General features: G+C 67.5%; 802 protein-coding genes, 11 tRNA genes, 1 other RNA gene, 31 pseudogenes and 1 riboswitch (2 of these 846 running past the window's edge). Of the genes and pseudogenes, 446 read left to right on the top strand and 399 right to left on the bottom strand.

Annotated elements, in window-relative coordinates; genetic code table 11:
* From IHQ52_RS04735 to IHQ52_RS04725, 3 genes are all read left to right on the top strand, one after another.
* On the top strand, positions 1 to 578 hold the 3' portion of the coding sequence (locus IHQ52_RS04735) for a PadR family transcriptional regulator (RefSeq protein WP_006438599.1). 157 nt of this gene lie to the left of the window's left edge; 578 of the gene's 735 nt are visible here — the last part of the coding sequence; its start codon lies beyond the left edge, outside the window; the stop codon is at positions 576 to 578.
* Between the two features lie 57 nt (positions 579 to 635).
* A complete protein-coding gene (locus IHQ52_RS04730) occupies positions 636 to 1,727 on the top strand; it encodes an inositol-3-phosphate synthase (protein ID WP_006438598.1) in 1,092 nt (363 codons plus the stop codon).
* 188 nt (positions 1,728 to 1,915) lie between these two features.
* Positions 1,916 to 2,341 carry a hypothetical protein gene (locus IHQ52_RS04725; RefSeq protein ID WP_024499099.1) on the top strand — a complete coding sequence of 142 codons (426 nt, stop codon included), beginning with the start codon at positions 1,916 to 1,918 and terminating at the stop codon, positions 2,339 to 2,341.
* A gap of 3 nt (positions 2,342 to 2,344) precedes the next feature.
* Here IHQ52_RS04725 and IHQ52_RS04720 read toward each other — a convergent pair whose 3' ends face one another.
* On the bottom strand, positions 2,345 to 4,354 hold the full coding sequence (locus IHQ52_RS04720) for an aconitate hydratase (protein ID WP_024499098.1): 2,010 nt from the start codon (positions 4,352 to 4,354) through the stop codon (positions 2,345 to 2,347).
* 337 nt (positions 4,355 to 4,691) lie between these two features.
* Between IHQ52_RS04720 and IHQ52_RS04715 the strand changes: the two genes are divergently transcribed.
* Positions 4,692 to 5,267, top strand: a complete 576-nt coding sequence (locus IHQ52_RS04715; protein WP_024499097.1) for a TerD family protein — start codon at positions 4,692 to 4,694, stop codon at positions 5,265 to 5,267.
* 144 nt (positions 5,268 to 5,411) lie between these two features.
* On the top strand, positions 5,412 to 6,560 hold the full coding sequence (locus tag IHQ52_RS04710; protein ID WP_024499096.1) for a DUF475 domain-containing protein: 1,149 nt from the start codon (positions 5,412 to 5,414) through the stop codon (positions 6,558 to 6,560).
* A 260-nt stretch (positions 6,561 to 6,820) separates the two neighbouring features.
* Here IHQ52_RS04710 and IHQ52_RS04705 read toward each other — a convergent pair whose 3' ends face one another.
* The 3 genes from IHQ52_RS04705 to IHQ52_RS04695 are packed head-to-tail and all read right to left on the bottom strand — an operon-like array spanning position 6,821 to position 8,939.
* A complete protein-coding gene (locus tag IHQ52_RS04705; protein WP_024499095.1) occupies positions 6,821 to 7,585 on the bottom strand; it encodes an AIM24 family protein in 765 nt (254 codons plus the stop codon).
* Positions 7,582 to 8,304, bottom strand: coding sequence for an AIM24 family protein (locus IHQ52_RS04700; RefSeq protein WP_024499094.1), 723 nt, complete (start codon positions 8,302 to 8,304; stop codon positions 7,582 to 7,584). The genes IHQ52_RS04705 and IHQ52_RS04700 overlap by 4 nt, the downstream gene beginning before the upstream one ends.
* A 14-nt stretch (positions 8,305 to 8,318) precedes the next feature.
* Complete coding sequence (locus IHQ52_RS04695) at positions 8,319 to 8,939, bottom strand: AIM24 family protein (RefSeq protein WP_006438591.1); 621 nt, start codon at positions 8,937 to 8,939, stop codon at positions 8,319 to 8,321.
* Between the two features lie 268 nt (positions 8,940 to 9,207).
* Here IHQ52_RS04695 and IHQ52_RS04690 point away from each other — a divergent pair, with 268 nt between their 5' ends.
* From IHQ52_RS04690 to IHQ52_RS04670, 5 genes are read left to right on the top strand one after another with little or no spacing between them, the layout of a single operon-like run.
* A complete protein-coding gene (locus IHQ52_RS04690; protein ID WP_024499093.1) occupies positions 9,208 to 10,320 on the top strand; it encodes a coiled-coil domain-containing protein in 1,113 nt (370 codons plus the stop codon).
* Positions 10,317 to 11,567 carry an HpcH/HpaI aldolase/citrate lyase family protein gene (locus IHQ52_RS04685; protein ID WP_024499092.1) on the top strand — a complete coding sequence of 417 codons (1,251 nt, stop codon included), beginning with the start codon at positions 10,317 to 10,319 and terminating at the stop codon, positions 11,565 to 11,567. The genes IHQ52_RS04690 and IHQ52_RS04685 overlap by 4 nt, the downstream gene beginning before the upstream one ends.
* Positions 11,564 to 12,868, top strand: coding sequence for a phosphoribosyltransferase family protein (locus tag IHQ52_RS04680; protein ID WP_024499091.1), 1,305 nt, complete (start codon positions 11,564 to 11,566; stop codon positions 12,866 to 12,868). Before IHQ52_RS04685 ends, IHQ52_RS04680 begins: the two co-directional genes overlap by 4 nt.
* Positions 12,865 to 13,995 carry a cysteine protease StiP family protein gene (locus IHQ52_RS04675; RefSeq protein WP_024499090.1) on the top strand — a complete coding sequence of 377 codons (1,131 nt, stop codon included), beginning with the start codon at positions 12,865 to 12,867 and terminating at the stop codon, positions 13,993 to 13,995. Before IHQ52_RS04680 ends, IHQ52_RS04675 begins: the two co-directional genes overlap by 4 nt.
* Positions 13,992 to 14,864 (top strand): hypothetical protein, encoded by an 873-nt coding sequence (locus tag IHQ52_RS04670; RefSeq protein ID WP_024499089.1) that lies wholly within the window; start codon positions 13,992 to 13,994, stop codon positions 14,862 to 14,864. The genes IHQ52_RS04675 and IHQ52_RS04670 overlap by 4 nt, the downstream gene beginning before the upstream one ends.
* On the opposite strand, the gene IHQ52_RS04665 is transcribed toward IHQ52_RS04670, so the two are convergent.
* On the bottom strand, positions 14,809 to 15,552 hold the full coding sequence (locus IHQ52_RS04665; RefSeq protein ID WP_024499088.1) for an MSMEG_1198 family transcriptional regulator: 744 nt from the start codon (positions 15,550 to 15,552) through the stop codon (positions 14,809 to 14,811). The genes IHQ52_RS04670 and IHQ52_RS04665 overlap by 56 nt on opposite strands.
* 272 nt (positions 15,553 to 15,824) lie before the next feature.
* On the opposite strand from IHQ52_RS04665, the gene IHQ52_RS04660 reads away from it, so the two are divergent.
* The 5 genes from IHQ52_RS04660 to IHQ52_RS04640 all read left to right on the top strand — a co-directional run bounded on the left by IHQ52_RS04660 (position 15,825) and on the right by IHQ52_RS04640 (position 20,218).
* Positions 15,825 to 16,508 carry a helix-turn-helix transcriptional regulator gene (locus IHQ52_RS04660; RefSeq protein WP_024499087.1) on the top strand — a complete coding sequence of 228 codons (684 nt, stop codon included), beginning with the start codon at positions 15,825 to 15,827 and terminating at the stop codon, positions 16,506 to 16,508.
* Between the two features lie 65 nt (positions 16,509 to 16,573).
* On the top strand, positions 16,574 to 17,092 hold the full coding sequence (locus IHQ52_RS04655; RefSeq protein ID WP_316249308.1) for a hypothetical protein: 519 nt from the start codon (positions 16,574 to 16,576) through the stop codon (positions 17,090 to 17,092).
* A complete protein-coding gene (locus IHQ52_RS04650) occupies positions 17,089 to 17,712 on the top strand; it encodes an SRPBCC family protein (protein ID WP_024499085.1) in 624 nt (207 codons plus the stop codon). Before IHQ52_RS04655 ends, IHQ52_RS04650 begins: the two co-directional genes overlap by 4 nt.
* A 56-nt stretch (positions 17,713 to 17,768) precedes the next feature.
* Positions 17,769 to 19,160 (top strand): acyl-CoA synthetase, encoded by a 1,392-nt coding sequence (locus IHQ52_RS04645; RefSeq protein WP_024499084.1) that lies wholly within the window; start codon positions 17,769 to 17,771, stop codon positions 19,158 to 19,160.
* Positions 19,161 to 19,363: 203 nt separating this feature from the next.
* Positions 19,364 to 20,218 carry a type IV toxin-antitoxin system AbiEi family antitoxin domain-containing protein gene (locus IHQ52_RS04640; RefSeq protein ID WP_024499083.1) on the top strand — a complete coding sequence of 285 codons (855 nt, stop codon included), beginning with the start codon at positions 19,364 to 19,366 and terminating at the stop codon, positions 20,216 to 20,218.
* 115 nt (positions 20,219 to 20,333) lie between these two features.
* Here IHQ52_RS04640 and IHQ52_RS04635 read toward each other — a convergent pair whose 3' ends face one another.
* Together IHQ52_RS04635 and IHQ52_RS04630 are read right to left on the bottom strand one after the other, a co-directional pair.
* The gene (locus IHQ52_RS04635; protein ID WP_024499082.1) at positions 20,334 to 21,521 is read right to left on the bottom strand and encodes an alpha/beta fold hydrolase; all 1,188 of its coding nucleotides are present in this window, start codon (positions 21,519 to 21,521) and stop codon (positions 20,334 to 20,336) included.
* Positions 21,518 to 22,627, bottom strand: a complete 1,110-nt coding sequence (locus IHQ52_RS04630; RefSeq protein ID WP_024499081.1) for a homogentisate 1,2-dioxygenase — start codon at positions 22,625 to 22,627, stop codon at positions 21,518 to 21,520. Before IHQ52_RS04630 ends, IHQ52_RS04635 begins: the two co-directional genes overlap by 4 nt.
* A gap of 208 nt (positions 22,628 to 22,835) precedes the next feature.
* On the opposite strand from IHQ52_RS04630, the gene IHQ52_RS04625 reads away from it, so the two are divergent.
* Together IHQ52_RS04625 and IHQ52_RS04620 are read left to right on the top strand one after the other, a co-directional pair.
* Positions 22,836 to 23,450 carry a TetR/AcrR family transcriptional regulator gene (locus tag IHQ52_RS04625; RefSeq protein WP_024499080.1) on the top strand — a complete coding sequence of 205 codons (615 nt, stop codon included), beginning with the start codon at positions 22,836 to 22,838 and terminating at the stop codon, positions 23,448 to 23,450.
* A 57-nt stretch (positions 23,451 to 23,507) separates the two neighbouring features.
* A complete protein-coding gene (locus IHQ52_RS04620) occupies positions 23,508 to 24,092 on the top strand; it encodes a GNAT family N-acetyltransferase (RefSeq protein WP_024499079.1) in 585 nt (194 codons plus the stop codon).
* 574 nt (positions 24,093 to 24,666) lie between these two features.
* Here IHQ52_RS04620 and IHQ52_RS04615 read toward each other — a convergent pair.
* The 4 genes from IHQ52_RS04615 to IHQ52_RS04600 form a co-directional block, all read right to left on the bottom strand.
* The gene (locus IHQ52_RS04615) at positions 24,667 to 25,416 is read right to left on the bottom strand and encodes a DUF429 domain-containing protein (RefSeq protein ID WP_035760549.1); all 750 of its coding nucleotides are present in this window, start codon (positions 25,414 to 25,416) and stop codon (positions 24,667 to 24,669) included.
* 2 nt (positions 25,417 to 25,418) lie between these two features.
* Positions 25,419 to 26,720, bottom strand: coding sequence for a TrpB-like pyridoxal phosphate-dependent enzyme (locus IHQ52_RS04610; protein WP_024499077.1), 1,302 nt, complete (start codon positions 26,718 to 26,720; stop codon positions 25,419 to 25,421).
* 150 nt (positions 26,721 to 26,870) lie between these two features.
* Entirely contained in the window at positions 26,871 to 28,079 is a 1,209-nt protein-coding gene (gene dinB / locus IHQ52_RS04605) for a DNA polymerase IV (RefSeq protein WP_024499076.1), read from the bottom strand.
* 67 nt (positions 28,080 to 28,146) lie between these two features.
* Complete coding sequence (locus tag IHQ52_RS04600) at positions 28,147 to 28,584, bottom strand: DUF309 domain-containing protein (RefSeq protein ID WP_024499075.1); 438 nt, start codon at positions 28,582 to 28,584, stop codon at positions 28,147 to 28,149.
* Between the two features lie 132 nt (positions 28,585 to 28,716).
* Here IHQ52_RS04600 and IHQ52_RS04595 point away from each other — a divergent pair, with 132 nt between their 5' ends.
* Together IHQ52_RS04595 and ilvD are read left to right on the top strand one after the other, a co-directional pair.
* A complete protein-coding gene (locus tag IHQ52_RS04595) occupies positions 28,717 to 30,225 on the top strand; it encodes an acyl-CoA synthetase (RefSeq protein ID WP_024499074.1) in 1,509 nt (502 codons plus the stop codon).
* Positions 30,226 to 30,319: 94 nt separating this feature from the next.
* Complete coding sequence (ilvD, locus tag IHQ52_RS04590) at positions 30,320 to 32,035, top strand: dihydroxy-acid dehydratase (RefSeq protein ID WP_024499073.1); 1,716 nt, start codon at positions 30,320 to 30,322, stop codon at positions 32,033 to 32,035.
* Positions 32,036 to 32,072: 37 nt separating this feature from the next.
* On the opposite strand, the gene IHQ52_RS04585 is transcribed toward ilvD, so the two are convergent.
* On the bottom strand, positions 32,073 to 32,495 hold the full coding sequence (locus tag IHQ52_RS04585; protein ID WP_024499072.1) for an organic hydroperoxide resistance protein: 423 nt from the start codon (positions 32,493 to 32,495) through the stop codon (positions 32,073 to 32,075).
* Between the two features lie 43 nt (positions 32,496 to 32,538).
* On the bottom strand, positions 32,539 to 32,985 hold the full coding sequence (locus IHQ52_RS04580; RefSeq protein ID WP_024499071.1) for a MarR family winged helix-turn-helix transcriptional regulator: 447 nt from the start codon (positions 32,983 to 32,985) through the stop codon (positions 32,539 to 32,541).
* A 143-nt stretch (positions 32,986 to 33,128) separates the two neighbouring features.
* On the opposite strand from IHQ52_RS04580, the gene IHQ52_RS04575 reads away from it, so the two are divergent.
* The 3 genes from IHQ52_RS04575 to IHQ52_RS04565 are packed head-to-tail and all read left to right on the top strand — an operon-like array spanning position 33,129 to position 36,542.
* Positions 33,129 to 34,964: a hypothetical protein gene (locus IHQ52_RS04575; protein ID WP_024499070.1), complete on the top strand. Its 1,836-nt coding sequence runs from the start codon at positions 33,129 to 33,131 to the stop codon at positions 34,962 to 34,964.
* Positions 34,961 to 35,206 (top strand): hypothetical protein, encoded by a 246-nt coding sequence (locus tag IHQ52_RS04570; RefSeq protein WP_035760547.1) that lies wholly within the window; start codon positions 34,961 to 34,963, stop codon positions 35,204 to 35,206. The genes IHQ52_RS04575 and IHQ52_RS04570 overlap by 4 nt, the downstream gene beginning before the upstream one ends.
* Positions 35,181 to 36,542 (top strand): hypothetical protein, encoded by a 1,362-nt coding sequence (locus tag IHQ52_RS04565; RefSeq protein WP_024499068.1) that lies wholly within the window; start codon positions 35,181 to 35,183, stop codon positions 36,540 to 36,542. The genes IHQ52_RS04570 and IHQ52_RS04565 overlap by 26 nt, the downstream gene beginning before the upstream one ends.
* A gap of 3 nt (positions 36,543 to 36,545) precedes the next feature.
* Here IHQ52_RS04565 and IHQ52_RS04560 read toward each other — a convergent pair whose 3' ends face one another.
* Both IHQ52_RS04560 and IHQ52_RS04555 read right to left on the bottom strand, forming a co-directional pair.
* A complete protein-coding gene (locus tag IHQ52_RS04560) occupies positions 36,546 to 37,133 on the bottom strand; it encodes a class I SAM-dependent methyltransferase (RefSeq protein ID WP_024499067.1) in 588 nt (195 codons plus the stop codon).
* 42 nt (positions 37,134 to 37,175) lie between these two features.
* Positions 37,176 to 38,339 (bottom strand): MalY/PatB family protein, encoded by a 1,164-nt coding sequence (locus tag IHQ52_RS04555; RefSeq protein ID WP_024499066.1) that lies wholly within the window; start codon positions 38,337 to 38,339, stop codon positions 37,176 to 37,178.
* A gap of 216 nt (positions 38,340 to 38,555) precedes the next feature.
* Between IHQ52_RS04555 and IHQ52_RS04550 the strand changes: the two genes are divergently transcribed.
* The 6 genes from IHQ52_RS04550 (at position 38,556) to IHQ52_RS04525 (ending at position 46,700) form a co-directional block, all read left to right on the top strand.
* Positions 38,556 to 39,347 (top strand): LLM class F420-dependent oxidoreductase, encoded by a 792-nt coding sequence (locus IHQ52_RS04550; RefSeq protein WP_024499065.1) that lies wholly within the window; start codon positions 38,556 to 38,558, stop codon positions 39,345 to 39,347.
* A 75-nt stretch (positions 39,348 to 39,422) separates the two neighbouring features.
* Complete coding sequence (locus IHQ52_RS04545; RefSeq protein WP_024499064.1) at positions 39,423 to 41,486, top strand: TPM domain-containing protein; 2,064 nt, start codon at positions 39,423 to 39,425, stop codon at positions 41,484 to 41,486.
* A gap of 100 nt (positions 41,487 to 41,586) precedes the next feature.
* On the top strand, positions 41,587 to 43,668 hold the full coding sequence (locus IHQ52_RS04540) for a PhoX family protein (RefSeq protein WP_024499063.1): 2,082 nt from the start codon (positions 41,587 to 41,589) through the stop codon (positions 43,666 to 43,668).
* Between the two features lie 506 nt (positions 43,669 to 44,174).
* Positions 44,175 to 44,636 (top strand): MarR family winged helix-turn-helix transcriptional regulator, encoded by a 462-nt coding sequence (locus IHQ52_RS04535; protein WP_024499062.1) that lies wholly within the window; start codon positions 44,175 to 44,177, stop codon positions 44,634 to 44,636.
* Between the two features lie 48 nt (positions 44,637 to 44,684).
* Entirely contained in the window at positions 44,685 to 45,953 is a 1,269-nt protein-coding gene (locus tag IHQ52_RS04530) for an MFS transporter (protein WP_024499061.1), read from the top strand.
* Between the two features lie 27 nt (positions 45,954 to 45,980).
* Complete coding sequence (locus IHQ52_RS04525; protein ID WP_024499060.1) at positions 45,981 to 46,700, top strand: EthD domain-containing protein; 720 nt, start codon at positions 45,981 to 45,983, stop codon at positions 46,698 to 46,700.
* On the opposite strand, the gene IHQ52_RS04520 is transcribed toward IHQ52_RS04525, so the two are convergent.
* The 15 genes from IHQ52_RS04520 to ggh form a co-directional block, all read right to left on the bottom strand.
* A complete protein-coding gene (locus IHQ52_RS04520; protein ID WP_024499059.1) occupies positions 46,672 to 47,364 on the bottom strand; it encodes a helix-turn-helix domain-containing protein in 693 nt (230 codons plus the stop codon). The two genes, IHQ52_RS04525 and IHQ52_RS04520, sit on opposite strands and share 29 nt — an antisense overlap.
* A gap of 52 nt (positions 47,365 to 47,416) precedes the next feature.
* Positions 47,417 to 48,613, bottom strand: a complete 1,197-nt coding sequence (locus IHQ52_RS04515) for an NAD(P)/FAD-dependent oxidoreductase (protein WP_024499058.1) — start codon at positions 48,611 to 48,613, stop codon at positions 47,417 to 47,419.
* A complete protein-coding gene (locus IHQ52_RS04510; RefSeq protein WP_024499057.1) occupies positions 48,610 to 49,941 on the bottom strand; it encodes an FMN-binding glutamate synthase family protein in 1,332 nt (443 codons plus the stop codon). Before IHQ52_RS04510 ends, IHQ52_RS04515 begins: the two co-directional genes overlap by 4 nt.
* Positions 49,942 to 50,191: 250 nt before the next feature.
* Positions 50,192 to 50,938: a GltB/FmdC/FwdC-like GXGXG domain-containing protein gene (locus IHQ52_RS04505; RefSeq protein ID WP_024499056.1), complete on the bottom strand. Its 747-nt coding sequence runs from the start codon at positions 50,936 to 50,938 to the stop codon at positions 50,192 to 50,194.
* Positions 50,926 to 51,822: a class II glutamine amidotransferase domain-containing protein gene (locus IHQ52_RS04500; protein WP_024499055.1), complete on the bottom strand. Its 897-nt coding sequence runs from the start codon at positions 51,820 to 51,822 to the stop codon at positions 50,926 to 50,928. The genes IHQ52_RS04505 and IHQ52_RS04500 overlap by 13 nt, the downstream gene beginning before the upstream one ends.
* 67 nt (positions 51,823 to 51,889) lie before the next feature.
* Positions 51,890 to 53,251, bottom strand: a complete 1,362-nt coding sequence (gene glnT, locus IHQ52_RS04495) for a type III glutamate--ammonia ligase (protein WP_024499054.1) — start codon at positions 53,249 to 53,251, stop codon at positions 51,890 to 51,892.
* Between the two features lie 219 nt (positions 53,252 to 53,470).
* Positions 53,471 to 54,832 (bottom strand): ammonium transporter, encoded by a 1,362-nt coding sequence (locus IHQ52_RS04490; protein ID WP_024499053.1) that lies wholly within the window; start codon positions 54,830 to 54,832, stop codon positions 53,471 to 53,473.
* Between the two features lie 64 nt (positions 54,833 to 54,896).
* Positions 54,897 to 55,922 (bottom strand): heme-dependent oxidative N-demethylase family protein, encoded by a 1,026-nt coding sequence (locus tag IHQ52_RS04485; protein WP_096274850.1) that lies wholly within the window; start codon positions 55,920 to 55,922, stop codon positions 54,897 to 54,899.
* The gene (locus IHQ52_RS04480) at positions 55,919 to 56,908 is read right to left on the bottom strand and encodes a PDR/VanB family oxidoreductase (protein ID WP_238064132.1); all 990 of its coding nucleotides are present in this window, start codon (positions 56,906 to 56,908) and stop codon (positions 55,919 to 55,921) included. The genes IHQ52_RS04485 and IHQ52_RS04480 overlap by 4 nt, the downstream gene beginning before the upstream one ends.
* Positions 56,905 to 58,437 (bottom strand): heme-dependent oxidative N-demethylase family protein, encoded by a 1,533-nt coding sequence (locus IHQ52_RS04475; protein ID WP_182155343.1) that lies wholly within the window; start codon positions 58,435 to 58,437, stop codon positions 56,905 to 56,907. The genes IHQ52_RS04480 and IHQ52_RS04475 overlap by 4 nt, the downstream gene beginning before the upstream one ends.
* The gene (locus tag IHQ52_RS04470) at positions 58,434 to 59,447 is read right to left on the bottom strand and encodes a PDR/VanB family oxidoreductase (protein WP_182155341.1); all 1,014 of its coding nucleotides are present in this window, start codon (positions 59,445 to 59,447) and stop codon (positions 58,434 to 58,436) included. The genes IHQ52_RS04475 and IHQ52_RS04470 overlap by 4 nt, the downstream gene beginning before the upstream one ends.
* Entirely contained in the window at positions 59,444 to 59,995 is a 552-nt protein-coding gene (locus tag IHQ52_RS04465) for a dimethylamine monooxygenase subunit DmmA family protein (RefSeq protein ID WP_006438060.1), read from the bottom strand. Before IHQ52_RS04465 ends, IHQ52_RS04470 begins: the two co-directional genes overlap by 4 nt.
* Before the next feature lie 9 nt (positions 59,996 to 60,004).
* Positions 60,005 to 60,388 (bottom strand): cupin domain-containing protein, encoded by a 384-nt coding sequence (locus IHQ52_RS04460; protein ID WP_006438059.1) that lies wholly within the window; start codon positions 60,386 to 60,388, stop codon positions 60,005 to 60,007.
* A 260-nt stretch (positions 60,389 to 60,648) separates the two neighbouring features.
* Positions 60,649 to 61,026 (bottom strand): hypothetical protein, encoded by a 378-nt coding sequence (locus tag IHQ52_RS04455; protein ID WP_220455614.1) that lies wholly within the window; start codon positions 61,024 to 61,026, stop codon positions 60,649 to 60,651.
* A gap of 90 nt (positions 61,027 to 61,116) precedes the next feature.
* Positions 61,117 to 62,457, bottom strand: coding sequence for a glucosylglycerate hydrolase (gene ggh / locus IHQ52_RS04450; RefSeq protein WP_006438057.1), 1,341 nt, complete (start codon positions 62,455 to 62,457; stop codon positions 61,117 to 61,119).
* A gap of 313 nt (positions 62,458 to 62,770) precedes the next feature.
* Between ggh and IHQ52_RS04445 the strand changes: the two genes are divergently transcribed.
* Positions 62,771 to 63,451: an SDR family oxidoreductase gene (locus IHQ52_RS04445; protein ID WP_096274857.1), complete on the top strand. Its 681-nt coding sequence runs from the start codon at positions 62,771 to 62,773 to the stop codon at positions 63,449 to 63,451.
* 16 nt (positions 63,452 to 63,467) lie between these two features.
* On the opposite strand, the gene IHQ52_RS04440 is transcribed toward IHQ52_RS04445, so the two are convergent.
* Positions 63,468 to 63,857, bottom strand: coding sequence for a nuclear transport factor 2 family protein (locus IHQ52_RS04440; RefSeq protein ID WP_096274858.1), 390 nt, complete (start codon positions 63,855 to 63,857; stop codon positions 63,468 to 63,470).
* 221 nt (positions 63,858 to 64,078) lie between these two features.
* Between IHQ52_RS04440 and IHQ52_RS04435 the strand changes: the two genes are divergently transcribed.
* From IHQ52_RS04435 to IHQ52_RS04420, 4 genes are read left to right on the top strand one after another with little or no spacing between them, the layout of a single operon-like run.
* Positions 64,079 to 64,759, top strand: a complete 681-nt coding sequence (locus IHQ52_RS04435; RefSeq protein WP_024499051.1) for a DUF4129 domain-containing protein — start codon at positions 64,079 to 64,081, stop codon at positions 64,757 to 64,759.
* Positions 64,756 to 66,024, top strand: a complete 1,269-nt coding sequence (locus tag IHQ52_RS04430) for a DUF4350 domain-containing protein (RefSeq protein ID WP_024499050.1) — start codon at positions 64,756 to 64,758, stop codon at positions 66,022 to 66,024. The genes IHQ52_RS04435 and IHQ52_RS04430 overlap by 4 nt, the downstream gene beginning before the upstream one ends.
* A complete protein-coding gene (locus tag IHQ52_RS04425) occupies positions 66,021 to 67,064 on the top strand; it encodes an AAA family ATPase (protein ID WP_024499049.1) in 1,044 nt (347 codons plus the stop codon). Before IHQ52_RS04430 ends, IHQ52_RS04425 begins: the two co-directional genes overlap by 4 nt.
* Complete coding sequence (locus tag IHQ52_RS04420; protein WP_024499048.1) at positions 67,064 to 68,356, top strand: DUF58 domain-containing protein; 1,293 nt, start codon at positions 67,064 to 67,066, stop codon at positions 68,354 to 68,356. The genes IHQ52_RS04425 and IHQ52_RS04420 overlap by 1 nt, the downstream gene beginning before the upstream one ends.
* A gap of 12 nt (positions 68,357 to 68,368) precedes the next feature.
* Here IHQ52_RS04420 and IHQ52_RS04415 read toward each other — a convergent pair whose 3' ends face one another.
* Together IHQ52_RS04415 and IHQ52_RS04410 are read right to left on the bottom strand one after the other, a co-directional pair.
* Complete coding sequence (locus IHQ52_RS04415; RefSeq protein WP_024499047.1) at positions 68,369 to 68,644, bottom strand: membrane protein; 276 nt, start codon at positions 68,642 to 68,644, stop codon at positions 68,369 to 68,371.
* Between the two features lie 40 nt (positions 68,645 to 68,684).
* Positions 68,685 to 69,677 carry a stage II sporulation protein M gene (locus tag IHQ52_RS04410; RefSeq protein WP_024499046.1) on the bottom strand — a complete coding sequence of 331 codons (993 nt, stop codon included), beginning with the start codon at positions 69,675 to 69,677 and terminating at the stop codon, positions 68,685 to 68,687.
* 109 nt (positions 69,678 to 69,786) lie between these two features.
* On the opposite strand from IHQ52_RS04410, the gene IHQ52_RS04405 reads away from it, so the two are divergent.
* From IHQ52_RS04405 to IHQ52_RS04395, 3 genes are read left to right on the top strand one after another with little or no spacing between them, the layout of a single operon-like run.
* Positions 69,787 to 70,668, top strand: a complete 882-nt coding sequence (locus IHQ52_RS04405) for an RDD family protein (RefSeq protein WP_394854761.1) — start codon at positions 69,787 to 69,789, stop codon at positions 70,666 to 70,668.
* Positions 70,665 to 71,864 carry a lipase family protein gene (locus IHQ52_RS04400; RefSeq protein WP_035760540.1) on the top strand — a complete coding sequence of 400 codons (1,200 nt, stop codon included), beginning with the start codon at positions 70,665 to 70,667 and terminating at the stop codon, positions 71,862 to 71,864. The genes IHQ52_RS04405 and IHQ52_RS04400 overlap by 4 nt, the downstream gene beginning before the upstream one ends.
* The gene (locus tag IHQ52_RS04395) at positions 71,843 to 72,001 is read left to right on the top strand and encodes a hypothetical protein (RefSeq protein ID WP_157753411.1); all 159 of its coding nucleotides are present in this window, start codon (positions 71,843 to 71,845) and stop codon (positions 71,999 to 72,001) included. Before IHQ52_RS04400 ends, IHQ52_RS04395 begins: the two co-directional genes overlap by 22 nt.
* 25 nt (positions 72,002 to 72,026) lie before the next feature.
* Here IHQ52_RS04395 and IHQ52_RS04390 read toward each other — a convergent pair whose 3' ends face one another.
* On the bottom strand, positions 72,027 to 73,265 hold the full coding sequence (locus IHQ52_RS04390; protein WP_024499043.1) for an amidohydrolase: 1,239 nt from the start codon (positions 73,263 to 73,265) through the stop codon (positions 72,027 to 72,029).
* A gap of 117 nt (positions 73,266 to 73,382) precedes the next feature.
* Positions 73,383 to 74,573 (bottom strand): acyl-CoA dehydrogenase family protein, encoded by a 1,191-nt coding sequence (locus tag IHQ52_RS04385; protein WP_024499042.1) that lies wholly within the window; start codon positions 74,571 to 74,573, stop codon positions 73,383 to 73,385.
* A gap of 71 nt (positions 74,574 to 74,644) precedes the next feature.
* On the opposite strand from IHQ52_RS04385, the gene IHQ52_RS04380 reads away from it, so the two are divergent.
* The gene (locus IHQ52_RS04380) at positions 74,645 to 74,977 is read left to right on the top strand and encodes a TfoX/Sxy family protein (protein WP_024499041.1); all 333 of its coding nucleotides are present in this window, start codon (positions 74,645 to 74,647) and stop codon (positions 74,975 to 74,977) included.
* A gap of 154 nt (positions 74,978 to 75,131) precedes the next feature.
* Positions 75,132 to 76,931, top strand: a complete 1,800-nt coding sequence (locus tag IHQ52_RS04375) for an alkyl/aryl-sulfatase (RefSeq protein ID WP_024499040.1) — start codon at positions 75,132 to 75,134, stop codon at positions 76,929 to 76,931.
* A gap of 161 nt (positions 76,932 to 77,092) precedes the next feature.
* On the opposite strand, the gene leuS is transcribed toward IHQ52_RS04375, so the two are convergent.
* Positions 77,093 to 79,978 (bottom strand): leucine--tRNA ligase, encoded by a 2,886-nt coding sequence (gene leuS, locus IHQ52_RS04370; protein ID WP_024499039.1) that lies wholly within the window; start codon positions 79,976 to 79,978, stop codon positions 77,093 to 77,095.
* Positions 79,979 to 80,109: 131 nt separating this feature from the next.
* Here leuS and IHQ52_RS04365 point away from each other — a divergent pair, with 131 nt between their 5' ends.
* From IHQ52_RS04365 to IHQ52_RS04345, 5 genes are all read left to right on the top strand, one after another.
* Positions 80,110 to 80,625 (top strand): SdpI family protein, encoded by a 516-nt coding sequence (locus IHQ52_RS04365; protein ID WP_024499038.1) that lies wholly within the window; start codon positions 80,110 to 80,112, stop codon positions 80,623 to 80,625.
* Between the two features lie 29 nt (positions 80,626 to 80,654).
* A complete protein-coding gene (locus IHQ52_RS04360; protein ID WP_024499037.1) occupies positions 80,655 to 81,650 on the top strand; it encodes a bile acid:sodium symporter family protein in 996 nt (331 codons plus the stop codon).
* A gap of 157 nt (positions 81,651 to 81,807) precedes the next feature.
* Positions 81,808 to 83,535 carry an IS21 family transposase gene (istA, locus tag IHQ52_RS04355; RefSeq protein ID WP_316249309.1) on the top strand — a complete coding sequence of 576 codons (1,728 nt, stop codon included), beginning with the start codon at positions 81,808 to 81,810 and terminating at the stop codon, positions 83,533 to 83,535.
* A 5-nt stretch (positions 83,536 to 83,540) separates the two neighbouring features.
* Positions 83,541 to 84,320 (top strand): IS21-like element helper ATPase IstB, encoded by a 780-nt coding sequence (gene istB / locus IHQ52_RS04350; protein WP_191834619.1) that lies wholly within the window; start codon positions 83,541 to 83,543, stop codon positions 84,318 to 84,320.
* Positions 84,321 to 84,486: 166 nt separating this feature from the next.
* Positions 84,487 to 84,819, top strand: coding sequence for a hypothetical protein (locus IHQ52_RS04345; protein WP_024497959.1), 333 nt, complete (start codon positions 84,487 to 84,489; stop codon positions 84,817 to 84,819).
* A 188-nt stretch (positions 84,820 to 85,007) separates the two neighbouring features.
* Here IHQ52_RS04345 and IHQ52_RS04340 read toward each other — a convergent pair whose 3' ends face one another.
* Together IHQ52_RS04340 and IHQ52_RS04335 are read right to left on the bottom strand one after the other, a co-directional pair.
* Positions 85,008 to 87,053, bottom strand: a complete 2,046-nt coding sequence (locus IHQ52_RS04340) for a CocE/NonD family hydrolase (RefSeq protein WP_024497958.1) — start codon at positions 87,051 to 87,053, stop codon at positions 85,008 to 85,010.
* A 312-nt stretch (positions 87,054 to 87,365) separates the two neighbouring features.
* Positions 87,366 to 87,959, bottom strand: coding sequence for a YqgE/AlgH family protein (locus IHQ52_RS04335; RefSeq protein WP_081712392.1), 594 nt, complete (start codon positions 87,957 to 87,959; stop codon positions 87,366 to 87,368).
* 167 nt (positions 87,960 to 88,126) lie between these two features.
* Between IHQ52_RS04335 and IHQ52_RS04330 the strand changes: the two genes are divergently transcribed.
* On the top strand, positions 88,127 to 89,458 hold the full coding sequence (locus IHQ52_RS04330) for an MFS transporter (RefSeq protein WP_024497956.1): 1,332 nt from the start codon (positions 88,127 to 88,129) through the stop codon (positions 89,456 to 89,458).
* Here IHQ52_RS04330 and IHQ52_RS04325 read toward each other — a convergent pair.
* Entirely contained in the window at positions 89,439 to 89,990 is a 552-nt protein-coding gene (locus IHQ52_RS04325) for a hypothetical protein (RefSeq protein ID WP_024497955.1), read from the bottom strand. The genes IHQ52_RS04330 and IHQ52_RS04325 overlap by 20 nt on opposite strands.
* 104 nt (positions 89,991 to 90,094) lie before the next feature.
* On the opposite strand from IHQ52_RS04325, the gene IHQ52_RS04320 reads away from it, so the two are divergent.
* Genes IHQ52_RS04320 through IHQ52_RS04310 form a run of 3 tightly spaced genes read left to right on the top strand, consistent with a single transcriptional unit; the run spans position 90,095 to position 95,072 of the window.
* Positions 90,095 to 91,186 (top strand): aminotransferase class V-fold PLP-dependent enzyme, encoded by a 1,092-nt coding sequence (locus IHQ52_RS04320; RefSeq protein ID WP_006438696.1) that lies wholly within the window; start codon positions 90,095 to 90,097, stop codon positions 91,184 to 91,186.
* 37 nt (positions 91,187 to 91,223) lie between these two features.
* Entirely contained in the window at positions 91,224 to 91,886 is a 663-nt protein-coding gene (locus IHQ52_RS04315; RefSeq protein ID WP_006438697.1) for a TetR/AcrR family transcriptional regulator, read from the top strand.
* A gap of 60 nt (positions 91,887 to 91,946) precedes the next feature.
* Positions 91,947 to 95,072, top strand: a complete 3,126-nt coding sequence (locus IHQ52_RS04310) for an MMPL/RND family transporter (protein WP_006438698.1) — start codon at positions 91,947 to 91,949, stop codon at positions 95,070 to 95,072.
* On the opposite strand, the gene IHQ52_RS04305 is transcribed toward IHQ52_RS04310, so the two are convergent.
* Together IHQ52_RS04305 and IHQ52_RS04300 are read right to left on the bottom strand one after the other, a co-directional pair.
* Complete coding sequence (locus tag IHQ52_RS04305; protein ID WP_006438699.1) at positions 95,059 to 96,591, bottom strand: glycerol-3-phosphate dehydrogenase/oxidase; 1,533 nt, start codon at positions 96,589 to 96,591, stop codon at positions 95,059 to 95,061. The two genes, IHQ52_RS04310 and IHQ52_RS04305, sit on opposite strands and share 14 nt — an antisense overlap.
* A gap of 13 nt (positions 96,592 to 96,604) precedes the next feature.
* The gene (locus IHQ52_RS04300) at positions 96,605 to 97,186 is read right to left on the bottom strand and encodes a TetR/AcrR family transcriptional regulator (protein WP_040005084.1); all 582 of its coding nucleotides are present in this window, start codon (positions 97,184 to 97,186) and stop codon (positions 96,605 to 96,607) included.
* Positions 97,187 to 97,234: 48 nt separating this feature from the next.
* Here IHQ52_RS04300 and IHQ52_RS04295 point away from each other — a divergent pair, with 48 nt between their 5' ends.
* Positions 97,235 to 98,161: a diacylglycerol/lipid kinase family protein gene (locus IHQ52_RS04295; protein ID WP_006438701.1), complete on the top strand. Its 927-nt coding sequence runs from the start codon at positions 97,235 to 97,237 to the stop codon at positions 98,159 to 98,161.
* 19 nt (positions 98,162 to 98,180) lie between these two features.
* Here the strand turns inward: IHQ52_RS04295 and IHQ52_RS04290 are convergent, their stop codons facing one another.
* On the bottom strand, positions 98,181 to 99,623 hold the full coding sequence (locus IHQ52_RS04290; RefSeq protein ID WP_006438702.1) for a CCA tRNA nucleotidyltransferase: 1,443 nt from the start codon (positions 99,621 to 99,623) through the stop codon (positions 98,181 to 98,183).
* A gap of 227 nt (positions 99,624 to 99,850) precedes the next feature.
* On the opposite strand from IHQ52_RS04290, the gene IHQ52_RS04285 reads away from it, so the two are divergent.
* From IHQ52_RS04285 to IHQ52_RS04275, 3 genes are all read left to right on the top strand, one after another.
* Positions 99,851 to 101,047 carry an NUDIX hydrolase gene (locus tag IHQ52_RS04285; protein WP_040005086.1) on the top strand — a complete coding sequence of 399 codons (1,197 nt, stop codon included), beginning with the start codon at positions 99,851 to 99,853 and terminating at the stop codon, positions 101,045 to 101,047.
* A gap of 103 nt (positions 101,048 to 101,150) precedes the next feature.
* Positions 101,151 to 103,784 (top strand): DUF6049 family protein, encoded by a 2,634-nt coding sequence (locus IHQ52_RS04280; RefSeq protein WP_238064131.1) that lies wholly within the window; start codon positions 101,151 to 101,153, stop codon positions 103,782 to 103,784.
* 341 nt (positions 103,785 to 104,125) lie between these two features.
* Positions 104,126 to 107,752: a murein biosynthesis integral membrane protein MurJ gene (locus tag IHQ52_RS04275; RefSeq protein ID WP_024497947.1), complete on the top strand. Its 3,627-nt coding sequence runs from the start codon at positions 104,126 to 104,128 to the stop codon at positions 107,750 to 107,752.
* Here the strand turns inward: IHQ52_RS04275 and IHQ52_RS04270 are convergent.
* Positions 107,736 to 108,683 (bottom strand): sterol desaturase family protein, encoded by a 948-nt coding sequence (locus IHQ52_RS04270; protein WP_096274866.1) that lies wholly within the window; start codon positions 108,681 to 108,683, stop codon positions 107,736 to 107,738. The genes IHQ52_RS04275 and IHQ52_RS04270 overlap by 17 nt on opposite strands.
* 130 nt (positions 108,684 to 108,813) lie before the next feature.
* On the opposite strand from IHQ52_RS04270, the gene IHQ52_RS04265 reads away from it, so the two are divergent.
* The 9 genes from IHQ52_RS04265 (at position 108,814) to IHQ52_RS04225 (ending at position 116,272) form a co-directional block, all read left to right on the top strand.
* Positions 108,814 to 109,596 carry a TetR/AcrR family transcriptional regulator gene (locus tag IHQ52_RS04265; RefSeq protein ID WP_024497946.1) on the top strand — a complete coding sequence of 261 codons (783 nt, stop codon included), beginning with the start codon at positions 108,814 to 108,816 and terminating at the stop codon, positions 109,594 to 109,596.
* 110 nt (positions 109,597 to 109,706) lie between these two features.
* The gene (locus IHQ52_RS04260; RefSeq protein ID WP_035760296.1) at positions 109,707 to 110,567 is read left to right on the top strand and encodes an SH3-like domain-containing protein; all 861 of its coding nucleotides are present in this window, start codon (positions 109,707 to 109,709) and stop codon (positions 110,565 to 110,567) included.
* On the top strand, positions 110,564 to 111,292 hold the full coding sequence (gene scnC / locus IHQ52_RS04255; protein ID WP_024497943.1) for a thiocyanate hydrolase subunit gamma: 729 nt from the start codon (positions 110,564 to 110,566) through the stop codon (positions 111,290 to 111,292). Before IHQ52_RS04260 ends, scnC begins: the two co-directional genes overlap by 4 nt.
* A 2-nt stretch (positions 111,293 to 111,294) precedes the next feature.
* Positions 111,295 to 111,657: an SH3-like domain-containing protein gene (locus IHQ52_RS04250; RefSeq protein WP_024497942.1), complete on the top strand. Its 363-nt coding sequence runs from the start codon at positions 111,295 to 111,297 to the stop codon at positions 111,655 to 111,657.
* A 96-nt stretch (positions 111,658 to 111,753) separates the two neighbouring features.
* Positions 111,754 to 112,329 carry an RNA polymerase sigma factor SigM gene (gene sigM, locus IHQ52_RS04245; RefSeq protein ID WP_006437521.1) on the top strand — a complete coding sequence of 192 codons (576 nt, stop codon included), beginning with the start codon at positions 111,754 to 111,756 and terminating at the stop codon, positions 112,327 to 112,329.
* A gap of 155 nt (positions 112,330 to 112,484) precedes the next feature.
* On the top strand, positions 112,485 to 113,318 hold the full coding sequence (locus tag IHQ52_RS04240; protein ID WP_024497941.1) for an anti-sigma factor: 834 nt from the start codon (positions 112,485 to 112,487) through the stop codon (positions 113,316 to 113,318).
* 147 nt (positions 113,319 to 113,465) lie between these two features.
* Positions 113,466 to 114,473, top strand: coding sequence for a thioredoxin-disulfide reductase (gene trxB / locus IHQ52_RS04235; RefSeq protein ID WP_024497940.1), 1,008 nt, complete (start codon positions 113,466 to 113,468; stop codon positions 114,471 to 114,473).
* A gap of 55 nt (positions 114,474 to 114,528) precedes the next feature.
* Positions 114,529 to 114,867 (top strand): thioredoxin, encoded by a 339-nt coding sequence (gene trxA / locus IHQ52_RS04230; RefSeq protein ID WP_006437518.1) that lies wholly within the window; start codon positions 114,529 to 114,531, stop codon positions 114,865 to 114,867.
* Between the two features lie 271 nt (positions 114,868 to 115,138).
* On the top strand, positions 115,139 to 116,272 hold the full coding sequence (locus IHQ52_RS04225; RefSeq protein WP_024497939.1) for an N-acetylmuramoyl-L-alanine amidase: 1,134 nt from the start codon (positions 115,139 to 115,141) through the stop codon (positions 116,270 to 116,272).
* Here IHQ52_RS04225 and IHQ52_RS04220 read toward each other — a convergent pair.
* The 9 genes from IHQ52_RS04220 to rpmH all read right to left on the bottom strand — a co-directional run bounded on the left by IHQ52_RS04220 (position 116,217) and on the right by rpmH (position 124,512).
* Entirely contained in the window at positions 116,217 to 117,077 is an 861-nt protein-coding gene (locus IHQ52_RS04220) for a hypothetical protein (protein WP_024497938.1), read from the bottom strand. The two genes, IHQ52_RS04225 and IHQ52_RS04220, sit on opposite strands and share 56 nt — an antisense overlap.
* A 146-nt stretch (positions 117,078 to 117,223) precedes the next feature.
* The gene (locus IHQ52_RS04215) at positions 117,224 to 118,264 is read right to left on the bottom strand and encodes a ParB/RepB/Spo0J family partition protein (RefSeq protein WP_024497937.1); all 1,041 of its coding nucleotides are present in this window, start codon (positions 118,262 to 118,264) and stop codon (positions 117,224 to 117,226) included.
* 37 nt (positions 118,265 to 118,301) lie between these two features.
* Positions 118,302 to 119,258, bottom strand: a complete 957-nt coding sequence (locus IHQ52_RS04210) for a ParA family protein (RefSeq protein ID WP_024497936.1) — start codon at positions 119,256 to 119,258, stop codon at positions 118,302 to 118,304.
* A gap of 225 nt (positions 119,259 to 119,483) precedes the next feature.
* A complete protein-coding gene (gene rsmG, locus IHQ52_RS04205; RefSeq protein ID WP_024497935.1) occupies positions 119,484 to 120,188 on the bottom strand; it encodes a 16S rRNA (guanine(527)-N(7))-methyltransferase RsmG in 705 nt (234 codons plus the stop codon).
* Between the two features lie 1,278 nt (positions 120,189 to 121,466).
* Positions 121,467 to 122,120: a Jag family protein gene (locus IHQ52_RS04200; protein ID WP_024497934.1), complete on the bottom strand. Its 654-nt coding sequence runs from the start codon at positions 122,118 to 122,120 to the stop codon at positions 121,467 to 121,469.
* Between the two features lie 44 nt (positions 122,121 to 122,164).
* Positions 122,165 to 123,364, bottom strand: a complete 1,200-nt coding sequence (gene yidC / locus IHQ52_RS04195; RefSeq protein ID WP_024497933.1) for a membrane protein insertase YidC — start codon at positions 123,362 to 123,364, stop codon at positions 122,165 to 122,167.
* A gap of 28 nt (positions 123,365 to 123,392) precedes the next feature.
* Positions 123,393 to 123,896 (bottom strand): membrane protein insertion efficiency factor YidD, encoded by a 504-nt coding sequence (yidD, locus tag IHQ52_RS04190; RefSeq protein ID WP_152528503.1) that lies wholly within the window; start codon positions 123,894 to 123,896, stop codon positions 123,393 to 123,395.
* On the bottom strand, positions 123,893 to 124,324 hold the full coding sequence (gene rnpA, locus IHQ52_RS04185) for a ribonuclease P protein component (RefSeq protein WP_024497932.1): 432 nt from the start codon (positions 124,322 to 124,324) through the stop codon (positions 123,893 to 123,895). Before rnpA ends, yidD begins: the two co-directional genes overlap by 4 nt.
* Before the next feature lie 44 nt (positions 124,325 to 124,368).
* Entirely contained in the window at positions 124,369 to 124,512 is a 144-nt protein-coding gene (rpmH, locus tag IHQ52_RS04180) for a 50S ribosomal protein L34 (protein ID WP_006437507.1), read from the bottom strand.
* Positions 124,513 to 125,026: 514 nt separating this feature from the next.
* On the opposite strand from rpmH, the gene dnaA reads away from it, so the two are divergent.
* From dnaA to IHQ52_RS04135, 9 genes are all read left to right on the top strand, one after another.
* Positions 125,027 to 126,562 (top strand): chromosomal replication initiator protein DnaA, encoded by a 1,536-nt coding sequence (gene dnaA, locus IHQ52_RS04175; RefSeq protein ID WP_024497931.1) that lies wholly within the window; start codon positions 125,027 to 125,029, stop codon positions 126,560 to 126,562.
* A 667-nt stretch (positions 126,563 to 127,229) separates the two neighbouring features.
* Complete coding sequence (dnaN, locus tag IHQ52_RS04170; protein WP_006437505.1) at positions 127,230 to 128,399, top strand: DNA polymerase III subunit beta; 1,170 nt, start codon at positions 127,230 to 127,232, stop codon at positions 128,397 to 128,399.
* 37 nt (positions 128,400 to 128,436) lie between these two features.
* Positions 128,437 to 129,651, top strand: coding sequence for a DNA replication/repair protein RecF (recF, locus tag IHQ52_RS04165; protein WP_024497930.1), 1,215 nt, complete (start codon positions 128,437 to 128,439; stop codon positions 129,649 to 129,651).
* Positions 129,644 to 130,231: a DUF721 family protein gene (locus IHQ52_RS04160; RefSeq protein ID WP_006437503.1), complete on the top strand. Its 588-nt coding sequence runs from the start codon at positions 129,644 to 129,646 to the stop codon at positions 130,229 to 130,231. Before recF ends, IHQ52_RS04160 begins: the two co-directional genes overlap by 8 nt.
* Before the next feature lie 344 nt (positions 130,232 to 130,575).
* Entirely contained in the window at positions 130,576 to 132,642 is a 2,067-nt protein-coding gene (gyrB, locus tag IHQ52_RS04155; RefSeq protein WP_024497929.1) for a DNA topoisomerase (ATP-hydrolyzing) subunit B, read from the top strand.
* 44 nt (positions 132,643 to 132,686) lie between these two features.
* Positions 132,687 to 135,176: a DNA gyrase subunit A gene (gene gyrA / locus IHQ52_RS04150; RefSeq protein WP_024497928.1), complete on the top strand. Its 2,490-nt coding sequence runs from the start codon at positions 132,687 to 132,689 to the stop codon at positions 135,174 to 135,176.
* Positions 135,177 to 135,279: 103 nt separating this feature from the next.
* A complete protein-coding gene (locus IHQ52_RS04145; RefSeq protein WP_024497927.1) occupies positions 135,280 to 136,185 on the top strand; it encodes a DUF3566 domain-containing protein in 906 nt (301 codons plus the stop codon).
* Positions 136,186 to 136,252: 67 nt separating this feature from the next.
* Positions 136,253 to 136,326: transfer RNA gene (locus IHQ52_RS04140), tRNA-Ile, on the top strand.
* Between the two features lie 61 nt (positions 136,327 to 136,387).
* A tRNA-Ala gene (locus tag IHQ52_RS04135) sits at positions 136,388 to 136,463 on the top strand.
* A 74-nt stretch (positions 136,464 to 136,537) separates the two neighbouring features.
* On the opposite strand, the gene IHQ52_RS04130 is transcribed toward IHQ52_RS04135, so the two are convergent.
* Positions 136,538 to 137,104 (bottom strand): dihydrofolate reductase family protein, encoded by a 567-nt coding sequence (locus tag IHQ52_RS04130; protein WP_024497926.1) that lies wholly within the window; start codon positions 137,102 to 137,104, stop codon positions 136,538 to 136,540.
* A gap of 75 nt (positions 137,105 to 137,179) precedes the next feature.
* On the opposite strand from IHQ52_RS04130, the gene IHQ52_RS04125 reads away from it, so the two are divergent.
* The gene (locus IHQ52_RS04125; RefSeq protein ID WP_024497925.1) at positions 137,180 to 137,749 is read left to right on the top strand and encodes a TetR/AcrR family transcriptional regulator; all 570 of its coding nucleotides are present in this window, start codon (positions 137,180 to 137,182) and stop codon (positions 137,747 to 137,749) included.
* A 6-nt stretch (positions 137,750 to 137,755) separates the two neighbouring features.
* Here IHQ52_RS04125 and IHQ52_RS04120 read toward each other — a convergent pair whose 3' ends face one another.
* From IHQ52_RS04120 to mrf, 5 genes are read right to left on the bottom strand one after another with little or no spacing between them, the layout of a single operon-like run.
* Positions 137,756 to 138,475: a type 1 glutamine amidotransferase domain-containing protein gene (locus tag IHQ52_RS04120; protein WP_024497924.1), complete on the bottom strand. Its 720-nt coding sequence runs from the start codon at positions 138,473 to 138,475 to the stop codon at positions 137,756 to 137,758.
* A 36-nt stretch (positions 138,476 to 138,511) separates the two neighbouring features.
* Complete coding sequence (locus IHQ52_RS04115) at positions 138,512 to 139,345, bottom strand: SDR family NAD(P)-dependent oxidoreductase (RefSeq protein ID WP_024497923.1); 834 nt, start codon at positions 139,343 to 139,345, stop codon at positions 138,512 to 138,514.
* Positions 139,335 to 139,583, bottom strand: a complete 249-nt coding sequence (locus tag IHQ52_RS04110; protein ID WP_024497922.1) for a hypothetical protein — start codon at positions 139,581 to 139,583, stop codon at positions 139,335 to 139,337. The genes IHQ52_RS04115 and IHQ52_RS04110 overlap by 11 nt, the downstream gene beginning before the upstream one ends.
* A gap of 31 nt (positions 139,584 to 139,614) precedes the next feature.
* Positions 139,615 to 139,794, bottom strand: coding sequence for a 50S ribosomal protein L31 (locus tag IHQ52_RS04105; protein ID WP_081712389.1), 180 nt, complete (start codon positions 139,792 to 139,794; stop codon positions 139,615 to 139,617).
* Positions 139,778 to 141,094: a ribosome hibernation factor-recruiting GTPase MRF gene (gene mrf / locus IHQ52_RS04100; protein ID WP_191834958.1), complete on the bottom strand. Its 1,317-nt coding sequence runs from the start codon at positions 141,092 to 141,094 to the stop codon at positions 139,778 to 139,780. Before mrf ends, IHQ52_RS04105 begins: the two co-directional genes overlap by 17 nt.
* Before the next feature lie 130 nt (positions 141,095 to 141,224).
* Here mrf and rpmB point away from each other — a divergent pair, with 130 nt between their 5' ends.
* The 3 genes and pseudogenes from rpmB to IHQ52_RS04085 all read left to right on the top strand — a co-directional run.
* On the top strand, positions 141,225 to 141,461 hold the full coding sequence (gene rpmB / locus IHQ52_RS04095) for a 50S ribosomal protein L28 (protein WP_191834624.1): 237 nt from the start codon (positions 141,225 to 141,227) through the stop codon (positions 141,459 to 141,461).
* Entirely contained in the window at positions 141,461 to 141,625 is a 165-nt protein-coding gene (gene rpmG, locus IHQ52_RS04090) for a 50S ribosomal protein L33 (protein WP_024497920.1), read from the top strand. The genes rpmB and rpmG overlap by 1 nt, the downstream gene beginning before the upstream one ends.
* A pseudogene (locus IHQ52_RS04085) lies at positions 141,621 to 141,722 on the top strand (30S ribosomal protein S14); the annotation flags it as partial. The gene rpmG and the pseudogene IHQ52_RS04085, both read left to right, overlap by 5 nt.
* Before the next feature lie 185 nt (positions 141,723 to 141,907).
* Here the strand turns inward: IHQ52_RS04085 and IHQ52_RS04080 are convergent.
* The 3 genes from IHQ52_RS04080 to IHQ52_RS04070 all read right to left on the bottom strand — a co-directional run bounded on the left by IHQ52_RS04080 (position 141,908) and on the right by IHQ52_RS04070 (position 149,006).
* Positions 141,908 to 147,391, bottom strand: a complete 5,484-nt coding sequence (locus IHQ52_RS04080; RefSeq protein ID WP_238064130.1) for an ATP-binding protein — start codon at positions 147,389 to 147,391, stop codon at positions 141,908 to 141,910.
* Positions 147,392 to 147,686: 295 nt separating this feature from the next.
* A complete protein-coding gene (locus IHQ52_RS04075) occupies positions 147,687 to 147,926 on the bottom strand; it encodes a DUF4190 domain-containing protein (RefSeq protein WP_096272625.1) in 240 nt (79 codons plus the stop codon).
* A 900-nt stretch (positions 147,927 to 148,826) separates the two neighbouring features.
* Positions 148,827 to 149,006: a hypothetical protein gene (locus IHQ52_RS04070; protein WP_096272627.1), complete on the bottom strand. Its 180-nt coding sequence runs from the start codon at positions 149,004 to 149,006 to the stop codon at positions 148,827 to 148,829.
* Between the two features lie 147 nt (positions 149,007 to 149,153).
* On the opposite strand from IHQ52_RS04070, the gene IHQ52_RS04065 reads away from it, so the two are divergent.
* On the top strand, positions 149,154 to 149,675 hold the full coding sequence (locus IHQ52_RS04065) for a peptidylprolyl isomerase (protein ID WP_096272629.1): 522 nt from the start codon (positions 149,154 to 149,156) through the stop codon (positions 149,673 to 149,675).
* Positions 149,676 to 149,836: 161 nt separating this feature from the next.
* Positions 149,837 to 150,592 (top strand): rhomboid family intramembrane serine protease, encoded by a 756-nt coding sequence (locus IHQ52_RS04060; RefSeq protein ID WP_394855168.1) that lies wholly within the window; start codon positions 149,837 to 149,839, stop codon positions 150,590 to 150,592.
* Between the two features lie 10 nt (positions 150,593 to 150,602).
* On the opposite strand, the gene IHQ52_RS04055 is transcribed toward IHQ52_RS04060, so the two are convergent.
* Together IHQ52_RS04055 and crgA are read right to left on the bottom strand one after the other, a co-directional pair.
* Positions 150,603 to 151,115: a PH domain-containing protein gene (locus IHQ52_RS04055; RefSeq protein WP_096272633.1), complete on the bottom strand. Its 513-nt coding sequence runs from the start codon at positions 151,113 to 151,115 to the stop codon at positions 150,603 to 150,605.
* A 118-nt stretch (positions 151,116 to 151,233) separates the two neighbouring features.
* Positions 151,234 to 151,524 (bottom strand): cell division protein CrgA, encoded by a 291-nt coding sequence (gene crgA / locus IHQ52_RS04050; protein ID WP_096272635.1) that lies wholly within the window; start codon positions 151,522 to 151,524, stop codon positions 151,234 to 151,236.
* 161 nt (positions 151,525 to 151,685) lie between these two features.
* Here crgA and IHQ52_RS04045 point away from each other — a divergent pair, with 161 nt between their 5' ends.
* Entirely contained in the window at positions 151,686 to 152,345 is a 660-nt protein-coding gene (locus IHQ52_RS04045; RefSeq protein WP_024497917.1) for an aminodeoxychorismate/anthranilate synthase component II, read from the top strand.
* Positions 152,346 to 152,380: 35 nt separating this feature from the next.
* On the opposite strand, the gene pknB is transcribed toward IHQ52_RS04045, so the two are convergent.
* The 7 genes from pknB to IHQ52_RS04010 form a co-directional block, all read right to left on the bottom strand.
* Entirely contained in the window at positions 152,381 to 154,330 is a 1,950-nt protein-coding gene (gene pknB, locus IHQ52_RS04040; RefSeq protein WP_024497916.1) for a Stk1 family PASTA domain-containing Ser/Thr kinase, read from the bottom strand.
* A 71-nt stretch (positions 154,331 to 154,401) separates the two neighbouring features.
* The gene (locus tag IHQ52_RS04035) at positions 154,402 to 155,763 is read right to left on the bottom strand and encodes a protein kinase domain-containing protein (RefSeq protein ID WP_006437479.1); all 1,362 of its coding nucleotides are present in this window, start codon (positions 155,761 to 155,763) and stop codon (positions 154,402 to 154,404) included.
* A complete protein-coding gene (locus IHQ52_RS04030) occupies positions 155,760 to 157,259 on the bottom strand; it encodes a peptidoglycan D,D-transpeptidase FtsI family protein (RefSeq protein WP_006437478.1) in 1,500 nt (499 codons plus the stop codon). The genes IHQ52_RS04035 and IHQ52_RS04030 overlap by 4 nt, the downstream gene beginning before the upstream one ends.
* Positions 157,256 to 158,689 (bottom strand): FtsW/RodA/SpoVE family cell cycle protein, encoded by a 1,434-nt coding sequence (locus IHQ52_RS04025; protein WP_006437477.1) that lies wholly within the window; start codon positions 158,687 to 158,689, stop codon positions 157,256 to 157,258. The genes IHQ52_RS04030 and IHQ52_RS04025 overlap by 4 nt, the downstream gene beginning before the upstream one ends.
* Positions 158,686 to 160,182, bottom strand: coding sequence for a PP2C family protein-serine/threonine phosphatase (locus IHQ52_RS04020; protein ID WP_096272640.1), 1,497 nt, complete (start codon positions 160,180 to 160,182; stop codon positions 158,686 to 158,688). Before IHQ52_RS04020 ends, IHQ52_RS04025 begins: the two co-directional genes overlap by 4 nt.
* Complete coding sequence (locus tag IHQ52_RS04015; protein WP_006437475.1) at positions 160,179 to 160,643, bottom strand: FHA domain-containing protein FhaB/FipA; 465 nt, start codon at positions 160,641 to 160,643, stop codon at positions 160,179 to 160,181. The genes IHQ52_RS04020 and IHQ52_RS04015 overlap by 4 nt, the downstream gene beginning before the upstream one ends.
* Positions 160,644 to 160,895: 252 nt before the next feature.
* Positions 160,896 to 162,245 (bottom strand): DUF3662 and FHA domain-containing protein, encoded by a 1,350-nt coding sequence (locus tag IHQ52_RS04010; protein ID WP_238064129.1) that lies wholly within the window; start codon positions 162,243 to 162,245, stop codon positions 160,896 to 160,898.
* A gap of 276 nt (positions 162,246 to 162,521) precedes the next feature.
* Between IHQ52_RS04010 and IHQ52_RS04005 the strand changes: the two genes are divergently transcribed.
* Positions 162,522 to 162,607, top strand: a tRNA-Leu gene (locus tag IHQ52_RS04005).
* 89 nt (positions 162,608 to 162,696) lie between these two features.
* Here the strand turns inward: IHQ52_RS04005 and IHQ52_RS04000 are convergent.
* The gene (locus IHQ52_RS04000; RefSeq protein ID WP_238064128.1) at positions 162,697 to 164,361 is read right to left on the bottom strand and encodes a RecQ family ATP-dependent DNA helicase; all 1,665 of its coding nucleotides are present in this window, start codon (positions 164,359 to 164,361) and stop codon (positions 162,697 to 162,699) included.
* A gap of 144 nt (positions 164,362 to 164,505) precedes the next feature.
* Here IHQ52_RS04000 and IHQ52_RS03995 point away from each other — a divergent pair, with 144 nt between their 5' ends.
* Positions 164,506 to 165,855, top strand: coding sequence for a lipase family protein (locus IHQ52_RS03995; RefSeq protein WP_006437472.1), 1,350 nt, complete (start codon positions 164,506 to 164,508; stop codon positions 165,853 to 165,855).
* A 38-nt stretch (positions 165,856 to 165,893) separates the two neighbouring features.
* On the opposite strand, the gene IHQ52_RS03990 is transcribed toward IHQ52_RS03995, so the two are convergent.
* Positions 165,894 to 166,388: an FBP domain-containing protein gene (locus IHQ52_RS03990; RefSeq protein ID WP_006437471.1), complete on the bottom strand. Its 495-nt coding sequence runs from the start codon at positions 166,386 to 166,388 to the stop codon at positions 165,894 to 165,896.
* Between the two features lie 368 nt (positions 166,389 to 166,756).
* Here IHQ52_RS03990 and IHQ52_RS03985 point away from each other — a divergent pair, with 368 nt between their 5' ends.
* The 4 genes from IHQ52_RS03985 (at position 166,757) to IHQ52_RS03970 (ending at position 169,715) form a co-directional block, all read left to right on the top strand.
* Complete coding sequence (locus IHQ52_RS03985) at positions 166,757 to 167,512, top strand: DUF72 domain-containing protein (RefSeq protein ID WP_006437470.1); 756 nt, start codon at positions 166,757 to 166,759, stop codon at positions 167,510 to 167,512.
* 66 nt (positions 167,513 to 167,578) lie between these two features.
* Positions 167,579 to 168,085, top strand: a complete 507-nt coding sequence (locus IHQ52_RS03980) for an RrF2 family transcriptional regulator (protein WP_006437469.1) — start codon at positions 167,579 to 167,581, stop codon at positions 168,083 to 168,085.
* A 14-nt stretch (positions 168,086 to 168,099) separates the two neighbouring features.
* Positions 168,100 to 169,284 (top strand): globin domain-containing protein, encoded by a 1,185-nt coding sequence (locus IHQ52_RS03975; RefSeq protein ID WP_006437468.1) that lies wholly within the window; start codon positions 168,100 to 168,102, stop codon positions 169,282 to 169,284.
* Entirely contained in the window at positions 169,281 to 169,715 is a 435-nt protein-coding gene (locus IHQ52_RS03970) for a hypothetical protein (RefSeq protein WP_096272644.1), read from the top strand. Before IHQ52_RS03975 ends, IHQ52_RS03970 begins: the two co-directional genes overlap by 4 nt.
* Positions 169,716 to 169,752: 37 nt before the next feature.
* Here the strand turns inward: IHQ52_RS03970 and IHQ52_RS03965 are convergent, their stop codons facing one another.
* Complete coding sequence (locus IHQ52_RS03965; RefSeq protein WP_096272647.1) at positions 169,753 to 171,108, bottom strand: FAD/NAD(P)-binding protein; 1,356 nt, start codon at positions 171,106 to 171,108, stop codon at positions 169,753 to 169,755.
* Between the two features lie 398 nt (positions 171,109 to 171,506).
* Between IHQ52_RS03965 and IHQ52_RS03960 the strand changes: the two genes are divergently transcribed.
* Entirely contained in the window at positions 171,507 to 172,067 is a 561-nt protein-coding gene (locus IHQ52_RS03960) for an Rv1733c family protein (RefSeq protein ID WP_006437465.1), read from the top strand.
* 99 nt (positions 172,068 to 172,166) lie between these two features.
* On the opposite strand, the gene IHQ52_RS03955 is transcribed toward IHQ52_RS03960, so the two are convergent.
* Both IHQ52_RS03955 and IHQ52_RS03950 read right to left on the bottom strand, forming a co-directional pair.
* Positions 172,167 to 172,580 (bottom strand): phenylalanine--tRNA ligase subunit alpha, encoded by a 414-nt coding sequence (locus IHQ52_RS03955; RefSeq protein WP_006437464.1) that lies wholly within the window; start codon positions 172,578 to 172,580, stop codon positions 172,167 to 172,169.
* 165 nt (positions 172,581 to 172,745) lie between these two features.
* Positions 172,746 to 173,180, bottom strand: coding sequence for a CBS domain-containing protein (locus IHQ52_RS03950; protein WP_006437463.1), 435 nt, complete (start codon positions 173,178 to 173,180; stop codon positions 172,746 to 172,748).
* A 349-nt stretch (positions 173,181 to 173,529) separates the two neighbouring features.
* On the opposite strand from IHQ52_RS03950, the gene IHQ52_RS03945 reads away from it, so the two are divergent.
* The gene (locus tag IHQ52_RS03945) at positions 173,530 to 174,255 is read left to right on the top strand and encodes a FadR/GntR family transcriptional regulator (protein WP_182155153.1); all 726 of its coding nucleotides are present in this window, start codon (positions 173,530 to 173,532) and stop codon (positions 174,253 to 174,255) included.
* Positions 174,256 to 174,329: 74 nt separating this feature from the next.
* Here the strand turns inward: IHQ52_RS03945 and IHQ52_RS03940 are convergent, their stop codons facing one another.
* The 4 genes from IHQ52_RS03940 to IHQ52_RS03925 form a co-directional block, all read right to left on the bottom strand.
* Positions 174,330 to 175,454: an amidase gene (locus IHQ52_RS03940; RefSeq protein ID WP_238064126.1), complete on the bottom strand. Its 1,125-nt coding sequence runs from the start codon at positions 175,452 to 175,454 to the stop codon at positions 174,330 to 174,332.
* 92 nt (positions 175,455 to 175,546) lie between these two features.
* Complete coding sequence (locus IHQ52_RS03935; RefSeq protein WP_238064125.1) at positions 175,547 to 177,367, bottom strand: hydantoinase B/oxoprolinase family protein; 1,821 nt, start codon at positions 177,365 to 177,367, stop codon at positions 175,547 to 175,549.
* A gap of 1 nt (position 177,368) precedes the next feature.
* The gene (locus IHQ52_RS23575) at positions 177,369 to 178,583 is read right to left on the bottom strand and encodes a hydantoinase/oxoprolinase family protein (RefSeq protein ID WP_268896875.1); all 1,215 of its coding nucleotides are present in this window, start codon (positions 178,581 to 178,583) and stop codon (positions 177,369 to 177,371) included.
* Positions 178,501 to 179,448, bottom strand: coding sequence for a hydantoinase/oxoprolinase family protein (locus IHQ52_RS03925; protein WP_268896876.1), 948 nt, complete (start codon positions 179,446 to 179,448; stop codon positions 178,501 to 178,503). Before IHQ52_RS03925 ends, IHQ52_RS23575 begins: the two co-directional genes overlap by 83 nt.
* Before the next feature lie 258 nt (positions 179,449 to 179,706).
* Between IHQ52_RS03925 and IHQ52_RS03920 the strand changes: the two genes are divergently transcribed.
* The 7 genes from IHQ52_RS03920 (at position 179,707) to IHQ52_RS03890 (ending at position 187,759) form a co-directional block, all read left to right on the top strand.
* Positions 179,707 to 180,267 (top strand): MaoC family dehydratase, encoded by a 561-nt coding sequence (locus IHQ52_RS03920; protein WP_096272656.1) that lies wholly within the window; start codon positions 179,707 to 179,709, stop codon positions 180,265 to 180,267.
* Between the two features lie 88 nt (positions 180,268 to 180,355).
* Entirely contained in the window at positions 180,356 to 181,474 is a 1,119-nt protein-coding gene (locus IHQ52_RS03915) for a CaiB/BaiF CoA transferase family protein (RefSeq protein WP_238064124.1), read from the top strand.
* Positions 181,471 to 182,850: an MmgE/PrpD family protein gene (locus tag IHQ52_RS03910; RefSeq protein WP_182155147.1), complete on the top strand. Its 1,380-nt coding sequence runs from the start codon at positions 181,471 to 181,473 to the stop codon at positions 182,848 to 182,850. Before IHQ52_RS03915 ends, IHQ52_RS03910 begins: the two co-directional genes overlap by 4 nt.
* Positions 182,851 to 182,920: 70 nt before the next feature.
* Positions 182,921 to 184,084: an acyl-CoA dehydrogenase family protein gene (locus IHQ52_RS03905; RefSeq protein WP_238064123.1), complete on the top strand. Its 1,164-nt coding sequence runs from the start codon at positions 182,921 to 182,923 to the stop codon at positions 184,082 to 184,084.
* Positions 184,081 to 184,917, top strand: coding sequence for an HpcH/HpaI aldolase/citrate lyase family protein (locus IHQ52_RS03900; RefSeq protein ID WP_096272665.1), 837 nt, complete (start codon positions 184,081 to 184,083; stop codon positions 184,915 to 184,917). Before IHQ52_RS03905 ends, IHQ52_RS03900 begins: the two co-directional genes overlap by 4 nt.
* 101 nt (positions 184,918 to 185,018) lie before the next feature.
* A complete protein-coding gene (locus tag IHQ52_RS03895) occupies positions 185,019 to 186,590 on the top strand; it encodes a hypothetical protein (protein ID WP_182155143.1) in 1,572 nt (523 codons plus the stop codon).
* 263 nt (positions 186,591 to 186,853) lie between these two features.
* Positions 186,854 to 187,759 carry an alpha/beta hydrolase family protein gene (locus tag IHQ52_RS03890; protein ID WP_238064268.1) on the top strand — a complete coding sequence of 302 codons (906 nt, stop codon included), beginning with the start codon at positions 186,854 to 186,856 and terminating at the stop codon, positions 187,757 to 187,759.
* Between the two features lie 271 nt (positions 187,760 to 188,030).
* Here IHQ52_RS03890 and IHQ52_RS03885 read toward each other — a convergent pair whose 3' ends face one another.
* Positions 188,031 to 189,584 (bottom strand): DUF222 domain-containing protein, encoded by a 1,554-nt coding sequence (locus tag IHQ52_RS03885; RefSeq protein WP_407043630.1) that lies wholly within the window; start codon positions 189,582 to 189,584, stop codon positions 188,031 to 188,033.
* 184 nt (positions 189,585 to 189,768) lie between these two features.
* Positions 189,769 to 191,469, bottom strand: a complete 1,701-nt coding sequence (locus tag IHQ52_RS03880) for an aldehyde dehydrogenase family protein (RefSeq protein ID WP_238064121.1) — start codon at positions 191,467 to 191,469, stop codon at positions 189,769 to 189,771.
* A gap of 133 nt (positions 191,470 to 191,602) precedes the next feature.
* Here IHQ52_RS03880 and IHQ52_RS03875 point away from each other — a divergent pair, with 133 nt between their 5' ends.
* Entirely contained in the window at positions 191,603 to 192,400 is a 798-nt protein-coding gene (locus tag IHQ52_RS03875; protein ID WP_238064120.1) for an SDR family oxidoreductase, read from the top strand.
* Positions 192,401 to 192,404: 4 nt separating this feature from the next.
* Here the strand turns inward: IHQ52_RS03875 and IHQ52_RS03870 are convergent, their stop codons facing one another.
* Entirely contained in the window at positions 192,405 to 193,364 is a 960-nt protein-coding gene (locus IHQ52_RS03870) for a phosphotriesterase family protein (RefSeq protein WP_238064119.1), read from the bottom strand.
* Between the two features lie 186 nt (positions 193,365 to 193,550).
* Here IHQ52_RS03870 and IHQ52_RS03865 point away from each other — a divergent pair, with 186 nt between their 5' ends.
* The gene (locus IHQ52_RS03865) at positions 193,551 to 194,105 is read left to right on the top strand and encodes a dihydrofolate reductase family protein (RefSeq protein ID WP_238064118.1); all 555 of its coding nucleotides are present in this window, start codon (positions 193,551 to 193,553) and stop codon (positions 194,103 to 194,105) included.
* Here the strand turns inward: IHQ52_RS03865 and IHQ52_RS03860 are convergent.
* From IHQ52_RS03860 to IHQ52_RS03840, 5 genes are all read right to left on the bottom strand, one after another.
* Entirely contained in the window at positions 194,098 to 195,375 is a 1,278-nt protein-coding gene (locus IHQ52_RS03860; protein ID WP_096272675.1) for a TY-Chap domain-containing protein, read from the bottom strand. The two genes, IHQ52_RS03865 and IHQ52_RS03860, sit on opposite strands and share 8 nt — an antisense overlap.
* Before the next feature lie 95 nt (positions 195,376 to 195,470).
* Positions 195,471 to 196,295: a hypothetical protein gene (locus IHQ52_RS03855; protein ID WP_238064117.1), complete on the bottom strand. Its 825-nt coding sequence runs from the start codon at positions 196,293 to 196,295 to the stop codon at positions 195,471 to 195,473.
* A 156-nt stretch (positions 196,296 to 196,451) separates the two neighbouring features.
* Complete coding sequence (locus tag IHQ52_RS03850; protein ID WP_096272679.1) at positions 196,452 to 197,624, bottom strand: TY-Chap domain-containing protein; 1,173 nt, start codon at positions 197,622 to 197,624, stop codon at positions 196,452 to 196,454.
* A 289-nt stretch (positions 197,625 to 197,913) separates the two neighbouring features.
* Positions 197,914 to 199,299: a DUF6777 domain-containing protein gene (locus IHQ52_RS03845; RefSeq protein WP_238064116.1), complete on the bottom strand. Its 1,386-nt coding sequence runs from the start codon at positions 199,297 to 199,299 to the stop codon at positions 197,914 to 197,916.
* A 226-nt stretch (positions 199,300 to 199,525) separates the two neighbouring features.
* Positions 199,526 to 201,022 (bottom strand): flavin-containing monooxygenase, encoded by a 1,497-nt coding sequence (locus IHQ52_RS03840; RefSeq protein ID WP_024498930.1) that lies wholly within the window; start codon positions 201,020 to 201,022, stop codon positions 199,526 to 199,528.
* Between the two features lie 130 nt (positions 201,023 to 201,152).
* On the opposite strand from IHQ52_RS03840, the gene IHQ52_RS03835 reads away from it, so the two are divergent.
* Positions 201,153 to 203,390 carry a molybdopterin-containing oxidoreductase family protein gene (locus tag IHQ52_RS03835; RefSeq protein ID WP_024498931.1) on the top strand — a complete coding sequence of 746 codons (2,238 nt, stop codon included), beginning with the start codon at positions 201,153 to 201,155 and terminating at the stop codon, positions 203,388 to 203,390.
* A 167-nt stretch (positions 203,391 to 203,557) separates the two neighbouring features.
* Here IHQ52_RS03835 and IHQ52_RS03830 read toward each other — a convergent pair whose 3' ends face one another.
* The gene (locus IHQ52_RS03830; protein ID WP_024498932.1) at positions 203,558 to 204,217 is read right to left on the bottom strand and encodes a fasciclin domain-containing protein; all 660 of its coding nucleotides are present in this window, start codon (positions 204,215 to 204,217) and stop codon (positions 203,558 to 203,560) included.
* Between the two features lie 99 nt (positions 204,218 to 204,316).
* Positions 204,317 to 204,889 (bottom strand): mycothiol transferase, encoded by a 573-nt coding sequence (locus IHQ52_RS03825; RefSeq protein ID WP_024498933.1) that lies wholly within the window; start codon positions 204,887 to 204,889, stop codon positions 204,317 to 204,319.
* A 159-nt stretch (positions 204,890 to 205,048) separates the two neighbouring features.
* Here IHQ52_RS03825 and IHQ52_RS03820 point away from each other — a divergent pair, with 159 nt between their 5' ends.
* Both IHQ52_RS03820 and IHQ52_RS03815 read left to right on the top strand, forming a co-directional pair.
* Positions 205,049 to 205,669 (top strand): pyridoxamine 5'-phosphate oxidase family protein, encoded by a 621-nt coding sequence (locus IHQ52_RS03820; RefSeq protein WP_024498934.1) that lies wholly within the window; start codon positions 205,049 to 205,051, stop codon positions 205,667 to 205,669.
* The gene (locus IHQ52_RS03815; protein ID WP_024498935.1) at positions 205,666 to 206,190 is read left to right on the top strand and encodes a hypothetical protein; all 525 of its coding nucleotides are present in this window, start codon (positions 205,666 to 205,668) and stop codon (positions 206,188 to 206,190) included. The genes IHQ52_RS03820 and IHQ52_RS03815 overlap by 4 nt, the downstream gene beginning before the upstream one ends.
* A 180-nt stretch (positions 206,191 to 206,370) precedes the next feature.
* On the opposite strand, the gene IHQ52_RS03810 is transcribed toward IHQ52_RS03815, so the two are convergent.
* Complete coding sequence (locus tag IHQ52_RS03810) at positions 206,371 to 207,984, bottom strand: AMP-binding protein (RefSeq protein WP_024498936.1); 1,614 nt, start codon at positions 207,982 to 207,984, stop codon at positions 206,371 to 206,373.
* Positions 207,985 to 208,079: 95 nt separating this feature from the next.
* Here IHQ52_RS03810 and IHQ52_RS03805 point away from each other — a divergent pair, with 95 nt between their 5' ends.
* Together IHQ52_RS03805 and IHQ52_RS03800 are read left to right on the top strand one after the other, a co-directional pair.
* Positions 208,080 to 208,883 (top strand): LuxR C-terminal-related transcriptional regulator, encoded by an 804-nt coding sequence (locus IHQ52_RS03805; protein ID WP_024498937.1) that lies wholly within the window; start codon positions 208,080 to 208,082, stop codon positions 208,881 to 208,883.
* Between the two features lie 73 nt (positions 208,884 to 208,956).
* Complete coding sequence (locus IHQ52_RS03800) at positions 208,957 to 209,838, top strand: DUF5995 family protein (RefSeq protein WP_024498938.1); 882 nt, start codon at positions 208,957 to 208,959, stop codon at positions 209,836 to 209,838.
* A 484-nt stretch (positions 209,839 to 210,322) separates the two neighbouring features.
* Here IHQ52_RS03800 and IHQ52_RS03795 read toward each other — a convergent pair whose 3' ends face one another.
* Positions 210,323 to 210,598: a DUF7218 family protein gene (locus tag IHQ52_RS03795; RefSeq protein ID WP_006438464.1), complete on the bottom strand. Its 276-nt coding sequence runs from the start codon at positions 210,596 to 210,598 to the stop codon at positions 210,323 to 210,325.
* A gap of 269 nt (positions 210,599 to 210,867) precedes the next feature.
* Between IHQ52_RS03795 and IHQ52_RS03790 the strand changes: the two genes are divergently transcribed.
* Together IHQ52_RS03790 and IHQ52_RS03785 are read left to right on the top strand one after the other, a co-directional pair.
* Positions 210,868 to 211,956, top strand: coding sequence for an S-(hydroxymethyl)mycothiol dehydrogenase (locus tag IHQ52_RS03790; protein ID WP_024498939.1), 1,089 nt, complete (start codon positions 210,868 to 210,870; stop codon positions 211,954 to 211,956).
* Positions 211,956 to 212,585, top strand: a complete 630-nt coding sequence (locus tag IHQ52_RS03785) for an MBL fold metallo-hydrolase (protein WP_024498940.1) — start codon at positions 211,956 to 211,958, stop codon at positions 212,583 to 212,585. The genes IHQ52_RS03790 and IHQ52_RS03785 overlap by 1 nt, the downstream gene beginning before the upstream one ends.
* A 65-nt stretch (positions 212,586 to 212,650) precedes the next feature.
* Here IHQ52_RS03785 and IHQ52_RS03780 read toward each other — a convergent pair whose 3' ends face one another.
* Positions 212,651 to 213,181, bottom strand: coding sequence for a hypothetical protein (locus tag IHQ52_RS03780; RefSeq protein WP_096272699.1), 531 nt, complete (start codon positions 213,179 to 213,181; stop codon positions 212,651 to 212,653).
* Positions 213,182 to 213,292: 111 nt separating this feature from the next.
* On the opposite strand from IHQ52_RS03780, the gene IHQ52_RS03775 reads away from it, so the two are divergent.
* From IHQ52_RS03775 to IHQ52_RS03765, 3 genes are all read left to right on the top strand, one after another.
* Positions 213,293 to 215,071, top strand: coding sequence for a SulP family inorganic anion transporter (locus tag IHQ52_RS03775; RefSeq protein ID WP_096272701.1), 1,779 nt, complete (start codon positions 213,293 to 213,295; stop codon positions 215,069 to 215,071).
* A gap of 60 nt (positions 215,072 to 215,131) precedes the next feature.
* Positions 215,132 to 216,499: an MFS transporter gene (locus tag IHQ52_RS03770; RefSeq protein WP_096272703.1), complete on the top strand. Its 1,368-nt coding sequence runs from the start codon at positions 215,132 to 215,134 to the stop codon at positions 216,497 to 216,499.
* 63 nt (positions 216,500 to 216,562) lie between these two features.
* The gene (locus IHQ52_RS03765; protein ID WP_024498944.1) at positions 216,563 to 218,080 is read left to right on the top strand and encodes an ATP-dependent DNA ligase; all 1,518 of its coding nucleotides are present in this window, start codon (positions 216,563 to 216,565) and stop codon (positions 218,078 to 218,080) included.
* Between the two features lie 3 nt (positions 218,081 to 218,083).
* Here the strand turns inward: IHQ52_RS03765 and IHQ52_RS03760 are convergent, their stop codons facing one another.
* Positions 218,084 to 218,938: an anti-sigma factor gene (locus tag IHQ52_RS03760; RefSeq protein WP_024498945.1), complete on the bottom strand. Its 855-nt coding sequence runs from the start codon at positions 218,936 to 218,938 to the stop codon at positions 218,084 to 218,086.
* 176 nt (positions 218,939 to 219,114) lie between these two features.
* The gene (locus IHQ52_RS03755; protein WP_024498946.1) at positions 219,115 to 219,522 is read right to left on the bottom strand and encodes a YccF domain-containing protein; all 408 of its coding nucleotides are present in this window, start codon (positions 219,520 to 219,522) and stop codon (positions 219,115 to 219,117) included.
* A gap of 106 nt (positions 219,523 to 219,628) precedes the next feature.
* On the opposite strand from IHQ52_RS03755, the gene IHQ52_RS03750 reads away from it, so the two are divergent.
* Together IHQ52_RS03750 and IHQ52_RS03745 are read left to right on the top strand one after the other, a co-directional pair.
* Entirely contained in the window at positions 219,629 to 219,883 is a 255-nt protein-coding gene (locus tag IHQ52_RS03750) for a hypothetical protein (RefSeq protein WP_024498947.1), read from the top strand.
* Between the two features lie 38 nt (positions 219,884 to 219,921).
* Positions 219,922 to 220,572 carry a hypothetical protein gene (locus IHQ52_RS03745; RefSeq protein WP_035760483.1) on the top strand — a complete coding sequence of 217 codons (651 nt, stop codon included), beginning with the start codon at positions 219,922 to 219,924 and terminating at the stop codon, positions 220,570 to 220,572.
* 112 nt (positions 220,573 to 220,684) lie between these two features.
* On the opposite strand, the gene IHQ52_RS03740 is transcribed toward IHQ52_RS03745, so the two are convergent.
* Positions 220,685 to 221,245 (bottom strand): TIGR03086 family metal-binding protein, encoded by a 561-nt coding sequence (locus IHQ52_RS03740; protein WP_024498949.1) that lies wholly within the window; start codon positions 221,243 to 221,245, stop codon positions 220,685 to 220,687.
* 37 nt (positions 221,246 to 221,282) lie between these two features.
* Between IHQ52_RS03740 and IHQ52_RS03735 the strand changes: the two genes are divergently transcribed.
* From IHQ52_RS03735 to IHQ52_RS03715, 5 genes are all read left to right on the top strand, one after another.
* Positions 221,283 to 222,119, top strand: coding sequence for a helix-turn-helix domain-containing protein (locus IHQ52_RS03735; RefSeq protein ID WP_024498950.1), 837 nt, complete (start codon positions 221,283 to 221,285; stop codon positions 222,117 to 222,119).
* Positions 222,120 to 222,219: 100 nt separating this feature from the next.
* The gene (locus tag IHQ52_RS03730) at positions 222,220 to 223,527 is read left to right on the top strand and encodes a GAF domain-containing protein (RefSeq protein WP_024498951.1); all 1,308 of its coding nucleotides are present in this window, start codon (positions 222,220 to 222,222) and stop codon (positions 223,525 to 223,527) included.
* Between the two features lie 143 nt (positions 223,528 to 223,670).
* Positions 223,671 to 225,194, top strand: coding sequence for an acetaldehyde dehydrogenase ExaC (exaC, locus tag IHQ52_RS03725; RefSeq protein ID WP_024498952.1), 1,524 nt, complete (start codon positions 223,671 to 223,673; stop codon positions 225,192 to 225,194).
* 269 nt (positions 225,195 to 225,463) lie between these two features.
* On the top strand, positions 225,464 to 225,889 hold the full coding sequence (locus IHQ52_RS03720; RefSeq protein ID WP_024498953.1) for a DUF779 domain-containing protein: 426 nt from the start codon (positions 225,464 to 225,466) through the stop codon (positions 225,887 to 225,889).
* A gap of 104 nt (positions 225,890 to 225,993) precedes the next feature.
* A complete protein-coding gene (locus IHQ52_RS03715) occupies positions 225,994 to 226,530 on the top strand; it encodes a hypothetical protein (protein ID WP_238064115.1) in 537 nt (178 codons plus the stop codon).
* Here IHQ52_RS03715 and IHQ52_RS03710 read toward each other — a convergent pair.
* The 3 genes from IHQ52_RS03710 to IHQ52_RS23570 form a co-directional block, all read right to left on the bottom strand.
* Positions 226,499 to 228,043: a dynamin family protein gene (locus IHQ52_RS03710; RefSeq protein ID WP_024498955.1), complete on the bottom strand. Its 1,545-nt coding sequence runs from the start codon at positions 228,041 to 228,043 to the stop codon at positions 226,499 to 226,501. The two genes, IHQ52_RS03715 and IHQ52_RS03710, sit on opposite strands and share 32 nt — an antisense overlap.
* Positions 228,043 to 229,968: a dynamin family protein gene (locus IHQ52_RS03705; RefSeq protein ID WP_096272705.1), complete on the bottom strand. Its 1,926-nt coding sequence runs from the start codon at positions 229,966 to 229,968 to the stop codon at positions 228,043 to 228,045. The genes IHQ52_RS03710 and IHQ52_RS03705 overlap by 1 nt, the downstream gene beginning before the upstream one ends.
* A gap of 156 nt (positions 229,969 to 230,124) precedes the next feature.
* Positions 230,125 to 233,259, bottom strand: coding sequence for an IniB N-terminal domain-containing protein (locus IHQ52_RS23570; RefSeq protein ID WP_096274878.1), 3,135 nt, complete (start codon positions 233,257 to 233,259; stop codon positions 230,125 to 230,127).
* Positions 233,260 to 233,615: 356 nt separating this feature from the next.
* Here IHQ52_RS23570 and IHQ52_RS03695 point away from each other — a divergent pair, with 356 nt between their 5' ends.
* The 3 genes from IHQ52_RS03695 to IHQ52_RS03685 all read left to right on the top strand — a co-directional run bounded on the left by IHQ52_RS03695 (position 233,616) and on the right by IHQ52_RS03685 (position 238,740).
* Positions 233,616 to 235,322 carry an Hsp70 family protein gene (locus IHQ52_RS03695; RefSeq protein ID WP_096272707.1) on the top strand — a complete coding sequence of 569 codons (1,707 nt, stop codon included), beginning with the start codon at positions 233,616 to 233,618 and terminating at the stop codon, positions 235,320 to 235,322.
* Positions 235,309 to 237,816: a helix-turn-helix transcriptional regulator gene (locus IHQ52_RS03690; protein WP_232513044.1), complete on the top strand. Its 2,508-nt coding sequence runs from the start codon at positions 235,309 to 235,311 to the stop codon at positions 237,814 to 237,816. Before IHQ52_RS03695 ends, IHQ52_RS03690 begins: the two co-directional genes overlap by 14 nt.
* Positions 237,817 to 238,011: 195 nt before the next feature.
* On the top strand, positions 238,012 to 238,740 hold the full coding sequence (locus tag IHQ52_RS03685) for a hypothetical protein (RefSeq protein WP_407043417.1): 729 nt from the start codon (positions 238,012 to 238,014) through the stop codon (positions 238,738 to 238,740).
* 189 nt (positions 238,741 to 238,929) lie between these two features.
* Here the strand turns inward: IHQ52_RS03685 and IHQ52_RS03680 are convergent, their stop codons facing one another.
* The 4 genes from IHQ52_RS03680 to IHQ52_RS03665 all read right to left on the bottom strand — a co-directional run bounded on the left by IHQ52_RS03680 (position 238,930) and on the right by IHQ52_RS03665 (position 242,679).
* Complete coding sequence (locus IHQ52_RS03680; RefSeq protein ID WP_024498961.1) at positions 238,930 to 239,394, bottom strand: hypothetical protein; 465 nt, start codon at positions 239,392 to 239,394, stop codon at positions 238,930 to 238,932.
* Between the two features lie 255 nt (positions 239,395 to 239,649).
* Positions 239,650 to 240,966 carry a sensor histidine kinase gene (locus tag IHQ52_RS03675; protein ID WP_096274879.1) on the bottom strand — a complete coding sequence of 439 codons (1,317 nt, stop codon included), beginning with the start codon at positions 240,964 to 240,966 and terminating at the stop codon, positions 239,650 to 239,652.
* 10 nt (positions 240,967 to 240,976) lie between these two features.
* A complete protein-coding gene (locus IHQ52_RS03670; protein WP_096272711.1) occupies positions 240,977 to 241,615 on the bottom strand; it encodes a response regulator in 639 nt (212 codons plus the stop codon).
* A 2-nt stretch (positions 241,616 to 241,617) separates the two neighbouring features.
* Entirely contained in the window at positions 241,618 to 242,679 is a 1,062-nt protein-coding gene (locus IHQ52_RS03665; protein ID WP_096274880.1) for an alpha/beta hydrolase fold domain-containing protein, read from the bottom strand.
* Positions 242,680 to 243,238: 559 nt separating this feature from the next.
* On the opposite strand from IHQ52_RS03665, the gene gltB reads away from it, so the two are divergent.
* From gltB to IHQ52_RS03650, 3 genes are all read left to right on the top strand, one after another.
* Positions 243,239 to 247,822, top strand: a complete 4,584-nt coding sequence (gene gltB / locus IHQ52_RS03660) for a glutamate synthase large subunit (protein WP_006438791.1) — start codon at positions 243,239 to 243,241, stop codon at positions 247,820 to 247,822.
* Positions 247,815 to 249,269 (top strand): glutamate synthase subunit beta, encoded by a 1,455-nt coding sequence (locus tag IHQ52_RS03655; RefSeq protein WP_006438790.1) that lies wholly within the window; start codon positions 247,815 to 247,817, stop codon positions 249,267 to 249,269. Before gltB ends, IHQ52_RS03655 begins: the two co-directional genes overlap by 8 nt.
* A 134-nt stretch (positions 249,270 to 249,403) precedes the next feature.
* Positions 249,404 to 250,291 carry a cutinase family protein gene (locus IHQ52_RS03650; RefSeq protein ID WP_006438789.1) on the top strand — a complete coding sequence of 296 codons (888 nt, stop codon included), beginning with the start codon at positions 249,404 to 249,406 and terminating at the stop codon, positions 250,289 to 250,291.
* A gap of 2 nt (positions 250,292 to 250,293) precedes the next feature.
* On the opposite strand, the gene IHQ52_RS03645 is transcribed toward IHQ52_RS03650, so the two are convergent.
* The gene (locus IHQ52_RS03645; protein WP_006438788.1) at positions 250,294 to 250,629 is read right to left on the bottom strand and encodes a class I SAM-dependent methyltransferase; all 336 of its coding nucleotides are present in this window, start codon (positions 250,627 to 250,629) and stop codon (positions 250,294 to 250,296) included.
* A 41-nt stretch (positions 250,630 to 250,670) separates the two neighbouring features.
* Between IHQ52_RS03645 and IHQ52_RS03640 the strand changes: the two genes are divergently transcribed.
* Entirely contained in the window at positions 250,671 to 251,165 is a 495-nt protein-coding gene (locus tag IHQ52_RS03640; protein ID WP_006438787.1) for a TetR/AcrR family transcriptional regulator, read from the top strand.
* Positions 251,166 to 251,658: 493 nt separating this feature from the next.
* Here IHQ52_RS03640 and IHQ52_RS03635 read toward each other — a convergent pair whose 3' ends face one another.
* A complete protein-coding gene (locus IHQ52_RS03635) occupies positions 251,659 to 251,886 on the bottom strand; it encodes an RNA-binding S4 domain-containing protein (RefSeq protein WP_006438786.1) in 228 nt (75 codons plus the stop codon).
* 126 nt (positions 251,887 to 252,012) lie between these two features.
* Here IHQ52_RS03635 and lysX point away from each other — a divergent pair, with 126 nt between their 5' ends.
* Complete coding sequence (lysX, locus tag IHQ52_RS03630; protein ID WP_238064114.1) at positions 252,013 to 255,447, top strand: bifunctional lysylphosphatidylglycerol synthetase/lysine--tRNA ligase LysX; 3,435 nt, start codon at positions 252,013 to 252,015, stop codon at positions 255,445 to 255,447.
* A 256-nt stretch (positions 255,448 to 255,703) separates the two neighbouring features.
* Positions 255,704 to 256,768 carry an IS110 family RNA-guided transposase gene (locus IHQ52_RS03625; RefSeq protein ID WP_096272715.1) on the top strand — a complete coding sequence of 355 codons (1,065 nt, stop codon included), beginning with the start codon at positions 255,704 to 255,706 and terminating at the stop codon, positions 256,766 to 256,768.
* A 33-nt stretch (positions 256,769 to 256,801) separates the two neighbouring features.
* Here the strand turns inward: IHQ52_RS03625 and IHQ52_RS03620 are convergent, their stop codons facing one another.
* Entirely contained in the window at positions 256,802 to 257,821 is a 1,020-nt protein-coding gene (locus IHQ52_RS03620; RefSeq protein WP_238063685.1) for an IS481 family transposase, read from the bottom strand.
* Between the two features lie 379 nt (positions 257,822 to 258,200).
* Here IHQ52_RS03620 and IHQ52_RS03615 point away from each other — a divergent pair, with 379 nt between their 5' ends.
* The 7 genes from IHQ52_RS03615 (at position 258,201) to IHQ52_RS03585 (ending at position 266,218) form a co-directional block, all read left to right on the top strand.
* Positions 258,201 to 259,124 (top strand): alpha/beta fold hydrolase, encoded by a 924-nt coding sequence (locus IHQ52_RS03615; RefSeq protein WP_006437732.1) that lies wholly within the window; start codon positions 258,201 to 258,203, stop codon positions 259,122 to 259,124.
* A 34-nt stretch (positions 259,125 to 259,158) separates the two neighbouring features.
* Positions 259,159 to 259,647 (top strand): ribonuclease E activity regulator RraA, encoded by a 489-nt coding sequence (gene rraA / locus IHQ52_RS03610; RefSeq protein WP_006437731.1) that lies wholly within the window; start codon positions 259,159 to 259,161, stop codon positions 259,645 to 259,647.
* Positions 259,648 to 259,655: 8 nt separating this feature from the next.
* On the top strand, positions 259,656 to 261,266 hold the full coding sequence (locus IHQ52_RS03605; RefSeq protein ID WP_268896883.1) for a succinic semialdehyde dehydrogenase: 1,611 nt from the start codon (positions 259,656 to 259,658) through the stop codon (positions 261,264 to 261,266).
* 58 nt (positions 261,267 to 261,324) lie between these two features.
* The gene (locus IHQ52_RS03600) at positions 261,325 to 262,545 is read left to right on the top strand and encodes a PQQ-dependent sugar dehydrogenase (protein WP_006437729.1); all 1,221 of its coding nucleotides are present in this window, start codon (positions 261,325 to 261,327) and stop codon (positions 262,543 to 262,545) included.
* Positions 262,546 to 262,563: 18 nt separating this feature from the next.
* On the top strand, positions 262,564 to 263,409 hold the full coding sequence (locus IHQ52_RS03595) for an alpha/beta fold hydrolase (RefSeq protein ID WP_232513045.1): 846 nt from the start codon (positions 262,564 to 262,566) through the stop codon (positions 263,407 to 263,409).
* A 253-nt stretch (positions 263,410 to 263,662) separates the two neighbouring features.
* Positions 263,663 to 264,760, top strand: coding sequence for a ferredoxin reductase (locus tag IHQ52_RS03590; RefSeq protein ID WP_024498974.1), 1,098 nt, complete (start codon positions 263,663 to 263,665; stop codon positions 264,758 to 264,760).
* Between the two features lie 57 nt (positions 264,761 to 264,817).
* Positions 264,818 to 266,218, top strand: a complete 1,401-nt coding sequence (locus IHQ52_RS03585) for a fatty acid desaturase family protein (protein WP_024498975.1) — start codon at positions 264,818 to 264,820, stop codon at positions 266,216 to 266,218.
* 57 nt (positions 266,219 to 266,275) lie between these two features.
* Here the strand turns inward: IHQ52_RS03585 and IHQ52_RS03580 are convergent, their stop codons facing one another.
* The gene (locus IHQ52_RS03580; RefSeq protein WP_006437725.1) at positions 266,276 to 266,923 is read right to left on the bottom strand and encodes a hypothetical protein; all 648 of its coding nucleotides are present in this window, start codon (positions 266,921 to 266,923) and stop codon (positions 266,276 to 266,278) included.
* 129 nt (positions 266,924 to 267,052) lie between these two features.
* Positions 267,053 to 267,745, bottom strand: a complete 693-nt coding sequence (locus tag IHQ52_RS03575; protein ID WP_006437724.1) for a DUF6474 family protein — start codon at positions 267,743 to 267,745, stop codon at positions 267,053 to 267,055.
* Positions 267,746 to 267,861: 116 nt separating this feature from the next.
* Here IHQ52_RS03575 and IHQ52_RS03570 point away from each other — a divergent pair, with 116 nt between their 5' ends.
* On the top strand, positions 267,862 to 269,502 hold the full coding sequence (locus IHQ52_RS03570) for a TM0106 family RecB-like putative nuclease (RefSeq protein WP_024498976.1): 1,641 nt from the start codon (positions 267,862 to 267,864) through the stop codon (positions 269,500 to 269,502).
* 27 nt (positions 269,503 to 269,529) lie between these two features.
* Here IHQ52_RS03570 and IHQ52_RS23630 read toward each other — a convergent pair whose 3' ends face one another.
* Positions 269,530 to 270,537 carry a RodZ family helix-turn-helix domain-containing protein gene (locus IHQ52_RS23630; RefSeq protein ID WP_269147227.1) on the bottom strand — a complete coding sequence of 336 codons (1,008 nt, stop codon included), beginning with the start codon at positions 270,535 to 270,537 and terminating at the stop codon, positions 269,530 to 269,532.
* Between the two features lie 295 nt (positions 270,538 to 270,832).
* Here IHQ52_RS23630 and IHQ52_RS03560 point away from each other — a divergent pair, with 295 nt between their 5' ends.
* From IHQ52_RS03560 to IHQ52_RS03545, 4 genes and pseudogenes are all read left to right on the top strand, one after another.
* Complete coding sequence (locus IHQ52_RS03560; RefSeq protein ID WP_006437721.1) at positions 270,833 to 271,408, top strand: helix-turn-helix transcriptional regulator; 576 nt, start codon at positions 270,833 to 270,835, stop codon at positions 271,406 to 271,408.
* Positions 271,409 to 271,586: 178 nt separating this feature from the next.
* Positions 271,587 to 272,099: a hypothetical protein gene (locus IHQ52_RS03555; RefSeq protein ID WP_024498978.1), complete on the top strand. Its 513-nt coding sequence runs from the start codon at positions 271,587 to 271,589 to the stop codon at positions 272,097 to 272,099.
* A 20-nt stretch (positions 272,100 to 272,119) separates the two neighbouring features.
* Positions 272,120 to 273,292 carry an MAB_1171c family putative transporter gene (locus IHQ52_RS03550; protein ID WP_006437719.1) on the top strand — a complete coding sequence of 391 codons (1,173 nt, stop codon included), beginning with the start codon at positions 272,120 to 272,122 and terminating at the stop codon, positions 273,290 to 273,292.
* A gap of 114 nt (positions 273,293 to 273,406) precedes the next feature.
* A pseudogene (locus IHQ52_RS03545) lies at positions 273,407 to 274,426 on the top strand (IS481 family transposase).
* Between the two features lie 15 nt (positions 274,427 to 274,441).
* Here IHQ52_RS03545 and IHQ52_RS03540 read toward each other — a convergent pair.
* From IHQ52_RS03540 to IHQ52_RS03530, 3 genes are all read right to left on the bottom strand, one after another.
* Positions 274,442 to 275,203, bottom strand: a complete 762-nt coding sequence (locus IHQ52_RS03540; RefSeq protein ID WP_006437718.1) for an SDR family NAD(P)-dependent oxidoreductase — start codon at positions 275,201 to 275,203, stop codon at positions 274,442 to 274,444.
* Between the two features lie 119 nt (positions 275,204 to 275,322).
* On the bottom strand, positions 275,323 to 276,051 hold the full coding sequence (locus IHQ52_RS03535) for a TMEM165/GDT1 family protein (RefSeq protein ID WP_024498839.1): 729 nt from the start codon (positions 276,049 to 276,051) through the stop codon (positions 275,323 to 275,325).
* A 150-nt stretch (positions 276,052 to 276,201) separates the two neighbouring features.
* On the bottom strand, positions 276,202 to 276,723 hold the full coding sequence (locus IHQ52_RS03530) for a peptidase (protein ID WP_159406087.1): 522 nt from the start codon (positions 276,721 to 276,723) through the stop codon (positions 276,202 to 276,204).
* A gap of 213 nt (positions 276,724 to 276,936) precedes the next feature.
* Here IHQ52_RS03530 and IHQ52_RS03525 point away from each other — a divergent pair, with 213 nt between their 5' ends.
* A complete protein-coding gene (locus IHQ52_RS03525) occupies positions 276,937 to 279,057 on the top strand; it encodes an ABC transporter ATP-binding protein (RefSeq protein ID WP_396349868.1) in 2,121 nt (706 codons plus the stop codon).
* Positions 279,054 to 279,806: an energy-coupling factor transporter transmembrane component T family protein gene (locus IHQ52_RS03520; RefSeq protein WP_159406089.1), complete on the top strand. Its 753-nt coding sequence runs from the start codon at positions 279,054 to 279,056 to the stop codon at positions 279,804 to 279,806. The genes IHQ52_RS03525 and IHQ52_RS03520 overlap by 4 nt, the downstream gene beginning before the upstream one ends.
* Before the next feature lie 60 nt (positions 279,807 to 279,866).
* Here the strand turns inward: IHQ52_RS03520 and IHQ52_RS03515 are convergent, their stop codons facing one another.
* Both IHQ52_RS03515 and IHQ52_RS03510 read right to left on the bottom strand, forming a co-directional pair.
* Positions 279,867 to 280,496, bottom strand: coding sequence for a superoxide dismutase (locus IHQ52_RS03515; RefSeq protein ID WP_006437713.1), 630 nt, complete (start codon positions 280,494 to 280,496; stop codon positions 279,867 to 279,869).
* Positions 280,497 to 280,695: 199 nt separating this feature from the next.
* Positions 280,696 to 280,848 (bottom strand): hypothetical protein, encoded by a 153-nt coding sequence (locus tag IHQ52_RS03510; protein ID WP_191834649.1) that lies wholly within the window; start codon positions 280,846 to 280,848, stop codon positions 280,696 to 280,698.
* A gap of 175 nt (positions 280,849 to 281,023) precedes the next feature.
* On the opposite strand from IHQ52_RS03510, the gene msrA (IHQ52_RS03505) reads away from it, so the two are divergent.
* Positions 281,024 to 281,737 (top strand): peptide-methionine (S)-S-oxide reductase MsrA, encoded by a 714-nt coding sequence (gene msrA / locus IHQ52_RS03505; RefSeq protein WP_238064113.1) that lies wholly within the window; start codon positions 281,024 to 281,026, stop codon positions 281,735 to 281,737.
* A 1-nt stretch (position 281,738) separates the two neighbouring features.
* On the top strand, positions 281,739 to 282,827 hold the full coding sequence (locus IHQ52_RS03500; RefSeq protein ID WP_238064112.1) for a winged helix DNA-binding domain-containing protein: 1,089 nt from the start codon (positions 281,739 to 281,741) through the stop codon (positions 282,825 to 282,827).
* A 51-nt stretch (positions 282,828 to 282,878) separates the two neighbouring features.
* Here IHQ52_RS03500 and IHQ52_RS03495 read toward each other — a convergent pair whose 3' ends face one another.
* Positions 282,879 to 283,634, bottom strand: a complete 756-nt coding sequence (locus IHQ52_RS03495; protein WP_238064111.1) for a VOC family protein — start codon at positions 283,632 to 283,634, stop codon at positions 282,879 to 282,881.
* A gap of 100 nt (positions 283,635 to 283,734) precedes the next feature.
* Between IHQ52_RS03495 and IHQ52_RS03490 the strand changes: the two genes are divergently transcribed.
* From IHQ52_RS03490 to IHQ52_RS03470, 5 genes are all read left to right on the top strand, one after another.
* On the top strand, positions 283,735 to 284,598 hold the full coding sequence (locus IHQ52_RS03490) for a S49 family peptidase (RefSeq protein WP_024498835.1): 864 nt from the start codon (positions 283,735 to 283,737) through the stop codon (positions 284,596 to 284,598).
* A 390-nt stretch (positions 284,599 to 284,988) separates the two neighbouring features.
* The gene (locus tag IHQ52_RS03485; RefSeq protein ID WP_238064110.1) at positions 284,989 to 285,366 is read left to right on the top strand and encodes a rhodanese-like domain-containing protein; all 378 of its coding nucleotides are present in this window, start codon (positions 284,989 to 284,991) and stop codon (positions 285,364 to 285,366) included.
* Between the two features lie 341 nt (positions 285,367 to 285,707).
* A complete protein-coding gene (locus tag IHQ52_RS03480; RefSeq protein WP_238064109.1) occupies positions 285,708 to 286,388 on the top strand; it encodes a DUF4328 domain-containing protein in 681 nt (226 codons plus the stop codon).
* Positions 286,385 to 287,194, top strand: a complete 810-nt coding sequence (locus IHQ52_RS03475; RefSeq protein WP_006437705.1) for a glycerophosphodiester phosphodiesterase — start codon at positions 286,385 to 286,387, stop codon at positions 287,192 to 287,194. The genes IHQ52_RS03480 and IHQ52_RS03475 overlap by 4 nt, the downstream gene beginning before the upstream one ends.
* A 60-nt stretch (positions 287,195 to 287,254) precedes the next feature.
* Positions 287,255 to 288,178, top strand: coding sequence for a DUF5926 family protein (locus tag IHQ52_RS03470; RefSeq protein WP_035760429.1), 924 nt, complete (start codon positions 287,255 to 287,257; stop codon positions 288,176 to 288,178).
* 77 nt (positions 288,179 to 288,255) lie between these two features.
* Here IHQ52_RS03470 and IHQ52_RS03465 read toward each other — a convergent pair whose 3' ends face one another.
* Both IHQ52_RS03465 and IHQ52_RS03460 read right to left on the bottom strand, forming a co-directional pair.
* Positions 288,256 to 288,792 (bottom strand): ferritin, encoded by a 537-nt coding sequence (locus tag IHQ52_RS03465; RefSeq protein WP_024498830.1) that lies wholly within the window; start codon positions 288,790 to 288,792, stop codon positions 288,256 to 288,258.
* 94 nt (positions 288,793 to 288,886) lie between these two features.
* Positions 288,887 to 290,068: an LCP family protein gene (locus IHQ52_RS03460; RefSeq protein WP_455708979.1), complete on the bottom strand. Its 1,182-nt coding sequence runs from the start codon at positions 290,066 to 290,068 to the stop codon at positions 288,887 to 288,889.
* Between the two features lie 253 nt (positions 290,069 to 290,321).
* Between IHQ52_RS03460 and IHQ52_RS03455 the strand changes: the two genes are divergently transcribed.
* Entirely contained in the window at positions 290,322 to 291,680 is a 1,359-nt protein-coding gene (locus tag IHQ52_RS03455; protein WP_238064108.1) for an APC family permease, read from the top strand.
* Between the two features lie 12 nt (positions 291,681 to 291,692).
* Here the strand turns inward: IHQ52_RS03455 and IHQ52_RS03450 are convergent, their stop codons facing one another.
* Both IHQ52_RS03450 and IHQ52_RS03445 read right to left on the bottom strand, forming a co-directional pair.
* Complete coding sequence (locus IHQ52_RS03450) at positions 291,693 to 292,490, bottom strand: CPBP family intramembrane glutamic endopeptidase (protein ID WP_238064107.1); 798 nt, start codon at positions 292,488 to 292,490, stop codon at positions 291,693 to 291,695.
* A gap of 44 nt (positions 292,491 to 292,534) precedes the next feature.
* Positions 292,535 to 293,287 (bottom strand): DUF2470 domain-containing protein, encoded by a 753-nt coding sequence (locus tag IHQ52_RS03445; protein WP_238064106.1) that lies wholly within the window; start codon positions 293,285 to 293,287, stop codon positions 292,535 to 292,537.
* 154 nt (positions 293,288 to 293,441) lie between these two features.
* On the opposite strand from IHQ52_RS03445, the gene pheA reads away from it, so the two are divergent.
* Both pheA and IHQ52_RS03435 read left to right on the top strand, forming a co-directional pair.
* Positions 293,442 to 294,413 (top strand): prephenate dehydratase, encoded by a 972-nt coding sequence (gene pheA, locus IHQ52_RS03440; protein WP_024498826.1) that lies wholly within the window; start codon positions 293,442 to 293,444, stop codon positions 294,411 to 294,413.
* A complete protein-coding gene (locus IHQ52_RS03435; RefSeq protein ID WP_024498825.1) occupies positions 294,413 to 295,072 on the top strand; it encodes a histidine phosphatase family protein in 660 nt (219 codons plus the stop codon). Before pheA ends, IHQ52_RS03435 begins: the two co-directional genes overlap by 1 nt.
* Positions 295,073 to 295,081: 9 nt before the next feature.
* On the opposite strand, the gene IHQ52_RS03430 is transcribed toward IHQ52_RS03435, so the two are convergent.
* The 5 genes from IHQ52_RS03430 to IHQ52_RS03410 all read right to left on the bottom strand — a co-directional run bounded on the left by IHQ52_RS03430 (position 295,082) and on the right by IHQ52_RS03410 (position 298,966).
* A complete protein-coding gene (locus tag IHQ52_RS03430) occupies positions 295,082 to 295,582 on the bottom strand; it encodes a hemerythrin domain-containing protein (protein WP_024498824.1) in 501 nt (166 codons plus the stop codon).
* A gap of 95 nt (positions 295,583 to 295,677) precedes the next feature.
* Positions 295,678 to 296,028, bottom strand: a complete 351-nt coding sequence (locus IHQ52_RS03425) for a metallopeptidase family protein (RefSeq protein ID WP_024498823.1) — start codon at positions 296,026 to 296,028, stop codon at positions 295,678 to 295,680.
* 3 nt (positions 296,029 to 296,031) lie between these two features.
* Positions 296,032 to 297,186 carry a septum formation family protein gene (locus IHQ52_RS03420; RefSeq protein WP_024498822.1) on the bottom strand — a complete coding sequence of 385 codons (1,155 nt, stop codon included), beginning with the start codon at positions 297,184 to 297,186 and terminating at the stop codon, positions 296,032 to 296,034.
* 74 nt (positions 297,187 to 297,260) lie between these two features.
* Positions 297,261 to 298,028, bottom strand: a complete 768-nt coding sequence (locus IHQ52_RS03415; RefSeq protein ID WP_024498821.1) for an ABC transporter permease — start codon at positions 298,026 to 298,028, stop codon at positions 297,261 to 297,263.
* The gene (locus IHQ52_RS03410; protein WP_024498820.1) at positions 298,025 to 298,966 is read right to left on the bottom strand and encodes an ABC transporter ATP-binding protein; all 942 of its coding nucleotides are present in this window, start codon (positions 298,964 to 298,966) and stop codon (positions 298,025 to 298,027) included. The genes IHQ52_RS03415 and IHQ52_RS03410 overlap by 4 nt, the downstream gene beginning before the upstream one ends.
* A gap of 56 nt (positions 298,967 to 299,022) precedes the next feature.
* Here IHQ52_RS03410 and IHQ52_RS03405 point away from each other — a divergent pair, with 56 nt between their 5' ends.
* The 7 genes and pseudogenes from IHQ52_RS03405 to IHQ52_RS03375 all read left to right on the top strand — a co-directional run bounded on the left by IHQ52_RS03405 (position 299,023) and on the right by IHQ52_RS03375 (position 305,474).
* Positions 299,023 to 299,415, top strand: a complete 393-nt coding sequence (locus tag IHQ52_RS03405; RefSeq protein WP_035760428.1) for an ankyrin repeat domain-containing protein — start codon at positions 299,023 to 299,025, stop codon at positions 299,413 to 299,415.
* Positions 299,416 to 299,490: 75 nt separating this feature from the next.
* A complete protein-coding gene (serS, locus tag IHQ52_RS03400) occupies positions 299,491 to 300,750 on the top strand; it encodes a serine--tRNA ligase (RefSeq protein WP_024498818.1) in 1,260 nt (419 codons plus the stop codon).
* Positions 300,751 to 300,764: 14 nt separating this feature from the next.
* Positions 300,765 to 301,703 (top strand): hypothetical protein, encoded by a 939-nt coding sequence (locus tag IHQ52_RS03395; protein ID WP_024498817.1) that lies wholly within the window; start codon positions 300,765 to 300,767, stop codon positions 301,701 to 301,703.
* Positions 301,704 to 301,800: 97 nt separating this feature from the next.
* Positions 301,801 to 302,584, top strand: a pseudogene (locus IHQ52_RS03390) (HNH endonuclease); the annotation flags it as partial.
* A 95-nt stretch (positions 302,585 to 302,679) separates the two neighbouring features.
* Positions 302,680 to 303,249 carry a hypothetical protein gene (locus tag IHQ52_RS03385; protein ID WP_024498816.1) on the top strand — a complete coding sequence of 190 codons (570 nt, stop codon included), beginning with the start codon at positions 302,680 to 302,682 and terminating at the stop codon, positions 303,247 to 303,249.
* A gap of 34 nt (positions 303,250 to 303,283) precedes the next feature.
* The gene (locus IHQ52_RS03380) at positions 303,284 to 304,162 is read left to right on the top strand and encodes a DMT family transporter (protein WP_024498815.1); all 879 of its coding nucleotides are present in this window, start codon (positions 303,284 to 303,286) and stop codon (positions 304,160 to 304,162) included.
* Between the two features lie 79 nt (positions 304,163 to 304,241).
* Positions 304,242 to 305,474: a lipase family protein gene (locus IHQ52_RS03375; protein WP_024498814.1), complete on the top strand. Its 1,233-nt coding sequence runs from the start codon at positions 304,242 to 304,244 to the stop codon at positions 305,472 to 305,474.
* On the opposite strand, the gene IHQ52_RS03370 is transcribed toward IHQ52_RS03375, so the two are convergent.
* Positions 305,471 to 305,680, bottom strand: coding sequence for a hypothetical protein (locus IHQ52_RS03370; RefSeq protein ID WP_024498813.1), 210 nt, complete (start codon positions 305,678 to 305,680; stop codon positions 305,471 to 305,473). The genes IHQ52_RS03375 and IHQ52_RS03370 overlap by 4 nt on opposite strands.
* A gap of 74 nt (positions 305,681 to 305,754) precedes the next feature.
* On the bottom strand, positions 305,755 to 306,159 hold the full coding sequence (locus IHQ52_RS03365; RefSeq protein WP_024498812.1) for a four-helix bundle copper-binding protein: 405 nt from the start codon (positions 306,157 to 306,159) through the stop codon (positions 305,755 to 305,757).
* 54 nt (positions 306,160 to 306,213) lie between these two features.
* On the opposite strand from IHQ52_RS03365, the gene IHQ52_RS03360 reads away from it, so the two are divergent.
* Entirely contained in the window at positions 306,214 to 308,616 is a 2,403-nt protein-coding gene (locus IHQ52_RS03360) for a molybdopterin oxidoreductase family protein (RefSeq protein ID WP_051349619.1), read from the top strand.
* A complete protein-coding gene (locus IHQ52_RS03355) occupies positions 308,613 to 309,095 on the top strand; it encodes a hypothetical protein (protein WP_024498810.1) in 483 nt (160 codons plus the stop codon). The genes IHQ52_RS03360 and IHQ52_RS03355 overlap by 4 nt, the downstream gene beginning before the upstream one ends.
* 23 nt (positions 309,096 to 309,118) lie before the next feature.
* On the opposite strand, the gene IHQ52_RS03350 is transcribed toward IHQ52_RS03355, so the two are convergent.
* From IHQ52_RS03350 to IHQ52_RS03340, 3 genes are all read right to left on the bottom strand, one after another.
* Positions 309,119 to 309,397, bottom strand: coding sequence for a YrhK family protein (locus IHQ52_RS03350; protein ID WP_024498809.1), 279 nt, complete (start codon positions 309,395 to 309,397; stop codon positions 309,119 to 309,121).
* Positions 309,398 to 309,489: 92 nt separating this feature from the next.
* Positions 309,490 to 311,094, bottom strand: a complete 1,605-nt coding sequence (locus tag IHQ52_RS03345) for a Rieske 2Fe-2S domain-containing protein (protein ID WP_096272745.1) — start codon at positions 311,092 to 311,094, stop codon at positions 309,490 to 309,492.
* 143 nt (positions 311,095 to 311,237) lie between these two features.
* A complete protein-coding gene (locus IHQ52_RS03340; RefSeq protein WP_198362485.1) occupies positions 311,238 to 311,948 on the bottom strand; it encodes a nuclear transport factor 2 family protein in 711 nt (236 codons plus the stop codon).
* 70 nt (positions 311,949 to 312,018) lie between these two features.
* Between IHQ52_RS03340 and IHQ52_RS03335 the strand changes: the two genes are divergently transcribed.
* The 4 genes from IHQ52_RS03335 to IHQ52_RS03320 are packed head-to-tail and all read left to right on the top strand — an operon-like array spanning position 312,019 to position 315,102.
* Positions 312,019 to 312,633, top strand: coding sequence for a TetR/AcrR family transcriptional regulator (locus tag IHQ52_RS03335; RefSeq protein ID WP_096272749.1), 615 nt, complete (start codon positions 312,019 to 312,021; stop codon positions 312,631 to 312,633).
* A gap of 35 nt (positions 312,634 to 312,668) precedes the next feature.
* A complete protein-coding gene (locus IHQ52_RS03330) occupies positions 312,669 to 313,427 on the top strand; it encodes a lysophospholipid acyltransferase family protein (RefSeq protein WP_238064105.1) in 759 nt (252 codons plus the stop codon).
* A 17-nt stretch (positions 313,428 to 313,444) separates the two neighbouring features.
* Complete coding sequence (locus IHQ52_RS03325; RefSeq protein ID WP_238064104.1) at positions 313,445 to 314,272, top strand: lysophospholipid acyltransferase family protein; 828 nt, start codon at positions 313,445 to 313,447, stop codon at positions 314,270 to 314,272.
* Positions 314,269 to 315,102, top strand: coding sequence for an HAD family hydrolase (locus tag IHQ52_RS03320; RefSeq protein ID WP_238064103.1), 834 nt, complete (start codon positions 314,269 to 314,271; stop codon positions 315,100 to 315,102). Before IHQ52_RS03325 ends, IHQ52_RS03320 begins: the two co-directional genes overlap by 4 nt.
* Positions 315,103 to 315,121: 19 nt before the next feature.
* Here the strand turns inward: IHQ52_RS03320 and IHQ52_RS03315 are convergent, their stop codons facing one another.
* Positions 315,122 to 316,723 (bottom strand): peptidoglycan recognition protein family protein, encoded by a 1,602-nt coding sequence (locus tag IHQ52_RS03315; protein WP_238064102.1) that lies wholly within the window; start codon positions 316,721 to 316,723, stop codon positions 315,122 to 315,124.
* Between the two features lie 456 nt (positions 316,724 to 317,179).
* Here IHQ52_RS03315 and IHQ52_RS03310 point away from each other — a divergent pair, with 456 nt between their 5' ends.
* Entirely contained in the window at positions 317,180 to 318,667 is a 1,488-nt protein-coding gene (locus IHQ52_RS03310; protein WP_191834962.1) for a SpoIID/LytB domain-containing protein, read from the top strand.
* Here the strand turns inward: IHQ52_RS03310 and IHQ52_RS03305 are convergent.
* Together IHQ52_RS03305 and IHQ52_RS23650 are read right to left on the bottom strand one after the other, a co-directional pair.
* A complete protein-coding gene (locus IHQ52_RS03305; RefSeq protein ID WP_191834652.1) occupies positions 318,664 to 319,350 on the bottom strand; it encodes a GAF and ANTAR domain-containing protein in 687 nt (228 codons plus the stop codon). The two genes, IHQ52_RS03310 and IHQ52_RS03305, sit on opposite strands and share 4 nt — an antisense overlap.
* Before the next feature lie 310 nt (positions 319,351 to 319,660).
* Positions 319,661 to 320,029, bottom strand: a complete 369-nt coding sequence (locus IHQ52_RS23650; protein ID WP_316249311.1) for a glycosyltransferase family protein — start codon at positions 320,027 to 320,029, stop codon at positions 319,661 to 319,663.
* An 86-nt stretch (positions 320,030 to 320,115) separates the two neighbouring features.
* Here IHQ52_RS23650 and glf point away from each other — a divergent pair, with 86 nt between their 5' ends.
* The 13 genes from glf (at position 320,116) to IHQ52_RS03235 (ending at position 342,351) form a co-directional block, all read left to right on the top strand.
* On the top strand, positions 320,116 to 321,324 hold the full coding sequence (gene glf / locus IHQ52_RS03295) for a UDP-galactopyranose mutase (RefSeq protein ID WP_006437672.1): 1,209 nt from the start codon (positions 320,116 to 320,118) through the stop codon (positions 321,322 to 321,324).
* Positions 321,325 to 323,268, top strand: coding sequence for a glycosyltransferase (locus IHQ52_RS03290; RefSeq protein ID WP_191834653.1), 1,944 nt, complete (start codon positions 321,325 to 321,327; stop codon positions 323,266 to 323,268).
* On the top strand, positions 323,249 to 324,007 hold the full coding sequence (locus IHQ52_RS03285; RefSeq protein ID WP_191834654.1) for a phosphatase PAP2 family protein: 759 nt from the start codon (positions 323,249 to 323,251) through the stop codon (positions 324,005 to 324,007). Before IHQ52_RS03290 ends, IHQ52_RS03285 begins: the two co-directional genes overlap by 20 nt.
* The gene (locus IHQ52_RS03280) at positions 324,004 to 324,930 is read left to right on the top strand and encodes a decaprenyl-phosphate phosphoribosyltransferase (protein ID WP_024498801.1); all 927 of its coding nucleotides are present in this window, start codon (positions 324,004 to 324,006) and stop codon (positions 324,928 to 324,930) included. The genes IHQ52_RS03285 and IHQ52_RS03280 overlap by 4 nt, the downstream gene beginning before the upstream one ends.
* Positions 324,917 to 327,034 (top strand): arabinofuranosyltransferase AftB family protein, encoded by a 2,118-nt coding sequence (locus IHQ52_RS03275; protein ID WP_238064101.1) that lies wholly within the window; start codon positions 324,917 to 324,919, stop codon positions 327,032 to 327,034. The genes IHQ52_RS03280 and IHQ52_RS03275 overlap by 14 nt, the downstream gene beginning before the upstream one ends.
* 394 nt (positions 327,035 to 327,428) lie before the next feature.
* Positions 327,429 to 328,418 (top strand): alpha/beta hydrolase, encoded by a 990-nt coding sequence (locus IHQ52_RS03270; RefSeq protein ID WP_006437667.1) that lies wholly within the window; start codon positions 327,429 to 327,431, stop codon positions 328,416 to 328,418.
* Between the two features lie 271 nt (positions 328,419 to 328,689).
* On the top strand, positions 328,690 to 330,147 hold the full coding sequence (locus IHQ52_RS03265; protein WP_238064100.1) for an alpha/beta hydrolase-fold protein: 1,458 nt from the start codon (positions 328,690 to 328,692) through the stop codon (positions 330,145 to 330,147).
* A 230-nt stretch (positions 330,148 to 330,377) separates the two neighbouring features.
* Entirely contained in the window at positions 330,378 to 330,926 is a 549-nt protein-coding gene (locus IHQ52_RS03260) for a DUF732 domain-containing protein (RefSeq protein ID WP_024498798.1), read from the top strand.
* Between the two features lies 1 nt (position 330,927).
* On the top strand, positions 330,928 to 331,935 hold the full coding sequence (locus tag IHQ52_RS03255; RefSeq protein ID WP_394854765.1) for a cutinase family protein: 1,008 nt from the start codon (positions 330,928 to 330,930) through the stop codon (positions 331,933 to 331,935).
* A gap of 181 nt (positions 331,936 to 332,116) precedes the next feature.
* Positions 332,117 to 333,127, top strand: a complete 1,011-nt coding sequence (locus IHQ52_RS03250; RefSeq protein WP_238064098.1) for an LLM class F420-dependent oxidoreductase — start codon at positions 332,117 to 332,119, stop codon at positions 333,125 to 333,127.
* A 261-nt stretch (positions 333,128 to 333,388) separates the two neighbouring features.
* Positions 333,389 to 335,293 carry a long-chain-fatty-acid--AMP ligase FadD32 gene (gene fadD32 / locus IHQ52_RS03245; protein ID WP_238064097.1) on the top strand — a complete coding sequence of 635 codons (1,905 nt, stop codon included), beginning with the start codon at positions 333,389 to 333,391 and terminating at the stop codon, positions 335,291 to 335,293.
* Between the two features lie 100 nt (positions 335,294 to 335,393).
* On the top strand, positions 335,394 to 340,760 hold the full coding sequence (gene pks13, locus IHQ52_RS03240; RefSeq protein WP_096272752.1) for a polyketide synthase Pks13: 5,367 nt from the start codon (positions 335,394 to 335,396) through the stop codon (positions 340,758 to 340,760).
* 40 nt (positions 340,761 to 340,800) lie between these two features.
* A complete protein-coding gene (locus IHQ52_RS03235) occupies positions 340,801 to 342,351 on the top strand; it encodes an acyl-CoA carboxylase subunit beta (RefSeq protein ID WP_006438287.1) in 1,551 nt (516 codons plus the stop codon).
* Between the two features lie 79 nt (positions 342,352 to 342,430).
* Here the strand turns inward: IHQ52_RS03235 and IHQ52_RS03230 are convergent, their stop codons facing one another.
* The 7 genes from IHQ52_RS03230 to IHQ52_RS03200 form a co-directional block, all read right to left on the bottom strand.
* Positions 342,431 to 345,796 (bottom strand): arabinosyltransferase domain-containing protein, encoded by a 3,366-nt coding sequence (locus IHQ52_RS03230; RefSeq protein WP_238064096.1) that lies wholly within the window; start codon positions 345,794 to 345,796, stop codon positions 342,431 to 342,433.
* Positions 345,789 to 349,046 carry an arabinosyltransferase domain-containing protein gene (locus IHQ52_RS03225; RefSeq protein WP_238064265.1) on the bottom strand — a complete coding sequence of 1,086 codons (3,258 nt, stop codon included), beginning with the start codon at positions 349,044 to 349,046 and terminating at the stop codon, positions 345,789 to 345,791. The genes IHQ52_RS03230 and IHQ52_RS03225 overlap by 8 nt, the downstream gene beginning before the upstream one ends.
* 309 nt (positions 349,047 to 349,355) lie before the next feature.
* Positions 349,356 to 350,564 carry a DICT sensory domain-containing protein gene (locus tag IHQ52_RS03220; RefSeq protein ID WP_024498793.1) on the bottom strand — a complete coding sequence of 403 codons (1,209 nt, stop codon included), beginning with the start codon at positions 350,562 to 350,564 and terminating at the stop codon, positions 349,356 to 349,358.
* Positions 350,565 to 350,838: 274 nt separating this feature from the next.
* Positions 350,839 to 351,378 (bottom strand): Dps family protein, encoded by a 540-nt coding sequence (locus IHQ52_RS03215; protein ID WP_024498792.1) that lies wholly within the window; start codon positions 351,376 to 351,378, stop codon positions 350,839 to 350,841.
* 166 nt (positions 351,379 to 351,544) lie between these two features.
* Entirely contained in the window at positions 351,545 to 354,823 is a 3,279-nt protein-coding gene (locus IHQ52_RS03210) for an arabinosyltransferase domain-containing protein (protein ID WP_006438292.1), read from the bottom strand.
* Complete coding sequence (locus IHQ52_RS03205) at positions 354,816 to 358,139, bottom strand: arabinosyltransferase domain-containing protein (protein ID WP_006438293.1); 3,324 nt, start codon at positions 358,137 to 358,139, stop codon at positions 354,816 to 354,818. The genes IHQ52_RS03210 and IHQ52_RS03205 overlap by 8 nt, the downstream gene beginning before the upstream one ends.
* A 76-nt stretch (positions 358,140 to 358,215) precedes the next feature.
* The gene (locus tag IHQ52_RS03200; RefSeq protein ID WP_238064095.1) at positions 358,216 to 361,593 is read right to left on the bottom strand and encodes an arabinosyltransferase domain-containing protein; all 3,378 of its coding nucleotides are present in this window, start codon (positions 361,591 to 361,593) and stop codon (positions 358,216 to 358,218) included.
* Between the two features lie 68 nt (positions 361,594 to 361,661).
* On the opposite strand from IHQ52_RS03200, the gene aroQ reads away from it, so the two are divergent.
* From aroQ to IHQ52_RS03185, 3 genes and pseudogenes are all read left to right on the top strand, one after another.
* A complete protein-coding gene (aroQ, locus tag IHQ52_RS03195; protein ID WP_006438295.1) occupies positions 361,662 to 362,132 on the top strand; it encodes a type II 3-dehydroquinate dehydratase in 471 nt (156 codons plus the stop codon).
* An 86-nt stretch (positions 362,133 to 362,218) separates the two neighbouring features.
* A pseudogene (locus tag IHQ52_RS03190) lies at positions 362,219 to 362,713 on the top strand (SRPBCC family protein).
* Positions 362,706 to 363,023, top strand: coding sequence for an ArsR/SmtB family transcription factor (locus IHQ52_RS03185; protein WP_006438297.1), 318 nt, complete (start codon positions 362,706 to 362,708; stop codon positions 363,021 to 363,023). Before IHQ52_RS03190 ends, IHQ52_RS03185 begins: the two are co-directional and overlap by 8 nt.
* A 4-nt stretch (positions 363,024 to 363,027) precedes the next feature.
* Here IHQ52_RS03185 and IHQ52_RS23735 read toward each other — a convergent pair whose 3' ends face one another.
* From IHQ52_RS23735 to IHQ52_RS03175, 3 genes are all read right to left on the bottom strand, one after another.
* On the bottom strand, positions 363,028 to 363,252 hold the full coding sequence (locus tag IHQ52_RS23735) for a hypothetical protein (RefSeq protein WP_394854764.1): 225 nt from the start codon (positions 363,250 to 363,252) through the stop codon (positions 363,028 to 363,030).
* Positions 363,246 to 364,679, bottom strand: coding sequence for a DUF222 domain-containing protein (locus IHQ52_RS03180; RefSeq protein WP_394854763.1), 1,434 nt, complete (start codon positions 364,677 to 364,679; stop codon positions 363,246 to 363,248). The genes IHQ52_RS23735 and IHQ52_RS03180 overlap by 7 nt, the downstream gene beginning before the upstream one ends.
* Positions 364,680 to 364,836: 157 nt before the next feature.
* Positions 364,837 to 367,425: an AMP-binding protein gene (locus IHQ52_RS03175; protein WP_238064094.1), complete on the bottom strand. Its 2,589-nt coding sequence runs from the start codon at positions 367,423 to 367,425 to the stop codon at positions 364,837 to 364,839.
* Positions 367,426 to 367,608: 183 nt separating this feature from the next.
* On the opposite strand from IHQ52_RS03175, the gene IHQ52_RS03170 reads away from it, so the two are divergent.
* Complete coding sequence (locus tag IHQ52_RS03170; RefSeq protein ID WP_024498786.1) at positions 367,609 to 368,289, top strand: nitroreductase; 681 nt, start codon at positions 367,609 to 367,611, stop codon at positions 368,287 to 368,289.
* Between the two features lie 26 nt (positions 368,290 to 368,315).
* Here the strand turns inward: IHQ52_RS03170 and IHQ52_RS03165 are convergent, their stop codons facing one another.
* From IHQ52_RS03165 to IHQ52_RS03140, 6 genes are all read right to left on the bottom strand, one after another.
* The gene (locus IHQ52_RS03165; protein ID WP_006438301.1) at positions 368,316 to 369,080 is read right to left on the bottom strand and encodes an MBL fold metallo-hydrolase; all 765 of its coding nucleotides are present in this window, start codon (positions 369,078 to 369,080) and stop codon (positions 368,316 to 368,318) included.
* 3 nt (positions 369,081 to 369,083) lie between these two features.
* Positions 369,084 to 371,087 carry a galactan 5-O-arabinofuranosyltransferase gene (locus IHQ52_RS03160; RefSeq protein ID WP_035760426.1) on the bottom strand — a complete coding sequence of 668 codons (2,004 nt, stop codon included), beginning with the start codon at positions 371,085 to 371,087 and terminating at the stop codon, positions 369,084 to 369,086.
* 30 nt (positions 371,088 to 371,117) lie between these two features.
* A complete protein-coding gene (locus tag IHQ52_RS03155; protein WP_006438303.1) occupies positions 371,118 to 371,879 on the bottom strand; it encodes a decaprenylphospho-beta-D-erythro-pentofuranosid-2-ulose 2-reductase in 762 nt (253 codons plus the stop codon).
* Between the two features lie 69 nt (positions 371,880 to 371,948).
* A complete protein-coding gene (locus IHQ52_RS03150) occupies positions 371,949 to 373,373 on the bottom strand; it encodes a decaprenylphosphoryl-beta-D-ribose oxidase (RefSeq protein ID WP_006438304.1) in 1,425 nt (474 codons plus the stop codon).
* A gap of 89 nt (positions 373,374 to 373,462) precedes the next feature.
* The gene (locus IHQ52_RS03145; protein WP_024498782.1) at positions 373,463 to 375,082 is read right to left on the bottom strand and encodes a phytoene desaturase family protein; all 1,620 of its coding nucleotides are present in this window, start codon (positions 375,080 to 375,082) and stop codon (positions 373,463 to 373,465) included.
* Between the two features lie 62 nt (positions 375,083 to 375,144).
* Positions 375,145 to 376,377 (bottom strand): alpha/beta hydrolase family protein, encoded by a 1,233-nt coding sequence (locus IHQ52_RS03140; RefSeq protein ID WP_238064092.1) that lies wholly within the window; start codon positions 376,375 to 376,377, stop codon positions 375,145 to 375,147.
* A gap of 146 nt (positions 376,378 to 376,523) precedes the next feature.
* Between IHQ52_RS03140 and IHQ52_RS03135 the strand changes: the two genes are divergently transcribed.
* Complete coding sequence (locus IHQ52_RS03135) at positions 376,524 to 377,354, top strand: aldo/keto reductase (RefSeq protein WP_238064091.1); 831 nt, start codon at positions 376,524 to 376,526, stop codon at positions 377,352 to 377,354.
* 303 nt (positions 377,355 to 377,657) lie between these two features.
* Positions 377,658 to 378,176 carry a GtrA family protein gene (locus IHQ52_RS03130; protein WP_006438641.1) on the top strand — a complete coding sequence of 173 codons (519 nt, stop codon included), beginning with the start codon at positions 377,658 to 377,660 and terminating at the stop codon, positions 378,174 to 378,176.
* Between the two features lie 451 nt (positions 378,177 to 378,627).
* Here the strand turns inward: IHQ52_RS03130 and IHQ52_RS03125 are convergent, their stop codons facing one another.
* The 5 genes from IHQ52_RS03125 to IHQ52_RS03105 all read right to left on the bottom strand — a co-directional run bounded on the left by IHQ52_RS03125 (position 378,628) and on the right by IHQ52_RS03105 (position 385,448).
* Entirely contained in the window at positions 378,628 to 381,249 is a 2,622-nt protein-coding gene (locus tag IHQ52_RS03125; protein WP_024498779.1) for an ABC transporter ATP-binding protein/permease, read from the bottom strand.
* Positions 381,246 to 382,211, bottom strand: a complete 966-nt coding sequence (locus IHQ52_RS03120) for an ABC transporter permease (RefSeq protein WP_024498778.1) — start codon at positions 382,209 to 382,211, stop codon at positions 381,246 to 381,248. Before IHQ52_RS03120 ends, IHQ52_RS03125 begins: the two co-directional genes overlap by 4 nt.
* Position 382,212: 1 nt before the next feature.
* Complete coding sequence (locus tag IHQ52_RS03115; protein ID WP_024498777.1) at positions 382,213 to 383,820, bottom strand: ABC transporter substrate-binding protein; 1,608 nt, start codon at positions 383,818 to 383,820, stop codon at positions 382,213 to 382,215.
* A gap of 168 nt (positions 383,821 to 383,988) precedes the next feature.
* Positions 383,989 to 384,867, bottom strand: coding sequence for a TIGR03619 family F420-dependent LLM class oxidoreductase (locus IHQ52_RS03110; RefSeq protein WP_024498776.1), 879 nt, complete (start codon positions 384,865 to 384,867; stop codon positions 383,989 to 383,991).
* Positions 384,868 to 384,953: 86 nt separating this feature from the next.
* Positions 384,954 to 385,448, bottom strand: a complete 495-nt coding sequence (locus IHQ52_RS03105) for a winged helix-turn-helix transcriptional regulator (RefSeq protein ID WP_024498775.1) — start codon at positions 385,446 to 385,448, stop codon at positions 384,954 to 384,956.
* A 147-nt stretch (positions 385,449 to 385,595) separates the two neighbouring features.
* Here IHQ52_RS03105 and IHQ52_RS03100 point away from each other — a divergent pair, with 147 nt between their 5' ends.
* Both IHQ52_RS03100 and IHQ52_RS03095 read left to right on the top strand, forming a co-directional pair.
* Positions 385,596 to 386,330, top strand: coding sequence for an acyl-CoA thioesterase (locus IHQ52_RS03100; RefSeq protein ID WP_232513158.1), 735 nt, complete (start codon positions 385,596 to 385,598; stop codon positions 386,328 to 386,330).
* Positions 386,327 to 387,736 carry a DHA2 family efflux MFS transporter permease subunit gene (locus IHQ52_RS03095; RefSeq protein ID WP_096274884.1) on the top strand — a complete coding sequence of 470 codons (1,410 nt, stop codon included), beginning with the start codon at positions 386,327 to 386,329 and terminating at the stop codon, positions 387,734 to 387,736. The genes IHQ52_RS03100 and IHQ52_RS03095 overlap by 4 nt, the downstream gene beginning before the upstream one ends.
* A 62-nt stretch (positions 387,737 to 387,798) precedes the next feature.
* Here IHQ52_RS03095 and glfT1 read toward each other — a convergent pair whose 3' ends face one another.
* Genes glfT1 through IHQ52_RS03075 form a run of 4 tightly spaced genes read right to left on the bottom strand, consistent with a single transcriptional unit; the run spans position 387,799 to position 391,069 of the window.
* Positions 387,799 to 388,752, bottom strand: coding sequence for a galactofuranosyltransferase GlfT1 (gene glfT1 / locus IHQ52_RS03090; protein WP_006438632.1), 954 nt, complete (start codon positions 388,750 to 388,752; stop codon positions 387,799 to 387,801).
* Complete coding sequence (wzt, locus tag IHQ52_RS03085) at positions 388,749 to 389,585, bottom strand: galactan export ABC transporter ATP-binding subunit Wzt/RfbE (RefSeq protein WP_006438631.1); 837 nt, start codon at positions 389,583 to 389,585, stop codon at positions 388,749 to 388,751. The genes glfT1 and wzt overlap by 4 nt, the downstream gene beginning before the upstream one ends.
* Positions 389,586 to 389,596: 11 nt before the next feature.
* The gene (gene wzm, locus IHQ52_RS03080) at positions 389,597 to 390,460 is read right to left on the bottom strand and encodes a galactan export ABC transporter permease subunit Wzm/RfbD (RefSeq protein ID WP_191834660.1); all 864 of its coding nucleotides are present in this window, start codon (positions 390,458 to 390,460) and stop codon (positions 389,597 to 389,599) included.
* A gap of 51 nt (positions 390,461 to 390,511) precedes the next feature.
* The gene (locus tag IHQ52_RS03075; protein WP_024498773.1) at positions 390,512 to 391,069 is read right to left on the bottom strand and encodes a bacterial proteasome activator family protein; all 558 of its coding nucleotides are present in this window, start codon (positions 391,067 to 391,069) and stop codon (positions 390,512 to 390,514) included.
* Between the two features lie 116 nt (positions 391,070 to 391,185).
* Between IHQ52_RS03075 and IHQ52_RS03070 the strand changes: the two genes are divergently transcribed.
* The gene (locus IHQ52_RS03070) at positions 391,186 to 392,382 is read left to right on the top strand and encodes a cysteine desulfurase-like protein (protein ID WP_006438628.1); all 1,197 of its coding nucleotides are present in this window, start codon (positions 391,186 to 391,188) and stop codon (positions 392,380 to 392,382) included.
* Between the two features lie 74 nt (positions 392,383 to 392,456).
* The gene (locus tag IHQ52_RS03065; protein ID WP_006438627.1) at positions 392,457 to 392,960 is read left to right on the top strand and encodes a MarR family winged helix-turn-helix transcriptional regulator; all 504 of its coding nucleotides are present in this window, start codon (positions 392,457 to 392,459) and stop codon (positions 392,958 to 392,960) included.
* Position 392,961: 1 nt separating this feature from the next.
* On the opposite strand, the gene IHQ52_RS03060 is transcribed toward IHQ52_RS03065, so the two are convergent.
* Entirely contained in the window at positions 392,962 to 393,930 is a 969-nt protein-coding gene (locus tag IHQ52_RS03060; RefSeq protein ID WP_191834661.1) for an NAD(P)H-quinone oxidoreductase, read from the bottom strand.
* Positions 393,931 to 394,025: 95 nt separating this feature from the next.
* Here IHQ52_RS03060 and IHQ52_RS03055 point away from each other — a divergent pair.
* The 3 genes from IHQ52_RS03055 (at position 394,026) to IHQ52_RS03045 (ending at position 395,803) form a co-directional block, all read left to right on the top strand.
* Positions 394,026 to 394,113: transfer RNA gene (locus IHQ52_RS03055), tRNA-Ser, on the top strand.
* Between the two features lie 36 nt (positions 394,114 to 394,149).
* Complete coding sequence (locus IHQ52_RS03050; RefSeq protein WP_238064090.1) at positions 394,150 to 394,923, top strand: SGNH/GDSL hydrolase family protein; 774 nt, start codon at positions 394,150 to 394,152, stop codon at positions 394,921 to 394,923.
* Positions 394,916 to 395,803 (top strand): exodeoxyribonuclease III, encoded by an 888-nt coding sequence (locus tag IHQ52_RS03045; RefSeq protein ID WP_191834663.1) that lies wholly within the window; start codon positions 394,916 to 394,918, stop codon positions 395,801 to 395,803. The genes IHQ52_RS03050 and IHQ52_RS03045 overlap by 8 nt, the downstream gene beginning before the upstream one ends.
* A gap of 16 nt (positions 395,804 to 395,819) precedes the next feature.
* Here IHQ52_RS03045 and IHQ52_RS03040 read toward each other — a convergent pair.
* Positions 395,820 to 395,990: pseudogene (locus tag IHQ52_RS03040) on the bottom strand (SAM-dependent methyltransferase); the annotation flags it as partial.
* Between IHQ52_RS03040 and IHQ52_RS03035 the strand changes: the two are divergent.
* Positions 395,990 to 396,223 (top strand): annotated as a pseudogene (locus IHQ52_RS03035) (winged helix-turn-helix transcriptional regulator); the annotation flags it as partial. The pseudogenes IHQ52_RS03040 and IHQ52_RS03035 overlap by 1 nt on opposite strands.
* A gap of 50 nt (positions 396,224 to 396,273) precedes the next feature.
* Here IHQ52_RS03035 and IHQ52_RS03030 read toward each other — a convergent pair.
* The 4 genes from IHQ52_RS03030 to IHQ52_RS03015 all read right to left on the bottom strand — a co-directional run bounded on the left by IHQ52_RS03030 (position 396,274) and on the right by IHQ52_RS03015 (position 400,216).
* Entirely contained in the window at positions 396,274 to 397,257 is a 984-nt protein-coding gene (locus IHQ52_RS03030) for an alpha/beta hydrolase (protein WP_238064089.1), read from the bottom strand.
* Positions 397,258 to 397,372: 115 nt separating this feature from the next.
* Positions 397,373 to 398,173 (bottom strand): ABC transporter permease subunit, encoded by an 801-nt coding sequence (locus tag IHQ52_RS03025; protein ID WP_238064088.1) that lies wholly within the window; start codon positions 398,171 to 398,173, stop codon positions 397,373 to 397,375.
* Complete coding sequence (locus IHQ52_RS03020; protein WP_238064087.1) at positions 398,170 to 399,084, bottom strand: ABC transporter ATP-binding protein; 915 nt, start codon at positions 399,082 to 399,084, stop codon at positions 398,170 to 398,172. The genes IHQ52_RS03025 and IHQ52_RS03020 overlap by 4 nt, the downstream gene beginning before the upstream one ends.
* Before the next feature lie 7 nt (positions 399,085 to 399,091).
* Positions 399,092 to 400,216, bottom strand: a complete 1,125-nt coding sequence (locus tag IHQ52_RS03015; protein WP_238064086.1) for a magnesium transporter CorA family protein — start codon at positions 400,214 to 400,216, stop codon at positions 399,092 to 399,094.
* Between the two features lie 145 nt (positions 400,217 to 400,361).
* Between IHQ52_RS03015 and IHQ52_RS03010 the strand changes: the two genes are divergently transcribed.
* Positions 400,362 to 401,609, top strand: coding sequence for a hypothetical protein (locus IHQ52_RS03010; protein ID WP_238064085.1), 1,248 nt, complete (start codon positions 400,362 to 400,364; stop codon positions 401,607 to 401,609).
* Here the strand turns inward: IHQ52_RS03010 and IHQ52_RS03005 are convergent.
* Positions 401,583 to 402,083, bottom strand: coding sequence for an acyl-CoA thioesterase (locus IHQ52_RS03005; RefSeq protein ID WP_238064084.1), 501 nt, complete (start codon positions 402,081 to 402,083; stop codon positions 401,583 to 401,585). The two genes, IHQ52_RS03010 and IHQ52_RS03005, sit on opposite strands and share 27 nt — an antisense overlap.
* A gap of 199 nt (positions 402,084 to 402,282) precedes the next feature.
* On the opposite strand from IHQ52_RS03005, the gene IHQ52_RS03000 reads away from it, so the two are divergent.
* Entirely contained in the window at positions 402,283 to 403,278 is a 996-nt protein-coding gene (locus IHQ52_RS03000; protein ID WP_035760424.1) for an alpha/beta hydrolase, read from the top strand.
* Here the strand turns inward: IHQ52_RS03000 and hisC are convergent.
* The gene (gene hisC / locus IHQ52_RS02995; RefSeq protein WP_238064083.1) at positions 403,275 to 404,342 is read right to left on the bottom strand and encodes a histidinol-phosphate transaminase; all 1,068 of its coding nucleotides are present in this window, start codon (positions 404,340 to 404,342) and stop codon (positions 403,275 to 403,277) included. The genes IHQ52_RS03000 and hisC overlap by 4 nt on opposite strands.
* 117 nt (positions 404,343 to 404,459) lie before the next feature.
* Here hisC and IHQ52_RS02990 point away from each other — a divergent pair.
* Together IHQ52_RS02990 and IHQ52_RS02985 are read left to right on the top strand one after the other, a co-directional pair.
* Positions 404,460 to 404,551, top strand: a tRNA-Ser gene (locus tag IHQ52_RS02990).
* 36 nt (positions 404,552 to 404,587) lie between these two features.
* Positions 404,588 to 404,660: transfer RNA gene (locus IHQ52_RS02985), tRNA-Arg, on the top strand.
* A 115-nt stretch (positions 404,661 to 404,775) separates the two neighbouring features.
* On the opposite strand, the gene IHQ52_RS02980 is transcribed toward IHQ52_RS02985, so the two are convergent.
* Positions 404,776 to 405,540 (bottom strand): DsbA family protein, encoded by a 765-nt coding sequence (locus IHQ52_RS02980; RefSeq protein ID WP_236577670.1) that lies wholly within the window; start codon positions 405,538 to 405,540, stop codon positions 404,776 to 404,778.
* An 82-nt stretch (positions 405,541 to 405,622) separates the two neighbouring features.
* Between IHQ52_RS02980 and IHQ52_RS02975 the strand changes: the two genes are divergently transcribed.
* Together IHQ52_RS02975 and IHQ52_RS02970 are read left to right on the top strand one after the other, a co-directional pair.
* On the top strand, positions 405,623 to 406,330 hold the full coding sequence (locus tag IHQ52_RS02975; RefSeq protein WP_238064082.1) for a DsbA family protein: 708 nt from the start codon (positions 405,623 to 405,625) through the stop codon (positions 406,328 to 406,330).
* Position 406,331: 1 nt separating this feature from the next.
* Positions 406,332 to 407,228: a cytochrome c biogenesis CcdA family protein gene (locus tag IHQ52_RS02970; protein ID WP_159405445.1), complete on the top strand. Its 897-nt coding sequence runs from the start codon at positions 406,332 to 406,334 to the stop codon at positions 407,226 to 407,228.
* 26 nt (positions 407,229 to 407,254) lie between these two features.
* On the opposite strand, the gene IHQ52_RS02965 is transcribed toward IHQ52_RS02970, so the two are convergent.
* The 4 genes from IHQ52_RS02965 to helR all read right to left on the bottom strand — a co-directional run bounded on the left by IHQ52_RS02965 (position 407,255) and on the right by helR (position 411,427).
* Positions 407,255 to 408,214, bottom strand: a complete 960-nt coding sequence (locus tag IHQ52_RS02965) for a M56 family metallopeptidase (RefSeq protein ID WP_006438760.1) — start codon at positions 408,212 to 408,214, stop codon at positions 407,255 to 407,257.
* On the bottom strand, positions 408,214 to 408,624 hold the full coding sequence (locus IHQ52_RS02960) for a BlaI/MecI/CopY family transcriptional regulator (RefSeq protein WP_006438761.1): 411 nt from the start codon (positions 408,622 to 408,624) through the stop codon (positions 408,214 to 408,216). The genes IHQ52_RS02965 and IHQ52_RS02960 overlap by 1 nt, the downstream gene beginning before the upstream one ends.
* On the bottom strand, positions 408,621 to 409,166 hold the full coding sequence (locus IHQ52_RS02955) for a hypothetical protein (protein WP_006438762.1): 546 nt from the start codon (positions 409,164 to 409,166) through the stop codon (positions 408,621 to 408,623). The genes IHQ52_RS02960 and IHQ52_RS02955 overlap by 4 nt, the downstream gene beginning before the upstream one ends.
* A gap of 89 nt (positions 409,167 to 409,255) precedes the next feature.
* Positions 409,256 to 411,427, bottom strand: coding sequence for an RNA polymerase recycling motor ATPase HelR (helR, locus tag IHQ52_RS02950; RefSeq protein WP_096272787.1), 2,172 nt, complete (start codon positions 411,425 to 411,427; stop codon positions 409,256 to 409,258).
* Positions 411,428 to 411,856: 429 nt separating this feature from the next.
* Here helR and IHQ52_RS02945 point away from each other — a divergent pair, with 429 nt between their 5' ends.
* From IHQ52_RS02945 to IHQ52_RS02935, 3 genes are all read left to right on the top strand, one after another.
* Positions 411,857 to 412,597: a hypothetical protein gene (locus IHQ52_RS02945; protein WP_191834665.1), complete on the top strand. Its 741-nt coding sequence runs from the start codon at positions 411,857 to 411,859 to the stop codon at positions 412,595 to 412,597.
* Between the two features lie 60 nt (positions 412,598 to 412,657).
* Positions 412,658 to 413,311, top strand: a complete 654-nt coding sequence (locus IHQ52_RS02940) for a putative glycolipid-binding domain-containing protein (protein WP_191834666.1) — start codon at positions 412,658 to 412,660, stop codon at positions 413,309 to 413,311.
* A gap of 141 nt (positions 413,312 to 413,452) precedes the next feature.
* Positions 413,453 to 414,472: an IS481 family transposase gene (locus IHQ52_RS02935; RefSeq protein ID WP_238063993.1), complete on the top strand. Its 1,020-nt coding sequence runs from the start codon at positions 413,453 to 413,455 to the stop codon at positions 414,470 to 414,472.
* On the opposite strand, the gene IHQ52_RS02930 is transcribed toward IHQ52_RS02935, so the two are convergent.
* A complete protein-coding gene (locus IHQ52_RS02930) occupies positions 414,469 to 415,443 on the bottom strand; it encodes a prephenate dehydrogenase (RefSeq protein WP_006435227.1) in 975 nt (324 codons plus the stop codon). The genes IHQ52_RS02935 and IHQ52_RS02930 overlap by 4 nt on opposite strands.
* Positions 415,444 to 415,522: 79 nt before the next feature.
* On the opposite strand from IHQ52_RS02930, the gene IHQ52_RS02925 reads away from it, so the two are divergent.
* The 5 genes from IHQ52_RS02925 to IHQ52_RS02905 all read left to right on the top strand — a co-directional run bounded on the left by IHQ52_RS02925 (position 415,523) and on the right by IHQ52_RS02905 (position 417,490).
* Positions 415,523 to 416,065 carry a tRNA adenosine deaminase-associated protein gene (locus tag IHQ52_RS02925; RefSeq protein WP_006435226.1) on the top strand — a complete coding sequence of 181 codons (543 nt, stop codon included), beginning with the start codon at positions 415,523 to 415,525 and terminating at the stop codon, positions 416,063 to 416,065.
* 16 nt (positions 416,066 to 416,081) lie between these two features.
* Positions 416,082 to 416,546 carry a nucleoside deaminase gene (locus IHQ52_RS02920; RefSeq protein ID WP_006435225.1) on the top strand — a complete coding sequence of 155 codons (465 nt, stop codon included), beginning with the start codon at positions 416,082 to 416,084 and terminating at the stop codon, positions 416,544 to 416,546.
* A gap of 124 nt (positions 416,547 to 416,670) precedes the next feature.
* Positions 416,671 to 416,940 carry a hypothetical protein gene (locus IHQ52_RS02915; RefSeq protein WP_006435224.1) on the top strand — a complete coding sequence of 90 codons (270 nt, stop codon included), beginning with the start codon at positions 416,671 to 416,673 and terminating at the stop codon, positions 416,938 to 416,940.
* A 172-nt stretch (positions 416,941 to 417,112) separates the two neighbouring features.
* Entirely contained in the window at positions 417,113 to 417,322 is a 210-nt protein-coding gene (locus tag IHQ52_RS02910) for a CsbD family protein (protein WP_006435223.1), read from the top strand.
* Between the two features lie 77 nt (positions 417,323 to 417,399).
* Positions 417,400 to 417,490, top strand: a tRNA-Ser gene (locus tag IHQ52_RS02905).
* A gap of 55 nt (positions 417,491 to 417,545) precedes the next feature.
* On the opposite strand, the gene IHQ52_RS02900 is transcribed toward IHQ52_RS02905, so the two are convergent.
* The gene (locus tag IHQ52_RS02900) at positions 417,546 to 417,983 is read right to left on the bottom strand and encodes a MarR family winged helix-turn-helix transcriptional regulator (RefSeq protein WP_024498764.1); all 438 of its coding nucleotides are present in this window, start codon (positions 417,981 to 417,983) and stop codon (positions 417,546 to 417,548) included.
* A gap of 157 nt (positions 417,984 to 418,140) precedes the next feature.
* Between IHQ52_RS02900 and IHQ52_RS02895 the strand changes: the two genes are divergently transcribed.
* Both IHQ52_RS02895 and IHQ52_RS02890 read left to right on the top strand, forming a co-directional pair.
* Complete coding sequence (locus IHQ52_RS02895; RefSeq protein ID WP_238064081.1) at positions 418,141 to 419,082, top strand: alpha/beta fold hydrolase; 942 nt, start codon at positions 418,141 to 418,143, stop codon at positions 419,080 to 419,082.
* Positions 419,079 to 420,491: a phytoene desaturase family protein gene (locus IHQ52_RS02890; protein ID WP_024498762.1), complete on the top strand. Its 1,413-nt coding sequence runs from the start codon at positions 419,079 to 419,081 to the stop codon at positions 420,489 to 420,491. The genes IHQ52_RS02895 and IHQ52_RS02890 overlap by 4 nt, the downstream gene beginning before the upstream one ends.
* Positions 420,492 to 420,569: 78 nt before the next feature.
* On the opposite strand, the gene IHQ52_RS02885 is transcribed toward IHQ52_RS02890, so the two are convergent.
* Positions 420,570 to 421,391, bottom strand: coding sequence for an SDR family oxidoreductase (locus IHQ52_RS02885; RefSeq protein ID WP_006435217.1), 822 nt, complete (start codon positions 421,389 to 421,391; stop codon positions 420,570 to 420,572).
* Between the two features lie 176 nt (positions 421,392 to 421,567).
* On the opposite strand from IHQ52_RS02885, the pseudogene IHQ52_RS02880 reads away from it, so the two are divergent.
* Positions 421,568 to 422,469, top strand: a pseudogene (locus tag IHQ52_RS02880) (helix-turn-helix transcriptional regulator).
* 19 nt (positions 422,470 to 422,488) lie between these two features.
* Here the strand turns inward: IHQ52_RS02880 and IHQ52_RS02875 are convergent.
* Entirely contained in the window at positions 422,489 to 422,959 is a 471-nt protein-coding gene (locus tag IHQ52_RS02875) for a hypothetical protein (protein ID WP_006435215.1), read from the bottom strand.
* A 362-nt stretch (positions 422,960 to 423,321) separates the two neighbouring features.
* Here IHQ52_RS02875 and IHQ52_RS02870 point away from each other — a divergent pair, with 362 nt between their 5' ends.
* Complete coding sequence (locus IHQ52_RS02870) at positions 423,322 to 424,464, top strand: acyl-CoA dehydrogenase family protein (RefSeq protein WP_006435214.1); 1,143 nt, start codon at positions 423,322 to 423,324, stop codon at positions 424,462 to 424,464.
* A gap of 33 nt (positions 424,465 to 424,497) precedes the next feature.
* Here the strand turns inward: IHQ52_RS02870 and IHQ52_RS02865 are convergent, their stop codons facing one another.
* Entirely contained in the window at positions 424,498 to 426,240 is a 1,743-nt protein-coding gene (locus IHQ52_RS02865) for a DUF3556 domain-containing protein (protein ID WP_238064080.1), read from the bottom strand.
* Positions 426,241 to 426,377: 137 nt separating this feature from the next.
* On the opposite strand from IHQ52_RS02865, the pseudogene IHQ52_RS02860 reads away from it, so the two are divergent.
* Positions 426,378 to 427,337, top strand: a pseudogene (locus IHQ52_RS02860) (hypothetical protein).
* 47 nt (positions 427,338 to 427,384) lie between these two features.
* On the opposite strand, the gene IHQ52_RS02855 reads toward IHQ52_RS02860, so the two are convergent.
* Positions 427,385 to 428,083 (bottom strand): GNAT family N-acetyltransferase, encoded by a 699-nt coding sequence (locus IHQ52_RS02855; protein ID WP_006435211.1) that lies wholly within the window; start codon positions 428,081 to 428,083, stop codon positions 427,385 to 427,387.
* A gap of 213 nt (positions 428,084 to 428,296) precedes the next feature.
* On the opposite strand from IHQ52_RS02855, the gene IHQ52_RS02850 reads away from it, so the two are divergent.
* On the top strand, positions 428,297 to 429,004 hold the full coding sequence (locus IHQ52_RS02850; protein WP_006435210.1) for a YoaK family protein: 708 nt from the start codon (positions 428,297 to 428,299) through the stop codon (positions 429,002 to 429,004).
* A gap of 92 nt (positions 429,005 to 429,096) precedes the next feature.
* On the opposite strand, the gene IHQ52_RS02845 is transcribed toward IHQ52_RS02850, so the two are convergent.
* The 4 genes from IHQ52_RS02845 to IHQ52_RS02830 form a co-directional block, all read right to left on the bottom strand.
* The gene (locus IHQ52_RS02845; protein ID WP_024498757.1) at positions 429,097 to 429,918 is read right to left on the bottom strand and encodes a universal stress protein; all 822 of its coding nucleotides are present in this window, start codon (positions 429,916 to 429,918) and stop codon (positions 429,097 to 429,099) included.
* On the bottom strand, positions 429,915 to 431,519 hold the full coding sequence (locus tag IHQ52_RS02840) for an MFS transporter (protein ID WP_024498756.1): 1,605 nt from the start codon (positions 431,517 to 431,519) through the stop codon (positions 429,915 to 429,917). The genes IHQ52_RS02845 and IHQ52_RS02840 overlap by 4 nt, the downstream gene beginning before the upstream one ends.
* Positions 431,520 to 431,866: 347 nt before the next feature.
* The gene (locus IHQ52_RS02835) at positions 431,867 to 432,091 is read right to left on the bottom strand and encodes an amphi-Trp domain-containing protein (protein ID WP_006435207.1); all 225 of its coding nucleotides are present in this window, start codon (positions 432,089 to 432,091) and stop codon (positions 431,867 to 431,869) included.
* Between the two features lie 39 nt (positions 432,092 to 432,130).
* Entirely contained in the window at positions 432,131 to 432,289 is a 159-nt protein-coding gene (locus IHQ52_RS02830) for a hypothetical protein (protein WP_238064079.1), read from the bottom strand.
* Positions 432,290 to 432,598: 309 nt separating this feature from the next.
* On the opposite strand from IHQ52_RS02830, the gene IHQ52_RS02825 reads away from it, so the two are divergent.
* Positions 432,599 to 433,150: an LppA family lipoprotein gene (locus tag IHQ52_RS02825; RefSeq protein ID WP_232513049.1), complete on the top strand. Its 552-nt coding sequence runs from the start codon at positions 432,599 to 432,601 to the stop codon at positions 433,148 to 433,150.
* Between the two features lie 52 nt (positions 433,151 to 433,202).
* Positions 433,203 to 434,837 (top strand): alpha/beta hydrolase, encoded by a 1,635-nt coding sequence (locus tag IHQ52_RS02820; RefSeq protein ID WP_024498755.1) that lies wholly within the window; start codon positions 433,203 to 433,205, stop codon positions 434,835 to 434,837.
* On the opposite strand, the pseudogene IHQ52_RS02815 reads toward IHQ52_RS02820, so the two are convergent.
* The 18 genes and pseudogenes from IHQ52_RS02815 to IHQ52_RS02730 all read right to left on the bottom strand — a co-directional run bounded on the left by IHQ52_RS02815 (position 434,823) and on the right by IHQ52_RS02730 (position 456,464).
* Positions 434,823 to 436,603: pseudogene (locus IHQ52_RS02815) on the bottom strand (penicillin-binding transpeptidase domain-containing protein). The gene IHQ52_RS02820 and the pseudogene IHQ52_RS02815 overlap by 15 nt on opposite strands.
* Before the next feature lie 89 nt (positions 436,604 to 436,692).
* Positions 436,693 to 437,622, bottom strand: a complete 930-nt coding sequence (locus IHQ52_RS02810; protein WP_006435202.1) for a serine hydrolase — start codon at positions 437,620 to 437,622, stop codon at positions 436,693 to 436,695.
* On the bottom strand, positions 437,619 to 438,500 hold the full coding sequence (locus tag IHQ52_RS02805; protein ID WP_238064078.1) for a LysR family transcriptional regulator: 882 nt from the start codon (positions 438,498 to 438,500) through the stop codon (positions 437,619 to 437,621). Before IHQ52_RS02805 ends, IHQ52_RS02810 begins: the two co-directional genes overlap by 4 nt.
* Positions 438,501 to 438,611: 111 nt before the next feature.
* Complete coding sequence (nuoN, locus tag IHQ52_RS02800) at positions 438,612 to 440,384, bottom strand: NADH-quinone oxidoreductase subunit NuoN (RefSeq protein ID WP_024498753.1); 1,773 nt, start codon at positions 440,382 to 440,384, stop codon at positions 438,612 to 438,614.
* A complete protein-coding gene (locus IHQ52_RS02795; RefSeq protein ID WP_238064077.1) occupies positions 440,381 to 442,024 on the bottom strand; it encodes an NADH-quinone oxidoreductase subunit M in 1,644 nt (547 codons plus the stop codon). The genes nuoN and IHQ52_RS02795 overlap by 4 nt, the downstream gene beginning before the upstream one ends.
* Positions 442,021 to 443,934, bottom strand: a complete 1,914-nt coding sequence (gene nuoL, locus IHQ52_RS02790; RefSeq protein ID WP_238064076.1) for an NADH-quinone oxidoreductase subunit L — start codon at positions 443,932 to 443,934, stop codon at positions 442,021 to 442,023. Before nuoL ends, IHQ52_RS02795 begins: the two co-directional genes overlap by 4 nt.
* Before the next feature lie 10 nt (positions 443,935 to 443,944).
* Positions 443,945 to 444,244, bottom strand: a complete 300-nt coding sequence (gene nuoK / locus IHQ52_RS02785) for an NADH-quinone oxidoreductase subunit NuoK (RefSeq protein WP_005200546.1) — start codon at positions 444,242 to 444,244, stop codon at positions 443,945 to 443,947.
* Positions 444,241 to 445,056, bottom strand: coding sequence for an NADH-quinone oxidoreductase subunit J (locus IHQ52_RS02780; RefSeq protein WP_238064075.1), 816 nt, complete (start codon positions 445,054 to 445,056; stop codon positions 444,241 to 444,243). Before IHQ52_RS02780 ends, nuoK begins: the two co-directional genes overlap by 4 nt.
* Positions 445,053 to 445,622, bottom strand: coding sequence for an NADH-quinone oxidoreductase subunit NuoI (nuoI, locus tag IHQ52_RS02775; protein ID WP_006435196.1), 570 nt, complete (start codon positions 445,620 to 445,622; stop codon positions 445,053 to 445,055). Before nuoI ends, IHQ52_RS02780 begins: the two co-directional genes overlap by 4 nt.
* Entirely contained in the window at positions 445,615 to 446,955 is a 1,341-nt protein-coding gene (nuoH, locus tag IHQ52_RS02770) for an NADH-quinone oxidoreductase subunit NuoH (protein ID WP_238064074.1), read from the bottom strand. Before nuoH ends, nuoI begins: the two co-directional genes overlap by 8 nt.
* Entirely contained in the window at positions 446,952 to 449,387 is a 2,436-nt protein-coding gene (locus IHQ52_RS02765) for an NADH-quinone oxidoreductase subunit G (RefSeq protein WP_238064073.1), read from the bottom strand. Before IHQ52_RS02765 ends, nuoH begins: the two co-directional genes overlap by 4 nt.
* On the bottom strand, positions 449,384 to 451,657 hold the full coding sequence (gene nuoF / locus IHQ52_RS02760; protein WP_238064072.1) for an NADH-quinone oxidoreductase subunit NuoF: 2,274 nt from the start codon (positions 451,655 to 451,657) through the stop codon (positions 449,384 to 449,386). The genes IHQ52_RS02765 and nuoF overlap by 4 nt, the downstream gene beginning before the upstream one ends.
* Positions 451,654 to 453,015 (bottom strand): NADH dehydrogenase (quinone) subunit D, encoded by a 1,362-nt coding sequence (nuoD, locus tag IHQ52_RS02755; RefSeq protein ID WP_238064071.1) that lies wholly within the window; start codon positions 453,013 to 453,015, stop codon positions 451,654 to 451,656. The genes nuoF and nuoD overlap by 4 nt, the downstream gene beginning before the upstream one ends.
* Entirely contained in the window at positions 453,015 to 453,719 is a 705-nt protein-coding gene (locus IHQ52_RS02750; RefSeq protein ID WP_238064070.1) for an NADH-quinone oxidoreductase subunit C, read from the bottom strand. Before IHQ52_RS02750 ends, nuoD begins: the two co-directional genes overlap by 1 nt.
* On the bottom strand, positions 453,716 to 454,270 hold the full coding sequence (locus tag IHQ52_RS02745; protein ID WP_006358935.1) for a NuoB/complex I 20 kDa subunit family protein: 555 nt from the start codon (positions 454,268 to 454,270) through the stop codon (positions 453,716 to 453,718). Before IHQ52_RS02745 ends, IHQ52_RS02750 begins: the two co-directional genes overlap by 4 nt.
* Before the next feature lie 40 nt (positions 454,271 to 454,310).
* The gene (locus IHQ52_RS02740; protein WP_006435190.1) at positions 454,311 to 454,718 is read right to left on the bottom strand and encodes an NADH-quinone oxidoreductase subunit A; all 408 of its coding nucleotides are present in this window, start codon (positions 454,716 to 454,718) and stop codon (positions 454,311 to 454,313) included.
* A gap of 161 nt (positions 454,719 to 454,879) precedes the next feature.
* Positions 454,880 to 455,290, bottom strand: coding sequence for a hypothetical protein (locus tag IHQ52_RS02735; protein WP_238064069.1), 411 nt, complete (start codon positions 455,288 to 455,290; stop codon positions 454,880 to 454,882).
* A 97-nt stretch (positions 455,291 to 455,387) separates the two neighbouring features.
* Positions 455,388 to 456,464 (bottom strand): D-alanine--D-alanine ligase family protein, encoded by a 1,077-nt coding sequence (locus IHQ52_RS02730; RefSeq protein WP_238064068.1) that lies wholly within the window; start codon positions 456,462 to 456,464, stop codon positions 455,388 to 455,390.
* A gap of 345 nt (positions 456,465 to 456,809) precedes the next feature.
* Between IHQ52_RS02730 and IHQ52_RS02725 the strand changes: the two genes are divergently transcribed.
* Positions 456,810 to 458,123 carry a UDP-N-acetylmuramoyl-tripeptide--D-alanyl-D-alanine ligase gene (locus IHQ52_RS02725; RefSeq protein ID WP_238064067.1) on the top strand — a complete coding sequence of 438 codons (1,314 nt, stop codon included), beginning with the start codon at positions 456,810 to 456,812 and terminating at the stop codon, positions 458,121 to 458,123.
* Between the two features lie 19 nt (positions 458,124 to 458,142).
* On the opposite strand, the gene IHQ52_RS02720 is transcribed toward IHQ52_RS02725, so the two are convergent.
* From IHQ52_RS02720 to IHQ52_RS02695, 6 genes are all read right to left on the bottom strand, one after another.
* On the bottom strand, positions 458,143 to 459,189 hold the full coding sequence (locus tag IHQ52_RS02720; protein WP_238064066.1) for an AraC family transcriptional regulator: 1,047 nt from the start codon (positions 459,187 to 459,189) through the stop codon (positions 458,143 to 458,145).
* A 67-nt stretch (positions 459,190 to 459,256) separates the two neighbouring features.
* The gene (locus tag IHQ52_RS02715; RefSeq protein WP_238064065.1) at positions 459,257 to 459,931 is read right to left on the bottom strand and encodes a hypothetical protein; all 675 of its coding nucleotides are present in this window, start codon (positions 459,929 to 459,931) and stop codon (positions 459,257 to 459,259) included.
* A gap of 92 nt (positions 459,932 to 460,023) precedes the next feature.
* The gene (gene gad / locus IHQ52_RS02710) at positions 460,024 to 461,433 is read right to left on the bottom strand and encodes a glutamate decarboxylase (protein ID WP_238064064.1); all 1,410 of its coding nucleotides are present in this window, start codon (positions 461,431 to 461,433) and stop codon (positions 460,024 to 460,026) included.
* 111 nt (positions 461,434 to 461,544) lie between these two features.
* Complete coding sequence (locus IHQ52_RS02705) at positions 461,545 to 463,509, bottom strand: YhgE/Pip domain-containing protein (RefSeq protein WP_238064063.1); 1,965 nt, start codon at positions 463,507 to 463,509, stop codon at positions 461,545 to 461,547.
* Positions 463,510 to 463,514: 5 nt separating this feature from the next.
* A complete protein-coding gene (locus IHQ52_RS02700; protein ID WP_238064264.1) occupies positions 463,515 to 464,246 on the bottom strand; it encodes an ATP-binding cassette domain-containing protein in 732 nt (243 codons plus the stop codon).
* Between the two features lie 108 nt (positions 464,247 to 464,354).
* A complete protein-coding gene (locus IHQ52_RS02695; RefSeq protein ID WP_238064062.1) occupies positions 464,355 to 464,492 on the bottom strand; it encodes a hypothetical protein in 138 nt (45 codons plus the stop codon).
* Between the two features lie 434 nt (positions 464,493 to 464,926).
* On the opposite strand from IHQ52_RS02695, the gene IHQ52_RS02690 reads away from it, so the two are divergent.
* Positions 464,927 to 465,742 (top strand): tyrosine-protein phosphatase, encoded by an 816-nt coding sequence (locus IHQ52_RS02690; protein WP_238064061.1) that lies wholly within the window; start codon positions 464,927 to 464,929, stop codon positions 465,740 to 465,742.
* Positions 465,743 to 465,767: 25 nt separating this feature from the next.
* Here the strand turns inward: IHQ52_RS02690 and IHQ52_RS02685 are convergent, their stop codons facing one another.
* On the bottom strand, positions 465,768 to 466,565 hold the full coding sequence (locus IHQ52_RS02685) for a MerR family transcriptional regulator (RefSeq protein ID WP_420871223.1): 798 nt from the start codon (positions 466,563 to 466,565) through the stop codon (positions 465,768 to 465,770).
* A gap of 60 nt (positions 466,566 to 466,625) precedes the next feature.
* Positions 466,626 to 467,135 (bottom strand): hypothetical protein, encoded by a 510-nt coding sequence (locus IHQ52_RS02680; RefSeq protein WP_006435178.1) that lies wholly within the window; start codon positions 467,133 to 467,135, stop codon positions 466,626 to 466,628.
* Between the two features lie 117 nt (positions 467,136 to 467,252).
* Between IHQ52_RS02680 and tgt the strand changes: the two genes are divergently transcribed.
* The 3 genes from tgt (at position 467,253) to IHQ52_RS02665 (ending at position 471,214) form a co-directional block, all read left to right on the top strand.
* Entirely contained in the window at positions 467,253 to 468,512 is a 1,260-nt protein-coding gene (tgt, locus tag IHQ52_RS02675; RefSeq protein WP_006435177.1) for a tRNA guanosine(34) transglycosylase Tgt, read from the top strand.
* A 271-nt stretch (positions 468,513 to 468,783) separates the two neighbouring features.
* Entirely contained in the window at positions 468,784 to 470,211 is a 1,428-nt protein-coding gene (locus IHQ52_RS02670) for a hemolysin family protein (RefSeq protein ID WP_024499604.1), read from the top strand.
* Entirely contained in the window at positions 470,204 to 471,214 is a 1,011-nt protein-coding gene (locus IHQ52_RS02665) for a hemolysin family protein (RefSeq protein WP_006435175.1), read from the top strand. Before IHQ52_RS02670 ends, IHQ52_RS02665 begins: the two co-directional genes overlap by 8 nt.
* Positions 471,215 to 471,217: 3 nt before the next feature.
* On the opposite strand, the gene gluQRS is transcribed toward IHQ52_RS02665, so the two are convergent.
* Positions 471,218 to 472,141: a tRNA glutamyl-Q(34) synthetase GluQRS gene (gluQRS, locus tag IHQ52_RS02660; RefSeq protein WP_006435174.1), complete on the bottom strand. Its 924-nt coding sequence runs from the start codon at positions 472,139 to 472,141 to the stop codon at positions 471,218 to 471,220.
* Between the two features lie 164 nt (positions 472,142 to 472,305).
* Here gluQRS and IHQ52_RS02655 point away from each other — a divergent pair, with 164 nt between their 5' ends.
* Both IHQ52_RS02655 and IHQ52_RS02650 read left to right on the top strand, forming a co-directional pair.
* Complete coding sequence (locus IHQ52_RS02655; protein ID WP_006435172.1) at positions 472,306 to 473,358, top strand: ATP-dependent DNA ligase; 1,053 nt, start codon at positions 472,306 to 472,308, stop codon at positions 473,356 to 473,358.
* Positions 473,359 to 473,360: 2 nt separating this feature from the next.
* Positions 473,361 to 474,446, top strand: a complete 1,086-nt coding sequence (locus IHQ52_RS02650; protein ID WP_024499601.1) for a DNA polymerase domain-containing protein — start codon at positions 473,361 to 473,363, stop codon at positions 474,444 to 474,446.
* 67 nt (positions 474,447 to 474,513) lie between these two features.
* Here IHQ52_RS02650 and IHQ52_RS02645 read toward each other — a convergent pair whose 3' ends face one another.
* Positions 474,514 to 475,362: an NmrA/HSCARG family protein gene (locus IHQ52_RS02645; RefSeq protein WP_006435170.1), complete on the bottom strand. Its 849-nt coding sequence runs from the start codon at positions 475,360 to 475,362 to the stop codon at positions 474,514 to 474,516.
* A gap of 80 nt (positions 475,363 to 475,442) precedes the next feature.
* Here IHQ52_RS02645 and IHQ52_RS02640 point away from each other — a divergent pair.
* From IHQ52_RS02640 to IHQ52_RS02615, 6 genes are all read left to right on the top strand, one after another.
* Positions 475,443 to 475,531: transfer RNA gene (locus tag IHQ52_RS02640), tRNA-Ser, on the top strand.
* Between the two features lie 153 nt (positions 475,532 to 475,684).
* Positions 475,685 to 475,779, top strand: an RNA gene (gene ffs, locus IHQ52_RS02635) — signal recognition particle sRNA small type.
* 70 nt (positions 475,780 to 475,849) lie between these two features.
* Complete coding sequence (locus IHQ52_RS02630; protein WP_006435169.1) at positions 475,850 to 477,124, top strand: aspartate aminotransferase type Ic; 1,275 nt, start codon at positions 475,850 to 475,852, stop codon at positions 477,122 to 477,124.
* 111 nt (positions 477,125 to 477,235) lie between these two features.
* On the top strand, positions 477,236 to 478,696 hold the full coding sequence (locus tag IHQ52_RS02625) for a glycosyltransferase 87 family protein (RefSeq protein ID WP_006435168.1): 1,461 nt from the start codon (positions 477,236 to 477,238) through the stop codon (positions 478,694 to 478,696).
* A 43-nt stretch (positions 478,697 to 478,739) separates the two neighbouring features.
* Positions 478,740 to 481,358: a DNA polymerase III subunit gamma and tau gene (locus IHQ52_RS02620; protein WP_006435167.1), complete on the top strand. Its 2,619-nt coding sequence runs from the start codon at positions 478,740 to 478,742 to the stop codon at positions 481,356 to 481,358.
* 32 nt (positions 481,359 to 481,390) lie between these two features.
* A complete protein-coding gene (locus IHQ52_RS02615) occupies positions 481,391 to 482,116 on the top strand; it encodes a M15 family metallopeptidase (protein WP_006435166.1) in 726 nt (241 codons plus the stop codon).
* Between the two features lie 60 nt (positions 482,117 to 482,176).
* On the opposite strand, the gene IHQ52_RS02610 is transcribed toward IHQ52_RS02615, so the two are convergent.
* On the bottom strand, positions 482,177 to 483,499 hold the full coding sequence (locus IHQ52_RS02610; RefSeq protein WP_024499599.1) for a class I SAM-dependent methyltransferase: 1,323 nt from the start codon (positions 483,497 to 483,499) through the stop codon (positions 482,177 to 482,179).
* Entirely contained in the window at positions 483,496 to 484,878 is a 1,383-nt protein-coding gene (locus IHQ52_RS02605) for an FAD-binding oxidoreductase (RefSeq protein ID WP_006435164.1), read from the bottom strand. Before IHQ52_RS02605 ends, IHQ52_RS02610 begins: the two co-directional genes overlap by 4 nt.
* Positions 484,879 to 484,958: 80 nt before the next feature.
* On the opposite strand from IHQ52_RS02605, the gene IHQ52_RS02600 reads away from it, so the two are divergent.
* Both IHQ52_RS02600 and IHQ52_RS02595 read left to right on the top strand, forming a co-directional pair.
* Positions 484,959 to 485,396, top strand: a complete 438-nt coding sequence (locus tag IHQ52_RS02600) for an SRPBCC family protein (RefSeq protein WP_006435163.1) — start codon at positions 484,959 to 484,961, stop codon at positions 485,394 to 485,396.
* A gap of 107 nt (positions 485,397 to 485,503) precedes the next feature.
* Entirely contained in the window at positions 485,504 to 486,400 is an 897-nt protein-coding gene (locus tag IHQ52_RS02595) for a pseudouridine synthase (protein ID WP_193748685.1), read from the top strand.
* 145 nt (positions 486,401 to 486,545) lie between these two features.
* On the opposite strand, the gene IHQ52_RS02590 is transcribed toward IHQ52_RS02595, so the two are convergent.
* Positions 486,546 to 488,219 (bottom strand): transposase, encoded by a 1,674-nt coding sequence (locus tag IHQ52_RS02590; protein WP_006356846.1) that lies wholly within the window; start codon positions 488,217 to 488,219, stop codon positions 486,546 to 486,548.
* A gap of 170 nt (positions 488,220 to 488,389) precedes the next feature.
* On the opposite strand from IHQ52_RS02590, the gene IHQ52_RS02585 reads away from it, so the two are divergent.
* From IHQ52_RS02585 to IHQ52_RS02560, 6 genes and pseudogenes are all read left to right on the top strand, one after another.
* Entirely contained in the window at positions 488,390 to 488,719 is a 330-nt protein-coding gene (locus IHQ52_RS02585) for a hypothetical protein (protein ID WP_238064060.1), read from the top strand.
* The gene (locus IHQ52_RS02580) at positions 488,697 to 489,113 is read left to right on the top strand and encodes a YbaB/EbfC family nucleoid-associated protein (protein WP_238064059.1); all 417 of its coding nucleotides are present in this window, start codon (positions 488,697 to 488,699) and stop codon (positions 489,111 to 489,113) included. The genes IHQ52_RS02585 and IHQ52_RS02580 overlap by 23 nt, the downstream gene beginning before the upstream one ends.
* A gap of 51 nt (positions 489,114 to 489,164) precedes the next feature.
* Entirely contained in the window at positions 489,165 to 489,776 is a 612-nt protein-coding gene (recR, locus tag IHQ52_RS02575) for a recombination mediator RecR (RefSeq protein ID WP_006435159.1), read from the top strand.
* A 97-nt stretch (positions 489,777 to 489,873) separates the two neighbouring features.
* Positions 489,874 to 491,448, top strand: a complete 1,575-nt coding sequence (locus IHQ52_RS02570; RefSeq protein ID WP_238064261.1) for an alpha/beta fold hydrolase — start codon at positions 489,874 to 489,876, stop codon at positions 491,446 to 491,448.
* Positions 491,445 to 492,004 (top strand): annotated as a pseudogene (locus tag IHQ52_RS02565) (uridine kinase family protein). The gene IHQ52_RS02570 and the pseudogene IHQ52_RS02565 overlap by 4 nt, the downstream one beginning before the upstream one ends.
* Positions 492,005 to 492,037: 33 nt before the next feature.
* Positions 492,038 to 492,763, top strand: coding sequence for a uracil-DNA glycosylase (locus IHQ52_RS02560; protein WP_238064058.1), 726 nt, complete (start codon positions 492,038 to 492,040; stop codon positions 492,761 to 492,763).
* 10 nt (positions 492,764 to 492,773) lie between these two features.
* Here IHQ52_RS02560 and IHQ52_RS02555 read toward each other — a convergent pair whose 3' ends face one another.
* Together IHQ52_RS02555 and IHQ52_RS02550 are read right to left on the bottom strand one after the other, a co-directional pair.
* Positions 492,774 to 493,496: a type 1 glutamine amidotransferase gene (locus tag IHQ52_RS02555; protein ID WP_238064057.1), complete on the bottom strand. Its 723-nt coding sequence runs from the start codon at positions 493,494 to 493,496 to the stop codon at positions 492,774 to 492,776.
* On the bottom strand, positions 493,493 to 494,794 hold the full coding sequence (locus tag IHQ52_RS02550) for a MurT ligase domain-containing protein (RefSeq protein ID WP_238064056.1): 1,302 nt from the start codon (positions 494,792 to 494,794) through the stop codon (positions 493,493 to 493,495). Before IHQ52_RS02550 ends, IHQ52_RS02555 begins: the two co-directional genes overlap by 4 nt.
* 75 nt (positions 494,795 to 494,869) lie before the next feature.
* On the opposite strand from IHQ52_RS02550, the gene IHQ52_RS02545 reads away from it, so the two are divergent.
* Complete coding sequence (locus IHQ52_RS02545; protein ID WP_238064055.1) at positions 494,870 to 495,964, top strand: alpha/beta hydrolase; 1,095 nt, start codon at positions 494,870 to 494,872, stop codon at positions 495,962 to 495,964.
* Here the strand turns inward: IHQ52_RS02545 and IHQ52_RS02540 are convergent.
* A complete protein-coding gene (locus IHQ52_RS02540) occupies positions 495,943 to 496,947 on the bottom strand; it encodes an EamA family transporter (protein ID WP_236577665.1) in 1,005 nt (334 codons plus the stop codon). The two genes, IHQ52_RS02545 and IHQ52_RS02540, sit on opposite strands and share 22 nt — an antisense overlap.
* A 102-nt stretch (positions 496,948 to 497,049) precedes the next feature.
* Positions 497,050 to 497,412: a thioredoxin gene (gene trxA, locus IHQ52_RS02535; RefSeq protein WP_159405425.1), complete on the bottom strand. Its 363-nt coding sequence runs from the start codon at positions 497,410 to 497,412 to the stop codon at positions 497,050 to 497,052.
* A gap of 72 nt (positions 497,413 to 497,484) precedes the next feature.
* Here trxA (IHQ52_RS02535) and IHQ52_RS02530 point away from each other — a divergent pair, with 72 nt between their 5' ends.
* Positions 497,485 to 498,366: a LysR family transcriptional regulator gene (locus IHQ52_RS02530; RefSeq protein WP_238064054.1), complete on the top strand. Its 882-nt coding sequence runs from the start codon at positions 497,485 to 497,487 to the stop codon at positions 498,364 to 498,366.
* Between the two features lie 64 nt (positions 498,367 to 498,430).
* Here the strand turns inward: IHQ52_RS02530 and IHQ52_RS02525 are convergent, their stop codons facing one another.
* The 4 genes from IHQ52_RS02525 to IHQ52_RS02510 form a co-directional block, all read right to left on the bottom strand.
* Complete coding sequence (locus tag IHQ52_RS02525; protein ID WP_238064053.1) at positions 498,431 to 499,582, bottom strand: acyl-CoA dehydrogenase family protein; 1,152 nt, start codon at positions 499,580 to 499,582, stop codon at positions 498,431 to 498,433.
* Between the two features lie 36 nt (positions 499,583 to 499,618).
* Positions 499,619 to 500,284, bottom strand: coding sequence for a TetR/AcrR family transcriptional regulator (locus IHQ52_RS02520; RefSeq protein WP_006435148.1), 666 nt, complete (start codon positions 500,282 to 500,284; stop codon positions 499,619 to 499,621).
* Positions 500,277 to 501,470 carry a thiolase family protein gene (locus tag IHQ52_RS02515; RefSeq protein WP_159405423.1) on the bottom strand — a complete coding sequence of 398 codons (1,194 nt, stop codon included), beginning with the start codon at positions 501,468 to 501,470 and terminating at the stop codon, positions 500,277 to 500,279. The genes IHQ52_RS02520 and IHQ52_RS02515 overlap by 8 nt, the downstream gene beginning before the upstream one ends.
* Positions 501,471 to 501,662: 192 nt before the next feature.
* The gene (locus IHQ52_RS02510; RefSeq protein ID WP_006435146.1) at positions 501,663 to 501,983 is read right to left on the bottom strand and encodes a putative quinol monooxygenase; all 321 of its coding nucleotides are present in this window, start codon (positions 501,981 to 501,983) and stop codon (positions 501,663 to 501,665) included.
* Between the two features lie 484 nt (positions 501,984 to 502,467).
* On the opposite strand from IHQ52_RS02510, the gene IHQ52_RS02505 reads away from it, so the two are divergent.
* The 10 genes from IHQ52_RS02505 to IHQ52_RS02460 are packed head-to-tail and all read left to right on the top strand — an operon-like array spanning position 502,468 to position 511,192.
* Complete coding sequence (locus tag IHQ52_RS02505; protein ID WP_198362486.1) at positions 502,468 to 503,289, top strand: MlaE family ABC transporter permease; 822 nt, start codon at positions 502,468 to 502,470, stop codon at positions 503,287 to 503,289.
* 55 nt (positions 503,290 to 503,344) lie between these two features.
* Positions 503,345 to 504,217: an ABC transporter permease gene (locus IHQ52_RS02500; RefSeq protein WP_096272855.1), complete on the top strand. Its 873-nt coding sequence runs from the start codon at positions 503,345 to 503,347 to the stop codon at positions 504,215 to 504,217.
* 5 nt (positions 504,218 to 504,222) lie between these two features.
* Positions 504,223 to 505,257: an MlaD family protein gene (locus IHQ52_RS02495; protein WP_096272857.1), complete on the top strand. Its 1,035-nt coding sequence runs from the start codon at positions 504,223 to 504,225 to the stop codon at positions 505,255 to 505,257.
* Positions 505,254 to 506,270: an MlaD family protein gene (locus IHQ52_RS02490; RefSeq protein ID WP_096272859.1), complete on the top strand. Its 1,017-nt coding sequence runs from the start codon at positions 505,254 to 505,256 to the stop codon at positions 506,268 to 506,270. The genes IHQ52_RS02495 and IHQ52_RS02490 overlap by 4 nt, the downstream gene beginning before the upstream one ends.
* Positions 506,267 to 507,280 carry an MlaD family protein gene (locus IHQ52_RS02485; RefSeq protein ID WP_006435141.1) on the top strand — a complete coding sequence of 338 codons (1,014 nt, stop codon included), beginning with the start codon at positions 506,267 to 506,269 and terminating at the stop codon, positions 507,278 to 507,280. The genes IHQ52_RS02490 and IHQ52_RS02485 overlap by 4 nt, the downstream gene beginning before the upstream one ends.
* Positions 507,280 to 507,867 (top strand): MlaD family protein, encoded by a 588-nt coding sequence (locus IHQ52_RS02480; protein WP_006435140.1) that lies wholly within the window; start codon positions 507,280 to 507,282, stop codon positions 507,865 to 507,867. The genes IHQ52_RS02485 and IHQ52_RS02480 overlap by 1 nt, the downstream gene beginning before the upstream one ends.
* The gene (locus IHQ52_RS02475; RefSeq protein ID WP_006435139.1) at positions 507,813 to 508,403 is read left to right on the top strand and encodes a hypothetical protein; all 591 of its coding nucleotides are present in this window, start codon (positions 507,813 to 507,815) and stop codon (positions 508,401 to 508,403) included. Before IHQ52_RS02480 ends, IHQ52_RS02475 begins: the two co-directional genes overlap by 55 nt.
* Positions 508,400 to 509,434, top strand: coding sequence for an MlaD family protein (locus IHQ52_RS02470; protein ID WP_006435138.1), 1,035 nt, complete (start codon positions 508,400 to 508,402; stop codon positions 509,432 to 509,434). Before IHQ52_RS02475 ends, IHQ52_RS02470 begins: the two co-directional genes overlap by 4 nt.
* Positions 509,431 to 510,387 (top strand): MlaD family protein, encoded by a 957-nt coding sequence (locus tag IHQ52_RS02465; protein WP_238064052.1) that lies wholly within the window; start codon positions 509,431 to 509,433, stop codon positions 510,385 to 510,387. Before IHQ52_RS02470 ends, IHQ52_RS02465 begins: the two co-directional genes overlap by 4 nt.
* A gap of 31 nt (positions 510,388 to 510,418) precedes the next feature.
* Positions 510,419 to 511,192 (top strand): hypothetical protein, encoded by a 774-nt coding sequence (locus IHQ52_RS02460; protein WP_238064051.1) that lies wholly within the window; start codon positions 510,419 to 510,421, stop codon positions 511,190 to 511,192.
* 22 nt (positions 511,193 to 511,214) lie between these two features.
* On the opposite strand, the gene IHQ52_RS02455 is transcribed toward IHQ52_RS02460, so the two are convergent.
* The 6 genes from IHQ52_RS02455 to leuA form a co-directional block, all read right to left on the bottom strand.
* Positions 511,215 to 512,234: an LLM class flavin-dependent oxidoreductase gene (locus IHQ52_RS02455; RefSeq protein ID WP_238064050.1), complete on the bottom strand. Its 1,020-nt coding sequence runs from the start codon at positions 512,232 to 512,234 to the stop codon at positions 511,215 to 511,217.
* A 124-nt stretch (positions 512,235 to 512,358) separates the two neighbouring features.
* Entirely contained in the window at positions 512,359 to 512,505 is a 147-nt protein-coding gene (locus IHQ52_RS02450) for a hypothetical protein (protein WP_238064049.1), read from the bottom strand.
* Between the two features lie 51 nt (positions 512,506 to 512,556).
* Positions 512,557 to 513,213, bottom strand: a complete 657-nt coding sequence (locus IHQ52_RS02445; protein WP_238064048.1) for a hypothetical protein — start codon at positions 513,211 to 513,213, stop codon at positions 512,557 to 512,559.
* A 144-nt stretch (positions 513,214 to 513,357) separates the two neighbouring features.
* Positions 513,358 to 513,939, bottom strand: a complete 582-nt coding sequence (locus tag IHQ52_RS02440; RefSeq protein WP_006435133.1) for a TetR/AcrR family transcriptional regulator — start codon at positions 513,937 to 513,939, stop codon at positions 513,358 to 513,360.
* A gap of 141 nt (positions 513,940 to 514,080) precedes the next feature.
* Entirely contained in the window at positions 514,081 to 514,671 is a 591-nt protein-coding gene (locus IHQ52_RS02435) for a TetR/AcrR family transcriptional regulator (protein WP_006435132.1), read from the bottom strand.
* Positions 514,672 to 514,837: 166 nt separating this feature from the next.
* Positions 514,838 to 516,688, bottom strand: a complete 1,851-nt coding sequence (gene leuA, locus IHQ52_RS02430; protein ID WP_006435131.1) for a 2-isopropylmalate synthase — start codon at positions 516,686 to 516,688, stop codon at positions 514,838 to 514,840.
* Positions 516,689 to 517,046: 358 nt separating this feature from the next.
* Here leuA and IHQ52_RS02425 point away from each other — a divergent pair, with 358 nt between their 5' ends.
* Positions 517,047 to 518,492 (top strand): MFS transporter, encoded by a 1,446-nt coding sequence (locus tag IHQ52_RS02425; protein ID WP_159405422.1) that lies wholly within the window; start codon positions 517,047 to 517,049, stop codon positions 518,490 to 518,492.
* 107 nt (positions 518,493 to 518,599) lie between these two features.
* Here the strand turns inward: IHQ52_RS02425 and IHQ52_RS02420 are convergent, their stop codons facing one another.
* On the bottom strand, positions 518,600 to 519,178 hold the full coding sequence (locus IHQ52_RS02420) for a nitroreductase family protein (RefSeq protein ID WP_159405421.1): 579 nt from the start codon (positions 519,176 to 519,178) through the stop codon (positions 518,600 to 518,602).
* Positions 519,166 to 520,746, bottom strand: coding sequence for an MFS transporter (locus IHQ52_RS02415; RefSeq protein ID WP_159405420.1), 1,581 nt, complete (start codon positions 520,744 to 520,746; stop codon positions 519,166 to 519,168). The genes IHQ52_RS02420 and IHQ52_RS02415 overlap by 13 nt, the downstream gene beginning before the upstream one ends.
* A gap of 286 nt (positions 520,747 to 521,032) precedes the next feature.
* On the opposite strand from IHQ52_RS02415, the gene IHQ52_RS02410 reads away from it, so the two are divergent.
* Complete coding sequence (locus tag IHQ52_RS02410; RefSeq protein WP_040004553.1) at positions 521,033 to 521,704, top strand: TetR/AcrR family transcriptional regulator; 672 nt, start codon at positions 521,033 to 521,035, stop codon at positions 521,702 to 521,704.
* A gap of 25 nt (positions 521,705 to 521,729) precedes the next feature.
* Here IHQ52_RS02410 and IHQ52_RS02405 read toward each other — a convergent pair whose 3' ends face one another.
* Positions 521,730 to 523,073 (bottom strand): hypothetical protein, encoded by a 1,344-nt coding sequence (locus IHQ52_RS02405; RefSeq protein WP_238064047.1) that lies wholly within the window; start codon positions 523,071 to 523,073, stop codon positions 521,730 to 521,732.
* Positions 523,074 to 523,240: 167 nt separating this feature from the next.
* On the opposite strand from IHQ52_RS02405, the gene IHQ52_RS02400 reads away from it, so the two are divergent.
* Together IHQ52_RS02400 and IHQ52_RS02395 are read left to right on the top strand one after the other, a co-directional pair.
* Positions 523,241 to 524,506: an aspartate kinase gene (locus tag IHQ52_RS02400; protein ID WP_006435125.1), complete on the top strand. Its 1,266-nt coding sequence runs from the start codon at positions 523,241 to 523,243 to the stop codon at positions 524,504 to 524,506.
* 2 nt (positions 524,507 to 524,508) lie between these two features.
* Positions 524,509 to 525,534, top strand: a complete 1,026-nt coding sequence (locus tag IHQ52_RS02395) for an aspartate-semialdehyde dehydrogenase (protein ID WP_006435124.1) — start codon at positions 524,509 to 524,511, stop codon at positions 525,532 to 525,534.
* A 23-nt stretch (positions 525,535 to 525,557) separates the two neighbouring features.
* Here the strand turns inward: IHQ52_RS02395 and IHQ52_RS02390 are convergent, their stop codons facing one another.
* Positions 525,558 to 526,274, bottom strand: a complete 717-nt coding sequence (locus IHQ52_RS02390) for a FadR/GntR family transcriptional regulator (RefSeq protein ID WP_006435123.1) — start codon at positions 526,272 to 526,274, stop codon at positions 525,558 to 525,560.
* Positions 526,275 to 526,399: 125 nt separating this feature from the next.
* Between IHQ52_RS02390 and IHQ52_RS02385 the strand changes: the two genes are divergently transcribed.
* The 7 genes and pseudogenes from IHQ52_RS02385 (at position 526,400) to IHQ52_RS02355 (ending at position 533,047) form a co-directional block, all read left to right on the top strand.
* Entirely contained in the window at positions 526,400 to 526,903 is a 504-nt protein-coding gene (locus tag IHQ52_RS02385; protein ID WP_006435122.1) for a gluconokinase, read from the top strand.
* A 2-nt stretch (positions 526,904 to 526,905) separates the two neighbouring features.
* A pseudogene (locus IHQ52_RS02380) lies at positions 526,906 to 528,301 on the top strand (GntP family permease).
* Positions 528,302 to 528,436: 135 nt separating this feature from the next.
* A pseudogene (locus IHQ52_RS02375) lies at positions 528,437 to 529,644 on the top strand (hypothetical protein); the annotation flags it as partial.
* 113 nt (positions 529,645 to 529,757) lie between these two features.
* The gene (locus IHQ52_RS02370) at positions 529,758 to 531,044 is read left to right on the top strand and encodes a lipase family protein (RefSeq protein ID WP_238064046.1); all 1,287 of its coding nucleotides are present in this window, start codon (positions 529,758 to 529,760) and stop codon (positions 531,042 to 531,044) included.
* 302 nt (positions 531,045 to 531,346) lie between these two features.
* Positions 531,347 to 532,036, top strand: coding sequence for a hypothetical protein (locus tag IHQ52_RS02365; RefSeq protein WP_006435118.1), 690 nt, complete (start codon positions 531,347 to 531,349; stop codon positions 532,034 to 532,036).
* Between the two features lie 161 nt (positions 532,037 to 532,197).
* Positions 532,198 to 532,440 (top strand): annotated as a pseudogene (locus IHQ52_RS02360) (OsmC family protein); the annotation flags it as partial.
* A gap of 131 nt (positions 532,441 to 532,571) precedes the next feature.
* Positions 532,572 to 533,047: pseudogene (locus IHQ52_RS02355) on the top strand (Dps family protein).
* Between the two features lie 124 nt (positions 533,048 to 533,171).
* On the opposite strand, the gene IHQ52_RS02350 reads toward IHQ52_RS02355, so the two are convergent.
* Positions 533,172 to 533,768, bottom strand: a complete 597-nt coding sequence (locus tag IHQ52_RS02350; protein WP_006435115.1) for a hypothetical protein — start codon at positions 533,766 to 533,768, stop codon at positions 533,172 to 533,174.
* Between the two features lie 208 nt (positions 533,769 to 533,976).
* Here IHQ52_RS02350 and IHQ52_RS02345 point away from each other — a divergent pair, with 208 nt between their 5' ends.
* From IHQ52_RS02345 to IHQ52_RS02330, 4 genes are all read left to right on the top strand, one after another.
* Positions 533,977 to 535,431, top strand: coding sequence for a hypothetical protein (locus tag IHQ52_RS02345; protein WP_006435114.1), 1,455 nt, complete (start codon positions 533,977 to 533,979; stop codon positions 535,429 to 535,431).
* A 110-nt stretch (positions 535,432 to 535,541) separates the two neighbouring features.
* Positions 535,542 to 536,939, top strand: a complete 1,398-nt coding sequence (locus IHQ52_RS02340; protein ID WP_006435113.1) for a DUF2252 domain-containing protein — start codon at positions 535,542 to 535,544, stop codon at positions 536,937 to 536,939.
* Positions 536,940 to 537,007: 68 nt separating this feature from the next.
* Positions 537,008 to 538,405: a dipeptidase gene (locus tag IHQ52_RS02335; RefSeq protein WP_006435112.1), complete on the top strand. Its 1,398-nt coding sequence runs from the start codon at positions 537,008 to 537,010 to the stop codon at positions 538,403 to 538,405.
* Between the two features lie 281 nt (positions 538,406 to 538,686).
* Positions 538,687 to 539,052: a helix-turn-helix domain-containing protein gene (locus IHQ52_RS02330; RefSeq protein WP_238064045.1), complete on the top strand. Its 366-nt coding sequence runs from the start codon at positions 538,687 to 538,689 to the stop codon at positions 539,050 to 539,052.
* Positions 539,053 to 539,125: 73 nt separating this feature from the next.
* Here the strand turns inward: IHQ52_RS02330 and IHQ52_RS02325 are convergent.
* Together IHQ52_RS02325 and IHQ52_RS02320 are read right to left on the bottom strand one after the other, a co-directional pair.
* Positions 539,126 to 539,725: pseudogene (locus IHQ52_RS02325) on the bottom strand (lipocalin family protein).
* Between the two features lie 141 nt (positions 539,726 to 539,866).
* Positions 539,867 to 540,292, bottom strand: coding sequence for a DUF7144 family membrane protein (locus IHQ52_RS02320; RefSeq protein WP_006435109.1), 426 nt, complete (start codon positions 540,290 to 540,292; stop codon positions 539,867 to 539,869).
* Positions 540,293 to 540,493: 201 nt separating this feature from the next.
* Between IHQ52_RS02320 and IHQ52_RS02315 the strand changes: the two genes are divergently transcribed.
* Positions 540,494 to 540,567 (top strand) — tRNA-Pro (locus tag IHQ52_RS02315).
* A 126-nt stretch (positions 540,568 to 540,693) separates the two neighbouring features.
* Here the strand turns inward: IHQ52_RS02315 and IHQ52_RS02310 are convergent.
* Genes IHQ52_RS02310 through IHQ52_RS02295 form a run of 4 tightly spaced genes read right to left on the bottom strand, consistent with a single transcriptional unit; the run spans position 540,694 to position 545,150 of the window.
* Positions 540,694 to 540,885, bottom strand: a complete 192-nt coding sequence (locus IHQ52_RS02310) for a hypothetical protein (protein ID WP_006435108.1) — start codon at positions 540,883 to 540,885, stop codon at positions 540,694 to 540,696.
* Positions 540,886 to 540,905: 20 nt separating this feature from the next.
* The gene (locus IHQ52_RS02305) at positions 540,906 to 541,601 is read right to left on the bottom strand and encodes a haloacid dehalogenase type II (RefSeq protein WP_006435107.1); all 696 of its coding nucleotides are present in this window, start codon (positions 541,599 to 541,601) and stop codon (positions 540,906 to 540,908) included.
* A gap of 34 nt (positions 541,602 to 541,635) precedes the next feature.
* Positions 541,636 to 542,643: a metallophosphoesterase gene (locus IHQ52_RS02300; protein ID WP_006435106.1), complete on the bottom strand. Its 1,008-nt coding sequence runs from the start codon at positions 542,641 to 542,643 to the stop codon at positions 541,636 to 541,638.
* A gap of 53 nt (positions 542,644 to 542,696) precedes the next feature.
* A complete protein-coding gene (locus IHQ52_RS02295; protein ID WP_096272867.1) occupies positions 542,697 to 545,150 on the bottom strand; it encodes a penicillin-binding protein in 2,454 nt (817 codons plus the stop codon).
* A gap of 316 nt (positions 545,151 to 545,466) precedes the next feature.
* Here IHQ52_RS02295 and IHQ52_RS02290 point away from each other — a divergent pair, with 316 nt between their 5' ends.
* The gene (locus IHQ52_RS02290) at positions 545,467 to 545,778 is read left to right on the top strand and encodes a WhiB family transcriptional regulator (protein WP_024499565.1); all 312 of its coding nucleotides are present in this window, start codon (positions 545,467 to 545,469) and stop codon (positions 545,776 to 545,778) included.
* 86 nt (positions 545,779 to 545,864) lie between these two features.
* On the opposite strand, the gene bagB is transcribed toward IHQ52_RS02290, so the two are convergent.
* Together bagB and bagA are read right to left on the bottom strand one after the other, a co-directional pair.
* Positions 545,865 to 546,959, bottom strand: a complete 1,095-nt coding sequence (gene bagB / locus IHQ52_RS02285; RefSeq protein WP_024499564.1) for an ArsA family ATPase — start codon at positions 546,957 to 546,959, stop codon at positions 545,865 to 545,867.
* Entirely contained in the window at positions 546,959 to 548,029 is a 1,071-nt protein-coding gene (bagA, locus tag IHQ52_RS02280) for an ATPase BagA (protein WP_006435102.1), read from the bottom strand. Before bagA ends, bagB begins: the two co-directional genes overlap by 1 nt.
* A gap of 43 nt (positions 548,030 to 548,072) precedes the next feature.
* Here bagA and IHQ52_RS02275 point away from each other — a divergent pair, with 43 nt between their 5' ends.
* From IHQ52_RS02275 to IHQ52_RS02240, 8 genes and pseudogenes are all read left to right on the top strand, one after another.
* Positions 548,073 to 548,237: a Sp36 family protein gene (locus IHQ52_RS02275; RefSeq protein WP_006435101.1), complete on the top strand. Its 165-nt coding sequence runs from the start codon at positions 548,073 to 548,075 to the stop codon at positions 548,235 to 548,237.
* Between the two features lie 2 nt (positions 548,238 to 548,239).
* Positions 548,240 to 548,713, top strand: coding sequence for a RidA family protein (locus IHQ52_RS02270; protein ID WP_006435100.1), 474 nt, complete (start codon positions 548,240 to 548,242; stop codon positions 548,711 to 548,713).
* 7 nt (positions 548,714 to 548,720) lie between these two features.
* The gene (locus tag IHQ52_RS02265; RefSeq protein ID WP_096272869.1) at positions 548,721 to 549,482 is read left to right on the top strand and encodes a TSUP family transporter; all 762 of its coding nucleotides are present in this window, start codon (positions 548,721 to 548,723) and stop codon (positions 549,480 to 549,482) included.
* A gap of 54 nt (positions 549,483 to 549,536) precedes the next feature.
* Complete coding sequence (locus IHQ52_RS02260) at positions 549,537 to 550,877, top strand: MFS transporter (RefSeq protein WP_096272871.1); 1,341 nt, start codon at positions 549,537 to 549,539, stop codon at positions 550,875 to 550,877.
* A pseudogene (locus IHQ52_RS02255) lies at positions 550,841 to 551,057 on the top strand (hypothetical protein). The gene IHQ52_RS02260 and the pseudogene IHQ52_RS02255 overlap by 37 nt, the downstream one beginning before the upstream one ends.
* Before the next feature lie 148 nt (positions 551,058 to 551,205).
* Complete coding sequence (locus IHQ52_RS02250; RefSeq protein WP_096272873.1) at positions 551,206 to 552,351, top strand: SPFH domain-containing protein; 1,146 nt, start codon at positions 551,206 to 551,208, stop codon at positions 552,349 to 552,351.
* Positions 552,352 to 552,358: 7 nt separating this feature from the next.
* Positions 552,359 to 552,775 carry a DUF2628 domain-containing protein gene (locus IHQ52_RS02245; protein ID WP_006435095.1) on the top strand — a complete coding sequence of 139 codons (417 nt, stop codon included), beginning with the start codon at positions 552,359 to 552,361 and terminating at the stop codon, positions 552,773 to 552,775.
* A 76-nt stretch (positions 552,776 to 552,851) separates the two neighbouring features.
* Positions 552,852 to 553,670, top strand: coding sequence for an MBL fold metallo-hydrolase (locus tag IHQ52_RS02240; protein ID WP_006435094.1), 819 nt, complete (start codon positions 552,852 to 552,854; stop codon positions 553,668 to 553,670).
* Positions 553,671 to 553,724: 54 nt separating this feature from the next.
* On the opposite strand, the gene IHQ52_RS02235 is transcribed toward IHQ52_RS02240, so the two are convergent.
* Both IHQ52_RS02235 and IHQ52_RS02230 read right to left on the bottom strand, forming a co-directional pair.
* The gene (locus IHQ52_RS02235; protein ID WP_005194565.1) at positions 553,725 to 554,399 is read right to left on the bottom strand and encodes a Crp/Fnr family transcriptional regulator; all 675 of its coding nucleotides are present in this window, start codon (positions 554,397 to 554,399) and stop codon (positions 553,725 to 553,727) included.
* Positions 554,400 to 554,626: 227 nt separating this feature from the next.
* A complete protein-coding gene (locus tag IHQ52_RS02230; RefSeq protein WP_096272875.1) occupies positions 554,627 to 554,890 on the bottom strand; it encodes a hypothetical protein in 264 nt (87 codons plus the stop codon).
* A gap of 236 nt (positions 554,891 to 555,126) precedes the next feature.
* Here IHQ52_RS02230 and nth point away from each other — a divergent pair, with 236 nt between their 5' ends.
* Genes nth through IHQ52_RS02210 form a run of 4 tightly spaced genes read left to right on the top strand, consistent with a single transcriptional unit; the run spans position 555,127 to position 558,657 of the window.
* Positions 555,127 to 555,903 (top strand): endonuclease III, encoded by a 777-nt coding sequence (gene nth / locus IHQ52_RS02225; protein ID WP_191834673.1) that lies wholly within the window; start codon positions 555,127 to 555,129, stop codon positions 555,901 to 555,903.
* Positions 555,900 to 556,640 carry a TlpA family protein disulfide reductase gene (locus tag IHQ52_RS02220; protein WP_096272880.1) on the top strand — a complete coding sequence of 247 codons (741 nt, stop codon included), beginning with the start codon at positions 555,900 to 555,902 and terminating at the stop codon, positions 556,638 to 556,640. Before nth ends, IHQ52_RS02220 begins: the two co-directional genes overlap by 4 nt.
* Positions 556,637 to 557,464, top strand: a complete 828-nt coding sequence (locus IHQ52_RS02215; RefSeq protein WP_096272882.1) for an NUDIX hydrolase — start codon at positions 556,637 to 556,639, stop codon at positions 557,462 to 557,464. The genes IHQ52_RS02220 and IHQ52_RS02215 overlap by 4 nt, the downstream gene beginning before the upstream one ends.
* Positions 557,464 to 558,657: a MarP family serine protease gene (locus IHQ52_RS02210; RefSeq protein ID WP_096272883.1), complete on the top strand. Its 1,194-nt coding sequence runs from the start codon at positions 557,464 to 557,466 to the stop codon at positions 558,655 to 558,657. Before IHQ52_RS02215 ends, IHQ52_RS02210 begins: the two co-directional genes overlap by 1 nt.
* Here the strand turns inward: IHQ52_RS02210 and IHQ52_RS02205 are convergent.
* The 3 genes from IHQ52_RS02205 to acs all read right to left on the bottom strand — a co-directional run bounded on the left by IHQ52_RS02205 (position 558,572) and on the right by acs (position 562,298).
* Positions 558,572 to 559,636 (bottom strand): alpha/beta fold hydrolase, encoded by a 1,065-nt coding sequence (locus IHQ52_RS02205; protein ID WP_096272885.1) that lies wholly within the window; start codon positions 559,634 to 559,636, stop codon positions 558,572 to 558,574. The two genes, IHQ52_RS02210 and IHQ52_RS02205, sit on opposite strands and share 86 nt — an antisense overlap.
* 3 nt (positions 559,637 to 559,639) lie before the next feature.
* Positions 559,640 to 560,176, bottom strand: coding sequence for a phage holin family protein (locus tag IHQ52_RS02200; RefSeq protein ID WP_024499547.1), 537 nt, complete (start codon positions 560,174 to 560,176; stop codon positions 559,640 to 559,642).
* A 178-nt stretch (positions 560,177 to 560,354) separates the two neighbouring features.
* A complete protein-coding gene (acs, locus tag IHQ52_RS02195; protein ID WP_024499546.1) occupies positions 560,355 to 562,298 on the bottom strand; it encodes an acetate--CoA ligase in 1,944 nt (647 codons plus the stop codon).
* A 417-nt stretch (positions 562,299 to 562,715) separates the two neighbouring features.
* On the opposite strand from acs, the gene IHQ52_RS02190 reads away from it, so the two are divergent.
* The 9 genes from IHQ52_RS02190 (at position 562,716) to IHQ52_RS02150 (ending at position 569,931) form a co-directional block, all read left to right on the top strand.
* On the top strand, positions 562,716 to 563,471 hold the full coding sequence (locus tag IHQ52_RS02190) for a Fic family protein (protein WP_024499545.1): 756 nt from the start codon (positions 562,716 to 562,718) through the stop codon (positions 563,469 to 563,471).
* 1,019 nt (positions 563,472 to 564,490) lie between these two features.
* Positions 564,491 to 565,549, top strand: a complete 1,059-nt coding sequence (ssd, locus tag IHQ52_RS02185; protein WP_024499544.1) for a septum site-determining protein Ssd — start codon at positions 564,491 to 564,493, stop codon at positions 565,547 to 565,549.
* A complete protein-coding gene (locus IHQ52_RS02180) occupies positions 565,546 to 566,784 on the top strand; it encodes a TadA family conjugal transfer-associated ATPase (protein ID WP_024499543.1) in 1,239 nt (412 codons plus the stop codon). Before ssd ends, IHQ52_RS02180 begins: the two co-directional genes overlap by 4 nt.
* Positions 566,784 to 567,641: a type II secretion system F family protein gene (locus IHQ52_RS02175; RefSeq protein WP_394854768.1), complete on the top strand. Its 858-nt coding sequence runs from the start codon at positions 566,784 to 566,786 to the stop codon at positions 567,639 to 567,641. The genes IHQ52_RS02180 and IHQ52_RS02175 overlap by 1 nt, the downstream gene beginning before the upstream one ends.
* The gene (locus IHQ52_RS02170; protein ID WP_024499541.1) at positions 567,638 to 568,252 is read left to right on the top strand and encodes a type II secretion system F family protein; all 615 of its coding nucleotides are present in this window, start codon (positions 567,638 to 567,640) and stop codon (positions 568,250 to 568,252) included. Before IHQ52_RS02175 ends, IHQ52_RS02170 begins: the two co-directional genes overlap by 4 nt.
* Positions 568,253 to 568,378: 126 nt before the next feature.
* Positions 568,379 to 568,753, top strand: coding sequence for a VOC family protein (locus IHQ52_RS02165; RefSeq protein WP_024499540.1), 375 nt, complete (start codon positions 568,379 to 568,381; stop codon positions 568,751 to 568,753).
* A 193-nt stretch (positions 568,754 to 568,946) separates the two neighbouring features.
* Positions 568,947 to 569,162 carry a DUF4244 domain-containing protein gene (locus IHQ52_RS02160; RefSeq protein ID WP_006435079.1) on the top strand — a complete coding sequence of 72 codons (216 nt, stop codon included), beginning with the start codon at positions 568,947 to 568,949 and terminating at the stop codon, positions 569,160 to 569,162.
* Complete coding sequence (locus tag IHQ52_RS02155; RefSeq protein WP_024499539.1) at positions 569,162 to 569,563, top strand: TadE family type IV pilus minor pilin; 402 nt, start codon at positions 569,162 to 569,164, stop codon at positions 569,561 to 569,563. The genes IHQ52_RS02160 and IHQ52_RS02155 overlap by 1 nt, the downstream gene beginning before the upstream one ends.
* Positions 569,560 to 569,931 carry an Rv3654c family TadE-like protein gene (locus tag IHQ52_RS02150; RefSeq protein WP_024499538.1) on the top strand — a complete coding sequence of 124 codons (372 nt, stop codon included), beginning with the start codon at positions 569,560 to 569,562 and terminating at the stop codon, positions 569,929 to 569,931. The genes IHQ52_RS02155 and IHQ52_RS02150 overlap by 4 nt, the downstream gene beginning before the upstream one ends.
* Before the next feature lie 10 nt (positions 569,932 to 569,941).
* Here the strand turns inward: IHQ52_RS02150 and IHQ52_RS02145 are convergent, their stop codons facing one another.
* On the bottom strand, positions 569,942 to 570,493 hold the full coding sequence (locus tag IHQ52_RS02145; RefSeq protein WP_024499537.1) for a hypothetical protein: 552 nt from the start codon (positions 570,491 to 570,493) through the stop codon (positions 569,942 to 569,944).
* Complete coding sequence (locus IHQ52_RS02140) at positions 570,486 to 572,813, bottom strand: DEAD/DEAH box helicase (protein WP_024499536.1); 2,328 nt, start codon at positions 572,811 to 572,813, stop codon at positions 570,486 to 570,488. Before IHQ52_RS02140 ends, IHQ52_RS02145 begins: the two co-directional genes overlap by 8 nt.
* 335 nt (positions 572,814 to 573,148) lie before the next feature.
* Between IHQ52_RS02140 and IHQ52_RS02135 the strand changes: the two genes are divergently transcribed.
* From IHQ52_RS02135 to topA, 3 genes are all read left to right on the top strand, one after another.
* Positions 573,149 to 573,352 (top strand): cold-shock protein, encoded by a 204-nt coding sequence (locus IHQ52_RS02135; RefSeq protein ID WP_004022110.1) that lies wholly within the window; start codon positions 573,149 to 573,151, stop codon positions 573,350 to 573,352.
* Positions 573,353 to 573,511: 159 nt separating this feature from the next.
* The gene (locus IHQ52_RS02130) at positions 573,512 to 574,096 is read left to right on the top strand and encodes a hypothetical protein (RefSeq protein WP_024499535.1); all 585 of its coding nucleotides are present in this window, start codon (positions 573,512 to 573,514) and stop codon (positions 574,094 to 574,096) included.
* Between the two features lie 186 nt (positions 574,097 to 574,282).
* A complete protein-coding gene (gene topA, locus IHQ52_RS02125) occupies positions 574,283 to 577,360 on the top strand; it encodes a type I DNA topoisomerase (protein WP_024499534.1) in 3,078 nt (1,025 codons plus the stop codon).
* A gap of 83 nt (positions 577,361 to 577,443) precedes the next feature.
* Here the strand turns inward: topA and IHQ52_RS02120 are convergent, their stop codons facing one another.
* Positions 577,444 to 578,904, bottom strand: a complete 1,461-nt coding sequence (locus tag IHQ52_RS02120) for an adenylate/guanylate cyclase domain-containing protein (protein ID WP_081712464.1) — start codon at positions 578,902 to 578,904, stop codon at positions 577,444 to 577,446.
* Between the two features lie 172 nt (positions 578,905 to 579,076).
* Between IHQ52_RS02120 and IHQ52_RS02115 the strand changes: the two genes are divergently transcribed.
* A complete protein-coding gene (locus IHQ52_RS02115; protein ID WP_096272889.1) occupies positions 579,077 to 580,363 on the top strand; it encodes a DNA polymerase III subunit delta' in 1,287 nt (428 codons plus the stop codon).
* Positions 580,364 to 580,544: 181 nt separating this feature from the next.
* Positions 580,545 to 580,727: a hypothetical protein gene (locus IHQ52_RS02110; RefSeq protein WP_024499531.1), complete on the top strand. Its 183-nt coding sequence runs from the start codon at positions 580,545 to 580,547 to the stop codon at positions 580,725 to 580,727.
* A 66-nt stretch (positions 580,728 to 580,793) separates the two neighbouring features.
* Here IHQ52_RS02110 and IHQ52_RS02105 read toward each other — a convergent pair.
* Positions 580,794 to 580,961, bottom strand: a pseudogene (locus tag IHQ52_RS02105) (alpha/beta fold hydrolase); the annotation flags it as partial.
* A gap of 54 nt (positions 580,962 to 581,015) precedes the next feature.
* Here IHQ52_RS02105 and IHQ52_RS02100 point away from each other — a divergent pair.
* Positions 581,016 to 581,153: pseudogene (locus IHQ52_RS02100) on the top strand (TetR/AcrR family transcriptional regulator); the annotation flags it as partial.
* A 243-nt stretch (positions 581,154 to 581,396) separates the two neighbouring features.
* On the top strand, positions 581,397 to 581,963 hold the full coding sequence (locus IHQ52_RS02095) for a hypothetical protein (RefSeq protein WP_024499529.1): 567 nt from the start codon (positions 581,397 to 581,399) through the stop codon (positions 581,961 to 581,963).
* A gap of 446 nt (positions 581,964 to 582,409) precedes the next feature.
* Here the strand turns inward: IHQ52_RS02095 and IHQ52_RS02090 are convergent, their stop codons facing one another.
* The 6 genes from IHQ52_RS02090 to IHQ52_RS02065 all read right to left on the bottom strand — a co-directional run bounded on the left by IHQ52_RS02090 (position 582,410) and on the right by IHQ52_RS02065 (position 586,923).
* On the bottom strand, positions 582,410 to 583,822 hold the full coding sequence (locus IHQ52_RS02090; protein WP_024499528.1) for an alpha/beta hydrolase family protein: 1,413 nt from the start codon (positions 583,820 to 583,822) through the stop codon (positions 582,410 to 582,412).
* 341 nt (positions 583,823 to 584,163) lie between these two features.
* Positions 584,164 to 584,239, bottom strand: a tRNA-Thr gene (locus tag IHQ52_RS02085).
* A 171-nt stretch (positions 584,240 to 584,410) separates the two neighbouring features.
* On the bottom strand, positions 584,411 to 585,262 hold the full coding sequence (locus IHQ52_RS02080; protein WP_024499527.1) for an esterase/lipase family protein: 852 nt from the start codon (positions 585,260 to 585,262) through the stop codon (positions 584,411 to 584,413).
* A 47-nt stretch (positions 585,263 to 585,309) separates the two neighbouring features.
* Complete coding sequence (locus IHQ52_RS02075) at positions 585,310 to 585,735, bottom strand: VOC family protein (RefSeq protein WP_006435059.1); 426 nt, start codon at positions 585,733 to 585,735, stop codon at positions 585,310 to 585,312.
* A gap of 60 nt (positions 585,736 to 585,795) precedes the next feature.
* Positions 585,796 to 586,290: a helix-turn-helix domain-containing protein gene (locus IHQ52_RS02070; protein WP_024499526.1), complete on the bottom strand. Its 495-nt coding sequence runs from the start codon at positions 586,288 to 586,290 to the stop codon at positions 585,796 to 585,798.
* Positions 586,291 to 586,341: 51 nt separating this feature from the next.
* Positions 586,342 to 586,923: an ASCH domain-containing protein gene (locus IHQ52_RS02065; RefSeq protein ID WP_024499525.1), complete on the bottom strand. Its 582-nt coding sequence runs from the start codon at positions 586,921 to 586,923 to the stop codon at positions 586,342 to 586,344.
* A 660-nt stretch (positions 586,924 to 587,583) separates the two neighbouring features.
* Between IHQ52_RS02065 and IHQ52_RS02060 the strand changes: the two genes are divergently transcribed.
* The 4 genes from IHQ52_RS02060 (at position 587,584) to IHQ52_RS02040 (ending at position 591,445) form a co-directional block, all read left to right on the top strand.
* Positions 587,584 to 588,021: a DUF8176 domain-containing protein gene (locus IHQ52_RS02060; RefSeq protein ID WP_232513054.1), complete on the top strand. Its 438-nt coding sequence runs from the start codon at positions 587,584 to 587,586 to the stop codon at positions 588,019 to 588,021.
* Between the two features lie 47 nt (positions 588,022 to 588,068).
* On the top strand, positions 588,069 to 589,256 hold the full coding sequence (locus IHQ52_RS02055; RefSeq protein WP_394854767.1) for a hypothetical protein: 1,188 nt from the start codon (positions 588,069 to 588,071) through the stop codon (positions 589,254 to 589,256).
* A 704-nt stretch (positions 589,257 to 589,960) separates the two neighbouring features.
* Positions 589,961 to 590,668, top strand: a complete 708-nt coding sequence (locus tag IHQ52_RS02045; RefSeq protein WP_024499522.1) for a hypothetical protein — start codon at positions 589,961 to 589,963, stop codon at positions 590,666 to 590,668.
* 105 nt (positions 590,669 to 590,773) lie between these two features.
* A complete protein-coding gene (locus IHQ52_RS02040) occupies positions 590,774 to 591,445 on the top strand; it encodes a VOC family protein (protein ID WP_024499521.1) in 672 nt (223 codons plus the stop codon).
* A 3-nt stretch (positions 591,446 to 591,448) separates the two neighbouring features.
* Here the strand turns inward: IHQ52_RS02040 and IHQ52_RS02035 are convergent.
* Positions 591,449 to 591,960, bottom strand: a pseudogene (locus IHQ52_RS02035) (GntR family transcriptional regulator).
* Between the two features lie 101 nt (positions 591,961 to 592,061).
* Here IHQ52_RS02035 and IHQ52_RS02030 point away from each other — a divergent pair.
* The 4 genes and pseudogenes from IHQ52_RS02030 to IHQ52_RS02015 all read left to right on the top strand — a co-directional run bounded on the left by IHQ52_RS02030 (position 592,062) and on the right by IHQ52_RS02015 (position 595,186).
* A complete protein-coding gene (locus IHQ52_RS02030) occupies positions 592,062 to 592,811 on the top strand; it encodes a phosphonatase-like hydrolase (protein ID WP_024499520.1) in 750 nt (249 codons plus the stop codon).
* Between the two features lie 45 nt (positions 592,812 to 592,856).
* Positions 592,857 to 593,045 (top strand): annotated as a pseudogene (locus IHQ52_RS02025) (phosphonate ABC transporter, permease protein PhnE); the annotation flags it as partial.
* The gene (locus tag IHQ52_RS02020; RefSeq protein WP_024499518.1) at positions 593,021 to 594,034 is read left to right on the top strand and encodes a zinc-binding dehydrogenase; all 1,014 of its coding nucleotides are present in this window, start codon (positions 593,021 to 593,023) and stop codon (positions 594,032 to 594,034) included. The pseudogene IHQ52_RS02025 and the gene IHQ52_RS02020, both read left to right, overlap by 25 nt.
* Positions 594,035 to 594,071: 37 nt before the next feature.
* Positions 594,072 to 595,186: pseudogene (locus IHQ52_RS02015) on the top strand (TIGR03364 family FAD-dependent oxidoreductase).
* Between the two features lie 42 nt (positions 595,187 to 595,228).
* On the opposite strand, the gene IHQ52_RS02010 reads toward IHQ52_RS02015, so the two are convergent.
* Positions 595,229 to 596,425, bottom strand: coding sequence for an NAD(P)-dependent malic enzyme (locus IHQ52_RS02010; RefSeq protein WP_051349647.1), 1,197 nt, complete (start codon positions 596,423 to 596,425; stop codon positions 595,229 to 595,231).
* A gap of 281 nt (positions 596,426 to 596,706) precedes the next feature.
* On the opposite strand from IHQ52_RS02010, the gene IHQ52_RS02005 reads away from it, so the two are divergent.
* The 3 genes from IHQ52_RS02005 to IHQ52_RS01995 all read left to right on the top strand — a co-directional run bounded on the left by IHQ52_RS02005 (position 596,707) and on the right by IHQ52_RS01995 (position 600,840).
* The gene (locus IHQ52_RS02005) at positions 596,707 to 597,357 is read left to right on the top strand and encodes a GntR family transcriptional regulator (protein ID WP_024499516.1); all 651 of its coding nucleotides are present in this window, start codon (positions 596,707 to 596,709) and stop codon (positions 597,355 to 597,357) included.
* The gene (locus tag IHQ52_RS02000) at positions 597,354 to 598,619 is read left to right on the top strand and encodes an MFS transporter (protein ID WP_238064044.1); all 1,266 of its coding nucleotides are present in this window, start codon (positions 597,354 to 597,356) and stop codon (positions 598,617 to 598,619) included. Before IHQ52_RS02005 ends, IHQ52_RS02000 begins: the two co-directional genes overlap by 4 nt.
* Positions 598,620 to 598,722: 103 nt before the next feature.
* Positions 598,723 to 600,840, top strand: a complete 2,118-nt coding sequence (locus tag IHQ52_RS01995) for a DUF6541 family protein (RefSeq protein ID WP_096272891.1) — start codon at positions 598,723 to 598,725, stop codon at positions 600,838 to 600,840.
* A 149-nt stretch (positions 600,841 to 600,989) separates the two neighbouring features.
* Here IHQ52_RS01995 and IHQ52_RS01990 read toward each other — a convergent pair whose 3' ends face one another.
* Positions 600,990 to 602,543, bottom strand: coding sequence for a DUF222 domain-containing protein (locus IHQ52_RS01990; protein ID WP_407043633.1), 1,554 nt, complete (start codon positions 602,541 to 602,543; stop codon positions 600,990 to 600,992).
* A gap of 232 nt (positions 602,544 to 602,775) precedes the next feature.
* On the opposite strand from IHQ52_RS01990, the gene IHQ52_RS01985 reads away from it, so the two are divergent.
* On the top strand, positions 602,776 to 603,612 hold the full coding sequence (locus IHQ52_RS01985; protein ID WP_024500304.1) for an MBL fold metallo-hydrolase: 837 nt from the start codon (positions 602,776 to 602,778) through the stop codon (positions 603,610 to 603,612).
* A gap of 4 nt (positions 603,613 to 603,616) precedes the next feature.
* Here the strand turns inward: IHQ52_RS01985 and galE are convergent, their stop codons facing one another.
* Together galE and rfbB are read right to left on the bottom strand one after the other, a co-directional pair.
* A complete protein-coding gene (galE, locus tag IHQ52_RS01980) occupies positions 603,617 to 604,636 on the bottom strand; it encodes a UDP-glucose 4-epimerase GalE (protein WP_024500303.1) in 1,020 nt (339 codons plus the stop codon).
* Between the two features lie 52 nt (positions 604,637 to 604,688).
* On the bottom strand, positions 604,689 to 605,693 hold the full coding sequence (gene rfbB, locus IHQ52_RS01975; protein WP_024500302.1) for a dTDP-glucose 4,6-dehydratase: 1,005 nt from the start codon (positions 605,691 to 605,693) through the stop codon (positions 604,689 to 604,691).
* 152 nt (positions 605,694 to 605,845) lie between these two features.
* On the opposite strand from rfbB, the gene rfbA reads away from it, so the two are divergent.
* Positions 605,846 to 606,721, top strand: coding sequence for a glucose-1-phosphate thymidylyltransferase RfbA (rfbA, locus tag IHQ52_RS01970; protein WP_024500301.1), 876 nt, complete (start codon positions 605,846 to 605,848; stop codon positions 606,719 to 606,721).
* Between the two features lie 28 nt (positions 606,722 to 606,749).
* Entirely contained in the window at positions 606,750 to 607,367 is a 618-nt protein-coding gene (locus tag IHQ52_RS01965) for a dTDP-4-dehydrorhamnose 3,5-epimerase family protein (RefSeq protein WP_024500300.1), read from the top strand.
* Between the two features lie 28 nt (positions 607,368 to 607,395).
* On the opposite strand, the gene IHQ52_RS01960 is transcribed toward IHQ52_RS01965, so the two are convergent.
* The 5 genes from IHQ52_RS01960 to IHQ52_RS01940 form a co-directional block, all read right to left on the bottom strand.
* Positions 607,396 to 608,190 carry an ABC transporter permease gene (locus IHQ52_RS01960; RefSeq protein WP_024500299.1) on the bottom strand — a complete coding sequence of 265 codons (795 nt, stop codon included), beginning with the start codon at positions 608,188 to 608,190 and terminating at the stop codon, positions 607,396 to 607,398.
* Positions 608,191 to 608,198: 8 nt separating this feature from the next.
* On the bottom strand, positions 608,199 to 609,137 hold the full coding sequence (locus IHQ52_RS01955; RefSeq protein WP_024500298.1) for an ABC transporter ATP-binding protein: 939 nt from the start codon (positions 609,135 to 609,137) through the stop codon (positions 608,199 to 608,201).
* Between the two features lie 115 nt (positions 609,138 to 609,252).
* Entirely contained in the window at positions 609,253 to 609,795 is a 543-nt protein-coding gene (locus IHQ52_RS01950) for an EXLDI protein (RefSeq protein ID WP_024500297.1), read from the bottom strand.
* 76 nt (positions 609,796 to 609,871) lie between these two features.
* Positions 609,872 to 610,237 (bottom strand): DUF2304 domain-containing protein, encoded by a 366-nt coding sequence (locus IHQ52_RS01945; protein ID WP_024500296.1) that lies wholly within the window; start codon positions 610,235 to 610,237, stop codon positions 609,872 to 609,874.
* Positions 610,238 to 610,244: 7 nt separating this feature from the next.
* A complete protein-coding gene (locus IHQ52_RS01940) occupies positions 610,245 to 610,946 on the bottom strand; it encodes a glycosyltransferase family 2 protein (RefSeq protein ID WP_024500295.1) in 702 nt (233 codons plus the stop codon).
* A 90-nt stretch (positions 610,947 to 611,036) separates the two neighbouring features.
* Between IHQ52_RS01940 and IHQ52_RS01935 the strand changes: the two genes are divergently transcribed.
* Complete coding sequence (locus tag IHQ52_RS01935) at positions 611,037 to 611,894, top strand: glycosyltransferase family 2 protein (RefSeq protein ID WP_024500294.1); 858 nt, start codon at positions 611,037 to 611,039, stop codon at positions 611,892 to 611,894.
* Here IHQ52_RS01935 and IHQ52_RS01930 read toward each other — a convergent pair.
* Both IHQ52_RS01930 and IHQ52_RS01925 read right to left on the bottom strand, forming a co-directional pair.
* Positions 611,881 to 613,167 (bottom strand): polysaccharide biosynthesis protein, encoded by a 1,287-nt coding sequence (locus tag IHQ52_RS01930; protein WP_238064043.1) that lies wholly within the window; start codon positions 613,165 to 613,167, stop codon positions 611,881 to 611,883. The two genes, IHQ52_RS01935 and IHQ52_RS01930, sit on opposite strands and share 14 nt — an antisense overlap.
* Positions 613,168 to 613,174: 7 nt before the next feature.
* The gene (locus IHQ52_RS01925) at positions 613,175 to 614,542 is read right to left on the bottom strand and encodes a M1 family metallopeptidase (RefSeq protein WP_238064042.1); all 1,368 of its coding nucleotides are present in this window, start codon (positions 614,540 to 614,542) and stop codon (positions 613,175 to 613,177) included.
* Positions 614,543 to 614,761: 219 nt separating this feature from the next.
* Between IHQ52_RS01925 and IHQ52_RS01920 the strand changes: the two genes are divergently transcribed.
* Positions 614,762 to 615,193 carry a DoxX family protein gene (locus IHQ52_RS01920; protein WP_006435028.1) on the top strand — a complete coding sequence of 144 codons (432 nt, stop codon included), beginning with the start codon at positions 614,762 to 614,764 and terminating at the stop codon, positions 615,191 to 615,193.
* A gap of 90 nt (positions 615,194 to 615,283) precedes the next feature.
* Here IHQ52_RS01920 and IHQ52_RS01915 read toward each other — a convergent pair whose 3' ends face one another.
* A complete protein-coding gene (locus IHQ52_RS01915; RefSeq protein WP_006435027.1) occupies positions 615,284 to 615,856 on the bottom strand; it encodes a hypothetical protein in 573 nt (190 codons plus the stop codon).
* A gap of 132 nt (positions 615,857 to 615,988) precedes the next feature.
* Between IHQ52_RS01915 and IHQ52_RS01910 the strand changes: the two genes are divergently transcribed.
* Entirely contained in the window at positions 615,989 to 616,483 is a 495-nt protein-coding gene (locus IHQ52_RS01910; RefSeq protein WP_006435026.1) for a DUF5709 domain-containing protein, read from the top strand.
* A gap of 5 nt (positions 616,484 to 616,488) precedes the next feature.
* Here IHQ52_RS01910 and IHQ52_RS01905 read toward each other — a convergent pair.
* Positions 616,489 to 617,243 (bottom strand): annotated as a pseudogene (locus tag IHQ52_RS01905) (Clp protease N-terminal domain-containing protein).
* Positions 617,244 to 617,420: 177 nt separating this feature from the next.
* Between IHQ52_RS01905 and egtB the strand changes: the two are divergent.
* Positions 617,421 to 618,725, top strand: a complete 1,305-nt coding sequence (egtB, locus tag IHQ52_RS01900; protein ID WP_238064041.1) for an ergothioneine biosynthesis protein EgtB — start codon at positions 617,421 to 617,423, stop codon at positions 618,723 to 618,725.
* A complete protein-coding gene (gene egtD / locus IHQ52_RS01895; RefSeq protein WP_006435023.1) occupies positions 618,722 to 619,732 on the top strand; it encodes an L-histidine N(alpha)-methyltransferase in 1,011 nt (336 codons plus the stop codon). Before egtB ends, egtD begins: the two co-directional genes overlap by 4 nt.
* 3 nt (positions 619,733 to 619,735) lie before the next feature.
* Here egtD and IHQ52_RS01890 read toward each other — a convergent pair whose 3' ends face one another.
* Positions 619,736 to 620,791 carry an LLM class flavin-dependent oxidoreductase gene (locus IHQ52_RS01890; RefSeq protein ID WP_006435022.1) on the bottom strand — a complete coding sequence of 352 codons (1,056 nt, stop codon included), beginning with the start codon at positions 620,789 to 620,791 and terminating at the stop codon, positions 619,736 to 619,738.
* 194 nt (positions 620,792 to 620,985) lie between these two features.
* On the opposite strand from IHQ52_RS01890, the gene IHQ52_RS01885 reads away from it, so the two are divergent.
* Both IHQ52_RS01885 and IHQ52_RS01880 read left to right on the top strand, forming a co-directional pair.
* On the top strand, positions 620,986 to 621,375 hold the full coding sequence (locus tag IHQ52_RS01885) for an SHOCT domain-containing protein (RefSeq protein ID WP_006435021.1): 390 nt from the start codon (positions 620,986 to 620,988) through the stop codon (positions 621,373 to 621,375).
* 48 nt (positions 621,376 to 621,423) lie between these two features.
* Positions 621,424 to 622,053, top strand: a pseudogene (locus IHQ52_RS01880) (ABC transporter permease family protein); the annotation flags it as partial.
* Here IHQ52_RS01880 and IHQ52_RS01875 read toward each other — a convergent pair.
* Positions 622,030 to 622,722 (bottom strand): annotated as a pseudogene (locus IHQ52_RS01875) (ATP-binding cassette domain-containing protein); the annotation flags it as partial. The pseudogenes IHQ52_RS01880 and IHQ52_RS01875 sit on opposite strands and share 24 nt — an antisense overlap.
* Positions 622,723 to 623,006: 284 nt before the next feature.
* Between IHQ52_RS01875 and IHQ52_RS01870 the strand changes: the two are divergent.
* Genes IHQ52_RS01870 through IHQ52_RS01855 form a run of 4 tightly spaced genes read left to right on the top strand, consistent with a single transcriptional unit; the run spans position 623,007 to position 626,066 of the window.
* Positions 623,007 to 623,408, top strand: coding sequence for a TOBE domain-containing protein (locus IHQ52_RS01870; protein WP_006436639.1), 402 nt, complete (start codon positions 623,007 to 623,009; stop codon positions 623,406 to 623,408).
* Positions 623,405 to 624,154 (top strand): molybdate ABC transporter substrate-binding protein, encoded by a 750-nt coding sequence (modA, locus tag IHQ52_RS01865; RefSeq protein ID WP_006436640.1) that lies wholly within the window; start codon positions 623,405 to 623,407, stop codon positions 624,152 to 624,154. Before IHQ52_RS01870 ends, modA begins: the two co-directional genes overlap by 4 nt.
* Complete coding sequence (locus IHQ52_RS01860) at positions 624,151 to 624,975, top strand: ABC transporter permease (RefSeq protein WP_006436641.1); 825 nt, start codon at positions 624,151 to 624,153, stop codon at positions 624,973 to 624,975. Before modA ends, IHQ52_RS01860 begins: the two co-directional genes overlap by 4 nt.
* Positions 624,972 to 626,066: a sulfate/molybdate ABC transporter ATP-binding protein gene (locus IHQ52_RS01855; protein ID WP_006436642.1), complete on the top strand. Its 1,095-nt coding sequence runs from the start codon at positions 624,972 to 624,974 to the stop codon at positions 626,064 to 626,066. Before IHQ52_RS01860 ends, IHQ52_RS01855 begins: the two co-directional genes overlap by 4 nt.
* A 195-nt stretch (positions 626,067 to 626,261) precedes the next feature.
* Here the strand turns inward: IHQ52_RS01855 and IHQ52_RS01850 are convergent, their stop codons facing one another.
* The 5 genes from IHQ52_RS01850 to IHQ52_RS01830 all read right to left on the bottom strand — a co-directional run bounded on the left by IHQ52_RS01850 (position 626,262) and on the right by IHQ52_RS01830 (position 630,912).
* Positions 626,262 to 626,795 (bottom strand): hypothetical protein, encoded by a 534-nt coding sequence (locus tag IHQ52_RS01850; protein ID WP_006436643.1) that lies wholly within the window; start codon positions 626,793 to 626,795, stop codon positions 626,262 to 626,264.
* Positions 626,796 to 627,092: 297 nt separating this feature from the next.
* Positions 627,093 to 628,106 (bottom strand): hypothetical protein, encoded by a 1,014-nt coding sequence (locus tag IHQ52_RS01845; RefSeq protein ID WP_238064040.1) that lies wholly within the window; start codon positions 628,104 to 628,106, stop codon positions 627,093 to 627,095.
* A 50-nt stretch (positions 628,107 to 628,156) separates the two neighbouring features.
* Positions 628,157 to 628,507, bottom strand: a complete 351-nt coding sequence (locus tag IHQ52_RS01840) for a hypothetical protein (protein WP_238064039.1) — start codon at positions 628,505 to 628,507, stop codon at positions 628,157 to 628,159.
* Positions 628,508 to 628,695: 188 nt separating this feature from the next.
* Positions 628,696 to 629,655 carry an adenylate/guanylate cyclase domain-containing protein gene (locus tag IHQ52_RS01835; RefSeq protein ID WP_006436646.1) on the bottom strand — a complete coding sequence of 320 codons (960 nt, stop codon included), beginning with the start codon at positions 629,653 to 629,655 and terminating at the stop codon, positions 628,696 to 628,698.
* 87 nt (positions 629,656 to 629,742) lie between these two features.
* Entirely contained in the window at positions 629,743 to 630,912 is a 1,170-nt protein-coding gene (locus tag IHQ52_RS01830) for a TetR/AcrR family transcriptional regulator (RefSeq protein WP_040004781.1), read from the bottom strand.
* Between the two features lie 129 nt (positions 630,913 to 631,041).
* On the opposite strand from IHQ52_RS01830, the gene IHQ52_RS01825 reads away from it, so the two are divergent.
* Both IHQ52_RS01825 and IHQ52_RS01820 read left to right on the top strand, forming a co-directional pair.
* The gene (locus IHQ52_RS01825; protein ID WP_006436648.1) at positions 631,042 to 632,253 is read left to right on the top strand and encodes an acetyl-CoA C-acetyltransferase; all 1,212 of its coding nucleotides are present in this window, start codon (positions 631,042 to 631,044) and stop codon (positions 632,251 to 632,253) included.
* 112 nt (positions 632,254 to 632,365) lie between these two features.
* Entirely contained in the window at positions 632,366 to 634,540 is a 2,175-nt protein-coding gene (locus tag IHQ52_RS01820) for a 3-hydroxyacyl-CoA dehydrogenase NAD-binding domain-containing protein (RefSeq protein WP_024499449.1), read from the top strand.
* Between the two features lie 168 nt (positions 634,541 to 634,708).
* Here the strand turns inward: IHQ52_RS01820 and IHQ52_RS01815 are convergent, their stop codons facing one another.
* The 3 genes from IHQ52_RS01815 to IHQ52_RS01805 all read right to left on the bottom strand — a co-directional run bounded on the left by IHQ52_RS01815 (position 634,709) and on the right by IHQ52_RS01805 (position 637,019).
* Positions 634,709 to 635,644: a hypothetical protein gene (locus IHQ52_RS01815; RefSeq protein ID WP_006436650.1), complete on the bottom strand. Its 936-nt coding sequence runs from the start codon at positions 635,642 to 635,644 to the stop codon at positions 634,709 to 634,711.
* A 164-nt stretch (positions 635,645 to 635,808) separates the two neighbouring features.
* Positions 635,809 to 636,666, bottom strand: coding sequence for an alpha/beta fold hydrolase (locus IHQ52_RS01810; protein ID WP_006436651.1), 858 nt, complete (start codon positions 636,664 to 636,666; stop codon positions 635,809 to 635,811).
* A gap of 32 nt (positions 636,667 to 636,698) precedes the next feature.
* On the bottom strand, positions 636,699 to 637,019 hold the full coding sequence (locus tag IHQ52_RS01805) for an ArsR/SmtB family transcription factor (RefSeq protein ID WP_006436652.1): 321 nt from the start codon (positions 637,017 to 637,019) through the stop codon (positions 636,699 to 636,701).
* A gap of 93 nt (positions 637,020 to 637,112) precedes the next feature.
* On the opposite strand from IHQ52_RS01805, the gene IHQ52_RS01800 reads away from it, so the two are divergent.
* The 5 genes and pseudogenes from IHQ52_RS01800 (at position 637,113) to IHQ52_RS01780 (ending at position 642,196) form a co-directional block, all read left to right on the top strand.
* Positions 637,113 to 638,747 carry an ABC transporter substrate-binding protein gene (locus IHQ52_RS01800; RefSeq protein WP_157228304.1) on the top strand — a complete coding sequence of 545 codons (1,635 nt, stop codon included), beginning with the start codon at positions 637,113 to 637,115 and terminating at the stop codon, positions 638,745 to 638,747.
* Positions 638,702 to 639,820, top strand: a complete 1,119-nt coding sequence (locus IHQ52_RS01795; RefSeq protein ID WP_174324730.1) for an ABC transporter permease — start codon at positions 638,702 to 638,704, stop codon at positions 639,818 to 639,820. Before IHQ52_RS01800 ends, IHQ52_RS01795 begins: the two co-directional genes overlap by 46 nt.
* Complete coding sequence (locus IHQ52_RS01790) at positions 639,817 to 640,683, top strand: ABC transporter permease (protein WP_006436655.1); 867 nt, start codon at positions 639,817 to 639,819, stop codon at positions 640,681 to 640,683. Before IHQ52_RS01795 ends, IHQ52_RS01790 begins: the two co-directional genes overlap by 4 nt.
* Positions 640,680 to 641,315, top strand: a pseudogene (locus IHQ52_RS01785) (ATP-binding cassette domain-containing protein); the annotation flags it as partial. The gene IHQ52_RS01790 and the pseudogene IHQ52_RS01785, both read left to right, overlap by 4 nt.
* A gap of 269 nt (positions 641,316 to 641,584) precedes the next feature.
* Positions 641,585 to 642,196, top strand: a complete 612-nt coding sequence (locus IHQ52_RS01780) for an ABC transporter ATP-binding protein (RefSeq protein WP_238064038.1) — start codon at positions 641,585 to 641,587, stop codon at positions 642,194 to 642,196.
* A gap of 243 nt (positions 642,197 to 642,439) precedes the next feature.
* On the opposite strand, the gene IHQ52_RS01775 is transcribed toward IHQ52_RS01780, so the two are convergent.
* A complete protein-coding gene (locus tag IHQ52_RS01775) occupies positions 642,440 to 643,396 on the bottom strand; it encodes a R2-like ligand-binding oxidase (protein ID WP_006436658.1) in 957 nt (318 codons plus the stop codon).
* A gap of 101 nt (positions 643,397 to 643,497) precedes the next feature.
* A complete protein-coding gene (locus IHQ52_RS01770; RefSeq protein ID WP_006436659.1) occupies positions 643,498 to 645,627 on the bottom strand; it encodes an MMPL family transporter in 2,130 nt (709 codons plus the stop codon).
* A 223-nt stretch (positions 645,628 to 645,850) separates the two neighbouring features.
* Here IHQ52_RS01770 and IHQ52_RS01765 point away from each other — a divergent pair, with 223 nt between their 5' ends.
* Positions 645,851 to 646,978 carry an NDMA-dependent alcohol dehydrogenase gene (locus IHQ52_RS01765; protein ID WP_006436660.1) on the top strand — a complete coding sequence of 376 codons (1,128 nt, stop codon included), beginning with the start codon at positions 645,851 to 645,853 and terminating at the stop codon, positions 646,976 to 646,978.
* A gap of 55 nt (positions 646,979 to 647,033) precedes the next feature.
* Here IHQ52_RS01765 and IHQ52_RS01760 read toward each other — a convergent pair whose 3' ends face one another.
* Both IHQ52_RS01760 and IHQ52_RS01755 read right to left on the bottom strand, forming a co-directional pair.
* Positions 647,034 to 647,615, bottom strand: a complete 582-nt coding sequence (locus IHQ52_RS01760) for a potassium channel family protein (protein WP_006436661.1) — start codon at positions 647,613 to 647,615, stop codon at positions 647,034 to 647,036.
* On the bottom strand, positions 647,612 to 649,603 hold the full coding sequence (locus IHQ52_RS01755; protein ID WP_238064037.1) for a M13 family metallopeptidase: 1,992 nt from the start codon (positions 649,601 to 649,603) through the stop codon (positions 647,612 to 647,614). The genes IHQ52_RS01760 and IHQ52_RS01755 overlap by 4 nt, the downstream gene beginning before the upstream one ends.
* Positions 649,604 to 649,688: 85 nt before the next feature.
* Between IHQ52_RS01755 and IHQ52_RS01750 the strand changes: the two genes are divergently transcribed.
* The 3 genes from IHQ52_RS01750 to IHQ52_RS01740 all read left to right on the top strand — a co-directional run bounded on the left by IHQ52_RS01750 (position 649,689) and on the right by IHQ52_RS01740 (position 652,734).
* Complete coding sequence (locus tag IHQ52_RS01750; protein WP_238064036.1) at positions 649,689 to 651,149, top strand: dihydrolipoyl dehydrogenase family protein; 1,461 nt, start codon at positions 649,689 to 649,691, stop codon at positions 651,147 to 651,149.
* Between the two features lie 128 nt (positions 651,150 to 651,277).
* Positions 651,278 to 652,015, top strand: coding sequence for a FadR/GntR family transcriptional regulator (locus tag IHQ52_RS01745; protein ID WP_238064035.1), 738 nt, complete (start codon positions 651,278 to 651,280; stop codon positions 652,013 to 652,015).
* Positions 652,015 to 652,734: a sterol desaturase family protein gene (locus IHQ52_RS01740; protein ID WP_191834600.1), complete on the top strand. Its 720-nt coding sequence runs from the start codon at positions 652,015 to 652,017 to the stop codon at positions 652,732 to 652,734. Before IHQ52_RS01745 ends, IHQ52_RS01740 begins: the two co-directional genes overlap by 1 nt.
* Before the next feature lie 419 nt (positions 652,735 to 653,153).
* Here IHQ52_RS01740 and IHQ52_RS01735 read toward each other — a convergent pair whose 3' ends face one another.
* Positions 653,154 to 653,906, bottom strand: a complete 753-nt coding sequence (locus IHQ52_RS01735; protein WP_096274797.1) for a pirin family protein — start codon at positions 653,904 to 653,906, stop codon at positions 653,154 to 653,156.
* A gap of 189 nt (positions 653,907 to 654,095) precedes the next feature.
* On the opposite strand from IHQ52_RS01735, the gene IHQ52_RS01730 reads away from it, so the two are divergent.
* The gene (locus IHQ52_RS01730; protein ID WP_191834599.1) at positions 654,096 to 655,733 is read left to right on the top strand and encodes an NTF2-like N-terminal transpeptidase domain-containing protein; all 1,638 of its coding nucleotides are present in this window, start codon (positions 654,096 to 654,098) and stop codon (positions 655,731 to 655,733) included.
* A 37-nt stretch (positions 655,734 to 655,770) separates the two neighbouring features.
* Here the strand turns inward: IHQ52_RS01730 and IHQ52_RS01725 are convergent, their stop codons facing one another.
* Together IHQ52_RS01725 and IHQ52_RS01720 are read right to left on the bottom strand one after the other, a co-directional pair.
* Positions 655,771 to 656,220, bottom strand: a complete 450-nt coding sequence (locus IHQ52_RS01725; protein WP_191834598.1) for a DUF3054 domain-containing protein — start codon at positions 656,218 to 656,220, stop codon at positions 655,771 to 655,773.
* A gap of 6 nt (positions 656,221 to 656,226) precedes the next feature.
* Positions 656,227 to 657,384 carry a lysylphosphatidylglycerol synthase transmembrane domain-containing protein gene (locus IHQ52_RS01720; protein WP_191834597.1) on the bottom strand — a complete coding sequence of 386 codons (1,158 nt, stop codon included), beginning with the start codon at positions 657,382 to 657,384 and terminating at the stop codon, positions 656,227 to 656,229.
* Between the two features lie 76 nt (positions 657,385 to 657,460).
* On the opposite strand from IHQ52_RS01720, the gene IHQ52_RS01715 reads away from it, so the two are divergent.
* The 3 genes from IHQ52_RS01715 to IHQ52_RS01705 are packed head-to-tail and all read left to right on the top strand — an operon-like array spanning position 657,461 to position 660,683.
* Complete coding sequence (locus IHQ52_RS01715; RefSeq protein WP_191834596.1) at positions 657,461 to 658,738, top strand: AI-2E family transporter; 1,278 nt, start codon at positions 657,461 to 657,463, stop codon at positions 658,736 to 658,738.
* The gene (gene macS / locus IHQ52_RS01710) at positions 658,735 to 659,976 is read left to right on the top strand and encodes a MacS family sensor histidine kinase (protein WP_191834595.1); all 1,242 of its coding nucleotides are present in this window, start codon (positions 658,735 to 658,737) and stop codon (positions 659,974 to 659,976) included. Before IHQ52_RS01715 ends, macS begins: the two co-directional genes overlap by 4 nt.
* 11 nt (positions 659,977 to 659,987) lie before the next feature.
* The gene (locus IHQ52_RS01705; RefSeq protein ID WP_096274796.1) at positions 659,988 to 660,683 is read left to right on the top strand and encodes a response regulator; all 696 of its coding nucleotides are present in this window, start codon (positions 659,988 to 659,990) and stop codon (positions 660,681 to 660,683) included.
* Between the two features lie 39 nt (positions 660,684 to 660,722).
* On the opposite strand, the gene IHQ52_RS01700 is transcribed toward IHQ52_RS01705, so the two are convergent.
* From IHQ52_RS01700 to trmB, 4 genes are all read right to left on the bottom strand, one after another.
* Entirely contained in the window at positions 660,723 to 662,072 is a 1,350-nt protein-coding gene (locus IHQ52_RS01700; RefSeq protein WP_191834594.1) for an MFS transporter, read from the bottom strand.
* A 188-nt stretch (positions 662,073 to 662,260) separates the two neighbouring features.
* Positions 662,261 to 665,548, bottom strand: a complete 3,288-nt coding sequence (locus IHQ52_RS01695) for an MMPL family transporter (RefSeq protein WP_191834593.1) — start codon at positions 665,546 to 665,548, stop codon at positions 662,261 to 662,263.
* Between the two features lie 227 nt (positions 665,549 to 665,775).
* Positions 665,776 to 666,459, bottom strand: a complete 684-nt coding sequence (locus IHQ52_RS01690) for an NYN domain-containing protein (protein WP_191834592.1) — start codon at positions 666,457 to 666,459, stop codon at positions 665,776 to 665,778.
* Positions 666,456 to 667,244 carry a tRNA (guanosine(46)-N7)-methyltransferase TrmB gene (gene trmB, locus IHQ52_RS01685; RefSeq protein ID WP_006436795.1) on the bottom strand — a complete coding sequence of 263 codons (789 nt, stop codon included), beginning with the start codon at positions 667,242 to 667,244 and terminating at the stop codon, positions 666,456 to 666,458. The genes IHQ52_RS01690 and trmB overlap by 4 nt, the downstream gene beginning before the upstream one ends.
* Positions 667,245 to 667,491: 247 nt before the next feature.
* On the opposite strand from trmB, the gene IHQ52_RS01680 reads away from it, so the two are divergent.
* The 8 genes from IHQ52_RS01680 to IHQ52_RS01645 all read left to right on the top strand — a co-directional run bounded on the left by IHQ52_RS01680 (position 667,492) and on the right by IHQ52_RS01645 (position 678,078).
* The gene (locus IHQ52_RS01680; protein WP_191834591.1) at positions 667,492 to 668,310 is read left to right on the top strand and encodes a hypothetical protein; all 819 of its coding nucleotides are present in this window, start codon (positions 667,492 to 667,494) and stop codon (positions 668,308 to 668,310) included.
* Positions 668,307 to 669,872 carry an ERA-like protein 1 gene (locus tag IHQ52_RS01675; RefSeq protein WP_096274793.1) on the top strand — a complete coding sequence of 522 codons (1,566 nt, stop codon included), beginning with the start codon at positions 668,307 to 668,309 and terminating at the stop codon, positions 669,870 to 669,872. Before IHQ52_RS01680 ends, IHQ52_RS01675 begins: the two co-directional genes overlap by 4 nt.
* A gap of 7 nt (positions 669,873 to 669,879) precedes the next feature.
* Entirely contained in the window at positions 669,880 to 670,311 is a 432-nt protein-coding gene (locus IHQ52_RS01670; RefSeq protein ID WP_096274792.1) for a DUF6802 family protein, read from the top strand.
* A gap of 183 nt (positions 670,312 to 670,494) precedes the next feature.
* Positions 670,495 to 672,321, top strand: coding sequence for a phosphoenolpyruvate carboxykinase (GTP) (locus IHQ52_RS01665; protein WP_096274791.1), 1,827 nt, complete (start codon positions 670,495 to 670,497; stop codon positions 672,319 to 672,321).
* A gap of 62 nt (positions 672,322 to 672,383) precedes the next feature.
* Positions 672,384 to 673,391, top strand: a complete 1,008-nt coding sequence (locus IHQ52_RS01660; protein ID WP_191834590.1) for an esterase-like activity of phytase family protein — start codon at positions 672,384 to 672,386, stop codon at positions 673,389 to 673,391.
* Positions 673,392 to 673,806: 415 nt separating this feature from the next.
* Positions 673,807 to 674,634, top strand: a complete 828-nt coding sequence (locus IHQ52_RS01655) for an ABC transporter ATP-binding protein (RefSeq protein WP_096274789.1) — start codon at positions 673,807 to 673,809, stop codon at positions 674,632 to 674,634.
* Positions 674,635 to 674,655: 21 nt separating this feature from the next.
* Positions 674,656 to 677,202, top strand: coding sequence for an ABC transporter permease (locus IHQ52_RS01650; protein WP_035760668.1), 2,547 nt, complete (start codon positions 674,656 to 674,658; stop codon positions 677,200 to 677,202).
* Positions 677,203 to 677,298: 96 nt separating this feature from the next.
* Positions 677,299 to 678,078, top strand: a complete 780-nt coding sequence (locus IHQ52_RS01645; RefSeq protein ID WP_024499469.1) for a hypothetical protein — start codon at positions 677,299 to 677,301, stop codon at positions 678,076 to 678,078.
* An 88-nt stretch (positions 678,079 to 678,166) separates the two neighbouring features.
* Here the strand turns inward: IHQ52_RS01645 and IHQ52_RS01640 are convergent, their stop codons facing one another.
* Entirely contained in the window at positions 678,167 to 678,928 is a 762-nt protein-coding gene (locus tag IHQ52_RS01640) for a class I SAM-dependent methyltransferase (protein ID WP_024499470.1), read from the bottom strand.
* A 150-nt stretch (positions 678,929 to 679,078) separates the two neighbouring features.
* Between IHQ52_RS01640 and IHQ52_RS01635 the strand changes: the two genes are divergently transcribed.
* Positions 679,079 to 680,227 carry a glycosyltransferase family 4 protein gene (locus IHQ52_RS01635; protein WP_024499471.1) on the top strand — a complete coding sequence of 383 codons (1,149 nt, stop codon included), beginning with the start codon at positions 679,079 to 679,081 and terminating at the stop codon, positions 680,225 to 680,227.
* On the opposite strand, the gene IHQ52_RS01630 is transcribed toward IHQ52_RS01635, so the two are convergent.
* Both IHQ52_RS01630 and IHQ52_RS01625 read right to left on the bottom strand, forming a co-directional pair.
* The gene (locus IHQ52_RS01630) at positions 680,193 to 681,908 is read right to left on the bottom strand and encodes an MmpA family trehalose lipid delivery protein (RefSeq protein WP_238064034.1); all 1,716 of its coding nucleotides are present in this window, start codon (positions 681,906 to 681,908) and stop codon (positions 680,193 to 680,195) included. The genes IHQ52_RS01635 and IHQ52_RS01630 overlap by 35 nt on opposite strands.
* A gap of 15 nt (positions 681,909 to 681,923) precedes the next feature.
* The gene (locus IHQ52_RS01625; protein WP_006436783.1) at positions 681,924 to 682,859 is read right to left on the bottom strand and encodes an HpcH/HpaI aldolase/citrate lyase family protein; all 936 of its coding nucleotides are present in this window, start codon (positions 682,857 to 682,859) and stop codon (positions 681,924 to 681,926) included.
* A 192-nt stretch (positions 682,860 to 683,051) separates the two neighbouring features.
* Between IHQ52_RS01625 and IHQ52_RS01620 the strand changes: the two genes are divergently transcribed.
* Positions 683,052 to 684,170, top strand: a complete 1,119-nt coding sequence (locus tag IHQ52_RS01620) for an MATE family efflux transporter (RefSeq protein ID WP_024499473.1) — start codon at positions 683,052 to 683,054, stop codon at positions 684,168 to 684,170.
* Positions 684,171 to 684,226: 56 nt separating this feature from the next.
* Positions 684,227 to 684,697 carry an SRPBCC family protein gene (locus IHQ52_RS01615; RefSeq protein ID WP_024499474.1) on the top strand — a complete coding sequence of 157 codons (471 nt, stop codon included), beginning with the start codon at positions 684,227 to 684,229 and terminating at the stop codon, positions 684,695 to 684,697.
* A 1-nt stretch (position 684,698) separates the two neighbouring features.
* Here the strand turns inward: IHQ52_RS01615 and pgfA are convergent, their stop codons facing one another.
* Positions 684,699 to 685,895 (bottom strand): cell envelope lipid trafficking protein PgfA, encoded by a 1,197-nt coding sequence (gene pgfA / locus IHQ52_RS01610; RefSeq protein ID WP_238064033.1) that lies wholly within the window; start codon positions 685,893 to 685,895, stop codon positions 684,699 to 684,701.
* A gap of 17 nt (positions 685,896 to 685,912) precedes the next feature.
* Here pgfA and IHQ52_RS01605 point away from each other — a divergent pair.
* Positions 685,913 to 687,067 (top strand): annotated as a pseudogene (locus tag IHQ52_RS01605) (acyltransferase family protein); the annotation flags it as partial.
* A 59-nt stretch (positions 687,068 to 687,126) separates the two neighbouring features.
* Here IHQ52_RS01605 and IHQ52_RS23730 read toward each other — a convergent pair.
* From IHQ52_RS23730 to IHQ52_RS01580, 5 genes and pseudogenes are all read right to left on the bottom strand, one after another.
* The gene (locus IHQ52_RS23730; RefSeq protein ID WP_006436778.1) at positions 687,127 to 691,422 is read right to left on the bottom strand and encodes a DUF3367 domain-containing protein; all 4,296 of its coding nucleotides are present in this window, start codon (positions 691,420 to 691,422) and stop codon (positions 687,127 to 687,129) included.
* Positions 691,423 to 691,531: 109 nt separating this feature from the next.
* Positions 691,532 to 691,732, bottom strand: a complete 201-nt coding sequence (locus tag IHQ52_RS01595; protein ID WP_006436777.1) for a DUF2613 domain-containing protein — start codon at positions 691,730 to 691,732, stop codon at positions 691,532 to 691,534.
* 80 nt (positions 691,733 to 691,812) lie between these two features.
* Positions 691,813 to 692,534, bottom strand: a pseudogene (locus IHQ52_RS01590) (DJ-1/PfpI family protein).
* 34 nt (positions 692,535 to 692,568) lie between these two features.
* Complete coding sequence (locus tag IHQ52_RS01585; RefSeq protein WP_238064031.1) at positions 692,569 to 693,534, bottom strand: GlxA family transcriptional regulator; 966 nt, start codon at positions 693,532 to 693,534, stop codon at positions 692,569 to 692,571.
* Positions 693,535 to 693,998: 464 nt separating this feature from the next.
* On the bottom strand, positions 693,999 to 694,556 hold the full coding sequence (locus IHQ52_RS01580) for a universal stress protein (protein ID WP_238064030.1): 558 nt from the start codon (positions 694,554 to 694,556) through the stop codon (positions 693,999 to 694,001).
* A gap of 29 nt (positions 694,557 to 694,585) precedes the next feature.
* Between IHQ52_RS01580 and IHQ52_RS01575 the strand changes: the two genes are divergently transcribed.
* Positions 694,586 to 695,785: a glycoside hydrolase family 3 N-terminal domain-containing protein gene (locus IHQ52_RS01575; RefSeq protein WP_217996148.1), complete on the top strand. Its 1,200-nt coding sequence runs from the start codon at positions 694,586 to 694,588 to the stop codon at positions 695,783 to 695,785.
* Between the two features lie 99 nt (positions 695,786 to 695,884).
* Positions 695,885 to 696,487: a TetR/AcrR family transcriptional regulator gene (locus IHQ52_RS01570; RefSeq protein ID WP_238064029.1), complete on the top strand. Its 603-nt coding sequence runs from the start codon at positions 695,885 to 695,887 to the stop codon at positions 696,485 to 696,487.
* A gap of 304 nt (positions 696,488 to 696,791) precedes the next feature.
* Here IHQ52_RS01570 and IHQ52_RS01565 read toward each other — a convergent pair whose 3' ends face one another.
* Positions 696,792 to 697,679 (bottom strand): MaoC/PaaZ C-terminal domain-containing protein, encoded by an 888-nt coding sequence (locus IHQ52_RS01565; protein WP_238064028.1) that lies wholly within the window; start codon positions 697,677 to 697,679, stop codon positions 696,792 to 696,794.
* Positions 697,679 to 699,043, bottom strand: a complete 1,365-nt coding sequence (locus IHQ52_RS01560) for a 3-oxoacyl-ACP reductase (RefSeq protein ID WP_238064027.1) — start codon at positions 699,041 to 699,043, stop codon at positions 697,679 to 697,681. The genes IHQ52_RS01565 and IHQ52_RS01560 overlap by 1 nt, the downstream gene beginning before the upstream one ends.
* An 88-nt stretch (positions 699,044 to 699,131) precedes the next feature.
* On the opposite strand from IHQ52_RS01560, the gene IHQ52_RS01555 reads away from it, so the two are divergent.
* The 3 genes from IHQ52_RS01555 to IHQ52_RS01545 all read left to right on the top strand — a co-directional run bounded on the left by IHQ52_RS01555 (position 699,132) and on the right by IHQ52_RS01545 (position 703,488).
* Positions 699,132 to 700,454 (top strand): acetyl-CoA C-acetyltransferase, encoded by a 1,323-nt coding sequence (locus IHQ52_RS01555; protein ID WP_024497429.1) that lies wholly within the window; start codon positions 699,132 to 699,134, stop codon positions 700,452 to 700,454.
* A 492-nt stretch (positions 700,455 to 700,946) separates the two neighbouring features.
* Complete coding sequence (locus tag IHQ52_RS01550; protein WP_238064026.1) at positions 700,947 to 702,644, top strand: VanW family protein; 1,698 nt, start codon at positions 700,947 to 700,949, stop codon at positions 702,642 to 702,644.
* A gap of 64 nt (positions 702,645 to 702,708) precedes the next feature.
* The gene (locus IHQ52_RS01545; protein WP_024497427.1) at positions 702,709 to 703,488 is read left to right on the top strand and encodes an SDR family NAD(P)-dependent oxidoreductase; all 780 of its coding nucleotides are present in this window, start codon (positions 702,709 to 702,711) and stop codon (positions 703,486 to 703,488) included.
* Positions 703,489 to 703,571: 83 nt separating this feature from the next.
* On the opposite strand, the gene IHQ52_RS01540 is transcribed toward IHQ52_RS01545, so the two are convergent.
* The 4 genes from IHQ52_RS01540 to IHQ52_RS01525 all read right to left on the bottom strand — a co-directional run bounded on the left by IHQ52_RS01540 (position 703,572) and on the right by IHQ52_RS01525 (position 708,547).
* Complete coding sequence (locus tag IHQ52_RS01540) at positions 703,572 to 704,627, bottom strand: zinc-dependent alcohol dehydrogenase family protein (RefSeq protein WP_238064025.1); 1,056 nt, start codon at positions 704,625 to 704,627, stop codon at positions 703,572 to 703,574.
* 596 nt (positions 704,628 to 705,223) lie between these two features.
* A complete protein-coding gene (locus tag IHQ52_RS01535) occupies positions 705,224 to 707,059 on the bottom strand; it encodes an acyl-CoA dehydrogenase (RefSeq protein ID WP_191834583.1) in 1,836 nt (611 codons plus the stop codon).
* 412 nt (positions 707,060 to 707,471) lie between these two features.
* Positions 707,472 to 708,242 carry a deoxyribonuclease IV gene (locus tag IHQ52_RS01530; protein ID WP_024497425.1) on the bottom strand — a complete coding sequence of 257 codons (771 nt, stop codon included), beginning with the start codon at positions 708,240 to 708,242 and terminating at the stop codon, positions 707,472 to 707,474.
* 89 nt (positions 708,243 to 708,331) lie between these two features.
* Positions 708,332 to 708,547 (bottom strand): hypothetical protein, encoded by a 216-nt coding sequence (locus IHQ52_RS01525; RefSeq protein WP_005194730.1) that lies wholly within the window; start codon positions 708,545 to 708,547, stop codon positions 708,332 to 708,334.
* A 245-nt stretch (positions 708,548 to 708,792) separates the two neighbouring features.
* Between IHQ52_RS01525 and IHQ52_RS01520 the strand changes: the two genes are divergently transcribed.
* The 3 genes from IHQ52_RS01520 to IHQ52_RS01510 all read left to right on the top strand — a co-directional run bounded on the left by IHQ52_RS01520 (position 708,793) and on the right by IHQ52_RS01510 (position 711,365).
* Positions 708,793 to 710,112: a phosphatase PAP2 family protein gene (locus tag IHQ52_RS01520; protein ID WP_191835036.1), complete on the top strand. Its 1,320-nt coding sequence runs from the start codon at positions 708,793 to 708,795 to the stop codon at positions 710,110 to 710,112.
* Positions 710,113 to 710,131: 19 nt separating this feature from the next.
* A complete protein-coding gene (locus tag IHQ52_RS01515) occupies positions 710,132 to 710,575 on the top strand; it encodes a hypothetical protein (protein WP_191834582.1) in 444 nt (147 codons plus the stop codon).
* Positions 710,576 to 710,645: 70 nt separating this feature from the next.
* On the top strand, positions 710,646 to 711,365 hold the full coding sequence (locus IHQ52_RS01510) for a DUF305 domain-containing protein (RefSeq protein ID WP_191834581.1): 720 nt from the start codon (positions 710,646 to 710,648) through the stop codon (positions 711,363 to 711,365).
* A gap of 101 nt (positions 711,366 to 711,466) precedes the next feature.
* On the opposite strand, the gene IHQ52_RS01505 is transcribed toward IHQ52_RS01510, so the two are convergent.
* Entirely contained in the window at positions 711,467 to 712,531 is a 1,065-nt protein-coding gene (locus IHQ52_RS01505) for a DUF4185 domain-containing protein (protein ID WP_191834580.1), read from the bottom strand.
* A gap of 79 nt (positions 712,532 to 712,610) precedes the next feature.
* The gene (locus IHQ52_RS01500; protein ID WP_191834579.1) at positions 712,611 to 713,486 is read right to left on the bottom strand and encodes an acyl-CoA thioesterase domain-containing protein; all 876 of its coding nucleotides are present in this window, start codon (positions 713,484 to 713,486) and stop codon (positions 712,611 to 712,613) included.
* Positions 713,487 to 713,577: 91 nt separating this feature from the next.
* On the opposite strand from IHQ52_RS01500, the gene IHQ52_RS01495 reads away from it, so the two are divergent.
* Complete coding sequence (locus tag IHQ52_RS01495) at positions 713,578 to 714,159, top strand: HdeD family acid-resistance protein (protein WP_191834578.1); 582 nt, start codon at positions 713,578 to 713,580, stop codon at positions 714,157 to 714,159.
* 82 nt (positions 714,160 to 714,241) lie between these two features.
* On the opposite strand, the gene IHQ52_RS01490 is transcribed toward IHQ52_RS01495, so the two are convergent.
* A complete protein-coding gene (locus IHQ52_RS01490) occupies positions 714,242 to 718,120 on the bottom strand; it encodes a Pls/PosA family non-ribosomal peptide synthetase (RefSeq protein ID WP_191834577.1) in 3,879 nt (1,292 codons plus the stop codon).
* Positions 718,121 to 718,264: 144 nt separating this feature from the next.
* On the opposite strand from IHQ52_RS01490, the gene IHQ52_RS01485 reads away from it, so the two are divergent.
* From IHQ52_RS01485 to IHQ52_RS01475, 3 genes are read left to right on the top strand one after another with little or no spacing between them, the layout of a single operon-like run.
* Complete coding sequence (locus IHQ52_RS01485; protein ID WP_191834576.1) at positions 718,265 to 719,239, top strand: alpha/beta hydrolase; 975 nt, start codon at positions 718,265 to 718,267, stop codon at positions 719,237 to 719,239.
* A complete protein-coding gene (locus IHQ52_RS23565) occupies positions 719,208 to 719,633 on the top strand; it encodes a YidH family protein (protein ID WP_096274780.1) in 426 nt (141 codons plus the stop codon). The genes IHQ52_RS01485 and IHQ52_RS23565 overlap by 32 nt, the downstream gene beginning before the upstream one ends.
* A 34-nt stretch (positions 719,634 to 719,667) precedes the next feature.
* On the top strand, positions 719,668 to 719,961 hold the full coding sequence (locus IHQ52_RS01475) for a hypothetical protein (protein ID WP_191834575.1): 294 nt from the start codon (positions 719,668 to 719,670) through the stop codon (positions 719,959 to 719,961).
* Between the two features lie 39 nt (positions 719,962 to 720,000).
* On the opposite strand, the gene IHQ52_RS01470 is transcribed toward IHQ52_RS01475, so the two are convergent.
* Positions 720,001 to 721,926, bottom strand: coding sequence for an ABC transporter ATP-binding protein (locus IHQ52_RS01470; protein WP_191834574.1), 1,926 nt, complete (start codon positions 721,924 to 721,926; stop codon positions 720,001 to 720,003).
* Between the two features lie 200 nt (positions 721,927 to 722,126).
* Here IHQ52_RS01470 and fgd point away from each other — a divergent pair, with 200 nt between their 5' ends.
* Positions 722,127 to 723,137, top strand: a complete 1,011-nt coding sequence (fgd, locus tag IHQ52_RS01465) for a glucose-6-phosphate dehydrogenase (coenzyme-F420) (RefSeq protein WP_191834573.1) — start codon at positions 722,127 to 722,129, stop codon at positions 723,135 to 723,137.
* Here the strand turns inward: fgd and IHQ52_RS01460 are convergent.
* The gene (locus IHQ52_RS01460; protein ID WP_096273188.1) at positions 723,134 to 724,153 is read right to left on the bottom strand and encodes an IS481 family transposase; all 1,020 of its coding nucleotides are present in this window, start codon (positions 724,151 to 724,153) and stop codon (positions 723,134 to 723,136) included. The two genes, fgd and IHQ52_RS01460, sit on opposite strands and share 4 nt — an antisense overlap.
* 320 nt (positions 724,154 to 724,473) lie before the next feature.
* Between IHQ52_RS01460 and IHQ52_RS01455 the strand changes: the two genes are divergently transcribed.
* The 9 genes and pseudogenes from IHQ52_RS01455 to IHQ52_RS01420 all read left to right on the top strand — a co-directional run bounded on the left by IHQ52_RS01455 (position 724,474) and on the right by IHQ52_RS01420 (position 731,707).
* Positions 724,474 to 725,502, top strand: coding sequence for a DMT family transporter (locus tag IHQ52_RS01455; RefSeq protein WP_096274776.1), 1,029 nt, complete (start codon positions 724,474 to 724,476; stop codon positions 725,500 to 725,502).
* A 31-nt stretch (positions 725,503 to 725,533) separates the two neighbouring features.
* Entirely contained in the window at positions 725,534 to 726,130 is a 597-nt protein-coding gene (locus IHQ52_RS01450; RefSeq protein ID WP_096274775.1) for a TetR/AcrR family transcriptional regulator, read from the top strand.
* A 455-nt stretch (positions 726,131 to 726,585) separates the two neighbouring features.
* Positions 726,586 to 727,011, top strand: a pseudogene (locus IHQ52_RS23725) (flavin reductase family protein); the annotation flags it as partial.
* A 394-nt stretch (positions 727,012 to 727,405) separates the two neighbouring features.
* Entirely contained in the window at positions 727,406 to 728,287 is an 882-nt protein-coding gene (locus IHQ52_RS01445; protein WP_096274773.1) for an LLM class flavin-dependent oxidoreductase, read from the top strand.
* A gap of 82 nt (positions 728,288 to 728,369) precedes the next feature.
* Positions 728,370 to 728,708, top strand: a complete 339-nt coding sequence (locus IHQ52_RS01440) for a cupin domain-containing protein (RefSeq protein WP_096274772.1) — start codon at positions 728,370 to 728,372, stop codon at positions 728,706 to 728,708.
* 128 nt (positions 728,709 to 728,836) lie between these two features.
* Positions 728,837 to 729,625 (top strand): SDR family NAD(P)-dependent oxidoreductase, encoded by a 789-nt coding sequence (locus tag IHQ52_RS01435; protein WP_096274771.1) that lies wholly within the window; start codon positions 728,837 to 728,839, stop codon positions 729,623 to 729,625.
* Between the two features lie 67 nt (positions 729,626 to 729,692).
* The gene (locus IHQ52_RS01430) at positions 729,693 to 729,848 is read left to right on the top strand and encodes a hypothetical protein (protein WP_232513162.1); all 156 of its coding nucleotides are present in this window, start codon (positions 729,693 to 729,695) and stop codon (positions 729,846 to 729,848) included.
* A complete protein-coding gene (gene eutH, locus IHQ52_RS01425) occupies positions 729,815 to 730,954 on the top strand; it encodes an ethanolamine utilization protein EutH (RefSeq protein ID WP_232513151.1) in 1,140 nt (379 codons plus the stop codon). The genes IHQ52_RS01430 and eutH overlap by 34 nt, the downstream gene beginning before the upstream one ends.
* A gap of 108 nt (positions 730,955 to 731,062) precedes the next feature.
* Positions 731,063 to 731,707 carry a 3,4-dihydroxy-2-butanone-4-phosphate synthase gene (locus IHQ52_RS01420; protein ID WP_006436736.1) on the top strand — a complete coding sequence of 215 codons (645 nt, stop codon included), beginning with the start codon at positions 731,063 to 731,065 and terminating at the stop codon, positions 731,705 to 731,707.
* 54 nt (positions 731,708 to 731,761) lie between these two features.
* On the opposite strand, the pseudogene IHQ52_RS01415 reads toward IHQ52_RS01420, so the two are convergent.
* From IHQ52_RS01415 to IHQ52_RS01405, 3 genes and pseudogenes are all read right to left on the bottom strand, one after another.
* Positions 731,762 to 732,256 (bottom strand): annotated as a pseudogene (locus IHQ52_RS01415) (PucR family transcriptional regulator); the annotation flags it as partial.
* Between the two features lie 12 nt (positions 732,257 to 732,268).
* A complete protein-coding gene (locus IHQ52_RS01410; protein WP_420871246.1) occupies positions 732,269 to 733,723 on the bottom strand; it encodes an IS30 family transposase in 1,455 nt (484 codons plus the stop codon).
* Positions 733,724 to 733,725: 2 nt separating this feature from the next.
* A complete protein-coding gene (locus IHQ52_RS01405; protein ID WP_232513032.1) occupies positions 733,726 to 734,640 on the bottom strand; it encodes a PucR family transcriptional regulator ligand-binding domain-containing protein in 915 nt (304 codons plus the stop codon).
* A 45-nt stretch (positions 734,641 to 734,685) separates the two neighbouring features.
* On the opposite strand from IHQ52_RS01405, the gene IHQ52_RS01400 reads away from it, so the two are divergent.
* The 5 genes from IHQ52_RS01400 to IHQ52_RS01380 are packed head-to-tail and all read left to right on the top strand — an operon-like array spanning position 734,686 to position 741,484.
* Complete coding sequence (locus IHQ52_RS01400) at positions 734,686 to 735,834, top strand: NAD-glutamate dehydrogenase domain-containing protein (protein ID WP_157753409.1); 1,149 nt, start codon at positions 734,686 to 734,688, stop codon at positions 735,832 to 735,834.
* Positions 735,824 to 736,381: a TetR/AcrR family transcriptional regulator gene (locus IHQ52_RS01395; protein WP_006436732.1), complete on the top strand. Its 558-nt coding sequence runs from the start codon at positions 735,824 to 735,826 to the stop codon at positions 736,379 to 736,381. Before IHQ52_RS01400 ends, IHQ52_RS01395 begins: the two co-directional genes overlap by 11 nt.
* A gap of 4 nt (positions 736,382 to 736,385) precedes the next feature.
* The gene (locus IHQ52_RS01390; protein WP_096274768.1) at positions 736,386 to 738,011 is read left to right on the top strand and encodes an FAD-binding oxidoreductase; all 1,626 of its coding nucleotides are present in this window, start codon (positions 736,386 to 736,388) and stop codon (positions 738,009 to 738,011) included.
* Positions 738,012 to 738,026: 15 nt separating this feature from the next.
* Positions 738,027 to 740,270 carry a phosphate acetyltransferase gene (pta, locus tag IHQ52_RS01385; RefSeq protein WP_096274767.1) on the top strand — a complete coding sequence of 748 codons (2,244 nt, stop codon included), beginning with the start codon at positions 738,027 to 738,029 and terminating at the stop codon, positions 740,268 to 740,270.
* On the top strand, positions 740,267 to 741,484 hold the full coding sequence (locus IHQ52_RS01380; protein ID WP_096274766.1) for an acetate kinase: 1,218 nt from the start codon (positions 740,267 to 740,269) through the stop codon (positions 741,482 to 741,484). Before pta ends, IHQ52_RS01380 begins: the two co-directional genes overlap by 4 nt.
* Positions 741,485 to 741,588: 104 nt before the next feature.
* On the opposite strand, the gene IHQ52_RS01375 is transcribed toward IHQ52_RS01380, so the two are convergent.
* The 3 genes from IHQ52_RS01375 to IHQ52_RS01365 are packed head-to-tail and all read right to left on the bottom strand — an operon-like array spanning position 741,589 to position 746,738.
* Positions 741,589 to 744,258 carry a serine/threonine-protein kinase gene (locus tag IHQ52_RS01375; protein WP_198362477.1) on the bottom strand — a complete coding sequence of 890 codons (2,670 nt, stop codon included), beginning with the start codon at positions 744,256 to 744,258 and terminating at the stop codon, positions 741,589 to 741,591.
* A 6-nt stretch (positions 744,259 to 744,264) separates the two neighbouring features.
* Positions 744,265 to 745,296: a glutamate ABC transporter substrate-binding protein gene (locus IHQ52_RS01370; protein WP_096274765.1), complete on the bottom strand. Its 1,032-nt coding sequence runs from the start codon at positions 745,294 to 745,296 to the stop codon at positions 744,265 to 744,267.
* Positions 745,293 to 746,738 (bottom strand): hypothetical protein, encoded by a 1,446-nt coding sequence (locus tag IHQ52_RS01365; protein ID WP_096274764.1) that lies wholly within the window; start codon positions 746,736 to 746,738, stop codon positions 745,293 to 745,295. Before IHQ52_RS01365 ends, IHQ52_RS01370 begins: the two co-directional genes overlap by 4 nt.
* Positions 746,739 to 747,144: 406 nt before the next feature.
* Between IHQ52_RS01365 and IHQ52_RS01360 the strand changes: the two genes are divergently transcribed.
* Positions 747,145 to 747,627, top strand: a complete 483-nt coding sequence (locus tag IHQ52_RS01360) for an NUDIX hydrolase (protein ID WP_096275034.1) — start codon at positions 747,145 to 747,147, stop codon at positions 747,625 to 747,627.
* A 64-nt stretch (positions 747,628 to 747,691) separates the two neighbouring features.
* Here the strand turns inward: IHQ52_RS01360 and IHQ52_RS01355 are convergent, their stop codons facing one another.
* Entirely contained in the window at positions 747,692 to 748,069 is a 378-nt protein-coding gene (locus tag IHQ52_RS01355) for a 2-isopropylmalate synthase (RefSeq protein ID WP_238064259.1), read from the bottom strand.
* Between the two features lie 453 nt (positions 748,070 to 748,522).
* Entirely contained in the window at positions 748,523 to 749,224 is a 702-nt protein-coding gene (gene thiE, locus IHQ52_RS01350) for a thiamine phosphate synthase (RefSeq protein WP_051349548.1), read from the bottom strand.
* Positions 749,225 to 749,271: 47 nt separating this feature from the next.
* Positions 749,272 to 749,381: riboswitch (TPP riboswitch) on the top strand.
* Here thiE and thiO point away from each other — a divergent pair.
* From thiO to IHQ52_RS01320, 6 genes are all read left to right on the top strand, one after another.
* Entirely contained in the window at positions 749,375 to 750,451 is a 1,077-nt protein-coding gene (gene thiO / locus IHQ52_RS01345; protein ID WP_024497406.1) for a glycine oxidase ThiO, read from the top strand. It overlaps the preceding riboswitch by 7 nt.
* Positions 750,452 to 750,453: 2 nt before the next feature.
* On the top strand, positions 750,454 to 750,654 hold the full coding sequence (gene thiS / locus IHQ52_RS01340; protein WP_006436721.1) for a sulfur carrier protein ThiS: 201 nt from the start codon (positions 750,454 to 750,456) through the stop codon (positions 750,652 to 750,654).
* The gene (gene thiG, locus IHQ52_RS01335) at positions 750,647 to 751,468 is read left to right on the top strand and encodes a thiazole synthase (RefSeq protein WP_024497405.1); all 822 of its coding nucleotides are present in this window, start codon (positions 750,647 to 750,649) and stop codon (positions 751,466 to 751,468) included. Before thiS ends, thiG begins: the two co-directional genes overlap by 8 nt.
* Before the next feature lie 64 nt (positions 751,469 to 751,532).
* Positions 751,533 to 752,501: an ABC transporter ATP-binding protein gene (locus tag IHQ52_RS01330; RefSeq protein ID WP_024497404.1), complete on the top strand. Its 969-nt coding sequence runs from the start codon at positions 751,533 to 751,535 to the stop codon at positions 752,499 to 752,501.
* Positions 752,498 to 753,256, top strand: a complete 759-nt coding sequence (locus IHQ52_RS01325; RefSeq protein ID WP_006436718.1) for an ABC transporter permease — start codon at positions 752,498 to 752,500, stop codon at positions 753,254 to 753,256. Before IHQ52_RS01330 ends, IHQ52_RS01325 begins: the two co-directional genes overlap by 4 nt.
* Before the next feature lie 129 nt (positions 753,257 to 753,385).
* Entirely contained in the window at positions 753,386 to 755,980 is a 2,595-nt protein-coding gene (locus tag IHQ52_RS01320) for a LuxR C-terminal-related transcriptional regulator (RefSeq protein ID WP_238064024.1), read from the top strand.
* Here IHQ52_RS01320 and IHQ52_RS01315 read toward each other — a convergent pair.
* The 4 genes from IHQ52_RS01315 to IHQ52_RS01300 form a co-directional block, all read right to left on the bottom strand.
* Positions 755,968 to 756,636 carry a phosphoribosyltransferase gene (locus tag IHQ52_RS01315; RefSeq protein WP_024497402.1) on the bottom strand — a complete coding sequence of 223 codons (669 nt, stop codon included), beginning with the start codon at positions 756,634 to 756,636 and terminating at the stop codon, positions 755,968 to 755,970. The two genes, IHQ52_RS01320 and IHQ52_RS01315, sit on opposite strands and share 13 nt — an antisense overlap.
* Positions 756,637 to 756,645: 9 nt before the next feature.
* A complete protein-coding gene (locus tag IHQ52_RS01310; protein WP_182155995.1) occupies positions 756,646 to 757,107 on the bottom strand; it encodes a nuclear transport factor 2 family protein in 462 nt (153 codons plus the stop codon).
* The gene (locus IHQ52_RS01305; RefSeq protein WP_024497400.1) at positions 757,104 to 757,970 is read right to left on the bottom strand and encodes an SCO6745 family protein; all 867 of its coding nucleotides are present in this window, start codon (positions 757,968 to 757,970) and stop codon (positions 757,104 to 757,106) included. Before IHQ52_RS01305 ends, IHQ52_RS01310 begins: the two co-directional genes overlap by 4 nt.
* 61 nt (positions 757,971 to 758,031) lie before the next feature.
* Positions 758,032 to 759,156 carry a hypothetical protein gene (locus tag IHQ52_RS01300; protein WP_024497399.1) on the bottom strand — a complete coding sequence of 375 codons (1,125 nt, stop codon included), beginning with the start codon at positions 759,154 to 759,156 and terminating at the stop codon, positions 758,032 to 758,034.
* A 233-nt stretch (positions 759,157 to 759,389) separates the two neighbouring features.
* Between IHQ52_RS01300 and IHQ52_RS01295 the strand changes: the two genes are divergently transcribed.
* The 4 genes from IHQ52_RS01295 to IHQ52_RS01280 all read left to right on the top strand — a co-directional run bounded on the left by IHQ52_RS01295 (position 759,390) and on the right by IHQ52_RS01280 (position 763,929).
* The gene (locus tag IHQ52_RS01295) at positions 759,390 to 760,574 is read left to right on the top strand and encodes an ATP-grasp domain-containing protein (RefSeq protein WP_182155997.1); all 1,185 of its coding nucleotides are present in this window, start codon (positions 759,390 to 759,392) and stop codon (positions 760,572 to 760,574) included.
* A gap of 143 nt (positions 760,575 to 760,717) precedes the next feature.
* A complete protein-coding gene (locus IHQ52_RS01290; protein ID WP_006436711.1) occupies positions 760,718 to 760,921 on the top strand; it encodes a hypothetical protein in 204 nt (67 codons plus the stop codon).
* Between the two features lie 110 nt (positions 760,922 to 761,031).
* Positions 761,032 to 762,612 carry an MFS transporter gene (locus IHQ52_RS01285; protein WP_024497397.1) on the top strand — a complete coding sequence of 527 codons (1,581 nt, stop codon included), beginning with the start codon at positions 761,032 to 761,034 and terminating at the stop codon, positions 762,610 to 762,612.
* Positions 762,613 to 762,666: 54 nt separating this feature from the next.
* Positions 762,667 to 763,929 carry an oxygenase MpaB family protein gene (locus IHQ52_RS01280; protein ID WP_024497396.1) on the top strand — a complete coding sequence of 421 codons (1,263 nt, stop codon included), beginning with the start codon at positions 762,667 to 762,669 and terminating at the stop codon, positions 763,927 to 763,929.
* Here the strand turns inward: IHQ52_RS01280 and IHQ52_RS01275 are convergent.
* The 18 genes from IHQ52_RS01275 to IHQ52_RS01190 form a co-directional block, all read right to left on the bottom strand.
* Positions 763,881 to 764,513 (bottom strand): pyridine nucleotide-disulfide oxidoreductase, encoded by a 633-nt coding sequence (locus IHQ52_RS01275; RefSeq protein WP_182155999.1) that lies wholly within the window; start codon positions 764,511 to 764,513, stop codon positions 763,881 to 763,883. The two genes, IHQ52_RS01280 and IHQ52_RS01275, sit on opposite strands and share 49 nt — an antisense overlap.
* Before the next feature lie 185 nt (positions 764,514 to 764,698).
* A complete protein-coding gene (locus IHQ52_RS01270; RefSeq protein WP_182156001.1) occupies positions 764,699 to 765,400 on the bottom strand; it encodes a TetR/AcrR family transcriptional regulator in 702 nt (233 codons plus the stop codon).
* A 44-nt stretch (positions 765,401 to 765,444) separates the two neighbouring features.
* Complete coding sequence (locus tag IHQ52_RS01265; RefSeq protein WP_024497393.1) at positions 765,445 to 766,185, bottom strand: ABC transporter ATP-binding protein; 741 nt, start codon at positions 766,183 to 766,185, stop codon at positions 765,445 to 765,447.
* Positions 766,182 to 767,075, bottom strand: coding sequence for an ABC transporter ATP-binding protein (locus IHQ52_RS01260; RefSeq protein ID WP_024497392.1), 894 nt, complete (start codon positions 767,073 to 767,075; stop codon positions 766,182 to 766,184). Before IHQ52_RS01260 ends, IHQ52_RS01265 begins: the two co-directional genes overlap by 4 nt.
* Positions 767,068 to 769,074 carry an ABC transporter permease gene (locus IHQ52_RS01255; protein ID WP_006436704.1) on the bottom strand — a complete coding sequence of 669 codons (2,007 nt, stop codon included), beginning with the start codon at positions 769,072 to 769,074 and terminating at the stop codon, positions 767,068 to 767,070. Before IHQ52_RS01255 ends, IHQ52_RS01260 begins: the two co-directional genes overlap by 8 nt.
* A gap of 149 nt (positions 769,075 to 769,223) precedes the next feature.
* Positions 769,224 to 770,492 carry an ABC transporter substrate-binding protein gene (locus IHQ52_RS01250; protein ID WP_081598233.1) on the bottom strand — a complete coding sequence of 423 codons (1,269 nt, stop codon included), beginning with the start codon at positions 770,490 to 770,492 and terminating at the stop codon, positions 769,224 to 769,226.
* Between the two features lie 341 nt (positions 770,493 to 770,833).
* The gene (locus IHQ52_RS01245; RefSeq protein ID WP_024497390.1) at positions 770,834 to 771,997 is read right to left on the bottom strand and encodes a phosphatase PAP2 family protein; all 1,164 of its coding nucleotides are present in this window, start codon (positions 771,995 to 771,997) and stop codon (positions 770,834 to 770,836) included.
* Positions 771,998 to 772,175: 178 nt separating this feature from the next.
* Positions 772,176 to 773,459, bottom strand: a complete 1,284-nt coding sequence (locus IHQ52_RS01240; RefSeq protein WP_024497389.1) for a hypothetical protein — start codon at positions 773,457 to 773,459, stop codon at positions 772,176 to 772,178.
* A 230-nt stretch (positions 773,460 to 773,689) separates the two neighbouring features.
* Positions 773,690 to 774,325: a TetR family transcriptional regulator gene (locus tag IHQ52_RS01235; protein WP_024497388.1), complete on the bottom strand. Its 636-nt coding sequence runs from the start codon at positions 774,323 to 774,325 to the stop codon at positions 773,690 to 773,692.
* Positions 774,326 to 774,327: 2 nt separating this feature from the next.
* On the bottom strand, positions 774,328 to 776,544 hold the full coding sequence (locus IHQ52_RS01230; RefSeq protein ID WP_024497387.1) for an MMPL family transporter: 2,217 nt from the start codon (positions 776,542 to 776,544) through the stop codon (positions 774,328 to 774,330).
* Between the two features lie 299 nt (positions 776,545 to 776,843).
* Complete coding sequence (locus IHQ52_RS01225) at positions 776,844 to 778,256, bottom strand: amidohydrolase family protein (protein WP_024497386.1); 1,413 nt, start codon at positions 778,254 to 778,256, stop codon at positions 776,844 to 776,846.
* A complete protein-coding gene (locus IHQ52_RS01220; protein ID WP_024497385.1) occupies positions 778,253 to 778,864 on the bottom strand; it encodes a pyridoxamine 5'-phosphate oxidase family protein in 612 nt (203 codons plus the stop codon). The genes IHQ52_RS01225 and IHQ52_RS01220 overlap by 4 nt, the downstream gene beginning before the upstream one ends.
* Complete coding sequence (locus IHQ52_RS01215; protein WP_006436695.1) at positions 778,861 to 779,640, bottom strand: creatininase family protein; 780 nt, start codon at positions 779,638 to 779,640, stop codon at positions 778,861 to 778,863. Before IHQ52_RS01215 ends, IHQ52_RS01220 begins: the two co-directional genes overlap by 4 nt.
* Positions 779,637 to 780,968 (bottom strand): FAD-binding oxidoreductase, encoded by a 1,332-nt coding sequence (locus tag IHQ52_RS01210; protein WP_024497384.1) that lies wholly within the window; start codon positions 780,966 to 780,968, stop codon positions 779,637 to 779,639. Before IHQ52_RS01210 ends, IHQ52_RS01215 begins: the two co-directional genes overlap by 4 nt.
* Positions 780,965 to 782,143, bottom strand: a complete 1,179-nt coding sequence (locus IHQ52_RS01205; protein ID WP_096274739.1) for a nitrate ABC transporter substrate-binding protein — start codon at positions 782,141 to 782,143, stop codon at positions 780,965 to 780,967. The genes IHQ52_RS01210 and IHQ52_RS01205 overlap by 4 nt, the downstream gene beginning before the upstream one ends.
* An 86-nt stretch (positions 782,144 to 782,229) precedes the next feature.
* Positions 782,230 to 783,108 (bottom strand): ABC transporter permease, encoded by an 879-nt coding sequence (locus tag IHQ52_RS01200; RefSeq protein WP_006436692.1) that lies wholly within the window; start codon positions 783,106 to 783,108, stop codon positions 782,230 to 782,232.
* A complete protein-coding gene (locus IHQ52_RS01195; protein WP_006436691.1) occupies positions 783,105 to 783,899 on the bottom strand; it encodes an ABC transporter ATP-binding protein in 795 nt (264 codons plus the stop codon). The genes IHQ52_RS01200 and IHQ52_RS01195 overlap by 4 nt, the downstream gene beginning before the upstream one ends.
* Complete coding sequence (locus IHQ52_RS01190; RefSeq protein WP_024497383.1) at positions 783,896 to 785,215, bottom strand: amidohydrolase family protein; 1,320 nt, start codon at positions 785,213 to 785,215, stop codon at positions 783,896 to 783,898. The genes IHQ52_RS01195 and IHQ52_RS01190 overlap by 4 nt, the downstream gene beginning before the upstream one ends.
* 254 nt (positions 785,216 to 785,469) lie before the next feature.
* Here IHQ52_RS01190 and IHQ52_RS01185 point away from each other — a divergent pair, with 254 nt between their 5' ends.
* The 4 genes from IHQ52_RS01185 to IHQ52_RS01170 all read left to right on the top strand — a co-directional run bounded on the left by IHQ52_RS01185 (position 785,470) and on the right by IHQ52_RS01170 (position 788,800).
* Positions 785,470 to 786,066: a helix-turn-helix domain-containing protein gene (locus IHQ52_RS01185; protein WP_006436689.1), complete on the top strand. Its 597-nt coding sequence runs from the start codon at positions 785,470 to 785,472 to the stop codon at positions 786,064 to 786,066.
* An 80-nt stretch (positions 786,067 to 786,146) separates the two neighbouring features.
* Complete coding sequence (locus IHQ52_RS01180; RefSeq protein ID WP_006436688.1) at positions 786,147 to 787,127, top strand: PDR/VanB family oxidoreductase; 981 nt, start codon at positions 786,147 to 786,149, stop codon at positions 787,125 to 787,127.
* On the top strand, positions 787,124 to 788,434 hold the full coding sequence (locus IHQ52_RS01175) for an amidohydrolase family protein (protein WP_238064023.1): 1,311 nt from the start codon (positions 787,124 to 787,126) through the stop codon (positions 788,432 to 788,434). Before IHQ52_RS01180 ends, IHQ52_RS01175 begins: the two co-directional genes overlap by 4 nt.
* A 189-nt stretch (positions 788,435 to 788,623) precedes the next feature.
* Entirely contained in the window at positions 788,624 to 788,800 is a 177-nt protein-coding gene (locus tag IHQ52_RS01170) for a response regulator transcription factor (protein ID WP_375295681.1), read from the top strand.
* A 19-nt stretch (positions 788,801 to 788,819) separates the two neighbouring features.
* On the opposite strand, the gene IHQ52_RS01165 is transcribed toward IHQ52_RS01170, so the two are convergent.
* A complete protein-coding gene (locus IHQ52_RS01165) occupies positions 788,820 to 789,206 on the bottom strand; it encodes a DUF5997 family protein (protein WP_024497380.1) in 387 nt (128 codons plus the stop codon).
* Positions 789,207 to 789,247: 41 nt separating this feature from the next.
* On the opposite strand from IHQ52_RS01165, the gene IHQ52_RS01160 reads away from it, so the two are divergent.
* Positions 789,248 to 790,171 (top strand): LysR substrate-binding domain-containing protein, encoded by a 924-nt coding sequence (locus IHQ52_RS01160; protein WP_024497379.1) that lies wholly within the window; start codon positions 789,248 to 789,250, stop codon positions 790,169 to 790,171.
* Positions 790,172 to 790,182: 11 nt separating this feature from the next.
* Here the strand turns inward: IHQ52_RS01160 and IHQ52_RS01155 are convergent, their stop codons facing one another.
* From IHQ52_RS01155 to IHQ52_RS01135, 5 genes are all read right to left on the bottom strand, one after another.
* Entirely contained in the window at positions 790,183 to 790,953 is a 771-nt protein-coding gene (locus tag IHQ52_RS01155; RefSeq protein WP_081712368.1) for an NADPH-dependent F420 reductase, read from the bottom strand.
* A gap of 249 nt (positions 790,954 to 791,202) precedes the next feature.
* A complete protein-coding gene (gene lepB, locus IHQ52_RS01150; protein ID WP_024497377.1) occupies positions 791,203 to 791,589 on the bottom strand; it encodes a signal peptidase I in 387 nt (128 codons plus the stop codon).
* A 32-nt stretch (positions 791,590 to 791,621) separates the two neighbouring features.
* Positions 791,622 to 792,191 carry a DUF6448 family protein gene (locus IHQ52_RS01145; RefSeq protein WP_024497376.1) on the bottom strand — a complete coding sequence of 190 codons (570 nt, stop codon included), beginning with the start codon at positions 792,189 to 792,191 and terminating at the stop codon, positions 791,622 to 791,624.
* Between the two features lie 79 nt (positions 792,192 to 792,270).
* Positions 792,271 to 792,975, bottom strand: coding sequence for a Crp/Fnr family transcriptional regulator (locus IHQ52_RS01140; protein ID WP_024497375.1), 705 nt, complete (start codon positions 792,973 to 792,975; stop codon positions 792,271 to 792,273).
* A gap of 458 nt (positions 792,976 to 793,433) precedes the next feature.
* Positions 793,434 to 793,507: transfer RNA gene (locus IHQ52_RS01135), tRNA-Gly, on the bottom strand.
* A 159-nt stretch (positions 793,508 to 793,666) separates the two neighbouring features.
* On the opposite strand from IHQ52_RS01135, the gene IHQ52_RS01130 reads away from it, so the two are divergent.
* The 4 genes from IHQ52_RS01130 (at position 793,667) to IHQ52_RS01115 (ending at position 799,067) form a co-directional block, all read left to right on the top strand.
* Positions 793,667 to 795,166, top strand: coding sequence for an HNH endonuclease (locus IHQ52_RS01130; protein ID WP_024497374.1), 1,500 nt, complete (start codon positions 793,667 to 793,669; stop codon positions 795,164 to 795,166).
* Positions 795,167 to 795,187: 21 nt separating this feature from the next.
* Entirely contained in the window at positions 795,188 to 795,760 is a 573-nt protein-coding gene (gene dcd, locus IHQ52_RS01125; RefSeq protein WP_024497373.1) for a dCTP deaminase, read from the top strand.
* A gap of 77 nt (positions 795,761 to 795,837) precedes the next feature.
* On the top strand, positions 795,838 to 797,274 hold the full coding sequence (locus tag IHQ52_RS01120; protein WP_024497372.1) for a UDP-glucose dehydrogenase family protein: 1,437 nt from the start codon (positions 795,838 to 795,840) through the stop codon (positions 797,272 to 797,274).
* A 77-nt stretch (positions 797,275 to 797,351) separates the two neighbouring features.
* Complete coding sequence (locus IHQ52_RS01115; RefSeq protein ID WP_024497371.1) at positions 797,352 to 799,067, top strand: hypothetical protein; 1,716 nt, start codon at positions 797,352 to 797,354, stop codon at positions 799,065 to 799,067.
* On the opposite strand, the gene IHQ52_RS01110 is transcribed toward IHQ52_RS01115, so the two are convergent.
* Positions 799,068 to 799,658 carry a TetR/AcrR family transcriptional regulator gene (locus IHQ52_RS01110; protein ID WP_024497370.1) on the bottom strand — a complete coding sequence of 197 codons (591 nt, stop codon included), beginning with the start codon at positions 799,656 to 799,658 and terminating at the stop codon, positions 799,068 to 799,070.
* A 112-nt stretch (positions 799,659 to 799,770) separates the two neighbouring features.
* On the opposite strand from IHQ52_RS01110, the gene IHQ52_RS01105 reads away from it, so the two are divergent.
* A complete protein-coding gene (locus tag IHQ52_RS01105; protein WP_024497369.1) occupies positions 799,771 to 801,429 on the top strand; it encodes a DHA2 family efflux MFS transporter permease subunit in 1,659 nt (552 codons plus the stop codon).
* Here IHQ52_RS01105 and IHQ52_RS01100 read toward each other — a convergent pair.
* The 6 genes and pseudogenes from IHQ52_RS01100 to IHQ52_RS01075 form a co-directional block, all read right to left on the bottom strand.
* Positions 801,391 to 802,518 (bottom strand): annotated as a pseudogene (locus IHQ52_RS01100) (PDR/VanB family oxidoreductase). The gene IHQ52_RS01105 and the pseudogene IHQ52_RS01100 overlap by 39 nt on opposite strands.
* 9 nt (positions 802,519 to 802,527) lie before the next feature.
* Positions 802,528 to 803,454: a metal-dependent hydrolase gene (locus IHQ52_RS01095; protein ID WP_096274734.1), complete on the bottom strand. Its 927-nt coding sequence runs from the start codon at positions 803,452 to 803,454 to the stop codon at positions 802,528 to 802,530.
* On the bottom strand, positions 803,451 to 805,232 hold the full coding sequence (locus IHQ52_RS01090) for an SDR family oxidoreductase (RefSeq protein WP_096274733.1): 1,782 nt from the start codon (positions 805,230 to 805,232) through the stop codon (positions 803,451 to 803,453). The genes IHQ52_RS01095 and IHQ52_RS01090 overlap by 4 nt, the downstream gene beginning before the upstream one ends.
* Positions 805,233 to 805,360: 128 nt before the next feature.
* Positions 805,361 to 806,614: a pyridoxal phosphate-dependent aminotransferase gene (locus IHQ52_RS01085; protein WP_096274732.1), complete on the bottom strand. Its 1,254-nt coding sequence runs from the start codon at positions 806,612 to 806,614 to the stop codon at positions 805,361 to 805,363.
* A 122-nt stretch (positions 806,615 to 806,736) separates the two neighbouring features.
* Entirely contained in the window at positions 806,737 to 810,057 is a 3,321-nt protein-coding gene (locus IHQ52_RS01080) for a (Fe-S)-binding protein (protein WP_096274731.1), read from the bottom strand.
* Positions 810,058 to 810,292: 235 nt separating this feature from the next.
* Entirely contained in the window at positions 810,293 to 811,666 is a 1,374-nt protein-coding gene (locus tag IHQ52_RS01075) for a WS/DGAT/MGAT family O-acyltransferase (protein WP_096274730.1), read from the bottom strand.
* A 161-nt stretch (positions 811,667 to 811,827) separates the two neighbouring features.
* Between IHQ52_RS01075 and IHQ52_RS01070 the strand changes: the two genes are divergently transcribed.
* The 4 genes from IHQ52_RS01070 to IHQ52_RS01055 all read left to right on the top strand — a co-directional run bounded on the left by IHQ52_RS01070 (position 811,828) and on the right by IHQ52_RS01055 (position 816,205).
* On the top strand, positions 811,828 to 812,394 hold the full coding sequence (locus IHQ52_RS01070; RefSeq protein ID WP_096274729.1) for a SanA/YdcF family protein: 567 nt from the start codon (positions 811,828 to 811,830) through the stop codon (positions 812,392 to 812,394).
* Positions 812,395 to 812,497: 103 nt separating this feature from the next.
* Complete coding sequence (locus tag IHQ52_RS01065) at positions 812,498 to 813,523, top strand: extracellular solute-binding protein (protein ID WP_096275025.1); 1,026 nt, start codon at positions 812,498 to 812,500, stop codon at positions 813,521 to 813,523.
* A gap of 58 nt (positions 813,524 to 813,581) precedes the next feature.
* On the top strand, positions 813,582 to 815,075 hold the full coding sequence (locus IHQ52_RS01060; RefSeq protein WP_096274728.1) for an ABC transporter permease: 1,494 nt from the start codon (positions 813,582 to 813,584) through the stop codon (positions 815,073 to 815,075).
* Between the two features lie 11 nt (positions 815,076 to 815,086).
* Entirely contained in the window at positions 815,087 to 816,205 is a 1,119-nt protein-coding gene (locus tag IHQ52_RS01055) for an ABC transporter ATP-binding protein (RefSeq protein WP_096274727.1), read from the top strand.
* Between the two features lie 7 nt (positions 816,206 to 816,212).
* On the opposite strand, the gene IHQ52_RS01050 is transcribed toward IHQ52_RS01055, so the two are convergent.
* Positions 816,213 to 818,441, bottom strand: coding sequence for an acyltransferase family protein (locus tag IHQ52_RS01050; protein WP_096274726.1), 2,229 nt, complete (start codon positions 818,439 to 818,441; stop codon positions 816,213 to 816,215).
* Between the two features lie 159 nt (positions 818,442 to 818,600).
* On the opposite strand from IHQ52_RS01050, the gene IHQ52_RS01045 reads away from it, so the two are divergent.
* The 3 genes from IHQ52_RS01045 (at position 818,601) to IHQ52_RS01035 (ending at position 821,727) form a co-directional block, all read left to right on the top strand.
* The gene (locus IHQ52_RS01045) at positions 818,601 to 819,155 is read left to right on the top strand and encodes a dihydrofolate reductase family protein (RefSeq protein WP_096274725.1); all 555 of its coding nucleotides are present in this window, start codon (positions 818,601 to 818,603) and stop codon (positions 819,153 to 819,155) included.
* 119 nt (positions 819,156 to 819,274) lie between these two features.
* Positions 819,275 to 820,633 (top strand): styrene monooxygenase/indole monooxygenase family protein, encoded by a 1,359-nt coding sequence (locus IHQ52_RS01040; RefSeq protein WP_096274724.1) that lies wholly within the window; start codon positions 819,275 to 819,277, stop codon positions 820,631 to 820,633.
* A gap of 161 nt (positions 820,634 to 820,794) precedes the next feature.
* Positions 820,795 to 821,727 (top strand): oxidoreductase, encoded by a 933-nt coding sequence (locus tag IHQ52_RS01035; RefSeq protein WP_096274723.1) that lies wholly within the window; start codon positions 820,795 to 820,797, stop codon positions 821,725 to 821,727.
* A gap of 78 nt (positions 821,728 to 821,805) precedes the next feature.
* On the opposite strand, the gene IHQ52_RS01030 is transcribed toward IHQ52_RS01035, so the two are convergent.
* The gene (locus IHQ52_RS01030) at positions 821,806 to 822,891 is read right to left on the bottom strand and encodes an NAD(P)H-dependent amine dehydrogenase family protein (RefSeq protein ID WP_096274722.1); all 1,086 of its coding nucleotides are present in this window, start codon (positions 822,889 to 822,891) and stop codon (positions 821,806 to 821,808) included.
* Between the two features lie 28 nt (positions 822,892 to 822,919).
* Positions 822,920 to 824,011 carry a Rieske 2Fe-2S domain-containing protein gene (locus IHQ52_RS01025; protein WP_096274721.1) on the bottom strand — a complete coding sequence of 364 codons (1,092 nt, stop codon included), beginning with the start codon at positions 824,009 to 824,011 and terminating at the stop codon, positions 822,920 to 822,922.
* A 212-nt stretch (positions 824,012 to 824,223) separates the two neighbouring features.
* Here IHQ52_RS01025 and IHQ52_RS01020 point away from each other — a divergent pair, with 212 nt between their 5' ends.
* The 3 genes from IHQ52_RS01020 to IHQ52_RS01010 are packed head-to-tail and all read left to right on the top strand — an operon-like array spanning position 824,224 to position 826,864.
* Positions 824,224 to 825,267, top strand: a complete 1,044-nt coding sequence (locus tag IHQ52_RS01020) for an alpha/beta fold hydrolase (RefSeq protein WP_096274720.1) — start codon at positions 824,224 to 824,226, stop codon at positions 825,265 to 825,267.
* 43 nt (positions 825,268 to 825,310) lie between these two features.
* Positions 825,311 to 826,192 carry an LLM class flavin-dependent oxidoreductase gene (locus IHQ52_RS01015; RefSeq protein WP_096274719.1) on the top strand — a complete coding sequence of 294 codons (882 nt, stop codon included), beginning with the start codon at positions 825,311 to 825,313 and terminating at the stop codon, positions 826,190 to 826,192.
* A 27-nt stretch (positions 826,193 to 826,219) separates the two neighbouring features.
* Complete coding sequence (locus tag IHQ52_RS01010) at positions 826,220 to 826,864, top strand: TetR/AcrR family transcriptional regulator (protein WP_096274718.1); 645 nt, start codon at positions 826,220 to 826,222, stop codon at positions 826,862 to 826,864.
* 1 nt (position 826,865) lies between these two features.
* On the opposite strand, the gene IHQ52_RS01005 is transcribed toward IHQ52_RS01010, so the two are convergent.
* Positions 826,866 to 827,648, bottom strand: a complete 783-nt coding sequence (locus IHQ52_RS01005) for a sulfate transporter (protein ID WP_096274717.1) — start codon at positions 827,646 to 827,648, stop codon at positions 826,866 to 826,868.
* A 75-nt stretch (positions 827,649 to 827,723) separates the two neighbouring features.
* Here IHQ52_RS01005 and IHQ52_RS01000 point away from each other — a divergent pair, with 75 nt between their 5' ends.
* From IHQ52_RS01000 to IHQ52_RS00985, 4 genes and pseudogenes are all read left to right on the top strand, one after another.
* On the top strand, positions 827,724 to 828,044 hold the full coding sequence (locus IHQ52_RS01000) for a hypothetical protein (protein ID WP_096274716.1): 321 nt from the start codon (positions 827,724 to 827,726) through the stop codon (positions 828,042 to 828,044).
* Between the two features lie 11 nt (positions 828,045 to 828,055).
* A pseudogene (locus IHQ52_RS00995) lies at positions 828,056 to 828,253 on the top strand (hypothetical protein); the annotation flags it as partial.
* Entirely contained in the window at positions 828,241 to 828,534 is a 294-nt protein-coding gene (locus IHQ52_RS00990; protein WP_232513029.1) for a hypothetical protein, read from the top strand. The pseudogene IHQ52_RS00995 and the gene IHQ52_RS00990, both read left to right, overlap by 13 nt.
* A gap of 217 nt (positions 828,535 to 828,751) precedes the next feature.
* On the top strand, positions 828,752 to 830,131 hold the full coding sequence (locus tag IHQ52_RS00985) for a cytochrome P450 (RefSeq protein WP_096274714.1): 1,380 nt from the start codon (positions 828,752 to 828,754) through the stop codon (positions 830,129 to 830,131).
* A 313-nt stretch (positions 830,132 to 830,444) separates the two neighbouring features.
* Here the strand turns inward: IHQ52_RS00985 and IHQ52_RS00980 are convergent, their stop codons facing one another.
* Entirely contained in the window at positions 830,445 to 830,621 is a 177-nt protein-coding gene (locus IHQ52_RS00980; RefSeq protein ID WP_232513028.1) for a hypothetical protein, read from the bottom strand.
* A 168-nt stretch (positions 830,622 to 830,789) separates the two neighbouring features.
* On the opposite strand from IHQ52_RS00980, the gene thiM reads away from it, so the two are divergent.
* Genes thiM through IHQ52_RS00955 form a run of 5 tightly spaced genes read left to right on the top strand, consistent with a single transcriptional unit; the run spans position 830,790 to position 835,259 of the window.
* Positions 830,790 to 831,563, top strand: a complete 774-nt coding sequence (gene thiM / locus IHQ52_RS00975) for a hydroxyethylthiazole kinase (RefSeq protein ID WP_096274713.1) — start codon at positions 830,790 to 830,792, stop codon at positions 831,561 to 831,563.
* 59 nt (positions 831,564 to 831,622) lie between these two features.
* Positions 831,623 to 832,984, top strand: coding sequence for an LLM class flavin-dependent oxidoreductase (locus tag IHQ52_RS00970; RefSeq protein ID WP_096274712.1), 1,362 nt, complete (start codon positions 831,623 to 831,625; stop codon positions 832,982 to 832,984).
* On the top strand, positions 832,981 to 833,856 hold the full coding sequence (locus tag IHQ52_RS00965; RefSeq protein ID WP_096274711.1) for a sulfurtransferase: 876 nt from the start codon (positions 832,981 to 832,983) through the stop codon (positions 833,854 to 833,856). The genes IHQ52_RS00970 and IHQ52_RS00965 overlap by 4 nt, the downstream gene beginning before the upstream one ends.
* Complete coding sequence (locus IHQ52_RS00960) at positions 833,853 to 834,587, top strand: HAD family hydrolase (protein ID WP_157753408.1); 735 nt, start codon at positions 833,853 to 833,855, stop codon at positions 834,585 to 834,587. The genes IHQ52_RS00965 and IHQ52_RS00960 overlap by 4 nt, the downstream gene beginning before the upstream one ends.
* Before the next feature lie 6 nt (positions 834,588 to 834,593).
* The gene (locus IHQ52_RS00955) at positions 834,594 to 835,259 is read left to right on the top strand and encodes a GntR family transcriptional regulator (RefSeq protein ID WP_096274709.1); all 666 of its coding nucleotides are present in this window, start codon (positions 834,594 to 834,596) and stop codon (positions 835,257 to 835,259) included.
* A gap of 7 nt (positions 835,260 to 835,266) precedes the next feature.
* On the opposite strand, the gene IHQ52_RS00950 is transcribed toward IHQ52_RS00955, so the two are convergent.
* On the bottom strand, positions 835,267 to 835,980 hold the full coding sequence (locus IHQ52_RS00950) for a cutinase family protein (RefSeq protein WP_238064022.1): 714 nt from the start codon (positions 835,978 to 835,980) through the stop codon (positions 835,267 to 835,269).
* A 74-nt stretch (positions 835,981 to 836,054) separates the two neighbouring features.
* The gene (locus tag IHQ52_RS00945) at positions 836,055 to 836,228 is read right to left on the bottom strand and encodes a hypothetical protein (protein WP_191834540.1); all 174 of its coding nucleotides are present in this window, start codon (positions 836,226 to 836,228) and stop codon (positions 836,055 to 836,057) included.
* 104 nt (positions 836,229 to 836,332) lie between these two features.
* On the opposite strand from IHQ52_RS00945, the gene IHQ52_RS00940 reads away from it, so the two are divergent.
* The 3 genes from IHQ52_RS00940 to IHQ52_RS00930 all read left to right on the top strand — a co-directional run bounded on the left by IHQ52_RS00940 (position 836,333) and on the right by IHQ52_RS00930 (position 839,550).
* The gene (locus IHQ52_RS00940) at positions 836,333 to 836,740 is read left to right on the top strand and encodes an SRPBCC family protein (protein WP_096274708.1); all 408 of its coding nucleotides are present in this window, start codon (positions 836,333 to 836,335) and stop codon (positions 836,738 to 836,740) included.
* 177 nt (positions 836,741 to 836,917) lie between these two features.
* Positions 836,918 to 838,198, top strand: coding sequence for a hypothetical protein (locus IHQ52_RS00935; protein WP_096274707.1), 1,281 nt, complete (start codon positions 836,918 to 836,920; stop codon positions 838,196 to 838,198).
* Positions 838,199 to 838,215: 17 nt separating this feature from the next.
* Positions 838,216 to 839,550 carry a lipase family protein gene (locus IHQ52_RS00930; RefSeq protein ID WP_035760132.1) on the top strand — a complete coding sequence of 445 codons (1,335 nt, stop codon included), beginning with the start codon at positions 838,216 to 838,218 and terminating at the stop codon, positions 839,548 to 839,550.
* Positions 839,551 to 839,716: 166 nt separating this feature from the next.
* Here IHQ52_RS00930 and IHQ52_RS00925 read toward each other — a convergent pair whose 3' ends face one another.
* Both IHQ52_RS00925 and IHQ52_RS00920 read right to left on the bottom strand, forming a co-directional pair.
* The gene (locus IHQ52_RS00925) at positions 839,717 to 841,102 is read right to left on the bottom strand and encodes an IS1380 family transposase (RefSeq protein WP_024498686.1); all 1,386 of its coding nucleotides are present in this window, start codon (positions 841,100 to 841,102) and stop codon (positions 839,717 to 839,719) included.
* Between the two features lie 243 nt (positions 841,103 to 841,345).
* Positions 841,346 to 842,254, bottom strand: coding sequence for an alpha/beta hydrolase family protein (locus tag IHQ52_RS00920; protein WP_024497354.1), 909 nt, complete (start codon positions 842,252 to 842,254; stop codon positions 841,346 to 841,348).
* Between the two features lie 93 nt (positions 842,255 to 842,347).
* Here IHQ52_RS00920 and IHQ52_RS00915 point away from each other — a divergent pair, with 93 nt between their 5' ends.
* From IHQ52_RS00915 to IHQ52_RS00900, 4 genes are all read left to right on the top strand, one after another.
* A complete protein-coding gene (locus IHQ52_RS00915) occupies positions 842,348 to 842,929 on the top strand; it encodes a TetR/AcrR family transcriptional regulator (RefSeq protein WP_035760112.1) in 582 nt (193 codons plus the stop codon).
* A 132-nt stretch (positions 842,930 to 843,061) separates the two neighbouring features.
* Positions 843,062 to 844,447: an IS1380 family transposase gene (locus IHQ52_RS00910; RefSeq protein WP_024498686.1), complete on the top strand. Its 1,386-nt coding sequence runs from the start codon at positions 843,062 to 843,064 to the stop codon at positions 844,445 to 844,447.
* Positions 844,448 to 844,697: 250 nt separating this feature from the next.
* On the top strand, positions 844,698 to 845,213 hold the full coding sequence (locus IHQ52_RS00905; protein WP_024499610.1) for an alpha/beta hydrolase: 516 nt from the start codon (positions 844,698 to 844,700) through the stop codon (positions 845,211 to 845,213).
* Between the two features lie 73 nt (positions 845,214 to 845,286).
* Positions 845,287 to 846,756, top strand: coding sequence for a DHA2 family efflux MFS transporter permease subunit (locus tag IHQ52_RS00900; protein ID WP_024499611.1), 1,470 nt, complete (start codon positions 845,287 to 845,289; stop codon positions 846,754 to 846,756).
* Here the strand turns inward: IHQ52_RS00900 and IHQ52_RS00895 are convergent.
* On the bottom strand, positions 846,753 to 847,172 hold the full coding sequence (locus tag IHQ52_RS00895) for a DoxX family protein (RefSeq protein WP_024499612.1): 420 nt from the start codon (positions 847,170 to 847,172) through the stop codon (positions 846,753 to 846,755). The two genes, IHQ52_RS00900 and IHQ52_RS00895, sit on opposite strands and share 4 nt — an antisense overlap.
* 280 nt (positions 847,173 to 847,452) lie before the next feature.
* On the opposite strand from IHQ52_RS00895, the gene IHQ52_RS00890 reads away from it, so the two are divergent.
* The 3 genes from IHQ52_RS00890 to lon all read left to right on the top strand — a co-directional run bounded on the left by IHQ52_RS00890 (position 847,453) and on the right by lon (position 850,776).
* Complete coding sequence (locus IHQ52_RS00890; RefSeq protein ID WP_191834538.1) at positions 847,453 to 847,599, top strand: hypothetical protein; 147 nt, start codon at positions 847,453 to 847,455, stop codon at positions 847,597 to 847,599.
* A gap of 159 nt (positions 847,600 to 847,758) precedes the next feature.
* On the top strand, positions 847,759 to 848,361 hold the full coding sequence (locus tag IHQ52_RS00885; RefSeq protein WP_024499613.1) for a VOC family protein: 603 nt from the start codon (positions 847,759 to 847,761) through the stop codon (positions 848,359 to 848,361).
* A gap of 87 nt (positions 848,362 to 848,448) precedes the next feature.
* Complete coding sequence (gene lon, locus IHQ52_RS00880; protein WP_024499614.1) at positions 848,449 to 850,776, top strand: endopeptidase La; 2,328 nt, start codon at positions 848,449 to 848,451, stop codon at positions 850,774 to 850,776.
* Positions 850,777 to 850,834: 58 nt separating this feature from the next.
* On the opposite strand, the gene IHQ52_RS00875 is transcribed toward lon, so the two are convergent.
* From IHQ52_RS00875 to IHQ52_RS00860, 4 genes are all read right to left on the bottom strand, one after another.
* Positions 850,835 to 851,665 carry a DUF1353 domain-containing protein gene (locus IHQ52_RS00875; protein WP_024499615.1) on the bottom strand — a complete coding sequence of 277 codons (831 nt, stop codon included), beginning with the start codon at positions 851,663 to 851,665 and terminating at the stop codon, positions 850,835 to 850,837.
* 105 nt (positions 851,666 to 851,770) lie between these two features.
* Positions 851,771 to 853,033 (bottom strand): sulfotransferase family protein, encoded by a 1,263-nt coding sequence (locus tag IHQ52_RS00870; protein ID WP_024499616.1) that lies wholly within the window; start codon positions 853,031 to 853,033, stop codon positions 851,771 to 851,773.
* Entirely contained in the window at positions 853,033 to 854,115 is a 1,083-nt protein-coding gene (locus IHQ52_RS00865) for a DUF1214 domain-containing protein (RefSeq protein ID WP_024499617.1), read from the bottom strand. The genes IHQ52_RS00870 and IHQ52_RS00865 overlap by 1 nt, the downstream gene beginning before the upstream one ends.
* Before the next feature lie 11 nt (positions 854,116 to 854,126).
* Positions 854,127 to 855,314, bottom strand: a complete 1,188-nt coding sequence (locus IHQ52_RS00860; protein ID WP_024499618.1) for a hypothetical protein — start codon at positions 855,312 to 855,314, stop codon at positions 854,127 to 854,129.
* 337 nt (positions 855,315 to 855,651) lie between these two features.
* On the opposite strand from IHQ52_RS00860, the gene dnaK reads away from it, so the two are divergent.
* The 8 genes from dnaK to IHQ52_RS00820 all read left to right on the top strand — a co-directional run bounded on the left by dnaK (position 855,652) and on the right by IHQ52_RS00820 (position 863,047).
* Positions 855,652 to 857,499, top strand: a complete 1,848-nt coding sequence (dnaK, locus tag IHQ52_RS00855; protein ID WP_024499619.1) for a molecular chaperone DnaK — start codon at positions 855,652 to 855,654, stop codon at positions 857,497 to 857,499.
* Positions 857,496 to 858,119 carry a nucleotide exchange factor GrpE gene (grpE, locus tag IHQ52_RS00850; protein WP_096274706.1) on the top strand — a complete coding sequence of 208 codons (624 nt, stop codon included), beginning with the start codon at positions 857,496 to 857,498 and terminating at the stop codon, positions 858,117 to 858,119. Before dnaK ends, grpE begins: the two co-directional genes overlap by 4 nt.
* A gap of 133 nt (positions 858,120 to 858,252) precedes the next feature.
* Positions 858,253 to 859,455 carry a molecular chaperone DnaJ gene (gene dnaJ / locus IHQ52_RS00845; protein WP_096274705.1) on the top strand — a complete coding sequence of 401 codons (1,203 nt, stop codon included), beginning with the start codon at positions 858,253 to 858,255 and terminating at the stop codon, positions 859,453 to 859,455.
* A gap of 3 nt (positions 859,456 to 859,458) precedes the next feature.
* A complete protein-coding gene (locus tag IHQ52_RS00840) occupies positions 859,459 to 859,857 on the top strand; it encodes a heat shock protein transcriptional repressor HspR (protein WP_096275023.1) in 399 nt (132 codons plus the stop codon).
* Between the two features lie 36 nt (positions 859,858 to 859,893).
* The gene (locus tag IHQ52_RS00835; RefSeq protein ID WP_096274704.1) at positions 859,894 to 860,361 is read left to right on the top strand and encodes an SRPBCC family protein; all 468 of its coding nucleotides are present in this window, start codon (positions 859,894 to 859,896) and stop codon (positions 860,359 to 860,361) included.
* Positions 860,362 to 860,436: 75 nt separating this feature from the next.
* Positions 860,437 to 860,739, top strand: coding sequence for an antibiotic biosynthesis monooxygenase family protein (locus IHQ52_RS00830; protein WP_006437654.1), 303 nt, complete (start codon positions 860,437 to 860,439; stop codon positions 860,737 to 860,739).
* A 46-nt stretch (positions 860,740 to 860,785) separates the two neighbouring features.
* Positions 860,786 to 861,880, top strand: a complete 1,095-nt coding sequence (locus tag IHQ52_RS00825) for a hypothetical protein (protein ID WP_096274703.1) — start codon at positions 860,786 to 860,788, stop codon at positions 861,878 to 861,880.
* An 84-nt stretch (positions 861,881 to 861,964) separates the two neighbouring features.
* Positions 861,965 to 863,047, top strand: a complete 1,083-nt coding sequence (locus tag IHQ52_RS00820; RefSeq protein ID WP_096275022.1) for a DUF7159 family protein — start codon at positions 861,965 to 861,967, stop codon at positions 863,045 to 863,047.
* Here IHQ52_RS00820 and IHQ52_RS00815 read toward each other — a convergent pair.
* Positions 863,041 to 864,192: an FAD-binding oxidoreductase gene (locus IHQ52_RS00815; protein ID WP_024499623.1), complete on the bottom strand. Its 1,152-nt coding sequence runs from the start codon at positions 864,190 to 864,192 to the stop codon at positions 863,041 to 863,043. The genes IHQ52_RS00820 and IHQ52_RS00815 overlap by 7 nt on opposite strands.
* 132 nt (positions 864,193 to 864,324) lie before the next feature.
* Between IHQ52_RS00815 and IHQ52_RS00810 the strand changes: the two genes are divergently transcribed.
* On the top strand, positions 864,325 to 865,452 hold the full coding sequence (locus IHQ52_RS00810) for an amidohydrolase family protein (protein ID WP_024499624.1): 1,128 nt from the start codon (positions 864,325 to 864,327) through the stop codon (positions 865,450 to 865,452).
* 14 nt (positions 865,453 to 865,466) lie between these two features.
* Here IHQ52_RS00810 and IHQ52_RS00805 read toward each other — a convergent pair whose 3' ends face one another.
* Together IHQ52_RS00805 and IHQ52_RS00800 are read right to left on the bottom strand one after the other, a co-directional pair.
* On the bottom strand, positions 865,467 to 866,411 hold the full coding sequence (locus tag IHQ52_RS00805; protein WP_024499625.1) for a serine/threonine-protein kinase: 945 nt from the start codon (positions 866,409 to 866,411) through the stop codon (positions 865,467 to 865,469).
* Positions 866,412 to 866,483: 72 nt separating this feature from the next.
* Positions 866,484 to 866,909, bottom strand: coding sequence for a nitroreductase/quinone reductase family protein (locus IHQ52_RS00800; RefSeq protein WP_024499626.1), 426 nt, complete (start codon positions 866,907 to 866,909; stop codon positions 866,484 to 866,486).
* An 87-nt stretch (positions 866,910 to 866,996) separates the two neighbouring features.
* On the opposite strand from IHQ52_RS00800, the gene IHQ52_RS00795 reads away from it, so the two are divergent.
* Positions 866,997 to 868,361, top strand: a complete 1,365-nt coding sequence (locus IHQ52_RS00795; protein ID WP_024499627.1) for an FAD-binding oxidoreductase — start codon at positions 866,997 to 866,999, stop codon at positions 868,359 to 868,361.
* On the opposite strand, the gene IHQ52_RS00790 is transcribed toward IHQ52_RS00795, so the two are convergent.
* Positions 868,339 to 869,547: a GGDEF domain-containing protein gene (locus tag IHQ52_RS00790; protein ID WP_024499628.1), complete on the bottom strand. Its 1,209-nt coding sequence runs from the start codon at positions 869,545 to 869,547 to the stop codon at positions 868,339 to 868,341. The genes IHQ52_RS00795 and IHQ52_RS00790 overlap by 23 nt on opposite strands.
* Before the next feature lie 292 nt (positions 869,548 to 869,839).
* Between IHQ52_RS00790 and IHQ52_RS00785 the strand changes: the two genes are divergently transcribed.
* The gene (locus IHQ52_RS00785) at positions 869,840 to 870,751 is read left to right on the top strand and encodes a LysR family transcriptional regulator (RefSeq protein ID WP_024499629.1); all 912 of its coding nucleotides are present in this window, start codon (positions 869,840 to 869,842) and stop codon (positions 870,749 to 870,751) included.
* 19 nt (positions 870,752 to 870,770) lie between these two features.
* Here the strand turns inward: IHQ52_RS00785 and IHQ52_RS00780 are convergent, their stop codons facing one another.
* Both IHQ52_RS00780 and IHQ52_RS00775 read right to left on the bottom strand, forming a co-directional pair.
* The gene (locus tag IHQ52_RS00780; protein ID WP_024499630.1) at positions 870,771 to 872,453 is read right to left on the bottom strand and encodes an acyl-CoA dehydrogenase family protein; all 1,683 of its coding nucleotides are present in this window, start codon (positions 872,451 to 872,453) and stop codon (positions 870,771 to 870,773) included.
* A complete protein-coding gene (locus IHQ52_RS00775) occupies positions 872,453 to 873,094 on the bottom strand; it encodes a TetR/AcrR family transcriptional regulator C-terminal domain-containing protein (RefSeq protein ID WP_024499631.1) in 642 nt (213 codons plus the stop codon). The genes IHQ52_RS00780 and IHQ52_RS00775 overlap by 1 nt, the downstream gene beginning before the upstream one ends.
* 143 nt (positions 873,095 to 873,237) lie before the next feature.
* Here IHQ52_RS00775 and IHQ52_RS00770 point away from each other — a divergent pair, with 143 nt between their 5' ends.
* Positions 873,238 to 873,456: a hypothetical protein gene (locus IHQ52_RS00770; protein WP_024499632.1), complete on the top strand. Its 219-nt coding sequence runs from the start codon at positions 873,238 to 873,240 to the stop codon at positions 873,454 to 873,456.
* Between the two features lie 110 nt (positions 873,457 to 873,566).
* Here the strand turns inward: IHQ52_RS00770 and IHQ52_RS00765 are convergent, their stop codons facing one another.
* The 8 genes from IHQ52_RS00765 to IHQ52_RS00730 form a co-directional block, all read right to left on the bottom strand.
* Positions 873,567 to 874,322, bottom strand: a complete 756-nt coding sequence (locus IHQ52_RS00765; RefSeq protein WP_024499633.1) for an enoyl-CoA hydratase/isomerase family protein — start codon at positions 874,320 to 874,322, stop codon at positions 873,567 to 873,569.
* Positions 874,319 to 875,200, bottom strand: coding sequence for an SDR family oxidoreductase (locus tag IHQ52_RS00760; protein WP_051349652.1), 882 nt, complete (start codon positions 875,198 to 875,200; stop codon positions 874,319 to 874,321). Before IHQ52_RS00760 ends, IHQ52_RS00765 begins: the two co-directional genes overlap by 4 nt.
* A 135-nt stretch (positions 875,201 to 875,335) precedes the next feature.
* Positions 875,336 to 876,379 carry a ferredoxin--NADP reductase gene (locus tag IHQ52_RS00755; protein WP_024499635.1) on the bottom strand — a complete coding sequence of 348 codons (1,044 nt, stop codon included), beginning with the start codon at positions 876,377 to 876,379 and terminating at the stop codon, positions 875,336 to 875,338.
* Positions 876,376 to 877,089: a TetR/AcrR family transcriptional regulator gene (locus tag IHQ52_RS00750; protein ID WP_024499636.1), complete on the bottom strand. Its 714-nt coding sequence runs from the start codon at positions 877,087 to 877,089 to the stop codon at positions 876,376 to 876,378. The genes IHQ52_RS00755 and IHQ52_RS00750 overlap by 4 nt, the downstream gene beginning before the upstream one ends.
* A complete protein-coding gene (locus IHQ52_RS00745; protein ID WP_024499637.1) occupies positions 877,086 to 878,570 on the bottom strand; it encodes a pyruvate, phosphate dikinase in 1,485 nt (494 codons plus the stop codon). Before IHQ52_RS00745 ends, IHQ52_RS00750 begins: the two co-directional genes overlap by 4 nt.
* A 13-nt stretch (positions 878,571 to 878,583) precedes the next feature.
* Positions 878,584 to 879,408 carry an SDR family oxidoreductase gene (locus IHQ52_RS00740; RefSeq protein ID WP_024499638.1) on the bottom strand — a complete coding sequence of 275 codons (825 nt, stop codon included), beginning with the start codon at positions 879,406 to 879,408 and terminating at the stop codon, positions 878,584 to 878,586.
* Positions 879,405 to 880,859, bottom strand: coding sequence for an aldehyde dehydrogenase family protein (locus IHQ52_RS00735; protein WP_024499639.1), 1,455 nt, complete (start codon positions 880,857 to 880,859; stop codon positions 879,405 to 879,407). Before IHQ52_RS00735 ends, IHQ52_RS00740 begins: the two co-directional genes overlap by 4 nt.
* Complete coding sequence (locus IHQ52_RS00730) at positions 880,856 to 882,055, bottom strand: cytochrome P450 (protein WP_024499640.1); 1,200 nt, start codon at positions 882,053 to 882,055, stop codon at positions 880,856 to 880,858. Before IHQ52_RS00730 ends, IHQ52_RS00735 begins: the two co-directional genes overlap by 4 nt.
* A gap of 165 nt (positions 882,056 to 882,220) precedes the next feature.
* On the opposite strand from IHQ52_RS00730, the gene IHQ52_RS00725 reads away from it, so the two are divergent.
* Both IHQ52_RS00725 and IHQ52_RS00720 read left to right on the top strand, forming a co-directional pair.
* Positions 882,221 to 883,792: an AMP-binding protein gene (locus IHQ52_RS00725; RefSeq protein WP_024499641.1), complete on the top strand. Its 1,572-nt coding sequence runs from the start codon at positions 882,221 to 882,223 to the stop codon at positions 883,790 to 883,792.
* Entirely contained in the window at positions 883,789 to 884,418 is a 630-nt protein-coding gene (locus IHQ52_RS00720; protein WP_024499642.1) for a MarR family winged helix-turn-helix transcriptional regulator, read from the top strand. Before IHQ52_RS00725 ends, IHQ52_RS00720 begins: the two co-directional genes overlap by 4 nt.
* A gap of 98 nt (positions 884,419 to 884,516) precedes the next feature.
* Here the strand turns inward: IHQ52_RS00720 and surE are convergent, their stop codons facing one another.
* On the bottom strand, positions 884,517 to 885,305 hold the full coding sequence (gene surE / locus IHQ52_RS00715; protein WP_024499643.1) for a 5'/3'-nucleotidase SurE: 789 nt from the start codon (positions 885,303 to 885,305) through the stop codon (positions 884,517 to 884,519).
* A gap of 272 nt (positions 885,306 to 885,577) precedes the next feature.
* Here surE and IHQ52_RS00710 point away from each other — a divergent pair, with 272 nt between their 5' ends.
* A complete protein-coding gene (locus tag IHQ52_RS00710; RefSeq protein WP_024499644.1) occupies positions 885,578 to 887,311 on the top strand; it encodes a PEP-utilizing enzyme in 1,734 nt (577 codons plus the stop codon).
* Positions 887,312 to 887,405: 94 nt separating this feature from the next.
* Here the strand turns inward: IHQ52_RS00710 and IHQ52_RS00705 are convergent, their stop codons facing one another.
* The gene (locus tag IHQ52_RS00705; RefSeq protein WP_024499645.1) at positions 887,406 to 888,818 is read right to left on the bottom strand and encodes an amino acid permease; all 1,413 of its coding nucleotides are present in this window, start codon (positions 888,816 to 888,818) and stop codon (positions 887,406 to 887,408) included.
* 191 nt (positions 888,819 to 889,009) lie between these two features.
* On the opposite strand from IHQ52_RS00705, the gene msrB reads away from it, so the two are divergent.
* The 3 genes from msrB to IHQ52_RS00690 all read left to right on the top strand — a co-directional run bounded on the left by msrB (position 889,010) and on the right by IHQ52_RS00690 (position 891,108).
* Positions 889,010 to 889,495, top strand: a complete 486-nt coding sequence (msrB, locus tag IHQ52_RS00700; RefSeq protein WP_024499646.1) for a peptide-methionine (R)-S-oxide reductase MsrB — start codon at positions 889,010 to 889,012, stop codon at positions 889,493 to 889,495.
* The gene (gene msrA, locus IHQ52_RS00695) at positions 889,492 to 890,040 is read left to right on the top strand and encodes a peptide-methionine (S)-S-oxide reductase MsrA (RefSeq protein WP_024499647.1); all 549 of its coding nucleotides are present in this window, start codon (positions 889,492 to 889,494) and stop codon (positions 890,038 to 890,040) included. Before msrB ends, msrA (IHQ52_RS00695) begins: the two co-directional genes overlap by 4 nt.
* Before the next feature lie 114 nt (positions 890,041 to 890,154).
* Positions 890,155 to 891,108 (top strand): PfkB family carbohydrate kinase, encoded by a 954-nt coding sequence (locus tag IHQ52_RS00690; protein WP_024499648.1) that lies wholly within the window; start codon positions 890,155 to 890,157, stop codon positions 891,106 to 891,108.
* Here the strand turns inward: IHQ52_RS00690 and IHQ52_RS00685 are convergent.
* The gene (locus IHQ52_RS00685; protein ID WP_024499649.1) at positions 891,105 to 891,737 is read right to left on the bottom strand and encodes a flavin reductase family protein; all 633 of its coding nucleotides are present in this window, start codon (positions 891,735 to 891,737) and stop codon (positions 891,105 to 891,107) included. The genes IHQ52_RS00690 and IHQ52_RS00685 overlap by 4 nt on opposite strands.
* 104 nt (positions 891,738 to 891,841) lie before the next feature.
* On the opposite strand from IHQ52_RS00685, the gene IHQ52_RS00680 reads away from it, so the two are divergent.
* Together IHQ52_RS00680 and IHQ52_RS00675 are read left to right on the top strand one after the other, a co-directional pair.
* The gene (locus IHQ52_RS00680; RefSeq protein ID WP_024499650.1) at positions 891,842 to 892,156 is read left to right on the top strand and encodes a DUF2470 domain-containing protein; all 315 of its coding nucleotides are present in this window, start codon (positions 891,842 to 891,844) and stop codon (positions 892,154 to 892,156) included.
* A 76-nt stretch (positions 892,157 to 892,232) separates the two neighbouring features.
* Positions 892,233 to 892,940: a tyrosine-protein phosphatase gene (locus IHQ52_RS00675; RefSeq protein ID WP_024499651.1), complete on the top strand. Its 708-nt coding sequence runs from the start codon at positions 892,233 to 892,235 to the stop codon at positions 892,938 to 892,940.
* Positions 892,941 to 892,948: 8 nt separating this feature from the next.
* On the opposite strand, the gene IHQ52_RS00670 is transcribed toward IHQ52_RS00675, so the two are convergent.
* The 6 genes from IHQ52_RS00670 to IHQ52_RS00645 form a co-directional block, all read right to left on the bottom strand.
* Positions 892,949 to 894,187 (bottom strand): acetyl-CoA C-acetyltransferase, encoded by a 1,239-nt coding sequence (locus IHQ52_RS00670; RefSeq protein WP_024499652.1) that lies wholly within the window; start codon positions 894,185 to 894,187, stop codon positions 892,949 to 892,951.
* Positions 894,184 to 895,881: an AMP-binding protein gene (locus IHQ52_RS00665; protein WP_024499653.1), complete on the bottom strand. Its 1,698-nt coding sequence runs from the start codon at positions 895,879 to 895,881 to the stop codon at positions 894,184 to 894,186. Before IHQ52_RS00665 ends, IHQ52_RS00670 begins: the two co-directional genes overlap by 4 nt.
* Complete coding sequence (locus IHQ52_RS00660) at positions 895,878 to 896,750, bottom strand: alpha/beta fold hydrolase (RefSeq protein ID WP_024499654.1); 873 nt, start codon at positions 896,748 to 896,750, stop codon at positions 895,878 to 895,880. The genes IHQ52_RS00665 and IHQ52_RS00660 overlap by 4 nt, the downstream gene beginning before the upstream one ends.
* Positions 896,747 to 897,481: a hypothetical protein gene (locus tag IHQ52_RS00655; protein ID WP_024499655.1), complete on the bottom strand. Its 735-nt coding sequence runs from the start codon at positions 897,479 to 897,481 to the stop codon at positions 896,747 to 896,749. Before IHQ52_RS00655 ends, IHQ52_RS00660 begins: the two co-directional genes overlap by 4 nt.
* On the bottom strand, positions 897,478 to 898,671 hold the full coding sequence (locus tag IHQ52_RS00650) for an acyl-CoA dehydrogenase family protein (protein WP_024499656.1): 1,194 nt from the start codon (positions 898,669 to 898,671) through the stop codon (positions 897,478 to 897,480). Before IHQ52_RS00650 ends, IHQ52_RS00655 begins: the two co-directional genes overlap by 4 nt.
* A gap of 88 nt (positions 898,672 to 898,759) precedes the next feature.
* Positions 898,760 to 899,386 (bottom strand): TetR/AcrR family transcriptional regulator, encoded by a 627-nt coding sequence (locus tag IHQ52_RS00645; protein WP_024499657.1) that lies wholly within the window; start codon positions 899,384 to 899,386, stop codon positions 898,760 to 898,762.
* A 148-nt stretch (positions 899,387 to 899,534) separates the two neighbouring features.
* On the opposite strand from IHQ52_RS00645, the gene IHQ52_RS00640 reads away from it, so the two are divergent.
* Positions 899,535 to 900,023 (top strand): nuclear transport factor 2 family protein, encoded by a 489-nt coding sequence (locus tag IHQ52_RS00640; RefSeq protein WP_024499658.1) that lies wholly within the window; start codon positions 899,535 to 899,537, stop codon positions 900,021 to 900,023.
* Between the two features lie 124 nt (positions 900,024 to 900,147).
* A complete protein-coding gene (locus tag IHQ52_RS00635) occupies positions 900,148 to 900,960 on the top strand; it encodes a mycofactocin-coupled SDR family oxidoreductase (protein WP_024499659.1) in 813 nt (270 codons plus the stop codon).
* 17 nt (positions 900,961 to 900,977) lie between these two features.
* Here the strand turns inward: IHQ52_RS00635 and IHQ52_RS00630 are convergent, their stop codons facing one another.
* The gene (locus IHQ52_RS00630) at positions 900,978 to 901,997 is read right to left on the bottom strand and encodes a LacI family DNA-binding transcriptional regulator (RefSeq protein ID WP_035760769.1); all 1,020 of its coding nucleotides are present in this window, start codon (positions 901,995 to 901,997) and stop codon (positions 900,978 to 900,980) included.
* A 128-nt stretch (positions 901,998 to 902,125) separates the two neighbouring features.
* On the opposite strand from IHQ52_RS00630, the gene IHQ52_RS00625 reads away from it, so the two are divergent.
* Positions 902,126 to 903,298: an acyl-CoA dehydrogenase family protein gene (locus IHQ52_RS00625; RefSeq protein WP_024499661.1), complete on the top strand. Its 1,173-nt coding sequence runs from the start codon at positions 902,126 to 902,128 to the stop codon at positions 903,296 to 903,298.
* 212 nt (positions 903,299 to 903,510) lie between these two features.
* Positions 903,511 to 904,194, top strand: coding sequence for a GAF and ANTAR domain-containing protein (locus IHQ52_RS00620; protein ID WP_024499662.1), 684 nt, complete (start codon positions 903,511 to 903,513; stop codon positions 904,192 to 904,194).
* 25 nt (positions 904,195 to 904,219) lie between these two features.
* On the opposite strand, the gene IHQ52_RS00615 is transcribed toward IHQ52_RS00620, so the two are convergent.
* Positions 904,220 to 904,663, bottom strand: coding sequence for an STAS domain-containing protein (locus IHQ52_RS00615; RefSeq protein WP_024499663.1), 444 nt, complete (start codon positions 904,661 to 904,663; stop codon positions 904,220 to 904,222).
* Between the two features lie 415 nt (positions 904,664 to 905,078).
* On the opposite strand from IHQ52_RS00615, the gene IHQ52_RS00610 reads away from it, so the two are divergent.
* Entirely contained in the window at positions 905,079 to 905,888 is an 810-nt protein-coding gene (locus IHQ52_RS00610; protein ID WP_024499664.1) for a SigB/SigF/SigG family RNA polymerase sigma factor, read from the top strand.
* A gap of 83 nt (positions 905,889 to 905,971) precedes the next feature.
* Here the strand turns inward: IHQ52_RS00610 and IHQ52_RS00605 are convergent, their stop codons facing one another.
* Both IHQ52_RS00605 and IHQ52_RS00600 read right to left on the bottom strand, forming a co-directional pair.
* Positions 905,972 to 907,150, bottom strand: coding sequence for a zinc-dependent alcohol dehydrogenase (locus tag IHQ52_RS00605; protein ID WP_024499665.1), 1,179 nt, complete (start codon positions 907,148 to 907,150; stop codon positions 905,972 to 905,974).
* Positions 907,151 to 907,154: 4 nt separating this feature from the next.
* The gene (locus IHQ52_RS00600) at positions 907,155 to 907,589 is read right to left on the bottom strand and encodes a hypothetical protein (protein WP_024499666.1); all 435 of its coding nucleotides are present in this window, start codon (positions 907,587 to 907,589) and stop codon (positions 907,155 to 907,157) included.
* A 314-nt stretch (positions 907,590 to 907,903) separates the two neighbouring features.
* Between IHQ52_RS00600 and IHQ52_RS00595 the strand changes: the two genes are divergently transcribed.
* The gene (locus IHQ52_RS00595) at positions 907,904 to 908,329 is read left to right on the top strand and encodes an ATP-binding protein (RefSeq protein WP_024499667.1); all 426 of its coding nucleotides are present in this window, start codon (positions 907,904 to 907,906) and stop codon (positions 908,327 to 908,329) included.
* Positions 908,330 to 908,339: 10 nt separating this feature from the next.
* On the opposite strand, the gene IHQ52_RS00590 is transcribed toward IHQ52_RS00595, so the two are convergent.
* The 5 genes from IHQ52_RS00590 to IHQ52_RS00570 form a co-directional block, all read right to left on the bottom strand.
* Positions 908,340 to 909,218, bottom strand: coding sequence for a glycosyltransferase family 2 protein (locus tag IHQ52_RS00590; protein ID WP_024499668.1), 879 nt, complete (start codon positions 909,216 to 909,218; stop codon positions 908,340 to 908,342).
* A complete protein-coding gene (locus IHQ52_RS00585) occupies positions 909,215 to 910,192 on the bottom strand; it encodes a hypothetical protein (protein ID WP_024499669.1) in 978 nt (325 codons plus the stop codon). The genes IHQ52_RS00590 and IHQ52_RS00585 overlap by 4 nt, the downstream gene beginning before the upstream one ends.
* Entirely contained in the window at positions 910,189 to 911,298 is a 1,110-nt protein-coding gene (locus tag IHQ52_RS00580; protein WP_024499670.1) for a glycosyltransferase family 4 protein, read from the bottom strand. Before IHQ52_RS00580 ends, IHQ52_RS00585 begins: the two co-directional genes overlap by 4 nt.
* Positions 911,291 to 912,457: a glycosyltransferase family protein gene (locus IHQ52_RS00575; RefSeq protein ID WP_024499671.1), complete on the bottom strand. Its 1,167-nt coding sequence runs from the start codon at positions 912,455 to 912,457 to the stop codon at positions 911,291 to 911,293. The genes IHQ52_RS00580 and IHQ52_RS00575 overlap by 8 nt, the downstream gene beginning before the upstream one ends.
* Positions 912,458 to 912,616: 159 nt before the next feature.
* Positions 912,617 to 913,264, bottom strand: coding sequence for a PAS and ANTAR domain-containing protein (locus tag IHQ52_RS00570; protein WP_024499672.1), 648 nt, complete (start codon positions 913,262 to 913,264; stop codon positions 912,617 to 912,619).
* Positions 913,265 to 913,514: 250 nt separating this feature from the next.
* On the opposite strand from IHQ52_RS00570, the gene IHQ52_RS00565 reads away from it, so the two are divergent.
* The 5 genes from IHQ52_RS00565 (at position 913,515) to IHQ52_RS00545 (ending at position 918,126) form a co-directional block, all read left to right on the top strand.
* Positions 913,515 to 913,664, top strand: a complete 150-nt coding sequence (locus tag IHQ52_RS00565) for a hypothetical protein (protein WP_232513026.1) — start codon at positions 913,515 to 913,517, stop codon at positions 913,662 to 913,664.
* Between the two features lie 146 nt (positions 913,665 to 913,810).
* Positions 913,811 to 914,674: an SDR family oxidoreductase gene (locus IHQ52_RS00560; RefSeq protein WP_024499673.1), complete on the top strand. Its 864-nt coding sequence runs from the start codon at positions 913,811 to 913,813 to the stop codon at positions 914,672 to 914,674.
* Entirely contained in the window at positions 914,571 to 916,148 is a 1,578-nt protein-coding gene (locus IHQ52_RS00555; RefSeq protein WP_332108854.1) for an FAD-dependent oxidoreductase, read from the top strand. Before IHQ52_RS00560 ends, IHQ52_RS00555 begins: the two co-directional genes overlap by 104 nt.
* A 13-nt stretch (positions 916,149 to 916,161) precedes the next feature.
* Positions 916,162 to 916,950, top strand: a complete 789-nt coding sequence (locus IHQ52_RS00550) for a PaaI family thioesterase (protein ID WP_024499675.1) — start codon at positions 916,162 to 916,164, stop codon at positions 916,948 to 916,950.
* A 246-nt stretch (positions 916,951 to 917,196) separates the two neighbouring features.
* On the top strand, positions 917,197 to 918,126 hold the full coding sequence (locus tag IHQ52_RS00545; protein ID WP_096274698.1) for a phytanoyl-CoA dioxygenase family protein: 930 nt from the start codon (positions 917,197 to 917,199) through the stop codon (positions 918,124 to 918,126).
* Positions 918,127 to 918,223: 97 nt separating this feature from the next.
* Here IHQ52_RS00545 and IHQ52_RS00540 read toward each other — a convergent pair whose 3' ends face one another.
* From IHQ52_RS00540 to IHQ52_RS00530, 3 genes are read right to left on the bottom strand one after another with little or no spacing between them, the layout of a single operon-like run.
* On the bottom strand, positions 918,224 to 919,363 hold the full coding sequence (locus IHQ52_RS00540; RefSeq protein WP_006438526.1) for a CoA transferase: 1,140 nt from the start codon (positions 919,361 to 919,363) through the stop codon (positions 918,224 to 918,226).
* Positions 919,364 to 919,394: 31 nt separating this feature from the next.
* Entirely contained in the window at positions 919,395 to 920,414 is a 1,020-nt protein-coding gene (locus IHQ52_RS00535; protein WP_096274697.1) for a MaoC family dehydratase, read from the bottom strand.
* On the bottom strand, positions 920,407 to 921,249 hold the full coding sequence (locus IHQ52_RS00530) for an HpcH/HpaI aldolase/citrate lyase family protein (protein ID WP_035760770.1): 843 nt from the start codon (positions 921,247 to 921,249) through the stop codon (positions 920,407 to 920,409). Before IHQ52_RS00530 ends, IHQ52_RS00535 begins: the two co-directional genes overlap by 8 nt.
* Positions 921,250 to 921,422: 173 nt before the next feature.
* On the opposite strand from IHQ52_RS00530, the gene IHQ52_RS00525 reads away from it, so the two are divergent.
* Together IHQ52_RS00525 and IHQ52_RS00520 are read left to right on the top strand one after the other, a co-directional pair.
* Positions 921,423 to 922,574 carry an acyl-CoA dehydrogenase family protein gene (locus IHQ52_RS00525; protein ID WP_024499680.1) on the top strand — a complete coding sequence of 384 codons (1,152 nt, stop codon included), beginning with the start codon at positions 921,423 to 921,425 and terminating at the stop codon, positions 922,572 to 922,574.
* Positions 922,575 to 922,620: 46 nt separating this feature from the next.
* Positions 922,621 to 922,746, top strand: partial view of a GntR family transcriptional regulator gene (locus IHQ52_RS00520; RefSeq protein WP_024499681.1) — the start only. It continues 618 nt past the right edge of the window; only the first 126 of its 744 coding nucleotides appear in the window; its start codon is at positions 922,621 to 922,623; the stop codon falls past the right edge of the window.

Genomic DNA, 922,746 nt, shown 5'->3' with positions numbered 1-922,746 from the left:
ACGAAGCCGACGCGCCCATGGGTGTGAAGGTTCGTCGTGGTCGTCGGGTGTACCAACTCACCGATGCAGGTCGTGCTCGGTTCGCCGAGCTCGTGGCCGACACCGGTCCGCAGAACTACACCGACGACGGTTTCGGTGTTCATCTGGCGTTCTTCAGCCGGACTCCCGCGGTGGCGCGCATGCGCATCCTCGAGGGACGTCGCCGGCAGGTCGAGGAGCGCCGAGAAGGGTTGCGGGAGATCGTCGGACGGTCCAACCGGGCGGTCGATCGCTACACCCGTCAGCTGCATCAGCTCAGCCTCGAGTCCAGTGAACGGGAGGTCCGCTGGCTCAACGAGCTGATCGCCGCCGAGAGCTCCCAGCAGCAAGACGGGACTCCCAGTCCGTTCGACCCACCAAATCCGTTCGACACCGACGCATTCGATCCCGACGACGCCGTTCGGGACACCGCCGGAACCGAACAGTCACCTGTCGATCCGGGGCCGGGCAACCGGGACCGGGACGAACCGATGGCGAATATCGAAGAACCGGACTCGACGCCGAGCCGGGACGAACAGCTCGGGCACCCGAGCAAGTGAAAACACCGGTGGCGCAGCGAACGTCTGCGACGCCGCAACAAGAAGGAGAGCCCGACCATGGGTGAGCCCAATAAGGTGCGCGTTGCCATTGTGGGCGTAGGAAACTGCGCTTCATCCTTGGTGCAAGGCGTGCAGTACTACAAGGACGCCGACGAGAACGCCAGCGTGCCGGGTCTGATGCATGTGAAGTTCGGCCCGTACCACGTCCGCGACGTCGAGTTCGTCGCCGCGTTCGACGTGGACGCCAAGAAGGTCGGCTTCGACCTGTCCGACGCGATCTTCGCGAGCGAGAACAACACCATCAAGATCGCCGACGTGCCGCCGACCGGTGTCACCGTTCAGCGTGGCCACACCCTCGACGGCCTCGGCAAGTACTATCTCGAGACCATCACCGAGGCAGACGGTTCGGGTGTCGACATCGTCCAGGCCCTCAAGGACGCCGAGGTCGACGTCCTCGTCAGCTACCTGCCGGTCGGCTCGGAGCAGGCCGACAAGTTCTACGCACAGTGCTGCATCGACGCCAATGTGGCGTTCGTCAACGCACTCCCGGTCTTCATCGCCTCGGACCCCGAGTGGGCCAAGAAGTTCACCGACGCCGGTGTCCCGATCGTCGGCGACGACATCAAGAGCCAGGTCGGCGCCACCATCACCCACCGCGTGATGGCGAAGCTGTTCGAGGATCGCGGCGTCACCCTCGACCGCACCTACCAGCTGAACGTCGGCGGCAACATGGACTTCAAGAACATGCTCGAGCGTGAGCGCCTGGAGTCCAAGAAGGTCTCGAAGACCCAGGCCGTGACCTCCAACCTGACCGGCTCGCTCGCCGGCAAGGTCGAGGACAAGAACGTCCACATCGGCCCGTCGGACCACGTCGCATGGCTCGACGACCGCAAGTGGGCCTACGTCCGCCTCGAAGGCCGCGCCTTCGGTGACGTGCCGCTGAACCTCGAGTACAAGCTCGAGGTCTGGGACTCCCCCAACTCGGCCGGCATCATCATCGACGCCGTGCGCGCCGCCAAGATCGCCAAGGACCGCGGCATCGGCGGACCGATCCTCCCGGCCTCGGCCTACCTGATGAAGTCCCCGCCGAAGCAGCTCGCCGACGACGTCGCGCGTGCGCAGCTCGAGGCGTTCATCGTCGAGGCCTGATCCTCGCCGTAACGACTGTCGCCGTCCCCGTTCGGGATTCGTGAGGCACACCCTCACGGTTCCGGCGGGGACGTCGTCGTTTTCGGCGACACGGGTTCGGTGAATCCACGCGTGGTCACTCGTGCTGTGGTCGACAATGATTCCTCATACCGCCTACTGCCGCGGCAGGTTACGAGGAGGAGACCACGATGGGTTCGAGAATCATCCGGGTGTGTGTGACCGCGGCGATCGCGGCCACGTTGGGACTGTTCGGTGTCGCGGGCACCGGGACTGCGGTTGCCGCACCGTCTCCCACCCCGGCCGTGACCGTCGTCGGTGGCTGTGACGGTGCGAAACTTGTTCAGCCACGGACACTCTCGTCGATCTTCTGCGCCGACGTGGGGGTCATCGTCTCGGACATCACCTGGCTCGCGTGGACCGATGGCTTCGCCGCCGGCTTCGGGACCGAGAACCGCAAGCTGTGCAAGCCGGACTGTGCGTCCGGGAGCATCGCGAAGTATCCGGTCGGCATCTGGCTGTTCGCGCCGAAGAATGGCGCGTTCACTCAGGTCTCGCTGTACTCGTCGATCGCGGGCCCGCCGGAGACCTACCAGTTGACCGGGCACGTGCGCTGACGCTCAGCTGATCTCGCCGCTGTCCTGCAAGACGGTCTCCTCGGCCCGATGTTCGTCCGGGTGTTCCTCGGCGGCGAGGCGTGGGATGAGACCGCCGGCGAGGACGTCGGACACCTGACGCTTCGAGAGCCGGTGCCGGACTTCGAATTCGCGGTCCTGGGTCACGTTGCGAACGGTGAGGACGTCCCCGTCGCCCAGGGCATCCCGCAGCTTCTCTAGCCGCAGGGTATCGCCCTGCTCGACGGCGTCGTAGTCGGCGGGGTCGACGAATTCCACTGCCAGCACACCGAAGTTCGCGAGGTTCTGCCAGTGGATGCGCGCGAACGACTTGGCGATCACCACCCGCAGGCCGAGATGGCGCGGCGCGATGGCCGCATGTTCGCGTGACGAGCCCTGTCCATAGTTGTCACCGCCGATGATGATGTGGCCGGTGTCCGCGGAACGTGCACGTTCCGTGTAACTGTCGTCGATCCGCGTGAAGCAGAACTCGGCGAGCTTCGGGATGTTCGACCGGTAGGGCAGAGCTCGTGCGCCGGCGGGCGAGATGTCATCGGTGGAGATGTTGTCGCCGACCTTCAGCAACACCGGGGCCTCGACGACATCCGGCAGCGGATCCAGGTCCGGCAGGTCGGAGATGTTGGGGCCCTTCACCGGCTGGATCTCCGCTGCTTCGTCCGGCGGCAGCGGCGGCACGAACATCGCGGTGTTGACCGAATGTTCGCGGGGAAGGTCGAGCTCGGGGTACGCGACCTCGTTGTCGGCCGCCCAGTCGCGGGGGTCGGTGATCACACCGGTGAGTGCCGAGGCCGCTGCGGTCTCCGGCGAGCACAGCCACACCTTGTCGTCCTTGGTCCCCGACCGTCCGGGGAAGTTGCGCGGCATCGTTCGGAGTGAGTTCTGCCCGGTCGCGGGTGCCTGTCCCATGCCGATGCACCCCATACATCCGGCCTGGTGGATGCGGGCGCCACCGATGACGAGGCTGGTCGTGGCGCCCATCTTGGTGAGGTCGGTGAGGATCTCGCGCGAGGTCGGGTTGATGTCGAAGCTGACGCCGGCCGACGTCTGCCTCCCCTCCACCATCGCTGCGGCGATCGCGAAGTCGCGGAGGCCGGGGTTGGCGCTCGACCCGATCACCACCTGCGAGATCTCCTCCCCGGCGACCTCGCTGACAGGCACGACGTCCCCGGGAGAGGAAGGTTTTGCGATCAGCGGGACGATCTCGGTGAGATCGATGGTCTCCTCGGCGTCGTAGCCGGCGCCGTCGTCGGCGACGAGCTCGATCCAGTCGTCCTCGCGGCCCTCGGCACGGAGGAACTCGCGCACCGCGTCGTCGCTGGGGAACACCGTTGTCGTGGCACCCAGTTCCGCACCCATGTTCGCGATCACGTGGCGGTCCATCGCCGTCAGACTCGCGAGCCCGGGACCGTGATACTCGATGATCCGGTTCACGGCACCCTTCACGTCGTGCCGTCGAAGCATCTCGAGAATCACATCCTTGGCCGAACACCACTGCGGCAGTTCGCCTTCCAGGCGAATACCCCAGATCTCGGGCATCCGGATGTTCAACGGGCGACCGGTGATGGCGAGGGCAACCTCCAGACCTCCGACGCCGACCGCGAGCATGCCGAGCGATCCGGCCGCAGGTGTGTGGGAATCGGACCCGACCATCGTCTTGCCGGGCACGCCGAACCGTTGCATGTGCGTGGGATGGGAGACACCGTTGCCCGGCTTGGAGAACCAGAGGCCGAAGCGCTCGCACGCGGTGCGTAGATATTCGTGATCCTCGGCGTTCTTCTCGTCGGTCTGCAGCAGGTTGTGGTCGACGTACTGGACGCTGACCTCGGTACGGGCGCGATCGAGACCCAACGATTCCAGCTCCTGCATGACCAGCGTGCCGGTGGCGTCCTGGGTGAGGGTCTGGTCGATGTGGATCGCGATCTCTTCGCCCGGGGTCATGTCCCCGGCCTCCAGATGGGCTTCGATGAGCTTGCGGGCAACGTTCTGGGCGGGCATCGCACACTCCTGATCGACTCACGCCCGAGCCACATCGGCTCGGGACTGAACCGCGCCAGAACCTGTCCGCCGATGTCGACACCGCGACACGCCTGGCGCTCACGCTCGGACTGGTCTCCATGGTCGCAGTGATGGACCCCACACACCAGGGGCACTACCCGCTCAGCCCAACGTGTCGAGGCGGGTGGGGTCGCGAACCAGGAATCCGCAGGTCATCCAACCAACTCAGTGACCGACCCCCACCCTTCACATAGAGTGTTGTCGGTTGCTCCGAGAGTCTGAACCCCGGACGAATCGGACATCACCAGACCACGTACCAACAGAAAGGCACAATCTCATGGGCGTGAGCCTGAGCAAGGGTGGAAATGTCTCGCTGACCAAGGAGGCCCCGGGACTGACCGCAGTGTCCGTCGGCCTCGGCTGGGACATCCGCACCACCACCGGCACCGACTTCGACCTGGACGCCAGCGCCATCGCGCTCGGCGCGAACAAGAAGGTGCTGTCCGATCAGCACTTCATCTTCTTCAACAACCTGCGTTCGCCCGACGGCTCGATCGAGCACACCGGTGACAACCTGACCGGCGAGGGCGAAGGCGACGACGAGGTCATCAAGGTCGACCTCGCCGGTGTTCCGCCGGAGGTCGACTCCATCGTCTTCCCGGTCTCGATCTACGACGCCGACGCACGTTCGCAGTCGTTCGGACAGGTCCGCAACGCGTTCATCCGCGTCGTCAACCAGGCCGGTGGCACCGAGATCGCACGTTACGACCTCAGCGAGGACGCCTCCACCGAGACCGCGATGGTCTTCGGTGAGCTGTACCGCAACGGCGCGGAGTGGAAGTTCCGCGCGGTCGGTCAGGGCTACGCGTCGGGGCTCGCGGGCATCGCTCGCGACTTCGGCGTGAACGTCTGACCCCGGTTTTCGCCGGCTGTTCCCGCAGCGGATTCCCGTGGATGCCGCACCTCTCCTAGAGTGGGTGCGGCATCCTCGTGTCTCCACCCTCCGACGTCGCCGTCGGCAGCGGTCCCTTGAACACCTCAGAAAGGCCACCAACCAGTGGTAGTAAGAATTTTCGGCCTGTCGGTGGTCGTGACGATCGTGTCACTGATCATCGCCTTCCTCTACGGCGGCGTCGAAGCGCTGATCCTGACGGCCATCCTGGGCGTCTTCGAGATCTCGCTCTCTTTCGACAACGCAGTCATCAACGCCACGATCCTCCGCCGGATGAGCGAGTTCTGGCAGAAGATCTTCCTCACCGTCGGCATCCTGATCGCCGTCTTCGGTATGCGCCTGGTGTTCCCGCTGGTCATCGTGTGGCTCGCATCGGGTCTGAACCCGGTCGAAGCGCTCGACCTCGCACTCAACCCGCCACCGAACGACGCGGCATACTTCGCCAACGGTGACCCGAGCTACGAGACGATCATCACCGACGCCCACCCGCAGATCGCGGCGTTCGGCGGCATGTTCCTGCTGATGCTGTTCCTGGGCTTCGTCTTCGAGCAGAAGGAACTCACCTGGCTGACGTGGATCGAACGGCCGCTCGAGAAGATCGGCAAGCTGGAGATGCTCGAGGTCGTCATCGCGATCACTCTCCTCGTGCTCACCGCCACGTACATCGCCCCGGCAGACGAACGATCGACGGTGATGATCGCCGGCGCACTCGGCATGATCACCTACATCCTGGTCAACGGTCTCGGCGAGTACTTCAACGTCGAGGTCGAGGAAGAAGAGGAAGAGCACGACAAGGCAGCCGGATCGGAGTCGACCGCCGAGAAGTCCAATGGCCGATCGGGTCCCAGCGACCTGGCCAAGGCGACCGGCAAGGCCGGCTTCTTCCTGTTCCTCTACCTCGAGGTGCTCGACGCGTCGTTCTCCTTCGACGGCGTCATCGGCGCGTTCGCCATCACCGCCGACCCGATCATCATCGCCCTGGGCCTCGGCCTCATCGGCGCGATGTTCGTCCGTTCGCTCACCGTGTACCTGGTCCGCAAGGGCACGCTCTCCGAGTACGTCTACCTCGAGCACGGCGCGCACTGGGCCATCGGCGCACTGGCGTTCATCCTGCTGTACTCGATCGGCACCCACGTGCCGGAGATCATCACCGGCCTGATCGGTGTCGCGCTGATCATCGCAGCGCTGGTCTCCAGCATCATTCGCCGAAATCGCCTCGCGGCGAGAGGCGAGGAGGAGAAGGTCGAGGTGTAGCCCTTCGAGGCTCGTCGCTTCGCTCCTCGCACCTCAGGGAGCAGAGACGAGCCGCCCGCTCCTCGCACCTCAGGGAGCAGCGACGAGCCGCCCGCTCCTCGCACCTCAGGGAGCAGAGACGAGCCGCCCGCTCTCGCACCTCAGGGAGCAGCGACGCGCCGCCCGCTCCTCGCACCTCAGGGACCAGAGGCAGGCACCGCACAAACAACTGCGCCGCAGATCCATTCGGATCTGCGGCGCAGTTGTCGTATCCGTCTGTCTCAGCCCTGATGCTGCGTGAGCTGCTGACTGATCTGCTGGTTGATCTGCTGCAGGCCCGGCACCGAGAGGCCGGGAAGCTGGCCCTGGATGGTGCGCAGGACCGACGAATCGTCGCGCACCTTCTCGCTGGACTGCACCAGAACCGTTCCGGCACCGGTGAAGTCGAACTGCCGCTCTTCGCCGGAGTTGATGCCGAACCGCTGTCCGGCGGCCGCGATGAAGCTGTTGACCCACGCCTGGTCGTAGTGGTGGCTCGGTGACGGGCAATCCGACCATCCGACAAGCGCTTCCGGGTCGACGCGCACCGGCGGTTCCACGAACATCACCGGCCCGTTCGACGATGCGAGGAACTTACCGGTGCCGATCAGGGTGAGGAAGCCGGGCACGATCGACTGGTTCAGTGACAGATTCGGCTGGAAGGCCAGCAGATTCGAGGCACGGATCGTGAGATTGCCGTCTTCGAGGTCGTAGGCGTTGATGTCGTACCCGCGGTCGCCGATGATCAGCTTGCCCTGGCCCTCTGCCACCACATAGTCCCCGAGGTAGAGCGGCGCCGAGAACTGTTGCGCCACCATCTGCAGCAGCTGGCCCTGCAGGCCCTGCTGGAGGGAGGTGAACTGCATCTGACCGTAGTAGGCGATCATCGCGCCCTTGGACATGAACCAGGGCTGGTTCAGGTCGATGCAGAACGAATAGTTGTTGTCCGGAACGTTGTCGTCCGATGGCAGGTTCATCGGACTCCACACGGTGTTGAGTTGGCTCACAGCTTCTCCTCCGATGCCTGCACGTAGACGATGCCCTGTCCGGAACACTCCAATTGCATTGCCTCGCCACCGGTACGGCCGACGTTGCGCCAGCTGACGGTCGAGCGGAGGTTGGTGTTGACCTGTCCCGTGGAGCCGACGAAGGCCTGCGGGTCGACGGTCACCGGCGGCTTGTTCGGCGTCACCTCGAGTTCGAAGACCCCGCCGTGGCCGAGGATCACCGCGGACCCCGGGCCGGAGAGCTGCGTCGTGAACATGCCCTGACCGGTGACGGCGCCGGCCGCCGCGGATCGCAGGGCACCGAAGAGGCCACCACCTCCTCCCCCGCCTCCGCCACTCCCGCCCTGGGAGGCCACCGAGACCACCGACACCTGCAGGTTCGCGCCGTAGGCGAGCAGTCGGGAGGCCTCGACGCGGATGGTTCCGCCGACCGCGCCCAGATCGACGACGTGCACCTCGATGCCGAGGAATCCGTAGTGCACCTCGCCCTGCCCCTGCGCGATCATCGTCGACTCGTGCTCGCCGGCGAGCATGCGGCCGGCCATGCCGCCCATCGCACCCAATCCCGGCATGCCGCCGCCCATTCCGGCGCCCGCGATCTGATGCGGCTGGAAGAAGACGTTGCCCTTGTACAAGATCATCGCGCCCTTTCGGGCGACGACGGGCCCGCTTCGACCGATGTCGACGGAGACGATCTTGCTGTTGACCTTGGTGAACATTCGCTACTTCACCCTCACCGCTCGGCCGGCTGGATCGATACGACGCCGCTGCCGTCCCACCGTAGGGAGAAGGCTTCGCCGCCTCCCTGCCCCATGACGGAGCGCCACGAGACGTCGGTGACGAACGACTGGTTCAATTGCCCACGCGCACAGACGAATGCATCCGGATCGACGACCAGCGGATACTGCGGCGACACCTCCAGATGGATCAGCGGACCACCATTGGACAGCAGAGCTATCTGGCCGTACCCACTGACCGTCGTCGTGAACAGTCCCTGGCCCGACGAGGCGCCGCGCACACCTGCGAACGCCACGTTGGTCTGCAGGTTCCCGTTCAGCACCATGAGCTGCTGGGACTCGACCTGCAGTGTCTCGTTGTTGAGTTCGATGATCGTCGTCTCGGCCGCGTTGTGGGCGAAGTAGACGATGCCGTTTCCCGAGGCCTCCATGAGGGACAGGGCTTCACCGGTAGCCCGCTGTTTGAGGCCGGCCAGGACGCCGTCGCCACCACCGAAGCCGGCCGATTTGAACGCGACCTGGCCCTCATAAGCCACCATCGATCCGCTGATCGCGCGGACCGCGGTGTTGTTCAGCCTGGCCTCGACCACGCGTTTGGAGCGTTGTACCAACTGCATTCGACGTGCCTCTCTCGAGCCGCCGGGAGGTCGCCGCTCGACCGCCCTCGTGTGTTCCCCGACGCCATCTCCGCTTCCCGGCACCGGCCCGCGATCGACATCCGGCGCCGCGAGGCGGCCGATTCGACTCCGTCGCGGGTCGGTCGCTCCGGCCACATACCGAGTTGAAAATAGCCGATAGCATCGTGTGGTGCCCGGAAACTTCGTACGTCGTTGGTTCGGCAACGATTCACGCACGAATTCCGCCTCACCTGCATCATCGGAACAAATGACAGCGGCCTTCCTCGAGTCCGAAACCGTCCTCGCCGAGATCGATCCGGCCGTCGGTGTGGTGGCCGCCACCGACCCGCGTTCACAGCTGCGCGGCGAATGGTCTGCGCTCCGCGAACGGCACGCTCAGGTGACCGCCGACTACCTCCGGTTGGTCTCCCCGCCCGCGGGCACACGCGTGGCCCGCCAGGACCTCGAGCGGACCACCGAGGCGCTTCGCACGGTCACGGCGACGATGCGCGGCTTCGCGGAGGCGAACTCAGGTGCACTGCAGCGAGCCCGGGCCACCATGCAGGCAGCAGAAGCCCAGGACCATGGGGCACGCGTCGCCTCGCACCGGGCGATGACGGCTCTCGAGAACGCCGGTCCCGCGGTCGGCCGGCTGCAGTCGGTCACCAAGGCCACCGACGAACTCGACCGTGCCTTGAGAGTTTTCGAGCAGGCTTCGGGCCTGCGTGAACGCCAGTCAGCCGCTGCGACGATCATCACATCGGCACAGCGGCTGGAGAACCTTCTCCGCGAGGCGCCCGCGTTCGCCGACCGCGCGCGCCAGGTCATCCGATCGGTGGAAACCCGTCGCAGCGCCATCGCCACCCGCAGAGCGCAGGTTCCCGACACCCTGTCTGCCTTGCGCCGCGAATTCAGCGCGGACTGTTCGACCGACCTGCAGCGCACCGAGGTCGTCGTCGACGAGCGTCTGGCCCATGCGGATACGGCGATCTCGGCGGCGCGCACGATGCTGGCCGACGCGCCCGACCAGGCAATCGATCAGGCCGATGCCGCCCGAGACGACCTGTCCGTCGCCGAGGCCGCCGTGGACGCCGTCCTGGATCGGCTGCGTCTGCTGCGCGAAGTGCGTGCCGATCCGCAGGGAGCCGAGCGGCGCGTCCGATTCCGACTCCGCGACGCTCAGCTCTTCGCGGTGAATCACTCTCTGGTTGACGAATGGGGCTCGGTACTCGATGCTCAGGCCGACCGGATCGAGCGTGCGAGGGGGGAGCTCGATCGCGTCCACCCTGACTATTGGGGATATCTGACCCAGTTGCGGGCTGTGGACGACCGGATCAGCGAGATAGTTTCCCGGATGAGAGGACAGGTGGCCGCGCGATGACCACCACGGCACGCCACGACGACACCGGGCTCGAGCCCGGAACGATCCGGCACTTCGATCATCTGGGCTTCGCGCTGCGCGAACAGCTCTTCTTCCGGCAACCGGAGCCGATCGATGACACCTGGCCCGCACAGCGACTGGCGATCGCTCTCGGCGCCACGCTCTACGTGCCCGCCACCCGCCCGGATCTCGCCGACGTGATCCGCAAGCGGCGGGCGGAGGGCGTGATCTCGATGGTCATCGACCTCGAGGACGCGATCGCCGACCACGAAGAAGACGACGCCATCGAGCACACGGTCGCCGCTCTCCGCGACATCGCCGAAAAGCCCGGCGATCCGATGCTCCTGTTCGTCCGTCCGCGGTCGGCCGACCGCATCCCGCGGATCGCTGCCGCGCTCGACACTCCGTCGGCCCCGAACACTCCTCCGGCGCTGACCGGCTTCGTGATCCCGAAGTTCAACTCGGCCAACGCCGATGAGGCGCTGGGTGAGGTTGCCCGGGCGAGCGAACTCCTGGGCCGGCACCTGTGGGTGATGCCTGTCCTCGAGTCCGCGGCGGTCGTGCACCGCGAGACGCGCGACGACGAGTTGACCGCCCTGACCGCCAACCTGAGCGAACACCGCGCCAACGTGCTCGCCGTCCGCATCGGTGCCACCGACATCTGCGGCTATTTCGGCATCCGGCGCGACCGTGACCTCACGATCTACGACGTCCGGGTCGCCGCCGACGTGATCGCCGGCATCGTCAACCACCTCGGCCGCAGCGACGAATCCGGTTTCATCGTGACCGGACCGGTGTGGGAGTACTTCGCCGACCACGAACGCATGTTCCAGCCGACGTTGCGCCACACACCTTTTCGCGAGAGTGACGCGGTGTACTTCCGGCAACAACTGGTCAGTCGGGACATGGACGGACTGCTGCGCGAGATCACGCTCGACCGCGCCAACGGGCTCCACGGCAAGACGGTGATCCATCCCGCCCACGTCGCCGCCGTGCACGCCCTGTCCGCGGTGACCCACGAGGAGTACCACGACGCCCTCGACATCCTCGCCGGTGATACCGGCGGTGTGCGGGCGTCCTCCTATCGGAACAAGATGAACGAACTGAAGCCCCACCGGAATTGGGCTCTGCGCGTGATCGACCGGGCGGCCGCGTTCGGCGTGACCCACCAGGGTGTGAGCTTCGTCGATCTACTCACCGCGCTCGCCGACCCGGGACCGGCCGGCCGACGAACGGCGACGCAGTGAGCAGCCACCGGATCGACCGTGAACCCGATTGGGTCACCACCCGTTTCGGCGTCCAGGTGGCGTCCGACGGCACCGGGTGTGCGGGACACGAACTGCGCGACCTGGTCGTCCTCGGTCTGCGCCACAACCGCAGGCGCGCACATCTGCTGGTCTCGACCGTGCTCGGCAAGCACATCCCCACACCCCCCGGTGTCGTGCGCGGCGCGGCCGACGCCCTCGGTGCGGCGATCACCGGCCAGATCGGCGCCGATGCCGCACGGGATTCCGTGGTCTTCGGCTTCGCCGAGACCGCCACGGGACTGGGGCACTGTGTCGCCCAGCGGATCTCCGCGTCTCGCTACCTACATTCGACGCGCCGGCATCTTCCCGGTGTGGTCGTGTCGGGGACCTTCGAGGAAGGGCATTCGCACGCCACCACCCACCTGCTGCAGCCGAGCGATCCGGCATTTCTCGACGCTGCGACGCCCGAGGAGACACTCATCCTCGTCGACGACGAGATCTCCACCGGCACCACGGCCCTGGTCGCGATCGAGACGATCGTCGCAACCCGTCCACGCACGCGGTTCGTCGTGGCCTCGCTCGTGGACATGCGCACACCCGATCAGCGCGCCGAATGCGCCAAGGCCGCTGCGGATCTCGGCGTGGAGGTCTCCTACGTCGCCCTGGCGCACGGCTCGGTCACGTTACCGCCCACGCTGCTCGACGACGTGTGGGAGCTGACCTCGGACGATCTGAATCCCGTGGCACCGGAACGCGCCGACGCCGCCACGCTCACGCTCGAATGGCCGGCGGGAACACCGGACGGTGGCCGTCACGGTTTCGAGCGATCGGATTCGGAGCCGTTCCATCAGGCGACCGAGGCGGCCGCGGAGAGGATCGCACACCACCTCGACCCACAACGGCCCGTCGTCGTGATCGGTCATGAGGAGCTGATGTACGCACCGCTGTGCATCGCCGAGTGCCTCGAGCTGCGCGGCTTCGTGACCGGCTATCAGACCACCACGCGGTCGCCCGCACAGGTCCATGACGTGTCCGGTTACCCGCTGCGTCGCGGATTCCGTTTCGTCGCACCAGAATCCGATCCGGACACGCCGCGCTACGTCTACAACGTCTCGTCGAACGCATTTGCCGATCCCCAGGTCGTGGTCGTGGTCGACACCCCGGCCGACACTCCCGAGCTCCGCGCCCCGGGTGGCCTGCTCGACGTCCTCACCGCCGCCGGCCATCCGGTGACGCTGGCGGTGCTCCCGGCGACCGGGCAGGCACAGCTCGGGGCATCACGGGAGGAGGCGCGCCGATGACCGAACCTGTGACGTCGACTCCCCCCTTGCGCGGTCCGCACTTCGGTTCCTACGCGCCGGACGAGGTGACGTGGTTGCTCAAGGATCTCTCCGATGTCGCGCTCGAAGGTGACCTGCACGAGCGGGAGCGTCGTATCCAGTCGGGTAAGGCGCATTACGCCGAGTCCCTGCCGATCGAGTACCAGCCCGGTCGCGAGTACCAGGATCTCTTCCGGTCGACCTTGCGGTCATCTGCGCAACGACTCGCCGAAGCTGTCGGTGTGGTTGCCGAACTGATTCTCGCCGAACGCCATTCGTCTCCGACGCTGGTGTCGCTCGCGCGCGCCGGCACGCCCGTCGGCATCCTGATCCGCCGATGGATGCAGACGGCCCACGGGATCGAGCCGCAGCACTACACCATCTCGATCGTGCGCGACCGCGGGATCGACACGGTCGCACTGGATCACATCGCGCGGCGCCACCCGGCCGAGTCGGTCGTCTTCGTCGACGGGTGGACCGGGAAGGGCGCGATCCAGCGCGAACTCACCGCGGCCCTGTCCGAATACGCGCAGCTTCCCGGCCGTCCGCACCTGCACGACGAGCTGGCCGTGCTCGCCGACCCCGGCTCCTGCACCACGCTGTACGGCACCCGGGATGATTTCCTCATCGCCTCGGCATGTCTGAATTCGACCGTGTCGGGTCTCGTGTCGCGCACGGTCCTCAACGCCGACCACATCGGTCCGGGAGAGTTCCACGGCGCCAAGTTCTACCGGAATCTGGCGGAGTTCGACGTCTCCGGCGAACTGCTCGACGCGGTGAGCGCCGAGTTCCCCGCTGTCACCGAACGGGTCGGCGCCACCCTGGCCGCCATGACACCGCAGGAGCGGACACCGACGTGGTCGGGCTGGCGCTCCGTCGAACGGATCCAGCTCGACTACGGACTGTCGTCGATCAACCTGGTCAAGCCCGGCGTCGGTGAGACGACACGCGTGCTGCTGCGGCGGGTGCCGTGGCGCGTCCTGGTCCGCGACGACGACCTGCCCGAACACCGCCACATCCGGCTACTGGCCGCCGAACGCGGAGTGCCGGTGGAGGTCTCACCCGATCTCGCCTACTCGTGTGTCGGGCTGATCAAGGAGGACGCGTGAACGTGCTGGTCGCCACCGACCTCGACCGGACGATGATCTATTCGCAGGCCGCCATGGGCGAGGCACAGTTCGCCACGGTCGACGCCGTCTGCGTCGAGATCTACCGCGACGCCCCCCTGTCGTACATGACGACCACCGCCGTCGAACTTCTCGCGCGCCTCGCCGCCGAGGTACCGGTGATCCCGACCACGACTCGGACGCCGGCCCAGTACGAGCGAATCGCACTGCCCGGCAATCCGTTCCGATACGCCGTGGCGAGCAATGGTGGGCGCATCCTGGTCGACGGAGCGGACGACCCGGACTGGCGCCGTGCGGTCGAACGTGCGGTGTCCGAATCCGGCGCGGGGCTCGACGAGGTGCTCACCGAACTCCGCAGCCGCATCGACGAGTCCTGGGTGCGGTCGCTGCGGATCGCCGACGACCTGTTCTGCTACCTCGTCGTCGACCCGGCGGGCCAGCCAGATGAGTTCTTGCCGGCCTGGCAGGACTGGTGCGCGGCGCGCGGGTGGACCGCCTCGCAGCAGGGCCGCAAGATCTACGCGACTCCCGGGTCGGTCACCAAGTCCGCGGCGATCGCCGAGGTCCGTCGCCGGCTCGTCGACGACGGGACGATCACGACCGACGCCGAGCTGTGCGCCGCCGGCGACGGATGGCTGGACACCGATCTCCTGTCGGCCGCCGACCACGCGATCCGACCCCGCCACGGCGAACTCGAGTTGCTCGGCTGGTCGGCACCGGGGCTCACCGTCACCACGGGGACGGGAGCCCTCGCCGGCGTCGAGATCCTCGAATGGTTCCTCGACCGGTGTTCGGTCAGGACGGCATCGGACCCAGGACGTCCGAATGCCCGTGCCGTCGGCACCAGCTGATCAGATATCGCGCATGAAGGCCGCACCAGCGGTACACCGCGGCTTGCGTCAGGGGAGACGATACCGGCTGCTCACCCCGCTCCTCGATGATCGGGCCGAGGTAGTGGCTCGTCACCTTGTTCGCGGTGTTGGGTGAGACCTTGGCCGCGCGTGCCAGGCTCGCGCCATCGGACGCGTTACCCGAGGCGATCGCGCCTGCCAGCCGGCCCGCGGTGTGACCGCGCTGCCCGGCGAACAACTCATACAGCGGGGTTCGACGCGGAGGTCCCGGCTGCTCGGCCACTCCCTGACCCACCGCGACCGCGCGCACGGCGCTCATCAGCGTCGCGAAACCCTCGGACTTCTCGATGACAGCGGCAACCTCGTTCCGCAACCGGGCCTCGTCGACGTGGTCGTCTTCGAGTCCGTGCCCATGGGTCGCGAGGATGACCGGTGCCTGCCGCGCGTGTTTGTCCAGGGCATCGATGGCGTCGAGACCGTCGAAACGCCATTCCAGATCCGGACGGTTCCAGATGAGATCGGCGACCACGACGTCGAAGCGGACATGGCCGGCAACAGAGCGGGTGAACTCGTCCTCGGTGGTGGCCACGGTGACGACAGCCTGCTCGAGGAAACTCTGCAGAGGCCCGGCCACCACGTGACCAAGCGGTGACGCGACCAGCACACGCAAACGGTTCGGCACGTGCATAATTTTGCCCGATACCTGTGACGCATGCGCGATCACGCATTAATTGGACTCATTCGAGCGCATTATGGCCCGAATCGTTGTCAATCAGGCCACCCAGGCAGTGACTTAGCGGTGCAAGTTCGTGACTCTAGAAAAGTAGACGTTGAGAGCAGTTCATCTCTTCGCCCAACCGATCGCAAGCAAGGTCGATCACGGCTTCCGGGGACGCCGGTCCGTCGACCTCGGCGATGTCGGGAGCCGGTAGTGATTCTGTCGACAGAAGGACGGTACCGATGTCAGCCACTCTGGACGAGCTCCGCCGCCCGCAGGAAGCCACCCCCCAGCCCAACGTGTCCCGGATGGCCTCCGTCGGCCGAACCGTTTCGCAGGCCACCGCCCCTCATCCTCACCCTCACCACAGACGCCTCGCCGTTGTCATCGCCGAAGGCGATCTGTTCGACGCCGCACTCGTGGCCCTCGTCGAAGGCGCCGGCTACGGCGCAACACTCGTCGAGCCCGCGCAGATCCGCGCCCTCCGCAACCCAGCCGTCCTCCTCGTGCGTTCGACCGGGATGCTGGCGCTGGTCCGGCGGGCGCCGATGCTGCGCAACGTGCGCGTCGTCTTCCTCGGGGACGGGGTCGCGGGCCGCGACCACATCCGCATCGCGCCCCGCTCACCCGGTGCCGAGTCCGCACTCCGCCAGGCGCTCACCGCGACCATGGGCCCACCCGGACCGTCTACTCCGCCGGCAGCCCAGAACCGGGTGCGCGTGACCGAACGGGAACGCGAGATCCTGCAGACCTACACCCTCGGTTCCACTCTCCGCGAGACATCACAGACGCACCAGATCGCCGAGAGCACGGTGCGTGAGCACTACCGTCGCGTCGTGCGTCGTTATGAAGAGGCCGGGCGTCCCATCGGTAACAAGGCCCAGCTGCTCCTCGAGTTCATGGCCGACGGCTGGGTCCGACCCTGATCGGCACCGTCGAAGGTGACCTAGTGCCCACGACGGGAACGCGGTCAGCGGCGCAGACTGGGGTCATGAGGTCTATGCGGGGCCTCCGACGCCCGTTCACCGTCGCGGCCGGATATCGACGTACCTGGGCCGCCGGGATTCTTGCGCTCATCGAGATCCTCGTCGCATATCAAGCCGTCGACGGTGGACTCGCACTCGCCGACGACCGGTGGCAGATGCCCCGGGAGTGGTTGCACAACACGCCTTTCGACACCTGGACCGGCCCGGGGTTGGTGCTCGTCGCGGCGATCGGCGTGCCCCATGCCCTTGCCGCGATCGCGATCGTCTTCCTGCCCGTCGATCCCCGACTCGGGATAGTCGGTGGCGTGCTGGCCGGCGTATCGCTGGTCACCTGGATCGTCGTCCAGATCGCGGTGCTGCAGATCTTCTTCTTCCTGCAACCGGTGATCGCGGTCATCGGGGTGATCGAGCTCGGCCTGGCTGTTGTCTGGGGTCGCACGCTCGCCCACCGCGGTAGACCGGCACCCGCAGACTCATATCCCACTCGTCCGCTGTCCGCCGCTGCCGAGCGCGGGGCGAAATGACGACACGTCCGTTCCTCGTCGGCATCGGGCTCGCCGCGGCCATGGGCGCGGCGACCATCACCTACTGCACGTGGATCCGACCATGGGTGATGACCTGGGGCGCGACCGACGACGAAGTGGCAGCAGAACTCCCGGGCGACGAGTTGCTGCCGGCCGCCGACGGCGTGGCCACCCGCGCGATCACCATCGACGCACCGCCGGAGGCGATCTACCCATGGCTCGCTCAGATGGGTCCCTCGCCTCGCGGTGGCGCCTACACGTACGACTGGATCGAGAATCTGCTGGGACTCGACATGCACAGCACCGATCAGGTGCTCGAGGAGTTCCAGCACCCCGCGGTGGGCGACACGATCGGCGTCGGGCCCGAGGCATCCCGCGTCGAGATCGCCGATCCCGGCCGGGCGTTCGTCACCCGTACTGCCGACGGCGACTGGGTGTGGTCGTTCACGCTGGTCCCCGCCGGGGAGTCGACGCGGCTGATCAGCCGGAACCGTTTCCGGCTGCCCGGTGTGGGCAAGAAGCTGGCGATGATCCCGATGGAACCCGGGTCGCTGATCATGGAGCGCAAGATGCTCCGCGGGATCAAGGAGCGGGCCGAGGCTCTCGCGCACGCCGGGTGACCTCGCAGGTCGCGGGGGTCCACGGGACGGCATGATCGTCGTGGCACAGTGGGAGGGTGCTGCTGCCGACGTTGACCCCCACTGCCCCGGACGATCCCGACGTGATCCGGATCGGCGAGGATCGGCTCTCACGTGAGGATCTCGTCGGAGCGGCCACTGCCGTGGCGGAGCGGATCGCCGGCGCACGCACCGTCGCGGTGCTGGCGCAGCCGACGGTCGAAACCGTCCTCGCATTGGTCGGCGGCCTGATCGCCGGAGTGCCGGTGGTTCCGGTACCGCCCGACTCGGGTCCGCGCGAGTTCGCGCACATCCTGGCCGATTCGGGCGCCCAGGCCTGGCTGGGGCAGGCACCCGCCGACACGACGTTGCCCGTGGTCCCGGTCCGGCGCTACGCGAAGTCGTGGCACCGTCATCCCGAACCGCACGCCGATTCGACTGCGCTGATCCTCTACACCTCCGGCACCACCGGGCTACCCAAGGGCGTACCGATCACCCGGCAGGCGATCGCCGAGGGACTCGACGCACTCGCCGACGCCTGGCTGTGGACCGCCGATGACACTCTCGCCCACGGTCTTCCGCTTTTCCACGTGCACGGACTGATCCTCGGTGTCCTCGGGCCGCTTCGTCGAGGTGGCCGTCTGATCCACACCGAGAAGCCGACGGCCGCGGGTTACGCGCAGGCCGCCGAAGCCGGCGCGAACATGTTCTTCGGGGTCCCGACCGTGTGGAGCCGCGTCGGTGCGGAGCCCGAGGCGGCCCGTACCCTCTCCGGCGCACGCATTCTCGTGTCGGGCAGTGCACCGCTACCTGTTCCCGTCTTCGACCGGGTCCGCGAGCTCACCGGCCACGAGATCGTCGAACGCTACGGCATGACCGAGACCATGATCACCCTCAGCACCCGAGTCGACGGCGAACGTCGCCCGGGCTGGGTGGGGCTGCCCCTGGCCGGGGTCGAGACCCGTCTCCGGGAGGGCGACGCCGAGGTGGCCCATGACGGCGAATCGGTCGGCGATCTCCACGTACGCGGACCGATGATGTCGTCGGGCTACCTCAACCGCCCCGAGGCGACGGCCGAATCGTGGCTCGAGGACGGGTTCTTCGCCACCGGGGATGTCGCCGTCATCGATCCGGACGGCATGCATCGCATCGTCGGCCGCCGGGCCACCGACCTCATCAAGTCCGGCGGCTTCCGCATCGGCGCCGGCGAGATCGAAACCGTCCTGCTGGCTCATCCGGCCGTGCGCGAAGTCGCGGTGATCGGCGTACCCGACGACTATCTGGGCCAGCGCATCGTCGCGTATGTGGTGGCCGACGAGGTCGCCGACACCGAACTCATCGAGTTCGTCGCCGGTGAGCTCTCCAATCACAAACGGCCGCGCGAGGTCCGCTTCGTCGACTCCCTACCCCGCAACGCGATGGGCAAGGTGCAGAAGAAGCTGCTCGGCTGAGCCTGATCGCTGGCCCCGAAATCCGCCCCGGAAAAGCGCCCCTGGGATCTGCCCCCGAAAAGCGCCCTCAGCAGGGAGTTCGGCGACATATCGTCGTCGTGCGGCCTCTGGAGGGTTGATTTCAGGGGCGGTTCTCGACGCAGTTATCCACAAGACCTGTCTGCGGCGGCCCGACCACGCCAGGTCACCCGACACTGTCCCTCATGGACTACGAGCAACTCGTCGCGCGCTTCGGAGGTGTCTTCTCGACGAATCAGCTGCTGGGAACCGGAGAGACCGCCGAGCAGATCCGACGCGCCGTCGAATGCGGTGCGATCCAGCGGGTCCGGCACGGGTGGTATCAGGTACCCGACGCCGACCCCGAAGTCGTTGCCGCAGTCGCCGACAACACCGTGGTGTCGTGCGCGAGCGCGCTTCGACGTCACGGGCTGTGGATCCCCGAGCATCCGATCGCATCGCACACCCGCGTGACGCGGTACGAGCGTCGCCGAGCCCCCGACCGTTGCCGACGCCACGGCCGCCCGACACCGGCTGGTGCCGCCGTCGACGACGTGGCAACCGCTCTGCAGTACGCCGCGCGCTGCTTCGACGAGGAGGGCTTCATCATTCTGTGCGACTCCGCACTTCACCACGGCAAGCTGAGTGTCGACGACCTCCGCGCCGAATTCCGGCTCGCGCCGTTCTACCTCCGGAAGGCCGTCGAGAAGTGCAATCGACTCGCCGCGTCCGGAACGGAAACCGCCGCTCGTCTGCGGCTGATCAGCGCCGGCCTCGAGGTCAAGGTGCAGCATGAGGTGCCCACAGTCGGCTGGATCGATCTCCTCGTCGGCAACCGGCTGGCCATCGAACTCGACAGCCGGACGCACCACACCGGTGAAGAGGACTACGAACGCGACCGGATCAGGTCCCGCAAGCTCATCCCGCTGGGCTACCTACCGATGCGGCTCACCTACGCGCAGGTGTTCGGTGACTGGGAGACCACCTACGCCGACATCGTGGCCACGGTCCGGAAGGGCTATCACCGCAGCCGGGCCGCCGAATACGAGAACCGCCCCTGAGACCCGCCCTCCAGAGGAGGCCCGACGACACTGTGTCGCCGACGCCGCTCCCGAGGGCGCATTTCGAGGGCCGGTATCAGGGGCGCTTTTCGGGGGCGGTTTTAGTGCCCGGCGCTCAGTTGGCCCAGCCCCGCTCACCCATCCAACCCGTGATGATACCGACCGCCTCTTTGAGGTGCGGGATCTGATCGCGGCCCGAATAGTAGTGTGTCGCACCGGTTATCGTGTGCAGAGTCTTGTCGGGGTGGCCGACGGCGTCGAAAAGCCGGTGGGTGTGGCTGGGTGTGCACGCGTTGTCGGCCGAGTTACCGATGACCAGCGTCGGGACCTCGAGATCCGCGGCACAGCGCGGACCGTCGCCGTGTGCGTCGTCATAACTCCACTGCGACAACCAACTTCGCAGCGTCGTGAACCGTGCCAGGCCGACCGGTCCCATGTTCACGATGCGTGGATCCCCCAGGTAGCAGCCGAGTTCACGGTCGCTCGGGTCGACGGACAGGTCGAGCCACCGCGGGTCGGCCATGGTGCCGTGGACGATGAACCCGCGTTCCATCAACGGCTCACCGCGGCCGCGGAGGTCGGCGAGTTGCTCCTTGACCCACGCGGTGATCCGGCGGTTGCGATCGATCTGCGCGGCCCGGTACCGCTCCAGGAACTCCGCGGTGTAGGGCGGCTGGTTCGGGTTCGCCGGGTTGTAGAGATCCAGCTCGGGATCACGCTTCTCCGGATCGTTTTCGTCGAGGATCGACGGATCCATCCACTCCGTCAGCGTTCCGTGGCGGGACACGTGTGCGGCCAGGAGCATCATGCCGTCGGCCGCAGGCAGATCGAGCCGGGTGAGATCCGGCGGCTCTCCGGCGGGAGTCTCCGTGACCGTCGCATGCTGGGCCTGCTGCTGGTAGTACAGCGACAGCGCACCTCCACCACTCCAACCGGCCAGGATCACCTTCTCGTAGCCGAGCCGTTCCTTGGCGTCCTTCACGCAGGCCCCGAGGTCCTGGACGACCTTCTCCATGATCAGGGCGCTGTCGACGCCGCGATACCGGCTGTTGCAGTAGATGACGTGATGACCCGCGCGGGCCAGCGCATTGGTCATCGGCAGATAGGCGCCGCCACCGATCGGGTGCATGAAGACGATGACGTTCTTCGACGGCACGCCCACCGGTTTCAGGAGGTAGCTCTCCAGGACGACGCTCTCGGTGACGCCGCCGTAGGTGTCCTGGTAGGCCGACGTGTCGTCGAAGACGACGAGGTAGGGAATGCGCTCGTACTCGTGGCGCGGCAACGTGTTCGCCGAACTCATACCTGTGCCTCCTCCTGGACCTCGGCCGATGCCGACCCGGTCATGACCGGGGTCGCGATGAGACGACGACGCGTGTCGATCGCGATGACCTTCCACTCGACACGGTCGAACTCGTCGAACTTCCGGCGCGACCGTTCGCGGGCCTTCTCCGGGATGCCGTGGTGAATACCCTGCGGCGCATGCGAGATCAGGCCGGGAGGCATGCCGATGCCGAACATGCTGCCGCCGTGGAAGAACGCGATCTCGTCAAAGTCGGTGTTGCGGTGGAACCAGGGCAGCCGTTCGGCGCCCTTGCGGGCCTCGGCGGGACGCGGCAGGAAGTTCATCACGTACACGCCCGTAGCCTGCATGAACAGATGCACGGTCGGCGGGAGGTGCACCGACTCCGAGGTGATGACGTCGTAGTCCTCGAGGTTGAAGGTGAACGGGAACAGATCGCCGCGCCACCCCTCGACGTCGAGCGGATGGAACGGATAGAACAGCGTCGTCTGCCCCTCGCGCTGGCGGAACCGAACCTCGTACTCCTCGCGCCCGTCGCCCTCGAAGACCTCGGCCTCGGGGACGGCGACCAGCGACGAATCGAAGGGGAAAAACCGTCCGAGCACGCCCGGCTCCGGGACCCGGTATTCGTCGACAGCCTCGATGATGAGCAGCAGCGACTGGTCGTCGGGGATTTGCCGGTACGTGCATCCCTTGGGGATGTAGACGTAGTCGCCCGGCCGGTAGGACAGCCGGCCGAACTCCGTCTCGAAGTGGCCGGTGCCCTCGTGGACGAAGATCAGTTCGTCGCCGTCGACCGGGCGGAACCAGAATGGCGCGGCCTGGCTGCGGCGGCTGAGCGAGATCCGGCAGTCGTCGTTGTAGAACATCAGCAGCGGCTCACCCGACGGGTCGATCTGATCGGTCGGGGTGAGTTCGGTGACGAAGCGGTCGACGCCGGTGTGGGTACCGACCGCGCGGAACTGCGTCGGATCGTTGCGCCGGTAGAGATGCGCCGTCCGGCCGGTGAATCCGTAGCGGCCGAGCTCGTCGTCTTTGAGGTCCTCGAGGTCACGGTGGACCTGTCGCGGCGTGCGACCCTTCCGGTGCTGGATGAACGATTCCACTGGCTGACTCCTGGTGTGAGCGATCGAGAGCGGACAGACGGGGCGCGGCCTGGCCGGGGAGCAACTCCCGGTGGTTCCCGCGCAGACTTTTCTGATGCTAGATTCAGGTTCAGAATATGACAAGGACCACATCGTTCATCCCGACCTTGCCCGACCGGAGCGAAATACATGCTTCGATGAACGAATCAGTCCTCGGAAGGAGTGTTCGGTGCCGCCGACGAACAAGGGACGCCAGACCGAGGCCGCGTTTCTCGACGCAGCGCGTCGTTGTTTCGCCGACAAGGGCTACCTGAACACCAAGATCTCCGACATCGCGGCCGCCGCGGGCCGCTCCACCGGCTCGTTCTACAACTATTACGACAACAAGGATCAGCTCCTCGAGGCGCTGCTGGACCAGTTCAGCAGCGAAGTCGTCGAGGGTTCTCTCGCCACGAGACACTCGGATCCCGAAGCGGGGGTGCGTGCGGCCGTCACCGCCTACTGGACGACATACAAGAAGTACCTGCCCGAGATCATCGGACTGTTCCAGATGTCCATGCTCGACGACGAGTTCCGGGATCGCTGGCACGCCAACCGTGCGTCGGGCATCAAGCAGGTGCTGGCGGGACTGCACAGCGCGGAACGGGCCGGGTACCACATCGGCCTGCCCCTCGAACCGCTCGCGTCGGCGCTCGTGAACACGCTCGAATCCTCGTGCTGGTCTTGGCTCGCCGTCCGCGGAGGTGTGGTCGGGTCCATCCCCGACGACGACACGGCCATCGACATCCTCACCACCATCTGGTACCGGACGGTGTACCGGTCGGTTCCACACATCCAGCGCTGAATCCGTACAGGATCTGGCTCTTGCGGCACATCGTCGCCGGTTGTGATGCTGGGACGCATGACGATCGACGTCCGGCCCGCAACGACCTTCGCCGACATCGCGACGATGGTCGGGCCCAAGAAACCGACCTCCAACGTGTGCTGGTGCCTGAGTTACCGCATCCCCAGCACGGAGAATCGGGCCCTGCTCCGCGAACAGCGCGGTGAGTTCGTGAAGGAGTTGTGCGACAGCGGGATTCCACTCGGAGTCCTGGCGTACGAGACGATCGACGACACCGAAGAAGTGGTGGGTTGGGCGGCGGTCTCACCGCGTGCCGACACGACCTTCGCCCGCAACCGTAAGATCCCGCACGTCGACGACCTCCCCGTGTGGTCCGCGTGGTGCCTCCGCGTCCGACCCGGCCACCGCAAGAAGGGGATCTCGCGCGCGCTCCTCCAGGGCGCTGTCGAGTTCGCCCGGTCGAACGGGGCGCCGGCCATCGAGGGGTACCCGCTCGACAATCGCGGTAAGAAGGTGGATCTCACGATGGCTTACGTCGGCACCCGCGGGTTGTTCGAGAAAGCCGGGTTCGAGTGGGCGGCCGACACCACCTCTGTGCTGGACGGGTTTCCGCGGGTGGTGATGCGGAAGTCGTTGCGGTGAGGGTGGTTTCGATACTGGTGGTTGAGCCGGTAGCGAGCGCAGCGAGCCACCGCGTCGAAACCTCGCGTCCCTGCAGGTTGAGCCGGTAGCGAGCGCAGCGAGCCACCGCGTCGAAACCTCGCGTCCCTGCAGGTTGAGCCGGTAGCGAGCGCAGCGAGCCACCGCGTCGAAACCTCGCGTCCTGCAGGTTGAGCCGGTAGCGAGCCGAGCGAGCCACCGCGTCGAAACCTCGCGTCCCTGCAGGTTGAGCCGGTAGCGAGCGCAGCGAGCCACCGCGTCGAAACCTCGCGGTCTTGCTGGTTGAGCCGGTAGCGAGCGCAGCGAGCCACCGCGTCGAAACCTCGCGGTCCTGCTGGTTGAGCTGGCCGGGTGGGGTGTGGCCGGCGGGGTTTCGACGCGACGCCTCGCTTCGCTCGGTGTCGGCTCAACCGGCGTGGAGTTGCTTGGTGAGGTGTGGTGGCGGATGGGTTTCGACGCGACGCCTCGCTGCGCTCGGTGTCGGCTCAACCGGCGGGGCACGGCTCGTCGCCTACTCAACCAGCGGGGCACGGCTCGTCGCAGGCTCCTCGCCTACTCAACCAGCGGGGATGAGTCCGCCCAGATCGCCGTTCGGGACATGAATCCAGCCCTCCCGCGACGCAACCGCACGGTCTTCCGCTGATGGCAGCGATGTCCGCCCCAACGCTGCGGCGCGGGCGATCAGCGCGGTGATGACGGCGTCGAAGGCGTCGTCGTCACGAACCATGAGGTCTGTGTGAGCGCCCGGTTCCAGCCACGGCGCCGCCGTCCGTAGCGCATCGACGAGCTCGGTCAACACGGTCCGGTTGGCGGCGCGTTTGTAACCCCGTGAGATGAGTCCCCAGCGTTTGAGTGCTCCGGCCGGGTAGGCCTCGACCGCCCAGCCGTCGACGCGGTCCCGGACACCGAGATCGGCGAGGAGGCCCGCACAGCGGAAGGCGACATGGGCGATCTGGTCGGCGGACACGCTGAGGGGTCGACCCAGCCCCGACTCGGCGATCCAGAGGTCGGTACGACGCAGCGCCAGCGGACGTCGATTCGCGATATCGTCGAGCCGACGGCCCGGTTTCGACTCTTGGTGATGATGTGCGACAACGAATTCCACGAAGTCATCCGGCCAGCCGAAGGGTGAATCGATTCCGATGCGGGTCGCACCGTCGACGAGGCGTCGGATCTCGGCGTCGTCGGCTCCGACGACCAGCTCGGTCAGTTCGGCCCGGTCGTCGAACCAGTCGAGGACCGCGACCGCGGTCTTGGCCGGCGATGCGGACAGGTCGACACCGACCGTCCGCATCGCCGGGGGCATGCTCAGAATTTGCCGTCGAGGAATTCCGCGTAGGCGGGAAGATCGAGCTGGCCGTGGCCCGACAGGCCGATGACCACGACCTCTTCCTTGTCACTGTCGGCGACGTGGGCGGCACACGCGGCGATGGCATGCGTCGACTCCGGGGCCGGGACGATACCCTGCGTCCGCGCGAACTGCACGCCCGCGCTGAACGCATCGTGCTGGGTGATCGCAACGCCCTGAACGAGTCCGAGCTCGACCGTGTGGCTCAGCGCCGGTGCCATACCGTGGTAGCGCAGACCACCAGCATGGATCGGATCCGGAACGAAATCCATTCCGAGCGTGTGCATCTTGAGCAGCGGCGTGAGACCGGCGACATCGCCGTGGTCGTAGCGGTACTCACCCTGGGTGATGGACGGGCAGGCGGCCGGCTCGGCCGCGACCACGCGCGGGTTCGACCGTCCGTGCAGCTTCTCCCGCAGGAACCGGAAGGAGAGTCCCGCGAGATTGGAACCGCCACCGGCACAACCGAAGACGATGTCCGCTCCGCCGGGTTCGACGGCGTTGAGCTGATCGACGGCCTCCACGCCGATGACGCTCTGGTGCAGCACGACGTGGTTGAGCACGCTGCCGAGTGCGTAGCGGGTGTCCGGATCGGAAGCGGCGACCTCGACCGCCTCACTGACCGCCATGCCGAGGCTGCCCGTGGTGTTCGGGTCCTTGGCGAGCATCGCCCGTCCCGACTCGGTCAGGTCCGAGGGGCTCGGGTGGATCGTGCCGCCGTAGGTGCGGATCAGGAAGCCACGATACGGCTTCGAGCTGTACGAGGCGCGCACCTGCCAGACCTCGACGTCGATGCCGAACTGCGCACCCGCGAAGGCGAGCGCGCTACCCCACTGCCCGGCACCGGTCTCGGTCGTCAGCTTGGTGACGCCGTCGAGGCTGTTGTAATAGGCCTGCGCGACAGCGGAATTGGTTTTGTGGCTGCCGACCGGGCTGACGCCCTCGTACTTGACGTAGATGCGCGCCTTGGTGTTGAGCGCCTGCTCGAAGCGACGTGCGCGGATCAGCGGCGACGGGCGCCACATCTGGTAGATCTCGCGGACCGGTTCGGGGATCTCGATGTAGGCCTCAGAGGAGACCTCCTGCGCGATGAGTCCGCTGGGGAACAACGCGGCGAGATCCTCGGGACCCACCGGCTCCTTGGTGCCGGGATGCAGATGCGGGGGAATCGGTGTCTCGAGCTCGGCGGCGAGGTTGTACCAGTGCGTCGGCACACCGACCGTCACCAGGTCGGGATTGGTGGCGTCTACTTGCGTGGTCATGGTCGTCCACTCTAGTGCGCGCGGCCTGTGACGTACCCCGGCCGTGGCATTCTCAGGTCACGATTTGGGGGGTCGATGGTCCTGGCGAGGACGGCATCGACGATCGGTAGAAGAAGTGGTGCCCTGGCGCGCGCTACCTCTGCGAAATCCCTAATCGGGGAGCATCGGGGCGTCGTCGCCGTGGTGACGGCCGATCAGCACGGCGCGGGTGACCGAATCCCGGCCGAACCGGTCGCGCAGAAGATCCATCGTGGCGTCGAGCTGTTCGGCATGATCGGTGTCGAACGGCAGGGTCAGCTGAATGTTGTCGTGGTCGTCGAGGTTGGTCAGCGACAATCCGACGAGAGTGCAGCCGCGCTCCCGGATGATCGGCATCGCGTCGGCGAGGAGGCCACGCGCCGACGCCATGATGAGGTCGGTGCGGTCGGTGGGCTCAGGGAGGGTGCGGGAGCGGGTCGCGCGGGCGAAGTCATCGAAACGCAGCCGCAGAACGACTGTGCGACAGACCCTCTCGGCCGTCCGCAACCGCTTACCGAGGCGTTCGACGATCGCCACGATGGTCGCCTCGAGGTCGGCCTCGGACTTGGGCCGACGCCCGAGCGCGCGTTGCGAACCGATCGAGGACCGGCGCTTACCGGTCTCGACCCGACGCGGGTCCTGCGCCATCGAGAGGGCGAACAGGTGCCGTCCCGCGCCCGATCCGACGACCGCGCGTAGCGATCGCTCACCCATCGCGGCCAGCTGACCGACGGTCTCGACTCCGGCGTCGTGCAGCTTGGACTCCGTCACCGGCCCGACGCCCCACAGCCGACGCACCGGCAGGGGATGGAGAAACGCGAGCTCGGTGCCGGGCGCGACGATCAGCAGACCGTCGGGCTTGCCGACGGCGCTCGCCACCTTCGCCAGGAACTTGCTGCGCGCACCACCGACGGTGATCGGCAGGCCGACCTCCTCACGCACTCGAACCCGGATCGTCGAGGCGATGTCGTGCGGGGTCCCGCTGATCCGGCCCAGGCCGCCGACGTCGAGGAATGCCTCGTCGACCGAGATGCCCTCGACCACCGGAGTGGTGTCATGGAAGATGTCGAAGACCTCGCGGCTGGCCTCCATGTAGGCGTCGAACCGGGGCCGGACGACCACGGCATCAGGGCACAGCGCCCGAGCCTCGTGACCGGGCATCGGCGACCGCACCCCCCTCGCCTTCGCCTCGTAGCTCGCGGCCAGCACAACTCCCCCGCCGACCAGCACCGGGCGACCGCGCAAGGACGGGTCGTCCCGTTGCTCCACCGATGCGTAGAAGGAGTCGAGATCGGCATGCAGGATCGTTGCCTCCTGCCGCTCCCGCCGCTCGATCCGCATAGAACATATGTTCGCATACCGGTGCGACAACCCGGCCCTACCGGCGATGACACTCGGCCGGACCACCTCAGGTCGGTTCGGCCTCGTCGATCTCGTCGAGCACGCAGTCGCGGATCGCCGTCAGATCCATCTCGTACCTCACTCCGCCGGCGTTCTCGTACTCGACGAGTCGCGCGGCCGCCCGATCGTAGAGGCGTCGGGCACCGACAGTGTTTCCGCGTCGATGATGCGTCAGCGCCACGCAGAGCTGGGCGAGCCCCTGCCACAGGGGACGTTCCTTGGCCGGACAGGACTTCCATCGCGTCTCGAACACCTCGTGGGCGGAGAACGGCCGGCCGTCCTCGAGCAGCCGCCACGCGAATGCGATCGTCTCGTGCGGTGGCAACGGCTCCTCGGGCACCGGCTCGACGCCCGGCGCACCGTACGGCAGCGGGCGACCCAGTTCGTCACGCGGCCGAGCCTGTCGGGCGCGACCGTCGGGATCCCGATCTCGGTCTTTTCCCATGGGCCACATCTCCATCGCGTCGATCTCCGATTCGTGCTGTCCTTCGACTGTGACAGACGCCCTGCGCAGGTGCCGGACGCGGCAGGGGGTGTGTGCCACCGCCGGGATTGCAGCAGTCATTCTGATGAGGTGATGACCCCCACTTCGAACACCGTCGACGGAGTGCTGCGCCGCACTGCCGCGAGATTCCCCGACCGCGCCGCCCTGCATTTCGGCGACGACACCCTCACCTACCGCGAACTCGACGACGCGGTGACCCGCGCCGCCGCGCACCTCCTCTCCCTCGGCCTGGCCAAGGGTGATCGCGTGGCCGGCTACGGCACCAACTCGCACGCCTACGTCATCGGCTACCTCGCCGCGGCGCGTGCCGGACTCGTGCACGTGCCGATCAACTACGCGTTGCGCGGCGGCGAGCTGAGCTACCTCCTCGAGCAGTCCGGTGCGCGGGCCGTGCTCGTCGACCCGGGTCTCACCGACAACCTCGACGCCGTCATCGACGTCGTGCCGGCCGAGTTCGTGCTCCCCCTGCGCGACGCCGATGATTCGCTGATCGCCATCGCCACCGCGGGAGACGTGCCCGCACTGGACGTCGCGGTGGAGGACACCAACCTGGTCCAGTTCCTCTACACCTCGGGCACGACGTCGAAACCCAAGGGCGCCATGATGACCCACCGCGCGCTCATCCACGAGTACACCTCGTCGATCATCGCCCTGGATCTCGACTCCGAGGACAACCCGCTGATCTGCATGCCGCTCTACCACTCGGCGGGAATGCACGTCTTCATGGTTCCGTACCTGGCGGTGGGCGCCACGGTCCGGCTGATGCCGGCACCGGACATCCCCGAGATCCTGCGCCTCGTCGAGGAATACAAGATCGGTTCGCTGTTCCTGGCACCGACGGTGTGGGTGCCGTTGGCCGCGCATCCCGACCTCGAGACCCGCGACCTGTCGTCGTTGCGGAAGGCGCAGTACGGCGCGTCGATCATGCCGGTCACCGTCCTGCAGCGCCTCCGCGAGCGCTACCCCGATCTGGGCTTCTACAACTGCTTCGGCCAGTCCGAGATCGGTCCGCTGGCAACGGTTCTCCGCCCCGAGGAGCACGACGCCCGACCCGCCTCGTGCGGCCGGCCGGTGTTCTTCGTCGAGACCCGCGTCGTCGACGCCGACGGCAACGACGTGCCCGTCGGTGAGCCGGGTGAGATCCTGTACCGCTCACCGCAGCTGTGCCAGGGCTACTGGGACAACCCGGCCGCGACCGACGAGGCCTTCCGGGGCGGCTGGTTCCACTCCGGTGACCTCGTCACGCGCGACGAGGAGGGTTACGTCACCGTCGTCGACCGCATCAAGGACGTCATCAACACCGGTGGCATCCTCGTCGCCTCACGCGAGGTCGAGGATGCGATCTACACCCACGACGCCGTGGCGGAGGTCGCGGTGATCGGCACCCCGGACGACAAGTGGATCGAGGCGATCACCGCGGTCGTCGTGCTGCGCGCCGAGGCTGCGGTCACCGAGGCCGAGCTGATCGACCACGTCAAGCAACAGCTCGCGCCGTTCAAGGTCCCGAAGCTGGTGAAGTTCGTCGAGGAACTGCCGCGCAACCAGAGCGGCAAGCTGCTCAAGCGGGAGCTGCGCGCCTAGAGATCCGCTGTCCGACCAGATCAGGTTGCGTTTGTGCCCGCACTCCGGGATCAAACGCAACCTGATCACTTTCGCGGGCCACTACGGTGGGTTCATGACCAACCGAACAGAGACGGGCGTCGAAGCCGACATCAAGCCGCGCAGTCGCGACGTCACGGACGGCCTGGAGAAGACCGCCGCCCGTGGCATGCTCCGCGCGGTGGGCATGGGCGACGACGACTGGGCGAAACCCCAGATCGGAGTGGGGTCGTCGTGGAACGAGATCACCCCGTGCAACCTCTCGCTCGACCGGCTGGCCAAGGCCGTCAAGGGCGGCGTCCACGAGGGCGGCGGTTATCCCCTCGAATTCGGCACCATCTCGGTCTCCGACGGCATCTCGATGGGTCACGAGGGCATGCACTTCTCGTTGGTCTCCCGCGAGGTGATCGCCGACAGCGTGGAAACCGTGATGAGTGCCGAACGGCTCGACGGTTCGGTGCTGCTCGCCGGCTGCGACAAGTCCCTGCCCGGCATGCTCATGGCCGCCGCCCGGCTCGATCTCGCGTCGGTGTTCCTCTACGCCGGGTCGACGCTGCCCGGATACGCCACGCTGTCCGACGGCGAAGAACGTCAGGTCACCATCATCGACGCCTTCGAGGCGGTGGGCGCATGCGCCCGCGGGCTCATGAGCCGCGAGGACGTCGACACCATCGAACGCGCCATCTGCCCGGGTGAGGGTGCGTGCGGCGGCATGTACACGGCCAACACGATGGCCAGCGCCGCCGAGGCACTCGGGATGTCCCTACCCGGCAGCGCTGCTCCCCCGGCTCCGGACAAGCGACGGGACCAGTTCGCCCGGCAGAGCGGAGTGGCCGTCGTCGAGATGCTGCGCCGCGGAATCACCGCGCGCGACATCATGACCCGCGAGGCCTTCGAGAACGCGATCGCCGTCGTGATGGCGTTCGGCGGGTCCACCAACGCGGTGCTCCACCTGCTCGCCATCGCCAACGAGGCCGAGGTCGAGTTGTCGCTCGACGATTTCATCCGCGTGGGCGCCCGCGTCCCTCACCTCGCCGACGTCAAACCGTTCGGGCGGCACGTGATGACCGACGTCGACCGCATCGGTGGTGTGCCGGTGGTGATGAAGGCCCTCCTCGACGCCGGGCTGCTGCACGGCGACTGCCTGACGGTGACCGGCAAGACGGTCGCGGAGAACCTCGCGCACATCGCCCCGCCCGACCCCGACGGACAGGTCCTGCGCGCCACCAAGTCGCCCATCCACCCGACCGGGGGCATCACCATCCTCAAGGGATCGCTGGCTCCGGAAGGGGCCGTGGTGAAGTCGGCGGGCTTCGACTCCGACGTATTCGAGGGCACCGCACGGGTTTTCGACCGCGAGCGCGCCGCCATGGATGCACTCGAGGACGGCACGATCACCGCCGGCGACGTCGTCGTCATCCGCTACGAAGGCCCCAAGGGCGGACCGGGGATGCGCGAGATGCTGGCCATCACCGGCGCCATCAAGGGCGCGGGCCTCGGCAAGGACGTCCTCCTGATGACCGACGGCCGGTTCTCGGGCGGCACTACTGGTCTGTGCGTGGGCCACGTTGCACCGGAGGCCGTCGACGGTGGCCCCATCGCCCTGGTCCGCGACGGGGATCGCATCCGCCTCGACGTGGGTCGCGGCCTCCTCGACCTTCTCGTCGACGACGCCGAACTCGAGGCTCGCGCAAAGGAGTTCACTCCCCTGCCACCCCGGTACACGCGTGGCGTCCTGGCGAAGTACTCGAAGCTGGTCACGTCCGCTTCGCAGGGAGCCGTCTGCCGCTGACGGCCCCCTGCGGAGCTGCTCTACCGGCGAGGCTCGATCAGTCGTCGACGACGATGACGTTGACGTCGATGTTGCCGCGGGTGGCGTTGGAGTAGGGGCAGACCTGATGCGCACGGTCGGCGAGAGCCTGCGCCTGGTCCTGGGGAAGGTCGGGGATGACGACCTCGAGAGTGACAGCGAGCTGGAAGCCGCCCTGCTCGTCGGCGCCGATGCCGACCTTGGCACCGACGCTCGAATCGCCCAGCGTGGCCTTGGCCTCGCGCGCCACCGCCTGCAGGGCGGAGTGGAAGCAGGCGGCATAACCCGCGGCGAAGAGCAGCTCGGGGTTGGCGGCACCGCCGGCACCACCCATCTCGCGCGGAATGGCGAGGTCGGTGTCGACGAAGCCGTCGGTGGTGCGGACGTGGCCGTTGCGCCCCGCGCCGGTGGCCAGGGCTTCTGCGGTGTAGAGGGTGTTCATGATTGTCTCCTTCAACTGGTTGGCGATGACTTGACTCCCTTGATCAGTTACGCGGCAGCCGGCCGCGCGCCTGATCGGTGACCTTGTGCGCCAGCGCATGCAGGGTCGACGCCTCGTCGTAGGTGAGGTCCAGGTTGTCCACCAGGCATCCTTGGATCCGGCCGCCCTGGCTACGCAGCGCATCCCCTTCCCGGGTCAGGTGGACATGAACCACACGGGCATCCTCGGCCGAAGGTTCGCGGGCGATGTACCCGGCCCGCTCGAGACGACGGAGTAGCGGCGACAACGTGCCGCTGTCGAGCTGGAGCCGCTCGCCCAGTTCCCGCACGGTGAGCCCGTCCTGTTCCCAGAGGGCGAGCAGCACGAGGTACTGGGGAAACGTGAGCCCGAACTCGGACAGCACCTCTCGGTAGAGGCCGGTGACAGCCCGGGTGGCGGCATACAACGAGAAACAGAGCTGTCGGTCGAGGGGCTCCGGATTGGTGGGCACGTTCCAGAACAGTAGTGCACAACTTAATTGTGCACAACCTAGTTTCCGCCTGCGCGTCGCGACGACATCACCCGTCCGTGTCCCAAAGTCGGAGTTTGACCGACCGCCTCCCGGGACATGACCAAGATGTGCATACTTCGTCCATGACAACAAGCGATGGCACGTCACTCCATCTCGCCGCCGAGGGCGGCGGTGCGGCGCTCGACCAGGTGTTCCTGATGTCCGCGGCAGCCGCAGTCGTGTCGATCGGTCTGCTCTGGATCGGATACCTACACCGCACGCGCAAGATCACGTGGCTGACCACCCTGGCCGACTGGGCGGCGCGCCGCGTCAACCGACCCCCGTGGGCGGCGCTGCCGATCTTCCTGTTCACCAGCACGATCATCTGCGCCCTGTTCGGCTTCCTCTGGGACGTCAGCCTGCACATCGGTGACGGCCGCGACGAGGGACCGCTCGCCAACCCGGCGCACTACTTCATCCTGGTGGGCCTGTTCCTGCTGTTCATCTCCGGCATGCTGTCGGTCTTCCTGCCCTTCGACAAGCCCGGCCGCGCGGCCGTCCGGATCACCCGCCACTGGTACGCGCCGGTCGGCGGAATCCTGTTGGCGGGCTGCGGCTTCTATGCCCTGGTGGGCTTCCCGCTGGACGACGTCTGGCACCGTATCTTCGGTCAGGACGTCACGCTCTGGGGTCCGACGCACCTGATGCTGATCGGGGGCGCGGGACTGTCGCTCATCGCGGTCGTCATCCTCGACCGCGAGGGCAGGGCCGCGATGGGCCCCGACCTCCCGCCGGACGGGCGCGGGCAGTGGCTGGTCCGCTGCCTGGCGTTCGGTGGCCTGGTGATCGGCATGTCGGTCTTCCAGATCGAGTACGACTTCGGTGTCGAGCAGTTCCGGCTCGTGCTGCAGCCGATGATGATCGCCGGTGCCGGTGCGTTCGCCCTCGTCGCCGCGCGGATCAGCCTCGGGCCGGGTAGTGCCCTGGTCGCAGCGGTGTTCGCGATCCTGCTGCGTGGCGTCGTCGCGGTCGTGGTCGGGCCGGCGCTCGGCGCGCCGATCAACGTGTTCCCCCTCTACCTCGGCGCGGCCGTGGTCGTCGAGTTGCTCGCGTTGACGCCGCTCATCAAGCGCCGCGTGCTCTTCGGTGCGGTGGCGGGCCTGGGGGTCGCGACGATCGGACTCTGGATCGAATCCTGGTGGATCGCCGCGGCATATCCGTTCCCCTGGGTCACCGGCATGTGGGGCGAAGCGCTGGCGATGGCCGTCCCGGTCGGCGTGGTGGCGGGTCTGTGCGGCGGCCTGCTGGGCCTCGTCTCGGTCGGTGAGCGACTGCCGCGACGCTGGATCAGCATCACCGCCGTCGTGCTCTCGGTGGTGGTGATAGGCGGGGCGGTCGCAAACGGCCTGCGGGTCTCCGTACCCGCCGACATGACCGCCCGGGTCGTCCTGACCCCCGCCGGACCGAACGATGCCGCCGAGCAGAACGTCACGGCCGAAGTTTTCCTCGATCCGGCCGACGCGATCAGCGGTGACCCCGAGTGGGTGACGCTGATGTCCTGGCAGGGCGGGGTCGACAACGATCGCGGCATCGTCATCGACCGGCTCGAGCGGGTAGGCCCCAACCAGTTCCGGTCCACCGAACCGATCCCGGTGTCGGGGTCGTGGAAGACCATCCTGCGTGTGCAGGACGGCACCACCATGGCCGGTGTGCCGGTGTATCTGCCGGCGGACCCCGCGATCGGTGCGGAGGGTGAGCCGGCCCAGCAGACGTCGACGAAACCGTTCGTCTCGGAGATCTCGATCCTCCAGCGCGAGCGCACCTTCGACTATCCGTCGTGGCTGTTCGGCGCCGCAGCCGTGGTGGTGCTGGTCTGTTCACTGTTGCTCATCGCCGCGCTGTCGTGGGGAGCCGGCCGGGTCAACTCCCGTGAGGCGACCTCGGGCGCGCGGAAACCCGAATTGCAGCCCCAACAATGATCGCCGCCGCACCGGACCCGGTGGTCCACCACCTCGCCACGCATCCCCTGATACTGGCGCTGCCCGCGGTGATCCCCGCGTTCATCCTGGTGGGCGTCATCATCGCGATCGCGATCGCCGATCGTCGTCGAGGAGATGACGACGAGGACCCCATCGAGGATTCCACCGGAGATCGCACCGAGAACCCCACCGACGCACCGACCTGGAACGAGGCCGATGACCCCGACCGCGAGGCCGACTGAGACTCTGCTCGCCCACGGGCTGGGCGGCTCGGAGTTCCTGCCCGTCCCGCTGACCGCGGTCCTGATCGGCGGTGCGTGGGCGCTGACCATCTCCTTCGCGGTGATCGCCTTCGCCTGGCGCACTCCGCGATACGGGCGATCCGACGCCGGGCGCGAGCTCCCCGGGTGGGTGACCTCGACCGTCGACAACCGATGGCTTCGTGGGGTACTCGCCGGTGCCGCACTGATACTCACCGCGTGGCTGGTGGTGGCCGCGTTCGGGCCGTCCCACGACAACCCCCTGCCGGGCTCGTTCTACGTACTGCTGTGGGTGGGCATGATCGTGCTGTCGGTGCTGATCGGCCCGGTGTGGCGACTGCTGTCACCGATCCGCACCGTGCTGCGGATCGCGCGCGGGATCTTCGGGTCCCGGGTCGTCGGCCTGACGGACTATCCCCGACGCCTCGGCTGGTGGCCGGCTGCGTTCGGACTCTTCGCCTTCGTCTGGCTCGAACTGGCCTCCCCGGAACCGAATTCGGTCTCATCGGTGCGGATCTGGCTGCTCTGCTATCTCGCGATCACCCTCGTGGGCGGCATCATCTGCGGGCTTCGCTGGACCGAGGATGCCGATCCGTTCGCGGTCTACAGCACGGTCGCCTCCCGCCTCTCCCCGTTCGCGAAGAACCCCGACGGTCGCGTGATCGTGCGCAGTCCGATGAACTCGCTGACCACCCTGCCGATCCGGCCCGGCACCGTCACCGTGCTCGCAATCCTGCTCGGGTCCACCGCATTCGACAGCTTCTCGGCCTTCCCCCAGTGGCAGGACTTCGTCGCCGAGCAGGCCGGTGGCGACGGAGCCGACGGCAACCAGGCGATCGCCACCCTGCTCTCGACCGCCGGGCTGCTGGTGTTCGTCGGCGTTGTCGCGGTGACGTTCTGGTCGGCGGCACGCGCCGTCGGCGGTGTGCAACCCGATCTGCGCCGTCGGCTACCGGGCCTGATGGCACACTCACTCGTCCCGATCGTCATCGGCTACATCCTCGCCCACTATCTGCAGTCGCTCGTCGAGCAGGGGCAGGAAGCCATCCTGGCCCTGGGCGATCCGCTGGGCCGGGGATGGAACTTGTTGTGGCTCAGCGATGCCCACCCGGTGTACATCATGTCGGATCACCCGACCGTCACGGTGACGCTCAAGGTCGTGTTCGTGGTCGGCGGACACATGCTGGGAGTGGCCGCCGCGCACGACGCCTCACTGCGGCTCCTGCCGCGACGACATCAGCTGACCGGACAGCTCACCATGATGGTGACGATGGTCTGCTACACGTTCCTCGGGCTGTATCTGCTGTTCGGCGGCTAGGGATCACCGGCGTCGTGCCCGGAACACGACGTCATGCGTGTGGTGACCGCCGCCGGCGGCCTTGCCGCGTTCGCGCGTCTCGTCGGTGACGATCTCCCAGTCGTCGTCGAGAAGTGTCGCGAAACCGCCCGGCTGCACGAAATCGTCGGGATCGAAGCCGTGCGCCCGCACACCCTCCGGCGCATGTGCGACCACCAGCAGGGATCCGCCCGGGCCGACCGCGGCGACGAGCTTGCGCGCGACCTCGATCTCCGCGACGGGGATCGGGAAGTAGTGCAGCGCGACCAGACCGAAGTCGTCACCGGGGACGGGATCGACAACGAGGTCGGCACGGGTCCAGGTGATCGGCAGGTCGCCGCTGATCTCGCGTGCTCGGTCGAGTGCCACCTGCGAGATGTCGACGGCGGTCACCTGCCAGCCGCGTTTCGCCAGCCAGCGGGCGTCGGCGCCCTCCCCCGACCCGACGTCGAGCGCGGTGCCGGGCGCCAACCCCTCGGTCTCGGTGATCAGCGCCGGATTGACGTCCGCGGTCCACAACCGCTCCGCGTTGCCGTATCGCTCGTCCCACTCGGCGGCCCGCTCGTTTCCCATTCCCGATTCATAGCACTTCACCGCGGCAGGCGCGGGTTCGAGCTATGAAACGGGCGAGTTGTCGACGACTCGGGCGATCCGCTCGATCGCCTCGGTGAGCACCTCCGGCGAACACGCGACGTTCAGCCGCGCGAAACCCCTACCCGGCGAGCCGAACGCGGGGCCGTAGTGCAGCGCGACCCGGCCGTGTTCGAGGATCGGCAGGCCCGGGTTGTCGCCGAGGCCGGCGTCGCGGAAGTCGAGCCACGCCAGGTACGACGCACTCGGCCGTGCATAGCCGACAGCCGGAAGATGCTCGGCCAGAAGCTGATCCAGGAGATCCAGGCTCTCGCCGATGACTTCCAGGGTGGCGTCGAGCCAGTCGTCGCCGTGAGCGAAGGCCGCTTCGGTCGCGGCGCGACCGAGGATGGACGTTCGATAGTGCACCTCGTCGGGCTGGCCTGCGACGATCGTCCGGGTCGTATCGGAGGTGGCGACCATCAGCGCACACTTGGCCCCGGCGAGGTTGAACGCCTTGCTCGCCGAATGCGCCGCGATGCCGACCTCGCGCGCGGTGTCGCTCACCGTCAGGAACGGGACGAACCCGACCCCGGGATGGACCAGCGGTGCGTGGATCTCGTCGCTGACCACGATCGCACCGTACGACGCGGCGAGCTCGGCCAGCCGTTCCAGATCGGATGCGTCGTGGACGAGTCCGACGGGATTGTGCGGGTGACACAGCAGAACCGCTCGCGCACCCGACTTCAGTGCCGCCTCGATGCCGTCGAGATCCATCCGCCGGACCAGGTCGTCGAGCAACGGCACCTCGACGACGGTTCCGCCGGCCTCCGGGATGAGCTCGAAGAACGGCGGGTACACCGGCGGCATCAGGATGACGCCGGCACCCGGGCCGATCGCCGAGCGCAGCGTCTCGACGATCACGACACTGACATCGGTGGTGAGCGCGACATCGTCCGCACCGACCTCCCAGTTCCATCGCCGATCCGCGAAACCGGCGAAAGCCGTTCCGACGCCGCCCGAGTCACCGGCATACCCGACATCCGACGCCCGGATACGGTCGATCATCGCCTCCGCGACCACAGGTGCGAGCTGGTAATCCATCTCCGCGATGAACAGCGGCAACACGTCGTCGGGATGAGTGGACCACTTCGAGCTGGTGCGGCGTCGGAGTTCCTCGAGCGACGGTGCGGCGGGTCTCGGTGTCACGCGGTCCTTGGTACCACCCTTCGAGACGCCCTCCGCAAGCTCCGGGCTCCTCAGGGAGCAAAGAGACGGCCCACGAGCTCCGGGCTCCTCAGGGAGCAAAGGGACGGCCCACAAGCTCCGGGCTCCTCAGGGAGCAAACGGACGGCCCACACGCTCCGGGCTCCTCAGGGAGCAATGACATCGACGCCGTCGCCGGAAGCAGGCAGACTGGTCGCCATGGCGTTTCCTCTTCGCATCGGTGTCCAGATCCAGCCCCAGCACGCTCCCGAATACGGCCTGATCCGCGACGCGGTCCGCCGCGCCGAGGATGCGGGCGTCGACGTCGCGTTCAACTGGGACCACTTCTATCCCCTCTACGGCGCTCCCGAGGGTGAGCACTTCGAGTGCTGGACGATGCTCGGTGCGTGGGCGGAACAGACCTCGCGGGTGGAGATCGGCGCGCTGGTGACCTGCAACTCCTACCGCAACCCCGAACTGCTGGCCGACATGGCGCGCACCGTCGACCACATCAGCGGCGGCCGACTCATCCTCGGTGTCGGTGGCGGGTGGTTCCAGAAGGACTACGACGAGTACGGCTACGAGTTCGGCACCGTAGGGTCGCGACTGAACGCCTTCGGCGAGGCCCTGCCGCGCATCAAGTCACGGCTGGCCAAGCTCAATCCCGCGCCCACCCGCGACATCCCGATCCTCATCGGCGGCAGCGGCGAGAAGAAGACACTGCGCTACATCGCCGAGCACGGCGATGTCTGGCACGGGTTCAACGACCTCGAACAGTACCGCCACAAGTCGAAGGTCCTCGCCGAACACTGTGCAGCAGTGGGCCGCGACCCGGAGACCATCGAACGGTCGTCGGGCCTGCAGTTCGGCGGCGACGTCGACGCGCTGCTCCGCGATGCCGACGCGCTGGCCGCCGAGGGCGTCACCCTCCTGACAGTCGGCGTGACGGGCCCCGACTACGACCTCACCGCCGTCGAGGCCCTGTGCCGGTGGCGCGACGCTCGACGCTGAGACGTGCCGGTACCGATCGAGGTCAGGGACGGACATACACTCACCCGAATGCGGCGGCTGATTGGATTCGTGATCATGCATCGGTTAACTGCGATTCGTGGTGGGTGGGGGCACGTCGTGGCCCGGCGCATCTCGGCAGTTCTCGGGGCCGCCGGCCTCGCGCTCGGCATGACTCTGCTGCTGACGGGCATCGGAGCCGGCACCGCCGCCGCCGAACCGCCCACGCGCCTCCCCACCTATGTCGTCGACTCGGCCAACGCGATCTCGCCCGCCCAGCGGTCCGAGTTGGAGGCCGCCGTCGACAAGCTGTACAACGACCACGGAATCCAGATGTGGATCGTCTACGTCCGGGATTTCGGGGGTCTGACCAGCGAGCAGTGGGCCGACCAGACCGCGGTGGCCAGTGAACTCGGCGACCACGACGCCCTACTCGCCGTCGCCACCGAGGACCGCGCGTATCGACTGTTCGCCCCCGACAACATCGGTGGTCTGGACCAGTCGACCCTCGAGGGCGTCGCGAACGACGACGTCGTGCCGCAACTGCGCGAGGGCAACTGGGCCGACGCCGGACTCGCGGCGATCAACGGGCTCTCGTCGGAACTCGATCCCAGCTACACCGGCGTCATCGCCGCCGCAGTCGTCGGCGGAGCCGTGGTGGTCGGCGGAGGCGGCGCGTACCTCTACTCGCGCCGCCGCAAGCAGCGTCGGATCGAGGGCGGCCTGGAGACACTGCGCGAACAGGAACTGACCGTCGATCAGCTCGCGGAGCAGCCGCTCGACGTGCTCGATCCGTGGTCGCGTGAGGTCCTCACCGATCTCGACAACGCCGTCCGCACCAGCGAAGAAGAGTTGCGCCTGGCCGTCGGAGAATTCGGCGAGGCCGAGACGGAACCATTCACCACGGCACTCGAGCGCGCGAAAACTGCTCTCGCACAGTCCTTCACCCTGCGGCAGCGGCTCGACGACGACGTCCCGGAAACCGACGACGAGCGCCGCTCGATGCTCGTCGAGATCATCACGTCCTGCACCGACGCCGACGGCACGCTCGACGACCAGGTCGAGGCCTTCGATGCGATGCGCAACCTCCTGATCAACGCCGATGCGCGGTTCGACGCGATCACCCAGCAGCTCATCGGCCTGCGCGCCCGCCTCGACCCGGCGACGCGGCAGCTCGCCGAGCTGACCGAGAAACACGGCGAACAGACACTCGCCTCGATCCTGTCGAACGTCGAACTCGCCCGGCAGCAGATCGATTTCGCCGAGGCGACCGCCGACCAGGGTCGCGCCGCGAGTGCGGCGCCGGTCGGACAGCAGGGTCCCGCGGTCGCCGCGATCCGCTCGGCCGAGGGCTCCATCGAGCAGGCCACCGTGCTCCTCGACGCGATCGATCACGCGGACGCGAACATCGCCGCCGCCCAGTCCCGCATGCCGGCACTGATCGAGGAGGTGGAGGCAGAACTCGCCGAGGCGGCGTCACTGACCGCTGATGGCGGACCCGCGCTGGCGACTGCCACGGAAGCCGCGAAGACTGCTCTCGACGCCGGACGTACCGGCTTCGACGCCGATCCGCTGGGCACCTTCACCGCCCTGGTCGACGCCGATGCGGATCTCGACGACGCCCTCGACGCCGCGCGGGACTCCGCGGCCGAACGCACCCGCCGCGCACAGGTGTTGAGCGCGGCCCTCGAGTCGGCGTCGGCAAAGGTGACCGCGGCGTCGGACTTCATCGGCACGCGGCGCGGCGCCGTGCAGTCGACCGCCCGGACCCGGCTGGCCGAGGCGCAACGCCTCCTCCAGACCGCCCAGCAGGCCGCCGCAGCCGATCCGGCCGCGGCGACCACGTCGGCGCGGCGAGCCGGCGCTCTCGCCGACCAGGCGCTCATGGCCGCTCAAGGTGATGTCGTGAACTGGCAGCAGTCGCAGCAGCCGCGCTCCGGCGGCACCTCGACCGCGGGTGCCGTTCTCGGTGGCATCCTCGTCGACAGCTTCCTGCGCGGCACCATCAGCGGCGGTCGCGGCGGATACCGGGGTGGATACCCCGGCGGCTTCGGTGGTGGCTTCGGCAGCGGCGGACGGAGCCCGGGCTCGTTCGGCGGCTCCGGGTCGTCGGGACGCATCGGTACCGGCGGGCGGTTCTAGCGGTCTCGACACGGCTCGACCAGCAGAAGGCACCGTGCGTTGGGTGTCCGTTCACATTCGAGTACCCAAGGGTTCGCTTCGCCCCCCTAGCGTCCTGCGGGTGCGAATCCAGTTGCCGCTGTTCACCTCCGCCGGCCACGATGCCGGGCGTTCCTCGCGCGCATATGTGACGTGCCGCTACAAGTGCGGCGACGCCTGCCGTCACGATCCCGGTAACCGCAGCGACAACGCGTACTTCCGCGACGTCGTGCGCACCGCGGTGTCGCGTCGGAGCGTCCTCAAGACCTCGGCGGGTACGGCGGTCGCAGTCGGGGCGGCATCGGTGCTCGCGGCCTGTGGCGAGAGCGGATCGGGGACCGGCACCTCGACGACCGGATCTGCCACCGGAGATGCGCTGCCGGGTATGAAGTTCACGGCTGTCCCGGCCAACACCGAGGACGCGGTGGTGATCCCCGACGGATACCGCCAGGAGGTCGTGATCCGGTGGGGCGATCCCGTCCTGCCCGGCGCCCCGGAGTTCGACTTCGCCAACCAGACCCCCGAGGCCCAGGCCGGGCAGTTCGGCTTCAACAACGACTTCGCCGGGCTCATCCCGGTCGACGGCGTGCCCGACCACTTCTACCTCGTCGCCAATCTCGAGTACCCCACCGAACCGTTCATGTTCACCGGGTACAAGGACGGCCAACCCACCGAACAGCAGGCCCGCATCGCGATGGCCTCGGTCGGTATCGCCGTGGTCGAGGTGACCGCCCAGCCCGGCTCCGGCGCGCTCAAACCCGTTGTCGGCCAGCGTAACCAGCGACTCACCGCGTCGAGCCCGTTCCGGCTGACCGGTCCCGCAGCGGGCACCGAGTTCGTGAAGACGGCCGCCGATCCGGCCGGCACCACTGTCCTGGGGACGATGGCCAACTGCTCGGGCGGGCTCACCCCGTGGGGCACCATGCTCTCCGGCGAAGAGAATTTCAACGGTTACTTCAGCAACGCGAGCACGGTGACCGACCCGAAGACGGCTGAACGTCTCGAGCGCTACACCTTCGAAGACGATGCCGACGAACACCACTGGGGTCGCTTCGACAAGCGCTTCGACCTGGCCGTCGAGCCCAACGAGGCCAACCGCTTCGGCTACATCGTCGAAGTCGATCCGCACGACCCGAAAGCTGTTCCCGTCAAACACAGTTCGATGGGCCGATTCAAGCACGAGTCGGCCAACATCTATGTCGTCGACGCCGGGCCCGACAAGGGTACGGTGGTCGCCTACAGCGGTGACGACGAGAAGTTCGAGTACATCTACAAGTTCGTGTCGAGCCGCAAGATGAAGAGCGGACTGTCGAAGACCGCACGCGAACACAACATGCGCATCCTCGACGAGGGGACCCTGTACGTCGCAACGTTCACCGCCGAACCCGTCGACGGCTCCGGGGCTCTGCCCGCGGCGGGCAAGTTCGCGGGCAAGGGGTCGTGGAAGCCCCTGCTCACCGTCAACGCCGACGGTACGGCCCGGTCGTACATCGCCGGCATGTCGCCGGCCGAGGTCGCCGTCTTCACCCGCGCGGCGGCAGATTCCGTTGGTGCCACCAAGATGGACCGTCCCGAGGACATCGAGCCGAACCCGAAGACCGGCAAGGTGTACTGCGCACTGACCAACAACAGCGACCGCGGCACCGACGGCAAGGCCGCCGCCGATCTGGTGAACCCGCGCAACGAGAACAAGAACGGTCAGATCCTCGAGATGACCGACGACCACACCGGTACGGAGTTCACCTGGGAACTCCTGCTCGTCTGCGGCGACCCCGCCGCCGCGGACACGTACTACGGCGGCTTCGACAAGACCAAGGTCAGCCCGATCTCGTGTCCCGACAACGTCGCCTTCGACCCGCACGGCAACCTGTGGATCTCCACCGACGGCAACGCCCTCGACTCCAACGACGGCCTGTTCGCCGTCGCCCTCGACGGTGACCGCCGCGGTGAGACGAAACAGTTCCTGACCGTCCCCAAGGGTGCCGAGACGTGTGGACCGGTCATCGACAGCAACCGCATCCTGATCGCGGTACAGCATCCGGGCGAACTCGACGACCACTCCGCGGACAACCCGGCATCGCACTGGCCCGACGGCGGGAACTCCCAGCCGCGGCCGTCGGTGGTCGCGGTCTGGCGCGACGGCAGGAGCCCGATCGGGGTCTGACGCCTCACTGCAGAATCGCCACTTCCGCCTCTCCCGGCGCTGGTCCGACCGGCGCTTGTCGGGTGGCGGCGGCGATCTCGTCTCGGCGTGCACGGCGCATAGGTGCGCGTGCCCGTTGTGACCGCCTCCGGATTCGCGGTGGGGCTTCGACGCGGTGCCTCGCTACGCTCGGTACCGGCTCAGCCGGCGGGGTCGGTGCCGGCGGGGTCGGTGCCGGCGGGGTCGATACCGGCTCAGCCGGCGGGGTCGGTGCCGGCGGGGTCGGTGCCGGCGGGATCGATACCGGCGGGGTCGGTGCCGGCGGGATCGTTACCGGCGGGGTCGGTGCCGGCGGGATCGATACCGGCTCAGCCGGCGGGATCGGTACCAGCTCAGCCGGCGGGACCGGTACCGGCTCAGCCGGCGGATCGGTGGCGATTCCGCATTGGCCGGGGCGGCGATGTGTCGGCAGTGTCACATGCACGCCCGGTATTACTTCGAACTTCGAAGTATTAGGCTTTCTAAGCGTGTCCGCTTCCGATCCCGCGCAACTCGCCCTGACGCTGCGTCCCACGATCACCAGGCTCTACCTGGCGCTTCGCCGGCGCGCGCCGAGGGTCGAGCTCACCGCGGCGCAGACGTCAGCCCTCAACGTCCTCGCCGACACCGGGTGGATGCGCATGGGTGAACTCGCCGATCGTGAGTCCATCCGCATGCCGACCGCGACATCGGTGATCGACGGACTCACCAAGCACGAACTGGTCGAACGCAGACCCGACCCGGCCGACAGACGCGCCGTCCTGGTCGGACTGACCGACCACGGCCGCGCCGTCGTATCGCAGATCCGCGAGGAACGCGACGTCGTCCTCACCAGTGCACTCGCCGCGCTGAACGACGAGGACCGGGCCGCCCTGGCCGCCGCCGGCCCTGCTCTCCGAGCCCTGCGCGACCGACTCGACGAGACCCCGACGCAGCCGCCGAGCGCCTGAGTCCACGGCGCCCGGCCACGTCATCACTCCGCGATCGAAAAGGACCTCATGACAGTCACCGAGAACACGCCGACCACCGACACGGCGTCTTCTGAGAAGTCGCTGCTCGCCACGTTCCGCGAGCAACCCCGTACCGTGTGGATAACTGCTTTCGCCGCCACGATCGCCTTCATGGGGATCGGCCTCGTGGACCCGATCCTGCACAGCATCGCCGAAGCGCTCGAGGCGCCGGCCGAGAAGGTCACCCTGCTCTTCGGTGTGTATGTGGGTGTCCAGTGCGTCGCGATGCTGCTGACCGGCTGGGCCGCATACCGTTTCGGCCCCAAACGCACACTCACCGTCGGACTCGCGCTGATCGTCGTCGCCGCCGGGCTGTCCGCCTTCGCCGACGACATCGACCAGCTGATCGCCTTCCGGGTGATCTGGGGTCTGGGCAACGCGCTGTTCCTCGCGACCGCACTGGCATTCATCGTCTCGTCCGCTGTCGGCAGCCGACAGGGCGCGATCATGATGTACGAGGCCGCACTCGGTCTCGGCCTCGCGGTCGGACCGTTGCTCGGAGCGACCCTCGGCGAATGGACCTGGCGCGCGCCGTTCGGCGGGACCGCGCTGCTCATGCTCTTCGGCGCCGTCCTGTGCGCGTTCATGCTCCCCGCCGACGCGCCTCGCGCCACCCGCGACCGGGTGCGGATCGTCGATCCGCTGAAGGCCCTCCGCAATCGCACCCTGTCGATCTCGGGCATCGGTTCGGCCTTCTACACCGGTGCATTGTTCACCGTCATCGCGTGGGCGCCGATCGCCATGGGGCTCCGCCCGATCCACGCGGGACTCATCTTCTTCGGGTGGGGTCTGCTCACCGCACTCGCGGGCGTGTTCGTGGCACCCGCGTTGGCCAAGGCCCTGGGCGAGAAGGCCGGTGTGCTGGTGGCGATCTTCGCCTACGGTTCGATCATGGTCCTGGCCGGCGTCGGGACGGTGAGCGATCAGGTGTGGCTCATCGGACTCGCAGTCGTTCTCTCCGGCCTCCCGTCGGGTGTGCTGAACACCCTCTTCACCGACCTCGCCATGTCCTCCGGCGGAACCGACACCCCGCGCTCGGTGTCCAGCGCGGGCTTCAGCTTCCTGCGCTGGATGGGGGCCGCGATCGCCGCGGTGCTCGTGGCGTACCTCGCCAAGTGGTTCGGTTCCGATGCCGCTCCCTGGTGGTTCGCCACCGCCTACTGCGTCGTCGCACTCGGTGCCGTCGCACTCATCCAGGGCGTTGCGGACGACGAGATCGACGACGACGCCGCGCTGATCGGCGCCGAGGAGTTCTGACCCCGAACACCCGCTCGTCCCGGTACCGTGCGCGAGGTGACGTACTCGAAGGTGATCGTGGCGGTGCGAGGTGGTGGACTGGCGCGCGCCGGTGCCGAGACACTCGTCGAACGATGCGCGGCAGCCGGTGCCGTACGCGTCCAGCTCAACATCGACGACGACCCCGTCTCCGGCGCGATGCGCATCGACGAACTCGATCCGGCGATCGACGCGGTGGTGACGTACTGGGCCGGGGATGTCGACGCCGTACTCCCCGCGGTCACCCAGAGTGCCGAGGGGCCGTTCGCGGCCTGGGAGGTCACCGCGCGCGCTCCCCTCGACCCGGACCTTCCCGCCGACGGAACGCGCATCGACGCGCTGTCCAACATCGCATTCCTACGACGCCCAGCCGAGCTGGACCGCGAGGAATGGTTGCGGCGCTGGCTCGAGGACCACACCCGGGTCGCGATCGACACTCAGGCCACGTTCGGATACGTGCAGAACATCGTCCAGCGGGCACTCACCGGGGACACACCGCGAGTCGACGCGATCGTGGAGGAACTGTTCCCGATGGCAGCTGTCACCGACATCCACGCCTTCTACGGCAGCGACGGCGACCAGACCGAACTGGAACGTCGAATGACGCTGATGCTCAACAGCGTCGCGCGGTTCGGTGCGGACCGACACCTCGACGTGGTCCCGACCTCCCGGTACGACTTCGATCTCTCCGCCGGTGGCCTCAGACGGCTGAATCGGGAAACGCGATGACCGAGAGGAAGCGTATCGGCAGTTCGACCAGTTCGACCGGCCCGTGCGCTCCTTCTCCGTCGAGCTGCAACGCGTCGCCAGGATGCATCCGGTACACCGAGCGGCTGTGCGCGTAGTCCATCACGCCCTCGAGGACATACAGGAATTCGGTACCGGCGTGCTGGAACAGTGGCTGCGTCACCGATTTCTCGGTGAGGGTCACGAGCAGACATTCGAGCCGTTTGTGTTCCCCGCGAAGCGATCCGAGCAACTCGTACTCATGTCCCTCGCGTGAACCCTCACGGACGATCTCGTTGCCCTCCCCCGCCTTCACGAAGACGGCCGAACGCTCCATCTCCGCGCCGCGGAACAACGACGTGACCGAGACGTCGAAGCCGTTGGCCAGGCGGGCGAGGGTGCTGAGACTGCAGGAGGTCTGCGCGTTCTCGATCTTCGACAGCATCGCCTTGGAGATGCCGACGCGGGACGCCATGTCGCCCACCGACAGTCCCTGCTGGCGCCGCAGCCGACGCACATTGTGCGCGATCGCGGTCTCGAGCTCGAGTTCCTCGACCGACTGGTCGACGGGGCGTTCCCGTGCGATGCCAGACTGGTTCCGGATCAATGGGTCGTCGGTCACCTCGCCAGCATAGTGAGCGAGGTCGTTCACTGTCAGTTGACACATGTTCTCGCGCCCTCTCGTCGGTTGACCCCCGCTGCACACCGCTCGGGAACTCTCAGCGCATCTCCCCCGCTCCCACGTAGGGGAACCTCGTCTTCAGCGGATCGCGCTCGGCGAACCGGGTGAAGCGGAAATCGGACTCCGGGATCCGTGGGTCCGAACTGCGTCCGTCGACCACCAGATCGGCGATCAGCCGTCCCACCGCCGGCGAGATCTTGAACCCGTGACCGCTGAAGCCGACCGCCAGCACCAGACCGTCGAGCGGGCCCGCCGAGATGATCGGATTCCAGTCCGGCGTCACGTCGTAGCAACCGGCGTAGCTGCTGGTGATCGCGGGTTCGGTGAAGCCGGGGAACCGGGTACCGACCTTGTCGACGGTGAGGTCGACGAAGTCGCTGTCGACACGGTTGCTGTAGTTGTCCGGGTCGGCGATCTGGAGTTCCTGGAGATCGCTGTTGCCGAACAGGATCTCGCCTCGGACGTCCGGTCGCACGTACTGGAGTGAGACGAGGTCGGAGAACACCGGAACCTCGCCGAGATCCTCACCCGGGTGGATCATCACGATCTGCTCGCGGTGCACCGAGATCGGGACGTCGATGCCGTGCCGGCCGAGGAACGGCTTGGACCACACTCCCGTGGCCACGACGACGGTGTCGGCCGAGATCGTCGAGCCGTCGGCGAGCCGGACGCCGGTGACCCGGTCGCCGTCCACCAGCAACTCGGTGACCGCGGTGCCCTGGCGGATCCTGATGCCGGTGGCACGTGCGGCGGCGGCGAAGGCCTGGGCGGTCTGGTAGGCGTCCCCGTATCCGCCGCGCTCCTCCCAGCCGAAGGCCGCGAACGGCTCCAGATCGGCCGTCGGCCACATCCTCGCGACCTCGACGACGTCGATCTCCTCGGTCTGAACGCCCACTTCACGCTGTGCCGCAAGGCTTTTGCGCAGGTTCTCGACATTCGGTTCACCGACGCCGACGACGTATCCGGTCTGCCGGAAGCCGATGTCGGTACCGAAGATCTCCTCGGCCTTCTCGAACACCTCCAGCCCCACCGCCGCCATCGCGGCCAGCGAGCTGACGCCGTAGTGGCACCGGACGATACCCGACGACTTGCCGGTCATCCCGCCGCCGACGGTGTCGCGTTCGCACACGACGACGTCGGTGATCCCCCGCTGCCCGAGGGCCCACGCGGCGGCAGCACCTTCGAGGCCGCCGCCGACGATGACGACCGATGCGGTCGAATTCTGTTCTGTCACAGCCCACTCCCCGGAATCCAGTTGGTACCGGCCATCGGGACCCGCGCCATCGCCGCGGCCTCGATCGTGATGGCGACGAGGTCCTCGGGCTCGAGGTGCTGAAGGTGCGCCTTGCCGCAGGCACGGGCGATGGTCTGGGCCTCCATCGTCATGACGCGCAGGAAGTTGGCGAGGCGCTTGCCACCGAGGACCGGGTCGAAGCGCGCCGACAGTTCCGGGTCCTGCGTGCTGATGCCGGCCGGGTCACGCCCGTCCTGGAAGTCGTCGTAGTAGCCGGCTGCCGAACCCAGCGCCTCGTACTCCTCGGCATAGCGGGGATCGTTGTCTCCCAACGCGATCAGGGCGGCGGTGCCGATCGCGACCGCGTCGGCCCCGAGTGCCATCGCCTTGGCGACGTCGGCACCGTTGCGGATACCGCCGGAGACGATGAGCTGCACCTCCCGGTGAACACCCAACTCCTGCAATGCCTGGACGGCCTGCGGGATCGCGGCCAGCGTCGGGATGCCGACGTGTTCGATGAACACCTCCTGGGTGGCGGCGGTACCGCCCTGCATGCCGTCGACCACGACGACGTCCGCGCCGGAGTGCACGGCCAGCTTCACGTCGTAGTAGGTGCGGCTCGCGCCGACCTTCACGTAGATCGGCTTCTCCCAATCGGTGATCTCGCGCAGCTCGTTGATCTTGATGGCGAGGTCGTCGGGGCCGGTCCAGTCGGGGTGCCGGCAGGCGCTGCGCTGGTCGATGCCCTGGGGGAGGGTACGCATCCCGGCGACACGCTCGGAGATCTTCTGCCCCAGCAGCATTCCACCGCCACCGGGCTTGGCACCCTGGCCGAGGACAACCTCGATGGCGTCGGCCTTGCGCAGGTCGTCGGGATTCATGCCGTAACGCGACGGCAGGTACTGGTAGACGAGGTGCTTGGACTGTCCGCGCTCCTCGGGAGTCATGCCGCCGTCACCGGTGGTGGTCGACGTCCCGACCTCCGACGCTCCGCGGCCGAGTGCCTCCTTGGCGCCGGCCGACAGCGCACCGAAACTCATACCGGCGATGGTGACCGGGGTAGACAGGTGCAGCGGATACTTCGCGTTGCGGCCACCCAGGACGACGTCGGTGTCGCAGCGCTCGCGGTAACCCTCGAGCGGGTAGCGCGACATCGAGGCACCCAAGAACAGCAGGTCGTCGAAGTGGGGGAGCTTACGCTTGGCCCCCCAGCCACGGATGTCGTAGATGCCGGTCTCGGCGGCGCGCTGGATGGCGGCGATGGTGGTGCGGTCGTAGGTGGCGGATTCGCGGAGTCCGCGCTGCTCGACGCTGAGTTTCTCGGTCATGGTGATGTCACTTTCGGTGTGTGCTCGATGTGGGGTTGCGGCCCTTCGAGGCTCGTCGACTTCGATGCGCTCCTTCGTCGCTTACTCAGCCCGGCGGCTATCGCTCCTCGCACCTCAGGGAGCAAGGGGGGCTTCGCTATCGCTCCTCGCACCTCAGGGAGCGAGGGGAGGATTCGCTCGCTCCTCGCACCTCAGGGAGCAACTCCGCTCCCTGAGGAGCCCGGAGCTTGCGGAGGGCGTCTCGAAGGGCTCAGTAGGCGGAAGCGTTGTCCACCTTGAAGTGGTAGAGCTCGCGGGCCGATCCGTAGCGGGTGTAGGCGGTCAGGTCGTCGTCGCCGTAACCGGCGGCCTTGAGCAGACCGGCGAGTTCCTCCAGGTGCTCCTCGCGCATCGGCTTGGCGATGCAGTCGGCGCCGAGGGAGGCGACCTCACCGCGGACGTAGATGCGGGTCTCGTAGATGGAGTCGCCGAGGCCGTCGCCGGCGTCGCCGCGGATGACCAGGCGGCCGGCCTGCGCCATGAAGGCACTGTTGTGTCCGACGTCGCCGCCGATCACGATGTCGACACCCTTCATCGAGATACCGCAGCGGGCCGCCGCGTCACCCTCGACCACGAGGAGTCCACCGTGAGCGGTGGCACCGGCCGACTGCGAGGCGTTGCCCTTGACGATGACGCTGCCGCTCATCATGTTCTCGGCGACACCGGTGCCGGCGTTGCCGTTGATGGTCACCTCGGCCTGCTGGTTCATCCCGGCGGCGTAGTAGCCGACATGACCGTTGACGGTGATCTTGACCGGCGCGTTGACGCCCGCGGCGACACTGTGCGCACCCGCCGGGTTGTCGATGACGATTTCCCCGGAGATGTCGCCGTGGAGTACCGAGTTGATCTCTCGCAGTGCGGTGTTCGCGAGGTCGAAGTGGTGGTTGGGGCTCATCGTCTCCGCTTTCGCCGGGTCGGTGGGGGACTGGGTGGTGGAGTCGAGCGTCATCGCGTCCATGCGTAGACCACTTCCGGCTCGGGCTCCCAGATGCGGGCGTTCTCGACGCCGGGCAGCTTGGCGAGGGCGCGGTACTCGCTGGCGATCGCGACCCAGTCGGCGGTCTCGGCGATCACCGCGGGCTTGCAGGCGATGGCGTCGCGGACGACGGCGAAGGAGTCACGGTTGGAGACCACGAGGGTGTAGAAGCCGTCGAAGTTGGCGCAGACCTCCTTGAGGGCGGTCTCGACGTCCTTGCCGGCGGCGAGCTGGTGGGCGACGAAGCGGGCGCCGACCTCGGTGTCGTTCTCACTGTCGAATTCCACACCCTGCGCGCGCAATTCGCGTCGGATGGTGGCGTGGTTGGCGAACGACCCGTTGTGCACGAGACACTGCTCCGGGCCGACCGCGTAGGGATGTGCACCCGACGGGGTGACGGCCGATTCGGTGGCCATCCGGGTGTGGCCGACGCCCTGCCAGCCGGAAGCGGTTGCCAGACCCCAGGATTCGGCCAGGTCTCGCGGGGCGCCGACACCCTTGAGGACGGTCAGGTCCGAGCCGAAGCCGGCGACCAACGCGTCCGGGTAGGCGGCGCGGGCCGCGCCGAGGAGTTCTTCGGCGCCCACCGGGGCCGACGCGATCAGCGTGGCATCGACGAGCTGGGCGGCGACCGGCACACCGAGTGCTGCGCCCAACGTCGCCGAGACCTCGTCGGGCAGGACATCGAGTTCGAGCAGCGAGACACACCCGTGGCCGGAAGGTGCCCATTCGGGGTTGCCGTACACCGCGATACCGGCCGAATCCGCACCGCGATCCTGCATCTCGCCGAGCATCACGGCGAGCATCGCGCCGAGCCGGGGATGAAGATCGGGATTACGCAGATGCAATCCGACGATTCCGCACATGGTCGAATCCTTTACGTCGAAGGGGAGTTGGGATGTGGTTCGGTCGACGCAGCCTGGGCCGGCCGCGTCAGAAGGCGGTGAGGTACTGGTCGACTTCCCAGGGGGACACCGCCGCGTGCCAGTCGAAGAACTCCGCGCGTTTCAGGTTGGAGAAGTAGGTCGACACCTTGCCCTGGTCGGCGGGCCAGTCCTGGGGGAGTGCGGCGTCGAGGGCGCCCATGACGACCGCGTCGGACTCGAACGCCTCGACGGCGTGCAACAGGGTGAGTGGCAGATCCGCGATGTGGCTGGGAGCCCCGCCGACGGCCCCGGGGTCGAGGCTTCGCTTGATGCCGTCGAGTCCGGCGCCCAGCAACGCGGCCGCGGCCAGGTACGGGTTGGCCGACCCGTCGCCACCGCGCAGTTCGACGCGTTGGTCGTCGGGAACCCGGATGTAATGGGTGCGGTCGTTGCCGCCGTAGGTGGCCTTGCGCGGCGCCCAGGACGCACCCGACCGGGTGGCGGTCGCGCCGGTCCGCTTGTAGGAGTTGACGGTCGGCGCGATGACGGCCTGCAGAGCCGGTGCGTGCTCGAGGATGCCCCCGATGAACCCGTAGGCGGTCGCGGAGAGCCCCAGCCCGCGATCGTCTTCACTGACCTGCGGGAAGACCGGCTCGCCACCCTTGGTGAGGGAGAGGTGGAAGTGCAGTCCCGAACCGGTGCGATCGGCGAACGGCTTCGGCATGAACGTGGCGATCATGCCCTTCTCGGCGGCCATCGCCGAGAGGAGGTAGCGGAGGGTTACGACCCGATCGGCGGTGGTCAGCGCGTCGGCGTACTTGAAATTCTGCTCGAACTGCCCGTTGCCGTCCTCGTGGTCGTTGGCATAGTTGCCCCAGCCGAGCTGGTTCATGGCAGTGGACACCGTGGTGAGGTGCTCGTACATCCGGGTGAGACCGCGGACGTCGTAGCACGGCTGGTCGGAATCGTCGGCGGCGTCGGCGGTGACCAGCGAACCGTCCTCGGCGCGCTTGAGCAGGAAGTACTCGACCTCGGCGCCCACCCACGGCTCGAAGCCGGCGTCGGCGGTCTGCGCGATGAGGGTCTTGAGGATGTTGCGCGGAGCGAACGGCCACGGCTTGCCCTCGACGTGCGGATCGCACTGGACGACGGCCAGGCCTTCCTTGATGAACGGGATGGGGAGGAAGGAGCTGACATCGGGAACGGCGATGAGGTCGGGGTCCTTGGGCTCCTGACCGATGGCACCGACCGCGTAACCGGCGAAACCGACTCCCTCCGTGGCGAGTTCGTCGACCGCCTCGACCGGCACCAGCTTGGCGCACGGCTTTCCGCGGAGATCGACGAACATGGCGAGGATGAACTTGGTGTCGTTGGCCGCACACAGCTCGGCGAGAGTGCCGGTGTCGGGGGTTTCGTTGGTGGTGGTCATGATGCGCTCCGGGGGTCGACTCTAGGTGTTGCCTGTCGGGATGTCCACTCGTGTGAATCAATGTCTACCGTTAGTAGACCGCCCGATTGTTTCGAGCCTGTTTCCGCTCCGTGAGCGGTCGGTGTCGTTTCGAGCCACCCTCCCCGCCTGACGAAAGAACCCGGGGGTCCACCGTCTGACGGTGGACCCCCGGGGCCGTTGTTCGTCTTCTCCGCGCGGTCAGACCTGCGCGGGTGGTGCCGATGCCGGCATCGACTTCTCCACCGATTCGGCAGCTGCCGACGGTGACAGACCGGCCAGCCCACCGCCGGGCCGACCCACACTGGCACTGGGGATCTCGTACGCGGTCTCGGCGTGCAGCGTGGTGTCGAGGCCCACCATCTCGGTCTCGTCGTCGACGCGCAGCCCGATCAGCTTGTCGAGTCCCTTCGCGATGAGCCAGGTCATCACGAACGAGTAGGTGCAGGTGATGGCGATGCCGGCGAGCTCACGCCAGACGATGTCGACCGGACCGCCGAACAGGACGCCCTGGACACCGGCCGGAGCGGCCTCGGTCGCGAACAGGATGATGCAGATGGTGCCGACGATGCCGCCGATGCCGTGGACGGCGAAGGCGTCGAGCGTCTCGTCGATCTTGAGCCTGCTCTTGAAGCTGAGCAGGAACGCGACGACCGCTGCGGCGAAGATGCCCACGCACAGTGCACCCAGCGGCGCCATGCTGCTGGCGGCAGGGGTGATGCCGACCAGGCCCGCGACAGTGCCGGTGATCAGGCCGAGCGACGTGACGTGACCCTCGCGCCACCGCTCGATGATCGCGAACCCGATCATGCCGGCGGATCCGGCGAGCAGCGTGTTCAGGATGACCGCCTGCGCAAGGAAGTTCGCACCGAGCGCGCAGCTGCCGTTGAAACCGAACCAGCCGAAGAACAGGATGCCCCCGCCCAGCATGGTCATCGGGAGGTTGTGCGGACGCTCCATGCGGCGCTTGCGGGCCCCGAGGACGACGGCCAGGGCCAGAGCCGCGACACCGGAGTTCATGTGGACCGCGGTTCCGCCTGCGTAGTCGACGATCTCCAGCTTGTTCAGCAGGAAGCCGCCCTTGTAGTTGTCATCGACGTCGGCCGAGAACACCCAGTGTGCGACCGGGAAGTACACCACCAGGAGCCAGATCGGCGCGAAGACCAGCCAGGCGGAGAACTTCATCCGGCCTGCTGCTCCACTGGCGACGATGGCAATGGTGATGGCCGCGAACAGGATGAACCACGCCGCGAAGTACAGCGTCTGGGTCGCGCCGGAGGCATCGTCGGTCAACCAGTTGGTGAGACCGATGAAATCGGTCGGGTTGCCGATGAGGCCCCACCCGCCCACCGACGGACCTGACACGAGCCCGTAGCCGATGACGACGTAGAGCACGGCGGTGATGGCGAGGGTCGACATGACCATCGACATGATGTTCAGCACGTTCTTCGAGCCGACCATCCCGCCGTAGAAGAAGGCGAGGCCGGGGAACATGAGAAGGACGAAGACGAATGCCGCCAGCATCCAGGCGACGTCGGCGTTGGCCGCGAGTATCGGTTCCATGGGCGATCTTTCGGTTCGGAGACTGAAGAGGTCGGTGGTTTGGTGCACCAGCAGCTCACGGGCGTCATTGACCGCGTAGATACGCGACGACGTTGTCGCGATAGTCGAGAAATCCCTTGTAGGCGGCGATGTCCTCACCGAGCGACTCGATGACGGTCGCCAACTGATCGGCCCACTCGGGTATTCGTTTCACGTCCTCCAGCGAGGCCATGAATGTCCGGATATTGAACGTCACGGCACCCGACATCGGCAACCGGACGAAGTGTTCGAGCTCGATTCGCAGGCGCGCCCTGGCGAAATCGCCGTCGGCAACCATGGCCGGGACGTCGGCCGCCCATGCCGGCAACTCTTCGAGACTCACGTCGAGCTTGTGCGAATCCGACGCCGACAGAGTCCAGTTCACCCTGCGGTACACCTGATCTGCCGGTAGCCTGCGCAGGAATTGTTCGGCGCGGGCGACGATGCCCTCGCGAAGCATGCGTGGTACCGGGGCGTGGATTTCGTACATGTCCATGCCCACGTCGAAGGAGACCGACCAGGCCGCGGCGAAGGTCACGACACCGGCGTCGAAGTACAGATGCCCATCGCGTTCGGTGACGAGGAGCAGATCGTCGGGCACCTCACGGGCCAGGAACTCCATCGGTCCGCACGGCAGGGTGTCGGGGTCGCCGAGCACGAATTCCTGGTCGGTGCCCAGGATCTCGTTACGCCAGTGGAAGCGCCCGTCGCCGAACTCGTCGAGGCGCATGAGGCCGGGGTAGGAGATGCCGAGGTCGCGCAGGTAGTAGAGCAGCAGATCCCAGCACGCGATCTCCATCCCGGTACGGACCCGCACCCGTGAGGGGTCGTTGTCCAGGATCCGGCGACGTTCGGCCATGATCTCGGGATACTCGGCACCACCGAGATCGACCAGGTGCCTTCCCCATTCACCGCCGCGTGTGCACCGCGGGATGCGTGCGGGCTCGACGTTGACGCTGTAGGTGAACTCCTCGAGGTCGTCCGGGAACGGCCACGGCAGGTTGGACAGGTGGTCCACCGGCCCCGTGAGGAAATCCCGGATCGATGCGGTCGGTATCGCTTCTGTGGTCACAGGTCCACCTCGATGTTCTGGCCTCGGGAGACGCAGCACAACATCGCGTCACCGAGGGCTTTCTCCTCCTCGGACAGGACGAGGTCACGATGCTCGATGATGCCGTCGCGCACCGGTATCCGACATTCGCCGCACACACCCTGGCGGCACAGGTTGGGCACCTCGACACCATGGTCGAGGAGTCGTTGCAGGAGGGAAACGCCGGCCGGGACGTCGATCCGGTCGCCGGTCGAGGACAGCGTCACCGTGAAGGGGTCGCCAGGGTCTTGTTCCGGAGCCGCGAATCGTTCGAGATGCACACGCGCCGTGGGCCACCCGGCCTGTTTCGCGAGTTCGGTGTACGTCTCGAGCAGGGATGCCGGTCCGCACGCGTATGCATGGGTACCCAGGGCCTGGGCACGGAACCGTTCGGCGAGCAACTCCGCGGTGGCGTCGGCCCCGGACACCTCGTGCAGGGTGATGTTCGGCTGCTGGGCGAGCGCGCGGAGATCGTCGAGGTGGGCGCCGCAGCCGGGCCGGTATGAGTAGACGATGTCGGCACGACGCCGCTCACGCGCCAGCGCACGCGCGTGCGACAGGACCGGGGTGATGCCGATCCCGCCCGCGACGAGCAGTGCTCCACGCTGGCCGAGGACCGGCGCGAACATCGACCGGGGTCCCTCCACCTCGACGACGGCGTCCTCGGACAGGTTGTCGTGCAACCAGCCCGAGCCGCCGCCGGCGCCGCGTCGGAGCACCGAGATGCCGTAGGTGTTCGGGAACATGCCGTCGTCGACCAGCGAGTAGGCATTGCGGTGCTCACCCGCGGTGACGATCAGATGGCTGCCCGGCTGATAGGGCGTCAGAACCTGCGGCGCGTCGTCGAGCGGCGCGAACCGGAAGTGGGTGATGTCGTCGGTCAGCCGCCGAACGGTGACGACGCGCATAGGGCGCGCCGAGGTCGTGTAACCCGGGTGCAGGTGTGCCGCGATCGCAGCTGCCGTCATACATCACCTCCCGCTGCCGATGCGAGGAAACTCCCCATCGTCGGCGAATGATGCTCGTGAACCTCCAGATCGCGGGCACAGCCCGGACAGGAGACGACCCCGCCGGCACGGCCGTCCACCCGGAAGGTGTTGCGGCAGTGCGCACAATAGAGCGGGAGGTCACGGGTGTGGACGACGTATGACGACAACTCCGCGGGAACCGCCCCGGCGTCACGTGCCATCGCCAGCGCGGTCATCACGTCGTACTGACCGCCGGTGACGAGGATGCGCGTGCCGGTGAGCGCGGCATCGAGGGCGGCGTTCAGGGACCGGCGATCCTGCTCGTCGGTGAGGGTGTCGAGCACCAGGAGCCGGGTGGCTCCGACGACCTCGGCCGCCGCGACCCAGTCCCGCGACACGTGAGCGGTCTCGGCGTCGTCGCCGACCGCGACGACGAGGAAGGCCGCCCCGGTGGTGTCGACGGCCGGCGGGGTGGCCGGCCAGACCGGCATGCCCGGCCCGGTCGGCGCCGACTGCCGAGCGGCGTTGCGCAGCCACCGGGCGGCTCGGTCCCGGTACTTGATGATGCCCTTGTAATCGGCCATGTCCTCGGGCAATTCGGCCAGGACCTCGGCGGCACGACGACGCCAGGGGTCGACGGTGGCCAGCAGCTCGAGGGGGAGCAGGTAGGTGCGGATGAGGAACATGACGGCACCGGAGTCGGGGAGCCGGATGAGGTGCTGCACCTCGACGCGCAGGTGGACCCGGCGACCGAACTCGGCGTCGTCGACGAGCAGGATGGCCTCGCGGTCGGGTCCCCACTCGGGGTAGATCTCGGTCGAGACGTCGAGGCGGCGGTCGATGGTGAGTGTCCAGTTGGTCCGCCGGTAGGGCTGGTGAGGTTGCAGCCGTTTGAGGAACTCGTGGGCCCGGGTGATGACGCCTTCCCTGCGGACCCGTGGGACTGGCCCGTGGATCTCGAGGAAGCTCATGCCGACGTCGAAACCGAAACTCCAGTCCGCGGCGAAGGTCACCACCCCGGCGTCGACGAACAGTTGGCCGTTGCGCTGGTCCAGGAGCGCGATGTCCTCCTGGACCTGGGAGGTGATGTACCGCAGCGGTTCGTCGGGGAGCGTGGTGGCGTCGCCGTACCGGAAGTGCTGTTCGATGCCGAGGATGTCGTTGCGCCACAACCATTCGTCGGGACCTGCCGAGCGCAGCTGCATCTGCTCCGGGTAGGCGGCATCGAGTTCGCGCATGAGGGTGAACATCGCGTCCCAGGCGGCGGGGACCATGTGGGGGAGCACCGCGTGCCTCGTCGGGTCGGCGGCGAGGATCGTCGCACGCTGGTCGATCTCGGCGCGATACTCGCAGTCGATGTCGACGATCGCGGTGCCCCACTGGCCCGCCGGTGTGGTGACGGACTGCTCGGCCGGTTCGACGTTGGTGCTGTAGCGATACCGGTCCTCGAGGAAGGGGAACGGGAATCCGGCGACCAGGTCGGCGTCGTCCGGCGTTGTGGGAGTGGTGTTCTGGATTGTGCTCGTCACAGGGGAACCTCCAGGCTGCAGCCGTCGGCGGCGCGTGAGACGCACGGCATGATCGCGTCACCGGCGTCCTTCTCCTCGGCGCTGAGATAGAGGTCGCGGTGGATGGGTGAGCCGCCGGCGAGGGGGATGCGGCATTCACCGCACACGCCCTGACGGCACAGATTGGGGACCTCGACGCCCGCCTGTTCGAGGGCCTCGAGCATGCTCGTCCCCGACGGGACGTCGATGCTCCGACCGGATTCGACGAGCTCGACGCGGAATGGATCCCCGGCGTCGAGCGCATCGATCCCGAACCGCTCGAAGTGGATTCGGGAGTCGGGCCACCCGGCCTGCACCGCCGCGTCGACGACGGCGTCGATCATCGCCGACGGCCCGCACACATAGAGGTGGGTGCCGACCGGCTGGGCGCGGAGAGCTTCGTCGAGGCGTTCGATGAACGAGACTCGATCGGTGAACAGTTCGGCGCGGGCCCGTGCAAGCGCGGTCACGTCGGCCAGGTGGGCGGCCGCGTCCTTCCGGAAGACGTAGAGCAACTGGACGTCTCGCCCCCAGCGCACGGCTGCGCGCAGATGGGACAGCATGGGGGTGATCCCGATTCCGCCGGCCACCAGCAGATGCTTGCGGGCGCGGGCGATGGGCGCGAACGCGCTCCGGGGGAGTCCGACGGTCATCAGGTCGCCGACCGCGAGCACCTCGTGCAGCCAGCGGGATCCACCGTTGCCATCCGCGACCTCGAGGACCGAGATCGAGTAGTGACTCGGATGCGTGCCGTCGCCGGTCAAGCTGTAGGCGTTGGTGTTCTCGCCGGCATGCACCACCAGATGGCTACCCGGAATGAAGCCGGGCAGCGCACGTCCGTCCGGGTGGGCGAGGGTGATGCCGCGGATACCCGCGACGGTCGTGTCGATCGAGGTCACGACGAGTTGCATCGTGACGGCCCGATCGGCGCGGCGATTCGTCGACGCCGTACCGACATCGGCCGAATCAGGTTCTGCGACTGTGATGCTCACAGCTCGATCTCCTCGGTGGTCAGGAACTGGGTCTCGGCGTCGACCATGAACCCCAGGTACTGACCCGTTCGACGGGACACGTGGTGGTACACGAGCAGGTCGCGTCGACAACCGGCGCAGGGGATGACGTCGTCGATCGCCACTCGGGCGCGTGTGACCGTCCGGCAGTGCGAACAGAACACGTCCGCCTCGGTCCTTTCGACGGAACCCGTTGTGAGGAACTCGATCTCGTCGTCTTCGAGACCGGCGTTCACGGCGACGGCGCGCAGCCGCAGTGCCGAGCCGGCGTCGGCTACGATCCAGACCCGGACCCCGACGGTGGCCTCGGCAAGCGCGTCGGCCAGCAGGTCGGCGGCCGTGTCGGCGTCGCCGTGGATTCGGGTGGTGGCCAGCGGCGCGAGGTCGGCTTCCCAGCGACTCAGTGCATCGGCGACGTCCCCCACACCGACCAGCAGGTAGGAACCACCGGTCGGTGTGGGAGTCGACGTCTCGACCAGGTCACCAGGTCGCGCCCACACCGGCACGCTGGAGTACGCGATCTGCGACATGGCGGTCGCTCAGAGGAGAGTGGCGTCGCGCTGCCCGGTGTAGAAGGCGAGCGCATAGTCCGGGGTGCTGAAGTAGATCTTCGAACCCTTGGGGAAGAAGATCGCATCCTTGGCCTTGGCGACGGTCTTCTGTCCGGTTTCCTTGTTCTCCAACAGGAATTCGCCCTCGAGCACGACCTTCATCTCGTCGTATTCGTACTCGTAGTAGAGCGGTTCGTCGGTGTGGCGGAGCTCGAAGTATCCGCTGCACATCGGGCTGCCGTCCGGGTTCTCATAGACGTCGCCGATGAATCCCGCAGTACCCGGGTACTCGGCCTCGGGCATCTTCGGCAGGTCTTTCCAGCCATCGCTGGTCACGCGGAACTCCAACGCCTTGGCACTCTCGATCGTCACGAGGCTCCTCCATGTCTCACTCGGGCGCGTACGCGCTCGTCGGGGTAGGTGCTCGGCGTCCACCGCTGCCAACCGCGGTTTGCGGTGACTCTTCGGAGTGGACGACGTCCCCTGTTATGAAACAAGTGGCGTGTTTCAGCAGTGTGACGGCTTTGTAATGGTGTGCAACGCGGCGAGTCCGCGACCGAGACATTCGCTCAACAATTCCGTTCCCGCTCACTTTTATCGGGTGAGCGGGAACGGAATGAGTGAGCGGTTCTTCAAGCCCGTGGCGGGTGGTAGTCGAGCAGTCTGAACCAGTACTCGTCGGGAAGCACGTCGCCGGAACGCAACACGCGTGCGAGTCCGACAGCCATGAACACCCCGAGCAGGCCCAGCCAGAGTCCGCACAGGGAGATCGTCACCAATGCGATGGTCCTGGCGACCGGCCACGGGTCGAGGATCAGCAGGAGTGGTGCGAAGAGGAAGCCGGCCGGGACGAACCAGAACGACAGCGCCTTGTCGCACTTCATCACTGCGGTCAGCCACGTCGGGCTCGACGCCACGGGTCGCGGTGGGGCCGCTCGGTGTCTGACGCGGATCGTCGTGGCAACCGGTGGAGTGGCAACCGGTGGAGTGGCAATCGGTCGAGTGGTCATCGGACACCTCCTGTGAGGATCGCCGTGACTCCAGACTGCGCGCCTGAACGCGGGAAGGCCACTACCTCGCAGGTAGTCGACTCGTGGGGCTCAGTCGAGCCAGTCCAGCACCGATGCCGCGGTCCAGCTCTGCTGCATGCTGCCCAGGGGTTCGCCGGTGAAGGGTTCGTAGTACTCCGCGAACGAGCCGTCGGTGGCCTGGCGCAGGCCCTCCTCCCGAAGGCGCGCGGAACGCTCGGTCCAGCCGCGGCGTCCGAACGCCCAGCTGAACAGCCAGGTCATGACCGGCCACACCGGACCGCGCCAGTATTCGCGCGGGCGGAAGTCGCCCGAGATCGGCGACGTCGACGGCGGGACCGCGTACCGGAGGTCGGGGTGCCCACAGAATCGCGGACCTTCGAACAGCCGGAGCAGAGCCCGTTCCCGGTCGCGCGGGAGACCTCCGCAGATCAACGGGGCGAACGCGGCGATCGTCTCGGTCGGAATCCACGAGTTCGCGCGCAAGTCGAAATCCCTTGCCGCGCCGTTACGGTCGTTGGCTGCGGCCACGACGCCGGAACGGAAACGGTCGGCCCATGCGCGTAGGTCGCGGACGTCGGCGAGCGGCTTGGAGTAGTCCTCACCGATCGTCGCGAGCACATCGCAGGCCACGGCGAAGATCGCACTGACGAAGACGTCCTCGACCGCGAAACTCATGACCTTCGGCAACACGTCGTCGTCGTAGTTCGCGCGCTTCATCTGTTCGACGAGCCAGAGGTAGCGGTCGTACTCGAGGTCGGTCGGCCGCATCGACAGATCGGACACGTGGTCGAGATCTGCCCGAGAGTACGGCGGCAGGTCCAGTCCCGGAACGACATTCGCGTATGCCGAGTCCCAGCGCGGCGAGTTGTCCATACCGGATTCCCAGCCGTGGAAGATGGTGATCCGGCCGCGCCCCATGGGATCCCGCGCATGAGCCAGCCACCGGTGCCATCGCACCAGGGAACTCCACCGGCGGTCGATGAACTCGTTGGCCACCGCCCGCGTCGTCCGGCCGTGGCGTCGGGAATGGTCGAGGATGCGCTGCACCGCGATCGCGTGGACCGGAGGCTGGGTGATCCCCGAGGTGTCGGGGAAGTCGGGGGCGCACTCGGCCAGTCGCGCGCACTCCCAGCGGGCCGGGCCGGGGAAGTACCCGTCCCGACCGTTGGCGAACACGATGTGCGGGATCATTCCGTTGCGCCACTGCGCCGAGAGCAGGGTGTCCATCTCGATCACCGCTCGCTCGACCGACAGCGGTGCGAGACCGACGGTGACGAAGGCGGCGTCCCAACTCCACATGTGCGGGTACAGCTTGGGTGCCGCACTGGTCATGGTGCCCAGGTCGTTGCCGCGCAGCAGATACGCGGCACGTGCCGACAGCTGCGTTGGGGTGAATCCGTACCTGGCCACGCCGACGATTCTGCCCCGCGGCGCCGTCGTGTGCTCATCGAGGTGACCTCGATACGCGTCGTCCTCACTCCGTTCGGTCGTCGCTACTCGGCCAGCGGAGGGTGGTCAGCATGACGATTTCGGCATCCGGGTCGTCGCTACTCCGCCAGCGGAGGGTGGTCAGCATGACGATTTCGGATCCGGCTCGTCGCTACTCGGTCGGCGGAGGGTGGGGGGCGTGACGATTTCGGCATCCGGGTCGTCGCTACTCGGCCAGCGGAGGGTGGTCAGCATGACGATTTCGGCATCCGGGTCGCCCAGTAGGGTGGGCAGAGTGCCCACCGCTTTGATCACCGGGGCCAGTCGCGGCCTCGGCGCCCAGATCGCCCGACAGCTCGCGCCCACCCACGACCTGTTGTTGGGTGGACGCCCCTCGCCCGAACTCGACAACCTCGCCATCGAACTCGACGGCGCGAGCACTTTCGCCGTCGAGCTGACCGACTACGACGAGGTCGCCGGTGCCGTGGAAGCGATCAACGAACTCGACGTGCTGGTCCACAACGCCGGCGTCGGCAGCAGTCTCGAGCATGTGGCCGACACCCCCGTCGAGGAGTGGCATCACGTCCTCGAGATCAACCTCGTCGCCGTCGCCGAACTGACGCGGCTCCTGCTGCCGGCGCTGCGGCAGGCAGAAGGGCACGTCGTCTTCGTGAACTCGGGCGCGGGCCGGACCGCCAAACCCCGCTGGGCGCCGTATGCGGCGAGCAAGTTCGGGTTGCGGGCACTCGCCGACTCGCTGCGCGCCGAGGAACCGACACTACGGGTCACGTCCGTCTACCCCGGGCGCATCGACACCGACATGCAGCGCGAACTGGTCGCCATCGAGGGCCGGGACTATGACGCCTCGCAGTTCCTGCGCCCGGAGTCCGTCGCGGCCGCCGTCGTACACGCCATCCAGACGCCCGTCGACGCCCATCCGCAGGACATCGTGCTGCGGCCGACGGGGCGTTGGTAAGCAGCTCGGAGCGGAGTCAGAGCTGCGTCAGGTCCTCTGGACGCCAGACGGCCCGCATCGACGACACCTTGCCGTCGGCGTTGAAGACCATGATGTCGACGGGCGTGATCTCGAAGGCCAGTCCGGAGGTCTTGGTCACCAGGGTGAACTCGAAGACGGCGGTGTCGCCGGCGACCTTCTTCCACTTGAGGGTCGCGGTGCGCTCGTCCATGCCGGTGATCACCGAGTAGAACTCGACGAGCTGTTCGCGGGTGCTGCGGATGTCGGCGCCGATCGGGTCCTCGACCGTCGCGTCGGGCGCGTAGAGGTCGGCGATCTGCTCGGCGGTGCCGGAGTTCAGCAACTCGATGTAGGCGTCCACCGCCGCGTCGATCTGGTCGGCGAGGCCGGCTTGCTCCACGGTCATGAATCCTCCAGAAATTAGAACGTGTTCTAGTTCTGCACCGTAGCACGCGCGTCCGTCGACCGGTGGATGTTTCCGGTGCTTGCACACCGTTGTTTGATACGTTCGCCGCAAGAGCCCCTCGGGCGTCGAGTCCGTCGAGTCCGTCGAGGTCCCAGCAGCGCGGAAAGGCCGGTATCCGTGACGATGTCCGACTCACCGCACGACCCGCGGTCGGGTGCGCGGTGACCCCGATCCTCGCCGCACCCCTGGATCCCGGCAACGAGCAAGCCCGCCGCTGGGCCGAGGACGAACTCTCCCAGAACGCCTACCAACCGCCGGAACCGTCGTGGTGGGACCGGTTCAGCGACCGGGTCTGGGGATGGATCGCCGACAACGTCCTCGACCTGGTCGGCGGGTCGGACACGATCCGGGCGATCGTCATCGTGATCGCCATCCTCGTGGCGCTCGGACTCGCCGTTCTCGTGATCCGCCGCGTACGCCGCACCCCGCGGGTCCCGAAGGCCACCGAGAACGCCGCAGCGAAGGTGGTGTTGTCCGGAAGCCCGCGTTCGGCGAAAGAGCTCCGCGCGGAAGCCGAGACCCGCTATGCCGCCGGCGATTACGACACCAGTGTGATCACCGCCGTCCGCGCGCTTGCCCAACGCGGCATCGAACGAGGTCTGCTGGCCGACGAGCCGTCCCTCACCGCACACGAGGTGGCGTCCGAACTGGCGTTCCGGTTCGACGAGCACGGCGTCGAACTCCGGAGCGCCGCAGACCTGTTCGATGCGATCGCCTACGGCGGTCGCCATGCGGCGGCCGGGTCGGCCCGTGCGGTGCTCGACCTCGAGCGCACCGTGTCGTCCGCCCGACCCGCCGGGGTGGACACATCTGGTCCGCGTCGTCTGGCGGTGCCCCGATGACCACGACGGCACGTACACCGTCGATCGCGCCCGCCCCGCCGAAGCGCGGCACGCCGCGATGGATCTGGGTACTCGTGGTGGTGCTCGTCGTCGCGGTGACCGGAGCGATCGGCCTGCTCGGTGTCTCCGCGCTGACCGTGTTCGGTGCGGAACCGGGGCCTGGTGTCAGCTACGACCCCGACAATCCACGGCCCCAGGGTGCGCGTGCCCTCGCCCAGATCATCGACGACCACGGCGGCGACCTCCATCAGGCCCGTGGACTGGACGAGTTCACCGATTCGCCGCGCCCCGAGAGCAGCACGACGGTCGTCGTGTCATCGATCGGAGCACTGAACCCCGGTACCGCACAACAGTTCCTGGACCGGGTCTCCGACGCACACCGGGTGATCCTGATCGCGCCACAGGACAACGCTCTGTCACTTCTCCGACTACCGGTCCGGCTCGAGTACGGCGGTGCCCCGTCCGCGGTGCTCGCCGGGTGCACGACCACCGAGATCGCCGACGACGACACCATCACCGGCGGCGCGCTCGGCTACAGCACATCCGCACCGGGCGCGACGTCGTGCTTCACCACCGGCACCGCGTCGAATGTGCTGATCGTGCCGGCCACATCGACCCGCCCGGAGATCGTGGTCGTCAGTGGCGACATGCTGATCAACGAGAACCTCGCGCTCCGGGACAACGCGGGCGTGGCCACCCGTCTCTTCGCCGGAGCGCACGACATCCTTTGGTATGTACCTCTTTTCACCGACGAAGTCGCCTCGGCGCAAGAGGAATCCGACATCCCGGAGGCGCTCGGGCCGCTGGTCGTGCTGGCTGCGTTCGCCGTCCTGGTCCTGATGCTCTGGCGCGGTCGCCGTTTCGGCGCGCTGGTCACCGAGCCGCTGCCGGCGGTCGTCAAGGCGATCGAGACCACCCAGGCACGGGGCCGGATGTACCACAAGGCTCGCGCCGACGCCCGCGCGGCCGCCGCGCTGCGCATTCACACCCTGACCTCGCTCGCCTCCTACCTCGGCCTCCCGTACGACGCCGGTCGGGCCACCGACGAGTTGGCGGCACCCGACTGGGAAACGATGGTGGCACCGGGGGAGACCGCCGACTCCGCCGTCCACGCCATCATCACCACCGTCGTGTCCGTCACCGGCCGCGACCTTCCACAGGTACGGACCCTGCTCGCGGGGCCGCTGCCCACCACCGACACCGGCCTCGTCGTCTTCACCAGTGAACTGACCGCCCTCGAGAAGGAAGTCCGGCACACACCATGACCGTCGATCCATCCCGCACCTTCGGCCCCGGTCCGTCCGGGAAGGCGGCCCCATCGCCGCAGAATCCGCACGGTGGACCCGCCCCGTCGTCGAACAAGGCACGCGAGGCACTCGGTGCGGTGCGTGCCGAGGTCGCCAAAGCCGTTGTCGGGCAAGACCCGGCGGTCGCGGGCATCCTCATCGCACTCTTGTGTCGCGGACACATCCTGCTCGAAGGCGTTCCGGGCGTCGCCAAGACCCTCCTCGTCAGATCGGTCGCGGCGGCGCTCGACGTCGAGACCAAACGCGTGCAGTTCACCTCCGACCTGATGCCCGGGGACGTGACGGGTTCGCTCGTGTTCGACTCCGCCAGCTCGGAGTTCACGTTCCGCGAGGGACCGGTGTTCACGAACCTCCTGTTGGCCGACGAGATCAACCGCACCCCGCCGAAGACGCAGGCATCGTTGCTGGAGGCGATGGAGGAACGGCAGGTGACCGTCGACGGCGTCGGCCATCCGCTGCCCAGCCCGTTCCTGGTGGCGGCAACGCAGAACCCCGTCGAGTACGAGGGCACCTACCCGCTGCCGGAGGCCCAGCTCGACCGTTTCCTGCTGAAGGTGACACTGCCCGTGCCGCCACGTGAGGACGAGATCACGGTCCTGACCCGGCATGCGGCCGGGTTCGATCCGCGGAATCTCGCCGCCGCCGGACTTCGACCGGTCGCCTCGGCCGCCGACGTCGAAGCCGGCATCGAGCAGGTCCGCCGCGTCGGTGTCGCACCACAGGTGGCCGCCTACATCGTCGACATCGCCCGGGCGACACGGTTCTCGCCGTCCCTGGCACTCGGCGTCAGCCCGCGCGGCGCGACCGCGCTGCTCGGGACCAGCCGCGCGTGGGCGTGGCTGAACGGCCGTGACTTCGTGACCCCCGATGACGTTCAGGCCCTGGCACAGTCGACGCTGGCGCACCGGCTGACGCTGCGGCCGGAGGCCGAACTCGAAGGCGTGTCGGTGGGCTCGGTCCTCGATGCCGCCGTCAACTCGGTTCCCGTCCCGCGCTGATGTTCCTCACCGGCCGGTTTCTGGTACTGGTGCTGCTCGGCGCAGTGCCGATCCTGGTGTGGCCGAACTACGCCGTCCCCGTGCTGTGGGTGCTGTTCTGTGTGCTGCTGATGTGCCTCGACCTCGCGCTCGCCGGATCGACGAAGACCATCACGATGACACGGTCGGTGATCGGACCGGTCCGGTTGGGGGAGAGCACCTCCTGTTCGATCACGGTCACCAACACCGGAACCGGGACCTTTCGCGGCGTCCTGCGTGACAGCTGGCAACCCTCGGCGGGTGCCACGGGCGCCGTCCATCGCCTCATCGTGCCGCGCGGTGAGACCACCACCGTGACCACCACTCTCACCCCCACGCGACGTGGCGACCGACTCGCCGTACGGGTGACGGTGCGCCGTCTCGGTCCTCTGGGACTGGCCGGACGGCAACGCAGTGTCCCGCTTCCCGGCCGGGTCCGCGCGCTCCCGCCGTTCGGGTCACGTCGGCTCCTGCCCTCCCGACTCGCCCACCTCCGCCAGCTCGACGGCCGGTCGGCGGTCCGGATCCGCGGCCAGGGCACCGAATTCGACTCTCTCCGGGACTACGTCGAGGGCGACGACGTCCGCAGCATCGACTGGCGGGCGACCGCACGACGCCGGTCGACCGTGGTGCGGACCTGGCAACCGGAGAAGGACCGACACATCGTCATCGTGCTCGACACGTCGCGCACCTCCGCGGGGCGCGTCGGCGATGTCCCCCGACTCGACGCCGCGATGGACGCCGCCCTGCTGCTGGCGGCGTTGGCATCGCATGCGGGCGACCGGGTCGACCTGATCGCCGGTGACCGACGCGTGCACCGTCGAGTGGTCGGGGAGGGCCGGACGACGCTGCTCAGCAGGCTGGTCACGGCGATGGCCGACCTCGAACCGGCACTGCTGGAGGCGGATTGGCCGATGCTGGGCGCCGAGGTCGCGAAGATCAGCCGCCAGCGCGCACTGCTGGTATTGCTGACCCCGATGGAACCGGCCGCCGTCGAGGAGTCACTGCTGCCCCCGCTGTCGGTTCTCGCGCAGCGCTACAAGGTGGTCATCGGGTCCGTTGCCGACCCTGCGCTGGAGGAGATGATCGACGCCCGGGAAGATCCGGAAGCCGTCTACGACGCGGCGGCCGCCGCCCGGACCGTCACCCTGCGCAACCGGACGGCCACTGCCGTCGGACGACTCGGCGTCGACGTCGTCGACGCCCCGCCCGACACGCTGCCCGCGCGACTCGCAGATCACTATCTGCTGCTGAAATCACGCGGGCTGCTGTAGCGCTGCGTCGAACTAGCTCTTGGCCTGGACCGCCCGGTAGCCGAGGAAGCCCAGGTAGCCGGCCAGGCCGACCAGGCCGAGGCGTCGGGTGCGGCGTGACACCAGCGCGATGCCGATCGCGGTCTCGCAGGCACCGTTGCGGTAGGTCCACGTCGTGGTGTCCTCGGGGAACACGGGTGCGGTGATGGGAGCGAACACCTCCGGCTTGACGAAGTGCGTCAGACCGACCGCCGCCAGACCTCCTCCGATCAACGAGACCGCGTCCAGAGACTTGTCGTTCTTGGCCATCCTGGTGTTCCTTTCGGGGTAGCTGCACTCCCGTTCATTCCTACACGGTCGGTGCAGTCAATCCGCGATCCAGCTCGGCGAGGTCGCCGGTTTCACCGGCTCGGTGCGCGCGGCGCCCGGCGACGAAGACGTAGGTCATGAACAGCAACCAGGCGGTCACCCCGATCCCGATCCGCGCCCACGTCGGCAGCGGCGAAGGGGTCACGAAGGCCTCGATCACCCCGCACAGCAGGAGGACGGCGACGAGACCGAGCGCCACGCCGATGGCGGTCCGACCCTCCTCACCGAGAGCGGCTGCGCGCGTTCGGTTCCCGGGTGACACCCAGGACCAGAAGATCCGGAGTCCGACTCCCGCGGCGACGAACAGGCAGGTCAGTTCGAGCATGCCGTGTGGCAGGAGCAGACCGAAGAACAGGTCTCCGCGACCGTGCCGGATCATGATCGACGCGATCACCACCAGGTTCAGGATGTTGGTGTAGAGCATCCAGATCACCGGCAGGCCGAAGACGCCGACAACGATGCACATCGCGGCCAGCCAGAAGTTGTTGGTCCACACCCGCGCCGCGAACGACGTCGCCTCGTATTCGCTGTAGTAGTTCTCGAAGTCGTTGGTGACGAGCCGCTCGATCTCCTGCGCCGAGGCGAACGAGCTCTCGATCCGCGGATGCTCCAGAACCCACCAGGTCATGACGGCGGCCGCGAGCAGACACACGCCCATCACCGTCAGCCACCACCACCGCATCCGGTACAGCGCAGCGGGGAACGACACCGCGAAGAAGTCGATGAACGTCGACCAGGTACTCACCCTCGTCCCCGACGCTCTACCCCGGGCCCGCGCCAGCAACGCCGACAGGTACGCGACGAGCGATGCGTCGGGCGCCGACGAGCGGATCACCGAAAGATGCGTCGCCACCCGCTGATAGGTGTCGATGATCTCGTCGGCCTCGGCTCCGGTCAGACGCCGCCGGCGCGACAACTCATCGAGACGTTCCCACGTCGCGCGGTGCGCGGAGACATAGGCGTCGAGGTCCATTCGGCCAGGGTAACCGGCATCCGGGTCAACGCAGGACGTGTCATTCGACGGGTGTCGTCCCTGTGCACGGGTGAGGGTGCGAGCCGCGGTTCGCGTCGTATGGTGAGGCGTGCCATCCGTACCGCCGCCGCCAGGACCCCCGCGACTGGCGGGTGTCCCGACCGGCCCGCCGCCGACCGTCTGGGGTGCAGGTGCGTCGGCCACGGTCGGCGTGGGACGCGACGATCTGGTCTCCGGTGAGGCGGTGGCACTGGCGCTGCCGCCGGGCGGTCTCGGCTATCGGATTCTGTCGGGGATGATCGACGTCGCGCTGGGGATCGCCCTCTGGTTGATCCTCTGGTGGCTGACGTACCAGGTGGCCATCGACCTCAACGAGGCCTGGCGGGGCGCCGTCAACACGATGCTGCCCATCGTCAGTGTCATCGCCCTGCCCACCGTCGCGGAAACCCTCACCGGGGGCAAGACCGTCGGTCATCTCGTCGTCGGCCTGCGTACCGTCCGAGATGACGCCGGGCCCATCGGTTTCCGGCATTCGCTCACCCGGGCGCTGGTGGGGTTCATCGAGATGTACGCCTGCCTGGGTCTGCCCGCGCTCATCAGTGCCGCGATCTCGCGGAAGAACAAGCGGCTCGGTGACCTCCTCGCCGGCACCTACGTGATCCGGGACCGGCACAAGATCGAAGAACAGCATCCCATCGAAATGCCCGCCGGACTCGTCTCGTGGGCGGTGGCGGCCGACATGGCGGCCCTGCCCGACGGCCTCGCCGTGATCATCCGCCAGTTCCTCAACGGCCGCCACGGCATGAAGCCCGAACCCCGGGCCGCCGCAGCGCGTCGGCTGGTCTTCGACGCGGCGCCGTTCGTGGCGCCCGCGCCGCCACAGGGCGCGTCGTTCGAGGATGTGCTGTCGGCGATCATGGCCGAACGTCGACGCCGCGACGCCGAACGACTCGAACGTGAAGCACTCCTGCGGGAAAGGTTGTTGCGATGAGAACATCCGCCCGACACCGCGCAAAGATTTTCTGCGCCCTGATCGCCGGGGCCCTGATGACCATCGGGGGTACGGCGCCGGCGCCCCCCGCTTTCTCGGCACCCGCGGACTCGGTGCCGCACATCGTCTCCTCCGAGACCGTGCACACCTCCGTGGTTGCACTCGACGCCGCGTCGTCGACGACCCGGATTCGCTACCGCTCGACGTCGGTGCGCGGCACACCGACCGAGATGACCGGGACCGTGCTGCTACCCCGGTCCGCGCCGCCGCGTGACGGCTGGCCGCTTGCGGTGTGGAATCACATGACGGTCGGCGCGGCGGACTCCTGCGCTCCGTCCGGCGGTCATGCGGGGCATCCCGAACTCCCGCGGATGACGTCGGGTGACCTCATCGTCTCCCACCTGCTCGACGCCGGATTCGCCGTCGTCCGGCCTGATTTCGAGGGAATCGGTGGTCCCGGACCGCATCCATACCTGATCGGCGATTCGCTCGCCCGGTCGGCGATCGACATGGCGGTCGCGGCGTCACGCGAGGACTCACGGATCGGTCGGGACGTGGTGGTGGCCGGACACTCCGAGGGTGCGGTGGCCGCGCTCTTCGCGGCATCTCGGCCCGAATCCGAATGGCGGGGATTGCAACTGCGAGGCGTCGCGGCGCTGGCACCGCCCACCCAGGTCGCGCGGATGCTCGACGCCGTCTCCGCCGTTCCCGTTGCCGGTCCGGCCATCAACGAGTTGATGGGTCTGGCGGCGTTGATCGGTTACGGCGCTGCCGCCGCAGATCCGGACTTCGGGCAGCTGATGCTCAACGGCGGTCTCAGTCCGGCGGCACGCCGTCTCGTTCCGCAGGTCGAGCAGCGGTGCTATGTCGGGCTCACCGGGTTCGATTCCTTCGGCGGGCTGGCCCCAGCTCAGCTACTCGGACCGCGCGGCAGCCAGTTGAAGACCGATCTGATGAGCATCCTCGATCGCAACGACGTTGCGCACCTACGTTTCTCCCCGGGACTTCCGGTGCGAGTCGAAGCCGGGACGACCGACACCGTCTCCCCGCAACCCCTGGTATCCGAACTGGTGCAAACCTATCGGCGAAGCGGGGTGCGAGTGACCTACAACGAACGCCTCATCGGGCATGCCGGCGTGGCGACCGAGCCGGGTGGCGCCGAAGGTGTTGCGCGGTGGCTGATCAGGCAGGTTTGATCGCCGGTCACCTCAGATCGGCGCTGGACTTCCCGAGGGCCTTCAACATGGCGGCCTCGGTGGAGTTGGGCTGTTTCCCAATCGGATTCGAGGCGGATGAACTCGGCGACGGTCGCGTGCTGGGATACGGCCGGTGAGCGGCGGTTCGCCCTTTCGGAGTGGCTAACCCAACCAGGTACGGGCCGCGATGACCAGCGCTCGGACTCCCGTCGCGAGCGTCGGATCGATCACCGGCGCGTAGTGCGGTGAGTGGTTGGACGGTACTTTCAGCAGCGCCGGATCCGTCATGTCACCGGTGGTGAACAGGGACGGATCGGCTCCGCCGAGCAGCCAGTACGAGAGGGGTGCGCCACAGCTCGTGGCCAAGATGCCGACATCCTCGCTGCCCGCGCCGGCCCCCGGATCGAGGATGTTGGACGCGCCCAACCAGTCCGCGAAGGCGCTCAGCGTCTTGCCCAGCGCGTCCGGATCATTGGTGACCACCGGGAACCGTTCGATCTCGGTGATCGTCGGCTCGTCTGGCACGCCCGACGCCGCCGCCTCGCCGCGCACGATGCGCTCGACGCTGTCGAGGATCTTGCCGCGCACGGTCTCGTTGTAGCTGCGGATGTTCAGCTGGATCTCGGCCTCCCCGGGAATCACGTTCGCGGCGTCACCGGCGTGGATCGACCCGACGGTGAGCACAGCGGTGGCGGTGCTCGGGATCTCCCGGGAGATGACGGTCTGCAGCCTCAGGACCGTGGCAGCGGCCAGCACGATGGGATCCACGGAGGCCTCGGGCATCGAGCCGTGTGCACCACGACCCACGAGTCGCACCCGGAGTGAGTCCGACCCGGCGTACGACGCGCCGGGGTGCCCGGCAATCTTGCCGGCGGGCAATGGCGAGACATGCTGACCGAGCACGACGTCGGGTGTGGGGAACCGATCCCACAGTCCGTCGTCCACCATCGCCTGAGCGCCGGCACCGAGCTCTTCGGCGGGCTGGAAGATGACGACGACGGTGCCCGACCATCCCGATATATCGGATGCGAGGATTGCCGCCGCACCCAGGAGACATGTGGTGTGCAGATCATGACCACACGCATGGGCGACCGGGACCGTCTTACCGTTCTCGTCGGTCGCCGTGACGGTGCTGGCGTAGTCGAGTCCGGTGTCCTCGAGAACGGGTAAGGCATCCATGTCGGCGCGCATCGCGATCGTCGGACCATCCCCGTTTCGCAGGATGCCGACCACTCCGGTCCTGCCGACGCCGGTCGTGACATCGAAACCCGCCGATTCGAGCCTTTCGACAACCAAGCCGACGGTCCGTTGTTCCTGGAAGCCGAGTTCCGGGTGTCTGTGGAGGTCTTTGTAGAGGTCGACGAGCGAAGGGTCGATCGGGATGTCTACAGGAGTGGTCATGCCACGACCTCCAACGGCGGGCGTCTGGACCGGATCTCCGGCCCGACCCCATCGTCACACGCGGCAGGGTCCGCATGCGTCGGTTTCATCCTTCCCGGACGGACAACCCGGTGCGCCTCACTTCAGGTCGGCGCTGGACTTCCCGAGGACGCGGCGCGCGATGATCAGCTGCTGAATCTGTTGGGTTCCCTCGAAGATGTCGAGGATCTTGGAGTCCCGGGCCCACTTCTCCAGCAGCGAGGTCTCCGAGAAGCCAGCTGTCGCACCGATTTCCACCGCTTTGTTGGTGATCTCGGTGACCGTACGACCCGCCTTCGCCTTCGACATCGAGGCCTCGGTGGAGTTGGGTTGCCTGTTGTCGGCCATCCACGCGGCGCGCAGGGTGTGCAACCACGATGCCTCCCACTCGGATTCGAGTCGGATGAACTCGGCGACGGTCGCATGCTGGGATGAGGCCGGGCGGTCGTAGTCGATCTCGTGGCCGGCCTCGTCGAGCATCCGGCGCAGTTCCTCCAGTGCGGCACGGCCGAGGCCGATCGCCATCGCCGCGACGACCGGGCGGGTGTTGTCGAAGGTCTGCATGACCCCGCCGAACGCCTTCTTGGTGTCGATCTCCGGTGATCCGAGCAGGTTCTCGGCGGGCACGCGGGCGTTCTCGAAGCGGATCACGGCGGTGTCGGAGGCCTTGATGCCGAGCTTGTGCTCGAGCCGGGCGACCGTCACCCCCTCGGTCGTCATCGGCACGACGAAGCTCTTGATGGCCGCACGACCGACGCTCTTGTCGATGGTGGCCCAGACGACCACGTGATCGGCTCGCGAGCCGGCGGTCACGAAGATCTTCTCCCCGTTTAGGAGGTAGTCGTCGCCGTCGCGGGTCGCAGTCGTGGAGACGGCTGCCGAGTCCGACCCGAAGCTGGGCTCGGTGATGGCCATCGCCGCCCACACGTCCGAGAACTTCTCGAGCTGTTCGGGGTTGGCGACCGCCGCGATGGCGGCATTGCCCAGACCCTGGCCGGGAATGGAGAGCAGCAGGCCCACATCGCCCCAGCTCATCTCGAGCGCCGAGATCAGGCCGCGCATGTTGGCGCCGTTGACCGACGGTCCGTCGTCGCCGCTCGACGAGTCGGCCGACTGCTCCGACCCGCGACCCTGCTTGGCCAGTTTCGCGAGGTCGTCGAGTTCGACGGGGTACTCGTGCTCGGCCTTGTCATACTTCCGTGAGATCGGCCGGAAGATGTGCTCGGCAGCCAGGTGGGTGCGCTCGACCGTCGAATCGAACTTCTTCGGGAGCTCCAGGTTGATCGCCATGGCATGACCTTACTGCTGGGTAAGTTAGTTGCCAAGTCCTTCCCCGTCACACCCGCCGATAGCCTGGGGACGTGGCTTACGACGAGGAACTCGCCTTCCGCATCCGCGCGTTGCTCGCGGCGGAGGCCGGCGTCGACGAGGTTCCCATGTTCGGCGGCCTGGCGTTCCTGATCAACGGCAACATGGCCGTGGCCGTGAGCGGCAAGGGCGGGATCATGGTGCACGTGCCGCCCGAGGAGACCAACACCCTTCTCGAGTACCCCCACACCGCGCCGATGTACATGTCGGCGCGCGAGACCCTCGGCTGGCTCCGCGTCTTCGAGGAAGGGATCGCCAGCGATCGTCAGCTGACCCGCTGGGTCACCATCGGCTCCGACTACGCCAGGAAGCTGCCGCCGAAGTGAGGGGCGGGCGGCCCCGCCCCACGAACTCCCTGATCCTGCTGTCACAGCCCGGCCGGTGGGCGATACTGTGACCGCAACTGGTGTCAATGGTGTCGGGAACCGAACATCGATCTGATCCGCGCAGTCCGCCGAGCCTGCCGGAAGAGGAGATCCGATGCCTGCCGATTTCTCCGACCGAACAGACTTCGACAACGCCAACCGGGGTTTGATCGGGGTCCTGGAACCCGCTGTCGTCCACGGTGGTGACGGCCGTGTCGTCTACGACGCCGCGGGTTTCGCGGAGGCAACTGCCGGTCACTGTCCCGACTCCGTCAACCCGAATCTGTGGCGGCAGGCCCAGCTCACGTCGGTTCACGGATTATTCGAGGTCACCGACGGCATCTATCAGATCCGCGGCTACGACCTCTCGAACATGACGTTGGTCGAGGGCGACACGGGGGTGGTCGTGATCGATCCCCTGGTCTCGTCGGAATGCGCGGCGGCCGGCCTTGCCCTCTACCGTCGGCATCGCGGTGAACGACCGGTGAGCGCAGTCATCTACACCCATTCCCATGTCGATCACTTCGGCGGCGTTCTCGGCGTCGTCGATGTCGACACCACCGTGCCGATCGTCGCGCCCGAACACTTTCTCGAACATGCCGTCTCCGAGAACGTCTACGCGGGCACCGCGATGCTGCGGCGGAGCATGTATCACACGGGGATCGTGCTGCCGGTCGGCGCGACCGGGACCCTCGGCGCTGGACTCGGTCCCAGCACATCCACCGGGACAGTGGGTTTGATCGCCCCGACGCTCGACATCACCCACACCGGACAGGAAGAGACCTTCGACGGTGTCCGGATGATCTTCCAGGTGACGCCGGGTACCGAAGCGCCGTCGGAGATGAACTTCTGGTTCCCCGATCACCGAGCACTGTGTCTGGCCGAGAACGCAACTCACAATCTCCACAACCTGCTGACATTGCGGGGCGCACAGGTGCGCGACGCCCGCATCTGGTCGCGATACCTCACCGAGGCCATCGAGATGTTCGCCTACGACTCCGATGTCGCCTTCGCCTCCCATCATTGGCCCACCTGGGGCACCGACGAACTGCTCGTCTATCTGACCCAGCAGCGCGATCTGTACGCCTACCTCCATGATCAGACGCTGCGGCGAATGAATCAGGGATACGTGGGCAGCGAGATCGCCGAGGACTTCCCGATGCCGCCGGTCCTCGACGCGGCCTGGCACGCCCGCGGGTTCTACGGCTCGGTCAGCCACAACGTGAAAGCGATCTATCAGCGGTATCTCGGTTGGTACGACGGCAATCCGGCCCATCTGTGGCAGCACCCACCGGAGGCGTCGGCCGCTCGGTACGTGCGTGCGCTGGGCGGGGTCGAGGCAGCGGTCGCGAAAGCGCAGGAGTTCGCCGACGAGGGAGATCTTCGATTCGCCGCGGAACTGGCCGGCCACGCGGTGTTCGCCCAGCCGGACCATGCGGGCGCGAAAAAGCTCCTCGCGCAGGTGTTCACGAAACTGGGATACGGATCCGAGTGCGCCACCTGGCGCAACAACTTCCTGGTCGGTGCCGACGAGCTCGTCGGCCGGCCACATCCCGCACCGGTCAGCGGGTCCGGAATCGCGAGCGCGCTCACCATCACCCAACTCTTCGACAGTCTCGCCATCCGCATCGACGGCCCGCGAGCGTGGGACCTGTCGACGTCCATCCGATGGCACTTCACCGACACCGACGAGACCTATCGGATGGAGCTCTCGAACGGTGTCCTGATCCACCACCCGACGCGGCGACAGGATCCCGCCGATCTCGTCGTGACACTCACCAAGCGCGATCTGCTGGGCCTTCTCACCGGCACGGCAGCCAGTGGTGCCACCTTGGAGGGCGATACGTCCGCGATCTCGACCATCACCGGATTGGTCGATGACCCCGATCCCGGGTTCGCCATCGTCACACCGTGAGCGAAGTCATTTGGCGGCAACGCAGTTCGGGTCGCGAGCCCTTCGAGGCTCGTCGCTATCGCTCCTCACACCTCAGGGAGCGAAAACGGCACGCCACCATCACTCCTCACACCTCAGGGAGCGAAAACGGCACGTCGCGATCGCTCCGAAGTCGCGAGGCGTCAGGGGACGATGTTCACCATCCGGCCGGGCACCACGATCACCTTGCGCGGTTCGGCACCGTCGAGGAGTGCGGCGATCTTCTCGTCGGCGAGGGCAGTGGTGCGCAGGGTGTCCTCGTCGGCGTCGGCGGCGACCGTGATCCGGCTGCGGACCTTGCCCTTGACCTGCACCGGGATCTCGATCGTGTCCTCGACCAGCCACGCCTCGTCGGCGACCGGGAACGGCGCGCGGACGACGAGGGTGTCGTGGCCCAGGCGATGCCACAGTTCCTCGGCGATGTGCGGTGCCAGCGGCGCGAGCATGATCACCAGCGCTTCGACGGCATCCCTTGGCGCACCGGCCTTCTCGAAGTTCTTGGTGAGGTGGTTGGTCAGCACGGTCAGCTTGGCGACGGCGGTGTTGTTGCGCAGTGCCGCGTAATCCTCGCGGACACCGGCGATCGTCTTGTGCAGCAACCGCTTCGTGTCGTCGTCGGACTCGGCGTCGGCGACGCGCAGCTCACCGGACTCCTCGTCGACGACCAGGCGCCAGATGCGCTGCAGGAACCGCTGCGAACCGACGACGTCCTTGGTCGCCCAGGGGCGTGACTGGTCGAGCGGACCCATGAACATCTCGTAGACGCGCAGGGTGTCGGCACCGTAGTCGCGGCAGATGTCGTCGGGGGTCACCGAGTTCTTCAGCGACTTGCCCATCTTGCCGTACTCCTGGCGCACCTCTTCACCGTTGTAGAAGAACTTGCCGTTCTCCTCGGTGACCTCCTCGGCCGGCACATAGATACCGCGCGAGTCGGTGTACGCGTACGCCTGGATCATGCCCTGGTTGAACAGCTTTCGATACGGCTCGCGGCTGGTGACGTAGCCGAGGTCGAACAGGACCTTGTGCCAGAACCGCGAATACAGCAGGTGCAGCACGGCATGTTCGACGCCACCGATGTAGAGGTCGAGGCCACCCGGATCGTTCGGACCATGCAATTCGGGACGCGGACCCATCCAGTAGGCCTCGTTGTCCTTGTCGCACAGGGTTTCCTGATTGGTGGGATCGATGTAGCGCAGCTGATACCACGAGCTGCCCGCCCACTGCGGCATGACGTTGGCGTCGCGGGTGTAGGTCTTGGGACCGTCTCCGAGATCGAGCTCGACGGTCATCCACTCGCCGGCCTTGGCCAGCGGGGGCGACGGCTCGCTGTCGGCGTCGTCGGGGTCGAAGGAGACCGGCGCGTAGTCCTCGACCTCCGGGAGTTCCACCGGCAACATCGATTCGGGCAACGCGTGCGGCTGGCCGTCGGCGTCGTAGACGATCGGGAACGGCTCGCCCCAGTAACGCTGACGGGCGAAGAGCCAGTCACGCAGCTTGTACTGGATCTTGCCGGTGCCCACGCCGCCTGCCTCGAGGCGTTCGACGATTGCGGCCTTGGCGTCCTCGACGTTCTTGCCGTCCAGGAAGTCCGAGTTCACCAACGGGCCGTCGCCCATGTAGGCCTCGACCTGCACGTCGGTGTCCGAGCCGATCACCTCGATGATCGGCAGGCCGAACACGGTCGCGAACTCGTGGTCGCGGGCGTCGTGCGCCGGGACCGCCATGATGGCGCCGGTGCCGTAACCCATGAGAACGTAGTCGGCGATGAAGACCGGAACCTGGTGTCCGTTCACCGGATTGATCGCGAAGGAACCGGTGAAGACGCCGGTCTTCTCCTTGTTCTCCTGGCGTTCGAGGTCGGACTTCGCCGCGATCGACGACCGGTACTCCGCGACGGCCGTCGCGGGATCGCTGCCGCCGCGTGTCCACCGGTCGTCGGTGCCCTCCGGCCAGGCGTCGGCGGTCAGCGCGTCGACCAGCGGATGCTCGGGGGCCAGCACCATGTAGGTGGCACCGAAGAGCGTGTCCGGGCGGGTCGTGAAGACCTCGATGTCGCCGACACCGGGCGCCCCGAACCGGACCTGCGCACCCCGCGAACGGCCGATCCAGTTGCGCTGCATGGTCTTGACCTTCTCCGGCCAGTCCAGCAGGTCCAGGTCGTCGAGCAGCCGGTCGGAGTAGGCGGTGATCCGCATCATCCACTGCCGCAGATGCTTGCGGAAGACCGGGAAATTGCCGCGATCACTGCGCCCGTCGGCGGTCACCTCCTCGTTGGCCAGCACCGTGCCCAGACCGGGGCACCAGTTGACCAGCGAATCACTCAGGTACACCAGGCGGTGGTCGTCGATCACTGCGGTGCGCTCGGCCGGCGTCAGATCCGCCCAGGACTTGCCGGCGTTCTCGCCGGTGAGCTCACGTGTGCCCGCGGCGAACTCGTCGACCAGCTCGGAGATGCGCCGGGCCTTGCCCTGCTCGGCGTCGAACCAGGCGTTGTAGATCTGCAGGAAGATCCACTGCGTCCAGCGGTAGAAGTCGACGTCGGTGGTCGCGACGCGACGACGCTCGTCGTGGCCGAGGCCGAGTCGTCGGATCTGGCCGAGGTAGCGCTCGATGTTCTGCTCGGTCGTGGTCCGCGGATGGGTGCCGGTCTGGACGGCGTACTGCTCGGCCGGCAGACCGAAGGAGTCGAAACCCATCGTGTGCAGAACGTTCTTGCCGGTCATCCGCTGGTAGCGGGCGAAGACGTCGCTGGCGATGAACCCCAGCGGATGGCCGACGTGCAGACCCGCACCCGAGGGGTAGGGGAACATGTCCTGGACGAACAGCTTGTCGGGAGCGTCGGCGCTGCCGCCGCCGAACGCGCTCAGGTCACCGGCGAGCGGTCCGACGGGATTCGGTGCCTCGTAGGCATGCTCGTCGGACCAGGCCTGCTGCCAGCGCTGCTCGAGCTCACCCGCGACCTCCGCGGTGTAGCGATGAGCGGTCGCCCCGGCGGAGCCGTTGGTGCTGGTGGTGTCGACTGAAGTCACCCGACCAGGGTAAATCCTGTGCCCGACCAGCCTGAAATCCGGTCAGCTCGTCACCCCGCCAGCGCAGGCACGTCCATGAGGTGCAGTTCACCCGGGCACGCTCGATTCGGTTGCACAGCGGACGCAGTCGTATGCTGTGGGTCGTGAATGCCCTGTCCGTCGTCGTTGCCGTCCTGCTCTTCGCACTGGCCGGGCTCTGGACCACGGTCGGGGTCCGCGGTCTTCGCGGCTCTCTTCCCCGCAACCGCCGTCTCGGTGTTCGCACCGACGAGACCATGCGCTCCGATGAGGCCTTCCGCGTCGCGAACCGCGTCGCGGCACCCGGAACGCTCGGCGCGAGTGTGATCCTCGTCCTCGGTGCGGTCGCCACCCTGGCCGTCGACGGCGGTTGGTCCATCCTCTTCGGTGTCGTCGCCCTGGTGGCCGCGCTTGTCATCATCGGCCTGGTCAGCGCCATCGGCGTGCGCGCGGCTGCGACCGTACCGGCCGAGGACGCGGGCTGCTCCTGCTGCTCGGGTCATGACGACGCGCATTCCGCCGAGAAGCCGGCCGGGGCGGAGTCCGACCCGGCTGCCGACTGCGGCACCAGCAGCTGCGGTGCGTGCTCGCTGCGCGGCGTCTGCGCGAACGACACCGCGCAGGCCTGAGCGTCACCCGCCGTCGGCAGCTCTCACATATGCGCGCGCTCAAGAACCTCCTCGACCGTTCGCCGATCGACGGATTCATCCTCGCGATCGTGGCCGCGGTCGTCGTCGCCGCCTTCCTGCCCGTCCGCGGGGCCGCCGGGGACGCATTCGAGTGGATCGTCGTCGTCGCGATCGGTGCTCTGTTCTTCCTCTACGGCACGCGGCTGCACCCGCGCGAGGCTCTCGACGGCCTCAAGCACTGGCGGCTGCACCTGACGATTCTCGCGTTCACCTTCGTCGCGTTCCCGATCATCGGTCTGGCCCTCAAACCGGTCGTCGAGCCGCTGATCGGTGACGACCTCTATGCCGGGCTGCTGTTCCTGTGTCTGGTGCCCTCGACGGTGCAGTCGTCGATCGCGTTCACCTCCATCGCCAAGGGCAACGTCGCCGGCGCCATCGTCAGCGCCTCCGCGTCGAACATCCTCGGTGTGTTCCTCACCCCGGTACTCGTCGTCGCACTGATGCAGAACACCGGAGACGCCACCATCGACGCGTCGGCGATCCTGAAGATCGTGGCGCAGATCCTGGTGCCGTTCGTCGTCGGTCAGCTGGCACGACCGTGGGTCGGGCCGTTCTTCGCACGCCACGCCCACATCACCAAGCTGGCCGATCGCAGCGCCATCGTGCTCGTCGTCTACGTCGCCTTCAGCGAGGGCGTCGAGAACGGCATCTGGTCGTCGGTCGACGCAGTGCAGGTGATCGCCGTGTCGCTGATCTCGCTGGTGTTCGTCGTGGTCATGCTCGTGGTCACCGGATGGCTGCCCACGAAGCTCGGCTTCGACCGTGCCGACACCATCGCCATCCAGTTCTGCGGCACCAAGAAAAGCCTCGCCACCGGGCTCCCGATGGCCACCGTGCTCTTCGCCGGTTCGACCGTCGGCCTCATCGTCCTACCGCTGATGATCTTCCATCAGATCCAGCTCATCATCTGCTCGTGGCTGGCGACGCGGTACGGACGTGAGGCGGAGGCTGCGGAGACCTCCTGACGATTACCGGGGTCCACGGTCGAAAAAGTCACGGGCCGCGGCCTGTTCGATGCGGTCAGGTACGGATACGGGCGAGCACACGGCACGCCTGACTGTTTTGCCCGGTTGTCAGTTGCCACCGTGAAGGGACCACCGTGAGCTGATTTTTGCCACGAGGATGGGACCACCTGGATTGCCAGTTATGGGACCACCGGCGCGTCGCGTCGGTGGTCCCTTCGTTTTGCTCGTTGACTCAACTGCAAGATTCGCAGGAGGGGCGGCGGGCATGGGCTACCGGGAGGTTGCAGTGGAAGAGATCAGAGAAGTACTGCGTTTGTGGCTGGGCCTGGCGGTGGGATTGCCCTCGCCGGGACTACGCACGATCGCCGCTCACGCCGGAGTCGACCGCAAGACGGTGCGACGGTATGTACAGGCCGCGCAAGCGGCAGGATTGGTCCACGGCGCCGGTGCCGACGCGTTGACCGATGAGCTGATCGGGAGAATCGTGACCGCGGTACGCCCGGTCCGGCCCAACGGGCACGGGCAGGCATGGGAACAACTGGCCGGGTTCACCGATCAGATCAGAACCTGGGTCGCCGGTGATGGCGACCAGAAACCGTTGACACTGACTAAAATTCACATCCTGCTTGCCCGTCAGGGATGCCAGGTGCCCTATCGGACGTTGGTGAGGTTCGCGACCGAGCAATGCGGGTACCGGCGAACAACATCCACCGTGCGCGTGGACGACTGCGCTCCGGGTGCAGAATGTCAGCTCGATTTCGGGTACCTCGGGCTGCTCGATGACCCTGCCAGCGGCAAACGCCGCAAGGTCCATGCCCTGGTGATCACCGCGGTCTACTCGCGGCACACGTTCGTGTGGCTGACCCATTCACAAACCCTGGACGCGGTGATCACCGGCTGCCAAGCGGCGTGGGAATTCTTCGATGGGGTGTTCGCCGTCATCATCCCCGACAACATGAAACCCAGTGTCGCCCAGGCTGATGCAGTCAACCCACGGCTGAGTCGGGGATGGCTGGACTACGCAGCCCATGCCAGGTTCGTCACCGATACCGCTCGGGTGCGCACCCCGCAGGACAAACCCCGGGTCGAACGCACCATCCAGTACGTGCAGAAGAACTTTTGGGCCGGGGAAACCTTCACCGACCTCGACCATGCCCAGCAAGCAGCACGCACCTGGTGTGCTCACACCGCCGGCATGCGGGTGCACGGCACCACCGCAACCCAACCCGCGGTCGTCTTCGCCGCCGAGGAACACCGGCATCTGCTGCCGGTACCCCAGCAGCCCTACGATGTTCCGGTCTTCAAACAAGTGAAGGTGCACAAAGACTTTCACGCCTGTGTGGGTAAAGCGTTGTACTCGCTTCCAGAAACGTGGATCGGTACCACCGTCGATGTTCGCGCCGACTCCGAGACGGTGAAGTTCTATCACCGCGGCGAGCTGATCAAACAACACCCCCGACAAGGCGCGGGTGGTCGCAGCACCGATCCGGCGGACTACCCGGCAGATCTGGGTGCCTACGCCACCCGCAACATCACCGCCCAGCTGCAGCAATGCGAACGCTACGGCCCACATATCGGTCTCTACGCTGCGCGCATCGTTGATGACCCTCGCCCCTGGTCGCGCATGCGGGCGGTATACGCACTGATCGGGTTGGTCTCGACCTACGGAGCCGCACCAGTAGATGCGGCCTGCCAGTCAGCCCTCGCTCTCGATGTCATCGCGGTCACCAAGATCCGTTCCATGCTCGAACGTGGCACCGAAACCACCAGCCCAGCACTGCCCCGAGCCGCCGGTCACGCCCCCACCAGATTCACCCGTGACCCTTCCGAATTCGCCGCTGCCGCAGCAGCACTGACCCTCATTCCAGGCACCAAGGAGAACTAGAGACCATGACCACCCAACCAATCGGTGCTGACCTGCTCCGCTCACTCAAAGCCCTCAAACTCGGTGCGCTCGCTGACACCCTCCCGCAACGCGCCGCGTTGGCACGGCAACACAAAACCTCACACATCAACTTCCTCGAACAGCTACTTGCCGACGAAGTCTCACGCCGCGAATCACGCTCTGCCGCACTGCGATCAATCAAAGCAGGCCTGGACCCAGCCATGCGCATCGATAGCTGGCGGGCCGAAGACGACCTGCGTTATGACCGGGAACTACTCGAAGAACTGGCCACACTGCGATTCATCGAAGCCAAACAGTCAGCCATCATCCTCGGACCCGTCGGGGTCGGCAAAACACACCTAGCAACAGCTTTGGGCCACATGGCAATCGGCCGACGCCACACCGTCCTGTTCGCCCGCGCAGACAAACTGTTTCACCGACTCAAAGCCGCGCGCCTGGACAACAGCACCGACGCCGAACTCCGCAAACTCACCACCACCGAAGTCCTCGTCATCGACGACTTTGCCCTACGGCCCCTCGACGCCACCGAAACCAACGACTTTTACGAACTCATCGTCGAACGCCACCACACCAAGACCACCATCATCACCTCGAACCGAGAGCCCGCCGAGTGGCTGACCATGACCACCGACGCACTGCTGGCCCAATCGGCCATCGACCGATTGACCTCTCGAGCTCACACGCTGGTCGTGGAAGGCCCCTCGTACCGCCAGCGCCAACGCCCCGGACTTGACCGCCACGACCCCACCGCGCATCCTCAATAACGCGCCAAGGTGGTCCCATGCTCGTGGCAAACAGGTGGTCCCATAGCGGTGGCAAATGACACCCGGTGTTTGGCGGCATCCTGATCGGGGGACCCTGAGATGCACAGAGGTGCACCTTCTCCGGGGTCACCGGAGAAGGGTGAGCAATTCGAGGAAAGGCCTTCTCATGACCAGCCCCGAACCGTACCGGCAGCCCAATCCCGGTGCCGCGCCCGGCAATTCTGCGCCCCCGATCGCCACGCCCAACCCCGTAGGGTTCCGCCGAAATGTAGAGACAAAGGCTTCGACGAAGACGAGTGAACTGATCGCGTATGGGCTCGCCGTACTCGCCGTGGTGATCACCGCGCTCGTGGTGGGCGGTGGAGATGGCGACGTCGATCCGTTCGGTGCTGCCGACGCGCTCAAGTACATCACGTGGCTGACCGTCGGTTACATGATCGCGAGAGGCCTGGCTAAGTCGGGCAGTCCAGAACCGCAGGACGACGCTGGTGGGTACTGATCCGAACGACACCTGAACCGCGGACGCACACCGGCATCGCAGTCGGCGAAACCGCGCCCGCACAGATCGCACACGCTGGAGCCGTCGACCAAAAGGTCGACGGCTCCAGCGGTGTCGTCAGTGTGTTGGTCCGTCTCAGATCGACTGTCGCCGAGCGACCCTCGCCGTGTCAGTCACCGATTGGCGTGTCAGCCACCGACCGGCGTCGACAGCGGCAGGTTCACGAAGCTCGGCCGGCTCGGGTCGAGCTGGATGTGCTGCGGCTTCAGGCCCGACTCGTTCAGCAACGGGCGTAGCGGCAGACCGCGCGGGAAGTTCATCGCGAAGACGTCGACCCGCAGGCGATGACCCGGCTTCACGATCGCCTCGGTGGGCAGCAGCCCGATGTCTATGCTGACCGGACGTCCCGGAGCCACCGGCTGCCGTGAGGACAGTGTGAGGTTGTAGAACGGGTCGATCACGTCTCCGTTCGGCGCGAATTGCGATGCCGCGCGGTCGTATCCACGAAGCGACGCCATCACCTGTCCCGACGAGATCACCTTCGACGTGCCGTCGGGCGCGACGTCGTTGAGGGTGGCCGTCCAGTAGCCGTCGGTGGCGTCGAGCACGGTGTTCAGCCGAATGTTGGAGTACCCGGACACGCTGCGGGTCGTCGTGAGCGGGGGAGTGGTGAACGACAGTGCCGCGCGTTCGGAGATGCGGGCATCGTCGGCGCAGAACGGGAAGATCGCCAGCGCACCGGCCAGTTGCTGTGCCGCGTCGCGGGAACACATGGGGGCGAGGCCGGGGGCGATGGACATGCGTGCCCGCGACCGCGGGGCCTTCGTGGTCAGGCTGCCGTCGCGGACCGCGTGTGCCGCGGTACCGCTACGCCGGTCGCTCAGATAGAGGCGCTGACGCTCCATCCCGGCGCGCGGGAACTGCCGGGCGGTGATCCAGGAATCGCCCACCTGCTTGAGGTTCACCGGACCATAGGAGTCGATGCCGTTGTCGATTCCCTTAAGCCACTTGTCGAACCACGCCTTCTGCAGCACGTCGAGTCGCGGCGGCGTGCCGTCGCGACCCTGTTGCCCGCCGCCGATGGTCAGGTGATAGCCGTCGCCCATGATCAGCTGCTTGCGGCCCGGCGGCAGCGGGATCTTGTTGTACATGCGGACTTCGGAGTTGGTGAAGAGGTCGAACCAGCCGCCGTAGATGAGGGTCGGCGTGGTGATGTTCTCGGCACGGTCGAGCCAGGCGGACCGCGGTTCGGAGTTGTTCTCCAGCAACGCCTTCAGCTCCGGCGGCACCGACGCGACGTCGGGTGTGAGCAGTGCTGCGAAGAGTTGCGGATAGAAGGTCAGCGGGTCGGAGATCCGGTCGGCCAGCCACTTCCAGTCGAAGGTGCCGTTGAGCATCGACGCCACGTTCGGGATCATTTTCGTGGTGTTGACCAGAGTCAGCCACAGCGGCAGGAAGCCGACACCCAACGCCCCACCCGGCGCCACGATGTCTCGGATGAGATCACCGCCCGGTTCGACCGGGAAGATCGCCTTCAGTGCCTTCGGGTTCTTGTTGGCGGCTTGGATCTGGTTGATCGCGGAGTAGGAGACACCGGACATGCCGACCTTGCCGTTGGACCACCGCTGCTTCGACGCCCAGTTGATGACCTCGATGGTGTCGCGTTGCTCGCGGTCCTGGAAGACGTCCCACTTGCCCTGGGAGAAGCCGGTTCCGCGCACGTCGACGACGACCTGTGTGTAGCCGCTGCGGACGAGGTCGAAGTCGACGAGGAAAGTCTTGGCGCCCCCGTCGCGCAGGGTGTGCGCGATGTCGTTGATGCCGTCGATCGGCGTGCCGGACAGGTTGATGGACCGGGCGATCTGCAGCAGGAACGGCTCGAGCACCGGATGCTGCGTGACCGCGGATCCGACCGTGGTGATCAGCTTGGTGTACGGGGTCATGTTGACGATGACCGGCGTCTTCGTCGACGTCGGTCGTTCGCGGGCATCAGCAGGCCGATAGACGTTGGCGCGTAGGACGGTGCCGTCACTCATCCTGATCGGCACGTCCCAGCTGACGTTCACGCCGGCATAGGGTTGCGGGCCGTCGTGGCCCGCGGCCCAGCGCGCGGCGGCGGCCCCTCCCGTGGGTCCGCTCGGTGCGGCCCCCGCGACCGCGGTCGGCGCGACCAGCGCCGCGACGAGTGCGATCACCCCCGCCAGCAGACGAACGCTTCTCGACGACTTGCCCATGCACACCCCCGCGTGTGATGCGCCGCGACGACGTCAGAGCGTCGACGCGGCGGGAACCTGATCAAGCGATCACAACTTAGCATCGGGAGTGATGCGGGTCACGAGTCCTTTCGATACGCCCCTCCGCAAGCTCCGGGGCTACTCAAGGAGCGGGGGTCAGTTGAGGTCGATGGGATGCGTCGCGAGGAGCGGGGGTCAGTTGAGGTCGATGGGATGCGTCGCGAGGAGCGGGGGTCAGTTGAGGTCGATGGGATGCGTCGCGAGGAGCGGGGGTCAGTTGAGGTCGATGGGATGCGTCGCGAGGAACGGGGGTCAGTTGAGGCTGAGGTCGATGGGGTGAGTCGCGAGGAGCGGCAGCGGCCAGGGCTGCCGGCGGAGGATGTCGAACCAGACGTCGGTTGCGGGCGGGGCCAGCAGGTCGCGGGGGAGTGCCGAGGCGAGCATCCAGCTGAACTGGTCGAGTTCGTCGTCGAGCTGACCGATACCCCATCCGCTGTAGCCGGCGAAGATGCGCACGCCTTCGAGCACCTCGGCGAGCGGTTCCGGGTCGGCGTCGAGATCGACGAGCACGACGCGGCCGTCGACCGGGCGCAGAGCGGGATGGTCCTCGACGTCGTGACCGTGCTTCATGACGCCCAGGCACAGTGCCGCGTCCTGGTTGACCGGACCGCCGACGTAGAGCGCGCGCGGGGACGCCGCGATGTCCGTCCACTGGGGCAGCAGATTGTGCACCGCGGTCTGGCTCATGCGGTTGAGGATCACGCCGAGACTGCCGGCCTCGTTGTGCTCGATGACATAGATGACCGTGCGCGCGAAGGTCGGCTCGATGAGATCGGTCGACGCGATGAGTGCGGTTCCGGGCCGGACGCGATGGGTGGGATCTGCATCCCACGGGACCCCCGGCATGCGGCCACCGCCACCGCTGCCCGCCGAAGGATCCCCGGAGCGGAATTCCGGTGTGGGATCCTCTGCGTCGTCACCGCCCGCCACTCAGCCATCATCGCACGTCCGTCGAGTCCCGAACACGCCACAGTCGACGGACCCGCAACCCGTCGGTGAGTACGCTTGAACAAGTGAACAGCACCGAGGTGAGCCGCCGCCGAGGCTGGTCGGTGTTCATCGATTCGCTCCGTCATTCACCAGGCCTGGGACGGTTGCTGTTCGTCCGTCTCTCCAGCCAAGTCACCGACGGGATCTTCCAGGCCGCACTCGTCGGAAGCATCCTCTTCAACCCCGAACGCCACGCGGATCCGCTCGCCGTCGCCGGGGGTCTCGCGGTGCTGTTGTTGCCGTATTCGCTCATCGGACCGTTCGCGGGAGCACTGCTCGACCACTGGGATCGACGCAATGTGCTGCTGTACGCGAACCTGTTGCGCGGCGCGATCATCGGACTCGTCGCGATCGCGGTCGCCTCCGGGGCCCCCGATGTCGTGGTGCTGATCTCGGCGCTCGCCGCCACCGGCGCGAGCCGGTTCGTGGCCGCCGGCCTGTCCGCCGGACTCCCGCACGTCGCCCGGCGCGAGGTGATCGTGGCGACCAATGCGCTGTTCACCACCCTCGGTGGCGCGATGCTGAGCGTCGGGCTCGGGATCACGCTGGGTCTGCGCGCGATCTTCGGCGACGACAATTCGGGCAGTGCACTCACCATGCTGGCAGGCATCGCACTCGCCGTCGTGTCCGGCGGTCTGGCCCACCGATTCCGACCGCTGCAGCTGGGTCCCGACGTACCCGACGATCCGGGCAGGTCGGCGTTCCACGCGGTGTCGGTAGGTCTGTGGCACGGCGCCCGGGCGGTCGCGCACCACAAGACCGTTGCGGCCGCACTCACGGCCATCGGCGCCCACCGGCTCGTGTTCGGCATGAACACGCTCATGATCCTGGTGCTGACGCGGCAGATGGGACCCGGAGACGGGCTCGACCGCGTCAGCCTCGTCATCGGATTCACCGGAGCCGGTGCCCTCCTCGCCGCGGTGGTCACCCCGATCGCGGTGGCCCGCGTCGGGCGGTACCCGACGCTGATGTGCGCGCTGGCCATCGGGGCGATCGCCGAGGTCACGGTCCTCGGATTCCACTTCGCGGTGATCTGTGGGTCGGCGTTCGTGCTGGGGTTGATCGGTCAGGTCGCCAAGTTGTGCGGCGATGTCGCGATGCAGGTCGACGTCGGCGACGCGGTGCGAGGTCAGGTGTTCTCGGTGCAGGACGCGGTGTTCAACATCGCCTACGTCGGCGCGGTCACCGTGGCGGCCGTGGCGATCCCCGTCGACGGTCATGCCACCGTGCTCGTCGTCCTCGGCGTGGCGCTGTACCTCCTGGGCATGGTGGCGGTACGTGCCCTGTACAACCGCGCCGTGGCGGTCGGTGAGCCGACGGCCGGCCCACAGGCCCTCACCGACCCCGCCGCGTGAACCGCGGATCGCGCCTGTCATAGGCGGCGTCGGCGACCCCGTCCCCGTTCAGATCCACCACCACCGTGTCGGTCGTGCCGTCGCCGTCGGCGTCGACGTACAGGCGCTCGGCCACGACCCGACCGCCCCTCTCCGCCCCCACCAGTTCGGCATCGGCGTCTCCGTCCGCGTCCAGGTCGAGTCTCAGGAGGCGTGACCCGTCGGGTTCACCCGAGGTGTGGTCCTCGGGCGCCGGGTCGTGGGGAGCACCGGCACCCAGGGCGTCACGGGCAACGGCCCGGTCCCACAGACCCGCGCCGGAATCGCGGTAGAACGCGTCGGGCACGTCATCGTCATCGGTGTCGAGCGCGGCCGCGTCGGCGATGCCGTCGGCGTCGGTGTCCCACATCGCGTCGTCGCGCCGACCGTCACCGTCGAAATCGAGTCGGACCGCGTCGGGCCCGGCATCGCCGAGAGTGGTGTCTGCAGGAGTGGACCAGCGCGTCGTCGAACCGTCGCCGGGCCCGAAGAGATACTCGATCACCGGGTCCATGCGTTGTTGGACGCAAGCACCACCCCGCCCGGTTCCATCGATCGCATGCCACATCACACCCGGCGTGTGACCGAGACCGTCCGTACCCGGTAGGTTGAGGCCCTATGTACGTCAGCGACCTCGGCGAGCAATGGCATGCAGCGCGGCTGAAACCAGCCCTCGCGCATCTCGACTCCGCCTCCGCCGGCCGATCGTCGTACGCGGTGATCGGTGCGATGACCGCGCACCTGTGGCGTGAGACCGAGCGCGGTTCCTACGTCGCCGCCGACGATCGCGCCGAGGAAATCGCCCGCGACACACGCAATCTCGCCGCACTGCTCGGGCACACGGCGGACGAGATCATCTTCCGCGAGAGCGCCCGTGCAGCACTGCGCGCACTGCTCACCAACTGGAGTCTCCCCGTCACCTCGACGGTCTGGGTGGCCAAGAACGAGTTCGGCCCCAACCTCGAGGAGTTCGAGCGTCGAGGCTACGCCGTGCACACCATGCCCGACGGCGACGTGTACGGCCACATCGACACCGATGCGCTCGAGAACATGCTGCAGTTCGAGCAGCCCGACTTCATCCACGTCTGCCACATCGGGTCGATGTCCGGCGCGGTGCAGCCGGTCGCGCGGATCGTCGAACTCGCCCACCGAGCCGGCGTGCCCGTGGTCGTCGACATGGCCCAGTCGGTCGGTCACGTCCCCACCGTGACCGGCGCCGATGTCGTCTACGGCACCAGCCGCAAGTGGCTGACCGGCCCGCGCGGCGTCGGATTCGTCGCGGTACGCCGAGACTCGTTGCGGCCGGTCGAGATCGACGGATCAGATGCTTTCATCGCCGGCCGTCTCGGACTCGGGATCGCGGTCCGCGAACTCCTGGACATCGGACAACAACGGGTCTTTCGTGAGCTGGCGACGATCGGCAAGGCCACCCGCGAGCGGCTGCACGGCATCGCCAGCTGGGAGGTCCTCGAACCCCTCGACGAGCCGTCGGCGATCGTGACCCTGGCGCCGCCCCCCGGTTGGCAGTTCGACGACGTGGCCGCCGCGCGGGACAAGTTGCTCTCGCTCGGCATCCTGGTCACCGCGGCCGACGCCTGGCGTGCCCCGCTGGCAACCGAGACGCCCGTCCTCCGGCTGAGCCCACACCTCGACGTACAGCGAGAAGACCTCGACCGTCTCGCAGATGCGTTGCGCACCATGGGTTATTGACAGATCGATCAGCCTCTCAGGGATCCAGGACGGCCACGTGAAATCCGACGAAGACGGCGCTCCGCGCCGCAGCGACGACATGCCCGAACCGAGAGACGACCTCGGTGACGACGAAGATCCGCGTCGGGTGCGTTCCCGAACACGACTCGTCGACGCGGCGGTGTCGTTGCTGAAGAGCGGTGGAGTGGAAGCGGTGACCGTGAACGCCGTCAGCCGTGCGTCCAAGGTCGCGCGAACCACCCTGTACCGGCATTTCGGCACCACTGGTGATCTGCTCGCGGCGGCCTTCGACCGTCTGCTTCCCGACCCGATCGAACCCACGGAACTCACCGGCTCGTTACGTGAACAGCTCGTCGAACTGATGCACCAGAACGCCGCGCTCGCCGACAGCGCGCCGATGCACACGACCGTGCTGGCCTGGCTGGCCATCAGCACCGACTCGCCGGAGCACACCACCGATCGCGAACGCCGACTGGCCGAGTTGCGGGAGCGGGTCATCGCCCAGTATCGCGCACCACTCGACCATTTCCTCGACACCGACATCGCACAGGCCGAGCTCGGGGACGTCGACCACGACCTGGCTGTCCTGCAACTCGCCGGTCCGCTGGTCTTCGCCCGCCTTTCCGGGATATTGACCCTGACCGCAGCCGATCGTGAGCGGATCGTCGACGACTTCCTCGCAGCCCACCGAAAGTCCTGATTTCCCGCGCGTCGACCCCCTTCGCAAGTTTCGATACATCCTGTAGCGTTGCGATCCAGTATGTATCGGATCGGGGAGGTCGTCGTGGACGCTGTCAGCAAGACCGATCACGTGCCGCCCCCGGCCGGTGGCCGGCAGCCGAAACCGCAGGGACGTGGCGAGTACAGCCGGACCCTGGAACGGCTCGCTCGGTTCACACTGCGACACAAACTCGCCGTGGTCGGGGCGTGGATCGCGGCCGCGGCTGCGCTCGCGATCCTGTTCCCGCAGCTGGAAGCCGTCGTCCGAGAGCAGTCGCTCGATCCGCTACCCCGCGACGTCGCGTCCTTCCAGTCCCTGGACCGGATGGGGGAGGCCTTCGACGAGAAGGGCGCGACCAACTCTGTCTTCGTCACGATGGAGAACCCGGCAGGACTGTCCGAAACCGTCCGGGATCGCTACGAGACGATGGTCGACCGGCTACGTTCCGATTCCGAGCACGTGCTGTCGGTCCGTGACCTCGTCGGTGATCCCCGGACTGCGCGTCAGGCCACCAGCGCGGACGGGCAAGCGTGGTACCTGCCGGTCGGCGTCGCCGGAACAATCGGCGGCACCACCTCCACTCTGGCGATCGAAGCGGTTCGGGAGATCGCGCGGGAGGCGTTCGACGGCACCGGAACGTCGGTGCACGTCACCGGACCGCCCGCCACCTTCAGCGACCAGATCACCACCGCCGAAGCCGATCTGACCGTGATCACCCTGGCGACGATCGCGCTGATCGTGACGATCCTGCTGATCGTCTACCGCTCGGTGTTCACCGCGCTTCTCCCGCTCATCGTCGTCGGCATGAGCCTCGCGGTGGGCCGAGGACTGCTGTCGTGGTTCGGCCAGTCGGGTTTCCCGCTGTCCCAGTTCACCATTGCGTTCATGACGGCGATCCTGCTCGGCGCGGGTGTGGACTACTCGGTCTTCTTCATCAGCAGATTCCACGAAAGACTCCGACAGGGCATGGATCCCGACGACGCCATCGTCGACGCCGCCGCCTCGATCGGACGAGTCATCCTCGCCTCGGCGGCGACTGTCGCCCTGGCGTTCCTCGCGATGCTTCTCGCGAAGTTGAGTGCATTCGCGTCGGTCGGTCCCGCCTGCGCGGTCGCGGTCGTCGTGGGGTTCGCCGCAACGGTGACCTTGTTGCCACCTCTGCTGTCCACGGCAGCGCGCCGCGGCATCGGTCTGCCCCGCACCGAACTCACCAGGAAGTACTGGAACAGGGTGGGTGTGTTGGTGATTCGCAGACCGGTCCCCCTCTTCGCCGTCAGCATGGTCGCGCTCCTCGCGCTGAGCGCTGTGGCCGCGACCATGCAGGTCACCTACGACGACCGCGCCGGTCAGCCCGCCGAATCCGACAGCAACCTCGGCTACGCGTTGCTGGACAGCCACTTTCCGCGAGATACCGTGATCGCGGAGTTCCTCCTGATCCAGTCACCTCGGGACATGCGCACCGCACGCGGACTCGCCGACTTGGAGCAGATGGCGACGCGGGTCGCGCAGATGCCCGGGGTCACCAGAGTCGTCGGGATAACCCGACCGACCGGCTCCCGTCTCGAACAGGCCGAGTTGCCCTGGCAGAACGCTCGAATCGGCGACGAGGTGCAGAAGTCCGTCGATGCCGGCAATTCCCGACGTGGCCAGTTGGAGACCCTCGCAGGCGGGGCCGACCAACTTGCGGACGCTCTGGCACTCCTCGATCGGCAGATCAGCGAGGGCCTCGCACCACTCGCACCGTTGCTGACCCAGGTGCAATCCACGGGTTCGGCTCTGTCACAGTACGAACCGTTGTTGTCGGTGCTGGCAGACAACGCACCCGCGATCGACAACCTGATGCGTACGAGCAACTCGCTACGGTCGGCAGCGGAAAGCGTCGACAACGCGATCACCGCACTCGCGCCTGTGGTGCCCCAATTGGACATGCCCTGGTGCGACGCTGTGCCGACGTGTGTCCAGCTCCGCACCCGGGCAAGCGATCTGGTGCGCACACACCGCAGCGGGCTCTTCACCGACATGGCCCGGCTCGGCGACGATCTTCAGTCCGCAGACACCCCGGTATCTGAGGTCGTCGGCCGATTGCAGAGTGCGGCAAATTCATTGAACCAGACGGTGGGTTCGATCCCGGCCGACCTGTCCGGACAGCTGACACAGTTACAGAGCGGAGTACATCAGCTGGCCGAGGGGGCCGGACTCCTCGCCGACGGGGTTCGATCCCTGGTCGACTCGAATCTCGACATGCTCGGGGGCATGTCACAGCTCGCCACCCAGCTACGCGCAGCCTCACGAGACGTCGGCGGCACCGATTCGGCCGTCGGTTTCTACCTACCGCCGAACGCCTTCGACGACGACCGATTTGCCTATGCTGCACAGCAGTTCGTCTCTCCGGACGGCAAGACCGTCCGATTCATCGTGCAGACATCCAGCGATCCCTACTCGGCCGACGCGATGCGTCTCAGCGAGCGGATCCAGGGCGTCGCCGAAAGCGCGTTGCCCAACACCACTCTCGACGCCGCCGAGGTCTCCATGGCGGGCTTCCCCGCGATCAACTCCGACCTCCAGGAGTTGATGACCAGGGACTTCTGGGTACTGGCCCTTGCGACGCTCCTCATCGTCGGACTGATCCTGATGGCGCTACTCCGCGCGCTCGTGGCACCGCTCTACCTGTTGATGACCGTGGTACTCAACTACGCCGCAACACTCGGAGTGGGAGTCGTGTTCTTCCAGTACATCCTGGGCGAATCCATCCACTGGACGGTTCCCCTGCTGGCCTTCATCGTCCTCGTCGCCGTCGGCGCCGACTACAACATGCTCCTGGTCTCGCGATTGCGGGAGGAGTCGATCACGAGCACCAGGGTCAGTGTGCTGCGCACCATCGTCAAGACCGGTTCCGTGATCACCTCGGCCGGGATCATCTTCGCGGGCAGCATGTTCGGGCTCATGGCCGGGTCGGTGTCCACGCTGGTGCAGGCGGGCTTCATCATCGGAATGGGCCTCCTGCTGGACACGTTCGTCGTCCGGACAATCGTCGTCCCCCTCATCGCGGCGAAGCTCGGCACCGTGAACTGGTGGCCGAGAAGGCCCCACCAGTGCGCACCACACCGCCAACAGGCGACCTCGCCGGTCGGAGCGGCGCCGGCCGGCGATGTCAGGCGAGTGTGACGCCCACGATCGTCTCGATCTCGGGCCGGGCCAGGTCCGCGTCGCGCCGGACCAACCCGATCCGCGTCCGCCTGTGCAGGACGTCGTCGACGTCGACGGCCCCCTCGTGCGTGACCGCGAACTCGATCTCGGCGCGGGTGACGTCGATACCGGGCGCGACCGGCTCCAGCGGTCGGTCGACGGTGGCCGACTCGACGACCGTCGGCGCCTCGCCGCCGAAGCGCGCGACCAGCGACGGTGGGAGTCGCGACTCACGCGGGTCGCGCAGGGCTCCGACCAGCGCGGTCGTGGTGGTGACACACTCACCCGCGGTCAGTTCGGTGGTGGCCAGGGCGGCGTCGACCGCATCCTCGGCCATCCGGCGGTAGGTGGTGAGTTTGCCCCCGAGCACGGTCACCAGGCCGTCGCCGCGAACTCGGACGTGGTGCCGGCGGGAGACGTCCGCGAGGCCTTCCGATGCCACGCCATCGGCGGTCCCGCGCTCGTCGATGAGCGGCCGCAGACCGGCGAACACGCCGGTGATGTCGGAGCGATCGAGAGGCCGTGTCAGTGCCGGGTTGATCCCGTCGAGCAGGAAGTCGATCTCGGCGTCGTCCGGGGTGGGGACATCCGGGATCGGGCCCGGGGCAGCGACATCGGTGATTCCGATGTAGACGCGACCCAACTGGGCGGGCAAGGCGAAGACGTACCGGGACAACGAATTTCCCGCCGGTACGGTCAGCGCGGCGGTCGGGTTGCCCAAGGTCGCCGCGTCGACGACGAGATGTGTTCCGCGGCTGGGGTGCACGGCGATCGAGTCGTCGACCGATCCGGACCACACCCCGGCGGCGTTCACCACCATCCGTGCGCCGACGTCGAAGCTCTCCCCCGAGAAGAGATCGGTGAGCGTGGCACCCCGACCGTCGACCCGATCGGCTCGGGTGTGCGTGCAGATCAACGCGCCGTACGCGGCCGCGGTGCGCGCCACGGCGACGACGAGCCTCGCGTCGTCGATCAACTGGCCGTCGGTGGTCGACACACCGCCGCGGAGTCCGGCCGGCGACAGGGTCGGGCACCGCCCGAGGGTCTCCATGACCGACATCCGCGACGGCGGCGGCAACAGCGAGCTCGACGTTCCCGCAGTGCGGCGCAACAGATCTCCCGCACGCATACCGACGCGGAGAATCGAGGTCTGGCGCTCACCACGATCGGGAAGGATCTGCCGAAGCGGCGAGATCAGGTGTGGGGCAATCGACGTCATCAGATGGTGTCGCTCGACAGCACTCTCCCGAGCGATCCGCACGTCACCTTTCGCGAGGTACCGGAGTCCGCCGTGGACGAGTTTGCTGCTCCACCGCGAGGTGCCGGACGCGAGGTCGCCTTGCTCGACGAGGGCGACACGGAGACCACGGGTGGCGGCGTCGAGCGCGACACCGACACCGGTGATCCCGCCGCCGACGACGAGGAGGTCGACCGGTTCGGCGGTCGACGCCAGCGACTCGAGAGCCCGTCGGCGGGTTCGAACGGACAACGTGGCCATCAGAACGACACCCTCACGGCACCGGTCGCAGGTAGCCGACGACCACGCTGTGGAGTTCGGTACCCCATCCCTCGGCCAGGATGTCCGACACCAGCGCGCCCGACTGTAGGAAACTCTGCGCGATCAACAGCACCATCGACGCCATCCGCTTGGCGTCGCCGGCGCGTACCTGTTTGCGACCCTGACCGTGCGCGAGCATGTCCGCCAGCAGGGCCAGCATCCCTTGCTGACTGGTGCCGAGACGTTCGAACACATAGGGCGCCATGAAGTCGCGCTGTTCACGCCACAGCGACGAGATGAGTTCGCTGTCGCGCAACGCCCCGACCACCGTCACCACCTGGTCGGCCAGTGCGTCGAGGTCCTCGGGCTCACCGCGCTCGCCGACCACCTCGTCGACGATGGTGAGAACCTCGCGGGTGAGCAGATCACGGATGATCTCGGTGATGTCGGACCAGCGCCGGTAGACAGTGGGACGACTCACCCCTGCTCGGCGGGCGACCTCGGAGACGGTCACCTTGCGACCGCCATTACGCAGCAGGCAGACCCTGGCTGCGTCCAGAACGAGATCCCCGATCTCCTCGTTACGGATTGACATGATGTGTAACACTGTAACGGATCACTCAATCGGCGGGGGGCCGACCAGATGACCATCGAACACGCCACGATCGTGGCCAGCCCATACGCGCGGCACGGAACCGGCCTGCGCGTGGCCCATCACGCCGCCGATCTTCTGAGGGCTCAGGAGATCGAGGTCGAGGTCATCGTCGGTGAGGACATGGCCGACGCCGCCGACCTCGCCGGAAAGGCCGCCCGGGGCGACACCGACGTCCTGGCCGTCGCAGGCGGGGACGGCACGATCCGGCTCGCGGTGGAGGCCAGCATCGGCTCGGGCAAGCCCCTCGCCGTCATCCCCGCCGGCAGCGGCAACGACTTCGCCCGCAATCTCGGCATCCCGCTCGACACCGCCGAAGCCGTCAAGGTGATTCTCGGCGGCCACCGGGAGCCCGTCGACCTGGGCCGCGTCAGCTTCCCCGACGGCCGGACCGCGCTGTTCGCCACGGTCGCCGCCACCGGTTTCGACGCGGCGGTGACCGCACGCGCCATCGACATGCGCTGGCCCCGCGGCCAGGCGCGCTACACGATCGCCGCGCTGCTCGAACTCATCGCCCTGCGGTCCCGGCACTATCAGGTCCGTGTCGACGACGACACCGTCGAGGCCGACCTCATCTTCGCCGCCATCGGGAACACCACGTCGTACGGCGGCGGGATGCGGATCACCCCGACGGCATCGGTGTCCGACGGACTGCTCGACGTCACGCTTGCGAAGAACCCGCCGCGCCTGGCCCGACCGACGCTCGCCGGCGTCTTCCCGAAGGTGTTCACCGGCAAGCACGTCGATCACCCCCTGGTCCAGACGATGCGCGGCTCAGAGGTCGAGCTGTACTGCGATCCGCCCGCACTGGTGTCCGTCGACGGCGATCTCGTCGGCGAACTGCCCGCGGTGTTCGAGGCGGTCCCGCGCGCGATCGAGGTGCTCACGCCGGCGGCGCGGCATCACTCCGGGAGCTGACACCCTCTTCTCGCCGCGCCTACTTCTGTCCGCGGGACGCCCACCACTCCTGTAGAGCCTGCTCGGCCTCCTCGTGGCTCAGCGGCCCACGATCGAGGCGGAGTTCCTTCAGATGCCGCCAGGCCTGGCCGACGATCGGGCCGGGCGGCACGCCCAGCATCTCCATGATCGCGTTGCCGTCGAGGTCGGGACGAACCTTCTCGAGATCCTCCGCCGCCTTGAGCGCTGCGATCCGCTGTTCGAGGTTGTCGTAGTTCTGCTGCAGCCGGCGGGCGCGGCGCTTGTTCCGCGTGGTGCAGTCGGCTCGCACCAGCTTGTTGAGCCGGTCGAGCAGGGGACCGGCGTCGTTGACATAGCGCCGCACCGCGGAATCGGTCCAGGCACCGTCGCCGTATCCGTGGAACCGCAGGTGCAGGAACACCAGGTCCGCGACGTCGGCGACGACAGCCTTGGGATACTTCAGCGCTCTCATCCGCTTGCGCACCATCTTGGCTCCGACCACCTCGTGGTGATGGAAGCTCACCCCGCCGCCGGGTTCGTGGCGTCGAGTCGCGGGTTTGCCGATGTCGTGGAGCAGTGCCGCCCAGCGCAGGATCAGGTCGGGATCGCCCTCCTCGAGGTCGATCGCCTGCTTCAGGACGGTCAGCGAATGCTGGTAGACGTCCTTGTGCTGGTGGTGCTCGTCGATGGTGAGCTTCATCCCGGGGATCTCCGGCATCACCCGCTCCGCCAGGCCCGTATCGACCATCGCGTCGATCGCGTCGATCGGGAACTCACCGCAGATGAGCTTGTCCAGCTCGGCGCGGATACGTTCGGCGGTGATGCGGTCGATCTCTCCGTTCATCTCGGTGATGGCCTGCCACACGCGCGGCGCGAGCCGGAATCCGAGCTGGGAGATGAAGCGGACGGCACGCAGCATCCGCAGCGGATCGTCGCCGAAGGACTGCTCCGGTGTCGCCGGGGTGTCGATGACACCGGCCAGCAACGCGGTCATCCCGTCGAGCGGATCGCAGAAGTCCTCGGCGCCCCGGGCACCGATACGCACGGCCATCGCGTTGACGGTGAAGTCGCGGCGGACGAGATCGTCTTCGAGGGTCTCGCCGAAGGTGACCTCCGGATTGCGGCTGACCTGGTCGTACGTGTCGGCGCGGAATGTGGTGATCTCGATCTGGTGGTCGCCCTTGCGGACGCCGACCGTGCCGAACTCGATCCCGACATCCCAGAACGCGTCCGCCCACCCCTTGAGGAGACGGGACACCTGTTCGGGACGCGCGTCGGTGGTGAAGTCCAGATCGTTGCCGAGGCGGCCCAGCACGGCGTCGCGCACCGAGCCGCCGACCAGGTACAACTCGTGACCCGCCGACGCGAACAGCTCACCGAGAGGAGCCAGGACGTCGTCGAGCTCCCGGAGGGCTATCGCCGCCGCGGCCATCAGCCGCACCTTGCGGTCCGGATCCGACACCGTCGGCCGTACATCCGACGGAGAAGAGTCATTCACGGCTTGCCACCCTACCGTCGTCACCCGCGGCATCGACGCCGTGGAGGAGACCGGCCCACGGCCGGGTCGTGGTCACCTGTCGATATCCGTCGTACACCGTGTCCGTGGGTTCCGTGGCCGGGCGTCCACATCCTTCTCGCACTACGAGGCGTCCGGGCAAACTGCAGGTGACATGCCGCTAGCATCGTGGAGTGTCCACCGATTCCTCGACCAACCCTTCAGACGTCAGCGACGTCTCGTCGGGTTCGCGTGGGGACGGCACCGGACAGGCAGGTCAGAACCAATCCGGCCAGGGACGTCGTACCCGCCGTGGCCGGCGCCGTCGAGGACAGCGCAAGGGCGAGGGTCGCGGAACCGCGACTGCGCACAACAGCGGTGGTCACGCCGCCGCCGGACACAAGCAGTCCGGTTCCAAGCAGAGCGGGCCGACACCGAACGGCCACAAACCCGGCACCCACAAACAGCACAATCCGGCCACGCCACCGGCGCCGACGACCGGCCGGCCCACGCCGAACGATCTCGTGCGCGCCCGGACCGCCGATCCCGCATGCCCCGACCCCGTCGAGGCCGAGTCGGTGGAGAAGCTGCCCGTCGACCCCGACCGCGCACGTCCCCGGGTGACGCCACCCAAGCCCTCGGACATGGCCACGGTCACGGCGACCATCACCACCAAGGGCCTGACGCAGGCGACCGGAAAGAACGGCAAGGGTCGACGCCGCTCCGCGCGGGCCGATCGCACCGCCGACCGGACCGCCGATCGCACGAACACCGACAAGCTGCGGACCGTACGGGAGACCTCGGCCGGCGGACTCGTCATCTCCGATCTCGGGCGGCCCATCGACGACTTGTCCGCCGCACTGATCGGGCGGGTGGATCGTCGCGGCCGGATGATGTGGTCACTGCCCAAGGGGCACATCGAGACGGGCGAGACCGCCGAGCAGACCGCCATCCGGGAGGTCGAGGAGGAGACCGGGATCCAGGGCACGGTCGTCGCACCGCTCGGCAAGATCGACTACTGGTTCGTGAGCGAGGGTCGTCGCATCCACAAGACAGTGCACCACTACCTGCTGCGTTGTGTCGGTGGTGAATTGTCCGACGCCGACTACGAAGTCAGCGAGGTGGCGTGGGTGCCGTTGCACGAGTTGCCGCGTCGCCTCACGTACTCTGACGAGCGGCGACTCGCCCGGATGGCCCGCGGTGTGATCGCCGATCTCGCCGCCGACCCGACCCGGCTCGCCCAGTCCGAGGCCGACAGCATTCGCACCGAACCCAACGCCTATGAGAAAGCCGCCGCAGCGCGCAATCAGCGCCGCAACGAGCCCCCGCCTGCGGCTCGTCCCCGCCGGCGCCGACGCCGTCCCCGACGGCCCGCGGCCGGCGATGGTTGACCCGCGTCAGTTGCCTGCCCGGTCCGGTCCGTTCCCCCGACTCTCTCGCCGCGGACCCGAGCGACGTCACGATGGTCGCGGCGGGATCCTCCGACCCCGGCGGGTGCAGATCGTGACCGCGTTGGCAGCGGTGCTGGGGATCGTCGCACTGCTGTCCCTGCCGGGCGTCGCAGCACCGGCTTCCGCCGTGCCCGAGACGAATGCCACCGGGTCGGCCGGCGCCGCACAGCAGTCGACGCCGCGGTTCGCGCGCATCGTCATCGACTCGATGACCCCGTCGATCATCACCACCACCAGCCGTCCGGTGGTGACGGTGAGTGGTCGCGTCGACAACATCGGCGACCGCTCGATCAGCAACCTGTCCATCCGACTCGAGCGCGGTGATGCGGTCGCCGCTGCGTCGGGACTGCGCACCGAGCTCGCCGATGACGACCCCGCGGTCGCCGTCGCGGGCCCGTTCGAGGCGCTCAGCGAGTCCCTCGCACCGGGGGAGAGCGTCGGCTTCCGGATGTCCATGGCGCTGTCCGCCGGCTCCGGGCCGGACGGCCGGGGACTCGGGATCTCCGAGACCGGGGTCTACCCGATGCAGGTCAACGTGAACGGCACCCCCGACTACGGCAACGCGGCGCAGGTCGCGGGATCGCGGATGCTGCTGCCGGTCCTCTCGTTGCCGCCCGACGAGATCCGCGCCCGCGACTACGTCGACCCGACGACCGACGACACGGGATCGCCGGCCGTCCCCGGCCTGGGACCCGACGGTTCCATCTCCGCCGACCTCGCCAGACCGGCCCGGATGACCCTGCTCTGGCCGTTGGCCGCACCGCCACAGCTCGCCCCCGGAGTCCTCGGCGGCAACACCGAACCCGTCCGTCTCATCAACGAGGACATGGCCCGCTCCCTCGACACCGGTGGGCGACTGAACGAGCTGCTCACGGCACTCCAGAAGGTGGTCGGGGAACCACCGCGGGAGGAGTCCGGCCCGCCCTCGTCCGAGCCCGCCGCCGCGGATTCGTCGGAACCGACGCCCGCTGCGATGCCCGGTTCGGAGAAGCTCGCCGACAGCATGTGCCTGGCCATCGACCCCGACCTCCTGGTGACCGTCCGCGCCATGTCCCTGGGCTACGAGGTGTCGACCAACCCCGCCGACCCGACCTCGGCCACCCGCCGGGGCAACGGTTCCGACGTCGCTCAACGCTGGCTCGATGCGTTGCGCTGGACCGCGAGCCGGATGTGCGTGGTGGCCCTGCCGTTCGCCCAGGCCGATCTCACCTCGCTCAGCCGGATCGGCATCCCGGGACTCACCGAGGCCGCACTGCGTGGTCCCGCCGACATCGTCGACGTGATCCTGGACGTCCGGAGCGTGCGTGGACTGTCGGTGCCCGCTCTCGGCGCGATCGACGACGCCGGTGCCGACGCCCTCGCGCAGGCCGGGATGACGTCGACCGCCTTGGCGTCGAACTCCGTCGTCCCGACCGGCCGCCGCGACGACACCGGTCGGTACCGCGTCGGACGCCTCACCGCTCAGACCTTCGACGCACCGATCACGGCCTCGCTCGCCGCGATCGGCACCGCGCCGCGCACGCCGGCCCTCACACCCGATTCACAGCAGGTGGACCTCACCGACGAATCGGTCGGTAGCCGGCGCCAGAGTGCTCTCGCCGCACTGGCCTATCCGGCGATCGCGGCGCCGGAACCGGATTCGGGAGAGGACGGTTCCACGCCCCGCAATCCGGTGGTGGGCCGATCAGCGTTCCTCGTCCCGCCGACCTACTGGTCCCCGACGGTCGCCGATTCGGATGCGTTGTTCGCGACCGCCCGCCTGCTGCTCGAGTCGGGTGCCGCGACCCCGACACCGTTGCCGACCCTCGTCCAGGAACTCGGCGCCACGACCGCCACCGGCCGCCTGACGAACCCGCCGGGTGTGGGACCGGTGGGCCGCCTCGGATCCGTGCTCACGACGCAGGCCACCGCCGCCATCCGGCGCAATGTCGAGGACAGCTGGCAGTTCGAGGGCGCGCTGGTCCGGTCGGCCGATGTCGCGGCGACCCCGGAGCGGTACATGTCGCCGCTGCATGAGGACCAGTTGCGCGCCATCAGGTCCCCCGACGGCGACGGATCCGCCGTCTACACGCATCTGCGCCGGCTCCAGGAGGAGCGCGTCGACGCCGTCGCGTCGACCCTGCACCGGCTCGGTCAGTCGGTGACGATCCTCGACCCCGGCGGCCGCTACACGCTGGCGTCCGAACGCAGCCCCGTCCTGCTGGCCGTCCGCAACGACCTCGCCCTGCCGGTCCGTGCCCGCCTGACCACGTCGGCACCCGAGGGGGTGGAGATCGGCGATCTCGGGGTGATCGAGATCCCGGCCCGCGGAACACGCCAGATCCAGCTCCCCACACGTGGGGAGACGTCCGAGGCGATCACCATCGACATCCGGCTGGCCACGGTGACCGGGGTGTCCCTCGGCCAGCCGATCACCCTTCGGGTGCACACAAACGCCTACGGCAAACCGTTGTTCTACATCACGATCGTCGCGGGCGTGGCGCTCGTGCTGCTGACCGCCCGCAGGTTGTGGCATCGATTCCGCGGTCAGCCCGACCCCGCCGACGCCGACCGTCCCGAACCCGACGAACTCGAGCGAATGCTGGCGGGAAGCGGGTATCAGGAGCGACGCCGTACCCTGCAAGGCGAGGGTCGGCCGCCCGGCGAGGAGCCGGCAGACCACCCGCACGACCCCTGATCGAGCACTACCCGAGGACGGCGAAACAGTACGTGAACTGGAACGATGTGCCGCGCGAACCGCGGCCGGGGACACCCGGTGCGGTGCCTCCCCAGCGTCCGGAACGCGCCGCTCCCCGCCGGATTCCGCCCGGCTCCGGGCCCGTACCGCCACCGCCCCGTCCCGGCCCCCCGGCGCCGCCACCGCACAACCCCGGTGCCCGGCACACCCCTGGCCCCGTACCCGGTGGTGTCCGTGTCGACGCCCCGCCGGCGGCTCGTCCCGGTCGGCTCGATGCCGCCGGATACCGCGAACGACACAGTGGCGAGACGGACGCTGTCCACACCGGCTCGTCGAAGAAGGTGACCGCCGGCGACGACGGGACGTCGTCGACCGGTCTGGCACGTGACTCCGACTCGAGCATCCTGCGGACTAGCGGCTCGATCGCGATCGCCACCCTCTTCAGTCGCATCACCGGCTTCTTGCGGACCGTGCTGATCCTGGCGATGCTGGGATCGGGCATCGCCTCGGCGTTCCAGGCCGCCGACGTGCTGCCGAACATGATCGCCGAGGTCGTGCTGGGCGCGGTGCTGACGGCCATCGTCATCCCGCTGCTCGCCCGCGCGGAGGCCGAGGATCCCGACGGGGGCCAGGGGTTCATCAACCGGATCTTCACGATCACGGTCGTCGTCCTCGGAACCGCGACCGTGCTCGCGGTCATCGCCGCGCCGCTGCTGACCTACCTCAACCTCGGTGACGGACAGGTCAACCGGGATCTGTCGACACATCTCGCCTACCTGCTGTTACCGGAGATCCTGTTCTACGGTCTCTCGGCTCTGTTCATCGCGATCCTCAACCTGCGCGGCCTGTTCAAACCCGGTGCGTGGGCGCCGGTGCTGAACAACGTCGTCCAGATCACGACGCTCGTCCTGTACGCCCTCGTACCGGGGGAGATCACGCTCAACCCGGTCCGGATGAGCGATCCGCAGCTGCTCGTCCTCGGCATCGGCTGCACCCTCGGCGTCGTACTCCAGGCGATGATCCTGGTGCCGTTCCTGCGCAAGGCGGGCGTGCACCTGCGACTGGAGTGGGGCATCGACGCGCGTCTGCGCCAGTTCGGCAACATGGCCGTGGCGATCGTCGCCTACGTCGCGCTGCTGCAGGTCGGTTTGATCGCGACCTACCGGATCGCCGCCTCCGCGCAGGCGTCGGGCGTCAGCATCTACTTCACCCACTGGCAGTTGCTGCAGCTGCCCTACGGCGTTCTCGGCGTCACCATCCTGACCGCGATCATGCCGCGACTGTCGCGCAACGCGGCCGCCGACGACACGAAGGCCGTGGTCGACGACCTGTCGCTGGCCACCAGGCTGACGATGGTCGCGCTGGTCCCCGTCGTGTCGTTCATGACCTTCTTCGGGCCGGCGATCGCGATCGCCGTGTTCAACTTCGGCCGGTTCGACGCCTCCGACGCCGCCCAGCTGGGTTCGGTGCTCGCCTGGGGCGCGTTCACGCTGATCCCGTACTCGATGACGCTCGTCCAGCTGCGCGTGTTCTATGCCCGCGAGGACGCCTGGACCCCGACGTTCATCGCCCTGGGCATCACGGTCGTCAAGGTCACGTCGTCGTACCTGGGTCCCGTCCTGTTCGACGACCCGTCGAACGTCGTGCGGTGGCTGGCCCTGTCCAACGGTCTCGGCTACCTCGTCGGCGCCGTCGTCGGACATTTCCTGCTGCGCAGCCGTCTGCACGGCGCCCGGCTGTCGAACGTCGCCCGCACCACGCTGGTCACCATCGCGGTCTCACTGAGCGTCTCGGCGGCGGTCTGGGCGATCGCGAAGATCTCCGGCCTCGACCATATGATCGGCTGGTTCGGCAAGGTCGGCTCGGTCCTGTATCTCATCCTGACCGCCGGTGTGGTGCTGACGGTCACCTACGCCGGCCTCGCCGCCGCGCGGGTGCCCGACGTGGTCGCGATCAGCAACGCGGTACGCCGTGTCCTCGGTCGGTTCATTCCGGCGCTCGCACCGCCGGCGGAGCCCGAACGTGAACAGTCCCCGGCGATCACAGTTCAGTTTCCGCGCGTCTCCGGAGACGAATCGCTCCCGTACTCTGGTCAGGTACAGGTGCTACGCCGCTTCGACAGGGGTACCGCGACGTGGCAGTCGTACTCCGTACATTCCGGTGGCGCGATCGGCGCGGGCCGGGGTGTGCGTCCCATCCCAGAGCGTGCACCGGTTCCGCGCGACATCAGATACCGGAGGAAAGGAGTCCGTCGCGTGAGTGACAGCGAGATCGACACGAGTGTGCCCACCGGGTCGCCCGTCGAATCCGGCCCCGGCGAACCGCAGGCTCCGCACGTACCCACTCACGCCAAGTCTCCCGACGCCCAGACTCCCGAGGCGGCCGGTGCCGCCGCACCGGGCGGTTCCACCCGTCCCCGCGGTCCACGACTGATCCCGGGCGCCGCGGTCGCCGGTGGACGCTACCGCCTGCTCGAACAGCACGGCGGCACCCGCGGCCTGCAGTTCTGGCGCGCCCAGGACATCAACCTCGACCGAGAGGTCGCGTTGACCTTCGTCGACGCCGACCAACTCGCACCGCCGCTCGAGCGCGGCCAGGCGGTCAAGACGACCGACCAGGGACCCCAGGCCGTCCTCTCACGCACCCTCCGGCTCGGACAGATCACCTCCGACGGGGTGGCGCGAGTCCTCGACGTGGTGCGTGGATCCTCCGGCGGGATCGTCGTCGCCGAGTGGGTGCCCGGATCGTCGCTGGCCGACGTCGCCCGGACCCAACCGTCGCCGATCGGCGCGGCGCGAGCCGTGCGTTCGCTGGCGGCCGCCGCCGAGATCGCGCATCGTTCCGGGGGTGCGCTGTCGATCGACCACCCCGATCGCATCCGTATCAGCCACGACGGCAACGCGGTTCTCGCTTTCCCGGGCACGCTCGCCGGGGACGACAAGGCCTCCGACGTCCGCGGCCTCGGTGCGGTGCTCTACGCACTGCTGCTGAACCGGTGGACACTCGATCCCGACAACGGGTCACGTCTGGTCACCACCGACGACGTCACCGAACCGATCGGCGGTATCCCGGTGGCCGCGCCGGGCGAGAACGGTCAGCCGCTGGAACCGCGGGCGGGCAAGCCCGACATCCCGTTCGAGATCTCGGCGGTCGCGGCGCGCGCGCTCGACGGAACCCGCGGGATCCGGACGGCTGCGACGGTCCAGCACGTCCTCGACCAGGCCACCGTCGTAGACCTCAACACCGACATGCTCCCCGCGATCACCGATGCCGACGCCCCGCCGCCGGTCACGGTCGCCTCACGTGTCGGCGGCACCGAGCACAAGCCGGGGAGAAAGAACATCGCGCTGCTCGTCGGTGCGGGACTCCTCGCGATCTTCGTGGTCATCGCGCTGATCGTGGGGGCCACCAACGTCTTCGGAAGTGGTGACGGCTCGAGCGACATCGATTCGATCCTGACCACGACGGAGCCGGCGACGCCGGGTGAACAGGCGCCGGGCGCAAAGGCGCCCACCGAGGCCCCGCCGGCCCAGGACATCCCGTTGCAGTCGGTGTCTGTGACCGACTTCTCGTCACAGCCGCCGGACAACTCGGCCAACGTCGGCAACGTCATCACCGGCGCCGCGCCGCCATGGGAGACCGACAACTATCGGGGGCGACCCGACTTCGGCGGTCTGAAGCAGGGCCTGGGCCTGATGTTCGACCTCGGCAGTGACCGGGCCGTGAAGTCGGTGACCATCGAGTCCCCGACCCCGGGTTTCGACGTGGAGGTCCGCACCTCGCCGAACGCGAAGCCCGCATTCGCCCGGACAACGCCGGTCGCCGCGGGGCGCGTCGACCAGAACCCGACGACGATCGAGATCGCGTCTCCGCAGGCCAGCCGCTACGTGATGGTATGGATCACCACCCTTCCCAGTGCGGCCGGCGGCTATCAGGCCGAGATCAGCCGCGTCACGATGGCGGGCTGACCGACTCGTTCGCGACGCTCGGCGCCGCGGCCTCGGCGGCCGGTCCATCCGTCTTCGGCGCCCACCCGGGCGGTCCGAAGATGTAGCCGAGGCGGGCACGCCAGCTCGTCGTCGACTTCACATCGCGGGCGATCGAGGCATACTCGTGCGTCTCGAGCTTCCAGATGTTGTAGGTGTCCACCGGTTTGGTGAGTCCGTAGCGCGGGCGGCGCACCTCCGGCGTGAAGGACCCGAACATCCGGTCCCAGATGATGAAGACGCCGCCGTAGTTGCGGTCGAGGTACTCGGGATCCCGTCCGTGATGCACCCGGTGATGCGACGGGGTGTTGAACACGTACTCGAACGGCGCCCACATCCTGTCGATGTGCTCGGTGTGGATCCAGAACTGGTAGATCAGGTTCAGCGAGTACGCGAAGAACACCAGGGCCGGTGGCACGCCGAGCAGTGGGAGCGGCAGCCACATCACGATCGCCGCGCTGATGTTCCACTTCTGACGAAGCGCCGTCGCGAAGTTGAAGTACTCGCTGGAGTGATGGGCCTGATGGGTGGCCCAGACGATGCGCACACGGTGCGACACGCGATGCACCCAGTAGTAGATGAAGTCCACACCCACGAAGGCGATGACCCATGAGTACCACTGGTTCATCGGTAGGTGCCAGGGTGCGACATAGGTGAACAGGGCGGTGTAGGCGATCAGCCCGAGGAGTTTCCAGAAGGCGCTGGTACCGATGGAGACGAGGCCCATGAGGACGCTCGCGCGCGCATCGCGTGTCTCGTATGCGCCCGGCCGAGGACCGCCCCCGTCATCATCGTGGCCGTCATCGTGCTCGAGCTTGGCCGCGGCGAACCACTCGATCGCGAGCATCGTCACGAAGAACGGGATCGCGAGGACAGTCGGCTCGCGCATCGGTTCCGGCAAGAACTCCAACACCGTGTACTCCCTAGAACACCATCTGACACGTCAGCATGTCAGTTTGATTCTGACAAGGTATCGTGTCAGAAGCTGCGCTGTAAAGAGCCGATCCGCCATTCGCGGGTCACGACGAGAGGAACGACGGATCGTGTCCACGTCCGCCACCGCGGGGCCCTCCGCCGCACCCATCGGGGGCCGACGCTACGGGGGAGCGGATCCGACCGAACGTCAGTCGCGCCGCCGCCGCGCGTTGATCAGCGCCGGACTCGACGTCTTCGGCAGCGAGGGCTACGCCAAGGCCTCGGTCAAGAGTGTCTGCGACCAGGCCGGCCTGACCCAGCGCTACTTCTACGAGTCGTTCACCGACCGTGCCGATCTGCTTGTCGCCGTCTACGACGACTGTGTCGACTTCGCGCGTACCGCGACTCTCGCCGCCGCGAGCCCGTTCCTGGACGCCGAAGCCGACGACACCGAAGCCGACGACACCGAAGCCGACGACACCGAGGACCGGCGAGAACCGAAAGAGGTTGCTCCAGCGAGGATTTCCGGATCAGGGATTGCCGGTGAACTCATCTCCGACGCCGCGCGTGCCACACTCCGGGCCTTCATGTCGGCACTGACCGACGACGAGCGGCGGGCGCGCGTCATGCTGGTCGAGGTCGTCGGCGTCTCGCCGGAGATCGAGCGCGTGCGGATGAGTGCGATCCACGGCTGGGCAGAGCTGATCCTGATGCTGGCGAGGGGGAGTCGTCCGCCCACCGCCCGCCAGCGGCTGGCCTCGGTCGGACTCGTCGGCGCGGTCACCCAGTTGATGGTCGACTGGTACGTTGCGGGACAATCGGATTCCGACATTCCCCGCGAACCCCTCGAAGACGTCCTCGACGTGTGCGTCGAACTCTTCGTCGCCGCGCACGATCGTCTGCTGAACTGACGTCACGATTCTCGTACTCCGCCAAAACGGCTCCATAAGACGTGCTCGGGGAGTAGATTTCGGACCATTCTGCTTCAAGCCGCGGGTCCGCTACTGCCGGGAGGCGACGGATGAGTACAGCAGAGGAGCGCGCGAGACAGCTGGATCTTGTTGCGCGCCTTAAATCTTCTTATCCGGAACTCCCGGACGCACCGACTCCCGATCTCCTCGATCACGCGCGTATCACCGCCTACCTGAAGCCGGTTCACGATGTCGGCGGAGAGCCCGATGCGCCGATCTTCTATGAGGGAAAGGCATATGAGCTGTGGGAGCACATGACCTACGTCATGTGTGAAGTGCTGGCGTGGCGCGGGATCTGGCTGTCCGAGGAGCGTCGGCGCATCGGCAACGTCGACGTCGGTCGTGCGGAATACCTCGGACTCCCGTACTACGGCCGCTGGCTCCTGGCGGTGGCGAGGGTCCTGGTCGAGAAGCATCACATCGCCCTGGGTGAGCTCTCCGAACGCATGCTCGAGGTGCAGGAACGTTATGCCGGGGGACTGGTCGGCAAGACCCTCGAGGCGCGACCCCGTGGTGCCGGCGACGGTTCCGACGTCCCCCGCAACACCCACCACCGCCACGCGGTCGGCGTCGGCGATCCGCAGATCTACGCCGGAACGGCCGGCGAGGCACGGTTCACCGTCGGGAATCGTGTCCTCGTGCGTGAACTACCGGTCGTCTTCTACACGCGCACACCGGAATACGTTCGGGGTGCCACCGGCGAGATCGCTGCCGTCGCCTACGAGAGCCCCGCACCGGAGGACGAGACGTGGGGTCTGTCCGACGCGCAACCCGAGTGGTTCTACGTCGTGGAGTTCCGGATGAGTGAGCTCTGGCACGGATACACCGGCCCCGACGACGACACCCTGCGAACCGAGATCCCGGAGAGGTGGCTGGCGCCGGCCGGTCGAGAGGAGGGCCAGGAACCATGAGCGACGCCCCCGGTGCGCACGTCCACGACCATGATCACGACCACGCGCGCACGGTCGCGCCGATGGTCGAGGAGGTCACCGATTTCGAGGTCCTTGAGATCGCTCTGCGTGAATTGTGCATCGAGAAGGGACTTTTCACCGCGGAGGAACACCGAAGGTTCACCGAGTTCGCCGAGCAGATAGGTCCGACGCCGGCGGCGACCCTGGTCGCCCGGGCGTGGGTGGAACCGGATTTTCGAGAGTTGGCCCTCGCCGAACCCATGACCGCGAGCAAGGAGGTCGGCGTCGACTGGCTGGAACCCACCGGTTTCGGAACGCCCAGTGATTTCACCGCGTTCTCGATTCTGGCCGACACGCCGACGCTTCATCACGTGATCGTGTGCGCGTTGTGTTCGTGCTATCCGCGACCGATTCTCGGCAATTCGCCCGAGTGGTATCGCACGCCGAACTACCGGCGTCGGATGGTTAGGTGGCCGCGACAGGTGTTGTCGGAGTTCGGTCTCCAACTACCGGACAACGTGTCGGTGCGGGTCCAGGACTCCAACCAGAAGCACCGGTTCATGGTGATGCCGCAACGTCCGGCCGGAACCGAGGACTGGACCCGAGACCAGCTGGCCGAGATCATCACGCGGGACTGTCTGATAGGGGTGGCGCTCCCGAAGCCGGGCGTCACCACCAACGCGGTCACCACGGTGCGGCCCGCCGTCCACCCAGCAGGAGAGTGACGATGTCGACGCGGGCCGAAACCGGAGATGTCCACCCGTCCCTCGCCGAGGTCGTCGAACGCGACCAGGTGTGGCCACGAATGGCCGCCAGGTACGGGGTCGCCAATCTCGTTCCGCCGTGGAAGACCAGCCTCGACGGTCTCTGCGATGCGCTCGACCGCGCCGCCGACAACGGCTGCGCGGCACCCGGGACCGTGGAGCGCCGGGACGAGGAGGACCGGTTGGCGGCGACCACCTATGCCGACCTTCCCTATCCGGAGAATCAACTCGTCGCCCTGGCCCACACGCTGCTCGACCGCGGGGTGATCGACGAAGGCGAACTCGCCGAACGGATGGCCGCGGTCCGGGCGCGACTGGAGGCGTGAGGCCGCGGACAAACCGGCTGTCCACAATGGGATCATCCTTGTAGACAACCGCCTCACCACTGCGTCGTGTGTTGACTTCTCCATTACTCTCAGCGCATGGCCGGGGGGAAAGACGCAGTTGACCTGCGTACCGATGAGCAGTTGTTGCGGGCTCACGTCGCCGGCGACCCGGGTGCGTTCTCCGATCTCGTCAACCGCCACCTCGACTATCTGTGGTCGGTCGCCCTACGAACCAGCCAGAGCCCCGAGGACGCCGCCGACGGATTGCAGGATGCGCTGCTGGCCGCTCATCGAACCGCGGCGGATTTCCGCTCCGACGCGAAGGTGACCAGTTGGCTGCACCGGATCGTCGTCAACGCATGTCTGGATCGGATTCGTCGCAACAACTCCCGCAAGACCGTCCCGTTGCCCGAATGGGACGTGATGTCGATCGCGGACACGAGTGACGACATCTCCGCGGTGGACCTGTCGGTTTCCATCGGCCGGGCGCTGCACACACTGCCCGAAGGCCAACGACAGGCCATCGTCGCCGTCGACCTCGAGGGGTACTCCATCGCCGAAGCCGCATCACTGCTCGGTGTCGCCGAGGGGACGATCAAGAGCCGGTGCGCGCGAGGGCGCCTCAAACTCGCCCAGGTCCTCGGCCATCTCCGGACTGCCGATGACGCGTAACCCCATGCCTGCCAACATCTTCCCGGCTGTCCCGGTCGGAGTGGAACCGGAACGGCGCGTCGCGCGTCCAAGTACTCGACGACCACCGACGACGCCCATCGAAATGCCACCATCGAGAGACCGACGCCCGACCTCCGGAATGGAAGACTGACACCATGACCCCGCGGGGACCAGACGACACCGAGTCCGGCGATCTGCCCGATCCGCCGTACTCGGCAGACATGCTGGCCGAGTTCCATGCCGGCGTGCTGTCCGAGCGCGCCACCGACCACATTCGTGCGAAGATCGCGGATGACGCTGCAGCACAGGAGATCCTGGCTGCTCTGGATCGGACGGCAAGGCAACTCCGCGCGTCGGCGCCGGCCCAGCATCGGGTTCCGGATCGGGTTCGCGCCGATGTCCAGGCCATGCTCGCCGCCCTCGCCGGATCGTCCTCGGCCACATCCCCCTCGTTCACAGACGTCCCGTCCACCGCTGCACCCTCCACATCCGCAGGCACGGCCTCGGCACCCGCCGATCCGGACGCGCCGGTGGATCTCGCCGGACGACGCGAACGGTCACGCCGCACGAGGATGGTCGTGCCGCTCGTGCTGGTGGCGGCCGCAGTCGTGGTGGTCGCATTCGGCTCGATCGGTGTGCTGCGTCTGATGTCCTCGTCCTCGGACGACACTCCGCGGCCGACGCAGGCCCAGCCTGCGTCCACCCGGACTCTGGACCCGACCGGTTCCGCGTCGGCGCTCTCGGTCCTCGGCCGCACCGACGGCGCGCCGTTCGAGTCGGTCGCGGCACTCCGCCGGTGCACCGCGGCCCACCTCGTCCCCGCGACCGCGGTCGTCGTCGGCTCGGGGCGGATCATCTTCCACGGTGCCCCCGCTGCCGCCATCCTGCTGTCCACCGGAATCGCCGGCCGCTTCGACGCCCTCATCGTCGGTCTCGAGTGCGACACCGGCAGTCCCGCTTTCCTGGCCCGGGGGACGATCGGCGGCTGACCCGACATCCGTAGGCCGAGACCTGCGTCACCACGCCGGGCGCGTGGACTTGACCGGGAACATCTGCGCTTACCCTTGTGTTGAAGCAGCCGTGATCCCGACGAGACACATCCGGGATCTCGTATACCCCACCAGCACGGAGGACGGATGAGCCAGCCAGAGACCCAGCAGATCCACGACGTGATCATCATCGGATCTGGTCCTGCCGGGTACACCGCGGCGATCTACGCCGCGCGCGCCGAGCTAGCACCGATCGTCTTCGAGGGAATCCAGTTCGGTGGCGCGCTCATGACCACCACCGAGGTCGAGAACTTCCCCGGTTTCCAGACCGGTATCCAGGGTCCGGCCCTGATGGACGAGATGCGCGAGCAGGCGATCCGATTCGGCGCTGACCTGCGCATGGAAGACGTCGACACGGTCCGCCTCGAGGGCGACATCAAGGAGGTCGAGGTCGGCGGAGAGGTGTTCCGCGCACGCGCGGTCATCCTCGCGATGGGTGCCGCCGCACGGTACCTGGGTGTCGAGGGTGAGCAGCAGCTCCTCGGCCGCGGTGTCTCGGCATGTGCGACCTGTGACGGATTCTTTTTCAAGGACCAGGACATCGCCGTCATCGGCGGTGGTGACTCCGCGATGGAGGAGGCCACCTTCCTCACCAAGTTCGCGCGCACCGTCACCCTGGTCCATCGCCGCGAGGAGTTCCGCGCGTCGAAGATCATGCTCGACCGGGCACGCAACAACGACAAGATCCGCTTCGTCACCAACGCCGCTGTGCGTTCGGTCCTCGGCGAGGGTTCGGTCAGCGGTCTCGAGCTCGAGGACACCCGCACCGGCGAGGTGAGCACCCTCGACGTGACGGGCATGTTCGTCGCGATCGGCCACGATCCGCGCAGCCAGCTGGTCCGCGGACAGGTCGATCTCGACGACGAGGGCTATGTCCTCGTCCAGGGACGCACCACCTACACCTCGCTGCCCGGTGTCTTCGCCGCCGGCGACCTGGTCGACCACACCTACCGTCAGGCCATCACGGCGGCCGGTAGCGGTTGTTCGGCGGCCATCGACGCCGAGCGCTGGCTCGCCGAGCAGGGCGAGGCGCCCGAGCACACCGTCGACGCCGAGTCCGTCGCCGACGTCGAGGCTGTTCAGGCACCTGCCTGACCTGCACTTTCCACTCCGAACTTCATTCTTGAGTCCATCTGAGGAGGACACCACCATGGGTGCAAACACGGTCGTCGTCAACGACACCACCTTCAAGGACGCCGTTCTCGGCGCCGACAAGCCGGTCCTGGTCGACTTCTGGGCCACCTGGTGCGGCCCGTGCCGCATGGTTGCCCCGGTCCTCGAGGAGATTGCCCGCGACCACGGCGACAAGCTCACCATCGCCAAGCTGGATGTCGACGAGAGCCCGGCCACCGCGCGTGACTTCCAGATCATGTCGATTCCGACCATGATCCTCTTCGACAAAGGTCAGCCGGTGAAGACGATCGTCGGCGCCAAGGGCAAGGCCGCACTGCTCCGCGAGCTCGACTCGGTGATCGGCCAGTCTGCCTGACCTGCTGTTCCTTCTGATCCGCGGCGAGAGTCCGACGGGTGAACGACGTTGGTGTCGGCCCGCGGGCTCTCGTCGTTGGTAGTCTCGGCCCGGGTCCCCGACCATGCGGGACACGAGCCGACCACGACGCGGCTGGACCTGTTCCAGTTTGGTGTAGTGAACTTCAGCTGAGAGAATGCAGGCTGATGCTGACCGGTACCGCCGTAGTGCGGTCCGCCAGATATCGCCGGCAGGGCGTCACCCTGCCGCGATTCGTACGAGGGGTGACGACATGCCATTGTTCCGACTTGGGGATCACGGCTCGGCGGTGGCCGAGATCCGCGCCATCCTGGTCGGGCTCGGTCTGTTGCCCGAGGACGGGGACGCCGTTTTCGACGAAGCGTGTGACCGGGCAATTCGGGCGTTTCAGCAGCAACGAGGTCTGATCGTCGACGGCATCGTCGGTCCCGCGACCTACCGCGTCCTGCGGGAGGCCTCGTACCGTCTCGGTGCCCGCGTCCTCTCGTATCAACTCTCGGCGCCGATGGTCGGCGACGACGTCGCCACCCTCCAGCACCGACTCCAGAACCTCGGCTACTACACTTCCCTCGTCGACGGCATCTTCGGGCTCAACACCCACAACGCAGTGTGTCTGTACCAGAGTGAATACGGACTGGCCTCGGACGGAATCTGTGGTCCGGCGACGCTGCGCTCCCTCGAGCGACTCGGCACGCGCGTCACCGGTGGCTCGCCGTACGCGATCCGCCAGGAGGAGCAGGTTCGGCGCTCCGGTCCACAGCTGTCGGGCAAGCGGATCCTCATCGATCCGGGCTCCGGGGGGTTGCATCCCCTCTCGACCGGCGATCTCGCCGAACGCGAATCCGATCTCCTCTGGGATCTGGGTGCACGTCTCGAGGGGCGGATGGCCGCCGCCGGGATGCAAACCTTCCTGTCTCATGACGGTCGTGGCCGTCCCGGTGACAACGAACGCGCCCGGGTAGCCAACCTGATGGATGCCGACCTGATGATCTCGCTGCGCTGCGGCCACTACCGCAACGTGCAGGCCAACGGTGTCGCGTCGTTCTACTTCGGCAACAACCAGAACTCCTGCTCGACGATCGGGCGTAATCTCGCAGGCTTCATCCAGCGCGAAATCGCTGCCCGCACACCGCTTGCCGATTGTCGGACGCATGAGCGCACGTGGGATGTCCTGCGACTCACCAGGATGCCGGTGGCACTCATCGACGTCGGATACATCACCAACCCGCACGACGCTGCGGTGCTTGCCAATTCGGATTGGCGCAATGTCATCGCCGACGCCATCCTGGTCGCGGTGAAGCGGTTGTACCTGCTCGACCAGGACGACCGGCCTACGGGCACTTACACTTTCGCGGATCTCCTGGCCGCGGAGAACGCTTCGCGCTGACCCGCGCCGTACCCGACCCCACCGGGACGGCCGTTCGCTGCCGCCCGGCGAGATCGATCTCCGCCATCACCACGAGCTTCTCCAGCGCGCTCTCCACCTCGAACTTCCAGCCGAGTCCTTCATCGAGTTCGAGACGGAACCGCGGAAACCGCTGATGGGATGAAACGACATCGAATCCGGAGTTCTTGAGGAACGACGCATCGATCATGCAGGCTGTGCACAGATCGGCCTGCGGATCCTCGAGGATCTCCCGCGCGACTTCGATGATCGCCTCGTCCGTCCAGAAGTCGAGGTCGGGGAGGGCGCCTCCAGTGGAGGCCGGTCCCGACTCCGTCGATCCGGACGTCGCCGAACCCGTCGGAGAACCGAACTCGGCCGCGCCGGCACCGTTACGCACGAGCCCGAATGACTCCACCGCACGGACACCGCGGCGGATCAGATCGCCGAGAACCGCGTCGAGAAGAATCGTGGCGACCTCGTCGTGTCCCGGCTCCGTGCGAATACTGGTGAGCAGGACCGCGTCGTGACTGACCGGGGAAGTGGGGAAGTGCTGCGAACGGGGCACCCTGTTCGGCGGAGCGTAAAAGGCCGTGCCGATGACATTGTTGGTCGTCGATTCGATGGCGACCTGTCCGCACGCGCCCCATTCGAGCAGTAGCCCGGAGATCCAGGCCTCCTTGTCGAATTCGCTCTCATACGATTCGCCGTGGGCGGTCGGCTCGACTTCCCAGAAGACACATCGCCGGGTGTGCTGGGGCAGCAACTCGAAGGATCCGAGTTCCAGCCGCACGATCGACACGCTCATGTCACCGAGCTCCGGTCCGACGACATGAATCTACGAAAACCATTGAGCTGCAGCCCATCTCACTAAACCGGCGGTCGTCTGACCGATCAATCGTCACTGTGACATTACTTCCGCATCCGCTGGTACCGGGAAGTTCGCGGTGAAATTCACTTCTTTGGATCAATGAACTCGACGATGCGTTCCAAGTCATCAACTGATCCGAATTCCACGACGATCTTCCCTTTCCGCTTTCCTAGACTGACTGTAACCCTGGTGTCCAGACTGTCGGACAGTCTCTCGGCAAGGTCTTGGAGTCCTGGCATCTGCATCGGTTTACGCTTCGGCGCGACCGGAGCCTTCGAATCGGGTCCGTCCCCACGATTGGCGAGTGTGACGGCTTCCTCCGTCGCGCGAACCGACAGTCCCTCGGCGACGATGCGCGCGGCCAGCGCCTCCTGAGCGTCGCTCCCGGTCTCGAGGGAGAGGAGGGCACGAGCGTGCCCGGCTGACAGGACGCCTGCCGCTACACGACGCTGGACGGGAATGGGTAGCTTGAGCAGCCGGATCATGTTGCTGATGAGCGGACGTGATCGGCCGAGTTTGGCCGCCAACTGCTCGTGGGTCACGCCGAATTCTTCGAGGAGTTGTTGGTAGGCGGCCGCCTCTTCCAGCGGGTTCAGCTGCGCCCGGTGGATGTTTTCGAGCAGTGCGTCGCGCAGCATATCGCCGTCTGCCGTCTCGCGGACGATGGCCGGAATGGCCTCGAGGCCGACTTCCTGGCTGGCCCGCCACCGACGCTCACCCATGACGATCTGAAAGGCGACACCATCAGCGGTCGGCTCTTTCAGGCGCCGTACGACGATGGGCTGCATCAGTCCGAACTCGCGGATCGAGTGCACGAGCTCGGACATCTGCTCGTCGTCGAAGACCGTACGCGGCTGGTTCGGGTTCGGTTGGATCTGCTTGGGCGGGATCTCGCGGTAGACAGCGCCGGCCTCTTCGCGACTCAGCACGTCGATGGTCGGGGCACTCGTCGGGGTGGCCTGACCGTCGACCCCAGGCGTCGGACCCTTACCGATCACGACATCGGCGGCCGCGTTTCCCAGTCGGGGAGTGTTTGTCTGGTCGTCGGTGGGGCCGGTGGGAATGAGCGCAGCCAGTCCGCGACCCAATCCGCCTCGACGCTGAGCGGTGTCCCGTTGACTCATGCCTCTACCTCCACTCGGAACTGGAACCCTGCTGTCGTCATGCCTGAGCGCTTTCCGCTGCACCGCGGAGAGCCAGCTCTCGCGCGGCATCCATATAGCTCATCGCGCCACGTGAACCGGGGTCGTACTCGATGATCGTCATCCCGTAGCCAGGTGCCTCGGACACCTTGACGCTGCGGGGGATGATCGTGCTCAGCACCTTGTCACCGAAGTGGCGTCGGACCTCCTCTGCAACCTGATCGGCGAGCTTGGTTCGTCCGTCGTACATCGTGAGAACGATCGTCGACACGTGCAGCGCACGGTTGAGATGCGCCTGAACCAGCTCGATGTTACGAAGGAGCTGCCCGACACCCTCGAGAGCGTAGTACTCGCACTGGATGGGGATGAGCACCTCTCGCGCAGCAACCATTGCGTTGACGGTCAGAAGGCCGAGCGACGGCGGGCAATCGATGAAGACGTAGTCGATCTGATACTCGGCCAGCACCTCATCGTTGAGCGCGTTGCGCAATCTGTTCTCGCGCGCGACCAGCGAGACGAGTTCGATCTCGGCGCCGGCCAGATCGAGTGTCGCCGGTACACAGAAGAGGCCCTGCTGGCTCGGCGACTCCTGGATCGCTTCTTGGAGCGTCACTTCGCCGAGGAGGAGTTCGTAGACGGAAGCGATGTCCTGGGCGCGGTGATCGATGCCGAGGGCGGTGCTCGCGTTGCCCTGGGGGTCGAGGTCGACCACCAAGACACGGAGCCCGCGCAGCGCCAGACCGGCGGCGAGGTTGACTGCGGTGGTGGTCTTGCCAACACCGCCCTTCTGGTTCGCGACCGTCATGATCCGGGTGTGCTGCGGGCGGGGGAGTTGGCCGGCACCGCCGGGGGTCAGGACCTGACTCGCGCGCTCAGCAGCCATCGCGATCGGGGTGTCGGCGTATGGTTGGCCCGCGACGTGCGGGGCTCCAGCGGGTGGCGTTTCACGTGAAACGTTCGGGTCTTGCTCGACCACGCGGGCACTCCTTTGACCTACCTGGTAGGCGTTCGAGTCGTCGGCGCCAGCGGACGTGGCCCCGGCTCCGACAGATGCAGAATCGTCAACGGCAGCACGCTGAGACGTGCTGCCAGAACGCTTTCTATTCTGCGCCTTGCGCGGACTCCATACCAATTCAGAACTCCCTCTATGTGACACCGTCGGCACAATCAGCCGACCCGGCGTGATCGATGAATCCGATACTCAACGACGCCGCGGCTTCTTCACCCCGGAGCGCTCCGTCTTGGTTCCCACGACGACGGTGGTCGGGGTCTCCAGGACCTCGCCGCACGTGACGACGCGGAGGTCGCTGATTCCCGAACGGCCGACGAGAGCACGATCTCGTTCGATCTCTTCGGCCGCCGAGGAGCCCTTGATCGCAATCATTCGTCCGCCTGCGCGAACCAGGGGAGCGGACCACTTCGACAGACGCTCGAGCGGTGCGACGGCACGGGACGTCACGACATCCGCCAGCCCGACCTCCGCCCGAACCGACCTCTCCTCCGCACGCCCTCGGACAACTCTCACATTCTCGAGACCAAGGGTCTCAACGGCTCGTTCGAGGAAGGTGCTCCGACGAAGCAACGGTTCGATCAGGGTGATCGACACGTCCGGTCGCGCGATGGCGAGCGGCAGACCGGGGAGACCCGCACCGCTTCCGATGTCGAAGACTTTCTCATCCTCGTCGATTAGCTCCTCGATGACCGCACAATTCAGGATGTGCCGATCCCACAGCCGAGGAACTTCCCGCGGACCCATCAGGCCGTGATCGATTCCGTCGGTGGCCAGGATTCGCCAGTAACCTTCCGCCAGTTCCTTGCGCTCACCGAAGACCACATCAGCCGTGTCCGGTGGGATCTGTAGTGCATCAAGGTCGGGATGGTCATCGGGTTGAGCGTCTGACGACACTGAGCCTCCGTTTCTAGTTGGTCCTATGACAGTGTTTCACGTGGAACCTGACGCGACTGAGGGTCGGTGCACATGCCGCCGATCGGCGTGTGTTTCACGTGAAACACATCGATGTCATTCATGCGTGCGCTCTCTCAGCAGACAGCCGTGCCGAACCTGCCGCGCCTCCGGCCCCACGACAACCAGTGGCCCAAGCCAGTTCATGTCGGGCGGAACTCGCACGCCGCGCACCCGGCGCTGGAGACAGCACCGTCGGGAACCGTTCTGCAGTCACCAGCCACGCAACCTGACTCGTTGCCCGTCGCCGAACGGACACCGGCAACCGACGACGCCCGACAACGCTCTACCGTCTAGCGAAGCCCGGCGGACGCGGCAACGGGTGGCCTTCCGGACCAACTTGTCGGTGACACGGCAGGACACATCGGAGGGGGAGCGGCCCCGGGATGGGACCCGGTGAAGAGAGTGACCAGCGGACCCGACAGTGAACCGCGGCGGTAGTTACATCGCCGGGATGGCCGCGAGATCTGATCCGGATCGTCCGTACTCCTCCTCCCGATGCGGGAGCTCGACGCCGCTGGGGCCGACGACAAAGACGCATCGTCCTCCAGCGAGGGGAGTGGGTCGGGACGTTTCGCGGCGACCAGGCCGGGACTGGCTCGGGACGCTACACAAGAGCTCGACCGATTTTGCCGATGCACACCAGGCACGACGCGACGCTCTAGCTCAATACAGGACATCAGCTCAGTACAGGGCAGCAGAGCTGATGCATCCGATGAGCGAACTCTGGAATGCGTGAGCGCAGTTTCACGTGAAACCGCAGCCGGCTTCGCCGCCTCGACGACCGGACGACCCTGACGCATCAGCACACAGGGGCTAGGCGCGCCGCTGAAATCACGCGCCTGGCCGACGCTGACAGAACCGTGAGTGCCCAGCGTCCGACGACGATATGTGACATCACCTCAGCGACACCGCGCCGGTAGTCGGGCACCACTCCGGGCACCACCGATCCACCGGCGGGCCCGATACCGGAGGGGCGTTGTGTATCAACGAGCCCGCTGAAACAAAACGACACGTGACGTAATGTTCTGCATACTGAGGCTGTCGAAAACTCGTGCTCAAAGTCGCACCTCGAACGATTTCAGGCCGCATGTTTCACGTGAAACAACACCGGTGTAATTCCGTTGCGATCGCGGACGGCCCGGGGGAGAGGACTACCTCGAAGACGACTCAGGCCCCGACCGACGGTCGGGGCCTGAGTCAACTCGTGGTCCGGGAGTCCTACTCGGGGAGAACCACCACGCGGCGCTTGGGCTCGGCACCCTCGCTCTCGCTGACGACGCCGTCGACAGCGGCGACCGCGTCGTGGACGATCTTCCGCTCGAACGGGGTCATCGGATCCAGCGCCTCGCGCTCGCCCGACTTGAGCACACGCTCGGCAACCTCACGGCCAAGACGTGCCAGGCGGTCACGGCGATCCGCACGCCACCGAGCGATGTCGAGCATCAGCCGACTGCGCTCTCCGGTCGCCTGCTGGACCGCGAGACGGGTCAGCTCCTGGAGTGCATCGAGAACTTCACCCTTGCGTCCGACGAGCTTGGTCAGGTCGTCCCCGCCGTCGATGCTCACGACGGCACGGTCGCCGTCGACATCCAGATCGATGTCGCCGTCGAAGTCGAGGACGTCGAGCAGTTGCTCGAGGTAGTCGCCCGCGATCTCGCCCTCCTCGACGAGTCGATCCTCGTCATCCTCGTCATCCTCGTCATCGTCCTGGTCGTCGTCGAAGTCCTCAGCGGACTCCTCGGTGACGTCGGTGTCGGCAGCATTCTCCGCACCGGTCGAATCAGTGGTGTCGGCCTGGGCTTCGGTCGAGACCTTGGCGTCATCCTGCGCCTCGGTCTCCGAACCGGTTTGAGTTGCAGTCTCTGCTGTCATCTCATTCACCTAACTCTGTGCTTCGTCGAACAAGTCCTGTGCGGTCATCGTTTGCCGCCGCGCTTTCCACCGCGCTTGGCGGTGGACTTCCCACCCCGGTTGGGGGGTTGCTTCTTTGAGGCCGGGCCCGCGCCGGCGCCTGAGCGCGTCGGCTTCTGTCCCGGCTTCGGCTTGGCGCCCGGGCCGGCGTCGGCCGTGGAGGATCCGTCGGGGGAGGAGTCGGAAGTCGAATCCGCGTTGTCGGTCGAATCCGCCTTGATCATCGACACACCCGTCGACTCTGAGGCGGTCGACGCGTCGGCAGCTGTGTTGCGCTTCTTCGGACGGTCCGGACGTGCGCCCGGTTTGGGAGCGTTCGCCTTCAGCTTCTCCTGCTTGAGACGCCTGGCCTCTTCCTCTTCCTTGGCGATCTTGCCGAACACCAGGTGCTGCTGCCCGTAGGTCCAGATGTTGTTGCTCATCCAGTACAGGAGGATCGCGACGGGGAAGAACGGACCGGTGATCAGGATGCCGATGGGGAAGACGTACAACGCGAGGTTGTTCATCATCCGGGTCTGCGGATTCTCGAGGGCCGCCTCGGGCTGACGTGCGACCGATGCGCGCGAGTTCATGTGCGTGGCGATCGACGCGATGATCATCATCGGGACGATGACGTAGGCGATCTGCACACGGGTGAAGTCGATGGGGTCGCCGGGGTTGACGAAGGCCTGGAACTCGGTGACCGGCTCCGTCAGGTAGGACGACAGCGGCACGCCGAACAGTCGGGCGTCGAGGAAGTTCTGCACCTGTTCGGCGCTGAAGACGTAGTTGCCGGTGGCGCGGGTCTCGGCGGCACTCATGTGGAGCTGTCCCATGCCGGTGCCCATGCGGTTGAACGAACGGAGCACGTGGAACAGACCGATGAACACCGGGATCTGCAGCAGCATCGGCAGGCAGCCGAGCATGGGGTTGAAGCCGTGCTCCTTCTGGAGCTTCTGCATCTCCTCGGTCATCTTGACCCGATCCTTGGAGTACTTCTTTCGGATCGCCTGGAGCTGCGGGTTGATCTCCTGCATCTTCTTCGTGGTGCGGATCTGCTTCACGAAGGGCTTGTAGAGAATCGCGCGCAGGGTGAACACGAGGAACACCACGGACAGTGCCCAGGCGATGCCGTCGCCACCGGGACTGTCGGGCGTGACATAGCTGAAGAGCCAGTGCCACACCCACATGATCCCGGACACCGGGTAGTAGATGAAGTCGAGCACGGGTCAGATACCCCTTACTTGTTGTTCTCTAGGTGGAATCGTTCCGCCGGGACGGTGGCTGATGGGTCCGGCTCCGGCCACTGTGGGCCGACTGCTGCCCGCCGGAGAGTTCACGGACCCGGCCGCAAAGGTCACTCCACAGTTCACGGGGACCTTTGTCCGGAACCGGGTCGTATCCGGGCCTGTGCCACGGCCCGCACTTGAGCAGCCGGATCGTTGCCAGCGCCGAGCCGTACAGAAAACCGTGACGTTCGAGCGCTTCCACTGCATAACCCGAGCAGGTCGGCTCGAACCGGCACGTCGGTAAGCGAAGAGGCGAAACCCACGTCCGGTAGAGCTCGATGAGAAAGATGACCGTGCGGCGCGGGAGCAGGTGGGCTCCTCGGCGCATCCGGGCCAGAACGGTGAGCTGATCGTCCGCCGGCGCGGGCGAGTCGGTCCGAGTGATCGGCGTCGACGATGACGGGGTGGGGGAGTGGTCCCGGGTGGGGGAGGGGACCAATCCGCGGTCATCCAGCTCGGCGTCGCTCATCGTCCGACACCGGCCCCGGTGGGTACCGCCACGGAGTGCGCCATATCGGCGACCCGGCGGCTGGTGAAGGCTGACCGCAGTTGGTCGGCCAGTTCTTCACCGGTCCTGTCCGCGGCGCCGCGTCGGGCGCGGATCACCACGTAGGTCTCCACGGTCGGGCAGAGGTGCCTCGTCGCCGCGAACGCAGCCCGTAGGCGTCGGGCGACGGCGTGACGGACCACGGCGTTGCCCACCGATTTGCTCACGACAAGGCCGAGCCAGGGTCCACCTGTCATGGCGACATCGCGTCGCAGCCCGGTGGGATCCGGCCACTGTGAGCTGACCGGTGCCAGGTGTACGACGAAGTCACGAGCATTCACCCGCGCACCGGACTTGAGGGTGCGTGAGAAGTCGGATCCACGAGAGATCCGATGAGAAGACGCAGTCATCGATCAGCTGACCGGACCGCGAGGATCCGGTGAGTAGCCGACGATCAGGCGGTGAGCTTCGCGCGGCCCTTGGTACGACGGCTGCTGACGATCGCACGGCCGGCGCGGGTCCGCATACGCAGACGGAAGCCGTGCACGCGCGAACGACGACGATTGTTCGGCTGGAAAGTACGCTTGCCCTTGGCCACGGTGACTCCTTGTGCTCCCTGTGAGCACGCCGGTTACCCGCACGTGACCCACATGTTGTCGTTGGTCGTTGATCCAGAACGGTGCCGAACTCGTGTCGGTGATGAACTCGGCGAACTTGACAAAACGCCGCGCAAATCCGCTACCTGGATGACCAGTCGAGACTACTGATAGCGCGCGCTCAAATCAAACGCGGTCGTCGGGCCGGCTGAACAGTGTCCCACCAGGTGTGTTCTGAAGCACTTGAGTCACGAAAATCAGTCCGAACGAGTCAATTGTCCCGATCGCTTTGTACCCCGCCGAGACCTCTGTTACGTTCTGTCACAGCGTCGGCCGCGAACCCCTGCCGGACACCAGGATGTGTCCCTGGGAAACCGAGGTTACCGACCAAAGTCCCAAGTTCGTCATCACCGTTGTACACAGGTGTGGATAACTCTGTGGAGAGATGCGGTTGATGACGTGGGTGCCCCGGCCCTCGTCAACGCTGGTAGTTTTCCGGGTCAGGAGGCCAGCCCCGTGACTTCAGACCGCGACACATTCGGTGAGGTGTGGCAGCAGGTCGTCGCCGAACTCAACGACGACGAAGCCGCACGTGACCATGAACCACTGACACGCCAGCAGAAGGCGTGGCTGTCACTGGTTCGTCCCCTCACACTCACTGAGGGTTTCGCTCTTCTCACCGTGCCGACCGCTCTGGTCCAGGAGCAGATCGAGCGGAATCTGCGGGAGACCATCCGTTCGGTCCTGAGTCGTCACCTCAATGAGCCGGTCGATCTCGGTGTCCGCATCGCGACCCCGCGCAACGACGAACCCGTACCGGATCCGGCCGCTCCCGAACCCCGCGCGGTCAACGGCGCGGCGGTCGCGTCCGACTACTCCGCGGTGCCGGGTGCGGCCATCGGTGCCGGATTCCCGGCCACTCCCGGTACCGGACAGACACCGGGCGCCGACACCGGGAGGCCGTCGGGCGACTGGGCCTCGTACTTCGCCGAGCGGCCGACGACCACGCCGTCTCCCTCCGGCGCAAACCTGAACCCCAAGTACACCTTTGACACTTTCGTCATCGGTGCGTCGAACCGCTTCGCGCATGCGTCGGCGGTCGCGGTGTCCGAGGCCCCGGCCCGGGCGTACAACCCGCTGTTCATCTGGGGAGAGTCGGGGCTGGGCAAGACCCACCTGCTCCACGCGGCCGGGCACTACGCCCAGCGTCTGTTCCCCGGGATGCGCGTCAAGTACGTCTCGACCGAGGAATTCACCAACGACTTCATCAACTCGCTGCGCGACGACCGACGGGTGGCGTTCAAGCGTCGCTATCGCGACGTCGACGTGCTGCTCGTCGACGACATCCAGTTCCTGGTCGGAAAAGAAGGTATCCAGGAAGAGTTCTTCCACACCTTCAACACGCTCCACAACGCCAGCAAGCAGATTGTCATCTCGTCCGACCGTCCGCCGAAACAGCTTGCAACACTTGAAGATCGGCTACGGACCCGGTTCGAGTGGGGGCTGATCACCGACGTTCAGCCGCCGGATCTGGAGACCCGTATCGCCATCCTGCGCAAGAAGGCGCAGATGGACAACATCGCCGTGCCCGACGACGTTCTCGAGCTCATCGCGTCGAAGATCGAACGCAACATCCGCGAACTCGAGGGTGCGCTGATCCGCGTGACGGCCTTCGCCTCGCTCAACGACGCCGCTCTCGACAAGTCCCTCGCGGACGTCGTTCTCCAGGCACTGCTGCCGAACTCGGGCACCCTCGAGGTCAGTGCCGCCAGCATCCTGGCGATCACCGCCGAGTACTTCGACGTCTCGCTCGAGGAACTGCGCGGCCCCGGCAAGACCCGGTCCATCGCCCAGGCACGTCAGATCTCGATGTACCTGTGCCGCGAGCTGACCGACCTGTCGTTGCCCAAGATCGGTGAGACCTTCGACCGGGACCACACGACCGTCATGTACGCCGAGCGCAAGATCCGCAAGGAGATGGCCGAGCGGCGCAAGGTCTACGACCACGTCCAGGAGCTCACCGCGCGTATCAAGCAGCGTGCGGTGGGCTGAGCGGGCTCCTTCTCTTCTCCGCTTTCCACGCGCCTCTCGTGCCCTCGGGCCCGGGAGGCGCGTGTCGTCTGTCGGCACATGCCGAGGACTGCCCGCGAGGGATCTGTCGCCGGCTGCGTATCGAGGTCACCCCCGGCCGCTCGGAACCCCAACTCTGCTCCCCGGGTCGAGACTCGCGCGTCGTAGTTTCTGTGTCCTCCCGCACTCGACAGGCCATCACGAACGACAGATTTCGGCGTCCGAAGGCTGTGCACCGGCTTGGGATAACAGGGGCAGACTTGTGCACTGTCGGTGGACGCCGCGCGAACAACAAGTTTTCTCCACAAACTCTTGGGATTCGGCTCAACGACAGTCCACCGGTCATACACACCCGCGTACCCCGTCCGACTGGCCCGATGGCACGGTTGTCCACAGATTCCACAGTTCCTATTACTGAGATGGATCCCTCTCTAAAGAGAAATCTTTTGTAAGAAGGGCTGTGCACAACACCCATCCGCGGGCCGAGCGCCCCCGCCGTCGCGGACGGACTGACTTGGCCCCAACCATCCCGGCATCGGCGGTGGCGTTCTACAGTGGGATTCCCGGAAGTGGGACGTGATCGACCATGCCGCCGTTTCGGCTTCGGCATGCCGACGATCCGCACGAGAGAGAAGGGCAACCTCCCAGCATGAAGTTCCGTGTCGCACGTGACGAGTTCGCTGATTCCGTCGCCTGGGTCGCTCGAAGCCTGCCCTCTCGTCCGCCGGTACCGGTCCTGGGTTGCGTGGTGCTCAACGTCGGCGAGACCGGTCTGACCGTCTCCGGATTCGACTACGAGGTCTCGGCCCAGGAGAACCTGGGCGCCGAGGTCGCCGAGCCCGGCCAGGTGCTGGTGTCCGGTCGTCTGCTGGCCGACATCACCAAGGCGCTGCCCAACAAGCCCGTCGACGTGACCCTCGACGGTTCCCGCGTCGCGATCACCTGCGGTAGCGCCAAGTTCTCCCTGCCGACGATGCCGGTCGAGGACTACCCGCAGCTGCCCGACGTCCCGTCGATCACCGGCACCATCCCGTCGCAGCTGTTCGCCGAGGCGATCTCCCAGGTGGCCGTCGCGGCCGGCAAGGACGACACCCTGCCGATGCTGACCGGCGTGCGAGTGGAGATCGAGGGCAACTCAGTGGTCCTCGCGGCCACCGACCGTTTCCGCCTCGCGGTGCGCGAATTGCAGTGGGAGCCTTCGGACCCCGATACCAAGGGCGCGGTTCTCGTCCCGGCCAAGACGCTTTCGGAGAGTGCCAAGACCGCCGGCGCGGAGGGTACCGGCGTGGTCTCGCTGGCTTTCGGCGCCGGTGCCGCCATCGGATCCGACGGCATCCTGGGCATTCTGGGCGAGACCAAGAAGACCACCACGCGTCTGCTCGACGCAGAGTTCCCGAAGTTCCGTCAGCTGCTGCCCGCCAGCCACACCGCGGTGGCGACCATCGACAGCGCTCCGCTGATCGAGGCGATCCGCCGTGTCGCGTTGGTCGCCGAGCGGGGCGCCCAGGTCCGGATGGAGTTCACCGAGGGATCCGTGCTGCTCACCGCCGGTGGCGACGAAGCGGGCAAGGCCGAGGAAGAGTTGCCGGTGTCGTTCCGCGGCGAGCCGCTGACCATTGCGTTCAACCCGGGTTACCTGCAGGACGGGCTGTCGGCGATCAACGCCGACAGCGTCGACTTCGGTTTCACCACCCCGAGCCGTCCGGCGGTTCTGCGCCCGGCCAGCGGCGAGGATCCGGTCGCCGACGAATCCGGCGCCTTCGTGGCCCCCGAGAGCGCGTTCAGCTACCTGCTGATGCCGGTCCGCCTGCCGGGCTGACCCGCACCACGCACCCAGCCGATCACCGCAACCGACAGTGTTCGTTCGTGAGCTGCACCTGAGGGATTTCCGCTCGTGGCGGGCTGTGGACCTCGATCTGCGGCCCGGCCCGACGGTCTTCACCGGCCGGAACGGCTTCGGCAAGACCAACCTGCTCGAGGCGTTGTTCTACCTGGCGACCCTGCGGTCCCATCGGGTGAGTTCCGACGCCCCGCTGGTGCACTCCGGATCCGCGTCGGCTCTGGTCACCGCCACCGTCGAGAACGACGGCCGGGAACTGACGGTGGAGCTGCGCATCAACGCCGAAGGCGCCAACAAGGCGTCGATCAACCGCAGTCCGGCCCGTCGCTCCCGCGATCTGCTCGGGATCCTGCGCACCGTGCTGTTCGCCCCGGAAGATCTGTCGCTGGTCCGTGGGGATCCGAGCGATCGTCGACGCTTCATCGACGAACTCGTGGCGCAGCGCGGTCCCCGCTGGGTGGCCGCGCGTGCCGACTACGACCGGGTGCTGCGACAGCGGTCGGCACTGCTCAAGACGGCGGCCGCGGCCCTGCGTCGAGGCGGGGACCAGGCCGACTCGGTCATCAGCACCCTCGATGTCTGGGACGGCCAGCTCGCGGATCTCGGCGGTCAGGTGACCGCCGCACGGTTGCAGGTCCTGGCCGAACTGGAACCTCATTTCACCCGGTCCTACGCCTCGATCGCGCCGCATTCACGGCCGGCGACGCTGCGCTACCGGCCTGCCGGCGGGGTCGAGTTCGACACCGCCACGGCCGAGTCGATCAGTGAGGTCCTCGCCGCGCGACTGGGCGAACTGCGCGACAAAGAGATCGAGCGAGGTATGTGCCTGGTTGGACCACACCGCGACGACATCGACATCGTCCTCGGCGCTGATGTGGCGAAAGGCTTTGCCTCCCACGGTGAATCGTGGTCGTTGGCGCTGGCGTTGCGGCTCGGATCCGTCGAGTTGACGCGCGCCGAGGGCATCGAGCCGGTCATCATGCTCGACGACGTCTTCGCCGAACTCGACGTGAAGCGTCGGGAGAAGCTCGTGGAGTTCACCGCCGGCGCGGAGCAGTTGCTGATCACCGCCGCCGTCGCCGATGACATCCCGACCGAGATCGGTGGTCGCCGCATCTTCGTCGACGTCCTCGACGACGAGGACGGTCGTCGCTCCACGATCGTCGGGGACGACACGGATGCGGTGACCGAGCGGGTCGAGGAACCGGTGAGTGGGGTCTCCGATGAGTGACGAAACACACGGGTCGCGTCCCGACGCGGCGGGGGAGCCGTCGAACCGGCCGATCGAGCCGGGCGAACTCGGCGGATACGAACGTGCCCGCAAGGCCCTCGAGGAGGCGCGCGCCGCGGCGCGCGCGGCCGGGAAGTCGGTGGGACGCGGTCGAGCGTCTCCGGTCCGCCGGACACCCAGGGGTGCGCAGAGCCGTAAGCGATGGTCGGGGTCGGGGCCGGACGCGCGGGATCCCCAGCCGTTCGGTCGTCTCGTCGGCGGCCTGGCCAAGGACCGCGGCTGGCAGGAGAAGATCGGCGAGGGCACCCTGTTCGGGATGTGGGATACGATCGTGGGCGCCGACATCGCCGCACATGCGAAGCCGATTGAATTGCGGGACAACGTACTTCACGTGCAGGCCGAGTCCACCGCGTGGGCGACGCAGCTGCGGTACGTGCAGTCGCAGATCCTGGCGAAGATCGCGGCGGCGGTCGGCGACGGCGTGGTGAAGTCCCTGCGCATCAGCGGGCCCAAGGGGCCGTCGTGGCGAAAAGGCGAGCGACATGTGCGGGGGAGGGGCCCCCGTGACACCTACGGGTGAGCCGGGCCTAGCAGACTCGACCGCACATTACTAGTCGATGCGCCCCGTGAGCCGATTTTCCTCCCCAGGCCACGATCGAACCGGGCTCTGTCCAAAATAATCGATCTGAGGGCCTGTTAGCGGCCCCGGATGCACGTTCCTGGGCAAGTCAGGCAGTACACTGTGAGGAGTTGTCCCGACAGGGGACCACAAACGGCAGATCGACCGTCGCCTTCAGGCAACCCGGGAAGTCCCGGGCATTCCTGTGTGCGCATCGCCCTGCCCGCCCCCTGGTCGAGTAGATCGACGACGGATACCGGGTACCTGGGATCCGCCGATGAGCAGAACAGGAGCGGACGCACCTCGTGGCCGACACCAACGACACCGGACCCAAGAAGAGCAAGAAGAAGCCGTCAGAGTACGGCGCCGACTCGATCAACATCCTCGAAGGTTTGGAAGCCGTCCGCAAACGGCCCGGCATGTACATCGGTTCCACCGGTGAACGCGGCCTGCACCATCTGATCTGGGAGGTCGTCGACAACTCGGTCGACGAGGCGATGGCCGGCTTCGCAAGCCGCGTCGACGTCACGCTCCTCGAGGACGGCGGCGTCCAGGTCGTCGACGACGGTCGTGGCATCCCGACCGGCATGCACCGGACCGGCGTTCCCACCGTCGAGGTCGTCATGACCCAGCTGCACGCCGGCGGCAAGTTCGACTCCGATGCCTACGCGGTGTCCGGTGGTCTGCACGGCGTCGGCATCTCGGTGGTCAACGCGCTGTCGACCAAGGTCGAGCTCGAGATCGCGAACGACGGCTTCAACTGGGAGCAGACCTACTCCTACGCCAAGCCGGGTCCCCTGGAGAAGGGCGACGCCACCCGTAAGACCGGTACGACGGTGCGGTTCTGGCCGGACCCGGAGATCTTCACCGAGACCACCCGGTTCAACGCCGAGACCGTGGCGCGGCGTCTGCAGGAGATGGCCTTCCTCAACAAGGGTCTGACCATCACGCTGACCGACCAGCGACCCCAGGCCGTCGAGGCGCCGGGCGATGCCAACGGCGACGACGAGGCCGCCCCGACCACCGAGGTCGCCGAGACGGTCAAGACCGAGACCGAGAAGGCCGCGGCCGCGGCGAAGCCGAAGACGCGCACGTACCACTACCCGGACGGGCTCGTCGACTACATCAAGCACCTCAACCGCACCAAGCAGTCGATCCACACCACCGTCATCGGGTTCAACGCCAAGGGCGAGGGGCACGAGGTCGAGATCGCGATGCAGTGGAACGCCGGTTACTCGGAGTCGGTGCACACCTTCGCCAACACGATCAACACCCATGAGGGCGGCACCCACGAAGAGGGCTTCCGTGCGGCGCTGACCAGCACGGTCAACAAGTACGCGCTCGAGAAGAAGCTGATCAAGGAGAAGGACGGCAAGCTCACCGGCGACGACATCCGCGAGGGTCTCGCCGCGGTGATCTCGGTGAAGGTCGCCGATCCGCAGTTCGAGGGCCAGACGAAGACCAAGCTCGGCAACACCGAGATCAAGGGCTTCGTCCAGCGCACCTGCAACGAGCACCTGGGTCACTGGTTCGAGGCGAATCCCGCCGAGGCCAAGATCATCATCAAGAAGGCCGCCGACTCCGCACAGGCCCGCATGGCGGCGCGTCGTGCACGAGAGATGGTGCGCCGCAAGACCGCAACCGACATCGGCGGCCTCCCCGGCAAGCTCGCCGACTGCCGCAGCAACGACCCGACCAAGTGCGAGGTCTACATCGTGGAGGGCGACTCGGCCGGCGGTAGCGCCAAGTCCGGTCGCGATTCGATGTACCAGGCGATCCTCCCGCTGCGCGGCAAGATCATCAACGTCGAGAAGGCCCGTATCGATCGCGTCCTCAAGAACGCCGAGGTCCAGTCGATCATCACCGCCTTCGGCACCGGCATCCACGACGAATTCGACATCTCCAAGCTGCGCTATCACAAGATCGTGCTGATGGCCGACGCCGACGTGGACGGCCAGCACATCTCGACGCTGCTGCTGACGCTGCTGTTCCGTTTCATGCGTCCGCTCATCGAGCACGGTCACGTGTTCCTGGCGCAGCCGCCGCTGTACAAGCTCAAGTGGCAGAAGTCGGCTCCGGAGTTCGCCTACTCCGATCGCGAGCGCGACGGCCTGCTCGAGGCGGGCCGTGCGGCCGGAAAGAAGATCAACAGCGACGACGGCATCCAGCGCTACAAGGGTCTCGGCGAGATGAATGCCAAGGAACTGTGGGAGACCACCATGGATCCGGCGGTGCGCGTCCTCCGCCAGGTGACGCTCGACGACGCCGCTGCCGCCGACGAACTGTTCTCCATCCTCATGGGTGAGGACGTCGCCGCACGTCGAAGCTTCATCGCCCGTAACGCGAAAGACGTTCGTTTCCTTGATGTCTGATCACGGATCGATTGAGTTCGCAGTGATCGGAGAAAGAAACCACAATGACTGACACCACCCTGCCGCCCGCCGGCGGTGAAGGCGACCGCATCGAACCTGTCGATCTCGGCCAGGAGATGCAGAAGAGCTACATCGATTACGCGATGAGCGTGATCGTGGGCCGCGCGCTCCCCGAGGTGCGCGACGGCCTGAAGCCGGTGCATCGCCGACTTCTGTACGCATCCTTCGATGCCGGTTTCCGACCCGACCGCAGCTACGTGAAGTCGGCGAAACCCGTTGCGGAGACGATGGGTAACTACCATCCCCACGGCGACACGGCGATCTATGACGCCCTGGTGCGTCTCGCCCAGCCGTGGTCGATGCGTTATCCGCTCATCGACGGACAGGGCAACTTCGGTTCCCGCGGCAACGACGGCGCGGCCGCCATGCGTTACACCGAGGCCCGCCTGACCCCGCTCGCCATGGAGATGCTGCGTGACATCGGCGAGGAGACAGTCGATTTCACGCCGAACTATGACGGCAAGACCAATGAGCCGACGGTCCTGCCCGCGCGGATCCCCAACCTGCTGATCAATGGATCCGGCGGTATCGCCGTCGGTATGGCCACCAACATGCCGCCGCACAACCTCAATGAGGTTGCCGACGCGGTGTTCTGGGCCCTGGAGAACCACGACGCCGACGACGAGACCACCCTCGCCGCCTGCATGGAATGCATCAAGGGACCCGATTTCCCCACGGCCGGACTGATTGTCGGCAGCCAGGGGATCAAGGACGCCTACACCACCGGTCGCGGCAGCATCCGCATGCGCAGCGTCGTCGACATCGAGGAGAACAAGGGCACCACCACGCTGGTGGTCACCGAGTTGCCCTACCAGGTCAACCCGGACAACCTCATCCAGTCGATCGCCGAGCAGGTCAACGAAGGAAAGCTCAAGGGCATCAGCCGGATCGAGGACCAGTCCTCGGACCGCGTCGGCATGCGCATCGTGGTCACGCTGCGTCGTGACGCGGTGGCCAAGGTCGTGCTGAACAACCTGTACAAGCACAGCCAGCTGCAGACCAGCTTCGGCGCCAACATGCTGTCCATCGTCGACGGGGTGCCGCGCACCCTTCGTCTCGACCAGATGATCCGCTACTACGTGGCGCACCAGATCGACGTCATAGTACGGCGCACGCGGTACCGGTTGCGCAAGGCCGAGGAACGCGCACACATCCTGCGCGGTCTGGTGAAAGCCCTTGACGCGCTTGACGAAGTGATCGCCTTGATCCGCCGGTCGGCCAACACCGACACCGCGCGCACCGGCCTCATCGAGCTGCTCGACATCGACGAGATCCAGGCCGACGCCATCCTGGCGATGCAGCTGCGTCGCCTGTCGGCGTTGGAACGTCAGAAGATCGTCGACGAACTCGCCGAGATCGAGCTCGAGATCGCCGATTACAAGGACATCCTCGACAAGCCGGAGCGTCAGCGCGCCATCGTGCGTGACGAGCTCAAGGAGGTCGTGGAGAAGTACGGCGACGAGCGCCGCACCAAGATCATCGCCGCCGACGGTGATGTCAGCGACGAGGATCTGATCGCGCGCGAGGACGTCGTCGTCACGATCACCGAGACCGGCTACGCCAAGCGCACCAAGACCGACCTCTACCGCAGCCAGCGTCGCGGCGGCAAGGGCGTCCAGGGCGCGGGTCTCAAGCAGGACGACATCGTCAAGCACTTCTTCGTGTGCTCGACACACGACTGGATCCTGTTCTTCACCACCAAGGGCCGGGTCTATCGGGCGAAGGCCTACGAGCTGCCCGAGGCCAACCGCACCGCACGCGGCCAGCACGTCGCCAACCTGCTGGCCTTCCAGCCGGAGGAACGCATCGCGCAGGTCATCCAGCTCAAGACCTACGAGGACGCGCCGTACCTGGTGCTCGCCACCCGCAACGGTCTGGTGAAGAAGTCCAAGCTCGTCGACTTCGACTCCAACCGCTCCGGCGGCATCGCCGCGATCAACCTGCGCGGTGAGGACGAACTGGTCGGCGCCCAGCTGTGCAGTGCCGACGACGATCTGCTGCTCGTGTCGCAGAAGGGTCAGTCGATCCGCTTCCACGCCGACGACGAGGCCTTGCGTCCGATGGGCCGGCAGACGTCGGGTGTCCAGGGCATGCGGTTCAACGCCGACGACACCCTGTTGTCGCTCAACGTGGTTCGCGAGGACACCTACCTGCTCGTCGCGACGTCGGGTGGTTACGCCAAGCGCACCGGTATGGACGACTACCCCGTCCAGGGCCGTGGCGGCAAGGGTGTGCTCACCATCGCCCACGACCGTCGGCGCGGTGAACTCATCGGCGCGCTCATCGTCGACGACGACTCGGAGCTGTACGCGATCACCTCGGGCGGCGGTGTCATCCGCACCGCGGCGAAGCAGGTCCGCAAGGCGGGACGCCAGACCAAGGGTGTGCGTCTGATGAACCTCGACGAGGGCACCACCGTCATCGCGATCGCCCGCAACGCCGACGAGCCGGAGGAGACGGACGCCTCGGAGTAGGCGTTAGGGTTGAGAACACGTGCAGCCGACCAGTCGGTGACGGTAGAAAGTGACCCGACGCGTCGATGTCCATCGGCAGTGACGCCAGAGTGAGGGATTGCCTGTGAGCACACCGAACGAGCCGAACCAGGAAAAGAACGGGCGCCCGTCCGGTCCCGGTTCGGGCACACCGACCGGTGGGCTGGTGCCGCCGTGGCAGCGTGGACCGGTCGAGGATTCGTCGGGCTCCGCGCCGACCGAGGCGTTCGGGCGTGAGGACGACTCGCGCCCGAACGCACAGGACAATCGCGACGGCCGGCCGCAGGAGAATCGAAGCGGCCCGCCGCAGGATCACCGTGGCGGCCCGCCGCCGCGCGGCATCGTGACCAACAGCGGCACCGCCGCCGCCAGCATGAGCGGCCAGCAGGCTCCCGTCACCAAGCTCGACAGTCCACGGCGACCGGGTTCGGCCGTCGCGACCGACGAGCCCGGTTTCGTCGAGTCGCCGACGAGCACGATCGACCGGGAGAACCTGCCCGGACAGGATCTGCCCGATCTCGATCAGATCCACCACACGGCCGATCTGAAGCGTCCGCCGGAGGCGCCGCCGGCCGTTGCGCCGGCGAAGGTTCCTCCGCGGTCGGCTCCGCGTCAGGTCGGAGCCGGCACGGCTCTGCGCGCGGCGGTGCAACTGCGCCGGATCGATCCGTGGGCGACCTTCAAGATCGCCGCGGTGCTGTCGTTCGTCGGGTTCTTCATCTGGATGATCGCCATCGCCGTGCTGTACCTGATCTTCGACGGCATGGGTATCTGGGATCAGGTCAACAACAGCTTCGGAACGCTCGTGGCGGACGAATCGAGCTCCGCCGGGGATGTCATCGGAGCCGGCACCGTTTTCGGCGTGGCGGCCCTGCTGGGGGCCATCAACGCCATCCTGCTGACAGCCATCGCGACGGTCGGCAGCTACATCTACAACATCTGTGCCGACCTCGTCGGCGGCGCCGAGGTGACCCTCGCGGACCTCGACTGAGTCGAGCCCCTGACCAGCCGTTTTGGCTGGTCGGGGATCCGTCGGGTAACCTCACTTCTCGGTTCAAGGGCCTATAGCTCAGGCGGTTAGAGCGCTTCGCTGATAACGAAGAGGTCGGAGGTTCAAGTCCTCCTAGGCCCACTGCGACACCGAAGTTTTCGGACTTCCGATTCGCACCCGTCGACCTGTTCTCGGTCGGCACGGGGCCTTAGCTCAGTTGGTAGAGCGCTGCCTTTGCAAGGCAGATGTCAGGAGTTCGAATCTCCTAGGCTCCACCACTGAAAGAACCGCAACGCACCACCGGACCCCGGTGGTGCGTTTTGGTTTCGCGCACACGGAGAATGTGAGCGGGTCACGCGCGGACGTACTCCGTGAACGTCACCCCGGTCTCGAACTCCCGGCTGCTGACCCGTTCGAACCGACCCGGCGCATACGACCCCGGCGCGAACAACGGGGTGCCGTTGCCGAACAGCAGCGGTTGCTGCTTGAGCACCAGTCGGTCGATCTCGGCGGCCAACTGCGTCGCCAGGGATCCGCCGCCGCACAACCAGATGTCCTTGCCCTCCCGGGGCTTGAGTTCCCGCACCAGCTCGACGGGATCCCGGTCCGTGAATGTCACCCCGTCGACCGGTTGCATCGGGTGATGGGTGAACACGTACTGGTCGAGGTGCCGGTACGGACTCGGAGCTTCCGGCAGTCCGACGGCGTAGGTGTTGGCTCCCATGAGGACGGTGTCGAAGCCACCGCCGCTCTGGTCGATGCCGAGGGCTGATGCGTAGTCGGTGGGGATCGTGTCGGGGAAGCGCTCGTTGATGCCGGTCATGTGGTCGCCCTCGACGAGGAAGGCGTCGAACTGTCCGTCCGGTCCCGCGATGTACCCGTCGAGGCTCACCGCCACGTAGTACACGAGTTCTCGCATGCTCACTCCAATCACTTCAGATGTAGTGGTTAGGAATGTACAACAGCTGTAGTGGTTCGCGCTATCGTTTTTGCCATGGCCCGAAACGACGAACGACGCCGCGCACTCGCCGACGCCGGACTGACGGTGCTCGCGACAGCGGGCGCACGGGGACTCACGCACCGTGCAGTGGATCGGGAGGCGGGCGTTCCGCAGGGCACGACGACGAACTACTTCCGGAACCGGGCAGCGCTCCTCCACGGGCTGGTCGAGCGCATCGGTGAGCGTCTCGCGCCCAGTGACGAATTCATTGCCGAGCGCGCCGGCCGGCCGCCGAGTCAGAAGCTCTTCGCCGAGTATCTGCGCAACATCGTCGAACGGCTTCTTGCCAATCGCGACGTGACGATCGCGCTGATCGAACTACGGCTCGAGGGCATCCGACGACCCGAGGTCGCCGAGATCATCGGCACGTGGCGTCATACCGGGTTCGCCGGTGACGTGGCCTTCAACGAGCAGGCCGGCCTGCCCGGATCGGCGCGGGAGATCGCGCTCTTTCACTACGCGGTGGACGGGCTGATCCTCGATCAGCTCACCGGACCGCTCTTGCCCGACGAGCGCATCGACGACATCGTCGATGCGCTCGTCACGGGGCTGTTACCGGCCTGACCGGCGCTACGCCGACTCCTCCGCCATCTTTTTCACCCGCTGCACGACCTCGTGCGCCAGCTTCTCCGACGACGCCGGGTTCTGCCCGGTGAGCAGGTTGCCGTCGGCCTGGGTGTGCACGGTCCACGGCAGTCCGAGGGTGACCTTGAAGCCCTCGTGCGTGAGCCGGTCCTCGAGCAGCCAGGGTGCCTTGTCGGCCAACCCGGCCTGCTGCTCCTCGGCATTGCCGAAGCATGTGACGGTGCGGCCGGAGAAGACGTTCGCGCCGTCCTCGCCCTTCGCGGCCAGCAGGACCGCGGGTCCGTGACAGACGATGCCGATCGTCTTCTTGGCCTGGTCGGCGGCGATGAGGAGCGCGCCGGCATCGGCGTCCACTGCGAGATCCTCCATCGGTCCGTGGCCGCCGGGCACGAATACGGCGTCGTAATCGGCGATCTTCACGTCGGACAGCGCGATGGGTTTTTGGAGTTCGGGCGCGGTCTCGACCACATTCCGGATCTCGTCGGCGCGTTCCGCGGAGCCGACCGCGTCGGGACTGAGGCTGCCCTCGTCGACCGGTGGACGCACGCCGCCCGGCGTTGCGACGGTCACCGAGTAGCCGGCCTTGCGGAAGACCTCGAGGGGCGCCGCCGCCTCCTCGGCCCAGAATCCGGTCTTGTGACTCGATCCGTCGTTCAGCGTCCACGCATCGGCGCCGGTCATGACGAAGAGAATGTTGTGTGTCATCTTGCTCTCCTTCGGTTGGGATGACCCGTCAGCGGGTCAGGTGAGCCCGGTCAGTTCCGCCGACTTCTCCCACAGGCCGTCGATGAGCCTCTGGTCGTGTGCCTGACGGTTCTCGCGTCCGTTCGGCTTGTGGCGGCTGAAATAGACGCCGTTGACCGACGGATCCGCGCCGCGCTCGGCGAGTGCGATGAGTGGTGCGGCGCCCTGCTCCGGTGTGATGGTCACCAGCTTGGCAAGCGGGGATCGGTAGGCCAGGCCGACGAGTCGCGAGTCCCGACCGAAACTGGTCGCCGCCGGACCGGGATGCACTGCGGCGGAATAGATCTTGTCATCTGTCCAGCGCTGCGCGATGCCGCGGGTGAACAGGATGTTCATCAGCTTCGCGGTGCCGTAGGTTCGTCCGCCGAATGCCCTGCGTCGCTCGAAGTCCAGGTCGTCGAGATCCACACTCCCGGCGAGATTGCCGACGCTCGAGGTGTTCAGGACCAGCGACGGACCGCCGGCGGCCAGTCGGTCGCGCAGCAGATTGGTCAGCAGGAACGGCGCGAGGTGATTGATCTGGAAGTTCGGCTCGTGTCCGTCTGCGGTCCGCATCGACGGCGAGAACGTCCCACCGGCGTTGTTCATCAGGACGTCGATGGAGTCGACGGTGCCGACGATCTGAGTGGCCAGCTCACGCACCTCGGAGAGATCGGCGAAGTCGGCGGTGAACGGAGTCGCACCGGTTTCGGCGGCGATCGGCGCGAGTTTCCGTGGGGACCGTCCGACGATCACCAGATTCGTCGAGGGCCCGGCCAGCGCGCGGGCCGCGACGGCACCGATCCCGTCGCTGGCACCTGTCAGCACGATGGTGCGTCGTTCACTGGCCATCGGCAGTCCCCTCCGATCCGCCGACCGCATGATCCCTGCTCGAATCGGCATCGGCTGGCGCCGCGTCGTAGGTGGCCTTCTCCTCCGCGATGCGCTTGGTCTCACCGATCGGGGTGTCGTCGGCCGAGGGGAACACCGACCCCGGGCCGTCTCGTTCGCCGGGCTGCTCGGGCATGTCGGGGTCGGCCTTCAGGTCGGCTTCGGTGGTCGTCCAGTCGGGCTGCTCGTTGTCCGCCATCTCTCCACCATGCCTGAGGATCGGCGATACGTCACCGGTCCAGATGTGGATACCGGCGCCGGAACTTCTCGGCCCGCCCCCGCGACGTCGGGGATGGTGGACACCCGGTGTAGAAGGGGTGCGAGTCGCTGGTGACGTCGATGACGATGAGCGGGTACACATTTCCGTCGCTCCACGTGGTCGTGGTCGCCGGGTCAGTTGTCGGATGGATCCCCGGTCATGGGACTGTCGGCCATCGGGACAACGATGTCGTCGACGTCGTCGCAGGGGTCTGCGTGGAACCGTCCGAAAGGATCGTCGAACGTTGACCAGAACTCCTGTCCGGCAGCGAATTCGACGTCGTTCACGCAGGCGTTGCGTAATGCATCGGCGATGTCGTCCGGGACGCCGCGGTGGACGAGCACGACCAACGACGAATGGCGATCGCCGTGGTCGTCGTCCCAGCGCAGCGCGCCGAGTGCGCGCCGCTCAGGTGTGACCTGCGTGAGTTCGTCGTCGTCCATCTCGGCCAGCCAGCGTCCTCCGGGTGCGACGCGCAGACCGCCGCCGGCCGACTCCAGCCACAACGCCTCGCCGGATTGCGTGGCGAGCCACAGCCGCCCACGGGCGCAGACCACGCCGTCGAGAAGGGAATCGATCGCGTCGTGCAGGCGACCGGGATGGAGTGGCCGGTCGGCGGTGAACTCCATCCAGGTGACACCGCAATCAGGGTCGAGGGAGGGCTGATCGGCGAGGAGCGGGTCGTGTGGTCCGTCGATGCGCCCCCGGCGCGAGGATCGCGGGATCGCGGTGACCAGCTGCTCCATCAGCAGGGGACTGACCGGGCGTTCCGGCAGCTCGAACATCATCGGCGCCTGCGGTGCCAGCCGCTTGAGGACGGCCATGAGACGAGCGGATTCCCAGGCGTCCCGAGTGCTGGGATCCGTTCCGGCGACGACGAGGGCGTCCGCGAAGGCGACTTGACCGACCGCGACCTGTGCCAGTGTGCGCTCGTCGTCGGGCGGGACGGGCAATACCTCGCCGAGGATGCGGTCGCCCGTCGCGGAATCCAGCCAATCCTGTTCTGCCACAGCGGTGATCGTGGAATCGCCCCGTACGTCCAGTGCTGCCGGTGCCGCCGGGATGCCGGACATGCCGTCGACGATGACGTGCTCGATGGACCAGGCCACCCGTTCGGGCTCCAGAATCGGGTCGAGCGTGAGCACGATGCGCCGCACCGACGATCGCCGATGAAGACGCCGAAGCAGGGGAAGCAGGTCCTCCCGCAGCGTGCACGACACACAGCCGTGGGCGAGTTCGATCACGGTGACCCCGTCGCGCCGCCGACCATCGGCCTCCCGCCAGCTCAGTGTTCGCACCACCCGGCCCTCGCCGACGTGTCGCAGATCGTGATGGACCTGCACCGTTCCGGCGTCGGCCTCCAGCGCGTCGCCGATCCGCGAGAGGACGGGCCGGTCGAGGCCGGTCACCAGGACGACTGGCGTCCGGATGTCGGCCGGCAGGTGGCGCATCTGACCGTCGGCGGCGTCGGGCTCGAACACGGCAACACTCCTGGCTATTGAGAATCATTTCCATTTACGTGAGGTCGACGGTACCGTGGCCGCGACACTAATGCCAATCATTGTCAATAAGGAGGACGTCATGTCTCGACGGTGCCAGGTCACCGGCCGTGAACCGGGCTTCGGCAAACAGGTCTCGCACTCCCATCGACGTACGTCGCGTTGCTGGGACCCGAACATCCAGCGCAAGCGGTACTTCGTCCCCAGCGAGGGCCGGTACATCACCCTCCGGGTGAGTACGAAGGGGATCTCGACCATCGACAGGTACGGCATCGAGTCCGTGTTGCGCACGATGCGCGCTCGAGGAGAGAAGATCTGATGGCGCGCAACGAGATCCGGCCCATCGTCAAGCTCCGGTCCACGGCCGGTACCGGATACACCTACGTGACCCGGAAGAACCGCCGCAACGACCCGGACCGCTTGGTGCTCCGCAAGTACGACCCGATCGCCCGCGCCCACGTCGATTTCCAGGAGGACCGGTAGAACGCGCGGATACATCGGAGCCGGTCTCTCCCGTGTGCGGTTCCGCGAACTCGCTCATCGCGGAGAGTTGCCCGGTATCCACAAGTCCAGCTGGTGAACCACGACCTCAGGAGACATCCATGGCACGCAGAACACGCCGGGAGGACGAACGTCCCGCCCGCAAGAAGAACCAACTGATCACACGCCCACATACGACAATCGCCACCCCCGGGCGGTTCGCCGTCTACTGATGGCGAGTCCGCCGGAGGTGGCGATTGTGCTGAGAGTTCAGGACTCAGAGGGTCAGGAACTCACGGCATGCGAGTCCGTCTTGCCCCACGCCGGGGAGTTCTCGATCGCCCCGATGATCCGCGGACGCAGCTCCTCGGCACCGATGACCGCGTCGACCGAACCGACCTCGACGGCCCGCTGGATGCTGTGCACCTTGTCGAACTCGGCGGCGATCTCGCTGATCTTCTCGGCACGAACGGACTGCCGGATGTCGGCGAGTTCCGCGTTAAGGCTCGAGCGATCGGTACCGGACGACTCGGCGACGGTCGCCTCGAGCTCGCGGACGCGAGGATCGGCGGCGACGCGCTTGGCGACCTCACCGGCGAACACGACCGCGGCCGCGGGCGCACCGCCGAGCACGGACGCGAACGAACCGTCGATGGCCAGCACGGTCATGTTCGGGTTCAACGCCTTCGAGAACACCACGAACGCACCGCCGTGATAGCGCGAGATCACGCAGAACACGATCGGGCCGCGGAAGTTGACGATCGCTCGGCCGATCTCGGCGCCGTACTCGAGCTGCAGTTTGCGCATCGACTCCGGCGAACCGTCGAAGCCCGACAGGTTCGCGAGAACGACGAGCGGACGGTTGCCGCTGGCCACGTTGATCGCGCGGGCCGCCTTCTTCGACGACTGCGGGAACAGCGTGCCCGCGGTGTACGTGTCGGGTCCGTCGGTCGGCTTGTAGCCACGACGCGCGACCTCACGCGACTCGATGCCCAGCATGCACACCGGGATGCCGCCCAGGTGGACGTCACACACGACGGCCGTCTCGGCGTCGGCCATGCCGGCCCAGCGTTCGAGGACGACGTGATCCTGGTCGGCGACGGCGCGCATCACGGTGCGGATGTCGAAGGGCTTCTTGCGATCCGGGTTGTGTTCCCGCGAGAAGACCTGACCCACCGTGGTGAAGTCGCTGCCGGCGAGCACGTGCGGGTAATCGGAGACGTCCCGGTCTGACGGATCGGTCGTGATCGCACGACGCGGGGTGCGCTCGCCCGGAAGCACGTAGGTGTGCTCGTAGTGGGACATCAGGACATCGCGTGCCGCACCGAGATTCGGTGCCCAGTACTGCGCCTGGCCGTTCGGGCCCATCACGCGGTCGTAACCACCGATGCCGAAGTTGTCCTCGGCCGAGACACCGCCGGAGAAGTCCAGCGACTGCTTGCCGGTGAGGACCATCGCCGAATCCGGGGTCATGACCAGGATGCCCTTGGTGTGCATGAGCATCGTCGCCTCGGCGTTCCAGTACGGCTGCGCACCGACATTGATGCCCGCCACGACGATGTTGATCTCGCCACCCGCCTGGGTGTACTCGACGACACGCTTCAGCGCGCGGGCGACCCAGTCCATGTTCTCGGTGCCGGAGTCCATCGAGATCCGGGCGCCCGAGGACAGCGCGTACCACTCGAGCGGCACCTGCATCTGTTCGGCGAGATCGAGTGCGGCGATGACCCGGCTGCACTCCGGTTCCGACAGCGCACCAAGCGATTTGGTGGGATCGCCGAGCAGGACCACGCGGGTGACGCCCTCGGGGAACTTCTCGGTCGGGGTGGTGACCAGACCGGCGACCATCGCCGCGGTGTTGCGGCCCTTGGGTCGGTCGACCGGGACGAGACGATGCTCGGCGTCGAGGTCGTATTCGGTGAATGCACCGAGGATCTCGGCCAACTCGTACGGATAGACGGTGTTGCGTGCCGCGGCGCGCTTGACCTTCTGCCGGTACTCGTCGACGGGCTCGATCGGGGTCTCGGACGGTTCCCCGACCTTGACGTCGAATTCGCCGGTCGCGGTGAGCGAGAAGTGAATCGACACCTTGGTGAGATCCCTGGTCTCGGGATTGCGTCGACGAGCGATCACCTGGACCTCTTCGAGGCCGATTCCCTGTGTGACACCGCGGATGTGACCGGCGATCATGTCGAGGATCGACGCGTCGTCGTCGATGGGCGGCCACACGTAGAGGACGATGCGGTTGGTGCTCGACGGACGGGCCGCTCCGCGCTGGGCGCGGCGGATCGAGTCCGCACACGAGGCGAGCGTCGCCTCCGCGGTGGGCAGCGTCAGCAGACGTCCGCCGGGTTCGCGGACCGCGGTGAGGTCACGCACCTGAGCGAACGCGATGAGCCGTTCGTCGGACGGGTTCTCCCTTGCGACACAACGGAAGAGGTACACCTCTTCGTCGTCGGCCGAGGAGAGCCGGGTGAGGTCGAACTTGCGGAGGCGCTCCATCCGCATCCGCTGCGCGATGTGCGGGTGCAGACCGCGGATGAGTCGTTCCTCCGCCATGCCGGTCGCGGACGGCCGGAAGGTGACGTGGTGGTGCATCCGCGCATCGCCGCTGCCGGCCACGGTGATCGTGACGCGGTGGACCTGCGGGGGGAGTGAGGCGTTGGAGACGATCTCGTGCAGCGTCTCGGCCAGCACGTCGAAGTCGTTCGGCTGCTGCTCCCAGCTGAGATAGATGTCCGAGTCGACCGCAGCCGCGCCCCGGGCGAGTTTGCCGAGACCCTCCAGCACCGACGGCAGCGCCGCGAAACCGACGGCCGCGGACATCAGGCTGCCGCCCTCGCGGTCGGCGACGACGAAGGTCGTGCCACCGGCCTCGTGGTTGCGGATGTCCGAGAGCCCCTTGTTGCCGTAGTAGCGGCGGGTCAGGACCTCGAGCATCACCCGGTTGTCGGTGCTACCCCGCTCGATGCGCTGGCCGAGGAGACGGACCAGCGGCTCGGTGCTGCGCACCATGTTGTCGATGCGCTCGTCGCGGTCCGCGGCGTTCGGGTTCTCGTCGAGGTAGCGGAGTTGCTTGCGCACGTTGCTGTAGACGCGGGCACGATCGCGGAGCAGCAGCGGCTGGCCGTACCACGCGTAGACGACGCCACGGGCGAGGTCGGCGATCGCGGGGTAGCGCATCTGGGTCGCGGCGATCAGGCGGTCGAGGGCGGGGCCCACGTCGTCGCGCAGCTCGTCGCGGGGCGTCGGCTCCTGCAGCCACTCACGCAGCAGGGTGCTGATGACGGTGACGGACCCGGTCGGGTTCTGCAGCGCCAGGAAGATGCGGAAGACCGCGGCCTCGAGCTCCGGGGTCCGGTCGAGCTCGGTGACCCCGTAGTGCCGCAGCGCCCGGCTGAGCTGATCGTGGAAGGCGGCGCGCAGGCCGTCCCGCTCCACGTCGAGGCTCTGCAGGTACGTGTGGAAGTTCTCGCGCGCACTGTGGACGTGCTCGACACCGAGCTCGTCGCTGGACGGCCGGTTCTGGCTCAGCTCGGCGATGTCGGCGAACACGGTGATGAGTTCGAGCTCGTCGGCGAGCGGCCGCCGACCGCTGGCCATCGCGGCGCGCCGCACCGCGAGGTACTCGTCGAGGAGACGGGTTCGGTCGTGCGGGTCGACGTCGTAGCCGAGGAGCTGGGCGCGCAGGTCCTCCTGCGTACGGGTGGTGCGCTCGTCGGCCTCGACCTCGGGTTCGACGGGCAGCTCGATGTCGACGCCCGCGACTTCCTCCGGAGCTTCTTCGTCCTCGTCGGCGAGCGGTTCGAGCCGCAGCAGCGTCGCTCCGGTCTCCACCTGTGCGCCCACGGACACCGCACATTCCTTGAGACGTGAGCGGACCGGAGCGCGCAACACGGTCTCCATCTTCATGGCCTCCAGGACCAGCACCGGGGCGCCGGCCTCGACCTCGTCGCCGACCTGCAGCGGAGTGGCGACGACCAGCGCGGGTGCCGGCGAGCGGACGATGCCGCCCTCGTCGCGGCTGACGCGGTGGGTGATCCCGTCGACGTCGACGAGGTGGACGGGACCGTGGGTGTCGGTGACGAGCCGGAACCGTTCACGGTTGACCACGAGCTGGGCGGCATGGTCGTCGAAGCGCTCGAGCTCGACGTCGACGGTGCGGGTGTCGGTACCTGCCTCGATGCTCACACGGAAGCGATGCGCGCCGATCCGCGCGACGCGGACCCGGTAGGTGGCGCCGCGCAGCTTGAGGTCGAGCGGACGACCGCTGTCGTGCTGGACCTGCGGACGGCCGCCCGAGGCGGTCGACATCAGACGCTGCTGTTCGACCTGCTCCTGCTCCTCGTAGGCGTCGATCGCGGCGGCGATCAGTGCGATCGCCGAATGCTGGTTCGCGACCAGGCGGCCCTCGGCGCGGACGCGGTCGATCCAGCCGGTGTCGGCGCTGCCGTCGATCACCTCGGGCTGGTCGAGCAGCTCGAGCACGAAGGACTTGTTGGTGGCGCCACCGGCGATGATCACGCGGGTCTCGCGCATCGCCCGGCGCAGGCGGCCGAGCGCCTCGTCGCGGTCACGTCCGTAGGCGATGATCTTGGCGATCATCGAGTCGAAGTCGGCCGGGATGGTGTCGCCCTCGCTCACGCCGGTGTCGACGCGGATACCCGGGCCGGCCGGCAGTTCGAGGAGGTTGATGCGACCGGGGGCCGGTGCGAAGTCGCGGTCGGGATCCTCGGCGTTGAGGCGCGCCTCGATGGCGTGTCCGCGCTCGCGCGGCGGTTCGCCGTCGAGCTTGCCGCCGGACGCGACGTGCAGCTGGGCACGGACGAGGTCGAAGCCGTTGGTGATCTCGGTGATCGGGTGCTCGACCTGGAGTCGGGTGTTGACCTCGAGGAAGGCGAAGAGCTTCTCGCCGGGGTGGTACAGGAACTCGACGGTGGCGGCGCCGCGGTAGCCGACGGCGACGGCGAGCCGCTCGGCGGAGGCCTTGAGCTCGGCGACCTGGTCCTCGGAGAGGACGGGCGATGCCGATTCCTCGACGACCTTCTGGTTACGACGCTGGACCGAGCAGTCGCGGACGCCGAGCGCCCACGCGGTGCCCTGACCGTCGGCGATGACCTGGACCTCGACGTGGCGCGCACCGGTGACCAGACGCTCCAGGAAGACGACGCCACTGCCGAAGGCGCGGGCGGCCTCGTCGCGGGTGCGCTCGTAGGCGTCGCGCAACTCGTCGTCGTTGTTGATGACGCGGATGCCGCGCCCGCCGCCGCCGGCGGTGGCCTTCAGCATCAGCGGGTAGCCGATGTCGGCGGCCGCGGTCAGGGCCTCGTCGATGGAGTCGACGGCACCGCGGCTCCACGGTGCGACCGGCACACCGACTTCCTCGGCGATCAGCTTCGCGCCGATCTTGTCGCCCAGCTTGCGCATCGCGTCGGGCGACGGACCGACGAAGGTGACGCCGATCCGCTCACAGAGTTCGGCGAACACCGGGTCCTCGGCGACGAAGCCCCAGCCGACCCACGCCGCGTCGGCGCCGGTCTCCAGCAGGGCGCGCTCGAGCACCTTCATGTTGAGGTACGGGCGCGACGCGGCGGGACCGAGGTCGTAGGCGATGTCGGCTTCGCGCACGAAGGTGGCGGCGGCGTCGACATCGGTGTGCAGCGCGATGACCTCGATCGGCTGCCCGGTCTCGGCGGACAGGCCACGGACGGCGTGGATGAGGCGCATTGCGGCCTCGCCACGGTTGACGATGGCGATTCGGGAGAACATCACCGACTCCTTCGGTTCGTCGTGCCGAGGGTGTTTTCGGCACACGCGAGGTGGTTCAACAGATCGATAGTTGCGGACCGAAGCCATTACGCGCGAGTACGTTCACGCGCGCCGGAATCTCCTCGGCGCGACCCCGCGGCTCGCCGTGACCGGGAACACGCTGGATGGAGCCTCTTTTCCGCTATCAGATCTTCCTACCGAAACGGCGCACAATTCGGTGCCGATCCGCGATCTCGAGGAAGGCGATTCGCCCGTTTCCGCTGAGACCGATGTCATAGAGCCGCGCAGAATCGCATCAGGCGACGAACAGGATCCAGCCGTAGACGAGCAACCCGAACACCAGCACGCCGAGGTAGGCCCAGCCCAACCAGATCGCGACGTTCGCGAACGGCAGTCCGGCCTCCCGGGTGCGACGGATCTGGGCCCGCGCGCGGTAGCCGAGTACGAGACCGATCACGAAGGTGATGCCCAGCCCGGAGAGGACCAGGGCCCACACGGCCGTGCGATTGAGGCGTGGGCCGGACTGGGGAGCCACGTTGTCCTCCGGATCGTCCTCGAGTGCTGGATTGTTTGCTGAGTAGGCCTGGGAGACCGGCGCGAAGACCGTGCGGTCGTCTGAGTCGGACGTCTCGCCGTCGAGCTCCGGGCGCGGACGAGACGGTTCCGGACGAGACAGTTCCGGACGAGACAGTGGCGGTCCCGGACGGGCACCGAGCGCGTCCGGACGTGGTGCACCGGTGCGTTGCGAGGGATCAACTTGCGACGAATTACCTTGCGGCGCACCAGGAATGGGCGACTGGAGGGGGGCTCCGGGCGGCGGGTGGTGTCCGGCCGGGGGCCGGGCGCCAGGGGGCATCGGACGGGGATTGCCCTGCGGATCACCCGGAACCGGCCGCGGACGGGGCCCGGTCGTGTACGCGCCGGCCGGACGTGGGGGAGGACCCGGGTCACCGCCGGGGCGGGGACCGTTCGTGCCGGGCGGTTGCGGACGCGGACCGCCGTGCCCGCCGGGTCCGCCCGAGGGACGGGGACTGCCGGGAGGCGGACCGGGACGCTGGGCAGATGTGGGACCACCGGGCGTCGGGCCACCCGATGCGGGTGGGAAGGATCCGCCGGGCCCGGGACGGTTCGGTTCGGTCAGGTCACGACCGCGGGGCGGGGAGGGTGCACTGATGGGTGCGCTCGGAACACGCTCCCAGGGGGCGGTGCCATGGGATCCGCCGGTGGGCACCGGGCCGGCGCCGCTCGGACCGGAACGGGTCGGTTCCGGGTCGCGAGGCCTCGCGTCGTCGGACATCGACCACAGCTCGCGTGCCCGCTCGGACGCGCCACCGGGGGAGGCGGGCGTGGTCGTAGAGCGCTCGTCGTCTGAGGTCACGTGTTTCAAATTACCCGTGGACGCCGCCGACGCCCGGATCGACCGTCGGCGGTGTCGTCACGAGGCCTGTGATTCCGTGCTCTCCACGAGGGCCTGACGGACCTCTTCGACGCGGGGAACAGTCGGGGAGACCGGCGGCGGATCCTGGCGCGTACGACGCAGGATGACCGCGCCGGCACCTGCGATGAGCGCCGCTGCGAGCACGGTCACCGCGACGACGAGGTAGTTCTTCGGCATGTCGACCAGAGTGCCAGCCGGACGGCCGCCGATGCCACCTCGGATCGTGTGACCCTGCGCGCGCCGACCACGTCTGCGGAATCGGATCCATGCATTTGAGAGCCATCTCCCGACCACCCGAAAGGCCACAAGTGGTTGGATGGTGGGGTGACCACTCAGAAAACCTCCGCAGTCATCCACACCAACCGCGGCGACATCAAGGTCGACCTGTTCCCGAACCACGCGCCGAAGACCGTCGAGAACTTCGTCGGCCTGGCCGAGGGAAGCAAGGAATACAGCAAGCCGAACGCGTCCGGCGGCAACTCCGGCCCGTTCTACGACGGCTCGGTGTTCCACCGCGTGATCGCCGGATTCATGATCCAGGGCGGCGACCCGACCGGCACCGGCATGGGCGGCCCCGGCTACCAGTTCGGCGACGAGTTCCACCCCGAGCTGCAGTTCGACCGTCCGTACCTGCTGGCCATGGCGAACGCCGGTCCGGGCACCAACGGCTCGCAGTTCTTCATCACCGTCGGCCCGACCCCGCACCTCAACCGTCGCCACAGCATCTTCGGCGAGGTCACCGACCCCGCGTCGCAGCAGGTCGTCGACGCCATCGCGACCACGTCGACCGATCGTCAGGATCGTCCGCTCGACGCCGTCGTCATCGAGAAGATCGAGGTCAACTGACCACTCCGGAACACACCGCCCCCCAGCGGGCGGTGTGCTACCGGCATCCCGACCGTCCCACCGGCCTGTCCTGCAGCCGGTGTGGGCGGCCGGCGTGTCCGGAGTGTCTTCGACCGGCGTCGGTCGGCCAGCATTGTCTCGAATGTCTTCGAGGTGACGGCATCCAGCAGACGCCGGCCTTCGGCGACCGCGGGATCCGGAGGATGGCCAGGACCCGGCTGTCCGAGGGCAAGCCCTACGTCACCTACACGCTGATCGGGATCAACATCCTGGTCTTCCTCCTGTGCGCGGTGCAGGGAGGCTTCGGCGACCCCGGGGCCGCCACGATCTTCAGTTCCGGAGATCTGCTCAAGAGCGACGTCGCCGCCGGCGAGTACTGGCGACTGCTGACGTCCGGCTTCCTGCATTTCAGCGTGATGCATGTGGCCGTCAACATGCTCTCGCTCTACATCCTGGGCCGTGACCTGGAGCTCGCGCTCGGCATGGCCCGCTACCTCGCGGTGTATCTGATCGCCCTGTTGGGCGGCAGCGCCGCCGTCATGCTCTTCGAGAACGACCGCGCCCTGACCGCGGGCGCCTCGGGCGCCATCTACGGCCTCATGGGCGCGATGCTGGTGATCATCCTCAAGGCGCGGGTCTCGCCGGTGCCGGTGCTGTTGATCATCGGGTTCAACGTGGTCCTGTCGTTCTCGCTGCCCGGGATCTCCGTCCTGGGGCACCTCGGCGGTCTCGCCTTCGGTGCCGCGGCCACCGCAGCCGTCGTCTATCTCCCGGGACTGGTCCTGCCCGAGGGGCGCCGGACCCCGCAGGCGACCGGCCGGGTCGGCTGGATCGCGCTCGGCGTGCTCTTCGTCGTCGCGCTCGGCCTGGGGGTCGCCGGGGGCGTCACCTACGACGGGCTGACCTACATCCGCTGACGTTCACACGTCATCTGTCGTCGTCGACGTGGAAGCCCGCAGCGCGGAGTTCGTCGACGACCGAGATGAGGTCGGTGCCGAGATCCCATCGGCTGAAGACCAGCAACCGGGTGTCGTCCCGGGGTCCGTCCTTCCCGGTTCCGTCATTCGGGCGGACGGGTTCGGCGTCGTCGTCGAGGACGTCGATCTCGAGTTGTCCCACCCGACGCCCGACGCGGCGCATCGACAACAGCCGGATGCGCTCGACGCGGTCGGGCGTGTAGCTGCGTCGCCCGGTCAGACCGCGGACGGTCAGCGTGGCCGGGTATCCGGCGGTGAGTTCGAGGCGCGGCCGGACGACCAGCGTGTAGACACCCAGGCCGACCAGCAGGATGCCGGCGATTCCCATGAGCACGGAGCCGCCCGGGTCGTTGGACACCAGAACCGCGCCGCCGAGCAGGATCACTCCTCCGAGGCAGCCCGCGACTCCCGCGCCGACGGGCGTCGACCATGCGTGTGTGGATGAGTCGCCAGAGTTATCCACAGGAGTTACTCACAGTGGGGAGAACTTACACACATGTTATTTCCACACTGTGGACAACTTACACACATGTGTTTCCGCAGTTCAGAGCGATTCGTCCGGCACATGAGCCGCAATGCGATCAGCGCCACCGCATGGTCATCAACAGGCCGGCCACCATGAGCGAGAATCCGATGAGGAAGTTCCAGGAGTTGAGCTGCGCCATCCAGTGGAGGACCTGACCCTCGCCGCCGTACGCGGTGGGGGTGGCGGCGAGGTAGTAGACGACGAGCCAGGCCAGCCCCAAGAGCATCAGGCCGAGCATCACGCTCACGTAGATGGTGCTCGAAGCGCCGGCCTTGACCTTGACCGGCGTCCTGCTCGCGGTGTTGATCGTGTAGTCGGTCTTCTTCCGGACTTTTGACTTCGGCATGACATCCTCTGTTGTGCTGTACCGCGGCAGCGGTCGTATGCGTGCCCTGGCGTCCCGAACGTCGTGGCGACGAGCGGTCCGGGGTCGGAAACACTCGACTTCTACGGTATCTCACCAGGTCGCTGACGGCGGTACCCGCTTTCGGCGGTAGCCTTTTGTCCGTGAGCCGCATCCTGGTCATCGACAACTACGACAGCTTCGTCTACAACCTGGTCCAATACCTGGGTCAGCTCGGTGTCGAGGCCGTCGTGTGGCGCAACGACGACCCGCGTCTGACCCCGTTCGACGCCGAACATCTGCGTGAGGCGGTCGCCGGATTCGACGGAGTGCTGCTGAGCCCGGGACCGGGCACCCCGCAGCGTGCCGGTGCGACGATGCCGATGGTCGAGGTGGCCGCTGCCGAGGAACTCCCCCTGCTGGGTGTGTGCTTGGGGCACCAGGCGATCGGCGCTGCCTTCGGCGGGACCGTCGACCGAGCCCCGGAACTGCTGCACGGAAAGACCTCGCTGGTCTTCCACGACGACAAGGGTGTGCTCGCCGGCCTGCCGGATCCGTTCACCGCCACCCGCTACCACTCGCTGACCGTCTTGCCCGAGACGATCCCCGACGAGCTCGTCGTCACCGGACGCACCGAGTCCGGCATCGTGATGGCGATGGCCCACCGCGAGCTGCCGATCCACGGGGTGCAATTCCACCCCGAGAGCGTTCTCACCCAGGGCGGGCACCGAATGCTCGCCAACTGGCTCAAGATCTGCGGGATCGAGGTTGACGAGGCACGTGTCGCGGCGCTCGAAGCTGAGATGGCCAGCGCGGTCGGCTGACGCCGCCCCACTCGCACTAAAAGGGAGCGAGGGTGTCAGTTCGGCAGCAGGCTGGCCTGACCGACGACGATGGTGATCGCGCCGCTCTTGCGCGCCTTCGAACCCGCCGGGGGGTCCTGCCCGATGACCCGTCCGCTGTCGGGACTGTTCAGCGGCACGTTGCGCGTCTGACGCGTCAGCGTCGACCGTTCCCACCCCGCCTGCTCGAGGGATGCCTGGGCCTCGACGGGGGTCTTGCCCCGCAGGTTCGGGACGGTGAACAGGTTGCCCCGGGACACCGAGAGCTGCACCGTGCTGCCCTGCTCGGCCGTCGAACCGGGCCCGGGAGAGGTGGAGATGACCTCGCCCGCGGGCTGTTCCGAGTCGACCGCGATCACCTCGACCGTCATACCGAGCTCTTCGAGGACCGCGCGGGCGCGGTCCGCCGGCATGCCGACGACGTCGCGGACGGTGATCTCCTTGGGGCCGTTGCCCACGTTGAGGACCACCGCGCCGTTCACCGGCACCTCGGTGCCGATCTTCGGTGCGGTCGAGACGACCTTGTCCTTCATGTCGATCGGGGAGTCGACACGTTCGGTCCTGACATTGGTGAACCCGAGCACCTTGAGGGCGTCCTGCGCCTCCGAAGGGGTCTTCCCGACCAGGTCAGACGGTATCCGGTGCCGTTGTGGGCCGGTCGAGATGTACAGCGCGACCTCGGATCCCTCGGCCGCCAGGACCCCTTCGCCCGGCGTCGACCTCGTGGCCAGTCCGGGCCCGACGTCGAGGCTGGGTTCCTCGAGGACCCGCACCTCGAAACCGGCGCGTTCGAGGGAGGACCGGGCGTCGTCGGAACTCAGCCCGCTGACCGCGGGCACGGTGACTTCGGGATCGGACCCCGAACTCCACGGGGACCAGAGGAACAGCGTTCCGACGAGCAGCACCACTGCGGCCATTGCGCCGGCCATCAGTCGGCGTGACCTTCGGCGTGGCGGCTCGTCGTCGGCGTCGTCCCGGTATGCGTCGTCTCGTCGATGGTTGCCGCCGGCCCGCGCGGGGACGGCGCGACGGGGCCCGGTCGTCTCCGACCGGGTGGGGCGTCGCGGCCCGGTGTCGATGAACTCGGTGCGCTCCTCGTCGGTGAGCAGCATCGGCGCCGACGGCTTGCCGCCGGCGAGCACCCGGATCAGGTCAGCGCGCAGATCAGCGGCCGACTGATACCGGTTCTCCTTGTTCTTGCTCATCGCCTTGAGTACGACGGAGTCGAGCTCACGCGGGATGTCGGGGCGCACGTGCGACGGCCACGGCGGGTCCTCGTGCACGTGCTGGTGGGCGACCGCGACGGGTGAGTCACCGGTGAACGGCGGTTCTCCGGTGAGCAACTCGAAGAGCACACAACCCATCGAGTAGATGTCGCTGCGCGGGTCGACCTTGATGCCGCGGGCCTGCTCCGGCGACAGGTACTGGGCGGTGCCCATCACCGCGGACGTCTGCGTCATGGTCGACGTCGAGTCGCTCATCGCGCGGGCGATGCCGAAGTCCATCACCTTCACCGCGCCGGACTTGTCGATCATCACGTTCGCCGGCTTCATGTCGCGGTGCACGATGCCGTTGCGGTGTGAGAAGTCCATCGCGGCCGCGACGTCGGCCATCCACGTCATCGCCTGCCGCGGTGCGATCGGACCGTTGGCGCGCAACACGTCTCGCAGGGTGTCGCCGTCGACGTACTCCATCACGATGAACGGCAGCGGACCGTCCTCGGTCTCGGCCTCACCGGTGTCGAAGACCTGGACGATCGTCGGGTGATTCAGCTTCGCCGCGTTCTGGGCTTCCCGCCGGAACCGGAGATAGAACGACGGATCACGCGCGAGGTCGGCGCGCAGCACCTTGATCGCCACATCCCGGTGCAACACCAGATCCCGGGCATAGTGCACCTCGGACATGCCACCGAAACCCAGCGTTTCGCCGAGTTCGTAGCGGTCGGAGAGGTGGTGTGGTGTCGTCATCTGCCTCGGGGTCAGCCTCGGATCTCAGCTCGGTGTGGTGGTCGGACGTGATATCAGCATGGCGCGGGGGTCTAGCACAGCGGGAACGGCACGCCGGGGAAGCACGGGGTACCGGTGGCGGCACCGGTGTCCGTCGTGTCCTCGGTGGTCGTCGGCGGAGCCGGTGTCGTCGTCTCCGTCGTCTGTTCGCTGGTGGTCGTCTCCTCCCGCGTGGTGGTGCGGGTCGGGCGTCGCGTGGTCGTGGTCTCCGTCGGTTCCTCGGTCGGGGCCACAGTGGTGGTCTGGGTGACTGTCGAGGAGGTGGACGGGGCCGGCGGTGCGGCATCGCTGCCACCGCTGCTGACCAGGTAGAAGCCGATCAGGCCGATCGCACCGACCAGCAACGCGGCGGCCACACCGGCGAGGACCTTCTGGCCGGTCGTCCAGCTGTTGTCCGGTGGCGGCGCGACCGCCGTCCGGGACGTCGGACGCGGTGTGACGGGACGCGAAGCGGTGCCCGGCGACGTCGCGGCGCGGGTTGCGACGGTGTTGCCCAGCGCCGCGGCCCCGGCAGCGCCCGCTGCGGCACCGGCGATGGCCCCCGGTCGCGGGGGTCGGCGACCCGCGCGGACGGCGGCCACCGCGTCGGCGAACTCGCCACCGCTGGCGTAACGCTGGCGTGGATCCTTGGCCATCGTGATCTCGATGAGCTCACGGACACCCGAGGGCAGGTTGGACGGCAGTGGCGGCGGTGATTCGCGGATGTGTTTCATCGCCACGGTGATCGCACCGTCGCCGAGGAACGGGCGCCGGCCGGTGAGGGCCTCGTAGCCGACGACGCCGAGCGAGTACACGTCGGACGCGGCAGTCGCCTCGTCGCCGGTGGCCTGCTCGGGAGAGATGTACTGCGCGGTGCCCATGACCATTCCGGTCTTGGTGACCGGCGCGGAGTCGACGGCCTTGGCGATACCGAAGTCGGTGATCTTCACCTGGCCGGTGGGAGTGATCAGGATGTTGCCCGGCTTGACGTCGCGATGCACCAGACCCTGACTGTGCGCGGCCTGCAGGGCCCGGCCGGTCTGTTCGAGCATGTCGAGCGTGTTGGTCAGCGACAGCCGGCCGAGACGCGAGATCACCGAGTTCAGCGGCTCACCGTCGACCAGTTCCATCACCAGATAGGCCAGCGGGTGGCCACCGTTGTAATCCGGCGTCTCGCCGTAATCGAAGACGTTGGCGATGCCCGGGTTGTTGAGTTTCGCGGTCGTCTGCGCCTCCGCGCGGAACCGCGCGATGAACTCCGGGTCGCTCGTGTACTCGGCCTTGAGGACCTTCACCGCGACACGACGGTTCAGGCGTGTGTCGAGGGCTTCCCACACCTGGCCCATGCCGCCCGTCGCGATCAGACGGATGAGCCGGTAACGATCACCGATGGTGGTGCCGTTCTGCAGGGTCATCGACTGCCACCTCCCACCAGTGAGTTGATCACTTCTCGTCCGATCGGTGCGGCGACGGTCCCGCCGACCGAGTCCGCACCGAATTGTCCATTCTCCACCACGACGGCCACGGCAATCTGTGCATTCGACGACGGTCCGAACGCGATGTACCAGGCGTACGGGGTCTCGGTGCTCGAACCGCTCTCGGCGGTGCCGGTCTTCGACGCGATCGACACCGGTCCGCCGGCTCCCGCGGTGGAGCGCTCGGACTCGATCATCATCGATGTCAGCTCGGCCGCCTGCTCCGGTGTGATCGGTTTGTTGGCGGTGGTCGGCGGTGTGGTCTGCAAGGTTCGCAGATCCGCCGATTGGAGCTTATCGACCAGGTACGGCTGCATACGCACCCCTCCGTTGGCGACGGTCGCCGCGATCATGGCGTTCTGTAGCGGCGTGAGCCGTACATCCCGCTGTCCGATGGATGCCTGTGCGAGAACGTCGAGAGACGGGATCTGACCCACGGTCGAGTCGGCGACGGGGATCGGGATGTCCGGGCCGGGCTGATCGAGGCCGAACAGGCTCGCGGTCTCGGTGAACTTGGGGATCGCGTCCGACATCTTCTCTGTCACGAGTTCGGCGAACGCGGTGTTGCACGAGTACTTGAACGCCGTCTCCAGCGACACGGTTCCGCCCGAGGACCCCGGACAGGCCTGTCCGCCGTAGTTCGGCAGGGACACGTTGGTGCCCGGCAGCGGGAAACTCGGTGACGCGGTGAGGCGGATGCCCGGGGTGATGTTGTCGCGGAGCGCGGCCGCCGAGGTGACGACCTTGAAGGTCGACCCCGGCGGGTACAGCTGGCTGATCGCGCGATTGAGCATCGGCTGTGCGGTGTCGCCGGGACGGTTCCACGCCTCCCAGCTGCTCTCACGAACTTCCTGGTCGTGGCTGGCGAGCTTGTTGGGGTCGTAGCTCGGGGTCGAGACCATCGCCAGGATCTTGCCGGTGTTGGGCTGGAGCGCCACCACCGCGCCGCGGCACGGTCCGTCGCACGGCCCGTTGAGCATGGCGCGGTACGCAGCTTGCTGGACCTTCGGGTTGATCGTCGTGACGACATTGCCGCCACGCGGGTCGCGGCCGGAGAACATGTCCATGAACCGCTGGCCGAAAAGGCGGTCGTCGGATCCGTTGAGGATGGAGTTCTCGTAGTGCTCGATCTGGCTCGCCAGGTACTGGAACGAGTAGTAGCCGGTGACCGGCGCGAATGCCTCGGCGCCTTCCCGCGGGTACTGACGCAGGAACTTCAGGCGGCTGTCGATGGGCACCGACAGGGCGATCACCGTGCCGTCGGCGGTGGTGATCAGGCCGCGCTGGCGCGAGTACTCGTCGAGCAGGACCCGGTTGTTGCGCGGGTCGGTCTTCAGGGCGTCGGCCTTGAACACCTGGACGTAGGTGGCGTTGGCCAGCAGCGCGACGATCATCACGATCACCGCGATCGACACGTTTCGGATCGGCTTGTTCATCGGCGCTTCACCACCTGGGTGGGCAGCGCTTCAACCGGCTTGGCCGCCGGACGTTTCTTCACCGGATCGGGTTCGCGGGCGGCGTTGGAGATCCGGATGAGCAGCGCGACGAGGATGTAGTTGGCCAGCAGCGACGATCCGCCGTAGGACAGGAACGGCGTCGTCAGACCGGTCAGCGGGATGAGCTTGGTGACGCCACCGACCACGACGAAGATCTGCATGGCGATGGTGAACGCCAGGCCCGTGGCGAGAAGCTTGCCGAAGCTGTCCCGGACGGCGATGCCGGTGCGCAGGCCGCGATGGATGAACACCATGTAGAGCAGCAGGATCGCGGTGAGCCCGGCGAGCCCGAGTTCCTCACCGATGGTCGAGATGATGAAGTCGGTGTTGGCGAACGGCACGATGTTGGGTCGTCCGGAACCGAGGCCGGTGCCGAACAGACCGCCCGTGGCCAAGCCGAACAGGCTCTGACCGATCTGGTAGCCCGAGCCGTCGAAGTCCTCGAAGGGGTTGAGCCACACCGAGACACGCGTCTGCAGATGGGAGAAGATCGACCACGCCAGCACGGCGCCGATGGCGAACAGACCGATGCCGAGGACCAGCCATTCGACCCGGGACGTGGCCACGTAGAGCATCGTCAGGATGGTCGCGAAGATCAGCAGCGACGTGCCGAGGTCCTTCTGGACCACCATCACCGCGATGGCGATGGCCCAGGCGGCGATCAAGGGACCGAGGTCGCGGGCGCGGGGGAGGTCGACGCCGAGGACGTGCGGGCCCGCGGTGATGAACAGGTCGCGCTTCGACACCAGGACCGCCGCGGCGAAGATGATGATCAGGATCTTCGAGAACTCGCTCGGCTGGATCGAGAAGAACGGCGTGATGATCCAGTTCTTGGAGCCGTTGATCTCCGAGAACGCGCTCGGCAGGATCGCCGGGATGATCAGGAAGATCAGTCCGCCGAGGCCGAGGGTGTAGGCGTACCGCGACAGGGTGCGGTGATCCCGGATGAGGATCAGCACCGCCGAGAACGCGATGATGCCCAGACCGGCCCACAGCAACTGCTGGTCGGCGTTGTTGGTCGACTCGGTCGGGTTGATCGACTCGCCGGTGTTGCCGGACCCGAGGTCGAGGCGGTGGATCAGCACCAGACCCAGCCCGTTGAGCACGGCGACGACGGGGAGCAGGATCGGGTCGGCGTGCGGCGCGTAGCGTCGTACGACCAGGTGGGCGATCCCGAACAGCGCCGTGTACGCGGCGACGTACTTGACGATGTCCCACGTCAGGTTCTGGCCCTGGGCGGCTTGGACGACGAGAAGGGCCACCGTCACGAGACCGATGGCGAACACCAGCAGGAGTAGCTCGGCGTTTCGGCCGGTACTCGTCGCGGGCTCGCGAGGCGGGGCATGCGGGGTGGGCGCGGCTTGAGTCATCTCACCTGCTGCCGGCAGCTGGTACCGGCGTCCTGTGGAGGTGCGGGCTTCTCGGCGGGTGCAGCGCCCGGTGCGGGCGGAGCCACCGACTCGGTGGCACCTCGCTGGGGGATGCCGGACGGGTTCGCGGAGGCACGGGGAGCGGGCGGTGCGCTCGAGGCCGGGGGCGGGGTCGGCGTGGACGGCGGAGGCGGAGGAGTCGACGACGGAGCATTGTCGCAGCGGAAGGTGAGCTCCTTGGTCACCACGCCCTCGATCTCCTCGGCGCTGCGGTCGCGGATCATCACGTTCTTCACCGATTGAGCCGGTCCGGACACGAGATCGTCGACGTTGAGCGAGATCTTGCAGGTGTCGTCGTACGGGATGAAGGTGTAGGTGGGTTTCTCCTGGTCGAGATTCTCGACGCATACCCGTGTCACGGGTTCGCTCATCGACACGAAGAGGAAGTCGGCCGGCGAACCCTGATGGATCACGACGTCCCCGCCGGAGTCGGCGGCCACGTAGTAGTTTCTCTGCACGACCGCGCGGACGGCGAAGAATCCGGCGACCAGTGCGACGACGACCGCGACCGCGACACCGACGGCAAGCCACCGACGCCACGTGCTCTTGTGCTTCGGCGGCGCGTCGTCCTCGGTCAGGACCGTCGGGCGCTGCGGCTGGGCGGCCGGCGGACGCAGCGCGGCGGCGCGCCCGGCAGCGGTCGCGGGATCGGGGATGTAGTGCTCCTCGTGGCCGCCGGCGGCTCCGCCGACGATCGGGCGAGAGTCGCCGTACTCGGTGTCGACGACGTCGGCGAGGACGACGGTCACGTTGTCCGGGCCGCCACCGCGCAGGGCGAGTTCGATCAAGCGGTCGGCGCATTCCTTCGGATCCGCGATCGAGCCGAGGGTTTCGGCGAGGGTCTCCTCGCTCACGACGTCGGACAGCCCGTCGCTGCAGAGCATGTACCGGTCGCCGGCGCGGGCCTCGCGCATGGTGAGTGTGGGTTCGACCTCGCTGCCGGTCAGCGCCCGCATGATCAGCGACCGTTGCGGGTGCGTGTGTGCCTGCTCGGCGGTGATCCGGCCTTCGTCGACGAGTGTCTGCACGAAGGTGTCGTCGCGGGTGATCTGGTTGAGTACACCGTCGCGGTACATGTAGCCGCGTGAATCGCCGATGTGGCACAGTCCGATTCGGCTGCCGGCGAAGAGGATGGCGGTGAGCGTGGTGCCCATGCCGTCGAGCTCGGGCGCCTCGTGGACCTGTGCGGCGATGGCCTCGTTGCCCGCGCGTGTGGCGCGGTCGAGCTGGCTCAGCAGATCGCCGCCGGGCTCGTCCTCGTCGAGTTCGGACAGGGCACGGATGACGAGCTGACTGGCGACCTCGCCGGCCGCGTGTCCGCCCATGCCGTCGGCGAGCGCGAGCAGGCGCGGACCGGCGTAGAAGGAGTCCTCGTTGTTGGACCGGACGAGACCGCGGTCGCTGCGCGCGATGTAGCGCAACACAAGTGTCACGGGCGCAACTCGATCACGGTCTTGCCGATGCGGATCGGCGTGTTCAGCGGGACCTTGGCGGCAGTCGTCACCTTGGACCGGTCGAGATAGGTGCCGTTGGTGGAACCGAGGTCTTCGACATACCAGTCGTCACCCCGTCTGGAGAGGCGTGCGTGACGTTCCGAGGCGTAGTCGTCGGTGAGGACGAGGGTCGAGTCGTCGGCACGGCCGAGCAGCACCGGCTGCTGGCCGAGGCTGATGCGGGTGTTGGCCAGGGCGCCGTGCGTGACGACGAGGTAGCGGGCCGCGCCGCGTACCCCACCGCTGCGTCGACGCTTGTCGGCGCCACCCGAGTAGCGCGGGATGCGCATGCCGCCGGCCGAGGCGATATCGGCACGAAGAGTCCGGATCACGGCGAAGACGAACAACCACAGCAACAGCAGGAACCCGATACGGGTCAATTGCAGCACCAAGCCCTGCATCTCGTGTGTTCACCTCCAGCGCCGTCACATCTCGGTTCAGTCGTACTCGGCAAGCCGTACCGGGCGGGTGTCGATCTCGACTGCCGATCGCAACCGGCGGACCCCGTGTGCATCTTATGGGCAGTTCCGCCGAACCCGTTCATTCACATATGACAGTTCAGTATCAACCGCCCGCGCACAGTCGCCGGATCGCCTCGATCAGCGACGATCGCCGCCCGTGTTCCACGGGGCGTTCGTCGGCGGTTGCCGGGCCTACTGGAACCGGACGGTGATGTCGGAGTGACCCACGCGGATGCGGTCGCCGTCGGCGAGTTCCCAGGTGTTGACCTGCAGATCGTTGACGGTGGTGCCGTTGGTCGAGTTGAGGTCGGTGAGCATCGCGGTGGTGCCGTCCCAGCGGATCTCCACGTGGCGACGCGACACACCGGTGTCGGGCAGACGGAACTGCGCGTCCTGGCCGCGACCGATCACGTTGGAACCCTCGTGCAGCTGGAAGGTGCGGTTGCTGCCGTCCTCGAGGAGCAGGGTGATCGACGTCGGGGCGTAGCCGGCGGCGGGACGTCCCGCGCCGTAACCCTGGTCGTAGCCACCCTGGTAGTCGTAGGCGGCCGGCTGCTGACCGTAGCCCTGCTGCGAATAGCCCTGCTGGCCGTAACCCTGGTCGTAGCCGGGCTGCTGTCCGTAGCCCTGCTGTTCGTATCCGGGCTGGCCGTAGCCGGGCTGCTGGCCGTAACCCTGCTGCTCGTAGCCGGCGGGCTGCTGGTAGCCCTGCTGCTCATAGCCCTGGCCGTAGCCGGGCTGCTGGCCGTAACCCTGCTGTTCGTAGCCGGCGGGCTGCTGACCGTAGCCCTGCTGGCCGTAGCCGGGCTGCTGGCCGTAACCCTGCTGTTCATAGCCGGCGGGCTGCTGTCCGTAGCCCTGCTGGTCGTACCCCTGCTCGTAGCCGGGCTGCTGACCGTACTGCTCGTAGCCCTGCTGTCCGTAGCCCTGCTGGTCGTAGCCCTGCTGCTCGTAGGCCTGCTGGTCGTAAGCGGGATCGGCGCCCCTGCGCTGGTCGTATCCGGGGTTCTGAGTCATCTTGGGGGCTCCTTGGTCGAGGGCGTCGGCGGGAAAGGCTTGTGCGGCCGGGCGAGGATTCGGGGCCGGGGGACTGGCCGGTGGGCGAGGGGCCTTCGGTGGTGGTGCGCCGTGTGGTTGCTCCGAACGCGGCGGCACCGGTCGGGGCCGTGCGTCCGGGTTCACCGTGCCGCGCGCACGGAAGATCCCGGTGTGCAGGGATGGCGATTGCTCGAACTCTACGACGACCTTGCCGTAGGTCTGCCACCCGTTGTCATGGAGGAAGTGTTCCAAATGCTTCGAGAAAGTCTTGCGGTTCAGTTCGTATTCCGCCGCGATGTGCTCGTGATCGGTCGGACTCAACAGCAATGTGTAGCTGTTCGCCGCAAGGACGGTACCGTCGCCGAGGTTCTCCAGCGACTCCTCGGCTTCGCGCGCCAGGCCGTTCTCGATCTCCTGCGGGGCCACCTGACCACCGAAAACTCGCGCAAAGCCGTCGTCAACAGCACCTTCGAGCTTGCGTTCAATTCGTTGCAGGATCCCCACCGAGACCTCCTTTCGCGGCATTCGAGCGTGTCGCCGTGCATATGGCCTTGTTTGATGATAGCGACAAGAACGGACAACTGTGCCACCGCGACAACTGGTGCATCGTGTGTAACACCTGCCCCAGGTGTCTGGCCAGTCACCGGTGCCGCAGGTCACCGACGCTGCGAATGCCCGCGGAGACCCGGGTTTTGTAGTAGGGGCGCGGTGCTGTTATCGTCGTCCAGTCGCCGGACGAACCCAGTTCGACGACATGCCCGCCGGAACTCCGGCGGCCACGGGCGAGTGGCGGAATGGCAGACGCGCTGGCTTCAGGTGCCAGTGTCCTTCGGGACGTGGGGGTTCAAGTCCCCCTTCGCCCACCACGAGCGGAAGCTCACCCGGTGTCAGATGCCAGACTGCGAAAACGCGGTCTGGCCTTCTTGTTTCGGGCCGGCGGTATCGCGGTTCCCGCTCACTGCTCTCCGACGACACGTAACACCTGCGACCGCTGCACGGCGTCGAGCGACAGCGTGCGGTAACCCTGCTCGTCGAAGAGCACGGTCACTCGATCCGGTTCGACGCGGACCACCTCGCCCTCTCCCCAGTCTTCGTGCCGCACACGGTGATTGAGTGGGAACGGTACGTCGGCGTCGAGGATCGCCGAGGGTGGGGCCGCTCCCGTCAGGCAGTTGTCGCAGTTGCCGCAGGCACCCACACGGTGTTCGCCGAAGTAGCCGAGCAGGAAGCGGCGTCGGCAGTCGGCGGTCTCGGCGTAGCCGCGCATCATCTCCACGCGGGACGTGTCCATCCGGGCCCCGACGTCGGCGGCGTGCACCGCTCCGGCGACCGCGTCATCCGCCGTCGTCTGGCCGGCTCGGTATCCGTCGGGTCCGGACAGCACCGCGCCGGCCTGCTCGAGAAGGTTCAGGGAGTTGATCAGGGTGCGTGTCCGGAGGTCGAGTCGCCGACCCAGGTCACGCAACGGGATCGGCTCACCGTGCGGGCGGAGCGCCGCGAACACGCGGCGGAGTACGTTCTCCACGGGATGCCGACCGGCGAAGAACCGCCGCAGGGCCAGATCCTCGGGCCGATAGAACAGTAGTGCCAGGGCCGGGTCGCCGTCGCGGCCCGCCCGCCCGATCTCCTGGTAGTAGTTGTCCAGCGAATCGGGCACCGACTCGTGGACGACGAACCGGATGTCGTGTTTGTCGATTCCCATCCCGAACGCCGACGTCGCCACCACCACGTCGACCTCGCCGGCACGGAAGTCGCCATGCACCTGCGACCGGTCGACCGCGCGCAGGCCTCCGTGGTATCCGGCGGCGCGGATCCCGCGCCCCCGCAATGACGACGCGTACTCGATCGCCGCCCGGTGAGTGGAGACGTAGACCAGGCCGCATCCGTCGAGGTCGGTGACACGAGCGATCAGTGCGCGCCGCTTGTCCGTGGCGTGGGCGGATCGTCGTACCTCGAGCCGGATGTTCGGACGGTCGAACCCGGTCGCGACGACGATTGGTTCCCGCATGCGCAGTTCGGTGATGATCTCGTCGCGGACCGGTGGCGACGCGGTTGCGGTCAGGGCCAGGACCGGCGGACGAGGCGACCTCGGCGCCGCCAGGCCGGCGATCGTTGCACCCAGACGCAGATAATCGGGGCGGAAGTCGTGGCCCCACGCGGCGATGCAGTGTGCCTCGTCGACCACGACCAGCGAGACGCCCGCGTCGCGGAGACGGTCGACCACCTGGGTCTTCGCCAGCTGTTCGGGTGCGACGAACACGTACTCGGCGCCCCCGGCGGTCACGAGGTCCCACGCACGGGTCAGCGCCCGCGGACCGAGCGCGGAGTTGAGGGCGACGGCGATCGGTGCGTCGTCGGCGGCGGAGATCCCGGCCACCTGGTCGTGCTGCAGCGCGATCAACGGGGAGATGACGAGGGTGATCCCGTCGAGCATGGCGCCGGCCACCTGATAGATCGCCGACTTCCCGTATCCGGTGCGCATCGCCGCAAGCACGTCGCGGCCGTCGAGGAGCGGCTCCATCGCCTCGATCAGCCCGGGTCGCAACATGGTCCAGCCGAAGTCCTCGCGGGCGATCCGCCGCAGCTCCGCACGACGGCGTTCGTCGATCGATTCGGTCATCCTCGCAGCTTCTCCTTCCAGACGAACCACGGGAAGACCACGACGTGCCATCGTCGAGAGAACGTCGCCCGGAATGCCGTGAACGCGGAATCCGTTGAGTATCCGGTACAGGGCGCGGAGGCGTCCCGGAGATGAGGTTTGACGATGACCACCGGTGTTCATCGAGGAGAGCACGAGCCTGCCGACGTGCTGCTTCCTGTGCACGATCCGTTCTACGACGAGCCGGCCGATGTGGCCGCCCTGGCCCCGGGAGACATCATCCGGTGCCGGCAGGTCGAGCTCAAGGACTACTGGGCTTCCCAGCACCGCACCGATGCCTGGCAACTGCTGTATCGGTCGACGGACCTTCGTGGCGTCGCCGGGGTGGCTGCCACCACGGTCGTGCTGCCGCGGCGACGGGCCGGCGAGGGGCAATTCCAGCTGCTGTCGTTCCAGTGCGCGATCGATGCCGTCACCTCGCAGAGTTTCCCGTCGTACGCGCTGCGAAAGGGTGCCCGGTCGGGGCACACCATCGCACCCTTCGAATTCCTCGTGGTGCGTCGCGCACTTGCGAAGGGCTGGGCGGTCTCCATCCCCGACCACGAGGGCATGCTCGGCGCCTGGGGCGCTCCGCGAGAGCCCGGATATCGCACCCTCGACGGTATCCGCGCGGCGCTGGCCTTCACCCATCACGAACTCTCACACGACACCCCCGTCGGATTGTGGGGTTACTCCGGTGGCGGTATGGCGACGTCGTGGGCTGCGGAGATGGCGCCGGAGTATGCACCGGAACTGCGGCTGGTCGGCGCCGTCCTCGGATCACCGGTCGGTGACATGGCCTCGGCGCTCCTGCGACTCAACGGGAGCCTGCATGCCGGTCTGCCCGTCATGGTGATCGCCGGTCTGCGCCGGGTGTATCCACAGCTCGACCAGGTGATCCTGCAGCACGCGACCCCGTCCGGGCTTCGGCATCTCGACGAGATCGCCGAGATGCCGACGCTGCACGCGGTGCGCCGGTTCCGCAACCACGACATCGACCGATACCTCGACATCCCGCTCGCCGACGTCCTGGCCCAGCGCGAGATCGTCGAGATGATGAGCGACGTGCAGCTCGGCACCCATCGTCCCGACATCCCGTTGCTCGTCGTGCAGGCGGTGCGCGATCCGATCATCGCTGTCGCCGACGTCGACCGGCAGGTCGCCCGCTACCGCGAGCAGGGGGTGCCCGTCACATATGTCCGGGATCAGCTCAGCGAGCACATCTCGCTCCTACCGCTGTCCGGCCCGATGGCCGTGTCCTGGCTCGCGAACCGGCTCGCCGGTCGTCCGGCGACCGATCGCACGGTGACGACGCTCGCCGGACAGCCGTCGCCCGCGTGGGCGCTGCGACAGGTGACCCGACGGCTGCGCGGCTCGGTGGCCGAGCGGCGGGGCGACCTCGTCGCGTCGACCGAGGGAACCGACTTGACCACGGACGTGACGATGCCGGTCCCGCCGTCGGAACAGACCGCGTGATCACTCGCTGAAGCTCGGCGGTGGGCTCGGCTCGCCGTTCACGTGGACGTGCCGAGCACGCGCCCGGCGAAGCCGGCGAGGCGTGTTCGCAGCGACTCGATTCGCTGCTGCCGGACGGCTTCCGGGTCATGGCCGCCGAACGTCGGCGGCGGCTTCATCCGGACGTTCTTCGAGCACTCGAAGTTCGAGCAGATCAAGGTGCCGATGGTGTCGCCCTTGCGTCCGGCGGCACCGGCGAGCTTGGCGCTGAAAAAGGCGACGTCGTTGGGCAGGAGGACGTCCTCGCAGAACGAACACAGGGGGCGTTTGCGCGGCTGGCGTCCGCCCAGCCGGAGCATGATGCCGACCGGCTCGACGTCGGTCGGGATGACGACGTAGCCGACCACCGGCTGCTTCGGATCTCGCCAGCCGACGAAATCCGTCCGCTCCCAATTCGTTTCCTCGAAATCGGGCGGCAGGATGAGTGATTTGCGTTCGCGGACGGTCGCATTGACGAGGGAAGAGCGGATCTCGGACTCGGTCAGAGCATGCATGAAGAAAACACCTCGGGTGTCGGGAAGGAATGAGGGCATGCGTCGACCGGTGCGGTCCGCGGATGCGGTAATCGCGCCGGTCGGGGCAGGTCACTCAACCGTCGGCGCGCGCGACGCCGACGACCTCCTCACGCCCAGCGGGCGACGACACGAACAGATGCATGAACCAGATGCTCGCGTCCCGATGCGACTCTGTCAACGGAAATAACCACGATCGAGGAACGCACTCTGCCGCCGGTGCCTCACCGGCGGCGATTGGCACATGCCGAACGCGGGTACCCGACCGTGGTGATTCCCACGACGGGCGTGCGAAATCCGGACGAGCGTGTCGAGCCGGCCGTGTCGGCACGCGGCCCGAGGTGAGCAGCATGCTCCACATCGGTACCTCCGGCTGGCAGTACAAGGACTGGCGCGGCGCGTTCTATCCCGAGAAGCTCCCGCAGCGGCTGTGGCTGAACTATTACGCGGAACGGTTCACGACGGCGGAGGTGAACAACACCTTCTACCGGCTGCCCGAGAAGACGGCGTTCGAGCACTGGGCGGACGCGGTTCCCGCAGACTTCCGGATGGCGGCGAAGATGAGCCGCTATCTCACGCATGTGAAGCGGCTGAAGGAGCCGGCCGAACCGGTCGAACGCTTTCTCGACCGTGCCGCCGGCCTCGGGACGAAGCTGGGACCTGTGCTGTTGCAGCTCCCGCCCAACCTCCGGGCAGAGCCTGACGCCCTCGCCGACACCCTGAAGCTGTTCCCGGACAGTGTTCAGCTCGCGGTCGAGCCGCGTCACGAGTCCTGGTGGACCGACGAGGTACGTGAGGTCCTCGAACGGCACAACGCCGCGCTGTGCTGGGCCGATCGCCGTAGTCGGATCCTCACCCCGCTGTGGCGGACCGCCGACTTCGGATACCTGCGCATGCACGACGGCACCGCCAGACGGCCGATGAGTTACGGCGTCCGCGCTATCGACACCTGGCTGCGCCGCTTGCGCGACAGCTTCGACGCTGAGTGCGACGTCTACGTGTACTTCAACAACGACCCCGGCTGCGCCGCGATCGACAATGCGCGCACCATGATTCGGCGCGCACAGACCCTGGGGATACCTGTGAGGACGGTCGCACCGCGATAGCCGAGTGACAGAGAACACGTCACATAAATTGGTATCAATGGTGCCAATTTATGTTTCACTTGCCGCATGCAGCTGACACGCTTCACCGACATCGGCCTCCGGGTCGTGATGCGACTCGCCGTCGCCGGCGAACAGTCCTCGGCTGCACCATCTCTCACCACGAAGGATCTCGCGGCGGAGCTCGCCGTCCCGTACACGCATGTCGCGAAGGTCGTCGGCAGGCTGTCGGAGATGGGTGTCGTCCATGCGCGCCGTGGCCGGGCCGGTGGTCTGACGATCACCGACCTCGGTCGCGAAGCACGCGTGGGCTGGCTCGCGCGATCCCTCGAAGGTGACGGGGAGGTCGTCGATTGCGAAGGTCCGCAGCCGTGCCCGCTGCGCCGCGGGTGCCATCTCCGGGGTGCGCTCGCCCGGGCGGCCGCCGCGTTCTACGACAGCCTCGATTCCGAAACCGTCGCCGATCTCGCCGGCGAGCCGACCACCGCGGTGCTGCTGTCGTTGTCGACGCGGCCACCCAACGGTGACAACGACTTCCGGCCGGAGGCCGGAGACTCTCACCCAGTGAGCAAGTGAACAGAGGAGTTCTCATGCTGTCCGACACCCAACGCGCCACTCTCGCAGCGACCCTGCCCGCAGTCGAGGGGGCTCTCACCGAGATCACCCCGCGGTTCTATCGCGGGCTGTTCGACGCACATCCGAACCTGCTGGACAACCTGTTCAACCGCACCCACCAGAAGAGCGGTGAACAGCCGCAGGCCCTCGCCGGTTCGGTCGCCGCCTTCGCGCGTCTCCAGCTCGAACCCGATGTTCGACGCCAGCGGTTCATCCTGGACCGGATCGCGCACAAGCACGCCTCGCTGGGTGTGACCGCCGATCAGTACAAGGTCGTCCACCAGCACCTGTTCGCGGCCATCGTCGAGGTTCTCGGCGATGCCGTCACGCCGGAGGTGGCCGACGCTTGGGACCAGTTGTACTGGGACATGGCGGATCTGCTCATCGCCTCCGAATCCGACCTCTATGCCGCTGCGGGTGTCGAGCCCGGTCAGGTGTGGCGCGAGGTCCGGGTCACCGACCGCGTCCAGGTCTCGCCCGACACGATCGCTCTCACGGTCGCCGCCGTCGACGGCGGCGACCTCCCGGGGTTCCGCCCCGGACAGTACATCTCGGTGCAGGTCCCGCTGAGTGACGGCGCCCAGCAGATCCGCCAGTACAGCCTGACGGGGTCTCCCGTCGACGCGCAGTGGCGCTTCAGCGTCAAACTCGCCGGCGAGGTCTCGGCCCACCTGCACGAGAACGTCTTCGAAGGCGACACCCTGCGGGTCAGCACTCCCTTCGGCGATCTCGTCCTGCCCGACGACGACGCCCCGTTGCTGCTGGCCTCGGCCGGGATCGGGTGCACGCCGGTGATCGGCCTGCTGACCGCACTGTCGGAGAAGGGCGACGCGCGTCCGGTGACTGTCCTGCACGCCGATCGTTCCCGCGACCGTCAGCCGCATCGCGGAATGCTTGCCGCACTGGTGGACTCGCTGCCGACCGGTCGACTCATCCAGTGGTATGAGAACACCTCGCCGCACATCGTCTCCGACTCGGTCCGGGTCGGGCAGATGTCGCTGGACAACGTCGAGGTGCACCCCGAGTCGAATGTGATGCTCTGTGGCCCCACCGGATTCCTGTCCTCGATGCGTGAGGAGTTCCTCGGCCGCGACATCGCGGAGAGCCGAATCCACTACGAGACCTTCGGTCCGGAACTCCTGCGATCGGGTGCCCGATGAGCACCGCCGCGGCGGTGGTCACCGCGCTCACCTTCGTGTGGCTCGGCATGGTCGTCGCGATCTCTTTTCTGGAGGCGCCGCTGAAGTTCCGGGCGCCGGGCGTGACCCTGCCCATCGGTCTCGGGATCGGCCGGCTGGTCTTCCGTGCTCTCAACGCCGCGGAGCTCGTCTGGGCGGTCGCCATCCTGGTCGCCGTCGTACTCGGTTCGTGGCCGGGGGCGGCCATACCGACTGCCACCGGGGTTGCGGTCGCGGCGTTGGTCGTCCAGCTCATCGCCGTCCGGCCGGCCCTCACCAAGCGGTCCGACGCCGTGCTGGCCGGACACGACGGTCCGCGTAGCTCAGCGCATCTCGTCTATGTCGGCGTCGAGGTGATCAAGGTGGCCGCGCTGATCTGGCTCGGCACGGCGGTACTCGTCAGCGCGACCTGACGAGCTGACCCGAGCAACCCGTCGCTCATCGGTGACCTCAGGTGTCACCGATGAGCGACGCGGCCAATTCCTCTGCTTGCGTGCGGATCTCGGGTATGGCGGTGGACTCCCAGAGTTCACCGCGGCGCAGCGATCCCAGTGTCCAGATCGGGCCCGGACGGCCGGCGGCGTCGAGGACACGACCGTCGTCGGTGACCAGACCCAGACCGAGCGGGTCGGTCGTCGCCAGTCCGGCGTCGAACATCGAGTCGAGGACGGGATTGCCGAGTCGCCGCAGATCCGTCTGCGGGCCGGTGCAGTTCACGATCCAGGCATAGGTGCGCTCATCCGCGCCGGTCGCGACGACCAGACCGCCCGGGACCGCGTCGACTCGGGTGATCCGCCCCGAGCGCACGACGAGACGACCCGTCCGCCGGGCCTCGTCGATCAGCGCACCGCTCGACGGCGGCATCCGATGACGACGCACACCCCAGTCCCCGGCGAGGTCGCGGACGAAGGCGCGGCGGTCTGTCTCGTCGAGCCGCCTCCACAATTCGGCGATCCGGTAGCGCACACCGTCGACGCCGGGTCGCCAGTTCCCCAGCAGGCGTTCGATTCTCGCGACATGGGTGGCGACCGCAGCCCGGATCTCGTCCAGGTTGTCGCCCCACGTCGAGGTGTCGGGGACGACCTCGCCGAGATACGTGTCGGCATGACGTCGAGGCAATCGACCCCCGCGCGAGATGGCTTCCACGCGTCGGTCGTCGCCGGACTTCAGCAGGCTGATCGCCACGTCGACCATGGTGAGGCCCGTACCGACCACCAGGACGTCCCCGTCGTCGGCCAGCACCGGTTCGAGGGCGTCGGGCAGCCACGGGTCGGCGATGTATCGAGGTTGTTCACTCAGGTCGCACGGCGCCCAGTCGTCGCCCACGCCGGGAAGTCCGGTCGCGAGCACCAGGCGGTCCCCGTCGACGACTGTCCCGCCCGCCGTCTCCACGCGAACGCCGTCACCCACGGCGGTGACGGTGGTGGCGTCGTCACGCAGGTGCCGGACACTCAGCCGGTCTCCGGCGCGTTCGCAGGCCTCCGCCAGCCGGGCTCGGAGGTAGCGGGCCCACTGCGTCCGCGGGGCGAAGAAGTAGTGCGCCTGTTCGCCGGCGACCAGCCCCTCCGACCGGCACCAGTCCACGAAGTCGAACCGCTCGTCCGGGTCCACCGACATCCCCGATGCGGGGACGTTCAGGAGGTGGGCAGGATCTGTGGTGCCGAAGGCCGGCCCGGCGACCTGGTCGACCGGGTCGATGACCACGACCTCGAGTGCGTCTGTCCGTTCGTCCGCGGCCAGCAGTCGAGCCAGGTGGAACACGACGAACGAGCCGGCGGCGCCGGCCCCGACCACGATGACGCGCATCAGCCGACACCTGCGCCGACGAAGCCCGAACAGGCGGATCCGGCTCGTGGACGGGGACGCATTTCTGGCACCGGTACTTCTTACAGCAGACCGGTCCCGCCCGGTTGGACGAGGCGCAGCGGCAGCGTCGGCAGTCACTGGCTGCGGGCCGGTGACCCCACTGCCCGAGACAGCGCGCTGATGCGTCGCCCTCCGGACCCCCGAGGCCTCGAGCGGCTACCGCCTGTCGGGCATGTGGTAGCAGACGGTGACGTGCGGGGGGCACCGTCATCCTTAATGCCCTTCTCGTACTACGTAAGTCCCTTTTCTCGGTTCGCGCCGCCATGTTGACTCGAGGGGAGGCCTGATTGTGAGTGGGTCGGGCACCGTAGTCAGAACTCCCGGTTTGGAGGCGAGCCATGTTGCGGTTCTTGTCTCGCGAGTTGCACAGCTGGCGGGTCATGCATGTGTCATCGAACGAGCTGGTGCGTTCGGCCGACCGTCTTGAAAGCGTGCTGCTGGCCGTCCTCTCGTTGATGGGTCTGCTGGGAGTGTTGGTCGCACTGACCATGGGTAGTGACGCCTACGCCCGAAACAAGGTTGTCGTTGAGAACCAGCCTCCACGGCACGCGGTGATCGCGAAGGTGGTCGGCACTCCGAAGCAGGACAACGACACATCATTCGTCGTGTGGTCAGAACGCGACGGTCGCCAGATCACGGCAGCAGTTGGGCGTGAGCGTCAGGACCGCGTCGGTGGAACACGAAAGATCTGGCTGGCTCCGGACGGTGAGGTGGTCGACCGGCCCGCCACTACTGCAGACGCCATGTTGCACGCCTTCGCGACTGGCGGAAGAGCTGTCATCGTCACAGCGCTGGGGTGGTGGCTACTGACCTGGCTCGTCCGGGCCATAACAGATCGGTATCGGGCGCAGCGATGGGAAGCTGAGTGGTGCCGGTTCGACATCGACAGCCACCACTGAACGCAGGAAAGCGAGAGTTCGGGTTACGTCAGAGGTCGATCCGCAGGCCAACGGGCTGACCAGGTCGCGCGGGACAGCGAACTCAGCGCCGGACAGAGCCTAGAACGCACGTCGACCGGTCGCCCGAGAGGTCTTTGTCTCACCGTTCTGTCGACGGGGTGCGGATAACCACGCCTGCGAGTCGTCGAGACCGACTTGCGCCGGCAGCGGCGGAAGCTGGGCCCCGAACACTTCGTGGGCGAATTTGCTCAAGGCACGGCACTCGTCGGCCCACGCCATGCGACCGGCCGGTGTCGCCTCGTAGGTGCGACGATTTCGGCATCTCCGCATTGTGTCGTGCCGCTCGATCAGGCCCCGTTTGACGATGTCGTCGAGCGCCAGGCGTAGATCGCTTGGCTGCACGCGGTAACCGCGGCGACGCAGTTCCTCCAGGAGCCGATGCTCGGACACGTCCGATTGCAATGTGATTCCCAAGATGTGCACACGAATTGCGGCGTGTTCGATCGCTGTCATCACTCATCCTTTTCGTTTCACACGCCAGGCCGTGTCCGCCGGGGTCGTCGTCGCAGAAAGACAGGCCACCGTCGACGCTCCGGCGCTCGGTCACCGAGCGATCGACCGATGGCCTGTAGATGTGGTCACGACTCGTCTTCTGCTCGGCCCAGTGCGGGTTTCGTCTCAGACCGAGAGAGCTCTGGGGGCGCACACGGCTTCAACCAGGTGTCCCACTGTGTACTCGGGCAGATTCCGCGCGATATCGGCTTCACTGATCATGCCGACCGGGTGGCCGTCGTCGAGCACCGGAAGGCGCCGCACCTGGTGGGTCTCCATCAGTCGCAGAATCTCATCCACGTCCGCATCGGTGTCGACCTTGAACACCTCTGGCCCGACGAGATCGCCGACGAGCATCGTTCCGGGATCATGGCCGGCCGCAACGCACTTCGTCACAATGTCGCGATCGGTGACGATCCCGGTGAGGCGGTCCTGCGCGTCGAGGACGGGGAGCGCCCCGATGTCGAGCTCGGCCATCAGCCCGGCCGCCTGAGCCAGCGTGGCGTGAGCCTCGATGCACTCGGCGCCTTCGTGCATGATCTGTTGGGCAGTCGTCGTCATGTGTGCACTCCTCTGTGTAGGCACTCGGTCGGGGGGTCGGTGCATGGATCCCTCCGTCTCCATGCCACCCCTTCGTGCAGCTGATGCCTAGAGTCGGTCGGACCGCGACGAAGTGACAAAGGTAGTCGACGTGACTGATTCAGCCGTGTCGTCGTGCCCTGGGGTAGAGCAGCGAATCATTCCGGGGTGGTGCGTCGATGGAATCGTCCACACCTTTACGCGATGCCGCGAACCTCACTTCGACGAGGTCCTGCAGAGACTGCGCAGCGCGAAGTCGGATCTGTCGGTAGGCGTCGATGTGTGGATGATCTGGTAGTTTGAGACAAACCTACTGAGATCGGAACATGTTGTGACAGAGGCGAATAAGTCCGGCAAGCGTCCCGCGTACGAGGTCGTCGCCGACGCGCTGCGCGTACGGATCCTCGCCGGCGAACTGACCCCGGGCACCCGTCTCCCACCGGACACCGAACTCCGGGCCGAGTTCGGCGTGGGTCAGAGCACCGTACGCGAGGCCATCCGGACGCTCGCGAGCGAGAACCTGGTCCACACCACGCGCGGGGTCACCGGCGGGACGTTCGTCGCCACCCCCGACATCGGCCAGCTCAGTGCCCATCTCGAAGCCGGGGTCACCCTGCTCGCCGCCGCCGAGGGGGTGACCGTCGACCAACTCATGGAGGTTCGTCAGCTCACCGAGGTCCCCGCGGCCGGCGTCGCCGCCTACCGGCACACCGACGCTCACCTGGAAGAGTTGCGCGACACCATCTTCGACCCATCCTCCGGCATCGGTCCCGAGGTCTACGCCAACAACCAGGAGTTTCACCGCATCCTGCTGCGCGCTGCGGACAACCCGCTCCTCGATCTCATCACCGTCCCGGTGTTTCGGGTCATCGGCAGCCGCTTCAGTCGTGACGTCGCGCCGGAAGGATTCTGGCGATGCGTCGACGAGGATCACCGTGCGATCCTCGAGGCGGTCGAGCGCCGGGACTCGATGACGGCGATGACCCTCATGCGCCGGCACCTCGACCACCTCGGTGACGTCTACAAGCAGATGGACCTGCTCAGACGCCAGAACTGACACGGACGGGCGGGAGCCGGAGATGCCAGTCGCTGTGTTCCTGCACCTGCTCGGCCAGCGCGAGGAGGGTCCCCTCACGCAGACGCGCGGCCGGTCAGCTGTGCACCGATGGGCATTCCGGACGGATGCACGCCGACCGGCAGCGCCAGCGTCGGGCCGTCGTGCAACGACCACGGATACGTCAGCTGTCCCATCCGGCGGGCCTGCGCCACCACCGCCTCCCCGACGCCGAGCTCCGGTACGTCCACCGGCGTCGCCGGGGTGAGCACGACGTCCACGTCCCGGAACATGTCGGCCATCGCCGACCGGAAGACGTCCCGCTGTCGCACCGCGGCCGCCCGCTGTTCGTCGGAGATGTCCAGTCCGAGGGAGATTCGTTCGCGGGTCGCCGGCTGGAAACGGGACGGCTCGTCGCGCAATCGTTCGGCGTGGATGCGTGCCAGGTCCGAATAGATCAGGGTGTAGACCACGTCCTGCGCCGACTCACTGTGCGGCACCGGACATTCCACGACGCGGTGACCCAGTTGCCGGAGGAGTTCGACGGCCTCGGTGACGGCATCGGTGATGGCGGGATCGACGTCGCCGGTGACGAACGGCCACGGGACCGCAACTCTGAGGGGACCGGTGTCCGGGGGTGTCGGGTCCGAACCGGCGAGCACCGCGAACGTCTCGCGCACCCGGGTGGCCGTGCGGGCCAGCGGTCCGACGGTGTCGAAGTCCGCACTCACGGGGAAGATCCCGGACATGTCCAGCAGGCCGATGGACGGGCGCAGACCGGTCACCCCGCAGCATGCGGCGGGCAACCGGATCGAACCGCCGGTGTCGGTGCCGAGTGCCACGTCGACGACCCCTGCGGCGACGGCGACACCTGACCCGCCGCTCGAGCCACCGGGCACACGGCGGGCGTCCCAGGGATTCACCGGACCGCCCGATGCCGAGTTCTGGCTCGTGACGCCGACGGCGAACTCGGCGAGGTTCAGCGTGGAGGTGATCACCGCCCCGGCACGTTTCAGGGCGTCGACACATGCCGCGTCGTCCGCCGCCACGCGGTCGGCGAAGAACTCCGATCCACAGGTGGATCGCACCCCACCGACCTCGATGTTGTCCTTCACGCCCACGCGGACACCCGCCAGGGGACTCCGGGCCCCGGATGGATCGACGCCCAGCTCGCCGGGCACCCAGCTGATGACCGTGTTCAAGCGCTCGGCGACGGAAACCGCTTCGGCAGAGGGACTCCCGGAGATGCCGGAGGGGCCGGCGACAGAATCGCCGGCCCCTCCGAGATCACTGGTCAGGACGCCACCCGCGACGAGCGCAGGGCCTCGGTGGCAGCCTCGTCGACGGTCCAGTTGTCGGTGTTCACGACCACACCGTAGTCCTGGCGCGCCTCCTCGGCGGTCAGGTACTCGTCCCACACGTCGGACAGCACGGAGAACGGGTCGCGCCGGAACGGGTCGCCGAAACCTCCACCCGACGGCATCCGGATCTCCAGGCGGTCACCCGCGTGGATGACCTCCTGGGTGACCTTCGAGAAGAGCACCTCTTCTTCCGGTGTGCCGGGATTGCGGATGAACGATCCGGAGGCGCCGTCGCCGCCGCCGAGCGCACCCGCGGGCGGGTCGGTGCGGTTGTCGGCCTCCGAGCCGAGGAAGGTGTCGGTCTCCATGTACCAGGTGCGCACACTGCCGATGCCTCCGCGCCACTGGCCGGGAGCCGGCGACTCGTCGCGCAGTTCGTAACGCTCGGCGCGCATGGCGTGATTGAGCTCGAGTTCCTCGATCGGGTTGTTGCGGGTGTTGGCCATCAGGGCGTCGACGGCGTCCATGCCGTCCTTGCCGTTGCGCGCACCGTAGGAACCCTCGTTGATCTCGATGTAGACCCAGTACGACTCGCCGTCCTCGGCCAGACCCGAATAGGCGATGGCACACAGCGCCGCCGACGAACCGGCGATGGCCCGCTCGGGCAGCACCGGTGCGAGCGCCAGGTTGATCGAGTCGAAGATCCGGTTGACCTGAGAGAACCGGGCAAAACACGACGCCGGGAAATCCGGGTTGAAGATCGTTCCCTCGGGTGCGTAGGCACGCACCGGACGGAAGCACCCGTCGTTCTGCGGGACGAACTCCTCGGTGAGGTACTCATCAAGGAGGATCGTGCGGATCGCGCTCACCGCGACGGGAAGTACGGACCCCTCGAAGGGCACGTTGAACGCCGTGGGCACCTGATCGTTCGAGCCGGTGAGGTCGATGAGGACGTCCTCGTCCTCCACCTGCACGCGGACCGCGACCTTGAGCGGGACACCGCGATTCTTGCCGTCGTCGTCGAGGTAGCCGATCGGTGCTTCGTAGCTGCCGTTGGGGATCGCCCGGATGCGGCTGCGCAGCATCTCCTCCGAGTAGTCCATCCACCGGTCGGCGGCGCTCATCACGACGTCGAGTCCGTACTTCTCGAGCAGTTCGACGAACCGCTTCTCGCCGATGCGGGAGCAGGCGATCAGGGCCTCGAGATCGCCGCGGTTCTGCTCCGGTGTGCGCACGTTGTCCAGGATGTGCTGGATCAGCATGTCGTTGCGGACGCCGCCGTCGTAGATCTTCATGGAGTCCATCAGCTTGCCCTCGGCCCAGACGTCGACGACGTCCATGCACAGGCCGGGGAAGTTGCCGCCGATGTCGGAGACGTGACCGGTACACCCGGCGAACCCGATGTGCTCGCCCTCCCAGAAGATCGGGATGATCACGCCGTAGTCGGGCGAGTGCGCCGCGCCGTGGTACGGGTGATTGTGCAGGATCACGTCACCCGGCTTGTAGGTTCCGGCGAGCTTGCGGTTGACGCCGCGGATGTAGGCCGGGATCGAACCACAGTGCATCGGAGTCGAATCCGACTCGCACAGTTCGCGACCGTTGACGTCGAAGATGCCGGCGCCGAGGTCCTCGGACTCGCGGATCAGGCTCGAGTAGGTCATGCGGTAGAGGACCTGGGCTATCTCCTTGGCCATCGAGTTCAGCGCGCCACCGATGACGCGCAGGGTGATCGGATCGACCTCGACGGTGTTCCAGGTCCTATTGGCCTCGGCGGCAAGGGAAACGCCGTCGGTGGGCATCAGGGTCTTCGCCATCTCAGGCGCTCCTCTCGATGATGATGTGGCCCACGGCGTCGACCGTGGCCTTCTGTCCGATGCCGACGATGGTCGTCGAGTCGAACTGCTGGACGATGGCCGGGCCCTCGAAGGTGTTGCCCGCCTTGAACAGTGCGCGGTCGTAGACGGGGGTCTCGACCCATTCGGGGTCGGCGGAGTCGTTCTTCCAGAACAGCGCCTGGGTGGTCGACTTGATGGCGCCCGACGCGTCGGCGCCGCCCTTGTCGATCTCGGCGATGCGGATGTGCTCGACCGCGCCGACACCGGTCACGCGGATGTTGACCAGCTGTACCGGCTTGTCGTCGAAACGCTGCGAGTAGGTACGACCGTGCACCTCGTGGAAGGTGGCCGCGGTCTGCTCGACCCATTCGGCGGTGATCTCGCCGGCGGGTGCGGGCACACGAAGCTCGTAACCCTGTCCGACATAACGGCAGTCGACGCTGCGCTCGAGGGTGATGTCGTCCTCGGCGATGCCGTCGGCCCGCAGCTGGGCAACGGCCTGCTCGGAGAGCCGGTCCATCTCGCGGCTCAGCAAGTCGAGGTCGGGTTCGGCCGACGACGTCCACACGGTGGTCGGGACCTCGTAGCGCACGTCGGTGGTCAGCAGGCCGACCGCCGACGTGATGCCCGGATGGCCGGGGACGATGACCCGCGGGATGCCCAGGTGTTCGGCGATCTGCCACGCGTACAGCGGTCCGGCGCCGCCCTCGGCGACCAGCGAGAACTCGCGTGGGTCATAGCCTTTGCGCACCGAGTGCAGGGAGATGGCCTCGGTCATCGAGTGGGCGAGGATCTGGAAGATGCCCATCGCGGCATGCTCGAGATCGGCGCCGAGCTTGTCGGCGATGTGGGTCTTGACCGCCTCGGTCGCCAGCTCCGGCTTGACCTCCATGGTTCCCGACAAGAAACTGTCGGCGCCCAGCCAGCCCATGACGACCATGGCGTCGGTCGAGGTGGGTTCGGTGCCGCCGCGGTTGTAGCAGGCGGGTCCGGGCATGGCGCCCGCGCTGCGTGGTCCGACGCGGAACATGCCGCCCTCGTCGATGCTGGCGATCGAGCCGCCGCCGGCGCCGATGGTGTCGACCTCGGCCATCGGGACCATCGCGTGGTAGTCACCGATCCGGGTGTCGAGGAGGTGCTTCATGCGCAGCTTGCCGTCGGGTGCGACACCGATGTCGGCCGAGGTGCCGCCCACGTCGAGGGTGATGACGCTCGGGTATCCCGAGGCCCGGCCGATGAAGCAGCCGCCGAGCAGGCCAGGCGACGACGCCGCTGGTCAGCAGCGACACGGGGACCTCGCTGGCGCTGCGCGAGGTCACCAGACCGCCGGCCGAGGTCATCAGGTGGACGTCCTCGCCGACCTGCGCGGCCTTCGCCTTGCCGGCCAGGTTCTCGATGTAGCGGGAGGTCTTGGGTCCCACGATGGCGTTGAGGGCGGTGGTCGAGAAGCGCTCGTATTCGCGGTACTGGCTGGCGACGTCGCTGGACAGCGACACGAAGACGCCGGGGTACTCCTCGGCGATGATCTCGCGGACCCGCTGCTCGTGGGTCGGGTTGCGGTAGGCGTGCAGGTAGGCGACGGCGATCGCCTCGACCCCGCGTTCGCGGAGAAGTGCGACCTCGCGGCGGACGGCGTCCTCGTCGAGCGGGGTCAGCACGTTGCCGGCGGCGTCGATCCGCTCGGGGACGGTCCGCCGGTTGCGGCGCGGGACCAGCTGCCACTTCTGCCAGGGCAGGTCCTGGTAGTTGGAGTAGTTCAGGGGGCGCTTCTTACGCGCGATGTGCAGGAGGTCGCGGAACCCGTCGGTGGTGATCATGCCGACGTCGCTGCCGTTGTGCTCGAGCACGATGTTGGTGGCCACGGTGGTCCCGTGGAAGAACATCTCGATGTCGGCGACGTCGATGCCCGCACGCTGCGCCAGCACCTCGATCCCGTCCATCGTGCCGATCGAGGGATCGTGGTTGGTCGACGGCGTCTTGTGCACCGTCACCGTCCCGTCGTCGTCCCACAGGACCAGGTCGGTGAACGTACCGCCCACATCCACGCCGATTCGCTTCATCGAAACTCGCTTCCTCTTCTCATGCCGTCACCCCGACGTCGGATCGGTGCGCCCCATCCGGTGACGGGAGTGATCTGAGCCATAGCTGCGCTCGGAAGAATGATGCAAGACATCAGATGTTTCGGCATCCCATGAGCAGATTCTCGGTGACTAACCGGTGATTGTGACGCCTTGACGACCTAAAGCTCAGATGTTTATGGTGGGCCGCGTCACGGCGTGTGCTTCTCGACGACAACGCCGCACCCTTCAGGAGGACCATTGACCACCCATCCCGCCACACTCGGACGCTTCTTCGAGGACTACGTCGTGGGCGACGTCTATCAGCACCCGATGGGCCGCACGATCACCGACACCGACAACGCGTGGATCACCTGTCTGTCGATGAACACCAATCAGAACCACTTCAACGAGCACCTCGCCCGGACGAATCCCATCACCGACGGCAAGGTGATCGTGAACTCGGGGCTGACCATCGCGTTGGTGCTCGGACTGTCGGTGATCGACATGAGTCAGAACGCCGTCGCCAACCTCCAGTTCACCGACGTCAAACTCCAGCATCCGGTCTACGTCGGCGACACGATCTACGCCGAGAGCATCTGCACCGACCTGCGCCAGTCCAAGTCTCGTCCCTACGCGGGCATCGTGTCGATGGTCACCCGGGGCGTCAACCAGGACGGCGAGGTCGTGATCTCGTGGAAGCGTTCGGTGATGGTCGCGACCCGCGAGAGCGGCATCGGACAGAACTACTTCCCCGAGGTCAATGCGCCCTCGCTGACCGAGCTCACCGCCGCCGCACAGACCGAGGATGCGCGCTCATGAGGCCGCTCGAAGACGTCCGCATCTTTGCCGTCGAGCAGTACGGCGCCGGCCCCTTCGCAGCGTCCATCTGGCCGATCTCGGTGCCGACGTGCTCAAGATCGAGGAGCCGACCTCCGGCGGCGACGTCGGGCGCTACGTTCCGCCCTACAACAAGGGCGAGGACTCCCTGTTCTTCGAGACCTTCAACCGCAACAAGCGCAGCCTGTCGCTGGACCTCGGGACGCCCGGCGGGCGCAAGGTGTTCGAAGATCTGGTCCGCACCAGCGACGCGGTCTATTCGAATCTCCGCGGCGACGTCCCGGCGAAGATCAAGATCACCTACGACGACCTCAAGCACCTCAACCCGGCCATCGTCTGCTGCAGCCTGACCGGGTTCGGCATGACCGGTCCGCGGGCCAAGCAGCCCGGCTACGACTACATCCTGCAGGGCCTGGCCGGGTGGATGGACCTCACCGGCGATCCCGACGGTCCGCCCACGAAATCCGGTCTCTCCCTTGTCGATTTCTGTGGCGGTTACGTCGCCGCGCTCAGCCTGATGGCGGGTCTGCACGCCGCCCGGCGGGATGGGGTCGGCGGCGACTGCGACGTCTCGCTCTACGACACCGCCATCTCGATGCTCACCTACCCGGCCGCCTGGCACCTCAACGCCGGCTACCGTCCGGGCCGTACGAAGAACTCCGCGCATCCCTCGCTGGTGCCGTTCCAGGCCTTCGAGGCCTCCGACGGGTGGTTCGTCGTCGGCTGCGCCAAGGAGAAGTTCTGGGTGCGGCTGGCCGAGGCCATCGGCCTCACCGAGCTGCTCGACGACCCGCGGTTCACCGACTTCGCCGCCCGCGGCCAGCACAAGGACGAACTGCTGCCCTTGCTGGAGAAGCGATTCGCCGAGGCGACGGTCGATCACTGGGTGTCGTTGCTGACGAAGGCCGGTGTGCCGACGGGGCCGATCAACGACGTCGAGCAGGCGTTGACCGAGGAGCACACCCTGGCGCGCGGGCTCATCGCCACCACCGAACACGAGGTGTGGGGCGAGGTCCGTCAGGTCACCTCACCGGTGCGCTTCGGCAACGAGCCCGCGGAGTATCGTCGGGCTCCCCGCCGCAACGAGAACTTCGACGAGGTGATGGAACTGCTCGGCTACAGCGCAGAGGACGTCAGCGGTCTCGTCGAGGCCGGCGCCTTCGGATCGATCGCACAGGCCACGCCGTGACCGCCCGCCGGCTCGCGCGCTGGGCCGCGGGCCTCGACATCGAGGACATCCCCGAGGTCACCCGGCAGGCCGCGGTGCGACACCTGCTCGACGGGATCGGCAATGCGATCGGCGCCCGCCGACTCGATCAGGGCGGCCCCGGACTGTCCGTGGCCCGCGGGCTCGGCGGCCCGGCGCAGGCACATCCGCTCGGTGACCCCGAGGCCATCTCGGCTCCCGCGGCGGCCTTCGCCAACGGGGTTCTGATGCACGCCCTGGACTTCGACGACACGCATGCCGGTGCGCTCGTGCATCCGACGACGGTTGTGGCACCGGCCGTCCTGGCCGTCGCCGAGGAAGTCGGCGCGACCGGTGCGCGGACGGTGACCGCGCTGGTGGCCGGCCTGGAGATCGCCTGTCGACTGGGTGCGGCCGCACCGCACGGCTTCCACGCGCGCGGACTCCATGCGACTGCCGTGGTCGGCCCGCTCGCCGGTGCCGTCGCCGCCGGCCTGCTGTACGGCGCCGACGCCGACCGTCTCACCGATGCCATCGGCATCGCGGCGTCGTCGTCGGGTGGGTTGCTCGAGTTCCTCGACACCGGGGCCAACACCAAGGTCCTGCATCCGGGGAACGCGGGTTTCAGCGGTGTCCTCGCCGCGCGCCTGGCCCTGGCCGGGGCCACCGGTCCCGAATCGGTGCTGGAGGGCCGGCGCGGCCTCTACCGGGCGCTCGCCGACCGGGACGTCGATCCCGACGTGATCGTCGCCGATCTCGGAACTCGTTGGGAGAGCGCCGGTATCGGTATCAAGCCGTACCCGAGCTGTCAGCTCATGCACGCCTCGCTCGATGCGGTGGCGCAGGCCCTGGCCGATGCGGCGCAGGCGGGTGCCCAGGTGACGGCGTCGCGCGTCGCCGCCATCAGCGTCGACGTTCATCCCGACAGCGTGGACATCGTCTGCGGGCCGGGAACCGGAACCCGCAGTCCACGCAGCGTCTACGACGCGAAGTTCGATCTGCCGTGGAGCGTCGCCGCACTCGTCCACGACGGTGCCGTCACCGTCGACACCTACGCCGAGGAATCGATCGTTCGACCCGACGTGGCCGCCACCGCCGGACGCGTCGAGGTCGTTCCCGTACCCGATGCCCGCCCGGCCGCCGACGCCGCCGGCCGGGCGGTCATCACCCTCGACGACTCCACCCGGCTCGTCGGCGAGGTTCCCTGCAGCCGAGGCACTTCCGGCCGGCCGATGGACGACGCCGCGGTCGCCGAGAAGTTACGGGGCAACAGCGGCGGCGGAGCCGACGCGGATGCCCTCATCGAAGCGGTCCTCGGTTTGTGCGACGCCCCGTCCGTCGAACAGATCCCGGTGCTCGCGACCGCCCTCATCGGCTGACCGACTCTTCTCGCCGAAACTCCGGGCCGGGCCCGGAGTACCGTCCACACCTCAGATCAAGGATCACGCAATGGATTTCAGCTTCAACGAGGAACAGCGCGACTTCCGGTCGGCGCTCCGCCAGCTGGTCGACAAGGAGATCATCCCGGTCGCCAACGAGTGGGAACGTGAGGGTCGCTATCCCACGGAGATCGTCGCGCGGTTGCGTGACATGGGTCTGTTCGGGATCACCACCCCGGAGGAGTACGGCGGACTCGAACTCGACATGGTGTCGTTCACCCTCGTGTACGAGGAGATCGCCCGCGGCTGGATGGGGATCGCCGGCATCCTGGGCAGCCACAACCTGGCGTGCTGGATGATCGCTCGCCACGGCACCGAAGAGCAGAAGCAGCAGTGGCTGCCCCGGCTGGCCAGCGGGGAATGCCGTACCGGCATCGGACTGACCGAACCGGGCGCGGGCACCGACCTGCAGGGCATCAAGACCACCGCCACCCGCGACGGCGACGACTACGTCATCCGCGGCACCAAGACCTGGATCACCAACGCGCGCCACGCGAACGTGCTCCCCGTCCTGGTCAAGACCGATCCGTCGGCCACCCCGGCGCACAAGGGCATGAGCATCCTGCTCGTGGACACCACGACTCCCGGATTCGAGGTCCAGCGCGATCTCGGGAAGCTCGGCTACAAGGGCACCGAATCGTGCGAGATCTTCCTCGACGAGGTGCGGGTGCCGGCGTCGACGCTGCTCGGCGGGGTCGAGGGCCGCGGTATGCAGCAGGCCCTGTCCGGCCTGGAGATCGGCCGCCTCAACATCGCCGGCCGCAGCGTCGGCATCGCGCAGGCGTCGTACGACGCGGCGCTCAACTACTCCCGGGAGCGCACCGCCTTCGGCAAGCCGATCTCGGACTTCCAGGCGATCCAGCTCAAACTCGCCGACATCGCGACCCAGCTGCAGGCCGCTCGTCTCATGACGTATTGGGCTGCCGCGAAGGCGGATTCGGGTGCACGCGTCGACGGCGAGGCCGGCATGGCGAAGTACTTCGCCTCGGAGACCGCGATCACCGCGAGCCTCGAGGCGATGCGGATCCACGGTGGCTACGGTTACTCGACCGAGTTCAACGTGGAGCGGTACTACCGCGACGCGCCGCTGATGTCGATCGGTGAGGGCACCAACGACATCATGCGGACCGTCATCGCCAAGGCGCTGGTCAACGGGACCGTCACCGTCGGATGACTTCGCCGCTGATCTACCTGTACGTACCGGGCGACCGGCCCGAACGTTTCGGCAAGGCGACCGCCTCCGGTACCGATGCCGTGGTCCTCGACCTCGAGGACGCGGTGCCGGTGGCCGCCAAGGACGCTGCGCGTATCGCGGTGGGCACCTGGCTCGAGAACCGCGACCGGTCCGGTGTGCCCGCGTGGGTACGGGTGAATCCGGGTGCCGAGCTGCTCGACGACCTGACCATGGCGGTCCGGTGCGGGGCCGACGGCATCTGGCTGCCCAAATGCGATGATCGCGCGACGCTGGAACACGTGGACCGGATGCTCACCGATCTCGAGACGCAGGAGGGCCGTCCACGAACACCGGTCTCACCACTGATCGAGACCGGCGCCGGGCTGGTGAACGCAGCGGCGATCGCCGCCGGTCCCCGGGTCGAGTTCGTGCAGATCGGTGAGGTCGACCTGGCCGCGGACCTCGGGGTCACGCCGGTCGCCGGCGACGAATTGCTTTGGGCACGATCGCAAGTCGTGGCCGCCTCGGCAGCGGCACGGATCCGGCCACCCCTCGCGGCGGCATCGCCGGTCATCGACGATGCCGAGTCATTCGAGACGGAGACTCGGCGGCTCACCGGGCTCGGCTTCTTCGGTCGTGCGTGCATCCACCCGCGCCAGATCGGGCCCGCGCGTGCCGGTCTCGCACCGACCGCGTCCGAGGTCGACACTGCGGTCGACGTGCTGGCGGCCTTCGACGCCGCCGGGCACGGGGCGGCGACCGACAGCGCGGGCCGGCTCATCGACGAGGCGGTCGCCCGGATCGCGCGTAGGACCCTCGCTCGCCGGGCCTGACACACCCGCGGACGACGATTTCGTGACAGATCATCGACAGGGGGCCTTGATTCCTCTCAGGATGTGCTCAGGGTGCCTGATTTGTCCGCTAATGTTTAGCAATGCGCAAAGGTCAGGGCCATTCCCGATGGTCGACGCGTCCGCTGGTTGCGGCGCTCGCGGTGTCAGTCTCGGCGACGATCTCGGTGGTGGGGATCGGCGCCTCCGAGGCGGCACCCGTCGTGAATCCTCAGGCCGGGAAGGTGGTCGCGCACTCCGGATTCGACGTCAAACGAGACGGCTTCTCCTTCGAGAACTGGGGAGATGACGACGCACTGCACCGGCGCGGTCTCACCATCGACGGCATGCGTGCGGTCTTCGGCGACGAGGTATGTGCCCGGATCGTGCTCGGCGTCTGCTCACCGACCACCGTCGCCGAACTCGTGCAGAAAGAGTTCAACGAGTCGATGACCGGCGGCCACTGCTACGGCATGGCGGCGCTGGCAGGTCTGTACAACACGAAGCGCCTGAGCCCGTTCCCGCTGGCGATGCCCTGGCAGACGGTCTACAGCATGCCTGCCTCGGCTCCTCTCGACGAGCTGATCGCCCGGATGTTCATCACCCAGGGCTTCCCGCCCACGGATCTCGCCATGTCCGAGGTCTCGGTGTCGCAGGCACTGACCAAGCTCCGGAACGCCTGGTCGCGCAACGACAATTACATCCTCGCCATCTACACCGACGACGAGCAGACGGCCGGACACGCGATCAACCCGGTGGCGATTCGGGATCTCGGCGACGGCAAGCGCGGTATCGTGGTCTACGACAACAACTTCCCGGGTCTGGAGAAGATGGTGGTCGTGGATCCGGCCGCCGACACCTGGTACTACTCGACGGCGACCAATCCGTCCGAGCCGACGATGCTGTTCCAGGGCTCGCAGAAGAACAAGATGATGCTGGTCCCGCTGGCCACGGTCCTGGCGCGTCATCAGGATCCCGATCTCCGCACCGACGACACCGTCGTCGCGGTGACCGACACCAACGGAACGGCCAAGGGCGTCGGTGACGTCGACTGGGACGTCCGTGTCACCGACCTGTCCGGCAAGCCGATTCCCGGTGTGGAGCAGAAGATCCTGTTCAACAACGACAACACCGCGCGGTTCATCGTCCCCGCGGGCAAGCGTTTCCGCGTCGTCGTCGACGGTGTCGAGGCCGGGCGTACCGCCGACATCAGCACGACGGTCCTGAGCAGCGGTGGTGCGGTGGCGGTCGGGGATCTCGAGGTTCCCGCCGGCGCGACGTCCGCGCTCGATGTCGATCCCGTTCGTCACGCGATCCGGGTGAGTTCGTCGGCACCGACGACAGCCCGGTTCGAAGTTGCGACCGAGGATTCGCTGCGTTCGGTCTCGACCCAGACCTCGCAGCTCGCCATCGGTCCGGGTTCGTCGGTCTCGGTGGGGGCCACGTCGCCCGTCGGCGTGACCGTGCAGACCGAGGGTCGTGCGCAGAAATTCCGGGTCGCGGTCGAACGCAGCGATACCATCGCCGACCGGAGCGCGGTCACACAGACTCCGGTCACACTCCGGCCGGGTGCGAAGCTCGATGTGCCGGTGGACCTCTGGACAGGGTGGACCCCGCTGACCGCAACGGTCCACGCCGGTGGGTCGACCACCGCCGTGCCCCTGTCGGTGAAGTGATCCCGTCGGCAGTGATGCCGGCGAAGTGAAGGAACAGATCCGTCCGGGCATTCGACGTCGATCGCGTGGGCGGTGGCGGCGAAGCCGGCGACATTGTGGTGCCGATACTCGGGACCGGTTGCGACAGAATGCGTGATGGCCTCGTGGCCGGAAAGGCAGGCACTGAATTGTTGCCTTCGTTGACCCTGAGCGACTCCCGGCGATCCCGCTGGTCGCCTGTCCCACTTCGACTTCTGGGCGTCGCACTCGCCGCGGGACTGGGACTGACGGCGTGCAGTGCCGACGACCCGGCGGTCTCGGGTCCGGTCGACACCCAGGCGACCGAGGAGGTGCAGTACCTCGACGACGTCACCATCCACCGGATCGAGTACCCGACACCCGGCGAGGCCGACAGTGATCAGAACTGGGCCGAGTTGTACCTCCCGAAGGGCGAGCAGCGGGTCGACTCGATCCCGCTCGTCGTTCTGATCCACGGCGGTGCCTGGCAGAGTGCGTTGGGCGCGGACATCTTCGATCCGCTGGCTCGTGATCTCGCCGAGCGCGGCATGGCGGTCTACAACGTCGAATACCGGCGGGTGGGTTCGGGCGGCGGCTGGCCGACGACCTTCCGCGACGTCGCGAGTGCGCTCGACCACGTGTCGGTGGTGGACAAGCAGTTCCCGCAGATCACCACGGATGACGAGCTCGTCGTCGGACACAGTGCCGGCGCTCAACTCGCGGTGTGGGGTGGCACCAGGCACAAGCTGGAGGACGACGAGGTCGGTGCGCGGCCGGTGTTCCGGCCGACCCGGGTGGTGTCGCTCGCCGGACCTCTCGACATGGTCTATGCCGCAACACATGGCGACGATCGGATCGTGACCGCCCTGGGCGGCTTGCCTCGTCAGGTGCCGAAGCGCTACACCATGGTCGACCCGATCCAGAACATCGATCCGACGACACCGGTGGTGGCCGTGCACGGCACCAAGGACCGCATGGTCTCGCCGGTCAACTCGAGCCGCTACGTCGATGCCGTCGTGAGGCAGGGTGGTCAGGCCGAGGCGGTGCTGATCCCGGGCGGTGACCATGGCTCGGTGGTGACCTCGACCGCGCCCGAATACCCGCAGGTTCTCGACATCATCACCGGCGTCTCGGCGGCAGACCTCGATGACGTCGATGACGTGATCGACTGACGCAGCGGCCACGGACCTCCGATTCGACTTCGGTGCGGTTGCACGAACTTTCGCTCTATGAGGTGCCCACCCTCGCTCTCTGTGGTGTGAGGAGTGTTGGCGGTGAGTGGCCACTTGCTCTCTGTGGTGTGAGGAGCGTTAGCGAGTGGTGCCCACTTGCTCCCTCAGGTGTGAGGAGTGTTGGGGGTGTTTGCCCATCTGCTCCCTGAGGTGTGAGGAGCGTTAGCGACGAGCCTCGAAGGGCCGGTGACCGTCCCTCGCCACGCTTGCTTCACACGCGCGGGTATGCGGCGGCGAGCATTATCGAGGCGAGGGTGGCTTCGGCGTCGGAGGCGTTGCGTAGGTCGATGATCTGGCGCAGCTGAAGGCGCGACTGATCGCCGGACGCCTCATCGGGCCCGTGGATTTCGGTGCGCACCTGTTCAAGGTGCTCGATGAACCGTCGGGGTATGTCGGGTCGCCGGTTCACACGTTCGGGGTTGGGTGGCGCGCCGGGTTCGGCGTTGAGCCGCCAGACGCAGCGGCCCTCATCGGGCCCTTCCCGGACCATCCGGGTGGTGAACTGTCCGGGCTGGTCGCCGACCATGCGATTGTGTTTCGGGCAGGCCGGGGCGAGGTCGGTGATGTCGGTGAGGCCACCGAGACCCCAATCCAGTTGCGCGTGGTGCATTTCCACATGTGCGGCGGCTATGCCGCAGTCGGGTGTGGAGCAGCTTTCGCCGTCGGGGCGGGCGAAGGACACCAGTCGTTGTTCGCGGGTGGCCAGGCGTTTGCCGCGTCCGAAGTACAGCGGGACGGCGGTGGCGTCTTTGAACACCGCCAGCCAGGGTTGGGCGTCGGCGGCCATGTCGATGAGGTCGGGGATGGGGATCAAAGTGCCGGTGGCGGTGGTGGCGAACCCGGCTTCGCGGATCAGATCGTTGAGGTCGGCTTTGACGATCACCTGTATCGGCAACCCGCGGTGACTCTTACCCAGGAGTCCGTCCTCGAACACAGCCTTCAGCAAGGCGTTGAACGCGTCGTGGTTGCGCTGCGCATCGCTGCGATCATCACGTGCGGCAGCGGCTTCGACCATCTCGGGGTCGGCATTCTCGATCGACCCGTGCGGTGATTCGGGGTCGTCGGGGTTGTTCATGCCGGGTTTGGCCCAGACCGCGAGCAGCATGGTGATCCGCGCGAGGAGTTCGGGTGTGAGGTCGGCGGACATCTTGGCGGTGCCGTCGGCGCGTTGCCGGTTGACCGACAGTTTGCGACGGCGTTTGCGGTCGGTGTCGTCGGCGAGTGTTCCGTCGGGGTCGAGGTGGGCCAACAGGCGGGCGCCGAGGGCGGTGATGTCGGCGGGGGTGTGGTCGACGGCGATTTCGGCCATCTGTCGTTCGGCGGCGATCTTCACGTCGTGGTCGACGGCGTGCGGGATCTGGTCGAGCACGTCGAGTACCGCCCGGATGTGGGAGGTGTTGATCTTGCCGTCGGCCAATGCCTCGGCCAGAGCGGGGTGTTCGGGTTCGAGCGGTTCGCCGGTCGGGCTGAGGTGGGTGGCGGTCGCGTGGCGTTGTTTGGTGCGGCGCATGGGGTCGGCCACGCGCAGGCGGTGGGTCATGAACTGGGTGATGCTGCGGTGCCCGGTTTTATGGGGCAGGTCGCGGTCGGCGATCTCGACGATCTGCCGGTCGCCGGCGAAAGTGAGTCGGGCGATGGCGCGTTCGGTGTCGGCGGCGACGTCGACGAGCTCGGCATCGGAGCATTGTGTCAGGTCGACGGTCTGCAGCTCGGTGGTGATCCGGTGTAGTTCTTGCACGAGTTCGGAGGCGCGGGTCGACGGCACGACGTCGGAGTTCGAGATCTCGGTCAAGACGGTCACCCCCCGATGCCGCTGGTGCGAATGTATGTTCGAACTCGACTGTACTCGCTATTGCGTTGTGGTGCAACGAGAATCCGGACGGCTCACCGCCGAAGAACTTGTCGGTGGGTTGGTGTAAAGGGATGGAATCCCGCTACCGGCCTTTACCTCAAGGAAAGAGGATCGACCGGAACACCTGCGGAATGCGCGACCATCCCGGCCGTGCCGCGTAGTGGGTGAGGGCTTCCGACGCAGAATTGTTCGACTTCGAGGTGACATAGACCGGCGACGCCGGGGCGATGGTCGATTCTCCGCCCAACCACGACCGCGGGAAGGGGCGGAAGGAACCGTAGACCACCGATCTCTCCGGGTTGGGAATCAGCAATCCGTTGTGCACCACGCCGATTCCGCTGCCCACGTCGTCCAGGGTGTTTCCCGGGTAGGCGCCCCAGCTGAGCGTCGGCGACAGAAACGCGAACGCCGCCCAGCAGTTCACCCCGATCGCTCCGTAGTGCAGCTCGGCGAGCGACTCCTCGAGACGGGGCCCGAGGTCCTTGCGATCGCGTGGGGCGATGATGACACTGGCGCCGAGCTGGCCGTCGAGCCTGGTGTTCGCGAAATGCACGGCGTCGCGCAGGAATGCGGCTCCGGTACCGGGTAACTCGGTGTGTCCCAACACCAGGGAGAAGAACTCCGTTGTGTACATGGCGTCGGATGTGGAGTCGTCGACCTGGACGAGCAGTCGGCCACCGTGGTGTTCGGCGTGCGGATACTCCTGCTCGGCGAGGCTCATCTTGCGGTCGCTGCCCGGATACCACGGTGCCCGCGGTGGGATCTTGTCGAGGAGTGAACGGATCGCGTCGAGGAACTGCGAACGTTGGGGCCACGACGAGCTCAGGATGAGCGACTGACCCGCGATGCAATTGTGTCCGGCATTGTGGATTCGTTGAGTGACAACATGTTCGGCCTGGTACCTGATGTCGGCATCGGACCACTTGCCGGGAACGACGATCATCGGTGACACGCCACCGAGTTCGCTGGTGATCGGCTTGGTCAACAGCGGGGTTCCCTCGGCTCGACGCCGTTCCCCCTCCTCCCCGGGACCCCACACGATCGCGTCATGCGCGGCACGGCTACCGGTGATGTGCACATGGCTGATGCCGGGATGTGAGGTCAGATACTCGCCGGTCTCGATGTCGCCGTTGACGATTCGCATCACGTTGGCTTCGATGAGCGGCGCGAACGCCTCGAAATAGATCCCGTGTAGATCGCGAAAGGTCGGATTGAGTTTCAGGATCGACGCCCGGTTGTACGCCACGAGTTCGTAGAGCACGTCATAGGGGCCGATCAGCGTGGCGTTTCCGGCCCCGAGGACGAGGCCGACTCCGCCGGAGTCGCCCGGGGTGAGGGTGCCGAGACCGGCGCCGGCGCGGACTTCGCCGAAGCCGACCCCCGGTGGCATCCAGATCTCGCCGGCCAGACCGTTGAACAGCAGTGCTTCCTGCAGTCCGAGCGGCATGGCCTTGAAGGTCAACCGCCCGCCCGGTGCGCTGCCGGTGCGGATGCCGTCCACCGGGCTCCCGCCGGCAGCGACCACGCGTAGGGTCTTCGCGAGCCTGGTCAGCCCGGCCATGATGATGTACGGACCCGACAGCCACTCCTCGCCACGCACCGATAGGGGAGTGGACTTGATGCGGATCGCGACCTCCGCCCAGCGTCGACTGACCTTGTCGACGGCCGTTCGCGTGCGTAGGAGCAGATCCGCGCGTTCTTCGAGCGGCATCGCCGTCCAGGTGGCGACGCCCTGCGCGAGCTCGTCCAGCATGCCGTCGAGTTCGGCATGCGCCGGCGGAGAAACCCCGGCCGTCATGACGTCCAGTGTCGCACCGCGCGTGGTGGGTGGCCAGACCCACGAGCGAACTCCTCGGCACGGGTCAGCCGCCGGAGACGATGCGTACGTCTGGTAGGTCTTTATCCAGACTCACCGATCGAAGGAGATCTCCATGGACGTCGCAGGCAAGGTTGCCATCGTCACCGGCGGTGGGGGTGGGATCGGTGGTGCGCTCGCGCACGCCCTGGTCGAGGCGGACGCGAAGGTCGTGGTCACCGACCTCGACGCGGCGTCGGCGGACAGTGTCGCCGATGCACTCGGCGACTCCGCCGTCGCGATCGCCGGTGATGCCTCGAGCGACGACCACATCGACGCGGCCGTCCGCCTGGCCGAGTCCACCTTCGGGCCGGTCGACCTGTACTTTGCGAACGCCGGTATCGGACGTGGTGGCGGCCTGGACACCGACGAGGCGATGTGGGATCTGGCGCTCGACGTCAACCTGCGCAGCCACATCCGGGCGGCGCGTCGTCTCGTGCCGGAGTGGGTCGAGCGGGGCGGCGGCTACTTCGTCAGCACGGCGTCGGCTGCCGGACTGCTCACCCAGATCGGCAATGCGCCGTACTCGGTCACCAAGCATGCCGCCGTTGGTTTTGCCGAGTGGCTCAACATCACCCACGGCGACGACGGTGTGCGGGTCAGCTGTCTGTGCCCGATGGGCGTCGACACCAAGCTGCTCCGGCCCGAGGACGACTCGGCCACGCCGGACCAGAAGCTGATGCAGAAGGCCGTCGAGACCGCCGGTGAGGTCCTGACCCCGGGTGCGGTCGCCGCGATCGTGCTGGAAGCTGTTGCCGACGAACGATTCCTGATCCTCCCACACGCCGAGGTGCTGGACATGTACCGGCAGAAGGGCGCCGACTACGACCGCTGGCTGCGCGGTATGCGCCGCTACCAGCGATCCCTGGCCTGAGGCGCTACTCGAAGTACCGGCGCGGAACGTCGACGAGCATGGTCGTGATGTCGGCGTCGCTGACGCCGCGTTCACGCAGCGCGGGCAGGACGTCGTCGCTGATGTGGCGATAGTTCCACTTGGGCAGCGCCTGCTTCTTCGCCTCGTGGTCGAACCAGTCGATGAAGCACGACGCGTCGTGGGCGAGTGCCATGCGGTCGGCGTAGCCGCGCTTGCACAGTTCGGCGACCGTGTTCACGCGGTCCTCGAACGGCAACAGCAGATCGAGACCGAATCGGTCCATGCCCAGGATGGAGCCGGCGTCGGCGATCTTCATCAGGTAGTCGAGGTCGACGCTGTCGCCTGAGTGTCCGATGACCACCTTCGTGAGATTGGCACCCTCCTCGGCCAGCACCCTCTGTGCCACCAGACCCGACTGGGTGTGCGGGTTGGTGTGCACGGTGATGGGTGCACCGGTCTGCGCGCTGGTCTGCCCGACGGCTCGCATCACGCGTTCGACGCCGGGCGTCAGGCCCTGCTCCTCGATGGCGCACTTGAGGAATGCGGCGCGTACACCGGTGTCGGCGATGCCCTCGGTCAGGTCCTTGGTGAACAGATCCACCAGCGGTTCGGGCACGTCGAAGAGAAGGCCGGGACCGGCGTAGTGGAACTGGAAGGGTATGTCGTTGTAGGTGTAGAGCCCCGTCGCGACGACGATGTTGAGATCGATCTGCTCGGCGATCCGCTGTATACGCGGAATGTACCGGCCGAGACCGAGAACCGTGGGATCGAGGATGGTGTCGATCCCGAGTTCCTTCAGTTCGGCGAGGTCGTGGACGGCCTCGGCGACTTTCGCGTCCTCGTCCCAGTCGTCCTGGTAGTTCTGCCGGAATTCCTCGCCGACGATGAAGACGTGTTCGTGCACAAGCACTTTGCCGAGTTCGGCGGAATCGACCGGCCCTGCGGCGGTGTGGACGGTGACCACGAGAACCTCCTCGCCGGGTCGCCTCGTTGCGCACCCGCTGGGCCGAACCCTAGTGGACCGGATTCGGCGTGTACGGCGTTTCGGTCGGGTTGGCAGTGCTCGTGGACGTCACCGATGAGTTCCGGATGGACGGCTGGTCTGACATCGTGACGAGAACGCAGGCCCCGCGAGCACAGGAGCATTCCGATGGGAAAGATCCACGTCCACGAATTCATCACCCTCGACGGCAGTTACGAGAACCCCGGTTTCACGATGCCCTACGGGTTCACCGACCGGATGAGCGAGGTGGTGGGTGGTTTCACCGGCGCGTGCGATGGCATCCTGTTGGGCCGCAAGATGTTCGAGATGTTCGGACCGGCCTGGTCGGAACGCACCGTCGACGACGACCCCGGTGCGCCGTTCTTCAACGAGACCACGAAGTACGTCGTGTCCGGCACGCTCGACGAGGCGACGGGCTGGCAGAACTCCGAGGTCATCGGGGCGTATGACCCGGAGAAGATCGAGAAGCTCAAGAACGAGCACGACCTGTACATCACCGGCAGCGGCACTCTCGTCCGAGCTCTGCTGCACGACAAGCTGATCGACGAACTCCACCTTCTCGTCTACCCGGTGGTGCTCGGCACCGGCGCACGCCTCTTCGACGGCCTCGCCGACCTACCGCTCACGCTGGTGGAGACGGAGTCCTTCGACAACGGCGTGGTGCACCTGTCCTACTCGTCCACCGGCGAAGGCGTCAGGTGAGCTCCATCGCGCTGAGGAGCAGCTGCGCCACCTCGGCGTAGGCGCGGTGCTCCGCCTCGCAGAACGCGATCTCCTCGTCGCCGAGCTCGGCCTTGCGGGCCGAGGCGAGGTTGTCCATCCACTCGCGCATCTCGGCGGCGCAGATGTCGAAGAACTCGTGGACACGTTCGGGATCGCGCCGGCACGCGATGAGCACGGTGGTGGGGGACAGCTTGTTCCCGGGCTTCTGGTTGACGCGCAGCAGCGCCAGCAACGCTCCGGGAAGGCGTTCGCCGCGACACCGGTGTGCGGCTTTCCGGCCGCCCTCCAGACGGGCGATCATCTCCGCGCGGGCCGAGCCGGCGAACTCGTCCCAGCGGCGCAGCGCGGCGTCGAGATTGGCGGGGCTGAACACGGCGACGTCGAGGCGACGTTGCGCGTACACGAGGCCGTTGCGGACGACCACGGCGATCTCCGGCCAGCGCGGCGAGAACTCGGAGACGAGCATCCCGAGGACCGACGGGGCCGGCACCGCCGAACTCAGAATCGTCACGATCTCCAGCGCGCGTGCGTCGCGCGTGGGCCGGAGGAGCGACGTGCCCGACGACCGCAGGAAGATGGCCTTGCGGGGGCTGATCACCACCGGCCGGCCCGCCGCCGCCATCGCCGCCCGGACCAGCTCGACGAGATGGTCCTTGGACTGCGGCACCACCCCGGACTCGGCCGGTGCGTCGAGCGGATGGGCCAGCGAGGCGAAGCGGATCGTGTCGGCATTGGTGGTCTCCGGGTCGAGCGCGTGCGCACCCAACCCGCGGCCATGACCCTCGGCTCCGGAGGCGTGGTCCGTGGACTCGACGTCGGCCGAACCCGACGTCAGTTGATGCCGGGAGTAGGACGGATCGCCGATGCTGACGAAGGACGGGTGGATGACTCCCCAGACCTCGCGGAGCGCTCGTACCGCCGCCCGTGCGAGGTCACCGAACCGGTGGTCGGCGACCTCGTAACAGAAAGCGCTGCGACCCTCGAGCCGGCACCAGCCCCGGTCGACGATGAAGGTGGCCTGCCGCATCCAGCGGTCCTTGTCGGTCCACGTCAGATCGCCCGCGGAGATGGTGCAGCGCAACCGGTCCTCGTCGGCGACCGCGAACGTCATCCGCCTGCGCCAGCCACCGGCCGCCGCCTCGACCACGGTCAACGACTGACCGGGCGCCAGCTGCGGCACGCGGTCCGCGAGGGTGTCGGTGAAGTCCCGCCATGCCGCCTCGACGACGGCATCGAAATCGGGGGACATTCGCACTCCTCAAGCTGGGGTCTTCGTGAATGACGGCCGCCGGCGAACCCGCGGAACTCGAATATTACGACGCCTTCCTGACACCCGGGTGAGATCTACAGCCGAGAGGAATGCCTCCTCGATTCGTCCCTCGCCGCTTCGGGGCGGTCGGATTCGCGGTAGGTCGAATGCCACGGGAGTCGACGGTCGAGGTAGTCCGCACAGGTCAGCCGCGAGTGTCGTGGGGTGAGACCGGTCAGCGACTCCCACGTCACCGAGTTGACGATCCGAACGGCGGCCGACCCCATGCGGGTCGGGTGCCACGTGTCGGCGGACTCGAGCGGACCGATCACCCGGGCGACCGCGGTGCGCGGTGGGGTACGGGCCTGCTCTGCCCGCGAGATGTCGCAGAGGACGCAGGTACTCGCCGACGCGTGGTGGCGGCGTCGAGCCCAGGATTCGGCCCGCATCGGAATCACCGTGAGTTGCACGAGCCTTCCGCGCGGATCGGGTCCCCGGCTCGTGTGGGTCGACGGCGCGACCAGTTGCCGGTGATCGCCCGTACCCGTCCGGTACGACGCCAGGGTCTGTTGCGTGGGCACCTCGATGTAGTCGTCGGTGTCGAAGTCGGGCGTGCCGGTGAACACCTTCCCGCTGATCGCGTTGACCCCGTCCACGCCGATCATCACCAGGAACGGGTGCTGATGCGGCGAGGAGAAATCGATCCACGTCGCTTCGGACTGCCACATCGGGATCACGGCGTCGGCGTCACCCGTCGGAGAGCCCTGCGCGAGACGCAGCGTGGTGTCGGCGGTGAGTCCGGCCTGGTCGGCCAGATCACCGGCGCGCAGAGTCCGGGGAAAGGTGACATGCAGGCGGGCGTCGGGTCCCAACTCGGGGAAGGTGAAGGTCAGCGTGCCGTGGTCGGTGGTGAGGGTCATGCAATGCTCCGATGGAATGCCCGGACGGGGTCGCGCGCAGGAGACCCCTTACCCGATATAGCTCACACACCACCGTCGCGCTGGAGTACGGAACCGGAATCCTCCGGGTGGACTACCCGGAAAGCGCCAGGCGGGGAAGCGGTGTCGTGCGCGCGGTCACTTGGCCGTCGGGCGACTGTCGGCCGCGTCGTCGGAGAGGACGACGACACGGAGCGCGGCGCGCAGATTGTGGGTCGTCGCACGCCAGGCGTCGGCTTCGTGACGGCATGCGTCGGCTTCGGCCGCATCGGAGGCCGCAGCCGCGTCGGCCGCCGAGCGTCGCCAGGTGAGGTACTGCTCCTCACAGGTGTGGATGAACGAGAGGATGTCGGCCTGGTTGTACCGGCAGATCTTCGCGACCTCGCGGGCGCTCAGCGACCGGCCGTCCGGGTCGAGTTCGAGCAGCGTCTGCAACGCATCCGGCAGGCGTTCCTCGGTCTCGGGAAGATCTGGTGTCGCGCTCTGCGTGATCTGCTCGATGACGTTGGGCGCGCAGTCCGCGAGGAAGCTGAACCACTCGGCGAGCGCAGAACTCAGGTTGTGGGGGTGGAAGACCGCGCACTCGAGGGTCAGTGTCGCGAACACCTCGTTCTGGAGGAGGTGGACCCGGACCGCAGAACCCATCGTCGGCTGGGCCGCGACGATGTCGGCCGCACGTCTGCGGTCGGTGATGTCACCGGCCAGGCGCGCGAAGAACTCGAGACGGGGCGCGTCCGACCGGGGGCTCAGCCACGACGAGACGGGCTTGGTCGGAAGGGCGATGTCGCCGTCGGCGTCGGTCTGGATCCGGCAGCCGGTCAGGTCTTCGAGCGAGCCGACGAGCAGCGCACGCAGGTGATCGTCGTCGAAGGGCTGGACGGCCACCTCGATCTGCGGCTCGGCACGTGCCGCGGGAGAGTGGTCCAGGAAAGCCGGATGCACGACCTCCCAGACCTGACGCAACGTGGCCACCGTCGCGTGGGCGAGTTCGTCGACGCGTCGGCGGCCCACCTCGTAGATGTGGGTGCGGTTGCGCAGCCGACGCCAGCCGAGCGCCTCGAGCATCTCGAGATGCTCGAGGAAGTACTCCTCGGTAGGGTGCAGATCGGTGTCGTCGATGGTGCACCGCAGGCGGTTCGAACCGGTGAGGGTGAAGCGCAGTCTGCCGTGAGGACCTTCGGGGATCAGGGGGTCCAGCTGGATGGTGAGCGTCGAACCGGGGGTGAGGTTGGCCAGGCGGTCGCCGACGTGAAGCTGGAATGTGCGCCAGGCGTCATCGATGTTCGAGTCCACGGTGAAGTCGGTTGTCATGTCGACTTCCTTTCTCGTGCGCTGCGATCGAGAGCGCCCAGTGCTGCGGGGAAAACGTGCGTCGGGTTGCGGTCGGTGTCGGTGCGGGACGAGCAGTCCGGATGAGCCGGCTCAGACGATGACCGACCGCGAACCTCTTCGGCACCAGGTTAGGTGACCGGGGAGACATTGTTGGTCGGTTGATCAGACCTGATGCTGGAACCGTACCGCGCTCGGGGTCACCCGGCTGACTCAGCAGGCGGTCATGCCAGGAACGCGGGCATCACAGCAGGTCAGAGCAGGTCGACTTTCATGCGGCCGGCGACGAGTAACGCACCTCCGCCGGCGGCTCCGGTGCCTGGCCGGACTCCTCGGGTGGCGGGACGTACTCGCTGGTGGTCGGTTCGGTGGTCGTCGGTGTCTCGGTATGGGTCTCCGCCGGTGGCGGAGCCTCGTAGGTCGACGTGTCCGCCGGCGGAGCCGACCTCGGGATCTCCGGCGGTACGGCGGTCTGGGATGCGGGGCTCTCGGATTCGGACTTCGGGGACGCGGGATTCTCGGACGAACCGGACGACGGCGCCTCGGCCGGACCCGATGCACCGGAACCCGGCTGCTCCGACGAGTCGGAGGCGGGTGCGACGGCCGGCAGGCCGTTGTCCTTTGCGGCACGCTCTACGACCGCCGGCGCGGCGGCCGGGTTGCCGGCCTCGAGCAGTCCGTTGCGTTCGGCGTCCTCGTCGGTGCCCGCCGCGAAGGGTGTGTTCAGGTCAGCCGGAGTGGGCAACAGTTCGGAAAGAGGTGGCAGTCCCGACAGATCGAGCAGTCCGCCCATCGTCCGAGGCAGGATCTCGCCGGTGAGGAAGTTCAACAGCTGCAGGACCGACCCGCTCGTCTCCGCGACCGGTGTGGGTGCGCCCGGAACGATCATCGACGTCCGGCTGACCGCGGTGACGTTCTGGTTGTTGTAAGCGATGCGGGTGACCTCGCGGCTCTGGTAGCCGGGCCACGGCTGACCTTCGAGCCGGTAGCCGCCGAGGGGTGCCGAGACCGGTGGTGCAAGGGGATTGCCGCTCGAGCACATCGTGCGCGGAACGCCCGCTGCGTCGACGTACACCGATGTGCCGCGCTGCAGGACCGATTGGAACGGTTCTGCCCGCCCCGACGTGTAGGTGTGGTTCGTGACCCAGGTGTCGGCGGTCAGGACCACCGGGGTGAGGGTGTTGAGGTAGTGCGGGATCGCGGCGGTGCTGATCCCGAAAACGCTCGTCCAGGCGGCGGCCGTCGCCGGATCCGCCATGAGCCGGTCGCTGAGTGCCGCGGTGTCGCACGCGGAGGTGTCGCCGGTCGCGTACAGACCGGCCTCGGTGCCGTTGACCGCGCGGCCACCCAGGTCGGGGGCACCGACGCTCGCCGAGAGAGCGACGTTTCCCGGCAGGTTCCCCGCACCGGCGACGAGCACCGGGTCGGTGAACGGATCGACGCCGGGATCGTTCGCCGCGGCCAGCGTGAGGCCGGGTACGTAGATGTCACCCTTGCGGGCCTTCACGACGAAGACGATCCCGGCGGCGAGCACGAGGGCCAGGACGACGACGATCGCACCGAGAACGAGTGTGAGGGCCCGCCGGTTCTGGGGCTGGGGAGGGCTCGCACCGAACGGCGTCGAGGGATGGATCGGGAAACCGGGCGGATAAGTCATCGGGGCGAACTCCTCTTGCCGACGCGCCGGCGACAACGGACGCGGTCGTGGCGGGCGGAGGCGCTCGCCGAGTTCGAGTATCAGCGGCGCGTCGGACGCCAGGCAAGGCCTGACCAGCGAAGATCGGTCATCTGCGGCCAAATCTCGACCGTTCGGACCACTCGGTGTAACACCGCGATCGACGGACCCGACAAACCGGTCTGGGTCCGGGGGACAGGCGTCCCGCTCAGATCCGCCCGAACACCATCGAGTCGTCGATCTTGCTGATGCGGTGGTCGATCGCGTCGCGGTAGTAGTTGTGGCGGACCTTCCAGTGCCCGTGGGTGCCCGACTTCGGCAACGCGTCGGGCGACCGCTCGACGTATCCGGCCTTGAGATCCCACAACGGTTGAGATGGCATCGGCTCCGAACCGAGATGCGGGTAGGCGTGGGTGTAGCCGTTCTCGCGCATGTACTTCACCAGGTTCGCCACCGACCGCGCCGTCATGTCGGCGCGCAGCGTCCACGAGGCGTTCGTGTAACCCACCGACCAGGCGAGATTGGGGACGTCCTCGAGCAGGTGGCTCTTGAAGACGAAGCGGTCGTGTGGCTTCACCTCGTCACCGTCGACGCGCAGGCGCGTGCCGCCGAACCCGAGCAGCTGCAGACCGGTGGCCGTGACGATGATGTCGGCATCGAGATGCCGTCCCGAGGTCAGGCGCACGCCGGTCTCGTCGAAGCGGTCGATGTGGTCGGTGACCATCTCGATCGATCCCTCGGTGATGCCGTTGAACAGGTCGGCGTCGGGAACCAGGCACATGCGTTGGTCCCACGGGTTGTAGGTCGGGTTGAAGTGGATGTCGACCGGATAGTCCTCGGGCAGGTTCGCGGCGACGTTGGCGCGGATGAGTTTCCGGCCGAGCTTCGGGAAGCGGTGGGTGAGATGCACGATCGCCGCGGTCTGCGTCGCATAGCGCAACCGGATCGCCCGGTGGGCGGCGGCGGGCGGAAGCAGTTTCTTGAGGGCCGGTGCGAGGTAGGCCTTCTGCTTCGACGAGAAGATGTACGACGGTGAGCGCTGCAGCATCGTCACGTGGGCGGCCTGGTCGGCGAGGTTCGGGATGAGGCTGACCGCCGTCGCGCCGCTGCCGATGACGACGACGCGTTTGCCGCGGTAGTCGAGATCCGCCGGCCAGTGCTGCGGATGGATGATCTGCCCGGTGAAGTCCTCGGCGCCCGCGAACCGGGGTGTGTAGGGCTGGTCGTAGTCGTAGTAGCCCGTCGCGAAGACCAGGAAGCGGCAGCGGTAGGTCTCGGACCGCTTGTCCTCCCCGTCGCCGACCTCGACGCCCAGCGTCCACGTGTCGGTCGACGAATCCCAGTCGGCGGTCAGCACGTGCTGTGAGAACCGGATCTGATCGGCGATGCCGTACTTGTGCGCGGTGTGCTCGATGTACTTCCGGATGTCGTCGCCGTCGGCGAGTGCGCCGGGTTTGCGCCACGGCTCGAACGGATAGCTGAGCGAGTAGATGTCGCTGTCGGAACGGACCCCGGGGTATTGGAAGAGGTCCCACGTGCCGCCCACCCGAGCACGCCGTTCGAGGATCAGATAGTCGGCGTCCGGGTTCTGCTCACGCAGGCGATACGCGCAGTCGATGCCGGACAGACCGGCCCCGATGATGATGACATCGCGTACGCGGGTGTCGGGATCGCTTGCTGGGCGGGCGGGGTCGATCGCGGTCACAGGAACCTCCTCCGTGGGATGCCTCGGGTGGTGTCATCATGCAACACTTGTCATCAGATGTGAACGGAATCACACCGACTGTCACGACGATAGGCCTCCGGCCGACGACCCGGGGCCGGGGGGACGGCACATGACGCAGGACAAGCCCACCTACTGCCGGATCTGTGAGCCGCTCTGCGGGATGATCGCCACCGTCGACGGTGATCGGCTGGTCTCGCTGCGGCCCGACAAGGACCACCCGCTGTCGAAGGGGTTCGCCTGTCCCAAGGGCATCGCTTTCGCCGAGATCGTCAACGACCCGGATCGTCTGCGTCATCCGCTGCGTCGACGCCCCGACGGCGACTTCGAACAGATCTCCTGGGACACCGCCCTGGCCGAGATCTCCGACCGTCTCCGCGAGGTCCAGCGCGCACGGGGCAGCGACGCCGTCGGCTGGTACTTCGGCAATCCCGCGACGTTCTCCACCGGGCACGTCCTGTGGGCCGCGGTCTTCATGAACCTGCTCGGGACACCGCATGTGTACTCGGCGGGATCGCAGGACGTGAACAACCGCTTCGTGGCGAGTCACTTCCTGTACGGCAACCCCGTCGCCGCTCCCATCCCGGACATCAACCGGGTCGACTACCTGATGATCATCGGCGCCAATCCCGTTGTGTCGCACGGCTCGGTGATGAGCTCGCCACGCATCCGCGAGGGGCTCAACGCGATCACCGGGAGGGGCGGCACCGTTCTCGTCGTCGACCCGCGGCACACCGAGACCGCCCGCGAATTCGATTGGCTGCCCATCACCCCCGACACCGATGCACTGTTCCTGCTGTCGCTGCTGCAGGTGATGTTCGACGAGGGATCGGTCGACGAGGAGCGGTTGCGGCGCCGGGCGCGCGGGGTCGACGACTTGAAGGCGATGGTGGCCGGCTATGCGCCGGAGGTGACCGCGGCCCGCACCGACATCCCGCCGGAGAAGGTTCGGGAGATCGCCCGGGCCCTGGTCTCGACCGAACGCGCCACCGTCTACGGACGCGTCGGGACGTCCCTGGGCCGGACGGGCACGCTGACGACCGCACTGCTCGACATGGTCAACCTCGTGGCCGGCAATCTCGACGTGGTCGGAGGGTCGATGTTCGGCGACCTCGGTGTCCCCGGACAGCGACTGGGTGTGGCTGCACTCCAGCGGATTTCGAGCTTCGCCTGGGCGGGGCGGCGCAGCCGCGTCGGGAACCTGCCCCAGGTGTTGGGCACTGCGCCGGCGTCGTTGATGGCCAAGGAGATCACCACGCCGGGAAAGGGACAGTTGCGTGCGCTGTTCGTCAGCGCGGGCAACCCGGTGCTCTCGGTACCCAACGGCGACGAACTGCGCGCTGCGCTCGACGACCTCGATCTCCTTGTGTCGCTGGACATCTACCGCAACGAGACCAACGCCCACGCCGACTACATCCTGCCGGCCACCACGATGTACGAACGCGAGGATTTCCTGCTCCCGTTCCAGGCGCTGTTCACGACGCCGTTCAAGCAGGCGACCGAGGCGGTGATCCCGCCTCAGGGCGAGGCGCGTGAGGAGTGGACGGTGATCAACGAGCTGATCGGAGCGCTGTCGAGGCGGAATCCGCTGCTCGGTGCGTTCCACCTCGTCAACGTCGTCACGCGACGTCTCGGACGGCCGGTGACCCCGCGCGTGGTGTCCGACCTGGTGATCCGGATGGGCCTGGGCGGTGATCGATTCGGTCTACGACGCGACGGGGTGACCTATCGCAAGCTCGTCGAGAGGTTCCCGCACGGGATCGTCGTGGCCGACGGTCTCGCTCCCGGGCAGCTGAGAAAGACGGTGACGTTCGCGGATCGGCGAATTCGGCTGGCGGCACCGGAGTTGATGGACGAGGTCGAGCGGCTGACCGTCGACCCGGACGAGCAGTATCCGTTGCGGCTCATCGGTATGCGGGAGATCCGCTCGGAGAACAGTTGGCAGCACAATGCGCCGATGCTCCTGCGCGGAGGCCGGTCGCACGCGGCCCGGATGCATCCCGACGATGCGAACCCACGCGGTCTCGGCGAGGGTGACCTGGTGACCGTCGCGTCACGCCACGGCCGGATCTCGTTGCCGGTGACGATCACCGAGGACATCAAGCCCGGTGTGGTCGCGATCCCACATGGCTGGGGACACAACGGTTCCGGCGGTTGGACCCGTGCGAACGCGGCTGCCGAGAACGACCTCGGTGCCGGCGGGGTGAACGTCAACGCCCTGATCTCCTCGGACCCCGCCGATCTCGAACGTCTGGCGGGGATGGCGAACATGACCGGGGTGCCGATCCAGGTGTCCGCGCTCGTGGCCGGCCGGAGCGATGTCGACGTATCCGCAGGCACGGCTGGGTAGTAGAGCCAGACATGCCGATTCCCTGAACGAGCGCTCTTGCTCATTCAGGGAATCGGCATGTCATCATCCGGTCGGCTTCCGTCCCGATGCATCGGGGCGTCATCCCGCTCGCGAAGTCCCGACTCTTCCGCGCTCGGGGCGTGCGATGGATGGACCGGCGGATCTGGTTACGCCGCAGGCGGTGTCAGAACGGCATCGATCAGGTACACCTGGGCGTTCGAGGTGGTGACGCCACCGCAGACGATGCCGGCGTCGTTGACCTTCAGGTTGTCGCCCTCACCGGTCACGGTGACCTTCTGGCCTTCGAGGGTGGTGTGTTCACCGAGGGCCTTGTCCGGGGTCGCCTGACCCTCGACCACGTGGTAGGTCAAGATCTTGGTCAGCATGTCCTTGTCGGTCTTGAGCTTCTCGACGGTCTCCGGCGGCAGCTTGGCGAAGGCGTCGTCGGTCGGGGCGAAGACGGTGTACTCACCGTTGTTCAGCGTCTCGACCAGGTTCACGTCGGGGTTGAGCTTGCCGGACAGAGCGGCTGTGAGGGTGGTGAGCTCGGGGTTGTTCGACGCGGCGGTGGCGACCGGGACAGTGGCCATACCGGCGATCGACGCGGGGCCGGAGGGGTTGGCCTCGGCGTAGGCGGCGCAGCCGGGGCCGACGAGGTTCGCGGCCGGATCGGCGGCGGCGCTCTCGCTCATCGAGGTCATTCCGGTTGCTGCGCTGGTGGTTTCGCTCGACGAGTCGTTGTCGTCACTCGAACAGCCGGCGATCAGGCCGACGGCGAGGACCAGTCCGGTCACCGCTCCAGCTACACGGGGAACACGCTTGATCATCGTTGATCCAATCTCTTCGAGAGGTTTCGGCTGCTCCTCTGGCAGCCTCACAAGCGCATTCGACACCGTGTCAGAACCGGATGGGTCGATTCGGATCGGTCAGTTCTGCATCCACTCGGCGTCGGCCCAGTCCTGGCCCTCGGAGATGGCTCCCATGGTGGTCTGTCCGTCCAGTGCCTCACGAATGATGTCGGCGTGTCCGCAGTGGTGGGAGGTCTCGCGGAGCAGATGCAGGATCATGGTGCGGATCGTGGACCACTCGCGCTCGGGCGTCCAGGGTGCGGTGGGCTGCGGGATGAGTTCGTCGAGGCTCTCGGCGTCGGCGATCACGCGGTCGAGTCGAGCGGCGTTGCGGTCGTAGGCCTCCAGCCATCCGGCGAGGGTTTCGCCCTCGATCAACTCGTATTCGGTTGCTGCGCGGCTCATGTCGAATTCGGCGTTCTCGTCCCGCTCGGTGATGACCTTGGCGGCGTTCTCCTCCCCGTTGGCGAGGTGCTTGATCAGAGCACCGATGGTCAGCGTGCTCACCGTGGTCTGCCTGCGGGCCTGCTCGTCGGTCAGGTTGCGGGCGGCGATCTTGAGCAGGTTGCGCTGGTCCTGCAGGAGGGTGAGGAGTTCGCGCTTCTCTCCGGTGACATCGACGCTGAGTTCTGCGGTGGTGTAGGTGCCCATGGTGCTCTCCGGTTCGTCGTGGGTGGCTAGTTCGTGCTGGTGAGAACCACGTTATGACCCATCGAGGACAACTTCGGTCCTCATTCCCACGCCTTCTGTGGCGGAGTCGGATGGCTATTTCGGTTGAGCGGATGGGGCCCGTACCCGACTATGAGCGCCATGACATCTCCGCTCGGCGCACTCACCCGCAAACCCGATCGCGCGACTGATCGTGCCGCCCTCGACGAACTCCTCGACGAGGCGAAAGTCGGGACGCTCAGTACCGTCGTCGACGGTCTGCCGTGGTCGGTGCCGATGCTGTTCGCCCGCGACGGCAATGCCATCCTGCTTCACGGATCGACCGGGGCGGGAGCCCTGCGTCATGTCGCGGCGGGAGCGCCCGTGACGTTCACGGTCTTCGCGATGGACGGCCTCGTCATCGCCGACACCCTCTTCGATCACTCCGCCAACTACCGTTCGGCAGTGGTGAGGGGCACGCTCGAACTGGTCGACGACGCGCGGTCGGCGCTGGAGGTGTTGTCTGACAAGCTCATTCCGGGTCGCGTTACCGAGGTGCGAGAGACCACGAGGAAAGAACTCGCGGCCACCGTGGTTCTGCGACTACCGATCGTCGACGGCCAGTGGATCGCCAAGGCCCGCGCCGGCGGACCGGGCATCGAGTCGTCGGACTGGACCGGCGTCGTACCGATGAGAACGGTCTACGACGAACCGATCACGTATTCGGGTGCGACGCCGCCGGATTCGGTGCTGGCTCTGACGGGACGGCTGACCGGGCCATGAGTGGGTTCCCATTCGACGTCATCGCGAGGTGGACCCGACGCTGGAACATCCACGAGTGGGAAGGCCGGTCCCCGGTTCCACGATCGTTGTCGAGCGCCGTCGCGGCGGTGGAGCGCGATCTGGGTTGCTGGGTCGACAAGAAGCCGTTACCCGACTTCAGCGGGTACGAATGGGACATTCTCGTCGTCGGCGAGTTCGGGTTGATACACGTCCAGCTACGTCGCTGGGATGAGTCGGGCTGGGGCGGGTACCTGAGGACCGAGAATCCCCTCGACCGGGATCTCCCCACCGCGCAGGCCACTGCTTTCCTGGCCGACGAACTGCAGGGCGATCTCACGGGGAATGTGTGGATCGATTGGCCTTCAGCAGGGTGGGACATCCTCCGCGCCACCGTCGTCGACGGCACCGCGGTCTGGGTGAGAACCCGCGATCCCCACCATCCGCTCGCACGGATCGGACACCTGTGCACCGATCGTCGTACTTCGTGGGGCCCGGCCGACGGGTCACCCGGGGGTGAATGACCCGTCGGCCGTGACGGTTCGCGACGGTGCGAACCGAACTCGAGGTGACCGGACCGGCCGGATTGCGGCAGCCGGCCACGGCACCTCGATTGTTACGCGGCCCAGCGAAAGGGGGGCACCCGCTGGGTCGCGCGTCATGGCCGCGTCGTCGTCTTCGATCGCCGACGAACGCGGTCGGCTCTATCCCTTGCGCAGCAGGAACCGCTGGATCTTGCCGCTGGGGGTCTTGGGGAGGGCGTCGACGAAGTGCACGGTGCGCGGGTACGCGTGGGCGGCGAACTCGCTCTTCACCAGCTGCTGCAGCTCCTTCTCGAGGGCTTCGGTGCCCTCGACGCCGGGGGCGAGCACGACGAACGCCTCGATGACCTCGCCGCGCAGTTCGTCGGGGCGTCCGACCACCGCGACGTCGATCACCGACGGGTGCGTGATGAGCACGCTCTCCACGTCGAACGGGCCGATGCGGTAACCGGCCATGATGATCACATCGTCGTCGCGCGCGCTGAAGAAGTAGCGGCCCTCGTCGTCGGCGCGTCCGGTGTCGCCGGTCAGGTACCAGCGGCGGTCCTCGGTGAAACGTGCGGCGGTCTTCTCTGGGGCGTCGAGGTATCCGCTGAACCACATGAGTGGGCTGGCGGGGACGTCAATGGCGATCTGGCCGTCGACGATGCCGGCCGCGAAGCCGGGCATCGGCTTGCCCATGGAACCGGGGACGAGCGCCTCGTGGACGTCGTCGTGCCAGTGGTTGTTGATGAACATGCCGTGCTCGGTCTGGCCGTAGTGGTCACGGACCTCGGTGCCGAGGGCTTGCTGGGCCCAGCCGATGACGTCGGGGGTCAGCGGTTCGCCGGCCGACGACGCGCGCCGCAGGGAGAAGCCGGTGATCCGCGGGTCCTTGCTCAGGGTGCGGTAGACGGTCGGTGCCGCGGCGAAGTTGGTGACGCCGAGGCCGCTGAGGATCTGCGCGGTGAGTTCCGGGCTGAAGCCGGCGTGGAGCAGCAGGTTGCGGTGTCCGGTGGCCAGCGGGCCGAGGATGCCGTAGTAGAGGCCATACGCCCAGCCCGGGTCGGCGGCATTCCAGAAGACGTCGCCGTCGCGGACGTCGAGGCCGAAGTGCATGTAGGCGACGAAGGAGGCGAGCGCCTTGACCGGGACCGGGACACCCTTCGGGGCGCCGGTGGTGCCGCTGGTGAACAGCAGGATCAGCGCGCCGTCGCCGCCGACGGCCACCGACTCGGCGATCGGCTCGTTCGAGGAGACCAGTTCCTCGAACTGCAGTGTTGAATTCGGCCCGCGCGCTTCGCTCCCGGCGCCGGGCCCGGCGACGATCGTCTGGATGCCCTCGACGCCGTCGAGCTTCGACGCCTGGCTCGGCTCGGTGATCACGACCTTCGCCTTGCCGGACGTCAGGCGCATCTCGATCGCGGGGGTCGCGAAGGCGGTGAACAGCGGGATGTAGACGGCACCCAGGCGGGCGATGGCCAGCAGCGAGACGACGAGCTCCTCGCGCTTGCCCATGAGGACGCCGACGGTGTCGCCGCGGCCGACGCCCAGGTCGGCCAGTGCCGACGCGAAGCGCTTGGACCGCTCGGCGAGGTCGCCGTAGGTCACGTCCGTGGTGACCGGCACCGGTGCGGAATCGGCGTCGGCGGAGGCCTCGACCTCGATCACGGTGAACGCCACCGCGTCGGGATCATGACCGTCGACGAGGAGTGCCGCCGCGTTCGCGTCGGGCGCCCCGTAGATTGCCAACCAGCGGTCGACCATGTCGGTGGGGGTCGTCGTGGCCTGTGTCATCGTGAACCTCGCTCTTGACTGAGTAAGCTGGGTCACAGTGTGACCGCCGTCCGTAGTCCCTGCCACCCTCCGAAGAGGGGGATAGAAGAGGTGAGATGCCCGAGCCGCTGAGCGGGATCGTCACCGACGCGTTGCGACGGGTGCGCAAAGCCAGTGGGGTGCCCCTGGCCTTCGCCGGCGTCGTCAACAATTCGACGAGTCTGCGTCTGCAGCATTTCGCCGGCAAGCATGTCGGTGCGCTGAGTGGGCTGTCCGTCGATGTCGGGCACGGATTGGGCGGCAAGGTGGTGGCGCTGAACCGCCCGATGGTGGTCGAGGACTACGTGCGGACCCCGCACATCACCCACCGCTACAACACCCTCATCGAACGCGAGGGCCTGCGCGCGATGATGGCCGCACCGATCATCGTCGATCGCACGCCGGTCGCGGTCATCTACGGCGCGCTGCACACCCCCGATCCGATCGGTGGGCGCATGCTCGACGTCCTGGCCGCGGAGGCCCGCGCCGTCGAACAGGAGATCGTGGTCTCCCGGACCCGGCTGGAGCAGGGTGCACAGAACGAGGACGAGCTGCGCGACCGCATGACCGCCGCGTACGCACGCCTGCGATCGCTGGCCGACACCGTCGACGACGCCCGCCTCTCCGAACAGCTCACCGCCATCACCGAGGTCCTGCTCGCCGAGGCCGCCGCCGACTCATCCGCGGTCGAGCTCACCGGACGCGAACAGGACGTGCTGTCGCTCGCGGCCCTCGGCTACTCGAATGCCCGCATCGCCGAGGCGCTCGGCCTGACCGTGCACACCGTGAAGAGCTATATGAAGGACGCGATGCGAAAGCTCGGCGCGTCGTCGAGGCTCGAAGCCGTGGTCGTCGCGCGACAGGCAGGCCTGCTGCCCTGACCGCCCGCGATCGGTGGAGATCGTGGGGTGTGACGCGCATGTCTGCCACCGGATCGGGGTATCCCACGGCTTCATGCGACTGTTTTCGGCGATCCTGCTGAGCCTCGGACTGACCTCGACCCTTCTCGTGGCGGCACCTGCCGACGCTGCGCCGACGACGGTCTGCGGATCGACGCTCACCGCTGCCGACCGTGCCCGCATCGTCGAGCTGAGCTCGTACGACGCCGGGTCGCGGGAGCTCCCGCTGGTCCAGCTTCGACGAAACGTCGAGCGGCTCTACGGAATCGTCGACATCCTCACCGAGAACGACGACCGTCGCGGATTGTTCGCGCTCGGGCTGGCGTCGGTCGAACGCGACGCGGTGATGCCGTTGCAGAACCGGCCGCAGGTCTTCCAGACCCCGGGCTGGGCACCGGTGATCAGCCTCGAACTCCTCAACCGCTTCCTCAACGCGGTGCGCGAGGAGTTCAGCGGGCGTCCGGTCCCTGCACAGTGGCGGCATTACTTCGACATGGCCGCCGACTGCCGCGTCCCGGGTCAACGAGTCGCGATGGCCGGCTACAACGCACACATCACCGTCGACCTGGCCTATGCGACCGCCGACTCCCGGGCGACGACGACCAACGCCCGTGACTTCTTCTTCATCGTCGACTCCATTGCTGCGCACGGTAATTCGATCGTGACGTCGACGAACCGCGAGTATGGGGTCGACCTCGGGCCGATCCTTCGCTTCTACGTGCTGGGGGAGGGGCTCGACCGGGTCGCCGGTGCCGGCCGCGCAACCGGTCCGATGCTGCGTGCAGCGGATGTCGGCTACAACGTGCTGACCTTCCGCAACGGGCTCGCGCTGCAGGACCGGAACATGGTCGCCGGGGCTCGCGGGGACGTCCGCGGACTGTGGAACACCGGCGAGACCGCGCTGACCGCCTTCCAGGACGCCGGGCTCATCCGCTGACCGATTCCGCTCGTTGAGCGATCGTGTCGTTTCTGTTCGTTGAGCCGGTAGCGAGTGCCAGCGAGCCACCGTGTCGTTTCTGTTCGTTGAGCCGGTAGCGAGCGCCAGCGAGCCGCCGCGTTGTTTCTGCTCGTTGAGCCGGTTGCGAGCCACTGCGTCGTTTCTGTTCGTTGAGCCGGTAGCGAGCGCCAGCGAGCCACCGCGTCGTTTCTGCTCGTTGAGCCGGTAGCGAGCGCCAGCGAGCCACCGCGTCGAAACGAGTATTCACGCAAGTGTTCGCGGCCCCGGAATAGATCCGGGACGGTCGCAGTTGAAGAGCTCGACGGTGACGGATTCATGCCCCGGGCCTCACCCCATCTGCCGCTTCGAGCGGCCACTCGCCGAGAGGCGCACTGACCGGCATCGTCCATCGACACGCCGAAGCCGCCGACCCTTCTGGGCCGGCGGCTTCGGTGCTGTTCGGGCTGCTCCTCGAGCTGCGGTCTCAGTGGTTGCGCAGTTTCTCGACCAGCTCGTCCTTCTTCAGATCGGAATACCCGCTGATGTCGAGCTCCTTCGCGCGCTTCTTGAGTTCGTCGACGGTCCAGTCCTCATAGGAGCCGGATTTGCCGCCGCTGTGGCCCACGTCCGACCGGGAACTGTTGGCCGCGGCATTGGCGATCCGCGCGGACTTCTCCTTCGAGTTTCCCTCGTCGCGCAGCTTCTCGTAGAGCTCGTCGTCCTTGACCGATGGTCCCGGGTCACGCTTCTTCTCAGCCATCGTCTGCCTCCTCGTGGTCGACACGAATGGTTCTCCCATGTGGCGTGCCCGACGACGGATACAACCAAACCTGGCGGCCCGACCAGTTTCCGTCGAGCGGTTCCGTCGTTGACCACTACTGGTGGACGGCGTTGACCATGAGTGGACGGTCGATACGCGTACCGATAAGGTTGTGGCGATGTGTCCGGTAGGGCGAATCACGTCGTCGCGACCGGGAGCACTAGCCGAGCACGAAACGCTGACAACGCAGTTGCGGAAGGAACCAACGCATGTCTCAGACAGTCAAGGGAGTCATCTCGCGCAGCAAGAAGGCGCCGACCGAGGTCGTCGACATCGTGATCCCGGACCCGGGTGCGCGCGATGTCGTCGTGTCGATCAAGGCCTGCGGCGTCTGCCACACCGACCTCGCCTACCGCGAAGGCGGCATCAACGACGAGTACCCCTTCCTGCTGGGTCACGAAGCCGCCGGTGTCGTCGAGTCGGTCGGCTCGGATGTCACCCATGTCGAGGTCGGCGACTTCGTCGTCCTGAACTGGCGTGCGGTCTGCGGTCAGTGTCGCGCGTGTAAGCGCGGCCGTCCGTGGTACTGCTTCGACACCTTCAACGCCAGCGTCCCGATGACACTGACCGACGGCACCGAGTTGACCCCGGCGCTGGGCATCGGCGCCTTCGCCGAGAAGACCCTCATCCACGAACTGCAGTGCACCAAGGTCAATCCCGACACCGACCCGGCCGTCGCCGGTCTCCTCGGCTGTGGTGTCATGGCCGGCATCGGCGCCGCGATGAACACCGGCAACGTGGGCCGCGGCGACTCGGTCGCCGTCATCGGTTGCGGCGGTGTCGGTGACGCCGCGATCGCCGGCGCCAAGCTGGCCGGTGCGACGACGATCATCGCGATCGACCGCGATCCGTCGAAGCTCGAGTGGGCCAAGGACCTCGGCGCGACCCACACCATCGACGGCAGCAAGGTCGACGACGTGGTCACCGCGGTCCAGGACCTCACCGACGGCAACGGCGCCGACGTCGTCATCGACGCGGTCGGCCGCCCGGAGACCTACAAGCAGGCGTTCTACGCGCGCGATCTCGCCGGCGTCGTCGTCCTGGTCGGTGTGCCGACGCCGGAGATGACCCTGGAGATGCCGCTGGTCGACTTCTTCTCGCGCGGTGGCGCACTGAAGTCGTCGTGGTACGGCGACTGCCTGCCCGAGCGCGACTTCCCGATGCTCATCGACCTCTACGAGCAGGGACGCCTGCCGCTCGACAAGTTCGTCACCGAGCGCATCGGCATCGACGACGTCGAGGCCGCGTTCTCGGCGATGGAGGCCGGCAAGGTCCTGCGCTCGGTGGTGGAACTCTGATGGCCGGGCTGCGTATCGACAAAGTCGTCACCTCGGGCACCTTCAGCCTCGACGGCGGCACGTGGGATGTCGACAACAACGTGTGGCTCGTCGGCAACGACGACGAGGTCATCATCATCGACGCCGCGCACTCGGCGGCCCCGATCCTCGAAGGTGTCGGCGACCGCACGGTGAAGGCGATCGTGCTGACCCACGGTCACAACGATCACGTCACCGTCGCGCCGGAGCTGTCGGAGGCCACGGGTGCGCCGATCCTCCTGCACCCCGGAGACGACATGCTCTGGAACGACACCCACCCCGGGGTGTCGCATCAGGATCTCGAGGACGGCCAGAAGATCAGCATCGCCGGTACCGAGCTGACGATCATCAACACACCCGGCCACTCGCCGGGTTCGTCGGTGATCCACCTGCCCGAGGCGGGCGTGCTCTTCTCCGGTGACACCCTGTTCCAGGGCGGACCGGGAGCGACCGGACGCTCGTACTCGAGCTTCCCGACGATCATCGCCTCGATCACGGAGAAGATCTTCACCCTCGACCCCGAGACCAAGGTCTACACCGGTCACGGCGACGGCACGACGATCGCCGCCGAGGCACCCCATCTCGAGGAATGGATCAAGCGCGGCAGCTGAGCCGCGAGGAATCGACCGGAGAGACCCGGCGCGGACCGCCCGTCAGGCTCCGCGCCGGGTTTTTTTCACGGGACGTCGCGAGGGGGTTGCTGCGGCTTCCTCGTCGGGTTCCCGCCGGGTAGGTGGTCGCCCAGCCGGTTGCCTCCCGGTTGGTTGCCGGCCGGTTGGTTGCCGCCTGGGCGGCTGTCACCCAGTCCGTGTTTGTGGCCGGGGGTGCCCAGGTGACGATCGTCGTCGCGGCGTTCCCCCTCGGCCCGGACGTCGGGATCGAGTTTGTCGGCGTGGGCGAGCGTGCTCTGTACTTCGTCCCGCTTCTCGGCGGCGTGGCCTTCGTGGGCGCGAGCCTGTTCATTGAGTCGTCGGGCCTCGGCGGCCTTGGCATCGGCCTCGGCCTGGACCTTGCGCGCGTGCGCCTGCGCCTCTTGCGCGGTGGCCTCCCGCCGGCGCAACTCCGACATGTCGCCGGCCGCGTTCTCACGGATGCGCTGGGCCTTCGTGCGCCGGAGTTCTCTGCGCTTCCGTAGGAAGAACAGCAGTGCGACTAGCAGGATGATCACGACGATCACGGCGATGATGATCCACAGGGCGGTGTCCACGGTGTCCTCCTCAGACGGAAAGCATGGTCGGCACCGGATACCCAGAAACCGGCGCCACGAACCGGGACAAGTGCGGTGGGAAGGCCGAGTCGGCGGGGTACGGTCTACGTCATGATCGCGCTCCATGCGCTGGTCCCGCCCGCGCTGCGCGGTTACCGGCTCGCATGGCTGCGTGCCGACGTCGTGGCCGGGGTGACCCTCGCGGCCGTCGCGATCCCAGAATGCATGGGGTACAGCTCGATTGCGCACGTGCCGGTGTCGGCTGGGTTGTACACCATCATCCTGCCGGCGGTCGCCTTTGCGTTGCTGGGGGCCTCGCGGCTTCTCGTCGTGGGCGCGGACTCCGCAACCGCGGCGCTGCTCGCGTCGGGTATCGCCGGTATCGGCGTCGTCGGAGTGGAACCCGATTCGCAGGAGTGGTTGGCCTGGGCATCGCTGATCGCCCTGGTCACGGGGGTGTTCCTGGCGCTTGCGCGGCTGCTGAGACTGGGATTTCTCGCCGACTTCCTCTCCACCGCGGTTCTGGTGGGATTCCTCGCCGGGACCGGCCTCACGGTCATCGTCGGGCAGGTTCCCGGAATGGTCGGCCTGCCGCGAGCCGAGGGCTGGGTGTGGGAGCGGTGCGCCGCGATCGTCGACCGTCTGGGCTCGATCGACTGGGCATCGACGGCGTTCGCGGCCGCGTCGCTGGGCGTGCTGCTGGTGGCGCGGCGGGTGGTCCCTCGATCACCCGCGGCATTCGTCCTGGTGGTGGCATCCATCGTGCTGGTCGCGATGTTCGGCTGGGACGACGATCTGCCGGTCGTCGGAAACCTGCGCGGCGACATGCCGCTTTTCGGTCTGCCCACCGGGTTGGGATGGGATGCCGTGCCCAAGGCGGCAACCGTCGCGTTCGGCTGCACGGTGGTGATCCTGGCCCAGAGCGCAGGCACGGCACGAGGACTCGCGCACAAGCACGGCGAGACCACCGACGTGAACCGCGACATGGTCGGCCTGGCGGCGGCCAACATCGTTGCGGGACTGAACTCTACGTTCGTGGTGAACGGAAGCCCCACCAAGACCCAGTTCCTCGAGGAGCAACGCGGCCGCACCCAGGTCGCGAACCTGACCATGGCCGCGACGGCACTGGCCGCCGTCGCCTTCCTCGGCCCGGCGCTGGCCCACCTGCCGCATGCCGTGCTCGCCGCGATCGTGTTCCTGGTCGCGATCGACCTCATCGACGTGCACTCGTTCCGCCGGATGTGGCGGATCCGCCGGATCGAGTTCGGGATCGCGGTGCTCACCGCGGTCGTCGTCGTGGTGTTCGGGGTGCAGAACGGGATTCTGGCCGCGATGGTGGTGTCGTTGCTGGAGATCATCCGCCGGCAATACCGACCGGAGAGGTTCGTCGTCGGGGTGTCCGATCACGGACGTGCGCGAGAGTATCGGCCCGCTCGGGGCGGCCAGCAGTCCATGCCGGGCCTCATCGTGTTCCATTACGACGCGGATCTGTTCTACGCGAACGTCAATCGATTCGCCGACGATGTGGTGGCGCTCGTCGAGTCCGCCCCCGATCCGGTGCGCTGGCTGGTCCTCGACTGCACGGTGATCTCGTATGTCGATTACTCGGTAACCGGTGTGCTCGACGACCTCGTCGCGTTCGTGCATTCGCGGGACGCCCATTTCGTTCTCGCCGGCGTCGATCCCGAACTGGAGGGCATGTTGCGGGCGCAGGGACTCCTCGAGGACTTCGACCCGGCGCACGTCTTCCCGACCGTCGGTGCCGCCGTCAGGGCGTTCGAGGCCGCCTATCCCGCAGGCGAGTCACGGGAGTCGCCTCCGGCGACGCCCGAGGAGCCCATCGACGGCGAGAAAGCCGAGGATGACACCGCCGAGACGGACAACGGGTGAGTGCCTCACCGGCCCACCACCCGCCGATGTGATGTGGTTCGCAGGCGTAACCTCGCACGAATGAGCGAGTCCGCGGTCCGCAACATCGACCACCCCGAACAGCCACCGGTACCCCGGAGCCGCATCGTCATCGCGTCGATGGTCGGTACGAGCATCGAGTTCTTCGACTTCTACATCTATGCCACCGCCGCGGTGCTGGTGTTCCCGGTGTTGTTCTTCCCGTCCGGTGACGAGACCGCGGCGTTGTTGTCGTCGTTCGCGACCTTCGGACTCGCCTTCGTCGCGCGGCCCATCGGCTCGGTCCTGTTCGGCCACTTCGGTGACCGGGTCGGCCGCAAGGCGACGCTGGTCGGGTCATTGCTCACGATGGGCATCGCGACCTTCGTCATCGGCCTGCTGCCCACCTACGACTCGGTAGGGTATCTGGCCCCGGCGCTGCTGGCGCTGATGCGCTTCTGCCAGGGCCTCGGTCTCGGCGGGGAATGGTCTGGTGCAGCGCTTCTCGCGACCGAGACCGCCGAGAAGGGCAAGCGGGCCTGGGCCGCCATGTGGCCGCAGCTGGGCGCGCCGATCGGGTTCCTCTTCGCCAACGGCACCTTCCTGCTGTTGATCTACGGCCTCGACTTCGACGCCAAGACCTCCGCCTCCGATCACGCGTTCATGACATGGGGATGGCGAATCCCGTTCCTCGCCAGCGCGATCATGGTCGCCGTCGGCCTGTACGTGCGCCTGAAGCTCACCGAGACACCGGTGTTCGCGAAGGCGGTGGAAGAGGGCAAGAAGGTCAAGGCGCCGCTCGCCGAGGTGGTGAAGTCCAACTGGCGGGAGCTCGTCGCGGGCACCTTCATCATGGTCGCGACGTACACGCTCTTCTACATCGTGACCACCTGGATCATCTCCTACGGCACCGGCAAGGTGACCGACGCGTCGGGTGTGAAGCTGTCGATCGGCTACGCCGACTTCCTCGAGCTGCAACTCATCGCCGTGCTGTTCTTCGCTGCGTGCGTGCCGATCTCGGGTCGTCTCGCCGACCTGTTCGGCCGTCGCGCCTTCCTCCTCGTGGTCACGGCGGCGATCATCGTGTTCGGACTCTGCTTCGAGCTGATCCTCGACCCGTCGTCGATGACCGACGGCACGATGCTGTTCTTCCTGGTCCTCGGCATGACCCTGATGGGTCTGACGTTCGGGCCGATGAGCGCGATCCTGCCGGAACTGTTCCCGACCAACGTCCGCTACACGGGTTCGGGGATCTCCTACAACGTGGCCTCGATCATCGGGGCCGCGGTCGCGCCGTTCATCGCGACGTGGATCGTTGCCGACTTCGGTGTGGGCTGGGTCGGTGTGTATCTCGCCGTCGCCGCCTGCACGACGCTGATCGCACTCTTCAGCGTCCGGGAGACCAAGACGGTGGACCTGACCGAGGTCTGAGGTCCCGGCACCGGCTGCCGCGAGGTGCCGGCCGTGTCCGACCCGCGGCGTACCGTCGGTGGCGTGAGATTGATCGACGTGGTTCAGACGTCCTCCGATGTCGCGCGCGACCGCTCACGCACCCGCAAGACCGAGGTGCTGGCCGGGTTGCTGGGCACCGCCACCGATGCCGAGCTCCCGATCGTGGTCGCCTGGCTGTCCGGCGAGATACCGCAGGGCAGGCTGGGTGTCGGCTGGCGATCACTGTCGAAGCTCGTGTCCGAACCGGCCGGGGAGCCGTCCCTCGAGGTCGCCGAGGTCGACGCCGCATTCGGCGAACTCGCTTCGGCGAGCGGACCGGGTTCGACGACCCGCCGCGCCGAGATCCTCAGCGCGATGTTCGGCGCCGCCACCGAACCGGAGCAGAAGTTCCTGGTCGCCTTGCTGACCGGCGAGTTGCGGCAGGGCGCGCTGGCCGGGGTCATGACCGACGCGATCGCGAAGGTCACCGGTGAACCGCTGACCGCGGTGCGTCGTGCGCACATGCTCACCGGATCGTTGCCGGAGACCGCGGCGCTCGCTCGCTTCGGCGCCGAGGCGCTGGCGGGAGTGGGACTCGAGGTCGGCCGCGCCGTCGAACCGATGCTCGCGACTCCCGCCGACAACCTCGACGCCGCCCTGGACCTTCTCGGCCCCGACCTCATCGTCGACTACAAACTCGACGGCGCGCGAATCCAGGTGCACCGCAAGGGCGCCGACGTCTCGGTGTACACCCGCACGCTCCGCGACGTCACCGACAACGTCCCCGACCTCGTCGAGGTCATCGCCGGACTGCCCTGCGACGCGGTCATCCTCGACGGCGAGACCCTCATGCTCAGCGACGACGGACGGCCGCGGTCGTTCCAGGACACGATGAGCCGGTTCGGTTCCGGGCCCACCGCGGCCGGCGAGCCCGAACGGCTGCTGAAGCCGTTCTTCTTCGACTGCCTGCACCTCGACGGCGTCGACCTCATCGACCGCCCGCTGTCCGAACGTCTCGCCGCGATCGACTCGATCGCCCCGCAGCTGCGGATCCCGGCGGTGACACGTCCGACCGCAGAGGAGGCCCAGCGCCACTTCGACGCCGCGATGGCCGACGGCCACGAGGGCGTGATGGTCAAGTCCCTCGACGGACTCTATGTGGCCGGCCGTCGCGGAAAGGCCTGGCAGAAGGTCAAACCCACGCACACCTTCGATCTCGTCGTGCTCGGTGCCGAGTGGGGTTCGGGCCGCCGGACCGGCTGGCTGTCGAATCTACATCTCGGCGCCCGTGACCCCGAGACCGGCGAACTCGTGATGGTGGGCAAGACGTTCAAGGGTCTCACCGACGAGATCCTCCGATGGCAGACCGAGGAGTTCCCGAAGCACGCCACGCATCGAGACGCTCACACCGTCTACCTGCGCCCGGAGATCGTCGTCGAGATCGAACTCGATGGTGCGCAACGCAGTTCGCGCTACCCCGGTGGTGTTGCACTCCGCTTCGCGCGCGTCGTGCGGTACCGGCCCGACAAAAACCCCGACCTCGCCGACAGCATCGACGCGATCCGGGCGCTGCTCAAGTAACGGTCAGCTCAACGACAGCTGGGCCACCGGAGCGCTGGTCGGTTGCGTCGAACCCCCGGGCGGTTCGACGGTGAACGCCAGGGCGTCGGCCGTGTTGATCCCGGACAGGACCGCGGTGGTGACCGGTTCGACGTCCGCGTCGGTCATGGTGCCGGCCGAACGTGTCCCGCCGGGACCCACGAGCCACATCTGGTACACCGTGCCCGGCTTCGGTGGCGGCACCGAATTCATCACCAGCACAGCGGTATCGGCGGACTGGGCCAGGTAGATGGTGGCGCTCCCGGTGGCGACCGGAGCGCTCGTGGACCGCAGGTCGCCGGCCGAGAACACCTGCTCGGCCGGTGAGGCGACGGGTGGGGTAGTAGCGGGTTCGTCCGAGTTCGACAGTCCGATGGCCCAACCGAGCGCGCCGACCGCGATCGCGGCCACGGCGGCGGCGGTGAGGTAGGTGAAGCGACGTGACCGGTCGGGGCGTCGGGCGTCGAGGTCCGCGGGCGGTTCGACGGGCACAGGTGGTGGCGCCGACTCCGGCGCCTCGACCCCGGGCTTCTCGACGATCTCGACGGACGGGCCGGGCACGCGGGCCGACGGTTCCTCGAGTCCCGCCTCGGCCCGCGCGGCAGCGAGTACCCGATCGCGCAGGGACGGTGGGGGCGGAGTCGCAGTGGCCGCGCTGATCGCGGCCATGGCCTCCCTGGTGGCCCGGACCTGCTTGGCGAACAGCTCGCGAAAGTCCCCGGGAGCGGAGGCAACCCGCGCCTCGATGTCGCGCAACTCATCGGAGGACAGTGCGTTCAGCCCGACGACCGGCGCCAACTCGAGCAATTCGGCTTCCTCGGGATCGAGATGATCAGTCATCACCTACCCCCTGCCCTCGGTCTCGTACCGCGTTCACCTTCTGCTGCTGTCCTTCCGCTGGGCGGCAGATGTCCGCCCGCAGCCGCGGACGCAGAGCCTCGACGCTCATAGTGGTCCGGGCGAGGCTCATGCCTCTTCTTCGGACTCGACGACCCACTCGGATGGGTCGGGCACCCTCACATGCGGGCGGGGACCCCGCCGGGCATCGGCTGGTCGGTGGGGACGATCTCGGCGCCCAGCGGGAGCAGCGAGATCGGCACCATCTTGAAGCTCGCGATGCCGAGCGGGATGCCGATGATGGTGATGCAGAGGGCGAGGCCGGTGGCGATATGGCCCAGGGCGAGCCACAGTCCGGCGACGATGATCCAGATGATGTTGCCGATCATCGAACCCGCGCCGGCGGTGGGTTTGCGGACGACGGTGCGGCCGAACGGCCAGAGTGCGTAGTTGGCCATCCGGAACGACGCGATGCCGAATGGGATGGTGATGATCAGGATGCAGCAGATGATTCCGGCGACGACGTAGCCAATCGCCATCCACAGGCCGCACAACAGCAGCCAGATGACGTTGAGGATGGTCTTCATCAGTCCATTGTGTACGCGTCGTGTACGCGTCGGCGCGCAGTGGGGTCAACAGCGTGACGGCGCCGGCCCGCGCCCTGACGGACGGGTCACATTACGATGGGACGTCATGGGAGCGCGGTCGGTTCGGACACGTGAAGCGGTGTGGGCGTTGGTCGCCACGCTGGTCCTCGTCATCCGCATCCTCGCGACGATCGCCCTGGTTGTGTTCGTGATCGGCTGGGCGGTCGCGGCCGTCCGCGGCTCCCTCGACAACGCCTTCCTCTGGCCGGCGATCGGCGCCGGTGCCGCGCTCCTGCTGAGCACCTATCTCTATGGCCATCTGCGGGTCCGGTATCCCCGCCACAACGGCTGGATTCCGTAGGTTCGCCCCTGCGGACCCGTGTGCGGCAGGATGCGTGCATGGGTCGACTCTGTCTGTGGTTGATGCTCGCGGGAAGTGTGATCGCGGTGCTGACGGCCGCATTGTTCGAAGGACTCTCGGGGCCGGGCTTCGGTGAGTTCTACGCGATCTCCTCACCTGCCGGAGGGCCCGTCACTGTCTCGGAACCCGGCCGATACCTCGTCGTCGCGGCCGTGGGCGCCGTGGTGGGGTTGCTGACCGGCGTGGTCCTCGGTATCGCCGGCGCGCGGATCGACGAACGACGCCGCCTGGGTGTCACCGCCGTTGCGGGCCTTGGAGGTTGTGCGGTGGGAGTTCTTCCGGCTTTGGCACCGGCGTACAACGCAGCCGACTTGCCCGGCGGGATGACGCCGATGGTGCTGTATGCGGTGAGTGGTGCCGTTGCCTACGGTCTGGCAGTGGCTGCGGTGTACTGGGTCCTGCGCGCGGGAGGTGATCCCGCAGCGCGAGCCACCGCCAGGACCACGGCTATCGTGCTGCCCGTCGGCGCGGTGGTCGCGACCTTGGCCGGTATGGGTAGCGCATGGCTTCTGGGGTTCTCCACCACCACCTCGACGTGGCTCGTGGTGGTGTCCGTGGTCCTGGTGTTCCTCACCGTCACGTTCGCGGCCGCGCGTGTGCTCGGGATTCGTTCGCACGAAACCGGGTGAGGCCGGATGCCGTCGGCTGACGTGCTGGTGGGGGCTTCGACGCGGTGCCTCGCTGCGCTCGGAACCGGCTCAGCCGGCGGGGGTGGATCGGTTCGGCCGGCGGGTCGCTGAGTCAGGCGCGCCTACCCAACCTGGCGAGCAGGGCGGTCTGGCGATCGGCGCCGGCGGGGACCTCGAGGCGTTCGCAGACCCCTTCGGAGTAGAGCGCTTCCCCGAAGCCGTCGGCGGCGGTCTCCATCTCGGTGAGCTGGTCGTCGGTGAAACGATGGTCGAGGCCGGCGGCCGTGGCGACATCCCACCGATGGGCGATGATGTCGAAACCGTAGAAGCGGATCATCGTTTCCCCGATGGTGGTCGGACCGAAATGGCCGTCGAAGGCACGGTCGGCGATGGCCGGATCGGCGAGGCGGGAGGCGACGGCGTCCCGATGAGCCTGCCAGGCCGCCGCGGGATCGTCGAACGGCGGGGTGGGACCGAGGTCGACGTCGTGTCCGGCGAAGAAGTCCCGCTGGCTGTCGACGACGTGCGCCACGACGTCGCGGACCGTCCACCCGTCACACGGCGAGGGGTTGGACCAGGCCTCGGCCGGCACGGTCGCGAGGACCTCGCCGAAGCCATGGGCGTAGGAGTTGTAGCGATTCAGCAGTGGTGAATTGTCAGTGGTGGTGGTCATGATGACAGTCAAGCGCCAGGACAGGGGACGGTGATTGATGAAACCCGACAACTCGGGATCGACGCGGCTCGACGACGTCGAACGCGCTCACCTCGTCGATCCTGCGGACGCGGGCCGCCGCCGCATCGGCCGGTGGGGTCCGAGTCCGGACCTCGACGAGATGATGCGGCGGTTCTGGGTGCCCGTCTGGTCGGTCCCGCCCGGGGCCGAGGCGCCGCAGCGCGTGCTGCAGTACCCGGTGTGCCTGCTCGTCATCAGCAAGACCTATGCCCGGTTCTACGGAGTGGTCACCGGCCTGTCGGAGACCGTGCTGACCGGCGACGGCTGGGCGGTCGGGGTGATGTTCACCCCCGGTGCCGGCGGATTGCTCGTCGGAGACGTCGCGCAGTGGACAGACCGGTTCGATGAACTGTCGGTGGTCTTCGGCGAGTCCGGCGACGGTCTGGCACGGTCGGTGCGTGCGGTGATGGAACGCGCGCCGGAGGACGAGGACACCCAGCGCGCCGCGACCGACGTCGTCGAGGACTGGTTGCGGGGATACCTCCCGATGGACGAGGACGGTCGTGTCGTCAACGCGATCGTCGACTGGGTGGAGAACGATTCGACGGTGGTCGCGGTCGCGCAGATCTGCGAGCGGTTCCACATGACCGAGCGGAGCCTGCAACGACTCACCCGGCGACGGCTCGGCCTCACCCCCAAGTGGTTGATCCAGCGTCGTCGCCTGCAGGAAGCGGCGGAACGTCTTCGCGAACCCGAGGAGACCCTCGCCGCGCTCGCCGCCGAGCTCTCCTACGCCGACGAGGCCCATTTCGTCCGCGACTTCAAAGCCGTCACCGGAATGACGCCGCGGGAGTTCTCCTCGCGGTTCGCCTGACCAGGCCGAGTAGTCTCTATACGCCGACACACCCCGATTGTTGCCGGGATCACACCTTGCCAGGCAGAATCGTCGACATATGGCGAGCGACGGAGGGCGCATGACTGACGCGGCTGCGGTGGCGACACGCATCCGCCGCGCGTATGAGGAGTTCCTCTCCGGCGTCACGCCGCCGTCGGATGCGGTCCGCTCCATCGTCCGTGATTCCTGGGCCCGTTCCCTGAGCCGTGGCATCGATCCCAGCGACGTCAACCCGGCCGACGGACTGCCGACGGGCGAATCGGTGCCGGTGATGACCGCCGACGAGTTCGCCGAATACCGGGCGGCACACCCGATCACCGCGGTCCGGCCACTGGTGCAGTCGCTGATGGTCGACGCGATCGCCGACACCGGCGTCGTCGTGGCCCTGACCGACCAGGTCGGACGGCTGCTGTGGGTCGAGGGTGACTCCGCGGCCCGCGACAAGGCCGGCGACATCAACTTCGTCGAGGGCTCCGTCTGGAGCGAAGAGGCCGTCGGGACCAACGCTCCCGGTCTCGCCCTGACCGTTGATCGGGGTGTGCAGATCGTCGGTCCCGAACACTTCGCCGGCCCGGTCCAGGAATGGAGTTGCGCCGCGGCTCCGGTACACGACCCGTTCACCGGGCACGTCATCGGTGTGATCGACGTGACCGGCGGACGCGAGGTCGCGGCACCGTTCGCGCTCGCCGCAGTGCGTTCGGTGGTCGCCGCCGTGGAGCGGGAACTGCAGTCGAGCGCCGTGGATCTCGCCGATCCGGCGACCTTCCACGCGGGACTCCCGCGGTCGAGCGCCGCCCACCTCGCGGTGCTCGGTGACGGCCCGCATCGCTGGCGTCGCACCGCCGACGGGGCGAGTGCGCGCACCGTGTCCCCACGTCATGCCGAGATTCTCGTTCTGCTGCAAGCCTTTCCCGAAGGTCTCAACACCGAGCAACTCGCGCTGAAGCTCGCCGAGGAGGGGCTCGACCCGGTGAGTGTGCGGGCCGAGATCTCCCGTCTGCGGCGCGATCTCGGTGCCGACGTCGTCGCGAGCCGCCCATACCGCCTCACCCTCGACATCTCCTCCGACATCTCCGACATCCGGGCGCGCATCGAAAGCGGGACCGACCTGCCGGCGGTGGTCGACGACCTCGGCCGCGGTGGATTGCTGGTCGAGTCGACGGCGCCCGGCATCGTCGAGATCTTCGAAGAACTGCGCGAGGATCTGCGGTCACGGCTGATCGCCGGCGGCGACGTCGCCGCGCTGCGCAAGTGGACCTCCTCCGTTCACGGTCGAGACGACCTCGTCGCCTGGCGCCGGCTCGAGCACCGACTCCCCGTCGGGCACCCCGACCGCGCCGTCGTCGGAGGTCGCATCAGGCTGCTCGACAAGCGCTACGGACTCTGACGACCGTCACGTTGCGCGCGTTGCAACCCTTGTGCAACCAGCCCGCACCTAGCGTGTGCAGCAGATCACATCGGATACCCGGGGTGTCCCATGTGACACGTTCCAGCCGCCCTCGAGAAGAGGCCGACACGCAAGGAGTGACCATGACCGTCTTCGCAAAGCCCGGTGCCGATGGCTCGGTGATGAGCTACGAGTCGCGCTACGACAACTGGATCGGCGGCCAGTGGACCCCGCCCGTCAAGGGCCAGTACTTCGAGAACCCGTCGCCGGTGGACGGCAAGACGTTCTGCGAGGTCGCCCGGTCGACCGCCGAGGACATCGACCTCGCCCTCGACGCCGCGCACAAGGCGGCGCCGGGCTGGGGCAAGACCCCCGTCGCCGAGCGTTCCCTCGCCCTGTTGCGCATCGCCGACCGCATGGAGGAGAACCTCGATAAGCTCGCGGTCGCCGAGACCTGGGACAACGGCAAGGCCGTCCGCGAGACCCTCGCCGCGGACATCCCGCTGGCCATCGACCACTTCCGTTACTTCGCCGGTGCGCTGCGTGCCCAGCAGGGTTCGATCTCCGAGATCGACGAGGACACCGTCGCCTACCACTTCCACGAGCCGCTCGGCGTCGTCGGCCAGATCATCCCGTGGAACTTCCCGATCCTCATGGCGGTCTGGAAGCTCGCGCCGGCTCTCGCCGCAGGCAACGCGGTGGTGCTCAAGCCCGCCGAGCAGACCCCGGCATCGATCCTCTACCTGGTGAGTCTCATCAGCGATCTGCTGCCCGCGGGTGTTCTCAACGTGGTCAACGGATTCGGCGTCGAGGCCGGCAAGCCGCTCGCGTCGAGCAACCGCATCCGCAAGATCGCCTTCACCGGTGAGACCACCACCGGCCGCCTCATCATGCAGTACGCGTCGGAGAACCTGATCCCGGTCACCCTCGAGCTCGGCGGCAAGAGCCCGAACATCTTCTTCAACGACGTCATGTCGTCCGACGACAGCTTCCTCGACCGTGCGCTCGAAGGCTTCTCGATGTTCGCACTCAACCAGGGCGAGGTGTGCACCTGCCCGAGCCGCGCGCTGATCCAGCAGGACATCTACGACGAGTTCATCGCCAAGGCCGTCGACCGCGTCTCGAAGATCAAGCAGGGCAACCCGCTCGACACCGACACCATGATGGGTGCCCAGGCGTCGAACGACCAGTTCGAGAAGATCTCCTCGTACCTCGCCATCGGCCGGGACGAGGGCGCCCAGGTGCTCACCGGCGGCGAGGCCGCGGATCTCGGCGGCGACCTGTCCGACGGCTACTACATCAAGCCGACCGTCTTCCAGGGCAACAACAAGATGCGCATCTTCCAGGAGGAGATCTTCGGCCCGGTCCTCGCGGTCACCACCTTCAAGGATTTCGCCGACGCCATGCACATCGCCAACGACACCCTGTACGGCCTGGGCGCCGGCGTGTGGAGCCGTGACGGTGCGACCGCATATCGGGCCGGTCGCGAGATCCAGGCCGGTCGCGTGTGGACCAACACCTACCACGACTACCCGGCACACGCGGCTTTCGGCGGCTACAAGCAGTCCGGCATCGGTCGCGAGAACCACCTGATGATGCTCGAGCACTACCAGCAGACCAAGAACCTCCTGGTCGGCTACGCGCAGAACGCGAAGGGCTTCTTCTGATCTGGACCTTCCTGCTCCTTGAGTAGCCCGGAGCTTGCGGAGGGCGTATCGAAAGGACTCGCCAACCCTTCGAGACGCTCGCAAGCTCGCTCCTCAGGGGGCGGGGGACGCTCGCAAGCTCGCTCCTCAGGGAGCGGGGGACGCTCGCAAGCTCGCTGGTTCTGCTCCTTGAGTAGCCCGGAGCTTGCGGAGGGCGTATCGAAAGGACTCGCCAACCCTTCGAGACGCTCGCAAGCTCGCTCCTCAGGGAGCGGGAAAGGTGATTGAGAATGACCACCGAACAGAGTGCTCCTGATCGGGTGGTCGCCACAGACGCCGCCGTGCAGCTCTTGACCAAGTTGTCGGAGTTGCACGGCGGACTCATGATCCACCAGTCCGGTGGGTGCTGTGACGGCTCGGCCCCGATGTGTTATCCGGTGGGGGAGTACCGGGTCGGCCAGCGCGATGTGTTGGTCGGCGAGATCGAACTCCCCGAACCCATTCCGGCCGTGCGGGTCTGGATCAACGGTGACCAGTTCGAGTTGTGGAAGCACACGCAGCTCATCCTCGACGTCGTGAAGGGTCGTGGCGCCGGGTTCAGTCTGGAAGCGCCCGAAGGCGTGCGTTTCCTCTCGCGTGCGCGGGCGTTCACCGAAGAGGAGAACGAACTCCTCGCGGCGTCACCGCCGTTGACGGGTGCCACAGTCGGCGACTGAGTGACTTTCGCAGAGTGCGTCGTGAGTGTCGAAATCCGATACTCACGACGCACTCTCGGTTCGCCGGGAAGATGTCGTCGACCGCCTACCATCGAAGGATGTCGATGCCCGGCGATACACCGCCACCTCGTCCGCGGGTTGCCGTCACGCCCATGCGCCCCCGGCAGACGACCGAACGCCCCGGGACCGTGCGCTGGGTCGTCCTGGGGTGGATCGTCACCGTCGCGCTGATGATCGTCACCGTGCTGGTGATCGCGGCGTCGCTCGACGACATCCGCGCGGTACTGGCCGCCGACCTGATCCGCGAACATCCCGAGAGCGGCACCGCCGCCGGACGCGCCGTCGACGTCTCGTTGCTGGTGGGCGCGGGTGTCGCCCTGCTCGTCGTGGTGCTCGGCGTGACCGGCGCGGTGCGGCTCTGGAGCGGCCGACGATCGGGTCGGACGCTCCTGGCGTTCGGCGCGCTGGTCGCGACGGCCGGCGCGGTGGGCTTTCACCTCACCGTCGGTCCGTCGTCAGAAGGCCTCGGCGACGCCGGGTTGCCCACGCCGGTGCTGTGGGCGCCGGCGGCCGCGGCGGTGATCGCGCTGATCGTCACCGGGGCCGCGTTCACCCGAGCGGTGAGTGCGTTCCTACGCTGAAATCCCCTGTCCCAAAGGGCGACCGCTGCTCGTCGAGTCGCGCGACGATGCCCTCGGCGCTGCGGACGGCCACCTGGCATGCGGACGCGACGTCCGGGGCGATCAGTGGGTGGCCGGCGAGGGACCGCCAGGTGCGAGCGGCCTGGATCGCCGACGCACGAAGGTCCGGTACATCGGTCCCGGTGGGCTGACCCAGGCGCGTCGCGGGATCGATCCCCGAGCCGCCGATGAGGCGGGTGAGGTCGGCGATCTGTTCCGGGGGCAGGTCGAGACCGCCGACGCGAATGGTGCTGAGCAGCCGCAGTTCCCGGAAGCCGTGTACGTCGGCGAGCTCCCGGCGGACCGACGCCCGTAGCTGCGCCGCCCGCGGCGAGGCGGACGCGGCCAGCAGGTGATCGAGGGTCACCAGCGCCGAATGGGATTTGAGCTCGTCGGCGCGCTGGGCGAACTGAGTGTCGATGATGGCGCTCAACTCCGACAAGCCGCTGCGTTCGACGAGTTCCGCGGCCAGCTCGGTCGACGACGTCGCGCCGAAGCGGATGAGGGTGACCGCCAGCCGGATGCCGAAGACACCGAAACGCTCGGCCAGCGACCGTCGGAGATCGGCGGGGATGTCGGGCAGGATGTCGGGCCGGGCGAAACGGTCCATCGTCAAAAGAGCCGCCTCGAGCTCGGCCCCGGGCGTCGAGGCGAGCTGGGCGAGTGCGCGGAACTCGACCTCGCGGAGCGTCCGTGCAGCCAGTGCGAGCAGCCCGGCGACGGGGACCACCGCCTGGCAGAGGCCGGTCCGTTCGAGTTCCCCGGCGAAGCGTCCCGCGATCTGCTGGGCGGAGATCATCGCATCCATCCGTCCGGCGCCCAGTTCGTCGGCGCGGGATACGACGCCGACCACCCCCAGCGGACCCGACGATCCGCCGATCGCGGTGCCGATGCGCCGCAGCATGGCCGTGTCCGTGGCGGTGAGGGAGCGCAGCAGATAGACGACGGCGTCGACGCCGGACCGTCCCCGGGCCTCATCGCTCCCTGACTCGCCTCGGGGCGCGAGGAGGCGAATCGTGGAGTCGGACAACTCCGTCGACAACGACGCGGTGCCCGGCGTGTCCACGATCGTCGTGGATTGCAGCGCGCGGGCGGGCCATTCGACGTCGAGATGGTCCACGCGGTCGGCGGTGAGCCGTCCGAAGTCGAAGCCCAGGCGCCCGTCGATGCGGGTCACCGGGATTCCGACGGTCCGACCGTCGTCGATGTGCGCGGTCACCGACGGCGACCGGCCGCTGCGGTACCAGGTGACGACGCGCGTGCACTCGGTGGCATCGGTCGGTGCGATGTCCTGTCCGACAAGTGCATTGAGCAACGTGGACTTGCCGGCCTTCAGCGATCCCGCCAGGGCGACCCGGACCGGCTGATACATTCGGTGTTCGCAGAGGTCGAGCTCGGCATGCGCGCGGGGGTCGTCGGCCAGGGCGCCGCGGGCGGCGTCGAGAAAGGCACGCGCACGATCGATCCCGGCCATCAGCGAGACTGCCCTGACGCGTGGCGACCGGCCTTCGGCTGCGCCGGGTCGAGATGATCCGGATCGAAGTGATCTGCGGCCTTGCGGAGGGCGGCGACCGCGGTCAGCCGGGACTCGAGTTCGGCAGCTCGACGGGCCCGCTCGGACTCGGTGGACGTCGCCGCTGACTGTGCGGCACTGAGGGATTCGGAGATGGAACGGGCGGTCTGCTCCGCGACGGAGCTGAAATGGTCGCGCAGCACGCGCTGGATGACGCGCAACCGGTCACGGGACTCCTTGCCGACCTGGAAGCTGACGTCGTCGGTGAAGGCCCGCACCGCCACCTTCGCCTTGGCGCGCCGCTCGAGCACCTTGGCCTGCTTGTCGTCACGGTATGCCTTGGTGCCCAACAGGAGTCCGGCGCCCACCGAGACCGGGTTGATCAACGCCATCCCGACCATCGTCGAGATGAGCCCGAACATCAGCACGCCGCCGTAGGACCCCCGCATCCCGATCAGCAGTTTCTGCGTCACGCCGACCTTGCCGCTGTCGAGTTCGGCGAGTTCGGCCACCGAGTCGAGCACGCCGGTCAGGTCGGCGACGTCGATGTCGGGGAGGGAACTCTGCCCGGCGGCGGCGAAATGGTCGGCGACCCGTTCGGCCAGCCAGACCGACCGCTCGTGAGCCCAGACGAAGTTGTCGCCGATCACCGCTGCCGTCTGGTCGGCCAGCCACTCGCTGAGCTGCTCCCAGTCGACGCCCGGATCGCCCTCGTCGATGGCGCGTTCGGCTTCGCGGGTGACCGCGCGCAGCCGATCGCGCAGGTCGTGGTCGATGTCGGCGGCGAGGTCGGCGACCCCGTCGGCCAATGTCTGCTGCCACTGTGCCGATTTCCGGCGCATCGCCTCGGCGTCGGCCTTGGCCTCCTGCAGCGCCCGGACGGCCTTGTTCGCGGTGTCCGGATCGCGGAGTGCGGCCAGTTCGCTGCCCAGGGTGAGGGCGAGATGTTCACTGACCACCCGGAGATCGGTGGCGACCGCCCCGCGGGCCGCTTGCTGCGCGGTCGCCACCACGCGGTCGCGCAGGTAGCGGTAGAGATCGAGGAAGCCGGCTTCGGCGTTGAGTTCTTCGTCGCCCAGGCGCAGCGCGTGCGAGCGCAGCACCGACGAGACCGGCAGTACGGGGATGTCGATGCCGGCGGTCCGCAGATGCGCGCGATCGGCATCGGCGACGGCCCGCCAGTGCGGATACAGGTCGGTCTTCGTGATCAGGCACGCGACGGTCGGGCACAGGCCGATCACCTGCTGGAGGAAGGACATCTCCGGCGCGGTGAACTCCTGGCTGGCGTCCGACAGCACCAGGACTGCGTCGGCGGCTGCCACCATGCCCAATGTGGCTGCGGCATAAGGGTGTCCGTGGCCGCCGACGCCGGGTGTGTCGACGAGGACGAGACCGTCCGCCAGCAGCGGACCGGGGGCACCGATCTCCAGCCGCAACACCTCGCGGCCGCCGGCGAGCGGGGAGTCGGGGGTGATGGCACCGATCGCGTCCATCGGGACCGGAACGCGATCGTCGTCAGACGGACCGTCGACGACGAGGTGGGCCGTCGGTTGCGGGGCATGCGAGATCACGGTCGGCACCGCGGTCGTCTCGTCGTCGCCCACCGAGCACACGTCGAGGTCGAGCAGCGCATTGACGAAGTGACTCTTGCCCTGTTTGAGCTGCCCCACCACGACGATCCGCAGGCGGGGGTCGGAGATGCGGGTCCGTGCGCCGTCGAGGCGGGTGACGAGGTCGTTTCGCCCGGCCTCGCGGGCCACCTCCGACATGGTGGTCAGCAGGTCACCGATGGTGGAGGGCGCCGACGACGGGGCGGCGGCCGCGGAGACCTGCGCGACGTCGACCGGCCGGGCGGCCGGCGGGAACTCGGCGGGGGAATTGGTCATGGTGTCCTCACGGTAGTGGTGACTCGGCGCACGCGGTCGGCATTGGGGACGTGTCCGGGTGCGCTACCCGGAGACGGGGTCGGCCCCGGCACCGCACGCGTCCAGCGAGGTGCTGGTCGTCGGGCGGCGCCGGGGCGATTCCGTCGTGTCCGGGGGTCAGCCGGCGTCCGGTCCGGCGTCGACGTCTCCGGATGCGGCCGCACCGGCATCCGAGTCGGCTCCCAGTCCATCGGTCAGCCCGCCGGTGAGACCACCGGTGAGGTCGCCGGTCAGGCCGCCGGTGAGCCCGCTCGTCGTGTCGGCCACGCCTCCGACCGTCGAGTCCAGGGCTCCGCCGAGTCCGGCGTCGGTGTGCGTGACGCCGCCGAGGTCGACGCCGCCGCCGGCCTCGCCGCCGCCGGTGAATCCGCCGGTCAGGCCGCCGGAGACGTCCCCGGGGAGATCGGTGCCGAGGTTGCCGGCGGCGTCGGTCGTCGCGCCGAGGGTGCCACCCAGGGTCGAGTCGAGCGCACCGACCGCTTCGCCGCCGACGTTCACTGCGCCGCCGGCCGCGCCGGAGACGGCGGTGGTCAGGTCGCCGGTGACCTCCGCCGGGAGTGAACTGTCGAGGCCCAGGTCGCCGCCGAGGCCGAGGCCACCGCCCAGACCCAGGTCACCGCCGAGACCCAGATCACCGCCGAGACCCGGACCGCTGTCGAGGGCCGAACCGATCCCCGTGTCCAGCGTCGTCCCGAGCCCGGCGAGTCCGCCGCCGAGTCCGGTCTCGAGGGTGCCGGTGAGATCGTCGGCGGCGGTGCCACCCAGTCCGACGGTGGTCAGGATCGGGCCGCCCACGGTGATGCTGCCCTCCGGGGAGATCACGAGACTCGGGTTGAGCACCGCGCCGAGCTCACCGGTGAGCACATCGCCGAGACCACCCGTGGCCTCCAGCGTCGAGTCGAGGGTCGCGACCAGGCCGTTGGTGGCCGACAGATCGACATCGAGTGCGTTGCTGAGCGTGCTGCTCAGGGCGCCCGCCAGGTCCGCTCCGCCCGCCAGCTCGCCGGCGAGGCTTCCGCCGAGCTCGCCGCTCAGTGCGGTGCCGAGAACCGCGCCCAGGGATGCGCCGAGGTCGGCTCCCACGTCGCCGCCGGCACCCAGGACGGTCTCCAGGGTTCCGGTGAGGTCGGTGGCCGTCTCGGTGACCAGGCCGAGGTCGGCGCCCGCCGCGAGTGCGGCGTCCAGCGCTCCGCCGAGTTGGGTGATGAGGGCGCCGTCGACGCCGAGGGCCCCGCCGAGGTCGGCGGCCAGCAGTTCGCCGACACCGAGGCCGGCTCCGGCCGCGGCGTCGAGGATGCCTTCGACACCCGTGGTCGCTCCCAGTACCCCGCCGAGCGCGGCACCGAGCTCGGCAGCGAGGTCGCCGCCGCCACCGATCGCGGCGCCGAGCTGGGCGGCCAGGTCGGTGGTGAGTCCCGCGTCGAGGAGACCGGTCAGATCGGTGCCGAGTACGCCACCGAGTTCGAGTGCCCCGCCCAGTGCGGCTCCGAGATCGGCGCCGGCGGCTGCTCCCAGGACGCCGCTGAGCACGGTGCTCAGTGCGGTGTCCAGCCCGGCGCCGGCCGACAGCAGCCCGCCCAGAGCGGCACCCAGCTCGCCGCCCAGGCCGCCGACCACGATCAGTCCGCCTTCGAGGGCGCCCCCGACGGAGCCCTCGACGACGCTGCCGAGTCCGGCGCCAAGTCCTGCCCCGAGACCCAGTCCGGTCTCGAGTGCCCCGCCGAGCCCGCTGGTCAGATCGGCCGCGAGACCACCGTCCAGCGCGGCCGCCAGGGTGCCGCCGAGTGCCGCACCCAGGGCGCCCGCGGCGTCGCCACCGGCCTCGAGACCTGCGGCGAGCGCGCCGGCGAGGGTCGCACTCAGGTCACCACCCGCAGCGAGCGCCGAGTCGAGGTCGACGAGACCGCCGGCCGCGAGCACCGATTCCAGGGTCGCCGCGAGCCCCGCCTGCGCGCCCCCGCCGACTCCCAGGGCCGCGGTCAGCGCACCGCCGAGAACCGCGTTGGCGCCCGCTGCACCGCTCAGCGCCAACCCGCCGGCCGCGGCGGCGCTCGACGTCAGAGCAACACCCAGCGCGGTCCCGAGCGACGCGGCGGCCGTGCCGCCCGCTGCCAGCGTGGAGCCGAGAGCGCTGGTCAGGGTCGCCCCGAGCTCACCGGACAGATCGGCGACGGCCTGCGCGTCGAGCAGTCCGGAGAGCGTCGCGGACAGGTCGCCGGCGACGTCGAGCGTCGAGGTGAGGGCGGCGGTCAGATCGCTCGACAGGTCGGCCCCGAGGCCGAGTGCACCGGAGAGGACCGCGGAGATGGCGCCACCCGCACCGAGTCCGGCGGCGAGCGCCGTGGAGAGGTCGGCACCGAGCGCACCGCCGGCTCCGAACGTGGCGCCGAGCATTCCGCCGAGGGTCGCGCCGAACTCGCCCGCGAGTTCGCCGCCCGCGCCGAGCGCCGCCGACAACTGGGCGGCGAGTCCGCCACCGAGGCCGAGTCCGAGGTCGGCGCCCGCGGCGAGGAGGGCGTCGAGGGATGCGCCGAGTTGACCGGCCAACGCACCTTCCGCGTCGATCGCGCCGGCCAGCGCCCCGGCGATCGCCGCCCCGGCGCCTGCACTCAGTTCGAGGCCTCCGGCGACCAGGGTGTCGAGGGCGGCACCCAGCGCGGCGCCGAACTGCGCCGCCACCTCGCCTCCGGCGCCCAGTCCGGCGGACAGAGCCGCACCGAGGGTGACAGCCAGCTGGCCGGCCAGATCGAGGTCACCGAAAGCGATTCCGCCGAGGTCCAGGTCTGCGAGCGAGAGGCCGGAGAGGTCGACGCCGCCGAGCCCGATCCCACCGATGAGCCCACCGAAGTCGATGTCGCCCAGGCCGACTCCGCCGAGACCGATGTCACCGACACCGACGTTGATGCCTCCGCCGCTGATACCTCCGACGTTGATGCCACCGAGGCCCAGTCCACCGAGACCGAACCCGATTCCGCCCCCGGCGCTCGCACCACCTCCGACGGCACCGCCGATCGCCCCGCCGCCGAGGCCACCGCCGGCCCCGGCAATGGCGCCGAGGCCACCACCGGCAGCGCCGCCGACGGCCAGTCCGGAGTCGGCGACGAGCGGCGTCGCGGCCGAGATGTGTGCGGGCGTGATCCCGGTGAGCCCGGCACGGTCGATCGCGGCCTGGGGATTGCCGCAGTAGGCGTTGAACGCGTCCTCGTCGCGAAGCAGGCCGAGGATGAAGTCGAGTACCGCATTGGTCGGCATGGCGTCGTTCCTTGCGTCGGAGAGATCGCAGTTCGATCCCGTGTCGAGTCCGACGCTAAACGCCGGTGCGGTGCGCGACATCGGGGTAAATCCCCAGTCCTGTCGCGACGGTCGATAGGGGGGCCGGCCCCCGGGGGGACAACCCGACAGGGGGCGGGGCCGATAGGGGGTAGGGGAGTTTCTCCCTAATCGTCGCCGAAGGGCTAACGGCCGGGTCATGATCGGCGACACACTCTGTGAAGTGCACGGTCGCATCGGCCGCGGCACGCGCCAACAGACGATCGCCCACGCCACGCCGGTGGCCGGCCGGCGATCGCCGTCGACCACCCCGCAGGTGGGAACAGGAGCTGACCGACATGGGGATCGCGATCGGTGTGAAGATCGGGAGCGCGAACAGTGTCGCGGTCGTCGCCTCGGAGCACTCGTGGGAGAGGTCGCTCTCCGTCGAGACCGCCGCGCTGGTGGGTTCCGGTGATTTCCTCGACCGTGTCGGTGATCCCGTCCCGGTACTCGACGACCACGGACAGAGCCGGCCTGCCGCGCAGATCCACGCCGAGGCGATCGTCGCGCTCGTCACCCGCCTCGACCTGGGCGACGACTCCGTCGCGCATCTGACCGTCGTGCATCCCGACACGTGGACATCGCAGGCGGTCGACGAAGCCCGCGCTGCACTGCTCGCGCGGGATGACGTGCTCACAGGCGAGATCAGCTGGGTGGCGGAGTCGCGGGCGACGCTGGCAGCCGTCGAACACCACGAAGGTGCCTTCGGCGAGGGTCTGGTGATCAGCTACGACCTCGGCGCATCAGCCCTGACCGTCACCGTGCTCGCGACCGGTGACGAACCGCGTGTGGTGAGTCGGCCCCTGCGCCTCGACTCGGTCAGCGGGAACGAATTCGACCGACTGCTGCTCGGGCACACGTTGCGGGTCACCGGTGTCGCCGCCGGGCTCGCCGATCCCGGCGCCGCCTCGCCGGTTCTCGACGATCTGAGCCGGCTCCGTACCGAATGCCGCCGCGCCAAGGAATCCCTGTCGGTCGACACCGACGCGGTCGTCGACGTCCGAGTGGGCGAGGTGACCACCGTCGCTCGGCTCGTCCGCGATGACGTCGAGGACCTGGTCCGCGGACCCCTCGCGGAATCGGTGGCACTGATCCGGGAGGCACTCGCGAGTGCGGGCGGCGACCAGGCGGGAGGACACCCGGCCCCCGTCTCGGCGATCGTCCTCGGCGGTGGGGGCGCGTCCATCCCGCTCGTCACCGAGATGCTGTCCTCGACCCTGCGCCTGCCGGTGATCCTCGATCCCCAACCCGAATCGGCGTCCGCGGCCGGTGGCGCACTGATCGGCATCGCCGCGATCGGTGATCGTGATTCCGCGCCGATCGTCCCGACCGCCGCGGTCCCCGGGCAGGCGCTCGCGGCGTTGCCGGAGGAACGTCCGCTGCGGGAGATCGAGCCGGCTCCCAGTACACCGGTCGCGGCTCCGGCTCCTCGCCTGTCCCGTCGCCGGCGCGGGATCCTGATCACGGCCGGTGCCGCAGCGTTGGTGCTGGTCTCGGCCACCGGTCTGTCGGTGGGGACGGGTCTGGTCGGGTCCACGGGAGAGGCGACGCCGCCTCCCGCCGGCGCGGTGACCACCACGGCCGGCCCGGCACCGGGCACCCCCGGCACACCTCCTCCGACCGTGGCCGGAGCCAACACGGGCACCCGCACCACCGACGCCGCCACCGACACGGGCACCCGAGCCGCGGGCACCGGCGCCCCGCGCCGTACGACGGCCGGCGCCCCGGCTGCCGGTACACCGGCGCCCGGGACCACAGCGCCCCGCGGCGGTCAGTCACCCGCGCCCGGCGGGCCGGCCCCCGCGCCGGCGGCTCCGCCGGCGCCGAACCCCGGTACCTCGCCCGCGCCCGTCGAGAACCCCCCGGCGGATTCTCCCGAGCCGAGTCCCGAAGAAGGTTCGGGCGGTAACGGCATCACCCCGGGCGGTGTCCTGCAGGCGCCCGGCAGGGTCCTCGACGGAACCGGTCAGGTCGTCTGTGGCGTCACCCGTGTCGTCTGCTGACGTGGGGCGAGCGGCGACCTCGCCCATCCCGACGGTCGGCGATCGCCGGGAACTCACTCCCGCGTCGACCTGGGTCGACGACATCCTCGACCGGGCCCCTGCGAAGCTCCCGCTCTGCGCGGTCGTCGTGGGCACCCCGGGAAGCGGTCGCACCGGTCTGCTGAAGGCCGTGCACGAGCGCTTGCGTGGTCTCGACGTCCCGGTCAGCGTCGGCATGTCCTCGACCGACGTCCCGGCCGGGACGATGGTGGTACTCGCCGACGACCTCCACACCTGGCCGGGTGACCTCGTCGCACGGATGGCGACGATGGTCGACGCCGGAACCATCCAGCTGGTCGCCACGACCGAACCACGCGAGACCGATCAGGTCCTCCGCCGGGTGCTGGACCTCGCCCGACGTTCCGGCACGCTCCTCGAACTCGGCGCGATGAGCACGGCGGACGTACTGACCCACGCGGCTCGGACCGGTCTCACACTGACACCGGCGACCGCATCGCAGATCCGCCGACGCTGCGGTGGAGCCCGCACCGTCGTGACGGCCGCGCTGCTCTCGATCCGGGAAGCGGCTGCGGCCGCCGCTCCCGGGGAACCGGTCGACGAGATGGCGGTCGTCGAACGCGTGGCGCGCGATCGCCACCATCGACTGCTCCGGGGTCTCGATCCGACGACGCTGTCCGTCCTGGCCCTCGCGTCGGTACGGGCCCCGCTGGACCCCGAGAGCCTCGCCGAGACCCTGGACGTCCCGCGGGACGCAGCAGTCGGGGCACTGGACCGCGCGCGGGGAAGCGGTCTGCTCCGCGGCGCCGACGTCTTTGTGTCGTCCGCACGCGAACCGCTGCACGCCGTCCTCGGGAACCGGCGACTCGATGAGCTCCGCCGTACGTCGGCCGCAGTGCGTCTGCGGGCGACCGAACTGACCGCCGACGACGCGTTGCACGCCGCGGAGTCGGGGGTCGAGGACCCGCGGCTCGTCGACGCCCTGCTGGAAGGTGCGGCCGATGCCACCGCGGCGCGCGCAGTGGTCCTTCTCCGGGCCGCCGATCGTGTCGAACCGGGACGTGACGACGTTCGTCTCCTGATGGCCCAGCGCGCGCTGGCGTCCGGTGACATCGATGGCGCCGGTGCGGTCGCGGATGCCCGGCTCGAGTCGGCCGACCCGGGCGAGAACGGGATCGAACACTGGGTGGGGGTCGCGGCTGTGGTCGCGGCACACCGGGGTCTCGGTTCCCATGCGGCGGACCTGTATCGCTGGCTCGGATCGGACAACGTTGCGGCGGAGACGCTCTCCGCGGTGACCGCACTCCTGGCGGTCGGGGACCGGACCGCTGCCTCGGCGATCGCCGCCGTGGGTGACGGGCAGCCGCCGGTGGGTGTCCGCGCCGTGCGATCGTTGGCGATCCGGGGTCTGCTCGCCTCGGTCGGCGGCACCGACGACGGCGGTCCCGGCGACGGGGTCGACCTCGTGGTCCGTGGCCTCGCGGCCGCCGTACCGAGCAGGTCGGGTCCGGCGGCCACGAGGACGTTGCACGCCGCCGTCGCGCTCGCGCTGAACAGCGGCGACGTGCATGCGGCCAGGACACTCCGGGCAGCGGCCGGTGAATCCGCCGCCGGCGCTCTGCTCGAGGCGGAGATCGCACTGTCCAGCGGCGACCTCGAGTCGGTCACCCGTCTGCTGCCGACCGCCGAATCCATCGGCATGGTCGACCGGCTCCGGGTCCACGCTATCCGCCTCGGCCTGGCGCGTCGCAACGGTGACGTCCCGGCGCTGACGGCGCTGTGGCCGGAAGGTCTGTCACTGCTCGCCGCGACCGAGGTCGACCTCTATCTCCTGCGTCCACTCGCAGAGTTCTGGCAGGCTGCCGCCCGGCTGGCCGACACCGCGTCGATCGACCGGTACATCACCGCGGCTGATCGATTGCTCGACGCCTTGGACAACCCGGTGACATGGTCGGCGCCTTGGCATTTCGCCGGAGTTCGAGCAGCCGTCATCGCCCGCGACGCCGAGTTCGCAGCCGAGCGACAACGGCGCCTCGACGCCACGACCGCGCAGCACGCGCGTGCATCGGGCCTCGCGACGGCCGCCCGCACCTGGTCGGCACTCACTTTCGAGCAGGCCGGGAACATCACCGACGACCGGGTCGCCGGCGCGGTCTCGGCCCTACGGTCGAACGGATTGATCTGGGAAGCAGTACATTTGGCGGGGATCGCGGGGTTACATGCCGCCGACCCGAGCGCCGCTGCGGACCTCCTGGAGACCGCCCGCTCGGTTGACGCGGATCGGCGACGTCCCCGACCCGTCGACGGATTGCTGACCGATAGGGAAGCCGAGGTCGCCCGAGAACTGCTGCAGGGCTTCACATATCGGGAGATCGGTGCGCGGCTGTTCATCTCGGCGAAGACCGTGGAGCACCATGTGTCCCGGATTCGACGTCGATTGGATGCCGGGTCGCGCTCCGAGCTGATGTCGGCGTTGCGGGCCGCCGGATACAGCTGATTCGCACGGCTACTTCTCCCATCGAACATTCGCGTTCCGCGAGGAACGAATACGAGAATTCGGCGCTCTGTCGGAATTGCCGTAAGTCGGCGAATTGCATTGGCGTCGTGTGAAATTGAAGGTGTGATCTATTTCTCAACAGGGGTGGTACGTTGCGTTTTCGTTTGTTACGTTCGCCGAAGTCCGTCAGCCGAAATGTATATGGAGGCAAAACATATGAAACGAAATCTCATTCGCGTTACCACTATTGGTGCAGCTCTTGGCGTTGCAGGCTTTATCGCTCCGGCCGGGGCGAATGCCGCACCGGTGTCCGACACGAACTGTGCGAAGGTGTCGACCCCGGTCGATGCGGCCGGTTGGGGAAATATGTTCGGCGATGAGCAAGGTCAGGCCGGAAAGCTTTCCGCCACGAATGTGGTGGACCGGGACGGTTCGCTGGAACTCGTGACCACCGAGCAGACCCCGCGACAGGCGTCTTATCACAGTGCCGGTGACCTCCCGCTCGCCGATCTGGTGAAGAACAACAAGGCCCTCACCTTCGAGAAGTCCGCAGGCCAGGCCAACTGGCAGATCCGCGTGACCGGCGCCAACGTCGCCGGTTCGAGCGACGGATTCCTCACGCTCGTCTGGACCGCTCCGGAGGGGGCTGGTGAGACCAATGCCGCCTCGTCCGACCAGTGGTGGGCCACCCGCGCCCTTCCGGGGATCGAGCGCGGTGCGACCGCGACTCTGAAGGACTTGCTGGCCGCGGCGAACAGCGAGGGTCACACGACCGTGGTGAACCACTACGGCATCTCGAGCCAGCCGGAGAACAAGGCCGGCAAGGTGAACGTCGACAACGTCTCGTTCAACGGCTGCACCACGAACTTCGCGGCCACAGGTGCCGGCGGTGCCTTCGGCTCGCTGGAGAACGTCTTCCCGTGATGCGTAGAGGCGAGCTCATCTCGGCGTTTCTTCCCGCCGGTCGAGTGTTTCTTCCCGCCGGTCGAGCGTTTCTTCCCGCCGGTCGAGCGTTTCTCCCCGCTGGTTGAGCTCGTCGAAACCACCACAGGCCCGCGACCATTCCGGTCGCGGGCTTGTGGTGCTTTCCAGTGATCAGCAGGCGTCCTCCACTCACCACTGGTCGAATCCGACATGAGCCTGTGGGAAGCCGGTGTCGATGTGGTTGTTCATCCAGTACTGCTGCGACTGGGGTCCCCAGATCCCGCTCATCCCGGTGTTCACGTTGAACTTGTGGTTGGTGAGCTGGTAGTTGGCGGTGGGACCGAAGAGTCCGATGCGGTACATGGCGTTGACGTCGAGATGGTTGTTGAAAGGTGCGACGGCCGTGATGGTTTCGCTGGCGCCGGGGTACAGGACCTGCTGCGGTGCGTTGACCCACTGACCGCCGTCGGCGTTGCTGCCGATCAGGTATTCGGGCTTGTTGGTGTGGTTGGTGATCGTCATCGCGACTGTCGGTTCGCCCGGGCGGGTGATCGGCATGGTGCCGGCATGGGCTGCTCCGGCGGCACCGAGTGCGATGCCGGTGGCTGCGGCGAGTCCGAGGGTTCCGGCTGCGATGCGGGACGCGATCTTCATGGGGTTCTCCGAGTCTCTGGTGAGGGCTTCTGGGTGGCTGTTCCGGGTTGCTCCGGTGACACCAATGACTTTCCTCGGAAAGGACCGCGCCGGGATTCCGTCGACCGGGTGATGGACCGGTGGATTCGCGCATCCACCGATTGGTGGACACCGGCCCGTCCGGGTAGCTGAACCGCCCCGGAAATCCGCCCTGCAGAAACTGACCGACGACGATATGTCGCCGCCGCCGCTGCACCGGGCGCATTTCCGGCGCACTTACAGGCGGTTTTCGGCTGGGCCACTGACGAGCCGGCGTGCAGGGACCTCGACGATGGCGGCGGTTCCGCCGCTCGGCCGCCTGGCCAGCGAGAACGTGCCGCCGGTGCCCTCGATCCGTACGCGTCGCGAGGCCAGGCCGATGTGGCCGGCAGCCTGGCGTCGCTGGATCAGCTCCTCGATCTCGACGTCATCGGGCAAGCCGACGCCGTCGTCGACCACCACCAGTCGCGCGACCCCGTGGTCGAATTCGGCGGTGATCTCCGCGGCGTCGGCCTCGGCGTGCTTGACGACGTTCGTCAGCAACTCCCGGGCTACGGCGAACAGCAGCGAGTCGGCGGATGTGCGCAATTCGGTCGGCCAGGCGGCGGTGTCGACGGAGATCGACGGAGCGCCGGCGCGACTGCCGTGGGACGCGGCGAGGTCGGTGAGGGCGACGGCGAGGCCCGCTTGTTCGAGGACTGCGGGGTGCAGTTCGCTCAGCGTCGACCGGAGCAGCCGGGCCGAGTCGCGCAGAGCCCCGTCGACCCGGTTCAAGATGACCGGATCGGCCGAACCACGAAGCGTCGCAAGCTCTTGCCGGGCGGCCAGCACGTACTGGAGGGCGCCGTCGTGCAGGTTGTCGGCGAGGTCGCGTCGTTCCCGCTCCTCGATCTCCATCGTGGCGTCGAGCAGCCGGGCCCGTTCGGCGGCAAGCGATCCGATCGTCGTCACCCGGGACCGTTGCAGCTGGGACAACAGGATCGCCCCGACTGCGAGTGCCGCCACGACGAGCACGCGCAACACGATGATCGACCACGGCTCGCCGTTCGCCTGCCGGGCGAGGATGTTGGCGACGGCGTAGACCACCACGGTCGCGACCACGACGATCGCGCACAGTCGCGGCTGCAGGGAGATGGCCGCGATCATCGGGACCAGGGCGAATCCGGCGAGCAGGGCGTCGGTGGTCCAACTGACCTCGTTCGACATCCCCGCGACGACGGCCAGGATCGTCAGGAGCAGCAGGTCGATCGGCAGTGCGAGCCACGAGTAGCGGACCACCCACGTGTCGTGGCGGCGCACCACGACCGCTCCGGCAACGCACCACGCCGCGTAGAGAGCGGCGGTGGCGACGCTGAACACGGCCGCATGGTCGGGCGGATCGAGACACACTGTCAGCAGCACGAAAAGCGCCAGGAACAGTCGCAGCAGCACCTGCACCCGGATACCGCGGATGGCGTGCTCGACGAGGATGCGATGGATCCGGGGCTCGTCGGCGAACTCGCCGAACCCGAGATAGACCGTCAGTCCGGCGATCTCGATGTCGGAGTTGCGCAGCACGCCGCGGCTACTCGAGAAGCCCACGACGCATCGCCTCGGCCACGGCGGCCGCGCGGTCGGAGACCCCGAGCTTCTCGTAGAGGCGCTGGGTGTGGGTCTTCACGGTCGCGGCACCGATGTACAGCTCCGCGGCGACCTGCGGAATCGATTGTCCCCGTGCGAATCCGGTGAGCACTTGGCGCTCGCGTTCGCTGAGGGCCGGGGTGCCGCGCTGGGTTTGGGCGCGGATCTCACCGACGAGGCCGGCGGCGAGCACCGGGGGCACCACCGTTTCTCCTCGGGCGACCCGCGTCACCGCACCCACGATCTCGTCGCGGTCGGCGTCCTTCGACAGGTATCCGGCGGCACCTTCCTGCAGTGCCCGGAACACGATGGGACCGTCGGTGACCGCCGACAGCAGGAGCACGCGCGTGGGCAACTGATCGCGGGTGACCGCGTGCGCCAGTTCGACACCCGTCATCCCGGGCATCTGATGGTCGACCACGGCGACGTCGGGGTTCGCGCGCCGGATGAGCTCGAGTCCGGCGACCCCGTCGGCTGCCTCGCCGACCACCCGCACCCGTCCGCTCTGCGTCAGACCCCGTGACACCCCGTCCCGGAAGAACGGGTGGTCGTCGACGACGACCGCGGTCACGAGGTCGTCCACACTCAGCTCGCCGGCTCGGTGCGCGTGGGTGCCGTCACGGTGATGAACCGCGCCGCGGTCTCCACGGCCTGTCGCGCCTCGGCGGACAGCCTCGGCATCAGCTGGAACACGTGTCCCTGATCCGGCCACGCCTGGATCACCGAAACGCCTCCGGCCCCGACGATCTCGTCGTGCGTGGCCCGGGCGTCGGCGCCCATGACCTCCAACGATCCGTACTGGATGAGGGTCTTCGGGAGGGTCATCTCCGGGGTGAGGCGGATGCGCATGCGCGGATGGTCGGGGTCAGCGGTCCGCGTGTAGAGACGAAGGATCTTGCGCGCGGTGACCGCATTGATGATCGGATCGTGGACGCCGCTGCGCTGATTGTCCACGGCCAGATCGAAAGTCGGGTCGTAGAGCGGAGAGAAGAGCACCATCGAACCCGGCTGCGGTGTACGGGTCGCGTGGTTGACGGCGAGGAGATCGAGGGCGAGGTGCCCGCCGGCCGAGTCGCCGGCCACCACGATGTCCTCGGCCCGGTAACCCTGCGTGAGCAGCCATCGGTATCCGCGGATGGCGTCGTTTCCCGCACACGGCCAGGGATGTTCGGGACCGAGCCGGTAGTCGAGGCTGAACGCCGAGAGTTCCGTCCGATTTCCCAGTCGCGCGACGAGACCGCGATGCGTGCGCGGGGAGCACACCACATATCCGCTGCCGTGCAGGTAGTAGATGATCCGGGTGCCGGGCCGGGGGGTCGCGGCTCGCCGGCCGGTCACCCATTCGCCGCGGATCTGGCCCCCGCGGAAGGTCTCCCTCACCAACTCGACCTGCGTGCCGGACGGCGGTGGACTGAGCCGTTCGATGGTGCGGTTCAGTCCCGGGCGGGTCCGCTGGATCATCTGCGCGGTCACCAGGGGATGGCTCCGGCCCGCGGCGAGCATCATCGGCCAGGTGACCCGCGCGAGGTAGGCGTTCACGGCGCGCGATCGGCGAGAACCGTGGGGGTCGACGCCGAGGCTTCCGAATGGTTTCTCGTCATCGGCGGGCGGCATGGGCGCCCCGCCCGAGGGTAAGGTGATGCTCATCACTCAGACGCTAGCCGCGCCTGGTGTCCGGTGTGCGACGAATATGCGGGTCGACACCTGACCGCGACCCCGCCGCGATCGAGTGGCCACCGCGATGGACCCGTCCCGTTACGAACAGAAGGCAGACAGCTCACGTCGGGCGGTCCGCACGGTGATGTCCGTACTCGCCCGATTTTCCTCTGACGTGCAGTATCGCGTCCATTGTGGTAGCCGGATTTCGATACTGGGCACCCCACATGGAAAAATGACCCACAATGCTCATACGGCAGCCCGCGGGCGCCCTCTGAAGTGCTGCGCGCAAAGCCGAGATGAGCATGGTGCTCGGGCCTCGACGATGCGGCCCGTGAGATTCCGTCAGCAACGGCGCTGACGGGGCCACCGCCTTGTGATTGTCGGCTCTGCCCCAGGTCAGCCCCTCGGGGGGAGGATGACGACGCTGTGGACATCGAGGTCCGCAAGGCGAACAGGCCGGCAACGGAGCCGGTTACACAGGCGGGGTGGCCCCCAGACATTGACCACTGTTAGTGCGTGCACTCTCCGCACGCAAAGTGAGGCGGATATGAAGCAGGCTCCGGGACCGGTGGGTCTCTACGACCCACGTAACGAGCACGACTCGTGCGGCGTGGCGTTCGTCGTGGACATGCACGGACGACGCAGTCGCAACATCGTCGACAAGGCGATCATGGCCCTGGTCAACCTCGAGCACCGCGGTGCCGCAGGTGCTGAACCGAACACGGGTGACGGTGCCGGGATCATGATCCAGGTTCCCGACCGCTTCCTGCGTGAGACGGTCGATTTCGAGCTCCCCGCCGAGGGCAGCTACGCGACCGGTATCGCGTTCCTCCCGCAGGGCTCCGAAGACGCTCGTCTCGCCTGCGAGGGCGTCGAGAAGGTCATCGAGTCCGAGGGTCTGACCCTGCTCGGCTGGCGCGAGGTGCCCACCAACGAGAACTCGCTCGGTGCGCTCGCCCGCGACGCGATGCCCACTTTCCGTCAGGTCTTCATCGGTGGCGCCGAAGGCATGGAACTCGAGCGCCGGGCGTACGTCGTGCGCAAACGCGTCCAGTACGAGCTGGGCAACAAGGGGGCGGGCGCCGACGGCCCCGGCCGCGAGACCGTGTACTTCCCGAGCCTGTCGGGACGCACCTTCGTCTACAAGGGCATGCTGACGACCCCCCAGCTGCGGGAGTTCTACGTCGACCTGCAGGACTCGCGTGTCGAGAGCTCGCTGGGCCTCGTCCACTCGCGCTTCTCCACCAACACCTTCCCGTCGTGGCCGCTCGCGCATCCGTTCCGCCGCGTCGCCCACAACGGTGAGATCAACACCGTCACCGGCAACGAGAACTGGATGCGTGCCCGCGAGGCGCTCATCGACACGGAGGCCTTCGGTGCCGACGCGGCGTCGAAGATCTTCCCGGTCTGCACCCCCGGTGCGTCGGACACCGCACGTTTCGACGAGGTGCTCGAACTGCTGCACCTCGGTGGCCGCAGCCTGCCGCACGCGGTCCTGATGATGATCCCGGAGGCCTGGGAGCGTCATGAGTCGATGAAGCCCGAGCACCGTGCGTTCTACCGCTATCACGCCACCATGATGGAACCCTGGGACGGCCCGGCGTCGGTGTGCTTCACCGACGGCACGGTCGTCGGAGCGGTCCTCGACCGAAACGGCCTGCGTCCCAGCCGCATCTGGGTCACCAAGGACGATCTCGTCGTGATGGCCTCCGAGGTCGGTGTCCTCGACATCGACCATGCCGACGTCGTGCAGAAGATGCGCCTGGAGCCCGGCCGGATGTTCCTCGTGGACACCGCCGCCGGCCGCATCGTCGACGACGAGGAGATCAAGGACGAGCTCGCCGCCGAGCACCCGTACCAGGAGTGGCTCGACGAGCATCTGGTCGACGTCAACGACGTGCGTGCGCTGCCGCACGAGCACATGGCCCACGACCGGGTCGCGTTGCGCCAGCAGGTCTTCGGTTACACCAGCGAGGAGCTCGACCTCCTCGTCGCGCCGATGGCCAGGACCGGCGCCGAGGCGCTCGGTTCGATGGGCACCGACACCCCGATCGCCGTGCTGTCGAAGCGTCCGCGCATGCTGTTCGACTACTTCCAGCAGCTCTTCGCGCAGGTCACCAACCCGCCGCTGGACGCCATTCGCGAAGAGGTGGTGACCGGCCTCGGCGACACGATCGGCTCCGAGGGCGATCTCCTGCATCCGGGTCCGAACAGCTGCCGCAAGATCGAGATCCCCGAACCGACCATCGACAACGACACGTTGGCGAAGCTGGTTCGGATCGAGGAGGACGGCCGCTACCCGGACCTGCGCAGCAAGCAGATCTACGGCCTGTACCCGGTTGCCGAGGGCGGCGCGGGCCTGCGCGCCGCACTGGACCGGATCCGCGCCGAGGTGAGCGCCGCGATCGACGACGGTGTGTCCATCGTGGTGCTCTCCGATCGTGAGTCGGACGAGACCAACGCACCGATCCCGTCGCTGCTGCTGACCGCGGCGGTGCACCATCACCTGGTCCGGGAGCGCAAGCGCACCCGGGTGGGCCTGGTGGTGGAGTCCGGCGACGCCCGCGAGGTCCACCACATCGCTGCGCTCGTCGGCTTCGGCGCCGGCGCGGTCAATCCGTACATGGCCTTCGAGTCGATCGAGGACATGGTCGAGCGCGGCGTGCTCGGCGACATCGACTTCGCCACCGCACGCAAGAACTACATCAAGGCCGCCAGCAAGGGTGTGCTCAAGGTGATGAGCAAGATGGGCATCTCGACCATCGCCTCGTACACCGGTGCGCAGCTCTTCCAGGTCATCGGCCTCTCCCAGGCGACCGTCGACGAGTTCTTCACCGGCCTGATCAGCCAGCTCGGCGGCATCGGTCTCGACGAGATCGCCGCCGACGTCGCCACCCGGCATGCACTGGCCTTCAGCGACCGGCCCTCGGAGCGCGCACACCGCGAGCTCGAGGTCGGCGGTGAATACCAGTGGCGCCGTGAGGGTGAGTACCACCTGTTCAACCCGGACACGGTGTTCAAGCTGCAGCACTCCACGCGCACCGGGCAGTACGGGGTGTTCAAGGAGTACACGAAGCTGGTCGACGACCAGTCGACCCGTCTCGGTACGCTGCGCGGCCTCTTCGACTTCAACTTCGGTGACCGCGACCCGATCCCGATCGAGAAGGTCGAGCCGGCCAGCGAGATCGTCAAGCGGTTCTCCACCGGCGCGATGAGCTTCGGTTCGATCTCGGCAGAGGCCCACGAGACGCTGGCCATCGCCATGAACCGTCTCGGTGGTCGCTCGAACTCCGGTGAGGGCGGCGAGGATCCGCGTCGTTTCCACCACGACGAGAACGGCGACTGGCGGCGCAGCGCGATCAAGCAGGTCGCGTCGGGACGTTTCGGTGTCACCTCGCACTACCTGTCGAACTGCACCGACATCCAGATCAAGATGGCGCAGGGTGCCAAGCCCGGTGAGGGCGGCCAGCTCCCGCCGCACAAGGTGTACCCGTGGGTCGCCGAGGTCCGCGGTTCGACGCCGGGCGTCGGCCTCATCTCGCCGCCGCCGCACCACGACATCTACTCGATCGAGGATCTCGCGCAGCTGATCCACGACCTGAAGAACGCGAACCCCAAGGCGCGCATCCACGTGAAGCTCGTCAGCGAGGTCGGCGTGGGCACCGTCGCCGCCGGTGTGTCGAAGGCACACGCGGACGTCGTGCTCATCTCGGGTCACGACGGTGGTACCGGTGCGTCGCCGCTGACGTCGCTCAAGCACGCCGGCGCGCCGTGGGAGATCGGTCTGGCCGAGACCCAGCAGACGCTGCTGCTCAACGGTCTTCGCGATCGCATCGTGGTCCAGGTCGACGGTCAGATGAAGACCGGCCGCGACGTCGTGATCGCCGCACTGCTCGGTGGTGAGGAGTTCGGTTTCGCGACCGCGCCGCTCGTCGTCTCGGGCTGCGTCATGATGCGCGTCTGCCACCTCGACACCTGCCCGGTGGGCATCGCCACCCAGAACCCGCTTCTGCGTGAGCGTTTCGCCGGCAAGCCGGAGTTCGTCGAGAACTTCTTCCTGTTCATCGCCGAAGAGGTCCGGGAACTGCTGGCACGCCTCGGTTTCCGTACGCTCCAGGAGGCCGTGGGTCACGTCGAGGCGCTCGACACCACCAAGGCGCTGGCGCACTGGAAGTCGGAGAAGGCGGGCAAGCTCGACCTGTCGTCGATCCTGACCATGCCGGAATCGCCGTTCATGAACCAGGACCTGTACTGCTCGGGCGTGCAGGACCATGCGCTCGAGAAGGCGCTCGACCAGCAGCTCATCGCGCAGAGCCGCGAGGCGATCGACCACGGCACCCGGGTGTCGTTCACGTCGAAGATCACCAACGTGAACCGCACCGTCGGCACCATGCTGGGCCACGAGGTCACCAAGACCTATGGTGCACAGGGTCTGCCGGACGGCACGATCATCGTCGACTTCACCGGTTCGGCCGGCAACAGCTTCGGCGCCTTCGTGCCCAAGGGCATCACGCTGCGGCTCGAAGGCGACGCCAACGACTTCGTGGGCAAGGGTCTCTCGGGCGGCCGCCTGGTGGTCCGTCCGGCGCGCAACGCCCCGGCCGACTTCGTCGCCGAGCACAACATCATCGCCGGCAACGTGATCGGTTTCGGTGCCACCGCGGGCAAGATCTTCCTGCGCGGCATCGTCGGTGAGCGCTTCTGCGTTCGTAACTCCGGTGCGACGGCCGTCGTCGAGGGTGTGGGTGACCACGGTTGTGAGTACATGACCGGTGGACGCGTGATCATTCTCGGCGAGACCGGCCGCAACTTCGCGGCGGGAATGTCGGGTGGTATCGCCTACGTCTACGACCCGGACGCCGAGCTGGCCGACAACCTCAACACCGAGCTCGTCGACATCGAGCCGCTCGCCGACGAGGACATCGAGTTCCTCGCCGGCATCATCGACGAGCACCGTGCCGAGACCGAATCCCCGGTCGCCGCAAAGCTGCTCGCCGATTGGGACACTGCCCAGACCAAGTTCGCCAAGGTCATGCCGCGGGACTACAAGCGCGTGCTGCTGGCCATCTCCGACGCGGAGAAGACCGGGCGAGACGTGAACGAAGCGATCATGGAGGCCGCACGTGGCTGACCCCAGAGGATTCCTCAAGCACCCCGAGCGGGAGCTGCCCGACCGTCGTCCGGTCGAACTGCGGCTGCTCGACTGGAACGAGGTCTACACCGACTTCGACAAGGGGCACCTGAAGACTCAGGCCAGCCGCTGCATGGACTGCGGCATCCCGTTCTGCCACAACGGTTGTCCGCTCGGGAACCTGATTCCCGAGTGGAATGACCTGGTCTACAAGGACCGGTGGCGTGACGGTATCGAGCGTCTGCACGCGACCAACAACTTCCCGGAGTTCACCGGTCGCCTGTGCCCGGCCCCCTGCGAGGCGTCGTGCGTGCTCGGCATCAACCAGCCGCCGGTGACCATCAAGCAGGTCGAGGTCGAGCTCATCGACAACGCCTTCGACAACGGCTGGGTCACCCCGGTCCTGCCGACGAAGAAGACCGGCAAGTCGGTAGCCGTCGTCGGTTCGGGTCCCGCCGGACTTGCCGCCGCACAACAGCTCACGCGTGCCGGGCACGACGTGACACTCTTCGAGCGGGCCGACCGCATCGGTGGTCTGCTGCGCTACGGCATCCCCGAGTTCAAGATGGAGAAGCGTCACATCGACCGCCGCCTGGCGCAGATGGAGGCCGAGGGCACCGTCTTCCGTACCGGCGTCAACGTGGGTGTCGACATCACCGTCGAGCAGCTGCGTGCCGACTTCGACGCGGTCATCCTCGCCAACGGTTCGACCATCGGTCGCGACCTGCCGATCCCGGGCCGCGAGCTCGACGGCATCCACCAGGCGATGGAGTTCCTGCCGCAGGCCAATCGGGTTCAGCTCGGCGACACCGTCGAGGGGCAGATCACCGCAAAGGGCAAGAAGGTCATCATCATCGGCGGTGGCGACACCGGCGCCGACTGCCTGGGGACCTCGTTGCGGCAGGGCGCCGAGATCGTCCACCAGTTCGAGATCATGCCGAAGCCGCCGATCGAGCGTGCCGAGTCGACCCCGTGGCCGACCTACCCGCTGATGTACCGCGTGTCGTCGGCCCACGAAGAGGGCGGCGAGCGCGTCTTCTCGGTCAACACCGAGGAGTTCATCGGGGAGAACGGCAAGGTCACCGGCCTCCGGGCCCACGAGGTGGTCATGCGTGACGGTCGCTTCGAGAAGGTCGAGGGCTCGGATTTCGAACTCGAGGCCGATCTGGTCCTGCTGGCGATGGGCTTCGTCGGCCCCGAGCGTGAGGATCTCCTCGACAAGATGGGCGTCGAGTACGACCCTCGCGGCAACGTCAAGCGCGACAGCAAGTTCGCCGCGGTCGGCCGGCCCGGCGTGTTCGTCGCCGGTGACGCCGGTCGTGGTCAGTCGCTGATCGTGTGGGCGATCGCCGAGGGCCGTTCGGCCGCCGCGGCCGCCGACGAGTACCTCACCGGTGCCTCCGATCTGCCGGCCCCGATCGTGCCGACCCAGGTCGCCCAGCGCTGACCCGTCGCCACCAGAACCGAGGACTCCCGCCCGCCGCACAAGGTTGGGCGGGAGTCCTTTTCACTCTGCTACACATCCCGGTGGCACCGCCATACACTCGGCTCATCGCGATCCATCTACCGAAGGGACAGCCCATGCGTCGAATCCTCGCCATCATGTGCACTCTGCTGTGTGCGGTCTTGGGAGGGTTCGGGCTGACGGCACCGCGCGCGGACGCGGCGCCCGCCGACTGCCCGAAGATCTATGTCCTCGCCGTTCCGGGTACCTGGGCCAACGGGGTCAGCCCGGGGGTCCTGAACGCCGTCACGTCCGGGCTGGGTCCGGAGACCAAGGTTCAGTACGTCGGCTACGACGCGACCGCGTTCCCGTGGGAGAAGGCGGTTTACGGGAAGTCGAAGGCGCAGGCCGTCGCCAACACCCGGGGCCTGGCACTGCAGATGCTGCAGCATTGCCCGGGAACCCGGATCGCGCTCGTCGGTTACAGCCAGGGCGCCGACGCGGCCGGCGACCTCGCGTCGGAGATCGGCACCGGGCGTGCGGCGATCCGCCCCCGTCAGGTTGCCGGCGTCGTGCTGATCTCCGATCCCCGACGGTCGCGCAAGGACAACCTCGTCGGTCCGGCCCTGCGCGGCGAGGGCAGCGGCGGTCCCCGCCTCGACGGCATGGGGTGGGTGCTGCCCCGGGCTTTCACTCTCTGCGAGCCGTCGGACATGTACTGCAACGTGCCGCGAGACTTCTACATCACCCGCATCGCCGGCTACCTGGCCGAAACCAGCGATCCGACGCCGAGCCAGATCCTCCAGTACCAGGCCGAGGCTGCCGTGATCGTCCGTGAGCTGCTCACGCTCGGCGGACCCGGAGCCATCGTCGAGGAGCTCGGCAACAAGCGTGCCCGCGAGCAGATCACCTCGTTCAACCGGTTCCTGAAGTCCGGCTCACACGGCACCTACGGCGATTTCCAGGTGAATCCCGGTGTCAGCGCCGTCACCTGGGCCAATCGATTCCTCGCCGGCCTCGCCTGAGGTCATCCGGCGCGATCGGGCTTTCGGCCGATGAGGGCTCCGGTCGATGACCTGATGGTGTGGAACTCGACCGACGTGAATCCCTGGCTGGTCAGGTCCGGGATGTAGCGCCGGACATCGAGGGCGTCGACCGGATCGGTGTGGCCGGCGACCTGGTCGGCGGTGCGCCGGGCAGCCGACCGCGACATCGCCCGGATCAGGATCGGCAGGATCGGGCCGCTCGGGTGCGCGTCGGCGAGTAGCACTGTGCCACCCGGCCGAAGTACCCGGAACATGCCGGACAACGCGGCGTCGCGGTCGGCCTGCGGGATGTGGTGCATCACGAAGGTAGAGGTCACGACGTCGACGGACGAACCTGCACCGAGCGCTCATCGAGCTGATGGTCGAGCGGGACTACGACCGGATCAGTGTGCGCGACATCCTCGATCGGGCCGACACCGGACGCTCGGCCTTCTACGCGCACTTCCGCGACAAGGATGACCTGCTCCTGGCGAGCAGCGTCGAGTACCTTCGGGACGTCCTCGCGGTTCCGTTGCCCCCGGACCCGGCGGCGCCTCCGGACAGTGAACGTCTGGCGCCGGTTCCTCGACTACTCGTACTCGCGCAGCAGTACCCCGAGGTCTATCGAGTCCTCGTCGGCCGTTCGACGGGCGGGACAGTGCTGCGGTCCATGCGGGATGTCGTCGAACGACTGCTCACCGAGCAGATGGCCGGACGACTCGAGGTCGCCGAACAGGATTTCGCCGCGACCATCGCGTTCCTGTCCTGGGGTGTCGTCGGGATGCAGGCGGCCATCGCCGATTCCGGCGGCGCCTTGACGGCCCGGCGTGCCTACGACATCGTCGCCGGGTTGCTGTCGCCCGCCGAGCCGTAGAACGAATTTTGGTCCGAGTGGATGGCATACGCCGCAGCATTCGCTGCGTAGCATTGGTGCTGGTAGATGCCGCGTCGCTACCCGGAACGTAACGCCCCGCGTGTCATGATCGATTTAGTCGACATGTACGGCAGTCACGAATCCGGGACACCGGAGACGTGGACTCTCACATGTCGACGGGGCTCGGGGTGAGTGGTGCAAACCACGAAAAACCTTGGCGACAACGATGAGTACTGTCGCTACAGTAGGTCAAAGTCAGAGTCCGTTGTAACGAATGTGAATGCACCAGGAAGTGATTGGTCATGAAGTTGACTGACACATTTCACCCACCCCGCCGGGGTTCATTGCTGAATTCGCTCACCGGGGGGCGACTCGGCGGACGTCGTGTCAACTCATCGACGTTTCCCGCGGAGGCAGAACGTCTCATCACGCCGGCCGAGCTCCGGCGCCTCGGCGTAGGTTCCTGATCCCCGCGGTGACCAGACCGCAGTGATCACTCGTCCCGGGCCACCCGGGCGCCCATCCCGCCGATCTCGATCACATCGCCGATGGCCAGTTGCCGTCCGCGTCGGGTCTCGACCTCGCCGTTGACGGTCACCAGGCCGTCGGCGATGACCTCTTTGGCCTCGGCGCCGGATTCGATGAGGTTGGCCAGTTTCAGGAACTGGCCGAGTCGGATTGAGTCGTCCCGGATCGTCACGTCGTACACGGTCCCGATCATGCCCCGTGTCCGCACACCCGGCCACACCGGCACGGCCACGCAGATATGTGCCGGGTTGTGTGCCGCCGCTTGATCGAATCAGCGTGGAGTGCAGAGCGCACCCGCGCATACGACTACCGTCGACGCATGGCCACCGACACCCCCCTTGCGCCGGTCGACCCGTCCAGCCCCGACGAACATCCCGAGGCGCCCCGGCGGACCCCCACCGCGGCGGACCGACGTTCCCTCGTCCTCCTCGACAAGATCAGGCGCCCTACCGGATTCGGCCGCAATGCGCCGCACATCGCGGGCACCGTCGTGGGTGTCCTGGCGACGATCGCGTTGCTGTCCAGCCTGTTGCCGGCTTTCCGGCATCTGATCCACGACCCCCGGCGCTACGTCGACGACTACATCATCACGCTGCCCGACACGAGCTTCGCGTGGGCGTTCGTCCTCGCCCTCATCGCGGTCGCCCTGTCGGCGCGCAAGCGGATCGCCTGGTGGATCAGCGTGATCTACCTCGTACTCTTCATGGTCGGCAACGTGCTGTACCTGATCCCGTCACTCGAGGACGACCTCGATGTGACGGCCTGGGACCAGACCAACATCTACATCGGACTGGTCATCGACCTCGCCGCGCTGGTCTTCCTCGTGGCCACGTATCGGCAGTTCCACACGCGGGTTCGTCGCGGTGCGATCCCCGCGGCGATCGCCACGCTCGTCGTCGGTCTCGGCATCGCCACCCTGCTCGGCTGGGCGCTGGTCTGGGCCTTCCCCCACACGCTGACCAGGGCGGATCGACTGCCGTACGCGTTCAACCGCGTGGTCGCCTTCGGTGCGATCGATCAGGAGGCCTCGTTCGACGGTCGCCACACGCATGTCTTCGTCAACGGTCTGCTGGGCCTGTTCGGTGCCCTGGCGTTGATCGCCGCGGCGGTCGTGCTGTTCCGGTCGCAGCGACTGCGTTGGTTGATCACCGCGGAGGACGAGGCACTCATCCGGGCACTCATCACCCGGTTCAACGACGACGATTCGCTGGCGTACTTCTCGACGCGCCGGGACAAGGCCGTGGTGTTCTCACCCGACGGTCGGGCGGCCATCACGTACCGCGTGGAGGTCGGCGTCGGACTCGCCGGCGGTGACCCGATCGGCGACCCGGAATCGTGGCCCGACGCCATCGCCGAATTCCTCACGCTCTGTGAGAAGTACGGTTGGCATCCGGCGTCCATCGGGTCGAGTCCACGCGGCGCCGCGGCCTTCGACGCGGCCGGTTTCATCTCGCTGAACATCGGCGACGAGGCGATCCTGCACACGCGGGAGTTCAGCCTCAGCGGACCGGCGATGAAAGCCGTGCGCCAGGCCGTGACCCGCACCAGGCGTGCAGGTGTGACGGTGCGCATTCGCCGCCACGGCGAGATCTCGACAAGCTCGATCGGCGGAAGGCCGTCCGAGATGGAAAAGGTCGTCGCCCGTGCCGACGACTGGCGCGACACCGACGAGGAACGCGGTTTCGCGATGGCGTTGTCGCGCATCGGCGATCGCGCCGACGACAACTGCCTGCTGGTCGAGGCCGTCGTCGACGAGGGCACCGCCGACGAGAAGGTCGTCGGCATGCTCTCGTTCGTCCCGTGGGGACGCCGAGGTGCGTCGCTCGACCTGATGCGGCGGGACCGGCAGGGTCCCAACGGCGTCGTGGAGACGATGGTCGCCGAGTTATGCCGCAACTCCGAGCAATTGGGCATCACCGAGGTCTCGCTCAACTTCGCGGCCTTCCGCGCGTTCTTCGAGCAGGGACCGCAAATCGGCGCCGGGCCCGTCATGCGTGCGGGCTACTCGGTGCTGATGTTCGGTTCCCGGTTCTTCCAGATGGAGTCGCTGTACAAGTCGAACGCCAAGTACCTGCCGGACTGGCAGTCGCGGTACCTGTGCTTCGAGGACAATCGCATCCTGCCGCGTGTCGGTCTCGCCGCCATCGTCACCGAAGGGTTCATCACCCTCCCGAAGTTCGGTCGGGCCAGGCACTACACCGAAGGCCAGCCGTCGATCCCTGCCGGTGTCGACGCACCTGCGTTGATCGCCGAGCTGGAAGCCGAGGCAGCCACCCCCGAGGGTGCGGTCGTGCACCGTCCCGAACAGGTCCGGGTGCGCCTGGAGAAGATGGACCGGCTCGTCGAAAGCGGATTCGATCCGTATCCGCCGGCCGACCAGCCCACCCACACCATCGCGCAGGCGCGGACCGAACCCGAGGGCAGCGTCGTGACCATTGCCGGCCGCGTCACGCGCCTGCGGGACTTCGGCAAGGTCGTCTTCGCCGACATGCACGACTGGTCGGGGGAGGTGCAGATCCTCGTCGAGGAGTCCCGCGTCATCCCGGGCACACCCGATTTCGGGACCGACGTCGATCTCGGCGACCTGATCCAAGCCCGCGGGGTTGTCGGCACCAGTCGTTCCGGTGAACTGTCGATCCTCATCGACGCCTGGCGGATCAACGGCAAGTGCCTGCGACCTCTGCCGGACAAGTGGGCGGGACTGACCGATCCCGAGGCGCGGGTGCGTCAGCGCTACGTCGACCTCGCGATCAACGAGGAGAGCCGGAAGAACCTCGCGATCCGCAGCCTGGTGGTGAAGTCGATGCGCGACTTCCTCGCCGCGCGCGGCTTCCTGGAGGTCGAGACGCCGATGCTGCAGCAGATCCACGGCGGCGCCAACGCGACCCCGTTCCAGACGCACATCAATGCCTACAACCTCGACCTCTATCTGCGGATCGCGCCGGAGCTCTACCTGAAGCGTCTGTGCGTCGGCGGAGTGGAGAAGGTGTTCGAGATCGGCCGCAACTTCCGCAACGAGGGCGTCGACTTCAGTCACAATCCGGAGTTCACGAGCCTGGAAGCCTATGAGGCGCACAGCGATTACCTGAAGATGTTGGACCTGACCCGCGAGATGATCCAGAATGCGGCCACCGCGGCCTACGGTGAACCGGTCATCATCCGCACCGACGCCGACGGAAACGAAGTCCGCGTGGACATCTCGGGGGAGTGGCCGGTCAAGACCGTCCACGAGGTGGTGTCCGAGGGTGCGGGAGAAGAGATCACGCCGGAGACCCCGGTCGAGACGTTGCGGGCCGTGTGCGACCGCCTCGACATCAACTACCGCCCGGATTGGGATGCCGGCCAGATCGTCCTCGAGCTCTACGAGCATCTCGGCGAGGACCGCACGACCTTCCCGACCTTCTACACCGACTTCCCGACGTCGACCTCGCCGCTGACCCGCGCGCACCGCAGCAAGCCGGGCGTCGCCGAACGCTGGGACCTGGTGGCGTGGGGTGTGGAGCTCGGCACCGCGTACACCGAACTGACCGATCCGGTGGAGCAGCGCAGGCGTCTCACCGAGCAGTCGATCCTGGCGGCGGACGGCGACCCGGAGGCGATGGAACTCGACGAGGACTTCCTGCAGGCGCTCGAGTACGCGATGCCGCCGACGGGCGGGCTCGGGGTGGGCGTCGACCGTGTGGTCATGCTCATCACCGGCCAGTCGATCCGCGAATCGCTCGCCTTCCCGCTCGCCAAACCGCAGGACGCCTGAACCGCGGCTTCTGCTGGTTTCAGTGTCAGGGTTGTCTAGCCACTTCGGTGGTGGTTGGGTTCTGACCACCAGGTATCTGGCTCTTCTGCTGGTTACCGCCCTGGCTGTATCGGGCTGGTGTTGGCTCATTGTGCCGATTCCTGGTGTGTCAGGACCGGCCGGCGTGACTTGATAGGAGCGTGGCATCGCCCCCGACTGAGATGTGTCCGCCGACCGGCCCGACTGTCGCCACTCCACTGACAGGAAGGCATCTCCCATGATCGTCATCGGTGCCGATGTGCACAAGCGCACGCACACATTCGTCGCGGTCGACGCTGTCGGCAAGCAGCTCGGGTCCACCGTGGTGCCCGCCACCACCATCGGCCACCGCAAAGCCATGCAATGGGCTCACACACGCTTTGGCACCACGGTGTTGTGGGCCATCGAGGACTGCCGCAACATGTCCGCTTGGCTGGAACGCGACCTGCTGGGCGCGGCTCAGAAAGTGGTGCGGGTAGCGCCGCGCCTGATGGCCGAACACCGCCGTACCGGACGTGAACGCGGTAAGTCTGACCCGATCGACGCGCTGGCCGTGGCTCGGGCCGCAGCACGTGAACCCGACCTCCCGGTGGCCTCTCACGACGCGTTGTCCTACGACGTCAAAGCTCTCGTCGATTACCGCGATTCCCTTGTGCGCGAACGAACGTCGAAGATCAACCGGGTGTTGTGGCGGGTGCATCAGCTCGACCCCGAGCACCACATCGCAAAGGGTGGGTTGACGATGAAGAAGCATCAGGAAGCGTTGCAAGTCTGGTTAAAGACCCAAGGCACCAGCGTCGATGCCCGCCTGGCCGGCAAGGAAATCACCGCCATCTACGAGCTGACCGTGGAGATCGCGGAGGTCGCAAAGGAGATCACCACCCTGGTCTCGGCCGCGGTGCCCACCCTGCTGGCGATGCCCGGCTGTGGCGTCCTCAGCGCCGCCAAACTCCTCGGCGAATCCGCCGACATCACCCGCTTCCCCGGGGAGGCCCAGTTCGCCCGCCACGCGGGAATCGCCCCAGTGCCGGTGTGGTCGGCCAACCCCGGACGCCATCGCCTCACCCGGTCGGGCAACCGTCAAATCAACGCCGCGATCCACCGCATCGCGCTGACCCAGGCACGCATGCCCGACACCCTCGGCTACGCCTACTACGAGAAAAAGCAGGCCGACGGCAAGAGCCCTCGCGAGGCAATGCGCTGCCTCAAACGCCGACTCGCCCGCGTCGTCTACAACAACCTCACCACCGACCACCACGCCCGCACCCACGAAGCCGAAAACCCAACACCCGCCGCCGCTTGACATAGGAGCTATGAGCCGGTAGCGAGCGGAGGGCTAGCTGTACTGACCCGCCAGGTTGGGTACGCGGTCGGCGGGTGAGTCGCCTCTGAGTGCGGTGTGGCTGCGTTCGTGATTGTAGATGCGCAGGAACTCGTCGAAGGCGGCCACGCGTTCGGTCTCGCTGTTGTAGGGGCGGGCGTAGGCCCATTCCTCTTGCAGTGTGCGGTTGAATCGTTCCACCTTGCCGTTGGTTTGCGGCCGGTACGGTCGTGTCCATTTGTGTTTGATCCCGTTGTCGGCCAATCGTTTCCGGAACATTCTGGACCGGTAACAGGACCCGTTGTCGGTCATCACCCGTGTGGTCGTGACGCCGATCGAGGCAAAGTGGGCCAAGGCCCGGGTCATGAACGCGGTCGCGGTTTCCTTCTTCTCATCAGCGAGGATCTCCGAATAGGCGTATCGGGAGTGATCATCGACGGCGTGGTGCAGGTAGGCGTATCCCAGGTTGGGGCGGCCATGCACGGTGCGGGGCCGGGACGGATCGCGATGGGCACTGGAATTGCGGCCGCCTCGGGCGCGGCCGTGCACGCGGTGCCCACCACCGTCGGGGATCCTGCCCAGCTTCTTGATGTCGACGTGGATCAAGTCCCCGGCAGCTTCGCGTTCATACCGGCGAACCTCACGTCGTCGTGCACGCACCGGTGCTCCGGTGGCCGGGTCGGTCCACGACAACCGCACACACTGGTACCGGGTGAGGATGCGGTGGACTGTGGACACGTTCAACCCCAGGTGGAACCCGATCCGAGCTGGTCCCCAACGGCGCGACACGCGTAACCCCACCACCCGGCGTTCCCGGCGACGGGTGGTGCGATGCGGGCATGAGCGGGGCCGGCTTGAGCGGTCAACCATCCCTGCGGGCCCGTGGTCGCGGTAGCGGTCGGCCCACCGTTTGGCCGTGGTCACCGAGACATTGAAACGGTCCGCGGCACGCCGCAGCGGCCACCCATCCTCGACAACACACCGAGCCAGACGCAGCCGGCCAGTCGGGGACAACGGTGAATTACGGTGAGACATGAAGACCTCCGGGTTGAGGAGCGGTTCTTAGACAGCTCCACACCTCACTCGGAGGTCTTCCCTATGTCACGCCGACTCGCCGAACCCCGTACCTAACGTCCCGGGTCAGTACAGCTAGCAACCGCGTTGTTGCTGGTTGAGCCGGTAGCGAGCGTAGCGAGCCACCGTGTCGAAACCTGCCTCTGCTGGGTGTGCGGGGTTTCGACGCGACGCCTCGCTTCGCTCGGTGTCGGCTCAACCGGCGGGGAGGGGGCTCGGTGGGTTTCGACGCGACGCCTCGCGTTGCTCGGTGTCGGCTCAACCGGCGTGGGCTGCTGCTGGTTGAGCCGGTAGCGAGCGGAGCGAGCCACCGCGTCGAAACCTCGGGCACACTGGTCAGGTGCACGAGACGACGCCGGACCCCGGCGATGACACAGCTCCGGGGGAGTACGTCACCGTCGGCGGGCACCGCCTGCATGTGCTCGACGAGGGATCGGGACCTCCGTTGCTGTTGATGGCGGCGTTGGGCAGCAACTGGTTCGACCTCGACCCGCTCGTCGCCCGCCTGACGCCGTCGTGGCGGGTGATCCGGTACGACCGGCCGGGCTACGGGTTGTCGAGTCCGGTCGACCGTCGGCACCATCCGACGCTTCTCGGCGAGATCGAGCGGATGGTCGCGGTACTCGATGCCCGTGGGATCGACGAACCCGTTGTCGTGGTGGGCCATTCACTCGCGTCGCTGTACGTGGAGGCGTTCGCCCGGCAGCACCCCGGCCGCACCGCGGCCGTGGTGGTGCTCGACGGCTCGTATGTGCTCTTCCCCTGGCGCTTGGTCCCGTTGTCCTTCCGGGTCGGCAACGCGCACCGGGCGGTCGGAGTGGCGCGGGCGGTGACCAGCCGCGTCGGCATCCGACGATGGCCGAGCCTGCAGGTGTGGAAGCGGGTCGTGCCGGCACCTCCGGAGGGGCTCGGTGAACAGCAACGGAGATGGAGCAAGCGGGTCTTCGGGCAACCGCCGTTCCTGCTCGCGATGCTCGTCGAGAACGCGGCCTTCGGCGCGATGAACAGGACCCTGCGGGGTCTACGCCGCAGCAATCCGATGCCGGACGTACCGGTCGAGGTGGTGGTGGCGTCGTCGACGATCCCCGGATGGCGGCTCTTCTGGGAATGGAAGCAACGGCGCTACGCGGACACTCTTTCGGCAGACGAGATCGTCGTGCTGCCCGGCGCGAAGCACTTCCTGGTCTCCGAACGCCCGGACGACGTCGCGGAGATCATCGACGGTCTGGGTGGAGGGGTTCGAACCGAACCTACCCTCGAGTAACCAGCTACTTGCGGTAACACCTAAACTGGTCGGCATGAGCGAGCTGACCTTCACCCCGACGGCCGATCTCGTGGACGAGATCGGGGCCGATGTCCGTAGTTGCGACACCCAGTTCACGCAGTACGGCGGCAACCGCGAATTCGTCGGACGCGTCACCACGGTTAAGTGTTTCCAGGACAACGCCCTGCTCAAATCCATCCTGAGCGAGTCCAACCCGGGCGGCGTGCTCGTGATCGACGGTGATGCGTCGGTGCACACCGCGCTGGTCGGTGACATCATCGCCGAGCTCGGCCGTTCCAACGGCTGGGTGGGCATCATCGCCAACGGCGCCATCCGCGACGCCAAGACCATCGGCGGGATGGCGATCGGCGTCAAGGCGCTGGGCACCAACCCGCGCAAGTCCACGAAGACCGGCGCCGGCGAGCGGGACGTTCCGCTGACCATCGGCGGCGAGACCTTCAACCCGGGCGACATCGTCTACTCCGACGACGACGGCATCGTGCTGGTCGCCCCCGACAGCTGATCGTCCGGATCTCGACCGAACACCCACCAACCGCCCAGAGCCAGCACTTCACCGAGGAGCCCGACATGCCGAAGCCCACCGCCGATTATTTCGCCCGTCTCGGTGCTCTCGTCGCGATCGACGACGCCGCGAGCCGTCCCACCCGGCCGGTGCTGGAGGCGTTCAGCGGCACCGAGATGGCCACCATCCCGGTCGCGACGGCCGAGGATCTCGAGACCGCGGTCGACCGTGCCCGGCAGGCCCAGCAGGGATGGGCCGCCCGGACCCCGGCCGAGCGTGCCCAGGTCATCGACAAGTTCTCCGCTCTGGTCTATCGCAACGCCGAGGCGCTGATGGACATCGCGCAGGCCGAGACCGGCAAAGCCCGGATCTACGCGCAGGAAGAAGTGCTCGACGTCGCGATCACCGCGCGTCACTACGCGACCAACGGCCCGAAGCTGCTCGCCGATCGCAAGGTCAAGGGCATGCTGCCCGGCGCCACCAGTGTCCGGGTGCGTCATCTGCCCAAGGGGGTCATCGGCGTCATCAGTCCGTGGAACTACCCGCTGACGCTGGCCGTGTCCGATGCGGTCGCGGCCCTCGTCGCCGGCAACGGTGTGGTCATCAAGCCCGACAGCCAGACGCCCTACTGTGCTCTCGCGCTCGCGGAGTTGCTGTACCAGGCGGGTCTTCCGCGTGAGCTGTACGCCGTGGTGCCGGGACCCGGCGGCGTCGTCGGGCAGGCGATCATGGCCTCGACCGACTACGTGATGTTCACCGGCTCGTCGGCGACCGGGGCAACCCTCGCCGAACAGGCAGGCCGGCGACTCATCGGGTTCTCCGCCGAGCTGGGCGGCAAGAACCCCATGGTCGTCACCGCGAACGCCGACATCGCGAACGCCGTGCAGGGAGCTGCACGCGCGGCGTTCTCCAACTCCGGCCAGCTGTGCATCTCCATCGAGCGGATCTACGTCGACAAGCAGATCGCGGACGAGTTCGCTGAGCGGTTCGCCGCATTTGTCTCGATGATGAAGCTCTCGGGCACTTACGATTTCACCGCCGACATGGGCTCGCTCGCATCGGCGGCGCAGATCGACACCGCCGAGGCACACGTGCAGGACGCAGTCGCCAAGGGTGCGAAGGTCCTCGCCGGCGGCAAGCGCCGCCCCGACCTCGGCCCGTTCTTCTTCGAGCCGACGGTGCTCACCGACGTCACCGACGACATGGTCTGCTACGGCAACGAGACCTTCGGGCCGGTCGTCTCGATCTATCCGGTCGACTCGACGGATGAGGCCGTCAAGCTCGCCAACGACACCGAATACGGGCTCAACGCAAGCGTTTTCGCGGGCAGCAGCGCCGAGGCGCAGGCCGTCGCCGAACGACTGCGGGCCGGCACCGTCAACATCAACGAGGGCTACGCCGCCGCCTGGGCGTCGACCGCCGCACCGATGGGTGGCATGGGCATCTCCGGTGTGGGCCGACGCCACGGCGAAGAGGGTCTGCTCAAGTACACGGAGGCGCAGACGATCGCCGAGCAGCGGTTCATCGGCATCGACCGCGCCCCGTTGGTGCCCAAGAACATCTACCGGGCGATCACGCCGACGGCGGTCCGCGCGCTGAAGTACCTACCCGGCCGCTAGATCTCGATCTCGCCGTTTCGCCACGACCCGGCACCGGGTCGTGGTTACCGTGACTCCTATGACCCCGATACGTCGTGAACGCAGGACACTCATCCGAACATCGGCCCGCGGGCTCGTGGCGATCACCGCGTCGGCGGCCGCGGTCGCCGGGATGTTCGTCGCCGGCGCTGCGGCCCATGCCGCCGCGCCGCTGCAGGTCACGACTGTCGCCGGCGGACTGACCATACCGTGGGGTGCGGTCGTCGCGCCCGACGGAACGGTGCTCACCGGTGAACGCGCGGGACGATTCGTCGCGGTGCGCCCCGGCGGACAGCGGGTGAACGTCAACGCCGACCTGTCGAAGATCTTCGAGGTCAACGAGGCCGGCCTGATGGGACTCGCCCTCGATCCTCGCTTCTCCGACAACCGGCGCGTCTACTCCTGTCAGGCGGAGTACACGGTGCCGGGCGCGTTCGCCGTGCCCGAACCGCTTGCCGGTGCGCCCATTCCGGCGCCGCAGACGGGCCAGACCACGAGGGTGGTCTCCTGGCGCGTCAGCGCGGACTGGACGCGGATGCTTCGGGAACGGACCCTGCTCAGCGGTATCCCGGTCAACTCCTCGGGCAGTCGTGCCGGTTGTGGCCTGGCCGTGACCGCCGACAGTATCTGGGTCGGTACCGGTGACTCCGGTATCCCGTCGGTAGCGCAGGACCGGAAGTCGCTGGGCGGCAAGGTCTTGCACATCGGCCTCGACGGGAGGCCGGCGCCGGGGAATCCGGATCCGCGAAGCCCGGTGTACAGCCTCGGTCATCGGAACGTGCAGGGCGTCGCGGTCGCTCCGGGCAGCGGTCGGGTCTATGGGATCGAACAGGGCACGAGTCGGGACGACGAGCTGAACCTCATCGTCGCGGGAGGCAACTACGGTTACCGCCCGGACCGCACCCCCCTGATCTACGACGAGTCGGTGCCCATGACCGACGCCGTACGGGTCCCCGGCGCCATCGGTCCGGTGTGGAGTTCGGGCGCGCCGACGATCGCGACCCCGGGCCTCGCGTTCCTGCCGGACAGCGGTTGGGGACCCTACAGCGGCGGGCTGGTGGTGACCGCACTGAAGGGGCAGCGGCTGGTCTTCCTCAAGCTCTCCGAGGACGGACGCCGCGTGGTCTCGAAGACCGAGGCGCTGGAGAATGCCCACGGCCGGTTGCGCGGTGCGGCCGTGGCGCCCGATGGTTCGCTGGTCTTGACCACGAGCGACGGGGACGGGTCGGATCGGATCCTGCGGGTGCGCTGGGCGGGCTGACACGTGCGAACGACGCGGTTGACGACCTTCCAGCGCGGTCCGTACACCTTCGACGTGATCGACGCCGGTCCGCTCGAGGGGGAGCCGATCGTCTTGCTGCACGGCTTCCCGCAGCGTGCCGGTTCGTGGGATCTCGTCGCTCCGCTCCTGCACGGCAGAGGTTTTCGCACTATCGCCCCGGATCAGCGCGGCTACTCGCCGGGGGCTCGACCCACCAGGCGGCGCGACTACATGCAGGCCGAGCTGGTGGCAGACATCGTGGCCATGCTCGACGCCGCGGATGTCGGTGACGCGCACATCGTCGGACATGACTGGGGCGCGGCGGTGGCGTGGACACTCGCGGCTCATCACCCCGATCGAGTGCGAACGCTGACCGCGCTGTCGGTTCCGCATCCGGGGGCGTTCATGCAGGCGATGCCGCGCGGTCAGATTCTTCGTTCCTGGTACATGCTGGTGTTCCAGATCCCGGCCCTGCCCGAGAAGGTACTCGGCCGGCTGATGACCTCGCGGCCGGATTTCGGAGTGCAGATGGGGCTTCCGGAACCATTCGCCTCGCGGGTCGCCGCCGAGATCGCGGAGTACGGCGCGCTGCCCGGAGCGTTGGGTTGGTATCGGGCGATGTTACTGCCGGACAAGCGGTCGGCACCCGCGCGGGTGAAGGTGCCCACGACATACGTCTGGGGCGACCGCGACCCGGCTCTGGGCGGGGCCGGCGCCCGGCTCTGCTCGGGGTGGGTCGATGCGCCGTACGACTTTCTGGTCCTTCCCGGCGCCGACCATTGGCTGCCGGAATCCAGGCCCGACCAGGTCGCGGCGGCGATCATGTCCCGGGCGAACACTGCCGCCGTGCGCGACGGGGTATAACCCTCCGTCACTGTTCGCATCCGGAATGTTGCCCAAGTGAACAACCGACATCGCAGCGACCTGCACCTTTGGTGACCGACAATCCAGCACAGACCGGATCCGAGCGACCCGCCCCTTCGGTGATGCCCGACGCCGTATGGTCGGAGCAGACAGCTCGAACGGTGACTCTGCAGCAGCGCGTAGGCACAAGAGACGACCGACGACCCCTTGTGAGGTCTCGTGACACTGATCGATTCCCGACCCACCCCATCCCATGGCTGAACGCGGCGCGACTCCCCGGGTGTCGCCGTGGCGACGAGGGTTTCTCGGCGCAATCCGGCACCTGTTCAATCCCCTGCACCCCGACGACTACCTGGAGCTGATCAACCCGCTCTGGACCACTCGGGAACTCCGCGGCCGGGTCGTCGAGGTACGACCCGAAGGTGCGGACGCGGCCACGGTGTGGATCAAACCGGGCTATGAGTGGCCGGGGCATCAACCGGGACAGTATGTGCGTCTCGGGGTGGTCATCGACGGGGTGTTCCATTGGCGCGCTTACTCGTTGACCTCCGACCCGCATCCGCGCGACGGCCTGATCAGCGTGACGCCGAAGCTGGTCGAGGAGGGAAAGGTCTCGCCCTACCTCGTCCATGGCATCCGGCCGGGTGAGATCGTCCGGCTCGGCGAGATCGAAGGCGTGTTCACACTGCCCGATCCGCTGCCGGAGAAGATGTTGTTCATCAGCGCCGGCAGCGGCATCACCCCGATCATGAGCATGCTGCGCGACCTCGATCATCGCGATCGGGTCGACGACGTGGTGGCCATCCACTCGGCGCACAGTGACGACCAGGTGATGTTCCGGGCCGATCTCGAGTCGATGGACGAACGGCACGACGGGTTCGACCTGACGTTGCGCATCACCGGTCGGGACGGGCGGATCAAAGCCACCGACCTCGACGAACTCTGCCCGGACTGGCGCGAGCGAGAGGCGATGTGTTCGGGTCCGCGAGAGTTGCTCGACAGTCTCGTCGAACACTGGGAAGCCGAAGGCGTCGGGGACCGAATCCACCTCGAACGTTTCCAGCCGATCATCGGTGGGAATGCAGGTGAGGGTGAGGGCGGCACCGTCCGGTTCACCCGCAGTGACACCGAGGTCACCTGTGAGCCGGGTATGCCGATCCTCGTCGCGGGGGAGGAGAACGGTCTGGAGCTGAAGTTCGGCTGCCGGATCGGTATCTGCCACACCTGCACCGGGGTTCTCAAACAGGGGAACATCCGCGATCTGCGCACCGGCGAGGTGAGCTCGCCGGAAGGGCAGAGCATCCGCATCTGTGTGAACACCGCCGAGGGAGACGTCGACGTCGAACTCTGACCAAGGTCAGACCCCAGACGCCAGACCTCTGACCTCTGACCGGGAGGACCGAAGTACATGACAACCACCGATTCCGGACAGCGCGTGACCAGCCCGTTGGCGCACCTCGATCAAGAAACCATCGATCGACTGGCCGAGGAGTTCGACGCCATCCACGACGAGGTCTACAGCGACCTCGGGGACCGCGATCGTCGCTACATCAAGACCGTCATCGCCACCCAGCGGCAACTCGCCGCCCTCGGGCGCATCGTGTTGCTCAACTCGCGCTCGCGGGGCGCCTGGGTCGCGGGTACCGCATGCCTCGGTATGGCCAAGATCCTCGAGAACATGGAGATCGGCCACAACGTGATGCACGGGCAGTGGGATTGGATGAACGACCCCTACATCCACTCGTCGGTGTGGGACTGGGACACCGCGTCCACTGCCGAGGCATGGAAGCACTCCCACAACTACATCCACCACACCTTCACCAACATCCGTGGCAAGGACAAGGATCTCGGCTACGAGATCATGAGGATCGATCCGAACCAGAAGTGGCATCCGGTCTATCTGCTGCAGCCGTTCTACAACGTCCTGCTCACGGCGTTCTTCGAGTGGGGCGTCGCACTGCACGATCTCGATCTCGAGGCGATCCGGCGTGGTGAGAAGCCGATGTCCGAACTGGCCGAGGATCTCAAGGGCATCGCGGGCAAGATGCGCCGCCAGATCGTGAAGGACTACCTCGGCTGGCCGGCGATCAGCGCGGGCGCATTCCTGCTAAGCCAGGCAGCGACGGGCGGCGCCATCCGGCAGCCGTCGACCTCGCGGATCGGCAAAGTGATCCGACGACGAGGTGGCCGGCGGGCGCGTGCGGCCGCGAAATTCGCCGACCAGGTGATCCCGGGTGCGGAGAGCACATTCCTGCGCACCCTGGCCGCGAACTTCACCGCGAACATCATCCGGAACGTGTGGGCGCACGCGATCATCTTCTGCGGCCACTTCCCGGACCAGACGTACACATTCAGCCAGGAAGAGGTCGAGAACGAGACGCGGGGCGGCTGGTATGTCCGGCAGCTCGTCGGTGCGGCCAACATCGACGGCAGCCCCCTGTTCCACATCATCAGCGGCAACCTCGGCTACCAGGTGGAGCACCACCTGTACCCGGACATGCCGAGTACCCGGTACTCGGAGGTCGCCCCCAAGGTGAAGGGCATCTGCGAGCGCTACGGATTGCCTTACAACACAGGACCGTTCGGTCAACAGTGGGGCCAGGTGCACCGGACGATCGCGCGTCTGGCACTTCCCGGTGGCAAACCGCGCCCGAAGCCGGGTCCGTACCACCGGCCGCCGCACTCGAAGGGTGGAGAGCCCGCCGTCAGCGAAGCCGCGCGCTTCCGAGGCCGGCTGCCCGCCGACCATCCCAACGCCGGACCCGAGCACGAGTCGGGTGGCGTGGAAGTCTCGCCGCCGCCGCGGTAGCGGCTTGACTCTGCCGCCGCGGTAGCGGCTTTGACTGTGCCGCCGCCGCGGGGGCGATCAGCGCAGGACGCGGCGCAGGATGACGAACACCAGCATCGCCACGACCGCCGCCAGTCCCGCGTAGGCGGGGGTGAGGTTGGTCGTCGGCGGTTCGGTGGGCGCGCCGGACCGCAACTGCGCGAAAGTGGCCCGGGCAGCATCGGATTCGGCGACGACATCGACCGGCGGGTGCGCCGGGACGGACGTCGGAGGCGGTGTGGAGGTGACCGGCGGAGCAGGAGGCGCGGTCGGGGCGGCGGCAGGCACATCGGCGACGGGGGGTGCCGACCTCGGTGGTGCCTTCTTGGCCGGCGCCTTCTTCGCAGGTGCCTTCTTGGCCGGCGCCTTCTTCGCAGGTGACTTCTTGGCGGGACCGGCACCCGAGGCCTTCTTGGCCGCCGGGGTCTTCTTCGCGGGGGCCTTCTTGGCGGCCTTCTTCGATGGCAGTCTGTCGCCACCGGACTCGGCTGCGGCTCGCTCCGGCGCCGCCTTCTTGGCCGGCGTCTTCTTGGGTGCGGGCTTCTTCGGGGGCGCCTTCTCGGCCGGGGCCGGTGACGATTCGGCAGCCCCGGAGTCGGCCTCCGGGGGAGTCATGGGAAACAGGGTCGGCTCGTCGTTGTTCGCGTCGCCGTCGGACGGCGTGACGTTCGGCTCCTGCTCGGTCATACGGCGCTCCCTTGCGTGTGTCCTCCGAGCGTACGCACAAGGAAGATCCCCCACGCGACGCGTGGAACCCATCCTAGTGGGTGCGCACCCGCCTCCGGCGAGGGTCGAAGGCCACCGCCTCGGCCTGCGTCAGGAACGAACGCCCAACCGCGCGAGGATGTCGGCGTCAATGGCAACCAGTTCGCCGTCGATGGACTGGTGGGCCGTCCGGCGCTGTGCGGCGGACATGGTCTCGGCGGTGGCGACCGCGATGTCGAGGTTGTCGAGGCGCTGGGTCATCGCGGCGACGAAGTCCTTGGCATCGGCGCTGGTGTCCTGCGCGACGACCTTCTCCAGCGCGGTCCGTGTCGTCGCGATCCGCGCGGACAGCGCCGCGCCGTGGCCGCTGAACTGACGCAACACTTCTGGCGAAACGCCTGCGCGGCCGGCCTGCAGCGCCGAGATCTGCGCACGACCGGCGACCGCGGCGCGGTAGGCGATGGGGACCGCGATGGGGGCCACGAGGCGCGCGACCGTGAGGTAGCGCTTGACGCTGGCCGGGCTGAGGATCTTGGCGTCCGCGGCCGCCTTGGCCTCGGCACTCACCTTCTTGGTCTCGGCCTTGACCACCTTCTCCTGAGCCTTCGCCAACTGCCGGGCGGTCTTGCGTTCGGCCTTGAGGTCCTTCTGGAGGTACTTGTGCTCGGTCTTGCGACGAGCTTTCTGTTCCTTCCGCCGGTGCTTGGCGTCGAACTTCGCCTCGATCTTGGCTTTTGCCTTGAGAGCCTTGGCCTCTGCGCGGCGTTGAGCCCGCGACCTACCGTCGGAGGAGAACAAACCCATCGAATGACCTTTCGCTGCTGCCGAGTGGACCGCTGCGGGCGTGGTAACAAGTACAAGCATGACACGTGGTCCGGTGGGGCCACGCGTCCGACCGCTCGAGCCGAGAAAGGGATGGCGTGGCCTCTGTGGTGTTGTCGCCGCGCGATCTCGCGGGTTGCGAGCACCGGGTCGCCCTCGACTTCGGTCACGAGGGGCGTCCCGGCTCCGAACCCGACCCGCCCGGCGTGCAGCGACGCAAGGAGGCCGCGGCCGATCATCGGGCCGCGGTTCGCGAACTCCTCCGCGGCATCCACAGTGATCAGCCCGGCGCGTTCGTGGTGATCGACGCGGAGTCCAGGGCGGCGGAGCGGGTCGCGGCCACCCTGAAGGCGTGCGACGCGAACGTCGCGTGGATCTGGAATGCGGCGCTGCCCACCGACATCGAACACGGGCGGCGCGGTCATGCCGAACTCCTGGTGAGAGTGGGCGACGGCTATGTCCCCGTCATCGTCGTCAACCACCGGATCACCCAGCCCGTGAAGTCCGCCCCCGACCCGGGCCGTCCGCCGTCGCTGGTCACCAGCCCGTTGTGGGGGTGGGCGCCCACGCCCGACCCGTACCGCACCGCACGGCCCAACCGTCGCGACAACCTGCGCCTCGCCCAGCTGACCGCGATGCTGGTCGAGATCGGTCGCGCCCCGTCGTCGCAGACCGGCGACCTGCGCGGTGGCGTGATCGGCGTCGACGCCGACTGCATCGTCGTGCACGACACCGGTGGCATGCTCGACGATTACACCGAGGTCCTGGACCGGCGTCGGGCCGTCGCCGCGCAGCAGGTGCCGACCGAACCACGACGCGTCGCCGAGTGCCGCTCGTGCCCCTGGTGGGTGAAGTGCGGTCCGGAACTCGAGGCCCGCCGCGACGTCTCGCTCGTCGCCACGGGTAATCAGGGGACCGCACTCGTCGAGGCGGGCATCACCACGATCGACCAGCTCGCCGCACAGCGCGGGGCCCCGCCGGAGAACTGGCCGGGCAGTGCGCGTTTCGACGATGCGGTGATCGGTGCGATCGCCTGGCTGACCGGAACCGAACTCGTCCGGCGCCGCGACACCCCGCGGGTGCATCGCGCCGACATCGAGGTCGACGTCGATATCGAGAGCTTCGGCGAACACGGCGCCTACCTGTGGGGCACGCTGCGTACCGACACCACGGCGCCCGACGAACCGGTGGTCTACCGGCCGTTCGTCACCTGGGACCCGCTGCCCACGCGCGACGAGGCGAGGTCGTTCGCGGAGTTCTGGGCGTGGCTGACCGCCGAACGGATGGCCGCCCGCGAGACCGGGAAGACGTTCGCGGCGTACTGCTACTCACAGCAGGCCGAGAATCGCTGGCTGCTGGGTTCGGCCGACCGATTCGCCGGCGAACCCGGCATCCCGACCCGGCGGGAGGTGGAGGCGTTCATCGCATCCGAGGAGTGGGTCGACATCTACGAGGCGGTCGGCGACAACTTCATCTGTCCCCGCGGAAAAGGGTTGAAGCGCGTCGCTCCCGTTGCCGGATTCGCCTGGCGCGACGACGACGCCAGCGGTGAGGCGTCGATGGAGTGGTATCGCGCCGCGGTCGCGCTCGGCGGCGGACGTCCCGACGTCGGTCAGCGGCAGCGGCTGCTCGAGTACAACGAGGACGACGTCCGGGCCACGAAGGTGCTCCGCGAGTGGATCTCCGGACGTGCCGTCGACGAGATCCCGCACGAGCGGGACCTGCTCGCCCGGTACTGAGATCTCGGAACCGAGGACCGGGCGGCGTCAGGAGCGCAGTGACCGCAGCGAGTCCAGGAACGATCCGCTGCCGAACAGCGCGACCGCCCCGAGCAGCAACAATCCACCGGGGGCGACACCGATCAGGAACTTCTTCACGCCGGTCAGGACGGTGTCGGGCGATGCGCCGGGCAGGGCCTGAGGACCGGACGGACCCTGCGGGCTCGCCATGAGGACGGTTGACTCGTCGGCGGCAGAAGCGTCGGAAGCGCCGGATTCGGCGCGGGACTCCGCTGCGGACCCGCCGGTTGCGGGCGCACCAGGCGCCGGGGGAGGTCCCGGAACCGAGGCGGCAGGTGCGGTCGGCGCGGGTGATCCGCTGGGCGCGGGAACGGTCGGGACCTGAGCGGGGGCGGGAAGGTTCCCCTCGCCGGAGCGCGGAGGGTTCGACACGACCGGCGGCAGGGTCGGGGCCGGCACGTTCGGCCGACCGGTCACCGGCGGAAACGGTACCCAGACCCCGGTTGTGGAGGTCTCGGTCTCCGCGCTGGTCGTCGACGAGGTCTCGGTTGAGGTGCTCGGGTCGGTTGAGGTGCTCGGGCTGGTGGAGGTGCTCGGGTCGGTTGAGGTGTTCGGGCTGGTGGAGGTGCCGGTTCCCGAAGGGGTCGGTCCGTGCCCGTGGTGGCCGTGCCCATGCCCGTCACCGTGATGCCAGGAACCTCCGGGTCCCCGATTGCCGGACGGCGACGAGTCGGCGTCACCATCCGCTGCGTCATCAACCGCGTCGGCGGTGTTGTCGGTGTCATCGGTGGTGTCGGTGCCGAAGCCGCCCGCGCCGGTACTCCCGGATCCGACCGAGTCCTGGCCCGCCGAGTCCTGGCCCGCCGAGTCCGATCCCGCCGAGTCCGATTCGGTGCCTCCCGACCCGACCGGGCTGGTCGACGCGACGCCGGGCGCAAGCGCGACGAGCGCGATCACCGCGATGGCGGCGAGCAGGGATGCGAGGGAGCGGCGCCGTCGGCGGTCGCGCCGGGGCGTCGGCAGGCGATGGGTCATCGTGGTCCCCCGGGCGTACAGTCGGTGGAGAAGTTCGCGGGTGTGACAGCCGGCGTCAATGGGTCATGTGGACCGCAGCGAGGACAAACATTCATCTGCCGTGAGCGTGTCGGCAACGTGTGACCCCCAAGAATGTGAAGAACGACACACTAACGTTCGTTACATCATCACCACAGGTGATACGCATCGTCGGCGGCGTTCCGGTACCTTCTGACCGTACCGGTCATTGCGATGGCCGTGTACAGCGGGCTTTAATGTTTGCAAATTCAAGTTTTGCGTCTCGGAGAAGATGGTCATGACTGCAGGAGGGGCGGAGAAGCCTATGGGCGACACCGGACGCACCGACTCCGATCGTTCGAGAACGAAGGAATCGGATGCACTCGATCCGGGGCTGTTCGCCCGGCGACTCGAGGAGCTGTTTCGGACCGTTCCCGGTCCGAACGGGAGGGCATACAGTGCCAAGGCGATCGCGGCGAGGTCGACGGAGCGGGGATTCCGTCTCGGCGAGTCGTATCTGAGTCAGCTGCGATCGGGGAAAGCGAAGTCCCCGTCGTTCCGAACCGTCGAGGGAATCGCGGCCGCATTCGGTGTCGACGTGCATTACTTCCTCGAGGATCGGGCCGCGCAGCGCACTCGCGACGAGATCGATCTCATGCGGCTGCAGGCGGACACCAACGTTCAGTTGGCGGCATTCCGTCTGGCGGGGCTCTCGAGCGATTCGGTCACCGTGGTGAACGAACTGATCAAGGTCCTGCGCGAGCAGCAGGGTCTGCCGAAGGATCCGCCGGACGTCATCGCGGCAGGGCTCAGCGACGAGAAGCCGTCGGCCGACTCGCGTCTGCGGGTGGTGGGAGACTCGGGCGAGGACTGAGCGTCTGGAGGATCCGCATATCCGGGTTCTCACCGATCACGAGTGTCACTGACGATCACGGGCCGTGGGGTGTCGGCCTGGAGAGTTCGGACGCCGTGTGAACTGGGAAAACGAAGAGGCCCTTGGTTTCGTGGACACGAATCGCCTCGTTGTGCGAGCTCATGGTTCGATTGACGGCATGCGTCGATCAGAACGCGCATTGCGGGCGCTGTGTCGCACCTCGTTGAAGGGGCTCGATCTCGATCTCCCTCTCGACGTCACACAGCTGTGTGATCGGTACGGCGAGCGTCGGGGACGTCCGATTCGCCTGATCGCCCACCCTCTGCCGACCGGAGTTCCCAACGGCATCTGGCTGGCCGCGGCCGACGCGGACTACTTCTTCCATCAGGCGAACACGTCCAGACTCCACCGGGACCAGATCGTCATCCACGAGTTCGGTCATCTCATCGCCGGCCATCAGATCCTCGGCGAGGTGTCGGCCGAAGGTCTGGCAGCGCTCACCCGCGACGAGTCCGCCGCAGCGCTCCGTCGTACCTGCTACTCGGACGATCGCGAGTGGGAAGCGGAGATGCTCGCGTCGATGATCCTGGCGTGGGCAGAGGAAGCCGGCACCGGCGTCGGCAGCACGGCGGCACACGATGAACTACGCGGACTTCAGCGACTCCTGGGCGGTCACCGCGGGTGGTTGTGATCAGTGCGGGTGAAAGCGCAGTGACGTTCACTGCCTTCTCCCAGAACATCGACGTCGGCGTCGGGGTGGTCAACGCGATCGCCGCGACCGTTTTCGCCTTCGCCTTCTGCTGGCGCCTGGATCAGATCCGGCGTGCCGGCTGGGGGCTCCAGCCGCTCGCGATGATGGTGGCGGTCGCCTCGCTGACGCTGGCGTTCGTCGTCGTCGACGAGTCGGTGTCGGTCGCTCTCGACGACAACGGCTTCCCGGGTCTGTCGCGGGTGGCGTTCTACGCACTTCTGGCGATCGGGGTGGCGGCACTCGTCGTCGTGTTCTTCTTCCCGGATCGCGTGAGCCGCGAGCGCCGCGCCGGGTGGGAGGCCCTGCCCCTCGTCGCTTCACTCGTCGGGCTACAGGTCACGATGCTGGTCATCCCGGTCGAGATCCGTACCGCGACCATCAGTGAGTGGACGGTGCAGAACTGGGGTTTCGCCCTCTTCATACTGATCGCCAGCGTATATCTCACCTACGGATTCGCCGCGTGCGTCAACAGCGTCCGCAAGTTCTACGCCACGGCCGACGGCTATCTGCGTGTCTCACTGGGTCTGCTGATCGGCGGGCTGGGACTCCTGGCGCTCAGCGCCGTGGGACAGATCGTGTTCGTCATCGTGTCGGCGACCGACGTGGTGCGCTCACCGTGGCTGGTGACGACCAACCGTGTCGTCGCGATCCTGGGAATCGTCGTCTTCCTCGCCGGGATCAGCTACCCCATGGTCTACGCGCGGGTGCAGACCTTCCTCGCGAACCGGCGTCGCCGACGACTCGACATCGAACTCCTGCCCCTGTGGCGCCTGGTCACCGACGCGGTACCCGAAGTCGTCCTTCCTGATCCCGGCACGCTGTCGCCGACGACGCGACTGCACCGGCGGGTCGTCGAGACCCGAGACGCGCTGACCCAGATCAGCCCGCACCTGTCGGTGGCGTTCGACTACGCGGAGGTCGGGGTCCAGGCCAGGATGCTGCGCGCGGCCGTCGACGGGATGACGTCGTCCGCGGCCGCAGAAAAAACCAGCGGCGCGGTCCGCGACCTCGTCCCCGCCGACGGCGAGGGTCTGGAAGCGGATGCCGCACCGCTGATCAGGTTGTCCACTGCGCTTGGGCTCCCGGAGGCCACCCACGTTCCCGCAGGTGGTCACCCGGAGCCGGCCGCCTAGGTGTACTGACCCGGGACGTTAGGTACGGGGTTCGGCGAGTCGGCGTGACATAGGGAAGACCTCCGAGTGAGGTGTGGAGCTGTCTAAGAACCGCTCCTCAACCCGGAGGTCTTCATGTCTCACCGTAATTCACCGTTGTCCCCGACTGGCCGGCTGCGTCTGGCTCGGTGTGTTGTCGAGGATGGGTGGCCGCTGCGGCGTGCCGCGGACCGTTTCAATGTCTCGGTGACCACGGCCAAACGGTGGGCCGACCGCTACCGCGACCACGGGCCCGCAGGGATGGTTGACCGCTCAAGCCGGCCCCGCTCATGCCCGCATCGCACCACCCGTCGCCGGGAACGCCGGGTGGTGGGGTTACGCGTGTCGCGCCGTTGGGGACCAGCTCGGATCGGGTTCCACCTGGGGTTGAACGTGTCCACAGTCCACCGCATCCTCACCCGGTACCAGTGTGTGCGGTTGTCGTGGACCGACCCGGCCACCGGAGCACCGGTGCGTGCACGACGACGTGAGGTTCGCCGGTATGAACGCGAAGCTGCCGGGGACTTGATCCACGTCGACATCAAGAAGCTGGGCAGGATCCCCGACGGTGGTGGGCACCGCGTGCACGGCCGCGCCCGAGGCGGCCGCAATTCCAGTGCCCATCGCGATCCGTCCCGGCCCCGCACCGTGCAGGGCCGCCCCAACCTGGGATACGCCTACCTGCACCACGCCGTCGATGATCACTCCTGATACGCCTATTCGGAGATCCTCGCTGATGAGAAGAAGGAAACCGCGACCGCGTTCATGACCCGTGCCTTGGCCCACTTTGCCTCGATCGGCGTCACGACCACACGGGTGATGACCGACAACGGGTCCTGTTACCGGTCCAGAATGTTCCGGAAACGATTGGCCGACAACGGGATCACACACAAATGGACACGACCGTACCGGCCGCAAACCAACGGCAAGGTGGAACGATTCAACCGCACACTGCAAGAGGAATGGGCCTACGCCCGCCCCTACAACAGCGAGACCGAACGCGTGGCCGCCTTCGACGAGTTCCTGCGCATCTACAATCCCGAACGCGGCCACACCGCACTCAGAGGCGACTCACCCGCCGACCGCGTACCCAACCTGGCGGGTCAGTACACCTAGTGCAACGCCTCCGGACTAGCGCGGAGCCATCCGGATCGCGCCGTCCATCCGGATGGTCTCGCCGTTGAGGTAGTTGTGCTCGACGATGAACTCGGCGAGCTGTGCGTACTCGTCGGGCTCGCCGAGACGCTGTGGGAACGGGATCGCCTCGGCCAGGGTCTTCTGGAACTCGGGGGTGACGCCGGCGAGCATCGGGGTGCTGATGGTGCCGGGGGCGATGGTGCAGACGCGCACGCCGATGCGGGCGAGGTCGCGTGCAGCCGAGATGGTCATCGCGTGGACGCCACCCTTCGACGCGGCGTAGGCGATCTGACCGATCTGGCCCTCGAAGGCGGCCACCGATGCGGTGTTGATGATGACGCCGCGCTGGCCGTCACCGTCGATCGTGGATTCCTCCGACATGCGGTTGGCGGCCAGCCGCATGACGTTGAAGGTGCCGACCAGGTTGATGTCGATGACCTTGCGGAACAGGCCGAGGTCGTGCGGGCCGTCCTTGCCGAGGATGCGTGCGGCCCAGCCGACGCCTGCGCAGTTGACGGCGACGCGCAGCGGTGCGCCCGACTCGGCGATGGTGTCGATCGCGCCCTGGACCTGTGCTTCGTCGGTGACGTCGGCGGGGATCAGGGTGACGCCGTCGGTGGGGGCCGCCTTGTCGATCGAGTCCTGCAGGTCGAGGCCGAAGACCTGAGCGCCTGCGGCGGCGAAGCGACGGGCGGTGGCTGCGCCGAGGCCCGATGCCCCGCCGGTGACCAGAACGGAAGCGCCTGAAACGTCCATGGGTTGATAGTCCTTTCGCGGTACCGATTGCCGCCGGACCCGTGTCCCGGTGAAGTGGACGACGTGCACCGGCGCAGGGTGCACGTTCACGATAGTCAGAGGTTGTGGAGCCCCCGCGCTCAGCCCTCGTGACGACCGAGCGAACGCTCGGGAGTGGCTGGTTCGGCGTTCTCGTCGTCGGCGCCGCGGAGCCGCCGGTCGCGCTGGATGAGGAACGCGCCCACACCGGTGATGACGACCGCGGCGGTGATCGTCGCAGCGATCATCGGGGTCGACGCACCTACGAGGCCGGACGCGGTGAGCCACACCGCGAAACCGAAGAACAGCACGGCCGCACCGATCGCGATGACGCGTTCGGGGAGGTGCTTGCCGAGAAGTACGCCCACGCCGATCGCCAGGGCATCCGCGGCGACCATGCCGACCGTCGAACCGATCCACACGCCGAGCCAATCGTGGTCGGTGGCGATCGTGATGGTGGCCAGCATCGTCTTGTCGCCGAGTTCGGCGAGGAAGAAGGCCGACATCACGGCGAGGAACACCGACGCACCGACCCGGCTCGCACGGTTCCGCTCCTCGTCGTCGAGGCGGTCGCCGTAGATGGTCCACAGTCCGAAGGCGAGCATGGCGAGGCCGGCCAGGACCGACATCAGATCGGTGGGCAGAGACATTCCGAGGAAATGACCGAAGAACACCGAGACGGCATGGACCGCGGTGGTGGCGACGGTGATGGCGAGGATGACGACCCACCAGCGGTAACGCAGGGCGTAGGTCATGGCCATCAGCTGTGATTTGTCGCCCAGTTCGGCGACGAAGATCACGCCGAAACTCAGGAGCAGGGCAGCAATCACGAACGCCAGGTTAGTGAGACCTAACTGGCGAATGCAACTCCTCAGTAACCCGTATCTGTGCAGGTCGGGGGCACAAAAAGAATTGTTCGGCGACCCGGAAACCGGCGTGCGGGAGCCCTGTCGGAGAACCTTCGGGGTGCCTCGGGGTGCCTAAGCTGCGAGAAGCATGGCGAGCACGGCGGTGTCGGGATCTGCATTGGGGTCGATACCGACCTCGTTGCGGAGATTCACGACCGTCCCGTCGGCCTCCGCCTCCGCCCACCCGGCTCGATGCTCGAGTCCGAGTTCGGGGAGTCCGGGCAGCAGGACGCAGCCGGACGCGACCTCCGAGCATTCCGGAAGTGACGGACGTGTCTGCGACGGCGGGTGCAGCATCACCAGGGCCGGGGGATTGTTCAGGAACCTGCCCGCTTCGACGAAGCTGTCGTCGATGACGTTCCCGATCGCGACCATCATCCCGACCGTGTTCTCGCCGCCCTGGGCCGGGCGCTGCTCGACGACGCCGAAGATCGTCGTCGTCGGGAGGAAACCCGGCCGGCAAGCGATCCGTACCGAGCCGACGAGGGTCTGCGTCCATTCCAGGGTGGATTCCGGCCAGCGACCGGAGATGAGGATGCCGTTCAGCTTGCCTTCGTGCTGGAACGGGGTGAGTCCGATCGGAATCGGCTGCATCGCGTCCTCCCTCCGATTCGGGTGGGGGACCTGGTCATCGGGACCCAGGTCCGTCGAAGACCACCGGTGTGAAAAGAATCCACCGCGGGCGCGAAACGGACAACCCGAACCACCGTCTTGTGACGGTTCGTTTACATGTGATCGACCGACGGCCGGGCGCCGTCGCCGATGGCCGAGCCCGGGGCAGGGGTGGACACCAGGCACACTGGACCGGTGAAGAACTCGCCTGCGCTGCGGCCCATGGAGTTCGCGTCCGTCGCGATCTTCGGTGGCCTGACCGTTGCCGCGGTGGTCATCGCCTCGGTCATCCCGCTGGCGCAGGCGGCCGGTCTGCTCGCCCCGGTTCCTCTTGCCCTCATCGCAGCCCGCACCCGGCCGCGGGCACTTCTCACCGCCACGGTGGCGACGACGGCGGTCGCCTTCGCCATGGCGGGCACGGGTGCGATGGCCACCGTCCTCGGTTCGGCACTGGTCGGCGGGATCGTCGGGGACATCAAACGCCGTGGTCGTGGGGTCGGAGCTCTCGGACTGGCCACCCTCGTGGCCTCGCCGATCCTCGGCGGTGTCTCCGTACTGGTGCTCCTCGTACTGGTGCCCCTGCGCGAACTGACCATCGAGGCGATGACTAACTCCATCCACGGCGTCGCCAAATGGCTGCACGGGTGGGGACCCACCGACGGCGTGGGCGACGCCCTCGATGCGATGAGCCGCAGCATCGCCAGGCATTGGTGGGCGTGGATCTGGGTCTCCGGGACAGTGGGTACCGCGATCTCACTCCTCGCGGCCTGGTGGATCCTCGGCGGGGTGATCGCCCGGCTGCGCGACGTGCCCAGCGAGGACACGCTCACCTCCGACGGTCCGGGATCCACGGCGACCGACGTCGCGCCGCTCCCGGTCACTGCCGAAGGCGTCGGTTTCGCGTACAGCCCGGAGGCGAGGCCGGTCCTCCACGACATCGACCTGCGCATCGACCCCGGCGAGTTCGTCGCCGTCGTCGGCGCCAACGGCTCGGGCAAGTCGACGCTGGCGAAGATCCTGGCCGGTCGCGCCCCGACCAGCGGCGTCGTCCACCGTCCGGGCCTGGCCGGGCTCGGCGTCCACGGCGGCACCGCGCTCGTCCTGCAGCGGCCGGAGATCCAGATGCTCGGGTCACGAGTTGCCGACGACGTGGTGTGGGGTCTGCCGCCGGACGCCGACGTGGACGTCGAAGCGCTCCTCGCCGAGGTCGGGCTGAGTGGTCTCGGCGACCGCGAGACCACCGATCTGTCCGGCGGGCAGCAGCAGCGCCTCGCCATCGCCGCGGCCCTCGCCCGGGATCCGCAACTGCTCATCGCCGACGAGGTCACCTCGATGGTCGACCCGGAGGGGCGCGGGCAACTCCTCCACCTGCTTGCGTCGTTGCCTGCCCGACGCGGGATCGCGGTCGTGCTGATCACCCACCGCGGCAGCGAGGCCGCGGCCGCCGACCGTGTCATCCACCTCGAGGCCGGTCGCGTGGTTCCTCATCCGCCGCACTGGATGCCGGACCCGCACGCCGACCTCGACCATCCCTCACCGACCGAGTCCGCGACATCTCTCGCGGCGCCCGGACCACACATCGGTGGGCCGCTGCTGGTGCTCGATCACGTGGGCTACGCGCACCTGCCCGGATCGCCCTGGGAGGTCGTCGCCCTCACCGACATCACCTTGACCGTGTACCGCGGCGAGGGGTTGCTCATCGTCGGCGGCAACGGCTCGGGAAAGACGACCCTCGCCTGGATCATGACGGGACTCCTGTCACCGCGAACCGGCACCTGCCACCTGCTCGGCACAGCCGGAAAGTTCACTCCGGCAGCGGGTTTCGACGCCGGCGAGCCCGTCAGTGAGCATGTCGGCGCGATCGGGCTCGGCTTCCAGCACGCGCGCCTGCAGCTACAGAAGGTCACGGTCGCCGACGAGATCATGGCGGCCGGTGGCGAGAAGGTCGGCACCGCAGAGGTCGCCCGTGTCCTCGAACTCGTCGGGTTGCCACGGCAGATGGCGGCCACCAAGGTCGATTCCCTGTCGGGCGGCCAGATGCGTCGCGTCGTGCTGGCCGGGCTCATCGCGCGCCACCCCGACATGCTCGTGCTCGACGAGCCCCTCGCCGGTCTCGATCCGTTGGCCCGTGAAGAGATCGTCGCCCTCCTCGCCCGTCTGCGCGCCGAGGGCATGACGATCGTGATCATCTCGCACGACTTCGAATCACTGGACTCGGTGTGCACCCGCCGGGTTCGGCTCGTCGACGGACGGTTGCTGCCCGACACCCATCAGAACGCGGATCAGCCGTCCGGCTGGGACGGAGGTGCCCAATGACGATGCGCACGGTCCCGTTGCGGCAGGTCCCCGGCGATTCCTTCGTCCACAGACTGTGGGCGGGAACCAAGCTGGTGATCGTGCTGATCCTCGGCGTCATGACCTGGGTGCTGCCGTCGTGGCCGGCACTGGGGATGGTGGCCGCGATCGTCGTCCTCACCGCTCTGGTCGCCGGGATCCCGTTGGGTGCCATCCCGCGTCCGCCCTGGTGGTTCTGGGGCCTGATCGGTATCGGCGTCGCGTTCAACGTCTCCTTCGCCGGCCTGCACGGGGCGCTGATCTTCCTGCGTGCCGTCACCCTCGCGCTCGTCCTCGTCGCGAGTTCGATCCTCGTCATCTGGACCACCCCGATGGCCGACGTCGCGCCCGCGCTCGCGCGGCTGATGGGCCCACTGCGTCGCCTCCGGCTACCGGTTGACGAATGGGCGGTCGCGATCGCGTTGTGTCTCAGGGGTCTTCCGCTGTTGATCGAGGAGTTGCGCATGTTGCGCGCGGCTCACAAGCTGCGCCCGACGGCGAAGGGGCGCAGCGACCACCCGTCGGCGGAGATGGGGATCATAGATCTCATCACCGCGGCCATGTCGTCGGCGCTCCGCCGCAGCGCGGAGATGGCCGAGGCGATCACCGCGCGCGGTGGCACCGGCCGGCTCACGGCTCATCCGGCGCGGCCGGGACGCGCAGATCTGTTGGCGCTCATCGTGATCGCCGCCGCCTGCGGCGTGGCCGTCGCGGTGACGCTGATTCTCTGAACGCGAACGGCGCCGGCCACCCGAAGGTGACCGGCGCCGTTGATGTCTGGCGAACCAGTATCAGGCAGGAACGACGAGTCCGCTGCCCTGGGTCTTCGCGCGACCGTAACGCTCACCGGCGTCGGCCCAGTTGACCACGTTCCACCAAGCCTTGACGTAGTCCGGCTTGACGTTCTGGTAGTCGAGGTAGAAGGCGTGCTCCCACATGTCGAGCATGACGACCGGGATGATCGCGGCGGGGATGTTGCCGCTCTGATCGGTCAGCTGCAGGATGACCAGCTTGCCGCCGATGGTGTCGTAGCCCAGGATCGCCCAGCCCGAACCCTGCAGAGTGGTGGCGGCGGCGGTGAAGTGGGCCTTGAACTTGTCGAAGCCACCGAACTGCTCGGTGATCGCCGCGGCGAGGTCACCCTCGGGCTCGCCACCGCCGTTGGGCGACAGGTTCTTCCAGAAGATCGAGTGGTTGGTGTGGCCGCCCAGGTGGAAGGACAGCGTGGCCGAGAGCCCGTAGACCTTGCCGGCGATGCTGTCGTCCTCGCGGGCCGCGGCCAGCTTCTCCAGGGTGTCGTTGGCGCCCTTGACGTAGGTCGCGTGGTGCTTGCTGTGGTGGAGCTCCATGATCCTGCCGGAGATGTGCGGCTCCAGTGCCGCGTAGTCGTAATCCAGATCCGGCAAGGTGTATTCAGCCACGATGTTCCTCTCTGAGGTGCTTTCGTTTCCCTGTTTCACACGTGGGTGCGCCGACCGGGTCGGCGCCACGCGGATGCTTCCACCCTTCCGCACACCATGGGTGATTGCAACAAAGAGGCCACAAGAAATATCAAGTGCGGTTGAAGGTCAACCGTGCTGCGGCGGCACCGTTGTGCGCGGGCGAGATGTCCGAATCCGCTCAGATCAGCATGAGTGCGACGAAGACGGCGAGCAGGGCGACGATGCTCAACCCGATCGCCCGGCAGCGTCTCGCCACGTCGTAATTGACGCGCGGGGCGCCGCGGGGAGTCCGGCCTGCGCTCCGGAAGTCTCCGGTCGCGTGCGTCGCCATTGTCGCCCCTCGTCAGCGGATCGGCTTCACCATCGGCGTCTCGGAGGTCCGGCGGACCGTCGACCGATAGTGACGGGTATCACAAATCAGGATGTGATCGCCATCATAGTCAGACTGGGACGGTTGACTCAACTCGGAGAACTCGGACAGGGTCGGCGGCGCGTAGACTTGCCGCATGTCTTGGCTTGACCAGCTCTTTGCTGCCAGTTCGCACAAGCAGGAACTCATCGCGGCCGATTCCGCACTACCTGGGCGCGACACCGAGATCACTGTTCCCGGCGACCATCTGGTCCTGCACACCCCGATGCGCGGACGACCGGAGGCCGACGGCTCGTACGCCAATGGCGGCATCGGTGCCTTCGACGGCCGGCTGTCCGCGGTGATCCTGGCGGGCGGCTGTTTCTGGGGGATCGAGGAGATCTTCTGGCAGGTCCCGGGTGTGTACACCACCGCGGTCGGCTACGCCGGCGGCCACACCCCGAACCCGACGTACGAGGAGACCTGCACCGCGCGGACCGGCCACACCGAGTCGGCACTCGTCGTCTTCGATCCGGCGGTCATCGACCTCGAGGGCATCCTCAAGATCTTCTGGGAGTCCCACGATCCCACCCAGGAGATGCGCCAGGGCAACGACATCGGCACCCAGTACCGGTCGGAGGTGTACACCCTTTCCGACGAGGACGCCGCGATCGTCGCGCAGTCCGCGGCCAAGTTCCAGTCCGCGCTCGACGCGGCCGGAGAGGGACGGATCGCGACCGAGATCAAGCCGCTCCAGGCTGCCGGCGACGGGCGTTTCTACTACGCGGAGGACTACCACCAGCAGTATCTGGCCAAGAACCCGCACGGGTATCGCTGCCATGCGGCGACCGGAATCAGCTACCCCGCTTGAGGTGACCGGCGAGACGATCACCCTGAGGCAGTGGAACCGAACCCTGCTGTCCCGCCAGCACCTGCTCGACCGCGTCGACGAGGACGCCATCGAGGTGCTGGACCGGTGCGTGGGGATGCAGTCCCAGGACCCGCGCGCCGCCTTCTTCGGATTGTGGTCGCGCGTCGAGGGATTCGACTCGTCCGAACTCGACGAGCTCCTCACGGCGCGGGAGGTCGTGCGAATCGCGTTGCTGCGGTCCACGGTGTTCCTCATCGATGCCGAGGACGCCCGGTGGATCCGGCCCCTCGCCGAACCGATTCTGCGGCGCGAACTCACCGAGGCGCACATGCCGCGACTCGTGGATGCGGATCCGTCGCAGGTTCTCGCCGACGCCGCCCGGCTTCTCACCGGCGGTGAACTCAGTGGTGCCGACCTGGGAAAGCAGCTGGCCGTTCGGCATCCGGCGGAGAACCCGTCCACACTCACCGGGATCGCCCGGTGCGGGCTGCCTCTGGTCCAGGTGCCGCCGCGTGGTCTCTGGCGGGGACGCGCGGCACCGACCTACCGGTTGTTCGACGAATGGGTCGGCCCGGGCGAGCCGGCGGTCGAGGGTGACGACGCGCGCGCGGACCTGATCCGCCTGTACCTCCGCGGCTTCGGTCCCGCCACCGTCAAGGCCATCCAGACGTGGTCCGGGCTCACCGGGCTGCGGCCGCTCGTCGAAAAGCTCGAAGCCGACTGGGAACTCGTCCGACTGGCCGGCCCGCACGGCGAGGTCCTCTACGACCTCGACGGACTCGGTTTCGCCGATCCGGACACACCCGCGCCGGCCCGCCTCGTGGCGCCCTTCGATCACGTCATCGGGGTCTCGGCCGACCGCGTCCGCGTCGCCGACCCGGAGTTGTTCCGCCGGACCGTGACACCCAACGGCCGCTCACCCGGTTTCGTCTTCGCCGACGGATTCCTCGCCGGCACATGGCATCTCGACGGTGAAGGCGGGGTGCGCGTCGAGATGCTGCGTGAGGTCACCAAGGCCGAGAAGCGTGAGATCAATGCCGAGGTCGAGAGGTTGCGCGAGTTCCTCGCCGCTGAACCTGCCTCTCCGTGAGTCCTTTCGATACGCCCCTCCGCAAGCTCCGGGGCTACTCAAGGAGCGGGGTCAGGCCCCGGTACGTGGATTGCGTGAGGTGATGCAGTACGGGCGCCCCATCGGGTCGACCATCGTCGTCCACTTCGGATACTGGCCGACCGCGCGGGCGCCCCATCCCTCGTGACGCGCCACCTCGTCGGGTACCGAATTCGTCGCGAGGTCGAGGTGCCCGGTCGCGGGTGTCGAGTCGTCGGTCGTCCCGGACTCCCTGCGCTGCAACAGGATTCCGATCGTGATCGACGGATCTCGACGCAGCGCGATGAGTTCGGGTCGGGTGCCGGGCGGATTGAGCGGCCAACCGGTCAGATTCGTCCAGAACTCGACCTCTGCGTCGAAGTCAGGGGCCGGGATGTCGATGCACAACTGGTCGATGATGCTGATGGCATCGCCGGGCCACCGGATCGGTCGCGACCGGGTGGTCTCGCCCTCCCACGGCACCAGGCAGAACACGAAGCCCGCCGGTGAACGGAGGACCAGGTGGGTGTCGGCATCGTGGATCAGGGTCGCCCCGAGGCCGGCGGCCTCCTCGGCTGCCGCGTGCGGATCGTCGGTGTGGATGTCGAGGTGGACCCCGCCCGGGCCCTCGTCGACCCGCTGCACGCGCAGGTGCGGATCGCCGTGGAACGGTTCGAGGGAGGCGAACTCTCGGTGTTCGCCGCGCGGCGGCGACACCGTGCTGCCCGAGATCGCGCGCCAGAACGTCACCTCGCCGCCGAACTCGTCGGCGGGGAAATCGAGGAATGCGCTGAGCCACTTGACCTGCACGCGGGAGAGTCTACGGTGCGAGTGCCGCTTGCACCCCGGAGACAACGCGGGCGTGCCCGCCGGAAACCTGCTGTGGTGATCCGCCACTAGACTCGGTCAGATGACTGCAGGACCGCTGGCGGCGGTGGGCAAGAAGTTCGCGAGATCGCGTGCCGAGCACGTCGCGGTGGTTCGACTCGACGGTCCGATCGGCGGCGCCGGCATGGGCAGGCACGGTCTGACGACCGACACGGTCGAACCGGTACTCAAGCGGGCGTTCGACACCGATCGGCTCAAGGCCGTGGTGGTCGTGATCAATTCGCCCGGAGGTTCGCCCGCCCAGTCGGAGTACATCGCCGAGCGCATCCGACAGCTGTCCGCGGAGAAGGGCGTGCCGGTCCTGGCGTTCTGTGAGGACGTCGCGGCGTCCGGTGGCTACTGGATGGCCTGTGCGGCGGACGAGATCTACGCCGCGCACACCTCGATCGTCGGTTCCATCGGGGTGGTGTCCTCGGGTTTCGGCTTCTCGGCACTGCTCGACCGGTTCGGCGTGCAGCGTCGTCTCTACACGACGGGGGAGAACAAGGCCCGGCTCGACACTTTCTCGCCGGAGGTGCCCGAGGACGTCGAATGGCTCAAGGGTCTCCAAGGGCAGCTGCACGAGGCTTTCATCGCGTGGGTGCGTCAGCGTCGTGGCAAGAAGCTGACAGCATCCGACGAGGAGCTGTTCAACGGCGATGTGTGGGTCGGGCACCGCGCCGCCGAACTCGGTCTGGTCGACGGCATCGGCGTGATGCGTTCGGTGGTGGCCGAGCGCTACCCCGACGCCGAGATCACGGTCATCGAGGCGCCCAAGCCTCTGCTGGCACGTCTGGTCGGCGACCAGATGTCGGTGTCGGGTCTCGCCGAGAGCGTCACGACGGGTGTACTCGCCGCCTTCGACCGCGCCCCGACGGTGCGGACGGCGTTTGTACACCGTGACTGAGGGGTAATACCAGACCCAGTTCGGGGGTTTTCCCCAAGGGTTTGTCCCCACGTTATCCACAGGTGTGTGCATGGAAAGAAAATGCACCACCCGTCGACCCCTGCAGTTTGGTGAATTTCCTGCGCGCACATTGGGTCGAACTAGTGACACCAGTCACATCGGCAGGCCGGTTGGCCAGGGTTTTTCCACAGTTTCCACAGTCTCATCCCCAGGTTGACGGTGAGATGGGGACACCGGACAGGTGTCCGGTCAGTGCATGTGGATAAAACTATGATGATCAGCATAGGACGCATTTAGGCAATCTGCGTGATGATGAATGCGATGTTCATCGGGCCGCCGGAAACGTCCGTCAAGATGACCTGACACGCCTTGTGCCATGACTGTGCCACCATGGAAATCGTGACCATGGGCGACATCACGCAGGTGCCGGTGACCGATTTGCCGGACGACTTCACCGGGACGGCCGAGGCGGTGATCCTCGACGTCCGTGAACCCGACGAATGGGCGAACGGGCACATCCGCGGCGCCGTCCACATCCCGATGGCCGAGATCCCCGGCCGGCTCGGCGAGATCGACCCGGATGCGGACCTCTATGTGGTGTGTCATTCGAGCGGCCGGTCGATGCGGGTTCTGCAGTACCTCGCACAGGTGGGATACGACGGCATCTGCGTCCGCGGCGGGATGCTCGCCTGGCAGGAGCACGGCAAGCCCGTCGAATTCGGCGGCGGGAACGGCCAGGGCAACGGTGGGGGCGACGCCGTCCGATGATCGACCTCTGTCCGAGGTGCCGCATCCAGGCGCCGCACCGTCCCGGGCGGGAGCACTGTCCTCGCTGTGGTGGCCCGCTGAGCGTCGTCGACGATGTCGCGCATGCGATGGCGGCGACGGCACATCCGGCGGCGCCCGCGCCGACACGTCCCGCGGCACCCGCCCCGACACGCCGCGCTCCCGTGCCGACCGGCCGTTTCTACCGGGGTCGCAACGTCCGGTGGGTCGCTCGGCGTCCTCCCGAGGCCATTCCCATCCGTCGCGGGCCGTCGGGTTCGCGCGGCCCGCGGCTCATCCCGCGGTACGTGTACATCCCTACATGGGGTTTGCGCGACGAACCGGTGAAGCCGGACCCGACCCACGACCGGATCGAGACCTCGCGGGCACGCCTGCTGTTCGTGCTCGTCGTGGCGGGGACCGCACTCGCGGCCTCCGCGGTCATCCATCTGGTGCGCTACCTCCTACTGGCCGTCAACCGCACCCAGCCGCTGCCCGACCCGCTGATCGTGGTCTCCGACTGGCTGATCATCTTCGGAGGTGTCGCCGCCTTCCTCGCCTACGTCTGGGCGACCCTCGCGTTCATGCGCTGGGTGATGGACCTGCGGGCCGGTGCCTATGAGGACGCCCGCCTGCTCGACCCGAGACGGCCGGTGTGGGTCGGGGTGCTGGTGGGAGTGCCGCTGGTCAACCTGATCGGCGCGCCATTGGTGCTGGGCGAGATCGCGGCCCTGCGTGTGGCCCATGACCCGTCCCTCGACGCGGAACGCGTCGGACGCCGGTTCCGCCGGCTGTGGGTCGCGTGGGTGATCGTCAACGTCACCGCGGTACTGGCACTGATCGCACGTGCCGTCGCGTGGGGTTCGGACTCGGTGCAGACCGGGGCCAACGCACTGGCCATGGTGATCATCAGCGCTGCCGTCTCGGCGGCCTTCGCCTTCTGGCTGACGCGCCGCGTGCCGGTGCTGTTCGACGCCGTCACGGCGGTTCCGGTCCCGAAGAGAAGATGGGTGGCGGTCGGATGAACGCAGGTGTGAACGTGGGTGCGGTCGAGAAGGTGTCGCGTTCGGGAAAGCCGGCGGTGGTCGCACATCGCGGTGCCTCCGGGGACCGTCCGGAACACACGCTGGCCGCGTACGAACTCGCCCTCGCGCAGGGCGCGGACGGACTCGAGTGCGACGTCCGGCTGACCGCCGACCACGAGCTCGTCTGCGTGCACGACCGTACCGTCGACCGCACGTCGAACGGGTCCGGCATCGTCAGCGAGATGACCCTGGACCAGCTCCGCGAACTCGACTTCGGCAGTTGGCATTCCGCCGGCGACCCCGCATCGATCCTGACTCTGCGTGAGCTGCTCACGCTCACCCTGGACTGGCGGCGGCCGGTCCGGTTGTTCATCGAGACCAAACATCCCGTGCGATTCGGCAGCCTCGTCGAGCAGAAGCTCCTCGAGATCCTGCACGAGTTCGGGGTCGCGACGCCGCCGTCGGCCGATCACAGTCGCGCGGTGGTCATCTCGTTCTCCTCCGCCGGGGTCTGGCGTATCCGCCGCCATGCCCCGATGCTCCCGACCATCCTGCTGGGCGACACCGCCCGGGTGCTCGGCGGAAGCGCGGCGACCGCCGTCGGGGCGACGGGGATCGGGCCGTCGGTGATGACGTTGAGGCAGTACCCGGACCTCGTCGACCGGGCCGCCGCGGCCGGGCGCGTGACCTACTGCTGGACCGTCGACGAACTTGTTGACGTCCAGCTCTGCGCCGACCTGGGCGTGCGCTGGCTGGCCACGAACCATCCGGCCCGGGTGCGCGATTGGCTGGTGACCGTCGACTGACCGGTCTTCTCGCTGCCCCGGTCATCTGGTGCTGAGGCCTGCTCATGAGAGAGTGGACCGATGGGCAAGAAGAGCAAGCGGGGCACTGGACCCCGTCCGGGAAGCAATCGCGCCGAGCGGGTCGCCGCTCGTAAGGCTCGGCAGGCGGCGTCGATGGCACCGCCGCCGCGTCCCTTCGCAGGGTTGGCCGCCGAATGCGACTTCGTCGCGCTGCGGACGTTCGTCGCGTCGGCGACCGCACGACTCGAACTGGTCGAGCCCGCCGAGTCGCGCAACGACGTCTTCGTCGTGACGATCCTGCCCGGTGCCGGTCCCGCGCTCACGCGTGAATCAGGCGGCGCCACAGAAGGTTTGGTCGGTCTGCAGACCGAGCCGGATCGTCAGGCGCCGGCCGTCGAGCTGGCCGCGGCCATCGCGTGGGCCGCTCACGCCGATGCGGGTGGCGAGTTCGACCTGGAGTCCGCCGACGAATCCCCCTCGCTCGACGAGGTGCTGAAGACCGACGCGACCCTGGACATCACCGTGCACCAGGACTTCTCGTGGTGGTTCCCGGAGGGAACCGAGGTGCCCGCGGAGATCGCGCCGATGTTCGAACGCGCCAACGATTCCGTGCTGCCGACCGCACGCCTCGTCGTCGACAGCGGTTCGGGCGCCCCGTGGTGGGTCGACGCCGGGGAGCGGGCCCACCTGCGTTGGATCCGTCCGGAACCGGAGGACGACCTGATGGCGGCCATGGCGCGGCTCCACGCGGCCGGCCGACTCACGATGGGTGAGGGTTCGCGCTTCGCCGGGTCGTTCCGCACCCACGGCCTGCTGGTCCCGGTGTTCGACCTCGACAACGAGATGCACCACGAGGAGTGGCAGGCGGGTCTCAATCAGCTCGATCAGTGGCTGGGCGAGGCGCTCGCCGACACCTCGGAGCTGACGATCGCCGAGCGGAGCTCGCGCGACGGCATCCGTGGCCGCCAGGTGACGCTGCGCTAGACAGAGGCTGAGAAACACGTCGGCGGCGCGACTTCGAGTGAAGTCGCGCCGCGGAGTTCATGTCTGCCCGGTGGTGCCTAGATGTTGCCGCCGGCGACGGAAGGTGCGGTCGGGTCGTCGGCCGCGGGACCGTTGAACTCGCGCTCGACGAAGTTCTCCAGGTCGAACAGGTTGCCGTTGCAGCGCTCGGCGATGGTCTGCAGGGTCGTCATGATGGCGACCTCCTCGACCTGCTCCTTGATGAACCACTGCACGAACTGCTCGCCGAGGTAGTCCCCGGTGTCGCGTGCGGACTTCGCGAGGTCGACAACCTGCTGGGTGACCGTCTTCTCCTGCTCGAGGGCCAGATTGATCGGGGCCTTGTAGTCCTCGAACTTGTTGTTGGGGGCCGGGATACCGGGGATCTCGACGTCCATGTCCCGGTCGAGGAAGTACTGCACGATCATCATCGCGTGGGTGCGTTCCTCGACTGCCTGGCGGTAGAAGAGCTTGGCCAGCTGTGGCATGTCGTGGTTGTCGTAGTACGTGGCGACCGCGATGTACTGCTGCGAGGCGTAGAACTCGTTGCCGATCTGGTCGTGCAGCAGCTGATGGAACTTGGTGAATTCGGTCATGTGCCCATGGTAGGTGCCGAAAAGTGGCTTCTACCAGCAAGTTCAGGCTAACTAAGGCTAGTCTGACCTGTCTTTGGGCAGACTCGCCACCTCGTCACCCGGCGTCGACGAGCAACTCGTCGGGGATGGGCTGACCTGCACGCAGACGGCCGAAGAACTCCTCGGTCGTCTCGGTGACCGGCAGTGCCAGACCGTCATCGGTGTAAACGCTTTCACCCGTGGGTGTTGTGGTCGTCACCGGGTCACGGAGGGCGAACATCAGCGAGGCGAGGTTCCAGATGTGATCGCGCTTGTCGACGGTGAGTGAGTCGATCGCGCCGCCGATGAAGCCGAACAGCCGGAACGGGTTGAGCAACACGGCCGGGCTCGTGGCGCGGGAGACCAATGCGGCCAGGAACTTCCGCTGATTGATGACGCGCTCGAGGTCGGCGCGCGGGAAGGCTCGGGTGCGTACGAGGCCGAGCGCCTGGCGACCGTTCAGGTGGTGGCAGCCCTTGGCCAGTTTGAGGCCGGCTTTGGGGTCGTTGAGCGGCTGGTCGATGCACATGTCGACACCGCCGACGGCGTCGACGAGGGTGTCGAAGCCACCGAAGCCGATCTCGGCGTAGTGGTCGATGTGGATGCCGGTCAGGTTCTCGACGGTCTGCACCAGCAGTGCCGGTCCGCCGATGTTGTACGACGCGTTGACTTTCAGGCTTCCGTGGCCGGGGATCTCGACGTAGAGGTCGCGCGGGATGCTGACGACCGTCGCCTTCCCGGTTCCGGGTGGATTGTGGACCAGCATGATCGTGTCGGTGCGGGAGCCGTCGGCGTCACCGGTGGACAGATTGGTGCGCTGCGCGTCGGAGAGGTCGGATCGACTGTCGGTGCCGACGATGAGCCAGTTGGTACCGGGCGTGTCCGACGGCCGGCCGGCGTAGGCGGGCAGCGCGTCGATGCGGTCGAGTCTCGAGTCGTAGTAGAAGAGCAGTCCGATGCTGCCGAGCACGAACACGAGCAGCAGGATCAGCACGATCTTGCCGACCCGCACCGAACGGCGGCGGCGACGGCGTGGCGATGCGGGAGCGGGCGGGGCGCCCGCCGGCGGAGCGGGAGGTCTCGTCGACGACCGACCGTGATCGACGCGCCGGTCGTCGCGCGGCGGCCGGTGTTCGCGCGACCGGTCGCCCACCGGGATCGGTTCGGGTTTCTGGGTGGGCGCGTACTGTCCGGGGCCTGCGCCGGCGGGAACGGCCGACCGCCTCGGTGGAGGACCCTGCGCCGGAATCCGCGGCATCGCCTGGGGATGTGCGGCGGGAGCCGGACCCTGCGGGTGAGGGCGTCGAGGTGCACCGGGCGGTGGTCCCTGACGTGGCGGTGTGCCTCCCGCCGGCCGCCCGGGCGGTACCTGAGGCCCCGGACGACCGCGCCGAATGATCGGCGGGTCCTGCTCGTTCATCCCAACCAATGTACGCATTCACGACCGGCCGCCACGGATCCGACGCAGATCACAGGACTCGATCGGCACGCGTCGGGGTATCCGGGACGCCATGACCGACGATGTGGCCGCACGGCCCGACACCGAAACGGGTGATGACCAGCGCAGTCCGCTCCGGCGCGCGATCACCGGCAAGTTGCTGTTCCTGTTCATCCTCGGCGACGTGCTCGGCGCCGGGATCTACGCGCTCGTGGGGGAGATCGCCGGCGAGGTGGGCGGTGCCATCTGGGTGCCGCTCGTGGTGGCCCTCGTGATGGCGCTGTTGACGGCGGGGTCGTATGCGGAACTCGTCACCAAGTATCCGCACGCCGGCGGCGCCGCGGTCTTCGCGCAGCATGCCTACCGGTCGTCGCTGGTCTCGTTCCTGGTGGGGTTCTGCATGCTGGCCGCCGGGGTCACCAGCGCAGCCGGTCTCGCGCTGGCGTTCGCCGGTGACTACCTCAAGTCCTTCCTGGACGTGCCGACCACCGCCGCCGCACTCGTCTTCCTGTTCGCGATCGCGGCACTCAACGCCCGAGGCATCAGCGAGTCGGTGCGGGCGAACGTCGTGATGACCGTGATCGAGGTGTCGGGTCTGGTGCTCGTCGTCGTCCTGGCCGGGATCGTCCTCGGGCGGGGAGACGGCGAAGCGCATCGCGTGCTCGAGTTCGACAGTTCGTCGACGCCCGCGCTCGCCGTGCTCAGCGCGGCCTTGCTCGCCTACTACTCCTTCGTGGGGTTCGAGACGTCGGCCAACGTCGCCGAGGAGGTTCGCGACGTGCGACGGGTCTACCCGAAGGCACTATTCGGCGCGCTGATCACCGCGGGCATCGTGTACGTGATGGTGGGCCTCGCGGTCTCGGTGGTGGTGTCGCCGGACCAGCTCGCCGGCTCGTCCGGTCCGCTGCTGGAGGTGGTCTCGATCGCCGATGCCGGCGTACCCGATCGGCTGTTCTCGCTGATCGCTCTGATCGCCGTCGCCAACGGCGCGCTGCTCACGATGATCATGGCGTCTCGTCTGACGTTCGGGATGGCCCGCGACGGACTGCTGCCCGCCACGCTGGCGAAGGTTCTGCCCGGTCGTCGCACCCCGTGGGCATCGATCATCGCCACGACGGCGATCGCGATGGTCCTGTCGGCGACCGGTTCGGTGGCGGCACTCGCCGAGACCGTCGTGCTGCTGTTGCTGTTCGTCTTCCTCAGCACCAACATCGCGGTCCTGGTACTTCGACGTGAGCGCGCCGACACCGATCACTTCCGGACGTGGACGATCGTGCCGGTGCTGGCGATCGGGACGTGCATCGTCCTGCTGACGCAGCAGAGCGCGGAGACGTGGCTGCGCGCCGGCATCCTGATGCTCGTCGGGCTGGTGCTCTTCGGGCTGGCCCGGGTCACCGGATCGGGCGGCAAGCACTCGAAGGCTCGCGGGTGATGTGTCCCGGCGTCAGCCGACCCAGGACAGGTGGTCGCGCAGCAGCGCATAGCCGATGAAGGCGACGACGTCGATGACGCCGTGCGCCGCGACAAGCGGCCACGCGCGACCGGTGACCTGGTAGAACCGGCCGTAGACGACGCCCATCACCACGTTCCCGAGGCCGGCGCCGAACCCCTGATAGAGGTGGTAGCCACCGCGGAGCACGGCGCTCGCGGCGAGCGACCTGGTGTCCGAGACGCCGAGTTGCCGGAGCCGGGTGATGAAGTAGGCGACCACCACGATCTCCTCGGCGGCCGCGTTCCCGATCGCGATGAGGATGAGCACCGGCCATTCCCACCAGGTGTCGGCCTGGCTGGGGACGAGGCTCGCGTTGAGGCCGAATGCGCGGGCCACCGCGACCAGCACCAGCCCGGGTATCCCGATGACGGCGGCGAGGACGAGTCCGGTGGGGACGTCGCGTCGGGGCGTGAAGCGTCCGAGGCCGACTCGCGACAGTCCGAGCCCGCTCCGCCACAGCAGGTAGACGCCGAGCGCGCCGATGGCGAAGAGTCTCAGGACGCTCATCACCTGACGCGCGGCGTCGATGAGGGCGAGGTCGGAGCGGCTCGGGTTGAGGGCGACCGTCGTCTCGCCGATGCCCCCGGCGAGTTGGGCCTCGAGGAGTGCGAGCGCAGCCGACACCGCGGAGAAGGCGAACGTCAGGACGCCGACGATGACGAGTTCGGCGATCAGACCGCGACGCTCGACACGGTCGGTGACGACCGGGATGCCGTGGGGTGACGGCCGCAGGTACTCGCGCAGGGACATGCCGGTCAGCCTAGGACCCCTCGCTCCCCGGGGTACGAGCGAAGTCAGTCGGGCATGGAGTTCATGAACGGGCAGCCCGCGAGGTTGCGCAGCGCTCGGGACAGTTCGACGACGTCCGACACCGGGCGGGGGAAGGGCACGCGCACGTCGGAGTCGCCGTCGACGCCCTCGATGCGGAAGCGGATGCCGAACCGGTCGAGGCCGAGCGGGCGTACACGGCCCTGGCGCAGGTCGGTGGGCACCTTGCGTGCGAGCTGGCCGACGAGATCGGCATGGTCGAGGTCGAGGTGTTCCAGCCAACCCGCCTCGCACTCCCAGAACGGGTCGGGGTCGGCGTCGGCCAGTTCGGCGGCCGAGACCGACGATGCACCGGCGCCGGACGCGATCACCGCGGAACCGACCTGGAGGCGCAGCATCGACGCCCCGTGGCCGATGTCGAGGAGGCCGTCGTCAGGGTGCTCGCCCGCGATCTCGATGGCCAGGTCGCGTTCGAGGTCGCGGGGGACCGCGTGCAGGGTGCCGTTGAGCCAGATGATCGATCGGACCCGTTCACGCAGGTCGACGGGTGCCCAGTCGGTGACCTCGAGCATCGCGGGCGTCCCCTCGGTGTCGTCCACGGCGGCCATCGCCTCACCGTGGGTGGGGACGAGCACGAAGGCCTGGGATTCGAAGAGGTGGACGACGTCGATCGGTGTCGTGTCGGCGCCCTCGATGGCGAGGATGGCCGAGCCCACCCGGCGGCATATCGTCTGGATCATCTCGGCATCCGTCGGTCGGTCGGTCGTCGTACGCGTCATGTCTGTCTCTCCGGTCGGCGCGGGCGGCTGCGGTGGAGCCTTGGAAGGTAACCCTAACCTAAATAGATCTGCCCTCTCCGTCAATGGGACCTTGGACTTCTCGTTACCGGGAAGCGCCCGGTCCGGAGTGGTCGCCCGCGTCCACTAGGCTCGTGTGGTGCCTGTGATCGCCTACTTCGGCCCGCCCGGAACCTTCACCGAGATGGCACTCGACGCGGTTCTCGCCGCCCACGACCCCGCCCTCGGGGGTCTCGACCTATCGGGTGACGTCACCAAGGTGGATGCCTCGAGTCCGACTGCCACCATCGCGATGATCCGTAGTGGCGAGGCCGACTACGGCTGTGTGCCCATCGAGAGCTCGCTCGAGGGATCGGTACCGGCGACGATGGACGCCCTCGTGCCGCCGGCGAGGTCGGGGGAGGGTGCACGTGTGCAGGCGTTCGCCGAGACCGTGGTCGACATCGCGTTCGCGATCGCCGCGGCCACACCCCTCGCTCCGGAGGACGTCCGAACCATCGCCGCATACCCGGTGGCGGCGGCGCAGGTGCGGCAGTCGGTGGCGAAGCTGTTCCCGAACGCCGAGTTCATCACGTCCGGGTCGAATGCCGCTGCCGCCCTGGACGTCGCGTCCGGCAAGGCCGACGCCGCCGTCACGACCGGTCTCGCGGCGGGCCTGTCGGATCTGACGGTCATCGCCGACGGTGTCTGCGACGCGCGGGAGGCCACCACGCGGTTCCTCGTCCTCGGTCGTCCCGCGGTACCCACGCGGCGTACCGGCACCGACCGCACGTCGGTGATCCTCGACCTGCCCAACGAGCCCGGCAGCCTGATGGCCGCGATGAACGAGTTCGCCTCCCGCGGAATCGATCTCACGCGTATCGAATCCCGGCCGCAGCGCGACGAGGCGGAGGGCCGGGCCATCGCCGGTCGCTACCGGTTCTTCCTCGACGCCGTGGGCCACATCGACGACGCGGCGGTCGCCGAAGCCCTTGCGGCACTCCATCGTCGGTGCGAGCGGGTCGTCTATCTCGGTTCGTGGCCCGCGGTGCGGACCACCGGGACGACGCCGCCCGACCACGCCGAGTCGCTGGCCTGGATCGATGCGATGCGCCAGGGGGAGGTGTGATGGCGCGCCTGCATCTGGTCCGTCACGGCGAGACCACCGCGAACGTCATGCGCCGCCTCGACACCGCGCTCCCGGGCGCGGCGCTCACCGATTTCGGTGCGCGACAAGGCGTCCGGTTCGGACTCGAGAACCGTCCGGAGCAGGAGGCCGTGCTGCTCAGCTCGGAGGCCAAGCGTGCCCGGCAGACCGCGGAGTTGATCAGCTCGGTGTGGGAGGTCGCCACCGAGTCCGTGGAGGGCGTGCACGAGGTCCAGGCCGGCGAGCTCGAGGACCGCACCGACCGCGAGGCCCACGACGTCTTCCACGACGTCATGGAGAAGTGGCACGCCGGTGACCTCGACGTGCGCATCCCCGGCGGTGAGTCGCTCGCGATGGTCTACGAGCGCTACATCCCGACCGTCGAAGACCTCGCGCGTGCATACCTGACGGGAACCGACCCGCGCGACGTGTTCCTGGTCAGCCACGGTGCGGCGATCCGCCTCATCGCGGCGCGCCTGGCCGGCATCGACTCCCGCTTCGCCGCGGCGACGCACCTCGGGAACACCGGTTCGATCGAACTGGAGTACGTCGACGGCGTCTGGGTCTGCCACCGCTGGGGCGCGAAGACCGCGCCGTTCGAGCGGGTCGACGAGCCGCTGGTGGACGACCCGATGGGCTAGCCCTGCTCCCTACTTGATGATCGCGTCGACCGTCTTCTTCAGTGCCGACGGCTGCGACGGACGACGCGGAGCCTTCTCCTTGAGACGCAACATCTCTTCGCCGATCTCCTGAAGGTCCTTGCGTCCGAGCGCCTCCCGCACCTTGGGGAACCACTCGTCCTCTTCCTCTTCGATGTGGTGTTCCACGTTCTCGATGAGCACGGTGGTCTTGGCGTCGAACCGCTCGGAGTCCGGTTTCAACGCGGCCAGCTCGACGACGAGCACGTCGGCGACGTGGTGCTCCTCGTAGGACTCCAGGATGTCGTCCTCGAGATCGGGGACACGCTTACGGATCTCGGGGTACATGCATTCGTTCTCGATGTAGGTGTGCACGGTCAGGGCCTCGATGATCTGGTCGACGATCTTGCCCTTGGTCTTGGTGGCGTTCGGACCCTGGGACTTGAAGTCGCGGAACAGCTTGCGGATCTCCTTGTGGTCGTCTTTCAAGATGACGATGGCATCAGTGGACATGCGGGACTCCTGGATGTGGGCTGGACATCGGTGCCTCGGTATTCCGCATTCCGCGGGAGATGAAACATGCGGCGTGGGCCGGGATTCGGTGGTCCCTAGCCCCACCCGTTGGCGTGCAGCCAGGCGTCGTCGATGCCGAAGTGGTGGGCGATCTCGTGCATGACGGTGACCGCGACCTCGCGCACCACCTCGTCGCGGGAACTGCACATCGCCAGGATCGGGTCCCGGTAGATGGTGATCGTGTCCGGCAGGAACCCGCCGTAGTCGTGATCGCGCAGGGTCAGCGCGACGCCCTGGTAGAGCCCGAGGATGCCGGGTTCCTCCGGGTTGTGCGGCTCGACGAGGATCACCACGTTGTTCATCGCGCCGGTGAGCTCCGACGGGATGGTGTCCAGTGCGTCGGAGACCAGCCCGTCGAACTCGTCGTCGGACATCGGAACGGCCATGCGTCAGCCCGCCGGGGCGGGGGCTTCGTCGGGGTTCGGCGCGATGCCCGGGGGAAGCGGCACCGGCGTGGGCAGCGCGCGGCCGGGCGGGGCGGCGGGCGGCGGGACGGGCGCCTTCCCGTTGATCAGCAGTGCGCCGCCCTTGGCGTCGCCGACGAGGGTCGCGAATCCGCCCCGCTTGTCGGGTAGACCGAGGTAGCAGACCACTTTGCGGCTCCCGGCCAGCCAGCTCGGCTCGCTGAGGACCGACCACTGCACGTTCAGCGTGGTCGCGTCGAGGGCGGGCGCGCCGCCGACGAAACGTTCCGCCTGCTTCGGGCAGATCGACGAGAGGTAGCTGTTCTGGGCGCCGGTCGCCGGCCACGGCTTGTTCGACATCCGGTCGCCGAAGCGGATTGCGAGGTCGACGATGCCGGTCGTCTGGAAGGCGTGCGGTTCGGCGCAGTTCACCGGGAAGCCGGTGGGGGTGCGGTTCTCGGGGTCGATGCCGATGCAGGTTCCCTCGGGCCACACGTAGGACTGGTTCTGGTCGGCGACGCGCCCGGAGAACTGCGCGGGCTGACCGTCGGCGCCGTTCTCCTGGATTCCGCATCGCAACTGGCGGGCGCCCTTGTCCCACTGGGCCTGCGACGGGTACATCATGCCGACCGAGAAGCGTCCCTGCGGATCCAGCCGACCCTCGAGGTACTGATCGACGGCGACCGGGCACTGTTCGTCGCGGATGGCGGCGAAACGCTCGGGTCCCGGCCACAGTGCGTCCTCACCGAACTCGACGCCGGGGATGAGGGAGGTGTCGATGCCGCCGGCCACCTCGAAGCGGTGCTTCTGCGCACATTCGACCGCTGTCGGCTGACCGGGGTTCCCCGCCGGCCAATCGAGGCAGTCCCCGGCGACCGACCGGGTGAAGGCGTTCTGGACGAGTCGTTCGCCCTCACCGATGTCGCTGCCGCCGACGCTGCCGGAGTCGTCGAAGAGTCCCGTCGCCCACGCGACACCGCCCATGACCAGCGCACCGACCACGATCGCCGCCAACACCACGAAGACGGGATTGCGCCGTCGGTCGGACTGCTGCTGTGGTGGCGAGCCCTGCGAGACCTCCGTCCACTCGTCGGGGTCGGGGGTCGGTGTGCCACTGCTCTCGGGGTGGTGCGCGTTCATCGGTATCCATCATGCCTGTGCGCGGACTGCTGCCGACACCCGTTGGGAGATGTAGGGACGCCGAGGTGGGCGGATCAGTCCCATCGGAACAGGCGGATCGCGATGATCGACAGCCCCACACCCCAGGCGAGAAGGATCGCGAGGTGGATCCACGACGGCCAGGCGCCCTCGACGGCGTCGGTCAACGCGCCGACCGATGCCCCGGTGGGGGAGGCGTCGGACAGGGACCGCATCCAGTCGGGCATGTTCTGGCGCGGCCACCACAACCCGGCGAAGAACTGGAGCACGAAGAACAGGGCGGTACCGGCAGCGGCGGCGACCTTGTTGTTGCGGAAAACCGCGGCCAACACCATGCCGATCGCCAGCATCGCAAGGGCGGAGAAAACGAAGGCGATCACAAAACCGAGCATGTTCGCCGGTGCGGAGGCCCCTGCCATCAACGGCAGGAGAACTATCAGGGCAGCCACTACGACCTCGATGACGAAAGTCAGGATGGCCTGCGCGGTGAGCAAGGCCACCGGCGACGCCGGGGTCGTCTGCAGGCGCTTGAGGATGCCGCGTTCGCGGTACCGGGTCAGCACGTCGGGCAGGATCTGCACGCTGCACATCACGGTCGAGAACATCACGAGCAACGGCTGATACATCCCGAACCAACTCTGACCACCGAGGTACTCGGCGGGTTGGCGCGTCGCCGGGATGGAGGCCAGGATCACCGCGGCGAGGATCGGCAGCACGCCGACCCAAACGATGAGCATCGGGTTCCGCCACATCAGGCGGGCCTCGCTGACCAGGAGCGGTCGAAGTCCGCGGAAGGCCCGTCCGGTGGCCACGGAGACGGTCACCGGTCAGCCCTCGGAGCCGTCGCCTCCTGCTCGTCGACCACGGTGACGAATGCGTCCTCGAGGTTCGACTGTTCGACCCGCAGGCGGGTGGCGCGCACACCTTCACGGTCGAGTGCGAGCACCACATCGGTGATGACCTCGGCACCGCCGACGACGACGAATCGGGTGCCGTCGGTGTCCACCCGGGACACCGATGGCAGTGCGCGCAGCATGTCCGGGTCGACGGCCCCGCTGGGGACGAAATGCAGGGTCTGCGCGGTCGCGACGGTCGACGCGAGCCCCTCGGGTGTGTCCAACGCGATGACCCGGCCGCGATCGATGACCGCGACCCGGTCACACAGGTGCTCGGCCTCGTCCATGAAGTGCGACACCAGCAACAGGGTCATCCCGTCATCCCGCAGTTCGGTGAGCATGGCCCACACCTCGCGTCGTGCGCGCGGGTCGAGGCCGGTGGTGAGCTCGTCGAGAATCGCCACCCGTGGCCGGCCGATCAGGGCGAGTGCGACCGACAGTCTCTGCTTCTGACCGCCGGAGAGTTCTTCAAAGTAGGACCGCCGGTGATCGGCCAGTCCGAGGCGGTGCAGGAGCATGTCCGGGTCGGCGGGATCGCGGTAGAACGCGCCGTACAGGGAGAGCGCCTCCGCGACCCGCATCTTGTCCGGCATGAGGCTCTGCTGAGGCTGGAACCCGAGGACGTCGCGCAGTGCGACATCGGAATCGGCCGGGTCGAATCCCACGACGTCCACGGCCCCGGCGTCGCGTCGTCGGAGGCCTCCGATGCACTCGACCGCGGTGGTCTTGCCGCACCCGTTCGGACCCAACAACCCGAAGATCTCACCCTTCTGCACGGTGAACGAGATATCGTGCACGCCAACGCCTCCCGGGTACAACTTGCGCAGGTTGCGCACGGTGACCGCAGGGTCGGCCGAGTTCGCCATGCGTGCAGTATCGCATGAGAACGCGGCGTGGATAGGGGCGGAGCACGCTCTCTACAATGAGTCCCGTGACCCCTGTTCCTGATGAGATCGCGGAGCTGGCGGGACAGTTGTTCGAGATGGCCCGCACCGGCGACGAGAGGACCTTGCGCGCTTACCTCGACGCCGGTGTTCCGGCGGACCTACGCAATCAGTCCGGCGACTCGCTGCTCATGCTCGCGGCCTATCACGGGCATGCGTCGGCGGTCTCGGCTCTGCTGTCCCGCGGCGCCGATCCCGACCTCGCCAACGACCGGGGACAGACCCCACTGGCCGGCGCGGTGTTCAAGGGATTCGACGACGTGGTCCGGGTGCTCGTCGACGCCGGGGCCGATCCACACGCCGGCACCCCCTCTGCGGCCGATGCCGCCGCGATGTTCGGACGGGACGATCTGCGGGTGCTCTGGAGCTGACGGCCCGGCCCCGGCCGGCGTCTCGTCGGTGGCGTGATCGGATTCGCATCGCACGCTCAAGTAGGGTTTGAAGGCGTGATCGACCTGAAGATTGTTCGTGACGACCCGGATCTGGTCCGCACTTCGCAGCGCACGCGCGGCGAGGACCCCGGCCTGGTGGATGCTCTGCTCGATGCCGATGCGGCCCGTCGTGCGGCCATCGTCGACGCCGACACGTTGCGATCCGAGCAGAAGGCTCTCGGCAAACAGGTCGGCAAGGCGCAGGGCGACGAGAAGCAGGCGCTGCTCGCCAAGGGCAAGGAGCTCGCCGAGCAGGTGAAGGCCGCAGTCGCGCGCCAGTCCGCGGCCGACGAGGCCGCCGCGAAGGCACATCGTGCGATCTCCAACATCGTCGCTCCGGAGGCACCCGCCGGCGGCGAGGACGACTACATCGTCCTCGAACACGTCGGGGAGCCCCGCGAGATCGAGAACGCGAAGGACCACCTCGAACTCGGTGAGTCACTCGGTCTGTTCGACATGGAGCGCGGCGCGAAAGTGTCGGGCTCGCGGTTCTACTTCCTCACCGGGCAGGGCGCCTTCCTGCAGCTGGGCCTGCTGAACATGGCCGCGCAGAAGGCTGCGGCCAACGGTTTCACGCTGATGGTCCCGCCCGTCCTGGTGCGTCCGGAGGTCATGGAGGGCACCGGGTTCCTCGGCTCCCACGCCGACGAGGTCTACCACCTCGACAAGGACGACGACCTGTACCTCGTCGGGACCTCGGAGGTACCGCTCGCCGGTTACCACATGGACGAGATCCTGGACCTGTCCGACGGCCCGAAGCGGTACGCCGGCTGGTCGACGTGCTTCCGCCGTGAGGCCGGCAGCTACGGCAAGGACACCCGCGGAATCATCCGCGTGCACCAGTTCGACAAGGTCGAGGGCTTCATCTACTGCAAGCCCGAGGACGCCGAGGCCGAGCACCGGCGACTGCTGGGCTGGGAGAAGGACATGCTGGCCGCGATCGACGTGCCGTACCGCGTCATCGATGTCGCCGGTGGCGACCTCGGGTCGTCGGCGTCGCGCAAGTTCGACTGTGAGGCATGGGTTCCCACCCAGAACACCTACCGGGAACTCACCTCGACGTCGAACTGCACCACCTTCCAGGCCCGCCGTCTCTCGATTCGCTACCGCGACGAGAACGGGAAGCCGCAGATCGCGGCGACGCTCAACGGCACGCTGGCCACCACGCGCTGGCTGGTGGCCATCCTGGAGAACCACCAGCAGCCCGACGGTTCGGTGAAGCTGCCCGCCGAGCTCGCGAAATTCGTCGGTACCGACGTCCTCACCCCTCGCTGATCTGAGCCTGCGCCGTGACCAGCGGAATCGTCATCGCGGTGATCGGTGCGCTGGCGTTCGCCGCGGCCGCGGTTCTTCAGGCGCTCGGCGCCGAACAGGTCGCGCAGCGCGCCGCCATCCGGGAGGAACGTCGACGGTCCGCGGCGGCGCACCCGTCGTTGAAGTCCACCGCGCTGACGATGCTCACGGTCCCGTTCCTGATCGGGTTCGTCTTCGACATCATCGGGTTCATCGCGACGATCGCATCCGCCCGGCTGATCCCGCTGTTCCTGTCGCAGACGATCATCTCGGCGCGCCTGGTCGCCACTGCGCTCCTCGCCATGGTGGTGCTGAAAGTCGGCCTGACGCTGCGTGACTGGATCGCCGGTGCGGTCGTCGTGGCGTCGCTGATCCTGCTCGCGCTGTCGGCCGGTCGCGAGGGTGTGGAGCACACCGCGTGGATGCATTGGGCGGTCCTCGTCTCCGGTCCGGCGCTCTTCCTCATCGGTCTGATCGTGATGCGGCGCTTGAAGACCCACATCGCGACGGTCACCGGACTCATCGCCGGTGCGGTGTTCGGAGTGATGGCGGTGGCGTCCCGAATCCTCGACGGCCTCGACCCCCTCGACCTCACCGTGCTGTTCACCGACCCCGCCCTGTACGGGTTGCTGCTCAGCGGGATCGGCGGCTTCTACCTGTTCACCGTGGCGCTACAGACCGGCTCGGTGAACGGCGCCGCCGCGGCGCTCGTCGTCGGCCAGACGGTGCTGCCGGGGGCGGTCGGCATCGCCTTCCTCGGCGACGTCACGCGCGCGGGTTGGGGTCCGGCCGCGATCGTCGCCTTCGTCGCCGCCGTCGGCGGGGGAGTGGTACTCGCGTCGTCGGGTGCCGTGGCCGCGGTCGAGACCGCCGACGCCACGAACGCGCCGCGGGGATACGGGCATCCGCCGCGGGACGTCGAGCAGCGCGGCTAGCGTACTGGCATGTGCCAGTGAGAATACGACCGGACGAACCCGGGCGGTGTTCGCGTACCCGATTGCTACACAGCCTCTTACTCTCCTGTGGATCGGGATCCCCGACCCGGCCGAGGTGGTGCGGTCGGTGAGTACCGAGATCGTCATCCATGCCGTCACCGATCCCGCCACCCTCGACGGCGGGCCCGGTATCGGCTGGGTCGACGGTCACGGCGTCATCTCCGACGAGCATGTCCGCGACCTCGCCAAGCGGCCCGACGCGATCGTCAAACCGGTCACCCCGGCCCGCACTGCACCCCATGCGTGTTGCCGCAGAGGACACCTCGTCCACCGAGGCCGTGATCGTCTACCCCGGTGCGCAATCCGCCGATCCCTACCGGCCCACCACCGCCTGCGCGGACTTCGTGCGCGTGCGTGACGGCTACTGCACCGAACCCGGCTGTGTGTGTTCGTCATTCGACAGCGACCTCGACGACGTCGACGAGTACGACCGCGCCAACCCCACCCAAGGCGGGGCGACGTCGAGTGAGAACCTCAACGCCAAATGCCGGTTCGGGCATTTGCACAAAACCTTCGGCGACTGGATCGACACCCAGTACCGCGACGACGACGCACACCTGGTCACCGAATACCGCACCCCCGAAGGCTTCACCATCCCCGGCGACGCCGAAACCCTCGAAGACTTCTTCCCCAACCTGCGACGCATCCGCTACGAACAACCACCCCAGGCACCGCCCACACCCCGGGTCATCACCGGCGAGGACACCCCGCCGCCCACCAACCGGCTCGCCAACAAGCACGCACGCCGGCGGGCCGAACGCGCCCGAAACCGGCGGGAAAGGGAACGGCGTGAGGAGATCGACGGACCTCCCCCGTTCTGAGGGCCCCGACGTGCGCGGTGGTCGAAGCACCTCGTGACTAATCGGTGAAACAGGTGTAACACTGTAATCATGTAATTCACCTCGAGGAGGCGGCCATGAGAAACGCACATCAGGGAAGTCGTGGGCCGGGCGGTCGTCGCGGTGGCTGGCAGCAAGCGGAGCTGCCGGACGCCGGAGACGCGGCGGCCTGGTTCGCTGGCCGACTACCCGACGCCTGGTTCACCGGCCCCGCCGAGGTCACCGTCGATCGTGACGAGATCACCGTCATCGGAACCCTGGAACCACCCCAGACCAGCGACGATGCCCCTGCGCGCGCTGCTGCGCAGGGGCGCGCCTCCAGATTCCGCGAGGACACCCGCGCCGAGCGGATGTCCATCGCCGACGAGGCGCAGGCCCGCTACGCCAGAAAGGTCTCGTGGGGTGTTGCAGTCGGCGACGAACGGGTCCTGTTCACCCACCTCGCGGTACCGGTGATGACGCGGCTCCGCCAACCGGAACGGCGCGTTCTCGACACCCTCGTCGACGCCGGAATCGCCCGATCACGGGCCGACGCGCTGGCCTGGTCGGTCAAGATGGTCGGCGCCCACACCGAGGAGTGGCTGGGCAAATTGCGTGCCGCGATGGACGAGGTGGACAACTTGCGTGCCGAAGGTCCCGGTCTCTGACCGATTCTCGTGCTGAAGCGGGGATACTGATCCGATGTTGATCGGGATTCTCGCGGCCGTCTTCGCGGCGCTCGCCTACGGAACGGCCTCGGTGCTCCAGGCAAGAGGCGCGCAGAGCGTCGACGACACCGGTGCCGGGCCGGGTGAGGCGCCGTCCCTGCGGTCCACCATCGCCGCCATGCTGACCGTGGCGTTCATCGCGGGAATGGCGTTGGACGGCATCGGTTTCCTCGGCAACCTCGTGGCGGCGCGGATGATCCCGCTGTTCCTCGCGCAACCGATCGTCAGCGCCAACCTTGTCGTGACGGTGGTGCTGGCCACCATCGTGTTGAAAGCGCGACTGTCCCAGCGTGATTGGACCGCGATCGGTGTCGTCGTGGTGGCGCTCGTCCTGCTCGGGTTCGCTGCCGGTGACGAGGGACGCAAACACGAATGGTGGCTGCACTGGGCGGTTCTCGTCGCGGCCGTCGTCATCCTCGGGCTCGGCGCGGCGATCCTGCCGCGAATGCAGAGCCGGGTCGCGGTGCTGGCGGGTCTCTCCGGTGGCGTCTCGTTCGGTGTGCTCGCAGTCGCGGTCCGGGTGCTCGACGGTCTCGACCCCTTCGACCTCGGCGAACTCTTCACCGACCCGGCACTGTACGCGATCATTCTCAGCGGTCCGGGTGGTTTCTACATGTTCACCGTGGCCCTGCAGAAGGGTGCGGTGAGCGCGGCGTCGGCCTCCCTGGTGGTCGGCGAGACGGTGGTGCCGGGTGTGGTCGGCATCGTGGTCCTCGGCGACACCGTCCGTGCCGGCTGGGGACCGGTCGCGGTGATCGCCTTCGTCGCGGCAGTCGTCGGCGCGGTCGTGGTGGCGATGTCGCCGGTGGTGGAACAGGTGGAGCGGGCAGGGGAGAACGCCCCCGTCGCTTGAATGCCGTCTCGCGAGCAATCCGTGCCCACCTTGCTCGGATCCAACCGCGAACGAGGCAAACCGGGCATGATCACTGCTCATGCGCCAGATCTCGCGACCCCTCACCACGCTGATCGCCGTAATCGGGGTCGCGGCCTCCCTGTGTGTTCTCACGCCGACGGCGTCGTCGACCCCGCTCCCGGCACCCGTCGCGGCACCGGCGCTGCTGCCGACACAAGACCCGTTCTACGAGCCTCCGCGCGGCTACGAGAAGCGTGCCCCGGGTGCCATCCTGCGCACGCGTCAGGTCGGATTGGGTTGGCGCGGAACCGATGTACCGATCACCGCGACGCAGATCCTGTACCGGAGTACCAACAACTCCGGTCATCCGACCTCGACGGTGACCACGGTGATCTCACCGCCCGGCGTAGGCCCGGGCGCGCCGCGTCGGATGGTGTCGTACCACTCCTTCTACGACGCGTTGGGCGCGCAGTGCGATCCGTCGTACACGCTGCGGGGCGGCAACATGTCCGAGCGGCCCATCGATCTGGCCCTGATCACCGGACTGATGGCGGCCGGCTACACGGTCGCGGTCCCCGACTATGAGGGTCGCGGGTTGCGATGGACGATCGCGAGGGAATCCGGCTATGCCGCCCTGGACGGGATCCGTGCCGCGCTCCGGCAGCTCCGTGCACCAGCCCGCACCCCGATCGCCTTGTACGGGTACTCGGGCGGGTCGGTGCCCACCGGCTTCGGCGCCGAACTGGCGCCCATCTATTCGCCGGAACTCAACATCATCGGCGCGGCGGCGGGCGGGATTCCGGTGGATCCGGCACACAACCTCGGCTACATCAACGGCAAACCCGAATGGACGGGAGTCATCCCCGCTTTGATGGCGGTCTATGCCGAGACCTACGACATCGACCTCGCGAGCTATCTGTCCCCGAAGGGTGAGCGAATCCTGCGCCAGGTCGCGGGGGAGTGCATCGAAGAGTTCGCCGACGAGTACCCAGGACTCACCGACCACCAACTGCTCAAACCATCGGTAGGTGGCGTGCTCGACGTACCCGGTGTGCGGCAGGCGATCTCGGAGAACGTGATGGGAACACTCGGCACCCCGCGGGTTCCGATGATGCTCGGCGTCGGCAATTCCGACGGCATCGGCGACGGTGTGATGATCGCCGCCGACGTCGCCGGCCTCGCCGAGAGTTACCGCAGTCGAGGTGTGCCGACGACCTTCACCGAATACCGCGGGCAGACGCACACGGCGGCATACATCCCGTGGAGTGTCGAGGCCCTGACCTTCTTGAACGGCCGTTTCGCCGGACGTTAGGCGTCCGCGGACGGATGCTTGTTGGTGCCGCCGTCGGACACCTCGAAGTTCTTCCACTCGCCATTGTCGTGGACCTGCATGACGGTGCCGAGGCTGTCATCGGGCGCGGCGACGGTCTTGAACCAGTCGTAGGCACTGGTTGCGTCATCGAAGCTCTTCTCCTCGATGACTGTTTCGTCGGAATCCACGACGCGGTATTGAGCCATGATCTTCTCTCCTCATTGTCGGGTTCGACTTCGGCGGTTGTGCCGAAGCATCCTGGGCCGAGCGCAGGGTCGTGCTAGCCGAGCACCTCGAGCAGTGTGCGGCAGGCCTCCTCGCAGCGCCGGCACGCGTCCGCGCAGATCCTGCAGTGCTGGTGCATGTCCGCGTGCCGGTCACATTCCTCGGCACAGACACGGCATGCGGTTGCGCACGCTTCCAACGTCTCCCGCACCACCGCGACGTTGGCATCGGTGCGTCGGAGGAGCACCCGTTCGGTGATCGAACACAGGTCGGCGCAGTCCAGATCCGATCGGATGCACTCGACGAGCTGGTCGACGCCACTCTCGCCGAGACATGCGTCCGCACATGAGGTGCAGGCCTGCGTGCACTCCGCACATGCCTCGATGCAGGCCGCGAGCGCAGCATTGTCGATGTCGTCGCGTACAGGATGGGACTCGAGTATCTCGGTCACGGTGGTCACTGGACTTCTTCCTGTCGATTGCAGATGGAAATCGCGTACCCGGCGTCCATCGGAATGAAACCGCCGCCGTTGGGTACCCGTCAAGACGTGACCAGCGACGAGGTAACCAGCAGAATCAGTGATCCCTGGGGGCCGCGGACCCCCTACGGTCCTGGCGAGGACTGGCCCACCCGGGTCGACGAGCACCTCGCCGACGGGGTCTCCACGGAGACCGTCGACCGGTGGGTTCGAACGGCGTCGGTGCTGCACTCCAATGGTGACGGCCTCGACATCGCGGTGGCCGACGACCGCATCGTCGGTGTTCGCGGCCGGGCCGACGACCGCGTGAACCACGGACGCGTCGACATCAAGGACCTGTACGGGTGGCAGGCGAATTCGTCCCGCGACCGGTTGACCCGACCGCGCATCCGGGAGAACGGCGTCCTGGTCGAATGTTCGTGGGACGCGGCGATGGAACGGATCGTGAGCCGTTCCCGTGAATTGCTGGCGGAGCGGGGGCCGTCGTCCATCGGCTTCTACACCTCCGGACAGCTCTTCCTCGAGGAGTACTACACGCTCGGTGTGATCGCCCACGGCGCGATCGGGACCAACCACCTCGACGGCAACACCCGGTTGTGCACGGCGACCGCGGCGGAAGCCCTGAAGGAATCCTTCGCCAGCGACGGCCAGCCGGGCAGCTACGCCGACATCGATCACGCCGACGTCATCGCCCTGTTCGGACACAACATCGCGGAGACCCAGACGGTCACCTGGATGCGCATCCTCGACCGCCTTGCCGGCCCGAACCCGCCTCGAATCGTCTGTGTGGACCCTCGTCCGACACCGGTCGCGCGGCACGCCGCCGTCCACCTGGCGCCGCTGCCCGGCACCAATGTCGCGCTGATGAACGGGCTGCTCCGCGAGATCATCACCAACGGGTGGATCGATGAGGACTACATCGATTCGCACACAGTGGGTTTCGACGAACTCCGGCAGCGGGTCGAGCAGTACACGCCGGAGGTCGTCGCCGACATCTGTGGGATCCCGGCCGACGACCTTCGGCACGCGGCTCGCGTTCTCGGGACCGCCGAGAGGCTCATGTCGACGGTGCTGCAAGGCTTCTACCAGTCACATCAGGCAACCGCGGCCTCGGTCCAGGTCAACAACCTGCACCTCATCCGCGGGATGCTCGGACGCCCGGGGTGTGGTCTGCTGCAGATGAACGGGCAACCGACAGCGGAGAACACGCGCGAATGCGGGGCCGACGGAGATCTCGCAGGCTTTCGCAACTGGTCGAACGACGATCACATCGCCGAGCTGGCGGAGCTGTGGAACATCGACAAGAACCAGATCCCGCACTACGGCCCGCCCACTCACGCGATGCAGATCTTCCGTTACGCCGAACAGGGAACCGTCCGCATGCTGTGGATATCGGCGACCAATCCTGCTGTCTCCCTGCCGGAACTGCCGCGGGTGCGATCAATCCTGGCACAGGAGCGTCTGTTCGTAGTGGCGCAGGACATGTTCGCCAACGAGACCACCGAACTCGCCGACGTCGTGTTGCCCGCCGCGGGCTGGGGCGAGAAGACGGGTACGTTCACCAATGCCGATCGCACGGTGCATCTGTCGGAGAAGGCGATCGACCCGCCCGGCGAGGCCCGGGCCGATCTCGACATCTTCCTCGACTATTCCCGGCGGATGGACTTCCGCGACCGCGACGGGAACTCGTTGCCCCAGTGGGGAGATGCCGAAAGCGCTTTCGACGCGTGGCGTCGGTGCAGTGCGGGGCGGCCGTGTGACTACAGCGGCCTGTCGTATGAGATGCTCCGTGAGCGCAGCGGAGTCCAGTGGCCATGCAACGAAGACGCCCCCGAGGGGACAGAGCGCCTCTACGCGAACGGAAAGTTCTGGAGCGCACCAGATTATTGCGAGGCCTACGGCAAGGACCTGGTGACCGGCACGCCACTCGAACCCACCGAGTATCGTGCGCTCAATCCCGATGCGCGCGCGATCATCAAAGCAGCTCAGTACATTCCACCGCATGAACAACCGAGCGACGACTATCCGTTCGCACTGATCACCGGGCGGACCGTCTACCACTTCCACACCCGCACCAAGACCGGACGTGCGAGCGAACTCAACGACGCCGCGCCGGACGTGTGGGTGGAACTCTCGGTACACGATGCCGCCGAGCGCGAGATCGGCGACGGAGATCTCGTCGAGATCTCGAGCCCCCGAAGCGCGATCACCGCCACGGTGCGCATCACCGACATTCGTCCGGGCGTTCTGTTCGTGCCGTTCCATTACGGCTACTGGGACATCGATGGCCATGCCGGCGCCGATGCGGACACCGCGCACGAACGTGCCGCCAATGAATTGACCCTGACCGACTGGGACCCGGCGTCCAAACAGCCCATCTTCAAGACCGGCGCGGCGAAGCTGACGCGGGTATCGCGTGACAAGGAGAATGGCCGATGACGAAACTCGGACTCGTACTTCGCGAACTGCACCGGGCCGAACGAGCATTGGCCGTCGACCTCGACACACTCGCGCACCGCCACGCCGCCGATCACGAGGTCCATCACGTCGCCCAGGACCTCGCGCGCTGGTCGCGCGAACACCTCGTGCGGATCTCCGACGCGGCATCCGCGCTGGGCGTCGACCTGGACCCGGAGCCGCGGACCACCGCGCGGACGGGCTCCGCACAGGAGAAGATCAGCGACCTGCTCGGTCGGCGACCGGAACCCGGGATGCTCCTCCTCGTCGACCTACGCCGACTCCATCAGACGACGGCCGGCGTGTCGATCGATTGGGTCATGCTCGGACAGAGTGCGCAGGCGCTGAAAAACCACGATCTGTTGGAGATGGTGTCCGACTGTCACCCGGACACCCTGCGTCAGCTCCGGTGGAGCAACCACATGATCAAGATCCTCGCGCCGCAGATCGTGGCGAGCTGATCGAGCCGAACGATCGGCGACCGTCAATAGTCCTCGGCGTCGTCGGTGTAGCGGTCGCCCCGCAACCGACGCAAATGAATGCGCCTGCGTAGACGAATAACCGGGCGCACCAGGAACTGGATGCTTCCGACGAGGAAGAACCAGGTGGCCGCGAGTGTCGTGTCCTCCCAGAAGAAGAGGATGCTGCCGATGACGAACCAGATCGCGATGAGCGCGTCGTTGGCGATGCTCGCCGTTTCCCAGCGTTGTCGTACGACCAATTCCTCGCGGCCGATGGTGACCGTCAGATCGTTGTGGGTCATGGAACTCCCGCCTGTACGTCGGTGCGACCACTGTGCAGCGTTGCCTCGACGTCCGATCGGTAAACATGTCCCGCGGTCCCGTCCGGGACGGTTCAGTTCCCCAGACGCTCCGCGCGCAGTTCGTGACCCTTCGACGTCAGGCATCGCCCCGACGTGAGGTCCCACTGCCAGCCGTGGAGGTTGCAGGTGAGCTTCTCTCCCTCGATGACACCGAACTTGCCGAGGTCGGCCTTCAGGTGTGGGCAGCGACGCTGAATCTCCCAGCCGTCCTTGACGATCGACGCCGAGTCGTCGTGGGCCTCGGCGAACCAGCCGTCGGCGTAGGCGATGCGCTCGTCGGTCAGGCACTTGAAGAAGGTGTAGAGGAACTCGTTGTAGCCGCCGATGCGCCACGTGGTGAAGCGCGTGGACAGGAAGATGGTGTTCACCCAGTCCGGCTCGTTGTCGCGGAGGACGGTGCGCACGAGTTCGGTGGCGATGCGGAAGCCGTAGCGGTACTTGCCTTCTCCCTCTTTCGGCTCCCGCACGATGCGGTTGGGGAAGTCGAGCACGACGGTCTCGGTGGCGTCGTTCGCGGGACCGCCGCCCGGGGTCATCACCAGCCCGACGGGATAGCCGATGCCATCGCAGATGAGATCCGACTGGGCCATGATCGGCTCGAAGAGCTCGCGCAGTGCGCCGATCAGCGGCTCGCCCTCGGCCGGCGCCCAGGTGGCCTTGTCCGCGGCGATGACCGGCGCGAACTTCTCCTTCATCCGCTCGAGGTAGGCCCTCTTGTTCTCACCGAAGACGTCGGCGGGTGCATAGGGGTGGGTGACCTCGTTCAGCGTCGAACCGCTGAAGTCGGCAACCGAACCCGACACCATCATCAGGCCGCGGTGCTTCTCGCCGTCGTCGGTGCCGTGGATGCGCATCTGCTCCAGGAAGGTCTCCTGGTCCGGGAAGATCGAGGTGTCGTCGGCGGTGTCGGCGGAGCCGAAGTCGTTGAGGTAGAACAAGTCCTCGTCGAGGAACATCGGCGGGCCGGCCGACGGCACGACCCAGGCCGCACCGACCTGCTCGATGTACGACCGCGCACGGTCCATGCCGCGCTGGCGCTTCTGAGATGCGAAGTTGGCCTTGGACTTCCGCGGGATGTCGTAGACCATCGGGTACCAGATGGCGCCCGAGTACTGCAGCAGGTGGACGTCGACGTGACCGAAGGCCTCGTCGATGACGTCGAGGTCGATCGGGCGGGCGTCGTTCATGTTGAAGCAGACCGTCTCGCCGTCGGAGACGACCAGGCCGCTGTCGCCGATCGGCCCGTCGGCCGGGGCGCGCAGCGCGATGATCATGACGTCGAGCGAGCCCTTGTCGTTCGTCACCGTCGTCTTCACCGAGTCGGTGGTCTCGACGAACTTGGTGAAGCCGAGCTTCTCGAGTTCACGACGCAGGTCCGGCACCGGGTAGTCGGGGAGCAGGACGGTCGCGTCCTTGTTGACGTTCTCGCGTAGGTTGCGCTCGTCGAAATGGTCGCGGTGCAGATGCGAGACGTAGAGGTAGTCGCAGTCGCCGAGCGTCTTCCAGTCCAGCTCCGAGTTGTCCGGGAACGGCACCCATGAGGCGAAGTAGGTCGGGTTGACCCACGGGTCGCAGAGGATCGATCCGGCGGTGGTCTGGATGTGGAAACCGGCATGACCGATGCTGGTGATCTGCACGTAGGGGCCTCTCCTGGTGTGCGCGGGGCTGCCGCGGCGAGCACTTCAGGCCTCCAGGGTATCGAGCCGCCTTTTCCTGTGGCGTGGGCCATGAGTCCCGACGAGGCGCCCGCGTGACGGGTCTCACTACCTCCTGAGCCGCTTCAGGGCGGCAGCTTCGACGCCGCGAACAGGGAGCGGACCAGCCTGCTGTCATCGCGGGGCATGATCCCGGCGCGCTGGACGGCGTCGATGAAGTCGTAGAGCGTCTCGCCCTCTTCCATCAGGCCGTCGGCGTTGAAGTGGTACCGGTCCACCGCGGGTGCCTGGATGAACCGTCCGTCGCCGTAGATGGTCGGCGCCGACTCGTCGTAGGGATACATCCGCAGCGCGCCGCTGAAGTGGCCGCTGCCGATGTACCGGATGACCGTGCGCACGGTTCCGTCCGGCTGGACGTCGACGTAGACCTGGTCGGGGAGGGGGTCGTAGCGCCAGTCGGGGATGGCGTCGAAGAAGGCGAAGTTGTAGGTCACGAAATCGTCGATGCCGACGATCGTGCGGCCGAAGGTCGTGACGTCGGTGTATCGGAGATCGGGTGCGTAGAGCTCGTCGTTCACGCTCATGTCGCGTACCAGGAAGCTCCACCAGTACTTCTTGGCCCACGTCATGATCCATGACAGGTCGGTGCCGTGGACGTCGCTCAGGTGGACGAGCTTCTTGTCGAAGGCATCGAACCACTCGATGGTCGACCGCTGCAGCTCCTGTTCGGAGATGGCCCGGATCTCCACCCCGCGGTTGGCGTCGAGGTATTCGGGTGCTGGCTTGGCGAGGCGTGGTCGGGCCAGTGCTTCCTGGAACGCTTGTTCATCGAACATGAATCGCATGATTCATGTTGAATCAGGTGATGTCAATGGACACAACGGCCCGGGATGCGACGATGTTCAGATGAGTTCGGGGAAGCTGTGGCGCGGGCAGACGCTCGAGGACCGGTCCACCGACCGGCGCGAGCAGATGCTGGCCGTCGCCGAGACCCTGCTGGGAAACGGCGGCACCGGCGCGGTGACGATGCGGGCGGTCGTGCGCGAGGCCAACCTGAGTCCGCGCTACTTCTACGAGAGTTTCGAGTCGACCGAGCAGCTGGTCACCGCGGTGTACGACCGCGTCACCGAACAGCTCCTCGCCCAGATCGCCGGCATCGAGCGGCCCGCCGACCTCCGGGGAAGCGTGCGTGCCCTGCTGGAGGTCTTCCGTGAGTTCTTCCAGGACAACCCGGGCCGGGCCCGCATCCTGTTGCGCGAACCGCTCGCCGACGACGTCCTCCGCGCACATCGCGCGGCCACCGTTCCCGGATTCGTCGAAACCGTCCTGGGCATGGTCGCCGACGAGAACTCGCTCGCCCCCGAACGCCTCGCGGTGATCTCCTCGGCGCTCACCGGTGCGCTCGTGGCCCTCTACCTCGACCACATCGACGGCCGGCTCGCCCTGACGCCCGCACAACTCTCCGACGCCGCCGTCGACCTGGTGTTCGCCGTCACCCGGATCGGTGCGACCGACGCCTGACCTGTACCGGGAGCGCGATCGCTAAGCTTTGCGGCATGGAACCCGTCTACGACGCCGTGATCACCACCGCGCGCCTGCTCTGGCTCGCCGAAGGTCTCAAGTTCAAGGTGTCGGGCGTCGAGCATGTCCCGGCCGAGGGGCCCGGCGTCGTCGCGATCAACCACACCGGCTACCTCGACTTCACCTACGCCGGCATCCCGGCACACCTGCAGGGTCGTCGCAAGGTGCGGTTCATGGCGAAGAAGGAGGTCTTCGACAACAAGATCTCCGGCCCGATCATGCGCTCGCTCAAGCACATTCCCGTCGACCGGACGGCGGGTGCGGACAGCTACCGGGCGGCCGTCGACTATCTCAAGCGCGGCGAACTCGTCGGCGTCTACCCGGAGGCGACGATCAGCCGCAGCTTCGAGCTCAAGGCGTTCAAGTCGGGTGCCGCGCGGATGGCACTCGAATCCGGTGCACCGATCATCCCGACCGTCATCTGGGGTGCCCAGCGCGTGTGGACCAAGGGGCATCCGAAGAGGCTCGGCCGCACCGGTTACCCGATCTCGATCGGGGTCTGCGAACCGCTCGAGCCCACCGGAGACCCCGACGCCCTTACCGCGAAGCTGCACGAGGTCATGAGTGCCAAGCTGCTCGAACTGCAGGATGCCTACGGCGAACACCCCAAGGGGGAGTTCTGGGTGCCCGCACGCCTCGGCGGGTCGGCGCCCACCCTCGAGGAGGCCAACCGCATGGACGCCGAGGAACAGGCCGAACGGGCCGCGAAGCGCGCTCAGCGCGACACTCCCTGACCGTTAACCTTGCAGGCATGAGCAGCGGGGCGCGTCGACACCGGGAGCCGGTCTACCGGACCCTGGAGATCATCGCGAACACGCTCGTCCGCGCCCAGGGCCTCGACCTGCACTTCACCGGGGTCCAGAACATCCCGGAGACCGGCGGTGCCGTGCTGTGCGTCAACCACACCGGTTACGTCGACTTCATCCCGGCCGCGCTCGGCGTCCAGCGTGCGGGCCGGCGCACGCGGTTCCTCATCAAGTCCGAGGTCATGGACGTCGCGATCATGCGATTCCTGGTCAACCACACGATGACGGTTCCGGTGGACCGATCCCGCGGTGCCGACGCCTACCGTGCGGCGCTCGGGCGCCTGCGCGACGGTCACATCGTCGCGGTCTACCCCGAGGCGACGATCAGCCGCAGCTTCGAGCTCAAGGAGTTCAAAAGCGGGGCGGTGCGGATGGCGGCCGAGGCCGGCGTCCCGATCGTCCCGGCGATCGTGTGGGGCGCCCACCGGCAGTGGACCAAGGGCGGTGCGCGGAACATGGGTCGCAGCCGGCTACCGGTACACGTCCGGTACGGTTTGCCGTTCACCGTCGACGCCGCCGAGGAGCCCGAACGCGAAACGCTGCGGTTGCGCGACACGATGAACTCCATGCTTCTCGAGGTCCAGGACGCCTACGGCCCGCATCCGGCGGGTGAGTTCTGGGTGCCGTCACGGCTCGGAGGTTCGGCCCCGACGCCGCCGGAGGCCGCCGTCATCGAAGCAGACGAAGCGCTCCGCAAGGCCGAGGCCCGGGCCCGCAAGGCCGCCCGACGACAACGCGAGACCGCACAACCCCGAGACAGAGGAAACAGATGACATTCGGTCCACCCACCCTCATCGCCAGCGACGTGGACGGAACGCTCATCGACGACGAGAACCGGGTGTCGTCGCGGACCGTGTCCGTGTTGTCGGCGGCCCGCGCGACCGGTGTCGAGTTCGTGCTGGCGACCGGACGCCCGCCCCGGTGGATCGCCGAGATCACCGACCAGTTCGCCGGAACCGATGCGTTCGTCCGATATGCGGTGTGCGCCAACGGCGCCATCATCTACGACGTCGAGCACGACCGGGTGCTGTGGTCGGCCAATCTCGAACCAGACGTCCTGGGAAAGCTGGGGGAGATCGCCTACCAGCAGATCCCGGGATGCGGGATCGCCGCCGAACGTGCCGGCCGATCCGCGCACGACGCCGCGACGGCCCCGTTCGTCGCGAGTGCGGGCTACGAACACGCCTGGCTCAACCCGGACCACGTCGAGGTCGGCGACGACGAGGTCTTCAGCCAATCTGCGGTGAAGTTGCTCGTACGCAAACCGGATATGCCGAGCGGCGAGATGGCCCGACGGCTGCAGCCGTTTGTCGGCGACCTCGCCCAGGTGACTTTCTCCACCGACAACGGCCTGGTCGAACTGTCGGTGCCCGGTACGCACAAGGCGTCCGGACTCGCGCGTCTCTGTGAGGCCACCGGTCTGCCGGACAACGGACTGATCGCCTTCGGCGACATGCCCAATGACGTCGAGATGCTCAGCTGGGCGAGTCATGGTGTCGCCATGGGACACAGCCACCAGGCCGCGCTCGACGCCGCCGACGAGGTCACCGTCGGCAACAACGACGACGGCGTCGCCCGGGTCCTCGAACGCTGGTTCGCCTGAATCGTTCGGTTCGCGCTGGTCAGGCTGCCGGCGGTGCTGCCTCCGGGGCGGGTGCGGGTGCCTGTTCGGGGGTGGGCGCGGGGGCCGATTCGGGTGCTCCCGGTTCAGCGGGCGGCGTCGACTCCGGTGCCGGTGCGGCAGCACCACCGGCGAGCGCACGGACCTGGGCGAGTGCCGCGTACCCGTGCACGCCGGGGCAGCTGGTGCTGTTGTAGTCGCGGTGGCCGGAGATCATCGGCAGGCTGGACTGTGTTCCGGCTGCGAACTTGGTGCCGGCGAATCCCTCTGACATCAGGGTCGCGGTGCCGGCCGGGTTGAGACCGGCTTTGCCGAGGCGCCAGCGCAGGAAGCGTCCGGCCGCGGCGACCGCCGCGGCGGTCGGCGGTACCTCCTCGAGATTGCCGATGAACGACAAGCCGACCGTGTCCTTGTTGAACCCGCCGGTGTGAGTGCCCTCCACGTTGCGGTCCAGTCCGCCGAACGCTCCCTCGAAGATCTGTCCGTACTTGTCGACGAGCACGTTGTAGCCGATGTCGCACCAGTTGAGGCTCTGTGCGTGATACGCGTAGATACCGCGCACGATCTCGATCGACTGCGCCGGGGTGTAGTCGTTGCTGCCGGCGGTGTGGTGCACGATCGCGCCCTTCAGCTGCGGGGAGTACACCGGCTGCGAGCAGCGGATGCCCTCGTCGGCACCCCACTGCTGACGCGCGACCACCTGCGGTCCGCCGGTCAGCGGGGAGAGCAGTGACGAACCCAGGGACAGCAGACCCTCCGGGCTGATCAGGGTCGCCTTCAGAGTGTTGAGAGCGGTCTCGGCCAGCTTCGTCACGACTTCGCTCGCCGAGCCGACGGCCAGCTGGGCCAGGTCGCCGCCCTGTGTCTCGGCGGCCGGAATCGCGAGACCGTCCTTGGACGCGGCGACCTGTACCTCACGCGCGTCGCCGACCCACACCGGTTCGGTGCCCGCCGGCTTGTCCGCGGTCGGTACACCGCCCTTCGAGATCTGCTCCAGGACCGTCCACGGGCTCCAGGTCCCGTCGGGTTGCCTCGCACGCAGCTTCAGGTCGACGTCGACGGGGCGGTCCCAGGTGAAGGCGACCATCTTGATGGGGTCCTCGCGCACGATGTGCGTCACCGCCGCGCCGACCTCGCGCCCGTCCCGCATCGTCGTGACCGGTGGCGAGGTGGTGCTCGTCGGGGCGGAGTCGGGGACCGACCGCGTCTTCGTCCGTGGGAGTGAGTCGGGGGAGGTGGTCGTCGCCTCCGGTGTCCTCGATCCGGAAGCGCTCGGTGCCGACGACTCGCCCGTGGTGGGCACGAGTCCCTTGGGCAGCGGGACCGTGAGGTCCGGCACGGGGAAGGCGTCCGGGTCGATCGGCGGGAGCTTCACGCCGGCGGCCCCGAGACCCGAGGATGCGACGTCGACGATGGCAGCCGGCAGTTCACGCAGCGGCACCTGCTCGATCTCGGTGTTCGCGATCTTCTGCTTGTTGTCCACGAGTCGGGTGTCACCGGCCGGTGGGCCGGCATTGCTCGCGATCACCGCGAACGGGCTCGCGACGACCGCCGCGGCGATGGCCGCGAGAGCGATCGAGTGCTTCGGTCGGGGGTAACGCACAGGGGATCTCCTCGCCCGGGTGTCCGGTCATCGGTGCGACGTGCACAGCCTCGTGCGCCGGGCGGCGTCGAGGCGTGCTCGGTGTCGGCCGCCATCGTGGTGCGGATCGGAGCTCGGCGACACGACACACGCCGACGGCGGGGCACTCGTGACATTCTTGTTACCTCTGAGGCTGGTGTTACTGGTGATATGCATGAGGTCACGATCGCGGTCACAACTCGTGATCCGGTTGTGATCAGCTCGGCTTGGTGAACGCGAAGGAGGTTCACTAGTGTCACTTATGTCCCAATCGTCACATCAGTCACGGAAGTGCGGGAGTTGCGGTTTCGCTGGAACTCCCGGGGCTGTTGTCGTCGCGACCGAAGGATGTGTTCTGCAGTGAACAAAGCCCGATCCAGACGGCTCCTGCCGGGAAGGCCGGCGACCGGTTCCCGGCCCGCACGGACCCACGGAAAGTTGCTGACCTGGGCTGCGGCCGGGCTCGCGCCCGCACTGCTGGCCGGTGGACTCGTAGCTGCGGGTTCAACGGAATCGACCCCCGGGGTCGAACTCTCGGTCGGGTCGACGGTGACGCTGATCGGACATGGTCATGGCCACGGCCGCGGAATGGGGCAATGGGGTGCGTACGGCTACGCCCGTAAGGGCTGGTCGGCACAGCAGATCCTGCGCCACTTCTACGGTGGAACCACCGCGGGGAAGGTGGACAGGCCCGAGATCAACGTGGCCCTCACGGGTCAGAACTCGGTGAATGTGCATGCGGACGCCGGAATGCGCGTCGGAGGTCAGACGGTGGCTCCCGGACAGGCGGTCAGCCTGTCCGGGGGCACCGCCACCATCCGCAGCGGCTGCGGCGGTGGCACGATCCGCTCCGTTCCGGCATCGTTCGTCGAACCGCTGAGCATGCTGCCGAACCGGCCCGCGGCCGAGTTCCTCAAGTTCTGTGGTTCCGAGAAGGCTTACCGAGGTGCACTCGGCCTCGAAGGTGGACGTGTGGTCAACCGCATCCACATCGACGACTACGTCAAGGGCGTCATCCCGCGGGAGAGCCTGCCGGCCTGGGCCGACTCCGGCGGCGCCGCGGCTCTGCAGGCGCAGGCCGTCGCCGCGCGGACCTATGCGCTCGCCGCGATCGCCGGCGGCAAGAAGATCGACGACACCCAGAACTCCCAGGTCTACGGCGGCGTGGCCGGCGAGGACCGCCGGACGAATGTCGCGGCCGACGCGACCGCCGGCCAGATCCTGTTGCAGAACGGGCAGCCGGCGTTCACCGAGTTCTCCGCCTCGACGGGTGGCTTCTCGGCCGGCGGCCGGTTCCCGGCCGTGCCCGACGAGGGCGACACGGTCTCGCCCAACCACAATTGGACCGCGACCGTGTCGGCCGGCAGCATCGGCGCCGCCTTCGGCGTCGGGGCTCTCCGGAGCTTCGAGGTGGTCGAGGCCAACGGACTCGGAGCCGAACACGGCCGCGCTCTCAAGGTGCGCGCGGTGGGTTCCGGCGGGACCGCCGAGGTCACCGGCGAAGAGGCGCGCACCAAGCTGAAACTGAAGTCGTCCTGGTTCACGGTGCAGGGGCAACCGGCGCCGCGCGTCGTCAAGCCGCCCACCGGGCCTTCCGGGCCATCCCAGGGACTCGACTTCGGCAGCTTCGGCCAGTTCGTCGAGCAGATCATCCCCGGAACGTCACAGTTCCTCGAGCTCGCCACGTCGGCGATGGACGGCAAGGTGACCGACCTCGGCGGGATCACCGGACCGCTGGGACAGGCGATCGGACTCCCGACCCTGACCCCCGACGCCGCGGGCGTCACGCAGATCTTCGAGAAGGGCATGATGTTCTTCACGCCCGCGACGGGGCCACGCGCCCTCGCCGGCAAGGGTCTCGAGCGATTCCAGGAACGCGGCGGCATCCCGGTGCTGGGATTCCCGGCGGAAGACGAACTGCGCTAGGAGGTCTCCGGACCCGCCACGACGATCTGGGCCGCCACGTCGACCAGTTTGGTGTTGGTGTCCTGAGACAGGCGGGCGAGTAGTGCGAAGGCCTCGTTCGCGTCGAGCTTGTAGCGCTCCATGATCATGCCCTTGGCCTGACCGATGATGTCGCGCGAGCTGAGTGCTGCTCGAAGCTGCTGCTTCTCCTGGATGGCGCCGAACGCGGTGGCGGCGTGAGCGGCGAACAGCTCGCCGAGGAGTCGTGCTTCGGACGTGAACGCATGAGGTCGGGTGCTGTGCAGGTTCAGCGCGCCGAAGTCGTCACCATCCATGTAGAGGAAGAAGCACGCCATCGAGCGGATTCCGATGTCGGCTGCGGCGGCGGCGAACCGCGGCCAGCGCTCGTCGGTGTGCAAGTCGTCGATCCACACGGTCACGTCGTCGATCGCTGCGCGGATGCACGGACCCTCGCCGAGCCGGCGCTGCAGATCGTCGGCTTCACCGCCCAGGTCGCCCACGATCACGGGTGTCTCGATCACACCGCCGGACACCAGCGTGACCGACGCGTATTCGGCGCCGGGGATCGCATCGACCGCATACTTGGTCATCGCACGCACTGCAGTCTCGGTGTCGTCACTCTGTTTACGCATCTCGCCGGCGATGCGCGTCATCTGCGCTCCGAAATCCGCCAACTCGGTCACTCCTGCCTCCTAGTGAGACCGCGTTCCACGCGTCTCAGCTGGACCGACAGCTGAGCGCAGGAAAGAAAACACCCATTGTCGAGGTACTCATTATGCCGGATCGTATAACTCCGTGGAATCGACGAGTCCTTCTCGTTGCGCAACCGACCGTTCGGGTGACGATCGGAGAACATCGAGTCGGAAGCCGGCGTCCGAGTATGACGTCGAGGCGATCAGCGGCGATCTGGCGAGAGCTGCATGGACGTCGTCGCCGAACTGCGGATACTCCTCGACGCACCCGCCGGGCTGATCGCCCGGCTTCCCGCCGCACTCACCCCGGACGGCGAAGTGATCGCCGTTCACTGGCGGTGGCCAGCTCCCGGGCGGCGTAGGCGCTCGCACGCACCCCCAGGTTCGCTCCGTGCACGTTCTGGTGCCCGGGCCGGGCGTCGTAGCCGCGGGCGAACGTCGTCGCGGTGCCCGGCGGCCATCCGTCGAAGCCGTCCGGCGTGATGATGCCGACGAAAGCGTCGGCACCCGACCCGGCGGAGTCGTCGTCACAGGAGTCGAGCACGACGATGACCTGCACCGATACTCGAATTCCCGCGACCGCGGCGTCGAGTGCGGTGAGGCAAGAGGGGAGGAGTGCCCGCTCGTTGTGGGCGGGCACCACCGCCACGATGTCGGTGATGTCGGGCACCGCGGCACGCGGCGGTACCCGGCAACGGAACGCCGTCCCCCGTGGCTCGGCGAATCCTCAGGGTGGGTCCGTTACCCTGAGGACCCGTGGCAACCAGTAGCAGATATGACCTGATCGTCGTCGGCTCCGGATTCTTCGGTCTCACCGTCGCCGAGCGGGCGGCCACCCAGCTGGGCAAACGAGTCCTCGTGCTCGAACGGCGCAACCACATCGGTGGCAACGCGTACTCCGAGGCCGAGCCGACGACCGGTATCGAGGTCCACAAGTACGGCGCACACCTGTTCCACACCTCCAACGACCGGGTGTGGGAGTACGTGAACCAGTTCACCGACTTCACCAACTACCAGCACCGCGTCTTCGCGCTGCACAACGGTCAGGCCTACCAGTTCCCGATGGGGCTCGGCCTCATCAGCCAGTTCTTCGGCCGCTACTTCTCGCCCGACGAGGCGCGCAAGCTCATCGCCGAGCAGGCCGGCGAGATCGACACCGCCGACGCCAAGAACCTCGAGGAGAAGGCGATCAGCCTCATCGGGCGGCCGCTCTACGAGGCGTTCATCAAGCACTACACCGCCAAGCAGTGGCAGACCGATCCCACCGAACTGCCCGCGGGCAACATCACCCGCCTCCCGGTGCGGTACACCTTTGACAACCGGTACTTCAACGACAAGTACGAGGGCCTGCCGGTCGACGGGTACACCGCGTGGCTGGAGAACATGGCCGCCGACGAGCGCATCGAGGTGCGCCTGTCGACCGACTGGTTCGCCGTCCGCGACGAACTGCGCGCGCAGAACCCCGACGCGCCGGTCGTCTACACGGGGCCGCTGGACCGCTACTTCGAGTACTCCGCTGGCCGACTCGGTTGGCGCACACTCGATTTCGAGACCGAGGTGCTCGACACCGGCGACTTCCAGGGGACCCCGGTGATGAACTACAACGACGCCGACGTGCCGTACACCCGAATCCACGAATTCCGTCATTTCCATCCCGAACGGGACTCGTACCCCACGGACAAGACGGTCATCATGCGCGAGTTCAGCCGCTTCGCGAAGGATGACGACGAGCCGTACTACCCGATCAACACCGCCGAGGACCGGGCGATGCTGTCCGCCTACCGCGAGCTCGCCCGCACCGAGACCGCCGCCGCCAACGTCCTGTTCGGTGGTCGTCTCGGCACCTACCAGTACCTCGACATGCACATGGCGATCGCCAGCGCGCTCACCATGTTCGACAACACCCTGGCGCCGCATCTGCGAGACGGTGCGCCGCTGGTGGCCGACCCCGCAGGAGCCGAATAGATGACGGTGACCCCCGTGAACCAGTCCGAGATCCCCGAGGCGGGCACCGGGCCGTCGAAGGCGAAATCCCTTCTGCAGCGCGTCATCTTCCCGCGCCCGGGTGAGCCGCTCGACGTGCGGTCGCTGTACCTGCTCGAGTCGGACTCCAATCACCGGCGGGCGCACGCGCCGAGCCGGACGTCGGTGCTGCTCGGCGGCGAATCCGAGGTCAGCTTCGAGACCTACTTCAACGCCTTCGCGGCCGCCTACTGGCGACGCTGGAGCATCCTGGATTCGGTGGTGCTGCGCGTCGAGGTGGTCGGCACCGCTCGCGTCGACCTCTACCGCTCCAAGATCGACGGTTCGCGCATCGGCATCGGTGGCGACCTGATCGCCACCGACGAGAACGGCCGCGGTGTCGCCGAGTTCGAGCTCGACCTCGGCCCCTTCGAGGACGGTGGCTGGATCTGGTTCGACATCACCACCGACACCGACACCGAGATCGTCTCCGCCGGTTGGTTTTCGCCGATCGATGCACCGACCTCCGACGCCGACACCAAGCGGGTGACCGTCGGCATCCCGACCTTCAACCGTCCCACCGACGCGGTGAATGCGTTGGCCGCCTTGACCTCCGACCCGATGGTCGACGAGGTCATCGACGCGGTCATGATGCCCGACCAGGGCACCAAGAAGGTGGTCGACGAGCCCGGATACTCTGAGGCCGCAGCGGCTCTCGGAGATCGTCTCCACATCTTCGACCAGGGCAACCTGGGCGGTTCCGGCGGCTACGCGCGCATCATGTACGAGGCGCTGCGACTCACCGATTCGCCGTACATCCTCTACATGGACGACGACATCGCCATCGAGCCGGACTCGATCCTGCGCGCGCTCGCGATGTCGCGATTCGCGAAGTCCCCCATGCTCGTCGGCGGGCAGATGCTCAACCTGCAGGACCGCAGTCATCTGCACTGCATGGGTGAGGTGATCCGCCGCGACACCTTCATGTGGACCGCGGCGCCGTTCGTCGAGTACGACCACAACTTCTCCGAACACCCGCTGCGTGACCGGAAGAACTCGAAGAACCTGCATCGCCGGATCGATGTCGAGGGCAACGGCTGGTGGATGTGCATGATCCCCCGGGAGTGCGCCGAGACCGTCGGCCTGCCGATGCCGCTGTTCATCAAGTGGGACGACTGGGAGTTCGCGCTCCGCGCGGCTCGGGCCGGCTACCCGACGGCCACCATCCCGGGCATCGCGATCTGGCACATGGCGTGGAGCGACAAGGACGACGCCATCGACTGGCAGGCGTACTTCCACCTGCGCAACCGTCTCGTCGTCGCGTCGATCCACCATGACGGACCCATCAAGGGCATCCTGCGGTCGATGACCAAAGCGACCGCGAAACATCTTCTGTGCCTTGAGTATTCGACCGTCGCAATCCAGAACGAGGCGATCCGCGACTTCCTCGCCGGTCCAGAGCACATCCGCAGCCTGCTGCCGACCGCGCTGCCCAAGGTCGCGGCGATGCGCAAGGAGTACCCGGACGCGGTGGTGTTGCCGTCGGCGACCGAGCTGCCGCGGACGTCCGGCGAGGCGACGCATCTGGGTACGGCGATCCCCCTGAACCCGATCAGCAAGGTCAAGGCGCTGACCGCCGCGGTGGTCAACAACGCCCGGCCCGCCGACCCCCGGCATCATGAGGTGCCGCAGGCGAACTACCCGCCGATCGAGGCGCGCTGGTTCTCGCTCGGACGCGTCGACGGTGTCACCGTCACCACGGCCGACGGCCGGGGAGTGGTGTACCGGCAGCGTGATCGCGAGAAGATGATCGCTCTCGCACGTGAGCATTTCGCGCTGATCAAGGAGCTTCAGGAGAAGTTCGGCGACATGAAGCAGCAGTACCGTGCCGCACATCGTGAGTTGACCAGTAAGGAGAGCTGGGCGGTTGTCTTCGGAATCGAGTAGTCCCGAGGTGGAGGTCGACGAGTCGATGAAGCTCCCGGCCGACCACGCCCCCAGACCCCTCGCGGGTGAAGAGAAGGTCCTCGTCGCCATCCAGTCGGGCATCGGTTCCCGTCCGGGTGTGCGATCGGCGGCGCGTGGTCTGTCGCACTTCGGCGAGCACGCGCTGGGATGGCTGGCCATCTCCGGGGCCGGCTGGACGCTGGCGCGTGCCCGCGGCGACGTGCGCTCCCAGCAGCTGTGGATCGAAGCCGGCGTGGGTGCCTTCGGCGCGCATGCGGCGTCGGTGATCATCAAGCGCATCGTGCGCCGGCCGCGGCCGGCACATCCCGCGATCGACATCGGGGTGTCCACGCCGAGCAAGCTGAGCTTCCCGTCGTCGCACGCCACCTCGACCACCGCGGCCGCGATCCTCATCGGCCGGGCGGCGGGCTGGGACGCCAGGGTGCTGCCCGCCGCACTCGTGCCGCCGATGCTCCTGTCACGCCTGGTGCTCGGTGTTCACTACCCGACGGACGTCACCGCGGGCGCCGCGATCGGTGCCGCGGGCGCAGCGGCCGTCATCGCGGGCGATAAGGTGCTGCTCGAACCCACCCGGAATGCTCCGGCCTCAGGACGTGCCCGTCGCGCGGCGCGCGTCCTGACGCGGCTCGGCCTCACGGCCGCAGTGCCCGGCGGGCCGCTGCGACTCGCCGCGTCCCCCGTCATCGCGCGGGTGACACGACACAGGGAGAGTGCATGAGCGAGGAGCCGATCGAGCACGGGAAGGTCGCCGGGCCGCCGAAGAACCTGACCACCGGGCTGATCAAGGCGATCCGTCCGCGGCAGTGGGTGAAGAACGTCCTGGTGCTCGCCGCACCGCTGGCGGCCGGCAACATCACCGAGCTGTCGGTGCTGGCCGACGCCGGCATCGCCTTCATCGCGTTCTGCCTCGCCGCGTCGAGCATCTACCTGGTCAACGACGCCATGGATGTCGAGTCCGATCGCAATCACCCGACCAAGCGGTTCCGGCCGATCGCGGCCGGGGTGGTCCCGGTCCCGCTGGCCTACGCGCTCGCGTCGGTGCTGCTCGCCGGCTCGATCGGCGTCGCGTTCCTCGCGAACTGGCAGACCGCGGTCGTCATCGCGATCTATCTCGTCATCCAGCTCGGCTACTGCTTCGGTCTGAAGAACCAGGCAGTCATCGACATCTGCATCGTGTCGTCGGGCTTCCTGCTGCGCGCGATCGCCGGTGGCGTGGCCGCCGAGATCGAGCTCTCGCAGTGGTTCCTGCTGGTCATGGCCTTCGGTTCGCTGTTCATGGCCGCGGGTAAGCGGTACGCCGAACTGCAACTCGCCGAGCGCACCGGCGCCAAGATCCGCAAGGCGCTGCAGTACTACACCACGACCTACCTGCGCTTCGTCTGGACACTGTCGGCCACGGCCGTGGTCATCTTCTACGGACTCTGGGCGTTCGACAAGGGCGGTGACAACGGCCACGACAGCAACGTCGCCTACGCGGTGTCGATGGTGCCGTTCACGGTCGCGATCCTGCGCTACGCCGTCGACGTCGACGGTGGCGCGGCGGGCGAACCCGAGGAGATCGCCCTCGGCGACCGTGTACTGCAGCTGCTGGCCGTGGCCTGGTTAGTATGCGTGGGTGTCGCGGTCTATGCAGTCAATTGACGGTCTGCAGTCCACTGACGGTGTCCGGTCGGAAGGCGGAACCGACGCCGTCGTAGATCCCCGCACCACGGATCGTCCGCAGTCGTCAGCGGGTCGCGCCCGGCGTCGTCTTGCCGCGGTCAGCTTCCTGATCGGCGCCGTCGCCGTCACGACGTTCTTCGCGATCGGCGCCTGGCAGCGCCGGTGGATCGCCGACGACGGCCTGATCGTGCTGCGTACCCTGCGCAACCTCTTCGCCGGCAACGGACCGGTGTTCAACGCGGGGGAGCGCGTCGAGGCCAACACCTCGACGGCGTGGACCTATCTGCTGTGGTTCTGGGCCTGGATCACCGACGGACAGCTCGAGTACGTCGCGCTCTGGGTGGCCCTGGTCTGCTCGGTCGCCGCCATCCCGATCGCCATGTACGGCGGCGCACGCCTCTACGGCAGGCGTCTGGGCGGTATCACCGGTGACGGCTGGACCCTGCTCCTCCCGTTCGGCGCCATCATCTACGTCGCCATCCCGCCGGCCCGCGACTTCGCGACGAGCGGCCTGGAGAACGGTCTCTGCATCTTCTGGGCCGCCGTGCTGTGGTGTCAGCTGGTGGCCTGGGCGAGGCGCGGTCCCCACGCCGGACCCCGCGCAGCGGCGGCGACGCTCGCCCTGGCCTTCACCGCCGGCCTGGCGCCGCTGGTCCGTCCCGAGCTCGCCGTGTTCGGCGGTCTCGTGCTGGTCCTTGTCTTCTTCGCGCCCCTGGGCTGGAAGATGCGCCTCGGCGTGGTCCTCGTCGCCGGTGCCCTACCGGTGGGCTACCAGATCTTCCGGATGGGCTACTACGCCCTGCTGGTCCCCAACCCCGCGGTGGCGAAGGACGCCAGCGGCGCCAAGTGGGAGCAGGGCCTCTCCTATCTGACCAACCTGTTCGGCCCCTACGCGCTGGTGCTGCCGGTCGTGGTGGCCGTCGTCGCCGGGGTGATCCTGGTCGTCGGTGCCCGTCTGCGCGCGGACGCCAAGCGGAACGCGGACGCGGCCGACGAGACCCCGACCGACTCCCTGGAGGCGGTGACGTGGCGCTCGCGTCTGGCCGCGTTGTCGGCTCGACTGCAGTCGTCGACCGCGGTCGTGTCCGTCGTGGTGGTCGCCGGTCTCATCCTGATCGTCTACTGGATACGTCAGGGCGGCGACTTCATGCACGGTCGGGTGCTGCTCGTCCCGCTCTTCGTGACGCTGCTGCCGCTGATGGTCGTGCCGCTCACGGTCCCCGCGCACCTCGGTGCCGTGTTCGGGCGTCGTGCCTCACAGAAGTCCGTCATCGACGACGATCCGGAACCCGTCACCGTGTCCTCGGCCGAACGCCGTCGCACCCGTGCCGGTCTGGTCGGCGCGGTCGCGATGGCCGGACTGTGGGTCACGGTCCTCATCTGGGGGATCAGCACCCACGCCAACGTGCTGCCCAACGCCGGCATCGACATCGGGCGCAGCGGCATCGTCGACGAACGTCGCTTCTATGTGACGAACATGGGCAACGAGAACCCGGTGACCGCCGAGGACTACCTCGCCTACCCGCGCATGAGTGCGATGGTCGAGAAGATCGACAAGTACCACGAGGACGGCGGCGTCATCCTGCCGTCGTTCAACTACGACGAGTGGTACGTCGCGCAACTTCCCGCGGTCATGCCTCAGGGCGCCAAGCGTCAGGTGACCGTCTACTTCCTCAACCTAGGCATGACGAGCATGAACGCGCCGCTCGACGTCCGCGTCATCGACCAGATGGGGCTGGCGTACCCGCTCGCCGCCCACACCGAGCGACTCGAGGACGGCCGCATCGGGCACGACAAGATCCTGCCGAGCGAATGGGTCGTCGCCGAGGCCGGGGCGTACCCGCGCAAGCCGGTCCTGCCGGGATACCTCGACGAGGACCTCGTCCGCCAGGCGCAGGTGGCCCTCCAGTGCCCCGAGACCAAGGACCGGTTCGCCTCCTTCGAGGCGCCGTGGTCGTTCAGCCGCTTCAAGCACAACCTGAAGCAGGCGTTCACGTTCAACAGCTATCGGATTCAGCGCGAGCCGGAGTACGAGATCGACCGGTGCGGTCTGGAGATGCCCCCGCCGGTCAATCCGGGATAGTCGGACATCCGCCTTCACGCGGGTGCGCGCGACCTTGGCACACGAACCCAAGCAAAAGCACAGAAAACACGTGTCCTGTGCTGAGGACTTGCCACTGAACATCTCGGATCGGTAACGTCCCGGGCCCAGGGGCCGATAGTTCGTTCGTGACCGAGGTGTCCGGGAGTGCTGCGACACCGTCGGTGACGGGGTTGTGATCGCAATCACATGGTTTGTCACGCCGGGGGGCATCGAATAGGCTCGCCGACGGCGAATCGCATGCGAGATCGGCTCGGTAACCATCGTCGCGCCGGCACTGCGCCGGCGACGAGAGATGTGAGACGCACTAGGACCGGACGGACCGGCGGGATATGAGAATCCGCAGCTCGACCGGCTGAAGAGGGAGATTCTGTACATGCGTGAAGCTGCCACCCAGGCGAGCAGGCCAGCGCGCGGCCGGATCGGTAACCGGCTGATCGCCGCACTGGTCGCCGTGCTGACAGTTGTCGGGCTGACCGGAGTCGTCGCCGGACAGGCCAGCGCCCGCATCGGCGGGACGCAGGTCGGTAAGCAGGAGTTCTGGGTCAACGGCTGCGGGATGCCGAATGTGAAGGTCCGCGCGTGGAAGCGGCCCGGCAACTACAAGACCGTCATCATGCTCGACGGCATGCGCGCCCAGTACGACTACAGCGGCTGGGAGATCAACACCAACATCCAGGAGATGGTGAAGTCCGGCGTCAACGTCGTCGAACCCATCGGTGGTCCCGCCAGCTTCTACACGGACTGGGATGCGCCCAGCAATTTCAATGGTCAGCCCTACCGGTACCGCTGGAACTGCGTGATCAGCAACACTCTGGTCCGCGAGCTCGACCGGCGCGGTTACCGCGTCGGGCCGTCGAAGCGCTACGCGATCATGGGCCTGTCGATGGGTGGTAATGCCGCCCTCGTGATCGGCGCGCAGAACCGCCAGAACTTCGACCGCGCCGGCTCGCTGTCGGGCTACAACTTCCTGAGCGCACCCGGTATGCGCACCGCGCTGCGTCTGGCCATGTTCGACGTCGATCCCAAGCCGTGGAACATCGACGCGATGTGGGGCCCGCCGTGGAGCCTGCGTTGGTTCCAGAACGATCCCTTCTGGAACATCGGCAACATGCGTGGCATGAAGCTCTTCGTCGGATCCGGCAACGGGCTCTTCGGTCGGTACAACGCGCTGCCGAACGTCTTCGACGACCTGTTCAAGGGTTCGACGCTGGAGTTGCTGGCGTTCACCCAGTCGAAGGCCTTCGAGGCCGCCGCATTCGTCCAGGGCGTGCCGCTCATGACTTACTACGCCAACGGCACCCACGCCTGGGGTTACTGGCAGGACATGGTCTGGAACGCCAAGAACCGCGGATTCTTCCGCTGATCGGCACCGGTCCGGCCTGACACGGCCATCACGACGCCCCGTCCGGGAATCCCGGGCGGGGCGTCGTCGTGTCATGCAGAGCTCCACCTGCTTTCGGTATCAACTGTCACACAAATCTCACGAGTCACAGCGTGGCGTTCGGACACCGGGCATCAATCCCGTGTAAGAAACTCCTGAGGCGTTTGGTATTGATGATGCAGTTGTGACTGACGGGGAATCGGTCAGGACGTGCGGACGCCGTTGTACTTGGGCGAAGGAGTTCTGGAGAGTGATGCGGCGAAACAGTGGTTCACGACCGTTCGGTGTCGGAGTGGCCTGGCGAACGGCGATGGCCGTCGTGGTGGCCATCGTGGCCGTGGTGACGCTTGTCGTCGGCCAGGGCCTCGCGGGCGCCGAGCCGGCTCCGGCTTCTCCGGCCGCACCTCCCACCTCGGCAGCGCCGGCGCCCCCGGCCTCGCCGCGTGCGCCGGCTCCGGCTCCGGCGGCGGCCCCGGTCCCGCCCGGCAAGGTGACCAACACCTACTGGTACACCGATCGCCGGGTCGCCCTCTGGGTGTACTCGCCGTCGATGAACACCAACATCCAGGTGCAGATCCTCCTGGCGCGTGACTGGCACGCCAAGCCCAAGGAGAAGTTCCCCCAGCTGACGATGCTCGACGGTCTGCGTGCGCAGGACGACCAGAGCGGCTGGATCATCAACACCAAGATCGTCGACTTCTACAAGGACAAGAACGTCAACGTGATCCTGCCGATCGGCGGTGAGTCGAGCTTCTACACCGACTGGAAGGAACCCGACCGCGGCAAGAACTACAAGTGGGAGACGTTCCTGATGCGGGAACTGCCGCCCGTCCTCGAGAACGACTGGCGATCCACGGACGTCCGCGGCATCGAGGGTCTGTCGATGGGTGGTTCGGCCGCGATGATGCTCGCCGCACGTAACCCCGGGTTCTACAAGTTCGCCGCATCGTTCTCCGGCATCCTGCAGTTCAGCTCCTTCGGTATGCCGCAGGCCATCCAGTTCGCGGTGCGCGACGGCGGCGGCTACGACTCGATGAAGATGTTCGGGCCGCCCTCGGATCCGGCCTGGAAGGAACACGACCCGTACGTGCTGGCCGAGAAGCTGCAGGGAACGAGCCTGTACGTCTCCTCGGGCAACGGCATGGTCGGCGAACACGACAAGCCGTCGGACATCCCGATGCTGGCGACCAACTACTCCGGCGTGGGCTTGGAGATGCTGAGCCGCGTCACATCTCAGCAGTTCGCAATCCAGTTGAACCGCAAGGGAATTCCGGGTCAGGCCGTCTACCGTCCGTCCGGGACGCACACCTGGCCGTACTGGGAGTTCGAGATGATGCAGGCATGGCCGCAGGCTGCGGCTGCCCTCGGCCTCTCGCGTGATGCGGTCGCCTGCCGCGTCGACGGTGCATTCCGCAAGCTCTGGGACGCCAACAAGGGCGATCTGGGTGGCTGCCTGACCCCGTCCTACGGTGTGCCCGGTGGCAAGGCCCAGGACTTCGCCAACGGCCGCATCTTCACCGGTCCGAAGGGTCCGAAGATCGTCACCGGCGCCATCGGCGGTGCCTATGTGGCCGCGGGCGGCCCCGGGGGCCGTCTCGGCAAGCCGCTGAGCAACGAGGAGCCGACCCGCGACGGCAAGGGTCGGGTCAACTACTTCGAGCACGGCCGCATCACCTGGACGGCCAAGGACGGCAGCAAGGTTCTGAAGTGATGGGTTCTGAGGTGACGGGTTCTGGAGTGATCGGGGCCTCAAGTGCGGGCCGAACCTCGACCGCACGTGTGCACCTGCTGAGACTTCGCTGAGGAATCGAGTGGTTCGTGCAGGTCGCGCCCGTGAGCGGGATCGTCGGGGTGTGCGGGGACGGTAGCCTGACGGGGCGTGCGATGCAGTGTCCGACTGCGTCGCGTCCGGCTGGATAGAAGGTTCGACAGGAAGTGGCGATGACAACGAAGTGTGCTCGGCTGGTGCTGGCCGTGACGGGCCTCGCTCTCGCTCTCGGCTCGGTCTCGGCCTGTTCGGACGACTCGACGGCCAGTGCACCGATCACCAACAACCCGGTCACCACCACGTCGCTGTACTCGGCCGCGGGATCGTCCGCGAGTGCGCCGGGTTCGGCATCGGCCGAGTCGCCCAGCAAGGCCGTGTCAGACGCGCCGTCGGGCACCTCGAAGCTGCCCGAGACCGGACCCAACCCGAGCACCAAGGTCCCGGACAGCTTCCCCGGTCCCAGCGGAGCGCCGCTCGACGACAAGGCGCGTGCCTACCTCGGTGCGCTCAAGGCGGCGAACGTGACCTTCATGGGGGACAACGACAACTCCGTCGCGCTCACCATGGCGAAGTACGTCTGCGGCGCCCGGCAGAAGGGCACCGATCCGGGCATGGTGAAGGCTTTCGTCACCGCCTCGGTCGGGCCGGGCACCAAGACCGTCGAAGAGGCGAACGTCAAGGCGGACAAGGTGATCCGCGCGGCAGAACAGCACTACTGCTGACGTGATGGCCAAACGCACCGCGGGCCGCGCTCGGCAGAGCCCCGCCCGGCGGTTGGGTAAGTTCTCCCTGTTGCTGCTCGCGCTCGCGGTCATCGCGATCGTGCTCATCGTCCTGCTCGTCCTGGTCTGGCTGAAGCCCGGACCGACGCCGCCGATCGGTCCCGGGAAGCCGTCGACTCCGACGAAGGAACGTCCCGAGGCGCAGCCCGCGGACTGTCCCGACGTGCTGACGGTGGTGATCCCCGGAACCTGGGAGTCGAGCGCCGGCGACGACCCGTACACGCCGACGGCCAATCCGAATTCGCTGATGTTGCGAATCTCACGGGGGCTGTCCGAGCAGTTCGATTCGTCGCGGACCGAGATCTACACGGTGCCGTACACCGCGCAGTTCCGGAATCCGACGAATCTCGCCGACCGTCAGGCCGATTACAACGTCTCGCGCACCCAGGGCTACAAGCGTGCGGCCGGCAAGATCATCAACACCAACAAACGCTGCCCGCTCACGAACTACGTGCTGATGGGGTTCAGTCAGGGGGCGGTGATCGCGGGCGATCTCGCCAGCAACATCGGCAACGGCCGGGGTGTGCTCGCCGACGGTGACCAGGATCTCGTTCTCGGGGTCGGACTCATCGCCGACGGGCGTCGCCAGCCCGGCAAGCAGAACGACGTGGATCCCAGCCCCGACGGTGTCGGTGCCGAGATCGCGCTCGGCGGCATGGGCAACATCGTCCCGGGCATCACGATGACCGGTCCGCGCGACGGGGGATTCGGCGATCTCGAGGACCGTGTGGAGTCCATATGTGCGCCAGGCGATCTCATCTGCGATTCGCCGACGGTCCTCAATCCGCTCGCCGCCGTGTCGAAGTTGGCGAACGCCGCGAGCAACCCGATCCACGCCATGTACGCCACGCCACGGCACTGGGAGAACGACGGTCAGACCGCGACGCAGTGGATGTACTCGTGGGCCAAGGGCCTCATCGACGACGCCCCGCGTCCCAAGCACAGCTGACCCCTCGGTGTCCCGCAGTCCGTCAACTTGCTGTAACCCTGCTGTCAACACCACCGATTCGTTTTGCGGGGCCGTCACGCTGCATTAACGTGTTGGGCTGGCCCGGCGTTCGTCCGGGCGATCGACACAGGAGATGCCACACGGCGTCCCTCGACGGCCGGAACACGAGGAGAGGACAGCGATGACGCAACCCCCGAACGATGCGGGTGGCAGCTCCTCCGGTCTGCGTCCATTCCGATTCGGTGCGGGTGGTGAGGGCAACAAGGACGAGGGTGGTGCCCGCAAGTTCGTCAAGCTGGCCCAGACCGCCGAGGAATACGGCTACGACACGTTCGCGGTGCCGGATCACCTGGGCAACCAGGTCGGTCCGCTGGCCGCGCTCGGTGCGCTGACTCAGGCCACCAGCACCATCCGCCTGGCGACCTCGGTGCTGGTCAACGGCTGGCGTCACCCGGCGTTGCTGGCCAAGGAGGCCACCACGATCGACGTGCTGAGCAAGGGGCGACTCGAACTCGGCATCGGCGCAGGCTGGATGAAGGAAGAATTCGACAAGGCGGGGATCGAGTTCGAGTCCCCGGGTGTCCGTATCCGTCGGCTCGGCGAGGCACTCGTCATCCTCGACGGGCTGATGCGCGGCGAGACCGTCGACTTCGACGGCGAGTTCTACAAGATCAAGGGCCTCGAGGGCAGCCCGCGACCCCGTCAGGGACCGCGGCCGCCGATCGCGGTCGGCGGTGGCGGACCCAAGATGCTGGCGCTCGCCGCCAAGCACGCCGACATCATCTCCGTCGCCCCGGGCACCACGCCCGACGGCAAGATGAAGTTGTCGGACATGACCATCGAGAAGACGGCCGAGCGCGTCGACCGCATCCGCCAGGCCGCGGGTGACCGTTTCGACGACATCGAGCTGAACTGGACCATCGCCGTCACCGTGATCACCGACGATCGCGTGGCAACCGCCGAGATGGCGCTGAAGGCCCTGGAGCAGGGCTATCCGCCGAACATCGCGCACGACACCGAGTTCACCGTCGACGACGTGCTGTCCTCGCCGTACATCGCGATCGGCAGTTTCGAGGAGATCGCGGATCAGATCCGTGAGGTCCGCCGCCGCACGACCATGTCCTACGTCGGGGTCTTCCCGACCCAGATGGACGCCTTTGCGCCCGTTCTGGCCCAGTTGAAGGGGGAGTAGGATGACCGTCTGTCTCGCCGGTGAACCGCGAGGTGGTGGGTCGTCAACCCGCGGGTGTGCGTCACCGAGCCGACGTACGCTTTTTCAAAGCTGAGCATGACGATCACAATTTTTTCGTTGGGTAACTGGACGTGCGCTACCGTATCCCGCGGTCGGCACAGGACGTGGATGGCAGAAACGCCGGGTGTTGTCGCCGAAGGACGTCACCGGGGAACTGCACTCGCGTGGGGGGAGTCCACGAGGGGGCCACAGGAGTAATGAATGCTGAAGACTGAACTCGAAGACTTTCTCGACGAAACGGGCAACATCTCGTTCACCGAGGAAGCGACGCTTGTCGACTACGTCGAGCAGAACGTACGCGAGCAGGCCGATACGCTGGCCTACCGGTTCATCGACTACAGCCGTGAGCGTGACGGTGAAGCCCAGGACCTGACCTGGGCGCAGTTCGGCAAGCGCCTGCGCGCTGTCGCCGCACGCCTGCAGCAGGTGACGAAGCCCGGCGATCGTGTCGCGATCCTCGCGCCCCAGTCGCTCGAGTACGTGATCGGCTTCTTCTCCGCGCTGTACGCCAGCACCGTCGCGGTGCCGCTGTTCTCGCCCGACGAGCCCGGCCACACCGATCGTCTGCACGCCGTCCTCGACGACTGCAAGCCGACCGCGATCCTCACCTCCACCAAGTCCGCCGAGGCGGTCCGCGACTTCTTCGCGCCGCTGCCGGCCAAGGAGCGCCCGCGCGTCATCGCCGTCGACGCGGTGCCCGACTCGGTGGGGTCGAGCTGGGTCGCCCCGGTCGCGGGCCAGGACCACAACAAGGACACCGTCGCGTACCTGCAGTACACGTCCGGTTCGACCCGCGTCCCCGCAGGCGTGGAGATCACCTACCAGGCGGTCGCCGCGAACGTCCTGCAGATCTCCGACACCATCCAGATCGACCGCAACGCGCGTGGCGTCACCTGGCTGCCGATGTTCCACGACATGGGTCTGCTGACCGTGATCCTGCCCGCGCTCGGCGGCCGCTACATCACGATCATGAGCCCGCAGGCGTTCGTCCGCCGGCCCGGCCGCTGGATCAAGGAACTCGCCGCGGCCGCCGACGGCGCGGAGACCTACGCCGCGGCCCCGAACTTCGCCTTCGAGCACGCCGCCGCGCGCGGTCTGCCCAAGGAGGGCGAGACCCTCGACCTGTCGAACGTCATCGGCCTGATCAACGGCTCGGAGCCGGTCACGGTCAGCTCGATGAAGAAGTTCAACGAGGCCTTCGCGCCCCACGGCCTGCCGAAGACCGCCATCAAACCCTGCTACGGCATGGCCGAGGCCACCCTCTTCGTCTCCGCGACCCAGCGCGACAACGAGGCGAAGGTCATCTACGTCGACCGTGACGATCTCAACGCGGGCAAGCTCACCGTCGTCGACGAGGGTGCGCCGAACGCGGTCGCCCAGGTGTCGTGCGGTCAGGTCGCGGTGAGCCAATGGGCCACCATCGTCGACCCGGAGACGGCGACGGAGCAGCCCGACGGACACGTCGGCGAGATCTGGCTGCACGGGCTCAACATCGGTGCCGGCTACTGGAACAAGCCGAAGGAGACCGAGGAGACCTTCCACAACAAGCTCGTCTCGCCGCTGGCGGAGAACAGCCATGCCGAGGGTGCCCCGGCCGACGCCCTGTGGATGCGGACCGGCGACTACGGTGTCTGGCTCGACGGCGAGCTCTACATCACCGGCCGCGTCAAGGACCTGGTCATCGTCGACGGACGCAACCACTACCCGCAGGACCTCGAGTACAGCGCCCAGGAAGCCAGCACCGCGCTGCGTCCGGGCTTCGTCGCCGCCTTCTCGGTACCGGCGAACCAGCTGCCCGCCGTGGTCTTCGAGTTCGCCGGCAGCGGCCACACCCCCGACCCCGACGACGCCTCCGAGCAGCTGGTCATCGTCGCCGAGCGCGGCCCGGGTCGCAAGGCCGATCCGCAGGAGGTCGCCGACACCGTGCGTGCCGCCATTGCGCAGCGTCACGGCGTCATGGCGCGCGACGTCCTGCTGGTTCCCGCCGGCTCGATCCCGCGCACCTCGTCGGGCAAGATCGCCCGCCGGGCCACCCGCGCCGCCTACATCGACGGCAGCCTGCGCGGCGGCTACAAGCAGACGGCGTTCCCGGACGCGGCGGAATAGCGCGCCGGGCACCCGTTCACGGCCGCGGTGTCGGTGATCGTCCACAACAGTCACCCGGCACCCGGTTTCGGGTGCCGACGAGAGCAGTAGTCTGGAAACGATGTCTGAACTGAACACCGACGAGTCGCGCAGCACCGATCTGCCCGACGATTCGTCCCTCGAAACCCCCGGTTCGGTAGACGGAGCGACCGCCGACGCGAGCACTGCACCCTCGACCGGTCAGGCCACCCCCGGAGAGACCGCCGGTGACCTCACCGTCGATGAACTGCGTGACTGGCTGCGCGACTGGGTGTCGCAGTCGACCGGTGTGCCGGTCGGCCAGATCGACGTCGACCGGCCGATGGAAGAGCTGGGACTGTCCTCTCGCGATGCGGTGGCGCTCGCCGCCGACGTCGAGGACAAGACCGGGGTCATCCTGACCGCGACGGTGGTCTACAACCATCCGACGATCGCATCCCTGGCCCAGCGCATCATCGAGGGCGATCCCGACGAGGGCCTCGACGACACCGCCGACACGTTCTGGCGGCGTGATCGCAGCGCGGACGACGACATCGCGGTCGTCGGCTTGTCGACCCGTTTCCCCAAGTCCGGCACCACCCCGGAGTCGACCTGGGAGGCGCTCATCGGTGGCGTCGACGGCATCTCCGACCTGCCGGAGGGCCGCTGGACCGAGTTCACCTCCGATCCGCGTTTCGCCGAGATCCTGGAGTCGTCGAACATCAAGGGCGGCTACCTCGACGACGTGCGGTCGTTCGACGCCGACTTCTTCCAGATGAGTCCGCGTGAGGTCGAGATGGTCGACCCGCAGCAGCGGCTCGCCCTGGAACTCACCTGGGAGGCGCTCGAGCACGCGCACATCCCGCCGAGCGACCTCAAGGGTGCGCCGGTGGGAGTGTTCATCGGTACGTCGACCAACGACTATCAGCTGCTGGCGACCCTCGGCCTCGGTGAGGGCGCCGAGGACACCGCGGCCTACGCGCTGACCGGTACCTCCACGGCCATCGTCGCCAACCGCGTCTCCTACTTCTACGACTTCCGTGGACCGTCGATCGCGATCGACACCGCGTGTTCGTCGTCGCTCGTGGCGATCCACCAGGCGGTCCGCAGCCTGCGTACCGGCGAGTCCGACGTCGCCCTCGCCGGTGGCGTGAACATGCTGATCACGCCTGCTGCGACCCTCGGTTTCGACCGGATCGGCGCGCAGGCCAAGGACGGCCACATCAAGGCCTTCTCCGCCGACGCCGACGGCATGATCCGCGCCGAGGGCGGCGGTCTCGTCGTGCTCAAGCGGATGGCCGACGCCCGCCGCGACGGCGACGAGGCCCTCGCGGTCATCGCCGGTTCGGCCGTCAACTCCGACGGTCGATCGAACGGTCTGCCGGCCCCGAATCCCGAGGCCCAGGTCGAGGTGCTGCGCTCGGCCTACACCGACGCGTCGATCGATCCGCGCTCGGTGGACTATGTCGAGGCCCACGGCACCGGCACCATTCTGGGTGACCCGATCGAGGCGGACGCTCTCGGGCGCGTCGTCGGACGCGGCCGCGCCGCCGACAAGCCGATGCTCCTCGGTTCGGTCAAGACCAACTACGGCCACATGGAGTCGGCGGCCGGGGCCGGCGCGATCGCCAAGGTCGTGCTCGCGCTGAAGCACGGGGTCATTCCGGGTTCGCGCAACTACAGCGGCCCCAACCCGTACATCCAGTTCGACGCCAACAACCTCAAGGTGATCCCGGAGTCCACCGAGTGGCCCCGCTACTCGGGCCACGCCGTCGCCGGCGTCTCCGGCTTCGGCTTCGGCGGCACCAACGCGCACGTCGTCGTCCGCGAGGTGCTGCCGAGCGACCTGCAGCCGGAGGCGGCTCCGGTCGATGCCTCGGCTTCCGAACTCCCGGCCACCGAATCGTTGCCCGGGAACTCTTCGCTGGTTGAGCCGTCTTCTCCGCTGGTTGAGCCTGTCGAAACCGAGGACGAGTACCTGACCGAGGCGGAACGGGCCATCCTCGCCGCTCAGGCGTCGAACACCGAGCCGGCGGTCGAGGAGACCGCCGTCGATCCGGCCGAGGGTTTCGCACCGTGCGCGGTCGAGGGTTCGGTTGTGCCGCTGGTGATCTCCGGCTTCCTCCCGTCGCGGCGTCGCAAGACCGCGGCCGACCTGCTCGAGTGGCTCGAGTCCGACGAGGGGCGGGCGACCCCGCTCGCCGACATCGGTCGTGCCCTCGCACACCGCAACCACGGCCGCTCTCGGTCCGTCGTGATGGCCCGCTCGCACGAGGATGCCATCACCGGTGTCCGGGCGATCGCCGACGGCAAGGGCAATCCCCTCGTGTACTCGGCGGATTCGCCGGACGCCGCCTCGGCGGTCTGGCTGCTGTCGGGTTTCGGGTCACAGCACCGCAAGATGGCCAAGCAGCTCTACACCGAGAACCCGGTCTTCGCGAAGTACGTCGACCGCGTCGACGGGTACATCCAGAACGAACTGGGTTACTCGATCGCCGAGATGTTCCTCGACGACGAGCAGACCTACGGCATCGAGACCAGCCAGGTCGGCATCTACACCATCCAGGTCGCGCTGGCCGACACTCTCCGCCACCATGGTGCGGAACCCGGTGTGCTGGTGCCGCATTCGATGGGTGAGGCGTCGGCCTCCTACATCAGCGGCGGACTGTCGCTGGAGGACGCGACCCGCGTCATCTGCCAGCGTTCGCGCCTGATGGGCGAGGGCGAGTCGATGCTGCAAGGCGACGACATCCGCCTGATGGCGCTGGTCGAGTACAGCGCCGAGGACATCAACGACGTCCTCGTCGACTACCCCGACCTCGAGATCTGTGTCTACGCGGCACCGACGCACACCGTCATCGGCGGCCCGGAGGCGCAGGTCGACGCGATCGTCGAACGCGCCGAGGGCGAAGGCAAGCTCGGGCGCAAGCTGGCCACGAAGGGCGCGAGCCACACCTCGCAGATGGACCCGATCCTGGGCGAGCTCGCCTACGAGCTCACCGGTATCGAGCCGCAGCGCCTCACCACCGGTTTCTACAGCTCGGTCGACCGCGAGGTGTTCTACCGTGCGGGACACGGGCCGGTCCACACCATCGACTACTTCCTCAAGGGTCTGCGCCACAGCGTGTGGTTCAGTCAGGCCATCTCGAAGGCCGTGGAGAACGGTCACCGCACCTTCCTGGAGCTGTCGCCGAATCCGGCGGTCCTGATCTCCGTTGCGGCCGTGACCTTCTCGGCCGGCCTGCACGACGCCGAGCTCATCGAGACGCTGCGTCGCAAGGAGGACGAGAGCTTCGGCCTGGTCAACGCGCTGATGAAGCTGTACGTGCACGGCCACCCGGTCGACGTCGCGTCGCTGTTCGGCACCGGCGACTATGCGGCGGTCCCGCGAACCCGCTTCGAGCGCAAGGAGTTCTGGCTCAAGGCGCAGATCTCCTCGGGCGGCTCGGCCGGCTCCGTCCCGGGTTCGCATGTCGCGCTGCCCGACGGACGCCACGCGTGGGAGGTCAACGCCGCAGCCGTCACCGACCTGCGTGCGCTGGTGCACGCCGCCGCCGCTCAGGTGCTGACCAACGCCTCCGTCGGTGCGGCGGTCTCGCACGGCGAGATGCCCACGACCGGCACCGTCACCACCACGCTGAGCCCGCATCCGGGCGGCGCGTCGGTGAGCGTGCACGTCAAGGCGGACAAGAACTTCCGTCTGCTCTTCGAAGCCGTCGTGACCGGCGACCTCGACGAGGCCGCGGGTTCGGTGTCCACCGCGCCGGCGGCGTCCACGGAGTCCGGTCCGGCCGTCTTCGCCGACGACAAGGTGGTCGTCGAGGACGAGGTCGTCGATGACATCGGCAACAGGTGGAATCCGGATTCCGGTGAGAGCGTGGGGGATCGCCTCGCGATCATCGTCGGCGAGTCGATGGGTTACGACCCCGAGGACCTGCCGCGCGAGATCCCGCTGATCGAGCTGGGCCTCGATTCGCTGATGGCCGTGCGGATCAAGAACCGCGTCGAGTACGAGTTCGACATCCCGCAGCTGCAGCTGCAGGCGATGCGCCAGGCGAACCTGGCCGATGTCCAGAAGTTCGTCGAGTTCGCGGTCACCCATCGCGACCAGCTCGACGACCTCGCCGAGAACGCTTCCGGCGGAGGTGAACTCGACACCGCAGCGCTCAACGCCTACATCGACGAGCAGAACGCCAAGGACGAGGCCCCCGTGCCGGCCACCGAGGAGTCCCCGGAACCGAAGCAAGAGGTCGCCGAGGACGTCGCGGACGTGGAGGTCGCGGTCGCGACCTCACCCGGCACCAATCCCGAACCGGTGAAGGCGCCCACCGACATCACCTCGCAGAAGGCGGTCGCGGAGGCCGCCGGTTCGGATGTCCCGCCGCGCGATGCGGCCGAGCGGCTGACGTTCGGCACCTACGCGGTCGTGACCAAGAAGTCCGCCGGCGGCATCTTCAACAAGCTGCCGGTGCTGTCGGAGGAACTGGCCCAGCAGCTGACCGATCGTCTCAACGAGCGGACCGGTGGCGACATCGACGTCGAGGACATCCTCGACTCGGAGACCATCGAGGAGATGTCGAACTACGTTCGCGATCACCTCGATGCCGGGGCGTCGACCGACGGATTCCTGCGCTACCTGCGTCTGGTTCCCGAGGGCAAGAAGGTCTACGACCCGTCCGCGGGCGACCCGACCCCGATCCTGCTCTTCCACCCCGCGGGCGGCAACACCTCGGCCTACGAGGCACTGCTCAAGCGCCTGCCCGACGACCAGCCGGTCATCGGTTTCGACCGCGGTGTCGAGGGAACCATCGAAGACCGTGTGCGCGAGTACATCCCGCGTCTGCGTGAACTCCAGCCGCACGGCCCGTACGTGCTCGTGGGCTGGTCGTTCGGCGGTGCCCTCGCCTACGGCGTCGCCCAGGTTCTCCGGGAAGCCGGTGAGGACGTGGCCTTCGTCGGTCTCATCGACGTCGTGCGTCCGCGTGAGGACATGACCGAGACGCCGGAGACCAAGCGGGCCCGCCTGGAACGGTGGAAGGACTTCGCGATCCGCAACTACGACCTCGACCCGGATGTGCCGATCCCGATGGAGCGGCTCGTCGAGGCCGACGACGAGGGGCAGTTCGCGATCATCATGGAGATGATGTCGATGTCGGGCACCAAGATCCCCGGCGGCATCATCGAACACCAGCGGACCTCGTTCATCGAGAACCGGGTGCTCAGCAACATCGCGCCGGAACCCTACGACGGCAAGGTCGTGCTGTACCGCGCGGACAAGATGCATGCGGGTGCGATCGAGCTGGAACCGCAGTGGGCCGAGATCGACGAGGACGGCCGGTGGGGTGAGGTCGTCGACGACCTGGAGATCATCCACATCGGCGGCGACCACCTGTCGATCGTCGACGAGCCCTACATCGCCAAGATCGGCGCAGATCTGGCCACGCGTCTCGGCGAGCTTGGTAAGAAGTAGTTTCAACGAGACATCGTGGTCGCGTAGAAAGTGAAGGACCGTGACTGACACCACCGCAGGCAAGCTCGCCGACCTCCGGCAGAAACTGAAGGCTGCTCGCGAACCGGGAGGGGAGAAGGCACTCGCCAAGCGTGCCGCGAAGGGGATCTGCTCCCCACGCGAACGTCTGGCGATGCTGTTCGACCCGGGGACGTTCGTCGAGATCGGCGCGCTCGCCAAGATGCCGGGTGCCGCGGAGAGCGGCTACGGCGACGGTGTGGTCACCGGCCACGGCCTCGTTCACGGTCGCCCCGTCGCTGCGTTCTCGCACGACCAGAACGTCTTCGGCGGCACCGTCGGCGAGATTTTCGGCCGCAAGGTGGCCTCGCTGATGGAGTGGGCGGGCAAGATCGGCTGCCCGATGGTCGGCATCAACGACTCGGCCGGCGCCCGTATCCAGGACGCGGTCACCTCGCTCGCCTGGTACGCCGAGATGGGTCGCCGCAACGACCTGCTCTCCGGTCTCGCCCCGCAGATCTCGGTCATCCTCGGCAAGTGTGCGGGCGGTGCCGTGTACACCCCCGCCAACACCGACATCCTCGTCGCCGTCGAGGACAAGTCGTACATGTTCGTCACCGGCCCTGATGTGCTCAAGCAGGTCAACGGCGAGGAGATCTCCGCCGAGGACCTGGGCAGCGCGCACAACCAGGCCCGCTGGGGCAACATCCACCACATCGCGCCCGACGAGAAGGGCGCCTTCGAGTGGGTCCGCGAGTACCTGCAGTACATGCCGTCGAGCGCGTATGAGGAACCGCCGGTGATCAATCCGGGCCTCGAGCCGGAGATCACCGAGTCGGACCTGTCGCTCAACGACTTCATGCCGGACAACGACAACGCCGGTTATGACATGAAGGACATCATCATCCGGCTGTTCGACGACGGTGCCTTCCACGAGGTGGGAGAACTGTTCGCGCCCAACATCATCACCGGGTACGCGCGCGTCGACGGCCGCTCGGTGGGCATCGTGGCCAACCAGCCGAGCGTCATGTCCGGTGTGCTGGACACCGATTCGTCGGAGAAGGCAACGCGTTTCGTCCGGATCTGCAACGCCTACAACATCCCGCTGGTCTTCCTGGTGGACACCCCGGGCATCCTCCCCGGCCTGGCCGAGGAGCAGAAGGGCACCATCCGGCGGTCCGGACGCTTCCTCTACGCCTACGTGGAGGCCGACGTACCCAAGGTCACCGTCGTGCTGCGCAAGGCCTACGGCGGCGCCTACGCGGTGATGGGCTCCAAGCACCTCGGTGCCGACATCAACTTCGCGTGGCCGACCGCCAAGATCGCCGTCATGGGCGCCGAATCGGCGGCCGCGGTGCTGACCCGTCGTCAGACCGAGGGACTCTCGGCCGCGGAGGCCGACAAGGTCCGCCGCGAGTTCATCGACTTCTACAACACGATGATGGCCACGCCCTACCTCGCGGCCGAACGCGGCTACGTCGACGCGGTCATCGAGCCCGCCGAGACCCGGCTGCAACTCCGGAAGGCGTTGGCGCAGTTGCGCGACAAGCAGGTCCTCAAGACCCCGCGCAAGCACTTACTGATGCCGATCTAGCGCAGGCCCACCCCTTTTCGGCAAACCCAGCACCTCTCGGGGTGCTGGGTTTGCCCATTTGTGGTGGATCTACGGACCCCTAGTTGCCGATCGCCCGCATCGGGCCCGGCGTCCAGAGCCCGTTGTGGGTCTCGGTGGACAGGGTCAGCTCGGCGTCGGTCTGCGGCAGGATCGGGGTGAGGGCCTGGAGCGAGCCCCAGTCCTTCGCCCAGTCGTTGCGCAGATACGACGGGTAGACGCGACCGCGCATCTCGTTCTCGATGATGCCCAGCGGACCACCGGCGTCGCCGGACATCCAGCGCTGCGAGTTCACCCGCTCGCCCTCACGGTCCGGGGAGATCCGCCAGGCCGGTGTCTCGAGGACGCCGTGCTTGACCTGAGCCGGCCGCTGGCACGGGAACGCGAGCCCGGCCTCCCAGTCGATGAGGACCGGCTCCTCGCTGCCCACGAGCGAATCGAGCGTTTCCATCGACGAGACCCGCGGCGGCGTCACCGCGAGCCACTGATCGCGCAGCGGCGAGGTGTCCTCGGCGAGTACCCGGACGACCGTGGCGCCCGGAGGTGCCTGGTCCAGCGGGAAGCGCAGGTTGCGCCACTCGGGAGCGCCGCCGATGTCCAGCGGGACCATCTGGCCGGCGGGGGCGACCGTGCCGTCCGGCGCGACGCGGCCGAACTGCAGCCTGACCTTCTGGCCCGGCCGGACCACCGCGAGGTCGTCGATGTACTCGACGTAACCCGCGACGGACATGGTGATCAGCGGCTGGTCGTCGGAACGCTTCCCGGGCAGCTGATACCACTCGGAGGTGAGGCTGCCGGTTCCGGTGGGGGAGTTGTAGGTACCCAGCACCGGGGTCTTGGCCGGTGACAGTCCGAACGGCAGCTTCACCGTCGAACCGTTGACGCCCGCCTGAGCGGTGCGTCCGCCACTGGTGTCGCTCGACGCCGTGGTGTCGTCGGAGCTGCTGCTGCTGTCCTCGGTCGGATCGGACTGTGTGCGATCGACTTCGGCGGTCGACGTGCCGGCGGAGTCGTCGGACTCTGCCTCGGTGTCCTCGGAGAGGTCCGAGGCGACGCCGTTGGGATCGAAGCCCACCGCGCCGGCGCCCGTGAGTGCGGAACCGGGCGACGGGTTGTTCTGTCCGGCAACGCGTGCCGGAGCCAGTAGCCCGGCGGTCGGATCGCCCTCCACCAGCACGGCGTCGGCGAGCGCACACGGCTCACCCTTCAGGGCGTTCACGTTGGAACTGAGCCACGACCATGAATTGCGCTGCGTCCAGTCGGCTTTCGCGAACGAGACCAGGGTGAAGCCCAGCATGATGGTCGACACGACGATGATCGACGGGCTGCGCAGGCGCGCGAACAGCGACGTCGACGCACCCGCGCGGACGGTCTCGTCGACGTAGTCGTCGCGGAAGTGCTGCCACAGGCCCAGCAGCGTCAATGCGACGGCAACGGCGAGGATGCCGGTCCACAGCGGGATTCCCTTGACGTCGGGAACCGCGTCGCGCCAAGGGATTCCGTAGCTGCCGACGTACCACCACTGGTTGCGTCCGGAGAACGCCAGCGCGAGGACGTAGGCGCAGGCGGCGGCGAACAGCGTGCGGTTGCGGCGGCGCCGCATGATCGTCCGGTCCGCGCAGGCGGTGGCCACCGCGGCCAGCGCACCGCCGATTGCCGCATACACACCCATCTGGTGGGTCCACTTGGTCGGCAGGAACGCCATCAGGACCGCCGACCCGGCCACCATTGCGAGCAGGCGCCAGGTGGGCGCGGTGGCGATCCCGGGCAGCCGTCGGCGGTTGAGCAGCATGATCACCACGAGGATGAAGCAGGTGAACACGATCAGGACGCCGAATCGCCGCGCGATGCCGCCGTCGGCGGTCGGGTTCATCAGCATGTAGTAGCGCATCGGCTCTTCCCACCACTTGTTGGTGGGACCGACCTGGCCGTTGACCGACACCGCTTCCAGGATCGGTGCGAGCGGCTGGTCGGCGAAGATCTCGAACATCACTGCCAGACCGGCGGCCAGGATCGGGAGCAGCAGGGGCAGGACGCCGTCGCGCTTGCGGCGCACCACGAACCGCTTGAGCAGCGGGCGGATACCGGCGACGAGTGCGATCGCCGCGATGACGCCGGTGGGATGGATCGTCAGCGTGAACGCCGCCGAGATGATGGCGACGGTCAGCGGGAAGAACCGGCCGGTGGCGATGGCGCGTTCGACGCAGACCCACGTGAAGAGAGTGCCGAGCGCGATCAGCGGTTCGACGCGCAGGCCGTTGTTGTAGGGCATCCACACGGCGAGGAAGACCAGCGCGGCTGCCCAGATCGCGGGTGTTGATTCGCGGACCGCACGTCCCAGCCGGGGGATCGCGGCACGGGAGATCAGCCACCACGACGCCATGGCGAATCCGAAGGGCAGCAGGCGGAGCCACGGAGTGGCGGTGCTGATGTCCATCCAGACCGACAGGTACTGGTAGTGCCAGCCGAACGGATCCTGCGGCACACCGAAGTAGCGGTAGTAGTTGTCGAGATAGCCGGCCTCGCGGGCGATCCGGCCCACCGTCACCTGATATCCGTCGTCGGCGGTGTTACCGCCGACGAACAGCCAGATCAGCAGGATGAGGGTGACGAACCCGTCGACCGGACGCACCCGCCACCAACCGGCCGGGAAGACCTTGTGGTGTCCTCGCGCATCCCGGGCGTCGAGGACGGCGAGGGCGACGAGCGACAGGATGGTCGACGCCACGCCCAGCACCAGCAGCCAGAACTTGAGAGTCGTGGGGGTGGAGACGAATCGGGTGTCGATGGTCGACCGGAAGGACAGGCCCTCGGTGGACACATTCGACGGGAGTCCCGAGTAGACGCCGATGATCTGGGGCCGTGCGTTCGGGTCCTTGAGGTCGAACTCGTGGATCGCGCCCTCGGCCTCGGGCACGCCCTGGATGGAGCCGCGACTGCCGTCGGTGTCGGCGTCGACGACGATGCGGCAGTCGGGGGCGTTCTGAGCCGCGGCACGAGGAGTGTTGAGCAGGACCACATTTCGTTGAACGACCTGCAGATTGTCGGCGGTGGCCCGGATGAACAGGCCGACCTTTCCGGCTTCCGCACCCCCCTCGGGCACCGTGGACAGCAGGACGCCGCCGTCGCGCGGGAGCGACGCACCCAGCGCACAGGGGACGGAGACCTCCATCGACACCGGCACGAACGACACGCTCGGTGCCGCGACGTTGGCGACCGAACCCTGTTGCGGCCAGGCGAGCTCGGACTTCGTGTAGTCGACGGGCAGGAACGGGCTCAGCAGCGCCAGCAGGATGCCGAGTGCACCCGCCGCCATCGCGACGATGCGGGCCTTCGCGGCGTGACGCTCGGAGAAACTCTCCCGGCGTTCGGTCACAGGTGGGTCGTCGTGTGCCGTCTCGACGGGAACGTCAACGCGGTCAGTCATCTTCGGGCACCACCCTGATCGGGCCGGGTCGTGACCAACCCCAGTTGGTCGACGAACCGGTCATCACGTCCGCGGGCCGCGCCTGCGGCACCAGCGGGTTGAGTCGCTGCAGGTTGCCCCACTCGCGATACCAGTCGTTGTCGAGATATGTCGCCACGGTCGACGGCCGGGTCAGCGCCTCGACCGTCGTCAGCAGGCCGCCGTCCTCGGTGGCCATCCAGGTCTTGGACTGCGAGTTGGCAATCCACGACTCCGGCAGGATTCGCCAGTCGGGGATGTCGAACACACCCTCGTGGGCGGTCATCGGCCGCTGACACGGGAACCAGGCGCCGGCGGCGAAGTCGATGAGAACCGGATCGGTCGATCCGACCACCTGCTGCAGGGTCTCGAGGACCGGTGCACGCGGAGGCGTGATCGCCAGCCACTGGTCTGCGTCGAGGTTGTTGTCCTTGGCGACGATCCTCATCGCGGACGCGTCGGCGGGCACGCGGTCCATCGGGATGCGGAGGTTGCGCCACGGCCGGTTCGAACGTTCCGCGTCGATCGGGACCGCCGGTGCGCCGACCTGGACGAACTCGCCGTCGACCTCGCGACCGAACTCGACCTGGAGTGACTGTCCGAAGATCGGCACGCCGTCGCGGTCGTAGGTGAACACGGCACCCGCGGCGGTGATGACGATCAGCGGCGAGGCAGCGCGGTCCGGCAGGCGGTACCACCCGGTGGTCAGCGTGGCCTGTCCGTCGCTGGTCTCGTGACTGCCCATGACCGGGGTGGTCGCGGGGTCGAGGCCGTACGGGAGCGCGGCGGTGCTGCCGTTGACACCGCGCGGGCCGTCGCCGCCCGCGGTGCCGGGATTGGAGCCGTAGACGATGAAGGTCTTGGACAGATCCGCCGAGGTGTTCATCGCGCCGGGCTTCTGGGCACCGGCCTGCGGTGTCAGATCGGGCTTCACGCCGTTCGGGCTGAAGCCGTGCGAGTCGCCCGCCAGCGTCTTGGACGCCGACTGGCCGGACGCCGGGGCGAGCGTCCCCTTGTTGGGGTCGGGTTCGACGAGAACCGCGTCGGCCATCGCACAGGTGTTGCCGCGCAGGGAGTCCAGGTTGGCCGACAGCACGGCGAACGTGTCGGCCCGGCTGACCGCGGCCTTGGCGAAGACCGCGAGTTCACAGGCGACGATGAGGACGGCGATCGCCGCGATCGGTGCCGAGGCGACCCCGACACGCCAGCCCGCGGGTGCGGCTCCCTTCTCGTGCGCCAGACCGGTCTCGTCGACGAAGTCCATGCGCAGGTGCTGCCAGATCGCGAACACCAGCGCGACGACGGCCAGCGCGAGCAGCACCGTCGAGACCTGCATGCCGGCGACGACCGGCGCCTTGTCGAACCAGGCGATGCCGAAGTCGTACGGCCAGGGCCACGCGTTCTTGCCGGCTGCCGCGGCGGCGCACGCCACCAGCAGTCCGGCGATCAGGATCGACAGGTTGCGCAGCGTTCGACGCGCGGCCTGGCCGATCGCGACACAGGCGACGGCGGCCAGTGCCGCGCCCAGACCGGCGAAGATGCCGAACTGGATCGTCCACTTGGTCGGGGTGAACGACAGCAGCAGGATCGTCAGCAGCGACGCACCCAGGACGCGCCACACCGCGCCCGGGTCGATGCCGTCGATCCGCTTGCGGCGCAACATGATAGCCAGCACGAGGAACATCGACACGGCGAACAGCAGCACCGGGATGCGTCGTGCGAGCGCACCGTCGGTGTGGTTGACGGCCAGGAAGTAGTAACGCAGCAGCTCCTGGTACCAGGCAAGCGTCGGCCCGACCGAATAGCGGATGCGGATCGCCTCGAACACCGTCGCGAGGGTCTGGTCGCGGAACACGACGATCACGACGAGCGCACCGGCGCCGAGGACTGGTGCGAGTAGCGGCAGCAGACCGTCCTCACGGCGTCGGCGGACGAGGATGCGCAGCATGGGCCGTGCGCTGGCGATCAACAGTGCCATCGCGACCAGACCGTGCGGAGCCAGCGCCAGGGTCAGCAGCGCGGTGAGCGCGGCGAGCGCCGCGGGGAGTATGCGGCGCGTGGAGATCGTGACCTCCACCGCCCACCAGGTGAGCAGCGTGCCGAGCACGATGATGCCCTCGCTGCGCAGGCCCGAACACATCGGCAACCAGAACGCCAGGAACACCGCGGCGCCGGTCAGCATCGCCCACTGCGACCGCCGGACGGCGCGACCGAGACGAGGCAGCAGCACCCGGCTGAGGATGAACCACGCGGCGAGGCCGGCGATCAGCGACGGCAGGCGCATCCACAGGCCCGTGGTCGAGATCGTCGACCAGTAGGCGAGGAAGCTGTAGTACCAGTCGAACGGGGCTTCGGGAATGCCGTAGAAGCGGTAGTAGTCGGACAGGTAGCCCGCGTCCGCCGCGTTGCGGCCCATGTTGAGGATGTAGCCGTCATCGGGTGAGCCCGCGCCCAGGAAATGCCACACGACGAGCGTCAGGGTGACGCCGATGTCGGTGGGGGTGGGGCGGAGCGCCGAACGCAGACTCAGCCCGCGCCCGACTCGACGGTGATAGCCGTGGATTCGGTCCAGCCGGCCCACGGCGACCAGCGCGACGATCGCCGCGACGATCCCGACGATCATGACCAGCCACTTGATCACCGAGGGCGACGAGTCGAAGCGGTCGTCGATCTCGATCCGCACGTCGATGCCCGACGCCCGGACCTGCTCGGCGGTGAGGTCGGTGAAGACGCCGGCGATCTGCGGGTTCGACGAGGGTTCGGCCAGTCCGACGTCGCCGCCGCCGGCGGTCGCCGCACCCGGCGGCAGACCGACGAACTGGGCGCCCGTCGTGGTCGCGTCGGAGAAGATGCGCAGCTCGCTGCACGCGGACAGCGCGGAGCGTGGCGCCGATGCGAGGGTCTTGTTGCGGACCGTGACCGTGACGTTCGCGGCGTCGGCCACGACGAAGAGACCGTTCTCACGGGCCTTGGTGGCGTTCGCCGGCATCGTCGAGAGGACGTTGGTGGAGGCGTCGCCGGGGGTGGACGCGAGCACCGGGCACCCGACGGTGATCTGCAGATCACGCGCGGTCTGCGCGACCAGAGGTGCGGCGACCGATGCCGACTCCGGCTTCAGCTCCTGGCCCTGCGGCCATGTGATCGACGCCGTCGACGTGCTGACCGGCAGAAACGGGGTCAGGACACCGGCGACGACCGCGACCAGCCCGGCGACCGCGGCCACGATCGCCACAGTGCGGGAGGAGCGGTCGGAAGGATGCGCTGCAGGGGTATCGGCGCCGACGGCGGGCTCGTCTGTTTCGGACACTCCAGGCGACTTCGGCACAGGCGCATCGTAGTCAGCGATGCTGTGACAAACCCAAATCGTCCCGCTCCCTGAGTGGCCCCGGAGCTTGCGGAGGGGCGGCGCTCTGCTCCCTGAGTAGCCCCGGAGCTTGCGGAGGGGCGGCGCTCTGCTCCCTGAGTAGCCCCGGAGCTTGCGGAGCGGCGGCGTTGTGCTCCCTGAGTAGCCCCGGAGCTTGCGGAGGGGCGTATCGAAGGGTCAGGCGAACCGCGCGAGAATCGAGTGAACGGCCTGGGTGACGGTCATCCGGTCATAGGTCTGGACGAACTCGAAGGTGCGCTCCAGGTCGGGTCCGGCGTCGTGCTGGTCGCGAGCGGAGAGCAGGGCCGCGAAGTGCGGACCGAGAACCGCGACGTTCCATTCGTTGATCAGGTCGTCCTCGGGATCGAGGGGCGCGCGATGCACGTTGCCGTCGCGGACGTCGGGCAGTCCGACCCCGTAGACACCGGCCAGGCCGGTCTTCTCCGACATCTCCCGCCACCGCTTGGCGGTGCGTGGGGTGAAGTGTTCGGCGTACTGGAAGGTGCCCAGGACGATGGCGGCGCCGCCGATCGCAGCCTGGTGTTCCAGCGCCTTGCTCATCTCGATGAGCAGCCGCTTGTTGCCCATCCGCGGTTCGATCGAGCTCGAGGCGATCCGATACGGGGTCGACTTGTCCGGGTCTGGGGTCGTCCACACCGGCATCTCGGGCAGCGGCACGATGGTCCGCGACGCCAGTACGGACGGGTCGGACACCGGCGGGTACAGATCGCCGATACCGAACGCAGCACCCATCGTCTGAGCGGTCACGCGGGACTGCTCGTCGTCGACGCCCTCGGCGATCACCACGGCATGACTGCGCTCCGTGTGCGCGGCCAGCGCGTGCGCGAGTTGGGCGGAATCGGCGGTCGCCTGCTTGGCGAGCAGTTCGGCGCCGGTCACGATGATGTCGGGTTCGACGAGCGAGAGCAGGGTGGCGGCGTGCTCGCTGCGGACCAGGCCGTCGACGCAGATGATCTTGCCGGCGTCCCGCGCCCGGGCGACCCGGGCGAGGGTGCGTTGTGGGCTGCGCTCGACGGCATCCGGCAAGACCACCATCACATGGCGCTCGAGCGTGCGCGTCGTCTCGTCGTCGAGATTGTCGATCAGTTCGAGGTCGAGATTGACCAGCAGCGGGAGGATCTTCGCCAGCGACTGTGCGCGCGGGTCGGCAGCCATCTTGCGTTTGCGTTCGTCCAGGACCGGATGTTCCTCGACGAGTCGCGCGGCCCGCTTGAGGGCGGCGGCGGTGGCGAGTCGGGTCCCGGCGGGGCCACGAAGCTGCAGTTCGACGGCGGCCAACGCTCCGTCCGACAGCCGGCAGACCGGCGCGAACTGCATGTGGAGCTCCAGATCGTTGAACAGCGTGAATGATCGTGTATCAGCCACACGTACCTCCCCGTCAGAGCGAGGACGCCCCGATTGATCCGGTCGGACGCGCTGTCTTCACATCCTGTTCACGGCAAAAGCCTGTGCTCAGAGTAGCAAAGCGTCGGTTCCCGGACGTGCGGCGATCACCGCGTCACGTCGAGAGTCGTTCGTGCAACGTGATCGGTTCGAGGGAGGAGAAACCGCGGCCGCGAACTGGGTGGTGTGGGCATTCGCGACCGCGGTTTCGGTGAGGGCCGGGGGACGGCCCTCACCGGGCTAGCGGATTTCTCGGTCAGCGCGCGGCATCGGCGGCTTCCTTCTCGCCACTGGCGCCGGCGTGGGTCAGCTCCCCGGTGTAGCTCTCGAGGTGGGCGCGGACGAACCACTGGAACTTCTCGAGTTCGGCGGTCTGCCCGATCAGGATGTCCTCGGTGATCGGGTCGATCTCGCCGATCTTCTCGATCGCGTCCCGGTGCGAGGTGATGAAACCGTCGTAGACGAGGTCGAGGGCACCGAGGTGTGCCTGCGCGGTGTCCCGTCCGATCGAGTAGTCACTCCACGAGCGGTCGGTCTCGATCGCCTTGGCCGTGCCCCGCGGCGACGATCCGAGCGTCGCGATGCGCTCGGCGACGGTGTCGGCGTAACCGCGCACCAGTTCCACCTGCGGATCGATCATCTCGTGGACGCCGATGAAGTTCGCGCCGACCACGTTCCAGTGGATGTGCTTGAGAGTGAGGTGCAGGTCGTTCAGCGCGCTGAGGCGCTCCTGCAGGATTCCGGCCACCTCGTCTGCCGATTCCGTACTGAGTCCTGGTGCCGTGAATTTACTCATGAACACGACGCTAGGTCCCGATCGCGGCCTGTTCGAGCGTCACCGGGGATGAGTGACGCAACCGAGATTGGAGATCACGGTGCGGTAACGAAGGCGGGTCGCCAGGTTTCGACGGGGCCGTCGTGGGTATCAGCCGCGCGTCCCCGTCGTCCCTGGTCACGACGTGTCAGTACCCGCTGGAACGCATCGGTGCGGGGTCGTACAGACCCGACCGTCGTGCCTCTCCGAGGTCGATCTCGGCCGGTGGCGCCGGGATGATCTCGGTGAACCGCTGCAGGCCGCCCCAGTCGCGTCCCCAGTTGTTGCGCAGGTAGGTCGGCAGCAGGGTCGGACGCAGCATCGCCTCCGTGATGCCGAGCGGACCGCCCGCGGTGCCCGACATCCAGGTCTGGCTGTTCTTCCGGGTGGCCTCCGCGTCGGGCATGATCCGCCACTTGGGCACCTCGAGGACGCCGTTACGCACCTTCATCGGCTGCTGGCACGGGAAGACCAGGCCGGGCAGCCAGTCGATGAACACCGGATCGGTCCGGCCGACGACGTCGTCGAGTGTCGCCAGCTTGCCGACGCGCGGCGGCGTGATGGCCACCCACTCCGACGACGCCGCGGCCGTGTCCTCGACCAGGATGCGCACCACGGTGGACTGCGGCGGCGAATCGGCGAGCGGGAACCGCAGGTTGCGCCACGTCGGGACCTCGCCGATGTCGATGGGGAACATCTGGCCGGTCGGCACCACGCGGCCGTCGGCGCCGAGGCGACCGAACTGGGCGATCACCTTCTGGCCCGCGTGCACGACACCGATGCCGTCGACCGCCTCGACCGATCCGGCGACCGCCATGGTCAGCAGCGGTGCGTCGTCCGAGCGTGCGGGCAGCTGATACCAGTCCGTGGTCAGGGAGGCGGAGCCCGACGGCGCTCCGTAACTGCCGAGAACCGGTGTGGCGGAAGGGTTCAGACCGAACGGCAGGCGCACCGTCGACCCGTTGATGCCGCGTGCGCCCTGGCCGCCCTCGGTCCCGCCCTGCGCCGACGACGAGTTGGCGGACTCGTCCGCACCGGCGCCGGTCTGTGCGGTGTTCTGGGCGCTCGTGGTGGCGGAGTCGTTGTTCTCGGTGGCGTCCACCGACAGCTTGTCGGGGACGCCGTTGGGCGTGAAGCCGGTCGCATCCGGACCCGACAGTGCCTGCGACACACCGGGTGCGGGACGACCGTTCACCGCTGAAGGAGCGAGCAGGCCGGCCGTGGGGTCGGCCTCGACCAGGACGTCGTTGGCCAGGCCGCACGAATTGCCGGTCAGGGCACGAGCATTCGACTTCATCCAGGACCAGGAATCCCGCTGCTCGTAGGCGCCCTTCAGGAACGATGCGACCATGAACAACACCATCAGGCCCGAGATCACCGGCAGCGGTGAGAACTTGAGCTTCGAATACCAGTGGTCACCGCCGCGGGTACGGGTCTGTTCGTCGACGAAGTCGTCGCGGAAGTGGAACCACAGTCCGGCCAGGGCGGTGACGACCGCCGCGAGGAGGATGAACCACGCGACGTTGACCCCGCCGACGGCGGGCGGACGGTCCCACCACGGCACGCCGTAGCTGCCGACGAACCACCAGCCGTTGGTGCCGGCGAAGGAGATCCCGGTGATCGCGAGAACAGTGGCCGCGAAGAAGGTGCGGTTGCGGCGTGACCGCAGCACCGCCGGTGCCATCATCGCGCCCGCTGCGGCGGCGAGACCGGCGGCGATACCCGCATACACACCGAAGTGATGGGTCCACTTGGTCGGGGTGAACGCGATGAAGAACATCGTGCCCAGGGTGACCGCGACCAGACGCCAGATCGGAGCGCGCGCAACCCCGTTCGGATGCTCGCGACGCAGCAGGCGCAGCAGCACGACGAACAGGCACAGGATCATTGTGAGCACGCCGAAACGACGGGCCAGGGTGCCGTCCGCGGTGGGCAGGATCAGGTAGTAGTACCGGATCGGTTCCTGCCACCACTCGAGAGTAGGTCCGACGTCGGAGGCGACCTTGTTGCCGGCGATGAGCGCGCCGATCGGCTGGTCGAAGAAGATCTGGAAGAGGACCGCGGTGCCCGCCGCCAGGATCGGCGCGAGCATCGGCAGCAGGCCGTCGCGGTTTCTCCGGGACACCAGGGTCTTGACGATCGGCCGGATGCCGGCGAGGAGGGCGGCGACCGCCATCAGTCCGCCGGGCGCGAGGGCCAGCGTGAACGCCGCGGTCACCACCGCGATCGCGTATGGCAGCAGACGTCTGGTGGCGATGGCCCGTTCGACGCAGCACCAGGTGAGCAGCGCACCCACGGCTTCGGCGGGTTCGGGACGCAGACCGTTGTTGAACGGCAACCAGATCGCGAGGAACACGAAGGCGGCCGACCACACGGCGGGGGTGCTGTTGCGGACCGCGCGTCCCAGGCGCGGGATCACCTCGCGGCTGATGAGCCACCAGCCGAGGAGTCCGAGCAGGAAGGCCGGCAGGCGCATCCACGGCGTGGCGACGCTGACGTTCGTCATCCACGAGATGACCTGGAAATGCCAGCCGAACGGGTCCTGGGGAACGCCGAAGTACCGGAAGTAGTTGTCCGCGTAGCCGGCCTCGCTGGTGATGCGGCCGACCGTGAAGTTGTAACCGTCGTCGGAGGTGTTGGCACCGGCGAACCACCAGAAGGCGAGAATCGCGACGACTGCGACATCCGGAGGGCGGATCGTCCACCAGCCGGTCGGCAGGAATCGCTTGTGCGCGCGACCGTCCCGGCGGTCCAGGACGCCCAGTGCGATGAGCGAGAGGATCGTCATCACGATGCCGACGACGATCGCCGCGAGCTTGAGGGGCGTCGGCGAGCTGACGTAGCGGGTGTCGATGGTCGCGCGCAGCGACAGTCCGTCCCGGGACGCGTCGGCGGGCAGATCGCTGTAGATGCCGACGATCTGGGGGCGCATCTCGTGGTCGGGGATGGCGAACTCGTGCAGACCGCCGGTGGCGGCGTCGGGCGCGGGCAGGCCCTCGAAACGGCCGTCGACGCCCTCGCCGTCGGCGTGCATCACGATGCGGCAGTTCGGGTTGGCCTGCGCCGCCGCACGATCGGTGTTGAGAAGCACCACGTTGCGGTCGATCATCGTCAGCGTGTCGGCGGTGGCGCGGACGAAGAGACCGCGGGCGGAGTCGTCCTGGCCGCCCGCCGGCGTCGTCGAGAGAAGGACCCCGCCCTGCGCGGGTAACCGGGAGGCCAGCGAACACGGCACGGACATGTCCATGTCGATCGGGACGAAGGCCACCAGCGGCGCCGCCACATCCGACACGGAATCGCCTTGTGGCCATTTGAGTTCGGCGGTGGTCTGGTTGACCGGCAGGATCGGCGTGACGATGGCGAGCAGGAAGCCCAGCAGGCCCGTGACGACGGCGACGATCTTCGCGGTGCGGTTGGATTCACTCATCGGATTGGGGCTCCACCCTGATCGAGCCGGTGCGTGACCAGCCCCATTGCGTCGTCTGTGCGGTGTCGATCTGTGCATTCGGTGCACCGGGCACCAGCGGCGTCAGCTTCTCCAGCGCGCCCCAGTCGCGGGCCCAGTCGTCCTCGAGATAGGTCGACACGGCCCGTGCCGAGGTCGTCGCCTCCGAGATGCCCAGCAGGCCGCCGTCGACCCCGGCCTGCCAGGTCTTGGACTGCGAGTTGGTCAGCGGGTAGTCACCCAGGATCCGCCACTGCGGCACCTGCGCGACGCCGTGCGAGACACCCATCGGCTGCTGGCACGGGAAGTGTGAGGCCACCCCGAAGTCGATCAGGGTCGGCGCCGACGATCCGACGACCTCCTGCAGAGACTGCAGCTGCGGAGCGCGGGGCGGGGTGATCCCGATGAACTGCTGGTCGCCGAGGTTGTTGTCCTGCAACGACAGTCGCATCACGGTCGCCGCGGGCGGGGCCGCCGACATCGGTATACGCATGTTGCGCCACGGACGGTTCAGGATCACCGGTCCGGGATCGATGGGCAGCATGTCCGGGCCGACCTGTTCGAACGAGCCGTCCGGTCCCGGACGGCCGAACTGCACGACCATCTTCTGCCCGAAGTTCCGGACCCCGAAGGTGTCGATGGTCGAGACGGCGCCCGCGGTGCTGAACACGAGCAGCGGCGAGGCGGCACGGTCGGCGGGCAGGTCGTACCAGCCGGTCGTCAGACGCGCCTCCCCGTTGTAGCCGTGGCTGCCGAGCACCGGGGTGGTGGCGGGATCGAGTCCGAAGGGGAGTTTGGCGGTCGAACCGTTGACGGTCTCGGGTCCGCGACCACCGGTGGTGCCCGCACCGAGTCCGCCGGTGATGGCGAACGGGCGTGCCATGCTCGCCGAGACGTTCATCTGGCCCGGTCGCTGACTTCCGGGTTCGGGCTGGAGGTCATCCGGAATGCCGTTGGGGGAGAAGCCCACCGGGTTCTCGCCGCGCAACGCCGCGGTCGCCGACGCACCACCCGCGGGGGTGAGCATCCCGGTGTTCGGATCGAGTTCGACGAGCACCTCGTCGGCGAGGCCACACGGGTTGCCGCGCAGGGTGTTCAGGTTCTCGGCGAGCACCGTCGGCGCGGGATACCGGGTGACGGCCGCCTTCACGAACAACAGCATCTCGACGACGACGAGCAGGCCGGCGATCACCGCGATCGGGGAGGAGGCGAGGAACAGGCGACGTCGGTCTGCCCGGGTTTCGCCGGGACCGGTGTCGCTGTGTGCGAGTCCACGATTGGTGACGTAGTCGAGCCGGAGATGCTGCCACACCGCCAGCGCGGCGGCGAGTACGGCGAGGATCAGGAACAGCGTCGACGCGCCGTATCCGGCGATGACGGGCGCCCGGTCGAACCAGGAGATGCCGTATTCGTAAGCGAACGGCCACGAGTTGTAGCCGGCCATCGCCGCGGCCATCGCGAAGAGCAGACCCGAGACGAAGACGGTCAGGTTGCGAGCCGAACGCGCCGCCGACTGCACGACGGCGATGGTCGCGGCCGCGGAGATCGCGGCGGCGAGACCCGCGAGCACGCCGAACTGGATCGTCCACTTGGTCGGGGTGAACACGAACAGCAGCAGGGTGACGCCGACGGCCCCGACGAGACGCCACACCGGGCCGGGATCGATGCCGCGAATGCGGGTGCGCCGCAACATCACCGCGACCACCACGAACAGGCCGGCGAGCAGCAGGAGGAGCGGTACGCGTCTGGTGAGCGAACCGTCGTCGGTGACGACCGAGATGAAGTAGTACCGCAGGAACTCCTGGTGCCAGGAGATCACCGGACCGACGGTGTAGCGGAGTTTGATCGCCTCCAGCACAGTCGCGAGGGTCTGGTCCCGGAAGACGACGACCAGGACGACCATCCCCGCGGCGACGATCGGCGCGACGAGCGCCGCGGTCGCCGTCCACCGCGAACCACCGAGTTCGTTGCGGCGGCGGAGCAGGATGTGCAGCAGGGCACGCGCCGCGACGAGCAGGATCGCGATACCGACGACACCGTGCGGCGCGAGCGCGAGGGTGAACCCGGCGAGCCCGGCGGCGAGTGCGGCGGGAAGCAGACGACGGGTGGAGATGGCGTGCTCGGCTGCCCACCAGGTCAACAGGGAGCCGAGGACGATGATGCCCTCACTGCGGAGTCCGCTGCAGAACGGCAACCAGAACGCGGTGAACGTCAGGGCGGCGGCCCACGTCGCCCATGCACTGCGGCGCACTGCCGGACCCAGGCGTGGCAGAAGCACCCGGCTGAGGACGAACCACGACACGAGGCCCGCGACCATCGCCGGGATGTGCATCCAGAGGATCGACGAGGAGATCGACGACCACACCGAGAGGAAGCTGTAGTACCAGTCGAACGGCGCCTCGGGGATGCCGTAGAAGCGGTAGTAGTTCGCCAGGTACCCGAATCCGTCGGCCGTGCGGCCCATGTTGAGGATGTAGCCGTCGTCGGGCGATCCGGCGCCGAGGAACAACCAGATCAGCAGGATGGCGGTGACGACCAGGTCGGTGGCCCGCGGCTTGAGCGAGTGCCACCAGGCACGGGTGCGCGCCCCGATCCGGCGGTGGTACCCGAGGATTCGGTCGAGTTGGGCGAGCGCGATGAGCGCCACGATCACCGAGATCACGGCGAGGACCATCACGACGATCTTCAGCACCGTCGGCGACGACTCGTAGCGGTTGTCGACGCGGATCGAGACCGACATCCCGTCGGCGGCCGCGGCGCGGACCCGCTCGGGGCTCAGGTTGCTGAAGATCCCGGCGACCTGCGGGCGCTTCTCCGGCGGGAGCACCGTCGAGTCGCCGAGACCGACGAACTGGGCGCCCGGCCCGCTCGGTGCGGAGAATATGTGCAGTTCACGGCAACGGTCGAGGTCGGCACGTGGCGCCGTGGCCGCGACACTGTTTCGGAACGTGACGGTGACGGCCTGATCGGTTCCGGTCACCCACAGCGACGAACCCTTCGACGTCGGTGCGCTCACGGGCATGGTCGCCAGGATCACGCCGGTCGGGGCACTCGCCAGCGTCGAACACGGTATCCGGGCGTCGAGAGTCTGCGGGGTCTGCGCGATCAGCGGCGCCATCACCGACGACGTCTCGGCGTTGAGCTCCTGACCCGCCGGCCAGGTGATGTCGGCGTCGGTGGCCTTCACCGGGAGCAAGGGCGTGAGTGCGCACAGCACCACGCCGAGGACACCCGCGACGATCGCGATCAGACGGGCGGTACGTGCGGAAACACGAGACGTCGGGGCTGTCACAGGCACGGTGTTTGATCGTATGCGACCGGCACCCGCTCACCTACCGCGCACCCTGACCTTGGACTGAAGTGTCCGCTCGTCGTCAGTATCTGATCGGCGCGGGACTCCACAGACCGCTGCGGGTCTGCGTACCGGTCTCGATGTCGGCGAGGGTGTCCACGCCGCCGTACGGTTCGTAGCGTTCCAGCGCGCCCCAGTCGCGACCGATGTCGGCCATCAGGTACGTCGGCAGGGCGGTCGCCTGCTGGGAGACCTCGATCCAGCCGAGCGGGCCGCCGCCCAAGCTGTTCTGCCACGCCGACACGGCTGCGGCGAGATCCGACCCCGGCTTGATGCGCCACTTGGGGATCTCGGCGACACCCACGTCGTGGGTGAAGGGCCGCTGGCAGGGGAACCCGAGCCCGGACGTCCAGTCCACGTGCACGGGGTCGGTGCTGCCGACGACGTCCTGCAAGGTGTCCATCTGCGGAACCCGGGGCGGGGTCAGCACGATGAAGCGGTCCTCGTTGAGGTTGTCGTCGGTGGCCACGATGCGGACCGCAGTGGTGTCGGCGGGCAGCTCGTCGGTGTTGTAGCGCAGGTTGCGCCAGGCCGGGCGGGGCCCGGGGTCGATGAGTTCGGTCTCACCGGCGGCGGTCAGGTCGGCGTCGGTGGTGTCCGGCCGGATCGGGTCGGCGGTGTATTCGAGCATCACGTTCGGGTTGTCGTACTCGCCGGCCACCGACATCGTCAGCAGCGGACGGTCACGCCAGTTCTTCGGGAGCGCGTACCAGCCGGAGGTGAGGCGGGCCGGAACCTGGTCGAACTTGGAGTAACTACCCATGACCGGCGTCGTCGCGGGGTCGAGGAAGAACGGTAGTGCCGCGGTGCTGCCGTTGACGCCGGGGTCGGGCAGTTCACCGCCTCCGGTGCCCCCCGGGTTGGAGTTCAGGATCTTCGGGTCCGCCCAGACGTTGCCGGACAGCACGCCCAGCGAGCCCTCGCTGGCGGTCGACGCCAGGTCCGTCGGTACACCGTTCGGGGAGAAGCCCGAGGTGGCGGGCGAGGCGCCGGGGGCGGGGGCCGGACCGCCGAGCGGGTTGGTCAGCGACGAGTCGACGGGACGCAGCATGTCGCGGTTGGGGTCGGACTCCACCCACACCTTGTCGGCCATCCCGCATGGCTCACCGGCAACCGCCGCGAGGTTGGACCGCGGCACCGAATACGAGGAGCTCTGGTGGATGCCCGCGAAGATCGCGGTGATGATCTGGAAGAGGACGACGGCCATCGCGAGATAGGCGAGGGGTGCGGCGGCCACCGAGGCGAACAGTCGCCGGTACCAGCGTTGGTCGGACGTGTCGACGGGTGCCTTCGGATCCACGTCGGTGACATGCGGATCCGCGGAATGCGGGTCGGTGCCGGTGAAGGGTTCACGGAAGTGGAACCACAGCGCGACGAGGAGAAGTGCGAGCGACGCGTAGAGCAGGACGCTCCCGAGCATCAGGCCGCCGATCGTCACCTGCTGGATCCCCCAGGGCATTCCCCAGGAGGAGTAGTAGTAATAGGAATTCGGGCCGGTGAACGCCAGACCGCCGATGAACAGGACGAGCGCACAGAACAGGGTGCGATTGCGTCGTGAGTGCATCGACTGCTGACTCGCGGCGATCGCGGCGATGGCCGCCAGCGCGGCGGCGATACCGGCGAAGACACCGAAGTGATGGGTCCACTTGGTCGGTGTGAACATGAGGAACACCAGCGAGGCGAAGGTGATCGCGACGATGCGCCGAGTGGGTCCGATGGCGGTGCCGGGGATCCGGTTCTTGCGGATCAGGACCGCCGCGGACACCACGAGGCCGAGGATCATCGCGAGGACCGCGAAGCGTCGTGCGATCGACCCGTCGGCGGAGAAGGCGAACAGTGCCGAGTATCGCCCGAGCTCGTTGTACCAGTTCATCGACGGCCCGAGCGCGGTCTTCATGCTCGACGCCTCGGAGAACGAGCGCAGGGTCAGGTTCGAGAACACCACGAAGACCACGAAGCTGCCGGCGGCCAGGATCGGGGCGATCAACGCGACGAACGACCATCTCAGCGCGTGACGCGAGGTCGAGTCGCCGGTGATCACCCGGGCGCGCTTGATCAGCGCCATGATCATCGGTCGTGCACCGGCGATCAGCGCCGCGACCGCGAGCACACCGGTGGGACCGGCGGCGATGCTGAACGCGCCCACCAGACACGCCACCGCGGCCGGCAGCAGCCGACCGGTGGCGATGGCGCGTTCCACCGAACACCAGGTCAGCAGGGCGCCGAGGCAGATGATCGGCTCGGGACGCAGTCCGTTGTTGAACGGGAACCAGCAGGCGAGGAAGGCGAAGGCGGCGGTCCACGCGACCATCGGGCGGGTGACCGCGGCACGACCGAGCCGCGGGATCACCTCGTGGCTCACGATGAGCCACACCAGGATTCCACAGGCGAGCGCCGGAAGCCGCATCCACGGACTGGCCACCGAGACATGACTGAGCAACCCGAACACCTGGTAGTACCAGCCGAACGGCGCCTCCGGGGCGCCGTACCAGCGGAAGTAGTTGGCGGTGTAGTCGCTGTCCTGCGCGACCCTCGACATCGTCAGCAGATAGCCGTCGTCGGAGGTGTTGGGGCCGATCATGTGCCAGAGGATCAGCGCGCCGATCACCACATAGTCACGTGTGTTGAGGCGCCACCAGCGGGCCGGGAAGATGCGCCGGTGCCGACGACCGTCGGTCGAGTCGAGGACTGCCAGTGCGGCGAGCGAGAGCAGCGTCGAGCTGACACCGACGATGACGACGAGCAACTTCGAGATGGTCGGGGCGGTGTTGTACCGGGAGTCGACGGTGACATGCGCGTCGAGGCCGGCGACATCGGACGCCGGACCCGACAGGTCGGTGAAGAGACCGGTGACCTGCGGGCGCTGATCGGGCGAGTTCTTGAAGGCCTCTTTGTCCTCGGTGGTTCCCGCGAGCGGATCGCCCGCGTCGTCGGTCATGCCGACGAATCCGGCTGTCACCGCGCCGGAATCGGCGTGGACGACGATCTCGCGGCAGTCCTGCGTGCGGATGTCCTGGAGGCTCGCCGAGACCAGCGGGACGTTGCGGATGACGACCTCGACGCCCTGGCGGTCGGCCGGGACGTCGGCGGCACCGGTCTTGCGGATGAACAGGCCGCGCTCGGCGGACTTCTCCGCCTGCTTCGGTGTGGTCGAGAACAGTACCGAACCACCGGGCGGCAGGTCGTCGACCGCCGTGCACGGGATGGTGACGTCGAGGTCGACGGGGGTGTAGCCGATGAGTGGGGAGGCGACCGAACCGATCTGTCCGTTCTGCGGCCAGTTGATCTCCGCGGTCTTCTGTTCGACCGGCATCAGCGGCGTGGCCAGCGCGAGAAGGAACCCGAGCAGGCCCGTGACTATGGCGACGATCCTCGCTCGTCGAACGGTCTGCGCTGGCACAAAGAGAGATGGTAGCCGCTGAGGTGTCTCGCCCCGGTCGGCGAGGCGGCGGAGACTATGGTGAACCCATGTCCGACTCCACGTCCGATGCCGCCGGCGTCGAACCGTTGCCGATCCTGCTGCTCAACGGGCCGAACCTGAACACACTCGGCACCCGGGAGCCCGCGATCTACGGGTCCGAGACACTCGACGACGTCGTCGACCTCGCCGAACGGACGGCATCGGAACTCGGCTTCGGTCTGCGCGCCGCGCAGACCAACCACGAGGGACAGATGATCGACTGGATTCACGAATCGGTCGGGAAGATCAGTGGCATCGTCATCAACCCCGGCGGGTGGACCCACACGTCCGTGGCCCTCGCCGACGCCCTGGTCGTACCCGGCGTGCCGATCCTCGAGGTGCACATCAGCAACGTGCACCAGCGCGAGGCGTTCCGGCACCACTCCTACGTCTCGCCCATCGCGGCAGGCGTCATCGCGGGCTATGGCATCCGTGGATACGAGTTCGCGATCCGGAGACTCGCCGAGTTGGTCGACTGAACGTCTTATTGCAACCGGAGGGTTGCAAGTCGTGGGTCATGGTGCAACCATTGAGTTGCATCATTCGAAACGGCCCAGGAGGCGTCATGAGTGGGACCGATCCCCGATCCGCAAACGAAACGACAACCACCGCAATCGATGACGAACTCGATCGGATCGAGCGGGAGATCGCCATCGAGGCGACCGCCGAGCGCGTCTGGCAGCTCGTCAGTGAACCCGGCTGGTACATCAACGACAGCGTGATCACCGATCATCGAATCGACCGCGACGGAGATCTGTCGACCGTTCACGATCCGGTTCACGGCGCCTTCGTCTTTCGCACCGTGAAACTCGACGAACCGCGATACGCCGCCTTCCGGTGGCTGGCCGACGCATCCGATCCCGACTCGGAGTCGACGCTCGTCGAGTTCTAGATCACCGACTCCGGGTCCGGAGTGATCCTCAAGGTCGTCGAGTCGGGATTCGCCTCGCTGTCGGGTTCGGATGCGGATCGGCGGGCCAAGTTCGACGGCAACACCGAAGGCTGGAAGATCGAGCTCGAACTGGCACGCACTCACCTGACGAGCGGTTCTCGTGCCTGACGTCGCCCCGGTCGAGGTCTTCGGTGCTCTCGCCGACGAGAGTCGCTGGCACATCCTCGTCAGATTGGGAACCGAACCCGCGTCGGCGTCGACGCTCGCGACCGAGTTGCCGATCAGCCGTCAGGCGATAGCCAAACACCTCAAGGTCCTGACCGATGCGGGCCTGGTCACGGCGTCACGGGCCGGTCGTGAAATCCGTTACGAGGCGGTCGGTTCGGAGCTCTCGCGCCTCGCCCGGCACCTGGACACCATCGCGCGAGGATGGGATCGTCGTCTGGCAGGCATCAAGAAGGCTGCCGAGGGAGACTGACCCGTCAGAACGGCGGCGGGTCTGCCTGGTCGGTGAGGCGCTGCTTCTTGTTGCGGGCACGTTCGGCCCGCCGGCGTGCGTTGTTGGCAAGCCGGTTGGTGGGCGGCGGGGCGTCGTCCCCGGTGATGACCCTGGGTGTGGGTGGTGCCTGGGGTGGCTGTTCGTAGCGGATGCGTCGCAGGTTGGGGAAGAAGTCTTCGAGGGTTTCGGCGTCACCGGGAATTACCACGCCTTCCGGGGTGCGGTATTCGGTGACCAGGTGGCCGTCGTCGTCGCGGTACTGGACATCGATCCAGTCGCCGAAGGTTTTGTGCAGATGCCCGAACCGGCATTTGGCGTTGAGGTTTTCACTGGAGGTGTCCCCGCCTTGGGTGGGGTTGGTGTGGTCGTACTCGGTGACGTGGTCGAGGTCGCTGTCGAATGACGAACCCGCGCAGCCGGGTTCGGTGCAATAGCCGTCGCGCACGCGGTGGTGGGCCGGTACGGATCGGCGGATTGCGCACCGGGATAGACAACGACTACACCCGACGAAGCCGCCTCCGGCGAATCGGCCGAGTTCGACTCCGTCGACTCACCAGTCGCACCGGCGTCGGGTCGCGAACGCTCGGCCTGACGCGACTGTGCGTCGCCCTCGTCTTCACCGGCCGACGAGTCCGACTCTGCGGCAACACGTATGGGTGCCGTGCGGACCGGGGTGATGGGTTTGATGATCGCGTCGGGCCGGGCGGCGAGGTCGCGAATGTGTTCATCGGAGATGACGCCGTGACCGTCGACCCAGGCGATACCGGGCGCACCGTCGAGGGTGGCGGGGTCGGTGACGGCGTGGATCACGATCTCGGTACTCACCGACCGGACAACCTCAGCCGGGTCGGGGATGTCGGCGTCGCAGTCCTCCCGCTGGCACTGACACTCGAAAGCGGTGCCGGTCAACAGCGCGAACATGGCATCAGAGTTCCGCTGGTTCCGCGTGCGACCATCATGGGCGCAGACGGTGTCGGCCAACGCTTTCACCGCTTTCTCGGCGATGCGCACGTTTTCGGCGGCCATGACGCCGGTGATCTCGCCGGTGCCGTCGGCGAAGTTCTCCGTCCACATGCCGCGTTTGTCCAAGGCTTCGCGGCGACGTTCCCGCACCGCGTCGGGGTCGTGACGGAAGACCAGGCGATCAACCATGTCGCGCAGTCGCACTGTGGTCCACGCGCCCGTGCGGCTGCGCAGGATGCGTTCGATCTCGGCGTCGAGGTCGGCCATGATCGTGTCGTCGGAGATCAGGTCAGTGCGGGAGACGACGGTCTGGATCAACTGGCGTGAGAGGATGCCGTCGCGCAGGGTGGTCAACACCTTCGGCAGCCGCTCGCGCAGACCGAGTGCTTCGCCGACCCACTGATCGGCCTGGTAGCGGGTGATGGCGTCTTCGCGGCACACTCGGGTGACCATCTCGGTGTAGCGGTCGATGAAGAACCCGCCGCGGCTGTTGAGGACGAGTTGGTCGTAGACGGTGGCGATCGACTGGTAGCGACACCAGGCCAGGAAGGCTTCGCCGTGGCGGATCGACCGCATCCGTTCCATATGTGTTGCGGTGTCGGACGATTCGGGGTGGGCAGGATCGACCCCGGCGAAGAACTCGCCCGGTAGATCGGTCCACCTGTTCGACACGCTGCCCCCACAACGTCTACAGCCCAACCTGGATGGCTGAATCTGTTACCAACCAAGGTAGAACACCCCACCGACAAGAACAGATGTCCATCCACAGACGGCGTGACCACGGGGTTGTGCAGCAATCGGTTACGCCTGACTGACGTCGCGTGCGACCTCAGTCCGACGTGCGCTCCAGGACCTGATCGATCGCCCGCGCGGTGGCGGCGACGTGCGGTGGGCGGATCACCGAGATGTGGTCGCCGTCGACGTCGACGAACTCGACCCGGCCCGAGGTGAAATGGCCCCACAATGCCGGATCGTCGGTGTTGGTGCGGGCCCGGATGACCGTGATCGGACCGGAGTAGGGGCTCGGTCGGTGCCGTCGGATCATCTCGGTGCCGAGCCGGAAGAAGACCACCCACTGCACGGACGTGGACAACGGCACGAGTCCGGCGGTGAGCACCAGCACCTTGAGGGCGATCTGCTGCAGCGCGTGCTGCAGAGGTGAGCCGCCGGGCTTGCTGTCCTCATCGCTACCGGTCCGGTCGGGCAGGGTCTCCTTCGCGGCGGTGAGTGAGCGCAGCGAGCTGCGGATCCGCTGGATCAGGTTCGGGCGTTCGCCGGAGAGTCGCTGCGCCAGAGCGGGATCGATCACGGAGTCGAGCACCGCCACGGTGTGGCAGGTCTCGCCCGCCTTGGTGAGGCGTGCAGCCACCTCGACGGCGATGAATCCGCCCAGCGAGTATCCGCCGACCTGGTATGGGCCGCGCGGTTGCACCGAGCGGATGTCGGTGATCGCGCGGCGTGCAGCAGCACGGACGGAATGGTCTGCGCGGCCCCGCTTCTCGACGCCCCGGGACTGGATGCCGTAGACGGGACGGTCGCCGGAGAGTGCCCGGACGATGGGCGTCAGGCTCGTCGCGAGACTGCCGGCGCCGGCCATGAGGAAGATCGGGTCGCCGGTGCCCTTCCGCAACGGGATCAGAGTGGCGCCCGAGGCGTTCTTCGACCGCTCCTTCGCCGCGGCCTCGATCCGGGCGGCGAACCGAGCGATCGTCGGCGCCTCGGCGAGCATCGCGGTGTTCACGTCCAACTGGAGATGGTGTCCCACCTCGGCGAGCATCTTCGCGGCGGCGAGCGAGTCGCCACCGAGTTCGACGAAATCCTCGTTGCGTCCGATGCTCTCGAGTCCCAGGATGTCGCACCAGACTTGGTGCAACGCAAACTCGGTCAGCCCTCGAGGGGGTTCCGGAGCCGGCCGCGGCGGCGGTGGTGGTAGCTCCGCGCGGACGACCTTGCCGCGCTCGTTGGGCGGGAGTTCGGACAGCACGATGATGTCCCGTGGGATCATCCACGGCGTCAACGACTTCCCGAGCTCAAGTCGGATCTCGGCCGGCGATGGCGACCATTTCGCCGGATCGACCGCGACATGTGCGGTCAGGCGTCCCTCGTTCCGGTTCGCGGTGACCACCGCATCGACCGTCCAGGGCAGGGCGAGGAGTGCGGCCTCCACTTCCAGCGGCTCGACGAGGTAGCCGCGGACCTTGACGGCGTCGTCATCTCGTCCGAGCAGCGAGAGCTCGCCGTTCTCGTCGAGGCGGCCCAGGTCGCCGGTGCGGTAGCGCGTCCGACCATCGGGCAGCGAGGTGAATCGCCGGGCCGTCAGTTCCGGATTCGCGTGGTAGCCGGAAGCGATGTGCGCGGACTCGACGACGACCTCTCCGGTGACGCCTGTGGGCACGTCTGCGTCGTGCTCGTCGACGATGCGGACGCGTTTGTCCGACGCGGGACTGCCGACCGGTATGGCGCCGGCCTCGACGTCCCGCTCGGGCGGGAAGAGGTTGAAGGCGAGGTTTCCGACCTCCGACGCCCCTGCCCAGCAACAGAACTCGCCGCGTGGGAGGATCGTCCGGCGTGCGCGCAGGACGTCGTCCCCGTGAGCGGGTTCCCCGCAGGTGGACAACAGGCGTAGTGATCCGATGGCGTCGTCGGCGGAGAGTTCGCCCAGCCATGAGCGCAGAAGTGACGGCGTGCAGTGTGCGGTCGTCGCGCCCGTCGCGGACAGCCAGTCCCGCAACCCGGTGGTGGTGCGGCGGCGCACATCCCAGAGCAGCATGGTCGCGCCGTTCAGCAGGCTCATCGTGAGCGCGTCCAACCCGCCGCCGAAGCTCAGCGGGAGCAGGACCGCAGCCCGATCGTCGGGGCCCAGACGCAAGAACCGACGTCCGTCACGCGCATGGTTCACCGGCATCCGCTGGGGCAGCACCACACCCTTGGGGGCGCCGGTGGAGCCGGAGGTGAACAGCAGCACCGCCGGGTCGTCGGGTCCCGGCTCGACGACCGTCCGCCCGCGGGCCTCGTCCCCGGTGGGAGCCGGTGCGGTCGACGGTGTCGGCGGGTTGACCCCGGACAGTCGCAGGATGTTCGCGCGCCGATCTTCGGGCAGGAACGGATCGAGCAGGACGAGACGTCGTCCCGAGCACCAGACCGCCAGCATAGAGATCACCGAGTCGATGTCGGACTCGATCTCGACGGGGACGGCCTCGCCAGGCTCGGTGCTCGCGACGATCCGGTCGGCGAGCAGCTCCACGCGGGACGGCGCCTCGGCGAAGGTGATCGACGCCTCTGGTGTGCGGACTGCGACGGCGTCGCCACGGCTCGCGGCGACGGCTCGCCATCGGGCGGCGACGGTGCTCGACTCGGGGGGTTCCGATGATCCGGGTGTGGGAGACGGACTGGAATCCAGGTGCTTGTCGCCGTTCATGTCCTCGAACTTTCCCCCGTGCGCGCCGCTTTGTGAGGTAAACCTACCCTTTGTTCGGGCAGGCGGCACGGTCACCCCGGGAGAACGTGGCAGGGCTAACAGTCGCGAGGCCATGGCTCAGTAGGGTGGAGACGGCCGCCCGTCGGATGCCGGATGGGGCCGGGGCTCGATGAGAGGTTGACGATGCAGTTCGACGAAGTGATTCTGGGACGCCGCAGCATTCGCGGTTTCACACCGGATCCCGTGCCCCGAGAACTGATCGAGGAAGTTCTCGCGCTGGCCATGCGGGCCCCGTCCTCGATGAACACCCAGCCCTGGAACTTCCATGTGATCACGGGCGAACCGCTGGATCGCATCCGTGCGGGAAACACCGAACGCAACCTGGCCGGTGTGCCGCACTCTCGCGAGTTCCGGACCGGGGCGGAACGGTTCACCGGCGTACATCGCGATCGTCAGGTCGGCGTGGCGAAGCAACTGTTCGCCGCGATGGGCATCGCCCGCGACGACACGGAGATGCGGCAGGACTGGGTCCTGCGAGGATTCCGTCAGTTCGATGCGCCGGTCGGCGTGATCGTGACCTACGACCGCATCCTGGACGGCAGCGACGACACGCCCTTCGACTGCGGAGCGGTTTCCACCGCGTTGGTCAATGCCGCCTGGTCCCGCGGTCTGGGTGCGGTGATCAACAGTCAGGGCATCATGCAGTCGCCCGTCGTGCGAGAGCACGCCGGAATCCCGGACGACCAGGTCATCATGAAGAGCATCGCGCTGGGCTGGCCGGATGAGACCTTCCCCGCCAATGCAGTGGTCTCCGAGCGCAAGTCGGTCGAGGAAGCCGCAAGGTTCGTGGGTTTCGCGGAATAGCTCAGAGCGCGAGCGCCGGCGGCGATTCAGAGCGCGAGCGCTCGGCGGGCGGCGTCGGCGACCCTGCCGCGATACAGCGGACCGTGACCTGCGAGTAGCAGGTCGGCCTCGAGGCCGGTGAATCGCTCGACACTGCGACGAGCGGTGGGCTCGTCGTGCTGGAACGGCGACGGAATGCACTGTGGCCCAGCGATCGCCGACACCTCATGACCGCTGACCAGTGCGTCGCCGGAGACCAGCGCCCGCCCGTCGCCGACCAGATAGGCGCTGTGGCCGTCGGTGTGTCCGGGACTCGCCACCGGCACCGGCGAACCCGGCAGATCGAGCGGCTCCGGGAACGGTGCTGCCGCCGACAATCCCGACCTGCTCAACACCCCGAGGGGCAGGGTCTTCGCCAGCCACGTCCACAAACCTGGACGGACGGCGAGCGGTGCGAGGTCCAGCGGAGTGGCCTGCTGGAGGTGATGGCGCAGTGCGTGATCGACCTCGACGGGATCCATGAACACGTCGAAGCCGTACCGCGAGTGCAACTTCGCCAGCCCGCCGAGGTGGTCGACGTGCGCATGTGTCAGCAGTGCGCCGCGGATGTCCTCCGGACGCCGGCCGATCTGCTCGATCGACTCGACGACCTGACCGGCCTGCCCGGGGTAACCGCCGTCGATGAGGGTGAGCTCACCATCCTGTTCCAGCAGTACCCAGTTCACGACATCGGTGTGGACGAAATGCGTTGTCGACGAGTCACCCTCGATCCGCGTGATCTCCATCGGCCGGGTGCGCAAGGGTCGACGCATCGGTCACTTCCGGACGACGAGGACGAACGGACCGATCTCGGTGACCTCGAACCTCGGGTCGTCGAAGACCGTGGGGTCGAAGGTGACGGTGTAGCGCTTCACGTTCGGATCGTTCGGGTAGACGTCCTCGGCGAGCCGCAGCGTGTATCCGTCGGCGCTGTACCGGAACAGGAAGACGTCGGGGGCCTTCCACGGCGACTCGTCGAGGTGCCGGACCAGCTGATCGGCGTCCTCCGACTTCGCCCACCGCGCGATGGCCGCGGCGCGCTTGTCGAACTCGGCCAGCGGATTCGCGTAGTGCGAGGTCAGTCCCTGGAAACCCCAGTACGGGTAGATCGAGAGGAATCCGTAATCGGCGGTGAGGACGATGTTCTCGGTCTGTGGTCGGCCGGTCTGTGCGGCGATGCGCTTGTCGATCTCGGCGAAATACGATTCGGCGCCGGCCGGACGTGCATCCGCACGCTCTCCGTATCCGTCGGTGTCGGTGTACGCGGTGGTGATCTCCGTGCCGAGATGGCCCGGAATGCTCTGTGCCGCTGCGATCGCGGCGAGTACGGCCACCGCACCCACGACCACGCGTACGTCACCGAACCTGCGCACGGCCCAGTGGGCGATGTCGACGACACCGAAGACGCCCGCAGCGGCCAGCGCGCACACCAGGATCGGTTCGAGCCGGAAGGACAGCAGCGTGGTGCCCATCGCGGTCAACAGCATCGACAACAGACAGAAGAGGTACACCGTGACGACGGTTGCGCCCATCGCCACCGCGACGGTGCGGGTCCGGAAGCGCAGCAGGATCCACAGGAGGCCGATCAGCGTGATCGCGCCGACGAGATTGACCCCGAACATCGGCAGCGGGAACACCGAACCGCGCTCGGGAAGGTAGTGCTCGGCGGTGCCGCCGCTGGCCGGGGCGCTGGACAGGCGCTTCAGCAGATACGGCGCCCACACCAGTAGCGCGATGAGCCCGGCGATCACCCCGACCGACACGAGACGACCGATGACGGCGACCACGATCTCGCGCCGGTGTGCCCTGACCGTCGCGGCCGGCGTCGACTTGTTGGTCGCCGCCAGCCAGCCCTGGACGAGGAAGTAGCAGGCCAGCACGACCGCGGTCAGCGCGAACAACCCGGTGTAGAGGGTGTAGGTCGCAGCCGACACCCCGAGGAACACACCCGCGGCGACCACCGCGGGCCAACTCGTCGCGCCCCGCAACGGCCCGGCCGGTCCGTCGGCCGCACGCGTGCGGCCCCGCAGTGCGTAGGTGAGGACGATCATCATCGGCACACCGACGATCACGAGGATCGCGGCGTACGGTTCCGGCGAGGCGTACAGCAGCGCCATGGTGGTCACCGCGAGTCCCAGTGCCACACCACGATCCGCGCCGAACATCCGGTTGAACAGGATGACGCCGACTGCGGCCGCCACCGCCATCGAGACGATGGCCCAGGGCTTGTAGGCCTCCCACCCGGGCTGGCCGAGCAGATTCGCGAACCGACCGCCCCACCAGAACCAGCCGGCCGGGTAGTACGGCGGCAGATCCGGGTAGGTCATGTCCGCAAGCCGAGGACTCGACGTCATCCGCGTCAGGTACTCGGTGCGGAACTCCTGGTCGACCGACAGGCCGAACAGGTAGAGACGCGTTGCCCCCAAGGGCATTCCGATGGTGACCGTCACGAACGCCGACATCGCCGCCGCCGACAGGACCGGGATGAACACCCGGCCCTTGCCGTAGCGGTACAGCAGCGCGACGACCACCAGCACCGCGATCGCGAGGACCTGACCGGCGGTCGTGAGCGACCTGGTCACGTTCGACGAGTTGAAGGCCGGCCAGTTGACGGTGTCGATCGCCTCGAGACCGACGAGCGACACCACCGCACCGACCACCACCGCCGTCAGCAGCGCCAGAGCCATTCGGCCCAGGCGTGATGCCGTGGTCGGGTCTGAGCCTGCTCCCTGAGGCGCGGTGGTGGGGTCCGGCCGGTCAGTGCTTACGGAAGTCGTCATCGCGTCGCAATCAGTCGGCGTCGAGGCGGCTCAGATGGGCAGTTTGCGGAAGATCGGGCGCGGGATGTGGCGCAGGACCATCATGATGTAGCGGAAAGGTCCCGGGACCCAGACGATTTCCTTGCCCTTGGTGGCTGCCGCCACCGCGAGGCGTCCCACATCCTCCTTCTCGACGGTCAGCGGTGCTTCCTTCACATGCGCCGACAGTCGAGTGCGGACCTGTCCCGGACGGATCACGAGGACACGAGGACCGAAGGGGCGCAACGCCTCACCGAGTCCGAGGTAGAAGCCGTCGAGGCCGGCCTTGGTGGAGCCGTAGACGAAGTTGCTGCGACGGACGCGCTCACCGGCGACCGAGCTCATCGCGATGATCTGGCCGTGGCCCTGGGCGCGCATCTTCTCGCCGAGCAGAACGCCGACGGAAACTGCTGCGGTGTAGTTGATCTCGGCCTCGGCGACCGCGAGTCCGTGATCCTGCCAGGCCTGCTCGTCGTCGCCCTGGATGCCGAACGCGACGATCGCCACGTCGACGTCGCCGTCGGCGAAGGCCTTCTCGATGACGTCGCGGTGGGTGTCGGTGGCGCGGGCGTCGAAGTCGATCACGGTGACCTCGGTGGCGCCGGCGTTCTTGGCCTTCTCCACCGCGGCCGCGGCGGTCGGATCACCCGGCAGGGTGGCGAGGATGACCCGAGCCGGGCCCTTGCTCAGGTACTCGGCGGTGATGGCGAGCCCGATCTCCGAGCTCCCGCCCAGGACCAGGATGGACTGTGGGACGCCGACGGCGTTCATCATCTTCGGCTTCTCGCTTTCGGTGGTCTGCGGCCGTGCCGCAGGGATGGGGAGGTCGGAACCGGTTGAGGGTCAGGCGAGTTCGAGGCGGCGGCCCATGTCGGACATGAACACCCGGTTGGGGTCGATACGACGACGCGTGGCGATCCACTCGTCGATGCGCGGGTACATCGCGTGGAAGTTCGCCGCCGACGTTCGCGAGTCCTTCGCGGTGTAGAGGCGTCCGCCCATCGCCATCACACGACGGTCCAGGTCGTTGAGGAACTCGGCGAGTCCGGCCTTGACCGGGAAGTCCAGGCAGACGTTCCAGCCCTTGAACGGGAAGCTGAGCGGGGCCTTGTTGCCGTCGCCGAACAGCTTGATCACGTTGAGGAAGCTGACGTGTCCCGACGCCTGGATGTGCTCGATGAGGTTGGTGAACTCGGCCTCGTTGCCCGTGGGCACGATGAACTGGTACTGGCAGAAACCACCGCCGCGGCCGTAGGCGTTGTTCCAGTCACCGAATACGTCGAGCATGTGGTAGAACTGCGCCAGATTCTTGACCTTGCCCTCGCTGGGCGGGCCGATCCGGTAGTACGCCTCGCCGACCGCGGAGAAGCTGAGCTTGTTGGCCAGCCCGCGCGGGAAGACGTCCGGGAACCGGACGAGCGGCTTGTTGTTGAACGACAACGGGTTGTCGCGGTACTTCTCCGGGAGTTCGTCGACGCGTGCGAGGTTGCCGCGCGAGAAGGTGCCGCGCCCGAGCTTCGGCGGTGCGCTGATGGTGTCGAACCAGCCCGAGGCGTACTCGTAGCCGTCCTCGAAGCCGTCCTGCAGATGCAGGTCGAGCGTCTCCTGCAGCGATCCGGTGCGCGCGGTGTCGGCGATGAAGTAGGCACTCTCGGTGCGCTTCATCTGGATCTTCGCGCGCAGCACGATGCCGGTCAGGCCGATGCCGCCGACCGTCGCCCAGAACAGTTCGCCCGTCGGGTCGTCGCCGGAGCCGTCCGGGGTGAGCGTCAGGATGCGCCCGTCGGCCACGAGCAGCTGCATCTCGACGACGTGGTTGCCGAAGCTGCCCTGGCTGTGGTGGTTCTTGCCGTGGATGTCATGCGCGATCGCACCGCCCACGGTGACCTGGCGGGTGCCCGGGAGCACCGGCACCCAGAGGCCGTACGGAAGCGCGGCCTGCATGAGGGTGTCGAGGGACACGCCGGCGTCCAGGTCGACCGTCGCGGTCTCCGCGTCGATGGCATAGATCCTGGTCAGCGGGGTCATGTCGATCGTGAGACCGCCGCTGTTCTGGCCCGACTCGTTGTAGGAACGGCCGAGCCCACGGGCGATGACACCGCGCTTGAGGTAGTCCGGCTTGTCCGCGTTGTCGTCGGCGACGCGGGCCACCGCCTCGGCGATGACCTCGGGGTACGGCGTGGACAGGACGTGGCCCTCGATCGGGGTGGTGCGAGACCAGCCCACCAGCTTGCGGGTCGTGATCGGCAGCAACTCTTCAGTAGACATCGCTGAAGAGAGTACTCGGCCGCCGTGGGTCGACGATGAGAGACGACGTGCGAGGAGCGTCGCACCTCGGGTGTGGCTGTGGCGGCCGGCTATGGCACGGCGGCGAGTGCTTCGACTCCCAGCACCGCGGCCGCGGCGTTGCGGCCCGGGATGCCGCTCACCCCGCCGCCTCGTCGTGCGCCGGCGCCGCACAGCAGCAGTCGCGGGTGCCGGGTCTCGACGCCCCACGTGCCGACCTCCGACGCCGTCTCCGCCCACGGCCACCGCAACGACTGATGGAAGATGTTGCCGCCGGGCAGCCCGAGCATCTCCTCGAGGTCCTGGGGAGTCTTGGTCTCGATGCACGGGCGGCCGTCGAGGTCGTGGGCGATGACGTTCTGGATCGGTTCGGCGAGGAGTGCGTTGAGCGAGGCGAAGGTCGCGCCCACCGCGTGCTCGACGGCGCCCGGCTCGTCGAACACGTCGGGTGGCATGTGCAGACCGAACAGCGTGAGCGTGTGTTTGCCGTCGAGTTCGGGGCCGAGGATGGACCGGTCGGAAAGGGTGTGGCAGTAGATCTCACACGGCGGCAGTTCCGGGACCTCGCCGCGCGCGGCCTGCCGCCAGGCCTCGTGGAGCTGGCTCGCGGACTCGTTGATGTGGAAGGTGCCGGCGAACGCCGCCTCCGGTGACACCGATTCGTCGCGCAGCCGCGGTAGGCGGTCGAGGAGGAGGTTGATCTTCAGCTGCGAACCGCGGGGCTGTGCCTCGCAGGCGACCGGCTCGTCGAGCAGCGTGTTGAGGACCTGGGGCGCGCACGCCGCGTGGAGCATCGAGCCGCGCACGGTGCGTGCGCCGTGGGTCGGGTCGGTGAGTTCGACCGTGCCGTCCGCGGGATCGACACCGGTCACGGTGATGCCGGTGCAGATCTCGGCACCCGCCGACGCGGCAGCCTGGTAGAGCGCACCCGACACCGCGCCCATGCCCCCGACCGGGACGTCCCAGTCGCCCGTCCCGCCACCGATCACGTGGTAGAGGAAGCAGATGTTCTGCCGCAGCGACGGGTCGTCGAGGTCGGCGAAGGTGCCGATCAGGCCGTCGGTGGCGGCGATGCCGCGCAGCAGGTCGTCGTCGAAGTACTGACCGAGCAGGGTGCCGAGCGGCAGGGTGGTGAGCGCCTCCCACAGCTCGGCGTCGGAGGTGTCGGTGCCGACGGCGAGTTCGTGCATGTCGGCGGCGGTGCGCAGCGGCTCGGTCAGGGTCGGGAAGACGCGCTGCGCGATGGTCCCGACACGGCGGTAGAAGGACTGCCACGCCACGAAACCGGCGTTGGAGAATCCCACGGCGTCGGCTCCGACGCGGTCGGCGCGCAACACGCGGCGGAAGGATTCCGCGGTCGCCTCGTCGTCCTGTGTGTCGATGAGGATGCCGCGCGTCGGATCGGCGGGCAACGGAGTGTACGAGGAGTAGCGGCGGCGGATCAGTGAGATGTCGAGGTCGAGGTCGACGATGATCTCGCGTGGCATCAGCGAGACCAGATAGGAGAACCGCGACAGCCGTGCCGCCAGGCCGGGGAACGGCATCGCCGAGACGGTCGCCCCGCCGACGTGGTCGGAGCGCTCCAGGACGAGGACCCGGCGTCCGGCGCGCGCCAGGTACGCGGCGGCGGTCAGGCCGTTGTGTCCCGCGCCGATGATGACGTCGTCGTAAGAAGCAACTGCGGTGCCCATCGATCCTGTGCCCATCCGTTAAAGGGTCTCAGATCGACGGACACCGCAGCGGTGATTCCGGGTCAGCGCAGGATGCGGGCCACGAACGGCGTCGAGTCCTTCATCGAGGCCAGGACCGCACTGGAGTGGTCGTCCTCGGGGTAGACGAACAGCTCGACCGGCTGGTTGTTGGCCTTCATCTGTGCGTACAGCGACAGCGCCGACGGTGCCGGAACGTCGACGTCACGCAGGCCCTGTCCGAGGAAGATCGGACGGTCGTAGCCCTTGTACGGCGTCGCCATGTACTCGTGCAGCGCCGGGCTCAGACCGGGGATCGACATCAGCGGCGCGCGGAACCAAGTCCGCACGTCGTCACCGGCGAGTGCCTTCTTGAGGATCGGGTAGCAGGTGGTGCGACCCTCGGCCAGGCGCTCGATGCCCTTCGGCGTCATCACCTTGGTGATGTTCATGTCGGGACGGGTGTGGTGGAAACCGGCCAGGATGTACGCGGTGTAGGCGTTCAGGCCACCGGGCAGGTTCACCGGCGGGACGACCGGGCCCAGGTTCTGGTACAGGTATTCGAGGTTGGCCGGGATGCCGGTGGCGACGACGCCGCGGTAATCCAGACCCGATCCACGGCTGAACTCGGTGGCGTAACGCGCGCCGTTCAGCGCGGCGGCCGCACCCTGCGACTGTCCGATGATGGCCCAGCGCTTGGCCAGCGGCAGATCCATCTGATGCGATGCGACGACGATGTCGACGATCGCGTGCGCCGCGGTCACGCCGTTCAGGTAGGCCATCAGACCGGGGGTACCCAGCCCGACATAGTCGGCCGCGACCACCGCGTATCCCTGGTTCAGCCAGTGGCCGAGGTACTTCTGGTCCCGCTCGCTGCGCGGGAAGGCCGACGGAGTGCAGTCGTCGTTCATGCCGACGGTGCCGTGCGCCCAGGAGATGATCGGCCAGCCACCGGCCGGGGCGTCGCCCTTCGGCAGGAACACCGCGCCGGTGCCCGTCGCCATCTTGCCGTGCTGGTTCAGCGACGAGTACTGGATTCGGTAGGCCTTGCCGGCCGCCGGCAGGTTGAGCGACTCGGCCAGGGGGACCTGCGTGATGAGGGTGCCCGCCTTGGCCGGGATGGGACCGGCGTACTCGGTGACGTCCAGACCCGACCAGTTCGGGATGCCCACGGAAACCGCGTCGTCCGCGTGCGCCGGGGCGGTGGTCCCGAGCAGGACCATGCCGAGGCCGGCGAGGACGGAGACGAGTGTTCGCATGGTGCGTGACACAGGTGATCTGGACGTGAGGGCAGACATGTTCAGAACAGTAAGGGGAGTCGTGCGTGGCGCACAGTGCGGGTCGGCGAGGATTCGTGCCGTTCGGGAGCGCTGATTCGTGCCACCCAGGGTGCCACTTGGTCTCGGCGAAGCGTCCGAGGGGGTGTCCGACCTATCCTGGTCAGGTGGACATCCCCTCGGTCGAGCTCAGCAACGGTTCCTCGATCCCCATGGTGGGACTCGGGACCTACAACATGCTCGGCCGGCCGTGCGTCGGTGCGGTCAGCACGGCGATCAAGGCGGGCTACCGGCTTCTCGACACCGCTCCTCGGTACAGCAACGAACTCAGTGTCGGGATGGGAGTGCACGGTTCGGGTGTCCGGCGTGACGAGGTGATCGTCCAGACCAAGCTCAGCGGTGGCGACCACGGGTTCGACGAGGCGATCACCGCCGCCAAGGAGAGCGCCCGCCGACTCGGCGTCGGCTACCTCGACGTGTATCTCATCCACTGGCCGTGCCCGAGTCTCGGACGCATGGTCGACTCGTGGAAAGCGCTGCTCACGCTCACCGACGAGGGTTACGTCCGCACGCCCGGCGTCTCGAACTTCAAACCCCATCAGTTGCAGACGCTCTTCGACGCGACCGGACGGTGGCCGGTGCTCAACCAGATCCAGTGCTCGCCGGCGCTGCCCCGGACCGAACTCCGGGAATTCATGGCCGACAAGGGGATTCATGCCCAGGCGTGGCATCCGACCGGCCGCAAGGAAGGTGTCCTCGGCGATCCGGTGATCCTGCGGGCCGCCCGCAAGTACGGCAAGTCGCCCACCCAGATCGCCTTGCGGTGGGCCGTCCAGCACGGGATCAGCGTCGTGCCCAAGTCCTCGCACGCCGGCCGTCAGCTCGACAACGCCGACCTCTTCGACTTCGCCCTCGACGACGCGGACCTGGCCGAGCTCGCCACGCTGGACCGCGGTGAACGTGCCGCTCGGGACTCGGACGTCGACGAGGAGTTCTGATCCCTGCTCGTGCCGCCCCATGCCGGTTGAGCCGACTCCGAGCGCAGCGAGGCGTCGCGTCGAAACCCGCCCGCCACCACAACCGCACCGCCCGGCTCGACCAGCGTGGCGCGAGGTTTCGACGCGGTGGCTCGCTTCGCTCGCTACCGGCTCAACCAGCAGCTCCGACCGTCGCTCGACATAGGAGCCATGAGTAGGTGAGAAGCTTGCGACGAGCCGTACCCCTGCTCGTTGAGTAGGTGAGGAGCTTGCGACGAGCCGTATCGAAACGCCACCCCTCACCTCGTCCGCTAGGGTGTCAGCGTGTCTCGACCCGACCCCGGCAACGACGAACCCGCAGGTGACGTCCCTCACGATCACCACGAGGACTTCAAGACGCGTCATGCTCCGATGCCGATCGAGTTGCCTCTCGACGACGAAGAGGCGTCGACCGATGTCGACCTGAAGACGCAACTGATCCGCTTCGTGGTCACCGGCGCGGGTTCGGCGGTCCTGGACTTCGCGCTCACCCTGTTCCTGCAGTACGTCGTCGGCACTCCCGAGGCCGTCGCCAAGGCGGGCGGCTTCATCCTCGGAACCACCGTCGCGTACCTGATCAACCGGCGCTGGACCTTCCGCGCGGAGCCGAGCGCCGCCCGCTTCGTCGCGGTCGTGATCCTCTACCTGGTCACCTTCGTGGTCAACGTCGGTCTCTACAGCTGGTTGTCGTCGTTGTGGGAGGAGACCGCCCTCTACTCGGCGATCGCCTTCGTCATCGCGCAGGGCACGGCGACGGTCATCAACTTCGTGGTCCAACGGGTGGTCATCTTCAAGATCCGCTGATGCTGCCGGCCCTCGCAGGACGGGTGGCGAGTCCGGATTGATGTCACATGCGAGCTCGCTCCGGCCGCACGACCTCGGCCGACGTCGGACAGACTGGTCGATGTCGCACGCGACGTGATTCTGGACGGCGTCGAGGAGACGGGATCGAAAATCTCGTCCACCTCAGGGGCTTCCGAGGGCAATATGCCCTCGGATGGTGCTCACGGGGACGAGATTTTCTGCGGCGGAGCTAACTAGGGCCCTTGAGGTTGTCTTCGTGGTCCAGCGGACGGGCATCCTAGAGATCCGCTGATGCGGCTGCCGGCCGAGGGCGGGCGTAGATGTGTCGCACCGGTCAGCGAGTCCGGATCGAAGTCGCACGCGACCTCGCTCCGGCCGCACGACCTCGGCCGAAGTCGTACACACGGATCGATGTCGCAGCGACGTCGTTCCGGCGAGCGAACGCCGCACGTCACGCCCGCTGCGGGACCTCGGGCGGGATCGCGGCGAGAAGACTTCGCGTGTAATCGGTTTCGGGATCGTGCAGGATGCGCGACGCCGGGCCGGTCTCGACGACCCTGCCGTTCTGCATCACCGCAACGGTGTCGCTGATCTGCTCGACGACCGCGAGGTCGTGTGCGATGAAGAGGAACGTGAGGCCCTTCTCCTGTTGCAGCCCGGAGAGAAGGTCGAGGACACCGGCCTGCACGGAGACGTCGAGCGACGCGGTCGACTCGTCGAGGATGAGGATGTCCGGCTCGGAGGCCAGGGCTCGCGCGATGCAGACGCGTTGGCGCTGTCCGCCGGACATCTCGTGCGGGTAGCGACCGAGGAACGACGAGTCGAGGCTGACGTCGGCCAGCAACTGCTCTGCACGGCCGCGCATCTCGTCCCGTCCGGAGACCAATCCGTGCGCGCGGAGAGGTTCGGTGATCGACGAGGCCACTGTCATCCGCGGATCCAGCGAAGCGGTCGGGTCCTGGAAGACCATCGCGACCCGGCGTCGGAGAAGCGCTTCGTCGGTGCCGCGGACGCCCACCGCCTCGATCTCGCGGCCGTCGACCGACACCGTCACGCTCCCGGTCACCGTCGTCCCCTGACTGGACTCGATCAGGCCGGTGACGACCCCGGCGACCGTGGACTTCCCCGAACCCGATTCGCCGACGATGCCGAGAGTCCGACCGCGAGCCACCTGCAGGTCCACGCCGTCGATCGCATGCACCACGCTGCGGCCGGTCGGGCCGCGCACCACGTATTCGACGCCGAGTCCGTGGGCCTGCAACGCAGGCGTCTCGTCGGTCTGTTTCGTCAGACCCGCACCGGCGTCGCGTTCCTCCACCTTGCTCAACAACGGTCGCGAATCGAGGAGCTTCTTGCTGTAGGGGTCCTGCGGGTCGTCGAACAGTGCTGCCACATCGCGGCTTTCGACAATCCGGCCTTCGCGCATGACCATGACCCGGTCGGCGATGCGGCCGATCACGCCGAGGTCGTGGCTGATCCACACGACGGCCATGCCCCGTTTGCGTTGCAGGTCGGCGACGAGATCGATGATCTGCGCCTGCGTGGTCACGTCGAGGGCGGTGGTGGCCTCGTCGGCGATGAGCAGTTCGGGGTCGCAGGCGAGTGCGATCGCGATCATCACCCGCTGGCGCTGGCCACCCGACAGTTGGTGCGGATATGCGCCCAAACGGCTTTCGGGGTCGGGGAGGTTCACATCGCGCAACAGCTGCAGCGCACGCTCGCGCGCCTCGGCGCGGTTGAGTCCGAGGTGCCGGCGTGGTCCCTCGACGAGTTGCTGCTCGACGGTGAGCAGCGGATTGAGACTCGACGACGGGTCCTGGAAGACGAAACCGACGCGCGTCCCGTGGAGGGCGCGAAGCGTCGACGGGGTGGCGCCGACGATCTCGGTACGGCCGAGAAGTGCCGACCCGCGCACGTAGGCACTGGGAGCGTCGAACAGGCCCGTCGCTGACAGCACACTCAACGACTTGCCCGAACCGCTCTCGCCGACGATGCCGAGCGTCTCGCCGCGCGCGACCGTGAAACTGATGCCGTGCACGATCTCTCGCGGTCCGACCCCGACGACGAGGTTCTCCACGTCCAGCACCGAATCGTCGGAGACGGCGCGTGCGGGCCTCGGTGTCACCGTCGCGACGGCGACAGACCTGCGGTCGTACCCCCGGTTGCGCAGCAGCGTGCGCTGTCGCGGATCGAGCACATCGCGCACCCCGTCGCCGACCAGGTTGAACGCGAACACGGTGAACAGGATCGCGAGTCCGGGGAACACGCCCATCCACCACGCGGTCGTGATGAACCCCTGCGCATCGAAGAGCATCCGGCCCCACGACGGGTCGGGCGGTTGCACACCGAGTCCCAGGAAGGACAGCGCCGCCTCCGAGAGGATGGCGAACGCCAGGGAGATGGACGTCTGGACGATCACCGGACCCGAGATGTTCGGCAGCACATGGCTGAACAGGATGCGGGACGTGCGGACGCCCATCGTCCGCGCCGACTGTACGTACTGGGTCTGCCGCACCCGCAACGTGTCCGCACGCGCGACGCGGGCGAAGATCGGGATGTAGACGATGCCGATCGCGATCATCGCCGACGTGACGCCGGGCCCCAGGACCGCGACGATCGCGAGTGCCAGGAGGAGCACCGGGAAAGAGAAGACGACGTCGACGATGCGCATGAGGGCGGTGTCGAGCACACCGCCCGCGAAACCCGCGACCATTCCGAGGATCACGCCGACGGTGAGGGAGATGGCGACCGCGATCACGGCCACCCGCAAGCTCACCGACGCCGCGAGCACGACCCGGGAGAAGACGTCGCGACCGAGGTCGTCGGTCCCGAACAGGTGCGACCAGGTCGGTGCCTGCAGGGCGTTGGGCACGTCGATCTCGTTGGCGCCGTAGGGCGCGATCAGCGGGCCGAAGACGGCAGCGACGACGACGATCGCGATGATGACCAGCCCGGCGACGGACGCTCGGTTGCGGAGCAGCAACCGCCAGGCCGAATCCGTTGCGGTGCCCGGCTCCGCCGGGTCGACGGTGCTGGCGGAGGGGTCGAGAGGTTCGGGTGCGGTGAGGGTCATGACAACCGGATCCTCGGATCGATGACGGCGTAGAGGATGTCCACGACGAGATTCACGAACAGGAAGATCACCGCGATCAGCAGGATCGCGCCCTGCAGCACCGGATAGTCGCGAGCCGCGACCGAGTCGTAGACCAGCAGTCCCAGACCAGGCCAGGCGAAGACCACCTCGACGACGATGACACCACCGAGGAGTCCCGCCAACTGGATGCCGGAGATGGTGAGGACGGGCACCAGGGCGTTGCGTCCCACGTGGTCCAGCATGATCTTCTTCCTGCTCAGCCCCTTTGATTCCGCGGTGGTGACGAACGGCGTGTTCACGACCTCGAGCACCGAGGACCGGACGTAGCGCGTCATGATCGCGCCGGTGACGACCCCGACCGTGACGGCGGGCAGGACGAGATGCTCGAACCAGCCGAGCGGACCGTCGGCGAAGGGCTGGTAGCCCGCCGACGGCAGCCATCCCAGTGCGGTCGAGAAGAGACCGATCAGCAGGATGCCCATCCAGAAGTCGGGGACCGAGATGCCGAACTGGCTGATGACACGAATGACGTTGTCGGCCAGGCGGCCTTCGCGGAGAGCAGCCCACGAACCCAGTGGGATCGCGATGAGCAGCGCCACGACGATGGCGGCGAGTGCGAGGGTGATGGTCGCCGGTAACCGGTCGAACAGCATCGTCGTGACGGGTTCGCTGTTGCGGAAGCTGACACCGAGATCGCCGGTGAAGGCATTGCCGACGTAGGCGACGAGCTGGTTGGGCAGCGGCTGGTCCAGGCCGGACGCACTGCGCAGCGCCGCATACGATTCCGGTGTGTAGCGAGTGCCGAGCGCGATGCGGACCGGGTCGCCGGGCACGATCTGGATCAGGAAGAACACCGCGACGATCACCCCGAGCAGAACGGCGACCGTGTACGCGAGCCGGATGAGGATGAAGCGCAGCAGCGGGGAACGGATCGCGGTCACGTCAGCTCCTCTCCAGCCGGGCGGACCGGAACCGGACGGCTTTGTCGGACCGGACCGTGTACCCCTGGAGGTTCTTCGAAAACGCTTGCGTGGCAGAGGGGTTGTACAGGTACAGGTAACTCACGTCATCGGCTATCCGGCGGGCGGCGTCCGCGTAGACAGCCTTGCGGGCTGGGACGTCGAGCTCGGTACGTCCCCGGTCGAGCAGTGCGTCCACCTGAAAGTTCGAATACTTCTGCGCGTTCGACGTGCCCTTCGAATGATGCTGTGCGTAGTAGAAGTCGTCGGGATCGATGTTGCCGAGCCAGCCGAGCAGCAGGGCGTCGAAGTCGCCGGAGGCCTGGCGGTCGAGCCAGGCACCGAAGTCGAGTTGCTCGATCTTGACGGTGACGCCGATGTCCTCGAGGTTCGACGCGATGACCTGCGCGGCGGTCACGGTCTCGGGATACTCGGTGGTGACCATGAGCCGCATGTCCATCGACCCGATACCCGCCTGGCGCAACAGGTCTTTCGCCTTGTCGACGGCCTGAGCACGGTCGAGGCCCGCGGTGTAGCGGTCGTAGGGCGCGAACCACGGACTGGTCGACGGGATCGCGAGTTCGTTGGGTGTCGCGGTGCCGTACCCGACGACCTGCGCGATCGACCGGCGGTCGATGGCGTAGGCGACGGCCTGACGGACGCGGGTGTCCGCGAAGGGCTTGGCGTCGAAGTTCATCGTGATGTACCAGTAGTCGTTCGCCACCACGGTGCCCACCTCGAGCGTGTCGTCCCGCGACAAGATACTCAGCTGTTGTGCGGGAATCGCGTCCGTCCAGTCGATCTCGCCGGAGCGGAGTGCCGACACCGCCGTCGTCCCCTGGGAGATGAAGGTGTAGTTCACGCCGTCGATCGCGGGCGGACCGCCCCAATAATCGGGGTTCGACTTCAGCACGATCGACGCGCCGGGGGAGCGGGAGACGAACGAGAACGGGCCGGTGCCCACGGGTTTTGTCGCGATCTCGCCGGATTGGACGTTGCGCCGGTTGACGATCGCCAGTCCTTTGAAGCCGCCGATGTTGGTCAGCAGGTTCGGGGTGGGTTCGCGGACCGTGAATCGTACGCGCCGGTCGTCGAGGGCGGTGATCGACTCGACGGCCTCGAGTTTCCAGGCGTTGGACAGTTCTTCGTCGAGGATGCGACGGAACGAGAACTCGACATCGGCGGCCGTCAGGGGATCGCCGTTGTGGAACGTGACCCCCGGTCGCAACAGGAACGTCCACTGTCGGGCGTCGGGGCTGACGTCCCAGCTCTGCGCGAGAGCCGGCTGCATCTGCAGGTTCTCGTCGGGTTCGACGAGGGTGTCGAAGACGTTCTCGAGGACCTCGAAGGTGAAGTACGAGCTGGATTTCTGCGGATCGAGCTGGTCGGGTTCGCCGGCGATGGCCACCCGCAGCGTGTTGGGCGAGACCGACGACCCGCCGCATGCGGCCAGTGCCGACGCGCCGAGGAGCGCGGTACCGGTGACCCCCGCGGCCTTGAAGAAGGTACGCCTGCTCAGGCGAGATGGACGATTCACCCGACCGGCCCCCTGCGTCGACCACGAGGCCGACCCACCGGGTGAATCGGTCATCGCTGTCCTCCCACCCGGTGATCGTGAGTGTTCACTCGCTCGGTCACACCTGGGGTCTGCATTGTCCGTGTTCTGCAGTGTGCCTCAGCGGGAGGACCCGTGCAACCGCGCCGGTCCGGGGTTGACGAACTCAGGGTTCGCGGCGAATAGGGTTGACGACCAATCGAATCAGCCGTTGACCTTCGCGATCACGTTGTCCGCGTACCAGTTCAGGTGATCGATCTTGGTCTGGAGTGGCTCGGTGTCCTGACCCATCACATAGGGCAGGCGGAAACCGACGATCACATCGGTGATTCCCTTGTCCTCCAGACGTTTACAGCCATCAACGGTGTATGCGTCCATCGAGATCACGTGGATCTCGAACGGATCGTCGATCTTGCCCTCGGCCTTGCGGATCTCGTTGATGCGGTCCAGGAGGGCATCGAGTTCCTCCGGCGGGCCGCCGCCGTGCATCCAGCCGTCGCCGCGGATCACTGCGCGACGGAGCGCGGCATCGGCGTGACCGCCCACCAGCAGCGGGATCGGCTCGGTGGGGGCGGGCGTCATCTTGATCTTCGGGATGTCGTAGAACTCGCCGTGGAACTCGAAGTACTCGCCCGTGGTGAGTCCGCGGATGATGTCCATGCATTCGTCCATGCGCTTGCCGCGGCGACGGAAGTCGACGCCCATGAAGTCGTAGTCCTCGGGCCACGGACTCGTGCCGACGCCGAGCGCGAGGCGATTGCCGGTGAGGTACGCGACCGAACTCGCCTGCTTGGCGACCAGGGCCGGCGGCCGGACGGGGAGTTTGAGCACGAACGGGGTGAACCGGATGGTCGAGGTGACCGCGCCCAGTGCGGCGGCCTGTATGAAGGTCTCGATGAACGCCTTACCGTCGAGGAACTCGCGGTTGCCGTCGGGTGTGTACGGATACTTGGCGTCCGATTCCTCGGGGTAGGCGAGGGAGTCGGGAATGGTGAAGCCGGCGTAGCCCGCTTTCTCCGCGGCCTGCGCGAGCGGCGCGTAGTACGACGGATCGGTCATGGCCTCGGCGAAGGTGAACCGCATCTTGCTCCTCGGGACGTGCAGACGGAACTCTCCCCACAGTAGAACACGTTCTAATTCGGTGGCGAAGGTTTGCACTCCCGCGCAGTTCAGGAGGGTTGGACGCCGCGCTCCCGCAGTCCGTTGAGCGGATTGTTCTCCCGTGCACCCGGACCGGGGTGGACGCGGAGGTCGGCCAGTTCGACCCGCTCCCCGCAGGCCGAGCAATGTGGCTCGACGGTCATCGTGCTGCCGCAGCTGTGGGTGGACTCCACGGGCGGACCGCCGTCGGTGGCCCACTTGTCGCCCCACTGCCGCAGTGCGGTGATCACCGTCCAGAGGTCACGCCCCTTGTCGGTGAGGCGGTAGTCGTAGCGGACCGGATTGTCCTGGTAGGGCTCTTTGGTCATCACCCCGTGGTCGACGAGGGTGTCCAGTCGCTGGGTCAGGACGTTGCGTGCGATTCCGAGCCGCATGGAGAACTCGTCGAATCGCGTCACGCCGAAGAGTGCGTCTCGAACGATCAGCAGCGTCCACCATTCGCCGACGATCTCCAGGCTCTGGGCGACCGAGCAGTTCATGTCGGTGAAAGAGGCGCGACGCATGTCCCCGACGATAGTGGGTTGCGTGAAGCAACTCAACCTGCTTGCATGAGTTGCATGAAACAACTCAGCAGGCAGCGCGATGCTGTCGATGGATTGGCAGAAGAATTCGGGGCACTACGAGTCGGCCGCGGGAAGTAGGCGGCGACGATCGACCGGAGCTGGTGGGGATGGTCGGGCCCGTTCGGCGGTGCGATCGTCGCGCTGGCGGTGCGCGTCGCGGCCGACGCGGTCCCGGGGGCGTCGGTCCGGACGGTGGACCTGCGGTTCGTCGGCAAACCGGCCGGCGGTGAGATTCTCCTGACGTCATCGGTGCGCGAGGTCGGACGTCACACGCGGATCGTCGACGTTGCCGTGACCCAGGGAACCGCCGAGATCGGGGTCGCATCGGTGACGGCGGGACGGGTCGGCGAGGCCGATGACGGCGACATCGTTGACGTCGCGGAGCCGGTGCCGGGTCCGGAGGGGCTCGCGCAGTTCAGCATCCCGCCGGAGATCGTCCCCATGGGCGGTCACCTCGACCTTCGTCCGGTCGACGGTCCGCTGCCGCTCACCGGCGCGGACGAGGCGTGGATGCGCGCATGGATCGTCACACGTACTCCGATGGCGCTCGACGCCGCGTACCTCGGTCTGCTGGCCGATTGTCTGCCGCCTGCGGTCTTCCCCACGTTGGCCGCGCCGCTCGCCATCCCGACCGTCGCCTTCTCCATGCACATCACGGCGCCGCTTGACGACCCCGAACCCGCACCGGTCCTGGTGCACACCCGCAACATCTCGACCTCGGGCGGCTGGTCCGTCGACGACACCACCCTCCGTGACCGCGGCGGCCGGCTCCTCGCCTCCGCCCGCCAGAGTCGCCGCGTCGTCGGGTGGTCCGCCCGATGACCACCACACCGACCCAAATCGGCTCGCCCGCTGCGTCATCGACTCTCGCCCGGCCCGGGCTCACACTCCTCATCTTGTCCGGCGCCGCGTTCATGGCCAGCCTGGACGTGTTCATCGTCAACGTCGCCTTCGACGACATCAGTTCGGACTTCGACGGCTCGACCCTTTCCCAGATGTCCTGGATCCCCAACGCCTACGCGATTCTCTACGCGGCGCTGCTGGTTCCGGCGGGGCGGATCGTCGACCGTTACGGGCGTAAGGGCGGCTTTCTGTTCGGTCTCGCACTCTTCACGGTCGCGAGTGCGGCGTGCGCTGCGGCTCAGGGAGTTTGGTGGCTGATCGCGTTCCGTGCGCTGCAGGCCGTCGGTGCGGCGATCCTGACGCCGGTCAGTCTCGGGCTGGTGGTGTCGACGCTGCCGCCGGAGCGTCGTGCCCGTGGGGTGAAGATCTGGGCGGCGACCGGCGCGCTCGCCGCCGCGTTCGGCCCCGCGGTCGGTGGTGTCCTGGTCGAGGCGTCGTGGCGGTGGGTGTTCCTGGTGAACATCCCGGTGGGCATCGCGGCACTGGTCGCGGGTGCGATCATCCTCGTGCGCTCCCGAAACGACGCTGTGACAGCGTTTCCCGACGCGCTGGGGGCTGCGCTGCTGGTGGTCTCGGTGGGGGCGTTGACCCTGGGCCTGGTTCAGGGCAGCGATTGGGGATGGTCGGACCCCCGGATCACCGGCGCGTGGATCGTGGCGCTGATGGCGTTCGCCGGGTTCGTGTTGAGTTCACGACGCCACGCCGAACCGGTCATCGATCCGGCACTGCTCCGGATTCGCACGTTCTCCTCCGCCAACATCGCCATGCTGCTCTTCTCGATCCCGTTCGCCGGCGCTCTGCTCGCCAACATCCTGTGGTTGCAACAGGTCTGGGGATTCTCGGCGATCGCCACCGGGCTGGCCGTGTCCACCGGACCGCTTATGGTCCCGATCTTCGCCGCCGTCGCCGACCGCCTCAGCTCACGGGTCCCGGTGGGTGTCATCGTGGCCGCCGGGTGCGTCCTGTTCGCCGTCGGGATCGCGATGGTCGCGCTGTCGGTCGACGCCACCCCGGATTTCGCGACCGAGATGCTACCGGGCTGGCTCATCGGCGGCGTCGGCGTGGGATTCGCGCTGCCGTCGATCCTGTCTTCCGCGACCGCCGATCTGCCTGCACATCAGGCGGCCACCGGTAGTGCGGTCGTCAACATGAGCCGCCAGGTCGGAATGTCGTTGGGAGTCAGCCTGTTCGTCGCGATCGTCGGTACCGCGGTGATCTACGACGACGTGCGCGACGCCTTCGTGTCGGCGTGGTGGGCGCTGGCCGCGATCGGGGTGGTCGGCGGCGTGGTCGCGCTCGGCATGACCCCGCGTGCCGGGCGTTAGAAGAGTTGCGGCAGTTGGTCTCGGTATACGGGACCAACTGCCTCAACAATTCTGGGGGCGCCTCAGGGGCGCGTGAATCGCTCCCGCCGGCCCAGCCCCCGGAGTCGCACCCACTCGGCGAACCCCTTCGGATCACGTTGCTGCACAAGGAAGAACCAGCCGAAGCGGGCGTATTCCTGGGGGAGCAGCCTGCGCATGCCGGGCTGGCTCATCAGGTAGCCGCGGTTGCGGTAGGTGAAGTAACGCTTGACGTCGTTGTCCGGGTACTGGGTGTGCATGCGGCCGCCCAGGATCGGCCGGAACTCGGCGGACCCGTCCGGATGCAGGTAGCCGGCGCGCAGGCAGGTCCCGAACTTCACACCGGAACGCACCAGGCGCCGGTGCACCTCGACCTCGTCGCCGCGGAAGAAGAGCCGGAGGTCGGGGACGCCGACCTGCTCGAGGCACTCCGCCGAGAACAGAGCGCCATTGAACAGCGAGGCGATGCCGGGCAACAGATCGTCCTCTTGCGCTTCACCGTCGGCAACATTCGACCCGCTCGCTCCGCTCCCGGCGTCGGAAAAGAGCTCAGAACGCTTGCGGCGCCACACGAGTCCGCGGCGCAGCGGGAAGGCGAGGGTGTCGGGATCGTCGAGGTTGGCGACGACCGGTGACACCTCGTCGAGGTCGTGACGCTTCGCGCAGTCGAGCAGCGTCGAGAGCACCGCCGGCCCGTCGGGCCGCCCGTCGTCGTCGGCGCACCAGACCCAGTCGGCGCCGAGAGCGAGTGCGTGGAGCATACCCAGCGCGAAGCCGCCAGCGCCGCCGAGGTTGCGCTGCGAACCGAGATAGGTGGTGGGAACCGGCTGAGCCGCAACGAGTTCGGCGACCTCGGGTTCGTCGGCGTTGTCGACGACGATGAGGTGATCGACGGGCCGGTCCTGTCCGGACACCACGGCCAGGGATTCGGCGAGCAGTTCGACGCGGCGGTGGGTCACCACCACCGCGATCACCGTCTCCGGCCGGACCTGGGTCACTGAGCCGTGCCCTCGGCGTCGGCCTTGACCTGCGCGATCACCTCGCGGACGTGAGCCGCGGCCCCCGGGCCCTCGTAGGCGCCGACGACCTCTTCGATGCCGCCTTCCATGCGGACCTCGCCCTTGTCGATCCACAGCGCCCGATCGCAGAGCTGCGCGAGGAACTCGTTGGAGTGGCTGGCGAAGACCAGGATTCCGGAGCGTTCGACGAGCGACTGCAGACGACCGCGGGCCTTGCGCATGAAGTCGGCGTCGACTGCGCCGATGCCCTCGTCGAGGATGAGGATCTCCGGATCGATCGACGTCACGACACCCAGTGCGATGCGTACGCGCATACCCGTGGAGTAGGTCCGCAGCGGCATCTGCAGATAGTCGCCGAGCTCGGTGAACTCTGCGATGTCGTCGATCTTCTTCAGCATCTCCTTGCGGGTCATGCCGAGGAACATGCCGCGGATGATGATGTTCTCGTAGCCGGAGATCTCCGGGTCCATGCCGACGCCGAGATCGAAGACCGGAGCCACGCGGCCATGCACCCGGCACGCCCCACGGGTGGGTTCGTAGATGCCCGACAGCAGACGCAGCAGCGTCGACTTGCCGGCACCGTTGTGACCGACCAGCCCGATGCGGTCGCCGTGCTTGAGGTGCAGATTGATGTTCTTGAGCGCCTCGACGACCACCACGTTCGACGCGTTGGAGCCGATCACGCCGCCCGCCGCACCGAGCACCGACTTCTTCAGCGAACGCGTCTTGGCGTCGAAGATCGGGAAGTCGACGCACGCGTCCCACGTGTCGACGCGGACCCGGTTGTCCCCGAGGTTGTTGTTTCTGGCCATCAGTCTCGTCCCTACACCCAGTACGCCACGCGGGCGCGGTAGTTGCGCATCACCAGCATGCCCAGAATCCAGCCGACCGCGGTGCAGCCCAGCACAACGGCCCAGTGGTAGAACTCCACCGGCTCGCCGAGCAGCGGTCCGCGCGCGATCTCCAGGTAGTGGAACATCGGGTTCAGCTCGACGAGCTTCAACCGCGACGACGTCTCGCCCGTCGCGCTCCCCAGGCTGGACGTGGTCCAGATGATCGGCGTCATGAAGAACACCAGCTGGACCACCGTGGTGAGGAGCTGGCCGATGTCGCGGAACCGCGTCGACAGGATGCCGAAGACGATGGACACCCAGATCGCGTTGAGCACGTAGAGGCCGATGGCGGGGATCACCAGCAGCACGGTCCAGTCGAGGGGCGGCGGGAAGATCAGGAAGATCACGACGATGATCACCACGTTGTGCGCGAAGATGATCAACGCCCGCCACACGACGCGGTAGACGTGCACGCTGACCGGCGCCGGCAGCTGCTTGATCAGCCCCTCGTTCTTCGAGAAGACCTCCGCACCGTCGAGGATCGAGCTCTGGATGAAGTTCCAGAAGATGAACCCGAGCGCGACGTACGGCAGGAACACCTTGATGTCCATGCCGAACAGTTCGCCGTAGAGCAGTCCCATCGCGATCGCGGTGACGCCGGTCGCGATGACGATCCAGAGTGGTCCGAGCACCGAGCGGCGATACCGCTGCTTGATGTCCTGCCAACCCAGATGTAGCCACAGTTCGCGGCTGGCGAGACCGTCACGGAGGTCTTTGGCACCGCGCGCGAACGTGCGCGACTCAGAACTCTCGGGACGCGCGGGTATCGCGTCGTCGTCTAGTACCGCTGACACGAGGAGTCAGCGTACCCGCGATAGGAGTCGACCGGTTCAGAGGTACTGGCCTCAGAGGTATTGTCCGGGGCTGTTGCTGTGCGCTCCGCCGGGTGCGGGCATGCCCGGTGGCAGTGCGCCCTGTCGCATCTGCTCGAGCTGGGCGCGCGCGGCCATCTGCTGGGCGAACAGCGCCGTCTGGATGCCGTGGAACAGTCCTTCGAGCCAGCCGACGAGCTGGGCCTGCGCGATCCGGAGCTCGGCGTCCGACGGCGTCCCCTCGTCGGAGAACGGGAGCGCGAGCCGCTCGAGCTCTTCGCGCAGCTCGGGGGCGAGACCGTCCTCGAGTTCGCGGATGGACGACTGGTGGATCTCACGCAGCCGGTTCCGCGACGCGTCGTCGAGCGGAGCGGCACGCACCTCCTCGAGCAGCTGCTTGATCATCGTGCCGATGCGCATGACCTTGGCGGGCTGCTCGACCATGTCGGCGAGGCTCGACGACTCCGACGTCTCGTCGTCGGGTTTCGACTCGTCCACGCCTGCGCCCACGACGATCACGTCGTCGGAGCCGCCGGCGCCAAAGGGGCGGCCGGGCATCGAACCGGGTCCTGGGGTGCCATCCGTTGCCATGGTCTCCATTGTGCCCATTCGCCCCGACCGGGACCTCTCGGGCACGCCGATCGTTCGAGTCCCTGCACTTGACGGACGCGATGATCGGCCCGACGACGGGCGTCTATCCTCGTGCCATGCCTTTCGACGTCGCCTATGTGCGTGGATTGATTCCATCGCTGGGCGACGGCTGGATTCACCTCGACCCCCAGGCGGGGATGCAGGTCCCGGATTCGGTCGCCACCGCGGTGACCACCAGCTTCCGGCATCTGGCCGCGGCTCCCGGCGGGGTGTACCCGTCGGCCCGTGCCACCGCGGAGGTCACCGACAGCGCCCGCCGTGCGATCGCCGACCTCGTCGGTGGCGACGCCGCGGGAGTGGTCATCGGACCGTCGCGCTACTCCCTGCTGGCCTGCCTGGCCGAGGCCCTCTCACCGCACGCGTTCCTGCGCGGCGACGTGGTGGTGACCCGGCAGGACGACGAGCCGAACATCGTCCCGTGGGTACGGGCCGCCGAACGGTATGCCGGCCGCATCCGGTGGGCCGAGGTGGACGTGGAGACCGGCGCCCTGCCCGCGTGGCAGTTCGGCGACCTCATCACGCCCGAGACCGAGGTCGTCGCGGTGACCCTGGCCTCGTCGACGACCGGGGCGATCACGGACATCGGCGAGATCACGCCGCTGGTCCGCGGTGCGGGCGCGCTCTTCGTCGTCGACGCCACCAACGCCGCTCCCTACCTGTCCTTGGACATCCATGAGCTGGGCGCCGACGTGCTCGTGGTGTCCGCCGAGCGCTGGGGCGGTCCGCGGATGTCGGCGATGGTGTTCCGCGAACCCCACGTCATCGACCGCCTGCGACTGATGTCGATGGATCCCGGTGCCAAGGGCCCGGCCCGGCTCGAACCCGAACCGCATCAGGGGTCGATGCTGGCCGGTCTGGTGGCCTCGGTCGAACACATCGCCGGGCTGGACGAGGACGGTATCGGGAAACGCCGCCGGCGCCTGGTCACCTCGCTCGACGGCGTCTACGAGTACCTGCAACGGTTGACCTATTACCTGGTCACGACGTTGACCCAGCTCAACCACGTCAACGTGGTCGGCACGGAGGAGAACCGGGTGCCGCTGGTGAGCTTCACGGTCGACGGCGTCAGTGCCGACAAGGTGGTCCGCCGGCTCGCCGACAACGGCGTGTGCGCGCTCGCCGACGTCCCCAACCGAGCGCTGGTGCGGATGGGTGCCCCGGAGTTCGGGGGTGCTGTCACGGTGGGCCTCGCACCTTATTCGACGCCGTACGAGGTCGACCACCTGGTGCGGACGCTTGGTTCGCTCGCCTGAGCAGAGGACAGTCCGCTACGCACGGTATTCACTATTGCGCGTAGCAAATTAATGCCAGTGTAGGTTGTCCTGTTGTGTCGGGAAAGAAGGAAGATCGAGCCCCGGGTCCTCCGCGGTCACTCACCTCAGCCGAGGCCGAGAGCTGGCTCAACCTCGTCGACGGGGGGTGGGCGCTGTTCGCGCGCGTCAACGACGAGTTCGTGAAGCGTGGGCTGTCGCTGTCGGACCTCCGCATCCTGGAGGCGATCGAGTTGTCGCCGAAGCTGGGGGTCAGTGAGGTCGCAGACGCCGTGCACATGCGCGTGAGCACGGTGTCGCGCATGATCGCGCGGCTCAGTGAGGTCGGCGACGTCGAACGTCTCGAATCCAAGACCGACGGCCGGCATCGACTCGTCCAGCTGACCGACCGGGGCCGCCAGACCCTCGCCGCCCACGTCCACCTCCGCGACCGGGTCATCCGGAAGTTCGTCGTCGACGCGATGAGTCCCGAAGAGTTCGCCGCGCTGGGGACGGCCTTCCGCAAGATCAGGGCGGCGGTCGACGCCCCCGACGAGGAGTCCGCGCCGGGGGCGATCTGACCTATCCGACCGTCAGCAGCACCTTCCCGATGGCGTCACCGCTGTTGAGGTGGTCGTGTGCGGCAGCCGCGTCGGCGAGCGGGAAGGTGCGGTCGACGACCGGCTTGACCTTCCCGTCCTCGATCAACGGCCACGTGCGGGCCACCGTCGCCGCCACCACGTGGGCCTTGCCACCCTGACCGTGAACCGGGCGGGCGCGCAGCGTGGTGCCCATCACCGACAGGCGTTTGGCGAGCAGCAGGCCGATGGGGAGTTCGGCCTTCGTGCCGCCCTGCATCCCGATGATCACGAGACGACCGTCGGTGCTCAGTGCCTTGAGGTTCGACGACAGGTACTTGGCGCCGATGATGTCGAGGATGACGTCGGCGCCGCCGTTGTCCTTCAGGATTTGCGCGAAATCGTCACGCGTGTAGTCGATCAGGATCTCGGCGCCGTATTCGCGGCACCGGTCCAGCTTGGCCTGGGTGCGGGCGGTGACCGCGACCCGGGCGCCCATCGCATGCGCGACCTGCGTCGCGTGGGTGCCGATGCCGCTCGACCCGCCATGGACGAGGAGCAGTTCGCCCGTGCTCAGGTGCGCGGTGTCGAAGACATTCGACGACACGGTGCACGCGACCTCGGGCAGCGCGGCCGCCGACACGAGGTCGACGCCCCGCGGAACCTGCATGACCTGCTCGGCGGGAACCGCGACCTTCTCCGCGTAGCCGCCACCGGCCAGGAGTGCGCACACCTCGTCGCCCACCGCCCAGCCGGCCACCTGGTCACCCAGTGCGGAGATCCGGCCGGACACCTCGAGGCCGAGCGTCTCCGACGCACCGGGCGGCGGCGGGTAGTTGCCGGCCCGCTGGAGGATGTCGGCACGGTTGACACCGGCCGCCACCACGTCGATCACCACCTCACCGACAGCCGGTGACGGATCGGGTACGTCCTGCACGGACAGGTTCTCGGATTCGACGACGATGGCTTTCACCCTGTCGATGGTTCCACAGCGACGTGATCGTCCGCGGGAATCGGGTCGGGCCTGTCATGTTGCGCGGGAGAGCCTCACGTACTCTTTCCTCTCAGGGAAGCGTGGCAGAGCGGCCGAATGCACTCGCCTTGAAAGCGAGCGTGGGTAAAACCACCGGGGGTTCAAATCCCTCCGCTTCCGCCAAGAGGGCCGATGGGGCGGCGGATTATCATCTTCGCCGTGCAGTACTCGCGTTTCGTGGCCATCGGTGACAGTCAGACAGAGGGTCTGGGAGACCCTCACCCGGAGTGGGAGTTCCGCGGCTGGGCCGACCGCCTCGCCGAGCGGATGGCGGCGTTCAACCCGGATCTGCAGTACGCCAACCTGGCCATCCGCGGGAAACGCACGCGGCAGGTTCTCGAAGATCAACTCGAGCCGGCGCTGGCCCTGCGACCGGACCTCATCGCCGCACCGCTCGGCATGAACGACGTGATCGGCCGCTCCGACCTCACCCAGGTGCACGAAGACCTCGACACGATCTATCGCCGGCTCGCGGGCTCGGGCGCCACGGTCATCGTGTCGACCTTCCCGAACATCGTCCGCACCATCCCGTTCGCCGCCCGCAAGGAAGCCCGGCTGCTGGAGCTCAACGAGATGAATCGCGGGTTCGCCGCGACCTACGGCTTTCTCCTCGTCGACCTCCATGCTGCACCGGTGCTGACCGATCCGCGGTCGTGGTCGTCGGACCGCCTGCACGCCTCGCCGTTCGGACATGAGCGGTTCGCCGACGCTGCCGCGCACGCCCTCGGTCTGCCCGACAGCACCGCAGACTGGGGCAGCCCACTGCCACCCGCTCGGGCACCGCACCGGGTGGCCGCCCTGGCCGGTGACACCCGGTGGGCGGTGGAGTTCTTCACGCCATGGCTGATCCGCAAGTTCCGCGGGGTCTCCCTCGGCGACGGCCGTGAACCCAAACGGCCGTCACTGACCCCGATGAACGTTCGCGATGTCTGAGGGCGGGAGAGTGTGCGACACCGGCCTGACCGTTGCGTCGTTCAACGTCAACGGGATTCGGGCGGCACGGCGCCGCGGGTTCGACGACTGGCTGATCCGGCGGAACCCGGACGTGGCCGGCCTACAGGAACTGCGGTGCGGTGCCGACGACGTCGGGGAGTTCGCCGGTTACACCGCAGCGATCGACGTCGGCACGATCCCGGGACGAAACGGGGTGGCGATCCTGACGCGCACGGCACCTGCCGCGGTGCGCACCTGGCTGACCCATCCGCCGAAGGCACGCGGGCTGAACGCTTTCGCACACGAGGGGCGGTACGTCGAGGTCGATCTGGCCGACCGGCCGCTGACCGTCGCCAACATCTACCTACCCAAGGGAGGTCTGCCCGCGGAGTTGCAGCGGCCCGGCTCGATGCGGGAGAAGCCCGACGGTGGCGCCAAACATGCACGCAAGCAACGGTTCCTGGCGGGGTTCGCCCGCGAACTGCAGCGCAACCGGCTCGCGGCACAACGCGCCGGGCGGGATTTCCTGCTACTCGGTGACCTCAACGTCGCCCATCTCGAACACGACGTCACCAACTGGCGCGCCGCTCGCAAGATGGAGGGCTTCCTGCCCGAGGAGCGGGAGTGGTTCGGTGAGATCACCGGTCCGCGCCGCCTCGTCGACGTGGTGCGTGCGCTGCACGGCGACCGACCGGGGCCGCTGACCTGGTGGAGCTGGGCGGGGGAGTCCTTCGTCAAGGACGTCGGCTGGCGGATCGACCACCACCTCGCGACACCCGGACTCGCGCGTCGGGCGCAGCGGGTCGAGGTCGACAAGGAACCCGCGCCCGAACTGCGGCTGTCGGATCACGCGCCGCTCGTCGTCGAATACGCCGAGTGACTCTGCGAGGGCGGGGTCAGACGACGGTGAGCACCGCCTGCAGGTACTCCCACTCCATGTGGCCGTCGGTGAAGTAGCGGTCGGCGAGCTCGGCGATGGCGGTGTCGAGTTCGGCGACGCGGGTCGGGTCGTCGGCGATGTTCCGGTAGGTCACGATCGTCGGGCCGTAGTAAGCCTTGAAGAAGTCTGGTGGTCACGGGGGACGACGCGCAGGTGTGTGACTTCGATCCCGGTTACGAGGTCGACGCCACCGTCGTGACCGATTTGAGAACCCTCACCGAGATCTGGCGCGGCGACATCGACTGGCGGTACGCGCTGAGCACCGATCGTGCCGAGATCACCGCCCCGGCGGAGGTCGCCCGTGAGGTGCCGTCGTGGATCGGACAGAGTGTGTCGGCTGCGATCCCGCGGCCGGCCTGACCTCGATACGGTCCTCGGCTGGCGCCTCGGACCTACTCGGCCGGCGGGTGTCAGCGCAATCCGACCGAGCGCATCAGGATCGGCCAGGACACGTGCAGCTCGTCCTTCCAGTACCCCCATTTGTGGGTTCCGCTGGGCCGCAGGTTGGTGGTGTAGGGGATGCCGAGCCGGGACAGGCGGTTGCTCATCTGTCCGGTGCAGGACCAGCTGCCGAACTCGCCGATGATGCCCTGGACGGTCTCGCCGATCGGGTCGGCGACCAGGTTGTTGTACCGGCCGGGGACGCCGTTGCCCGACGACATGTAGATGGTCTTGCCGCGGAGCTTCTCCGCGTTCACATAGGGATCGTGCGCGCTCCACTCCGGATCGCCGAACGGGCCCCACATGTTGGTCGCATCACCGCCGCCGCGGCTCACGTCCCACCGGGTGAGCAGTTGGTTCTGCGGGCTCGAGATGTTGGCGCAGTCGCTGTAACCGGCCACTCCGCTGTACAGCGCGGGCCGTCGGGTCGCGAGGGTCAGTGCCGCGACCCCGCCCATCGATGCCCCGGCGATGGCGTTGCGCCCGTTGCCGTCGAACTCATCGTCTATCAGCGGGGGCAGTTCCTGGGTCAGGAACGTCTCGTACATGTACTTCTTGCCGACGCCGGGATCGACTGTGCGCCAATCGGTGTAATAACTGTGCGGATCGCCGACCGGCGTCACGACCGTCAGCTTCTCGCCGGCGGCCAGCTTCTGCAGATCCGTCATCGCGTACCAGCCCGACTCCTCGTCGTGGGCTTCGGCGCCGTCGAGCATGTACAGCGTGGGCCGTTTGGTGTCACCCGCCGGATGCTGGACGTCGACGGTGATCTCGCGGCCCATCGACGGCGACCAGACCTCGAGTCGCTCGCGGCCGTCGAACGCCGTCGTCGACACGATGCGCGCGGTGTCGTCGTCGGCGAGCGCCGACGGAACACCCGGGATGAGCGCAAGCGCGACGAGGGACGCTCCGACCGCACCCGCGGCCCCGGTCAGTGTTCGGCGTCGTTGCATGCGGCATCCCCTCGTCGGCGATCGGTCGACCTGCCGAGTATGGGGCAGATGTGACTGGAGGGACAGGTGTTGTGATCTGATCGCAACGAGCGGGGCAGGCGAAGAGGTTGGCCGCCTAGGCGACGTCGCGTCGCAGGGTCGTGAGCCGGCCGACGACGGCGAACGCCGCGATGTAGACCAGCATCACCACGGCCCCCGCCCACTGGGGGAGGAGATCCGAGGCGCCCTCGCCCATGCTGGCGAAGAAGGTTGTACCCACCAGGGCATCGGCAGCCGAACCCGGGAGGAACTTCGACACCGACGTGGTGGCGTCGAAGGAGGCCAGGGCGATCCGGGCGATCGGCTCGACGAGCTGGGTGAACGCCAGCAGTATGACGATCGCGGCCACCTGGTTGGACACCACCGCGCCGAAGGCGACGCCCATCGCCGTCCACAGCACCATCACGAGCATCGACAGGGCGATGACCTCGATGGTCGAGCCATCGCCGAGGAAGGCGCCGTCGCCGAGGATGGCGAGGATCGGGGCGACGGTCGCCACGACCGCGAGCGTGCCGAGGATGCCGTACAGTGCGCCGATCGGAATGCCCGCGATCAGCTTGGCCGACAACAGGACTCCGCGCCGTGGTTCGACCAGGAGGCTGGCGGTGATGGTCTTGTGGCGGAACTCGCCGGTCACCGCCAGGCTGCCGATGACCAGGGCGAACACGTAGCCGATCGGAGAGGTCAACGCGTAGATCGACCGCGCGAGATCGCCGCCCGACAGCAGCACCGGCTGGTTCATGGCGTCCTCCGCGGTCATCGAAAAGGCAAGGACCGCACCGATGAACGCCAGATAGCCGACCATGGCGATGAGCAGCACCCACCACATCCGGGTGGAGACGAACTTGCGGTACTCCGCGACCAGTGCCGCCTTCATCGCACAGCTCCCATCGACGGTGTGGGCGAACCGGTCAGGTGCAGGAACACGGTCTCGAGATCGGCACCGGCGTCGGTGAGTTCATGCAGTTCGATACCGGCGCCGAATGCGGCGGAGCCGACGGTCGCGGTGTCGACACCGTGCACGCGGAAGCCGCCGGGGGCGTCCTCGATCCGCCAGTCGCGCTCGCGTGCCAGGGCCACGAACGACGCGGGGCTCGGGGTGCGGACCCTGACCGCGTGGACGGCGAGGTCCTCGAACTCGGTGAGGGTCGACGCCCGGACGAGTCGACCGTTGCTGATGACCACCACGTCGTCGACGGTGCTGCGCACCTCTGCCAGAACGTGACTCGAGAGGAGCGCTGTCCGACCTTCGTGAGCCAGCGATCGGAAGAGTCCGCGTAGCCAGACGATGCCCTGGGGGTCGAGGCCGTTCGCCGGTTCGTCGAGGATGATGACCCGGGGATCACCGAGCAATGCCGTTGCCAGGCCGAGGCGCTGGCGCATACCCATCGAATAGCCGCCGACCCGGCGGTCCGCGGCCTCGGTGAGCCCGACGAAGTCCAGCACCTCCCGGCACCGCGCCGTCGACACCCCTACCTGTGGGGCCAGAGCCTTCAGATGCCACAGTCCCGTGCGGCCCGGGTGGAAGCTCGAGGCCTCCAGTGCCGCCCCGACTTCCTGTGCGGGCCGGCGGATCTGCCGATACGGGCGGTCGCCGATGAGTGCGCGTCCGGCCGTCGGTTCGACGAGACCCAGCAGCATCCGCAGGGTGGTCGTCTTGCCCGAACCGTTCGGGCCGAGGAAACCGGTCACGCGTCCCGGCGCGACCGTGAAGGACAGGTCGTCGACCGCGGCGACCGCACCGAAGCGCTTGGTCAGTCCATCGATCGTGATGGCAGGAGAGTTCACCGTCGTGTCACAACCAATCGCGGCGTCGGAAGGAGATGTAGAGACTCAGCACGACAACAACTATCAAACAGATGCTCATGATGAAACCGAATGTGTTGAGATAACCCGGGAATGGCACATTCTGTCCGTAGAAGCCGGTGATGGCGGTCGGTACCGCGATGATCGCGGCCCATGCCGTGAGCTTCTTCATCACCGTGTTCAACCGCGCGTCGGCGAGCGTCAGGTTCGTCTCGAAGACGGTCGTGATCATGTCCCGCAACGACTCGGTCCACTCCGACGCGCGCAGGGCATGGTCGTACAGATCCGAGAAGTGCGGATCGAGTTCGGGCGGGGCGTTGTTCTCGAAGCGACGCCGCTGGATGCCGGCGATCACCTCGCGCATCGGTAGGACCACCCGCCGCAACACGACGAGGTCCTTGCGGAGATCGTAGGTGCGGCGCTGGAGTTCCCGGCCCGGGACGCGCTCGTCGAAGAGCAGCGCCTCGAGGTCCTCGATCTCGTCGTCGAGCCGCTGGACCGCGTCGAAATGTCCGTCGACGACGACGTCGAGGAGGCCGTGGACGAGTGCGCCCATGCCGTATTGCATCGCGCCGCTCTCCGTCCAGCGCCGGACCACCTCGTCCATGTCGAACCCCGGCGTCGGGCGCACGGTGATCAGGGCGTTCCGCTTGACGAAGATCGAGATGCGGTGCAGGTCGAACATTCGCGCGTGATCGTTCATCGACGCACGGAAGTCGGTCCCCGACACCCTCTCCGACACCTCGTCGGACGGCTCTGCATCGGCGTCGGACGAGGCGTCGCCGTCGTGCAGCGCGATCGCGTAGACCATCACGAACGTGTGGCCCGAGTAGACCACCGTCTTGACCCGTTCGGCCGCCGCGACGGTGTCCTCGACCGCGAAGGGATCCAGATCGATCTCTGCGGCGACCCGCGACAGCGTCTCGTGGGAGGGGCATTCCAGGTCGGCCCAGATGAGGGTGTCGGGATCGCCGGAGTCGAGGCAGTCGGAGATCACGTCGAGGTCGAAGCCGTCGGGGTCGAATGCACCGACGGCCTCGCCGTTACGCCAGATCTGGCCGCGTACCCGCTCGCTCGCAGAGTGTCCGGTACCGGCCGCGACGGAATCGGTCATGCGCTCATCGTGTCACCCCGGACCACCGGTTGCCCTCCGGGGGAGATCACGGTCACCCAGGCGTGTCGGAGACCGCGGGTAGCATCGAAGCCGGTGTCTGCAGATACGGGGCGCGGACCGATTCTTCCAGTAAGGCGGCAGCGGCATGGTCGACAAGGGCCCGGAAGGGCAGGGCTCGAGAGGGCATCGGCGGATGCCCGCGCGCACGAGCGATCAGATCCGCGAGTGGTGCGACCGGTCATCGGTGCCGGGTGAGCGGCGCGAGCTGTCCGACACCGCCGCACTGCTGGTGGCGGCGGGCTACCTGACACCCGGGGGCCGCGCGATCGTGGTGCGGAGGATCTCCACCGGCCGGCCGATGCCGACGGTCCCCGCCGGGTTCGGCGACCTGCGCCGCCTGCAGCGGGCGATCTTCCAGCTCGAACACCAGTTGTCCAGCCCGGTCGTGCCGAGCGTCGTTGGCGCGGTGCTGAGGAACCGGTTGAACGGGCTGCAACGGCGCCGCGACGACGCGCGCAAGTACATCGTGACCGCCAAGGGCGTCCTCGCCTCCGGAACGCGGGCGATCCGCCGCGAGCGCCGCGAGAACATCTATCTCGAGATCGAGGAACGCGAGCGGCTCTTCTCCGGGCTGTTGTGCACGCCGACACCCAACGTCAACTCCTCGGGCTACGTCCGGCGCGCGGGTACTGCGGCCATCGACCGCATCGCCGGCGTCGTCGGGCAGGTCGCCGCGAAGTCGGGCAACCCGCAGGCCGGGCAGTGGGCCGATCAGCTCTTCGCGACCGGACGCGACGTGCCGGGCGGGGCCCCGCGGGCGGCGAACTTCGTCGACGGCTACGAGACCCTCCTGTTCATCGCGGGGCACTACTACGACCGCATCGTCGGCAACCCCGCATGGCGCTCCGACCACTTCGAGGTGCAGCGCACCCAGGTCAACCTGCACGCCGAGCTCGCCGAGATCGCCGCCGACGTGATCGCCCTGCGAGCCGTCCGCATCGACCTCGACCGCGCGAAACGCAACGGCGGATTCGATCGCACCTTCGCGGCCCAGATCGACCAGCGCGAGACCACGCTCCGGCCGGTGTGGACCGAACTCATCGATCGTGTGCAGGCGCTCGGCGAGGTCGCCCACGTCGTCGAGTCGGCGGCCGATGAACTCCAGGTGCTCGCCGAATACAACAAGGCGATGACCCTGGACGACCGCATCGACGCGCTGATCGCGCGGTCGGGTGATCGGGAGATCTCGGTCGACAACGCCAAGCGTCTCACCGAACAGGTGCGCAGCGGCGAAGAGCAGCTTCGGATCTACCGAGATGTGTTACAGGGCAACATCGCCCGGATATCCCCGGCTGTACCGCGGGAGCTACCGGCCCGCTACGAGCCGTCGTGACCAGGCCTTGAGGTAGTCCTTCTCCTCGGAGCTGAGGCGTCGAAGCGTGTGTTTCTCGACGTCGACGACCGCCATCTGCGTGCTCGCCACGCACGCCGGCCGGCTGTCCGGGTCGGCGGTCGCGCCCCAGATCTCATAGCCGATGGTGAAGTCGACCGACCGAAAGTTCTTGATCCACATGCCGATTAGCAGCGGCGAGTCGTCGTGTCGGAGTTGGGCCTGATATCGGATGTCGACGTGGACTATCATCGCGCTGGTGATCAGGGGGGCGTACTCCTCGCCGGCGCTGAGAAGCCATGCGATGCGGGCCTCCTCCATGAGAGTCACCATGCGCGCGTGATTGATGTGTCCGAAGGCGTCCATGTCCGACCACCGGACCGGGATGTCGGCGACGAACGCGTACCCGTTGTCGTTCAGATCCCCGTCGTCGGGCTTGTCTTTCGGTGAGTTCTGCCCGCTCGGAGGTTTGTGCATCGTCGACTTTCGCTCGGGGACACCGTTTGTGTGGTGGTTGGTATCGGATCGGCCACTTTCGCGACGTCTCGACCTGCCGACCGGCAGGTAGTCTGACAGTCTAGATGTCGCCACGCGTCCAGATCGGTCGGCGCGGAGCACATGCATGGCGAACGAGGACTTCCGGTGCGGTCGGGGTTTGCCGGGTAGGGAGTTTGACATGAGATCGAGGCGCTTGATCGCGGGTCTTGCCAGTCTGGTGATGACGGCTGCGTTGACCCCCGTGGTGGCCCATGCAGCACCGCGGGCAGTCGAACCGAAACCTGTCGCCCGCATCGCCAAGGCCGTGAAGATGAGTGCCCTGCGCACCGACATCTGGGTGTTCTCGCCGGCCATGAACGACCGCATACGCGTGTCCGTGCTGACTCCCGCGGGTGCCACCTCTCCGCGGTCGACGGTGTACATGCTCGACGGCGCCGGTAACTACAAGGACGTCAGCGACTGGATCACCAAGGGACGTGCCGGCCGGTTCTTCGCCGACAAGAACGTCAACGTGGTGCTCCCCGCCGGGGCATCGGGGACCTTCTACACCGACTGGAAGCAGCGGGACGCGAAGCTCGGCAAACCGATGTGGGAGACGTTCCTGACCAAGGAGCTGCCACCGCTCGTCGACGAGAGGTTCAACGGCAACGGGCGTAACGCGATCATCGGCCTGTCCATGGGCGGGCAGGCAGCGTTCGCGCTCACCGTGCGGAACCCGGCGATGTACACCGGTGTCGCATCCCTCAGTGGTTGTCCGCCTGTGTCGGGCCCGTTCAACGAGGCGTATGTGCGCTCGACGGTCGGCCGGGACGGCGGCGACGCGACCAACATGTGGGGGCCCTTCGGCTCCGCCGGGTGGCGTGCGCACGATCCGAACCACCATCTGGACAAACTCCGCGGGAAGAACATCTTCATCGCCGCGGGTTCCGGTGCGGTCGGTCCGCTCGACCTGCAGCGCCGGATCGAACCCGAAGAAGGGTCTCGCGACGTCGTGACGGCGTCGTCGTCGGCTCTCGAGCTCGGCGCCTACCGTTGTTCGCTGGAGTTCGCGGTGACCCTGCGCGCCGCGGGCATTCCGTACACCGACGGCTTCCGCCTCATCGGCACACACACCTGGGGTTACTGGGAACGCGACCTCGCCGTGGCGTGGCCGACGATCGCACGCGGTCTCTAGGCCCGCGGGCCGTCCCAGTTCTCGGCGAACCGCAGGAAGACGTCGTCCTCCTCGGCGTTGGTGACCGTCACCCGAACGCCGTCACCGTCGAACGGTCGGATCACCACACCGGCGTCGACGCCGGCACGCGCGAAGTCCATCGCCGCGGCACCCAGATCGAGCCAGACGAAGTTGGCCTGTGAGTCGGGTACCCGGTATCCGGCGGCACGCAGACGTTCGGTGACGCGAGCACGTTCGGCGACCACGGCGTCGGTGCGGGCAAGGAGTTCGTCCCCGGCCTCGAGGCTCGCGATCGCGGCGGTCTGGGCGAGGCTGTTCACCGAGAACGGCACGTGGACCTTTCCCAGCGCGGTGATGACCTCGGGGTCGGCGATCGCGTAACCGATGCGGAGGCCGGCGAGGCCATACGCCTTGGAGAAGGTGCGCAGGATCACCAGGTTGGGGAACTCCCGACGGAGTTCGAGTGCGTCGTAGGCCTGGTTCTCCGGCAGGCGCAGGTACTCGAAGTACGCCTCGTCGAGCACGACGAGGACATCCGACGGCACGTTCTGCAGGAACGTGCGGAGGTCGGCCTCCCCGACGACCGTGCCGGTGGGGTTGTTGGGGTTGCACACGAAGATGAGGCGGGTGCGTTCGGTGACAGCTGCGGCCATCGCCTCGAGGTCGTAGGTCAGGTCGTCGGTGAGCGGCACCTGAACCGGCGTCGCACCCGCGACGCGAGTGGCGAGGGGATATGTCTCGAACGAGCGCCACCCGAACACCACCTCGTCGCCGGGTCCGCTGGTGATGAGGATCAGGTTCTGGCAGAGGATGACCGATCCGCAGCCCACCCGGACCTCGTCCTCGGTGACGCCCAGCTTCTTGGACAGCGCGGCGGTGAGTTCGACGATCCCGTTGTCGGGATAGCGGTTGACTCCCGCCACCGCCGCGGCGATGGCCTCGATGACGCTGGGCAGAGGACCCTCGGGGACCTCGTTGCTCGCGAGCTTGACGGACCCGGGAAACGTCTTGCCCGGTACGTACACAGGAAGGTCGTCGAGATCGGGTCGGATTCGCGGGCTCACCAGACCAATGTAGGCCGCACCGCGGAACGGGCGAAAACCGGCTCTGACCAAACGGTTTGCTTGTGGACGCGAAGGGTGTGTAACCTTTCGTCCGGCAGTTCGAAAGGACTCCGCCAAGGAGGCGTGCCAGAGCGGCCGAATGGGACTCACTGCTAATGAGTTGTCTCGCTAAAACGGGACCGGAGGTTCAAATCCTCTCGCCTCCGCCACCGCAGTCGGCCGACGGCGGTACAACTGAATAACACGCGCCCGTAGCTCAACGGATAGAGCATCTGACTACGGATCAGAAGGTTTGGGGTTCGAATCCCTACGGGCGCACAGAGAATCCCCAGGTCGATATGGCCTGGGGATTTCTACATGTGGGCGATGGTAGGTGTCCACTCCGCTGACCCGACCGCCCATGGGCTAGGCACCTCACCCCGGCTGGGACTGCCTATCGTGCGGGCCGAACACCTTCGATGACATCGATGAAGACCGGCAACGGCATTCCCGCCAGCAGCGGGGTGCCGTTGATCCAGAACGCCGGCGTCGGGGGTATGAACAGACTCTTCGCGAGGCGGAGGTCGGACTCGATGTCGAGGTCGAAAGTGCCACCGCGCATATCGCTTCCGAACCGTTCGAGATCGGTGACCCCCGCTCGCCGGGCGAACGCCGTGAGTGACTCTTCGGTGAATTCGGGTTGCCGGTCTGCCGGGGCGCCCTCCATCACCACCCGTACGAATTCCCAGAACCGGTCCTGAGCGGCGGCCGCTCGGCCGGCACGCGCCGCGAGCCAGGATTGCGGCCCCGCCATCGGGGCGTCGCGCCACTCGACGCGGAGTATCCCGGTATCGACGTAGCGGTCGACCAGTGCCGGCTGGATCTCCCGGGTGAACACGATGCAGTACTCGCAGCGGAAGTCCTCGAAGACCACCATGGTGACGGGAGCGTCGGCGGCCCCGAAGACGAGCGGGTCGTCGTCGGTACGTCGGGGGACATCCCCGGCCGGACCCAGGTTGGTGTTCATCATCGTCGCCGCCGGTGCTGCGACCTCAGGGGCCGACGGTTCCTCCCAGGGTCGCGTCAGCGCCGCGGTGACCAGCGTTGCCACGAGCACGGCACCCAGCGCCACGGCCCATCGCGAGCGTCGGGTCGTGCGTCGTCGTGGTCGCCCACCGTCGGGGCCCGGGGTTCGGGTCGAATCGCCAGAAGAACTCACGTGCCCACTATGCCCGACAATCAACTAAGTTCCATAGTCGATTACTATCTGGCTTAGTAATCGACTCGAAGCGGAGGCATTGTTGACCGAGAAGCGTTCACCCTTGACGTTCTGGCTGGTGGCGGGCGTCATCGTCGCAACAGCCATCGCCCTGATCGCCTTTGTGGTGGTCATAGACTCCGACGACCCGCAACCTCCTGCGCGGGCCGGTACCGACAGCACCGGTGACTACCTCTACGACATCGGCCTCGAACGACGCGACCCACAGGATCCGCTGGCGTTGGGTCGGGTGGATGCTCCGGTCACCTTGATCGTGTTCACCGACTACCAGTGTCCGTTCTGCGCCAAGTGGTCGCACGACACGCTGCCCACGATGATCGAGCGTGCCGAGGCAGGAGAGCTGCGCATCGAGTTCCGTGACGTCAACGTCTTCGGCGAGGCGTCCACACGGGCCGCCCGGGCCGCGTATGCGGCTGCGCTGCAAGGGCGTTTCCTCGACTATCACCACGCCTTGTATCCGGAGGGTCGGCCGCGGAAGGGTGACGGGCTGTCCACGGAGGGCTTGATCGCGACGTCGGCGGAGCTGGGACTCGACGTCGACCGCTTCCGGTCGGACATGGAGTCTGCGGCGACCCGGAAGGCAATCGCGGAGAACGAAGAACTGGGGGCCGCCGCCGGCGCCTACTCGACCCCGTCGTTCATTCTCGGCGGACAGCCCATCGCGGGTGCCCAGCCGACCCAGGTGTTCGTCGACGCGCTCGACGAACTGACCACCGCGGAAGGCAACTAGCGTGGATGTGGGCTTGATCGCCGCCTTCGCCGGCGGCGTGCTCGCATTGCTGAGCCCCTGTGGCGCACTGCTGCTCCCGGCGTTCTTCGCATCCTCGGTGGGCGCGCGGGCGCTGGTCGTGCATGCCGCGATCTTCTACGCCGGACTCCTGATCACACTGTTGCCGGTGGGGATGGGTGTCGGAGCGCTGGCGTCGAGACTCACCGAGCACCGATCGACGATCATCGCCGTCGCCGCGCTTCTCATCGTGATGCTGGGTGTGCTGCAGCTCTTCGGTCGAGGCTTCGACCTGGGCCGGTTGGTTCCGGGTATGTCCCGGGTACAGCAGCAGTCGATGGCACGCACCGGGCTGGTGAAGACGTTGTTGCTCGGTGCGGTCAGCGGGGTCACCGGGTTCTGCACCGGACCGATCCTCGGTGCCGTGATCACGATGGCCGCGTCCCGCGGAATCGGCGGGGCCGCACTGCTGCTCGCGGTGTACGCACTGGGGATGGTGGTGCCGCTGTTGATCCTCGCCGTGCTGTGGACACGAATCGGGGAGGCGGGGCGCGCACGACTTCGTGGACGCGAGGTGTCGCTCGGACGTCTGCGGTTGCACACCACCCACCTGATCGCCGGTGGCCTGCTGATCGCCGTCGGCGTCGTGTTCTGGCTCACCAATGGGTTCGTCGGGGCCCCGGAGCCGATCGGGATCGACGCCCAGGGCTGGCTACAGAACGCGGCGGGCATGCTGGCCACACCGATCGTCGACATCATCGCGATCGCGGTGCTGGCCACGGTGGTGCTCACCTGGTGGTGGCGTCGATCGAGTAGGGCGCGCGTGGTCGGTCGGCCCGACGCAACGGGCCTCGACGACGAACATCCGTCCGCACGATCAGTCGCGGCTGAGGAGGCCTGACCGACGACGGCCCGCACGCAGGTGGCTCACCGGATGCAGGCGTTGGCGGCCATCAGGTAGGAGGCGTAGATGCTTGCGGTGACCAGTGCCGAGAACACCATGAACGCGACGATCGCCGCAGTAGGGACCGCGCCCCGACGTGATCCGTCGGCGACCGCCACGAGCTGTCCGATCCGGTCGGGTCCACCGGCGTGCAGTGCACCCGGGACGTGGGTGCGGTGCCCGCCGAGTTTCAGGAGCGCAGTGGCGAGCGCCGGGGTGCTGACGGCGTGGCGGGCCGCGTTGTCGGCCGCGATCTCGAGATAGTGGGGCACCGCCTCGACGATCGAGTCGAGCAACGGCGACCATCGCAGTGGGGCACCGAGTGCGCCGACGACGAGTGCGATCAGGTGATGTCGCTGGCGCAGATGGGCGCTTTCGTGTTCCAGCACCGCCCTCAGCTCCACGCCGTCGAGGAGCTGGACGGCACCGCGAGAGATGATGATCCCGCCACGGCGACGGGGTAGCGCGAACACGACGGGCGTGGCGTCGTCGAGGACCCGGACGCGATGGCCGGCGATCTCCCCGGGGGTGGTCACGGCGGCGAAAGCGGCTGCGGTGGCGCGCGTGCTCATGGTCGAGCGGTACACATACCGGGCGCCCACCCAGCTTGCGGTGAGAACGATGACCACCGGTGCGAGGAGAAACAAGACGGTCGGTAGCGCCGTCTCGACGGTGCCGGTCGACCACGGGCTCGCGCTGGCAAGGCAGCGCTGGCACACCTCGGCCGCTCCGGACGGCAGGATCTGGGGGCCGCGGAGCACCCAGGCGAACATCGGTCCGATCGCGAGTAACGCGCCGGCCCACAGCGCGGCGCAGGCCATCAGCAGGCCGGTTGCCACACGCGGCGCCCGGGACAACGCGGGCGCGGCGCGACGTAGAGCGCGCGGACCCAGCCAACCTGCAGCGACGAACGCGGCCACCACCACCGCCACGGTGACCAGCATCAGCTCTGCTCCGGGGGGTCGTCGGCATGTTCGGTGACGTATCTGCGCAGCACCTCGATGTCGGTCGGCGAGAGCGCCTCGACGAAGTGCAGCATCGACGACGCGCGGTCTCCGCTGGTGGTCAGCGCATGCTGCATCAGCTGAGCCGCGTACTGGTCGCGGTCGTGCACCGCCCGGTGGCGCACCGATCCGCGCCGACGGCTGGCGGAGGTCATCCGCTTGCGCTCGAGATTACGCAGCACCGTCGCGATCGTGGTGTACGCGGGCTCACCGGGCAGCTTCTCGATGATCTCGCGAATGGATTGCGGGCCATCGGCCCAGAGGATGTTCATGACCTGCTGTTCGAGCGCACCCAGACGCGCGGGTTCGGGCGCCGGACGGTCGGCGGCACCGGAGCGTTTCGTGCTCATCGCGGCACGGCCGCAACCGGGTCGGACCCAGGAGCGTCGAACCTGATCCGGCACCCCTTCTGTTGCGCACGGAGTCGCTCGGTCAGCGCCACCGCCGACAATCCCACTGCCGCGACCGCCATCACGGGTTGCATGGGCGCGAACCAGGTCATCGCCCCCGAGGAGCCCAACGTCAGCACGACGAGTTTGTTGCAGACCGGACAGCCCACGGCGAACCAGGTCAAGAAGCCACCGGCCATCCCGAGACGCCCGGGACGGTCCGCGTCGGTCGCCGTTCCTGGGCTGCGAACGTAACTGGCCACCAGCAGTCCACCGAGGACCGCGCTGAGAACGAGCACCGGCGCGTTCCACCACTCGGGACCGATCGACCGGACGAAGACGGGGTTGGGGATGAGCGCTGTGGCGAGGGCGATGACCACGCCGATCACCGCGCCGGCGATCACCGCCACCACCATGTGCCGCACCGACCAGGCGGAGAGGCCCTGCTTCAGGATCGACGGCGCCTCGCGCAGGTAGCGCTGCATCGGCATCAGGAATCGCACATCGGCCAGTATGCCTCATCCTCGACTAGGCGTCGTAGTAGCCGACTAGACCCGATAGTCGACGGATCTGCCAGGTCGGACCGGCCCGGCTAACTCAGCACCACCAACTGCTGCGTCGCCCGCGTCATCGCCACATACCGGTCCACGGCGCCTTCGATCCCCTCGCCGAAGGACTCCGGATCGACGAGCACGACGAGATCGAACTCGAGCCCTTTGGCAAGGGTCGGGGTCAGCGACCGAACCCGGTCGGCATCGGCGACATCCGGAGCGCCGATGACGCAGACCAGTCCTTCGTCGTGCGCGGACAACCATTCGTCGACGATTCCGGCGAGTTCCGAGCGATCGCCGTGCCGGACGGGAATCCCCGTGCGGCGCACCGAGGTCGGGACGTTGGCGTCGGGCAGCGCGGTGCGGATGACCGGTTCCGCCTCGGTCATGATCTCCTCGGGGGTGCGGTAATTGATCGTCAACCCCGACATGGTGACGCCGTCGAAGCCGACCCGCTGCAATCTCTCCGACCACGACTCGGTGAATCCGTGGCGGGCCTGGGCGCGATCGCCGACCACCGTGAAGCTCTTCGACGGGCACCGGTGCAGGAGCATCTGCCACTGGGCATCGGTCAGTTCCTGCGCCTCGTCGACGACGATGTGCGCGAACGGACCGGCCAACCGGTCCGGGGTGTCGGTGTCGGCGACGACCCCGTCGTCGAGCGCGTTGCGCAGGTCCTCACCCCGGAGCATGGTCATGAGTCCCTCGCCGTCGTCGTGCACCTGCGCCGCGATGAGGTCCTCGACCACCTGGCTCATCCGCTCGTGCTCGGCGTCGACCGTCGCCCGCCGACGGCGTCTCCGCATGGCGGCTTCGGGGTCGCCGATCCGGCGTCGCGCCGCGTCGAGCAGCGGGAGGTCGGCGTCGGTCCACGCGTCCGGGCGATCGCGCTGCAGGGCACTCACCTGCTCGGGCGTCAGCCACGGCGCGCACCGGCGCAGGTACGCCGGCACCGACCAGAGGTCGCCGACGATTTCCGCCGGCCGCAGAACCGGCCATGCGCGGTTGAACGCGGACGTGAGCTCCGGGTTGGACGCGAGAGCACAACGCAGTGCTCCGAACGGGACGTCATCGTCATGCCGGGCAGCGATGATCGACACGAGTTCCTCCCACACCTCGTCGCGACCGTCGTTGTGCGGCGTCCCCGGCTCGGGCACATCGAATGCCTCCGCCCAGTCCGCTGCGGTGAGAGTGACCTCAGCCCAGGGGGTTTCGACGACGAGCGGCGTCGTCGGTGGTTGTTCGTAGAACGCCACGGCCGGCTCGATCGCCCCGACCATGCCCGCCGACGACTTCAGCCGTGCGACGTGAGCATCGGATTCCGTTGTCGCCGAAGCTCCTTCGACGACCAGATCGGACAGCGTGCACGTCTGTACGCTGCCCTCCCCGAGACTCGGCAACACGTCGGCGACGTAGGCGAGGTACGGGCGGTGCGGACCGACGACGAGGAGTCCGCCGCGATTCCCGGCGAGTCGGGGATCGGCGTACACGAGATACGCGGCCCGATGCAGCGCCACCACCGTCTTGCCCGTTCCGGGACCACCGTCGACGACCAGGGCCCCATGGGAACCGGCGCGGATGATCTCGTCCTGATCGGCAGCGATCGTACCCAGCACATCCCGCATCCGCGGCGAACGGACGGCCGCGAGATCGGCGATGAACGCCGACTGGTCGTCGAGTGCGGCGTGCCGGTCGAGGACCGCCGGGTCGTCGACGAACACCTCATCCCAGTAGTCGGTGATGCGGCCTCGGGTCCATCGGTAGCGGCGTCGGCTCACCAGGCCCGCGGGCTCACGCAGCGTGGCGGCGAAGAACGGAGCTGCCAGCGGGGTACGCCAGTCGACGAGCAACGTCGCACCGTCGGACCCCGTCAGGCCGAGGCGACCGATGTAGAGGACCTCGCCGTCGGTGCCGACGATACGACCCAGGCATGCCTCGAGGCTGAAGCGTTGCAGAGCGCGTACGCGGGAGAGCGTCTGGTGGATCTCCAGATCGCGATCCAGTGCTCGTCGTCCACCACCGCCTTCGGACCGTCGGAGGGCCTCGATCCGGGCGGTGGCGTCGTCGATGCTCTCGGTGAGACTCGCGGCGAGCATGGCCAGGTGGCGCTCGTCGTCCGCGATGAGTACGGGGTCGGCTTTGGCGGACAGCCTCCTCGGGAGGTCGAAGACGCTGCTGGGTTCGGGGACGAGCGGGGCGGGCGACACGGACAAAGCGGCTCCGATTGGGCGATGCGGGTGAGACTCTCGGCAGGTGGGAAGGCGATTCTGCACCCGGTGAGGGGGCTTGCCGCAAGGCCCCCTCCAGCGCTTATGGTGAAGAGGGCAGAACGATCGGCCCAGGCCCGGCTGTCACATGCCCATCTGCTGCACGCCTCCCATCTGTTGCACACCGTTGTCAGATATGTGAGAGTGTCTTCAGTTCACCTGGTGAACGATTTCGGTGGGGTCTGTCAGGGGGCTGCCGCCCCCGTGAACTGGGGGTAGGGGCGGCAGCACGGCCGGACCGGGACCCCATTCGTTCAATCGATTCCACAACGGGTTGCCCACCGCGCGACCAGCATTTCCGGACCGCGCGGGCTCACCGGCACAGAGACCCGCCGTAAGGTCGAAGACAGACAACACTTCGACCGGAGGCCGACGATGGGACAGCCGTACGGCGGACCGAACCGCGACGCCCGCGACCCGCGGGATCGTGGCAGCGATCCGTATGGGCACACACCCGGGCCGCAGCTGTACCCGCCGCTCGGATACGCCCCGGACGGCACCGCCCTGTTCCGGCCCGGCCAGCCCACCAACACCGAGCTGCGCATCGCCGAGCAGGCCGAGCGGGAAGAGGCGCGTGCCGCCGCCCGATCCGCGGCCGTATCGGACGACGAGTCACGCATCACGAAGGTCTCCACCTCGACGCTCATCGTGTGTCTCGGACTCGTCGTGCTGGTGGCCGTCGCGATAGTCGGGTTCAGCGGGATTTTTCGGAACGAACCCACCGAACTGCCCCTCGCCGACCCGCCGACCACCATCGACGTTCCGCTTCCGCGCACATTCGAACCACCGCAACTGACTCCCGACGATCCCGGCCGGCCCGTGCCCGGCGGACCCGACGAACGCGTCAATCCCCTGGACAAACCGGTGACCTACGACGTCGCCATCGACGGTCAGGCCACCATCCTCTACGTCGACGCGATGGGTCTGAGGTCGGAGTTCGCGCCATCCAATCCTTGGAGTGTCCAGTTCACCGGTGGGGACAATCCGTTGCGTCTCCTGGTGATCGCCGGGACCGGGAGCGGCGCCAAGTGTTCGATCAACGTCGACGGCAAAGTGGTGGTGGAGGACACGGTGACGGCGTCGTCGGCCCGACGCACCGCCTCGTGTATCGCGTGACCGGCGGAGATTCGCGCCGCCACGTCGTCCATCTGGTCGAGTGACCAGCACGTCCGATGTGTGATCGGCGGGTCGGCTCGCTACCGTAGTCGTGTGAGTTCTCCGCAGACAGCCCCCGAGGGTGAGCAGTCGTCCGCCGCCACGGACGAGTTCAAGACCGTGCTGACGTGGCGTGGCGAGGACACCGACCGACTCGAACAGGTCCGCCTGGTCGTCTCCGGCGCACGCGTGAAGGCCTATGGCCGGATCATCGCCGCCGCGACCGACGACCACGAGCCGTTCTCCGCGTCGTACGAGTTACAGACCACCGACACCGGCATCACCAGACGTCTCACGGTGCACCTCATCTGCGGCGACACGGGGGAGACCCAGTTCGGAATCACCCGCGACAACGAGGGCACCTGGCTCATCCGTCGCCCTGACGGAGAGATCATCCAATCGGACTTCGAGGGTGCCAAGGACGTCGACCTCGCGCTGTCGCCCATGTTCAACGCGCTCCCGTTGCGCCGCATGGGGATCACGCCGGCCGACGGCACCGTCGAGGTACCCGTCATGTACATGTACCTGCCCAGCGGTGAGGTGAAGCCGGCCACGATGTCCTACACCGCCACCGCGGACGGCGTCGACCTGGTGTCGCCGCTGGCCACCACGACCATCACCCTCGACGACAACGGCTTCGTCGCCGACTACCCGGGACTCGCCCGCCGGGTCTAGCCCACTCAGACCTTGCGGTAGGCCTAGCTGTACTGACCCGGGACGTTAGGTACGGGGTTCGGCGAGTCGGCGTGACATAGGGAAGACCTCCGAGTGAGGTGTGGAGCTGTCTAAGAACCGCTCCTCAACCCGGAGGTCTTCATGTCTCACCGTAATTCACCGTTGTCCCCGACTGGCCGGCTGCGTCTGGCTCGGTGTGTTGTCGAGGATGGGTGGCCGCTGCGGCGTGCCGCGGACCGTTTCAATGTCTCGGTGACCACGGCCAAACGGTGGGCCGACCGCTACCGCGACCACGGGCCCGCAGGGATGGTTGACCGCTCAAGCCGGCCCCGCTCATGCCCGCATCGCACCACCCGTCGCCGGGAACGCCGGGTGGTGGGGTTACGCGTGTCGCGCCGTTGGGGACCAGCTCGGATCGGGTTCCACCTGGGGTTGAACGTGTCCACAGTCCACCGCATCCTCACCCGGTACCAGTGTGTGCGGTTGTCGTGGACCGACCCGGCCACCGGAGCACCGGTGCGTGCACGACGACGTGAGGTTCGCCGGTATGAACGCGAAGCTGCCGGGGACTTGATCCACGTCGACATCAAGAAGCTGGGCAGGATCCCCGACGGTGGTGGGCACCGCGTGCACGGCCGCGCCCGAGGCGGCCGCAATTCCAGTGCCCATCGCGATCCGTCCCGGCCCCGCACCGTGCATGGCCGCCCCAACCTGGGATACGCCTACCTGCACCACGCCGTCGATGATCACTCCCGATACGCCTATTCGGAGATCCTCGCTGATGAGAAGAAGGAAACCGCGACCGCGTTCATGACCCGTGCCTTGGCCCACTTTGCCTCGATCGGCGTCACGACCACACGGGTGATGACCGACAACGGGTCCTGTTACCGGTCCAGAATGTTCCGGAAACGATTGGCCGACAACGGGATCAAACACAAATGGACACGACCGTACCGGCCGCAAACCAACGGCAAGGTGGAACGATTCAACCGCACACTGCAAGAGGAATGGGCCTACGCCCGCCCCTACAACAGCGAGACCGAACGCGTGGCCGCCTTCGACGAGTTCCTGCGCATCTACAATCACGAACGCGGCCACACCGCACTCAGAGGCGACTCACCCGCCGACCGCGTACCCAACCTGGCGGGTCAGTACACCTAGCCCACCCACACCCGGCCCTGATGCGCCTGGCGGCGGAGTTCCTCCTGCCAACCCGGCTCGCCGATCGTCACTCCACTGATGGGCTCCGGGCTACCGTCGTGCAGTCGTTCGTACGCGGTGCGTGCTCGATGTCCGTCGTCGACCAGGACCTCGGCCGTCCCGTGATCACGCAACTCGTCGCGCGCGGCGATCAGACGGTCGATGGTCTCGCTGAGAACGTTGAGGACGGCGATGCTGTTGGCCTCGATCATCGCCCGCTGCAGCGCGGGTGCCGTTCCGGCGACCCGGGTGCCGTCGCGGAAGCTGCCGGCGGCCAGGCGTAGGGCGAGGTCGCTCTCGCCGGCGCCCACCGCGGCGGTCGCGGCCGCCGTCAGATGCGGCATGTGGGAGATCGCGGCGACGGCACGGTCGTGCGCATCGGGAGCCACGGGCACCACCAGCGACCCCGCCAGCCGTGCGATCGACGCAACGGCCAGCCAGTCGTCGGCGACGGTGTGATCGGTCGTGGTGACCGCCCACATCGCATCCCGGAACAGTGTCGGATCGGTTGCCGGCCACCCGGACCGACTGGTCCCCGCCATCGGATGCCCGCCGACGTAGCGCGCGCCGGGGTGTGCCCGCGCGATCACCTTCTCCACTTCCTGCTTGACGCTGATCACGTCGGTCAGCAGAGCGCCGGGTGCGTGTTCGGCGATGTCCGACACGATGGGTTCGATGGTCGTCACCGGGGTCGCCAGGACGATGACGGCTTCCGTCTCGGCCGCACGGCGCAAGGTGGCGACGAGATCCGTCGACGCCTGGTATCCGTCGGAGGTTGCTGCGTCGACGGTCGCCGACGACCGGTTGTAACCGAACGTCTCGTGCCCGGCGTCGTGCAGAACCCGCAACAGCGAGCCGCCGATCAGACCCAGGCCAAGCACGCACACCGGCGTCGAGGGCGCAGAACGCGAGGACGACGAGTCAGCAGTCACGCTGACAACGTTCCCATACCTCGATCTCCGCTCGTTCCGGGACTTGGGACTGCAGCTGATAGAGGCTACGGTTTGCTGCATGGCCGGTGCCGGATATGGGAAGTCGGGTTCGAACACGCAGGACGTGGAAGAGGACATCGACGGTTTCGCTGTTGCGGTGGTGCGCGACGAGAGCGGATGGAAAGTCACTGCGCTCAAGCCGTCGGCGCTCTCTGATCTCGAGGACGCCGAGCGACAACTTCGCGAGCTCCGTTCGGCCGGCGCCGTGTTCGGGCTGCTCGACGTCGACGACGAGTTCTTCGTCATCGTCCGGCCCGCGCCGTCGGGTGCGCGGCTGCTGCTCTCCGACGCGACCGCGGCGGTCGACTACGACGTCGCGGCCGACGTCCTCGACGCCCTGAACCTCGACGTGCCCGACATCGACCCGGACGAGCTCGACACCGTCGAACCGTGGGAAGAGGGCGACCTGGCGGTCCTGGCCGACCTGGGCCTGCCCGACGCGGTCATGAGCGTCATCGTCGGCGACACCGACCTCTACGCGGATGAACAGCTCGGCATGATCGCCGCCCGGCTCGGCTTCGCCGATGAACTGGGCAAGGTTCTCGACTCACTCGGCCACTGACCGGCGCCGGCGCACGATGAGTGCCCCCGCCTGGGAGAACATGGTGCGCGCGGCACTCGACGCCGCCTCGTCGTCGGGAACCGACGACGTCCCGATCGGTGCCGTGGTCTTCGACCCCGAGGGCGTCGAACTGGCGCGCGCGGCCAATCGTCGGGAAGCAGACGGCGATCCGACGGCGCACGCCGAGGTGCTCGCCCTGCGTGCCGCAGCCCGCGCCTTCGGTGACGGTTGGCGACTCCCCGGCTGCACGATCGCGGTGACGGTCGAACCGTGCACGATGTGTGCCGGCGCCATCACGCTGTCCCGCGTCGACGCGCTGGTGTTCGGCGCGTGGGAACCCAAGACCGGGGCCGTCGGGTCCCTGTGGGACGTCGTGCGAGACCCGCGACTCACCCACCGCCCCCAGGTGAAAGGCGGCGTCCTCGAGGCCGAGTGCCGCGCGCTGATGGTCGATTTCTTCGCGACACGGAGAGCGCGCTGAACACCACTCTCAGGGATGTGAGACGAAAAGATCGGTGAGATCGCAGGGTCGCGACCGGTGGTCGGTACCGCGCTGCTCTGGCAGATTGGAGATCGAGTCCCGACCCGATCCTCGAGGAGTAGCCATGTCCGACCCGGCCGACAAGGTCACCGCAGCATTCGACACCGCCAAGGCCAAGATCAACGAACTGGCCGAGAGTGGCAAGGTGCAGGAGGCACTGGGCACCGCCCGCGACAAGATCGACGAACTGGTCGAGAGCAAGCAGGTCCAGGATGCGCTGGGCACCGCGAAGGACAAGCTGGGCGAGCTCGCCGAGAACGAGAAGGTCCAGGAGGTCGTCACCACCGCCAAGGACAAGATCACCGAGGTGGCCCAGAAGTTCAACAGTCGTTGATCTGACGTCTGACCTGGAGTTCTGCACGGAGTCGCCGGTCTGTGGCACCGTGGAACGCAGGAGTCAGCTCCTGCATGGCGACGCTCGCGTCGAGCCACCGGCGCGGGTAGATCGCCGAGTTCTTCCACCTCGGCCGGCATCCGGCCGTGCCGAACCTCATCGAGGAGGCTTCATGGGAACCACTGACGACGCCAAGAACAAAGCCGAAGAGTTGAAGGGCCGCGGCAAGGAAGCCGCCGGCAGCCTCACCGACGATCAGGATCTGAAGAACGAGGGCAAGGGCGATCAGGCCCAGGCCCAGGGGAAGCAGAAGATCACCGAGGCCGCCGACGCCGTGAAGGGCAAGGTCGACGACGTCAAGGACAAGCTGACCGGCCACTGATTGCCCGCTGTACCCGGTTTGATCGCTCTGACCAGCTGATTTAAGACTCGCCGCCCCGCTGCGGTACAGTCTTTCGCGGTGGCGTGTCCGAGCGGCCGAAGGTGCAGCACTCGAAATGCTGTGTGCGGTAACCCCGTACCGAGGGTTCAAATCCCTCCGCCACCGCCAGAGATGGCCCCCGTCGTGTAGACGGGGGCCATCTTGCTTCTCGGATGCTGCTTCGTCAGCTGCCGGCGATGTCGTCCCGCAGCGTACGGAGGGCCTCTTCGGTCTCGGCGGCACGGTCGGCGCCGACTGCGGATTCCCACCGGACCCGGATCCGTTCGAACGCCGAGCTCCCGATCGCGATCGCCTCCCGGCCCCGGGTGGTGATCCTCAGGCTCTTGCGGCGCGCGTCGTCTGTGTCGGCAGCACGTTCGACGTAACCCAGGCCTTCGAGGGTCGTGATGGTCTTGGCGGCGGCCTGACGGGAGACGCCGAGGCGACGGGCCAGGGAGGCGGCGGTGCCCGCCCCGTCGTCGATGGCCTCCATGGCGAGCTCATTCGAGACCGTGAGCCCGGCGTGGCCGGCCGCGGTCAGCTCCTCGATGACCTCGCGCGTCATCGCATCGAAGGTCTCGACCAGCATTCGCGCGAACTGCGCACCATGGGAAACGTCCACGTCGGGAGATTACTGCTCACCCACCCTATTGACAACCCGGTTGTCAGGTTCTAGGTTATTGACAACCCGGTTGCCAATAAAACGGCTTGTCATGAGTGTGAATACCCGAAGTGTGGCCAGGGCCACGATCCCCGGCGTGGAACACCACGTAGCGCACGTGAACGGAACGACGCTGCACCATGTTTCGGCGGGAAGCGGTGGCTCGCCCATCCTCCTGGTTCATGGCTTCCCGGAATCATGGTGGACGTTCCACCGACTGATTCCGTTGCTGGCGAGGCGTCACCGGGTGTTCGCCGTCGATCTCCGTGGCTTCGGCGACTCCGCGGTCGCGGATGACGACCACGACAGCGCGACGGCGTCGGATGATCTGCGCCAACTCATCCGGCACCTCGATGTGGGCCCGATGCATGTTCTGGGACAGGATATTTCGGGTGGAGCGGTCTACCGGTTGGCAACGGAACATCCCGGTCTCGTGCGCAGTCTGATCGCGGTCGAGATGGGTCTGGCCGGGTTCGGCCTGGAGGGGCTCGGGGACGTGACCCGAGGCGGTTCGTGGCACATCGGTACGTTGGCCGCGCCGGGCATCGCCGACGTGCTCTTCGGCGGGCGCGAACGGGAAGTGCTGGAGCAGTGGGCGTTCCCGACGATGACAACCGTGCCGGGGGCGGTTGACGAAACGGACATCGCCGAGTTCGTGCGGGTCTTCGCCCGAGACGGGGGCTGGCGCGGGGCGGCGGGCCTGTATCGGTCCATGCTCGCCGAGGGAGAAGAGTTCCGCGACCGGGCCTCGGTGCCGTTGACCATGCCGATGCTCGCTGTCGGGACCTCCGGCGGAGCTTTCACCGCTCAGACGCTCGCTCAGATTTCGGGCGGACCTCTGTCCACGATCGAGTTCGAGGCGGTCGGACGTCACGTCGCGCTCGAGGCTCCGGATCGCCTCGCTGCAGCGATCGTCGACTTCCTGGACGGCGTCGACCGGAGTCTCGACGTTGACGCCCGTCATCGGGTCACCGATTCTGAGGTGGTGAGTGAATGGCGGATGCGACCCGACGACTGTGGCGCGTCGCCGGTCCCGGAGAGAGGTCAGGGGAGTCGGTGACCACTGCAGTCGTGGTCGGCGGTGGTCCCAACGGGCTCGCCGCCGCCCTTCACCTCGCCCGGTCCGGAGTGCAGGTTCAGGTGCTGGAGGCCGCGGACACGGTCGGGGGTGGCGCACGGTCCGGGGAGCTGACGGTGCCCGGCCTCATCCACGATCATTGTTCGGCGTTCCATCCTCTCGGGGTGGGGTCGCCGTTCTGGGCCGAGGTCGGACTCGAGAAGTACGGGCTGGTGTGGAAGTGGCCGGAGATCGACTGTGCCCACCCGCTCGACTCCGGTGAAGCCGGACTCCTGTACCAGTCGATCACCGAGACCGCCGCTGGTCTCGGCGTCGACGGGGCCCGCTGGCGGTCGATGTTCGGCGATCTGGCCGAACACTTCGACGACCTGGGTGAAGATCTCCTCGGGCCGATCGTCGGCATCCCCGGACACCCGATCCGGTTGGCCGCCTTCGGTCCTCGAGCCGTACTTCCGGCCACCGTGCTGGCCCGCTGGTTTCGCACCGAACGCGCACGGGCCCTCTACGGGGGGATCGCCGCGCACCTGTTCTCCCGCCTCGACCGGCCGCTGACCGCATCGCTCGGCCTGATGATCGCCGCGAGCGGGCACCGATACGGATGGCCGGTGGCAGAGGGCGGTTCCGGCGCCATCACCGCCGCGGTGTCGGCTGCGCTGCTCGAGGCCGGCGGCAAGATCGAGACCGGAGTCCGGGTCAGCTCCCGCGCCGACATCCCGCCCGCCGACCTCGTCCTCCTGGATCTGTCACCGTCACAGGTGCTTTCGATATACGGCGACGCCATGCCTGCGCGGATTCGCCGCTCCTACCGGAGATACCGCGTCGGCTCGTCCGCATTCAAGGTCGACTTCGCCGTCGACGGTGACATCCCGTGGACCAATCCGGAGTGTGTGCGGGCCGGAACCGTTCACCTCGGCGGCGGCTTCGGCGAGATCGCGTATACGGAGAAGCAACGTGCCGCCGGGGTCATGCCGTCGCGGCCGTTCGTCCTGCTCGGTCAGCAGTACGTCGCCGATCCCACCCGCAGTGCGGGCGGAATCAACCCGATCTATGCCTACGCCCACGTCCCCGGCGGTTTCGACGGCGACGCCACCGACCAGATCGTCTCGCAGATCGAGAGATTCGCGCCGGGCTTTCGTGATCGGATCGTCGCCACGGCGAGTACGGGGACCGAAGCCCTGCACCAGAAGAACGCCAACTTCGGGGCCGGTGACATCATCGGTGGCGCCAACGACGGCCTGCAGATGGTCCTGCGGCCTCGCCTCGCGATCGACCCGTACGCGATCGGTGTTCCGGGCGTGCACATCTGCTCGCAGGCCAGCCCGCCGGGCGCCGGTATCCACGGGCTGTGCGGGTATCACGCCGCCGAGTCGGCGCTGCGCTCACTCCGGTGACGGCCGAATCGCCACCTCCGTGGGAATCCCGCTGGGCAGCTGCGATTCTGGACGTGAGGTGGCGATTCCGGGTGCCGGTCAGTCACACGCGGTGGCAGCGGATGCCGCACGCAACGGAGCGATCTCCTTCTCGATGCGTTCGGTGATCGCCACCCGTCGGTCGAGTGCGTCCTGGCCCACCGGAAGATGCAGGGGCAGTGGATCGTCCGACGACACGATCCGGTGGATGAACGCGGCACCCTTGACCGGGTCGCCGAGCTGGGAATGGTTGGTCTCCTCGGCCCACTCGAGAGTCGCGTGTGCGGGCGTACCGTCGTATGCGGCAACCTGATTCGCCGGCAACTGTAGCGAGCTGGCATCGAGGAAATCGGTGCGGAACACGCCGGGTTCGACGACCGTGCTCTGGATTCCGAACGGCGCTAGTTCACCGGCGAGGGATTCGCTGATACCCGCGACCGCGAACTTGGTCGCCGAATAGAGTGCGACGCCGGGCTCGCCCTCGAAGCCGCCGCGCGACCCGATGTGGACGAGCTTGCCCCGGCCGGCCGCGCGCATCAGTGGTACGACCGCACGGGTGACGTTGAGGAGCCCGAAGACGTTGACGTCGAACACCGACCGCGCCTCGGCATCGGTGATCTCCTCCACGGCGCCGAGGAGGCCGCGTCCGGCATTGTTGACGAGGACGTCGACGGTTCCGAACCGCTCCATCACGGACGCGACTGCGGTCGCGACCTGGCCGATGTCGGTGACGTCGAGAGGTACCGGCAACACATCGGGGTGGTTGCGGACGTCGTCGGGGATGGAGTCGGTGCGTCGTGCGCAGACCGCGACGTGGTCGCCGGCCTGCAGGGCGGCTCGTGTGATCTCGAGGCCCAGTCCGCGGCCCGCTCCGGTGATCATCTAGACAGACATGTTCGTCTACTCACTTCCTGTTGGGGTGGTGGTGAATCGCCGTCGAGGCGATGACATCCATCGTCACGACCCGGCAGCCATCGGTGAAGAGAGAGTTCTTCCTGGGACAAACTGGGCCACCCTCACCCTTTGACGCAGGTCAGACGAGTCCGCAGGATGGGAACATGGCCGATCAACTCGAACCGTCACTCGCCGATTTCCTTCGCGCGGCCCGCGGTCGGCTGTCACCGGACGCCGCCGGGATAGCCGAGGTGGGACGTCGCAGGGTCAACGGCCTGCGTCGTGAGGAACTGGCGATGCTCGCCGGAGTGAGCGTCGACTACTACACGCGGCTGGAACAGGGGCGGAGCAAGAGTGCGTCGCTGGAGGTCCTCGACGCACTCGCCGACGCACTGCAACTCGACGACAGTGAACGCAACCACCTGCACACGATCGCCCGTCGCGAACCGACTCGCCGACGCCGTGCCGACAAGCCGCAGCGTCTCCACGCGTCGACGCTCGAACTGCTCGAGACCTTCGACGCCGCACTGCAACCAGCGTTCGTACTCGGGCGCCGCCTGGATGTGCTGGGCCACAACCGACTCGCCGGACTCCTGGTCGCCGATTTCGAGAACCGGCCTGCGGCAGAACGCAATCAGGCCCGATTCGTCTTTCTCGACCCCCACGCGCGCGACCTGTACGTCGACTGGGACGGCGTCGCCGCGGACACCGCTGCCATGTTGCGCATGGATGCGGGCAAGCATCCCGACGATCCGCGGCTCGGCGCTCTGGTGGGTGAACTGTCCATCCACAGCCCGGAATTCGTCAAGCTGTGGTCGCGCAACCGCGTGCATGAGCGGAGCGTCGGCACCAAGCGGTACCACCATCCGGTGGTGGGTGATCTGAAGGTCTCCTACCAAGCCCTGAGCCCGGGCGACGATCCCGAGCGACGATCTTCGTCTACCGGACCGAGCCGGAGTCCGCGTCCCGGCATGCGCTGCAGCTGTTGTCCCGGATCGCCGACGAACCGTCGGCGGCGACTGCGTCGGAGTCGACGGTCCCGCAGATCCCCGATGGGAACGCCTGAGCGGGCGCCGGGGGCGAGGTCAGCCGATCCCGATCGTGCGTCCCGATGGCGCGGTGCGCAGCGCCGACCCGACGGGAGAGAGTGCCACGGCGATGGTGCCGGTCACCACCAGATGTGACGGGACCTCGGCGTGCAGGGTACGGCGGTGCCGGGACAGGTCGACGATGGTGATGTCCATCATCGAGCCACCAGAACCTGCTCCGGGGAAAGCGATGTCGAGAATCGACGAGTGCAACGGGAGAGCCGCATCGATGGAGACGACGGCGCGCCCATGGGAGACGACCACCGAGGTCATCCGGGTCACCAGCGTCGGATGCCACTGCGACGGGTCGCACGAGGACTGGCACAAGGGGAGTCCCTCGGCGTCGAGGTAGAACGCGACCTTGCGCCTCAGGGATTCCTCACGCAGTGAGACCTCGCCGGCGAGGACGTCGTCGCCGGCGGCACAGAGCTCGGCTCCCCAAGTGGTTGCATCGAAGATCCTGGTCACAACTGACCCCTCTCGGCGAAGGCTGGTGTGCTCACAGTGTGACCGATTTCGGATCGTTCTGCATCGCGACGCGTCGGAAAGATATTGGACAGCAGTCGATTTGAGCATCCGAAGGCGGGGGAAGGCGCGCGCGGGACCCGGCGTCGATTCGACGCGCACGACGATCGGGCACGGGGGCCGCTGATCTCGGCGTGTGCATCCGATCATGACGTACGACTCCCGGTTGCGCACCTCGGACACGCCGCGGCCTGATCGCCCGCGTTCTCCCGTACACGAGGCGCGGCGATGCGCGGTGCGCCAACCGTTACATCGTTCAATGTTACGATTGGCGCCGACGGTCCCGCGACGAAAGGCTGACCCCTGTGACTGAACGTTCCCCCTGGGAGGACGACGACATCAGCGCTTTGCGTGAACTGGCGCGAAGCTTCTGCGAGAAAGAGATCAAGCCGAACACCGAGAAGTTCATCGAGCAGCACCATGTCGATCGCGACCTGTGGCTCAAGGCCGGTGAACTGGGGCTTCTGTGTATGTCCATCCCCGAGCAGTACGGCGGCGGCGGGGGCACGTTCGCGCACGAGGCGGTGCTCATCGAGGAGCAGGCCGGCGTGGCCGACAGCTCATGGGGCGTCAGCCTCCACAACGGCATCGTTGCGCATTACCTCCTCGCGTACGGATCCGAGGAGCAGAAGTCGACGTGGCTCCCCAAGATGGCCAGCGGGGAGGTCGTGGGCGCCATCGCCATGACGGAACCGGGTACCGGCTCCGACCTACAGAACGTCAAGACCAGGGCGATCCGCGACGGTGACGACTACGTCATCGACGGCTCGAAGACCTTCATCACCAACGGCGGCCAGGCCGACCTCATCATCGTCGTCGCCAAGACGGACTCGTCCGAGGGTGCCAAGGGCATCTCCCTGATCCTCGTCGAATCCAGCCGGCAGGGGTTCCGTCGCGGACGGGTCCTCGACAAGATCGGGCAGCGCGGACAGGACACATCGGAGCTGTTCTTCGACGGCGTCCGGGTGCCGACGTCGAACCTGCTCGGTGAGCAGGAAGGTCAGGGGTTCATCCAGCTGATGCAGCAGTTGCCACAGGAGCGGCTGATCATCGCGGTCGCCTCGGTGGCCGGCATGGAGAAGGCCGTCTCCGAGACGATCGCCTACACCAAGGAGCGCGAGGCATTCGGCCGGCCTGTCTTCAGTTTCCAGAACACCAAGTTCAAACTCGCCGAAGCGGCCACCGAGGCACGGATAGCGCGTGTCTTCGTCGACGACTGCATCGTGAAGCACATCGACGGAAAGCTCGACATCCCCACGGTCGCAATGGCGAAATGGTGGACGAGCGACCGGGCGATGGCGGTCGCCGACGAATGCCTCCAGCTGTTCGGCGGCTACGGATACATGAACGAGTACCCGATCGCCCGCCTGTGGGCGGACAACCGCGTGCAGAAGATCTACGCGGGAACCAACGAGATCATGAAGGAGATCATCGCCCGCACCCTGTGAGTCCGGGACCGGTCGCGCCGACGGCAGGCGGCCTCAGGCAGGATCAGTGCGGCCACCATCGGCGCGCCATGTCACTGTCGTCGGGACCTCGTCGTCCCACGGCTGGCGGGTGACGAGATCGGCGACCCGGACGTAGCCCTTCTCGAAGACGCCGATCGCCGGGTCGATCAGGCGGTACTCCTGCGTCTGACGATGAATCGGCTGGGCGTCGAGCAGGACGATCCGCACCTCGCCCGGCTCGAATCGGCAACGGCGCTGGAGTGATTCGATGAGCTGCTCGTTGGAGAGGTGGCCGTCGCCGAAGTTCCAGCCCATCGCGGTGCTGCAGATCCGTTCGCCGTCGGTGAGTACGTACTGTTCCTCGGGGGTTCCACTCATGGCGCGATGTGCGAGCGTGAAGAGTGCGCGGCCGTGACTGTTGGAGGAGCGGAACGCATATCCCATGTAGAGGGGGATCTGGGCTTCGGGACTGCCGTAGAACCGTTCGAGTTGGGCCGCCGGCATCGACGCGATGGCCACGATGCCCGCTTCGATCTTCGCCGACGCCGACGGCTTGATGCACCACAGTCCGGTGTCCCAGTTGCCCGCGTAGTACCGCATGCCGGGCAGGAAGGACACCTTGCGCGGCATCAGGTTCCCGACGACCACCGTCGTCGCCGACACCGCGAACAGTAGTAGCGGCCACGGGGATTCGAGGTCGGTGAGCCCGATGCCCGGGTGGCCGACGAAGATCGCGAGGATGCCGAACATCATGAAGACGTTCCACTCCAGCGGGACTCCCATCGGGATCGACGACAGGATGCCGAAGTGGAAGACGAGCATGATCGCGGCGGCGATCCCGCCGACCCACCCGCCGTGCGAGAAGAACAGCACGATCGGGACGAGTCCTTCGACGGCCGTGGAGAAGTGGGCGATCCAACGGGACCGGCGTCCGGGTCGGAGGTCTTCGGGGAAGTCCTCGAAGAACTTGCGTTTGATCTTCGGCGACCGCCAGATCGGGTTGTTGGACATCATCGTCGCGATGACGAAGGGGAAATGCTTGTTCAGTTTCGACGTCGCCGCGCCGAGCCAGATGCACAGGAACAAGAGTTGGGCGCCGATGATCATGTCGACGCCGCCGAACAGGAACGTCACCGTCAGCGCGCCGTACACCTCGCCGCGTGCGGCCAGGAAGACCGTCTTGTCCCGGAGTCCGATCGCGGCGAGGAGTCCGAGGATCGTCCAGATCTGCCACGCGGGAAGGACGCCGACGGTGGTGTCGAGTTCGGGGACGGCGCCCGAACCGGGGCTGAACAGGGCGATCAGCACGACGACGATCAGCGCGCCGTAGAGCAGGACGTCGACGGGGGTCCTGGCGTCACCCGCGGTCAGTGGGATCCGGGGCCACGGGGGCTGACGGATCGTCCCGGGGCGCAACCAGTAGAGGATCGAGCCGAAGGGCGGGAAGAAGCGGTTGTTCAGCGGGCCGAACCCGCAGCCGAAACCCACCACCTCGAAGAGCGTCGTGTAGAGCACGACCTTCTGGAAGACGATCGGCTCGTTGTACCAGGCGGTGACGTCGAGGAAGCCGTCGATGCCCGGCGTCGTGATGACGATCGTCCAGCCGATCAGGATGAAGGCGAGGATCTTGCCGACATAGAACAGGTGCAGTGCCACCGGGGTCCCGAACCCGACCTCGGCCCAATGTCGCGCCATGGGCCGGATCTTCTCCGCGCGTGTGCCCTGGCTCCAGGTCGGGAAGTCGATGTCGGGAGTGGTCTGTTTCAGGAATCCCATCGTTGCCGAACGTAACAAACCAAGCGATTGCTTGGGGCGAGATCGGTGGTGTGGCCTGGCTGTGGCCGACATCCTCGCGTGGTAGATGCCAGTCGCGAACAGGCCACGTAAGCGTCGCCGAGTGGTTCACTGGAAGCATGATGTTCGTCGCCGGGGCCGTCTTCGTGGTGGTGGTCGTGGTGGCTCTCGTCCTGCTGATGTCGTTGGCCGTCGGCGCGTTCTCGGCGATGTTCACCGGGATGAGAGACGACCGCGCGCGGCGTCGAGCCGAGCGGAACGACTCCCCGGTCGAGGCGTCGCACGTCGCTGTTCGACCGTCGACCGATGCACTGGGCGAACTCGCCGACGAGCTGCGGTTGGCCCAGGCCACGCGGTGGGCGTCGTGTCAGTCGGTACAGCGCCGAATCGAGGGGCAGTGGACCCGCAGCCCGGCGGGTGGCGCGAACGACTACCTCGTCCTTGCTCTCGATCTCTGACACAACCGGAGTCCGGGCAACTCCGATCCGGACGAGGCGGGCCAGGCGGAACCTCGCGACCGGCTCGGGGACTGGACCGAACTCGCACAACTCAACAAGGATCGCATCGGGAAGATCGTCTGGACCACGGCGCTCGTCGCCGACAGCGTCAGCCGTTATCCGGCGTGGAAGCTGGACTTCTTCGACCGGCATTCCGTGCGCGTCGACCTGGTCGGAGAGGCCACCGCGATCACGACCGCAGCGGCCGGGCTGCGCGACCAGCTGGCCATCCTCGGTGACGCGCCCGCGGGACATCTCGGCGTCGACGACGAGGTGATCGCGACGTTCGCGGAGAAGTCGAGGCTGCTGTCCGGTCGGCTTGACGGCCTCGTCGCGCGGGTCGAGGCATTCGCCGAGTACGAGCAGATCGTCGCCCGCATCCAACAGCGTCAGGACAAGCAGTCCTGGCTCGAGCGGGTCAGTGCCATAGACGAATTCGAGCACGTGGTCGACGCGGAACGGGACCGCGCGGAGAGTGACCGCGTGCGCAACCTCGCCGACGAGTCCGGTGTTCTGGCCGCGATCTACCTGGACGAGATCGCGCCGCTGGCGAAGTCGCTGAAACAAAGTGATGCCGCGTAGCGCGTCACCTGCTCCCTGAGGAGTGCCCGGAGCTTGCGGAGCGCACGTCACGAAGGGGCCAGCATCACCTGGAACAGCACTTCCGCGCGGATCTCGAAACCCAGTTGCTCGTACAGGCGGATGGCGTTCACGTTGGTCGCGTCCGCGTGAAGTATCGGGGTGGCGCCACGCTGTCGAATGCCGTGGGCGAGGGCGAGAACCAGTCGTGACGCAAGTCCTTCGCCGCGGTGCGCGGGATCGGTGCAGACCGCGCTGATCTCGGTGTAACCCGGTAGGGCGAGTCGTTCGCCACCCATCGCGACGAGCCGCCCACCGCGCCGGATGCCGAGGTAGGTGCCCATCTCAATGGTGCGCGGACGGAACGGTCCGGGACGTGTGCGCCGGACGAGGTCGATCATCTCCGGTACGTCGCCCGCGGCCAGGGGGACCGCCTCGGCGTCGGGTTCCGCGGACACGCCTGCGTCGATCATCTGCACCCCGGGTCGACGCATGGTCGTCTGCCATTCCGCCGGTGGGGCGTCGGCGACGACGGGGATGAAGAGAGAACCGCCGGGGCCGACCAGTCGGGCGGCGTCGGCCCAGTCGCCGGGGGTCGGGTCGTCCGGCAGGGCCGCCATCGGGCAGACATCGGGGTGGTACCGCAGCGCGGTGCCGACACGTTCGGCGAACCGCGCATGGGGGCCGGTGAGGGCAGCACGTGCCGGGTTGCCGAGCTGCCGGTGGCCGGAACGCTCTGTACCGCTCATGGATTCGTCGACGCTTCCGACCACACGACGACGATACCCGGCCGTGCGCCGACCACGATGACCGCGAGCGCTCGGGATGTAAACGCACACGCGGGAACCGGACTCGCCGGACATCCGGCTGCTCGCCGCCTTACGATCGGAGCGACCGAACAGTGCTGGTCACGACGATCTGCCGTGCGTCGACGGCGAGATCCAGGGCCGAAGGAGCCGCGCTTGACCACGAGTGACAGTTCCCCCGGCGCTGACCGGGAAGCGGCCCGAGACCTCGCGTTGATGCTCGTGCTGACGTTCGCGACCGGCGTCGTCGACGCCGGCGGTTTCCTCGGTCTCGACACCGTGTTCCTGGGGAACATGACCGGGAACGTCCTGATCCTCGGGATGGGTGCTGCCGGCGCCGACGGACTGCCGGTGTTCTCCGTGGCGCTCGCCCTCGTCGCGTTCATCCTCGGCGCCGGGTTGGCGAGCCTGTTCCTACGGTCGGATCGGCGTGGGTGGAGTCCGCGGTTGACCGCTGTGCTTGCGGTGTCGGCGTCGCTGGTCGCCGGTACCGCGGTCATCATCTGGGCACAGTCGACGGAGCATGTGGCAGCGATGTTCGCCGTCGGGATGACCGCGTGCGCGATGGGCATGCAGGCTGCGGCGGCGCGCAACATCGGTGTCGCCGACGTGACGACCGTCGTCGTGACGTCGACGATCACCGCATGGGCGATCGACATGTTCGCACGGCCCGGTCGCGCGACGATCGTGAACCGTCGATCCGCGGCCATCGTGTCAATCCTGTTGGGCGCCTTGGTCGGAGCGCTGCTGGTCAAGGTCGCGCTGTGGTCGGTGTTCGCGGTCGCCGCGGTCATCAGCGCGGTCGTCGTGGTGTGCGGATACGTGCTTGCGTCGGCAGGTGCTGGTGAGCAGGCGGGCGTCTGATCAGGTTGCGTTCTGTCCCGGGTCGCGGGCATAAACGCAACCTGATCCCGGCGGAGTGCCTCCGCAGGTGGGCTGATCCGAACTCTCGGAAGTCAGGACGCGGAGTGATCGACCACCGCGATCGGGTGTCGCGCCGCGTGATGGGCGGCGCGGGTCACCGAGGTGGTCCAGACCGGGAAGGCGGTACCGGCGCGCGGTCGGGTGATCACCAAAAGTGACGCCTGCGGCACGGCTTCGGCGAGCGAGCGATGGGGATCGCCGTTGACGAGCTGAACGTTGACGGGGCAGTCCGGGTACTGCCGCCGCCACGGGTCCAGGAGGGTGTCGGCGCGCGCGTACGCATCGGAGACCTGTTCTGGCGCAGCGTCGTCGGGTATTGCACAGATGATGGTCACCCGCTGGCCGATGTCGCGTGCCCGCTCGAAGGCGGTCTTGATGGCCTGATCCGACGGCGCGTCGACGTCGACCGCCACGACGACCGGGCCGTCGAAGCACACATTGCCGAAAGGCACGGTGACGACGGGGCATTTCGACCGTGCGGTGAGAATCGCACTGACGCTTCCGGAGGTGAGTCGTTCCAGCCAGTTCGCGCGGTGGTGCCCCAGGACCAGCAGGTCCACGTGCTCCGACACCTGCAGCAGCAACGGGACCGGGAGCTCTGGCCTGACGAGCGTGTCCACCCGTAGCTGCAAATGGTCGGCGCGAAGGGAATTCGCGACCGCGTCCGCCCGGGCGAGCGCGGCATCGCGAATGTTCTCGATGTCGAACTCGGCCAGGCCCTGTGCGGCGCCCGCAGGAGCGTATCCGTGGACGAGCAGCAGCCGCCCGCCGCGACGGACGGCAGCCGCCGCACCCCATCGTGCGGCGGCTTCCGACTCCTGGCTGTGGTCGAGCCCGACCGCGATCGTCTTCATCGCGGACTGGTGTCCTCTGTGGTCAGTGCGGCCGCGGCGGCCTCGGCCCGGCGCTCCTCATCGCTGCTCATCGTCTTGAGGGCGACCTCCATGATGAAACAGATGGCGACGAGGCTGAGCGCCGCCATGATTCCGGCGACCAGGAAGATGCGGGCCGTGCCGTCACCGTACGCGCCGCGGACGATATCGGCGATCGGGCCGGGCAACTCGTTCAGGTTCGACAAGCCGGCCTGCGAGCCGCCGGTCTGCCCGGCGTTGATGCCGACTGCACTCAGCCCCTGCGCGATGAGGTCGGAGACATGGCTGGACAGGACCGCACCCAGCACCGACACACCCGACGCGCCGCCGAGCGAACGGAAGAACGTGACGGTCGAGGTGGCCGCACCCAGGTTCGCGGGGCTGACGTTGTTCTGGACCGCCAGCACCAGGTTCTGCATCGTCATACCCATACCGATACCGAGGACGAACAGGTACACACCCAGAATCCTCATGTCGGTGTGCGCGTCGATCGTGGCCAGCAGTCCGAAGCCGACCGTCATCAGCGCCGCACCGGCGACTAGGTAGACCTTCCAGCGTCCGAAGCGGGTGATCATCTGTCCGGAGATGGTCGCCGAGACCATCGAGCCGATGATCATCGGGAGTGTGAGCAGGCCCGCCGCGGTCGGCGAGTAGCCGCGGGCGACCTGGAAGTACTGACCCAGGAACACCGCACCACCGAAGAGGGCGACACCGACGGCGACGCTTGCCAGCGTGGCCAGCGTCGTCGTGCGATCGCGGAACAGATGCAACGGGATGATGGGGCTGCTCACCCGCGACTCGACGAACACCGCGGCCGCCAGCAGCACCAGCCCCAGCGCGACGAGTGCGTAGGACGCCGCCGACGCCCAGTCGAAGCTCTTCCCGGCGAGGGTCACCCAGATCAGCAGAATGCTGACACCCGCGGCGATGAGGACAGCGCCGCCGTAGTCGATGCTGACCTTCTTGCGGATCACGGGGAGGTTCAGCGTGCGCTGGATGACCAGCAGTGCCGCGACGGCGAGCGGCACGCAGACGTAGAAGGTCCAGCGCCAGCCGAGCCAACTGGTGTCGACTATCAGCCCGCCGATCAGCGGACCAGCAACCGTGGCGACCGACATCACCGCGGCCATCGGACCCTGGTAGCGACCGCGCTCACGCGGGCTGAACATGGTTGCCACCACGATGACGACCAACGCCTGCAAACCGCCCAGACCCAGACCCTGGATCACACGGAACCCGATGAGCATGTCGACGGACTGCGAGGTCCCGGCGAGGACGGATCCGATGGTGAACAGGGCCAGTGACATCTGCACCAGCAGCTTCTTGCTCACCAGATCCGCGAACTTGCCCCAGATCGGGGTGGTGGCGGTCGACGCCAGGAGGGTCGCGACGACCACCCAGGTGTACTGGTTCTGTGTGCCGTGCAGATCGGTGATGATCGTCGGCAGTGCATTGGAGACGATGGTCGAGGACAGGAAGGCGACGAACATCCCCAGCAGGAGGCCGACCAGTGCCTCGATTCGCTGGCGATGGGTCATCGGGATGTCCTCGACCTCCACCGGCCCGGCGGCGGGTGCGCTCATCCTCTGATACCTCCGCGGTACGCGTCCGCGTGCTGCCGGCGATGTTCGCGCACGTGGACGGCAAATTGTTGAAAGCTGCAACTAAAGGCAGACGTGAAGGTTGTAACACGCAACTAAGCGGGATTGTTCCTGCTGTGTTCGACGCCTCAGTCGCGGGGCATTTGTTCTGACGACGAGGATCGCCGACTCCGAGCGGGTCGGTTCGACGCTCCTCGACGCGAGCGCGCAGGTCGACGATTACGCGTTGGGCGGCGCGGTGTGGGTACTGGCGTCGTCGAGCCGATCGGCGAGAGGCATCACCGAGGACTGGACCGAATCCGACCGGGCATCGGCGGTCGGGAGCGGGGCTACCAGGAGATCTCGATCTCGATCTCGGATTCCTTCTCGCCGCGCTCGAACTCGACCTTGAGCTTGACCTGCGGGGGGACGTCGATTCGCACGGTCTTGTTGTTGGCGACGAACGACACCTCATTGTGCCGGGCGATCGCATCGGCGAGGTCGCGAAGCCGCTGGGCCGCTTCTTCGCGGGTCAGCGTGGTCTTGGTCTTGTGCTCGAACAGTTCGTCGCCCATGCGTTTCATCTGAGCCGATGACACGCCGGCGGTCAAGGTTCAGAGGTTCAAAAGACGGGAATCTCCAGCGGTCGCGGCGATCTCCCGACCACTGGCGGCGTCGGTGCGTTCGTACTGTGCGGCTGCAGCCCGGGTGCTCTGCTCGAGGTCCGCGAGCTTCTGCAACAGGTCTCTGGTGAATCGGTCCGAGCGGTCCACGAACTCGTCGAAAGCCCGCGGACGCCATGGTCGACCAGCCGCGACCGCACGAGGCCACCGCCGCATCGCTGCTCTTGAGATGGGTCTCCGCAAGGTCGGCGGTCGTCGTGATGGTTCGGGCGGAGTGCCACAGAACTTCGGGATCGACCTCTGACTCGTGAGCAGACATACCGGCACCCCCGTGCGTTGAAGTATGTTTCTGGTGCAGGTAGCAGGCTACCCGCAGAGCCGGTCGGGGGTTACGTGATGCGTGCGGGATGGGTTGCGGTGGTACTCGCGGCCGTTCTGTGTGGAGGGGGGTGCTCCGCGGTGGACGAAGCGACGTTCGGACCGTCGGACGACGTGTCCGCGGCGAGAGTGGCGGAGTTGAACGGGCAGCTTCGCGGGCTACCGAGCCTGGAAGCGACCCTGGATGATTTCCGCGCCATGCGGGAGGCGATCGTCGAGCAGGTCGAGGTGATCGCGCCCGGCGTGAGGTTCGAATCGACCAATCCGCCGGACAACCTGTTCCCGGACTACCGGAACCCCTGCTCGGGCGAGTGGCTGGAGACCGACGGCAGGACCGTCCAGCTCGACCGTCGGACATCCCCGGTGCCGATCAGCGAAGAGCAGTGGCCCCGAGCCGTGGAGATCGTGCGTTCTGCCGCTGCCGCGGCGGGGTTGACGAACGAGACGTGGACACGAAATCAGCCGGGTGACCGAGAGGTCCGGTTCTCCGACGACGAGAACGGTTCCGTCAAGTTCGGCACCTTCGAGGCAGCGCTACTGTCGATCCGGACGCCGTGCAGGCTCCCCGCCGGCCCCGCGGAAGCGGTGACTCCGCCGGCCGCGGACGGATCGAACGCCTCGTCGCCGGGCTGACTCCACGGATCTTGCCCGAATCGACGCCTGGGACACCGGCGCGCTCGACACGATGGCCGACTCCCTCGCGAAACGCGTGACGACCGTCGGCGAGATCGAGGGTGCGCTACGGACAGCCGGCGAGCTGCCGGGCTGGTTCGGCGATGCGGCCGACGCCGCCCGACAGCTGTACGCGGTCACGGTCGATGACCTCCGCGACGAAGCCGCAGTCCTCGGTGCGGCCCGGCAGCTCGCCGTCGAGACCTCCTCGGCGGTCAAACACCTCCAAGGCCGACTCGCCGGTCTACGGGTGCAGGCCGCGGATGCGTCGATGACCATCCACGACGACGGGTCCGTGACCGCCGCACCGACACCCGACCCGGAGGACGACGAAGCGCGGGAGGACCTGCGGAAGGCACTGGAGACCGCGGTGAAGGCACTCATCACCCAGGCAACCGATGTCGACGCCGATGCCGCGCGGGTGTTCGACGCCATCCGCGACGGCAAGATCACCGCGAACGATGCCGGGAGCATGGAAGAGGCGACGAAGGCGGGGGCTGGACAGGGCGGGCTCACCCCTCTCGAACCGCCGGCGGGCAAGTCGCCCGACGAGGTGAATGCCTACTGGGACGCGCTGGCTCCCGAGCAACAGCAGGAGCTGTTACGCGACCGACCGGATCTGCTGGGCAACGTCGACGGCATCCCGTCGCCGATCAGACATGCTGCGAACGTCGCCCGGCTCGACGACGTGCTGAGACAGCTCGAGGATCGTCGGGATCAGCTCACGAGGCAGATCAGGTTCGGCGGCCTCTTCACCAACGAGGACGCCGAACTCGAACAGGTCGGGAAGAAGATCCGGGATGTGCAGACGCTGCAGGAGTTGATGGCCGACAACGAGTGGAGCCCGTCGAATCTGAATGGTCGGATGCTGCTGGTGATGGACATGTTCTCCGGGGAGCAGGGCAAGGCGGCGATCTCCATCGGCAATCCCGATGATGCCGACCATGTCTCGGTCACGACGCCGGGACTGAACACGAACATCCGGAACAGCTTCGGATCCATGCTGGGTGAGTCGGCAGCTCTGCGCGACGAAACGCTCGACGAGCTCCAGCGCGCCGGACGCGGACACGAGAGGGTCGCCACCGTCTCGTGGCTCGATTTCGAACCGCCGGACTCCGACGGCAGCCGTCCGTCCGGATGGTCGTGGCTGGAAGTGGCGCAACAGGATCGGGCGAGCGACGGTGCGCCGGAACTGGCGAACTTCTACCGTGCGATCGATGCGACGTCGAACAAGGCGGACCCGCACATCGTCGCACTCGGGCACTCCTACGGGTCGCTGACGCAAGGACTGGCGCTGCAGACCCCCGGCGGACATCCGGTCGACGATGCCGTTTTCTACGGCTCTCCGGGATTCGAGGCGAACGACGAACCCGAGCTGGGGCTCGAGGACGGTCACGGGTTCGTCATGCAGGGCGAGAGCGACAGCATCTCGTACGGTCAGTCCCTCGGGCCCGTCGGCCCCAACGGTCCGCGGCCAACCTCGACCGACCTCGTGCAACTCGAAGTCGACGATCGAACCACCGCCGACGGTGTGGAGCGGCAAGGCGCATTCGGGCATGCCGACTATCCCCGCGACGGGAACAACGGTGAGCTACGCGTGTCCGGCTATCTGATGGCCCGGATACTGGCCGGCCTATCCGCCGAATGACCGCAGCGGACGCAGGAACTCGCCGCTGACCTGCACGGCGGGCGCCGACGACCCGCCGCCGACGACGAGCGTCGCGAAGGCGAGGTCGCCGACGATACCGGCGAACCACCCGTGTGGGTTCTTGTTGTCACCGTACTCGGCGGTGCCGGTCTTGCCGCCCAGGTCGGGGATGTCCTGCAACGCGGTGGCGGTACCGCGGGTCACGGTGTCGCACATCATGCTTCGCAGTGCACGGACCACGTCGTCGGGAATCTGTTCGGGTTCGGTGTCGCCGGTGGTGCGCTGTCCCTCGACCAGCGTGGGCGTGACGGTCTCACCCCGCGCGAGACTCGCTTCGGCCAGCGCCAGACCGAACGGGCTGACGGTCACCGTGCCCTGACCGATTCCGTTCTCCACGCGCAGGGCAGGGGTGTCGGCCACGGGCACTCGTCCGGTGACGGTGGTCAGGCCCGGGACCGTGTAGTCGGCGCCGATGCCGAATCGGCGGGCCATCGTGGTCAACCCGTCGGCGGGGAGTCTGTTCGCGAGAGCTCCCATGGTCGTGTTGCACGAGCGGGAGAAAGCTGTTGGCAGCGCGACGGTTCCGAGGTCGAAGTCGTCCTCGTTGGGGATGGTTCGTCCCTCGATCGTCGTGCGCCCGGGACAGGGAACCTGCGACGTCGGCTGCACCACCCCGGCGGCCAATGCCGCTGCGGTGGTGATGGTCTTGAAGGTCGATCCCGGCGGGTACAAGCCGGTGAGGGAGACCGCGCCGGACCTGTCGGCGGCGTCGTTCTGGGCGACGGCGACGATCCCGCCGGTCGACGGGGAGATGGCGACGATCATCGCGGGACGTCGTTCACCGTCGACGGCGCGTTGTGCCCGGGTCTGGATGTCTCGGTCGATGGAGGTGCGTATCGGCGGCGTGGTGCCCGGTTGCGCGGAGTCCACGAGATGCGTTGGAGTGCCGTCGTTGTCGACGATCTGGATCGACCAGCCGGCCGTGGCGTCGATCGCGCCACGCCAGATGTCCTCGAGTCCCGACATCGCGGGCGAATGGAGGTCCCTGGTGGCACTGAGGAGCGCACCCTGCTCGGTGTTCGTCACGCCGGCGGTCGACTCGACGCTGCGCCGGACACGTTCGAGATCTGCTTCACGCAGCCTGATCACGGTCTGACGCGGGGCGTTGTTGCCGTCGAAGAGCTTGCGGATCCCGGCCGCCGTCATCGACGGTTCGACCGGTCGCAGCGCACGGGCCAACGTCTCGGCCGAAGCGAGTTGTGCCCGTTCGAGACTGATCAACGTCACCGGCTGCCACGTCATCAGCGGCGCGCATTGGTATCGAGAACCGGTGTGCGGTAGGCGCGGTCGTCGCTGTACGAGAAGGACTGTCCCGCGCGGAGTTGCCGGTGCATGACCGATGGTTGCCACCGGACGCGCCAGCCCGAATCCGTCTCGGCGAGAACGACCGACGTCTGGTAGGCCGTATTGGTGTTTCGGATCTGCCACTGATGGTCGAGCGTTCCGGTGACCTTCTTGTCGTCGACGAGGTCGGCGGCGACCGACAGTTTCGGGGTGGAGCCCATACCGTCGAAGATCGACCGGATCGTCGTGCGAGCCGTCGTCGGGTCGTCGGTGAGCCCGGCGGCCGCGTCGACATCTCCTCGCTGCAGTGCGTCCGCGAACGACTGCAACGTGTCCTCCGGCGAGTCCTTCGACAGGAAACACCCCGACAACGTGCCGACCAGCACCGCGAGAACACTCAGGATCACCAACAACCGACGCATGTGGCCAGACAACCGACCCGAGCCTCCCCACGCAAGGTCACGACGCGCGATGACGCCATAGCGAAACGCTATCGGGGCAGGTTGCCGCGCTACTCAGCGGGAGTGCGGAGCTCCGTGACGACCGTCCGGGCGACCTCACCGATGGCCCGGTCCACGTGCGGCAGTGCGGGCTCAGACCGTGCACTCGACGTGAAGACCGCGACGGCGACCGGCAACTCACCGGGGAACTCGACGACGCCGATCTCGTTGCGGATCGCGACCAGGGTGCCCGTCTTGCCCGCAACGGTGACCCGTCGGAACGGAAATCCAGACGCGAGGCGCGAGGTGAACACTTGACGACGCATGGTGTCCCTGATGAACGCACACATCTCGTTCGACGCCGCGTGGTCGGTCCAGACCGCGGACAGCAGCGTCGTGCAGTCCCGAGGCGTGGACGAACTGGAGTACGCGGCGTCGTAGGCGCTGACCGACGTGTCGTCATCCGGGTCTGCGAGCGCGGCGAAAGCCTCTGCCACCGTGCTTGTCCCGGTTTCCCGCTGGAGACGCTGGTGTAGCTCTGCGACTCCGCCGACGATCCGGGTGTTCGCGACACCGAGCGTTGCAAGGTCCTCGCGTACGCGGTCGAGTCCGATCTCGTCGAGGATGACGTCGGCGGCGACGTTGTCGGAGACGGTCATCATCGAGGTGGCGAGGTCTCGCCGGCTCAGTGTGATCGGATCGCGCAACGCGGCCAGTCCGGTCGGACCCTGTGCCCATTGTGTCGGGTCGACCGTCACCGACGAGGTCAGGTCGATGTCACCGCGATCTGCGCTGCGGCACAACGAGATCAGTAGAGCGAGCTTGTACACCGAGGCCAGGACGACCGGAGCGTCGGCGTCGAAGGAGTATCCGATCCGTGGGGAACCGATCGTCGTCGCATGTATCCAGCCGGAACAGCCGGCGTCGGCGAGGGTCTCCGTGACGTCGCGGTCGACCCGCTTCCGCACGTGTAGGGGCAGCTCAGCTGGTTCTGGGTTCACCCGGCGGCCTTGCTGATCTTCCACAGTGCCGCCGTTGACACGTCCGCGACCTCGGCGAGTGCGGATTCCCGGTAGACGACCCGGAGTCGCAGCGCCGTGGCGTCGCGCCCGATGGGGAGACACCGAACGCCGTCGAGCGACGCGAGACGTTCCGGGTCAACGGTCAGGCCGAAGGCTCCGCCACCGGCGACCGCGGCCACCAGGTGCTCGGAGGACGAGACGGCCAGGATTCTTGGATCGAGTCCGGACTCGCGGAGGCGGTCGATCAGCTGGTCATGAGCCGGCGGATTCGCGGCGCGCGGCGGGTGGCAGAAGTCCAGGCCCGCAAGGTGGCGCAACCGGGGACGTGCTGCGGTGGTGACCGGATGACGGGCCGGCACGACGACGTGGCGTCGGAACACGACGACCGGGCCGGTGGTGAGAGTGCCGGTGACGCAGGGCGCGTCGACGATGGCCAGGTCGAGCGTGCCCGCCGACACCTGCTCGATCAGACTCACCGCCGCGGCACTCACCATGTCCTGACCGGACGACACGTCGCCGAGGCGTTGTGCGACAGCGGCGACGGCCGCGCTCCCCGCGAGAGGTACTGCACCCCAACGCAGTACCTCAGAACCCTCGTGAAGGCGTCGGGCTTCGCCCAGGAACCGCGCCGCGTCGTCGATGAGGAGTCGTGCCCGGGGTAACAGGTCGCGACCGGCGTCGGTGAGTTCCGCACCGCGGGAGGTGCGCCGGATGAGCTGAACCCCGAGTTCCCTCTCCAGGCGGCGCAGCCCCTGCGACACCGGTGGCTGCGTCATCTCCAACCGGGCGGCCGCGTCCCCGAAGTGGCCCTCCTCGGCGACGGCGACGAAGAACCGCAGGTGCCTGACGAGATCCACGGCTTCCAGGATGGCACGGCATCGTCGACCTGCTCCACAAACCCACCACGGATGGAGATTTCCACCCCCTCGCAGGGGGGTGGAAATGCTGAAAAGGGGTGGGTTTGCGGGTCAGCGCAGGAAGGTCGCGGCCGCGTCGGCGAGGTCGAGCAGCGGTTGCGGGAAGATGCCGAGCACGACGGTGGCCAGCGTGCAGACCGCGATGCCGGTGGTGGTGAGGATGCTGGGCTTCACGACGTGCGGGGCATCGCCGGTGGGGACATCGTCGAAGAACATGGCCACGATGATGCGGATGTAGACGTAGGCGGCGATCGCGCTGCTGATCACACCGATCACCACGAGAACGCCGCCACCGCTGCCGGCGGCCGCGGCGAAGACGTCGAACTTGGCGATGAAGCCGCTCGTGAGCGGGATGCCGGCGAAGGACAGCAGGTAGACCGCGAACATGGCGCCGACCAAGGGATACCGTCGGCCCAGACCCGACCACTGGGTGAGATCGGTCGCCTCACGCCCGGACAGATGAGGATTGCGGACGGTCGCGGCGGTGCCGTGGACCGCGGCCGTGCGCGCCGACGTGCTCGTGTCCGCGTCGGGTTCGCGGATCACCGCCACGGTCGCGAAGGCGCCGAGGGTCGTGAAGGCGTAGGCGGCCAGATAGAAGAGCGTCGCGCCGAGCCCGGCATCGTCGAAGGCGATCAGGCCGAGCAAGATGAACCCGGTGTGTGCGATCGACGAGTAGGCGAGCATCCGCTTGATGTCGTTCTGGGTCACGGCCATCACCGAGGCGATGACCATCGACGCGATCGCCACCGCCCACAGCGCCGGTTCCCACTGGTCGCGCAGCGCCCCGAAACCGACGTAGAAGACCCGGAGGAGCGCACCGAACGCCGCGACCTTGGTGGCCGATGCCATGAACGCGGTGACCGGGGTCGGGGCCCCCTGATAGACATCGGGAATCCACGAATGGAACGGCACCGCACCGACTTTGAACAACAGTCCGACCGCGAGCATCGCCAAACCGATCAGCGCCAGCGTCGTGTCGCCACCGGTACCGGCGACGTCGGTGATCGACGCACCGATCGTCGACAGGTTCAACGAGCCGGTCGCCCCGTAGACGAATGCTGCACCGAACAGGAAGAAGGCCGACGAGAAGGCGCCCAGCAGGAAGTACTTCAGAGATGCTTCCTGCGAGATCAGCCGACGACGCCGAGCCAGCCCGCACAACAGGTAGAGCGGCAGCGAGAAGACCTCCAGCGCGATGAACATGGTGAGCAGATCACCGCACGCCGGGAACAGCATCATGCCGCCGACCGCCAGCAGTGCCAGCGGGAACACCTCGGTCGTCACCGCCCCGGCACGAGTCGCCTCGAACTCGGCGTCGGTGTTCGGGACCGAGGCGCCGGACGGGGTGAACATGTCCGCGTCGACGCCCCCGCCGTTGAATCCTGCTCTGCCGGACTGATCGTCGGTGACCGCGGCGCCGGCCAGGGTACGCATGGTGACCGGCGCGACGACCCGCTCGAGCCGACGTTCGGCGATGAACCCGACCGCGATGATCGCGATGATCAGCAGGAGTCCCTGCAGATACAGGGTCGGGCGGTCCAGAACGACGGCCCCCGACATCGCGAACTGTCCGTTCGAGCCGTCCGCTGTCTGTGCGGCCGTCACGGTGGCGAGCGCAGCGAGCGCGACGACGAGTCCGCCCAGCGAAAGCCCGAGTTGCAGTGGGTACCTCAGCCTGCGCGGAGCGAAGGCCTCTACCAGGACCCCGATGACACCTGCGCCGAACACGATCAACATGGGCGACAGGGCCGCGTACTCGACGCTCGGGGTCTCGATCGCGGCCAGCGGCGTCGAACTCAGCGCAACGACGGACGGACTCATCGGTGGGTCTCCGCATCGGTGGTGGGGCCCTCAGGCCGGTCGTGGGCCGGGACCGGGTCCGCCACCGCGGGTGCGGGATCGGTGACCCCGACCGTGGTGAGCGTGCTCTGCACCGCCGGATCGATCAGGTCGATCATCGGCTTGGGATAGACCCCCAGGGCGATGAGCAGCGCGAGGAGCGGTACGACGACGGCCAGCTCGCGGCCGGCGAGGTCGCGTATCGACGACACCCGCACGTCCTCGGGTCTCGGGGGTCCGCCCATCATCCGCTGATAGGTCCACAGGATGTAGATCGCGGAGAGCACCAGCGCGGATGATGCGAGGACCGCCGCCACCGGGTAGCGCGTGAATGTGCCGATGAGGACCAGGAACTCGCTGATGAACGGGGCGAGGCCGGGTAGCGACAGGGTCGCCAGGCCCGCGACGAGGAAGGTGCCGGCGAGGACGGGGGCGACCTTCTGGACGCCGCCGTAGTCGGCGATCAGCCGACTGCCGCGGCGCGACACCAGGAACCCGGCGATGAGGAACAGGGCGGCGGTGGAGAGTCCGTGGTTGACCATGTACAGCGCCGAACCGGTCTGTCCCTGATCGGTCATCACGAAGATGCCCAGGATGATGAAACCGAAGTGCGAGATGGAGGTGTAGGCGATCAGGCGCATGACGTCGGTCTGGCCGATGGCCAGGATCGCGCCATAGACGATGCTGACAACCGCGAGTCCGCAGACCAGCGGCGCGAAGTACCGGCTCGCATCCGGGAACAGTTGCAGGCAGAACCGCAGCATCGCGAAGGTCCCGACCTTGTCGATGACGGCCATCATCAGCACCGCCGACGTCGGGGTGGCCGCGACCGCAGCATCGGGAAGCCACGAATGCAGAGGCCACAGCGGGGCTTTCACCGCGAACGCGAACATGAAACCGAGGAACAGCAACTTCGCGAGGCCGGTGGTGTCGTCGATCTGGCCGCTCGACACCGCGGCCACGATGTCGCCGAGCGCGAAAGTCCCGCCGCCATCAGCCCCCACGCTGTTCTGTGCGGAGACGACGTACACGCCGATCACGGCGGCGAGCAGGAGCAGACCGCCGAACAGGTTGTACAACAGGAACTTCACCGCCGCGCCGGAGCGGTTGGGCCCGGTGCCGAAGCCGCCGATGAGGAAGTACATCGGGATGAGCATGGCCTCGAAGAAGATGTAGAAGAGCAGGATGTCCAGCGCGACAAAACTCATCAGCACCATCGCCTCGGTGGCGAGGAACAGTGCGAGGTAGATGTGCGGACCCTTCTGGGCGCGTCCGCCCGAATGGTCCAGGGACCCGGCGGATTCGGCGTCGTGCCAGCCGGCGAGCAGGAGCAGGGGCAGGAGTGCGGTCGTCAACAGGATCAGAACCAGGCCGATCCCGTCGAGTCCCAACGCATATCGGGTTCCCAGCGCCGGAATCCAACTCACGTCCTCGGTGAACTGGTATCGCTCACCGGCCGGATCGAATCCGATCGCGAGGCCGACAGCCACGACGAGGACGCCGAGGGTGATGGCGAAGGCGAACCATCGAGCCACCGCGGGACGGCTCGCGGGTATCGCGAGAACGAGGGCCGCACCCACCGCGGGTGCGAACCACAGGATCGTCAGCCAGGGGATGTTCACAGTACGTTCACCGCCATCACGAGTGCGACGACCAGGGTCGTCCCGGCGAACATCGACAGCGCGTAGGACCGCACATAACCGTTCTGCCACCTGCGTATTCGACGCGACGTGCGGGTCACGGCATCGCCGACGCCACTCGTCAGACCGTCGACGCCGTCGGACTCCACGGCGACCAGGCCGGCGGTGACGCGCTGTCCGGGACGCATCAGCAGCTCTTCGTTGATCGTGTCGCCGTACAGGTCATGCCGTGCCGCGACCGTCAGCACCGACACGTCCTCGGGTGCGACGACGGGCACCGGCCGGGTGGCGTACTGCCGGTAGGCGATCGCGACGCCGACCGCGACGACGACGAGGATGGTCGCGGTCGTCGCCCACACCGGGATCAGATGTTCAGCCGTGTGTTCGCCGACCACCGGTTCCAGCCAGTGCTCGAGCGACCCGCCGATCGCGAGCAGCCCGCCGGAGGCCACCGAACCCAGTGCGATCAGAACCATCGGTCCGGTCATCACCCTGGACGACTCGTGCGGATGCGGGACATCGGCATCCGTGCCGTCGTGCCACCGCCTCTCCCCGAAGAACGTCAGGAGCATCACGCGGGTCATGTAGAACGCGGTGATACCCGCGCCGAGAAGCGCTGCACCACCGAGGATCAGCCCCTTCGCGCCGCCTGCCCCGAACGCGGCCTCGATGATGTGGTCCTTGGAGTAGAAGCCCGCGAACGGTGGGACTCCGATGATCGCGAGATAGCCGACGCCGAAGGTGACGAAGGTGATCGGCATGAGCTTGCGGAGTCCGCCGTAGCGTCGCATGTCGGTCTCGTCGTTCATCCCGTGCATGACCGATCCGGCACCGAGGAACAGGCCGGCCTTGAAGAAGCCGTGCGTGAGAAGGTGCAGGATGGCGAACGCATAGCCGGCCGGGCCGAGTCCGGCGGCCAGGACCATGTACCCGATCTGGCTCATCGTCGACGCGGCGAGCGCCTTCTTGATGTCGTCCTTTGCGCAGCCGATGATCGCACCGAACAACAGCGTCACCGATCCGACCACCACGACACCGACCTGTGCGACGGGTGCCAGGTCGAAGATCGGACCCGAGCGCACGATCAGATACACGCCGGCGGTCACCATGGTCGCCGCGTGGATCAGCGCGGACACCGGGGTCGGACCTTCCATCGCGTCGCCGAGCCACGACTGCAGCGGTACCTGAGCAGACTTGCCGCACGCGGCGAGCAGGAGCACGAAACCCAGTGCGGTGAGGGTTCCTTCGCCGGCCTGGGGAGCGCCGTCGAAGACCGCGGTGAACGCGACCGAACCGAAGGTCGCGAACATGATCATCAGTGCGATGGCGAGTCCGACGTCGCCCACACGGTTGACCACGAACGCCTTCTTCGCCGCGGTCGCCGCGGTCGGCTTGTACTGCCAGAAACCGATCAGCAGATACGACGCCAGGCCCACACCCTCCCAGCCGAGATACAGGCCGAGATAGTTGTCGGCGAGGACGAGGACGAGCATCGCCGCGAGAAACAGGTTGAGGTAGCCGAAGAATCGTCGGCGGTCGGGGTCGTCGGACATGTAGCCGATCGAGTAGACGTGGATCAGCGACCCGACACCGGTGATCAGGAGGACGAAGCACATGGACAGCTGATCGAGGCGGAAACCGAAGTCCACCTGCAAGTCTCCGACCGGCACCCAGCGGAACAGGGTGTCGGTCACCGCGCGGTCGTCGGCCGAGCGGGACACCATCCCGGCGAACATCACCAGTCCGACCACGAACGACGCGATCGCTGCGGCGGTACCGAGCAGATGACCCCAGCGATCGGTGGCACGACCGCCGAGGAGAAGGATCACCGCACCGGCGAGCGGGAGCGCGGGGACCAGCCAGAGCAGTGACGCGGTCAGTTCGGCGTTCACCAATCCTCCTCTACCGCTTGAGCAGATCCGCGTCGTCGACCGACGCCGAGCGGCGTGATCGGAAGATGGTCATGATGATGGCGAGCCCGACGACCACCTCGGCAGCGGCGACCACCATCGTGAAGAAGGCGATCACCTGCCCGTCGAAGGACTGGTTCATCCGAGCGAAGGTGACGAAGGCGAGATTGGCGGCGTTGAGCATCAGCTCGATGCACATGAACACGACGATCGCGTTGCGTCGCAGCAGGACCCCGGCAGCGCCGATGGTGAACAGCAGTGCCGAGAGGTAGAGGTAGTTCTCCGGGTTCATGCCCGCCCCCGGGGATTCTGGCCCTCGGGATTCTTGGGACCCTCCGGGTTCTTCTGCCGCAACGTGCGTGCGGCCAGGATGGCGTTCACCGAGAGGTCGGAGGGACTCCCGTCGGGGAGTCGCGCCGGGACGTCGACCGCGTTGTGGCGGGCGTAGACACCGGGACTCGGCAGGGGGGTGAGGTTGACGCCGCTCCGGAACCGGGCCTGCGACAGCTCCTTCTGGGTCAGGCGCGGCCCGAACCGCTCCCGGTGGGCCAAGACCATCGCGCCGAGGGTGGCGGCGATGAGCAGGGCGCCCGTCAGTTCGAAGGCCCACAGATAACGGACGAAGATCAGTTCGGCGATCGCCTCGATGCCGTAGTTGCTGTCAGTACCAAGTGCGCCGGGCGCGGTCGCGCCGGTGGTGACCGCGATGGTTGCGTTGCCGATCCCCGCGATGAGGAGCACACCGAAGCCGAGTCCGACGAGGGACGCGGCCACGCGCTGCCCTCGCAGGGTCTCTTTGAGTGAGTCCGATGAATCGACGCCGATGAGCATGAGCACGAACAGGAACAGCATCATCACCGCGCCGGTGTAGACGACCACCTGCACGACCCCGAGGAACAGCGCGCCCTGGGCCACGTAGAAGACCGCGAGAACGATCATCGTCGTGGCCAGGAAGATCGCCGAATACACGGCCTTGGTGGCGAACACGACGCCGAGCGCACCGGCCACCGCGACCACTCCGAGTACCCAGAACTGCACGGCCTCCCCGGTCGAGGTGCGGACCACCTCGTCGGCGAGAAGTGCGGCCGTCGACCCGGGCGTCATGGCCGCGGCTCCCGTGCACCCTCGCGCACAGTCGGAGTCGGCAACGGGGTCAGCCGGCCGTCGGAGGTGATCTCACCCCGGTAGTAGTTCTCCTCGGTCGATCCCGGTGCCATGGCGTGCGGCGGCGGTTCGACGCCCGGTTGTAGCGGCGCCAGCAGCCGGTCCTTTTCGTAGATGAGGTCGGCGCGGTTGTCGTCGGCGAGTTCGTAGTCGTTGGTCATCGTGAGCGCACGCGTCGGACACGCCTCGATGCAGAGTCCGCAGCCGATACACCGCAGATAGTTGATCTGGTAGACCCGCCCGTACCGCTCGCCGGGCGAATACCGTTCGTCTGGTGTGTTGTCGGCCCCCTCGACATAGATGGCGTCGGCCGGACACGCCCAGGCGCACAACTCACACCCGATGCACTTCTCCAGTCCGTCGGGGTGCCGATTGAGTTGGTGCCGACCGTGATAGCGAGGTGCGGTCGGTCGTTTCTCCTCGGGATACTGTTCGGTGATGCTCGGCTGGAACATGCCACCGAAGGTGACGCGTAATCCACTGACGGGCTTGAGGAAATCAGGCATCGGTGGTCTCCCTGCTCGGCTTCTGATCGGCGGGAAGGGGCAGATCGGGGTCGGTGCGGACCGGCTGTGACCTCGAGTCCGGTGCGTGCATCGGCGGGATCGGGAACCCGCCGGCCATGGCGTCGAATACCGCCGGACGTTCGGGTTCGGCTGCCCTCTCCGGCACATCCGGGACCCGCATCATCCGCCAGATCGCATAGGCGATGAGGCCGGTCACCACGAGACCGGCGCCCGCCGAGACGAGGGCCCGGATGAGTTCGGCGTTGTCGCCGCCGACGAAGGCGCGGATGATCGCCACGACCATCACCCAGGCGAGCGAGATCGGGATGAGCACCTTCCAGCCCAGGTTCATGAACTGGTCGTACCGCAACCGCGGCAGGCTGGTTCGGAGCCAGATGAACACGAACAGGAACGCCCAGACCTTGATGGTGAACCAGAGGACGGGCCACCATCCGGCGTTCGCCCAGTCGAAGGCACTCAGCGGCCACGGGGCCTGCCAGCCGCCCAGGAACATCGTGGTGGCGAGGGCCGAAACCGTCACCATGTTGATGTATTCGGCAAGCATGAACATGGCGAACTTCAGCGACGAGTACTCGGTGTGGAAACCGCCCACCAGCTCGCCCTCGGCCTCGGGCAGGTCGAACGGGGCGCGGTTGGTCTCGCCGACCATCGAGATCGCGTAGATCACGAAGGACGGGAGCAGCAGCAGGAAGTACCAGTGGTGTTCCTGCGCTGCGACGATCCCGGACGTCGACATCGTCCCGGCGTCGAGGAACACCGCCGCGAACGTGAGTCCCATCGCGATCTCGTAGGAGATCACCTGGGCGGTCGACCGCAGCCCGCCGAGCAGTGGATAGGTGGAGCCCGACGACCAGCCGGCCAGCACGATGCCGTAGACGCCGACCGATGTCACGGCGAGGACATAGAGCACCCCGACGGGCAGATCGGTGAGCTGCAAGGGGGTTTCGTGGCCGAACACCGAGACCATCGGTCCGAACGGGATCACCGCGAACGCCATGACCGCCGGTACGACCGCGATGATCGGTGCGAGGAGGTAGATCACCTTGTCCACGCCGGTCGGGATGATGCCCTCCTTCAGCGCGAGTTTCACGCCGTCGGCCAGGCTCTGGAGAATCCCGCGGGGTCCGACGCGGTTGGGTCCGATCCGGGTTTGCATGCGCGCCATGATCTTGCGTTCGAGCAGGATCGCGACCAGCGGGTTGACGACCAGGAACGCGAACACGGCGACGGCCTTGACGACGATGAGCCAGATGGGGTCGTGGCCGAAATCGGTGAGGTCGGGGTAGTCGATGGCGAGCGTGAGCGTGTTCATCGGACGCCTCCGGCGGTGTTCATCGGGACGCCTCCGGCGACGTCGGCCGCCGAGGCAGGCGACAAGGCGACGAGATCGCCCGCCTGTGCCCGCAGGTCCGCGTGGACACGCGATCCGGGCGAGTTGAGCGGGACCCAGACCACCCGGTCGGGCATGTCGGCGTATTCGACGGGCAGCGCGATCTCCCCGTCGGCGGTGCTGACCCGGACCCGCCCGCCGACCGCGACACCGCCCTCGGCGGCGGTCCTCGCCGACATGCGTGCGACCGGTGGACGTGCGGTCCCGGCGAGGTGCGGTTCACCGTCCTGCAGACGACCGAGGTCGAGCAGCATGTGCCAGGTCGCCAGCACGGCCTGACCGGACTCGGGTGCGCGCAGCGGACGTTCATGAGCGACGACGGGCGAGCGGTCACCCGACCACGCCCCGATCCGGCGCAGGTCCAGGTGGATGGTCTGAGGCCCGTCGCAGCGCAGTTCGACACCGAGACGCCGGGCCAGGGCGTCCAGGACCCGGTGGTCGGGGATGTGCCCCGACTCGGTGAGCGCGGCGGTGAAGCTGCGCGGCCTGCCTTCCCAGTCGACGAAGGTGCCTTCCTTCTCGGCCACCGCCGCGACCGGGAACACCACATCGGCGTGCGGCGTCACCGTCGACAGTCGCTGTTCGAGACTCACGACGAACGGTGCGGCGGTGAGGGCTTCGTCCGCGGCCGCCGGGTCGGGGAGATCCTCGAGGTCGACACCGGCGACGACCAGTGACAGTCCGTGATACCGGGCCGCGTCGAGGATGCCGGTGGTGTCCCGACCGGGCCGCGTCGGGATGCCGGGCCCCCAGACAGCCGACACCGATTCGCGTGCACTGCGGTCCGTGATCGGTCGACCGCCCGGCAGCAGCCCGGCCATCGCGCCGACCTCGAGTGCGCCGCGTTCGCCGGCCCGTCGGGGAATCCAGGCGATGCGGGCGCCCGTGCGGTCCGCGAGATCGGCAGCCGCCCGCAACCCACCTGGGGCGGCGGCGAGCCGCTCACCGGCGACGATCACCGATCCGGGCTCGCGGAGATGGTCGGCGACCTCGGCGGAGGTGAGGATCTCCGCCTCGGCACCGGGCGTCGTGGGGAACAGTCGGGCGTCGAGCTTCTGTGCCCCGCGGCTCGCGTACGGCGCCACGGTGGCCACCCGAAGCCGGTCGGTCCGCACCGCCCGGCGCAGCCGGAGGAAGACGATCGGGGATTCCTCCTCGGGTTCGACACCGACGAGGAGTACCGCCGGGGCGGCGGACAGGTCGTCGTAGGTGGTCTCGAGCCCGCGCCCCGCGACCCGGCTCGCGAGGAAGGACGCCTCCTCGGTGCTGTGGACGCGTGCACGGAAGTCGATGTCGTCGGACTTCAGGACCGTGCGGGCGAATCGTGAGTAGGCGTAGGCGTCCTCGACGGTGAGACGTCCGCCGGTCAGGACACCCACGTTTCCGATGGTCGCCGAGAGCCCTGCCGCAGCGACGCGGATCGCGTCGGCCCACGACGCCTCCCGCAGTTCCCCGTGCCGGTCGCGGATCAGGGGAGAGGTCAGACGGTCGGCCGCAGTCGCATACGCGAACGCCCAGCGCCCCTTGTCGCAGTTCCACTCGGAATTGACCTCGGGGTCGTCGCCGGCGAGGCGGCGGAGCACCTGGCCGCGCCGGTGATCGGTGCGCTGGGCGCATCCGCTCGCACAGTGCTCGCAGACGCTCGGTGTCGAGACAAGGTCGAAAGGCCTTGCACGGAACCGGTACTGCGCACCGGTCAGCGCGCCGACCGGACAGATCTGCACGGTGTTGCCCGAGAAGTACGAGTCGAACGGCTCGTCCTCATAGATGCTGACCTGTTGCAGCGCACCGCGATCCGCCAGCTCGATGAGCGGGTCGCCCGCGATCTGTGTCGAGAACCGCGTGCACCGGGCGCACAGCACACATCGTTCGCGGTCGAGCAGGACCTCGGACGACAGCGGGACCGGCTTGGTGAACGTGCGCTTGACGCCGTCGAACCGGGACTCGCTGCGGCCGGCCGACATGGCCTGGTTCTGCAGTGGGCACTCGCCGCCCTTATCGCACACCGGGCAGTCGAGCGGATGGTTGATCAGCAGCAGTTCCATCACGCCCCGCTGGGCATCGGCGGCGATCTGGGAACTGAGTTGCGTCCGGACGACCATCCCGTCGGTGGCCGTTGTCGTGCACGACGCCAGCGGCTTTCGCTGACCCTCGACCTCGACAAGGCACTGGCGGCAGGCGCCGACCGGATCGAGCAGCGGGTGGTCGCAGAAGCGGGGGATGGTGATGCCGATCTGTTCAGCGGCACGGATCAGCAGGGTACCCTCCGGAACCCGGACCTCGTGCCCGTCGATGGTGATCCCGACGAGGTTGTCGGCCCCGGTCGTCGGATCGCTACCGTGTGTGAGGGTCATCGGACACCTCCCGTCGGGTTGCCACCCGGTGAGTCGAAGACGGTCGACAGCGAGCGGTCGAACGGACAACCGTGGTCGAGATGAGCGAGGTACTCCTCCCGGAAGTACTTCAGCGAGGACACGATCGGGCTGCCCGCGCCGTCGCCGAGCGCGCAGAACGACTTTCCGACGACGCTGTTGGTGACGTCGGCGAGGGTGTCGAGATCGGCGGTGGTGCCGCCCTCGTGCTCGAGCCGGTGAAGCAGTTGCACCAGCCAGTACGTGCCCTCCCGGCACGGTGTGCACTTTCCGCACGACTCGTGCGCGTAGAACTCGGTCCAGCGCAGGACCGCGCCGACGACACATGTCGTCTCGTCGAAGATCTGAAGAGCCTTGGTGCCCAGCATTGAGCCCGCGGCACCGACTCCCTCGTAGTCGAGGGGGACGTCGAGATGCTCCGGCGTGAGGAGCGGCGTCGACGACCCGCCCGGGGTCCAGAACTTGAGTTCGTGTCCGGCGCGTACGCCGCCGGCGCGTTCGAGGAGCTGCCGCAGGGTGATACCGAGCGGTGCCTCGTACTGCCCCGGATGCGTGACATGGCCGGACAGCGAGTACAGGGTGAAACCAGGGGACTTCTCGGTACCCATCGAGCGGAACCAGTCGACGCCGTTACGGATGATGGACGGCACGCTCGCAATGGATTCCACATTGTTGACCACGGTCGGACTGGCGTACAGACCGGCGACCGCCGGGAACGGCGGGCGGAGGCGTGGTTGGCCGCGACGGCCTTCGAGCGAGTCGAGGAGAGCCGTCTCCTCACCGCAGATGTAGGCGCCGGCGCCGGCGTGCACGACGAGCTCCAGGTCGAAGCCCGATCCCAGGATGTCGGTGCCGAGATAGCCGGCGGCGTATGCCTCGTCGACCGCGGTGCGAAGCCGCCGCAGAACCGAGGCGACCTCCCCGCGGACGTAGATGAACGCATGATGCGCGCGGATGGCATACGCCGCGATGATCACCCCCTCGATCAGGGTGTGCGGCGTCAAGAGCATGAGCGGCATGTCCTTGCAGGTGCCGGGTTCGGATTCGTCGGCGTTGACCACGAGGTAGTGCGGAATCGACGGTTCGGCGTCGGGAGATTCTTCTTGGGGGATGAACGACCACTTCATCCCGACCGGGAATCCGGCACCCCCGCGTCCCCGGAGGCCGGAGGCCTTGACCATCTCGATGACGTCGGCGGGCGGGGTGTCGAGCGCGGTACGCAGGCCGCGGTAGCCGTTGTGGCGCAGATGATTCGCCAGGGACCAGGACTCGGGCTCGTCCCAGTGGCGGGACAGGACCGGGGTTTCCGGCGGATCGGGTTCGGGTGGTTCGGGGGTTTCGACGCGGCTCCTCGCTGCGCTCGGTGCCGGCTCAACCGGCGGGGGTGGCTTCGTTGCGCTCGGTGCCGGCTCAACCGGCGGGGGTGGCTTCGTTGCGCTCGGTGCCGGCTCAACCGGCGGGGGTGGCTTCGTTGCGCTCGGTGCCGGCTCAACCGGCGGGGGTGGCGTTGCGGTCGGTGCCGGCTCAACCGGCGGGGGTGGCTTGGCTGCGCTCGGTGCCGGCTCAACCGGCGGGGGTGGCGTTGCGGTCGCGGCGCCGGCGAGCTCGCGTTCGGTCTGGCGGAACGAGCGCACCCTTCCGGTGCCGCGGGCGGGTGCGACGGTGACACCGGCACGGAGGTCCTCGACGAGTTCGATCGTCGACTCCGGTGTCTGGTTGTCGAAGAACTCCCAGTTCACCATCACCACGGGCGCGAAATCGCAGGCGGCGTTGCATTCGACGTGTTCGACCGTGATGCGGGCGTCCGAAGTGGTGTCCCCGGGCTGGACACCGAGGTGGTCGCAGACCGCGCGGAGGATCTCGTCGCCGCCGAGGGTGGCGCACAACGTGTTGGTGCACACACCAACGAGGTATTCGCCGGTCGGCGAACGGCGGTACATCGAGTAGAAGGTCGCGACCGAGGCGACCTGTGCCGCAGTCAGATCGAGCTGACCCGCACAGAATTCGATGCCCGCCCTGGTGATGTGACCGTCCTCGGACTGCACCAGGTGGAGCAGGGGGAGAAGCGCTGACCGCGCCTGCGGGTAGCGGGCGATGATCGGCGCCGCCTGCGCGGCGAGGCGTTCGGCGACCTCGGTCGGGTATGCCGACGGGCCATCGAAGGTGATGGTCGGCGCCGGGGTGCAGTGTGCAGGCGCGGCGTCCTCGGTCGGCGGGGAAGTGGACAGGTCCACGAATACGGGGTCGGTCATCGGTCCACGCCTCCCATCACCGGGTCGATACTGGCCACCGCGGTGATCACATCGGCGACCATGCCGCCTTCGCACATCGCCGCCACCGCTTGCAGATTCGTGAACGACGGATCGCGGAAGTGGACGCGATAGGGTCGGGTGCCGCCATCGCTGACCAGGTGTACACCGAGTTCACCGCGGGGGGACTCGACCGCGATGTAGCACTGCCCGGCCGGCACCCGCATCCCCTCGGTGACCAGCTTGAAATGATGGATCAGCGCCTCCATCGAGGTACCCATGATCCGGGCGATGTGTTCGGGTGAGTTGCCCAGACCGTCGGGGCCGAGCGCGAGATCCGCCGGCCAGGCCAGCTTCCGGTCGGCGACCATCACCGGGCCGGGACGGAGCCGTTCGAGACACTGTTCGACGATGCGGATCGACTCGCGCATCTCCTTGACGCGGATGAGATAGCGTCCGTACGAGTCACAGGTGTCGGCGGTGATGACGTCGAAGTCGTAGGTCTCGTAGCCGCAGTACGGCTGCGACTTTCGCAGATCGTGTGGATAGCCGGTCGATCGCAAGACCGGTCCGGTGATGCCGAGCGCCATGCAGCCGGTCAGATCCAGGTATCCGACGTTCTGCGTCCGTGCCTTCCAGATGTAGTTGTCGTTCAGCAGATCTCCGAGTTCGTCCAGCCGTCCCGGGAGTTCTGCGAGGACCTTGGCGACCTGTTCGGGTCCATCATGCGGCAGGTCCTGGGCCACCCCGCCGGGGCGGATGTAGGCATGGTTCATGCGCAGACCGGTGATGAGTTCGAAGAGGTCGAGGATCAGTTCGCGCTCCCGGAACCCGAGGAACATGGCGGTGACGGCGCCGAGTTCCATACCCCCGGTCGCCAGTGCCACGAGGTGGCTGCTGATTCGGTTCAGTTCCATCAGCATGACGCGGATGACGGTGGCACGCTCCGGGATGTCGTCGGTGATCCCGAGGAGCTTCTCGACGCCGAGGCAGTATGCGGTCTCGTTGAAGAACGGCGACAAGTAGTCCATCCGGGTGACGAACGTGACCCCCTGCATCCAGTTCCGGTACTCGAGATTCTTCTCGATCCCGGTGTGCAGGTAGCCGATTCCGCAGCGTGCCTCGGTGACCGTCTCACCCTCGATCTCCAGGATGAGGCGCAGGACGCCGTGCGTCGAGGGGTGCTGGGGTCCCATGTTGACGACGATGCGTTCGTCGCCGGGTTGCTGTTCGGCGCGGGTGCGGACGTCGGAGACGATGGAATCCCAGTCCTGTCCCGAGACGGTGTAGGTGCGTGGCGGTGTCTCCCCGCGTGCGGAGGAGGATCGGGGTTTCGACGATCCGGTGGCTGTGTCGGGCATCAGCTGTACGACCTCCTCCGGTCTGGTGGGTCGACGCGGGTTCCCTTGTACTCGACGGGTACTCCGCCGAGCGGGTAGTCCTTGCGCTGTGGATGTCCCTCCCAGTCATCGGGCATCTCGATGCGTGTCAGCGATCGGTGGCCGTCGAAGACGATGCCGAAGAAGTCGTAGGTCTCGCGTTCGTGCCAGTCGTTGGTGGGGTAGATGTCGCAGATGCTCGGGATGTGCGGATCGGCGTCGGGCGCCGACACCTCGAGGCGCACGCGGCGGTTGTGGGTCAGCGAGGCCAGGGGATAGACGGCGTGCAGTTCACGGTCGATGTCACCGGGGTAGTGGACTCCGTTGACACCCAGGCACAGTTCGAACCGCAGCCCGGGTGCGTTGCGGAGGGTGAGTGCGACCGAGGGCAGATGTTCCCGCGTGACGTGGACGGTCATCTCGTCGCGGAAGATGACCACTTTCTCGACGGCGGCGTCGTAGGTGTCGCCGAGCTCGGCTTCCAGGACGTCGGCGATGTCGTCGAAGTAGCTGCCGTAGGGGCGAGTCGAACTGGGCGGCAGGGTGATCGGATCGACCAGTCCTCCGTATCCGGAGGTGTCGCCCGTGCCGGGTGCGCCGAACAATCCGTGGCGGACGCCGATGACCTCCGGGTCGGGTGGCTTGAGGTCTCGGGGATGGGGGTCGGGCATGCCGAGTTCGGTCATCGCAGCAGCCCCTTCATCTCGATGGTCGGAGTCGACTGCAACGCAGCACGTTCCGCGGCCCAGATGGCCTCCTCGCGGTTCACCCCGAGCGGCATCTCCTGGATCTTCTCGTGCAGCTTGAGGATCGCGTTCAGCAGCATCTCGGGACGGGGCGGACAACCGGGGAGGTAGATGTCCACGGGTACGACGTGGTCGACACCCTGGACGATCGCGTAGTTGTTGAACATCCCGCCGGACGATGCACAGACCCCCATCGCCAGAACCCATTTCGGTTCGACCATCTGGTCGTAGATCTGCCGGAGGACCGGCGCCATCTTCTGGCTCACGCGACCGGCGACGATCATCAGGTCCGCCTGCCGCGGGGATGCGCGGAAGGCCTCCATGCCGAACCGTGCGAGGTCGTACCGGCCCGACGTCGTGGACATCATCTCGATTGCGCAGCAGGCGAGCCCGAAGGTGGCCGGCCACAGCGAACCCTTGCGCATGAAGCCGGCGAGATCCTCGACGGTGCTCAGCAGGAAACCGCTGGGGAGTCGTTCCTCGAGTCCCATGACTGACCTCCTTGCAGACGCTTGACCGGGTGAAAAGTCCTCAGTCCCAGCTCAGTCCGCCGCGGCGCCATTCATAGGCGTAGGCGACCGAGACGTTGACGATGAACAAGAGCATGGCCGCGAGGCCGAACCAGCCGAAGGAGTCGAAGGCGACGGCCCAGGGGTAGAGGAAGACGATCTCGATGTCGAAGATGATGAACAGCATCGCGGTGAGGTAGTACTTGACCGGCACCCGCTGGATCGGGCCGGTGAAGGTGGGGCCGGCGCCTCCGCGACGGGAGGCGGGAGTCAGGAGACTCTGTCCCACCGGTTCGATGCCGCACTCGTACGCCTCGAGTTTGGCGCGGTTGTACCGTTTCGGACCGATCGCGACGCCGATGAAGACGCTGAAAACGGCAAACGCCACGCCGATTGCCCCGAGGATCATGATCGGGACGTAGGCGTTCAAAGCGTGGACTCCTCCTCGCTCCGGGCGGCCGGAAAACACCTGGTGGGCGGCTCCGGCTCGGCGATTGTCCTGCCCGTGTCGGGGGTTCGGATCGGAACCTCCGGACGCGGTTGTGAGCTACACCACAAGCCTAGGTGTTCGTCCCGCGGGAGTCACCTGTTTCAGACAGTTCGGCGTTTCTCGACCATCTCGACGAAGGCCTGCGGAAGCGCGAGAGGGTCGACCGGGAGTGACGCGACGGCATCGGCCCGCGACCATTCGGCGAGCCAGCGGTCGTCGGCGCGGCCGAGCAGCACCAGGACGGGAGGGCTGGGGTCGAGTTCGTCCTTCATCTGCTTGGCGATCCCCATCCCGCCTGCCGGGGATGCCTCGCCGTCGGCGATCACCGCGTCGACCACGCCGGCGTCGAGCTGGGCGAACACCATTGGAGCCGTGGCGACTTCGATGAAGCTGAGTTCGGGGATGCTCTGGGACGGCCTGGTGCCGAGTGCACCGATGACCTGGGCCCGGGTCTCGGAATCGTCCGAATAGACCAGCACGCGCAGCGACCGGGCAGCCTGGGTGGGGGTCACGCGTGCGATGCTACCGCCGTTCGACGCCGGGTTCGGGTGACTTGGCCCGCGCGTCGGCCGTCGGTGCCGTGCGGTCCGGCACGGCCGGACGGGCAGCTCAGTGTTCGGTCGAGAACCCGACGCGCCGCCGGTGGACCTCGAGCGCGAAGGTGACGAGCTGGTCGATGAGGTCGGGGTAGGACACTCCGGTGGCCTCCCACAGCTTCGGGTACATCGAGCCGGGCGTGAACCCGGGGATGGTGTTGACCTCGTTGAGCAGCCACCCTCGCCCGGCTGCCTCGTAGAAGAAGTCCACCCGCGCCATGCCGGTGCATCGCATCGCCGTGAACGTCCGGGCGGCGAGCTCCCTGACCTCGGCGATCGCGTCGTCCGGCAGTACCGCGGGGATGACGAGCCGGGCGGCGCCGGTGACGTACTTGTCCTCGTAGTCGTAGAACTCGCTGCCCGGTTCGATCTCACCGGGCACCGAGGTCTCGGGCGCCGTGTCGCCGAGGACGGCGACCTCGATCTCGCGACCGGTGATGTTCTCCTCGATGATCACCACGTCGTCGTAGCGGAGGGCCAGGTTGATGGCGGAGTCCAACTCGCGCTCGTCGTGCGCCTTGGTGATGCCGACCGACGATCCGAGGTTCGCAGGCTTCACGAACACCGGGAGTCCGAGCTCGTCGACGGCCCGCGAGACGATGGTGTCCGGGTCGTCGACGCCGTCGCGGAACTCGACCCAGCGGCACTGCGGGATGCCGGCCTGCGCAGCGACGATCTTCGCCATCGCCTTGTCCATGCACACCGCAGACGAGAGCACCCCGGCGCCGACGTACGGCAGCTTGAACAGTTCGAGCATCCCCTGCATGGTGCCGTCCTCGCCGTGCGGACCATGCAGCAGCGGCAGCACGACGGTGATCGCCTCGTCGGCGTGACCGCGGAGTTCGGCCAGCGGGTCGACGACGGTGCCCGCCACCTCCAGGACGTCGGGGAGCTCCGTGCCGTCGGCGATCGCGGCGATCGCCTTGTCGTTCCGCAGCCAGGTGCCGTCCTTGGCGATGCCGATGGGGACCAGGTCGTATTTCGCCCGGTCGGCGGCGGCGAGCACGTGCGCGGCTGTGACCCGTGACACATCGTGTTCGGCGGAGACCCCGCCGTAGAGGACGACCAGACGCAGGAGCCGCGAAGACATGCATGTCACGATACGGCCCCGGTCCACCGAGTTCTCGGGGTGGAGTGGCCGGTTGTGGATTTCGACACGGCTCCTCGCTGCGCTCGTCGCCGGCTCAACCGGCGAGGACGCACGGCTCCTCGCTGCGCTCGTCGCCTGCTCAACCGGCGAGGACGCACGGCCACTCGCTGCGCTCGTCGCCTGCTCAACCGGCGAGGACGCACGGCCACTCGCTGCGCTCGTCGCCGGCTCAACCCCTCTGCCGGCCGAGCCGCGACGACCGAGCGCAGCGAGGACGCCGCGTGTCGAGGTCAGCACCGAGGCGGCTCGGGGAATCGGACACCGCCCGTCGGCTAGCGTGAGGTCGTGCATTTCTTGGCGAGTGAGATCGCGGCTTCGGTCGGTGGCGAGTTGATCGGTCCCGACGTGCAGATCGACGGGGCGAGCATCGACTCGCGCAGCGTCCGGCCGGGGCAGCTGTTCGTGCCGATCGTCGCCGAACGCGACGGCCACGACTTCATCCCGGCGGCCCTCGAAAGCGGCGCGGCGGCCTACTTCACCTCGCAGGACGAGGCCACCCGCGGCACCGCCATCAGGGTCCCGGACACCGCGCTCGCGCTCGCCGACCTCGGTCGCGCGGTCCGCCGCCGCATTCCCGACCGCGTCGTCGGGATCACCGGGTCGGTCGGTAAGACCTCCACGAAGGACCTCCTCGCCGGCGTGCTGCAGACCACCTATCGGACCGCGGCGAGTGAGAAATCCTTCAACAACGAGCTGGGACTCCCGCTGACGCTCGCCGGCGCCGCCGACGACGTCGAGGCCGTCGTCCTCGAGATGGGTGCCCGCGGGATCGGCCACATCGACTTACTGTGCTCCATCGCGAGGCCGACCGTCGGCGTCATCACCCGCGTGGAAGGCGTGCATCTGGAACTCTTCGGGGACATCGAGTCGGTGGCCCGCGCGAAGGGCGAGCTGGTCGAGTCCCTTCCGGCCGACGGGATCGCCGTTCTGAACGCCGACCACCGTTATGTGGCGGCGATGGCGGACCGCACCTCGGCCCGGGTGTTGCGGTACGGCCTGTCATCTGATGCCGACGTATACGCCTCGGACATCGTCGTCGACGACGAGCTGCGGGCATCCTTCCGACTGCACACGCCGTGGGGTTCCACCGACGTGCGACTGGGGGCGCGGGGTGAGCACCAGGTTCCCAATGCGCTCGCGGCGGCCGCCGCCGGGGGCGGCCTCGGAGTGGTGATCGAGGACATCGCGAGTGGTCTGTCGGCAGCTGGATTGTCCGGTCTGCGAATGGAACTCGCCAAGACCTCGGACGGCGCGACGGTGCTGAACGACGCCTACAACGCGAACCCGACGTCGATGTCGGCGGCGCTGAAGTCGCTCGCCGCGCTACCGGCGGGACGACGCGTCGCGGTCCTCGGCACGATGGCCGAACTCGGCGCGGATTCGCCCGAGCAGCACCTCGCGATCGCGCTGGAGGCACGCGAGCTCGGCATCGAGGTCATCGCGGTCGACGAACCGAACTACGGCGACACCGCGCGCCACACCTCCGGCGTCGACGAGGCAATTGCCGCGCTCGGCGACCTCGCCGGGGGAGATGCGGTGCTGGTCAAGGGGAGTCGCGTCGCCGCTCTGGAGCGGGTGGCCCAAGCACTGCTGCGCTGAGATCCGCCTCAGCCGTCGCTCACGCGCGGTCCGAGGATCCCGACGCCTCGTTCTCGGCGGCGGCACGGGCGCGATACTCGCTCGGTCCGAGCCCGAGTTCGGCTCGGAAGCGGTTGCGCATCGTGGGACTCGACGGGAAGCCGGAGATCCGCGCCACCTCGGAAACCGCCAAGTCGGGACGGGTTCGGAGGAGCTCGCAGGCGGTCTTCAGCCTACGGTCGGCGATACGCGCGGCCAGCGAGTCCTCGGTGTCCTCGAAGTGCCGGTACAGCTGACGACGGCTGATGTGCAGGTAGCGGGCGATCGTGTTCGGCGTGAACGACGGGTCGCGGTGATGACGCTCGATGAGGTCGGAGACCGCCTCACGCACGAAGAGCGCGTTGTCGGTGATCTGCCGATTGTCGTAGTCGAGCTGTCCGAGCGCAGCGCGTACCAGTTCGATGGCGGCCATCTCGGTGTCCGGATCCGGCTCGGAGACGCCGACCGCGGTGTCCGACGCGAACTGCAGGATGAACGACGCGGTGGCGCGTGCCAACAGTGTGTGAGAGGCCACCGGCCGGCGTGCTCGTTCGGCGATACGGCGCTGGTTCCCCAGGAGTTCGAGCGGGATCACCAGCCCGGCCGGGTCATTGATCTCGAAGGTCCGCTCGAGATACGGCGACGCGTTGCTGACGAAGGCCAGTTGACCTGCCCCGTAGGCGAAATCGCGCGACCCCTGCCGGATGAAGTGCCTGCCCTCCAGGGTGTGCACCCCGATCACGAGGTCCTCGGAGGGCTGCTCGTCGATGAGGCGCGGGTTCCGCGAAACCTGCACCGGGGTGTGGAGGCTGCAGAACGTGCCGATCATCGACAGCTGACGAACGTACATCAGCGAATCGAAGGAGTCGGGGTCGTCGGTGTGCACCTCGACGTGCTGCCCGTAGTGGCGCATACCCTCAGGGCCGCTGAGCCGGATCGGTTCGGGTTGGATCATGCTGCGGTGGACGCCGACTCGGCGCTCCCACGTTTCGATCATCTGCTCCGGCAATGGAAGCGGCGAGACGTTGTCGCGGTACAACTCGGTCATCGTCGGCTCCCCGATGCGGGAGCGCCGTGGCCGGGACAGGGCGATCGCCGGTGTGTGTGCGTCGAGGTCATACCGACCCACTCGAAGTGCTGCGGTCCCACGCCGGCAGGACCAGCAAGGACGTCAGGAAGAAGCAGATCGCACCGATGAACGTCCCGACATTCGCCAGGCTCGTATCGACGGTGACGCCGGCCTCGGAGATGTAGGAGCCGACGGCGGCCGCCCCGAACGCGATACAGCCGAGGAGGTTGATCTGGACCGACCACCAGGCGCGGGCGCCGGGATCGAACCAGCGATGTGCATGCCGGTAACCGCGGACTGCCAGGAAGCCGCTGACGAGGAAGCCGATGGACCCGCCTGCATCCGGCGCCCAGACCAGATCACGTTGTGAGACAACGGCGTGCGCTGTCAGCGCGGCGGCGGTGCTGACGTTGAACAGCACCGTGCCCAGCGATTGGGTTGCGGCCGAGAGCCAGTCGGCCCGCACCATGACGCCGTTCCCGTAGTCGACGCGGGTGGTCACGGGTCCGCTGAGCAAGAGCTGGAAAAGGCCTGCGGCGGTGAAGAACCAAGCACCGATGAAGTAGCAGATGTTGACGGTCGACGCACCGGCCCAGGTACCGAAACCGGGCGCTGAGCCGAGGGCGAACAACGCCGATCCGATCATGAAGCCCCAGCACTGTTTGTTCAGTGTCGGGATGAAGATCTCGCTGCGCCTGGGGGATGACGCGGCAATGCTCATTTTCTACCTGTCTGTGTATGCGACGACGCGTCCCCGGCCTGGAAGGGGATTCCAGGCCGGGGACACATCTGGTTCGCGAAGGATCTGGCCGATCAGTGATGGAAGTGCGAGCGCTCGCCCTCGGCAGGCATCGGGCCCTCGAGACGATCGAGGAACTCGACCTCGGTCTGGATGTCCGCGATCAGGGCGCGGGCGAGGTCGTGGCTGAGGCCGGCGCGGACCACGATGCGCTGGACGGTCAGGTCGGCGAGATCGTCGGCCATCGGGTAGGCGGGGACCAGCCAACCCTTCATGCGCAGGCGATCCGACAGGTCGTACAGGTTCCAGTTGTCGGTGTGACCGGACTTCAGGCGCCACGCGAACACCGGAATGGTGTCACCCTTGCTGACGAGCTCGAAGGCGTCGATCCCGGCGATCTGCGATGACAGCCACTGCGCGACGTCGAGCGAACCCTGTTGCACCTGGCGGTAGCCCTCACGGCCGAGACGCAGGAACTGGTAGTACTGCAGCAGCACCTGGGCGCCGGGACGAGAGAAGTTCAGCGCCAGGGTGGGCATGTCGCCACCGAGGTAGCTGCAGTGGAAGACCATGCTCTCCGGCAGGGCCTCGGTGTCGCGCCACACGATCCAGCCGACGCCGGGATAGACGAGACCGAACTTGTGGCCGGAGGTGTTGATCGAGACGACGCGCTCGACGCGGAAGTCCCACTCGAGGTCGGGCTGGCAGAACGGTGCGATCATCGCCCCCGACGCGCCGTCGACGTGGATCTTCACGTCCAGGCCGGTGTCGGCCTGGATCTGGTCGAGCTTGGCGGCGATCTCCTTCACCGGCTCGTACATGCCGGTGTAGGTCTGACCCATGATCGCGACGACGCCGATGGTGTTCTCGTCGACGTACTTCTCGAGCTCGTGGCCGTCGAGGACCATGTGCTCCGGGCTGATCGGCACCCAGCGCGGCTCGACCTCGAAGTAGTTGCAGAACTTCTCCCAGCACACCTGGACCGCGGTGGAGAGCACCAGGTTCGGCTTCTCGGTGGACTTGCCCTCGGCCTTGCGGCGGGCCTGCCAGTGACGCTTGAGCGCCAGGCCGCCGAGCATGCAGGCCTCCGACGAACCGATGGTCGAGGTGCCGATGGCGTTGTCGACGTTCGGGTTGTGCCACAGGTCGGCGAGGATCTTCCAGCAGCGGTCCTCGATGGCGGCCGTCTGGGGGTACTCGTCCTTGTCGATCATGTTCTTGTCGACGGTCTCGGAGTACAGCTTCTTCGCCTCGCCGTCCATCCAGGTCGAGACGAAGGTCGCGAGGTTCAGGCGGGCGTTGCCGTCGAGCATCGCCTCGTCGTGGACGATCTGGTAGGCGGTCTCCGGCAACAGCATGCCGTCGGCCAGTGAGAACTTCGGCAGATCGGTGGCCTCACCCGGGCGGGTGAAGACGGTTCGCAGGTTCAGGTTGTCGCCGATGTTGGTGGTCGTTCGGGCGTGAGATGTCTTGTGATGTGTCATGTATTCCTCCTGGTGTTCAGATGCTAAGGCGCTCGATACCGGAAACGGGGCGGTTGAAGCGATCTACTCGGGGTAGACGACAGTCACGGGGGCTTGTCTGTCTCGACCTCCCTAGACTTCCACCGGCGGATACAGGCGGTCCATCGTGTACTGGCGGTTCCGGCGCGCGGCCCACGACGAGATGAGTAGGCAGCCCACCGTGATACCGCTGAGGACGCCGATGGCGAGCCACAATCGGTAGTCGATGCCGCCGACCGTGAGTTGTCGGAGCCCCTCCACCGTGTAGGTCATCGGGTCTATGTAGTGGATGTACTGGAATGGTGTGGCCGTGGTCGGCACGGGATAGATGCCGCCCGCAGAGACCAGCTGGATCATCAGGAATGCCAGTGTCACAACACGTCCGACCGCGACGTCGAATACGGCGTTGAACATCTGGATCATCGCCATGAAGGTCGCGACCACCAGCAACAGGTACACGAAGGTCCATATCGGGTACTCGGCGCGGAGTCCGACGGCGAAGGTGACCACGGTGTACAGGACGGTCGCCTGGATGAAGCCGATGGCGAATGCCGGTGCGTACGAGGCCAACACGACGCGCAGCGACGAGAAGCCCTGGACGATCGGACGGGACTGCAACGGCGTCAGCAGCATCCAGGTGATGATGCCGCCGACGAACAGTGCCAGGGACATGAAGAACGGGGCGAAGCCGGTACCGAAGGTCGGGGCCTCGTGGGTGTAGTCCTCCTGCAACGAGACGGGCTGCGCCAGCGTCGTGGCGATTTCCTTCTTCTGCTCGCTGCTCCAGGACGGGATGGCCTTGACGCCCTCGTCCAGACCCGATGCCAGTTCGGCCGACCCCGCGGCCAATTGCTCGGTGCCGCCGGCGAGTTGGTCGGCGCCCGCGCTCAGCTCACCGAGACCGGTGCTGAGTTCGGCGGAACCGCTCTTCAATTCGTTGGCGGCGCCGCGTGCGGCGATGATGTCGTTGCGCAAGCCGCCGTCCTCGACCAGGGTGAGCCCGAGTCGGAGGGGGCTGTTCGGATTGCCGAGCTGCTGAGAGAGCAGCGTGGCATCGCTGTTCAGCTGGGTGAGCTGATTGTTCGCATCCGGTCCGAGACCGTTGGTGCGCAGGAACTGCCGCGCCGGGTTGAGGGCTTCGGCGAGACCACGCATCGCAGGGTCCGAGGAGGCGCCGAGCCGGGCGATGACCGACTCCAGTCCCTTGCTGGCCTGCGATTGCTGATTCGCCGCGGCGGTGAGTTCGTTCGATGCGGCTCCGGCGTTGCGGGCCAGGCGATCTGCGGCTGCATTTACCTCCGCGGCGGTGAGGCCGGTCTGATCCCCGTTGCCGATCGCCGCGAGCAGCGGGTCGGTCGCGCGGAGCAGTGCGGAGTCGAGTTCACCGAGACCACTCGCGAGCTCGGCAGCACCGTTCTTCGCAGTCACGAGGTTGGTGGCGATCTCCTGAGCACCCGTGTTGGCGGTCTTCAGGCCGGCGGCCAGTTCGTTCGCGCCGTCTGCCGCGGTGGTCAGCTTGCCCGCGACGGTTCCCACGTCGTTGAGGACGATGTCGAAGGTCTGGGCCCCGACCTGTGCACTGACCTTGTTGACGACCTGCTGTGCGGCGTCCTGGCCGATGATCGTCGCCAGGTAGTTGTTGGCGTCGTTGTAGGTGAACACCAGCGGCGCCGAGCGCGGCTTGTCGCTCGTGGGTGACGCGATCGCCGAACTGAAGTCGGCGGGCAGGGTGATCGAGAAGTAGTACTTGCCGTGCGCGACACCGTCGGCCGCCTCGGCGGCGGACACCTCGTGCAGATCGAGCTGCTTGGACTCGATCAGCCCCGCGGCGACCTGGGCGCCGGCGTCGAGCTTCTGTCCCTCGACGACCGCGCCGGTGTCCTCGTTCACGAGCGCGACCGGGATCTTGTCGGCGGCGGCGAACGGATTCCAGAAGGCCCACAGGTACATCGCGCCGTACAGGAGCGGCATGAGCATGATGACCACGAGCGCCAGCCGGGGCATCCGACCCCGGTAGTAGCGCTTGATGTCGCTGCCCGGCGAGAATGCGGCAAACATGTTCTCTACGTCCGATCTTCGTGCTCGAGGCCGACGAACTGGCCATCTGTGAGGTTGTGGACACCGATGACGTCACGAACACCGCCGGCCGGGGACACGGCGTTGATGTCGGCGGTGATCACGGTCTGGGTGCGGCCCAGGTCCACGAGACGGTCCATCAGGTGAAGCTGGTTCTGGCTTCGCGTCAGGTTGTCCACCCCGCCGACGACCAGCAGCGGCGGACGTCGCAGGTTGCCCACCGCGATACGGAAGAGGGCAGCGGTCAGCTCGGGGAGTTCTTCGACGAACGACTCCATCGCGGGCAGGGGGTACGGGCCGAAGACGGGTCGGCAGATGCGCTCGAGGTCTTCCTCGACCGCAGGCGTGACCCACTTGTACCAAGGTGCTGACCACCGGATCTGCTCGGTGATGACGTCGCTGACGCGAATGGTCTGTTCGATGTCGTCGACCTCGTCGATCCATGCCACCGCAGCGTTCTTGAACAGATGGTGGGCGTCGTTCGAGCGGTCGAAGGCGACCAACTCGCCTGTCGTCGGGCGCATGCGACCCGCCAGCGTGAGCAACAATGCAGTTCGGCCACGGCCCTCCGGCCCGGCGAGGACGGTGACTCCGCCGGTTCGGACCCGGAGGTCGACCGGACCGTAGATGTGGCCCCAGGAAGCGTCCACGGAGAGGTCGCGGGCTTCGATCAGGGTTGCGTCAGTGGGGGTGCCGCCAGGCTCCGGGGCGTCACGCATCGCTGCCGCCCGATCCGAAGACCACATCGTCCAACTTTCTCTTGGGGGTCGGTACAACCGACTTGCCTGCCGTACCGCCGGAAGGCGGTACGACAGGCAGGGGCTGAATCAGAGGTTCTCGAAGATCCGCTCGGCGTTGCCCTCGGTCAGTGGGTCGGTGCCGTCGATCAGTCCTTCGGACGGCCGGTCGAATACCCGTATATTTCGGATGATTGCGCGACCGTGAACCGCCACTTTGCTGGACATGAATGGGAACTTAGCCCAGGAATATCCGGCTTTTCAATGCGGCCGCTCAGGCCGTCGTGGAGGATCATGGCACGAAATTTTCCTGGACGGCCTGTAACGCCGCAGAGGTTCGGATATCACTGCCCGCTACCTCCCGCGAACAGCACCTTTGGGGTGATCGGGGGTAATCCTCATGATGTGACCGGAATCGCATGGGCTGCGCTTTTGTTGTGCATTTTCCCAGGGAAGAGAAAGGTCATCTCTGAGTCATCTCCTAAGACGGCACGATCTTTCTGTTACTCACGGGTATCGGTAAACCGACGGCCAACTCCTCGTCGACCCAACGTCATCAGAGTGCCTCACGGGATCGTCGGTAGGAGTTTTTTGGCACAGATTGAACACGCGTGGCATTCGTCGCCGAAGACCGATCGGATTGGGCTGTCAGAATCTCTTTCATGACAGATCTCACCCATGGTCATGCCGTGGCGCTCGCCACTGTGCCGAATCTCCGGGACCTCGGTGGTTGGACGACTGCCGACGGACGCCGGGTGCGGGCCGGCCTGGTGTTCCGGTCCACCGAGCTGCACCGTCTGGCCGGGGATGACCTGGCCGAGTTCGACGAGTTGGGGATCACGGCCGTCTACGACTTCCGTACCGCTGCCGAGCGGGACGCTGCACCCGACCCGGACCTGCCGGGCGTCACCGACACCCACCTCGACGTCCTGGCCGACTCGTCGACCGCGATGCCGGCCCGTCTCAACGAAGTGTTCGCCGACCCGGCGATGGTCGCCCAGGCCAACAAAGCCCTCGGCGGTGGGCAGGCCGAAGCGATGATGGCGGGTACCTATCGGCAGATCGTGAACCTACCGAGTGCCCGTACGTCCTACCGGAAGTTCTTCGAGGCCCTGGCCGAGCCGGCCGGACCCGGGGCGGCACTGTTCCACTGCACGACCGGCAAGGACCGCACCGGCTGGGGCGCCGCGACGTTCCTCACGGTGCTCGGCGTCGGTCGCGACGAGGTGTTCGAGGACTACCTGCTCACCAACGACGAACTGATCCCGGCACTGCATCCGGTCTTCGCGTCATTCGAGAAGGCCGGCGGTGATCCGGACATCCTGTCGGCGATTCTCGGCGTCCGGCGGCAGTACCTCGAGGATGCGTTCGACGAGATGACCGCCGAGTACGGCGACGTCGAGGGCTACTTCCGCGACGGGCTGGGCCTGGATCCCGCTGTCCCGGAGACACTTCGGACGCGTTATCTGGACCAGTGACACCGATGCCGGGCCGGCGCCGCGATCAGATGTGTTTCGCGGCGTTGGTCCGGATGACCTCACGCAGATAGACGGCCAGCCCGGGTGCCTGTTCGTCGTAGTGCGCGGTGAAGCGCGGGTCGGCGACGTACATGTCGGCGAGTCCGACGTGCATCTCGTGCGAGCAGTCGTAGAACCGCCCGATCTGGGCACGGTGTTCCTCGGCGAGCGCGTCGGCTTCGGCAGATCCGGGTGTCAGTCCCTGGAGCATCGCGTCGGCAAGGCGCCGTTCGAGGTCATCGGTCTCGGCCTTGATGTTGCGCCAGTCCTCCTTCGAGAACCGGGCGACGCGTTTCCGGCTCTCCTGCCACGCATCGGTCTCGCCCCACCGTTGTTCGGCCTCCGCGCTGTACTCTTCGCCGCGCCAGTCGTCGCCGAAGATCTCTCGCTGCTCGGCCGCGGACAGTTGGATTCCGCGTTTCTTCGTGGTCATCATCTCCTCCACCGCTACGACCATCCGGTGCAAGCGATCGATCCGGTCGGTGAGCAGCGCGTGCTGCGTCCGGAGCTGATGCAGTTCGTCCGCATCGGGATCGTCGAGCAGGGTCGCTATCCGCTCGAGTGAGAAGCCCAGTTCGCAGTAGGTCAGGACACGGTAGAGCCGTTCGACGTCGGTGTCGTCGTAGACGCGGTATCCGGCCGTCGTGCGGCGCGACGGTGTCACCAGCCCGATCTGGTCGTAGTGGTGCAGCGTGCGCACGCTGACCCCGACCATCCCCGCGACGGCGCCCACGGTCAGGCCCGGTGGATGATCGCGCTGCGGGTGACGCTTCTCTTCACTCACATGGGCAACCTTGGGGTCTGACGTCGCGTGAGGGTCAAGCCGTCCGGCGAGCGGGTCGGGTCAGGGCGCGAAACCGATGACGGTGGTGTCCTTCTGACAGGCGGCGAGCACGCCCTGCAACTGCGACGGTCCGCATGTCCAGCCGGAGACCGACTGCTGAGTGCCGCTGACGATCTTGGGGCCGTACTCGCCGCCGATCGTCTTCGCCTGGTCGCAATCGACGTCGCCGGCGAGGATCAGAACACGTAGTGCGCCGTCCGGCCCGGGGATGGTGCCGCAGGTGGCGCCGGGGCCGCTCCGGGCGGAATCGTCCGCGTCGGCGCGCGGTGTGACGGATTCGGCACGGGTCGACGCGGGCTTGCGGCCGGCGACCACGGGGGCCGAGGTCGACGGAGCGTCGGCTGGTTGCTCCGCCGCGGGCGCCGCGCTGTTCCCGGCGGTCGCAGACGTGTCGGTGACGTCCTGCTCCTCGCCGCACGCGGACAGCGTGAACAGGGCCAATGACAGGCCGAGAGCGGTGGTGGCGAGCCTGGTCCCGGAGGAGATGGCGCGGCGCGTTCTGCACGACATGGCCCCACCGTATCGAATCGGCGGAACATCGAACCGCGGCGTCCTCGCGGCGTCCGACGGGCCCGACGATCGCGCCGCCGGTTTGGGTGGAGGGCGCCGACCTGGGAGGATGCACCGGTGAGCAGTACCGGAACCGAAGTCACCGACCCCGCCTACACCGTCGGAACCACCCTCCCCGGCACCCGGGGCCGTACCGGGGTGATCGCCACCGCGCACGGCGAGATCCAGACCCCCGCCTTCATCCCGGTGGGTACCAAGGCGACCGTGAAGACCGTCCTGCCCGAGTCGGTCTCCGCGCTGGGCGCGCAGGCGGTCCTCGCGAATGCCTACCACCTCTACCTGCAGCCGGGTCCCGAGATCATCGATCAGGCCGGCGGGCTCGGTGCCTTCATGAACTGGCGGGGTCCGACCTACACCGACAGCGGCGGATTCCAGGTCATGTCGCTCGGCGCCGGCTTCAAGAAGGTCATCGCCATGGAGGTCAGCAACCCCGACGACGAGCTCACCGCCAACGGCAAGGAACGGCTCTCGCGCGTCGATGACGACGGCGTGACGTTCAAGTCGCACCTCGACGGCTCGGCCCATCGCTTCACTCCCGAGGTGTCGATGCAGATCCAGCACCAGCTCGGTGCAGACATCATCTTCGCCTTCGATGAGCTCACCACCCTGATGAACACCCGTGCGTACCAGGAGAGCTCGCTCGAGCGCACCCGACTCTGGGCCCTCCGCTGCCTGGTCGAGCACAACCGCCTGAGCGTCGAACGCGCGCACCGTCCCCAGCAGTCGTTGTGGGGCGTGATCCAGGGAGCCCAGTACGAGGACCTGCGGCGCAAGGCTTCACGCGATCTCGTCGCCCTGAGTGAGGCCGATCGTGACGCGGGCGGAAAGGGATTCGGCGGCTACGGCATCGGCGGCGCGCTCGAGAAGCACAACCTCGGCACGATCGTCGGCTGGGTCAACGACGAACTGCCGGAGGATGCGCCGAAGCATCTGCTGGGCATCAGCGAGCCCGACGACATCTTCACCGCGATAGAGAACGGCGTCGACACCTTCGACTGCGTGTCGCCCACGCGCGTCGCCCGAAACGGCGCGATCTACTCGCTCGACGGCCGGTACAACGTGACGAATGCCAAGTATCGCAATGACTTCCGGCAGCTCGACCCCGAGATCGACAACTACACCTCGCAGTACAGCCGGGCCTACCTCCACCACCTGTTCAAGGCGAAGGAGGGGCTCGGTCCGACGCTCGCGACCCTGCACAACGTGTCGTTCATCGTCACACTCGTCGACCGTGCACGTCAGGCGATCGAGAACGGCACCTACGTCGAGTACCGGGACGAATTCCTGCGTCGCTACTACGGGTCGATGCGAGATTGACCCTGTCCGCGGGAGCGCGGTGGGTCACGTCGGGGAACCGTGCGTGACAGTCGTTCGTTGTGTTCCCATCGCAAGCAGTTGCGAGCCACCCCGAAGACTCGGCACCCTGTAGGGGTATTCGAGTACCAGCGAGAGAGACGATGAGACGCGCAAAGCGCCGAAAACGCCGACGACACCCGTCCGCACCCAGTTCCGAACCGAGTTCGGAACGAGCAGCCCCCTGCGAGATCTTCCCCGACGCCCCGGGCGTCGATCCTGATCGGATGGCGACATGCTGACCGTTCTCGGAATCCTCCTGGGAATCCTGGTGGTCCTCGCGATCACGGCCGTGACCGGCTACTTCGTGGCCCAGGAATTCGGCTTCATGGCGGTCGACCGCTCCCGCCTGAAAGCCCGTGCCGAATCCGGTGACGCCGCCGCGAAACGCGCACTCTCCGTCACCCGGCGCACGTCGTTCATGCTTTCCGGAGCCCAACTCGGCATCACCGTCACCGGCCTGCTCGTCGGTTACGTCGCCGAACCCCTGATCGGTTCCGGGGTCGGTGACCTGCTGAACAACGTCGGCATCCCGGTGGGTGTCGGTGTCGCGATCGGCACGGTCATCGCGATCCTGTTCTCCACGGTCGTGCAGATGGTGTTCGGCGAGCTGTTTCCCAAGAACCTGGCGATCGCCCGGCCGGAACCGGTCGCGCTGTGGCTCGCCCGGTCCACCACTATCTATCTGACCGTCTTCGGCTGGTTGATCGCGTTGTTCGACAAGGCCTCGAATCTGCTGCTGCGCGCCCTGCGGATCGAACCGGTCCACGACGTCGAGCACTCGGCGTCGGTCCGCGACCTCGAACACATAGTCGCCGAGTCGCGTGATGCCGGCGAGCTGCCCGAGGACCTGTCCGTGCTGCTCGACCGCGTTCTCGAGTTTCCCACGCGCACAGCCGAACATGCGATGATCCCGCGGCCGCACACCGACCTGGTCGATGCCGGGCTGCCCGCGTCGGAGGTGCTCGATCGGATGAGTACCGGACACACGCGGTACCCGGTGACCGCCGGTACCGACGACGAGGTGCGCGGAGTGGTTCATCTCCACGATCTGCTCGAGTGGTCGTACGCGCTGAAGAAGGAACCCGCCCGGGCCGACCCGTCGGCCACCGCAGGTGATCTGTGCCGCCGGGCCGTCGTGGTCCCGTCGACGCTGCCGCTGCCGGAGGTGCTGGAGAACCTCTCCACCGCAGACGAGGAGATGGCCATCGTCATCGACGAGTACGGCAGTTTCGCCGGCGTGGTGACCGCCGAGGACATCGCCGAGGAACTGGTCGGCGAGATCGACGACGAACACGATCCCGAGAGCATCGCAACGATCGAGGAGACCGCCGACGGCTGGCGCGTCCGGGGCGACGCCCACGTCGACGAGGTCTCCCGCGCGATCGGTTGGGAACTGCCCGAGGGCGATTACGAGACGATCGCCGGACTGGTGATCGCGGAGTTCGTGGGTCTCCCCGCGGTCGGGGAGACGATGGCGATCAGCATCGACCCCGATCCGGCCGCGCTGTTCGACGACGGTGACGCGCCGCCTCGTGTGGTGCGCGTGCAGGTCCTCGAGGTGGAGAAGCATGTGCCGGCCCTGGTGTCGGTGTCGCGCGGGGCCGAAGTGGGCTCCGACGCAGCAGGATCGGATGCCGGACGGGAGGCCGACAATGGATAACCCGTGGATCGTCGCGGTGATCACCGTCGTGCTCATCGCGGCCAGCGCCTTCTTCGTCGCCGTCGAGTTCGCGTTGATCGCTGCCCGACGCCACCGGCTGGAGGACGAGGCCGCGACGAGCGGCAGCGCCCGGGCGGCCCTCCGCAGCGCGTCGGAGCTGTCCGTGTTGCTCGCGGGTTCGCAGCTCGGCATCACCGTCTGCACACTCGCGTTGGGCTCGGTCACGAAACCTGCTGTGCACCATTGGCTCACGCCGCTGTTCGAGAGCTGGGGCCTGCCCTACTGGTCCGCCGACGTCGTCGGCTTCGTGGTGGCGCTCATCATCGTGACCTTCCTGCACCTGGTGGTCGGCGAGATGGCGCCGAAGTCGTGGGCGATCGCGCACCCGGAGCGGTCGGCGATCGTGCTGGCCCTGCCGATGCGTGCGTTCATGTGGGTGACGCGGCCGGTCATCGTGCAGCTCAACCATCTCGCGAACTGGTGCCTGCGGCGCGTGGGTGTCGAACCCGTGGATCAGGTCGCCACCGGCCAGGACAGTGACGCGTTGCGCCATCTGGTCGAGCACTCGGCGACGGTCGGGACACTCGACGAGCGCTATCACGCGCACCTGACCAGCGCGCTTGAACTCGAGTCGCTGTCCCTCGCGGACGTCGTCACGCCCAATGACATCCTGGCGGCGGTGCCGCCGACCGCGAGCGCTGACGAGATCCAGACGGTCGGACGGGTTTCCGGCCACCTGCGTCTGCTGGTTCGTGACGCCGACGGTGGCCCGGTGCACGGCGTCGTGCATGTGCGCGACAGCCTGCGCGCCGAGCCGGGTGCCACGGCCGCCGACCTCATGCGCCCGGTGTTGCGGATCGAATCCGCACAACCGGTCTACGAGGCTCTCGCCGCCATGCGTGAGAGGCGGGCCCACCTCGCCCTGGTGACGGACTCGGGGCGGGCCATCGGACTGATCACCCTCAACGACCTGCTGCAGAGGTTGCTGGCGACGACGGCGTAGCACTCAGGCAGTGGAGGCCCACTCCGTCGGGCCCAGCAGCCAGGGTTCGCGGGGGAGAGCCTTGGGGACGAAGCGGGCCGCCAGCGTCGGGAGGTCGACGGCTTCGCCGCGTCCGGCGAGACCCAGCGACTGCGCGAGGTGCGAGAGCACGGTGGCTGCCGAGACTCCGGCCGCCGCCAGGTCGGTGAGGGTGACCGCGCCGTCTCGCTTGGAGAGTCGGACGCCGGCGGGGTTGAGCACCATCGGCACGTGTGCGTAGGTCGGTGGCGTCTCGCCGAGCAGTGTCGCGAGGTAGGCCTGACGCGGAGCCGACGACAGCAGGTCGTCGCCGCGGACCACCTGGTCGACACCCTGCGCGGCGTCGTCGACCACGACGGCCAGGTTGTAGGCCGGAGTGCCGTCGTTGCGCTGGATCACGAAGTCGTCGACCATGCCGGTGAAGGTGCCGTGGAGCAGGTCGGTGACCGTGAACTCGGTGGTGTCGGCCAGGATGCGGATCGCGGGCGGCCGTCCGGCGGCGATCTTCTCGGCGCGCTCGGCGTCGGTCAGATGGCGGCAGGTACCGGGGTAGGCGCCGTGCGGCGCGTGGGGAGCGGACGGCGCCTCGAGGATCTCGCGACGCGTGCAGAAGCATTCGAAGGTTCGACCGGCGTCGCGGAGCCGGGCGATGATGTCGCGGTAGATGTCGCGTCGCGCGGTCTGGTAGACGACCGGGATCTCCCAGTCGATACCGAGCGAGGCGAGGTCGGCGAGTTGCCGGGCGTCGGCGCCGGCGACGGCGCGGTCGAGATCTTCCATGCGGATGAGGAAACGGCGACCCGTCGTATGGGCGAACAACCAGGCCAGCATGGCCGTTCGGAGGTTGCCGACGTGGAGGTCGCCCGACGGGGACGGTGCGTACCGGCCCGCTGCGTGCTGTGTCGACATCGCGTCGAGGTTACCGCCTCGGCTCGACGAGCCGCGATGAGAACCGGCGCCGCCGACGGTCTGCCCCTGCGGTGCGTCCCGACGGGCGCGCCGGACCCGACGGTTGTCCCGGAGTTCCGGGCGGATCGTTGCCAGCGCCCGGAGGTGTGAGGAACAGTGAAGCCATGGATCTTCCGGTCATGCCGCCCGTAGCCCCGATGCTGGCCAAGGCGGTCACCGCCGTACCGCCACAGCCCGACGGCGAGACGGTCTGGTCGTATGAACCCAAGTGGGATGGTTTCCGCGCCCTGATCTTCCGCGACGGCGACGAGGTGGCGATCGGTTCTCGCGGCGGGAAGGACCTCGCCCGCTACTTTCCGGAGATCGTGGCGGCGGCGAAGGCGGAGTTGCCCGACCGGGTCGTCCTGGACGGCGAGATCGGGGTACCCGCACTGATCGGTGACACGCACCGTCTCGACTGGGATTCCCTCGCGCAGCGCATTCATCCCGCCGAGTCGCGGGTCAGCATGCTCGCCGAGAAGACGCCCGCCATCTTCATCGGTTTCGACGCACTCGCCCTGGAGTCGACCGCGGTGAACGGGGAACCGTTCGCGGTCCGTCGAGAGGCGTTGTTGCGCGCGGTCGGGCCCGGTGGACGGGACCGGCGGATGCACGTCAGCCGGGTCACCGCCGATCCCGCCGTTGCCGAGGACTGGTTCTCCGCTTTCGAGGGGGCCGGCCTGGACGGGGTCGTGGCCAAACGGCTCGACGGGGTGTACGTCGAGAACAAACGCGAGATGCTGAAGGTCAAACACAAGCGGACCGCGGACTGCGTGATCTTCGGCTATCGGATTCACAAGTCGGGCAGGGGGATCGGCTCGATGCTTCTCGGGCTCTACGGCGACGACGGCGAGTTGCGCATGGTCGGCGGTGCGGGGGCGTTCTCCGATGCCAAACGTGTTGAGCTGCAGGAGATGTTCGAGCCGATGCGGCTCGACCCTGGGAAGCCGGCGCCGGGTGAACCCACCCGGTGGCGGTCGGAGAAGTCGGGGGAGTGGATCCCTATCCGCCCCGAACTGGTCGCGGAGTTCGCCTACGACCAGATGGAGAACCAGCGCTTCCGGCACACCGTGAAGTTCCTGCGCTGGCGGCCGGACCGAGACCCCCAGAGCTGCGGCTATGACCAGCTCGAGGTTCCGCTCACCTACGACCTGCACGACGTCCTGGAAGGGGAATGACCATGGCATCACGTTCTCCCGCTGAAGAACTCGACGTCGCCGGAGTCGCTGTGCGGCTCAGCAACCCGGACAAGATCTATTTCCCCGAACTCGGCGAGAACGGTGGCCGCAAGCGGGATCTCGTGGGGTACTACCGGACCGTCGCACTCGGCGTCGACGACAGCGGCGACGGACCGCTCATGCGCGCGACCCGAGACCGGCCGACGTTCCTGCAACGATTCCCCGACGGCGTCGAGGGGGAGGAGATCTATCAGAAGCACATCGCCAAGAAGCGTCCGGAACACGTGCAGTCCACGCCGATCGTGTTCCCGTCCAAGCGGACCGGGGACGCCATCCGTCCCACGGTGCCTGCGGATCTGGTGTGGGCGGCCAATCTCGGCACCGTCACCTTCCACACCTGGCCGACCCTGCATCCGGACAACGACCATCCCGATCAGCTCCGCATCGACCTCGACCCGCAACCCGGCACGACGTTCGACGATGTGCGGCGCGTGGCGATCGACGGCTTGCGGCCGCTGCTCGACGAACTCGGCTTCACCGGCTTCGTGAAGACCTCCGGTGGCCGGGGAATTCACGTGTACGTCCCCATCGAACCCCGGTGGGACTTCATCGCCACCAGGCGCTGTGTCATTGCGCTCGCACGTGAACTCGAACGCCGGGACGCGGACCACGTCACCACGTCATGGTGGAAAGAGGAACGGGGGGAACGGATCTTCATCGACTTCAACCAGAACGCCCGTGACCGCACGATGGCCTCGCCCTACTCGGTACGACGCAGTGCGACCGGACGCGTGTCGACGCCGGTGACGTGGGCCGAACTCGAAGACGTCGATCCCGACGACTGCACCATGGCGACGGTCCCGAACCTGCTCGAGGACCGCGGTGATCCGTGGGTCGACATCGCCGATCACCGCCGTGGCATCGAGAAGTTGCTCGAGATGGTGCAGACGGATGACGCAAACGGCCTCGGTGACATGCCTTATCCGCCCAGCTACCCGAAGATGCCGGGCGAGCCGCCACGCGTGCAGCCCAGCAAGAAGGTCGCGGAGCACTGGGACGAGAAGGGCAACCGACGCTCCGACGCGTGAGTCGCTGCAGACGCGTATGACGTTGTGCCCGGTTTCCGGGTTCAACGTCATACGGAAGGTTCTCCGGTCAGCGGCGCAGCGCCTCCGCCGCCCACTCGGCGAAGGTCTGCCACTCGATTTCGGGGAACCGGCGATGCAGCCCAGGGATGTCCACCTCGTACCCGCGGTCACCGAGGAAGGCGAACATCGCGCTCAGGTCGGCTGACGGGATGCGTTCGGGGTCATAGGATTCCGCACTCACGGTGGTGCCCAGCACGTCGCCTACGGCCCGCGCCATCTCGGCGGGCGTCAGCTCGTCGGAGGCGATGTCGATGCGTTCACCGGCATGCGCACCCGGGTCCTGGAACAGCGTCGCCACGAAACGACCGAGGTCGCGACGTGAGAGTTGTTGCAGCGGTTTGTCGGCGGGCATCGCGATCGGCATGACCCCGGCGGCGAGGGCGTCGGCACCGGCGAGCAGGTTGTCGTAGAAGTAGGCCGGCCCCACGATCGTGTGCGGGATGCCGGTGCCGGCGAGCATTTTCTCCACCTCGAACTTGGAGTCGAAGTGAGGGACACCGGTGTCGCGGTCGGCGGAGGCCACCGACGAGAAGACGAGATAGGGGAGCGAGGCCGCGGTCGCCGCCTCGATCAGCGCGGTGCCCTGGGCGACCTCGGCGTCGACGCCGGACTCGAAGGGCGTCGTCAGCGCGAAGGCGCCCGCCGCGCCGGTGAACGCATCGGTTAGGCCTACGCCGCTGACGATGTCACCGACGGCGAGTTCCACGCCGCGATCGGCGAGCACCGCCGCTTTCGACGACACGGCGTCGCGGACGAGTGCGCGCACTGCGACACCGGCCTCGAGCAGCGCGTCGAGCACCGCGCCGCCCTGACCGCCGGTGGCTCCGATGACGACGACGGGAGAGGAATCGGACATGCCCCCGACCCTAGTGCGGTTCGCGTGACCGGCAAGCGGGTTTGGGTGTGGGCGTGCCCGGCGGCTATCATCTCGTCGTTGGAGGATTCGCCTAGTGGCCTATGGCGCTCGCCTGGAACGCGGGTTGGGTTAACAGCCCTCAGGGGTTCGAATCCCCTATCCTCCGCCACCGAAGGTCCGTGGTGCACTCCCGCAAGGGGGTCGCACCGCGGACCTTCGTCGTATCTCCGGTTCGTAACCCGCCAGGACCTGCGCGGAGGTGCCCGCCGCGACGTCGCGAAGACCCGGTGTCGCCCAGCCGTGAACCCTCGCTACACTGGACGACGGATCCCGCGCGGCGTGCATCCTGTGAACTCCCCCAGGGCCGGAAGGCAGCAAGGGTCAACGGGCTCTCTCGGGTGCGCGGGGTCCCCTATATCCCCGATTCATTTTTCCAGGTCTGTGTCGTCGGACACCCGCGCCGGCGTCCAGCGCGAGAGGTCCAACGTTGAATTTCCACTCGATGAGTGCCGACCAACTACGTGACACCCAGGCGGACCTGAAGAAGCGCTACGACGAGCTGGCCGCCCTGGGTCTCGAGCTCGATCTCACGCGCGGCAAGCCGGCTCCCGAACAGCTGGATCTGTCCAACGCGCTGCTGTCCCTGCCCGGCGACGACTACCGCGACGGCAACGGCACCGACACCCGCAACTACGGCGGCCTCGTCGGATTGCCCGAGCTGCGCGAGATCTTCGGTGAGCTCCTCGCCGTCGACCCGAAGAACCTGATCGCGTTCGGCAACTCCAGCCTCGAACTCATGCACGACCTCACGGTCTTCGGCCTGCTGCACGGCACCGTCGATTCCGACGAACCGTGGGGCCGCCAGAAGATCAAGTTCCTGTGCCCGGCCCCCGGATACGACCGGCACTTCGCGATCACCGAGAGCTTCGGCATCGAGATGATCCCGGTGCCGATGCTCCCGGACGGTCCAGATGTCCGGCTCTGCGCCGAGCTCGTCGCCAACGACCCGAGCATCAAGGGTCTGTGGGCGGTGCCCACCTACTCCAACCCGACCGGCGTCACGTTCTCCGAAGAGGTGACACGCGGCCTGCTCGCGATGCCGGCCGCCCCCGACTTCCGTATCTACTGGGACAACGCCTACGCGGTTCACACCCTGGTCGATGCCGCGCCGACGCAGCTGCCTGTCCTCGAGATGGCCGCCGAGGCCGGGCACCCCAATCGCGTGTACGTCCTCGGCTCGACGTCGAAGATCACGTTCGCGGGTGGCGGCGTGTCGTTCTTCGGGTCGTCGGACGAGAACATCGCCTGGTTCAGCAAGTACCTCGGCTTCAAGACCATCGGTCCGGACAAGGTCAACCAGCTGCGTCACCTCAAGTTCTTCGGTGACGCCGACGGCGTGCGCGCCCACATGGCCCGCCACCGCGAGATCCTGGCGCCGAAGTTCAAGCTGGTGCTCGACATCCTCGAGGATCGGCTGGCCGAGTCGAAGGTCGCTTCGTGGTCGGAGCCCGAGGGCGGCTACTTCATCAGCCTCGACGTCGTCGACGGCGCGGCCCGACGCACCATCGAACTGGCGAAACAAGCCGGGATCGCCCTGACCGGTGCCGGATCCGCGTTCCCCTACAAGACCGATCCGCACGACCGGAACATCCGTCTGGCGCCGACCTTCCCGAACACCGACGACCTGCGGGCCGCGATGGACGGGGTCGCGACGTGCGTGCTCCTCGCGTCGGCCGAGACCCTGCTGGCGGAGCGCAACTGAGCCACTCGTCTCGCCGACACGCCGCATCGAAACGCCCACGCAACGTTAGATAGCTCTCATTCGGCGGGAGTGAACCGGTATGCACCGATCCATATGCCACTCTTGTAAATCGTGAATCTGCCCAGGCCGGTTCTTCTCGCATCCGGTTTCGCCATCGTCGGGGTCATCGCTCTGGCACTCCAGGATGTCGTCGTGCCCTGGGGAGCCCAGTTCTGGGGTCTGCTCAACAATCAGATCGACCTGGCCGTGTATCGGCAGGGAGCTCAAGCCGTCACCGAGGGTGCCAGCCTCTACGACGTCAAGATGATCGGCGACCTCGACTACACGTACTCGCCGTTCTCGGCGTTGCTCTTCACACCTCTCGCGTGGATCTCGTTCGACGTGGCGCGATGGCTGTGGACCGCGGGCATCGTGGTCGCCCTCTACCTCGTCGTCATGCTGAGCTTCCGCAGCCTGGGCCGGCCGGTCACGTGGACGCTGCGCGTGATCGCGATGGCGCTGGTCGCGGTGGCGATGCTGCTCGAACCCGTCCGGACGACCATCTGGTACGGCCAGATCAACGTCTTCCTGATGCTGCTGATCCTGGCGGACCTCACCCGTCCCGACACCAGCAAGACCAAGGGCATCGGCACCGGTATCGCCGCGGGAATCAAACTGACGCCGCTGATCTTCGCCGGTTACTACGCGGTGCAACGCAATTGGCGAGCGTTCTTCGGGGTCATCGGCGGATTCGCCATGACGGTGGCGATCGGCTTCATCGCGCTTCCGCGTGACTCGTGGGCCTACTGGACCGGCAAGCTGTTCCAGTCCGACCGTGTCGGCTCGGCGCAGCTGCGCGGCAACCAGTCGATCCGCGGGATGCTCGCGAACCACCTCGACACCGACGATCCGTCGACTCTCCTGTGGGCCGCACTGGTCGTGACCGCCCTCGTCGCCGGTTTCGCGGTCGCCGCCTACGCCCATCGCCGAGGGCAGGAACTGGTGGCGATCAGCATCGTCGGCATGACCGCATGTGTGGTCTCGCCGATGTCGTGGGGTCACCACTGGGTCTGGTTCGTGCCGATCGTGGTGGCCGGCGTCCACCTGGCTCTCGACACCCGACGCACCCAGGTCGAACGTGGCCTGGCGGCAGCATCCGCCACGGCCGTCGTGCTGCTGGCGTTCGCGTGGCCGACGCATGTCCCGGGGCTCCTGCCCGACGCCTACTACACGGGTCTCTACGTGAAGACGCGGGTCACCTGGCTCAACTGGTTCACCGTCAGCCCGTATCTGTGGGCGTATCTCGGGATTCTGATCGCGACGGTCGTCGCCCTCCGGTTCTTCGGTTCCCGTTCGGCCACCGAGTCCGACCCGGCTGCAGTCATCGCTCCCGGGGTCGCGGTAGCGGGCATCGCCGATGGCGGATTGCCCACCGATCAGGCCGACGGTGGCAGCTCCCAGGCTGTCGAACCGTCCGTCCGGACCCACGCCGACCACGTGGATCTGTCCGACGAGATGGTCGATGACCTGGTCGGAACCGCCGGCGAGCTGATGGGTGACGCACCCGAGACAGGGGCATCGCCCGCAGTGTGAGGCAGGCGCATCCGATGTCACGGGTCGCCGGTACTCTCGACGCGTGGCTCTGTATCGCACCTATCGCCCGGCTACCTTCGCCGACGTCGTGGGGCAGGAGCACGTCACCGATCCGTTGAGCCGTGCCCTCGACTCCGGGCGCATCAACCACGCGTACCTCTTCTCTGGTCCGCGCGGCTGTGGCAAGACGTCGTCGGCGCGAATCCTGGCGCGGTCGTTGAACTGTGCCGAAGGCCCTACCTCGCGGCCCTGCGGCACGTGCTCGTCGTGCGTGGCGCTCGCTCCCGGTGGACCAGGCAATCTCGACGTCATCGAACTCGACGCGGCCAGCCACGGCGGCGTCGACGACACCCGCGAGTTGCGTGACCGCGCGTTCTACGCGCCGGCCGAGTCGCGTTATCGCGTGTTCATCGTCGACGAGGCACACATGGTGACCAACGCCGGCTTCAACGCACTGCTCAAGATCGTCGAGGAGCCGCCGGAGCATCTCATCTTCGTGTTCGCGACGACCGAGCCGGAGAAGGTGCTGCCGACGATCCGCTCGCGCACGCACCACTATCCGTTCCGTCTGCTCGCCCCGCCGGTCATGCGCGGTCTGCTGGAGAAGATCTGCGAGCGCGAGGGTGTGACGGTCGCACCCGAGGTCTACCCACTGGTCATCCGTGCCGGTGGGGGTTCGCCGCGTGACTCGCTGTCGATCCTCGATCAGCTCCTCGCCGGCGCCGACGACCAGGGCGTCGCCTACGAGCGTGCACTCGCGCTGCTCGGTGTCACCGACATCGCCCTCATCGACACCGCCGTCGACGCATTGGCGTCGGCCGACGGCGCGGCGTTGTTCGGGGCCGTCGAGAAGGTCGTCGACGCGGGTCACGATCCCCGCCGTTTCGCGGTCGACCTCCTCGAACGACTCCGCGACCTGATCCTGCTGCAGGCCGTTCCCGATGCTGCCGACCGTGGGCTCGTCGAGGCGCCGGGCGATCAGCTCGCACGCATGCAGAGTCAGATCGAGACGCTCGGTCCCGCCTCGTTGACGCGCTTCGCCGAGATCGTGCACGACGCCCTCGGCGAGATGCGCGGCACCACGTCGCCGCGCCTCCTCCTCGAGGTGATGTGCGCGCGCATGTTGCTGCCCGCGGTGTCGAACGACGACGCCGCTCTGCTGCAGCGGCTCGAGCGTCTGGAATCGGGGATCGGTTCGACGTCGATCCCGGTGCCGGCGAAACCCGCTGAGCCAGAACCGGAACCGAAGTTCGTGCGCCCGTCGCAGCGTAAGGCGATGGAAGAGGCGAAGGCGGCTGAAGAGGCCCGTCGCGCCGCGGCGGAGGAAGCCGAGGCCGATGTCGCCGTCGTGGCACCGACGCCCCCGCCCCCGACGCCCCCGGCGCCGATGCCGACACCGCCGACACCAACCGCGCCGGAGCCTGTCGCGCCGGCACCCGAGCCCGTGGCCGCTGAACCCGTCGCCGCTGAACCCGTGGCCGCTGACCCGGTTTTCGAGACACCTGTGGTCGAGGAGTCGGTCGTTGCGGAGCCGGTCGTTGCCGATCCAGTCGCGCTGATGGCCGACGTCGAGGACACCACCGACGACGCGGACATGCTCGAGGAGCTGAGTGTCGAGGAGCCTGCGCTCGACGCCCTCCCCGACCCGGATGCGCTCGATCTCGGGGACCTCGAATCCGCAGACGTCGAAGCTCCGGACGCCGAAGCTCCGGACGCCGACGCTCCAGACACCGACGCTCCAGACACCGAAGCTCCGGACGCCGAGGCGCCGACGCTCGATCTCCCCGTCGCCGCAGTCGAGTCGCCGGTCGAGGCAGAGGCAACAGCGCCGCCGGCGCCGGAACCCGTGCGGACCGACGTCACCCCCTCAGTCCGGAACGGCGGCACCCCGACGGCGCCGGAGCCACCGTCGCGCGCACGGGGGGCCGAACCGGCCACGGAACCCGCCCCCGAGCCGGGGCAGTCGGTCCACTTCGACGACATCCCGTTGCCGGACGAGCCGGTCGACGAGTACTCGGTCCCGCCGCCCGACGCGATGCCGGTGCGGGCGAAGGTGCCTGAGCCGAAACCGGAACCGGAGCCCGAACCTGCTCCCTCCGGTGGACTCGACGCCGACGCCGTCCGCACGCGGTACCCGGAGATCCGGGCAGCGGTCCGCGAGCGTTCCAAGAGTCTCGAGCCGATGTTGTCGGCGGCGGTCATCGCCGATCTGGAGGGCACCACGGTGGTCCTGGCGCATCCGGTCGAGGTGCTCGTCGGACGACTCTCCGCGCCGCATGCGGTCACCATCATCCGTGAGGCACTCGCCGAGGTCTTCGGCACACCGCTCGACGTGCGGACGGTCCACCAGGCCCCGGGCACTGCAGTCGCGCCGTCGGTGGCCGGCGGCGGGCAGCCGACGAAACCGCAGGCCAAGCCCCGGCAGTCGTACTCGCGGCCGAGTCGTGCCCGGGACCAGTCGGTGGCCACGGCCCCCGCGCCCGAGCCGGTGGCCGAACCGGAGGAGCCCGAGCCGCCACGCGCGGACGAGGACATCCCCGACGAGGAGCGGGCCGAGATGGTCGCCGATGCGAGGACGGGAGCGCCCGAACAGCGCCTGGATCCCGACCTGGTGGCCCTCGAGCTGCTCAAGTCGGAACTCGGGGCACGGCCGATCGAGTGACCGTCGTGATCACGGGCTGGTAGAACGCAGACATGCGATTGCGATCGGTTCTACGTCTGGTCATGACGCCGGCTGCGGCGACGGTGGCTCTCATGCTGTCGATGGCCGGTGCCGAAGCGGCACCCAACGGATCGCCGTCGACGCCACGGCAGACCGTCGACCAACAGGCGCGTTCCCTCGGACTGGTGGACGTGAAGACCGTCGTCGCGGACGCGGTGCTGGATCTGCGGTACGCGACCACCGACAACTTCGTCGGTGAGCAGCTGTACCCGCGCAACGCCCGCTGTCTGGTCCATGAGTCGATGGCTCCGGGCCTGCGGACCGCGGCCCGGAGGCTGCGGGCCCGTGGCGAGACCCTGGTGTTCTGGGACTGCTATCGGCCGCATTCGGTGCAGCAGCGCATGTTCCGGAAAGTGCCCGATCCGGCGTGGGTCGCGGCACCCGGCCCCTATTCGACCAGCCACGAATCCGGGCGCTCGGTCGACGTCACGCTGGCGGTCCGCAACCCGAGCTGTCCGGCTCCGCGTAAGGTCGGCGACCTCTGCCGTATCGACATGGGCACCGACTTCGACTCGTTCACTCCACGCGCGACCGCATTTGCAACGCAAGGGGTTTCGGTGTCTGCGCAGGCCGCGCGGGCTGGGCTGCGCCGGGCGATGGCCGCCGGGGGACTGAGCGTCTACTCCGGCGAATGGTGGCACTTCGACGGACCAGGCGCGGACGTCCGCCGGCCGATCATCGACGTCCCCCTCACCTGAGACCTTCGAACGACGAAACCCCGCCGGTGATCCGACGGGGTTTCGTTTGGTCGAGGGGACTCAGGCGTTCCACCACGGCCGCAGCGGGACCTGGTGTCCACCGTGGTCGTCGAGCTTGGTCGCCAGCACGTGGTGGAGCTGGATGATGTTGCGGTTGAAGCCGATCCGGCAGCCCGCCATGTACAGGCCCCACAGGCGGGCGGTGCCCTCACCGACCTCGGCGACAGCCTCGTCCCAGTGCTCGACGAGGTTGGCGTTCCAGTCCCGGAGGGTCATCGCGTAGTGCTCGCGGAAGTTCTCCTCGTGGATGACCTCCATGCCGCCGATGTCCTGGAGCTTGGAGATGATCTTGCCCGAACCGGTGAGTTCGCCGTCGGGGAACACATAGCGGTCGATGAACGAACCCGCCCTGCTGCGGCTGGCGTTGTCGGGCCGAGTGATGCAGTGGTTCAACAGCATTCCGCCCGGACGCAGCTTGTCACGCATGAAACCGAAGTAGGCCGGGTAGTTGCTGACACCGATGTGTTCGGTCAGACCGATCGACGACACCGCGTCGAAGCCGGACTCGGTGATGTCGCGGTAATCGCTGTGGCGCACCTCGGCCAGGTCGGTGAGGCCCTCGTCGACGATGGCCTTCTGCGCCCACTCGGCCTGCTCGGCGGACAGCGTCGCGCCGATGGCGTGAACGCCGCGCTTGGCGGCGTAGCGGACCATTCCGCCCCAGCCGCACCCGATGTCGAGCAGCCGGTCGCCCGGCTTGAGGCGCAGCTTCTCGAAGATGAGGCGATACTTGTTGTCCTGCGCGGTCTCCAGCGACGCGTCGTGGTCGGGGTAGACCGCACACGTGTAGGTCATCGAGGGGCCGAGGACCCACTCGTAGAAGGCGTTCGACACGTCGTAGTGGTAGTGGATGACCTCGGCGTCACGAGCCTTGCTGTGCCGCAGGCCTTCGGCGAAGCGACGCCAGCGCGGCACGGCTTCCTGCGGGGGCGGGGCGATCGGCTTGAAGTGCTCGATGCCGAGCGACCGTGCGATCTGCGCCAGGGCCAGCGGCGAGGGGCGGTGGAAGTCCAGGTCGCTCGCGAGAGCCTTGAGTGCGGGGTAGGGGTCGCCGGGATGCGCTCCGACGAGTTCGAGGTCGCCGGCGATGTAGGCGCGGGCCAGGCCGAGGTCACCGGGTGCGGTGACGAGGTAGGTGGTGCCGCGCGGCGTCTTAAGGTTGAGGCCGTACTGGGCGTCTGCCGGGCCGGCGCTGCTGCCGTCGTATGCCGAGATCCGAATCGACAGGTTGCCGCCGAGGAGGGTCTCGAAGATCTCGGACAAGGACATTTTCCAGGTGTGGGGATCCGCACCGGCGGGTGCGCTGTCTTTGAACGTCGTCATTGGCGTTTCACCGCTTTCGAATAGAGGTCCAGAAGACGGCCGCGGGGGTCGTACCGCTTCTTCAGGAGCCGATAACTCTCACCGCCGTAGAGTTCGTCGAACTCGTCCGGCTCGTAGAAACTTTCCGAGTACAGCGATTTGTGGCCGTCGAGTTCGGCGACCTTGCGTTCGATGATCTTGTTGGTGTGCCCGGGATCGCCCGGGGTGACCGGCACGGCCGACCAGAAGCCGACGTTGACGTAGGTGCGTTGCGGTTCGAGCGGGTACAGCGGCCACGGGCGGACCGGGTCCGAGCCGGGCAGTGCGGGTTCGCGGAGACGCAGCGGGCACAACCAGATCGGCTCGATCGGGATGTTGTCCAGGAACCACTCGACGTACTCGGTGGTGCGCTCGATCGGCACCTCGATGTCCTGCACGACGCGTTCACCCGGCGGAAGTCCCTTGCGCGCGTTGAGCCGGTCGCCGATGTCGTAGCGCTGGTCGAACGCGATCAGCTTCCAGTAGAAGCTGCTGCGCAGGTAGCGCTTCGGCCACCAGCGGCGGATGTTCGGGTTCTGCGCACCGAAAGCGCGCGAGCACCAGAACCAGTCGGTGTCCCAGCGCCAGAGGTAGTCGTGGATGGTGAGACGGTCGGTGGTCTTGCTCTGGACGGAGCGGTAGTAGATGTCCATCCCGGTGTAGTCGCTGACCGCGCCCTCCTCGTCGGTCTGGCGTCCGACTGTGAGGTAGGACTCGTTGGCGGAGAACACGACTCCGTCGAGGTAGTCGACGTGCTCGCCGTCGTATGTCTTGTCGGTGACGATCGTCTCCATCGTCGACTGCAGCTCGGCGACGGAGGTGAACCGCACGTGGCGCAGCGCGACGTAGGGCTTCACCGGTTCCAGCTCGATGCGCAGTCGGACCGAATAGCCCAGCGTGCCATAGGAGTTCGGGAAGCCGAAGAACAGATCGGCATGTTCGTTGGTGGGTGTGGCGGTGATGATCTCACCGTCACCGGTCAGGATGTCGATCTCCGACACCGACTCGTGCGGGAGTCCGGAACGGAAGGAGGTGCTCTCGATGCCGAGGCCGGTCACCGCGCCGCCGAGGGTGATCGTCTTGAGTTGGGGGACCACCAGGGGCGCCAGACCATAGGGCAGGGTCGCCGCGACGAGGTTTTCGTAGGTGCACATCCCGGCGACGTCGGCGGTTCGGGCGTCGGGGTCGACCGAGATCACCCGGTCGAGTCCGGAGACGTCCAGTCCGGGATGTGGATTGGCTGCGCGTTTGCGGAAGAGGTTGGACGTCTTCTTCGCAAGGCGCACGGTCGCGTTCGGAGGAATGGCACGATAGCTGGCCAGTAGGGTGGACACCCCCTGGTCAAATGCCTGTCCCCCCATCTCCAGCCCAGAGCTCACCCGGTTAGCCTAGGACTTGATCAGTTCGCCCGCCAATCGTTTCGTCCTGAGGAGTGTCCATCGTGGGTCAGGTTTCCGCATCACAATCGATCGACATCACCGCCGCTCCGGACGCCGTCATCGGGGCGCTCGCCGATTACGACGACGTGCGTCCGGCGATCCTCCCGGCGCAGTACCGCGACTACAAGGTCATCAGCGGCGGTAACGGCGACGGCACCGTCGTGCACTGGATTCTGCAGGCCACCTCGAAGCGGCAGCGTGACGTGCAGGCGACCGTCAGCGTCACCCCGGACACCGTCACCGAGCGCGACGCCAACTCCACCATGGTGACGACCTACAAGGTCGCCCCGTCGGGCAGCGGTTCGCGCGTCACGACCACCACCACCTGGAACGGTGCGGGCGGCATCGGCGGCTTCTTCGAGAAGACCTTCGCGCCCAAGGGACTCAACCGCATTCAGGCCGAGGTGCTCGGCAACCTCAAGAAGCGCCTCGAGAACTGACAGCGCAGAGAACTGACAGCGCAGAGAACTGACAGGCGCAGAGAACTGACAGGCGCAGAGAACTGACCCCGCGCAGAAGGGGCCGGGCCCGACCGTCGCCGCTTCCGATCAGGGACGGCGTCGACTCCACGCGGGTGGTCTTGCGGTCGGGGCCCGAATCCACCGTCGGCGAAGCGCTCCTCGCGTCCCCGAGTCTCGCGGGCCTCGGCGCCGCGGAACTGCGGGCGCGCGCCGCCGCGGGTGAGATCGTCGACGCCGGTGGTCAACCCGTCGACCTCGACGCGCCGTCGCGGGTGAACGTCTCGCTCTATCTGTACCGCGATCTCCCCGACGAGGTCCCGATCCCCTTCGACGTCCCGGTGCTCTACCGCGACGACAACATCGTCGTCGTGGACAAGCCGCACTTCCTGGCGACCATGCCGCGGGGTCGCCACGTGACGCAGACCGCTCTGGTGCGACTCCGGCGCGAGTTGGACAGCGACACGATCTCGCCGGCCCACCGTCTCGACCGCCTCACCGCCGGCATCCTGCTCTTCACCTTGCGACCCGAGGTCCGGGCTGCTTACCAGGACCTCTTCGCGTCGAGGAAGGCGCGCAAGGAGTATCGCGCGCTCGCGCCGGTCGACGAGGCGCTCGCCGACACCGTCACCGTGCGCGACCGTATCGAAAAAACCGCCGGTGATCTGCGGGCGCGCGTCGTCGACGGCCCGGTCAACGCCATCAGCGACATCGCCCTCGTCGAGCAGACCGACCGCGGTGGCGTGTACCGGCTGGTGCCGCACACGGGACGTACCCATCAGCTGCGGCTGCACATGTCCTCGCTGGGCGTCCCCATCGTCGACGATCCGCTGTATCCCGATGTCCGCCCGGAGCTGGCGGAACGACCCGACCACGGGGACTTCACGTCCCCGCTGCGGCTGGTCGCACACGTCCTGGAGTTCACCGATCCGCTCGACGGCACGCCGCGCCGGTTCGAGAGCCGACGCTCGGTGTGGTCGGACTGACCTCGACACCCCCCGAAATCCGCCCCCGTAAACCGCCCCCGACATGCGCCCTCCAGCAGGACGCCGGCGACATATCGGGCTGTTGCGTAATTGGTGTGGGGGTCGGGTTCGGGTCGGGTTGGCCAGTGGCTGGCCGGGCGGTGTGTCAGGTGAGGGCGGGGTTTCCGATGGCTTTGAACAGGTTGTGGACGAGGGCGTGGAAGCTGAATTCCGCTGCTGCTCTATCGAGTCCGCGGCTGGTGAAGCGGCGGAATCCGAGGTTGTGTTTGGCGTGGCCGAACGGAGTTTCAGCGATGTGGGCGCGTTGACGGTAAAGCGCATGCCCTTCTGGTGTGGCCAACCGGTGGGCCATCGCTTCGATCGGCGAGGCGTCTGGTGGCGGTGGCCCGTGGGTCGGAGTGTGTTGCGCGGCTTCTGAAACTGCTCGGCTTTTGCCGGTCGCGATGAGCCGGTCGGGTCCGGGGGTGGTGAGGTTGTGTTCGGATAGATATCCGGCATCGGCCAAGACCACCCCGATGCCGGTCGTCGCCGGCGGGTGGGGTCGATGGGTGTCGATGAGTGTTGCGGCAGTGACGGCTTTGTCGAGCATCGTGGTGAAGGTGGGGGCATCGGCGGGACTGTTGCCCACACCGGTGGCGATGATCAGCCCGTCGTCGCTGGTCACAGCCTGACAGTTGAACCCTTGGAGCCAACCACCGCCACGCAACGGCATCATCCGCGATTGCGGGTCGGTGATGTTGCGCCGTGGCGCCCGTGACGTCGTTGCCGCAGTCGTGGTGGCAGGCGGGGTGGGAGTTGAGTCAGGCGCGGATTTGGCGTGGCGCTGCTGTTGACGGTCCAGTGCCCGCTGGAGTGCTCGTTGGGCGCGCAGCACGTAGTAGTTCGTCTCGACCGGTCCGGGTTTACGGCCCCGCTGCCCGGGCCGATAGCGGTCGATCTTGTCCTGGTGAACGGCGATCGCTCGCGCCAACGACTCGGTCAACACCTCGACCTCGATCTCGACCGGCAACGATCCCTTACCCGTGGCGGGCCCGCCAGAGGCCCGTCGTTCCCGCGCCCGCTGTACCGTCTCCTCGCGGGCCTTCTGGGCCTTCTCACCAGCCTGTTCACGGTCGTTCTTGCGCTGGGCGGCCGCCGACTCGGCGTCGTTGAGTTGCTCATTGTGGACAGCCAGGTCAGCCAACGCTTCAGTGATCCGGGCGTGACGCGACCCTGGATCGTGGAGCTCCCGGGGAAGCTGATCGCCGCGGTCATCACCATGGGCATCATCCTCGGCGACATCGGCCGCTTCGTGTTCGGCCGCGGCACGAGCAGCCTCGGCGGCCAACGCTGCGCGCAATCCTTGCTCGGTCCGATTGGCGCTCAGTGACGCGTTGGAGGCGATCTTGACGCCGTCAAGGGCAACGACTCCCAACTGGCCCATCCCGACCCGCGAGCACAGCATCAACACTTGAACGAACAAGTTCTCGATCGCGGGTGCGCAGTCGGCGCGGAACCGGGAGATCGTCACGTGATCAGGGACGTCACCAGCGCAAATAATGCGGTAGGCGACGTCGCGGTGGCATAACCGTTCCAGCTGCCGTGAGGACCGTTGACCTTGTGCCCAACCCCAGATCAACAGGGTCAACAACATGTCTGGGTGATAGGCGGCGCGACCGGCGCCGCCGGTCTTGCGCACCGCCTGCACCGCCGAGGTATCCAACGAGGCGACCGTATCGATGACCAGCCACACCGGATCATCAGCCGCCAGCCATTCCCGCATACTCGGCGGCATCAGAAACTGTTGATCACGCTGCACCGGACGATAACCCTTGGCCACCAACACATCATCGCCGGAACCCGCCGCCAACCACCCACGACAGGCCGGACCGGACCCATCCAATTACGCAACAGCCCGATATCGTCCGTGCCGGACTTCCAGAGGGCGCATCTCGGGGGCGCTTTTCGGTGGATGGCTATGGGTGCACGTGAGCATCTACCCTGGCCACCGTGACGATTCGAGCGTCGTATGAACGACACCCCGACCTGGGATGTGAAGCCGTTGTCTTCATCGACGACGAGTCGCTGGCGTGTTTCCAGATCCAGCGCGATCTCACCGGTGGGCCGCGGGCCGACGAGTATTGCGTCACCACCGGTGCGAGTGCGCCTATCTACGGCGGCATCGTCGAGTGGCGGCGCGTCGAGGACCGCTTCGAGTTCGCGCTGACCCGCCGGGCAAGCCGACTGTTCGGGGACGAGGTGCTGTCCTTCGAGATCAACCCGGTCGACGAGGTGACCGTCGACGACATCGCCGCGCATGTCGATCGATTGTTGCGCTGACCCGGGGGCTACCCTGGACGGCGTGACGCAACCATTCGATCCCAGCGCATTGTTCGGCGGCGGCCAGGGCGGCGAGAACCCGATGGCGGGACTGCTGGCCCAGGCGCAGCAGATGCAGGAGAAGCTCCTGTCCGCACAGAACGAGATCGCCGCGGCGGAGATCGTCGGAAGCGCGGGCAACGGCCTGGTCACCGTGACCGGCAACGGCACCGGCGAGGTGACCGCGGTGTCCATCGACCCCAAGGTCGTCGACCCCGACGATGTGGAGACCCTGCAGGATCTGCTGCTGGGCGCGCTCGCCGACCTGTCGCAGAAGCGTGAGCAGCTCACCAGCGAGAAGATGGGTCCGCTGGCCGGCGGCCTCGGCGGCGGCATCCCCGGGCTCGGCGGCTGATCGCGCCCGCCGCGCGATCCTTTCCACGACACCAGAGAACCCGGGCACGCGATGTATGAAGGACCGATCCAGGATCTGATCGACGAACTGGCCAAACAGCCGGGGCTCGGTCCGAAAGGTGCGCAGCGGATCGCATTCCACCTGCTCGCCGGGGAGAAGTCCGACATCGACCGACTGATCGCCGCACTCGGACGCGTCCGCGACGACGTCGTCTTCTGCGCCGAATGCGGCAACGTCTCGGCGAATCGGCTGTGCCGGATCTGCTCGGATTCACGACGTGACGCCACCAAGATCTGTGTCGTCGAAGAACCCAAGGACGTCCACGCGATCGAGCGGACCAAGGAGTTCACCGGTCGCTACCACGTGCTCGGCGGTGCGCTCGACCCGTTGTCCGGGATCGGGCCCGACCAGCTGCGCATTCGTGAGCTGCTCCGGCGGCTCGCCAATCAGGAGGACGGGGTCGACGTCAGCGAGGTGATCGTCGCGACCGACCCCAACACCGAGGGCGAGGCGACCGCCACCTACCTGCAGCGCATGCTCAAAGACTTCCCTGGACTGTCGGTGACACGGCTGGCGTCGGGTCTGCCGATGGGCGGCGATCTCGAGTTCGCCGACGAACTGACGCTCGGCCGTGCGCTGTCCGGTCGCCGGATTCTGGCCTGAGGACCGCACGCGGGGCGTGTTGCGCGACCCCGGCTAAGGTCGGGAGGTGATATCGCTGAAGCGGGGGCGTCAACGAATCCGGGTGATCGCGGCGGGGATGGCCGCGATCGCCGCCATCGGCCTGCTGGACACGGCACGGGCCGTGCCCTCCGCCGGGGCTGCGGTACCCGAGCTGGAATGGTCCTCGTGTCCCGCCGTTCACGGTGTTCCGTCGAGCGTCCGGTGTGCCGCGGTCGAGGTTCCGTTGGATCACGCCGAGCCGAACGGGCCCACGATCGAGCTCCTGGTGAGTCGCGTCCCCGCCCGCGATCCGGCGCAACGCCGCGGGGTCCTGATGGGCAATCCGGGAGGCCCCGGCGGCGACGGGATCGCGATGTTCAGCCAGTTGCATCCGCCGGCCGAGGTGCGCGACCAATGGGATCTCGTCGCCGTGCAACCGCGCGGCCTGGTGTCGGGCACGCCACTGAAGTGTGCTCCGATCACCGGCGCGGAACCCGAAATCCTCACCGCTGTAGGAAAACTCAATCGCGAACGGTGTGCGCGGCGGACGCCCGGTCTGGGAGCGACCCTGACGACGGAGAACACCGCGCGTGACATCGAGGTGGTTCGGCGCCGGCTGGGCGAGACCAAGATCAGTCTGTACGGGGTCTCGTACGGGACATTGCTCTTCGCGACCTACGCGACGCTGTTCCCCCAGCGGGTGGACCGCATGGTCCTCGATTCCGGATTCGATCCGGGCGTGGTGTGGAACGGCCTGCTCGATGTACAGACCCCCGGCTACAAGGCCCGTGTCCACGCCATGATGGCGTGGATCGCCCGCCACGATCACGTCTACCATCTGGGAACCACTCCGCTCGCCGTGTACCGGAAGTGGAGCAACCGCGTCAGCGCCGAGGCGGGTGTCCCGCCGTCGCTGGTCGCACCGCCGGCGCAGGTCGGGGACGTTCCGCCGGGGCTCCGCGCCGTCGCCGAACAGTACATCGCCGGTACCGACCTGACCGCCGATGTGCGCGCTCGGTTCGAGAACTTCGTCGCGACGCTGCTGACACCTGGTTCGGTGCAAGCGAATTCGGGACTTCTGGTCCTGACGCGGGCGTTTGCGCCCGATCGGAACTTCTGGCCGGTCATCGCGATGTTGACGGCCGGCGCCCCCGGGACGTTCGCCAAGCCCTCGCCCGCGGTCCTCGAAGCGGCGACGGTCTCACAGGACATGCAGGCGGCCGTCCTGTGCAACGAGAACCAGGTGCCCGCGGATCCGTCGATGAGCCTTTCGGCGTTCATCACCGGCTACGTCACCGCCGACCCGTTCGAGGCGCCGGGACTCGTCTACCGCTCGGGGATGGCCTGTGCCGGAGCAGCCCCGGTCGCCCGTCCGATCCAGATCAGGGATCGGGGACTCGCCGTACGGCCGTTGCAGATCCAGAGCGTCGGGGACCCGCAGACGCCGTACCGCGGAAGTCTGGTCATGCAACGCCGGATGGGCAGCCACCTGATCACCGTCGGCGGAGGCGACCACGCCCAGCTCGGCCGCGGGAACCGGCCACTCGACGCCGCGATCGCCGAATACCTGAGGACCGGACGGACGGCGGTGACCCGGGTTCCGGAGGCGCCGATCACGGCCTCGCTGACCCGGTTCCCGCCGAGCCTGACCGTGGGCGCGACGGCTTGGTGACGGCACCCGACCGCGTCGCGCCCGAGGTCGGCGCGCGAATCGCCGAGCTCGCTGCGGGGCTCGACTCGGGGATCGTCGCGATCGACGGGCCGTCGGGCGCGGGGAAGTCGACGGTCGCGGATCTGCTGGTCGCCCGGTTGCGAGACCGCGGGTCGGCGTGACGCTGGTGCGCACCGACGACTTCGCGACCTGGGACGACCCGGTCGCGTGGTGGCCCGAGCTGGAGGCCGATGTCCTGCATTCCTTCGTCCGACGCCGCGACTACCGCTACCGTCCTCGGGTCTGGCGCGACGGCCGTGCGACGCCGGGCCCGCATGTGTGGATCGAATGGCAGCCACTACTGATCATCGAAGGCGTCTCGTCGGCGCGGCGTCGCATCGCCGGCCGGTTGACACGTGCCCTGTGGCTCGACGGTGGAACCGAGGCGGAGCGTCTGGAGCGGGCCGTCGCGCGGGACGGCGAGGAGTCGCGGGCACACCTGCGACAGTGGCAGGAGTTCGAACGAGGCTGGTTCGCCGTCGACCGCACCCGCGAACGGTGCGTCCTACTGGACTGACCGGCCGGTCGCGGCTCGCGGTTACTGTCGGATATGGACACTCGACGGCGGTTCCGCGATCTCGCGGAGCTCGATGCGCACCTGATCGACTGTCGCGCATGCCCGCGGCTCGTCGAGTGGCGTGAACAGGTGGCGCGGGAGAAGCGTCGCGCGTTCGCCGACCAGGAGTACTGGGGGCGTCCGGTGCCCGGCCTCGGACCGGCCGACGCGCGGTTGCTGATCGTCGGTCTTGCACCTGCCGCACACGGCGGCAACCGCACCGGCCGGATGTTCACCGGCGACCAGAGCGGCGATTTCCTGTTCTCCGCCATGTATCTCGCCGGCCTGGTGAATCAACCGCATTCGGTGGCGATGGATGACGGGCTGGAGCTGTTCGGTACGCGGATCACCGCACCCGTGCATTGCGCTCCGCCGCAGAACAAACCGACCGTAGAGGAACGGGACCGGTGTTCGTACTGGTTGCACGGCGAGCTCGAACTGCTCGCTCCGACAGTGCGTTCGGTGATCACGCTCGGGGTTTTCGGTTGGCAGTCGGCGCTGCGCACATTCGGTGCGCTCGGCTGGACGGTGCCACGTCCGACACCGAAGTTCGGGCACGGGGCGTCGACGATCCTGACCCGCGGCGACGCGACTCTCGAGGTGTTCGGGTGCTATCACGTGAGCCAGCACAACACCTTCACCGGGCGGCTGACCGTCGACATGCTCGTCGAGGTGTTGCAGCGGGCGGCGAAGTCGGCGGGGATCGCTCTGGGGCAGTGAGCTTGTTGTCCTACCGCCGGCGCCCGGCCGCGAGCCGTTCCTTGCGCAACCGGGCTACCTCGGGAAGGTCCAGCGGCGCAAGCGATTCGACGCCCATCGCGGTGGCGAGGAGGTAATCGGCGAGCTCCGGGTTGCGGGCCAGTGCCGGACCGTGCATGTAGGTGCCGATCACGCTGCCCTGTACGACGCCCTCGGTGCCGTCGCCGACCCCGTTGCCGACGCCGTGTCTGACGCGACCGAGAGGTGCGGCGTCTGAGCCCAATGCGCTTCCGCCGCGGTGGTTCTCGAAACCGGTGAGCGGCTGGGTGAGCGCGGCCAGAGTCGGTTCGGTGATCAGCTCGCCGATGCTGCGCTTCGCCTGCGGCGTCGTCGTCAGGTCGAACAGCGAGATGCCGTCGACCCGTTCGCCCGCCGAGGTCTCGTACCAGTGGCCGAGCACCTGGATGGCGGCACAGATCGCCAGGACCGGGCGGCCCGCCGCGGCGGCCTGCTGCAGGCCGGGATAGCGGGACAGGTGCCGGGTCGCGAGGCGCTGGGCGTAATCCTCGGCGCCACCGAGGGTGTAGACGTCCAGTGAATCGGGAACCGGGTCGTCGAGCGTGATGTGCACGACTTCGGCGTCGATGCCGCGCATGATCGCGCGGCGCTTGAGGACGAGGGCGTTGCCGCTGTCGCCGTAGGTGCCCATGACATCGGGCAGGATCAGCCCGATGCGCAGCGTCGACTCGCTCACTGTTCGGCCCTCCGTGCACGTTCCGCCCGTTCCATGGCGATCCCCAGATCGCGGAACGCGGTGTAGTTGGCGAGCACTTCGACCCGCCCCGGTGGGCACGAGGCGATCGCGGCCATCGGATCGGGGATCGTGGTGTGCTCGGCGCCCGCGTAGAGCAGACGCACCGACAGGTCGGCGGCCCGCTCGCCGGCGGCCACCACCTGCATCGTCTCGAACGCCTCGAACCGCACGTCCCACAGCCAGGAGAGATCCTCGCCGTCGGGAACCTGGCCGTTCACCGCGATCACCAGGCCGTCGGCGTCCTGGTCGATCATCGACAAGGCCTCCTGCCAGCCCGCCGGGTTCTTCGCGAGAAGTGTTCGGACGGAATGGTTTCCGATCTGGTGGATGCCGTAGCGCCCGGCGACCTCGCCGACGGTTCCGACCGCGGCGGCGGCCTTGCCCGGGTCGGCTCCCATCGCGACGGCGGCTGCCACCGCCTGCGTCGCGTTGCCACGATTGGCCCGGCCGGGGACGGCGAGGGTCAGGGGAGCGGAGAAACCGTCGGGCCCGTAGATGTTCTCGTCGTCGAACCACCAGTCGGGCGCGGGCCGACGGAAGTTCTCGTCGCCGGTCGACTGCCAGCCCTCCCCGGACCGCACGATCGGTTCGCCGGTGCGGGGACAGCTCACCGAGTCGCCGACCCAGCCGGCGCCGGCGGCCACCCACACCACGTCGGGGGCGTCGAAGGCAGCGGAGGTCACCAGCACGTCGTCGCAGTTGGCGATGACCGTGGTCGAGGGATGGCGGGCGATGCCCTCGCGGAGTCGTCGTTCGATCATGTTGATCTCGCCGACCCGGTCGAGCTGGTCGCGCGACAGGTTCAGCAGGACCAGCACCTCGGGGTCCACCGCATCGCTGACGTGGGGCACGTGGAGTTCGTCGACCTCGAGTGCACACAGCGGCGCGGTGCGGCTGAGCGTGAGGGTGGCGATGATGCCGGCGTCCATGTTGGCGCCGTCGGCCTGAGTGGCGACCTCGCCGAGTTCGGCCATCGCCGCGGCGGTCATCCGCGTGGTCGTCGACTTGCCGTTGGTGCCGGTGATGATCGCGGTGTGCTTGCCGGCCGCGAGACGACGCATGATGTCGGGATCGATCTTGGCGGCGACGAGTCCGCCGATCATCGAACCCTTGCCGCGTCCCGCGGTACGCGATGCCCAGCGGGCGGCCGCAGCCGCGACCAGCGCGACCGAGGTGCGGGCGGGCACGCGGTTGCTCCGGGGAGATACGGATCCGGCGGACGATGGACGGTCGGGCATGGTCACGAGTGTTCCACAGGGTCGATCTTCGGGTTGCTCGTGCCGACCGGCGACCAGCAAGTAGGCTCTGCGACTGTGAGCCGCGACACTTATCTGCGTTTGTCCCTGCCCGCACGAATCCAGCGTGGCGTGCTGCTGGCCGCGGGGAGGATTCCCGGCGCCGCACTGTCGGCGCTCGGGCGGCGGGCGTCGGTCAACTCCGATGGCGAGCGGGTTGCGCCCGAGCTCGCCGCGATCGGCTGGGCGAATCAACACGTTCCCGGCTTGGATCCGTTCCAGGGTGAGGTCGCCCGGTCGCGTTCGGCGACCGACGAGAGTGGTGCGTCGATGGCCGAGAACCTGCCGCCCATGGCGGTGGAGGAAGACCTCGTCATCGACGGTCCCGCCGGTCCGATCCCGGCCACGCGGTACCGGTCGTCGACCGAGTCGGGCGGGCTGCTCGTCTACTTCCACGGCGGCGGATTCGTCACCGGCAGCCGCATCAGCCACGACACCTTCGTGCGCCGTCTCGCCCACGGCACGGGACTCGACGTCCTGTCGGTCGAGTACCGGCTCGCGCCGGAGCATCCGTTTCCCGGTGGGGTGGAGGACGCGGTGGCGGCCTGGCACTTCGCCGTCGACGTTGCTCCCCGGTGGGGGCTCGATCCGCGGCGCATCGTCGTCGCCGGTGACAGTGCGGGCGGGAACCTGGCCACCGTGGTGGCCCGGCTGGTCCGGGACGAACCGGTGACGCCGGTCTTCCAGCTGCTCATCTACCCCGTCACCGATCTCTCCGCGCAGACCCCGTCGCGACGTGAGTTCGCGACCGGGTTCTTCCTGACCACGGACGGTATCGAGTGGTTCAACGACCACTACGTCCCCGACCTCGAACAGCGCAGCGACCCGCGCTGTTCGCCACTGCTCGCCGACGACCTCGGCGGACTGCCGCCGGCACTTGTCATCGTCGCCGGCTTCGACCCGTTGCGCGACGAGGGCCTCGCCTACGCGAAACGGCTCGAGGAAGCAGGGGTCCCCGTCACGCTGCGGCGGGAGGGTTCGATGATCCACGGGTTCGTCAACATGACCCTGATCAGCCCGGGCGCCCGCGCGGCGGTGGACCGGATGTGTGCGGAGGTCCGGCGAGCACTCGACGGGGCTCCGCCGGCGGATCAGCAGTCGATCGCCGGCTGACGTCCGGGCGCGATCGCCCCGACGCACGCGTGGTCGGCATCGCCTTCCGATGCAGTGCGCGTGACCGTGGCCACGGCTGGTGCTCGGTGACGCCTGCGCGACCGCGGGCGCGCCATCACGCCGACCGCGCAACCGCTGACGACGATCACCGCTCCGACGATCTCGCCGACCGTCGGAACCTCGCCGAGGAAGGCGAAGGATGCGCTGATGCCGACGACGGGCACGAGCAGCGACATCGGCGACACCCTGCTGGCGTCGTTGCGGCTCAGGAGCATGGTCCACAGGCCGGCGCCGACGAGGGTGCCGAAGACGGCCAGGTAGACGAGTCCGCCGAGCGCACGTAGCCCTGTCTCGGTGCCGATCGCCATCAGTGAGTCGAAGCCCGCGGCCGGGCCTTCGATGATCAGGCTCGCCAGGTACAGCGGCGGGGTCGCGACGACGGCCATCCACAGTGTCATGCGGAACGAGTCGTCGGGCTGGGCCAGGCGCCCGCCGATGTTGCCGATCGCCCAGCTGAGGCCACCCAGGATGGTGAGACCGATGGGGAGGAGGGCGGCCACACCGATATCGCTGCCGGTGGCGCGGTCGACGGCGATCAGGCCCATGCCGCCGACGGCGACCAGAAGGCCCACGACCTGGGCGAACGTCATCCGCTCACGCAGGAACAGCACCCCCAGGATCACCGTGAAGGGCGCCGATGTCTGCAGCACCAGCGAGGCGAGCCCGGCCGGCATACCCAGGGTCATCGCCAGGAACAGGAACATGAACTGCACGGTTCCGAAGCCCGCCACGTAGACCAGGAACCACTTGAGGCGGACCTTCGGGAACCGGACGAACAGGGCGACCGGGATCGCCATGACCGCGAAACGCAGCGCAGCCAGGAAGAACGGCGGAAAGTGCTCGAGACTGAGGTGGATCGCGACGAAATTCAGTCCCCACAAGAACACGACGCCGAGGGCGAGCAACCGGTCACGAGTGGACATGCACACCATCGTCCGAGGCGTGGTGATGAAGGACAATCGAATTCAAACGGATGGATTGTTCAGATCTACTGAACAATCCATCCGGGGGTCGAGCTCAGCCCGTCACTTCTGAGCGGCTGCGACCTTCGCCCGGACGTCGTCCATGTCGAGCGCCTCGACCGCGCCGATCAGTTCCTCGAGCTGTGCAGCGGGCAGCGCGCCCGGCTGGTTGAACACGAGGATGCCGTCGCGGAACGCCATCAGCGTCGGAATCGATTGAATGCCAAGGCTTCCGGCGAGCTGCTGCTGTGCCTCGGTGTCGATCTTGCCGAAGAAGATGTCGGAATGGGCTTCCGACGCCTTCTCGAAGACCGGGGCGAACATGCGGCACGGTCCACACCAGCTCGCCCAGAAGTCGAGCAGGACGATGCCGTCCTTGGAGATGGTGTCTTCGAAGGTTTCGATGGTTACGTCTTGTGATGCCATGGTCACAACAACCGTTTCGGTGGTGGAGACATTCCACAGGGTGGTTCGGTCGAGTATCGGTACCTTTGGCGCATGGAGGTCCGCCGGCTGCGGTTGCTGCGTGAGTTTGCCGATCGTGAGTCGATCGGTGCGGTCGCCGACGCGATGCACATGACGCCGTCGGCGGTCTCGCAGCAACTCAAGGTCCTCGCCGACGAGGCCGGCGTGCCGCTGTTCGAACCCGACGGGCGGCGCATCCGGCTGACCGAGGCGGGCCGCGCGCTGGTGCTGCGGGCCGACGAGGTGATCGCCGCCGTCGAGCGGGCCCAGGAAGAGATGGCGTCGTATCGGTCGGGCCGGGCTCGCGTGCGGCTGGCGATGTTCCCGTCGGGCTCGACGCTGCTGTTGCCGACCGTCCTCGATCGCGCCACCGAGTCCGGGATCGAGGTGCACGCCTTTCACCTCGACGTCGGATACCCGGGTGCAGCTCCGGCTCTTGCGGACTTCGACATCGTCGTGACCCACCGGGACGAACGGGCACCCGCCGTCAACCGGTCTCGGGTGCGGGTCGCCGAGCTGATGCGTGAACCGGTCGACGTCATCGTCCCCGTCGACAGTCCGCTCGCCGAGGCCGACGAGGTGGCGGTGTCCGAGCTCGCCGAACACGATTGGATCAGCGTCGAGGGTTTCCCGGTCGACGATGTGCTGCAGTCGATCTCGGCGGTGACCGGTGTCGCGCCCCGGGTGACGCAACGCATGCTGGACTTCACCACCATCGAGGCGCTCGTCGCCGGAGGTCATGGGATCGCGTTGATGCCGCGGTTCGCGGTTCGTCACCCGGGCGTGAAGCGGCTGGAACTCAAGGGAGTTCGGGCGGCACGGGTGTACGAGGCCTTGGTGCGGCCGCGCGCCCGAACCGCGGTCGCGCAGGTCGTCGAACTTCTGATGGCCGCGGGCGCCGAACACGGTCAGTGATCGACAAAGGCCGGTGGCCCACGCTTCTCGCGTGAGCCACCGGCCTTCGTCCGTGCTCTCGGGGTCAGACGCCCAGGCTCTTGCCGACGATGTCCTTCATGATCTCGGTGGTGCCACCGAAGATCGTCTGGATGCGGGCATCGGTGTAGGCGCGGGCCACGCGGTACTCGTTCATGTAGCCGTAGCCGCCGTGCAGCTGGAGGCAGCTGTCGATGACGCGCTTGGCGAGCTCGGTGCACCACCACTTGTTCTTGGAGGCGTCGACGGCGTTCAGCTCACCGTCGAGCACGCCCTGCAGGCAGCGGTCGATGTAGACCTCGGCGATGTCCAGCTCGGTGGCCATCTCGGCGAGCGTGAAGCGGTTCGCCTGGAAGGTGCCGATGGGACGGCCGAATGCCTTGCGGTCCTTGGTGTACTGCAGGGTCTCGTCGAAGATGGCGCGGGCGCCGGCGATCGCACCGATGCCGATCGACAGACGCTCGGAGGGCAGGTTCTGCATGAGGTGGTAGAAGCCCATGCCTTCCTGGCCGAGTAGGTTCTCGACCGGGACGCGCACGTTGTTGAAGTGCAGCTCGGCGGTGTCCTGCGCCTTGAGGCCCATCTTGTCGAGCTTGCGACCGCGCTCGAAGCCTTCCATGCCGCGCTCGACGACGAGGAGCGAGAACGCCTCGTGGCCGGCCTCGGGGTCCGGGTTGGTGCGGCACACCACGACCACGAGGTCGGAGTTGATGCCCGACGAGATGAAGGTCTTGTTGCCGTTGAGGACGTAGTGGTCGCCGTCCAGCTTCGCCGAGGTCTTGATGCCGGCGAGGTCGGAACCGGCGCCCGGCTCGGTCATCGCGACGGCGAGAATCGTCTCACCGGTGGCGATACCCGGCATCCAGCGCTTCTTCTGCTCGTCGTTGGCCAGGTGGACGAAGTACGGTGCGACGACGTCGTTCTGGAGGCTGAGGCCGGGAGCTGCGCCGTCGAACTTGGCGAACTCCTCGACGACGACCGCATTGAAGCGGAAGTCGTCCATCGCGCCACCGCCGCCGTACTCCTCCGGGATGTTGAAGCCCAGGAGGCCTGCGTCGCCGGCCTTCTTGAAGATCTCACGGTCGACCTGACCGGCCTTGGTCCATTCGTCGTTGTAGGGGAGGCACTCGCGGATCAGGAACTGACGCGCGGTTTCCCGCAGGGCCTCGTGTTCGGCTTCGAAGATGGTGCGTTTCATGGCTTTTCTCCCTTTCGTGAGTCTGCGATGGATGTGTCAGTCGTCGTTCGTGCCCTGCGCGCCGACGACCCGCAGCGCGATCAGGGCGTAGGACGCCGCGACCTCGGCGGGTGTCCGCGCACCGGACGGGCGGTACCAGGTGGTCACCGCCTGGCAGGCGCCGAACAGGTAGCGCAGGACGTCCTTGACGTCCTGGTCGAACCGGAACTCGCCCGATTCCAGGCCCGCCTGGATGACGTCGGCGAGCATGGTCTCGGTCTCGGTCCGCATCGCGATGTAGGGCTCGCGGCGCGGGTCCTCCGGGTCGAGATGACGGAACTCGCTTGCGACACTGGCCAGCTCGAGGTCGCTGGTCATGTGCAGGACGATGGACTCGATCGCGTTCGACAGCTTCTCGCTCGGCGTACGTCCCTCCTCGATGGCTGCTCCGACCCAGGCGAGGACCGAGGTCATCGCCGCTTCGAGCAACTCCACGAGGATGCCGAGTTTGTTGTCGTGGTGGTAGTAGAGCGTCGGCAGGGAGACCCCGGCCCGCGAGGCGATGTCGCGGATCGAGGTCCCGTGAAACCCGCGCTCGTAGAACGCGTGCTTCGCCGCGACGAGGGTCGACGGCAGCGGCACGGGTTCGCGCCGCCGCCAGTCGTGTCCCTCGGTGTCGATCGTGAACCGTTTGGCAGCAGCGGTTTTGGCTGCCTCAGACACGTTCGATGATGGTGGCGTTGGCCATGCCGGCGCCTTCGCACATGGTCTGCAGGCCGTAGCGGCCGCCGGTTGCCTCCAGGTGGTTGACCAGGGTGCCCAGCAGGCGGGTGCCCGACGAACCGAGTGCGTGACCCAGGGCGATGGCACCGCCGCGCGGGTTCAGCTTGGCGGGATCGGCGCCGAACTCCTGGGCCCAGGCCATCGGGACCGACGCGAACGCCTCGTTGACCTCGTAGGCGTCGATGTCCTCGATGGACAGCCCCGAACGCTGGAGGATCTTGTGGGTGGCCGGGATGGGTGCGGTCAGCATGAAGATCGGGTCGTCGCCGGCGACCGAGAACGAGTGGAAACGGGCGCGCGGGGTCAGGCCCAGCTTCGACGCCATCGTGTCGCTCATGATGAGGGCACCGGATGCGCCGTCGGTGAGCGGCGAGGAGTTGCCCGGGGTGATGTGCCAGTTGATCTCCGGGAACCGCTTGGCCAGATCCTCGTTGTAGAACGACGACTTGAGCCCGGTCAGTCCCTCGGCGGTGGTGGAGGCGCGCACGGTCTCGTCGACCTTGTGCGTGAACGTCTCACCCGCGGCGTTGACCACGTCGATGGGCAGGATCTCGCGATCGAAGAAGCCATCGGCAGCGGCGGCAGCGGCGCGCTGGTGGGACTGCGCGGCGAAGGTGTCGAGTGCCTCGCGGTCGAACTTCCACTTCGCGGCCACCAGTTCGGCCGAAATACCCTGGTTGACAAGGCCTTCCGGGTAACGGGCCTCGATGCTCGGACCGTACGGGCTGCGGCCGGCGGTGGAGAAGCCCATGGGCACGCGGCTCATCGACTCGACGCCGGCGGCGATGACGACGTCGTAGGCGCCGGCGATGATGCCCTGTGCGGCGAAGTGGGCGGCCTGCTGGCTCGATCCGCACTGGCGGTCGACGGTGGTCGCCGGGACGGACTCCGGGAAACCGGCCGACAGCAGTGCGGTACGCGAGATGTTGAGCGCCTGCTCGCCCGCCTGGCCGACGCAGCCGCCGATCACGTCGTCGACGATGGCCGGGTCGATGTCGTTGCGCTCGACGAGCGAGCGCAGCACGTGGGCGAGCAGTTCGACCGGCTTGGTCTCCGACAGGGCGCCACCGGGCTTGCCCTTTCCGGATGCGAGGCGGACTACGTCGACGATGACGGCTTCGGGCATGAAGGTTTCCTCTCGAGCATGTGGTGTCGCGGACGTGACCGAGCACCGCATGGCGCCGGTCACTTTATCTAACGATCGTTATACCGGTCTAGCACGTGCCTGTCCGCTGAATCAACAAGGCGCCGGGGATTCGAGAGGTTCAGGCGCCCTCGCCCGAGTGGATTCGGGCGAGGGCGTTGTCGCGTCAGGGTGTCAGATGGCGCCCTTGTCCGCGTCACCAGCGGGAACGGCGCTGAACGTCTTCACGTCGAGCGGGCCGGCCAGCAGCGGGCCGATCTTCTTGCCGAGTTCGGTCAGCGCCGGTGCGCTGCCGTGCGTCGACAGTGCCTCGAACGACTCCCAGCGTTCGATCATCACGAGATCGGTCGAGTCGCCCGTCGCCTCGTGCAGTGCGTACTTCCCGCAGCCGGGTTCGCCGTGCACCTGGGGGATGGCGGCCAGAACAGCATCGCGGACGGCCTGCTCCTCGCCGGCCTTGGGCGAGATGGTGGCGACGACGATCACTTCGGACATGGGTGAGTCTCCTATGGATGGGGGTGGGGATGGGGGTAGGTCGTGACGTTAGGGGAGTGTCGCAGGTTCGCGTGGCGGTTTCGCCGAGCTCGCATTCGATGCCCCATGTCGCGTCGCCGGACCGCACGACGGCACTCCCGGGACCTGCCGAGGTGAGCCGAACGGGCCGCCGTCGGGAAATGAGACCGAGAACACAGTCGAGGGTTCGATGTGACTACGCGTGATGTCGGATTTGGACGGCGGCGAGAGTCTGGGGTCGGAGTGAACCCGCAGGCCAGGTGCTGCGGCCGCTGAAAAACCGTGCGGCCAAGGCGGTTCGAACGTGTGCGCGGTCCTATCTACTCGACGGTCAGTTTCGGGGCCCGAATCTTGTGGCACGTGACTTATCAGGCTTGCCCGGCAGGATCCCGGCTCCCTATGCTTCGTGCGTTCGGTCACATTTCGTGGCCGGGGGGAGTGTCGGAGCGCAGTTGACGGGGGTGTCGTGAGCACTGCGAGCATCGGGGTCGCGCGTTCGGGTCCCGTCACCTATGTGCTCGGATCGGTCCGCACGTTCGGCCGACTGATCCGGATGACGACGCGGTCGTCGGCGATTGCCGTTGCCGAGATCGTGACCGGCCGATTCCCCCTGCGCGAGAGTCTCGTTCAGGGCTGGTTCTTCGTGTCGGTCTCACTCTGGCCGGCGATCCTCATCTCCATCCCGATGGGGGTCGTGATCGCGGTCCAGATCGGCAGCGTCGCGTCCAACGTCGGCGCCAATTCGATGGCCGGCGCCGTCGGCGGTATGGGGGTCATGCAGCAGATCGCGCCGCTGGCCACGGCACTGCTCGTCGGCGGAGCCGGCGGTTCCGCCATCGCCTCGGACCTGGGCGCCAGGACGATTCGCGACGAGATCGACGCCCTGCGCACCATGGGCATCGACCCTCACCAGCGTCTCGTCGCACCACGCCTCGTGGCGATGTCGGTGGTGGCGCCGGCGCTCTCGGTGCTCGTGATCTTGATGAGCATTCTCTCCAGCTTTGCCGTTGCCGCCCTGGGTCAGGGCGTCGCACCCGGCTCGTACCGGTTGTCGTTCGGCAGCTTCGCGTCGATCACTGACCTGCTGATCTGCCTCGGCAAGGCGGTGGTCTTCGGTTTCGTCGTGGCGGCCATCGCCTGCCACCGCGGGCTGGAGGCGAAGGGCGGGCCCAAGGGTGTCGCCGACAGCGTGAATGCCGCAGTCGTGCTGGGCATCCTGGCCTGCGTCGTCATCAACCTCGCGCTGACCCAGCTGACCATGATGTTCGTTCCCATTCGATTCCTCTGACGGGTAGTACAAGTGATGCCGCGAAGAAGTGTTGGGTCGAGGTGACTGATAGTCGCTGAGCACCGAGATCAACGAACCCGCCGTGTACCGGCGTCGCGGGTTCGGCTGGACGCGCTCGATCGAGCGCGCGTGGGAACCGGTCGACGCTCTGGGACGCCAGTTCCATTTCGTGTGGATGGCGCTGCGCGGTGTCGGGCATGCGCTGGCCAAACACCGTCGTCAGACCACCGAGATCTTCACCGGCCTCGCCTGGGGCAACGGACGCGCGGTCATCGTCGGTGGCGGTGTGGCACCGGTGCTCGCGCTCATGGGCGTCGTCTCCGGCGCGATGATCGGCATCATCGGCTTCGAGGTTCTCGACATGCTCGGTGTCGGTCCGCTCGCCGGGGCCATGTCGGCGCTGGCCAACCCCCGTGAGTTCGCGCCCCTGATCGCGGCGGTCGGATTCGCCGCACAGGCCGGGTGCCGGATCACCGCCGAGGTCGGCGCGATGCGGATCTCCGAGGAGATCGACGCCCTCGAGGCACAGGCGATCGATCCGGTGCCGTATGTGGTGTCGACGCGCGTGATCGCCTCGGTGCTGACCGTGATCCCCGCCTACCTGATCGCGCTCGCGCTCGGCTTCGCGACCACGAAACTCACGGTCACCGCGGTCCAAGGCCAGGCGACCGGCGCCTATCAGCACTACTTCGACATGTTCGTGCAGCCCGTCGACCTCGTGTACTCACTGATCAAGGTCGCGGTGTTCGTCGTGGTGGTCACCCTCGTACACGCGTACCAGGGCTTCTACGCGTCCGGCGGGCCCGAGGGCGTCGGCGTGGCATCGAGCCGGGCGATCCGCGCCAGTCTTGTCGCGATCACCGTCTGCGACATGGTCCTCACCCTGCTGATGTGGGGTCTCGAATCGTCAATCGATTTCGCGGGGTGAGGAGCATGAGCTCGCATCGTGAACCCAGCATCCGCGGATACCGCATCCGTGGTCTCGTCGTCCTCGCGCTTGTTGCGGTCCTCGCGGTCGTGGTGTGGCAGAAGGTCACGCCGGCTCCCGCCGACGGCGTGCGATTCGCCCTGGTGGTCTCCGACCTCGGCGACGGTGTGGGAGAAGCGACACCCGTCCGGCTGCACGGTCTCACGGTCGGCGAGGTCGTCGACCATCGTCCGCACGGGCCGGGTCGTCAGCTGATCACCCTCTCGGTCGATGACGAGCGGTTCGGCGAACTGTCCGACGAGCTCGACGTCCGGTTCATCTCGGGCACCGTGTTCGGTTCGACGGCAGTCGAACTGGTTCCCACCGGATCCGGTGACCCGTTGCGTCCCGCGGAAGTTCTCGATCTCGGCAACGGGGCGTCCGACGACACCATCACGACGATCATGCGGGACTCGGGACGACTGATGATCGACGTCGTCAATCGTGACCTCGCGACCTCACTCGACGCCGGTGCCGAGCTCACCGCCGCGTCGGCGCCGCTGATGGCATCCGGATTGGTGATGCTGCGGACCATGCAGCGCAAGATGAACCTGTCGATGGGTGAGTTGCTGCCCAAGATCGCCAATGCCTCCGAGGGAGCCGCGGTGTTCACCCCGTCGGCCATCGGCATCCTGAACTCGCTGGCCTCGGTCGAGGATCTCGACGATCCGGCTCAGGTCGAACTGGCCAACGGCACGATCGTCGAGGTCTCGAACCTGGTCTTCTCGTTCGCCGGGCGTCTCGTGGGCGCGCTCGCCCCGATGGCCGGTCTCATGGACGTGATGCTCGACCTGATCGTCCCGCTCAACCAAGGGCTGCAAGGCATCACGCCGGCCAAGGTCGAGCGCCTGCTCGACGGCGCCGACGGGGCACTGCATCGTCGTGGCGACCGCGTCGACCTCGACACCGAGATCCTCCTGCAGGGATTCCCGGCATTCGGACAACCCCTGGCCGCACTGGCGAAGACCACGGAAGCACCGACGGAGAGGGAACAGCGGTGAAGAGTCCACGCCAAGCCGCCATCCGGCTCGCCATCCTCGGTGTTGCCGCCGCGCTCATCATCACCCTGATCGTGCAGGCCATCCAGCGTCCCGTGGCCGGCCAGACCGTGGACTACCGTGCCACGTTCGGCGACGTCTTCGGTCTGACCCAGAACGCCGACGTCCGTCTGCGCGGTGTCCAGACCGGCAAGGTGACCGGGATCGACCTGACCGACGACGCCCGTGCGGAGGTCTCCTTCCACATCCAGGACGAACACCGACTGCGTACCTCGGACAAGCTGTCCATCCGATTCCAGAACCTGACCGGGCAGCGCTACATCGAGCTCATCCGGGGCGAGGAGGCCGCGCCGGCGGTAGCCGACGGCGCACTCGTCACCAACACCGCGGACTCCTTCGACATCACCACGGTGTTCAACGGCCTGCGCCCGCTGCTCAGCGCGGCCGATCCCGAGGTCTACAACCGTCTCGCGACCAACCTGGTCGCACTCATCGACGGTGGGAGCAGCGACATGACGCCGGTGCTCAAGGACGTCTCGCTGCTCACCTCCTACGCCAGTGACCGGACCGCGGTGATGGAGACGATCGTCGGGAACCTGGAACGGATCTCGAAGGAGATCAACGGCCGCTCCGAGAATCTCGCCGCGATCCTCAAGGTCTTCCACTCGATCTTCATCCCCATCGCCACCCGTATGGAGGAGTTCCTGTCCCTGATGGGCAAGGGCTCGATCGAACTCTCCGAGATCCTGCGGGTCACCGATGCCCTCTCGCTGATGGGCCTCGGGGCGACCGGCACCACCGATGATGTGACGCAGAAGATCTCCGAGGTCATCCCGGACACCACCGCGGCGGTGAAGTCGCTGTCGATGTTGCCGGGCGTGCTCGAGGGGCTGAATCAGCTCATCCCGAAGGCGAATCCGGCGTCGTCGTGCAGCAACGGGACCTTCTCGATGCCCGTTGCCGCGACGGTGCTCATGAACGGCCGAGCCCTCACGGTGTGCAAGGGGGACCGATGAGCGACACCAGGAGCAAGACCCTGATCGGCTCGGAATATGCGTCGAGCAGATCCCAGATGTGGTGGGCGGCCATCAGTATCGCCGTCGTCGCGATCGTCATCGCGACGACGGGCATCCTGTACCTCAAGCCACCGGGCAACCAGACCTTCCATCTGCAGCTCAGCGAGTCGGGTAACCTCCGCGCGGGTGACACCGTTCGCGTGGCCGGCATCCCGGTCGGCAAGGTCCTCGGGCTCACTCTCGAAGACGACCACGTCGACGTCGAGTTCACCGTGAAGAACGATGTCTTCGTGGGGGATACGACGTCGGTGAGCGTGCGGATGCTGACCCCGGTCGGCGGTCTGTACCTCGCGATGATGCCCTCGGGTACCAACCCACTGCGTGAACCGATCCCACAGTCGCGGGCGGCGGTGCCGTTCCTCGTCAACGACCTCGTCAAGAGCGCGGTCGAGGTGACCGACGAGATCGACACCAGGGCACTACGAGATGCGATGTCCGCGTCGTCGGATGCCCTCGCCGGCGCACCCGGATCGGTGCGCAGCACGGTGACCAACATGCAGCGCATCATCGAACTGTTCGCGGAGCAGAAGAACCAGATCACCGACCTGCTGTCGCTGTCCAACGAATACGTGGGCGCGGTGCTCGACAACAAGGCGCTGATCACCGAAGTGATCCGGGCGTATGCGGTCCTCGGGCCGTCGACGATGGCGTCGGCGACCGAGACCAAGATCTTCGCGGACTCGACCTCGGTCCTCGTCGGCGTCGTCTTCGACTTCCTCTCGGGTCCCTACCAGCAGAAGATCGAGCCGCTGCTCGGGCCGGTGGTCGAGGCCAGGAACCTGAGCAAGGAGATGGAGGACTGGTCCACACAGGTCGTCGACCAGTTGCGCGCCACGCTGCTCAGCCTCGGCGAGCTCGCCGGTCCGGAGGGCAAGGCCCTCGTCGACCAGAGCGGCCTCACCACCGAACTCCCCGACGTCTGCCTGCCCGTTCCCGGACGGATCTGCTGATGACCACACCGCAACAGCCGCAGAAGATCTCGCCGGCCAGACGTCGCACGCTGGCCGTCTTCACGATCGTCGTCACCGTCGTCGCCGTCTGCAGTGTCGCCTTCACCCGCACCGACAGCGGTTCGGACAACGGCATCTGCGCGGCCTTCCAGAATTCATTCGGTCTGTACCCGGGTGCGGCAGTGACCATTCGCGGTATCCAGATCGGAACCGTCGAATCGGTGACCCCGCGCGGCACGCAGGTGCAGGTCGACATGACGATCGACGACCGTACCCTCGGCCGTGACGTCGGTGCGGCGATCGTGAACTCCTCGATCCTCACCGATCGTCGCGTCGAGCTCGTCAACACCGAAGTCCCCGATGGCGGAACCGAATTCGACGGCACCTGCATCCCGGAGTCACGTACCGCCGAGCCCACCAGCGTGCCGGACGCGTTGAACTCGTTCTCTCCCGGTTCTTCAAGGACATCACCACGGCCGACGAGTCGGGCCGCCTCCCACTCCAGGCGCTGCTCGAGGGCGCCGACCGTGAGATGGGCGGACTCGGACCGACGATCAACCGGCAGCTGCGTGAACTCGGCAACCTGATGGAGTCCCCGGACACCTTCATGAGGGAGTTCGGCACCCTGATCGAGAACAGCGCGGAGCTCACCGAGTTCGTCGATGCCGACTGGGACAACGTGTCCACCACCATCAAGACGCTGGGTCCCGGCCTGGCACTGATCGAGTACATGCTGGGTCTGGTGAAGACCATCGTCGAGAAGCTCGCCGATGCACTGGATCCGCTGGATCGGCTCTTCAACGAGAACTTCCCGTTGATCATGGATGTGCTCAACGCGTCGGTGCCGATCGTCAGCATGGTGCGTACCCAGGCGGAGGAATCGCCGGAGATCCTCGGGAAGATCCCGGGAATCCTCACGATGCTCCACCGCATGATCGAAAGTCCGGGGCGTGGTGTCGGCGTCGACTACCGCGCACCCAAGGCCGCGGTGAAGAGCGCCGACGCGGGAGCGTTGTGTGCAGCGCTCAAGAAGATCCCCGGTAGCCGGTGCGAGGTGACGTCGAAGACGATCACCGTCCCGTTGCCGCAGTTGTTGCTGAACGACCTGGGAGGCCACCGATGACCCACGGCTTCGCCTCGTCGCGTCGTCGCCTGACCTCATGGGTCGGCGTTCTCCTCGCCGCGGTGATCGTCTGTGCCGGTTGCTCGTTCAACCCCAGCAACTACGTCATGCCGGGAACCGGTGTGGGCGGTCCGACCTACCGGCTCCACCTCGAGTTCAGTTCGCTGCTGAGTCTTCCCGCCGGTGCCGAGGTACGAAGCAACGGCGCGAAGGTCGGTTCGATGAGGTCGATCACGCTCACCGACGAGGCTGCGGTCGCGCACATCGACGTCAGCGAGGATGTCGAGCTGCCGCGCGGTACGCGCGCCGAGCTGCGGCAGACGTCGATGCTCGGCGACATCTACATCGCTCTCATCCCGCCGGTCGAGATGGGGCCGGAGCTCCTCGGTGACGGTGACGTGGTCGCCCTCGACGACACCGATCCGGGTCCGCAGATCGAGGACGTGCTGGCGCGCATGGCCGACTTCGTCAACGCCGGGAGCGTCACCCGTCTCCAGGACGCCATCGCCGAGCTGAACAAGACCCTGCCCTCGGATGTCGCGGAGCTGCGTGGTCTGTCCGAATTCGGTTCTGCGGCAGTACGTGAGTCGGCAGACAACCTGGACTCTCTCGGACGGAGCATCGAGGCGGCCGACGAGCTGAGCAGTCGACTGGATGCGATGCGCGACGACCTGGGATTCATCTTCTCCGATCATGCCCGCACCCGGCTGGAGCGCGTCCCGCAGTTCATGAGCGCGGTTCTCAACGTGGTGATCGACGTGAACACCCTGACGACCGGTCTCGAATGGCTGATCCCGCGGTTGCCTCACGTCCGGGAGAATCTCGAACTGATCGCCCCGCTCATCCGGGAACCCTCGGCGAGCCCGCATCAGCTGAACGGCAATGCGGCCACCGTGACGTCGTTCACGAAGAACAAACTGGTTCCGTTCCTGTTGGGGCCCAACGTCAACGTGAAGCAGGTCAGCATGGCCGAGCAGGATGTGAGCGCGAACGCCTTCCTGCTGTTGAAGATGGTGGGGGCGGTCCGATGAGTCGAATCCCCGGATGGCTCTCGGCGGGCGCCCTGATCATGACGACGGTCCTCGGCGTCGGATACCTCCTCATCGGGGTGCTGGCCGTCGATCCGATCGAGAAGCGCACGAGCATCACCGTCGACCTGACCGACTCGTCCGGACTGAAGAGTGGTTCCGACGTGGTGTACCGCGGCGTGAACATCGGCACGGTCGACGAGGTCACCGGACGGACCGGCGGGGTACGTGTTGCGCTGACCTACGCTGCCGACCAACGGGTTCCGGTCGCGACGGACCTGAAGATCGAGCAGCTGTCGTCGCTGGGTGAGCCCGTCTTCGCCTTCATGCCCAACACGGACAGTGGACCGTGGCTGGAGGACGGCGCGCACCTGACGCAGACTGTCGAGGTGCCGACGTCGGTGGCGCAGCTCCTCGGTGACACCTCGGCGATGCTCGAACAAGTCGAACCCGAGCGGGTGACGAGCCTGCTCGACACGCTCTCGCAATCGGTCACCGGAGTGGAGTCCGCGGTCACCCCGGCGGTGCGTCGCGGTGCCGACCTCCTATTGATGACGCTGACGGCGCGGCAGGGGCATCTCGATGCGCTGACCGATCACATGACCGAGATCCTCTCCAAGACAGACGAACTGAAGCCGGCGATGATGGCTGCTCCGCCTCAGCTCGATGCGTTCGGCGAGTCCCTCGGCGTGTCCTACGAGTACCTGTTCTTCGCGTCGCGGAAGCTGCGCGGCAGCGAGGTGATGGGGTCCTGGCGCGACGAGCAGAAGCAGCTGGTCGAGGTGCTGGAGAAACTGTCGCCCGACCTCCTCGCGCTCGGTGGCATCCTTCGCCCCATCTCCAAGGCGACCGGACCGCTGGTCGGCATGATCGACCTCGCCGACCTTCTCGACCACGCCATTCATTCCCTTCCCGGCGACCGGCTGCGTGTCACCCTGACCGCGCCGGGATCATGATCTACAACCCCAAGCAGTACAAGGAGTACCGATGAGCACCCACGACGACCCGACCGCAGGGGCCGACCACGCCGAGGACACGTCCGCAGAAACGGCATCGTCGGCGGTCGCACTCGACGAGGCGCAGCCGGTCGAGGCCGGGGCCGACGGGCCGGTGAAGCCCAAGAAGGACAAGGGCGCCAAGGACAAGTCCGGTAAGGACAAGAACGCGTCTGCCAAGAACGGCAAGAAGAAGGGCGGGAAAAACAAGTCGGGCAGCAAGTCCGGCGCCGCCCCGGCTGCGCGTGTCCCGCTGATCGCGGTGTCGGCAGTGGCCGCGGTCGCCGTCGTACTGGCGGCGGTCTTCGGAATCCTTTGGGCCACCGACGGTTCCGCCGATGAACTGGCCGCGGTCAACGCGAAGATCGCGACCGAGACCGAGGCCGAGAAGGTCGCCGGCGACTATGCGCTCAACGTGTCGAAGGTCGACTACCAGGACATCGACGCGTGGCGTAAGGCGCTCGAGACCGGTGTGACGCAACAGCTCAAGGAGAAGATGGGCACCGCGGTGGACGTCGTCGCACCGCTGCTCACCCAGATGCAGTACGTGTCCACGGCGGAGAAGCTCGCCGCGACCGTCGCCAGCTCGAACGGAAACCAGTACGTGGTCCGCGTTTTCGTCGACATGGACTCCAAGAGCCGCCAGACGCCGGACGGCGTGACCGTCACCGCCAGTTACACGATCACCCTCGACAAGGCCAGTGGCTGGACCATCACCGATGTCGGCGGTCTCGGCGCGGGCCTGCCCGGCCAGCCGGGTAACTGACCGCGATTCTGCGCAGGGCGGCTCAGCGCCAGCCGAGCGCGGGAGCGACGTGGGTGAGGATCGACTCGAGAACGTGGGTGTTGTACTCGACGCCGAGCTGATTGGGCACGGTCAGCAGCAGGGTGTCGGCCGCCGCGATGGCCTCGTCCTCGCGGAGCTGATCGATGAGCTTGTCCGGCTCGTCGGCGTAACTGCGGCCGAAGCGGGCGACCGTGTTGTCGATGACGCCCACCTGATCCGACTCGGCGCCGCCGCGACCGAAGTACGCGCGGTCACGGTCGTCGACGAGCGCAAAGATGCTGCGGCTCACCGACACCCGCGGCTCGTGCGGGTGTTCGGCGTCGGCCCACGCCTTGCGGAAGCGCTGGATCTGCTCGGCCTGCAACTGGTGGAACGGAACACCGGTGTCCTCGGTGAGCAGCGTCGACGACATCAGGTTCATGCCCTGTTGGGCGGTCCACTCGGCCGTGGCGCGGGTGCCGGCTCCCCACCAGATCCGGTCGCGCAGGCCGGGTGACTGCGGCTCGACCGGCAGGAGGCCGGGTGGGTTCGGGAACATCGGGCGCGGGTTGGGGCGGGCGAAACCGCCACCCTCGATGACGCGGAGGAAGACCTCGGTGTGCTGGCGGGCCATGTCGGCGTCGGTGGAGCCCTCCGGTGGGACATATCCGAAGTACTTGTAGCCCTCGATGACCTGCTCGGGCGATCCGCGGCTGATGCCGAGCTGTAGGCGACCTTCGGCGATGAGGTCGGCTGCACCCGCGTCCTCGGCCATGTACAGCGGGTTCTCGTAGCGCATGTCGATGACGCCGGTGCCGATCTCGATGCGGCTGGTCTTGGCGCCGACCGCGGCCAGCAGCGGGAACGGCGATGCGAGCTGCCGGGCGAAGTGGTGGACACGGAAGTAGGCGCCGTCGACGCCGAGCTCCTCGGCCGCCACCGCGAGGTCGATGGACTGCAGCAGCGTGTCCGATGCCGAGCGGACCTGGGAGCCCGGGGAGTCCGACCAGTGGCCGAACGACAGGAAACCGATCTTCTTCATGGTCGGTAAATGATACCCCGGTCCGTTTTGTTCCCGGACGTTGGCGTGTGTCGGACCCAGGAGTGTCGTGCCGCCGCGAGGGTTGCGCCGGAGTCGGCACAACCCCCGCGACGACCAGTCCGGGTCAGCCGGCTGCGGCGGCCGGGGTGTGGTTCGTGTCCGCGGGAGCGAGTTCGGTGACGGTCCGCGACAACATGATCCGCTCGATCGCCCACAGTGTGGCGAGGGCGATGACCGCGGTGAGCAGAGCCGAGAGGTTGCGCACCGTCATCGAGACATCCATGTTGAGGGTGACGTAGACCGGCCAGCCCGCCCGCAGTTGCTACGCCGCGAATCCGGACGGGACGACGAGGATGGCCAGGGCCATCGCCTTCTTGCCCCAGTAACGCACGGCCACGATCAGGATGGCCGCGGACAGTACCTCGCCGAAGTTCGCGAAGACCCACCACAGCGGGAAGTCGCTGCCCCAGCGCCACGGGTGATCTCCGTAGTAGTCGTACGCCGCAGTGATGACAAAGCCCTCGAGAAGGATGTTGAACACGGCCTGGCCCGCGACGCAGTACCAGAACGTGCGACGGGTAGGGCTCTTCTCGTACATGCGGTAGATCGTGTAGCAGGCCACGCCGGAGAAGAGGACGTAGACGAAGATCGCCCACCACGGGTACGACACGGGTGTTCCTTGCACGTGGAACATGTTGAACGCGAAGTCATTTCCGGGGTAGAAGCGCAGGAAGCCGAGGGCTTCCCAGATCGGTTCGATGGGATTGCACAAGACGCTGCCGAGGATGCAGAACATCAGGAGCGGTGATCGGCGCGCGATCAGCAGGAAGATCGCGTACAGCACCGCGGCCACCGCGATCGCCGCGGAGACGTAGGTGAACCAGTTCGCGAGCTCGGTCGAGATCTCGCGGTTGGGTCGGTCATCGAAGATGTCCTGGCCGTTGGGGGCGGCAAGAACGGACGTCCAATACGCCATCATGAGTGTGAGGCCCTTTCGCTTGACGGGTTCGAGTGGTCTGGGTCACGTCGCAATACGACGTAAGACATTTGGCGTCTAGTGTCTTATTTTGCGGACATGGGTGTGCCGGGGTCGGGAAGGGGGCACAGAACCGGCGTCTGGGCGTCAGGCGCGGGTGAAGCCGGGCACGAGGTGGGCTTCGAGCATCCGGCGGAGTTGCGGCACGGTCACGTCCGCCAGTTCGAGGCGCCCCACCAGGATCATCTCGGTGTAGGACAACCAGGCGCAGGCCTGCGTGATGTCCAGGTCTTCGCGGAACTCACCCTTCGCCACGCCCTCCTCGAGGACGGATTGCCAGAGTTCCTCGGTCAAATCGGTTGCGAGATGCGAGGAGTCGAGCAGGCGCGTACCCAGCAGAGCGGTGTCGCTGGAGATCAAGGAACGCAGGATCGGGTCACGCCGTCCCCGGTCCACCAGTTCGATCATCCCGACCGTCAGCTTGCCGGCGTAGGAGGGCTCGTCGCGGATGATCTCGCGGATCTTCTCGATCAGGGTTCGCGCACGTTTCCCGATGAGGGACAGCACGATCTCGTAGCGGTCCTCGAAGTAGCGGTAGATCGTCGCCCGTGACACCCCGGTCTCACGCGCGATGTCGTCGATCGTCGTTCGGTCCAGCCCATAGTGCTCGATGTGTCGGGCGGCGGCGTCGAGGATCTGATCGCGTGCTTCGGCCCTGTCGGTGCTCAACCGTCGCTGTCGTCTGGCTCTCGGCAAGATCCCTCGCATACTCGAATGACGTTCTTGCACACTAACCGGTGGTCACGGTGGGTCCGACAGGAGGCAGGGTGCGAGACGTGGCACGCATACCTTTACGGCTCGAGGAGCTCCTCAGAGACGGACGTCGGCGCTCGGTTGCCCGTCGACCGTCGTGCGTTCCGCGCGGGACCGGCGAGCTTCGCGCTCGAGCGCCGCGGTGAACTGGTCGGCGGCCCACTTCAGCGCCTCTTTGTCCTGGGGGAGCGTGGTCTGCTCGTAACCGGTCAGCAGGTAGAGCGCCCAGTTCGCGTATCGGTGGGCGGCGACGCGGTCGTCGAGGAGTTCGAGGGCCGCGTCGTAGCGAGCTCTGTCGGCGGCTTCCTGGACCTTGCAGACCTCCGGATCCATCGCGGCCCACGTTCGGATCGCGGACTCCGCGTCGTGAGGGAGGCCGAGGGCACTCTGGACGAGATCGTCGACGCGGCGTGACATGTCCGGTTCGGTCCGGGCGGCCGCCAACTCGGCCTCGGTGCGCGAGTCGTACCAGTGCGTGATGACCTGGCTGGTGTAGTCCGACCAGTTCTTGAAGAAGTGGTAGAAGGAACCGCTGGTGACCCCGAGCCGCTTGCAGACCTCGGCGAGCTTGAGTGCGCTGTAGCCCGAATCCGCGAGAACGGCGAGGCCCGTCTCCAGATACAACTCTCGCGTCGTGGTGGCTGCCATGTCGCTACCGTATTCCACGCCGAGCTGATCGGTCGTATGGGTCAGATGTCCGGTTTCGTCGATCCGACGCCGAGCGGATACGCCGATGGGCCGGGACCGGAGACGAAACGCTTGCCTCGGGTCCCGGCCCATCAGCCGGATTCTGTCTTCGACGAGGGTCTGCGACCTACGGTGCCCAGGTCCGCGGCGCTGCCTCGTCCTCGGCCGGCGGCGTCGAGGTGACGCGGTACGCGCGGTTGACCGCGGACACCACGGCACGCAGGCTGGCGGTGGTGATCGACGATGCCACGCCGACACCCCAGACGGTTTCGCCGTTGACCTCGGTCTCGACGTACGCGGCGGCGCTGGCGTCGCCGCCGGCGGTCAGGGCGTGCTCGCTGTAGTCCAGGACCCGGACCTCATAGCCGACGGTGCCCAGGGCATCGACGAAGGCGGCCAGCGGCCCGTTGCCCGCACCGGTGATCTCGCGCTCGTTGCCCTCGACCTTCACGACCGCGGTGATGTGGTCCTCGCCGCCGTCGACCTCGGCCGCGTCGACCTTCTGCCGGATGCGCTCCAGCGGCCAGACCGGGTGCAGGTAGTTCTGCGCGAAGACGTCCCACATCTCCTTGGGATTGACCTCGCCGCCCTCGCCGTCGGTGATCTTCTGGATCTCGCGGCTGAACTCGATCTGCAGGCGACGCGGCAGGTTCATGCCGTGGTCGGCCTTCATGATGTAGGCGACGCCGCCCTTGCCGGACTGGCTGTTCACGCGGATGACGGCCTCGTAGCTGCGGCCGACGTCCTTGGGGTCGATCGGCAGATACGGTACGGCCCAGACGATGTCGTCGACGTCGGAGTCGGCGTCGTCGGCGTCGAACTTCATCTGGTCGAGGCCCTTGTTGATGGCGTCCTGGTGGCTTCCGGAGAAGGCGGTGAACACCAGATCACCACCGTAGGGGTGGCGCTCGGGGACGTTGAGCTGGTTGCAGTACTCGACGGTGCGACGGATCTCGTCGATGTCGGAGAAGCTGATCTGCGGGTCGACGCCCCGGCTGAACATGTTCATGCCCAGGGTCACCAGGCACACGTTCCCGGTGCGCTCACCGTTGCCGAACAGGCAGCCCTCGATGCGGTCGGCGCCGGCCTGGTAGCCCAGTTCGGCTGCGGCGACACCGGTTCCGCGGTCGTTGTGGGGGTGCAGGCTCAGGATGATCGAGTCGCGGCGAGCCAGGTTGCGGTGCATCCACTCGATCGAGTCGGCGTAGACGTTCGGCGTGGCCATCTCGACGGTCGCCGGCAGGTTGATGATCATCGGCCGCTCGGGGGTGGGGGCGATGACCTCGGTGACCGCGTCGACGACCTCTTTGGCGAAGCTCAGCTCGGTGCCCGTGTAGGACTCCGGCGAGTACTCGTAACGCCAGTTGGTGTCGGGATACTGCTTCTCGACCTCCAGCACCTTGTGGGCGGCGTCGGTGGCGATCTTGATGATCGCGGGCTTGTCGGCGCGGAAGACCACACGACGCTGCAGCACCGAGGTGGAGTTGTAGAAGTGCACGATGACGTTCGCCGCACCGCGGCAGGCCTCGAAGGTGCGCTCGATCAGTTCCTCGCGGCACTGGGTCAGCACCTGGATGCTGACGTCGTCGGGGATCGCGTTGTCCTCGATGATCTCGCGGACGAAGTCGTAATCGGTCTGGCTGGCCGACGGGAACCCGACCTCGATCTCCTTGTAGCCCATCCGGACCAGGAGGTCGAACATGCGACGCTTGCGCGCCGGGCTCATTGGATCGATCAGGGCCTGGTTTCCGTCACGCAGGTCGACCGCGCACCACAGCGGCGCCTTGGTGATGACCTTGTCGGGCCAGGTACGGTCCGGCAGCGAGATCGTCTCGACCTCGTCGGCGAACTGACGATAGCGATGAACCGGCATCGCGGAGTTGCGCTGCGGATTCCATACGGGCTGGTCGGCGGGAATCGGGCCGGACGGCTCGACGATTCGGCTCGCGCCGGAGGTGAAGGTGTCTGCTGGTGCCATGGTTGGTCATTCTCCGTGTCTGGAAGGAAAGTGACCGGCGCGTGATTGGGCCCCGCGACGGAGGGCCGGTCGTGTCAGACCCCGCCGCGGCAACCGAGAAGGAGTGCACGCTGCATGCGCACGACTGTACTCCTCGGCGTTGACGAGACCAAAGCCGCAGGTGTGGGCGTTTTTCGTGTCCCCCTCTTCGGGGGTGCCGCGGGTCCGACACACCCGTCAGGCTATGATATGCATCACGCACGGCGCTGAGAGTGACGGAAATCATTCCAGCGGCCGAAGGGTGTACGGGCTCCGTGCCCGGTCTTCGACAGAGCCGCTCGACCGCGACTCTGCCGCCTGCACAGAAGGACGACGTCAAGTGACCACGATCCCCGCCGATCCACCACGCGCAGACCTACCGCCCGAACCCCACACCCCGCCTGCGTCGAAGCCCACCAGTCTTCGACGTGTCGCCGCCGCCAGCTCGATCGGCACGACCATCGAGTTCTACGACTTCTTCATCTACGGGACCGCGGCAGCGCTGGTCTTCCCGACGGTGTTCTTCCCGGCGGCCGACGAGGTCACGGGCACGATCGCGTCCTTCGCGACCTTCGCCGTGGCGTTCTTCGCCCGGCCGGTCGGGGCGATGCTCTTCGGGCACTTCGGTGACCGGATCGGCCGCAAGCGCACGCTGGTGTGGACCCTGCTCATCATGGGCCTCGCGACCGTGGCGATGGGACTCCTCCCGGGGTACGAGTCCGGCGTCTTCGGGTTCGCCGAATCGGGGATCGGCATCGGAGCACCCATCGCTCTGGTCGTCCTGCGATTCCTCCAGGGCTTCGCCGTCGGTGGTGAATGGGCCGGCGCGACGCTGCTGACGGCCGAATACGCACCGGCGGGCAAGCGTGGGCTGTACGCGATGTTCCCGCAGCTCGGCCCGGCGTTCGCGTTCTTCCTGTCGAGCCTGACCTTCTTGATCGCCTCGCTGACCCTCGGCGAGACCAGCTCGGCCTTCCTCGACTACGGCTGGCGGATCCCGTTCATCCTGTCGTTCGCCCTCGTCGCCGTCGGCCTCTGGGTTCGGCTCGCGGTCGCGGAGACACCCGTGTTCCGAGATGTGCAGCGTCGCAAGGCACTCGAGGCCGCGGCGTCGGATGGCCCGGCGTCGAACGAACCCGCTCTGCCGTTCCTCGATGCCTTTCGTCACCAGTGGAAAGAGATCCTCATCGCCGGCGGTGCGCTGGCGAGCCTGTTCTCGCTCTTCTACATGGGCACCGCATTCCTCACGAACTACGGCACCAAGAGCCTCGACCTGTCACGCACCTTCGTGTTGAGTGCGGGAATGATCGCCGCGATCGTGTTCGGATTGTCCACCGCCGCGTCGGCCATGTGGTCCGATCGGGTGGGTCGTCGCCGGGTCATCCTGACCTCGTGCGCCATCGCCGTCCCGTGGGCGCTGGTCCTGTTCCCGATCCTCGAGATCGGCGGCGGATTCGCCTTCGTCATCGGCCTGACCGGCACCCTGCTCATCTTCGGAATCGCCTACGGCCCTGCGGGTGCGCTGCTTCCCGAACTGTTCGAGGCGCGCTACCGCTACACCGGTGCGGGGATGGGTTACAACCTCGCCGGCATCTTCGGCGGAGCCATCCCGCCGCTGATCGCCGCGCCACTGATCGCCGGCCCCGGGGCGATCTGGGTGGGTGTCCTGCTCGCCGGCCTGTCGGCGATCAGCGTGGTCTGCACGATCCTGATCGTGGAGACCAAGGACAAGGCCATGCGAGCCGCGACGGAATCGCCCGAGGAGGAACCCTCGCTGGTCGGCTGAACGTGTTCGGGCCGAGACTGATTCGCGGTCCGCAGAACGACGACGTCCCCGTCACGATCACCGATCGCGGCGGGGACGTCGCCGTGAGGGGGCAGATGCCTCACTGGTCACATCTCGAGACCGGTGAATGCCGGGTGGCCCCACCGGCCGGCGAACGCGACCTCGTCGAGCGGGAGTCGGGTCCGGGGACGTTCGTCGCGCTCGCGGATGTCCTCGGGCAACGATGCGGGGTCCTCGACGAGGGCGCCGATCCCCAGCAGGACGAGGGCCCGTATGCCGGCCGGGATGTCGAAGGCGGTGGTCGCGGCCGCGGCGTCGAAGCCGGCCATCGGATGACCGTTGAAGCCGAGCGCCTCGGCCTGCAGGATCATCTGCGACACCGCGAGGCCGACGTCGACGGCCGCATACGTATGTTCCTTCGGATCGTCGGGGCGGTCCGTTGTGCACACCAGGACCAGGGCCGCCGACCGCGGCGCCCATCCGGCGTTGCCGCGGATCAGCACACCGCTGAGGGCCTCGAAGGTCTCGTCACCGCGGCGGCCGACGAGAAACCGGACCGGCTGCATGCGACCCCAGGTGGGTGCCCACCGCCCGGCGTCGACGATGGTCGTGAGGTCCGCCACGGAAATGGTGGCGGCGGGGTCGTAACCTCGCGCGCTCCACCGCCCGTCGATCAGTTCGTGCACTCGGTCGAGGGTAGCGGCGCGGCGACCGCGTCTTCGTCGGTGCCGGTCTGCGCGCCGGCACCCGCGGGAGTGACGGGTTCGCGCATGGCGAAGAACAGCCCGATGCCCAGGAGTGTCAGTGCGATTCCGATGGCGAGCGATGCGGCGTGTATGCCCTCGACGTAGGCCTGGCGGGCCGCGGTCGCGAGACCGTCTCCCTGAGTCCCCATCTCGAGCGCGCGATGCAGCGTCTCGCCGAGGGTGTCGCCGAACGACCATCCGTCGCGATGCCCGCGGAACACGAGCGTCGCGAGTGAACCGAACAGGGCGAGGCCGAGGGCATTGCCGAGTTCGAAGCTGGTCTCCGAGATACCCGACGCCGAGCCCGACCGTTCCGGTGGAACCGCGCCGACGACCACGACCGACACCAGACTGAACTGGATGCCGTAACCGATACCGGCGATCGAGGTGAAGACGAGGTAGACCCAGATCGGCGACGACGTGGTCAGTGCGAGCAGGCCGAAGTTGCCGACGGCGGCCAGCACGATCGAGCCGAGGAAGGCTGTGCGCATGCCGACCATCGATGCGATACGGGAAGCGCCGACCGAGAACACGGCGACCGCAACCGCCATCGGGAGGCCGGCCACCGCGGCGGCCAGGACGTCGTGACCCATCACCGACTGCAGGTAGACGCCGGTCAGATACGACATCCCGCCGAGCGCCATCATGCCGACGAGGGCGACGGTGATCGCGCCGACGTACTGCGCGTTCCGGAACAGCTTCAGGTCGAGCAGCGGGGCTGCGGAGTGGCGTTGCTGGACCACGAAGCCGACGAGCAGTGCCGCGCCCACGAGCCCGATGACGATGACGCCCGGATCGACACCGTCGCTCGCCAGGGTTTTCACCGCGTAGACGACGGGCAGGATGCCGGCCATCGACAACACGACGCCGAGCACGTCGAACCGTGCGGCCGACGGGGCCTTGTACTCGGGGATCAGGCGGGGGCCGAGAACGAGGAGTGCGGCCAGTACCGGCACGTTGATCAGGAAGGCCGAACCCCACCAGAAGTGGTGCAGCAGAACGCCGCCGATGACCGGACCGACGGCAGCGCCGCCGGCGAAGGCGGCGGTCCAGACGCCGATGGCGCGCCCCCGCTCACGATCATCGGAGAACATGTTGGCGATCAACGAGAGACTCGACGGCATCAGCGTCGCCCCGCCGACACCCATGAGGGCGCGCGCGGCGATCAGGATGCCGGCGGTCGGCGCGAACGCGGCCAGGATCGATGCCCCGCCGAACACGGCGGCGCCGGCGAGCAGGATTCGACGGCGGCCGACCCGATCGCCGAGGTTGCCCATGGTGATCAGCAGTCCGGCGATCAGGAAGCCGTAGATGTCGAGGATCCACAGCTGCTCGGCGGCCGACGGTGCGAGCGCGTCGGTGATCGACGGGATCGCGAGGTAGAGGACGGAGACGTCCATCGACACCAGGAACACCGGGAGCGTGAGCACCGCGAGTCCCAACCAGGTACGTCGGTCGGCGGCGCCCGGGGGCTGCTGCCGATTCGACGGGTCGAGGCGGGTGGACACGATGGTTCTCCTTGGGGGGGTTTCGACACGGTGCGTCGCTACGCTCCGTACCGGCTCAACCGGCGGGGGCGCGGTGCGTCGCTGCGCTCCGTACCGGCTCAACCGGCGGGGGCGCGGTGCGTCGCTGCGCTCCGTACCGGCTCAACCGGCGGGGGCGCGGTGCGTCGCTGCGCTCCGTACCGGCTCAACCGGCGGGGGTGCGTACGGTGTACGCGAGACAGGGTACGGGGATGAGTACGCTGTACGCAATCCGTTTGTTCCCGAGCCCGGCCAGGAGGAATCGCAGGTGACGTCCGACACCACCAAGCTGTCGCCGGCGACCATCGTCGACGCCGCGATCCGGGTCGCGGATGCCAACGGACTCACCGGCCTCTCGATGCGGCGGGTCGCCGACGAACTCGGGGTCGGCGCGATGTCGCTGTACCGGCATGTGGCCGACAAGGACGCGCTGCTGCAGGCGATGGCCGAGGAAGTGGGTCAGCGCTACCCCTACCCGGTCGAGACCGCGCCGTCGTGGCGCGAGCGTGTCCGGGTCGCCGTCGACGTCGACTGGGAGCTCTATCAGCGGCACCCCTGGCTGGTGCTCGCCTACGCATCGCCGAGACTCAGTTACGGCGAGGCATCCCTGGAGTGTCTCGACTGGTTGTCCGCCGGCTTCCTCGAACTCGGTGCCGGCATCGAACGTGCCACCGACATGGCGCTGACCGTGTGGAGCTTCATCCACGGCGTCGCACTGATGGCCGTCGGCGACCGATTGCTCAGCGACCAGGGGCAGGAGACGTCGCTGCCCTCGGCTCGCCTGGCCGACGTGTTCGCGGGGAGATCCGACGCCCCGGTGCCTCCGCACCTCGCTCGTCTCGCCGGGCGCGCCGACGCCGCACACCTGCTGGACCCGAGGGCCCGTCTGGACGCCGGAATCGGTTATCTCTGCGCAGGTTTCGAGGCCTCCGCCCGCTGAACCCGGTCAGCCCCGGGGCGTACGGTCACACGGCATGCGGAAACACGGTCAGCATGTGGGCGCCGAACCACGAACTGCCGATCACGATCGGCACGACGATGAGCCCGGCGACCACCGGCCGTGTCCGTGCGAGAGCCATCGCGAGCGGGATGAGCAGAACGAAGGCCGGCAGCAGGAGACGCGGCCGGCTCATCATCAAGCCGCTCGACAACACGATCTGGGCGACGAGCAACGAGCCGAACAGCAACACCGGCCAGGGCAACCGCGCCCAGACCGCCACACCGAGCATCACGAGCGTGCTCAGGACGATCCACGATGTCGCGGTGGTGGCGACCTCGGCGGAATGGACCAGCTGCTCGTTGACGAAGTTGAATGCGGCGACACCCCAGTCGAATTCGGTGTCCCAGCCCTCGGTCTGGATGCGGAACCAGCCCGTCGGTGAACCGGTGTGCGCCCACACGACGCCCAGGTAGGCGAGGTAGCCGAGCGGGCTGATGACGACGGCGGCGGCGGCGCGCACCCGCGCTGCCGGCGTGACGTCGGCGCTGTTCCGGCTGGTCCACAGAAAGACGATCGCGGCGACGATCACGACACCGATGAGGACCGCCGCCGTCGGACGGCAGAGACCGCAGAGTCCGGCCATGATGCCGGCGAGCAACCAGCGCCGCTCCAGGATTCCGATGAGTGCCCACGTCGCGAGGGCGCAGAACATCGCCTCGGTGTAGGCCATGTTGAGCACGATCGACATCGGGGTGGCGGCGAACAGCACCACCAGAAAGAGTCCGGTCGCGCACTCGGGTGCGGGACCCACCGGGGAGCGTCTCGACATGAGCCGCGCGCAGACCGTGCCCAGCCGTGCCGCGCCGACCGCGGCGATGCATCCGAGAACGAGATTCAGGGTCAGAGCCGCACCGAACGGCGTCAGCCCGGGCAGCTTCGCCAGCCACCCGACCAGATACGGATAGCCGGGAAAGAAGGCGTAGGCGGTGTCGGACGTGTGGACACCGCGCGCATCGGTCAGGCTCGCGGGAACGCCGTCGTATCCGTGGGTGGCGATCGCGAGCATCCACTGCCCGTCCCACACCGTGAGGGCCTTGCCGAGGGTGGTGTCCCGCAGGTCCGCGAATCGCGCGAGGGTGAGGATGCCGATCGCGCGAATGACGAGGTATACGACGAGGGCGTCGAGACACCAGCGATGCCGGCGCGCCCAGCCCGCGAACGGGGGTCTCGGGTCGGCGGCGCGTCGTGCCGCCACCGGGTCCGCCGACCCATCGGGAGGGATGGGCCGGCTGTCGGCGCGGTCTCCGCCCGTCACCGAATCGGGGTCGGGACGACGGCCCGGCTCGTCGACGTCGGTTGGGATGGCCACCCGAAGAATCCTAGGTCGTCGGCGGCGAGCACAGGCGGCGCGCGGTGTGCGTCGGATCACATCGAGCAGGTGACCAGGTCAGAGCGTCGCACAGCTGCCCGGTAAGGTTGTCCGAGCAAGCTGACGTCTATCGAACCGGCGCACGAGCCGGCGGGAGGTAACTCGACGTGGCCCTCGTGGTGCAGAAGTACGGCGGATCCTCGGTCGCAACGGCCGAACGCATCCGTCGCGTTGCCGAGCGCATCGTCGAGACGAAGAAACAGGGCAACGACGTCGTTGTCGTCGTCTCGGCGATGGGCGACACCACCGACGAACTACTCGACCTCGCCCAGCAGGTCAATCCGGCGCCGCCGGCGAGGGAGATGGACATGCTCCTCACCTCGGGCGAGCGCATCTCCAACGCACTCGTGGCGATGGCCATCAGTTCCCTTGGCGCACACGCACAGTCGTTCACCGGCTCGCAGGCCGGCGTGATCACGACGAGCAGCCACGGCAAGGCCAAGATCATCGACGTCACGCCGGGCCGGGTCCGCAGCGCACTCGACGACGGCAAGATCGTGCTGGTCGCCGGGTTCCAGGGTGTTTCGCAGGACACCAAGGACATCACCACGCTCGGCCGCGGCGGTTCCGACACCACCGCCGTCGCGCTGGCGGCGGCCCTCAACGCCGACGTCTGCGAGATCTACACCGACGTCGACGGCGTGTACTCCGCCGACCCGCGCATCGTCCCCGACGCCCGCCGCCTCGACAAGGTCTCCTTCGAGGAGATGCTCGAGCTCGCGGCCTGTGGCGCGAAGGTCCTGATGCTGCGGTGCGTGGAGTACGCCCGCCGGTACAACGTTCCCGTTCACGTGCGCTCGTCGTACTCGACCAAACCCGGCACCGTGGTGACCGGATCGATGGAGGACATTCCCGTGGAAGAAGCCATTCTCACCGGCGTCGCACACGATCGCAGCGAGGCCAAGATCACCGTCGTGGGTCTCGACGACAAGCCGGGCTACGCCGCCAAGGTGTTCCGGGCCGTCGCCGACGCCGAGATCAACATCGACATGGTGTTGCAGAACGTCTCGAAGGTCGACACCGGCAAGACCGACATCACCTTCACCCTGCCGCGCGAGCTCGGCCCGCTGGGCGTCGAGAAGCTCACCAAGCTGCAGCAGGAGATCGGGTTCACCGATCTGCTGTACGACGATCACATCGGCAAGGTCTCGCTCGTCGGTGCCGGCATGAAGTCGCACCCGGGCGTCACCGCGACCTTCTGTGAGGCGCTCAGCGAGGCCGGCGTGAACATCGAACTGATCTCCACCTCGGAGATCCGTATCTCGGTGCTGTGCCGCGACACCGAACTCGACGACGCCGTGCGCGCCCTGCATGCGGCCTTCGATCTCGGCGGCGAAGAAGAAGCCGTCGTCTACGCCGGAACGGGCCGATAACCGTGGGTGCACGTATCGGAGTCGTCGGCGCGACCGGTCAGGTCGGCGCCGTCATGCGAACCCTGCTGGCGGAGCGCAACTTCCCGGCCGACGAGGTGCGCTTCTTCGCCTCGCCCCGGTCGGCGGGCAAGAAACTTCCCTGGGGCGACGGGGAGATCGTGGTGGAGGATGCGGCGACCGCAGACCCCGCCGGTCTCGACATCGCCCTGTTCTCCGCGGGTGCCACGATGTCCCGTGAGCAGGCACCGCGTTTCGCTGCTGCCGGCGTCACGGTGATCGACAACTCGTCGGCGTGGCGCAAGGATCCCGATGTGCCGCTGGTGGTCTCGGAGGTCAACGGCGAACTGGCGAAGAACCCGCCCAAGGGCATCATCGCCAACCCCAACTGCACCACGATGGCCGCGATGCCGGTGCTCAAGCCGCTGCACGACGAAGCCGGACTGCAGCGCCTCATCATCTCCAGCTATCAGGCGGTCTCCGGCAGCGGTCTGGCCGGTGTCGAGGAACTCGCCACCCAGGTGCGCGCGGTGGCCGGCGAGGCCGAGAAGCTCGTCCACGACGGCTCGGCCGTGAACTTCCCGGCACCGAACAAGTACGTCGCGCCCATCGCATTCAACGTTGTGGCACTTGCGGGTTCGCTCGTCGACGACGGCTCCGGCGAGACCGACGAGGATCAGAAGCTGCGCAACGAATCGCGCAAGATCCTCGGTCTGCCGGAACTTCTCGTGAGTGGCACCTGTGTGCGCGTGCCGGTCTTCACCGGACACTCGCTGTCGATCAACGCCGAATTCGCGAACCCGTTGTCGGTGGCCCGTGCCCAGGAGATCCTCGGCGCCGCAGCCGGTGTGGAGCTGGCCGACGTGCCGACGCCGCTCGCGGCCGCCGGCAAGGACGTCTCGCTCGTGGGTCGCATCCGTCAGGACCCGGGTGCCCCCGAAGGTCGCGGTCTCGCATTGTTCGTCTCGGGTGACAACCTGCGAAAAGGCGCTGCCCTCAACACGATTCAGATCGCCGAACTGCTGGTCTGAGCGGCCTTCGAGGCTCGCTCCGCTCACGCCTCAGGCGACGAAGGGGCGACGGCCGCTGCCGCCTCGGTGATGATCTCGCGCATCGACGCCTCCGCGGCCTTCGGGTCGCGGAGGCGTATTGCTCGTGCCACGTCGTCGTGCAGTGCGATCGCGGCCGGGTTGGGCGACGTCGGCATCATTCCGTGATGGGTGCGTCCGGCGAGCACCTCGCCGACGACGTCGGCCAGGGATCGGAACATCTCGTTGCCGCTCGCCTCCAGCAAGGTGCGGTGAAAGACCTTGTCGGCCAGTAGGTATGACTCCAGGTCGCCGGTGCGGCCGTGAACAGACATGTCCGACACCGCGGCTGCGAGGATGCGGCACTGTTGTTCGTTCGCGCGTTCGGCGGCCAGCGCGGCCGCCACGGGCTCGAATCCGCGTCGTAGTTCCGACAGGGTGGCGAGGAAGTCCGACCGGTCCGCGCCGTCGAGACGCCACCGGATCAGCCGCGGGTCGAAGACACTCCAGCGCGTCCGTGGCTGGATGGTGATGCCGACGCGACGTCGTGACTCGACGAGTCCCATCGATTCGAGGACCTTGATCACCTCGCGGGCCACGGTTCGGGATACCCCATGGTCGGTGCAGATGGCGTCGAGCGTCAGGACGCTGCCGGCGGGGTGCGCTCCCGAGACGATGCGCCGACCGATGGCGGCGAGGATCTCGTCGTGGCGCTCGGTGGTCCCACGTGTGCTCTGACTCACTTTTTCATCTTCTCATTAGCGGCCGCGACCGCCAATCAGCGTACTTATTGTTTTCGAGACTTGCATAAGTATGACTATTGCGGCAGTCTCCGTGATCATCAGCACAGCGATGTGGAGGAGTTGGCATGAGATCACCGGTGGTCGTCATGGGGGTCTCGGGGTCGGGTAAGTCGACGGTGGGAGCCGCCTTGGCGCAGCGTCTGCGTGTGCCGTTCGCTGATGCCGACGACTTCCACTCGGCGGAGAACATCGCCAAGATGTCCGCCGGGCAACCGCTCGACGACGACGACCGCCGACCCTGGCTCGAGTCCATCGGCGTCTGGCTGGCCGAGCACGGTGACGGCGGCGTGATGAGCTGCTCGGCGCTCAAGCTCGAGTACCGCGACCGTCTTCGCGGACATGAGCCGTCGGTGCTCTTCGCGCACCTGGCCGGCTCGGTCGAGGTCATCGCGCGCCGGCAGGCATCGCGTCCGGGCCACTTCATGCCGTCGGCGCTCCTCGCCTCCCAGTTCGACACTCTCGAACCCCTGACCTCCGATGAACGCGGACTGACCGTCGACGTCGACCAGAGCGTGGACGCCATCGTCGACGAACTCGTTGCCTCACTCCCCAACGGCGAGGAGAACTGAACATGTTGTCCATAAGCACGATTCTTGCCGCCGGTGCGGATCTGCCCGAGCCCGTCGCGGCGGGCTGGCAACTCGTCGTCGCGGCGCTGGCCGGCATCGCCGTCATCGTCGTCGCGATCACGGTCGCCAAGGTGCATCCGTTTCTCGCCCTGGTCGGTGGCGGCGCCACCGTCGGCATCGTCGCGGGGGGAGTCGATCCCGACTGTCCTGGAATCATTCACCACCGGATTCGGTTCGACCGCAGCCGGTGTCGGCATCCTCATCGCACTCGGCGCGATGTTCGCGAAACTCCTGGCCGACTCCGGCGGAGCGGACGAGATCGTGGACACGATTGTCGGGCACGCCTCACCGCGGATGCTGCCGTGGGCGATGGCCCTCGTCGGCGCCATCATCGGACTGCCGATGTTCTTCGAGATCGGTCTCGTGCTCCTGATGCCGGTGATCTATCTCGTCGCCCGGCGGTCCGGTCTGGGCCTGATCCCCATCGGCATCCCCGCGCTCGCCGGCCTCTCGGCCATGCATGGCTTCGTTCCGCCGCATCCGGGCCCGCTCGTCGCGATCGACGCCCTCGGTGCCGACCTCGGCCTGACGCTCGCTCTCGGTGTGGGCGTCGCCATCCCGACGATCATCGTCTCGGGTCCGCTGTTCGCCACCGTCGCCGGGAAGTGGGTGACGGTCGAGGCGCCGCACACCTTCGACATCGACCCTGATGACGGTCCGACGACCAAGCGGCCGTCCTTCGGGATCACCATGTTCAGCGTCTTGCTGCCCGTCGTCCTGATGCTGGGCAAGGCGCTCGCCGAGATCTTCATCTCCGACGAAGACCAACCCGTGCGGAGGATTCTCGACATCCTCGGTACCCCGCTGATCGCACTGCTGATCGCCGTCATCGTCGCGATGTTCACGCTGGGCCGCGGCTCGGGGATGGACCGCGAGACGATCTCGAAGTGCGCCGGTGCGGCATTGCCCGCCATCGCCGGCATCCTGTTGATCGTCTCCGCCGGTGGCGGTTTCAAGCAGGTCCTCGTCGACACCGGCATCGGCACGCTGCTGGCGGACTGGGCCACCGGCGCGAACATTCCGGTACTGGTCCTCGCCTGGGTCCTTGCCGCGCTGATCCGTCTGGCCACCGGGTCGGCGACCGTCGCGACCATCACCGCGTCCTCGCTGATGCTCGGCCTCGTGGACGGATTGAGCTCGGGCGAGGTCTCCCTGGTTGTCCTCGCGATCGGTGCCGGCTCGGTCTTCCTGTCCCACGTCAACGACGCCGGTTTCTGGTTGGTGAAGGAGTACTTCGGCATGACCGTCGGCCAGACCTTCAAGACCTGGTCGATGATGGAGACCCTTCTCTCGGTCAGCGGCCTGGTCGTCGTGCTGGCGCTGGGGCTGGTGATCTGACGGAGCCGACCGCGCCGCTCGGAAAAGCGCCCCGGTGAACCGCCCCTGGAATGCGCCCTCAGCAGCCGGGTCGTCGACATATTGTCGTCGAATGCCTCTGGAGGGCGGATCCCCGGGGCGGTTCTGCGGTAGCTTGGTGGGGCCTGCGCGGCGACCTTCGTCGGCCGCGACGGGATGCCGGTCGCGCTGTGCACGCAGTTCGTGGCGACCTCGCCGCCGGCGTGGCGGCGCCGACCGTTGTTCTGTTCGATCCCCGTACGGCGCAACCGTTGGCGTCGAGGCAACTGACCAAAGGTGGACTGCTCGGCGGGGTCTACGGCTACCTCGACTACCGCGACCGGGTCGTCGTCGCAGATGGGTCCGGGTCGATTCTGCGTGTCGCACACCGAAAGACGGTCACCGGCTGGCAAGTCCAGGTCGATGACCGCGTCGATGTCTCGGCCCACATCCCGACCGGCGACACGATCACCGGTCTCGCACCGGATTTCGACGGACGCGTCTGGTTTGCGACGACCCGCGGCGTCGTGGGGACGGTGGATGAGGACAAGCGCGTTCACTCGACGCGACTGCCGCGGGGCGAGGAACTCGGCAACGGACTGTCGATCCGACGATCGGGGGCGTCGATCCTGACGACGCACGCCCTGTACGAGATGCGCGCGGAACGCGGTGCCGCGCCGCGGATCGTGTGGCGTCGATCGTACGACCGCGGCCCTGCACGCAAACCCGGCCAGCTGACCTGGGGATCGGGGACCACCCCCACGTACTTCGGCCCGGGCGGTGACGGCTGGGTGGCGATCGTCGACAACGCGGACCGGCCGGACCTCCGGGTGTTCCGCAGTGACGACGGGTCCGAGGTGTGCCGGATCCGGGCCTTCGACCGTTCGGGGCCGGGTACCGAGAACTCACCGATGGCCTGGGGCAACTCTGTCGTCATCCCCAGCACGTACGGATACCAGTATCCGCCGATGGCGGTGACCGGTCCGGCGGTTCCCGCGGACGCCCCCTTCACCGGTGGCGCGACCCGAATCGACGTCGACGAGAACGGGTGCCGGCGCGTGTGGGAGAACTCCGACCGGATCGCGACGCTGCCGAGGCTCTCGCGCGCGGACGGCCTCATCCATGCGCTCGGCTACGGTCCGTGGGCTCCGAGCCGGCCGCAACAGCTCGGTCCGGTCGCTTACGTCGCGACGGATTTCGCGACCGGACTCCGTGTCGAGATCCGACAAGTCGGGAATGCGCCCGCCGACGAACCGCTCGAACTCACCGGCACCATCACCGCGGACGGAGCTCTGTGGCAGGCGACGGTCGGGCGGATGCTCAAGATCGTGCCGGCCGGCCGCTGACGGTCGCGGACGGCCAGGTCACCGAGGTGTCGTGATCAAGGGTCACTCACAACACGCCCCGGAAGCCGACCCGGTCACCTGACTCCACTTACTGTGGGGTAGGTTACTCGCCCATGAAGCTGAAGTTGGGTATGAGCATCGGGTCACGCCGCAGGTCACGCCTGCGAACGGCCGCGATAGCGGGGGTGGCGGCCGCATGCGCGGCCGCGTTGATCAGTCCGGCGTCGGACGCGAGTGCGGCCGACTTCTACACGCCGCCGTCGTCCTTCGCCACCGAGCCCGGCTCGGTGATCCGGAGCCAGGAGATCCCGTTGCTCCTGCAGATCCCCGGCGCGCCCGGACAGTGGCCGGGCACGGCCCGCAAGGTCATGTACACCTCGACCTACCAGGACGGCACCCCCGCGGCCGTGACCGGAACCGTCGTCGAGCCGACCGCGCCGTGGCGTGGGAAGGGGCCGCGGCCGACCGTCGTCGTCGGCCCGGGCACCATCGGCCAAGGTGACCAGTGCGCGGCGTCGAAGATGATGACCCTGCCGGTGTCGATCGACATCACCAAACCCAGTATCGGCGTCAACTACACCGCGCCGGAGACGTACTACATGCTGCTCAACGGCGTTCGGGTGTTCGTCACCGACTACATCGGCATGGGCACCCCGGGTATCCACACCTACGTCAACCGGTCCGAGACCGGCCACGCCATGCTCGACGGTGCCCGCGCGGCGTTGCGCGCCTCCGGGGCCCCGGCCGATGCGCCGGTCGGGTTCGCCGGGTACTCGCAGGGCGGGGGCGCCGCTGCGTCCGCCGCCGAACTCGCCGCGACCTACGCGCCGGAACTGAACGTCCGTGCCAGTTACGCCGGTGCGCCGCCGGCCGACCTGGAGAAGGTCATCCCGGCCATCGACGGCAGCACCATCGCCGGGGCCATCGGATTCGCCATCAACGGCCTCACCCAGCGGTACCCGGAGGTCGCCGACGTGGTGCACAGGGAGACCAACGCGTCCGGAAAGGCTGCGCTGCGGCAGATCTCGACGAGCTGCATCGGTGACATCATCCCGGCGTACGGATTCCAGCGGACGCAGAACTGGACACGCACCGGCGAGACGCTCTCCGCGGTCATCGCGCGATCGCCCGGAGTGCAGAAGGTCGTCGGCGAACAGCGCATCGGCCGCCTCAAGCCGAACGCGCCGGTGTTCCTCGAGGGCGGCCTCCACGACGACGTGATCCCATACGGCCAGGTCGCGCAGCTCGCCGCGGACTGGCGCGCACAGGGCGCCGACGTCCGGTTCGTGACGAACCCGACGCCGCCGATCCTGACCAAGTCGATCGTCAACCACGTTGTCCCCATGCTGGGCACCTTCCTGCCCGGTATGGAGTTCGTCCTCGGCGAGTTCCAGAAGTAGACCCGGGGAGCAGAACCACTCGAACCGCAGACAGGGCCCGCCGGCCCTTCGAGACGCGTCCTCCGCAAGCTCCGGACGCTCCTCAGGGGGCGGGGGCGCGGGCCCTGTCGTCTCGGGACGCTCCTCAGGGGGCGGGGGGCGCGGGCCTGTCTCGGGACGCTCCTCAGGGGGTGCCGGGGCGCGGGCCCTGTCTGTCTCCGGACGCTCCTCAGGGGGCGGGACGCGGGCCCTGTCTGTCTCCGGACGCTCCTCAGGGGCCCGGGACCTGTCGGTACCCGACGCCCGGATGGCAGGATCGAGGAATGAACGATCCGCACGGGCCGGGGGGAGGTGCGAACGGGGATCCCCATGATCGAGACCCCGAACGCATCCCGAGCCAGGCAGAACTCGACGCCGAGGACCTCGCCGAGCTGGAACGGTCGTCGCGTGACCACGACCAGGCCTCGCTCTATCCGCCGCGGCCGGCCGATCCGGGCCGCCCGCCGGTGGCGCTGGTCCTCCACGCCCGCGTGGTCTGGTGGGCCGCGGCGGTCATCGGGTCGATCCTGGCGGTCTACGGCTTCTTCAACCTCAGCACCATCACCGACGACCTGCGGCTCCGTCTGCTCGAGGGGGTCGTGTCCGACCCGGCCAACTCCGCCCCCGAGGACCAGATCGATACACTGGCCGGCTTCTTCCCGCCGTTCATGCTGGTGATGATCGTGGTGGTGCTGGTGATCGAGTATCTGCTCCTGGTGGCAGCGGCCACCCACCACAGCCGTCATTGCCGCAACTTCTTCCTCGCCGCGGTGGTGGTTCATCTCCTCTGTATCCCCGTCGGCGTCGACCTGCTCTTCCGTTATCCGGACATCACGTCCACGATGGTCGTCCTCAGCTACGTGCAGTTCGCCCTGCTGGTGATCGCCGCGCTCTTCACGCTGCGTCGGTCGGTGAACACGTGGCTGCCCGAATCCACGAGGATGAAGCCGACCCGTATGCTGCGCGGCCGCTGAACGTCGGCGCCGTCACGCCCGCGCCGACTTTGTCAGGCCCGCCACCTGCCGGTTTGGTCGGAATGATCCCGGGTACTGGTCTGTTGGACAGAACGTTGGTTCTACGGCCGACCCTGTCTGATCGCGACTCACCCGAAGACCCGAACTCAGGAGGATCTCCGATGGCAATCGAGCCGGTGTACACCATTTCGTCCAAGGCGTCCGGTGGTGGACGTGACGGTGAGGTGGTTTCGGCGACGGGTCGGATCGACCTCTCCCTCCGGCCGCCGAAGGAAATGGGTGGCAGCGGCGACGGCAGCAATCCGGAAGAACTCTTCTCGGCCGGGTACGCGGCATGTTTTCTGGGTGCCCTCCGCGCCACGTCGAAGGCGGCCGGTAGCCCGGTGCCCGACGAGTCCACCGTCTAATTCGAGGGGTCACACGGCGGCAACCGGTCCCCGTTCGTTTTCCCTCCCAGCGGGACGTCTCTACCCACCGGGGCATCGAGACCGGCTCCGGAGCAGCGCAGATATGACAAGAAAGGAAGTTCTTGATCATGACCACCACTCCCATCACCAGCACTCTCACCGAAGAGCAGCAGTCCGTGGCCGGAAAGGCCCTGCAGGACACCCTCGTCGACCTGATCGACCTCAGTCTGACGCGAAGCAGGCCCACTGGAACGTCGTGGGCAAGCAGTTCCGATCGGTGCACCTCGATCTCGACGAACTGGTCACCGTGGCGCGTGAGTTCACCGACTCGGCGGCCGAGCGTGCCACCGCGATCGGCGTCAGTCCCGACGGGCGCGCCGAAACCGTGGCGAAGACCGCGAACACCAAGGGATTCGGCGAAGGCTGGACCAAGGACTCGGATGTCGTCGACGCCATCGTCGCCAACCTCAAGGCGGTCGTCGCGGGACTCCGCGAGCGCATCGACGCCACCGAGGAGGCCGACCCGGTGACCCAGGATCTGCTCATCTCGTTCGCGTCGAAACTCGAACAGCTGCACTGGATGTGGCAGGCACAGGTCGCCTGACCAGCAGAACACCCCGTTGATCGGGGCCTCTCACAGCGACGAACCCCGCCGGTCTCACCGGCGGGGTTCGTCGTATTCCGATGTCGTCGTGGATGTTCGGAAGGCTCGGGATCCATGGTCGGCGTCAGTCGCCGGCCGGTTCGGTGGCCTTCTTCTCGATGGTCTTCTTCTCGACGACGTTCTTCGCGGCGGACTCGTGGTCGGTGGTCGTGGTGTCGGTGCCTGCTGTGTTCGTGACGGCGACGTGTGAGCCGGCGTCGTCGTCGACCGCGTAGGAATCGCGGAAGGAGACACGAGGAGTCGACGCCGAGTGGTAAAGGGCGATGCCGGCGAAGACGAGTGCGGCCAGCCCGAAGATCGCGGACGCGGCGATCGTGACGACGTGGACGGCCGTGGCGTACACCCCGTCGATCGGACCGGTCGCGACGGCGCCCGCCGCGGCGAGGGCCGCGCCCAGCAGGGCCCAGACCGCCGAGCGAATCCACGGCGCCACCACCGAGGCGTAGAAGAGGCGCTGGTAGATGGTGAGCGAGAACTCGTCCACTGCGGCCAGACGAACCTCGTCAGCGCCTGCGAGGTCGCGCAGTTCGCGTGCCAGTGCCGTCTGTCTCTGGAGGGTCGCGGACTCCCGTTCCCGGTACCGCACGAACGCGGCGGCACCGAACGCCGACGCGAGAAGACCCAACCCGACCATGACTCCCCAATAGTCCACGGCACACACGCTACAACGCCGTCCGTCACCGCTCGTGAACCAGGTCACATGGTGCGACGGTCGGCACCGGTCACAGCGGTGCGGTCGAGTACCGGTGCGCGCGAGGAGTCGATGGGACCGGTCGTCGCTGATACGTTGGGCGACCGTCTAGCCATCGCGGTCACGAAACGTCCGACCCCTCGGGTCGAGCGGAACCGAGAACGGGAGGAATGCACTGGTGACGATCAGATTGATCGGCGCGACGATCGTGTGCGTGATGCTCGGGCTGTTCATCAGCGCATCTGCGGGGCAAGCGGGAACGAACGACGTCGTCGCGTTCGCTGACCCACAACCGGGGGTCGCCGTCCTGTCCGGCGCGGAACCCGAGGCGGTCCTCGTCAGCCGCGAGTTGTACTCCCGATCCGCCGAGGCGATCCTGCTCGCACCGGGTGCACTCGCCGACCCCGAGACACGGAATCGCGTCGGGGAGACCGCAGGTGACAAGCACGTGCCGGTGCTCACCGTGACCCCGCAGACGGCGGACGACGTCGACGACGAGCTGGGGCGTCTCGGTGCGCAACGGGTGGTGCGACTCGGCGAGGTCGAAGGGCTCGAGGGTCGTCGGCCCGCGATCGATCTCGGGGACCTGCGAGGCAACCGGCCGCGAGACGGGGACGAACCGATCGTGATGGTCTCCCGGGACACCCCTGTCGATGCCACGCTGACCGCTCGTTCCGGAGCGCGCGTCGTCGAGGTGCCGTTCCCCGACCCGCGCGCGAACACGCCTGCCGTGGCCGCTCTGACCGGTGCTTCGTCGCAGACCCCGATCCGAGCGGTCGGAGCCGGCTTCGGCGACACCGAGGACTTCGCGGCACGGGTCGACCAGGCGCGGCGAACGCCGGAACTCCCCGGCGGTGGACAGGTCGTGTTCCCGGGCAGGCGGATGGTCGCGCTCTACGGTTCCCCCGACGCGCCGGCCCTGGGTCCGCTCGGCCGGCAGGGGATCGAGGCGTCGATCGAACGCGTCCGGCGTCTCGCGGCCGACTATCAGCGGGTCAGTGCCGAGCCGGTCGTCCCCGCGTTCGAGATCATCGCGACCGTCGCATCGTCGGAACCGGGCGAGGGCTCCAACTACACGAGCATGATCGACCCCGCGACGTTGCGGCCGTGGGTCGAGGCGGCCGGACGTGCCGGTGTCTACGTGACTCTCGACCTCCAGCCCGGACGTATGGACTTCCTGACCCAGGCCCAGAAGTATGCGGAGCTCCTGGCCCTGCCGCATGTCGGGCTGGCGCTCGACCCGGAGTGGCGCCTCAAGCCGGATCAGGTACACCTGAAGCAGATCGGGTCCGTCGAGGCCGCCGAGGTGAATCGCACCTCGGCGTGGCTCGCGGGAATGGTGCGTGAGCGAGGACTGCCACAGAAGCTCTTCGTGCTGCACCAGTTCGACGCCGGCATGCTCGGTCAGCGGAAGAACATCGTCACCGACCGAGAGGAACTCCAGGTGGTCCTGCACGCCGACGGGCACGGGACACCGCCGGTCAAGATGGAGACCTGGCGCAGATTGCTCGGTGATCTTCCCGCGGGGGTGTGGATGGGCTGGAAGAATTTCTACACGGAGGACAAGCCGACGTTCTCGCCGGCGACGACCATGGCGGTCGCGCCGACACCCTGGTTCGTCTCGTACCAGTAGCGCGCCGGGAGGCCTGCCACCTCCGGGCTCCGACCGGCGCCCGGGACACGCGACCCCGCGCCACGAGGTTCCAGAACGCGACGGGACGCACCCGACAGGGAGGAACCCCGGTGACCACGACTCCGGCCGACCCGCAGTCCCAGCGGCATCCCGTCCCGACCGCCGCCGATCTGGCCGCGTGTCCGACACCGGGGGAGCGATCCGACCCGCTGGCGATCCTCGCCAGACAGTCGCTGAACAGGGTGCCCGAACTCATCCCCGTCCGGCACGCGCGGATGGCGGCGACGCCGTTCACGTTCTATCGCGGCGCGGCGGCAGTCATGGCCGACGATCTCTCGCGAACCCCGGACACCGGAATCATCACGCAGCTCTGCGGGGATGCCCACCTGAGCAATCTGGGCCTGTTCTTCAGTCCGGAGCGTCGAATGGTCTTCGACCTGAACGATTTCGACGAGACCCACATCGGTCCCTTCGAATGGGACGTGAAACGGCTGGCGGCGAGTTTCACGATCGCAGGTCGCAACAACGGATTCGACGACACGACCAACCGGACGATCGCCAAGACCGTGGCGAAGACCTACCGTCGGACGATCAAACGCAGTGTCTCGCTGACCACTCTCGAATGTTGGTACGCCGGAATCGATGTCGACTCTCTGGTCGCGGAACTGGGAGACCGGCTGGACACCTCGGTGACGGAGCGGACGCAGAAGGCGCTACGCAAGGCCCGGCACCGGAACAGTGCCCAGGCCCTGGCCAAACTCTGCGAGATCGACCCGGACGGCACGGCACACATCCGCAGCGATCCGCCGCTGCTGGTGCCACTGAAAGAGCGCTTCTCCAGTGAGAACGCCGCCGTGGTCGAGGAACGTGTCCGAGAGCGGGTCGACAACTACCGGGCGACACTGCCGTTGCATGTGCAGGCGTTGCTCGCCCAGTTCTCGCTCGTCGACATCGCCTTCAAGGTCGTCGGAGTGGGGAGCGTCGGGACCCGGGCGTGGATCGTGCTGATGATGGGCAAGAACCTCGAGGATCCGCTCTTCCTCCAGGTGAAGGAGGCTCAGCGGTCGGTCCTCGCCGATTACGTCCCGACCTCGGGATTCGACAACCAGGGCCAGCGCGTCGTCGAGGGCCAGCGTCTCCTGCAGGCGGCGAGCGACCTCTTTCTGGGCTGGTCGACGGGGCTCGACGAGAACGGCGAGCGACGTGACTTCTACGTGCGCCAGCTCCGCGACGGGAAGGGGTCGGTCGTCGTCGAGGCGCTCGAACCCGACGCGATGAAACTCTATGCGCGCCTGTGCGGGACGGCGCTCGCCCAGGCGCACGCCAGGACGTCGACTCGCTTCGACATCGCACGATATCTCTCCGAGACAAAGGGTTTCGCGGATGCCGTGGCGGAGTTCTCGATCGCCTACGCAGATCTCAACGACGCCGATCATACCCAGATGACGGCGGCGATCAGCCGCGGCGAGCTGAGTGTGCACGACCTCACCGCGGCGGGAAAGAGCTGACGCACCGGGCTGTGGTACACAGACGACGGAGCGAACCGACCGCCGAGAACCGACAGGGAGATGTGTGCATGGATGACGCGACATTGCGAGATCGGGTGCGGGAGTTGATGCCTCGTGCGAAGTCGGATCTGGCGGAGATGGTGCGGTTCCGCTCGGTTCACGACCCGCAGCAGTTCCCGGTGGAGGAATGCGACGGCATGGTCGAATGGCTGTTGGGAACGTTCCGCGAGCTGGGTGTCGAGGATGTCGCCGCGCATGTGACCAGTGACGGGTCCAAGGCGGTCACCGGGCAGATCCCCGGTCCGGAAGGTGCGCCGACCGTCCTGCTGTACTTCCATCACGACGTGCAACCGCCCCTCGGTGAGAACGAATGGGATTCGCCGGTGTGGGAGCTGACGGAACGGGACGGTCGCTGGTACGGACGCGGTGCCGCCGACTGCAAGGGCAACATCGCCGTGCACCTCACCGCGCTGCGTGCCCTCGCCGGCGACCTCGGAGTGACCGTGAAGATCATCGGCGAGGGCTCGGAGGAACAGGGGACGGGTGGGCTCGAGCATTTCGCGGTCGAGCATCCCGACCTGTTGCGTGCCGACACCATCCTGATCGCCGACTCCGGCAACTTCGCTGTCGGCAGACCGAGTCTCACGACGACGTTGCGCGGCATCGCCAACATCGACGTCACGGTCGAAACCCTGGGATCGGCAATGCATTCCGGCATGTTCGGTGGGGCCGCGCCGGATGCGCTGGCCGCCCTCATCGCGATGCTCGCCACTCTGCGCGACGAGCACGGCAACACCACCATCACCGGTCTCGACGCCGATGCCGAGTGGCCTGGCGTTTCCTACCCGCCCGAACAGTTCCGTTCTGATGCAACGGTGCTCGAGGGCGTCGAGCTCGTGGGATCCGGATCGGTGTCGGACATGGTGTGGGCGCGTCCCGCCGCGACCGTGCTCGGCATCGACTGCCCGCCGGTGGTCGGGTCCTCCGCGGCGGTCCAGCCACGCGCCCGGGCGCGCATCAACCTGCGCGTGCCGCCGGGAATGGACCCCACCTACGCCCAGGACGCGCTCATCGAACACCTCCGGGCGGCCACCCCATGGAATGCCCGGGTGTCCTTCGAGCGTGAGGCGGTGGGATCGCCGTTCGTCGGCTCGACATCCGGTCCGGCCTACGAGGCGCTCACCGACGCGCTCGCGGCCGCCTACGGCGGCGAGGAGGTGCTGATCCAGGGGCAGGGTGGATCGATCCCGCTGTGCAACGTCCTGCAGAGCACCTTCCCCGACGCCGAGATCATGCTCTTCGGTGTCGAGGAGCCGCGGTGCCTGATCCACGCCCCCAACGAGAGCGTCGATCCGACCGAGATCGAGCGGATCGCGCTCGCCGAGGCCCTGTTCCTACGTGACTACGCGTCCCGCGCGGCCCGGGCCGGCCGGGATTCGGCCAACGCCGGGCCAGGCGGCGCCTAGCGCGGGTCCGATAGCTCGCGAAGGTGGACGGCTGACCCAGTTCCTGAGCGAAGTGGATAGGGAAAGTTCGCGTGTCGCAGCACAATCCCGAGACGAAGACCCATGAAATTGGGACCAAAGGCCCAAGACCGGGAACACCCCCGTCGGTAATGTCTGATGCCGGGTGGGAGAACTCTCGTGGAAGGAACAAGGTGGGCCCAGGTCCCATTGGTCGTGACGGGCAAGTGATGAACATTGCGCCGGAACATGTTTCGCGTAGCGAACAGGTTTCCCGTGTCGGAGTGTCGGACTTGCGAACGAGTGAGCGGTATTTGCGCGCCGCGGTCACCGACCTCATCGAGCGTAATTTCCGCGACCCGGATTTCAGTGTCGAGGTCGTGGCGCGGCACCTGCATGTGAGTCGCCGGCACCTCTATCGGGTTCTCGCCGGCAGTCCCACGTCGCTGGCCGAGATGATCGCCGACCGCCGTCTCGACTGGGCCCGTGGCCTGCTGACGGGCCCGGGGAATCCGAAATTCGAAGCGGTGGCACATGCTTCGGGCTTCGCCTCGACGGCGACGATGCGGAACAGATTCCGCGCCAAGTACGGGCTCACCCCTGACGAATTCCGGCGCGCCGCAACGGTTGCCGACGCGGAAGCCAGCTGATGCATTTCGGCGCAAGCACTTTGGTGCTTGCGCTGAAATGGTTTCGATCGTCGTGTTCAGTGGCGGTTCGCGATCACAGTATGCAAAGCGGCGAGTAGTCACTGCGTCCACCGGTCGTCGGTGAGACGAGGAACGTGCACGGGTTGAACCCCACCTTCTCTATCTCCTTGGTCAGCCGACGCAGTTCGGAGTCGGACACGACCTTGTCGCGCGAGAGCAGGAATCCCGAGGCGCGAGTGGGTCACCGACGATCGCGTACTTGTACGGACCGTTCGGGTTCTCGCCGTCCTCGATGTAGGCGATGATGTAGTTCGGCGCCCCGTTGGGGTTGATGCTGGCGGGTGTCTGCGGGAACCGCACACTCAACTGGGCATTCGTCTTGGTGTCCACCACGGTGGCGCGCCCGATCACGCCGCCCCGCATGCCGGTGGGTCCGGTGCACTGGTTGTCGACACCGATGGTCTTCTCATCGATCCGGGTGTAGAACGCGCGCAGGTCACGCCCCAGAACGAGGGGACGGTCGCCAGCTGCCACCATTTGCCGAGGTAACGGTCGACGTCGACGTAGGCCACCGGGGCCAGGGGCGCGGCCTGCGCCGGACCGGTCCCGATGACGAAACCGATACCACGACGATGCCGGCGACAAGGGCTGCAAGGGTGTGTGTGACGCGCATGGTGTTCCTTTCGTGGGCCGATCGTCTACGTCGAGTCCCGATCGGCTGTCTGAAGAGTGTTCAGACCGCACGCGGTCACGGATGGGTCATGGGCACCCGGCAGGCCATGTCGGCGGGCATCATCGCTGGTGAAACGAAAGATCACATGTTGTAGACGTTGTTCGGGTTCCAGGTGGAGACCGCCCAGATGACGATGAGGTCGAGGACGATGATCAGGATCGCCCAGGCCGGGTAGTAGGGCAGCCACAGGAACTGCGCGATGATCGACAGTGACGCGATGACGATGGCGGCGATGCGCGCCCAGTCCGCACCGACCGCGAGTCCGCCGGCGACGAGGATGCCGACGATGCCGAGGATCAGGTGAATCCAGCCCCACGCGGTGAGGTCGAATTCGAAGACGTAGTCGCGGCCTACGACGAAGAGTTCGTCGTTGGCGATCGCCGAGATGCCCTGGAAGACCGAGACCAGGCCTGCGACGAAGAGCAGGGCGGCGGCGACGATCGAGATCCCGAAGGCGAAGCCCTGTTTGGCCGACGAGTTCGCCTGCTGGTCGGGGGTGGCGCTCATGGTGGCGTCCTTTCATGGTGGGGAACGCCGGCGTCCAGAGATCCTGGCGCGACGGCGCGGTGGCGTTGTTGCGGGTGGACCTTAACCAAGGATGGGACATCCGACCCGTGTCCCACAGCGTTTCGCTCAGTTCCGGCACATCTTTGAGCAGGCGATTTAGTACTCGGCGGGGGTCGGGTATAAGCTATCGCAGGCTACACACGGGGTGTGGCGCAGCTTGGTAGCGCGCTTCGTTCGGGACGAAGAGGTCGTGGGTTCGAATCCCGCCACCCCGACAGAGATCGGCCACGGTCGATCACAGAGATGTGTTGGTTGAGACACAGCAGTGAAACCCCGGTCGGCAGAGATGCGGCCGGGGTTTCCTCGTCTTCGCCGGTGACCTCGCAGTGGAGAGCGCGGGCTCAGATCTTCTGCTCGGAAGAGACACGATCGCCGAGGTGAGCGAGGATCTCGGGGTCGGCGCTGACGAACCGGTCGACCTCTTCGCCGCCGTCACAGCGCAACAGACTCACGGTGACATCCTCGGGACCGCGGCGGACGACCCGCCAGCAAGCACCGGAGTCCTCCCAGCGCCGCAGATCGTCGAGGGTCATGACGCAACGGGCTCCTTCGCTCAGCAACCCAGCTGCCGGGCCAGGTCGAGCAGATCGGTGGCGTGGAAATCGTTGTCCGGCGAACCGGAGTCGTCCTTGGGTTCGCCACCCCATTCGGCCGGTCGCTCGACGAACGCGGTACGCAGGCCGAAGGAGCGGGCGGCGTCGAGGTCCGACTGATGCGTCGCGACCATCATCACCTCGTCCGGTCGGACCTCGAGGAGTTCGGCGAGGCCGCAGTACGTCTCGCGCGCGGGTTTGTAGTGACGCCAGAGGTCGGAACCCCCGATGACGTCCCACCCGAAGCCGTTGTGTCGTGCCATGTCGGTCAGCAACGCCACGGTCCCGTTGCTGAGAGCGCACACGATGCGGTCCCGCTTGAGGCGCCGGATGCCTTCGGCGGCGTCGGGCCAGCCGGGGATGGTCCGCCACGCACGCACCAGCGCGCGGCTCTGTTCGGCGTCGAGAGTCACGCCGAAGGCCCCTGCGACCTCCCGGAGGGTCTCGGTCTGCAGGTCGTCGAGACGACGCCAGGGGAGCTCTCCGGCCTCGACACGCGCGAGGATCGGCGAGTAGCGGCGACGCCACTCACGCGCGAAGTCGGCGGAGTCGACCTCGGGGACGATCAGCGCCACGGCACCGGAGATCCCGGTGAACCAATCGGTGACCGTACCGAAGGTGTCGAACGCCAGGACCTTCACGCCGAGCGCGTTCACGAGTCGATCGACCCCCGGTGTGTTCGGGGGACGCTCACAGGGACTCGCGTGCCAGCTGCGGCAGCGACTGGTCGGCGTCGTAATCGGCGTCGCCGTGCGAGACCGGCGTCAGGGTGATGAGGCTGGCCTCCGGGCGGCAGCAGAAGCGGACGGGCGCGTACGGGGATGTGCCGAGGCCGGCGCTCACGTGCAGCTTCATCGACGACCCCCAGTTCGACGGTCCCTTCACCCGGGAACGGTCGATGTGGCAGTTGGTGACGAGCGCCCCGAAGAACGGCAGGCACAGTTGCCCGCCGTGGGTGTGGCCGGCCATCACGAGGTCGTAGCCGTCGGCGGCGAAGCGGTCGAGGACCCGCGGCTCGGGCGAATGCGTGAGGCCGAGGCGCAGGTGCGCCAGCGGGTTGGGGCGCCCGGCAATGGTCTCGTAGCGGTCCCGCTCGATGTGCGGATCGTCGACTCCGGCCGCGACCACCCGCACCCCGCTGACCTCGAGCTCACGCACGGTGTGTGTGGCGTCGAGCCAGCCGCGTTCGGTGAACGCCGCCCGCAGGTCCTGCCACGGAAGCGGTTCACCATACGTGCGCTGGTGATCCTTCTTGAAGTACTTGAACGGATTCTTCGCCTTGGGGCCGAAGTAGTCGTTGGAACCGAAGACGAACAGACCCGGACGCGACAGGAGGCCGCCGAGGGACTGGATCACCGCGGGCACCGCCTGCGGGTGCGCGAGATTGTCGCCGGTGTTGACCACCAGATCTGGTTCCAGCGCCTCGAGCTCGGAGATCCACGCCTGCTTGAGCCGCTGGTTGGGCATCATGTGCAGGTCGCTGATGTGCAGGACCCGCAGGGGAGAGGCGCCGGGTTCGAGGACCGACAGCGTCGTGTGGCGCAGGGCGAAGGCGTTGCGCTCGATGACCGTCGAGTAGACGAGGCCGGCCGCGGCGAGTCCCGCGGCACCGATCAGTGCGCGCGAACCGACCCCGGAACCGGGTGAACCGAGGCGTGAACGGCCGAGGCGTGCGAAGTCGAGTTCGGAGTGTTGCATCTGTTCAGAATACGCATCACCGAGCGCATGCCCACCCGTTCCCGGCCCCGGGCTCAGCCGGGTAGCTGGATCACGACCGGGCCGACACCGGGAACCACCACGGTGGTCTCGGTGGGACCGTTGCCGCCGTCACCGCCACCGGCGCGACGACCGTTGCTGACGTAGATGGTGACCGTGCTGCCGGGCATCGCGGAATCCGAGGGTGCGGTGAACACGACCGTGCCCTTGGGGCGGCCGCTGTCGACCTCGAGCTCGTTGACCTTGAACCCGGCCCGTTGCAGGCGTGAGGTCGCCTCACTGGCGGTCAGTCCGCTGACCTGCGGGATTCGTCCGCGGTCACTGCCGTTCCAGTATTCGCGGTCGATCGGAGGGAGCCGGACCGGACCGAACTTGGTCGCGACCGGTTTCACCGCCTGGAACCATGTCCGCGCGGGTTCCATACCGCCGAACACGTTGCCTTCGTAGCAGGACCGAAGCGGACTGGTGCACACACCCTGCGGGTTGGGGCCATCGCTGTAGACGTACGCGGCGCCGGCGATCTGGTTGGTGAATCCGACGAACGCCGACGACCGGTATGCCTCGGTCGTGCCGGTCTTACCCGACATCGGAAGCGTCCAGCCGACCGAACCCGCGGCGCCCGCGGCGGTACCCGCACCCACGTCGTCCTTGCTCATGGTGACGGCGAGGGTGTCGGCGAGACCCTTGTCGACGACCTGTTCGCAGCCCGGAGCGTTGAACGGGACCGTGGTGAGGGCACGCTGCCCGTCGGGCCCGATCACCGGGTTGCCGTACTGATCGCGCTTCACCCGGCTGATCGACTTGATCGGGTTGGGCGGGCACCAGACGCCGCCGGAGGCGATCGTCGCGGCGACGTTGGCGAGCTCGAGCGCGTTGATGGGCAGCGGCCCTAGCGTGAACGAACCGAAGTTCCCGTCCTTGACGTACTGGGCAATGCTCTTCTCGCCGTTTCCCGACGAGCCGGGGACGGTGTAGGAACGCAGGCCGAGGCGGACGGCCATGTCGACGGCCGGCTTCACGCCGACCTGCTGCAGCAGCTTGACGAAAGCGGTGTTCGGCGATTGGGCGAGCGCATCGGTCACCGACATCGCCGCGGGGTAGCGGCCGGCGTTCTTCACGCAGTAGGCGTTGGCCGGACACCCGTTCACCCCGCCGCTGTTACCCATGCCCTCCACGGCGACGAAACCGGGCACCGGGATCGTCGACCCGGCGCCGAGACCCTTCTCCAAGGCCGCAGCCACGGTGAAGATCTTGAACACCGAGCCCGCGCCGTCGCCGACCATCGAGAACGGTTGCGGCTGCATCGTCTCGCCGGCATTCAGGTTCAGTCCGTAGCGGCGACTCGACGCCATGGACAGCACGTCGTGGGACTTGTCCCCGGGACGGATGGTGCTGATGACATCCGCGACACCGTCGGCGGTGGGACTCGCCTGGGTCTTTGCCGCACGGTCCGTTGAGCGCTGCACGTCGGGGTCGAGGGTGGTCTGGATGATGTACCCGCCTCGCAGCACGGAGTTGCGCGACATCCCGTTCTCGGCGAGGAACTGCAACGCGTAGTCGCAGAAGAAGCCCTTGTCGTCGGCGGCGATGCAGCCCTGAGTGGGCGTCCGCGGACGCGGGAGCACGCCCAGCGGCTTCTCCTTGGCCGCCATCAGCTCGGCGCGTCGTTCGGGGAAGTTGTCGATCATCGTGTCGAGTACGAGGTTCCGGCGCGTCAGCGTGTCCTCGGCGTTGCTGTAGGGGTTGAGCGCCGAACTCGACTGCACCATGCCCGCGAGCATGGCCGCCTGCTCTACCTGCAGGTCCTTCGCCGGGATCCCGAAGTAGGTCTGCGCGGCCGCCTCGATGCCGTAGGCGTTGTTGCCGAACGGGACGACGTTCAGATAGCGGGTGACGATCTGCTTCTTCGCCTCCTGCTTGGCGGCGGCGTCGTCGAGACCCTTGTCGCGCTTGGCCTCGTCGATGAGGGTCTGTTCGAGCGTGAGGGCCATGCGCACCTCGCGCAGCTTGCGCGCCGGGGTCGTCTCGACCGCGGCCTGGCGGTCGGCCTCGGTGCGGGCGAGCACGAGCAGTTGATAGTTCTTGATGTACTGCTGATCGAGCGTCGACGCACCCTGCTGGACCTCGCCCGACGACGAGTTCTTCAGCGCGGCGCGGATGGTGCCCTTCCAGTCGACGCCGTCGTGCTCGAGGAAGCGCCGGTCCTCGACGGAGATGATCGCGCGGATCATGTCGGGCGAGATGTCGTTGTATCCGACCTGGTAGCGGTACTGGTCGAACAGCACCGCGATCGGCTTTCCGTTGGCGTCGGTCATCGTGGTGACCTCCGGCAAGGTGCCGTTCAGGAGTTCGGAGGAGACGTTCTCGACTGCCGCGGCCGCCCGGTTGGAGACGACTCCGACCCCACTGGCCACCGGATACATCAGGCCCGCGACGAGAACCCCGGCCAGCAGGCTCGCCCAGGCCAGTGACCACAGTTTCTTCGACATCACCCCGACAGGATACGTGCGATCGGTCCGAACATCGCCCAGCCTCGCCCCCGAGATCCGACGGGACCGTTGTGCCTGGACACGATCCCGGCGTGCTCGAAGAACGGCCCGACCGCGCGTCAGTGCAACCGTCCGATCGGATGAGTTTGCACGGTGGTCCCACTTTGTTGCGCTCCAGGGGTTGCGCACCCATGCACAGATCCCTAGATTGAGTGCAGAATGTGACTCACTTAACAGTTTGCTGTAAATGTGGTCTGAGCAGCGAGTTGAGCCCCGGCTTCGGGGACATGCGGAACACGATGAGTAGGGGTGGCGGATGGCGACAGCGGCAGTTTCTACCGGAGAAGATCGCTTGGCCTGGGTGGCCAGAGCACGATGCCGAGGCGGAGACCCGGACGATCTGTTCGTGAGAGGAGCAGCCCAGCGCAAGGCCGCCACGATCTGCCGGCACTGCCCGGTACAGCTCGAATGCGGTGCCGATGCCCTCGACAATCGCGTCGAGTTCGGTGTGTGGGGTGGCCTGACCGAGCGTCAGCGTCGCGCACTCCTGCGCCAGCATCCCGAGGTCACCTCGTGGTCGGCGTTCTTCGAAGCCCAGCGCCGGCGTCAGCGCGCCGACGCGGTCTGACCCACCAAGACACATCAGCAAACGCAATTCGGCTCGACCGACGGAAGCCGGCCGAGCCGATTGTCATCAGTCGGTGGTGAAAGCGCTCAGCCCCGTCCGGTGATCTGCTCCGCGACTGCGCGCAGTGCGGTCACGTCCGCGACCTCGAACGGCAACGCCGGGACCCCGACGATCGGGACCCGCGGATGGGCCGCCGTGAATCTCTGCAGCAGATGGAGTTCGCGCTTCGCGGTGGCGGCCCGGTCGGCGTGGATCTGTAGCACCCCGCGAGTCAGGTCGTCGGTGACCGACTCGAGTGCCACCAGCGCCGCCTCCTCGTGGATCGAGGTCAGGTTCGGGTGGGTCCGGTTGAGGATCAGACCCGCGAGCGGCATCGTCTCCTCCGACAGCCGGTCGACGAAGAATGCGGCCTCACGCAGCGCGTCGGCCTCGGCCGCGGCGACCACCGCGAACTGGGTGCCCGGCTGCTTCAGCAGTTCATAGGTCTTCAGCGCGCGGTCCTGGAAACCGCCGAACATCGAGTCCAGGGACTGCACGAACGTCGCGACGTCGCGCAGCATGTCGCCGCCGATGATGGTGGAGACGCCCCGCATCGCCAGGCTCATCGCCCCGGTCACCATTCGGCCGACACCGCGTCCGCCGCCGACCAGCACCTTCATCAGCCGACCCGACAGGAACGAGCCGAGACGCTGCGGCGCGTCGAGGAAGTCGAGGGCGTTCCGGGACGGTGGCGTGTCCACGACGATGAGGTCCCAGTGCTCCTGCTCGAGCAGCTTGCCGAGCTTCTCCATCGCCATGTACTCCTGCGTGCCGGAGAACGACGACGCGACCGTCTGATAGAAGGCGTTCTCCATGATCGCCTCGGCGCGTTCGGGACTGGAGTACTCGAGCACCATCTCGTCGAAGGTGCGCCGCATGTCGAGCATCATCGCGTCGAGCGTGCCCTTGCCATCGATCGGAACCGGCTGCGGCTCGTTGGTGAGCTGCGACATCCCGAGTGACTGTGCGAGCCGCTTGGCCGGGTCGATGGTGAGGACCGCGACGGTGCGGCCCTGCTCGGCTGCGTACATCGCCATGGCGGCCGCGGTGGTGGTCTTGCCGACGCCGCCGGCACCACAACAGATGACGACGCGGGTCGCGGGGTCGGTCAGCACCGCCCCCATCTTGAGGTCGAGTGGCATCACGCACCCGCTTTCTGGAGAAGGTTGGCCAGCTCGTAGATGGAACCGAGGTCGATGCCGTCGCCGAGGGACGGCAGTTCGAGGGTCGGCAGTTCGACCTCGTCGAGCTGGGCCTTCGCGATCTGCTGTGCCTGCAGGCGGGTCGCATGTTCGATGGTCTCGGTGAGCAGCCCGGACAGATCACCGTCGGCGAGCTTCACGCCGGCGGCGCTCAGGTTCTCCTCGATGCGCGAGGCATCGATCTGTCCCTCGGCGATCTCGTCGATCGTGTCGGCGGGCAGGTGCGGTGCACTGACCCGGTTGATGATCAGGCTGCCGAGGTTGAGGTTCTTGCCGCGCAGCTCCTCGATCGCCTCGATGGTCTCCTGGATCGGCATCGCCTCCAGCAACGTCACCAGGTGGACGACGGTCTCCTCGGAATGCAGCAGGCGGACGACACCCTCGCTCTGGTTACGGATCGGACCGGTCTTGGCGAGGTCGGCCATCGCCTGGGTGACGTCAAGGAAATTGCCGATCCGGCCGGTCGGCGGTGCGTCGACGACCACCGCGTCGTAGACGCGCTCGCCCTGCTTGTCGGTGTGGATGATGCGCTCTTTGATCTTGCCGGTGAGCAGCACGTCGCGCAGACCCGGTGCCACCGTGGTCACGAAGTCGATGGCGCCGATGCGCTTCATCGCCCGGCCGGCGAAGCCGAGGTTGTAGAACATGTCGAGGTATTCGAGCAGTGCGTGCTCGATGTCGACGGCGAGCGCCGACACCTCGCCCCCGCCTTCGGCAGTCGCGATCCTGGTGTCGGTCGGCGGCAGCGGCGGTATGTCGAAGAGCTGCGCAATGCCCTGCCGGCCCTCGGTCTCCACCAGGAGAACCTTCTTGCCGTCGGCGGCGAGTGCGAGCGCGAGCGCCGCCGCGATGGTCGTCTTACCGGTCCCGCCCTTACCCGAGACGAAGTGCAACCGGGCGCGCGATGCCGCGTCCGGCCACTCGTTCGCGTCCGCAACGGAAGAGTTGTCTGTCACGCCGGAATCGAGACCTTCCCCCGCCCCGGAACGTGAGCCCTGTTCATTGGCCACCGCAACACCTTATCCATTGATCGTCGGCAGATAGGGTGAGTCCATGACTGAAGTGACCGCGTGGGAGTACGTGACGGTGCCGCTGCTGACGCACGCAACCAAACAAATCCTCGATCAGTGGGGCGCCGACGGCTGGGAACTGGTGTCGGTGCTGCCCGGCCCGACCGGTGAGCAGCACGTGGCCTACATGAAGCGACCGAAGGGCTGAGCATGGCTGCAACCTGGACAGATCGACTCGCCGAGCTCGGCATCGCGCTACCCGACGTGGTGCCTCCGGTGGCCAGCTACACCCCGGCCGTGCGGACCGGCAACCTCGTCTACACCTCGGGACAGCTCCCAATCGTCAACGGCGAACTCTCGGTGCACGGCAAGGTGCACGACGGTGCCGAGGGCGTCGTGCGTCCGGATGAGGCCACCGATGCGGCGCGCGCCTGCGCGCTGAACGCGCTCGCCGCGGTGCACGCACTGGTCGGTATCGACTCGGTGGTGCGCATTGTCAAGGTGGTCGGTTTCGTCGCGTCGGCCCCTGGCTTCACCGGTCAGCCGAAGGTCATCAACGGTGCGTCGGATCTGCTGGGCGAGATCTTCGGCGACGCGGGAGTTCACGCTCGTTCGGCCGTCGGTGTCGCCGAACTGCCGCTCGGTGCACCCGTCGAGGTGGAGCTGATCGTCGAAGTGGCCTGACGTCTCTTTGGACGTCGCGCTGCTGGTCGTCGCGGCCGCAGCCGCCGGATGGGTCGACGCCGTGGTCGGCGGCGGTGGATTGGTGTTGATCCCCGCGATGCTGATCGCGCAGCCCGGCCTGCCGACGGCGACGGCACTCGGCACCAACAAACTCGCCGCGGTCTTCGGCACCGCATCGGCAGCCTGGCGCTATGTGCGGCACGTGCGCGTCGATCTACGACGGCTCGTCCCGGTGTTCCTCGCCGCGCTCGTGTTCTCGGCTCTCGGTGCGCTGGTGGCGATCTCGTTGCCGACGGAGATCTTCACGCCGATCGTGCTGGTGATGCTCGTCGGCGTGGGACTCTTCGTCGCGCTGAATCCCGGGTTCGGCGGCGACACGTCGTCGGGCCCGCGGTCTCGCCTGTCGACGATCGCCGGCCTGGTGATCGCCGGTGTCGTCGTCGCGTTCTACGACGGGGTGATGGGTCCCGGAACCGGGGCCTTCCTCATCATCAGCCTCACCGCTCTCGTCGGGACGACGTTCTTGGAGAGTTCGGCGATGGCAAAGGTCATCAACACCGGTACCAACCTCGGGGCGCTGACCGTGTTCGGGCTCCAGGGAAATGTGCTGTGGCTCTTGGGTCTCGGACTCGCAGTCGCCAATATCGTCGGCGCCCAGATCGGCTCGCACATGGCCATCGGGCGCGGTAGTTCGTTCGTGCGGTGGGTGCTCCTGGCCGTCGTCGTGGTGATGGTGGGGAAGCTGGGGTACGACCTGATCACCGACTGATCCACGTGCGCAGGCGAAAAGGCGTGGCGGTGCCGGGCCGGAACGGGAGATGCGGTGGGGGTGAACGCCCCCACCGAATCCGCCGCCGACTCGACGCGCGTCGCGATCCAGCGTCGCACCGTCGTCCTGCTGTGCCTGGTTCAGGTGCTGGGCGGCGTCTCGATGGGCGGTGCCCTGGCGCTGGGCGCGATTCTCGGTGAGGAGCTGTCCGGGACCGAATCGCTGGCCGGGTTGCCGGCCACGGTGTTGACACTCGGCGCGGCAGCAGCCGGGCTACCGCTCGCGGCGCTGGCGTCGGCGCGCGGTCGGCGACCCGCGCTCGCCACCGGGCTGATAGTCGCTGCCACCGGCGCGCTGATCGTGGCCTTCGCTGGGGACCGCGGCTGGTTCCTGCTGATGCTCGCGGGGATGATCGCGCTCGGATCGGGGACGGAAGTCAGCCTTCAGGCCCGGTTCGCGGCGACGGACCTGGCCGCGCCGGAGACACGGGGTCGCGACCTGTCGCTCGTGGTCTGGATGACGATGGTCGGCGCCGTCGTCGGTCCCGCGCTGGTTCCGCTCGGGGCGCCGGTCGCGGGTTGGGTCGGGATGGCGGACATGGCGGGGCCGTTCCTGTTGGGCGCCGTCGGGTGCCTGTGTGCGGCAGCCGTGCTCCTCGTCGGTCTGCGGCCCGACCCGCTCGTGGAAGCGAATCGTGGAGTTTCCGAATCGACATCGAGACCATCTCTGGCGGAGGGGCTTTCGGCGATCATGCAATCACCCGCCGCCCGAGCGGCGTTGGCGGCGGTCGTCTCGGTGCATGCAGTGATGGTCGGGGTCATGGTGCTGACGCCCGTTCACCTGCACCACGGCGGCGTGTCGGTGACGCTTGTCGGACTCTCGATCAGCGCCCACATCGCCGGGATGTTCGCGCTCTCACCGCTGATGGGCATCCTCGCCGACCGCGCTGGAAGAGTGCCGGTCATCCTCACCGGTCAGGCCGTTCTCGTCGTCAGTTGCATCGTCGGGTTCGTGTTCGTCGACTCCCAGGCCGGACTCGTCGCCGCACTGGTCCTACTCGGCATCGGGTGGTCGGCGTCCACGGTCGCGGCGTCGACCCTGCTGACCGACGCCGTAGAGGTCATCAGACATGCTGCGGCACAGGGTGTCTCGGACACCTCGATGAGTCTCGCCGGAGCCGGGGCGGGTGCGCTGGCCGGGGTCGTGGTGGGTGCGTTCGGATACGCCACCCTCGTACTCGGTGCCGGGACGATCGCGGTGGTCACCGCCGTGTACGTGGTGGTCGACGGTGCGCGCGGGCGCCGGCAGGCCGCGATGGCCTACAGTCCGATCATCGGCCTTGCAGGGGAGGGATCAGCGTGTCACAGCAACTCGTCGGACGAACGGGTGTCGTGACACTGGCGATCCCCGGGGGAGAGACTCTCGGCGAGATCGAACTGCCTTTCGGCGGAGGGACAGAGCGGTTCCTGGCGCGCGCCACGGAACCGCTCACGAGACACCCCGGTGCTGGTGATCGCCGAACTGCCCGGCCGGGTCGTCGACGTCGAACGCTGGACAACGCTCCCCGGGCTCTGACCTGCATCGCCGGTGCATGTGAATGGATGATCGGCGCCGGCAGCGAGATGAGGCAGTATGTGCTGCAACGATGCGATGATTTGCGATCGGCAACCTTGATGTGACGACACGAAACAATGCAAGACGCACCTGACGCGAGGAGAAGAGCATGCTCGGTTACTACGTCCCGGAACCCGACGAGGCGATGCTCATCTCGGGTGCGAAGGCCCATGAGGGCGACGCACCGTTCGTCGTGATCGTCGGCCACGGCAAATGGGTGATGCCCTTCTTCCGCAAGGTCCGGTTCCTGTCGATGGCATTGCACGAGGCCTCGATCCGTGAGGTCTGCGTGACCACGCAGGGCATCCAGCTCAACGTCCGCGCAGTGATCGCGCACAAGGTCGGCAACGACGTCGTGTCGATCGTCAACGCCGGCCAGCGATTCATCTCCGAGCAGGAGAACGAGATGAATCAGCTGACCGGACAGATCTTCTCCGGCCATCTCCGATCGATCGTCGGTTCCATGACGGTGGAGCAGATCATCCGCGAACGCGACACCCTCGCCCGGCAGGTGCTCGAGGCCTCGAAGAGGGAGATGGGATCGATCGGCCTGGTGGTCGACTCGTTCCAGATCCAGTCGATCCACGACATGGACTCCGGCTACATCAACGCGCTTGCCGCACCGAACATCGCGAAGGTGCAGCGCGAGGCCGCTGTGGAACGTGCTCGGGCCGACCAGGAATCGGCGAAGGCGCAGCAGGAGTCCCTGCGCAACCAGGCCGACTACGAGCGGGAGACCGCGATCAAGCGCGCGGCCATCAAGGCCGAGACCGACAAGGCCAACGCCGAGGCCGCCCAGGCCGGCCCGCTCGCCCAGGCGAGGGTCAACCAGGAAGTCATCCGCGAGCAGTCGGTGCTGGCGCAGGCGCAGGCCGAACTGCGTGAGCAGGAACTGATCTCGGAGGTCGTGAAGCCGGCCGAGGCCGAGGCGCGTCGCCGCGCGATCATCGCCGAGGCCGAGGCCGAGGCGAAGGCCGTGGAGATCCAGTCGGCCGCCGCCGCGCAGCACAACCGGATCGCGCTCGACCAGCAGCTCATCGAGGCGCTGCCGACCCTCGTGGGTGAAGTCGCCAAGGGGCTCAGCACCGCCAACCTCACGGTGTACAACGGCGCCGAGGGCGTCAACGAGATCATGACCGGCGTCATCACCCAGGGCGCCGCGCTCCTGCGCAGTCTGCAGGATCAGGTCGCGCCGACCGTGCTCGACGAGGCGTCGGACCAGTCCGTGAACGGCACCCCGGTCAGTGGGGTCTGAGGAACAGATGACCTTCTCCGAACAGCCCCTCCGTGACCACGCCGTACCGCCGAGCTGGCACAGCCGATTCGCCTTCTTCGACGCCTACGGCCCGCCGGCGGATCCGCCGTCCCGAGAGGCGATGAAACACTTGCCCTTCGGGCAACGGGTGCGCATCACCTTCAATCCACTGGCGTTCTTCTTCGGGCCGATCTACTTCGCGGTTAAGGGCATGTGGCGCAAAGGCCTGATGCTGTTCGGGCTGACGCTGGTCTTCAATGCGCTGCTCCTGGCCCTGAACGTCCCGAGCAGCTTCGACATGGCCATCGCGTGTGGTGTCGGTGCGCTGTACGCGACGACCGCGAACTACGCGTGGTACCTGCATGTCCGGAATGACAACCGTTCGTGGAACATCTTCGAGGGCACGACTCGCAGCAAGGGCTGAGTCGGGATCGGCTCACGGTGGCCGGATGGCCGAGCCGGGTGACCGGGGCCGTCGTCAGTCGATAGGCTCGGACACCATGAGCACCCCGAACGATGACGCCGCCGTCCACCCCGCCTACGGGGTGCTCCGAGAGGTAACCCCCTTCGCGTCGGTCCTGCTGTGCGACAACTCCGGGATGATGGAGCTCGACGGGACCAACACCTACGTGTTGCGCGCACCGGGCAGTGACGAGTGCGTCGTCGTCGATCCCGGTCCACCGAAGTACAAGCACCATGCCCGACGTCTTGCGGAGCTCCCCGTCGCGCTCACCCTGATCACGCACCGGCACTTCGACCACACCGGCGGTGTGGCCCGTCTGCACAAGCGGACGGGTGCACCCGTGCGCGCCCGTCTGGAGAAGTTCTGCCGGAATGCCGATCCCCTGCGCGACCGCGAGGTCATCGAGGTCGCCGGCCTGCGGATCACGGTGCTGCACACGCCCGGACACACCGGGGACTCGGTGAGTTTCCTCGTCGAGCACGAGGACCGGCGTGCGGTGCTCACCGGCGACACCATCCTGGGCAGCGGCACGACCGTGCTCGACCCAAGCGACGGCGGGCTGCGGGACTATCTCAACTCGCTGAACCGGCTCATCGTCGAAGGTGAAGGCGCGGCGCTGCTTCCGGCACATGGCCCCGACCATCCGGATCTCGTGCCGGTCGCCCGGTTCTACAAGACTCATCGCGAGGAGCGGATCGATCAGATCGTCGCCGCCCTCGACGCCATGGGCGTCTCTCCGCACGAGGCCAAGCCGATGAAGGTCGTGCGCCGCGTCTACTCCGACGTCGACAAGAAGCTGTGGCCGGCGGCGCGGATGTCGGTGAAGGCGCAGCTGGAGTACCTGCGCGAGGCCTGAGGCCGAAAGCAAGAGCCGCTCGCTCCCGAAGGAACGAGCGGCTCTTGTGGTTCGTCAGCGTGCGCGACGCGCCAGGCGCTCGGAGTCGGCGATCAGGACGCTCTTGCCCTCGAGGCGCAGCCAGCCGCGCTGGGCGAAGTCGGCGAGTGCCTTGTTCACGGTCTCGCGCGAGGCGCCGACCAGCTGGGCGATCTCTTCCTGGGTCAGGTCATGGGTGACGCGCAGGGCGCCGCCCTCCTGGGTGCCGAAACGCTGCGCGAGCTGCAGGAGCTGCTTCGCGACGCGACCGGGCACGTCGGTGAAGATCAGGTCGGCGAGGTTGTTGTTGGTGCGGCGCAGACGACGGGCCAGCACGCGGAGCAGCTGCTCGGCGATCTCGGGACGATCCTTGATCCACGCGCGCAGGGCGTCACGGTCCATCGACACCGCGCGGACCTCGGTCACCGTCGTCGCCGACGAGGTACGGGGGCCCGGGTCGAAGATGGAGAGCTCACCGAACATGTCCGACGGTCCCATGATCGTCAGCAGGTTCTCTCGGCCGTCGGGTGAACGTCGGCCGACCTTCACCTTGCCGGACATGATGATGTAGAGCCGGTCACCGGGCTCGCCTTCATGGAAGATCACGTGTCCACGAGGGAAATCCACGGGCTGAAGCTGCTTGGTCAGCGCCGCGACGGCAGAGGGCTCGACGCCCTGAAATATGCCTGCCCGCGCCAGTACTTCTTCCACCTAGGGAACCTTTCTCGAAATCTTTGCTACAGCCACGTTGTGAGATCGCGCCCTTGGATACGCTACCCCGCGCACGAGCATATGTGTTGAATGGGTCACTGACGGTGCAATGAGTGTGTGTCTGACCGACGAGATGCCCGGGTTCGGCGATCAGCGGCCGCGATCGGCCGGAGAACACCGCAAAGGACGCGTCCGGGCGGACCGGACGGCGAGTGGGGGGCGGTGGATCAGCTGGCTCGCTTTGGCGAGGCGGCGTGATCGGCGGTCGCCGGTTCGTGGCCGGGGAAGCGGTGGGGCCGAAGTTCGTGGAGTGCGGCGGGTGCGGGATCGCGAGGCGGCTTACCGGCGTTCTGGGACCCCGTGCGGTCGATGAATTCGTCGACGTCGTCGTTGGAGACGGACACGCGGTCGATCCGGGCCTGCACCTTGTCCATGCCCATGGCGAAGAGCATGAGTACCGCCGGGAACAGCAGTGCTGCGAGACCATGCATGGGGACAAGTAAACACAATCGGCCGCGCAGAATCCTCATCGGATGGGACGACGTCACTGACTTGTTACCTGACCGTAGGTTGTGTCCCTCATCCCGGCCCGTCGAGCCACGTAGCTCACACCGGCGCCGTGATGAGGTCCCTGACCTGGGGTGATGCTGCCGGACCCACGGTTCGGCGCGACCGTCGTGGGCCGTGATGAGCGGAGTTCGCCCAGCACATCGCTAACCTGAATCACGTGAGCGCACGGAAGGCTGCGTCGGTGGGTCAGGCCCCGGCACGCAAGCAGGAGACCCCCCTCGGGTTGGTCCGACGCGCGCGACGGATGAACCGCACCCTCAAGATCGCGTTTCCGCACGTCTACTGCGAACTCGACTTCACCAACCCACTCGAGCTGTCGGTGGCCACGATCCTGTCGGCGCAGTGCACCGACGTGCGGGTCAACCAGACCACCCCGGCGCTGTTCGCGAAGTACCGCACCGCCCGCGACTACGCCGAGGCCGACCGCACCGAACTCGAGGAGATGATCCGCTCCACCGGCTTCTACCGGAACAAGGCGAATGCGATCATCGGACTCGGCCAGGCCCTCGTCGAGCGCTACGACGGCGAGGTCCCCAACAACCTGAAGGACCTGGTGTCGCTACCCGGCTTCGGCCGCAAGACGGCCAACGTCGTCCTGGGCAATGCGTTCGGGATCCCCGGCATCACCGTCGACACGCACTTCGGTCGACTCGTCCGGCGCTGGCAGTGGACCGAGGAAGAGGACCCGGTGAAGGTCGAGCACGCCGTCGGCGAGCTGATCGAGCGCAGGGAGTGGACCGACCTGTCACACCGCGTGATCTTCCACGGCCGTCGTGTGTGCCATGCCCGCAAACCGGCCTGTGGCGTGTGCATCCTCGCCAAGGACTGCCCCGCGGTGGGCACGGGTCCGATGGACAAGGCCGAGGCCGCCGCGCTGGTCAAGGGTCCGGAGACCGACCACCTGCTCCGACTGGCGGGACTCGCCGCGCCGTGAACGACAACACCCCCGCACCGGCGACTCCTCAGCCCGCCGATTCCTCTCCGAGCCTCATGCCACCGGCCTCCCGCTTCCCGGCCGCAGCGCGCTGGACCCTCGTCTTCGTCATCGTGATGGTCGCGCTCATCGTCGCGATCTGGCCCCGCGGTGAGGCCCCGTCGCCGACCACCGGCGCACCGCCGTCGGTCAGCGGTGTCCGGCCCTTGGACGCGCCGGTCGACGAGGCGCGCGTGGCGAAGGCACGCACCGACGCGGCGCTCGCCGACTGCCCGGTCACCGGACTGCCGGAGAGCCCGGGTTCGGTCCTGGCCGGGATCGTCGAACCGTGTCTGGGGACCGGCGCGCCGTACGACATCGGCGCAGCCACCGCGGGCAAGCCCCTCGTCATCAACGTGTGGGCGCAATGGTGCGGACCCTGCAAGACCGAGTTGCCCTACTTCGAGGAATTCGCGGCCCGCGCCGGCGACCGCGTCACGGTGCTGGCACTCCATGCCAAGGAGGGCGGGACCAACCCGTTCTTCCCGCTGACACTGCTCACCGAGATCGGAGTTCGCTTGCCGTCCGTGCTCGATCCCGACGGCCGGGTGGCCGCCGCCATCACCGCGCCGCGAGTCTTCCCGTCGACCGTCTTCCTGCGTCCCGACGGCTCGATCGCCAAGGTGTATCCCGGGGTGTTCGACAGTCCGCAGGAGATCGCCGACGCGGTCGAGGAGTACCTGGACGTGACGGTATGAACGATCACCCGCACGTCGGCCCGCTCGTCCATCACGACGAGATCCCGCCGTGGTTGCATCCGCTGACCAGCGACGTCGCCGCCGTCTCCGAGAGCGTCAACAATCGTGGTGGGGACCGCACGCGATGGGCCCAGTTGTTCATCCGTGATCGTCGCGCGGCTGCGGTCCTCGTGCTGTTCTCCGGTTCCTGGGAGGCCGCCGACGACCATCCCGGCGGCGTTCCGGCCGACGCCGAGGTGCTGCTGACCGAACGCGCGTCGACGCTTCGTCAGCACAGCGGGCAGGTCGCGTTCCCCGGTGGTGCCGCCGATCCGGGTGACGACTTCCCGGTCGGCACCGCACTGCGCGAGGCCCGCGAGGAGACGGGACTCGATGCATCGGGCGTGCACATCCTGGCCAGCCTGCCGACCTTTCCGGTTCCACCGTCGGGCTTCGACGTGGTGCCGGTCATCGGCTGGTGGCACGAGCCGAGTGAGGTCCGCGTCGTCGACCCGGGCGAGACCGCCCGCGTCGACCGCATCAACCTGCGTGAGCTCCTCGCACCCGAGAACCGCTTCCAGGTGCGTCGCTCGGTGATGGGTGGTCGCCTCTATCAGGGGCCGGCCTTCTTCGTCGACGGTCTGCTGGTCTGGGGTTTCACCGGCGGACTCATCGCGGCCATCAGCGAGGCATCCGGGTGGGACAGGCCCTGGGACAAGAACGACATCCGGCCGCTCGACGAGATGATCGAACGCGCCGGCAACCGTCAGGAATCGGGATTCAGCGCCGTCCATCCGCGCGGGATGGTCGACCCGGACACCCATGGCGAACCGGGTGCGGGCTGATGACGGGCTCCACCTGGGTCGATGTCATCGTCATCGTCATCGCGCTCCTCGCGGCGATCAGCGGTTACCGATCCGGTGCCGTCGCCTCAGCGCTGGCGTTCATCGGCGTTGCGCTGGGTGCGGTGGCCGGGTTGTTGCTGGCCCCACATCTGATCGAGCGGTTCGACGACCTGCAGGTTCGTGTACTCGTCGGGATCCTCGTCCTCGTCGTGCTGGTGGTCATCGGTGAGGTGGCCGGCACGGTGCTGGGTCGCGCCGCACGTGGCGGCATCCGGTCGCCTGGGCTGCGGGCCATCGACAGCGGCGTCGGTTCGATACTCCAGGTGGTGGCCGTTCTCCTCGCGGCGGGATTGCTCGCGATCCCCTTGCGCGGTTCCGCCGACCCGGCGATCGCCGGCGCGGTGCGCGACTCCAAGATCCTGACCGGCGTCGAGGTGCTGTCGCCGCAGTGGGTCAACGATCTGCCCGGCGATTTCAAGGCCCTCCTCGACAGTTCGGGGCTGCCCAAGTTCCCGTTCGTGAGCTCGCCGTCGACCAACGTCGACCCTCCTGACCCGGCACTGGCCGGCCTACCTGTGGTCCGCCAGGCAAGGCCGAGCGTCGTCAAGATCGAAGGTGTCGCACCCAGTTGCCGTCAGGCCCTCGAGGGCAGCGGCTTCGTCGTCTCACCCGAGCGTGTGATGACCAATGCCCACGTCGTGGCCGGGACCGAGCGTCTGGAGGTGGAGACCTCGACCGGGGCCCGGTTGCCCGCGAAGGCCGTCCTCTTCGACAGCGACAACGACATCGCCGTCCTCGATGTCCCGGGCCTGCGGGCCCCCGCCCTGAAGTTCGCCTCACGGCCCGCATCGACCGGCGACGACGCCATCGCGCTCGGCTTCCCGGAGGCCGGCCCGTTCTACATCAGTCCGCTGCGGGTGCGGTCGGCGTTCATGCACACCGGTGACGACATCTACCGGACCGGCCAGGTCACGCGTGAGGTCTATGCGGTCCGCGGTTCGATCCGGCAGGGCAATTCCGGTGGGCCGTTGCTGAACTCAGACGGTGAGGTGCTCGGCGTCGTGTTCGGTGCGGCGGAGAACGCGGCCGACGAGACCGGCTTCGTGCTCACCGCCCGTCAGGTGCGTGCCGACTTCGACGAATCCGAGCGGCGAAGCGATCGGGTGAGTACCAAGAGGTGCGTGCTGGCCTGATCCGCCGGGCTTTCTTCGCGGCGACGTCGTTGGTCGCTTCCGGTTTCGTACGGAGGAAGTCGAGGATCGCCTCGGTCACCGCCGCGGGCTGTTCCTGGTGCACGAAGTGTCCGCTGCCCTCGAGCTGCCGGTAGGTCTGGTGCGCCGCCCACCGATGGCCGTCGGCCATGGCGTCGTTCAGTATGTACGGGTCGTCGCGGCCGCGTAGCGCGAGTACCGGCAGATGCAGCCGCTGGTCCATGAGCTCCATGAAACGCATTCCGTCGGGCCGGAACTGGGAGCGGAACGCCCAGCGCCGGTACTCCAGACTGCAATGCGCGACATACGGGATCAGCATCGCCGACCGGTTCAGTTCGACGGTCTGCGCGTAGTCGGGTTCGGCGCGCCAGGCCGGCGACGACCGCTGTGCGAAGTAGTCGGCGATGAACGCCGCGTCGTCCCGCGTGACCTGCCGCTCTCCGAGGCGCGGGATCTGGTTGCGCAGGAAGGGCTTCAGGAATTGTGATCGCTGCGCCCGGTCACGTAGCGCGCGCCGGCGCAGTGCCCGCGGGTGAGGCGAGGCGAGGACGACGATCCGGTCGACGACGCGGGGATGCAGGGTCGCTGTCGCCCAGCAGACCAGGCCGCCGTCGGAGTGCCCGATGAGTGTCGCACTGGTGTGTCCGAGAGCTCGGACGAGACCGTTGGTGTCGCCGGCCAGGGTCCAGCCGTCGTAGCCGCGCGGTGGCTTGTCGGTGTCGCCATAGCCGCGCAGGTCGACTGCGACGGCCCGGAAGCCGGCCGCGCTGAGTGCTCTCAGCTGATGTCGCCAGCTCCACCAGAACTCGCCGAAGCCGTGCAGCAGCAGTATGAGCGGCCGGTCGCCGGTGGGGAGCCCCGCCGGTTCGACTGCGTGGAACCGGACACCGTTGGCGCGGACGTCGAGGTGCTCCCAGTCGCCGGGAAGACGAACGCTCGAGGGGTCAGGTGCCTCGCTCAATGCTCAGCCCTCGCGGGCGGAAGGAATCCTCGGATGCGCCGGGGCCTGCGAATGGTCGGAGCCGCGGTTGGGCAGCACGGAGGACAGCTCGTTGACGGACTCCATCGTCTTCTTCGGGCCACGGACCTTCTTGAAGAAGATGTACCCGACGAGGGCTGCGACGCAGGTGACCACGACCAGGATCAGGAAGACGATGAGGAACGCCAGCCAGCGCCACACGAACTCGTCGAGCAGTTCGGCCAGGAAGAAAAAGAAGAAGAAGCTGGAGTACAGCGCCATCACGCCGGCGACGATCAGCAGACCCGTTCCCGCGCCCGCCTTCTTGGCCTCACCGACGAGTTCGGCCTTGGCCAGGGCGACTTCGGACCGGAACAGCGTCGAGACACTCGCGGTGGCGTCCTTGACCAGGCTCCCGATACTCGGCTCACCGTTCGGGCCGGCGTTCGCGTCGGACAGTGGGATCGAGGGGACGGAGTCCCGGGGGATCGACGGGACGGAGTCCCGGCCCGCTTCGGGCAGGCCGTGCTCGTTGGGGCTCACAGAATCCTCCGTTGTTCGGCTGATGCCATATGTTGCCATGCGTGGGCTCGCGAGGTGGCGGCCCACCCGGCGAGGCGTCGATGAAGTGGCCCGGAACGCGCGATGCGCCACCGGTGAGGCGTTCACCGGTGGCGCATCGACGCTGTCCGTTCCCTCGTGGAGTGAGCGTCTCGAAGGATCAGGCCTTCTTCGCCCGGATCGCCTCGAAGACCGCAGGATCGACGAGCGTCGAGGTGTCGCCGAGCTCGCGGCCCTCGGCGACATCCTTGAGCAGGCGACGCATGATCTTGCCCGATCGCGTCTTGGGCAGCTCCGGCACGACGTTGATCTCGCGCGGCTTGGCGATCGGGGAGATCTCCACCGACACCTGCTGGCGCAGCTCGGCGATCAGCTCGTCGCCGGTGTTCTCGACGCCCTCCCGGAGGATGACGAAGGCGACGATGCCCTGTCCGGTGGTCTCGTCGGCGGCGCCGATGACCGCGGCCTCGGCCACGCCGGAGTGGCCGACGAGGGCCGACTCGACCTCTGCGGTCGAGATGCGGTGGCCGGACACGTTCATCACGTCGTCCACGCGGCCGAGGACCCAGAGGGCGTGGTCCTCGTCGTAGCGGGCACCGTCACCGGCGAAGTACCAGCCCTGGTCGGCGAATCGGGACCAGTAGGTCTCGCGGAAACGCTCCTCGTCACCCCAGATGCCGCGCAGCATCGCCGGCCACGGCTGATCGAGGACGAGGTAGCCCTGCTCGCCTGCGCTGACGGGCTTGCCCGCGTCGTCGACGATGTTCGCGCTGATGCCGGGCAGCGGTTTCATCGCCGAGCCGGGCTTGGTCTCGGTCACACCGGGCAGCGGCGAGATCATGATCGCGCCGGTCTCGGTCTGCCACCAGGTGTCGACGATCGGTGCCTTGCCGCCCCCGATGACCTGGCGGAACCACTTCCACGCCTCGGGATTGATCGGCTCGCCGACGCTGCCGAGGAGGCGGATCGACGACAGATCGTGGGCTTCGGGGATCTGCTGGCCCCACTTCATGAACGTGCGGATCAGGGTCGGGGCGATGTAGTAGATGGTGACGCCGTACTTCTCGATGATCTCGAAGTGGCGGTGCTCGTTGGGCGAGTTGGGGGTGCCCTCGTAGACGACCTCGGTGGCGCCGTTGGAGAGCGGGCCGTAGACGAGGTACGAGTGGCCGGTCACCCAGCCGATGTCGGCGCCACACCAGAAGACGTCCCGGCTTTCCTTGTGGTCGAAGACGTAGTGGAAGGTGTAGCTCACCTGGGTCAGGTAGCCGCCGGAGGAGTGGACGATGCCCTTGGGCTTGCCGGTGGTGCCCGAGGTGTAGAGCAGGAACAGCGGATGCTCGGAGTCGAACGCCTCCGGCTCGTGGACGTCGGACTGCTGGTCGACGGTGTCCTCCCACCACACGTCGCGGCCCTCGACCCAGTTCAGGTCGGGGTCGTGGTCGGTGCGACGGACGACGAGGACCTTCTCGACCGACTTCGCGGCGTCGACGCCGGTGCCCAGCGCCTCGTCGACGTGGGTCTTGAGGGGAGCGGGCTCACCGCGGCGGTACTGGCCGTCGGTGGTGATGACGAGCTTGGCCTCGGCGTCGTCGACGCGGGAGCGCAACGCGCCCGACGAGAAGCCGGCGAACACCACCGAGTGGGTGAGTCCGAGACGCGCACACGCGAGCATCGAGATCAGGGCCTCGGGAACCATCGGCATGTAGATGGCGACGCGGTCGCCGGCCTCCAGGCCGATCGAGGCGAAGTAGTTCGCGGCCTTGCTGACCTCGGCCAGCAGCTGGCTGTAGGTGAGGTCGCGGGTGTCGCCGGGTTCGCCGACCCAGTGGATGGCGACACGATCACCCTTACCTGCGGCGACGTGCCGGTCCACGCAGTTGACCGAGACATTGAGCTTGCCGCCGACGAACCACTTGGCGAACGGGGCGTCCGACCAGTCGAGGGTGTCGGTGAAGTCGGTGGCCCAATCGAGACGGCGTGCCTGTTCCGCCCAGAATTCGAGTCGGTCGGCGTCTGCACGGGCGTAGATCTCGGCGGAGGCATTGGCCTGCGCGGCGAACTCCTCGGACGGCGGGTACGCCTGGACGGTGGTGGAAGACATCGGTGAAATGAGCCTTTCGCTTCTCGACGGCGGGTCAACCCACAGTAAAAGGTGACCCGGCGGGATGACGGATCGCTGATGTGAGCGTAGTCACGTCAGGTTGCAACCGGGTACCGGTGCTCCGCCGAGCGTGATCGATTCGCGATGAGCGGCGGCTCCGCCGCGATGAGCGGTCGCCCGTGATTGTGCAGAAAGCGTCGGTGTGGCCCGTGAGGACCCCACGGGAATGGGTTAGGACAAATGTCCGAAACCGTCACTAACAATAAGCGCGCTGATGGTTCGGCGCAGCCACTCGATGTGGTTTCGGTTTTGTCGGTCGGTTGAACCACTTCCGTCGCGAGCCGATCGTCATGGCCTCGGGGCTCCGGAATCGGGTCCCGGGAACACGCGATGTGTTCGCGCAACTATCGTCGGGGCGTGACCAACGATCCTCTGGCCCCGCTACTGGACCTTCCGGGCGTGGCCGATGCGGCGGACCGGGCGCGTGACGCGTTGTCCGCGGTGCACCGGCACCCCGCCAACCTGCGCGGATGGGACAAGACGGCCACCGAGGCGTCGTGGCGTGCCGGTCGTTCGTCGGCCGCGATCGACGGGGGAAGTGTCGAACTCCGACGCGACGGGGACTTCGACGATCCGATTCTCGCCGGCGCGATGCGTGTGTCCCAGGCGCTCGACGGGGAATCCCTCGAGATCCTGACCGGCGTGGTCCGACGCGCCCCTGCTCAGGCGCTTGCGCGGCTACACACACTGGCGGCGGCTGACCTGGTCGAGCATCCCGATCAGCTCGGCCGACCGCGCGCTGAGACGGATGTTGCAGAACGTCTCGACCTGTTGGGGCAGTTGATAACCGGTGCGACATCTGTGCCGGCGCCGGTGCTCACCGCGGTGGTGCACGGGGAGCTTCTCGGGCTCGAACCGTTCCCCACGGCCAACGGCGTGGTCGCACGTGCCGCGTCGAGGCTGGTCGGTGCGGCGACCGGACTCGACCCCCACTGTCTGGGCGTCCCGGAGGTCACCTGGTTCAAGCGAGTGGCGGAGTATCGGTCGCTGTCCGCGGCGTTCGCCTCGGGCAGTCCGGACGGACTGCGGGACTGGCTCGTGTTCTGCTGCGAGGCGCTCGAAGCCGGTGCGGCGGAGGCGAAGTCGATTGCAGATGCGGCCCGGGCGGGGTAATACGTTCCGGCCCCGGACAGCACTGCGGGCGGCCTCCCTGTCGTTACCGACGAGGTTGCCGCCCGCGTAGCACGGACTCAAGTTACCAAGCGTGCTTGGTGGGTTGTGGTCACCGCCTCGGCGAGGGAACGCGAGTCAGGCCGCCCGAACCGTCCACGTGCTGCCATCTCAGGGCCGTTCTCCCCGGGCTGTCTACCGTCGGGGGAAGGCTGTGGCGCATCAAGTGTGGCGATCGTTTCTCCTGGTCGCGATTTCGCAGGCGCACAACGCTTTTGCCTCTATGCGGCGTGCTCCGCGTGGGTACTTGCCGCCCGTGCTGGGAAGTGCTCGGCTTGGGGGCTCGGTCCTTCTCTTCCGGATCGGGCTTGGCCTTCCGAACTTCCGTACCACTGTTGTACACCGTGATCGCGGTCACATCAAGTGATCGGTGTCCAAATGTTGATCGACTTCTCCGAATCGGCGGGAAGTGCTGCAGGGCAGCGCATTCGGAACTCCGAAGGCCGGCAATCGACGCTCTCTGCGTGTTCGGGTAGCGCGTCGTGCGGGAGCCCTCGAGCTGCTGGCGGAGGCTGGTTCGTCATGACGATCGGGGCGGCCCAGGCCGCCCGCGACGCCAATCGGCGTCGTGGTGCGTCCGGAATTCACCGACTGCAATCTTCCTTGAGGAAATGCGATCGGTGCCGTGGCCGGTATTGCCGTCGTGGGGTCCGGCAGAGCAGAACGGACATTTGCGAAATGGGATTGTTGTACTTGCAAAGAATCCGAATCCGTGTGTATAGTCGTCGGTACCCGGTTCTGATACCGGCGCCTTTCAGCCCGACCCCCCGGGGCTGAAACGCGACAACCCCGGCCTCCTCCCCCCCTGGCCGGGGTTGTCTTCTATTTAGGGGTCGGCAGCCTGAGATCAGTTGTACCCCGCCCGTCCGTGATGCTGTGGATTCGATCCACAGCATGCTCGGTATCTCCACAGGTGCAGGCAACGCCGTCTGATGGAGCCTTCTCCGCGTCAACATCGACGCATGCCCGATGACTTGCTCGTTCTCGTCGACCCGGACCTGCACGACGACGTCGCGCGCTGCGCGGCGGCCGCCGGTTACCGAACAGTGTTCGGTCGAGCCGACGACTGTCGCCGGGAGTGGCTCACCGCCCGGGCGGTGGTTGCCGATCCGGCCGCGATCGCGGTCCTCTCCCTCATTCATCCGCCGCGTCGCGACGGACTGATCCTGGTCAGCGCCGACGAACCACAGACCGACACCTGGCGATTGGCGATGGACCTCGGCGCGACCGACGCGGCCGCGTTGCCGTCCGGCGAGAGTCGCCTGGTCAGGGCGTTGACGGAGGTGCGCGTGCCACGACGCCGGCCTGCCGGGGTCGTGGCGGTCATCGGCGCGCACGGCGGTGCAGGTGCGTCGACGCTGGCCGCCGCGGTGGCTCTCACCAGCGTCGGGCGGGGAGCCCCCACCCTGCTGCTCGATCTCGACGAGGTCGCGCCGGGCGCGGACCTCCTGCTCGGGATCGAGCAGCGTCCGGGACTGCGCTGGCAGGACCTCACCCTCGACGGCGGGGTCGTCGGTGGAACGGCACTGCACCACGCCCTCCCCCGTGCGGAGAGCGGTCTCGCGGTGTTGACCTCCGAGCGTCTCCCGACCCACGGACCGGGAGCGGATGCGGTTGCCGCGGTCATCGACGCAGGTCAGACCCATGGAGATCTGGTAGTGCTCGATCTTCCTCGCGCCGATACCCCCGTCGTCCGCACGGCGATCGCGTCGGCGGATCTCGTCGTGCTGGTCTCGGCGCCCTCGGTCGGTGGTTGCGCCGCGGCGCGGCGTGTCGTCGGCCGTCTCATCGGTGACGAGGTCGCCGTCGAACTGGTGATCCGAGGTCCGTCGCCGGGCGGGTTACGCCCCGCCCAGGTCGCCGACGCGATCGGTGTGCCGCTGATCGCTGCATTCCGGCCGGACCCGCGTCTCCCGGTCCGACTCGAGGGCGGACCGCTGCGTGTTCGACCCCGCAGCCCGCTCGGTCGTGCCGCCCGCGCCGTCCACACGAGAGTCGCCGGGCAGGGGAGGGCGGCGTGACACCGGAACGCACCGACGACGACCTGCTCGAACGCGTCCGGTCTCGCCTGGCCGCGGACGCCGCCGACCCGAGTCCCGCGGTCATCGCCGAGGCGATTCGCGCCGAAGCCGGCGGCGTACTCGGCGACACCGACCTGCTCGCGGCACTCCGCTTCCTCCAGACCGAACTCACCGGCGCCGGCAAACTCGAGGCCCTCCTCGCTGAACCCGACATCGCGGACATCCTCGTCGCCGGACCCGACGACGTGTGGGTCGACCGTGGCCGTGGACTCGAGACGACGACGATCCGTTTTCCCGACGAGGCATCGGTCCGCCGTCTGGCGGGGCGTCTCGCGTTGAGTGCCGGGCGTCGCCTCGACGACGCCCAACCGTGGGTCGACGGGCAGTTGTCGAATGTCGGCCGCCGCGGATACACAGTCCGTCTACACGCGATCATCCCGCCGCTCGCCGCCGACGGGACCTGTATCTCGCTGAGGGTGTTGCGGTCGGCATCGAAGGACCTGCCGAGTCTGATCGACAGCGGCACGATCCCGGCGGAGGTGGTCGGGATGATCGGGGAGATCTTGCGTCACCGCTTCTCGTTTCTGGTCATCGGCGGTACGGGATCCGGTAAGACGACGCTGCTCAACGCCTTGATCGGTGCGATGGATCCCCGTGAGCGCGTCGTGTGTGTCGAAGACGCCCTCGAACTCGCGCCTCGGCACCCTCAAGTGGTGCGGCTGGTGGCGCGCGCGGCGAATGTCGAGGGGGTGGGTGAGGTTCCGGTGCGGGCACTCGTCCGGCAGGCGCTCCGGATGCGACCCGACCGGATCGTCGTGGGGGAGGTGCGCGGCGGCGAGGTCATCGACTTGCTCACCGCACTCAACACCGGACACGACGGCAGCGCCGGTACGGTGCACGCGAACTCGACTTCTGAGGTACCCGCGCGGATGGAAGCCCTTGCCGCACTGGGTGGGATGGGCCGGGACGCGCTGCACAGCCAGTTGGGGGCAGCCCTGCAGATGGTGCTCGGCGTCTCGCGCAGGGCCGACGGGTCGCGCGGGCTGGTCGAGATCGGCGTCGTACGGCGAGCCCCTGACGGACGGATCGACATTGTTCCGATCTGGTTGCGCGACAGCGGTTTCACCGATCATCGGTACCTCTTCGACGCGATGCTCGCGAGTCATCGCCGACTCGACGACGACAACAACCACGAGCTCGGGGACGAGTCCGCGTCGCGGCGGCTGTCGGCATGATGTCGATTCCACCGCTGACCCCGCTGCTGGCCGCCCTCGGGTTCGGTGTCCTGCTGTGGTCACCACCGCCCGCTGGTCGGCGTCTGCGGGTGGTCGTCGGGCGATCCCGCACCGCCCGGTCGTCGAACCCGGCGGTGCTGCTCGCCGTAGGTGCACCGGCCGCGGTCGTGGTGGTCGGTGGGTTACCGGCTGCGGTCGCGGCTGCGATCGTGGTGGCCGTCGTGGTGTGGATTCGACGACGCCGGCTGGCGGAGAAGAAGTTCGATCGTCAGCTCGACGATCTGCTGCTGGCGCTGTCTCTGATGATCGCGGAGCTCTCCGTCGGAGCACCTCCGGTCCACGCCTGCGAGGTCGCCGCCGCCGAACTACGCCGGCGCACGGTCGGCGACCCTCGGGGCTGTTCGGAGATCGCCGACGGGCTCGAGGCGATGGCGTCTCGCGCGTCGCTCGGCGGGTCGGCGATCGAGGGAGGGGAGCCGGATCCGGAAACGACGCCGGGTTCGGAGGTCGGTTCGGGGGCTGCGTCGTGGCGTCGGATCGGAGTCGCCTGGCAGACCGCGGAACAGTACGGCCTGCCGATGGTCGACATGCTGGCCGCGTTGCGATCCGACCTCCGGTCACGCCGGGGATTCGCCGACCGCACACGTGCGGGTTTGTCGGGACCCCGCGCGACCGCCATGGTGCTGGCCGGGCTGCCCCTGCTCGGGATCGCATTGGGTCAGGCGACCGGCGCGGGTCCGATCCAGGTGCTCCTCGGCGGTGGTCTCGGCGGCATCCTGCTGGTGGCCGGGACGGTCTTGGCCGCGGCCGGAGTCGCTTGGTCCGAACGGATCACCGGAAAGGTGCTGGCTCGGTGACCGCAGTGGCAGTCGCAGTGGCGTCGCTGGCTGCAGGGCTGATGATCTGGCCCGGACCGCGCTGGAGGCTGTACCGCGTCATCGACCCACCGCCGGGCCCCGACCGCTCCCCGCGGTGGTTGGGTGCCGGTCCGCCGCGCGAGGACCCCTTCGCCGTGGCGTCCGCCCTCGACCTCTTCGCCGTATGCCTGCGCGCCGGACTGCCGGTGGGAGTCGCGGCCGCCGTCGTCGCCGGTCGTGCCCCGCCGTCGCTCGCTCGGCCACTCACGCGCGTCGCCGACCTCCTCCAGCTCGGCGCCGATCCGGACGCGGCATGGTCGGCGTTGCTCGACGCCGATCCCGCCCCGAAGGCCTCGGGCGACGACCATCTCGATGCCCTCGCCGCCCTGGCCAGGCGATCGGCTCGAGCCGGTTCATCGCTGGCGGGCGGACTCGCGGAACTGGCCGACGACGTTCGACGCCGCGCGCACGACGATGCTCTGGCCGCGGCGGAACGAGCGGGCGTCGCGATCAGCGGCCCGCTCGGATTGTGCTTCCTGCCGGCGTTCATCTGTCTCGGGATCGTGCCGGTGGTGGTGGGTCTGGCGTCGACGGTCCTGGGCGCGTTCTGACGTCGTCGAGCAAACCCACCATTTTTCGACAGATCCTCTACCTCCGATGGGGGTGGATATTCCATCCGTGGTGGGTTTGCGCGCAGAGCGCTCACATCTGTCGGTGCCCGCGAGCACACTGGGGACATGGCGGACAACGGACATCGACATCACGCGATCGACTACGTCGAGCTGACGGTCACCGACATGACGGCGGCGCGCAGGTTCTACGGCGATGCATTCGGCTGGGACTTCAACGATTACGGCCCCGGCTACGCGGGAATCGTCGGACCGGGCGGGGCCGGTTCGCCTGAGGCAGGTGGTCTCGCGCTCGGTGATTCGGCGCCCGCCCGAGGCGGCCCGCTGGTTCTTCTGTATTCCGAGGACCTCGACGCCACGGTGGAGAAGGTGCGTGCGGCGGGTGGCGAAATCGTCAACGGTCCGTACGACTTTCCGGGCGGCCGCCGTTTCCACTTCACCGACCCGAGCGGCAACGAGCTGGGTGTCTGGTCGTCGGCCTGATCGTCCGTCCGGGCGAGATGCGTTCCGCCGTCGAGTAAACCCACCATTTTTCGGCAGATCCACCCCCAGGGGTCGTGAGTAGCTCCATTCGTGGTGAGTTTGCGGGAGCCGGAAATCGGTGGATCCGATTGGACGCCTGATGCGTCCAAGTAGGTGCAGGGCCGGATGGCCGACTGACTCGACAGGAGAACTCATGAACCACAACCTTTCTCGAATCTTCGACCGTGCCGGTGCGCACGCCACGCGCCTCATCACCGACGAGGACGGCATGTCCACGGCGGAATACGCCATCGGAACGATCGCTGCAGCGGCGTTCGGAGCGATCCTTTACACGGTGATCACCGGCGACAACATCGTCAGTGCGTTGACGGGCATCATCGGGAAGGCGCTCAACACCTCGGTGGGCTGATGCGCCTGCGTGAGTTGAGGATTCGTCTGGCTCGGATCGGTCGGGACGAGTCCGGGATGGCGACCGTCGAGGCGGCGTACGCGATCGCCGCGCTCGTGGTCGCGGTGCTGCTGGCCGTCGGTGCGATCGGTGGCGTGACGGCTCAGATCCGCTGCACCGACGCCGCGCGCGAGGCAGCACGGTTGACTGCGGCAGGCGACGATTCGGCGGGTGAGGTCGCGAAGCGCATGGCGGGGGAGGGGGCGGTGGTGACAGTCTCGGTCCAGGGTGAGCGGGTCGTCGCTCGGGTGCGCACCTCTGTGGCGTTGCTGCCCGGGCTGGCGGTGTCGGCGCAGGCCGTCGCCGCGAAGGAACCGCGAGGGGAGGATCACGTGGTCTTCGCACCGGGCGTCGAACCATGAGAGCCGTCGGCGGGGTGGCGTCCGACGACCAGGGCAATGCTACGGTGCTGGGCGCGTTCGCGATCGCCGCTCTCGCAGCGGTTCTGATCATGGTGATCTACGTCGGTGCCGCCGTGCTCGCCCGTCACCGTGCCCAGGCGGCCGCTGACCTGTCCGCTCTGGCGGCGGCCGCTGATCACGTCGCGGGGGAGTCCGACCCGTGCGCGGCTGCCCGCACACTGGCTGCAACGCAACGTCCGTCCGCCGAGGTGGTCTCGTGCCGCATCGACGGCGAGGACGTGCTGGTGTCGGTCCGTGTCCCGGTCGATCTGGGCAGGTTCGGGATGCGATCGGCCGGTGCTTCCGCGCGGGCCGGGCCGGTCGGGTAGCAGCCTGGGGCTAGCTCCGACTGTCCTCGTCGACGACAATCCGCTTCGGATAGACCCGCACCGATTGCATGGGGGCGAACCACAATTGGTGGAAGTGCACATCGGTGTCGCCGCGGTAGGCGAGCTCGAAGGCATCGGTCCCGGTGTTCACGGGGATCCACGGCCGCACCGCCCGGACGAACGACGACCAGTGGATCAGTTCGCCCTCGGTCAAGAACCCGCCCGCGGACGCCCAGGTTTCACCGGACTGTGCGTCGGAGGAGGCGAGATACACCTCACCGAGCGAGGGCGTGATCCGCGGGCCGATCATCGCGGTCTGCAGATACCACTGGGCGGTGGTCACCACAGGGGTGAAGCCGCCGGAGCGGGCCGCGCACCACCCGTAGTGAAGGTCGAGGGCGTCGAGTGCCGCCTCCTCGGAGAAGAACACATCGCTTTCACCGATCGAGGACGGCAGGTTGTCGGTGTTCTGGGTTGGACGCGCCAGCAGGAAGAAGGCGCGCGACGGCCGGGTCACCAGCCGCCTCATTCCGATCCCCCCGTCGGATGCCTCGTCATGCATGAGCCAAGTATTGCCGAGACAACAGGTCGAGGACGGCTACTGCGCCATCTTTGTCCAGCGGATCATTACCGTTGCCACACTTGGGGCTCTGCACACAAGACGGGCATCCGCTCTCGCATCCGCAGCTCGCGACCGCGTCCCGGGTGGCGTTGATCCAGGTGAGGAAGGCGGAGTGCCCCCGCTCAGCAAAGCCCGCCCCACCCATGTACCCGTCGTAGACGAAGACCGTCGGCAATCCGGTGTCGGGATGGAGGTCGGTGGACACGCCGCCGATGTCCCAGCGGTCGCAGGTCGCCACGAGTGGGAGCAGGCCGATGGCGGCGTGCTCGGCCGCATGCAGCGAGCCGGGGAGTCGTGTCTCGTCGATCCCGGCCTCGGCCAGCACCTCCGGCGTGAGTGTGTACATGACCGCCCGGGTGTGCAGGGTCTGCTCGGGCATGTCGAGCTCGACGGCGTCGAGCACCTCACCGGTCCGCAGCGTACGGAGGTACCCGACCACCTGATGCGTGACGTCGACCTCCACGAAGGCAACGGTCAAGGGGCCGAACCGTCGGCTCTCCAGGGTCGAGGTGATCGAGATGTCGGTGGTCTCGCGCGCCGACGTGGTCCAGTCGGGGTCCTCCGGATGGGCCAGGGCCAGACCGTCATCGAGGTCGAGTTCGTCGACGAGGTACGTCTCGCCCTGATGGATGTGCACCGCCCCGGGATGCACCGTCGACATCGCGCGCCCGGTGTCGACGGTGCCCAGGACCTGCGAGGTCGTGGTGTCGACGATCAGGACCTGTCCGCCGATGCCGCCCCGGATGTCGACCTCGGCGTGTGGTTCGATGCCGGCGGCGACGTACCAGCCCGACTTCCGTTTGCGCAGTAACCCTTCCGCCGCCAGATCCTCGGCCACCGGACGCGCCTCCCAGGCGTCGACCTCCGCTTCCGACAGCGGCTTCTCCGCAGCGGCACACAACAGGTGCGGGCCGAGGATGTACGGGTTCGCCGGGTCGGTGACGGTGGCCTCGACCGGCTTGCCGAGCAGCGAGTCGGGATGGTGCACGAGGTAGGTGTCGAGCGGATCGTCGCGGGCGACCAGCACCACGAGCGAATCACCGGACTCACGCTGCCGTCCGGCCCTGCCCGCCTGCTGCCAGAACGACGCGACCGTGCCGGGATAGCCGCTGACGATCACCGCGTCCAATCCGCTGATGTCGACGCCCAATTCGAGTGCGTTGGTGGTCGCGACCCCGAGGAGTTCGCCATCGGTGATCGCTTTCTCGAGCTTGCGGCGGTCATCGGCGAGATAACCGGCCCGGTACGACCCGACCCTCGACTCGAGTTCGGGCGCACTCTGCGACAAGAGGTTCCGCGCGGACAACGCAGTCAGTTCGACCCCGCGGCGACTCCGTGCGAAGCACAGTGTCCGCGCTCCCTCGATGACGAAATCGGCCAGCAGGCGCGCGGATTCGGCTCCCGCGGAGCGCCTGACCGGTGCGCCGTTCTCACCGGTCACCACCGGCAGGAAGTCTGGTTCCCACAAGGCGACGGTACGTTCACCGCGCGGCGAACCGTCGTCGGTCACCGCGACCGCGGGCTCACCGATCAAGCGGCCCAGGGCCTCCGCGGGTCGCGCGACCGTCGCGCTGGCACCGATCACCGTCGGATTGGCTCCGGCCGCGCGGGCGATGCGGAGGAGCCTGCGCATCACGAGGGCGGTGTGTGAGCCGAAGACGCCCCGGTAGTGGTGGCATTCGTCGACGACGATGAAGCGGAGATTGCGGAAGAACTGACGCCACCGGGCGTGATGGGAGAGGATGCCGATGTGCAGCATGTCGGGGTTGGTGAAGATCCAGCGTGAGTGCACGCGCGCCCACTGCCGGATCTCGGGGTCGGTGTCCCCGTCGTAGGCGCAGGGCTGCAGGTGCCCGAACTCGGGCCGTCCGGCGATGACCGACGACACCGCCCGGATCTGGTCCGCGCCCAGTGCTTTCGTCGGAGCCAGATATAGCGCTGTCGAATTCCTGTCATTCAGCAGAGTCGAAAGAATCGGCATTTGGTAAGACAGCGATTTACCCGATGCGGTGCCGGTGCAAATGGCAACGTGATTTCCACGAAATGCTTCGTCGGCGGCTCGGGCCTGATGAGTCCAGACACGTTCGATGCCGTTCTCCGCGTAGGCGTCGAGCAGAGCTTTCGGTACCCACTCCGGCCAGTCGGCGAAAGCCGCAGGGCGCGACGGGATTACCGACAGGTGGGTGAGTGGGGACTGGTCGGGGTCGGCGCCCGCGAGGGACCTCGCGAGGAGGTCTGTCCCGAATGTGGAGTACTGCATTTTATGGAGGAAACTCTTCGAATTGGTGTCGCCGCGGGAGGTCTGGGGAGGTCGGGATGTTACCGACGGATGTCGTTGTGCTGAAGTTTGGCGAGGTTTTTGCTCATCTTGGTTGATGCGACTATCGCAACTGGGCCGGACATGATTGACTGGGTGCGGCCGCAGCTTTCGCAACCCGTCGAGGCGGGCGACAAGCGTGTTGCAGCCGTGGTACTGAGGTTAGTTTGGCGGATCGAAGCAGATCTTCGCGGGGCTCTTTGAGGTATGGCGGTCAACCGGCCACGACGTGATGACCCATCGCGTCGCGACAGTTGATATGTAAAGGATTGCAAGACATGGCACAGGGAACTGTGAAGTGGTTCAACGCGGAAAAGGGCTTCGGCTTCATCGCGCCTGACGAAGGCTCCGACGACGTGTTCGTCCACTACTCCGAGATCCAGGGATCCGGTTTCCGCACCCTCGAGGAGAACCAGCGGGTGGAGTTCGAGGTCGGCCAGGGCACCAAGGGCCCGCAGGCCACCGGCGTTCGCGCGGTCTGAGACCACCTGCGCAACTGCACACGCAGGTTGCCGACAACCGCTCCCGTCTCGATCATCGAGCCGGGGGCGGTTTGCTGTCCGGGGGTATGTGGGCCCCGACGCGAACCGCCGCCGCCGGAAAGGCCGGTTTCCGGGCCCCCGACCACCTAACCTCGATCTGTGGGCCAGTTGTCGTTTTTCTCCGCGGAGACCGAGGAGCCCGCGTACTCCGATCTCGCGGGTCTGCTCGCGACGCACGGACAGGCTGTCCGATCGGATTCCGGTACGCGGGTATCGATCGTCGTCCGTGATCGCTGGCGTGCGGAGCAGATCGTCGAAGAGATGCAGGCGTCAGGTCTGCACGCGGAGGTCACCACGTCCGATGAGGGCACCCCGCTGGCTCGCACCGCGTCGTGCAACGAGCTCGACGCCCTCCACGGCGCCTGGTCGGCCGGTGCGGTCAAGGCGATGCCGGCCGGCTGGATCCCGTCGTACCGGGCGCTGCGACTCTGGGTGATCGCCTCTGGCCACTCCGACGCGGGGCGCTACCAGCTGGGTCTGGACCCACACGCCCCCGATACCCACGCGGCACTGGCGACCGCCCTGATGCGAGTCGGAATCGCGCCCACGCTCGTCGGGACGCGGGGCCACTCACCTGCACTTCGCATCGCCGGGCACCGGCGGCTCGTCCGTCTGCACGAGTATGTCGGTCCTCCGCCCAATGCCGCCGCTGTGCCGGATTGGCCACCTGCGGACGAACATTAGCGATCTCATCGATATCTTTCTGACCTGGGAAAACCGTCCGTGGAAGCGCGGAATCGGTCACATTTGGCGTTGCGGCACGGAATTCAGATGTGCAAACGGCGCTATACATAAGGTACAAACCCATCGAACACACCTGTTCGACAAGCAGGCAGTAGTTCTCCACCCAGTCAAACGAAGGACGCCCCGGTGGCCGAGACCAGCACCGCATCCCGCTCTAGTGGGGGAATCCGACGACTCGTGATCGTCGAGTCCCCTACCAAGGCGCGCAAGATCGCCGGTTACCTCGGCTCCAACTACGTCGTGGAGTCGTCCCGGGGCCACATCCGCGACCTGCCGCGCGGTGCAGCCGACGTACCCGCCAAGTACAAGGGCCAGCCCTGGGCCCGCCTCGGTGTGAACGTCGACGACAACTTCGAACCCCTCTACGTCGTCTCGCCGGACAAGAAGACCACCGTCAGCGAATTGAAGTCGCTGATGAAGGACGTCGACGAGCTCTACCTCGCCACGGACGGTGACCGCGAGGGGGAGGCCATCGCGTGGCACCTCCTCGAGACGCTCAAGCCGAAGATCCCGGTCAAGCGGATGGTGTTCCACGAGATCACCGAACCCGCCATCCGGGCGGCCGCCGAAAACCCCCGTGACCTCGACATCGACCTGGTCGACGCCCAGGAAACCCGCCGCATCCTCGACCGCCTCTACGGCTACGAGGTGTCGCCGGTGCTGTGGAAGAAGGTCATGCCGAAGCTGTCGGCCGGCCGCGTGCAGTCCGTCGCGACACGCATCATCGTCGAACGTGAACGTGAGCGCATGGCGTTCGTGTCCGCCGAGTACTGGGACATCTCCGCGACGATGGACGCGGGCGCCGATGCCAGCCCCTCGACGTTCAAGGCGCGACTGGTCAACGTCGACGAGGCGCGCGTCGCCACCGGCCGTGACTTCGAGGCGACCGGTGAGCTGAGGAAGTCCGACGGCGTCGTCGTCCTCGATGCCGACCGCGCCGAGAGCCTGGCAGCAGGCCTGCGCGGCGCCGCCATGACGGTGACGTCGGTCGAGGAGAAGCCCTACACGCGTCGCCCGTATGCGCCGTTCATGACGTCGACGCTGCAGCAGGAGGCCGGCCGCAAGCTGCGGTTCACCTCGGACCGCACCATGCGCATCGCGCAGCGGCTGTACGAGAACGGCTTCATCACCTACATGCGTACCGACTCGACGAGCCTGAGCGAGTCGGCGATCAACGCCGCCCGTGCCCAGGCCCGCGAGCTGTACGGCGACAATTTCGTCCACCCGACGCCGCGTCAGTACACCCGTAAGGTCAAGAACGCGCAGGAGGCCCACGAGGCGATCCGTCCCGCGGGCGAGACCTTCCGTACCCCCGGACAGGTCGCCGGACAGCTCGAGGCCGACGAGTTCCGTCTCTACGAGCTCATCTGGCAGCGCACCGTCGCCTCGCAGATGGCCGACGCCAAGGGCACCACGCTGAGCCTGCGGATCGCGGGTACGGCGTCCTCCGGAGAGCGTGCGACCTTCGCCGCGTCGGGCCGCACCATCACGTTCCCCGGCTTCCTGTCGGCCTACGTCGAGACCGTCGACGAGCAGACCGGCGGCCAGGCCGACGACGCCGAGAACCGGCTGCCGCAGCTGACCGAGGGACAGTCGCTCACCGCGATCGAGCTCACCGCCGACGGCCACTCGACCAACCCGCCCGCCCGGTTCACCGAGGCGTCGCTGGTCAAGGTGCTCGAAGAGCTGGGCATCGGCCGTCCGTCGACCTATGCCTCGATCATCGGCACCATCCAGGACCGCGGCTACGTCGTGAAGAAGGGCAACGCCCTCGTCCCGTCGTGGATCGCCTTCGCGGTGGTCGGGTTGCTCGAGGCGTACTTCGAGAGCCTCGTCGACTACGACTTCACCGCGACCCTCGAGGACGACCTCGACCAGATCGCCACCGGCAACGAGAACCGCACGAAATGGCTGTCGGAGTTCTACTTCGGAGACGAGCGGTCCGGTGACGCCGAAGCACGCTCCGCGCACTCGGCCATCGCCCAGTACGGCGGACTCAAGAAGCTCGTCGGCGTCAATCTCGAGGAGATCGACGCACGACAGGTCAACTCGATCCGGCTCTTCGACGACGAGGAGGGCCGTCCGATCTACGTGCGCGTCGGCCGCTTCGGTCCGTATCTCGAGCGCGACGTCAACGCGAACAAGAAGACCGACGCCGACGCGGAACCCGATCTGCAGCGCGCCAACCTGCCCGCCGACATCACCCCCGACGAGCTGACCCTGGCCGTCGCGGAGAAGCTGTTCGCGACGCCCCAGGAGGGTCGCACACTGGGCGTCGACCCGGTGACCGGCCACGAGATCGTCGCCAAGGAGGGGCGCTTCGGCCCCTACGTGACCGAGATCCTGCCGTCCGACGAGGATGACGACGACGGCGAGGCCCCGATCACCATCCCCGCGGGCCCGACACCGCGCGACGGCGGGTCCCCCGGAGCAGGCGGCAGCGATGCCGGCGACGCCGATGTCGTCCCGCTGGACTCCCCGGGCGGCGGCACCACCACGAAGACCAAACCGGCAGCGAAGAAGGTCGCCAAGAAGGCGGCGAAGAAGGCCGGTCCCAAGCCGCGCACCGGTTCGCTGTTCAAGTCGATGGACATCTCGACGGTCACCCTCGACGAGGCGCTGAAGCTGTTGTCGCTGCCGCGGGTCGTCGGCGTCGACCCGGAGTCCGGTGACGAGATCACCGCACAGAACGGTCGCTATGGGCCGTACCTCAAGAAGGGGTCCGATTCGCGGTCTCTCGGAAGCGAGGAACAACTCTTCGAGATCACCCTCGACGAGGCGCTCAAAATCTACTCCGAGCCCAAGCGTCGTGGACGGCAGGCCGCCGCGCCGCCGCTGCGCGAGCTGGGCAAGGACGACGAGGTCAGCGGCAAGCCGATGGTCATCAAGGACGGTCGCTTCGGCCCGTACGTGACCGACGGCGAGACCAACGCCAGCCTGCGCAAGGGCGACGAGGTCGACTCGATCACGCCTGAACGTGCGATGGAGCTCCTCGCCGATCGGCGTGCCCGTGGCCCGGCCAAGAAGGCGGCGAAGAAGGCTGCCAAGAAGGCACCGGCCAAGAAGGCTGCGAAGAAGACAGCCGCCAAGAAGACCACCGCCAAGAAGACCACCGCGAAGAAGGCTGCCGCGAAGAAGACGACAGCCAAGAAGACCGCTGCCAAGAAGACCGCTGCCAAGAAAGCCGAGTCGTCGGAGGACTGACGCCAGCCCCTCGTGACATCCCTGCGTAAGCTCCGAGGCGTCTCGGGGAGCGCGGGGCGGGCTACCCGAGGACGGTGTCGAGGTCAGTCCCTGCGGTAGGGCGCCATGTGTGGGCGTGCGAGGAGGGTCTCGATCCCTCGTCCGCGGAGTTCGACGCCCTCACCGATCTCCCAGTGTTCGGCTTCCTCGTGCGAGGCGAGGAACACCGCGCGGGCCGAACCGAGGACGCGGGTCGGTTCGTCTTTGGCGAGTTCGGTCAGCCGGGCGGCCTCGTTCACCGGGTCGCCGATGACGGTGTATTCGAGGCGCTGTTCGGCGCCGATGTGACCGGCGATCGCCTTACCCGCGGAGACGCCGATTCCGATGTCGGTGTCGCCGAGGGTCTCGTAGAGCTCGGCGCGCAACTCACGTGCGGAGGCCAGCGCGCGCCCGGCGAAGTCGTCGAGGTCGAGCGGAGCGCCGAAGATGGCGAGGGCCGCATCACCCTGGAACTTGTTGACGAAGCCGCCGTGACGTCCGACGACGGCGACGACCACTCGGAAGAACTCGTTGAGCAGTTCGACGATCTCGCGCGGCGGACGGTTCACGGCGAGGCGCGTCGAGCCGACGATGTCGACGAACAGGACGCCGACGTAGCGTTCCTCGCCGCCGAGTTCGGTGCCGGTCTCGATGGCGCGTCGTGCGACGTCCTCGCCGACGTAGCGGCCGAACAGGTTGCGTAGTTCCTGGCGTTCGCGCAGGTCGGCGACCATGTCGTTGAAGCCTGCCTGCAGTAGACCGAGGTCGCTTCCGTCGTAGATCTTCACCGCGACGTTCAGGTCGCCGTCGCTGACCTTCGACTGCGCCCGACGCAGCTGTTTGATCGGGTCGTTGATCGCGGCGACCACTCGCACGATCGCGATGACGCTGAACGCGAGCGCCGACACCGCCATCCACAGGATCGGACGTTCCAGCCCGGTGGAGTCGGCTTCGATGATCCCGAGGCGGTGCAGCACGATCATCCCGATGATCACGACCATCGGCGCCACCACGCTGATCACCCAGAACGCCGTGATCCGGGTGGTCACGCTCGGCGCGATCGCGTGGTCGGGGTTGTTGGCCATCGCCGCGACGGTGATCGGCCGCAGCACCTTTTCGGCCTGCATGTAGCTCAGCGCGCACGTGACCATGGCACCGATGGCGCTCGCGATCGCGACGATGAAGGCGTTCTTGGACGACACCGTCAGATTGACCAGGGTGAACAGCGTGCCACCCACGACCCACAGCGCGGCGTTGACGACCGTCAGCAGGGTGGGCAGGGCGAGAGCGCGGCGTCGGGCGGCCTCGTTGTCGAGTCGCGTGCGTCTGCGATGCCACACGAGGACCGGCAGCGACAGCTGGATACTCGCGTAACCTCCGATGACCATCGCGATCAACAGGTAGCCCGCGAAGATCGCCTGATTCAGCGCGGTGATCTCGTCGAGACTGATCGAGTCCTGGAGTGGCATCCCGAAGCGGAGGAATGCGAAGGTGAACAGCGCGCCGACGAGGTTGGCACGGAGCATGTCGAGCGCGAGAATCGGCCACGGCGTATGAACCAGCCATCGGCCAAGGTGCAGGACCTTGGACCATCGCGACCGCTGTTCCACCACGGAGACTACGGTAGCTGGCTGCTTGCAATCGTTAAACACGGTTCCGCCCCGTTGGCGTGTCCGAACTGCGGTTTAGGGTGTCGTTGTGACCAATGTCTTTGATCGGCTGACCGGCCAAGAGGCGATCGCGGCCGATCTACGTGCCGCCGCCCGGGCCGCGCGGGTCCTCGCACAGGGGCTCGACGCGGGCAGCACCGAAGGTCTGTTCCTCCCCGACGACGAGATCCCGGGTGTCGATGCGGGATGGTCACGCGCGTCGATGACGCATTCCTGGCTCTTCACCGGACCGCCGGGGAGCGGCCGTTCGGTGGCCGCGACCTGTTTCGCGGCCGCACTGCAGTGCCAGACCCCCGACTCCGCGAACGTCGGCTGCGGCGAATGCCGCGCCTGCGTGACGGTCATGGCCAAGACCCACGCCGACGTCCGACACGTCGTGCCCGAAGGCCTGAGTCTCGCGGTCGGCGCGATGCGCGACATCGTGCAGGCCGCCGCACGACGCCCCGGAACCGGTCGCTGGCAGATCGTCATCGTCGAGGACGCCGACCGTCTCACCGAGCAGGCAGCGAATGCGCTCCTGAAGGTCGTCGAGGAGCCGCCACCGCGCACGGTGTTCCTGTTGTGTGCGCCGTCGGTGGACCCCGAGGACATCTCGGTGACCCTGCGGTCGCGATGCCGGCATGTCGCGCTGGTGACGCCGACGACCGCCGACATCGAACGCGTCCTCGTCGAACGCGACGGACTCGACCCGGAGCAGGCCCACTGGGCGGCGTCGGTCTGCGGCGGTCACATCGGTCGCGCCCGACGCCTCGCCACCGACCCCGACGCTCGTTCCCAGCGCGAGAAGGCGCTGGCGCTGGCACGGGCGGCGTCCCGGGATTCCACCGCCTACGCCGCGGCAGAGGAGTTGGTGCGGTCGGCGGAGGCCGCTGCCAAGGCGATCAGTGCCGAACTCGACGGGGCCGAGACCGAGCAGATGAAGACTGCGCTCGGCGCCGGCGGAACCGGCAAGGGAACCGCCCGGATGCCCCGCGGCAGCGCCGGCGCGCTGAAGGAACTGGAGAAGCGTCAGAAGTCGCGGGCCACGCGCGTCGGACGCGATGTCCTCGACCGTGCCCTCGTCGACCTCGCCGCGCTGTTTCGTGACGCGCTCGTCGTCGGGGTCGGGGCAAAGGTGACCGCGATGCACCCCGACAAGTCCGACGACATCTCGATACCCCTGGCCGGCTATGCCCGGCCCGAGCAGTTGCTGTCGTGCGTCGAGGCCGTTCTCGACTGCCGGGAGGCGCTGGACATGAACGTGAAGCCCAAGTTCGCGGTCGACGACATGGTCGCCAGGATCGGGTTGGCGCTCAAACGCAGGGTTGACGCCTGACGCGGTTCGGCGAGCGCCACCTCGATGTCTTGTCTGCTCGTCTCGGCGATGCCGTACGTGACCAGCAGCGTGGTGACCCATCAAGGAGATCGATGAGGAGAACCCCGTTCTGAAGAAGTGGCCGGCCCTATCATGGGTGGACGGTCGCGGGCCGTGCAGTCGATGAGCAAGGGAGCAGGCGATGTCCGACTTCATCCGCAAGATCAAGGAAGAGGCCAAAGCCGTCTCGGCCGCCATCGACCAGGAACTGACGGTCCTCGAAGGGGTTCCGGGGTACGACCCGCTGGCGGATGAGAAGGACGTGGAAGCCGCCGCCGACGAGCCCACCGCCGCCGACGAGGCCGAGGGCGAGCCGAGCAGGTAGACATGACGCACCGGCCGCCGGGTGGGGTCTCCCGCCCGGCGGCCGTCGTGCGTCATGGGCCCGGCTTCACTTCTGGACGAACCGCAGCAGGGCCTCGTTGACCTCGACGGCGTGCGTCCACAGCAGTCCGTGGGGAGCATCCTCGATCTCGACGTACTCAGCCGCCGGCACGGCTTCGTGGAAGCGGCGGCCGGTGGCGTCGATCGGCAGGATGTTGTCCGCGGTGCCGTGCACATGGGGTGCACGCGGTCGGGATGGACAAGGTGCGCGACGCGCCGGAAAGGCTACGGGCCGCCGAGACTTGCCGCGCAACTGTCGATCCTGGCGGAGGGGGCCCAGACGACCGCCGCGATCGCCGGCACCGCACAGGCTGCCGACGACGCGCGGAGTGCCGCCGAAATCCTGATCGATCAGGCTCTCGAATAAGTTGTCACTTGTTCGGAGGAATGGTCCGCCAAGCAATTAGTGGGTCATTTGAACCAATTGTTGAGGCATTCTGGTCGATTGATCTATCCGGAACGAATTTGGGCCATGATCGGTGATTGTTGAAACGGTATCCCGCCGAATCTCTAATTCGGTCTGCTAATGTTCCCGAGTAATCAACCCGTTGGAGAGTGCCTTCGGCACATGTTGACGCGCAACGGATCAGGGGCTGGGAAGGGTATGTGGATGCGATTCACGAAGGTGGCGACAGTAGGAATCGGGGTGGCGGCTGCGGCTGCGATGGGGTTCTCCGGATCGGGAGAGGCATCGGCAGCGCTGCTTCTGTCGTCGTCGTACCCTCACACACAATCCCTCAGTAATGGCACGGTGGCCGTGAAGGTGACCAACAAGACGTCGAAGACGGCGACGTGCTGGCTGTCCGTCCACAAGGCGAGCGACGAGACCGAACTCAAGATGCGCGCCACCGCCGTCAACGCGATCATCGCCACCGGCATCGAGTCCGGGCTGCTCGACAGCGCTCGTGAGGATGCAGCCGAAGGTGCGCTCAAGGTCGTGTGGAACGGCAAGAGCATCGCCGAGGACGGCTCGTCGACCGGACAGTGGGCCTCGGGTCGGACCGACACGTCGTATGCGATCTACCAGGAGTGCACGACCCCCGATCCGATCCTCGGGTTGACGATCAACGGCCTCGCGCAGGTCTACACCGTGACCGGAACCGGCAAGTCTCCTGACTCGCCTGACGATTCGGGCAACGGCAGCCTCGCAGGTCTGTTCGGCGGACTCCTCGGATAGTTCCTCGGACGGTGGGGGATCGGCGGGCCGAGACCTCTTGACCCCCGGCGTCAATGTCACATCGCTGCTCTGGGTGCATTGCTGTGCCCGCACGAAATCAGACACTCAATTCCCCGACGTTGTCGATCTTGTCGGGGTGTGCCTACGACACGTGTTGTAGGGCAATGAATCACGTGTCCGAAAGGGAACAGATGCGGTTTTCGCGGATGGCGCTGGCCGGAATCGGAGTGGCGGCTGGAGCCGCGGTGGCATTCACCGGGAGCGGAGAGGCTTCGGCGGCGCTGCTCCTGCCTTCGTGCAGGTCTACAAGGTGACCGGAACCGGTAAGGCTCCCGATAACCCGGGTGGTGGCGGCACTGGTGGTGGTGACACCGGTGGTGGCGACTCGGGCAACGGAAGCCTGGGAAATCTGTTCGGGTCGAGCTGATCCACTGGCCGGTTGGGGATCAGGCGGCCTCGCGGCCCGTCGAATCCCCACCGGCCGAGCTTGTTTCGGCGGAGTCCGACTTCTCCCGGTCCGTCCCGGCGTCCGATGAGTCGTCACCGCCGGTCGGTGAACCGGAGTCCCCGGCTCCGCTGTCTCCGGAGTCCGGTTTCTCCGAACCCGAGCCCGAACCCGAATCCTCAGAGTCAGGCGCTTCGGTGCCGCCGGGGCGGTCGTCGGCATCTCCGCTGCCGGGCTCGCCCTCGCCGCGGCCATCTGCGGGCGTCCGATCGTCGGTGGGGACGTCCTCGGCCGGCGGAACGATCCCCCCCGGCACGAACCCGCCGGATCTCGGCGGGTCACCCGGCTTCTCCGCGCCCGTCGCCACCTCGGACGGAACGGTGACGGTGTAACCATCGCCCGGTCGGTCCTGCTTGACCGAATCCACTGCTGTCACCGGCACCGCTGCGGTGTCGGGGTTCGGTGCCTGGGTCGGGTAGTAGGCCTCGGCGAGTTCGTCCCAACGAGCGAGGTCGTCCTTGTCGTAGGTGATCCCGAGCCGGTCGTGGACGGCAGCCACCAACAGCGCCAGGGGATGCGCGGCGTCGTAGACCAGGTATGTCGTGTTGCCGCTCTTGTACTCCTTCGGGTCACCCAGTCGTTCGACGTCGCCGTACGTGTGCGGTCCGGTGCCCGAGTGGATGGTGAGGAAGCCGGCCGCATTGACGATGAGCGACGCGACGGGCCGGTACGACACCCACTGGAAGTTGCTGACCGGGTCGCCGACGATGATCACCGACACGACCTCGACCTTGCCGGTGGCCTCCGGGTCGCGTGCGCCGTTCGCCTCGATCCCGGCCGCCTCGACGATCGGCTTGAGCCACGGCATGGCGTCGAGCCAGGCCTTGATGCCCCAGGGGCTCCGCGGGTCGGAGACCAGGACGACCATGTCCTTGCCCGGGACGAAGAAGTCGTCGTCGTAGGCCCGTGGGTTCTCGGCGGCATCGCCGAGTACGTCGGCGCCCTGCGAATAGCCGGTGTAGACGACGAACGGGCGGTCCTCGCCCATCTCGGCGAACGCGGCCATCACGGCCAGGTTCTGGTTCATCGCATGCTCTTTGGACTCGTCGTAGCCGGGCGAGAACGGAGCGATGGTGTTCGAGCGGCCGGCGATGACGGGTCCGAAGGACTCGGTGTAGTTGACGATGAGGGCCTGGCGGTTGCCGGCGTACGGGAGATTGCGCGGCATCAGCATGGTGTCGTCGGTCCCGGGTGTGACGACCATGATGGTGTCGTCGGGCAGGTCGGCGAAGATGTCGCTCGTGTTGTCGTGTTGGGTGGCTTCGCGGACGACGCCGCGGTCGATGAGGGATTCGACCACGGCGGTGACGTTCGTCGAGGCGACGGCGATCGGCACGACGGTGGCGAGAGACAATGCGCTGATCGTCAGCGAGGTGGCTGTCGCTCGCGACGGTTTACGAGGTGTTATGGCAGTCCGCGCCGGTTGAGACCGGTGCTTTCGTCCGCGACGTGCCCCCAATTGACCTCCTACAGTCGCATGGAGTGTAAGGAGCAGTGGGCTCGGAGTCTGTCATCCGAACGGATTAACGGGGCATACCTGGCACCGAATTATCTTTGCATCGCTAAGGGTTTAGCGGGCGGAAGATTCACTTGAAGGGCGGAAGAGGCTTCGGGTGTGCCTTCGGTAGTGGCGTGAGGGAGTGAATCCGTCGATGCGGGGAAGCGTCGTACGAGGGTCGAATCGTACGATCCTGGTGGAGCCGCCCAGGGGAATCGAACCCCTGACCTATTCATTACGAGTGAATTGCTCTACCGACTGAGCTAGGGCGGCGTGCTACGCGAGGCAGCGCAGACGAGTCTAGCGAGTCGATCGCCCGCAACAAAAACCGGCCCAGCTGTGCTGCCCCGCGCGTCGCCGCGCAGAATCGGCACCTGCGCGAAGAAGCGCCAGTTACAGCTGACGAACGGGCGTTGACCTGGAGATTCTGTGGCGGGTCGGGACTCAGAACGGGTAGTCGGAGCCGCACACCACCGGCACACGGTGGTCGGGGTCGAGCGCATTGCGGACGAGTGCGGCGACGGTCGGGGAGTAGGCCATGCCGACGTGACCGATCTTCGACGCCGGGCACACGTCCTGGACCAAGATGTTGACGACGTTCGGACCAGGTGTCATCAGCGTGACCTGGTACGGCGTCGAGATCTCGTCGTACCTGGTTGCGAAGTTGACGTAGTCGATCGACGGGTGCCGCGGGCCCCAGTAGCTCTGGCCGGGCGCCCGCGCCGGGAGTCGGTCGGTGATCGAGCCGACGCGGGAGAACCCCTGGTGTGATGCCGACAGCGCGATGATGGTGTCCACCTGCGCGGCGCGGCCGGGGAGTTGGGTCACGAGCTGGGCGATCGCTCCGCCCTGGCTGTGGCCGATGAGGTCGACCTTGGAGGCGCCGGTGGCGGCGAGGACCTTGTCGATGAACGGCGCGACCTGACGCGCGGATCGCTCCTTGTTGCCGAGGCCGCCGGTGGTGCCACTCCACGACGCCTGACCGTAGGTCGTGCTGAAGACGCAATACCCGGCGTTGGCGAGGGTCGGGGCGAGGTAGGCCCAGTTCGCGCTCTGGTTCATCGCGGTGGCATGCAGCAGGACGATAGGGTCGCGCCCTTCTCGATCCCGGCAGCCGAACCGGTTGCTGCCGGCCGGCGACTCGGTTGCCGGACCCAGGTAGTGCGCGGCGATCGCCTCGTCGGGATTCGTGGTGACCGGGAAGGGCGCGGCCTGCGCGGCGCCCGGGACGAGCAGCACGCAGGCCGCGGCAAGCGCGGTCGCGGCGGCGGCGAGGCCTGATCGGAGACGGCTCATGGGAGCATTGTCGCCCACGACCGTCGGCGCGACAGGCACTCTCGGACCTACGCGAGAATTTCGGCCATCTGCGTCAGGCGGATGCTGTTGCCCGACGGGTCCCGGAAGCCCGCGTCGATCCCGTATGGCCGCTCTTCGGGCTTCTCGGTGAATTCGACGCCGCGGGCGGACAATGCCTCGTAATCGGCCCGGCAGTCGTCGGTGGTGAGGAAGACGGTCCCCGCGAAACCCTTGGACATCAGGCTGTGGATCTCACCGGAAATCTCGGCCTCGAAGGCAGGCGGACCGGGGATGTCCATCAGCACGATGGAGACGTCGTCCTGTCCGGGCGGGCCGACGGTGAGCCAGCGGAACCCGCCCATTTCCGGGAGCGAGACGTCCGAGCGGACCTCCATCCCGACCTTCGTCGTCCAGAATTCCAGGGCCTCGTCCTGGTCATGGACCCACAGCTGAGCGCTGGCGATACGAATCATGGTGTGCACCTTTCGAATTGGTTCGTGGTCGGGCGTGTTCTCCCGGTGGTGGAACCAAAGTTACGGCCGCGCGGGTGCGGCGGTCTTCTTCCCGTGTGCTGTCTTCGGAAGCTGCTCGGCCGGCGCTGCGGACGGTTCCGGACGTTCGACGCGACTCGACGGTCCGGGCCGCGAGTAGACCCGCAACACACACGCGGGTACGTGAGCATAGGTGGCCGCGGGTGGGAACGAATCACGGTACGCGGTCGGCGTCTTGCCGAATGCGCGCGTGAAGCTCGTGGTGAACGATCCGACGCTCGACAGTCCCACCGACATGCAGATGTCGGCCACTGTGCGATCCGTCGACCGCAACATCGCTGCGGCCCGCTCGAGTCGCCGGGTCTGCAGGTAGGAATGCGGGGATTGGCCGAATGCGGCGGTGAACGCGCGCGAGAAGTGTGCGCGGGACAGCTTTGCCGCGGCGGCCATGTCGTCGACGGTCAGCGGTTCGGCGAACCGGACGTCGGCGAGATCCTTGGCGCGCAGCAGGTGGCGCGCCGGATGTGCGCTGGACATGGATTGATTATGCCGATCCCGCGATGACCCCGCGCCCTGTTCGACCGTCGGCTAGGTGACATCGCGACGGAGGAATTCGACGCCGCGCGGGGACAGTTCGTAGCCCACCTCGAGGCTCTCGGTCAGCCCGAGTTTCTTCAGCTTGGTGACGTCGTTCTTGAAACCCGCTCGGTCCCTGCCGAGTTCGACCGCGAGTTCGGTGGACACGACGCCGGGCCGGCGGGCGATGATCGCGAGGGTGTCCCGTGTCCAGGGTCCGTGTTCGGAGCGAGTGTCCATTCGATCGAGCCGCGAACGGATCTCCGCGACAGCGTCGTCGGAGAGATCGTCGTCGGCGCGCAGTGCGATCCGGGGATCCTCCCCGATGCAACGCAGTCCGATCCGGTAGGTCGGATTATCGGTGTTGACGCACAGCGTCGCCCGTATCGCATCGGCGTCCTCGTAGCCTGCCCGGCGGGCGTCCTCCGTGCTGAGCTGCGCGGGATCGACTCGCTCGAGGGACGTCACCTCGATGACGTGTGTCAGGGCGATGAAGCTCGATCCGGGACGGATGCGGGGACGCCCCCAGCGACGGAAGGCGAGGTCGACGGAACCGTCGGCGACCCCGCGCGCCACTGCAGCTGTGAGAAGCACGCCTCCGACCGTAGCGAGCGCGTTGGGGTCGCGCTGAGAGTCGGGATGAGTGCCTGTCGTGCCTGTGGATGACACCTGAGATGTTGCTGAGAGCTGTTGTAGGGTGACCCGAGATCAGCGACGGCAGTGCCGGCGCCACGGGGGGATCTTCCTTTGGTGTCGTGTCGTCGCGTGCACAACTGACAACGACGATCACCAGCCGGGGGAGGGGGTCTCATGGTGCTGCAGCGTCCGCAGTCTTTGTGGTTCCCCGACGTTGCCGCCTGGCCGTCCTCCGGTGCCACGCCGGCGGTCGATCTGGCCGCTCACCTGGCTCGATTCCGATCCGTCGACGCAGTTCAGAGCGATGCCGGCGGCACGGCCGTGGCGGTGCTCGGCGCTCCGGCCACTTCTGTCGGGCGATCGGTGACGAGGGGTGAAACCCCCGTGGCCGCGGTTCCCGAGAAGCCCTCTTCCGATCTCGACTCCTTCCTCGCCGAGGCCGAGAGATCGGTCCGCGCGAAGCGAAAGGCCGTGTCCGGCATCGCTCCCGGGTGGCGCCGATTACTGGGTTCGGGACCGCGGATCGCGGGTGCGGCAGCTGCAGTTCTTGTGATTCTGACCACAGGCGTTGTCGCAATCTCGATGACTGGTGCCGACTCCGGGCGCTCCGCTGTGGCTGTGGAAACCTCCGAATCCGCCTCGCCGACCGAGGGGCCGACGACGTCGGCGGTCGCCCGCAACCCGGCGTGTGCGCAGCGTCCCGTCGGGTCGGGGACGACGGTGTCGAACGACGACGAGAAGGGCGACCAGGAGTCCGGTCCGGGCGCGATCCGCGCGTTCAACCACGCCTACTACGTACTGCGCTCGGCGAAAGCCGCACGCGCGGTTGCCGCCCCGGGTGCCGTCGCCTCCGAGTACGTCATGCAGCAGTACATCGATCAACGCCCGATCGGCACGCGGCACTGTCTGAAGATCACCGAACGGGCTCCCGGTGAGTACTCCGTCGTGCTCACCGAGTTGCAGCCCGACGCGGCGCCCATCACCTATCGCCAGGTCATCCGCACGTCGACGACGGGCGGCAAGACGTTCATCCAGTCCATCAGGTCCGTCGAATGAGTTCACGCGCAGCGTCATCGGGAGTCGCGCAGAAAGGTTGTACCGAGATGTCTCAGAGTCGTGGTCGGCATCGTAGGCGTCGGAGGCCGAGTGGTCCGGTTCTGTCGGTGACGTCTGCTGTTGTGGCGGTGTCGATCACGGCTGGTGCGGGTGCGGCGTTTGCTGTTCCGGAGCAGGGTGGTACCGATCCGTCGGATTCGGTGCCGGGTCAGGGTGGTACGAGTCCGTCTGATGTTGCGCCGGGTGCTCCGGCTCCGGGTGACACGGTGGTGCAGCCTGTGGTGGTGCCGGGTCCGGGTTCGGTTCCGGGTCCGCCGGTGGAGGCTCCGTATCGTTCGTACGACGATGCGAGTTCGTGGAGTTATGAGCGGCCGTATTCGCCGGTGATCACCAATCCTGTTGTGCCGCAGGTTGCTCCGCCGGTGCGTCCGATTGCGCCGCCGCCGGACAAGATTCGTGCGGGCAACTTCGTGACCGATATTCCTGAGGGTCTGTCGGACAAGGATGTGAACTCGATCAATGCGTGGTCGGCGTATGGCGAGGCGAAGATTGCTCAGGGTTTGATCTCGGTGGGTGTGCCGGAGGACGAGGCGAGTCGTCGGGCAGCTGCGACGATCATCGGTGTCATGGCCGGCGGTACGGCAGGTGCTGTCGCGCTGGGTATTCCGTCGGCGGTGGTTGGTGCTGTTGGTGGGGCTGGGGTCGGTGCGATCGCTGGTCTGGGAGTCAGCTGGATCACTACCGCTGGTGCAACGGCTTTCTTTGATGTGCCTGTCGGCGCTGGAATCGGTGCTGCAGTTGGCGGGATCGGGGCTGGCGCAGCCGGTGCAGCGCTCGGCTTCGCGATCGGTGGCACCGCTGGTGGTCTCCTCGCTTACTCCCTCGGGGCTGGTGATCCGGGTGCCAACCCGGATGAGCCGTGGAGGCAGAACCGCCCTCGGCATGCGGCGCCTGAGGTAAAAGAAGAGAATCAGTTTGAGTTTCACCTCTCGCCGGCCGAAGCGCGTCGCTCTGGCCTTCCGGCTGTTGACTATGTCGTCAACAGCCGCGGGGATGTGAATCTCAAGGTTGGGGCATCGGCGGTGAAATGGTCTGCTGCGCAGGCCAGGTCGCCCTATTCGGTCTTTGGCGAGGGCGCAGAGAAGTCCGTCCGGGACTGGACCAGGGCGCAATCGGACGGCTTGAAGAACGCCATCCCCGGCAGTGAAGTCCTCTGGCCGACGGAGAATGAATAGTCCTATGACGAGCGCTAGAGCGACAGCCCCACACCCAGTCCGTCGAACACATGCAAGTGTTCAGCACACGATCGAGTTCACCCCGCGGATGGGTCGCGCCGGAGAGAAGAGCATGCGACGGACAAGTGGAGGATTGAGATGAGAAGACTGTTCATCGGATTGATTGCTGGAGTTAGCGTGATCGTGTCCACCGGCATAGGGGCGGGTGGTGCGGCCGCTGCGCCCATCCCGAACATCGCGCTCTACGGCCATAATCTCGCGACAATGGGAGACCATTCCCTGTGCCGTGGCACTGTCAACCTCGCGATTCACACTCCACAGAACAAGCGCGGCGTGGTTCGTGTGACTGCACGGTCACTCGGATTCGGTGGTGACGGCGCCAGCTGGAAACGAAATCCAAAGTGCCGAGTACTATTCCAGACGACTTACACCAGTCTTCGGGGCTATGCACTGCACAAATGGGTGCCAGCAACGTTCGGTCCCCGTCCCGGTGAGAAGACAGAATGGGATGTCCCGACCGGATCGGGTCCGGCGACCATCGGTATCACGACGTACGCGGTGAACAATCCGGTCAGGACACCCACAGGTGGTCTCGTGGGTTTCCACATGCTTGTCCCGTAGAAGTACTCGTGTGTCAGATGACGAGCCTGCATGAACTCGCTTGACCACGGCAACCAGCCGCGAACTCCGTACCCTGATCGACGATGACTGGCCTGATACAGCCGCGCGACGGCGACCCGCAATCTTGGGATGAGCGGGCCGTCGTCGTTTGTGGAACCGCGGGCGGGGTCGGCACGTCTGTCGTGTCGGCCCTCCTCGCCGAACATCGCGCCGCGTCGACCCTCGGCCTGCTGTCGTGGTGGGTCGACGCGTCCGGCAACGACTGCGACATCGAGCTCCGACTCCGCGGAACTGGCAACGAAGAGCTGCTGCGCACCGCGTCGGGCACTGGTCTCTGGCTGCCTCCCGAGGAGGCGGCAGTCACCGACGCTGTGGTGGAGGTATGGCGGCAGGGCGCGGTGCCGGTCGTCGACGCCGGGGCGCACCCGCTCACGCTGCTGCCCGAACTCGCCGAAGACGACCTCCCGAACCTCACGCCGGTGCTCGTGATCAGCCCACGACCCGACCTGCTCAACCGGGCACGGGTCATCTTCACCGAATGGGACCGCGCGGGGGTGCTCGAGCGCACCGTCGTCGTGATCGGGTCCCAGCTTCCGGTGCCACAGCAGAAAGGCCTCGCGGACATGCTGGTCGGGGTCGTCTCCGGGGCGGTCGGCACGGTGATCGGCCTCGACTACGACCCGGTCATCGGCGCCGGGACCGCACTGGACCAGGACGCTCGACGCGGGTTTCTGCCTGCGACGGCCGAGGCGATCGCGAAACTGGCCGCAGCGACGTCGAACCAGCGCTGACAACGTTTCCACAGTGCGGGCTGAGTGCCGGAATCCGGCACTGAGCCCGCACTCTGTGTCAGCACCCCTTTCGCATCCGCGGTCCAGCAGGCAGCATGGGGGAGTATGACCGGCTCAACACGCAGTCCGCTGTCCCGTGCCCAGGCAACCGAAGCCGTACCCGATCCCTGGCGGGTGATCGGGTACAAGCTCCAGGCGGCCTATCGCACCGGTTCGATGGTGCGAGGTCTCGAGTTCATCACCAAGATCGTCGACGCGGCCGAGGCGGCGAACCACCACCCCGACATCGATCTGCGCTACGGCTCAGTGCATCTCGTTCTCACAACGCACAGTGCCCACCAGCTGACCGAGGCCGACGTCGCACTGGCGAACCGCATCGCGGGCATCGCGATCGAGATGGGCCTCGAGACGTTCCCCGAGCCCGCCGGCCAGTTCGACGTGGGGATCGACGCGCAGGACATCGAGGCCATCCGACCGTTCTGGAGGGCGGTGCTCGGCTATTCCGACGCGGTGGGTGACGAGTCCGTCGATCTGATCGATCCTGCCGGACGTCTGCCTGCCGTCTGGTTCCAGCAGATGGATTCCCCACGACCGGAACGCAACCGGGTGCACTTCGATCTGTGGGTGCCCCACGACGAGGTACACGAACGCCTGCAGGCAGCGATCACCGCGGGTGGCCAGCTACTGACCGATGAGTACGCGCCCGCGTGGTGGGTTCTCGCCGACACCGAAGGCAACGAGATCTGCCTGTGTACCTGGCAGGAACGGACCGACTGACGGTCAGTCGGGGTACATCGTCTGGGTGAACGCCATCCGGTCGCCTCGATAGAGTGAGCGGCGGAATTCGATGGGAACGCCCTGTCGTCGTACGACTGGCGCTTGAGCACGAACATCGGCGTACGCGCATCGACGTGTAGCAATGCCGCTTCGCGCGCGTCGGGAAGAGTGGTCTCCATCGTGTCCTCCGTTCTGCCGAAATTGATTCCGCGTCTCGCAAATTCGGCGTACAGAGATGACGACACCTCGAAGTTCGGCTCGAGATCGGGATACCGGTGGGCCGGTAGACGGGTCGTGTCGAGTCCTATCCGCACGCCGGCGGTGGTGATGATCCTGCCGTCGAGCAAGAGTTCTCGGAGTGCTTGACGAATGGTCTCGCGGGACACCGAGAATGCTTCGGCGAGTTCACGTTCCGCAGGGAACGGATCGCCCTCGACGAGATCTTCCAGCAGTCCTTCGAGCCGTGATCGAACCACCTGGTGCTTCAGAACACGCGGCCGCTCGAACAGATCCATGCTGCCGAAGATCAAGACTTGGTCTAGACCAAATGGAAGCCGAGTGTTCATCTGGAGTTCGGAGGAACCACCCGAATTGGGCTATACCAAAGGTGAGAGTTGTGCGCATGCAGACTTCAGGCAGCATCCGCATACCGAACTCGGAGGTCATCGACTCGACTGTCCCCCAGTACATCACCGGTCCCGTTCAGCTGGTCGTCTTCGACATGGCCGGTACCACCGTCGTCGACGACGGTCTCGTCACCCAGGCCTTCGAGGCAGCCGCCACCGCGGTCGGCGTCCCCGAGGCGGGAGAGACACGTGAACGCGCCCGCAAGTACGTGCTCGACACCATGGGGCAATCGAAGATCGCGGTCTTTCGTGCCCTCTTCGGCGCCGAGGGTGCAGCCGAAACCGCCAACGAAGAGTTCGAACGCGCCTACGGAGAACTGATCACCCGCGGAGTCGAACCCGTGGCGGGGGCTTCCGAAGTACTCGCCGGTCTTCGCGCTCGGGGCATCGCGACCGCCTTCACCACCGGGTTCAGTCCCGCGACGCAACAGCGAATCCTCAGAACTCTGGGATGGACCGAGGCCGTGGACCACGTCCTGGCACCTACCGCGGGCCTGCGCGGCCGGCCATACCCGGATCTCGTACTCGCCGCGGCCCTGACCGCACAGGTCGACGACCTGGCCAACGTGATCGTCGTCGGCGACACCTCCAGTGATATCGAGACCGCCCGTCGTGCGCGCGTCGGCCTTTCGGTCGGGGTCCTCACGGGCGCACACGACGAGGCCACCCTCCGTGCGGCCGGTGCCGACGCCGTGCTCGCCTCGGTCGCAGACCTCCCCGCGCTGATCCCCGACTCCTGAGCACTCCCTTCCCCAGAATCGCGTCACCCCATGATGATTCGCCGGCTCCTCGACGTCGACATCCGCACGTCCACGGTCCTCGGCGTCGTCGGTGCCGGCGGTATCGGTCTCCTGCTGTCCGAGTCGATCCGCACGCTCGGTCTCGAGGTCGTCTGGGCGATCGTGATCGTCATCTTCGTCATTGTGTTCGCCATCGAAAGGTTGCCGGGATGGATACGTTCGAAACAGGTCTGACCCGTGCGGCCGTGTGGCGGGGCGATCGGATCGACATCGTCGAGATGCCGCTGCCCGCACCGGGGCGAGGAGAGATCGTCGTCAGAATCCGACTGGCGACGGTCTGCGGCAGTGATCTGCACACCGTCAGTGGGCGTAGACAGTCGCCGTGCCCGTCGGTCCTCGGGCACGAAGCGGTCGGCGAGGTCGTCGCAGTCGGCGCGGGCGCACCCGCGCGGGTGGGCGACCGGGTCGTGTGGTCGGTCACGGTCGCGTGCGGTGAATGCGACCGCTGCGGGCGCGGGATCACCGCCAAGTGCCGGCGAGTACGGAAAGTCGGTCACGAGTCCTTCGACAGTGACTGGACGTTGTCGGGAGGCTATGCCACACACATCGTGCTGCCTTCGGGTACCGCGGTGGTCAGGGTTCCGGAGCATCTCGGCGACGCGGTGGCCGCTCCGGCCGCCTGTGCGACGGCCACGGTCATGGCCGCGGTCGAGCGCGCCGGCGACATGTCGGGCCGCAGGGTGTTGATCGGGGGTGCCGGCATGCTGGGTACGACCGCCGCGGCGGTGTGCACCGACCGCGGGGCCCACGCGATGATCGTCGACCCCGACCGGGTCCGACTCGGACAAGCGGTCAGCTTCGGAGCTCTGCTCGACGACGGCGAGATGGTCGATGCAGTACTCGATTTCACCGGTGCCGCGTCGTTCATCCGGGAAAGCCTTCCGCGGCTGGCGATCTCCGGGGCGCTTGTTCTCGCCGGGTCCGTCGCCCCGGGGCCGTTGCTGGAAGTCGATCCGGAGCAGATCGTCCGACGCTGGTGGACGATCACCGGCATCCACAACTATGAGCCACGCCATCTGCGGGAGGCTGTCGCCTTTCTCGGCCGCACGGTGGACCGTCATCCGTGGTCGGAACTGGTGACCGATCCGCTACCACTCGAACAGATCGAGACCGCGGTGCGGTCGGCCCCCGGCCGCAAGCTACGCGTCGCCGTCGCGCCGTAGACCCCGAAACCGATGGGAAACGAGAGGATCTGAATCGATGCGCGTGATCATCGTCGGAGCCGGAATCACCGGAACCGCGCACGCCTGGATGGCCGTCGAACGAGGTCACGACGTCGTTCACCTCGACCGTGAGCTGGAGGCGCGGGGCGCGACGGTCCGCAACTTCGGTCTGGTGTGGGTGTCGGGCCGGTCGGCGCCCGAACTGGAGACACGCTGCGGTCGCGCGTGCTCTGGGAGGAGATCGGGGCACTGGTTCCGGCTGTCGGATTTCGCGCCAATGGGTCGATCACATTGCTGCGCAACGCTGCCGAAGTGGCAGTCGCAGAGGAGGTCGTCGCCCGCGAGGATGCGGACCGCCGCGGCTTCCACCTCCTCACGAGAGCCCAGGTCGCCGAGGTCAATCCCGCCCTTCAAGGCGAATACCTTGCCGGACTGCACTGTACGAGCGATGCCGCGGTCGAGTCACGACAGGCGATGCCGGCTCTCCGAGCGCATCTCGCGCGTTCGGGGCGGTATACATTCGTGCCGGGTGTGGAGGCTCGCGACATCTACGGGACCTCTGTGCGTGACGACGCCGGCACGGTTCACGGCGGTGACTGTGTCCTGTTGTGCCCCGGGGCAAATCACCGCGGTCTTCTGCACGAGGTGTTCGGCGAACTCCCGATCCGCCGGGTGCGGCTGCAGATGATGCAGACGTCCCCGCTCGGGCAGCGGCTGACGACCTCCATCGCCGACGGCGACAGTCTGCGTTACTATCCGGGGTTCGCCGGGACGGCGCTGGACGAACTGCGGCGAACCGAGCCGCAACGACCGATCGCAGCCGAGCAGGGCATGCAGTTGCTGTGTGTTCAGCGGCTCCACGGCGGGCTGACCATCGGGGACACCCATGAGTACGAGGAGCCGTTCGCGTTCGACATCGACGAGGACCCCTACGCGCATCTGGTGGCGGTGACGGAGGGCCTGCTGGGCAGGGCCCTACCGCAAATTCAACGACGCTGGGCCGGTGTCTACAGCCAGTGCACCGAACCCGACCGCATCGTGTGCCGGGAGTCGATCGCCGACGGAGTCTGGGCCGTCACCGGCCCCGGCGGGCGGGGGATGACGCTGGGGCCCGCCATCGCGGAAGAATCTGCGGGACTGATGGGCTGGTAGCGGCCTGGCGCCGCGGTGAGCGGCGCCAGGCGCAACCTTCGATCAGGAGCAGAGACCCTCGTCCTGCGCGGCCTTGGCGACCGCGGCCGCGACCGCCGGTGCGACCCGGTCGTCGAGCGGGCTGGGCACGATGCGATCGGCGCGCAGGTCTTCGGCGGCGACCGAGAAGATCGCTTCTGCCGCAGCGATCTTCATGCCCTCACTGATCCGGCGGGCGCCGGCGTCGAGTGCGCCCTTGAAGACGCCCGGGAAGGCGAGCACGTTGTTGATCTGATTCGGGAAGTCACTGCGTCCGGTCGCGACGACGGCCGCGTACTTGGCGGCGGCCTCGGGGTGGATCTCGGGATCGGGGTTCGACAGTGCGAACACGATCGCGTCGTCGTTCATCGACGCGATGATCTCCTCGGGGATGAGGCCGGCCGAGACGCCGATGAAGACGTCCGCGCCCTCGAGGGCCTCCACGGCGCCGCCGGTCAGACCACGCGGGTTGGTGCGGCTCGCCAGATCGGCCTTCGACTCGTTCAGGCCGTCGCGTCCCTCCGAGACGATGCCCTTCGAGTCGAGCACGATGACGTCCGAGACGCCCACGGCCAGGAGGATGTTGGCACATGCGACGCCCGCGGCGCCGGCGCCGGAGATCACCACGCGCAGGCTGGTGATGTCGCGGCCGAGGTGCGTCGTCGCGCCCTTCAGGGCGGCGAGTACGACGATGGCGGTGCCGTGCTGGTCGTCGTGCATGACCGGGCAGTCGAGGGCCTCGATCACGCGGCGCTCGATCTCGAAGCAGCGTGGCGCCGAGATGTCCTCGAGGTTGACCGCGCCGAAGCTCGGACGCAGACGGATCAGGGTCTCGACGATCTCGTCGGGATCCTTGGTGTCGAGGACGATCGGGATCGAGTTCAGCCCGGCGAAGCTACGGAACAGTGCGGACTTGCCCTCCATGACCGGCAGCGACGCACGCGGGCCGATGTCACCGAGACCGAGCACAGCCGATCCGTCGCTCACCACGGCCACCAGACGGTCGGTCCAGGTGTACTTGTTCACCAGGGTGGCGTCGGTGTCGATCGCGCGTGACACCTGGGCGACGCCCGGGGTGTAGGCGATCGACAGGTCGCGCTGAGTGTCGATCGGCGAGCGCAACTCGACGGACAGCTTGCCGCCGGCGTGCGCCAAGAAGATCTCGTCATCGGTGATCGGCAGATCGGCAATGGCCGGTTCGGTGATCGGGGTGTCGCCCATACGTGTGTCCCCCATACGTGTCTCCTCCGTGCTCGTCACGGTCGGGTCCTCCTGAATGCCGCGAAACGCGGGTTGCATCGTCTCGCCGGCCACGTTGCCCGCGAGCTGTCGAGATCCGCATCGACGCGAGCGGGTGGCTCAGCGGACGCGATCAGGGCTCGTGAGCGAGGGTGACGCTCGTTACGGCCGCATCAAGTGTCTCACCGATGAGGACCGTCATGGAAGTCGGGTCTGCCCTGGTGACGGCGCCATCAGGCATTGGTAAGGTACAACTTGTGTCTATGTCGCATGCCTCCGCGGAATCCGCTGCTGAGCGGGTATATGCCGAGGTCAAAGAGCAAATTCTCACAAACGAGATCGCTGGCGGTGAGCTGATCAGCGAGGGTGAGATCGCTTCGAGGTGCTCCGTGAGCCGCACTCCCGTGCGTGAGGCATTCCTGCGGCTCGAGACCGAGGGGTGGATGCGGCTCTACCCGAAGCGAGGAGCGCTCGTGGTACCGATCGGAGACCGCGAGAAGCGCGACGTCGTCGACGCCCGACGTCTCCTCGAAGGTCACGCGGTCCGCGCGGTCACCTCCCGGCCCGCCGCCGCGGCCGAGCTGGCCGCGCGACTGCGAGCCAACCTCGAGGCGCACCGGCGAGCCGACACGACCGACGTCGCCGAGTTCTCGCGGCTCGACGCCGAGTTCCACCAGCTGATCGCCGCTGCCGGCGACAACCCGCTCCTCGCCGACTTCTACACGACGCTGGGCGAGCGGCATCGCCGCATGACGATCGCCTCGGTGCACCGCGACGCCGGGGTGGCCGCCCGCATCATCACCGACCACCTCGGCCTCCTCGGCGCCATCGAGTCCGCCGACGCCGACCGTTTCGAACACCTCTTGGCGGGGCACCTCGCCGGTGTCCATGACCTCCCGGGAGAACCCGCATGACCGACAACCGCCGCCGCTTCGGATGGCCCGCGGTCTCGCTGGCCGTCTTCGCGACCGCGTGGGGCGGTAACGAGTTCACCCCGCTGCTCGTCATGTACCGCCAGATCAGCGGTCTTTCGCCGGTCGTCGTCGACGCCCTGCTGTTCGCATATGTCTTCGGCATCGTCCCCGCACTGCTGATCGGCGGACCGCTGTCGGATCGGTTCGGACGTCGTCCCCTGATGCTGCCGGCGCCGGTGTTCGCGGCGCTGGGCTCGGTGTTGCTGGCCGCGGGGTCGCAGTCGGTGGAGTTGCTGACCGTGGGACGCATCTGCAGCGGCGTCGCGCTCGGTCTGTCGATGGCGGTCGGCGGCAGCTGGATCAAGGAACTGTCCGACCGCGACGGTGCGCGAGCCGGGATCGGCGCCGGACGTGCGGCGATGAGCCTGACCGCCGGCTTCGGAATCGGCGCGGGTGTCGCCGGCGTGCTCGCCCTGTGGGGCCCGTGGCCGCACGTGCTGCCGTACCTGGTGAACATCGCCGTCGCGGTGTGCGCGGGAGCTCTTCTGACTGTCGTCCCCGAGACGCGTTTCCCCAGCCTGTCGCCCGGCCGCCTGCGCGACGACCTGCGTATCCCGGCCGCCGGTCACCGACGGTTCATGTTCGTGGTCCTGCCGGTCGCGCCGTGGGTCTTCGGTGCCGCCGCGACGGCGTACGCGATCATCCCGGCGCTCATGTCGGCACGGACCTCCGGGGCGCCGATCGCCTTCGCCGCCCTGTGCTGCGTCCTCGGACTCGGCGCCGGGTTCGGCATCCAGTCGGTGGGTCGGCGCATCGATGTGCCGGGCAGTTCGCGCGGCGTGGTCGTCGCGCTCACGACCCTCGTCGCGGGCATGCTCGTCGCCGCCGTGGCGGCACACGTGCTGACCGTGTGGCTGTCACTGGTCGCCGCAACCCTGCTCGGCTGCGGCTACGGGATGGCCCTGATCGCCGGCCTGCTCGAGGTGCAGCGCATCGCCGGTCCGGACGACCTCGCCGGTCTGACCGCGGTGTTCTACAGCGTGACCTACCTCGGCTTCGCCGTCCCCGCGGTCCTGGCCTGGATCACCGGGACCTGGACGTCGATCACCTACACGGAGATGTTCGTGTTCGGTGCGGTCGCAGCCCTGGTCTGCCTCGCCGTCGCGGCGTCCGGGCACTCGAAGCATCGCCCGGAGGTCCTCCCGGTGTCCGACGGGCAACCGATGCCCGACGAGAGCGTCGTCACCGGACAGTCGCACTGATACGGCGCCGGGTACCCTGCTGAGTGTTTGGTCGGGGCCCGGCAGGGAGTGGAAACGGGTCTCAACCGCGGGGTGACAGGCGAGTGTGGAAAGGCGCGGGGTGATGGTGCTGGCTGCGTGGGTCGTGATCGTGTCCGCGCTCGTGCTGATCCTGCCTGGTGCATTCGTAGGACGCCGGATGAACCTGTCGTGGCCGGTGGCGCTCGCGGCGGGACCGGCCATCACGTTCGCGCTGGTCTCGATCCTCACCGTGCTGTACTCCGCGGTCGGCTTCGTGTGGAACCCGATCTCGGCGCTCGTGGGGCTGGTTCTCGCTCTCGCGGTGGCGTGGGCGTATTCCCGCCTGCTGCGCACCGGCGTCGCACGACGGTTTGTGCCGGTGCCTGCGGATACGAGCGAACCAGGAGTCGGGCGTACCGCGATGCTGCGCGTGGTCGCCGGTCTCGGTCTCGGCGGACTCATCATCGCGATCACCTGCATCCGGCCGGTGGCCAAGACCGCGTTCGCGGGACTCGACAACATCTCGCAGGTGTGGGACTCGTTGTGGCACGCCAGTTCTCTGCGGTGGATCCACGAGACCGGGATCGGTTCGGCCCTGCGCATGGGCGAGCTGATGAACTACGACACCCACGGGTTCAACTATTACCCGAACACGTGGCATGCCCTGGGCGCCTTGCTGTTCCCGTTGACCGGCGCGAATCCGGTCGAGTTGTACAACACGTATTCGCCTGCGGTACTGGCGGTCACGGTGCCGCTGGGTGTGGCGTCACTGGCCTACTGGTTCGCCCGACACCGCTACGACGTCGACACCTCCGCTCTCATCGCGGGTACCGCCGCCGCCGTCGCCGCGCTGTTCCCGTCACTGCCGTACGTCGAAGTGCAGCTGACGTCGGTGCCGAATGCGGTTGGCGTGAGTCTTGCTCCGGTCGCGGCGGTACTGGTTCTCAGCGTGGTCCGCGACCGGTCTCGTGTGCTACCGGCCGCCCTGGCGGTGGCCGGTGTGACGGCCACGCATCCCTCCGGTCTGATCCTCGTCGGTGTCATCGTGGGACTGTGGTGGCTGTGTGAGGGCCTCTGGCGACCGGCGGTGAGCCGTGTGGGTGATCTCGCGACCCTCGCGGTCACGGCCGTCCTCACGCTGATCCTGATCTTCCCGGTGGTCCTCGGCACGATCCGCGTCGCGGACACCAACGAACTCCCGTTCTTCGACTTCCGTGAAGAAGGGATCGGAATACTCGACGGCCTGGCGCAGGGTGCGTTCAACGGCACGATCCCGCTGAATCTCGATCACTTCCCGGTCTGGCCGCTGATCATCGTGACCGTCCTCGGCCTCGGGGTCCTGGCCTGGTTGCGGTGCTGGGCCGGACTCGCGGCGTGGCTGGTCTTCGCGCTCGTGACGGCGAACTCGGTGGTGTCACTCGGCCCGCTGTCCTACCCGCTCGGCGCCATCGGGGGCTACTTCTACAACTCGCCGCACCGACTCACCTTCGTGGTCGCCATCTTCTCGGCGGCGGCCGCAGGTGTCGCGATCGGCGTGTCCGTGGTCGCCCTCATCGGCGTCATCGGGCGGCGGTTCGGGCCGTCGGACGAGACCTCCACCACGGGCACGAACCGCGCCGGTTGGGTGGTCGCGACCACGTACGTGGTGTTGCTGGCCCTGATCGCCGGCGCCGCGGTGGTCCGCTACCCGCCGAACGCGCAGATCGCGTCGAAGGAACGGGGCGGCAAGTACATCGGCCCTGACGACCTCGCCGCCTACGCATGGCTCGCATCGCAACCCGACGCCCAGGACGTGCTCGTCCTCAACAATCTCGACCAGGGCACCGGGTGGCTGTACCCGGTCACCGGCGTCACCCCGATGTTCCCGTTCTACCGGGCCAACGAGTTCTCCGAACGTCAGCGCGACGTCTTCTGGGGTGTCGCGAAGATCGGCGCCGACCCCGCGATCGACCAGATCGTCCGGGACATGAACGTGCACTATGTGATCGACTCCCCGACGAGCTATTGGGAGTTCCAGCGCGGTCGACCCGACCCGGAGAACGGCCACCAGGGCGACCCGTTCCTGGAACTGCGCGAGAACGGGGCCCCCGGTCTGACCGAGGTGTTCCGGCAGGGCGAGGCCGTCGTCTACCGCGTCAACGACCTGGTGTACCCGCCTGCGCCGGTGGAGGGTGTGCCGGCTGTGGGCGTCCCGCCGGCCGAGGCGCCGCCCGTCGGCTGACCCGGGACGAGGTCGTATGTGGTCCGGCGTCCTCGGCTTTGGTGCGAGGCCTGCTCGTCGCGCCGCCCTTCGCGAGCATCGGGCTTTCTGCTTCAGACCGGTATGACGTTGTGCCCGGATTCCGGGCACAACGTCATACCGATGCCATCTCAGGCGCGCGGGTATGCGGCGGCGAGCATTATCGAGGCGAGGGTGGCTTCGGCGTCGGAGGCGTTGCGTAGGTCGATGATCTGGCGCAGCTGAAGGCGCGACTGATCGCCGGACGCCTCGTCGGGCCCGTGGATCTCGGTGCGCACCTGTTCAAGGTGCTCGGCGAACCGTCGGGGTATGTCGGGTCGCCGGTTCACACGTTCGGGGTTGGGTGGTGCGCCGGGTTCGGCGTTGAGTTGCCAGGTGCAACGGCCTTCGTCGGGTCCTTCCCGCACCATGCGGGTGGTGTATTGGCCGGGCTGGTCGCCGACCATGCGGTTGTGTTTCGGGCATGCGGGTGCGAGGTCGGTGATGTCGGTGAGGCCACCGAGACCCCAGTCGAGTTGCGCGTGGTGCATTTCCACGTGTGCGGCGGATAGGTCGCAGTCGGGTGTGGAGCAGACCTCGCCGTCGGGTCGGGCGAAGGACACGAGTCGTTGTTCGCGGGTGGCCAGGCGTTTGCCGCGTCCGAAGTAGAGCGGGACGGCGGTGGCGTCTTTGAACACGGCCAGCCAGGGTTGGGCGTCGGCGGCCATGTCGATGAGGTCGGGGATGGGGATCAGCGTGCCGGTGGCGGTGGTGGCGAACCCGGCTTCGCGGATCAGATCGTTGAGGTCGGCTTTGACGATCACCTGTATCGGCAACCCGCGGTGACTCTTGCCGAGCAGGCCGTCCTCGAACACAGCCTTCAGCAAGGCGTCGAACGCGTCGTGGTTGCGCTGCGCATCGCTGCGATCATCACGTGCGGCAGCGGCTTCGACCATCTCGGGGTCGGCATTCTCGATCGACCCGTGCGGTGATTCGGGGTCGTCGGGGTTGTTCATGCCGGGTTTGGCCCAGACCGCGAGCAGCATGGTGATCCGCGCGAGGAGTTCGGGTGTGAGGTCGGCGGACATCTTGGCGGTGCCGTCGGCGCGTTGCCGGTTGACCGACAGTTTGCGACGGCGTTTGCGGTCGGTGTCGTCGGCGAGTGTTCCGTCGGGGTCGAGGTGGGCCAACAGGCGGGCGCCGAGGGCGGTGATGTCGGCGGGGGTGTGGTCGACGGCGATTTCGGCCATCTGTCGTTCGGCGGCGAGTTTCACGTCGTGGTCGACGGCGTGCGGGATCTGGTCGAGCACGTCGAGTACCGCCCGGATGTGGGAGGTGTTGATCTTGCCGTCGGCCAATGCCTCTGCCAGAGCGGGGCGTTCGGGTTCGAGTGGTTCGCCGGTCGGGCTGAGGTGGGTGGCGGTCGCGTGGCGTTGTTTGGTGCGGCGCATGGGGTCGGCCATGCGCAGGCGGTGGGTCATGAACTGGGTGATGCTGCGGTGCCCGGTTTTGTGGGGCAGGTCGCGGTCGGCGATCTCGACGATCTGCCGGTCGCCGGCGAAAGTGAGTCGGGCGATGGCGCGTTCGGTGTCGGCGGCGACGTCGACGAGCTCGGCATCGGAGCATTGTGTCAGGTCGACGGTCTGCAGTTCGGTGGTGATCCGGTGTAGTTCTTGCACGAGTTCGGAGGCGCGGGTCGACGGCACGACGTCGGAGTTCGAGATCTCGATCAAGACGGTCACCCCCCCCCGATGCCGTTGTTACGAATGTATGTTCGAGCGTACGCCTGAATATCAAGGCGTGCAACGATTGTCGATGGAGTTCGTGTGCAAATCTTCTGTCGGTATGCACTGATATAGTGCTGACCCACGTCGGTCCGATGGACCACATCCCTCGGAGATCAGGGCCCGAGGCTGGCAACGGGGTTAGCGTCGAGTCATGCAGCCGTGGATGTGTGTCTTCTGCGCGAACGAGTACGCGCCCGACGCGGACCTTCCCGAGGTCTGTCCGATCTGCGACGACGACCGGCAGTGGATTCCGACAAGCGGACAACAGTGGACCCGACTCGACGAGGACGCCGACAATGCGCTCGACGTCGCCGAGGTCGAGCCGGGCCTCACCCGACTTTCGCTGAGGCCGTCGGTCGGCATCGGCCAGCAGGGATTCCTGGTGGCCACTTCGCAGGGAAACATCCTCTGGGAACCACCGGGTTTCGTCGGTCCCTCTCTCGTCGACCGGCTGGTGGAATGCGGCGGCGTCGCAGCCATCACGGCCAGTCATCCGCACCTCTACGGCGCCAGTGTGTCTCTCAGTCACCGGTTCGGTGGGGTGCCGGTCTACTACAACGATCTCGATCGTCGATGGCTGACCCGGCCGGATCCTGTCGTCGAGTTCTGGTCCGGCGACGCCGAGATCCTCAACGGGGTGCGAATCATCCAGTGCGGCGGGCATTTTCCGGGTAGCGCGGTCCTGCACCTGCCGGGTGCCGCCGACGGTCGGGGAGCGTTGCTGACCGGCGACACGATCAAAGGCGTCATGCAGCCGGGGATGGTGACCTTCATGCGCAGCTACCCGAACATGATCCCGTTGTCGCCCAGACTCGTTCGTCAGATCGCCGACCGGGTCACGGCACTACCCTTCGATCGACTGTACGACGCGTTCGGCGTCGTCGTCGACGAGAACGCACGCGAGGTCGTCGAGACGTCGGCCCGCCGCTACATCGGGTGGGCCACCGACGAGACCGTCGATCCCGACGATCCGTACGCCGATCGGTGACGGCTCAGGCGTCCGGATAGCCCGTCGGGTTTCCCGACTGCCAGCGCCAGGTGTCGGCGCACATGTCGTCGATCGTCTTGGTGGCGTGCCAGTTCAGGTCGGCGTTCGCGCGGGTGGGATCGGCGTACGACGCGGCGATGTCACCGGGCCGGCGCGGTGCGATCTCGTACGGAATCGGCTTGCCGCTCGCCTTTTCGAAAGCGTGCACGACTTCGAGGACCGAAACGCCTTGTCCGGTTCCGAGGTTCCACGTCGACATGCCGGTATGACCAGTGCTGATGCGGTCCAGTGCGGCGACGTGCCCGGCCGCGAGGTCGTCGACGTGGATGTAGTCGCGAACGCCGGTGCCGTCCGGGGTGTCGTAGTCGTCGCCGAAGACCGACAACTTCTCGCGCCGGCCGACGGCGACCTGCGCGACGAATGGCATCAGATTGTTCGGGATGCCCGACGGGTCCTCACCGATCTGACCGCTCGGGTGCGCACCCACCGGGTTGAAGTAGCGCAGCGCCGCGATCCGCCAGGCGTCGGAACTGGCCGCGACGTCGCGCAGCACCTGCTCGATCATCACCTTGGTCCAGCCGTACGGGTTGGTCGCCGACGTCGGGAGGTCCTCGGTCATCGGCAACTCGGGGTCGGCGCCGTAGACGGTCGCCGACGACGAGAAGACCAGCGTGTGCACGTTGTGGCGTTCCATCGCCCGCAACAGCGAGAACGTCGTGCCGAGGTTGTTCTGGTAGTAGTCCAGCGGCTTGGCCACCGACTCACCGACCGCCTTGTACCCGGCGAAGTGGATCACCGCGTCGACGTCCTCGTGGGCGAAGAAGTGCTCGGTCTTGTCCACGTCCGCGAGGTCGAAGGCGTGTACCGGGATGGAACGACCGCTCAAGGCCTCGAGCCGACCGACGACCGTGGGCTTGGCATTGCTGAAGTCGTCGACGATGACGACGTCATGTCCGGCGGAGACCAGCTGGATCACGGTGTGCGAGCCGATGTAGCCCGCGCCGCCGCTCACGAGTACGCGCATGTGAACACCGTAGGGGGCGGAACTGCGAGAACGCCAAACGACCGGCCGCGAACTAGCCCGTCACCCGCTCGGTGGCGGCGTATTTCTGTTCGACGGCGTCTTTGGCGGGTTGCCACCAGCTGGTGTTGTCGCGGTACCAGTCGATGGTGGCGGCCAGGCCGGCGCGGAAGTCGACGTAGTTGGGTTGCCAGCCGAGTTCGGTGCGCAGGCGGGTGGAGTCGATGGCGTAGCGGCGGTCGTGGCCGGGGCGGTCGGTGACGAAGTCGAAGGCATCCTTCGGCTGGCCGAGGAGTTCGAGGATGGTTTCCACGACGGTGCGGTTGTCGACCTCGCCGTCGGCGCCGATCAGATACGTTTCGCCGATCCGACCCTGGTCGATGATGGTCCACACCGCGTCGTTGTGGTCGTCGACGTGGATCCAGTCGCGCACGTTGCGGCCGTCGCCGTAGAGCTTGGGACGTACCCCGCAGAGCACGTTGGTGATCTGGCGGGGGATGAACTTCTCGATGTGCTGGTACGGGCCGTAGTTGTTGGAGCAGTTGGAGATGGTGGCGGCCACGCCGAAGGAGCGCACCCAGGCGCGCACGAGCAGGTCGGAGCCGGCTTTGGTCGCCGAGTACGGGCTCGAGGGGTTGTAGGCGGTGGCTTCGGTGAAGCGGGCCGGGTCGTCGAGGTCGAGGTCGCCGTAGACCTCGTCGGTGCTGATGTGGTGATAGCGCACCTGATGGGCGCGGACGGCTTCGAGCAGGGTGTAGGTGCCCACCAGGTTGGTGTGCACGAACGCCGAGGGGTCGGCCAGGGAGTTGTCGTTGTGGGATTCGGCGGCGAAGTGCACCACCAGATCGGCCTCGCCGACCAGGTGGTGGACCAGGGCGGCATCGGCGATGTCGCCCTCGATCAGCTCGACCCGGTCGGCGACCGAGGTCAGGGTCTCGGGGTTGGCGGCGTAGGTGAGTTTGTCCAGCACCCGGATCGAACACTCGGGGCGGGTGGCCAGCGTGCGCAGCACGAAGTTGGCGCCGATGAAACCGGCACCGCCGGTCACGAGAACACGCACGTCGATCCTTCCGCCTGAGGTATTCGTCGACGCAACTCTACCGAGATCGGCACCCCGACCCGAGGTGACGAGCTTGCCACGCGGATGGGGACCGGCCAGGGCCCCGGGTGTGCGCGCAGTGAGCCGGAGCGTCGGGCACTAGGCTGTGGCGCATGCGAGGGATCATTCTGGCCGGCGGTACGGGCTCGCGCCTGCACCCGATCACGCAGGGTGTGAGCAAACAGCTCGTCCCGGTCTACGACAAGCCGATGATCTACTACCCGCTCTCCACGCTGATGCTCGCCGGTATCCGCGACATCCTCGTCATCACCACCCCGCACGACGCGCCCGCCTTCCAGGGACTGCTCGGCAACGGCGACCAGTTCGGTATCAACCTCACCTACAAGACCCAACCCTCGCCCGACGGCCTCGCCCAGGCCTTCACCCTTGGCGCCGACCACATCGGCGACGAGTCGGTCGCACTCGTGCTCGGCGACAACATCTTCTACGGACCCGGTCTCGGCAGCCGGCTGCAGGGTTTCGAGAACGTCGACGGCGGAGCGGTCTTCGCCTACTGGGTGTCCAATCCGGAGGCCTACGGTGTCGTCGACTTCGACGCCGACGGGACCGCGATCTCGCTGGAAGAGAAGCCGGCACAACCGAAGTCGAACTTCGCGGTGCCCGGCCTGTACTTCTACGACAACGAGGTGGTCGAGATCGCCCGCAACCTGAAACCCAGCGCACGCGGCGAATACGAGATCACCGACATCAACGCCCACTACCTCGAACGCGGCAAACTGTCGGTGACGGTCCTGCCGCGTGGGACCGCCTGGCTCGACACCGGAACCTTCGACAGCCTCCTCGACGCCGGCAATTTCGTGCGCACGGTCGAACAACGCCAAGGCCTCAAGATCGCTGTGCCCGAAGAGATCGCGTGGCGTCGTGGATTGCTCGACGACGACGAGCTCCGTTCTCGCGCGGAGAAACTCCGCAAGTCCGGTTACGGTGACTACCTGCTCGAACTCCTGCAGCGGGGCAAGGGATTCTGAGGATACATCCGATGCGAAAGGCTCATCCATGAAGGTGCGACCGCTCACGATCGACGGCGCGTGGGAACTCACCCCGGTCCAGCACGGCGACGCACGGGGACTGTTCGCCGAGGCGTTCAAGGGGGACCTGCTGGCCGAGGTGATCGGGCACCGCTTCGACCTCGCGCAGGTCAATCTGTCGGTATCTGCCGCTGGTGTGCTGCGCGGTGTGCATTTCGCCGATGTTCCTCCGGGACAGGCGAAGTACGTCACCTGCGCGTCGGGTGCCATCCTCGACGTCATCGTCGACATCCGCGTCGGCTCCCCGACCTTCGGCACCTACGACACCGTCCTGCTCGACGACGTCGACCGTCGGGCGGTTTACCTGTCGGAAGGGCTAGGGCACGCGTTCTGCGCGCTGGCCGACAACTCGACCGTCACCTACCTCTGCTCCACCGGCTACAACCCGTCTGGCGAACACGGCATCAACCCACTCGACCCCGACCTCGCCATCGACTGGCCGACCACCGCGCGGGATGGTACGCCGCTGGAGTACGAACTCTCCGAGAAGGACACCGCCGCACCCGGATTGCACGAAGCCGCGGCGTCGGGACTGCTCCCGCGCCACGACGACGTGACCGCCTACCTGCGTTCGCTGGCGGACTGAGCGCCGCGGACTCGGGACGACCGCCCGCTCAGCCGGCGGTCGAGCGGCGGAATGCGGTGACCGCCCAGAAGTAGCCGACGATCAGGAACACCACGCACCAGCCGAGTGCCCACGGCCAGCGATCGCTGATGTCGAGTCCCATGAGCAGGCCGCGCAGCGTGTCGGCGATCGGGCTGAAGGGCTGATACTCGGCAAACTGCCGCACCCCGTTCGGCATGCTGTCGGTCGGCACGAGCCCGCTGCCCAGGTAGGGCAGGAACAGCAGCGGCAGGGGCATGTTGCTGGCGCTCTCCGGATTCGGTGCGACGACGCCCATGGCGACGGCGATCCACACCAGGCCGGCCGTCAGCAGGAGCAACAGGCCGCCCGCGAGCAGCCAGTCGAGAGCGTTTGCCTCCGAACGGAAACCGAGTGCAAAGGCGGCGGCGAGCAGGAACAGCACCGCGACGACACCCTGGATCAGGGCACCGACGAAGTGACCGGCGAGGATCGCCGTCGGCGGGGTGGCCAACGAGCGCAGACGATTGATGATGCCCTCGGTGACGTCCTGGTTGACCGAGACCGCCACCGCCACAGTGAGGAACGACGGCACGAAGAGCAGCAGCCCCGGCAGCAGGTAGTTGATGTACTTCCCGTCGAGCGGGCCGTCGGCGGCCAGTGCGCTCTCGATCGCCCCGCCGAAGAAGAAGGTCATCATCAGCAGGATGACGACGGGCATCGCGATCGTGGAGAACATCATCGTGGGGTATCGCCGGAGCCGAACGAGGTTGCGGCGAACCATGACCGAGGAATCGGAGAGCGTGAAGGCGAGGGTGGTGGACATCGGATCTCCTAGAGGGTGGCGGCCGACCGGCCGGTGATGGTGAGGAACACGTCGTCGAGATCCGGGGTGTGCACCGAGATGCCGGTGGCCTCGATGCCCGCGGCGTCGAGGGTCGACAGGACGTCGCGGATCGCTCCGATCCCGCCGCCGGAGGGAACAGCGAGGCTGTTCTCCTCCTGCCCGTCGACCGACGACGAGAACGCGCGGCGGGCGCGCTCGCGGTCGTCGGCGTCGGCGAAACCGATCCGGATGTGACCTCCGGGCACGAGCTGTTTGAGTTCGGCGGCGGTGCCCTCCGCGACGATCCGGCCGCGATCGAGGACGGCGATGCGGTCGGCGAGATGGTCGGCCTCTTCCAGGTACTGCGTGGTGAGGAAGATGGTCGTGCCCCGGGCGACGAGTCCGCGGACGGTCTCCCACACGGTCCGGCGAGAGCGGGGATCGAGGCCGGTCGTCGGTTCGTCGAGGAAGATGATCGACGGTTCGCCGACGAGGGTCATCGCGAGGTCGAGGCGGCGGGTCATCCCGCCGGAGTACTCGGCGACGCGGCGGTCGGCGGCGTCGACGAGGTCGAAGTCGGTGAGTAGCTTCTCCACTCGCTCGTGGGCCTGGTGTTTCGGCAGATGCCGGAGCCGGGCGACCATCGTGAGGTTCTCGCGTCCGGTGAGCAGCGTGTCGACGGCAGCGAACTGGCCGGTCAGACCGATCCGGGCGCAGATCGCATCGCGGTCGGAGGCGGGATCGAGTCCCGCGATCCGTATCTCGCCCGAGTCCGGCTGTGCGAGCGTGGACAGGATCTTGACCGTGGTGGTCTTTCCGGACCCGTTGGGGCCGAGTAGGGCGAACACGCTGCCGGCGGGCACCGAGATGTCGATACCGTCGAGAACCGTGTTGTCTCCGAAGGCCTTTCGAAGACCGGAGACACTGATGGCGGGTTGATCGGACATTGCTGTTCCTTTCCGTACGAATAAGGACATGCGCATATATGCATGTATTGATAGACGAGCGCCCGATGGGGCGTCGCCGGGATGTTCTGGGGGAGTGGTCGGTTACGGTGAGGCGTTACACGTCGAGGTCTTCGACGTCGGGTGCCAGTGCGGCCGCGGTGCGCTCGAAGAACCTCTCGGGCACGAGTTTTCGCAGTCCCTCGATGTCGTCGACGATCTCGACGGTGTAGTCGCCCCAGTCGGGGAGTTCGGCACTGAACAGGCTGCGGACGCTGGGGATGCCGGTGAGGTCCTTGAGCCAGTTGCCGGTCTTCTGCATGCGGGTCACGCCGTAGTTGTTCCAGTCCACGAAGTGGATCGACAGCACGATCTTGCCGGTGCGTCCCTCGTAGGCGGTGAGTTTGGTTGCGTTGCCGGTGTTCTCGTCGTACTCGGTCTCCTCGGCGAGGGGTCGACCGAAGAACCGTTTCCGACGCACGCCGTCGGGTCCGTCCCGGAGCACGATCTCGTCGTACCCGGCGTCGCGATAGTCCGCGGCCCGCACATACGCGCGGAGTGCCTCGACGACGGCGCCGGAGAGGTTACCGCCCGACACCTGCTGAGCGCGTTCGAGGACGGCGATGTCGTCGTCGGAGACGTAGATGGTCTTGTTGGGCATGAACCCACTATAAGTAGACGTATACGTAGACGCAAGGGGTGCGTCGAACTCGGATCTTCCGGCGACTTATGCCCGATCAGTCCTCGGGGGCCGCGTCCTGACCGGGCCTGTTCTGGTTCTCGGCGTTCTGCAGCGCGACGGCGCGCGCGAGCCGTGCGTACTTCACCTCGAGGTCGCGGAACCGCAGGTACGTCGACACCGTGGTGAACGCGAAGGCGATGACCAGCAGGAACAGCACGAGGTCGAGGCCGCGCTGGATGCCGATCTTGTTGGCGACCCAGGTGACGTCGTCCTGGCGCAGCATCGCGTAGAGGCCGAAACCCACGAACGCGACGAACAGGATCTTCACACCGGCCGACGATCGGGCGGTGCCGCGGTTGACGACGAAGAAGCCGACCAGTGCGAGCAGGCCGATGATCGCGAGGATCTGGAACCAGATCATCGACTCCTCACTTCCTCATCCGGGTGTGGAACAGGCCGTCGGCGACGATGTTGACCCCGTTGATCAGCGACTGTCCCTTCGCGCGTGAGTATTCGGTGTAGAGGATCGTGACCGGTTGCTCGGCAACCCGCCACTTGTGGTGATCGATGAGCGCGATGAACTCCGACGCGTGACTCATCCCGCTCATCAGGAGGTCGAGATCGTCCGCGACCCTCTTGTTGAAGACGCGAAGTCCGTTGTGCGCGTCGGACAATCCGAGCCGTCGCGTGCGGGGGCTCAGGAAGACGATGGTGCGCAACGCCATCCGGCGCAGCAGCGGGACCGACTCGCTGCGTCCCTCGGCGAACCGGGTGCCGACGATGATGTCGACCGGTTCGGTCCGCAGGCGGGCGACCATCGCCGACACGTCGTCGACCTGATGCTGTCCGTCGGCGTCGAAGGTGACGAAGAAGCGGGCGCCGGGCTGCTTGCGCGCGTATTCGACGCCGGTCTGGATGGCCGCTCCCTGCCCGAGGTTCACCGGGTGGCGCACGAGGTGGACGCCGGCGGCCCTGATCTCCTCGGCCGAGTTGTCCGACGAGCCGTCGTCGACGCAGACGATGTTGGGGAAGGTCTCGCGGGCCTTTGCCGCGACCTCCCGGATCACCTGCCCCTCGTTGAAGACGGGTACCACCAGCCAGACGTCGGCATTGGTGATGGGTTCGGCCATGGTGAACAACCCTAACCCGGCCGGTCGCGGTACTCCCATTCCGCGGCCTCGGAGAGGAACCGCCCGGCTCGGCCCGGCTAGTCTGGTCGGATGCCGATCGACGTGATGATGCCCTTCTACGGCGACGTCGCGCAGTTCCGCGAGGCCGTGACCAGCGTGCTCGATCAGAGTGACCCGGACCTGCGGCTCGTGGTGGTCGACGACTGTTATCCCGACCCGACGCCGCGCGAATGGCTGGCCTCGCTGAACGACGCGCGCGTGCGCTACCTGCGCAACGACACCAACCTCGGCGTCAACGGGAACTTCCGACGCTGCGTCGAGCTCGTGACCGCCGACTGGTTCGTCGTCATGGGCTGCGACGACGTGATGCACGCCGACTACCTCGCGACCGTCCGCACGTTGACCCGGCATCACCCGGAAGCGTCGGTCATCGCGCCGGGCGTCGACGTCATCGACGAGAACGGTCGGACGGTGCGTCCGCTGGGGGACCGGATGAAGAGCGTCCTGGCCCCCTCGAACGCGACGGTGCTGTCCGGTGAACGCCTAGCGACCAGCCTGTACCACGGCAATTGGACGTACTTTCCGTCGTTGCTGTGGCGGACCGCCGCGGTGCGGGAGGTCGGGTTCCGGCCCGGGCTGGAGATCGTCCTCGACCTCGCGCTTCTCGTCGACCTCGCCGCCGACGACGGATCACTCGTCTACGACCCCGAAGTCGTCTTCTCCTACCGCCGCCACAGTGGGTCGGTGAGTTCGGTGCAAGCCGTCGACGGACGTCGCTTCGACGAGGAGAACCGCTTCTTCGCCGCCGAGGCGGAACGGTGCGCGGCTCGCGGTTGGCCAAGAGCGGCCAGGGCAGCGCGCTTACACGCGACGTCGCGGCTCAATCGCCTGCAAGCGCGGGTGGGGGCGGCGGCAGGCAAGGTTTCGACGGGGCTCAACCGGCGATAGGCCGCCGCAGCACCCCGACCATGTGCACGACGAGCCCCACCAGCGGGCCGACGACGAGCGCGACGCACGTTCTGACCTCGACGTCGGCCGGGATCAGCAGCAACCCGACGGCGACGAGGGTGGCGACCCACCAGCCCGTGGCGTACCAGCGGTGGGCACCTGCGGCGATCGCGGCCGCACCGGTGACGGTCAACAGGGCGAGGCAGGTGGCGCCGGCGGTGAGCAATGCGACGACGATGCCGTCGAGGTCGAAGTCGGCGCCGAAGACCGACCGGAGCAGCCAGGGCCCGACCAGCCACGCGGCCAGGATCCCGACCCCGCCGACGACGCCGACGACGCCGAGCGGGGCGGCCAGCGCCGCGAGCCGTCGGTCACGGTGATCGACGAAGCGCGAGATCAGCACGCCCTGGAAGCTGTTGAGCGGCACCAGCAGCGGTGCACGCGTGAGGGTCACCGCCAGGATCAGCGCGCCGATCACCCCGGCCTCGCCGGCGTCGGGGGTGCCGCGCAGGTTGGCGGTCAGGTTGATCAGCACGGGGAAGCCCATGACGAGAACGGCACTCGCGGCGGCGGCTGCCATCGCGGTGAGGGTGTTGGTCGTGAGTCGGCGCGGGGGTACGTCTCCGCCGATCCCGACCGCGCGTCGGGCCGCGGGGGACCCGACCAGCAGCAGGCACCACGACACCGAACCGATGACGGTGACGATCAGGAAGGCCGTCGTACCCCAGCCGGCGGCCACCGCGATGACGGCACCGGCCAGGCGGATCAGTGCGTCGACCGACAGCAGCACCGCGAACGACGACCAGCTCAGCATCCCGGACAGCGCGCCGCACAAGTGCGCGTACACCGCGAAGCTCGCCACCCCGATCGCCAGCAATGCCACCGACAGCCGGCGTTCGTCGGTGAACACCTCGCCGCTCCACAGCGGTGACGTCGCGGCCACCAGTACGGCGAGACCGGCGCCGATCCCGATGTTCACGACCAGCGGCCGCGACCGGGCCCCACCACCGGATGCCGCGCGCACCGCGCGCGTCGTCTCCTGCAGCTGACCGTTCTGTGCACCGGTGACCAGACCGTAGGCAGCCCAGAACACCGCGAAGACGCCGTACCCGATCGCACCGAGGTGACGTGCGGCCAGCAGCAGCACCAGATAGCCCGACGCGGCGGCGATGAGCGTCGCGACGGTGACGCGTCCCAGCGAACGCGCGTCGGTGTCGACTTCTCCGGCCGCGCCGGAAGGCGTCTCCGGCGTCGGTGCCGGCACGTCCGTCATCGGATCCTCAGGACGGACTGGGGAACGGCGGCAGTTCCGGGGTGAACAGCCAGGCGTCCCACAGGTCCTTGAGCGGCTTCGACGAGTGGTTGGCAGCGAGCGCCATGAAGTCTTCGGTCGTCACCGACCCGTAGCGGTACTTCTCGGTCCAGCGCTGCAGGAGCGCGAAGAAGTCGCCGTCGCCGATTCTCAGCCGCAAGGCGTGCAGGGTGAGCGCACCGCGTTTGTAGACCCAGTCGTCGAACATCTTGCGCGGGGTCGGGTCGGCCAGCGGCACCCGCACCGGGTTCGCGTCGAGCTTCTCGTAGTAGTGGCGTGCCCATTCGTCGGCACTGCGACCGCCCGACCGCTGGCTCCACAGCCATTCGGCGTAGCAGGCGAATCCCTCGTGCAGCCAGATGTCGCGCCAGCGTGCCGCGGTCACCGAATTGCCGAACCACTGGTGGGCGAGCTCGTGGGCGATGAGACGGTCGGCGTCCCGGCTGCCGTCGCAGTGGTTCGCGCCGAACGTCGAGAAAGTCTGTGCCTCGATGGGGATTTCGAGCTCGTCGTCGGTGACGACGACGGTGTACTGCGGGAACGGGTACGGTCCGAACATCTCGACGAACACCGCGATCATCTCCGTCTGCGGGCCGAAATCGATCCCGAAGTTCTCCTCGAGGCGGGACGGGATGAGGCCGATCACGGGAAAAGGCTTGCTGGTCAACGAGATCTGCTTGTACTGGCCGATCTGGATGGACGCGAGGTAGGTCGGCATCGGTTCCACCTGCTGATAGACCCAGGTGGTCTGAGCAGCGCGGACCCGCTTGGACTCCAGTACGCCGTTGGCGAGTGCGTGGTACGGGCTGTCGGTGGTGATCGAGATCCGGTACGGCGCTTTGGCACTCGGATGGTCGTCGCACGGGAACCACGACGCCGCGCCGTTGGGTTGGTTGGCGCAGAGTGAGCCGTCCGTCAGTTCTTCCCAGCCGACCTCGCCCCAGGGGCCACGGATCGGCCGGGGGTTGCCGTGATAGCGGACGGTGATCGTCATCGCCCCGCCGGGCGGCACCGGGGTGTCGGGGGTGATGGACAGCTTGTGGCGTCGATGGCTGTACCGGGCGCGCTTGTCGTTCACCGAGACCCGCTGTACCGACATCGAGCTCGCGAGATCGAGTGTGAAGCGTCTGAGCTCCCGATGCGACGTCGCGGTCAGGACCGCGGTGCCCTCGAGGCGGTTGCTCGACACCTTGTACTCGAGTTCGAGGTCGTAGCGCGAGATCCGGAAGCCGAGATTTCCGTTGTCCGGCAGGTAGGGATCGAGGACGTCGGACGGTGCACCCAGGAAGGGCTCCCCGGCGTGCCCCCGTGACCCAGGGCCAGACTTTCCCGGCACTCTCGACTCCTACTCCGTTCTGCCGTATGGCACGTTCGCCCGCCTGCTGCCGGCCGCGTCATCGGACGCCGGCGATGCGGTGCCTGTGGTCACGGTGCGGTTGCGGTTGATGACTCGATTTCGGCGTATCACCCGCGACGAGGTCTCGTCGTCGCGGACACTGTGAGAGTACCTGGCGGCGGGGAACCAGGCCCGTCCGACGATGCGAGGAGCAGCATTATGACCGGATTCGGCAGTGTCGCGCAGTTTCTCGCGCGACTGATACTCGGCATCATCTTCATCGCCCACGGCTGGCAGAAGCTGGTGACACAGGGGATGGACGCCACCAAGGTGGCCTTCGGTCCGGCGGGCATGGACGTGCCCTTTCCGGATCTGGCCGCGTACTACGCGACCTGGGTGGAACTGGTCGGCGGCATCCTGTTGATCCTGGGCCTCCTGCTGCCCATCGTCGCCACGCTGCTGATCGCGGACATGATCGGCGCGATCGTCTTCGTTCATTGGGATGCGGGATTCTGGAACACCGACAGTGGTTACGAATGGCCGCTGGCCTTGATCGCCGGACTGCTGGCGGTGGGATTCACCTCGGCCGGACGCGTAGCCGCGGACAACTACCTCCTGCGACGCCGCCGCCGACGGACCGAGGTGGTCTGAGACGTCGACGGTAGACAGGATCGCCACTTCCGCGCAGCTGCGTAGCCCGAACAGCGCGACGGGGCGGGGGTGGCGAGATCGTGCGATGCGTCAGGCGATCGCGAAGCCGTCGATGGTGGCCGAGCTCCGCGACGCCGTGTCCGTGTCGGCCAGTTCGGCCACCAGACGCGAGATCACGGTCCGTTCCTCGTCGGCGTGGTGGAGCCCCACCCCGTCGATGACGCCGGGGGTGAGGATCGCCAGGGGGTCGGTGTCGTGCCGGTGGATCACCGCGGCACCGAGAAGGCGCTGTGCCTGACCGGGATCGACCTCCCAGAGGGCATCGGCGGTCATGAGGTAGAGGCGGATGGCCGGTGGATAGTCGTGGAGGTTCACGAGTGCCCAGGCCCAGTGTTTGGCGACGTCGACGGTGTCGGCCTCCCCGCGACCGTGGGTCCGCACGTACTTGCCGTGCAACTCGCTGCAGAGGTAGTTGGCGTCCATCCACAACTGCAGGTGGGACATGCATCGGACGCAGTCGTGCAGATTGGACAGGTACTTCGTCGAGTACGGTCCTTCGCGTCGTGCTCTGACCTCGCGGAGCACGGAGAACGCGGCCAGCGCGTGCTCGTATTCGCCCGCGGCGAGGAGGGCTTCGGCCTCGGCCTGCAATTCCTCGATCATCTTCGACATTCTCGCCGATTCCGCCGGCGGTCACCGGCGCTTTGCCCGAACTGGGACCACCCGAGGTCACGTGTCCCAGACAAGTCTGCGGAACTCTGGCACACGCCCCGTTCGGCTGGCATCGTGGCAAGGGTGAAGGACGATATCGGCAGCACCCCGGAAGGCTCCGACGGCGAGTTCAGCCTCGACCAGGACGACCAGCTCCAGCCGGAGGACACCCTGGTCGACCGCGGCGTCGACGACGTCCTCGACGAGGGCTACTCGCCACCCGACTACCCGCCCAAGGCTGCGATCCACGGACTCACGGTCCGCGAGCAGGCGGAGGGGGAGACCCTCGACGAGCGGCTGGCCGAGGAGGAGCCCGACGTCGGTGCGGTCGATCCGCTCGACGAGATCACTGCCGACGAGCACGCCCGAACCGATTGGCGTGCGCACGATTCCGATCGCAGTGACGAGTTCGACGAAGGTGACGAGGTCGGTGACCGGCGTGCCGGCCGGCTGATCGCCCCGGACGAGGGATCGGGGATCGACACGGAGGCCGAAGCAGTGGCCGCGGATGCGGGTATCGACGGCGCCGCGGCCTCGGCCGAGGAGGCCGCGGTGCACTACATCTCGGAGCAGGAGTAGTTCGGCTACTCGGCCGGCGGAGCTTCCCCGAACTGCGCGAGTGTGGCGACGATCTTGTCGCGGATCGCGCTGTCGTCGAGTCCGAGACCGGTCAGCGCACCGGCCACCGGATCGTCGGTGAACAGCCCGAGCAACAGGTGTTCGGTGCCAACGTAGTTGTGACCGAGGTCGACGGCGATGCCGACGGTCGCCTCCAGGACCGCCTTGGCGGCGGCGTCGTAGGGCACGACGGACGATGCCTCGGCATCCGGGACGTCCCGCGGCGCCGGGACGAGCTGTGCCACGGCATCGGAGAACGCATCGGGGTCGACGCCGAACTCCCGCAGCACGACGAAGACGAGGGCCTGCGGCTCGGCGGTCATGGCTGCCGCCACGTGGGCGGGGGTCACGTACTCGGCTCGATCGGCGGCCGCCGCACCGTTGGCCGCCATCAGGACGTTCGCCGCGCGGGGCGTGAACCGCGAGAACGGGTGCGACTCGCCGGCCAGGCCGCCGTCGGTGCCGCGGGCGGCCGACACCCGGTCGACGAACCGCTTCTGGGCGGCCTGCTTGCTGACGCCCATGCTGGCCCCGATCGCAGTCCACGAAGCGCCCGAGCGGCGCGCCTGGTCGACGAAATGGCCGATCAGACTGTCGGCGACCTCGTCGAGATGAGCCGCGGCCAATACCGCGTCGGACAGCTGGTCGAGGGGTCGTCGTGCACCTTGCGGATCGCTGCGATGAGGTCGTCCAGCCGAATGGGAACGGCGTTCTTCGTCATGCGCCAACCGTAGGTGACGGCCGAACTTCGTCAACCCTCGGTTGACGATCGATCATTCAGCGAATCGGGGGCAAGGCCGGCCATCGTTGACACGGATGCAAACCGTCGTGACGATGGATGCGGAGATCCGCCGAAGACGCCGCCGCACTCCACCGCCTTGCCACGGGAGGTTTTCCAGTGAGCATCACCGAACCCACCGTCCGCCCGGACCCGAGATCAGATCCCGAGTCCCCGGTTGCCCGGCCTCCGGGTGTCGCCACGGCGGACGGTCCCGACACCGTCCGACGGTTTCTCGAGGTGCGGTCGCTGACCGATGCTCTCGCCGAACGACTCTCACCTGAAGACCAGACGCCGCAGTCGATGACCGAGGCGAGTCCCGCGAAATGGCATCGGGCGCATGTCACCTGGTTTTTCGAGGAGTTCATCCTCCGTCAGAACCCGGACTATGTCGTGTACGACGAGACCTTCCGGTACCTGTTCAACAGCTACTACGAAACGGTGGGAGAACGACATCCGCGCCCCGATCGCGGTCTCGTCACGCGACCGGGCGTACGCGACGTGACACGCTATCGCGAGCACGTCGACGCAGCGATGGTCGAGGCTCTCGAGGCCGGGCGATTCGACGACGCGGCGCTCGAATTGGTCGAGCTCGGCTGCAACCACGAACAGCAGCACCAGGAGTTGCTGCTGATGGACATCAAGCACCTGTTCTCGACGCATGCGTTCGGGCCGGTCTACGTCGACCGGGAGCCCGACGTGCCCGGGCGGTCCGCGCCGCTCGGCTGGCGGGAGTTCTCCGGTGGGGTGCACGAGATCGGCGCTGTCGGAAGTGGATTCTCCTACGACAACGAGGGCCCCCGCCACCGGGTCCACCTCGAGGACTTCGCGGTGTCCGATCGGCTGGTGACCAACGCCGGCTGGCTGGAGTTCATGGCCGACGACGGATATCGGCGCCACGAGCTCTGGCTCTCCGACGGGTGGGCGAAGATCCACGAAACCGATTGGCATGCGCCGGGTTACTGGCGCGAAGAGGACGGTGGGTGGACCACCTTCACCCTCTCCGGACGCCGGCCCGTCGTGCCCGACGAGCCGGTGACCCACGTGTCCTTCTACGAGGCCGACGCCTACGCCCGCTGGGCCGGCGCCCGACTGCCCACCGAATTCGAATGGGAGGTCGCGGCCGGAACACTCGGCGACGCGCGGGGCCGGCTTCTCGATCCCGGCCGATGTCACCCCGGCCGGGCCGGCACCGCGATGGTCGGTGACGTGTGGGAGTGGACGGCGAGCGCGCATCTGCCCTATCCGGGATTCGTCCCGGCGAACGGGGCCGTCGGTGAGTACAACGGAAAGTTCATGTCCGACCAGCACGTCCTGCGTGGCGCGAGCGCGGTGACGCCGCCGGGGCATGAGCGGATCACCTACCGCAATTTCTTTCCCGCTGCGTCGCGGTGGGTGTTCTCGGGACTGCGGCTCGCTCGATGACTCCCGAGCGCGAAGCGCAGCCCAGGACATCCGAGCGCGACGACACGCGTACCGAAGTCGAGAAGGCGACGACAGGACTTGCCGCGGACGCGCTTTGGGGTCTGTGGCAGGACCCGCCGACGCTGCCGACCAAGTGGCTCTACGATGAGCGCGGAAGCCGGCTCTTCGATGAGATCACCCGGCTTCCCGAGTACTATCCGACGCGTCGCGAGACCGCGATCCTGCGTGAGCATTCGGCCGACATCGTGGCGGCCACGCATGCCGAAGTGATGGTCGAGTTGGGTTCGGGCACCTCCACCAAGACCAGGTTGCTGCTCGACGCGTTCAGTGCCGCCACCCCCGACTCCGGGCGGTTCACCTACGTTCCCGTGGATGTCAGCTCCGAGATGCTCACGACCACAGCCGATGTGCTGTCCGCCGACTATCCGGGCGTCGAGATCGTCCCATTGGGCGCGGACTTCACCGAACCCGACCTCCATCTCCCCGACGCCGACGGCGCCCGCCTCGCGGTGTTCCTCGGTGGCACCATCGGGAACTTCAATCCCGAGGCGCGGCGCGAGTTCTATCAGGGTCTGGCGAAGGCGCTCTCGCCCGGTGACTTCTTCCTGCTCGGTACCGACCTCGTCAAGGACACCGGCCGACTCGTGGCCGCCTATGACGACAAGGCGGGCGTCACAGCCGATTTCAACCGCAACCTCATCGAGGTCCTGCGGACGGGACTGGATGCCCGCGGACTGTATGCGGACGACTTCGAACACATCGCGCGCTGGAACCCGGGCGAACATCGCATCGAGATGTGGCTGCGTGCCCGGCGGGACATCGACGCGTACTTCGAGGTCCTGGGCCGAGCCTGGCGGCTGCCTGCCGGCGCCGAGGTCCACACCGAGATCAGTACGAAGTTCGAGCCGGATGCACTCCGCGACGAACTCGAGTCCGCCGGACTGCAGGTGGTCACCGTGTGGACCGACCCGGCCGGGGATTTCGCGCTCACTCTGAGCCGACGCTGACGATCACCCCTCGGCGAGCAGCTCGCGGACCCGTGGGATCACTCGGGTGCCATAGAGTTCGATGCTGCGCATCTGCTCGGCATGGCCCAGGGTTCCGTGGGAGTACTTCATGTCGAAACGACTCAGCCCGAGAGCCTTCGACGTCGAGGCGATCTTGCGTGCGACGGTTTCCGGCGACCCGACGAACAGCGCACCGTCGGGGCCCGTCGACCGCTCGAAGTCGATCCGGGTGGGCGGCGGCCACCCCCGTTCGCGTCCGATCCGCGCCACGTACCCGCGGTAGTGCGGCCACAACTCGTCGCGTGCCTGTGCGTCGGTGTCGGCGACATGGCCCGGGCAGTGCACGCCGACCGGAAGTACGTCCTGCTCCATCTCGGCGAGCGCACGGTGGTAGAGGTCGACGTAGGGGCGGAAGCGCACCGGGTCACCGCCGATGATGGCGAGCATCAGCGGAAGCCCGTACGACGCTGCGCGTACCACGGATTCGGGGCTGCCGCCCACTGCGATCCAGGTGGGTAGCGGCGGGCTCTCGAGCTGCGGGTACACCGGCTGAGCACGCAAGGGACCCCGCGTCGAGCCGGACCAGGTGACCGGCTTGCCGGTGCGCAGTTCGGCGAAGAGCGCGAGCTTGTCGGTGAACAGTTCCTCGTAGTCGGAGAGGTCGTAACCGAAGAGCGGGAACGACTCGGTGAACGAACCGCGGCCGAGGATCACCTCGGCACGGCCCGAGGACAGCGCGTCGACGGTCGAGAACCGCTCGAACACGCGGATGGGATCGTCCGAGCTCAGCACGGTCACGGCCGAGCCGAGGCGGATCCGGCTGGTGCGGGCGGCGATGGCGCCGAGCACGACCTCGGGTGCGGATACGGAGTAGTCGGAGCGGTGATGCTCACCGACACCGAGGAAGTCGACGCCGACCTCGTCGGCCAGGATCGCCTGCTCGAGTACGTCCCGCAGGGTCTGTGCGTCCGATCGCGGAGTGCCATCGGGCTCGGCGGTGATGTCGCCGAAGGTGTCCAAGCCCAACTCGAGTTCATGCGTGGCCGTTTGCGATTCCATCTCGTCTCTCTTTTGTCGGTTCGTGGCACAACTTCGTATAAGCGGCAAACGGTGCATGCCTGGGGGACGTGCTACTACTTCTCACGGCCACTTTGGCCTGACAGCGCGATGCCGAGGGTATGGCTGTGACATGCTTCTATTCGTCAGGGGACCATTCGGCATGGTCCTTTTCTTCTAGAAACGGGAGACCTTCAATGTGGGACTCATTCTGGGATTTCATCTGGTACACAGTCGTCATCTTCGCGTTCGTCGCGTACCTGATCGTCCTGTGGCACATCATCACCGACCTGTTCCGTGACAAGAAGGCATCGGGCTGGCAGAAGGCCGCCTGGGTGGTCTTCCTGATCATCTTCCCGTACATCACGGCCATCGTGTACCTGCTCGCGAAGGGCAAGGGCATGGCCGAGCGTCAGCGCGAGGCCTACACGGAGGCCAAGCAGGCCTCCGACGAGTACATCAAGTCGGTTGCGGGAACCTCTCCGACCCAGCAGATCACGGAGGCGAAGGCTCTCCTGGACTCCGGTACCATCACCCCGCAGGAGTTCGAACACCTCAAGTCGAAGGCACTCGGCGGAGCTGCCTGAGTCACGATGCGGTCGGTGAAGCCGGCCTGACGACGACCTGGAGCCGCGGTGATCGGATACCTCTGCAAACGCATCGCGGCCTGGGCTGTCCTCGTCTTCATCGCGACCAATCTGACCTACTTCCTGGCCACTTGGTTTCTCGACCCGCGATCCAACTACGCGATCCGGCGACCGCCGTTGCCGGAGAGCGTCGTCGACGCCACGCTGTCCTCCCACAACCTCAACGACAAGACCCCGCTGGTCGAACGTTGGTGGAACTGGCTGACGGGCGTGGTGTTGCACTGGGATTGGGGGTCGACTCCCGTGGGCGAGAGCGTCAACGCCGAGATCGGCTTCCGCCTGGTCTCCTCGGTGCAGCTCCTGGCCGCGGCCACCATCATCTCCACCCTTCTCGGCATAGCCCTGGGCGTCTACACCGCCCTCCGGCAGTACAAGCTCGCCGACCGCGCCTGGCAGTTCATCTCGATCGCGATGATCAACCTGCCGGTTCCCGTTGTCGGCCTGGGGATCGTGCTGGTCGCCATCTCACTCAATCAATCCCTCGGCCACAGCGTCGTGTTCGTCTCCGGGGCGTCCAGCGTGGGTGTCGAGGGGTTCTTCCCGGTGCTGCTGGATCGCATTCAACACCTCATCCTGCCGACCATCACCCTGGTCGTGATCCAGTACGCGGGACTGCATGACGACGATGTCGTCGGCGAGCTGATCGGCCTCTTCGAGGTACTGCGTGGTCAGTAGAAGCGTGGTCCCGTCGGAAACGAGGTCACGCAGCACATCCCACAGCTCCGAGCGGCTGCGTGGATCGAGGCCGGTGGTCGGCTCGTCGAGGAACAGCACGGGTGGGGCCGCGAGGAGACTGACCGCGAGATCGAGCCGGCGGCGCATGCCACCGGAATACGACTTGACCTGCTTGTTGCCGGCCTCGCTGAGTGAGAACTGCTCCAGGAGCTCGTCGGAGCGGCGGGCCAGGGTCTTACGACCGATGCCGTACAGCCCGCCGATCATGCGCAGGTTCTCACGTCCGGTGAGGATCTCGTCGACGGTCGCGGCCTGGCCGGTGAGGCCCATGTTCTGCCGGACCATGCCGGGCTGTTCGATGACGTCGAAGCCGGCGATGCGAGCGGTCCCGCTCGTCGGCGGTGACAGGGTGGTCATCATGCGGACGGTGGTGGTCTTGCCTGCGCCGTTGGGGCCGAGCAGGCCGAGGACGGAACCACGCGGGACGGTGAAGCTGACGCCGTCGACCGCGGTGAAATCGCCGAAGCGTTTGACCAGGTCGATGGCCTCGATCGCGACGTCGGGCGTCGCGACATCGCCGGGTGCGACGGCGGGAACTGTGACTGAGTTCATAACTCTCCACGGTATCGATGGGGTCTGACAGGGGCGAACGATTTTCCGGTGTCTCCGGGTGAACATGGGGGTCAACTCAGGGGACATCGGGGAACTTCGACGTTCCTCGACATGACAGACCGGGAACCCCCATGGAACTCATCGGTCCGACGGCCCGGACTCCGACGGTCGGAGTGGGATTCACGCTAGGAACTCAAATTGACTTGAAGTCAAGAGCGGACCTGCCGCCGCAATCGCGGATTCAGAGTGCCATTTGTCACGCAGATGCGGATACGATAGCCGGCGTGACCGCGATACGGATCAAGGACGCCGCAGCATTGCTCGGCGTCAGCGACGACACGATCCGACGATGGATCGCGTCCGGGGTGCTCGAGCAATCCGACGACGGGCCGGTGGCGACCGTCGACGGGGCCCGACTCGCGCAGCTCGCGCGCGAGCGTGCCGTGGCGCCGGACGACGGTGCGCCCGTCGCGCGGTCGGCACGCAATCGGTTCACCGGGCTGGTCACCGAGGTGTTGGTGGACGGCGTCATGGCCCAGGTGACGTTGCAGTGCGGACCGTTCGAGGTGACGTCGCTGATGAGTGCGCAGTCGGCACGCGAGTTGGAGCTCGCGCCGGGGTCGGTGGCCACCGCGATCGTCAAGTCGACGAACGTCATCGTCGAGACGAGGAGGGGCGACCGGTGAGGAGGTTCGTCACTGCTTTCGCGGCGGCCGGGGTGGTTCTCCTGGCCGGTTGTTCGTCGGACGACGGGAGCGATTCGGGCACCGTGACTCTGGACGTGTCCGCAGCGGCGTCGCTGAAGAAGGCTTTCACCGCGATCGCGGCGGAGTTCGAGAAGCAGCACGATGGCGTCACCGTTCGTCTGTCCTTCGACGGGTCGTCGACCCTCGCCAACCAGATCCAGCAGGGTGCCCCCGCGGATGTCTTCGCGAGTGCCGACGAGAAAAACATGGCGAAACTCGGGGATCTGGCGGTCGAACCCACGATCTTCGCGACCAACACCCTGGTGATCGTCACCGCGCCGGGAAACCCGTTGCGCATCAGGTCGTTCGCCGACCTCGCGAGGCCGGGCGTCACCGCCGTCGTCTGCCAGGCGGCTCAACCGTGCGGCGCCGCCACCGGCACCGCGGAACGCAACACCGGGATCACGATCGACGCGGCGTCGGAGGAGCAGTCGGTGAGCGCGGTACTCACCAAGGTGACGACCGGGCAGGCCGATGCCGGGGTCGTGTACGTGACCGATGCTCGTGCTGCCGGAGACCAGGTGGCCACCGTGACCGACCCGGCATTCGCGGAAGTGGTCAACGCGTATCCGGTCGCGGGGGTCCGCGGCGCCGACGACGGAGGGCTCGGGAAGCAGTTCGTGGACCTCGTCCTCGGCGAGGACGGTCAGCGCATCCTTCGCGACGCCGGCTTCGGGGCGCCATGACGGTGCGTCGTCCGGGTCTCGCCCATCGCGATCCGACGGGATTACCGGCCTGGACGTATGGGCTCGCCGCGGTCGGTGTCGCGTTGATCGTCCTGCCGCCGCTCGCGTTGCTGCTCCGATCGCCGTGGGACACCTTCGTCGAGCAGATGACATCGCCGTCTTCGCTTGACGCGCTGCGGTTGTCGTTGATCACCGCGTCCATCAGCACCGGGTGTTGCTTGCTGGTGGGGGTGCCGATGGCGGTGATCTTCGCACGGTACGACGGTCTCGTCGTCCGCGTCGTCCGCTCGCTGGTGCTGCTGCCGCTGGTGCTGCCCCCGGTGGTCGGCGGCCTGGCCTTGCTCTACACCTTCGGCCGACTCGGGATCGTCGGACAGCGTCTGCACGACGCCGGGATCGACATCGCCTTCACCACCACCGCCGTCGTGCTGGCGCAGACCTTCGTCGCGTTGCCGTTTCTGGTGATCAGCGTCGAAGGTGCTGTCCGCGTGGTGGGTACGAGGTACGAGGAGGTCGCCGCGACGCTCGGGGCCGGACCGACCCGCACGTTGTGGCGGGTGACCCTGCCGTTGGTGGCGCCGTCGTTGCTCGCCGGGCTGGTGCTGGCATTCGCGCGTGCGCTCGGCGAGTTCGGCGCGACGATCACCTTCGCGGGCAACGCTCCCGGGATCACCCAGACCGCGCCGCTCGCCATCTACGTGTCGGCGATCGATGATCCCCAGGCCGCGATCCCGTTGTCGCTCATCCTGGTCGTCATCTCTCTGGTGGTAGTGGTGGGCGTGCACAGTCGTCGGCGTCGGAGTGGGGCTGGTGTGCCGTGACGGACGCGGATCTGGTGGTGTCCATCGATCAGGCGGTGCCCCCGCTACGGGTCGAGCATCGGTTCGTCGCTGGACGGACGACCGCGGTCGTCGGGCCGAACGGTGCCGGCAAATCGACGATGCTGCGGGTGATCGCGGGGTTGTTTCGGGGCGCTGGCGCATCGCGGATCCGCCTCGGCGATGAGGTGTTTCGCGACGGCCGCGTATTCGTTCCACCGCATCGTCGTGGGATTGCGCTGCTGTCCCAGGACGCGCGGCTCTTCCCGCACCTGACCGTCGCGGAGAACGTGGCGTTCGCGCCGTCGGCGCAGCGGATGTCGCGTGCCGAGGTGCGCGAACGAGTGGCGCGGTGGGTGGAGGCCGTCGAGGTCGCGGAGTTGGTGGACCGCAAACCTGATGAGCTCTCCGGTGGCCAGGCGCAACGTGTGGCGATCGCCCGAGCGCTCGCCGCGGAGCCCCGAATTCTGTTGTTGGACGAGCCGTTCCGCGCGCTGGACGTGGATGTGGCGAGCCGGTTGAGGGCGTTGCTTCGAGTTCTGCTCGCCGATCACGGCCGTACGACGATCATGGTGACCCACGACCCGGTCGACGCTCTCGGACTCGCGGAGGACATCGTCGTCCTGGACCGGGGGAGGATCGTCGAATCGGGTTCCACGAGTGCGGTGTTGACCAATCCCGGGAGCAGGTTCAGCGCATCGCTGTCGGGGCTCAATCTGTTCGTGGGGCGGATCGATGAGGCTTCGACGGTCGTCGACGAGTCCGGAAACCGGGTCGTCGGGACGGTGGGTGAGGATGTGCCGGCCGGTGGTCTCGGTGCTGGAACGCCTGCCGCCGCGACGTTCTCACCGCGTGCCGTGGCCGTGTATCTCGAAGCGCCGCACGGTAGCCCGCGAACCATGCTGCGGGCGACCGTCCGTGACGTGGTGCCCCGCGGTGACCACGCAGTGGTCAGCACCGACGTCGGCGGGCAGGTCGTGGCGGCCGAGGTCACCTGGGCCGCGGTCGCTGACCTGGGGTTGGTCACCGGGATCGAGGTCGTGCTCGTGGTCAAGGCGAGCGAGGTTCGGGTCAGCCCGGTGGCTGTGGCGTGACCGCAGACCTCATTTCGATGTTGCGACTTCGATCGAAGTCGCAACATCGAAATGAAGTCTGCGAGTCAGAGGACTACTTGCGGGTCCGGGCCGTTGCGGATTATCGAGTGACGATGTAGGCGACCAGGATTCCGGCGATGAAGGCCAGAAGGGGAAATGTGACCCAGATTGCCAGTCTTCCGGTGAAGTAGGTCTTCAGTTGCCGCCACTGTTGTGGATCGTTCTCGCTAGCCAATGCTTCTCCATTTCCAAGATTTCTTGCTCGATGTCATACCAGGTGTCAGAAGTGGTCGTTGCGGTGAAGATCGAAAGAGCAGACTTTCCGTCCATGGGGGTGCTGAATGCTGCCTGCACACGGAGGACTCTGAGGGCAAGGCCGTTCGATGTGTATGTGCCCTCGTCTCTACAGAGGTATCCATCGACATCAACGTGGTGGGCCAGCGGGGTTGATTCTGGCAATGCTGCAATATCGAGTGCTGTATCGAGATCGCCTAGGCGAATTGCGTCGCCGGTGTCGAATCTGAAGTATTGAATGGCGATGTTTGCAGCGAACTGGGGCGGGGGTTCTTTGGATCGAATGAGCACCCTGCTCGCGCCGGCGACATGCGCGGCTTCGGCGTCCCAGTCGTACCAAGCCGGGGGGCTGACGAAATCCTGGTCACGGGTCGTAGCAACGAGTGTCGCAACACTACCGAAGTTCACGAGCGCGTACTCGAGCGCGGCAATCATCTTCGGTCAGTTACCTTCTTTGTCTAATTCCATGTGCTAACCCCTAAAAGAAACCCGAGGAAGAATGTGACCCCGGAGGGCAGGACGGCAAGTTTGTTCATCAAATATGTCTTTACAACAGTAGACGAGTGGGAATAACTCTCGGCCAACGATTGGGCGGGTTTAGCGGGACTGTTGTCCCGGTGTCTTCCCGATTCGCGGTAGCTCATTAGTCAAACCAACCCTTCACCATCTTGCCTACGCTCGATCCGGCACTACTTCCCAGAGCAGCCCCGATCCCAGCACCGATTGCGATTCCTACCGGTCCAGCGAAAGTGCCGACAGCAGCACCCGCCAGAGCACCGCCGACGGCCCCTCCGGCGAGGCGCCCGCACCGGATGCGATTGCGTCTCCGCCGTCCTGAAGGCCAGCGTCGTACTTGCGGTACTCGTCATACATCGTGACCGCAACTCCTGCAGCGGAAGCACCACGACTCAGGAACTTGCCCGTCGTCTGAAGCATGCCTTGATCGGCTTGGCGGAGGGCGTGACGGCCCATCTCCGTGGCTTGCCAGTTGCTCCCGATCCCGTCCACGAACTCTAGTGCTCCCGTAACCGCCATTCCTCCGAGCGGGTGGGGGTTGAGCTCTAATGCGGTCCGGATGTACTCGAGTCGAGATCGCTCGATGTTGGCATTCTCGCCACGTCGGATTCGATCCAGTTGCTCAGGCGTCAGGTCGAATGCTCGCCTGTAGCGGCCGAGTTGTTCGGGTGTCGCAGAGCCGGCCATCACTGCTTTCGTGTCACTCGCGGCACGCTTGGGATCGACGATTCCGCGGTTCTGAGCCACGGAAGCCGGTGTGATGCCGCCGATCTCACCGAGCGCGCCATTGATGCCATCACGGGTGGCCGTCACGGTGTCGTCCGCCGCTGTGGCGAGGCTCGACAATGCGGACTGGTGCTCGAACGCTTCCCCGGCGTCGTACTGGGCGCCGTCCGGTGCACGAGCCGGATCGAAGTTGATCGCGTACCCACGGCTCCCGCGGTCGAGGATGTAACCCCGGCTGTCGGCCAGAGTGGTTCGACTCTCGAGTGCGGTGATGGCGTTGCGAACGATGGTTGCACCGGTCTGCAGGACCTCTGCGACGTCACCGAATTCGTCGGCGGTGTTCCTGATCCATCGGGTGAGGCTCTCAGCCCTGGTGTCGGCGGCATCGCGGGCGTTGCCTCGCCAGTCCGACAGCTTCAGGTTGAGGACGGGGTTGCCGGCTTTCGGTGCCTCGACCTCCAGATGGGCCTGCAATCGAACGACGCCGAACGCGATCTGCGCCATGACCTCGGGCCTCCACGAGGTCACCTCGTTGTAACTCGGTGGCATAGGGCTTACTGCACCGACAACAGGACGCTGAGCGGAACGACGTGGTGGGTCTGGTCGCCTTGGCGAGTGGGGTAGGGGACTGCGTCGCTGATCCGGCCGGCACTCTGGTCGTCCGTGGCCACGGTGGTGTCCTTGGCGTCCAGGACCAGTTCGGAGAACGCGGAAACCGCGCCGGACAGGTTGGCCAGTGACGACGCGATCTGCTCATCGGCTGTGGCCGCCACCACCGACATGTCTGCCGTCGCGCCGGTGAAGTTGCCGGCCAGTTCGCCGAACGTCGACGATGTGCCCTCGAGGCCAGAGCGAGAAGTGAGCTCGAGCGCCATCAACCGCGAACGACGCGCAGTTCGATACATCCTTCGCAGCGGTGTCGAGTGCTGCTGGATCGACGACCAAGTCCGACACAAATCCCCCGTTGATGTCGCAGACCACGATAGGTGTACCGGCGTCAGCGTAGATCGTCGGGGATGGGGCCGCAGATCGTTGTCCACAGCCGACCCCCAGACCTCGATCGAAGTCCGGGAGTCGAACCGAGGTCTGCCGGTCAGTCGTTGAGCGGCCCGTCGCGATGTGCCTCGAGGACGCGGGCCTTGAGGTGCTTGTAACCCCGGACCCGCAGTGAGGGCATCGATTTGAGATAGAACCGGTCGTCGGCGCTGATCTCGTCGGCGATGGTGTCGTCGATGAGAGTTGTTCCCGGGTGGGCGGATCCGGCCAGGCGGGACGCGATGTTGACGGGTTCGCCGAATACGTCGCCGAGTCGGGTCAGCACAGGTCCGCGGGCGAGGCCGACGCGGAGCGGTGGCAGGTGGTCGTTCTCGGACAACTCGTGGATGCGGATGGCCGCCGCAGCGGCGGCATGCGCGTCCTCGAACGTGAACATCACCGCGTCGCCCAGCGTCTTGACGACGCGACCGCCGTGATCGACGACGACGTCGAACGTGTCGTCCTCGAACGAACCGAGGAGAGCCTCGAGATCGGTCAGGTCGATCCGCCGCGAGAGGCTCGTGTAACCGACGATGTCGGCGAACCCGACGATCAGGTCGAACTGTTCATCCGCCGAATGCTCCACGTGACGTTCGAGGGCGAGCGCCATGTGGCGTCGCCAGATCAGCTGCTGGACCTGACCCAGTGCCGCGCTCATCTGCTCGAGATCCCACGGGGTGTCCGGGTCGTCGGCGATCTCCCGGAGCTGGTCGGCCTGCCAATCGGCCAGCCTCGACATCGTCTGGCCGATCGCCCGCGCCATGGCGATCTGCGTGGCCTCGGGCATGGCGCCCGACGACGCGGCGAACACGCGCAACGCGGCGACGTCACTCTCGGTGGCGACTTTGTCATCGGTGGATCGGCGCACGAAACCGAACGCATTCCACGCTTTTTCGGCGAACTCCGGTTCGATGCCCAACTGTGCGATCAGCTCGTCGCGCGTGTAGCGGGGCTCGTTGACATCGGCGACGGACGGTCCGCGGTCGTCTCCGGCGAGGGAGCGTGAGTCTTCCGGCATGGAGACAGTGTCTCGCACTGTGCGGCCGGGGGAGGCGCATTGGGTGCAGGATGCGCCTGCGCAACCCGACGCCGTGGGTCCGGCAGGTCAGATGGCGAGCACGCCCTTCATGAGATACGCCATCCGCGCGGCGAATTGGGGGCTCTGGGCTCCCCGGCGCATCCGCACGGCGTCGTTGACGATCGACAGTGCCGCGTGGACGGCCACCGCGCCCTGGTCGCGCTTGAGTGACGGGTCCACCTCGACGAGCAGATCGGTCCACCGCGCGACGTAACGCCGCTGAATGTCCAACAGGTCGGTCGCGCTGGGTTGCCCGGCGAGCACCGACGAGTTGTTGAAGCTGACCGAGAGGTCGGGCGTGCTGGTGATGACGTCGACGTAGGAATCAACGAGTGCGGCCAAGAGTTTCGCCGGGTCGTTGGTTGCACCGTACGCCGCCATCACCCCGGCCTCGAGGCGGGCGCCACTGCGGTGACCGATGGCCACCAGGATTGCCATCTTCGACGGAAAGTGTTTGTACACACTGGGTCCCGCGATGCCGACGGCGCCCCCGATCTCGTCGACGCCGACATCGGAATAACCGCGATCGGCGAACAGTGCGGCCGCGGCGTCGAGGATCTCGTCGCGGCGTGACCGCGTGACACCGGTGACGACCGGCGTCGTGTCGAGTGGCGGCGCGGTCGACGGACTCAGCGCCAGCAGGCGTCGGACCAGCTTCTCGATCTCTTCGCGGGCACGAGCGCTGGACATCCGGGTGTGATGGACGGTCAGGCTGCCGCTGACGCTCAGGATCGCCCACGCGAGCTGGACCGCCTCGCGTTCGGTCAGGTCGTCGCGTCCGGTGAGGATCGCGGCCGCCCACTGCCCGATCACCTCGCGGGTGCGGAGCGCGACCTGCTTGTTCTGGTCGACGGTCAGGTAGTTGCTCGTCCAGCGCCAGAGCGATGCCGTCTGTGGACTCTTGACCGCGAGCGCGCACACCGTCGAGATCAGCGTCGCGGCGTCGTTCCCGTGCCTGAGGGCGCGATCGGTGCAGTCCTCGAGGTCGTCGACGCCGGCGAGGACCGCCTGTTCGAGAAGGGACTGCTTGTCGTCGAAATGCCTGTACACCGACGGTGCGGTGACCCCGGCTGCGCGGGCGATGTCGGCCACCGACACCTGTGCGTAGCCACGCTGGACGAAGAGCGCCGCCGCGGAATCGACGAGCTGTCGCTTGCGGTCGGCGCCCTTGGTGCGGGTCGTTTTACGGTCAGGCATGGTGAACAGACCATAGCGCACATTCACCGATGAGCGAGAGTCGTTGACCATGGGGTATAGCCAAATAAGTGATTCCGCGTTAGCCTCGGTGAGTAACCAACTGGTGGTTCGTGTGAAAGGAACACTTTCGTGCCTGATCAAGCATTCATCTACGAGGCGATCCGCACGCCTCGTGGCAAGCAGCGCGGCGGCGCGCTGCACAGCGTCAAGCCGGTCGACCTGGTCTCGGGTCTGATCGACGAGCTCCTGGCCCGCCACGGCGGTCTCGATCCCGCCGACGTCAACGACGTCATCCTCGGTGTCGTCTCGCCGGTCGGCGAGCAGGGTGCGGTCATCGCACGCACCGCGGCCCTCAACAGCGGCCTCCCCGAGAGCGTTCCCGGTACTCAGGTCAACCGCTTCTGCGCCTCCGGTCTGGAAGCCACCAACCTCGCCGCGGCCAAGGTCGCCTCCGGCTTCGACGACCTGGTCATCGCCGGTGGTGTCGAGTCGATGTCGCGCGTCCCGATGGGCAGCGACGGCGGAGCGCTCTTCACCGACCCCGCGACCGCCTACGACCACTACATCGTCCCCCAGGGCATCGGTGCCGACCTCATCGCCACCATGGAGGGATTCTCGCGCGAGGACGTCGACGCGTACGCCGCAGAGTCGCAGGCTCGTGCTGAGAAGGCTTGGGCCAGTGGCTACTTCGCCAAGTCCGTCGTTCCGGTCAAGGACATCAACGGCGTCACCATCCTCGACCACGACGAGCACCGTCGCCCGGGCTCGACCGTCGAGAGCCTCGGCAAGCTGAAGGCCGCCTTCGCCGCACTCGCCGACATGGCCGGCTTCGACGACGTCGCGCTGATGAAGTACCCGAGCGTCGAGAAGATCAACCACGTCCACACCGGTGGCAACAGCTCCGGCATCGTCGACGGTTCGGGCCTCGTGCTCGTCGGCAGCGAGGCGGCCGGCAAGCGCAACGGCCTCACCCCGCGTGCTCGCGTCGTCTCCTTCGCCGAGGTCGGCAGCGAGCCCACCATCATGCTCACCGGTCCCACCCCGGCCACCGAGCTGGCACTGAAGAAGGCCGGCCTGACCATCGACGACATCGACGTGTTCGAGCTGAACGAGGCCTTCGCCTCGGTCGTCATGAAGTGGATGAAGGATCTGAAGGTCCCCCACGAAAAGGTCAACATCAACGGTGGCGCGATCGCCATGGGTCACCCGCTCGGTGCGACCGGCGCGATGATCTACGGCACCTGCCTCGACGAGCTCGAGCGCACCGGCGGCCGCTACGGCCTGATCACTCTTTGTATCGGTGGCGGCATGGGCGTCGCGACCATCATCGAGCGTCTCTGACCCTTCGAGGCTCGCTTCGCTCGCTCCTCAGGGAGCAGTGGAGCCGCTCGCTTCGCTCGCTCCTCAGGGAGCGACGACCCCTACTCCACGAGAAAGAACTCTGCGAAACACCATGAGTGACAACATGATCAACTGGGAGAAAGACGCCGATGGCGTCGTCATCCTGACCATGGACGACCCCAACCAGGGCGCCAACACCATGAACGCGCTGTACCAGGAGTCGATGGCTGCGACCGTCGATCGCCTGGAGGCGGAGAAGGACGACATCACCGGTGTCATCCTGACCTCGGCGAAGAAGACCTTCTTCGCCGGCGGCGACCTCAAGGACATGACGAGCGACCGCTCGGACGTCTCCAAGGCCGAGATCGCCACCCAGATCACCGAGACCACCAACGGCATGAAGAAGGTGCTGCGTCGTCTCGAGACCCTGGGCAAGCCCGTCGTCGCGGCCATCAACGGAGCCGCACTCGGCGGTGGCCTGGAGATCGCGCTGCACACCCACTACCGCGTCGCTGCGGACGTCAAGGGTGTCCAGATCGGTCTGCCCGAGGTCACCCTCGGCCTGCTCCCCGGTGGTGGCGGCGTCGTCCGCACCGTCCGCCTGCTCGGTATCCAGAACGCCCTCATGGGTGTCCTGCTCCAGGGCCAGCGCTTCAACGCGACCAAGGCCAAGGAGACCGGTCTGGTCGACGAGGTCGTCGGCTCCATCGAGGAACTGATCCCCGCCGCCAAGGCATGGATCAAGGAAAACCCCGAGGCTCAGCAGCCGTTCGACGTCAAGGGCTACAAGATCCCGGGTGGTGCTCCCACCAACCCGGCTTTCGCCGCGAACCTCCCGGCGCTGCCGGCCCTGCTCCGCAAGCAGCTCAAGGGCGCGAACATGCCGGCGCCGCCGGCCATCCTGGCCGCAGCGGTCGAGGGTGCCTACGTCGACGTCGACACCGCCGACATCATCGAGACCCGATACTTCGTCTCGCTGGTCACCGGCCAGGTCGCACAGAACATGATCAAGGCGTTCTTCTTCGACCTGCAGCACATCAACGGTGGCGGCTCGCGTCCCGAGGGCTACGAGAAGTTCACCGCCAAGAAGGTCGGCGTCATCGGCGCCGGAATGATGGGTGCCGCAATCGCTTACGTGTCGGCCAAGGCCGGCATGGAGGTCGTCCTCAAGGACATCGACCTCGAAGCTGCCAAGCGCGGTAAGGGTTACTCGGAGAAGCTCGAGGCGAAGGCCGTCGCCAAGGGCAAGACCACGCAGGAGAAGAGCGACGCTCTGCTCGCCCGCATCCACCCGACCGTCGACGCCGCCGACTTCAAGGGCGTGGACCTCGTCATCGAGGCCGCCTTCGAGTCGGTCGAGGTGAAGCACAAGGTGTTCCAGGAGATCGAGGACATCGTCGAGCCCGACGCCGTCCTGGGTTCCAACACCTCGACCCTGCCGATCACCATCCTCGCCGAGGGTGTGAAGCGTTCCGAGGACTTCATCGGAATCCACTTCTTCTCGCCGGTCGACAAGATGCCGCTGGTCGAGATCATCAAGGGTGAGAAGACCTCGGATGCGGTGCTGGCCAAGGTCATCGACTACACGCTGCAGATCCGCAAGACCCCGATCGTGGTGAACGACAGCCGTGGCTTCTTCACCAGCCGCGTCATCGGCACCTTCGTCAACGAGGCCATCGCGGCCGTCGGCGAAGGCATCGAGCCGGCGTTCATCGAGCATGCGGGCACCCAGGCCGGTTACCCGGCCGCGCCGCTGCAGCTCATGGACGAGCTGACCCTGACCCTGCCGCAGAAGATCCGCAAGGAGACCGAGGCAGCGCTCAAGGCCGAGGGCAAGGAAGTTCCGCAGCACGGCTCGAACGCCGTCGTCGACTGGATGGTCGAGAACGGCCGCACCGCCAAGAAGGACGGCAAGGGCTTCTACGACTACGACGAGAACGGCAAGCGCACCCAGCTCTGGCCGGGTCTGCGTGACCACTTCAAGTCGGGCACCACGGAGATCCCGCTCGAGGACATGAAGGAGCGCATGCTCTTCGCCGAGGCGCTCGAGACCGTGAAGTGCTTCGACGAGGGTGTTCTCACCTCCGTGGCGGACGCCAACATCGGCTCGATCTTCGGTATCGGCTTCCCCGCGTGGACCGGTGGTGTCATCCAGTACATCAACGGTTACGAGGGTGGCCTGCAGGGCTTCGTCGATCGTGCACGTGACCTCGCGTCGAAGTACGGCAAGCATTTCGAGCCGCCGGCCTCGCTGGTCGAGAAGGCCGCGAAGGGCGAGAAGTACTGACCCTTCGAGGCTCGTCGCTACCGCTCCTCGCACCTCAGGGAGCGGGTAGCTGATCTCTCACGCAAGAGCCCCGGCCGGATCCAATCCGGTCGGGGCTTTTGTTTCGCTCACTCATTCCGTTCCCGCTCACCCTTCAACGGTGAGCGGGAACGGATCTGGTGAGCGAAACTAGGCGGCAAAGAGCCCAAGCTTCGCCAGCCACGGTTGGAGGAGCGGGGCGAGCTGACGCTTCTCGAGGGTCGACCACGTCCACCGGACAACGGTGATACCCTTGGCGCGCAAGCGATCTTCACGCAGCTTCTCGCGGACGACGACGTCCGTCGCCGATTCGTCGGCGCTGCGGAGCCGACCGTACTTGTGTAGACCGTCGAACTCGCCGACGAGCAGCTCCTCCCAGTCGAAGTCACTGCGGTAGGTGTGGCCGCCGATAACGAACTCGCGTTGCAGCGTCGGAATCGGAAGTCCCGCATCGATCATCTGCGCTCGGCCCCAGGATTCGCCGACGCTCTCGGCGGCCGCGTTCGCGAACGGTAAGGCCCGTCGTGCATTTCGTGCGCTTCGGCGTCGACGGCCCGCGAGGAGATCTGCCATCACCGTCTGATCGGCGCCCTCGCGGAGAGCGGCGTCGAAAATGACGAGAGCCTGGTCGAAGTTGCTCATCGTCGCGACGTCGACGGCGGTGCGTTCGATGGAGGTGACACGAATAACGTCGACCTCGACCACCTCGCCGGCCTCGAGTGGCGCGGCATGCAGGTGACGGTGTGCGCGGATCGACCCGCCTGAGGTTCTGCCGGTCGTCACGTGGACAAGGCTCAGGTCCGGATGAAGCATGGGCAGTTCGTGGAGGGCGGCGGCGGAGACATGGCTGAGCGGATGGCCGTCGGCGGGGCCCGAGGTCGCGACTGCGAGCGCACGCAGACGGTGCCGTTTCTCCAGAGAGTCCGCGCCGGTCGGTACGTCGAGGGCGGGGGTCCAGACTCCCGGGATCAGGCGCACGAGCTCGCGCCGGGCGGTGGCGCCGGACAGTTGCTCGTCGGAGAATCCTGCGTTCAGTGCCGCATCCCGATGGATGAGCCCGAACCGATCGGTGGGGAAGGGTGGCATGAGAAATACGACGCAGCGCGCAAGGGTTGGGTTCCCTGCCGAAGGAGCGCTCACATGATCCGTTCCCGCCCACCGGTCACGGGTGAGCGGGAACGGATCTCGTGAGCGAAAGTCAGTCTTCCCGCTAGTCGGGTCTGCCAAGCGGGAGGGGAACAGTCCCGCGGTCAGCGGGTCAGGAAGGAGGTGACCGTCGCCTCGAAGGCCTCATTGGCCTCGATCATCACCCAGTGGCCGCACTTCGGGAAGATGTGCAGTTCTGCGTCGGGGATGAGCCGCATGGGGACCATCGCCATGTCGGGCGGGCTGACGCGGTCGTCGCGGCCCCAGGTCAGCAGGGTCGGGCAGGCGACCTTGTGCATCGACGCCCAGTATGGTGGCGTGTCGGAGGCGGCCATGAACTGCTGCTGCATCTCGAAAGCCGCAGAGCCATACATCATCTGGGCGGTCTTCTGCGCGTCTGGATTGATGGCGGCTTCCCAGCGTTCCTCGATGAGTTCCTCGGTGACCAGGGAACGGTCGTAGACCATCGAGTTCAGCCAGCGGACGAGCTTGTCCTTGTCGGGGGCATCGGTGAACTCCTGGAGGAGCCGCAGGCCCTCGCTGGGGCTCGGGCTGAACACATTCGGGCCGACGCCGCCGATGGTGACGAGCTTCTCCACGCGGTCGGGCTTCTTGATCGCCAGGTTGACGCCGACGACCCCTCCCATGGAGTTGCCGATCATGGGGGCCTTGTCGATGCCGAGCGCATCCATGAACCGGATGACCGATCCGCCGGCGGTGAGGACCGGGTGGCCCTCGACCGCGTCACTGACCCCGAACCCGGGGAACTCGATGACGTAACAGTGGTGCGTCTGCGCGAAATGGCCGAGGTTTCCGCGGTAGTTGCGCCAACCGGTGACGCCGGGGCCGGAGCCGTGCAGCAGGATCAGCGGGGGTGCGTCGGCGTCACCCGCCTCGTGGTAGCGCAGGGTGCCCTGGTCGGTCGTCAGTTCCCGTTTGGTCGCATCGAAGGAGACATCCACGCGACAAGATTAGAACGTGTTCTAATCCCTTGTCACGGGTGTGCGTGATCATGTCCGTGAGCTGGGGATATGTGACCGACTCCGATGATGTCGTGGAGGATGCGATGGACGATCGCGTCGCCGACGACCTCGTAGTGCACCATCCGGCCCATCTTCTCCGACCGCACCCAGCCCTGGTCGCGGAGGGCGCGGATCGACTGCGAGGCAGCATTCTCGGTGATCCCGATGGCGGCGGCGAGTTCGGCGACCGTCGAGCCCGGGTGGGCATGCATCTCGGCGACGAGGCGAAGCCGCGTCGGGTCGCTGAGCAGGGTGAAGCGCGCCGCCCACGAGTCCGCGTCGAAATCGCTCACCGGTACCTCCTCTGCTCGTCCCACCCCCTCGATATACACCACCGGCGGCAATCGTCGGGTCGAGTGGCGACCGATGTATGTCTGGGAGAACATATGTCTGTGACGACACGTGTAGGCCGCCCGCCCCTCGGACGCCGCGGACGGCCGGTGATCGTCTCGGTTGCAACGATGCTGCTCGCGGGGACAGTCCTCGGGGCATGTGCCGGCAGTGAGGACACGGCGACGTCGGATCAGATCGTGCTCGCCGAGAGCCAGGATCTCGACCGCTTCAATCCGATCCTCGGCTACGGACAGTTGGGTGTCTCGCCGATCTACGACGGATTGCTGGCTCCCGCTGCCGACGGTGACGACCGTGTGCCCGACCTCATTCCTGCGCTCGCCGCGTCGGCGCCCGAACGGATCGCACCACGCACGTGGCGGGTGCCGCTGAAGGGCGGTGTCACCTTTTCGGACGGCAGTGCCTTCGACTCCGCCGATGTGGTGGCGACCTATCGCGCCGTCGTCGACCCGAAGGTCGCCTCGGGCATCTCCACCGACTTCACCCCGATCGTGACCGTCGATGCCGATGGGCCGCAGGCGATCAGGCTGACCACGAACACGGACGCGGACCCGTCGCCGTATCTGCTCCTCGGCATCGTTCCGTCGGAAAGGGTGGAGGCCGCCCCCGCTGCGCAGTGGGCGATCAACACCGAACCTGTCGGGACCGGCCCGTATCGTCTCGAATCCCTCGACCCCGACCAGGCGGTCCTCGTCGCCCGCGACGACCGCGCCGGTGATGTGCCGTCGGTGCGCAGGATCGTCTACACCCATGTGCCCGACGACAATTCCCGGGCGCAGCTCCTGCAGACCGGCGAGGTCGACGGGGCGAGCCTTCCGCCGCGTCTGGCCGACGGATTCGCCGAACGCTCCGGGGTCGACGTCGCCGTGGTGGCTTCGGCGGACTGGCGGGGAGTGTCGCTGCCGGCCGAGAACGCCTTCACCGCAGACCCTTCGGCGCGGCTGGCGATGAACATCGGCGTGGACCGGTCGGCGCTCGTCGAGGACGTGCTGATGGGCAAGGGCGAGCCGGCCAGCACTCCGATCGCGGAGGTCTACGGAAGCTCCTACGACGCCGCCGCCCAGTTCGCCTACGACCGTGCCCAGGCCTCGTCGATCCTCGACGACGCGGGCTGGCGCACCGGTCCCGACGGCGTGCGTGTGCGGGACGGGGTTCGTGCGAGCTTCCCGTTGCTGTACAACGCCGAGGACACCCTGCGTCGCGATCTGGCCGTGGCATTTGCGGCGTCGATGAAGAAGATCGGCGTCGAAGTGTTGACGCGAGGCACCAGCTGGGACGAGATCGACACCAAGATGGGCTCGGCTGCCGCTTTTCTCGGCGGCGGTGCCACCCCGTACAGCATCGATTCCCAGGTCTACGACGCGCTGCACACCCGCGTGCCGGATTCGTCACCCTACTCGAACCCGGGCAACTTCACGGCTCCCGGTCTCGACGAATTGCTCAACACCGCAAGAGAATCGGCGTCGGGGCCGGAGAACGACCAGCGGTACCGCCGCATCCAGCAGGTCTATGCGCGCCAACCGTCGCAGGTCTTCCTCGCCTTCGTCCATCACACCTACGTCGCGCGGAGCGCCGGGTGGTCGCACGATGCGCCCATCCTCGAACCCCACTCGCACGGCGTCACATGGGGACCGTGGTGGAATCTGCCGTCCTGGTCACCGGCCTCGTGACCACGCGGATCCGGCCGGACGCCGGGCGGTCCGCAGCCGTGGTGGACCTCGCCGCGGAAAACGCCACCGGGACAGGCGAACAAGCGCGACGCCGTTCGCGCACCGGGCCCGCGATGCGACTGCTCGGCCGTCGCTTCCTGGTCATGGTCCCGACTGTGCTCTTCGTGTCGCTGGCGGTGTTCGCGGTTGCCGCGGCCTCGCCGTTCGATCCGCTCACCGCTCACCTCGGTGACAACCACCAGTCGGCGACCCAGGCACAGCGGGACGCCGTCACACAGGCCTACGGACTCGACGACCACTGGTTCGAGGCCTGGTGGAAGTGGTGGGCGGCCGTGCTCCAGGGGAACCTCGGGTGGTCGTCGACCATGCGTCAACCGGTGGCGGACGTGATCTCCGATCGTGTGCCGTTCACCCTCGGGATGTCGTTGTCGGCGTTGATCTCTGCGGCCACCGTCGCGATCGTCCTCGGCGCGGTCATCGGCATGCGGCGCGGTGGGCTCCTCGATCGCGTGTGCACGGCGCTGGCCGCAATGCTCGCCGCGACTCCGCCGTTCGTGGTCTCGCTCGTGCTGGTCAGTGCATTCGCGGTGGGGCTCGGGTGGTTTCCGTCCTCGGGTGCCCGCCGTCCGGGCGATGACCACTCGCTCGACGGTCTGCTGACGCACGCGGCGCTGCCGTATCTGGCCCTGACGATCTCGATGATCCCGTGGTTGCTGCTGACGATGCGTTCGGCGGTCGTGGATGCGTCGGCCTCCGATGCGGTTCGGGGCGCGCGGGCCCGCGGGGTGGGCGGATGGACGCTGTTGCGCGGGCACATCGTGCCGGTGTCGGTGCTGCCGACCCTGGCACTGCTCGGGACCAGACTGCCCGAACTCATCGCCGGTGCCGCGATCGTCGAAACCGTCTTCGGCGGGCCGGGTCTCGCCGAGGCTCTCGTCGATTCGGCGGTGGCACTCGACTTCGCACTCCTCGCGCCGCTGGCCGTCGGATCGGCTGTGCTCGTGCTCGTCGGATCGGCGCTCTCGGATGCGGCCGCCATCTGGATCGATCCGCGGATCGGGCTGCGCGCATGACCGCGGTCGGTGCGTCGGCGTTCCGCGTCGAGAGGCGTTGGGCCGCAGCGCGTGATCGGCTCGGGTTCGGGACACCGTGGATCGTGCTCGGCGTCATCGGGATCCTCGCCGTGGGGTGGCCACTCGCCGCCGGGGATCAGACCGCCGACTTCGCCCATGCCCTGCGCGCCCCGAGCGAAGACAACCTCCTGGGCACCGACCATTCCGGATACGACCTCGGGGCCCGCGCCGCGGAGGGCCTGCGGATCTCGTTGGTCATCGCACTCGCCTGCGCGATACTCGCCACCGTCCTCGGCGTCGTCGTCGGGATCGCGTCGGTGGCCGCCGGCGGCTGGGTGGACGCGATCGTCATGCGCGTCGTCGACGCCGTCAACGCGCTTCCACACCTGGTCGTCGGAGTGGTGATCGCCGCGATGTGGCGGGGCGAACCGGTGGCGATCATCGCCTCGATCGCGCTGACCCACTGGCCGGCCGTGGCACGTGTGGTGCGTGCCGAGTTACTGGAGGCGACGTCGGCCGGGTGGGTGGAGACCGCGCGGCTCGCGGGCGCGTCGCGGACGTTCATCGCGACCCGTCACCTCATGCCCGCTGTCTCCGGTCAGGTACTGGTCGCGATGACGGTGCTGCTCCCGCATGCGGTGTGGCATGAGACGACCCTGTCGTTCCTCGGCGTCGGCCTCTCGCCGGACGCCGCCAGCCTGGGCACCCTCCTCGGGCAAGCCCGCGGCGACGTCCTCACCGGCGCCTGGTGGACGCTGGTGGTACCCGGCGTGGCGCTCATGGTCACCGCGGTCGCGTGTTCGGGAGCTGCCGCCTCGCTGCGTCGGGCCACGCTACCGCCGGCCGGGGAGGTGTGGCGGTGAGCGCTCGTCTCGACGGCCTGACGGTCGACGTCGCCACCCGGCGTCGCGAAGCGGTTCGGGTACTCGACGACGTCACGCTGGATCTGCCGGCCGGTTCGCTGACCGCGCTCGTCGGCGAATCGGGATGCGGGAAGTCGATGGTCGCCGCCGCGCTGTGTGGGCTGCTCCCGCCCGGATCGTCAGTGACCGGCCGGGTGTCGCTCGGGGACGATGATTTCCTCGACGACGAGGTCGCCGGTCGCGACCCACGCTGGCGGACGCTGCGTGGACGTCGAGTGGGGCTGGTGCCGCAGTCGGCGGCCACCTCGTTCACCCCGGTGCGCACGCTCGGGTCACAGCTCGACGAGGTGATCAGCGGGCTCGGCGGCACGCGCGACGCCGTCGAGCTGTGCCGGGCGGTCCACCTCGATCCCGACGCTCTGCGGCTCTACCCGCACGAACTGTCCGGCGGGATGGCCCAGCGCGCCGCGATCGCCGCAGCCATCGCCGGCGACCCCGCGATCCTCGTTGCCGACGAGCCGACCTCTGCGCTTGACCCCGACCTCGCAGCCGCGATCTGGGGACTCCTGGCGGACACCGCACGACGCGGCGCCGCGGTGCTGGTGATCACTCATGACGTGGACACGATGGTCGGGGGCCGGCGGGGGGTGGGGGGCTTCGACGCGGTGCCTCGCTTCGCTCGGGACCGGCTCAGCCGGCAGGGGGCGGTGCCTCGCTTCGCTCGGGACCGGCTCAGCCGGCAGGGGGCGGTGCCTCGCTTCGCTCGGGACCGGCTCAGCCGGCAGGGGGGTGCCGACCGAGTCGCAGTCATGCGGGCCGGACGGATCGTCGAAGAAGGTCCAGCTGCCGAGGTTCTCCGTTCGTCAGAGCCGTACGTCGCCGAATTCTTCGAGCCCGTCTCATGACGGCGACGCTGCTCGGGCACGGCCTGACCGCCCGGTTCGGGAGCCGGGAGGTGTTCACCGGCGTCGATGTCTCCGTCGACGCGGGATCCGTCCTCGGGATCGTCGGCCGGTCGGGCAGCGGCAAGACGACGCTCCTGCGCATCCTCGCCGGACTCGCCGAACCCACGGCGGGCTCCGTCGAGCAGCACGGCGTGGAACCGCGGCCGGGGACAATCGGACTGCTCGCTCAGCACCCGCGCATGGTCGTCAACCCGCGCTGGACTCTGCGGAAGATCGTTGCCGAACCCGCCACCATCGCACGACGGAACTGTGACGTCGAGGTGAGCGCGGCACGTGTGGGCCTCGACCCCGCCCTGCTCGACCGCTTCCCCGCAGAGGTCTCCGACGGTCAACTCCAGCGCGCATGCGTCGGGCGCCTTCTGGTTCAGGCTCCGCGATTCGTGCTGTGCGACGAACCGATCGCCATGCTCGACCCCGTCTCGGCGCGGGCCGTGATCGGGCTACTCCAGGAACTGGTCGACGACGGCGCGGGTCTGGTGCTGGTCAGCCACCAACGGGGGCTCGTCGACGCGCGGTGCCGTGACGTCGTCGATCTGGACGTGCGGTAGGGGGCTTCGACGCGGCGCCTCGCTGCGCTCGGTGCCGGCTCAGCCGGCGGGGGGTGGGGGGCTTCGACGCGGCGCCTCGCTGCGCTCGGTGCCGGCTCAGCCGGCGGGGTGGGGCGCCTCGCTGCGCTCGGTGCCGGCTCAGCCGGCGGGGGGTGGGGGGCTTCGACGCGGCGCCTCGCTGCGCTCGGTGCCGGCTCAGCCGTCGGGGGTTGGGGGTGCCGGCTCAGCCGGCGGGGCAGCGGGTCACATCTGCAACCGCACCGCGTCGTCCTCGCCCATGGCGTCCTCGAGGACTTCTGGGGAGTAGTCGACGTCGATGTCGGCGACCGAGCGTCCGCGGGCGGACTCGATCGCGGAGAGCCGGCGCTGGGCGCGGTCGGCGGCATAGGTCAGGAACTCGTTGTTGTCGAGCCCGAAGGGTTGCTCGTCGAACTGCTGGTTGACCCAGTCGATCATGCCGAGCGCCAAGGGGAGGAGTTCGTCCATGCGCTCGCCGACGGCGGCCCACAGCGAGTCGTCGGCGGCGACGTGACGGCGGCAGGTGAAGGTGCCCCATGCCATGTGGCGCCGCTCGTCGTCGCTGATGAACCGGATCAGCTTCTGCATGCCGGGGAAGATGTCGAACCGCGTACAGACCTTCTGCCAGGCGTGATAGCCGGTCAGTGCCAGGCTGCCCTCGATGACGTGGTTGTAGGTGACGCTCGCGCGGATCTGGTTACGCGGCGACGCGTCGTGTTCGAGGGCGTGTAAAGACGCCGGCAACTCCTCGTAAAACAAGCGGCGATAGAAGGGATTGTCGGCGACGAAGGGCTGGAGGTCGCCGGTCAGTCCGACGGAGTCCATCCACATCCGGAAGACCTGGGTGTGTTTGGCCTCCTCGAAACAGAACTGTGTCAGGTACATCTCGTCACCGAAGCGGCCCTCGGTCGCCATCGCCTTCATGAACGGCTGGATGTCCTCGGTCACCGCCTCCTCCCCGGCGATGAACTGACTCACCAGATAGGTTGCGCTGCGCCGTTGTTCGTCGTTCAGCTCCACCCAGTCCTGCGCGTCCCGGGAGAAGTCGATCGCCACCGGATCCCAGAACCGGGAGTTCCCTTTGACGAAGAGTCGCAATGGAAACGAGTCCCAGTTGAGACCGCCCTGCCGCAGTGACGAGAAGTCCTGGCGGCCCTCTTCCTTGTGTTCGATAAGGGTCATGAGATCACCAGCCAACCGACGTGGGAATGCGAATACCTGACGCTAACGCGTTACCGTGCCGACGGTGTTGGAATCAGTGAATTCGCTTGTCACAGCTGATGTTACGCCCTCTCGAGGACGGATTCCGGTGTCGTGTCCTCTTCTTCCCGTTTTGCGAGCGCGCTCGGCCACCAGATCTTGCGTCCGATGTCCAGGGTCAGTGCGGGAACCAGGAGCGTACGCACGATGAGGGTGTCGACGAGGACGCCGAACGCCACCAGGAAGGCCACCTGTACCAGGAACAGGAGTGGGATCACGGCGAGGGCCGCGAAGGTCGCCGCCAGCACGACTCCGGCCGAGGTGATGACGCCGCCGGTCGCGGTGAGCCCGCGGATCATGCCGATGCGGGTGCCATGCCGGAGCGCCTCCTCGCGCACCCGGGTCATCAGGAAGATGTTGTAGTCGATGCCGAGCGCCACGAGGAACACGAAGGCGAACAGCGGGACCACCGGGTCGGCGCCGGGGAAGCCGAACGGACCGTTGAACAGCAGCGCGGCCACACCCAACGTCGTCGCGAAGGAGAGCACGGTCGTCGCGAGCAGGATCGCGGGCGCGAGGACGCTGCGCAGCAGCGCCACCAGGACCAGGAACACGACGATCAGCACGATCGGGATGATCAGGTTGCGGTCGTGGATGGACGTCTCGCGGGTGTCGAGATCGATGGCGGTGGTGCCGCCGACCAGGGCGTTCGCGTTCGGGACCTGGCCGACCGCCGAACGGATGTCGGCGACGGTGTCCTGGGTGGCGAGTGACTCCGCATTGTCGGTCAGCGTGGCGGTGACGGCGACCTTGCCGTCACGGACCATCGGCGCGCTGCCTTCGGTGATCAGTTCGGCGCCGGCGACACCGTCGGTCGCGCGGACCGCGTCGAGTACGGCGGTGCCTGCGCCCTGATCGGCGATGACGTAGGTGGGCGTACCGCTACCGGCGTCGAAATGTCTCGCCTGGATCTCGGCGCCCTCCACGGACTCGACCGAGCCCATGAAGAAGTCGGTCGACGCGATGCCGTCGGCCTTGAAGGTCGGGGCGAATGCCGCGCCGATGAGCAGCAGGATCAGGGTGCCGGCCCAGATGGCGCGCGGCTTGGACGCGACCGTGTCGGCGATGCGCTTCCACAGGCGGTGGGTGGCACCGCTGTCGGCCGAGGTCTGCGGGGCGTACCGGGGGCGCAGCGGCCAGAACGCGGTCCGGCCGAGGAGCGCGAGGGCGGCGGGGAGGAACGTCATCGACGCCAGGAAGGACGCGAGGATGCCGATCGCGGCGACCGGGCCGAGGCTCTTGTTGGAGTTCAGGTCGGACAGCATCAGACAGAGGACACCGGCGATGACGGTGCCCGCCGACGCGGCGACCGGCTCGATCGTGGCGCGCCAGGCCTGCCGGAGCGCCGCGTACTTGTCCTCGGTCGCGATCAACTCCTCCCGATATCGGGATACGAGCAGCAGCGCGTAGTCGGTGGCCGCGCCGAAGACCAGGATGAACAGGATGCCCTGGCTCTGACCGTTGAGGTCGAGAACGCCCTGCTTGGTCAGGAAGTAGACGAGGCCCGACGCGAGTCCGAGGGCGAAGACCGCGGAGATGAGGACCACGAACGGCAGGATCGGGCTGCGGTAGACGACGATCAGGATCAGGATCACCACGGTGCCCGCGACCAGCAGCAGCAGGCCGTCGATTCCGGCGAAGGCCTCCCCGAGGTCGGCGACCTGGCCGGCGGGGCCGGTGACCGCGACGGTCAGACCGTCCGGCGCGTCGGCCAGCTTGTCGCGCAAGATCTCCACGGTGTCGGCGGGTTCGCCCGCGCTGTCGATCGGGACGAAGACCTGCGCGGCCTGACCGTCCTGCGACGGGATCGGCGGCGAGACCGCCGGTCCGAATCCGGGCTGACCGGCCACCTCGGAGGTGGTGGTGCGCAGGAACTCGAGGTCGCCGGGCGTGATCCCGCCCGAGCGTTCGGCGATGACGATGCCGGGGATCTCGTCGGTGTCCTGGAAGTCGGCGAGGAGGTTCTGGACCTGCGTGGACTCCGCCGACGCCGGGAGGAAGGAACTGCTGTCGTTGCTCGCGACGCTCGCGAGCTTGCCGGCGAAGGGGCCCGTGATCCCGCCGACGATCAACCAGGCGAGGAGTAGAAGGGCCGGGATCAGCCAGCGGAGCTTGCGGGTGGGACGGGGACTCGAATCGGTCTTGTCCGGCATGGGGCCATCGTTCCACGTGTTGCTCTCACGTGCCGACGAGGGGCTCGAGGACGGTCGCATGCAACCGATTCGGCGCCGGCCGCAGGCCGGAGCGAACGCGCGAGACGGATCACGTGAAATGGCTGCGGCGACCGCGGTCTTGGACCACCATGTGATGTACGTTGCATAAGCAGACGGCGATATCTAACGCCCTGTTCCGGGGCGGCACGAGTAAGGAGCACATGTGAAGACCAAAGGTGCAGTTCTCCGCAATCCGGGTGAGAAGTGGCAGATCGAGGAGTTCGAGCTCGGCGATCCGGTGGCGGGCGAGGTCCAGGTCAAACTTGTCAGCTCGGGTCTGTGCCACAGCGACCATCACCTCCGCACCGGCGACAGCCCCGCCCCGATGCCGGTTCTGGGTGGTCACGAGGGTGCCGGCGTGGTGACCAAGGTCGGCCCGGGCGTCACCAACCTCAAGGAAGGCGACCACGTCGTCACCGCGTTCATCCCGGCCTGCGGGACCTGCGAGCCGTGTTCGCGAGGACAGCAGAACATCTGCGACGAGGGTGCACGGCTGCTGACCGGCCTCTCGATCGCCGACGACACGAACCGTGCGCACACCCATGACGGACTTCCGCTCGTCCAGATGTGCATGCTCGGGACCTTCGCGCCCTACATCACCGTGAATCAGGCCTCGCTGGTGAAGATCGAGGACGACATCCCGCTCCAGGCGGCGGCACTCCTCGGGTGCGGTGTCGCGACCGGCTGGGGCTCCGCAGTTGAGATCGGCGGGACGCATGCCGGCGACACCGTCGTCGTGGTCGGCATCGGCGGTGTGGGCATCAACGCGGTCCAGGGCGCCGCGGCGGCCGGTGCGCGCCACGTCATCGCGGTCGACCCCGTGCCCTTCAAGCTGCAGATGGCCGAAAAACTCGGTGCGACGCACACCTTCCCGTCGATGGAGGCGGCGGCCGAGGCCATCGGCGACATCACCTGGGGCCGGATGGCCAACACGACGATCCTCACCGTCGGTGAGATCGACGGCTCGATGATCGCGCCCGCCCTGGCCCTGACCGGCAAGGGCGGACAGGTCGTCGTGGTGGGCATGGGCAACTACGCGTCGATGGACGCGCAGATGAACCTCTTCGAGCTCACCCTGCTGCAGAAGCGGGTGCAGGGCGCGATCTTCGGTGGTGCCAGCCCCCGGACCCAGGTGCCGGCGCTGCTCAACGAGTACCGTGCCGGCAAGCTGAATATCGATGATCTGGTGACCAAGACCTACCGGCTCGATCAGATCAACGAGGCCTACGACGACATGCTCGCGGGCAACAACATTCGCGGCATGATCGTCTACGGCGACGACGACTACTGATCGCTCCGGCGAGGGCGATCACTGATCGCTCGCGCTGACACCCGGCGACGCCAGGTCACCCTCCGGTGGCCTGGCGTTTCTGGTTGATCAGCAGATTGAGGAATCGCAGACCGAGTCCGAGGAGCACGAGGGTGCTGGCCATCTGGATGGACACCGCGATGCGGGCGCCCTGCGAATACGCCGCGATGTCGCCGAAACCGGTTGTCGTGAACACCGTCAGGCAGAAGTACAGGGCGTCCACGCGGCTGAGGTACTCGTTGAAGCTGCCCGGGTCGTATTCGGAGAACAGGTAATACGTGGTGGCGAAGACGACGACGTAGAACGTCGACAGTGCGACGAGCATCTCCATTGCGGTCGCGAGCGGATGGACCGACCGGGCGAACTTCCGGACCTCCCAGACGCAGAAAGATGCCAGCAGGAAGGCGCCGACCGTCAGTCCGAGGATGTTGAGATCGCTCGTCCTGTTGATCGGCAACAAGAAGTATCCGATCAGCAACACGATGGCCGCGCCGACGGGCCGGAGTAGGGCGACTGTCAGATCGCGTCCCTTCGCGAGGACGAAGGATTCCGGTGCCCCGGGTCGCGGTACCGGGGCGCCATCGGGCGAGGCGCCGCCGGCCCCAGGTGCGTCGTTCACCAGATCCGGACCCGCTGGTCTTGCTCGAGATACAGTGCGTCGCCGGGCTTCACGTCGAACGCCTCGTAGAACGCGTCCACGTTGCGCACGACGCCGTTGCACCGGAACTCCGGCGGCGAATGCGGGTCGATGGACAGGCGGCGGATCGCCTCGGCGTCCCGGGTCTTGGTGCGCCAGATCTGGGCCCAGCTGAAGAACACGCGCTGCGTTCCGGTGAGGCCGTCGATGACCGGCGGATCCTGCCCCTCGTGGGCGATCTCGTAGGCGACGAGCGCGATCGACAGACCGCCGAGATCGCCGATGTTCTCCCCGATGGTGAAGTCGCCGTTGACCTTGTGCTCGGGGTCGAGGCCGGTCGGGGTGAACTCGCCGTACTGGTCGATGAGTTTACGTGTGCGTGAGGAGAACTCGGTGCGGTCGGTGTCCGTCCACCAGTCGACGAGGTTGCCGTCGCCGTCGTACTTCGCGCCCTGGTCGTCGAAGCCGTGGCCGATCTCGTGCCCGATGACCGCGCCGATGCCGCCGTAGTTGACCGCGTCGTCGGCCTCGGGATCGAAGAACGGCGGCTGCAGAATGGCCGCGGGGAAGACGATCTCGTTCATGCCCGGGTTGTAGTAGGCGTTGACCGTCTGCGGGGTCATGAACCATTCGTCGTGGTCGACCGGCCCACCGATCTTGGCGAATTCCCGGTCCTGCTCGAACGACGATGCGCGCGCGACGTTCCCGATGAGATCACCGCGGTCGACGCTCAGCGCGCTGTAGTCCCGCCACTTGACCGGGTAGCCGATCTTGGGGGTGAACTTCTCGAGCTTGGCGAGGGCCTTCTCCCGGGTGTCCGGGGTCATCCACGGGAGTTCGGAGATGTTGCGGCGGTAGGCCTTCACCAGGTTCGCGATGAGCTCGTCCATGCGCGCCTTGGCCTCGGGCGGGAAGTGCTTGGCCACATAGAGTTTGCCGACCGCGAAACCCATCGCGCCCTCGACGAAGCCGACGCCGCGCTTCCAGCGGTCGCGGATGGTCTCCGCGCCCGTCAGGGTGCGGCCGTAGAACTCGAAGTTCTCGTCGACGAAGTCCGACGACAGATACGACGCGGCGGAATGCAGCAGGCGCCACGTCAGCCACGTCTTCCACTCCTCGAGCGGGCGTGAGGCGATGAGTGCCGACGCCCCGGACACGAAGGACGGCTGCGCGACGACGACCTCGGCGAAGGTCGGATCGCCGGTGGTGCCCAGACCGCCCAGCCACTCGCCGATCGGGAAACCGTCGGCGGCGGAGGCGAAGTCGTCCAGCGTCATCAGGTTGTAGGTGAGTTCGGCGTCGCGGCGCCGGACGACATCCCAGTGTTCGGCCGCGATGGCGGTCTCGAGATCGAGGATGGTGGCGGCGCGGGCGGCGGCGTCGTCGAAGCCGGCGAGGGCGAACATCCGCTCCACGTGCGCCACGTAGGCGGTGCGGGTCTCCGCGTGCTTGTCCTCCCGGTAGTACGACTCGTCCGGCAATCCGAGGCCGGACTGGGTGACGTGCACAAGGTAGCGGTCGGACTTCTTGGCGTCGGTGTCGACGTAATAGCCGAACAGTCCACCGGCGCCGTGACGCTGGAGCCGGCCGATGCGTCGGGCGAGCGCGTCCGCCGAGTCGACGGCCGCGATCTTCTCGAGTTCCCCGGTGATCGGGCCGATGCCGAGTGCCTCGATGTGGTCGGTGTCCATGAACGACGCGTAGAGGTCACCGATCTTCTGTGCGTCGGAGCCGCTCGCGGGGCTCGACTCGGCACATTCGGTGATGATGTCGCGGACGTTCTCCTCGGAGTTGTCGCGCAGCACATGGAAGGCGCCGTCGACCGAACGGTCGTCGGGGATGACATGCGACTCCAGCCACTTCCCGTTGACGTGGGCGAACAGATCGTCCTGGATGCGGACGGAATCGTCGACCCAGTCGAGGTCGAGTCCGGACTTGAGGTCGGTATTCGAAGCAGTCACGCGCTCCATCCTGTCACCGGATGGGCGATCCGTCAGCCGCGTTCGGTAGGGGCGAAATCGCACGAGGTCCCCGGTCGGTCCCTACGGTGGATCCATGGTGGGAGAAACCAGCTACGACGTCGTCGTGATCGGTGGCGGTCCGGTGGGCGAGAATGCTGCCGACTACGCGATACGGGGAAGCGATCGCACGGCCGCGATCGTCGAACACGAACTGATGGGTGGGGAGTGCTCCTACTGGGCGTGCATGCCGAGCAAGGCGCTGCTCGGGCCCGGGAACGCCCTTGACGAGGCGCGGTCGCTGGCCGGGTCCCGCGAACGGGCGTCGGCGTCGAATCCGGATGCCGACGCCGTGCTCGGCTGGCGGGACACCGTCACCGGGCGTCTCGACAACAGCGCCGCCACGCACGATGACTCCGGCCAGGTGCAGTGGGCCGACGGCGCCGGGATCGAGGTGATCCGCGGTCACGGCCGGATCGTCGGCGAGAAACAGGTCCGCGTCGGCGACCGGTTGGTGACGGCACGCGAGGCGGTGGTCATCGCCACCGGCAGCACCGCATCGGTCCCGCCCGTCCCGGGACTGCGCGAAGCACTGCCATGGACCTCGCGCGACGCAACCAACATCCTCGAGGTCCCGGAACGGATGGTGGTTCTCGGCGGCGGGGTCGTGGCCTGCGAGGCCGCGACGTGGCTGCTCGACCTCGGGGTACGCAGCCTGGTCATGGCCATCCGCGGGGACCGGCTGTTGCCGCGGATGGAACCCTTTGCGGGGGAACGGGTTGCCGACGCGCTGCGGGCTCGCGGCGCCGACATCCGCTTCGGGACGACGATCGAGGCGGTCGAACGAACCGACGCCACTGCCTCGGGATACGGACGACTGCACGGCGGCCCGGCGGTCGTCCGGCTCGCGAGCGACGGTGCGGGGGAGCTCACCGTCGACGAGATCCTGGTCGCGGCCGGAAGGTCGCCGGCGACAACCGATGTGGGCCTCGACTCGCTGGGATTGGCGACCAAGGGACCGTTGACGGTCGACGATCACCTCACCGTGCCGGGACATCCGTGGTTGTACTCGGTCGGAGATGTCAACGGCCGCAACGCGTTGACGCATATGGGCAAGTATCAGGCGCGGGTGGCCGGCGACGTGATCGCGGCGCGGGCGGAGGGGCGGGGCCTCGACGGATCACGGTACGTTGCGGTTTCGGACCATGCCGCGGTGCCGCAGGTGGTGTTCACCAGACCGGAGATCTCCTCGGTGGGGCTGACCCACGCGCAGGCGGGGGACGCAGGCATCGACGTGCGCGTCGCCGAAGGGGACATCTCGGTCGCCGGGTCGTACCTGCTGGGTCCGGACTACTCGGGGCACGCCTCTCTGGTCGTCGACGCGGCGCGGGACGTCCTCGTGGGTGCGACGTTCGTCGGGGCGCAGACGGGTGAACTCGTGCACTCGGCGACGGTCGCGATCGTCGGTGAGGTGCCGCTGTCGCGGTTGTGGCACGCGGTGCCGTCGTATCCGACCGTCAGCGAGGTGTGGCTGCGACTGCTGGACCAGCTGCGCTGACCTGCGCAGAGTCACCACTTCAGCGGAGTGACGCTACGTAGAGCCGGCGCGTCGCCGCCGGGGTCGCGTGTGGGGAACGATTGGTCTGACCACTTGACCACCTGACCAAGGGTGGTTACCGTCACAACATGCCCTTTGAGCCGGTGACCCAGCAGAGCGCACCTGAGATCGTCTTCGACCAGATCGTCGAGGGGGTGCTCTCCGGCGATCTGGCCGCCGGTGAAGCGCTCCCCAGCGAACGAGAACTGGCACGGATGCTCGGGGTGTCCCGGCCGACGGTGCGCGAGGCGCTCAAACGAGTTGCCGCGGCCGGGCTCGTGGCCATCCGCCAGGGCGACGGCGCGCGCGTCCAGGACATCGCACGCACAGGCGGACTCGACCTGCTGCCGCGGCTGCTCCTCCGCGGCGGGGCGCTCGTGCCGAGTGTCGCGCGGTCGATCGTCGAAGCGCGTGCCGCCGTCGGGCCGGAGGTCGCCCGCCTCGCGGCGCAACGTGCCACCGACGACGATCTCGTCGCGATCCGGTCGGTCCTGGATCGTCTCGCCGCCGAGCCGGACCCGATCGGCCAGCAGGTCGCCGCCCTCGAGTTCTGGAGCGTCGTCATCGACGCGGCCGACTCGATCGCCTTCCGGCTCATGTACAACTCGCTGCGCGCCGCCTACGAGCCCGCCGTACCCGCTCTGGCCGGGGTCCTGGAACCCGAGGTCGGGAACATCGAGGGCTACCGCGCGCTCGTCGACACCATCGCCGCGCACGCACCCGAACGCGCCGACGCCGCGGCCCGAGCCCTTCTCGCACCCGCGACGACGGCACTACTCGCTCTCTGCGAGGCACTCGAGAACACCGACCCACAGGAGGAACACTGATGGCCGCCGACGAGATCGACATCAAGGCGCGCCGGCAGGTCGCGGCCGAGGAACGACGCATGCGGTCGCGGCACTCGATGTCGCTGCGCGACGCATTCGCCGAGTTCCTCCGGCATCCGTCGCCGTGGATCATGGCGGGCTTTCTGGGTGCGGCCCTGGTAGCGCGAGTGTGGTTGGGCGGCTGGGGTTTCGCCGACCTGCTCGTCCCCGTCATCATGGTTGCGAGCTTCCCTCTGGTGGAGTGGCTGATCCACGTGTTCGTCCTGCACTGGCGCCCGAAGCGGCTGGGCCCGGTCACCATCGACCCGCTCGTCGCACGCAAACATCGTGAACATCACCAGAATCCGCGCGACATCCCGCTCATCTTCATCCCGTGGCAGGTGCTGATCGGGGTGATGATCGCGGCCCTCATCGTCGGACTCGTCGTCTTCACGAGCGTCGAGCGCGGGCTGACCTTCCTGGTCGTGCTGCCGGCGATAGGCCTGGTCTATGAGTGGACGCACTACCTGATCCACTCCGACTACCGGCCGCGCCACGCGTTCTACCGCAGGATCTGGCGCAACCACCGGTTCCACCACTACCGCAACGAGCACTACTGGTTCACGGTCACCACCGCCGGGACCGTCGACCGGTTGCTCCGGACCTACCCCGACCCGGACACCGTCGAGAAGTCACCGACCGCGAAGGATCTGCACGCGCTGTCGCGGACGGCGGAGTAGGTCTGAGGCGCCGGCCGAAGGCCGATGGGGCTCGGTGAGGTCGTTTCGATACGGCTCCGGTTGCTGGTTGAGCCGGTAGCGAGCGGAGCGAGCCACCGCGTCGAAACCTCGCGCCGTGCTGGTGAGCGGATCGGTGGCGGGAGGGGTTTCGACGCGACGCCTCGCTTCGCTCGGTGTCGGCTCAACCGGCGTGGGGTTGTTCGGTGGCGGGAGGGGTTTCGACGCGACGCCTCGCTTCGCTCGGTGTCGGCTCAACCGGCGTGGGGTTGTTCGGTGGCGGGAGGGGTTTCGACGCGACGCCTCGCTTCGCTCGGTGTCGGCTCAACCGGCGTGGGGTTGTTCGGTGGCGGGAGGGGTTTCGACGCGACGCCTCACTTCGCTCGGTGTCGGCTCAACCGGCGGGGGGTTGCTGGGGTGGCTCAGGAACCGCCGAGCCCCGTCGCCATCGACCACACGAGGATCTCGGCGCCGGCAGAAGACGTGACCGACATCAGGTCGGCGTCGACGGCGCGGACGGTGTCGCCGGCGTCCAGAGGCGCAGGTTCCCCGTCGACGGTGGCCTCGGCCTGCCCGTCGACGACGAACAGGTGGGTGAACCGGGCGGCCGGGAGTTCGACGGTCCCGCCTGCGCGCAGCCGCGCGGCGTAGAGCGTGGCGCCGGCGTTGGCGAGGGAGATCGCGGCCCCACGGTCGGGGGCCCCGGAGGCGACCGGGACCAGCTCACCGGTCGACAGCTGGTCGGCGACGTCGGCCTGGTCGTAGGACGGGGTGAGTCCGTGCCGGTCGGGCATCAGCCACATCTGCACGTAGTGCACCGGCTCGGTCCCGGAACCCGCCAGCCCGGGCCAGGAGTCGTTGCGCTCGGAGTGCTCTACCCCGGTACCGGCGCTCATCCGCTGTACGAGACCGGGATAGAGCACTCCGGAGTGGCCGGCCGAGTCGCGATGCACGAGCGTTCCGGAGACGACCCACGTGACGATCTCGCTCTCCTGATGATGGTGGAGGTCGAAGCCCGCGCCGGCCGCCACCTCCTCCTCGTTGAACGCGAGGAGAGCACCGAAGTGGGTGTTCGTGGGATCGTAGTGATCGCCGAAGGAGAACCCGTGTCGTGAGGTGAGCCAGTCGGTCGTCGTGACCATGCGATCGTCGCCGGGGATCACCGTGAAAGCCATGGCTCCATCATCGCAGTCGGCGCAGGCCGGACTCGGCCCGGCTTGTCCCCCGTTTGGTGGATCGAACCATACGTCCCGGACCGATGCGACCCGCAGATTGCGGGACGAGATGAGTTCGTGACCGGCTTGATTCCCGAATGGAAGCTGGGAGCGTCGAATTCGAGTGTGACAAGAGTGAAGATTGTCGTCATGAAGATCTGGGTCAAGCGCGCAACATCCGCCGCTTGCGCCGCGGTCACCTGTGCCGTCGTGGTGAGTTCCTGTTCGCTCACCGGATCGTCGAACACCGGTGCTGCCGCCGCCATCGACGCATTCGCCAGCGCGCTGAGCCGACAGGACGCCGGCGGTGCCGCGCAGCTCACCACCGCGCCCGGTCAGGCCGGCGACAGTCTGATCACGACGCTGAAATCGATGTCTGCGCAACGGATCGACGTCGACGTCGAGAAACCCGTCGAATACAGCGACGGCACCGCGACCTTCGCGCTGACCACGAAGTGGAACTGGGACAAGGGACGCGCCTACGAGGCGAGCAGTGAAGGAACTGCCCGGAAGCTGTCGTCGGGCTGGAAGGTCACGTGGGATCCGGCGATCCTGCATCCGGGTCTCGGCGCCGGAGGTCACCTCCGCGAGATCCGCACCGACGCGACGCCCTCACCGTCGGTGCGCAGTCGCTCGAACAAGGTCTTCATGTATCTCCAACCGGTGAACGAAATCGTCATCGACCCTGCACAGACGCGCGATCTGGCGGCCACGACCCGAGCGCTGGCCGGAGTGATCGCGCCGATCGCGCCGCTGATCACCCCAGCGGTCATCAGCGAGAAGCTGGCCGAGACGCCGGGTAAGTCGGTCATCGCCGTCACGCTGCGCGATCCGGACATGCAGGTTCTCGCGGGCGACCCCGCGCGTGTGCCCGGCGTGAGTGTCAACCGCACCGATCAGCTCGTCATGGCCGACCGTCGGCTGTCGTCGCCGCTCGAGGACGGCCTGACCAACTACTGGCAGGCGATCCGCGACGCCACAGCCGGCTGGCAGGTCGAGATGGTCAACCCCGGCGTCCGGCCGCGCCGCCTCGCAGGTGAGCAGGGACCGCCCGGACCCGATGTGCTGTCGACCGTCGATCAGGGTGTGCAGCTGACCCTCGGCGACGCCGCGGTCGAGGTCGGGCAGCCCGCCACGATCCTCACCCTCGACGCCCAGACCGGCGCGATCCTGGGCATGGCGCAGAACACGTATGCAGCCGAGCGCAGCATCGAGGTCGATCGGGCCTACCCGGTCGGTTCGACGCTGAACCCGGTCTTCGACGAGGTCGGACGCATTGCCGGGCCGCAGCCCGAGCAGGCGGACACGTTGCTCGATCGCCTGGGTCTCGGTGTCCAGTTCACCGTGCCGGGGGCCAGCGTTCCGACGCCGGGCCAGCCCGGTATCGCGACCATCGGTTACCGCCCGGGCCAGACGAACATGTCGATGACCAACATGGGTGCGCTCGGCGTCGCACTGGCACGCGCCGCGGCGGGTCAGCCCTCGTCGGTGCCGCCGTTCGTCCTGAGGAACGTGCCCACCAAGGTCGCCGGCGGTGAGCTCGGCGGCCTCGACCCCGCTCTCGTCGGACCGATCTTGAAGGCGATGACCACCACCGCGGCAACCGGTGATGCCAGCGACCTCACCCGGGCACCCGGGCTGAAGGCGCTGGTCGGCACCAACGGCCCGGAGGGACCGGGCTGGTTCGTCGGCATCCAGGGCGGACAGGTGGTCGTCATCTATACCGAAGGTCCGAAGTCGGGTACCGCGGCGCTTCAGGTGGCGCAGAAGTACTTCACCATCAAATAGCCGGGGACGTCGGCCGGTCGAGGACGCCGGCCACGTGTCATCGCCTGGCGGCGCGCCGGCCGAGGTAGGCGAAGACCGCGCGCCATCCGAGCAGGAAGACGGCGAGCGTCACGGTCGCGACGATGACGAAGCTGGCGGCCACGCCCTGGCTGAGGATGAAGCGCAGGATCATCGCGACGGTCACGGTGCAGAACCAGATGACGATCCCGACCGGTACCACGCGGTCGGGACGGAAGTCGTGGCCGAAGAAGTCGCTGGACCGCACGTGGGCGTACACGTAGGTGATCGACCAGCCGGCCGCGCAGCCCACGAGGAACGGCCACAGCGTGTGCAGAAAGGCGACCGGTGCGTAGCCCTCTTCGTGGCTGGCCCGGCCGATCACCACGAAGATCGTGATGGCCACCGCGTCGAACAGGGCGGCAACCGGTCCGGTCGCGGTCCCGCGCGCCGGTGAGGTCCCCGCCTCGGTGGGGTTCGGGATCGGCATGGTGGTCTACCGTACCGGGTCTGGCGGGGGATCAGTGTCGGACCCTTGACCGGACTCCGAACGGGACGGGTCCTCCGATGCGGTCGCGTCGACGTCCCGCTCGACCGCGTCGATGAACGTGTCGTCGCGTCTGATCCGGCTGCGGAACATGATCGCGATGACCACCCAGCCCACCGCCGCGACGAAGACGTAGCTGATGATCCGGTAGATCAGGACTGCGGTGATGGCGTCGGCGGCGGGCATCCCGGCGCTGGTGAGGGCCGGGACCAGCACGGCGTCGACCACGCCGATGCCGCCCGGGAGCAACGGGATCGCCGTGCCGACGGCCTTGCCGGCCGCGTACGCGACCATGAGTCCGGAGATGCTCGGGTGCGCGTCGACGGCCCAGCACGCGAACATCAGGCACGCCACGTCGGCGACCCAGTTGAACAGGCTCCAACCGAAGGCGACCGACGTGTCGCGTTTGGTCAGCTGGACCGCGCGGAGCTGCTCCAGGGTCTCGAAGAGCTTCTCGGTGCCGTGGTCGTCGGGTTTGTTGCGGAGCTGGTTGATCCAGCCCAGCACCCGGATGCCGGTGTTCTTCAGAGATTCCGGATGGCTGGCGAGGTACTGCAGGACCACCGCGACCGCGAGCAGACCGGCGACCGAGAACACGACGGAGAACGGGCTGGTCTTGGCGCCGGCGAGCATCGCGCCGCCGAAACCGAGGACGGCGAGGCCGACGCCCGCCAGCAGCCCCGACATGACGACCTGCCACGACGCGACGACCGGGGTCGCACCCCACTTGCGCGTCTCGCGGTAGGTGAAGGCGGGCGACAGCACCTGGCCGCCCGGCATCGTCTGGCTGAGCGAGTTGGCGGCCAGGATGACCGACAGCGACTTCCACTGGGTGACCCGGACGCCTGCCGAACGCAGCAGCGCGCGCTGGACCTGCGCGAAACTGTCCATCGACAGCATCGCGGCCACGACACAGGCGAACACCCAGTGCCATTTGATGTCGCCGATGCGTAGCCAGGCCTTCTTCAGCTCGGGCCAGATCAGCACGACCTCGACACCGAGGATCACCAGGACGACGGCCAGGAGGACCCACCGCACCCACCAGAAGCGGGGACGGGTGGCCGAGCGCGGGGTCACGTCCCCCGGCGAGCCAATATCCTCCGACATACGTGACACCTTAGGCCAGGCTGTATCGCCGTATGTCCACCACCATTGGGTAGATCGACTGTCTACTGTTGCTCTCGTGAGCGAAGCCGAACCGGCCGGTCGGCCGCATGTTGCCCCGGACCTCGCGTCCCTCGACCGTGCCAGGGTCCACCCGCAGGTGCGAGCCGCCGCGGAATGGGCGTGGCGGTTGCTCCTGCTCCTCTTCGCGGCCTACGTCGCCGCCAAGCTCTTCGTGGAGTTCGAGGAGGTGCTGGTCCCGGTCGCGCTGGCGATCCTGATCGCGGCGATGCTCGTACCCGCGGTCGACGCCCTCGACCGTCGCGGGGTGCCGAGATCCCTGGCCGTGCTCCTCAACATCCTGCTCGCGCTGGGATTCATCGCGGGTGTCATGACCTTTGTGGTGCGCGAGTTCATGCGGGGCGTGCCGCAGCTCGTCGAAGAGGTCAGCGCAACAGTGGAGCGCACCAAGGAGTGGTTGATCGAGGGGCCGCTCGACCTCGACCCCGAGCAGGTGCGCAATGCGGGTACCGACATCCTGGACTTCCTGCAGCACAACCAGGATCGGGTCACCAGCGGCGCGCTCGCCACCGCCACCACGGCGAGCGAGATCATCACCGGCGCATTGCTCACTCTCTTCCTCCTCATCTTCTTCCTCTACGGAGGTGATCAGATCTGGCGGTTCTCGGTCGGCGTCGTACCCGTCGCGACCCGTGACCGGGTGTGGCGAGCGGGGATCGCCGGATTCGGGACGCTCGTCGGCTACGTGCGGGCCACGGTCGCCGTGGCCTTCGTCGACGCCTGCGGTATCGGCGTGGGCCTCGCCATCCTGCAGGTTCCGCTCGCCCTTCCGCTGGCGTCGCTGGTGTTCCTGGGCGCGTTCATCCCGATCGTCGGTGCGCTGCTGAGCGGTTCGCTGGCGGTGCTGGTCGCACTGATCACCCAGGGCTGGCTCGCGGCCGTCGTGGCCCTCGCCATCGTCGTCGGCGTCATGCAGCTCGAAAGCCATGTGCTGCAACCATTCCTCTTGGGACGTTCGGTGCGGCTGCATCCGGTCGCGGTCGTCCTGGGCATCGCCGCGGGGCTGGTCTCGGCGGGGATCATCGGCGGCCTGCTCGCGGTACCGCTCATCGCCTTCCTCAACACCGCGATACGGCACCTGAAGGACAGCGAGGGCGCGGCCGACGACCAGGAGGCCGCCGGTGGTCACGTGGTCGAACCCAGTGAACCCGTGTGGGACACCGCCGATCCCGATGCGACCGCGGATGCGGTGGCCGAGCGCGGCACGAGGCCCGGTGGTGAGACACCGAGATCCGATGAGTCCGAGCCGGATCCCCGGGAACCGGGACCATCGTGAGCGCAGAGCCGTTCGCGCGGTGGGTCGCGCAGATGCGGCACACCGAGGCCGGACGGCCGGCCCGTGCCGTCGACGCCGATCCGGTCGGCCCGCTGTGGCGCGGCGCGCAGATCTTCCGGTTGCTGTCGTATCTGTATGCGCTCGGCTTCCAGATCGCGATCAACGACGACCTCGAGCATCGTGCCGTCGCGTGGGCGCTCTTCGGTCTGCTGACCGCCTGGACGCTGGTCAGCGGCATCGGCTACTTCATCGGATTCGCCCGCAACCGCTACTGGGTGACCGCCGAGGTCGTCGTGGTCTGCGGCCTGATGCTGTCCACCTCATATGTGGCCGATGCCGGGTGGGCATGGCACAACCAGACCTGGCCGACGACGCTGTGGGCCACCAACGCGGTGATCTCGGTGGCCATCCTGGCCGGCCCGACGTACGGGATCCTCGCGGGCCTCGTCGTCGGCGGGACGAGCACTTTCGTCAAGGGCGAGCTGAACCTGAACTTCGGACGCAACGCCACGATCATCGTGATCGTCGCGACCGGTATGGCCGTCGGACTCGCCGCGGCGAACGCCCGCCGAACGCATGAGAAGCTCTCGGCCGCAGCACGTATCGCGGCGGCCGCCGAAGAACGTGAGCGCTTGTCGCGCGAGGTGCACGACGGAGTGCTTCAGGTGCTCGCGCTCATCGCCCGGCGAGGTCGTGAGATCGGTGGCCCCACAGCAGAACTGGCGTCGTTGGCCGCCGAACAGGAACGCGCGTTGCGTCGACTGATCTCCGACGCCGGGGATGCCGGTGCCGAAGAAGACCTGGACGGCGTCGGCGTGCCGGGCACCGGGGAGCTGGATCTCGCGGCCGCACTGAGGGTGTTCGCCGACGATCGGATCTCGGTGAGTGCACCCGCCGACCCCGTCCCCGTACCCGCCCGCATCGGGCACGAGATCCGCGCCGCCGTGGTCAACGCTCTCGACAACACGCACCATCACGCGGGACCCGATGCGCGCGCCTTCATCCTGGTAGAGGATCTGGGGGACGACGTGGTGGTGAGCGTACGCGACGACGGTGTCGGAATCGTCGAGGGCCGACTGGCGCAGGCGGTCTCTCAGGGACGTCTCGGTGTCGCGAAATCCATTGTCGGCAGAATCGAGTCGGTGGGCGGCACGGCCGTCCTCGACACCGAACCCGGCGGCGGCACCGAATGGGAGTTCACCGTTCCACGTCGGCAGACCGAGGGTCGGCGGGACTGAGGGAGGGACCGATGGGCACAGTCGAGTCGGAGGACGAACACGTGTCAGACGGTGCGGCAGGACGGTTGCGGATCATGGTCGTCGACGACCACCCGATCTGGCGCGACGCGGTCGCCCGTGACCTCGCCGACGAGGGGTTCGACGTGGTGGCCACCGCTGACGGGGTGGGCAGCGCGGGTCGTCGTGCGGCCGCGGTCACCCCGGACGTCGTGCTGATGGACATGCAACTCCCCGACGGCTCAGGTGCCGACGCAACCGCGGCGGTGCTCGAGGTGTCGCCACGGACCCGCATCCTCGTACTCTCGGCCTCGAGCGAACGAGATGACGTGCTCGAGGCCGTGAAGGCCGGCGCCAGCGGATATCTCGTGAAGTCGTCGTCCCGCGAGGAACTAGTGTCCGCGGTCCGCGCGACCGCGGACGGGCAGGCCGTGTTCACGCCCGGGCTCGCCGGTCTCGTCCTGGGCGAGTACCGCAGGATGTCGCAGCAACCCGACGCCTCGGCGGCGACACCGTCCCTCACGGACCGGGAGACCGAGGTGTTGCGGCTCGTGGCGAAAGGGCTCAGCGCCAAGCAGATCGCTCGGCGGCTGTCCCTCAGTCACCGTACCGTCGAGAACCATGTGCAGGCCACGCTCCGGAAGCTGCAGCTGGGCAATCGTGTGGAACTGACCCGTTACGTCATCGAACACGGCCTGGAGGAGGACTGAGTCCTCCGCCCGGCCGGTTGATGAAAGCGGTTGTGCCGGTTACAGGTCGGTGGCCGCGAGGGGGGCCGACGTGATCGGGGTGGCCGGTGCGACCTTCGGTGTCACGACCATCAGAGTGGCCGCCGCACCGGCGAGCGCGATACCGCCGAACAGGTAGAACGCGGTCCCCGACGAGACACCGGCGCCAATCAGCAGGCCACCGATGATCGGGCCGACGATTCCGCCCAGGCGGCCGAAGCCGGCACACCAGGCGACGCCCGCGCCGCGGGCCTCCGTCGGGTAGAAGTTCGACACGAAACCGTAGATCAGGACCTGGGTCCCGATGGTGCCCGTGCCGGCGACCGCGACCGCGACGAGCAGGATCGGCAGCGGGAGACCGAATGTCAGGCACACGAGCGCGAAGGTGGCCAGACAGAACGATGTCGCGACGACCTGCTGCGGGCCTCGCTGATCGGCGAGACGGGCCGCGATCAGGCCGCCCACGATCGCGCCGCCGTTGAGGACCAGCAGGAACGAGAGCGACCCCTTGGCGTCGAATCCATTGGCCTCCATGATCTGCGGAAGCCAGGTGTTGAGACCGTAGGTCAGCAACAGGCCGACGAAACTCATCGTTCCCAGCAGCAGCGTCGGCACGGCGAACCGGCGCGTCACCAGGGCGGCGAAGCCGAGCTTCACCGGAGCCGGTGCCGGCTCCTGGCGAAGGTGGCGTGTCCGTAGATCCACCGGAATCCCGGTGTGCGTGCTGATCTCGCGGGCTTCCTCATACCGTCCGCGTGCGGCGAGCCACTGCGGGGACTCGGGCATCTTCAGCACCGCGAGCGGGAGCAGCGTCACGAGCGGCAGTGCCCCGATCCAGAACAGGCCGCGCCACCCGATCTGATCGACGAACAGCATTGCCAGCACGGACGCGAGGACGCCGCCCGCCGGGACCCCGCTGTAGACGATCGCGTTGAACAGGTTCCGCTTGGAGGCCGGCGCGAACTCGGCGACCATCGCTCCCGCGGTCGCGACCAGGCCGCCGATCCCGATCCCGGTGAGAAAGCGCAGGATTCCGAACGAGACGAGGTCGGTGGCCAGGGCGGTCGCCGCCATGCCGACGGAGAACCAGACGATGTTGACCAACATCATCCGACGCCGGCCGACCCGGTCACCGAACGCGCCGGCGGCCAGAGCGCCGATCATCACGCCGATGAGCGCGTAGGACCCGAGCGCGCCGGCGGTCGCCGGGGTCAGCTCGCCCAGCTGTCCCGGGTCATCGAGCAGAGTCGGCAGGACCGTCCCGTAGACGACGAGGTCGTAGCCGTCGAAGACGATGGCGACGGCGGCGAGGGTGACGATCCAGAGCACGCTGCGGCGATGCTCCGGAGACGTCCAGGTCGAAGAGTTCATGCGGGCTGTCCCTCCAGCGTTGGTGTGCTGGCAGACATCCTGCCCACGATGTGGGCGCAGTCACATCGGGGCAATGCCCAGTTCCGGCCCATCCCGAATTGATCCGCGAGTCCATGGGATTCATAGCCGGATACACCACGGTCGGTGGAGGCGAACTCCACCGACCGTCGGCGATCACTTCTCGCTGTTCACTTCTCGGAGCGGCTCCGCTTCAGCAGTTCCTGCACGCTGATCTGGGACTCGTCACCGGACTCGTCCGATCGGGCGTGCCGGTCGGTGCGCGGCCGGCGACGGCCGGAGTCGGCGTCCCCTGACGGCGGGCCGGCAGGGGCGCCGGTTCCCGGCCGGGGGGTGGCCGCCGGAGTGACGTCCGGGCTCAGCCCACGCTCCATCGGCGACGGCCCCGAGGTCCGGCGACCACGGGTCGTCGGTGTCGAGTTCTCCGGCGACACCGAGGCGGCCAGCGGACGGCGACCCGCGTCGTCGAGGCTGGGGCGTCGACCCAGTGGCGACCGCGAACCCGTGTCGCGCGCCGGAGCGGCTGCCGGTGGCGGTGTCGGGACCGGCGGCGTCGGGACCGGCGGGGGAGTGGTACTCGTCGGGCGTTCACCGTTCGCGCGCGGTGCGGCGTCGCCGAGGCGGATGCCGCCCTCGCCGAGGGTCCACCCACCGGTGTCGGGACGGTCACCCTTGGCCAGACCCGGTCGCCGGTACGACGCCGTCGGGCGCCGTTCGGGCCGCGGTGCCTCGGGTGCAGGCGAGGCCTGATCGCCGGACGGTTGTGCGGTCGGCGGTGTCGACGGGCCCACGCGACCGGTGACCGCGCGCCCGGGGGCCTCCGCGGGCATGGGTGAGGGGGTCACGGGACCCGGTCCGCCGCTGCGCTGCGCAGGGGCGCCGGGCCGGCGCGTCGGTGTCATCGGTGCGTTGGTCATCGGTGCGCTCGACGCGGGCGCGTTGGTGATGGGCGCGTTGGACGCGGGCGCATTCGGACGCGGGGGAACCGGCTGTCGTCCATCGCGGCCGGGCACTCCGCGTCGAGCCGGTGCGGCGCCCGCGGGAACGGTACGCGGCCGGGCCGCGGCCATGACCGAGGTCGGGGCCTCCGCCACCAGCGTGCCCGCACTCATCTTGCGTGCCACGCCGGAGTCGCGCTGCTCGTCGGGCTCGTCCTCGAGTACGGCCTCGCCGAGACCGATCTTGCGCTGCACGGTCTGCATCCAGCGGGGTGCCCACCAGCAGTCGTCGCCGAGGAGCTTCATGACCGACGGCACGAGGAGCATGCGGATCACGGTGGCATCGAGGATCAGCGCCGCGATCATGCCGTACGCGATGTACTTCATCATCACGATGTCGGACAGGCTGAACGCACCTGTCACGACGACCAGGATCGCGGCCGCCGCGGTGATGATCCCGCCGGTGTGGGCGATGCCGCTACGGATCGATTCGGTGGTACTCGCGCCCCGCTGTCTGGCCTCGACCATGCGGGAGAGCAGGAACACCTCATAGTCGGTGGAGAGACCGAAGATGATCGCGATGATCAGCACGAGGATCGCCGCGAACAGCGGACCCGGGGTGAAGTTCGCGAGGCCGGAGCCGTGGCCGTCGACGAAGATCCAGGTCAGGATGCCCAGCGTCGCACCGAGGCCGAGCGCGGTCATCAGTGCCGCCTTGATCGGCAGGACGAGCGAACCGAACTGCAGGAACATCAGCAGGCCGGTGATGAGGACCAGCATGATCGCCATCAGGGGCAACCGGTTCATCAGCGCGTCGATCGAGTCCTGGGTGAGAGCCGGGGTGCCCGTCACGTACATCGTGAGGCCCTGGGTGTCGATCGCACGGAGCTGATCGATTGCCTGGGCGGCCTTGGTGCGATCGACCAGACCGGCCGAGACCTGGTAGACGCCCACGTTCGGGTACTTCTCGGCGTCGTACGCGCCGAAGCCGGCCTTGTCGGGGTCACTGAACTTGTTGGTGAAACCAGGGACCTGGTCGGCCTGCCGTGCGATGGCCTCCAGCTTGTTCTGGTCTTCCTGGTTCGTCTGGTCGTAGACGATGACGAGCTTGACCGCCTCGGTGCGCTCACTGGGGAAGTACTCGTCGAACTTCTCCTGGGCCACACGAGCCGAGTTGTCCGGCGGCAGGAACTTCTCGCTGATGCCGCCGAACTGGATGCTCCCGAACGGGATCGTCAGAGCCAGCAGGAGGAGGACGGTCGGGATCGCCGTCTTCACCGGGTGCTTCATCACCCACGTGGCGAGACGCCCCCAGAAGCCGTTCTCGACTTCCTGGCTGGTCTTCATCCGGCCGGAGAACCGGTTCTCGAGTGCGACGGCGCGTTCCTCGGTCGAGAAGCGCCGGACCAGCGGGATCGCGGTGAACTTGAGGATGGTGCTGATCGACAGCATGTTGACCCGCGGCCCGAGGATGGCCAGGATCGCCGGCAACACCGTGATCGACAGGATCGCGGCGAGGGAGACCGACGCGATGGCGCCGTAGGCCACCGACTTGAGGAATCCCTGGGGCATGATCAGCAGGCAGGCGAGGGCGGCGACGATGATCGTCGCCGAGAACACCACGGTCTGGCCCGCGGTCATCACGGTTCTTCGGACCGCCGCCTTGGTGGAATAGCCCTCGCCGAGTTCCTCGCGGAAGCGGGACACGATGAACAGGCCGTAGTCGATGGCGATGCCGAGACCGATCAGCGTCACCACGGACTGCGCGAAGATGTTGAGTTCGGTGGTCAGCGCGAGGATCTTCATGATGCCCAGCGATCCCGCGATCGTCAGGCCGCCGATCAGGACCGGCAGACACGCCGCGACCACGCCGCCGAACACGAAGAACAGCATGAGCGCGACCACCGGCAGCGCGATGACCTCGGCGCGCTTGATGTCCTTGTCCATGCCGTCGGCCATCGACCCGGCGACGGGTTGCAGGCCGGCGAGCTCGAAGGTGGCGCCGGGTATGTCGAAGCGTTCGGCGATGTCGTCGAAGAACGGTTCGATGGTGTTGTAGTTCGCCAGCACCGTGGTGTCGTCGTCACCGGCGACGCCGATGCTGATAAAGGCCTGACGTTTGTCCGGGGTGAACAGTCGCGCCTGGACCGCGCTCTGTGCCGGCTGCACGAGGAACGGGTCGTAGAGGCCGGGGTCGGCGCGCCCGACGATGTCGGGGTGGGTGGCGATCAGGTCTTCGACGAAGGTCTCCACCTTTTTCCCGAAGGCCGGGTCGTCGACCCGTGTGCCCTCTGGTGGCGTGACCAGCAGAATGACATCAGACGTGTGATCGCGGCCGAGTGCCTTGTCGGCGTAGCGGGCGCCGAGATCGGATTCCGACGTGGGGTCGAACCAACCGCTCTGACTCAGATGCTTGCTGAGGTCGAGGCCGTATAGTCCGAGTCCCGCCATCAGTGCGATCATCACCGCGATGACGAGGAAGCGCATTCGATACACGAATGTGCCGATTACTCGGAACACGCTGATGTCCTTTCGTGTGCGACGTGTCGGGCGCCGGCCGCGGTCCAGGGGTGTCGGGCCGTCGGTGCGCCGCGACGCGCGCCGTGCCGGGGGTGAACGGTGCCGGTCGCGATTCTGTCAGTTCTCGGTGAGATCTTGACAGTGTTGCCTGAGTGATCCCTGAGGTGTGGGGTCGGTGACACCCTCAGCGAGCCCCTCGGCGTCATCCGACGAGGCACCGCGCGCGGTCAGCGCAGTAGCGCGCTGAGCGGCCGGAACGGTGTGAGCCAGGCGCCTTCGTCCGGAAGCGAGTCCAGCCCGATGCGGGGCAGCGGCTCCCGGAACACGCCCGGGATGTCCTCGAGGTCGACGAACTCCAGTTCCTCGGTGGTGAGGGCCCAACTGGCGTGTTCGCGGAAACCGATGACGGTGACGGGCACCCCGTCGGCGGCCACTTCGAGGAGCGGCTCGCGGAATGCCTGACCGTCGGCGGACGCCACGATCACGCTGGCTAGTCCAACAGTGTGCCTGCGAAGTTCGATGTGGTCGAGCATGTCGGAGTCCACATCGCTGTCATCGGACAGCTTCGGCTTGGCGAACACCGCAAAACCGACGTTGCGGAGGGCGTCCACCCAGGGACGCACAACGTCTGCGCTACCTGGGGCGATGTTGGTGAAGACGGTCGCCTCGGGCTCGACGCCGCTCTCACCCTCCGTGAGAGCTGACACATCTGCGGTCCGGTGCAGCAACCACCGGCCCAGCGCGTCGAATCGAGGGCGGTGTGCAGCCGTCGGACGGCCGCCCAGCAGGGCCCCGAGGCCCATGTCCATGTTGGGCGCATCCCAGACCAGCAGCATCCGGCGCGTGCCGGTCTGGCCCGAGATGGTGTCCGCGAATCCGCCAGGGGATCCGGCAGGGCTCTGGTCGGTCATGCCGGGCTCCCGTCGGTGGTGTCGCCGGACGCGGAGGCCGGCGGGATGGGCCGCGTGTACACGAACTCGCTGACGTACCGGCCCTCTCGCTCCGCCCGACCCTCGAACTTCGTCGTCGGCCGCTCCAGGAGGATCGGGGACTCGCGGGTCAGCTGCACGACATGCGGGGCGTCGGCGTCCTGGGTGGCGAGCTTCTCGGCGATCCACTCGGCGTAACCCGCGTGGTCGGTGGCGATGTGCAGCACGCCGCCGGGGACGAGGCGGTCGGCAATCAGCTCCAGTGTGCCCGTCTGGACGAACCGGCGCTTGTGGTGACGCGACTTGGGCCAGGGGTCGGGAAAGAACAGGCGGACGCCGGTGAGGCTCGACGACGGGATCAGCTCCCTCAGGACGATCGACGCATCGCCGCGGATCAGCCGCACGTTGGTCAGCTCGTTGCGGTCGATGAGACCGAGCAGCTGGGCCAGGCCGGGCTTGTAGACCTCGACCGCCACCACGTCGACGTCGGGTTCGGCTTCGGCCATCGCCGCGGTCGAGATTCCCGTGCCGCTGCCGATCTCCAGCACCTTGGGGGCGTCCCGGCCGAACATGGCGTTCAGGTCGAGCTGGGGTTCGGGAATGCGTTCCGGGCCGATCTCGAGGTCGCGGCCGAGGACGGGCCAGAGGGTCTCCCAATTGCGTTGCTGCCCGGTCGTCAAGGTCCCCCGGCGGAATCGGAAGCTCGTCACGCGGGGATACAACCGTGACCTGTCAGCGCTGTTGTTCACCCGTCCATCGTTGCGCATCGTGGCATTTCCACGAAGTCGCGGGTAGGCGTGTCCGTCAAGTGGCAGCGAGTTCGTGGGGACAGAACGGCCAGTTGACGGGGATGTGGAGGTCAGGACGCCCATCGGGGTGAATCGGGATTAGTCTCGGGCCAGCCGCGGAACACGCGGGATGTCGGGTGGAGAAGGGCATGGAGACGTGGGGGCGGACGTGGGCACATCGACGAATGCGTCACCAGCGCCACGGCCGGACCGGAACTCCCTGTCCATGGCCGCTGAACAGGGCGGACTCGCCGGGCTCGTCGAGCCGTCGTCGCCTCTGGTCCCGATCCTCTCCGCGGCGGGACGACGGTTTCTACGGCCGCTGCATGTGCAGGTGGTCGGCAGGCCGGGCGTCGGACGCGACACGATGGCCCGCGCCCTGCGCGAGCGGCTGGCGCTGACGGTGATTGGCCCGGGCGAGGACGCCCGCGCGGCCGCAGACGCCGACCTCTGGGTTCTCGTGCTGGCCGGGCCGCCGCGCCGGGCCGATCACGAATTGCTGCGATCGTTGCCGGCCGACCGCGTCGTGGTGGTCCTGGGCAAGGCGGACACACATCCCGACTGGGACGCCGCGGTCGACGCCGCGAATCGGTCCTCGACACAACTCGGCCTGCCCGTCCACGCGGTCTCCCAGCTGCTGGCCTGCGCCGACCTCGACGCGACGGAGTTCACCGCCCTCGCGAGGCTGGCCGCCGAGGGGGCCGAGATGCCGTCGATGGCCGGGCGATTCCTCGTCGGCGCGCCGGGATCGGAGGAGCGAATCCTGCGGCAGGGGCTGTTGCGCCGCATCGACGCCTTCGGGATCGACACCGCGCTGCGGCTCATCGCCGAGGGATCGGACATGGCGGCCGACGCGTCGGCGCTCAATCGTGCGTTGCACGCGATCAGCGGGGTTCCGCAGCTCACCACGGAGATCTCCGACCGCGTCGGTCGCGTCCGGTTCTGGCGCGAGGTCGAGATCCGCGCCGAACTCGAACGCGCGGCGGCCGGCGGGTGTGACCGGGAGAACGCCGAACGGCTGCTGGCGGCGGGAGGTCTCGGGTGAGTACCCGCATCCTCGAGGCGACGCGCGAACTGACCGGGTTCGACGCCGCACACGTCGGTTCCGGGTCCGGGGTCCTGGTGGTCGGGACCGAGGGGGCCGGGGTGCGCACGCTCGTCGACGCCATCCGCGAACTGGCCCCCGGCCTCGAGATCCACGCCCGGGACGTTCAGGCCCGGGAACCCGGACCCGACAGCGGAACCCGGCCGGGTGTCGCGCTCGTCGTCGTCGATCCCTCGTCGTCGGTGGATGACGAGGAACGACACCTCGTCGAGCAGGTGCGTGCCCAGATCGGGACCGTCGCGCTCGTGTGCACCAAGATCGACGCCTTCTGGGAATGGCCCAGGATCGTGCGGGCCCACCGCACGACCCTCGATCCGTTCGGGACGATGCCGGTGTTCGGGGTGTCGGCGGCAGCGGCACTCGGCGGAGACGTCGTCGACTCAGGCGTCGACGCGCTGGTCGACTGGATACGCGAGGCGCACGCGGCCCCCGATGCGTTGCGCCTCGAACGGGCCCGGGTCGCGGCCGGCGTCGGGGCCGTCGAGCATCTGCTGGCCGACGCCGACGCGGGAACCGGCACCGACTCCTCCGGAACGCTCGACGACCTGATGAGTGCGCGTCGTCGGCTGCTGTCGTCGCGGGATCGCGGCCGGATCGACCGTCTCGCCGCCGTGCGAGCCGGCCTCGCCCGAGCCCGGGCGCAGTGCTCGGCCGAGCTCCAGTCGCGTGTCCGCGAACTCGCGGCGGCCGCCGACCATGCTCCGGAGGTCGACGACGCCGAGCACCGGTCGTGGTTGGACACCCGGTGGGCCGACCTCGCCGAGGACATCCGCCGCGACGCCGACGAGCGCATCGACGAGGTCGCGGCCACGGCACTGGTGGGTCTCGACCCCGAACCGTCCCCGCGGGAGCCCTGGTCCGACACCCCGCTGCCTGCCGACGGGCCGGGCAACCGGCGGCGCCGAGGTGGTGCGGAGGACGCGCTGCTCGTCGTCATCGGCGCCTCCACCGGCCTGGGTGTCGGACGCCTCGTCGTCGCACCGATGGCCTCGGTGCAGACCCTGCAATGGATCAGCATGCCGCTGACCCTGTTGTTGGGGATCGGCGTGGCGGTCTGGGTCATCCGCGTCCGACGCGGCGCGCTGGATCGTGCCGATCGCCTGACCCGTGTCTCCGAACGGCTCGCGGTCGCTCGCTCCGCACTCGACCATCAGCTCGGGTTGCGGTTCTCCGCAGCCGAGACCCGGACAGCGGGACAGATCGCTCGCGCCCACGAACGTCGGGCACGGCGGACGACCGAGCAGGTCGCGGAGATCGACGACGACATCCGGCGGCTGCGCAGCGGGGCCGGGCAGCAGGAGACGCGTATCCGCCGTGACCGTGCCGAGGGCATCCGCCGCGAACTGGTCGCCCGCTCCGAGTGGTTGTGGGGCTCCGAGGGGTTGCGGGCCGACGAGTCGGACGGACCGCGCCCGACCGGCTCCACAGAAAAGCCCGACCCCGGCACGAACGATCCGGCCGGCCCAGACGACCGCAGCAACGGCGACGACAGGACCAGGTGAGCGAGAGATGGATTCGATCTTCGACGACGACGCGGGTTCCGACCCGTTCGACGCCGGTCACCCCGACGCCGGGGCGTCCGCGCCGGGTGGACCGTTCGCGACCGGAGACCTACCCGGTACCGGCCTCGATCCACACGTGGACTCGGTTGCCGCGATCCACGCGGAATCGCCCGCCGACGACCTCGACGACCATCTGTGGATGCACGAGGACGGCCGGATCTGGGACCTCGGGCCGGCGGAGGTCGACACCGACAACGACGGGGTCAACGACTCGCTGACCCGCAACGGTCCGGACGGGTTCACCGTGTACACCGACAGCGACCGGGACGGCCAGGTCGACAAGATCACCGAGATCGGTGCCGACGGCGGATTCCGCTCGGCCGTGCTCGACCCGGACACCGGTGAGTGGATTTCCGGCGGTTCGGGACGCATCGGCTGAGCTGCTCGGGAGCCGGCCGATGGTCGTCTTCCAGGGACTTTGGTCCCATATCGGAGGAGTGTGGGATAACCCGCAGTCGCAGGCCCCCACACCTAACGTCCGCTCGGTACACGTATCCTGAACACCTAGACGACTGACCGGTGACCATTCCAGCAGGTCACATGCTCGCAGGAGGCCCCAACGATGACCGCAGCCACCATTCCCGGACTGGACCCGAGCAGCGCGCCGACCAAACATCAGGGTCTGTTGGCCTGGATCACTGAGGTCGCCGAGCTGACCCAGCCCGATCGGGTCGTCTGGTCCGACGGCAGCGACGAGGAGTGGGAGCGCCTCACCGCCGCCCTGGTGAAGGCCGGGACCCTCGTCAAGCTGAACGAGGAGAAGAAGCCGAACTCCTTCCTCGCCAGCTCCGACCCCGCCGACGTGGCACGCGTCGAGTCGCGGACCTACATCTGCTCGGAGTCCGAAGAGGATGCCGGCCCGACCAACAACTGGGTCGAGCCCGCCGAGATGCGCGCCACCATGACCGAGCTGTACCGGGGCTCGATGCGCGGCCGCACGATGTTCGTCATCCCCTTCTGCATGGGCCCGCTGGACTCCGACGACCCCAAGCTGGGCGTCGAGATCACCGATTCCGAGTACGTCGTCCTCTCGATGAAGATCATGACCCGCGTCGGTCCGCGTGTCCTCGAGCTCCTCGGCGACGACGGCTTCTTCGTGAAGGCGCTGCACTCGGTGGGCGCTCCCCTCGAGCCCGGCCAGGCCGACGTGCCGTGGCCGTGCAACACCGAGAAGTACATCACCCACTTCCCGGAGACCCGCGAGATCTGGTCGTACGGTTCGGGTTACGGCGGCAACGCGCTGCTCGGCAAGAAGTGCTACGCCCTGCGCATCGCGTCGGTCATCGCCCGCGACGAGGGCTGGATGGCCGAGCACATGCTCATCCTCAAGCTGACCAGCCCGGCGAACAAGGTCTACTACATCGCCGCGGCCTTCCCGAGTGCCTGTGGCAAGACGAATCTCGCGATGCTGCAGCCCACCATTCCGGGCTGGAAGGCCGAGACCGTCGGCGACGACATCGCTTGGATGCGCTTCGGCGAGGACGGCCGTCTCTACGCGATCAACCCGGAGTTCGGCTTCTTCGGTGTCGCCCCGGGTACCAGCTACGACTCGAATCCGAACGCGATGAAGACCATCGAGGCCGGAAACACCTTGTACACCAACGTCGCCCGCACCGACGACGGTGACATCTGGTGGGAGGGCATCGACGGTCCGGCGCCCGCGCACCTCACCGACTGGCTCGGCAACGACTGGACCCCGGAGTCCGATCACAATGCCGCCCACCCGAACTCGCGTTACTGCACCCCGATCGCACAGTGCCCGTCGCTGGCCGACGAGTGGGACGACCCGAAGGGCGTGCCGATCTCGGCGATCCTGTTCGGCGGCCGTCGCAAGACGACCGTCCCGCTGGTGACCGAGGCCCGCGACTGGCAGACCGGCGTCTTCATGGGCGCCACCGTCGGCTCGGAGCAGACCGCGGCGGCCGAGGGCAAGGTCGGCACCGTGCGTCGCGACCCGATGGCGATGCTGCCGTTCATGGGCTACCACGTCGGTGACTACCTGCAGCACTGGGTGAACATCGGCAAGAACGCCGACGAATCCAAGCTGCCGAAGGTGTTCTACGTCAACTGGTTCCGTCGCGGCGACGACAAGCGCTTCCTGTGGCCCGGATTCGGTGAGAACAGCCGCGTGCTGAAGTGGATCATCGGTCGCATCGAGGGTGAGGCGGAGGGCGTCGAGACCCCGATCGGCATCGTCGCCAAGCCGGAGGACATCGACGTCTCCGGGCTCGACGTGCCGGCGGACGACGTCGCCGAGGCCTTGGCGTTCAACGCCGACGAGTGGCGCGAGGAGATCCCGTCGATCGAGGAGCTCTTCGAGTTCATCGGTCCCAAGCTCCCCACCTCGCTGCGTGACGAGTTGGATGCCTTGAAGCATCGACTCGCCTGATCGGCGACCGCTCGGTTGGTTCGGTCCGGGGCTGATGTGACGGTTGAGGTATCGTGCCTCTCATGAAACTACGTTTGTGGGGGGCCACGATCGTCGGAGCCTGTGTACTCGGGCTGACCTCTCCGCTCGCAGTTCAACCTGCCTCTGCCGCACCGGCTTCCGGCGCCGGCGTCGGCGCGTACTACACCGACACGACGACGCTCGGCGACTTCGTTCCGACGTTCAACCGGATCACCGGACTGGACCGGACCGCCAACGGGCAGTACGCGCTGATCGCGGAGGACGTTCTCCCTGCACGGTTCTTCACCGCCCGCATCGGATACTCCTCGGAGACAGCGTCATTCGTTGGCCGACCCGCGCTCAACGGTGGTGGCACGGTCCTCGGTCCGTGGTTCGTGCCCCTGCTGCCCGGCGGTGCGCAGTTCGAAGGCATCCGCAAGACCAACGGCGGCTACACCGTCGTCAGCGGTGGCAACAACCAGTTCGTCCGGCAGATCGGCCCGCTCGGCCAGTTCGTCCGCGACCTGCGGTTGCCCGCCGCGTGGCGCCCGGCGTCCAAGTCGGGTGTGGCCGGGCAGCGTGGGCTGACCGGCCTCGCGGTCGGGCCGCAGGGTCAGGTCTCGGTGCTCACCGCGGGCGGGCTCAAGCAGGACGGACGCACGTCGGCGCGTCTGCTCACCTTCGGCAAGACCGATCGCGAGTTCGTCTATCGCACCGACGGCGACAAGGTGGCCGCCGACGTGCTGGCCATCAACTCCACCGACTTCCTCGTCCTCGAACGCGGAGCGGGCACGCTGACGAACATCTTCTGGACCACCACCCGCGACGCGACGTCGGTGACCGGCAAGAAGAAGCTCTCCGGCAAGGAGAGGGCGATGCCCAAGCGTCGGATCTTCTCCACGACCGGCACGCCGCGTCTGGCCACCGGCGACATGTCGGGCCTCGCGTGGGGCAACTGGCACCCCGACACCCCGTACGCGAAGAAGCGCAGCCGAACGCTGCTCGTCGTCTCCCAGAACGCCGGATCGCCCACCCGCGTCCACTCGTTCGAGGTCCAGCTGCCGAAGTAACTTTGACGTCCCTCCGCGAGCGGCGATCGGGGTTGCTGGTTGAGCCGGTAGCGAGCGGAGCGAGCCACCGCGTCGAAACCTCGCGCCGTGCTGGTCGAGCCGGACGGTGGGGTGTGGTGGCGGGCGGGTTTCGACGCGACGCCTCGCTTCGCTCGGTGTCGGCTCAACCGGCATGGGTGACGCGACGCCTCGCTTCGCTCGGTGTCGGCTCAACCGGCATGGGTGACGCGACGCCTCGCTGCGCTCGGTGTCGGCTCAACCGGCATGGGGTTGCTTGGTGTGAAAGTTTCGCCCCTCCGCAGGCTCCGGGGCTACTCGAGGAGCCGGGGGGACGAGTGTGACAATCACCGCCTCAGGGTGGTGTCAGGGGATTACCTGATAGCGCATCGTCGTCGGATTTGGCACCGTTGAGGGCATGACGACGACTGATGAGGCCGCCCGCGATGCCGGAGAGCCGAAACACGGAATGGCTGCGGGTGCGGAGAACCTGTCCAAGAGGTACGGCACGGGCGACACTGCCGTGGAGGCGCTGAAAAGCGTCTCCATCTCGTTTCGCGCGGGCGAGTTCACCGCCATCATGGGGCCGTCGGGGTCGGGCAAGTCGACGCTGATGCACTGTCTGGCGGGCCTGGACGTCGCGAGTGACGGCCGTGTCTTCATCGGCGACACCGATCTGACCGCACTGTCCGACAAGGCGATGACGATGCTGCGCCGCGACCGCATCGGGTTCGTCTTCCAGGCGTTCAACCTGGTGCCGACGCTCACCGCGAAAGAGAACATCACCCTTCCGGTCGACATCGCCGGCCGGGCGGTCGACACCGAATGGTTCGACGCGGTCACCGAGCGACTCGGTATCACCGACCGGCTCTCGCACCTGCCCAGCGAGCTGTCCGGCGGTCAGCAGCAGCGCGTGGCGTGTGCCCGGGCACTGATCGGCAAGCCGGCCATCATCTTCGGCGACGAGCCCACCGGCAACCTCGACTCCCGGTCGTCGGGTGAGGTTCTCTCGATCCTGCGTGCCGCCACCGACGAGTTCGGGCAGACCGTCGTCATCGTGACCCACGACCCGCGCGCGGCGTCGTACGCCGACCGCGTGGTGTTCCTCGCCGACGGGCAGATCGTGCAGGAGCTCGCGCGGCCGAGTGCCGACGACGTCTTCGAGGTCATGAAGAACCTCGACGTTGTCCACCACGCCGATGCCCCGTCCACCTCGGCTCCCGCCGAGACCTCCAGAGCGCTCTGAGCCGTGGCGTCGTCATCGGTGATGCGCCGGGTTTCGCTACGAAACCTGCGGGCGCACAAGCTCCGTCTGTTCCTGACCCTCTTCTCGATCGTCCTCGGCACGTCGTTCGTCGTCGGATCGATCGTGTTCACCAGCTCCATCTCGAAGGCCTTCACGGACATCTTCGACAGCGCTGCGCAGGGCGTGGCGGTCGAGGTGACGCCTGCCGACCGGCAGTCGCCCGGCGTTCCGCTGTCGGTCGTCGACCAGCTGCGCGCCCAGCGTGCCGAACTCGGCATCGACAAGCTCGTCGTCAACAACAACGGGTTGATCACCGTTGCCGATTCGGGCGGCAAGGCCATCCAGACCGGCGGTGCCCCGAGCGTCGGCACCACCTACATCCCGGAGAGCGAGGCGCTCGATCCCGATGAGTCCCGGATCATGCCGGGCGGCCGCGGCCCCGCCAATGCCGGTGAGATCGCGCTGAACTCCTCGGCTGCCGAGGAAGCCGGGCTGAAGGTCGGGTCGAAGACCAAGGTCGTGATCGGCCAGGGCAACGCCGTCCCACTCGATGTCACCGTCGTCGGGCTGATCGATCTCCCCACCTCGACCGGCGGGTACGTCAACGCGCAGTTCGACGCCGCGACCGCGTCGCGTCTGTTCAGCGACGGCAAGCACGTCGGGCTCGTCGACATGTCGGCCGTCGCCGGGGTTTCGCCGGAGCAACTGCAGGAGCGGGTGCGAACCCTCCTCGGCGCCGACGCCGACCTGTACGACGTGCGGACCGGCGATCAGGTGCGGGAGGACCAGAAGGCGCAGGTCAACGAGTTCCTGCAGATCTTCCAGTACATCCTGTTGGCGTTCGCGGCGATCGGTCTGGTCGTCGGCACCTTCATCATCTACAACACCTTCTCGATGATCGTCGCGCAGCGTAACCGCGAGTTCGCGCTGCTGCGGGCGGTCGGCGCGAGCCAGCGTCAGGTGTCGCGGTCGGTCCTCTTCGAGGCGTTCGTCGTCGGCGTGATCGGCGGAGTGCTGGGCCTGGCCATCGGCATCGGCCTGGCCGCCGTGCTCAAGGCATTCACCAGTGCGACGTCGGGTCTGCCGGAGGGTGAGCTGACGATCGGGCCCGGCGCGGTGCTCGCCGGCATCCTGGTCGGCGTCGTCGTCACGATGGTCAGCGCCTGGGTGCCCGCGGCTCGCGCCGCACGGGTGCCGCCGGTGGAGGCGATGCGCGCATCGGCGGCCGAGGGATCGGCGTCGTTGCGCAACCGCACCGTCATCGGTGCGGTCATCGGCCTGGCTTCGATCGTGGCCATCGTCGTCGGCGCGATGGACGAGGGCTCCGGACCGGCTCTGACGGTCGGTGCGGGCGCGGCCGGCCTGGTGCTGGCCGCGGTGCTGGTCGGGCCGGCGGTCGCACGGCCGTTCGTGGGGGTGCTCGGCCGCGCGGTCGGCGCACCGTTCGGCACGATCGGACGACTCGCGCGCACCAATGCCGTTCGCAATCCCCGACGTTCGGCCGCGACCGCGTTCGCGCTGACCCTGGGGCTGATGCTGGTGGCGATCATCGGCACACTCGGCCAGTCGTTCAAGGGCACGGTCGACGAGGCGGTCGACTCCGGGATCACCGCCGACTACATCCTCGCGGGGACCAACCAGGGACCGTTGCCACCCACGGTGGCACCCGCGGTGAAGAACGTGCCGGGCGTCGGCGAGGTGGTCTCGTTCGGCGTCGTGCAGGCGAAGGTCGACGATCAGCCGGTGCAGGGTTTCTCGGCGCTCGGTGGTCCGCTCAGCGACGTGACGGTCATGGACATGGAGGACGGCGCGTCGACGGCGCTGCCGGATGACGGGATGCTGATCAGTCATCGCACGGCCATGACGAAGGGCTGGGAACGCGGTCAGGTCCTGAACTTCACCTCGCCCGTGGGCGAGCAGGTCCAGGTCCCGATCGCCGGTGTGTACGCCGACAACGAGGCCCTTCAGCCGTGGGTCGTCGGGCCCGCGGTCTACGACCGGCTGGTCCCGCCGGCGGCGCGTTTCGACGTCACGGTCTTCGTGAAGGCCGAGGCGGGTGCCGATCTGGACACCTTGCGCACCGGCCTCGAGGACGCGACCGCCGGGTACCTGACCGTCCAGGTCAAGGACCGCGACCAGTTCAAGGGACAGATCTCCGCCCAGATCGACCAGATGCTGGGCACGCTCTACGCGATGCTCGGACTGGCATTGCTGATCGCGGTGCTCGGCATCATCAACACCCTTGCGTTGTCGGTGGTGGAACGTAAGCGCGAGATCGGCATGCTGCGCGCGATCGGCATGGTGCGCGGCCAGGTGCGTCGTTCGATCTATCTGGAGTCCGTGCTGATCTCGATCTTCGGTGCCGTGGTCGGTGTGGTTCTGGGAACGCTCATCGGCGTGGCGCTCGTGCGGACGCTCGCCGCCTGGGGTCTGGGTGCGCCGGTGATCCCGTGGTCGCTGATCGTGATCACGCTGGTCGCGTCGGCGGTGGTCGGTGTGCTGGCGGCTCTGTGGCCCGCGGTCCGAGCGGCCCGGACGGGGCCGCTCGAGGCCATCGCCGATCTGTGACGCTCTGCTCCTGATCCGGATGTCACGCGGCCCGGGTTCTGCCCGGGCCGCGTGGTCACAGGCCGATATCAGGATCCGGATGACAGAATCGTCGGCATGACCCGACCACCCCAGGGCGATCCGAACGATCCGCGGAACAATCCGCCGGAGACCCGACAGTTCGATCCCGACTACGACCCCTCGGCGCCCCCGTCGCAGGCCTACACCCAGCATCCCGAAGGTCAGCCGTATCCCGGGCCGTACACCGAGCCCCACCCCGGACCCCAGTACACGGAACCCCAGTACACGGAACCCCAGTACGCGGATCCTCAGTACACGGCGGCGTCGCCCTATGGAGCGTCGCCGTACGACGCGCCGCAGGGCGGCGAACCCCCGCACGGGTCGTCGAAGGGCCGCACCATCGGTCTCGCGCTGGTCGCCCTGGCTGCCCTGGTGATCCTCGGTCTGGTCGTCGTGCTGGTCACGAAGTCCGGCGGAGACGACTCCTCGACCGCTGCGGCGTCCTCGTCGTCGACGACCACCACCAGCGAGCGGACGACGACGAGCTCGTCCCCGACCACCACGACCACGACCGAGGAGACGACGTCGAGTCCGAGCAAGAAGCCGGGGCCGGCGACGGTGACCTACCAGCTCACCGGCAACGGAGATGTGGTCGCGCTCAGCTTCAGCAAGGGCGGCGGCGCGCCGACGGTCATCGCGGCCACCGGGTCGCCCTGGTCGCAGCGGGTGACCGTGAAGGGGCCGAAGGCGACCCTCTCGGCCATCGTCGTCCGCGGCCCGGTGACCTGCAGCATCCTCGTCGACGGCGAACAACTCGCGACCGCGACCAGTCAGGGCGGCACGCTGAACTGCACCGCGGACCTCTCGGCGGAGTAGGCGGGCCTGCAAACCCACCCTTTTTCGGCATATCCACCACCCGCGCGGGTGCCGGATTTGCCGAAAAAGCGTGGGTTTGCGTTAGGTGTTACTGCTTGCGCAGCACCAGCACGAGGTTCGTGCCGAGGACCTCACGCAGGCCGGGGACGCGCATGACCCACCACATCCAGCGGGGGATGTAGCGAGGGAAGGCGGCGAGGAGATCGGCCCGGTCGGTCACCGATCGCGCCCAGCGCAGGCCATCGGTGGCGTGAACGGCGAACAGCGACGTCCCGAACAGGTTCTTCGGGGGGTGACCGTGACGTCTCGTGTAGAGACGCGCGGCACGATGACCGCCGAGGTAATGGGTGAGTCCCATCTCGTGGCCGCCGAACGGTCCCCACCACAGCGTGTAGCTGACGATGACGACGCCCCCGGGCCGGGTCACGCGCAGCATGTCGTCGGCCATCTCCCACGGCGTCGACGTGTGTTCGACGACGTTCGACGACAAGGAGACGTCGACGCAGTCGTCGGCGAAGGGCAGGTTCTGGCCCGATCCGCGGACCGACCCACGATGTTCGAGCCCGCCGGCGTGCATCTCGGTGGGGTCCGGTTCGACCGACATGTAGTGCGCGCCCCGTGCCCGGAAGGCGTCGGCGAAGTAGCCGGGACCCCCACCGACGTCGAGGATGACCTTTCCGTCGAGGTCGGGGACGAAGGCCGCCACCATGTCCGCGGTGTCGGTCGCCAGTGCGCCGTAGAAGCGGGCGGGGTCGGACTGCTCGAAGCGGAAGTCGTTCAGCAGTCCGGCGGCACGCCGCAGCGTGGCCAGCCGGGCCATTCGGTTCCGGCCGGAAGTCGTGGTCGTCATCGTCGGAGAACTCTAGTCGCGGGCGGTGGGCGACGGTCAGCCGCGCTCATCGACGCAGGTCTGTCACTGACGGGCGGAACCCTGATCATGAACTCGCCGCTTCCCGGTGTGACGACGGCCTGGCGTTACCAGTCGGTAGGCTGTCGTGCGATGCGCGTACCTTCCGACGTCCTGCTGCTGTGCTGGCGGGACACCCGCCACCCTCAGGGCGGCGGCAGTGAGACATATCTGGAACGTGTCGGTGCCGAATTGGCCCGACGCGGCGCGCGCGTGACCTTTCTGACGTCGTCCTACCCGGGGGCAGCCGGTGAGGAGCACCGCGACGGCATGCGGTTCGTGCGTGCCGGAGGGCGGATCAGCGTGTACCCGCGCATGCTGGCGACGATTCTGGCCGGCCGATTCGGCCTCGGCCCGCTCCGGGGCTGTCACCCCGAAGTCATCGTCGACACCCAGAACGGGGTGCCGTTCTTCGCGACCCTCGTCGCCTCCGCGCCGACGGTGGTACTGGTCCACCACTGCCACCGCGAGCAGTGGCCGGTCGCCGGACGTGTGCTCGGGCCGGTGGGCTGGTTCATCGAGTCGCGACTGTCCCCGAGGATTCATCGCCGCAACCGCTATGTCACGGTGTCCACGCCGTCGAAGACCGAACTCGTCGCCCTCGGCGTCGACGCGGAGCGGATCTCGGTCGTGCGCAACGGTATCGACCCGGTCCCGGCCGACGCGCTGCTCACCGGAGGCGCAGCCGACGGCGGTTCGGGCCCGGTGCGTCTGTGCGTCTTGTCCCGGCTGGTCCCGCACAAGCAGGTAGAGGACGCTCTCACCGTGCTGGCACAGCTGCGTCGTTCCGGGGTCGACGTGTACCTCGACGTCATCGGCGGTGGCTGGTGGTCCGATGAATTGCGTTCCGCTGCAGCCGAACTCGGGGTCGTTGACGCGGTGACCTTCCACGGCCACGTCAGCGAGCAGCGCAAGCACGAGCTGCTCTCACAGGCGCAGGTCCACCTGATGCCCTCGCGCAAAGAGGGGTGGGGGCTGGCGGTCGTCGAGGCGGCCCAGCACGGTGTCCCGACCATCGGCTACCGCAGCTCGGTCGGTCTCACCGACTCCGTCGACGACGGCAACACCGGCCTCCTCGTCGACGGCGTCGACGAACTGGTGAGTGCCACGAGAAAACTCATCGACAACCCCGACGAGACCCAGCGACTGGGGCGCAACGCCAGGATCAGGGCGGGCCGTTACTCCTGGGCCGCGACCTGCGACGGGTTCATCGAGACGTTCGACGCCGTTCTCGCACGCTAGCGACGGCCGCGCCCACGACTCCCGCCACGAGCATCATCGCCCACCACAGGTGTGCGGCGAGTGCCAGAGCCCGATCGGCCACTCCGGCACCCCGCTCGACGGGATCATCGACCCGGTACAGCCGGAGATCTTCCCCGTCGTGGACGAGGCGCGCTTCTGCGGCGAGTCGCTCGGGCGTCGAATCATCCTCGACGAGAACCCATCCCACGCCGAGCGCGGCGAGTTCGGCGGGTGAGCCACCGGCTTCGAGCACCGACGCCACGGCGGCCGCATGCTCACTCGGCGGGTCGACGACCTCGCCGTCGACGGTGAGCGCGCCGGACTCGATCACCGGAGCCCGCAACATCCGCGCGGCGGGATCGAGCGAGATGCCGCCGGCGAAACGGTAGTGCCGCACGGTGTCCGTGGGCCACAGGGCGACCGAACCCCGATCGTCGGGCACGATGGCAGCCACCGCCGCCCAGTCGTCCGGGTAGGTCACCGGCCGCACGGAACCACCGACACCCCAGGCGAGATCGGGAAGGGGGGCCACGACGAGCAGCACGATGGCGGCGAGTGCGAAACCCGACGGGACTCGTCGACGGGCGGCCGCCACGGCCCCGGCCACGGCAAGCGCGACTCCGGGAACGAGAAGAGCGGAGAACTTCTGGGTATCCCGCAACAGACCGGCGCCGGGGACGTGCTCGATCGTGAACTCCAGCAACCACTGTCCCGGACCGAAGGTGCCGAGGACCAGCAGGATCGCGACGACGACGGCCGATGCTCCGATCGCCCGCACCAGCGGATCGAGCATCCGCCGACGCTGCCAGAGGTGGACGACGCCGGTCTCGACCACGAGCAACGAACAGAACGTCGCGATCGCCGCCCACCAGATCGTTCGGCTGGCGGGTACCGCGTCGACGTTCCAGATGCCCCCCAGGGAGAGAACGGTCCCGACCGGACCCAGCCCCGGCTCGGACCGGAGACCGAATGCATCGACGCCCGCCGCGGCGGACGTGGTGGTGGCGTCGCTGACCACCGCCGTCACGACCCACGGCAGGGTGCTCAGCACCCACAGGCCGACAGCGACGAGGCCGGGCCGCAGGCCGACCGGACGACCGATGAGTACCACGGCCAGCACGATCCCGGCGAGCACCGAACCCGTCGGCGTCAGCCCGGCAGCCGCCAGCAATCCGCCGAGCCGGAGAAACCGTGCCGCATCTGGCCGTTCCCGCAGATCGGATGCGGCGACGAGAATCCAGCCCAGCGCGGCGTAGCCGACGAGCAGGCTCCAGTGCCCTTGCAGGAGTCGTTCGGCCACATAGGGATTCCAGATCGACACGAGCGCGGCGGCGACGGCCCCGGCACGCCCGGCGCCGGGAACGAGACGAAAAGCCAACCGGCCGAACCCGACGCCGGCGAAGACCAATGCGGCCAACAAGATCGCGACGACCACCACACCGCCGTCGACGACCGACGACACCATCGCGACGAAGAAGTCCTGCGGCACGGCGCGCGGCGGCAGGTCACCGATGCCGAGCGTGGTGTCGGTGACATGGGTGCGCGGCGTCGACACCGCATCCCGGTAGAGCAGGTATCCCGGTCCGATACCGAGCAGTGCCGGTAGCAGGGGTCCCAGGATTGCCACGGCCGCAACGACACTCACCACATAGAGCGCCGGGAGCAACCGTCCGGAGAACACCGCGACCCGTGTGGCTCAGAAGTGGTGGGTGTCCGACGGCGCCGGTGCGTGCACCGGGTCGTCGTCGAATTCCGACTCGGTGATGCCGTAGGCCCGTGCGAGGTCGAGGATCTTGGTGGCACGCGCGATGCGTGGCAGGTCCGAACCGTTGCGGATCTCGCCGCCGTCGCGCTCGAACTCCGCGAAGAACTCCCTCGCCCAGGTGATCTCATCCTGTGACGGGGACAGGCCCTCGTTGACCGGGGCGCACTGTGACCGGGTGAGGCAGATCTTGCCGGTCATGCCGAACTCCGCGCTCACCGCCGTGGCCTCGCTCAGCTTCAGAGCGCTGGAACCGACCGTCGGGCCGTCGATCGCGCTGGGCAGGTGAGCAGCCTTGGCGGCGATGGTGAATCGGGACCGCGCGTAGGCCAGCGTCTGTGGACTGTCGCCGAAACCGGTGTCCCGACGGAAGTCGCCGATGCCGAAGGCGAGGCGGAAGGTGCCCTTGGCCGATGCGATCTCGCTGATCCGCTCGAGTCCGCGTGCAGTCTCGACAAGGGCGACGATCGGCAGGCCGGGCAGGCGTTTGGCGGTCTCGGTCACGTGGTCGACGGACTCGACCATCGCCAGCATCACACCGCCGACCGCGGTCTCCGCGAGGGCGGCGAGGTCGTCGGCCCACCACGGGGTGCCGAATCCGTTGATCCGGACCCATTCACCGGCACCGGGGCCGGAACCGTCCTTCGGACCGATCCACCGCACGACGTTGTTGCGCGCCTCGACCTTGTCCTTGGGAGCGACCGCGTCTTCGATGTCGAGGACGACGATGTCGGCGCGCGAGCGAGCGGCGCGCTCGAACTTCGCGTAGTGCGCGCCGTTGACCAGGAGCCAGCTTCGGGCCAGCACCGGATCGATACGCGAACCGACATCGGTCGATTCGGCGTCGTCGGTGGTGTTGTCGTCGTACATCGGCATCTCTCGTCGGTGAATTCTGCAGCCTACCCATCGTTGCCTATGCCCGAGGACCGGTGCAAAGCACCCTGTGCACGGGACCCGGTGCCAACTCGGCACACTTGTGCCATGCAGCAGATCCGACCGAGCCGACGGCGCCGACCCGCCGCCGGCACCGTCGGCGCCGTCGGATCGGTGGCCGTCGGATCGATGGTCGCCAACGTCTGCATGTACGTGGTCCATCTGGCCGCGAGCGCCCGTTACCTGGACGTCAGCGAGTACGGCGAGTTCGCCGTCCTGCTGTCGGCGATGCTCGTGCTGGGTGTGCCCGCCCTGGCGCTGCAGAACGTGGTCGCGCGGGAGGTGGTCCTGGGCTGCGACGAGCGCCGCCTGCGCCGGGTGGGTGTCCACACGACGCTCTACGTGGTGGTCCTGGTCGCCGTCGCGACACCGCTCGTCGCGTTGCTGATGCGCACCGGTGTCGTCACGACTCTCGCCGCCCTCGGCGCGGCCCCGCTGCTGGCGCTGATCGCCACCGGTCAGGGCATCCTGCAGGGACGCGGCGAGTTCCGGACGCTGTCGTGGGTGCTGGCCGCCGTCGGGATCCTGCGCTCGATGCCGATCATCGGGGCCTTCGTCGTCGGTGCCGGTCCGGCGGGTGGACTGCTCGCCGGAACCCTCGGTGCCGCGGTGTCGGCCGTCGTCGTCTGGGTCGTCGTCGGAAGGGTCGGGGAGCGGGCGCATGCCGCGGCGGCGTCGGGGACGGTCGGAGTCCTCAGCGTGGTTCGCGCGTCGCAGGTCCAGCTGGTGCTGATCGTGGCGTCGTCGGTGGACCTGCTGCTCTCACCGCGCGTGCTCGACGCCGAGTCGGTCGGGGTGTACGCGCTCGGCGCCATCGCGACGAAGGTCGCGTTCTGGCTGCCGCAGGCCATCGGCGTCGTCTTCTATCCGCGCCTCGCCGATCCCGCCCGGTCCCGGGTCTCTCTTCGGCAGGCGGTGACGGTGGTCGCGGGTGTGGGCGTGGTGCTCACTCTGGCGGCGGGTGGCGCGGGGCCGATGGTCCCGATCGTCTTCGGCGACGGCTACGACGAACTCGTCCCACTGCTGTGGCTCTTCGCCTACATCGGTGCCGCCCTCGCCGTCCTCCAGGTGGTGCTGTTGTCGGCGATCGCCCGTGATCGCACCCGTGTCGCGTTCGGGACGTGGATCGTCGTGGCGATCGAGGTGACGGTCATCCTCACCGTCGCCGGCTCGGTGGTCGGGGTCGCAGCCACTGCGGCGGTCGCGGTGACGGTCGCGGCCGCCGGGACATGGGTTCTCGCCCGCTGATCGCAGGCCTCAGCAGGAACGTTGCCGAGATGCACATGTTTCGGCAGGGTGGGCAGATGAGCCACAACGGAAGTACTCAGGTCACGGTCCAACGAGTCATCGAGGCACCGGTCGACGCGGTGTTCGACGTACTCTCCAACCCCGAGAGGCACCAGGCGCTCGACGGTTCGGGGTTCATCCGGGGCGTCGACCACGCCGATCGGATCCAGAAGGTCGGCGACGTGTTCACCATGAACATGGAGGGCGACCACATGGGCGGGGAGTACAAGACCGACAACCACGTCACCGGATATGCCAAGGACAAGCTGCTGGCCTGGAAGACGACCCCCGCCGGTACGGAGCCGCCCGGATGGGAGTGGTTGTGGGAGTTGGAGTCCCAGGGTCCCAACGAGACGCTGGTCCGCCACACCTACGACTGGTCGAAGGTCACCGACAAGAAACTCCTCGAACAGGTGGGGTTCCCGCTCGTCACCGAGGCCCAGCTCGAGGACACGCTCGGCCGACTCGCCGCAGAAGCGGCGTCCTGATCTAGGTCACGTCACCGGAATCACGACCGGTCCGCCGGAATCTCGGCGGCAGCCACGCGGGGTTGATCAGGAAACCGCCGGCGACCAGCGCGATGACGCCGAGGACGCCGGTCACGATCGGCACGATACGACCCCAGATCGTGATCGGCGTCGCCAGATCCGAAGCCAGGCGCGACATCTGGGACTGTGTCGTGTCGTCGTAGGCGAAGGCGGCCTGTAGATGGGGCAGCCGGAAGTCCGCCGGCACTCCGGGAGTGCCCTCCGGGAAGGCGTAGAACTCGTCGACGGTGATCTTCGCGTCGACGATCGTCCCCGTGCGCGGTTCCACGGCGAGATCCCACGAACTGCGGTGCCGCAGGGTGGCCGTCAGCTCACGCGGCGGCCCGTCGAGGCCGAACCACGATGCGGGCCGGGTGATGGTGACATCGGTGCCCACCGGCCGGCCGAGCGCTGCCCGCGCGAGGTCGGTCTCGGGGACCTCGGCGCGGAACCGGGCCACATCCCTGCCGACCACCTCGGTGTCTCCGTCGTATCTCAGAGGCACGGTCGTGCGTGTGACCACGTCGAAGAACTCGTGGTCGGTCAGGCTGGTGTCGAAGGGCAGCAGGTAGGTGAAACCGCGGCGGTCCGGCACCAGCACCGGTGCCTGGTTGCTGTCGTACTGGATCTCCGACGCCCCGCGCGCCGACAGTTGCGGCACGGCGGTCTCCCGGTCGAGCGTCACCCGGTCCTTGAGCGCGTTGACCGTGGCGTCGTTGCACCTTTTCGACGACTCGGCGTCGACCTCGCTGCCGGGCCGGGGGGCCTCCGGTTCGACCTCGCGGTCGTCGATACGCAGGGTGTCTGTCTGGACGGAGGTGCCGGCCTGCAGTGTCACGCGGTGCTCGTCGGAGGGCTGTACCGCGACGACCCGCTGCTGGCGGACCAGATCGGCGTCGAGGGTCCGCGCCGCGGGCGTGGCGAGCGAGCAGCGGTCGAGGATCGTCGCGTCCGCGGCGGTGGCGACCGTGGTGAAGTCGGTGCTGAGCGGGATCTCGCGGAAGTTGCCGACGAGCAGCGTCGGCAGCGCGATGGTCACCGCGATGAGAAAACTGCCGACGAAGATCAGTGTCGGCCCGGCCAGGTCCGCGGTCGACCAGCGGTGAGGTGCGGACTCTGACACCGCGGACTGGGGCACCGGGGACGGCTCCGAAGACATGGTGGCGAGGGTAGTGGATGCCGCCGGGCTACCCTGTCACCAGCATGACCAGCACCGACTCCGCCCGCGACTCCGTCGCTGCCTCGAGCCCCGACTCTGTCGGATCATCGGGCACCGACTCCCGATCCGGGGCGCGCCATCCCGACGCCCCCGGACCGGCGACCGACTCGCGACGCTTCTACCCGCAACTCGAGGGCATGCGAGCGCTCGCCGCGATCGGGGTGCTGACCACCCACGTCGCCTTCCAGACCAGTGCCGTCGAGATCCCGGTCCTCGGACCGGTGCTCGGTCGCCTCGACCTCGCTGTCGCGCTGTTCTTCGGTCTCTCCGGCTTCCTGCTGTGGCGACCGTGGGTCGACGCCGCGCACCGCGGCGCCGGGCATCCGCCGGTCCGGCGCTATCTCCGTCACCGCGTCGTCCGCATCTGGCCGGCGTATGTGGTGGTCGTCGCGCTGGTGCTGCTCCTGCTGCCGGAGGCCCAGGGCGCCGACCTCGACGTCTGGCTGGCCAACCTCACGCTGACGCAGGTCTTCGTGCCCCTGACGCTGACCGCGGGTCTCACGCAGATGTGGAGTCTGTCGGTCGAGATCGCCTTCTACGCTCTGCTCCCGCTCATCGGCCTCGCACTCCTGCAGTTGCGTGGTCCGCGCGTCGGGGCGCGCATCCCGGTGCTGCTGATGCTCGGTGCGCTGAGCCTCGGCTGGGCCTGGGTCGGTACCTCGCTGCCGGTCGCCGACGGGGTGGAGACCAAGAACTGGGTGTTCGGTCATCTGTCGTGGTTCGTCGCCGGCCTGATCCTCGCCGAGATCGCCGGTGTCCTCGACACCGGCGCAGCGCGCGGCCGGTGGATGACCCTGGCGATGCGGCTCAGCGCGAACCGTTCGCTGATGTTCGGGCTCCTCGTCGTCGCCTACGGCCTCGCGTGCACCCGGCTCGCCGGTCCGACCGGGCTCGGCGACGTCACCAACATCGAGTTCGCCACCAAGATGATCCTGGGTGGACTCTGCGGCTACGCCCTTCTCGCCCCGCTGGTCTGCAACGCGGGGCCGTTCCGTCTCCTCACCTCACGCGTGATGCTCGCGCTGGGGCGCTGGTCCTACGGCATCTTCATCTGGCACATCGCGATCCTGGCCGTCGTCTTCCCGCTGTTCGGCATCGTGCCGTTCAACGGCAACACCGTCCTCGTCTGGGTGATCACGCTGGGACTCACGGTCGGGATCTCCGCGGCCTCCTACGCCTTCATCGAGGAGCCGGCCCGCCACTGGCTGCGCAACCGCGAGACCCGACGCCGCAACCGTGCGGCCGGTGACTCGGTGTCGTCCGACTCGGCCTCGCCCGGCTCGTCGGCGTCGCAGGACCAGAACACCAGCCAGCCGGTCATCAGCACGGCGATCAACGCCGGCAACTGAACCCACCACTCCCAGCCGTGGTAGCCGCCGGAGGCGTGCCACGGACCGGCGGTGAGGCCGACGGTCGCAGCCATCATCATGACGAATGTCGTCGTGACATCGACCTTCGGCGGAACGGCCGCACCGACCACGGCGACGGCGAGGCCCACGGCCAGACCCCACCATCCGGACAGCAGCCACGACGCGCCGAGAATCCCCAGACCGGCGGCCACGAGGGTGAACCGTCCGGTGGGCACCGTCCGCGGTTCGGCAACGGTGTCCCGCCCGGATCGTGACACCAGGGGAAAGGGCCACCACGCGGCGACGAGCAACAGGGCCATCAGCACCAGTCCGATGACGAGCGACCAGCGGTACAGCGAATCGAACCGATAGGTGAGCTCGACCGCACCCGACACCCCGGCCGGCGCGACCCAGCCCTGCTGCCACCCGTTCACGACCACCGGGGACAACTCCCGGCCGTCGATCCGCGCGATCCAGCCCGGGTTGGTGGATTCGGGGACCACCAGCAGGCGTTCGGGACCGGACTCGATCTGCACCGCGCGGCTCGCCGCTGTCCACTCGGTGACGTCCGGCGTGGTCGTCGCCGCCCCGGTCACCGGTGTCCCGGCGGTCAGCGACACCGCGTCGACGGTGAAGGCCGGTCCGGGATTGACCGACACCTCCTGCTGACCGGCGGGCAGTCGCAGCTCGCCCGGTCCGCACGCACGGGCGACCACCGGTTCACCGGCGCGCAGTGCTTTCGTGGTGGTCCGCGCAGAGAACCCGATGACCTGACCGGCGGCGGTGACGCCGAGACCGTCACCGCAACCGATCTCGACGACCCGGTCGCCGGCGGGCGCCCGCGGTGCCGGCGGCACCTCGACCTCGGCGATCCCCGGCGGCGCGGGCGTGGCGAATCCGAGACTGTTGACGTCGATCAGGTCGCGCTGTTCGCGGACGGTGATCTCGATGCGGTCGGTGACCGCGGGATCGAGTCGAAGGACGCCGTCCTTGCCGACCTCGCGAATCTGTTCGCCGGTGCCGAGATCGACGGCGACCTCGGTCGGTGCGGCCGGGTAATCCAGCGGCGCAACGATTTTCAGCGATTCGACGCGTTGTTCGGCGGGGAGGTGGACGGTCAGGGTCGGCTCCGCCTCGTCCGCCGACTCCTCGTCGTCGTTGTTGCGGTCTTGGGGCCTTTCCCTGGCCGGGATCTGCGGTGCGGTCCAGGCGGTTCCGGGGTCGCCGTCGACGGCAGCGGCCGGACCGCCACGGGGATCGGTGACCGGTCGCGGTCCGGTGGCGCTCACGCCGTCCGGGGTGGCGAGGAGCCGATCGAGCGCGTCTCCGGGTCGTGGGCGGAGGATGGCCGACGGGGTGACCGATGTGTCCTCGGGGACGGAGAGAGCCCGGCTGAACACCGACGATGTCTCCGGCGACAGCCCGAGTCCCGGAGCGCACCGGGTCATCTCGCGGGCGGGGTCGGCGACGCACCACGCCCGCCCGTTCAGCTCCGAGTACAGCAGCCACTGGGCCACCTCGGTGCCTGCCGCGAGTTCGGGCAGAACGACACGATGTCTGATCTGCAGCGGTGTCGAGGTCCGCAGGTTCGACACCTCCACCTCACCGAGGGCGAACTGGTTCCCGGCGGTGCCGTCTTCGGTGCTCAGCGCGCGGATCTGTATCCAGCGGGTCGAGCCGCTCGGGGCGGTCACGGTCGTCGGTCTGCCCGGTTCGAGTCCCGACGCCACCGTGCTTCCGGCCTCGGTGGTGACCAGGACGCTGGTCACGTCCGGGCCGAGGGCCCGGGCGGTGGTCAACGACAGCGCCAGGTCCGTCTGGGGTGTGGTGAATCCGACTCGCATCCACCGCCCGAGCGCTCCTTCGAGTCCGCCGCTGACCCACGCCGTCTGTGGGTTGCCGTCGAAGGCGGCGGCGGGGGAGTTCGCGGGGGAGGTCTGCCCCGGTTGCACCGCGTCCGACGCCGAACCGGACGTCGTCACCTGGACCTCGCCACTCCGGTTGTCCAGCAACCATTCCCCGCGGACGAGCGGCTGGTCGTCGACCGGGTAGTCCGCGGCCGCGTTCTGGGTCCGTCGCGGGTCGTCGGCCGACCGGATGGCGGAACTGTGGTCGTCGACCCGTCCGAAGTCGGTTTCCCGATCGCTTGGGGTGTCGGTGACGATGAGTGGGCCGTCGGTGATCCCGGCGCGTCGGGCATCGGCGTCGAGCAACACCGGACCGAGAGGTGGAAGTCCTTGACGCGCACGCACTTCGGCGAGAGCCGCGATGGCCTCGGGACCGCCCGCGACCCGCGGCATCCCGTGCTGGTCCACGAGAAGGGGGCCGGTGCCGTCGAAGCCGGTCGCCTCGACCGCATAGATCTGGATCGCGGGCATCGTCGGTCGCAATCCGTTGTCGCGCATCACTCCTCGGACAGTGGGCGGTCCGACCGGGGGGCCGAACCGTGCCACCCGCGTCAACCCGGGCGAGGTGTCGAGTGCCTGCTGCGCGAGGAGCGGTCGTGCCGACCGGGAGGTCTCGGGGGTGAGGTCCGCACGGAGCACCACGAATCCCACGCCCTGCTGCGCGAGGGTCTCGGCGAGGCCGGGTGATCCGCGTCCGGCGGCGATCTCGCGTTGCACGGAGTCGAGCGCACGGATGGCGCCGGGTGGCGTCAGCGGGATGGCGTCCCGCACCGCCCACGGGGCGTCGGCCAGTGGCTGGAGGGGTTCGTCGCGGGTGAGACCCCACAGCTGGTCGGCGAACGGCGCACCGGGGACGACGAGCGCGCGCGCCGGGGCACCGTCCGGCCGGCTGCTGTGCTCGGACAACCAGTCCGCGGTCTGCTTCCAGTGGTTCGGGATCGCGGTGTAGGTCCCGGCGGGTGCGAGCTGGCCGGTCCAGATGAGCGAACCCGCACCGATCACCGCGACCATGAGCACGATGGCCGCGGCCACCGGGCGGGAGCGCTGCGGATGGGCGAAGGCCGAGAGCGTCTCTTGTACCGACACGGTGCCGGGCAGCGGGACCCGCGCGAGCAGGTGAGCGACACCCAGCACCAGCGGGATGCGGATGAACGGTTCGAACTTGTGGATGTTGCGCAGCGGGGCACCGGAACCGTCGAGGAACACCCGGATCTGCTCGGCGATCGGCGAACCGAGACCACCGGCGAAGCCGACACACATGATCACCAGGCCGACGCCCAGGATCGTCACGAGACGTCCCCGGAACGGCATGTGCCGCATGCACAGACCCGCGAGTCCCGCGGCGGCGATGGCACCGGTCGCCAGCACGGCGGCCGGCTGGGTGACGAGCACCGCCCCGGCGACCCGCTCGGTGGAGACGAACGGTGTCCACGAACTCGCGCCGCGCAACACCTCGGTCAGCGACGTCCACTGCGTCGTCACCCGGGAGGACTCGATGTAGTCCAAGAAGGGCGGGCTGACCCGGGACAGGATGAGCAGCGGCACCATCCACCACGCGCACGCCAGGACCAGGCCCAGCGCGGTCCACGCACCGAAGCGCCGCCAGCGGCGGTCGCGGGGACGATGCAGCAGCCACCACACGGCCGCGACGCCGAGCGCGGCCGCCGTCGCGACCGCGTTCACCGCGCCCATCAGTGCGACGGCGGCCGCCGAGCGTGCGGCTTCCCGCCACAGCGGCCGGGAATCGGAGATGGGGGCGTCGAGCGCCCGGATCACGGGCAGGAGGACCCAGGGCGCCAGCATCATCGGCAGCGTCTCCGACGAGATCGAGCCGAGGGTGGTGAGGACGCGGGGGCTCAGGACGAAGACGACGCCGGCGAGGATGCGGGATGCCGGCGAGCCCAGCCGCATCGCCTCCGCCACGCGCACGATGCCGACGAAGCCGATGGTGAGGAGCAGCGCCCACCACAGCCGCTGGACGATCCAGGGCGGGACCGACAGGAGGTCGCCGGCGGCGAAGAACGCGCCGTGCGGGAAGAAGTATCCGTAGGCCTGGTTCTGGACCTGGCCCATCGGGGCGTTCGGGGTCCACAGGTGTGCGGCACGCGCAAGGAACCCGAGTGGATTCGCCGTCAGGTCGAGTTTCGTGTCGGCGGCGATCTGCCCCGGGGACTGCAGCAGACAGACGATCAGCGCGACCGCGGCAGCCACACCGATCCCACGTGCCGACAGGACACCTGTGGGAGCGGTGGTCGGTGTCCTACTCAGTTGCTGCTGCGTCAGGTCGTCCCGACGCCGTGCACGGCATCGGGGTCGGGCGTCAGTTGGTCTCGCCCGCGCCGCCGCGCGATCCGTAGTCGACCGAACCCTGGACGAATCCGCTGTTCGGATTGATGTTGTTCAGGTCCGTCGACGGGCTGTTCTCCGAGGTGATGAACCCGCCGAGGAACACCGCGCCGAGTCCCACCAGGATGCCGGCCACTCCGGCGACGGCGCCGGCCACAAGGCGGTTGTTGGTCATGGCGAAGAAACTACCATCGCGCGGAGTCTCACCCGGGTGTCACCCGGGCATGTCCGGCAGTTCCATCACGGGTTTCGGCGTCAGCGGCGCGAACGGACCGTCGCCAGGGCCCGATCCCACAGCAGCCGGTGCTCAACTTCAGCACCTCGGGCTTGTCGACGTCGCGGCTGAGCATCACCGTCGACGCCGTGATCGTGGCGGCCGACGCCTTCGATCGGTGGCCGGAGTCGAGATGCGGTTGCGGGTCATACTCGATCGCGAGTTGGATGGCCTCGGCCTTCTTCGTCCCGGCGATCTGGTCGGCGAGCCACAGTGCCAGGTCGATGCCGGCCGAGACGCCGGCCGCGGTCACGATGTGTTCGTCGGGGCCGGCGCGCACGACGCGCTCGTCCGACACCGCCGTCACACCGTAGAGGGACAGCGCGGTCAGCGACGACCAGTGCGTGGTGGCCCGGAGACCGTCCAGTAGTCCGGCCGCGGCGAGGACCACCGAGCCGGTGCAGACAGACGCCGTCCACTGCGCGGCCGGCCCGACCGTGCGCAGCCACTCCAGGAGTTTCTCGTCCTTCGCCGCCCCGAAGCATCCCGGTCCGCCCGGGATGAGGATCAGATCGGGTGACGGCGTCTCGTCGAACGAGTGTGTCGCGCCGACGACGAGGACACCGGAGTCGGCGACGACGGGGCCGGGTTCGTGGGCGACGAATCGGACGTCGGCGTCGGGGAGCATGCGCAGCACCTCGTACGGTCCGACGAAATCGAGGGCGGTGAACCGTGGATAGAGGACGATCGCGATCTGGGTCATGGGTCTGCCTGTCTGTTCGGTGGCGAGGACTGTGTCAGCGGAAGGTCTTGCGGTAGTGGTCGGGGGAGATTCCGAGACGTCGGATGAACGTGCGGCGCAGAGACTCCGAGGAACCGAACCCGCAGCGCGCGGCGATCACCGGCATGGTGTCGGCGGATTCGGTCAACGCCCGACGAGCCGCATCGGTGCGGACCCGTTCGAGGTAGTCGCTGGGTGCCTCGCCGGTCTCCGCGGTGAAGACGCGGGAGAAATGGCGCGGACTCATCGCGGCTTCCTGCGCGAGGTCGGAAAGCCGGTGGGGCAGGCCGGGTTCGGCCTCGATGCGTTGCTGCGCCGCCCGGATCACGTCGCGTCGTGCGCGCGGCATCCAGACCGGCGGCGCGAACTGGCTTTGCCCACCCGGCCGGCGCATGTAGAGGACGAGCCACCGGGCGACCAGCTGGGCGAGTTCGGTGCCGTGGTCCTCTTCGAGGACCGCGAGGGCGAGGTCGATGCCCGCGGTGACACCGGCCGACGTCCACACGTGGTCCGAGCTGCGGACGAACAGGGCGTCGGCGTCGACCTGCACGGCCGGATACCGCTCGGCGAGGAGCTCGCCCACCGCCCAGTGCGTCGTCGCGCGTCGGCCGTCGAGCAGCCCGGCCTCGGCGGCGAGGAAGGCGCCGTTGCAGACGCTGATGACGCGCCGTGCCCGACCCGCCGCGTCGCGGACCCAGTCGATGAGGTCGGTGTCCTCGGTGGCTCGGTGGACGCCCGTGCCGCCCGGCAGCACCAGAGTGTCGATCGGTTCCGCGGCGTCGGGCAGCGGGTGCGAGACGAACTGCAGGCCGACGCCGTTGTCGATGGGCTCTCCGTGCTGCGACACCAGTCGCAGGTCGTAGGTGACGGGCGACCCCTGGTCACGCAGCGCGATCGATGCGGTGGTGAAGACGTCGGCCGGTCCCGTCACGTCGAGTGCCTGCACCCCGGGGAAGCCGAGAACCAGCACCGTTCGTGTCATGTGCTCATCGTGTCCCGACGTCGGCTCCGTCGTCCAGGACATGCGTCCCACACTTGAGGACATCCCCCGCCACCCATGCCGGTTGAGCCGACACCGAGCGGAGCGAGGCGTTGCGCCACCTATGCCGGTTGAGCCGACACCGAGCGTGGCGAGGCGTCGCGCCACGCATGCCGGTTGAGCCGACACCGAGCGTAGCGAGGCGTCGCGCCACGCATGCCGGTTGAGCCGACACCGAGCGTAGCGAGGCGTCGCGTCGAAACCCGTCCGCCATCAGACCCCGCCGACCGGTTCAATCAGCAGGGACGCGAGGTTTCGACGCGGTGGCTCGCTCCGCTCGCTACCGGCTCAACCAGCATGGACGCTTGGCTCGCTCCGCTCGCTACCGGCTCAACCAGCAGGGACGCGAGGTTTCGACGCGGTGGCTCGCTCCGCTCGCTACCGGCTCAACCAGCAACCCGGCCGCCCTACAGCGTCAACTGCGGCTCCTGTTCACATTTCGCAGGCACGATGAAGACCGGACGATGGCAATGCTTGAGCACGCGTTCGGCGACGCTGGACCGGAGCAGCGCCTTGAGGCCCGACGCGCCGCGGGTTCCGGTGACGAGCAGATCGACGTCGAGCGCCTCCGCGGCGGCGACGAGTGCGCCCCAGACCGTCGACTCGACCTCGACGAGCGTGCCCCTCGACGTCAGTCCGCATTCGCGGGCGAGGACCACGCCGCGTTCGTTGATCCGCTCGGCCTCGTCTTCGAGGGCACGGTCGACCCCGATGTCGAGCTGCGTGTCGACGAACGGCTGCATTCCGCCGGCGAGGGTGGACATGCGGGCGGAGGTCATGCCGCCCGGTTGCCAGGCGGTCACGACGACCGCGGTTTCGGCGCGCAGGAAGTGTCCGGCATAGCGGATGGCACGATCGGCGTTCGGTGAGCCGTCGTAGGCGATCATCAGCGTCTGAGTGGCGCGGCCACCACCGCGACCGCTGGGGGCGGTCGCGGTGGTGGCCGGGATGGACCCCACGTCCATTTGCTCAGGTTACATGCCAGACTCGTGCCATGGGCCCAACTCGACGACCTCGGTGGATTCGGAACGTGCTGACGACTGCGACGGTTGCGGCGTTGGGTCTCGGTCTCGTCGCCTGCGATTCGTCGACGCCGGATTCTCCGCCGCCCACACCGTCCGCGTCCGGCTCGCCGTCGGCCTCCCCGTCGTCGGTGTCCGCGACCACGACCACCGTCGCAAATCCTTGTGGCGCTGAGCAACTCGCCAAGGTCACGCTGCGGCAGAAACTGGCCCAGCTGATCGTCGTGGGTGTCACGGGTGCCGATGACGCCCAGCAGATCGTCGAGGACGAGGAGATCGGCGGGATCTTCGTCGGGAGCTGGACCGACAAGGCGATCCTGACGAGTGGTGCGGCATCACGGATCTCGCAGAACTCGTCGATCCCGTTGATGATCACCGTCGACCAGGAGGGCGGTCGGGTGTCGCGCCTGTCGTCGCTCGGCATCGACCACGCCTCGCCTCGTGAACTCGCGCAGACGAAGACACCCGCGCAGGTGAAGGAGATCGCCGCCGGCGTCGGTCGCAAACTCAAGAACCTCGGCGTCACCGTCGACTTCGCGCCCGTTGCCGACGTCAGCGACGAATCCGACAACGAGGTCATCGGCGATCGCTCCTTCAGCAACGACCCGGCCGTCGTCACCGAGTACGCGGCCGCCTACGCCGCCGGACTCGCCGAGGCCGGAATCACGCCGGTGTACAAGCACTTTCCCGGACACGGCCACGGTTCGGGCGATTCGCACCTCGGCGTCGTGACGGTGCCGTCACTCGCCGAACTGCAGAACAGTGATCTGGTGCCCTTCCGCAATCTGCTGCGCGACCCCGGGACCGCGGGCGTCATGGTCGGGCACCTCATCGTGCCCGGGCTGACCGACCGCTTGCCGTCGTCCATCAGCCGGCCGGCCATCCAGATGCTGCGCACGGGGGTGGGCTACGACGGTCCGCGGTACAACGGCGTGATCTTCTCCGACGACCTCTCGGGCATGGCGGCGATCAGCCAGCGGTACCCGATCGAGCAGGCCGTGGAGAAGTTCATCCTCGCCGGCGGCGACGTCGCGCTGTGGCTGTCCACCGACCGGGTCTCGTCGGTTCTGGACAATCTGGAGGTCGCGGTGAAGCGCGGACGCCTCGCACCCGCACGCCTCGACGCGAAGGTGACACGCATCCTCCGGTCCAAGGGCGTCGTCACCTGCTGAGTAATCTGTCGTGAGCGGCCCGAGCGAACGTTAAACTTACCGCTTGGTAAGTTGTTGGGTATCGTCGTTGGGGACACGACAGTGAGGATGGAGGTGGCCATGTCGGGCGGAACCAAACGCCTGCCACGTGCAGTGCGCGAACAGCAGATGCTCGACGCCGCCGTGAAAGTGTTCTCGCAGAACGGTTTCCGTGAGACATCGATGGACGCCATCGCGTCCGAGGCGCAGATCTCCAAGCCGATGCTGTACCTGTACTACGGCTCCAAGGAGGAGCTGTTCAGCGCCTGCGTCGCCCGCGAGTCCGGATTGTTCATCGACGCGATGAGCGTGGGCTTCGACCCGTCACTCACCCAGCGCGAACAGGCCGTCACCGTCATCCGTGAGTTCCTGCGCTTCGTCCACGAGAACCGGGAATCGTGGCGCGTGCTGTACCGCGTCGCGATCGGGACGGCGAGCTTCTCCGGGATCGTCTCCGACAGTCGACGGCGCGTGACCGAGATGGTCGCCGCGCTCATCAAGGCGGGTACCACTGTCGAGACGGCCGGCGACATCGATTTCGAACTCACCGCCGTCGCCATCGTCGGCGCGTGCGAGGCGGTCGCCGACCGCATCACGGAGGGCGACGTCGACCTCGAGAAGGCCACCAACATGCTCGTCGGCATCGCCTGGCGCGGCCTGAAGGGCGTCGGTACCGACATCTGAGCCTCACCGCTCCCTCTGCCCCTGCCGGCTGAGCCGCGAGCTTGCGGGCGCTCCCTCTGCCCCCTGCCGGCTGAGCCGCGAGCTTGCGGGCGCTGCCTCTGCCCCCTGCCGGCTGAGCCGCGAGCTTGCGGGCGCTGCCTCTGCCCCTGCCGGCTGAGCCGGTTCCGAGCGTAGCGAGGCACCGCGTCGAAGCCATGCTCCCTGAGGTGCGAGGAGCGCAAGCGACGAGCCTCGAAGGGTCGCTCACACGATCCGTTCCCGCTCACAAATGGGGTGAGCGGGAACGGAAACGGTGAGCGAGGTATCAGCCCTTCCGCGTCGTCGCGGTGAGGTGCGGGAATCCCTTCCGGCGGTCGCGGATCGCGATGTCGAAGTTCCCCTCGCCGTCGATCCGGCGGGTGTAGAGGTTCACCTTGGCGGGCAGCAGGATCGGCTTGCCGAACTTCACGTCGTAGGTGACCCGGCCGGGCAGCTGGGACTCGACGTTCGCGACCGCCGCTGCGGCACTCCACATCCCGTGCGCGATCGCCTTGGGGAACCCGAAGGCCTTGGCCGTCAGATTCGCCATGTGGATCGGGTTGCGGTCGCCCGACGCCGCGGCGTACTCGCGGATCCGCCCCAGATCCACGGCCAGGATCGAATCCGGCGGCGGCGGGGTCTTCGACTTCGGTTCGGGGCCACGCGGCTCGTCGGACAGGCTGGTCCGCTGCTGCTTGAGGAACGTCGCCGTCTGCGTCGTCACCAGTTCGGAGCCGACGCTGATCTCGCTGATGAGGTCGACGAGGATGCCCTTGCGATGTTCACGCAGGTTCTCCGCATGCGTCTCGATCGACAGCGGTTCGCCGACCTCGATCGGGCGCTTGCGCTCGATCTTGTTCGTCATGTGCACCGAACCGATTGCGCCGAACGGGAATTCGTCCGACGTCAACAGTTTCATGACCACCGGGAACTGCAGCACGAACGGGTACGTCACCGGCAGGGTGATACCGAAACGCTGCCCGGTGGCGTGGCAATACGCCTGCAGCGCAGCGGGATCGACGCGGACGTCGTCGAGTCGGTAGTGGGTGTCGGGAACGGTCGCGTCCGCGGGCACGCGAGCGGGCTTGCCGATGCCCGGCAACATCCCGGTCACGGCCTTGCCGTACAGCTCGCCGGTGCCGGGGGCGCCGGGAAGAGTGATCGTCTTGGCCATCACGCACCCAGGAATCCCTGGCCGCACACGCGGACCACGTTGCCGGTGATGGCGCTGCTCGCCGGGTTGGCGAAGTAGGCCACGGTCTCGGCGACGTCGACCGTCTGCCCACCCTGCTGCAGCGAGCTCATCAGGCGGCCGGCCTCACGGGTGGCGAGCGGGATCGCCGCGGTCATCTTGGTCTCGATGAAGCCCGGGGCGACCGCGTTGATGGTGATGCCCTTCTCGCCCAGGATCGGCGCGTAGGCGTCGACCAGGCCGATGACGCCGGCCTTCGATGCGCCGTAGTTGGTCTGGCCGCGGTTGCCCGCGATACCGGCGATCGACGACACGTCGACGACGGCGCCACCGGAACGCAGCGCACCCTTCTCCAGCAGCACCTCGACGAGGGTCTGCGGAGCGATGAGGTTCACCGCGATGACGGCATCCCAGCGGGCGTCGTCCATGTTGGCGAGCAGTTTGTCGCGGGTGATCCCGGCGTTGTTGACGATGATGTCGATGCCGCCGTGACGCTCGAGGGCGTGCTCGGCGAGCTTCGCGCCCGCCTCGGGGTCGGTCACGTCGATGGGGAACGACGTGCCGCCGACCTTGTTCGCGGTCTCCGACAGCGCGTCACCGGCCTGCGGGACGTCGGCGGCGATGACGTGTGCGCCGTCGCGCGCGAGTACCTCGGCGATCGTGGCGCCGATGCCACGGGCGGCGCCGGTGACCACCGCGACCTTGCCCTCGAGCGGGCGATCCCAGTCCTTCGGGGCGGTCGCGTCGGCCGAACCGACGCGGATGACCTGCGCGTCGACGAAAGCGGACTTGGCGGACAGCACAAAGCGTACGGTCGACTCCAGGCCGGTCAGACCGGTCTTGGCGTCGGGCGCGACGTACACCAGCTGGACGGTGGAGCCCTTGAGCAGCTCCTTGCCGAGCGAGCGGGTGAAGCCCTCGAGAGCGCGCTGTGCGACGCGCTCGGACGGGTCGGTCACCAGCTCGGGTGTGGTGCCGATGACCAGGAAGCGCGCGCACGGGGCGGTCGAGCGCATGGCCGGCTGGAAGAACTCGAACAATTGGCGCAGTTCGGCAGGGGAGGTGATGCCGGTGGCGTCGAAGACCAGCCCGCCGTACTTGTCGGCGCTGCGGCCGGTCACGGCGTTCTGGATGAGGTCATAGTCGTCGCCCGAGAGCATCTCGCGCAGCGGTTCGACGAGGCGTCCCGATCCTCCCAGCAGTACGGGACCGGGCAGCGCCGGTTCGGACGGCTTGTACCGCCGCAACGGCGGCGGGACGGGGAGTCCGGCCTGTTTGGCGATGAAAGCGCCGGGCGCGGAATGGACGAAGCTCGAGTACAGGCCAGTGTTTCCGGTGGCGGCCATGTTGATCTCCTCTGACTGTCGTTCGACAACGAACTTACTGTTGAGTAAGAATACGCTATAGATACCGCACACGACCCTGGAGATCGACGTGGCAGAGAACAATTCCCCCGCGAACAAGACCACCCAACCGAAGACCCGCCCCGAGCGTCCGGTGGCGATCCTCGGCGGCAATCGCATCCCGTTTGCCCGCCAGGACAAGGCATACGCCAAGGTCAGCAACCAGGAGATGTTCACCGCCGCGCTCGACGGTCTGGTGAGCCGCTTCAACCTGCAGGGCGAGCGGCTCGGCATGGTCGCCGGAGGTGCCGTGCTCAAGCACGCCCGTGACTTCAACCTCATCCGCGAATCGGTGCTGGGCTCGGCACTCTCGCCCTACACCCCCGCCTTCGACATCCAGCAGGCGTGTGGCACCGGCCTGCAGGCGATCACCACCGTCGCGGACGGGATCGCACGTGGCCGCTACGACGCCGCGATCGGCGGCGGTGTGGACACCACCTCCGACGCCCCGATCGCCGTCGGCGAGGGTCTGCGTCGTCAGCTGCTCGAGGTGAACCGCGCCCGCTCCACCAAGGACCAGATCCTGGGCGCCGCAAAGCTCCTCACCAAGCTCGGGATCGAGATCCCCCAGAACGGTGAACCGCGCACCGGCATGTCGATGGGTGAGCACGCCGCCATCACCGCCAAGGAGTTCGGCATCAAGCGGGCCGACCAGGACGAGCTGGCCGCACGCAGCCACCAGAACATGGCGGCCGCCTACGACGACGGCTTCTTCGACGACCTGATCACTCCGTTCATGGGTCTGACGCGTGACCAGAACCTGCGTGGCGACTCGACCGCGGAGAAGCTCGCGAAGCTCAAGCCGGTCTTCGGCGTCTCCCTCGGCGACGCGACGATGACCGCGGGCAACTCGACGCCGCTCACCGACGGTGCCTCGACCGTGCTGCTGGGCAGTGACGAGTGGGCGGCCGAGCGCGGCCTGCCGGTGCTCGCGTACTTCGTGGACAGCGAGACGGCCGCCGTCGACTACGTGAACGGGCCCGACGGCCTGCTCATGGCCCCGACCTACGCCGTACCACGTCTGCTGGCCCGCAACGGTCTGACCCTGCAGGACTTCGACTTCTACGAGATCCACGAGGCGTTCGCGTCGGTCGTGCTCGCGACGCTGCAGGCCTGGGAGTCCGAGGAGTACTGCAAGGAGCGTCTGGGCCTCGACTCGGCACTCGGACCGATCGACCGGTCCAAGCTCAATGTCAACGGCTCCTCGCTCGCGGCGGGCCACCCGTTCGCCGCGACCGGCGGACGCATCGTGGCCCAGGCGGCCAAGCAGATCAAGGAGAACGGCGGCGGGCGCGCGCTGATCTCCATCTGTGCCGCCGGCGGGCAGGGCGTCACCGCGATCATCGAGGGGTGATCCCCCGTCCGGCACTCCCTGCTCCCTGAGTAGCGAGCTTGCGACGCGATCCTGCTCCCTGAGTAGCGAGCTTGCGACGCGATCCTGCTCCCTGAGTAGCGAGCTTGCGACGCGATCCTGCTCCCTGAGTAGCGAGCTTGCGAGCGTATCGAAGGGACTCGGCGAAGACGCTCGTCAGCCGGTCCTTTCGATACGCCCCTCCGCAAGCTCCGGGGCTACTCAAGGAGCGGGGGAGCTCCGGGGCTACTCAAGGAGCGGGGGAGGCGACGAATCGCTCGATCCGTCTCGTTTTCCCGCGCGAAATGGGGTCCTTCGTCACATGTTTGGACCAAACGCGGCCGCGGACGTGTCAACGGCCGAAAAGTAGCGTAAACATGAAGACAGCTCCGGCAGAGCTGTCAGACCCCCGACCCGACAGCTCGGCCGGAGCACCTACTTTTCTCGGGTACGTTCTACGGCCACCACCATGACCGGCCCAGCTAGTCAGCCGTGATGGATGGAGTTGTGACCACAAGCGCCGGGCGAGCACGCCATGCGATACGCGCTGTGCTCGCTGTCGTGGCCATCGTCACCCTCACGCTCTCCATCGACTTCGTCGCCACCCGCGACCACTCCGCCCGTGGAGCCGTCATCGGGGGGATCTCGGCAGGCAATCGCGACACCGCCGGGCTGGAGCCCGTCCTCGACGAGCTGACCACGCGCTCCACCCAGCCGGTCGTCCTCCGGACCCCCGAGGGCTCGGCCGAGGTCGCGCCGGCCGAACTGGGCCTCGAGTTCGACGCCGAGACGACCCGCGCACGCCTCCTCGAACAGCCGCGCAACCCGCTCGCGCGATTCCTGGCACTATTCGGTCGCGATCTCGACGTCGAACCGGTCGTGAGACTCGACCCCGCAACCATGAACAAGGCGCTCGACGCCCACCGCCGGTCGCTGGAGAAGGCCGCGGTCGAGGGCGGGGTGCACTTCGAGGGCACCACGCCGGTGGGCGACGAACCGGCGCCGGGTGAACGCATCGCACGGGAGGCCGCGGCCACCGTGCTCGTCGACCGCTGGCTCGACGGGGCGCCGATCGACATGCCGATGGAACCGTTCTCGCCGACCGTCGGCCCCCAGGTCGTCGCGGCCACCGTGGCCGGGCCGGCCGAACGCGCCACGTCGGGCCCGGTGAAGCTGATCGACCGGCGGAAGCGCACGGTCGAGGTCCCGGCTGGAGACATCGCGTCGATGCTGACCTTCGGTCCCGACGGCCGGGGTGGGCTCACGCCGCTCGTCGACGAGAAGAAGGCGCGTGAAGCGCTCGCGCCCGATCTCGATCCCTCCCAGAGTCCCGCCGTCAGTGCGACATTCAGTCTCGCCAGCGGCCGACCGACCGTCGTACCAGCGGTCACGGGCTCGAAGATCAACTGGGACAAGACGCTTCGGGAACTCGCGACGACGGCGACCGCAGACGGCGGCAACCGCACCGCCGAGGTGGTCTATGACGACGTCGATCCCCGGCTCACCACTGACGCCGCCCGCAAACTCGGTGTGCGCGAACTGATCAGCGAGTACACCACCGATGGCTTCTCGAGTGCCTCCGGTGAGAACATCCGCCTCGTCGCCGCCGAGGTCGACGGCGCGCTGGTCCTGCCCGGCAAGGTGTTCTCGCTCAACGGCCACACCGGTCCGCGCGGGACGGCGCAGGGCTATGTCGACTCGACGATCATCAACAACGGTCGCGCCGCGACGGCCGTCGGCGGCGGCATCTCCCAGTTCGCGACCACCCTCTACAACGCCGCCTACTTCGCCGGTCTCGAGGACGTCGACCACACCGAGCATGCGTACTACATCTCGCGATATCCGGAGGCCCGGGAGGCCACCGTCTTCGAAGGCGCCATCGACCTGAAGTTCCGCAACAACACCCGTCACGGTGTGCTCATCGAGACCAGCTGGTCGCCGTCCGCGGTGACGGTACGGCTGTGGGGCACCAAGGCTTTCGAGGTCGAGTCGATCACCGGCGAACGCTATGACACCACCGAACCGGAACGGATCAGACTCCCCAAGGGCGACGACTGCATCGCGAGCAGCGGCAGCAAGGGATTCACCACGTCGAACACGCGCATCATCCGTGACGCGAAGACCGGCCGCGAGATCAACCGGTACACCCGCACCGTCCGGTACGCGCCCGAGCCGAACGTGAAGTGCGTGTAAGACGATCGGCGTCTTTCACCGAAGGACTTTACCGAGCGATAGAACGCTCGATAGGCTCCGAGTCGTGGATATCAATGGAGCTAGTGCAATCGTCACGGGTGGAGCGTCGGGCATCGGCGCAGCTGCGGCTCGCCAGCTGGCGGCCAAGGGTGCGAAGGTCATCGTCGCCGACCTCAACGCAGACAAGGGTGAGGAACTCGCCAAGGAGATCGGCGGGCAGTTCGTCGCCGTCGACGTGACCTCGACCGAGCAGATCGAGGCCGCCGTCAACGCGGCCACCGAACTCGGCCCGCTGCGCGCGCTGGTCAACTCGGCCGGCATCGGCTGGGCCCAGCGCACCATCGGCCGCGACGGTGAATTCGGGTCGGCGCATAACCTGGACGCCTACAAGAAGGTCATCGCGATCAACCTGATCGGCACCTTCGACTGCATCCGTCTGGCCGCCACCGCGATGAGCCGCAACGAGCCGCTCGACGCCCACGGTGAGCGTGGCGCGATCGTGAACATGGCCAGCGTCGCCGCCTTCGACGGTCAGATCGGCCAGGCGTCGTACTCCTCGTCCAAGGGTGGCGTCGTCGGCATGACCCTGCCGGTCGCCCGCGACCTGGCCGCGGTCGGCATCCGCGTCAACACCATCGCCCCGGGCCTCATCGACACCCCGATCTACGGCGAGGGCGAGGCCGCCGAGGCGTTCAAGGCGAAGCTGGGCGAGTCGGTCCTGTTCCCGCACCGCCTGGGCGCTCCCGACGAGCTGGCCTCGATGGTCGTCGAGCTGGTCACCAACAGCTACATGAACGCCGAGGTGATCCGCGTCGACGGCGGTATCCGGATGCCTCCGAAGTAGCCTGCACAACCCATCACTGCTCGCCGAACCCACTGCCCTCCGGGGTGGTGGGTTCGGCCGTTCCCGGAGGGTGTGCGGATGGCTCAGGCCTGCAGGACCACCTTGAGTGCCTTGGTCTCCGCCGCCCGACCGAAGACGTCGTAGGCCTCGATGATGTCGCCCAGGGCGAATCGGTGGCTGATGAACAGGTCCGGGTCGATCCGGCGCTGCGCGACGAGCTTGAGCAGGACGCCGAGGGTGTCGGTGTTCACCAGCCCCATCGAGACGTTGATGTTCGAGATCCACAGGTCCTGGAGTGCGAACTCGACCGGCGCGCCGTGCACGCCGACGTTGGCGACATGGCCCGCCGGGCGCACGACGTCCAGGCACATCTGGAAGGTCTGCGGGATACCGACCGCCTCGATCGCGACGTCGACGCCGAGACCGTCGGTCATCGCGAGGACCTGGTCCTTCCAATCGGCATCCGATGACACCACGCCGTCGGTCGCGCCGAAGCCCTTGGCCTGTTCGACGCGGTTGGCATCGACGTCGACGGCGATCACCCGGCTCGGCCCGTACAGTCCCGAGGTCGCGATCGTCGCGAGGCCCACCGGTCCGGCGCCGACCACGGCCACCACATCGCCGGGTTTGACGCTGCCGTAGCGGACACCGATCTCATGACCCGTGGGCAGGATGTCACTGAGGACGACGCCCTGCTCCGGCGTGACCCCCGACGGCAGCTTGTAGACCGATGTCTCCGCGTAGGGGACACGTACGTACTCGGCTTGTGTGCCGTCGATGAGGTGCCCGAAGATCCAGCCGATACCCGACGCACCCTCCTCGCCCAGACAGTGCGAATGCACGCCGTGCTTGCAGAAGTCACATTTGCCGCAGGCCGAGATGCACGACAGGATCACCTGATCGCCGACTGCGAGAGTCGTTACCGCAGAGCCGATCTCGGTGATCGTCCCGACGCCTTCGTGGCCGAGTACGCGACCTGGCCCGACGGCAGGTACGTCGCCTTTGAGGATGTGCAGATCGGTGCCGCAGATGGTGGTGGCGTCCATCTTCACGATGACGTCGGTCGGGTGGAGGATCGTCGGATCGGGTACGTCGTCCCAGCTCTTCTTGCCTGGTCCGTGGAAGACGAGTGCCTTCATGGGCTCTCCCTCGAGTTGTCCCCGACTGTCGGTGGTCTCACTTCCCGAGGCTAGGCAGGTCCCGTATGACACACCCGGACCTTCTCGGATCGAGACGCGACCGCAACGGCAAACCCACCCTTTTTCCGCTAATCCGGCACCCGTCCGGGTGGTGGGTTTGCCGAAAAGGGCCGCCACCGCCGAAGAAGAGTCACAAGGGGCTCTGGATCACGCTCGGCGTCCTTGCATTCCTCGTCGTAGGCGCGGTGATCGCCGGTGCGGTGGCGCTGGTCGGGACTCCGACGGTTCGATCGTCCACAACGCCGACGACGTCGAGGTCGGGCAGTGTCTCGAGATGACCTCGGGGTCGGACTGGCTGAAGGCCGAGAAGATCTCGTGTGACACCACCGACTTCCACTACGTCGTCGCCAGTAAGTCGTTCACCCGATTCGGTTGCGGGCTCAGCTACTCGACGTTCTGGTTCGCCGGCAACGAAGAGGAGGTCCTGTGTCTCGCTGCTCGAGTGACCGCTCCGCAAACCCACCACAAATCGGCAAACCCACCGCCTCGCGAGGTGGTGGGTTTGCCGATCAAGGGTGGGTTTGCGGATTCTCAGATCAGAAGGCCGCTTCGTCGAGCTCCATGATCTCGTTGTCGACGTTCTCGACGGTGACGCGGACGGAGGTGAGCAGCGGCAGCATGTTCTTGGCGAAGAAGCTGGCCACGGCGACCTTGCCCTCGTAGAAGGCCTTGTCGTTGTCGGATGCACCGTTGTCGAGTGCGGCGAGGGCGATCTGGGCCTGACGCAGCAGCAGCCAGCCGATCATCAGGTCGCCGACGGACATCAGGAAGCGGACCGAACCGAGGCCGACCTTGTACAGCTCGGCCGGGTTCTCCTGTGCGGCCATCAGGCTCCCGGTCAGGGAGGCGGCCATCGCCTGGACGTCCTCGAGGGCGGTCTTCAGCAGAGCGCGCTCGGCCTTCAGCCGACCGTTGCCGGCCTCGGAGTCGATGAAGCTCTGGATCTGGCCGGCGACGTGCGCGAGGGCCTGCCCCTTGTCGCGGATGATCTTGCGGAAGAAGAAGTCCTGCGCCTGGATGGCGGTGGTGCCCTCGTAGAGCGAGTCGATCTTCGAGTCGCGGATGTACTGCTCGATCGGGTAGTCCTGCAGGAAGCCCGAACCGCCGAGGGTCTGCAGGGACTCGTGACCGAGGGTGGCGTAGGCGCGCTCGGAACCGACGCCCTTGACGATCGGCAGGAGCAGGTCGTTGACGCGGTGCGCCATCTCCGCGTCGGCGCCGGAGACGATCTTGGCGGCAGCGACGTCCTGGTGCGATGCGGTGTAGAGGTAGACCGCGCGCAGACCCTCGGCGTAGGCCTTCTGGGTCATCAGCGAACGACGCACGTCCGGGTGGTGGGTGATCGACACGCGCGGGGCTGCCTTGTCGGTCATCTGGGTCATGTCGGCACCCTGGATGCGCTCCTTGGCGTAGTCCAGAGCGTTCAGGTAACCGGTCGACAGCGTCGAGATCGCCTTGGTGCCCACCATCATCCGAGCGTGCTCGATGACCTCGAACATCTGCGCGATGCCCTTGTGGACCTCGCCCACGAGCCAGCCCTTCGCCGGGGTGCCGTGCTGCCCGAAGGTGACCTCACAGGTGGCCGAGGCCTTGATGCCCATCTTGTGCTCGACGTTGGTGACGAACACGCCGTTGCGCTCGCCGAGCTCACCGGTCTCGAAGTCGAAGTGGAACTTCGGCACGAAGAACAGCGACAGACCCTTGGTGCCGGGGCCGGCTCCCTCGGGGCGGGCGAGCACGAGGTGGAAGATGTTCTCGGTCATGTCCTGGTCGGCCGAGGTGATGAAGCGCTTCACACCGTCGATGTGCCAGGAGCCGTCCTCCTGCTGGGTGGCCTTGGTGCGGCCGGCGCCCACGTCCGAACCGGCGTCGGGCTCGGTCAGCACCATGGTGGCGCCCCAGCCGCGCTCGGCGCAGATCGCGGCCCACTTCTTCTGCTCGTCGGTGCCGTTGTTGTAGAAGATGTTGGCGAAGCCAGCACCTGCGGCGTACATGAACACCGGGGGGTTGGCGCCGAGGATCATCTCGCCGATCGCCCAGTACAGCGAACGCGGGGCGGGCAGGCCGCCGAGCTCCTCGGCGATGCCGATCTTGTCCCAGCCACCTTCGACGAGGGCGTTGTAGGACTTCTTGAAGCCCTCGGGGATGGTGACGCTGTGGGTCTCGGGGTCGAAGACCGGCGGGTTGCGGTCCACGTCGGCGAAGGATTCGGCGATCGGGCCCTCGGCGAGTGCCTTGACCTCGCGGAGCATGTCGACGGCGGTCTCGTGGTCGAGGTCGCCGAAGTCGCCCGACTCCAGCACCTTGTCGAGCTCGAACAGCTCGAACAGGTTGAACTGCAGGTCGCGCATGTTGCTCTTGTAATGGCCCATGATGAATTCCTTCTCTGGTGCGGCCGTATGCGTGATGGCGGGTTGTTCCAGGTCCCGGTCCGATCCCACTCGGGTGAAGTGGGTACCGGCCGGGCATGGTGGAGCAGTCTCGGTTCGAGCTAAGTTACTCGCCGGTAACCGCCAATATAGACCCATATCGCCGGGGGATCAATCGCTGCCGATGTGATCTACACCGACTGCCGGGCCGGCGATGACGCACGACAATTCCGGCAATGGCTGCAGGTGACGGGGATATGCGGTCCAATCGCTCATGCGCTTGGCGGCGGCAGGACCGGAGGCGTATGACGCACCACGATCGACGGCGGACGCTGTGACGGGACGGATGTCATGAACGTGGCCGCGTATCCCGCGGAACCCCGACCCCGGGCCGGAATCTGTCGTGACGGACCGGCTAGAGCGCTGAACGAAGGTATTCGAGGTCGGCGGGGATGCCCTCGGCCGGCGTCTCCAGGATCACCGGCGCATCGGCGGCCGCGGCCACGGCGACGAGCACCTCTGGATCGATGTGCCCCGAGGCGAGGTTGGCGTGACGGTCGCGACCCGAGTCGAACTCGTCGCGAGAGTTGTTGAGGTGCACCAGGTCGATGCGTCCGGTGATCTCCTTGACGCGCTCGACCAGTCCGACGAGATCCTCACCGCCGGCCCAGGCGTGGCAGGTGTCGAGGCAGAAGCCGGCCTGCTCGAAGTCGCCGACTGCTTCCCACAGCCGATCGATCGACTCCAGCGTCCGTGCCATCGCGTGATCGCCGCCCGCGGTGTTCTCGATCAGGATCGGCACCCCGAAGCCGCCCTTGTCGACCTGGCGGTCGAAGAGCTTGCGCCAGTTGGCGAATCCCTCTGCTGACTCCTCACCGTCACGGAGATGCCCACCGTGCACGACGAGACCGAAGGCCCCGAGTTCGGCGGCTGCGTCGGCCTGCTGTTCGACGGCTTTGCGCGACGGCATGCGCAGCCGGTTGTTGAGGCTCGCGACGTTGATCTGATAGCTGGAGTGCACGACGACGTCGACATCGGATTCGCGGATCGCGGCCGCATGCGGATTCGGTTGCGGCTTCTTCCAGCTCTGCGGATCGGTGACGAACATCTGGAAGACGTCGATGCCGAGTTCGGTGGCGGTGACCAACGGGTCGGTGTCCTCGCGAAGGTGTGCTCCGATGCGCATGCGTCAACGATAGTGCCCGCATCCGGGCGGCAATACCGGTGCCCGAGTCCCGAGGGACAGGCCACCGCGGTCGGTCATTCGACGACTCGTCACTCGCCGGGTGCCGGCTCCGTCTCGATCGTGATCGGTACCCCGGCCGCGATCAGCAGGCGGCACGGGGCCGCACTGTCGTGATACAGGTTCAGCCACTCATGGCCGCGAGTCCCGTCGGAATACACCGCATCGAGGGTGCGGTTCAGCCGAGCCTCCGCCTCCTTGGTGATGATGTAGCGCTGGTCGCCGTAGCGCAGGTAGCGATTGGGCACCGAGACCTCCTCTGGAATGGGGATTGCCGGACTCCAGTGTGATCCACGACACCCCGACGGGGTGTATTTCAGCCGAAACCAGTCGCCGGGTGGGTGATGGGGCCGGTCGCGACGACCGGCGATACGCGCCGTGCTGCGATGGCTCACCAATGGAAGATGGCCATTACACTGACGGCAGGTTACGAGCGTGGGTGCCCTGAGGGGCGTGACGGGCGGGATTGTGTCGGGTGAGTGTTGACGAGTCGGTGGGCTTCCCGCGACCGGGCAGGTCCACGGAACGCGGTGATGGCCAGAAGCCTGATGACACGAACTCGGCGGATGCGACGCTGTCGAGGTCCGACCAACCGCCCTCCGGACCCGAATCCGCCCCTGAGACGTCCGAGGTCGACCCGCCGGAGATGGCGCCGGTTCTCGAAGACCTGGCCGCCGCCGCGGAGATGGAGGCCGAACCCGAGAACCGTCGCGACCTGACCATGGTCCGACGCATCGCCGTCACCGCCTGGTTCGTGCTGATGGGCGTGCACATCGCCCTCGAGGGCCTGGCCTTCGACCGCACGCGGCTGATCATCCTGATGTGCCTCGGACTGGCGGCGGCCAGCATCGGGCGCCGCAGGTTCATCACGATCATCCTCGACTGGGCGCCGTTCGCCCTGATCCTGATCCTCTACGACTGGACGCGCAACATCGCGCAGGTCGTCGGCATGCCGACGCACTGGAATCTCGCGATCGACTTCGACGCGTTCCTCTTCGGCGGCATCACGCCCACGGCGTGGCTGCAGGAGAACCTCAAGCAGGCGAGCCCACCCTGGTGGGAGGTCATCGTCAGCGTCGTCTACATGTCGTACTTCATCATCCCGTATGCGGTGGCCGCGTGGCTGTGGCTCAAGGACCGTGCGGCCTGGCGCCGATACGCAGCCTGTTTCGTCGCGACGACATTCCTGGCCCTCGTCGGGTACACCCTCGTCCCGGGTGCCCCGCCGTGGGCTGCCGCACGATGCACCGCGGCCGAGGTCCAGGACTATCCGCGTGACCCGATCTGCATGTACGAGCCCGTGGCCAAGGAACCGGGCGGCCTGCTCGGGCCCTTGGACAATGCCCATCCCGACGCGGAACCGTACGTGGAACGCATCTCGGCGCGTGGCTGGAACTTCCTGAACATCCATGCCGCGTCGAACCTGGTCACGCTCGGCCAGGGCAAGTCCAACCTCGTCGCGGCCATCCCGTCGCTGCACGCCGGTCTCACGATGCTGCTGGCGCTCTTCATGTGGCCACGGGTGAAGGCGCTCGGCAAGACGCTCTTCATGGGCTACGCGTTCGCGATGGCGTTCGCCCTCGTCTATTCCGCCGAGCATTACGTCTTCGACATCGTGCTCGGGTGGGCACTCGCCGCAGCGGTGATCGCGGCGTACCAGATCGTCGATCGCAAGTATCTGATCCCGCGACAGAAACGTTTGGCCGCCGAGGCCGAAGCTGCCGGGACCGAAGCTGCCGGGACCGAAGCCGCCGGGACCGAATCCGACCGTGAGGACCCGGACGCCGAGAAGGTGTCGACGCCCGCGTCGTGACCCCGCTAGCCTGGGACAGATGACCCGGCACGGGGCCCGGACCGTACGACGGTATCGGGGGCTGATCCTTCCGCTCGCGCTCGCGGTGATGCTCATGCACACCGTGGTCGCGGGTCCGGCCGGGGCGGAAGGCCGTGCCGGCTCCCACTCCCACTCCCACTCCCACGCCGGTCATCAGACGGCGGCAGCGTCGTCGGCGCCCGGGATGACGCATGCCGCGGTGATGGGTGAGGCCCCGTCGATGTCCGGTGCGGACTGCGGCGATCACGACCACGGGTGCGTGTTCACCCGAGCCGCCGACATCGATCTCCCGACTGCCGCTCTCGTCCTGCTCGTCTGGGCCTTCCTGTCCCTGTCGGCGGCAGCGCGGTATCGCCCGGCTCGTCGCGGCGTCGTCGTCCTCGGACGTCCGCCCCCGTGGGCCATCCGCTCGCACCTGCAGTTGCAGGTGATCCGCTGCTGAGGAGACATCCGCGGACCGGTGGGTCCGCCATGTCGTCATACCCGAAAACCCTCAGCAGCAAGGAAAACCGATGTCTGTACCACGCAATGCAACTGTTCGACGCCGCGCCGCGATCGGGACCGCCCTGGGCGCCGCCGTCGCACTCACTCTCGCCGGATGTTCGTCCGATGAATCTCCTTCCGGCACAACCTCCGCCGACCGCCCGGCGGCATCGTCCCCGGCCGGCTCGTCCGCGCCCGGCCAGTCGCCCGCGTCGGCCCACAACGACGCCGACGTCGAGTTCACCACCGAGATGATCGCGCATCACCGCCAGGCGGTGATGATGGCCGAACTCGTCGAGGGCCGGACGCAGAATCGCGAACTGATCACCCTCGCGAACACGATCGAGGACGCGCAGGAGAACGAGATCGACCAGATGACAGCCCGTCTGAGGTCATGGGGCGTCCCGATGGGGGCACACATGGACGACGGGGACATGGGTCACGGAAACATGGACGACGGACACATGGACGACGGGGACATGGGGCCCGGGGGTGGCGGCATGGGCCAAGAGGGCATGCCGGGGATGATGTCCGCGGCGCAGATGGCGGCACTCCGGAACGCCAGTGGCGCTGAGTTCGACCGACTCTGGCTCGAGGGCATGATCCGTCACCACGAAGGCGCCATCGCGATGGCCGACAAGGTGCTGGCCAACGGCACCGACCCGGCCACGAAAGCCCTTGCCACGAACGTGAAGAAGACGCAACAGGCCGAGATCGACCAGATGCGGGCGATGCTGGGCCAGGGCTGAACCACCCGGAGAACGCGGTGTGGGGCGGTTCGGAGAAGATCCGGAACCGCCCCACACCCCCCTTGTGCCGACCTCAGCGTTGCAGCGTCATCTCTTCAGTGTCATCTCTTCAGGGGCAACCGCATCAGATAGACCTGATAGCCGATCGAGATCGAGTACGTGAAGTAGAGCGTGCTGCCCTTCGACCACGGGTGGATGTACGGCGCGTAGCCGGTGTACGGGTCGGCGGACGGTGCGACGATCTCACCGGAAGTCCAAGGGCCCCATGGGTTATCGGCGGTGCGGAGGGTGACGCCGATGTCCTGGCTTGCCAGCGAGATGTACTTGCCGAGGTAATCGTTCCAGGCCACGGACAGCTCGCCGGTCGGGGCGCCCATCACCGGGGTCGCGGCGCCGGGGTCGTTGCGGACCCAACGGCCGTAGGAGAAGTAGTCCCATTTGCCGAGGTTCTCGATGTCCTTCTCGTCGACGCGGGCAAGGTAGACGCCGCCCCACCGGCCGTCCGGGGTGCCGTAGTAGTAGATGGTCTTGCCGACCTTCAGGAAGGCGCCCATCTGGAACTTCTTGTTGCCGCCTCCGTTCGGACGGAAGGCGTTCAGGGCCCGCCAGTTCTCGCCGTTGTCGTTCGAGACGACCAGGCCCGACCAGTTGGTCGTCCAGATCCCCGGCTGATCCCATCGCTTGACCGACATGACGGTCATGTACTGCTTGCCGTTGGCGGCGACACCCGCGGTCGGGATGATGGTGACCTCGCGACGGACATTGGGCTTCAGCAGTCGCTTCGCGTGGCCGGGGCGGCCGGCGTGCGAGGTGAAGGTCATGCCGTCGGCCAGATTGCGGTCCGCGCTGCGCAGCAGGACGTTGGACCGCCAGTAGTACAGCTCGCCGTACAGCAGGGACCAACCGTTGAACGACTGGGTGTCACCGAATGCGGTGAGGATCTCGCCGCGACCGTTGTCCCACATGACGCCCAGATCGGTGCCGACGATGTTGAAGCGTCCGATGGTGTCGTTCATCGCGAACGGGCCCGTCAGGCGATTGACGATGGTCGCCGGACCTGCGGCATTCCCGGCCTGTGCGGGCGAGGCGGTCAGTGTCGTCGTCAGAGCAACTGCGAGCGTCGAGACGACGAGACCCAGGAGAAGCCGATGAAGGCGTCGTGTCATGGGCGAGACCTTATCAAGACCTGAGAGGGGCTGGGGGCCGGAAGAATAGGTCGCTATCCTGGCGAAACGCTGAAAACGGTCAGAGTGGACGATAGCGTGCGGTGGTGTCGACGGTGGTGAAGTCGATCTGTGCCGCAGCGTTGTTCACCGCGGTCACCAGCGCCGTCCCGAACATCCCGTCGGCGTCGTACAGTCCCGCGTTGCTGACCGAGACGCCGTCGTCCTCGACATGGAGGTCGGCCTCGACGCCGATGCGTTCACCACGGGGTAGACGACTGATCGCCACGGTGAGGTCGCAGTTGATGAAACCGATGCCGGTGGTACCCCAGTTCGAGATGACACTCGCCGACTCCGCGCTGATGACGGCGCGCTGGAACGGTGTCGGCTCCTCGCCGGGCACGATCGGGGCCGCGCGAGTCCAGACTCGTTTGCGATAGGCGTTCTGGTGATCGGGCATCTCGTACTCCCATTCCCTGGGTGCACGGCCCGGCGCGTCGGACGCCCATCGCGGGATGAGGTCGTCGTCCGAGGGCGTCGATCTCGGCGGACGGAACGTCACCGCCTCCGGCGGCCGTTGCCATCGCTCTCCCGGCGGGTTGGCCGAGGTCCGCAGGAACACGGTCGTCCCTCGTGCCACGACGACCTCCTCGCTGTCCTCCGGGTGTTGCACGATCTCGACGTCGACGACCCGGATACGTCCACCGGAGCGTGTCAGCCGCGTCCGTGTGGAGGTGATGACGTCGCGGGCGGCCTTGAACAGGTCGATCGTGCATCGGGCCGGCAGGAACTGATCGTCGCCGTACTCCACCTCGACCGCGCGCGCGGCGAGCGCACACACCGCAGGCCCGCTCAACGTCCCCGGCGCCCACAGGCTGGAGGCGAACTGCGTGGGCCGGTAGCGCAGCTCCGACGCCGAGGAGGTCTCGACAGCCTCGAAAAAGGCGATGATGGTCATCCGCTACTTATTACCGGTAGCCGCAGTCAGGTTTGTGCCAGGGCCCCGCGATCAGCATGTGCCGGGGTCCGTCTCCCGATAACCTTCGACCATGACATTTGCGACGGCGTACACGAAACATTTCCCCGACGAACTGATCGGCGCCGTCCGCACCGCGCTGATCGTCACCTCGATCGTCGGCATCGTTCTCGGTGTCGTGGTGATCGTGTGGCCGGGACCCACCATCGTCGTGGTGGCGATCCTGTTCGCGATCTCGCTGATCATCGCCGGGATCTTCCGCATCTACCAGGCGTTCGCGGCGTCGTTCCTGAGTACGGGAGTGCGCGTACTGCTCGGCGTGGTCGGCGTGATCGTGCTGCTCGCCGGAATCATCGCGCTCTTCAGCCCCGGCGACGCGATATGGCTGCTCGCGGTCTTCATCGGCATCGGCTGGATCTTCCAGGGTGTCGCCGACCTCTATGCGGCGGTCACGAAGTCCGGTCACAGCCCGACCTGGTTCCTGATCCTCTCGGGCATCGTCGCGGTGATCGCCGGAATCGTGATGATCATCCTGCCGGTCTTCTCGCTCCAGGTCCTGGCCTGGGTCGGTGGCATCATGCTGGTCGCACTGTCCATCGCGACGCTCCTGACGCTCCCCAAGAAGGTCGAGGCCCCGGTCGAGCCTGCGGTCTGACCTCGACACGCGGCGTCCTCGCTGCGCTCGTTCGACGCGGCTCGGCCGGCAGGACCGCCCTGCTGGTCGGGCTGGTCGGAACCTACTTCGCCGTCGGCCACGGGGCGATGGGATTGCCCTGCCAACGGGTGTGCGCGGGCACGACGTCGCCGCGCATGACCAGCGAAGCCGGTCCGACCGTTGCCGATTCGCCCAGCCCCGACGCCGGAAGGGCGACGCAGTGCGGTCCGAGGGTCGCGCCGGCGTCGAGGGTGACGCGGTCGATGGCCATCACGCGGTCGTGGAACAGATGCGTCTGGACGACGCAGCCTCGCTGCACGGTCGCGCCGTCGCCGAGGCTGACCAGATCGGCCTCGGGTAGCCAGTACGTCTCACACCACACGCCACGCCCGATCCGGGCGCCGAGCAGACGAAGCCACAGGTTGAGAATCGGTGTCCCGGTGGCGGCATTGGCGAACCACGGCGCGGCCACGGTCTCGACGAACGCGTCCGACAGCTCGTTGCGCCAGACGAACGAACTCCACAGCGGGTGCTCGCTCACCGTGATGCGTCCGACGACGAGCCATTTGGCGGCGGCCGCGGTGCCACAGGCAATGGCGCCGACCCCGAGCAGCAACAGTCCGCTCACCAGCGCGGCCATGCCGTAGTGCAGGTGAACGGCGACGTACTGCAGCGCGAACAACATGCCGACACCGAGCCCGAACGACACCATCACCGGGATGAGACGCAGGGTTTCGATGGCGGCACGCGCGACCTTCAGCTTTGTCGGCGGGTCGAAGGTGCGCGACGTGTCGATCTCGGCGGCGGTGCGGCGCAGGCGGACCGGTGGGCTGCCCAGCCAGCTCGACCCTGACTTCGCGCGGTCCGGCGTCGCCGACAGCACCGCGACCAGGCCGTTCTTGGGCACCTTGCGGCCCGGCCCGGTCATCCCGGAATTCCCGAGGAACGAGCGCTTGCCGATCTTCGCCTCGTCGATGTGCAGCCAGCCGCCGCCCAGCTCATACGACGCGACCATCGTGTCGTCGGCCAGGAAGGCGCCGTCGCCGATGGTGGTGAAGCGCGGCAGCACGAGTGCCGTCGAGATCTCGGTGCTCTTGCCGACCTTGGCGCCCAGCACGCGGAACCAGATCGGTGTCAGCAGGCTGGCGTAGAGCGGGAACAGATAGGTGCGGGCGGCGTCGAGGAGCCGTTCGGTGAGCCAGACCTGCCAACCGACCCGGGATCGCACCGGGTGGTAGCCGGTGCTCAACCCCAGCGATGCCAGGCGTACCAGTCCTGCGGTGATCGCGGCGAAGACGACGAGGCTGGTGAGGGTCGCGGCCGGCAGGAGGATGAGCGCACGGACCGCGGCGTCGCGCAACCGGTCCGCAGAGAGGGCCCAGCTGCCGATGACGGCGAGTCCCGCGGCCAGCGAGACCAGCGGGATCGCGGCCAGGACCAGCGAGGACAGGCCGTACGCCGGCACCCAGCCACTGGCGCGCGGTGGCCGGTGATCGGGCCAGGGGTGTGCGGCCTTGCCCACCTTGATCGCGGGTGAGCCGGCCCAGTGCTGGCGCGCCTTCACCCGACCGAACACCGCGGAACCCGGCGCGACGACGGCGTCACGTCCGACGACGGCTCCCGGCATGAGCGTCGACCGTGCGCCGATCGTCGCCCCGCGTTTGATCGCGATCTCCCCGATGTGGACGACGTCGCCGTCTATCCACCAACCGGCGAGGTCGACCTCGGGTTCGACCGAGGCGCCTTCCCCGACCGTCAGCAGTCCGGTGACCGGCGGGATCGTGTGCAGGTCGACGCCCCGCCCGACCTGTGCGCCGAGAGCGCGGGCGAGGTAGATCATCCACGGCGCGCCGGAGAGGTTCGCCGCACCGCTCGCGTCCAGGAGTCGTTCGGCCACCCACAGCCGCACGTGCACGCCGCCGCCGCGGGGGTACTCACCCGGGGTGACGCCGGCGAGGAGCAGACGGGAACCCGACGCCGCGATGAACATCCGGCCGGGCGGCGTGATGAAGACCAGGAACGCGACGAGCAGAACCCACCAGTTCACCTCGACCAGCCACGGGACCGAGCGGTTCATCCGGTCGGCGACGACGGCGGCCAGGTTGTTCACGACGCCGAGCCAGGTCGCCCACTGGAGACCGGTCAGGGTGGTCAGGGGAACGGTCAGCGCGACCTGGGCGACGCCCGTGGCGCGCGGTGTCGGTCTCACATGACGTTCGACGATGTTCGTCGTCGGTCTGCGCGCGTCCAGCATCTCGGCCATCGAGCCGAGACGGGGATGGTCGTAGAGGTCGGCGACCGAGATGTCCGGGTGGCGTCCGCGGATCGCGGTCACCAGCTGTGCGGCGGCGAGCGAACCACCGCCCTCGGCGAAGAAGTCGACATCGGGGCTGCTGACCCGGATGCCGAGCACATCGGTCCACAACTGGGCCAGCCACAACTCGGTCTCACCGAGTTCCACATCCTCATCCACTGGTCTGCTGCTGCCCGGCAGGGGCCAGGGCAGCGCATCGCGATCAACCTTTCCCGAAGTGCGCGTGGGCAATTCGTCGACGAGGGCGAGGGTCGGGACCATCGCGGTGGGCAGGTGGCGGGTGAGTTCGGCGTGCGCGGCCGAGACGTCGAAGTCGGGATCAGCGGAGACCAGGTAGCCGACGAGCAGGCTGTTGCCCGCCGCGGACTTGCGGACCGCGGCGGCGGCGCCACTCACACCGGGCAGGTGCTGTAGGGCATTGTCGATCTCGCCGAGTTCGATGCGTCGCCCGCCGACCTTCACCTGGTCGTCGGCCCGACCCATGAAGATCAGGCCCGCGGACTCGAGTCGCACGAGATCGCCACTGCGGTAGGCGCGTTCCCAGCCCAGGGTCGGCATCGGGGCATACTTCTCGGCGTCCTTGGCCGGGTCGAGGTAGCGGGCCAGTCCGACGCCGCCGATGACCAGTTCGCCGACCTCGCCCTCGGCGACCGGCCGGCCGTCGGCGTCGACGACCGCGAGATCCCATCCGCGCAGAGGCAATCCGATGCGCACCGGACCGGGTCCGCCGAGCGGGGCGGCGCACGCGACCACGGTCGCCTCGGTGGGGCCGTAGGTGTTCCACACCTCCCGCCCGGGCACGGCGAGGCGATCGGCGAGTTCCGGCGGGCAGGCCTCGCCGCCGAAGATCAACAGTCGCACCGCCTCCAGGGCCTCCGGTGGCCACAACGACGCCAGTGTCGGCACGGTCGAGACAATGGTGACGTCCCGCGCGACCAGCCAGGGCCCCAGGTCCATGCCGCTGCGCACCAGCGATCGTGGTGCCGGAACGAGGCAGGCGCCGTTGCGCCAGGCCAGCCACATCTCCTCGCACGACGCGTCGAAAGCGACCGAGAGCCCGGCGAGCACACGGTCACCGGGTCCGATCGGCGCGTCGGCGAGGAACATGTGTGCCTCGGCATCGACGAAGGCGGCCGCGTTGCGGTGGGTGACCGCGACACCCTTCGGGGTGCCGGTGGAACCGGAGGTGAAGATGATCCACGCGTCGTCGTCGGGTGTCGGACGCGCCGGTGCGACCGCGGTGCCGGCGGGTTTCGTCGCGTGCGGGCCGTCGGCGTCGACGATGGCATCCACGTCGGCCTCGCCGAAGACGAGTTCGGCGCGCTCATCGGGATCGTCCGCGTCCACGGGCACGTAGGCGGCACCGGCGTACAGCGTGGCCAGGATGGCGACGTACAGATCGCGTGAACCGGACGGCATCCGGATGCCGACGCGGCTGCCGTGCCCGACGCCCACCTCGGCGAGACGAGCGACGGTGCGTCGGATCAGCGCCAGCAGCTGGCCGTAGGTGAGGGTGACGTCGCCGTCGTCGATCGCGGCGGCGTCGGGGTTCGCCCGCGCGGTCTCGGTGAGGACGTCACACAGGGTCCGCGGATCGTCTGCCTGCGCGGACAGCAGGAACTGAGGAGAGATCTGTACCTGCGTCACAGCCACCGTCTAGTCACGAGTTCGAGAATATAGCCGACCCAGGTGACCAGCAGGGCTCGGCCCGGTGAATGTTTTTCCCCGGCGTTTACCGGATACAGGAGGGGTGCCGAGGGTGTAGCTTCGGCTCAGACCAGGAGGAATTCCATGCCCATCGTCCATCACCGGCGGCCGAGTCTCCTGTCATATCCTCTCTGGCTCGGATCACGCCTGTTCCTGAAGCCGATGCTCACCCTGTGGCCGGTCAACAGTGCGGGCCTCGCCGGTCTGTTCCTGATCGACCGGCTGATGGCGGTCGGACCCAAACCCCGCGGGGTCGTCCGCGAGCAGTTGACCCTCGCGGGTCGTTCCACGGAGCTGATCATGCCCGCCGGTCCGTCGCGCCGGGACAGCGACACGGCGATGCTGTACCTGCATGGCGGCGCCTTCGTCGTGTGCGGTCTCGGTACCCACCGTTCGATCGCCGCGCGGCTGGCGCGCGCCTGCGAGATCCCGGTGTTCTCACTCGAGTACCGGCAGCTGCCGAAGGCGGGGGTGGGCGCATCGGTGGCCGACACGATCGACGCGTACGCCGAACTGATCAACGAACGCCACTATCGGCGGGTCATCGTCGCCGGTGATTCGGCGGGCGGGTTCCTCGCGGCCAAGGTCGTCGAGGCCGTCGCCGAGCGCGGACTACCGGCCCCGGCGGCGCTCATCGGCTTCTCTCCGCTGCTCGACGTGGACCTGGGTACCAACCCGGACCGGTCCAGTCGCTCCGACGCCTATCTGCCGAAGTCGAAGATGGCCAAGCTGGCCCCCAAGTTCGATCGCGGTCCCGTGCCGCTGACGGGGGTGCGCCGGATCTCCGATCTCGATCCGGACGAGTTCCCGCCGACGGTCATGGTCACCGCCCAGGGCGAGATGCTGGAGCCCGACGTCATCGACCTGGTCGAGATTCTCGACCAGGCGGGGATCGAGGCCCTCGCGCACAGCTACGCTTGGCAGGTGCACGCGTTCCCGGTGCTGGCCTCGCATCACCCGGAGACCATCCACGCGATCGAGGTGACCGCGGCCTTCGCGAAACAGGCGATACGAGAGGGCAAGAGCACTGACGACCGAGAGGACCAACGGGTCGGCTGACGAAAGCCGCCCCGGCACCGAAGCAGGTGCCGTCCCCACCGCCGCGCCACCCACCGACGCCCCGCCCGGTGCGGTCGACGCGCGCTTCACCCTCGCCGCCGAACGCACGCTCCTCGCGTGGGTGCGGACCGCGATGGGGTTCATGGCGGCAGGTATGGCGATCGTCTACCTCGCCCCCGACATCGACGATCCGGTGCTCGAACTGGTCCTCGGTCTCGTCCTCGTCGCCCTGGGTTGCTCCCTCGCCGTGATCGGTGCGTGGCGCTGGCGGCGGACGATGCGAGTGCTCCAGCAGGGTGGACAGATGCCGGGCCCGGCCCAGATCCTGTTCGTCGTCACTGCGATAGTGGTGGTGGCCATCCTGATCGCGGTTGTCGTCGTGATCCAGACCTGATCGCCATCCCGACCTGTTCTACCCAGGAGTTCCCGTGAGTACCGGCCCCGACTTCTCCCGCGGCGCGCAGACGCTGTCGACGACGATGACCAGCGTCGGCGCGGCCATCCTCATCGTCTGCCTGGGCTGGTTGACCGTCGACTGGTGGCGCGACGGCCGCTGGTTCTGGGTGGCCGTCGGGATCGCCATCATCGTGGTCAACATCGTGCTGATCGTGCTGCAGATCCGCCGCCGCCGCGCAGAGCGCGCCAAGGACCCGAAGCGCCCCCGGCGTCCGCTGATCGACAACTTCGACGACCTCGACGACAACCCTCCCCCTGCTGCCTGATCCGAAGGTTCTGGTGAGCCCCCTCCGGGAAAGCCGGAGTCAGGCGCTCAGCGTCCCGCCGTCGTCCTCGCCCTCGTCGCCGTCGTCGGCGAACTGCGTGCGGTAGAGCTCGGCGTAGCGTCCGTTGCGCGCCAGCAGCGTCGGATGATCGCCACGTTCGACGACGCGTCCTGCTTCGAGCACCACGATCTGGTCCGCCGCGCGGATCGTCGACAAGCGGTGTGCGATCACGATCGAGGTCCGGCCTTCGAGGGCTTCGCCCAATGCTTCCTGAACGGCCGCCTCCGAGGTCGAATCCAGATGTGCGGTCGCCTCGTCGAGGATCACCACCGACGGCTGCGCGAGCAGTAGCCGCGCGATCGTCATCCGCTGGCGCTCACCGCCGGAGAGGCGGTATCCGCGTTCGCCGACGATGGTGTCGAGTCCGTCGGGCAACGACGCCACCAGCTCGTCGAGACGCGCCCGGCGCAGCGCGTCCCAGATCTCCTCGTCGGAGGTGTCGGGTCGAGCGAGGACGAGGTTGGCGCGGATGGTGTCGTGGAAGAGGTGGCCGTCCTGGGTGACCAGGCCGACGGTGCGATGCACCGACGCGGTCTGCAGGTCGCGGATGTCGACGCCGGAGAGCTGCACCGAGCCCTCGTCGACGTCGTACAGCCGGGTCGCGAGACTCGCGATCGTCGACTTGCCCGCACCCGAACTGCCGACAAGAGCCACCATGCTGCCCGCGGGAACATCGAGGTCGACGTGGTGCAGAACCGTCGTACCCGCCCGGTTGTCCAGCTGTGCAACCTCTTCCAGTGATGCCAGCGAGACCTTGTCGGCGGCGGGGTAGGCGAAGGAGACGTCGTCGAAGCGCACCGACACCGGGACCGGCCGGCCGCTTTCGGTGCCGGGGACCGGGCGTGCGTCCGGGGCGTCGGTGATCAGCGGTGTCAGGTCGAGGACCTCGAAGACGCGCTCGAAACTGACCAGCGCGCTCATGATCTCGACCCGTGCGTTCGCCAGCGCGGTGAGCGGGGCGTACATGCGGGTGAGGAGCAGGGCGAGCGAGACGACCGCACCCGCCGACAGATGTTCGTTCACCGCAAGCCATCCCCCGAGCCCGTAGACCAGGGCGAGCGCGAGCGCCGAGACCAGCGTCAACGCGGTGAAGAAGTAGGCCTGCAGCATCGCGCGTCGAACACCGATGTCGCGCACGCGATCCGCACGGTCGGCGAACTCGCGTGATTCCAGGTCGGGACGTCCGAACAGCTTGACCAGGGTGGCTCCGGGTGCGGAGAACCGTTCCGTCATCTGGGTGGACATCCGGGCGTTGTGCTCGGCGGCCTCACGCGACAGGGCGGCCATCCGGCGTCCCATCCGGCGCGCCGGGACCACGAAGATCGGCAGCAGCACGAGGGCGAGCAGCGTGATCTGCCAGCTGATGTAGATCATCACGCCCAGCGTCAGCGTGAGCGTCACGATGTTCGACACGACGCCCGAGAGCGTGTCGCTGAAGGCGCGTTGCGCGCCGATGACGTCGTTGTTGAGCCGGCTCACCAGGGCGCCGGTCCGGGTGCGGGTGAAGAAGGCGACCGGCATCCGCTGGACATGGTCGAAGACTGCGCGTCGCAGGTCGAGGATGAGGCCCTCGCCGATGTTCGACGACAGCCACCGCACCCCGATTCCGGCCGCCGCCTCGGCGACGGCGATCAGGGCGATCGTCACCGCGAGACCGACGATCATCGCCTCGGACCCGCTGTCGGTGATGAGGTTGACGACGCGTCCGGCGAGGAGCGGCGTGACCACCGTCAGGACCGCGGTGAACACGGACAGCACGAGGAACAGCGCTATCCGGCGGCGATGGGGTCCGGCGAACCCGCTGATCCGACGCAGCGTCGTACGCCGATCCCCCCGCAACCGCTTACCGTCCGGCGAGGTCGACGACTTGTACATCATGTCCCACGCGACCGACTCCATGCTCATGTCGCCCAGGGTAGGACTTCAAGTCAACTTGAGGTCCATTCGTCCCTTCCGGATGCGGGTGGAGGTGCACGCCGGGAGCTGGAGAGGCGTCCCGCCACCCATGCTCTAGGTTGGTAACTGAGGTCACAGACGGCGATCACGATCAGCGGATCGACCAGGGAATGTCAGGTCGGCACGGCCGACGGTTAGGGGCGAGGCTCATGGCAGAACTCAAGCTCGGTTTCAAGGCATCGGCGGAGCAGTTCGATCCGCGCGAGCTGGTGGAGATCGCGGTCGCGGCCGAGGAACACGGACTGGACTCGGTCGCGGTGAGCGACCACTTCCAGCCGTGGCGGCACAACGGCGGCCACGCTCCCTTCTCGCTCGCGTGGATGGCGGCCGTCGGCGAGCGCACCAAGCGCGTTCAGATCGGCACATCGGTCATGACCCCGACCTTCCGCTACAACCCGGCCGTCATCGCCCAGGCCTTCGCGTCGATGGGCTGCATGTACCCGGGCCGCATCATGCTCGGTGTCGGCACCGGCGAGGCGCTCAACGAATACGCCACCGGCTTCCAGGGCGAGTGGCCCGAGTTCAAGGAGCGCTTCGCCCGCCTGCGCGAGGCGATCACTCTCATGCGTGAACTGTGGACCGGCGACGAGGTCAACTTCGACGGCGAGTATTACCACACGCAGGGTGCGTACATGTATGACGTTCCGGAACAACCGATCCCGGTGTACGTTGCCGCCGGTGGTCCGGTCGTCGCCCGGTATGCGGGTCGCGCCGGGGACGGCTTCATCTGCACCTCGGGCAAGGGCGCCGAGCTCTACACCGAGAAGCTGCTGCCGGCGGTGAAGGAAGGTGCGGAGAAGGCCGAACGGGACTTCGACGCCATCGACAAGATGATCGAGATCAAGATCTCCTACGATCCCGATCCCGAACTGGCACTGGAGAACACGCGCTTCTGGGCGCCGCTGTCACTGACGCCGGAGCAGAAGCACAGCGTCAACAGCTCCACCGAGATGGAACGTCTCGCCGACGAACTGCCCATCGAGCAGGTCGCCAAGCGCTGGATCGTTGCGTCCGACCCCGACGAGGCCGTGGAGAAGGTCAAGTTCTACACCGACGCCGGTCTCAACCACCTCGTCTTCCACGCGCCGGGCCACGACCAGCGTCGGTTCCTGGAGAACTTCCAGCGCGACCTGGAACCGCGCCTGCGCAAGCTCGGCTAACTGTACTGACCCGCCAGGTTGGGTACGCGGTCGGCGGGTGAGTCGCCTCTGAGTGCGGTGTGGCCGCGTTCGTGATTGTAGATGCGCAGGAACTCGTCGAAGGCGGCCACGCGTTCGGTCTCGCTGTTGTAGGGGCGGGCGTAGGCCCATTCCTCTTGCAGTGTGCGGTTGAATCGTTCCACCTTGCCGTTGGTTTGCGGCCGGTACGGTCGTGTCCATTTGTGTTTGATCCCGTTGTCGGCCAATCGTTTCCGGAACATTCTGGACCGGTAACAGGACCCGTTGTCGGTCATCACCCGTGTGGTCGTGACGCCGATCGAGGCAAAGTGGGCCAAGGCCCGGGTCATGAACGCGGTCGCGGTTTCCTTCTTCTCATCAGCGAGGATCTCCGAATAGGCGTATCGGGAGTGATCATCGACGGCGTGGTGCAGGTAGGCGTATCCCAGGTTGGGGCGGCCATGCACGGTGCGGGGCCGGGACGGATCGCGATGGGCACTGGAATTGCGGCCGCCTCGGGCGCGGCCGTGCACGCGGTGCCCACCACCGTCGGGGATCCTGCCCAGCTTCTTGATGTCGACGTGGATCAAGTCCCCGGCAGCTTCGCGTTCATACCGGCGAACCTCACGTCGTCGTGCACGCACCGGTGCTCCGGTGGCCGGGTCGGTCCACGACAACCGCACACACTGGTACCGGGTGAGGATGCGGTGGACTGTGGACACGTTCAACCCCAGGTGGAACCCGATCCGAGCTGGTCCCCAACGGCGCGACACGCGTAACCCCACCACCCGGCGTTCCCGGCGACGGGTGGTGCGATGCGGGCATGAGCGGGGCCGGCTTGAGCGGTCAACCATCCCTGCGGGCCCGTGGTCGCGGTAGCGGTCGGCCCACCGTTTGGCCGTGGTCACCGAGACATTGAAACGGTCCGCGGCACGCCGCAGCGGCCACCCATCCTCGACAACACACCGAGCCAGACGCAGCCGGCCAGTCGGGGACAACGGTGAATTACGGTGAGACATGAAGACCTCCGGTTGAGGAGCGGTTCTTAGACAGCTCCACACCTCACTCGGAGGTCTTCCCTATGTCACGCCGACTCGCCGAACCCCGTACCTAACGTCCCGGGTCAGTACAGCTAACCCCGCTCCGCCGGCTGGGCCGCCCTCACCGGCTGAGCGGTCCCCGCTGGCTGGGCCGCCCCCGCGGGCTGAGTCGTCCTCGCGGGCTGAGTCGTCCTCGCTGGCTGAGCGGTCCTCGCTGGCTGAGCCGTCCTCGCTGGCTGAGCTTGTCGAAGCCCATGAAATCGCTTGTCCTTCAAGGCGCGATACGCGACGCTGGGACCGTGCCCCTGCTCCCGCCACGCATCCGCGTCGTCTCTCTGCCTGCGCTCGCTGCGGTGGTCACCGTGGTGTTGTGGGCGTCGGCATTCATCGGCATTCGTGCGCTGGGGGATTCGTTCTCGCCGGGGTCGATGGCGTTCGTGCGGTTGCTCGCGGCGGTCGTCCCGCTGACGGCCATCATGCTGGTGGTGCGGTTGCGGAGACGGGGCATTGTCGTCGACGACCGTCCGGTCCCCGCGTGGTTTCCACGCGGACGGGCACTGGGTCTCGTGATCGCCTACGGTGTCGCCTGGTTCGCGGGTTACACCGTGCTGCTGAACTGGGCCGAGCAGCATCTGGATGCCGGCACTGCGTCCCTGCTGGTGAACCTCGCCCCGATCCTCGTCGCGCTGGCGGCGGGAGCCTTTCTGGGAGAGGGATTTCCGCGACACCTGGTGATCGGGATGGCGATCGCCTTCGCCGGGGTCGTGCTCATCGCGGTCGGTGGTTCGGCCACCGCCGACGCACACGCCGATTGGTTCGGCATCCTGTTGGGCCTCGGTGCCGCGGTCCTCTACGCGACCGGAGTGCTCATCCAGAAGTCCGCGCTCCGCACGGTCGGCGCGCTGACCGCGACCTGGCTCGGTGCGCTCGCCGGTCTCGTCGCGACGCTCCCGTTCGCGCCGGCCGCGATCGCCGAACTCGCCGACGCGGACGCGTCGGCGGTCGCCGCGGTGATCTATCTCGGCATCGGTCCCACCGCGATCGCCTTCTCGACCTGGGCCTACGCGCTTGCGCGCACGGATGCGGGCGCGATGGCGGCGACGACGCTCGTGGTTCCCGCGATCGTCATCGTGATGTCCTGGGCGATTCTCGACGAACTCCCGACGGGTATCGGCATCATCGGCGGCGTGCTGTGCATCGGCGGGGTGGCGATCGCCCGTCGGCTGCTGCCGCGCACCCGCCGAGGCGGTGGTGTCGAGAGTGTCGCGCCGGCCGGCGTCATCGATGCGCAGGGTGCCACTGCGGTGCGCGACTCCGGAGTGCGATAATCGCAGTTCCGTCGATGTCGGGGAAGGGCTCATGAAAGCGAAGAATGCGCGGTCCGAGGCGACCCGTGCCGCTCTCATGGAAGCAGCTCTGCAGGTGATCACCGAGAGCGGCGTCAAGAGCGTGACCCACCGAAAGGTGTGCAGCGCAGCAAACCTCGCGCTGGGCACCGTGAACTATCACTACGCCGATCTCGATGAACTGCTCCTCGACGCGTTCGCCTACTACGTGGACCGCATCTCCGAGAAGTACGAGAGCGGATTCACGTTCGTCCGGAACGACGAAGATCTCGCCGACGCAGTCGTCGACATGACGCGAAAGCTTTCGGAGGACACCCAATCCGTCGTGCTCATGTGGGAGATGTACGCGCAGGGTGTCCGCGAGAAGGCCTACCGGCAGCTCATCCGGAAGTGGTCCAAGCGTGCCAAATCGGGTGTCGAGACGTACTGCTCGGCGCGAGTGGCCACCATCCTCGAAGCGGTCTGGGACGGATCGGCGGTCCAGCGCAACGTCGGTGACGCGTCCTGGTCGGACGCAGAGCTCCGCGAGGTCGTGCTCGCGATCATCCGCACCGACGAGTCGCGCGAATACCCGCAGGTGAAGACCCGTTCCGCGGGTGCGAAAGCCTGATCCCGATCGACGACGCCCCCGTAGCCATCCACCGAAAATGCACCCCGGGGATGAGCCCTCTGTAAGTCCGGCACGGACGATATGTCGCCGGCGTCCTGCTGGAGGGCGGATTACGGGGGCGGTTTTCGGGGGCGGATTTCAGCTCGGCGTGGTCGGGCTGACACGCCCTGCTCGCCGAGCTGAACGCCGGGGTCTCAAGTGTCTTACCAGGTGCATGTCCGCTCTCTGCTCACCTCCAGGTCCAACAAACGTTCAGTTGTGTCTCAATTTCGACGGTATGTGCGGGTCGGGAACTGGCTAGAATCCCGCCCCGGTTAACACCCGTGTAACCAATGAGTTCGCTTGTTACGGCGCGGAAAGCTTGAGAACTACCCGTTGGCAGCGAGGATGCTCGCCTTTGGGTTTACGTCCAACAAAGTTTCAACAAAGGTTCAGAACTCCGGAAGGGGTGGTTCATGCCAACCCAAGCGTTCGACCACGACGCGTTCAAGAAGGCCGTCGGCCAGTTCCCCAGCGGCCTCACGATCGTCACCGGTGTCGACGACGGCCGGCCGCACGGCATGACGCTCCAGTCGTTCATGTCGCTCTCGCTCGAGCCGGCGCTGATCGCCATCGCTCCTGCCCGGACCTCGACGACCTGGCCGGTGATCGCCGAAACCGGATCGTTCGCGGTCAACATCCTGTCGGAGCAGCACTCGGAGCTGGCCCGCAAGTTCGCCTCGAGCGGCGGGGACCGATTCGAATCCCTCGACTACACAACGACTTACACCGGCAATCCGATCCTCGGTGAGACGGTGACCTGGTTCGACTGCCGGATCGCGGACATTCTCGACGGCGGCGACCACGTGATCGTGCTCGGTGAGGTCCTCGAACTCGGGCAGGCGGAGGAGTCCACGCCGCGCGAGCCGATCATCTTCCATCGCAGCGGATTCCGCCGGCTCGCCGAGCCGACGCCCCCTTCCTTCCCCCAGGCCCCAGCCACCAGAACTCACCCGACGGCGCATCGCGCCGGCCGGCCATCCCGCCCTACCCACCCGGCGCCCGCCGGTCCATCGAGAAAGAGGAGATCAATGAGATTCGGAACCTTCAGCGCGCCCTACTCGCACGACTACGCCCACGGCAAGCGCACCGCCAAAGAGGTCATCGACTGGGACCTCCAGCTCGTGAAATGGGCCGAGGAATACGGTTGGGACGAGGCCTTTTTCGCCGAGCACTACACCCTCGGCGGTGAGCCGTCGCCCGCCCCCGACGCCATGATCGCCGCCGCGTCCCAGGGTGACCGAGCGGCTCACCCTGGGCGCGGCCGCACACCTGCTGCCGTACCACAACCCGGTCGCGCTGGCGCACCGGATGATGTGGCTCGACCACATGACCGGAGGCCGGTACATCGCCGGAATCGCCCCGGGCGCATACGCTTCGGATGCGCAGCTGTTCGGCACCGGTGGCGGTGCCAACAACTCGAAGATGATGGTGGAGGCACTCGACATCCTCGAGGCGATCTTCAAGCGCGAAGGCGCCTTCAAGATCGAGGGTGAGTACTTCTCGGTCGACATGCCCGCCTACGACGAGGAGATCGCCGGCCCGCACCTCAAGCCGGCTCAGGCTCAGATCCCGATCATGATCACCGGCATGTCGGAGAACTCCTCGACGATCAAGTTCGCCGGTTCCCGCGGTGCCTACCTGCTGAGCCAGCAGGTGCACGAGAAGACCTGGATCAACCACTGGGAGACCTACTCCACCGCGGCGAAGGAAGCGGGATACAACCCGTCGAAGGCCGACTGGCGCGTCTGCCGCGACATCTTCGTCGCCGACACCGACGAGGAAGCTCTCGACCTGGTCCGCAACGGCGCGATGGGCACCCTGTGGGGCAAGTACAACATCCCGACCTTCAAGGGGCTGGGGCTCGGTCCGCTGCTGACCGGCGGCCTGATCGACGAAGACGACCTGGACCTGGACTGGATGATCGAGAACTTCTTCATCATCGGTTCGCCGGACACCGTCGCCGCCCGCATCGAGGAGCTGTACAACGCCGTCGGTGGTTTCGGCACCCTGGTCAGCTTCGTCCACGAGTACACCGACAACCCGGAACCCTACCGACGCAGCTTCGAGCTCCTCGGCGCGAAGGTCGCCCCGCAGCTCGCCCACCTCAACGGCTGAGGCCCGCCGCTTCACCGACATCTGGATCGGCCCGCCGGACAACGGCCTCCGGCGGGCCGACTCATCCCGAAAGGACCATGCCTTGGGCACCATCGTCGACTCCCGTCACCTCCGCATCGCCGAGGCCGACCTCGTCGATCGGGAGCGTACCGACCCGGAGACCGGCATCATCAGCTCGCGCGTGCTGTGGACCGACGGCGGACAGTCGCACTGCATCTGGCAGATGACGCCGGGTGTGCTGCGCAACGTGGCGGGCCCCGAGTCGGTGGCTCTGGTGGCCGGTCGCGCACGGGTGACCGTCCATCCCTCCGAGGAGGTCTTCGAGATCGCCGCGGGTGACACCTTCGTCATCGACGCCGATGAGACCGCGACCTGGGAGGTCCTCGAAACCGTCCGCAAGTTCTACGTCGTCAATCGATAGCCCGGGTCACAGCGGTCCGACCCACAGGTTACGCCTCACTTCGGGGGACAAGAGAGTCCCCCTCCACAGACGGTGCTGCCGCACGCACCGCACCCATAGGATTCACGAGCACTGAAAGGTATTTCATCATGAGCAGCACCGCACCTGTCGCCAACCGCCTGGAGGGCCGCATCGCCCTGGTCACCGGCGGTGCCGGCGGTCAGGGACTCGAGCACACCCGCCGCCTCGCGCAGGAGGGTGCGATGGTCCACTTCGCCGACATCAATGCCGAGGTCGGCGCGGAGGCCGAGCGCACCCTGAAAGCCGAGGGCCTGCAGGTCGTCTTCCATCAGCTCGACGTCAGCCGCATCGAGCAGTGGCAGACGCTGGCGGCCGAGCTGGAGGCCACCGTCGGACACCTCGACATCCTGGTCAACAACGCCGGCATCCTCGCCGACATCCACCCGGCCGAGCTCTCCACCGAGGCCGCGTGGGAGAAGACGACCAACGTCAACCAGAAGTCCATCTTCCTGTCGTTCCACACGATGATCCCGCTGCTCAAGAAGAGCAAGCACGCCTCGGTGATCAACACCTCGAGCATCTTCGGCCTGGTCGGTGCGGACGGTTACCTGTCCTACGTCGCGTCCAAGGGCGCGGTGACACTCATGACCAAGTCGGCCGCCTTCAGCTACGGCAGGTTCGGCATCCGCGTGAACAGCATCCATCCGGGTTACATCGACACCCAGATGCTGCGTGACGAGTTCGCCCAGCTGGGCGAGGGCGCCGAAGAGGCCACCCTGACCACCATCCCGATGGGTCGCCTGAACGCCACCGCGGAGGAGATCTCCCCCGCGGTGGCGTTCCTGGCCTCCGATGATGCCTCGTACATCAGCGGTGCCGAACTGCTCATCGACGGCGGTCTGCTCGCGGGTCGCTGAGGCGCCGAGGACAAGGGGCCAGGCAGATGAGCGTGCAACTGAAATCACTTGAAGGGAGGTCGGCCTGATGGAACTGTTCGGCCAGATCATCGTCTACATCATGATGGCGTTCCTGCTCCTCGGGGCCGGTGCGTACATCTTCAAGCCGGGGTCGCCGCTGGCGAGGAATTCCGTGAGGGCCTCGCATCGATCGGTTCGATCTTCATCCCGGTCGGCGGCATGATGTCGATCATCCCGTTCCTCGCGGACGGGATCGACAAGTGGATCGCACCGGTGTACCGGTGGATGCACTCCGACGCCGCGGTTGCGGTGAGTTCGTTCATCCCCGCCGATCAGGGCGCCTACCAGCTGTCGCACGAGGTCGCCGGAAGTCACAACGCGTGGATCCTGGCCTTCGCGGTCGCGATGACCGCGGGAGCGACGATCGCCTTCAGCGTTCCGGTCGGCTTGGCGATGCTGCCGAAGAAGGACCACAAGTACATGGCGCTGGGGGTGATGACGGGCCTGCTCGGCATCCCGTTCGCCGCCTTCTTCATGACGCTGATCCTGTCGCAGACGGGTGTGCTGCTCCGCGAGGACGTGTCGACGGATTCGGAGGCCAGCAAGCCGTTCGACCTGCCGGTCGGCGACATCCTCCTGAACCTCATCCCGTTGGTTCTGCTGATGGTCGTTCTGGCCATGCTGCTGAAGTTCTTCCCCCGTCAGTCAATCTCGGGATTCATGGCCTTCGGGCAGCTGATCCGCGGCGTCACCGCGGCCGCACTCGCGCTGGGGATCGTCGAATACTTCACGGGTGTCTTCTCGTGGCTGTTCGGTTCATGGGGACTGGCGCCGTTCATCGCCGACGAGGAGGACCAGTTCCGAGCCCTCGAGGTCGCCGGCTATGTCGGTGTCATGCTGGCCGGTGCGTTCCCGATGGTCTACGCCATCAGGACCTGGCTCGAGAAGCCGTTGGCTGCTCTGGGCAATCGCGTCGGGGTCTCCGAGGCGGGCATGACCGGCTTCTTCGCCGGCGCGGCGAACGTCCTCGCCCTGTTCCGCGTGGTCCCGCTGATGCCGGCGCGCGACAAGGTGCTGACGATCTCGTTCGCGGTGTGCGCCGGCTTCGCGATCGGCGACTACGTCGCCTTCACCGCGAACTTCCAGCCGAACATGATCGGCGCGATGCTCGTGGGCAAGCTCCTCGGTGGTGTGGTCGCGATCGGCCTCGCACTGTGGCTCGCTGTCCCGCAGGCCGAGCGATTGGCCGCGGAAGACGAGGCCGCCGGAGTCCGGCACGCAGCGGATTCCGTCGATCCCGACGCGGGCGAATTCGCCGAGCGCGTCTGAGCAAGTCCTGCCTCAGGGCAGGTGTTCCACCAGAACCCGGCCGCCGATCGATCGTGATGGGTCCGATCGGTCGGCGGCCGCTCCACTCTTCCTCCGAGAGGATTCACGATGACCGTGTTGCTGGAACGTGCCACCCCTGCGCAGGATTCGTCGCACATCGCGCACGAGGTGTTCGACGACGTGCGTGGCGGACGTCCCGTCGTCGTGTCCGACGTCGAATCCGGGCGGGTGGTACTCGCACTCGCCGCCGAACCCGCGACCACCGAGGAGATGGCCTTCGTCATCCGGTTCGGCTCGGGTCTCGTGACGGTGTCGCTGCCCGCCGATCGATGCCGGGTCCTCGGGCTGCCGCCGATGCTGCCCGCCGGTGACGTGACCCCGGGTGCACCAACCGATTTCGCGGTCTCGGTGGATGCGGTTGCCGGTGTCGGAACCGGCATCTCGGCCGCCGACCGCGCCCGCACCCTCCGGGCCCTGGCCGACGACCGGCTCGGCCACGCGGACTTCACCCGGCCCGGCCACGTCCTGGTCGTCGGTGTCGCCGCCGACGCCGCGGCGTCGTACGGCCGTGCACGCGAACTGGGTGAACTCGCCCGCCGCGCGGGGCTTTCCGGTGTCGTTGCCTTCACCGACCTGGTGTCGGTGCGCGACGAGACGCAGATGGCCGACGCCGGTGAGGCGTTCGAATTCGCCGACGAACACGGTCTGCGCGTCGTCACTGTCCAGCAGATCCGGGGCACAGCCGCTTCCTGAGGTGCGAAAAGCGGTGGTCGGCCTGCTGCGATGAGCGCGGGCCCCGATCCTGCGTCAGCGGCCGCGTTCGGCTTCCGGCCGGCTGTCGAGGATGAGCAGTGCCGCATGCAGCGACGTCCGGGATTCGGCGTCGTCGAGTTCGACGCCGAGAATGCGTTCGATCCGTGCGAGACGGGCGTAGACCGTCGGTCGGGTGAGGTTCATCGCCTTGGCGAGTTCGGCCTTGTTGCCGCCCAACCCGATGAAGCGTCGCAGCGTCTCGAGCAGGTTGTCGTCGTGACGCGCGTGGTGTTCGAGTAGGCCGCGCAGTTCGGTCTCGGCGAACGCCTGGACGCGGGCGTCGGACCGGATGACGGCGATCAGGCCACGCAGCCGGACGTCGGTCGTCCGATGGAACACCTTGTCGCTCTTGGGTAGTGACAGCGCCGCTTCGGCCACGTGGGCCGACTCCGCGAGACCGCGCGCGGCGTCGACGAGCCGCGTCGAGTCCGGTGCGACACCGATCGTCACGCGGACGACGCCGTCGACCCGCAGGAGTGAGGTGTGGATCGCTGGGCGCGTTCAATCGGTCGATGCAACACCGGGTTGTTGTACCGAGTGTAGTTGTTCGCCAAAGACTTCGGCGGGGGTCTTCCAGTTGAGGACTTTTCTAGGACGGCTGTTGAGGGTGTAGGCGATAGCCTCGAGGTCCTCAGCTGACCACCGCGACAGATCAGTTCCCTTAGGAAAATATTGACGCAGAACACCATTGGTGTTCTCGTTCGACGGTCGCTGCCACGGTGAGTGCGGATCGGCGAAGAACACCTGCGTTCCGGTGTCCATCGCGAACTGGGCGTGAGCAGACAGTTCCTTGCCGCGATCCCACGTCAACGTTTTGCGCAACTGCTGCGGCAGCACGGCCATCGACGCTGTCAGTCCTGCATTCATCGCGATGGCACCGTAGCCACCGGGTGCGGGCCCGTTCTTCACAGGCGGCTGCTCACCCCCGCCCTTCTGGCGTGGCAGATGCACCAGAAGTGTTGCACGACTACGACGTTCAACGATAGTGCCGATCGCCGATCTCCCAGTTCCGATAATCAGATCACCCTCCCAGTGCCCGGGGACGGCACGGTCCTCGGCCTCGGCAGGGCGCTGACTGAACACGACGTCGGAGGTGACGTGACCCTGCGGCTTGTTGCGCGAGCAGGCCCGCGGCTCCCTCAGTGCACGTCCGGTGCGCAGGCACGCCACCAGCTCACGTTTGAGCGCGCCGCGGCCCTCGATGAACAGGGACTGGTAGATCGCCTCGTGACTGATACGCATGGATTCATCATCGGGGAAGTCGACCTTCAAACGCTGGGAGATCTGCTCTGGACTCCACGCCAGCGACCACCGCCGGTCGGCACGGTGCGGTTTGTTAAGCCCCTTCCACGGTGGTGGCGTGGGGCCCGCAGCGATCGTGCCATCGGGACGGCGGACAACGCCGGCCAGGCGGTGCTGTACGTACTCCCGCAACTCGACGTGGGCCACGAGCGTCGCTGTTTTTGGGCGCTTGGCGGCCTGCTGGGCTTTCCACTGCGCCACCAACGCCCGATACTCGAGCTTCCCGCTCCTGGTTGCGGCGTTGCGCCGTAGCTCACGTGAGATCGTGGCCGGACTGCGCCCGATCCGCCGTGCGATCTCACGCACCCCACGATCCTGGGCGCGTAGCAGCGCGATCTCTTCCCGTTCGGCGAACGATAGATAGCGGCCCGAAGGCTCATCCAGACTCAGCGGCCTCATGCCGCCAGCGTGGCGGAACCAGCGTGTACCCACCGGCACCGACACACCGACAGCGATCGATGCCTGCGCCGTGCTCACCCCCGTCGCGACCACCCGCCAAAACTCACGTTGCACCTGCCGCGACGGCTCCGGCCGCCCCGGCGATCGCATCGCCGGCCGAAGTGCACGATCAGCACGCCACTGCCGACGAACACCTACCGCCACATCGCTGGTCTTCCAACTCCAGTCCGCCGTAGCCACCGCGAACACCTCCATGATCATGGTGTTGCGACGACCAGTTGAATCCGCCCTGTACACACCTCGGTCATCACGTCGGTGTTCCGGGAGGCGGGCAACGACAGGATCAGATCCATCTGGCCGGTCGGACGCAGCGCGGTCAATGCCGTGCGTCCCACACCCCGCACGGAGTGCCGCACCGAATCGAGCGCCCGCGTCAAGCGGCCCTGTGCCATCACCTGGTCGGCGCTCACCGACTCGACGACGCAAATCGTCAACGGCGCGTAGGTCAGTCCCGGCTGCAGACCCAGCGCATGGGCGCGTGCGGTGGCTTCGGCCTCGTCGGGGATCCGTCCCAGCCGCAGATCGTCGACCAGACCGTTCTGGGCACGCATCTCCAGCTCGGTCCAGTTCTGTTCGATCATCCGATGCAGTGCGAGGGCCTGCGCGGCGCGTTCCAACGGCATGCGCGCGCGTTCGCCGAGGTCGCCGGGGTGGGGGACCACGAGCCGTCCCCACTCCTGGCGATGCGCACCCACCGGCGCGGTGAGCCATCCCTCGGGGCCGGAGGTCGAGGTCTCCCGTCCGGTCGGCGTGAGTCGGGAGCGTCTTTCCCAGTCGCGCAACAGATCCTTCGCCGGAGTAACTCGACCGGCGAATGCCAGCACCTGCCGGGTGAGATCCTCCAGGACGACCGCCGAGTCGATGAGTTCGGCTGCGGCCTCGACGATCTCCGTGACTTCCGCCCGGCGCATCCCCAGTCCGGTGAACACCTCGTGGACGTGCCGCGAGAAGACGACCTCCTCGTACTGGTCGGCGACGATGGCGCTGTGCACCTCTTCGGTGACGTCCACGAAGCGGATCGCGCGTTCGAGGACCACCACGGGCAGCTCGAGGCGATCAGCGTTCGCCGCAACGGAATCGGGTACGTCGGCGTCGAGGAGTTCCGCGATCACCCCGACCGCTCCGGCAGCCGCGAGCCCCTCCAGGTAACCGGTGGGGTGCCGACCGCAGAGGGGTTCGCGGCGCTGGCCCGACGCGGCGAGGGCCTGACGTCGCCGGAGCTGGCGACGCTGATGGGGCACGCGAAGCTGGATGTGAAGACCGAGCTCTGTGCGGGGACGGGCGCTTTCGACGATCCCTATTTCTCCGACCGGCTCACGCGGTACTTCCCGCAAGCCCTCGCGGATCTGGGCGATGTCGACGACTTCCCGTTGCGGACCGAGGTCATCGCCACCGAACTCGTCAACGATCTCTTCGCGTTCGGCGGCCTGACGTTCGCGTTCCGGCTGCGGGAGGAGACCGGCGCGGCGGCCGCCGACATCGTGCGGGCATTCGTCGTCGCCGTGGAGGTTATGGGACTGGCAGAGCTGCAGTCCGACATCGAGGCGGCCGGTCTGCGTCCCGAGGTAGAGTACGAGATCATCGCCGAGGCGCGCCGGCTCCTCGACCGTGCGTCGCGCTGGTTGCTGACGCGCCGCCCGCAGCCGATCCCGGTGACGGAGACGATCGAGCGCTTCCGGATCGTCCGGGACTCGGCGCCGCAGGTGTCGATCTGGCTGCGCCGCGACGAGGCGGCCCGCATCGAATCGGCGGTGGCCCAATACACCGAGGCCGGGGTTCCGCCGGCGATCGCACGGCGGGTGGCCGAGGGCTTGTACCGCTACAGCGTCCTCGACATCGCGGAAGTGGCCGAGGAGACGGGGTGCGACATCGCGACCGTCGGGGCCGTCTATTTCGCGCTGTCCGACCACATCGACGTCGACCGATGGCTGATCCGTCTCTCGGCACTGCCCCGCGGGGACCGCTGGCATGCGCTGGCCCGCTCCGCGCTGCGGGACGACCTGTACCGCGCACTCCGCGACCTCACCTGCAACGTCGTCGGAACCCTGGCCGACGACCCGGTCCGGGCGGCCGCGGTCTCCTACTGGCCGACCGAGGCCATCGAGGCCTGGGAACTCTCCAACCAGACGGCGCTGCAGCGGGTGACGGTCACCCAGGGCGAGATCGAGGCGGCCGAACGCTTCGCCTGGCGACGCTCGCGGTGGCCGCCCGGCACATCCGGTCGGTGGCCGATGGACGGTAGCCTGATCGGAGGCGCCCGGACCTGCGGGCACCCTGATTCGATAAGTTTTTCGCATGGATCGTGACCGCATGGTGGAGGTCGGAGTGGGACTCGTCTCCCGCTTCGGCGCCAAGACGTTGAGTCTGACGTCCGTGGCGCGTCATGCCGGCGTCGCCCGGGCCACCGCCTACCGCATGTTCGGCGGACGGAATGCGCTGGTCGCAGCGATCGTCGACCGTGAGGTGTCCCTTCTGCGGGTGAAGCTGCGGGAATGGTCGGCCTCCGCGCCCGACGCGGCGGGGAAGGTGCGCGCGCAGGTCGTGAACGTGCTGTCCTACATCCGCGAGCACGAGGCCCTGCAGTACGTGCTGCGCAAGGAACCCGAGGAAGTCGTCCGGGCGCTGGTCGCGACCAGCGATTCGTCGGGTCCGACCCTCATCCACCAGATCGTCGACCAGACGCTGCCCGATCTCGAACCGCAGATCGGGGACCAGCTCGTCCCGGACCCGCGTGGGGCCGCCGAGTTCCTGGTGCGCACGATCTACTCCCTGATGCTCATCCCGGACAGTTCGCTCACCGACGAGCAGATCGCCGACCTCGTCGTACGCGCGGTCGTCAAGAACGAGCAGTGACCTCATGACGACCGGCACGGATCGGACGGGTGACGAGCCGAAGCCGGACGAGACCGCGATCCCCGTCGTCGAGATGCGGCGGCCGCGCTGGGGCGACCCGGCGCGCGTCACCGAGCTACCCGCTGCTGCGGCCGCGCTGGCCGGCGACGCCACCGAGGACCGGGGCGTCCCACCCGAGTCGATCACCCCGCGCGAATCGACCCTGCCGGCGGCCGTTCGCGCCGACCTCGAAGCCGTCGTCGGCGCCGGGTACGTGGCCGCTTCCGACGACGAGCGCGTCCAGCACACCCGCGGCTACTCGACTCCCGACCTCCTGCGTCTGCGTGCGGGTGACGCCGTCGACGCCCCCGACCTGGTGATCTACCCGGCCGATCACGACGAGGTCGTGCGAATCCTGCAGGTCTGCGCCGCCGCGAAGGTCGCGGTCGTGCCGTTCACCGGCGGGACCTCGGTGGTGGGCGGGCTCGCGCCCGACCGAGCCGGATTCGCCGGTGTCCTCAGCCTCGACCTCCGGCGTCTCGACCGTCTGGTCGAGATCGACGAGGTCTCCCGTGTCGCCACCCTGCAGGCGGGTCTGCGGGGGAGTGCCGCCGAAGCACTCCTGCGTGACCGGGGCTGGACGCTCGGACACTTCCCGCAGTCCTACGAGGGAGCCGGGATCGGCGGGTACGCGGCGACCCGGTCGGCGGGCCAGTCGTCGGCGGGGTACGGCCGTTTCGACGAGATGGTGGAGGGGCTCGTCCTCGCCACCCCGCGCGGCACCCTCGACTTCGGCACGGCGCCACGGTCCGCGGCCGGACCCGACCTCCGCCAGCTGATCCTCGGCTCCGAGGGCGCCTTCGGCGTCATCACCGGCGTCCGGGTCCGGATCCGTCCCGTCCCGGCCACCCGGCTCTTCGACGGCTGGCGGTTCGACTCCTTCGCCGACGGCGCGACCGCCTTGCGACGACTCGCCCAGGACGGCCCGCTGCCCACCGTGATCCGGCTGTCCGACGAGGTCGAGACCGCGATCAATCTCGCCGATCCCGCGCAGCGCGGCGGTGATTCGACGGGCTGCCTGGTCATCACCGGATACGAGGGCGGCGATCAGGAGGTGCGCCGACGCCGCGACGCCGCGTCGGAGGTGCTCGTCGACGCCGGCGGTACGGCCCTGGGAAGCGGTCACGGAGAGTCCTGGCGCACAGGACGTTTCGCCGGGCCCTACCTGCGCGACCCGCTGCTCGACGCCGGAGTGCTGGTCGAGACCCTGGAGACCGTGACCTACTGGTCGAAGCTGCACGAGCTGCGCGCCTCGGTCACCGCCGCGATCACCGACACCCTGACCGCATCGGGCACACCTCCACTCGTGATGTGTCACATCAGCCATGTCTACGCCTCCGGTGCGTCCCTGTACTTCACCGTGGTGGCACCGCTCGGCGCCGATCCGATCGCGGAGTGGGCGTCGGCGAAAACCGCGGCCAACAACGCGATCAGGGCCGCGGGCGCGAGCATCACCCACCATCACGCCGTCGGTCGCGACCATCGCGACGCCTACCACGACGAGATCGGTCCGCTGGCACTCGACGCGTTGCGGGCGGTCAAGGCGACCGTCGATCCCGACGGCGTCTGCAATCCCGGCATCCTGATCTGATCACCGGGCGCCACTATGCTGGGGCGCATGGCCACCGACGCTGCCGTTTCCGACCGCTCTGCTGGAGATCGAGTTGCCGGTGACAGAGGTGCCGGAAGCGAGTCGACGACCAGCATCTATCTGGCCTCGGCAGAGGGGGAGACCGGGAAATCCGTGGTCGCGCTGGGGCTGTTGGCCCTGTTCGCGGCGACGGGCGGCCGGGTCGGCGTCTTCCGCCCGATCACCCGCGCCAACGGAGACAAGCGGGACCCGCTGCTCGATCTCCTGATCGACTACGACTCCGTGGACGTTCCCTACGAGGACTGCCTGGGCGTGACCTATGAGCAGGTCCACGACGACCCGGATGCCGCGATCGGCGAGATCGTCGCCCGGTTCCATGCACTGGCAACGCGGTGCGACCGCGTGGTGATCGTCGGCTCGGACTACACCGACGTCGGCACCCCGTCGGAGTTGAGCTTCAACGCACGCATCGCCGCGAACCTGTCGGCGCCGATGGTGCTCGCACTGAAAGCCATCGACCGGTCCCCGGCGGAGATCGCCGACCTCGCCGAGGGGTTGCTCGCCGAGGTCGGCGCCGCCCATGCCACACCGATCGCCATGGTCGCGAACCGCTGTGACCCTGATCGGCTCGACGAGATCCGGGCGACGCTGCGCCGCACCGGGGTGCCGAGTCTGTGTCTCCCCGAGGAGCCGATCCTGTTCGCGCCCACCATGGGTGAGTTGAAGGAGTCGCTCGGTGCCACCTTGTACAGCGGCGACGAGGAACTCCTCGACCACGAGGCGCTGCGGGTGATGGTGGGCGGCATGACCGTCGAGCACATTCTGGAGCGCCTCACCGACGGCACGGTCGTCATCACGCCCGCCGATCGCTCCGACGTCCTGCTCGCCCTCGTGAATGCCAATACGGCACAGGGATTCCCGCGGCTGTCGGGCATCATCCTCAACGGTGGGCTCAAACCGCATCCGATGATCGAGGCGCTGGTCAGCGGACTCAAGCCGACGCTGCCGATCATCAGCTGCCCGCACGGCACCTACGACACCGCGCGGACCGCGGCCCACACCCGTGGCCGGCTCGGCGCCGGGTCGGCACGCAAGATCGAGGCGGCGTTGGCGCTCATGGAGACCCACGTCGATCCCGAGGTGGTCATGCGCAACCTCAACGTCGAGGTCCCGTCGGTCGTGACCCCGCAGATGTTCGAGTACCGGCTCATCTCCCGTGCACGGGCACAGCGCAAGCACATCGTGCTCCCCGAGGGCGATGACGATCGCATCCTGCGGGCGGCGAGCCGGCTCCTCCGCCGCGGGGTCGCCGACCTCACGCTGCTCGGTGACCCGGATGCCGTGCAGGAGCGGGCAATCGAGCTGGGACTCGACCTGGCCGGGGTAACCGTCATCGACCCGGCCACCTCGGAGTACCTGGACGAGTTCGCCCGGATCTACACCGATCTCCGCAAGCACAAGGGCATGGAACTCGACCGCGCGCGGGAGAAGGTGATCGACGTCTCCTACTTCGGCACGATGATGGTGCACACCGGTCGCGCCGACGGGATGGTGTCGGGAGCGGCGCACACGACCGCCCACACCATCCGGCCGGCGTTCGAGATCATCAAGACCAAGCCGGGGGTCTCGACGGTGTCGAGCGTGTTCTTCATGTGCCTGGCCGACAAGGTGCTCGCCTACGGCGACTGCGCGATCGTCCCCGACCCGACCGATGAGCAACTGGCCGACATCGCCATCTCGTCGGCGCAGACCTCCGCCGCCTTCGGCATCGATCCGCGCGTGGCGATGCTGTCCTACTCCACCGGCACGTCCGGATCGGGTGTCGACGTCGAGAAGGTCAAGACCGCAACCGAACTCGTGCGGCAACGCGCGCCGGAGTTACTCGTCGAGGGTCCCATCCAGTACGACGCGGCGGTCGAACCGTCGGTCGCGGAGACCAAGATGCCCGACTCCCCGGTGGCCGGACGGGCGACGGTACTGATCTTCCCGGATCTGAACACCGGCAACAACACGTACAAGGCGGTGCAGCGCAGCGCCGGTGCCGTCGCGATCGGCCCCGTGCTGCAGGGCCTGAACAAACCGATCAACGACCTCAGCCGTGGCGCGCTCGTGTCCGACATCGTCAACACGGTCGCCATCACCGCGATCCAGGCGCAGCAGGTGGACGCCGAAGAGGCCGGCACCGATGGGGTCGCCACCGAAGAGGCCGGCACCGCAGAAGCCGACACCGAAGAGGTCGCCACCGGAGAGGCGCGTTGAGCGCCGGCACCGCCGGCGCGGTCCTCGTCTTCAACGCCGGCTCGTCGTCGCTGAAATACCAACTCGTCCAGCCCGACACCGGCGTCGTCCTCGCGGACGGGATCGCCGAACGCATCGGCGACGCCGGTTCGTCGATCACGCACGAACAGAACGGCGAGACGGTCACCGAGTCGGTGTCGCTACCCGATCATCTGACGGCGGTCCTGCGTGCCGAACAATTCTTCGCCGACAACGGCACCGACCTGGTGCACGCGGGCCTGGCGGCGGTCGGGCACCGCGTGGTGCACGGCGGCCGGTCGTTCTACGAGCCGACACTCGTCGACTCCTGGGTGATCTCGGAGATCAAGCGCATCTCGCCCCTTGCGCCGCTGCACAATCCGGCCAATCTCGTGGGTATCGAGGCGGCCCGGGCCCTGCTTCCCGACGTGCCGTCGGTCGCGGTGTTCGACACGGCCTTCTTCCACGGGTTGCCGCCCGCGGCCGCGACCTACGCCATCGACCGCGAGGTGGCGGCCGAACACGCCATCCGGCGGTACGGATTCCACGGCACCAGTCATGAGTACGTGTCGGGCCGCGTCGCCGAGTTCCTCGGGAAGGACCTCGCCGATCTCGACCAGATCGTGCTGCATCTCGGCAACGGGGCGTCGGCGTCGGCCATCTCGGGTGGACAGCCCGTCGACACCAGCATGGGGATGACCCCGCTGGAGGGTCTCGTGATGGGAACCCGCAGCGGTGACATCGATCCCGGCCTCGTGCTGCACCTCAACCGCGTGGTCCAGCTGTCCGTCGACGAGATCGACACCCTGCTCAACCATCGGTCCGGACTCCGAGGACTGTGCGGCGAGAACGACTTCCGCTCGATCGCCGAGTTGATAGATGCCGGTGACGAGAACGCCCGCCGTGCCTACGACGTCTACATCCACCGGTTGCGGCACTACCTCGGCGCCTACACTTTCGCCCTCGAGAGGCTCGACGCGATCACCTTCACTGCCGGCGTCGGCGAGAACTCGGCACGCGTCCGCGCCGACGCACTCGACGGGTTGCAGCGTTTCGGAATCGTCGTCGACCCGGACCGCAACACGGCCGCCGACCGATCGGCGCGCCGGATCTCCGCCGACGACAGCGCGATCGACGTCCTGGTGGTCCCGACGAACGAAGAGCTCGCGATCGCGCGGCAGTCGGCGGCGCTCGTCGCAGCACTGCCCGCCGGGTAGCTGGTGTGAGCGGACCGGTTGCGCTCCTCGCGCCTCAGGGAGCGGAGGGGTGCGCCGCACGCAGCCATCGACCTCGTCGCCGCACCGCCGGCCGCGTGTCGAGGTCAGAACAGCGTGTTCGGCCGCACGTAGTTCGCCAGATCGACGAGCATGAACCGGTGCTCGCGGTTGTTGCGGGTCTGACGTGCGAGCTGGCGCAGGGATCTCTCGGTGCCGGTGCGGATTCCGTACTCGGTGAAGGGGAAGCCCAGGAGTGTCGAGGGCTCGGTGTCGGCGTTCTCGGCGTCGGGATTGTCGTGAATCCAGCCGAGGGCGGTGCCGAGCACGATCAACAGCATCCGTGACTTGCGTGGTTCGGAGTCCGGGATCTGCTCGAGTCGTCGTGCGGCCTCGACGATCTGCTCCCGGGTGACCTCCGAGGTGGGACGACCGTGCACCAGGGCGATGATCGCGGTCGCCCGGGCGGTGTTGAAATGCCTACTGGTGGCGGGAACTTCGTCGAGGGGACGGATCGCGCCGTCGTAGTCGCCGGCCGCGACGGCGAGGCGGGCCAGGCCGAAGGCGGCGGTGACGATGCTGTGGTCGGTCAGCCACAGATCGTGGTAGTGATGCTGCGCGACGTCGTAGAGCCGGGAGATCCTGTCGGCCGACTTCGACGACCCGTTCTCGTCGGCGAGCCACCGGCCGATCAGTTCGGCGGTTCCGGCCACCGCGAGCTTCGGTGCCACCTCGCCGGGCATCGCCCCCAGTACCTCGTCGAACCGTTCGTAGGCCAGTTCGGGTTCGTCGTTCATCAGCGCGCAGATGCCCATGTACCAGTCCACCCGCCACGAATCGCCGTGGTGCTCACGGACATCGCGGAGCAGCGCGAGAGCGGTGTCGACGTCGTCGAGCTGTAGGTGGGCGCGGGCCTCGGCCAGGTCGATCTCCAGCGAGGGGTGGGCGTTCTTGACCGGACGGCCACCGAACATCGACGCGAACCCTTCTGCGCGTGCGGTGTTGATCGAGTCGAGCGTCTGCCGCGGATCCGACAGGGCCGCCGAGGTCAACAGGCTCGCGGCGGGGTCCAGCGGGTTCACCAGGGGCACGGGGAGCGCGGTGGCGATGTCGACCGGATCGTAGAAGGCGGCCTGGTCGGGGTCGAAGAAGCCGTCGACCGGGGCGAGCATCAGGTCGGTGCCGAACGTCGAGCGCTGCGGGGTGAAGACCGTGGACAGGGAGGGCCGGGGCACACCGGTGTGTACCGCGACCGTCTCGCGGAGCACGTTGAGCACCTGGGTGCTCATCTCCTCCGCGGAGGAGAACCTGTCGGCCGGGTCGGGCGCGGTGGCACGCTGCAGCAGAAGGTAGAACGACGGATTGTCGCGGAAGACGGCGGTCTCGGTGGGGGAGGGGAGTCCGTCGACGTACCGGCCGTTGCGCATCTCCATCGGCACGGTCAGCACCGCGAGAGTGCGTCCGACGCTGTAGATGTCGGTGGCGACCTGCGGTCCCGTCTTGACGATCTCCGGTGCCTGGAAACCCGGTGTGCCGTAAAGGTGTCCGTAGCCGTTGATCGGCGAGACGGCACCCAGGTCGATGAGCTTGACCTCGTCGCTCCCGACCATGATGTTCTCGGGTTTGACGTCGTTGTAGACCAGACCCACCGAATGCAGGTAACCGACGGCCAGCAACACCTCGAGGATGTAGGCGAGACCCTGTTCGACGGACAGCAGCCCCTTCTCGTGGTCACCGGAGGTGATCTGCTTGAGCGTCTGACCGCCGATGTACTCCATGACGATGTAGCCGAAGCGCTCGCCGTCGTCGGCGACGTGCTCGACGAAGTTGTAGATCTTGACGATGCCGGGATGGTTCACCGACGCCAGGAACTGACGCTCGGCCACCGCGACGCGCTGCGCCTCCGAATCCGACGAGTTCAGAAGGCCTTTGAGAACGACGGGCCGGTCGCTCACGTTGCGATCGATGGCCAGGTAGATCCATCCGAGTCCGCCGTGGGCGATCGCGCCGGCGATCTCGTACTGATCGGCGACCAGCGTCCCCTGGGCGAGACCGGGCACGAACGAGTACCGCGCACCACAGTTGGCGCAGTCTCCGGTCGGTGGACCTTCCCCTTCGCCCTCGAGTCGGCCGACGGGTTTGCCGCAGCGCCAGCAGAATCGCTTGCCCTCGACGATCACCGGATCGTCGATGACCGCGTCCTCGGGTTCGATGTCGGTGATCTTCGGCATCTCGACCAGTCCGCTGCCGAGTCGACGTTCGTGGACCGGGGGGCGTCGGCGCGGGACGAGTCGCCGTCCGAGTGGTCCGGAATCCGGCTCCGTGCTCGGCGTCGCCCGCGTGCGGACCACCCGATCGGTCCGGCCGTCGAATCGGTCCGGTGGCGCGATGCCGACCGTGAAGGCGGGGGTGGCCGCCTGTGTTCCGACTTCGGTGTCGGATACGGCGCCGGGGTCGGGCATGGCGCGGGGCTCCGTGGTGTCGTCGGTCTCGGCCATCAGCGCGTCGAGATCGGCCTTCTGCGTACCGACCTCGACCACCTGATCGGTGGTGCCCTCGTCCGTGGTGTCCCCGTTCGTGGTGCCACCATCGGCGGTGCCCCCGTCGGTGATGTGCCCGTCACGGGTGTGCCGGTCGGTGACCGGGTCGTCGTCACCCATCAGGTCGGCGAGGGAGACGCGCTGGGTACCGATCTCCTCCGGGGTGTCGGGAGCGGGCCCGTCCCGGTCGTCGGGACCGTGACGGTCTGTCTGTGATGGTTCGCCGGCGAAGTCCATGCGCGATCAATCCCGATAGTACGGCTGCGGTGCGCCGAATCCACTGTCGAGGATGGTCAGCCACCGGTCGCGGATCTCCTGCCAGCGGCCGGTCGCGCGGGCGCGTTCGAGCACACCGTTGACGAAGCGGATCATGTCGTCCTCGCCCTTGGGGATGCCCACGCCGTAGAACTCCTCCCCGAGGCTCGGGCCGACGACCCGGACCCATGGGTCCTGTGCGGCCAGCCCGGCCAGGATGGCGTCGTCGCTGGTCACCGCGTCGACCTGTCCCTGCTGCATCAGCACCAGGCAGTCGGCCCAGGTGGTGGTGCTGACGATCCGGACCCGCGGCTGGATGGACTGCATCCGGCCGATCGAGGTGGTGCCGCGGGCTGCGCAGACCCGCTTGTCGGCGAGCTGGGCCGGTCCGGCGATGTTCGAGTTGCGGAACGACAGGATGCGTTGGGACGCAACGTAATACGGGGCGGAAAAGCTGATGTCGCGCAGCCGGTCGCAGGTGATGCTCATCGTCTTGATGACGACGTCGACGGTCTTGTCGCGCAACGCGTCGATCCGCTGTGCGGAGCTGAGCACCTGGAACTCGACGCGCCGCGGGTCACCGAAGATCGCGCCCGCGATCTCGTGCGCGATGTCCACGTCGAAGCCCTGGATGTCTCCCGAGATGGGATCGCGGAAGCTGAACAGGTTGGAGCCGATGTCGAGTCCGACGATGAGCCGGCCGCGTTCGAAGATCCCGGCCATCGTCGAATTCGGCGGCATGCGGCCGGGCGCGGGCATCCGTGCGGGCGGACGCAGGGTGAGGGTGGCGTTGCACGCCTCCGAACTCGGCGGCGGTTCGATGGGCACGTCGGTCTGGACGCCGGGCAGCACCAGCGGGCCGACGGTCGCGGTCGGGGGCGGTGACTCGGCGGCGGGGAACCGGACACAACCGGTCGCGACGAATGCCACGAGCAGCAGGACGGCCGCGGCCACCGGACGGCGCGGGCGGACGGGTCCGGAGTGGGAGAACCGGCGGCGGGCGAGTCGGCGAGCGATCATCGGTACTCCCGTATTCGGGGGACGAGTCCGCCGACGATCGCGATGGCGGCGAGGACCGAGAGCAGCAGTATCCCGGTCCCGGTGAAGCCGAGTACGCGCTGGGCGGTGTTGATGTCGTCGCGGAACGACGTCCGCGCGGTGGTGATCGCGTCCACGAGGGCGGTGTCGACGGCGGTGTACGCGCGGGCCGAACTGTTCAGCCCGTCCCCGACCGTGAGTTGCCGGGCGCGGTCGAAGTTGCCGGTCTGGATGTACCGCCGGACGCCGGCATCGGTGCGCTTCCACTCCGCCAGCGCCGAGCTCACCTTGTCGAGCTGCTCCGCCGACACCGAACCGGTCTCCTCGGATGTGCGCACGTCGTCGACGATGCCGTCGATCCTGGCAGTCGTCGCGGCGAAGGTCCGTTCCAGTCCGCCCTGGTCGCCGCGGCGGATCAGGGCCAGGGTCTCGGCCGATCTGGCCTGCTGGGTCAGGATGCGGGCGGCCGTGAGTTCGCGAAGCGGGTCGGCGCCGTCGGTTCGGGCGTTGCTGGTCGCAGCGACCGACATCAGGCCCGACGCCAGCAGCCACACCGTCCCCAGGGTGAGCGCGCCGATCGCGGCGACCAGTCCGAGGTTGAAGCGACGGCGGGTCCTGCGCGCCAGGTAGCGGGATGTCAGCACCATCGCCGTGAGCAGCAGCAACAGCGGGACGTAGACCGTCCACGGCGGGCGGGTCAGCGAATGCTGCGGGTCGGCGATCGCCATCGACCGCCGCTCGTAGAGGCGCTGAGCGGCCGGCAGGATCTTGTCCTGCATCAGCGACGACGCCTGGCCCAGGTATGCCGATCCGACGGGATTGCCCAGCCGGTTGTTGGTGCGGGCGGTCTCGATGAGTCCGCTGTAGACAGGGATCGACGTCGAGAGGGTGTCGAGGTCCGACGACAGGGCACGCTCGGTCGCGTCCTGGGCCATCCCTGGCCCCGGCTCGCTGGAGGTGCCGGTCGCGAGGATCAACGACGACGCGGCCGTCGCCAGGGCATCTGAGTAGCGTTGCCGCAGATCAGGAGTTTCCAGACCGCCCGAGATGAATGCCGCGTTCGCGGACGCGTCGGCGATCGACAGAGAGCTGTACAGGACCTGCGCGGCCTCGGCGAGCGGTTCGGTGCGATCGATCAGGCGCTGCAGGGTCTGGGTGCGGTCTTCGAGCACGGTCGAGGCGTACAGACCGGTGGACAGGCAGCCGAGGAACAGGATGACGCAGATGATGATCAGCTTGCCCGGTGTGGTGCCCGAATAGTGCCGGAGCGTCTGGAACGGTGACTGCGCACGTTCGCGGGCGGTCGCGACGAGCTCGCGACGATCGGCGAGGACCTGGCGGATCGGCGGCGACGACTGGGCGGGACGGAACGTGCGACCGCCACGGGTGAGTGCCGTCCGCACGGAGGACGCATCGCCGGTCACCTAGCTGATCCCCTTCTCGAACGCTGGATCGTCTCCGGTGCGGCCGCTCGGTCGCCGGCCCCCGTTCCGGCTCCCGCGACCTGTCTGAAGAAATGACTCAACGGGGTCATCGCTCACCGGGTCGTGCGTGTTTCAGCCTATGCCATCTCCGGTGGGTTCCTCCCTTCAACGCGGTCGCCACTCCAAAGGCCTCGGGGCGGCGGGGTGGAGTTCTTCGCCGCGTGGACCCGCTCGCCGCGGTACGCGTATCGGTGTCACCGCGGTACGCGGATTCGTTTCGCTGCGGTACGCGGATTGGTTTCACTGATCCAACGGATGGATCGCCATCGCCCTGGCAGGTCGGGCATGTCTCACTTACGGTGGAGGAACCCCGGCGATCCCCTCGTCGGGTCTGCAAGGAGGCGTGGTGCGCGGAGACGGCGACGGCTGGGTGATCGATCCCGACGGTTCACGGTATTGGGGTGTTCACGGCGCAGCAGGTCTGCTGCTCCGGGCGCCGTTGGCCGACGGCGTGACGGGCGTTCTGCTCCAGCATCGCGCCGCGTGGTCGCATCAGGGTGGTACCTGGGCGCTGCCCGGCGGCGCCCGGGACTCGCACGAGGGCGCCATCGACACCGCGATTCGGGAAGCCGAGGAAGAAGCCGGCATCAACGGCGAGGACCTTCGGGTCGTCGCCGCTGTCATCACCCACGAATCACCCGGCGGCTGGACCTACACGACGGTCATCGCCGAGACAGACGAGCCGGTGCGCACGATCGCCAACTTCGAGTCGACGGAACTGCGCTGGGTGGAGGAGAAGCACGTCGATCAGCTCCCGCTGCACCCGGCGTTCGGTCTGGCCTGGCCCACGCTGCGCGAACGGATCGCGGCGCTCGACCCGCAGGGATAGCGGTTCGGCCCGTCGAACTTCACACTGTCGGACCTCACGACGCCGGACTTCACAGCGTCGGGCTTCACGCCGCCGCGGGTCCGAGCAGCCGGTTCGCGCCGGAGACCAGCGCCGCGATGTTCGCCTCGTCGCCGGTGCTGCCCTCGCCGAACGCCCACGCCTGCCTGCCGTTGTTCTCGCACAGCAGGAACGTGGCGATTGCGCCGTCGATCTCGCGCTGGTGCAGTCGCAGGATCTGAACCGGCGCGCCGAGGTCGTAGAGGATCGAGGTCATCGCGCCGAGCGGTCCGGCGGCGACGGCGCTGCACGACATGATGCGATCGGCGATCGCGATGGTCGCGCGGCATTCGACGAGGTCCTGACGGGCCGGTGCGACCGACCACGATCCGAGCCGGATGGTGCCGCCGCTCGCATATTCGTCGGTGAATCGTTGCCAGCTCATCCCGATGACCTCCTCGCGCATACCCGCGGGCAGCGGACGGCGGAAGTGTTCGGTGATGGGGTCGGCCGACGGCGCGGTCGCGTGTCCGTGTCGTGAGAAGGATGGGTGAGGCAGATGAAGAGGATGCATCTCGAAAGCCGATTTCGGTCGAAGAACAGATGACCGACAAGAGCGCGCAACCGACCCGCAGCGGGGGGTCGGTCAGAATCAGACCCCGCTGCGGCGGGTTACGAGCGCGCGCTTGATGCACATCATGATCGGTCCAGCCTAGACCTCTGTGGTGAGTGCGGCAAATGGATTTTCACCACTGAGATCTGCCCCGGTGATCCGCCCCTGAAATCGACCCCCGGAGTACGCCCTCCAGAGCGTGACCGGTGACGATACGCACGTGGCGCCGCCCCGGAGGGTGCTTTTCCGGGGCGGTTTCTCGGGGCGGATTTCCGGACCCGGGCGCTACAGCCGTGCGACGAGCTCCGCGGCCGCCGCAGCAGGGTCGGCGGCGGCCGTGATCGCCCGCACCACGACGATGCGGCGCGCTCCGGCGGCGGTCACCTCCGGCACCCGCGGAGCATCGATGCCGCCGATCGCGAACCACGGCTTGTCCGGAGTCCCGGGTTCGGACATCGCCGCGGCGGTCGTCGTCACCAGATCGAGCCCGGCGGCGGTCCGACCCGGTTTGGTGGGGGTGGTCCAGCACGGGCCGACGCAGAAGTAGTCGACGTCGGGGTCGGCGGCGGCTGCTGCAGCCTGCCCGGGGTCGTGGGTGGATGCACCGACGATCGTCTCGGGGCCGACGATCCGGCGCGCGACCCGTGGCGGCAGGTCACCCTGTCCGACATGGAGGACGTCGGCGCCGGACAGTGCGGCGATGTCCGCGCGGTCGTTGACCGCGAGCAATGCGCCGTGGGCGTCGACGACGTCCCGCATCGCGGCGAGGATCTCGAGCTCCTCGCGGGCTTCGAGAGTGCCGAACTTCTTCTCCCCGGGTGACCCCTTGTCGCGAAGCTGCACGATGTCGACGCCGCCGGCGAGGGCGGCGTTCACGACCTCGAGCAGGTCGCCGCGTTCACGCCGCGCGTCGGTGCACAGGTAGAGCCGGGCGGAGTCCAGGCGGCGGCGCAGTTCGCGAGCACGCGATTCGGGGGCAGTCGTCACGGCGACCAGGCTAGCCGCGCCGGTGCGGGCCGGGCGTAGGGTGGACCGCGAGAACACACGGGAGCCCGGACCGGCCGGGCTGAGAGTGCGGACCCTCCGCTGACCGTCGAACCTGATCCGGGTCATTCCGGCGAAGGAAGGTGATCTGGCGTGAGCCATGTTGTCGAGGAACAACCCCACCCGGAGCAGCCCGACCGTGCGCTGACCGTCGTCGGCGGTGGCGTGATCGGTCTGACCTGTGCGCTCGCTGCCGCAGATGCGGGCTGGCAGGTCCGCGTCGTCGACGCCGGGCACGAGGAGCGGGCGTCGTGGGTGGCGGGCGGCATGCTCGGTTCGCTCGGCGAGGGGCATCCGGGTGAAGAAGCGGCGCTCGCGATGTCGGTAGAGTCGGTGCGGCGCTGGCCGACGCTGGTGAAGCGTCTCGGCGACCCCGCGATCGTCACGGCCACTGATTCCCTGTTCGTCGCCGCGTCCGCCGCCGACGCCGAGTACCTGCAGCATCTCGCGGACTTCGTCTGGGCCGAACAACCGCGGACCGACGCCACACTCAGCACGGTCACGGGTCGCGAGATCCGTTCGCTGGAGCCGTCGTTGAGTTCGCGGCTCGTCGGTGGCTACCGGGCGGTGGGCGAGTGGTCGATCGACAACCGTCGTCTGCTGGCGACCCTGCGCAGCGCAGGGGCCGCCGCGGGGGTGCGGTTCACCGAGGCGCGGGTGGGCAGCCTGGCCGACGTCCACGACCATGCCGGCCCGCGGGACCAGATCCTTGTCGCCGCCGGACTCGGCACGGCGGAACTGCTTCCCGACGTGCCGCTCCACGCGGCGAAAGGGGAGATCCTGAGACTGCGCCGGACGCGGTGGTCGGTGCCGCCGCCTGGGCACGTGGTCCGTGCCCGGCTCCACGGCCGAGCGGTGTACCTGGTGCCGCGCGAGGACGGGATCGTGGTCGGCGCAACGCAATACGAGGCCGGCGGTTTCGGTGACCGCACCCCGCAGGCGGGTGGGGTCGCCGATCTGCTCGCGGACGCCATCGAGGTGATGCCGGGTCTGCGCACCTACGAGCTGGTGGAGGCGGGTGCCGGACTGAGGCCGTGCACCGCCGACGGGTTACCGATCGTGAAGCGGGTCGACGACCGCACGGTGGTCGCGACCGGACACGGGCGCAACGGCATCGTCCTCGCGCCGGGCACTGCGGACAATGTGCTGGGAATTCTGGAAGGAGCATGACCGTGACCATCACCGTGAACGGAGAGAACCTCGACGTCGGCGACGACGTGTCGGTGGGGGACGTCGTCGCCCGCCTCGGCCTGCCGGACCGGGGGATCGCGGTGGCGGTCGACGGTGCGGTCGTCCCGCGCGGACAGTGGTCGCAGCACACGATGACCACGGGCGCGGTCGTCGAGATCGTGACAGCGGTGCAGGGTGGCTGAGTCCGAGGTCGTCGACGTCGCCGGCGGTTCCGACGCCGACCCGCTCCGGATCGGCGGCCGCGAGTTCTCTTCTCGTCTGATCACCGGAACCGGTGGCGCGACAAACCTCGCGAGCCTGGAGCGGGCCCTCGTGGCGTCGGGAACCGAACTCACGACCGTGGCGGTACGTCGCGTCGACGCCGCGTCCGGGACCGGTGTCTTCGACCTGCTGCGCCGTCTCGGCATCGCGGTCCTGCCCAACACCGCCGGCTGCCACACCACCGCCGAGGCGGTGCTCACCGCGCAGCTGGCCCGGGAGGCGTTCGAGACGAACTGGGTGAAACTCGAGGTGGTGGCCGACGAGCGCACCCTGATGCCGGATGCCGTCGAACTCGTGGACGCCGCGGCCTCGTTGGTGGCCGACGGCTTCGTGGTGCTCGCCTACACCAACGACGACCCGGTTCTCGCCGCGCGACTCGCCGACCTCGGTGTCGCCGCGGTGATGCCGCTCGGTTCGCCGATCGGCACCGGACTGGGAATCCTCAACCCGCACAACATCGAGATGATCGTCGACCACTGTGCGACCGCCTCCGACGACCCGCTCCCGGTCATCCTCGACGCGGGTATCGGTACCGCCAGCGATGCGGCCCTCGCCATGGAACTCGGTTGTGACGGGGTGCTTCTCGCGACCGCGGTCACACGTGCGGAGAATCCCGAGCGGATGGCCTCGGCGATGCGGCATGCGGTGATCGCGGGCCGCCTCGCGGCGCGGGCAGGGCGGATTCCCAAGAGGTTCTGGGCGCAGGCGTCGTCACCGATGCCCGATCACGCGTGACCCGAATCGAGTTCTCGGCGAGAGGAGCCATCCCGCTCGAAGGGCGGGCGGCTATGGTCGTGTCGTGTTGCGGGTAACGAATCTGACCAAGGACTTCGGGAGTCAGCGCGCGGTCGACGATCTCACGTTCGAGGTGAACCCGGGACGGGTCACCGGCTTTCTGGGGCCCAACGGCGCGGGTAAGTCGACGACGATGCGCATGATGCTGGGTCTCGACCGCCCCACTTCGGGGACCGCGACCATCAACGGCGTGCAGTACCGCGACCTCGACCATCCGCTCCGTCAGGTCGGTGCGTTGCTCGACGCACACTGGGTTCACCCCAACCGCACCGCGCGGTCACATCTGCGGTGGCTCGCGGCGAGCAACCGGATTCCGGTGTCCCGGGTGGACGAGATGCTCGAGACGGTCGGACTGACGTCGGTGGCCCGCAAACGGGCCGGCGGATTCTCACTCGGCATGTCGCAGCGGCTCGGACTGGCCGGTGCGCTCCTGGGCGACCCGCACACCCTGCTGTTCGACGAACCGGTCAACGGGCTCGATCCCGAGGGCATCGTCTGGATACGCGGGTTCATGCGGCAGTTGGCCGCCGAAGGACGCACCGTACTCGTCTCCAGCCACCTGCTGACCGAGATGTCGCTCACCGCAGACCATCTCGTGGTCATCGGGCGTGGACGACTGATCGCCGACTGTTCGGTCGGCGAGTTCACCGGAAGGGCACGGCAGTCGGTGCGGGTGCGCGGACCCGAACTCGAGAGGTTGCACACCGCCTTGGTGGAGGCCGGACTCGCGCCGGCACCGGGTGCGCCCGACGCCCAGGGGCGGCCGGTGATGCGGGTGCCCGACACGACGACCGACCGGGTCGGTGACATCGCGGCGGCGACCGGTGTGACGCTGCACGAACTCGCCGCCGAGTCGGCCTCGCTGGAGGAGGTGTTCATGTCGATGACCGCACACGCCGTCGACTATCACGGGGGCGACGGTTTCCGGCCCGTCGAATCCGGTTCTCCCACTCCGGAAGGGGGGCGGCGATGATCGGCCCGGCGCTTGCGGCGATCGACGCCGAACGCATCAAACTGACGAGCACCCGGTCCCCGTACTGGTGCCTGGCGATGGTGGTCGTGTTCGGCATCGGCGTTGCGGCGCTGCTCGGTTGGCTGCTGTCCGGTGGTTATGCCGACCCCGCGTCGGTCGACACCCGGACCATCGACTATCTGGTCGGCGTGAACCAGTTCGGCGTGGCGATCTTCGCGATCATGGCCGTCCTCGGTGTCACCACCGAATACCGATTCGGCACCATCCGAACGACTTTCGCCGCGACCCCCCGACGGCCGCTGGTGATTCTCGCGAAGACCGTGGTGTTCGGCGGTCTCACTTTCGTGGTGGCAGCGGTCGTGGGTCTCCTCGGGGTGGTCCTGGGGCAGGCGCTCACCGGCAACGGCATCGCGCTCGGTGGGCCGGACACCGTACGACAGCTCTGGGGCACGCCGGTGTTCGCGATGCTGTGTGCGCTGATCGGGCTCGCGGTGGGTGCGCTGGTCCGGCATTCCGCCGGCGCGGTGGCCATCGTGTTGGGCTGGATGTTCGCGTTCGAACGCATCCTCTCGGTGCTCCCGCGCATCGGTGAGAACATCACGCCGTTCCTGCCCTTCCTCAACGGGTGGAACTTCCTGTCCGGTGGGAACGACACCTTTCACTGGAATGCCCTTGGCTCGCTGGTGTACTTCGCCACGTTCACCGCGATCCTCTTGTCGATCGCGATCATCGTGACCAATGCCCGGGATGCGTGATTCGCGGACTTGACGGCCCCACCGTCCGCCACAAGCGCGGGGGGAACACGGCATTGCGCGTCCTGCTGACATGTCCATGACGATTCGTCAGAGCACGCGGAGCTCCGGTGCGGACTAAAATCCCCTGTCATGTCCACCACGTGGCCGCTGGTCGAGCGCGAGCGCGAATTCCGCACGATCCTCGCTGCGCTCAGTGGGAAGACGAGCGGATGCGGAGTCGTGCTCACCGGCGATTCGGGGGTGGGCAAGACCACCCTCGCCCGGCATGCCACCGCCGAACTGCCGACCGGCGTGCGGTGGGTGGCCGGGACGGAGTCGGCGCGATCGATTCCGCTGGGGGTCTTCGCCCATCTCGTCGGACCCGCGACGTCGAGCGATCCGGTCAGCTATCTGGCGGCAGCCCGGGAGTCACTGCTCGCCGACGGTGACGTCGTCATCGGCGTCGACGATGCGCACCTGCTCGACGAGTTGTCCGCGACCCTGCTGCACCAGCTCGCGATCGATCGGGCGGTGCACATCGTGGCGACCGTCCGTAGCGGTGAAGCGGTGCCCGATGCCGTGACGTCGCTGTGGAAGGACAACCACCTCACCCGTATCACGTTGTCGCCGTTCACCAAAGAGCAGAGTGTCGAGCTGATCGAATCGGTCCTCGGCGGGCAGCTGGAGGAACATTCGGCCACCCAGATGTGGGAGGCGTCCGGTGGGAACGCACTGTTCCTGAGGCATCTCGTGGACGGTGCCCGGGAGGCGAACACGCTGCGACAGGTCAACGGGGTCTGGCAGTTGCGCGGGCGCGCCGCGATCACCTCCGAACTCGCATCGTTGCTCGAGGGACGCATCGAACAACTGGACGCCTCGGTTCTCAACGCGCTCAAGTACCTGAGCCTGTGCGAACCGCTCGACATCGACGTGCTGGCCGAACTCGCCGGCGAGGAGGCGGTCGAGGAGGCCGAGATCGCCGGACTCGTCCGCATCACGCGGGACGGTCGCCGACTGGATGTGGCCTTCCTCCGTCCGTTGTTCGGTGAGGTGATCCGCCGCCGGCTCGGCCTGGTGTCGTCACGGCGTCTGCGCGGCAACCTCGTCGAGGCGCTGAGGTCGCGTCCCACCAACACCCCTGCCGAGCGGATCAGGCTCGCCGACCTCGCCATCGAGAGCGACGTCGACATCGACCTGTCGCTCGTCCGGACCGCGGCGAGTGATGCCCTGAAACTCGCGCAGACCTCGCTCGGCGAACGGTTCGCGCGGGCGGCCCTGGACGAGGGTGCCGGGGTCGACGTCGCCGAACTGCTTGCCCGCGCCCGGATGTGGCAGGGCCATCCCGACGAGGCCGAGGAGATCCTCTCGGGGTTCTCGCCGGGCGATCTCGACGAGGGAGAACTCCTGCTGTGGGGGAACCTGAGAATCGGAAATGCCTTCTGGGCGCTGGGCGACGCCGACCGCGCCGACGAGATCCTGCAGATGCTGCGCACGCGGGACATGCGGCCGGCGCTCGTCCCGATCGTCACCGGTATCGCCTCGGCATGCGCGCTGTTCGAGAACCGCATCGGTGAGGCGATCTCGCTCTCGGACAGCGTCTTCGCCGAGAAGCGGAAGCTGCCCTGGGCGATCGAATGGGCGGTGTTCGGCGGCAGTCTCGCCAGGGCGGTCGCGGGCCGCGGGAACGAGGTGGAGGCCCTCGCCGCGCACTCGCGGGAGGTGGAGGTCGATGGTCTGCTCCGATTCCCGACCGGCTTCGGCGAGATCCTCGCCCTCACGCTGAGCGGTCGGCTCGACGACGCGGATGCGGCGGCCGGGCGGTTCATGACGGCCGCGCAGACCGCGCAGTACCTGGGCTGGGCGATGTCGGAGATTCTCGTTGCCGCCGTGGAACTCTCGCGCGGTGCATGTGTCTCCGTGACCCGGCGGATGGAGCAGACCCTCGCGATCCTGGACAGCGGGAAGTTCTCCGAGTCGTGGAACTTCCCGGCTCACATCTTTCTGATCCAGGCGCTGAGTGCGCTCGGTCAGGCCGACCGTGCCGCCGAGGTCCTGGAGAAGGCGCGGGCGCGGTACGGCAAGCACGTCGCGATCTTCGGTCCGATGCTCGACATCGCCGAGGCCTGGCAGTCGGTGGCCGCCGGAACCATCTCACGAGCAGTCGCGCTGGTTCACCGGACAGCGGAAGAAGCAAGGGAGTCGGGACAATTCGCCGTCGAGGCGGAGGCACTGCACTCCGCGGCCCGGTTCGGCGATGCCGGCGTCGCCGAGCGTCTCACCGAACTCGCGGGACTGGTCGACGGTCCGCTGGCGCCGCTCTACGCCCGGCACGCAACCGCTCTCGCCGCCGGCGACGCGGTCGAACTCGACTTGTGCTCAGCCGATCTGGAGGCACTGGGCGTGCGGCTGTCGGCAGCCGACGCGGCCGCGCAGGCGAGTGTTCTGCACGACGCGGCGGGCGCACGGTCGGCGACCGTGGCCTCGGCGGCGTCGGCCAATCGACTCGCGTCGGAGTGCGGCGGACTGCGCACGCCCGCACTGATCGCCGCGGCACAACCGCTCCCGTTGACCGCGCGTGAACGCGAGATCGCGAATCTCGTTGCGGCAGGATTGTCCAACAAGGAGATCGCGCAACGGCTCACGGTCTCGGTACGCACCGTCGAGGGCCACCTCTACCGTGCGTCCACCAAACTGGACGTCACCGATCGTGAGGGCCATCGCCAGGTTGTTGCTCAAGGCCGGTGATCGCGATCCAGACATGCGATCACCTCATCGTCGTCGACCTGACTGAAGTCCTCGTAGGAGAGTCCGACCGCCTCGAACGGTTCGGGCATGGTCAGCACGACGACCTCGTCGACCCCGCGGTCGATGAGCCGGCCGACCGAATCCGACGGTGCCGTGGGCACGGCCACGATCAGCCGCGACGCGCCGGCCGCGTCCAGCGCGTCGATGGCCACCGCCATCGTGGAGCCGGTGGCGAGGCCGTCGTCGACCAGCACCACGACCCGATCTTCGACGTCGACCGGTGGCCGGCCGCTGCGGTAGAGCGCTTCGCGGTCGTGCAGGATGCGGCGTTCCCGGTCGGCGGCCGCGTCGAACTGGGCGGGCGACACCCCGAGTCGCCGGGGCATGTCGTCGTTGACCACCAGATGGCCGGCGGTGAGGGCCCCCATCGCGAACTCCGCATGCCCCGGTGCCCCGATCTTGCGTACCACCAGGGCGTCGAGATCGCCGTCGACCGCATCGGCGACCTCGCGTGCCACCGGCACACCGCCGCGGGCCAGTCCGATCACCACCGGCCTCGCCGTGCGGGTGTCGGGGCGTGCCCGCAGTACCTCGGCGACCCGCTCACCCAGGGCTCGTCCCGCCGCCACCCGGTCGGAGAAGACACGCTCAGACATGTCACGTCCTTAAATTCGCACGGCCGGGCCGACCTCGAGCGCGAAGCTCGGCAGGTCGGCCAGTCCGATGGTGGCCTCGTAGGTGCGGTCGTAGCCGGTGGCGCTGATGCGCCAGCCGTCCTCGGTCCGGCGGTAGGTGTCGTCGTAGAAGGCGGCGCCGATCAGCATGAACGAGAAGTCCACGACGATCACCCGGTCTTGCAGATACCAGCGGCCGCGGGCGGTGTCGCCGGAGATCTCGATCTCCGGGTGGGACACGCGGTGCTCGGCGATGACCGACGGCCCGACGTTGGCCTCCATGTATCCGACGAGTTCGTCCCGGGTGCCGAAGGACAGCGTCCCGCCGTAGTTGCCGGTCACGTCCGCGGTGAGCGTCGAGGCGAACGTGGTCCAGTCTTTGGTGTCGAGTGCGCGCAGGTACCGGTACTTGAGGCTCTCGATCTCGCGCACATCCTCGGCGTGGCCACTCATCTGCGCCTCGTTCCGGGCAGGACCCCGGCGCCGATCACGGCCTTGACGATCGGACGGGTCCGCTCGAGCAACTCGGCGGTGCCGGCCCACCGGGATTCACCCGCGGCGTCGGTGGTCGCCTCGATGTCGTCGTACACCGCGGCGCCCTGTGCCGTGAGGCGATGACCGTCGTCGACGCGTTCGGCGAGGCCTGCTTCCACGAGCCGGTCGACGCTGTCCTCCCAGTCCTGTTCGGAGTAGCCGCGGGTGAGCAGCACGACGCGTTTGCCCATGACCCGGCGTTTCACCTCCGGATCGGGCAGCTGGGCCTCATGGAAGACCGCCGCGTCGAATCCGTTGAGTCCGTGGAGGACGAGGGCCGCGATGTGGTTGTCGCCTCGCCACTCCCGCAGGATCGCGGTCGCCTGCCACAGCCGCAGGCGCGGCGTGTCCGGGATCGGTGCCGAAGCCCACGCGGCCGTCAGGGGACGACCGCCGAGCGGCAGGCCGGCGGCGAGTTCGGTGTACTCGGAGGCGAGTTCGTCGAGCAGGGCGTCGTCGGCGGAATCGCCCAGGATCTCTCGCAGGGAATCGTCGAGCATCGCGTGGCGACGTTCGTGGACGCGGTCGAGACCGGCGTCGATCGCGGCGTTCCACGACTTGGCGATCAGTTCGGGGTTGAAGTTGTAGAAGGCGGCGGAGACAACCGGGGCGGCGCAGGGACCGAGTGGAGCTCCGCGGGCGCCGACGTAGAACGCGTGGCCGTCGAGACCGGTGTCCTCTTGTGCCCGGCCGAGTCCCGGGTTGAAGTAGGCGAGGACGTGGAAGGGTTCGAGGGTCTCGTAGGCGAGGCGGGCGAGCGACTCCGTCGCGGTGGGCGTCATCACCCCACCATCTCCACCGGTGGAACGGGTGTCAACCATCTGGTGGGGAGACACGTCCCGATCAGTTGCGCTGCGAGTCCCGTGTGCCGGCGGACCGGTGGTCGGACCCGGGGTCACCCGGGTGCGGCTCGACGGCCTCGGCGAGCGGGCCGGGCTCGAACGGATCCCGGCGAAAGTCCTCTTCGAAGGCCTCTGCTTCGAACTCATCGGCATCGAAGTCGTCGGGAAGCCCGTCGGTTTCTTCCTCCGGCTCCTCGCGGCCGCGGCGCCAGCCGCCCTTCATCGGCGGGGCCTCGCCGAGGTGATCGGGGTCGACCGAGCCGTACCAGGCAACCAGCACGGCGCCGATGACCGCGCCGACGAAGCCGAGGATGGCCAGCCAGCCGAGTCCCGGCTTGGCGGTGTCCTCGAGGAACACCACGCCCACGAGGCTCGGGCCGGCGGTCTCGCCGACCACCAGCACTGCGGTCACACCGTTGACCGCACCCAGTTGCAGGGCCACGGTCTGGACGTAGAAGCCGACCGCGCCCGCCGTGGCGATCGTCCATGCCGCCGGGTCGGTCAGGAGGGCGACGGGATCGAACGGTTCGACGCCGTCGAGGATGCGCACGGCGATGGCGATGATGCCGAACAGCAGACCGGCCGCGGCACCGCCGGCGATGGCGGCCGCGGCCGAACCGAGGTTGTAGACACCGACGAGGGCGAACGCACACAGCGCGAGGGTCGCGAGGAACAGGCCCCAGTGGAAGCCGATCTCTTCACCGCCGCCGGTGTGGTGCGACGACGAGACACCGAGAAGGCACAGCGACATCACGACGAGCCAGATGGCGACCCATTCGCGCGTGTGCAGCGCGATGTTGAGGATGATCGTCCCGAGGAGTGCCGTGACGACGAGGTTCGCGGACACGATGGTCTGCGACAGGAACAGCGGGAGGAACCGCGCGGCGAGCGCTCCACCGGCAAAACCGATGACGACCATCGTGGTGCCGAGGATGAAGGCGGGATCGACGAAGGTGGACATCGTCGAGGAGATGGTGGGGGCACCGGTCCCGGTGGTGATGCCCTTGCCCTCCTCGGCGGCCGTCGCGGCGACCCGGCGCGCGCCGAGCGCACGGAGAACCGTCGACATCCCGTAGGCGACGGCGGCAAGGCATGCGGCGATGACCCCGACCACGAACAGTTGCATGCCACCTCCAACCCGGTCCGGACGCCCGGTCTCGCCGAACATCCGGTCCGTCGTCCAGCCCGACCGCGTGCCACCACACGTCCGACCGGTCCGAAGAGACCGGTCGAGCGCAAACTAACAGGTCGAACCGACAGATCGGTACCGAATATTCCCGCGGTGTCCGAATTCCGTTCAACAGGCACGGGAACCGAGGCGTCGCGCCCGGGCACCCGGTACCCCCTACACTCTGTCGAGTGGACAGCGCCGGACGAGCTCATGTACTGATCACTTTCGGTCGGTCGTTCCTCTCCCTGGAACTCGCACGGCTCATGGCCGCGGGTGGCCACCGGGTGACGACCGTCGATTCGGTGGCCGTCGCGATCAGCAGATTCTCCAACGGGGTGAGCGACTTCCACCGTGTTCCGCCGCCGAAGTTCGAACCGCTCGCGTACTGTCGTGCGCTCGCGCGGATCGTCGAGGAGAACGACGTCGACATGGTGATCCCGGTCCACGAGGAGACCGACATCATCGCGATGCTCGCGGACTTGTTTCCGCCGCGATGCCGGCTCTTCCTCTCCGATTTCGACATCGAGAACCGGCTGCACCACAAGTACGAATTCCAGGAACTGCTCGTCGAACTCGGAATCCCGACGCGCAAGTTCGCGCGGGTCGCCGGACCAGAGGACGCCGGATCGCTCGATTTCGACAAGCCCTTCGCGCTCAAGCGGTCTTGCTCGCGCGGTTCGCAGAAGGTGCACAAGGTGCAGCCCGGGGATCCGCTGACCTGGCTCGAGCACGACGAGCAGAACCCGTGGGTCGCGCAGGAGTGGATCTCGGGCGACAAGTACTGCACCTACTCGGTGTGCCACGAGGGCCGGATCTACGCGCACGCCACCTATCCGGTCGACTACGCCATCGACGGCAGTTCATGTCTGAACTTCCGGTCCGTCGACCATCCGCGCATCCAGGCGTGGGTCGCCGACATCGTCGAGCGAGTCGACTTCACCGGGCAGATCGGCTTCGACTTCATCGAGGACGGCCCTGACAAGGACCTGTTCTGCATCGAGTGCAATCCGCGCGCGACGAGTGGGATCATGATGTTCTCCCCGGGCGACGGCGTGGACCGCGCCTTCCTCGGCACCTCCGATCCCGACACCGAGATCATCACCCCCGCAACGGATGTCGACCGGATGATCGGACTCGGGATGATGCTCTACGGCTGGCGTGCCCCCTCCCGAAACGGCAGGTCCCTCCGCCAGTTCATCCGCGACTTCCGCGGGGCATCGGATGTGATCACCCGGCCCGGCGACCAGATGCCGGCGGTGATGCTCCCGTTCGCATACGCGGGCATCCTGCGCAGCTGTGCGAAGTACCGGGTCGGACTCGCCGAGGGGTTCATGCACGACCACGAGTGGGACGGTCTGCGCATCAGCCTCTGAGCCCGGTCCTCCTCGAATGTCCCCAAGATGTGGGACGCGATCGGGCACGCCGCGGCGTAGACTCAGGACCCAGCACCACCTGCGGCGATGGGTCACGTGAGCAGGTCTCGGTGCGGGGGAAATGTGCTCGAGGGGGCTCAATCATGAACAAGTCAACGATCACCCGTCGTCTGACCGTCGGTGCCGCAACGGTGGCCGCGGTGTGCACACTCGGACTCGCCGGAGTGCCGGCGGCGTCGGCTGCGCCCGCCCAGTCGCCACCGATCCAGCCGCAACAGGCCGTCGGTTCGCTGGCGATCTGCCTGGACATTCCGCTCGGCTCCTTGTCGTTCAGCGTCTGCATCTGACACACGACGATCCCGTCCCCGGGCTGTTCGGTGCCCGGGGCGTGGCAATTCCGTGCCGCTGACGCGTGGAAGCCCTGCTCGGGCAGTGCTTCCGCACGTACGATTCACCGATGACGTCGACGACGCCCGAGGTCGAAACAGGCACGGCACCGGCACGCGCGCGTGCGATTCTCATCGCGCTGATCCTCGTCGCGGGCGTGGCCAACATCAATCTCGCGGTCGCCAACGTCGCTCTGCCCGACATCGGCAAGGATCTCGACGCCAGTTCGACGCAACTGAACCTGATAGCCGTCGGGTACTCGCTGGGCCTCGCCGCATCGGTGTTGTACTTCGGTGCGCTGGGAGATCGCCACGGCCGCAAACGAATGCTCGTCTTCGGCATGGCACTGTCGATCCCGGCGTCGCTCGTGGCCGGGCTCGCGCCCACCATCGAGGTCCTCTTCGGTGCCCGCCTGGTCGGCGGTATCGCTGCGGGCCTGGCCTTCCCGACGACCCTCGCGGTGATCACCGCCCTGTGGTCGGGACCCAGGCGCACCAGGGCGATCGCCGCCTGGTCGGCATTCGGCGGGGCGATCTCGGCACTCGGCCCGTTGATGTCGGGTGCGCTGCTCGAGGTGTTCAGCTGGCACGCGGTGTTCCTGGTGACCCTGCCGCTGGCCGTTCTCGCGTTGGCGGCGGCGTGGCGGCTGGTGCCCACCGACACCGGTGACGAGGCGGCGGTCGTCGACAACCTCGGCGGTGTCGTCTCGATCGTGATGGTCGGCGCGCTGGTCCTCGCGATCAACTTCGCGCCCAACGGAGATCAGCGGCTCCAGGTCTACATCCTCGCTGTGATCGCGGTCGTCGCCGGTGCCGGATTCGTGTGGCGGCAACTGCGCGTGCGTGTTCCGCTCTTCGACCTCCGGATCGCGGCCCGACGCACCTTCTGGGTCGCCGCGGTCGGCGGGCTCATCGTCTTCGGCACGCTGATGGGCGCGATGTTCATCGGGCAGCAGTACATGCAGAACGTGCTCGACTACTCGACCCTCGCCGCCGGCGCGACGATCCTGCCCGCCGCAGGTGCGATGGTCATCGTCGCGCCGCAGTCGGCCAAACTCGTGCAGAGCATGGGATCGCGGTTCACCCTGCTGTCCGGTTGCGCCTTCATCGTGGCCGGGCTCGTGTTCGCGATGCTGACCTGGGACACCCACGCCCACTTCTGGCACGTCGGCCTCGTCTACGTCCTCGTGGGTGTCGGTGTGGGACTGGCCGGGACCCCGGCCTCGCAATCGCTCACCGGATCGGTTCCCGTCCAGCGGGCGGGCATGGCGTCGAGCATGTCGGATCTGCAGCGCGACCTCGGCGGGGCCATCCTGCAGTCGACACTCGGTGCCATCCTGACCGCCGGCTACGCGAACCAGCTGCGGGAGACCATCGCCGCATCGCCGCAGGCCGACCAGATCACCGAGCAGACCGAAACCGCACTCACCAAGTCCTTCTCCAGCGCCGAGGTGCTGGCCGAACGCTATCCGCAGTACGCCGACCAGATCATCGGTGCCGCCCGAGACGCCTTCGTGCACGGAGACAACCGCGCCTACGGCGCCGCCGCGGCCATCGTGCTGGCGGGCGCCGCGATCGTGTTCTTCTTCTACCCGAAGCACGACGGCGAGCGCGCGGCGATGGCGGAGTATGCGAAGCAGCGCAGTCTGTGAGCCGTCATCCGGAAAGTCTTCGGAAAGTGGCAACGCCCGTGTTCTCATTACTCCATGGAATCGATCCCGTCTGATCTGGTGAATGCCGACCTCGCGGTGCAGCGCTATGGCGAGGCCGGGCGGGTCTGGCTCGACCAGATGTGGCTCGCCGATCCCCTCGCCGACGCGGTCGCGGCCGACTCGCACCCGGGCGGGTCGACGACCTCCGTGCTGCGGAACGCACTCGCGCACGGGATCTCCTCGCTCGACGAGTCCACCGATTCCATGCGCGCGCTGTTCGCCTTCCTCGACGACGAGCCGGCCTGGGCCGAGCACGACCGGATGGCCCGGGCCGCAGATGCGCTCATCGTCAACACCGCACCGCTCGGCATCGTGCTGGGTGCGGCATCACTGGTGCGCGGAGCGGGGAACACCATCGCCGCCAAGCCGCTCGCGATCACCGGGCGCTACGTGTCGCAGCCGGCGATGCGGTCGGTGGAGGTCGGGGAGTGGCTCAGCCAGGTCATCACGCCGGGCGGGATGCGCCGCGACGGAGACGGTTTCGCGTACACCGTGCGGGTCCGAATGATCCACGCGCATGTTCGGCAGATGCTGTGGAAGCGGGGCGACTGGGACGAAAAGGACTGGGGTGTACCGATTCCACAGCCGTACATGGCCTTCACGATCGCCGAGTTCGGGCACATCGCGATCGACGCCATGCACACCCTCGGGGTCCGGTTCACCGATCGGGAGCTCGAGGACATCTACCATCTCTGGCGTTACGTCGGGCATGTCGTCGGCATGAGTCCAGAACTGAATCCGAGCTGCGAGGCCGATCATGTCCGCATCGAGGAGCTGTATCGCCTGACGTCGCCGGGACCCGGACCCGACGATCACGACTTCGTGGTCGCGCTCACCGAGGACTATCTCGTCCCGGAACTCGCCAACGTGCTCCCCGGCCCGCGTGTCCTGCGAAACCGGTTGGCCACCACCGTCATGTACGGGTTGCAGCGGGTGTTCATCGGCGACCAGGACGCGGACGCCCTGGGTATCCCGGACGGGACGATCAAGCACGTTCTCGGTCGGGTCGGCCCGGCCCTCGCGTTGGCCGGCTCGGCGCAGCGCCGGGGTGGCGCACGGCGAGCCCGTGCGCGGATCGAGAAGGCCTATCGCGTGCGTGATGCGGAGATGGCTCGGATGCGCGCCGACTACCGGGTCGGTCACGGACTGGTCGACGCGGCGGCGAACTCCGCATCGTCGGGCCAGCCGCCGATGGCCGAACCGGCGACTCAGCCGCCGAATTCGCCTGCGGCGGTGACATCCTCGGTCAGGCAGTAACCGATCGACGCCGGCTGCGTGAATGTCCACCTGGTCTGATCCCCGGGGCAGGTGATCGATCCGTCGCCACGGCTGACCGTCTTGGCGATGATCGTGGTCTCCACCGGCGAGGTGCTGCATCCGACCTCGCGGTAGTCGGCGAGGTCTCCGCCGTTGAGTGGGATCTGATAGCAGGTGTCAGTCGCGAAATTCGGTGTCATGCAGAGCTTCTCGTCACCTCCGCTGAAGGTGAGGCTCGAGGTGTAGTCGGCGGTGCATTCCGCACCCGAACTCACCTTGTCGGCGGCGTAGAACGTCAGCCCCTCGGTGCCCTCGCAGTCCTCCTTGGTGGCGACCACCTTGCCGTCGCCTTCCTCCTCACCGATCTGCAGGCACTCGCCGACATCGATGTCGGAAGCCTCCTCGACCGTCTGGGTGCCGACGCTGAAGCTGCACGCCGCAAGGGCACTGAAGCCCAGGCAGGCCACGATGACGGTGGCGCGGCGACCGATCTGCCACAGCGGCCGACGCGGGCCGGGAAGCGGGCCGATCTCCTCGGTCTCGAGCTGATCGGTGTCGGACTGGATGTTCTGCGGACGCGACATGGTGTTCCTCTCCTGGGCGGCCGTGGTCCGGGGGTACCGGGGCGGTTCGACCGCGGGGGTTCGTGTGACAGGAGAAAGAATCGCCCGGCCCGCTTGCGGGAAACTTGGGGTCGACTTGTCCGGGTCTTGGATACGGGCCCGGGACCGGCCGGCGATCGTGCGGGCGACGCCGGGTGATTCGGCTGTCAGCGCTGTTCGAGGGACGCGTCGAGCGCTTGGAGTTGTTCCGGCCGGACGTCCCGGAGTACGGCCATGGTGGCGGTGACCGCGAGGTCACATGCCTCGTCGATGCCGGCGCCGTCGACGATGAGCGCACGGTGCGCGACGTCGAGGCTCATGCCCAGCAGCAGGGACGCGAGCGTGTCCGCGCTTGCCGCGATGTCGGCGCCTTGTTCGGCGTAGTTCTTTCGGAGCCGGGCGGAGATACGCGGTTCGAGCGCCGCGTACAAGCGCCGGTTGCCGCCTCCGCCCTCGCTGTGTCCCATCAGCACGCGGAGGCCCGCGGGGTGATTGCGGGCGTAATCGAACAGGCACCGCACCGAATGGCGGGCACGCGCCCCGTAGGGCATGTCCTCGCTCTCGTCGTAGACGCGGAACATGAACGAGGTGAAGATGTCGAGTTCGCGGGCGATGACGCGTGAGACGAGCTCGTCGCGGGACCCGAAATGGGCGTAGAGGGTCACCCGCGTGGTGCTGCCGCGTTCAGCGATCGAGGTCATGGTCGCGCGGTCGGCGCCCACCTCGCAGGCGGCGTCCAGCAACTCCTCGTCGGTCGGGCGGTTGCGGGTGCTGCGCGCCGGGCGGTCACGCCCGACGCGCCGGCGAGCGGACCCGTCGGTCCCGTTCGCGTTCCGATCGTCGGTGTTCTGATCGTCGGCGATGACCACGTCGTCCCCGGATTCGTCGGTGGTGTCGTTCGTCGCGACCGGTCTCAGGAGGCCTGTTCTTCGATGGTGCGGCCGAAGTACGCGGCCTCCACCTTGTCTCGTCTGCTGCGCAGTTCGGCGGCGCTCGCCGACAGGGCCACCCGGCCGTGATGCAGGACTATCGCCGAGTCGGCGATCCCGAGCGCGAGGTCGATGTGCTGTTCGACGAGGACCACCGCCATCTGGTGTTCGTCGGCGAACGAGCGGAGCCGCGGAAGCAGATCCTGCACGGCCACCGGCGACAGGCCGAGACTCATCTCGTCGATGAGCAGCACCCGCGGACGCGCGAGCAGGGCCTTGGCGAGGGCGAGCATCTGCTGCTCACCGCCGGAGAGGTTGCCGCAGTGCCGCGAACGCATGGTCTTCAGTTTCGGGAAGTACTCGAAGACGGTGTCGAGGTCGGTGCCGTTCTTGCGTTTGGCGAGCCGCAGGTTGTCCGAGACCGACAGCTTGTGGAAGAGACCGCGGGTGTCGGGGACCAGGGTCACGCCGCGGCGCGCGTTGCGTTCGATGTGGTGGTCGATCGGCTCGCCCAGCGCGGTGACGGAGCCCGACATCAGCGGCAGTGCGCCGACGGCGGCGAGCAGGGTCGTCGTCTTGCCGGCACCGTTGGGCCCGAGCAGGGCGAGGATCTCCCCGGGGCGGACCGAGGCACTCAGACCGCGTACCGCCGGCACACCGCCGTACCCGACGGTGATGTCGTCGAGTTCGAGGACCGGCTTTTCGGCGGAGGTGTCGGTGCTCATCGGTTCTCCTCGGGCGCGTCGGTGGGGGAGGGTTGGGTGCCGGTCGCGGGGTCGGATGGGGCACCGGACGAATCCGCCGCGTCGAGTTCGGCGACGACATCCGGGTCGACCTCCGGGCTTCCCAGGTAGGCGGAGATCACCGCCGGGTCGTCCTGGATGGCGGCGGGTGTGCCGCTGGCGATGACCTTCCCGAAGTCGAGCACGTAGAGGCGGTCGCAGACGTCGAGGACCAGCGACATGTCGTGGTCGATGAGCAGGATGCCGATGCCGGTGGCGGCGATGCGCCGCAGTTCGGCGCCGAAGTCACGGCTCTCGTGGGTGTCGAGGCCCGCGGCGGGCTCGTCGAGCAGGACGAGCCTTGTCCCGCCGACCAGCGCCCGGGCGACGCCCACCAACTTCTGTTGTCCCAGCGTGAGTTCGCCGGGCAGCTGATCGGCGGCGTCGCGCAGGCCGACCAGGTCGAGTGCCCGATCGAGGGTCTCGGCGGGCGGCCGCGAACCGTTGACGACGTCGGACAGCATCGCGCGCAGACCGACGGGCTGGACGGCGACGGCCAGGTTCTGGGAGACGGTGAGGTCGGTGAACAGCTCACCGGCCTGCCACGTGCGTGCCATACCCGCTCGCCGCCGACGGTGCGGCGACGCCTTCTCCAGGCGTTCACCGGCGAGTGAGACCGTGCCGGTCGACTTGGTGAACCCGGTGACGGCGTCGACGAAGGTGGTCTTGCCCGCGCCGTTGGGGCCGATCAATCCGACGATCTCGCCGGCGCCGACGGTGATGTCGACATCGGAATTGGCGCTGACGCCGCCATATCGGACGGAGAGCCCGCCGGTTCGGAGCAGCGCGGTCCCGTCCAGGACGGCGGTATCGGATGCGGTGGACTCAGACATGGACACCTGCCTGTGTGCTCTGCGCCGCGCCGGGCGCCTCGGGTTTGGGGTCTGGTTTCCGGTGCCGCAGGGCCCGGATCTTGTCACCGAGTTCCGACGCCGCGCCGGCCACGCCGACGGGGTTGAGCACGGCCATCAGCAGGAGGCTGCCGGCGGCGATGAGTTCGTAGTACTCACCGAGACTGAGGGTCTGGGTGAGGAACACATAGCCGACGCCGAGCGGACCGATGATGCCGGCGATGACGGCGCCGGCGAACGAGGTGATGCCGCCGACGTAGGTCATCGCGAGCAGGGTCAGGCCGATCATGACGGTGAACGAACCGGCCGAGAGCTGGCCGCGGCTGTAGCCGATGAGACAGCCGCCGATGCCGGCGAGGAAGGCCGACAGGGCGAAGCCGAGGAGTTTGGTTGCGGCGACGTTGATCCCGACCGACGCCGCGGCGCGCTCGTTGGAACGGACCGCGAGGAACGCGCGGCCGGTCGAGCCGCCCATGAACCGCAGGACGACGAGGGTGGCGAGCGCGACGACGACGAGGACCATCAGCGCGAACCGAAGGGTGACGAGATTGGTGCCGTCGCGTACACCGAGGTCGATGCCGAAGATCGTCGGGTCGGCGATCATGTTGCCCTCGAATGCCGTGATGGCGGGGTTGTTGAACACGAAACTCTGGATCGCCAGTGCCGCTGCCAGGGTCACCACCGCGAGCTGCGCGCCGCGGATGCGGAGGGCCGGGACGCCGACCAACACGCCGAGACCGGTCGCGATGAGTGCCGCGAACAGCATGCTGAACGGGAACGGCACGTTCCAGTTGGTGGTCAGCTTCGACAGGGCGAATCCGGCGGCTCCGGCAAAGGCCATGGACGCCAACGAGATCTGGCCCAGGTAGCCGGTCAGCAGAACCAGCGACAGGGCGATGAGCGAGAGGATCACCGAGGTGACCACGCCGAACCGCCAGGTGCCGGAGGTGAGCAGGATCGCGATGACGACGGCTGCGATGATCGCGACGGTCGGGATGATCCGGATGCGCGGGATGCGCACCGCCGGCATGCGTACCTCGCCGAGCGATCCGCGCGACGGGATACGGCCGCCGAGGAGGAACAGTGCGACGACGACGATGACGAAGGGCACGGCGTCGCCGAGCCCGGACTGCGCCCATTCCGGCCACCAGCTCTTGGTGGCGAGCCAGGAGATGACCGACTGGAAGGCCCCGAGCACAAGGCCTGCGGCGCAAGCGATCCCGAAGGACGTCAGCCGCCCGACCAGGGCGACGGCGAGCGCGGGGATGACGAAGAACGTGTAGCTCGTGACGGTCAGCCCGATGGTGAACGAGGCGAGCACGACGATCAGACCCGTTGCCACGCCGGTGATCGCCCACACGATGGCGGCGAGACGGTCGGGGGAGTAGCCGGACAGGCGGGCGGCGAGTTCGTCCTCGGACCCGGCGCGCGTCGCGACACCGAGGGTGGTGAGCCGGAAGTAGGCCCACAGCAGCAGGGACACCGCGATGGCGACGCCGGCGAGGATCAGATCGGAGACGTTGACGACGGCACCGCCGATCTCGACGGTGGTTTCCGGCAGGATCGACTGGGCGAAGAGGTTTTCCGTGTCGAAGCGCAACTGGACGAGGGCCTGCAGGAACAACATGAGACCGACCGACGCGACCACCTGCGCCAGCACGGGCGCGTGTCGCAGGGGCCGGAAGACGAGGACATGTGCCAGCAACGCCCAGACCACGGCACTGACCACACCGAGGATCAGTGCCAGTTCCATCGACGTGGGGTTGTCCTCACTGCCGAGACTCACGGTGCCGATGGGCAGGACGAGGCTGCCGTCCGTGCGTAACGCCGCGACGAGATAGACCGAGTAGAGGCCGATGGCGCCCTGGGCGAAGTTGATGATGCCGGTGGCGGCATAGATGCCGACCAGGGATGACGCGAGTACCGAATAGATGGCACCGGCGGCTAGCCCGAGGAAGGCGAACTGGAGGAACTGGCCCATGTGGCGTACTCATTCGTTCGGCGCGTGTGCATCTCACGCGGTCGGATGGCGCGGACGGGTGGACGCGCCACCCGGAGATCGGTTCGTGGAGAGCGGGTGCGGTGGGACGCGCCTCGGGTCGAGGCCCGCCCCACCGCGCGGTGTATCGCTCAGTAGGCGCCCGGGATGCGCTGGAGCGCTGCCGGGAGCGGGGTGATGAAACCGCCGGTGGCGGGCTCGGTCTTCTTGTCACCGACGACGTTGAACAGCAGCATCTCGGTGGTGCAGTTCGGGCTCGTCGTCTTGCCGCAGGTCAGCTTCGGGCCGATGAAGGACTGGTAGTCCTTGATCGCCTTGAGGGTGCGCAGGACGCTCGGCCCGGTGTACTCGGTGAGCTTCGCGTTGCCGACCGTGGTCGCAAAGTCCGCGAGGATCGAGAACGTGCCGTAGGCGTAGAAGCCGGCGGTGCCGTTCTGATCGTCGATGAACTTCTGTGCGGTCTCCAGGTTGCCCTTGACCTCAGCTGGGGTGGCGTCGAGGGCGGGCGGCTGCCAGAACGGAGAGTAGGTCTGTGCGCCGACGGCCTGCGCGCCGAGCGTGTCGATGAAGTCGGTGCACGCGGCCATGAACATGGTCCCCTCGTACTTCACCGAGCGCAGCGACTGTGCGAGCTTGGTGCAGACGTTGTCGTTGGGGGAGGTCATGAGTCCGGCGGCGGCCGGATTGCCCTCGGCGAGCTGGCTGGCCAGCTGCGTGAAGTTGGGGTCGGTCGGCGGGTAGTAGACCGACTTCACGTCGATGCCGAGCTGTGCGCCGAGCGGTTTCATGAGCCCGTCGAAGACCTGGTGGGCCTGGGGCAGGTCCGCGTTCGCCAGGGTCAGTGACGTCTTGCCCTCGGCTTTGAGCTGCTGCATGAAGCCGACGAGGAACGCAGCCGGCGGCGGACCGAAGTACACGCGGTTCGCCGGCGATGCCCCGGTGATGGTGCTGAACGGGATCTGGCCGACCAGCGGGATCTTCGCGGCGGTGAGAATCGGTACGGCGGCGGCGGATTCGGCGTTGAACCCGTCGATCGCGGCGACCACGCCGGCCTCGACGAACTGGTTGGCGCAGGACACCGTCGACTCGGGTGCGGTCTGGTCGATGCCACAGTCGACGATCTCGATGGGACGACCGTTGATGCCGCCGATCTGGTTGTTGATGTAATCGACGGCCGCCTGCTTGCCGGTCGTGACCCCGGGCTGGGTGGCCGGGCCCTTCGAAGGGTTGAACAACCCGACCTTGATCGCTTCGCCGGAGGCCTTGGCGCCGCTGGAATCCGCGGCGGAGCCATCCGATCCGCCGTCGTCGCTGCTACACGACACGACCGAGAAGACGCACGCCGCGGCGACGGCGACCGCCGCCAACCGACCGGCTCTTCGAGAGTTCGACAAACGCATGTTTCGACTGCCTTTCCCGATGATCTCCGGGCACGACGAAGCAGCCCGAGAACGAGGGCATGACGACATCGCCCCGGCGGGGCTTGAGGGTGATTGAGTTCGTTAACCCAGTCGTCGGACTGGGTCCGAGAATCGGCACCGTCCGCCCTGGTCACGGGCGGTGAGTCCCCGTCGGATGTGACGTGGACCACCCGAAAATTAGCCGTATCCTTACGGCGGTGTCAGGCTGTTCCGGCAAACTGGACTCACACTGGTCCAATCGGCACGCCGAACTGGCGCGTTCGGCGAGTTCGCAACGCGCAGTGGGGCAAACGATTCAGTAAGAAAAGTGGAGCGGGTCGTCAGTGAACGGTGACGTCGCCGTCGCGGTCGACGGTCACGCGCGCGGTGTAAGCCCGCACGAGGTCGAGTCGCTGCCAGGAGGCGCGTCCCGGCCGCTGGTCGTCGAGTGGGTACCCGGCGGGATGTGCAGTCGCGACGAGGATCTGACGACGCTGCGCGTCCGACAGCGACGGGAAGGCCGGTGCGATCATGTCGACGGCCTGCTGCGGAACGACCATCCGATGGGTGGGTGAGGCAACGCGACCGAAGCCGTACGTGAGGCGATCGGTGTAGATGTGCCTCGCCTCGGCGTCGGTCAGATACGGGGTGTCCTGCTCGATGCAGATGGGCAACGGGGCGCCGCAACGCCATTCGAGTTCACGACGGATCTCGGCGGCGGACGCGCGGAGCAGCCGGTTGAAGCCCGGGTCGTTCCACCGGTCGGCGGCCGCCGCCTGCCCGACCATCGCGCCCCCGATCACGTCGAGCGGGTAGTGCACACCGAGGACGATGCGGTGATATCCACCCTCGGAAGCGCGTGTGAGGAACTGCGGGGCGAACTCGGGAAGCATCAGCGCGAGAAGGGTTCCCCGCCAGAAGAACATGCCCGCGTGTCCCGAGGGGAAGGACGGATTGGTTCCGAGGGCGTCGTACTCGTTCGCGCCGGCGCGTGTGTACTTCCGGATTCGCGTGGGGGCGACGACGAACGGACGGTCGTTGTCGAACACGTACTTCTCGACGAGTGTCGTGTTGGCGAGGCCGCCACCGCGTGCCAGGTAGTCGCTGAAGATCGCCTTGGTCTTGGGCAGCCGGCCGGCGGTCAGGGCGTCCCGGAAGTGGCGTCCGAGCTGCTGCCCGAACGCATCCGACATCGTCATGAGCGGATCGTCGTGGGCGTCGGTGATGGCGCGTCGCTGCAGGGCGGGGTCGTCGGCTGCAGCCTGGTTGATCGCCACCACCTTGTCGAGGTTCTGCGCCATGATCTCGGGATGGTCCCGGCGCAGCGCGCTGAACGTCTCGATCGGTTGTAGGTAGATGCCGCCGGGGAATGAGGAGACGTCCGACGGGTACAGCCGTGCCAGGTCGCCGATCGGGAACGGCTCCGGTGCGGGTTTCGCGGGTGCGGCCTGCGTGGGGGCGACCAGTGCGGCGGTGGCGGCGACTGCGGCAGCGGTCGCGATCAGCGGCGCCAGCAACCGTGAGAGGGTCCGTCGCCGCGGGCGACGTGCGGAACTGGTGCGGGGCCGGGCGTCGCTGTCGCGGGTCACCCCTCGATCCTAGAGGTTGTTCGCCGGACAAACGGCCGGGGCGTCGGGGTGCCTCCTGCCGGACTCGATGAGGCGGCCCCCGACGGAGGAGGTGTCAGCAGGCCGGGCTACCGGGGAAGGCCGGCACACCGAGACGACAGCCGACCGAGGTGACCGCGCGGAGACGGGCTTCCGGGTTGCGGCGCTCGAGGGCCGGCAGCAGGCCGTTGGTCACGACCGCGGTCTTCGCGGCCGGCGTGGTCGCCGACGGGTCCAGGGTGCCGCGGAGGCGGGCGAAGTTCACCAGCTCGTCGTAGACCATGGACAGCGTCGCCTCGGTCGTGCGGTCCTGCCGCTCGAGCTTGCCGAAGTCCACTCCGGTTTCGAACTCGTGGCGCACCGCGTGCGGCCCCTGATCGCATCCCGGCACCAACAGGTCGATGTCGAACGCGCGCTGGCGCGGCGTCGGCGGGGTGATGCGTCCTTCGTCGGTGCACACGTGGTGCGAGATGCGGTCGCCGAGCGCGTGGATGTAGATGCCGGTCCGCGCATTGGCCGACTGGTTGCCGATGTAGGAGTCGAAGCGGTCCGAGGTCACCCCGTCGGAGATGACCTGGCGGCCGGTCATGTTCTGGAAGGGGATGTCGATCGGATCGACGAGGCTGTACTGACCGTTGATCGGAACAGGCTGCTCACCGCCGTAACAAGTTGCGCCGGTGGCGTAGTCGCCGGTGGCCGTGCGGTTCGTGAAACCGCCGGTGCACAGGGGTGCGGCGCTGCCCGGGCCGTCCATCGCCCACTTGCGGATGTGGGTGAGCATCACCTCGTGCCGCGGGTCGTTCACGTTGGGCTGCAAGCCGTTCGGCTGGGGGGATCGGGGCCCGCGCATGGTCGGCAGGAAGTGGAACAGGAAGCCGCCGGTCGCGAAGTGGGTGCGTACGAGGCCGCCGATGTCCTTCGTGGTGAGTGCTCCCGCGTTCGGCAGCGGATTTCCGCGTAGGTCACGGGGAACGAAGGTGCCCAGGTCGGTCGCCTCGCTGTACGCGGCGATCCAGTAGGCGTCGCGCACGGAGAACCCGACCTTGCGCGCGATGATGTACGTGGAATCGGTGTGCACCAGGCTGCGTCCGCCGAGCGGCTGGCGAAGCGTGTAGGCGTAACGGAGGAAGGCGCGTGCCCCGCAGATCGGGTCGTTCGGGTTGTCCGGGGGACAGACGACCGGCAGCGGTCCGCAGCTGTGCGGTGGAGCTCCCGGCGTGTAGCAGATGTCCTCGGCGAAACCCCGGGCCGTCGGCGGCGAGGCCGCGATGAGTGATGTCGCGGCGAGGGCGAATGTCAGTGCAGAGACCGCGAGAGTGCGTGGCCAGAGCCTGATCTGGAGGCGTCGGGTGAGTCGCATGCTGATCCCTCCTGCGCGGGTCAGCTCATCGTAGGCCGGGTCACACCGGCGCACTGCGACATTCGGAAACGCTCGAGAACGCCGTCCCTGAAATGCACCCCTGGAATCGACCCTCCCCAGGCCGGCCGTCGACTATGTGTATCCGACATTCCTGCTGAGGGAGGATTTCGGGGGCGGATCCCACGGGGTTTCCGGCGGCGGTATTCAGGGAGGGTCTTCAGCGGGGCCGCTCAGTCGAGCGGAAGACCCTGCTCGAGAAGGTCGATGGCCCGCAGGGTCGTCTCGATCTGCGGCTGCGTGGAACTCTCCTCGGCCTGGGCCGCGAGGCGGAAGGTCACGCCGGCCACCGCGTCGAGGAACACTCCGAGCGCGAAGTCGTCGGCGTCGCGGCCGAGATAGTCGGCGAGGAGCTGTCGCATCCCGGCCATCGTTCGCTCGACCTCGACGTGAAAGGTCTTCTGCAGCAGTGGTTCCGATCGGATCAGTTGCATCCGTAGGGGGTTGCCCACCCAGGGGTCGTCGGCGGTGAGGCGATCCAGTTCGGTGAACAGCCGGCGGATGAGGTCGAAGTGCCCGAGGCCTCGGGGCATCGACTCGACGATCGCACGAGCCTCGGCCTCGAAATGTTCCCCGCCGACGACCACCTGCTCTTTGGTGGGGAAGTAGCGGAAGAACGTCATATGGGAGACACCGGCGGCCTCGGCGATCTGTTCGACCGTCGTCTTCGCGTAACCGTGCTCGGCGATGAGGTGCAGAGCGGCCTCGCGGATGGCGTTGCGCGTGCGCATCTTCTGCCGCTCGCGCAAGCCGGGCCGACGCCCCGGGCCGGTGCCCGGGGCGTCGGGGGTGGATGGTCCCGTGGACACGGTCAGCCCGCCGGTACCGGCGTCTTCGTGTCGTCGGGATCTGCGAGCCCGCGGTGGCGGACCGACTCGCCCTCGATGTCGAAGTTGATGACGAGTTTGTCGAGCCAGCGCGGCAGGGTCCAGGCGCGGTCGCCGAGGAGGGCGATCACGGCCGGGACGACCAGCATGCGGATCACGAAGGCGTCGAACAGGACTGCCGAGGCGAGGGCGAAGCCCATCATCTTGGCAGTCGTCTCCGGGGACAGCATGAACGCGGCGAAGACGCTGATCATGATGATCGCCGCCGACGTCACCACACGGGCGCCGTGCCGGTAGCCCGCGACGATGGCCTCCTTGGCGGTCATGCCGTGGATGTATTCCTCACGCATTCGGGTCACCAGGAACACCTGGTAGTCCATCGCGAGGCCGAAGACCACGCCGATGAGGAAGATCGGCAGAAACGAGATGATCGGCTGGGTGTGCGAGATGATGCCGAACCAGCCCTCCTGGAAGATCGCAACGGTGATGCCGAAGGTCGCGAGCACGGAGAAGATGAAGCCGACCGTGCCGATCAGCGGCACCCACAGGGAGCGGAAGACGCCGATCATGATCAGGAACGCCAGGCCGACGACGACGATCAGATAGGGGATCAGCGCGTCGTCGAGCTTCTGCGACAGATCCGACATGATCGCGGTCTGTCCACCGACATGCAGTTCGGCGCCCTGCTCGTCGACAACCGGTGCGTACGCGCGGATGTTCTCCATCAGCGTGTGCGTCGCCGGCGAGGACGGTGCGCTCTTCGGCGTCACGGTGATGAGAGCGGTGTTGCCGTTCTGTCCGCCCTCGTTGCCGATCCAGGTGAGCGACTCGGGGTTGACGACGTCCTTCAGGGACGCGATGTGCTTGACGGCGTCGTCCGCGGCCGGCGCGATCGGGGCGTCGGCGTCGTGCAGGATGACGAGCAGCGGGCCGTTGATGCCCTCACCGAAACCCTTGCTCAGCAAGGCTTGCGCGGGTGCCTCGTCCTCGGTCGACAGCGACAGACCCAGCTCCATCTTGGTGGCCGGGATGGCGGCCGCGGCGAGAGCCAGCAGGCCGATGACGATGAAGGGGATCGGAGCCTTGACGACGGTGCGGCCGAGACGGACGCCCAGGGTGTCGCCGTCCTCGGACTGCTCGGCGTGCTTGATCCACGGGATCTTCGGACGGAAGGCGAAGCGACCGAACGCGCCGAGGAGTGCCGGGATGAGCGTGAGTGCGGCGACGACCGCGATCAGGACGGCGACGGCGGCGCCGGCACCCATCTGGGTGATGATCGGGATGCCGATGACCACGAGGGCGACGACCGCGATGATGACCGTGAGGCCGGCGAACACGACCGCCGATCCGGCCGTTCCGACCGCGCGGCCGGCGGCATCGGCCGCATCACCGCCCCGGCTCAGTTCGGCCCGGTACCGGGACACGATGAACAGCGCGTAGTCGATGGACACGGCGATGCCCAGCATGGTGACGATGGCGGTCGCCGACTGGTTGATCGAGAGCAGCTCGGCCGACAGCGTGAGCAGCATGATGGTGATGGCGACGCCGACGATGGCGGTGACGAGCGGGATGAACGCGGCGATCAGGGCGCCGAAGGCGACGATCATGACGACGAACGCGATGGCGAAGCCGATCAGCTCGGCGGCGCCGCCCTGCTCCATCACCTGCATCAGCGCGCCGGTGGCCTCGACCTGCAGGCCGTTGCCGCGGTTCTCGTCGAGGATCTTGACGAGCTGGTCCTTGTTCTCGGTCGTCAGGTCCATGATCGTGATGTTCTGACGGACCTGGATCAGGCCGACGCGACCGTTGTCGCCGAGGACCGACGCGGCGATGGCCGGGTCGACGGCAGCAGCCATCACCGGGTTCACCACGGTCTCCGGGGCGATGACGTCCGGCAGCGTGCGGAGATCCTCGGCCAGCTTGTTGATCTGCTCGGTGTGGTTCTGCAGGCCGTCGTTCGCGGCCACGACGATGCTCGTGGACGCGCGTTCCTGCTCCTTCATGACCTGCGGGAAGTACTCCTCCACCTGCTCGGTGGCGGTGCCCGAATCGGTTCCGGGCAGGCTGAAGTCCTGGGCGAACTTCGGCTTCAGCACGCCGACGAGCGAGACGACCGCGATCATCGCGATCAGCCAGACCGCTATGACGGCCCATTTGTGCCGGAAGGAGAACCTCCCGAGCTTGAACAGATACGACGCCATGGCGTGGTGAACCCTTTCGGTTTTCGAGCCCAGAGGCCGGCGTCTGTGCCGACCGATCGAGTGACATGCGGCGTCGCCGCCACATGTGTTAGTGACTAACACTAGTTATTGAGTACCACTTTTGCACAGGCCCCGAGTCCGGCACGAAGACTAGGGTGACCTGCACGCTCCCGTTAGTCACGCGAACGAGGGTGAATTCTGGGACTAATTGCGCAATTCGGACGCCACGGGGCGGCGCCGGCCACCGCGCTGGGCGTGTGTGACGTGCGTCGCCGGGAGCGGTGTCGCGAAAGGTCAGGTCAGCTGCTTCGGATGGCGAGAGTCCGGGCGCGATCGGCAGGCGGGGAGACGGCCGGGCGAATCCCCGAGCGGGCCGCCGAGCGGATCATCCGCTCGGTGAGTTCGAGATCGGCCTCGGACCGCGTCGGGTCCGATACGCCGCGTGCCCATACTGACCGACCGCCGACGAAGACCTCACGCAGGTTCCGGAGTCCGCATCCGAGAACGTAGGTGGCGACCGGGTCCCAGATCGGCCCGGTGTGCGGTGAGTACGGATCGACGACGACCAGATCCGCGTACTTCCCGACCTCCAGGGAGCCGACCCGGTCGGCGACCCCGATCGCGGTGGCCGATCCGATGGTGTGCAGGGCGAGTACGTCCGCCGGGGACAGCACCGCGGCGTCGCTGCGCAGACCGCGCTGCAGGAACAGCCCGGTGCGCATGTTCTCGAACGGATCCGACACGTCCGTGCAGGACTGGTCGTCGACACCCATGCCGACCGTGACGGCGTCGGAGAGGAGGCGCGGGATGTCGGCGATGCCGGAGCCGAGCCGACCGTTGGACATCGGTTGCCAGACGACGGACGAACCGGTGTCGCGCACACGCGCGACCATCCGGTCTGTCGGATGCACGAAGTGACCGAACGCGAAATCGGGGCCGAGCACACCGGCGGCGTCGTACCAGTCGAATTTGGCCTGCTGGATGTCGATCTGCTCTGCGGTCTCGACGAAGTGGGCCTGGTTGGTGATGCCGTACCGATCCATCAGGGCGCGTTCGCGTTCGGCGGTCACCGGTGCGGAGGACCACTGGACGGAGCCGTACACCGAGCCGCCCAGGTTCAGGGCCGGGTCGACGGTGGCGAGATGTCGCATGACCTCGTTGAATCCGTGGAAGGCCTCGTCCTCGGCGAGCTGTTCGTCGTCGAGTCGCACGCTGGTGACGAACCGGATACCCGACGCCGCCAACCCGTCGACCTGGCGGTTGACGAACTCGGCGGGGTGGATCCGTTCGGCGCGGAGCACCGACTTCTCGTAGTCGAACAGTGCGATCACCCGTGACTGGGTGAAGTTGTACACCGAGGTGATACCCGACGACAGGTGGTCCAGGCCGCCGGCCAGGGTCATCCAGTAGAGGTCGTCGGCGTCGGCGCCGAGCAGCATCAGGCTGTTGCGGGACACCCATTCGTAGAGCGGGCTGTCCGCGGCGACACCGCGCATGCCGCCGGTGTAGATGTGGCTGTGACCCGACACGAAACCCGGTGCGAGGAAACATCCCTCGAGGTCGTGTCGCACTCCCGGCGCATCCGCCGGTGGGGCGCCCTCGCCGATGCCGGAGATCCGCCCGCCGGCGTCCGCGGTCAGCCATCCGCGGAACCAGGGCTTGTCTCCCGCGACCGGCAGGATCAGCGCATTGTGAAAGGTCGTGGCCGTCATCCGGGAAGAACCTCCGATGTCCAGGAATGGTCGGTGCGGGTGAAGCGGACCCGTTGCGAGGGGCCGTCCGGATCGCCGCGCCAGAAGGCGATCTCGCGGATGTCGATGGCGAAACCCGTCCACGTGTCCGGCGGGCTCAGTGTCGGATGGGTGGCGTCGAACTCCGCCCATCGTCGATGCCGATCGTGGGTGGGGAGTGCCGACATCTCGTGATCGTTGCACCAGGCGAGCAGCTGCAGGTAGCGGGTGCGGCGCGAGAAGGTCTCGCGGAGAGAGTCTTCCGCCGGCCGTCGCACGATGCCGTGCGCGACCACCTGGCGTCCCCGCTGCGGCCACGCCACCGCGATCCCGGCCCGTGGCAGTTCGGCCAGCTCGGCCACCTTCGACGACCGGCTGTCGGTGTGGAAGTACACCGCGGCGTCGTCGGCGTCACTGAGCAGCACGTGGCGCACGCGCGGATACCCGTCGCGCCCGAGAGTCGAGAGCGCCATGAGTGCGGGGGCGGCGTCGGCGGGCGGTAGCCAGCGTCGGAGCAACACCATGGGATCGATGGTGCGGTATTCCTCGGGCGGACAATCGCTTCCGAACTCCACCCCGCTGGTGATCATCGCCGCACCCGTCCGGGGTCGAAGGTCGCGATGTCGGCGAGCGCATCCACGAGGGCGATGACGCGCTCCTCGAAGAGTTCCGCCCCGATGGCGGCGTCTGCCCCGGTGGGGTCGCCGATGACCCCGGACTCGGCGAAATCGGTCGACAGCCAACCGAACTTGACGGCTTTGGTGAAGCCGACGTGGTTCGAATCGGCCACCGCGTCGGCCACCGCGGCGACGGCTTTGTCCATCTGGACGAGATCCGGTCGCAGATGCAGCATCATCGACGTCTCGGCCCACCCGGCATGGATCCCCAGTCCTCGTTCGGTGGGGCCGGCCCGACCGGGGCCGGAGGTGAAGAACGTCTGCAGGCCGAAGCGTCGACGCAGTTCACGTGCCGCCACCTCGATCAGCGCCGAATTGCCGCCGTGCGCATTGAGGAACAGCAGCCGTCGTGCGGGGGTCGCGGCCATCGACGACCCGATGTCCACGATGGTCTCGAACAGAGTGGACGGTCGCAGCCACATCGTGCCGGGGAGTGCGGCATGCTCGTCGGACTTGGTGTAACCGAGTGCGGGGAGCAGCCAGACGTCATGTCCGGCTGCGGCTCCGCGTCCGACGACGGCGGCCGACACGGCCTCGGCGACGATGAGGTCGGTCGCCAGCGGGAGATGCGGGCCGTGCGGTTCGATCGCCCCGGTCGGCAGGACGAGGATCGAGTCCCGGGAGAGTGCGGAGTCGATCTCGGCGGTGGTGAGTTCGGCGTAGCGGCGGGACCCGAACGCTGCGGTCACATCCACCTCCCGGGATTCAGAAGGCCTTTCGGGTCGGTCCGGGCCGCGAGTGACTGCACTCGTTCGGCGTCGAGATCGACGTACCACTGGTGAGGTGAGTGGACGCCGACCCCGAGTTCCTCGAGGGCGGCGACCCCGTCGATGACCTGCTGTGCGTTGCAGTAGATCCCGTTGAGCATCCCGAACATCATCCCGTGACCGACCTCGAGGTGGAGCATCCCACCCTCGTAGACCTTCTCCACCTCCTCGAGGCGGGTGACCAGTGCGTCGCCGCGGACCTCCATGTGAAACCACCTGTCCGGCTGCGCTTTCTGCAGCCACCAGGTCGGATGGTTGTAGGACAGCGTGGACAGCTTGATCGTCTCGGCGATGCCCTCGCGGACCGCCTCGACCCGGCCGCCGGCGCCGGCGATGAGATCGGTGGACTCCTCGAGTGCTCTCGCGTCGATGATTCCGCGGACATTCGCGCGACCCCGCACGAAGGCGGGGTCGGCGGGCAGCGCCTCGACGACGGTGGGACCGTCCGCCGACAGCAGTCGCGGTCTCGGCTCGACCGACGAGAGCCGGTGGGCGGCGTCGAAGGCCTCCCGGGTCGACCCGAAACTGGCGTACACACAGCGCCATTCCTGGAGTGGTTCGACGCGCACCGAGGCGTTCACGATGACACCCGCCACCCCGTAGGTGTGGACGAAAGGCTGTGCGTCATCACCTTCCAGGTGCACCAGTTCGGCGTCCTCGGTGCCGTAGACGACGTCGAGCGCCGTCACGAAACCCTCGTGATTGCGACCGTGCACGATCGTGCCGGTGCCGGCCGACCCGCCGCCGAGGAAGCCGCCGAGCGTGGACTGCACCGTCGACGGGTACATCCACAGCTGACTTCCGGAACCCCAGGCGGTCTGCTCCAGGTTGATCATCCGCGCGCCTGCCTGGGCGGTGATCGTCTGATCGGTGATCTCGTGAATCCCGTTGAGCGAGGTCATGTCCAGGACGAGACCGCCGAACCGGGGGATCACCTGCCCGTAGTTGCCGGTGCCCTTCCCGCGGGTGGTGACCGGAACGCCCCGGGCGACCGCCGCGCGGACGATCGCGGGCACCACCTCCGCCGTGCGCGGGTAGCACACGAGGTCGGGGGTCCCGAGATCCTGCGCGGACAGGATCGGGCTCATCCCCGACCCGTCCCGGCCTGCGCGTTCCAGCGCGCGGGGTAGCGTGCTGATCCCGCGCGGTCCGAGAAGTGCCAGGAGATCGTCGGCCAGCGCGTCGACGTCGCCCGGACCGAAGTCGGGTCGTCCGTCGTCGGTGCCGACCGCGATCACCGGGGAGGTCACGACGGCAACCCCACGGAGGTGTCGATGAACCGGTTGGTCGAGACCGTGTCCGGGGTGATGCCCTCGACGACGGGGCTGCCCTGCTTGTCGAAGATCGGGGTGGTCACGTCGATCACCCGCTGCACGCGTGCGGTGTCGAAGTCGCCGACCGTGCCGTTCGGGCCGTTGCCGATGAGCTTCAGCTGCGCCATGGTCTCCAGTGCGTAGTCGGCGTTGCGCTGGGTGTAGACCCACCCGGTGTCGTACTGCTCGACGGCGTCGAGGACGACCTTGTTGGCGGTCTCGGGCGACGCGAGGTAGTCGACCACGCCGCGCTGGAGGACGGGGACGAGCTGCTCGAGGCAGGCGGTGTTCTCCTCAAGAGCGCCGGCGCGGACGGCCATCGCGGACTTGTACGTGGGGAAGCCCACGTCGTGGACGAGCTGGTAGGAGACCGGCTTCTTCCAGCCCTCCACCTCCTCCTCGTAGAGCTGGGGCTCGGAGCTGGCGTAGCCCTGCTGGGCCGTCTTGCCGCCGGCCGCGACGAAGTTCGCGGGTGTGCCGTCGTAGCTGCCGTCGACCTGATCCGGTGACAGGACGCCGGAACCGGTCAGATAGTCCATGTAGGTGGCGCCCTCGAAGTAGAGCACGCGCGCATCGACCGGCTTGAGGTCGCCGATGCCCTTCACCTGCGGGTAGGTGGCCGGGTCCCACATGATCATCTGCGGGCTGATGTCCAGCGGAGCCATGACGGCCACCGTCGGGTTCGACTCGGAGTTCTGGATCGCCTGGTCGGTGTCGACGTAGCCCAGCAGGATCTCGGGGTCGGAGTACATCTGCGAGGTGACCGACTGGAAGCCGATCGCCGGTCCGCCGGCGCGGATCTCGACGTCGACGCCGGTGTACTGGCCGCGGTCGAACAGTGGTCCCGTCACCCGCTTGTTGCCGGCGTTGATCACCGGGTCCGGTCCGAGCAGCTGATACAGGTGGCCGTGTTCGGCCTCGGGGTTCCAGTCCGTCTGGATGACGACCTTGTCCGGGCAGTTCGCGCTGAGGTCGACCGGACCGATCGGACCGGTGTAGCCGGAGGACTCGGCGGTGTCGTCGGAACCGCAGGCCGCGGTGAAGGCGACGGCCGCGGCGACGGCCATCACCCCGGTGGCCTTGGACAGGCGACGCCAGACGTGTGTGTTCATGACTTCCTTTTCGGTAGAGCCGATTACGGTCGGGAACGGACAGATGCGAGCGGGACGAGCGAGAGCGGGGGGGTCGGGCCGGCGTGTCAGCGCTGGTACCAGCGGCCGACGATCCGGTTGCCGAGCCGGCCGAAGAGCCAGAAGACGACGACGCCGAGCAACGACGCGAGCACGATGGAGGCGAACAGCTCTTCGGATTGCAGTCGTGACCGGTAGTTGTCGATGAGGATGCCGATGCCGGGGTTCCCCTGTTTGAAGAAGAAGTCGCCGACGATCGCACCCACCACGGACAGGCCGGCGGAGATGCGCAGTCCGGCGAAGATGGCGGGCATCGCCGCGGGGAACTCGAGTTTGCGCAGCACGGTGAGCCGGCTCGGGTGATGCAGTGCGAACAGGTCGCGCATCTGCCGATCCACCGACCGCAGACCGAAGAGGGTGTTGGACACGATCGGGAACAGTGCGATGAGCACACACACGAAAACCCGTGCGCTGAAACCGAACCCGAACCAGAAGCCGACGAGGGGAACCAGCGCCAGGATCGGTATGCACTGCAACACCACCGCATAGGGGAACAACGCGGTCTCCATCATGCGCGACTGGGACATCACCACCGCCCACACGATGCCGATGACGGCGGCGATGGCCAGACCGGTCAGGGCCACCGTCGTCGTCCGGCCGAGGGCTTCCCACATCGACGGCGCGGCAGTGCCGAACAAGCCGTCGGTGACCACGCGGTGCGGAGCCGGCATGAGGAAACGCCTGCCCTCGTCGAGGATCGCGTAGGTGACGAGGTACCAGAGACCGATCACGATGCCCAGCACGACGAGTGGCGCCGCGATCGAGACGAACGATCGGGAACGTGGTCGACGCTTGCGTGCGGCTGCGACGGCGAGCTCCGTGGTCGAGCCGGTGTCGACGACCGCCGTGGTGTCGGCGGCGGGCGTGGTGCCCGTGGGGACCGTCATGAGTGTGCCTCCCTCAGCGAGCGGGAGATCCGACCGGCGATCGCGGCGAACTCGGGCTCGAAACGCAGGTCCGGAGAGCGTGGGAAGTCGAACGGGATCTCGATCTCGTCGACGATCGTGCCGGGACGCCCGGACATCACGAGCACCCGCGTGGACAGGAATGCTGCTTCGGCCACGGAGTGGGTGATGAACAGGCCCGCAAAGCGTTTGACGGCGAACAGCTCGGTGAGCTCGACCCCGAGCCGTTCGCGGGTCAGCTCGTCGAGCGCGGCGAACGGCTCGTCGAAGAGGAACAGGTCGGGGTCGAGGGTGAGCGACCGGGCGAGCGATACACGCATGCGCATGCCGCCGGAGAGCATGTGCGGCAGATGATCCTCGAAACCGTTGAGGCCCACTGTCTCCAGCGCAGCGGCAATCCTCTGACGCCGCTCCGCTTTCGGCACACCGTCGAGTTCGCCGAGCAGGGCGACGTTGTCGGCGACCGACCGCCAGGGGAGGAGTGTGGCGTCCTGGAACACGTAACCGATGCGGTCCGCACCGCACTGCATGTACCCGTCGGTGATCGTCTCCAGGCCGGAGGACAGTCGCAGCAGGGTCGACTTACCGCATCCCGAGGGGCCGACGACGCTGACGAACTCGCCTTCCCGGACGGTCAGGTTCACGTCCCGCAGAGCGTGGGTTCCGTCTGGATAGGTCAGTTCGGCGTGCTCGAAACCGACGAGCGGATGACCGAGTTCGAGGGGTGTGGCCGACGGGGTCGGCGCTGAGGGGGTCGGCGCTGATGGGGTCATGACGTCTCCAGGACATAGGGAGCCGGTGTGGCGTGATCAGGGGCGCCGGCGCGGGACTCGGCCGGGGCTGCGGTCCAGGTGGTGGTCTCGGTGCGGGCCACGATCGAACCGTTGACGAGGACCACCCGGTCCGCGGGGGCGGTCGCGATGGTGTCGAGTACGTCGGTGCCCCGGACCGCGAGGAAATCTGCACGTGCCCCGACGACGGGTCCGCCGGCGGGGAGGCCGAGCGCGGTACGGGCAGCGTCGGTGACCAGTGACATTGCCGTGTAGGGACTCTGGTGACCGGCGGTGACCAGGAGCGACGCGGTCTCCAGCGGGTCCGCGCGTCCCACCGGGTTGAACGGATCGCGGATGTTGTCGGCCCCGGCGGTGACGAGGACACCGCGATCGCGGAGCACGTCGATCGCGGTGATACCGCGCCGTCCTTTCGACGGGCCGTGCCGTCCTTGGAGATAGAGGTTCGTGATCGGCAACGCGACCACCGACACCGATGCACGGGCGAGGGCGTCGGCGACCCGTTCCAGTTCGTCGAGAGGCATGGTGTCGAGACGGCAGCAGTGTCCGGCGGTTCGGAGACGATCCGCGGGCCAGTCGGCGACGCGGTCGGCGAAGTGGTCGATGGTGTGGTGGTCGCCGTCGAGGAACTCGTCGGTGTGCAGGTCGATGCCGACTCCGCGGGATTCGGCGAGGCCGACCAGCCGGGCCACCTCGGCGCGCGGGTCGTCGGCGATGTGCGGTGCTCCGCCCACCAGGTCCGCGCCTGCGTCGAGTGCTTCGACGACGACCTCGGTCGGGGTGAGCGGATTCGCCAGCGCGACGATCTGAATCGTGACCAGGTCGCGCATGGCCTCCCGGACGCCGACCAGCGCCCGGGTGGCCCGGAGCGGGTCTGGGCCGGGCGGCACGTCGACATGTGTTCGGACGGCAGTGATCCCGTTGCGAAGCAGGGTGGTGATCGCCCGCGTCGCCCGCCGGCGGAAGGACTCCTCGTCGAGACGGACGCTTCCCGCTCGCCAGACCGTGATCGCCGTATCGAGGTCGCCGAGCGGCGGATTCAGCTCTGTCCACGAAAAGGCCTTGTCCAGGTGCGCGTGCGGTTCGGCGGCGGACGCGGTGAGGACGAAGTCGCGCAGATCGAGCCACTGCGGGTCGGCCCGGGCGGTGTGATCGCGTGGGTTCCGGTCGGAGACGGGCGCGATCCTCGCCACGCGCACCACTCCGTCGGGACCGGACAGCAGCTCGACATCGGCGAGCGTGCCGTCGGTCAACGACGCGGTGATGCCGTGCACGGGTCCGTGCGGCGTGTCCTGCATGAGTGAACTCCGTTGGCGGCCGGTGGTTCTGGACGTGAGTGCGACGTTGCGCTCGTGGGCTGTGCGGCAGAGATCGATCTCGGCGCCTCGGTGCGCCGGTCTCGGTGGTTCCGCCGGGGCTGGGATCGGCGGGAGCGGTTTCGTGATATTTGTTGACCACGTCAACACCCCTGAATATAGGAACGTGTTGTTGCCTCGCTGTTAACCACGGCTGCGGATGTGTAACCAACGCCGGAGTGTGAAAGGTGCATCGAATGGCACTGGAGGAGCCGGATGCGGCGCAGGCGTCGCTGGGTGCCGAGATCCGACGGCGACGCAAACAGCAGGATACGACCCTTGCGAATCTAGCTGCGCAGGCTGGCATCTCGCATTCCTTCCTGTCGCAGCTGGAACGCGGGTACGCGCGGCCGAGTATGACGACGCTGGAGCGCATCGCCCGTGCGCTGGGGACGACGCAGGTGAGTCTCATGCTCGCCGCGGACCCGGGACGGGCCGGGAACGCCCCGGCCGACGCACCCCCGGGCGCGCAGATCGTGCGCGCCGATCAGGGTGCCGTGCTCCCGCAGACGGGGGACGACGCCGGGCATGCCCGGCTGCTGGTGAACGGTGACGCGGCGTTCTATCCCCAGGAACATGCTTTGGGTGCAAGGGAATTCGGCGACTTCTACCGGCACGAGCAGGATGAGTGGCTACATGTGGTGTCCGGTGAGATCGAGGTGGATCTGTCCGACGGCCGCATCGTCGAATTGCGGACCGGCGACAGCCTTTACTACGCTGGCGGCATTCCTCATCGGTGGCGACTGGTCGGCCCTGATGTCGCGCATCTGATCGTGGTGCAGGCGTCGTCGTAGCGATCGTCGCGGCTGTCGGTGAGGGTGTGGTTCCTGTGGCTGGGAGCCGGACGGGCCTCGCCGAATCGAGGAGTCCACCGATGTCCCTGTCTTCCTCCGGGGTTGCACTGTCTTCTCCTGGTCGTGCGCAACCCTTACGTGTGCGCGTCGCCGCGCGCAGGCCGGTCGCCGAGCGTGTCGAGGAGTTCGTCCTGACCGCCGCGTCCGGTGACCCGCTCCCCGCCTGGTCGGCGGGTTCCCACGTCGACCTCGTCGCGCCCTCGGGAGTGGTGCGCCAGTACTCGTTGTGTCCCGCCGATCCCGGGGTCTACCGGGTCGTGGTCGAACGCCGGGCCGACGGCCGCGGCGGTTCGGTGTCGGTGCACGACGATCTCGCGGTGGGTGATGAGACGTGGATCAGTCTGCCGCGGAACCATTTCGCGCTCACCCGTGCTCTCGAGTACGTGTTCGTCGCGGGTGGGATCGGGATCACCCCCATACTCGCGCTGGTCGACGAGGCTCGTACGGCTGGCCGGCCGTGGCGACTGCTGTACATCGGGCGAACGCGGGCGGAGATGGCGTACGCCGACGACCTCGTCTCGGCTCATCCTGACCACGTCACCGTGCATGAGTCGCGGGTGTCGGGCCGGCTGACTCTGAGCGATGCGCTCACCGGGTCGGCCCGGGGAACCGCGGTGTACGGCTGCGGTCCGGCGGCGATGCTCGACGCGATCGCCGACGCGTGTGCACCGCAACCGGCGGTGGACTCGTTCACCGAGCGGTTCACGGCGGCGGTCGCGGAGAGTGTTCCCAACCGGGAGTTCGAGCTGTCGCTGGCGATGTCCGGTGTGACGCTGACGGTTCCGGAGGACCGCACGATCCTCGAAGCCCTCGACGGCTCCGGGGTGGTGGCGCCCTCGTCGTGTCGCGAGGGGATGTGCGGCACCTGCGAGACCGGGGTGGTGAGCGGTGAGGTCGACCATCGGGACGCGGTGCTCTCGCCGGAGGAACGCTCCGAGAACGAGTCGATGATGATCTGCGTATCACGTTGTACCAGCGGGCGTCTGGTGCTCGAGCTGTGAGGCCGACCGTCCTCACCGGGGCGGAAGCGGTGCTGGTGGACGGTAGTACCGTGACGCGTGGCCCGATCGTCGTCGACGGTGCGGTCATCGCGTCGGGTCCGGCGCCATCGGATGCCGAGGTCGTCGACACCTCGGGGTGCGTGATCACACCCGGATTGGTGAATGCCCATCATCACCTGCTGCAGAGTGCCTTTCGCTCACGTCCGTACGGTCGATTCCGGCCGATGCGGGACTGGCTCGCGGGGATGGCGCGGCGCTACACCGAGGCCGCGGTGGACCCCGAGCTCACCGCCACCGCGGCTGGAGTCGGTGTCGCCGAATCCCTGTTGTGCGGGGTGACCACGGTCGCCGACCACCACCTCACGTGGCCCCGCGACCAGGACCCGGTCGCGATGGCGGGCGCGACCATCGGCGCCGCCCGCCGCGTCGGCGCACGGCTGGTCTTCGTGCGCGGCACCGCCCGAGACGACCCGGAGTCGGCCGCACAGTCGGTCGTCGACATCCATGACGCACACCTGCACGGGGCGACCGACGGTGTGTCGGTCGACGGCATGACCCAACTCGCCGTCGGCCCGTCCGGGGTCCATGCCGACGGACCGGAGACCTTCGCGGCACTGTCCGATGTCGCAGCACGTCTCGGACTGCGTCGTCGAACTCAGGCCAACGAACAGATCGACGTCGATGTCGCCGCCGAACGGTATGGCCGGCGCCCTCTGGAACTACTGGACGACTGGGGTTGGCTGGCCGCCGATGTCACCGTCGCGCACCTGTGCGAGATCACCGATGACGAACTGGATCTGGTGGCGAGGTCGGGTGCCCACGCAACCCACGCACCGGGGTGTGACGTGCCGATGGGTTGGGGTGTCGCCCGCGTGGCCGCCCTCGGCCGCGCCGGCGTACGCATCGGGCTCGGTACCAGCGGCGGCGGGAGCAACGATGCCGGCCACCTCCTCGCGGATGCGCGACTGGCGATGCAGGTCTCCGGACTGATCGGCGACCCGGTGTCGGCCCGCGACTGTCTCGCGATGGCGACCGAGGGGTCCGCCACGGGCCTCGGCCGCCCCGAGCTCGGACACCTACGTCCCGGCGCGGCTGCGGATCTGTGCGTGTGGGACTGCTCCGATGTGTTTGACGCCGGCGTCCCGGACGCGCTCGACGGTCTTCTCTGGGCGGGGCCCGGCAGACGACCCCGCGACGTGATGGTCGGCGGCCGCTGGGTGGTCCGCGACGGAGTGCTGGTGACCGCGGACTCGCGAGCGCTGGCGAACGACCTCACGACGATGCTCGACGAGCGGTTGTCGGGATGACCCGCGCCCCATGACTGGGTGCAGGGTCATGCCCCTGTCGGCCGAGTAGCGACGACCCAGCGCGGCGAGGACGCCGCGTATCGAGGTCAGCGCAACGGGACCGGGGCCGCGGCACCCACCAGGGCGACGATGTGGAGTCCGCCCGGATTGGTCTGGAGCGGAACCTCTTTCCAGTTGTTGGTCGTCCACATGGCCGAGGGGTTCGGCAACGCCGAGATCACCGAGCACCTGCAGATCAGTGTGCTGACCGCGAAAACCCATGTGAACAGGGCGATGACGAAGTTCGGTGCGCGGGACCGCGCACAGCTGGTGGTGGTGGCGTATGAATGCGGACTCGTCGTGCCGGGGCGGCGGCCGGTGCGGTAGCCGGAGGGGATCCGCCTGGTCAGTCCTCGGGGTTCTCGGCTTCCTCGCGGTCCCGGCGCTGGTCCTCGTGGAGCGACTTGACGCGTCGTTCCTCACGCCGGACCTCGACCTGGGTGGCGCGCTCGGCGACCAGCCACTCGGGCATCTCGGCCAGCAGCTCGTTGATCTGCGCGGTGGTCAGCGCCTCGGTGATCCCGTTGCGGACCAGAGCGGAGTTGGAGACGCCGAGCTTGGCCGCGACCAGGTTCTTCGGGTGCGGTCCCTCCGCGCGGAGGGTCTTCAGCCACTCCGGTGGGTCGGCCTGCAGGGCGGCGAGTTCAGCGCGGGTGATGGAACCGTCGCGGAACTCGGCAGGGGTCGCCGGCAGGTAGACGTCCAGCTTCTTGGCGGCGGTGGCCGGCTTCATCGACTGCGAGCTCATTGCCCCAGGGTATCGGGCGGTAGCCTTTGGTCGTGACCACACCCGACCGGGCAGGCGTTTCCGGGTCTCCGGCCTTTCGATTGGCGTACGTCCCCGGCGTGACCCCCGGCAAGTGGGTCCGTATCTGGGAGGAGCGGCGACCCGACGCCCCGCTGGAGCTGGTCGCCCTCGAGGTTGCCGAGTGCGCGGACGCCATCGGACAGGGAAGTGTGCAGATGGCGATCACGCGCCTGCCCGACGCGCTGCGTCACGGCGAGGCCGGACCGCATCACACCATCGAGCTGTATGAGGAGACCACCGTCGTCGTGGTTCCTAAGGATCATGTGCTCACTGCAGGTGACGAGTTGACGCTGGCCGACCTCGCCGACGAGCAGTTCCTGTGGCCACTCGACGAACCGGTGTCGGGATTCGTCGACCCTGCTGGCCGAGTAGCGCCGACCGAGCGGAGCGAGGATGCGGGTGGTTCTGCTGGCCGAGTAGCGCCGACCGAGCGGAGCGAGGACGCGGGTGGTTCTGCTGGCCGAGTAGCGCCGACCGAGCGGAGCGAGGACGCCGCGTATCGAGGTCGTCCCGGCACCGCGATCGACCACCGTCCGGAAACCACCGGGGATGCAATCGAACTCGTGGCCGCCGGTATCGGTGTCCTTCTCGTGCCTCAGTCCCTGGCGCGACTACATCACCGCAAGGATCTCGTCTACCGTCCGGTGTCCGACGCGCCGACCGGCACCGTCGGCCTGTTGTGGCCCGATCCGACCACCGAGTTGGCCGACGAATTCATCGGAATCGTCCGCGGTCGCAAGGCGACTTCGTCGCGGGGGCAATCCGAACCGGCGCCGAAACGATCGGCCAGGGAGAAGGCCGCCGCGAAGCGTGCCGCGCGGGAGTCCGCGGGGAAGATCCCGGGGAAGAGCGCACGGAAGAAGCCCGGGGTGCGTCCGAAGCGGCGGTGACCGACGGCACGTCAGGCGGCGCGCCACTCCCCGGTGCGCTCGGGCGAGGCCTCAGCCAGTGCGGTGATGGTGTCGTCGACGCCGAAGTCCTTGCCGTACAAGGGTGTTCCCGGCTGCTGACGCCACGACTCGGCGAGCGATCCGGCGTCGACCGGGTCGAAGCCGAGTTCGTCGACGATGCCGAAGACGATCTTCTTTCCGCCCGGGTGATCTCCGGCGATCGGCAGTGCGATCCGGCCCTCGGCGCCGGCCGGGCGCCCCTTCGTGAGCAGGTGCTTCCAGTAGATCCCGTTGAAGACCTTGTAGACGGGCGCACCGATCTGCTCGGACACCCACACGCTCTCGGGGGTGCCGTTCTCGATCGCCTCGATCTTCCCGTCGCGCTGCTGCGGGTAGTAGTTGTTGGTCTCGATGACCGGTGCGCCCGATTTGCGTGCGTCGACGATGCCGGCGGCCAGGTGAGGGGTGTTCTTCTGCGGGATGGACACGATCACGAGGTCGGCGTCGTGTGCGGCTTCGGCGGCCCACACCGCCGTGGCGCCGGTCTCGGCAGCCAGTTCCGAAAGGGTCTCGGGTGAGCGAGAATTCGAAACACGTACCTCATGTCCCAGTTCGGTGAGCCGACGAGTGAGTGTTCCGCCGATGAATCCCGCTCCGATGATCCCGATGTTCACTGCTGCACCTCTTCTTCGACGATGTCGTTGACTCTGGGCGCAACAGTGGTCGCGGTCCGAGCATTCCCGGTGCGCGGGTTTCGTGCGGAGTAGGTGGTGGAATGTCATCGAGCCCAGTGGCCTGTCACGTGAGCCACCATCCGGCGTCTGTGCTGGGCACGCTCACCATTCCGTCTGGTACGACCGTATCAACTCTGAGCTCGCGTTATCTGCAGCGGCGGATCAACATCCTGGCGGACGTGCAGCAGGCACGGCTCGTGGCGACGCCTCGCGCGGCATAAAGGCATCTCCGACGCTGCCCCTCCTACGGCCACCCGCCGGACCGTCGAAGGGCGAGGGTTGAGGAGCGCGATCGACTCAGCGGGACCTGGAGACGAATGGATTGCGGACTACGACCAGTCGGTCGGTCAGCACCGCCCGCTCGACGTAGGGCTGCTCCCACGTGCGGCTGTCGTCGGAAGCATCGCGGTTGTCGCCCAGCAGGAGGTAGTGCCCGGCGGGGACGTGAAAAATGCCGCGATAGTAAGAGGGCGAGGCGTACGGCTCGTCGAGCGGCACGCCGTCGATCCGAACCGCGCCGCCGTCGATCTCCACGGTCTCCCCCGGTAGGCCGATCACGCGCTTGACGATCCGCCCGCCCGTCTCGGCATGGTCCACCACGACCAGGTCTCCCCGGTGAATCGGGGTCGATCGCCGGAGCGACCTGGTGAGTGCGAAGCGCCCGTCCGACAGGGTCGGCGCCATCGAGTGTGACCGAACCCTGGTGAGCCGGCACATCAGTGGTGCCCGGCGTGCGCGTGCCCGTGCTCGTGCTCGTGACCCTCGGCGTACTTGAAGTACCGGACGTAGGCGTCCATGTACTCGCGAGCGGCGTCCAGGTCGTCGGTGTCGAAGCCCTTGAGCGCCATGGCCCGATCGAACCGGCGCTCGAGCTCGTCCCAGCGGTCGTCGGCGACGAGTCCGCGCAGCGGCTCGATGCTGCCGAGGTCCAGCGCCTCGTCGGCTGCCGCGACCTGCGCGGTGACGCCTTCGCCGGCGGGCTTGAGACCGGTGAAGCCGGCGCCCTCGCCCGCCCGGTGAACCCTGACCAGGGTCTCGAGGAACCACCGGTCGGCCACCTCGCGGGCCTCCCCGCCGGCGGCACGGACACGCAGGACCTTGTCGAAAGCGGCCCGGATCTCGTTCTCGTCGCTGGGCTGGACCCACTTGAGCGCGATGTTGACGTTCCCGCTCTCGAGCGCCCGGCGGCCGTCGGTGGCGGCTGGGCCGTTCTCGGTGTCGCAGTGGGCGGAGGCATCGCGTGCGAACAGCGCGAGAAGCCGGTGGACCGCGGTGCTGATGCTCATGGCGGGCTCCTTTCCTTGGTTGCCTACCAGGTGCAATCACCAAACTAGACCGGTGTCCGTCCTGGCTCCATGACCTAGGTCAAGAGCCGCCGGACCGCCGCTCGAGGCCCTCGAGATCCAGCAGGTCGACCTCGGCACCACGCACATCGATCAGTCCCTCGCGCTCGAGCGCCGCGAGCCGTCGGCTGAGCGTCTCGGGGATGGTGCCGAGATAGGTGGCCACGTCTTTCTTGGACACGGGCAGCCGAACGGTCAGCGCTCCGTCGAGGCTCCGCGTCGCCGGCAGGTCAAGGAGGTAGGACGCGATGCGGGCGCTGACGTCGACGAGGGTGCGGGCGGCGAGCCGCCGCTCGGTCTCCTGTAGTCGCGTCGCCAGCGAGTGGAGCATCGCCACCCCTATGTCCGGGTAACGGTGCACGAGCTCGGTCAGCATGCTGTGGTCGAACACGCACATCGTGGAGCTCTCGAGGGCCATGTAGTCGTTCTCCGGCCGGGCACCGGTGAGAAAGCCGACCTCCCCTTCGACGTCGCCGGGCCCCAGCAGGCGCAGCGTGACCTCACGCCCGTCTTCGGCGGTGCGCCCGACTTTGACCAGGCCCTCGTGCACCACGAACAGCTTGGCGGTGTCCCGGCCCGCCCACACGAAAGTCTCGCCGCGGCCCACGCGTACAGGTCGTGCCAGCGATGCCACCTCGTCCTGCTGGTCGTGGCTCAGCCGGGAGAACAGCGGAACCCTGGCCACGCAGGATTCACCGTGGTGGTGGTGCTCGTGCGGCCGGTTCATCGAAGCTCAGTGTAGGTGCGCGTGCGAGCGGTCGTGGGAGTGTCGTGCATGGCCCGATGGCCTCCCGCCCGGCAAGAGAGGCGTCGCCTGCGCCCCTCGCAAGGGCACCTGGCTAACCCCGCCCACTACCGGCAGGTTTGTGCTGGGCCTTCGGCGACGTACCGGTCTTGAACGTCGGTATCGCCACCGACGACGATACCCCCGCAGCGGTGAAGCTCGCCGCGATGCGCTGGATCGCGCGGGCTCTCGGCGAAGACGGCAGTGGAAGTGGACGTGACGCCCAAAGGATTCGAACAGGTCTTGGAGGTTGTGCTTAGGGGCGGTTCCGGTGCTGAGAGTCGTTCACGCCGAGGCGAACCCGACGACACCGAACACCACTGGATCAACGCGGAGCTCGGTGTGATCGACTCTGAGGTGTCGGCCGAGACTTGCGAAACATCGCTCCAAGGCGGTGCTGGTGGAGCCGATGACGGGAATCGAACCCGCGTATTCAGCTTGGGAAGCTGATGTTCTGCCATTGAACTACATCGGCGTGCGAGCGCTGGGCTCGCGTCCGAAAGCCTAGCAAACCGGCGTCGGGGTCTTCGCGAGCGGCGCGAAGATTCTTTCCGAGCCGGGGTTGCGCACCGGCGCGGACGCCCGTACTATCGAACATAGTTTCGAGTAAAGCCATGATGACGGGGGTTAAATCATGGCTTTAGGCGAGCCATCTGCATCACAGCCACTTCTTCTCGACCAGTACGAGCGTCTACACGCGCTGCTGGACGAGATCAGCGAGACGGCGTCCACGGACTGTTCCGACACAGACCTGCTCAAGGTCGCGATGGAGCACGAACGCGCCGAGCGTCGCATGCTCACGTCGTTCGCCGCCCACATCATCGACATCGACGAACGCTCCGCATACCGGAAAGCCGGCAGCCAGACCGTCACCAACTTCGTCACCAGCGTGCTCAACCGCAGCGGAGAGGCCACCCGGCTACTCAACCGCGTGTGGGCGATCGGCAAGTTCCCCGACATGCAGGGCGAGGCACTCGAGCCGCGATTCCCGGAGACCGCCAAAGGTGTTGCCCAAGGCGAGATCTCGGGGCGGAACGTCGACGTCATCGTCGAGGTGATGAAGAAGGTCCCGGCCGCCGCAGACCCGGCGGACCGTGAAGCCGCCGAGGCGACGCTTGCGCATTACGCCCGCGACTACGACCCGTCCTCGCTGCGCGAACTCGGCGGGCGGATTCTCGCCCACCTCGATCCCGACGGAACCCTGACCGACGACCGCGACCGTGCCCGAATGCGCGGCATGCGCCTCGGCCCTCAGGACGCACAGCTGATGTCCAAGCTCACCGCCGACCTCGACCCCAAGACCCGGGCGATGCTCGACGTCGTACTGGCGGTGTGGGCAGCGCCGGGCATGAACAACCCCGACGACCCGGAGTCACCCGTCGGAGACCCCGGCAGTGCTGATCCCGATGCCCTCGCGGCCGCTGCCGAACGCGACAACCGGTCGACCGCGAAACGCAACCACGACGCCTTCTCGGCGTTGCTCCGGTACGCACTCGACGACGGCGCGCTCGGTCGTTCCCATCACGGACTGCCGCCGCACGTCATCGTCACGATCACCGAATCGGCGCTCCGCAACCGGGCCGGGGCTCCCGCGCGCACCGCGACGGGGGCGCTACTCCCGATCAAGGATGTCGTCGAACTCGCCGCCGAGTCGCAGCAGTACCTCGAGGTATTCCGCGACCACACCAGTGAGGTCCTCTACCTCGGACGGGCCAAGCGCCTGGCATCCCGGGCGCAGCGGATCGCCGCGGTGGGTCGCGATGGCGGCTGCACGTGTCCACGCTGCACGCGGTCGTCCTTCGACTCCGAACTGCACCACGTGGCCGAATGGACAGCCGACGACGGCCCCACCGACATCGACAACATGACCACCGCATGCGGACCGCACAACCGTGCGGTCGGCCCCGGCGACGACCAGTGGGCCACCACGATCGCCACCGATGGGGTCGACGCAGGTCGCGTCGTCTGGCACCCGCCGACGTCGCACCCGGATCAGACCCCGAAGGTCAATCACGCCAACCGCACCGACGAGGTCCTCAACCGGATGCGAGCCGATGCCCGTCGACGCCGGTCGAGTGGTCACGGGCAGGACGAGGCGTCTGGGCCGACGGACACCGGCGCAGATCCACCCTGACCATTCGATAACCTCGACACCGTGCTGCTCTCCGACCGCGACATCCGCTCCGAGATCGCTGACGGGCGCCTCGCCATCGATCCATTCGATCCTGCGCTCGTCCAGCCCTCCAGCGTCGACGTCCGGCTCGACAGTCTGTTCCGCGTGTTCAACAACACCCGGTACACCCACATCGACCCGGCCCAACGCCAAGACGAACTGACCACCCTCGTCGAACCGACCGAGGGTGAGCCCTTCGTGCTGCACCCGGGTGAGTTCGTGCTGGGCTCCACCCTCGAGGTGTGCAGCCTGCCCGACGACCTCGCCGGACGCCTCGAAGGAAAGTCCTCGCTCGGGCGGCTCGGCCTCCTGACCCACTCGACCGCCGGCTTCATCGACCCCGGCTTTTCCGGACACATCACCCTGGAACTCTCCAATGTGGCCAACCTGCCGATCACGCTGTGGCCTGGCATGAAGATCGGCCAGCTGTGCCTCATCCGCCTCACCAGCCCGGCCGAGCACCCTTACGGCAGCGCGAAGGTCGGCTCGAAGTACCAGGGGCAACGCGGACCCACCCCGTCGAAGGCGTACCTGAACTTCCTCAAGAACGACTGAGAAGTTCACCCGACCGATCACCACACGCAACGCCGCGGTTGGTTCACGGCACACCCGCCTGGGTAATCGTTGCGACCATGAAGCTCACGGTGATCGGATGCGGATACCTCGGCGCGACGCACGCGGCCTGTATGGCCGAGCTCGGACACGACGTCGTGGGCATCGACATCGACCCGCGGAAGGTCGAACGCCTGCAGGCCGGTGACGTCCCGTTCTTCGAACCCGGGCTCTCCGACATCCTTCGCCGCAACCTCGACGCCGGACGGCTTCGATTCACCACCGACCACTCGATCGCCGCCGACCACGCCTCGGTCCACTTCATCGGCGTCGGCACCCCGCAGGAGGACCGCGGACACCGCGCCGACCTGTCCCACGTCCACGCGGCCGTCGACACACTGGTTCCCACACTTCGCGGCCAGCACGTCCTCATCGGCAAGTCCACCGTCCCGGTCGGCACGTGTGAGGAACTGTCGCAACGGATCTCGCGACTCTCGGCGCCGGGCGCCGACGTCGAGCTGTCGTGGAGCCCCGAGTTCCTGAGGGAGGGTTTCGCCGTCGAAGACACCCTGTCGCCCGACCGGCTGGTCCTCGGTGCCGGACGGCTCGTCGACGACCCGCAGGCCGCACCGGCGGTGTCGCTGGCCGGCGAGGTGGTCCGAGACATCTATCGCGAGGTACTCGAAACCGGTGTGCCTCTGATCGAGACCGACTGGGCCACTGCTGAACTCGTCAAAGTGTCTGCCAATGCGTTTCTCGCCACCAAGATCTCGTTCATCAACGCGATGAGTGAACTGTGCGAGATCGCCGGTGCCGACGTCGGTACGCTCGCCGACGCCATGGGCCACGATCCCCGGATCGGCCGGCGGTTCCTCAACGCGGGACTGGGCTTCGGCGGCGGCTGCCTACCCAAGGACATCCGAGCGCTGACCGCCCGCGCCGACGAGATGGGCGCCCCTCGCGCGGTCGGGTTCCTGCGCGAGGTCGACGCCATCAACATGCGTCGGCGCAGCGCCGCCGCCGAACTCGTCGCCGAGGCGCTCGGCGGAGAAGCGTTGGGCCGCAATGTCGCCGTACTCGGTTCCGCCTTCAAACCCGAGAGCGACGACGTCCGCGACTCTCCCGCGCTCGCCGTTGCGGGCCGTCTCGCGCTGGACGGGGCCTCGGTCACCGTCTTCGACCCGCAGGCAATGGGCAATTCGCGCCGGGTGCAGCCGACGCTGGGCTACGCGGCGTCGGCGCGCGAGGCCTGCGATCGCGCCGATGTCGTCGTCATCGCCACCGAATGGGCGGAGTTCGTCCACATGTCACCCGACGAGCTCGCGCCCGTGGTCCGCCACAAGCGCATCGTCGACACCCGTCGTTGCCTCGACCCACAGGCCTGGCGGGACGCCGGGTGGGACTACCGGGCGCTGGGCGGTCCGGTGCCGGCGCGAAAAATTGGGACAACAAGTTCGTTCACGCAGGTGAACGGGGCTTCGTCGAAAGCGGTTCCCCGAGTGGACGTGTTAGGTTAACCCCGCGATTGACGGGGGCACCTTCTCGCCGTGGGGGCGTGTAGGGCGAGGTGCACACAAGTGCAGGAATTGATCAGATGACCGACACGGTGTTCGATGCGGCCCTGGGGCCGGCCTCTGCGTCTGCAGAGGTCTCGGTTCATCCCGCCGTGCTCGACGACGTGCGGGCCACACTCCGTCAGCGCGGGCTCGACGCCCCTGAGGTGGTACTGCTGGGTCTCGACGGGAACGGTTGCGTGTCCGTCGGGCGGTTCGACACCTCCCGGGGCGCGGTCGCCGACACCTATTCCGACGTGGCCCTGTCCGTCGGTGCGCTCGACCGCGCCATCGCCGACCATCTGATCAAGATCGGGCGCGTCGAGTCACCGACATCGCCGGAATGGCATGACGAACTCTTCGATCTCATCGCCCGCGGACGCGAACGCCTGCAGGATTCCGACGGCACATTTCTTATGGGACGCCGACACATTCGGCTGTTCCGCCTGGCACGCCGGGATGTCGAGGAGGCGGGCGGCGCGCTCATCGCACGCGGTGAGGAACTGGCGCGCGCAGCAGTGGCCGGTGCGCAGGCCCCCGCAGTCGTCATCACCGACGGTCTGAGCGTGTGGCCCGGCCTGCGCGACGGGATCGCCAAAGCCGTACAGGTACCGGTCGTCGACGCTGCTCCCAGTCCGCTGACGGCCACGGTGCCGGCTGTACCGCTCAGCGGCCCGCGGGAAGCGCACACACCGGATGCGGCTGCCGACGCCCCCGACGCCGAGGCAGCGACGTCCGCTGACCCCGACAACGACGGAACCGCGCCCGCCGCCGACGCAGACCACAGCGCCGATTCAGACAACAGCGCCGCCGCAGACCACAGCGTCGATACAGACAACAGCGCCGCCGCGCACACCAGCTACAGCACCGACAACACATCGACCGAGCCGGACGCCGTGGCGGCCGAGAGCGCCGAAGAGTCACAAGCTGCGCGTGCCGGTGCCGACCCCGACAAGGAGTCCGGGGTCGCAGTCGAGGTCGAAGATGTTGTCGATGCCACCGTCGAACTCGACGCAGAATCAGTCGTCGACACGACGCCGAACCTTGTGGCCGACGAGGTGACCGAGCCGGCGATCGGGAGCCCTGGTCGCTCAGGCGATTTCCCGGTCGTCGATGTTGACCGCATATCCAGTGAGCAGCCTTCACGTCCGGTGGATCCCGCGCCCGCAACGGCATTCGGTGCCACAGCGACCTCTGTCTTCGGAACTCCACCCGCGCAAGACCCTGCGCCGGTTCGAGAGCACGTGAACATGCCGACGGCCTTCGAGTACGCGGCACGGCGAATTGACCCGGGTCCGCAGGCCGTCGGCACCGCCCCGATGATCCCGGCCGATCGCACGTTCCCTGCGCCGGAACAGCATTCGCCCTACGGCCGACCTGCTCCGGTGCCGTCCCGTTCGCGACGCACGGTCCTGGCAGGCCTGGCGCTGGTATGTGCGCTGGCCATCACCGCGGTCGCGGTCGCACTGGCCACGGGGAACGATGACTCCTCGCAGGCGCCCGTTGCTGCTCCCACCACGACCACGCCCACCACGACGGCGCCCACCACCGCGGCGCCGACCGGCCAGGAGTACGCCGACCCGGCCATCGTCGCCGAGGCGCGTCAGCCCGCGCAGCGCTACACCCCACCGCCACCGCCGGTGGTGACCAACGAGCAGGGGCCGGCACCGCGACCACGATCCCGCGCACCGCGTCCGCAGCGCGGCGTGACGATCCCGAATCCGATTCCCGGACTGCCGCCGATCGTCCTGCCGTGATCAGTCGGCGGGGCTCGGCGCCAGGCCTCGCGCGACGAACGCCAGTACCCTCTCGTAGTTCGCCGCGCCGTCGACCTGTGGCGGGTGCGTGCCGGCGAGTTCCAGGCTGACTGCACCGTGAACCGCTGACCAGGCCTGCATGGCGAGATCGGCGGGATCGCCGGCCATCACGACGCCGGCCACCTGTCCGTACCGGATGACGTCGACGAGTACGTCGAATGCATGCGCCGCCACCTCGAGATCCGGCGTGCAGCGCGTGGAGAACATCAGCCCGTAGAGAACGGGGTTCGACACGGCGAACTCGCGGTAACCGCGACCGGAGTTCCGTAAGCGGGCGACCGGGTCGTCGTCGGTGGCTCCCACTGCTCGTGCGAACTCGGCGAAACCATCGGTGACCAGCGCATCCAATAGTCCATCGCGACCGTCGAAGTGGTTGTAGACGCCCATCGGCGCGACCTTCGCCTCAGCTGCGGCCGCCCGCACGGTGAGCCCGGCTTCGCCGTCGCGCTCGAGGATCGCACGACCGGCGCGCAGCAGAGCCGACCGGACGTCGGCGGCGGAGGTTCGGGTGCGCGGCTTTGCGGTGGGCATATTGACAATCTACTAGCACGGTGTTCTTCTGGAATAGAACAATGTTCTATAACTGTAGGACGAGGTTCTACTTCATCTGGACTTCATCAGCTCACGGAACAGGAGAATGCCGATGCGTACAGGACGTATGGGCTCACGCTGGTGGGCGCTCGGCGCCCTCAGCTTTGCCGAACTGCTGGTCATGATCGACAACACGATCGTCAACGTCGCTCTGCCGACGCTGGCCCGCGACCTCGACGCCGGGATCTCCGGCCTGCAATGGATCGTCGACGCCTACACGCTCGTGTTCGCCGGCCTGCTCTTGACCGGTGGCTATCTGGGTGACCGGTTCGGCCACCGGCGGATGCTCCTCACCGGCGTCGTCGGCTTCATGGCGGTCTCGATCCTGGCGGCGTCGTCGCAGAACCTGGGCCAGCTCATCGCGTCGCGCGGCGGCCTGGGACTCTTTGCCGCACTGGTGTTCCCGGCGACGCTGGCGATCATCACGACGATCTTCGTCGACGCCCGGGAGCGGGCGACGGCCGTCGGTATCTGGGCGGCCGTCTCCGGTGTGGCCGTCGCCATCGGTCCCGTCTTGGGTGGCTGGCTGCTCGAGCACTTCTCGTGGACCTCGGTCTTCTGGGTCAACGTCCCATTCGGTCTGGCCGCGTTGGCGGTGATCCTCGCGGTCGTCCCCGGTACCCGGCCGTTGGCGGTGCCGCGATTCGACGCCGTCGGAGTGGGCTTGTCGGTTGCCGGTCTGGGGCTTCTCACCTACACGCTGATCGAGGCACCTCACGTCGGTTGGGGTGAGGTCCGAACCGTCCTCGGAATCGTTGCGGCCCTGTCGATCCTGTCCGTGTTCGTGGTGACGCAGCTACGCATGGCCCACCCCATCCTCGATGTGCGACTGTTCGCCAACCGGCAGTTCGCCACCGCAGCCGGGATGATCAGCGTGGCGTTCTTCGCACTGTTCGGGTTCATCTTCCTGATCACCCAGTTCTTCCAGGCGGTCAAGGGATACGGTCCGCTGGCCGCAGGTGTGCGAACCCTGCCCTTCGCCATCGTGATGGCGGTGCTGTCGCCGGTGGCGATGGCCCTGTCCCACCGGTTCGGCCCACGCTTCGTCGCCGTGGCGGGTGCCTTCCTCATGTCCGGTGGCTTCGCGCTCGTCGAGATCTCCTCGCGCGCTTCGGGTTACTGGGAGCTCATCGTCTGGTCGATGTCGCTGATGGCCGCCGGCCTGGCCTTCATCTCGGGACCGTGCACGCAGCTCATCATGGATGCTCTGCGTCCGGAGCAGGCCGGTGCGGGCAGCGCGGTCAACGACACCACCCGTGAGATCGGCGGCACCCTCGGGGTTGCGGTGCTCGGCTCGATCCTGACCTCGGTCTACGTCGCGGGAATCGGGGATCGGCTGTCGGACAGCGGATTGCCACGAGAGGTGGTCGCGACCGCGGGACAGTCGGTGATGGCCGGGGTGGAGGTCGCCGGTCGGGTGCCCGCCGCGATGAGCGAGACGGTCCGGGTCGCGGTACAGCAGGTGTTCATGGACGGTCTGCACAACGCGGTGTGGGCGGCGGTGGTCATCACCGCGACGGCCGGTGTGGCAGCGGTAGTCCTGTTGCGCGGCACCGTCGCCGGACGTCACGCGGCGCCGGATTCGCAGGAAGGGCCCTTCGAGACGCATCCTCCGCAAGCTCCGGATGCTCCTCAGGGAGCGGGGGTGCGTCCGCAGGGAGAAGTGGCCACCTCACAGATCGAGCGTGAGGTTCCCGCCGGCACTGCGTGACACGCAGGTCAGCATGGTCCCGGCCTCCCGCTCGGGCTCGGTCAGGATGTTGTCACGGTGGTCGATGTCGCCGGACAACGTCCTGACCTTGCATGTGCCACAGAAGCCCTGCTGACACGAGTAAGGCACCGACGGCATCACTCGCCGGAGCGCGGCGAGCGCCGACTCGTCGGCGGCCACCGGAATCCGTTCCCCCGTGGACGCCAGCGTCACCGTGAACGGTGTGCCGTCCTCCACCGGTGGCGGACTGAAACGTTCGTAGTGCAGTTCGATGTCCGCGCGGTCGGCCAGGTGGCGGCGGAGGTTCTCCAGCATCGGAACCGGTCCGCAGCAGTACACCGCGAGGTCGGCGTCCGAATCCGGGACCGGACCGACCAGTTCCGACATCGTCGGCAGTCCGTGCCGATCGTCGGTGCGGATGGTGATGCGGTCGCCGAACCTCGCCACATCGTCGAGGAAGGGGATCGAGTCGGCCGAGCGACCGGTGTAGATCATCGACCAGTCCAGCCCGAAGCGCTCCGCCACCGTCAGCATCGGCAGGATCGGCGTGATGCCGATCCCGGCGGCGATGAAGCGAATCCGGCGAGCGGGCGATCCGTGGCCGGGTACCGCCAGGGGGAAAGCGTTGCGCGGTCCCTTGATCGACATCACGTCGCCGATCTCCAAAGCGTCGTGGACCTCGATGGAACCGCCACCGCCGTCCGGGATGCGCCGCACCGCGATGCGGTAGTGCTCACGGTCCGCGGTGTCGCCGCACAACGAGTACTCGCGCATGCGGCCGGACGGGAGCAGCACGTCGATGTGGGCACCCGCGTGCCACGACGGCAGCACCCCGCCGTCCGCGGCCGTGAGGGTCAGCGCGATGACGTTCTCGTCATGTGCGACGACCTCGCGGTCCACGATGCGGACGTGGGTGATCCCGTCGTTGACCGGCGCCGGCCTCAGCGGGGACAGCGGCCGCCAGGCCGGCTACCACGCCCGCATGAACGCGGTCCCGACGGTGAGGATCGGATCGCGGCGCCACCGCCCGTACAGATGTGGCGGTGGCTGGGTGAGACTCGTCGAATGCGGATGTGCGCGTTGGTTCATCGGAGTCTCTCAGGCCGCGTTGCGTGCGGCCGGTGACTTGGCGAGGTATGCGACGGCCTGGGCGGTGCTGCCGATCTGTTCGGGGCGGAAGCCGGGCCGGAAGTAACTGAATGTGGAGAAGACGATGCTCCGAAGCGGGGGCAGGACGTTGGCGCGCACGCCGCGGTGGAACTGCCACTTCTTCTGGATGTAGTTGTAGGACACCGACGTGTCCTGCTTCATGATGAACCGGTAGCCGCGCTGTATGAGGAACAGCAGCATCGGGAGGACGGCGAGCATCGCGCGCCCGCGGCGGAGGTAACTGTCGCCGAAATAGGCTGCGACGTCGTGCGCGACGGCCCGATGTTCCACTTCCTCCGCGCCGTGCCACATGAACAGATCGGCCATCGTCGGATGCGCGCCGGTCTCGATCCAGTTGTTGTTCAGTGCGAAATCGCCGAGCACCGCGGTGTAGTGCTCGAGGGCGGCGATCAGCCACAACCGCTCGATGAGGTGCTTGTGCCGCGCTTGCGGCGGGCCGCTCGTCGCCGGTCCGAGAACTCTGCGGAAGACCCACTCCATCTGCAGCTGGTACGGACGTGGATCGATGCCGTGGTGATCGAGGAACTCCCACAGCACATGGTCGTGAGCTTCGGCGTGCATCGCCTCCTGTCCGATGAAACCCCGCATGCGAGAGGCGAGTTCCTCGTCGGCCACCAGCGGCAGCGCCTCGTTGTAGGTCTGCACAAACCAGCGTTCCCCCTCCGGGAGAAGAAGATTCAACACGCTGATGAAGTTGGACGCCACCGGGTGGCCGGGAATCCAGTGCAGGGGCACGTCGTCCCAGTCGAATGCCACGTTGCGGGCATGCAGTTCGACCGGGCCGGGATCGGCTTGATCAGCACTCGTCTGATCGGTGTGGCTCAGGTCCGGACGCGGGCGTTCGACGGTGCTCATCCGGTCACCTTCTGTCGGGCGCCGATGCGCGACAGCCACGGCGCGAAACGGTATATGCGATAACCGACCTTCGCCTCGGGCGTCACCGGGACGACTGCCTTGTTGTGCTCGATCGCCGAGACGATCTCGACGGCCACCCGATCCGGGGTGAAACCTCGGCGCTGGTAGAAGCGGTTCAGCCGATCTCGTTGTGCCTGTTCGGTATCGGCGTCCAGTCCGGCGATCGGCGACGACGACACGATGTTGGTGTCGACGATGCCCGGGCAGATGGCGCTGACACCGATGCGGTGCTCGGCGAGTTCGGCGCGCAGCGACTCCGAGAACAGCAGGACCCCCGCCTTCGACGCCGAGTACAAGCCGAGGCTGCGCGACGGCGTGAACGCCGCGGCCGAGGAGACGTTGACGATGTGCCCGCCCACTCCGCGGTCCACCATCTGACGGCCGAACTCGCGGCTCCCCGTGATGACCCCGCGCAGGTTGACGTCGAAGAGCCGATCGACCTGCTCGTCGGTTGCGGCGAGAGCCCCACCGGCCAAGCCGATCCCGGCGTTGTTGATCACAATGTCGGGTACCCCGTGGCTCTCCCGGACCGTCGCGGCGAAGGACGTGAACGAGTCGGTGTCGGACACGTCGAGGAGGTAGGCGTGCGCCACCGCGCCGGCGATCTTGCAGGCCTGCGCCGTCTCGGCGGCGGTGTCGAGGTTCCGGTCGGCGAGCACGAGTTCGCACCCGCGCTCGGCGAGGAGCAGTGCGGTCTCCCGACCGATGCCACTGCCCGCGCCGGTGATCACGACCAGCTTTCCGGCCAACGGTTTCGGTTCGGCGAACACCCGCGACCGCTCGACGGTCGGCGGCGCCTCGTTGTCGGTCTGCGCGGCAAGGAAATCCAGGATCGTGTCGGTCAGGTAGCCCGGCTTGGTATACGGCAGCCAGTGGCCGGTCGGGGTGTCGCGCCGCCACAGCTTGGCCGCATAGGTCGGGGTGTTGTCGTAGATGGCCGGACGCAGGGCGATGTCGCGCTCGTTGACCACCTGCAGCACCGGCACCGCGGTCGAGCGGGGCTCCGGGCGGGCCAGTTTCTGGCGGATGTTGGCGCGATAGAGCGCGAGTCCGGTGATCATGTCGCGGCGCAGTGTCTCGGCGACGACGACGTTCTCCGGTGGGGTGCCCTCGATGGTGTGCAGGAACTGCTTCCACGCCCGCGGACTTCCCAGTGCGGTCAGCAGGGCGTTCGGCAGCACCGGCAGCTGGAACAGTCCCGTGTAGGCCGATGAGAGTGACTGCGTCGCAATGGTTCGCATGCGGCGGGGTGTCGGGCGGGTCAGTCCTTCGCGTAACAGCTGACCGAGGTGGTCGAGGTTGGGTCCGGAGACCGAGACGAAGGATGCGATGCGGGTGTGCGACCTCGGTCGGCTGACGGCCTCCCAGGCCTGGACCGAACCCCAGTCGTGACCGACGACGTGCACGGGAGCGTCGGGACTCACCGCTTCGGCGACGGCGAAGAGGTCGTCGGCGAGCTCGGCCAGCCGGTACGCACCGACCTCGCCTGGACGGTCGCTTTCGCCGAATCCGCGGCAGTCATAGGCGACCACGTGATACTTCTCGGCCAGCCGAGGTGCGATGTGGGTCCAGAGATGGTGGGTGTCGGGCCAGCCGTGCACCAGCATGACCGTCGGATTCTCCGGGTCCCCGAGTTCGAAGGTCGCGAGGGTGACGCCGTCGCCGGTCACCGTTCCCCGTCGCCAGTCGGGACGCACCTGCACTGCATGTTCGGACATCCGTGTCACCTCGTTGTAGACCCCGATTGGAGGTACACGTTACCAACGGTTACACAAATGTCCAGACCCTGGAGGAGACAAAGAGGCCCGGTCAGAAGACCGGGCCCTTCGAGACGGCGCTCCGCAACCTACTGGCGGTACGACGACAGGAAGTTGCCGATCCGTTCGACGGCCTCCTTGAGGTCCCGCGACCACGGCAGCGTGACGATGCGGAAGTGGTTGTGGTCCTCGAGGTTGAACCCGGTGCCCTGCACGACGAGGATCTTCTCCTGCAGTAGCAGGTCCTGGACGAACAGCTCGTCGTTGTGGATCTCGTGTACCTCGGGGTCGAGGCGCGGGAAGGCGTACAGGGCCCCCTTGGGCTTCACGCAGCTGACACCGGGGATCTCGTTGAGCTTCTCCCAGGTGACGTTGCGCTGTTCGTAGAGGCGACCGCCCGGGGAGACGAGCGCATCGATGGACTGGTACCCACCCAGCGCCACCTGGATCGCGTGCTGGCCGGGCACGTTCGCACACAGGCGGGTCGACGCGAGGATGCCCATGCCCTCGAGGAAGCCCGTGGCATGGTCCTTGGGGCCGGTGAAGACGACCCAGCCGGCGCGGTAACCGCACACGCGGTACGCCTTGGACAGGCCGTTGAAGGTGAGGCACAACAGATCCGGCGCCAGCGAGGCGACGTTGATGTGCTCGGCGTCGTCGTAGAGGATCTTGTCGTAGATCTCGTCGGCGAGGATCAGCAACGAGTGTTCACGCGCCAGTTCGACGAGCTGCTGCAGGACTTCGCGTGAGTAGACCGCGCCCGTCGGGTTGTTGGGGTTGATGATGACGATCGCCTTGGTGCGGTCGGTGATCTTCGACGCGATGTCGGTGATGTCGGGGTTCCAGCCGTTTTCCTCGTCGCAGCGGTAGTGCACCGGACGGCCGCCGGACAGCGAGGTCATCGCCGTCCACAGCGGGTAGTCGGGGGCCGGGATGAGCACCTCGTCGCCGTCGTTGAGCAGCGCCTGCATCGTCATCGTGATGAGCTCGGAGACACCGTTGCCCAGGATGACGTCGTCGACGTCGAAGTAGGGGAAGTCGGGGATGAGCTCGTACCGTGTCACGACGGCGCGTCTCGCGGACAGCACGCCTGCCGATTCGGAGTAGCCCTGCGAGTACGGCAGTGCGTGGATCATGTCGCGCATGATCACGTCGGGTGCCTCGAACCCGAAGATCGCCGGGTTCCCGATGTTCAGCTTGAGGATGCGATGGCCCTCTGCCTCGAGCCGCTGCGCGTGCTCGTGTACGGGTCCGCGGATCTCGTAGCACACGTTCTGCAGCTTGAGCGACTGCTCGAGCGGCTTGAGGTTCTGGTTCAGATGCGACACATGGGGCCTACTCACGAGTTCAATTGTCGCAGCCGCGTGCAAGTCGGTTTCCGCCAGTGCTGCGCGGCAGTGGCCGGCCTACGAAAAACGGGCTCCGACCGTGGTGGTCGGAGCCCGTTTCGCGGTACTGCTGGTGACTACTGGTGGCCGGGCCGCTTCTTGCCGGCGGCGATGCCGAAGCCCTTGGCCTTCGACGCCCCGGTCTCGGCGATGGTGCGGGCATCGCCCGAGCCGTTGCTCGACGGAGCCGGGACCTCGGCCCCGTTCGTCTCGGCCGGGGCTTCCGCTGCCGGTGCCTCGGCTGCCGGGGTTGCCTCGGTCTCCTCGGCAGGAGCCTCGGCTTCCGGAGCCGCCGGAGCCGGTGCCTCGGCTGCCGGTGCTTCCGCGGCCGGCTTGGGGGCGGCCTTGCCGATCCCGCCCGGGCGCTTCTTGCCCGCGGCCATACCGAAGCCCTTCGCCTTGGCCGGCTTCTCCTCGGTCGCGGCAGCGGTGCCCGTTGCCGCGGTTGCCGTGGCCGACTCGGTGTCGACGGTCGGAGCCGCATCGGGTGCCGACTCGGCCTCGGCGACCTTGCTCTCGGCAGGGGCGGTCACTCCGGCGTCGGCAGCTGCCGCGTTCGGGGTGGCCGTCTTCTGACCGGGACGCTTGCCGGCAGCCATACCGAAGCCCTTGGCCTTGGCCGGCTTCTCAGCCGCGGGTGCCTCGGCCTTGACGGCCTCCGACGACTCGGCCTCGGCGGGAGCAGGAGCGGCCGTTGCGGCAGGCTTGCTCGCCGCACCCGGACGCTTCGCGCCGCCCTTCATGCCGAAGCCCTTGGACGCGGGCTTCTTCTCGGCCGGTGCCTCGGCGGGAGCCTCTGCCGGTGCCGAAGCCGCAGCGGGCGCTGCAGCCGCCGCTCCCGGCTTCTTGCCGCCCTTCATGCCGAAGCCCTTGGACGCGGGCTTCTTCTCGGCCGGTGCCTCCGCGGGAGCCTCTGCCGGTGCTGCGGTCTTGGCTGCGGCGCCGGGCTTCTTGCCGCCCTTCATGCCCAGGCCGACCTTCGGCTTCGGAGCCGCCTCGGTGGTGGCCGTCGCAGCTGCGGCGGCGGCCGCAGGAACCTTCTCGGGCTCCGGTTCCGGCTCGGGCTCCGGAGCGCTCGGACGAGGTCCGAGGAAGCGGCCGCCGAGCTTGACCTCGGTCGAGCCGCGCTTGACCGAGTCGAGCAGCAGCTGCGCGACGTCGACGACCTCGACCTTGCCCTCGGACTCGGTGCCGCTGGTCCGTGCGGTCACACCGTCGGTCAGCATCACGCGACAGAACGGGCAACCGGTGGCAACCTTCTTGACCTGGTCACCCGTGGTGTCACCGAGGGTGTCCAGCGCCTCGTCGACCCGGTCGAGGTTGATGCGCTTGCCGATCTGCTCTTCCATCCACATGCGGGCACCACCGGCACCACAGCACATGGACCGTTCGCCGTGACGCGGCATCTCGGTGAGAGTCGATCCGGCGGCACCCATCAGCTCACGCGGGGCGTCGTAGACCTTGTTGTGGCGGCCGAGGTAGCAGGGGTCGTGGTAGGTGACGCCCTCGCCGAGCGGGGCGACCGGCACGAGCCGCTTCTCGCGGACCAGTCGGTTCAGCAGCTGCGTGTGGTGGACGACCTCGTACTTGGCGCCCAGCTGCGGGTACTCGTTGCCCAGCGCGTTGAAGCAGTGCGCACAGGTGACGACGACCTTCTTGCGCTGCTCGGGCGCCGTCGAGAAGACCTCGCCGAGCATCTCGATGTTCTGCTGCGCGAGCATCTGGAAGAGGAACTCGTTGCCGGCGCGTCGTGCGGAGTCACCGGTACAGGTCTCGCCCTCGCCGAGAACCATGAAGTTCACCGCGGCCATGTCGAGAAGCTCGGCGACGGCCTTGGTGGTCTTCTTCGCGCGGTCCTCGTAGGCGCCGGCGCAGCCGACCCAGAACAGGTATTCGAAGCCCTCGAACGACTCGACGTCCTTGCCGAAGACCGGGATCTCGATGTCCATCTCATCGATCCAGGCGGTACGCGCGGAGGCGTTCTGGCCCCACGGATTGCCCTTGTTCTCGAGGTTCTTGAACATGCCGGCCAGCTCGGTGGGGAAGTCCGACTCGATCAGGACCTGGTAGCGACGCATGTCGAGGATGTGGTCGACGTGCTCGATGTCGACCGGGCACTGCTCGACGCAGGCACCACAGGTGGTGCAGCTCCACAGGGTCTCGGTGTCGATGACCGCACCCAGCGCCTCGGGATCGAACTCGCCGTCCGCGGACTCGAGGCCCTCGCCGCCGCCGAGCCTGCCCTTGGACTCGCCGACGAGCTTGCGGGATGCCTCGGCACGAGCGGCCTCGGGGATCGCGTTGAGCTTGTCCTCGAGGACGTTGCCGTCGGCGTCGACCAGGCCGACCTCGTCCCCGCCCATGTCCTTGCGGCCACCGGCCATCAGGTACGGGGCCTTGGCGTTGCCGTGGTCGCGCAGCGACATGATGAGCAGCTTCGGGGACAGCGGCTTGCCGGTGTTCCAGGCCGGACACTGCGACTGGCAGCGGCCACATTCGGTACAGGTGGAGAAGTCGAGCCAGCCCTTCCAGGAGAAGTCCTCGATCTTGCCCGCACCGAAGGCGTCGACGTCGGGGTCGGCGGTCTCCATGTCGAGGACCTTGCCCTGGCTCATCATCGGCTTGGCGGCACCGAGGGCGACGCCGCCGTCGGCCTCACGCTTGAAGTAGATGTTGAAGAACGCCGAGAAGCGGTGCCAGGCGACGCCCCAGTCGGTGTTCAGACCGACGACGGCCAGCCACACCATGCCGCTCATCAGCTTGATGACCGCGAAGATCGACACCAGGGTCGGCGACTCGGGCAGGATCTTGGCGACCTGCATGGTGAAGAAATCGGAGTACGCGTTCGAGTGGTGGTACGTCGCGATCTTCGACGCCTTCACCAGGATCATGCCCAGACCCTCGAGCAGGACGACGGCCTCGACGAAGTAGGCCGCGCCGAAGCGGGAACCGGAGAATCGCGAGATGCGCTCGGGGACGCGCGGGTGGTTGAGCTGGCGGATGACGATCAGCACCATGATGCCGACGACCGTGCCGATGCCCAGCAGTTCGTCCCAGAGGTGCCACGCGAACGTGTCACCGAAGAGGGGCCAGTGGAACTCCGGGTTGATCGACTGGCCGTAGGCCTCGAACCACAGCAGGGCACCCCCCATGAAGCCGATCATCACCAGCCAGTGCGCCCAGCCCACCGTCCGGAACTTGACCATGCGGGTGTGGGCGATGAACTCCTTGATCATCGTTCCCAGACGCGGGAGTACCGGCCAGAATCGGGAACTGTCGACCTTCTGGCCGAGTTTGATGGTGCGGAACATCCGCACCACGCCGCCGAGGAACAAGTACCAACAGAAGAGGCTGATCACCGCTGCTGTGGTGCCGATGGCAATCGTCGTGGCTGTCACGGGCGCGTACCGGCCTTTCGTCTAGGTCGTCCGCCGCAGAGGAAGCGCACAGAGTGCGCAGGGCTCTCCCACAGGGCGGTGTACTACAGGTAACCGTAATTCGTCGCGCCGTCGGCGCGCTGCCAAGGTTGACCTAATTTTCGCTGGTCTATCTCACATCGAATGATACTCGCGAGTAACTTACTGTCGAGTCAGGGTGTCGAGGATCCCATTCGGCTCCCGCGGTCGGTCCGCGTCAGCGGACCCGGGCCACCTTCTCCAGCTCCTCGAGGGCTGTGTCGAGGTGGGTGAGCAGCCGCTGCAGGCTCGGGACCTGCGCACGAGCGCCTATCAGACCGAAGTTGACGTGATCGGCCGAACTGGTCACGGTGATGTTCAACGCCAGGCCCTCCATCGCGATCGAGACCGGGTAGACGCCGTCGAGTCGGGCGCCGTTCCAATAGAGCTGCTCCGACGGCCCGGGCACGTTGCTGATGATGATGTTGAACTGCGGCGGAACGTATTGGACGAAGCCGGGAACGGTCGCGAATGCGAGCGGCGCGAAATTGGCCGCGCCGAGAGCGAGCGCCTGCAGGGGCTTCAGGCCACGGACGACGTTCTTCGCCTGGCGAGCCGACGCGACGAGTGCATCGAGCCGGCGTTCGGGATCGGGTTGATCGGTGGCCAGGTCGACCATGATCGCGGTGACGGCGTTCCCGTCGCTGTCCCCGTCGGTGTGCATCGACACGGGCACGGCGGCGATCAGGGAGGAATCGGGCAGGGCATCCTGATCGATCAGGTACGAGCGCAGCGCACCCGAGCACATCGCGGCGATGACGTCGTTGAGCGTGATGTCCAGGACGTCGGCGACCGCCCGTAGGCGCTCCATCTCCCACTGCTGGGCGGCGAAGCGGCGGGCGCTGCCGATCGCCACGTCGAGGATGGTTCGCGGGGCGCGGGGCACCGGCGGCACGAAGTCCGGCTTGCGTACACCGGCGATGGCCACCTTCGCGGCCGCGGGTACGAGCCCGGCCACCTGCAGGCCGGCGTCGGCGATCCCGGAGATCCGCGACCTCAGCGTCGGCGCTGGTCGCGGACGCTTCTTCCCGGCGAGGGCCGGGTCCCAGGGTGCCGATCCGGATCGGTCATCGGGGTCCGGCGAGAGCATGCGCTGCAGCAGGCGAAGCGCTGACACCCCGTCGACGATGGAGTGGTGGATCTTGCTGTAGATCGCGATCCGGCCGTCCTCGAGGCCCTCGATGACGTGGATCTCCCACATCGGCCGGAACCGGTCGAGCAGGGTGCCGTGGTTCAGCGACACGTAGCGCAGCAGCTCGCGGACGCGGCCCGGGCGCGGCAGCACCGCACGGCGGACGTGGTAGTCGAAGTCGATCTCGTCGTCGTAGGTCCAGGCGAGGTTGCCGAGGATCGTGACCGGCGACGCCGGCCGCTTGCGGAACAGCGGATGGATCTCGCCACAGGAGGAGAAGGCCGCGATGACCTCCTCGGCGAGGTCGGCCGACGACTGACCCTCCCGCGGTACGAACAACTGCAACCCGCCCACGTGCATGGGCTGCTCGCGCGTCTCGGCCAGCAGGAATATCGACGAGGTCACCGGCATGTACTGCATTCACACTCTTTTCCACGGTTGTCGGTTTACGCATCGGGCTGAGCGCGGCAGATGAATCCAGTATCGGTCCGTCACCACCGGCGCGGCGTCGAATGGTCATCTTGGGTGAGATGTGTTCGTGCACCTAGGTTGTACGGGTGAGGTCAGCAGCTCGTCTCGTCATGCCGGTGTTGCTGGTGGTCGTCGAACTGTGGATCGCCGTCGCGGCGACGTGGATGTACGCCGTGTCTGCGGACCGGATTCTCGGCGCCGGTCAGGTGCCGTCCGGTTCCACGCTCCTGGTGCTCGGTTCCCTCGTCGAGGACGGTTCTCCCGGGGACTACGTGCGCGGCCGGCTGGACACGGCGTCGGAGCTGTATCGCGACGGCCGTGCCATACGAATCATCAATTCCGGCAATGGTTCTCCCGAGGCGGGTGATGAACCCGCGGTGATGCGGGACTACCTCGAAGCCGCGGGCGTACCGGCGCAGGTGATTCTCGACGACCCGTCGGGGTTCGACACCGCGGCGAGCTGCCGCCGCGCGCGGGAGGTGTTCGGTGTGCGGGCGCTGCTCATCGTCACCCAGGACTTCCACCTGAGGCGTGCCATCGCGCTGTGCCGCGGAGAAGGGGTGGACGCCAATGGTGTTGTCGCTGAATGTGATTGTCCGTCATGGACATTGGTGCGCAATCACATTCGCGAGACGGTGTTCGCGGGTCCGCGTGCGCTGCTGACGGCGATCGGCTGAGGTGAACCACCGCGGCTGGGGTCGACGACGCTTCATAGGTTAGGCTGCGCATGCTGGCGGGCGACAGAGTCGACCGCATGACCTCCACAGAAGGGTGGAACAGGTGGAAGCCAAGAGATGGGCCCGACGAGTGATCGCGATCGGCGCAGCGGCGATCGTTGCGGCCGGATTGCTCGCCGCCTGTGGAGGTGGCGACACATCGGGAGACGACGAGACCCTGGTCCTGTACTCGGGTCGTTCGGAGTCGCTGGTCGGTCCGCTCGTCGAGCGCATCGGGGGCACGATCCCGGTGACAGCCGGGTATGACAAGAAGGCCGCCCAGATTCTCGAGGAAGGCGACCGGTCGCCGGCCGACCTGTTCTTCGCGCAGGATGCCGGTGAGCTGGGTGCTCTTGCCGACGCCGGTCTGCTCGAGCCGCTGCCCGCCGACATCGCCGCGAACATCCCGGAGGCCTATCGGTCCGAGACGGGTACCTGGGTGTCCACCTCCGCACGTTCGCGTGTGCTGATCTACGACCCGCGCCAGCTGCCCGCAGCCCAGCTGCCTGCCGGCATCGACGGCCTGCTCGCACCGGAGATGCGCGGAAAGGTCGGCTATGCGCCGACCAATGCTTCCTTCAAGTCCTTCGTGACGGCTCTGCGACTGACCCGCGGTGACGCGGGTGCGCGGGACTGGCTCACCGCATTTCTGGCGAACGACCCCAAGTCCTTCGACGGCAACGGCCCGATCGTCGAGGCGGTGAACAGCGGTCAGCTCGCCGCGGGCCTCACCAATCACTACTACTGGGTTCAGGAAGTGCAGGAGAAGGGGATCGAGAACGTGCCCGGTCGACTCCACTTCTTCTCCGACGGCGACCCCGGCGCGCTGGTGAATGTCGCGGCGATCGGTGTGTTGAAGACGGCATCCGACAAGGAGCAGGCTTTCGAGTTCATCCGGCAGCTGCTGACGCCCGAAACCCAGACGTACTTCGCGCGTGAGGTCGGCGAGTATCCGGTCATCGGCAACGAGCCGCTTCCGGTCCCGGGGCTGCCGACCCTGGACCAGTTGTCGCCGCCGCAGATCACGCTCGACGAGCTCGCCGACGTCGCGGGGACCGACAAACTGCTGAACGAGGTCGGCGCTGTCTGATCTGTTGACCCGCATTCGAATTCGTCCCGGCCAGAGAACGCGGTCGGGACGAATTCTGTTGGGGTCGGTCAGTGTCGTGATCGCGTTGCTGCTGATCACCCCTGCGGTTTATCTCGTGATTCGGGTTGTGGGGATCGGCATCGATGAGGCGGTCGCGCTTCTGTTCCGGCCCCGCACGGGGCAACTGCTCTGGCGCACGGCGCAACTCGCGGTCATCGTGACGTGTGCGTCGATCGTGGTGGGTGTGGGGTTGGCGTGGTGCGTGGCCCACGGCGTCCGCCGCGGACGCGCGGTGGTCATCGCGCTGCTGGCTGCACCACTCGCGATCCCGTCCTACGTGTCGGGGTTCGTGTGGGTCCGACTGTTCCCCGGATTCGAAGGGTTGTGGGCCGCGGCGCTGGTGTTGACCCTGGCCTGCTATCCCCTCGTCATGCTGCCGGTCATGGCGGTGATCTCCGGGACCGGACGGGCGGACGAGGACGCCGCGCGCACCCTCGGGTGCGGACCGGTCGGAGCGTTCCTGCGTGTCACGCTCCCACGCATCCGTCCCGTCGTGATTGCCGGCGCGCTGCTGGTCGCGCTCTACGCGATCAGTGATTTCGGCGGTCCTGCCATCGTGCGCTTCGAGCCGTTCACGGTGGGGATCTACAACGCCTACAACGGAACCCTGGACCGATCGGTCGCCGCCTTGTACGGTCTCGTGCTCGCCCTGATCGCCGTGGTGCTCGCAGTGGCCGAACGCCGCATGCGCCGCGATGTCGACACCGGGTCCACGCCGCTGCGAGCGCGACAGGTCCAGGACCGACCGGTGGCCTGGGGTGTCGTCACGTCCGTCGTCATGGTGGGCGTCTGTGTGCCCGTTGTCGGGTTGTGCACGGAGATCAGCGAATCCCAGCGACTCGGCTTCGACGATCTCGGTGACCTGATCGCCTGGGTGGGGCCGTATGCGGGCACCACGATGGAGTTGTCGGTCCAGGCCGCGATGGTGATCGTGCTCCTGGCCCTGCCGTTGGCGTTCTTCGTATCCCGGCCGCGCACACGGACCGGTGACGCCGTCGAGGTGGTCTCTTACCTCGGATACACGCTGCCCGGCGTGACGGTCGCCCTGTCGATGGTGTTCCTGGGTACCCGGCTCCTGCCCGATTACTACCTGACCGCGGCGATGCTCATCGCGACCTACGCGGTCCTCTTCCTGCCTGTGTGCCTGGGGCCGGTCCGCTCCGGGGTCGATGCGATCCCGCCGCAGATGGCGGAGGTGTCGCGGACCCTCCGAGCGGGACCGGTGGCCACCGCAGTCCGCGTCCAGTTGCCACTGCTGGCGCCGGCCGTCTTGGCCGGCGCGGCGCTGGCATTCCTCTCGGTGGCCAAGGAACTACCCGCCACCTTGATGCTGGCGCCGATCGGCACCAGGACCCTCGCGACCGACATGTGGAGTCTCAACAACGACATGAACTACGGGCGTGCGGCAGTCCTGGGTCTGGTTCTCATCGTCGTCGCCTCGATACCCACCGCGGCACTGTCCGCGCTGTTCGGAAAGGCCGGTGGCCGGTGAGTGACACGTCAGTGAATGACGCAGTGCGAGTGGAGGACATCTCGGTCGTCTTCGGCGACACGACGGTCCTCGACGGGGTGTCGCTCGAGGTGCCGGCAGGTTCGATCACCGCGGTGATCGGGCCGTCGGGATGCGGCAAGACGACGTTGCTGCGGACGATCGCCGGTCTGGAGCCCATTCGATCGGGGCGCATCGAGATCGGCGGAACCGAGGTCGCCGCGGTCCGAACGGACGGGACACGTCGTGTCGATGTGCCCACGGAGAAGCGCAGCTTCGGCCTCGTGCCGCAGGAGGGTGCACTCTTCGGGAACCTGAGCGTGGCGGGGAACATCGGGTTCGGGCTGGGGCCGTGGTGGCGCCGGACCCCTGGCCGTGCAACGCGGATAACCGAATTGCTCGACGTCGTCGGGCTCAGCGAGTTGCGTGCGCGCCGTCCCAGCGAGCTCTCCGGCGGCCAGCGGCAGCGGGTGGCATTGGCACGGGCGCTCGCCCCCCGCCCGGCGGTTATCGGTCTCGACGAGCCGTTCTCCGCGCTCGATGCGCAGCTGCGTACGCGCCTGCGTCGTCATGTCCGCGACACCATTCTGGCCGACGGCACCAGTGGCCTCCTCGTCACACACGACCGTGAAGAGGCGATGTCGATGGCCGACCGCATCGTCGTGCTGATGGCCGGGCGGGTACGGCAGGTGGGGCCCCCGGAAGGGATCTATCTCGAACCGGTCGACATCGAGGTCGCGCGGATGTTCGGCGAGGTGTCGGAACTCCCCGGCGAGGCTCGCGGCGGCCGAGTGCAGTGTGGTGCCGGCGTGCTGCGGTTGCGCCAATCGGCGTGTGGGCCGGGCACGGTGCTACTGCGGCCGGGCGATCTGGAGATCGTGACCGGCACCGGCAGCGGAGACAGCACGGGAAGTCCCGACGGCGTCGACCGCGGTCACGGGAGAGTGCTCGCGGTCACGCCGTGCGGTGATCACATCGAGGTCGGGCTGTCGGTGTTGCCGGTTGCCGATGGTGATGAGCACGGCGCGGCGGCTGAGCTCACCGTCCGCGCCGAGCCGGAATGGGCAGGCGCTCCGGGAGATCGGGTCACCTACCGGCAGCGGCGTCCGGTGCATTTCCGTCCCAGCGCCTGAGGCCGCTTCACCACCAGCCGGTCGTCTTCTGCAGATCCGCTTCCATCGCCGGGATGAGGCTGCGCACGAAGGTCGCGGACAGATGGTGGAAGTCGTGCCACATCAAGATGTTCCCGACGACCGCCGGGCAGTAGGTGTCGTCGCACATCGCGTCGGTGTAGTCCAGGAACGTCATGTTCGGGAACTCGTCGGCCAGAGCGGCGGCCGGGTCGGTCGGTGCCATGGCCTGTGCGCGCGAGACGCCGCACACCTCGGGCTTGCGACCGCTGGCGAGGCACTCCGGCGGCTTGAGCTGGCCGGTCGACCACGGGTTGTCGCGGATGCCGATGACCTTCTGACCACGGTCGCGGAACTGGGCGAAGATCTCCTTGTAATCCTTGGGCACGCTGTCGCCCCTGGCGGATCCCTCGGGCGGACGAGTCGAGGTGGTGAACACGTAGTCCGGCTTGTCCACGGCGAGGCGGTCCATCACCCGTCGGGACCAGTCGTTGCACTGGTAGTACTTCTGGCCGAACCAGGTGAAGACGTGCTCGGTGGTGAGCGCACAGCCCACCTTGAGGTACGTCGTGACGCGGAAGTTGTGCCGTTTGCCGATCTCGTTGAGCGCGGTGATCCACTGCTCGGCGTGGGAACCGCCCACCAGGGCGATGGTGCGGGTGGCGGTCACGTCGCCGTAGTACCCGACCTTGATCGTCGGGTCCTTCCAACCGCTGATGATCGAGTCGTAGGAGGTGATCGGCCAGTCCATGTCGACCACGTCCGGACTCGGCTGGGCGGTCACCTTCGGGACCGGCGCACCGTCGAGGAAGGCGCGGCCGCCGGGGTAGAGGCGAGGGTCGAGGTTCTCGGTGTCGAGGGTCGCGTTCGCGGCGTCGCGCTGCCAGGTCACCGCGGCACTGCCGGCGGCAACGCTGATGATCAACAAAACCGCGAGGAGAGCTCCGCGGTAGCCGCGCGAGTTCTGGAATCCCGGCTTGGTCGTCTTTCCGGGCTTCGCCTTCTCGACGGTCGCCGCCTTGTCTACTGCCGATGACTCGTCGGACTTCGTGCGCCGGAACGACCCGGAACGCAGCGGTGCCTCGACGTACTTGGTGGTCAGCCAGGCGATCAGCACGGAGACGCCCAGGATTCCGGTGCCCTCGAGCCAGGACACCTCGTCCTGATAGCGCCACGCCATGTAGAAGATCAGCAGCGGCCAGTGCCACAGGTAGAGCGCATAGGCGATGGAACCGAGCCAGACCAGCTGCGGATGCGCGAGCCCGCGACTCACCGGGGCCTGCCCCGCGCCCGGGCGGGCGGCGGCCGGAGAGCCGGCCCAGATCAGGATGAGCGTCGCGCCCACGGGCACGAGCGCCCACGCCGCGGGGTACTCCTGGACTCCGGCGATCCACCAGCCGCAGGTGATGATCAGACCGAGAGCGATGATGCTCAGCAGGTTTCGCATCCGGGCGGACAGCGCCAGCTTCGGCATCCACACCGCGAGCAGACCGCCGGCGAGCGGCTCCCAGAGGCGGGCGACGGTGTCGTAGTAGGTGAACGGCTGGTTGATGCCGTGGCGGTAGTTGGCCCACGCGAAGGACACCAGCGCGACGCCCAGCAGCGCCGACCCGACGACGCCGCGCACGGCCTGAGGCCGGCGGAAGAAGGCGATCCGGCGGGACAGCGCGCGGAGCACACCACCGAGCGCGAGCGCGCACAGCAGCGTGAGCAGGAAGAACTGACCCTGCATCGACATCGACCAGAGGTGCTGCATCGGGCTGTTCGCGGAGTCGGCGGCCGCATAGTCCTGCGACTCGAAGGCGAGATGCCAGTTCTGGTAGTACAGGGCGCTGGCCTGCAGTTCGGCACCCAGCGGCCCCCACCGCGTGGTCGGCATGACCAGCGCGATCATCGCCGTGACGAATGCCAGGACCAGGAGTAGCGCGGGCAGCAACCGGCGGACGAGGCGCCAGAAGCGCGGCCACGGGTTGATCGCGGCGCCCCAGGACGCCGAGACCGTCTGAGTCGCGAGGACGTGCTTGAGCAGCGACGCGACGAAGAAATAGCCGGACAGCGTCAGGAAGACGTCGACGCCGCCGGAGACCCGGCCGAACCAGACGTGGAAGACCGCGACCAGCGCGATCGCGATGCCGCGCAGGCCGTCGAGGTCGAGGCGATAGCCCGAGGTGTTACCGGTCGCGGCGTCCTCGCTGGGCGTCGCGACGACCGGGGTCACTTCGGGAACGGGCGTGCGCACAGAGGGCGATGGTACTTGCCGGCGGCCCGGCCACGCCGCCCATGCGGCGGGTGTCGGCGGACGCACAGGTGGTTCGCAGGTTCGCGATATGCCGCTACGACCTCGGAATACGGCCGTACGCTCGGAGGATTCCCCGCAAACCACGGTGTGAGGAGTTGCATGCTGTTCTTCTCGATGGGCCTCTCGCTCGACGGTTTCGTCGCCGACCGTGACGGCGACTTCAACTGGTCGGTGCCGGACGACGAACTCTTCGAATTCCACACCGACCGGATACGCGAACTCGGCGCGGAGATCCTCGGACGCCGGTTGTACGAGACGATGCGGGTCTGGGAAACCGACCCGGCGATGCGTCACGACGAGGCGAGCATCGCCTTCGCGGACCTGTGGACGGCACTTCCCAAGGTGGTGTTCAGCCGCACGCTCGACCGCGTCGAGGGCAACGCCAGACTCGCCCGACGTCCGTTGGCGGACGAGGTCGCCGAGGTCGTCGGCTCGACCGACGGGGATGTCGAGATCGGCGGTGCCGACCTTGCGTCGCAGGCCTTCGAACAGGGCCTCGTCGACGAACTCCGCATCTTCCGCTACCCGGTCGTCGTCGGCGGCGGTACGGCGTTCTTCCCGCCGGTCACCGAGAGGGTCGACCTCGAGCTCGTCGAGACGCGGACGTTCGGCGATCAGGTCATCTACGAGCGACATGCCGTGAACCGCGGGTAGCGCCGCCCCGGCGACCCATTAGCTCGGGCTGCGTCTAAACCTTCAGCCACGACGATCCCCCCGGCACCCTGTCTCCCAGTCATCACGTGCACCACATGCAACCGATCAGGGAGACATACATGACGACACGACGATCCGCCGCGATCATCGGGGCGGGCCTGGCCGGGACCTCCGCGGGTCTCGGCCTTCTCGACGCCGGCTTCGACGTCACGATCTACAGCGACCGCGACCGTGAGACCCTGCGCAACAAGGTCCCGCCGACCGGCGTGGGCGTCTACTTCGGCAAGTCCCGCGAGTGGGACGCCGAGATCATCGAGGACCTCTACGAGGTCAGCAACACCACCGGTATGAGTGCTCGCCTGTACGGGGGTTCCGGTGCGGACCGCGCCCCCGTCCTGGAGTTCGACCCCGACTACGGGTATGTCGCCCAGGCCGTCGACCTCCGTTTGCGCGCCGATGATCGCCTCGGTCGTTTCCTGGACCGCGGCGGGCGTTTCGAGGTCACCACCGTCGACGTCGACCGGCTCGACGAGATCGCCGCCGCGGCCGACCTGACGCTCGTCGCCACCGGCAAGGGCGGATTGTCGACGCTGTTCCCGGTCGACGAGTCGCGCACCCACTACCGCGAACCGCAGCGTCGCCTGCTGCAGGTCACGCTCACCGGCGTCGACCACGGCTCGGATGTCTTCTCCTACCGCAGCGCCGCCGGTGCCGGCCACTCGCTGTACAACCTCGACAGCGAGAACGGTGAGCTGTTCGTCGGCCCGTTCCTGCACAAGGATGTCGGCGCGACCTGGTCGTTCATCGTGTTCGCCAAGCCGTCGGGTGCGTGGGCCCCGCGCCTCGACGACGTCCACGACGCCGTGACCGCCCGCCGGACGATTGCCGGGATCTTCCAGGAGTTCTTCCCCGAGGACGCTCCCGTCATCGAGCAGCTCGACGTCATCGAGTCCGATCCGGTGTCGTGGCTGAAGGGTGCGGTCACCCCGACCGTGCGTCAGGCCGTGGCAACCACCACGAGCGGACATCCCGTTGCCGCGATCGGCGACACCGCCATCGCCGTCGACCCGGTCGCCGGCCAGGGAGCGCAGAACACGGTCATCCAGGTCGCCGAGCTGGTGAAGGCCGCCCGTGCGCACGACGGTGAGTTCACCGCGGACTGGCTGGCGGAAGAGTTCGAGAAGCACTGGGAGCGTCGCGGCCACGCCGCCGTCGAGGTCACCCGGCTCTTCCTGGGCGATCCCGATTACGCGACGCACGCGGAGTTGTCGTTTCCGGCGGCCGCAGTCAGTCCGGCCATCGCTCAGGCGCTGTTCGGCCTGCTCTCCGACCCCAATCCGCTGCTCGGTCTGCGGACCCGCGAGGATGTCGAGGGCTTCATCACCGCGGTGGCAGGGGAGCCGCATGATCAGGTCCTCGCCCGCTTCGCGCCGGCCGGACGGTTCAGCAGCGCCGCACCGGCGGCCGTGACCGTCTGACGTCCGGATTCCGTTGCGCTGACCACCAGTCGATCCGCACCCCGATCGCGTTCCCGGACGCAGTCGGGGTGCGGTCGCGTGTGACACCCGGCCCGGATATGTCACATGAGATGTGATACGAACAACAGCGTCTGTTGTGCCGGAACGCAGAGGGGGAGCACGTGAAGACGGGTTGGACCTTGACCGACGCGCCGCCACAGACCGGGCGGGTGGCCGTGGTCACCGGCGCCAACGGAGGGATCGGCCGGGAAGCCGCGCGCGGGCTCGCCACCCTCGGCGCCACCGTCGTGCTGGCCTGCCGCAACCCCGAGACCTCGGCCGTCGCGCGCGATGACATCGTCGCAGAGGTCCCGGGTGCCGAGTTGGAGATCGTCGACCTCGACCTCGCCAGTCTCGACTCCGTCCGCGCAGCCGCCGAGGAGATCGGGCGACGCCACCCCCGCATCGACGTACTGGTGAACAACGCCGGCGTCATGCGCGCGCAGCGCGACCTGACCCCCGACGGTTTCGAGATGGACTTCGGTACCAACTTCCTCGGTCATTACGCGCTCACGGGGTTGCTGATGGACCGGCTCCTCGCGACCGACGCCGCGCGGATCGTCACCGTCGGCAGTCACGCGCACCGCGCCGGCACCATCGACTTCTCCGATCTTCCGATGGATCGCACGTTCACCAGCGCCGGTGCGTACTCACGCGCCAAGCTCGCCCAGATGCTGTTCGCACTCGAACTCGACCGTCGGCTGAGAACAGCGGGGCTCCAAGCGATCTCACTCGCCGCCCATCCCGGTGGCACGAGGACCGGCGTGATGCGCGAGCAGAACAAGTTCCTGCAGTGGGCCTATCACGCACCGTCGCTGCGGTGGCTCACCGATCGGTTCATCATGGACCCGCCCGAGGGTGCGTTGCCCATCCTGCGTGCAGCGACCGACCCGAAGGTCTCGGGAGGCCAGTATTACGGCCCCACCGGAAGTTTCGGTCTCGCCGGTCCGCCGGTACTGGTCGAACCGTCGCCGAAGGCGAAGGATCGCGCGGTCGCGGAGCGGTTGTGGGACATCGGCGCGGAGCTCACCGGCGTCAGTATCGACCTCGGCTGAAGGGGATTCCCGAAGAAGTCTCGAGGGAGGGATTCTCGAGGGTGGGTTCGCCGAGGTCGACACCGATCCCGCACCGACTCACAACGTGAAGCGGCCGGCGAAGCTCCGAAGCGGAAGGTCGGCACTGGTCACGATCCCGGGCGGGGCCGCGACCACCGACCGGATCGAGTTGAGTGCGGGCAGGCCGGTGACGGTCATGCCGATCGACGCGAAGTTCTCCGGCTTGGACAGGTCGAATCCCTTGCGCGGGAAGATCATGTGCTTGGAGTAGATGTTGGGGTCGCCGGTGACCTGGGTGATGTAGCAGGCCTGGATGTTCCACGAAGGGTCGGTGTGCGGCGTCATCTGCCATTCCAGGTGGGACTCGACGCGAGGCACACCGTCGACCATGCCCTGGTACTTGATGTAGCTGCCGCCCAGTGACCCGGCCGGGAGCTGATACCAGCCGAGGTCGACGTCCTTGGTGCAGGCGCCCAATTCGTAGGAGAACGTGACCTCGTCGAGTTCGAGATCGAAGGCGTCGGCCATGAGATACACGGAGTCGGCGAAGACGGCGGTGTACTTGTACAACGAGTCCGGGATGCTCGGGTCGTCGACGGGCAGGCCGTAGCCGACCGCCTTCCACGTGTCGACCGAGTGATGGCAGGAGACGTCCACCGACTCGGTGACCGTGACGTTCTCGATCTCGGCGACGTCGGCGGTGTGCACGATCCCGAGGATCTGGGCCAGGCCGGGGTTCATCCCGGTCCCGTAGAAGGTCGCGCCGCCCTTCGCGCAGGCCTCGGCGATGACCTCGCTGACCTTTCGTCCGGAGTGGTGCGGATGGTTGGTGTCCCGGTGGAAGCCGGTGATCCAGTCGGCGGTGGTCACGATGTTGATCCCGGCCTCGAGGATCTGAACGTACAGATCCTCGTCGGGGAACACGCCGTGGAACGTGAGCACGTCGGGCCGTGCCGCGATGATCTCCTCGACCGTCCCGGTCGCGATCACCCCGACCGGCCCGATGCCGACGATCTCACCGGCGTCCCGGCCGATCTTGTCCGGTGTATAGCAGTGCAGGCCAACCAGTTCCAGGTCGGGATGATGGCGAATTCGATCGATCATCTCGGTGCCCAGATTGCCGGTGGCGACCTGGAAGACCCGGATCGGTGCGGGTGCGGTCATCGTGAGGTCCTTTCGGGACGGGCTGGGATCAGGGCTGCCCTGCCGCGCGGGAATCGGTATGCGCTGCCGCGCGTAGGGCATCGAGTTCGGAGCGCCGGATGCGGACGATCTCGTCGGCCGACGCGCCGCCGTCGGGGTAGAACTGCCGGGCCCATTGCCGCAGTGCGGTGAAGCCGTCGAACTCCTTGCGCGAGAGGGCAGGTGGATCGGAATAGCGCTGATGTGCCCAGATGTCGATGTCGGCGGCGAACTGTTCGATCACCAGGTCGGCCATCGTCTTTCCGTACCGGGTGATCTCGCCGGTCTCCTCGCCGGGCTTGCGTCCGATCCAGACGGTGAACCGCACGTCGGAGGTGTGCTCGTCGACGGGGGTCACGGCGGGCATCGTGCGGTTGTCGACCATGCCCCAGCTCTTGGTGACCGAGCACCCGAGCCCGGCATTGACGGATTCGACACCGCTGGTGGCGCTTTCGAGGGTTGCACCTTCGTCGAATGCGATGGTGAAGTCCACGTAGGACACCGGCCCGGAGAAGTCGTGCCGGGTGAAGTCCGGCATGAACGGTGTCTTGTGGACGAACTTGAAGTGGGCGAAGTCGACGCCGTTCTCCATGATGTACTGCGGGTGGATCTCGAGCCCCGGCCGGAACAGTGTCGCCGCGGGAACCGGCGGATAGTAGTCGGCCGCGGTGGTCCCCCCGCCGTTGTCGCTGTCGAAGTCGGCGAAGATGTCGGGAACGTCGAAGTACGGTGGCCGTCCGTCGACGTCGTGCCAGATCCACACCGCCTCATTGCGTTCGACGACCGGGTAGCTGCGGATGCGCCGGCCTTTGTTGGGGTGGTTCTCGTACGGGATGCAGACGTTGCGGCCCTCGCGGTTCCACTCCCACCCGTGGAAGGGGCACACCAGGTTCTCGCCCTCCACGTGGCCGCCGTGACCGAGGTGGGCGCCGAGGTGTTCGCAGTAGGCGTCGAAGACGGAGATATGTCCCGACCGCGATCGCCACGCGACCATCTCGCGTCCGAAGTACTTCATCGTGCGCACGGTGCCGACGGCGATCTCCGTCGACCATGCGACCTGAAACCACCCGGTGGGTGTCATCGACAGCGGCGTTCTCGCCATGCGGTCACGGTAGGACCGGCCGGCCCAGAATGCAAGAGGGCTCTGTGAAAAGTCTCCGAGACGGCGTTCTCGTGGTGGTTTGAGTGCCGCCTGGTTTGGTTACTCGTGTGTCCAACAATTCTTCAAACGAAACTGTTGGAACGCTGGGCGCCGGTTTGTATCATCAGCCGGTACTGTGACGCGAGTTACAGTGATGACGTCGGGAGGCCGAGATGAACGCAGGTGGCGCGTTGGGCGTTGCACGATTGGCCGCGGCCGGAGCGCTGTTGACCGGTCTGGTCCGACCGGCCGAGGCTCGCCGCCGGCTGCGTAGCCAACAGTACGAGAACGCGCTGTTCAACTCGCGCGAGCCCGAGCGCACCTCGTGGGCGCTCACCGACGACGGTGCCCGGCTCCGGGTCCACCACTACGGTTCGGCGGATGCGCCGGTGCTGGTGCTGATCCACGGGTGGTCGTGCTGCATCGAATACTGGAACCCGCAGATCAACGCCCTCGCCGAGCGCTACCACGTCATCGCCTACGACCAGCGCGGCCACGGCGAGAGCACCTGGGGCAAGCGCAAATTCGACGCCGATGTCCTGGCCGATGACCTGCAGACGGTGGTCGAGCAGGCCGTGCCGGACTCGTCGAAAGCTGTCTTCGTCGGCCACAGCATGGGTGGCATCACCGTGCAGGCCTGGGCTCACCGTCATCAAGACAGGGTCGAAGAGCGTGCTGCGGCATTGGTTCTCGCAAACACGACGTGGGGCGGGATAGCTGCCGAGACCCGCGTCCTGCCCTTGCTCAACAACCCGCTCAAGGCTCCGCTCTGGCTCGGCCAGGCCGCTCTGGCCATACCGTTCCCGTTTCCCGGAGGCCGGGTCGCGCGGAGTCTCGTCCGGACCCGCATACTCAACGGTCGTGCGGCGACCATCGATCATGCCGCGTTCGTGCTCGCGATGACCCGCTCCTGCAGCCCTGCGGCACGGGCGAAGGCTGCGGTCGCGCTCGTCGAACTGGCCCTCGGTCCGGTGGGGGCCGAAGCGATCACGGTACCCACCACGGTCATCGGCGGCCGCCACGACCTGCTGCTTCCCCATGCGATGACCCAGCGCATCGCGCACACGCTCTCGATCCGCGGATATCTCGACCAGCTCGTCGTGTTCGACACCGGCCATGCCTCCAACATCGAGGCCGCCGAGGACTTCACCGCGGAGATCCACCGGGTCATGTACTCGGTCTCGACTCCTCCGGAGGTGGAGGGCGCCGCGAGCTGAGTCGTCCCGGAGTCACTCCCCGGTTCGCCGATACGGAGACGTCATGACCGACTACGGACAACCGTTGCGCTTCGGGTTCTTTCCGAGTCCACGTGCCGACCGCGCCGACGACCTGTTGCGGCTTGTCGGCACCGCCGAGGACGCGGGTCTCGACCTCGTCAGCGTGCAGGACCATCCCTACCAGCGACGCTTCCTCGACACCTGGACGCTGTTGTCCGTCATCGGCGCGCGCACGACGTCGATCAGGTTGTCGCCCAACGTCGCCAACCTGCCACTGCGTCCGCCGGTGATGCTGGCCAAGGCGGCGGCGAGCCTCGACATCCTGACCGGGGGCCGCGTCGAACTCGGTCTGGGTGCCGGGGCATTCTGGGACGGTGTGGTCGCCGCGGGCGGGCCCCGCCGGTCGCCGGGCGAGGCGGTCGACGCGCTGGCCGAGGCGATCACCGTGATGCGGGCCTTCTGGTCCGGTGGCACAGTCGATCTCGGCGGTGAGTTCTATCCCGTCCACGGTCTGCACGCCGGACCCGCTCCGGCTCACGACATCCCGATCTGGCTCGGCGCGTTGGGTCCCCGGATGTTGAGACTGACCGGAGAAGTCGCCGACGCCTGGGTGCCCAGCCTGCAGTTCGTCCCGCCGGACCTGATCGCCGAGAAATCGATGGTCATCGACGATTTGGCCCGTGCGGCCGGTCGTGACCCCGCGGAGATCACCCGGATCTACAACATCGCGGGTACTTTCGGTGCCGGCGACGGACTACTCGCCGGCACCCCTGCGCAGTGGGCCGAGCAGCTCACGGATCTCACGGTCACCCTCGGGATGAGCACATACGTCCTGGCCACCGATGATCCTGACGATCTGGCCAGGTTCGCGAACGAGGTGGCGCCGGCCGTCCGTGAACTCGTCGCCGCCGAACGCCAGGGCTGAACGCCCGAGCGGCTACCATCGGCGATCATGGCACCCGTCGACGCCCGCACCCCGACCGGTACGCCGGTGCGCGGTGCGCGGCGTGCGAATCGTCGTGGGCAGGCCACCCGCGACGCGATGCTCGACGCCGCGATCAGCTCGCTGGCCTCCGGCGACCCGTCGTCGGTGTCCGGCAACCGGATAGCCAAGGACATCGGGGCCACGTGGGGTGCGATCAAGTACCAGTTCAACGACATCGACGGTCTCTGGGCGGCCGTGCTCCATCGAACCGCCGAACAACGCGGCGACCTCCCGGTCAGTGTGAAACCCGAAGCGCCACTGGCGGAACGGGTGGAGGCGATCATCGACCTCATGTACGAGGGGCTGACGGCCCCCGAGTCGCGCGCCATCGAGACGCTGCGGGCCGCTCTTCCGCGGGATCCCGACGAACTGCGGCGGCTGTTCCCCAAGGCCGCTGCCGAGCTCGCCTCGTGGGGGCCGTCGTGGACCGACTCCTGTCAGCGGGCCTTCGCCGATCTCGACGTCGATCCCGACCGGGTTCGCGAGGTCGCGGCATTCCTGCCGGGTGCGATGCGCGGTCTGGTGTCGGAGAAGCAACTGGGCAGCTTCCAGGATCAGCAACTGGCGCGCCGCGGTCTCGCACGGGCGATAGTGGCGCTGCTCGCCGGCTGAGTCAGACCTCACGCTCGGGATTGGTGAAACGCGCGACCTCTTCCGGTCCGATCACGGCCCATACGGTCTTGCCGGTTCCGCGGGGCGTGTAGCTCCACTGGCGGCTCAACGTGGTGAGCACCGCGAGTCCGGACGCGGCCCGGGTGTGACCGTGCTCGTCCTCGACTCGCGCGGGGACGTCCGAGCTGTCATCGCTGACGGCGACGAACAGCTGGTCGGAGCCGCGCACCTCGATCGCGATCTCGGGGTCGGCAGACGTGTGCACCAGGGCATTTCGCACCAGGACGGTGGTCAGCACGAGTGCCAGCGAGACGAAATCGCGGTCCCACTTGCCGACTGCATCCGCAACGGCCGCCCGTGCCGCGGCGATCGGCGAACCGATGTCGCGACGGATCGTGGTGTGGATCCGTCGAGTCACCTTGTCGTCCTGGCTTTCCGCCAGACGATTCAGGGCGGTGTCCAGCGAGTCGTACGCGGGGACGGATCGGGTGATCTTCTCGTTGTCCAGCTCGGCCCGGCGGGCCGGATCGGCGACGACGGCCATCGGGACCGCGGGCCACCGGCGGATGAGCCACGCGGCACTGGTCAGCACTTTCCACGCCGAGGGCGCCGGCACTGTCAGTGCGCGGATGTCGATGACAAGGCATCCCGGTGTGCTGGAGGCCGCCTGCACGATGGCGTCCCGCACATGCAGGTAGGTGTCGGAGTCGAGGACACCGGACACTTCCAGAACGGTGGCCGGCTCCCCGTGCGTCGACTGCACGGAAAGATCGTCGGTGCTCATCGTCAGTCCTCGCGATGGTGGTCGTGTCGATGCTGTGCGGCGTTCGGCGATCGGGTACCCATCGACGCGGGATGTATGCACGCCCGGCGTTTCGGCCACCGGATGGCCGTGGGTGGCGCGACCGCCGAGCTCTCGCATTCGTCCGGCGATGTGGTCAGCGCGGTCGCCTCCGCACACCAGGGGGTGATGCTCTGGGCTGACGGAGATGCCACGACCCAGTACGTCCGGGTTCCGCTCGATGACATGATCGAGCAGTCGCTCTCGGCGTACGGAACCGTCGTCAATCTCGACATCGACGACGCGGCAGACGAACCCATGCGCGCCGGTGTGGAAGCCGCCATGGCGGAGGCCACCCGCGTGCTGGTGTCGTCCCGCGCTGTCACACGATTCGAATAGCCGCCTTTGCCGTGTGGATCATCCGGTGGCGCAACAACTTCAAGGTCATGGAGAACGTGACCGGTTTGGTGGGGCTGTGCCTTGCGGCTTTCGGGGTGGCCTTCTTCCTGTTGCAGCCTCCGTGGGGGCAGGTGGTCGTTCGCACGCGAGTCGAAAGGTGTCCCGACGCACCACGATCGATGTTCGAATCCATCTCTTGGGCAGGAAGATCCGTGACCGGGACGGGGTACCGATTGGCGTCGTCGACGATGTCGAGATCGAGATCCGCGACGACGGGCCGCCCCACGTCTCGGCGCTCCTCAGTGGTCGTGCCCTGCTGTACCGCATGCTCGGCGGGGGACCGCATGTCGACGAGCTCGATCGCAGCCCGATCGACCGCGTGCGCGACATCGATGTGACGGTCGACCTCGAGGAGTCTCAGGAGGACCTGGAGCTGGCGTGGCCGGAGCGCTGGTGCCGGGACCACATCATTTCTGATTCCGTGGGGTGACGTCACTCGAGTCGATGGCGACGGTGTTCTCGTCCGGGACGGCCACCGCCGGCTCGATGCCTCGCTCTCGACCAGCTGACGGGTCTGCGGAGCCGGAAGTCTTCGTTTTGCCGCGCTAGTGCGCGGGTACCCGCTGCCCGCGGCAGCATCTCATGTGGCTGCCGCAGGCAGGGATCGATGTGCCCTGCGAGCAAGGTACTCGACGAAGGGAGAGCCGTTGCCGTCATCGCCAGGGACCGACGATCGCGAAACCGCGCCTGCGCCGCGCCTCGCCACCGCCGGCGTGCTGGACACCGCACGCATCATCGGCGGGGTGCTGACGCCGATCGTGTCCGAAGGGGTCCTCGCCAGGCGCAAAGCGTTGGTGCGCCTCGGCGGGCGGTTGGACACCCACGCACGTGCGGCCCGGATCCTCGATGACATCCGCGAGAAATACGAGGCCGACGCGCTGCGCCTGCGGTTCCCGCGAGCCATGGTCGTGGCCCTGCGTCCGATCGCGGTCCAGACGATCCTCGCCGCGACCCCCGACCCGTTCACCTCGGCGACCCGGGAGAAGGTGGCGGCGGTGGGAAGGTTCCAGCCGACCGGAGTCCTGATCTCCGACGGAGAGCGTCGTCGGGTGCGTCGACAGCTGAACGAGTCTGCGCTGCAGACCAGCTCGCCTGTCCACTCGCTCCATGCTCGGTGCGCGGAGATCGTCCGGTCCGAGGTCGACGACCTCGTCGCCTCGTGTCCGGACGGACAACTCACCTGGGATCGGTATGTCGTATCCCATTGGCGGATGGTGCGTCGACTCGTCTTCGGCGACGCGGCGCGTGACGACGAAGAGGTCACCGATCTGCTCACGGTGCTGCGTCATGATGCCAACTGGGCGTACGCGTTCCCGCGCCGCAAGTCGACCTACTCGCGCTTCCGGCGTCGTCTGGAACAACTCGTCGCCCGAGCGCCACAGGATTCTTTGGCCGGCGCCATCCGGGATGCGCCGGTCGACGACCGGACCGATGCCGACCCCGTAGGTCAGATTCCCCAGTGGCTCTTCGCCTTCGACGCCGTGGCGGTCGCCGTGCACCGTTCGCTCGCCCTGCTCGCCGCCCATCCGGGCGCAAGCGAACGGGCGCGGGAGGACGCTCGCGCCGGCGAGTCCGGCGGATCACCCCGGCTCCCCGTCGTGCGTGCGACGGTTCTGGAATCGCTGCGGCTGTGGCCGACCACGCTGGCGATCCTGCGCGAGGCGAAACGGGACGTGCGGTGGGCCGGCGGTGTCGTGCCGGCCGGTGCCACCACGATCGTCATCGGCGAGTTCTTCCAGCGCGACGACGAGGCGATGGATTTCGCGCAGGAGTTCACTCCCGACGCCTGGCTCGACGGTCGAGCGCAGGACCTCGCCGGTGTCGTGCCGTTCAGCGACGGCCCGGGGGAGTGCCCGGGCCGCAACGTCGTGATGCTGTTCAGTTCTCTGGTGATCGCAGAATTGCTGCGTCAGTACCGTTTCCGCGACAACGTCCTGTCGCCGCGCGTGCGGTCGGGGGTCACCGAGATGCCGCACGCGATCAACCATTTCGACCTCACGATCGAGCTGGTCCCGGTCGGCCGGTGACCCCCCGCCGGGAGTTCGAGGATCGAGTTGTTCTGCCGGTTGGGCGGGGTTGTTCTGCCGGTTGAGAGAGGTTGTTCTGCCGGTTGGGCGGGGTTGTTCTGCCGGTTGAGCGCGGTTGTTCTGCCGGTTGAGCGAGGTTGTTCTGCCGGTTGAGCCTGTCGAAACCCATGGCCCCGCCATGCATCCGACGTGCGGGAGAGGACCGTCTCGACCGTGAGGATCACGACACACAGCATCGCCACCGTGCCAGGTCCGAAGACCAGGAGGTTGTCGATCCGTTCCCACGCCGCCGGACTCCACAGAGCGACCCATGTCAGGACCAGGGCGACAGCCGTGGCGAGCTCGCCGACACGTTGACCGTCATGAAGATCCGCGCCGAGAGCTTGTGGCGTTTCGCGATCCGCCGGGAGAAGTGGAAGTCGGCGCCGAAGGCCAGGAGCAGAACGGCGAACACAGACAGCAGCACGCCGGTCGTCGGGGGTGAGGTCACGCGTGCCGTATACCGTCGCCCACTGTGCCGGGAGTCGCCGTGAGGCACGTGGCATGTGTTGAAACCGGGCTGAGTTTAACTACGAACTGGCTGGCTCGGCTCGCATCCAACTGTATACAACTAAATGCAGTTCTAGTCCCGGAGTGCGAAGTGCGAGGAGCAGTACCGATGGAAACGACGACGATCGAGTCGCCCGATGTGAAGACTGCCATCGCGAGCCTCCGGGAGAAGGCCCCGTTCATCTATGGCCTGACCAACTACGTTGCGGCCAACCTGAGCGCGAACGTGCTGCTCGCGCTGGGTGCGGGTCCCGCGATCGGGGCGGCTCCCGGCTTCACCGCTGCGTTCCCCGCCGGGGCGGGCGCGGTCTGGATCAACGGTGCAGCCCTGATGTCGTCGGTGACTCCAGAGGCCTTGGAGGAGGCCGCCGCGACCGCGCATACGGCGGGCACCCCGTGGGTGTTCGATCCCGTGGCCATCGGCGCAGGGGCAGGCGAATACGACGAGATCTTGACGTCGCTGTTGAAGTACAAGCCGTCGATCATCCGCGGCAACGCCAGCGAGATCTCGGCACTGGCCGGCGGCGCCGGCGGCAGCGGCGTCGACTCGACGCTCGACTCCTCGGAGGTCATCGACACCGTCAAGGACCTGGCCGTCCGCCTCGACGCGGTGGTGGCGGTGTCCGGCGAGGTCGACTACATCTGTGAACCGTCGGGCCGGGCGACCTCGGTCATGGGCGGTGACGCGAAGATGCCTCAGGTCACCGGCACCGGTTGCAGCCTCGGTGCACTCAGCGCGGCGTACTGTGCTGTCGTCGATCCGTTCACCGCAGCACGCACCGCGCACGCCGCATTCGCCGCGGCGGGGGAGCGGGCAGGTACTCGCACCACCGGCACCGGATGGTTCGCCGTGGCCTTCCTCGACGAACTCTCCACTCTCTGACGAGGCAGACGCGCCCCGCCCATCGTCAACCGCAGATCAGTCGCAAAGGAGCGAATGACATGTCCCGTAAGCAGATCCACCTGGCCGCATTCATGAATGCCGGCCCGCAGGGGACGGTCGGTTGGCGGCATCCCGACGCCGGGGACGGCTTCCTCACCGCGGAGCACTATCTGCACATCGCCCGGGTCCTCGAAGACGCCAAGTTCGACGTGGCGTTCGTGCCCGACGCGCTCGCCGTACCGCGCAGTCTCGGCGACTCCTTCGAGCCGGCGGTCAAATTCGGTACCGGCACACCGCGTCTGGACCCGATGACGGTTATCGCCCTGATGAGCTCGGTGACCACCAGGCTCGGTGTCGCCGCGACGATGTCGACCGGCTACCAGGAGCCGTACAACCTCGCGCGGTCCATGGGTACGCTCGATCACCTCAGTGGCGGACGCGCCGGGTGGAACGTCGTCACCAGCTTTCAGGATGCGGAGGCGCAGAACTTCAACCAGGACAAGCTGCCCGATCGCGAGGAGCGGTATGCGCGGGCCGAGGAGTTCCTCGAGGTGACCACCCGCCTGTGGGATTCCTGGTCCGACGACGCGCTGATCCACGACAAGGAGTCCGGCCGCTTCGCTCGTCCCGAGGAGGTCGAGGCGATCGACCACAAGGGCCGTTTCTTCCAGGTACAGGGGCCGCTCGGCGTGCCCCGGCCGCCGCAGGGATACCCGGTCATCGTGCAGGCCGGCGCGTCGCCGACGGGACGCGACTTCGCCTCCCGCTGGGCCGACGTCGTGTTCTGCAGCCACGAGTCGCTCGAGAGTGCCGTTGACTTTTACCAGGACATGAAGCGGCGCGCGGCCGCCCACGGCCGGGATCCCGAGCAGCTCAAGATCCTGCCCGCCGCCACCACTGTCGTCGGCACCGACGTCCGCGACGCGATGGCCAAGCACGAGGCTTTTTTCGAACTCGTCGACCACGAGGCCGGCCTGTCCCGCTTGGCGTACCACGTCAACGTCGATCTCACGAAGTACGACCTCGACGGTCCGCTCCCGTCGCTCGAAGTGGTTGGCGTGGAAGGCCATTACCGCGAGGTCGTGGAGTTCGCCGAGCGCGAGAAGTTGTCCATCCGCGAGATCGGACGCTGGTACGGTGCGCGCACCGAGGGCAACATGATCGGTTCGGCCGATGACATCGCCGACACGATGGAGCAGTGGCTCGACGCCGGGGCCGCCGACGGATTCATGATCCAGGCGACCCATGTGCCCGCGGCTTTCGAGGACGTCGCCAATCACGTGGTGCCGGAACTACAGCGTCGCGGCCTGTTCCGCACCGAGTACGAGGGCGACACGTTGCGCGAGAACCTCGGTCTCAACCGTCCGGAACGTGGCGAATGGCGCAACCGGGTGAAGGGCGTCGCCGAGGCCGGCGCGTGACCCGCGCCGACTCCGCACTCGTCTCGGCGGAATGGCTGCACCGCAACGCCGATTCCGTCGTCGTGCTCGACGCGAGCATCGCGCGGTCGGTCGACGATGCCGGGTTGACGGTGTTCGGTCCCGGTCACGAGGTCTTCCGCGCCGCCCACATCGCGGGAGCCCGGTTCGCCGACCTGTTCGCGGCCTTCTCCGATCCGTCGTCGACGATTGCTTTCACGCGGCCGACCATCGACCAGATATCCGTGGCAGCAGCGGAACTCGGCCTCAACCCGGAGGACGACATCGTCGTGTACGACCAGCTCACCGGCGCCTACGCCGCGCGCGTGTGGCTGGTGCTGCGGTCCTTCGGGTACGACGGTGCTCGCGTGCTCGATGGCGGATTCGCCCGCTGGACAGACCGCGGCTACCCGGTCGCCACCGGCGACTCCGAGATCGTCGGCGCTGCCACCGGCGTGGAGATCCGGGACCTCGGCACCCCGGTGTTCGCCGACCTCGCCGAGGTACGTGCGGTGTCCGATGACGAAGGATCGTCTACCACGCTCGTATGTGCACTCCGGTCTCCGGACTACACCGGTGAATCCGGCGGCGACAGGCCCGGTCACATCCCGGGCAGTCTGAGCGTGCCCTACCCCGACCTGCTGAACGACGACGGCACCTTCTCGACCGAGCGAACCCGGAAGGCGCTGCAGGAGCGTGAGATAGATCAAGATGCCGAAGTGATCGTCTACTGCGGCGGCGGGATCAACGCCGCGGGTGCGGCATTGGCCTTCGTCGAGGCCGGTTACCCGCAACCCCGGGTCTTTGACGGTTCGCTGAGCGAATGGCGGAGTCATCCCGATCTCCCGCTCGTGACGGGAATGCGGCCGCGATGACCCACGGAGCCCTTTCGGAGACGCCGACGCTGGTCATCTTCGACATCGACGGCACGTTGCTCGACTCGGCCGCAGCGCATGACCGGGTGGCGATCGACGTGCTCGCCCGGCATGGCCTCGATGTGCTCGCGAAGCCGTGGGAGGCCTACCGTGCATACACCGATTCGGCGGTGACCAACGAGGTGTACGAGGACAAGCACGGCATTCCCGCCGACCCGGAGTTCATCGCGGAACTGGAGCGACTCTACGCCAAGGAGTTCGACGCTCACGTGTCCACGGGAGCGGTCGACGAGATCGCCGGTTCACGAAAGCTGCTGGCAGAATTGGCGACACGGCGTGATGTGTACGGTGCCTTCGCCACCGGGTCGTTTCGTGCCCTGGCCCGCACCAAACTGCGCGTGCTCGGCGTCGAACCGGACGACGCACAGCTCGCCACCGGTACCGAGCACGACAACCGCGCCGAGATCGTGCGCGACGCCATCGGTCAGGCATCGCGTCGTCACAAGATCGACGACTGGCGGATGGTGATCCTCGGGGACGGCAAGTGGGACGAACTCACGGCCCGGCACCTCGGCATCCCGTTGGTCGGCGTGCAGACGGACTCACACCGCTTCGCCGACGACACCGCACTCGTCGTCGACGACCTGAGGCCGGTTCGTGTCGACACGCTTGTCGGGTTGTCTGCGAGGATCGAGGGGCTCGCAGAGTCCGCCCCACCCGACGGAAGGTGACCGCCGATGAAGAGCGCCCGCGACGCGGTCTACGAAGCGCTGCACGAGCGTTTGACGCACGGCTACTATCCCGCCGACGCGACCCTCATCCCTCAGGCGCTGAGCGAGGAGTTCGGGGTGTCGCGGACCCCTGTTCGAGAGGCGTTGGGGCTCCTCGAACGCAAGGGGCTCCTGATCGCGGCGTCGCGGGGATTCGTCCTGCGAATCCGCAGCGACGAGGAGATGCTCGAGATCTTCGAGGTGCGAGCGATTCTCGAGTCCAGTGCCGCAGCGGCGGCCGCCGAACGCCACACACCGGTCGACATCGCCCGGCTCAGAGAGGCGCTGGCGCAGAGCGCGAGTCACACCGATCCGGTCGAGATTCGACACGCACTCAACGTCTTCCATGACTGCGTGATGCGGGCGGCGCACAACGAGACGATATACGGCATGGAACGGGACCTGCGAGACCAGATCAAGGTCAGCGCACCGTGGTTCGCCCCGACCGGTCGCGAAAGCTTCGAGAGTTCGGTGAGCGAGCACGAGCAGATCATGTCGGCGATCATCGACGGATCAGCCGAGAAGGCCCGCTTGCTCATGCTCGAACACCTGAATCACGATCGGGATGTGCGTATCTCGCAGCTCGTCTCCCGGACGATGGGTGTTGCGGCGGGGGAGAGCCCCAGCCCCTGAACAGCGGTCAGACGCGCCGGGCCACGAAGCGTGCGGCGTCGAGTGTCATGCCGTTGACCGAGTAGAGGGTGTGCAGAGCGTTGGGACCGCCGACGGGGGCGCCGTCGCAGATGGTGTCACCGGCGACGCAGTAGCGGACGGTCTTGCCGCGGTAGGGGGTGGAGACCCGGACCGGCGGTGCGCCGATGTCGTCGATGAAGCGGTCCGACGGAGCTCCGAAGAAGACGATCGCCGCGACATTGCGCGAGAGCGACGCAGGCAGCGGTGGCGGCACAAAACGGTCGTAGGCGGCGTACCGAGCGGGGAGGTCGAGACCGGCGTGCACCGCATATCCGGCGACGACGGCGCCCTGGGAGTAGCCGCCCAGAACGACCTTGGAGCCCGGGCAGTTGGCCGCCAGGTACTTCACCCGGTTCTGCGTCGTACGCACACCGTCGGCGACGGTCCGGGCGAACTTCAAACGGTTGCGGAACTGGTCGCTCGCCGGATATCGGACGCCGTAGGCGGCGACCGACTTGCCGGGGAGCTGACTCCGGACGGCCTCGACAAAGGACAGTCCGGTCACCCCCAGTGGCGGGGCGGGTTCGACGGTGCCGCGAGCGAAGACGACCTCGACGTCGGAGCACGCCGGCCGAGCCTCGGCCGCGGCACTCCCCGCGATCACCGACCCTGTGGCAGCCGCGATCAGGGATGCGGCGACGATGCCCATTCGCGTGATCATGCCGGTCTTACGCCTGGCCGTTCGGGTGTGCAAGTGCCGGTCCGAGTCGTCCCGGTTCGGTTCATCGTGTGTCATCAGTGTGACCCTTCGTCGTCCTTCGTCGCGTCTTTGCTGGTCTCCGCAGGGTCGTCGTCTTCGCCCTCGGCTTGATCGGGTTGCGTCGTGGTGGATGTCAGCATGTCGGGATCGGCGTCCGGGTCGTGCTGATCGTCGGGGTCGGACGGTCGGTTGGTTGGCTCGTCGGTCATTCGTCGTGACTCCCTTGTCGGATGACTGAGACTGGAACTTTCCACGGTCGACGATTCGACGTTCCCCCACCACAGATGCGCGAAACCCGATTTAGAGTCTGCTCATGAGGAGTCGTCATGTCAGCACGGTGATCGGCGCGTCAGCCGACGATGTGTACGAATTCGTTTCCGAACCCGACAATCTCCCCGAATGGGCCGCGGGGTTGGCGACCTCGGAGGTCGTCCGACGCGGTGACGACCTCGTGGCCGAGTCGCCGATGGGCACCGTGACGGTCCGCTTCGTTCCGCGGAACACCCTCGGGGTCGTCGACCACGACGTGATCCTCCCGAACGGGGCCACCGTGCACAATCCGCTGCGCGTGCTACCTCATCCCGAGGGCGCGGAGGTGGTGTTCACCGTGCGGCAGTTGTCCATGTCCGACGAGGAGTTCGACCGGGACACCCTCATGGTCGAAGAGGATCTGGCCCGCCTCAAGGCGCTGTTCGAGACGCGGCCCACCAGAATGCGCTGATCCTGAGCGGAGAATGATCCGGGCAGTTCGGGCATCGTCGAATACGGTGTTGCGCTGCCCTGTTCGCCCGACAGGGCGTGTTTCGGCGGATTCGTACGGATTTATCGATGCCGAATTGCTGTCTGACTACATCAAGGATTAGATTCACTTCGGTTATTCGAATGTGATTCGGCCGTGATGGTCGGTGCCTTGAAACGGGGGGGCGTCGTGAACAAGGTCTTGCGGGGGTCGGTCTGCGCGGCGGTGGCAGTGGTCGTCGCGCTCGGTTCGCTCGTCGGTGGGGGTTCGGCCTCCGCCGAATCCCTCGGGCGGTATCTGAACCTGCCGCTGGTGAATCGTGATGCGTCGCAGGGGCAGGGCGGCGTGCACCCGGCATTGCCGACCGATCCCGGCACTCTCCATCGATTGGTCGAGCAGGCCCGCGATCGCGGGCTCGCCCCGTCGTCGTATGAGGCGTTGCTGTTCCAGTACTGGCTCGTCGAGACCACGACACGCGCCGGTATCGACCTCGCATCGTGGAACCCGCGCGATGGCGTCGGCGCCAATCACCAGAACCTGCTGAAGTCCTACCGCTATTACGAGGACCTGCAACTCGCACACCGTGAACTGCAGTGGGCCGGAATGGGTGGTCTGGTCGGCGGCGACTTCGGTGGCGGCCTCCTCGATTACAAGGACGCCACCGAGATCTTCGAGTTCAGCCGACTGCAGCCGGTCGCGCACGCGATCGTGGCGCGCGCCAACGAACTCGCGGGACCGCAGGCGGTCAACAGCCTGCCCGGTGGTCTCCGCGCCCTGGCTCGCGTGGGCGCGAAGATCACCGCCGACGACCTCCGGCAGGTCCAGGGGCAGATCCTGGTGATGCAGAAGAACATCTTCTCCGACCTGATGCCGATGCACCGGGCCTACGTCGTCGGCGGTCTGCCGGCACTCCGGGAGATGCACGAGGCGGGCATCTTCGACGACGAGATCATGCGCGCCTGGGAGGGTATCGCTTCCAAGGATCCCGCCGCGGTCGCCGCCGGTAACGCCCGGTTGCTGCAGCGCGAGCAGGGGGAGGTCATCAAGAAGCAGTGGGATGCGACCCGCAACTACAAGGGCGAGGTCGGCGAGGCCATGACCTACGGCAGCACTGTTGCTGCCGCGCCGTCGGTCGCCGGCGTGGTGCCCCCGCGGTCGTTCCGTCCGATGGAGGTCGAGGGCCGCGCGCCCGACGGTCGTCGCGCAGTCGTGAGTCTGCCGCTGCCGGAATGGAACTGGTCGGTGTACGAGGACCGGTGGCTCTACATCACCGATCAGCTGCTGCCGAAGTACCGCGCACAGGTCGAGTACAGCTGGCCGGAACTGAGCGCGGCCATGAGGGCTCCGTACTTCGAGCAGATGGAAACGCACCGTCCCACCCGCAACCTGCTGCCGCTGATGCAGTCGGTTCTGACCTCGATCAAGGTGACCTACCAGTGATCTCCTCCTTCTCGCGCATGTCCCGAAGCGTCACGCTCGCGGCCGTGCTGGTCATGGTCCTGTCGGGTATCGGGCTGGTTGCACCGGCCACCGCCGCACCGAACCGGACGCCCGGCCTCGACGAGGTGCTGAACGGCTTCGTCGTCGGCGCCCTGCGCGACGGGCGGCTCGCCAGCCCGCAGGAGGTCATAGACCCGCTCGTCGCCGGTGACCCCTTCTATGCCGAGCCGCGTCTGACCGGTCGCGAAAAGCCCGGTGACGTACTGAAAGCCAAGAGGGTCGCCGTCCAGTTCATGGGTGTGCGTCCCGGCAAGCTCGACGCCTACAAGCTGATGTACGTGACCCGGGGACTGCACGACGAGCCCGAGATCTCGACCGGGCTCCTGATGATCCCGCGCGACGGGCGCTCCGATGCCACTCGACCGCTGATCGGATATCAGCTGGCCAACGACAGCGTCGGCGCCTACTGCCATCCCTCCACGATGTGGACCGGCGGCGATCCCATGGACGGCGCGTCGTGGTCTGCTCTGGGTCCGCTGGCGCAGTTCTTCGGCAAGGGTTACGCGGTCATGATGAGCGATGTCGGCAACGACGGTGATCCCAAGCCGCACGGCGTCTTCGCCGGGAAGTTCGCCGGCAAGGCGCTGCTCGACGGGCTGCGAGCTGCACTGCGCCACAAGGACAACGGCCTGTCGGTCGCGTCGCCCCTCGGCGTGTTCGGCATCGCCGGCGGCGGCGTCGGCGCGGCCTTCGCCGCGGAGAACGCGAAAAGGTATGCGCCCGAACTGGAGATCAAGGGCGTCGTCCTCGAGGGCATGGTCGTCGACCAGAAGAACTTCATCGCCACCGCCGATGGCTCGGTCGGTTCGGCCTTCGTCCTCGCGACGCTGCTCGGTCTAGAGCCGCGCTACCCGGAGATGAAGCTCGACGAGAAGCTCACCCCGACGGGCAAGGCCATCGCCGACGTGTTCCGCACCCAGTGCCAGACCCCGGCGTATTTCACGATGCCGTTCGTGCCGATGAACGCGCTGTTCAAGTCCGGGGAGAATCCCGCCGACATCGCCGACTTCCAGGCGGTGTACGACGACAACAAGCTGGGCCGCAAGTCGCCCGACGCACCGGTGCTCATCGCCTCCTGCGTGGCCGACGACTCGCCGATGTCGCTGGTCCCGGCCGCGGATTCGCGGAAGCTCGCCGCCGACTACCGCCGCGGCGGCACCCAGGTCGACTACCAGCCCACCGACTGCAGCATGGTACGGTTCCTCACCAACCTCTACGGCTGGGGCACGGATCTGTTCGGCATGCAGACCGTGGATTGGCTGGCGGAGAAGCTGGAGTCGCCTGCTCCCTGAGCCTGGATGCACCGATGTGGTGTGCCGGTGGTGGTGGAGGGTGTTGTGGGCGTGCGGTTTTGGGGGTGGTGGTATGTGGGCGTGGGTGGTCTGCCGATCTCGGAATGTCGGCTTGTTTCACTGGGTGTCCTGGTTGGGCCCGGGGGTGGGCGGGGTTGGTAGGGGTTTACGCGGGTTTTCGATGGTGGGTGTGGTCGAAGAGGTTCTGCCAGTACGGTTGCCAGGGCCAGTCGCGGGGTAGGTGCAAGGTCACGCGGCGTGCTGAGCGGGAGATGCGGGCGGCGATGCTGATCAGGGTGCGGCGCACGGTGGCGGTGGTGGCGGTGGTCATCCCGGCCACACATCCCGCGGCGCGGGAGAGGTTGAACGCGATGACTGCGCAGGTCAGCCAGGCGTTGTTCGCGGCGAACTGTGCCGAGGGCAGGTGGGCCAGGGGCCCGTTTTTGAGGTCGGCGTGGACGTTTTCGATGATGGCGTGTCCGCGGTGGATGGCGTCGGCGGTGACCGGATCGGGGTCGGGTTGGCTGGTGAAAAACGCGTGGTAGCGCCAGATCGGGAACAACTCGCCGGTCTGGGTGCTTTGTTCGTCGGGTACTCGCCGCACGATCAGGTGACCAGGCACTGGCTTCTTGCCGCTCATGTTGCCGGTGAATGCGGTGAACGGGGTGGCCGCGACCTGGGCGCGGTGGACCACGGTGTGGGTGTCGGGGTCATAGACCGGGCGGGTGTAGGTGATCGGTGTCCAGGCGGTGGCGTCGATGTTGGCGATGGCGCGCAGGACGTCGGGTTGGCGCCGCAGGGTGATCGAGACGTGCGCACCGTGGGCCAGGCAGGCGCGGACCATGTCGTAGGAGTAGAACGCGGAATCGGCACGCACCAGCACTGGTGGTGCAGTGGTGGTGGGCCTCAGACGGGTGAGCGTCTTCAGTGCTGAGGTGATCATTGACGCTGCGCCGTGCGAGGAACCGCGAGCACCGCGGCGTAGGCGCTGCCCACAGATCACCGGGGCCCGTCCTGGGGCGGTGAGCGTGGTCAGCAACACGTTGAGTCCGCGGGTGCCGGTGTAACCGACCTGCGCGCCCTGTTTGCCATAGCCGTGGACCTCGATGACAGTGTCATCGATGTCGAGCATCACCGAGGCGCTGGGATTACTGAGATCACCGAGCAGGCTGGTCTGTCGTGTCAGTTCGCCGAGAAACCGGGTGGCGACTGCGTCGAGTTGGCGGGTGTGGCCGTAGGTGAACATCCGCAGAAACGATCCCAGCGTGGACGGTGCGTAGGTGCGGTCGAACAGGGTACCCATCGCTCCGTGACGCAGCACACCCATGTCGGCGATGCTGTCCGCACCCATGACCATGCCGGTGACCAGCGCCGATACCTTCGCTCCTGGGTGGGCGCCTTTGTCGGTGGGGATCGTGAGCCACTCGTCGGCCAGGTCGGCCAAGCTGCACGAGGTGGCCAAGCCCATCACCGGCACGACCCCCGCTGCGGCGATCAGGTTCGGGTCGTCGAACGAGGCTGCTGCTACCGGGTTGGTATGAGAGAATCGCATCTGCGAGATGCCTTTCTTCGTGCCTGAATGTGTTCCTTAGACAAGTCCCATTCTTGCACTGCAGCAAGGCATCTCGCTTCTCAACACCCCATCAAACACCAGAAACCTCACCCCAAATCGGTGCATCCAGGCTGAGGTGCGAGGAGGGTTGGTGCGGCCTCCCGTTCCCTGAGGTGCGAGGAGGGTTGGTGCGGCCTCCTGTTCCCTGAGGTGCGAGGAGCGATAGCGACGAGCCTCGAAGGGCTACTTGCCGTCGATGCTGTACGCACCCTCCGCAGCGCCGACGGCGATCTTCTCCCATTCGCCTGTGCTGAGGCCGAATACGTCCAGCAGGTAGGCGGATACGGCGTCTGCGACCAGTTCGACCCGCCGCGGGTCCTCGTCGGTGGTCTCGTGAACCGCTTCTCCGGCAATCCCTCCCAGGGTGTGCTCGCCGTCGTCGATGTAGAGCAGCCGCTTGGGCCCCGGGCTGAGGTGGTAGGCGTCGGTGAGCCACTCTGGGCCGCGGGTCGACAACGCCGAGTCATCTTTTCCGCCCGCGATGACCAGAGCCGGCGTGGACATCCGGCTGAAGTCCGGTCGCATGAACGGCAGGTGTTCGCGCGCGAAGTCGGTGAGGCTGTCGCCGGTTCCCGCGGTCGCGATGAGAGCTCCCGCGCGTACTGACGGATGTGAGAAGTCTTTGCCGACAACACCATCGACGTCGATGACGCGTGCTCCGAGAAGTGTGCCGACCGTCTGCCCGCCCCAGGAATGTCCGACGGCTGCAAGCTTCGATGTGTCGGCCCGGGTGCCGAGGTCATGACCGGCGGTCGAGAGGATGTCGTCGAGATGATCGATGACGGCGTGAACGTCGCTGATCCGGATGCGCCAGATGTCGACGAACCGCGGGTCGTCGAATCCGATTCCGTGGCGCCGGGAGTCGAGGTGGGTGGGGTTCACGACCACGAATCCCGCAGCAGCCCAACGGTCCACGAGCGGTTCGTAACCGTCCATGGACCACGCGTTGCCGTGCGAGAACACAATGAGTGGAAGGTTGTCCCCGTCGACCGGTGCGGTGACCTTCACGGCAAGAGGGACCGGGCGATCGGTGGTGGGCACGATGAGCGGCTTGACGGCGACGATTCGACGTTCGAGCAGGGGAGTGGACATGATGGCTTCTCTCGCGGAAGGGTTGCGATAATCTTGACGGAACACTGTTCCGCCAACCTATCGGAACAGTGTTCCGCGAGCAAGGGGTGAACTGTGTCGGAGTCGAAAACCGCACGTCAACTACGTGCAGAACGAAGCCGTGAGGCGCTGCTGGATGCGGCTGCGGCGGCCTTCGTCGAAACCGGGGTGCAAGCGCCGGTCCGCGACATCGCCAAGCGTGCCGGTGTGGGTGTCGGCACTGTGTATCGGCACTTCCCGACGCGCGCCGACCTGGTGACCGCGGTGTACCGCCATCAGGTCGAGGAGTGCGTCGCACTGGCCGAGAAATTGATCGCCGACGACGTGCCTCCGACGGATGCGTTGTGTCGCTGGACCTCGGCGTTCACCGACTTCCTGGTCACCAAACACGGGTTGAGTGATGCTCTGAGTTCGGACGATCCGAGCCTGAACAACCTGCACGCGTTGATCTTCGACAGTCTCGTTCCGGCGTTCGCGTCGCTGGTCGAGCGGGCTCAAGAGTCGGGTGAGGTCAGCAAGGACGTCAGCCCCGTGACGTTCCTGCGTGCGATCGGCAACCTCTGCATCGTCGGACCCGGCTACACCGAAGCGGATGCCAAGGCGATGGTCGGGTTGCTGCTGGCGGGGTCGGGCGCCACGTCCGCCCCTGCTCCCTGAGCCTGGATGCACCGATTTGGGGTGAGGTTTCTGGTGTTTGATGGGGTGTTGAGAAGCGAGATGCCTTGCTGCAGTGCAAGAATGGGACTTGTCTAAGGAACACATTCAGGCACGAAGAAAGGCATCTCGCAGATGCGATTCTCTCATACCAACCCGGTAGCAGCAGCCTCGTTCGACGACCCGAACCTGATCGCCGCAGCGGGGGTCGTGCCGGTGATGGGCTTGGCCACCTCGTGCAGCTTGGCCGACCTGGCCGACGAGTGGCTCACGATCCCCACCGACAAAGGCGCCCACCCAGGAGCGAAGGTATCGGCGCTGGTCACCGGCATGGTCATGGGTGCGGACAGCATCGCCGACATGGGTGTGCTGCGTCACGGAGCGATGGGTACCCTGTTCGACCGCACCTACGCACCGTCCACGCTGGGATCGTTTCTGCGGATGTTCACCTACGGCCACACCCGCCAACTCGACGCAGTCGCCACCCGGTTTCTCGGCGAACTGACACGACAGACCAGCCTGCTCGGTGATCTCAGTAATCCCAGCGCCTCGGTGATGCTCGACATCGATGACACTGTCATCGAGGTCCACGGCTATGGCAAACAGGGCGCGCAGGTCGGTTACACCGGCACCCGCGGACTCAACGTGTTGCTGACCACGCTCACCGCCCCAGGACGGGCCCCGGTGATCTGTGGGCAGCGCCTACGCCGCGGTGCTCGCGGTTCCTCGCACGGCGCAGCGTCAATGATCACCTCAGCACTGAAGACGCTCACCCGTCTGAGGCCCACCACCACTGCACCACCAGTGCTGGTGCGTGCCGATTCCGCGTTCTACTCCTACGACATGGTCCGCGCCTGCCTGGCCCACGGTGCGCACGTCTCGATCACCCTGCGGCGCCAACCCGACGTCCTGCGCGCCATCGCCAACATCGACGCCACCGCCTGGACACCGATCACCTACACCCGCCCGGTCTATGACCCCGACACCCACACCGTGGTCCACCGCGCCCAGGTCGCGGCCACCCCGTTCACCGCATTCACCGGCAACATGAGCGGCAAGAAGCCAGTGCCTGGTCACCTGATCGTGCGGCGAGTACCCGACGAACAAAGCACCCAGACCGGCGAGTTGTTCCCGATCTGGCGCTACCACGCGTTTTTCACCAGCCAACCCGACCCCGATCCGGTCACCGCCGACGCCATCCACCGCGGACACGCCATCATCGAAAACGTCCACGCCGACCTCAAAAACGGGCCCCTGGCCCACCTGCCCTCGGCACAGTTCGCCGCGAACAACGCCTGGCTGACCTGCGCAGTCATCGCGTTCAACCTCTCCCGCGCCGCGGGATGTGTGGCCGGGATGACCACCGCCACCACCGCCACCGTGCGCCGCACCCTGATCAGCATCGCCGCCCGCATCTCCCGCTCAGCACGCCGCGTGACCTTGCACCTACCCCGCGACTGGCCCTGGCAACCGTACTGGCAGAACCTCTTCGACCACACCCACCATCGAAAACCCGCGTAAACCCCTACCAACCCCGCCCACCCCCGGGCCCAACCAGGACACCCAGTGAAACAAGCCGACATTCCGAGATCGGCAGACCACCCACGCCCACATACCACCACCCCCAAAACCGCACGCCCACAACACCCTCCACCACCACCGGCACACCACATCGGTGCATCCAGGCTGAGTCAAGAGGAGCGCAACCCTGCGATGAGATCGCGCGTCTGCGCGAGTCGAACCCGGTGACGCACGAGTTCGAGGAGGATCGATGAGTCAGACACATTTGTTGTTCATCCACGGTGCTGGTGGGTTCACCGACGACCGGCCGATCGCCGCCGGCCTGGGCACAGCGCTCGATGTGCCCGTCGACATGCCCGAGTTCTCCGCCGGCGACATGTCCCTGCAGGCGTGGGCCGACCCACTGCGCGCACGGCTGTCGACGATGGATGCCGACGACCTGCTCGTGGCCCACTCGTTCGGGGCGTCGGTGCTGCTGCACCTGCTGGCGGAGCCGGCGTATGCCGGACCGAGACGCGCTGTCCTCCTGGCGATGCCGAACTGGGGGCCGGACGGGTGGGCCATGGAGGAGTACGACTTCACCGGACCACCACCGCGCCATGTCGCACTGTCCCTGCACCACTGCGTCGACGACGAAGAAGTCCCGATCGGCCACCTGGATCTCAACGCCGCGCTGCTTCCCGACGCCCAGCTCCATCGTCACGAGACCGGCGGACACCAGTTCGTCGGACTGGTCGACGCCATCGCTGCCGATATGCGTCGCTGACGGCGACGGTTGCGCGTCAACGTTCTGACCATGACCCTGGGGAGACGGCGACCCCGGTCTCGGGAAGGCAGACATGATCGCGAACCGTTCGGCGGAAGAACCGGTCGGCATTCGCGCTGCGTCGCCGGCGGGGCGGTGGCTGCTCGTCGCCGCGGTCCTGGGGTCGGGCGTCGCATTCCTCGACGGCACGGTCGTGAACGTCGCGCTGCCGTCGATCGCCCGCGACCTCGACACCGGTCTGCGTGGACAGCAGTGGGTACTCGACGGCTATCTGCTGACGTTGAGCTCACTTCTGCTGTTGGGAGGCGTCGCCGGTGACCGGTACGGCCGTCGGCTCGTCTTCACCGGGGGCCTGGCGATGTTCGCGGTGGCGACGATCGGCTGCGGGGTGGCGCCGTCCGTCGAGTGGCTGGTGGTCGCACGGCTCGTTCAGGGCGTCGCGGCAGCGGCTGTCGTGCCGGGCAGCCTCGCACTCATCAACGCGGAGATCGCGCCGTCGGATCGCGGTGCGGCCGTGGGTCTGTGGGCCGGGATGTCGGGCGCGACCAGTGCGCTGGGACCGTTCGTCGGCGGGTGGCTCGTCGACGCGGCGTCGTGGCGCTGGACCTTTTTCCTGAGTGTGCCGCTGGCGGTGGGTGCGCTGGTCATCTCGATTCGGCATGTGCCCGAGTCCCGCGATCCGTCCGCGCCGCGTCGACTCGACGTCGCGGGCGCGGTGACGATGACGCTCGGTCTCGCTGGCGTCATCTACGCGCTGATCGAGGGCCCGTCGAGCGGCTGGTCCGCCGGTACGACGACCGCCGGTCTCGCGGGTGTGGCGGCTCTCGTCGCGTTCGTGGTCATCGAGACGCGGGTGCGGTCGCCGTTGTTGTCGCTGAGGCTGTTTCGATCGTCGCAGTTCACCGGCGCCAACCTGACGACGCTGCTGGTGTACGCGGGCCTGGGCGGCGCACTGTTCCTGCTTGCCCTGCAACTGCAGCAGAGCCTCGGATACTCGGCGTTCGAAGCCGGTGCGGCGATGTTCCCGAGCACGTTCATCATGCTGTTCGGTTCTCCGCTGGTGGGCAGGCTGGCCCAGACCACCGGGCCGCGGCTACCGATGACCGTCGGCCCGCTGATCGCCGCGGGTGGCTTCGCGCTCATGACGCGCGTGCAGCCGGGCACGGACTACCTGGCTCATGTGCTGCCCGGCGTCCTGGTGTTCGGGCTCGGGATGACGGTGACCGTCGCGCCCCTGACGTCGGCTGCCCTCGGTGCGGTCGACGATGCGCTGGCCGGGACCGCGTCGGGCGTGAACAACGCGGTGGCCCGCGTGGCCGGTCTGCTGGCGGTGGCGGTGTTGCCCGCGGTGGCCGGGATCGACGCCGGACCGGGCGAGCCTCTCGGCGACGGCTTCCGGACGGCGATGTACATCTGTGCAGCGGGTTGCGCTGTCGGGGGGCTCGTCGCCGCTCTGACGATCAGCTCGGGCGCCGGCTTCCGGCCGCAGGTCCGGGCCGGGATGGACACCGCTTGCCAGGATGCGTGCACCCGTCGCCGCTAGTCGGAACGCTTCCCGGTTCCGGCCGCGATCGCCCACAGCACCAGGACCGGCTGGAAGAACAGGCGCGTGAGCCGCTTCTGGTCGGTGTCGAGGCCGAAGGCGTCGATGTTTTCGACGTACTGGTGGATGTTGCCGGGGAACACCGCGACGAAGAATGCCGCAACGATCCACGAGACGATCTTGCGATGACGCGGGAGAGCGATGAGGGCTGCGCCCAATGCGATCTCCACCCCACCCGAGGCCAGGACCACGAAGTCCTTGCTGAACGGCACCCAGTCGGGGACCTGTGCCTGGAACTCGTCGCGTTGTGCGGTCAGGTGACCGATGCCGGCGATCGCCAGGATTGCTCCGAGCGCGATCCGGGCGATGGCGCGGCCCAGCGGCTGGCGGGTGGAGGTGGGGGACAGGACCGACATGCAAGCTCCTCGGATGTTGGCGTGTGCGTTGCGTTCCCCGTGGTTCGTGGCCGAGGCGGCTCTCGGACTGCCCCGGAGTGAGACTCGGCGAGTCGACCCGCTGACTCCAACGTCAAATTTAGTCGCGGTATCAACTAATGTGTGGTACATATGTGACCCCGGACACCGTCGTCCGGGATATTTGTCCGCACGGAGGTCAGCCCATGCCCCTCGACTCGATGTCGGTCCGCCGACACCCGTCCATAGACCGCTTGTTCGCCACGCGACTCGGGGATCGGTCATGACGCTGAAGTCGGTATGGGATGCGCTGAAGGCTTCCGCAGGGGTGGTCGTCACGGCGGCGGCGTTCGCCGTCGGACTGGCGGTACTGGTCGTGGCGCAGGTCGTCGTCTTCACGGCCCGCGTGGCGGCCGACCTCCCGGGCTGAACCACCCCTGCTGCCGATCGATCCGCCTGCTGGTTGAGTAGGCGAGGAGCTTGCGACGAGCCGTATCGAAGCCAGCCGAACGCTCGTGAGCGCTTGACCAGAACCGATCGATCAGGAATCGAGAAGCGCGAACGCTTCGACGCGCCATAGCGTCGAAGCATGACGAACATCAACGCACTCACCCTCGAAGTTCCGGACATCAGCGCTGCGGAGGTCTTCTACGACAAGGCTTTCGGACTCGGCGATCGGCTGCGGTTCCAGGCCGCCGCATCGCCGAGCCAAGGCTTTCGCGGTTTCGTGATCTCGCTCGTGGTCGCCGACCCGACGGTCGCCGATTCCTTCCTCGAACCCGCGATCGACGCCGGCGCCACCGTGCTCAAGCCCGCCAAGAAGTCCTTCTGGGGCTACGGCGGCGTGGTCCAGGCGCCCGACGGCGCGATCTGGAAGGTCGCCAGCTCGTCGAAGAAGCCGACCGGTGCACGGGCCCGGGAGTTCGACGACCTGGTCCTGCTGCTCGGCGTCGACGACGTCGCGGCCACCAAGCAGTTCTACGTGGACCGGGGGTTCGTGGTCGGCAAGAGCTACGGCCGCAAGTACGTCGAGTTCGAGAGCGGCCCGGACTCGGTGAAACTCGCGCTCTACGGCCGGAAAGCCGCGGCCAAGGATGCCGGCGTCGACGCCGCGGGTTCCGGGTCGCATCGGCTGATGATCGGCGGTGACGCCGGGCAGTTCGTCGATCCGGATGGGTTCAGTTGGGAGTGACTCTTCGTTCGCCCCTGGCATAAACCACGCGGGAACAAACTTCCAGCCACCTCAGTTGAGTCGGTCAGGCTTAACTCTGGAGGTTTCATGTCGCAGACATATTCACTGCCGGTCCTCTTCGTCCCGGACGTTGTCGTCCTGCCCGGCATGGTCGTGCCGATCCCGCTCGATGATGCCGCTCAGGCCACCGTCGACGCCGCGCGGGCGAGCGAGACCGGAAAACTGCTGGTCGCCCCACGCCTGGACGACCGGTATCCCACCTACGGGGTGATCTCCTCGATCGTGCAGGTCGGGCGTATCCCCGGCGGTGGACTGGCCGCCGTCGTCAAGGGTGAGCAGCGGGCTCAGATCGGGACCGGTACGCCCGGCCACGGCGCGGCGCTGTGGGTCGATGTGACCGAGGTCGAAGACTCCGAGGTCACCGACGAGGTCCGGACCCTGGCCGGCGAGTACAAGAAACTCGTCTTGGCGATGCTGCAGCGTCGCGAGGCGTGGCAGCTCATCGATGCGGTCAACAAGATGACCGACCCGTCAGACCTCGCCGACACCTCGGGCTACGCATCCTGGCTCACCGACGAGCAGAAACGTGAGCTCCTCGAAACACCCGACACGGCCGCGCGCCTGCGCCTGCTGATCGAGTGGACCGGCGACCATCTCGCCGAGTCCGAGGTCAGCGAGAAGATCGCCGAGGACGTCCGTGCGGGAATGGACAAGCAGCAGAAGGAATTCCTCCTTCGTCAGCAACTCGCCGCCATCCGCAAGGAACTCGGCGAGGACGAACCCGAGGGTGCCGACGACTACCGGTCGCGCATCGACGAAGCCGACCTGCCCGAGAAGGTGCGCGAAGCCGCACTCCGGGAGGTGGGCAAACTCGAACGCGCCAGCGACCAGTCGCCGGAGACCGGGTGGATCCGCACCTGGCTCGACACCGTCCTCGACCTGCCGTGGAACACCCGCACCGAGGATTCCACGGACATCAAGGGGGCCCGCGAGATCCTCGATGCCGACCACCACGGCCTCGACGACGTGAAGGACCGCATCGTCGAGTACCTCGCGGTGCGAGCACGACGCGCCGAACGCGGCCTGCAGGTCGTCGGCGGACGTGGATCGGGTGCCGTCATGGTGTTGGCCGGTCCGCCCGGCGTCGGCAAGACGTCGCTCGGCGAGAGTGTCGCCCGGGCCCTGGGCCGCAAGTTCGTGCGCGTCGCCCTCGGAGGTGTGCGCGACGAGTCGGAGATCCGCGGGCACCGGCGCACCTACGTCGGTGCGTTGCCCGGCCGCATCGTGCGTGCCATCGGCGAGGCGGGATCGATGAATCCCGTTGTGCTGCTGGACGAGATCGACAAGGTCGGCTCGGACTACCGGGGTGACCCGGCCGCGGCGCTGCTCGAGGTCCTCGACCCCGCGCAGAACCACACCTTCCGCGACCACTACTTGGACCTCGATCTCGACCTGTCCGACGTCCTGTTCCTCGCGACCGCCAACGTCATCGAGAACATCCCGTCGGCCCTGCTCGACCGCATGGAACTGGTCACCCTCGACGGCTACACCGAGGACGACAAGGTTGCCATCGCGCGCGACTACCTGCTGCCCAGGCAGGCCGAGCGTGCGGCACTCACCACCGACGAGGTGACCGTCACCGACGCGGCGCTCCGCGAGATCGCGGCGAACTACACCCGGGAACCCGGTGTGCGACAGTTCGAACGGCTTCTCGCAAAGGCGCTGCGCAAGGCGGCGACCAACCTCGCGCAGGGTAAGGCGAGCGCACCGATCACCATCGACGAGCCGGACCTGCGCGACTACCTCGGCCGTCCCCGGTTCACCCCGGAATCGGCCGAACGAACCGCAGTCCCCGGTGTCGCAACGGGTCTCGCCGTCACGGGAATGGGTGGTGATGTCCTCTTCATCGAGGTCAACGCCACCGACGGCGATCCCGGACTGAAGCTGACCGGCCAGCTCGGCGACGTGATGAAGGAGTCGGCACAGATCGCGCTGTCGTACGTGCGGGCGCACGCGGAGCAGCTCGGCGTCGACCCGGAGTTGCTCAACAAGACCATCCACGTGCATGTTCCGGCCGGAGCGGTGCCCAAGGACGGGCCGAGTGCGGGCGTCACCATGGTCACCGCACTGGTGTCGATGGCGACGGGTCGACGGGTGCGTGCCGAGGTCGGCATGACCGGTGAGGTCACGCTGAACGGGCGTGTCCTGCCGATCGGCGGGGTCAAGCAGAAACTGCTCGCCGCACAGCGCAACGGGCTGAAGAGCGTCTTCATCCCGCAGCGCAACGAACCCGACCTCGACGACGTGCCGGCTGAGGTTCTCGACGCCCTCGACGTGCGTCCGATGACCGATGTCGCCGAGATCGTCGCGCAGGCACTGGAACCCGCAGCGGGAGAACAGGTCAGCGCGGCCTGACGTCGGAACACACCAGAGCGGGGCGTCGTCCGGACCACCGGACGACGCCCCGCCCTTGTCACCGAAGCCCCAGATCCCGGGCGATCCTCTCCAGCACCACGTACACAAGCCAGGCGAGACTCGTCACCGCAGCGGCGGGCACGAGCCACAACGCACCGACCGCGGCGATGAGGCTGGCGGCCCACTGTCGCCCCCACAGCGGTGCGGCGACGAAGATCATCAGCAGTGCCACCACGAGCGACCACGCCGGCGACGACACCGGCCACGGCCAGTCGAACAGCAACGCGCCCGCGGAACCGACCGTCGCAGTGATCCCGACGACGCTGAGCAACAGCCACAGCACGATGCTCCACCGGCGGTAACCGCCTGCGACCCAACGGGTGCGGAGCGCCACCGCGGACCACATGAGCCAGCGCTTCAGCCAGGGGACCCCGGAAGTACGCATCATCTCCCGGAAGAAGCGGTCGGAGAGCGTGTCACTCTGCAGCGCGCCGGAGTTGACCGCGTCGCTGATGAGCTCGTCATGGATCATCGCGGCTAGCGTGTGCCGCCCGTACGAGTCCTCGAACCACCGCATGAAGCGCGGGACCGACGCCAGATCCGTGGGATTGTCCTCACGTGGGACGAAAGTCCGCGCGTCGTCAACTGCCGCGCGTGCCCGGGCGTCACTCATCCCGCTGCGGACCAGTCGCGTCGACAGGTCCTTCTCGACATCCGGGTCCGAGTAACGAAAGGTGTTGAGTACGACGAACTGCCGATCGTCGACCTGGACCACCCGGACGCTGCCCTTGCCCGTGGGATCGTCGACTTCGAAACCCGAATGTGGCGCCACCCGCCACGGCACCCACCGGACATCCGTCTCGGCCTCTACCGACGTGACCTCGCCCATCTCGACCTCCCGAGTCCGACACCGCGACGGTAACCCCGTTCGACGGTGTGCGGGCGAGAAATCGGCTCGTCGGATACACAAGTGCAACCGGTCGTCGTCCTGCCCTCAGGACACCGGGTGCGACGTCCACTCGGCGACGACGTCGGTGTAGAACGCCATCCGTTCGCGCAAGGCTCCGGGGTCGATCCCGAATTCCTCGGGACCGTAACGATGTCTGCCCTTGCTGTGCCGCGGTTGCTCGGCGTTGTGCTCGATGAGCATCGACGAGATGTCGGGGGGTTCGACATCGGCCGCGGCATAAACCCGGCCGACGGTCTCCTCGGGTCGGGACACCAGGTCCTGGTAGTCGATGTCGAGGACGGTCGCCGATCCGGCTGCAGGGGAGTCGCGAAATTCGAGTGCCCGCCGGAACCACAACTCGGACTGCTGGATCTGGAACCGCCCGACGTCGTGCCCGTCGACGTCGTCGCTGTAGGTCGACCGGTATGTCGCGAACAGACTCGCGCCGGAGGCCACGGTTTCCACGATGTCGCGGTGAAGATGAACGATGCAGACTCCGGGATATGTCTGTGCGAGGTCGGCGAGTTCGGGAGTGTGGGCCGGTGCCTTCAGCAGCCAGCGTCGTCGGGAACCATCGTCGAGGATCTGCAGCATCGTGCGGTGCGCCGCGTACTCGCCGGCGAAGTCCTGTTCCGCCAGCCAGCGCGAGTAACTGTCGAGGCGCATCGTCGAGCTGAACGCCCAGTTGCGCATGGTCGTGCCCATTCCGAGCACGCACTCTTCGGGCAGTGCCGGCCCGGAATCGTGGACCGCGGCCATCGCCGGATTCAGCATGTGCAGTGGATTGGGCTCGGCGGCCTGGGTTTCGATCAGCTGCTCGCGCTCGTCCGGCGACAGCTGTGCAACCCGCCACGGGGCGTACAACTCCACCGGGCGTGGCGCGCGGAGACGGGGATCGCGGGCCATCAGCCGATACAGGAACGTCGTCCCGGTGCGCCAGCCCCCGATGATCACGATCGGCGGGAGCACATCACGCTCACTCACCGAGGGGTTCTCCCGCAGGGTCTTGTCGAAGATGGAGCGCGCCCGCAGCTTTCCGATCACCGCGTCCTGCGCATTCCGGACGCCGACGGCGTTCAACCGCCCGTCCTCGCCGGCCGATTCCAGGTACTGCTCCAGGCCGGGACGCCACTGCGCCGGCTCGCCCAGACCCTCGACCCCGTGCTTCGCGGTGGCCCGTTCGACGATCGCATCGACCGCGCCGGCGCCCAGCCGATACCGATCGGGTCGTGCAGCGCGATCGGCTTCCGCTGCCGCATAGATGTTCTCGGCGACCGCTGTGCGCGGTGGCGGGGTCCAGGCGACCATCATTCACCTCGCAGTTCGTGGAGCTGCACCACCCGCACCGAGGGCAGGGGAGGGGTGTCCGTCGGTTGGAGAAAACGAATGACGACGATGCCGAAGTCCCTTCCCTCGGAATCGATCCAGTCTCCGACACCGGGATCCTCGGCCGCGACGACGAAGCGGTAGCGACCGTCGACCACCGTGGCGGTGGCACCGGTGTACGACACCGGCCGGTACCGGAAGTCGAGGGAGTTCAGGAATCGGCTGTAGGCCAGGATGTTCCAATACCGGCACTCGACGGTGTCGCCCTCGATGACCAGCGCCTGATCCGGTTGGAGCTGCCAGCCACCGCGGACGTAGTGGATGCCCGGTTCGGTGAACACCGCGCCCCCGGCCATCTCCGACCAGTGCCGCAGGGTGTTGGGCGGATCGAGATCGTCCTTCGTCGAGATCTCGAAGATCGTCGGCAGCATGGACGTCGTGGCCGCCAACGTGCCCAGCGCAGAAGTGAACCTGTCCGGATCGATCGACGGCGGAACCGGCGGTTCGACCACCGGTTCGATACTGCACCAGCCCAATTCGTCGTGTGCGACATCGCCGTGGAAGAACCTGACCCAGATCGCCCCGGAGCGTTCCGGAAGGTCCAGCCAGTCCCCGGCACCCGGCGCGGTACCGCCGACCACGATCTCGAAGCCGCCGTCGTCGTCGAATCCGATGGCGTCGCTGTCGATGCGGGCTGTCGCCTCCGAGCCGATGCCGCCGGTCCGCTTGTAGACGGTCACCGACAGGTACGACGCATCCCCGCGGTTCCCGCGGATGCGGTAGGTGCGGTCCCCGCGGACCTCGGTGACCCAGTATTTGAAGTCGGGATTGTCCATCAGGAACTTGTGTCGCCACCCGTTGAACGGCACCAACTCGGGACGTTCACGGTCGGCTTCCAAGCGCGACAACTGATTCGACAGCCCGCGGACCAGTGCACGGAACCCGTCCGCCTGCTCGGCCGAATCGAGGTCGGCGGTGTCGGCCGCGAGCTTGTCGCCGGCGGTCCGGAGTGCGTCGACCAGGCCGTTCCACGCGGCGACCTCCGGCCGCGCCTCGTGGCTCATCGGCTCCTGGCTCACGGGAGTCGGACCCGGTCGTCGTGCCGGTAGTGGGGGCCCACGTCGTCGACGAGGATGCCCGGTTCGGCCTCGACCACCGCCGGGACGGCATCGAGCACGGCCCGCACCGACGCCGTCGTGATCGGGTTGGTGTGCCCGGACCCGATGCCGAACTCGAGTTGTGCCCGCATCTCGGCCGGTTCGCCGCTGATGACCAGCGTGTACGCGATCGGGCTGGTGAACCCGCCGAACGGCAGGTCATCGCCCCGGTACACGAGTTCGGCGCCGGGAGCGGAGCGAGCGGGCTGAGTGGGTACCGAAGCGAGATACCAGCATTCCTCGTTCGTGAAGAAGTGGTGGTCGCCGAGGTAGCCGCGATGAGTCAAATGCAGGGCCGCAGCGGTGCCCTTCCTGATGGTCGTCGCACCGACCTGGGCGTCACGTTCGGCGGGCAGTCCGCGCAATGAGGTCTCGACCCTGACCTCGGCACTGTCCGCGCCGTACAACGCGTGCGCGACGTTGCCGGTGAGGTCGCCGTAGTAGATGTCGCCGCCGCGCGCGACCGGGGACTCGGCGCTGAGGGAGTCCAGGTCGGCGCCGAAACCCAGTGCTTCCAGGCCGCCCCACATGGATCCGGCACGGGAGAAGTCGACAGCCTCGACGGATCGCACATGACTCACCGACGACATCGCCTTGGCCATCGTCATCGCGACCCGTTCGACGATGAACGTCGGATGGACACCGGTCCCGTGCAGGGTGGCGCCGCCGGTGCGGCACGCCTCGAGCATGCGCTGCGGGGACTTGCGGAAGGGGCTGAGCCAGTTCGGCATCGACACGTTGTGATAAGCGGCGGTCGCCACGACGTTCTTCCCGGACTCGAGCAGATCGATGACGTCGTCGTCGAGCCCTTTGATCACCGCGGCCGGTGCGGGGGTGAGGACGACGCAGTCCACGTCGAGCTCCTTGAAGGCCTCGCGGTCTCTGGTGGCGGCGATCCCGATCGGATCGGTGCGCACCAGCTCACCGATGTCCTTGCCGTCCTTCTTCGGGTTGTGCACCAGCGCACCGACGACCTCGAACGCCGGGTCGGCGACCGCGGCACGGATGACCGCGCCGCCGACTTCGCCGGGACCCCACACGGCGATCCGATAGGGACGTATCGGAGCGGAGCCGGGTTCGGCGGTCGTCGGTCGGGGCAGCGTCATGTGCGGGTCCTCGGATTCGTCGAAGTGGAATCGCTTGCTTCCTGTTGAAATCTGCACGGTGGCGGCCGGTGTGTCAAGGACCACACGGCTTGAGTGAAATCCGCTCAACTTTTCCCGGCGGCGCGGGAACAAACCCCGTGGGACCCCCGTTACACACTTCGAGAAACCTGAGCGATCCAGACTCAAGTAGGTTTGACTCGCCGCTCCGAATTCAGTAGGACATGAGTCGGACGCACTGAAGTCCACCTCGCGCAGGGTTCGGACATCATCCCCGCGTCTCAGGCCGCGGGGGCACAAGGACTTGGGTGCACACCCACAAACTAGGAGGAAGCCAAACATGTCTCGTGCTGTTGGAATCGACCTCGGCACCACCAACTCCGTGGTTTCGGTGCTCGAGGGTGGCGAAGCTTCGGTCATCGCCAACGCCGAGGGCTCGCGGACCACGCCGTCCGTGGTCGCCTTCGCGCGTAACGGAGAAGTACTCGTCGGTCAGCCGGCCAAGAACCAGGCGGTCACCAACGTCGACCGCACCATCCGCTCGGTCAAGCGCCACATGGGTGAGGGCAACTGGACGATCGAGATCGACGACAAGAAGTACACCCCGCAGGAGATCAGCGCGCGCACGCTCATGAAGCTCAAGCGCGACGCCGAGGCGTACCTCGGTGAAGACGTCACCGACGCCGTGATCACCGTGCCCGCATACTTCAACGACGCCCAGCGTCAGGCCACCAAGGAAGCCGGCCAGATCGCCGGCCTCAACGTGCTCCGCATCGTCAACGAGCCCACCGCGGCCGCGCTGGCGTACGGACTCGACAAGGGTGAGAAGGAACAGACCATCCTGGTCTTCGACCTCGGTGGCGGCACCTTCGACGTCTCGCTGCTCGAGATCGGCGACGGTGTGGTCGAGGTCCGCGCGACCTCCGGTGACAACCACCTCGGTGGTGACGACTGGGATCAGCGCGTCGTCGACTGGCTCGTCGAGAAGTTCAAGTCCACCTCGGGCATCGACCTGACCAAGGACAAGATGGCTCTGCAGCGTCTGCGTGAGGCTGCCGAGAAGGCGAAGATCGAACTGTCGAGTTCGCAGAGCACCTCGATCAACCTGCCCTACATCACCGTCGACGCCGACAAGAACCCGCTGTTCCTCGACGAACAGCTCTCGCGCAGCGAGTTCCAGCGGATCACCTCTGATCTGCTCGAGCGCACCCGCGCCCCGTTCCAGGCCGTCATCAAGGATGCGGGCATCTCCGTCGGCGACATCGACCATGTCGTGCTCGTCGGTGGCTCGACCCGTATGCCGGCCGTCACCGATCTGGTGAAGGAACTGACCGGTGGCCGCGAGCCCAACAAGGGTGTCAACCCGGACGAGGTCGTCGCCGTGGGCGCCGCCCTGCAGGCCGGTGTTCTCCGCGGTGAGGTCAAGGACGTGCTGCTGCTCGACGTCACCCCGCTGTCCCTCGGCATCGAGACCAAGGGTGGCGTGATGCACAAGCTGATCGAGCGCAACACCACCATCCCGACCAAGCGGTCGGAGACCTACACCACGGCCGAGGACAACCAGCCGTCGGTGCAGATCCAGGTGTACCAGGGCGAGCGCGAGATCGCCTCGCACAACAAGCTGCTCGGCAGCTTCGAGCTGGGCGGCATCGCACCTGCGCCGCAGGGTGTCCCGCAGATCGAGGTGACCTTCGACATCGACGCCAACGGCATCGTGCACGTCACCGCGAAGGACAAGGGCACCGGCAAGGAGAACTCGATCCGCATCCAGGAGGGTTCCGGCCTGAGCAAGGACGAGATCGACCGCATGATCAAGGACGCGGAGGCTCACGCCGACGAGGATCGCAAGCGTCGTGAGGAGGCCGAGACCCGCAACCAGGCGGAGTCGCTGGTCCACCAGACCGAGAAGTTCCTCAAGGACAACGAGGACAAGGTCCCGGCCGACGTGAAGGAAAAGGTCGAGGCTGCGGTCGCCGACGCGAAGGAAGCGCTGAAGGGCACCGACTCGGCCGCGATCAAGACCGCGATCGAGAAGCTGTCGGAGGAGTCGCAGGCTCTCGGCCAGGCGATCTACGCCAACGCCGCTGCGGAATCCCCCAACGGTGAAGCCGGCGCAGCCGCCGACAGCGAGTCCGATGTCGTCGACGCCGAGGTCGTGGACGACGCCGACGCCAAGGAGAACAAGTGACCGCAGGATCCCATTCGACGAATGGGTCCGGCGAGGAGCCGGTGACGGTGACCGACCGTCGTCGCATCGACCCGGAAACGGGTGAGGTGCGCGACGAGCCGGCCGCCGGCCCCGGCCCGGCCGACGCCGAACCCGTCGTGGACGAGCCCGACAACGAACAGCCGGCCGATGCGACGTCGCCAGATGCGCGGGTCGCCGAACTGACGGCGGATCTGCAGCGGGAACGCGCGCAGTTCGCCAACTTCCGGCGACGCGCGGCCGAGGAGAAGCAGGGATCGGTTGCCTACGGCAAGCAGATCCTGATCGACAAGCTCCTGCCGATTCTCGACGACCTCGACCGTGCCCGTGAGCACGGCGATCTCGAGAGCGGTCCGCTGCGGGCCGTCGCCGACAAGCTGGCCGGTGTGCTGAACACCGAGGGCCTCGAGGCCTTCGGTGCCTCGGGTGACGAGTTCAACCCTGAACTCCACGAGGCAGTTCAGCACGACGGCACCGGCGACCACCCCGTCATCGGCGCGGTGTATCGCTGCGGTTACCGGCTGGGCGAGAAGGTGATCCGTACCGCCATGGTGACGGTCACCGATCCCGAGCCCGCCGGTGACCAGGCCGGTGCACAATAGATCGACCGTCTGTGGCCCTGGGGTGCGAGGAGCGAGAGCACGCGCCTCGCACCTCAGGGCTCTCTGGCGAGAGTACGAACACAACCGAAATATCAATCCAGACAACAAAAGACTTTTGAGGAGGTGACGTCTGGTGGCTCCACAACGTGAGTGGTTGGAACACGACTTCTACAAGGACCTGGGCGTTGCTTCTGACGCTTCGGCTGAAGAGATCAAGAAGGCCTATCGCAAGCTCGCACGCGAGCTGCATCCGGATGCCAATCCCGGCGATTCCGCGGCCGAAGAGCGCTTCAAGCGGGTGTCCGAAGCCCACAGCGTGCTCAGTGATCCCGAGAAGCGCAAAGAGTACGACGAGACCCGGGCCATGTTCGCCGGCGGACGATTCCGCGGAGGTGGCAACGGATTCCCGGGTGGCTTCCCCGACGGCGGTACGACCTACACGACCGGTGGCAACGACTTCGATCTCGGTGACCTGTTCGGCGGTGCCCAGACCGGCGGGGGAGGCGCCGGCGGTTTCGGAGACCTTTTCGAGGGTCTCTTCAACCGTGGCGGCGGAACCCAACGCACGTCGACGGCCAGCCGTCCGCGTCGCGGTAAGGATCTCGAGACCGAGACCACGCTGTCCTTCAAGGACGCGGCCCTCGGTACGACGGTCCCGCTGCGGGTGACCAGCCCGTCCCCGTGCACTACCTGCCACGGTTCAGGCGCCAAGCCGGGCACCAGCCCGCGAGTGTGCCCCAACTGCAACGGCTCCGGTTTCGTCAGCCGAAACCAGGGCGCGTTCGGGTTCAGTGAACCCTGCCAGGACTGCCAGGGCACCGGTTCGCGGATCGACGACCCGTGCGGCGACTGCTCCGGCAGCGGCGTGAAGAATCGGACCCGCACCATCAACGTGCGCATTCCGGCAGGAGTCGAAGACGGTCAACGGATTCGGCTTGCCGGACAGGGTGAGGCCGGACGCCGCGGAGCGCCGTCGGGCGACCTGTACGTCGTCGTGCACGTGACCCCGCACAAGCAGTTCACGCGCAGCGGCAACGACCTTCGCGTGCAGTTGCCGGTTCGGATCTCCGAACTCGTTCTCGGCGCGACGGTCTCGGTACCGACCCTCGAGGGTTCGGTCGGGGTCAAGATCCCGCCGAACACGACCGACGGCCGGACGCTCCGCGTACGTGGCCGCGGCGTCCCCAAGCGGTCCGGCGGGGCAGGTGACCTGCTCGTCACGGTCAAGGTCGCGGTGCCGGACAAGCTCGACGACGCCGCGATCGAGGCGATGCGCGCCTACGATCAGGCCGAGCGGGCAAGCGGATTCGATCCACGGGCGAACTGGGGGCGATGAGTGATGGCCGGCCAGAAGAACTTCGACGCCGATGGCGCGACTTTCATGATCTCGGTGGCCGCCGAGCTCGCCGGCATGCACGCCCAGACCCTACGCACCTATGACCGTCTGGGTCTGGTCACCCCGCAGCGGACGAGTGGGGGCGGACGCCGTTACTCCTCCCGCGACGTCGAACTCCTGCGAGAGATCCAGCGTCTCTCGCAGGAAGAAGGCGTCAATCTCGCAGGTATCAAACGGATCATCGATCTGAGCAATCAGGTCGAGGCGCTCCAGCAGCGTATCCGTGAACTCTCCGACGAGGTTGCCACGTCGCGGAACCGTCGCGGCGGCGAGTTGGTCCCGGTGCCTCGGACGAATGCCCTGGTGGTGTGGCAGCCGCGGCGCAAGCGTTCCGTCGACTGAGCGAACCGACCGGCAGGGCCCGCGTACGTTGGATGTATGGCATCCGACACCGTCACCACCGTTGACACGGGCCCGCACCGCGTCTCCCGGCGCATCGTCGTCGATACGCCGGTCGCCGACGTCTTCGCCCTCGTCGTCAACCCGCACCGGCATCACGAACTCGACGGGTCGGGAACGGTGCGCGACACACCCGTCAAGGGTCCGGAGAAGCTCACCCCCGGTGCGCGATTCAGTGTGGGGATGAAGCAGTTCGGCGTCCCGTACACCATCACGTCCACCGCGACCGACGTCGAGACCGACAAGGTCGTCGAATGGAAGCACCCCATGGGCCATCGCTGGCGCTGGGAACTGGTGTCCACGTCGCCGACGACCACCCAGGTCACCGAGACCTTCGATTACTCGACGCTCAAGATCCCGAAGATCATGGAACTGATCGGGTACGACAAGAAGAACGGTCAGGGTATCGAGGGCACGCTGCGCGCGCTCGCGAAGCGATTCGGCTGACCCTTGCCGCCCTCTTGCCGACACGGTGTCGGTAAGATGACGGCGACCATCAGACCCGAGTCCAGGAGCCGACGAATGTTCGTGATCACCAACCGCATCGATGTCACCGAGAACGCCGAGGCATTCGAGAAAGCGTTCTCGGAGTCGATGCGCAGCACGCTGAAGGGCGTCCCGGGCCTGCAGCGCGCGACACTGATGCGTCCGGAGGCCGACGGCCTGCCGTACGTGTCCACCATGGAATTCGACGCCAGGGAGGACTTCCTGGCGTGGCTGAAGTCGGACTCGTTCCGTGCGTCGCACTCCGACAAGCAGGCGCCGGGGATGCAGGCTCCGTCGGCCGTCGAACAGCACACCCTGATCGAGACATTCACCGCCTGATCACTTCGTCGCCGCCGGGCGACGACCACGACCGGAAGGGCGACACATGGAGTTCGAGGACGAGGCGTCGTCGTACGACGACGAACCGGCGGTCGTCCTCGGAGTCGTCGCCGCGCCCGGACAACCGATCGGACTCGCGCGCAAACTCGTCGACGCGGATCTGATCGAGCACGTGCAGACGACCTTCCCCGGAGCCCGATGGCATGTCGAGGTCGTGGAGGCGTCCGTGGTGCAGCCGCCCGCGACCGACGCCCAGATCGTCGACGCGGCGAGAGACGTTCTCCTCGAACGGGAATGGGACCTCGTGGTCTGCCTGACCGACCTGCCCCTGCACGTGGGACGCCGCCCCGTCGTCGCCCATGCCAACGCGGTGCACGGTGTTGCGGTCCTGTCGGTTCCCGCGCTCGGTCCGACCAGCCTGCGTCAGCGGACGCGCGGGACAGTGGTCGGTCTCCTCGCTCAGCTCCTCGGTGCCGACGCGGACGATCTCCGAGAGCATCAGAAGTCGCCGTCTCGTTCCCCGCTACGGCACCGCGTCCGCCAGCTCGGCACCGACACCGACGAGGAGAGCACCGCCTTCACCGCCCGGGTGCTGACCGGCAACCTCCGACTCCTCACCGGCATGGTCCGCGCCAATCGACCGTGGCGCCTCGCACTCGGGCTGACCCGTGCGCTCACGGGCGCCATCGCCGCCGGCGTGTTCGCACTGGTGACCGCCGACATCTGGCTGCTGGCCGACACCTTCGGATGGGTCCGGCTCACCGGCGTCGCCGTCGGGTCGATCGTCGCCATCACCGCCACCCTGATCATCGGCGCCAACCTGTGGGAGCGGGGATCGTCGCGGCAGTCGCGCGAACAGATAGTCCTGTTCAACACCGTCACGGTCATCACCGTCGTGCTGGGCGTCGCGGCCTTCTATGCCGCTCTGTTCGTACTCGCGACCGTCGGCGCCCTGTGCCTGGTGGTCCCGCAGGTTTTCGGCGATGCACTCGGCCACGATCCCGGGATCACCGACTACCTGGAGGTCGCGTGGCTGACGTGTTCGCTCGCCACGGTCGGCGGTGCGCTCGGTGCGGGGCTGGAGACCGACGAGGCGGTGCGCGACGCCGCGTACACCCAGCATCCGGCCGAGTCGGTCTGACGAGGTACTCCGCGACGGTCCGGCTGCCACAGATCGCGTAACAGCCGCTAGGCTTCATGGGCAAACGTCGATGTGGAGGTGACGATGACCCAAGATCCGGCGGGTGGGGGAATGCCCGGATCCGTGGTTCTCGGGATATCCGTCGTCGACGACCAGATCGCGTCCGTCGTGCGGGACGCCGACGGGCACATCCTGGCGAGCAACCTCGTCGACCTGCCGGATTCCTCGGCCCCCGCGGTCGAGGCCGCGATCATCGAACTCGTCGATTCGGTTCCGGTCGTGGTGGACCAGATCGGTGTCTCCGCCTCGCGCGAGGACGTCCGCAAGCATCTGGCGCAAGCCTTCGCCTCGGACGCCGCAGGCGAATCCTGGTATCGCCGCGTCGTCGTCACCGGATACGCCTCGGCGCTCGCCGAGATCGCCTGCACACACGCCACCCGAGGCGGCGTCGTGGCCGTCGTGGACCTCGATCGCGATGCCGCCCCGGCGGCCGGTACCACCGTGGCCACGGTCGACACGACGTCGGGCGCGGTCCTCGGGACCGCCGATTTCACCACCAACCGGCTCGCGCCCGTCACCGATCCCGAGGGGGCGTCCGATCTGGCGACGGCGGTCACCAAGCTCCCTCGCGGTCGCGACATCACCTCGATCATCGTGGTGGGACCCGGCGCGGAGATGCCCGGCATCGCTCCCGCCTTCGAGTACGCGGCGCAGCGACCCGTCACGGTCGCCGCAAACCCCCCGCTCGCGTCGGCCATCGGCGCGGCCGACGCCGCCCTGGTGGCGCTGTCGGCTTCGGCGGGGGCCACGCGGGTGTCGACGGGGCGACGCTGGTGGTTCGTCGGCGCCGCGATCGGCGCCGCGGTGTTCCTCGGCGCCGTCGGTCTGACCTTGATCCTGGCCGCCGAGAGGGCGACCCCCGAAGCTGTTCCGGTGACGGTCACCGAGACCCCTGCGGCGGTGACCGTCACCGCCGACGCGACGACGGTCACCGAGACCGAGACCGAGACGCCGCAGGCCCGCACCACGACGGTCACCAGCACGCCGCGTCCGGTCACCCGGACGACCACGGTGACCGAAGAGGTGTCGGCTGCCACGATCACAGAGACGGAGACGACCACCATCGAGGTGCCGGCGCCGGGAGAATTAGCGCCCCGGGGTCAGTAGACGGGGTCGTGCTGGATGCGGCTCGCCCGCACCCCGGCGATGATCAGCTGTCGCCGGGTCGCCTCGATCATCTGCGCCGACCCCGCGATCAGCACCTGATGGTCTTCCCAGTTCCCGGCGCCGACGACCACGTCGGCGAGGGTGCCGATGCGGTGTTCGATCCCGAGTTCGGCCGGCGTCGCCACCGCCCTGATCCACCACGGGTCGCGTTCTTCCTCCGAGACCGCGGTGACCTGCAACCACGGATTGGTGGCGGCGATCCGCCGCAGCACACTGAGGTCGTAGAGCTCGCCGGGATGGCGCATGCCGTAGAAGATGTGGGTCGGCGGCGAGTCCGCGCGCTTGGACATCTCGATGAGCAGCGCACGCAGCGGGGCGAGGCCGGTACCGCCGGCGACCATCAGCACGGGCTGATCCCGGTCGACGTGCAATGTGCCGTGACTCTGGGACAGCGTCCAGACATCCCCGACGGCGGTCTCGCTGACGATCGCCGAACTGACCGTCCCACCGTGGATCGCCCGTACGTGGAACTCCAGCTCACCGGCCGGATTCGGGGGGATCGACGGCGAGAAGTTGCGCCACTGCTTCGGCCACTGCGGGATGTGGACCTCGAGGTACTGGCCGGCGATGAACGTCAGCGGCGCGTGCGCGATGAGCCGTACGACGGCGAGGTCGCGGCTGATGCGGTACTTCTCGACGACCTCCGCCGTCCACCGCGCCGGATGGGTGGCGGTTTCGGCCGCCCCACGCATCACGCCGGTGACGAGCATCATCGCCTGGGAGACCGTCTGCTGGGCCTCGGAGTCCCAGTACCCCTCCATCAGACTGGCGAACTCGCCCATGAGCGCTGCGTACATCACGTGGTAGTGCTCGGGTTCGACGCCGAACTTGCGATGGTCGCGACCGAGCTGGGCGAGGAACTCGACGAGGTCGGCGTGGCCGGATTCTGCCGGGATGGCTTCGAGGACGTGATCGATCACGCGATGGAAGGCGATCTGCTGGGCGGCCATCGAGACGCCGAACAGGTCCCGGAGGTCGGGGTCGATCGCGAACATCCGGGTGAAGACGTTGGTCGCGAACCGGTCGGGCTGCCGGTTCACCGCTGTTCGCAGCTGATGCAACGTGTGGCGTGAGTGGCTCGCCATTCTCTCTGGACAACCTCCGTCGGCGTTCGTCCCCGCCTCTTCCAAGAGACCCAACACTAGCCTCTCGACCCGACAGAATTAAGGATCCGTCATCGTATGTCGGACTGTGATCCGGTGTGGCAAGGTACCAGCATGACGTCCCTCGACGGTGTCCTCCCGGCCATCGTCGACGCGCATGTGCAGCACTGGAATCCGCGGCGCACTCCCTGGGCGGCAACCCGTTCGTCGCGCCTGTACGGGTTCGTCCCCCGATTGGGGGACCGGGTGTTTCCGCTCGTCGCCTCGCGCGCCGACCGCGAGTTCGTACTGACCCCGCGGACAGTGGCGCGACCCTACGAGCCGCGGCAGTACGCCACCGATGCCGCACTCGTGCCGACGGTCGTCGGTGTGCCCATCGACACCGTCGTGCACGTCGAGTCGCACTGGCGCAAGGCGTTACCCGCAGGGGAACAGGCGTCCGCCCACAGCACCGCGGTGGAGGAGACGCGCTACCTGGAGAACCTCCCGTTCGGTCAGGCCGGGGCTCCCCGTCTCGGGGCGATCGTCGCCCACGGTGATCCACGGGACCACGACTTCGCCGAGACACTCGATCAGCAGCTCACCATCTCACCGCGGGTCCGGGGCGTCCGGCTGGTGGCGACGCGTCACCCCGATCCGCGCGTCCGCGACGGTGGCGACGCCGACAACATCCTGTCGTCGACCTCCTTCCTCGACGGCTTCGCCGAGCTCGCGGGGCGCAAGCTCGTCTTCGAGGCGGCGGTCTACTCCCATCAGCTCTACGACGTCATCGTGCTGGCGAGGGAGTATCCGGACACGACCATCGTGCTCGATCATTTCGGGATGCCGGCCGGGGTCTTCGGCCCGATCGGGACTCGTACGGGCGCGACGGCCGCCGCGCGCGCGGACATCTGGCGGCTGTGGCGGGAACGCATCACCACCCTGGCGTCGTATCGCAATGTGGTGGTGAAACTCTCCGGTCTCGCGATGCCGGTCCTCGGTTACGGCCACGAACGGTGGGGCAACATCGGCGGGCAGACGACACTCGGCGAGATGATCTGTCCGTTCGTCGAACACGTCGTGAACCACTTCGGTACCGATCGCGTCATGTTCGGGTCCAACTACCCGATCGACCGGCCCAACGCCGCGATCGACGTACTCGTCGGAGCGCTCGTCGACTGCGCGTCGCAATGGGGAGACGAGGCCCTGCGACGGATCTTCCGCGACACCGCGGTCCGGGTCTACAAGCTCGACGACGCGTGACGTGTCGAATCCCGTCACGGATTACGCGGACGCCCCCACCTTCGTGAGCGGGTCGGTTCGGGCACGGGCACGTCGCGCATGAGGCGGACCAGTATGTCGACCAGTTCGGTACACGTCGGATAGCGGTCCTGCGGCGCCTTGGCGAGCGCCTTGGCGAAGATGGAGTTCATCGCCGACGGCAGCCACGGCCGGCGTCGGGTGAGGCGTGGCGGCTCGTCGTTGATGTGTGCGTAGGTGATCGCGAACGACGTGTGTCGAGGGTACGGCGGTTCGCCGGTGAACATCTCGACGAGGCTGCACGCGAAGGAGTAGTTGTCGCTGGCCGGCGAGAGACGTTGTGCCTGAAGCAGTTCCGGTGAGGCGTACCCGATGGAACCCTGCACCCGCCCGTTCCGGGCGAGCGGCCTCGTGTCGTCGAGGAACTGGGCGATCCCGAAATCGGAGAGATAGGCGTCGACCGGTGTGGGGGTGTCGCCGTCGGGGCTGACCGGTCGGGACAGCAGGATGTTGGCTGGTTTGACGTCGCGGTGGAGGATCTCCTGGCGGTGGGCGTAGTCGAGGGCATCGGCGATCTGTGCGGCGACCCGAAGGATCGTGTCGACGTGGGGTTCGTCGGTGCGACCGGGGATGAGTGCAGTGGCTGACGGGCCGGGCGCGTACTGCATCGCCAGCCACATCGACGGTAGGTGGTGGGGGCCGAGAGACCCGGGCGGCGCGGCGATCTCGCCGTGCGCGCGAATCCGCACGATGTGCGGGTGGTCGAGCAGCGAGGCGATCCCGAACTCCCGCTCGAACCGTTCGCGGACCCGGCCGTGGTCGGAGGCGTTCGGGTGCAGCACCTTGAGCGCGACGGGCCCGTTGCCGTCGTCGCGATGGGCACGGAAGACGTCGGCACTCGCACCCCCGCCGAGGAACTCGTCGATGGTGAAGCCGGCCACGCATTCGCCAACCTCGAACACCTTGTCAGCGTAAGGCGACGACGACCGGTCGGAGCGGTGCGACGATCGGGGTGTCGGGACCCGGGCTCGCGGTCAGGCCGTCGGCGTCAGGCGGAAGATCGGGAACCTTCGGCCCTGTGCGGTCTCGGTGTACTTGACGAACTGATCGGTGAACGAGGTGAACTTCGCCCAGGCCTCATCCCAGTCGTCGTCGGTGATCTCGGTGACCTGCGTGTCGTGACGCTCGATGCCGTCGACGGCGGGGGCCTCGACGGCAACCGAGTCGGGGTGGGCCCTCAGGTTGTGCACCCACGCCGGCGTCGTCGGGGAACCCGCGAAGGACCCGATGACCAGCCAGGAGCCGTCGTCGGCGAGACCGAACAGCGGGCTGATCCGCGGCTCACCGGATTTGGCGCCGACGGTGTGCAGCAGGACGAGGTTCTTCCCGAACCCTGCGGTCTCGACATGTCCGTTGTTGGTGCGGAACTCGTTGATGATGGTGGTGTTGAAGTCGTTCACGATCTCATTGATACGCCTTCCCGGCGACGACCGGCCGGTGTGTCAAAGTGAAACCGCGGTCCGGGCGGCGAAGAATACGCTGAACGTATGAGTGCCGATACGAGTTCGTTGGCCGCCGCGCTGCCCGATGGGATGGTGATCACCGACCCCGACATCCTTGCCGGGTATCGCCAGGACCGTGCCCTGGACCCGACCGCGGGCACCCCGCTCGCACTCGTCCGCCCGACCTCGACCGAAGACGTTCAGACGACGGTTCGCTGGTGTCACGAGAACCGGGTGCCGATCATCACGAGGGGTGCCGGCACCAGCCTCTCGGGTGGCTCGACCGCGGTGGACGGCGCCATCATGCTCTCCACCGAGAAGATGCGCGAGATCGCGGTGGACCCGGCGACGCGGACCGCCGTCGTGCAGCCCGGGCTGTTCAACTCGGAGGTCAAGGCCGCGGCGGCGGCCGAGGGTCTCTGGTACCCGCCGGACCCGTCGTCGTTCGAGATCTGCTCGATCGGCGGCAACGTCGCCACCAACGCCGGCGGACTGTGCTGCGTGAAGTACGGGGTGACCACCGACTACGTCCTGGGCCTGCAGGTGGTGCTGGCCGACGGCCGCGCGGTGCGAGTGGGCGGCAAACAGCTCAAGGACTCGGCAGGCCTCCCGCTGACCAAACTCTTCGTCGGCAGCGAGGGACTCCTCGGGATCATCACCGAGGTGACCCTGCGGCTGCTGCCACCCCAGGGGCCGGCGAGCACGGTCGTCGGGATCTTCGACTCGGTCCACGACGCGAGCCGTGCCGTCCTCGCCGTCACCGGCGAGATCCGTCCGGCGATGCTCGAATTCATGGATTCGGTGGCCATCAACGCGGTCGAGGACATGCTGCGCATGGGGCTCGACCGCGACGCCGGCGCGCTGCTCGTCGCCCAGTCCGACGCACCCGGGGCGGCCGGCGCCCAGGAGGTCGAACTCATCCGGAACGCCTTCGAGACGAACGGCGCCGGTGAGGTCTTCGCCACCGACGATCCCACCGAGGGGGAGGCGTTCACCGCCGCCCGGCGCGCGGCCATCCCGGCCGTGGAGAAGCTCGGGTCGCTGCTCCTCGAGGACGTCGGCGTGCCGTTGCCGTCGTTGCCCGATCTCATCGACGGCGTCGCCAAGATCGCCGCGGACAATCAGGTGATGATCTCGGTGATCGCGCACGCCGGCGACGGGAACACCCACCCGTTGATCGTCTTCGACCCGACCGACGCCGCCGAGGCCGGCCGTGCGCAGACCGCGTTCGGTCAGATCATGGACCTCGCCATCGAACTCGGTGGCACCATCACCGGCGAGCACGGCGTGGGGCGCCTCAAGAAGGGCTGGCTGCCCGACCAGGTGGGACCGGACGTGATGGAGCTGACCGCGCTCATCAAGAACGCCCTCGACCCGGAGGGGCTCCTCAATCCGGGCGTGATCCTGTAGACGTGGTCAGCACGACGGCATAGCTGCCGCGGCGCTTCGCCTTGGCCGAGAACAGGGCATCGTCGGCGAGGGCGAGGTCGCGTCGAATCCGTGCGGTTGCATCCACGTCGGACATCTGGTCGCGGTCCAGCGGACCCACCGCGATACCCAGACTCACGGTCGCCCACTCGCCGTCCTCGGTATCGATCGGTTGAGCCCGGATGTCTTCGGCGACGGCACGCGCCGCGGCTTCGTCGAGCCGCATCGCGATCGCGAACTCGTCCCCACCGAGCCGGGCGACGACCGCCGGCTCGTCCACTGCTCCCTGGAGGATCTCGGCGACCTGCTGCAGTACGAGATCACCCACGCCGTGGCCGTGGTCGTCGTTGATCCGTTTGAAGCGGTCGACGTCGGCGATGAGGAGTGCGAACCGATCCCCTTGCCCCCGGCGCAACAGCGTGGACGTCGCCAGGATGAATCCGCGGCGATTCAGCAATCCGGTGAGCGGATCGGTGTTGGCCATCCGCAGCTGATGTTTCAGGGTCCGCTGGAGATCGGAGGTGTAACCGTGGTGGAGGGTGACGGTCCCGTTCACGGCGACGAGCAGCGCGAGCGTCGCGGAGAACGCGGTGACCGGCGGAACGCCGTCGTGCCACGCGAGAATGCCGAGAGTGCATGTCACCGCGCTCGAAAAAGCCATGTGGAGATACACGACGCGTGCCCGCACGAAATGTGCGCTGTACGAACCCACCACGGCGAACAGCGCCGAGAAGTACAACGCGAGACGTGGGTCGGCGATGGCGAACAGACACACCGCCACTCCGATGTCCGCGTAGGCGACGAATACGTTGTTGAATCCTCGGACGTGTGATTTCTTGGTCCACCACATCTCGCCCAGATGAACTCGGCTCACCGCCATCGCGGTGGGAACGGTGGTGGCGGCAGCGGTGCCGAGGATCAGTGACCGCCATACCGACCCCTGCGAACCACTCGGTGTGAAGAGCCCGAGTGCCCCCACGACGCCGAAGATCAGTACCAGCCCGGCGATGGTGTAGCGGATATGACGTTCGCGCAGTCGTAATTGCCGAAGGACGTGATGCGTTTCGTCGTAGAGCTGCCCGCCTCGTGCGATCTCAGCGGTGAGCGAGTCGCCACCGAGCCCGCTCAACGGTCTGGATCTCGGCGAACGGCCGACCGTTTCTTCCACCTGATCGAGCTCCGGAAATGAGGGTGTGGCGAACAATGCGAAGTCTAGAGGGGCGTTAACGATACTTCATCAGCGCGAGAAATATTCGCCGAAGCCCGGTCGCAGAAGCGAAAGCAGGAAGATATGAGTGGGAAGCACCTGCCGAGGTCCTCCCGTCCCCTCCGCGGGGGGACCTCAGCAGGTAGCCCAAACGCGACTGACATCTGAATACGACGCCATGCAGAAATGAGCATATTGGGTCAAAGGTCAACCTACAATCACATCAATCTGGATAACTGACAGGAGAAGGTTGATGAATGGTTCTGGGGACGCCGGACTCCGCGATATCGACTTGCGTCGACTCCGAATGTTTGTCGTCGTCATGGAAGCTCCGAGCCTTCGCGTCGCGGCCGACACCCTGTTCATCAGCCAGCAGGCGTTGTCGTCGGCGATTCGTGAACTCGAGCGGCAGTTGGGTGTCGAGCTGTTCTCCCGGTCGCGCCGCAGCCTGACGCCGACGCCGGCCGGGGAGGCGCTCTACCGCGGCGCGGTGCCGCTGCTGGCCGGTGGCGAACAGCTCGCCACCCAGGTCAGGCGCGTCAATTCCGGGTCGCCGGCACCGTTCGTCATCGGCCACGCACCAGACCTCGCGTCGTCGGAGGTGTTCCGCATCATCGAACCCGTCGTCCTCGCCGACCCCTCGATACCGATCACGGTGCGCCCGGTGTTCGCCGACTTCATGCGAGACGAGTTGCTGTCGGGCTCGATCGATCTGGCACTGGGCCGCGGTGTGGCGGCGCCCCCGGACATGGCGACGACGATCGCGACCCAGCACGAACTCCGGCTCGCGGTGCGCAGTGATCACCCGCTCGCCGCGCACGCTCACGTCGACATGGCCGACCTCGCCGACTACGAGATCGTCGTGTGGGGCCCCGAGCACGAATACGAGTACACCGACATCCTCGTCGGACTGTGTCGGCGTGCGGGATTCGAACCGCGGATCATCCTGTCGACGCTCCTGGGTACGCCACCGCACACCGCGGTGATCGCACACCCGAAAGCCTGCGCGTTCGTCACCAACGAACCCGGCTGGATCTATGCGAACTCCATCCGCATCATCGAATTCACCGATCCGCCGCTCGCCCCCGTCCGGGCGATGTGGCTGCCCAACACCGCGTCGACGCTACGCCGACAGATCCTGGCCGCGGCGGAAGGTGTTGTGTGAGAGCGGAAGGGTGTGGACCTCAGTGACGCTCCAGGATCGCGGCGAGGTCGGCACCGTCGGCAAGCGCGCCGTACTCGAAGCTGCGGTCGGGACCCAGCCGGCTGGCGATGAAGGCGTCGGCGACGGCGGACGGACTGTGCCGCACCAGCAGTGACGCCTCGAGCGCCAGGGCCATCGCCTCGACGGTCGACCGGGCCCTGCGCTGGGCGTCGGCCGGGCCGAGGCGCGACAGTTCGCCGAGCTGGTCGCGGAGCCGGTCCAGGTGGGTGTCGAGAGTGCGGTCGGCGCCGCGGGCGAGTGACACCTCGGCATCGAAGGCGGCCACCGACTCCGGTTCGCGGGTCATCGCGCGCAGGACGTCGAGGGCGATGACGTTTCCGGAGCCTTCCCACACGGCCATCACCGGCTGTTCGCGGTAGCGCATGGCGAGCGGGAAGTCCTCGGTGTATCCGTTGCCGCCCAGGCATTCCAGCGCCTCGTAGGCGTGGTGGGGTCCGCGCTTGCAGATCCAGTACTTGGCGACGGCGGTCGCGAGCCGGCGGAAGGCCCGTTCCTGGGGATCGGCATCCTCGTCGTGGGCGCGTGCCAGCCGGATCGCGGTGGTGGTCGCGGCCTCCGATTCCAGTGCGAGATCGGCCAATACGGCGGTCATCGCCGGCTGGTCGGCCAGCGTCGCGCCGAAGGCGGCGCGGTGGCGGGCGTGCCACACGGCCTCGGCGACCGCCTGCCGCATGCCGGCCGCCGAACCGAGGACGCAGTCGAGCCGCGTCTGCGCGACCATCTCGATGATCGTGCGCACGCCGCGTCCCGGTTCGCCGACCATCACGGCGACGGTGCCGTCGAGTTCGATCTCGCTCGAGGCGTTGGACTTGTTGCCGAGCTTGTCCTTGAGGCGCTGGATGCGGAAGACGTTGCGGGTCCCGTCGGGCAGGATCCGTGGGAGAAGGAAGCACGAAAGTCCTTCGCCGCCTGCGCCTTGCGCTTGGGCGAGGACGAGGAATGCGTCGGACATCGGCGCCGAACAGAACCACTTGTGCCCGGTGAGGAGGTACTCGGCGCCCGGTCCGCCGGTCCCGGCGGGGACGGCGACCGTCGTGTTGGCGCGGACGTCGGAGCCGCCTTGCTTCTCCGTCATCGACATACCGAATATCGCCGACTCCTTGGTGGCACTCAGATCGGGGGAGTAGCTGCGGGACAATGCCTTCGGCACCCAGCTCGCGGCGACGTCGGGCTGGAGTTCGAGCGAGGGGATGACCGCATGGGTCATCGACACCGGACAGGCGTGGCCCGGTTCGATCTGGCCGAACAACATGAAGGCCGCCGCGCGGACGACGTGCGACCCGGGCTGCGGGTCGGCCCAGCAGCGGGTATGGGCACCGTGCGCGATGGAGGCGGAGATGATCCGGTGATATGCCGGGTGGTACTCGACCTCGTCGATGCGGTGGCCCCAGCGATCGAACGTCCGCAGTACGGGGGTGACGGTGTTGGCGAGATGGGCGTCGTGCTTGAAGGATTCGCTGCCGACGAGCGCACCGATCTCGCGGAGCTCGGCGTCGCCCCAGGCGCCGTCGTGGCGGGCGACCGCCTCGGTCAGGACGGTGTCGAGTTCGTATTCGTTCACGTCTACCCGCGGTGCGGACTGGTTGAACACCTCGTGGGTGAGGTGCGGCTGCGGATGGATGTGCGTTGCGGACTGGGACATCATGCCTCCTGGGACGTGGGTACGAGTGGGCGGTCCAGAACCCGGTCCGGGATCTGCAGGTTCGTGAAGATCACCGCGACCGCGTCCTCGAGCCGATAGCCGAAATCGGCTCCGGTGGCGGCCTTCTGGACTGCGAGACCGAAGATCGCGGACCAGAACGCCTTCGCCTCGACGTCGATCCCCGCGCGCAGCTTCCAACCGGTGCGCACGAGCGTCGACATCAGGGCCTGTTCGCCGCGTTCGTGGAGCGTGCGCAGCGTGTCGGTGATGTGCTCGCGCAAGTCGGTCCGACGCGACGTCAGCAGCATGGCGGTGGTGAACAATTCGACGTCCCGCGCGCAGGGGCCGAGCAAGGTGCCGACGAGCGTGTTGGTGTAGTCGCGAACGGTCGTCGTTCCGGCGGCGGCTTCCTCGGCTCGACGCCCGGCGCGCAGCACGCCGACGCAGGCGACCTCGACGAACAGCTGCTCCTTGGAACCGAAGTAGTACGTCACCTGGTTCGGGTAGGCGTCGGCTCGCTGACAGATCCGGGAGACCGATGCCGTCTCCCCCTGTTCGGCGAAGACCTCGGCAGCGGCACGCAGCAGGGTCTGGCGGGTCGCCTTGCCCGCTTCCCGGCTAGCGCGTCCGGAGGTCGCCACACGATCCTGCCTGGTCGAAGTCAATGTTTGTATGACAAACAATAAACACCCACGAGGGCGACGGCAAGGGCTGATCGCCGACGGGTCAGCGGGTTTCGCTCCCAAGTCGTCGGGAACCCGCCCTGACGAAGTCGCCTGCGTCGATGAGTACGGACCGCCCCGCCGCGGACGGCGGGCTGAAGTGGAAGAAACTGCTCGGCGTGATCATGGACGACCCTGGGAAGATCCGGATGGACGAACGAGAGAACCCGACGATCCAGCAGCCCACCAACGCGATCATCAAGATCGCCGCAACCTCCGTGCGTGGGTCGGACCTGTGGCAGTATCGCGGCATCGAAGACGTCGACGGCTGTCGAGGCTGAACGTGTCCAGTACGTCGACCGCGCAGTCTGCGACGTCGACGACGCGGTGAGCCGACGATCAGCCGGAAGCGCGGCCGGTCACCAGCCCGGACAGGACCGCTTCCAGGCGGTCACTTCGAACGGGAAGAGAGCAAGGCGCCCACTTCTTCGGTACCGCCCAGACGGGTGATGGTCAGGGCTTCATCGTCGAGGTGCTCGGCAAAATCCCGCTGGTAGGACGCTCGAACGAGCCTCCGTGCCTGGCCGACAGCCGACGTCTGCCGATCGAGAAGCAGGGACACAACACCGTCGACGTCGGAGGCGAGTTCGTCCAGCTCCACGACCGTATCCACGAGGCCCCACGCGAGTGCGGTCGACGCATCGATACGTTCGTTGAGAACGAGCATCTGAAGCGCCCGCCGCATGCCGATCACGCGGGGGAGGCCGATCGACACCCCGCAATCCGGTGACAACCCGATCGTCGAGTACGCAGCTACGTAAGAGCTGGCGGGAGTGGCGGCCACGTAGTCGGCTGCAAGTAGAAGGCCGAGCCCGGCGCCCGCAACCGGTCCCTGGATTGCGGCGACTATCGGGACGGGCAGCTCGTCGAGTGCGATGAGTGAACGGTGTATGGACCCCGCGAGGTCGGCGAGGAACCGCGGGCGGTCCGACGCCGCCGCCATTGCCCGTACGTCGCCGCCCGCGCAGAAGATCTTTCCGGTCGAAGACAGACGGATGACCCGTACGTCGGCATTCTCGCGGATCGACGTGATCGCCTGGGCGAGGCCGTCGGCGACCTCGAGATCGAGTGCATTGCCCGCGGATGGCCGGTTGAGTTCGATGGACGCAACACCTCGTTCGTCCACTCCGAAGATGACCGAACTCATGCCCACTCCATCCAGAAGTCCAGTTCCAGCTCCACGTCGCCCGGTACGACTCGATAGCCCGAGAAATCGGTCACACCGTCACCGGCCAGGACCTCGTCATCGATGAAGCACTGTCCGGTGACGAGGTCGGAGGGCTTGGTGATGATGCTGATCGCTGCATCGGCCATGATGTCCGGCGTTCGGCTACGCGCGACGAGTTCCTCACTCAAGATGTTGCGAACCGCTGCCGTGTTGATGGTCGTTCGCGGCCACAGGGAATTCACGGCGATACCGTCGCCGGCGAGCTCGGCGGCAAGTCCGATGGTTACGAGGGACATCGAGAATTTCGAGATCGTGTACGCAGTCCCTATGTCCGCGAACCATTTCGGTTCGAGGTTGAGCGGCGGCGACAGGGTCAGGACGTGCGGGTTGGCCGATCGCCGTAGATGCGGGATGGCGGTCTTCGTCAGGAGAAAGGCGCCGCGCGCGTTGATGTCTTGCATGAGGTCGTACTTCTTCATGCTGATATCTGCAGTCGGTGTCAGATCGAGCGCGCTGGCGTTGTTCACGACGATGTCGATGCCACCGAATTGTTCGACCGTGCGCGCGACGGCGTCGGCCACCGACTCGTCGTCCCTGATGTCACCGACAAGTGGCAGCGCCTTGCCGCCGGCCGACTCGATCGCAGCAGCCGCGGTGTAGATGGTGCCGGGCAGCTTCGGGTGCGGCTCGGTCGTTTTCGCGATCAGGGCAATGTTGGCTCCTCGACGGGCCGCCTGGATTGCGATCGCCTCGCCGATGCCTCGGCTGCCGCCTGACATGATCAGGGTGCGGCCTTCCAGTGATCTGTCCTCGGGTTCAGTCTGCACGACTGGTCCTTTCACGAAGGGGCGCCACATTCAGGCGCGATGGAAAGTGGTGATTCTCAATGTATTCCAGGAACTACACGAGAAGATCCGGCCCGGAGGGTTCCCCGGGCGCGAGTGCTCCGGACGGCGCTGCGCCGATGACCGGATCGGATCAGGTCTGAGAGTTCAGTCGAACTCGATCCCGACGCGGCCGCTCTTCGGGGTCGCCTGACAGGTCAGCAGGTAGCCGTCGTCGATGTCCTCGGGTTCCAGTGCGATCCCGTTGCCGTGGTCTACTTCCCCGGCGGTCAGGCGTGCCACACACGACCCGCAGTCCCCTTCGCGACACGAGTACGGGGCGTCGACATCCGAGGCGAGGAGCGCGTCGAGCAGGACGGTGTCCGTGCCGCACCGGACGGTTCGGACGTCTCCATCGATGGTGACGGTGATCTCCGATGCACCGGAGCCCTCGTGGTCGGCAGTGTCCAGCGTGAACGGATCGCCGGTCAACGACACATATCGCTCGACGTGAACCTGGTCGTGGTGGATGCCGTGTTCCCGCAGGGTGTGCTCGACGAGGTCCATGAAAGGTGCTGGGCCACAGATGAATGCTTCGCCCGTACCGACTGCGTCGGTGAGGACCCCGCTGACCGCATCCGCGGTGGGAAGACCCCGCTCGGTCTCGAGCCAGTGGTTCACGGTCAGTTGCGCGGGATGACGAGCTGTCAGTTCGTCGATCGCGCTCGCGAAGATGGTCGACTCATGGTCGCGGTTGGCGTAGAACAACACCACGTCGGTGTCGTGCTCCGCCAGTGCCGAACGCAGTATCGACATCACCGGGGTCACCCCGCTGCCGGCCGCGAAGAGGTACAGCGGTCCTTCCCAGGACCGTGGCGTGAAGACGCCCGACGGTGGGAGGATATGCAGCACCAATCCCGGTTCGGCGTTGTCGCACAACCAGTTCGACCCGTAGCCGTCGCGGGTTCGTTTGACGGTGATCGCCGGGGAAGCGTCGACGTTCGGGGCCGTGGACAGGGAGTAGCTGCGGGCGACGAGGCCGGTGCGGTCACTGGGAATACGGACGGTGATGAACTGTCCGGGCCGGTAGTCGGTGCCGTCGGGGAAGTTTAGCACGATCGTGCGGGCCTCCGGGGTCTCGTCGATGACCGCGGTGACGGTCACGTCGATGCCGAGGGTCCGTGCGACGGGAGAGATGGTCGATTGGGTCATGTGGTGGTCCTGGAGATGAGGGGAATCGCTCGGTACCACAGTTCGCCGAGTGCGGTGCCGAGCGCTTCGAGTCGTTCTCGTCGAGGCGTGCTGGTCGGCAGGCCGACATGGATGTAGGCCATCTGTTCGGTGGCACATCCCAGCGTCTCCGCGAGCAGGTTGGTGTCACAGCTTTCAATCGCGCCGCTCGCGACGAGGCGTTCCAGCCAACGTTCGGTGCGTTTGACGAAGTCGCCACGAAGGTTGAGCCACAACTGTTTGAATCCCGGATTCTCGCTGGCCGCGGCGGCCTCGCGGAGCAGGCGCAGCATGTGGCGGCTACGGGCGTAGGCCTGTAGATATGTCGTGTTGACCTCGATCAGCGATTCCAACTCACCGTGGGTTCGGTCGGGCCGCAGCCGGGCGGTGGCCAGTTCCTGCAGCGACGGCCGGAGAGCCGCGAGGAAGATGTCGTCCAGGCCTACGAAGTGGCGGTAGAAGTTGCCTTGAGAAACGTTGGCGCGGTGGGTGATGTCCGAGATGCGGGTGCGGGTGTATCCGTACTCGGTGAAGCACTCGGTGGCCGCCTTCACCAGCTTGTCGCGGGTCTGTTCACCGCGCTTGTTGGCGCGTTTGGTCGAGACCGCTGTCTCGTCGAGCAGTCCGGCCGCCGAATAGGCCGCGTTGATCCCGTCATGCTCGCGTGTGTCCGGGCCGGTCTCGGTACTCATCGGGTCGCTCCTTCCAGCGACCGTGCTGCCTGTAGTGCCTTCAGCGGATGGCCATCCGGCATGGTGTCGGGGAGGAACGACAGCAGTTCGTCGAGATACTCGTCGCTGGTGTCCCCGGAGTTCAGTGCGTCGCCTGCGTAGACCTTTCCGGTCGAACCGTCGACGGTGACCGTCTGTCCCGCCAAGGTCTGCGAGAGGCCGATCCCACAGCCGACGACGCACGGCACGCCGATCTCGCGGCACACCAGTGCGGCATGAGACGTGGTTCCGCCGACCTCCGTGACCACGGCGACGGAGTCGAACATCGCCGGGACATCGGCCGGGGAGGTCGATGGGCGCACGAGGACCACGCGTTCGCCCTCGGCGGCCGCGATGCAGGCGGCGTCGGTGTCCGTGTAGACGACGCCGACGGCGGCTCCCGGTCCTGCGCCCGTGCCCGAGGCGAGCAGTTCGGCGCCCGCGTCGGCCGAGTTGTGCTGGGCGAGGGCCTCGGCCTGCTCTGCACTGATGCGCGAGACGGCCTCCTCACGGCTGATGAGGCCCTCACGGACCAGATCGACGGCGATGCGCACCGCCGCACGTGCAGACCGCTTGCCCGATCGACATTGCAGCATGTAGAGCGTGCCGCTCTCGACGGTGAACTCGATGTCGACCAGATCGCGATGCTCGGCTTCCAGAGTGGCCGAGATCGCACTCAGATCCTGGTGCAACTGCGGGGAGTGAACCTGGAACTGATCGATCGTCTGCGGAGTGCGTTCTCCGGAGACCACGTCCTCTCCCTGTGCTTGCGAAAGCCATTCGCCGAATAGCTGAGGGTCGCCGGTGGCCGGGTCGCGGCTGAAGATCACACCGGTACCGGACTGCTCGTCGCGATTCCCGAACACCATGGCCTGCACGGTCACCGCGGTGCCACCGCCCTCGCCGAGTCCGTGGTGGCGGCGATACGCAGTGACCCGCTCATTGGTCCACGAGCGGAACACCGCGCCGATGGCCTCGCGCAACTGGTCGTGCGGATCGACGGGCGGTGCGGACGCGGCGTCACCGAGAACGACCTCGCCGTATCCCGCGCAGAACCGCGCCCAGGTGTCGCGCGCCCAGTCGTGGTCCCCGGTCGCCTCGGCGAGGTCGGCGGTCAGCTGCTCGGTCAGCCCCAGGTTGAGGACGGTGTCCATCATCCCGGGCATGCTCTGCGCGGCACCCGAACGCACCGACACAAGAAGGGGAAACGGTCCGGCACCGAAGGTCTTTCCGGTCTGCTGTTCGAGGACGTGCAGTTGATTGACGACCTCGTCCCACACCTCGTCGGGGAGTTGGCCTCCGTTGTCGTGGAACCGTGCACAGACCGGCGTGGTGATGGCGAAGGCGGGCGGGACCGGCAGCCCGAGCGACCGCATGCGGTTGACGCTGTAGGCCTTGCCTCCCAGTAACTCCCGGTCGGCCGGAGCGGTCCCGTCCAGTGCCAGGACAGCGGGTGTGTTCATCAGAGTGGTCCTTTCACTCGGTGGTGTCGACCCGAGCTCGAGGCTGGGACAGAGGAGTGGGGAGGGCTGCTGAACGCAGCGCGGTGAGTCCGCCTTCGACGGGGACGTCGATGCCGTTGACCCAGTCTGCAGCAGGGCTGAGCAGGAAGTCGATCACCGACGCCGATTCCGCGGCGGTGCCATGGCGGCCGACCATCGATGCCGATCGTGCAATGGCGTCGACGCCCATGGACTGTTCGAAGTCGGTGAGGATCGGGGTTTCGGTGGGTCCGGGACTGACCGACAGCGCGCGGATACCTCGGGCCTGCAGAGACGCCGACAAGGCGATGGTCCAATCCACGACAGCACGCTTGGACGTGTCGTAGGCCGCCGGGCCGTCGAGCTGTGTCCGGTCCAGCCATTCACGTAGCTCGTCGCGGTCGCGGACCTCGAGGAGTCCGACGATATCGTCGTGTCCCAGGGTGTTCCGGTGTGCCGCGATCGAGGCCACGTTGACGACCGCACCTCCTGACATCCGTTCGAGCACAGCGAATGTCAGCGCCCGCAGGCCCAGGGTGTTCACCGCCAGGACGGTCTCGGCCGGCGCGGTGCCCGGCACGCCGGCGACGTTGGCCAATGCGTCGACGTGGTCGGGTAGATCCAGTGCGGCGATGGCCGCCAGGTCGGACAGGTCGCACCGGAGGGAGTGTGCGCGATCGTCCGGGCAGGCGGCTATGTCGATCGCGATGACGCGGGTGTCCGGCTCTCGGTCGAGCAACCGATTCACCAGGGCCAGACCGATTCCCGACGCGGCGCCGGTGATGACCACCGTACGTGCGATGCTGGAGGCGTCGCTCATGCCATCACCGCCGATACCTCGGTGAACTCGGCGATACCCACACTGCCGAGTTCGCGTCCGTAGCCGGAGTTCTTGACCCCACCGAAGGGGACGGTGGGCCGTTCGCGGGTACGCACCCCGTTGATCTTGACCTGGCCGACCTCGAGGTGTGTCGCGACCTCGACCGCGTGATCCCGGTCGGCGGACCACACCTCAGCGGACAGGCCGTACTGGCTGTCGTTGGCCACCTCGATCGCCTCGGCCACATCGCGGTAATACTGCACCACCAGGACCGGCCCGAAGATCTCCTCGCGCACCGCGGACGCGGAGCGGTCGAGATCACCGAAGACGATCGGGGCCACGAAGCAACGGGAGTTGCCTATGCCGAGTTGCTCTCCGGTACCGGCGATCACGCGACCACCGTTGTGCCGGGCGAGATCGATGTGGTCCAGAACTCGGCGGGCGTGCGCGGCTGATGCCAGCGGACCATGGGTGGTCTCGGGTGCGGTCGGGTCGCCGAACACGAGTTCGGCGAGCGCATCGCCGATCAGCTGCTCGATGCGGTCGGCATGCGCGGCGGGGAGCACGAGTCGCGTGGTCGCGTTGCAGGCCTGGCCGGAGTTGACCAGCCCGGAGGCCAGGATCCTCGGGACGACGGCGTCGAGGTCGGCGTCGGGCAGCACGACGGCGGGTGACTTGCCGCCGAGTTCGAGCGTGGTCCGGGCCAGTGACTCTGCGGCCGCCGCAGCGACTGCTTTTCCGCCGCGGACGCTACCGGTGAACGACACGTGGGTGATGTCCGGGTGTGACGACAACGCCTGCCCGGTCTCTGGTCCCGTACCGTTCACGATGGCGAATGCGCCTGCGGGAAGCCCGGCTTCGAGGAAGCACCGACGGACCAGTGCGGCATCGAAGGGCGTCGCCTCGGAGGGCTTGAGCACCACGGTGCAGCCGGCGGCGAAGGCGGCGGCGACCTTGGCGATGATCTGATGTACGGGCATGTTCCACGGTGTGATCGCCGCGACGACGCCGCCGGCAACGCGGCGCACGATCGCCCCGTCCACGGTCTGTTCCCAGGGAAAGCGCTCGGCAGCGTCTGCGGTGGCGCGCAGGACCGATGCAGGCAACACCTGCTGGCTGGCAGTGGACAGAGCGGTCGGCATTCCCATTTCGGAGGTCACGGTCGCCGCGATCCGGTGACCATGGTGATCGATCAGATCCGCGGTCGCACGCAACACCGTTGCCCGATGCGCCGCGCTGGTCCGGGACCATGACGGCAAGGCGGCCACGGCTGCGGCGACGGCCTCGTCGACGATGGCAGTACCGGCCTCATGGGTCGTACCGATCTCGCGGTCGGTGAACGGGTTGATCACCGGGATCGGTGCGCCATCGGCGATGACGCGGTCCTCGATCAGGGCCGCGGGACCCGCTCCGACGCCGGCGGGTGTCCCCAGCTCGCCGATAGTGCTCATCGGGTCTCTTCGATCCGGACCGGGAGCGTCTTGATGCCACGGAAGAAGTTGCTCTGCAACCGATTCGGCTGATCCATCACCTTGATGTCCAGTCCGCGCTCGATGACGTGGGTGAAGAACAGCCGTGCTTCCATCCGCGCGAGGTTCGAGCCGAGGCAGGCATGCGCGCCCCACCCGAAACCGACGTGCTCGTTGGGGAAGCGGTTGCCGACGAACGTCTCCGGGTTCTCGAAGGCGCGTTCGTCGCGATTTGCCGAGCAGAACCACATCACGACCTTGTCGCCCTCTCGGATGGTCTTGCCGTGCATCTCGATGTCGCGGGTTGCGGTGCGCCGCATGGAAAGGACTGGCGAGACCCAGCGAACCATCTCCTCGACGACCACCCGGATCTTGGCGGGGTTCTCACGCATGAAGTCCCACCACTGCGGATTCTCGGACAGGACGTTGACCCCGCCCGACAGCAGATTGCGCGTCGTCTCGTTGCCCGCGACCATCAGGATCAGGTAGTAGGCATCGAGGTAGCCACGACTGAGCGGTACACCGTCGAGTTCGGCCGCGGTCAGCACGCTGATCAGATCGTCGGCGGGGCATTCGCGGCGGAGCTTCTCCAGTCCGCGGAAGTAGTCGAAGACCTCGTCACGCGCTTTCACCGCGGTTTCGGGTCCCTCGGAGTAGTCGGGATCCTCGCTGGCCATCTGGTTCGTCCAGCGCAACAGGTTCGGGCAGTCCTCGAGCGGTGCGCCGAGGAGGCGTCCGATCATCACCAGGGGGAGCTGCGCGGCGATGGAGGCGACGAAGTCGATGTCACCGGTGCCGGTGTGGGCATCGAGGAGTTCGTCGATGACGGCGGCGATGTCCCCTTCGAGCGACTTGAGCTTCACGGGCCGCACGTGCGGGGTGACGATGCCGCGCAGCTTGCCGTGCTCGGGAGGGTCGACGTGGTGGATGCTGCGCGCCCCCTCTCCTTCGGCGCGTCGACTGGCGATCTGGGTACCCTGCGTGACAGTGAAGTCTTCGGCGTTGGAGGCCACGGCCTTGATGTCCTCGTAGCGGGTCACCGACCAGAATCCCGGGCCATCGTGTTCGGCGTTCCAGTGCAGCGGGTCCATGTCGCGCAGCTGTGCGAACAGCTCGTGGTCGACGCCCGCGGCGAAGGGGCTGAGATCCATCAGGTCGATGTTGTCAGCGATTGTCATGTCGTCTCCAAAAGACTCTGGTTTGTGACTGCACTTTCACTAAACCATAGTCTATGGTGTGTTGTGAACCACAACAATAGAAAAGTCCGAGGTTGCTTGCCTGCGATAACCGGCTGATCGGCCGGGGGTGAGCAATGCGACTTGCGATTCGCAATCAGGAGTGACGTGTACCCACCGTCGACCGTGCGTGACCGCCCCGAAGCCATCGCCTATGTGATGGCGGGGTCGGGGGAGCGCATCACCTACGCCGAGCTCGATCGACGATCGAACCAGCTGGCTCGATTCTGGCAGTCGCGGGGCGTCGGCCCGGGCGGCTCGGTCGTGTTGGTGATGGAGAACAACCTGGCCTGGCCGGTGGCGGTGGCCGCCGGGATGCGCAGTGGCCTCTACGTGACGCCGGTGAACTGGCACCTCAAGCCTGCCGAGTTGGCGGCACTCATCAGTGAGGACCGTCCGGCGGCGATAGTCACCAGCGTTGCGCTCGCCGAGCAGGTGGTCGCCGCGGTGGGCGGCACGACCGACGAGCACCCGGTGATCGTGTGCGCCGACGGGGCGGCCGAGGGGTGTGTCGAGTGGGATACGGCCCTCGCCGATCAATCCACCGACCCGCTGGAAACCGAGTTGCTCGGTGCGCGAGTGCTCTACAGCGGCGGGACCACCGGGCGCCCGAAACGGTTCGCCCAGCCACTGCTCGGAATACATCCCTCCGAGGCGCCGCGCCGACACTCCGGGCTGGTCGACAAGCTCGGGGTCGGTTCCGACTCTGTCCTGCTCTCCCCGGCACCCAACTATCACGCGGCGCCGTTCACGTTCCAACTGATCACCTTGGCTGCCGGCGGCACGGTGGTGTGTATGGAGAGGTTCGACGCCGCGGGGGCAATGAGGGCGATCGTCGACTACGGGGTCACCCACTCACAGTGGGTGCCGACCATGCTCGTCCGCCTGCTGCGTCTACCGGATCGGGAGTCCATCGCGCTCTCGCCCCGTCACCAGGTGGCCTTCACGTCTGGTGCCCCGTGCCCGCCGCACGTCAAGACGGCGATCTTCGACTGGTGGGGGCCGATCCTCCACGAGTACTACGGAGCTTCCGAAGGCTACGGCCACACCTACATCTCGCCGCTGGAGGCGCAGTCGCACCCCGGGTCGGTCGGCCGCCCCCTCGGTGCTGCCAGGGTGCACATCACCGACGCCGACGGCGCCGACGTCGACCCCGGCGAACAGGGCACAGTCTGCTTCGAGGCCACCGCCGGTTCCGGTGACGCGTCCCGTCCGGCACTGAAGCAGATGGGGGACATCGGGTACCTCGACGACGAGGGTTTCCTCTATCTCGTCGGGCGTCGTGGCTTCATGATCATCTCGGGCGGGGTCAACATCTACCCCGAGGAGATCGAGACGGCCCTGATGGCTCACCCCGCCGTCGCCGACGTGGCGGTGGTCGGTGTCCCGGATGCCGAGTTCGGCGAGTCGGTCAAGGCGGTCGTCGAGGTGCGCCCCGGAGCGGTGGTCACCGAGGCCGAGTTGATCGACCACGCGCGCGAGCACCTGGCGCACTTCAAGGCGCCCCGATCCGTCGAATTCACCACCGACCTACCCCGCCTACCCACCGGCAAGCTCGACAAGCGCACACTGGTCGACCGCTTCGCCACCGCGGACGAAGGCGCCGGCCCCGGTTCGTCGAAGTTCCCCGATTCGCAACAGTTGCCCAGTCCGTCGACGTTTCAAGGAGAGAAAGTATGACGACGAAGACCTCAACCGCCGAATTCGATGTGCTGCACGCCCTCAAGGTGAAAGGACTCGCCAGTGACGAGGCCTTGGCCGCGCTGACGGGTCTGGCCTCCGACACACTGACCGCGACGGTCGATGCGCTCCGGGAAACGGGCTTCGTCCTGCGCCGTGAGGGCGGACGCATCTCCGGCACGATGATCACTCCGGCAGGCCGCGAGGAGTACGAGCGGTTGGCCACGGAGTTCGTGCTCGGTGATTCCGAGCGTGTGGCAGTGGATACGTTCCGCGAAGCCTTCGGACCGATCAACGGCGACTTCAAGAAGATCTGCTCCGCGTGGCAGGTTCGTCCGGACGAAACGCCCAACGATCACACCGATCCCGACTACGACGCATCTGTCGTCGCCGAGTTGGATGAGGTTCACGAGCGGGTCTCCGCTGCGCTGGATGCGGTCGGCACCGACATTCCCCGGTTGGGTCGTTACAGCGCCCGACTGTCGGTCGCACTGCAGAAGGTGCGCGACGGCGACACCGCGGCGTTCGCCCGTCCGATGTACGACAGCTACCACGACATCTGGATGGAGTTGCACCAGGACCTGCTGCTGACGTCGGGCCGCGAGCGCGGCGCCGGCGACGAGTGAGAACTCGGTCCGGCAGCAGCGACTGAGCCCCATATCGATTGAGCCGCCCGTCACCTGGTGACGGGCGGCTCAATCGGTGTACAGGTTGCTCGGCGCTGTCAGGCGAGTCGCGTCAGACCCAATGCGTCGTCCAATCGCACCGCTGCGTCCGCGTCGCGAATGGGATCGCTGTCCGCGTCGACTCCGCGCAACGCCGACACCGAGACGAAACCGTCGGCCACGGCGGCACTGTCGGTGCCCTCGCGGAAGCCGGCGTCCCGCAGCACGCGATTGATCAGCAGTGCGTTCTCGGTGCGTGAGAGTCGAAGGGAGAACATGCTCCTGGCGGCGAGCGATGTCATCCGGATACCACGAAGGTCGGCGAAGTCGACGTCAGGAACATTGACGTTCAACGTCATTCGCGGGGTGTTGGATTCGGCGATCCAGCCGACGATACGCTCGGTCACCGCCGCGGCGGTGTCGTAGCGGCTATGCGGGGCGAAGCCGGAACTGACCGCGATGCCGCCGACGCCGGCCACGCGCGCGGCGAGGACGGCCCCGACCGTGCTCGAGAACAGGATCGACCGTCCGGTGTTGTGGCCCTCGTTGATGCCGCTGACCACGAGCTCAGGCGGCGGTCCGAACGCGCCCGAGCAGAACGCGATTGTCGTCAATGCCGGCGGACAGTCCAACGCGAACACCGGGGTGTCACCGAGTTCGGCGAGCCGGTGCTCGGTCGTGGGAATCAGCGCGCCGTCCTCGATGGTGCCCAACGAACTGCCACTGCCGCTGCGCTCGGAACTCGGTGCGCCGACGACCACCTCGTGTCCCGCCGTGATTAGCGCCGACGCGACCGCGATCAACCCATCGGCGTCGTACCCGTCGTCGTTGGTGACCAGCACTCGCATCAGACTTCTCCTCTCGGCAGCCTGTCATCACCGGCGTGCCTGCCATAAATAGTGACTCACTCATCACATCTGTGTCCAGTGGAGATGGGACGTTCGGACGAAAGCGCGTGTTTGGACGGGCAATAGGCAGTCACGGGCGGTTGACAACGTGAGTGGTGTCACAGAATAATGTGACACAGCGTTCGCTAACCGACAAATCGGTGGCGCGATGCCGGAAGCGGTTCGAGGATTCGGCCGCTGGCTCAAGACGAAATGGAAGGACGCCCGGACACATGACTGCCTGGCCGATCTCGAACGAGACTTCGAAAATTTTCCCGCTGTACTCCCGCGCCAACGTCGGTGAGATCTTCCCCGACCCGATCACCCCGCTGAACGCTTCCCTCGGGTTCCAGCACACTCTTGAACCCGGATGGCGCGATGCGTTCATCGCGTGCGGGGTGTGGGACGACGACCTCTACGACGACTCGGTCGACTTCAACATCCTTCCGGCCTTCGGGAGCTACCTCTACATCAACATGTCCCTGATGCGCCTGTTCGGTGTGCGGGTACCGGGCATGGGCGCCGAGGCGGTCGACCTGCAGTACTTCGGCGACATGCCGGGCATCCCGAGCTACGAGAGTGAGAAGCGGGACTTCGACCAGAGCCCCGAGTACGAGGCCAAGGCCGACGCGTGGCTCGCCGAGCAGGTCCTCGGCGCGACCGACCTCGCCGCCTACGACGCCGATCGCGACGAGGTCGACGAGATCCGTCGAAATCGGCCGGACATGACCACGCTGTCCGACGCCGAGCTGGTCGAGCGGATGAATTCGTTCGAGACCCTCTTGCGTCGACTCTTCAAGCATCACATCGAGGCGAGCCTGAAGTCCGGTGTCGGGCTCGGTGCCATCGCACAGCTGGCCGAGGCGGTCGGTAAGCCGGAACAGTCCCTCACCCTCGTCGCGGGACTCGGCAACGTCGATTCCGCCGGCCCCTCGCTGCGTATGTGGGATCTCAGCCGTCGGGCTCAGCATCCGGACGTCGCGGCTCTGTTCGACGCAGGCACCAAGGGCCTCTACGCGAAGCTCAGGGCTTCCGAGTCGGCCGCGGTCGCGGAGTTCACCGCTGAGCTCGACACATTCCTCGCCGACTGGGATTTCCGTGGCCCCGCCGAGTGGGAGATCCGAGCCATCACCTGGGGTGTCGACCCGGACCTGGCCCTTGCAACCATCGATCGAATGCGCGATGTCTCGGATGACGAAGCACCGGAGGCGAAGTCCGCCGAGCGCGCCGCGCAACGCGATGCTGCAGCAGCGGCGATCCGCGAGACCCTGGCCGCCGACGCGGAAGCCTCCGCGCAGTTCGAGGCGGTTCTCAATGCGTCCGCGTTGTGGATGCGAGGCCGCGAACGAGGCCGAACAACCGCTGCCATGCTCATCCACGAGCTCCGTCTACCGGCTCTCGAACTCGGTCGTCGCTTCGCGGACAAGGGCGCGATCGACTCGAGCCGCCAGATCTTCATGGTGTTCGCCGACGAACTGCCGGACTTCCTCGAGAACCCGGAGTCCTACCGGGAAACCCTCGTGGAGCGGGAGAAGGTCTACCTCGACCTCTTCGATCGCACACCGCCGTTCGTCGTGGACGGCACCCCGCCCCCGGTCAGCGAATGGCCGCTGCGTTCGGAGTCGAGTGTCGCTGCCGCATCCAGCGGTGACACCATCACCGGCGTTCCCGCCTGTGGCGGCACTGCACGCGGCCGCGCCAGGGTTCTCACGAATCCCGATGATCCCTCGGCCCTGGAGCCGGGTGACATCCTCGTCGCACCGATCACCGATCCGTCGTGGACTCCGCTGTTCGTCGCCGCCGCTGCGGTCGTCGTCGACGTGGGCGCCCCGTTCTCCCACGCCGCGATCGTGAGTCGCGAGCTGGGCATCCCCTGCGTCGTGTCGGCCACCGAAGCCACCCGGCGGATCACCGACGGAGCCATGGTCGAGGTCGACGGCACCTCTGGCAGGGTCACTCTTCTCTGACCGGATTCGGCGCCCCCGAACCCGGGCGGCCCCGACGGACATCTCCGTCGGGGCCGCTCGTCCATCTGGTCCGGGTTCGTTCGTCGGCGGATCGTCAGACCTCGCGGTCGGCCAGCTCCCCGGCGTTGCGCGTCCAGGCGAGGTAACCGATGCCGACTCCGGTGAACCACACCGCGCCGACGATGAGCGCGATACGCCCGTCCTCGTCGAAGAAGAGCAATACGAAAACCATGACCAGGAAGGCGAGTGCAAGCCAGGTGGTGACCGGCGCCCCGGGCACCCGGTAGTCGGAGGCGGGTAATTCGCCTCGTGCGACCCGGCGCCGGAAGGCCATCTGACACAGCAGGATCGTCGACCAGATCACGATGATGCCGACCGTCGAGACCGCCGTGATGTACGCGAAGGCGTGTTCGGGGTCCAGCACGTTGACCACCACGCCGAGGACCATCACCGCAGCGCTCACGGCGATGCCCGCGGCCGGGACCTTGCGGCTCGACAGCTTCGTCAGCTGCTTCGGGGCGTCACCGGTGTGCGCCAGCGACCGCAGCATCCGGCCGGTGGAGTAGATGCCCGAGTTGCAGGATGACAGGGCAGCGGTCAGCAGGATGAAGTTCACGATCCCCGCGGCTCCGGGGATGCCGATGTAGGAGAAGACGGACACGAACGGGCTCTCGCCCTCCTGGTAGTCCTTCCAGCTGCGCACGGACAGGATGACGATGATGGCGCCGACGTAGAAGATGCCGATGCGGAAGGGCACCGAGTTGATCGCTTTGCGCAGCGTGACCCGCGGATTCTCGGCCTCACCCGCGGTGACGCCGACCAGCTCGACGCCGACATAGGCGAACATCACGATCTGCAGGCTGAGCAGGGCATTGCTGAAGCCGGTGGCGAAGAATCCGCCGTCGTTCCAGAGATTCGTGACCGACGGTCCGGTCTCCGGGCCGAACCCGGAGATCGGGAGCAGCACGCCGATGCCGACGACGATCATGCCGACGATGGCGGTCACCTTGATCGTGGAGAACCAGAACTCGGCCTTTCCGAACAGCCCGACCGAGATGAGGTTCGCGCAGAACAGGACGAGGAGCGCGACCAGTGCGGTCAGCCAGACGGGGACCGCCGGCCACCAGTAGTTGATGTACTTGCCGGCGACGGTGATCTCGGCCATGCACGTGGTGGTCCACACGGCCCAGTAGGTCCAGCCCTGGCTGAACCCGGCGAAGCGGCCGAGGAACTCGTCGGCGTACTCGCTGATCCCGCCCGAGATCGGACGGTAGATCAGCAACTCGCCGAGGGCTCGCATCACGATGAAGATGGCGAGGCCTGCGAGTGCATAGGCGAGGACGAGCGCCGGTCCGGCTTTCTCGATTGCTCCGCCCGACCCGTAGAAGAGTCCGGTGCCGATCGCGCCGCCGATGGCGATCATCTGGACGGTGCGCGCGGTGAGCCCGCGCTGGTAACCCTCGTCTGCGTCGACGCCGGTTTCGGCGCTTCCGTGCTCGATCGTCACGTGGAGAACTCCTGACCGCCTTTGTGTTGGTTGGCGGTCCTCAGGGTAACGACGACCTCGCAGCCGGATTCACCAGCCTGAATTGTCGGATTCACTCGCGCGGGACCAAATCGGGACCCCGCGTTGTTGCGCATGATGACGCCGGAGAGCTCTGCCAGATCGACGAGCGGCCGGCGTCGACAGGAGGAATCGTGAGCACCGAATACCGCAAGACCCCCGAGGCCCTGAACCGCCTCACCGACGCGCAGTTCCGCGTCACCCAGCGCGACGGCACCGAGCGCGCGTTCGACAACGAGTACTGGGACAACCACGAGCCGGGTATCTACGTCGACGTGGTTTCCGGCCAGCCGCTGTTCTCGTCCACCGACAAGTACGACAGCGGCACCGGATGGCCGAGCTTCACCAGACCCATCGACTCCGCCGCCGTGACGACCAAGTCCGATCGCACCCTGTGGATGCGACGCACCGAGGTGCGTTCGTCGGGGGCCGACAGCCACCTCGGCCACGTCTTCGACGACGGTCCGCGCGAAGCCGGCGGACAGCGCTACTGCATGAATTCGGCAGCGCTGCGCTTCATCCCGGCTAGCAACCTCGAAGCCGAGGGCTACGGGGAGTACACCGGGCTGTTCGGCGACACCACAACCGCAGACACCCATACCGAAGGGGAGACCGCATGACCACCGACACCGGCCAGATCACCGTCCGACCCGGCACCGAGACCGCGGTCCTCGCCGGCGGATGCTTCTGGGGGATGGAAGACCTGATCCGCAAGCAGCCGGGTGTCCTCGACACCCGCGTCGGCTACACGGGCGGGCAGAACGACCACGCCACCTATCGCAACCATCCCGGTCACGCCGAGGCCGTCGAGATCGTGTTCGACCCGACGCAGACCACGTACCGCGACATTCTGGCGTTCTTCTTCCAGATCCACGATCCGACCACTCGTAACCGCCAGGGCAACGACGTCGGGACGAGCTACCGGTCGGCGATCTTCCCGCTGAGCCCGGAGCAGGAGCAGGTGGCCCGGGACACGATCGCCGACGTGAACGCGTCGGGCCTGTGGCCGGGTGCGGCCGTCACGACCATCGAGCCCGCAGGACCGTTCTGGGAGGCCGAACCCGAGCATCAGGACTACCTGCTGAGGTATCCGTCCGGCTACACCTGCCACTTCCCGCGCGCCGATTGGGTACTTCCCAGGCGCGGTGCGTCGACCACGCCGTGACGTACCGGGGTCGCGCGGGACGTGTGCGTCTCCTTCCCGCGCGCCCCGGTCCGGCGCCTTTCTGAGGTGCCAGAATCGTGCGCACCTGCCTGTGCCGACGTCGAAGGAGCCCTCATGACCGATGCTGACACCGGGAAGGTGCTCGTAGTCGGGGCCGTGAACGTCGACCTCGTCGTCGGTGCCGATCGGCTGCCCGGCCCCGGGGAGACCGTCGTCGGGCCGGACGTGGCCCGCCACGGAGGTGGCAAGGGTGCGAACGCCGCTGTCGCGGCGGCGCGATCAGGCGCGGCTGTCCGATACTGCGGCGCGGTTGGTGACGACGAGATGGGAGCGGGGGCTCTCGCGGAGCTCGCAGACGAGGGCGTCGATATCACCGAGGTCACCCGGGTCGCCGGAGTCGCCACCGGCGCCGCGCTGATCGTGGTGGATCCGTCCGGCGAGAATCAGATCGCGGTGGGATCGGGGGCGAATGCGCGTGTCGACCCCGAGCGGGTACGCGCGGCCGTCGGCCGCGCCGCGGACTGGGGAGTCGGTTGCGTACTCGTCAGCACCGAGATAGCCCCCGATGCAGCCATTGCAGCGGTGAAAGCCGCTGCGGAACAGGGTGTCCCGTGCGTCGTCAATCCGGCCCCCGTCCTCGACGAACTCGTCGGCGTGATCTCGGTTCCGGACATCCTCACCCCCAACGCCTCGGAACTGCGCGACCTGTACGTGCGGACGTCGGTGGTCGCGGATCATGACCGCATGACCGAGACCGAGATGGCAGTCGCCCTCGCGAAACACTTCGAGGTGACCGTGATCGTCACGCTCGGCGCCGATGGGTTGCTGGTCGTCGACCGCGCCGGTGCGACCGCCGTGCCGGCGGGCAGGGTCGAGACGGTGGTCGACACGACAGGTGCCGGCGACACCTTCAACGGCGTGCTGGCGGCTTCCCTTGCGGCCGGCGACGATCTCGTGACGGCTGCGCGGCGTGGTGCGGCAGCAGCGTCGTTGTCGGTGGTTCACGTGGGGGCGCGCACCGGGATGCCGACGGCGCCGGCGATCCAGCGCGCGGTGTCGGGAACCTAACGCGTCATCGGCTGGGGCCGCTCCATGTAGAGATGGTGTTCGTCGCTCGGAATGAAGTAGTCACCCTTGCCGCCGGCGCGTAACAGGGGTCGGGGGCGCGCCGTGTCGTAGGTCAGGTCGTCACCGAGAAGCGCCGTCGAGATGTGCACCTTCACGACCTCGCCGAGGACCATCCAGGTGTCCACGGACTCGCCTGCGGCGGACCGCAGTTGGAAGGCCTCGGTGACCAGGCACTCGAAGTTGACCGGGCTCTGGGCGACCCGGGACGGGCGGACCAGGTCGGAGTCGACCGCGGTCAGGCCGGCGTGGTCGAACTCGTCGACGTCTGCAGGAAGCGCGGCGGAGGTTTGGTTCATCTGCTCGCCGATCGCCTCGGTCGCGAGGTTCCACACGAACTCACCGGTCGACTTGGCATTGGCGACAGTGTCTTTCCAGCCGATGCTGGCGAAGCCGATGATCGGAGGGGAGTAGTTGAAGAGGTTGAAGAAGCTGTAGGGGGCGAGATTTCGCACCCCGTCGTCGGACACCGTGGAGATCCAGCCGATGGGACGCGGCGCGATGATCGCGTTGAGGGGGTCATGGGCGAGCCGGTGGCCCGCGGCCGGCTCGTAGGAGTGGTACCCGGTCATCGCTTCACCGTACGTGAGTGCTCGATCGTGTCCCGGGGCAACACCGTCCGGAGACGAGGTGACGGCGCCGAGTACCCTCGACGAGATCGACGAGAGAGGCTGACATGGCTGGTCACGACACGACACCGCAGTTCACCGAGGACGTGGTGGCCGGGGTGCTGGCGCACATGAACGGCGACCACGCCGACGATTCACTGGTGATCTGCCACGCTCTCGGACAACGCCCGGACGCGACTGCGGCCGTGATGACCGGATTCGATCACGAAGTCGCGATCTTCGACGTCACCGTCCCGGAAGGGGTCGTCGAGATGCGATTCGAGTGGGACCGTCCGGTGGTGAACCGGACGGACGTACGCATGGCCGTCGTGGCGATGTTCCGGGATGCGCAGACCCGCCGCGAGGCGACTCCGGAGAGATAGCTCACGCACGGATACCGCAGGGTCCAGACTTCAGTATCCTGAGGTGCGACTTGTCAGTGACAACGACGGGAATCGCGTGACCCTCTCCTCCTCCGATGCCAGGCTCCGGACGTTCGCAAATCTTCGGGACCTGGGTGGGCTGCCCCTCGCGTCGGGCGGTGTGACGGTGCCGAACGTGTTGATCCGCAGCGACGCGCCCTATCCCGCCGACGAGGACCCGGCGGGGGTGCCGTGGCCGCCGAGTACCGTCGTCGACCTGCGGAACCCCACGGAGATCGAGCCGATAGCCGTCACCTGGCCGTCGGCTGTGCGGGTCGTCAATCGGCAGGTGTCGTCGAGTGCGCGTATCGACCGGCTCGCCGACACGGCGCTCATCGAGATCTATTCGTCGGTCATCCGCACCGGGCAACACCGGCTCACCGCGGCTCTCAACGAATTCGATTCCACCGGTTCGACACTCGTGCACTGCGCGGCCGGCAAGGATCGCACGGGCATGGTCGTGGCGATCGCACTGCTCCTCGCCGGGGTCGAGGCGGATTCGGTGATCGCCGACTACCAGCGCACCGAGGACTTCATCGCTGGGGTCTTCGCACGATTGCGCGAGCGGCGCAGAATCCCGGCCGGCACCACACTCGCCGCTCCGATCCTGCGGACTCCGCGTGAGGCCATCGACCTCGTCATCGACGAGGTGACCGGCACGCCGGGCGGGGCCTGGGGATGGTTCGAGGCCCACGGCGGCGACGTCCCGCGCTTCGAGCGCTGGGTCGCCACCTTTGTCGGCTGAACCGGGTCTCAGACCCGCTCGAAGATCGCGGTGAGCCCCTGGCCGCCCCCGATGCACATGGTCTCGAGTCCGAAACGTGCCTCACGACGGTCGAGTTCACGCAGCAGTGTCGTCAGGATCCGCACGCCGGTCGCACCGACCGGGTGACCCAATGAGATACCCGACCCGTTGACATTGGTGCGCTCGAAATCGGCGTCGGCGAACTTCCACTCTCGAGTGACCGCGAGCGCCTGGGCGGCGAAGGCCTCGTTCAGTTCGATGAGATCGATGTCGGACAGTTCGAGACCCGCCCGCGCGAGTGCCTTGGCGGTGGAGGGGACCGGGCCGATGCCCATCACCTCCGGGCCGACACCGGCGACCGCCCAGGTGACCAGGCGGGCGAGCGGATCGAGACCCAGGCGTTCGGCATTCGCCCGGGTGGTCACCAGTGTGGCGGCGGCGCCGTCGTTCTGGCCGCTGGCGTTGCCGGCGGTGACGGTCGCCTCGGGATCGGATCTGCCCATGATCGGGCGCAGTCGGGCCAGTGACTCCAGCGTGGTGTCGGCACGGGGATGTTCGTCGCGGTCGACGACCTGGTCGTCGCCTTTGCGCTGCGGAACCGACACCGGCACGATCTCTTCCGCGAACTTGCCGCTCTCGATGGCGGCCACGGCGCGTCGATGCGATTCGACGGCCAACTCGTCCTGTTCCCGGCGCGGGATCGAGTACTCGCGGCGGAGGTTCTCCGCGGTCTCGAGCATGCCACCGGGGACCGGATGGTTCTTTCCGCCCGCGGTGACGCGGCCGCGGGCCAGCCGGTCGTGCAGGGCGGCCGGCGCGCCCTTGGCGCCCCATCGCATCGATTCGGTGTAATACTCTGCGCGACTCATGGATTCGACGCCGCCGGCGATCACCAGCTCGGCGACCCCGGTCTGGATGCGCATCGCGGCGTCGAGTACGGCCTGTAGACCGGAGCCGCAACGCCGGTCGAGCTGGGAACCAGGCACGGTGACGGGGAGTCCCGCATCGAGTGCGGCGACGCGACCGATGGCCGGCGCCTCGCCATTGGGGTAACACTGGCCGAAGATCACGTCGTCGATACTCTCCGGGTCGATCGCGGTGCGTTGCAACAGTTCCGAGATCACCGTCGCGGCCAGGTCGGTCGCCGGGACGTCGACGAACGAACCGCCGTAGCGTCCCACGGGCGTACGGAGTGGCTCACAGATCACGACGTCGTCGGCTGCGGGTGGTGCGGTGTTCACGCTCATGCGGGTGTTCCTTTGCGGTAGTCCACTTCCTGGCCTGACCACCGCTGCGCCCAGTCGCGCAGCTCGACGGCCCGGATCTTGGTTCCGTTGCCCCCGACCGTGGTCGGCATCTCCTCGATCACGTGTACGGCGGCAGGCACCTTGAACGCGGCCAGGCGGTCGCGGCACCAGGCCTTCAACGAGGCGGCGTCGAGGTCGGCGTCGGGGTCGACGGGTACGACGAAGGACACCGCCTCGGTGTAACCACCAGAACCGGTGACCCCGACGACCTTCGCGGTCTGCACGTTCTCGTGTTCGGCGAGGCGGTGCTCGATCTCCGCCGGGTCGACGAGGAAACCTCGTAGCCGCAACACATCTCCCATACGGCACACATAACGGAAGCCGCCGGTGCCGAGGGTGCGCGCGAGATCGCCGCTGCGGAACCAGCCGTCGGTGGTGAATGCCCGCGTGGCGGCTTCCGGGTTGCCGAGATACGCGTCGACGACGTTGGGACCGCGGAACTGCAGTTCACCCTCCTCGTCGGCTCCCAGGATGCGGTCGTCGAACGGATCGACGACACGGACCTCGATGGCATCCTCCACCGGCCGGCCACCGCCGTTCCAGCGCAACGATTCCGGGTCGTCCGACGACCACAGCAGAGCGAGGGCGAAGACCTCCGACGAACCGAAGACACCGGTCGTCTCGGCGCCGGCCTCGTCACGCGCCCACCGGGCGATGTCATGGGACCGGCCGAGGAAGTCCGCGATGCCGAGCCAACGCAACGAACTCAGGTCGGTACGCCGGCCGTCATGCCAGGTGTCGTACAGGCGCCCGAAGAGGTCGTCGCCGCCGACGATGTGGGTCACACGCAGCGATTCGACTCGATCGAGGGCGGCCACCGCGTCGAAGACGGGCTCCATCAGGATGGCTGCGCCACCGGCGAGACCAGCCATGGCCGTGCTGAATCCGAAGACACCCGACACGGGTAGGACGCCGAGGACCACGTCGCCCTCGCGGACGTCCATGATGACGGAATCGGCATGCGCATGTCGGACGACGGCACAATCCCGGTGCGCGGCGAGCTTGGGGGTCCCGGTGGAGCCCGAGGTCGTGAATGCGACCCCGAGTTCACCGGTGTCCGCAGCGCGCTCACCCGCAGGTGTCCATGCCGCCGTCGACGGGGTCGCGGGTGCGTGAACGCCGGTGGTGTCGCCACTTCCGGCGATCCAGGCTCCCGCGCCGAGATCGAAGTCGGACGGCGTCGCGGTGGGACTCAACGGCCCGGGGACGACCGCGATCGCGGGAACGGGATCGGCCGCCGAACTCGCATCGCGCAAGGTGCCGAAGATGTCGAGCCCGTGGAACTGTGCGGGGACGGCGACCACCACGGGCCGCGCCGAGTTCAGGATGTGGGCGACCTCGCCGACGTTGTACCGGGTGTTGACCCCGATGACGTGCGCACCGACGGCCGACGCGGCGAACTGCCAGACGAGCGCGTCGGACCAGTTCGGCAGATATGCCGCCAGACACTGGCCTCGACGGACACCGATGTCGGACAGCTCTTCGCGCAGCTGCTCGACTCGTCGTGCGAGTTCGGATCGGGTGAGGGTGATCACCTCGCCGTCGGCGACGTCCATCGCCACCGGACTGTCCGGGGACTTCTGGACGAGGTCGGCGAGCATTCCCGCGAGCGTGGGACGGGTGGTGATGGTCATGACACGACCTCCGGGGTGCGCGTGCCGGACGACAGGGACCGCAGCCAGGCGTCGGCGCGTGAACCGAAGTCGGGGAGCTCCTCCATCGGATAGTGGCCGTATCCGGCCAGCTCGGTGAACTCCGCACGCGGACCGTCGAGTTCGTTGATCTCGTCGGCGGCTCGGCGGACGGCGTCCACACTGATCCACGGATCGTCGGCGCCGCAGACCAGGTGCAGGCCACAGGTGAGTTCGGTGAGCCGGTCGCGGACATCGTGACTGCCCCAGCCGATGAGATCCGACGAGGAGATCTCCGGGTCCTCACGTTTGTGCATGAGGCCGATGAGATGTGCCCGCGCCGCAGGCACCGCCCGTCCTACGGAGGCCAGGCTGCCGAGGTAGGTGCGGTCCGCGCGGGCGGGCCCGGCGACATCCTCGAGTTCGCGTCGTAGACCGGCGATCCTGACCCGGCCCGGCCCGGTCTCGGCGGCCATGGCGACGGCCCCGGCGAGCGGGTACTCCGGCCGCGTCGCCAGTTCGAGCGTGAGTTTGCCGCCGATGGAACACCCGATGACATACGGCCGCTCGACGTCCAGACGCCGAAGGACGGCGGTGAGCCAGTCGGCGTAGTGGCCGAGGCCGGTGATCGGGCCGGTTGGGCAGGGCTCGGAGCGTCCGTGACCCGGTAGGTCCGGGACGATGACGCGGTAGCCGCGGTCGGCGATGTCCTTTGCAGCACAACGCCATTGGACGCCGCTCTGTCCGGCGGTGTGGATGCACAGCACCGTCGGTATGTCGGCGACGCGCCGGCCCGGCGCGGTGGGGTCGGCGGTGACGATCTCGACGAACGCCAAGGCGCCCTGGATCTCGAGGTAGCGTGCCTCGATCATGAGTGCACCTCCCGCGCCATCGCTCGCGCGTTCTGGATGATCGCGTGTAACGGCTTGGTCAATCGCAGATACTCGTATCCGTTTCCGGCTGAGGAGAACTCACCACGGAGTGCGCGACGCATGAAGTCGTCTGAGTCGGACAGCATCAGATCCACCCAGGTGACAGGGGCCGCTTCGAAGGTGAACGTGGCACCCAGGAGCGCGCGCCGCGTGACGTCGATGACCTGGCCCTTGTAGATGCGCAGGTGCACTTCGCGGTTGCCGCACCGCAGTCCGACGGTGCCGTCCCAGGTGGAGACCGACGAGGTGAACGCGGCGTCGTGATGCAGGCGTCCACGTAGTTGCTCACCCCACTCGATCGAGCAGAAGTCAAGCGACGGAATCACTTCGGTCCGGATCTCGGTACGCCAGGTTTCCGTTCCGGATTCGCGAACCCGCCCGGTGTCGTCGAGCAGCCGGACCTCACGGTCGATGCCGTCGGGTCCGACGCGGGTCACGACGGTGGTGGCGTGGACACGGTCCGACCCGGTGATCGGCGTTGTGGCCGACCAGGTGACGCCGACCCGTTCGGCAGCCGGGACCGGGTCGGTCAGCCACTCCGCCACCACCATCCCGAACGACGGTGAACGAGAAGGGATTCGGTACCCGTGGCGGTCGAGGACATCGGCCGCGGTCTGCGCGGCGGTCGAGGTTCGTGCGCCGACGCGGGGCGAGGCGGTGACGGTGGTCATGACCCGGCCCGGCCCAGCAACTCGTCGGAGATGATCCGCATCTGGATCTCGCTGGTGCCCTCGAAGATCTTGGTGAGACGGGCGTCGCGCCAATGCCGTTCGACCTGGAAGTCGGTGGTGTACCCCGCGCCGCCGTGGATCTGGACGGCCTCGCTGGTCACCCGTTCGGCCATCTCGGTGGCGACGAGCTTGCACATCGAGGCCTCGAGCGAACAACGCCTGCCGGTGTCGATGTCGGTGGCGACCGAGTACATCAGTTGCCGGGCCGCTTCGATGTCGGCGGCCATCGTGGCGATCTTGAAACGCAGGTGCTGGAAGTCCGCGAGTTCGTGGCCGAACTGTTTACGGGTGTGCATGTAGGCGATGGAGTCCTCGAGTGCGGCGCGGGCCAGGCCGATGGCGCGGGCCGCCGTGTGGGCACGGCCGACCTCGAGCCCGCTGACCGCGAGGTAGAAGCCCTTGCCCTCCTCGCCGAGCATCCGGTCGGCCGGGATGCGGAAATTGTCGAAGGACAGTTCCCAGGTGTTCCAGCCGAAGTAGCCGATCTTGCGGACCTTGGTGCCGGACACGCCCTCGGGGAACACGCCGCGGTCCTTCTCGACGAGGAAGGCGCTGATGCCGCGATGCGGCTTGGCCGGGTCCTTGTTCGGGTCGGTGCGGGCGAACAGCACGAGGTAGTCGGCCTCGTCGGCGTAGGTGCACCACATCTTGGTTCCGTTGACGACCCAGTCGTCGCCGTCGCGGGTCGCCCGGCAGGAGATGTTGGCGACGTCGGAGCCTGCCTCGGCCTCGGACAGCGCGTAGGCGCCGAGGTATTCGCCGCGTGCGACGCGGGGCAGCAGTGCGGCCTCCTGCTCGGAGGTGAAACCGCCGCCCATGCCGTTGCCGCGCGCCAGCAGGCCGGACACGCTCATCCAGGCACGCGAGAGTTCTTCGGCGACCAGGCAGTACTCGAAGACGCCGAGTCCGAGGCCGCCGTACTCCTCGGGAATCATGATGCCGAAGAACCCGACCTCGGCCATCGCCTTCTTGAGGGTGTCGGGGATGGTCCCCTGGACAGGGTCGAGCTCGTTCGCGACCGGCAGGACCTGCTTCATGGCGAAGTCGCGGGCGAGGTCGCGGATGGCGATCCGATCCTCGGTCAGGTATCGCGGGCTGTCGGTCCGGGGCTGTGACGGCCGATGGGTCATGGCCTTCTCCTGGTGAATGCGGGCCGGAGTGAACCGGGTCGTACTCGCCGGCCACTCATTAACGTGCGTTCACCATTAGAGCACCGGGTCAGCCCGCGGTCAATGCCTGACCGACGTCTGGGCGGTATCCGACGAGGTTGAGGGCGTACTGGCCGTAGTCCTCGGCGACCTCGGACGCGGTCCGCGGCCCGTCCGGGCGGAACCACACCGGGATTCCGGCGCACATCAGGAGAACTGCGGTGACAGCCTGGTGTACGCGGTCGATGTGGAATAGCCCCTGATCGACCGCTCTTTCGGCGATGTCGATGAACTGCTGCTCCTGGGCGTCGCGCGAGCCGACGACACGCTTGCGGTCGATCTCGCCCAGGTAGCGCAGTTCCGTGTTCGCGACCAGACATTCGCGCGGCTTCTGCGCGGTGTAGAGGGCGTGTGCGACGACGGCCGCGCGCCACTGTTCGACGGGGTCCTTGCCGGCCCGGCGGATCGCGTTGCGGGTCGCGGTGAACTGCTCGTCGCTCGCGGTGCGGAGGATCTCGACCAGCAGATCGGACTTGTTCTCGAAGTGGTTGTACACGTTTGCGGCGCTGCAACCAGCGCGATTACCGATGGTGCGCATCGTCGCGCCGTGAAATCCGGCGGTGAAGAACTCGTCGAGCGCGGCGTCGAGGATGCGGTCGCGGGATGCGGCGGTGGCCGATGGCGATCGGGTGTTCATCCGCTCAGGGTAGGGCGGTGTGGTTCCACCAGCAAGGAAGCGGATCGCGGGTTGGTTGACGCTCGCAGGCGACCCGGCTTATGGTATGGATCACGTGAACAATCGTTAATATGCTGCGCTGTCCGTCGACGAACTCTGGAGCATGAGCATGAGCACCGAACCCGATCTGGCCGCGCGGTTGACGCGCCTCGAGGATCTCGAGGCGATCCGCGCACTGGACGCGCGATATTGCCGTCACCTCGACGACGGGAACTGGGATGACCTGATGACTCTGTTCACCGACGACGGTGAGTTCGACGGCCTGTCGAACCCGCGGGGCAAGATCGAGATGCGCGCCTTCTTCGCAGGTCTCGCCGACGGCGGCCTCACCTCGTTCTGGCACTTCATCACCAACCTCGAGATCGAGATCGACGATGACACGGCTGTTGCCCGGTCATTTCTCTGGCAGCCGTGCGTCCTCGACGGTGTCGCGTCGATCGCTGCCGGTCGCTACACCGACGAGCTGGTCAAGCAGGACGGGCGGTGGCTCTACCGCGTGAAGAGGGTGCGCTTCCATTTCTTCGGCCCGCTCGCCGACGGATGGGACGAGAATCGGTTCGCGCTCGACTCGGCACGTGCCGCGGCGGTCAATCCCTGATCGGGCCGTCGCGTACCGGTGAGTGGGGAAACCACTTCGCGTCCGGCCGTCGTCGGTAGGGTCGGCCAGTATGCAGTCGGTCGACTGATCACGGACCCGACATCTACGGCAGACAAGGATCGGCATGGCGCGTTTGGCGGACAAGGTTGCGTTCATCACGGGCGTCGCCCGAGGACAGGGGCGAGCCCACGCGGTACGGCTCGCGTCCGAGGGGGCACAGATCATCGGCGTCGACGTCGTCGGACCGCTCCCGGGCGTTCCGTATGATCCGGCCACCGAGGACGATCTCGCCGAGACCCAGCGTCTGGTCGAGGACCTCGGCGCCAAGGCCATTCTCACCCGCTGCGACACAAGAGATCTCGACGGTCTTCGGGCGGCGGTTGCCGATGGGGTCGAGGAGCTCGGCGGGCTCGACGTCGTCGTCGCCAACGCGGGTATCTGCATCCCCGAGACCTGGGACGAGGTGACCCCGCAGAGCTTTCGCGACACCATGGACATCAATGTGACCGGCGTCTGGAACACCGTCACCGCCTCGGCTCCCCACCTCATCGGCCGTGGCGGGGGATCGGTCGTCCTGATCAGTTCGCTCGCCGGGAAGAAGCTGCAGCCGTTCATGGTTCACTACACGACGAGCAAGCACGCGCTCGTCGGGATGTCGCGCGCCTTCGCCGCGGAGTTGGGGCAGCACGACATTCGTGTCAACACCGTCCATCCCGGCGCGGTGATCACGCCGATGGGCTCGGGCCGCATGGTCGAACGCATCGAGGAGACGAACAAGGCCAACCCGCGCCTTGCCGGGATGGGCATGACATTCCTCAACCAGTTCGCCGCCGAGGCCGACGAGGTCGCCGGCGTGGTGGCCTTCCTGGCATCGGACGAGTCGAAGTTCATCACCGCCGAGGAGATCTCGATCGACGGCGGCGCGCAGCATTTCTGATACGCGGCGCGCGGCTTTCAGGTGGTTCCGCGTGCCATCAGCCCGACCGGCAGGCGCCGCGACTCGACGTCGCGTCCCGCGATCAGATCGAGCAACCCGCGCACCGCGGTCTGCCCGATCTCCAGGGCGGGGGAGTGGATCGTGGTGAGCGGCACCGGAAGCTGCGCGGCGATCGGGATGTCGTTGTAGCCGACGAGGGCCAGGTCCTCGGGGACACGTAGTCCGAGGTCGCGGGCGACGCCGAGCACACCGACGGCGATGGTGTCGGACACCGCGAAGATCCCCCGCGGCCGGTTCGGTGCGTCGAGCAGAACCTGCCCGGCCTCGGTGCCGCCGCGCACCTCGAAACTCGATGCGACGACCCGAGAGTCGGGAAGTTCGATACCTGCCGCCGTGGTCTCGGCCCGGAAGCCGGCCAGACGATCCGTTGCCGTCGTCGCGTGAGCGGGACCGGCGATGACGGCGAGGTCGGTGTACCCGCGATCGATCAGGTGCCGTGCGGCGAGGGCGCCGCCGCGCACGTCGTCGCCGCCGACGAAGGGCAGTCCGGCGTCTGCGTGCCGGGTCAGGGTCAGCATCGGTACGTCGCCGACCCGCAACGAGGCGATGAACTCCCGGCCCGGGCGATGCAATCCGCTGAGGAGGAGGCCGTCGACCTGCCGTCCCACGAGCAGTTCGATAGCCGCACGCTGGGCTTCCGGGTCGTCGGGCGGACTGGACAGGAGCACCGAGTAGCCGGCGCGGGTCGCCTCCTGCTCGATGCCCTGGTAGGTCGTGGCGACCACGCCGTCGGTGAGTCGGGTCATCACGACGCCGAGGGTGGTGGTCTTGCGGGTGCGGAGACTCGCCGCCCACAGATTGCGCTGGTAGCCCAGCTCGTCGGCGACCTCGCGGACCCTCAGTGCCGACTCCGACCAGCCGTCGGCGGGTTCCGACTGTCGCAGCACCCGGGACGCCGTCGACACATGGACCCCCGCGCGTCGGGCGATCTCCTTGAGCGTCGGCGTCCGCTGACCACCGGCCACGCTGGTCCCCATTCCTGTCGAGTGCCTCTGTTGACGCTGCGCGTCGGACCCCTTACGTTAGTCCATGCAAACGTTCTCGCAAACGTTCTCGACGGACTTGTAGGATCAGTTCTACGCCGCCCGACTCCCCGGAGGTTCCGATGTCTCGCCCCAGCACTCTGACCCAGCTCTTCGCCCTGGACTCGTTGCTCGACGCCGACGAGATCGCGATCCGCGACACCGTCCGCGACTTCGCCGACGCGCGTCTGCGGCCGCACATCGCCGACTGGTTCGAGGACGCGAGACTCCCGGCCCGCGAGATCGCCAAGGAACTCGGTCAGATCGGCGCGCTCGGTATGCACCTCGAGGGCTACGGCTGCCCGGGCATGACCGCCACCGCCTACGGTCTCGCCTGCCTCGAACTCGAGGCCGTCGACTCCGGTATCCGCAGCCTGGTGTCGGTGCAGGGCTCGCTCGCGATGTTCTCCATCCACCACTGGGGTTCGGAGGAGCAGAAGAACGAGTGGCTGCCGCGCATGGCCGCCGGTGACGCGATCGGATGTTTCGGCCTGACCGAACCCGATTTCGGGTCCAACCCGTCCGGCATGCGCACCAACGCCAAGCGCGACGGCGGTGACTGGCTGCTCAACGGCACCAAGATGTGGATTACCAACGGCTCGATCGCCGACGTCGCGGTCGTGTGGGCCCAGACCGATGAGGGCATCCGCGGCTTCGTGGTCCCCACCGACACCCCCGGGTTCTCCGCGCCGGAGATCCACAAGAAGATGTCGCTGCGCGCGTCCGTGACCTCCGAACTCGTCCTCGACAACGTCCGCCTGCCGGAATCCGCCGTGCTGCCGAAGGCACAGGGCCTGCGCGGCCCGCTGACCAGCCTGGGTGAGGCCCGGTTCGGCATCATTTTCGGTGCGATCGGCGCCGCCCGCGACTGCCTCGAGACCGCCATCGACTACGCCCGATCCCGCGAGGTCTTCGACAAGCCGCTCGCCGGGTACCAGCTCACCCAGGCCAAGATCGCCGACATGGCACTCGAGGTCGGCAAAGGGCATCTGCTGGCCTACCACCTCGGCCGTCTGAAGGACCGCGGCGAGATCACCCCCGAACAGGTGAGCACCGGCAAGCTCAACAACACCCGAGAGGCCATCAAGATCGCCCGCGAATGCCGAACCATCTTGGGCGCCAACGGCATCACGCTCGAGTACCCGGTCATCCGGCACGCCAACAACCTCGAGTCCGTCCTCACCTACGAGGGCACCTCCGAGGTCCACCAGCTCACCATCGGACGTGCCCTCACCGGCGAAACCGCGTTCCGCTGAGGTAGACCCTCCCCTTTTCCGCCATACCACCCACTCGGGGGTGACGTTGCGGAAAAGGGGTGGTTTTGCGAGCTGGACGGGTGGAGATCGTCCAGTGCACTGAAACCCCGTTCAGGTGGTTTGCACACGGTAAGTTGGGTACTCGGGTCCACACAGCCGCGGCGGCCATGGACGGTCCCGCTACGCCCCGCTCGCCGGGAAGGAGTTCGATCGTGACCGACGCGAACGACGACGTCCATCTCCGCATCGCGGAGATGGCTCGAGAGCTGCACGGGGACGACGCCGACGACGAACTGGTGGCCAAGACCATCGTCGAGGGTGCGGTGTCGGAGATCCCCGGTGCCCAATACGCCGGACTCACGGTCGCGACGGATCGACGATCCATCGAGTCCTTCGGTTCGACGCACGAGATCGCAGAATTGCATGATCGCATCCAGGCGGAGGTCGGTGAGGGACCGTGCCTTTCGGCTGCCCTCCACGACCGGGTTGTCCGCGTCGACGATCTCGAGAAGGACGAGCGGTGGCCGGTATACCGGAGTCGCGCGATGGACGAGGTGCCGATCCGTTCCGTGCTGTCCTTCCAACTCTTCGCCAACCAGAACAAAATCGGTGCGCTCAACCTCTTCGCGGACGAGCCGCAGGTCTTCGACCTACACGCCGAGGACGTCGGCGTTGTCTACGCCACCCACGCCGCGTTGGCCTGGAACACCATCAAGAAGGACCATCAGTTCCACAGCGCCCTCGCCAACCGCGATGTGATCGGCCAGGCGAAGGGCATCCTGATGGAGCGTTTCAGCATCGATGCCGTGGCGGCTTTCGAGCTGTTGAAGAAGCTGTCCCAGGAATCGAACACCAAGCTCGTCGAGATAGCGCGGCAGATCACCCTGAAGAGGTGACCTGCCGGGGCGAGCCGGCGGAGTTCTACTCGAAGGTAGCGAATTCCGTTGCGCTGGGACCGATCTCACCTTCGGTAAGCTGGCGTCCGGCGTCGTCGACGGTGTCGAAGACCCGTACGTAGGATGTCATCCCGCAGATCTCCAGTGGGCGGCTGACGGTTCGTTCGCCAACCAGGACAACGGGAATCGATCGCTCGGTGGCGTCGTCGACGAAGGTCTGGAGCAGTACGAGTCCGATCGTGCCGAAGAAGTTCACCGCGGAGAAGTCCAGGACGACGCCATGGACTCGATCACGCGCGACGCGGTCGAGGGCGGCCGCGAAGTCGGCGGCCGTTTCACGGTCGACGCTGCCGGAAAAGCGCTGTACACAATAGGATTTCGCGGAATCGAAGCGCCTGGGTGTGGTTGTCGACGGCCCTCTGCCGGTGTCGAACGCCGAACGGAAGACTGTCGAGGTGGTGAGTGGCATGGATTGCTCGTCTCAGTAGGAAGCGTGCCGAGCGATCGATCGACGATCGAGCCCGGTCAGTGTCCGACGCCGGTGACGGCGCGAGACCCCAAGTTCACGATCGTCCTGAACGGAGATAAGCCGTGATGTCGCGTGAGCGAGGAGCCCTGGGTGCCCTCTCGCCAATTCTGTGCAGCTCCTACCTGAACCGCTCTATCAACCCTACGGGTGTTTCGAGTGCCGAACAAGGTCGAGAAGGTTACGTTCGTAGGTTTCGGAATCCCGCATCGTGAGACGCCGTAGCTGGACGTGCGCCGAAGAACGTGGTTGTCTAGTAGCGATGTGCGTCGAGTCGCGTGCGCACATCGCAATCCATGCTAGATGGGGCAGCAGTCAGCCCATCGGTCGCAAGATCAGAACGTCTGGGTGGTGACAAATGGCGGCACAAGAACGCGCCGAGCACGACGATTACAGCGACGTCCTCCCGATACTGCGTGAGATCCGCAGTGAACGCGACGACGACTTACGTGCGAAAAAACGCGACGAAGTGATCGAGCGGTGTCTACCGCTCGCCGATCACGTCGCACGACGGTTCTCCGATCGTGGCGAACCGGTCGACGATCTCCGCCAGGTGGCGCGGATCGGTCTCATGCACGCAGTAGACAGATTCGATGTCGAGCGTGGCAACAATTTCCTCGCCTTCGCCGTCCCGACGGTGATGGGCGAGGTCAAGAGGTATTTCCGTGACAGCACGTGGTCGATCAGAGTGCCACGCCGTGCGCAGGAGGCCTCACTCAACATCGCAAAGGCCAGCGAGGAGCTGTTGCAGTCCCTCGGTAGGTCGCCGCGACCGAGTGAGATCGCCGAGCACCTCGGACTACCGGTCAGCGAGGTCATCGAAGGGATGGTTGCGCGGTCGGCGTACACAGCGAGTTCCATTGATGCCGAGGCGGGTTCGTCCACCGACGGCTGGACGCTCGCCGACACGCTGGGCGACGAGGACGAGCGACTCGACATGATCGAGGAGTTCGTGACCCTCCAGCCGGCGCTCAAGCGGCTCACCGAACGCGAACGGACGATCCTCACCCTGCGGTTCTTCCGTTCGATGTCCCAGAGTGAGATCGCCCGGCACGTCGGGATCTCACAGATGCATGTGTCGAGGCTTCTCACCCGGATTCTCGACACGCTGCGTGAAGAGGTTGCCGACGACGACGAGTACGAGGAGCCCCTGCTCAAGCACGCGTAACCACTGCGGTCCACCAACTGCGGTCACACGTTCGGGTACCGAGGGCCCGCGCCGGAGGCATCGGCGCGGGCCCTCGGTCTCGGTCAGGGCTTCAGGATGACCTTGACCATCCCGTCGGCCTTGCGCTGGAACTTGGCGTAGGCGTCGGGTGCCTCGTCGAGCGGGAGCTCATGCGTCGCGAAGGTGTCGACACCGAGCGGGTCCTCATCCGTCAGCAGCGGAAGGATGTCGTCGGCCCACCGCTTCACGTTGGCCTGCCCCATGTGGAGCCGGATCTGCTTGTCGAACATCGTCAGCATCGGCAACGGATCGGCAGCACCGCCGTACACGCCGGACAAGGAGATCGTCCCGCCGCGCTTGACGATGTCGATGGCCGAGTAGAGCGCGCCCAACCGGTCGAGACCCGCCTCCGACATCGCCTTACGCGCGATCGGGTCTGGGAGCAGACCGACGACGGTCTGCATGGCCTTGGTCAGTGGTGAACCGTGGGCTTCCATGCCGACGGCATCGATGACCGAGTCCGTGCCCAGTCCACCGGTGAGGTCGCGAATCGCCTCGCCGACATCGCCGACCTCGTCCATGTTGACCGTCTCGATGCCGCGCGCCTGTGCACGCGCGATGCGCTCGGGCACGCGGTCTACGCCGATCACCCGCGCGCCCTTGTGGGCGGCGATACGTGCGGCCATGTCACCGATGGGTCCGAGTCCGAGGACGGTCACCGTTCCGCCGCTGGGGATTTCGGCGTACTCGACGGCCTGCCATGCCGTCGGGAGAACGTCCGACAGGTACACATAGCGGGAATCCGGGTTCTCCATCGGCACCTTGATGTGGGTGTACTGTGCCTGCGGCACACGGAGATACTCCGCCTGCCCGCCCGGCACCGAGCCATAGAGCTGCGAGTAGCCGAAGAGTGCCGCCCCCGTGCCCTGGTCGGTGACGCGGGTGGTCGAACACTGCGTCATGAATCCGTCATTACAGAACTGGCATGAGCCGCAGGAGATCTGGAACGGGATGACGACGCGATCCCCGACCCGTAGATCCCCGGTGTCGGAACCGACCTCCTCGACGATCCCCATCGGCTCGTGGCCGAGGATGTCCCCCGCGTTCATGAACGGACCGAGCACCTCGTAGAGGTGCAGATCGGAACCGCAGATGTTGGTCGAGGTGACCTTGATGATGGCGTCCGTCGGTTCGATGATCTTCGGATCGGGCACGGTCTCCACCGATACGTTTCGCTTGCCCTGCCAGGTCACTGCGCGCATGCTTTCAGGCCTTTCCGTGGTCGTTGTGGTCTTCGCGGCGTTCTACCCGCGCCCGTTCGTGCTTGCCGTCGTGGTCGACGGGAAAACCGTGGTACCGCTCTTCGTAGCGCTCGGCCTCCTCGGCCGTGGTCTCGGGCTGGATCGGATCCTGGTGGGCTCGTTCGCCGTCGCGACCCGCCCGCCGCCGCAGGAGAACTCGGCTGCCCATGAGGAGGCCGACCGCGAGGAGACCGGCGATGACGGCGCCGATGGCGAGCCAGACGGTCGCGTCCCGGTCGCCGGCGCCGGCCGCGATCGCCATACCGCCGAGCACCAGCATCAGTCCGAGACAGAAGATTCCGAGAAGACCGATGGCGTTGAGTCCGCGCGACTTCCGGGCCGGTCGTCGGGCGATGGCTTCGCGCGAGGCGACCTCCCGTTCAGGTGTGAGATCTGGCATAGCTGTCCCTTCGCCAGGTGGTGGTGAACTCCGATGTGACTGTGTCCGTCGGGTACCGCAGGCGCCTCGCGCTGAAACGTCGCCGTTGGGGCCGTCGGCCGTTGTCCCAGATGAGGGCGGGTGGACGTCGCGTTCTGGGGTCGGCGGGTGCAGTCGATTCAGTTGACGCCTCTGCTAACGTCGGAAGACGTGTTTCGGGGAGCACGATCAGCATGTCGGCTGAACAACCACGGTTTGGACGAGACCATCGCGGGGCATTCATGAGCAGACCGATGAAGATCCACTCATATCGACGTGCGAAGAAGACTCACTTGATGACCGACTCCGACGCCACTTCCCAGCTATCGATCGAAGGCAGTCTGCCAACGGTGCTGCGGGTCCCGGCGGCCACTGATCGACTTGCGCTGGTGCGCGCGCTGGTCGAGACGGCTCTGTACATCGACGACTGGTCGCTCGACGACGTGATCGACGCGAAGGTCGCGGTGGACGAGATCTGCTCACAGATAATCTCCGCAGCAGCCGAGAGCTCCTCGATGGAGGTCACTCTGCACCTCGCTTCCAACGGCGTGGTCGGGGAGGTCAGGGGTCAGCTCGTGGATGGCGTCGAGCTGGACGAGTCGACGTTCGGATGGCGAGTCGTCCAGACCGTCACCGACACCCACGCGATCAGTTACGCGGAATCGTCGCCCGCCGAGGCGACTCGCGACGTGACCATCAGGTTCTCGAAGGTCCGGAAGTAAGTCCGGCCAATCATCTGCTCAACCGTTCGACCGTAGTCCGGCGCCAGTCGTCGACGGTCTCGTCGTAGGTTATGAGGTCCTGTCGCGCGAAGGCGTTCAACCATCCCTCCATGGGCCATCGGTCCCACCGCCGGTGGAACACTCGCGCATTGCGGAGGATGTCCTCGAGGTGCTCGACGGGCGGGTCCGACACCGCATGGTGCTGGTGGTACGCGTGGGCGGCGCCGACCCAGGCGATGCGAAAGCCGTTGCGTGCGGCGCACATCGCGAAGTCGGTGTCCTCTCCTCCGTAGCCTCGGTAACCGATGTGGAACCCGCCGATCCTGAGCCAGTCGATCGAGCGGACGGCGAAGGACAGCGACCAGAACAGTGTCATCTCGGAGGACAGTTGAGTCTGGCACGGCCCAGGCACCGGACGCGCGGGATGTGGGTCGGTGAAGTGGTGGAGCTCGCGTGCGTCGAACACCTCCTGGTCGCGTGGCAGGTAGGTCACGGGCCCGCAATAGAGGAGACGCAGTTCTGGTGTCGCAGCGCACGAGCGGAGATAACGCTGCACCAGGTCCGGCCCGGGGATGCAGTCGACGTCCAGAAACACCAGCAGGGTTGCCCCGGCGTGGATGGCGGCCTGCGCGCCGGTGTTGCGAGCATCGGCGAGCGGCAGTGTGCCGGACTCCACTTTCTCGAGGTGGACGACCCGCGTCGGATGCGCCGCGGGAGCCGAATCGGCGACGACGCCATCGATGTCGGGGTCATCGATGGCGACGACGATGTGGACGTCGGGTCGCGCGGTCGAGTGCTCGAACGCCTCGAGTTGCCGGCGCAGATGCAGGTGGCGTCCCGACACGATGGTGATCACCGCGACGGTCTCCTCTGCACTTCCGGTCGTCATCTCGCCACCGCTTCGATGGCGCGGGCCGCCCGTTCGGCGGCGCCGGCGGTCTGCCACCGGGACCACGCCGGTTCGGAATCACCGACCGAATCCACGATCGATCGCCAACGGTCGATGTCGGGCCACGTCGAGGCGACCAGAGCGAGCTCGGAACGCGCGAGAGTGTTCGCGGTGGCGCGCTGCTCGGCGAACGGACGGTCCTCCGGCATGACGACAGCGGGACGTCCAGCCGCGGCGGCATCCGCCACACTCCCCTGCCCAGCGCCGATGACGGTGAGGCGGGCACTGCACAGGAACGGCCACGGGTCGTCGACCCAGGTTCGGAAGGCCGGCCCGAGGCCCACCACCTTGAGATCGGGGAATGCGTCGGCCAGGCCGATCGCCGGATGCGCTGCCCCGGCGTTGCCGCCGGCCCCGCCGAGAACGAGGATGTCGGCGGCGAAGGTCGGGTGGGCGACCTGTGGCCGGCCGTCGAAGCGGGAGATGCCGCCGGTGAAGACCGTCTTGGACAGGTGCTCGAGGAGCCAGTCCGGCTGGTACAGGTCGCCGGGCCAGGGAGCGATGATGGCGTCGGCGGCGCGGTAGGCGAGTTGGTGGGGCAGATCGTCGCGCACGCCCGGCATCGCCATGACCACGACCGGTACGCCGAGCAGCCGGAGGAACAGAGTGACCTCCACCGACACGTCGACGACCATCGCGGCCGGCCGCCGCGTCGCGACGAAATCCGCCAGTTGGGCCATCCGGTTGCGCAACCCGGCGTCGTGCCGAGGCGCCCAATGCAGCAGACCGCCGGCATCGATGTCGGAGGGAGCGGGATCGGCGTCGTCGCGGTCCAGGACGACGACCTCGTCGAAGGCCGGATCGGTCAGTTCGGCGCTCGTGAGTGCGACGATGTCGGTCTGTAAGCGCGCGGCGATGGCGGCGGCCCGCGAACAGTGTCCGCGACCCTGATGGTGGACGTAATAGCCGATCATGCCGAGAACGCCCCGGCAAGTCGGCGGGAGCCTCGGCGCTCTCGCTCGGCCACGAGTTCGGTGTAGATGTCGGTGTACCGGTCGATCATCGCGATGTCGGAACAATGCTGCTCGGCGCGCCGGCGCACCTCCCGTCGGTCGATCGTGAATGCCTTCTCGGCGGCCTCCGCGAGCGCGACGACATCATCGCCCGGGACCAGCATGCCGGCGGTGTCACCGACGATCTCCGGGATGCCGCCGCGAGCGAATCCCGCCACTGGTGTTCCGCAGGCGAGGGATTCGGCGACGACGAGTCCGTAGGGCTCGTCCCACACCGGTGTGACGAGCGCAGCGCCGCACGACCCGACCAGCCGGGCCAGCTCGTGCTGGTGTAGATGACCTTCGTAGCTGACCTGGTCGCCGAGGGCCGGCGCGACGTGATCACGGAAGTAGGTCTTGTCGCTGATCGGTCCGGCGAGCCGGAGCCGACGACCGGCGATTCGGGCGGCCTCGATCGCGAGGTGGGCGCCCTTCTCCGGCACGAGTCGGCCGAACCACACCAGGTCGTCACCGCCGGTGCCGATCGGCCAGTGATTCAGCTGAACACCGTTGTGTACCACCGGTATCGAACCGAGAACATGCGACCACGCGTGAGCGGTGTGCCGGCTCACCGCGACGCACCTGGTATCCGGTGCCAGCGCCAGTGCCGATTCGAGCCACGGCGTGGGCGGGGTGTGCAAGGTGGTGACCATCGGGGTGTCGACGGCTGGACCCATCGCGACCGGCAGATAGTGCAGGCTGTGGTTGTGGATGACGTCGAAGTCATCCGGGTTCCGGGTGAACGAGAGCATCAGCGACAGATAGGCGTGATGATCGTGCAGCACCTCGATCGGCGGCATCGACACATCCGACCGAGCCGCCGCCGACGGCTCGAACAGCTCGCCACGTAATCGGTCCGACTCGACCGGCAGGTCGCTGCCGGCTCCCGCGAACAGCGTGACCTCGTGACCGGCAAGGGTCAGCGCCCGCGTCAGATGCCAGACGTGGGCTTCGAGGCCGCCGGCGAAGGGCTGTGCTATCGGGTACCGGCTGGACGCGACAACGGCGATTCGGAGCGACTCACTCATGCAGCACCCGGGTGTAGAGGCCCGCGTGGGCTTCGGCGAGTGACAGCCGCTGTGCGCGACGATCGCGCCACATCGCCGGTGCCGGACGAGCGGAATATGCCTGCGCCAGTGCGGCAACCAGCGACTCCGGATCGAAATGGTCCTCGGTGAAGTCGTAGGTGAAGCACTCCTGCTGTTCGTGGTAGAAGCCGCAGCTCGGCGCGATCACCGCGGTGCCCAGGTCGTGGCAGGCCTCCAGCCAGCCCGAGTGGGTACCGAACCGGTAGGGCAGGACCGAGACCGAGAGTTTGCCGAGGTAGTCCCACAGCTGATCGTCCGTGTAGTACTCGTGCACCCGCACGCGGGCATACGGGTGCCGCGACAGCGCGAGTGCGGCGGTGCCGAAGTCCGGGTTGTACCAGTGGTTCCCGGGGACGAAGACCTCGTCGTGGAGGTTGATCTGAATCGTCATGTCCGGATAGTCGGAGGCGGCGTCCAGCAGGGTCATGATGACGGGGAGCGGGTCCATGTTGGCGCGCACACTCTTGGCGTGCACGCCGACGATGAACTCGTCGGTCGGTGCCTCGCGCGGGGCGAACCGGGCGGGCGGCACCACATGGGGGTGCGGGAGTACCGCCGCGGACCGACCCCAACGCTGCGAGATCTGTTGGGCCGCACCCGGAGTCAGCGTGATGACCTCGTCCGCGGCCGGGACGAGGAGGTCGAGGACCTCCTCGTGGGCGCCGGGCTCCGGGTGGTGAGGGTTGCGGAGGTCGTGCAGCGTGTAGACGAGCGGCTTGTCGTGACGGTCGAGTTCACCGAGCACATCGGCCATCACCGACGGTTCGACGGCGTCGAAGCCGAAGTGGATGTGGAACACGTCGAACTCGTTGTGGTGCTCGGCAATCCACCGCGGGTCGAGCATCAACGGCGGCCACCATCCGCCGGGCACCTTGGCGCCGTCAGCAGGCACCGGATCGGGCAGCCGGGTCACCGACACGGCACCGGTGTCCAGGAGGCTGACCGACCCGTTCACCGGCGAGAGATGCCGGACGTAGACATGCGACTGCGGGACGGAAGCGACGCGGATGTGCGCGGTGCTCGACCGCGTCGTCCGTGAGCTGTGCACCTTCTCGAGGGTCGCCGCACCGCCGAGTTGCCCGATAACACGTCCGTCCACTGTTCCATCCGTTCACTTCGAGACATGAACGGCTGTTGGCTCAACCGGGTCCGCAGGGTTGCGGCGTCTTCACCGCAGAATTGCCGAGAGCGGCAGTTGGCTTGCGGATACCCGGTACGACGATTGTGAAACCCGACGACGATGCGTGTCGGGAAGGTCTCAGTTCTCGTTCTGGTGAGCGTTCAGGAGGAGGTGGTCGAAGGACTGTCGCACCGGGTCGGGAAGCACGACGTACCTGTGGACGCCCGAGACGATGTTCTTGGCCAGCTCGTTGACCTTGACGTTGGCGGTCTGCGAACGCCAGCGCATCACCTCGAACGCGCGCTCGGGACTGACCCCATATGCCATCGAGATCATGCCCTTGGCCTGTTCGATCACGCCCTGGTTCTCGCGGAAGCGGGCGACGTGCTCGTCGACCTGGAACTTGACGGTTTGCTCGTCGTACCCGGTCAGATCGAGGTAGAAGCCCTCTGCTCCGATGGGTACGCCGTGCTCGTCGATGAGCTGCTGCGAGACCACCGCGACGTGATGGACCGTGCCGGAGGTATCGATGATGCGATGACGGCTGGAGAACGGCGTGCGTCGGCTCAGCATCGTCGCGACCATCTCGTCGAAGGCGTGGCGGTCGTCGGGATGCTTGTGACCGGCCAGCAGCTCGGTGGTCGGGGTGACCTCACCTGGCTGGTAACCGTGCATCTCGGCCACCTCGTCGGACCACCACCACTCCTCGGTGTCGAAGAGGAACCGGAAGCTGCCGACGTGACGAATCCGAGAATCATCGGCAGAAATGTTGTTGGTCTTTGGCACGGTCACCCCTAGAGCTAAGAAGGCACGCAAAAACGACAGCGCCGGCGGTCTCGGGCGAGATATGAGCTTACCCGGGTTTCATCAGCGGCAAGAATTGGCCCGACCCGTGTCGCGGACCGATCGGAGACATGGACGAACAAGCAGGTCAACGCTCTTGTTTTGGTCGTTCGGTGCTCGGGTAGGCACGGTGCCGTGGCGAACGTACCTGTCGCCGACGAGATCGTTTCCCGAGAAGATTGAGGAGGTCGTGGTGAGCACCGACAGTGAGAGCACCGACGCGACTGCGGCGACGGAGGGAGTCAACCCCGATCTGACCTCGACGGTGGGTGCCGAGGACCTCGACGAGGACCATCTCGCCCGCGATCCGCTCGAGGACGGGATGGACCCGCCGGAGGACTAGTCGGCCAGTGACCGTACCGGGACGACGGCCCGCGAGCAGCGTGAGGGAGAGACGCTCGACGAGAAACTCGATCAGGAGATCCCCGACGAGAATCCCTGAACGCGGTAGCAGGTTTTCGATTGCGGCACAGCGGGCAACCGACGACGATGACCGATCAGGGCAACTCCCCACACGAAGCGAAAACGATTCCCTACCCGGGCGAGACCGGGGACATGCCGGACCGTCCGCGCGACGAGATGCGCGAGTACCGCGGCCGCGACCTGCTGGCCGGCAAGAAGGCGCTGATCACCGGCGGCGACTCGGGTATCGGCCGGGCCACCGCGATCGCCTTCGCCAAGGAAGGGGCCGACGTCGCGATCGCGTACCTCGACGAGGACGAGGACGCGCGCCACACCGTCGCGCTGATCGAGGCCGAGGGTCGCAAGGCGCGCGCCTACCGCGGCGACCTGGGTGACCCGGCCCACTGCGCCGACGTCGTCGAACGCACCGTCGCCGAGCTCGGCGGGCTGAACATCCTGGTGAACAACGTCGCCTACCAGGAGGTCGTCGACGACTTCCTCGAGGTGGACCCCGAACAGTGGTACCGGACGTTCGACGTGAACATCCACAGTTTCTTCCACACCACCCGCGCCGCCGTGCCCCACCTCACCGGTGGTGGCGCGATCATCAACACCTCGTCGATCAACGGATTGCGCGGCAACGACAGTCTCATCGACTACTCGGCGACCAAGGGCGCGGTCCTGGCGTTGACCTATTCGCTCGCACAGTCGTTGCTGGAGAGGAAGATCCGCGTCAACTGCGTCGCGCCCGGACCGGTGTGGACCCCGCTGATCCCGGCGACGATGCCGGCCGAGGCCGTGAAGGACTTCGGGACGCAGGCGCCGATGGGCCGAGCCGCCCAACCCGATGAGATCGCGCCGTCCTATGTGTTCTTCGCGGCCGAGCAGCTGTCGTCCTACTACACCGGCGAGGTGCTCGCCCCGATCGGTGGTGAGACGTTGCCGGGCTGACCGGTGCTCGCCCGCCGGTAGCGCAGTGACCGCGTGCTGCCAGGAACGTCAGGATGACGAACTGAGACGCAACGGTCGAACCATCTCACATCGGTCACCGCTGGCCGATACGCTGTGGCGCATGCATTGCGTTGTCGTGGGTGGGGGACTCGCCGGTCTGGCGTCGGCGGTGTGGCTCGCGGAGGCCGGGCAGCGGGTCACGCTCCTGGAGCGGCGCGGTTCGCTCGGTGGCCGCACCATCTCGATGCCGCTGGCCGCGGTGGACGACGTCCCCGACAACGGGCAACACGTCTTCGCCAGCGGATACGAACACCTCATGCGGTACCTCGAGAGCGTCGGGACCCGCGAACACGTCGAGTTCCCGGGACACATGACGTTCCGGATGCCCGGCGGCGCCACCCGCAAGTCGGCGTTCGGCGGCGTGACCGGACTGCGTGCCGCGATCGGCGACCTCCCCGGGGTGACCGGTGTGGACCGCGTGCGGACCGCGATCGCCCAGGCACGGCTGATCCGGCACGCGTTCCGCCAGCCCGAGTGGCTCGACGAGGTGACCGCCGACGAGTGGTTCCGCCGCATCGGCATGCCACAGTCGGCACGCGACGCACTGTGGGATGGCATCGTCATCGGCCTGACCGGCGACAAGACCGAGATCTCGTCGGCGAAGGTGCCCGCCGATCTGCTCGTCACAGGTGCGCGGCGCGCTCTCGCGACCCGCACCCCGGTCTCCATCGGATTCCCGACCGTCGACCTCGACACCCTGTTCATCGCGGGCGCGGAGAAACGCTTCGCCGACGCCGGCGTCGACGTCCGGCATCGCGCCGTGGTCTCGACGATCGACGTTGCTGACGGCACCGTCACCGGGGTGACACTCGCCGACGGGGAGAAGGTCGCGGCGGATGCGGTCATCTGCGCGGTACCCGTGTGGAGCGTCAAGGGGCTGCTCGACCAGGTCCCGGGACACGAACGGATCTACGAGGCCGTCGACAACCTCACGCCCGTCCCGATCGTGAGCGTCAACCTCTACCTCGACCGGTCGATCGGGATGACCGACTGGGGTGAGATCCTCCACGGCGGTGAGGGAGTGCTGGAACAGGTCTGGGACCGTCAGCGCATGCACGGACGGGAACCGAAGGACAACTGGTTCTACTCGACGACGGTGTCGGCGTCGTATGACCTGATCGGCAAGACCAACGCCGAGATCACCGACATCCAGATGGACATGCTGCGCAGGTACTACCCGCAGGCCGCGGACGCGCAGGTCATCCACAGTCACGTGGTCCGGATGCCGAAATCGACGTTCGCCCAGCGTCCCGGTACCGCGGGAATCCGGCCGGACCAGCGCACCACCGTCGACGGTCTGGCCCTCGCCGGCGACTGGACCAGGACAGACTGGACCACCACGATGGAGGGCGCCTGCCAGAGCGCGGCGCGGGCCGTCGACGTGATCCTGGAGTACGCCGATTCCCGACGCTGAGTAAGTTCGTTCCATGCCGACGACTTCGTCTGACTTCTACCTCGGCGGACCCGAGGTCATGCTGCGGATCAGGGGACTCTCGATGTCCGCCGAACGCGGTGAGGCCCGCATCGAGACCGGGCCGTGGCTCGCCGATCCCGCCGCCGGCGTCACCCGGGCGGCGCTGGCCGTCGTCTGTGACGACGTGACGGGATATGTCGTGGACGCGGGTAGCCCCGAGGGACGCTGGCCGGTGTCCCTCGGGATCCGGATGGACTTCGTCGCCGACCCGCCGCTCGACGGGACGGTCCTCGACGTCACCGGCGAACTCGTCGCCCGCGACGAGCGGGGCGCGATGACCACCGGAAGGATCTCGGATCCCTCCGGTCGCACGATCGCGACGATCGTCCAGCGGTCCCACCTCATCGACGCCCCGACCTCACCGGGTGCACATGCGACTGCCGACGTGCTCGACGCGCCGGCCAGCCCGGTTCGCGACCAGCTCGGCCTGGTCCCCACCGCGCCCGGCGTTCTGACCATGCCCCCGACCTTCCTCTCGGCCAACGGGATGGGCAGCGTGCACGGCGGAATCCTGATCTGCGCCTCCGAACTCGCGGCGATGTCGTCGGTCGAGGCGGACGGGCAGTTGCGCACCACCAGCATCGACATCAGCTATGTCCGCCCGTGCAACGCCGCCGACACCACGACCTTCACGTCGGAGACCCTGCACCGTGGCCGAAGCCTGTCCGTGGTGCGCGTCATATCGGCGAATTCGTCGGGCAAACCGTCGTCGATCGCAACCGTGGTCGTGCAACACATCTGAGATCGCGACGATGCACGGCCTTCGCAACCGGCATACCAGCATGGTTGCGGGGGGCCGCATTTCCCTGGCAGGCTGCACACATACGGCCCTGTCAGGTGCGTGCAGATCATCGCGTGCCTCGTGCGGCCGTATCTTTCGCGGTCCGTTCCCGTGAGACGGATTCGCGCACAACACAATCACCTTGCCTGCCGCCGGAATGCCCTGTCCCGAGCGGCCTGCCGGATGAGGGAAAGGATCGAATCGATCGTGGTAACTCAAACAGCAAGCCAGAACATCGATATCCGCAATGCCCGAACCGAGAGCCTGACCCGAGGCGTCGACGTGTACCGGACCCGTCTCGCCCACCGCAGCCAGATCGAACCGCGACCCCACAACACCGTGTGGGGCAGCATGGGGAACCCGGGGCCGCTGTCGGCGCCCGAGCTGCGCCACTATGCCGACCGCGGGTACCACACCGAGAACAAGGTCCTGTCGGCCGCCGACATCGACGCGTGTCTCCGTGAGGTCTCCGACATCACCGACCGACTCGGAGAGGACGACCGGGTCATCCGTGAGTCCTCGAACGGTGACGTGCGTTCGCTGTTCGCGGTACATCGCCTCAGCGACATCATCGCCGAGATCTGTGACCGCGACTCGATCCGCGGTGTCGCCGAACAGATCCTGGACGACGAGGTCACAATCCACCAGAGCCGGATCAACCTGAAGCCGGGCTTCGCCGGTGGACCGTTCTACTGGCACTCCGACTTCGAGACCTGGCACGCCGAGGACGGGATGCCCGCACCGCGAGCACTCAGCGTGTCGCTGGCACTCACCCCGAACCTGTCCACCAACGGGCCGCTGATGATCATCCCCGGCTCGCACCGTCGGTTCGTCAGCTGCGTCGGCGCGACACCCGATGGCTACCACCGGGAATCGCTGACCTCGTACCGTCCGCCCTTCGGCACGCCGGACGAGGAGGATGTCGCGACCCTCGCCGACGAACTCGGGATCGACACGATCACCGGCCCCGCGGGGTCGGCGCTCTACTTCGACTCCAACTGCCTGCACGCTTCGGCCGGCAACATCACCCCGTACCCGCGGAGCAACCTCTTCGTCGTGTTCAACGCGAAGTCGAACGCCCTGCAGGAACCGTTCGACGGTACGGCACCTCGTCCGGATCACCTCGCGCACAGGTGACCCTCTCGCTGGCTGAGGTGTTCGCTCGCACCTCAGCCGGCGGGATTTCTCCGCTCCCTGAGTAGGCCCGGAGCTTGCGGAGGGCCGTATCGAAGGGTCAGAAACCCGTCGAAGATCCCAGCTCCGGGGCGGGGCCGGTGAAGTAGTGCTCACCGTCGAACCGGGCCGGGAGACCGCCCGCGAGGTATCTGCCGATACCCGGCTGCTCCAGTTCCGTGAACAGCGGATTCTTCTGTAGAACGCCGGATTCCACCACCTCGTCGAACGTGCGGTAACGCTCCGACAGCACCGAGCTCTGCGCCAGGGCGGCCTCCACCTCGGCGGTGGAGTGGCGGGCGAACCACGCGGCGAACAGCGGGGTGAGGATCCCGCGGTGGGTGTAACGGTCTGCTTCCGCGGTGAAGTCCGCACCGAGCGCCTTCTCGACCGCTGCCACCGCATCCCCGGTCTCGGTCATCGCGACCAGGTCCCGGAAGTGGCGCGGGGTGAGGGCGACGAGCATGAAGCGGCCACCGTCGGAGGCGACGAAATCCGTTCCGTACGTGCCGTAGACGTCGTTGCCGGTCGCGGGCCGGCTACCGCCGCCGAGTTGCGGCTCGGTGAGGTAACCGAGCGTTCCCGCGACCGCCAGGGCGGTGTCCTCCAGCGGCAGCGTGATCTGAGCGCCGGCACCGGTCTGGTCGCGGCGTCGTACCGCCGCGGTGATGGCGAGCGCTGCGTACAGGCCACAGGCCACGTCCCATGCGGGCAGGGCGTGGTTGACCACGCCGGCGTAGTCGGTTGGGCCGGTGATCGCCGGGAAGCCCAGTGCCGCATTGACGGTGTAGTCGACACCGGGTGTCCCGTCAGTGCGTCCGAGCAGTTCGAGGGTGATGACGTCGGAGCGCTTCGCGGACAGGGTCTCGTGGCTCATCCATGCACGACCGCCGGCGTTGGTGACGAGGATGCCGCCACCGGGCCCGCTCTCGGTGACGAGATCCTGGATCAGCTTCTGGCCCTCGGGTTCCCGGAAGTTCGCGGTCACCGACTTCTTGCCGCGGTTGAGGCCGGTCCAGTAGATGGAGTTGCCGTCGGCGGTGACCGGCCACCGGTTGGTGTCGGCGGCGCCGCCGAGGGGGTCGACGCGGATCACCTCGGCGCCGAGCTGGGACAGCGTCAGACCGCATAGCGGTGACGCGACGAAGCTCGACACCTCCACGATGCGCAGGCCCTCGAGCGGGCGGGGTGTGGTGCTCATGCGAAAGATCCTCCGAGGAAAGGTGTTCGGGTCAGGCCATCAGGACGTGGTAGCGCCAGTCGAGGACGTCGCGGTCCTCCCCTGCCTGGTGGTCACGGTCGCCGTGGGCGACGACCTTCGACCGGAGCCGCAGGATTCCACCCCCGCCGTCGAGCGGGGTGGCGTCCTCGACGTGGATCTCCGAGCTGAGTGTGTCGCCCTCGCGGACGGGCCCGGTGTGGTCGCACGAGTCCCACGCCACCACGGTGACGAGGTTCGGCAGGGCCCGATTGGCTTGCGACAGAGCGAGTCCGATGGTGTGTCCGCCGTAGACGAGCCGTCCGCCGGCCGCCTTGCCGGCCACTCGCTCGTCGTGGTGGGTGGCGGCGATGTTCAGCGACAGACGCGCGAGTTCCGGTGCGCTGGAGACCACATCGGCGCTCGAGCGGTAGACGCGTCCGGCCAGCTCGGGGGAGAAATGTTGTCCGCGGACCGATGACCGGTAGGTGGCCAGGTCCCAGTCGGGCAGTGCCGGTTCGGCATCCGCGCCGGGGCCGATGGTGCTCAGGTCGTCGGCGTGCACGGTGCGTCCCGGGTCGGGGGCCGGGGACAGCGGCAGCATCGCGCAGCGGTAGAAGTCGAGAACCGTGGCGCCGTTCTGGTCGGTGGTGACCATGTGCAGGGCGGCCAGACCGGTCGGGGCGCGACCGGGCTTGGACTTGTTCTCCCGCAGCCCGACCACCTCGGTCACGGTGGTGAGGGTGTCGCCGATCTTCGGACAGCTGAGGAAACGCAGCCCACGGTAGAAGAGGTTGGCCTTCACGTGGTGGGTGGCCAGCGTCGACTGCCCGATCGCGACGTCGGTCACCAGTCCGGGATGGGCGAGCGTGCCCTCGCCCAGCACGCGGCCCGCCAGATGTGCATCCAGGGACAGGCGTAGCCGGTCACCCAGGATCGTCTGATGCGACGCGGCGAGCCCGGAGGTCAGCGTCAGCGACGGTGCGTCGTCGAACACCTGCCCGTGCGTCAGCTCGTCGAAGTACGGCCCGCCGACCGCGATCGGCTCACTCATCGACCGCTCCCTTCGCGAGGACTCGGCGCGCGGAGACGGCGAGGGCCTCGTCGAGCATCCGGCCGTCGAGCTCGGCGGCACCGGCGCCTGCGGCGGCTGCTTTCTCCAGTGCCTCGAGTACGCGTCGCGCGTCCTCGATGGCATCCGCGTCCGGAGTGAATATCTCGATCGCACTTGCCAATTGGGCCGGGTGGATCACCCAGGTACCGTCGAAGCCGAGGTCGCGGACCCAGCGCTTGGCGTCACGGAACGCGTCGTCGTCGGCGATGGTGAGGTGGGGGCCGTCGATCACGTCCACCCCGGCGGCGCGTGCGGCGAGCAGGACCGAGTCCTGTACGACGTGCCAGGTCCGCATCGGCAGTCCTGACGCCCGGCCGAGCGACGCGCCGAGATCGGCATAACCGATCAGAACGGCGTCGAGACGGTCGGTGGCCGCGCAGATCGTTCCGGCGTCGCGAATCCCACGAGGGGTCTCGAGCAGTGCCTGGAGACGAACGGCGGAATCGCCGAGCTGCTTGTCGGCCTCCTGGAGATCACCGGGGGTGTCGGCCTTGGGGAGCACCACCGACGTCAGGTTCGGCATCTGGGCGCAGGCGGCCAGATCGTCCGATGCCCACGGGGTGTCGATGGCGTTGATGCGCAGGGAGACAGCGCGATCAGCCCCGAACTCGGCGACGAGTTCGGCGGCGGCGGTGCGCGCCGAGTCCTTGTTGGCCGGGGTGACCGCGTCCTCGAGGTCGAGGACCACCTCGTCGGCGATGGAGGCCAGCGCCTTGCGTGCCTTGCGGTCGTCGGAGGCCGGCGCCACCAGGACGCCTCGTCTTCTCTGCACCATTGCTCCCAGTGATCGTGTCAACCCGGATGTCGGGTTCAAATGTGCGGCCAAAGTCGTGCCTTCACGGTTCTATCAGACCTCGATGTCCGATGGGAAGGTTGACATAGGTACGGCCTATCGACAAAATGGCCGTACAAATCAGCCCTCCTCGAAGAACACAGGTGAGCCCCTTCATGAGCACGCTGTCAGCGGAAGAATCCTTTCTCGTCGAGACCGTCCGGTCGTTCATCGACCGCGAGGTCAAGCCGACCGTGCAGGAGGTCGAGCACGCCAACGAATATCCCGAGAAGTGGATCGAGCAGATGAAGCAGATCGGCATCTACGGTCTGGCCGTGCCCGAGGAGTACGGCGGCTCGCCGGTCTCGATGCCCTGCTACGCGCAGGTCACCCAGGAACTCGCACGCGGCTGGATGAGCCTGGCCGGCGCGATGGGCGGTCACACCGTCGTCGCCAAGCTGCTCACCCTGTTCGGCACCGAGGAGCAGAAGCAGAACTACCTGCCGCGGATGGCCACCGGCGAGATGCGCGCAACCATGGCGCTGACCGAGCCGGGCGGTGGTTCCGACCTGCAGGCGATGTCGACCGTGGCCAAGGAAGACGGCGACGAGCTGGTCATCAGCGGGGCGAAGACCTGGATCAGCAATGCCCGACGCTCCGGGCTGATCGCCCTGCTGTGCAAGACCGACCCGGCCGCACAGCCGCGGCACAGGGGCATCTCGATCGTCCTCGTCGAACACGGTCCCGGACTGACCGTCTCGCGCGACCTGCCCAAGCTCGGTTACAAGGGAGTCGAGAGCTGCGAGCTCTCCTTCGACGGGTACCGCGCACCGAAGTCGGCGATCCTCGGCGCCGTACCCGGCAAGGGCTTCGGCCAGATGATGAAGGGGCTGGAAACCGGCCGCATCCAGGTTGCCTGTCGCGCACTGGGTGTCGCGACCGCAGCACTCGAGGACTCGCTGGCCTATGCGCAGCAGCGCGAGTCCTTCGGGCAGCCCATCTGGAAGCACCAGTCGATCGGCAACTACCTGGCCGACATGGCGACCAAGCTGACCGCGGCCCGGCAGCTCACCTGGCACGCCGCCGAGCAGTACGACCGGGGCGAGCGGTGCGACATGGAAGCCGGCATGGCCAAGCTCTACGCCTCCGAGGTCGCGATGGAGATCGCCCTCAATGCCGTCCGCATCCACGGCGGCTACGGTTACTCCACCGAGTTCGACGTCGAACGGTACTTCCGCGACGCACCGCTGATGATCGTCGGTGAGGGCACCAACGAGATCCAGCGCAACGTGATCGCCGCGCAGCTCGTGGCACGGGGCGGTATCTGACGGCGTCGACTCGTCAGGAGCAGCCGTACTCGAACAGGGGAGTGGGATGAGCGAGGTCGGGCAGTCCGAGCCGGCGTACAAGGTGCTGGCCGCCGAACTGCGATCGCACATCGCCCAAGGCCGCTACAAGGGGGGTGTACGGCTCCCCACCGAGTCCGAACTGTCACAGGAG

It is taken from the genome of Gordonia amicalis, from assembly GCF_022059885.1.
Lineage (GTDB): Bacteria > Actinomycetota > Actinomycetes > Mycobacteriales > Mycobacteriaceae > Gordonia > Gordonia amicalis.
Note: the sequence above shows the minus strand (reverse complement) of the source record. Positions and strands in the feature narration are given on the sequence as shown.

Excerpts from the sequence above, each read along its gene's own strand:
- IHQ52_RS01720 (WP_191834597.1), bottom strand. The coding sequence starts at position 657,384 with ATGTCGGAGGATATTGGCTCGCCGGGGGACGTGACCCCGCGCTCGGCC.
- IHQ52_RS03160 (WP_035760426.1), bottom strand. The coding sequence starts at position 371,087 with ATGACGACTTCCGTAAGCACTGACCGGCCGGACCCCACCACCGCGCCT.
- IHQ52_RS03740 (WP_024498949.1), bottom strand. The coding sequence starts at position 221,245 with ATGACCACCACCACTGACAATTCACCACTGCTGAATCGCTACAACTCC.
- trxB (WP_024497940.1), top strand. The coding sequence starts at position 113,466 with ATGAGCCAGCCAGAGACCCAGCAGATCCACGACGTGATCATCATCGGA.
- IHQ52_RS01680 (WP_191834591.1), top strand. The coding sequence starts at position 667,492 with ATGGCCGCTGAACAGGGCGGACTCGCCGGGCTCGTCGAGCCGTCGTCG.
- IHQ52_RS04665 (WP_024499088.1), bottom strand. The coding sequence starts at position 15,552 with ATGCACGTGCCGAACCGTTTGCGTGTGCTGGTCGCGTCACCGCTTGGT.
- rpmB (WP_191834624.1), top strand. The coding sequence starts at position 141,225 with ATGTCTCGACGGTGCCAGGTCACCGGCCGTGAACCGGGCTTCGGCAAA.
- IHQ52_RS01840 (WP_238064039.1), bottom strand. The coding sequence starts at position 628,507 with ATGTATCGAACTGCGCGTCGTTCGCGGTTGATGGCGCTCGAGCTCACT.
- IHQ52_RS04575 (WP_024499070.1), top strand. The coding sequence starts at position 33,129 with ATGACAACAAGCGATGGCACGTCACTCCATCTCGCCGCCGAGGGCGGC.
- IHQ52_RS02550 (WP_238064056.1), bottom strand. The coding sequence starts at position 494,794 with ATGCCCGACCGTCCATCGTCCGCCGGATCCGTATCTCCCCGGAGCAAC.
- pknB (WP_024497916.1), bottom strand. The coding sequence starts at position 154,330 with ATGACGACACCACACCACCTCTCCGACCGCTACGAACTCGGCGAAACG.
- rfbA (WP_024500301.1), top strand. The coding sequence starts at position 605,846 with ATGCGAGGGATCATTCTGGCCGGCGGTACGGGCTCGCGCCTGCACCCG.
- IHQ52_RS01735 (WP_096274797.1), bottom strand. The coding sequence starts at position 653,906 with ATGGCTTTCACGGTGATCCCCGGCGACGATCGCATGGTCACGACGACC.
- IHQ52_RS01200 (WP_006436692.1), bottom strand. The coding sequence starts at position 783,108 with ATGACGGTCCCCACGGGCACCACGCCCGCCGCCGACACCACGGCGGTC.
- IHQ52_RS23630 (WP_269147227.1), bottom strand. The coding sequence starts at position 270,537 with ATGACCCATCGCCTGCCGACGCCCCGGCGCGACCGCCGACGGCGCCGC.
- IHQ52_RS03105 (WP_024498775.1), bottom strand. The coding sequence starts at position 385,448 with ATGCGTCGCGCCTCTTTCACCGACATGAACTGCTCGGTCGCCCAGAGC.
- IHQ52_RS00875 (WP_024499615.1), bottom strand. The coding sequence starts at position 851,665 with ATGGGCGAGGTCACGTCGGTAGAGGCCGAGACGGATGTCCGGTGGGTG.
- IHQ52_RS02750 (WP_238064070.1), bottom strand. The coding sequence starts at position 453,719 with ATGACCGAACTCGGCATGCCCGACCCCCATCCCCGAGACCTCAAGCCA.
- IHQ52_RS01205 (WP_096274739.1), bottom strand. The coding sequence starts at position 782,143 with ATGAACACACACGTCTGGCGTCGCCTGTCCAAGGCCACCGGGGTGATG.
- IHQ52_RS03150 (WP_006438304.1), bottom strand. The coding sequence starts at position 373,373 with ATGTCTACTGAAGAGTTGCTGCCGATCACGACCCGCAAGCTGGTGGGC.
- IHQ52_RS03250 (WP_238064098.1), top strand. The coding sequence starts at position 332,117 with ATGACGCAACCCCCGAACGATGCGGGTGGCAGCTCCTCCGGTCTGCGT.
- IHQ52_RS02010 (WP_051349647.1), bottom strand. The coding sequence starts at position 596,425 with ATGGGCGACACCCCGATCACCGAACCGGCCATTGCCGATCTGCCGATC.
- IHQ52_RS00735 (WP_024499639.1), bottom strand. The coding sequence starts at position 880,859 with ATGAGCACTATCGGCGAGCTGGGGACACCCGCCGGCGTCGGAGCGGGT.
- IHQ52_RS00905 (WP_024499610.1), top strand. The coding sequence starts at position 844,698 with ATGAGTCAGACACATTTGTTGTTCATCCACGGTGCTGGTGGGTTCACC.
- IHQ52_RS03170 (WP_024498786.1), top strand. The coding sequence starts at position 367,609 with ATGCAGTTCGACGAAGTGATTCTGGGACGCCGCAGCATTCGCGGTTTC.
- IHQ52_RS02820 (WP_024498755.1), top strand. The coding sequence starts at position 433,203 with ATGGCCGACTCCCTCGCGAAACGCGTGACGACCGTCGGCGAGATCGAG.
- IHQ52_RS02095 (WP_024499529.1), top strand. The coding sequence starts at position 581,397 with ATGCGATTCACGAAGGTGGCGACAGTAGGAATCGGGGTGGCGGCTGCG.
- IHQ52_RS01965 (WP_024500300.1), top strand. The coding sequence starts at position 606,750 with ATGAAGGTGCGACCGCTCACGATCGACGGCGCGTGGGAACTCACCCCG.
- IHQ52_RS01130 (WP_024497374.1), top strand. The coding sequence starts at position 793,667 with ATGGCTTTAGGCGAGCCATCTGCATCACAGCCACTTCTTCTCGACCAG.
- IHQ52_RS04360 (WP_024499037.1), top strand. The coding sequence starts at position 80,655 with ATGCGCGCGCTCAAGAACCTCCTCGACCGTTCGCCGATCGACGGATTC.
- IHQ52_RS03975 (WP_006437468.1), top strand. The coding sequence starts at position 168,100 with ATGCTGTCCGACACCCAACGCGCCACTCTCGCAGCGACCCTGCCCGCA.
- fadD32 (WP_238064097.1), top strand. The coding sequence starts at position 333,389 with ATGCTGAAGACTGAACTCGAAGACTTTCTCGACGAAACGGGCAACATC.
- IHQ52_RS03685 (WP_407043417.1), top strand. The coding sequence starts at position 238,012 with ATGTATATGGAGGCAAAACATATGAAACGAAATCTCATTCGCGTTACC.
- IHQ52_RS00610 (WP_024499664.1), top strand. The coding sequence starts at position 905,079 with ATGGCGGCACAAGAACGCGCCGAGCACGACGATTACAGCGACGTCCTC.
- IHQ52_RS03705 (WP_096272705.1), bottom strand. The coding sequence starts at position 229,968 with ATGACCAATTCCCCCGCCGAGTTCCCGCCGGCCGCCCGGCCGGTCGAC.
- leuA (WP_006435131.1), bottom strand. The coding sequence starts at position 516,688 with ATGGCACCAGCAGACACCTTCACCTCCGGCGCGAGCCGAATCGTCGAG.
- IHQ52_RS03435 (WP_024498825.1), top strand. The coding sequence starts at position 294,413 with ATGGCGCGCCTGCATCTGGTCCGTCACGGCGAGACCACCGCGAACGTC.
- IHQ52_RS04570 (WP_035760547.1), top strand. The coding sequence starts at position 34,961 with ATGATCGCCGCCGCACCGGACCCGGTGGTCCACCACCTCGCCACGCAT.
- IHQ52_RS01920 (WP_006435028.1), top strand. The coding sequence starts at position 614,762 with ATGACCGGATTCGGCAGTGTCGCGCAGTTTCTCGCGCGACTGATACTC.
- IHQ52_RS02450 (WP_238064049.1), bottom strand. The coding sequence starts at position 512,505 with ATGACGGTGCGCAACCTCTCGGCTCTGCTCACCGCGGTCATCGCCCTC.
- IHQ52_RS03140 (WP_238064092.1), bottom strand. The coding sequence starts at position 376,377 with ATGTCTGCCCTCACGTCCAGATCACCTGTGTCACGCACCATGCGAACA.
- IHQ52_RS01565 (WP_238064028.1), bottom strand. The coding sequence starts at position 697,679 with ATGGCCAAGACGATCACTCTTCCCGGCGCCCCCGGCACCGGCGAGCTG.
- IHQ52_RS01140 (WP_024497375.1), bottom strand. The coding sequence starts at position 792,975 with ATGAACCGGCCGCACGAGCACCACCACCACGGTGAATCCTGCGTGGCC.
- IHQ52_RS00840 (WP_096275023.1), top strand. The coding sequence starts at position 859,459 with ATGGCCGGCCAGAAGAACTTCGACGCCGATGGCGCGACTTTCATGATC.
- IHQ52_RS02005 (WP_024499516.1), top strand. The coding sequence starts at position 596,707 with ATGTCGCATGCCTCCGCGGAATCCGCTGCTGAGCGGGTATATGCCGAG.
- IHQ52_RS00580 (WP_024499670.1), bottom strand. The coding sequence starts at position 911,298 with ATGAGTGAGTCGCTCCGAATCGCCGTTGTCGCGTCCAGCCGGTACCCG.
- IHQ52_RS03110 (WP_024498776.1), bottom strand. The coding sequence starts at position 384,867 with ATGCGGTTCACCTTCGCCGAGGCCATGACCGATCCGTCGTACTACGCG.
- IHQ52_RS03905 (WP_238064123.1), top strand. The coding sequence starts at position 182,921 with ATGGATTTCAGCTTCAACGAGGAACAGCGCGACTTCCGGTCGGCGCTC.
- IHQ52_RS01220 (WP_024497385.1), bottom strand. The coding sequence starts at position 778,864 with ATGATCACCAGCGGGGTGGAGTTCGGAAGCGATTGTCCGCCCGAGGAA.
- IHQ52_RS01930 (WP_238064043.1), bottom strand. The coding sequence starts at position 613,167 with ATGACGGACGTGCCGGCACCGACGCCGGAGACGCCTTCCGGCGCGGCC.
- IHQ52_RS04375 (WP_024499040.1), top strand. The coding sequence starts at position 75,132 with ATGCCTGCCGATTTCTCCGACCGAACAGACTTCGACAACGCCAACCGG.
- IHQ52_RS02320 (WP_006435109.1), bottom strand. The coding sequence starts at position 540,292 with ATGAGCGCCACCCCCGACCAGCAGGCGAACTCGTCGGCCAAACAGGGC.
- IHQ52_RS04585 (WP_024499072.1), bottom strand. The coding sequence starts at position 32,495 with ATGAACACCCTCTACACCGCAGAAGCCCTGGCCACCGGCGCGGGGCGC.
- IHQ52_RS02730 (WP_238064068.1), bottom strand. The coding sequence starts at position 456,464 with ATGTCTTCGCGGCTCCTGCGTCTGGTCGTCCTCTACGGCGGGGTCTCC.
- IHQ52_RS04080 (WP_238064130.1), bottom strand. The coding sequence starts at position 147,391 with ATGTTCTCCCGAATCGCCATCGTCAACCGTGGCGAGGCCGCAATGCGC.
- IHQ52_RS02445 (WP_238064048.1), bottom strand. The coding sequence starts at position 513,213 with ATGATGGCGTATTGGACGTCCGTTCTTGCCGCCCCCAACGGCCAGGAC.
- nuoK (WP_005200546.1), bottom strand. The coding sequence starts at position 444,244 with ATGAACCCGGAGAACTACCTCTACCTCTCGGCACTGCTGTTCACCATC.
- IHQ52_RS03000 (WP_035760424.1), top strand. The coding sequence starts at position 402,283 with ATGAGATCGAGGCGCTTGATCGCGGGTCTTGCCAGTCTGGTGATGACG.
- IHQ52_RS03560 (WP_006437721.1), top strand. The coding sequence starts at position 270,833 with ATGACTGCAGGAGGGGCGGAGAAGCCTATGGGCGACACCGGACGCACC.
- IHQ52_RS04620 (WP_024499079.1), top strand. The coding sequence starts at position 23,508 with ATGACGATCGACGTCCGGCCCGCAACGACCTTCGCCGACATCGCGACG.
- IHQ52_RS01845 (WP_238064040.1), bottom strand. The coding sequence starts at position 628,106 with ATGGCGCAGATCGCGTTCGGCGTCGTTCGATTGCAGGCCCATCTGGAG.
- IHQ52_RS00755 (WP_024499635.1), bottom strand. The coding sequence starts at position 876,379 with ATGACCCAATCGACCATCTCTCCCGTCGCACGGACCCTCGGCATCGAC.
- IHQ52_RS01040 (WP_096274724.1), top strand. The coding sequence starts at position 819,275 with ATGACGACACGACGATCCGCCGCGATCATCGGGGCGGGCCTGGCCGGG.
- IHQ52_RS01355 (WP_238064259.1), bottom strand. The coding sequence starts at position 748,069 with ATGAGCTGGCAACGATTCACCGACGAATATGCGAGCGGCGGCACCATC.
- IHQ52_RS04640 (WP_024499083.1), top strand. The coding sequence starts at position 19,364 with ATGGACTACGAGCAACTCGTCGCGCGCTTCGGAGGTGTCTTCTCGACG.
- istB (WP_191834619.1), top strand. The coding sequence starts at position 83,541 with ATGACCACCCAACCAATCGGTGCTGACCTGCTCCGCTCACTCAAAGCC.
- IHQ52_RS03850 (WP_096272679.1), bottom strand. The coding sequence starts at position 197,624 with ATGACAACCGACTTCACCGTGGACTCGAACATCGATGACGCCTGGCGC.
- IHQ52_RS03855 (WP_238064117.1), bottom strand. The coding sequence starts at position 196,295 with ATGACCCTCACCACCGACCACGGCACGCTGACCTTCACCTTCCCCGAG.
- IHQ52_RS02335 (WP_006435112.1), top strand. The coding sequence starts at position 537,008 with ATGGATGACGCGACATTGCGAGATCGGGTGCGGGAGTTGATGCCTCGT.
- gluQRS (WP_006435174.1), bottom strand. The coding sequence starts at position 472,141 with ATGTCGACACAGCACGCAGCGGGCCGGTACGCACCGTCCCCGTCGGGC.
- IHQ52_RS00710 (WP_024499644.1), top strand. The coding sequence starts at position 885,578 with ATGACTGCCTGGCCGATCTCGAACGAGACTTCGAAAATTTTCCCGCTG.
- IHQ52_RS03755 (WP_024498946.1), bottom strand. The coding sequence starts at position 219,522 with ATGAAGACCATCCTCAACGTCATCTGGCTGCTGTTGTGCGGCCTGTGG.
- IHQ52_RS02700 (WP_238064264.1), bottom strand. The coding sequence starts at position 464,246 with ATGCGTGACGCCCCGGAGCCTGGCGGCACCCCCACTGACGCAACCCTG.
- IHQ52_RS03430 (WP_024498824.1), bottom strand. The coding sequence starts at position 295,582 with ATGTCCACTGATGCCATCGTCATCTTGAAAGACGACCACAAGGAGATC.
- IHQ52_RS04505 (WP_024499056.1), bottom strand. The coding sequence starts at position 50,938 with ATGGACGCGATGACGCTCGACTCCACCACCCAGTCCCCCACCGACCCG.
- IHQ52_RS01120 (WP_024497372.1), top strand. The coding sequence starts at position 795,838 with ATGAAGCTCACGGTGATCGGATGCGGATACCTCGGCGCGACGCACGCG.
- IHQ52_RS02270 (WP_006435100.1), top strand. The coding sequence starts at position 548,240 with ATGGCTGCAACCTGGACAGATCGACTCGCCGAGCTCGGCATCGCGCTA.
- IHQ52_RS02605 (WP_006435164.1), bottom strand. The coding sequence starts at position 484,878 with ATGGGGGGACAGGCATTTGACCAGGGGGTGTCCACCCTACTGGCCAGC.
- IHQ52_RS01795 (WP_174324730.1), top strand. The coding sequence starts at position 638,702 with ATGGGGACCGTGGTGGAATCTGCCGTCCTGGTCACCGGCCTCGTGACC.
- IHQ52_RS04655 (WP_316249308.1), top strand. The coding sequence starts at position 16,574 with ATGAGGTCTATGCGGGGCCTCCGACGCCCGTTCACCGTCGCGGCCGGA.
- rpmG (WP_024497920.1), top strand. The coding sequence starts at position 141,461 with ATGGCGCGCAACGAGATCCGGCCCATCGTCAAGCTCCGGTCCACGGCC.
- IHQ52_RS03350 (WP_024498809.1), bottom strand. The coding sequence starts at position 309,397 with ATGACCCACAACGATCTGACGGTCACCATCGGCCGCGAGGAATTGGTC.
- bagB (WP_024499564.1), bottom strand. The coding sequence starts at position 546,959 with ATGCCACTCGACCTCAAGATGGGGGCGGTGCTGACCGACCCCGCGACC.
- IHQ52_RS04675 (WP_024499090.1), top strand. The coding sequence starts at position 12,865 with ATGACCGAACCTGTGACGTCGACTCCCCCCTTGCGCGGTCCGCACTTC.
- IHQ52_RS01230 (WP_024497387.1), bottom strand. The coding sequence starts at position 776,544 with ATGGCGTCGTATCTGTTCAAGCTCGGGAGGTTCTCCTTCCGGCACAAA.
- IHQ52_RS01485 (WP_191834576.1), top strand. The coding sequence starts at position 718,265 with ATGCCCATCGTCCATCACCGGCGGCCGAGTCTCCTGTCATATCCTCTC.
- IHQ52_RS04415 (WP_024499047.1), bottom strand. The coding sequence starts at position 68,644 with ATGGCCAAGAACGACAAGTCTCTGGACGCGGTCTCGTTGATCGGAGGA.
- IHQ52_RS03030 (WP_238064089.1), bottom strand. The coding sequence starts at position 397,257 with ATGCAACGACGCCGAACACTGACCGGGGCCGCGGGTGCGGTCGGAGCG.
- IHQ52_RS02240 (WP_006435094.1), top strand. The coding sequence starts at position 552,852 with ATGAGCACCCCGAACGATGACGCCGCCGTCCACCCCGCCTACGGGGTG.
- IHQ52_RS04600 (WP_024499075.1), bottom strand. The coding sequence starts at position 28,584 with ATGGGAAAAGACCGAGATCGGGATCCCGACGGTCGCGCCCGACAGGCT.
- lepB (WP_024497377.1), bottom strand. The coding sequence starts at position 791,589 with ATGGCGCCGACCCTGTCGGACGGGCGCTTCGCACTCACCAGGTCGCTC.
- nuoI (WP_006435196.1), bottom strand. The coding sequence starts at position 445,622 with ATGCCTGATTTCCTCAAGCCCGTCAGTGGATTACGCGTCACCTTCGGT.
- IHQ52_RS01635 (WP_024499471.1), top strand. The coding sequence starts at position 679,079 with ATGCGCGTACCTTCCGACGTCCTGCTGCTGTGCTGGCGGGACACCCGC.
- IHQ52_RS01740 (WP_191834600.1), top strand. The coding sequence starts at position 652,015 with ATGGCCGCCGACGAGATCGACATCAAGGCGCGCCGGCAGGTCGCGGCC.
- IHQ52_RS02935 (WP_238063993.1), top strand. The coding sequence starts at position 413,453 with ATGTCTCACCGTAATTCACCGTTGTCCCCGACTGGCCGGCTGCGTCTG.
- IHQ52_RS01745 (WP_238064035.1), top strand. The coding sequence starts at position 651,278 with ATGCCCTTTGAGCCGGTGACCCAGCAGAGCGCACCTGAGATCGTCTTC.
- sigM (WP_006437521.1), top strand. The coding sequence starts at position 111,754 with ATGGCCGGGGGGAAAGACGCAGTTGACCTGCGTACCGATGAGCAGTTG.
- IHQ52_RS00765 (WP_024499633.1), bottom strand. The coding sequence starts at position 874,322 with ATGAGTTCGGTCATCTTCGGAGTGGACGAACGAGGTGTTGCGTCCATC.
- IHQ52_RS03970 (WP_096272644.1), top strand. The coding sequence starts at position 169,281 with ATGAGCACCGCCGCGGCGGTGGTCACCGCGCTCACCTTCGTGTGGCTC.
- IHQ52_RS00870 (WP_024499616.1), bottom strand. The coding sequence starts at position 853,033 with ATGGTCGCCTGGACCCCGCCACCGCGCACAGCGGTCGCCGAGAACATC.
- IHQ52_RS04690 (WP_024499093.1), top strand. The coding sequence starts at position 9,208 with ATGACAGCGGCCTTCCTCGAGTCCGAAACCGTCCTCGCCGAGATCGAT.
- IHQ52_RS02960 (WP_006438761.1), bottom strand. The coding sequence starts at position 408,624 with ATGAGCACGAAACGCTCCGGTGCCGCCGACCGTCCGGCGCCCGAACCC.
- IHQ52_RS00605 (WP_024499665.1), bottom strand. The coding sequence starts at position 907,150 with ATGCGCGCAGTGACCTGGCAGGGCAAGCGAAACGTATCGGTGGAGACC.
- IHQ52_RS01430 (WP_232513162.1), top strand. The coding sequence starts at position 729,693 with ATGGAACTGTTCGGCCAGATCATCGTCTACATCATGATGGCGTTCCTG.
- IHQ52_RS03640 (WP_006438787.1), top strand. The coding sequence starts at position 250,671 with ATGGTCGAGCGGGACTACGACCGGATCAGTGTGCGCGACATCCTCGAT.
- IHQ52_RS04200 (WP_024497934.1), bottom strand. The coding sequence starts at position 122,120 with ATGACAGCAGAGACTGCAACTCAAACCGGTTCGGAGACCGAGGCGCAG.
- IHQ52_RS04340 (WP_024497958.1), bottom strand. The coding sequence starts at position 87,053 with ATGGGCAAGTCGTCGAGAAGCGTTCGTCTGCTGGCGGGGGTGATCGCA.
- IHQ52_RS00955 (WP_096274709.1), top strand. The coding sequence starts at position 834,594 with ATGAAGAGCGCCCGCGACGCGGTCTACGAAGCGCTGCACGAGCGTTTG.
- IHQ52_RS02245 (WP_006435095.1), top strand. The coding sequence starts at position 552,359 with ATGACCTTCTCCGAACAGCCCCTCCGTGACCACGCCGTACCGCCGAGC.
- IHQ52_RS03950 (WP_006437463.1), bottom strand. The coding sequence starts at position 173,180 with ATGACGACGACTGCCCAACAGATCATGCACGAAGGCGCCGAGTGCATC.
- IHQ52_RS04250 (WP_024497942.1), top strand. The coding sequence starts at position 111,295 with ATGTCGACGCGGGCCGAAACCGGAGATGTCCACCCGTCCCTCGCCGAG.
- IHQ52_RS01585 (WP_238064031.1), bottom strand. The coding sequence starts at position 693,534 with ATGACACGAACGGTGCTGGTTCTCGGCTTCCCCGGGGTGCAGGCACTC.
- IHQ52_RS01890 (WP_006435022.1), bottom strand. The coding sequence starts at position 620,791 with ATGGAATCGCAAACGGCCACGCATGAACTCGAGTTGGGCTTGGACACC.
- wzt (WP_006438631.1), bottom strand. The coding sequence starts at position 389,585 with ATGGCCAGAAACAACAACCTCGGGGACAACCGGGTCCGCGTCGACACG.
- IHQ52_RS01560 (WP_238064027.1), bottom strand. The coding sequence starts at position 699,043 with ATGGCCGCCACCGGAAACACTGGCCTGTACTCGAGCTTCGTCCATTCC.
- IHQ52_RS01375 (WP_198362477.1), bottom strand. The coding sequence starts at position 744,258 with ATGGACTTCGCCGGCGAACCATCACAGACAGACCGTCACGGTCCCGAC.
- IHQ52_RS00950 (WP_238064022.1), bottom strand. The coding sequence starts at position 835,980 with ATGATCACGCGAATGGGCATCGTCGCCGCATCCCTGATCGCGGCTGCC.
- IHQ52_RS01725 (WP_191834598.1), bottom strand. The coding sequence starts at position 656,220 with ATGCCGATCCCGAACCCCACCGAGGCGGGGACCTCACCGGCGCGCGGG.
- IHQ52_RS03470 (WP_035760429.1), top strand. The coding sequence starts at position 287,255 with ATGGGCAAGAAGAGCAAGCGGGGCACTGGACCCCGTCCGGGAAGCAAT.
- exaC (WP_024498952.1), top strand. The coding sequence starts at position 223,671 with ATGACCGTCTTCGCAAAGCCCGGTGCCGATGGCTCGGTGATGAGCTAC.
- IHQ52_RS00630 (WP_035760769.1), bottom strand. The coding sequence starts at position 901,997 with ATGGGGACCAGCGTGGCCGGTGGTCAGCGGACGCCGACGCTCAAGGAG.
- IHQ52_RS01275 (WP_182155999.1), bottom strand. The coding sequence starts at position 764,513 with ATGTCGCGTCCGCAGAACATCCAGTCCGACACCGATCAGCTCGAGACC.
- IHQ52_RS04700 (WP_024499094.1), bottom strand. The coding sequence starts at position 8,304 with ATGTTCACCAAGGTCAACAGCAAGATCGTCTCCGTCGACATCGGTCGA.
- IHQ52_RS04390 (WP_024499043.1), bottom strand. The coding sequence starts at position 73,265 with ATGACCACTCCTGTAGACATCCCGATCGACCCTTCGCTCGTCGACCTC.
- IHQ52_RS01645 (WP_024499469.1), top strand. The coding sequence starts at position 677,299 with ATGACCCGACCACCCCAGGGCGATCCGAACGATCCGCGGAACAATCCG.
- IHQ52_RS02160 (WP_006435079.1), top strand. The coding sequence starts at position 568,947 with ATGAACCACAACCTTTCTCGAATCTTCGACCGTGCCGGTGCGCACGCC.
- pgfA (WP_238064033.1), bottom strand. The coding sequence starts at position 685,895 with ATGTCTTCGGAGCCGTCCCCGGTGCCCCAGTCCGCGGTGTCAGAGTCC.
- IHQ52_RS01190 (WP_024497383.1), bottom strand. The coding sequence starts at position 785,215 with ATGCAGGACACGCCGCACGGACCCGTGCACGGCATCACCGCGTCGTTG.
- IHQ52_RS02515 (WP_159405423.1), bottom strand. The coding sequence starts at position 501,470 with ATGCCCGAAGCCGTCATCGTCGACGTAGTCCGCCTCGCATCCGGAAAG.
- IHQ52_RS04110 (WP_024497922.1), bottom strand. The coding sequence starts at position 139,583 with ATGGCGGACAACGAGCAGCCCGACTGGACGACCACCGAAGCCGACCTG.
- IHQ52_RS01775 (WP_006436658.1), bottom strand. The coding sequence starts at position 643,396 with ATGACCCTTATCGAACACAAGGAAGAGGGCCGCCAGGACTTCTCGTCA.
- IHQ52_RS00860 (WP_024499618.1), bottom strand. The coding sequence starts at position 855,314 with ATGACGCTGCCCCGACCGACGACCGCCGAACCCGGCTCCGCTCCGATA.
- IHQ52_RS01940 (WP_024500295.1), bottom strand. The coding sequence starts at position 610,946 with ATGGCCGAACCCATCACCAATGCCGACGTCTGGCTGGTGGTACCCGTC.
- IHQ52_RS00540 (WP_006438526.1), bottom strand. The coding sequence starts at position 919,363 with ATGAGCACCACACCCCGCCCGCTCGAGGGCCTGCGCATCGTGGAGGTG.
- IHQ52_RS04650 (WP_024499085.1), top strand. The coding sequence starts at position 17,089 with ATGACGACACGTCCGTTCCTCGTCGGCATCGGGCTCGCCGCGGCCATG.
- IHQ52_RS00635 (WP_024499659.1), top strand. The coding sequence starts at position 900,148 with ATGGCGCGTTTGGCGGACAAGGTTGCGTTCATCACGGGCGTCGCCCGA.
- IHQ52_RS01550 (WP_238064026.1), top strand. The coding sequence starts at position 700,947 with ATGGATGGAGTTGTGACCACAAGCGCCGGGCGAGCACGCCATGCGATA.
- IHQ52_RS00690 (WP_024499648.1), top strand. The coding sequence starts at position 890,155 with ATGACCGATGCTGACACCGGGAAGGTGCTCGTAGTCGGGGCCGTGAAC.
- IHQ52_RS01570 (WP_238064029.1), top strand. The coding sequence starts at position 695,885 with ATGTCGGGCGGAACCAAACGCCTGCCACGTGCAGTGCGCGAACAGCAG.
- msrA (WP_024499647.1), top strand. The coding sequence starts at position 889,492 with ATGACCACCGACACCGGCCAGATCACCGTCCGACCCGGCACCGAGACC.
- IHQ52_RS01595 (WP_006436777.1), bottom strand. The coding sequence starts at position 691,732 with ATGACCAACAACCGCCTTGTGGCCGGCGCCGTCGCCGGAGTGGCCGGC.
- lysX (WP_238064114.1), top strand. The coding sequence starts at position 252,013 with ATGGCCACCGACACCCCCCTTGCGCCGGTCGACCCGTCCAGCCCCGAC.
- IHQ52_RS01155 (WP_081712368.1), bottom strand. The coding sequence starts at position 790,953 with ATGACATTCCACCACCTACTCCGCACGAAACCCGCGCACCGGGAATGC.
- gltB (WP_006438791.1), top strand. The coding sequence starts at position 243,239 with ATGAAGCAGGCTCCGGGACCGGTGGGTCTCTACGACCCACGTAACGAG.
- IHQ52_RS01435 (WP_096274771.1), top strand. The coding sequence starts at position 728,837 with ATGAGCAGCACCGCACCTGTCGCCAACCGCCTGGAGGGCCGCATCGCC.
- IHQ52_RS02470 (WP_006435138.1), top strand. The coding sequence starts at position 508,400 with ATGACCCACGGCTTCGCCTCGTCGCGTCGTCGCCTGACCTCATGGGTC.
- IHQ52_RS01240 (WP_024497389.1), bottom strand. The coding sequence starts at position 773,459 with ATGCGACTCACCCGACGCCTCCAGATCAGGCTCTGGCCACGCACTCTC.
- IHQ52_RS00525 (WP_024499680.1), top strand. The coding sequence starts at position 921,423 with ATGAGCACGCTGTCAGCGGAAGAATCCTTTCTCGTCGAGACCGTCCGG.
- IHQ52_RS03785 (WP_024498940.1), top strand. The coding sequence starts at position 211,956 with ATGGCCGGGCTGCGTATCGACAAAGTCGTCACCTCGGGCACCTTCAGC.
- IHQ52_RS03795 (WP_006438464.1), bottom strand. The coding sequence starts at position 210,598 with ATGGCTGAGAAGAAGCGTGACCCGGGACCATCGGTCAAGGACGACGAG.
- IHQ52_RS02020 (WP_024499518.1), top strand. The coding sequence starts at position 593,021 with ATGGATACGTTCGAAACAGGTCTGACCCGTGCGGCCGTGTGGCGGGGC.
- IHQ52_RS04215 (WP_024497937.1), bottom strand. The coding sequence starts at position 118,264 with ATGAGTCAACGGGACACCGCTCAGCGTCGAGGCGGATTGGGTCGCGGA.
- IHQ52_RS02230 (WP_096272875.1), bottom strand. The coding sequence starts at position 554,890 with ATGCATGGTCTCGCAGCACTGCTGTTCCCGGCGGTACTCATGCTCTTC.
- IHQ52_RS01025 (WP_096274721.1), bottom strand. The coding sequence starts at position 824,011 with ATGGCGAGAACGCCGCTGTCGATGACACCCACCGGGTGGTTTCAGGTC.
- IHQ52_RS04310 (WP_006438698.1), top strand. The coding sequence starts at position 91,947 with ATGTATCGGATCGGGGAGGTCGTCGTGGACGCTGTCAGCAAGACCGAT.
- IHQ52_RS01225 (WP_024497386.1), bottom strand. The coding sequence starts at position 778,256 with ATGACGGCCACGACCTTTCACAATGCGCTGATCCTGCCGGTCGCGGGA.
- IHQ52_RS00780 (WP_024499630.1), bottom strand. The coding sequence starts at position 872,453 with ATGTCCCAGTCCGCAACGCACATCCATCCGCAGCCGCACCTCACCCAC.
- glnT (WP_024499054.1), bottom strand. The coding sequence starts at position 53,251 with ATGACCACCACCAACGAAACCCCCGACACCGGCACTCTCGCCGAGCTG.
- IHQ52_RS02300 (WP_006435106.1), bottom strand. The coding sequence starts at position 542,643 with ATGCAACACTCCGAACTCGACTTCGCACGCCTCGGCCGTTCACGCCTC.
- IHQ52_RS03230 (WP_238064096.1), bottom strand. The coding sequence starts at position 345,796 with ATGACTGACCGCGTTGACGTTCCCGTCGAGACGGCACACGACGACCCA.
- IHQ52_RS02915 (WP_006435224.1), top strand. The coding sequence starts at position 416,671 with ATGTCCGACCCGGCCGACAAGGTCACCGCAGCATTCGACACCGCCAAG.
- IHQ52_RS01770 (WP_006436659.1), bottom strand. The coding sequence starts at position 645,627 with ATGCCGGACAAGACCGATTCGAGTCCCCGTCCCACCCGCAAGCTCCGC.
- IHQ52_RS03215 (WP_024498792.1), bottom strand. The coding sequence starts at position 351,378 with ATGAGTAAATTCACGGCACCAGGACTCAGTACGGAATCGGCAGACGAG.
- IHQ52_RS03175 (WP_238064094.1), bottom strand. The coding sequence starts at position 367,425 with ATGAACGGCGACAAGCACCTGGATTCCAGTCCGTCTCCCACACCCGGA.
- IHQ52_RS02655 (WP_006435172.1), top strand. The coding sequence starts at position 472,306 with ATGGATCTTCCGGTCATGCCGCCCGTAGCCCCGATGCTGGCCAAGGCG.
- IHQ52_RS00625 (WP_024499661.1), top strand. The coding sequence starts at position 902,126 with ATGTCTCGCCCCAGCACTCTGACCCAGCTCTTCGCCCTGGACTCGTTG.
- IHQ52_RS03715 (WP_238064115.1), top strand. The coding sequence starts at position 225,994 with ATGCCCGGCGATACACCGCCACCTCGTCCGCGGGTTGCCGTCACGCCC.
- IHQ52_RS00750 (WP_024499636.1), bottom strand. The coding sequence starts at position 877,089 with ATGAGTACCGAGACCGGCCCGGACACACGCGAGCATGACGGGATCAAC.
- IHQ52_RS01305 (WP_024497400.1), bottom strand. The coding sequence starts at position 757,970 with ATGACGCCCACCGCGACGGAGTCGCTCGCCCGCCTCGCCTACGAGACC.
- IHQ52_RS03775 (WP_096272701.1), top strand. The coding sequence starts at position 213,293 with ATGATCGCGCTCCATGCGCTGGTCCCGCCCGCGCTGCGCGGTTACCGG.
- IHQ52_RS01730 (WP_191834599.1), top strand. The coding sequence starts at position 654,096 with ATGAAGATCTGGGTCAAGCGCGCAACATCCGCCGCTTGCGCCGCGGTC.
- IHQ52_RS00865 (WP_024499617.1), bottom strand. The coding sequence starts at position 854,115 with ATGAGCCACGAGGCGCGGCCGGAGGTCGCCGCGTGGAACGGCCTGGTC.
- IHQ52_RS00640 (WP_024499658.1), top strand. The coding sequence starts at position 899,535 with ATGAGCACCGAACCCGATCTGGCCGCGCGGTTGACGCGCCTCGAGGAT.
- IHQ52_RS03620 (WP_238063685.1), bottom strand. The coding sequence starts at position 257,821 with ATGTCTCACCGTAATTCACCGTTGTCCCCGACTGGCCGGCTGCGTCTG.
- IHQ52_RS04560 (WP_024499067.1), bottom strand. The coding sequence starts at position 37,133 with ATGGGAAACGAGCGGGCCGCCGAGTGGGACGAGCGATACGGCAACGCG.
- IHQ52_RS03735 (WP_024498950.1), top strand. The coding sequence starts at position 221,283 with ATGAAACCCGACAACTCGGGATCGACGCGGCTCGACGACGTCGAACGC.
- IHQ52_RS01260 (WP_024497392.1), bottom strand. The coding sequence starts at position 767,075 with ATGTCTGAGTCCACCGCATCCGATACCGCCGTCCTGGACGGGACCGCG.
- IHQ52_RS01755 (WP_238064037.1), bottom strand. The coding sequence starts at position 649,603 with ATGGAGCGCGTGACTGCTTCGAATACCGACCTCAAGTCCGGACTCGAC.
- IHQ52_RS02945 (WP_191834665.1), top strand. The coding sequence starts at position 411,857 with ATGGGACAGCCGTACGGCGGACCGAACCGCGACGCCCGCGACCCGCGG.
- IHQ52_RS01105 (WP_024497369.1), top strand. The coding sequence starts at position 799,771 with ATGCGTACAGGACGTATGGGCTCACGCTGGTGGGCGCTCGGCGCCCTC.
- IHQ52_RS01290 (WP_006436711.1), top strand. The coding sequence starts at position 760,718 with ATGAACAAGTCAACGATCACCCGTCGTCTGACCGTCGGTGCCGCAACG.
- IHQ52_RS02455 (WP_238064050.1), bottom strand. The coding sequence starts at position 512,234 with ATGAAGAAGATCGGTTTCCTGTCGTTCGGCCACTGGTCGGACTCCCCG.
- IHQ52_RS00555 (WP_332108854.1), top strand. The coding sequence starts at position 914,571 with ATGAGATCGCGCCGTCCTATGTGTTCTTCGCGGCCGAGCAGCTGTCGT.
- trxA (WP_006437518.1), top strand. The coding sequence starts at position 114,529 with ATGGGTGCAAACACGGTCGTCGTCAACGACACCACCTTCAAGGACGCC.
- IHQ52_RS01750 (WP_238064036.1), top strand. The coding sequence starts at position 649,689 with ATGGTGGGAGAAACCAGCTACGACGTCGTCGTGATCGGTGGCGGTCCG.
- IHQ52_RS03875 (WP_238064120.1), top strand. The coding sequence starts at position 191,603 with ATGGACGTCGCAGGCAAGGTTGCCATCGTCACCGGCGGTGGGGGTGGG.
- dinB (WP_024499076.1), bottom strand. The coding sequence starts at position 28,079 with ATGCGGATCGAGCGGCGGGAGCGGCAGGAGGCAACGATCCTGCATGCC.
- IHQ52_RS00680 (WP_024499650.1), top strand. The coding sequence starts at position 891,842 with ATGGCTGGTCACGACACGACACCGCAGTTCACCGAGGACGTGGTGGCC.
- IHQ52_RS01620 (WP_024499473.1), top strand. The coding sequence starts at position 683,052 with ATGGTCGCCAACGTCTGCATGTACGTGGTCCATCTGGCCGCGAGCGCC.
- ilvD (WP_024499073.1), top strand. The coding sequence starts at position 30,320 with ATGACCAACCGAACAGAGACGGGCGTCGAAGCCGACATCAAGCCGCGC.
- IHQ52_RS00785 (WP_024499629.1), top strand. The coding sequence starts at position 869,840 with ATGAATGGTTCTGGGGACGCCGGACTCCGCGATATCGACTTGCGTCGA.
- nuoF (WP_238064072.1), bottom strand. The coding sequence starts at position 451,657 with ATGACCGACCCCGTATTCGTGGACCTGTCCACTTCCCCGCCGACCGAG.
- galE (WP_024500303.1), bottom strand. The coding sequence starts at position 604,636 with ATGCGCGTACTCGTGAGCGGCGGCGCGGGCTACATCGGCTCGCACACC.
- IHQ52_RS03460 (WP_455708979.1), bottom strand. The coding sequence starts at position 290,068 with ATGCCGCGGATTCCGGCGCAGGGTCCTCCACCGAGGCGGTCGGCCGTT.
- IHQ52_RS01665 (WP_096274791.1), top strand. The coding sequence starts at position 670,495 with ATGACCGCAGCCACCATTCCCGGACTGGACCCGAGCAGCGCGCCGACC.
- IHQ52_RS03335 (WP_096272749.1), top strand. The coding sequence starts at position 312,019 with ATGAGTTCGGGGAAGCTGTGGCGCGGGCAGACGCTCGAGGACCGGTCC.
- IHQ52_RS02475 (WP_006435139.1), top strand. The coding sequence starts at position 507,813 with ATGGGCGGACTCGGACCGACGATCAACCGGCAGCTGCGTGAACTCGGC.
- IHQ52_RS01960 (WP_024500299.1), bottom strand. The coding sequence starts at position 608,190 with ATGTCCACCACCCTCGCCTTCACGCTCTCCGATTCCTCGGTCATGGTT.
- IHQ52_RS03265 (WP_238064100.1), top strand. The coding sequence starts at position 328,690 with ATGCGGCGAAACAGTGGTTCACGACCGTTCGGTGTCGGAGTGGCCTGG.
- IHQ52_RS03760 (WP_024498945.1), bottom strand. The coding sequence starts at position 218,938 with ATGACTGATCATCTCGATCCCGAGGAAGCCGAATTGCTCGAGTTGGCG.
- IHQ52_RS00660 (WP_024499654.1), bottom strand. The coding sequence starts at position 896,750 with ATGATCGAGGCACGCTACCTCGAGATCCAGGGCGCCTTGGCGTTCGTC.
- IHQ52_RS01410 (WP_420871246.1), bottom strand. The coding sequence starts at position 733,723 with ATGGAGGTGTTCGCGGTGGCTACGGCGGACTGGAGTTGGAAGACCAGC.
- IHQ52_RS02560 (WP_238064058.1), top strand. The coding sequence starts at position 492,038 with ATGGACACTCGACGGCGGTTCCGCGATCTCGCGGAGCTCGATGCGCAC.
- IHQ52_RS00665 (WP_024499653.1), bottom strand. The coding sequence starts at position 895,881 with ATGACCATCACCACCCGTCCCACGCTCGCGGGAATGCTCGCCGACCTC.
- IHQ52_RS04720 (WP_024499098.1), bottom strand. The coding sequence starts at position 4,354 with ATGCCCGCCCAGAACGTTGCCCGCAAGCTCATCGAAGCCCATCTGGAG.
- IHQ52_RS03680 (WP_024498961.1), bottom strand. The coding sequence starts at position 239,394 with ATGAAGATCGCGTCCCGCATCGCAGCCGGAACCCTCGGACTCGCCGCA.
- IHQ52_RS03820 (WP_024498934.1), top strand. The coding sequence starts at position 205,049 with ATGACATCTCCGCTCGGCGCACTCACCCGCAAACCCGATCGCGCGACT.
- IHQ52_RS02530 (WP_238064054.1), top strand. The coding sequence starts at position 497,485 with ATGGAGGTCCGCCGGCTGCGGTTGCTGCGTGAGTTTGCCGATCGTGAG.
- IHQ52_RS01145 (WP_024497376.1), bottom strand. The coding sequence starts at position 792,191 with ATGAGCATCAGCACCGCGGTCCACCGGCTTCTCGCGCTGTTCGCACGC.
- IHQ52_RS00895 (WP_024499612.1), bottom strand. The coding sequence starts at position 847,172 with ATGTCGGTCCTGTCCCCCACCTCCACCCGCCAGCCGCTGGGCCGCGCC.
- IHQ52_RS04225 (WP_024497939.1), top strand. The coding sequence starts at position 115,139 with ATGCCATTGTTCCGACTTGGGGATCACGGCTCGGCGGTGGCCGAGATC.
- IHQ52_RS01395 (WP_006436732.1), top strand. The coding sequence starts at position 735,824 with ATGGATCGTGACCGCATGGTGGAGGTCGGAGTGGGACTCGTCTCCCGC.
- IHQ52_RS03455 (WP_238064108.1), top strand. The coding sequence starts at position 290,322 with ATGACCGACGATGTGGCCGCACGGCCCGACACCGAAACGGGTGATGAC.
- IHQ52_RS01625 (WP_006436783.1), bottom strand. The coding sequence starts at position 682,859 with ATGTACGACGACAACACCACCGACGACGCCGAATCGACCGATGTCGGT.
- IHQ52_RS02040 (WP_024499521.1), top strand. The coding sequence starts at position 590,774 with ATGACCGGCTCAACACGCAGTCCGCTGTCCCGTGCCCAGGCAACCGAA.
- IHQ52_RS02465 (WP_238064052.1), top strand. The coding sequence starts at position 509,431 with ATGAGTCGAATCCCCGGATGGCTCTCGGCGGGCGCCCTGATCATGACG.
- scnC (WP_024497943.1), top strand. The coding sequence starts at position 110,564 with ATGAGCGACGCCCCCGGTGCGCACGTCCACGACCATGATCACGACCAC.
- IHQ52_RS04240 (WP_024497941.1), top strand. The coding sequence starts at position 112,485 with ATGACCCCGCGGGGACCAGACGACACCGAGTCCGGCGATCTGCCCGAT.
- IHQ52_RS02370 (WP_238064046.1), top strand. The coding sequence starts at position 529,758 with ATGAAGCTGAAGTTGGGTATGAGCATCGGGTCACGCCGCAGGTCACGC.
- IHQ52_RS03325 (WP_238064104.1), top strand. The coding sequence starts at position 313,445 with ATGAGCAGCGGGGCGCGTCGACACCGGGAGCCGGTCTACCGGACCCTG.
- IHQ52_RS01265 (WP_024497393.1), bottom strand. The coding sequence starts at position 766,185 with ATGAGCACCGACACCTCCGCCGAAAAGCCGGTCCTCGAACTCGACGAC.
- IHQ52_RS02070 (WP_024499526.1), bottom strand. The coding sequence starts at position 586,290 with ATGTCCAGCGCACATCCGGCGCGCCACCTGCTGCGCGCCAAGGATCTC.
- IHQ52_RS03805 (WP_024498937.1), top strand. The coding sequence starts at position 208,080 with ATGCCCGAGCCGCTGAGCGGGATCGTCACCGACGCGTTGCGACGGGTG.
- IHQ52_RS01250 (WP_081598233.1), bottom strand. The coding sequence starts at position 770,492 with ATGCGTTTGTCGAACTCTCGAAGAGCCGGTCGGTTGGCGGCGGTCGCC.
- IHQ52_RS04400 (WP_035760540.1), top strand. The coding sequence starts at position 70,665 with ATGAGAACATCCGCCCGACACCGCGCAAAGATTTTCTGCGCCCTGATC.
- IHQ52_RS03845 (WP_238064116.1), bottom strand. The coding sequence starts at position 199,299 with ATGACTTATCCGCCCGGTTTCCCGATCCATCCCTCGACGCCGTTCGGT.
- IHQ52_RS01830 (WP_040004781.1), bottom strand. The coding sequence starts at position 630,912 with ATGCCTGACCGTAAAACGACCCGCACCAAGGGCGCCGACCGCAAGCGA.
- IHQ52_RS03635 (WP_006438786.1), bottom strand. The coding sequence starts at position 251,886 with ATGATCGGGACCGTGTACGACGTGACGATCCGGGACGACTCAATCCGA.
- IHQ52_RS01660 (WP_191834590.1), top strand. The coding sequence starts at position 672,384 with ATGAAACTACGTTTGTGGGGGGCCACGATCGTCGGAGCCTGTGTACTC.
- IHQ52_RS01285 (WP_024497397.1), top strand. The coding sequence starts at position 761,032 with ATGACGTCGACGACGCCCGAGGTCGAAACAGGCACGGCACCGGCACGC.
- IHQ52_RS03810 (WP_024498936.1), bottom strand. The coding sequence starts at position 207,984 with ATGACACAGGCCACGACGACCCCCACCGACATGGTCGACCGCTGGTTG.
- IHQ52_RS01945 (WP_024500296.1), bottom strand. The coding sequence starts at position 610,237 with ATGATCTGGTTCCAGATCCTCGCGATCATCGGCCTGCTCGCACTGGTC.
- IHQ52_RS02665 (WP_006435175.1), top strand. The coding sequence starts at position 470,204 with ATGGATAACCCGTGGATCGTCGCGGTGATCACCGTCGTGCTCATCGCG.
- IHQ52_RS04520 (WP_024499059.1), bottom strand. The coding sequence starts at position 47,364 with ATGTGTCAACTGACAGTGAACGACCTCGCTCACTATGCTGGCGAGGTG.
- IHQ52_RS04070 (WP_096272627.1), bottom strand. The coding sequence starts at position 149,006 with ATGCCGAAGAACTACCTCGTCGTCGCGGTGACCGTGCTCGCAGCGGCG.
- IHQ52_RS00795 (WP_024499627.1), top strand. The coding sequence starts at position 866,997 with ATGAGTGCCGATACGAGTTCGTTGGCCGCCGCGCTGCCCGATGGGATG.
- IHQ52_RS02580 (WP_238064059.1), top strand. The coding sequence starts at position 488,697 with ATGTCGATCGATTGTTGCGCTGACCCGGGGGCTACCCTGGACGGCGTG.
- IHQ52_RS02525 (WP_238064053.1), bottom strand. The coding sequence starts at position 499,582 with ATGAAACGCACCATCTTCGAAGCCGAACACGAGGCCCTGCGGGAAACC.
- IHQ52_RS01390 (WP_096274768.1), top strand. The coding sequence starts at position 736,386 with ATGACGACCGGCACGGATCGGACGGGTGACGAGCCGAAGCCGGACGAG.
- IHQ52_RS01325 (WP_006436718.1), top strand. The coding sequence starts at position 752,498 with ATGATCGGCCCGGCGCTTGCGGCGATCGACGCCGAACGCATCAAACTG.
- IHQ52_RS00560 (WP_024499673.1), top strand. The coding sequence starts at position 913,811 with ATGACCGATCAGGGCAACTCCCCACACGAAGCGAAAACGATTCCCTAC.
- IHQ52_RS02110 (WP_024499531.1), top strand. The coding sequence starts at position 580,545 with ATGTCCGACTTCATCCGCAAGATCAAGGAAGAGGCCAAAGCCGTCTCG.
- IHQ52_RS02715 (WP_238064065.1), bottom strand. The coding sequence starts at position 459,931 with ATGAGCATTGCCGCGTCATCCCCCAGGCGCAGCGAGATCTTCATCCCG.
- IHQ52_RS03485 (WP_238064110.1), top strand. The coding sequence starts at position 284,989 with ATGGAAATCGTGACCATGGGCGACATCACGCAGGTGCCGGTGACCGAT.
- IHQ52_RS01010 (WP_096274718.1), top strand. The coding sequence starts at position 826,220 with ATGGCACCCGTCGACGCCCGCACCCCGACCGGTACGCCGGTGCGCGGT.
- IHQ52_RS02615 (WP_006435166.1), top strand. The coding sequence starts at position 481,391 with ATGCGATTGCGATCGGTTCTACGTCTGGTCATGACGCCGGCTGCGGCG.
- IHQ52_RS02150 (WP_024499538.1), top strand. The coding sequence starts at position 569,560 with ATGAGAGCCGTCGGCGGGGTGGCGTCCGACGACCAGGGCAATGCTACG.
- IHQ52_RS00655 (WP_024499655.1), bottom strand. The coding sequence starts at position 897,481 with ATGACCACCGTCACCGCCTCGCCCCGCGTCGGCGCACGAACCTCGACC.
- IHQ52_RS02295 (WP_096272867.1), bottom strand. The coding sequence starts at position 545,150 with ATGTCGAAGAAACTGTGGTCACTGGCCTGGGCGAGCCTGCTGGCCGGG.
- thiM (WP_096274713.1), top strand. The coding sequence starts at position 830,790 with ATGGAAACGACGACGATCGAGTCGCCCGATGTGAAGACTGCCATCGCG.
- IHQ52_RS04120 (WP_024497924.1), bottom strand. The coding sequence starts at position 138,475 with ATGACACACAACATTCTCTTCGTCATGACCGGCGCCGATGCGTGGACG.
- IHQ52_RS02120 (WP_081712464.1), bottom strand. The coding sequence starts at position 578,904 with ATGCTCCGTGCCAACCTCGTCGGCGCGCTGTTCACCTTCGCATTCCTC.
- IHQ52_RS02705 (WP_238064063.1), bottom strand. The coding sequence starts at position 463,509 with ATGTTTGCCGCATTCTCGCCGGGCAGCGACATCAAGCGCTACTACCGG.
- IHQ52_RS01005 (WP_096274717.1), bottom strand. The coding sequence starts at position 827,648 with ATGAGCACCGACGATCTTTCCGTGCAGTCGACGCACGGGGAGCCGGCC.
- IHQ52_RS02920 (WP_006435225.1), top strand. The coding sequence starts at position 416,082 with ATGAGTGCCCCCGCCTGGGAGAACATGGTGCGCGCGGCACTCGACGCC.
- IHQ52_RS04695 (WP_006438591.1), bottom strand. The coding sequence starts at position 8,939 with ATGCAGTTGGTACAACGCTCCAAACGCGTGGTCGAGGCCAGGCTGAAC.
- IHQ52_RS02610 (WP_024499599.1), bottom strand. The coding sequence starts at position 483,499 with ATGACGACGTTCAAAGACAGCGCACCCGCCGGTGCGGATCCCCACACC.
- ssd (WP_024499544.1), top strand. The coding sequence starts at position 564,491 with ATGCCCGATGACTTGCTCGTTCTCGTCGACCCGGACCTGCACGACGAC.
- IHQ52_RS02840 (WP_024498756.1), bottom strand. The coding sequence starts at position 431,519 with ATGAGCGCACCCGCCGCCGGGCCGGTGGAGGTCGAGGACATCCCGATG.
- IHQ52_RS03860 (WP_096272675.1), bottom strand. The coding sequence starts at position 195,375 with ATGTCCCCCGATTTCGATGCCGTCGTCGAGGCGGCATGGCGGGACTTC.
- IHQ52_RS02925 (WP_006435226.1), top strand. The coding sequence starts at position 415,523 with ATGGCCGGTGCCGGATATGGGAAGTCGGGTTCGAACACGCAGGACGTG.
- IHQ52_RS00820 (WP_096275022.1), top strand. The coding sequence starts at position 861,965 with ATGACCCAAGATCCGGCGGGTGGGGGAATGCCCGGATCCGTGGTTCTC.
- IHQ52_RS03165 (WP_006438301.1), bottom strand. The coding sequence starts at position 369,080 with ATGCGTCGACCCTTGCGCACCCGGCCGATGGAGATCACGCGGATCGAG.
- IHQ52_RS04550 (WP_024499065.1), top strand. The coding sequence starts at position 38,556 with ATGGCGTTTCCTCTTCGCATCGGTGTCCAGATCCAGCCCCAGCACGCT.
- IHQ52_RS02365 (WP_006435118.1), top strand. The coding sequence starts at position 531,347 with ATGAACGATCCGCACGGGCCGGGGGGAGGTGCGAACGGGGATCCCCAT.
- IHQ52_RS00650 (WP_024499656.1), bottom strand. The coding sequence starts at position 898,671 with ATGACCCATCGGCCGTCACAGCCCCGGACCGACAGCCCGCGATACCTG.
- IHQ52_RS03695 (WP_096272707.1), top strand. The coding sequence starts at position 233,616 with ATGGGGATCGCGATCGGTGTGAAGATCGGGAGCGCGAACAGTGTCGCG.
- IHQ52_RS02910 (WP_006435223.1), top strand. The coding sequence starts at position 417,113 with ATGGGAACCACTGACGACGCCAAGAACAAAGCCGAAGAGTTGAAGGGC.
- IHQ52_RS01950 (WP_024500297.1), bottom strand. The coding sequence starts at position 609,795 with ATGCCCAACAAGACCATCTACGTCTCCGACGACGACATCGCCGTCCTC.
- egtD (WP_006435023.1), top strand. The coding sequence starts at position 618,722 with ATGACTCCCGAGCGCGAAGCGCAGCCCAGGACATCCGAGCGCGACGAC.
- IHQ52_RS04660 (WP_024499087.1), top strand. The coding sequence starts at position 15,825 with ATGTCAGCCACTCTGGACGAGCTCCGCCGCCCGCAGGAAGCCACCCCC.
- IHQ52_RS00885 (WP_024499613.1), top strand. The coding sequence starts at position 847,759 with ATGACGAACATCAACGCACTCACCCTCGAAGTTCCGGACATCAGCGCT.
- IHQ52_RS01850 (WP_006436643.1), bottom strand. The coding sequence starts at position 626,795 with ATGATTGCCGCGCTCGAGTACGCGCTCGTGAACTTCGGTAGTGTTGCG.
- IHQ52_RS02690 (WP_238064061.1), top strand. The coding sequence starts at position 464,927 with ATGACAGATCTCACCCATGGTCATGCCGTGGCGCTCGCCACTGTGCCG.
- IHQ52_RS04500 (WP_024499055.1), bottom strand. The coding sequence starts at position 51,822 with ATGTGCGGAATCGTCGGATTGCATCTGCGTAATCCCGATCTTCATCCC.
- IHQ52_RS03540 (WP_006437718.1), bottom strand. The coding sequence starts at position 275,203 with ATGGACGTTTCAGGCGCTTCCGTTCTGGTCACCGGCGGGGCATCGGGC.
- IHQ52_RS01820 (WP_024499449.1), top strand. The coding sequence starts at position 632,366 with ATGAGTGACAACATGATCAACTGGGAGAAAGACGCCGATGGCGTCGTC.
- IHQ52_RS02135 (WP_004022110.1), top strand. The coding sequence starts at position 573,149 with ATGGCACAGGGAACTGTGAAGTGGTTCAACGCGGAAAAGGGCTTCGGC.
- IHQ52_RS01170 (WP_375295681.1), top strand. The coding sequence starts at position 788,624 with ATGGCCGAGGGGTTCGGCAACGCCGAGATCACCGAGCACCTGCAGATC.
- IHQ52_RS03895 (WP_182155143.1), top strand. The coding sequence starts at position 185,019 with ATGCGCAAAGGTCAGGGCCATTCCCGATGGTCGACGCGTCCGCTGGTT.
- IHQ52_RS04385 (WP_024499042.1), bottom strand. The coding sequence starts at position 74,573 with ATGGCGATCAACCTGGAGCTCCCGAAGAAGTTCGATTCGACGGTCGAG.
- IHQ52_RS01655 (WP_096274789.1), top strand. The coding sequence starts at position 673,807 with ATGACGACGACTGATGAGGCCGCCCGCGATGCCGGAGAGCCGAAACAC.
- IHQ52_RS03770 (WP_096272703.1), top strand. The coding sequence starts at position 215,132 with ATGAGCGAGTCCGCGGTCCGCAACATCGACCACCCCGAACAGCCACCG.
- IHQ52_RS03075 (WP_024498773.1), bottom strand. The coding sequence starts at position 391,069 with ATGGCAACGGATGGCACCCCAGGACCCGGTTCGATGCCCGGCCGCCCC.
- IHQ52_RS03025 (WP_238064088.1), bottom strand. The coding sequence starts at position 398,173 with ATGAAGGCGGCACTGGTCGCGGAGTACCGCAAGTTCGTCTCCACCCGG.
- IHQ52_RS01110 (WP_024497370.1), bottom strand. The coding sequence starts at position 799,658 with ATGCCCACCGCAAAGCCGCGCACCCGAACCTCCGCCGCCGACGTCCGG.
- fgd (WP_191834573.1), top strand. The coding sequence starts at position 722,127 with ATGGCAGAACTCAAGCTCGGTTTCAAGGCATCGGCGGAGCAGTTCGAT.
- IHQ52_RS00830 (WP_006437654.1), top strand. The coding sequence starts at position 860,437 with ATGTTCGTGATCACCAACCGCATCGATGTCACCGAGAACGCCGAGGCA.
- IHQ52_RS02510 (WP_006435146.1), bottom strand. The coding sequence starts at position 501,983 with ATGTCCGAAGTGATCGTCGTCGCCACCATCTCGCCCAAGGCCGGCGAG.
- IHQ52_RS00740 (WP_024499638.1), bottom strand. The coding sequence starts at position 879,408 with ATGAGCGACGCCTCCAGCATCGCACGTACGGTGGTCATCACCGGCGCC.
- IHQ52_RS04025 (WP_006437477.1), bottom strand. The coding sequence starts at position 158,689 with ATGACTCAAGCCGCGCCCACCCCGCATGCCCCGCCTCGCGAGCCCGCG.
- IHQ52_RS00590 (WP_024499668.1), bottom strand. The coding sequence starts at position 909,218 with ATGACGACCGGAAGTGCAGAGGAGACCGTCGCGGTGATCACCATCGTG.
- IHQ52_RS01095 (WP_096274734.1), bottom strand. The coding sequence starts at position 803,454 with ATGAGCACCGTCGAACGCCCGCGTCCGGACCTGAGCCACACCGATCAG.
- IHQ52_RS02835 (WP_006435207.1), bottom strand. The coding sequence starts at position 432,091 with ATGGGCGACGAACTGTTCGAGCACAAGACCAAGACCACGCTGACCCGC.
- IHQ52_RS01575 (WP_217996148.1), top strand. The coding sequence starts at position 694,586 with ATGGGCCCAACTCGACGACCTCGGTGGATTCGGAACGTGCTGACGACT.
- IHQ52_RS01510 (WP_191834581.1), top strand. The coding sequence starts at position 710,646 with ATGTCTGTACCACGCAATGCAACTGTTCGACGCCGCGCCGCGATCGGG.
- IHQ52_RS04320 (WP_006438696.1), top strand. The coding sequence starts at position 90,095 with ATGTACGTCAGCGACCTCGGCGAGCAATGGCATGCAGCGCGGCTGAAA.
- IHQ52_RS01020 (WP_096274720.1), top strand. The coding sequence starts at position 824,224 with ATGAACGCAGGTGGCGCGTTGGGCGTTGCACGATTGGCCGCGGCCGGA.
- IHQ52_RS02210 (WP_096272883.1), top strand. The coding sequence starts at position 557,464 with ATGACGGGCTCCACCTGGGTCGATGTCATCGTCATCGTCATCGCGCTC.
- IHQ52_RS00935 (WP_096274707.1), top strand. The coding sequence starts at position 836,918 with ATGGTCGGTGCCTTGAAACGGGGGGGCGTCGTGAACAAGGTCTTGCGG.
- IHQ52_RS03445 (WP_238064106.1), bottom strand. The coding sequence starts at position 293,287 with ATGACGCGTACGACGACCGACCGACCGACGGATGCCGAGATGATCCAG.
- IHQ52_RS03710 (WP_024498955.1), bottom strand. The coding sequence starts at position 228,043 with ATGGCCGGGATCGATCGTGCGCGTGCCTTTCTCGACGCCGCCCGCGGC.
- IHQ52_RS02485 (WP_006435141.1), top strand. The coding sequence starts at position 506,267 with ATGAGCGACACCAGGAGCAAGACCCTGATCGGCTCGGAATATGCGTCG.
- IHQ52_RS01780 (WP_238064038.1), top strand. The coding sequence starts at position 641,585 with ATGACGGCGACGCTGCTCGGGCACGGCCTGACCGCCCGGTTCGGGAGC.
- IHQ52_RS04565 (WP_024499068.1), top strand. The coding sequence starts at position 35,181 with ATGACCCCGACCGCGAGGCCGACTGAGACTCTGCTCGCCCACGGGCTG.
- IHQ52_RS01995 (WP_096272891.1), top strand. The coding sequence starts at position 598,723 with ATGGTGCTGGCTGCGTGGGTCGTGATCGTGTCCGCGCTCGTGCTGATC.
- IHQ52_RS02765 (WP_238064073.1), bottom strand. The coding sequence starts at position 449,387 with ATGACCCTCACACACGGTAGCGATCCGACGACCGGGGCCGACAACCTC.
- IHQ52_RS02310 (WP_006435108.1), bottom strand. The coding sequence starts at position 540,885 with ATGACCCTCGACGATCTGCGGCGCTGGGAGGACTCCGGTGCTTGCTGG.
- IHQ52_RS00670 (WP_024499652.1), bottom strand. The coding sequence starts at position 894,187 with ATGAGCGTGAACACCGCACCACCCGCAGCCGACGACGTCGTGATCTGT.
- IHQ52_RS03925 (WP_268896876.1), bottom strand. The coding sequence starts at position 179,448 with ATGAAGCGAATCGGCGTGGATGTGGGCGGTACGTTCACCGACCTGGTC.
- IHQ52_RS04595 (WP_024499074.1), top strand. The coding sequence starts at position 28,717 with ATGACCCCCACTTCGAACACCGTCGACGGAGTGCTGCGCCGCACTGCC.
- IHQ52_RS03985 (WP_006437470.1), top strand. The coding sequence starts at position 166,757 with ATGCTCCACATCGGTACCTCCGGCTGGCAGTACAAGGACTGGCGCGGC.
- IHQ52_RS00585 (WP_024499669.1), bottom strand. The coding sequence starts at position 910,192 with ATGATCGGCTATTACGTCCACCATCAGGGTCGCGGACACTGTTCGCGG.
- IHQ52_RS01885 (WP_006435021.1), top strand. The coding sequence starts at position 620,986 with ATGTGGGACTCATTCTGGGATTTCATCTGGTACACAGTCGTCATCTTC.
- IHQ52_RS00910 (WP_024498686.1), top strand. The coding sequence starts at position 843,062 with ATGCGATTCTCTCATACCAACCCGGTAGCAGCAGCCTCGTTCGACGAC.
- IHQ52_RS03405 (WP_035760428.1), top strand. The coding sequence starts at position 299,023 with ATGAGTCCCGTGACCCCTGTTCCTGATGAGATCGCGGAGCTGGCGGGA.
- IHQ52_RS02290 (WP_024499565.1), top strand. The coding sequence starts at position 545,467 with ATGGCGACAGCGGCAGTTTCTACCGGAGAAGATCGCTTGGCCTGGGTG.
- IHQ52_RS03580 (WP_006437725.1), bottom strand. The coding sequence starts at position 266,923 with ATGACCGAGCAGGAGCCGAACGTCACGCCGTCCGACGGCGACGCGAAC.
- IHQ52_RS01700 (WP_191834594.1), bottom strand. The coding sequence starts at position 662,072 with ATGAACTCTTCGACCTGGACGTCTCCGGAGCATCGCCGCAGCGTGCTC.
- IHQ52_RS03340 (WP_198362485.1), bottom strand. The coding sequence starts at position 311,948 with ATGTTCGATGAACAAGCGTTCCAGGAAGCACTGGCCCGACCACGCCTC.
- IHQ52_RS03475 (WP_006437705.1), top strand. The coding sequence starts at position 286,385 with ATGAACGCAGGTGTGAACGTGGGTGCGGTCGAGAAGGTGTCGCGTTCG.
- IHQ52_RS03825 (WP_024498933.1), bottom strand. The coding sequence starts at position 204,889 with ATGGGCACCTACACCACCGCAGAACTCAGCGTCGATGTCACCGGAGAG.
- IHQ52_RS02540 (WP_236577665.1), bottom strand. The coding sequence starts at position 496,947 with ATGTCCACTCGTGACCGGTTGCTCGCCCTCGGCGTCGTGTTCTTGTGG.
- mrf (WP_191834958.1), bottom strand. The coding sequence starts at position 141,094 with ATGCGCCACCTGCCGGCCGACATCCGGACGCCAGTCGTCCTGGTGACC.
- IHQ52_RS03380 (WP_024498815.1), top strand. The coding sequence starts at position 303,284 with ATGTTGATCGGGATTCTCGCGGCCGTCTTCGCGGCGCTCGCCTACGGA.
- crgA (WP_096272635.1), bottom strand. The coding sequence starts at position 151,524 with ATGCCGAAGTCAAAAGTCCGGAAGAAGACCGACTACACGATCAACACC.
- IHQ52_RS01530 (WP_024497425.1), bottom strand. The coding sequence starts at position 708,242 with ATGCGCATCGGAGCACACCTTCGCGAGGACACCGACCCGTTGGTCACC.
- IHQ52_RS04345 (WP_024497959.1), top strand. The coding sequence starts at position 84,487 with ATGACCAGCCCCGAACCGTACCGGCAGCCCAATCCCGGTGCCGCGCCC.
- IHQ52_RS00890 (WP_191834538.1), top strand. The coding sequence starts at position 847,453 with ATGACGCTGAAGTCGGTATGGGATGCGCTGAAGGCTTCCGCAGGGGTG.
- IHQ52_RS04545 (WP_024499064.1), top strand. The coding sequence starts at position 39,423 with ATGCATCGGTTAACTGCGATTCGTGGTGGGTGGGGGCACGTCGTGGCC.
- IHQ52_RS02215 (WP_096272882.1), top strand. The coding sequence starts at position 556,637 with ATGAACGATCACCCGCACGTCGGCCCGCTCGTCCATCACGACGAGATC.
- IHQ52_RS04530 (WP_024499061.1), top strand. The coding sequence starts at position 44,685 with ATGACAGTCACCGAGAACACGCCGACCACCGACACGGCGTCTTCTGAG.
- IHQ52_RS03520 (WP_159406089.1), top strand. The coding sequence starts at position 279,054 with ATGACGATGCGCACGGTCCCGTTGCGGCAGGTCCCCGGCGATTCCTTC.
- IHQ52_RS04490 (WP_024499053.1), bottom strand. The coding sequence starts at position 54,832 with ATGGAACCGATACTCGCGGCCAACGCCGACGTCGCCTGGATGCTGGCG.
- IHQ52_RS04325 (WP_024497955.1), bottom strand. The coding sequence starts at position 89,990 with ATGGACCCGGTGATCGAGTATCTCTTCGGGCCCGGCGACGGTTCGACG.
- IHQ52_RS03510 (WP_191834649.1), bottom strand. The coding sequence starts at position 280,848 with ATGGCGACGCACGCGACCGGAGACTTCCGGAGCGCAGGCCGGACTCCC.
- rraA (WP_006437731.1), top strand. The coding sequence starts at position 259,159 with ATGAGCGAGCTGACCTTCACCCCGACGGCCGATCTCGTGGACGAGATC.
- IHQ52_RS00920 (WP_024497354.1), bottom strand. The coding sequence starts at position 842,254 with ATGTCCACTCCCCTGCTCGAACGTCGAATCGTCGCCGTCAAGCCGCTC.
- trmB (WP_006436795.1), bottom strand. The coding sequence starts at position 667,244 with ATGCGCAACGATGGACGGGTGAACAACAGCGCTGACAGGTCACGGTTG.
- dnaK (WP_024499619.1), top strand. The coding sequence starts at position 855,652 with ATGTCTCGTGCTGTTGGAATCGACCTCGGCACCACCAACTCCGTGGTT.
- IHQ52_RS00615 (WP_024499663.1), bottom strand. The coding sequence starts at position 904,663 with ATGCCACTCACCACCTCGACAGTCTTCCGTTCGGCGTTCGACACCGGC.
- IHQ52_RS00550 (WP_024499675.1), top strand. The coding sequence starts at position 916,162 with ATGCCGACGACTTCGTCTGACTTCTACCTCGGCGGACCCGAGGTCATG.
- IHQ52_RS02155 (WP_024499539.1), top strand. The coding sequence starts at position 569,162 with ATGCGCCTGCGTGAGTTGAGGATTCGTCTGGCTCGGATCGGTCGGGAC.
- IHQ52_RS02495 (WP_096272857.1), top strand. The coding sequence starts at position 504,223 with ATGAGCTCGCATCGTGAACCCAGCATCCGCGGATACCGCATCCGTGGT.
- IHQ52_RS01180 (WP_006436688.1), top strand. The coding sequence starts at position 786,147 with ATGTCCCTGTCTTCCTCCGGGGTTGCACTGTCTTCTCCTGGTCGTGCG.
- IHQ52_RS01670 (WP_096274792.1), top strand. The coding sequence starts at position 669,880 with ATGGATTCGATCTTCGACGACGACGCGGGTTCCGACCCGTTCGACGCC.
- IHQ52_RS03280 (WP_024498801.1), top strand. The coding sequence starts at position 324,004 with ATGAGCGAGGAGCCGATCGAGCACGGGAAGGTCGCCGGGCCGCCGAAG.
- IHQ52_RS04335 (WP_081712392.1), bottom strand. The coding sequence starts at position 87,959 with ATGCCGGGGGTCCCGTGGGATGCAGATCCCACCCATCGCGTCCGGCCC.
- IHQ52_RS00960 (WP_157753408.1), top strand. The coding sequence starts at position 833,853 with ATGACCCACGGAGCCCTTTCGGAGACGCCGACGCTGGTCATCTTCGAC.
- yidD (WP_152528503.1), bottom strand. The coding sequence starts at position 123,896 with ATGAGCGACGCCGAGCTGGATGACCGCGGATTGGTCCCCTCCCCCACC.
- IHQ52_RS00945 (WP_191834540.1), bottom strand. The coding sequence starts at position 836,228 with ATGACCGACGAGCCAACCAACCGACCGTCCGACCCCGACGATCAGCAC.
- IHQ52_RS03070 (WP_006438628.1), top strand. The coding sequence starts at position 391,186 with ATGCCTTTCGACGTCGCCTATGTGCGTGGATTGATTCCATCGCTGGGC.
- IHQ52_RS03990 (WP_006437471.1), bottom strand. The coding sequence starts at position 166,388 with ATGCATGCTCTGACCGAGTCCGAGATCCGCTCTTCCCTCGTCAATGCG.
- IHQ52_RS01955 (WP_024500298.1), bottom strand. The coding sequence starts at position 609,137 with ATGTCCGATCAACCCGCCATCAGTGTCTCCGGTCTTCGAAAGGCCTTC.
- IHQ52_RS04715 (WP_024499097.1), top strand. The coding sequence starts at position 4,692 with ATGGGCGTGAGCCTGAGCAAGGGTGGAAATGTCTCGCTGACCAAGGAG.
- IHQ52_RS04035 (WP_006437479.1), bottom strand. The coding sequence starts at position 155,763 with ATGACCCTGCAGAACGGCACCACCATCGGTGATCGTTACCGGCTCATC.
- IHQ52_RS01515 (WP_191834582.1), top strand. The coding sequence starts at position 710,132 with ATGACCCGGCACGGGGCCCGGACCGTACGACGGTATCGGGGGCTGATC.
- IHQ52_RS00930 (WP_035760132.1), top strand. The coding sequence starts at position 838,216 with ATGTCCCGAAGCGTCACGCTCGCGGCCGTGCTGGTCATGGTCCTGTCG.
- IHQ52_RS00645 (WP_024499657.1), bottom strand. The coding sequence starts at position 899,386 with ATGAACACCCGATCGCCATCGGCCACCGCCGCATCCCGCGACCGCATC.
- IHQ52_RS03790 (WP_024498939.1), top strand. The coding sequence starts at position 210,868 with ATGTCTCAGACAGTCAAGGGAGTCATCTCGCGCAGCAAGAAGGCGCCG.
- IHQ52_RS02680 (WP_006435178.1), bottom strand. The coding sequence starts at position 467,135 with ATGTCGTGCAGAACGCGCCGCGCCATCTCCTCCGGGACCAGGCTCGCC.
- IHQ52_RS03425 (WP_024498823.1), bottom strand. The coding sequence starts at position 296,028 with ATGGCCGTTCCGATGTCCGACGACGAGTTCGACGGGCTGGTCTCCGAC.
- IHQ52_RS01535 (WP_191834583.1), bottom strand. The coding sequence starts at position 707,059 with ATGGGCCATTACAAGAGCAACATGCGCGACCTGCAGTTCAACCTGTTC.
- IHQ52_RS01500 (WP_191834579.1), bottom strand. The coding sequence starts at position 713,486 with ATGACCATCATCGCCTTTTTCGAGGCTGTCGAGACCTCCTCGGCGTCG.
- lon (WP_024499614.1), top strand. The coding sequence starts at position 848,449 with ATGTCGCAGACATATTCACTGCCGGTCCTCTTCGTCCCGGACGTTGTC.
- IHQ52_RS01790 (WP_006436655.1), top strand. The coding sequence starts at position 639,817 with ATGACCGCGGTCGGTGCGTCGGCGTTCCGCGTCGAGAGGCGTTGGGCC.
- IHQ52_RS04425 (WP_024499049.1), top strand. The coding sequence starts at position 66,021 with ATGACCGTCGATCCATCCCGCACCTTCGGCCCCGGTCCGTCCGGGAAG.
- IHQ52_RS01165 (WP_024497380.1), bottom strand. The coding sequence starts at position 789,206 with ATGAAGCCGGCCACCGCCGCCAAGAAGCTGGACGTCTACCTGCCGGCG.
- IHQ52_RS03830 (WP_024498932.1), bottom strand. The coding sequence starts at position 204,217 with ATGATCAAGCGTGTTCCCCGTGTAGCTGGAGCGGTGACCGGACTGGTC.
- IHQ52_RS03155 (WP_006438303.1), bottom strand. The coding sequence starts at position 371,879 with ATGATGAACGCCGTCGGCGTCCCACAGTCCATCCTGGTCCTGGGCGGG.
- IHQ52_RS04685 (WP_024499092.1), top strand. The coding sequence starts at position 10,317 with ATGACCACCACGGCACGCCACGACGACACCGGGCTCGAGCCCGGAACG.
- IHQ52_RS04160 (WP_006437503.1), top strand. The coding sequence starts at position 129,644 with ATGAGTGACGAAACACACGGGTCGCGTCCCGACGCGGCGGGGGAGCCG.
- IHQ52_RS01420 (WP_006436736.1), top strand. The coding sequence starts at position 731,063 with ATGACCGTGTTGCTGGAACGTGCCACCCCTGCGCAGGATTCGTCGCAC.
- IHQ52_RS02865 (WP_238064080.1), bottom strand. The coding sequence starts at position 426,240 with ATGGGATTCCTGAAACAGACCACTCCCGACATCGACTTCCCGACCTGG.
- IHQ52_RS01315 (WP_024497402.1), bottom strand. The coding sequence starts at position 756,636 with ATGTCTGAGCGTGTCTTCTCCGACCGGGTGGCGGCGGGACGAGCCCTG.
- IHQ52_RS00535 (WP_096274697.1), bottom strand. The coding sequence starts at position 920,414 with ATGAGTGAGCCGATCGCGGTCGGCGGGCCGTACTTCGACGAGCTGACG.
- IHQ52_RS03095 (WP_096274884.1), top strand. The coding sequence starts at position 386,327 with ATGACCACCACACCGACCCAAATCGGCTCGCCCGCTGCGTCATCGACT.
- IHQ52_RS01370 (WP_096274765.1), bottom strand. The coding sequence starts at position 745,296 with ATGATCGCTCGCCGACTCGCCCGCCGCCGGTTCTCCCACTCCGGACCC.
- IHQ52_RS03045 (WP_191834663.1), top strand. The coding sequence starts at position 394,916 with ATGTCTGAGGGCGGGAGAGTGTGCGACACCGGCCTGACCGTTGCGTCG.
- IHQ52_RS01015 (WP_096274719.1), top strand. The coding sequence starts at position 825,311 with ATGACCGACTACGGACAACCGTTGCGCTTCGGGTTCTTTCCGAGTCCA.
- IHQ52_RS03960 (WP_006437465.1), top strand. The coding sequence starts at position 171,507 with ATGTTGCGGTTCTTGTCTCGCGAGTTGCACAGCTGGCGGGTCATGCAT.
- IHQ52_RS01000 (WP_096274716.1), top strand. The coding sequence starts at position 827,724 with ATGCACGCCCGGCGTTTCGGCCACCGGATGGCCGTGGGTGGCGCGACC.
- acs (WP_024499546.1), bottom strand. The coding sequence starts at position 562,298 with ATGTCTTCCACCACCGTCCAGGCGTACCCGCCGTCCGAGGAGTTCGCC.
- IHQ52_RS03010 (WP_238064085.1), top strand. The coding sequence starts at position 400,362 with ATGGTCGACAAGGGCCCGGAAGGGCAGGGCTCGAGAGGGCATCGGCGG.
- IHQ52_RS04220 (WP_024497938.1), bottom strand. The coding sequence starts at position 117,077 with ATGAGCGTGTCGATCGTGCGGCTGGAACTCGGATCCTTCGAGTTGCTG.
- IHQ52_RS02670 (WP_024499604.1), top strand. The coding sequence starts at position 468,784 with ATGCTGACCGTTCTCGGAATCCTCCTGGGAATCCTGGTGGTCCTCGCG.
- IHQ52_RS04030 (WP_006437478.1), bottom strand. The coding sequence starts at position 157,259 with ATGAACAAGCCGATCCGAAACGTGTCGATCGCGGTGATCGTGATGATC.
- IHQ52_RS00900 (WP_024499611.1), top strand. The coding sequence starts at position 845,287 with ATGATCGCGAACCGTTCGGCGGAAGAACCGGTCGGCATTCGCGCTGCG.
- IHQ52_RS03965 (WP_096272647.1), bottom strand. The coding sequence starts at position 171,108 with ATGCGCGTCATCGTGGTCGGGGCCGGCGCCGCCGGCTCGTTCGTCGTG.
- IHQ52_RS03015 (WP_238064086.1), bottom strand. The coding sequence starts at position 400,216 with ATGACCGATTCCGTCGCGGCCGGTACCGGACACTCTGCGAGCGAGCGG.
- IHQ52_RS02650 (WP_024499601.1), top strand. The coding sequence starts at position 473,361 with ATGGCATCACGTTCTCCCGCTGAAGAACTCGACGTCGCCGGAGTCGCT.
- istA (WP_316249309.1), top strand. The coding sequence starts at position 81,808 with ATGGGACCACCTGGATTGCCAGTTATGGGACCACCGGCGCGTCGCGTC.
- IHQ52_RS01540 (WP_238064025.1), bottom strand. The coding sequence starts at position 704,627 with ATGAAGGCACTCGTCTTCCACGGACCAGGCAAGAAGAGCTGGGACGAC.
- IHQ52_RS03555 (WP_024498978.1), top strand. The coding sequence starts at position 271,587 with ATGCGTCGATCAGAACGCGCATTGCGGGCGCTGTGTCGCACCTCGTTG.
- IHQ52_RS03375 (WP_024498814.1), top strand. The coding sequence starts at position 304,242 with ATGCGCCAGATCTCGCGACCCCTCACCACGCTGATCGCCGTAATCGGG.
- IHQ52_RS04130 (WP_024497926.1), bottom strand. The coding sequence starts at position 137,104 with ATGCGAGAACTCGTGTACTACGTGGCGGTGAGCCTCGACGGGTACATC.
- nuoN (WP_024498753.1), bottom strand. The coding sequence starts at position 440,384 with ATGAGTCCGTCCGTCGTTGCGCTGAGTTCGACGCCGCTGGCCGCGATC.
- IHQ52_RS03360 (WP_051349619.1), top strand. The coding sequence starts at position 306,214 with ATGAAACCGCCGCCGTTGGGTACCCGTCAAGACGTGACCAGCGACGAG.
- IHQ52_RS01615 (WP_024499474.1), top strand. The coding sequence starts at position 684,227 with ATGAGCCACAACGGAAGTACTCAGGTCACGGTCCAACGAGTCATCGAG.
- IHQ52_RS03900 (WP_096272665.1), top strand. The coding sequence starts at position 184,081 with ATGACTTCGCCGCTGATCTACCTGTACGTACCGGGCGACCGGCCCGAA.
- IHQ52_RS02275 (WP_006435101.1), top strand. The coding sequence starts at position 548,073 with ATGACTGAAGTGACCGCGTGGGAGTACGTGACGGTGCCGCTGCTGACG.
- IHQ52_RS04635 (WP_024499082.1), bottom strand. The coding sequence starts at position 21,521 with ATGAGTTCGGCGAACACGTTGCCGCGCCACGAGTACGAGCGCATTCCC.
- IHQ52_RS02845 (WP_024498757.1), bottom strand. The coding sequence starts at position 429,918 with ATGAAGACGATCGCGGTCGGGCTCGACCACAGCCAGGAGTCGGAAGCC.
- IHQ52_RS03385 (WP_024498816.1), top strand. The coding sequence starts at position 302,680 with ATGAGAAACGCACATCAGGGAAGTCGTGGGCCGGGCGGTCGTCGCGGT.
- IHQ52_RS01705 (WP_096274796.1), top strand. The coding sequence starts at position 659,988 with ATGGGCACAGTCGAGTCGGAGGACGAACACGTGTCAGACGGTGCGGCA.
- IHQ52_RS01450 (WP_096274775.1), top strand. The coding sequence starts at position 725,534 with ATGAAAGCGAAGAATGCGCGGTCCGAGGCGACCCGTGCCGCTCTCATG.
- IHQ52_RS02435 (WP_006435132.1), bottom strand. The coding sequence starts at position 514,671 with ATGGCAGCCACCACGACGCGAGAGTTGTATCTGGAGACGGGCCTCGCC.
- IHQ52_RS02250 (WP_096272873.1), top strand. The coding sequence starts at position 551,206 with ATGCTCGGTTACTACGTCCCGGAACCCGACGAGGCGATGCTCATCTCG.
- IHQ52_RS03450 (WP_238064107.1), bottom strand. The coding sequence starts at position 292,490 with ATGTCCCTGCGCGAGTACCTGCGGCCGTCACCCCACGGCATCCCGGTC.
- IHQ52_RS00815 (WP_024499623.1), bottom strand. The coding sequence starts at position 864,192 with ATGGCGAGCCACTCACGCCACACGTTGCATCAGCTGCGAACAGCGGTG.
- IHQ52_RS03815 (WP_024498935.1), top strand. The coding sequence starts at position 205,666 with ATGAGTGGGTTCCCATTCGACGTCATCGCGAGGTGGACCCGACGCTGG.
- IHQ52_RS00940 (WP_096274708.1), top strand. The coding sequence starts at position 836,333 with ATGAGGAGTCGTCATGTCAGCACGGTGATCGGCGCGTCAGCCGACGAT.
- IHQ52_RS02165 (WP_024499540.1), top strand. The coding sequence starts at position 568,379 with ATGGCGGACAACGGACATCGACATCACGCGATCGACTACGTCGAGCTG.
- IHQ52_RS01640 (WP_024499470.1), bottom strand. The coding sequence starts at position 678,928 with ATGACGACCACGACTTCCGGCCGGAACCGAATGGCCCGGCTGGCCACG.
- IHQ52_RS03465 (WP_024498830.1), bottom strand. The coding sequence starts at position 288,792 with ATGACCGAATTCACCAAGTTCCATCAGCTGCTGCACGACCAGATCGGC.
- IHQ52_RS04300 (WP_040005084.1), bottom strand. The coding sequence starts at position 97,186 with ATGTCAATCCGTAACGAGGAGATCGGGGATCTCGTTCTGGACGCAGCC.
- IHQ52_RS02000 (WP_238064044.1), top strand. The coding sequence starts at position 597,354 with ATGACCGACAACCGCCGCCGCTTCGGATGGCCCGCGGTCTCGCTGGCC.
- IHQ52_RS03115 (WP_024498777.1), bottom strand. The coding sequence starts at position 383,820 with ATGACCGATTCACCCGGTGGGTCGGCCTCGTGGTCGACGCAGGGGGCC.
- IHQ52_RS03420 (WP_024498822.1), bottom strand. The coding sequence starts at position 297,186 with ATGAACGCGCACCACCCCGAGAGCAGTGGCACACCGACCCCCGACCCC.
- IHQ52_RS04455 (WP_220455614.1), bottom strand. The coding sequence starts at position 61,026 with ATGACCACTCGACCGATTGCCACTCCACCGGTTGCCACTCCACCGGTT.
- IHQ52_RS03290 (WP_191834653.1), top strand. The coding sequence starts at position 321,325 with ATGACGGTGACCCCCGTGAACCAGTCCGAGATCCCCGAGGCGGGCACC.
- IHQ52_RS04365 (WP_024499038.1), top strand. The coding sequence starts at position 80,110 with ATGCTGTGGGTCGTGAATGCCCTGTCCGTCGTCGTTGCCGTCCTGCTC.
- IHQ52_RS01070 (WP_096274729.1), top strand. The coding sequence starts at position 811,828 with ATGCCGGTGTTGCTGGTGGTCGTCGAACTGTGGATCGCCGTCGCGGCG.
- IHQ52_RS03835 (WP_024498931.1), top strand. The coding sequence starts at position 201,153 with ATGACGCAGGACAAGCCCACCTACTGCCGGATCTGTGAGCCGCTCTGC.
- IHQ52_RS03590 (WP_024498974.1), top strand. The coding sequence starts at position 263,663 with ATGGCTGAACGCGGCGCGACTCCCCGGGTGTCGCCGTGGCGACGAGGG.
- IHQ52_RS03275 (WP_238064101.1), top strand. The coding sequence starts at position 324,917 with ATGCAGTCAATTGACGGTCTGCAGTCCACTGACGGTGTCCGGTCGGAA.
- IHQ52_RS03330 (WP_238064105.1), top strand. The coding sequence starts at position 312,669 with ATGGAACCCGTCTACGACGCCGTGATCACCACCGCGCGCCTGCTCTGG.
- IHQ52_RS02720 (WP_238064066.1), bottom strand. The coding sequence starts at position 459,189 with ATGACCGAGTTGTACCGCGACAACGTCTCGCCGCTTCCATTGCCGGAG.
- IHQ52_RS00925 (WP_024498686.1), bottom strand. The coding sequence starts at position 841,102 with ATGCGATTCTCTCATACCAACCCGGTAGCAGCAGCCTCGTTCGACGAC.
- aroQ (WP_006438295.1), top strand. The coding sequence starts at position 361,662 with ATGTCCGACTCCACGTCCGATGCCGCCGGCGTCGAACCGTTGCCGATC.
- IHQ52_RS00810 (WP_024499624.1), top strand. The coding sequence starts at position 864,325 with ATGACGTCCCTCGACGGTGTCCTCCCGGCCATCGTCGACGCGCATGTG.
- IHQ52_RS01860 (WP_006436641.1), top strand. The coding sequence starts at position 624,151 with ATGACGGTGCGTCGTCCGGGTCTCGCCCATCGCGATCCGACGGGATTA.
- IHQ52_RS02780 (WP_238064075.1), bottom strand. The coding sequence starts at position 445,056 with ATGACGCCCGGGTCGACGGCCGCACTTCTCGCCGACGAGGTGGTCCGC.
- IHQ52_RS02460 (WP_238064051.1), top strand. The coding sequence starts at position 510,419 with ATGAGCACCCACGACGACCCGACCGCAGGGGCCGACCACGCCGAGGAC.
- IHQ52_RS03935 (WP_238064125.1), bottom strand. The coding sequence starts at position 177,367 with ATGGCGAAGACCCTGATGCCCACCGACGGCGTTTCCCTTGCCGCCGAG.
- IHQ52_RS03600 (WP_006437729.1), top strand. The coding sequence starts at position 261,325 with ATGACCCCGATACGTCGTGAACGCAGGACACTCATCCGAACATCGGCC.
- IHQ52_RS00745 (WP_024499637.1), bottom strand. The coding sequence starts at position 878,570 with ATGAACACACCCGCTGTCCTGGCACTGGACGGGACCGCTCCGGCCGAC.
- IHQ52_RS04730 (WP_006438598.1), top strand. The coding sequence starts at position 636 with ATGGGTGAGCCCAATAAGGTGCGCGTTGCCATTGTGGGCGTAGGAAAC.
- IHQ52_RS04410 (WP_024499046.1), bottom strand. The coding sequence starts at position 69,677 with ATGGACCTCGACGCCTATGTCTCCGCGCACCGCGCGACGTGGGAACGT.
- IHQ52_RS04510 (WP_024499057.1), bottom strand. The coding sequence starts at position 49,941 with ATGACCGAGAAACTCAGCGTCGAGCAGCGCGGACTCCGCGAATCCGCC.
- IHQ52_RS03745 (WP_035760483.1), top strand. The coding sequence starts at position 219,922 with ATGGGTCGACTCTGTCTGTGGTTGATGCTCGCGGGAAGTGTGATCGCG.
- gyrA (WP_024497928.1), top strand. The coding sequence starts at position 132,687 with ATGACTGACACCACCCTGCCGCCCGCCGGCGGTGAAGGCGACCGCATC.
- IHQ52_RS04115 (WP_024497923.1), bottom strand. The coding sequence starts at position 139,345 with ATGGCCAGTGAACGACGCACCATCGTGCTGACAGGTGCCAGCGACGGG.
- IHQ52_RS04125 (WP_024497925.1), top strand. The coding sequence starts at position 137,180 with ATGGCCCGAAACGACGAACGACGCCGCGCACTCGCCGACGCCGGACTG.
- pta (WP_096274767.1), top strand. The coding sequence starts at position 738,027 with ATGCTGGGGCGCATGGCCACCGACGCTGCCGTTTCCGACCGCTCTGCT.
- IHQ52_RS02695 (WP_238064062.1), bottom strand. The coding sequence starts at position 464,492 with ATGTCCAGCAAAGTGGCGGTTCACGGTCGCGCAATCATCCGAAATATA.
- IHQ52_RS00760 (WP_051349652.1), bottom strand. The coding sequence starts at position 875,200 with ATGTGGCGCCCCTTCGTGAAAGGACCAGTCGTGCAGACTGAACCCGAG.
- IHQ52_RS03730 (WP_024498951.1), top strand. The coding sequence starts at position 222,220 with ATGACTGACGCGGCTGCGGTGGCGACACGCATCCGCCGCGCGTATGAG.
- IHQ52_RS01915 (WP_006435027.1), bottom strand. The coding sequence starts at position 615,856 with ATGATCGAGGAATTGCAGGCCGAGGCCGAAGCCCTCCTCGCCGCGGGC.
- IHQ52_RS01045 (WP_096274725.1), top strand. The coding sequence starts at position 818,601 with ATGCTGTTCTTCTCGATGGGCCTCTCGCTCGACGGTTTCGTCGCCGAC.
- IHQ52_RS00685 (WP_024499649.1), bottom strand. The coding sequence starts at position 891,737 with ATGACCGGGTACCACTCCTACGAGCCGGCCGCGGGCCACCGGCTCGCC.
- IHQ52_RS02570 (WP_238064261.1), top strand. The coding sequence starts at position 489,874 with ATGGCCGCGATCGCCGCCATCGGCCTGCTGGACACGGCACGGGCCGTG.
- IHQ52_RS02045 (WP_024499522.1), top strand. The coding sequence starts at position 589,961 with ATGACTGGCCTGATACAGCCGCGCGACGGCGACCCGCAATCTTGGGAT.
- IHQ52_RS00770 (WP_024499632.1), top strand. The coding sequence starts at position 873,238 with ATGAGTACGGACCGCCCCGCCGCGGACGGCGGGCTGAAGTGGAAGAAA.
- pks13 (WP_096272752.1), top strand. The coding sequence starts at position 335,394 with ATGTCTGAACTGAACACCGACGAGTCGCGCAGCACCGATCTGCCCGAC.
- IHQ52_RS04430 (WP_024499050.1), top strand. The coding sequence starts at position 64,756 with ATGACCACGACGGCACGTACACCGTCGATCGCGCCCGCCCCGCCGAAG.
- IHQ52_RS03650 (WP_006438789.1), top strand. The coding sequence starts at position 249,404 with ATGCGTCGAATCCTCGCCATCATGTGCACTCTGCTGTGTGCGGTCTTG.
- IHQ52_RS02885 (WP_006435217.1), bottom strand. The coding sequence starts at position 421,391 with ATGATCACCGGAGCGGGCCGCGGACTGGGCCTCGAGATCACACGAGCC.
- IHQ52_RS01650 (WP_035760668.1), top strand. The coding sequence starts at position 674,656 with ATGCGCCGGGTTTCGCTACGAAACCTGCGGGCGCACAAGCTCCGTCTG.
- IHQ52_RS02175 (WP_394854768.1), top strand. The coding sequence starts at position 566,784 with ATGTCGATTCCACCGCTGACCCCGCTGCTGGCCGCCCTCGGGTTCGGT.
- IHQ52_RS01090 (WP_096274733.1), bottom strand. The coding sequence starts at position 805,232 with ATGTCCGAACATGCAGTGCAGGTGCGTCCCGACTGGCGACGGGGAACG.
- IHQ52_RS04420 (WP_024499048.1), top strand. The coding sequence starts at position 67,064 with ATGTTCCTCACCGGCCGGTTTCTGGTACTGGTGCTGCTCGGCGCAGTG.
- IHQ52_RS01310 (WP_182155995.1), bottom strand. The coding sequence starts at position 757,107 with ATGAGTGGCCACGCCGAGGATGTGCGCGAGATCGAGAGCCTCAAGTAC.
- IHQ52_RS04000 (WP_238064128.1), bottom strand. The coding sequence starts at position 164,361 with ATGACCGAATCGATCGACGAACGCCGTCGTGCGGAGCTGCGGCGGATC.
- IHQ52_RS02145 (WP_024499537.1), bottom strand. The coding sequence starts at position 570,493 with ATGCATGACGAGGCATCCGACGGGGGGATCGGAATGAGGCGGCTGGTG.
- IHQ52_RS00825 (WP_096274703.1), top strand. The coding sequence starts at position 860,786 with ATGGAGTTCGAGGACGAGGCGTCGTCGTACGACGACGAACCGGCGGTC.
- surE (WP_024499643.1), bottom strand. The coding sequence starts at position 885,305 with ATGCGAGTGCTGGTCACCAACGACGACGGGTACGACGCCGATGGGTTG.
- IHQ52_RS02075 (WP_006435059.1), bottom strand. The coding sequence starts at position 585,735 with ATGATTCGTATCGCCAGCGCTCAGCTGTGGGTCCATGACCAGGACGAG.
- IHQ52_RS01195 (WP_006436691.1), bottom strand. The coding sequence starts at position 783,899 with ATGACCCCATCAGCGCCGACCCCCTCAGCGCCGACCCCGTCGGCCACA.
- IHQ52_RS03880 (WP_238064121.1), bottom strand. The coding sequence starts at position 191,469 with ATGACGGCCGGGGTTTCTCCGCCGGCGCATGCCGAACTCGACGGCATG.
- IHQ52_RS03410 (WP_024498820.1), bottom strand. The coding sequence starts at position 298,966 with ATGGCGAACTCGGCCGACCCTGCGGTCACCGTGCGCAACCTGCGCAAG.
- IHQ52_RS23570 (WP_096274878.1), bottom strand. The coding sequence starts at position 233,259 with ATGCCGACCAATGCGGTACTCGACTTCATCCTCGGCCTGCTTCGCGAC.
- IHQ52_RS02480 (WP_006435140.1), top strand. The coding sequence starts at position 507,280 with ATGACCACACCGCAACAGCCGCAGAAGATCTCGCCGGCCAGACGTCGC.
- IHQ52_RS03665 (WP_096274880.1), bottom strand. The coding sequence starts at position 242,679 with ATGAGCATCACCTTACCCTCGGGCGGGGCGCCCATGCCGCCCGCCGAT.
- IHQ52_RS04305 (WP_006438699.1), bottom strand. The coding sequence starts at position 96,591 with ATGGCCACGTTGTCCGTTCGAACCCGCCGACGGGCTCTCGAGTCGCTG.
- IHQ52_RS03270 (WP_006437667.1), top strand. The coding sequence starts at position 327,429 with ATGCGTGAAGCTGCCACCCAGGCGAGCAGGCCAGCGCGCGGCCGGATC.
- IHQ52_RS03145 (WP_024498782.1), bottom strand. The coding sequence starts at position 375,082 with ATGGGCACCGCAGTTGCTTCTTACGACGACGTCATCATCGGCGCGGGA.
- IHQ52_RS01505 (WP_191834580.1), bottom strand. The coding sequence starts at position 712,531 with ATGACACGACGCCTTCATCGGCTTCTCCTGGGTCTCGTCGTCTCGACG.
- IHQ52_RS03320 (WP_238064103.1), top strand. The coding sequence starts at position 314,269 with ATGACATTCGGTCCACCCACCCTCATCGCCAGCGACGTGGACGGAACG.
- IHQ52_RS01255 (WP_006436704.1), bottom strand. The coding sequence starts at position 769,074 with ATGGGCCAGTTCCTCCAGTTCGCCTTCCTCGGGCTAGCCGCCGGTGCC.
- IHQ52_RS03530 (WP_159406087.1), bottom strand. The coding sequence starts at position 276,723 with ATGCAGCCGATTCCGATCGGACTCACCCCGTTCCAGCACGAAGGCAAG.
- IHQ52_RS01320 (WP_238064024.1), top strand. The coding sequence starts at position 753,386 with ATGTCCACCACGTGGCCGCTGGTCGAGCGCGAGCGCGAATTCCGCACG.
- IHQ52_RS03355 (WP_024498810.1), top strand. The coding sequence starts at position 308,613 with ATGACGAAACTCGGACTCGTACTTCGCGAACTGCACCGGGCCGAACGA.
- IHQ52_RS02080 (WP_024499527.1), bottom strand. The coding sequence starts at position 585,262 with ATGAGCCGTCTCCGATCAGGCCTCGCCGCCGCCGCGACCGCGCTTGCC.
- IHQ52_RS01985 (WP_024500304.1), top strand. The coding sequence starts at position 602,776 with ATGCAGCCGTGGATGTGTGTCTTCTGCGCGAACGAGTACGCGCCCGAC.
- IHQ52_RS01185 (WP_006436689.1), top strand. The coding sequence starts at position 785,470 with ATGGCACTGGAGGAGCCGGATGCGGCGCAGGCGTCGCTGGGTGCCGAG.
- IHQ52_RS03625 (WP_096272715.1), top strand. The coding sequence starts at position 255,704 with ATGATCGTCATCGGTGCCGATGTGCACAAGCGCACGCACACATTCGTC.
- IHQ52_RS00835 (WP_096274704.1), top strand. The coding sequence starts at position 859,894 with ATGGCATCCGACACCGTCACCACCGTTGACACGGGCCCGCACCGCGTC.
- IHQ52_RS03490 (WP_024498835.1), top strand. The coding sequence starts at position 283,735 with ATGACTGCAGGACCGCTGGCGGCGGTGGGCAAGAAGTTCGCGAGATCG.
- IHQ52_RS01300 (WP_024497399.1), bottom strand. The coding sequence starts at position 759,156 with ATGCAACTGTTCGTGGTCGGGGTCATCGCCGCATGCCTTGCCGCCGTC.
- IHQ52_RS04480 (WP_238064132.1), bottom strand. The coding sequence starts at position 56,908 with ATGACGGCAGCTGCGATCGCGGCACACCTGCACCCGGGTTACACGACC.
- IHQ52_RS01935 (WP_024500294.1), top strand. The coding sequence starts at position 611,037 with ATGCCGATCGACGTGATGATGCCCTTCTACGGCGACGTCGCGCAGTTC.
- IHQ52_RS00730 (WP_024499640.1), bottom strand. The coding sequence starts at position 882,055 with ATGACAATCGCTGACAACATCGACCTGATGGATCTCAGCCCCTTCGCC.
- nuoD (WP_238064071.1), bottom strand. The coding sequence starts at position 453,015 with ATGCCCGACACAGCCACCGGATCGTCGAAACCCCGATCCTCCTCCGCA.
- IHQ52_RS01690 (WP_191834592.1), bottom strand. The coding sequence starts at position 666,459 with ATGACCGACCAGAGCCCTGCCGGATCCCCTGGCGGATTCGCGGACACC.
- IHQ52_RS03800 (WP_024498938.1), top strand. The coding sequence starts at position 208,957 with ATGCGACTGTTTTCGGCGATCCTGCTGAGCCTCGGACTGACCTCGACC.
- IHQ52_RS03260 (WP_024498798.1), top strand. The coding sequence starts at position 330,378 with ATGACAACGAAGTGTGCTCGGCTGGTGCTGGCCGTGACGGGCCTCGCT.
- IHQ52_RS00720 (WP_024499642.1), top strand. The coding sequence starts at position 883,789 with ATGACGACGAAGACCTCAACCGCCGAATTCGATGTGCTGCACGCCCTC.
- IHQ52_RS04260 (WP_035760296.1), top strand. The coding sequence starts at position 109,707 with ATGAGTACAGCAGAGGAGCGCGCGAGACAGCTGGATCTTGTTGCGCGC.
- IHQ52_RS01835 (WP_006436646.1), bottom strand. The coding sequence starts at position 629,655 with ATGCCGGAAGACTCACGCTCCCTCGCCGGAGACGACCGCGGACCGTCC.
- IHQ52_RS01280 (WP_024497396.1), top strand. The coding sequence starts at position 762,667 with ATGGAATCGATCCCGTCTGATCTGGTGAATGCCGACCTCGCGGTGCAG.
- IHQ52_RS00970 (WP_096274712.1), top strand. The coding sequence starts at position 831,623 with ATGTCCCGTAAGCAGATCCACCTGGCCGCATTCATGAATGCCGGCCCG.
- IHQ52_RS01580 (WP_238064030.1), bottom strand. The coding sequence starts at position 694,556 with ATGGACGTGGGGTCCATCCCGGCCACCACCGCGACCGCCCCCAGCGGT.
- IHQ52_RS03750 (WP_024498947.1), top strand. The coding sequence starts at position 219,629 with ATGGGAGCGCGGTCGGTTCGGACACGTGAAGCGGTGTGGGCGTTGGTC.
- IHQ52_RS04440 (WP_096274858.1), bottom strand. The coding sequence starts at position 63,857 with ATGACCGTGGAGCAAGCCGGCCTCGCCGACCAGATCGACGCGGCGGTG.
- IHQ52_RS03585 (WP_024498975.1), top strand. The coding sequence starts at position 264,818 with ATGACAACCACCGATTCCGGACAGCGCGTGACCAGCCCGTTGGCGCAC.
- IHQ52_RS01075 (WP_096274730.1), bottom strand. The coding sequence starts at position 811,666 with ATGCAGTACATGCCGGTGACCTCGTCGATATTCCTGCTGGCCGAGACG.
- IHQ52_RS00530 (WP_035760770.1), bottom strand. The coding sequence starts at position 921,249 with ATGGTGCAGAGAAGACGAGGCGTCCTGGTGGCGCCGGCCTCCGACGAC.
- IHQ52_RS03980 (WP_006437469.1), top strand. The coding sequence starts at position 167,579 with ATGCAGCTGACACGCTTCACCGACATCGGCCTCCGGGTCGTGATGCGA.
- IHQ52_RS02745 (WP_006358935.1), bottom strand. The coding sequence starts at position 454,270 with ATGGGACTCGAGGAACGACTCCCCAGCGGTTTCCTGCTGAGCACCGTC.
- trxA (WP_159405425.1), bottom strand. The coding sequence starts at position 497,412 with ATGGCATCACAAGACGTAACCATCGAAACCTTCGAAGACACCATCTCC.
- IHQ52_RS02855 (WP_006435211.1), bottom strand. The coding sequence starts at position 428,083 with ATGAGCGGTACAGAGCGTTCCGGCCACCGGCAGCTCGGCAACCCGGCA.
- IHQ52_RS03865 (WP_238064118.1), top strand. The coding sequence starts at position 193,551 with ATGGGAAAGATCCACGTCCACGAATTCATCACCCTCGACGGCAGTTAC.
- IHQ52_RS03720 (WP_024498953.1), top strand. The coding sequence starts at position 225,464 with ATGACCACCGAACAGAGTGCTCCTGATCGGGTGGTCGCCACAGACGCC.
- IHQ52_RS01815 (WP_006436650.1), bottom strand. The coding sequence starts at position 635,644 with ATGCCACCCTTCCCCACCGATCGGTTCGGGCTCATCCATCGGGATGCG.
- IHQ52_RS04615 (WP_035760549.1), bottom strand. The coding sequence starts at position 25,416 with ATGCCCCCGGCGATGCGGACGGTCGGTGTCGACCTGTCCGCATCGCCG.
- IHQ52_RS01470 (WP_191834574.1), bottom strand. The coding sequence starts at position 721,926 with ATGAGCATGGAGTCGGTCGCGTGGGACATGATGTACAAGTCGTCGACC.
- IHQ52_RS01115 (WP_024497371.1), top strand. The coding sequence starts at position 797,352 with ATGACCGACACGGTGTTCGATGCGGCCCTGGGGCCGGCCTCTGCGTCT.
- IHQ52_RS01460 (WP_096273188.1), bottom strand. The coding sequence starts at position 724,153 with ATGTCTCACCGTAATTCACCGTTGTCCCCGACTGGCCGGCTGCGTCTG.
- IHQ52_RS03370 (WP_024498813.1), bottom strand. The coding sequence starts at position 305,680 with ATGGCTCAATACCGCGTCGTGGATTCCGACGAAACAGTCATCGAGGAG.
- IHQ52_RS03005 (WP_238064084.1), bottom strand. The coding sequence starts at position 402,083 with ATGCACAAACCTCCGAGCGGGCAGAACTCACCGAAAGACAAGCCCGAC.
- IHQ52_RS03210 (WP_006438292.1), bottom strand. The coding sequence starts at position 354,823 with ATGAGTGAATCCAACCGCACCGCGAAGATCGTCGCCGTCGTCACGGGC.
- recR (WP_006435159.1), top strand. The coding sequence starts at position 489,165 with ATGTATGAAGGACCGATCCAGGATCTGATCGACGAACTGGCCAAACAG.
- IHQ52_RS00600 (WP_024499666.1), bottom strand. The coding sequence starts at position 907,589 with ATGCCAGATCTCACACCTGAACGGGAGGTCGCCTCGCGCGAAGCCATC.
- IHQ52_RS04725 (WP_024499099.1), top strand. The coding sequence starts at position 1,916 with ATGGGTTCGAGAATCATCCGGGTGTGTGTGACCGCGGCGATCGCGGCC.
- IHQ52_RS04015 (WP_006437475.1), bottom strand. The coding sequence starts at position 160,643 with ATGCAGGGCTTGGTGCTGCAATTGACCCGTATCGGGTTCCTGCTGTTG.
- dnaN (WP_006437505.1), top strand. The coding sequence starts at position 127,230 with ATGAAGTTCCGTGTCGCACGTGACGAGTTCGCTGATTCCGTCGCCTGG.
- IHQ52_RS01030 (WP_096274722.1), bottom strand. The coding sequence starts at position 822,891 with ATGACCGCACCCGCACCGATCCGGGTCTTCCAGGTCGCCACCGGCAAT.
- IHQ52_RS01495 (WP_191834578.1), top strand. The coding sequence starts at position 713,578 with ATGACATTTGCGACGGCGTACACGAAACATTTCCCCGACGAACTGATC.
- IHQ52_RS02965 (WP_006438760.1), bottom strand. The coding sequence starts at position 408,214 with ATGCTGGTCACCGTGGCGGTGGTGGTGGCCGCGTTCGTCGCTGCAGGT.
- IHQ52_RS00595 (WP_024499667.1), top strand. The coding sequence starts at position 907,904 with ATGACCGACTCCGACGCCACTTCCCAGCTATCGATCGAAGGCAGTCTG.
- gad (WP_238064064.1), bottom strand. The coding sequence starts at position 461,433 with ATGACACATCACAAGACATCTCACGCCCGAACGACCACCAACATCGGC.
- IHQ52_RS01800 (WP_157228304.1), top strand. The coding sequence starts at position 637,113 with ATGTCTGTGACGACACGTGTAGGCCGCCCGCCCCTCGGACGCCGCGGA.
- IHQ52_RS03575 (WP_006437724.1), bottom strand. The coding sequence starts at position 267,745 with ATGGGTTTGTTCTCCTCCGACGGTAGGTCGCGGGCTCAACGCCGCGCA.
- IHQ52_RS02140 (WP_024499536.1), bottom strand. The coding sequence starts at position 572,813 with ATGCAGTACTCCACATTCGGGACAGACCTCCTCGCGAGGTCCCTCGCG.
- IHQ52_RS02385 (WP_006435122.1), top strand. The coding sequence starts at position 526,400 with ATGAGATCACCGGTGGTCGTCATGGGGGTCTCGGGGTCGGGTAAGTCG.
- IHQ52_RS03995 (WP_006437472.1), top strand. The coding sequence starts at position 164,506 with ATGACCACCGGTGTTCATCGAGGAGAGCACGAGCCTGCCGACGTGCTG.
- IHQ52_RS04610 (WP_024499077.1), bottom strand. The coding sequence starts at position 26,720 with ATGACCACGCAAGTAGACGCCACCAATCCCGACCTGGTGACGGTCGGT.
- IHQ52_RS03125 (WP_024498779.1), bottom strand. The coding sequence starts at position 381,249 with ATGACCCTCACCGCACCCGAACCTCTCGACCCCTCCGCCAGCACCGTC.
- nuoH (WP_238064074.1), bottom strand. The coding sequence starts at position 446,955 with ATGAACACGCTCACGCTCGCCATCGACTACCCCGACCTCACCGATTTC.
- IHQ52_RS02645 (WP_006435170.1), bottom strand. The coding sequence starts at position 475,362 with ATGTCCGATTCCTCTCCCGTCGTCGTCATCGGAGCCACCGGCGGTCAG.
- IHQ52_RS02055 (WP_394854767.1), top strand. The coding sequence starts at position 588,069 with ATGTCTCAGAGTCGTGGTCGGCATCGTAGGCGTCGGAGGCCGAGTGGT.
- IHQ52_RS04295 (WP_006438701.1), top strand. The coding sequence starts at position 97,235 with ATGACCATCGAACACGCCACGATCGTGGCCAGCCCATACGCGCGGCAC.
- rnpA (WP_024497932.1), bottom strand. The coding sequence starts at position 124,324 with ATGACTGCGTCTTCTCATCGGATCTCTCGTGGATCCGACTTCTCACGC.
- IHQ52_RS04465 (WP_006438060.1), bottom strand. The coding sequence starts at position 59,995 with ATGTCGCAGATCGCGTACTCCAGCGTGCCGGTGTGGGCGCGACCTGGT.
- IHQ52_RS03955 (WP_006437464.1), bottom strand. The coding sequence starts at position 172,580 with ATGACAGCGATCGAACACGCCGCAATTCGTGTGCACATCTTGGGAATC.
- msrA (WP_238064113.1), top strand. The coding sequence starts at position 281,024 with ATGTCTTGGCTTGACCAGCTCTTTGCTGCCAGTTCGCACAAGCAGGAA.